The organism is Pseudomonas sp. LB3P93 (genome assembly GCF_054898025.1).
On the sequence record NZ_CM142713.1, the window covers coordinates 1,897,942 to 2,809,615 of the forward strand.

At 58.6% G+C, this 911,674-nt stretch carries 830 protein-coding genes, 15 tRNA genes, 2 other RNA genes, 14 pseudogenes and 1 riboswitch (2 of these 862 running past the window's edge); of the genes and pseudogenes, 458 read left to right on the forward strand and 403 right to left on the reverse strand.

From position 1 onward, the window contains the following. Positions 1–624, forward strand: the 3' portion of a protein-coding gene (locus ACYZT8_RS08445) for a dienelactone hydrolase family protein (protein WP_461980311.1). 105 nt of this gene lie to the left of the window's left edge; only the last 624 of its 729 coding nucleotides appear in the window; the start codon falls outside the window, past its left edge; its stop codon occupies positions 622–624. Positions 625–759: 135 nt separating this feature from the next. Here the strand turns inward: ACYZT8_RS08445 and ACYZT8_RS08450 are convergent, their stop codons facing one another. Next, positions 760–1,647: a pirin family protein gene (locus tag ACYZT8_RS08450; RefSeq protein WP_461980312.1), complete on the reverse strand. Its 888-nt coding sequence runs from the start codon at positions 1,645–1,647 to the stop codon at positions 760–762. A gap of 61 nt (positions 1,648–1,708) precedes the next feature. Then, a complete protein-coding gene (locus tag ACYZT8_RS08455) occupies positions 1,709–2,125 on the reverse strand; it encodes an OsmC family protein (protein WP_219095619.1) in 417 nt (138 codons plus the stop codon). A gap of 248 nt (positions 2,126–2,373) precedes the next feature. Between ACYZT8_RS08455 and ACYZT8_RS08460 the strand changes: the two genes are divergently transcribed. Together ACYZT8_RS08460 and ACYZT8_RS08465 are read left to right on the forward strand one after the other, a co-directional pair. Further along, the gene (locus ACYZT8_RS08460; RefSeq protein ID WP_461980313.1) at positions 2,374–3,750 is read left to right on the forward strand and encodes a pyridoxal-phosphate dependent enzyme; all 1,377 of its coding nucleotides are present in this window, start codon (positions 2,374–2,376) and stop codon (positions 3,748–3,750) included. After that, a complete protein-coding gene (locus tag ACYZT8_RS08465) occupies positions 3,747–4,925 on the forward strand; it encodes a trans-sulfuration enzyme family protein (RefSeq protein ID WP_461980314.1) in 1,179 nt (392 codons plus the stop codon). The genes ACYZT8_RS08460 and ACYZT8_RS08465 overlap by 4 nt, the downstream gene beginning before the upstream one ends. Before the next feature lie 63 nt (positions 4,926–4,988). Here the strand turns inward: ACYZT8_RS08465 and ACYZT8_RS08470 are convergent, their stop codons facing one another. From ACYZT8_RS08470 to purM, 3 genes are read right to left on the reverse strand one after another with little or no spacing between them, the layout of a single operon-like run. Beyond that, positions 4,989–5,702 (reverse strand): DUF3108 domain-containing protein, encoded by a 714-nt coding sequence (locus ACYZT8_RS08470; RefSeq protein ID WP_461980315.1) that lies wholly within the window; start codon positions 5,700–5,702, stop codon positions 4,989–4,991. 8 nt (positions 5,703–5,710) lie between these two features. Then, on the reverse strand, positions 5,711–6,361 hold the full coding sequence (purN, locus tag ACYZT8_RS08475; RefSeq protein WP_461980316.1) for a phosphoribosylglycinamide formyltransferase: 651 nt from the start codon (positions 6,359–6,361) through the stop codon (positions 5,711–5,713). After that, complete coding sequence (gene purM, locus ACYZT8_RS08480) at positions 6,361–7,419, reverse strand: phosphoribosylformylglycinamidine cyclo-ligase (RefSeq protein ID WP_461980317.1); 1,059 nt, start codon at positions 7,417–7,419, stop codon at positions 6,361–6,363. Before purM ends, purN begins: the two co-directional genes overlap by 1 nt. A 383-nt stretch (positions 7,420–7,802) precedes the next feature. Between purM and ACYZT8_RS08485 the strand changes: the two genes are divergently transcribed. From ACYZT8_RS08485 to ACYZT8_RS08510, 6 genes are all read left to right on the forward strand, one after another. Continuing rightward, the gene (locus tag ACYZT8_RS08485; RefSeq protein WP_461980318.1) at positions 7,803–8,864 is read left to right on the forward strand and encodes a DUF2066 domain-containing protein; all 1,062 of its coding nucleotides are present in this window, start codon (positions 7,803–7,805) and stop codon (positions 8,862–8,864) included. A 38-nt stretch (positions 8,865–8,902) separates the two neighbouring features. After that, complete coding sequence (locus tag ACYZT8_RS08490) at positions 8,903–9,976, forward strand: AI-2E family transporter (RefSeq protein WP_461980319.1); 1,074 nt, start codon at positions 8,903–8,905, stop codon at positions 9,974–9,976. A gap of 230 nt (positions 9,977–10,206) precedes the next feature. Further along, positions 10,207–10,911, forward strand: coding sequence for a DnaA regulatory inactivator Hda (hda, locus tag ACYZT8_RS08495; protein ID WP_010456804.1), 705 nt, complete (start codon positions 10,207–10,209; stop codon positions 10,909–10,911). Positions 10,912–11,124: 213 nt separating this feature from the next. Then, the gene (locus ACYZT8_RS08500; protein ID WP_461980320.1) at positions 11,125–11,766 is read left to right on the forward strand and encodes a C40 family peptidase; all 642 of its coding nucleotides are present in this window, start codon (positions 11,125–11,127) and stop codon (positions 11,764–11,766) included. Between the two features lie 221 nt (positions 11,767–11,987). Continuing rightward, positions 11,988–12,524 (forward strand): C40 family peptidase, encoded by a 537-nt coding sequence (locus tag ACYZT8_RS08505; protein WP_461957863.1) that lies wholly within the window; start codon positions 11,988–11,990, stop codon positions 12,522–12,524. A gap of 15 nt (positions 12,525–12,539) precedes the next feature. Then, on the forward strand, positions 12,540–13,193 hold the full coding sequence (locus ACYZT8_RS08510; protein ID WP_461980321.1) for an O-methyltransferase: 654 nt from the start codon (positions 12,540–12,542) through the stop codon (positions 13,191–13,193). Between the two features lie 120 nt (positions 13,194–13,313). Here ACYZT8_RS08510 and ACYZT8_RS08515 read toward each other — a convergent pair whose 3' ends face one another. Both ACYZT8_RS08515 and ACYZT8_RS08520 read right to left on the reverse strand, forming a co-directional pair. Continuing rightward, positions 13,314–14,627, reverse strand: coding sequence for a PQQ-dependent sugar dehydrogenase (locus tag ACYZT8_RS08515; protein ID WP_461980322.1), 1,314 nt, complete (start codon positions 14,625–14,627; stop codon positions 13,314–13,316). 68 nt (positions 14,628–14,695) lie between these two features. Next, a complete protein-coding gene (locus ACYZT8_RS08520; protein ID WP_461980323.1) occupies positions 14,696–15,292 on the reverse strand; it encodes a hypothetical protein in 597 nt (198 codons plus the stop codon). A gap of 154 nt (positions 15,293–15,446) precedes the next feature. Further along, a riboswitch (cobalamin riboswitch) is annotated at positions 15,447–15,676 on the forward strand. An 80-nt stretch (positions 15,677–15,756) separates the two neighbouring features. Between ACYZT8_RS08520 and cobO the strand changes: the two genes are divergently transcribed. The 14 genes from cobO (at position 15,757) to ACYZT8_RS08590 (ending at position 27,354) form a co-directional block, all read left to right on the forward strand. Continuing rightward, positions 15,757–16,368: a cob(I)yrinic acid a,c-diamide adenosyltransferase gene (cobO, locus tag ACYZT8_RS08525; RefSeq protein ID WP_131062200.1), complete on the forward strand. Its 612-nt coding sequence runs from the start codon at positions 15,757–15,759 to the stop codon at positions 16,366–16,368. After that, the gene (locus ACYZT8_RS08530; RefSeq protein WP_461980324.1) at positions 16,365–17,780 is read left to right on the forward strand and encodes a cobyrinate a,c-diamide synthase; all 1,416 of its coding nucleotides are present in this window, start codon (positions 16,365–16,367) and stop codon (positions 17,778–17,780) included. Before cobO ends, ACYZT8_RS08530 begins: the two co-directional genes overlap by 4 nt. Then, positions 17,777–18,427: a 5,6-dimethylbenzimidazole synthase gene (gene bluB, locus ACYZT8_RS08535; RefSeq protein WP_461980325.1), complete on the forward strand. Its 651-nt coding sequence runs from the start codon at positions 17,777–17,779 to the stop codon at positions 18,425–18,427. Before ACYZT8_RS08530 ends, bluB begins: the two co-directional genes overlap by 4 nt. After that, entirely contained in the window at positions 18,424–19,332 is a 909-nt protein-coding gene (gene cbiB, locus ACYZT8_RS08540) for an adenosylcobinamide-phosphate synthase CbiB (RefSeq protein WP_461980326.1), read from the forward strand. Before bluB ends, cbiB begins: the two co-directional genes overlap by 4 nt. After that, positions 19,325–20,317, forward strand: a complete 993-nt coding sequence (gene cobD / locus ACYZT8_RS08545) for a threonine-phosphate decarboxylase CobD (protein WP_461980327.1) — start codon at positions 19,325–19,327, stop codon at positions 20,315–20,317. Before cbiB ends, cobD begins: the two co-directional genes overlap by 8 nt. Next, positions 20,314–21,765, forward strand: coding sequence for a cobyric acid synthase (locus ACYZT8_RS08550; protein ID WP_461980328.1), 1,452 nt, complete (start codon positions 20,314–20,316; stop codon positions 21,763–21,765). Before cobD ends, ACYZT8_RS08550 begins: the two co-directional genes overlap by 4 nt. Before the next feature lie 148 nt (positions 21,766–21,913). After that, positions 21,914–22,435: a bifunctional adenosylcobinamide kinase/adenosylcobinamide-phosphate guanylyltransferase gene (cobU, locus tag ACYZT8_RS08555; protein ID WP_461980329.1), complete on the forward strand. Its 522-nt coding sequence runs from the start codon at positions 21,914–21,916 to the stop codon at positions 22,433–22,435. Further along, the gene (cobT, locus tag ACYZT8_RS08560; protein WP_461980330.1) at positions 22,432–23,487 is read left to right on the forward strand and encodes a nicotinate-nucleotide--dimethylbenzimidazole phosphoribosyltransferase; all 1,056 of its coding nucleotides are present in this window, start codon (positions 22,432–22,434) and stop codon (positions 23,485–23,487) included. Before cobU ends, cobT begins: the two co-directional genes overlap by 4 nt. After that, positions 23,484–24,059 (forward strand): alpha-ribazole phosphatase family protein, encoded by a 576-nt coding sequence (cobC, locus tag ACYZT8_RS08565; RefSeq protein ID WP_461980331.1) that lies wholly within the window; start codon positions 23,484–23,486, stop codon positions 24,057–24,059. Before cobT ends, cobC begins: the two co-directional genes overlap by 4 nt. 2 nt (positions 24,060–24,061) lie before the next feature. Then, a complete protein-coding gene (locus ACYZT8_RS08570; RefSeq protein ID WP_461980332.1) occupies positions 24,062–24,796 on the forward strand; it encodes an adenosylcobinamide-GDP ribazoletransferase in 735 nt (244 codons plus the stop codon). Positions 24,797–24,962: 166 nt separating this feature from the next. Further along, positions 24,963–25,367 carry a MarR family winged helix-turn-helix transcriptional regulator gene (locus ACYZT8_RS08575; protein ID WP_461980333.1) on the forward strand — a complete coding sequence of 135 codons (405 nt, stop codon included), beginning with the start codon at positions 24,963–24,965 and terminating at the stop codon, positions 25,365–25,367. Positions 25,368–25,419: 52 nt separating this feature from the next. Continuing rightward, entirely contained in the window at positions 25,420–26,628 is a 1,209-nt protein-coding gene (locus tag ACYZT8_RS08580; RefSeq protein ID WP_461980334.1) for an MFS transporter, read from the forward strand. Next, a complete protein-coding gene (locus ACYZT8_RS08585) occupies positions 26,625–26,747 on the forward strand; it encodes a hypothetical protein (protein ID WP_461980335.1) in 123 nt (40 codons plus the stop codon). The genes ACYZT8_RS08580 and ACYZT8_RS08585 overlap by 4 nt, the downstream gene beginning before the upstream one ends. A 55-nt stretch (positions 26,748–26,802) precedes the next feature. After that, positions 26,803–27,354: a glutathione peroxidase gene (locus ACYZT8_RS08590; RefSeq protein ID WP_461980336.1), complete on the forward strand. Its 552-nt coding sequence runs from the start codon at positions 26,803–26,805 to the stop codon at positions 27,352–27,354. Between the two features lie 89 nt (positions 27,355–27,443). Here ACYZT8_RS08590 and ACYZT8_RS08595 read toward each other — a convergent pair whose 3' ends face one another. From ACYZT8_RS08595 to ACYZT8_RS08610, 4 genes are all read right to left on the reverse strand, one after another. After that, on the reverse strand, positions 27,444–28,715 hold the full coding sequence (locus ACYZT8_RS08595) for an OmpP1/FadL family transporter (protein WP_461980337.1): 1,272 nt from the start codon (positions 28,713–28,715) through the stop codon (positions 27,444–27,446). Between the two features lie 146 nt (positions 28,716–28,861). Beyond that, positions 28,862–29,344, reverse strand: coding sequence for a hypothetical protein (locus tag ACYZT8_RS08600; RefSeq protein WP_109628671.1), 483 nt, complete (start codon positions 29,342–29,344; stop codon positions 28,862–28,864). 253 nt (positions 29,345–29,597) lie between these two features. After that, positions 29,598–30,929 carry an IS4 family transposase gene (locus ACYZT8_RS08605; protein ID WP_461974571.1) on the reverse strand — a complete coding sequence of 444 codons (1,332 nt, stop codon included), beginning with the start codon at positions 30,927–30,929 and terminating at the stop codon, positions 29,598–29,600. Positions 30,930–31,055: 126 nt separating this feature from the next. Further along, positions 31,056–31,280 (reverse strand): hypothetical protein, encoded by a 225-nt coding sequence (locus ACYZT8_RS08610; protein WP_008031832.1) that lies wholly within the window; start codon positions 31,278–31,280, stop codon positions 31,056–31,058. Between the two features lie 940 nt (positions 31,281–32,220). Here ACYZT8_RS08610 and ACYZT8_RS08615 point away from each other — a divergent pair. Both ACYZT8_RS08615 and ACYZT8_RS08620 read left to right on the forward strand, forming a co-directional pair. Beyond that, on the forward strand, positions 32,221–32,544 hold the full coding sequence (locus tag ACYZT8_RS08615) for an SEL1-like repeat protein (protein ID WP_077749798.1): 324 nt from the start codon (positions 32,221–32,223) through the stop codon (positions 32,542–32,544). A gap of 175 nt (positions 32,545–32,719) precedes the next feature. Next, on the forward strand, positions 32,720–34,084 hold the full coding sequence (locus ACYZT8_RS08620) for a DNA recombination protein RmuC (protein WP_461982398.1): 1,365 nt from the start codon (positions 32,720–32,722) through the stop codon (positions 34,082–34,084). Positions 34,085–34,268: 184 nt separating this feature from the next. Here ACYZT8_RS08620 and ACYZT8_RS08625 read toward each other — a convergent pair whose 3' ends face one another. Together ACYZT8_RS08625 and ACYZT8_RS08630 are read right to left on the reverse strand one after the other, a co-directional pair. Continuing rightward, positions 34,269–37,739 (reverse strand): hybrid sensor histidine kinase/response regulator, encoded by a 3,471-nt coding sequence (locus ACYZT8_RS08625; protein WP_461980338.1) that lies wholly within the window; start codon positions 37,737–37,739, stop codon positions 34,269–34,271. Between the two features lie 247 nt (positions 37,740–37,986). After that, entirely contained in the window at positions 37,987–38,526 is a 540-nt protein-coding gene (locus ACYZT8_RS08630) for a TetR/AcrR family transcriptional regulator (protein WP_461980339.1), read from the reverse strand. 91 nt (positions 38,527–38,617) lie between these two features. Here ACYZT8_RS08630 and ACYZT8_RS08635 point away from each other — a divergent pair, with 91 nt between their 5' ends. The 4 genes from ACYZT8_RS08635 (at position 38,618) to ACYZT8_RS08650 (ending at position 43,394) form a co-directional block, all read left to right on the forward strand. Continuing rightward, a complete protein-coding gene (locus ACYZT8_RS08635) occupies positions 38,618–39,811 on the forward strand; it encodes an MFS transporter (RefSeq protein WP_461980340.1) in 1,194 nt (397 codons plus the stop codon). 40 nt (positions 39,812–39,851) lie between these two features. Further along, positions 39,852–40,163 (forward strand): cupin domain-containing protein, encoded by a 312-nt coding sequence (locus ACYZT8_RS08640; protein ID WP_461980341.1) that lies wholly within the window; start codon positions 39,852–39,854, stop codon positions 40,161–40,163. A 106-nt stretch (positions 40,164–40,269) separates the two neighbouring features. After that, on the forward strand, positions 40,270–41,421 hold the full coding sequence (locus ACYZT8_RS08645) for a TDT family transporter (protein WP_461980342.1): 1,152 nt from the start codon (positions 40,270–40,272) through the stop codon (positions 41,419–41,421). Positions 41,422–41,519: 98 nt separating this feature from the next. Continuing rightward, the gene (locus ACYZT8_RS08650) at positions 41,520–43,394 is read left to right on the forward strand and encodes an MFS transporter (RefSeq protein WP_461980343.1); all 1,875 of its coding nucleotides are present in this window, start codon (positions 41,520–41,522) and stop codon (positions 43,392–43,394) included. 139 nt (positions 43,395–43,533) lie between these two features. On the opposite strand, the gene sugE is transcribed toward ACYZT8_RS08650, so the two are convergent. The 3 genes from sugE to rdgC form a co-directional block, all read right to left on the reverse strand. After that, positions 43,534–43,848 (reverse strand): quaternary ammonium compound efflux SMR transporter SugE, encoded by a 315-nt coding sequence (gene sugE, locus ACYZT8_RS08655; RefSeq protein WP_008013928.1) that lies wholly within the window; start codon positions 43,846–43,848, stop codon positions 43,534–43,536. 119 nt (positions 43,849–43,967) lie between these two features. Beyond that, positions 43,968–44,933, reverse strand: a complete 966-nt coding sequence (locus tag ACYZT8_RS08660; protein ID WP_461980344.1) for a bile acid:sodium symporter family protein — start codon at positions 44,931–44,933, stop codon at positions 43,968–43,970. Positions 44,934–45,077: 144 nt separating this feature from the next. Beyond that, entirely contained in the window at positions 45,078–45,998 is a 921-nt protein-coding gene (gene rdgC, locus ACYZT8_RS08665; RefSeq protein WP_109628681.1) for a recombination-associated protein RdgC, read from the reverse strand. A gap of 160 nt (positions 45,999–46,158) precedes the next feature. Between rdgC and ACYZT8_RS08670 the strand changes: the two genes are divergently transcribed. The 4 genes from ACYZT8_RS08670 (at position 46,159) to ACYZT8_RS08685 (ending at position 46,700) form a co-directional block, all read left to right on the forward strand. Further along, positions 46,159–46,234: transfer RNA gene (locus ACYZT8_RS08670), tRNA-Val, on the forward strand. Between the two features lie 18 nt (positions 46,235–46,252). Then, a tRNA-Asp gene (locus ACYZT8_RS08675) sits at positions 46,253–46,329 on the forward strand. A gap of 199 nt (positions 46,330–46,528) precedes the next feature. Further along, a tRNA-Val gene (locus tag ACYZT8_RS08680) sits at positions 46,529–46,604 on the forward strand. A gap of 19 nt (positions 46,605–46,623) precedes the next feature. Beyond that, a tRNA-Asp gene (locus ACYZT8_RS08685) sits at positions 46,624–46,700 on the forward strand. An 85-nt stretch (positions 46,701–46,785) separates the two neighbouring features. Here the strand turns inward: ACYZT8_RS08685 and ACYZT8_RS08690 are convergent. Next, a complete protein-coding gene (locus ACYZT8_RS08690; protein WP_461980345.1) occupies positions 46,786–47,919 on the reverse strand; it encodes a catalase family protein in 1,134 nt (377 codons plus the stop codon). Beyond that, on the reverse strand, positions 47,916–49,727 hold the full coding sequence (locus ACYZT8_RS08695) for a di-heme-cytochrome C peroxidase (protein WP_461980346.1): 1,812 nt from the start codon (positions 49,725–49,727) through the stop codon (positions 47,916–47,918). The genes ACYZT8_RS08690 and ACYZT8_RS08695 overlap by 4 nt, the downstream gene beginning before the upstream one ends. Positions 49,728–49,996: 269 nt before the next feature. Between ACYZT8_RS08695 and ACYZT8_RS08700 the strand changes: the two genes are divergently transcribed. From ACYZT8_RS08700 to ACYZT8_RS08725, 6 genes are all read left to right on the forward strand, one after another. Then, a complete protein-coding gene (locus ACYZT8_RS08700; RefSeq protein WP_461980347.1) occupies positions 49,997–50,710 on the forward strand; it encodes an FKBP-type peptidyl-prolyl cis-trans isomerase in 714 nt (237 codons plus the stop codon). Between the two features lie 293 nt (positions 50,711–51,003). Further along, positions 51,004–51,459, forward strand: a complete 456-nt coding sequence (locus ACYZT8_RS08705; RefSeq protein WP_461980348.1) for a YkvA family protein — start codon at positions 51,004–51,006, stop codon at positions 51,457–51,459. Positions 51,460–51,573: 114 nt separating this feature from the next. Continuing rightward, on the forward strand, positions 51,574–51,915 hold the full coding sequence (locus tag ACYZT8_RS08710; RefSeq protein ID WP_461980349.1) for a helix-turn-helix domain-containing protein: 342 nt from the start codon (positions 51,574–51,576) through the stop codon (positions 51,913–51,915). Beyond that, positions 51,912–52,283 (forward strand): hypothetical protein, encoded by a 372-nt coding sequence (locus ACYZT8_RS08715; RefSeq protein WP_003223109.1) that lies wholly within the window; start codon positions 51,912–51,914, stop codon positions 52,281–52,283. Before ACYZT8_RS08710 ends, ACYZT8_RS08715 begins: the two co-directional genes overlap by 4 nt. Further along, complete coding sequence (locus tag ACYZT8_RS08720; RefSeq protein WP_461980350.1) at positions 52,284–52,691, forward strand: SEL1-like repeat protein; 408 nt, start codon at positions 52,284–52,286, stop codon at positions 52,689–52,691. A 486-nt stretch (positions 52,692–53,177) separates the two neighbouring features. Continuing rightward, positions 53,178–53,501 carry a hypothetical protein gene (locus ACYZT8_RS08725; protein WP_461980351.1) on the forward strand — a complete coding sequence of 108 codons (324 nt, stop codon included), beginning with the start codon at positions 53,178–53,180 and terminating at the stop codon, positions 53,499–53,501. A gap of 211 nt (positions 53,502–53,712) precedes the next feature. Here the strand turns inward: ACYZT8_RS08725 and ACYZT8_RS08730 are convergent, their stop codons facing one another. After that, on the reverse strand, positions 53,713–53,847 hold the full coding sequence (locus ACYZT8_RS08730) for a hypothetical protein (RefSeq protein ID WP_461982660.1): 135 nt from the start codon (positions 53,845–53,847) through the stop codon (positions 53,713–53,715). Positions 53,848–54,018: 171 nt separating this feature from the next. Between ACYZT8_RS08730 and ACYZT8_RS08735 the strand changes: the two genes are divergently transcribed. The 4 genes from ACYZT8_RS08735 to ACYZT8_RS08750 all read left to right on the forward strand — a co-directional run bounded on the left by ACYZT8_RS08735 (position 54,019) and on the right by ACYZT8_RS08750 (position 60,006). Continuing rightward, positions 54,019–58,671: an RHS repeat-associated core domain-containing protein gene (locus tag ACYZT8_RS08735; RefSeq protein WP_461980352.1), complete on the forward strand. Its 4,653-nt coding sequence runs from the start codon at positions 54,019–54,021 to the stop codon at positions 58,669–58,671. Continuing rightward, the gene (locus ACYZT8_RS08740; protein ID WP_461980353.1) at positions 58,668–58,985 is read left to right on the forward strand and encodes a hypothetical protein; all 318 of its coding nucleotides are present in this window, start codon (positions 58,668–58,670) and stop codon (positions 58,983–58,985) included. The genes ACYZT8_RS08735 and ACYZT8_RS08740 overlap by 4 nt, the downstream gene beginning before the upstream one ends. Positions 58,986–59,026: 41 nt before the next feature. Beyond that, positions 59,027–59,335 carry a contact-dependent growth inhibition system immunity protein gene (locus ACYZT8_RS08745; RefSeq protein ID WP_461980355.1) on the forward strand — a complete coding sequence of 103 codons (309 nt, stop codon included), beginning with the start codon at positions 59,027–59,029 and terminating at the stop codon, positions 59,333–59,335. A gap of 347 nt (positions 59,336–59,682) precedes the next feature. Then, the gene (locus ACYZT8_RS08750; protein ID WP_461980357.1) at positions 59,683–60,006 is read left to right on the forward strand and encodes a hypothetical protein; all 324 of its coding nucleotides are present in this window, start codon (positions 59,683–59,685) and stop codon (positions 60,004–60,006) included. A 54-nt stretch (positions 60,007–60,060) separates the two neighbouring features. Here the strand turns inward: ACYZT8_RS08750 and ACYZT8_RS08755 are convergent, their stop codons facing one another. Beyond that, on the reverse strand, positions 60,061–61,851 hold the full coding sequence (locus ACYZT8_RS08755) for a bifunctional diguanylate cyclase/phosphodiesterase (protein WP_461980359.1): 1,791 nt from the start codon (positions 61,849–61,851) through the stop codon (positions 60,061–60,063). A gap of 146 nt (positions 61,852–61,997) precedes the next feature. Continuing rightward, positions 61,998–64,079: a carboxy terminal-processing peptidase gene (locus ACYZT8_RS08760; RefSeq protein WP_461980361.1), complete on the reverse strand. Its 2,082-nt coding sequence runs from the start codon at positions 64,077–64,079 to the stop codon at positions 61,998–62,000. 139 nt (positions 64,080–64,218) lie between these two features. On the opposite strand from ACYZT8_RS08760, the gene ACYZT8_RS08765 reads away from it, so the two are divergent. Beyond that, positions 64,219–65,181, forward strand: a complete 963-nt coding sequence (locus ACYZT8_RS08765; RefSeq protein WP_461980363.1) for a zinc-binding dehydrogenase — start codon at positions 64,219–64,221, stop codon at positions 65,179–65,181. Between the two features lie 119 nt (positions 65,182–65,300). On the opposite strand, the gene ACYZT8_RS08770 is transcribed toward ACYZT8_RS08765, so the two are convergent. The 6 genes from ACYZT8_RS08770 to ACYZT8_RS08795 form a co-directional block, all read right to left on the reverse strand. After that, a complete protein-coding gene (locus ACYZT8_RS08770) occupies positions 65,301–65,954 on the reverse strand; it encodes an HAD family hydrolase (RefSeq protein ID WP_438660735.1) in 654 nt (217 codons plus the stop codon). 34 nt (positions 65,955–65,988) lie between these two features. Next, on the reverse strand, positions 65,989–66,978 hold the full coding sequence (locus ACYZT8_RS08775; protein ID WP_461980365.1) for an ABC transporter ATP-binding protein: 990 nt from the start codon (positions 66,976–66,978) through the stop codon (positions 65,989–65,991). Continuing rightward, positions 66,975–67,775, reverse strand: a complete 801-nt coding sequence (locus ACYZT8_RS08780; RefSeq protein ID WP_461980367.1) for an ABC transporter permease — start codon at positions 67,773–67,775, stop codon at positions 66,975–66,977. Before ACYZT8_RS08780 ends, ACYZT8_RS08775 begins: the two co-directional genes overlap by 4 nt. Next, on the reverse strand, positions 67,762–68,607 hold the full coding sequence (locus ACYZT8_RS08785; protein ID WP_461980369.1) for an ABC transporter permease: 846 nt from the start codon (positions 68,605–68,607) through the stop codon (positions 67,762–67,764). The genes ACYZT8_RS08780 and ACYZT8_RS08785 overlap by 14 nt, the downstream gene beginning before the upstream one ends. After that, positions 68,604–69,410 carry an alkaline phosphatase family protein gene (locus tag ACYZT8_RS08790; protein ID WP_461980371.1) on the reverse strand — a complete coding sequence of 269 codons (807 nt, stop codon included), beginning with the start codon at positions 69,408–69,410 and terminating at the stop codon, positions 68,604–68,606. The genes ACYZT8_RS08785 and ACYZT8_RS08790 overlap by 4 nt, the downstream gene beginning before the upstream one ends. A gap of 180 nt (positions 69,411–69,590) precedes the next feature. After that, positions 69,591–70,655, reverse strand: a complete 1,065-nt coding sequence (locus tag ACYZT8_RS08795; protein ID WP_461957903.1) for an ABC transporter substrate-binding protein — start codon at positions 70,653–70,655, stop codon at positions 69,591–69,593. A gap of 349 nt (positions 70,656–71,004) precedes the next feature. On the opposite strand from ACYZT8_RS08795, the gene ACYZT8_RS08800 reads away from it, so the two are divergent. Further along, a complete protein-coding gene (locus ACYZT8_RS08800; protein WP_461980373.1) occupies positions 71,005–71,718 on the forward strand; it encodes a UTRA domain-containing protein in 714 nt (237 codons plus the stop codon). A gap of 124 nt (positions 71,719–71,842) precedes the next feature. Here ACYZT8_RS08800 and ACYZT8_RS08805 read toward each other — a convergent pair whose 3' ends face one another. From ACYZT8_RS08805 to minC, 8 genes are all read right to left on the reverse strand, one after another. Continuing rightward, on the reverse strand, positions 71,843–74,008 hold the full coding sequence (locus ACYZT8_RS08805) for a mechanosensitive ion channel family protein (protein WP_461980375.1): 2,166 nt from the start codon (positions 74,006–74,008) through the stop codon (positions 71,843–71,845). 78 nt (positions 74,009–74,086) lie between these two features. Then, positions 74,087–74,263 carry a hypothetical protein gene (locus tag ACYZT8_RS08810; RefSeq protein WP_165557498.1) on the reverse strand — a complete coding sequence of 59 codons (177 nt, stop codon included), beginning with the start codon at positions 74,261–74,263 and terminating at the stop codon, positions 74,087–74,089. A 264-nt stretch (positions 74,264–74,527) separates the two neighbouring features. Further along, positions 74,528–75,817, reverse strand: a complete 1,290-nt coding sequence (locus ACYZT8_RS08815; RefSeq protein WP_461980377.1) for a M18 family aminopeptidase — start codon at positions 75,815–75,817, stop codon at positions 74,528–74,530. A 76-nt stretch (positions 75,818–75,893) separates the two neighbouring features. After that, positions 75,894–77,000, reverse strand: coding sequence for a hypothetical protein (locus ACYZT8_RS08820; RefSeq protein ID WP_461980379.1), 1,107 nt, complete (start codon positions 76,998–77,000; stop codon positions 75,894–75,896). 50 nt (positions 77,001–77,050) lie between these two features. Next, positions 77,051–77,686 (reverse strand): RluA family pseudouridine synthase, encoded by a 636-nt coding sequence (locus tag ACYZT8_RS08825; RefSeq protein ID WP_030131660.1) that lies wholly within the window; start codon positions 77,684–77,686, stop codon positions 77,051–77,053. A 90-nt stretch (positions 77,687–77,776) separates the two neighbouring features. Then, positions 77,777–78,031 (reverse strand): cell division topological specificity factor MinE, encoded by a 255-nt coding sequence (gene minE, locus ACYZT8_RS08830; protein ID WP_007898843.1) that lies wholly within the window; start codon positions 78,029–78,031, stop codon positions 77,777–77,779. Beyond that, complete coding sequence (gene minD / locus ACYZT8_RS08835; RefSeq protein ID WP_131062423.1) at positions 78,031–78,843, reverse strand: septum site-determining protein MinD; 813 nt, start codon at positions 78,841–78,843, stop codon at positions 78,031–78,033. The genes minE and minD overlap by 1 nt, the downstream gene beginning before the upstream one ends. Before the next feature lie 191 nt (positions 78,844–79,034). Continuing rightward, positions 79,035–79,772 carry a septum site-determining protein MinC gene (minC, locus tag ACYZT8_RS08840; protein WP_461980381.1) on the reverse strand — a complete coding sequence of 246 codons (738 nt, stop codon included), beginning with the start codon at positions 79,770–79,772 and terminating at the stop codon, positions 79,035–79,037. A 118-nt stretch (positions 79,773–79,890) separates the two neighbouring features. On the opposite strand from minC, the gene ACYZT8_RS08845 reads away from it, so the two are divergent. Continuing rightward, entirely contained in the window at positions 79,891–80,823 is a 933-nt protein-coding gene (locus ACYZT8_RS08845) for a lipid A biosynthesis lauroyl acyltransferase (protein WP_461980383.1), read from the forward strand. Positions 80,824–80,859: 36 nt separating this feature from the next. After that, the gene (locus tag ACYZT8_RS08850) at positions 80,860–82,032 is read left to right on the forward strand and encodes a patatin-like phospholipase family protein (RefSeq protein WP_461980385.1); all 1,173 of its coding nucleotides are present in this window, start codon (positions 80,860–80,862) and stop codon (positions 82,030–82,032) included. Positions 82,033–82,148: 116 nt separating this feature from the next. On the opposite strand, the gene ACYZT8_RS08855 is transcribed toward ACYZT8_RS08850, so the two are convergent. From ACYZT8_RS08855 to puuE, 8 genes are all read right to left on the reverse strand, one after another. Continuing rightward, positions 82,149–82,934, reverse strand: coding sequence for an outer membrane protein OmpK (locus ACYZT8_RS08855; RefSeq protein ID WP_461980387.1), 786 nt, complete (start codon positions 82,932–82,934; stop codon positions 82,149–82,151). A 375-nt stretch (positions 82,935–83,309) separates the two neighbouring features. Then, positions 83,310–84,095, reverse strand: coding sequence for an outer membrane protein OmpK (locus ACYZT8_RS08860; protein WP_461980389.1), 786 nt, complete (start codon positions 84,093–84,095; stop codon positions 83,310–83,312). Positions 84,096–84,204: 109 nt separating this feature from the next. Beyond that, positions 84,205–85,557: a nucleobase:cation symporter-2 family protein gene (locus ACYZT8_RS08865; protein ID WP_461980391.1), complete on the reverse strand. Its 1,353-nt coding sequence runs from the start codon at positions 85,555–85,557 to the stop codon at positions 84,205–84,207. Between the two features lie 214 nt (positions 85,558–85,771). Further along, positions 85,772–87,064 carry a urate hydroxylase PuuD gene (locus tag ACYZT8_RS08870; protein ID WP_461957913.1) on the reverse strand — a complete coding sequence of 431 codons (1,293 nt, stop codon included), beginning with the start codon at positions 87,062–87,064 and terminating at the stop codon, positions 85,772–85,774. 50 nt (positions 87,065–87,114) lie between these two features. After that, a complete protein-coding gene (locus tag ACYZT8_RS08875; RefSeq protein WP_008005655.1) occupies positions 87,115–87,618 on the reverse strand; it encodes an ureidoglycolate lyase in 504 nt (167 codons plus the stop codon). 143 nt (positions 87,619–87,761) lie between these two features. After that, positions 87,762–88,757 carry an allantoicase gene (alc, locus tag ACYZT8_RS08880; protein ID WP_392890317.1) on the reverse strand — a complete coding sequence of 332 codons (996 nt, stop codon included), beginning with the start codon at positions 88,755–88,757 and terminating at the stop codon, positions 87,762–87,764. A gap of 88 nt (positions 88,758–88,845) precedes the next feature. Next, positions 88,846–89,361, reverse strand: coding sequence for a 2-oxo-4-hydroxy-4-carboxy-5-ureidoimidazoline decarboxylase (gene uraD, locus ACYZT8_RS08885; RefSeq protein WP_461980394.1), 516 nt, complete (start codon positions 89,359–89,361; stop codon positions 88,846–88,848). After that, complete coding sequence (gene puuE / locus ACYZT8_RS08890) at positions 89,358–90,284, reverse strand: allantoinase PuuE (RefSeq protein WP_461980396.1); 927 nt, start codon at positions 90,282–90,284, stop codon at positions 89,358–89,360. The genes uraD and puuE overlap by 4 nt, the downstream gene beginning before the upstream one ends. Before the next feature lie 420 nt (positions 90,285–90,704). Here puuE and uraH point away from each other — a divergent pair, with 420 nt between their 5' ends. Next, positions 90,705–91,058, forward strand: a complete 354-nt coding sequence (gene uraH / locus ACYZT8_RS08895; protein WP_123409019.1) for a hydroxyisourate hydrolase — start codon at positions 90,705–90,707, stop codon at positions 91,056–91,058. A 155-nt stretch (positions 91,059–91,213) separates the two neighbouring features. On the opposite strand, the gene ACYZT8_RS08900 is transcribed toward uraH, so the two are convergent. The 9 genes from ACYZT8_RS08900 to ACYZT8_RS08940 all read right to left on the reverse strand — a co-directional run bounded on the left by ACYZT8_RS08900 (position 91,214) and on the right by ACYZT8_RS08940 (position 102,282). After that, positions 91,214–92,890 carry a hypothetical protein gene (locus tag ACYZT8_RS08900; RefSeq protein ID WP_461980398.1) on the reverse strand — a complete coding sequence of 559 codons (1,677 nt, stop codon included), beginning with the start codon at positions 92,888–92,890 and terminating at the stop codon, positions 91,214–91,216. 452 nt (positions 92,891–93,342) lie between these two features. After that, on the reverse strand, positions 93,343–96,942 hold the full coding sequence (locus tag ACYZT8_RS08905) for a calcium-binding protein (RefSeq protein WP_461980400.1): 3,600 nt from the start codon (positions 96,940–96,942) through the stop codon (positions 93,343–93,345). A gap of 173 nt (positions 96,943–97,115) precedes the next feature. Further along, positions 97,116–97,745, reverse strand: a complete 630-nt coding sequence (locus ACYZT8_RS08910; RefSeq protein ID WP_461980402.1) for a LysE family translocator — start codon at positions 97,743–97,745, stop codon at positions 97,116–97,118. Positions 97,746–97,824: 79 nt separating this feature from the next. Then, positions 97,825–99,174 carry an NCS2 family permease gene (locus tag ACYZT8_RS08915; protein ID WP_461957919.1) on the reverse strand — a complete coding sequence of 450 codons (1,350 nt, stop codon included), beginning with the start codon at positions 99,172–99,174 and terminating at the stop codon, positions 97,825–97,827. A gap of 327 nt (positions 99,175–99,501) precedes the next feature. Beyond that, complete coding sequence (locus ACYZT8_RS08920) at positions 99,502–99,873, reverse strand: glutathione S-transferase N-terminal domain-containing protein (RefSeq protein ID WP_046047502.1); 372 nt, start codon at positions 99,871–99,873, stop codon at positions 99,502–99,504. A 101-nt stretch (positions 99,874–99,974) separates the two neighbouring features. Then, positions 99,975–100,520: a GTP cyclohydrolase I FolE gene (folE, locus tag ACYZT8_RS08925; RefSeq protein ID WP_003204506.1), complete on the reverse strand. Its 546-nt coding sequence runs from the start codon at positions 100,518–100,520 to the stop codon at positions 99,975–99,977. A gap of 77 nt (positions 100,521–100,597) precedes the next feature. After that, entirely contained in the window at positions 100,598–101,155 is a 558-nt protein-coding gene (locus tag ACYZT8_RS08930; protein WP_258615992.1) for a Smr/MutS family protein, read from the reverse strand. Positions 101,156–101,241: 86 nt separating this feature from the next. Continuing rightward, complete coding sequence (locus ACYZT8_RS08935; RefSeq protein ID WP_010456650.1) at positions 101,242–101,562, reverse strand: hypothetical protein; 321 nt, start codon at positions 101,560–101,562, stop codon at positions 101,242–101,244. A gap of 129 nt (positions 101,563–101,691) precedes the next feature. Continuing rightward, positions 101,692–102,282, reverse strand: coding sequence for a cysteine hydrolase family protein (locus ACYZT8_RS08940; protein WP_461980404.1), 591 nt, complete (start codon positions 102,280–102,282; stop codon positions 101,692–101,694). 238 nt (positions 102,283–102,520) lie between these two features. Between ACYZT8_RS08940 and prmB the strand changes: the two genes are divergently transcribed. Beyond that, positions 102,521–103,429: a 50S ribosomal protein L3 N(5)-glutamine methyltransferase gene (gene prmB, locus ACYZT8_RS08945; RefSeq protein WP_461980406.1), complete on the forward strand. Its 909-nt coding sequence runs from the start codon at positions 102,521–102,523 to the stop codon at positions 103,427–103,429. Between the two features lie 127 nt (positions 103,430–103,556). Here the strand turns inward: prmB and ACYZT8_RS08950 are convergent, their stop codons facing one another. Both ACYZT8_RS08950 and ACYZT8_RS08955 read right to left on the reverse strand, forming a co-directional pair. Further along, a complete protein-coding gene (locus ACYZT8_RS08950; protein ID WP_461980408.1) occupies positions 103,557–104,348 on the reverse strand; it encodes a hypothetical protein in 792 nt (263 codons plus the stop codon). A gap of 98 nt (positions 104,349–104,446) precedes the next feature. Next, on the reverse strand, positions 104,447–105,400 hold the full coding sequence (locus tag ACYZT8_RS08955; protein WP_461980410.1) for an alpha/beta hydrolase: 954 nt from the start codon (positions 105,398–105,400) through the stop codon (positions 104,447–104,449). 129 nt (positions 105,401–105,529) lie between these two features. On the opposite strand from ACYZT8_RS08955, the gene aroC reads away from it, so the two are divergent. The 5 genes from aroC to mtnC are packed head-to-tail and all read left to right on the forward strand — an operon-like array spanning position 105,530 to position 109,678. Further along, positions 105,530–106,621 (forward strand): chorismate synthase, encoded by a 1,092-nt coding sequence (gene aroC, locus ACYZT8_RS08960; protein ID WP_131062445.1) that lies wholly within the window; start codon positions 105,530–105,532, stop codon positions 106,619–106,621. Between the two features lie 28 nt (positions 106,622–106,649). Then, positions 106,650–107,801, forward strand: coding sequence for an MFS transporter (locus ACYZT8_RS08965; protein WP_461980412.1), 1,152 nt, complete (start codon positions 106,650–106,652; stop codon positions 107,799–107,801). Continuing rightward, entirely contained in the window at positions 107,798–108,424 is a 627-nt protein-coding gene (locus tag ACYZT8_RS08970; RefSeq protein ID WP_461980414.1) for a methylthioribulose 1-phosphate dehydratase, read from the forward strand. Before ACYZT8_RS08965 ends, ACYZT8_RS08970 begins: the two co-directional genes overlap by 4 nt. Before the next feature lie 20 nt (positions 108,425–108,444). After that, the gene (locus tag ACYZT8_RS08975) at positions 108,445–108,990 is read left to right on the forward strand and encodes a 1,2-dihydroxy-3-keto-5-methylthiopentene dioxygenase (RefSeq protein WP_461980416.1); all 546 of its coding nucleotides are present in this window, start codon (positions 108,445–108,447) and stop codon (positions 108,988–108,990) included. 4 nt (positions 108,991–108,994) lie between these two features. Further along, positions 108,995–109,678, forward strand: coding sequence for an acireductone synthase (gene mtnC / locus ACYZT8_RS08980; RefSeq protein ID WP_461980418.1), 684 nt, complete (start codon positions 108,995–108,997; stop codon positions 109,676–109,678). A 143-nt stretch (positions 109,679–109,821) separates the two neighbouring features. Here mtnC and ACYZT8_RS08985 read toward each other — a convergent pair whose 3' ends face one another. Beyond that, entirely contained in the window at positions 109,822–110,100 is a 279-nt protein-coding gene (locus tag ACYZT8_RS08985; protein WP_131062449.1) for a DUF3509 domain-containing protein, read from the reverse strand. A gap of 343 nt (positions 110,101–110,443) precedes the next feature. On the opposite strand from ACYZT8_RS08985, the gene ACYZT8_RS08990 reads away from it, so the two are divergent. From ACYZT8_RS08990 to ACYZT8_RS09035, 10 genes are all read left to right on the forward strand, one after another. Further along, on the forward strand, positions 110,444–112,270 hold the full coding sequence (locus tag ACYZT8_RS08990; RefSeq protein ID WP_461980420.1) for a long-chain-acyl-CoA synthetase: 1,827 nt from the start codon (positions 110,444–110,446) through the stop codon (positions 112,268–112,270). Between the two features lie 112 nt (positions 112,271–112,382). Then, complete coding sequence (locus tag ACYZT8_RS08995; RefSeq protein WP_461980422.1) at positions 112,383–112,901, forward strand: ankyrin repeat domain-containing protein; 519 nt, start codon at positions 112,383–112,385, stop codon at positions 112,899–112,901. Between the two features lie 229 nt (positions 112,902–113,130). Continuing rightward, a complete protein-coding gene (locus ACYZT8_RS09000) occupies positions 113,131–113,661 on the forward strand; it encodes a hypothetical protein (protein ID WP_461980424.1) in 531 nt (176 codons plus the stop codon). Positions 113,662–113,725: 64 nt separating this feature from the next. Then, the gene (locus tag ACYZT8_RS09005) at positions 113,726–113,917 is read left to right on the forward strand and encodes a PLDc N-terminal domain-containing protein (RefSeq protein WP_131062453.1); all 192 of its coding nucleotides are present in this window, start codon (positions 113,726–113,728) and stop codon (positions 113,915–113,917) included. Between the two features lie 265 nt (positions 113,918–114,182). Beyond that, positions 114,183–115,058 (forward strand): polyamine aminopropyltransferase, encoded by an 876-nt coding sequence (speE, locus tag ACYZT8_RS09010; protein WP_461957931.1) that lies wholly within the window; start codon positions 114,183–114,185, stop codon positions 115,056–115,058. A 216-nt stretch (positions 115,059–115,274) separates the two neighbouring features. Next, positions 115,275–115,508: a hypothetical protein gene (locus ACYZT8_RS09015; RefSeq protein WP_461980426.1), complete on the forward strand. Its 234-nt coding sequence runs from the start codon at positions 115,275–115,277 to the stop codon at positions 115,506–115,508. A gap of 213 nt (positions 115,509–115,721) precedes the next feature. Beyond that, positions 115,722–116,063: a ribonuclease E inhibitor RraB gene (locus tag ACYZT8_RS09020; RefSeq protein WP_090181832.1), complete on the forward strand. Its 342-nt coding sequence runs from the start codon at positions 115,722–115,724 to the stop codon at positions 116,061–116,063. A gap of 398 nt (positions 116,064–116,461) precedes the next feature. Beyond that, the gene (locus tag ACYZT8_RS09025) at positions 116,462–117,871 is read left to right on the forward strand and encodes a circularly permuted type 2 ATP-grasp protein (protein WP_017337349.1); all 1,410 of its coding nucleotides are present in this window, start codon (positions 116,462–116,464) and stop codon (positions 117,869–117,871) included. A gap of 12 nt (positions 117,872–117,883) precedes the next feature. Continuing rightward, entirely contained in the window at positions 117,884–118,834 is a 951-nt protein-coding gene (locus ACYZT8_RS09030) for an alpha-E domain-containing protein (RefSeq protein WP_131062458.1), read from the forward strand. Then, positions 118,831–119,646, forward strand: coding sequence for a transglutaminase family protein (locus ACYZT8_RS09035; protein WP_219095559.1), 816 nt, complete (start codon positions 118,831–118,833; stop codon positions 119,644–119,646). The genes ACYZT8_RS09030 and ACYZT8_RS09035 overlap by 4 nt, the downstream gene beginning before the upstream one ends. Positions 119,647–119,770: 124 nt before the next feature. Here ACYZT8_RS09035 and ACYZT8_RS09040 read toward each other — a convergent pair whose 3' ends face one another. Then, complete coding sequence (locus ACYZT8_RS09040) at positions 119,771–120,598, reverse strand: c-type cytochrome (protein ID WP_461982400.1); 828 nt, start codon at positions 120,596–120,598, stop codon at positions 119,771–119,773. Positions 120,599–121,195: 597 nt separating this feature from the next. Here ACYZT8_RS09040 and ACYZT8_RS09045 point away from each other — a divergent pair. The 3 genes from ACYZT8_RS09045 (at position 121,196) to ACYZT8_RS09055 (ending at position 125,395) form a co-directional block, all read left to right on the forward strand. Next, positions 121,196–122,401, forward strand: coding sequence for an acetyl-CoA C-acetyltransferase (locus tag ACYZT8_RS09045; protein ID WP_461980429.1), 1,206 nt, complete (start codon positions 121,196–121,198; stop codon positions 122,399–122,401). 25 nt (positions 122,402–122,426) lie between these two features. Continuing rightward, complete coding sequence (locus ACYZT8_RS09050) at positions 122,427–124,571, forward strand: 3-hydroxyacyl-CoA dehydrogenase NAD-binding domain-containing protein (RefSeq protein ID WP_461980431.1); 2,145 nt, start codon at positions 122,427–122,429, stop codon at positions 124,569–124,571. 95 nt (positions 124,572–124,666) lie between these two features. Beyond that, positions 124,667–125,395, forward strand: coding sequence for an amidotransferase (locus ACYZT8_RS09055; protein WP_461980433.1), 729 nt, complete (start codon positions 124,667–124,669; stop codon positions 125,393–125,395). A gap of 113 nt (positions 125,396–125,508) precedes the next feature. On the opposite strand, the gene ACYZT8_RS09060 is transcribed toward ACYZT8_RS09055, so the two are convergent. The 3 genes from ACYZT8_RS09060 to ACYZT8_RS09070 all read right to left on the reverse strand — a co-directional run bounded on the left by ACYZT8_RS09060 (position 125,509) and on the right by ACYZT8_RS09070 (position 128,253). After that, a complete protein-coding gene (locus ACYZT8_RS09060) occupies positions 125,509–126,480 on the reverse strand; it encodes a magnesium and cobalt transport protein CorA (RefSeq protein ID WP_461980435.1) in 972 nt (323 codons plus the stop codon). A gap of 147 nt (positions 126,481–126,627) precedes the next feature. Further along, on the reverse strand, positions 126,628–127,350 hold the full coding sequence (locus ACYZT8_RS09065; RefSeq protein ID WP_461980437.1) for a lysophospholipid acyltransferase family protein: 723 nt from the start codon (positions 127,348–127,350) through the stop codon (positions 126,628–126,630). A 213-nt stretch (positions 127,351–127,563) separates the two neighbouring features. Next, entirely contained in the window at positions 127,564–128,253 is a 690-nt protein-coding gene (locus ACYZT8_RS09070) for a crotonase/enoyl-CoA hydratase family protein (protein WP_131062465.1), read from the reverse strand. A gap of 308 nt (positions 128,254–128,561) precedes the next feature. Between ACYZT8_RS09070 and ACYZT8_RS09075 the strand changes: the two genes are divergently transcribed. Continuing rightward, positions 128,562–128,651 (forward strand) — tRNA-Ser (locus ACYZT8_RS09075). 157 nt (positions 128,652–128,808) lie between these two features. On the opposite strand, the gene ACYZT8_RS09080 is transcribed toward ACYZT8_RS09075, so the two are convergent. Both ACYZT8_RS09080 and ACYZT8_RS09085 read right to left on the reverse strand, forming a co-directional pair. After that, a complete protein-coding gene (locus ACYZT8_RS09080) occupies positions 128,809–129,111 on the reverse strand; it encodes a Fis family transcriptional regulator (protein WP_461980440.1) in 303 nt (100 codons plus the stop codon). Between the two features lie 11 nt (positions 129,112–129,122). Beyond that, positions 129,123–129,464: a type II toxin-antitoxin system RelE/ParE family toxin gene (locus ACYZT8_RS09085; RefSeq protein WP_461980442.1), complete on the reverse strand. Its 342-nt coding sequence runs from the start codon at positions 129,462–129,464 to the stop codon at positions 129,123–129,125. Positions 129,465–129,901: 437 nt separating this feature from the next. Here ACYZT8_RS09085 and ACYZT8_RS09090 point away from each other — a divergent pair, with 437 nt between their 5' ends. The 8 genes from ACYZT8_RS09090 to ACYZT8_RS09125 all read left to right on the forward strand — a co-directional run bounded on the left by ACYZT8_RS09090 (position 129,902) and on the right by ACYZT8_RS09125 (position 135,416). Beyond that, complete coding sequence (locus ACYZT8_RS09090) at positions 129,902–130,222, forward strand: YbjQ family protein (protein WP_192226200.1); 321 nt, start codon at positions 129,902–129,904, stop codon at positions 130,220–130,222. Positions 130,223–130,409: 187 nt separating this feature from the next. After that, entirely contained in the window at positions 130,410–130,595 is a 186-nt protein-coding gene (locus tag ACYZT8_RS09095) for a hypothetical protein (RefSeq protein WP_131062468.1), read from the forward strand. Between the two features lie 112 nt (positions 130,596–130,707). Beyond that, the gene (locus tag ACYZT8_RS09100) at positions 130,708–132,039 is read left to right on the forward strand and encodes an IS4 family transposase (RefSeq protein ID WP_461974571.1); all 1,332 of its coding nucleotides are present in this window, start codon (positions 130,708–130,710) and stop codon (positions 132,037–132,039) included. A gap of 325 nt (positions 132,040–132,364) precedes the next feature. Then, positions 132,365–132,736 carry a bacteriocin gene (locus tag ACYZT8_RS09105; RefSeq protein ID WP_461957942.1) on the forward strand — a complete coding sequence of 124 codons (372 nt, stop codon included), beginning with the start codon at positions 132,365–132,367 and terminating at the stop codon, positions 132,734–132,736. 118 nt (positions 132,737–132,854) lie between these two features. Beyond that, positions 132,855–134,186 carry an IS4 family transposase gene (locus ACYZT8_RS09110; protein WP_461974571.1) on the forward strand — a complete coding sequence of 444 codons (1,332 nt, stop codon included), beginning with the start codon at positions 132,855–132,857 and terminating at the stop codon, positions 134,184–134,186. A gap of 175 nt (positions 134,187–134,361) precedes the next feature. Then, positions 134,362–134,784, forward strand: coding sequence for a glycine zipper domain-containing protein (locus ACYZT8_RS09115; protein ID WP_461980444.1), 423 nt, complete (start codon positions 134,362–134,364; stop codon positions 134,782–134,784). A 126-nt stretch (positions 134,785–134,910) separates the two neighbouring features. Next, the gene (locus ACYZT8_RS09120) at positions 134,911–135,096 is read left to right on the forward strand and encodes a hypothetical protein (RefSeq protein WP_461980446.1); all 186 of its coding nucleotides are present in this window, start codon (positions 134,911–134,913) and stop codon (positions 135,094–135,096) included. A 107-nt stretch (positions 135,097–135,203) separates the two neighbouring features. Next, positions 135,204–135,416 carry a hypothetical protein gene (locus tag ACYZT8_RS09125; RefSeq protein WP_461980448.1) on the forward strand — a complete coding sequence of 71 codons (213 nt, stop codon included), beginning with the start codon at positions 135,204–135,206 and terminating at the stop codon, positions 135,414–135,416. Between the two features lie 546 nt (positions 135,417–135,962). On the opposite strand, the gene ACYZT8_RS09130 is transcribed toward ACYZT8_RS09125, so the two are convergent. Further along, the gene (locus tag ACYZT8_RS09130; RefSeq protein ID WP_461980450.1) at positions 135,963–136,394 is read right to left on the reverse strand and encodes a HEAT repeat domain-containing protein; all 432 of its coding nucleotides are present in this window, start codon (positions 136,392–136,394) and stop codon (positions 135,963–135,965) included. Next, the gene (locus ACYZT8_RS09135) at positions 136,391–141,277 is read right to left on the reverse strand and encodes an RHS repeat-associated core domain-containing protein (RefSeq protein WP_461980452.1); all 4,887 of its coding nucleotides are present in this window, start codon (positions 141,275–141,277) and stop codon (positions 136,391–136,393) included. The genes ACYZT8_RS09130 and ACYZT8_RS09135 overlap by 4 nt, the downstream gene beginning before the upstream one ends. 251 nt (positions 141,278–141,528) lie before the next feature. On the opposite strand from ACYZT8_RS09135, the gene ACYZT8_RS09140 reads away from it, so the two are divergent. After that, a complete protein-coding gene (locus ACYZT8_RS09140; RefSeq protein ID WP_461980454.1) occupies positions 141,529–142,224 on the forward strand; it encodes an HAD-IA family hydrolase in 696 nt (231 codons plus the stop codon). A gap of 57 nt (positions 142,225–142,281) precedes the next feature. Here ACYZT8_RS09140 and ACYZT8_RS09145 read toward each other — a convergent pair whose 3' ends face one another. Beyond that, a complete protein-coding gene (locus ACYZT8_RS09145) occupies positions 142,282–143,028 on the reverse strand; it encodes a 3-oxoacyl-ACP reductase family protein (RefSeq protein WP_461980456.1) in 747 nt (248 codons plus the stop codon). A 124-nt stretch (positions 143,029–143,152) separates the two neighbouring features. Here ACYZT8_RS09145 and ACYZT8_RS09150 point away from each other — a divergent pair, with 124 nt between their 5' ends. Then, positions 143,153–144,076, forward strand: a complete 924-nt coding sequence (locus ACYZT8_RS09150; protein ID WP_461980458.1) for a LysR family transcriptional regulator — start codon at positions 143,153–143,155, stop codon at positions 144,074–144,076. Positions 144,077–144,207: 131 nt separating this feature from the next. Here ACYZT8_RS09150 and ACYZT8_RS09155 read toward each other — a convergent pair whose 3' ends face one another. From ACYZT8_RS09155 to ACYZT8_RS09165, 3 genes are all read right to left on the reverse strand, one after another. Continuing rightward, on the reverse strand, positions 144,208–144,936 hold the full coding sequence (locus ACYZT8_RS09155; RefSeq protein WP_461980460.1) for an aspartate/glutamate racemase family protein: 729 nt from the start codon (positions 144,934–144,936) through the stop codon (positions 144,208–144,210). Between the two features lie 57 nt (positions 144,937–144,993). Beyond that, positions 144,994–146,535 carry an NCS1 family nucleobase:cation symporter-1 gene (locus ACYZT8_RS09160; protein WP_461980462.1) on the reverse strand — a complete coding sequence of 514 codons (1,542 nt, stop codon included), beginning with the start codon at positions 146,533–146,535 and terminating at the stop codon, positions 144,994–144,996. 569 nt (positions 146,536–147,104) lie between these two features. Further along, on the reverse strand, positions 147,105–147,845 hold the full coding sequence (locus ACYZT8_RS09165; protein WP_429527468.1) for a phosphoadenylyl-sulfate reductase: 741 nt from the start codon (positions 147,843–147,845) through the stop codon (positions 147,105–147,107). A gap of 173 nt (positions 147,846–148,018) precedes the next feature. Here ACYZT8_RS09165 and thrH point away from each other — a divergent pair, with 173 nt between their 5' ends. After that, positions 148,019–148,636: a bifunctional phosphoserine phosphatase/homoserine phosphotransferase ThrH gene (thrH, locus tag ACYZT8_RS09170; RefSeq protein WP_461980464.1), complete on the forward strand. Its 618-nt coding sequence runs from the start codon at positions 148,019–148,021 to the stop codon at positions 148,634–148,636. Between the two features lie 146 nt (positions 148,637–148,782). Here thrH and pabB read toward each other — a convergent pair whose 3' ends face one another. From pabB to rloA, 4 genes are all read right to left on the reverse strand, one after another. Then, a complete protein-coding gene (gene pabB / locus ACYZT8_RS09175; protein ID WP_461980466.1) occupies positions 148,783–150,120 on the reverse strand; it encodes an aminodeoxychorismate synthase component I in 1,338 nt (445 codons plus the stop codon). A gap of 226 nt (positions 150,121–150,346) precedes the next feature. After that, on the reverse strand, positions 150,347–151,333 hold the full coding sequence (locus tag ACYZT8_RS09180) for an alpha-L-glutamate ligase-like protein (RefSeq protein ID WP_461980468.1): 987 nt from the start codon (positions 151,331–151,333) through the stop codon (positions 150,347–150,349). After that, positions 151,333–152,868 carry an osmotic stress tolerance membrane protein RloB gene (rloB, locus tag ACYZT8_RS09185; RefSeq protein ID WP_461980470.1) on the reverse strand — a complete coding sequence of 512 codons (1,536 nt, stop codon included), beginning with the start codon at positions 152,866–152,868 and terminating at the stop codon, positions 151,333–151,335. Before rloB ends, ACYZT8_RS09180 begins: the two co-directional genes overlap by 1 nt. A gap of 5 nt (positions 152,869–152,873) precedes the next feature. Further along, positions 152,874–153,410: a retropepsin-like aspartic peptidase RloA gene (gene rloA, locus ACYZT8_RS09190; RefSeq protein ID WP_131062986.1), complete on the reverse strand. Its 537-nt coding sequence runs from the start codon at positions 153,408–153,410 to the stop codon at positions 152,874–152,876. Positions 153,411–153,709: 299 nt separating this feature from the next. Here rloA and ACYZT8_RS09195 point away from each other — a divergent pair, with 299 nt between their 5' ends. The 6 genes from ACYZT8_RS09195 to prpD all read left to right on the forward strand — a co-directional run bounded on the left by ACYZT8_RS09195 (position 153,710) and on the right by prpD (position 162,506). Further along, a complete protein-coding gene (locus ACYZT8_RS09195; protein WP_461980472.1) occupies positions 153,710–154,432 on the forward strand; it encodes a GntR family transcriptional regulator in 723 nt (240 codons plus the stop codon). Further along, complete coding sequence (gene prpB / locus ACYZT8_RS09200) at positions 154,429–155,319, forward strand: methylisocitrate lyase (protein ID WP_162438309.1); 891 nt, start codon at positions 154,429–154,431, stop codon at positions 155,317–155,319. Before ACYZT8_RS09195 ends, prpB begins: the two co-directional genes overlap by 4 nt. Before the next feature lie 243 nt (positions 155,320–155,562). After that, entirely contained in the window at positions 155,563–156,690 is a 1,128-nt protein-coding gene (gene prpC / locus ACYZT8_RS09205; RefSeq protein ID WP_461980475.1) for a bifunctional 2-methylcitrate synthase/citrate synthase, read from the forward strand. A 205-nt stretch (positions 156,691–156,895) separates the two neighbouring features. Next, entirely contained in the window at positions 156,896–159,490 is a 2,595-nt protein-coding gene (gene acnD, locus ACYZT8_RS09210) for a Fe/S-dependent 2-methylisocitrate dehydratase AcnD (RefSeq protein ID WP_461980477.1), read from the forward strand. A 56-nt stretch (positions 159,491–159,546) separates the two neighbouring features. Further along, the gene (gene prpF, locus ACYZT8_RS09215) at positions 159,547–160,737 is read left to right on the forward strand and encodes a 2-methylaconitate cis-trans isomerase PrpF (RefSeq protein ID WP_461980479.1); all 1,191 of its coding nucleotides are present in this window, start codon (positions 159,547–159,549) and stop codon (positions 160,735–160,737) included. 284 nt (positions 160,738–161,021) lie between these two features. After that, positions 161,022–162,506 carry a 2-methylcitrate dehydratase gene (gene prpD, locus ACYZT8_RS09220; protein ID WP_461980481.1) on the forward strand — a complete coding sequence of 495 codons (1,485 nt, stop codon included), beginning with the start codon at positions 161,022–161,024 and terminating at the stop codon, positions 162,504–162,506. 134 nt (positions 162,507–162,640) lie between these two features. Here the strand turns inward: prpD and ACYZT8_RS09225 are convergent, their stop codons facing one another. After that, positions 162,641–163,543 (reverse strand): DMT family transporter, encoded by a 903-nt coding sequence (locus ACYZT8_RS09225; RefSeq protein WP_461982402.1) that lies wholly within the window; start codon positions 163,541–163,543, stop codon positions 162,641–162,643. 136 nt (positions 163,544–163,679) lie between these two features. Here ACYZT8_RS09225 and ACYZT8_RS09230 point away from each other — a divergent pair, with 136 nt between their 5' ends. After that, a complete protein-coding gene (locus ACYZT8_RS09230) occupies positions 163,680–165,089 on the forward strand; it encodes an aminotransferase-like domain-containing protein (protein WP_461980483.1) in 1,410 nt (469 codons plus the stop codon). 121 nt (positions 165,090–165,210) lie between these two features. Here ACYZT8_RS09230 and ppsR read toward each other — a convergent pair whose 3' ends face one another. Further along, positions 165,211–166,029 carry a posphoenolpyruvate synthetase regulatory kinase/phosphorylase PpsR gene (gene ppsR, locus ACYZT8_RS09235; protein WP_090181892.1) on the reverse strand — a complete coding sequence of 273 codons (819 nt, stop codon included), beginning with the start codon at positions 166,027–166,029 and terminating at the stop codon, positions 165,211–165,213. A 174-nt stretch (positions 166,030–166,203) separates the two neighbouring features. Here ppsR and ppsA point away from each other — a divergent pair, with 174 nt between their 5' ends. The 8 genes from ppsA (at position 166,204) to ACYZT8_RS09275 (ending at position 174,261) form a co-directional block, all read left to right on the forward strand. Beyond that, on the forward strand, positions 166,204–168,579 hold the full coding sequence (ppsA, locus tag ACYZT8_RS09240) for a phosphoenolpyruvate synthase (protein ID WP_461957963.1): 2,376 nt from the start codon (positions 166,204–166,206) through the stop codon (positions 168,577–168,579). A 98-nt stretch (positions 168,580–168,677) separates the two neighbouring features. Continuing rightward, positions 168,678–169,667, forward strand: coding sequence for an alpha/beta fold hydrolase (locus ACYZT8_RS09245; protein WP_461980485.1), 990 nt, complete (start codon positions 168,678–168,680; stop codon positions 169,665–169,667). 121 nt (positions 169,668–169,788) lie between these two features. Next, positions 169,789–170,280, forward strand: a complete 492-nt coding sequence (rraA, locus tag ACYZT8_RS09250) for a ribonuclease E activity regulator RraA (RefSeq protein WP_461957965.1) — start codon at positions 169,789–169,791, stop codon at positions 170,278–170,280. A 26-nt stretch (positions 170,281–170,306) separates the two neighbouring features. Continuing rightward, the gene (locus ACYZT8_RS09255; RefSeq protein ID WP_461980487.1) at positions 170,307–171,302 is read left to right on the forward strand and encodes a zinc transporter ZntB; all 996 of its coding nucleotides are present in this window, start codon (positions 170,307–170,309) and stop codon (positions 171,300–171,302) included. 63 nt (positions 171,303–171,365) lie between these two features. Further along, positions 171,366–171,614, forward strand: a complete 249-nt coding sequence (locus tag ACYZT8_RS09260; RefSeq protein ID WP_461980489.1) for a CrfX protein — start codon at positions 171,366–171,368, stop codon at positions 171,612–171,614. Positions 171,615–171,616: 2 nt separating this feature from the next. Continuing rightward, on the forward strand, positions 171,617–172,441 hold the full coding sequence (locus ACYZT8_RS09265) for a mechanosensitive ion channel family protein (protein ID WP_008027407.1): 825 nt from the start codon (positions 171,617–171,619) through the stop codon (positions 172,439–172,441). 87 nt (positions 172,442–172,528) lie between these two features. Then, positions 172,529–173,119, forward strand: a complete 591-nt coding sequence (gene sigX, locus ACYZT8_RS09270) for an RNA polymerase sigma factor SigX (protein WP_429529663.1) — start codon at positions 172,529–172,531, stop codon at positions 173,117–173,119. Between the two features lie 107 nt (positions 173,120–173,226). Then, a complete protein-coding gene (locus tag ACYZT8_RS09275) occupies positions 173,227–174,261 on the forward strand; it encodes an OmpA family protein (RefSeq protein WP_461980492.1) in 1,035 nt (344 codons plus the stop codon). Positions 174,262–174,335: 74 nt separating this feature from the next. Here ACYZT8_RS09275 and cobA (ACYZT8_RS09280) read toward each other — a convergent pair whose 3' ends face one another. From cobA (ACYZT8_RS09280) to ACYZT8_RS09290, 3 genes and pseudogenes are all read right to left on the reverse strand, one after another. Beyond that, entirely contained in the window at positions 174,336–175,100 is a 765-nt protein-coding gene (gene cobA, locus ACYZT8_RS09280) for a uroporphyrinogen-III C-methyltransferase (protein ID WP_461980494.1), read from the reverse strand. 10 nt (positions 175,101–175,110) lie between these two features. Further along, positions 175,111–177,828: a nitrate reductase gene (locus tag ACYZT8_RS09285; RefSeq protein ID WP_461980496.1), complete on the reverse strand. Its 2,718-nt coding sequence runs from the start codon at positions 177,826–177,828 to the stop codon at positions 175,111–175,113. Positions 177,829–177,830: 2 nt separating this feature from the next. Next, positions 177,831–179,087: pseudogene (locus ACYZT8_RS09290) on the reverse strand (NAD(P)/FAD-dependent oxidoreductase); the annotation flags it as partial. A gap of 223 nt (positions 179,088–179,310) precedes the next feature. Between ACYZT8_RS09290 and ACYZT8_RS09295 the strand changes: the two are divergent. Further along, positions 179,311–179,571: a hypothetical protein gene (locus tag ACYZT8_RS09295; protein WP_461980498.1), complete on the forward strand. Its 261-nt coding sequence runs from the start codon at positions 179,311–179,313 to the stop codon at positions 179,569–179,571. On the opposite strand, the gene ACYZT8_RS09300 is transcribed toward ACYZT8_RS09295, so the two are convergent. The 4 genes from ACYZT8_RS09300 to ACYZT8_RS09315 all read right to left on the reverse strand — a co-directional run bounded on the left by ACYZT8_RS09300 (position 179,557) and on the right by ACYZT8_RS09315 (position 184,620). Continuing rightward, entirely contained in the window at positions 179,557–181,227 is a 1,671-nt protein-coding gene (locus ACYZT8_RS09300) for a protein kinase domain-containing protein (RefSeq protein ID WP_461980500.1), read from the reverse strand. The genes ACYZT8_RS09295 and ACYZT8_RS09300 overlap by 15 nt on opposite strands. Before the next feature lie 7 nt (positions 181,228–181,234). After that, a complete protein-coding gene (locus tag ACYZT8_RS09305) occupies positions 181,235–182,446 on the reverse strand; it encodes a nitrate/nitrite transporter (RefSeq protein ID WP_131060002.1) in 1,212 nt (403 codons plus the stop codon). A gap of 371 nt (positions 182,447–182,817) precedes the next feature. Next, positions 182,818–183,393, reverse strand: coding sequence for an ANTAR domain-containing response regulator (locus ACYZT8_RS09310; protein WP_008146285.1), 576 nt, complete (start codon positions 183,391–183,393; stop codon positions 182,818–182,820). Positions 183,394–183,408: 15 nt separating this feature from the next. Continuing rightward, positions 183,409–184,620, reverse strand: a complete 1,212-nt coding sequence (locus ACYZT8_RS09315) for a CmpA/NrtA family ABC transporter substrate-binding protein (RefSeq protein ID WP_461980502.1) — start codon at positions 184,618–184,620, stop codon at positions 183,409–183,411. 231 nt (positions 184,621–184,851) lie between these two features. Here ACYZT8_RS09315 and ACYZT8_RS09320 point away from each other — a divergent pair, with 231 nt between their 5' ends. Beyond that, a complete protein-coding gene (locus tag ACYZT8_RS09320) occupies positions 184,852–185,871 on the forward strand; it encodes a quinone-dependent dihydroorotate dehydrogenase (protein ID WP_131060000.1) in 1,020 nt (339 codons plus the stop codon). A 283-nt stretch (positions 185,872–186,154) separates the two neighbouring features. On the opposite strand, the gene rmf is transcribed toward ACYZT8_RS09320, so the two are convergent. Continuing rightward, a complete protein-coding gene (gene rmf / locus ACYZT8_RS09325) occupies positions 186,155–186,370 on the reverse strand; it encodes a ribosome modulation factor (protein WP_003223300.1) in 216 nt (71 codons plus the stop codon). 528 nt (positions 186,371–186,898) lie between these two features. Here rmf and rlmKL point away from each other — a divergent pair. Both rlmKL and ACYZT8_RS09335 read left to right on the forward strand, forming a co-directional pair. After that, the gene (gene rlmKL / locus ACYZT8_RS09330) at positions 186,899–189,169 is read left to right on the forward strand and encodes a bifunctional 23S rRNA (guanine(2069)-N(7))-methyltransferase RlmK/23S rRNA (guanine(2445)-N(2))-methyltransferase RlmL (RefSeq protein WP_461980504.1); all 2,271 of its coding nucleotides are present in this window, start codon (positions 186,899–186,901) and stop codon (positions 189,167–189,169) included. A gap of 141 nt (positions 189,170–189,310) precedes the next feature. Continuing rightward, complete coding sequence (locus ACYZT8_RS09335) at positions 189,311–191,710, forward strand: sensor domain-containing diguanylate cyclase (RefSeq protein ID WP_461980506.1); 2,400 nt, start codon at positions 189,311–189,313, stop codon at positions 191,708–191,710. A gap of 80 nt (positions 191,711–191,790) precedes the next feature. On the opposite strand, the gene dacB is transcribed toward ACYZT8_RS09335, so the two are convergent. Next, on the reverse strand, positions 191,791–193,251 hold the full coding sequence (gene dacB, locus ACYZT8_RS09340; protein ID WP_461980508.1) for a D-alanyl-D-alanine carboxypeptidase/D-alanyl-D-alanine endopeptidase: 1,461 nt from the start codon (positions 193,249–193,251) through the stop codon (positions 191,791–191,793). A 234-nt stretch (positions 193,252–193,485) separates the two neighbouring features. Here dacB and ACYZT8_RS09345 point away from each other — a divergent pair, with 234 nt between their 5' ends. Continuing rightward, the gene (locus ACYZT8_RS09345; RefSeq protein ID WP_007896965.1) at positions 193,486–193,830 is read left to right on the forward strand and encodes a YggL family protein; all 345 of its coding nucleotides are present in this window, start codon (positions 193,486–193,488) and stop codon (positions 193,828–193,830) included. A gap of 124 nt (positions 193,831–193,954) precedes the next feature. Here the strand turns inward: ACYZT8_RS09345 and ACYZT8_RS09350 are convergent, their stop codons facing one another. Next, positions 193,955–195,145: a benzoate/H(+) symporter BenE family transporter gene (locus ACYZT8_RS09350; protein ID WP_461980510.1), complete on the reverse strand. Its 1,191-nt coding sequence runs from the start codon at positions 195,143–195,145 to the stop codon at positions 193,955–193,957. Positions 195,146–195,537: 392 nt separating this feature from the next. Between ACYZT8_RS09350 and ACYZT8_RS09355 the strand changes: the two genes are divergently transcribed. After that, entirely contained in the window at positions 195,538–196,302 is a 765-nt protein-coding gene (locus ACYZT8_RS09355; RefSeq protein WP_461980512.1) for a GntR family transcriptional regulator, read from the forward strand. A gap of 170 nt (positions 196,303–196,472) precedes the next feature. Here the strand turns inward: ACYZT8_RS09355 and guaD are convergent, their stop codons facing one another. From guaD to xdhA, 4 genes are all read right to left on the reverse strand, one after another. Continuing rightward, complete coding sequence (gene guaD, locus ACYZT8_RS09360) at positions 196,473–197,777, reverse strand: guanine deaminase (protein WP_461980514.1); 1,305 nt, start codon at positions 197,775–197,777, stop codon at positions 196,473–196,475. An 8-nt stretch (positions 197,778–197,785) separates the two neighbouring features. Then, positions 197,786–198,631, reverse strand: a complete 846-nt coding sequence (gene xdhC, locus ACYZT8_RS09365; RefSeq protein ID WP_461980516.1) for a xanthine dehydrogenase accessory protein XdhC — start codon at positions 198,629–198,631, stop codon at positions 197,786–197,788. Between the two features lie 142 nt (positions 198,632–198,773). Beyond that, positions 198,774–201,173: a xanthine dehydrogenase molybdopterin binding subunit gene (gene xdhB, locus ACYZT8_RS09370; protein WP_461980518.1), complete on the reverse strand. Its 2,400-nt coding sequence runs from the start codon at positions 201,171–201,173 to the stop codon at positions 198,774–198,776. Continuing rightward, positions 201,166–202,620, reverse strand: coding sequence for a xanthine dehydrogenase small subunit (gene xdhA / locus ACYZT8_RS09375; RefSeq protein WP_461980520.1), 1,455 nt, complete (start codon positions 202,618–202,620; stop codon positions 201,166–201,168). The genes xdhB and xdhA overlap by 8 nt, the downstream gene beginning before the upstream one ends. 266 nt (positions 202,621–202,886) lie before the next feature. On the opposite strand from xdhA, the gene ACYZT8_RS09380 reads away from it, so the two are divergent. The 8 genes from ACYZT8_RS09380 (at position 202,887) to ACYZT8_RS09415 (ending at position 215,442) form a co-directional block, all read left to right on the forward strand. Beyond that, positions 202,887–203,546 carry a GntR family transcriptional regulator gene (locus ACYZT8_RS09380; RefSeq protein ID WP_461957980.1) on the forward strand — a complete coding sequence of 220 codons (660 nt, stop codon included), beginning with the start codon at positions 202,887–202,889 and terminating at the stop codon, positions 203,544–203,546. Positions 203,547–203,548: 2 nt separating this feature from the next. Further along, the gene (smc, locus tag ACYZT8_RS09385) at positions 203,549–207,037 is read left to right on the forward strand and encodes a chromosome segregation protein SMC (RefSeq protein ID WP_461980522.1); all 3,489 of its coding nucleotides are present in this window, start codon (positions 203,549–203,551) and stop codon (positions 207,035–207,037) included. A gap of 258 nt (positions 207,038–207,295) precedes the next feature. Continuing rightward, the gene (gene zipA, locus ACYZT8_RS09390) at positions 207,296–208,150 is read left to right on the forward strand and encodes a cell division protein ZipA (RefSeq protein WP_461980524.1); all 855 of its coding nucleotides are present in this window, start codon (positions 207,296–207,298) and stop codon (positions 208,148–208,150) included. Positions 208,151–208,241: 91 nt separating this feature from the next. Next, positions 208,242–210,599, forward strand: coding sequence for an NAD-dependent DNA ligase LigA (gene ligA / locus ACYZT8_RS09395; protein ID WP_461980526.1), 2,358 nt, complete (start codon positions 208,242–208,244; stop codon positions 210,597–210,599). Between the two features lie 154 nt (positions 210,600–210,753). After that, positions 210,754–211,920, forward strand: a complete 1,167-nt coding sequence (locus tag ACYZT8_RS09400) for a zinc-binding metallopeptidase family protein (RefSeq protein WP_461980528.1) — start codon at positions 210,754–210,756, stop codon at positions 211,918–211,920. A 327-nt stretch (positions 211,921–212,247) separates the two neighbouring features. Then, an RNA gene (gene ffs, locus ACYZT8_RS09405) (signal recognition particle sRNA small type) lies at positions 212,248–212,344 on the forward strand. Between the two features lie 408 nt (positions 212,345–212,752). Then, positions 212,753–214,666 (forward strand): DEAD/DEAH box helicase family protein, encoded by a 1,914-nt coding sequence (locus tag ACYZT8_RS09410; RefSeq protein ID WP_461980530.1) that lies wholly within the window; start codon positions 212,753–212,755, stop codon positions 214,664–214,666. Then, positions 214,663–215,442 (forward strand): hypothetical protein, encoded by a 780-nt coding sequence (locus tag ACYZT8_RS09415; protein ID WP_461980532.1) that lies wholly within the window; start codon positions 214,663–214,665, stop codon positions 215,440–215,442. The genes ACYZT8_RS09410 and ACYZT8_RS09415 overlap by 4 nt, the downstream gene beginning before the upstream one ends. An 826-nt stretch (positions 215,443–216,268) precedes the next feature. Here ACYZT8_RS09415 and ACYZT8_RS09420 read toward each other — a convergent pair. Together ACYZT8_RS09420 and ACYZT8_RS09425 are read right to left on the reverse strand one after the other, a co-directional pair. Beyond that, entirely contained in the window at positions 216,269–216,760 is a 492-nt protein-coding gene (locus tag ACYZT8_RS09420; protein WP_461980534.1) for a hypothetical protein, read from the reverse strand. A 369-nt stretch (positions 216,761–217,129) separates the two neighbouring features. Further along, the gene (locus ACYZT8_RS09425; protein ID WP_461980536.1) at positions 217,130–217,750 is read right to left on the reverse strand and encodes a recombinase family protein; all 621 of its coding nucleotides are present in this window, start codon (positions 217,748–217,750) and stop codon (positions 217,130–217,132) included. A 1,355-nt stretch (positions 217,751–219,105) separates the two neighbouring features. Between ACYZT8_RS09425 and ACYZT8_RS09430 the strand changes: the two genes are divergently transcribed. The 3 genes from ACYZT8_RS09430 (at position 219,106) to ACYZT8_RS09440 (ending at position 222,918) form a co-directional block, all read left to right on the forward strand. Then, the gene (locus tag ACYZT8_RS09430) at positions 219,106–220,134 is read left to right on the forward strand and encodes a hypothetical protein (protein ID WP_461980538.1); all 1,029 of its coding nucleotides are present in this window, start codon (positions 219,106–219,108) and stop codon (positions 220,132–220,134) included. After that, a complete protein-coding gene (locus ACYZT8_RS09435) occupies positions 220,124–221,734 on the forward strand; it encodes a V-type ATP synthase subunit I domain-containing protein (RefSeq protein WP_461980540.1) in 1,611 nt (536 codons plus the stop codon). Before ACYZT8_RS09430 ends, ACYZT8_RS09435 begins: the two co-directional genes overlap by 11 nt. 218 nt (positions 221,735–221,952) lie before the next feature. After that, entirely contained in the window at positions 221,953–222,918 is a 966-nt protein-coding gene (locus tag ACYZT8_RS09440) for an HNH endonuclease signature motif containing protein (RefSeq protein WP_109628895.1), read from the forward strand. A 921-nt stretch (positions 222,919–223,839) separates the two neighbouring features. Here the strand turns inward: ACYZT8_RS09440 and ACYZT8_RS09445 are convergent. Both ACYZT8_RS09445 and ACYZT8_RS09450 read right to left on the reverse strand, forming a co-directional pair. Then, positions 223,840–225,414: a DEAD/DEAH box helicase family protein gene (locus ACYZT8_RS09445; RefSeq protein WP_461980542.1), complete on the reverse strand. Its 1,575-nt coding sequence runs from the start codon at positions 225,412–225,414 to the stop codon at positions 223,840–223,842. A 631-nt stretch (positions 225,415–226,045) separates the two neighbouring features. Next, complete coding sequence (locus ACYZT8_RS09450; protein WP_461980544.1) at positions 226,046–227,413, reverse strand: site-specific integrase; 1,368 nt, start codon at positions 227,411–227,413, stop codon at positions 226,046–226,048. Positions 227,414–227,541: 128 nt separating this feature from the next. Here ACYZT8_RS09450 and ffs (ACYZT8_RS09455) point away from each other — a divergent pair. Further along, positions 227,542–227,626: signal recognition particle sRNA small type (ffs, locus tag ACYZT8_RS09455), an RNA gene on the forward strand. A gap of 207 nt (positions 227,627–227,833) precedes the next feature. On the opposite strand, the gene ACYZT8_RS09460 is transcribed toward ffs (ACYZT8_RS09455), so the two are convergent. Next, entirely contained in the window at positions 227,834–228,148 is a 315-nt protein-coding gene (locus ACYZT8_RS09460) for a helix-turn-helix domain-containing protein (RefSeq protein ID WP_461980546.1), read from the reverse strand. Between the two features lie 303 nt (positions 228,149–228,451). On the opposite strand from ACYZT8_RS09460, the gene ACYZT8_RS09465 reads away from it, so the two are divergent. Then, entirely contained in the window at positions 228,452–230,152 is a 1,701-nt protein-coding gene (locus ACYZT8_RS09465) for a putative bifunctional diguanylate cyclase/phosphodiesterase (protein ID WP_461980548.1), read from the forward strand. Between the two features lie 142 nt (positions 230,153–230,294). On the opposite strand, the gene ACYZT8_RS09470 is transcribed toward ACYZT8_RS09465, so the two are convergent. Then, entirely contained in the window at positions 230,295–231,044 is a 750-nt protein-coding gene (locus ACYZT8_RS09470; protein WP_461980550.1) for a substrate-binding periplasmic protein, read from the reverse strand. Between the two features lie 143 nt (positions 231,045–231,187). Between ACYZT8_RS09470 and dnaX the strand changes: the two genes are divergently transcribed. The 5 genes from dnaX to ACYZT8_RS09495 all read left to right on the forward strand — a co-directional run bounded on the left by dnaX (position 231,188) and on the right by ACYZT8_RS09495 (position 236,973). Then, positions 231,188–233,272: a DNA polymerase III subunit gamma/tau gene (gene dnaX, locus ACYZT8_RS09475; RefSeq protein WP_461980552.1), complete on the forward strand. Its 2,085-nt coding sequence runs from the start codon at positions 231,188–231,190 to the stop codon at positions 233,270–233,272. A 66-nt stretch (positions 233,273–233,338) separates the two neighbouring features. After that, positions 233,339–233,677: a YbaB/EbfC family nucleoid-associated protein gene (locus tag ACYZT8_RS09480; protein WP_109628912.1), complete on the forward strand. Its 339-nt coding sequence runs from the start codon at positions 233,339–233,341 to the stop codon at positions 233,675–233,677. A 262-nt stretch (positions 233,678–233,939) separates the two neighbouring features. Beyond that, positions 233,940–234,974, forward strand: a complete 1,035-nt coding sequence (locus ACYZT8_RS09485; protein WP_461980554.1) for an NADP-dependent oxidoreductase — start codon at positions 233,940–233,942, stop codon at positions 234,972–234,974. Positions 234,975–235,039: 65 nt separating this feature from the next. After that, entirely contained in the window at positions 235,040–235,642 is a 603-nt protein-coding gene (recR, locus tag ACYZT8_RS09490) for a recombination mediator RecR (protein WP_131059981.1), read from the forward strand. Positions 235,643–235,824: 182 nt separating this feature from the next. Next, the gene (locus tag ACYZT8_RS09495; RefSeq protein ID WP_461980557.1) at positions 235,825–236,973 is read left to right on the forward strand and encodes an acyl-CoA dehydrogenase family protein; all 1,149 of its coding nucleotides are present in this window, start codon (positions 235,825–235,827) and stop codon (positions 236,971–236,973) included. Positions 236,974–237,109: 136 nt separating this feature from the next. Here ACYZT8_RS09495 and ACYZT8_RS09500 read toward each other — a convergent pair whose 3' ends face one another. The 18 genes from ACYZT8_RS09500 to ccoN (ACYZT8_RS09585) all read right to left on the reverse strand — a co-directional run bounded on the left by ACYZT8_RS09500 (position 237,110) and on the right by ccoN (ACYZT8_RS09585) (position 253,605). Further along, positions 237,110–237,658 carry an adenine phosphoribosyltransferase gene (locus tag ACYZT8_RS09500; protein ID WP_461980559.1) on the reverse strand — a complete coding sequence of 183 codons (549 nt, stop codon included), beginning with the start codon at positions 237,656–237,658 and terminating at the stop codon, positions 237,110–237,112. Between the two features lie 79 nt (positions 237,659–237,737). Further along, positions 237,738–238,472: a fumarate/nitrate reduction transcriptional regulator Fnr gene (fnr, locus tag ACYZT8_RS09505; protein ID WP_090182045.1), complete on the reverse strand. Its 735-nt coding sequence runs from the start codon at positions 238,470–238,472 to the stop codon at positions 237,738–237,740. A gap of 162 nt (positions 238,473–238,634) precedes the next feature. Continuing rightward, positions 238,635–240,017, reverse strand: coding sequence for an oxygen-independent coproporphyrinogen III oxidase (hemN, locus tag ACYZT8_RS09510; RefSeq protein WP_461959270.1), 1,383 nt, complete (start codon positions 240,015–240,017; stop codon positions 238,635–238,637). 133 nt (positions 240,018–240,150) lie between these two features. After that, a complete protein-coding gene (locus ACYZT8_RS09515; RefSeq protein ID WP_172791389.1) occupies positions 240,151–240,834 on the reverse strand; it encodes a sulfite exporter TauE/SafE family protein in 684 nt (227 codons plus the stop codon). After that, a complete protein-coding gene (gene ccoS / locus ACYZT8_RS09520; RefSeq protein WP_047531427.1) occupies positions 240,827–241,045 on the reverse strand; it encodes a cbb3-type cytochrome oxidase assembly protein CcoS in 219 nt (72 codons plus the stop codon). Before ccoS ends, ACYZT8_RS09515 begins: the two co-directional genes overlap by 8 nt. A 24-nt stretch (positions 241,046–241,069) precedes the next feature. Further along, positions 241,070–243,520 (reverse strand): heavy metal translocating P-type ATPase, encoded by a 2,451-nt coding sequence (locus ACYZT8_RS09525; RefSeq protein ID WP_461980562.1) that lies wholly within the window; start codon positions 243,518–243,520, stop codon positions 241,070–241,072. A gap of 162 nt (positions 243,521–243,682) precedes the next feature. Then, positions 243,683–244,222, reverse strand: a complete 540-nt coding sequence (locus ACYZT8_RS09530) for a FixH family protein (RefSeq protein WP_109628930.1) — start codon at positions 244,220–244,222, stop codon at positions 243,683–243,685. Positions 244,223–244,233: 11 nt separating this feature from the next. Beyond that, positions 244,234–245,643, reverse strand: a complete 1,410-nt coding sequence (gene ccoG, locus ACYZT8_RS09535; protein ID WP_461980564.1) for a cytochrome c oxidase accessory protein CcoG — start codon at positions 245,641–245,643, stop codon at positions 244,234–244,236. A 206-nt stretch (positions 245,644–245,849) separates the two neighbouring features. Next, entirely contained in the window at positions 245,850–246,260 is a 411-nt protein-coding gene (locus ACYZT8_RS09540) for a PIN domain-containing protein (RefSeq protein ID WP_461980566.1), read from the reverse strand. Continuing rightward, the gene (locus tag ACYZT8_RS09545) at positions 246,260–246,514 is read right to left on the reverse strand and encodes a type II toxin-antitoxin system Phd/YefM family antitoxin (protein ID WP_461957997.1); all 255 of its coding nucleotides are present in this window, start codon (positions 246,512–246,514) and stop codon (positions 246,260–246,262) included. Before ACYZT8_RS09545 ends, ACYZT8_RS09540 begins: the two co-directional genes overlap by 1 nt. 179 nt (positions 246,515–246,693) lie before the next feature. Further along, positions 246,694–247,677 carry a cytochrome-c oxidase, cbb3-type subunit III gene (gene ccoP, locus ACYZT8_RS09550; RefSeq protein ID WP_461980568.1) on the reverse strand — a complete coding sequence of 328 codons (984 nt, stop codon included), beginning with the start codon at positions 247,675–247,677 and terminating at the stop codon, positions 246,694–246,696. After that, a complete protein-coding gene (locus tag ACYZT8_RS09555; RefSeq protein WP_003175465.1) occupies positions 247,674–247,859 on the reverse strand; it encodes a CcoQ/FixQ family Cbb3-type cytochrome c oxidase assembly chaperone in 186 nt (61 codons plus the stop codon). The genes ccoP (ACYZT8_RS09550) and ACYZT8_RS09555 overlap by 4 nt, the downstream gene beginning before the upstream one ends. Before the next feature lie 5 nt (positions 247,860–247,864). Continuing rightward, complete coding sequence (gene ccoO / locus ACYZT8_RS09560) at positions 247,865–248,473, reverse strand: cytochrome-c oxidase, cbb3-type subunit II (RefSeq protein WP_131059970.1); 609 nt, start codon at positions 248,471–248,473, stop codon at positions 247,865–247,867. Continuing rightward, positions 248,473–249,915 (reverse strand): cytochrome-c oxidase, cbb3-type subunit I, encoded by a 1,443-nt coding sequence (gene ccoN / locus ACYZT8_RS09565; protein WP_461957999.1) that lies wholly within the window; start codon positions 249,913–249,915, stop codon positions 248,473–248,475. Before ccoN (ACYZT8_RS09565) ends, ccoO (ACYZT8_RS09560) begins: the two co-directional genes overlap by 1 nt. Positions 249,916–250,398: 483 nt before the next feature. Beyond that, positions 250,399–251,349 (reverse strand): cytochrome-c oxidase, cbb3-type subunit III, encoded by a 951-nt coding sequence (ccoP, locus tag ACYZT8_RS09570; RefSeq protein ID WP_461980570.1) that lies wholly within the window; start codon positions 251,347–251,349, stop codon positions 250,399–250,401. Continuing rightward, positions 251,346–251,546 carry a cbb3-type cytochrome oxidase subunit 3 gene (locus tag ACYZT8_RS09575; protein WP_102594714.1) on the reverse strand — a complete coding sequence of 67 codons (201 nt, stop codon included), beginning with the start codon at positions 251,544–251,546 and terminating at the stop codon, positions 251,346–251,348. Before ACYZT8_RS09575 ends, ccoP (ACYZT8_RS09570) begins: the two co-directional genes overlap by 4 nt. Before the next feature lie 15 nt (positions 251,547–251,561). Further along, entirely contained in the window at positions 251,562–252,170 is a 609-nt protein-coding gene (gene ccoO / locus ACYZT8_RS09580) for a cytochrome-c oxidase, cbb3-type subunit II (protein ID WP_461980572.1), read from the reverse strand. 10 nt (positions 252,171–252,180) lie between these two features. Further along, positions 252,181–253,605, reverse strand: a complete 1,425-nt coding sequence (gene ccoN / locus ACYZT8_RS09585) for a cytochrome-c oxidase, cbb3-type subunit I (protein ID WP_150632536.1) — start codon at positions 253,603–253,605, stop codon at positions 252,181–252,183. Positions 253,606–253,704: 99 nt separating this feature from the next. Here ccoN (ACYZT8_RS09585) and ACYZT8_RS09590 point away from each other — a divergent pair, with 99 nt between their 5' ends. Then, positions 253,705–254,379 (forward strand): alpha/beta family hydrolase, encoded by a 675-nt coding sequence (locus ACYZT8_RS09590; RefSeq protein WP_461980575.1) that lies wholly within the window; start codon positions 253,705–253,707, stop codon positions 254,377–254,379. Between the two features lie 146 nt (positions 254,380–254,525). Here the strand turns inward: ACYZT8_RS09590 and ACYZT8_RS09595 are convergent, their stop codons facing one another. The 4 genes from ACYZT8_RS09595 to acnA all read right to left on the reverse strand — a co-directional run bounded on the left by ACYZT8_RS09595 (position 254,526) and on the right by acnA (position 260,737). Continuing rightward, on the reverse strand, positions 254,526–255,059 hold the full coding sequence (locus ACYZT8_RS09595) for a hypothetical protein (RefSeq protein ID WP_461980577.1): 534 nt from the start codon (positions 255,057–255,059) through the stop codon (positions 254,526–254,528). Positions 255,060–255,289: 230 nt separating this feature from the next. Continuing rightward, entirely contained in the window at positions 255,290–256,855 is a 1,566-nt protein-coding gene (locus ACYZT8_RS09600) for a methyl-accepting chemotaxis protein (RefSeq protein WP_461980579.1), read from the reverse strand. Positions 256,856–256,958: 103 nt separating this feature from the next. Beyond that, positions 256,959–257,750, reverse strand: coding sequence for a CPBP family glutamic-type intramembrane protease (locus ACYZT8_RS09605; protein ID WP_461980581.1), 792 nt, complete (start codon positions 257,748–257,750; stop codon positions 256,959–256,961). Between the two features lie 245 nt (positions 257,751–257,995). Then, on the reverse strand, positions 257,996–260,737 hold the full coding sequence (acnA, locus tag ACYZT8_RS09610) for an aconitate hydratase AcnA (RefSeq protein WP_461980583.1): 2,742 nt from the start codon (positions 260,735–260,737) through the stop codon (positions 257,996–257,998). Between the two features lie 222 nt (positions 260,738–260,959). Here acnA and rlmM point away from each other — a divergent pair, with 222 nt between their 5' ends. Beyond that, the gene (gene rlmM, locus ACYZT8_RS09615) at positions 260,960–262,033 is read left to right on the forward strand and encodes a 23S rRNA (cytidine(2498)-2'-O)-methyltransferase RlmM (RefSeq protein WP_461980585.1); all 1,074 of its coding nucleotides are present in this window, start codon (positions 260,960–260,962) and stop codon (positions 262,031–262,033) included. 205 nt (positions 262,034–262,238) lie between these two features. Next, positions 262,239–262,490 (forward strand): sulfurtransferase TusA, encoded by a 252-nt coding sequence (gene tusA, locus ACYZT8_RS09620; RefSeq protein ID WP_461980587.1) that lies wholly within the window; start codon positions 262,239–262,241, stop codon positions 262,488–262,490. Between the two features lie 108 nt (positions 262,491–262,598). On the opposite strand, the gene ACYZT8_RS09625 is transcribed toward tusA, so the two are convergent. Next, the gene (locus tag ACYZT8_RS09625) at positions 262,599–264,002 is read right to left on the reverse strand and encodes an MATE family efflux transporter (RefSeq protein ID WP_461980589.1); all 1,404 of its coding nucleotides are present in this window, start codon (positions 264,000–264,002) and stop codon (positions 262,599–262,601) included. Between the two features lie 264 nt (positions 264,003–264,266). On the opposite strand from ACYZT8_RS09625, the gene ACYZT8_RS09630 reads away from it, so the two are divergent. Together ACYZT8_RS09630 and pdxB are read left to right on the forward strand one after the other, a co-directional pair. Then, the gene (locus ACYZT8_RS09630) at positions 264,267–265,325 is read left to right on the forward strand and encodes an IS110 family RNA-guided transposase (RefSeq protein ID WP_461982392.1); all 1,059 of its coding nucleotides are present in this window, start codon (positions 264,267–264,269) and stop codon (positions 265,323–265,325) included. 455 nt (positions 265,326–265,780) lie between these two features. Continuing rightward, positions 265,781–266,923, forward strand: coding sequence for a 4-phosphoerythronate dehydrogenase PdxB (gene pdxB, locus ACYZT8_RS09635; protein ID WP_461980591.1), 1,143 nt, complete (start codon positions 265,781–265,783; stop codon positions 266,921–266,923). A gap of 185 nt (positions 266,924–267,108) precedes the next feature. Here pdxB and ACYZT8_RS09640 read toward each other — a convergent pair whose 3' ends face one another. Then, complete coding sequence (locus ACYZT8_RS09640; protein WP_461980593.1) at positions 267,109–267,288, reverse strand: PA1571 family protein; 180 nt, start codon at positions 267,286–267,288, stop codon at positions 267,109–267,111. Positions 267,289–267,544: 256 nt separating this feature from the next. Here ACYZT8_RS09640 and ACYZT8_RS09645 point away from each other — a divergent pair, with 256 nt between their 5' ends. Then, positions 267,545–269,323, forward strand: coding sequence for an ABC transporter transmembrane domain-containing protein (locus tag ACYZT8_RS09645; RefSeq protein WP_461980595.1), 1,779 nt, complete (start codon positions 267,545–267,547; stop codon positions 269,321–269,323). A gap of 101 nt (positions 269,324–269,424) precedes the next feature. Here the strand turns inward: ACYZT8_RS09645 and ACYZT8_RS09650 are convergent, their stop codons facing one another. After that, positions 269,425–271,353, reverse strand: coding sequence for a transglycosylase SLT domain-containing protein (locus ACYZT8_RS09650; RefSeq protein WP_461980597.1), 1,929 nt, complete (start codon positions 271,351–271,353; stop codon positions 269,425–269,427). A 213-nt stretch (positions 271,354–271,566) separates the two neighbouring features. On the opposite strand from ACYZT8_RS09650, the gene ACYZT8_RS09655 reads away from it, so the two are divergent. After that, on the forward strand, positions 271,567–273,486 hold the full coding sequence (locus ACYZT8_RS09655; RefSeq protein ID WP_461980599.1) for an ATP-binding cassette domain-containing protein: 1,920 nt from the start codon (positions 271,567–271,569) through the stop codon (positions 273,484–273,486). Between the two features lie 190 nt (positions 273,487–273,676). Here ACYZT8_RS09655 and ACYZT8_RS09660 read toward each other — a convergent pair whose 3' ends face one another. After that, positions 273,677–274,117, reverse strand: coding sequence for a universal stress protein (locus tag ACYZT8_RS09660; protein WP_461951047.1), 441 nt, complete (start codon positions 274,115–274,117; stop codon positions 273,677–273,679). A gap of 104 nt (positions 274,118–274,221) precedes the next feature. Here ACYZT8_RS09660 and ACYZT8_RS09665 point away from each other — a divergent pair, with 104 nt between their 5' ends. The 7 genes from ACYZT8_RS09665 (at position 274,222) to ACYZT8_RS09695 (ending at position 282,640) form a co-directional block, all read left to right on the forward strand. Next, positions 274,222–274,659 (forward strand): hypothetical protein, encoded by a 438-nt coding sequence (locus ACYZT8_RS09665; protein ID WP_223511686.1) that lies wholly within the window; start codon positions 274,222–274,224, stop codon positions 274,657–274,659. A 540-nt stretch (positions 274,660–275,199) separates the two neighbouring features. Then, a complete protein-coding gene (gene fadB / locus ACYZT8_RS09670; RefSeq protein WP_461980602.1) occupies positions 275,200–277,347 on the forward strand; it encodes a fatty acid oxidation complex subunit alpha FadB in 2,148 nt (715 codons plus the stop codon). A 32-nt stretch (positions 277,348–277,379) separates the two neighbouring features. Further along, the gene (fadA, locus tag ACYZT8_RS09675) at positions 277,380–278,555 is read left to right on the forward strand and encodes an acetyl-CoA C-acyltransferase FadA (protein WP_461958021.1); all 1,176 of its coding nucleotides are present in this window, start codon (positions 277,380–277,382) and stop codon (positions 278,553–278,555) included. A gap of 100 nt (positions 278,556–278,655) precedes the next feature. After that, positions 278,656–278,892 carry a DUF1653 domain-containing protein gene (locus ACYZT8_RS09680; RefSeq protein ID WP_461980604.1) on the forward strand — a complete coding sequence of 79 codons (237 nt, stop codon included), beginning with the start codon at positions 278,656–278,658 and terminating at the stop codon, positions 278,890–278,892. A gap of 114 nt (positions 278,893–279,006) precedes the next feature. Then, positions 279,007–281,634: a type I DNA topoisomerase gene (gene topA, locus ACYZT8_RS09685; RefSeq protein ID WP_461980606.1), complete on the forward strand. Its 2,628-nt coding sequence runs from the start codon at positions 279,007–279,009 to the stop codon at positions 281,632–281,634. A gap of 141 nt (positions 281,635–281,775) precedes the next feature. Continuing rightward, positions 281,776–282,300, forward strand: coding sequence for a DUF6586 family protein (locus ACYZT8_RS09690; RefSeq protein ID WP_461980608.1), 525 nt, complete (start codon positions 281,776–281,778; stop codon positions 282,298–282,300). Between the two features lie 106 nt (positions 282,301–282,406). Further along, positions 282,407–282,640, forward strand: coding sequence for a hypothetical protein (locus ACYZT8_RS09695; RefSeq protein ID WP_010456352.1), 234 nt, complete (start codon positions 282,407–282,409; stop codon positions 282,638–282,640). Positions 282,641–282,733: 93 nt separating this feature from the next. Here ACYZT8_RS09695 and sulA read toward each other — a convergent pair whose 3' ends face one another. Both sulA and lexA read right to left on the reverse strand, forming a co-directional pair. Then, positions 282,734–283,207, reverse strand: a complete 474-nt coding sequence (gene sulA / locus ACYZT8_RS09700; RefSeq protein WP_461980610.1) for an SOS-induced cell division inhibitor SulA — start codon at positions 283,205–283,207, stop codon at positions 282,734–282,736. Positions 283,208–283,217: 10 nt separating this feature from the next. Beyond that, complete coding sequence (gene lexA / locus ACYZT8_RS09705; RefSeq protein WP_046026989.1) at positions 283,218–283,826, reverse strand: transcriptional repressor LexA; 609 nt, start codon at positions 283,824–283,826, stop codon at positions 283,218–283,220. 229 nt (positions 283,827–284,055) lie between these two features. Here lexA and ACYZT8_RS09710 point away from each other — a divergent pair, with 229 nt between their 5' ends. From ACYZT8_RS09710 to ACYZT8_RS09720, 3 genes are all read left to right on the forward strand, one after another. After that, a complete protein-coding gene (locus ACYZT8_RS09710) occupies positions 284,056–284,763 on the forward strand; it encodes a TetR/AcrR family transcriptional regulator (protein WP_131059947.1) in 708 nt (235 codons plus the stop codon). Positions 284,764–284,933: 170 nt separating this feature from the next. Further along, on the forward strand, positions 284,934–285,932 hold the full coding sequence (gene nagZ / locus ACYZT8_RS09715) for a beta-N-acetylhexosaminidase (protein ID WP_461982405.1): 999 nt from the start codon (positions 284,934–284,936) through the stop codon (positions 285,930–285,932). 12 nt (positions 285,933–285,944) lie between these two features. Beyond that, positions 285,945–286,682: an S-methyl-5'-thioinosine phosphorylase gene (locus ACYZT8_RS09720; protein ID WP_461980612.1), complete on the forward strand. Its 738-nt coding sequence runs from the start codon at positions 285,945–285,947 to the stop codon at positions 286,680–286,682. A 97-nt stretch (positions 286,683–286,779) separates the two neighbouring features. On the opposite strand, the gene ACYZT8_RS09725 is transcribed toward ACYZT8_RS09720, so the two are convergent. After that, a complete protein-coding gene (locus ACYZT8_RS09725) occupies positions 286,780–287,253 on the reverse strand; it encodes a hypothetical protein (RefSeq protein WP_461980614.1) in 474 nt (157 codons plus the stop codon). 465 nt (positions 287,254–287,718) lie between these two features. On the opposite strand from ACYZT8_RS09725, the gene ACYZT8_RS09730 reads away from it, so the two are divergent. Further along, a complete protein-coding gene (locus ACYZT8_RS09730) occupies positions 287,719–290,046 on the forward strand; it encodes a DEAD/DEAH box helicase (protein ID WP_461982407.1) in 2,328 nt (775 codons plus the stop codon). Positions 290,047–290,177: 131 nt separating this feature from the next. Here the strand turns inward: ACYZT8_RS09730 and ACYZT8_RS09735 are convergent, their stop codons facing one another. Genes ACYZT8_RS09735 through mfd form a run of 3 tightly spaced genes read right to left on the reverse strand, consistent with a single transcriptional unit; the run spans position 290,178 to position 296,908 of the window. Further along, positions 290,178–292,871 (reverse strand): SNF2-related protein, encoded by a 2,694-nt coding sequence (locus ACYZT8_RS09735; protein WP_461980616.1) that lies wholly within the window; start codon positions 292,869–292,871, stop codon positions 290,178–290,180. Between the two features lie 10 nt (positions 292,872–292,881). After that, positions 292,882–293,448: a CsiV family protein gene (locus ACYZT8_RS09740; protein WP_461980618.1), complete on the reverse strand. Its 567-nt coding sequence runs from the start codon at positions 293,446–293,448 to the stop codon at positions 292,882–292,884. 10 nt (positions 293,449–293,458) lie between these two features. Further along, the gene (gene mfd / locus ACYZT8_RS09745; RefSeq protein WP_461980620.1) at positions 293,459–296,908 is read right to left on the reverse strand and encodes a transcription-repair coupling factor; all 3,450 of its coding nucleotides are present in this window, start codon (positions 296,906–296,908) and stop codon (positions 293,459–293,461) included. 363 nt (positions 296,909–297,271) lie between these two features. On the opposite strand from mfd, the gene ACYZT8_RS09750 reads away from it, so the two are divergent. From ACYZT8_RS09750 to ACYZT8_RS09770, 5 genes are all read left to right on the forward strand, one after another. Beyond that, the gene (locus tag ACYZT8_RS09750; RefSeq protein ID WP_461958030.1) at positions 297,272–298,735 is read left to right on the forward strand and encodes a glyceraldehyde-3-phosphate dehydrogenase; all 1,464 of its coding nucleotides are present in this window, start codon (positions 297,272–297,274) and stop codon (positions 298,733–298,735) included. 672 nt (positions 298,736–299,407) lie between these two features. Further along, positions 299,408–300,613 carry an HlyD family secretion protein gene (locus ACYZT8_RS09755; protein ID WP_461980622.1) on the forward strand — a complete coding sequence of 402 codons (1,206 nt, stop codon included), beginning with the start codon at positions 299,408–299,410 and terminating at the stop codon, positions 300,611–300,613. Then, positions 300,610–301,854 (forward strand): hypothetical protein, encoded by a 1,245-nt coding sequence (locus ACYZT8_RS09760; protein WP_461980624.1) that lies wholly within the window; start codon positions 300,610–300,612, stop codon positions 301,852–301,854. The genes ACYZT8_RS09755 and ACYZT8_RS09760 overlap by 4 nt, the downstream gene beginning before the upstream one ends. Before the next feature lies 1 nt (position 301,855). After that, positions 301,856–304,006, forward strand: a complete 2,151-nt coding sequence (locus ACYZT8_RS09765) for a glycosyltransferase family 2 protein (protein ID WP_461980626.1) — start codon at positions 301,856–301,858, stop codon at positions 304,004–304,006. Between the two features lie 9 nt (positions 304,007–304,015). Then, on the forward strand, positions 304,016–305,455 hold the full coding sequence (locus tag ACYZT8_RS09770) for an efflux transporter outer membrane subunit (RefSeq protein WP_461980628.1): 1,440 nt from the start codon (positions 304,016–304,018) through the stop codon (positions 305,453–305,455). A gap of 97 nt (positions 305,456–305,552) precedes the next feature. Here the strand turns inward: ACYZT8_RS09770 and tcuC are convergent, their stop codons facing one another. Continuing rightward, on the reverse strand, positions 305,553–306,851 hold the full coding sequence (gene tcuC / locus ACYZT8_RS09775) for a tricarballylate/proton symporter TcuC (RefSeq protein ID WP_461980630.1): 1,299 nt from the start codon (positions 306,849–306,851) through the stop codon (positions 305,553–305,555). A 206-nt stretch (positions 306,852–307,057) separates the two neighbouring features. On the opposite strand from tcuC, the gene ACYZT8_RS09780 reads away from it, so the two are divergent. Together ACYZT8_RS09780 and sthA are read left to right on the forward strand one after the other, a co-directional pair. Then, complete coding sequence (locus ACYZT8_RS09780) at positions 307,058–308,044, forward strand: FAD:protein FMN transferase (RefSeq protein ID WP_461980632.1); 987 nt, start codon at positions 307,058–307,060, stop codon at positions 308,042–308,044. A 207-nt stretch (positions 308,045–308,251) separates the two neighbouring features. Beyond that, entirely contained in the window at positions 308,252–309,646 is a 1,395-nt protein-coding gene (gene sthA, locus ACYZT8_RS09785) for a Si-specific NAD(P)(+) transhydrogenase (RefSeq protein ID WP_007907752.1), read from the forward strand. Between the two features lie 42 nt (positions 309,647–309,688). On the opposite strand, the gene ACYZT8_RS09790 is transcribed toward sthA, so the two are convergent. Together ACYZT8_RS09790 and ACYZT8_RS09795 are read right to left on the reverse strand one after the other, a co-directional pair. Then, entirely contained in the window at positions 309,689–310,411 is a 723-nt protein-coding gene (locus ACYZT8_RS09790; protein WP_461958033.1) for a glycerophosphodiester phosphodiesterase, read from the reverse strand. 14 nt (positions 310,412–310,425) lie between these two features. Further along, positions 310,426–311,004, reverse strand: coding sequence for a PilZ domain-containing protein (locus ACYZT8_RS09795; RefSeq protein WP_461980634.1), 579 nt, complete (start codon positions 311,002–311,004; stop codon positions 310,426–310,428). A gap of 94 nt (positions 311,005–311,098) precedes the next feature. On the opposite strand from ACYZT8_RS09795, the gene ACYZT8_RS09800 reads away from it, so the two are divergent. The 3 genes from ACYZT8_RS09800 to ACYZT8_RS09810 all read left to right on the forward strand — a co-directional run bounded on the left by ACYZT8_RS09800 (position 311,099) and on the right by ACYZT8_RS09810 (position 314,350). After that, positions 311,099–312,349, forward strand: coding sequence for a lipoprotein-releasing ABC transporter permease subunit (locus ACYZT8_RS09800; RefSeq protein WP_109629005.1), 1,251 nt, complete (start codon positions 311,099–311,101; stop codon positions 312,347–312,349). A 7-nt stretch (positions 312,350–312,356) separates the two neighbouring features. Then, entirely contained in the window at positions 312,357–313,040 is a 684-nt protein-coding gene (gene lolD / locus ACYZT8_RS09805; RefSeq protein ID WP_167360488.1) for a lipoprotein-releasing ABC transporter ATP-binding protein LolD, read from the forward strand. Positions 313,041–313,105: 65 nt separating this feature from the next. Continuing rightward, the gene (locus ACYZT8_RS09810) at positions 313,106–314,350 is read left to right on the forward strand and encodes a lipoprotein-releasing ABC transporter permease subunit (protein WP_461980636.1); all 1,245 of its coding nucleotides are present in this window, start codon (positions 313,106–313,108) and stop codon (positions 314,348–314,350) included. A gap of 36 nt (positions 314,351–314,386) precedes the next feature. Here ACYZT8_RS09810 and ACYZT8_RS09815 read toward each other — a convergent pair whose 3' ends face one another. Both ACYZT8_RS09815 and ACYZT8_RS09820 read right to left on the reverse strand, forming a co-directional pair. After that, positions 314,387–315,733, reverse strand: a complete 1,347-nt coding sequence (locus ACYZT8_RS09815; RefSeq protein WP_461980638.1) for a heavy metal sensor histidine kinase — start codon at positions 315,731–315,733, stop codon at positions 314,387–314,389. After that, positions 315,733–316,413 (reverse strand): heavy metal response regulator transcription factor, encoded by a 681-nt coding sequence (locus tag ACYZT8_RS09820; RefSeq protein WP_461958038.1) that lies wholly within the window; start codon positions 316,411–316,413, stop codon positions 315,733–315,735. Before ACYZT8_RS09820 ends, ACYZT8_RS09815 begins: the two co-directional genes overlap by 1 nt. Before the next feature lie 155 nt (positions 316,414–316,568). On the opposite strand from ACYZT8_RS09820, the gene copI reads away from it, so the two are divergent. Together copI and queF are read left to right on the forward strand one after the other, a co-directional pair. After that, a complete protein-coding gene (copI, locus tag ACYZT8_RS09825; RefSeq protein ID WP_461980640.1) occupies positions 316,569–317,093 on the forward strand; it encodes a copper-resistant cuproprotein CopI in 525 nt (174 codons plus the stop codon). Positions 317,094–317,154: 61 nt separating this feature from the next. Next, a complete protein-coding gene (gene queF / locus ACYZT8_RS09830) occupies positions 317,155–317,985 on the forward strand; it encodes an NADPH-dependent 7-cyano-7-deazaguanine reductase QueF (RefSeq protein WP_461958040.1) in 831 nt (276 codons plus the stop codon). 173 nt (positions 317,986–318,158) lie between these two features. On the opposite strand, the gene ACYZT8_RS09835 is transcribed toward queF, so the two are convergent. Then, positions 318,159–318,422: a DUF4404 family protein gene (locus tag ACYZT8_RS09835; protein WP_438661901.1), complete on the reverse strand. Its 264-nt coding sequence runs from the start codon at positions 318,420–318,422 to the stop codon at positions 318,159–318,161. 109 nt (positions 318,423–318,531) lie between these two features. Beyond that, positions 318,532–319,152: an HAD family phosphatase gene (locus ACYZT8_RS09840; protein ID WP_461980642.1), complete on the reverse strand. Its 621-nt coding sequence runs from the start codon at positions 319,150–319,152 to the stop codon at positions 318,532–318,534. A 199-nt stretch (positions 319,153–319,351) separates the two neighbouring features. On the opposite strand from ACYZT8_RS09840, the gene ACYZT8_RS09845 reads away from it, so the two are divergent. Then, on the forward strand, positions 319,352–320,041 hold the full coding sequence (locus ACYZT8_RS09845) for an MlaA family lipoprotein (protein WP_461980644.1): 690 nt from the start codon (positions 319,352–319,354) through the stop codon (positions 320,039–320,041). Positions 320,042–320,102: 61 nt separating this feature from the next. Here the strand turns inward: ACYZT8_RS09845 and ACYZT8_RS09850 are convergent, their stop codons facing one another. Continuing rightward, positions 320,103–320,402: a PilZ domain-containing protein gene (locus ACYZT8_RS09850; protein WP_438661898.1), complete on the reverse strand. Its 300-nt coding sequence runs from the start codon at positions 320,400–320,402 to the stop codon at positions 320,103–320,105. A gap of 276 nt (positions 320,403–320,678) precedes the next feature. Between ACYZT8_RS09850 and rssB the strand changes: the two genes are divergently transcribed. Together rssB and rssC are read left to right on the forward strand one after the other, a co-directional pair. Further along, positions 320,679–321,860, forward strand: coding sequence for a two-component system response regulator RssB (gene rssB / locus ACYZT8_RS09855; RefSeq protein WP_223431966.1), 1,182 nt, complete (start codon positions 320,679–320,681; stop codon positions 321,858–321,860). Further along, positions 321,860–322,342, forward strand: a complete 483-nt coding sequence (rssC, locus tag ACYZT8_RS09860; protein ID WP_007935262.1) for an anti-sigma factor antagonist RssC — start codon at positions 321,860–321,862, stop codon at positions 322,340–322,342. Before rssB ends, rssC begins: the two co-directional genes overlap by 1 nt. A 99-nt stretch (positions 322,343–322,441) precedes the next feature. Here rssC and tal read toward each other — a convergent pair whose 3' ends face one another. Continuing rightward, a complete protein-coding gene (tal, locus tag ACYZT8_RS09865) occupies positions 322,442–323,368 on the reverse strand; it encodes a transaldolase (protein ID WP_461980647.1) in 927 nt (308 codons plus the stop codon). 318 nt (positions 323,369–323,686) lie between these two features. On the opposite strand from tal, the gene ACYZT8_RS09870 reads away from it, so the two are divergent. Continuing rightward, positions 323,687–324,091: a hypothetical protein gene (locus ACYZT8_RS09870; protein ID WP_461980649.1), complete on the forward strand. Its 405-nt coding sequence runs from the start codon at positions 323,687–323,689 to the stop codon at positions 324,089–324,091. A gap of 12 nt (positions 324,092–324,103) precedes the next feature. On the opposite strand, the gene ACYZT8_RS09875 is transcribed toward ACYZT8_RS09870, so the two are convergent. Next, positions 324,104–325,060 carry a glycosyl hydrolase family 5 gene (locus ACYZT8_RS09875; protein WP_461980651.1) on the reverse strand — a complete coding sequence of 319 codons (957 nt, stop codon included), beginning with the start codon at positions 325,058–325,060 and terminating at the stop codon, positions 324,104–324,106. A gap of 318 nt (positions 325,061–325,378) precedes the next feature. On the opposite strand from ACYZT8_RS09875, the gene ACYZT8_RS09880 reads away from it, so the two are divergent. From ACYZT8_RS09880 to ACYZT8_RS09915, 8 genes are all read left to right on the forward strand, one after another. Continuing rightward, the gene (locus ACYZT8_RS09880) at positions 325,379–325,819 is read left to right on the forward strand and encodes a low molecular weight protein-tyrosine-phosphatase (RefSeq protein ID WP_461980653.1); all 441 of its coding nucleotides are present in this window, start codon (positions 325,379–325,381) and stop codon (positions 325,817–325,819) included. Positions 325,820–325,860: 41 nt separating this feature from the next. Continuing rightward, a complete protein-coding gene (locus ACYZT8_RS09885; RefSeq protein ID WP_461980655.1) occupies positions 325,861–328,089 on the forward strand; it encodes a polysaccharide biosynthesis tyrosine autokinase in 2,229 nt (742 codons plus the stop codon). A gap of 105 nt (positions 328,090–328,194) precedes the next feature. Further along, positions 328,195–329,277 (forward strand): glycosyltransferase, encoded by a 1,083-nt coding sequence (locus ACYZT8_RS09890; RefSeq protein WP_461980657.1) that lies wholly within the window; start codon positions 328,195–328,197, stop codon positions 329,275–329,277. A 14-nt stretch (positions 329,278–329,291) separates the two neighbouring features. Next, entirely contained in the window at positions 329,292–330,404 is a 1,113-nt protein-coding gene (locus ACYZT8_RS09895) for a polysaccharide pyruvyl transferase family protein (RefSeq protein WP_461980659.1), read from the forward strand. After that, on the forward strand, positions 330,401–331,621 hold the full coding sequence (locus tag ACYZT8_RS09900) for an MATE family efflux transporter (protein ID WP_461980661.1): 1,221 nt from the start codon (positions 330,401–330,403) through the stop codon (positions 331,619–331,621). The genes ACYZT8_RS09895 and ACYZT8_RS09900 overlap by 4 nt, the downstream gene beginning before the upstream one ends. Then, positions 331,621–332,724 (forward strand): hypothetical protein, encoded by a 1,104-nt coding sequence (locus ACYZT8_RS09905; RefSeq protein ID WP_461982409.1) that lies wholly within the window; start codon positions 331,621–331,623, stop codon positions 332,722–332,724. Before ACYZT8_RS09900 ends, ACYZT8_RS09905 begins: the two co-directional genes overlap by 1 nt. 12 nt (positions 332,725–332,736) lie before the next feature. Next, a complete protein-coding gene (locus ACYZT8_RS09910; RefSeq protein WP_461980663.1) occupies positions 332,737–333,774 on the forward strand; it encodes an acyltransferase family protein in 1,038 nt (345 codons plus the stop codon). Between the two features lie 43 nt (positions 333,775–333,817). Next, entirely contained in the window at positions 333,818–334,969 is a 1,152-nt protein-coding gene (locus tag ACYZT8_RS09915) for an SGNH/GDSL hydrolase family protein (protein ID WP_461980665.1), read from the forward strand. Positions 334,970–334,973: 4 nt separating this feature from the next. On the opposite strand, the gene ACYZT8_RS09920 is transcribed toward ACYZT8_RS09915, so the two are convergent. Together ACYZT8_RS09920 and galU are read right to left on the reverse strand one after the other, a co-directional pair. After that, positions 334,974–335,381: a mannose-1-phosphate guanylyltransferase gene (locus ACYZT8_RS09920; RefSeq protein WP_461980667.1), complete on the reverse strand. Its 408-nt coding sequence runs from the start codon at positions 335,379–335,381 to the stop codon at positions 334,974–334,976. 28 nt (positions 335,382–335,409) lie between these two features. After that, complete coding sequence (gene galU, locus ACYZT8_RS09925; protein ID WP_090182155.1) at positions 335,410–336,243, reverse strand: UTP--glucose-1-phosphate uridylyltransferase GalU; 834 nt, start codon at positions 336,241–336,243, stop codon at positions 335,410–335,412. 303 nt (positions 336,244–336,546) lie between these two features. On the opposite strand from galU, the gene galE reads away from it, so the two are divergent. The 6 genes from galE (at position 336,547) to ACYZT8_RS09955 (ending at position 342,655) form a co-directional block, all read left to right on the forward strand. Further along, a complete protein-coding gene (galE, locus tag ACYZT8_RS09930; protein ID WP_461980669.1) occupies positions 336,547–337,563 on the forward strand; it encodes a UDP-glucose 4-epimerase GalE in 1,017 nt (338 codons plus the stop codon). Between the two features lie 139 nt (positions 337,564–337,702). Next, entirely contained in the window at positions 337,703–337,945 is a 243-nt protein-coding gene (locus ACYZT8_RS09935; protein WP_461980671.1) for a hypothetical protein, read from the forward strand. An 87-nt stretch (positions 337,946–338,032) separates the two neighbouring features. Continuing rightward, positions 338,033–339,142: a polysaccharide biosynthesis/export family protein gene (locus ACYZT8_RS09940; RefSeq protein ID WP_461980673.1), complete on the forward strand. Its 1,110-nt coding sequence runs from the start codon at positions 338,033–338,035 to the stop codon at positions 339,140–339,142. A gap of 14 nt (positions 339,143–339,156) precedes the next feature. Further along, positions 339,157–339,822, forward strand: coding sequence for a YjbF family lipoprotein (locus tag ACYZT8_RS09945; protein WP_461980675.1), 666 nt, complete (start codon positions 339,157–339,159; stop codon positions 339,820–339,822). Next, positions 339,819–340,580, forward strand: a complete 762-nt coding sequence (locus ACYZT8_RS09950; protein ID WP_461980677.1) for a capsule biosynthesis GfcC family protein — start codon at positions 339,819–339,821, stop codon at positions 340,578–340,580. Before ACYZT8_RS09945 ends, ACYZT8_RS09950 begins: the two co-directional genes overlap by 4 nt. Then, positions 340,577–342,655, forward strand: coding sequence for a YjbH domain-containing protein (locus ACYZT8_RS09955; RefSeq protein ID WP_461980679.1), 2,079 nt, complete (start codon positions 340,577–340,579; stop codon positions 342,653–342,655). The genes ACYZT8_RS09950 and ACYZT8_RS09955 overlap by 4 nt, the downstream gene beginning before the upstream one ends. Before the next feature lie 260 nt (positions 342,656–342,915). On the opposite strand, the gene ACYZT8_RS09960 is transcribed toward ACYZT8_RS09955, so the two are convergent. From ACYZT8_RS09960 to ACYZT8_RS09975, 4 genes are all read right to left on the reverse strand, one after another. Then, the gene (locus tag ACYZT8_RS09960) at positions 342,916–344,310 is read right to left on the reverse strand and encodes an undecaprenyl-phosphate glucose phosphotransferase (protein WP_461980681.1); all 1,395 of its coding nucleotides are present in this window, start codon (positions 344,308–344,310) and stop codon (positions 342,916–342,918) included. A 350-nt stretch (positions 344,311–344,660) separates the two neighbouring features. Beyond that, on the reverse strand, positions 344,661–345,350 hold the full coding sequence (locus ACYZT8_RS09965; RefSeq protein ID WP_461980683.1) for a helix-turn-helix domain-containing protein: 690 nt from the start codon (positions 345,348–345,350) through the stop codon (positions 344,661–344,663). Between the two features lie 31 nt (positions 345,351–345,381). After that, positions 345,382–346,134: an EAL domain-containing protein gene (locus ACYZT8_RS09970; protein WP_461980685.1), complete on the reverse strand. Its 753-nt coding sequence runs from the start codon at positions 346,132–346,134 to the stop codon at positions 345,382–345,384. 28 nt (positions 346,135–346,162) lie between these two features. Further along, complete coding sequence (locus ACYZT8_RS09975; protein ID WP_461980687.1) at positions 346,163–346,903, reverse strand: winged helix-turn-helix domain-containing protein; 741 nt, start codon at positions 346,901–346,903, stop codon at positions 346,163–346,165. 502 nt (positions 346,904–347,405) lie between these two features. Here ACYZT8_RS09975 and ACYZT8_RS09980 point away from each other — a divergent pair. Next, positions 347,406–348,239, forward strand: a complete 834-nt coding sequence (locus ACYZT8_RS09980; protein WP_461980689.1) for an undecaprenyl-diphosphate phosphatase — start codon at positions 347,406–347,408, stop codon at positions 348,237–348,239. A 56-nt stretch (positions 348,240–348,295) separates the two neighbouring features. On the opposite strand, the gene dusA is transcribed toward ACYZT8_RS09980, so the two are convergent. Further along, positions 348,296–349,291 carry a tRNA dihydrouridine(20/20a) synthase DusA gene (dusA, locus tag ACYZT8_RS09985; protein ID WP_461980691.1) on the reverse strand — a complete coding sequence of 332 codons (996 nt, stop codon included), beginning with the start codon at positions 349,289–349,291 and terminating at the stop codon, positions 348,296–348,298. A gap of 263 nt (positions 349,292–349,554) precedes the next feature. Here dusA and ACYZT8_RS09990 point away from each other — a divergent pair, with 263 nt between their 5' ends. After that, positions 349,555–349,755, forward strand: a complete 201-nt coding sequence (locus tag ACYZT8_RS09990; RefSeq protein ID WP_461980693.1) for a hypothetical protein — start codon at positions 349,555–349,557, stop codon at positions 349,753–349,755. Between the two features lie 115 nt (positions 349,756–349,870). Here the strand turns inward: ACYZT8_RS09990 and ACYZT8_RS09995 are convergent, their stop codons facing one another. From ACYZT8_RS09995 to ACYZT8_RS10010, 4 genes are all read right to left on the reverse strand, one after another. Further along, positions 349,871–350,656, reverse strand: coding sequence for a transporter substrate-binding domain-containing protein (locus ACYZT8_RS09995; RefSeq protein ID WP_461980695.1), 786 nt, complete (start codon positions 350,654–350,656; stop codon positions 349,871–349,873). A gap of 47 nt (positions 350,657–350,703) precedes the next feature. After that, a complete protein-coding gene (locus tag ACYZT8_RS10000) occupies positions 350,704–351,885 on the reverse strand; it encodes a PAS domain-containing sensor histidine kinase (RefSeq protein WP_461980697.1) in 1,182 nt (393 codons plus the stop codon). Beyond that, on the reverse strand, positions 351,872–352,690 hold the full coding sequence (locus ACYZT8_RS10005; RefSeq protein ID WP_461980699.1) for an alpha/beta fold hydrolase: 819 nt from the start codon (positions 352,688–352,690) through the stop codon (positions 351,872–351,874). Before ACYZT8_RS10005 ends, ACYZT8_RS10000 begins: the two co-directional genes overlap by 14 nt. Before the next feature lie 145 nt (positions 352,691–352,835). Beyond that, a complete protein-coding gene (locus ACYZT8_RS10010; RefSeq protein WP_461980701.1) occupies positions 352,836–353,540 on the reverse strand; it encodes a murein L,D-transpeptidase catalytic domain family protein in 705 nt (234 codons plus the stop codon). Positions 353,541–353,621: 81 nt separating this feature from the next. Here ACYZT8_RS10010 and ACYZT8_RS10015 point away from each other — a divergent pair, with 81 nt between their 5' ends. Further along, complete coding sequence (locus tag ACYZT8_RS10015; RefSeq protein ID WP_461980703.1) at positions 353,622–355,373, forward strand: L,D-transpeptidase family protein; 1,752 nt, start codon at positions 353,622–353,624, stop codon at positions 355,371–355,373. Positions 355,374–355,429: 56 nt separating this feature from the next. Here the strand turns inward: ACYZT8_RS10015 and ACYZT8_RS10020 are convergent, their stop codons facing one another. Further along, positions 355,430–355,897: a hypothetical protein gene (locus tag ACYZT8_RS10020; protein WP_461980705.1), complete on the reverse strand. Its 468-nt coding sequence runs from the start codon at positions 355,895–355,897 to the stop codon at positions 355,430–355,432. Positions 355,898–356,008: 111 nt separating this feature from the next. Beyond that, the gene (locus ACYZT8_RS10025) at positions 356,009–356,857 is read right to left on the reverse strand and encodes a LysR substrate-binding domain-containing protein (protein ID WP_461980707.1); all 849 of its coding nucleotides are present in this window, start codon (positions 356,855–356,857) and stop codon (positions 356,009–356,011) included. Positions 356,858–356,965: 108 nt separating this feature from the next. On the opposite strand from ACYZT8_RS10025, the gene ACYZT8_RS10030 reads away from it, so the two are divergent. The 8 genes and pseudogenes from ACYZT8_RS10030 to ACYZT8_RS10065 all read left to right on the forward strand — a co-directional run. Further along, a complete protein-coding gene (locus tag ACYZT8_RS10030) occupies positions 356,966–357,670 on the forward strand; it encodes a haloacid dehalogenase type II (RefSeq protein WP_461980709.1) in 705 nt (234 codons plus the stop codon). Positions 357,671–357,690: 20 nt separating this feature from the next. Then, positions 357,691–358,455 (forward strand): aldolase, encoded by a 765-nt coding sequence (locus tag ACYZT8_RS10035; protein ID WP_461980711.1) that lies wholly within the window; start codon positions 357,691–357,693, stop codon positions 358,453–358,455. A 359-nt stretch (positions 358,456–358,814) separates the two neighbouring features. Continuing rightward, positions 358,815–359,273, forward strand: a complete 459-nt coding sequence (locus ACYZT8_RS10040; RefSeq protein WP_461980713.1) for a hypothetical protein — start codon at positions 358,815–358,817, stop codon at positions 359,271–359,273. Positions 359,274–359,305: 32 nt separating this feature from the next. Continuing rightward, positions 359,306–359,635: a hypothetical protein gene (locus ACYZT8_RS10045; protein ID WP_461980715.1), complete on the forward strand. Its 330-nt coding sequence runs from the start codon at positions 359,306–359,308 to the stop codon at positions 359,633–359,635. Positions 359,636–359,653: 18 nt separating this feature from the next. Continuing rightward, the gene (locus tag ACYZT8_RS10050) at positions 359,654–359,995 is read left to right on the forward strand and encodes a hypothetical protein (protein WP_461980717.1); all 342 of its coding nucleotides are present in this window, start codon (positions 359,654–359,656) and stop codon (positions 359,993–359,995) included. 127 nt (positions 359,996–360,122) lie between these two features. Continuing rightward, positions 360,123–360,581: a hypothetical protein gene (locus ACYZT8_RS10055; protein WP_461980719.1), complete on the forward strand. Its 459-nt coding sequence runs from the start codon at positions 360,123–360,125 to the stop codon at positions 360,579–360,581. Between the two features lie 137 nt (positions 360,582–360,718). After that, the gene (locus tag ACYZT8_RS10060; RefSeq protein ID WP_461980721.1) at positions 360,719–362,290 is read left to right on the forward strand and encodes a sensor domain-containing diguanylate cyclase; all 1,572 of its coding nucleotides are present in this window, start codon (positions 360,719–360,721) and stop codon (positions 362,288–362,290) included. Positions 362,291–362,432: 142 nt separating this feature from the next. Continuing rightward, positions 362,433–362,984: pseudogene (locus tag ACYZT8_RS10065) on the forward strand (DUF1254 domain-containing protein); the annotation flags it as partial. Positions 362,985–363,079: 95 nt separating this feature from the next. On the opposite strand, the gene ACYZT8_RS10070 reads toward ACYZT8_RS10065, so the two are convergent. Next, positions 363,080–363,418, reverse strand: coding sequence for a hypothetical protein (locus tag ACYZT8_RS10070; protein WP_461982411.1), 339 nt, complete (start codon positions 363,416–363,418; stop codon positions 363,080–363,082). Between the two features lie 407 nt (positions 363,419–363,825). Here ACYZT8_RS10070 and ACYZT8_RS10075 point away from each other — a divergent pair, with 407 nt between their 5' ends. Beyond that, on the forward strand, positions 363,826–365,094 hold the full coding sequence (locus tag ACYZT8_RS10075) for an IS110 family RNA-guided transposase (RefSeq protein WP_461980723.1): 1,269 nt from the start codon (positions 363,826–363,828) through the stop codon (positions 365,092–365,094). A 100-nt stretch (positions 365,095–365,194) separates the two neighbouring features. On the opposite strand, the gene ACYZT8_RS10080 is transcribed toward ACYZT8_RS10075, so the two are convergent. After that, positions 365,195–365,779, reverse strand: coding sequence for a GNAT family N-acetyltransferase (locus ACYZT8_RS10080; RefSeq protein WP_461982412.1), 585 nt, complete (start codon positions 365,777–365,779; stop codon positions 365,195–365,197). A 169-nt stretch (positions 365,780–365,948) separates the two neighbouring features. On the opposite strand from ACYZT8_RS10080, the gene ACYZT8_RS10085 reads away from it, so the two are divergent. The 3 genes from ACYZT8_RS10085 to ACYZT8_RS10095 all read left to right on the forward strand — a co-directional run bounded on the left by ACYZT8_RS10085 (position 365,949) and on the right by ACYZT8_RS10095 (position 370,353). Further along, positions 365,949–368,519 (forward strand): bifunctional diguanylate cyclase/phosphodiesterase, encoded by a 2,571-nt coding sequence (locus tag ACYZT8_RS10085; RefSeq protein ID WP_461980726.1) that lies wholly within the window; start codon positions 365,949–365,951, stop codon positions 368,517–368,519. A 99-nt stretch (positions 368,520–368,618) separates the two neighbouring features. Beyond that, complete coding sequence (locus ACYZT8_RS10090) at positions 368,619–369,413, forward strand: exodeoxyribonuclease III (RefSeq protein ID WP_461980728.1); 795 nt, start codon at positions 368,619–368,621, stop codon at positions 369,411–369,413. A 112-nt stretch (positions 369,414–369,525) separates the two neighbouring features. Continuing rightward, on the forward strand, positions 369,526–370,353 hold the full coding sequence (locus ACYZT8_RS10095) for an arylamine N-acetyltransferase family protein (RefSeq protein ID WP_461980730.1): 828 nt from the start codon (positions 369,526–369,528) through the stop codon (positions 370,351–370,353). A 61-nt stretch (positions 370,354–370,414) separates the two neighbouring features. On the opposite strand, the gene ACYZT8_RS10100 is transcribed toward ACYZT8_RS10095, so the two are convergent. Continuing rightward, a complete protein-coding gene (locus tag ACYZT8_RS10100) occupies positions 370,415–370,747 on the reverse strand; it encodes a BrnA antitoxin family protein (RefSeq protein WP_461980732.1) in 333 nt (110 codons plus the stop codon). A gap of 3 nt (positions 370,748–370,750) precedes the next feature. Then, a complete protein-coding gene (locus ACYZT8_RS10105; RefSeq protein WP_461980735.1) occupies positions 370,751–371,032 on the reverse strand; it encodes a BrnT family toxin in 282 nt (93 codons plus the stop codon). A gap of 256 nt (positions 371,033–371,288) precedes the next feature. Between ACYZT8_RS10105 and ACYZT8_RS10110 the strand changes: the two genes are divergently transcribed. Then, positions 371,289–372,806, forward strand: a complete 1,518-nt coding sequence (locus ACYZT8_RS10110; protein WP_461980737.1) for a nucleobase:cation symporter-2 family protein — start codon at positions 371,289–371,291, stop codon at positions 372,804–372,806. Positions 372,807–373,030: 224 nt separating this feature from the next. Here ACYZT8_RS10110 and ACYZT8_RS10115 read toward each other — a convergent pair whose 3' ends face one another. Continuing rightward, on the reverse strand, positions 373,031–374,551 hold the full coding sequence (locus ACYZT8_RS10115; RefSeq protein WP_461980739.1) for an efflux transporter outer membrane subunit: 1,521 nt from the start codon (positions 374,549–374,551) through the stop codon (positions 373,031–373,033). An 87-nt stretch (positions 374,552–374,638) separates the two neighbouring features. Between ACYZT8_RS10115 and ACYZT8_RS10120 the strand changes: the two genes are divergently transcribed. From ACYZT8_RS10120 to ACYZT8_RS10130, 3 genes are all read left to right on the forward strand, one after another. After that, positions 374,639–375,259 carry a TetR/AcrR family transcriptional regulator gene (locus ACYZT8_RS10120; protein ID WP_461980741.1) on the forward strand — a complete coding sequence of 207 codons (621 nt, stop codon included), beginning with the start codon at positions 374,639–374,641 and terminating at the stop codon, positions 375,257–375,259. Positions 375,260–375,435: 176 nt separating this feature from the next. Then, the gene (locus tag ACYZT8_RS10125) at positions 375,436–376,557 is read left to right on the forward strand and encodes an efflux RND transporter periplasmic adaptor subunit (RefSeq protein ID WP_461980743.1); all 1,122 of its coding nucleotides are present in this window, start codon (positions 375,436–375,438) and stop codon (positions 376,555–376,557) included. Beyond that, the gene (locus ACYZT8_RS10130; RefSeq protein ID WP_461980745.1) at positions 376,554–379,640 is read left to right on the forward strand and encodes an efflux RND transporter permease subunit; all 3,087 of its coding nucleotides are present in this window, start codon (positions 376,554–376,556) and stop codon (positions 379,638–379,640) included. Before ACYZT8_RS10125 ends, ACYZT8_RS10130 begins: the two co-directional genes overlap by 4 nt. Before the next feature lie 201 nt (positions 379,641–379,841). Here ACYZT8_RS10130 and ACYZT8_RS10135 read toward each other — a convergent pair. Beyond that, positions 379,842–379,917 (reverse strand) — tRNA-Asn (locus ACYZT8_RS10135). 227 nt (positions 379,918–380,144) lie between these two features. Here ACYZT8_RS10135 and ACYZT8_RS10140 point away from each other — a divergent pair. Continuing rightward, positions 380,145–380,375, forward strand: coding sequence for a hypothetical protein (locus ACYZT8_RS10140; RefSeq protein ID WP_461980747.1), 231 nt, complete (start codon positions 380,145–380,147; stop codon positions 380,373–380,375). Here ACYZT8_RS10140 and ACYZT8_RS10145 read toward each other — a convergent pair. Then, on the reverse strand, positions 380,372–380,581 hold the full coding sequence (locus ACYZT8_RS10145; protein ID WP_461958136.1) for a hypothetical protein: 210 nt from the start codon (positions 380,579–380,581) through the stop codon (positions 380,372–380,374). The genes ACYZT8_RS10140 and ACYZT8_RS10145 overlap by 4 nt on opposite strands. A 237-nt stretch (positions 380,582–380,818) precedes the next feature. Beyond that, positions 380,819–382,015 carry an amino acid aminotransferase gene (locus ACYZT8_RS10150; RefSeq protein ID WP_461958137.1) on the reverse strand — a complete coding sequence of 399 codons (1,197 nt, stop codon included), beginning with the start codon at positions 382,013–382,015 and terminating at the stop codon, positions 380,819–380,821. A gap of 351 nt (positions 382,016–382,366) precedes the next feature. Here ACYZT8_RS10150 and uvrB point away from each other — a divergent pair, with 351 nt between their 5' ends. Next, a complete protein-coding gene (uvrB, locus tag ACYZT8_RS10155) occupies positions 382,367–384,382 on the forward strand; it encodes an excinuclease ABC subunit UvrB (protein ID WP_461980749.1) in 2,016 nt (671 codons plus the stop codon). A 129-nt stretch (positions 384,383–384,511) separates the two neighbouring features. Here uvrB and ACYZT8_RS10160 read toward each other — a convergent pair whose 3' ends face one another. Together ACYZT8_RS10160 and ACYZT8_RS10165 are read right to left on the reverse strand one after the other, a co-directional pair. Beyond that, positions 384,512–386,062, reverse strand: coding sequence for an MDR family MFS transporter (locus ACYZT8_RS10160; RefSeq protein ID WP_461980751.1), 1,551 nt, complete (start codon positions 386,060–386,062; stop codon positions 384,512–384,514). Beyond that, positions 386,052–387,101 (reverse strand): HlyD family secretion protein, encoded by a 1,050-nt coding sequence (locus tag ACYZT8_RS10165; RefSeq protein ID WP_461980753.1) that lies wholly within the window; start codon positions 387,099–387,101, stop codon positions 386,052–386,054. Before ACYZT8_RS10165 ends, ACYZT8_RS10160 begins: the two co-directional genes overlap by 11 nt. Positions 387,102–387,321: 220 nt before the next feature. Between ACYZT8_RS10165 and gltX the strand changes: the two genes are divergently transcribed. The 10 genes from gltX to ACYZT8_RS10215 all read left to right on the forward strand — a co-directional run bounded on the left by gltX (position 387,322) and on the right by ACYZT8_RS10215 (position 393,278). Further along, on the forward strand, positions 387,322–388,803 hold the full coding sequence (gltX, locus tag ACYZT8_RS10170; protein WP_461980755.1) for a glutamate--tRNA ligase: 1,482 nt from the start codon (positions 387,322–387,324) through the stop codon (positions 388,801–388,803). Between the two features lie 189 nt (positions 388,804–388,992). Next, positions 388,993–389,068: transfer RNA gene (locus tag ACYZT8_RS10175), tRNA-Ala, on the forward strand. 79 nt (positions 389,069–389,147) lie between these two features. Then, positions 389,148–389,223 (forward strand) — tRNA-Glu (locus ACYZT8_RS10180). A 53-nt stretch (positions 389,224–389,276) separates the two neighbouring features. Further along, a tRNA-Ala gene (locus ACYZT8_RS10185) sits at positions 389,277–389,352 on the forward strand. Between the two features lie 80 nt (positions 389,353–389,432). Then, positions 389,433–389,508: transfer RNA gene (locus ACYZT8_RS10190), tRNA-Glu, on the forward strand. Between the two features lie 183 nt (positions 389,509–389,691). Beyond that, the gene (locus ACYZT8_RS10195) at positions 389,692–390,231 is read left to right on the forward strand and encodes a TetR/AcrR family transcriptional regulator (RefSeq protein WP_461980757.1); all 540 of its coding nucleotides are present in this window, start codon (positions 389,692–389,694) and stop codon (positions 390,229–390,231) included. A gap of 31 nt (positions 390,232–390,262) precedes the next feature. Beyond that, positions 390,263–391,096: an alpha/beta fold hydrolase gene (locus tag ACYZT8_RS10200; protein WP_461980759.1), complete on the forward strand. Its 834-nt coding sequence runs from the start codon at positions 390,263–390,265 to the stop codon at positions 391,094–391,096. 48 nt (positions 391,097–391,144) lie between these two features. Then, positions 391,145–391,582, forward strand: a complete 438-nt coding sequence (locus ACYZT8_RS10205) for an acyl-CoA thioesterase (RefSeq protein WP_461980761.1) — start codon at positions 391,145–391,147, stop codon at positions 391,580–391,582. A gap of 172 nt (positions 391,583–391,754) precedes the next feature. Further along, positions 391,755–392,714: a tRNA dihydrouridine synthase gene (locus tag ACYZT8_RS10210; RefSeq protein WP_461958143.1), complete on the forward strand. Its 960-nt coding sequence runs from the start codon at positions 391,755–391,757 to the stop codon at positions 392,712–392,714. Positions 392,715–392,834: 120 nt separating this feature from the next. Beyond that, positions 392,835–393,278, forward strand: a complete 444-nt coding sequence (locus ACYZT8_RS10215) for an Hsp20 family protein (protein ID WP_461980763.1) — start codon at positions 392,835–392,837, stop codon at positions 393,276–393,278. A gap of 49 nt (positions 393,279–393,327) precedes the next feature. On the opposite strand, the gene ACYZT8_RS10220 is transcribed toward ACYZT8_RS10215, so the two are convergent. After that, positions 393,328–396,606, reverse strand: a complete 3,279-nt coding sequence (locus ACYZT8_RS10220; RefSeq protein WP_461980765.1) for a PAS domain S-box protein — start codon at positions 396,604–396,606, stop codon at positions 393,328–393,330. A 66-nt stretch (positions 396,607–396,672) separates the two neighbouring features. Continuing rightward, a complete protein-coding gene (locus ACYZT8_RS10225) occupies positions 396,673–397,563 on the reverse strand; it encodes a LysR family transcriptional regulator (protein ID WP_461980767.1) in 891 nt (296 codons plus the stop codon). Between the two features lie 148 nt (positions 397,564–397,711). Here ACYZT8_RS10225 and leuC point away from each other — a divergent pair, with 148 nt between their 5' ends. The 22 genes from leuC (at position 397,712) to ACYZT8_RS10335 (ending at position 421,157) form a co-directional block, all read left to right on the forward strand. Next, positions 397,712–399,130, forward strand: coding sequence for a 3-isopropylmalate dehydratase large subunit (gene leuC / locus ACYZT8_RS10230; RefSeq protein ID WP_285435643.1), 1,419 nt, complete (start codon positions 397,712–397,714; stop codon positions 399,128–399,130). 11 nt (positions 399,131–399,141) lie between these two features. Next, a complete protein-coding gene (leuD, locus tag ACYZT8_RS10235) occupies positions 399,142–399,786 on the forward strand; it encodes a 3-isopropylmalate dehydratase small subunit (protein WP_109633213.1) in 645 nt (214 codons plus the stop codon). Between the two features lie 153 nt (positions 399,787–399,939). Next, positions 399,940–400,707 (forward strand): class I SAM-dependent methyltransferase, encoded by a 768-nt coding sequence (locus tag ACYZT8_RS10240; protein WP_461980770.1) that lies wholly within the window; start codon positions 399,940–399,942, stop codon positions 400,705–400,707. 51 nt (positions 400,708–400,758) lie between these two features. After that, positions 400,759–401,841 carry a 3-isopropylmalate dehydrogenase gene (gene leuB / locus ACYZT8_RS10245; protein ID WP_461958148.1) on the forward strand — a complete coding sequence of 361 codons (1,083 nt, stop codon included), beginning with the start codon at positions 400,759–400,761 and terminating at the stop codon, positions 401,839–401,841. Between the two features lie 69 nt (positions 401,842–401,910). Continuing rightward, positions 401,911–403,023: an aspartate-semialdehyde dehydrogenase gene (asd, locus tag ACYZT8_RS10250; protein WP_461980772.1), complete on the forward strand. Its 1,113-nt coding sequence runs from the start codon at positions 401,911–401,913 to the stop codon at positions 403,021–403,023. Between the two features lie 254 nt (positions 403,024–403,277). Beyond that, positions 403,278–404,288 carry an aspartate-semialdehyde dehydrogenase gene (locus ACYZT8_RS10255; RefSeq protein WP_461980774.1) on the forward strand — a complete coding sequence of 337 codons (1,011 nt, stop codon included), beginning with the start codon at positions 403,278–403,280 and terminating at the stop codon, positions 404,286–404,288. Between the two features lie 208 nt (positions 404,289–404,496). Beyond that, entirely contained in the window at positions 404,497–407,145 is a 2,649-nt protein-coding gene (locus ACYZT8_RS10260; protein ID WP_461980776.1) for a FimV/HubP family polar landmark protein, read from the forward strand. 260 nt (positions 407,146–407,405) lie between these two features. Continuing rightward, the gene (gene truA, locus ACYZT8_RS10265) at positions 407,406–408,260 is read left to right on the forward strand and encodes a tRNA pseudouridine(38-40) synthase TruA (protein ID WP_461980778.1); all 855 of its coding nucleotides are present in this window, start codon (positions 407,406–407,408) and stop codon (positions 408,258–408,260) included. A gap of 63 nt (positions 408,261–408,323) precedes the next feature. Continuing rightward, positions 408,324–408,947, forward strand: a complete 624-nt coding sequence (locus ACYZT8_RS10270; protein WP_461980780.1) for a phosphoribosylanthranilate isomerase — start codon at positions 408,324–408,326, stop codon at positions 408,945–408,947. Between the two features lie 211 nt (positions 408,948–409,158). Beyond that, entirely contained in the window at positions 409,159–410,079 is a 921-nt protein-coding gene (accD, locus tag ACYZT8_RS10275; RefSeq protein ID WP_461958154.1) for an acetyl-CoA carboxylase, carboxyltransferase subunit beta, read from the forward strand. After that, positions 410,076–411,383 (forward strand): bifunctional tetrahydrofolate synthase/dihydrofolate synthase, encoded by a 1,308-nt coding sequence (gene folC, locus ACYZT8_RS10280; protein WP_461980782.1) that lies wholly within the window; start codon positions 410,076–410,078, stop codon positions 411,381–411,383. Before accD ends, folC begins: the two co-directional genes overlap by 4 nt. Next, positions 411,367–412,050: an SPOR domain-containing protein gene (locus tag ACYZT8_RS10285; protein ID WP_461980784.1), complete on the forward strand. Its 684-nt coding sequence runs from the start codon at positions 411,367–411,369 to the stop codon at positions 412,048–412,050. The genes folC and ACYZT8_RS10285 overlap by 17 nt, the downstream gene beginning before the upstream one ends. Before the next feature lie 98 nt (positions 412,051–412,148). Continuing rightward, a complete protein-coding gene (locus ACYZT8_RS10290) occupies positions 412,149–412,709 on the forward strand; it encodes a CvpA family protein (RefSeq protein WP_461980786.1) in 561 nt (186 codons plus the stop codon). 41 nt (positions 412,710–412,750) lie between these two features. Beyond that, positions 412,751–414,256: an amidophosphoribosyltransferase gene (purF, locus tag ACYZT8_RS10295; RefSeq protein ID WP_007905939.1), complete on the forward strand. Its 1,506-nt coding sequence runs from the start codon at positions 412,751–412,753 to the stop codon at positions 414,254–414,256. Between the two features lie 73 nt (positions 414,257–414,329). Then, the gene (locus ACYZT8_RS10300) at positions 414,330–415,541 is read left to right on the forward strand and encodes an O-succinylhomoserine sulfhydrylase (protein ID WP_461980788.1); all 1,212 of its coding nucleotides are present in this window, start codon (positions 414,330–414,332) and stop codon (positions 415,539–415,541) included. Continuing rightward, positions 415,538–416,314: an SDR family oxidoreductase gene (locus tag ACYZT8_RS10305; protein ID WP_461980790.1), complete on the forward strand. Its 777-nt coding sequence runs from the start codon at positions 415,538–415,540 to the stop codon at positions 416,312–416,314. The genes ACYZT8_RS10300 and ACYZT8_RS10305 overlap by 4 nt, the downstream gene beginning before the upstream one ends. A gap of 257 nt (positions 416,315–416,571) precedes the next feature. Beyond that, a tRNA-Val gene (locus tag ACYZT8_RS10310) sits at positions 416,572–416,647 on the forward strand. A gap of 55 nt (positions 416,648–416,702) precedes the next feature. After that, a tRNA-Asp gene (locus ACYZT8_RS10315) sits at positions 416,703–416,779 on the forward strand. A 105-nt stretch (positions 416,780–416,884) separates the two neighbouring features. Beyond that, positions 416,885–416,961 (forward strand) — tRNA-Asp (locus ACYZT8_RS10320). A gap of 248 nt (positions 416,962–417,209) precedes the next feature. Further along, entirely contained in the window at positions 417,210–417,719 is a 510-nt protein-coding gene (locus ACYZT8_RS10325; RefSeq protein WP_461980792.1) for a sigma-70 family RNA polymerase sigma factor, read from the forward strand. Continuing rightward, a complete protein-coding gene (locus ACYZT8_RS10330; RefSeq protein WP_461980794.1) occupies positions 417,716–418,666 on the forward strand; it encodes a FecR domain-containing protein in 951 nt (316 codons plus the stop codon). The genes ACYZT8_RS10325 and ACYZT8_RS10330 overlap by 4 nt, the downstream gene beginning before the upstream one ends. 67 nt (positions 418,667–418,733) lie before the next feature. After that, positions 418,734–421,157: a TonB-dependent siderophore receptor gene (locus ACYZT8_RS10335; RefSeq protein ID WP_461980796.1), complete on the forward strand. Its 2,424-nt coding sequence runs from the start codon at positions 418,734–418,736 to the stop codon at positions 421,155–421,157. 315 nt (positions 421,158–421,472) lie between these two features. On the opposite strand, the gene ACYZT8_RS10340 is transcribed toward ACYZT8_RS10335, so the two are convergent. After that, positions 421,473–422,756: an NAD(P)/FAD-dependent oxidoreductase gene (locus ACYZT8_RS10340; RefSeq protein WP_461980798.1), complete on the reverse strand. Its 1,284-nt coding sequence runs from the start codon at positions 422,754–422,756 to the stop codon at positions 421,473–421,475. 183 nt (positions 422,757–422,939) lie between these two features. Here ACYZT8_RS10340 and ACYZT8_RS10345 point away from each other — a divergent pair. Continuing rightward, positions 422,940–423,016: transfer RNA gene (locus tag ACYZT8_RS10345), tRNA-Val, on the forward strand. A gap of 104 nt (positions 423,017–423,120) precedes the next feature. Here the strand turns inward: ACYZT8_RS10345 and ACYZT8_RS10350 are convergent. Next, positions 423,121–423,441: pseudogene (locus tag ACYZT8_RS10350) on the reverse strand (methyl-accepting chemotaxis protein); the annotation flags it as partial. 144 nt (positions 423,442–423,585) lie between these two features. Continuing rightward, on the reverse strand, positions 423,586–423,819 hold the full coding sequence (locus ACYZT8_RS10355) for a PAS domain-containing protein (protein WP_461982414.1): 234 nt from the start codon (positions 423,817–423,819) through the stop codon (positions 423,586–423,588). A gap of 251 nt (positions 423,820–424,070) precedes the next feature. On the opposite strand from ACYZT8_RS10355, the gene ACYZT8_RS10360 reads away from it, so the two are divergent. Continuing rightward, the gene (locus tag ACYZT8_RS10360; RefSeq protein ID WP_461980800.1) at positions 424,071–424,265 is read left to right on the forward strand and encodes a hypothetical protein; all 195 of its coding nucleotides are present in this window, start codon (positions 424,071–424,073) and stop codon (positions 424,263–424,265) included. A 72-nt stretch (positions 424,266–424,337) separates the two neighbouring features. Here the strand turns inward: ACYZT8_RS10360 and ACYZT8_RS10365 are convergent, their stop codons facing one another. Both ACYZT8_RS10365 and ACYZT8_RS10370 read right to left on the reverse strand, forming a co-directional pair. After that, entirely contained in the window at positions 424,338–425,084 is a 747-nt protein-coding gene (locus tag ACYZT8_RS10365) for a carbonic anhydrase (RefSeq protein ID WP_461980802.1), read from the reverse strand. Positions 425,085–425,460: 376 nt separating this feature from the next. Next, positions 425,461–426,183: an alpha/beta fold hydrolase gene (locus ACYZT8_RS10370; protein WP_461980804.1), complete on the reverse strand. Its 723-nt coding sequence runs from the start codon at positions 426,181–426,183 to the stop codon at positions 425,461–425,463. A 107-nt stretch (positions 426,184–426,290) separates the two neighbouring features. Between ACYZT8_RS10370 and ACYZT8_RS10375 the strand changes: the two genes are divergently transcribed. Next, on the forward strand, positions 426,291–426,746 hold the full coding sequence (locus ACYZT8_RS10375) for a DUF2214 family protein (RefSeq protein WP_461980806.1): 456 nt from the start codon (positions 426,291–426,293) through the stop codon (positions 426,744–426,746). 194 nt (positions 426,747–426,940) lie between these two features. On the opposite strand, the gene csrA is transcribed toward ACYZT8_RS10375, so the two are convergent. Further along, positions 426,941–427,135, reverse strand: a complete 195-nt coding sequence (gene csrA / locus ACYZT8_RS10380; protein ID WP_007938114.1) for a carbon storage regulator CsrA — start codon at positions 427,133–427,135, stop codon at positions 426,941–426,943. 250 nt (positions 427,136–427,385) lie between these two features. On the opposite strand from csrA, the gene ACYZT8_RS10385 reads away from it, so the two are divergent. Both ACYZT8_RS10385 and ACYZT8_RS10390 read left to right on the forward strand, forming a co-directional pair. Next, a complete protein-coding gene (locus ACYZT8_RS10385) occupies positions 427,386–427,751 on the forward strand; it encodes an SPOR domain-containing protein (RefSeq protein WP_461980808.1) in 366 nt (121 codons plus the stop codon). A gap of 100 nt (positions 427,752–427,851) precedes the next feature. Next, a complete protein-coding gene (locus tag ACYZT8_RS10390; protein WP_461980810.1) occupies positions 427,852–428,763 on the forward strand; it encodes a siderophore-interacting protein in 912 nt (303 codons plus the stop codon). Between the two features lie 57 nt (positions 428,764–428,820). Here ACYZT8_RS10390 and ACYZT8_RS10395 read toward each other — a convergent pair whose 3' ends face one another. From ACYZT8_RS10395 to ACYZT8_RS10405, 3 genes are all read right to left on the reverse strand, one after another. After that, positions 428,821–429,510: an endonuclease gene (locus tag ACYZT8_RS10395; protein ID WP_461980812.1), complete on the reverse strand. Its 690-nt coding sequence runs from the start codon at positions 429,508–429,510 to the stop codon at positions 428,821–428,823. Between the two features lie 4 nt (positions 429,511–429,514). Continuing rightward, the gene (locus ACYZT8_RS10400) at positions 429,515–429,805 is read right to left on the reverse strand and encodes a DUF1654 domain-containing protein (RefSeq protein ID WP_461958169.1); all 291 of its coding nucleotides are present in this window, start codon (positions 429,803–429,805) and stop codon (positions 429,515–429,517) included. A gap of 168 nt (positions 429,806–429,973) precedes the next feature. Next, a complete protein-coding gene (locus ACYZT8_RS10405; protein ID WP_461980814.1) occupies positions 429,974–431,062 on the reverse strand; it encodes an asparaginase in 1,089 nt (362 codons plus the stop codon). Between the two features lie 347 nt (positions 431,063–431,409). Here ACYZT8_RS10405 and ACYZT8_RS10410 point away from each other — a divergent pair, with 347 nt between their 5' ends. The 8 genes from ACYZT8_RS10410 (at position 431,410) to ACYZT8_RS10445 (ending at position 439,014) form a co-directional block, all read left to right on the forward strand. After that, positions 431,410–431,847 carry a hypothetical protein gene (locus ACYZT8_RS10410; RefSeq protein ID WP_461980816.1) on the forward strand — a complete coding sequence of 146 codons (438 nt, stop codon included), beginning with the start codon at positions 431,410–431,412 and terminating at the stop codon, positions 431,845–431,847. 188 nt (positions 431,848–432,035) lie between these two features. Next, a complete protein-coding gene (locus tag ACYZT8_RS10415) occupies positions 432,036–432,992 on the forward strand; it encodes a substrate-binding domain-containing protein (protein ID WP_461980818.1) in 957 nt (318 codons plus the stop codon). Between the two features lie 55 nt (positions 432,993–433,047). Beyond that, entirely contained in the window at positions 433,048–434,601 is a 1,554-nt protein-coding gene (locus ACYZT8_RS10420) for a sugar ABC transporter ATP-binding protein (protein WP_461980820.1), read from the forward strand. Next, entirely contained in the window at positions 434,598–435,575 is a 978-nt protein-coding gene (locus tag ACYZT8_RS10425; protein ID WP_010455954.1) for an ABC transporter permease, read from the forward strand. The genes ACYZT8_RS10420 and ACYZT8_RS10425 overlap by 4 nt, the downstream gene beginning before the upstream one ends. A gap of 3 nt (positions 435,576–435,578) precedes the next feature. After that, positions 435,579–436,598, forward strand: coding sequence for a LacI family DNA-binding transcriptional regulator (locus tag ACYZT8_RS10430; RefSeq protein ID WP_461980822.1), 1,020 nt, complete (start codon positions 435,579–435,581; stop codon positions 436,596–436,598). Between the two features lie 24 nt (positions 436,599–436,622). After that, positions 436,623–437,540, forward strand: coding sequence for a ribokinase (rbsK, locus tag ACYZT8_RS10435; RefSeq protein WP_461980824.1), 918 nt, complete (start codon positions 436,623–436,625; stop codon positions 437,538–437,540). Beyond that, complete coding sequence (gene rbsD, locus ACYZT8_RS10440) at positions 437,537–437,941, forward strand: D-ribose pyranase (protein ID WP_461980826.1); 405 nt, start codon at positions 437,537–437,539, stop codon at positions 437,939–437,941. Before rbsK ends, rbsD begins: the two co-directional genes overlap by 4 nt. Before the next feature lie 44 nt (positions 437,942–437,985). Beyond that, positions 437,986–439,014 (forward strand): nucleoside hydrolase, encoded by a 1,029-nt coding sequence (locus tag ACYZT8_RS10445; RefSeq protein ID WP_461980828.1) that lies wholly within the window; start codon positions 437,986–437,988, stop codon positions 439,012–439,014. A 33-nt stretch (positions 439,015–439,047) separates the two neighbouring features. Here the strand turns inward: ACYZT8_RS10445 and ACYZT8_RS10450 are convergent, their stop codons facing one another. After that, positions 439,048–439,260 (reverse strand): hypothetical protein, encoded by a 213-nt coding sequence (locus ACYZT8_RS10450; RefSeq protein WP_461980830.1) that lies wholly within the window; start codon positions 439,258–439,260, stop codon positions 439,048–439,050. 133 nt (positions 439,261–439,393) lie between these two features. On the opposite strand from ACYZT8_RS10450, the gene ACYZT8_RS10455 reads away from it, so the two are divergent. Together ACYZT8_RS10455 and ACYZT8_RS10460 are read left to right on the forward strand one after the other, a co-directional pair. Further along, positions 439,394–439,699 carry a hypothetical protein gene (locus ACYZT8_RS10455; protein ID WP_461958179.1) on the forward strand — a complete coding sequence of 102 codons (306 nt, stop codon included), beginning with the start codon at positions 439,394–439,396 and terminating at the stop codon, positions 439,697–439,699. A gap of 167 nt (positions 439,700–439,866) precedes the next feature. Continuing rightward, positions 439,867–440,187 carry an I78 family peptidase inhibitor gene (locus tag ACYZT8_RS10460; protein WP_461980832.1) on the forward strand — a complete coding sequence of 107 codons (321 nt, stop codon included), beginning with the start codon at positions 439,867–439,869 and terminating at the stop codon, positions 440,185–440,187. Positions 440,188–440,259: 72 nt separating this feature from the next. Here ACYZT8_RS10460 and ACYZT8_RS10465 read toward each other — a convergent pair whose 3' ends face one another. Continuing rightward, a complete protein-coding gene (locus ACYZT8_RS10465; protein ID WP_007905882.1) occupies positions 440,260–440,472 on the reverse strand; it encodes a cold-shock protein in 213 nt (70 codons plus the stop codon). 290 nt (positions 440,473–440,762) lie between these two features. Next, positions 440,763–441,065 carry a hypothetical protein gene (locus ACYZT8_RS10470; RefSeq protein WP_461980834.1) on the reverse strand — a complete coding sequence of 101 codons (303 nt, stop codon included), beginning with the start codon at positions 441,063–441,065 and terminating at the stop codon, positions 440,763–440,765. 370 nt (positions 441,066–441,435) lie between these two features. Between ACYZT8_RS10470 and thrS the strand changes: the two genes are divergently transcribed. The 9 genes from thrS (at position 441,436) to ACYZT8_RS10515 (ending at position 448,892) form a co-directional block, all read left to right on the forward strand. Beyond that, the gene (thrS, locus tag ACYZT8_RS10475; protein ID WP_461980836.1) at positions 441,436–443,358 is read left to right on the forward strand and encodes a threonine--tRNA ligase; all 1,923 of its coding nucleotides are present in this window, start codon (positions 441,436–441,438) and stop codon (positions 443,356–443,358) included. Further along, complete coding sequence (gene infC, locus ACYZT8_RS10480) at positions 443,358–443,909, forward strand: translation initiation factor IF-3 (protein WP_169857083.1); 552 nt, start codon at positions 443,358–443,360, stop codon at positions 443,907–443,909. The genes thrS and infC overlap by 1 nt, the downstream gene beginning before the upstream one ends. 60 nt (positions 443,910–443,969) lie before the next feature. Beyond that, on the forward strand, positions 443,970–444,164 hold the full coding sequence (rpmI, locus tag ACYZT8_RS10485) for a 50S ribosomal protein L35 (protein ID WP_002553160.1): 195 nt from the start codon (positions 443,970–443,972) through the stop codon (positions 444,162–444,164). 28 nt (positions 444,165–444,192) lie between these two features. Next, positions 444,193–444,549 (forward strand): 50S ribosomal protein L20, encoded by a 357-nt coding sequence (gene rplT / locus ACYZT8_RS10490; protein ID WP_007905879.1) that lies wholly within the window; start codon positions 444,193–444,195, stop codon positions 444,547–444,549. 109 nt (positions 444,550–444,658) lie between these two features. After that, complete coding sequence (gene pheS / locus ACYZT8_RS10495; RefSeq protein WP_007905876.1) at positions 444,659–445,675, forward strand: phenylalanine--tRNA ligase subunit alpha; 1,017 nt, start codon at positions 444,659–444,661, stop codon at positions 445,673–445,675. 26 nt (positions 445,676–445,701) lie between these two features. Continuing rightward, positions 445,702–448,083: a phenylalanine--tRNA ligase subunit beta gene (pheT, locus tag ACYZT8_RS10500; RefSeq protein WP_461980838.1), complete on the forward strand. Its 2,382-nt coding sequence runs from the start codon at positions 445,702–445,704 to the stop codon at positions 448,081–448,083. Between the two features lie 3 nt (positions 448,084–448,086). Beyond that, entirely contained in the window at positions 448,087–448,389 is a 303-nt protein-coding gene (ihfA, locus tag ACYZT8_RS10505) for an integration host factor subunit alpha (RefSeq protein WP_002553164.1), read from the forward strand. Further along, positions 448,370–448,726 (forward strand): MerR family transcriptional regulator, encoded by a 357-nt coding sequence (locus tag ACYZT8_RS10510; RefSeq protein ID WP_003179985.1) that lies wholly within the window; start codon positions 448,370–448,372, stop codon positions 448,724–448,726. The genes ihfA and ACYZT8_RS10510 overlap by 20 nt, the downstream gene beginning before the upstream one ends. 89 nt (positions 448,727–448,815) lie before the next feature. Continuing rightward, positions 448,816–448,892, forward strand: a tRNA-Pro gene (locus ACYZT8_RS10515). A gap of 196 nt (positions 448,893–449,088) precedes the next feature. On the opposite strand, the gene ACYZT8_RS10520 is transcribed toward ACYZT8_RS10515, so the two are convergent. After that, positions 449,089–449,904: a DUF4365 domain-containing protein gene (locus ACYZT8_RS10520; protein ID WP_339471270.1), complete on the reverse strand. Its 816-nt coding sequence runs from the start codon at positions 449,902–449,904 to the stop codon at positions 449,089–449,091. Positions 449,905–450,135: 231 nt separating this feature from the next. Here ACYZT8_RS10520 and ACYZT8_RS10525 point away from each other — a divergent pair, with 231 nt between their 5' ends. Next, complete coding sequence (locus tag ACYZT8_RS10525; RefSeq protein ID WP_461980841.1) at positions 450,136–453,114, forward strand: DEAD/DEAH box helicase; 2,979 nt, start codon at positions 450,136–450,138, stop codon at positions 453,112–453,114. A 354-nt stretch (positions 453,115–453,468) separates the two neighbouring features. Next, entirely contained in the window at positions 453,469–454,653 is a 1,185-nt protein-coding gene (locus ACYZT8_RS10530) for a GNAT family N-acetyltransferase (RefSeq protein ID WP_461980843.1), read from the forward strand. Positions 454,654–454,955: 302 nt separating this feature from the next. Here the strand turns inward: ACYZT8_RS10530 and ACYZT8_RS10535 are convergent, their stop codons facing one another. Next, positions 454,956–460,286 carry an ATP-binding protein gene (locus tag ACYZT8_RS10535; protein ID WP_461980845.1) on the reverse strand — a complete coding sequence of 1,777 codons (5,331 nt, stop codon included), beginning with the start codon at positions 460,284–460,286 and terminating at the stop codon, positions 454,956–454,958. Positions 460,287–460,723: 437 nt separating this feature from the next. Between ACYZT8_RS10535 and ACYZT8_RS10540 the strand changes: the two genes are divergently transcribed. The 3 genes from ACYZT8_RS10540 to ACYZT8_RS10550 all read left to right on the forward strand — a co-directional run bounded on the left by ACYZT8_RS10540 (position 460,724) and on the right by ACYZT8_RS10550 (position 464,966). Beyond that, positions 460,724–461,848: a DUF4062 domain-containing protein gene (locus ACYZT8_RS10540; protein ID WP_339451153.1), complete on the forward strand. Its 1,125-nt coding sequence runs from the start codon at positions 460,724–460,726 to the stop codon at positions 461,846–461,848. 5 nt (positions 461,849–461,853) lie between these two features. Next, on the forward strand, positions 461,854–463,623 hold the full coding sequence (locus tag ACYZT8_RS10545) for an alkaline phosphatase D family protein (protein WP_461980848.1): 1,770 nt from the start codon (positions 461,854–461,856) through the stop codon (positions 463,621–463,623). A gap of 293 nt (positions 463,624–463,916) precedes the next feature. Next, entirely contained in the window at positions 463,917–464,966 is a 1,050-nt protein-coding gene (locus ACYZT8_RS10550; RefSeq protein ID WP_461980850.1) for an RES family NAD+ phosphorylase, read from the forward strand. Positions 464,967–465,422: 456 nt separating this feature from the next. On the opposite strand, the gene ACYZT8_RS10555 is transcribed toward ACYZT8_RS10550, so the two are convergent. The 4 genes from ACYZT8_RS10555 to ACYZT8_RS10570 are packed head-to-tail and all read right to left on the reverse strand — an operon-like array spanning position 465,423 to position 471,444. After that, positions 465,423–468,617 carry an AAA family ATPase gene (locus ACYZT8_RS10555; RefSeq protein WP_461980852.1) on the reverse strand — a complete coding sequence of 1,065 codons (3,195 nt, stop codon included), beginning with the start codon at positions 468,615–468,617 and terminating at the stop codon, positions 465,423–465,425. Beyond that, complete coding sequence (locus tag ACYZT8_RS10560) at positions 468,598–469,149, reverse strand: ABC-three component system middle component 1 (protein WP_184336804.1); 552 nt, start codon at positions 469,147–469,149, stop codon at positions 468,598–468,600. Before ACYZT8_RS10560 ends, ACYZT8_RS10555 begins: the two co-directional genes overlap by 20 nt. After that, positions 469,121–470,395 (reverse strand): ABC-three component system protein, encoded by a 1,275-nt coding sequence (locus tag ACYZT8_RS10565; RefSeq protein WP_461980854.1) that lies wholly within the window; start codon positions 470,393–470,395, stop codon positions 469,121–469,123. Before ACYZT8_RS10565 ends, ACYZT8_RS10560 begins: the two co-directional genes overlap by 29 nt. Continuing rightward, positions 470,395–471,444: a ComEC/Rec2 family competence protein gene (locus ACYZT8_RS10570; protein WP_461980855.1), complete on the reverse strand. Its 1,050-nt coding sequence runs from the start codon at positions 471,442–471,444 to the stop codon at positions 470,395–470,397. Before ACYZT8_RS10570 ends, ACYZT8_RS10565 begins: the two co-directional genes overlap by 1 nt. Before the next feature lie 594 nt (positions 471,445–472,038). On the opposite strand from ACYZT8_RS10570, the gene ACYZT8_RS10575 reads away from it, so the two are divergent. The 5 genes from ACYZT8_RS10575 to ACYZT8_RS10595 all read left to right on the forward strand — a co-directional run bounded on the left by ACYZT8_RS10575 (position 472,039) and on the right by ACYZT8_RS10595 (position 481,728). Next, a complete protein-coding gene (locus ACYZT8_RS10575) occupies positions 472,039–475,782 on the forward strand; it encodes a hypothetical protein (protein WP_461980857.1) in 3,744 nt (1,247 codons plus the stop codon). 193 nt (positions 475,783–475,975) lie between these two features. Beyond that, positions 475,976–476,827 (forward strand): hypothetical protein, encoded by an 852-nt coding sequence (locus ACYZT8_RS10580; protein ID WP_461980859.1) that lies wholly within the window; start codon positions 475,976–475,978, stop codon positions 476,825–476,827. A 5-nt stretch (positions 476,828–476,832) separates the two neighbouring features. After that, complete coding sequence (locus tag ACYZT8_RS10585) at positions 476,833–479,778, forward strand: hypothetical protein (protein ID WP_461980861.1); 2,946 nt, start codon at positions 476,833–476,835, stop codon at positions 479,776–479,778. Then, entirely contained in the window at positions 479,775–481,181 is a 1,407-nt protein-coding gene (locus ACYZT8_RS10590) for a hypothetical protein (protein ID WP_397448661.1), read from the forward strand. Before ACYZT8_RS10585 ends, ACYZT8_RS10590 begins: the two co-directional genes overlap by 4 nt. After that, positions 481,165–481,728 (forward strand): condensin complex protein MksE, encoded by a 564-nt coding sequence (locus ACYZT8_RS10595; RefSeq protein WP_461980864.1) that lies wholly within the window; start codon positions 481,165–481,167, stop codon positions 481,726–481,728. The genes ACYZT8_RS10590 and ACYZT8_RS10595 overlap by 17 nt, the downstream gene beginning before the upstream one ends. 625 nt (positions 481,729–482,353) lie before the next feature. Here ACYZT8_RS10595 and ACYZT8_RS10600 read toward each other — a convergent pair. Then, a complete protein-coding gene (locus ACYZT8_RS10600) occupies positions 482,354–483,808 on the reverse strand; it encodes a tyrosine-type recombinase/integrase (RefSeq protein WP_461980866.1) in 1,455 nt (484 codons plus the stop codon). Between the two features lie 446 nt (positions 483,809–484,254). Here ACYZT8_RS10600 and ACYZT8_RS10605 point away from each other — a divergent pair, with 446 nt between their 5' ends. Continuing rightward, on the forward strand, positions 484,255–484,677 hold the full coding sequence (locus tag ACYZT8_RS10605) for an RDD family protein (RefSeq protein WP_461980868.1): 423 nt from the start codon (positions 484,255–484,257) through the stop codon (positions 484,675–484,677). A 287-nt stretch (positions 484,678–484,964) separates the two neighbouring features. Further along, positions 484,965–485,171 (forward strand): hypothetical protein, encoded by a 207-nt coding sequence (locus ACYZT8_RS10610; RefSeq protein WP_461980870.1) that lies wholly within the window; start codon positions 484,965–484,967, stop codon positions 485,169–485,171. Between the two features lie 290 nt (positions 485,172–485,461). Here ACYZT8_RS10610 and ACYZT8_RS10615 read toward each other — a convergent pair. The 3 genes and pseudogenes from ACYZT8_RS10615 to ACYZT8_RS10625 all read right to left on the reverse strand — a co-directional run bounded on the left by ACYZT8_RS10615 (position 485,462) and on the right by ACYZT8_RS10625 (position 487,207). After that, positions 485,462–485,734 (reverse strand): annotated as a pseudogene (locus ACYZT8_RS10615) (hypothetical protein). 399 nt (positions 485,735–486,133) lie between these two features. After that, on the reverse strand, positions 486,134–486,841 hold the full coding sequence (locus ACYZT8_RS10620; RefSeq protein WP_461980872.1) for a metallophosphoesterase: 708 nt from the start codon (positions 486,839–486,841) through the stop codon (positions 486,134–486,136). 162 nt (positions 486,842–487,003) lie between these two features. Beyond that, positions 487,004–487,207 (reverse strand): hypothetical protein, encoded by a 204-nt coding sequence (locus ACYZT8_RS10625; RefSeq protein WP_461980873.1) that lies wholly within the window; start codon positions 487,205–487,207, stop codon positions 487,004–487,006. 259 nt (positions 487,208–487,466) lie between these two features. Between ACYZT8_RS10625 and ACYZT8_RS10630 the strand changes: the two genes are divergently transcribed. The 3 genes from ACYZT8_RS10630 to ACYZT8_RS10640 all read left to right on the forward strand — a co-directional run bounded on the left by ACYZT8_RS10630 (position 487,467) and on the right by ACYZT8_RS10640 (position 491,725). Next, positions 487,467–489,422 (forward strand): hypothetical protein, encoded by a 1,956-nt coding sequence (locus tag ACYZT8_RS10630; protein WP_461980875.1) that lies wholly within the window; start codon positions 487,467–487,469, stop codon positions 489,420–489,422. A gap of 4 nt (positions 489,423–489,426) precedes the next feature. Further along, entirely contained in the window at positions 489,427–490,872 is a 1,446-nt protein-coding gene (locus tag ACYZT8_RS10635) for a ComEC/Rec2 family competence protein (RefSeq protein ID WP_461980877.1), read from the forward strand. Between the two features lie 343 nt (positions 490,873–491,215). Beyond that, positions 491,216–491,725, forward strand: coding sequence for a hypothetical protein (locus ACYZT8_RS10640; protein WP_461958203.1), 510 nt, complete (start codon positions 491,216–491,218; stop codon positions 491,723–491,725). A 197-nt stretch (positions 491,726–491,922) separates the two neighbouring features. Here ACYZT8_RS10640 and ACYZT8_RS10645 read toward each other — a convergent pair whose 3' ends face one another. Continuing rightward, on the reverse strand, positions 491,923–492,513 hold the full coding sequence (locus ACYZT8_RS10645; protein WP_461982416.1) for a helix-turn-helix domain-containing protein: 591 nt from the start codon (positions 492,511–492,513) through the stop codon (positions 491,923–491,925). Positions 492,514–492,566: 53 nt separating this feature from the next. Next, entirely contained in the window at positions 492,567–492,728 is a 162-nt protein-coding gene (locus ACYZT8_RS10650; RefSeq protein WP_461980879.1) for a hypothetical protein, read from the reverse strand. Between the two features lie 276 nt (positions 492,729–493,004). Between ACYZT8_RS10650 and ACYZT8_RS10655 the strand changes: the two genes are divergently transcribed. From ACYZT8_RS10655 to ACYZT8_RS10665, 3 genes are all read left to right on the forward strand, one after another. Beyond that, a complete protein-coding gene (locus ACYZT8_RS10655) occupies positions 493,005–493,220 on the forward strand; it encodes a TOBE domain-containing protein (RefSeq protein WP_008145745.1) in 216 nt (71 codons plus the stop codon). Between the two features lie 227 nt (positions 493,221–493,447). After that, positions 493,448–494,467 carry an ABC transporter substrate-binding protein gene (locus ACYZT8_RS10660; protein WP_461980881.1) on the forward strand — a complete coding sequence of 340 codons (1,020 nt, stop codon included), beginning with the start codon at positions 493,448–493,450 and terminating at the stop codon, positions 494,465–494,467. Positions 494,468–494,483: 16 nt separating this feature from the next. Further along, positions 494,484–495,710, forward strand: a complete 1,227-nt coding sequence (locus ACYZT8_RS10665) for an RtcB family protein (protein WP_461980883.1) — start codon at positions 494,484–494,486, stop codon at positions 495,708–495,710. Between the two features lie 104 nt (positions 495,711–495,814). Here the strand turns inward: ACYZT8_RS10665 and ACYZT8_RS10670 are convergent, their stop codons facing one another. The 4 genes from ACYZT8_RS10670 to ACYZT8_RS10685 all read right to left on the reverse strand — a co-directional run bounded on the left by ACYZT8_RS10670 (position 495,815) and on the right by ACYZT8_RS10685 (position 498,361). Further along, entirely contained in the window at positions 495,815–496,243 is a 429-nt protein-coding gene (locus ACYZT8_RS10670) for a hypothetical protein (protein WP_461980885.1), read from the reverse strand. 118 nt (positions 496,244–496,361) lie between these two features. Then, a complete protein-coding gene (locus ACYZT8_RS10675) occupies positions 496,362–496,775 on the reverse strand; it encodes a VOC family protein (protein WP_461980887.1) in 414 nt (137 codons plus the stop codon). Positions 496,776–496,917: 142 nt separating this feature from the next. Further along, the gene (locus tag ACYZT8_RS10680) at positions 496,918–497,523 is read right to left on the reverse strand and encodes a TetR/AcrR family transcriptional regulator (RefSeq protein WP_461980889.1); all 606 of its coding nucleotides are present in this window, start codon (positions 497,521–497,523) and stop codon (positions 496,918–496,920) included. Further along, positions 497,510–498,361, reverse strand: coding sequence for a 3-hydroxybutyryl-CoA dehydrogenase (locus ACYZT8_RS10685; protein ID WP_461980891.1), 852 nt, complete (start codon positions 498,359–498,361; stop codon positions 497,510–497,512). The genes ACYZT8_RS10680 and ACYZT8_RS10685 overlap by 14 nt, the downstream gene beginning before the upstream one ends. A gap of 165 nt (positions 498,362–498,526) precedes the next feature. On the opposite strand from ACYZT8_RS10685, the gene ACYZT8_RS10690 reads away from it, so the two are divergent. The 3 genes from ACYZT8_RS10690 (at position 498,527) to ACYZT8_RS10700 (ending at position 502,280) form a co-directional block, all read left to right on the forward strand. Continuing rightward, positions 498,527–499,540: an AraC family transcriptional regulator gene (locus tag ACYZT8_RS10690; protein ID WP_461980893.1), complete on the forward strand. Its 1,014-nt coding sequence runs from the start codon at positions 498,527–498,529 to the stop codon at positions 499,538–499,540. Positions 499,541–499,937: 397 nt separating this feature from the next. Continuing rightward, entirely contained in the window at positions 499,938–500,297 is a 360-nt protein-coding gene (locus ACYZT8_RS10695; RefSeq protein WP_461980895.1) for a DUF6124 family protein, read from the forward strand. Between the two features lie 168 nt (positions 500,298–500,465). Then, entirely contained in the window at positions 500,466–502,280 is a 1,815-nt protein-coding gene (locus ACYZT8_RS10700; protein WP_461980897.1) for an ABC transporter ATP-binding protein, read from the forward strand. Here ACYZT8_RS10700 and ACYZT8_RS10705 read toward each other — a convergent pair. The 3 genes and pseudogenes from ACYZT8_RS10705 to ACYZT8_RS10715 form a co-directional block, all read right to left on the reverse strand. Continuing rightward, positions 502,252–503,205, reverse strand: coding sequence for an alpha/beta hydrolase (locus tag ACYZT8_RS10705; RefSeq protein ID WP_461980899.1), 954 nt, complete (start codon positions 503,203–503,205; stop codon positions 502,252–502,254). The genes ACYZT8_RS10700 and ACYZT8_RS10705 overlap by 29 nt on opposite strands. Positions 503,206–503,513: 308 nt before the next feature. Beyond that, positions 503,514–504,512, reverse strand: coding sequence for an NAD(P)H-quinone oxidoreductase (locus ACYZT8_RS10710; protein WP_461980901.1), 999 nt, complete (start codon positions 504,510–504,512; stop codon positions 503,514–503,516). A gap of 305 nt (positions 504,513–504,817) precedes the next feature. Then, positions 504,818–504,953, reverse strand: a pseudogene (locus tag ACYZT8_RS10715) (YbfB/YjiJ family MFS transporter); the annotation flags it as partial. Positions 504,954–504,957: 4 nt separating this feature from the next. On the opposite strand from ACYZT8_RS10715, the pseudogene ACYZT8_RS10720 reads away from it, so the two are divergent. Beyond that, positions 504,958–505,154 (forward strand): annotated as a pseudogene (locus ACYZT8_RS10720) (LysR substrate-binding domain-containing protein); the annotation flags it as partial. 56 nt (positions 505,155–505,210) lie between these two features. Here ACYZT8_RS10720 and ACYZT8_RS10725 read toward each other — a convergent pair. Next, positions 505,211–505,933, reverse strand: a complete 723-nt coding sequence (locus ACYZT8_RS10725) for a pirin family protein (RefSeq protein WP_461980903.1) — start codon at positions 505,931–505,933, stop codon at positions 505,211–505,213. Between the two features lie 348 nt (positions 505,934–506,281). Here ACYZT8_RS10725 and ACYZT8_RS10730 point away from each other — a divergent pair, with 348 nt between their 5' ends. Together ACYZT8_RS10730 and ACYZT8_RS10735 are read left to right on the forward strand one after the other, a co-directional pair. Further along, positions 506,282–507,232 (forward strand): GlxA family transcriptional regulator, encoded by a 951-nt coding sequence (locus tag ACYZT8_RS10730; protein ID WP_461980905.1) that lies wholly within the window; start codon positions 506,282–506,284, stop codon positions 507,230–507,232. A 184-nt stretch (positions 507,233–507,416) separates the two neighbouring features. Next, a complete protein-coding gene (locus tag ACYZT8_RS10735; RefSeq protein WP_461982418.1) occupies positions 507,417–508,901 on the forward strand; it encodes an ATP-binding protein in 1,485 nt (494 codons plus the stop codon). Here ACYZT8_RS10735 and ACYZT8_RS10740 read toward each other — a convergent pair. Further along, positions 508,866–511,670, reverse strand: coding sequence for an ATP-binding protein (locus ACYZT8_RS10740; RefSeq protein ID WP_461980907.1), 2,805 nt, complete (start codon positions 511,668–511,670; stop codon positions 508,866–508,868). The genes ACYZT8_RS10735 and ACYZT8_RS10740 overlap by 36 nt on opposite strands. A 451-nt stretch (positions 511,671–512,121) precedes the next feature. Between ACYZT8_RS10740 and ACYZT8_RS10745 the strand changes: the two genes are divergently transcribed. The 3 genes from ACYZT8_RS10745 (at position 512,122) to ACYZT8_RS10755 (ending at position 515,071) form a co-directional block, all read left to right on the forward strand. After that, positions 512,122–512,697, forward strand: coding sequence for a flavodoxin family protein (locus ACYZT8_RS10745; RefSeq protein WP_461980909.1), 576 nt, complete (start codon positions 512,122–512,124; stop codon positions 512,695–512,697). A 31-nt stretch (positions 512,698–512,728) separates the two neighbouring features. Then, positions 512,729–513,553, forward strand: coding sequence for an alpha/beta fold hydrolase (locus ACYZT8_RS10750; RefSeq protein WP_461980911.1), 825 nt, complete (start codon positions 512,729–512,731; stop codon positions 513,551–513,553). A 75-nt stretch (positions 513,554–513,628) separates the two neighbouring features. Next, on the forward strand, positions 513,629–515,071 hold the full coding sequence (locus ACYZT8_RS10755; protein WP_461980913.1) for a catalase: 1,443 nt from the start codon (positions 513,629–513,631) through the stop codon (positions 515,069–515,071). A 193-nt stretch (positions 515,072–515,264) separates the two neighbouring features. On the opposite strand, the gene ACYZT8_RS10760 is transcribed toward ACYZT8_RS10755, so the two are convergent. Continuing rightward, entirely contained in the window at positions 515,265–515,705 is a 441-nt protein-coding gene (locus ACYZT8_RS10760; RefSeq protein ID WP_461980915.1) for a helix-turn-helix domain-containing protein, read from the reverse strand. A 241-nt stretch (positions 515,706–515,946) separates the two neighbouring features. On the opposite strand from ACYZT8_RS10760, the pseudogene ACYZT8_RS10765 reads away from it, so the two are divergent. The 7 genes and pseudogenes from ACYZT8_RS10765 to ycaC form a co-directional block, all read left to right on the forward strand. Beyond that, positions 515,947–516,126 (forward strand): annotated as a pseudogene (locus tag ACYZT8_RS10765) (MBL fold metallo-hydrolase); the annotation flags it as partial. 34 nt (positions 516,127–516,160) lie between these two features. Then, a complete protein-coding gene (locus ACYZT8_RS10770; RefSeq protein WP_438661716.1) occupies positions 516,161–517,081 on the forward strand; it encodes a LysR family transcriptional regulator in 921 nt (306 codons plus the stop codon). Between the two features lie 1,848 nt (positions 517,082–518,929). Then, on the forward strand, positions 518,930–519,289 hold the full coding sequence (locus ACYZT8_RS10775; protein ID WP_461980917.1) for a DUF6124 family protein: 360 nt from the start codon (positions 518,930–518,932) through the stop codon (positions 519,287–519,289). 312 nt (positions 519,290–519,601) lie between these two features. Next, complete coding sequence (locus tag ACYZT8_RS10780; RefSeq protein ID WP_461980919.1) at positions 519,602–520,018, forward strand: DoxX family protein; 417 nt, start codon at positions 519,602–519,604, stop codon at positions 520,016–520,018. Further along, positions 520,011–520,604, forward strand: a complete 594-nt coding sequence (locus ACYZT8_RS10785; protein WP_461980921.1) for an antibiotic biosynthesis monooxygenase — start codon at positions 520,011–520,013, stop codon at positions 520,602–520,604. The genes ACYZT8_RS10780 and ACYZT8_RS10785 overlap by 8 nt, the downstream gene beginning before the upstream one ends. After that, positions 520,601–522,439 (forward strand): amidohydrolase, encoded by a 1,839-nt coding sequence (locus tag ACYZT8_RS10790; RefSeq protein WP_461980923.1) that lies wholly within the window; start codon positions 520,601–520,603, stop codon positions 522,437–522,439. Before ACYZT8_RS10785 ends, ACYZT8_RS10790 begins: the two co-directional genes overlap by 4 nt. A 68-nt stretch (positions 522,440–522,507) precedes the next feature. After that, on the forward strand, positions 522,508–523,134 hold the full coding sequence (gene ycaC, locus ACYZT8_RS10795) for an isochorismate family cysteine hydrolase YcaC (RefSeq protein ID WP_123434523.1): 627 nt from the start codon (positions 522,508–522,510) through the stop codon (positions 523,132–523,134). 125 nt (positions 523,135–523,259) lie between these two features. Here ycaC and ACYZT8_RS10800 read toward each other — a convergent pair whose 3' ends face one another. Next, entirely contained in the window at positions 523,260–524,693 is a 1,434-nt protein-coding gene (locus tag ACYZT8_RS10800; RefSeq protein ID WP_461980925.1) for a mechanosensitive ion channel domain-containing protein, read from the reverse strand. A 202-nt stretch (positions 524,694–524,895) separates the two neighbouring features. Beyond that, entirely contained in the window at positions 524,896–525,915 is a 1,020-nt protein-coding gene (locus ACYZT8_RS10805; protein WP_461980927.1) for an alpha/beta hydrolase, read from the reverse strand. Positions 525,916–526,076: 161 nt separating this feature from the next. On the opposite strand from ACYZT8_RS10805, the gene ACYZT8_RS10810 reads away from it, so the two are divergent. Next, a complete protein-coding gene (locus ACYZT8_RS10810) occupies positions 526,077–526,973 on the forward strand; it encodes a LysR family transcriptional regulator (RefSeq protein WP_461980929.1) in 897 nt (298 codons plus the stop codon). Between the two features lie 137 nt (positions 526,974–527,110). Here ACYZT8_RS10810 and ACYZT8_RS10815 read toward each other — a convergent pair whose 3' ends face one another. The 3 genes from ACYZT8_RS10815 to gspG all read right to left on the reverse strand — a co-directional run bounded on the left by ACYZT8_RS10815 (position 527,111) and on the right by gspG (position 529,571). Continuing rightward, positions 527,111–527,785, reverse strand: a complete 675-nt coding sequence (locus ACYZT8_RS10815) for a hypothetical protein (RefSeq protein WP_461980931.1) — start codon at positions 527,783–527,785, stop codon at positions 527,111–527,113. Positions 527,786–527,934: 149 nt separating this feature from the next. Continuing rightward, positions 527,935–529,122 carry a type II secretion system F family protein gene (locus tag ACYZT8_RS10820; protein ID WP_461980933.1) on the reverse strand — a complete coding sequence of 396 codons (1,188 nt, stop codon included), beginning with the start codon at positions 529,120–529,122 and terminating at the stop codon, positions 527,935–527,937. 14 nt (positions 529,123–529,136) lie between these two features. Then, a complete protein-coding gene (gene gspG / locus ACYZT8_RS10825) occupies positions 529,137–529,571 on the reverse strand; it encodes a type II secretion system major pseudopilin GspG (RefSeq protein ID WP_094471703.1) in 435 nt (144 codons plus the stop codon). A gap of 193 nt (positions 529,572–529,764) precedes the next feature. Between gspG and ACYZT8_RS10830 the strand changes: the two genes are divergently transcribed. From ACYZT8_RS10830 to ACYZT8_RS10925, 20 genes are all read left to right on the forward strand, one after another. Further along, the gene (locus ACYZT8_RS10830; RefSeq protein WP_131059650.1) at positions 529,765–530,373 is read left to right on the forward strand and encodes a lytic transglycosylase domain-containing protein; all 609 of its coding nucleotides are present in this window, start codon (positions 529,765–529,767) and stop codon (positions 530,371–530,373) included. Positions 530,374–530,790: 417 nt separating this feature from the next. After that, entirely contained in the window at positions 530,791–536,637 is a 5,847-nt protein-coding gene (gene mnxG, locus ACYZT8_RS10835) for a manganese-oxidizing multicopper oxidase MnxG (protein ID WP_461980936.1), read from the forward strand. 180 nt (positions 536,638–536,817) lie between these two features. Next, the gene (locus tag ACYZT8_RS10840; RefSeq protein WP_461980938.1) at positions 536,818–538,770 is read left to right on the forward strand and encodes a cytochrome D1 domain-containing protein; all 1,953 of its coding nucleotides are present in this window, start codon (positions 536,818–536,820) and stop codon (positions 538,768–538,770) included. A gap of 13 nt (positions 538,771–538,783) precedes the next feature. Further along, on the forward strand, positions 538,784–539,440 hold the full coding sequence (locus ACYZT8_RS10845; protein WP_461958240.1) for an SCO family protein: 657 nt from the start codon (positions 538,784–538,786) through the stop codon (positions 539,438–539,440). Continuing rightward, positions 539,437–540,057 (forward strand): SCO family protein, encoded by a 621-nt coding sequence (locus tag ACYZT8_RS10850; RefSeq protein ID WP_461980940.1) that lies wholly within the window; start codon positions 539,437–539,439, stop codon positions 540,055–540,057. Before ACYZT8_RS10845 ends, ACYZT8_RS10850 begins: the two co-directional genes overlap by 4 nt. Before the next feature lie 9 nt (positions 540,058–540,066). Continuing rightward, a complete protein-coding gene (locus ACYZT8_RS10855) occupies positions 540,067–541,617 on the forward strand; it encodes a cytochrome c/ABC transporter substrate-binding protein (protein ID WP_461980942.1) in 1,551 nt (516 codons plus the stop codon). A gap of 14 nt (positions 541,618–541,631) precedes the next feature. Next, on the forward strand, positions 541,632–542,585 hold the full coding sequence (locus tag ACYZT8_RS10860) for a foldase protein PrsA (protein ID WP_461982420.1): 954 nt from the start codon (positions 541,632–541,634) through the stop codon (positions 542,583–542,585). Positions 542,586–542,805: 220 nt separating this feature from the next. After that, positions 542,806–543,339 (forward strand): response regulator, encoded by a 534-nt coding sequence (locus ACYZT8_RS10865; RefSeq protein ID WP_461980944.1) that lies wholly within the window; start codon positions 542,806–542,808, stop codon positions 543,337–543,339. A gap of 84 nt (positions 543,340–543,423) precedes the next feature. Further along, the gene (locus ACYZT8_RS10870; protein ID WP_461980946.1) at positions 543,424–545,130 is read left to right on the forward strand and encodes a GspE/PulE family protein; all 1,707 of its coding nucleotides are present in this window, start codon (positions 543,424–543,426) and stop codon (positions 545,128–545,130) included. Then, positions 545,111–545,914 (forward strand): hypothetical protein, encoded by an 804-nt coding sequence (locus tag ACYZT8_RS10875; RefSeq protein WP_461980948.1) that lies wholly within the window; start codon positions 545,111–545,113, stop codon positions 545,912–545,914. Before ACYZT8_RS10870 ends, ACYZT8_RS10875 begins: the two co-directional genes overlap by 20 nt. A gap of 1 nt (position 545,915) precedes the next feature. Continuing rightward, positions 545,916–546,461: a PilN domain-containing protein gene (locus tag ACYZT8_RS10880; protein WP_461980950.1), complete on the forward strand. Its 546-nt coding sequence runs from the start codon at positions 545,916–545,918 to the stop codon at positions 546,459–546,461. Next, the gene (locus ACYZT8_RS10885) at positions 546,448–546,996 is read left to right on the forward strand and encodes a GspMb/PilO family protein (protein WP_461958248.1); all 549 of its coding nucleotides are present in this window, start codon (positions 546,448–546,450) and stop codon (positions 546,994–546,996) included. Before ACYZT8_RS10880 ends, ACYZT8_RS10885 begins: the two co-directional genes overlap by 14 nt. After that, a complete protein-coding gene (locus tag ACYZT8_RS10890; RefSeq protein WP_461980952.1) occupies positions 546,996–547,514 on the forward strand; it encodes a hypothetical protein in 519 nt (172 codons plus the stop codon). The genes ACYZT8_RS10885 and ACYZT8_RS10890 overlap by 1 nt, the downstream gene beginning before the upstream one ends. Further along, complete coding sequence (locus ACYZT8_RS10895; protein WP_461980954.1) at positions 547,511–549,346, forward strand: secretin N-terminal domain-containing protein; 1,836 nt, start codon at positions 547,511–547,513, stop codon at positions 549,344–549,346. The genes ACYZT8_RS10890 and ACYZT8_RS10895 overlap by 4 nt, the downstream gene beginning before the upstream one ends. A gap of 2 nt (positions 549,347–549,348) precedes the next feature. After that, entirely contained in the window at positions 549,349–549,822 is a 474-nt protein-coding gene (locus tag ACYZT8_RS10900; RefSeq protein ID WP_461980956.1) for a type II secretion system protein, read from the forward strand. 4 nt (positions 549,823–549,826) lie between these two features. Further along, the gene (locus tag ACYZT8_RS10905; RefSeq protein WP_461980958.1) at positions 549,827–550,201 is read left to right on the forward strand and encodes a type II secretion system protein; all 375 of its coding nucleotides are present in this window, start codon (positions 549,827–549,829) and stop codon (positions 550,199–550,201) included. Continuing rightward, complete coding sequence (locus ACYZT8_RS10910; protein WP_461980960.1) at positions 550,176–550,715, forward strand: type II secretion system protein; 540 nt, start codon at positions 550,176–550,178, stop codon at positions 550,713–550,715. Before ACYZT8_RS10905 ends, ACYZT8_RS10910 begins: the two co-directional genes overlap by 26 nt. Then, positions 550,712–551,107, forward strand: a complete 396-nt coding sequence (csgE, locus tag ACYZT8_RS10915; protein WP_461980962.1) for a curli production assembly/transport protein CsgE — start codon at positions 550,712–550,714, stop codon at positions 551,105–551,107. The genes ACYZT8_RS10910 and csgE overlap by 4 nt, the downstream gene beginning before the upstream one ends. Continuing rightward, positions 551,104–551,523: a curli assembly protein CsgF gene (locus tag ACYZT8_RS10920; protein ID WP_109632931.1), complete on the forward strand. Its 420-nt coding sequence runs from the start codon at positions 551,104–551,106 to the stop codon at positions 551,521–551,523. Before csgE ends, ACYZT8_RS10920 begins: the two co-directional genes overlap by 4 nt. A 31-nt stretch (positions 551,524–551,554) precedes the next feature. After that, the gene (locus tag ACYZT8_RS10925; RefSeq protein ID WP_461980965.1) at positions 551,555–552,421 is read left to right on the forward strand and encodes a CsgG/HfaB family protein; all 867 of its coding nucleotides are present in this window, start codon (positions 551,555–551,557) and stop codon (positions 552,419–552,421) included. Between the two features lie 784 nt (positions 552,422–553,205). On the opposite strand, the gene ACYZT8_RS10930 is transcribed toward ACYZT8_RS10925, so the two are convergent. The 7 genes from ACYZT8_RS10930 to ACYZT8_RS10960 form a co-directional block, all read right to left on the reverse strand. Then, the gene (locus ACYZT8_RS10930) at positions 553,206–554,000 is read right to left on the reverse strand and encodes a hypothetical protein (RefSeq protein ID WP_461980967.1); all 795 of its coding nucleotides are present in this window, start codon (positions 553,998–554,000) and stop codon (positions 553,206–553,208) included. After that, a complete protein-coding gene (locus tag ACYZT8_RS10935) occupies positions 553,997–554,374 on the reverse strand; it encodes a hypothetical protein (protein ID WP_461980969.1) in 378 nt (125 codons plus the stop codon). The genes ACYZT8_RS10930 and ACYZT8_RS10935 overlap by 4 nt, the downstream gene beginning before the upstream one ends. Next, positions 554,374–555,711, reverse strand: coding sequence for a hypothetical protein (locus ACYZT8_RS10940; protein ID WP_461980971.1), 1,338 nt, complete (start codon positions 555,709–555,711; stop codon positions 554,374–554,376). The genes ACYZT8_RS10935 and ACYZT8_RS10940 overlap by 1 nt, the downstream gene beginning before the upstream one ends. A 323-nt stretch (positions 555,712–556,034) precedes the next feature. Beyond that, complete coding sequence (locus tag ACYZT8_RS10945) at positions 556,035–557,483, reverse strand: curlin (protein WP_461980973.1); 1,449 nt, start codon at positions 557,481–557,483, stop codon at positions 556,035–556,037. 27 nt (positions 557,484–557,510) lie between these two features. Further along, a complete protein-coding gene (locus ACYZT8_RS10950) occupies positions 557,511–557,972 on the reverse strand; it encodes a curlin (protein WP_461958257.1) in 462 nt (153 codons plus the stop codon). A 60-nt stretch (positions 557,973–558,032) separates the two neighbouring features. Next, the gene (locus ACYZT8_RS10955) at positions 558,033–560,279 is read right to left on the reverse strand and encodes an Ig-like domain-containing protein (RefSeq protein WP_461980975.1); all 2,247 of its coding nucleotides are present in this window, start codon (positions 560,277–560,279) and stop codon (positions 558,033–558,035) included. 35 nt (positions 560,280–560,314) lie between these two features. Next, the gene (locus ACYZT8_RS10960; protein ID WP_461980977.1) at positions 560,315–561,661 is read right to left on the reverse strand and encodes a hypothetical protein; all 1,347 of its coding nucleotides are present in this window, start codon (positions 561,659–561,661) and stop codon (positions 560,315–560,317) included. 291 nt (positions 561,662–561,952) lie between these two features. Between ACYZT8_RS10960 and ACYZT8_RS10965 the strand changes: the two genes are divergently transcribed. From ACYZT8_RS10965 to ACYZT8_RS10985, 5 genes and pseudogenes are all read left to right on the forward strand, one after another. Next, complete coding sequence (locus tag ACYZT8_RS10965) at positions 561,953–563,401, forward strand: ATP-binding protein (RefSeq protein ID WP_461980979.1); 1,449 nt, start codon at positions 561,953–561,955, stop codon at positions 563,399–563,401. 184 nt (positions 563,402–563,585) lie between these two features. Further along, positions 563,586–563,900: pseudogene (locus tag ACYZT8_RS10970) on the forward strand (copper oxidase); the annotation flags it as partial. Between the two features lie 17 nt (positions 563,901–563,917). Beyond that, positions 563,918–564,949 (forward strand): SCO family protein, encoded by a 1,032-nt coding sequence (locus tag ACYZT8_RS10975; RefSeq protein ID WP_461980981.1) that lies wholly within the window; start codon positions 563,918–563,920, stop codon positions 564,947–564,949. A gap of 102 nt (positions 564,950–565,051) precedes the next feature. Continuing rightward, positions 565,052–566,545: a sensor histidine kinase gene (locus tag ACYZT8_RS10980; protein ID WP_461980983.1), complete on the forward strand. Its 1,494-nt coding sequence runs from the start codon at positions 565,052–565,054 to the stop codon at positions 566,543–566,545. Then, the gene (locus ACYZT8_RS10985; protein WP_461980985.1) at positions 566,514–567,941 is read left to right on the forward strand and encodes a sigma-54-dependent transcriptional regulator; all 1,428 of its coding nucleotides are present in this window, start codon (positions 566,514–566,516) and stop codon (positions 567,939–567,941) included. The genes ACYZT8_RS10980 and ACYZT8_RS10985 overlap by 32 nt, the downstream gene beginning before the upstream one ends. Positions 567,942–567,944: 3 nt before the next feature. On the opposite strand, the gene ACYZT8_RS10990 is transcribed toward ACYZT8_RS10985, so the two are convergent. Next, positions 567,945–568,331: a hypothetical protein gene (locus tag ACYZT8_RS10990; protein ID WP_461980987.1), complete on the reverse strand. Its 387-nt coding sequence runs from the start codon at positions 568,329–568,331 to the stop codon at positions 567,945–567,947. Between the two features lie 179 nt (positions 568,332–568,510). Here ACYZT8_RS10990 and ACYZT8_RS10995 point away from each other — a divergent pair, with 179 nt between their 5' ends. Further along, positions 568,511–569,317 (forward strand): class I SAM-dependent methyltransferase, encoded by an 807-nt coding sequence (locus tag ACYZT8_RS10995; protein WP_461980989.1) that lies wholly within the window; start codon positions 568,511–568,513, stop codon positions 569,315–569,317. On the opposite strand, the gene ACYZT8_RS11000 is transcribed toward ACYZT8_RS10995, so the two are convergent. The 18 genes from ACYZT8_RS11000 to ACYZT8_RS11085 all read right to left on the reverse strand — a co-directional run bounded on the left by ACYZT8_RS11000 (position 569,292) and on the right by ACYZT8_RS11085 (position 588,714). Continuing rightward, complete coding sequence (locus ACYZT8_RS11000; protein ID WP_461980991.1) at positions 569,292–569,531, reverse strand: helix-turn-helix domain-containing transcriptional regulator; 240 nt, start codon at positions 569,529–569,531, stop codon at positions 569,292–569,294. The two genes, ACYZT8_RS10995 and ACYZT8_RS11000, sit on opposite strands and share 26 nt — an antisense overlap. 381 nt (positions 569,532–569,912) lie before the next feature. Continuing rightward, positions 569,913–570,605: a GNAT family N-acetyltransferase gene (locus ACYZT8_RS11005; RefSeq protein ID WP_461980993.1), complete on the reverse strand. Its 693-nt coding sequence runs from the start codon at positions 570,603–570,605 to the stop codon at positions 569,913–569,915. A gap of 117 nt (positions 570,606–570,722) precedes the next feature. Continuing rightward, positions 570,723–571,514 carry a ChbG/HpnK family deacetylase gene (locus tag ACYZT8_RS11010; protein WP_461980995.1) on the reverse strand — a complete coding sequence of 264 codons (792 nt, stop codon included), beginning with the start codon at positions 571,512–571,514 and terminating at the stop codon, positions 570,723–570,725. After that, complete coding sequence (locus tag ACYZT8_RS11015; RefSeq protein WP_461980997.1) at positions 571,486–572,703, reverse strand: GNAT family N-acetyltransferase; 1,218 nt, start codon at positions 572,701–572,703, stop codon at positions 571,486–571,488. Before ACYZT8_RS11015 ends, ACYZT8_RS11010 begins: the two co-directional genes overlap by 29 nt. 4 nt (positions 572,704–572,707) lie before the next feature. Further along, positions 572,708–573,397, reverse strand: a complete 690-nt coding sequence (locus tag ACYZT8_RS11020) for an N-acetyltransferase (protein ID WP_461980999.1) — start codon at positions 573,395–573,397, stop codon at positions 572,708–572,710. Between the two features lie 86 nt (positions 573,398–573,483). Next, entirely contained in the window at positions 573,484–575,403 is a 1,920-nt protein-coding gene (locus ACYZT8_RS11025; protein WP_461981001.1) for a hypothetical protein, read from the reverse strand. Continuing rightward, positions 575,400–576,704, reverse strand: coding sequence for a lipopolysaccharide biosynthesis protein (locus ACYZT8_RS11030; RefSeq protein ID WP_461981003.1), 1,305 nt, complete (start codon positions 576,702–576,704; stop codon positions 575,400–575,402). Before ACYZT8_RS11030 ends, ACYZT8_RS11025 begins: the two co-directional genes overlap by 4 nt. Next, on the reverse strand, positions 576,701–577,702 hold the full coding sequence (locus ACYZT8_RS11035; protein WP_461981005.1) for a polysaccharide deacetylase family protein: 1,002 nt from the start codon (positions 577,700–577,702) through the stop codon (positions 576,701–576,703). Before ACYZT8_RS11035 ends, ACYZT8_RS11030 begins: the two co-directional genes overlap by 4 nt. Positions 577,703–577,714: 12 nt before the next feature. Then, positions 577,715–578,851 (reverse strand): glycosyltransferase, encoded by a 1,137-nt coding sequence (locus ACYZT8_RS11040; RefSeq protein ID WP_461981007.1) that lies wholly within the window; start codon positions 578,849–578,851, stop codon positions 577,715–577,717. After that, entirely contained in the window at positions 578,844–579,812 is a 969-nt protein-coding gene (locus tag ACYZT8_RS11045; RefSeq protein ID WP_461981009.1) for a glycosyltransferase family 2 protein, read from the reverse strand. The genes ACYZT8_RS11040 and ACYZT8_RS11045 overlap by 8 nt, the downstream gene beginning before the upstream one ends. Further along, complete coding sequence (locus ACYZT8_RS11050) at positions 579,809–581,176, reverse strand: O-antigen ligase family protein (RefSeq protein ID WP_461981011.1); 1,368 nt, start codon at positions 581,174–581,176, stop codon at positions 579,809–579,811. The genes ACYZT8_RS11045 and ACYZT8_RS11050 overlap by 4 nt, the downstream gene beginning before the upstream one ends. Continuing rightward, entirely contained in the window at positions 581,173–582,273 is a 1,101-nt protein-coding gene (locus tag ACYZT8_RS11055; protein WP_461981013.1) for a glycosyltransferase family 4 protein, read from the reverse strand. Before ACYZT8_RS11055 ends, ACYZT8_RS11050 begins: the two co-directional genes overlap by 4 nt. Next, positions 582,258–583,850 carry a GumC family protein gene (locus ACYZT8_RS11060; protein ID WP_461958277.1) on the reverse strand — a complete coding sequence of 531 codons (1,593 nt, stop codon included), beginning with the start codon at positions 583,848–583,850 and terminating at the stop codon, positions 582,258–582,260. Before ACYZT8_RS11060 ends, ACYZT8_RS11055 begins: the two co-directional genes overlap by 16 nt. A 17-nt stretch (positions 583,851–583,867) precedes the next feature. Further along, positions 583,868–584,893 (reverse strand): polysaccharide biosynthesis/export family protein, encoded by a 1,026-nt coding sequence (locus ACYZT8_RS11065; protein WP_461981015.1) that lies wholly within the window; start codon positions 584,891–584,893, stop codon positions 583,868–583,870. Positions 584,894–584,915: 22 nt separating this feature from the next. Further along, positions 584,916–585,563, reverse strand: coding sequence for a CpsD/CapB family tyrosine-protein kinase (locus tag ACYZT8_RS11070; RefSeq protein WP_461981017.1), 648 nt, complete (start codon positions 585,561–585,563; stop codon positions 584,916–584,918). Beyond that, positions 585,564–586,310, reverse strand: coding sequence for a sugar transferase (locus tag ACYZT8_RS11075; protein WP_461981019.1), 747 nt, complete (start codon positions 586,308–586,310; stop codon positions 585,564–585,566). Then, complete coding sequence (locus ACYZT8_RS11080; RefSeq protein WP_461981021.1) at positions 586,307–587,365, reverse strand: NAD-dependent epimerase; 1,059 nt, start codon at positions 587,363–587,365, stop codon at positions 586,307–586,309. Before ACYZT8_RS11080 ends, ACYZT8_RS11075 begins: the two co-directional genes overlap by 4 nt. Then, the gene (locus ACYZT8_RS11085; RefSeq protein WP_461981023.1) at positions 587,362–588,714 is read right to left on the reverse strand and encodes a UDP-glucose dehydrogenase family protein; all 1,353 of its coding nucleotides are present in this window, start codon (positions 588,712–588,714) and stop codon (positions 587,362–587,364) included. The genes ACYZT8_RS11080 and ACYZT8_RS11085 overlap by 4 nt, the downstream gene beginning before the upstream one ends. A 388-nt stretch (positions 588,715–589,102) precedes the next feature. On the opposite strand from ACYZT8_RS11085, the gene ACYZT8_RS11090 reads away from it, so the two are divergent. Then, positions 589,103–590,800: a sulfatase-like hydrolase/transferase gene (locus ACYZT8_RS11090; protein WP_461981025.1), complete on the forward strand. Its 1,698-nt coding sequence runs from the start codon at positions 589,103–589,105 to the stop codon at positions 590,798–590,800. A 128-nt stretch (positions 590,801–590,928) separates the two neighbouring features. Here the strand turns inward: ACYZT8_RS11090 and ACYZT8_RS11095 are convergent, their stop codons facing one another. Beyond that, a complete protein-coding gene (locus tag ACYZT8_RS11095) occupies positions 590,929–591,984 on the reverse strand; it encodes an AraC family transcriptional regulator (RefSeq protein WP_461981027.1) in 1,056 nt (351 codons plus the stop codon). 71 nt (positions 591,985–592,055) lie between these two features. Between ACYZT8_RS11095 and ACYZT8_RS11100 the strand changes: the two genes are divergently transcribed. Next, the gene (locus tag ACYZT8_RS11100) at positions 592,056–592,970 is read left to right on the forward strand and encodes a LysR family transcriptional regulator (protein WP_461981029.1); all 915 of its coding nucleotides are present in this window, start codon (positions 592,056–592,058) and stop codon (positions 592,968–592,970) included. Positions 592,971–593,102: 132 nt separating this feature from the next. On the opposite strand, the gene ACYZT8_RS11105 is transcribed toward ACYZT8_RS11100, so the two are convergent. Beyond that, complete coding sequence (locus ACYZT8_RS11105) at positions 593,103–594,032, reverse strand: LysR family transcriptional regulator (protein ID WP_461981031.1); 930 nt, start codon at positions 594,030–594,032, stop codon at positions 593,103–593,105. Positions 594,033–594,126: 94 nt separating this feature from the next. Here ACYZT8_RS11105 and ACYZT8_RS11110 point away from each other — a divergent pair, with 94 nt between their 5' ends. From ACYZT8_RS11110 to ACYZT8_RS11130, 5 genes are all read left to right on the forward strand, one after another. After that, positions 594,127–594,966: an AraC family transcriptional regulator gene (locus ACYZT8_RS11110; RefSeq protein ID WP_461981033.1), complete on the forward strand. Its 840-nt coding sequence runs from the start codon at positions 594,127–594,129 to the stop codon at positions 594,964–594,966. 332 nt (positions 594,967–595,298) lie between these two features. Further along, positions 595,299–597,125 (forward strand): DUF1302 domain-containing protein, encoded by a 1,827-nt coding sequence (locus ACYZT8_RS11115; protein WP_461981035.1) that lies wholly within the window; start codon positions 595,299–595,301, stop codon positions 597,123–597,125. An 11-nt stretch (positions 597,126–597,136) separates the two neighbouring features. Beyond that, complete coding sequence (locus ACYZT8_RS11120; RefSeq protein ID WP_461981037.1) at positions 597,137–598,474, forward strand: DUF1329 domain-containing protein; 1,338 nt, start codon at positions 597,137–597,139, stop codon at positions 598,472–598,474. A gap of 165 nt (positions 598,475–598,639) precedes the next feature. Beyond that, positions 598,640–599,989 (forward strand): DUF1254 domain-containing protein, encoded by a 1,350-nt coding sequence (locus tag ACYZT8_RS11125; RefSeq protein WP_461981039.1) that lies wholly within the window; start codon positions 598,640–598,642, stop codon positions 599,987–599,989. Further along, entirely contained in the window at positions 599,986–601,371 is a 1,386-nt protein-coding gene (locus ACYZT8_RS11130; RefSeq protein WP_461981041.1) for a DUF1254 domain-containing protein, read from the forward strand. The genes ACYZT8_RS11125 and ACYZT8_RS11130 overlap by 4 nt, the downstream gene beginning before the upstream one ends. Positions 601,372–601,522: 151 nt before the next feature. Here the strand turns inward: ACYZT8_RS11130 and ACYZT8_RS11135 are convergent, their stop codons facing one another. Together ACYZT8_RS11135 and ACYZT8_RS11140 are read right to left on the reverse strand one after the other, a co-directional pair. Further along, positions 601,523–602,791, reverse strand: a complete 1,269-nt coding sequence (locus ACYZT8_RS11135) for an IS110 family RNA-guided transposase (protein WP_461973989.1) — start codon at positions 602,789–602,791, stop codon at positions 601,523–601,525. Positions 602,792–603,152: 361 nt separating this feature from the next. Continuing rightward, positions 603,153–605,126 (reverse strand): alkyl/aryl-sulfatase, encoded by a 1,974-nt coding sequence (locus ACYZT8_RS11140; protein ID WP_461981043.1) that lies wholly within the window; start codon positions 605,124–605,126, stop codon positions 603,153–603,155. Positions 605,127–605,263: 137 nt separating this feature from the next. Here ACYZT8_RS11140 and ACYZT8_RS11145 point away from each other — a divergent pair, with 137 nt between their 5' ends. From ACYZT8_RS11145 to ACYZT8_RS11175, 7 genes are all read left to right on the forward strand, one after another. Then, entirely contained in the window at positions 605,264–605,932 is a 669-nt protein-coding gene (locus ACYZT8_RS11145) for an ABC transporter ATP-binding protein (protein ID WP_461981045.1), read from the forward strand. A gap of 1 nt (position 605,933) precedes the next feature. After that, complete coding sequence (locus tag ACYZT8_RS11150) at positions 605,934–608,405, forward strand: ABC transporter permease (RefSeq protein WP_461982422.1); 2,472 nt, start codon at positions 605,934–605,936, stop codon at positions 608,403–608,405. Continuing rightward, on the forward strand, positions 608,395–609,450 hold the full coding sequence (locus ACYZT8_RS11155; RefSeq protein WP_461981047.1) for a lipocalin-like domain-containing protein: 1,056 nt from the start codon (positions 608,395–608,397) through the stop codon (positions 609,448–609,450). Before ACYZT8_RS11150 ends, ACYZT8_RS11155 begins: the two co-directional genes overlap by 11 nt. A 62-nt stretch (positions 609,451–609,512) precedes the next feature. Next, positions 609,513–609,755: a hypothetical protein gene (locus tag ACYZT8_RS11160; protein WP_461981049.1), complete on the forward strand. Its 243-nt coding sequence runs from the start codon at positions 609,513–609,515 to the stop codon at positions 609,753–609,755. A gap of 11 nt (positions 609,756–609,766) precedes the next feature. Then, positions 609,767–609,940: a hypothetical protein gene (locus ACYZT8_RS11165; RefSeq protein ID WP_461981051.1), complete on the forward strand. Its 174-nt coding sequence runs from the start codon at positions 609,767–609,769 to the stop codon at positions 609,938–609,940. 87 nt (positions 609,941–610,027) lie between these two features. Then, positions 610,028–610,612, forward strand: coding sequence for a hypothetical protein (locus ACYZT8_RS11170; RefSeq protein WP_461981053.1), 585 nt, complete (start codon positions 610,028–610,030; stop codon positions 610,610–610,612). Positions 610,613–610,962: 350 nt separating this feature from the next. Continuing rightward, positions 610,963–611,775 (forward strand): VanW family protein, encoded by an 813-nt coding sequence (locus ACYZT8_RS11175; RefSeq protein WP_461982424.1) that lies wholly within the window; start codon positions 610,963–610,965, stop codon positions 611,773–611,775. Between the two features lie 109 nt (positions 611,776–611,884). Here the strand turns inward: ACYZT8_RS11175 and ACYZT8_RS11180 are convergent, their stop codons facing one another. The 13 genes from ACYZT8_RS11180 to ACYZT8_RS11240 form a co-directional block, all read right to left on the reverse strand. After that, complete coding sequence (locus ACYZT8_RS11180; RefSeq protein WP_461981055.1) at positions 611,885–612,382, reverse strand: hypothetical protein; 498 nt, start codon at positions 612,380–612,382, stop codon at positions 611,885–611,887. 54 nt (positions 612,383–612,436) lie between these two features. Continuing rightward, positions 612,437–612,751 (reverse strand): hypothetical protein, encoded by a 315-nt coding sequence (locus ACYZT8_RS11185; protein ID WP_461981057.1) that lies wholly within the window; start codon positions 612,749–612,751, stop codon positions 612,437–612,439. Positions 612,752–612,823: 72 nt separating this feature from the next. Further along, positions 612,824–613,087 carry a hypothetical protein gene (locus ACYZT8_RS11190; protein ID WP_461981059.1) on the reverse strand — a complete coding sequence of 88 codons (264 nt, stop codon included), beginning with the start codon at positions 613,085–613,087 and terminating at the stop codon, positions 612,824–612,826. A gap of 7 nt (positions 613,088–613,094) precedes the next feature. Further along, positions 613,095–613,565 (reverse strand): hypothetical protein, encoded by a 471-nt coding sequence (locus ACYZT8_RS11195; protein ID WP_461981061.1) that lies wholly within the window; start codon positions 613,563–613,565, stop codon positions 613,095–613,097. 74 nt (positions 613,566–613,639) lie between these two features. Beyond that, positions 613,640–614,251, reverse strand: coding sequence for a hypothetical protein (locus ACYZT8_RS11200; RefSeq protein ID WP_461981063.1), 612 nt, complete (start codon positions 614,249–614,251; stop codon positions 613,640–613,642). A 25-nt stretch (positions 614,252–614,276) separates the two neighbouring features. Beyond that, complete coding sequence (locus ACYZT8_RS11205) at positions 614,277–614,747, reverse strand: hypothetical protein (protein WP_461981065.1); 471 nt, start codon at positions 614,745–614,747, stop codon at positions 614,277–614,279. Between the two features lie 111 nt (positions 614,748–614,858). Further along, entirely contained in the window at positions 614,859–615,170 is a 312-nt protein-coding gene (locus ACYZT8_RS11210) for a hypothetical protein (protein ID WP_461981067.1), read from the reverse strand. 423 nt (positions 615,171–615,593) lie between these two features. Then, positions 615,594–615,923 (reverse strand): hypothetical protein, encoded by a 330-nt coding sequence (locus ACYZT8_RS11215; RefSeq protein ID WP_461981069.1) that lies wholly within the window; start codon positions 615,921–615,923, stop codon positions 615,594–615,596. Positions 615,924–615,931: 8 nt separating this feature from the next. Continuing rightward, positions 615,932–616,195 carry a hypothetical protein gene (locus ACYZT8_RS11220; RefSeq protein WP_461981071.1) on the reverse strand — a complete coding sequence of 88 codons (264 nt, stop codon included), beginning with the start codon at positions 616,193–616,195 and terminating at the stop codon, positions 615,932–615,934. An 8-nt stretch (positions 616,196–616,203) separates the two neighbouring features. Beyond that, complete coding sequence (locus tag ACYZT8_RS11225) at positions 616,204–621,099, reverse strand: RHS repeat-associated core domain-containing protein (RefSeq protein WP_461981073.1); 4,896 nt, start codon at positions 621,097–621,099, stop codon at positions 616,204–616,206. Further along, positions 621,096–621,836 (reverse strand): DUF4123 domain-containing protein, encoded by a 741-nt coding sequence (locus ACYZT8_RS11230; protein ID WP_461981075.1) that lies wholly within the window; start codon positions 621,834–621,836, stop codon positions 621,096–621,098. Before ACYZT8_RS11230 ends, ACYZT8_RS11225 begins: the two co-directional genes overlap by 4 nt. Continuing rightward, on the reverse strand, positions 621,826–623,868 hold the full coding sequence (locus ACYZT8_RS11235; protein ID WP_461981077.1) for a type VI secretion system Vgr family protein: 2,043 nt from the start codon (positions 623,866–623,868) through the stop codon (positions 621,826–621,828). The genes ACYZT8_RS11230 and ACYZT8_RS11235 overlap by 11 nt, the downstream gene beginning before the upstream one ends. 131 nt (positions 623,869–623,999) lie before the next feature. Beyond that, the gene (locus ACYZT8_RS11240) at positions 624,000–624,515 is read right to left on the reverse strand and encodes an Hcp family type VI secretion system effector (RefSeq protein ID WP_007948242.1); all 516 of its coding nucleotides are present in this window, start codon (positions 624,513–624,515) and stop codon (positions 624,000–624,002) included. A gap of 414 nt (positions 624,516–624,929) precedes the next feature. Here ACYZT8_RS11240 and ACYZT8_RS11245 point away from each other — a divergent pair, with 414 nt between their 5' ends. Further along, positions 624,930–625,607 (forward strand): type 1 glutamine amidotransferase domain-containing protein, encoded by a 678-nt coding sequence (locus ACYZT8_RS11245; RefSeq protein WP_461981080.1) that lies wholly within the window; start codon positions 624,930–624,932, stop codon positions 625,605–625,607. 174 nt (positions 625,608–625,781) lie between these two features. On the opposite strand, the gene hglS is transcribed toward ACYZT8_RS11245, so the two are convergent. The 3 genes from hglS to ACYZT8_RS11260 form a co-directional block, all read right to left on the reverse strand. Continuing rightward, positions 625,782–627,167, reverse strand: a complete 1,386-nt coding sequence (gene hglS / locus ACYZT8_RS11250) for a 2-oxoadipate dioxygenase/decarboxylase HglS (RefSeq protein WP_461981083.1) — start codon at positions 627,165–627,167, stop codon at positions 625,782–625,784. Positions 627,168–627,446: 279 nt separating this feature from the next. Continuing rightward, positions 627,447–628,394, reverse strand: a complete 948-nt coding sequence (locus tag ACYZT8_RS11255; RefSeq protein WP_461981085.1) for an alpha/beta fold hydrolase — start codon at positions 628,392–628,394, stop codon at positions 627,447–627,449. A gap of 22 nt (positions 628,395–628,416) precedes the next feature. Beyond that, a complete protein-coding gene (locus tag ACYZT8_RS11260; protein ID WP_461981087.1) occupies positions 628,417–629,871 on the reverse strand; it encodes a flavin-containing monooxygenase in 1,455 nt (484 codons plus the stop codon). A 278-nt stretch (positions 629,872–630,149) separates the two neighbouring features. Here ACYZT8_RS11260 and ACYZT8_RS11265 point away from each other — a divergent pair, with 278 nt between their 5' ends. Continuing rightward, positions 630,150–631,223, forward strand: a complete 1,074-nt coding sequence (locus ACYZT8_RS11265; RefSeq protein WP_461981089.1) for a diguanylate cyclase — start codon at positions 630,150–630,152, stop codon at positions 631,221–631,223. A 215-nt stretch (positions 631,224–631,438) separates the two neighbouring features. On the opposite strand, the gene ACYZT8_RS11270 is transcribed toward ACYZT8_RS11265, so the two are convergent. From ACYZT8_RS11270 to ACYZT8_RS11305, 8 genes are all read right to left on the reverse strand, one after another. Continuing rightward, positions 631,439–632,308: an isocitrate lyase/PEP mutase family protein gene (locus ACYZT8_RS11270; RefSeq protein WP_461981091.1), complete on the reverse strand. Its 870-nt coding sequence runs from the start codon at positions 632,306–632,308 to the stop codon at positions 631,439–631,441. A gap of 300 nt (positions 632,309–632,608) precedes the next feature. After that, positions 632,609–633,643 (reverse strand): arginine N-succinyltransferase, encoded by a 1,035-nt coding sequence (gene astA / locus ACYZT8_RS11275; RefSeq protein ID WP_461981093.1) that lies wholly within the window; start codon positions 633,641–633,643, stop codon positions 632,609–632,611. 61 nt (positions 633,644–633,704) lie between these two features. After that, the gene (locus ACYZT8_RS11280; protein WP_461981095.1) at positions 633,705–634,721 is read right to left on the reverse strand and encodes an arginine N-succinyltransferase; all 1,017 of its coding nucleotides are present in this window, start codon (positions 634,719–634,721) and stop codon (positions 633,705–633,707) included. A gap of 119 nt (positions 634,722–634,840) precedes the next feature. Continuing rightward, a complete protein-coding gene (locus ACYZT8_RS11285) occupies positions 634,841–636,190 on the reverse strand; it encodes an APC family permease (RefSeq protein WP_461981097.1) in 1,350 nt (449 codons plus the stop codon). Positions 636,191–636,247: 57 nt separating this feature from the next. Then, on the reverse strand, positions 636,248–637,000 hold the full coding sequence (locus ACYZT8_RS11290) for an N-formylglutamate amidohydrolase (RefSeq protein ID WP_461981099.1): 753 nt from the start codon (positions 636,998–637,000) through the stop codon (positions 636,248–636,250). Then, a complete protein-coding gene (locus tag ACYZT8_RS11295; RefSeq protein WP_461981101.1) occupies positions 636,984–638,315 on the reverse strand; it encodes a glutamine synthetase family protein in 1,332 nt (443 codons plus the stop codon). The genes ACYZT8_RS11290 and ACYZT8_RS11295 overlap by 17 nt, the downstream gene beginning before the upstream one ends. Then, positions 638,312–638,956, reverse strand: a complete 645-nt coding sequence (locus ACYZT8_RS11300) for a cysteine hydrolase family protein (protein WP_461981103.1) — start codon at positions 638,954–638,956, stop codon at positions 638,312–638,314. The genes ACYZT8_RS11295 and ACYZT8_RS11300 overlap by 4 nt, the downstream gene beginning before the upstream one ends. A gap of 2 nt (positions 638,957–638,958) precedes the next feature. Next, positions 638,959–639,813: a MurR/RpiR family transcriptional regulator gene (locus tag ACYZT8_RS11305; protein WP_461981105.1), complete on the reverse strand. Its 855-nt coding sequence runs from the start codon at positions 639,811–639,813 to the stop codon at positions 638,959–638,961. Positions 639,814–640,154: 341 nt separating this feature from the next. Here ACYZT8_RS11305 and ACYZT8_RS11310 point away from each other — a divergent pair, with 341 nt between their 5' ends. Further along, positions 640,155–640,715 carry a histidine phosphatase family protein gene (locus tag ACYZT8_RS11310; RefSeq protein WP_461981107.1) on the forward strand — a complete coding sequence of 187 codons (561 nt, stop codon included), beginning with the start codon at positions 640,155–640,157 and terminating at the stop codon, positions 640,713–640,715. Further along, positions 640,715–641,470, forward strand: coding sequence for a precorrin-6A synthase (deacetylating) (gene cobF / locus ACYZT8_RS11315; protein ID WP_461981109.1), 756 nt, complete (start codon positions 640,715–640,717; stop codon positions 641,468–641,470). Before ACYZT8_RS11310 ends, cobF begins: the two co-directional genes overlap by 1 nt. A gap of 117 nt (positions 641,471–641,587) precedes the next feature. Here cobF and ftrA read toward each other — a convergent pair whose 3' ends face one another. After that, positions 641,588–642,562 (reverse strand): transcriptional regulator FtrA, encoded by a 975-nt coding sequence (gene ftrA, locus ACYZT8_RS11320; RefSeq protein ID WP_461981111.1) that lies wholly within the window; start codon positions 642,560–642,562, stop codon positions 641,588–641,590. 102 nt (positions 642,563–642,664) lie between these two features. Between ftrA and ACYZT8_RS11325 the strand changes: the two genes are divergently transcribed. Further along, the gene (locus ACYZT8_RS11325) at positions 642,665–643,099 is read left to right on the forward strand and encodes a rhodanese-like domain-containing protein (protein ID WP_461981113.1); all 435 of its coding nucleotides are present in this window, start codon (positions 642,665–642,667) and stop codon (positions 643,097–643,099) included. Positions 643,100–643,255: 156 nt separating this feature from the next. On the opposite strand, the gene ACYZT8_RS11330 is transcribed toward ACYZT8_RS11325, so the two are convergent. Continuing rightward, the gene (locus ACYZT8_RS11330; RefSeq protein WP_461981115.1) at positions 643,256–643,900 is read right to left on the reverse strand and encodes a type 1 glutamine amidotransferase; all 645 of its coding nucleotides are present in this window, start codon (positions 643,898–643,900) and stop codon (positions 643,256–643,258) included. A 246-nt stretch (positions 643,901–644,146) separates the two neighbouring features. Here ACYZT8_RS11330 and ACYZT8_RS11335 point away from each other — a divergent pair, with 246 nt between their 5' ends. Next, entirely contained in the window at positions 644,147–644,926 is a 780-nt protein-coding gene (locus ACYZT8_RS11335; protein ID WP_461958318.1) for an ABC transporter substrate-binding protein, read from the forward strand. 197 nt (positions 644,927–645,123) lie between these two features. Here the strand turns inward: ACYZT8_RS11335 and ACYZT8_RS11340 are convergent, their stop codons facing one another. Together ACYZT8_RS11340 and ACYZT8_RS11345 are read right to left on the reverse strand one after the other, a co-directional pair. Further along, positions 645,124–645,960, reverse strand: a complete 837-nt coding sequence (locus ACYZT8_RS11340) for an IS3 family transposase (protein ID WP_461973779.1) — start codon at positions 645,958–645,960, stop codon at positions 645,124–645,126. Beyond that, positions 645,957–646,262, reverse strand: coding sequence for a transposase (locus ACYZT8_RS11345; RefSeq protein ID WP_461973777.1), 306 nt, complete (start codon positions 646,260–646,262; stop codon positions 645,957–645,959). Before ACYZT8_RS11345 ends, ACYZT8_RS11340 begins: the two co-directional genes overlap by 4 nt. A 113-nt stretch (positions 646,263–646,375) precedes the next feature. Here ACYZT8_RS11345 and ACYZT8_RS11350 point away from each other — a divergent pair, with 113 nt between their 5' ends. Together ACYZT8_RS11350 and ACYZT8_RS11355 are read left to right on the forward strand one after the other, a co-directional pair. Further along, on the forward strand, positions 646,376–647,488 hold the full coding sequence (locus ACYZT8_RS11350) for a succinylglutamate desuccinylase/aspartoacylase family protein (protein WP_461981117.1): 1,113 nt from the start codon (positions 646,376–646,378) through the stop codon (positions 647,486–647,488). Between the two features lie 184 nt (positions 647,489–647,672). After that, positions 647,673–648,389, forward strand: a complete 717-nt coding sequence (locus ACYZT8_RS11355; RefSeq protein ID WP_461981119.1) for an alpha/beta hydrolase — start codon at positions 647,673–647,675, stop codon at positions 648,387–648,389. A gap of 3 nt (positions 648,390–648,392) precedes the next feature. On the opposite strand, the gene ACYZT8_RS11360 is transcribed toward ACYZT8_RS11355, so the two are convergent. The 4 genes from ACYZT8_RS11360 to ACYZT8_RS11375 all read right to left on the reverse strand — a co-directional run bounded on the left by ACYZT8_RS11360 (position 648,393) and on the right by ACYZT8_RS11375 (position 651,747). Continuing rightward, positions 648,393–648,980 carry a DcrB/PsbP domain-containing protein gene (locus ACYZT8_RS11360; protein WP_461981121.1) on the reverse strand — a complete coding sequence of 196 codons (588 nt, stop codon included), beginning with the start codon at positions 648,978–648,980 and terminating at the stop codon, positions 648,393–648,395. A gap of 239 nt (positions 648,981–649,219) precedes the next feature. Further along, positions 649,220–649,891 (reverse strand): glutathione S-transferase family protein, encoded by a 672-nt coding sequence (locus ACYZT8_RS11365; RefSeq protein ID WP_461981123.1) that lies wholly within the window; start codon positions 649,889–649,891, stop codon positions 649,220–649,222. Positions 649,892–649,972: 81 nt separating this feature from the next. Next, entirely contained in the window at positions 649,973–650,896 is a 924-nt protein-coding gene (gene yddG, locus ACYZT8_RS11370) for an aromatic amino acid exporter YddG (protein WP_461981125.1), read from the reverse strand. Positions 650,897–650,952: 56 nt separating this feature from the next. Beyond that, on the reverse strand, positions 650,953–651,747 hold the full coding sequence (locus tag ACYZT8_RS11375; protein WP_461981127.1) for a hypothetical protein: 795 nt from the start codon (positions 651,745–651,747) through the stop codon (positions 650,953–650,955). A 163-nt stretch (positions 651,748–651,910) separates the two neighbouring features. On the opposite strand from ACYZT8_RS11375, the gene ACYZT8_RS11380 reads away from it, so the two are divergent. The 3 genes from ACYZT8_RS11380 to ACYZT8_RS11390 all read left to right on the forward strand — a co-directional run bounded on the left by ACYZT8_RS11380 (position 651,911) and on the right by ACYZT8_RS11390 (position 654,376). Further along, the gene (locus tag ACYZT8_RS11380) at positions 651,911–652,444 is read left to right on the forward strand and encodes a chalcone isomerase family protein (protein ID WP_461981129.1); all 534 of its coding nucleotides are present in this window, start codon (positions 651,911–651,913) and stop codon (positions 652,442–652,444) included. A 10-nt stretch (positions 652,445–652,454) separates the two neighbouring features. After that, positions 652,455–652,979, forward strand: a complete 525-nt coding sequence (locus ACYZT8_RS11385; RefSeq protein WP_461981131.1) for a DUF3833 domain-containing protein — start codon at positions 652,455–652,457, stop codon at positions 652,977–652,979. Between the two features lie 77 nt (positions 652,980–653,056). After that, positions 653,057–654,376, forward strand: coding sequence for an Nramp family divalent metal transporter (locus tag ACYZT8_RS11390; RefSeq protein ID WP_461981133.1), 1,320 nt, complete (start codon positions 653,057–653,059; stop codon positions 654,374–654,376). A 132-nt stretch (positions 654,377–654,508) separates the two neighbouring features. Here ACYZT8_RS11390 and ACYZT8_RS11395 read toward each other — a convergent pair whose 3' ends face one another. After that, positions 654,509–655,402: a LysR family transcriptional regulator gene (locus tag ACYZT8_RS11395; protein ID WP_461982426.1), complete on the reverse strand. Its 894-nt coding sequence runs from the start codon at positions 655,400–655,402 to the stop codon at positions 654,509–654,511. A 112-nt stretch (positions 655,403–655,514) separates the two neighbouring features. Here ACYZT8_RS11395 and ACYZT8_RS11400 point away from each other — a divergent pair, with 112 nt between their 5' ends. Next, positions 655,515–656,117, forward strand: a complete 603-nt coding sequence (locus ACYZT8_RS11400; protein ID WP_461981135.1) for an NADPH-dependent F420 reductase — start codon at positions 655,515–655,517, stop codon at positions 656,115–656,117. Positions 656,118–656,377: 260 nt separating this feature from the next. Here the strand turns inward: ACYZT8_RS11400 and ACYZT8_RS11405 are convergent, their stop codons facing one another. Genes ACYZT8_RS11405 through ACYZT8_RS11415 form a run of 3 tightly spaced genes read right to left on the reverse strand, consistent with a single transcriptional unit; the run spans position 656,378 to position 658,971 of the window. Beyond that, on the reverse strand, positions 656,378–657,559 hold the full coding sequence (locus ACYZT8_RS11405) for an acetyl-CoA C-acetyltransferase (protein ID WP_461981137.1): 1,182 nt from the start codon (positions 657,557–657,559) through the stop codon (positions 656,378–656,380). Between the two features lie 11 nt (positions 657,560–657,570). Further along, positions 657,571–658,236: a CoA transferase subunit B gene (locus ACYZT8_RS11410; protein WP_010455523.1), complete on the reverse strand. Its 666-nt coding sequence runs from the start codon at positions 658,234–658,236 to the stop codon at positions 657,571–657,573. Between the two features lie 36 nt (positions 658,237–658,272). Continuing rightward, complete coding sequence (locus ACYZT8_RS11415; protein ID WP_131063187.1) at positions 658,273–658,971, reverse strand: CoA transferase subunit A; 699 nt, start codon at positions 658,969–658,971, stop codon at positions 658,273–658,275. Positions 658,972–659,198: 227 nt separating this feature from the next. Here ACYZT8_RS11415 and ACYZT8_RS11420 point away from each other — a divergent pair, with 227 nt between their 5' ends. Continuing rightward, positions 659,199–660,098 carry a LysR substrate-binding domain-containing protein gene (locus tag ACYZT8_RS11420; RefSeq protein WP_461981140.1) on the forward strand — a complete coding sequence of 300 codons (900 nt, stop codon included), beginning with the start codon at positions 659,199–659,201 and terminating at the stop codon, positions 660,096–660,098. Positions 660,099–660,215: 117 nt separating this feature from the next. Here ACYZT8_RS11420 and ACYZT8_RS11425 read toward each other — a convergent pair whose 3' ends face one another. Together ACYZT8_RS11425 and ACYZT8_RS11430 are read right to left on the reverse strand one after the other, a co-directional pair. Further along, positions 660,216–661,058, reverse strand: a complete 843-nt coding sequence (locus ACYZT8_RS11425; protein ID WP_461981142.1) for an NAD-dependent protein deacetylase — start codon at positions 661,056–661,058, stop codon at positions 660,216–660,218. A 211-nt stretch (positions 661,059–661,269) separates the two neighbouring features. Next, the gene (locus ACYZT8_RS11430; protein ID WP_461981144.1) at positions 661,270–662,316 is read right to left on the reverse strand and encodes a class I SAM-dependent methyltransferase; all 1,047 of its coding nucleotides are present in this window, start codon (positions 662,314–662,316) and stop codon (positions 661,270–661,272) included. Positions 662,317–662,763: 447 nt separating this feature from the next. Between ACYZT8_RS11430 and ACYZT8_RS11435 the strand changes: the two genes are divergently transcribed. From ACYZT8_RS11435 to ACYZT8_RS11445, 3 genes are all read left to right on the forward strand, one after another. Next, the gene (locus ACYZT8_RS11435) at positions 662,764–664,098 is read left to right on the forward strand and encodes an acetamidase/formamidase family protein (RefSeq protein ID WP_461981146.1); all 1,335 of its coding nucleotides are present in this window, start codon (positions 662,764–662,766) and stop codon (positions 664,096–664,098) included. A gap of 144 nt (positions 664,099–664,242) precedes the next feature. Further along, positions 664,243–665,082 carry an HvfB family MNIO-type RiPP peptide maturase gene (locus ACYZT8_RS11440; RefSeq protein WP_461981148.1) on the forward strand — a complete coding sequence of 280 codons (840 nt, stop codon included), beginning with the start codon at positions 664,243–664,245 and terminating at the stop codon, positions 665,080–665,082. Beyond that, a complete protein-coding gene (locus tag ACYZT8_RS11445; RefSeq protein WP_461981150.1) occupies positions 665,075–665,833 on the forward strand; it encodes an HvfC family RiPP maturation protein in 759 nt (252 codons plus the stop codon). Before ACYZT8_RS11440 ends, ACYZT8_RS11445 begins: the two co-directional genes overlap by 8 nt. A gap of 141 nt (positions 665,834–665,974) precedes the next feature. Here the strand turns inward: ACYZT8_RS11445 and ACYZT8_RS11450 are convergent, their stop codons facing one another. The 5 genes from ACYZT8_RS11450 to ACYZT8_RS11470 all read right to left on the reverse strand — a co-directional run bounded on the left by ACYZT8_RS11450 (position 665,975) and on the right by ACYZT8_RS11470 (position 670,290). After that, positions 665,975–666,922: a phosphatidate cytidylyltransferase gene (locus tag ACYZT8_RS11450; RefSeq protein WP_461981153.1), complete on the reverse strand. Its 948-nt coding sequence runs from the start codon at positions 666,920–666,922 to the stop codon at positions 665,975–665,977. Next, positions 666,919–667,518 (reverse strand): lysophospholipid acyltransferase family protein, encoded by a 600-nt coding sequence (locus ACYZT8_RS11455; protein WP_008028204.1) that lies wholly within the window; start codon positions 667,516–667,518, stop codon positions 666,919–666,921. The genes ACYZT8_RS11450 and ACYZT8_RS11455 overlap by 4 nt, the downstream gene beginning before the upstream one ends. Further along, a complete protein-coding gene (locus ACYZT8_RS11460; protein ID WP_461981155.1) occupies positions 667,505–668,137 on the reverse strand; it encodes a CDP-alcohol phosphatidyltransferase family protein in 633 nt (210 codons plus the stop codon). The genes ACYZT8_RS11455 and ACYZT8_RS11460 overlap by 14 nt, the downstream gene beginning before the upstream one ends. Positions 668,138–668,242: 105 nt before the next feature. Beyond that, a complete protein-coding gene (locus tag ACYZT8_RS11465) occupies positions 668,243–669,553 on the reverse strand; it encodes an ATP-binding protein (protein WP_461981157.1) in 1,311 nt (436 codons plus the stop codon). Next, entirely contained in the window at positions 669,550–670,290 is a 741-nt protein-coding gene (locus tag ACYZT8_RS11470; protein WP_033060285.1) for a response regulator, read from the reverse strand. Before ACYZT8_RS11470 ends, ACYZT8_RS11465 begins: the two co-directional genes overlap by 4 nt. Positions 670,291–670,596: 306 nt before the next feature. Here ACYZT8_RS11470 and ACYZT8_RS11475 point away from each other — a divergent pair, with 306 nt between their 5' ends. The 3 genes from ACYZT8_RS11475 (at position 670,597) to ACYZT8_RS11485 (ending at position 672,517) form a co-directional block, all read left to right on the forward strand. After that, the gene (locus ACYZT8_RS11475; RefSeq protein WP_461981159.1) at positions 670,597–670,863 is read left to right on the forward strand and encodes a DUF2790 domain-containing protein; all 267 of its coding nucleotides are present in this window, start codon (positions 670,597–670,599) and stop codon (positions 670,861–670,863) included. A gap of 48 nt (positions 670,864–670,911) precedes the next feature. After that, positions 670,912–671,124, forward strand: a complete 213-nt coding sequence (locus tag ACYZT8_RS11480) for a hypothetical protein (RefSeq protein ID WP_461981161.1) — start codon at positions 670,912–670,914, stop codon at positions 671,122–671,124. 184 nt (positions 671,125–671,308) lie between these two features. After that, positions 671,309–672,517 (forward strand): cytochrome c biogenesis protein DipZ, encoded by a 1,209-nt coding sequence (locus ACYZT8_RS11485; protein ID WP_461981163.1) that lies wholly within the window; start codon positions 671,309–671,311, stop codon positions 672,515–672,517. A gap of 9 nt (positions 672,518–672,526) precedes the next feature. On the opposite strand, the gene ACYZT8_RS11490 is transcribed toward ACYZT8_RS11485, so the two are convergent. Further along, positions 672,527–673,519 carry an AraC family transcriptional regulator gene (locus ACYZT8_RS11490; RefSeq protein WP_461981165.1) on the reverse strand — a complete coding sequence of 331 codons (993 nt, stop codon included), beginning with the start codon at positions 673,517–673,519 and terminating at the stop codon, positions 672,527–672,529. 180 nt (positions 673,520–673,699) lie between these two features. On the opposite strand from ACYZT8_RS11490, the gene ACYZT8_RS11495 reads away from it, so the two are divergent. Together ACYZT8_RS11495 and ACYZT8_RS11500 are read left to right on the forward strand one after the other, a co-directional pair. Beyond that, complete coding sequence (locus ACYZT8_RS11495) at positions 673,700–673,969, forward strand: DUF4242 domain-containing protein (RefSeq protein ID WP_461981167.1); 270 nt, start codon at positions 673,700–673,702, stop codon at positions 673,967–673,969. Positions 673,970–674,006: 37 nt separating this feature from the next. Next, a complete protein-coding gene (locus ACYZT8_RS11500) occupies positions 674,007–674,819 on the forward strand; it encodes a class I SAM-dependent methyltransferase (RefSeq protein WP_461981169.1) in 813 nt (270 codons plus the stop codon). Between the two features lie 144 nt (positions 674,820–674,963). Here ACYZT8_RS11500 and ACYZT8_RS11505 read toward each other — a convergent pair whose 3' ends face one another. From ACYZT8_RS11505 to pcsA, 4 genes are all read right to left on the reverse strand, one after another. Beyond that, a complete protein-coding gene (locus ACYZT8_RS11505; protein ID WP_461981171.1) occupies positions 674,964–675,890 on the reverse strand; it encodes a universal stress protein in 927 nt (308 codons plus the stop codon). 50 nt (positions 675,891–675,940) lie between these two features. Continuing rightward, on the reverse strand, positions 675,941–676,438 hold the full coding sequence (locus tag ACYZT8_RS11510) for a GNAT family N-acetyltransferase (protein WP_461981173.1): 498 nt from the start codon (positions 676,436–676,438) through the stop codon (positions 675,941–675,943). A gap of 148 nt (positions 676,439–676,586) precedes the next feature. Continuing rightward, positions 676,587–676,973 carry a DUF488 domain-containing protein gene (locus ACYZT8_RS11515; protein WP_461981175.1) on the reverse strand — a complete coding sequence of 129 codons (387 nt, stop codon included), beginning with the start codon at positions 676,971–676,973 and terminating at the stop codon, positions 676,587–676,589. A gap of 6 nt (positions 676,974–676,979) precedes the next feature. After that, positions 676,980–677,702, reverse strand: coding sequence for a phosphatidylcholine synthase (pcsA, locus tag ACYZT8_RS11520; protein ID WP_094471814.1), 723 nt, complete (start codon positions 677,700–677,702; stop codon positions 676,980–676,982). 389 nt (positions 677,703–678,091) lie between these two features. Here pcsA and ACYZT8_RS11525 point away from each other — a divergent pair, with 389 nt between their 5' ends. Continuing rightward, the gene (locus ACYZT8_RS11525; RefSeq protein ID WP_461981177.1) at positions 678,092–678,814 is read left to right on the forward strand and encodes a tellurite resistance TerB family protein; all 723 of its coding nucleotides are present in this window, start codon (positions 678,092–678,094) and stop codon (positions 678,812–678,814) included. A 167-nt stretch (positions 678,815–678,981) separates the two neighbouring features. On the opposite strand, the gene ACYZT8_RS11530 is transcribed toward ACYZT8_RS11525, so the two are convergent. Next, the gene (locus ACYZT8_RS11530; protein WP_461981179.1) at positions 678,982–679,428 is read right to left on the reverse strand and encodes a cupin domain-containing protein; all 447 of its coding nucleotides are present in this window, start codon (positions 679,426–679,428) and stop codon (positions 678,982–678,984) included. A gap of 192 nt (positions 679,429–679,620) precedes the next feature. On the opposite strand from ACYZT8_RS11530, the gene ACYZT8_RS11535 reads away from it, so the two are divergent. From ACYZT8_RS11535 to ligD, 3 genes are read left to right on the forward strand one after another with little or no spacing between them, the layout of a single operon-like run. Then, positions 679,621–681,006, forward strand: a complete 1,386-nt coding sequence (locus ACYZT8_RS11535; protein WP_461981181.1) for an iron-containing redox enzyme family protein — start codon at positions 679,621–679,623, stop codon at positions 681,004–681,006. A gap of 9 nt (positions 681,007–681,015) precedes the next feature. After that, the gene (locus ACYZT8_RS11540; protein ID WP_461981184.1) at positions 681,016–682,008 is read left to right on the forward strand and encodes a methyltransferase; all 993 of its coding nucleotides are present in this window, start codon (positions 681,016–681,018) and stop codon (positions 682,006–682,008) included. Next, complete coding sequence (ligD, locus tag ACYZT8_RS11545; protein WP_461981186.1) at positions 682,005–684,605, forward strand: DNA ligase D; 2,601 nt, start codon at positions 682,005–682,007, stop codon at positions 684,603–684,605. Before ACYZT8_RS11540 ends, ligD begins: the two co-directional genes overlap by 4 nt. Before the next feature lie 185 nt (positions 684,606–684,790). Here ligD and ACYZT8_RS11550 read toward each other — a convergent pair whose 3' ends face one another. The 5 genes from ACYZT8_RS11550 to ACYZT8_RS11570 all read right to left on the reverse strand — a co-directional run bounded on the left by ACYZT8_RS11550 (position 684,791) and on the right by ACYZT8_RS11570 (position 687,678). Continuing rightward, positions 684,791–685,465, reverse strand: coding sequence for a DUF3313 domain-containing protein (locus ACYZT8_RS11550; protein ID WP_461981188.1), 675 nt, complete (start codon positions 685,463–685,465; stop codon positions 684,791–684,793). Positions 685,466–685,649: 184 nt separating this feature from the next. After that, positions 685,650–685,928, reverse strand: coding sequence for a DUF3303 domain-containing protein (locus ACYZT8_RS11555; protein WP_461981190.1), 279 nt, complete (start codon positions 685,926–685,928; stop codon positions 685,650–685,652). A 195-nt stretch (positions 685,929–686,123) separates the two neighbouring features. Next, the gene (locus tag ACYZT8_RS11560) at positions 686,124–686,663 is read right to left on the reverse strand and encodes an HD domain-containing protein (RefSeq protein ID WP_461981192.1); all 540 of its coding nucleotides are present in this window, start codon (positions 686,661–686,663) and stop codon (positions 686,124–686,126) included. Positions 686,664–686,673: 10 nt separating this feature from the next. Then, positions 686,674–687,075, reverse strand: a complete 402-nt coding sequence (locus ACYZT8_RS11565; RefSeq protein WP_461981194.1) for a hypothetical protein — start codon at positions 687,073–687,075, stop codon at positions 686,674–686,676. 33 nt (positions 687,076–687,108) lie between these two features. Beyond that, complete coding sequence (locus ACYZT8_RS11570) at positions 687,109–687,678, reverse strand: RrF2 family transcriptional regulator (protein WP_461981196.1); 570 nt, start codon at positions 687,676–687,678, stop codon at positions 687,109–687,111. Positions 687,679–687,923: 245 nt separating this feature from the next. On the opposite strand from ACYZT8_RS11570, the gene ACYZT8_RS11575 reads away from it, so the two are divergent. Beyond that, positions 687,924–689,126: an NAD(P)/FAD-dependent oxidoreductase gene (locus ACYZT8_RS11575; RefSeq protein WP_461981198.1), complete on the forward strand. Its 1,203-nt coding sequence runs from the start codon at positions 687,924–687,926 to the stop codon at positions 689,124–689,126. Positions 689,127–689,179: 53 nt separating this feature from the next. On the opposite strand, the gene ACYZT8_RS11580 is transcribed toward ACYZT8_RS11575, so the two are convergent. From ACYZT8_RS11580 to ACYZT8_RS11590, 3 genes are all read right to left on the reverse strand, one after another. After that, positions 689,180–689,611, reverse strand: coding sequence for a nuclear transport factor 2 family protein (locus ACYZT8_RS11580; RefSeq protein WP_461981200.1), 432 nt, complete (start codon positions 689,609–689,611; stop codon positions 689,180–689,182). 147 nt (positions 689,612–689,758) lie between these two features. Continuing rightward, positions 689,759–690,010, reverse strand: coding sequence for a glutaredoxin 3 (gene grxC / locus ACYZT8_RS11585; protein WP_461981202.1), 252 nt, complete (start codon positions 690,008–690,010; stop codon positions 689,759–689,761). Positions 690,011–690,040: 30 nt separating this feature from the next. Further along, positions 690,041–690,559 carry a carboxymuconolactone decarboxylase family protein gene (locus tag ACYZT8_RS11590; protein ID WP_461981204.1) on the reverse strand — a complete coding sequence of 173 codons (519 nt, stop codon included), beginning with the start codon at positions 690,557–690,559 and terminating at the stop codon, positions 690,041–690,043. A 134-nt stretch (positions 690,560–690,693) separates the two neighbouring features. Here ACYZT8_RS11590 and ACYZT8_RS11595 point away from each other — a divergent pair, with 134 nt between their 5' ends. The 3 genes from ACYZT8_RS11595 (at position 690,694) to ACYZT8_RS11605 (ending at position 693,512) form a co-directional block, all read left to right on the forward strand. Next, on the forward strand, positions 690,694–691,524 hold the full coding sequence (locus tag ACYZT8_RS11595) for an AraC family transcriptional regulator (protein ID WP_461981206.1): 831 nt from the start codon (positions 690,694–690,696) through the stop codon (positions 691,522–691,524). Positions 691,525–691,617: 93 nt separating this feature from the next. Next, on the forward strand, positions 691,618–692,838 hold the full coding sequence (locus tag ACYZT8_RS11600; protein WP_461981208.1) for a helix-turn-helix domain-containing protein: 1,221 nt from the start codon (positions 691,618–691,620) through the stop codon (positions 692,836–692,838). 35 nt (positions 692,839–692,873) lie between these two features. Then, a complete protein-coding gene (locus tag ACYZT8_RS11605; protein WP_461981210.1) occupies positions 692,874–693,512 on the forward strand; it encodes a Vgb family protein in 639 nt (212 codons plus the stop codon). Here the strand turns inward: ACYZT8_RS11605 and ACYZT8_RS11610 are convergent. Both ACYZT8_RS11610 and ACYZT8_RS11615 read right to left on the reverse strand, forming a co-directional pair. Next, on the reverse strand, positions 693,509–693,778 hold the full coding sequence (locus ACYZT8_RS11610; RefSeq protein WP_461981212.1) for a hypothetical protein: 270 nt from the start codon (positions 693,776–693,778) through the stop codon (positions 693,509–693,511). The two genes, ACYZT8_RS11605 and ACYZT8_RS11610, sit on opposite strands and share 4 nt — an antisense overlap. Then, positions 693,775–694,050 carry a hypothetical protein gene (locus ACYZT8_RS11615; RefSeq protein ID WP_461981214.1) on the reverse strand — a complete coding sequence of 92 codons (276 nt, stop codon included), beginning with the start codon at positions 694,048–694,050 and terminating at the stop codon, positions 693,775–693,777. Before ACYZT8_RS11615 ends, ACYZT8_RS11610 begins: the two co-directional genes overlap by 4 nt. 152 nt (positions 694,051–694,202) lie before the next feature. On the opposite strand from ACYZT8_RS11615, the gene ACYZT8_RS11620 reads away from it, so the two are divergent. Both ACYZT8_RS11620 and ACYZT8_RS11625 read left to right on the forward strand, forming a co-directional pair. Continuing rightward, complete coding sequence (locus ACYZT8_RS11620; protein ID WP_461981216.1) at positions 694,203–695,270, forward strand: hypothetical protein; 1,068 nt, start codon at positions 694,203–694,205, stop codon at positions 695,268–695,270. A 16-nt stretch (positions 695,271–695,286) separates the two neighbouring features. Then, entirely contained in the window at positions 695,287–695,640 is a 354-nt protein-coding gene (locus tag ACYZT8_RS11625; protein ID WP_461981218.1) for a DUF1428 domain-containing protein, read from the forward strand. A gap of 14 nt (positions 695,641–695,654) precedes the next feature. On the opposite strand, the gene ACYZT8_RS11630 is transcribed toward ACYZT8_RS11625, so the two are convergent. After that, complete coding sequence (locus tag ACYZT8_RS11630) at positions 695,655–695,849, reverse strand: hypothetical protein (RefSeq protein WP_461981220.1); 195 nt, start codon at positions 695,847–695,849, stop codon at positions 695,655–695,657. Positions 695,850–695,910: 61 nt separating this feature from the next. Here ACYZT8_RS11630 and thpR point away from each other — a divergent pair, with 61 nt between their 5' ends. Further along, the gene (gene thpR / locus ACYZT8_RS11635) at positions 695,911–696,450 is read left to right on the forward strand and encodes an RNA 2',3'-cyclic phosphodiesterase (protein WP_461981222.1); all 540 of its coding nucleotides are present in this window, start codon (positions 695,911–695,913) and stop codon (positions 696,448–696,450) included. A 259-nt stretch (positions 696,451–696,709) separates the two neighbouring features. Here the strand turns inward: thpR and ACYZT8_RS11640 are convergent, their stop codons facing one another. From ACYZT8_RS11640 to ACYZT8_RS11660, 5 genes are all read right to left on the reverse strand, one after another. Further along, positions 696,710–697,807, reverse strand: a complete 1,098-nt coding sequence (locus ACYZT8_RS11640) for a polyamine ABC transporter substrate-binding protein (RefSeq protein WP_461981224.1) — start codon at positions 697,805–697,807, stop codon at positions 696,710–696,712. A 247-nt stretch (positions 697,808–698,054) separates the two neighbouring features. Next, positions 698,055–698,939: an ABC transporter permease subunit gene (locus ACYZT8_RS11645; RefSeq protein ID WP_461981226.1), complete on the reverse strand. Its 885-nt coding sequence runs from the start codon at positions 698,937–698,939 to the stop codon at positions 698,055–698,057. Then, a complete protein-coding gene (locus ACYZT8_RS11650; protein WP_461982428.1) occupies positions 698,936–699,817 on the reverse strand; it encodes an ABC transporter permease subunit in 882 nt (293 codons plus the stop codon). The genes ACYZT8_RS11645 and ACYZT8_RS11650 overlap by 4 nt, the downstream gene beginning before the upstream one ends. Before the next feature lie 29 nt (positions 699,818–699,846). Then, entirely contained in the window at positions 699,847–700,989 is a 1,143-nt protein-coding gene (gene potA / locus ACYZT8_RS11655; protein WP_461981228.1) for a polyamine ABC transporter ATP-binding protein, read from the reverse strand. Positions 700,990–701,350: 361 nt separating this feature from the next. Then, entirely contained in the window at positions 701,351–702,112 is a 762-nt protein-coding gene (locus tag ACYZT8_RS11660; RefSeq protein WP_461981230.1) for a gamma-glutamyl-gamma-aminobutyrate hydrolase family protein, read from the reverse strand. 280 nt (positions 702,113–702,392) lie between these two features. Between ACYZT8_RS11660 and ACYZT8_RS11665 the strand changes: the two genes are divergently transcribed. The 6 genes from ACYZT8_RS11665 to ACYZT8_RS11690 all read left to right on the forward strand — a co-directional run bounded on the left by ACYZT8_RS11665 (position 702,393) and on the right by ACYZT8_RS11690 (position 709,450). Continuing rightward, positions 702,393–703,769, forward strand: a complete 1,377-nt coding sequence (locus ACYZT8_RS11665; RefSeq protein WP_461981232.1) for a glutamine synthetase family protein — start codon at positions 702,393–702,395, stop codon at positions 703,767–703,769. 187 nt (positions 703,770–703,956) lie between these two features. Then, positions 703,957–705,447, forward strand: a complete 1,491-nt coding sequence (locus ACYZT8_RS11670; RefSeq protein WP_461981234.1) for an aldehyde dehydrogenase — start codon at positions 703,957–703,959, stop codon at positions 705,445–705,447. 52 nt (positions 705,448–705,499) lie between these two features. Continuing rightward, entirely contained in the window at positions 705,500–706,783 is a 1,284-nt protein-coding gene (locus ACYZT8_RS11675; RefSeq protein WP_461981236.1) for an NAD(P)/FAD-dependent oxidoreductase, read from the forward strand. A gap of 294 nt (positions 706,784–707,077) precedes the next feature. Next, a complete protein-coding gene (locus ACYZT8_RS11680; protein WP_461980300.1) occupies positions 707,078–708,013 on the forward strand; it encodes an IS110 family transposase in 936 nt (311 codons plus the stop codon). 326 nt (positions 708,014–708,339) lie between these two features. Further along, positions 708,340–708,888, forward strand: coding sequence for a cupin domain-containing protein (locus ACYZT8_RS11685; RefSeq protein WP_007946335.1), 549 nt, complete (start codon positions 708,340–708,342; stop codon positions 708,886–708,888). A gap of 115 nt (positions 708,889–709,003) precedes the next feature. Then, on the forward strand, positions 709,004–709,450 hold the full coding sequence (locus tag ACYZT8_RS11690; RefSeq protein WP_461981238.1) for an NUDIX hydrolase: 447 nt from the start codon (positions 709,004–709,006) through the stop codon (positions 709,448–709,450). Positions 709,451–709,532: 82 nt separating this feature from the next. On the opposite strand, the gene ACYZT8_RS11695 is transcribed toward ACYZT8_RS11690, so the two are convergent. Next, positions 709,533–710,918, reverse strand: coding sequence for an IS4 family transposase (locus tag ACYZT8_RS11695; RefSeq protein ID WP_461981240.1), 1,386 nt, complete (start codon positions 710,916–710,918; stop codon positions 709,533–709,535). Positions 710,919–711,167: 249 nt separating this feature from the next. Here ACYZT8_RS11695 and ACYZT8_RS11700 point away from each other — a divergent pair, with 249 nt between their 5' ends. The 3 genes and pseudogenes from ACYZT8_RS11700 to ACYZT8_RS11710 form a co-directional block, all read left to right on the forward strand. Further along, a complete protein-coding gene (locus ACYZT8_RS11700; RefSeq protein WP_461981242.1) occupies positions 711,168–711,665 on the forward strand; it encodes a hypothetical protein in 498 nt (165 codons plus the stop codon). A gap of 304 nt (positions 711,666–711,969) precedes the next feature. Continuing rightward, entirely contained in the window at positions 711,970–713,382 is a 1,413-nt protein-coding gene (locus ACYZT8_RS11705; protein ID WP_461981244.1) for a PIN-like domain-containing protein, read from the forward strand. Positions 713,383–713,895: 513 nt separating this feature from the next. Further along, positions 713,896–714,111 (forward strand): annotated as a pseudogene (locus ACYZT8_RS11710) (cupin domain-containing protein); the annotation flags it as partial. A 190-nt stretch (positions 714,112–714,301) separates the two neighbouring features. Here ACYZT8_RS11710 and ACYZT8_RS11715 read toward each other — a convergent pair. From ACYZT8_RS11715 to ACYZT8_RS11725, 3 genes are all read right to left on the reverse strand, one after another. After that, positions 714,302–714,679, reverse strand: a complete 378-nt coding sequence (locus ACYZT8_RS11715; RefSeq protein WP_461981246.1) for a profilin — start codon at positions 714,677–714,679, stop codon at positions 714,302–714,304. A gap of 270 nt (positions 714,680–714,949) precedes the next feature. Then, a complete protein-coding gene (locus tag ACYZT8_RS11720; protein ID WP_461981248.1) occupies positions 714,950–715,462 on the reverse strand; it encodes a DUF6644 family protein in 513 nt (170 codons plus the stop codon). Further along, complete coding sequence (locus tag ACYZT8_RS11725) at positions 715,462–715,812, reverse strand: DUF6152 family protein (protein WP_461981250.1); 351 nt, start codon at positions 715,810–715,812, stop codon at positions 715,462–715,464. The genes ACYZT8_RS11720 and ACYZT8_RS11725 overlap by 1 nt, the downstream gene beginning before the upstream one ends. Positions 715,813–716,139: 327 nt before the next feature. Between ACYZT8_RS11725 and ACYZT8_RS11730 the strand changes: the two genes are divergently transcribed. Next, on the forward strand, positions 716,140–716,610 hold the full coding sequence (locus ACYZT8_RS11730) for a GNAT family N-acetyltransferase (protein WP_461981252.1): 471 nt from the start codon (positions 716,140–716,142) through the stop codon (positions 716,608–716,610). 157 nt (positions 716,611–716,767) lie between these two features. On the opposite strand, the gene ACYZT8_RS11735 is transcribed toward ACYZT8_RS11730, so the two are convergent. Then, the gene (locus tag ACYZT8_RS11735; protein ID WP_461981254.1) at positions 716,768–718,240 is read right to left on the reverse strand and encodes a hypothetical protein; all 1,473 of its coding nucleotides are present in this window, start codon (positions 718,238–718,240) and stop codon (positions 716,768–716,770) included. Positions 718,241–718,400: 160 nt separating this feature from the next. Between ACYZT8_RS11735 and ACYZT8_RS11740 the strand changes: the two genes are divergently transcribed. Continuing rightward, positions 718,401–718,823 (forward strand): hypothetical protein, encoded by a 423-nt coding sequence (locus tag ACYZT8_RS11740; protein ID WP_461981256.1) that lies wholly within the window; start codon positions 718,401–718,403, stop codon positions 718,821–718,823. A 51-nt stretch (positions 718,824–718,874) separates the two neighbouring features. On the opposite strand, the pseudogene ACYZT8_RS11745 reads toward ACYZT8_RS11740, so the two are convergent. From ACYZT8_RS11745 to ACYZT8_RS11800, 12 genes and pseudogenes are all read right to left on the reverse strand, one after another. Then, positions 718,875–718,958: pseudogene (locus tag ACYZT8_RS11745) on the reverse strand (fructose-bisphosphate aldolase); the annotation flags it as partial. An 80-nt stretch (positions 718,959–719,038) separates the two neighbouring features. Next, positions 719,039–719,773 carry a zeta toxin family protein gene (locus ACYZT8_RS11750; protein ID WP_461981258.1) on the reverse strand — a complete coding sequence of 245 codons (735 nt, stop codon included), beginning with the start codon at positions 719,771–719,773 and terminating at the stop codon, positions 719,039–719,041. Next, on the reverse strand, positions 719,760–720,122 hold the full coding sequence (locus ACYZT8_RS11755) for a hypothetical protein (protein WP_461981260.1): 363 nt from the start codon (positions 720,120–720,122) through the stop codon (positions 719,760–719,762). Before ACYZT8_RS11755 ends, ACYZT8_RS11750 begins: the two co-directional genes overlap by 14 nt. Positions 720,123–720,199: 77 nt before the next feature. Further along, positions 720,200–720,493, reverse strand: a complete 294-nt coding sequence (locus ACYZT8_RS11760) for a fructose-bisphosphate aldolase (RefSeq protein ID WP_461981262.1) — start codon at positions 720,491–720,493, stop codon at positions 720,200–720,202. A gap of 589 nt (positions 720,494–721,082) precedes the next feature. After that, positions 721,083–721,301: a PLD nuclease N-terminal domain-containing protein gene (locus tag ACYZT8_RS11765; protein ID WP_027925286.1), complete on the reverse strand. Its 219-nt coding sequence runs from the start codon at positions 721,299–721,301 to the stop codon at positions 721,083–721,085. Positions 721,302–721,352: 51 nt separating this feature from the next. Further along, positions 721,353–721,637 (reverse strand): annotated as a pseudogene (locus tag ACYZT8_RS11770) (VOC family protein). 5 nt (positions 721,638–721,642) lie between these two features. After that, positions 721,643–722,167, reverse strand: a complete 525-nt coding sequence (locus tag ACYZT8_RS11775; protein ID WP_461981264.1) for a hypothetical protein — start codon at positions 722,165–722,167, stop codon at positions 721,643–721,645. A gap of 188 nt (positions 722,168–722,355) precedes the next feature. After that, positions 722,356–723,771, reverse strand: a complete 1,416-nt coding sequence (locus ACYZT8_RS11780; protein ID WP_461981266.1) for a purine-cytosine permease family protein — start codon at positions 723,769–723,771, stop codon at positions 722,356–722,358. Positions 723,772–724,056: 285 nt separating this feature from the next. Next, on the reverse strand, positions 724,057–725,208 hold the full coding sequence (gene argE, locus ACYZT8_RS11785; RefSeq protein WP_461981268.1) for an acetylornithine deacetylase: 1,152 nt from the start codon (positions 725,206–725,208) through the stop codon (positions 724,057–724,059). Then, positions 725,205–725,882 (reverse strand): DUF1028 domain-containing protein, encoded by a 678-nt coding sequence (locus tag ACYZT8_RS11790; protein WP_461981270.1) that lies wholly within the window; start codon positions 725,880–725,882, stop codon positions 725,205–725,207. The genes argE and ACYZT8_RS11790 overlap by 4 nt, the downstream gene beginning before the upstream one ends. 154 nt (positions 725,883–726,036) lie before the next feature. Then, positions 726,037–726,453 carry a RidA family protein gene (locus tag ACYZT8_RS11795; protein ID WP_201202981.1) on the reverse strand — a complete coding sequence of 139 codons (417 nt, stop codon included), beginning with the start codon at positions 726,451–726,453 and terminating at the stop codon, positions 726,037–726,039. Between the two features lie 25 nt (positions 726,454–726,478). After that, positions 726,479–727,789, reverse strand: a complete 1,311-nt coding sequence (locus ACYZT8_RS11800) for a flavin-containing monooxygenase (RefSeq protein WP_461981272.1) — start codon at positions 727,787–727,789, stop codon at positions 726,479–726,481. 278 nt (positions 727,790–728,067) lie between these two features. Between ACYZT8_RS11800 and ACYZT8_RS11805 the strand changes: the two genes are divergently transcribed. After that, a complete protein-coding gene (locus tag ACYZT8_RS11805) occupies positions 728,068–729,051 on the forward strand; it encodes a GlxA family transcriptional regulator (RefSeq protein ID WP_461982430.1) in 984 nt (327 codons plus the stop codon). Positions 729,052–729,080: 29 nt separating this feature from the next. Here the strand turns inward: ACYZT8_RS11805 and ACYZT8_RS11810 are convergent, their stop codons facing one another. Beyond that, a complete protein-coding gene (locus ACYZT8_RS11810; protein WP_461981274.1) occupies positions 729,081–729,569 on the reverse strand; it encodes a copper chaperone PCu(A)C in 489 nt (162 codons plus the stop codon). Then, a complete protein-coding gene (locus ACYZT8_RS11815) occupies positions 729,569–730,174 on the reverse strand; it encodes an SCO family protein (RefSeq protein ID WP_109629716.1) in 606 nt (201 codons plus the stop codon). Before ACYZT8_RS11815 ends, ACYZT8_RS11810 begins: the two co-directional genes overlap by 1 nt. A 437-nt stretch (positions 730,175–730,611) precedes the next feature. Here ACYZT8_RS11815 and ACYZT8_RS11820 point away from each other — a divergent pair, with 437 nt between their 5' ends. After that, on the forward strand, positions 730,612–730,812 hold the full coding sequence (locus ACYZT8_RS11820; protein WP_461981276.1) for a YbdD/YjiX family protein: 201 nt from the start codon (positions 730,612–730,614) through the stop codon (positions 730,810–730,812). Between the two features lie 182 nt (positions 730,813–730,994). Then, positions 730,995–731,801, forward strand: a complete 807-nt coding sequence (locus tag ACYZT8_RS11825) for a hypothetical protein (RefSeq protein WP_461981278.1) — start codon at positions 730,995–730,997, stop codon at positions 731,799–731,801. Positions 731,802–731,840: 39 nt separating this feature from the next. On the opposite strand, the gene ACYZT8_RS11830 is transcribed toward ACYZT8_RS11825, so the two are convergent. From ACYZT8_RS11830 to ACYZT8_RS11845, 4 genes are all read right to left on the reverse strand, one after another. Beyond that, positions 731,841–732,584 carry a hypothetical protein gene (locus ACYZT8_RS11830; protein ID WP_461981280.1) on the reverse strand — a complete coding sequence of 248 codons (744 nt, stop codon included), beginning with the start codon at positions 732,582–732,584 and terminating at the stop codon, positions 731,841–731,843. Between the two features lie 254 nt (positions 732,585–732,838). Beyond that, the gene (locus tag ACYZT8_RS11835) at positions 732,839–733,087 is read right to left on the reverse strand and encodes a hypothetical protein (protein WP_461981282.1); all 249 of its coding nucleotides are present in this window, start codon (positions 733,085–733,087) and stop codon (positions 732,839–732,841) included. A gap of 377 nt (positions 733,088–733,464) precedes the next feature. Continuing rightward, positions 733,465–734,364, reverse strand: coding sequence for an alpha/beta fold hydrolase (locus ACYZT8_RS11840; protein ID WP_461981284.1), 900 nt, complete (start codon positions 734,362–734,364; stop codon positions 733,465–733,467). 116 nt (positions 734,365–734,480) lie between these two features. Beyond that, positions 734,481–736,157, reverse strand: coding sequence for an MFS transporter (locus tag ACYZT8_RS11845; RefSeq protein WP_461981286.1), 1,677 nt, complete (start codon positions 736,155–736,157; stop codon positions 734,481–734,483). A gap of 336 nt (positions 736,158–736,493) precedes the next feature. On the opposite strand from ACYZT8_RS11845, the gene ACYZT8_RS11850 reads away from it, so the two are divergent. Continuing rightward, positions 736,494–737,162 carry an ATPase gene (locus ACYZT8_RS11850; RefSeq protein WP_461981288.1) on the forward strand — a complete coding sequence of 223 codons (669 nt, stop codon included), beginning with the start codon at positions 736,494–736,496 and terminating at the stop codon, positions 737,160–737,162. Positions 737,163–737,183: 21 nt separating this feature from the next. Here ACYZT8_RS11850 and ACYZT8_RS11855 read toward each other — a convergent pair whose 3' ends face one another. After that, positions 737,184–738,065, reverse strand: coding sequence for a serine hydrolase domain-containing protein (locus tag ACYZT8_RS11855; protein WP_461981290.1), 882 nt, complete (start codon positions 738,063–738,065; stop codon positions 737,184–737,186). Between the two features lie 115 nt (positions 738,066–738,180). Here ACYZT8_RS11855 and ACYZT8_RS11860 point away from each other — a divergent pair, with 115 nt between their 5' ends. Continuing rightward, positions 738,181–738,969, forward strand: a complete 789-nt coding sequence (locus ACYZT8_RS11860) for a DeoR/GlpR family DNA-binding transcription regulator (protein WP_461981292.1) — start codon at positions 738,181–738,183, stop codon at positions 738,967–738,969. A gap of 274 nt (positions 738,970–739,243) precedes the next feature. Here ACYZT8_RS11860 and yghX read toward each other — a convergent pair whose 3' ends face one another. Both yghX and ACYZT8_RS11870 read right to left on the reverse strand, forming a co-directional pair. Continuing rightward, entirely contained in the window at positions 739,244–740,131 is an 888-nt protein-coding gene (gene yghX / locus ACYZT8_RS11865; protein ID WP_461981294.1) for a YghX family hydrolase, read from the reverse strand. A 59-nt stretch (positions 740,132–740,190) separates the two neighbouring features. Continuing rightward, positions 740,191–741,036 (reverse strand): LysR family transcriptional regulator, encoded by an 846-nt coding sequence (locus ACYZT8_RS11870; protein ID WP_461981296.1) that lies wholly within the window; start codon positions 741,034–741,036, stop codon positions 740,191–740,193. A gap of 146 nt (positions 741,037–741,182) precedes the next feature. Between ACYZT8_RS11870 and ACYZT8_RS11875 the strand changes: the two genes are divergently transcribed. After that, on the forward strand, positions 741,183–742,130 hold the full coding sequence (locus ACYZT8_RS11875) for a DMT family transporter (RefSeq protein ID WP_461981298.1): 948 nt from the start codon (positions 741,183–741,185) through the stop codon (positions 742,128–742,130). Between the two features lie 298 nt (positions 742,131–742,428). Here ACYZT8_RS11875 and ACYZT8_RS11880 read toward each other — a convergent pair whose 3' ends face one another. After that, positions 742,429–742,692, reverse strand: coding sequence for a DUF2790 domain-containing protein (locus ACYZT8_RS11880; RefSeq protein ID WP_461981300.1), 264 nt, complete (start codon positions 742,690–742,692; stop codon positions 742,429–742,431). Positions 742,693–742,867: 175 nt separating this feature from the next. After that, positions 742,868–743,323 (reverse strand): ester cyclase, encoded by a 456-nt coding sequence (locus ACYZT8_RS11885; protein ID WP_461981302.1) that lies wholly within the window; start codon positions 743,321–743,323, stop codon positions 742,868–742,870. Positions 743,324–743,383: 60 nt separating this feature from the next. On the opposite strand from ACYZT8_RS11885, the gene ACYZT8_RS11890 reads away from it, so the two are divergent. Further along, positions 743,384–744,262, forward strand: a complete 879-nt coding sequence (locus ACYZT8_RS11890) for a LysR substrate-binding domain-containing protein (RefSeq protein WP_461981304.1) — start codon at positions 743,384–743,386, stop codon at positions 744,260–744,262. A gap of 57 nt (positions 744,263–744,319) precedes the next feature. On the opposite strand, the gene ACYZT8_RS11895 is transcribed toward ACYZT8_RS11890, so the two are convergent. Then, entirely contained in the window at positions 744,320–746,083 is a 1,764-nt protein-coding gene (locus ACYZT8_RS11895) for an L-lactate permease (RefSeq protein ID WP_461981306.1), read from the reverse strand. Positions 746,084–746,276: 193 nt separating this feature from the next. Between ACYZT8_RS11895 and ACYZT8_RS11900 the strand changes: the two genes are divergently transcribed. Then, positions 746,277–746,513, forward strand: coding sequence for a hypothetical protein (locus ACYZT8_RS11900; protein ID WP_461981308.1), 237 nt, complete (start codon positions 746,277–746,279; stop codon positions 746,511–746,513). A gap of 31 nt (positions 746,514–746,544) precedes the next feature. On the opposite strand, the gene ACYZT8_RS11905 is transcribed toward ACYZT8_RS11900, so the two are convergent. Then, the gene (locus tag ACYZT8_RS11905; RefSeq protein WP_461981310.1) at positions 746,545–747,396 is read right to left on the reverse strand and encodes a CAP domain-containing protein; all 852 of its coding nucleotides are present in this window, start codon (positions 747,394–747,396) and stop codon (positions 746,545–746,547) included. Between the two features lie 166 nt (positions 747,397–747,562). On the opposite strand from ACYZT8_RS11905, the gene ACYZT8_RS11910 reads away from it, so the two are divergent. After that, positions 747,563–748,183: a cell wall hydrolase gene (locus ACYZT8_RS11910; protein ID WP_461982432.1), complete on the forward strand. Its 621-nt coding sequence runs from the start codon at positions 747,563–747,565 to the stop codon at positions 748,181–748,183. A gap of 48 nt (positions 748,184–748,231) precedes the next feature. Here ACYZT8_RS11910 and ACYZT8_RS11915 read toward each other — a convergent pair whose 3' ends face one another. After that, positions 748,232–751,735: a hypothetical protein gene (locus ACYZT8_RS11915; RefSeq protein ID WP_461981312.1), complete on the reverse strand. Its 3,504-nt coding sequence runs from the start codon at positions 751,733–751,735 to the stop codon at positions 748,232–748,234. An 895-nt stretch (positions 751,736–752,630) separates the two neighbouring features. On the opposite strand from ACYZT8_RS11915, the gene ACYZT8_RS11920 reads away from it, so the two are divergent. The 3 genes from ACYZT8_RS11920 (at position 752,631) to ACYZT8_RS11930 (ending at position 756,317) form a co-directional block, all read left to right on the forward strand. Then, on the forward strand, positions 752,631–754,181 hold the full coding sequence (locus ACYZT8_RS11920) for an esterase/lipase family protein (protein WP_461981314.1): 1,551 nt from the start codon (positions 752,631–752,633) through the stop codon (positions 754,179–754,181). Between the two features lie 115 nt (positions 754,182–754,296). Further along, on the forward strand, positions 754,297–755,229 hold the full coding sequence (locus tag ACYZT8_RS11925) for a GlxA family transcriptional regulator (protein WP_461981316.1): 933 nt from the start codon (positions 754,297–754,299) through the stop codon (positions 755,227–755,229). Between the two features lie 104 nt (positions 755,230–755,333). Beyond that, complete coding sequence (locus ACYZT8_RS11930) at positions 755,334–756,317, forward strand: nitrilase-related carbon-nitrogen hydrolase (RefSeq protein ID WP_461981318.1); 984 nt, start codon at positions 755,334–755,336, stop codon at positions 756,315–756,317. Between the two features lie 155 nt (positions 756,318–756,472). Here the strand turns inward: ACYZT8_RS11930 and ACYZT8_RS11935 are convergent, their stop codons facing one another. From ACYZT8_RS11935 to ACYZT8_RS11955, 5 genes are all read right to left on the reverse strand, one after another. Then, the gene (locus ACYZT8_RS11935; protein ID WP_461981320.1) at positions 756,473–757,171 is read right to left on the reverse strand and encodes a dienelactone hydrolase family protein; all 699 of its coding nucleotides are present in this window, start codon (positions 757,169–757,171) and stop codon (positions 756,473–756,475) included. A 36-nt stretch (positions 757,172–757,207) separates the two neighbouring features. Next, a complete protein-coding gene (locus tag ACYZT8_RS11940) occupies positions 757,208–757,831 on the reverse strand; it encodes a glutathione S-transferase family protein (protein WP_461981322.1) in 624 nt (207 codons plus the stop codon). 53 nt (positions 757,832–757,884) lie between these two features. Then, a complete protein-coding gene (locus ACYZT8_RS11945; RefSeq protein WP_461981324.1) occupies positions 757,885–758,400 on the reverse strand; it encodes an HvfX family Cu-binding RiPP maturation protein in 516 nt (171 codons plus the stop codon). Between the two features lie 57 nt (positions 758,401–758,457). After that, on the reverse strand, positions 758,458–758,661 hold the full coding sequence (locus ACYZT8_RS11950) for an HvfA family oxazolone/thioamide-modified RiPP metallophore (protein WP_461981326.1): 204 nt from the start codon (positions 758,659–758,661) through the stop codon (positions 758,458–758,460). Positions 758,662–759,248: 587 nt separating this feature from the next. Next, on the reverse strand, positions 759,249–760,307 hold the full coding sequence (locus ACYZT8_RS11955) for an IS110 family RNA-guided transposase (protein WP_461982331.1): 1,059 nt from the start codon (positions 760,305–760,307) through the stop codon (positions 759,249–759,251). A gap of 241 nt (positions 760,308–760,548) precedes the next feature. On the opposite strand from ACYZT8_RS11955, the gene glsB reads away from it, so the two are divergent. From glsB to ACYZT8_RS11980, 5 genes are all read left to right on the forward strand, one after another. Then, positions 760,549–761,457, forward strand: coding sequence for a glutaminase B (glsB, locus tag ACYZT8_RS11960; protein WP_010459549.1), 909 nt, complete (start codon positions 760,549–760,551; stop codon positions 761,455–761,457). 84 nt (positions 761,458–761,541) lie between these two features. After that, positions 761,542–763,044 carry an aldehyde dehydrogenase family protein gene (locus ACYZT8_RS11965; RefSeq protein WP_461981328.1) on the forward strand — a complete coding sequence of 501 codons (1,503 nt, stop codon included), beginning with the start codon at positions 761,542–761,544 and terminating at the stop codon, positions 763,042–763,044. Between the two features lie 75 nt (positions 763,045–763,119). After that, positions 763,120–763,467: a BON domain-containing protein gene (locus tag ACYZT8_RS11970; protein ID WP_461981330.1), complete on the forward strand. Its 348-nt coding sequence runs from the start codon at positions 763,120–763,122 to the stop codon at positions 763,465–763,467. 151 nt (positions 763,468–763,618) lie between these two features. Next, positions 763,619–764,242 carry a DJ-1/PfpI family protein gene (locus tag ACYZT8_RS11975; RefSeq protein WP_461981332.1) on the forward strand — a complete coding sequence of 208 codons (624 nt, stop codon included), beginning with the start codon at positions 763,619–763,621 and terminating at the stop codon, positions 764,240–764,242. Positions 764,243–764,370: 128 nt separating this feature from the next. Beyond that, on the forward strand, positions 764,371–766,434 hold the full coding sequence (locus tag ACYZT8_RS11980) for a 2Fe-2S iron-sulfur cluster-binding protein (RefSeq protein ID WP_461981333.1): 2,064 nt from the start codon (positions 764,371–764,373) through the stop codon (positions 766,432–766,434). 12 nt (positions 766,435–766,446) lie between these two features. On the opposite strand, the gene ACYZT8_RS11985 is transcribed toward ACYZT8_RS11980, so the two are convergent. Together ACYZT8_RS11985 and cynS are read right to left on the reverse strand one after the other, a co-directional pair. After that, the gene (locus ACYZT8_RS11985) at positions 766,447–767,106 is read right to left on the reverse strand and encodes a carbonic anhydrase (protein ID WP_461981335.1); all 660 of its coding nucleotides are present in this window, start codon (positions 767,104–767,106) and stop codon (positions 766,447–766,449) included. Between the two features lie 180 nt (positions 767,107–767,286). Further along, positions 767,287–767,754 (reverse strand): cyanase, encoded by a 468-nt coding sequence (gene cynS, locus ACYZT8_RS11990; protein WP_461958417.1) that lies wholly within the window; start codon positions 767,752–767,754, stop codon positions 767,287–767,289. Between the two features lie 122 nt (positions 767,755–767,876). Here cynS and cynR point away from each other — a divergent pair, with 122 nt between their 5' ends. Then, positions 767,877–768,773, forward strand: coding sequence for a transcriptional regulator CynR (gene cynR, locus ACYZT8_RS11995; protein WP_461981337.1), 897 nt, complete (start codon positions 767,877–767,879; stop codon positions 768,771–768,773). Here cynR and ACYZT8_RS12000 read toward each other — a convergent pair. The 6 genes from ACYZT8_RS12000 to ACYZT8_RS12025 all read right to left on the reverse strand — a co-directional run bounded on the left by ACYZT8_RS12000 (position 768,759) and on the right by ACYZT8_RS12025 (position 773,876). Beyond that, on the reverse strand, positions 768,759–769,061 hold the full coding sequence (locus tag ACYZT8_RS12000; RefSeq protein ID WP_461981339.1) for a hypothetical protein: 303 nt from the start codon (positions 769,059–769,061) through the stop codon (positions 768,759–768,761). The two genes, cynR and ACYZT8_RS12000, sit on opposite strands and share 15 nt — an antisense overlap. 131 nt (positions 769,062–769,192) lie before the next feature. Then, positions 769,193–769,522, reverse strand: coding sequence for a hypothetical protein (locus ACYZT8_RS12005; protein WP_461981341.1), 330 nt, complete (start codon positions 769,520–769,522; stop codon positions 769,193–769,195). A 518-nt stretch (positions 769,523–770,040) separates the two neighbouring features. Continuing rightward, positions 770,041–770,544 carry a GNAT family N-acetyltransferase gene (locus ACYZT8_RS12010; protein WP_461981343.1) on the reverse strand — a complete coding sequence of 168 codons (504 nt, stop codon included), beginning with the start codon at positions 770,542–770,544 and terminating at the stop codon, positions 770,041–770,043. A gap of 49 nt (positions 770,545–770,593) precedes the next feature. Beyond that, on the reverse strand, positions 770,594–771,223 hold the full coding sequence (locus tag ACYZT8_RS12015; RefSeq protein ID WP_461958422.1) for a glutathione S-transferase family protein: 630 nt from the start codon (positions 771,221–771,223) through the stop codon (positions 770,594–770,596). A 116-nt stretch (positions 771,224–771,339) separates the two neighbouring features. Continuing rightward, positions 771,340–773,289 (reverse strand): DNA topoisomerase III, encoded by a 1,950-nt coding sequence (locus ACYZT8_RS12020; RefSeq protein ID WP_461981345.1) that lies wholly within the window; start codon positions 773,287–773,289, stop codon positions 771,340–771,342. 164 nt (positions 773,290–773,453) lie between these two features. Beyond that, positions 773,454–773,876, reverse strand: a complete 423-nt coding sequence (locus ACYZT8_RS12025; protein WP_461981347.1) for a hypothetical protein — start codon at positions 773,874–773,876, stop codon at positions 773,454–773,456. Between the two features lie 308 nt (positions 773,877–774,184). On the opposite strand from ACYZT8_RS12025, the gene ACYZT8_RS12030 reads away from it, so the two are divergent. After that, positions 774,185–774,553, forward strand: coding sequence for a DUF427 domain-containing protein (locus ACYZT8_RS12030; RefSeq protein ID WP_461981349.1), 369 nt, complete (start codon positions 774,185–774,187; stop codon positions 774,551–774,553). Between the two features lie 160 nt (positions 774,554–774,713). On the opposite strand, the gene lldD is transcribed toward ACYZT8_RS12030, so the two are convergent. From lldD to ACYZT8_RS12045, 3 genes are all read right to left on the reverse strand, one after another. After that, positions 774,714–775,862 (reverse strand): FMN-dependent L-lactate dehydrogenase LldD, encoded by a 1,149-nt coding sequence (gene lldD, locus ACYZT8_RS12035; RefSeq protein ID WP_461981351.1) that lies wholly within the window; start codon positions 775,860–775,862, stop codon positions 774,714–774,716. Between the two features lie 198 nt (positions 775,863–776,060). Further along, on the reverse strand, positions 776,061–777,683 hold the full coding sequence (locus ACYZT8_RS12040; RefSeq protein ID WP_461981353.1) for an MFS transporter: 1,623 nt from the start codon (positions 777,681–777,683) through the stop codon (positions 776,061–776,063). 140 nt (positions 777,684–777,823) lie between these two features. After that, positions 777,824–779,485, reverse strand: coding sequence for a GMC family oxidoreductase (locus ACYZT8_RS12045; RefSeq protein WP_461981355.1), 1,662 nt, complete (start codon positions 779,483–779,485; stop codon positions 777,824–777,826). Positions 779,486–779,618: 133 nt separating this feature from the next. Between ACYZT8_RS12045 and ACYZT8_RS12050 the strand changes: the two genes are divergently transcribed. Beyond that, the gene (locus tag ACYZT8_RS12050; protein ID WP_461981357.1) at positions 779,619–780,503 is read left to right on the forward strand and encodes a LysR family transcriptional regulator; all 885 of its coding nucleotides are present in this window, start codon (positions 779,619–779,621) and stop codon (positions 780,501–780,503) included. Positions 780,504–780,866: 363 nt separating this feature from the next. Further along, entirely contained in the window at positions 780,867–781,082 is a 216-nt protein-coding gene (locus ACYZT8_RS12055) for a DUF4287 domain-containing protein (RefSeq protein ID WP_461981359.1), read from the forward strand. Positions 781,083–781,298: 216 nt separating this feature from the next. On the opposite strand, the gene ACYZT8_RS12060 is transcribed toward ACYZT8_RS12055, so the two are convergent. From ACYZT8_RS12060 to ACYZT8_RS12090, 7 genes are read right to left on the reverse strand one after another with little or no spacing between them, the layout of a single operon-like run. Then, positions 781,299–782,717 (reverse strand): ATP-binding protein, encoded by a 1,419-nt coding sequence (locus tag ACYZT8_RS12060; RefSeq protein ID WP_461981361.1) that lies wholly within the window; start codon positions 782,715–782,717, stop codon positions 781,299–781,301. Further along, the gene (locus ACYZT8_RS12065) at positions 782,714–783,376 is read right to left on the reverse strand and encodes a response regulator (protein WP_461981363.1); all 663 of its coding nucleotides are present in this window, start codon (positions 783,374–783,376) and stop codon (positions 782,714–782,716) included. The genes ACYZT8_RS12060 and ACYZT8_RS12065 overlap by 4 nt, the downstream gene beginning before the upstream one ends. 11 nt (positions 783,377–783,387) lie before the next feature. Next, entirely contained in the window at positions 783,388–784,032 is a 645-nt protein-coding gene (locus tag ACYZT8_RS12070; protein WP_461981365.1) for a tetratricopeptide repeat protein, read from the reverse strand. Continuing rightward, entirely contained in the window at positions 784,029–784,838 is an 810-nt protein-coding gene (locus ACYZT8_RS12075; protein ID WP_461981367.1) for an SDR family oxidoreductase, read from the reverse strand. Before ACYZT8_RS12075 ends, ACYZT8_RS12070 begins: the two co-directional genes overlap by 4 nt. Continuing rightward, positions 784,825–785,499, reverse strand: a complete 675-nt coding sequence (locus ACYZT8_RS12080; RefSeq protein WP_461981369.1) for a TenA family transcriptional regulator — start codon at positions 785,497–785,499, stop codon at positions 784,825–784,827. Before ACYZT8_RS12080 ends, ACYZT8_RS12075 begins: the two co-directional genes overlap by 14 nt. Then, on the reverse strand, positions 785,496–786,977 hold the full coding sequence (locus ACYZT8_RS12085; protein WP_461981371.1) for an AMP-binding protein: 1,482 nt from the start codon (positions 786,975–786,977) through the stop codon (positions 785,496–785,498). Before ACYZT8_RS12085 ends, ACYZT8_RS12080 begins: the two co-directional genes overlap by 4 nt. Further along, positions 786,967–787,644 carry a thermostable hemolysin gene (locus tag ACYZT8_RS12090; RefSeq protein WP_461981373.1) on the reverse strand — a complete coding sequence of 226 codons (678 nt, stop codon included), beginning with the start codon at positions 787,642–787,644 and terminating at the stop codon, positions 786,967–786,969. Before ACYZT8_RS12090 ends, ACYZT8_RS12085 begins: the two co-directional genes overlap by 11 nt. A gap of 373 nt (positions 787,645–788,017) precedes the next feature. On the opposite strand from ACYZT8_RS12090, the gene ACYZT8_RS12095 reads away from it, so the two are divergent. The 4 genes from ACYZT8_RS12095 to ACYZT8_RS12110 all read left to right on the forward strand — a co-directional run bounded on the left by ACYZT8_RS12095 (position 788,018) and on the right by ACYZT8_RS12110 (position 791,753). After that, positions 788,018–788,602 carry a cytochrome b gene (locus ACYZT8_RS12095; protein WP_461981375.1) on the forward strand — a complete coding sequence of 195 codons (585 nt, stop codon included), beginning with the start codon at positions 788,018–788,020 and terminating at the stop codon, positions 788,600–788,602. 506 nt (positions 788,603–789,108) lie between these two features. Then, on the forward strand, positions 789,109–789,471 hold the full coding sequence (locus ACYZT8_RS12100; protein ID WP_461981377.1) for a DUF6124 family protein: 363 nt from the start codon (positions 789,109–789,111) through the stop codon (positions 789,469–789,471). Positions 789,472–789,867: 396 nt separating this feature from the next. Then, positions 789,868–791,199, forward strand: coding sequence for a serine hydrolase domain-containing protein (locus tag ACYZT8_RS12105; protein WP_461981378.1), 1,332 nt, complete (start codon positions 789,868–789,870; stop codon positions 791,197–791,199). 173 nt (positions 791,200–791,372) lie between these two features. Beyond that, positions 791,373–791,753: a hypothetical protein gene (locus ACYZT8_RS12110; protein WP_461981380.1), complete on the forward strand. Its 381-nt coding sequence runs from the start codon at positions 791,373–791,375 to the stop codon at positions 791,751–791,753. A gap of 125 nt (positions 791,754–791,878) precedes the next feature. On the opposite strand, the gene ACYZT8_RS12115 is transcribed toward ACYZT8_RS12110, so the two are convergent. The 4 genes from ACYZT8_RS12115 to ACYZT8_RS12130 form a co-directional block, all read right to left on the reverse strand. Beyond that, positions 791,879–792,508, reverse strand: a complete 630-nt coding sequence (locus tag ACYZT8_RS12115; protein ID WP_461981382.1) for a DUF3885 domain-containing protein — start codon at positions 792,506–792,508, stop codon at positions 791,879–791,881. Positions 792,509–793,000: 492 nt separating this feature from the next. Next, positions 793,001–794,104, reverse strand: a complete 1,104-nt coding sequence (locus tag ACYZT8_RS12120) for a DNA alkylation repair protein (RefSeq protein ID WP_461981384.1) — start codon at positions 794,102–794,104, stop codon at positions 793,001–793,003. Positions 794,105–794,129: 25 nt separating this feature from the next. Next, a complete protein-coding gene (locus ACYZT8_RS12125) occupies positions 794,130–794,741 on the reverse strand; it encodes a glutathione S-transferase (RefSeq protein ID WP_461981386.1) in 612 nt (203 codons plus the stop codon). A 76-nt stretch (positions 794,742–794,817) separates the two neighbouring features. After that, positions 794,818–795,738: a MurR/RpiR family transcriptional regulator gene (locus ACYZT8_RS12130; RefSeq protein ID WP_461981388.1), complete on the reverse strand. Its 921-nt coding sequence runs from the start codon at positions 795,736–795,738 to the stop codon at positions 794,818–794,820. A gap of 311 nt (positions 795,739–796,049) precedes the next feature. Here ACYZT8_RS12130 and ACYZT8_RS12135 point away from each other — a divergent pair, with 311 nt between their 5' ends. The 13 genes and pseudogenes from ACYZT8_RS12135 to ACYZT8_RS12195 all read left to right on the forward strand — a co-directional run bounded on the left by ACYZT8_RS12135 (position 796,050) and on the right by ACYZT8_RS12195 (position 813,049). Beyond that, positions 796,050–797,987, forward strand: coding sequence for a bifunctional 5-dehydro-2-deoxygluconokinase/5-dehydro-2-deoxyphosphogluconate aldolase (locus tag ACYZT8_RS12135; protein ID WP_461981391.1), 1,938 nt, complete (start codon positions 796,050–796,052; stop codon positions 797,985–797,987). Between the two features lie 204 nt (positions 797,988–798,191). Then, a complete protein-coding gene (gene iolE / locus ACYZT8_RS12140; RefSeq protein WP_461981393.1) occupies positions 798,192–799,085 on the forward strand; it encodes a myo-inosose-2 dehydratase in 894 nt (297 codons plus the stop codon). Continuing rightward, positions 799,082–799,891, forward strand: a complete 810-nt coding sequence (gene iolB / locus ACYZT8_RS12145) for a 5-deoxy-glucuronate isomerase (protein ID WP_461981395.1) — start codon at positions 799,082–799,084, stop codon at positions 799,889–799,891. The genes iolE and iolB overlap by 4 nt, the downstream gene beginning before the upstream one ends. Positions 799,892–799,934: 43 nt before the next feature. Beyond that, positions 799,935–801,437 (forward strand): CoA-acylating methylmalonate-semialdehyde dehydrogenase, encoded by a 1,503-nt coding sequence (locus ACYZT8_RS12150; RefSeq protein WP_461981397.1) that lies wholly within the window; start codon positions 799,935–799,937, stop codon positions 801,435–801,437. A gap of 25 nt (positions 801,438–801,462) precedes the next feature. Further along, positions 801,463–802,264: pseudogene (locus tag ACYZT8_RS12155) on the forward strand (TIM barrel protein). A gap of 67 nt (positions 802,265–802,331) precedes the next feature. Then, positions 802,332–804,263 (forward strand): 3D-(3,5/4)-trihydroxycyclohexane-1,2-dione acylhydrolase (decyclizing), encoded by a 1,932-nt coding sequence (gene iolD / locus ACYZT8_RS12160; protein ID WP_461981399.1) that lies wholly within the window; start codon positions 802,332–802,334, stop codon positions 804,261–804,263. 33 nt (positions 804,264–804,296) lie between these two features. Then, on the forward strand, positions 804,297–805,307 hold the full coding sequence (gene iolG, locus ACYZT8_RS12165) for a bifunctional inositol 2-dehydrogenase/D-chiro-inositol 1-dehydrogenase (protein WP_461981401.1): 1,011 nt from the start codon (positions 804,297–804,299) through the stop codon (positions 805,305–805,307). A 147-nt stretch (positions 805,308–805,454) separates the two neighbouring features. Then, positions 805,455–806,507 (forward strand): Gfo/Idh/MocA family protein, encoded by a 1,053-nt coding sequence (locus tag ACYZT8_RS12170; protein WP_461981403.1) that lies wholly within the window; start codon positions 805,455–805,457, stop codon positions 806,505–806,507. Positions 806,508–806,664: 157 nt separating this feature from the next. Further along, entirely contained in the window at positions 806,665–807,591 is a 927-nt protein-coding gene (locus ACYZT8_RS12175; protein WP_461981405.1) for a sugar ABC transporter substrate-binding protein, read from the forward strand. A gap of 70 nt (positions 807,592–807,661) precedes the next feature. Then, entirely contained in the window at positions 807,662–809,227 is a 1,566-nt protein-coding gene (locus ACYZT8_RS12180) for a sugar ABC transporter ATP-binding protein (RefSeq protein ID WP_461981407.1), read from the forward strand. Positions 809,228–809,472: 245 nt separating this feature from the next. Further along, positions 809,473–810,495, forward strand: a complete 1,023-nt coding sequence (locus ACYZT8_RS12185; RefSeq protein ID WP_461981409.1) for an ABC transporter permease — start codon at positions 809,473–809,475, stop codon at positions 810,493–810,495. Positions 810,496–810,822: 327 nt separating this feature from the next. Further along, complete coding sequence (locus ACYZT8_RS12190; protein ID WP_133836065.1) at positions 810,823–811,227, forward strand: TraR/DksA C4-type zinc finger protein; 405 nt, start codon at positions 810,823–810,825, stop codon at positions 811,225–811,227. 598 nt (positions 811,228–811,825) lie between these two features. Further along, positions 811,826–813,049 carry a methyl-accepting chemotaxis protein gene (locus tag ACYZT8_RS12195; RefSeq protein ID WP_461982434.1) on the forward strand — a complete coding sequence of 408 codons (1,224 nt, stop codon included), beginning with the start codon at positions 811,826–811,828 and terminating at the stop codon, positions 813,047–813,049. Between the two features lie 137 nt (positions 813,050–813,186). Here the strand turns inward: ACYZT8_RS12195 and ACYZT8_RS12200 are convergent, their stop codons facing one another. The 3 genes from ACYZT8_RS12200 to ACYZT8_RS12210 form a co-directional block, all read right to left on the reverse strand. Then, the gene (locus ACYZT8_RS12200; protein WP_033057641.1) at positions 813,187–813,426 is read right to left on the reverse strand and encodes a DUF2789 domain-containing protein; all 240 of its coding nucleotides are present in this window, start codon (positions 813,424–813,426) and stop codon (positions 813,187–813,189) included. 131 nt (positions 813,427–813,557) lie between these two features. Beyond that, positions 813,558–813,788: a hypothetical protein gene (locus tag ACYZT8_RS12205; protein ID WP_461981412.1), complete on the reverse strand. Its 231-nt coding sequence runs from the start codon at positions 813,786–813,788 to the stop codon at positions 813,558–813,560. A 159-nt stretch (positions 813,789–813,947) separates the two neighbouring features. Then, the gene (locus ACYZT8_RS12210) at positions 813,948–814,196 is read right to left on the reverse strand and encodes a hypothetical protein (RefSeq protein ID WP_461981414.1); all 249 of its coding nucleotides are present in this window, start codon (positions 814,194–814,196) and stop codon (positions 813,948–813,950) included. Positions 814,197–814,606: 410 nt separating this feature from the next. On the opposite strand from ACYZT8_RS12210, the gene ACYZT8_RS12215 reads away from it, so the two are divergent. The 3 genes from ACYZT8_RS12215 (at position 814,607) to ACYZT8_RS12225 (ending at position 816,414) form a co-directional block, all read left to right on the forward strand. Then, a complete protein-coding gene (locus ACYZT8_RS12215; protein ID WP_131060197.1) occupies positions 814,607–815,077 on the forward strand; it encodes a hypothetical protein in 471 nt (156 codons plus the stop codon). Beyond that, positions 815,077–815,280, forward strand: coding sequence for a hypothetical protein (locus tag ACYZT8_RS12220; protein WP_461981416.1), 204 nt, complete (start codon positions 815,077–815,079; stop codon positions 815,278–815,280). The genes ACYZT8_RS12215 and ACYZT8_RS12220 overlap by 1 nt, the downstream gene beginning before the upstream one ends. 117 nt (positions 815,281–815,397) lie before the next feature. Then, positions 815,398–816,414, forward strand: coding sequence for an ABC transporter substrate-binding protein (locus ACYZT8_RS12225; protein WP_461981418.1), 1,017 nt, complete (start codon positions 815,398–815,400; stop codon positions 816,412–816,414). 145 nt (positions 816,415–816,559) lie between these two features. Here the strand turns inward: ACYZT8_RS12225 and ACYZT8_RS12230 are convergent, their stop codons facing one another. Then, positions 816,560–818,692, reverse strand: a complete 2,133-nt coding sequence (locus ACYZT8_RS12230) for a TonB-dependent receptor (RefSeq protein WP_461981420.1) — start codon at positions 818,690–818,692, stop codon at positions 816,560–816,562. Between the two features lie 87 nt (positions 818,693–818,779). After that, on the reverse strand, positions 818,780–819,166 hold the full coding sequence (locus tag ACYZT8_RS12235) for a DUF2946 domain-containing protein (protein ID WP_461981422.1): 387 nt from the start codon (positions 819,164–819,166) through the stop codon (positions 818,780–818,782). Positions 819,167–819,261: 95 nt separating this feature from the next. Between ACYZT8_RS12235 and ACYZT8_RS12240 the strand changes: the two genes are divergently transcribed. Further along, positions 819,262–819,699 carry a DUF3995 domain-containing protein gene (locus tag ACYZT8_RS12240; RefSeq protein ID WP_461981425.1) on the forward strand — a complete coding sequence of 146 codons (438 nt, stop codon included), beginning with the start codon at positions 819,262–819,264 and terminating at the stop codon, positions 819,697–819,699. 154 nt (positions 819,700–819,853) lie between these two features. On the opposite strand, the gene ACYZT8_RS12245 is transcribed toward ACYZT8_RS12240, so the two are convergent. The 7 genes from ACYZT8_RS12245 to ACYZT8_RS12275 form a co-directional block, all read right to left on the reverse strand. After that, on the reverse strand, positions 819,854–820,222 hold the full coding sequence (locus ACYZT8_RS12245; protein ID WP_461981427.1) for a Na+/H+ antiporter subunit G: 369 nt from the start codon (positions 820,220–820,222) through the stop codon (positions 819,854–819,856). After that, the gene (locus ACYZT8_RS12250) at positions 820,219–820,497 is read right to left on the reverse strand and encodes a K+/H+ antiporter subunit F (protein WP_007935991.1); all 279 of its coding nucleotides are present in this window, start codon (positions 820,495–820,497) and stop codon (positions 820,219–820,221) included. Before ACYZT8_RS12250 ends, ACYZT8_RS12245 begins: the two co-directional genes overlap by 4 nt. Further along, entirely contained in the window at positions 820,494–820,982 is a 489-nt protein-coding gene (locus tag ACYZT8_RS12255; protein WP_461981430.1) for a Na+/H+ antiporter subunit E, read from the reverse strand. The genes ACYZT8_RS12250 and ACYZT8_RS12255 overlap by 4 nt, the downstream gene beginning before the upstream one ends. Next, the gene (locus tag ACYZT8_RS12260) at positions 820,979–822,664 is read right to left on the reverse strand and encodes a monovalent cation/H+ antiporter subunit D (protein ID WP_461981432.1); all 1,686 of its coding nucleotides are present in this window, start codon (positions 822,662–822,664) and stop codon (positions 820,979–820,981) included. Before ACYZT8_RS12260 ends, ACYZT8_RS12255 begins: the two co-directional genes overlap by 4 nt. Further along, a complete protein-coding gene (locus ACYZT8_RS12265) occupies positions 822,661–823,005 on the reverse strand; it encodes a Na+/H+ antiporter subunit C (protein ID WP_007986256.1) in 345 nt (114 codons plus the stop codon). The genes ACYZT8_RS12260 and ACYZT8_RS12265 overlap by 4 nt, the downstream gene beginning before the upstream one ends. Beyond that, the gene (locus tag ACYZT8_RS12270) at positions 823,005–825,923 is read right to left on the reverse strand and encodes a monovalent cation/H+ antiporter subunit A (RefSeq protein ID WP_461981434.1); all 2,919 of its coding nucleotides are present in this window, start codon (positions 825,921–825,923) and stop codon (positions 823,005–823,007) included. Before ACYZT8_RS12270 ends, ACYZT8_RS12265 begins: the two co-directional genes overlap by 1 nt. A 238-nt stretch (positions 825,924–826,161) precedes the next feature. Then, positions 826,162–827,190: a DMT family transporter gene (locus ACYZT8_RS12275; protein ID WP_461981436.1), complete on the reverse strand. Its 1,029-nt coding sequence runs from the start codon at positions 827,188–827,190 to the stop codon at positions 826,162–826,164. Here ACYZT8_RS12275 and ACYZT8_RS12280 point away from each other — a divergent pair. The 7 genes and pseudogenes from ACYZT8_RS12280 (at position 827,185) to ACYZT8_RS12310 (ending at position 833,627) form a co-directional block, all read left to right on the forward strand. Further along, the gene (locus tag ACYZT8_RS12280) at positions 827,185–827,748 is read left to right on the forward strand and encodes a helix-turn-helix domain-containing protein (protein ID WP_461981438.1); all 564 of its coding nucleotides are present in this window, start codon (positions 827,185–827,187) and stop codon (positions 827,746–827,748) included. The two genes, ACYZT8_RS12275 and ACYZT8_RS12280, sit on opposite strands and share 6 nt — an antisense overlap. Positions 827,749–827,905: 157 nt before the next feature. Beyond that, entirely contained in the window at positions 827,906–829,108 is a 1,203-nt protein-coding gene (locus ACYZT8_RS12285; protein ID WP_461981440.1) for an SfnB family sulfur acquisition oxidoreductase, read from the forward strand. 10 nt (positions 829,109–829,118) lie between these two features. Next, on the forward strand, positions 829,119–829,556 hold the full coding sequence (locus ACYZT8_RS12290; protein WP_461981442.1) for an acyl-CoA dehydrogenase: 438 nt from the start codon (positions 829,119–829,121) through the stop codon (positions 829,554–829,556). After that, complete coding sequence (locus ACYZT8_RS12295) at positions 829,556–830,959, forward strand: LLM class flavin-dependent oxidoreductase (RefSeq protein ID WP_461981444.1); 1,404 nt, start codon at positions 829,556–829,558, stop codon at positions 830,957–830,959. Before ACYZT8_RS12290 ends, ACYZT8_RS12295 begins: the two co-directional genes overlap by 1 nt. A gap of 375 nt (positions 830,960–831,334) precedes the next feature. Continuing rightward, positions 831,335–832,078: pseudogene (locus ACYZT8_RS12300) on the forward strand (AMP-binding protein); the annotation flags it as partial. Then, positions 832,075–832,170 (forward strand): annotated as a pseudogene (locus ACYZT8_RS12305) (ABC transporter ATP-binding protein); the annotation flags it as partial. The pseudogenes ACYZT8_RS12300 and ACYZT8_RS12305, both read left to right, overlap by 4 nt. Before the next feature lie 23 nt (positions 832,171–832,193). Continuing rightward, complete coding sequence (locus tag ACYZT8_RS12310) at positions 832,194–833,627, forward strand: FAD/NAD(P)-binding protein (RefSeq protein ID WP_461981446.1); 1,434 nt, start codon at positions 832,194–832,196, stop codon at positions 833,625–833,627. Positions 833,628–833,768: 141 nt separating this feature from the next. Here ACYZT8_RS12310 and ACYZT8_RS12315 read toward each other — a convergent pair whose 3' ends face one another. The 5 genes from ACYZT8_RS12315 to ACYZT8_RS12335 all read right to left on the reverse strand — a co-directional run bounded on the left by ACYZT8_RS12315 (position 833,769) and on the right by ACYZT8_RS12335 (position 837,826). Next, positions 833,769–834,089, reverse strand: coding sequence for a hypothetical protein (locus tag ACYZT8_RS12315; protein WP_461981448.1), 321 nt, complete (start codon positions 834,087–834,089; stop codon positions 833,769–833,771). A gap of 12 nt (positions 834,090–834,101) precedes the next feature. Further along, the gene (locus ACYZT8_RS12320; protein ID WP_461981450.1) at positions 834,102–834,836 is read right to left on the reverse strand and encodes a substrate-binding periplasmic protein; all 735 of its coding nucleotides are present in this window, start codon (positions 834,834–834,836) and stop codon (positions 834,102–834,104) included. 255 nt (positions 834,837–835,091) lie between these two features. Further along, the gene (locus tag ACYZT8_RS12325) at positions 835,092–835,472 is read right to left on the reverse strand and encodes a hypothetical protein (RefSeq protein WP_461981452.1); all 381 of its coding nucleotides are present in this window, start codon (positions 835,470–835,472) and stop codon (positions 835,092–835,094) included. A gap of 303 nt (positions 835,473–835,775) precedes the next feature. After that, positions 835,776–837,089, reverse strand: a complete 1,314-nt coding sequence (locus ACYZT8_RS12330) for an ATP-binding protein (RefSeq protein ID WP_461981454.1) — start codon at positions 837,087–837,089, stop codon at positions 835,776–835,778. Beyond that, positions 837,086–837,826 (reverse strand): response regulator, encoded by a 741-nt coding sequence (locus tag ACYZT8_RS12335; RefSeq protein ID WP_461981456.1) that lies wholly within the window; start codon positions 837,824–837,826, stop codon positions 837,086–837,088. Before ACYZT8_RS12335 ends, ACYZT8_RS12330 begins: the two co-directional genes overlap by 4 nt. Positions 837,827–838,119: 293 nt before the next feature. Here ACYZT8_RS12335 and ACYZT8_RS12340 point away from each other — a divergent pair, with 293 nt between their 5' ends. Further along, complete coding sequence (locus ACYZT8_RS12340; protein WP_461981458.1) at positions 838,120–838,365, forward strand: DUF2790 domain-containing protein; 246 nt, start codon at positions 838,120–838,122, stop codon at positions 838,363–838,365. Between the two features lie 238 nt (positions 838,366–838,603). Here the strand turns inward: ACYZT8_RS12340 and ppnN are convergent, their stop codons facing one another. Continuing rightward, positions 838,604–839,977, reverse strand: a complete 1,374-nt coding sequence (ppnN, locus tag ACYZT8_RS12345) for a nucleotide 5'-monophosphate nucleosidase PpnN (protein ID WP_461981460.1) — start codon at positions 839,975–839,977, stop codon at positions 838,604–838,606. A 226-nt stretch (positions 839,978–840,203) separates the two neighbouring features. Here ppnN and ACYZT8_RS12350 point away from each other — a divergent pair, with 226 nt between their 5' ends. The 3 genes from ACYZT8_RS12350 (at position 840,204) to ACYZT8_RS12360 (ending at position 842,981) form a co-directional block, all read left to right on the forward strand. Beyond that, positions 840,204–840,731, forward strand: a complete 528-nt coding sequence (locus tag ACYZT8_RS12350; protein WP_461981462.1) for a DUF3087 domain-containing protein — start codon at positions 840,204–840,206, stop codon at positions 840,729–840,731. A 113-nt stretch (positions 840,732–840,844) separates the two neighbouring features. Next, positions 840,845–841,288: a hypothetical protein gene (locus ACYZT8_RS12355; protein ID WP_461981464.1), complete on the forward strand. Its 444-nt coding sequence runs from the start codon at positions 840,845–840,847 to the stop codon at positions 841,286–841,288. 115 nt (positions 841,289–841,403) lie between these two features. Beyond that, entirely contained in the window at positions 841,404–842,981 is a 1,578-nt protein-coding gene (locus ACYZT8_RS12360; RefSeq protein ID WP_461981466.1) for a sensor domain-containing diguanylate cyclase, read from the forward strand. 2 nt (positions 842,982–842,983) lie between these two features. Here ACYZT8_RS12360 and ACYZT8_RS12365 read toward each other — a convergent pair whose 3' ends face one another. Beyond that, positions 842,984–843,901: a LysR family transcriptional regulator gene (locus ACYZT8_RS12365; RefSeq protein ID WP_461981468.1), complete on the reverse strand. Its 918-nt coding sequence runs from the start codon at positions 843,899–843,901 to the stop codon at positions 842,984–842,986. Between the two features lie 21 nt (positions 843,902–843,922). Continuing rightward, positions 843,923–844,297 (reverse strand): DUF2784 domain-containing protein, encoded by a 375-nt coding sequence (locus tag ACYZT8_RS12370; protein WP_461981470.1) that lies wholly within the window; start codon positions 844,295–844,297, stop codon positions 843,923–843,925. A 169-nt stretch (positions 844,298–844,466) separates the two neighbouring features. Here ACYZT8_RS12370 and ACYZT8_RS12375 point away from each other — a divergent pair, with 169 nt between their 5' ends. The 3 genes from ACYZT8_RS12375 to ACYZT8_RS12385 are packed head-to-tail and all read left to right on the forward strand — an operon-like array spanning position 844,467 to position 845,691. Next, positions 844,467–845,165 (forward strand): AzlC family ABC transporter permease, encoded by a 699-nt coding sequence (locus ACYZT8_RS12375; protein WP_131060224.1) that lies wholly within the window; start codon positions 844,467–844,469, stop codon positions 845,163–845,165. Next, positions 845,165–845,476: an AzlD domain-containing protein gene (locus ACYZT8_RS12380; RefSeq protein ID WP_165557448.1), complete on the forward strand. Its 312-nt coding sequence runs from the start codon at positions 845,165–845,167 to the stop codon at positions 845,474–845,476. The genes ACYZT8_RS12375 and ACYZT8_RS12380 overlap by 1 nt, the downstream gene beginning before the upstream one ends. Before the next feature lie 59 nt (positions 845,477–845,535). After that, the gene (locus ACYZT8_RS12385) at positions 845,536–845,691 is read left to right on the forward strand and encodes a hypothetical protein (protein WP_461981472.1); all 156 of its coding nucleotides are present in this window, start codon (positions 845,536–845,538) and stop codon (positions 845,689–845,691) included. Between the two features lie 261 nt (positions 845,692–845,952). Here the strand turns inward: ACYZT8_RS12385 and ACYZT8_RS12390 are convergent, their stop codons facing one another. The 6 genes from ACYZT8_RS12390 to ACYZT8_RS12415 all read right to left on the reverse strand — a co-directional run bounded on the left by ACYZT8_RS12390 (position 845,953) and on the right by ACYZT8_RS12415 (position 850,320). Then, a complete protein-coding gene (locus tag ACYZT8_RS12390) occupies positions 845,953–846,180 on the reverse strand; it encodes a DUF6555 family protein (protein WP_461981474.1) in 228 nt (75 codons plus the stop codon). A gap of 179 nt (positions 846,181–846,359) precedes the next feature. Then, positions 846,360–846,632 carry a hypothetical protein gene (locus ACYZT8_RS12395; RefSeq protein ID WP_461981476.1) on the reverse strand — a complete coding sequence of 91 codons (273 nt, stop codon included), beginning with the start codon at positions 846,630–846,632 and terminating at the stop codon, positions 846,360–846,362. Between the two features lie 251 nt (positions 846,633–846,883). After that, on the reverse strand, positions 846,884–847,564 hold the full coding sequence (locus ACYZT8_RS12400; RefSeq protein ID WP_461981478.1) for an SOS response-associated peptidase: 681 nt from the start codon (positions 847,562–847,564) through the stop codon (positions 846,884–846,886). A gap of 73 nt (positions 847,565–847,637) precedes the next feature. Continuing rightward, positions 847,638–848,351: an ABC transporter ATP-binding protein gene (locus tag ACYZT8_RS12405; protein ID WP_461981480.1), complete on the reverse strand. Its 714-nt coding sequence runs from the start codon at positions 848,349–848,351 to the stop codon at positions 847,638–847,640. Between the two features lie 3 nt (positions 848,352–848,354). After that, the gene (locus ACYZT8_RS12410) at positions 848,355–849,191 is read right to left on the reverse strand and encodes an ABC transporter permease (RefSeq protein ID WP_461981482.1); all 837 of its coding nucleotides are present in this window, start codon (positions 849,189–849,191) and stop codon (positions 848,355–848,357) included. A gap of 142 nt (positions 849,192–849,333) precedes the next feature. After that, positions 849,334–850,320: an aliphatic sulfonate ABC transporter substrate-binding protein gene (locus tag ACYZT8_RS12415; protein ID WP_461981484.1), complete on the reverse strand. Its 987-nt coding sequence runs from the start codon at positions 850,318–850,320 to the stop codon at positions 849,334–849,336. A 297-nt stretch (positions 850,321–850,617) separates the two neighbouring features. Between ACYZT8_RS12415 and ACYZT8_RS12420 the strand changes: the two genes are divergently transcribed. Both ACYZT8_RS12420 and ACYZT8_RS12425 read left to right on the forward strand, forming a co-directional pair. Next, positions 850,618–851,565, forward strand: a complete 948-nt coding sequence (locus ACYZT8_RS12420; protein WP_461981486.1) for an ABC transporter substrate-binding protein — start codon at positions 850,618–850,620, stop codon at positions 851,563–851,565. 147 nt (positions 851,566–851,712) lie between these two features. Next, on the forward strand, positions 851,713–852,612 hold the full coding sequence (locus ACYZT8_RS12425) for a polysaccharide deacetylase family protein (RefSeq protein WP_461981488.1): 900 nt from the start codon (positions 851,713–851,715) through the stop codon (positions 852,610–852,612). A gap of 95 nt (positions 852,613–852,707) precedes the next feature. Here ACYZT8_RS12425 and ACYZT8_RS12430 read toward each other — a convergent pair whose 3' ends face one another. Next, positions 852,708–853,598, reverse strand: a complete 891-nt coding sequence (locus ACYZT8_RS12430) for a LysR family transcriptional regulator (RefSeq protein ID WP_461981490.1) — start codon at positions 853,596–853,598, stop codon at positions 852,708–852,710. Positions 853,599–853,725: 127 nt separating this feature from the next. Between ACYZT8_RS12430 and ACYZT8_RS12435 the strand changes: the two genes are divergently transcribed. The 10 genes from ACYZT8_RS12435 (at position 853,726) to ACYZT8_RS12480 (ending at position 863,720) form a co-directional block, all read left to right on the forward strand. Then, positions 853,726–854,874: a muconate cycloisomerase family protein gene (locus ACYZT8_RS12435; RefSeq protein WP_461981492.1), complete on the forward strand. Its 1,149-nt coding sequence runs from the start codon at positions 853,726–853,728 to the stop codon at positions 854,872–854,874. 10 nt (positions 854,875–854,884) lie between these two features. Further along, the gene (catC, locus tag ACYZT8_RS12440) at positions 854,885–855,175 is read left to right on the forward strand and encodes a muconolactone Delta-isomerase (protein ID WP_131060236.1); all 291 of its coding nucleotides are present in this window, start codon (positions 854,885–854,887) and stop codon (positions 855,173–855,175) included. 55 nt (positions 855,176–855,230) lie between these two features. Beyond that, positions 855,231–856,160 carry a catechol 1,2-dioxygenase gene (catA, locus tag ACYZT8_RS12445; RefSeq protein ID WP_461981494.1) on the forward strand — a complete coding sequence of 310 codons (930 nt, stop codon included), beginning with the start codon at positions 855,231–855,233 and terminating at the stop codon, positions 856,158–856,160. A gap of 258 nt (positions 856,161–856,418) precedes the next feature. Further along, entirely contained in the window at positions 856,419–857,378 is a 960-nt protein-coding gene (locus tag ACYZT8_RS12450; RefSeq protein ID WP_461981496.1) for an AraC family transcriptional regulator, read from the forward strand. A gap of 310 nt (positions 857,379–857,688) precedes the next feature. Continuing rightward, the gene (gene benA, locus ACYZT8_RS12455; RefSeq protein WP_461981497.1) at positions 857,689–859,053 is read left to right on the forward strand and encodes a benzoate 1,2-dioxygenase large subunit; all 1,365 of its coding nucleotides are present in this window, start codon (positions 857,689–857,691) and stop codon (positions 859,051–859,053) included. Continuing rightward, the gene (benB, locus tag ACYZT8_RS12460; protein WP_461981499.1) at positions 859,050–859,538 is read left to right on the forward strand and encodes a benzoate 1,2-dioxygenase small subunit; all 489 of its coding nucleotides are present in this window, start codon (positions 859,050–859,052) and stop codon (positions 859,536–859,538) included. Before benA ends, benB begins: the two co-directional genes overlap by 4 nt. A 10-nt stretch (positions 859,539–859,548) precedes the next feature. Next, positions 859,549–860,562 carry a benzoate 1,2-dioxygenase electron transfer component BenC gene (benC, locus tag ACYZT8_RS12465; RefSeq protein WP_461958516.1) on the forward strand — a complete coding sequence of 338 codons (1,014 nt, stop codon included), beginning with the start codon at positions 859,549–859,551 and terminating at the stop codon, positions 860,560–860,562. 151 nt (positions 860,563–860,713) lie between these two features. Beyond that, the gene (locus ACYZT8_RS12470) at positions 860,714–861,772 is read left to right on the forward strand and encodes an IS110 family RNA-guided transposase (protein ID WP_461982331.1); all 1,059 of its coding nucleotides are present in this window, start codon (positions 860,714–860,716) and stop codon (positions 861,770–861,772) included. Positions 861,773–862,213: 441 nt separating this feature from the next. After that, a complete protein-coding gene (locus ACYZT8_RS12475) occupies positions 862,214–862,987 on the forward strand; it encodes a 1,6-dihydroxycyclohexa-2,4-diene-1-carboxylate dehydrogenase (RefSeq protein ID WP_461981501.1) in 774 nt (257 codons plus the stop codon). 40 nt (positions 862,988–863,027) lie between these two features. Beyond that, positions 863,028–863,720 carry an alpha/beta hydrolase gene (locus ACYZT8_RS12480; RefSeq protein ID WP_461981503.1) on the forward strand — a complete coding sequence of 231 codons (693 nt, stop codon included), beginning with the start codon at positions 863,028–863,030 and terminating at the stop codon, positions 863,718–863,720. A gap of 6 nt (positions 863,721–863,726) precedes the next feature. Here ACYZT8_RS12480 and ACYZT8_RS12485 read toward each other — a convergent pair whose 3' ends face one another. Beyond that, positions 863,727–864,089: an NUDIX hydrolase gene (locus ACYZT8_RS12485; RefSeq protein ID WP_461981505.1), complete on the reverse strand. Its 363-nt coding sequence runs from the start codon at positions 864,087–864,089 to the stop codon at positions 863,727–863,729. 211 nt (positions 864,090–864,300) lie between these two features. Here ACYZT8_RS12485 and ACYZT8_RS12490 point away from each other — a divergent pair, with 211 nt between their 5' ends. Further along, positions 864,301–864,495: a DUF2188 domain-containing protein gene (locus ACYZT8_RS12490; RefSeq protein WP_461958520.1), complete on the forward strand. Its 195-nt coding sequence runs from the start codon at positions 864,301–864,303 to the stop codon at positions 864,493–864,495. Between the two features lie 69 nt (positions 864,496–864,564). Here the strand turns inward: ACYZT8_RS12490 and osmE are convergent, their stop codons facing one another. Then, positions 864,565–864,918, reverse strand: coding sequence for an osmotically-inducible lipoprotein OsmE (gene osmE, locus ACYZT8_RS12495; RefSeq protein WP_461981507.1), 354 nt, complete (start codon positions 864,916–864,918; stop codon positions 864,565–864,567). 13 nt (positions 864,919–864,931) lie between these two features. Beyond that, the gene (locus tag ACYZT8_RS12500) at positions 864,932–865,171 is read right to left on the reverse strand and encodes a hypothetical protein (protein WP_461981509.1); all 240 of its coding nucleotides are present in this window, start codon (positions 865,169–865,171) and stop codon (positions 864,932–864,934) included. A gap of 178 nt (positions 865,172–865,349) precedes the next feature. Here ACYZT8_RS12500 and ACYZT8_RS12505 point away from each other — a divergent pair, with 178 nt between their 5' ends. From ACYZT8_RS12505 to ACYZT8_RS12515, 3 genes are all read left to right on the forward strand, one after another. Then, positions 865,350–865,568 (forward strand): hypothetical protein, encoded by a 219-nt coding sequence (locus tag ACYZT8_RS12505; protein WP_461981511.1) that lies wholly within the window; start codon positions 865,350–865,352, stop codon positions 865,566–865,568. A 72-nt stretch (positions 865,569–865,640) separates the two neighbouring features. Continuing rightward, a complete protein-coding gene (locus ACYZT8_RS12510; protein WP_461981513.1) occupies positions 865,641–865,976 on the forward strand; it encodes a hypothetical protein in 336 nt (111 codons plus the stop codon). A 104-nt stretch (positions 865,977–866,080) separates the two neighbouring features. After that, positions 866,081–866,302, forward strand: coding sequence for a hypothetical protein (locus tag ACYZT8_RS12515; RefSeq protein ID WP_461981515.1), 222 nt, complete (start codon positions 866,081–866,083; stop codon positions 866,300–866,302). A gap of 18 nt (positions 866,303–866,320) precedes the next feature. On the opposite strand, the gene ACYZT8_RS12520 is transcribed toward ACYZT8_RS12515, so the two are convergent. From ACYZT8_RS12520 to ACYZT8_RS12530, 3 genes are all read right to left on the reverse strand, one after another. Continuing rightward, the gene (locus tag ACYZT8_RS12520; protein WP_461981517.1) at positions 866,321–866,551 is read right to left on the reverse strand and encodes a DUF6555 family protein; all 231 of its coding nucleotides are present in this window, start codon (positions 866,549–866,551) and stop codon (positions 866,321–866,323) included. 482 nt (positions 866,552–867,033) lie between these two features. Beyond that, positions 867,034–867,222 carry a hypothetical protein gene (locus ACYZT8_RS12525; protein WP_461981519.1) on the reverse strand — a complete coding sequence of 63 codons (189 nt, stop codon included), beginning with the start codon at positions 867,220–867,222 and terminating at the stop codon, positions 867,034–867,036. Between the two features lie 156 nt (positions 867,223–867,378). Continuing rightward, positions 867,379–869,319: an acyltransferase family protein gene (locus tag ACYZT8_RS12530; protein ID WP_461981521.1), complete on the reverse strand. Its 1,941-nt coding sequence runs from the start codon at positions 869,317–869,319 to the stop codon at positions 867,379–867,381. Between the two features lie 340 nt (positions 869,320–869,659). Here ACYZT8_RS12530 and ACYZT8_RS12535 point away from each other — a divergent pair, with 340 nt between their 5' ends. The 10 genes from ACYZT8_RS12535 (at position 869,660) to ACYZT8_RS12580 (ending at position 881,921) form a co-directional block, all read left to right on the forward strand. Then, positions 869,660–870,103: a CopD family copper resistance protein gene (locus tag ACYZT8_RS12535; protein WP_461981523.1), complete on the forward strand. Its 444-nt coding sequence runs from the start codon at positions 869,660–869,662 to the stop codon at positions 870,101–870,103. Positions 870,104–870,223: 120 nt separating this feature from the next. Further along, positions 870,224–871,609, forward strand: coding sequence for an oxygen-independent coproporphyrinogen III oxidase (locus ACYZT8_RS12540; protein ID WP_461981525.1), 1,386 nt, complete (start codon positions 870,224–870,226; stop codon positions 871,607–871,609). Next, on the forward strand, positions 871,593–872,981 hold the full coding sequence (hemN, locus tag ACYZT8_RS12545) for an oxygen-independent coproporphyrinogen III oxidase (RefSeq protein WP_461981527.1): 1,389 nt from the start codon (positions 871,593–871,595) through the stop codon (positions 872,979–872,981). The genes ACYZT8_RS12540 and hemN (ACYZT8_RS12545) overlap by 17 nt, the downstream gene beginning before the upstream one ends. Positions 872,982–873,269: 288 nt before the next feature. Next, positions 873,270–875,450: a transcriptional regulator NosR gene (nosR, locus tag ACYZT8_RS12550; protein ID WP_461981529.1), complete on the forward strand. Its 2,181-nt coding sequence runs from the start codon at positions 873,270–873,272 to the stop codon at positions 875,448–875,450. A gap of 53 nt (positions 875,451–875,503) precedes the next feature. Continuing rightward, positions 875,504–877,426 (forward strand): TAT-dependent nitrous-oxide reductase, encoded by a 1,923-nt coding sequence (gene nosZ, locus ACYZT8_RS12555; protein WP_461982436.1) that lies wholly within the window; start codon positions 875,504–875,506, stop codon positions 877,424–877,426. Positions 877,427–877,453: 27 nt separating this feature from the next. Beyond that, the gene (locus ACYZT8_RS12560) at positions 877,454–878,743 is read left to right on the forward strand and encodes a nitrous oxide reductase family maturation protein NosD (protein ID WP_461981531.1); all 1,290 of its coding nucleotides are present in this window, start codon (positions 877,454–877,456) and stop codon (positions 878,741–878,743) included. Next, on the forward strand, positions 878,740–879,663 hold the full coding sequence (locus tag ACYZT8_RS12565) for an ABC transporter ATP-binding protein (protein ID WP_461981533.1): 924 nt from the start codon (positions 878,740–878,742) through the stop codon (positions 879,661–879,663). The genes ACYZT8_RS12560 and ACYZT8_RS12565 overlap by 4 nt, the downstream gene beginning before the upstream one ends. Continuing rightward, entirely contained in the window at positions 879,660–880,490 is an 831-nt protein-coding gene (locus tag ACYZT8_RS12570; protein ID WP_461981535.1) for an ABC transporter permease, read from the forward strand. The genes ACYZT8_RS12565 and ACYZT8_RS12570 overlap by 4 nt, the downstream gene beginning before the upstream one ends. A gap of 31 nt (positions 880,491–880,521) precedes the next feature. Beyond that, entirely contained in the window at positions 880,522–881,046 is a 525-nt protein-coding gene (locus ACYZT8_RS12575) for a nitrous oxide reductase accessory protein NosL (protein ID WP_461981537.1), read from the forward strand. Between the two features lie 131 nt (positions 881,047–881,177). Beyond that, positions 881,178–881,921, forward strand: coding sequence for an SDR family NAD(P)-dependent oxidoreductase (locus ACYZT8_RS12580; RefSeq protein ID WP_461982438.1), 744 nt, complete (start codon positions 881,178–881,180; stop codon positions 881,919–881,921). Between the two features lie 184 nt (positions 881,922–882,105). On the opposite strand, the gene ACYZT8_RS12585 is transcribed toward ACYZT8_RS12580, so the two are convergent. From ACYZT8_RS12585 to ACYZT8_RS12635, 11 genes are all read right to left on the reverse strand, one after another. Then, a complete protein-coding gene (locus ACYZT8_RS12585; RefSeq protein WP_461981539.1) occupies positions 882,106–883,599 on the reverse strand; it encodes a cytochrome D1 domain-containing protein in 1,494 nt (497 codons plus the stop codon). Then, a complete protein-coding gene (gene cobA / locus ACYZT8_RS12590; RefSeq protein ID WP_461981541.1) occupies positions 883,596–884,435 on the reverse strand; it encodes a uroporphyrinogen-III C-methyltransferase in 840 nt (279 codons plus the stop codon). Before cobA (ACYZT8_RS12590) ends, ACYZT8_RS12585 begins: the two co-directional genes overlap by 4 nt. A gap of 70 nt (positions 884,436–884,505) precedes the next feature. Continuing rightward, positions 884,506–885,684 carry a heme d1 biosynthesis radical SAM protein NirJ gene (gene nirJ, locus ACYZT8_RS12595; RefSeq protein ID WP_461981543.1) on the reverse strand — a complete coding sequence of 393 codons (1,179 nt, stop codon included), beginning with the start codon at positions 885,682–885,684 and terminating at the stop codon, positions 884,506–884,508. Positions 885,685–885,889: 205 nt separating this feature from the next. After that, entirely contained in the window at positions 885,890–886,405 is a 516-nt protein-coding gene (gene ahbB, locus ACYZT8_RS12600) for a siroheme decarboxylase subunit beta (protein WP_461981545.1), read from the reverse strand. Next, positions 886,380–886,823 (reverse strand): Lrp/AsnC family transcriptional regulator, encoded by a 444-nt coding sequence (locus tag ACYZT8_RS12605; RefSeq protein ID WP_461981547.1) that lies wholly within the window; start codon positions 886,821–886,823, stop codon positions 886,380–886,382. The genes ahbB (ACYZT8_RS12600) and ACYZT8_RS12605 overlap by 26 nt, the downstream gene beginning before the upstream one ends. Then, a complete protein-coding gene (ahbB, locus tag ACYZT8_RS12610) occupies positions 886,816–887,331 on the reverse strand; it encodes a siroheme decarboxylase subunit beta (RefSeq protein ID WP_461981549.1) in 516 nt (171 codons plus the stop codon). Before ahbB (ACYZT8_RS12610) ends, ACYZT8_RS12605 begins: the two co-directional genes overlap by 8 nt. Continuing rightward, positions 887,328–887,786: an Lrp/AsnC family transcriptional regulator gene (locus ACYZT8_RS12615; protein ID WP_461981551.1), complete on the reverse strand. Its 459-nt coding sequence runs from the start codon at positions 887,784–887,786 to the stop codon at positions 887,328–887,330. Before ACYZT8_RS12615 ends, ahbB (ACYZT8_RS12610) begins: the two co-directional genes overlap by 4 nt. A 1-nt stretch (position 887,787) precedes the next feature. After that, positions 887,788–888,966, reverse strand: coding sequence for a cytochrome D1 domain-containing protein (locus ACYZT8_RS12620; RefSeq protein ID WP_461981553.1), 1,179 nt, complete (start codon positions 888,964–888,966; stop codon positions 887,788–887,790). Further along, positions 888,963–889,289, reverse strand: a complete 327-nt coding sequence (locus ACYZT8_RS12625; RefSeq protein ID WP_461981555.1) for a c-type cytochrome — start codon at positions 889,287–889,289, stop codon at positions 888,963–888,965. Before ACYZT8_RS12625 ends, ACYZT8_RS12620 begins: the two co-directional genes overlap by 4 nt. Before the next feature lie 16 nt (positions 889,290–889,305). Then, a complete protein-coding gene (locus tag ACYZT8_RS12630; RefSeq protein WP_461981557.1) occupies positions 889,306–889,623 on the reverse strand; it encodes a c-type cytochrome in 318 nt (105 codons plus the stop codon). A 24-nt stretch (positions 889,624–889,647) separates the two neighbouring features. After that, the gene (locus tag ACYZT8_RS12635; protein ID WP_461981559.1) at positions 889,648–891,336 is read right to left on the reverse strand and encodes a cytochrome D1 domain-containing protein; all 1,689 of its coding nucleotides are present in this window, start codon (positions 891,334–891,336) and stop codon (positions 889,648–889,650) included. A 199-nt stretch (positions 891,337–891,535) separates the two neighbouring features. On the opposite strand from ACYZT8_RS12635, the gene ACYZT8_RS12640 reads away from it, so the two are divergent. Genes ACYZT8_RS12640 through ACYZT8_RS12650 form a run of 3 tightly spaced genes read left to right on the forward strand, consistent with a single transcriptional unit; the run spans position 891,536 to position 893,178 of the window. Beyond that, positions 891,536–892,339 (forward strand): AAA family ATPase, encoded by an 804-nt coding sequence (locus ACYZT8_RS12640; protein WP_461981561.1) that lies wholly within the window; start codon positions 891,536–891,538, stop codon positions 892,337–892,339. Further along, positions 892,323–892,910 (forward strand): cytochrome c oxidase subunit 3, encoded by a 588-nt coding sequence (locus ACYZT8_RS12645; RefSeq protein ID WP_461981563.1) that lies wholly within the window; start codon positions 892,323–892,325, stop codon positions 892,908–892,910. Before ACYZT8_RS12640 ends, ACYZT8_RS12645 begins: the two co-directional genes overlap by 17 nt. Positions 892,911–892,920: 10 nt before the next feature. Next, positions 892,921–893,178 carry a cytochrome C oxidase subunit IV family protein gene (locus ACYZT8_RS12650; RefSeq protein WP_461981565.1) on the forward strand — a complete coding sequence of 86 codons (258 nt, stop codon included), beginning with the start codon at positions 892,921–892,923 and terminating at the stop codon, positions 893,176–893,178. A 419-nt stretch (positions 893,179–893,597) separates the two neighbouring features. Here ACYZT8_RS12650 and ACYZT8_RS12655 read toward each other — a convergent pair whose 3' ends face one another. Next, complete coding sequence (locus ACYZT8_RS12655) at positions 893,598–894,656, reverse strand: IS110 family RNA-guided transposase (protein WP_461982392.1); 1,059 nt, start codon at positions 894,654–894,656, stop codon at positions 893,598–893,600. Positions 894,657–894,907: 251 nt separating this feature from the next. Between ACYZT8_RS12655 and ACYZT8_RS12660 the strand changes: the two genes are divergently transcribed. The 3 genes from ACYZT8_RS12660 to ACYZT8_RS12670 all read left to right on the forward strand — a co-directional run bounded on the left by ACYZT8_RS12660 (position 894,908) and on the right by ACYZT8_RS12670 (position 898,701). Continuing rightward, entirely contained in the window at positions 894,908–895,348 is a 441-nt protein-coding gene (locus ACYZT8_RS12660; protein ID WP_461981567.1) for a c-type cytochrome, read from the forward strand. A 3-nt stretch (positions 895,349–895,351) separates the two neighbouring features. Then, complete coding sequence (locus ACYZT8_RS12665; protein WP_461981569.1) at positions 895,352–896,782, forward strand: cbb3-type cytochrome c oxidase subunit I; 1,431 nt, start codon at positions 895,352–895,354, stop codon at positions 896,780–896,782. A 77-nt stretch (positions 896,783–896,859) separates the two neighbouring features. Then, positions 896,860–898,701: a nitric oxide reductase activation protein NorD gene (locus tag ACYZT8_RS12670; protein WP_461981571.1), complete on the forward strand. Its 1,842-nt coding sequence runs from the start codon at positions 896,860–896,862 to the stop codon at positions 898,699–898,701. Positions 898,702–898,724: 23 nt separating this feature from the next. Here the strand turns inward: ACYZT8_RS12670 and ACYZT8_RS12675 are convergent, their stop codons facing one another. Both ACYZT8_RS12675 and ACYZT8_RS12680 read right to left on the reverse strand, forming a co-directional pair. Next, a complete protein-coding gene (locus tag ACYZT8_RS12675; RefSeq protein ID WP_461982440.1) occupies positions 898,725–898,916 on the reverse strand; it encodes a protein DnrP in 192 nt (63 codons plus the stop codon). A 5-nt stretch (positions 898,917–898,921) separates the two neighbouring features. After that, a complete protein-coding gene (locus ACYZT8_RS12680) occupies positions 898,922–899,605 on the reverse strand; it encodes a Crp/Fnr family transcriptional regulator (RefSeq protein ID WP_461981573.1) in 684 nt (227 codons plus the stop codon). Positions 899,606–900,212: 607 nt separating this feature from the next. Here ACYZT8_RS12680 and ACYZT8_RS12685 point away from each other — a divergent pair. Further along, positions 900,213–901,403: an NnrS family protein gene (locus tag ACYZT8_RS12685; protein WP_461981575.1), complete on the forward strand. Its 1,191-nt coding sequence runs from the start codon at positions 900,213–900,215 to the stop codon at positions 901,401–901,403. Positions 901,404–901,431: 28 nt separating this feature from the next. After that, positions 901,432–901,869 carry a CopD family copper resistance protein gene (locus ACYZT8_RS12690; RefSeq protein ID WP_461981577.1) on the forward strand — a complete coding sequence of 146 codons (438 nt, stop codon included), beginning with the start codon at positions 901,432–901,434 and terminating at the stop codon, positions 901,867–901,869. Positions 901,870–901,944: 75 nt separating this feature from the next. On the opposite strand, the gene ytfE is transcribed toward ACYZT8_RS12690, so the two are convergent. Beyond that, positions 901,945–902,619, reverse strand: a complete 675-nt coding sequence (gene ytfE, locus ACYZT8_RS12695) for an iron-sulfur cluster repair protein YtfE (RefSeq protein ID WP_461981579.1) — start codon at positions 902,617–902,619, stop codon at positions 901,945–901,947. Positions 902,620–902,773: 154 nt separating this feature from the next. Between ytfE and norR the strand changes: the two genes are divergently transcribed. The 7 genes from norR to ubiT all read left to right on the forward strand — a co-directional run bounded on the left by norR (position 902,774) and on the right by ubiT (position 909,680). Further along, entirely contained in the window at positions 902,774–904,303 is a 1,530-nt protein-coding gene (norR, locus tag ACYZT8_RS12700) for a nitric oxide reductase transcriptional regulator NorR (protein WP_461981581.1), read from the forward strand. Between the two features lie 88 nt (positions 904,304–904,391). Beyond that, entirely contained in the window at positions 904,392–905,039 is a 648-nt protein-coding gene (gene pdxH, locus ACYZT8_RS12705; RefSeq protein WP_461981583.1) for a pyridoxamine 5'-phosphate oxidase, read from the forward strand. A gap of 279 nt (positions 905,040–905,318) precedes the next feature. Continuing rightward, positions 905,319–905,873 carry a molybdenum cofactor biosynthesis protein B gene (moaB, locus tag ACYZT8_RS12710; RefSeq protein ID WP_461981585.1) on the forward strand — a complete coding sequence of 185 codons (555 nt, stop codon included), beginning with the start codon at positions 905,319–905,321 and terminating at the stop codon, positions 905,871–905,873. Then, the gene (locus ACYZT8_RS12715) at positions 905,870–907,105 is read left to right on the forward strand and encodes a molybdopterin molybdotransferase MoeA (protein ID WP_461981587.1); all 1,236 of its coding nucleotides are present in this window, start codon (positions 905,870–905,872) and stop codon (positions 907,103–907,105) included. Before moaB ends, ACYZT8_RS12715 begins: the two co-directional genes overlap by 4 nt. A 214-nt stretch (positions 907,106–907,319) precedes the next feature. Further along, the gene (gene ubiU / locus ACYZT8_RS12720; RefSeq protein ID WP_461981589.1) at positions 907,320–908,315 is read left to right on the forward strand and encodes a ubiquinone anaerobic biosynthesis protein UbiU; all 996 of its coding nucleotides are present in this window, start codon (positions 907,320–907,322) and stop codon (positions 908,313–908,315) included. A gap of 10 nt (positions 908,316–908,325) precedes the next feature. Continuing rightward, on the forward strand, positions 908,326–909,216 hold the full coding sequence (locus tag ACYZT8_RS12725) for a U32 family peptidase (protein ID WP_461981591.1): 891 nt from the start codon (positions 908,326–908,328) through the stop codon (positions 909,214–909,216). Further along, positions 909,210–909,680 carry a ubiquinone anaerobic biosynthesis accessory factor UbiT gene (ubiT, locus tag ACYZT8_RS12730; protein WP_461981593.1) on the forward strand — a complete coding sequence of 157 codons (471 nt, stop codon included), beginning with the start codon at positions 909,210–909,212 and terminating at the stop codon, positions 909,678–909,680. The genes ACYZT8_RS12725 and ubiT overlap by 7 nt, the downstream gene beginning before the upstream one ends. 144 nt (positions 909,681–909,824) lie before the next feature. On the opposite strand, the gene ACYZT8_RS12735 is transcribed toward ubiT, so the two are convergent. From ACYZT8_RS12735 to narL, 3 genes are all read right to left on the reverse strand, one after another. Continuing rightward, the gene (locus ACYZT8_RS12735; RefSeq protein WP_461981595.1) at positions 909,825–910,223 is read right to left on the reverse strand and encodes a putative zinc-binding protein; all 399 of its coding nucleotides are present in this window, start codon (positions 910,221–910,223) and stop codon (positions 909,825–909,827) included. Positions 910,224–910,297: 74 nt separating this feature from the next. Then, positions 910,298–910,972 carry a Crp/Fnr family transcriptional regulator gene (locus ACYZT8_RS12740; protein ID WP_461981597.1) on the reverse strand — a complete coding sequence of 225 codons (675 nt, stop codon included), beginning with the start codon at positions 910,970–910,972 and terminating at the stop codon, positions 910,298–910,300. A gap of 86 nt (positions 910,973–911,058) precedes the next feature. Continuing rightward, positions 911,059–911,674, reverse strand: partial view of a two-component system response regulator NarL gene (narL, locus tag ACYZT8_RS12745; protein WP_461981599.1) — the 3' portion only. 32 nt of this gene lie beyond the right edge of the window; 616 of the gene's 648 nt are visible here — the last part of the coding sequence; its start codon lies off the right edge, out of view; its stop codon occupies positions 911,059–911,061.

The following is a 911,674-nucleotide window of genomic DNA, read 5'->3' on the forward strand; positions in this document are numbered from 1 at the left end:
TTGATGGCGCCGAACTGGATGGGTGTCAGCGCCGGTGCCGAGGAGATCGCCAAGTCGGTGGCGGCCAAGGGTTATGTGGTGCTGATCGCGGACCTGTACGGCCAGTCGGTGCGTCCGCAGAATGGCGACGAGGCGGGTGCAGCCATGATGCCGCTGAAGAACGACCGCGGGTTGCTGCGCAAGCGCATGCAGGCGGCGTTCGAGCAGTTGCAAGGGCAGGGCGAGGCGGCGGTTGATACTTCGAAGCTGGCGACGTTCGGTTTCTGCTTCGGTGGTTGCTGCGCGCTGGAACTGGCCCGCACGGGCGCGCCGGTAAAAGCGGCCGTTTCGTTCCACGGCACGCTGGATACGCCGAACGCCAATGATGCGAAAAACATCAAGGGCTCGGTGCTGGTACTGCACGGTGCATCCGACCCGTTGGTGCCGAAAGAGCAATTGCCGGCGTTTGAAGAGGAAATGAATGCGGCGGGTGTGGATTGGCAACTGCTGAGCTACGGTGGTGCGGTGCATTCGTTTACTGACCCGCATGCGAATGTGCCGGGGAAGATGATGTATGACGCGAAGACGGCGGGGCGTGCGTTTGCCTCGATGCACAATTTGTTGGATGAAGTGTTTAGCGTCTGATAGCTGTTTCAGCATTGATCGTTCCCACGTCGAGGCGTCGAACCGTCTGCGTGGGAATGCCTCTAGGGACGCTCCGCGTCCAGTGAAGCGGAGCGTCACGGGCTGCATTCCCACGCGGAGCGTGGGAACGATCAGTTACAGGGGAGTCGGTTCGCTTCGGTGTTTTGGCAGTTCGATCCGCTCAACTTCCCCGGGCACAGTCGGCCAATCACCAGCCGCCCAGCGTCGCCGCGCTTCATCGATCGCCGCCGGATCGCTCGCTACAAAATTCCAGTTGATTCGCCGCGGCCCGTCCAGCGGTGCCCCACCAAACAGCACCGCATGACAGTCGCTTTCGGCGAACAACGTCATTTCCTCTCCAGCAGGCAGCACCACTAGCGCATTCAGCTCCAATAGCTCGCCATCCAGCTGCGCTTCGCCACTGAGCACATACAGCGCCCGCTCTTCATGCTCGGTCGGAATCAGCAAGGTGGTCGCCGTTTGCAGGTTCAATTCCGCGTACAAAGTAGGAGAAAGCACCGGCACCGGCGATTCCAGGCAAAAGCCTGACCCGGCAATCATCCGGATCTTCACACCAAGGTTATCGCTGACCGGCAACGTCGCCGCCGGGTGATGGCTGTAGTGGCCTGGTCCCTGTTCATGCTCCTTGGGGGAAGCAAGCCAAACCTGCAAACCGTGCATCGTGAAGCCAGTGTCCTTCAACGCCTCAGGCGTGCGCTCGACATGGGCAATCGCGCTGCCCGCCGTCATCCAGCTGACATCACCGGCGTCCACCACCTGGTCGGAACCGAGGCTGTCCTTGTGCTGGATTTTTCCTTCGAACAAATAGGTGAGGGTGGACAGGCCAATGTGCGGATGCTGACGGATGTTCATGCCTTTACCCGCGAGATAACGGGTTTCGAGCATGTGGTCGAAAAATACGAAAGGCCCGACGCTGCGGCATTTGGCTGACGGCAGCGGGCGCAGAATCGGCTGGCCTTCGACATCTTCGGCGCGAGGGCGGATCACGAGCGGAGTGTTCATGGTGCATTCCAGGCTGAGCGGGTGACGCGTGGAGCATAACCCGCTTGCGCAGCCCTTGCCGCTATTGGCTGAAGGCACCTTCGGACAGATGGGTTTCGATACTCACTTCAGTGCTGGTCATCAGTTTGTGTACCGGGCAACGGTCGGCCACGCGGTGCAGCTCGTCGCGCTGAGCGTCGGTGAGCACACCCTTGAGGGTCAGTTTGACGTGCAGGGCATATTTGCCTTTCTGCTCTTCGCTGTTGTCACGTTTGACTTCGACCGTGACACCGGTCAGCGGGATGTCTTTCTTCTTCGCGTACATCTTCAGCGTCAGGGCCTTGCAGGCACCCAGGGCGGCGTCGAAGTAGTCGTGTGGCTCAGGGGCCGTGCCTTCGCCGCCAGACGTGGTCGGCACATCGGCAAAGAGTTCGTGGTCGTCGATCTGGACGCTGTGGCGAAAACCTTCGGCGGAAACGGTATTGACGGTAACGGTCATGGGGAGCCTCCCAGGCTAAAAAATCATTCGATCAAAAAAGACTTCGAAGTTATAGAGCATTCCTGCGGGGGCGCGTTCCACTTTCTTGTGCGACACGATCAGGCGGCCAGGCGACCGATTGGCTGCGCACGGTTGCGGATGGCGCAATCCCTGCCTATGTTCCTTGCGAGGCATTACTGGCGACTGGCGCGATGACTCGCCGCGAGTTGCTGTCCATCCAGTGCGGATTCTCGCAGCGAGGTAACGACATGCCAAACGACTCCCGCCCTGCCGTGCTTGAACTGATCGGCAATACGCCGCTGGTGCGCGTCAGCCGCTTTGATACCGGCCCGTGCACACTGTTTCTCAAACTCGAATCACAGAACCCCGGCGGTTCGATCAAGGACCGCATCGGTCTGGCGATGATTGACGCCGCCGAACGCGATGGCCGTCTGCAACCCGGCGGCACCATCGTCGAGGCCACCGCTGGCAACACTGGCCTCGGCCTGGCCCTGGTCGGCCGTGCCAAAGGCTATCGAGTGGTGCTGGTGGTGCCGGACAAAATGTCCACCGAGAAGGTCTTGCACTTGAAGGCCATGGGCGCCGAGGTGCACATCACCCGGTCCGACGTCGGCAAGGGCCATCCCGATTACTATCAGGACGTGGCAGCGCGGCTGGCGCAGGAAATTCCCGACGCGTTCTTCGCCGATCAATTCAACAACCCGGCCAACCCGCTAGCCCACGAATGCAGCACCGCGCCGGAGATCTGGGCGCAGACCCAGCATGATCTGGACGCCATCGTCGTCGGCGTCGGTTCGGCCGGCACCCTGACCGGGCTGACCCGCTTCTTCCAGCGCGTGCAGCCGAACCTGGAAATGGTATTGGCCGACCCGGTCGGCTCGGTGATGGCCGAGTACAGCCGCAGCGGCATCCTCGGCAAGGCCGGTTCGTGGGCGGTGGAGGGCATCGGTGAAGATTTCATTCCGTCGATTGCCGACCTTTCCAGCGTGCGCCATGCCTATTCGATCAGCGACGAGGAAAGCTTCGACCATGCCCGGCAATTGCTGCGCGCCGAAGGCATTCTCGGTGGTTCCTCGACCGGCACGTTGCTGGCGGCGGCGCTGCGCTACTGTCGCGAGCAAACCGAGCCGAAGCGGGTGGTCAGCTTCGTCTGCGACACCGGCACCCGCTACCTGTCGAAGGTCTACAACGACCAGTGGATGAACGATCAGGGCCTGCTGCAATACAAACGCTACGGCGATCTGCGTGACCTGATTGCGCGGCGCTTCGAAGATGGCCGAGTGATCAGCGTCGGCCCGGACGACACGCTGCTCACCGCCTTCCAGCGCATGCGCCTGGCGGATGTCTCACAACTGCCGGTGCTGGCAGACGGAAAGCGGCTGGTCGGCGTGATCGACGAGTCCGATATTCTGCTGGGCGTGCATGAAGACGCTTCGCACTTGCGCAAGCCCGTGGCTAGCGCAATGACGGACAAGTTGCAAACCCTGCCGGCTGACGCCAGTCTGGCCGAGCTGCAGGCGGAGCTCGATCGCGGGTTGGTGGCGATCATCGCCGATGCCTCGGGCTTCCACGGCTTGATTACGCGAGTCGACATGCTCAATCACTTACGGAGATCCCTTTCATGAGTCAGCACGATGAATCCGGCGCGCCACGCGCCTTCGGCACCCGTGTGATCCATGCCGGACAGACGCCGGATCCTTCCACCGGGGCGCTGATGCCGCCGATTTATGCCAACTCCACCTATTTGCAGCAGAGCCCCGGCGTACACAAGGGCTTCGACTACGGGCGCTCGCATAACCCGACGCGCTTTGCGCTGGAACGTTGCGTGGCCGACCTTGAGGGCGGGACCCGGGCGTTTGCCTTTGCCTCCGGGCTGGCGGCGATTTCCACCATACTGGAACTGCTCGACGCTAACGCGCACATCGTCTCCGGCAACGACCTGTACGGCGGCACGTTCCGACTGTTTGACAAGGTGCGTCAGCGCAGTGCCGGGCATCGCTTCAGCTACGTCGACCTGACCGACCTGGCAGCCTTCGAAGCGGCGTTGCAGGACGACACGCGGATGGTCTGTGTCGAGACGCCGAGCAATCCCTTGCTGCGCCTTTCTGATCTGGCCGCCATTGCACGCATCTGCCGCGAGCGAGGCATCCTCTGTGTGGCCGACAACACCTTTGCCAGCCCGTGGATACAGCGCCCGCTGGAGCTGGGTTTCGATATCGTGGTGCACTCGACGACCAAGTACCTGAACGGTCACTCCGACGTGATCGGCGGCATCGCGGTGGTCGGGCAGAACGCCGAACTGGCCGAACGCCTGGGCTTTTTGCAGAACGCGGTGGGCGCTATCGCCGGGCCGTTTGACGCCTTCCTCACCCTGCGCGGCGTGAAGACCCTGGCGCTGCGCATGGAACGCCACTGCAGCAATGCGCTGGAACTGGCGCAATGGCTGGAGCGTCAGCCGCAGGTGGCGCGCGTCTACTATCCGGGCTTGCCGTCACACCCGCAGCACGAATTGGCCCGACAGCAGATGCATGGGTTCGGCGGGATGATTTCCCTCGACCTGAACAGCGACCTGGCCGGCGCCAAGCGCTTCCTCGAAAGTGTGCAGATCTTCGCCTTGGCCGAGAGCCTCGGCGGGGTGGAAAGCCTGATCGAGCACCCGGCGATCATGACCCACGCCACCATCCCCGCCGACACCCGCGCGCAACTCGGGATCGGCGATGCGTTGGTGCGTTTGTCGGTGGGGGTCGAGGATGTCGAAGACCTGCGCGCGGACCTGGCCCAGGCGCTGGCGCGGATTTAACTTTCAGCAGGCAAAAAAAATCCGGAATCCTTGGCGGATTCCGGATTTTCGGATCAATCCGGATCAGCTGCCTTTGACAGCCTTGCCGTTGACCTTGCCGTCGAGGAGCATGATGTTGTACTCCTTGCCGTCGGTTTCGACCTGTTGCAGGCGGACCAGCAGGTAATCCCAGTCCTTGGCGAACCACAGCACGGTGATGCGCTTGCTTTGTGTCGGGTCGCGCACGCGCTCGACCTTGATCGCATCGATCTGACCGGCCTTGGTGTCGACTTTTTCCGAACCCAGCACGCGGAAGTCATAGGTATCGACTTCGCCATCATCGACCACCTGATAGCTCATGCTTTTCTTGCCGGCAGCCACATCGTGCTGCAGCGCCAGCTGATAGGTGGATTTGTCGACCATGCCGCGATTGAGCGGGATCTTTACCGCATCACCACGATCGGTGCCGGTGACCATTTTGTTGGTCCAGTCGAAGTCCAGGTCCGCTTTCTTGGCTTTGCCCAGACCACCACGTTCGAAGTGGTAGGACTGGGGCAGCAAGGTGTCCTTGTCTACGGTCAGGGTGCTTTCTTCGGTCAGGCTGGCAATCATCATCGATGCCTTGAAGCTGAGCTTCCAGACGCCGTTGGCTTCCTTGGTCAGGCTGCGTTCAGCCGTGCCGCTCATGGGCAGCTGTTTCCAGTCGGCGGTGTAGCTGGCGGAGAAAGGTTGAAGTTCTGCAGCCTGTGCGAAAGGCAGGGCAAACAGAGCGCAAGCGAAGAGCAGGGCGCGACGCATAAAATCTCCTAGTTTCGAATCAAGTGGCCGCTGGCCGCGAGTAACTTTCCATCCAGTAAAGCACCTTGTTCACCGAGCGATAAACGACCTTCGGCAAACCAGCGTACGGCCATCGGGTAAATCAGGTGTTCCTGAACGTGGACCCGCTGCGCCAGACTCTGCGGCGAATCGTGCAACTCTACCGGTATTACTGCCTGTACGACCAGTGGTCCGCCATCGAGTTCCTCGGTGACGAAGTGTACGGAGCAGCCGTGTTCCGTGTCGCCGGCCTCCAACGCGCGCTGATGAGTGTGTAACCCTTTGTATTTGGGCAGCAGCGAGGGATGGATGTTGAGCAGGCGACCCGCGTAGTGGCGCACGAAGTCAGCGCTGAGAATGCGCATGAAACCGGCCAGTACCACGAGTTTGGGGTTGAAGGCGTCGATCAGTTCGATCAGCGCGGCATCGAAGGCTTCGCGGCCTTCGAAGGCCTTGTGATCCAGGGAGCGGGTGTCGATACCCGCCTCCCTGGCGCGTTGCAGGCCGTAAGCATCGGCGCGGTTGGAAATCACCGCGGCGATGCGGACCGGGCTGTCGCCGGTCCGCGTGCTGTCGATCAAGGCCTGCAAGTTACTGCCGGTGCCGGACAACAGCACCACCACATCACAGGTGACGGACATTAATGAGCCTTGAGATTCTTCAGTTCAACCTGAGCCGCGCCTTCGGCAGCGATGGCGATCTGACCGATGACCCAAGGCTGCTCGCCGGCTTCACGCAGGACATTCAGCGCAGTTTCAACGTGCTCTTGAGCCACGCAGATGACCATGCCAACGCCGCAGTTCAGCACGCGGTGCATTTCGTTTTCGTCGACGTTGCCTTTCTCTTGCAGCCAGTCGAATACGGCAGGACGGGTCCAGCTCGCAACGTCAACCACCGCTTGTGCGCCTTTTGGCAGAACGCGCGGGATGTTGTCCAGCAGGCCGCCACCGGTGATGTGGGCCATTGCTTTTACAGCGCCGGTTTCCTTGATCAGCTTGAGCAACGGCTTCACGTAGATGCGGGTCGGGGCCATCAGCAGGTCGGTCAGCGGTTTGCCGTCGAGCTGGATGTTTTCGATGTCGGCACCGGACACTTCGATGATCTTGCGGATCAGCGAGTAGCCGTTGGAGTGCGGGCCGGAAGACGGCAGGGCGAGCAGGGCATCGCCGGCAGCGACTTTCGAACCGTCGATGATTTCGGATTTTTCCACGACGCCGACGCAGAAGCCGGCCAGGTCGTAGTCTTCGCCTTCGTACATGCCAGGCATTTCAGCGGTTTCGCCGCCGACCAGGGAGCAGCCGGACAACTCACAGCCAGCGCCGATGCCGGTCACGACCTGGGTCGCGGTTTCGACGTTGAGTTTGCCGGTGGCATAGTAGTCGAGGAAAAACAGCGGCTCGGCGCCGCAGACCACCAGGTCGTTCACGCACATGGCCACCAGGTCGATGCCGATGCTGTCGTGCTTGTTCAGGTTCAGTGCCAGGCGCAGCTTGGTGCCCACGCCGTCGGTGCCGGAAACCAGCACGGGCTGCTTGTAGCCGGCCGGGATTTCGCAGAGGGCGCCGAAACCGCCCAGGCCGCCCATGACTTCCGGGCGCGCAGTGCGCTTGGCGACGCTCTTGATGCGTTCGACCAATGCTTCACCGGCGTCGATGTCTACACCGGCGTCCTTGTAGCTCAGGGAGGGTTGCTTGCTCATGATCCAGGCCTTTAGGGGGGATTCAGGGGTAACGACCGAGTCCAGTGGGACCGCCGAAACAGACGAAGGCGAGTGCCGTCCGCGAATTTCAGGGTGCCCGGCTGTTGCCGGTCTGCGAAGGCGCGCGATTTTATCAGGCTTGAGGGGCAGCGGCCATCCTCACGCCGACGGCAGGGGCATATCGGCCGAAAAAAACCGTTATTGCCCGTGTTGGTCACGTCCCCGATGGCTGTATAAGGTATCGCGATTAACCGTCTATCGTTATGGCAGTGCGAAAACTTAGTCAGATCGTGGTGAATGTTTTGCGCAGGGACGTGGTCACAGCCTTGCTCGATCATCTTCATGCGGTCTGTTCCAGCCGCTCTTGTCGTCAGGAATCTTCCATGCGTTTTTTTTCTAAATTTTTATTTGCGGGCTGTTTGTCTCTGGTCAGCCTGGCGAGTCAGGCCGAAAACGTCAAAGGCCTGTATCAAGTGCGCGAGCCTGTCAGCAGTCAGTCAGCCGAGGAACGCGATCAGGCGACCCAGCGCGCACTCGATACGCTGGTGCTGCGCCTGACCGGTGATCCCAAAGCTGTGCAAAGTCCGGGCTTGGCGGCGCTGCGCAAAGACCCGCAACAGATTATCAGCCAATACGGTTTCGACGCCGGCCCACCGGAAGTGCTGAAGGTCGATTTCGACCCGGCCACCACCGAGCAAGCCTTGCGTCGTGCCGGTCTGTCTTTGTGGGGGGCTAATCGGCCGTCGATCCTGAGTTGGTGGTTGAACGACTCCGCCGAGGGTTCGAGCCTGGTGGGTGATGGTCAGGCCAGCGCCGCGCCGTTGCGTCGCGCGGCACAACACCGTGGTCTGCCGTTGCGTCTGCCGTTGGCCGACCTGAGTGAACAACTGGTCGCTACCGCGCCGAATCTTGAAGGGACGGATGCAGCCCCACTGCGCGGTGCATCGGACCGTTACAACGCTGATGGCTTGCTCGCGGTGCATGCCCGGGAAGAGGGCGGCCAGTGGCAGGCCAAGTGGAATTTGTGGCTGGGCGACAAGAAGGAGGCGGGCAGCGTGCAGGGTGCGGACCAGGCCGCTGTGGCTGATGCAGTGATGCTGGCCGTCAGTGAGCGACTGGCGCCGCGGTTTGTCGTCAAACCGGGGGCTTCGGGCGAACAATTGCTGGAAGTGCAGGGCATGAACCTGGAACGCTACGCCGCCCTTGGGCGCTTGCTGGAGCCTTTTAGTGCGCGCCTGCAAAGTGTCGACGGTGAGCGCATTCTCTATCGGGTCAATGGCAGCGCCGAGCAGTTACGCTCGCAGCTGTCCCTGGCGAAGTTGCAAGAGGTGCCGGCCGGTGAGGCGCCAGCTCCGGTAGCGCCTGTGCAACCGATGGCCGAGGGTTCGGCGCCTGTGGTCGCACCAACGCCGGCACGGGTGCCGCAGTTGCGATTCCGTTGGTAAGGTTTTCTTTCTTTATATAGAAGCATATGGAGTGGTACATGGCCGATACGCGGCGTTGGTTCTGGTTGGGTGGAGTGGTTCTGCTCTGCGTGTTTGTCTGGTTGTTGCATCCGATCCTGACGCCCTTTCTGGTCGCGTTGTTGCTGGCCTATCTGTTCGACCCGTTGGTGGATCGGCTGGAAAAAGCTGGTCTGTCGCGTACCTGGGGCGTGGTGGCGGTGTTCGCGTTGTTCACCTTGATCTTCACGACGTTGCTGTTGGTGTTGGTGCCGATGCTCGCCAAACAGCTGTTTCGCTTGTATGAGCTGGCGCCGCAGATGCTCGACTGGCTGCAGCACACTGCACTGCCGTGGGCGCAATCGAAATTTGGACTGTCGGATAATTTCTGGAAGTTCGACAAGCTCAAGGCTGCGATCAGCGAGCACATGGGCCAGACCACCGACATTGTCGGGGTGGTGCTGAGCCAGGCGACGGCTTCCGGGCTGGCGTTGATTGGCTGGCTGGCGAACCTTGTGCTGATCCCGGTGGTGAGTTTCTACCTGCTGCGGGACTGGGACCTGATGATGGCCAAGGTCCGCAGCCTGCTGCCCCGTGAAAACGAAGAGCGCGTCGTGACCCTGGCCGGTGAGTGCCATGAAGTGCTGGGTGCATTCGTGCGCGGGCAATTGCTGGTGATGGTGGCGCTGGGGGTGATCTACTCGGCGGGCCTGATGTTGATAGGGCTAGAGTTAGGGTTGCTGATCGGCATGATTGCCGGTTTGGCGGCGATCGTGCCGTACATGGGCTTTGTGATCGGGATCGGTGCGGCGTTGGTTGCCGGCCTGTTCCAGTTTGGTGGCGATCTGTATCCCATGGTCGGTATCGTCGCCGTGTTCATGGTCGGACAGGCGCTGGAAGGCATGGTGCTGACGCCATTGCTGGTGGGCGATCGCATCGGCCTGCACCCGGTGGCGGTGATCTTCGCCATTCTGGCGGGGGGCGAGCTGTTCGGCTTTACCGGCATATTACTGGCGTTGCCGGTGGCGGCGGTGATCATGGTGCTGGTGCGCCATGTGCATGATTTGTATAAAGATTCGGATATCTACAGTGGGGCCGACGAACCTGAACTATAAGGGGCGTTGACGTCTCACGGCGGGCGGCCTGGTTTCTTGCCAGGTTGGCCCGTATCCCTCGCGCTACTGTCACATGCGCCGCCAAAGAAACTGTCATAAAACCAGGGCATTAACGCAAACCTTTGATTTTGCTTGTGGTCTGTCGCATTGTGCGACCCGCCTCACGGGTATAAACTTCGCAAACTTTACACAGAGGCCACTAACGGTTCCTTTGGAACTGTTCAGTCAGCATGAAACCGATTCAGCTGCCCCTAGGTGTGCGTCTGCGTGATGACGCTACCTTTATCAATTACTACCCAGGCGCCAATGCCGCTGCACTCGGCTATGTCGAGCGGCTATGCGAAGCCGACGCCGGCTGGACCGAAAGCCTGATTTATCTCTGGGGCAAGGACGGGGTAGGGCGTACGCATTTGTTGCAGGCCGCCTGCCTGCGCTTCGAGCAACTGGGGGAGCCGGCGGTGTATCTGCCGTTGGCCGAGCTGCTGGATCGCGGTATCTCCATTCTCGACAACCTCGAACAATACGAACTGGTCTGCCTCGATGATTTACAGGCGGTCGCCGGCCGGGCGGACTGGGAAGAGGCGCTGTTCCATCTGTTCAATCGTCTGCGCGACAGCGGCCGGCGTCTGCTGATTGCGGCATCGACCTCGCCGCGCGAACTACCGGTGAAGCTGGCGGACTTGAAGTCTCGTCTCACTTTGGCGCTGATCTTCCAGATGCGTCCGCTCTCGGACGAAGACAAATTGCGCGCCTTGCAACTGCGTGCTTCCCGTCGCGGCCTGCACCTGACCGATGAAGTCGGGCACTTTATTTTGACTCGCGGCACCCGCAGCATGAGCGCGCTGTTCGAGCTGCTTGAGCGCCTCGATCAGGCCTCCCTTCAAGCTCAGCGCAAGCTGACGATCCCTTTCCTGAAAGAAACATTAGGCTGGTAAAACTCAAGCCTGGCAGGGGTTTTGGCATATTTCAGGCGTCAGAAAATCCGCTTTCCTACAAGTTGTAGGCTGCGCAGGCGTCTAAAAGGGGCTTAAGCGCTTAGATGTAAACGCGGAACCAGGAAGTCACATAAAGTTCGATTGAATTTGCAAATGAGGATGATAGCGGGCATAGTCTCGGCTTCTTTACAACTATCAGCCACGGTCGTGCCCATGCTAAAGCGCTTCGCACCCCTCGTGCCTCTCGCACTCGTTACCCTGTTGTTCGGTTGCGCTGCTCACTCCCCAGTGACCCAGCAAGAGCAACAACAGCAGGTCAAGAATTCAGTTACCGCCCAGTCCTCTTCCGTTCTTTTCCAGGAAGATCTTTACCAGGACGGCGTGGCCACCGATAAAGAACTGGCAAACTTCGCCGATGGCAAGTCTTACCAGCTTCCGGTTCTGGCCGACAGCATCCTCGAGCGTGGCATGTCCCTGATCGGTACCCGTTACCGTTTCGGCGGCACCTCCGAAGCCGGTTTCGATTGCAGCGGTTTCATCGGTTATCTGTTTCGTGAAGAAGCCGGCATGAACCTGCCGCGCTCTACTCGCGAAATGATCAACGTGAACGCTCCGCTGGTTGCTCGCAGCGCGCTGAAGCCGGGTGACCTGCTGTTCTTCGCCACCAATGGTCGTCGCGGTCGTGTCAGTCACGCCGGGATCTACCTGGGTGACAACCAGTTCATCCACTCCAGCAGCCGCAAAAGCGGTGGTGTCCGGGTCGATAGCCTGGGCGACAGCTACTGGAGCAAGACCTTCATCGAAGCCAAGCGCGCACTCGCGATGGCCCCGACCGTGGTCACCGCCCGCAAGTAATTCTTCAGCCTGTCGCCACGTCAGTGGCGACAAAAGGCCTCTGCGCAACGTAGTAGGCGGACAACTTGTAAGGCGAACTTAAAGTCTTACTTGAAGTTTGGCCCATAGCCGCTAGAATCCAGATCTATTATTGATGGCAAACCGCCTGCGTCCTGCGCAGGCGGTTTTCTTTTCTGTCTTCCCGGCAGAAAAAGCCGCAGCCAGATCAGGATGTTCTGCTAATGACGATGTCGGCCCGCCTCACCATCATGCTCTTCGCAGCCCTGCTCAGCGCTTGCGCCAGTCGCACACCGCCTCCTGCGACGGTGGTTCGCGCCCCCATTGTTTTCGGTAACCCGCAACCCTTTTCCCCCGAGGCAGAAGACGTGCTGTTCCGCGCGCTCGGCCTGGTGGGCACGCCGTATCGCTGGGGTGGTAACACGCCGGATTCGGGCTTTGATTGCAGCGGCCTGATCGGTTACGTCTACCGTGACGTCACCGGCATTTCCCTGCCGCGTACCACCCGCGAAATGATCAGCATGCAGGCGGCCAGCGTCGGCAAGGAAGGCCTGCAAACCGGTGACTTGATCTTTTTCGCCACCAATGGCGGCTCCCAGGTCAGCCATGCCGGTATCTACGTCGGTGAAGGCCGCTTCGTCCACGCGCCAGCCACTGGCGGCACGGTGAAGCTGGACAGCTTGTCCAAGGCTTACTGGCAGAAGGCTTATCTGAGTGCCAAGCGTGTTCTGCAGCCAGAGCACCTGGCGCGTAATCCCTAGTTCGCAGAGGTCGTCATGACCGCCCGCACTCTTAATCTCGACGATTCCCTGTATCAATACCTGCTCGACGTTTCCCTGAGGGAAACGCCGCTGCTCAAGCGCTTGCGCGACGAAACCCAGGCGCTACCCATGGCGCGCTGGCAGGTGGCGCCGGAGCAGGGGCAGTTCCTCGCGTTATTGGTCAAACTCACTGGCGCAAAACGCTTGCTGGAAGTCGGCACGTTCACCGGTTACAGCGCCTTGTGCATGGCTGCTGCGTTGTCGGAGGACGGTTCGCTGATCTGCTGTGATATCCCCGGTGACTACAACTCGATCGCACGCCGTTACTGGCAGGAGGCGGGCCTCGCCAATCGCATCGATCTGCGTCTGGCGCCTGCGCTGGAAACCCTCGCAAAGCTGGATCAGCCTGGGCAGTTCGATCTGATCTTCATTGATGCCGACAAAGCCAATTACCCAGGCTATCTGGAGCATGCACTGCGTCTGCTGCGCGTTGGCGGACTGGCGGTGTTCGACAACACGCTGTGGAGCGGGCGGGTGCTTGAGCAAAATCCTGAGAGCACAGACACTCGAGCCATCCAGGCGCTCAATCGCGCCTTGAAGGATGATTCTCGTGTGGATCTGTCGTTGTTGCCGTTGGGGGATGGATTGACGCTCTGCCGCAAACGCTAAAACGCGGTCCTTGTGGGAGCGGGCTTGCCCGCGATTGCGGTGGATCAGGCAGCATCGATGTTGAATGTGCCGACCTCATCGCGGGCAAGCCCGCTCCCACAGGTTAGGTGTGTGTTGCAGTTACTTCGCGGTCGACACCCGCCACACCTTGTTCCCCACATCATCGGCCACCAGCAAGCCTCCCTGCTGATCAATCACCACGCCCACAGGCCGGCCCATGGCTTTCTCATCCGCATTGAGGAAACCCGTGAGCACATCAATCGGTTGCCCGGTCGGCTTACCGCCCGCGAACGGGACGAAAATCACTTTATAACCACTGTGCGGCTTGCGGTTCCACGAGCCGTGCTGGCCGATGAAGGCACCTTCCTTGAATTGCGCAGGAAGTGTGTTGCCCTCGGCAAACGACAGGCCCAGCGACGCGGTATGCGGGCCGACTGCGTAGTCCGGCGCAATGGCCTTGGCTACCAGATCCGGGTTTTGCGGCTCGACGCGAATATCCACGTGCTGGCCGTAATAGCTGAAGGGCCAACCGTAGAACCCGCCGTCCTTCACTGAAGTGATGTAGTCCGGCACGAGATCGCTACCGATTTCGTCACGTTCATTGACCGCCGTCCACAGTGCGCCGGTCTGAGGTTCCCAGGCCAGGCCGTTTGGATTGCGAATCCCCGAGGCGAAGATCCGGTGATTACCGGTAGCACGATCCACTTCCCAGATCGCCGCGCGACCTTCTTCCTGATCCAGGCCGTTTTCGCCGACGTTGCTGTTGGAGCCGACCGTGACGTACAGCTTGCTGCCGTCCTTGCTGGCGATAACGTTTTTGGTCCAGTGGTGATTCAGCGTACCACCCGGCAGGTCGACCACCTTGATCGGCGGCGACTTGATCGCCGTGTTGCCGTTTTCATAGTGAAAGCGCAGCAGACGATCGGTGTCGGCGACGTACAGGTCATTGCCGACCAGGGTCATGCCGAACGGCGAGTTGAGGTTTTCCAGGAACACCGTGCGGGTTTCGGCGATGCCGTCGTGGTCCTTGTCCCGCAGCAGCGTGATGCGGTTCGGGCTGGGGACGCCGGCACCGGCACGCCCCATGACCTTGCCCATGACCCAGTCGCGAATGCCTTTGCCGTCATCGGGTTTCGGTGGCGCGTTGGTTTCGGCCACCAGCACGTCGCCGTTGGGCAGCACGTAAAGCCAGCGCGGGTGATCGAGCCCTTCGGCAAATGCCGCCACTTGAGTCCCTGCCGCGGCGACGGGTTTCTTACCTTCAGGCCAGCCGATCGCCGGGGCGATGTTCACCGTCGGGATCAGGGTTTTATTCGGTTCTGGCAGCTTGGGCGACGGGCCTGTGCCGTCCGAGACTTGCAGGCTGGAGGTTTCACCACAGGCGGCGAGCCCTCCGGCGAGCGCGATGATGAAAACGAGCTGGGGTTTGCGCATTACTGATCTTCCCTATGAATGCATTGACGTAATCATAGAGAAGAGTAGACGTTCGATGGTTCAACCCGTCAGCCGCGGGCTTCCTTGAGCAGGACAGCGATGCCGGGATGGTAGTTGCCGGCTTCATTGCGCAGCTTGCGGTAGGCGTACGGGAAATACCAGGCTACGGCGCAGCTGGGTTCCTTTTGCAGGTCGTCGAGCATGTCCTGGAGTTCTTCCGGTGTAGCACTCTGCTGAGCTTTTTGCGGCGCAACGAACAGGCAACCGAGTTTCAGGTCGCTGGCGTAGCTGATCCGCTTGGCCTCGCTGGTGATCTCCTGCAGTGCCTGAGTCAGGTTCAGGCTATTGACCCGCGGCCAGCGTTGAGTGGCTTGAAGGTAGGCGCGTTGTTCGGCGGTGGCTTCAGGAGTGGCGATAAGCAGGTCGGCGCGACCGTTGCGTTCACCTTCTTCGTTCTGCTTGCGCGTCGGCGCTTGTTGCAGCGTGACCATTTCCGCCATCCAGGCCGCGGCGGAGAGCAGGCCGAGATTGGCTTTTTCGTCGTACCAGTAAGGGGTATCGTTATCGCCGCGCACGACGTTGTAGCGGTCGATACAGTCAAACCAGCGTTCCAGCACCGGCCGCAGGAATTCCAGCTTCGGATTGCTGATGATCATGCCTTGCATGTTGCTTACCCTTGTAATTGTGATGTTGGGTTGTGGCGCGTTGATATCACTGCTGACAGTGTGGTGCAAGTCGGGTGTCAGAAAATTAATCGGCGGCAGTATATCGCTCGCCCGCGCTTTGTCTTCAATTGACGCTCCACCCCCAACCCTCTAACCTTCGCGGCTTGTTTCAGGTGCTCTGTGGCGGTGGCCGACAGAGTGAAACAGGGAAGCCGGTGAGTGACTACCTTCAAGCGACGAAGTGTCATGATCCCGGCGCTGCCCCCGCAACGGTAAATGAGTGAAGACTGCGCCTTGAGCCACTGTGTCGACGACATGGGAAGGCGCGCAGTCCGGCGCAAGCCGCTCATGAGCCCGGAGACCGGCCTGATTCATCCAACGGCATCACGGTGGGCGATGCCAGGCTTCTTGCCGTCTATTCTTGTGCCTGCCCGCCGTTATCCAGCCTCAACGGAGAGCTCCCCATGACTGATTCCCCCGATCGTGACGAACGCCATCTGGCGCGCATGCAGCGCAAAAAAGCCGTGATCGACGAACGCATCGCCAACTCGCCGAATGAGTGCGGCCTGCTGCTGGTGCTGACCGGCAATGGCAAAGGCAAGAGCAGCTCGGCCTTCGGCATGCTCGCCCGGTCCATGGGCCATGGCATGCAGTGCGGCGTGGTGCAGTTCATCAAGGGCCGCAACAGCACCGGCGAAGAGCTGTTCTTCCGCCGCTTTCCGGAGCAGGTGCGTTTTCATGTGATGGGCGAGGGCTTCACCTGGGAAACCCAGGACCGCCAGCGTGACATCGCCGCCGCCGAAGCTGCCTGGGAAGTGTCCCGTGAATTGCTGCGCGATCCGTCGATCGGTCTGGTGGTGCTGGATGAGTTGAACATTGCCCTCAAGCACGGTTATCTCGACCTCGATCAAGTGCTCACTGACTTGCAGGCGCGTCCGCCGATGCAACACGTGGTGGTCACCGGTCGCGGCGCCAAGCCGGAGATGATCGAGCTGGCCGATACGGTCACCGAAATGGGTGTGATCAAGCACGCGTTCCAGGCCGGGATCAAAGCGCAAAAAGGCGTCGAGCTGTGAATCAGCCACGTCATTGCCCGGCGGTGCTGATCGCCGCGCCGGCCTCCGGTCAGGGCAAGACCACCGTCACCGCCGCGCTGGCCCGTTTGCATCGCAATCAGGGGCGCAAGGTTCGCGTGTTCAAGTGCGGCCCGGACTTTCTCGACCCGATGATTCTCGAGCGCGCCAGCGGTGCGCCGGTGTATCAACTGGACATGTGGATGGTCGGCGAACAGGAAAGTCGTCGACTGTTGTGGGAAGCCGCCGGTGAAGCAGATTTGATCCTCATCGAAGGCGTCATGGGGCTGTTCGACGGCACGCCGTCCAGCGCCGACCTGGCGCGGCACTTCGGTGTGCCGGTGCTCGGTGTGATCGACGGCACGGCCATGGCGCAGACGTTTGGTGCGCTGGCGTTGGGGTTGGCGAAGTATCAGCCGGACTTGCCGTTTGCCGGTGTGCTGGCCAACCGTGTGGGCACGTTGCGTCATGCGCAATTGCTCGAAGGCAGCCTGACCGAAGGTTTGCGCTGGTACGGCGCGTTGTCGCGCGAGACCGGAATCGAATTGCCGAGTCGTCATCTCGGTCTGGTCCAGGCCAGCGAGTTGAACGATCTCGACCTGCGCCTCGATGCGGCGGCCGAATCGCTGGCCAGCAGTTGCGATGTGACGCTGCCGCCCGCCGTGGAATTCGCGGCGCCTGAAACGATTGTCGCTGAACCGCTATTGAAAGGCGTGCGAATCGCGGTGGCCCGTGATGAAGCGTTCGCCTTCACCTACGGCGCGAGCCTGGATTTGCTGCAAGCGATGGGCGCCGAACTGCTGTTCTTCTCGCCGATCCGCGAAGCTGATTTGCCGGAGGCTGACAGCCTTTATCTGCCAGGCGGTTATCCAGAATTGCACCATGTGGCGCTGTCACAGAACACCTCGATGCTGAATGCGATCCGCGCCCATCATGCCGCCGGCAAGCCTTTGCTCGCTGAGTGTGGCGGGATGTTGTACCTGCTTGATTCGTTGACCGACGTCGAAGGCATTCGCGCTGAACTGGTCGGTTTGCTGGCCGGTGATGCGGTGATGCAGAAACGTCTGGCAGCGCTGGCGTTGCAAGCGGTGGAGTTGCCGGAAGGTTCGTTGCGCGGGCATACGTATCACCACTCGCTGACCAGCACCGAGCTTGAGCCGATTGCTCGTGGGCTGAGCCCGAATGGCGGGCGTGGGGCGGAGGCGGTTTATCGTGAGGGGCGGATGACGGCTTCCTATGTGCATTTTTATTTTCCGTCCAATCCCACTGCTATAGCAGCATTGTTTGCGCCGGACCATGAGGCCGCCATCGCGAGCAAGTCGAATCGTCGCACCGTCGCTCCCACAGTGGGCGGTGTAATACCTGAGGAAATGCGATCTCCTGTGGGAGCGGGCTTGCCCGCGAAGAGGCCATGACCGACAACGCATTTTCCGAAGCCGAACGCGAAGCGGTGTATCGGACAATTGCCGAACGCCGCGACATGCGCCACTTCAGCGGCGGCACCGTCGAGCCCGAGTTATTGCGACGCCTGCTCGAAGCCGCCCACCAGGCGCCAAGCGTAGGCCTGATGCAGCCCTGGCGTTTCATCCGCATCAGCGACCGAGTCCTGCGCGGCAAGATCCAGCAGTTGGTGGAAGAAGAACGCATCCGCACCGCTGAAGCCCTCGGCGAGCGCACCGACGAATTCATGAAGCTCAAGGTTGAAGGCATCAACGACTGCGCCGAGGTGTTGGTTGCCGCGCTGATGGACGATCGCGAGCGCCACATCTTCGGTCGTCGCACCTTGCCGGAAATGGACATGGCGTCGTTGTCCTGCGCGATCCAGAACCTATGGCTGGCCTCCCGTGCCGAAGGTCTGGGCATGGGCTGGGTGTCGCTGTTCGAGCCGCAAGCGTTGGCGGATCTGCTGGGTTTGCCGTCCGGGGCCAAGCCGTTGGCAGTTCTTTGCCTGGGTCCGGTCAAGGAATTCTATCCGGCGCCGATGCTGGTACTCGAAGGGTGGGCGCAGGCGCGTCCGCTCAGTGAGTTGCTGTATGAAAATTATTGGGGAGTGAGTCAATGAGTGTGGCGTTATTGAGTGTCGCCGCGGTCGCGCTGGACGCGCTGCTGGGTGAACCCAAACGCTGGCATCCGCTGGTGGCGTTCGGCCGTTTTGCCGATCGCATCGAGCAACGTTTCAATGGTGAGGGCCGTGGCTGGCGCAGTCATGGCGTCACTGCCTGGGTGATTGCGGTGTTGCCGCTGACCTTGCTGGCCACGGCGTTTTCCTGGGCGCCTTATGTGGGCTGGGTTGTCGAGATTCTCGCGCTCTATTGCGCCCTCGGCATGCGCAGCCTCGGTGAGCACGTCGAACCGGTGGCCAAGGCCTTGCGCAGCGATGATCTGGAGGAGGCGCGTACCCGTGTCGGCTATCTGGTCAGCCGTCAGACCAGCGAGCTGGATAAAACCGAAGTCGCCCGCGCTGCTACTGAATCCGTCCTGGAGAACGGCAGCGATGCGGTGTTCGCGGCGCTGTTCTGGTTTGCGGTGGCCGGCGCGCCCGGCGTGGTGCTCTACCGCTTGAGCAACACCCTGGATGCGATGTGGGGTTATCGCAACGAACGCTTCGAGCGTTTCGGCTGGGCCGCGGCGAAAATCGACGATGTCCTCAACTACATTCCGGCGCGCCTGGTGGCGTTGACCTACGCGCTGCTGGGCAAAACCCGACTGGCGTTGAAATGCTGGCGCACCCAGGGCCCGACCTGGGACAGCCCGAACGCCGGGCCCGTAATGGCGGCCGGTGCCGGTGCACTGGGCGTCGAGTTGGGCGGGGCGGCGATCTATCACGGTGAACTGCATCAGCGTCCACAACTGGGCGAAGGTGTGCCAGCGGACGCCGACTCCATCGACCGTGGCTGGCAATTAGTCCAGCGCGGGGTATGGTTATGGCTGCTGATTCTCTGCGTGGGAGCTGAATTCTATGCTTGAGCACGGTGGCCGCTTGCGCAAGGCGGCGCTCGAATACGGCATTGCCGAGGCCGATTGGCTGGACCTGTCCAGCGGCCTCGCGCCGTGGCCATTCCCGATCCCGGACATCCCGCTGCGGGCCTGGGCGCGCTTGCCGGAAACCGATGACGGTCTGGAGCTGGCAGCTTGCGACTATTACGGCGCTGCCCAGGTGCTGCCGGTCGCCGGTTCGCAAATGGCCATCCAGTTGCTGCCGCGCTTACGTCGGGCCGGCAAGGTCGGCGTGCTGTCGCCGTGTTACGCCGAACACGCGCAAGCGTGGCGGCGCAATGGCTACATCGTGCGCGAAGTGCTGGAGCAGGAAGTCGACTTCTATATCGACAGCCTCGACGTGCTGGTGGTGGTCAACCCGAACAACCCGACGGGCCTGAGCCTGACCCCGAGCCGTCTGCTCGACTGGCATGCCCGGCTGGCCTCGCGCGGCGGCTGGCTGGTGGTGGACGAGGCGTTCATGGACAACACGCCGCAGTTGAGCGTGGCGCCGTTTGCCCATCAGGTCGGCTTGATTGTGTTGCGTTCCTTCGGCAAGTTTTTTGGCCTGGCCGGTGTGCGGCTGGGCTTTGTGCTGGCTGAACGCAAGCTGCTCAAATTGCTCGCCGAGCAGGTTGGGCCCTGGGCGGTCAGCGGGCCGACACGGGTGTTGGGCCAAGCCTGTTTGCTGGACACCGAAGGCCACGCAAGGCAACGAGTGCGCAGCGAAGCGGCCAGCGAACGCCTAGCGCTTTTGCTCGGGCAGTATGGTTTCCAGCCGCAGGGTGGCTGCGCGTTGTTTCAATGGCTGATCACCGAGCGTGCCGAAGGGCTTCACGAGTTCATGGCACAACGTGGCATCTTGCTGCGGTTGTTCGCCCACAACAGCAGCGTGCGTTTCGGCTTGCCTGCGGTTGAGGCCGATTGGCAGCGCCTCGAGCAAGCGCTTCAAGCCTACGTCAAGGAATCCCGATGACCACGTTAATGGTGCAGGGCACCACGTCCGACGCCGGTAAAAGCACGCTGGTGACGGCGTTGTGTCGCTGGGTCACGCGTCAGGGCGTGCGCGTCGTACCGTTCAAACCGCAGAACATGGCGCTCAACAGTGCCGTGACCGCCGACGGTGGCGAGATCGGTCGCGCCCAGGCGGTGCAGGCCCAGGCAGCCAACCTTGAGCCGCACACCGACATGAATCCGGTGCTGCTCAAACCCAACAGCGATACCGGCGCCCAAGTGATCATTCATGGTCGCGCGGTCACGACGATGAACGCAGTGGCCTATCACGACTACAAAGCCATCGCCATGCAAGCGGTGCTGGCCTCTCATCAACGATTGAGCGCGGCCTATCCGGTGGTGATGGTCGAAGGCGCGGGCTCGCCGGCCGAGATCAATCTGCGTGCCGGCGACATCGCCAACATGGGCTTTGCCGAAGCGGTGGATTGCCCGGTGGTGCTGATCGCCGACATCAATCGCGGCGGGGTGTTCGCGCATCTGGTGGGTACGCTGGACCTGTTGTCGCCGACCGAACAGGCACGGGTCAAAGGCTTCATCATCAACCGTTTTCGCGGCGATATCGCCTTGCTGCAACCGGGGCTGGACTGGCTGGAAGCGCGCACCGGCAAACCGGTGATCGGCGTATTGCCGTATGTGATGGATCTGCACCTGGAAGCCGAGGACGGCATCGATCAGCGCCAGACCGACAAGGCTGAGCGCGTGCTGAAAGTGGTGGTGCCGGTACTGCCGCGCATCAGCAACCATACCGATTTCGATCCGCTGCGCCTGCATCCGCAAGTGGACCTGCAATTCATCGGCCCCGGCCAGGCGATTCCTCCGGCCGATCTGATCATTCTTCCCGGCTCAAAAAGCGTGCGCAGCGACCTCGGGTATTTGCGCGCCAATGGCTGGGACACGGCCATCAGTCGTCATCTGCGCTACGGCGGAAAAGTGCTGGGGATTTGCGGCGGTCTGCAAATGCTCGGTGAGCAGGTGCATGACCCGCTGGGCCTCGAAGGGGCGCCGGGTTCCAGTGTCGGTCTGGGCTTGCTGGCGTTCGAAACACAGCTTGAAGAAGAGAAGCAATTGCGCAATGTGCGCGGTCGTCTGGTGCTGGAAGATGCCGAGGTCAGCGGCTATGAAATTCATGCCGGGGTGACCACCGGGCCGGCGCTGGAAAACGCTGCCGTGCAGCTGGACGATGGTCGCTGCGATGGCGCGCAAAGCGCTGACGGGCAGATTTTCGGCACCTACCTGCATGGCCTGTTTGAATCCCCGGCAGCGTGCAGTGCGCTGCTGCGCTGGGCGGGTTTGCAGGATGTGCAGGAAGTGGATTACCACGGGTTGCGCGAGCGGGATATCGAGCGGCTGGCGGATCTGGTGGAGAAGCATTTGGATACTGGGCTTTTGCGAGAGCTTTGCGGTATTTGAGGTGGCTGTACCGGCCTCATCGCGGGCAAGCCCGCTCCCACAAGGATCGAGGCTGTTCACAGATTTTTTGGTCCATCCACGGAACCTGTGGGAGCGGGCTTGCCCGCGATGAGGCCAGTCGCCTCACCAATGATTTAAGGAATGAACCATGCTGCAACTGATCCTCGGCGGCGCCCGCTCCGGCAAAAGTCGCCTCGCTGAAAAACTCGCGACTGATAGCCAGCTTCAGGTCACCTACATCGCCACCAGCCAACCGCTGGACGGTGAAATGAACGAGCGCGTCGCCCATCACCGCGCTCGTCGTCCGGCCGAATGGGCGTTGATCGAAGAACCGATCGAGCTTGCCCGCGTATTGCGCGAAAGCGCCCGCGCCGACCGTTGCCTGCTGGTGGATTGCCTGACCCTGTGGATGACCAATCTGCTGATGCTCGACAACACCGAACGCCTAAGCGCAGAACGCGAAGCCCTGCTGGACTGCCTGGCGTCGTTGCCGGGTGAAATCATTTTTGTCAGCAACGAGACCGGAATGGGTGTCGTGCCGCTGGGCGAATTGACTCGCCGCTATGTCGATGAGGCCGGTTGGTTGCATCAAGCCCTGGCCGAGCGCTGCCAACGTGTCGTCCTGACCGTCGCCGGCCTGCCCCTGACTTTGAAAGGAACTGCGTTATGACTCAATCCTGGTGGCTGAACCCGTGCAAGCGGATCGACGCTCAAGCCGTCGAACAGGCGCAGGCGCGTCAACAGCAGCTGACCAAACCCGCCGGTTCCCTCGGCCGACTCGAATCGGTAGCCGTGCAATTGGCGGGGCTGCAGGGGCAGGTCAAACCAAGTCTGGATCAGCTGTGGATTGCCATTTTCGCCGGCGACCATGGCGTTGTGGCTGAGGGCGTGTCGGCATTTCCTCAGGAAGTCACCGGGCAGATGCTGCATAACTTTGTCAGCGGTGGCGCGGCAATCAGTGTGTTGGCGCGTCAGCTCGGGGCTTCCCTGGAAGTGGTCGACCTCGGCACGGTGACGCCGACATTGAATCTGCCCGGCGTGCGTCACCTCAACATCGGTGCGGGCACTGCCAACTTCGTGGAAGGTGCGGCCATGACGCAGGCCCAGGGCGAACTCGCCTTGCAGGCCGGCCGCGACAGCGTGCAGCGTGCGGTCGCCGCAGGGGCGCAGTTGTTTATCGGCGGCGAGATGGGCATCGGCAACACCACCGCGGCCAGCGCGCTGGCCTGTGCTTTGCTCGATTGCCCGGTGGTGCATCTGGCCGGGCCGGGCACCGGTTTGAACGCGGCGGGGGTCAGCCACAAAGCCCAGGTCATCGAACGTGCCTTGGCATTGCACGGCGCTCAGTGCGGTGATGCATTGCAAACCCTGTTCAACCTCGGCGGGTTCGAGATTGCGGCGTTGGTCGGTGCGTATCTGGCGTGCGCCCAGGAAGGCGTTGCGGTGCTGGTGGACGGCTTTATTTGCAGCGTCGCCGCGTTGGTGGCGGTGCGCTTGAATCCTGAATGCCGTGAGTGGCTGTTGTTCGGTCATCGCGGTGCCGAGCCGGGCCATCGTCATGTGCTGGAAACCCTCAATGCCGAGCCGTTGCTGGACCTCGGCCTGCGTCTGGGCGAGGGCAGTGGTGCCGCGTTGGCCGTGCCGTTGCTGCGTCTGGCCTGCGATCTTCACGGGCAGATGGCAACCTTCGCCGAAGCGGCGGTGGCGGATCGTCCTGTATGACATTGCGTCTGGATCTGCTGCGCCATGGTGAAACTGAACTCGGTGGCGGTTTGCGCGGCAGCCTCGACGATGCGCTGACCGCCAAGGGCTTGGAGCAGATGCGCGCAGCGGTGGTCGAGCAAGGGCCGTGGGATCGCCTGATCAGTTCGCCGTTGCAACGTTGTGCGCGGTTTGCCGATGAACTTGGTGCGCAGTTGGGGTTGCCCGTGCACCTCGACAAAGATCTGCAAGAACTGCACTTCGGTGCCTGGGAAGGGCAGAGCGCGGCGGCGCTGATGGAGACAGACGCCGAAGGGTTGGGCCTGTTCTGGGCCGATCCTTATTCCTTTACGCCGCCTGAGGGGGAGTCGGTCGGGGATTTTTCGTCGCGGGTGCTGGCGGCGGTGGAGCGTCTGCATGCGGCGTATGAAGGCGAACGGATCTTGCTGATCAGCCATGGCGGCGTCATGCGTTTGTTGCTCGCTCAGGCGCGGGGTTTGCCGCGAGAGCAGTTGCTGAATGTCGAGGTCGGCCATGGCTCGCTGTTTTCGTTGAGCGTCGAGTCAGGCGTCCTTCTCAAGGAAGCGATCTGACCATGTTGCCCTTCTGGATCGCCCTGCAATTTCTCAGCAGTTTGCCGATTCGTCTGCCCGGTATGCCCGCTCCTCAGGAACTGGGTCGGTCGCTGCTGTTCTATCCGCTGGTCGGACTGCTGTTCGGCGCACTTTTATGGGCGCTGAACTGGCTTTTGCTCGGCACGCCGCTGTTGCTTCACGCCGCGTTGTTGCTGACTGTTTGGGTATTGCTCAGCGGCGCGTTGCACCTGGACGGTCTGGCCGATAGCGCCGATGCCTGGCTCGGGGGTTTCGGCGACCGCGAGCGCACGCTGACCATCATGAAAGACCCGCGCAGTGGGCCGATTGCGGTGGTGACGCTGGTGCTGGTGTTGCTGCTCAAATTCGCCGCGTTGCTGGCGTTGATCGAGCAGCAGCACAGCGTTGTGCTGATCATCGTTCCACTGATTGGCCGTGGCGCGCTGCTGGGTTTGTTCCTGACCACACCGTATGTGCGTGCCGGCGGGTTGGGGCAGGCGTTGGCCGATCATTTGCCGCGTTCTGCAGGCAAGCAGGTGTTGGCGGTCAGTGCGTTGGTGTGTGTGCTGATCGCAGGTTTCAGCGGTGTTTGGGCGCTGGTGCTGGCGGGGGTGATGTTCGTTTGGTTGCGGCAGGTAATGCTGCGGCGATTGGGCGGGACGACGGGCGATACGGCGGGGGCGATGTTGGAGTTGATGGAGATGGCGGTGCTGGTGAGCGTTGCCCTGATTCTGTAGGAGCGAGCGGGCGGCGATCCGACTTGCCCGCGAAGGGCGCGACGCGTTTTGTCTGCCAAACCGCATTTTCGTTCTTCGCGGGCAAGTCGGAACGCCGCCCGCTCGCGCCTACGGTGATATGTGTCAAAAATTTGCATTCATTTAACCGCGGGTATATACACGCACCATGCTCGACTCTCAATGTTTATGCATCAACCTGCGTCGCGCCGCCCGTGGCGTCAGCAGGCATTACGACGGCGCTCTCGACGGCTTCGGGATCAACGTTGCCCAGTATTCTTTGCTGTGCAATCTGCAGCGTCTGAATGAACCGAGTATTTCCACTCTGGCCGAAGCCATGGGCCTGGACCGCAGCACCCTGGGACGCAATCTTCGGGTGCTGGAAGGTGAGGGCCTGGTCACGCTGGTGGAGGGCGAGGACATGCGTAATCGCATCGTCCGGCTGACCGAGGCGGGCGCAGAGCGCCTGGCCGCGGCGTTGCCTGCGTGGGAAGCGGCGCAGCAGCGCTTGGTCGATCGTCTGGGCGCCGAGAAGCGCGAAACCTTGTTGCGACTGCTGGACGAACTGGCGTGATGCCGGTTTTTCCGATCTTAAGCGGGTATATACCCGCTACCGGAGAATAAGAATGACCTCGATGTGGCGTACGTGCGGTTGGGTATTGGTGGGGAGTGCGCTGATCCTGGCATTGTCTTTGGGCGTGCGACACGGCTTCGGCCTGTTTCTGGCACCCATGAGTGCCGAGTTCGGTTGGGGCCGTGAGACGTTTGCGTTTGCCATTGCCTTGCAGAACCTGATCTGGGGTCTGGCGCAGCCCTTCACCGGCGCGCTGGCTGACCGTTTCGGCGCGGCGAAAGTGGTGTTGGTCGGTGGCGTTCTGTACGCGTTGGGCCTGGTATTCATGGGCCTGTCCGACTCGGCGGTGACCTTGTCCCTGAGTGCCGGTCTGCTGATCGGCATCGGTCTGTCGGGCACTTCATTCTCGGTGATCCTCGGTGTGGTGGGTCGTGCCGTGCCGCCGGAGAAACGCAGCATGGGCATGGGTATCGCCAGTGCCGCCGGTTCCTTCGGTCAGTTCGCCATGTTGCCCGGTACGCTGGGGTTGATCGGCTGGCTGGGTTGGTCCGCGGCATTGCTGGTGCTGGGCCTGCTGGTGGCGCTAATCATCCCGCTGGTGAGCATGCTCAAGGACAAGCCGCTGCCAGTCCTGGGCCATGAACAAACCCTCTCCGAAGCGCTGCACGAAGCCTGCTCCCATTCGGGGTTCTGGCTGTTGGCGTTCGGCTTTTTTGTCTGCGGTTTCCAGGTGGTGTTCATCGGCGTGCATTTGCCGGCGTATCTGGTGGATCAGCACCTTCCGGCCACGGTGGGCACCACGGTTCTGGCGCTGATCGGGCTGTTCAACATCTTCGGTACGTACACCGCAGGATGGCTCGGCGGTCGCATGTCCAAACCGCGCTTGCTCACCGGTTTATACCTGCTGCGGGCGGTGGTGATTGCGTGGTTCCTGTGGGCGCCGGTCACCACGACCACCGCTTACGTGTTCGGCATGGCCATGGGGTTCCTTTGGCTGTCGACCGTGCCGTTGACCAACGGCACGGTGGCGACCTTGTTCGGTGTGCGAAATCTGTCCATGCTCGGTGGGATTGTTTTCCTCTTCCACCAACTCGGTTCGTTCCTCGGCGGCTGGTTGGGTGGGGTGGTGTATGACCGAACCGGGAGCTATGACTTGATCTGGCAAGTGGCGATTCTCTTGAGCCTGGTGGCCGCCGCCCTGAACTGGCCGGTGCGTGAGCAGCCGGTAGCGCGCCTGCAAACCCGGTTGAGTGCAATATGAACAGCCTCTGGCCGCGGATCGCAGTAGTCGCTGTCGGCGCCTTTTTGCTGGCTTTGGCATGGTGGGGCTGGCATCAGGGCGGGCTGGCGCTGATGCAGTTGGGCATGGGTGCTTGCTAGGAACAGGCGTGGGCGAGTAACTTCGTTTGTGACCATTGATCAAGGATGCACCGACATGCTGATGCGCTGGATTGCAGTCCCCGCGTTGCTGATGGCGTTTACCGGATTGGCACAAGCGGCCGAGTGCCCGGAACTGTTGCAGGGCTCGTTGCCCAAGTTGCGCGCCAAGGAATCCATCGACCTGTGCCAACGGTTTGAGGGTAAACCGCTGGTGGTGGTTAATACCGCAAGTTTTTGTGGCTTTGCCCCGCAGTTCAAAAGCCTTGAAGCGCTTAATCAGCGCTACAAGGATCAGGGGCTGGAGGTAATCGGCGTTCCGTCCAATGACTTCAAGCAAGAGTCCAAGGATGGCGAAGAGACTGCCAAGGTCTGCTACGTGAACTACGGCGTGACGTTCACCATGACTGAGCCGCAGAAAGTCCGCGGTGATGACGCGACTCACTTGTTCAAGGTCCTCGCCAAAAAGACCAGCGCGCCGAAGTGGAATTTCTATAAATACGTGGTCGATCGCAAGGGCAAGGTGATTGCCAATTTTTCCAGCCTGACCAAGCCCGACGACCCCGAGTTCATCGCCGCGGTGGAAAAAGCCCTGGCCTCGCAACCCTGATGAACGCCCACTGAAAAGCCCCGCCTCTGTACAAGAGAGCGGGGCTTTTTTGATTCAGGTGGCGAGCGTTTTACGCTTGCCGTGAATCATCAGAAGCGGTAGGTCGCGCCTACACCGAAACCGTTCGCATAGTTTTCATACTTGGCGTTGTAGTTCTGGCCACGGTTGTTGCTGTTGTCGACTTTGATCGACTCTTCACGCAGGTACGAGTACGCGACGTCGATGGTCAGGTCGTCGGTCGGGCTCCAGCCAGCGCCCAGGCTGAAAATCTTGCGATCGCCAGTCGGAATGCGTGGGGAACGGTCGGTGTTGTTGGTCGGCGCCTGGTCGACGGACAGACCGGTACGCAATACCCATTGCTTGTTCAGCTGGTAGGACGCGCCGATGGCGTGAGCCCAGGTGTCGTGCCAGTTCTGTTCTTCGGTGATGGTGCCGAACTGACCGTTCAGGACTGCCGGAACACCTTTGTTGTCGACGGTGATTTCTTTCAGGCGGCTCCAGCGAGTCCAGGTGCTGCCTGCGTAGAGGGTCCACTGGTCGTCCAGCTGATGAGTGACCGAGAAGTCCACCGATTCAGGCGTGGTCAGGTCCAGCGAGGCGTCGTACTTCTGGCTTGGGTTCTGACCGATCAGGCCCAGCACGTTGTAGTCGACCTTGGTGTTGCCCTCGAGCTTGTACTTCACTTTCGAGTGGTAGGTCAGGCCGACGCGGGTGCTGTCGGTGGCCTGGACCAGTACGCCGATGTTGTAGCCCAGCGCAGTGTCGTCACCTTCGATCTTGACCTTGCCGTCCGGCGCGGCCTGGGTGATCGACAGGTTCGATTCCAGGGTGCCGTCGATGCGGTTGATGGTCGGGCCGAAACCGATGGAGACCTTGTCGTTGAAGGCGTAGCTGACAGTCGGTTGCAGGGTGACGATCTTGACTTCGCTCTTGCTGCCGAAGTAACGGCCGGCAAAGCCTTTCTCGTAGTCGGTCACCAGGCCGAATGGAGCGTAGACGCCGAAACCGACTGCCCAGTGGTCATCGATTGGCTTGACGTAGTAGCCCATCGGCACGCCCATGAAAGGGACCATGTCACCTTTGTTGGAACCGCCATTCGGACTGGAGCTGGCGTCACTGATGTCAGTGTGCGCGTCGATGAATGCAACACCGCCGGTCACTTGTTCGCGCTTGAGGCGAGACATGCCGGCAGGGTTGCCAGCAATGGTGGATGCGTCGTCGGCAGAGGAAGATCGCCCGGCAAAACCTGTTCCCATCCCGCTGATGCTTTGTTCGTTGAGGGCAAAGCCACTTGCGAAGATCTGGGTGGATGCCATGGCAACGGCGAGGCTAATGGTGGTTTTGAGCATTACTTTTTTCATTATTAGAACTCCTGGTGATCACCGGGGCGAAAATTACCAACATTTTCGTCCCAGCGCTATAGGCTGTATGGCTTGAGTTAGAGCGGTTTTGTAGGACAATCCGACCGAATTCGCGACCCGTTACAGGATCTTTGGAAACCGGTGGGTCAGCAGGCGACCTGATTCATTGGTGAAACACAGGTTTGCCAGGCGTAGGTAAAGTCGCGCAGGCGTCCTTGAGGTTGAAAAGTCTGGCGCCAGATTCGGGCCATACCCAACAAGTCATCCGCGGCGGGGAGGGGAGTGTTCTGTTCTTCTACCAGCAGCCAGGCGATGGCAGTGGCGTAACGCAGGTTGACGGTCAATTCCAGGTGCGGCCCGCTGAGAAAGGCATGCTGGCTGGCGAGGCCGCGCACGAGGCTCGCGCGCTCCGGGTCCAGCGCCAGGTAGTGATCCCAGAGAGCCTGGTGGCGGGGTTCGGCGATTCGGTACAGGCCGTGTCCACGGCGGTCATGCAGGGCGGAACCAAGGGCTGACTGGCTGGCGGCGATGCCCAGCAACAGGGATTCGGCAGTTGCGCTATGGCGTCCGAGGTAAATCAATGTCGGACGGATCACATAACGGCACAGTTCGCTGGCAGCGATACCCATAAAGCCCTCGAAACAGAAGTGGGCGGCGATACCTGAAGGGAGCGTTGGCAGCGGGTGAATCGAATCAGGCTCGCCGGAAGCGGATCAAGCCGCTTGAGTTGAAGTGTAGTGTCATATTCGCGCCGTAAAGGACTGTTTTTAAAATATTTCCGGCTTCGAGTTATAACCGTTATATCGGTTAGTGCTTAGGCGCAGGCCGCGAAATGAGAAATATCGGGCAATAAAAAGCCCCGCTTTTTGAGCATAATGCTGTTCACTTAAGCGGAGCAGCCTTACGGTCCACTGGAAACCGGGTTTTTGAAATTTTCACTGTCCTTGGCCTCGAAGGCCTTGGGCGGTGATCCAGAAACAATCCCCCTATCCCTGCTCTCAACTCAGCCAAGCGTCTTCCTGTGGCTGAAATCGGATTAGCCGCCGCCATCACGATCAGTTGCACGGCGATGTACTGACAAACGGGTTTGAAACGGATGTCCGAGGGGGCCCGGCCAAACGTTACCGCCGCCTGACTGGCCTCTCGACGAATCACGTTGTAAGCCAGCAAAAGCCCCCACACTTCCTGATAGACCAGCTCGACTTTTTTACTGCGCAAAGTCATCGCGTTCTGTTGCATCGAACTCTTGATGTCCCTGAAGCCCAACTCGATTTCCCAACGCTCCTGGTAAAGTTTGGCAACGGCTTGAGTGTTGTAGATCTTGGCCGGCAACGACGTCATGACGGTCTTCACCTTGCCTTTAATTTCATAACTGACTTCGCGTACTTCCCAGTGCGTTGGAAGATCCGGGTTTCGCTTTCTGGCCTGCGGCGAGACTTTCATACGCACTAAACGGTCGTACTGGCTGTAACGGGCCACTTCCTCGCAGATCAGTCCTTTTTTTGCCGGGATCAACCAATGACGGTTGATGCCTGCTCCGCTCAGGCTCGACAGCAGCTCGGCACCCCAGAAACCTTTGTCGAACAGCGTCACCGAGTGGTCGGGGATCTGCTGCAAAAATTCGTCGGCCAAGCGCATTTCACTGCGTCGATAAGGGCTCAATTGAGCATCCATGATCACGTGCGAACGCACATTCATCAGGGCCACCAGGCGCAGCATCGGAAACGGCGTCTGGCGGTCGCTTGGAGTGTTTCCCGACCCGAAGTGATCTCGAAGCTCGGGCGTATCCGGAGTACGCAAAAGTGCACCGTCCACCGCGAATACCTGCAGATCATGCCAGGCATCGTCGTCATAGCGCTCCGCCCCCCATTGGGTCCCGGTCTTGCGGAATAACCACTCAACAGGATCGGCACCGAGTCGCTTGCGCGCCTCGGTTACACCACTGCGGGCCAATAAGTGGTCGGTGGCCAGGCCTTGAGCGCAGATGTTCAAACGTCTGGCCACCTCATGAACCGGCTCGTCACGAAACAACGCCATGCCGAGCACCAACCAGAGCACTTGGTCAGCGGGCAGGCGACGTCGGCGAATGGTCGCCTGACTGGAAAGATCCAGCGCAGACGCTACCCACTCGATGGGAATGTTTTGGGTGAAAGTACTCAGGTCACAGAAGTTGAAAAGGTCGCCGAGGTCGAGCAGATCTTGTTGAACAGACATAAAAAATCCGATGCCAGAAGTCTGGCATCGGATTTTCGGATAAGCCCGGCTTGGACTCAAATACTTAAGTGAACAGCATTACGCTTTTTGAGCAGGGCTTTTGAGGTTTTCAGTCTTTCTGGCGTATCAGGCAACCAGTGCCTGACGGGTACGCTCAATCACTGCCTGCAGCGGTTCTGCGCTGGAGTATTGATCGGGGTACAGGCGTTCGCTGTGACGAGCGATGCCGTGTTCGTTAACCAGAGTGAAGCTGAAGCAGCCTTTGCGAGCGGCCATGATCAGGCAATTCATTGGTGCAAAAGCGTTGGTTAGGGTGCGAATGGCATCCTGTGTGTGGATTTGAGTAGTCATTAAATGGGTGTTCCTACAAGCGACACGGATAAGAGCCGTGCAAAATTAAAACGTTCCAGTGACGACGACCACCATTGGTCGAACGAAGAACCCGACTGGAACAAAGCAGCCAGTTTGAAGCGCTGATAATTGGCGCGCTTGGGCTGGCAGGTAGGTACTTAGGAGGGCAGGCAACACATCAAGGGCAAAGGTTCTGGGCCCGGGGTGAAGATCCTGATCAATTTGCAGGCTGGTTCGGTCAGAGTAAGTGAGCTTCGCAACACCCTTTGCTTTCGATTCAAAGGCTGTGTTGGCGCAAGGTTTACCTGGAAACCATCGAGGTGGTCGATCCCGCTTGTTCGGTGGAGGCTTCCTTTGGGAAGGCTGACCGGGAGGATTTGTTCGACCAGAATTGACTTTCAGCTTGGTACTAACGCCGCGGATACTAACGGATCGAGTCGGTTAAGGGAAGCGCGAAAGCAAAATAATTCCACAGCCCCGCAAACTCGCTCCGCAATGGGACAATTTCCGACCACTGGTCGTCGGTCCGGCACAAGCCTGGAACAAGGGTTTGCCAAGGTTATCCCCAGAAACGTTCTGCAAAACGCTCCGAAAAAGCGCATCGATATAACTGCCACGAAGGTACTTGTGCACATAAGTTGCGCAGACTGTAACCCGACTGTCATCCGCGCCTCGACCACAGTGGGTGCCTGTATTGAAAATTTAAGTCAATGAAAAACATCGCTTTTTTTTACTGGTGAAAAAATCGTCAGTTTGACTGCGAGCCCCATTCCACAGGGCTTTGCGCGAGTTCAAGGGCGGTTGTCCACTGAGTTATCCACAGCTTCTGTGGATTGTCCCGAGCGCTTGCTCTAGGACGGGCGTGCCGGGTTTTTTTAGGCTTTACCTGTAAGAAAAAAAGAGTAGAGTGGCGCGCCTTCCGATCTGCCCACAGTGCTTTATGAAGTTTCGCTCCGTATCAGTTTCTGCCACCTCCACACCTCCCAGTGTTACCCCTCCCAAACGCTTTTCGATGCGCGTGGCGGAGTGGTTGCTCGATAGCCCGCGCCTGGGTGAAAACACCAACGTCAAACACTTCGCCGGGCGTTTGCTCAAACAGCCTGCCCGTGAAGGTGTGGTGGCCGCGCAAAGTCGTCTCGGACAGCTGATGTGCCGCGAATGCGGCAATGCCCGTGATCGCCGCATTGGTCAGGACCTGTTGCGCCAGGCCGCGCGAGCAGGGGATCGGCGCGCCCAGCAGGAACTGGGCTTAGTAGAAGACTGAGCTGTCCAAGTTCTGACGCCTTGGTTAACCTTCAAGCTTTATCTCATTGGCAGGAGTCGCTATGGCTATGGACTTGACCAGCATGTTGCTTGGTCTGGCGGGCGCTGCACTGCCGTTGCTGGTACTGGCCTGGCAAATCCAGCGCCGTGCGAGCGCGGGGCAAGCCGAGGTGGCCATGCTGGAAGAGCGTCTGGCCATGTCGCAACTGGCGCAGGACGGCTTGAACGCTCAGCTCGAAACCTGTCGCGATGAAATCGGTGATCTGGGCCAGGCCAACGCCGCCAAGCAGGCAGAGATGGCGGCCATGCGCCGTGAAATTGAACTGCTGCAAATCGAGCGCGACGATGCCCGCGACGCGTCTCACGCCTGGAACATCGAACGCGCCGGCAAAGAAGCCGAGCTGCGGCGCCTGGACGCCCAGGCGGCCTCGCTCAACGCCGAACTGCGCGAGCAGCAGGATAGCCATCAGCAGCGCCTCAATGACCTGCAAGGCTCGCGAGACGAGCTGCGAGCACAGTTCGCCGAACTGGCGGGCAAGATCTTCGACGAGCGTGAGCAGCGTTTCGCCGAAACCAGCCAGCAGCGTCTGGGCCAGTTGCTCGATCCGTTGAAGGAACGCATCCAGTCGTTCGAAAAACGCGTCGAGGAAAGCTATCAGGCCGAAGCCCGCGAACGGTTTTCCCTGGCCAAAGAGTTGGAGCGTTTGCAGCAACTGAACCTGCGGCTGAGCGACGAAGCCACCAACCTCACCCGCGCGTTGAAAGGGCAGAAAACCCAAGGCAACTGGGGCGAGCTGATTCTTGAGCGCGTGCTTGAACACGCCGGGCTGGAGAAGGGGCGCGAGTACCAAACTCAGGTCACGCTCAAGGGCCCGGACGGTGAGCGTTTCCAGCCGGACGTGATCATTTATCTACCGGGCGACAAGCAGGTGGTGGTCGACTCCAAAGTCAGCCTCACGGCCTATCAGCAATACGTGGCGGCCGAAGACGATGCCATCGGCCAGATCGCCATCAAGCAGCACGTGCTGTCGCTGCGCAATCACGTCAAAGGCCTGTCGGGCAAGGATTACAAGCGACTCGATGGCTTGCACAGCCTGGATTTCGTCTTGCTCTTCGTGCCGATCGAAGCGGCATTTTCTGCTGCCTTGCAGGCGGAGCCGACACTGTTTCAGGAAGCCTTCGACCGCAACATTGTCATCGTCAGCCCGACCACGTTGCTGGCGACCCTGCGAGTCATCGACAGCCTGTGGAAGCAAGAGCGCCAGAGCCAGAACGCCCGGGAAATCGCCGAACGCGCCGGATGGCTGTACGACAAGTTCGTGTTGTTCATCCAGGACCTTGACGAAGTCGGCAATCGCTTGCAGCAACTGGATAAGGCCTACAGCTCAGCGCGCAACAAGCTGACAGAAGGGCGCGGCAACCTGGTCAGTCGCAGTGAGCAATTGAAGTTGCTGGGTGCACGAGCCAGCAAGAGCTTGCCGGCGGATCTGTTGGAGCGGGCGATGACCGATGTCGATGGGTTGGCTGAGTTGCCTGAATAGCTAAAACGCCAAAAGCCAAAAGCCAAAAGCCAAAAGCTAAAAGCTAAAAGCATCGCGAGCAAGCTCGCTCCCACAATGGATCAGTGTTGCTGCACAAATAGTGTGAACAACACAAAAACCTGTGGGAGCGAGCTTGCTCGCGATGGCGTCTGTTCAGACAAAGCAGGGGTTAAAACCTGCCACATCACAACGGCAAATGCCGACTCAACAACGCCCGCAACGCCGCCGGTTTCACCGGTTTGGCCAAGTACTCCAGCCCCGCCGCATGAACCTGGGCCACCGTCTCCGGTCGTCCATCGGCACTGATCACCACCCCCGGCACCGGTTCCCCAAGCTGGGTGCGCAACCACGCCATCAACTCGGTCCCGGTCTCGCCATGGTCCAGGTGGTAATCCACCAGCGCCAACTGCGGACGTACACCGTCGTTCAGCAGCGCCGCGCATTCATCACGGTTGCGAGCGGTCCAGACCTGGCAACCCCAGCGTGTCAGCAGGCTGTTCATGCCGATCAGGATGCTGTCTTCGTTATCGATACACAGCACCTGCGCGCCGCTCAACACATGGCCATTGAGCTCGGCGACCTTGGCCGGCGCGACGGTTTGTGCCCGCGCCAGCGGCACGCTGACACTGAACACGCTGCCCCGGCCCGGCCAGGACCGAACGCGCAAGGTGTGCCCCAACACGCGACACAGCCCATCGGCAATCGCCAACCCCAGACCCAGACCTTTCTCGGCGCGCGTCTGGTGGCTGTCGAGGCGTTTGAATTCTTCGAAAATCACCTGCTGTTTGTCTTCAGGAATCCCCGGCCCACGGTCCCAGACCTCCAGACACAACTCGCCCTTGCGCCGCCGCACACCCAGCAGCACGGGCCCTTTGGCGTAGCGGAAAGCGTTGGTCAGGAAATTCTGCAAGATCCGGCGTAGTAGTTTGATGTCGCTGTCGATCCGTAACGTGCTGCCCCGAACACGGAATTTCAGCCCTTGCTCCTGAGCCAGTGCCTTGAATTCGGCACCGAGCGCATTGAACAGCTCGTTAAGCACAAAGGGGTTGGGGTCCGGGTTGATCTTGCCGTTCTCCAGGCGAGAAATGTCCAGCAGGTCGCTGATCAGGTCCTCGGCCGAGCGCAGTGAGCTATCGAGGTGATGCACCAGCTTTTGCGCCTCGCTGGACAGGCCATCGTCTTGATGGGAGAGGGCGGCGGAGAACAGGCGCGCAGCATTCAACGGTTGCATCAAGTCATGGCTGACCGCTGCCAGAAAGCGGGTTTTCGACTGGTTGGCCGATTCGGCGGTGCCCTTGGCTTCGGTCAGGGCAACGTTGAGTTGTGACAGTTCGTGGGTCCGTGCGGTAACCCGCTGCTCCAGGCCTTCGTTGGCTTCGGTCAGCGCCTGTTCTGCCTCGCGGAACGCGGTGATGTCAGTGAAACTCATGACGAAACCGCCGCCGGGCATTGGGTTGCCGATCAGCTCGATCACACGCCCGTTGGGGAAAAGTCTTTCAGAGGTGTGGGCGCGCCCCTGACGCATCCAGTGCAAGCGGCGGGCGACGTGCACTTCGGCTTCGCCGGGGCCGCACAGGCCGCGCTCGGCGTTGTAGCGAATGATGTCGGCAATCGGTCGGCCAAGCCTGATCAGCCCATCCGGGTAATTGAACAGCTCCAGATAGCGCCGGTTCCAGGCCACCAGTTTCAGCGATTGGTCGACCACGCTGATGCCCTGGGTGATGTTTTCGATCGCGCCTTGCAGCAGGGCGCGGTTGAACTGCAGCACTTCCGAGGCTTCGTCGGCGATCCGGACGACATCCTCCAGCTGCATTTCCCGACCTTCGATGGCGGCTTTTACCACCGCCCGCGTCGACGAAGCGCCGAGTACACCGGCCAGCAAGCGTTCGGTATGGGCAATCCATTCACCGTCGGCGTTCTGGTTCGGGTTGAAGCCTTTGCCTTGGCGGTAGGCGAAACGGATGAAGCTCTGCCGCGCCCGTTCTTCACCGACAAAGCGGGCGGCCAGTTGCAGCAAATCGTCGATCTGCACCGCCAGCATCGAGCGGGCGCTGGGACGGGCGCTGATTTCCTGCCCGATGAAACGACCCGCCTGCCAGTGCTCGGAAACCCTCGTGCGTGACAGCACCGACACCCAGGCGAACAGCGTGAAGTTGGCCGCCAGCGACAACACCACGCCTTGTGTCAGCGGGGTGAGCGGCAGATTCAGCGGGTTGCTGTGCAGCCACGCCAACCCTGGAAAACTGCTCAGGGACAACCCGAGGCTGTGGGCCGCGATCGGCAAAATCAGGGTGTAGAACCAGAGGAACGTGCCGGCGGCGAGACCGGCGAACACGCCCCGGCGGTTGGCCTGTTTCCAGTACAGCGCGCCCAACATGGCTGGGGCCAGTTGGGTCACGGCGGCGAAGGCGATCTGGCCGATGGTCGCCAGGCTCGCCGTTGAGCCGAGCAGGCGATAACTGACGTAAGCCAGCAACAGAATCACCACGATGCTGACCCGGCGCACGGACAGCATCCACTGGCGGAACACTTCGAACGGTCGCTCAGCGTTGTTTCGGCGCAGCAACCACGGCAGCAACATGTCGTTGGAGACCATGGTCGACAGCGCGACGCTGGCGACGATCACCATGCCGGTCGCCGCTGAGGCACCGCCGATAAAGGCCAGCATCGCCAGGGCCGGGTGCGCTTGGGCCAGGGGCAGGCTGATGACGAAAGAGTCCGGCAGTACTGAGCTGGGCAGGAGCATCTGACCGGCAAGGGCGATCGGTACGACAAACAACGCCGCCAGCGCCAGGTAGGCAGGGAACACCCATTTCGCCAGGCGCAGATCCTGGGGATCAATATTTTCCACCACCGTCACGTGGAACTGCCGGGGCAGGCAAATGATCGCCATCATCGCCACGCCGGTCTGAACCACCATCGACGGCCAGTTGATGGTTTCCTTCCAGTATTGCTCCAGGCGTGGGGCGAGCATGGCCTGGTTGAACAGGTCGTCGAAGCCGTCGTACAGGCCGTAGGTCACGAACGCGCCGACCGCGAGAAACGCGAACAGCTTGACCAGTGATTCGAAGGCAATCGCCAGCACCATGCCGCGGTGGTGTTCCGTGGCGTCGAGGTTGCGGGTACCGAAGACAATGGTGAACAGCGCCAACACCAGCGACACGATCAGCGCCGTGTCCTGAGCGCGCGTGCCCATGGCGTCGGCACCGGCACCGATCAGCAGGTTCACCCCGAGGACGATGCCCTTGAGTTGGAGCGCGATGTAGGGCAACACGCCGACCAGGCAGATCAGTGCCACCACCACGGCCAGCGACTGGGATTTGCCATAGCGGGCGGCGATAAAGTCAGCGATGGAGGTGATGTTCTCCTGCTTGCTGATCATCACCATTTTTTGCAGGACCCACGGCGCGCAAACCAGCAGCAGGATCGGCCCGAGGTAAATCGGCAGGAATGACCAGAGTTGCTCGGCGGCCTGGCCGACTGCGCCAAAGAAGGTCCAGCTGGTGCAATAGACCGCCAGCGACAGGCTGTACACCCACGCGCGCACTCGCGGCGGCAACGGCGTGCTGCGACGGTCGCCGTAAAAGGCGATGGCGAACATGATGGCCATATAGGCCAGGGCGACGGCGGCGATCAGCCCGCTGGACAACGGCATGGGAACTCCCGACAAAAGACACCCGGGACTCCCGCCCGGTCAGACAGTCTCGCACGATGGCAGGGGTTAGTCAGTGTCGACCAAGGTCGTGGCGTGGTGGGGTGTCGCAGGGTGCTAATTAGTCAGATCCGGGTGGTCATTGCGGGCCTCATCGCGAGCAAGCTCGCTCCCACAGGTTTTGTGTCGTTCGCCGATTATGTGAACGAAGCAGAACCTGTGGGAGCGTGGCTTGCCCGCGAAGGCGGCCTCACTGATTCAACGCAATCTCGATCAACCGATGCAATTCCTCAACCTCCAACGGCGCCGCCGAAAACAGGATACGAAACACCGTCGGTGCCGCCACCAGATTGATCAATCGGTCGACACTCGGCTTCGGCTGATCTGGATAACGATCCAGAATCGTCTGCAATTGCCCGCCAATGATCGTCGCGCAATAGACCGGTGTGGTGCTGCATTGCACGTCGCGCAGCATGTTGCGGCCGGGCTCGGAACTCATCTCGTCCAGATACTGCTCCGCCCAGGCCCGCACATCACTGTGCAGGCTGCCGGTGTTGGCCGGTTCGCTGTCCGGGCGCAGGCGGGCGAGGGCGACGTCGGCCAGCAGCGTCGACAAGTCGCCCCAGCGCCGATAGATGGTCGACGGTGTAACCCCTGCGCGCGCAGCAATTTGCGGGACGGTCACGGTCGATCGTTCCTGCTCTTCGAGCAGATCGCGGACAGCCGAATGAATCGACTCTTGCACCCGGGCGCTTCGACCGCCCGGGCGTAAACCTTCTTTAATAGCCATACGGCGGACCTTAACACAAAGAATTTGCTTTAAGCGCTGGCCAGTAGCACACTCCGCAAAAGCAACAAATTAGCTTTTGCGGAGTGTGCGCATGTCCAGCTCGATATCAAACCGTTCCAGCCTGTGGTTTCTGGCGATTACTTTACTGAGTTTTCTCGCCGCTTCCACTGCGCCGACGCCTCTGTACCACTTGTATCAGGAACACCTGCAATTCTCGGCAGCGACCCTGACCCTGATTTTCGGCGTGTACGCCATCAGCTTGCTCGCCGCGCTGCTTACGGTCGGCTCGCTCTCGGATTACCTGGGACGCAAACCGGTGATCTTTACCGCTGTGGCGCTGAACATGCTGGCCATGCTGCTGTTTATCAATGCCGACAGCGTCGCCTTGTTGATCAGTGCCCGAGTGCTTCAGGGCTTTGCTACCGGGATGGCCACGGCAGTGTTGGGTGCCGCGTTGCTGGACACTGATCGCCAGCAAGGTCCGCTGGTCAATAGCGTTGCGCCGCTGCTCGGCATGGCTGCCGGCGCCATGGGTTGCGGCCTGTTGGCCGAGTTTGCGCCGCTGCCGCTGCAATTGACCTTTTGGGTGCTGCTCGCGATGTTCGGGTTGCAGGCGCTGTACGTCTGGCGTCTGCCGGAAAGCGTCAGTCCACAACGTGGTGCGTTGGCTTCGCTGCGTCCGACCTTGCATGTGCCCGTTCAGGCACGGCGTGCGTTGTGGCTGGTGCTGCCGATCAACACCGCCGCCTGGGCGCTCGGCGGTTTTTACGCGTCGCTCGCTCCGTCCCTTGTGCGGACGGCCACCGGATCGACGTCGAATCTGATTGGCGGTGCCACGGTGGCAGTGCTGACCGTCACCGGCGCGTTGATGATCTACACCTTGCGTAGTCGTCCTGCCGACAAAGTCTTGCGGGTCGGTGCGAGCATTCTGCCCGTGGGTGTGGCGCTGATTTTACTGGCGGTCCACAGCGCCAGCCTGCCGCTGTTCTTTATCGGGACGCTGGTCGCCGGATGCGGTTTCGGCGCCAGTTTCCTCGGCTCGTTGCGCAGTGTGGTGCCAATGGCTTTGCCTCACGAACGGGCCGGGTTGATGTCGGCGTTTTATGTGCTCAGTTATCTGGCGTTCTGCCTGCCGTCGTTGCTGGCAGGGAATCTGACCCGAGCTTTTGGTCTGGTTGCCACGACCGATGGCTATGGCACGGTGCTGATTGTCCTGTCGGTCGGCGCACTGCTCGCGCTGATCCGTCAGCTGCCTGTCAAAGTCTGTGGCGTCGATGTTCGATGACCGCTAGCCTTGGCCCGTCATTCATCTCGACGGACCGCCCATGAAGATCATCCGCAGTAAATCCTTCACCGCTGACCGTGCCTGGGGCGCCCTGGATATCGCCAACATGAACGGCATCACCACCCGTTTGCACTGGACGGATCAACCGTACAAATGGCACGTCAACGATGGGCAGGAAGTGTTCGTCGTACTCGATGGCCAGGTGCAGATGCGCTACCGCGAAGAGGGCGTCGAAAAGGAAGCGCTGCTGGACGTCGGCGATATCTTTTATGCGTCTGTCGGTACCGAACACGTCGCCCACCCGCTAGGCGCGGCGAGGATCCTGGTGATCGAGACTGAAGGCAGTGTCTGACGCTATATCTGTAAAACAGATAACAGTTAGAGATATTACCCGTTATATAGATATTCGATTCATCTCTACCATGAATTCCACCTCACCAGAGGAAGAGGAATTCGCCATGACATGCCCTAACACCACCACCCTCGGTTTCAAACCGCTCAGCCATTTGCCGCACCCGCTTGAGGCCATTCGCCAATTCACCCCCAACTGGTTTGCCGCAACCATGGGGACGGGCGTGCTGGCATTGGCGCTGGCGCAATTGCCCGTTGCCATACCCGGTCTGAACGCGGTGGCCGAAGGTCTCTGGCTGCTCAATATCTGCCTGTTTGCGTTGTTCACCGCAGCGTACGCCGCACGCTGGGTGCTGTTCTTCGATGAGGCACGACGGATTTTCGGCCACTCCACGGTCTCGATGTTTTTCGGCACTATCCCCATGGGGTTGGCGACCATCATCAACGGTTTCCTGGTGTTCGGCTTGCCGCGCTGGGGCGACGGTGTGATTCATATTGCCGAAGTGCTGTGGTGGCTCGATGTGGCCATGTCTGTGGCCTGCGGCGTGCTGATTCCCTACATGATGTTCACTCGTCAGGAGCACAGCATCGACCAGATGACAGCGGTCTGGCTGTTACCCGTGGTCGCGGCGGAGGTGGCTGCCGCCAGCGGTGGTTTGCTGGCACCGCACCTGGCCGATGCCCATTCGCAACTGGTGGTGCTGACGACCAGCTACGTGCTTTGGGCCTTTTCCCTGCCGGTGGCGTTCAGCATTCTGACGATTCTGTTGTTGCGCATGGCGCTGCATAAACTGCCTCACGAAAACATGGCCGCCTCCAGCTGGCTGGCGCTGGGGCCGATCGGCACCGGGGCGTTGGGCATGTTGCTGCTGGGCGCCGATGCGCCGGCCATTTTTGCGGCTAACGGCCTGCCGGGCATGGGTGAAATTGCGGCCGGGTTGGGCCTGGTAGCCGGGATCACGCTGTGGGGCTTCGGCTTCTGGTGGATGCTGATAGCGCTGCTGATTACCGTGCGTTACTTGCGCGACGGTATCCCGTTCAACCTCGGCTGGTGGGGCTTCACCTTCCCGCTGGGGGTCTATTCGCTGACGACGTTGAAACTGGGCAGCACTTTGAACCTGGCGTTTTTCAGTGTCTTTGGCTGCGTGCTGGTGGCGATGCTGGCAGTGATGTGGCTGATCGTCTCCATACGTACGGTGCAGGGCGCGTGGCGGGGCGAGTTGTTTGTCTCGCCGTGCATAGCAGGATTAAACAAATAACCTGCCAAGATTAGGTAATGTGTGGCCTGGATCGACGTTCGACATTCCAATAAAAATCGCCAAGCCACTCTTTACCCAACATCAGGGACACATGGAAGATGAGCCACCCCTCACAGTTCACCTTGCTTCGCACCCGGCGCTTCCTGCCATTCTTTATTACGCAGTCCCTCGGGGCGTTCAACGACAACATCTTCAAGCAGTCGTTGATCCTCGCCATTCTGTACAAGCTGACGATCGAGGGTGACCGTTCGATCTGGGTCAACCTGTGCGCGTTGCTGTTTATCCTGCCGTTCTTTCTGTTCTCGGCACTGGCCGGCCAGTTCGGGGAAAAGTTCGCCAAGGACGCGCTGATTCGGCTGATCAAGCTCGGGGAAATCGCCATCATGGCGGTCGGCGCGGTCGGTTTCCTGTTCGATCACCTGTCGCTGATGCTGGTGGCGTTGTTCGCCATGGGCACGCACTCGGCGTTGTTCGGGCCGGTGAAATACTCGATCCTGCCGCAAGCCCTGCGCGAAGAAGAGCTGGTGGGTGGCAACGGGCTGGTGGAAATGGGCACATTTCTGGCGATCCTCGCCGGGACCATCGGCGCCGGGATCATGATGTCGTCCAGTCATTACGCACCCATCGTTTCCACCGCGATCATCGGTATTGCGGTGCTCGGTTACCTGGCCAGTCGCAGCATTCCCCGGGCGGCAGCTTCATCGCCGCACATGCGCCTGAACTGGAACATCTTCAGCCAATCCTGGGTTACCTTGAAACTGGGCCTGGGGCAAACGCCTGCGGTGTCGCGTTCCATCGTCGGCAACTCGTGGTTCTGGTTTGTCGGGGCGATTTATCTGACGCAGATCCCGGCCTATGCCAAGGAATGGATGCACGGCGACGAGACCGTGGTGACGCTGATCCTGACAGTGTTCTCGGTGGGCATCGCGCTGGGCTCGATGCTCTGCGAGAAACTCTCCGGACGCAAAGTCGAGATCGGCCTGGTGCCGTTCGGTTCGTTCGGGTTGACGGTGTTTGGCTTGCTGCTGTGGTGGCATTCCGGCGGTATTCCAGACAGCGTTGACGGCCATGGCTGGATCGAAATCCTCGGTTTTGGCCACACCTGGCTGGTGCTGATAGACATTCTGGGGCTGGGGATTTTCGGCGGTTTCTACATTGTGCCGCTGTACGCGCTGATTCAGTCGCGCACCCCCGAGAACGAGCGGGCGCGGGTGATTGCCGCCAACAACATCCTTAACGCACTGTTTATGGTGGTGTCGGCGATTGTCTCGATCGTTCTGCTGAGCATGGTCAAGCTGTCGATCCCGCAGCTGTTTCTGGTGGTGTCGCTGCTGAACATCGGCGTCAACGCCTACATCTTCAGCATCGTCCCCGAGTTCACCATGCGCTTCATGATCTGGCTGCTCAGCCATTCCATGTACCGCGTGGAGCATCGCAACCTCGATTTGATCCCGGATGAAGGCGCGGCATTGCTGGTCTGCAACCATGTGTCATTCGTCGATGCGTTGCTGATTGGCGGCGCGGTCCGTAGGCCAATTCGCTTTGTCATGTATTACAAAATCTACAACCTGCCGGTGCTGAACTTTATCTTTCGCACGGCCGGGACGATTCCGATCGCGGGGCGTCAGGAAGACATTCAAATCTACGAAAAGGCCTTCAAGCGGATTGCCCAATATCTGAAGGACGGCGAACTGGTGTGCATCTTCCCGGAAGGCAAGTTGACCGCTGACGGGGAGATGAGCGAGTTCAAGGGTGGGCTGGTGCGGATTCTCGAAGAGACACCGGTTCCGGTGATTCCGCTGGCGTTGCAAGGGTTGTGGGGGAGTTTCTTCAGCCGCGATCCGGGCAAGGGGTTGTTTCGTCGGTTGTGGTCGCGGGTGACATTGGTGGCGGGGCCGGCGGTGGCGGTTGAAGTGGCAGAGCCTGCGGCATTGCAGGCGATGGTCGGGGATTTGCGTGGCACAGTTAGATAGTCGGTGACTAGTCGGGCCTCATCGCGGGCAAGCCCGGCTCCCACAGGAATTTATGGTGTGTCCACAATGTGTGGCACACCGCAAAAACTGTGGGAGCCGGGCTTGCTCCGGGCGGCGTTCCGACGATGGCGGTAGTCGCCTAGGCGCTAACCTTCAGGCCAACCAACCCGGCAATAATCAACGCCACACTGGCCAGCCGGAACAGCGCCATCGATTCACCAAACAGAATGATCCCGGCGATGACCGTGCCCACGGCACCCACGCCCGTCCAGATCGCATAGGCCGTGCCCAGCGGCAATTCCTTCATGGCAAGGCCCAGCAAGCCAAGGCTGATGGCCATGGCGGCAATGGTCAATGCAGTAGGGAGAGGGCGGCTGAAACCATCGGTGTATTTCAGGCCGACGGCCCAGCCCACTTCGAACAGTCCGGCGAAAAACAGAATGATCCAGGACATGAAAGACCTCCATCGATTGACGGGGTCGTCCCCAGATTAATGACTCGATCGAGCCGCGAGGTCGTCCTCGCGTTGCGCAATAGAGTGCCCATCATTAATCCGGGGATCAAGTTTTCGGGTTACTCGGCCGCTTGCTGAACCGCGATTTCCCGGTCTTGTTTCTCGCTCATGCGTCGGAAATACGTCGAGAGCAACGCCCCCGAAATGTTGTGCCAGACGCTGAACAACGCGCTAGGCACTGCCGCCAGTGGCGAGAAGTGCGCACTGGCCAGCGCGGCACCCAACCCGGAGTTCTGCATGCCGACTTCCAGTGCCAGGGATTTGCGCTGGGCCAGCGGCAACTTGAACAGGCGCCCGGTGAAGTAGCCCAACAGGTAACCGAAACTGTTGTGCAGCATCACCACGGCCATGATCAGCAGGCCGGATTCGGCAATCTTCGCCTGGCTGGCGGCGACCACGGCGGTGACGATGATCACGATGCTCACCACGGAAATCAGCGGCAACACTTCCACTGCATGGCGCACCCGATCACCCAACAGCCGCTGGGCAACCACGCCGAGCACGATCGGCAACAGCACCACTTGCAGGATCGACCAGAACAGCTCCATGAAGGACACCGGCAACCACGCCGAGGCCAGCAGCCAGATCAGCGCGGGTGTCAGCAGCGGAGCGAGGAGGGTGGTGACGGCGGCGATGGCCACCGACAGCGCCAGGTCGCCGCGCGCCAGCCAGGTCATCACGTTTGACGAGGTGCCGCTTGGGCAGCAGCCGACCAGAATCACGCCGACGGCGATTTCCGGCGGCAGGTGAAACGCCTGGCAAAGCAACCACGCCACGCCGGGCATGATCACGAAATGTGCAACCACGCCCAGCGCCACGCGCCACGGATGGCGAGCGACTTCGGCGAAGTCTTCGAGTTTGAGGGTCAGGCCCATGCCGAACATCACCAGGCCCAGCAGGGGTACGATCGCGCCTTTCAGGCCGATGAACCACGTCGGCTGCAAGAACGCCACGACCGCGAAAATCAGTACCCAGTAAGCGAAGGTGTTTCCGACAAAACGACTCAATGCAGCGAGGGCGCGCACGGGCTGATCCTTATTTTATTGAACACCACAAAACCAATGTGGGAGTGAGCCTGCTCGCGATGAGGGACTGACATTCAACATTGATGTTGACTGACACTCCGCCATCGCGAGCAGGCTCGCTCCCACAGTAGAGATCACAAGGCTTTAGATCCCTTGCGGAAGCTCTTCACCGCCCAACGCTTCAACCAGTGCCGGCAGGAAGTCGCCGAAGGTCAGCATCATCAAGGTGAAGCTGGCGTCCAGCTGGCCGAGGGCTTCTTCGCCACCGTCCTGTTCCGCCTGGTCTTGCAGCAGGTCTTCGAACTTCAGGCGCTTGACCACCATCTTGTCGTCGAGGACGAAAGACAGCTTGTCTTGCCAGGCCAGCGACAGCTGAGTCACCACTTTGCCGGTGCTCAAGTGCAGCTGAATTTCTTCGCTGGTCAGGTCCTGACGCTTGCAACGCACGATGCCGCCGTCTTCGTGGGTGTCGCGCAGTTCGCACTCGTCCAGTACAAAGAAGTCGTCCGCGGCTTTCTGGGTGGTGACCCATTCAGTCATGGTCGCGGTCGGCGACATTTTCACGGTCAGTGGACGTACCGGCAGGGTGCCGATCACTTCACGCAGGGTGGACAGCAGGTCTTCGGCACGTTTCGGGCTGGCCGAGTTGACCAGGATCAGACCCTGTTTCGGCGCAATGGCCGCGAAGGTCGACGAGCGACGGATAAAGGCACGCGGCAGGAACGCCTGGATGATTTCATCCTTGATCTGGTCGCGTTCCTTTTTGTAGACCTTGCGCATTTGTTCGGCTTCGATCTCTTCGACCTTTTCCTTCACGGCGTCACGCACGACGCTGCCCGGCAAGATGCGCTCTTCTTTACGGGCGGAGATCAGCAGGAAGTCGCCGCTGACGTGCACCAGGGGTGCATCTTCGCCTTTGCCGAACGGCGCGACGAAACCGTAGGTGGTCAACTCCTGGCTTGCACATGGACGCGCCAGTTTGGTGGCCAGTGCAGTTTCCAACGCCTCGGCATCAAAAGGCAGATCTTGGGTCAGGCGATAGATAAGCAGGTTTTTGAACCACATGGGGCGAGTCTCTCCTTTATACAAAGGGGGGCATTATTCTCTTAGCGAAGCCATAGGCCAACCCTTCTCTAAGCCTTTGGAAGGCCTGCAAAAATTATTTAAAAAAGTGCTTGCCAGAGGTTGGGTCGCTCCGTAGAATGCGCGCCACACCGAAAGTGAAGGGTGATTAGCTCAGCTGGGAGAGCGTCTGCCTTACAAGCAGAATGTCGGCGGTTCGATCCCGTCATCACCCACCATTCGCTTTAGTGTTACGCGCAGCGGTAGTTCAGTCGGTTAGAATACCGGCCTGTCACGCCGGGGGTCGCGGGTTCGAGTCCCGTCCGCTGCGCCATATTCGGTAATCTGGAACGCTGAACGCCAGGTCACCACGGAAAAGCCCGCTCACGCGGGTTTTTTTCTGCCCACAGTTTGTACGTTGTTCCTGCAGGTCGTGTCGTGTTACCGGTTTTCAGATTTTTTTGAAAAATTATTCAATTAAATCAACACTTTATGAAAATCTGTGGCACAATGCGCCCCGCAACGAAGGTAAAGGGTGATTAGCTCAGCTGGGAGAGCGTCTGCCTTACAAGCAGAATGTCGGCGGTTCGATCCCGTCATCACCCACCACTTACTTTCAACGCTACGCGCAGCGGTAGTTCAGTCGGTTAGAATACCGGCCTGTCACGCCGGGGGTCGCGGGTTCGAGTCCCGTCCGCTGCGCCATATTCGGTAACCTGGAACGCTGAACGCCAGGTCACCACACAGAAAGCCCGCTTAATGCGGGCTTTTTGTCGTCTGGGATTTGGTTTTATTGCTCGGCATTGCGGCTGTGGCGGTAATCGCTCACGGCTTCATACACCGCTTTGCGCAGGCGGTTGATGCCGCCAATCGGTCGATGGGCCTCAAGCCCGAACCACGGATTGAACGACTGGTTGTCGCATTGAACGTTCAGCGCCGGCGTATCGAAATCCTGGGCGGGCAGTTTGATCCGCGCCACGGTTTCGAACGGCGCATCTTTTTCCTTCCATTCAATACTCGTGTCCTCGATCGGCATGAATTTGCCGGGATCCTGCCGCTGGATCTGCAAGACGAAGCACGCGGGCACTCGATCCGTCGACAATTGCTGGTTCAGCGCATTGCGCAAGAAATTCGGCAGCTTCTGATTCTGCGTCGGCAAGGTGTAGGCCGGGCAGCTGTCGGGGTCCGGCATGACCCGAAATTTGGCGTTGGCGTCACCAAACTTGTAGGGCGAAACCGAAAAGTACGTCGTCTGCGTCGGACTTTCCGGGGCCGGGGAGAGTGTCGCCAAGGCAATAAACAGATGACGAACCTGCCACGTGCGCGGATCCCAGCCGGGGAAAAACGCCGTCAGCTTCTTGCCATCGGCCTGAGCGGCCACATTCTGACGGTATTCGGCGACATCACTGACGAAGAAATTCGGGTGGCTGAACATCACGAAGTCCTGTTCGCCGCGGCTTGGTTGATCGGCGAGCAGTTGCTTGCCGGGCACATCGAGCAGCTTGATCGCCATGCCCCGGGCATCGCGGATACTGTCGAACTGCGGATAGGCATTGCCGTTGGACAGTCGCATCGTCGCTTGCCAGGTTTTGCCGGGTTCGCTGAACACGCCCTGACGCAGCCCGTCCGCCAGATCCGGCAACACTTGGACTTCGGCCTTGACGCAACCGTGCGCCTTGGCATGCGCATCGCGCAGATAGCGGGTGCTTTCACGGTGCTGATCGACGATGCGCACGGCGGTCTGAATGATGTCCTGAGTCATCGCCGCTTCGCCGTCCGGGATCAGCTCTTCAGCCGAGACCGGCCCCCGGTGCTGCCAGGCAAACCACGCCGTGGCCAGCGCCCAACCGAGCACTCCCAGTCCAAGCAACCACAAAAGGGTTTTGCCGAGAAAAGCGCCAAACCAGATCCAGAGTCTGCTCATGGCAATTGTGCCTCCAGGGGGCCGCCCAACACTTTCAGGTACTCCAGCAGCGCCCAGCGCTCTTCCGGTTGCAGCAGGCGACCGATGACGCCGTTGCCACGCTTGCCAGCCCGGAATTCGTGGCCGCTGTTGTGATTGCCGGTGATGCGCGTGTCGAACTTGAAGCCATTGGTGAAGGCCTCGGTGCGATAACCCAGGTGTCTGGGGTCGTACTCGAACGTGCCTTTGTAGAACGTCGTTGCGCGTTCATCCTGGGGCGAGAGCAGTTGATAAATGCTCGGTATCGATCCGTTGTGCAGAAACGGCGCCGTCGCCCAGACACCGGCCAATGGTCGGGCCTTGTAGGCGCGCAGTTCGCGCACACCAATCGGCAGGCCGAAGCCATCCATCTCAGGGCGCTCGGCCTCGGGGATTTCCGCCTCGCGGTAAGCGCGGTTTCCTACGAATGCGGTGACGTAGGCCAGGCCCTTGGCGGACGAGAGTTTGCTCATGTCCAGCGGTTCGGCGGGCGGTGGCTGCAACTGCACATCCAGTTTCGCCAGTTCCGCCGGGTCCCATTGCAAGGCGCTGAGGTCAAAGCGATGGTCGGCGATGTTATTGGCCGCGCCCGGGTCGGTGCCGATGTAGTCCACCGGCAGCATTTTCAGGTGTTGCACCCAGCGTCCGTTGGTCTGGACCGATCGGGGCACGTGGCAACCGGCGCAGTTTTCGCTGAACAATTCGCGACCTTTGACGGCCAGGGGCTTGTCGACAGCGCCCAGCACGTCTTCCGGCCAGGCCGGCGGTTTGAGCCGTTGCAGGGTTTGTTCGATCTGGTGCAGGTCACGCAAGCGGACACTCGACGGATAACGCTCGTCACCTTTCAGCGGTTGGCCGTTGGCGTCGAAGAAGTTCAGGGTGGCGCCGACGCCGAGCGCCTCACCGATATTGCGGGCCATCGGTTGCTGCGCCGAGCCGTTCCATTGCACCCAGTCAAAGGTCCACATGTCCCACAATTGCGGGTAGTCCACCGGGGCATTCGCCACGCGGTAGTTATCGGGTGAAATCGCGTCGCCGAAGCTGGCGTTGGCGATACGCCCGAAGGCGTCTGTGCGGCCAGGGCCTTCCTCGGTCGGATAGAGCCCACGATGGGTATCGTTCCAGGCAATCTTCACGAAGGTATTCAGAGAGGTTTTGAAGTCTTTGCGCAGTTGTTGATGCCGGGCGTCGTAGTTCTCTTTCAGCACGTTGCGGGCGAAGCGTTCGAATTTCCACGGGTTGTAGTAAGTCGAGACCAGACTGGCGACCAGCGCTTGTCCGAAACTGCCACCGCGCAGTGTAGGAACGCTGGAAGGCAGGACATGCTGCGCCGAACCTCCGTCGATACGCACGGCCTGGCCATTGAAACGCAATTCACCGGTGTGGCAGGCGGCGCAGGTGATGTCGAGGTACTCGTCCTGGCTGCCAGGGTTTTGATGGCGGGCAAAACCCACGGGTAAGTTGCCAGGGTTGTTGTTCGGACTGTCCCTCTGGTCGCGGTCGATCAGGAAACCGAAGCGCGCGAGGTACTCGGGGGCGGCAAATCGTTGTTCCGAGAAGGGCAGTTCGAGTTCCTTGAACCAGTCATAGCGCAAGCCTTTGACCTGAGTGCCCTGGGGGGTGAAGTAGTAAGTCTGGCGGTCGGCGGCGCTCCACTGCTCCAGATAACGCACCTCATGCGCGGGGGACCAGGTCGGCAGTTTCGGGTTGGCGACGTAGTACAGAACCACGGCCAGGCCCAGCCCCAACAGCACAGCGAACAGCACCAGCAGGCGGAATAAGAGGCGCAAGATAAACATCCTTGTCGATTTGTAGCTCTCTTATGCCTCAGTGTCAGAGGTGGGGCAAGTGGCCATTACGCCAGATGCTGTGGGATACGGTACCCGTCTCTGTGGGCCCAAGATGACAGAAGCTTCATCATTCCAATCCCGAAATGCGTTAAAACACCTGAACTTATCAGAAGTTTCCTGCTCTCATGCCGGTAGCCATTGGTCGTGGCCGCCTGATAAGCTCGCGGCTTTACTCGATTGCCCTTTAGGCGCATGAACAAGGAAATAGCATGAAACAGCATCGGTTGGCGGCGGCGGTGGCCCTGGTTAGCCTGGTACTTGCGGGTTGTGATTCGCAGACCAGCGTAGAGCTGAAAACCCCGGCGCAAAAAGCTTCCTACGGGATTGGCCTGAACATGGGCAAGAGCCTGGCTCAGGAAGGCATGGATGACCTGGACTCCAAAGCCGTAGCCCAAGGCATCGAAGATGCCGTCGGCAAGAAAGAACAGAAGCTGAAGGATGACGAGCTGGTTGAAGCCTTCGCAGCACTGCAGAAGCGTGCTGAAGAGCGTATGGCCAAAATGAGCGAAGAGTCGGCATCCGCTGGCAAGAAATTCCTCGAAGACAACGCCAAGAAAGCCGGTGTCACCACCACTGCTTCGGGCCTGCAATACGAAGTGGTCAAGAAAGCTGATGGCGCACAGCCTAAGCCGACCGACGTAGTGACTGTTCACTACACCGGCAAGCTGACCAACGGCACTACCTTCGACAGCTCCGTCGAGCGTGGCAGCCCGATCGATCTGCCGGTCAGCGGCGTGATTCCGGGTTGGGTCGAAGGCCTGCAACTGATGCATGTTGGCGAGAAGTACAAACTGTACATCCCTAGCGAACTGGCCTACGGCGCCCAAAGCCCAAGCCCGGCGATTCCAGCCAACTCGGTGCTGGTATTCGACCTGGAACTGCTGGCGATCAAGGATCCAGCAAAAGAAGACGCCGCCAAGTAATCAGCGTCTGCTTTAAAAACAACGCCTCGCTTTATGCGGGGCGTTGTTGCATCTGGCGTTCAGCGAGGGTAAACAAAGCGAACGGATGCTGTACGTTGCAGTCATAGCCATTGAGACGCCCGTGCTATCCGCGCTGGCGCGCCAAGTCAATGAAATCTTGGGTTTTTTTATGTGAGTAAAAAACGCCCGATCTGAGTTGAGCCCTTATGAAACGGGGCTTTCAGGCGTGAAAAATAGCTCTGTTCACAAGGTTATCCACAATTTGTGTGGATAACATTTCAGCGGGAGGAATGATGAAAGCACCCTGGAATTTCGCTCGTTTCCTGCCACTCGCCGGACGCCTGCTCGCCCGTGGACGTTTGCCGACTCTGCTGTTTGCCGTCGCCAGTAAAGGTGCCAGCCAAGGCAACCGATTGGGCAAGCTCAAGGACGATTTGCGCCTGTTGCAGGCGTTGTGCCTGGCCTACTGGCGCGGCGAGTACCGCGCTATCAGCCCGAAGGCGCTGATCTCGGTGGTGGCCGGCCTGATGTACTTCCTCAGCCCGGTGGACGCGATTCCGGACTTCATCCCGATGTTTGGCATGCTCGATGACATCGCCGTGCTGGCCTGGTTGATGAAAGTCCTCGATGACGAACTCAATGCGTTCCGTGCCTGGCGCAATCGCCAATTGCCGGAGAAGCTCGCGATGGCTGAGCGCCTCCCCGATACCCCAGAGCAACTTCAGCTTCAGGGCCCGAAAAAAACCTGATTTGATTGAGGATCGTCCTTATATTCATACCCCCCGCGACCGTGGCCGCTGTTAGGATTACACTTCTAGGGAAAAGTGCCGACTCGCTAAGTGTCGTTGTCCTACGGGGAAGTCATGGATATTCAGATAATCACACGCGAAGGCGAGCCCGAATATGCGGTTTTGCCATGGGCTCAGTATCAGGCTCTACTGAAAGCAGCAGGCATCAACGAACAACCGGCACCCGACACGCCGGTGCGTCACGCAGCATCGCCAGACCAGATTCTTCCGGGTCTGGATCAACTACGCAGTTTGCGCGAAGGGAAGGGCATCGCCATTGAGGCGCTCGCCCGCACGGTAGGCATCAGCCCGTCTTATCTGGCCTTGATCGAAAGTGGCGAGCGTCTACCCGACGCTGCGATTCGCCGCAGCCTGGCCTGGGAACTGACGGTGCCAGGGTGGAGGGATGAAACGTGAGCGTACGCATCAGTCGTCAACATTGGGACGGGTTGCTGGGTGAGCTGGATCAGGCCCGCCGCCAGCGCCATCTGCTGACTTATCGAGCCTTGCTGGAACGTTTGCAGTTGCCCACGCCGGCCATGCAAACCCTCACCGCGGCGTTGGAGCATCTGGCCGCGCTGGACGCCAAGGCCGAGCAGCCGCTGCGCAGCTCGCTGGTGATCAGCCAGGGCGCCAGTCGCTTGCCACGCACCGGTTTCTTCGAATGCGTCGAACGCCTGGGGCGTTTTTCCGGGCCGTCCGACGGTGTTGCTGCCGCTTCGTGGCACGCCTCGGAAGTGGTGCGTGTGTTCGAATACGAGTACCCGGAATCGGCGGAGGCCTGAGTGTTTTTAAAGCTCAAGGCACGGGCCGGTTACTGGCTGGCCCGCCGGTTGTTTCATTGGTCGTGGTTCGTGCGACAGCCCCGCGGCTGGAGCTGGCTCGAAGGCCAGTTCGCGCGCATGGCCAACCTGGGCGACGTCGGCGCGCAAAGCTTCTATGGCCACATTCTGACCTTTCGCGGCGTCGGCCTTGGGGCTCGTGAGGAAGGCGTTCGATTGCTGCATCTGGCGGCGTTGGCGGGGGATGGCAAAGCGGCGTATCAGGTGGGCGTGATCAGTTTGGCGGGGACACCGAGCAAGGCACCGGATCCGGCTGAAGCGGCGCGGTTTTGGGGGATGGCGGCTAAGGCGGGGCATCCGTTGGCTGAGATGAAACTGAAAGAGTTGGCATCTCGCGATTCAGCGAAATAAATACATAGCTGTTCGACAAGTGAACGTGGCGTGAGGGAAACCTCCCGCCACGTTTGCGTTTCTGGCGGTTCGTTTATTAGTGGCGATGTAATAGAGAATTGCCCTACGCCAACATCGTCCATTCCTGACTTCTTTCCTGATTGATCATCCGCAAAGTGTTGCGCGTTTAAAGCCGTGTAAATCCATCGGAGATTTCCTTCGAGTTGTGGCGGCTTTCATGAACTGGTGCGCGACGTGTCTCATCGATAGTCTTTTGGCGGTCACTGCAAATTCAGTGACAGGGCGTGGAAGCCCTTCTATCGTTAGGCGCGTCAAGCGCCACCCATTCGGCGTTTTTTCGGCTGTGTTTTATGGTGGCTGTGCGCGGGGCGCTTTCGAGTGCGCCGAGTGCCTAACGTCTCGGTCTTCCACACCCGCGTTCAGCCGCCACCTATGGCGTGGAAGTGATTTCTGGCGGCTCCAATCCATACGTTAGGCATTAAATTAATGAAAACACTGACTCCAGATCCGCCATATACCCCACAAATTCCTCATCCCGATAACCGCTTCATGGCGCTCACCAGCAATTGCAGCGACATGCCCACCTTGTTCGTCGACACCCACGCACCGCTCGATATTTTGACCGACGCTGTCCGCTACCGAATCCGAGCCGTAACCCAAGTGCTGGAGAACCTCTCCATGCGTGGTTCGATTGAGTGCGATTCCATGATTCTCAGCGACTTCGCGTTGCTCTGTGCGATTCCGTTGCGTGATGGGTGTGATGTGCTGGATGTAGTTGGGCGGCGGTTGGGGGCGCAGGCGACGGAGTAGCGTCTAGCGCTGATTTGTGGCGAGGGAGCTTGCTCCCGCTGGGCTGCGCAGCGGCCCCAAAACCTGCAATCCGGATTTTCAGGTGTGCCGGAGTTCATGGTTTTTCGGGGCTGCCCGACAAGCCCCTCGCCGAAGGATTTGGGATTGCAGTTAGGTTTTGGGTCTGCTGCGCAGCCCAGCGGGAGCAAGCTCCCTCGCCACAAAAGCAGGATTAGCGATGCCCGGCAATCAAGGCTTCTTCAGCCACCGGCACTGTCAGACTATCAATCACATGCACGCTATACCCCGGCACATTCTTCGCGTGATGTTTGGCCTGCGAAGCCCGCCACGTTTGTGTTTTGGCCATTTCGTTGTTCATGGGTTGTTAATTAGGGATTTTTCCTACGCTCATCGCCTACTTCCCTGACTTCTTTCCTGTTTGATCCCCCGCAAAGTCTCGCGCGCTCCATTTTCTGCGCGAGGGATTGCTCATGTTCGACCCGATTTTCCACCCCACTTCATGCCGTTCGGTGCGTTGATGGAGCACATCACCCGCATCGAGCAGGCACTCGACCGTTTTCCGGACACCCTGTCCCTCTACCGTGAACAGCTAAAGCATTGGCTTAGCCAGGCGGCAGACAAGGTCAGTCACACGGCTGATTTGCCTTCGCTGATGGGGATGGAACGGATCGTTGGGTTCGGTAATACCAGCACCATTGTGAGCAGCGGCGATGACGATTTTATCTCCACCGTCGTGCAGTGCCCCAAGGGTGGGATGCTGGAAATCGAGAGCAAGTTCGAATCGGTTTATGACATTCCTGTGGGAAATATTCAGGTCGATGTGATTGCGGCTGAGAGCGGAGACATAAAGCAGGTCACGCTCGACGAAAATGGCAAAGGGACCTTTGAGGGGGAAGAGGGCAAGTTCTACCGCATTCACGTTCACAGCGAAGTCACACCGCAGCAAGTTGAAGATCTTTTCTCTTCCTATGATGGCCTGACCCAAGAGTTGGAAGGTTGGCTGCGTAAAGAATGGGAAGGTTTCAAACCGCAATGGTCGCAGTCGACTTTTGCCGCCGCTGGTAATGGATTGCTGGCGGGAAGTTGGGCGGCGATCGAGGGTGTGTGGGACAGCATCAGTCTGGTTTCAGACATCCTCAAGGACCCCGGAAAGTTTGGTGAGCGGTTGGGCGAGAGTGCCGAAGAGCTGAAAAGGCTCGCGAAAACCGCACCGAAGGTCATGGAAAAAGCCCAGCTGCTGGCCAGTGACGAAGCGGCGCTGTGCCTGTTGGTCCGCTGCGCGAGCCTATGGCTGGACATGCTGCCACCCAGCGAGATTGCAGGTAAAACCGCCGAAGCGCTGTCCACACTGGTGGTGCAGTTGTTGATCGATATCCTGATCGGCATCGTTCTGACCTTTGCCGGGGCAGGGGCTGGCATCGCTTATTTGACGATGCGACTGGCTGATCGGGGCGCGCAGTTGCTCAGTGCAGTTCTGCGCCTGGTCAAAGCGATTTTCACAATCATCAACAGCTTCATTACTTACGTTGATCGCTACAAAAAAGTAGCCGCACGCGGTGTAGCTGCGGGCCTGAAAAAAGGTCGCATGCAATTGCGTTGGGATGCCAAACGCAACACCACGCTCAAGCAAAACGAACACCACGACGACGCCTCAAAGCAGGCCACAAACCCCAACGGCGACAGCGCCGACTCCGTCGATAAAACCGCCACCAACAAATGCCCGGTATCGATGGTCACCGGCGAAGAACTGCTGACCCTCACCGACGGTACGCTGGACGGCATCCTGCCGTTCGACTTCACCCGGCTCTACCGCACCAGTGCCGCCGAAATCGATGCCGGCCTCGGATTCGGCTGGAGCCATTCGTTATCTCATCGGCTGGAAATCGACGACGACACCGTCATCTGGATCGACCACGAAAACCGTCGCACCGCTTTCCCGTTACCGAGCAGCGAGCGTCCGGCGATCCACAACAGCCTCTCGCGCGCCGCGATTTACCTCGGCAATGAACCCGAAGAACTGATCCTCGCCCAGGCCGGCGACGAGGCACGGTTCTACCACTTTCATAACGGTTTTCTTACAGCGATCAGCGACGCTTACGATAACCGACTGCGCATCGCCCGCGACCGCCAGGACCGTATCCAGCGCCTCGACAACGGTGCCGGCCGCGCCTTGCTCTTGCGTTATGAGCGCAGCCATCTGGTTGCCGTCGACTATCAGGTTTTTGTCCCGGCCCCGTCCCTCGAAGAAGCCTGGAAGACCGAGCAAACACTGGTCTCTTACCGCTACGACGAACGCGCCCGACTCATCGAAGCCACCAACGCTGCCAACGAAAGCGAGCGTTACGACTACGACGATCAGCACGTCATTCTCCAGCGGCAACTGGCCGGTGGGGCAAGTTTCTTCTGGGAGTGGGAAAGGTCCGGCAAGGCCGCCAGATGCATCCGCCACTGGGCGTCGTTTTCACAGATGGATGCGCGGTATGTCTGGGATGACGAGGGCAGCGTCACCGTCCACAACATCGACGGCAGCGAAGAGGTTTACGTCCACGACGAGCGGGCGCGGTTGGTGCGCAAGGTCGAGCTGGACGGCGGCGAACACATCAAGGCCTACGACGACCAGGGTCGGCTGATTGCCGAGCAAGACCCGCTCGGCGCCATCACCGAATACCGTTACGACGAAGTCGGACGCCTTGTTGCGTTGATTCCGCCGGAAGACGAGCCGACGTCCTACGAGTACCGCAACGGTTTCCTGCACGCGCGCTATCGCGGCAAAGCCGTCTGGAAATATCAGCGCAATGCCCAGGGTGACATCACCGAAGCGACCGACCCCGACGGCCACATCACCCACTATCACTACGACGAAAAAGGTCAGCTGCTGTCGATCCGTTACCCGGATAGCAGTCGGCATGTTTTCGTCTGGAATGGCTTGGGGCAACTGGTCGAAGAGACACTGCCGGACGGTGGTGTAAGGCGGTTTTCCTACGATGCGCTGGGGCGGCAGATTACCCGTCAGGACGAACACGGTGCGGTCACCAAGTCGCAATGGGATGCCGTTGGCCGCCTGATCCAGACGACGCTGCCGACCGGAGCCGTTCGCGGTTACAGCTACAACGCCTACGGCAAGATCACCGCCGAACGCGACGAACTGGGCCGCGTTACGCGCTACGAATACCTCGACGATTTGCATCTGGTCAGCCGTCGCCTTAACGCCGACGGCACCCAGCTCAAGTATCGCTACGACAACGCGCAACTGCTTCTTACCGAGATCGAAAACGAATCCGGCGAAAAATATCAGCTGGACTACGCGCCCAACGGATTGATCCGACAGGAAATCGGCTTCGACGGCCAACGCACCGCGTACGCCTACGACTTCAACGGTCACCTGCTGGAGAAAACAGAATTCGGCGATGACGGTTCGCAGCTCGTCACGCAGTACGAGCGCGATACCGCCGGCCGCCTGCTGATCAAAACGCTACCCGACGGCATCAAGGTCGAATACCGCTACGACAGCCTCGGTCGGCTGATCGGTGTCGACGATGGCCACGACCATCCGCTGGAATTCGAGTACGACCAACAAGACCGGCTGATCACCGAGCATCAAGGTTGGGGCACGTTGCGTTATGGCTACGACGCCTGCGGCCAGCTCAACCGCCTGCGCCTGCCGGACGGCAGCAAGCTCGATTACCACCACGCCAAGGGCGGCGCGCTGACCGCCATCGACCTCAACGGCGCGCGGCTCACCACCCACCAATTTGCCTTCGGCCGCGAACAACAACGCCAGCAAGGCCAACTCACCAGCCAATACCACTACGACGAACAAGGCCGACTACAAGCCCACGCGATCAACCAGCAAACCCGACCGCTGTACATGCGCCATTACGGCTACGCGGTCAACGGCAACCTCGCGACCATCGCCGACAGCCGCCACGGCCAACGCAGCTATTACTACGACCCGCTCAACCGCCTGACCCGAGTCCGCCACACCCGCGACGACCCACCGGAAACCTTCGCCCACGACCCCGCCGGCAACCTGCTGATGCAGGATCGACCCGGTTTGGCGACCGTTAAAGGTAATCGCCTGCTGATGCAGGGCGACCGGCACTACGACTACGACGCCTTCGGCAATTTGGTTCGTGAACGCCGCGGCACCGCGCAAAAACTTATCACCGAATACCGCTACGACTGCCAGCACCGCTTGGTTATCGTCACGATGCCAAACGGACGTTGCGCGAGTTATCGATACGACGCCTTCGGCCGCCGCATCGCCAAAACCGTCGACGGCAAAACCACCGAGTTCTTCTGGCAAGGCGACAACCTCATCGCCGAAAGCAGCCGCGAACACTACCGCAGCTACGTCTACGAACCCGGCACTTTCCGCCTCCTGGCCATGCTCGACGGCAAAGGCCCGCGCAAGGCCTGCCCGTTCTACTACCAACTCGACCACCTCGGCACGCCGCAAGAACTGACCGATTTTGGTGGCGAGATTGTGTGGTCGGCGAAGTACAACGTCTACGGCAAAGTCACGCACCTTGCGTTAGGCGGGGGTGAGCAACTTGAGCAACCGTTGCGGTTTCAAGGGCAATACTTTGATGCCGAGAGCGGCCTGCATTACAACCGGCATCGGTACTATGATCCGGAGGTTGGCCGGTACCTGACGCCGGACCCGGTGAAGTTGGCGGGTGGGCTCAATCAGTATCAGTACACGCCGAATCCGACGGGGTGGGTTGATCCGTTGGGGTTGAGCGGGAATTGTCCGCAGTCGGGTATGGCTGGGTGTAAGGCGCCGGATGATACGACTGGCGTTAAGGTTGATGAGGGTGAGGCGGCTCTGCCGAACGCCTACACTCACTTTCCTGATGATCCAAATGAGCTTACGGAAGCGTTAGGAGTCCAGCCCAAAGTTTCACTTACCCAACATGGAAGTCAAAGAATGGCATGGCGACCTAACGCGGATACGATTATTAGATTTGAAAGTCATCCCGGAGATGCTGGACCATTTAATGCGAGGCATCATGGTGAACACTATCATTTAGAACTTAAGCCTAGTCACTTAAGTTGGAGTCAGGCAGATAAAAAGAAGGCTGTTGTTAAAGTCAAGCCCGAGGGATATCAACTCGGTCACGGAACTGGCTTCATTGCCGGTGAGAAACATCCAGGTACTTTAAAATGACAAAATTCCCAGTTTCAGACGGCACCATTGAAAAAATAACGTGTGAACGTGAGCGCATCTTTATAGCGTTTCTAGATTGGCAGGAAGAGCGTTGGATAATTACCTTTGAAAATGTCCTGGGTTTTAAGTCTGTTGGAGCAGTAGGTGCGGAGGTGTCAGAGATGTTTGTGAAGGATGTAACCCCCTTGTCGCAGGAACTGGCGTTGATCGATCCTTCGGAAGTCGGGTTCAGCTACTGCTTTACGTGTGCTCGCGAGTGCAACGTTATTTTGACAATAGTAGCTAGCGGATATGCGGCTGAAAAATTTGCTTGAGATGTTGCGCAAAAATATCTGTTGCCATTTTTTTTAGAGATATGAGCAGAGAGTTTCCTGAGTTACACGATTTTTTTGGGGCCTATTTTCATCAGGATTGGACAGTCGAACATGACACAGCTGAACAGGTGATTGATGCTTTTTTAGCTGACTCCGATCCTGAGGATCTATTAGCTGTGCAGCATGAACTCAACATTTTGCTTAGCCAGCGGACAGAGGAATCTGTGTTACGAGATTACTTGCTGAAAGAGTTGAGCTGTTATTACTGCTACTGGCATGCATGGAAATCAGGCGAGCTTTGGTTACGCCATATAGCTGACAGATTGGTTAGTCGACTTGGCCATCCATGATGGCAAAAAGAATGTGAAATTTCTGGGCAAGGTCGTCGGAAGTTTCCTTCAAAACGTATCGATTTCCATGAACTGGTGCGAACTGAGTTCACCCGATAGCCTTTGATGGTCACTGAAAACTCAGTGGTGGGGTGTAGGAACCCTTTCAGCATCGGTATTGCGTTAGCGTCGAAACCTGATTTGCGGCCGTCTATATGCGTCCGTAAGATCTGTTGCGGCGGCTGTGCGCGGGCACGCTTCGGCGTGGTCGAGTCTCCGATGCTCGGTATTCCTACCCCGCGTATAGCTGCCACCCAAGCCTGTAGGAAGGCTTTTTGGCAGCCCCCATTTTCATCGGAAGGTCTCAAATGCCAACACTTCATCCTGATCCGCCCTACGAAAAACCGGTTTCCCATCCCAAAAACCGCTTCATGGCGCTCACCAGCAACTGCAGCGACATGCCCACCTTGTTCGTCGACACCCATGCGCCGCTAGATATTTTGACCGACGCTGCCCGCTACCGAATCCGGGCGGTTACCCAGGTGCTGGAGAACCTCTCCATGCGCGGTTCGATTGAGTGCGATTCCATGATTCTCAGCGACTTCGCTTTGCTCTGTGCGATTCCGTTGCGCGATGGGTGTGATGTGCTGGATGTGGTTGGGCGGCGACTAGGGGCGCAGGCGACGGAGTAGCGTCTAGCGCTGATTTGTGGCGAGGGAGCAAGCTCCCTCGCCACAAAAGCAGGATTAGCGATGCCCGGCAATCAAGGCTTCTTCAGCCACCGGCACCACCAGACTATCAATCACATGCACGCTATACCCCGGCACGTTCTTCGCGTGATGTTTGGCCTGCGACGCCATTTCCGCCAACTGGCTCGCATCGAGGTGTCCACAGGCCTGTGGGTGCAAATGCACTACCCCAATCGACAATGACAGCAACGGAAATTCCTGGCGCACGCCCTGGCGATTCGGCGCGATAAAGCAGCCGGCTTCCAGGTGTTCGCTGCGGTAGAAGCGTCGGCATTGGCTCTGGAAGTCGTCCAGCAGCTGGTTCAAACGTTTGCGCCAGTCTTCCGGGCCCAGCACCAGCAGGAAGTCATCACCGCCGATATGGCCGACGAAGTCGCGGGACGGGTCGACGCGATCGTTCAGGCATTGCGCCAGGCACAGCAGGACTTCGTCCCCACGGCCGTAGCCGTAGATGTCGTTGAAGGGTTTGAAGCTGTCGATGTCGACGTAGCAGATCACCGATTCCCGTTCCTGTTGCAGCAGCCGCGTCAGGCATTGCTGGATGGGCACGTTGCCCGGCAACAGGGTCAGCGGGTTGGCGTACCGGGCCTGCTGGATTTTCAGTTCGGTAATCAGCTTGAGCACATCGATCACTCGGCCCAATCCCAGATAACCGCCGTTGAGGGTGATGATGAAATCTTCCTCGATGCGCTGCCGCGCGCGACTGGTGATCAAGCGACTGACCTGTTGCAGTGACTGGCTCATCTCCACGGCGAGGAAGTCGTCGTTCATCAATCGGCTGATGGGCTTACGGGCAAACAGGTCGGTGGCAAAGGGCTTGAGCAGTGCGTCCGAGAGCGAATGCCGATGGACGATGCCGCAAGGATGGCCTTGCTCGTCGAGCACCGCCAGTGAGTTCAGGTTGGCCTGGCGGCGGAAGGCTTCCAGCACCGTGGCTGTCTGTGTGTCCCGGTGCACGGCCGGTTGGTCGTTGAGCAAGGCGCTGAGGTCGCTGCCTTCGTCATTCAGCGCCACGGCCGTGCTGTCGTGCTTGGGCATCAAGGCTCGAGCATCGCGAGGTGGATGCTCTTGAGGCCGACACAGCAAATAGCCTTGCACCAGGTCGACGCCCATCTCGGTCAGCACCGCAAGCTCTTCGGGCAGTTCGATACCTTCGGCGATCACCTGCGCCCGTGAGGCCTTGGCGATTTGCAGGATCGAACCGACAAACTCACGCTTGAGCGCGTCCTGATGAATGCCGTCGATAAAGTGCCGGTCAATCTTCACGTAGTCCGGACGCAGTTCGGACCACAACCGCAAACTCGAATAACCCGCGCCCAGATCATCCAGCGCAATGGAAAACCCCATCGCCCGATAGTGATGCAGGGCGTTCTGCAGTAACTGGAAATCGTCGGTCGGAGTCTGTTCGGTGAGTTCGATCACCACCTGGCTCGGTGGTATGCCGAAGTCCTGCAGCAATTGCAGGGTCCGCCCCGGTTGGTGAGCGGCTTCCAGCAGGGATTCTGGAGAGACGTTAAGAAACAGCTTGCCGGGCAGCTGCTGTTCATTGAAACGTCGGCAAGCACTTTCACGGCAGGCAATCTCCAGCTCGTTCAAGCGACCGGCCTGGCGGGCAACCGCGAACAGCGCGATGGGGGAGTGCAGCGGACTGTTCGAGGGGCCGCGGGTCAGGGCTTCGTAGCCGACAATGCGTCGCTCGGAGAGGGAGATGATCGGCTGGAACAGGCTGTGCAAACCGCTTTGAGCCAGTATGGAACTCAAGGCACTCAGCTGTTCTGTCGTGGTCATGGCAATCTCTGGCGATAAAAAAAGGACTGGGAGCACACTCTTGTCCAGAGGGCTCCCAGTCCTGTATTTCACGACAGAATGATGACTGTATGATGACGCTCCGGAGAGCGTCAGCATTAAATTGCCATCATCTTGCTTGTAACCGCTTAGTGCTTGGCTACCGCGGTGTTGAGTTTCAAGTAGTCCAGCAGAATCCGCCCGGTCTCGCTCAAATAGGCATCGTCTTCTGGTTTGGTCTTGTCCGGCTCGGCCGCGATCGCGTCTTCGTCTTCTTTCTTCAGCTCTTTGAGCGGCTCTTCGCCCTTGGCCTTGCGACGGAGGTTTTCCATGACCAGTTGCTTGGATTCAATATCGGCGTGTTGCGCACGACGATCAGCTTCATTGAGGCTGACGGTTTTTTCCGCCATCAGTTTCTGCGCCAGGGCCAGCTTGTCGCGGATGAACACGAACTCTGCGTCTTTGGCCGATCGCACGTCATGCTCGGATTTAAGCTGCGCGATGTACGGTTTGAACGGGTCGACCGCCGGCTTGATGGCCGCGCGGATGGTGTCCCACGGCATGGCTTCCGGCAGGGCGCTTTCGCCGATTTCCTTGGTGTCGATGATCGACGGGTAATCGATGTCCGGCAGTACGCCCTGATGCTGGGTGCTCTGGCCGGAAACCCGGTAGAACTTGGCCAGGGTCAGTTTCAGTTCGCCATGGTTCAGCGGCTGAATGGTCTGCACGGTGCCTTTGCCGAAGGTCTGGCCGCCGATGATCAGCGCGCGGTGGTAGTCCTGCATGGCGCCGGCAAAAATTTCCGAAGCCGAGGCGGATAAGCGGTTGACCAGCAACGCCATCGGGCCTTTGTAGAACGCGCCCGGGTTTTCATCTTCCAGCACGTCGACCCGGCCGTCGGCGTTACGCACCAGCACGGTCGGACCTTTGTCAATGAACAGGCTGGTCAGCTCGGTGGCTTCCTGCAAGGAACCGCCGCCGTTGTTACGTAGGTCGATGACCACGCCGTCGACTTTCTCTTTCTGCAACTCGGTCAGCAGTTTCTTGACGTCGCGAGTGGTGCTCTTGTAGTCCGGATCACCGGCACGGAAAGCCTTGAAGTCGAGGTAGAAGGCCGGGATCTCGATGACGCCCAGTTTGTAGTCTTTGCCATCCTGTTTCAGGTTGAGGACCGACTTCTTCACCGCCTGGTCTTCAAGCTTCACCGCTTCACGGGTGATCGGCACGATCTTGGAGGTCTGGTCGTTCGGCGCATTGCTGGCCGGAATCACTTCCAGGCGCACCACGGTGCCTTTCGGACCACGGATCAGCTTGACCACTTCGTCCAGACGCCAGCCGACCACGTCGACCATCTCTTTGTTGCCTTGGGCAACGCCGATGATCTTGTCGGCCGGTGCAACCAGTTTGGTCTTGTCGGCCGGGCCGGCAGGCACCAGGCGCACGATTTTCACCTGGTCGTTATCGCTCTGCAACACGGCGCCGATGCCTTCGAGGGACAGGCTCATGTTGATGTCGAAGTTTTCCGCGTTATCCGGCGACAGATAGTTGGTGTGCGGGTCGTAGGACATGGCGAAGGTGTTGATGTACGCCTGGAAGATATCTTCCGCACGGGTCTGGTCCAGGCGCGCCAACTGGTTCTTGTAGCGCTTGGTCAGGGTTTCCTGAATCTGCTTGGAATCCTTGCCCGCAATCTTCTGCCGCAAGACTTCGTCCTTGACGCGTTTGCGCCACAGGTCGTCGAGTTCGGCGGTGGACTTGAGCCAAGGGGCGTCCTTGCGATCGATCAGCAAGGATTCCTTGGCGTTGAAGTCGATTTTATCGACGCCCTTGTTCAGCTCGGCAAGGGCAAAGTCCAGACGCGCTTTGACGCGGTCCAGATAGCGCTTGTAGATGGTGAACCCGGCGTTCAGGTCGCCGCTTTTGAGGAAGTCGTCGAACTGGGTCTTCCACTTGTCGAATTCGGCGATGTCGCTGGCCATGAAGTAGCTGCGCGACGGATCCAGCAGCTTGAGGTAGCTGTCATAGATGATCACCGAGCGTGCGTCATCGAGCGGCGGCTTGCTGTAGTGATGACGCTTTAGCAATTCGACGACGTTCAGGCTGGCGATCACTTCGTCACGATCAGGCTGAAGCTTGTCCCAGCTATTGGCTGCGAATGCATTGCTCGACATCGGCAACAGGCCGATACCAATGAATAGGGCTAGGGCGGTGCTGGGGAAAAAATGCTTCATGCTGATTCGACGCGGGGACAATTGATCACGCATATTAGGCCGTCTTTGAAGTCGCCGGTTCCACAGGGGCCGGTCGCATAATGCAAGAAAGCCCGGCGCTACAGCTACGGGCTCAGTCCAGACTCACTATGGAGGCACTGTGAAGGCATTGCAAGGCGTGGAAGGTCAAGTGGAGTGGGTTGAAGAGCCCAGTCCTACATGCGATGTAGGACAAGTTCGTATTCGAGTGGCGGCAGCGGGCCTCAATCGCGCCGATTTGTTACAGAAAGCAGGCCTTTATCCGCCACCGCCGGGAGCCAGTCAGGTACTGGGTCTTGAGTGTTCGGGGGTGATCAGCGAAGTTGGGCCGGGCTCGTCCTGGCAGGTCGGCGATCGGGTCTGCGCCTTGCTGGCCGGGGGCGGGATGGCCGAGGAGGTAGTTGTCGACGGACGGCACGTGCTCCCCGTCCCCGAAGGTTTGTCCCTGGCCGAGGCCGCGGCGTTGCCGGAAGTGTATGCGACCGTTTGGCTGAATTTGTTTCAACTGGCTGCGCTCAAACCGGGTGAGAAAGTTCTTCTGCACGCCGGAGCAAGTGGAATCGGTTCAGCTGCCATTCAGCTGTGCAAGGCCTTTGGCAACCCGTGCTGGGTCAGCGTCGGCTCCGCCGAGCGTCTGGCTTATTGCGAAACGTTGGGTGCGCAGGGTGGTGTTGTACGCACTGGCGACCTGGACAGTCTGCGTGACCTGGGGCCGTTCGATGTGATTCTCGATCCGGTCGGTGGCAACTACGCCGCGCTGAATCTGAAAATGCTGGCTCAGGATGGTCGTTGGGTGCTGATTGGTTTGATGGGCGGTCGTGAAGCGAAGCTGGATCTGGCGCAAATCCTGACCAAGCGCGTGCAACTGTTGGGTTCGACCTTGCGCAGTCGCGATGAGCAGTTCAAGGCGGATTTGTTCAGTGATTTGAGCCAGCATGTGTGGCCGTTGTTTGCCGAGGGGCGGTTGAGTCCGCAGTTGGCGAAGACATTCCCGATCAAGGACGCCGAAGCGGCGTTTGCCGAGCTGGCGAGTAATAAGGTGGCGGGGAAGTTGGTCTTGGTGATCGACCCAAGCCTGACTTGATCCGCGGCTAAACACAGCCCTTGTGGGAGCGAGCCTGCTCGCGATTCAGGCGACGCGGTGTGTCAGGTAAACCGCGTTATCGTTCATCGCGAGCAGGCTCACTCCTACAGGGGAATGGGTTATTTCCAGAGATGGATCGGCCAGCCGGCCTTTTCGGCGTGCTCAAGCAGCACCGGATCCGGGTTCACCACGTGTGGGAAATCCACCTTCAACAGCAGCGGTAAATCGTTGCGTGAGTCGGAATAGAAACTCGCACCTTCCAGGTTTTCTTCTTCCGCATCCAGCCACTCCAGCAAGCGAGTAATCTTGCCTTCGCGGTAGGTCAGGGTGCCAACGGTGTGGCCGCTATAAACCCCATGCAACACTTCCAGCTCGATGCCGAGAATTTCGTCGATGCCCAAACGATCGGCAATCGGCCTCACCAGGTGCGTGCCCGACGCCGAAATCACCAGAATCCGGTCACCGGCCTTGCGGTGGGCCGCGATGGCTTTGGTCGCGTCACTGAAGATGATCGGCTCGATAAAGTCTTCCACCCACGGCCCCACCAAATGGTCGACCTCTTCGGGTGTGCGCCCGATCATCGGCTCCAGGCTGAAGGTCATGTAGTCCTCCATCCGCAGTTTGCCGTGGCTGTAGGCGTCCATCAGTTCGTTGTTCTGTCGCATGAACGACTCGGGATCGACCCAGCCCAGGCGGCCCATTTGCTCGCTCCAGAGGGTGGCGCAGTCGCCGTGGATCAGGGTTTCGTCCAGATCAAAAATTGCCAGGGCCATCAGTGCAGTTCTCTCTTCGACATCAACAAAGGCATCAGGCTACCTCACACAGGGCCGTCGGATCGATGGAAAGTGCCAGGCGCTGACCATCGGGATGCAGATCGGCCGCCGAGCGGTTCAGCACATCCACCACCAATTCCACGCCCCGGGCTTCGACCCGATAACGAATCACGTTGCCCAGCAAGCTGTGGCTGCGCACTTGCGCGTCGAGCTCGCCATTGAGGCTCAGTTCGATGGCTTCCGGGCGAATCGCAATGCGGTGGTTGATCGGCCGCTGCAGCAGTTTCGAGGCGCTGTCGGCGTCCAGCAGGTTGTAGTTGCCGATGAAACCTGCGGCAAACACATCCACAGGCGCGGTGTAGAGGGTTTCGGCGTCGCCACTCTGTACGATCTTTCCCTGATTCATCAGGAAAATCCGGTCAGACATGGTCAGCGCTTCTTCCTGATCGTGTGTGACGAAGATCGTGGTCAAGCCGAGTTCGCGCTGGATCTGCCGGATCTGTTCGCGCAAGTGCTTGCGAATCCGCGCATCGAGGGCCGACAGCGGTTCATCCAGCAACAGCAGCCGTGGCCGCGTGACCAGTGAGCGAGCGAGGGCCACGCGTTGGCACTGGCCGCCCGACAGTTGATGCGGATAACGCGCGGCGAAGTCGTTCAACTCCACCAGTTTCAACACTTCGGCGACGCGCTTGTGGCTGTCGTCGGCGTTGACCTTCTGCATGCGCAGACCGAAGGCGATGTTCTGCTCCACGGTCATGTTCGGGAACAGCGCGTAGCTCTGGAAGACCATGCCGATCCCGCGTTTCTGAGGGCTCAATGGCACGATGTCGACGCCATCAAGCAGAATCTTGCCGCCATCCACCGAGGTCAGGCCGGCGATGCAACGCAACAGCGTGGACTTGCCGCAACCGGACGGGCCGAGCAGGGTGACGAATTCGCCCTTCTGGATTTCGCAGTTGATGTCGCTGAACACGGTCGTGCCCGAGTAATTCTTTTGAAGATGTTGGACGCTGACATAGCTCATTCGCTTTTGTCCTTGTTCAAGATATTGGCCGCCCAGGTCAGAACCAGCACAAAGAAGAAGTAGGAGATCACCAGCGCACTGGTGAAGTGGCCGCTGCTGTTACGCATGTTGTTGAGGTAGACCTGCAGGGTTTCGTAGCGAGTCCCGACCAGGATGTTGGCGAACACGAATTCACCGAACAGGAACGAGAACGACAGCAGCAACGCCACCATCAAACCCTTGCGCAGGTTCGGCAGCACCACCAGGAACGCCGCTTGCCAGGTGCTGGCACCGAGCAATTGCGCAGCGTCCATCAGGTCCCGCAGGTTGATCGCTTGCAGGTTGTTGGTGATCGCCCGGTACATGAACGGCAGCGCAATGGTGAAGTAGCAGCCGATCAGAATCCACGGCGTCCCGACCATCGCAAACGGCCCGGAACCATAGAGCTGCAACAGCCCCACCGACGACACCACCGGCGGCACCGCGAAGGGCAGCAGGATCAGGATGTTCATCAGCGCATCAAGTTTGGGGAAGTGGTAATGCACCACGAACAGCAGCGGCAGAATCAGCACCACCGACAGAATCAACGCGCCGACGCACACCAGCAGCGACTGCCCGAAGGCATGCAGAAAGCGCGGATCGCTCCACAGCTGGATGTACCACTTGAAGGTAAAGCCGCTGGGCAGAATGGTCGCCGACCAACTGCTGGAGATCGAGTAAATCAACGTCCCGGCCAGCGGTAGCAACAGAATGGCAAACAGCAAATACACCACCACCCGGTGATAGACACCGACGGGGCCCAGTTCAGCGCGAGACATGGTAGCTCCTCTTCAACAGCAGCTGATGCACGATGGTCACCAGGGTCATCAACGCCACGAGCACCACGGCCAGGGCACTGGCGAGGTTCGGATCAAGGGATATGTCGCCGGAGACCATCGCCGCGATGCGGATCGGCAGCACGTTGAAGTTGCCGGTGGTCAGCGCGTAGACCGTGGCGTAGGCGCCAAGGGCGTTGGCCAGCAAGATCACGAAGGTACCGAGCAGCGCAGGCGTCAGCACCGGCAAGCCGATGTAGCGCCAGAACTGCCAGCCGTTGGCGCCGAGCAATTGGGCAGACTCACGCCAGTCTTCGCGCAAGGCATCGAAAGCCGGGTAGAGCAGCAGCACGCCCAATGGAATCTGGAAGTAGGTGTACAGAATGATCAGCCCGGTTTTCGAGTACAGGTTGAAGTCCTGAATGATCCCGGCCTGCTTGAGCATGATGGTGAAGCTGCCGTTGAAGCCCAGCAGAATGATGAACGCAAAGGCCAGGGGCACACCGGCGAAGTTGCTGGTCATGTTGGCGAAAGCGTTCACGAAGTTACGCAGTTTCGAGTCGACCCGACGCAGGGAATAGGCGCCGAGCACTGCGATGATGATGCCGAATACGCTGGACCAGAAACTGATCTCAAGGCTGTACTGGATCGCCTGCAAATAGAACTTCGAATTGAAGATCTTGGTGAAGTTGGCCACGCCCCAGCCGAACTCTTCCGATTGCAGGCTGTTGATCATCACCCACACTAGCGGGGCGATCTCGAACACGATAAAGAACAGGGCGAAAGGCACCAGGCACAACGCTGCCAGCCATTTACCACGGGTAACGGAGTTCACTTGAGCAGCTCCTGGCAGACAGGTTTGTCGTGGGCCACGCCCAGCAGTTCGCAGACAGTGCCGCAGATTTCAGTCTGTTTCGGTGCGGCGTCGGCGTTAAAACTGAAGGCATCGCCGAGGACGAACAGCGGTACTTCGCGTTCTTCCGGCAGCAGGCCGTTGTGGGAGCGGTCGTTGTTCATGCCGTGGTCGGCGGTTACCAGCACCTGGTAGCCGGCGTCGAGCCAGCCTTGCAGGTAATCGGCGAGGGTAATGTCTGCCGAGCGGGCGCTGTTGCGGTATTGCGGGGTGTCGAGGCCGTGCTTGTGCCCGGCGTCGTCGATGTTCATGGGGTGGATCAACAGAAAGTTTGGCGCGTGGCGCAGGCGCAGGTTTTCGGCGTCGGCGAACAGGTGTGAATCCGGGTAGTGATCGTTCCAGTAGAAGTGACCGTGCTGGATAGGCAGTTTGGGGTCGGCAGTGTGACGGTCCCGGGCGGCCACGAACGGCGAGCGGTTATACAACTCGCTGACCCAGTGATAAGCCGCGGCGGCAGTCGTCAGGCCGGCATCCCTGGCGTAGTGATAAATGCTGCGCTGGTTGGACAGGCGCGAAACGTTGTTGTGGACGATGCCGCTCTCGATGGGCGGAACGCCGGTGAGGATGCATTCGTAAAGCGGTCGGGACAGGGCCGGCAGTTCGCACTCCAGTTTGTAGAGCGCCGCGCGTCCTGCGCCAACGTAAGCCTGCAGGTGCCCCATTGCGTGGCGCGCGACCTCGTAATTGAGGCCGTCGAGCACGACAAGGATGACGTTGTGCTTCATAGGGGCAGAACTCCGCGAAACAGATGATTCAGGTACGCAACCAATCCCCCTGTGGGGGCGAGCCTGCTCGCGATGGCGGCGTGTCAGTCAACATATTTGCTGAATGTAAGTCCGCTATCGCGAGCAGGCTCGCTCCCACATTGGATCTCCAGTGGATCTCCAATGTGGGGATTTGCAGGATTACTTCATTTCGACGAGGACTTCTTCGTTCCACTTCTGCGGCAAAGCCTTGGAAGTCTTTTCCCACGCATCCGCGTCTTTGATCGGCGTGACCTTTTTGTACTGCTCGTTCGGCAGCAGCTTGGCCTGGACGTCAGCCGGCAGCTTGATGTGTTCGGCACGGATCGGACGGGCATTGCCTTTCGCCAGGTTGATCTGACCGGCATCGCTGAAGATGTATTCGCGGGTCAGCTTGGCGGCGTTCGGGTTCTTCGCGTATTTGTTGATGATGGTGGTGTAGCCGGAAATCACCGAGCCATCGGAGGGGATCAGCACCACGTAGTCATCCGGGTTGGCCATCTTGGCTTTGTAGCTCAGGCCGTTGAAGTCCCAGACCACGCCGACTTCGATTTCACCCTTTTCCATCGTGGCGATGGTCGGGTTGGCCATGGACAGGCGACCCTGCTTGGCGATATCTGCGAACAGCAACAGCGCTGGTTGCAGGTTCTTCTCGTCGCCACCGTTGGCCAGTGCCGCGGCCAGTACACCGTTGGCGGCCTGGGCGGCGGTGCTGACGTCACCGATGGAAACTTTGTATTTACCGGTTTTCAGATCAGCCCATTTGGTCGGGGCTTCGGAGCCGTGCAACAGCTTTTTGTTGACGATGAACGCGATGGTGCCGGTGTACGCCAGCGCCCAGTTGCCGTCCTTGTCCTTGGCCCAGTCCGGGATTTGGTCCCAGGTGCTTGGCTTGTAGGGTTGCACCACGCCTTGCTTGACCGCGATCGGGCCGAAGGCTGCGCCGACGTCGCCGATGTCGGCGCTGGCGTTGTCTTTCTCGGCGGCGAACTTGGCGATTTCCTGCGCCGAGCTCATGTCGGTGTCGATGTGTTTCAGGCCGTACGTCTTGGCCAGGTCTTCCCAGGTGCCTTTCCAGTTGGCCCAGTCATCGGGCATGCCGACGCTATTGACCGCGCCTTCCGCTTTCGCAGCGGCTTCCAGGGTTTTCAAATCATCAGCGGCCATGGCGGCGGTGCACATGGCAATGGTCGAGCCTAACAGTGATGCCAGGAAAAGCTTTTTCATCCGAAGCTCCTTTGGGCGTTTTCAACGCTGCGATTGCGGTTGTGTTGGTCTAGGTCAGCAATACCTGAGCCAATTTAGGCGCCGCTGATGACATTTTGATGTCGACGATCGGTAGGCCTATATTTTTTACACGGTAATGCTCAGGCTTCCGGGTAAGCGTAGACCATGCCTAAAAGGCTGATACGAAAGGACTTGGCTGTGATTTTGCAGGTGTCAGGCGCAACCGTTCGGCAACTTTGTCATCTGCCAGTCACAAGCAGTGCCTAGGCTTGCAGGGAGTTGATGGAGCCGGTTTGAATCACGGTTCTGCCCCGAAACAGTGCTGGTCTAGTCCAGATAGGTAACGTTGATGCGCATCGAGACCACCAAAGCGGTGACAGCCATCGGGCAGGTTCTGCAAGAACAGCTCGACCATGGCCTGTTGGCGCCCGGGAGCAAACTGCCGGCTGAGCGCAAGCTCAGTGAGTTGTTCGGTACCACGCGGATTACCGTGCGTGAAGCATTGTTGCAGCTGGAAGCCCAAGGGCAGATTTATCGGGAGGAGCGTCGTGGCTGGTTCGTCTCGCCACCGCGTCTGGCTTACAACCTGATGCAACGCAGTCACTTTCACGCCATGGTCAGTGCGCAGGGGCGAGCGCCGTCTACCGAGGTGATATCGGCGCGGTTGCAACCGGCGTCGGCAGCGGTATGCGCGTGGTTGCAGTTGCCGGCGTTGTCCAGCGTGATCCAGATTTGCCGGGCGCGGCGCATTGACGAGCGGCTGGTGTTGTACGTGGAGCACTACCTGAATCCGCAATATTTTCCGGGGATTCTGGAGTTCGATCTGAATCAGTCGATCACCGAGCTGTACGCCCGGCATTACGATTTGCACTACGGTCGGGTGCGTTTCGAGATCGTGCCGACGGCCTTGTCGGTGGACGCGGCGGCGGCATTACGGGTATCGGTGGGGAGCCCGGGGTTGCGGATTGCCCGGGTCAATTACGATCAGCATGAGCGGTTGATCGATTGTGATCTGGAGTTTTGGCGGCATGATGCGATTCATGTCGGGGTGGATGTGGTTTGACTGGGCTGGTCATCTGCACGACCGTGTCGACCCCATCGCGAGCAGGCTCACTCCCACATTGGAATGCATTTCAAATGTGGGAGTGAGCCTGCTCGCGATGGGGCCCGGACAGCCACCCTATTAATCAAGTTGCAGACACATCCTTCTGAGGGCCGCCACCGGCCGTAATCACCTGCACACTCATCCGCGGTGTCGCCAGATCCATCCCCGCCTCATCCAGATGCCGCTTCAGCGACAAGTTGAATGCCCGTGAAACTTCCCACTGCTTGATCGGCGCAGTCTTGAACCGGGCACGCAGAACCGCGTTGCCGGACTCGAAGCTTTCGACGCCCTGGATCTCCAGTGGCGACCAGATATTGCGCCGTTGCAGCGGGTCGGTACGCATCTTCTGCCCGACTTCGCGCATCAATTTGATCGCCTCGTCGATGTCCATGCTGGCGGGCACTGCCACCCGGAAGATCGCGTAGCCGAATTCCCGGGAGTAGTTCTTGATGCTTTTGATTTCGCTGAACGGAATGGTATGCACGATGCCGTCGATGTCCCGCAGGCGCACGGTGCGGATGGTCAGGCCTTCAACGGTGCCCAGGTGGCCGCCGACGTCCACGTAGTCGTCGATGGCCAGGGAGTCTTCGATGATGATGAACAGGCCGGTGATCAAGTCCGCGACCAGCGACTGCGCACCGAAACCGATGGCCAGGCCGATCACACCGGCACCGGCCAGCAGTGGCGTGACGTTCATGCCCATGTTCGCCAGCGCGACAATCAGCGCAATGATGAAAATCGCCACGAACAGCACGTTGCGGATCAACGGCATCATGGTCTGTGCACGGGCGTTGGCCAGGCCTTTGCGCGAACGGGTGAGGGCGTGATGCACGGCAGTGTCGCTGAGGATCCAGATCAGCCAGGCAAAAATCAGCGTACCGGCGAGGCTGAACAGTTTGACGCTGACTTCGTGGCCTTCGCCTTCGGTGAACGCGATCAGCGACATGCCCCAGACACGCAGGCCCAGTTCGATGAAGAACAGCCACACCAACAGATGGGCGAGGGTGTAGAAGAAGCTTTTCAGGCGTTCCGAATACAGCGCATGACGCTTCACACCCCGTTGCGGTTTCAGCGCATGTCGGCGCACCAAGCCGTTGATGACCATGCACAGCACCAGCAACACGGTACAGATCAGCGCCTGGCGCAGTGCGGTGCTGGTGTCGCCGGCCGAGACAAACGTGGCGAACAGCGAGATGGCCACCAACACCAAGGCCGGCACGTACCAGAAGGTGCCGAGAATCTCTATGGTGTCGCTGAGTGCGCGGCGCGTCAGGCGTCGGGACAGCGGCTGGTTGCGGATCAGGTGAGCGATCGGCCGGCGGAAGCGCAGGATGAACAACCCGGTGGACAGCGCGGCCAGCACGTTGGCGACGGTGGCGGCGGTGTGCGCGAGGTGACTGCCGAGGCTGGCGACCAGGCGCGGATCACTCAGTGCTTCACCGAACGCGGCGAAACTGCCGATCAGCCACAACGGCCGAAAGGCTTGATGCCGCAGGATGTACAAGGCGCGGTGGCGATGCGGGCCGTCGAGCAGGGAAAACGCGATCACGCAGATCGCCGAGAAACAGGTGCCGACCACCAACGCATAGGCCAGCACCATGGCCAGGCTTTTACCCAGTGACGAGGGCAGGGCGTAGCTCATGTAGACCGTAATGACCAAGGCAATCAGCCACGGCCCGAGTTTGCGCAGGGCGAAGCGCAACATGTCGAGGGCCTTGGGGTGTTGCGGCAGTTCTTCGGTCAGGCCGAAACGCATGCGCACCCGGTGACCGACCCAGATCAGCGCAGCGGCCAACAGACTCCAAACCATCAGAATCATGGCGAAGGCAAAGATGATCGGCAGCCACTCGTTGGCCGGCAGCATCAGCGCCACGAGTTCGTCCTGAGCCAGTCCAAACTCTTCGGACCAGCGCGTGAGCGGACTGCCGGCCCCGGAGAACTGTTTTTCGAAGTTGGCCAGCGTGCCGCCGATCAGTCCAAGTACGCCTTGTTCCGCGGTCGGCTGAGCCTTTTTGGTGACATCGCGCAGCTTCTTCAGGTCCGCCAGCAATTTGGTGCGCTGCTGATCGTTCTCCAGCGACTTGATGACTTCGTCCAGCGATTGACCCAAAGGTTCTTGCGCCTCTGGCTGTTTTGCCGAGCTGTTGAGCAAGCCCGGCAAACCGACCGCCTGGGCAGGCGCCATCGGCAGCAGCGTCATCAGGCAGACTAGGAAGAGACACGGCAGGGCGAAAAGACGAGCGAACACTAGGCGGTCAACCTTGGGATGAGCAGATCGGCCGAGTGTACGAGCCCGTCAAAATCAATGCGAGCCAAGGGGGCGGATTTATTCGTTGAGTTTGGCGAGGATCTTGAACACCACGGTGGCGAGGATCGTCAGCATGCCGATCCACATGGCGAACACGCCGGCGTTTTTGTCGCGGAAATTGAAGCCGATTGCCAGCAGGATCATCCCGGCAAGAATGGGGATCAGCATGGCGTGAAATGCAGACATCGAGATCATGGGCGACTGCCTTGTCGAAGGGTATGGATTAAGTCTAGGTGGCTTTTGGGCGACCGGTGGTGATGTGGGTCAGAGATAAATCATGAATGCAGCGCGAACATTGTGGCGAGGGAGCTTGCTCCCGCTGGGCTGCGAAGCAGCCCCAAACCGGGTTATCGCGATCCATCAGTCAGACCGCACTCGCTGGGTTTACGACTGCTGCGCAGCCGAGCGGGAGCAAGCTCCCTCGCCACAGGAGCATTCCAGCCATTCATTTGCGCGAAATTACGGCAATTCCTGGCAGGCGTAGAACGCGCTCAGCACTTTGACCAGGTGGGCCAGGTCATGGCTGCCGCACAGTTCCCGGATCGAGTGCATGGCGAACGTCGGCAGGCCGATGTCCACGGTGCGCACGCCCAGGTGGCTGGCGGTGATCGGGCCGATGGTCGAGCCGCAGCCCATGTCGCTGCGCACCACGAAGCTTTGCACCGGTACTTCTTCAGCCATGCACAGATGGCGGAAGAACCCGGCGGTTTCGCTGTTGGTGGCGTAGCGCTGGTTGCTGTTGACCTTGATCACCGGGCCGGCGTTGAGTTTCGGACCATGGTTGGCGTCGTGCTTTTCCGCATAGTTGGGATGCACGCCGTGGGCGTTGTCGGCCGAGACCAGCAAGGATTTCTGAATGGTGCGCACGAACTCGTCACCTTCAGGCAGCAGACGACGCAAGGTTTGCTCAAGCATCGGGCCATCGGCTCCGCAAGCCGAGCAGGAACCGACTTCTTCGTGGTCGTTGCAGACCAGCACGCAGGTTTCGTCGGATTCAGCGGTCAGCAAGGCTTGCAGGCCGGCATAGCACGACAGCAAGTTGTCCAGACGCGCACCGGCGATGAAGTCGCCATTCAGGCCGATAACGGCAGCGCTTTGGGTGTCGTAGAAGCTCAGCTCGTAATCGAGCACCACGTCGGCATTCAAGCCATGCTCGAGCGCAAGCTGATTGGTGAGCACGGCGCGGAAGTCCACGCGCTCGTCACCGGCAAATTGCGCGAGGATCGGCGGCAGTTCGGTCTGGGCGTTGATGGCCCAACCCATGTTGGCTTCACGATTGAGGTGGATCGCCAGGTTCGGGATGGTGGCGATCGGCGCCTTGAAGTCGATCAACTGGCTCTCGACCTTGCCGTCGCGGCGGAACGTCACGCGGCCGGCCAAGGACAAATCGCGGTCAAACCACGGCGCCAGCAGCGCACCGCCGTAGACTTCGACGCCCAGTTGCCAGAAACCCTGGCGCTGCAGTTCCGGCTGGGGTTTGACCCGCAGGCACGGGCTGTCGGTGTGGGCGCCGACCAGGCGAATACCGCCATGCAACGGCGAATGACGCCCCATCTTGATCGCGACGATGGACGAGTCGTTACGGGTGACGTAGTAACGACCGTTGGCTTCGGTGGTCCAGGGCTCGCGCTCGTCAAGGCGTACAAAGCCGGCCGCTTCCAGACGTTGGACAAGGCTGGCAGTGGCATGGAACGGGGTAGGGGAGGCCTTGAGGAAGTCGATCAGGCCTTGGTTCAACTCTTCGCGCATAAGAAGCTCCAGACAGCAATGGGCGGAAGTTTAACGTATTGGCTGGAGCCTTTGGGCATGACGTGAACCGGTCACGTCATCTGGCAGCCGCTACCCTCTTTTTCAGGTACTTCATGATGATCTGCTCATCTTCAGGCTTTTCAGGCTTGGGCAGCTGCCGGGGCCAGGCGTTCTGATGAGTCTCCAGCAGCTTTTTCTGACGAGACTGGTCCCAACGAAGAATCTCCCGCGAGGCACATTCCCACCATTCGTGTCGGCAGGCCGTGTAGTACGGGTGATCAGGCGCTGCGCTGCCGTAAAGCAGATCGCGGCCGACCTTTCGCAGGGCGCCACTCTGGTTGCGCAGCTTCCATTTGATTTTCAGCCGCTGCCAGGCCGAAGGGACGGGTTTGACGCGCGGCACGTCCCGGCACAGTTCCACTAACGCTTGGCTGAACTGCTCGCCATGCTGAGAGAAGAAATACGCCTGCATCGCGTGGAAGAAGCGTTTTTCCGCGAAGTAGTGATAGATGTATTTTTTCGCTTCATGAACCGGTTTGTCACGCATCGCGAACGACAGGGCGATCTGCTCGATGGTGTGGATATCGAAGCCGTCCCGGGTCCATTCGTCGATGAATTTGATCGACTCTTCGAACAGGGCGGTGTCGCGATCGGTCACGCCACACAAGCCGCTGTTGTACAGCTTGAAACCGTTGTCTGCGGAGATGCCGTGAGCGCGCAGGCAACCGCCGAGTTTCACATACTCGGGGCGTTCACATACGTCCTGCCAGTCGTACTCGAAGCGATCCATCAAGTAGTGCTGCGGCTGAATCTGTTTGAAGATCAGGTTCGGGTCGCTGGTGAACAGCGTGTCGGTATCGACGAACAGGGTTTTTTCCGCAAGCGTGAGACCGGCGGCAATCGCGCAGGCCTTGCGGCGATGGTGATAGCCGTTTTCGCCTTGCCACAGGGTCAGGGTTTCCTGAGTCAGCGTGACCGTCTCGACCGGCCAGTCGGCGTAGTCCTGAGGACGATCCGTGAGGATTCGAATGCTCGGGAGCTTGCCGTTCTTCGCATGGGACAGCGCGGTCAAAATACTGAACTTGGCTTCGCGCCGGTAAACGTCCTGGTTGCCATAGATCAGGTAAAGCAATTGGTGTCGGGTTTTCTTGACGGGTGTTGCCAGGAATTCGGTACAACTCATCGGGATGGGTATCCTTTTGCTAAAGCAGGCGACTGCGTGTCAGGCAGTGCTTAAAACGGTGCCGGGCATTCGAAGCGCAAGCGTTCACCGGTTTGCGGATGGGTGAAGCTGAGCATGCTGGCGTGCAGGCACAAGCGCGGCCAGGCGGCCAGGGCCTGTTCGTGGGCGTAGAGCCCGTCACCCAACAGCGGGTGGCCGATCGAAAGCATGTGCACGCGCAACTGGTGGGAGCGGCCGGTGATCGGCGTCAGTTCGACGCGGCACCAGTCGCCACAACGTTCCAGCACGCGCCAGAAGGTCAGGGCGTGTTTGCCGAACTCGTGGTCCACGACATGGCGTGGCTTGGTCGGCGGATCGTAGCGCAAGGGTAGGTCGATACTGCCGCTGTCCAGTTCCGGTTGTCCCCAGCACAGGGCGGTGTAGGCTTTTTCTGTTTCGCGGTCGTGAAACTGCCGAGACAACTCGCGATGAGTGTCCGGGTCACGGGCCAACAGGATGATGCCGGACGTTTCCCAATCCAGGCGATGGACGATTCGTGCTTCCGGGTAGCCGTTTTCTTGCAGGCGGGTGATCAGGCAATCCTTGTTGTCATCGGCCCGGCCAGGCACAGAGAGCAACAGGGTCGGTTTATCCACCACCAGTACGGCGGCGTCCTGATGGATGATGCGGATGTTGGACAACGGCATTAAAACAGCCTCGTAACAAACGCCAACGGCGGCTCAGGCCCCTTCCAGTGACAGAAGGGCCCTGAGCCGCCGTGGCTCCCGCTGGATCGACTAGCGATCCGGCAGGGTGATATTGAGTTCCAGAATCGAGCAGCTGCCCTGGTTTTCCAGCGCTACGTGCACGTCGTCGGACCCGATATTGACGTACTTGCGGATCACTTCCACCAGTTCCTTCTGCAAGGCTGGCAAGTAATCCGGCGTACTGCGCTGGCCGCGTTCATGCGCCACGATGATCTGTAGACGCTCTTTCGCTACCGACGCGGTGCTGACCTTTTTGCTGGCACGAAAGAAGTCAAAAAGATTCATTATCTACCTCCAAACAGGCGCTCGAAGAAGCCTTTCTTCGTCACATCGAGAAAACGATGTTCCACGGTTTTGCCCAGCAGACGATCGACCGCATCGCTGTACGCCTGACCGGCGTCGCTCTGGTCGTCGAGAATCACGGGCACGCCCGAGTTGGAAGCCTTGAGTACCGCTTGGGATTCCGGAATGACACCCAGCAGGGCGACAGCCAGGATTTCCTTGACGTCTTCGACGCCCAGCATCTCGCCATCGCTGACGCGTTGCGGGTTGTAGCGGGTCAGCAGCAGGTGTTCCTTGATCGCTTCTTCGCCTTTTTCAGCGCGGCGCGATTTGCTGGCCAGCAGGCCCAGCATGCGGTCCGAGTCACGTACCGAGGACACTTCCGGGTTGGTCACGATAATCGCTTCATCAGCGAAATACATGGCCAGGTGGGCGCCTTTCTCGATGCCGGCCGGGGAGTCGCAGACCACGTATTCGAAGTCTTCTTTCAACGCCATCAGGACTTTTTCCACGCCTTCCACCGTCAGCGCGTCTTTATCGCGGGTCTGACTGGCGGCCAGGACGTAGAGATTTTCCAGGCGTTTGTCTTTGATCAGGGCTTGTTGCAGGTTGGCTTCGCCGTTGACCACGTTGACGAAGTCATACACCACGCGACGCTCGCAACCCATGATCAGGTCGAGGTTACGCAAACCGACGTCGAAGTCGACGATAACTGTTTTGTGACCACGCAGTGCGAGGCCGGTACCGATAGCGGCGCTGGTGGTGGTCTTACCCACACCACCCTTGCCGGATGTAACCACTAGAATCTTGGCCAAGGTGTTTCACCCCTAAGGAAAAAGGACTTTTAGCCCCTGAAAAACATCTCTTGTAAAACTACTGCAGTCGGACAGCCTTGGCTGGAATCCGGTCCAGAACAGCGATAAACACTGCGTTTGGCCTTTTTCCTACTTCGTTTGAGCCGTTTTCGCTACGTTTTAGAGATGCTTGGAAAATGCGGCAGTATCCGTTAAAGCCGAATGATGTTCAACACGTCGCCTGACAGGCTGACTTGCACGCCCGCGCCCCACAAAGGGTCACGACGCAAATCCTCGGAAACCTTGTAGTGACCGGCGATGGAGACCAGTTCAGCGCTCATTTGCTGACAGAAAATCCTGGCTTTCGTGTCGCCTTTGACCCCGGCCAACACGCGACCACGCATCGGGCCGTATACATGGATGTTCCCATCGGCGAGAAGTTCCGCACCCGGGCTGACCGACGAGATCACCACCAGATCGCAACCCTGGGCATAAATCTGCTGGCCACCCCGTACTGGCGACGTGATGATTTTTGTCGGTTTGATGGTCGGCTCAGGCGGCTTTTCCGGCTTTTTCTTGACGGCGCCTTCGAGCGGGTCCAGAGGCCGCTCACGGGCGCCAGACGGCGGCAGCACCGGCAAATCGACCGCAATGGCGGCGGCGATGTCTTCGATGCGGCTGGCACGGATCGCCAGGGTGCGCAGGCCATGCTGGCGGCACACGCGCATCAGGCCCGGCAGATCAACGGCGCCTTCACTGGCCGGGAGTTTGTCCAGGGCCAGCACCAGCGGCGCGTTGCTAAAGAAATTAGGCGCCTGGGCAACCTTGGCGGCCAGTTGCCGATCAAGGCTCTCGAGGTCGTTGCGGGCCAGCTCCAGCACGGTAATGGCGAGCATGCTGCCCTTCAACTGGAACACGGGATCGTGGTCTTGCGGTTCGATTTGGCTCATGGTCGGCATACAACGGCTTGTCACTAAAAGTGCCGAGACTTATAACGAGAACGCCCGCAAGCCGCAAGCCGGGTCGAACGATGTAGAATGCGCGGCCATTGTCTTTCCGGAACCTTTAATGGATCGCCCGCGTTTTCGAAAAACATTTCTTATGCCGCGTTTCTGGCCGCTGTGGTGTGGCTTGGGGCTGTTGTGGCTGATTGTTCAGTTGCCGTATCCGGTGTTGCTGTTTATCGGTCGCCTGCTCGGTTCACTGATGTATCGGCTGGCCGGCGACCGACGGCGCATTGCCAAGCGCAATCTTGAGCTGTGTTTCCCTGAAAAAACCGCTGCCGAGCGCAAGCACCTGCTCAAGGAAAACTTCGCGTCTACCGGCATCGCATTCTTTGAAATGGCCATGAGCTGGTGGTGGTCGCGTCAGCGTCTGGCGAAGCTGGCCCATGTCGAAGGGCTGGAACATCTGAAAAAAGCCCAGCGCGAAGGCAAGGGCGTGATCCTGATGGCGGTGCATTTCACCACGCTGGAAATCGGCGCGGCGCTGTTGGGGCAGCAGCACACCATCGACGGCATGTACCGCGAACACAAGAATCCTTTATTCGACTACATCCAGCGCCGAGGCCGCGAGCGGCACAACCTCGATTCGCTGGCCGTGGAACGCGACGACGTGCGCGGCATGCTCAAACTGCTGCGGGCCGGTCGTGCGATCTGGTACGCACCGGATCAGGACTACGGCGCCAAGCAAAGTATTTTTGTGCCGCTGTTCGGGATTCAAGCTGCGACGGTCACGGCCACCAGCAAGTTTGCCCGGCTGGGCAAGGCGCTGGTGGTGCCGTTCACCCAGGAGCGTCTGGCGGACGGCAGCGGCTATCGGTTGATGATTCACCCGCCGCTCGAAGGTTTCCCGGGTGAGACCGAAGAGGCTGATTGCCTGCGGATCAATCAGTGGGTCGAAGGCGCCCTGCGCGAGTGCCCGGAGCAATACCTCTGGGCCCATCGGCGCTTCAAGAGCCGTCCACCGGGCGAGCCGAAGTTGTACAAAAAACGCGGCTGAGCCCCTGATCCCTTTTAAGCACCATGGAGTGTTGCGATGAGTCCTGCTGAACCGGTTACAGGGTTGATTCTTTCCGGCGGCGGGGCTCGGGCGGCATATCAGGTAGGCGTGCTGGCGGCGATTGCCGAGTTGCTGCCGCTGGGCGCGGCAAATCCGTTTCCGGTGATCGTCGGCACCTCGGCCGGGGCGATCAACGCGGTCAGCCTCGCCAGTGGGGCGATGGACTTTCGAGGCGCGATCGAGCGCCTGACTGCGTTCTGGCAGGGCTTTCGCAGTCATCTGGTGTTGCGCAGCGACTGGCCTGGCGTGATCAGCCAGGCCAGCCGTTTTGTCAGCCACAGTTTGCTGGGCATCGGGGCACAGGTTCCGGTGGCCTTGCTCAACAGTTCGCCGCTGCGCGGTTTGCTCAACGACAAACTGCACATGAACGGCATCGCCGAAGCCATCGCCCAGAAGCAGTTGCAGGCGGTGGCGGTCACGGCGTTCGGTTACGAGTCTGGGCAAGCGGTCACGTTCTACCAGGGTGGCGGCACCATCGATGCCTGGTTGCGCCATCGGCGGATCGGCGTCCCTACGCAATTGACCGTCGATCACTTGCTGGCCAGTTCAGCGATTCCACTGTTGTTCGCACCGGTGAAAATCGGCGAAGAGTATTTCGGCGACGGCGCGGTGCGCCAATCAGCACCGATCAGCCCGGCCCTGCACCTGGGCGCCAGCCGAGTGCTGGTGGTGGGCGTCAGCGGCAACCCGCGAGGGGTCGATCCGGAACAGCCGCTGCAACGCGCCTACACCGGTCAGCAGCCGACGCTGGCGCAGATCGGCGGACACATGCTCAACAGTACGTTCATTGACAGCCTGGAAAGTGACATCGAGTTGTTGCAACGTCTGAATCAGTTCAGTCACTTACTGCCCGATGGCACGCCGGCGCGCGCGTTGGGCGTGGCGCCGGTGGAGGTGTTGGTGATTTCGCCAAGTCAGCCGATCGATGAGATTGCGGCGCGGCACCGGCAGGAATTGCCGGCGGCGTTACGCCTGTTTCTGCGCGGGCCGGGGGCGACCAAGACGAGCGGGGCGGGGGTGCTGAGTTATCTGCTGTTCGAGGCGGGGTATTGCAGCGAGTTGATTGATCTGGGGCGGCGGGATGCGTTGGCCAAGCGCGGGGAGTTGTGCCGGTTTCTTGGGTTGTCGGAGCCGGTGGTTTCGGCCTGAGATCGGCGGTGTTGCTATCGCTAGCAGGCTAGCTCCCACAGTGGATCTTCAGTGTCGCTCGGATCAACTGTGGGAGCTAGCCTGCTAGCGATGGCGTCCTTACAGACGCCGCCGGATCAGAAGTGAACCTTGACCAGGAAGCTGGTCACGCTCTGATCAGTCTTGAAACCCTGGCTGTCTTCGATGCCGTACTTGTTTTTCCAGTAATCGTACTCGACGCCGACGTACAACTGCTTTTCGCCCAGGTTCAGTGCCTTGCCCAGGTCGTATTTGACCTGCGGATTGAAGTGCAGGTTGGCGTGATATTCGCCTTTCTTGTTGACGTCGTTGTCGACCACCCAGTCCATGAAACCGTCGATCAGGATGTTCGAATCGCCAACGGGAATGGTGTAGGACCAGACCGGGGTGATCTGCCAGATATCGTCACCCGGACGGTCGCCTTCGGTGTGACGGTTGTAGAAGTTCAGCTGGAAGTAGTCGAAACCAGGAATTGCCAGGTCGAAACCGGGACCGATCAGGTAGGACTCGGTATCGTTTTCACCGAACTCATACGTCATTGCCAGCAGTACGTCTTTGACCGGGCCGAATTCGAATTTTTGGTCGAAGATCTTGTTGAACGACAAGCGCGGGCTGAATTCGCCGTAGTAGGTGTTCTCACCGGCGAAGGCGTCTTCCTTGCCGTTGTAGAAGATCTTGTCGATGAAGAAGAAGTTGTCGCCGTATTTCCAGCCATCGGCGTGTTCGAAGGTCACCGTCTGCTGAATGCGCGGGTTGACCTGGAAGTCCTTGCCATACAAGTAAGTCAGGCTGTTGTTCTGCCATTGCAGCAAGTCGCCGGCCATTGCCTGGCCCCCGGCCAGTAACGATCCCGCCAGCATCAGGCTAGTGCACGTACGTTTCATTCGGTTGCTCCCAAAAAGTAGGTGTTCCACGTTATTTTTCTAAGGTCGACGCTCTGGTGTGGCGCCTTTTTCTTTAGCTGTAAAAAATCATCCATCCGGTCAGCTTTAGTGCTGTTAGCAAGAGCTGAGCCAAGGCTTTCGAAAAGCCAAAAAACTCCCGCTCGGCTGCTCAAGAGCAGTCGATTGAGAGGGGTTTTGGAGTGCCTTGGTACCGTCCAGAGCCGGGATAAGTTGGCTTTCTGGTCAGGAATTAAATCCGGGCTTTTTTTTAAAGCGGATTCAGGCGGCCGCGGAGAATACTGACTCCTTGGCCTGGTCTCAAGTGCCCCGCAACAGCGCACCGACGACAGGTGTGGAGCACGGTTGCGGGCCATCTTAAAAGTGCACCTTTACCAGCAGGCTGGTGGTGTTTTCATTGGTGTCGAAGTTGCCGGTGTTTTCAATGCCGTACTTGTCTTTCCAATAGCTGTACTCGACGCCGACGTACACCTGTTTCTCCCGCCAGCCCAGGGCCTTGCCCAGGTCGTACTTTATCTGTGGGTTGAAGTGCAGGTTGGCGTGGTAGGTGCCGTGTGAGTTCTGGTCGTTATCCACGACCCAGTCGATGTAGCCGTCGATCAACAGGCTCGAGTTGCCCAATGGCAGGGAATACGACCAGGCCGGCGTGATCTGCCAGACATCATCGCCGGGGCGCGAGCCTTCGGTCTGGCGATAGTAGAAGTTCAAGGTGAAAAAGTTGAAGCCCGGAACCTTGAGGTCGAAACCGGGGCCGATCAGATAGGCCTCGGTGTCGTCTTCGCCATTCTCGTAGGTCATGGCCAGCAACACGTCCTTGATCGGACCGAACTCGAAACGCCGGTCGAGGATCTTGCCAAAGGAGAGGCGCGGGCTGAACTCGCCGTAGTAGGCGTGAACGCCTTTGTTCCGGTCTTTTTCGCCGTTGTAGTAAGTGCTGTCGACGAACAGGAAGTTGTCGCCGTACTTCCAGCGGTCGGCGTGCTCGAACGTCACCGTTTGCTGGATCGACGGATTGACCGCGAAATCCTTGCCATACAGATAGCTCAGGCTGTTGGTCTGCCACAGCAATAAATCGCCGGCCATGGCTTGGCTCGCAGCCAGAAGACTGCCGCCCAACAGCATGTTTGTCTGTGTCCGAATCATCTGTTGCTCCCTCTTGTTTTTATTTTTCAAGGCGCAGGAAACCCCTGCCCCTGTAGGAGCGAGCCGGCTCCGGGCGGCTCGCTCCTACAGGGGGTTGTGCGTTTCTGTCTTAGTGAGCGTGGCAGTCGTTGATCGCCGCGCGTTCGCGGCCGCCAAGAATGTTGAACAGCAAATTCAGCGACAGCGCACTCAACGTCGCCATCGCAATGCCGCTGTGGGTGATCGGACTCATCCACAACGGCAAGTGCGCGAAGAACTCCGGACGCACCACCGGGATCAGGCCCATGCCGATGCTCACCGCCACCAGTAACTGGTTGCGACGATCACCGATGTCGGCTTCCTGAAGAATCTTGATCCCGGTCGCGGCCACCATGCCGAACATCGCAATCGCCGCACCGCCCAGTACCGCTGGCGGAATCGACGCCACCAGGAACGCCGCTTTCGGCAGCAGGCTTAGCACCACCAGCAAACCACCGGCCACGATGGTCACCGAGCGGCAACGCACGCCGGTCATCTGCACCAGGCCGATGTTCTGCGCGAACGAAGAGTGAGTGAAGGTGTTGAAGAAGCCGGCGAAGAACGAGGCGCCGGCATCACACAGCAGTCCGCGGCGCAACATGCGTGGGCAGACTTCCTGGCCGGTGATTTTGCCGAGCGCGAGGAACATCCCGGTGGACTCGACGAAGATAATCACGACCACCAGGCACATGGAAAGGATCGGCGCGAGTTCAAATGTGGGCATGCCGAAATGCAGCGGGGTGACGATCTGCACCCAGGGCGCCTGAGCCATGCCGCTGAGGTCGACCATGCCGATGAGCCCGCAGATGACGTAGCCGAGGCACATGCCGATCAGCACTGAAATATTGACCCAGAACCCGCGCATGAAGCGGTGGACCAGCAGAATGGTAGCCAACACCAGCGCGGCGATGGCCAGGTAAATCGGCGAACCGAATTGAGTGGCGCCAGCACCGCCGCCTGCCCAGTTGACGGCCACGGGGAACAGCGACAAACCGATCGAGGTGATGACCGTGCCGGTTACCAGCGGCGGGAAGAAGCGTACGACTTTGGACATGAACGGGGCGATGATCATGCCGAAAAAACCGGCGGCGATGGTCGCGCCGAAGATCCCTTGCAGACCGATGCCCGGCATGCCGGCCATGGCGACCATGCTGCCGACCGCGGCGAAACTGGCGCCCATCATCACCGGCATACGGATGCCCATCGGGCCGATACCGAGCGATTGCACGATAGTGGCGATCCCGGCCACCAGCAGGTCGGCGTTGATCAGGAAGGCGATTTCTTCACGACTCAGGCCGGCGGCCTGTCCGATGATCAGCGGCACCGCGATGGCTCCGCCGTACATCAGCAGAACGTGTTGCAGACCTATCAGGATCAGTTGCAAAAGGGGCAAACGCTGAATTGCGGGTGCGTCGGGGATGCGCGCTTCGGATAGCTCGGACATGCAACACCTCGGATCTTTTTTATTCTTGTGATTTACAACTGCGGTGCTGCTGCAGCTGTATTCGAATCAGGTGGACCTGTGGCGAGGGAGCTTGCTCCCGCTGGGTCGCGAAGCGGCCCCACTCTCTACCTGAAAAGAATGGGACTGCTGCGCAGTCCAGCGGGAGCAAGCTCCCTCGCCACAAAAGCCCGCTTGTCACAGGCTTTTGTGTTGCTTAGTTGGTCGGAGCTCCCTGAACAATCCACGCGCCGATCAGGTCACGTTCCTGCTGGGTCATCTGGGTGATGTTGCCCAGTGGCATGATCTGGGTGGTGACGGCTTGCGCCTGGATGCGCGCCGCGTTCTGGCGGATCTGCTCGGGGGTGTCGAACATCACGCCGGCCGGTGCGGCACTGAACAGCGGGCTGGTCGGTTTGGCCGAATGGCAGACCGAGCAACGTTCCTGAATCACGCTGTGCACCTTGTCGAAACTCGGACCGGCGTTCGACGCCTGAACCGGGGCTTCAGCAGGTTTCGCAGCGGCCGGTTTGGCACCACCACCGACGGCGGTTTCCGGCAGCGGCTGGTACTCGATGGTGCCAGGCGCCTTGGCCACTTCAGGTGCGCTCGGCATCTGCGCCGGGCCGGTCACGTAAGCCAGGCAGATCATGCCCACTGCCGCAACGGGCAAGGTCCAGGCGAACTTGTGGCTGTCGTGACGGGTGTTGAAGTAGTGACGCACCAACACCGCCAGCACCGCGATCCCGGCCAGGATCAGCCAGTTGTATTGGCTGCCGTAGGTGCTCGGGAAGTGGTTGCTGATCATGATGAACAGCACCGGCAAGGTGAAGTAGTTGTTGTGACGCGAACGCAACAGGCCTTTGGCCGGCAGCGCCGGATCCGGCGTGCGGTTCTCGGCAATCGCCGCCACCAGTGCGCGCTGCGCCGGCATGATGATGCGGAACACGTTGCCGACCATGATGGTGCCGATGATCGCGCCGACGTGCAGGTAAGCACCACGACCGCTGAACACTTTGCTGAAGCCGTAGGCAGCGCCAATGATCAGCACGAACAGGATGAAGCCGAGCAGGGCCGGGCGTTTGCCCAGGGCCGAGTCGCAGAGGAAGGAGTAGACGAACCAGCCGACGAACAACGAGGCAATGCCCAGTGCGACCCCTTCAGGGCCGGTCAGGCTGCTGCCCGGTGCCAGCAGGTACAGCGTCGGATTGGAGTAGAACACCACGCACAGCAGCGCGATCCCCGACAGCCAGGTGAAATAGGCTTCCCATTTGAACCAGTGCAGGTTGTCCGGCATGGTCGGTGGGGCCAGTTTGTATTTTTCCAGGTGGTAGATACCGCCGCCGTGGATCGCCCACAGATCGCCCGCCAGACCACTTTTCGGGTTGACCCGATTGAGGTTGTTTTCCAGCCAGACGAAATAGAACGACGCACCGATCCAGGCCACGCCAGTAATCATGTGAACCCAGCGCACGCTCAGGTTCAGCCATTCCAACAGATGTGCTTCCACAGTCTTTACCTCTCGCCCGTCACTCTGTTGTCGAGTGATCGGACCTTCTCTTATTGGTGGGGGGCAAGGATCAAACGCTCATCCTCTTTGAAAAAATGCTCATCGCAGTTATTGCCTGTGCCACTGCGATCAACCACCAGGAAGTCATCCCGCTTTTCGATCGTCAGCACCGGATGGTGCCAAACGCCGCGATGGTAATTAATGCCCTGCCTGCCGTTGGTGACGAAGGCGCGGACCAAGCCTGATACAGGTTCATCGCCAAGTGGCGCGACCACGATCAGAAAAGGGTTGCCGAGCAGCGGAATGAAAGCCTGGCTGCCCAGCGGGTGACGCTCCAGCATGCAAACGGTCAGCGGCATGTCCTGCGCGTCGGCGCGGAAAATGCTGATGATCGCGTTGTCCTCTGGCGTGGCGGTTTCAACCGTCGCCAGTTTGTGAAAGCGCATGGTCGAACCGTTGTTGATCATGAAGTGATCGCTGCCGTCGGTTTCGATCACGTCACCGAAAGGGGCGAAGGCTTCTTTGGTCAGCGGTTCAATCGTCAGTGTGCGCATGCTGGTCTTCTTTTCGTTGAGTTCTGTTGATCGTTCCCACGCTCCGCGTGGGAATGCAGCCAGTGACGCTCCGCGTCACATCCAGAGCGGACGCAGAGCGTCCAGTGATGCATTCCCACGCAGAGCGTGGGAACGATCTTGTGTTACTTAGCGACCTTGCCCAGGACGCGCAGGCGGCTCACACCACCATCCGGGAACACGTTCAGGCGGATGTGGGTGATCGGGCCCAAGGCCTTGATCTGTTCGGCGAAGGTGTGTTCGGCGTGCATTTCCAGTTTCTGCGCCGGCAGCAATTCGCGCCAGAACAGCGATTGGGTTTCGATCTGGCTGTCGGTGCCGCCCTTCACGAACGCGCCCTGGATCGAGCAAGTGTCCGGGTAGTTGCCCTTGAAGTGCAGGGTGTCGACGATGACTTTCTCGATCTCGCCGGCATGACCCAGCGCCACGATCACCCAGTCATTGCCCGGCGTGCGACGACGTGCAGTTTCCCAGCCGTCGCCCATGTTGATGCCACGGCCCGGGTTGAGGATGTTGCTCATGCGGCCGAAGTGTTCGTCGGAGCAGGCGAGGGCGCGGCCACCGTTCAGCGCTGCTGCCAGGTCAACCTGCTCGTTGTCGCCCACTGCGGACCAGTCGCGGAACGGAATACCGTAGACACGCAGACGGGCCACGCCACCATCCGGATAGATGTTGAAGCGCAAGTGGCTGAACGATTGGTCGTTGCTGATTTCGTGGTAGTGGTGGCTGTTGCCTTGCAGTTCGACGGCCGACAGCACTTCAGTCCACTGGGTGTTTTCGTCCGGCTCGCCCGAAGCGAGGAAGCAGGCTTCCAGGGACGCCGATGGCGGGAAGTTGCCGGTGAAGAATGAAGTGTCGATGTCCACGCCTTTGATCGAACCCGGTACGCCCAGGCGGATCACGGCGCTGTCGTAGCCTTCGAAGCGCTTGCGGCGCGACTCCCAGCCGTCCATCCACTTGCCGTTGTCATCGAACACGCCCTCCTTCCACACAGCAGGGGTCGGCTGGAACAGGCGGTTGGCATCAGCGAACCAGTCATCGGTGACCGAGATGATTTTGGTGCCCAGGCGGGCGTCGGCCAGGTTGACGAACTTCTCGAAAGGTACGGCGTAAGCTTTCATTCTTCTTGTCTGCCTTTAATAAGTTGGCTTGGGATGCTTGCAGTGCCCTGGGTGCTTTTCGCGTTTAAGAACACTCGGGCAAGGCTCGCTATAGGGTCAGTAATCGGAACAGGGCAATCTTGTTGATCTCCGCCAGCGCACATTTGAATTCGGTATCCGCCGAATTGTGAATGCGCGTTTCGAACGCCGCGAGGATCTGATGCCGGTTGCTGCCTTTTACCGCCATGATGAAGGGAAACTTGAACTTGGCTTTATAGGCGTCGTTCAGCTCGGTGAAGCGAGAAAACTCTTCGGCCGTGCATTGGTGAATCCCCGCGCCAGACTGTTCTTCAGTACTGGCCGCGGTAAGCTGGCCCTGGACGGCGGCTTTGCCGGCCAGGTCCGGGTGGGCGTTGATCAGGGCCAGTTGGCTTTCGTGATCGGCGCTCAACAGGATGTCGCTCATGCGCTGGTGCAGGGTTTCGATCTCGTCGATCGATGCGTCCTGGCCCAGGTTGAAGGCCTTTTCGGCCACCCATGGCGAATGTTCGTAGATGTCGGCGAAGGCTTCGACGAAGGCGTCGCGGCTCAGGGTCGACGGTTGCAGGGTCTGAAAGCGGCTCATTTGGCGGCCTCTTGGTACGGGTGGGTTTCATGCCAGTGGCGAGCGATGTCGACGCGACGGCTGAACCACACCTGTTCATGACTTTTAGCGTATTCGATAAAGCGTTTGAGCGAAGCCAGACGCGCCGGACGGCCGATCAGGCGGCAGTGCAGGCCGATCGACAGCATTTTCGGTGCTTCGGCACCTTCGGCGTACAGCACGTCGAACGCATCTTTCAGGTATTCAAAGAAATCGTCGCCCTTGTTGAAACCCTGGACCTGGGTGAAGCGCATGTCGTTGGTGTCCAGGGTGTACGGGATCACCAGGTGCGGCTTGCCGGTCGGGTTGTTCGGTTCCCAGTAGGGCAGGTCGTCGTCGTAGGTGTCGCAGTCGTAAAGGAAACCGCCTTCCTCCATCACCAGCCGGCGGGTGTTCGGGCCGGTGCGGCCGGTGTACCAGCCCAATGGGCGTTCGCCGGTGATTTCGGTGAGGATGCGGATCGCTTCGAGCATGTGCTCGCGTTCCTGCGCTTCGTCCATGTACTGGTAGTCGATCCAGCGATAGCCGTGGCTGCAGATCTCGTGGCCGGCATCGACCATCGCGCGGATGACGTCCGGGTGGCGCTGGGCGGCCATGGCCACGGCGAAGATGGTCAGCGGGATGTCGAATTCCTTGAACAGTTTCAGAATCCGCCAGACGCCGGCACGGCTGCCATACTCGTAAAGGGATTCCATGCTCATGTTGCGCGCGCCCTGCAGCGGCTGCGCCGAGACCATTTCCGAGAGAAAGGCTTCGGATTCTTTATCGCCGTGCAGGATATTGCGCTCGCCGCCTTCTTCGTAATTGAGCACGAAGGACAAGGCGATGCGGGCATTGCCCGGCCAGTGTGGGTGAGGAGGGTTACTGCCGTAACCGATCAGGTCGCGTGGGTAGTCAGCGCTCACTGCAGTCTTCCTTCTTATTCGTTGACAGATTGTGTGGCGTGCCTGGAAGTGGGAAGACAGGCTGGCGTCACAGCGACGGGCTGATTGTATACAACTTTATATCCACTTTGTAAGCCTGAATTTTTGCATTTTTGATGAACTGTCATCTGCACATGTTATTGCAAGAAACCTGCCCAATTGGTCAGCTAATGGATAGAAGGTCCGCTGATAGTATGGTTTGGCGTCAGATTCGCCGGGAATCCTTGAATGGCGGTGCTTGTTGGAAAAATGTCGTTTTTATTGTGTACAATTTTTTTGAAAAGTGTCTTAATCAGTCGCTCGCCGCAGCGTTTCGTGCTCCGAATCGGTGCGGTCTCCTTTTCAACTGACTTCGGGAGGCGCGAGGTCTGACTGCTCCACGCAGGCAGGCGCGCAGAATCAATGGGACGTTTGACTACACACGTATTGGACGCTGCACACGGTTGCCCGGGCAGCTCGATCAAGGTCGAGTTGTACCGCGTTGAAGGCTCGCAGCTGGAATTGGTCGCCAGCGCGATCACCAACAGCGACGGCCGTGTCGATGCACCCCTGCTGCAAGGCGATGACTACCGTTCCGGGGTCTATCAGGTTCAGTTTCATGCGGGCGACTACTACCGCGCCCGTGGCGTTCAGCTGCCTACACCTGCGTTCCTGGATGTGGTGGTGCTGCGGTTCGGCATTTCTGCGGAACAGGATCACTACCATGTGCCGTTGCTGATTTCGCCGTACAGCTATTCCACGTATCGCGGCAGCTGATCCCCCAAGCAGCTGCCTCAACCTGGAAGCGACTGCGCATATAGCTTCTTTGGTCTTTCGCCCGCTCACACTGCGGGCTTTTTTTTGCTTGTTGTTTGAGCAAGTACATTGGGTTGCACCTCGTGAGCCGACTGCGAGGTGCACGTGTTTCTCAATCAGCGTTCCTTAATGATGAACACTGAAGGATTTCCATCGGGCAGGTGCTGGACGCCGCCTATCAGCCAGACCACATCACCACGCGCATCAGCGGCAAGCAGCAACTGGTGGGCTTCGACGCCAATTCGCGCTCTCAGCATAGGGTCTGCAAGTTCTGGCGCGCGCGGCGGTGTGATGTCAATCGCGTCAGTCTCCACACGTCCCAGTTTCAAAAAATAGACCTTGTTGTGATTGGGTCTGTTAAATACCAGCGTTGGCGGGGGGAGCTTGACGTTGTCCGCGTTTGCAGGAAGGAAGACCTTGTAATTGCTGCGGCCCAGTATCGAGGCGAGCAATAACGGCAGTTGGCCCGGGTCGTTGGGCCGCTCTGTGTAATCCCGCCAGGCAGGGGCACTCTCGGGTTTGAAGTTCAACTGCTGCAAGTGCATCACGGATTCCGGAGAGTGCAAAGGGACTATCCTCCGGGGGCCGTCACTGCCGGAAGCGACAGGCAATATATCCAGTGGATCGCCGAGTCCTTTGATGCCGATGGTCGATTTACCCTCCCAGTAGCGGAATGTTTGCATCATGGAGGCCAACCCGCCGCCGTTGATTTCCTCCGACCCACTGGAAAGCTCAAATAATCGCTTTGCAACGGCGCGCGATGTGGGCTCGGTGAAACCCTTGAATGCATCCGCGACATGGTGTGTGAGTGTTTTCTCGAAGAGACGAACAGCGCCGTCAACTTTTCGAGTATTTGTGCCGGCATGATGGCTCGTGGCTACTGGTTGCAACGAAGGTGCTTCGTGCAACATGCGTTCGAATACCTCGAAGCGGGATGGCGCAAATTCCGGGTGTTGAAGGAAAACGATGGGTAGCCGATCGGCCAGCGGCCCCTTTGGCACGATGTGGTAATGGAGCTGACCAATCTGTACGGATTCCACCGATTCAGGTTTGGTTGTTTTTCCCCAGGATGCCCACAAATAGGGATTTCTATTCAAGTTGGCAGCATTGGGGGGAGTAACTGCGTCAGACGCATCGACATTCTCATCCCGGCGAGGGCGCTTACTCGGGCCGGGACCGGTATCTTCAGCGTCTGGTAACGGCTGATGGCCCGCCATTTGGGGGCGATCGCCTGTTGCTGTATTGATGAGGGCCTTCCGTTGCCAAAGTGTCATCCCTTCAAAGCTTTCAAGTACCGGGCCCGAAGGGATCAATTCGATCGCTGAGGTCGCCTGATAATCCCCGCCTGCATTTTTACGGACCATGACGGTGCCTCCGTCCGCAAGATCGACATAAGTTCTCTTCAGCTTGTCGTAACGGATCCCGTCTGCGTCCGGGGATGACAGCTTTTCGGCTAAATGTCGGGGAATGATCTCCAGCGTTTCCGCCCTCGTCGGTGCAATTGCCGTCGGAACCAGGCCCTCCCTGACTATTCTCCACTGTGGCAGCCCCGTAATTTTTCTGAGGATCGGCCCTGCCTGGTCAGGCGCAAAAGGGAACGGAACCTGGTAATCGCCTTTCGCGTTGGGTCTGATTTGAAAAATGCCTTCCACTCCAAGATCAGCGTAAAGCTGTTGCTGGCTACTCATGAAAAGCCCGGTTTCGTCGATCCTGAATAGTTGATCTACCTCGCTTCGAGGCCAGGAAATCATATTGGTAGCGGTCTCAGCGGCGCTTGTAGCGTTAATTGGCATGTCGGTGACGACGATAGGCTGACGAGGGACGATATCCGGAGACGTACTTGACACATTCGTGTCGGAAACAGCCGCTCTGTCTCCCAGAGGTCTGCCGACTGTTGCTGCGTGATCACCCCGTACCCGATTATCTCTTGGCGAAGATCTTGGAGGTGTCGCTGAAGTGTCAGGTGTATTGGAGATTGAGGTTCTTTTTGGCGGTCTGGCCATGATAATGGTTCCGATAAATAATCTGGTGAATGTCCTAATCAGGAAGTGCACCTGAAAATGACGAGGCAGTGGCTGGCTGTAATTAGGGTGCGTGAACGTGCATGGCCCCAGACATCACAGTCTCAAGTTTTATTTAATTTTGATTTTGAAGTGCAATAAATATGTATAGATTGAAACGGTATTTGCAACAAAAGACTTCTGGTCGAAAGTTGGACTAATGGTGATGATTTTTTGAGTATGTTCTACAAGGTTTTGCAGGCGTCTAAAAGAATTCGCAGGTTGGCGGCGCTTACAGGAGGGGAGGAAGTGACGCCAGACTCCATCAGCGCATAGCAATGTTCCAGTTGGTGTGCGCAACGGTTTAAAGGTATCAAGTCGGTGTAATGGACGGCTCGGGATGTGTCTGTATCCAGTACCCAGCGACGTCCCGACAGGTTGTAAGACAGAGTGCCGGCTGTACTGTCTTTCATTGCTATATGTCGAACAGCGATGTCTTCCATTTCTAATAGCGTCAGTTCTACCGCTATTGCAGCTTCGTTCGGAAGATGGCCTTTAAAGTACCGGCCATCCAGTGAGTCGATGTAAACCTCGTCAAAATCAAGATCGACCTTGTAAACAACCCCGTTTGGAGTGATGACGCGTATTTGATCAGTCAAATCTTGAGGGTCATTGTAATGCGGTAGATGAATTACGACGGGGCCAATCAACAATTGGTTGTCCACCAGTTTGATCCTGGTGTAGGCGAGGCCCGTTGCGTCGAATTCCCAGGTAGACGCCGACTGTGATTTGATGGTTGCGTTCGCGCGTGCCCCCGGCGTTGAAATGCGTAACGTCATTTCGGAACCGAGGTGAACAAGGTACGTCGAGCCGGCGCCGACCAGGTTTTCGATGGCTGTTTGTTCAGGGTAAGAGACAAGTTTGACGCATTTCTCTTGGTTGCCTAGCTTATGAGCGTCATTATCGAGCGGTTGACGGTACAAATGCTTTCCATCTCTGGCCTCGAGTGGCAATGGCACCTCGCAGGTTCGCTCCATCGGGCCGTTTATCTCGAACTGATCGTTTGAAAATGCTGTATCGGGTAAGGAGGGTTGGTTGACCCGATACGAAACGCCATCGTTCATGATCAGAATAAAATGTTGGTTCAACGTCTTGTCGGGGCGCGTTAGTCGACTTGTGATTCTGTGGTCTCCGCTCCAGATAGAGGTGGCCAGGTTTTTGATAGTCAGGCGCTTACGGTCAAAGTGAAAGGTCAGGCCGCATTCTTTATACATGATGCGGTCGAAATCACGTTGGCGCATCAGGTCTACGTTGTAGTAAGCCTCGACGCGTGTCAGTTCATGACTGGCGTAATCCATATAAAGGGTAATCAAAGTACTTGTGCTGCGTTGTTTCACTCCAAGCGTTGTATGCTCATTGATTCGCGAAATACAGTAGCTCGTGTCTTTGTCGTGCGCGATCGCGGATTCCCCGTTGTAGAGAATGATCGGGTTTTTGATTGTGCCTTGTTGAGTGATCACGGTTTCAATGTCAAGCGGGTCATCGGTATCAATGGTTTCAGGGAGTTCAGGCATCAAATGAAATCCATCCTTTGTAACGAAGGTCAGTTTTCTATTGTGCAGTTGTCGTTGGTTGTTGATTGTTTTGTAGACCCCCTTGATGTAAACATCCCTTTCGCTGAGGTCGTTGAGATCAAATCCTGAGGTGATGACCAGCGCCTGTTCTTCTATCTTCCAGCTTTTAATCAGGTCCATTCTCCAGTCAAGCGCAATGACGCTCTCGTCTGCACCATCTTCGGTGATAAATACGTTGCCGGATTTATGGGCAACAGCATAGTGGTCCTTTCCCGGGCCACCGGAGGCCGAACCTTCATTGTTCAAAAGATAGATTTTGTCATCCCCGGCGCCCGACTCTATGGAATCGCGACCCCGAGACTTGATAACATTCGGGCCGTCGGTACCTATGACCTTGTTTTCAGCGCCAACCAGTGTTTCTACGTTCTCAATGCTCTCTAAAAGCGTGTGTCGATAGTTAATACGGCTGTCGTTGGTCTGGTCGCGGGTGATGATAGAAAGCCGCCCATCGTTTAAATCAATGGAATATCCAAATCGTTGCCGGTTGCGCTCGGGATAATTACCGGTGACGACTAATGTGTCGTTGCCTAAACCACCTTTCAATGTAGTGGGCAGAGGGTCTTTTGGGCCGTCTTTGAGGAGGTCTGCGGCGCCCTCAAAGACGAATTCATCATCTTTTTCTCCCCCGGTCAGATGCTTGATACCCGCGCCGTAATAGAATCTGTTGGGCTTTTTTTCAATGCCAATAATGGTGTCGCGGCCTCCGCCAATAAACCATACCGCTCCTTTGTTCTCTCCTGGCGTTCCAAATTCCGCCCCGGGCATATCCGCAGTCACTCCCTTCCGGGCATCAATGGTGTCATCACGGTCAATAACATACGGTTTAGGGACGGTTTTATAAGTGTATTGCTGGGCATCCCAATCGAAGCTAGGCACCTGGGTCGGTTTCAGCTCTACCTCGAATTTGCCGTTGACAATGACCTCTGTGCTGTCCTTTAACTTACCTTCCAGTAAATTTTTGGCGGTCGTTTGTAACATCCTCGAATGCTCAACGGTTGATTTGGCAATCGCGTGGCGAGTTTGTATGTTTTCGTCGGGACTTATCCCCCAAAAGGCAAACCAGCCTGTTCGCAGGCGTTCATGGGTAGTGAGTTCGATGTAATCATCAATATCATCGACAACGCGTACCGCCGCATAGACTTGGGAACCCGCGACTAAAAGAAGTCCCGCTGCCAGCCCGACCGGCCCGATAAAAGAGAAGCCCGCCAACGCAGCGGCCCCCAATATCAACGTCATTGCCGCGCTGGTCACACTCAAGCCTGCGGCGACATAGTGATCCATGGCTTCTTTGCCTGTTGTCGCCGCTGCACTGTTAAAGGATTTAACCGCAGAGATAATATCGAAAGGCAATGTCAGTGCGCTGGCGATCAGACCCGCACTACGACCTAGCCGAACGCCGAAGCTGGTTTTGGCAAAATCCTTGTAGGCTTTTTGCCCTGCCTCGATCATGTACTTTGCTTGTTTCGTTACCGCAACTTCGACGGCCAACGAAGTGACTTCCGCTGAAATACTCAGGCTATTGAATATAACTTCACCTTGATCCTTTCGTGCAATGGCATCTTGGAGTCCACGCAGGCCGCTATAAATCCCAAAGGCCTGAAGCCCGGCCCCCATGCTGACCATGCTGCTACTCTTGATCCGGTTCACCCAGCGGGGTGTACTGTTGGGCAAGTGTGCTTGGCGTATATCCAGCCTCTGTGCCGATCTCAGAAGTTTGTCCAGTTTATGTCGGTGCTGTTCCGGATCGACAAGCGTGTCGGCAATGTCGCTTAGCAGGGGGGGAGCCGTTAGCGGACGCTGGGTCGCCATCTCAAAAAGCAGTGAAGGCAGTGTGTAATCGTCTTTTGTGCCGGTAGAGCGCATACGAGCTTCAATATACGAAGGATCAAACTGCAAGGAATTGACAAAAGACCGATTGGGATGTCGGAAGAACGTATTTTTACCATTCAGCCGCTGACCGTTTGATGTAGCACCCAGTGCATCCAGTGCACATCGGGTAATCGAATGGGAGCCAATCTTGATAGGACCGAAAAGCGCATCTACAACACGTAGCTGACTTTTATTGGTGTTTGTATCTTGGGGGGCTGAGGGGATGCTTTTCTTTTCGAAATCAATGGTGGACGGTGTGTATTCATTGGCGTGCAGGTCGATGTCTGTAACTTCGACGGCATTATATTGATCGGTGTTGGGCAGTTGGAAAACGATTGCCATAAGAGCTTCCTTGTCCAGGCGTTGTGTGCGAAGTCGCAGCGCCATGTTAGGGGGAGTTCTGAGGCGATAAATATATATATTTATATCGCGTGTTGCGGGTTATTACGAGGCAGGGTTGAATTGTTGCCGTCCTTGGCAAACAATCCTTAGTGTGGTGGTTAGATATTATCCGACTAGTGATTGCTTAATAGAGAGGCAGCACCCGCTCCACTGAAGAGCCCTGCGCTCACCCGGTTAAACCAACTTTGCCCTTTGCCACTGCGTAAATACTTCGCCGCACCATGAGCACCCAGCCCATAAGCCAATTTGCACAGCAGATCCAGCACGGTCCAGGTCGCAATCATCACCAGCAACTGCGGCAGGAACGGGTGCTCGGCACTCAAAAACTGCGGCAGGAACGCAGCAAAAAACAAAATGTCCTTCGGATTGCTCGCGCCCAGCACGAATGCGCGCCCGAACAGGGCGCGAAAGCGCGGTACCGGTGCCGCCTGGGGCACTTCAGCGCCCACCGATGGCTGACGCGATTGCTGCCAGCTCTGCCAGGCGAGGTAGAACAGGTACAGCGCGCCGACGATTTTCAGTGCGCTGAACAACTGTTCCGATGCCAGCAGCAGGGCGCCCAGGCCCAGCGCCGAGGCACTGAGCAAGCAGATCGAGGCAATCACGCCCCCCAGGAACGCCGGGTAAGAACGGCGCAAACCGTAATTCAGACTGTTGCTGATCATCAGCAACGACAGGGGCCCCGGGATCAGGATCACCACCAGCGCAGCGCCGCTGAACAGCAGCCAGGTTTCCAGACTCATCACTTTCCTCCCTTTGTGCAAAAGCCCCACCCGACGGGGTGAGGCTGTTTTGAAACACTGTTTTTGAAACGTAGACGGCTTACAAGAAAATAAACTTGGCGATGAAGATCGCGCACAGCACCCACAAACTGACGGATATTTCCTTGTGCTTACCGGTGAAGGCCTTCAGCACCACGTAAGTGATAAAGCCCAGCGCGATGCCATCGGCGACCGAGAAAGTCAGCGGCATCATGATCGCGGTGACGATCGCCGGAATGCTGTCGGTGGCTTCGTCCCACTCGATGTGCGCCATGCCGCCCATCATCAGCATTGCCACATAAATCAGTGCACCAGCAGTGGCGTAAGCGGGAATCATGCCGGCCAACGGGGCAAAGAACATGGCTGCAATAAATAGCACACCTACGGTCACGGCGGTAAGACCAGTCCGACCACCCGCTGCTACGCCAGCGGCACTTTCCACGTAACTTGTTACCGGAGGCACGCCGACCACCGCACCAAATACGCTGGAAGCACTGTCGGCTTTCATGGCGCGGGAGAGGTTTTCGATCCGGCCGTCAGCGCCCACCAGATTGGCTCGCTGGGCGACGCCCATCAGGGTGCCGGCGGTGTCGAACATGTGCACAAAGAGGAAGGCCAGCACTACGCTGATCATGCTGACGTTGAATACGCCAGCGACGTTCATGGCCATCCAGGTAGGTGCCAGGCTTGGCGGGGCCGACATGATGCCTTCGTAGTGGACAAGGCCCAGGCCCCAACCCGCCAGGGTCACGGTGATGATGCTGATGAGAATTGCACCGAACACTTTGTGGTAGCTGAGTACGGCGATCATCAGGAAACAGATGGCGGCCAGCAACGGGCCGGGCTCACGCAGGGAACCGAGCTTGATCAGGGTGGCCGGGCTATCGACGACGATGCCCGCGGTTTTCAGGCCGATCAACCCTAGGAATAGACCCACGCCGGCGCCCATGGCATAACGCAAACTCACAGGAATGCTGTTGAGCAACCATTCGCGAATCCGCGAAAAGGTCAGGAACATGAACAACACACCGGACACAAACACCGCGCCAAGGGCGGTTTCCCAGTTGTAGCCCATGGTTCCGACCACGGTGTAGGTGAAGAACGCGTTCAAGCCCATGCCCGGCGCCAGGCCGACTGGCCAGTTGGCGTATAGGCCCATCAACAAGCAACCCAGGGCGGCAGCGATGCAGGTCGCGACGAATGCGGCGCCGTGATCGATCCCTGCGTCGGCCATGATGTTGGGGTTGACGAAGATGATGTAGGCCATGGTGATGAAGGTTGTCAGACCGGCAATCAGCTCGGTCTTCACCGTGGTGCCGTGCAAGCTGAGTTTGAAGATGCGCTCAAGCAAGCCATTGCGTAACGGCGGCGAGAGTTCCAGCGTCGGGGCTTCGGATTTGCGGCTTTCCACAGCGAATACTCCTCAAGAGTTTTATTTTTATTTCCAGGGCCGGACCCATGAGGGTGGCAGCGGCCCTTTGAGGCACTTGCGAATTTGTTGACCGGCTGGTCAGAAACTCGCACGAAGTGGATTATGCTTTTGTATACAAATAAAGCAAATAATGTTTTTGATTTTGTAGACGAAAAGTTTGGCAATAGGGATATATCGCCGGGAGGGATGCTTTTGCGAGGGCGCTATCGCCGGTGTGCGGGCGAAAAAAAACCGGCGATCGGCCGGTTTTTTTCTGTTCGGGATTTGCAATGCCGCGATGGCGTCAGATCCACCAACCCAAATGATTCAGGCCGCTGCAAACCGCTTATCCAGATAATCGATAATTACCTTGGACTCGTACATCCAGGTGGTCTGCCCATTCTCTTCAATGCGCAGGCACGGAACCTTGATCTTGCCGCCTTGTTCCAGCAGGGTCTGGCGATCCTGTTCGTTGTTCTTCGCATCGCGCAACGCCACCGGCACATTCAGGCGACGCAGGGTACGGCGGGTTTTCACGCAGAACGGGCAGGCGTGGAACTGATACAGCGTCAGGTCCTTGGCGGCCGTTTCAACCTGAGCCTGGGCGGCGGCGGGGCGCTGCTTCTTGCCAGGGCGGGTGATGAAGTCGATGAAGATGATCAGTTGGCCAAGGCCGACACGAAGCGCTTTTACGAACACGGAATAAGCCTCACAGGGCGAACGGAAGGCGCGCAGCTTACCTGATTTTTCACAGGCGAAAAAAAACCGGCGATGAATGCCGGTTTTCTTCGTGTAACGAATTACTTGATCAGGCTGAGAAACTCGCTGCGGGTCGCCGCGTTTTCGCGGAACTCACCCAGCATCACCGATGTGATCATCGACGAATTCTGTTTCTCCACACCGCGCATCATCATGCACATGTGCTTGGCCTCAATCACCACCGCAACGCCCAGGGCGCCAGTGACTTGCTGGACCGCATCGGCGATCTGGCGGCTGAGGTTTTCCTGGATCTGCAGGCGGCGAGCGTACATATCGACGATCCGCGCGACTTTCGACAGGCCCAGCACTTTGCCGCTCGGGATGTAGGCGACGTGCGCCTTGCCGATAAACGGCAGCAGGTGGTGTTCGCACAACGAGTAGAGCTCGATGTCCTTGACCAGCACCATTTCGCTGTTGTCGGAGCTGAACAAGGCACCGTTGGTGACTTCTTCCAGTGTCTGTTCATAGCCGCGGCAAAGGTACTGCATGGCTTTGGCGGCACGTTTTGGCGTGTCGAGCAGGCCCTCGCGGGAGACGTCCTCGCCCAATTGGCCGAGAATCGCGGTGTAATTCTGTTCCAGGGACATGAAACTACCTGTGGGGATTTTCGCAAAGGGCAAGGGTACGGTGGCAAACACGGCGCTGCAAGCGTGAAGCGACAGCTTTACTCGTCGCGACCTTCCATCATGGTTCGTTTGAGCATCACATAAACCGCGCCGGCCCCGCCGTGTTTAGGCTGGCACGAGGTGAAGCCGAGTACCTGTGAGTGTTGACGCAACCACGTGTTGACGTGGCTTTTGATCATCGGTCGCTTGCCGTCCAGTCGCACGGCCTTGCCGTGGGTGACGCGCACGCAGCGGATTTCGAATTTGGTCGCTTCGGCCAGAAACGCCCAGAGGGTTTCCCGGGCTTTCTCCACGGACATGCCATGCAGGTCGAGGCTGCCTTCGAACGGAATCTGCCCGATCTTGAGCTTGCGTATCTGGCTTTCCTGAACGCCGTCACGGGCCCACATCAACTCGTCTTCCGGACCGACATCGATCACGAACTGGTCGGACAGACCATCAACGGTGGTGGCATCGGTGCGAACGGTCGCGGCCTGGCGAAGCTTGGCGATTTGCGCGCGGTCGGCCTTGGGTTTGCCGGTTTCGGCTCGATCGTGCTTGATCGGCTTGACGCCTTGGATCGCACTTTTGAACAGGGAAAAATCGTCGTCTTGCATGTCAGCCTCCGCGAAGGGCGGCCAGTTTACCCAAGTCGAGGCGCTATCCATAACAATTGAGGCCCGCCAAAATGCCGGGCCTTTACTCAATCGTGTTTTTTCATCAGGTGCGGGGACATGTTCAGCTCTCGCGACTGGCGCGAGCGGCGACGGCAGCGACGCCACAACCACACGCCGATGTAGAGCACGAACAGGCCAACCGCCAGAATGATCGCCGAGCCCAGCGGGCTGGCATTCAACTCGCCCAGGGCCGGGGGACGGCCCAGCAGGCTGGCGGCACCGGCCATTGCCAGCAACACACCGCACGTCGCCAGCAAGGCAGCAAAAGCTGCGCCGAATCGAAAACGCCAATTGCGTTGGCCCTTGGGCCGCAAGCGGCGTGCATCAAAACCATCGGATAACTTCATTCCGACCTTCCTCAATGGGTATCGGCCCTTCGACCGGGACTTGTCCGGGATGTTCCTGAGGCTAAGTCAATTGCAGCAAATGAGAGGCTTTTGCGGATGAGCGGCGGTTTTGACCGCTCTTCGAGCCGGTCAGATGAGTTCGTGAGTGAGCGCGAGGGTGGCGAAGTTGTCCGCCATGATCGCCATTTCGGTCTGTTGAACGTGATCGGCAGTGAGTACGCCACCTTTGTAGGGCAAATCGCGAGTCGCGCAGGCGTCTTCGACCAGGGTGCAGCGAAAGCCCAGGTTCTTCGCTGCTCGCACGGTAGTGCTGACGCTGGAGTGGCTCATGAAACCGCACACGATCAGGTCCAGGGAGCCGAGTTCTTGCAGCCGATCGTACAATTGGGTGCCGTGAAACGCGCTCGGCAGCAGTTTGCCGATGATGGTTTCGTCCGTCTGTGGCTCCAGGCCCGTGATGAACTCACCGCGCTCGCCCTGTGGATCGAACAGCCCGCCGACGGTGCCGAGATGACGCACATGCACGATCGGACGGCCGGCTGCACGGGCGGCAGCGACCAGTTGCTTGATGTTCGCGACGGCAGCATCCATGCCGCTCAGGGCCAGCGGGCCGCTGAGGTATTCTTTCTGGGCATCGATGATGACAAGGGTCGCATGACCCAGATTGGCTGCTGCGTAACCGCGGCCGCTGAGTTGAAACATCGTTTTTGGAACGGACATTCTGGGGCTCCTTGGAGTGGGGCTTTTGCGACATTGTCCTCTGGCTGAGCGGTTCTGTGAATCGCTACTATCGTAGACGCCGTCGTTGTTGGCGTGCAGCCTTGTCAAGATGCGGGTTTTGTTCAATAGCCAACGGCAAAAATGGATATGTCCTACATCTGATCCGCTGTTTTCCTGCGTCGTCGGGGCGCGTTTTGGCTGTTAGAATCGCCAGTCGTTTTTTCTGGAGTTTACCCCCGTGATCACTTCCCGCCTTCGTACCCTGCGTGACCATATCCGTTGGGCCGTCAGCCGCTTCCATGGGGAGGATCTGTTTTTCGGCCATGGGACCGACAACGCCTGGGACGAAGCCCGTCAACTGGTGTTGGGTGCCTTGCACTTGCCGTGGGAAATTGCCGACAGTTACCTCGACTGCAATCTGGAAGAAGACGAGTTGGTCAATCTGCAACGCCTGCTCAAGCGTCGCATCGAAGAACGCATCCCGACCGCTTACCTACTGGGCGAAGCCTGGTTTTGCGGCATGTCGTTCATCGTCGACGAGCGCGTGCTGATTCCGCGTTCACCGATTGGCGAGCTCATCGAAAAACGTTTCGAGCCATGGTTGGGCGCCGAGCCTGCGCGGATTCTCGACCTGTGCACCGGTTCTGGTTGCATCGGTATCGCCTGCGCCTACGAGTTCCAGAACGCCGAAGTGGTGTTGGCGGATCTGTCGTTCGAGGCGCTGGAAGTGGCCAACCAGAACATCGAACGCCATGGCGTGGATGAGCGGGTCTACACCGTTCAGGGTGATGGGTTTGATGGTCTGCCGGGGCAGCGTTTCGACCTGATCGTGTCGAACCCGCCTTACGTGGATGCGGAAGATTTCGCCGACATGCCGGACGAGTATCAGCACGAACCTGAGCTGGGCCTGGCCTGCGGTGATGATGGTTTGAACCTGGTGCGCCGGATGCTCGCCGAAGCGGCGGATCATTTGACCGAGAAGGGCTTGCTGATTGTTGAGGTGGGCAACAGCCAGGTTCACGTCGAGTCGCTGTACCCGGAAGTCGACTTCGCCTGGCTCGATTTCGAGCGCGGGGGGCATGGTGTGTTCATGCTGAGCGCGGAGCAGTGCCGCGATCATCAGGCGCTATTCGCTTCCCGCGTCTGACTTTAGGACGCCTTCGCGGGCAAGCCACGCTCCCACAGGGTTTTGTGTGTGCCGCAGAGTATGAGCACGACTTAGAACCTGTGGGAGCGTGGCTTGCCCGCGAAGGCCGCGCCACGGTCCCAGACCTTTACCGGTGCGTAGCAATCCAGATCAACAACCCTGCCTGAAACACCGCAAACGCCACCAGACACGTAATGGTAAAGCGCAGCCCGGCGTCTTCACGCTTGTACTTGCTGACCTTCTCTTCGTGCTTCTTCAGCTTCACTTCCTGCTCGGCCAGATTCTGCTCTGCCTGCTGAAGCATCTGCGCGGCTTCGAGGATTTCCACCAGTTGCAGCTTTTCGCTGTTCCAGTCACCCACCAGGTCTTCGACCCGTACTTCTTTGACGCTGCCTTTCAAATGCTGGGCGTCGGCGTAGACCACCTCAAAACCATGCGACTTCAGAAAGTGATCGCGACGCAGGCGCGTGTCTTCGTTCAACGCATCTTTATTGTTCAGATCGGTGCCGTCGACGGTGTAGCCGGGCCAGCGCTTTTTCGCCCAGGTGATCCCTTGAGCGGCCATGAACCGGCCGATGCCTCGGTTCATCGGCTCAATCTGCAAGCCGCTTTCGGGCTCGAAATGCACACGTTTGGTGGTGTGATTGACCCACACGTCCAGATGATTCTGCTCTTTGCGCACGCGCTGGCCCGGCAGCTTGATGCTCATGCGCATCAGGCTGTGTTCCTTGCTGTTGCGGTCGGCGTAACCGAACTCGACAAAGCGCAGCGGCCGCCCACCGGTATTGCGATCGGTTTGCAGCGGTGCCAGACGGAGCATCTTGTGGTGCTCGACGTGGACGTCCGCCCACGGCAGCTCGACCGCTGGCGGTGCGTCTTTTTCAGCGGTCGTGTCAGGTGAAGTCTGGGTATCAGTCATAACGGCGAGATCCTGTCCAAGCTCTGCTTGTCGCCAGTCATAGCGCTGGCGACAAAGGCTTATCGGCCGTTTTTTGCAAGACTGGAGGGTAACCCCTCTTAACTGGCGCGAAGTCCGTCAATAAACCCGAGGATTCGCGTGCCAAGTTCGGCCGCCAGTGGCAACTGCGGATCCTTATAGGAAGCCATTTGCCGTCTTACGTCATTGGGTACGATGCGCATGACGTGGTTCATGCCTTCGATCAGCGCCAGTTCGGCATCCGGTTTGGCCGCCTTGAGCATGCGGGCGTCACCGACGCCGACCTGGATATCGTTGCTGCCCTGGATGATCAGTGCCGGCATCTTCAATTTGCCGAACGCCGCTGCCGGGTCCTGGCGGAACAGCGAAATCAGGTACGGCTGCACGCTCGGGCGGAAAATCACCTGCAACTGCGGCGGCACGTTGTCATCGGTGTGGCCGGCCTTGAGGCTGTCGAGCAGTTCATTGCTGCGCAGCATCAGCGGCGGTGGCAGGCGATTGCTCAATTGCTGGCGCAACACCTCATCGATCGGCCGGGCGCTGCCGGACATGGAGATGACCGCTGCGGCATCGATGCTGGGTGCCGCGAGGCTGGCGATCAAGGCGCCTTCGCTGTGGCCCAGCAGAATCAGCTGGCCAAAGCGCGGATCGCTTTTGAGCTTGCGGCCCCAGGCCTCGGCGTCGGACACATAGGCTTCTACCGACAGATTGCGCTCGTCCGGCGTGGCCGCGAGGCTCGCCGCCACGCCGCGTTTGTCATAACGCACGCTGGCGATGTTGTGTTTGGCCAGCACCCACGCCAGGCGTTTGAGGCTGTCGTTGCGTCCGCCGTCGGGGTTGTTTCCGTCGCGATCCGTAGGGCCGGAGCCGGAAATGATCAGGACAACCGGCACGGGTGTGTCGGATTTTGGCAGCAGCAGAGAGCCGAAAAGCTCCCCGGTGCCGGTATCCAATGTGATCGGGCGTTGCAGGACAGTGGCCTGGACAAAGCCGGTAAACAGGGTAAGGCTCAAGGCTATAACTCGCAGCATCATCACGCCATCATTCACAAAGGTGCCGGTTGGACTCGCGGGCACCCATAAGGTTCGAGGATGAACTACTTGGGTAGCCTGCGTATACTGGCGCGCATTACGTATTCAGGTTCATTTCACGGAGCGTCCTGCATGTCCGGCAATACCTACGGCAAGCTGTTCACTGTCACCACCGCGGGCGAAAGCCATGGTCCGGCGTTGGTCGCCATTGTCGACGGCTGCCCGCCGGGGCTGGAGATTTCCCTCGAGGATCTGCAGCGCGATCTGGACCGCCGCAAGCCCGGCACCAGCCGCCACACCACGCAACGTCAGGAAGCCGACGAAGTCGAAATCCTCTCCGGCGTGTTCGAAGGTCGCACCACCGGTTGCTCTATCGGCCTGCTGATCCGCAACACCGACCAGAAGTCCAAGGACTACTCGGCGATCAAGGATCTGTTCCGTCCGGCCCACGCCGACTACACCTACCACCACAAATACGGCGAGCGCGATTACCGCGGTGGCGGACGCAGTTCCGCCCGTGAAACCGCCATGCGCGTGGCCGCCGGCGCGATTGCGAAGAAATACCTGGCCACCCAGGGCATCGTCATTCGCGGCTACATGAGCCAGCTCGGCCCGATCGAAATCCCGTTCAAGACCTGGGATTCGGTGGAAGAGAATGCATTCTTCAGCCCTGACCCGGACAAGGTGCCGGAGCTGGAAGCCTATATGGATCAGCTGCGCCGTGATCAGGATTCGGTCGGCGCGAAGATCACCGTCGTCGCTGAAGGCGTGATGCCAGGCCTCGGCGAGCCGATTTTCGACCGCCTCGACGCCGAACTGGCCCATGCGCTGATGAGCATCAACGCGGTCAAAGGCGTGGAAATCGGCGCCGGTTTCGCCAGCGTCGCCCAGCGCGGCACCGAACACCGCGATGAAATGACCCCGGAAGGCTTCCTCAGCAACAACGCCGGTGGCATTTTGGGCGGCATCTCGTCCGGTCAGCCGATCGTTGCGCACCTGGCCCTCAAGCCAACGTCGAGCATCACCACGCCGGGCCGTTCCATCGACATTCATGGCAACCCGGTGGAGGTAGTCACCAAGGGTCGTCATGACCCGTGTGTCGGCATCCGCGCCACGCCGATTGCCGAAGCGATGATGGCCATCGTGCTGATGGATCACCTGTTGCGTCATCGCGGGCAGAATGCCGATGTGCGCGTGAGCACGCCGGTGCTGGGTCAGCTTTAATGGCTGACCTCACAGTCGCTGCGGTCTGATGACCGTGGCGGCGCTCCCGTACTGGCGGCTTTCCAGTTTCTATCTGTTCTATTTCGCCTTGCTCGGTTCGACAGCGCCGTTTCTGGCGCTGTACTTCGATCACCTGGGCTTTTCCAGTGCGCGCATCGGCGAACTGGTGGCGATCCCGATGCTGATGCGTTGCGTCGCGCCGAACATCTGGGGCTGGCTCGGTGACTACACCGGCCGACGCCTGGCCATCGTGCGCTTCGGCGCGGTCTGCACGCTGCTGACGTTCTCGCTGATTTTCGTCAGCAAGACCTACGCCTGGCTGGCGATGGTCATGGCTTTGCATGCGTTTTTCTGGCACGCGGTGTTGCCGCAGTTCGAAGTCATCACCCTGGCGCACTTGAAAGGGCAGACGTCGCGCTACAGTCAGATCCGCCTCTGGGGTTCCATCGGTTTCATCATCACCGTGGTCGCCCTCGGCCGGATGTTCGAATGGCTGAGCCTCGACATTTATCCGGTGGCGCTGGTGCTGATCATGGCCGGCATTGTCGTCAGCAGCCTGTGGGTGCCCAACGCGCAACCGGTTCAGGGCGAGCGAATTGCCGGAGACGGATTTCTCAGGCAGTTACGCAATCCCGGGGTGTTGGCGTTTTACGGCTGCGTGGCGCTGATGCAAGTGAGCCACGGGCCTTATTACACCTTTTTGACGCTGCACCTTGAACGGCTCGGTTACAGTCGAGGCGTGATCGGCCTGCTTTGGGCGGTCGGCGTGGTCGCCGAAGTCCTGATGTTCCTGGTCATGAGCAAAATCCTCGCACGCTTCTCGGTGCGTCGGGTGCTGCTGGCGAGTTTCCTGCTGGCGGCCGTGCGCTGGTTGCTGCTGGGTTCGTTGGCCGAATTTCTCTGGGTGCTGCTGTTTGCCCAAGTGCTGCACGCCGCAACGTTCGGCAGCTTTCACGCCGCTGCCATCCAGTTCGTGCAACGTAGCTTCGGTGCGCGCCAGCAAGGTCAAGGCCAGGCGCTTTACGCCGCACTCGCCGGCACTGGTGGCGCATTGGGCGCGTTGTATTCCGGCTACAGCTGGAACGCCCTCGGGGCCACGTTCACCTTTAGTATTGCCAGTCTCGCAGCCCTGGCGGCTGCCATTATCATTGCCACACGTATGCAAGAGGACAGGCCATGAGCCTCACCCGTGAACACCTCGCCCAGGAAATCATCGACGCCGGGCGTTTTCTGTATGGCCGCGGCTGGTCGCCGGCCACCAGCAGCAATTACTCGACCCGCCTGTCGCCGACTGAAGCGCTGCTGACCGTGTCCGGCAAGCACAAAGGCCAATTGGGTCTTGATGATGTGCTGGCCACCGACTTGTCGGGCAACAGCCTGGAACCGGGCAAAAAACCGTCCGCCGAAACCCTGCTGCACACCCAGCTCTACAGTTGGCGCCCGGAGATCGGTGCGGTGCTGCACACCCATTCGGTGAACGCCACGGTGCTGTCGCGCCTGACGCCCGAAGATTTCATCGAGTTCGAAGATTACGAACTGCAAAAAGCCTTCAGCGGCGTCTCGACCCACGAATCCCGGGTGCGCGTGCCGATTTTCGACAACGATCAGGACATTGCGCGTCTCGCCGCCAAGGTGCAGCCTTGGCTTGAAGCCCATCCGGATTGCGTCGGCTACCTGATTCGCGGCCACGGCCTCTACACCTGGGGCGCGCGGATGAGCGACGCACTGCGGCAGATCGAGGCGTTTGAATTTTTGTTCGAGTGCGAGTTGAAGATGCGCTCACTCTTGAACCATAAAGCATGAACCGTTAAGGAGTTGCCCTGATGAGCAGCCTGTCCGTTTACCACGTCTCAAGCCCTGACATTCCGAACAAGGTGCTGACCCATTTCGAAGACATCGCCTCGACCCTGGCCGAGCAGGGCGTGCGTTTCGACCGCTGGCAAGCCACGGCGAAAATCCAGCCCGGCGCCAGTCAGGAAGAAGTGATCGCCGCGTACCAGGAGCAGATCGACAAGCTGATGACCGAACGCGGTTACGTCACCGTCGACGTGATCAGCCTCACCAGCGACCACCCGCAAAAAGCCGAACTGCGCGCCAAGTTCCTCGACGAACACCGTCATGGCGAAGACGAAGTACGATTTTTCGTCGCCGGCCGTGGGCTGTTCACCTTGCACATCGATGATTACGTCTACGCCGTGCTGTGCGAGAAGAACGACCTGATCTCGGTCCCGGCTGGCACGCCGCACTGGTTTGACATGGGCGAGCATCCGCATTTCGTCGCAATCCGTCTGTTCAACAACCCTGATGGCTGGGTGGCCAAGTTCACCGGCGAAGACATCGCCAACCGCTTCCCGCGTCTTGAGGACTGAGCCGATGCCGATCAAAGCGATTCTCACCGACATCGAAGGCACCACCAGCGCGGTGAGTTTTGTGTTCGACGTGCTGTTTCCGTATGCCGCCAGTCACCTGCCGGACTTCGTCCGCCAGCAGGCCGAGCGCGCGGACGTGGCCGAGCAACTGGCCGCCGTGCGCCGGGACAGCAACGAGCCGGACGCTGACGTTGAGCGGGTGATCGACATCCTGCTGGGCTGGATCGCCGAAGACCGCAAGGCCACGCCGTTGAAAGCGTTGCAAGGCATGGTCTGGGAGCAGGGTTATCAGGCCGGGCAGTTGAAAGGCCATGTTTACCCGGACGCCGTTGAAGCGCTTAAGCGCTGGCATCAGGACGGTTTCAAACTGTTTGTTTATTCCTCGGGCTCGATCCAGGCGCAGAAACTGATTTTCGGTTGCTCGGAGGCGGGGGATTTGTCGCCGCTGTTCAGCGGCTACTTCGACACCACGTCGGGTCCCAAGCGTGAAGCGCAGTCTTACGAGCGCATCACCCAGGCCATTGGGCTGGAAGCTGCGCAGATTGTGTTCCTGTCCGACATCGTCGAAGAATTGGACGCGGCGCGCGCGGCCGGCATGGCAACGTGCGGGCTGGCCCGAGAAGGCGGGGCGCTTGCGGGGCATGTGACCGTCGACAGCTTTGCGCGGATCGATCCTTCCACGTTCTAAGCCACAACGCCCATAACCTGTAGGAGCAAGCTTCGCTCCTACAAGGGCGGGATCGGTGCAGGTTCAGAAACAAAACAGGCCGTGAAGCGAAAGCTTTCACGGCCTGTTTTTTTGCAGCGCGTTTATTTACACAACCGCAAGGTTCACGCCGAATGATAAGTCGGCAGGGCAAACCGTTGCTGGCTTTGCAGCATGGAGATCTGCGGCAGTTCGCTGGCCTGTTCAGCCAGGTCACGGCGAATCGCACTGATCACCCACGACAGCTGATCGCCGGCATGCAATTGCTGGTACGAAATCGAACGCTTGAACACTTTGCCTTCGGTGCTGCGCAGGGTCAGCAGAATGCCGCCGTCTGGACGCGACTGAGTGTTCACTTCGAAGTTGGAGAACAGGGAGGTAAATTTTTCTTGGATCAGGCTCATGTCTATCAGCTCCGTTTGCACTTGATTGGCAAGCATGGAGAGGTAGTTGCAGTGATTGTGCCAGCACCTTATTTTTTTTAAATCGTTATAAATCAATAAGTTATGTTCTTGGTGATTTTTCGCTTTCGTGCAATCTGCATGAATGGCCATCGTGCATCCTGCATTTTGCGTGGTCGGTCACGATTCGATGGAACCAATCACACCCGCTGAGGATCGCGAACTCAAACGATGGGGCGCGGATACAAAACATTTCAAAAACCGCGTGTACAGCTCAAGAACCGCTGACGTATTTTCGGACTCATAGACCGCCGCCCGACAATAAAAAGATCGAACGGGAGCAAGCATGAGCGACACGATTACCTGGGGCATGATGCTCCGCAAACTGCCTTCCATTGCCAAAGCCATTCCCCGCGTGGTGAAGGGCATGAAAGTCGCCAACGTCAAGGACCCGACTCAACCGTGTGGCCTCGGCTGGACCTTCGAGCAAGCGACCTTGCGCAATCCCGATGGCCCGGCGTTGCTGCAGGGCGACGTGGTGCTGAGTTATTCACAGGTCAACCAGTGGGCCAATCGCATCGCCCATCACCTGATCGCCGAAGGCATCCGCAAGGGCGATGTGGTGGCGGTGTTTCTAGAGAACCGTCCGGAACTGCTGGTGACGATATTGGCCGTGGCCAAAGTCGGCGCGATCAGCGCCTTGCTCAATACCTCGCAAACCCGCGACACCCTGGCCCACAGCCTGAACCTGGTGGCGCCTGCGGCGATCATCGTTGGCGAAGAACTGGTCCCGGCGTTCAGCGCGGTCCGCGAGCGTGTGTCGATCGAGCCGACGCGCACATGGTTCGTCGCCGATCAAAACACCTATCTTCGTCCCGGCAACGCGCCCGACGATTTCATCAATTTGATGAGTGCCAGCGCCCCAGCGTCCAGTGAGAATCCGGTCAGCAGCCAGCGGGTTTTTTTCGACGACCCTTGTTTCTATATCTACACCTCAGGCACCACCGGATTGCCCAAGGCAGGTGTTTTCAAACACGGTCGCTGGATGCGCAGCTCCGCGAGTTTCGGCCAGATCGCCCTGAATATGCAGCCGCAGGACGTCGTCTATTGCACTTTGCCGCTCTATCACGCCACCGGGCTCTGCGTGTGTTGGGGCTCGGCGATCAGCGGCGCTTCTGGATTTGCCATCCGCCGCAAGTTCAGCGCCAGCCAGTTCTGGAATGACGTGCGCAAATACCAGGCGACCACCCTCGGCTATGTGGGCGAATTATGCCGCTACCTGGTGGATCAGCCGCCCACTGCCGACGACAGCAAACACCGCGTGACCAAGATGATCGGCAATGGCCTGCGTCCCGGTGCATGGCACGAGTTCAAGACGCGATTTGCGGTTGATCACATCTGCGAGCTGTACGCCGCCAGTGACGGAAACATCGGTTTTACCAACATCCTTAACTTCGACAACACCATCGGTTTTTCCCTGATGGCCTGGGAGCTGGTGGCCTACGACCACGACAGCGGCCTGCCGATGCGTGATGCCAAAGGCTTCATGCGCAAAGTCGCCAAAGGGGAGCAGGGCCTGTTGTTGGCGAGAATCGACGACAAGGCGCCACTGGATGGTTACACCGATCCGCAGAAGACCGAAAAGGTCGTGCTCCACGACGTGTTCACCAAGGGCGATCGTTACTTCAATACCGGCGATCTGTTGCGCAACATTGGTTTTGGACATGCCCAGTTTGTTGATCGATTGGGTGACACCTACCGCTGGAAGGGTGAAAACGTCTCGACCACCGAGGTCGAGAACATTCTGCTGCAACACCCGAATATTTCTGAAGCCGTGGCATACGGCGTCGAAATCCAGAACACCAACGGGCGTGCCGGCATGGCCGCGATCACGCCGGCGGAATCCTTGGCGACGCTGGACTTCAGCGAACTGCTGGAGTTTGCCCGCCAGCAAATGCCGGCGTACGCGGTGCCGCTTTTCCTGCGGGTGAAAGTGAAAATGGAAACCACCGGGACCTTCAAATATCAGAAGACCCGCCTCAAGGACGAAGCCTTCGACCCCGGCAAAACCGGCGATGACCCGATCTACGCCTGGCTGCCCGGCACTCAGACTTATGTGCAAGTCACTCCGCAGTTGCTGGCGGATATTCACGGCGGCGCTTTTCGTTATTGAAAGCAGCGCTATTAAATGTGGCTATGGCGGCTCTTGAGAAAAAAGAAGTGACAGCCTCGGGGCTGCTCGGGAAACTGTCGGCTTTCCCGAATGACAGAAAGTGGAGTCCCCGATGTCAGACCAAAGCCGCCAGATGACCCCCGAAGAAGCCGCTGAATTTGCCGAACAGGTATTCAACAAAGCGCGCGAGGGCGATGCGGCCATGATGGCTGCGTTGCTGACCAAAGGCCTGCCGCCGAACCTGCGTAACCACAAGGGCGACACTTTGCTGATGCTCGCCGCCTACCACGGCCATGTGGAGACGGTAAAAGTGCTGCTGGAACACAAGGCCGACCCGGAAATCCGCAACGACAACGGGCAGAGCCCGATTGCCGGCGCCGCGTTCAAGGGCGACCTGGCGGTGGTCAGGGCGTTGGTTGAGGGTGGTGCGCAAGTCGAAGGTTCGTCCTTCGACGGTCGTACGGCGCTGATGATGGCGGCGATGTTTAACCGCGTTGAAATCGTTGATTACCTGATCAGCAAAGGCGCCGATCCGAAAGCCAAGGACGCCAATGGCGTTACCGCGCTCGATGCAGCGAAAACTTTGGGTGCTGTCGATACCACTGCGCAGCTGCAGAAACTTCTCGGCTGAGCGCGCATTTGTGGCGAGGGAGCTTGCTCCCGCTGGGCTGCGAAGCAGCCCCAAAACCAGCGAATGCGGTCTTCCTGAAAGATCGTATCGCCTGATATTGAGGGCCGCTTCGCGCCCCAGCGGGAGCAAGCTCCCTCGCCACAAGTAAGCGCTCGCCACAGGTCCGCATTTCACGCTGGATGCGCTATCCTTCGCGCCCTCAAAATTCACTCGCTACAGGATTCGCCCCATGAAAGCCGCACTCGTCGAACTCATCAGCAAAATCAGCTCCGGGTGCATGAGCGATGACGAAATCCTGAAAGTCGCTGATGAAGCGGCAGCCGCCTACGCCGATCCCGAGGCTTTTCTGACGGCCAATCCGGATATCAACTACGACGACTCCTTCCCGATTCCACTGGGCGAGTGGATCGTTGTCGGCAGCCTGCCGGAAACCGTGCTGTTCCAGGCCGACACTTACGTAGACCTGTTCGCCCAGATCGTCGCCTCGTTTGGCCCCGGTGTTGATTTCAACATCAAACCCAAGCAACTGGCCAAAACCGAAGCCCTGACTGCGCTCAATCGCATTCAGGTGCAGATGGGCAGCATGAACAAGGAAAACGGCGGTTACACGCTGATGAACTTCAGCCAGTTGCTCGACGACGAACTGCAAGTGGTGCTGGTCTACGGCAACGACGTACCGCGCGTACTTGAGTTGTGCGCCGAAGTGGGTATCACCGCTGCACCATCGCTCGAAGCCCTCAAAATTGCGGTCCACGTTTAAAAAGCGGAACCCTCGCAAGGCCCGGCTATCCTAAGAGTGCATACCACTCTTAGGGAGCAACACCATGGGTTCCACGTTCAACGGTCTGATTGGCCTGATTATTCTTGCCCTGGATATCTGGGCAATCATCAACGTGCTGAAAAGTGGCGCAAGTACAGGGATGAAAATCATCTGGGTGCTGCTGATCCTGCTGCTGCCGGTCCTGGGCCTGATCATCTGGGCCATCGCCGGGCCACGAGGCAACGTCCGGATCTGAGCACGCACTCAAAGCCATCACTTTTCCCCTGTGGGAGCTAGCCTGCTAGCGATAGCGGAGTGTCAGCCACAACTTTACTGACTGACACTCCGCTATCGCTAGCAGGCTAGCTCCCACAGGGTATTGAGTCGACTCATCAAGTGAGGTTCGACCTGTCATCTTCCGCAACGTAGAATGCGCGCCTTTCCCGGTTAATCGAGCCGCTCGATTGGCCATCATGGGCGGGTAACCGTCCGTTGCCACCGCATTCATCGGAGCACTTCCCATGAGCAACATCACCACCAGCGACTACCTGGAAACCCTCTACGAAGGCTACGGCCAGCGTTTTCGGATGGAAAAACTGCTGCACGAAGTGCGCACCGAACACCAACACCTGGTGATTTTCGAAAACCCGCGCATGGGCCGGGTCATGGCGCTGGACGGCGTGATCCAGACCACCGAAGCCGACGAATTCATCTACCACGAGATGCTCACCCACGTGCCGATCCTGGCGCACGGCACCGCCAAGCGCGTGCTGATCATCGGTGGTGGCGACGGCGGCATGCTGCGTGAAGTGGCCAAGCACCGCAGTGTCGAGCACATCACCATGGTCGAGATCGATGGCACCGTGGTCGAGATGTGCAAGGAATTCCTGCCGAATCACTCCAAGGGTGCGTTCGATGATCCACGCCTGAACCTGGTGATCGACGACGGCATGCGTTTCGTCGCCACCACCACCGAAAAATTCGACGTGATCATTTCCGACTCCACCGACCCGATCGGTCCGGGTGAAGTGCTGTTCTCGGAAAACTTCTACCAGGCCTGCCGTCGCTGCCTGAACGAAGGCGGCATCCTGGTCACCCAGAACGGCACCCCGTTCATGCAGATCGAAGAAGTCAAAACCACCGCAGGTCGCCTGCGCAGCCTGTTCCCGGACTGGCACTTCTATCAGGCCGCCGTGCCAACCTACATCGGTGGATCGATGACCTTTGCCTGGGGCGCGACGAACACCGCCTACCGCAAATTGTCCCGTGAAACCTTGCAACAGCGTTTCGCCGGCAGCGGCATCATCACCCGCTACTACAACCCGGAAATCCACATCGGCGCCTTCGCCTTGCCGCAATACGTGCTGCAAGCGGTGAACAAGCCAAGCAACGACTAAACTGAAGATGTACGCACCCCCTGTAGGAGCTGGCTTGCTAGCGATTGGATCGACGCGGTGTGTCAGACAAGCCGCAGCGTCTGCATCGCTAGCAAGCCAGCTCCTGCAGGGACCGTGTTTTTCATGTTTGTGTGCGGTAATCCGGGGGAACGATCAGTCAGGCCAAAAGTCCAGATGGTTGTAAGCCCATTTGCGGGTTTGTTCGAGGAGGCACTGATGCAAAAGTGGAAAATCACTTTCGTGGATGATCACGGTGAAACGGTCGATGAAGTCTTCGAGTGCGAGGAGTGCCCGGACAACGAGCATGCCGCCAAACTCATCAAGGCCCGGCTCCTTCCTGTCGCTGCCGAACTGGATCTGAATGATCTGGAAGGGCGAACTGCCGATGCGACCGTCAAAAGTCTCAAGACCCAGAACAGCATACAAATTCTCGGCATCACGCCAATCTGAACATCTCCTGTCTCAATCCTATCCAGGCCTTGGCAGCGCCTCTGTCTTGGGGCTACTCTGCAAGCGAGATCAGCGAACGGATCGCTAAGGTCTGGTCTTGTCAGCTACATGCTTGCTTCCCACCGGCAACGCTGTTGCCGCATCGCTCGCACCAATCGGTTGCGAGTGCCGGGAATACGGAAAGTCTATCCATCAATTTGAGGGGGACGTTTCATGAGCACAGCCTATCAAGAAGACATCAGCAGCAGCGTGCTGCGCCGCATGAAAGAAGGCGGTTTCGACTTTTCACGATTCCATCCCATCGAGTTCTACGCCATTTTCCCGGACGAGGAGCGGGCACGCAGGGCGGCAGGGCATTACTGTGGTGAATCCTTGAATGCACAAATCAGCGTGCGTGATGACGGCGCGTGGGCCCTGGAACTGAGCAAAGTGATGTACGCCACCTATGACGGCATTGGCGACTTTGAGCAGGACTTCGAGGCGGTGGTCGAGCCTCTGGGCGGCATCATCGAAGGATGGGGCGTCAAGCAGGAGGTACGAGGGCTACTCGCATAAGCTTATGAACAGTGACAACGCTCAGCAACGGCTGACCTTCGGGTTGGCCGTTTTCGTTTGTGGCGCTCGGAACATCCCCTCGGCAAAACCCTGAAACAAGAATCCGGCGCAAAAAAAACCGCCTGAGCAGGCGGCTAAAGGGAAGTTCGTTCAGGTTTTGCAGAGAATGCGCGGATTATCCGCATCGACTCCCGGGCAGTGAAATCAACTCTGACTATGCTGGTGATAGGCGACAACGTCGCCTTGCAATGAAGCGGGGGCGATCAGCGTGGGGCATTTGCTGCACAGGATTGGTGCGGTGCAAACGGCGTCATTATCCAACTGGTTGATAACAAAGCGTTTCTGCCGATGGCACGGGCCTTGCGAAGCCTAGATGTCCGGGTGACAAGGAGTACGGCATGATCCGCACCTATTTTGATGAGATGTACGATGCCGGCGGCCAGGTCCGCCCGCATTATCGGGAGTTTGCCCGTTGGCTGGCCGAGACGCCTGACGAGCTATTGGCACAACGGCGACGCGAGGCCGATCTGCTGTTTCATCGTGCCGGGATTACCTTCACGCTCTACGGTGACGAGCAGGGGACAGAGCGCCTGATTCCTTTCGATACCATCCCGCGCAGCATCCCCGCCAGTGAATGGCGGATCGTCGAGCGCGGCTGTATCCAGCGGGTCAAGGCGTTGAACATGTTCCTCGCCGACCTCTACCACGAGCAGCGCATCATCAAGGCCGGCATCATCCCGGCCGAGCAAGTGCTGGCCAACGAGCAATACCAGTTGGCGATGCAAGGGCTGGATCTGCACCGCGATATCTATTCGCACATCTCCGGCGTCGATCTGGTGCGCGATGGCGACGGCACGTACTACGTGCTTGAAGACAACCTGCGTACACCCAGCGGCGTGAGCTACATGCTCGAAGACCGCAAAATGATGATGCGCCTGTTCCCCGAGTTGTTCTCGGCCCAGCGCATCGCACCGATTGATCACTATCCGAACCTGCTGCTCGACACCCTGAAAAGCTCCAGCCCGATCGATAACCCGAGCGTGGTGGTGCTGACGCCGGGTCGCTTCAACAGCGCGTTTTTCGAGCATGCCTTCCTGGCACGGGAGATGGGCGTCGAGTTGGTGGAAGGCGCGGACCTGTTCGTGCGTGACGACAAGGTGTTCATGCGCACCACGGACGGACCGAAAGCCGTCGACGTCATTTACCGTCGCCTCGACGATGCGTTCCTCGATCCGCTGGCGTTCAACCCGGACTCGATGCTCGGCGTTCCAGGGCTGCTGTCGTCTTATCGCTCCGGCAACGTGGTGCTGGCCAATGCCATCGGCACCGGGGTCGCGGACGACAAGTCGGTGTATCCGTTTGTCACGGACATGATCCGTTTCTACCTGGACGAAGAACCGATCCTGAAGAATGTGCCGACGTTCCAGTGTCGCAATCCTTCTGAACTGTCCCACGTGCTGGCCAATCTGCCAGACCTGGTGGTCAAGGAAACCCAGGGCTCCGGCGGTTACGGAATGCTGGTGGGGCCGGCTGCGACGGCGGCGGAAATCGAGTCTTTCCGCGCGCGGATCAAAGCCAAGCCTCACGCGTATATCGCGCAACCGACATTGTCCCTGTCGACCTGTCCGACCTTTGTCGAAAACGGCATTGCGCCACGCCACATCGACCTGCGTCCGTTTGTTTTGTCTGGCCGCGAAACCCGGGTTGTGCCCGGTGGTTTGACCCGTGTCGCCCTGCGTGAAGGCTCCCTGGTGGTGAACTCATCCCAAGGCGGCGGAACCAAGGACACCTGGGTGGTCGAGGATTGAAGGAAGCTTGCCATGTTAAGTAGAACTGCCTCGGATTTGTATTGGATGTCGCGTTACCTGGAGCGGGCGGAAAACCTCGCACGGATGCTCGACATCAGTTATTCGCTGTCGCTGATGCCGCAGGATGGTCGCGGCGACGGCCTGCACGAACTGGCCATGCCGCTGTTGATCACCGGCACTCTGGACGATTACCTGGAGCGCCACGGTGACTTGCACGCCGAACGGCTGCTGCATTTCTTTGCCCTGGATGCGGCCAACCCGGCGAGCATCTACAGCTGCCTCGGCTCGGCGCGGGCCAGTGCTCATGCGGTGCGGGGTCGAATCACCGCCGACATGTGGGAAAACATCAACGCCACGTGGCTGGAAATTCGCGGGATCGCCGAGCAGGGCTTGAGTCGTTACGGCATGAGCCGCTTTTGCGAGTGGATCAAGGAACGTTCCCACCTGTTCCGTGGCGCGTCCTACGGCACGATCATGCGTAACGATGCGTTCCGCTTTATTCGCTTGGGAACGTTTATCGAACGGGCCGACAACACGTTGCGCCTGCTCGACGCCCGTTACGAAATGGCCGGCGACCAGGCCGAAGCGGTCAGCGATGGCACCGCTCACGCCTATTACCAGTGGAGCGCTTTATTAAGGGCGTTGTCGTCGTTCGAGGCCTACACCGAGATCTACCGCGACGCACCCGGCGCCCGGCATGTGGCCGAGTTGCTGTTGCTGCGCGCCGATGTGCCACGTTCCCTGCGCGCCTGCACCGAAGAAATCGACCAGATCCTCGCCCAACTGCCGGGGGCCAACGGCCGCCCCGCGCAACGTCTGGCGGCGGAGATGGACGCGCGCCTGCGTTACACCGGCATCAACGAAATTCTCGACGAAGGCTTGCACGCCTGGCTGACCGAATTCATCCCGCTGGTGCGCCAGTTGGGTAACGCCATTCACAGTTCCTACCTGGAGGCTGCATGAGACTTTCCATTAGCCACGAAACCACCTATCACTACGAAGATCAGGTGCGGGCGAGCATCCAGTACTTGCGACTGACACCCCACGACAGCGAGCGTCAGCACGTGCTCAGTTGGCAACTCGACCTGCCACGCCCGGTGCGCGCGCAACTCGATCCGTTCGGCAACATCCTGCACGTGCTGACCATGGACGAACCGCACGAGGCGATCATCATCGGCGCCCGTGGCCAGGTGGACATCGACGAACTGCGCGAAGCCGAGCATGAGAGCCAGTCGGCGTTGCCGTTCCTGCGCTTCACGCGTCTGACCGAAGCTGACGAGGCTTTGCGTGCGTTCGCTGAGAAGGAGTGCAAAAAACGCCGGGATCGTACGGCGCTGATCGACTTGATGCATGGCCTGAATTCGCACATGACCTACACGCCGGGCTCCACCGAAGTCGACACCAGCGCCGCCCAGGCCTTCGCCGGGCGTTCCGGCGTCTGTCAGGACCACACCCATGCGTTTCTGGCCTGTGCCCGCAGCCTGGGCATTCCGTCGCGCTATGTGTCAGGGTATTTGTACAGCGAGAACAGCGAACACCTGGCCAGTCACGCCTGGGCCGAAGCCTGGCTGGATGACGCGTGGTACAGCTTTGACGTGACCAATGAACTGGCCCGGCCGGAGCGGCATTTGAAACTGGCGGTGGGCCTGGATTACCTGGATGCCTGCCCGGTGCGCGGCATGCGCCGGGGCGGTGGGTGTGAGCAGATGCATGCGAAGGTGTTTGTGTCGCCGACGCCGATGCCTGCGCCAGTCATCTCCGTCCAACAACAGTAAACCTGCACACTGATCGTTCCCACGCTCTGCGTGGGAATGCCTCAACGGACGCTCCGCGTTCGGCTTTTGATGTGACGCAGAGCGTCACGGGCTGCATTCCCACGCGGAGCGTGGGAACGATCGATTATTTGGCTGAAATCTGTTTGCGCCCAGCCATATGCTTCAAATACCCCACCAACATTTCCAGATCCCCATCCGGCAACACCGTCGCCGCAAACCCCGGCATCTTCGCCTGAGGCCATTGCCGCAAACTCTGCGGATCCCGAATGTAGCGCCTCAGGAAATCGGCCCCAAAGTACTCGGTCGGGTTAAACGGAATGTTCAAATCCGGCCCGAACTGTGCATCCCCGGCACCATTGAGTCGATGACAGGCCAGGCAATTCTTCTGAAACAGCGCAAAGCCTTTATTCACCGGATCACCTGCCTTCAAGGCAGGATCGGGCAGCAGGGCAGGGAAGCGCTCGGCCACGGGCGCCATGCGCTTGATACTCGCCACTTGAAACGGCCATTGCTCAGGGCTGATGTTGCCGGCTTGCGGATCGACCCACACCAGATAAAACGGCCCGGCACCTGGTTTGCCTTCCGATAACGCAGGCCACGGTTTGGCCGGATCTTCAATTGCCAACCACGCGCGGGCACCCTTGGCGTTCAGCAACGGCGCCGCCGACAACTCCGCGGCAAACCCGTCTAAAGCCACGGCTTGCAGATGATCTTCAGGCTTGATGCCGGTCAACAACGCCGCCAACGGAACCGCGCGATAAGTCATGTCCCGCTTGTAGGAAACGTCGTCGCTGATGGTGATGGTCTGGACTTGAGCGTGCTTGAGCAGCTCCTCTGTCTGCCAGGTGCGACTGCTCGCGCCCAGCTCGAGGTTCAGCTGTGCGGCATACAGGGGCGTGCTGAGCAGCAAGGCCCCGAACAGAATGAGCGTTTTCAAATGATCGCCGTCCATGTCGTGGAAGTGCTCAAAGGTTGGCACACCCACGCTGGCCCGGGTAGCGAGCCAGTCACATTTTTAAGAGGGCGATGTAAAAACCTGGCGCCGTAATATTTGAATATCGACTAGCCGATCACCTTGGTCAGGTTCGGCAAAATCAACAACAGCGTAGTGGCGAAAAGAATGAGCCCGGCTTGACGTACTTTCGAATGTTTGAACATGGCTTGACCGCCTTTTTTGTTATTTCCTGATGCCTGCCTGCATATCTCCATGACGGCAGAGCGCTGAACTTCCTGTAAGACGAGTGCCTCGGCAAAACCCGACGACAACTTCGTACATCTTCACCTTAGAGCCCGCGTCACGCTTGGTTTAGATCCATTTCGTATGGTTCGCTTACTTAAAGCTTTTAAAAAGGCATGAGGCCTATTGCCAGCTTCTTGGGCGCCCGTTTGCTAGACAGCTTGGTGACGTGAAACGGTTAATCCGGGCGTGAGCGACCGTCCGTCTGAGCGTGTCCGTCAACGCCAGTGAGCACTGCGGTCATTGAATCCGCGGCGGCTCGGCCTAAGGTGGAAGCTCAGTATTTACTCACCGCCCAGGTTCGAGGACGTCATGACCCAAGCTTTGATTTTCGACGCGTTACGCACGCCCCGTGGCAAAGGCAAGGCCGATGGCGCCCTGCACAGCGTCAAACCGGTGAATCTGGTGGCCGGGCTACTCACGGCGTTGCAGCAGCGCACGTCGCTGGATACCAGTCAGGTCGATGACGTGGTGCTCGGCTGCGTCACGCCCATCGGCGATCAAGGCTCCGATATCTCCAAGACCGCGGCACAAGTCGCCGATTGGGACGTCAGCGTGTCTGGGGTGCAGATCAATCGCTTCTGCGCTTCGGGGCTTGAAGCGGTGAACCTCGGCGCGATGAAAGTCCGCTCCGGCTTCGAAGACCTGGTGGTGGTCGGCGGTGTCGAATCCATGTCCCGCGTACCCATGGGCAGCGACGGTGGCTCTTGGGCGCTGGACCCGGAAACCAATCTGCACAGTCATTTCACCCCGCAAGGCGTCGGTGCCGACCTGATCGCCACGATTGAAGGTTTCAGCCGCCAGGACGTCGATGCCTACGCATTGCACTCCCAGCAAAAGGCAGCACGGGCGCGGGCGAACGGTTCGTTCAACAAGTCGCTGGTGCCGGTGCAGGATCAGAACGGCATCATCCTGCTCGATCACGATGAGTTCATCCGCGCCGAGTCCACCCTGGGAGGCCTGGGCAAACTCAAGCCGAGCTTCGAGATGATGGGGCTAATGGGCTTCGACGCCACCGCATTGCGGGTTTACAGCCAAGTGGAGCGGATCAACCACGTCCACACCCCGGGCAACAGTTCCGGCATCGTCGATGGTGCTGCCCTGATGCTGATCGGTTCCGAGGCCAAAGGCCGGGCGCTGGGTCTGCAACCACGGGCGCGAATTGTCGCCACTGCCGTCACCAGCACCGATCCGACCATCATGCTCACCGGCCCGGCGCCGGCCACCCGCAAAGCACTGGCCAAGGCGGGGCTGCGGGTCGAAGACATCGACCTGTTCGAGGTCAACGAAGCCTTCGCCTCGGTGGTGCTGAAATTCATCAAGGACATGGCCATCGACCCGGACAAGGTCAACGTCAACGGCGGCTCCATCGCCATGGGCCACCCGCTGGGCGCTACCGGCTGCGCGATTCTCGGCACGCTGCTCGATGAACTGGAAACCCGGCGCCTGCGCTATGGCCTCGCGACTCTGTGTGTCGGCGGCGGCATGGGCATTGCCACCATCATCGAACGCCTCTGAGCCCCGACCTTAAGGAACAAGTGACATGACTGAAGCCATTCGTTACGAAAAAGGTCAGGACCACATCGTCGTCCTGACCATCGACATGCCGGGCCAGAGCGCCAACACCATGAACGCGGTCTATCGCGAGGCGATGGCCGCCTGCGTCGCCCGACTGGTGGCCGAAAAGGACAGCATTGCCGGCGTGATCATCACCTCGGGCAAGAAAACCTTCTTTGCCGGCGGCGACCTCAATGAGTTGATCAAGGTCGGCAAACCCGAAGCCAAAGCCTTTTATGACATGGTCCTGACGCTCAAAGGCCAGTTGCGTACCCTGGAAACCCTCGGCAAACCGGTAGTGGCCGCGATCAATGGCGCGGCGTTGGGCGGTGGCTGGGAAATCTGCCTCGCCTGCCATCACCGCGTCGCGCTGGACAACCCATCCGTGCAACTCGGCCTGCCGGAAGTCACCCTCGGCCTGTTGCCGGGCGGCGGCGGGGTGGTGCGCATGGTGCGGATGCTGGGCATTGAAAAAGCCTTGCCGTACCTGCTCGAAGGCAAGAAGGTCCGGCCGCAGCAGGCGTTGCAGGCAGGCTTGATTGATGAGTTGGCCGCGGATCGCGATGAGCTGCTGAGCAAGGCGCGGGCGTGGATCATTGCCAATCCGACGGCGGTACAGCGTTGGGATGTGAAGGGTTATCAGATCCCAGGCGGCACGCCGTCGAACCCGAAAGTCGCGCAGATGCTTGCCATCGCACCGTCGATCCTGCGCAGCAAAACCCAGGGCTGCATGCCTGCGCCGGAGAAAATTCTCTGCGCAGCGGTTGAAGGCGCCCAGGTGGATTTCGACACCGCGCACCTGATCGAAACCCGCTACTTCACGGAACTGACCACCGGCCAAATCTCGAAAAACCTGATCGGCACGTTCTGGTTCCAGCTCAACGAGATCAACGCTGGCGGCTCGCGGCCCCAAGGTTTTGCACCATACGTCACGCAGAAAGTCGGCGTGCTCGGCGCCGGGATGATGGGGGCCGGCATCGCTTTTGTCAGCGCCTCGGCCGGCATCGAAGTGGTCCTCAAGGACATCAGCCTCGCGGCAGCGGAGAAGGGCAAGGCTCACTCAGCGGCATTGCTGGACAAGAAAGTCGCTCGCGGCCAGATGATCCCGGAACAGAGAGAGGCGATTCTGGCGCGGATCCACACCACCGAAAGCGATGCAGACCTGGCCGGCTGTGATCTGATCATTGAAGCGGTCTTCGAAGACCGTGAGCTGAAAGCCAAAGTCTCCTCGGCGGCGCAGAAAGTCGTTGGCCCGGCCGCAGTGATCGCCTCCAACACCTCGACCTTGCCGATCAGCGGCCTGGCCACCGCCGTGCCGGATCAAACCAAGTTCATCGGTCTGCACTTCTTCAGTCCGGTGGAGAAAATGCCCCTGGTGGAAATCATCAAAGGCGCCAACACCAGCGACGAAACCCTGGCGCGCGGGTTCGATTTCGTCCTGCAAATCAAGAAAACGCCGATTGTGGTCAACGACAGCCGTGGCTTCTTCACCTCGCGGGTGTTCGGCACGTTCACCAATGAAGGCATTGCCATGCTCGGCGAAGGCGTGAGCGCGCCGATGATCGAGACTGAAGCGCGCAAGGCCGGCATGCCGATCGGGCCTCTGGCGATCTCCGACGAAGTTTCCCTCAGCTTGATGAGCCATATCCGCCAGCAAACCGCCAAAGACCTGCAAGCAGAAGGGAAACTGCTGATTGAGCACCCGGCGTTCGCCGTGATTGACTTGTTGCTCAATGAGTACAAACGGCCTGGTAAAGCCGCTGGAGGCGGGTTCTACGAGTATCCGGCCGGTGGACAGAAACATCTGTGGCCCGAGCTGAAAACCCGTTTCGAGAAAGCCGACGGGCAGATTTCGCCGAAGGACGTGCGCGATCGCCTGCTGTTCGTGCAAGCCATCGAAACCGTTCGTTGCGTGGAGGAGGGCGTGCTGACCTCGACGGCAGACGCCAACATCGGCTCGATATTCGGTATCGGCTTCGCGGCCTGGACTGGCGGTGCGCTGCAGTTCATCAATCAATACGGTGTGAAAGACTTTGTCGCCCGCGCCCAGTACCTGGCCCAACAATATGGTGAGCGCTTTGCGCCGCCGGCGTTATTGCTGGATAAAGCCGCCAAAGGGGAGGGTTTCTAAGGGACGTATGACGCCTTCCGGGGCTTGCCTTGTCACGGTGTTTCGAGGCAGGCTCTGGGGTGTGCATTATTCCCATCACGTGTCAGGTATTTTTTATGTCGTTACGCATCTGCATTCTGGAAACCGACATCCTGCGTCCGGAACTGGTCGATCAATATCAGGGTTACGGGCAGATGTTCCAGAACCTGTTTTCGCAGCAACCCATCGCTGCCGAGTTCACTGTGTACAACGTGATGCAGGGCGAGTACCCGAGTGATGATCTGACTTTCGACGCTTATCTCGTCACCGGCAGCAAGGCCGACTCCTTCGGCACCGACCCATGGATTGAAACCCTTAGAACTTACCTGCTGGACCGCTACAAGCGTGGCGACAAACTGCTGGGCGTGTGTTTCGGCCACCAGCTGCTGGCGCTGCTGTTGGGCGGCAAGAGCGAACGTGCGAGCCAAGGCTGGGGCGTCGGCACCCACAGCTACAAAATGGCGGCGAAGGCACCGTGGATGAGTCCGGTGCGTGAAGAGCTGACGTTGTTGATCAGCCACCAGGACCAGGTGACGTCGCTACCGGAGAACGCCACCGTTATCGCCTCGAGCGATTTCTGCCCGTTTGCCGCCTACCACATCAACGATCAGGTGCTGTGCTTCCAGGGGCACCCGGAATTCATTCACGATTACTCGCGGGCGCTGCTGGAGATTCGTCAGCAAGCGCTGGGCGAGCAAATTTATACGAAAGGCGTGGCGAGCCTTGAGCAAGAGCACCACGGCGCGACGGTTGCGGAGTGGATGATGCGGTTTGTGGCGCATAAGCCAGAAGCTAAAGCGGTTTAAGACCTTGCAGTGAATTTGTGGCGAGGGAGCTTGCTCCCGCTGGACTGCGTAGCAGGCCTATTGGGGCCACTTCGTTGCCCAGCGGGAGCAAGCTCCCTCGCCACAAAAGCGTTTCAAAGCCAACCCGACCTCTTGAAACTCACCCACAAACTCACACACCCCACCGCAATAAACCCCAACACCGCGAAATACCCGTAATGCCACGTCAGCTCCGGCATGTTCTGAAAGTTCATCCCGTAGATCCCCGCCACCGCCGTCGGGAACGCCAGAATCGCCGCCCACGCCGCAAACTTGCGCTGCACCACGCTCTGCCGCGATGCCTCCAGCAAGACCCCGACCTCAATGGTCTGACTGGCAATATCCGCGAGGGTCGTCAGGTCCTCCATCTGCCGCGTGACGTGAATCTGCACATCGCGGAAATACGGGCGCATGTTCTTGTCGATAAACGGAAAGTTCAGCTTCTGCAGCTCCTCACCAATCTCCACCATCGGCGCCGCATAACGGCGCAGGCGCAACACGTCCCGGCGCAGGCCATGCAGCTTCTGGATGTCATGTTCATTCAGCGCGCTGCACAGCACGTTGCGCTCCAGTTCATCGATCTCCGCATGGATCGCTTCGCCCATCGGCTGGTAGTTTTCAATCACAAAATCGAGGATGGCATAGAGTACGAAGTCCTCCCCATGCTCCAGCAAGATCGGACGCGCCTCACAGCGCTGTCGGACCAGGGCGTAGGACGCCGAGTGACCATTACGTGCGGTAATGATGTAACCGTTGCCGGCAAAGATATGAGTTTCGATGAACTCCAGTTTGCCTTCGTGCCGAATCGGCGAATACGTGACGATAAAAAGGGCGTCGCCGAAGGTTTCGAGCTTCGGTCGGCTGTGTTTTTCCAATGCGTCTTCGATGGCCAATTCGTGCAGGTTGAACTGGCGTTGCAGGTTGGTCAGCTCTTGGGCATTCGGCTCTTCGAGGCCGATCCAGACAAAGTGGCCAGGCTTTGCGGCCCAGGCAGCGCCTTCGTCGAGGGTAATATTGGTGACTTTTTTACCGGCGCTATAAACCGCAGCAGCGACAACTCTACCCATGATTCAGTTTCACTTCTTATTTGCAGGTGGCAGTGGCAGGCAGTGTTCACTTTAGCCTTGTCTGTTATTTGAGAGTCAGTGAAATCTGCTGAGTTCGCAGGCAAAAGCCCGAGGGCAAAATAAAACCCGCACAAGGCGGGTTTCTTTTTACGCGGCTTGCAGTTGCCGGTCCATCGACTCGATGCACTCGCGCATCTGCTCGCGGCACTGGGCGATCAGCAGAGGCATGTCGTCCAGGCTCAATCCCGCCGTAGGAATCGCCGGCAGCGAGCGAATCAGAATTTTCCCACTGCGCCAGCGGTTCAATCGCATGTGTTTGACGTAACTGCTGACACACACCGGCACGATCGGCACGCCCGCGGCGATCGCCATCTGGAACGCACCTTTCTTGAACGGCAGCAACTCTTCACCGAGGTTGCGCGTGCCTTCGGGGAAGACCCAGATCGAGGTGTCTTCATGCTGCAAGGTGTGCGTGGTGGTCAGCATCGACTGGCGCGCCTTGTGTGCATTGCCGCGATCGATCAACACATTGCCGGCCAGCCAGAACAACTGCCCGAACAGCGGCACCCACTTCAGGCTCTTCTTGCCGATGCACACAGTGCGGCGGGGCACCACGTTGCCGAACACAAACAGATCGTAGTTGGATTGGTGATTGGCAATGATTACGCAGCTCTGGGGTTTATCCATCAACGGCCCGACATCGGTCTTCACCCGCAAACGCAAAATACACATCGCCGGCCACGCATACAGGCGCGCGCACAAACGGCTGTTGTCCGGGTTAAACGGTCGGCACAGGCCCAGAAGCACCCCAAGCACACCGGCCAGAATAAAGTGCAGGCCCATCAATAACATACGAAACACGAACAGCATTTACAGGCCCCACCGGGACAAAAGGTGGCGCAGTGTACGGATGTGCACTGTTTTCGGCAATTGCCGCTATAGAGGTAGGAGATAGACGATGTTTGTGCGCATGTTTCCGACTTGTGGGTCAGACGCGTTCTAGAGCGGTTGTTGGATTTTCAACAGTGCGCGTAAGAAAAAGCCCGACACGACGGTCGGGCTTTCGTTGCAGCCTGTTTGGGTTTAACCCATGTGTTCCTGATCCAGGATGATCGCGTTGTCCAGCGTATCGAGCAGTGCCTTGCGCACTTTCAGCTTGGTGTTTTTGTGTGCGGTCATGTTGATCTTCTTCAACTGACGCGCCGCCGCCAGCGCTGCACCTTGCAACTCCTCGGCCGATACCACCACGTCGAGGAAGCCGGCATCCACGGCGCTCTGTGGATTAAACATCTCACCGTTGATGACGGAGCGGTGGAACGCCGATTTGCGCAGACGATCACGAGCAATTTCGATACCGGCGTGGTGCATGGTCATGCCGATCTGCACTTCGTTCAGGCCAATGCTGAACGGGCCGTCGACACCAATGCGGTAATCCGCCGACAACAACAGGAAGGCGCCCTTGGCCACCGCATGCCCAGGGCACGCCACAATCACCGGGAACGGATGCGACAACAGACGACGGGCCAGCGTCGAGCCGGCAGTCACCAGTGCGACCGCTTCTTTAGGGCCGGACGTCATGACCTTCAAGTCATAACCGCCGGACAGAATCCCGGGCGTACCGGTAATGATCACCACCGCACGATCAGTCACCGCCTGATCCAGCGCAGCATTAAAAGCTGCAATCACGTCCGGGGAGATGGCATTGACCTTGCCATTGCTCAAGGTCAGGGTCGCGATACCGTCTTCGAGATGGTAGGAAATCAACTCACTCATGACGCTATTCCTTATATGAAAGTTGGGGCAGACGTTACCCACCGCCGCAGGCCAGGTAAAGCGCCGTGACTGACCCGCCAGTCACCCTTTCCCCGCCGGGCAAGCGTAGCCCGCCACACCCGCCGTGCATTCCCCTCTCTATAGAAGAGGGCGCGAAGCCGGAGATTGGCAGGTTTGCCATCGCCCGGAACTCACCGGAACGACTAAAACGCTAAGCGCATGAAAATTCTGCAAAAAAAGTTTGCCATAAGAAAAGCTTTCGACTACATTAGCGCGCCTCGACAGACAGAACATGTTTGACGAGATACGGTGAAGTGTCCGAGTGGCTTAAGGAGCACGCCTGGAAAGTGTGTATACAAGAAATTGTATCGAGAGTTCGAATCTCTCCTTCACCGCCAAATTCGATGTAACCAGAACCCCTGATTTCGAGAAAAATCAGGGTTTTTGTGGTTTCTGGGAAGTTGAATCTGGAAAGGGGGTTGCCAACTTTTGGCTACAACGCGCGATGACGCTGGCAGGGTAGCTGACTCTGGGTCACTACCCAATGACCGGGGCTCATGCGTGAGACTCTTCGCCCTCTGGGATCAGACGTACCTCTACTCGCCGGCCTAATGCACGCGCAGCACTCGCCAACGTGGCTAACGTCATTCCAGAGTCGTTTTGGTCGAGGGCCCGATCCACCGCGGTGCGGCTGGTATGCATCCGTTCAGCAAGCGTTTTCTTGCTGACACGCTGCAATTTCATAGCTTCAGCAATCTGCCAGGAAATGACACGTTTGAGAGCTGCGGCAGAAACCTCCTCGGTAAGACCTTGTTCGGCGAGAAAGTCATCAAAGTCAGACCCTATATGCTTGTTCATCTTTTGTGCCCTCATAGTTTTGCTTTGCGCTGTTTGGCAGTTGCCAGGTCTGATGCAGGTGTTTTCTGGCTTTTTTTGATGAATCCATGCAACAACACCATGTCGGATCCAGTAACCGTAAAAAAAACGCGAGCGATGGTGTCTCCCAGGTTGACCCTTACTTCCCAAAGACTGATTTCAAGCTTGCGAACAACCGGCATCCCGATGGGCCATCCAAGCTGAACAGTTTTGATCTCTGTCCCGACCATTCGTCTATGGTCGCGGGGGAGATCGGCTAACCATTCCCGAGCAGGTTCATTTCCAGCATCTGTACGAAAGAAACGGACATTGAGCACTGGTGCTGTATCAGTCATGAGTGGAGTGTACCTAAATAGGTGCATGACGCAAATTTCCGCTAAGCAGCCTGATCAGCGGACAGATGTTGCGATCAGCGGATGATTTTTTAGAAGTCGATCGGGTCTGTTTTCTGGCAACAGATGCCAAGGATTTCGGCTATCTAAGCTTCTACGTTGGGTCTGAAGTTGTCCCAGGTGAATCAGCGGAGATGCTTCTGAAAATGATGTAGGACGAATGAAGGGCGTGTGGGACGAGGTGCCAGAAAGCCAAGTGCATTGGGGGCTTTCAATGGTTCTAACGGTTCTTTAGGCAGCTTCGACGGAAGCTATTCGTTTTGCGTTGTCGAGGGGGGTGGGGGACAAAATGGCTTAAAGTGCCGCGCACTGGAATTGATGCGTTGGTTGAGTAACGGTCCACGTTGCCATTAACAAATATTGATGAAGAAGGAGTTCCCATGATCACCACCACAACCCACGCCATCGAAGGCCGACAAATCACCGCCTACCTGGACATCGTCAGCGCAGAATCAGTGCAGGGCGTCAACGTCATCCGCGACATGTTTGCCGGCATGCGGGATTTTTTCGGTGGACGCTCTCAGACGCTGGAGCGGGCGTTGAAGGAGGCGCGGATTCAGGCGACCGACGAGATAAAGGAGCGGGCGCGAGCGCTTCAGGCGGATGCGGTGGTCGGGCTCGATTTTGAGATCAGCATGCCGGCCGGCAAGGGCGGGATGGTGGTGGTGTTTGTGACCGGAACGGCGGTCAAGCTGCGGTGAGTGAGGCAGTGAGCCTGTTAATTCTCCAGCTGTTTTTGTAGGAATCAGCGTGGTCCATTCGTCGGGCACGCGGAAATCTGAATTACAAGTCCGGTAATGACCGGCTAGTCTCAAAAGCCTTGGTGGTCGATATTTTTCAGGCAATAGGGCTTGCCGGTATCGATCCCGCTTTGAGAGGGGAAGGGCTATGGCTGATCCGTATATCGAAGACGACGGGGCAGAGTTTCCAATCAACAATTGCGTGCAGTGTGGCCAGACGGAGTATGTGGCAGGCTTCGGCGAAGATCCGCTCGAGACCAGCAAAGTGAAGTCCGCAGCGACCAAAGTGTTCAAGTCGAAATTCAGGCCCAAAGTGGTGCCGCCCACGAAGTAATGATCAACCGGACAAACCCCGCCAATGAGTGTAATGCTGTTCACTTAAGTATTTGAGTCCAAGCCGGGCTTATCCGAAAATCCGATGCCAGACTTCTGGCATCGGATTTTTTATGTCTGTTCAACAAGATCTGCTCGACCTCGGCGACCTTTTCAACTTCTGTGACCTGAGTACTTTCACCCAAAACATTCCCATCGAGTGGGTAGCGTCTGCGCTGGATCTTTCCAGTCAGGCGACCATTCGCCGACGTCGCCTGCCCGCTGACCAAGTGCTCTGGTTGGTGCTCGGCATGGCGTTGTTTCGTGACGAGCCGGTTCATGAGGTGGCCAGACGTTTGAACATCTGCGCTCAAGGCCTGGCCACCGACCACTTATTGGCCCGCAGTGGTGTAACCGAGGCGCGCAAGCGACTCGGTGCCGATCCTGTTGAGTGGTTATTCCGCAAGACCGGGACCCAATGGGGGGCGGAGCGCTATGACGACGATGCCTGGCATGATCTGCAGGTATTCGCGGTGGACGGTGCACTTTTGCGTACTCCGGATACGCCCGAGCTTCGAGATCACTTCGGGTCGGGAAACACTCCAAGCGACCGCCAGACGCCGTTTCCGATGCTGCGCCTGGTGGCCCTGATGAATGTGCGTTCGCACGTGATCATGGATGCTCAATTGAGCCCTTATCGACGCAGTGAAATGCGCTTGGCCGACGAATTTTTGCAGCAGATCCCCGACCACTCGGTGACGCTGTTCGACAAAGGTTTCTGGGGTGCCGAGCTGCTGTCGAGCCTGAGCGGAGCAGGCATCAACCGTCATTGGTTGATCCCGGCAAAAAAAGGACTGATCTGCGAGGAAGTGGCCCGTTACAGCCAGTACGACCGTTTAGTGCGTATGAAAGTCTCGCCGCAGGCCAGAAAGCGAAACCCGGATCTTCCAACGCACTGGGAAGTACGCGAAGTCAGTTATGAAATTAAAGGCAAGGTGAAGACCGTCATGACGTCGTTGCCGGCCAAGATCTACAACACTCAAGCCGTTGCCAAACTTTACCAGGAGCGTTGGGAAATCGAGTTGGGCTTCAGGGACATCAAGAGTTCGATGCAACAGAACGCGATGACCTTGCGCAGTAAAAAAGTCGAGCTGGTCTATCAGGAAGTGTGGGGGCTTTTGCTGGCTTACAACGTGATTCGTCGAGAGGCCAGTCAGGCGGCGGTGACGTTTGGCCGGGCCCCCTCGGACATCCGTTTCAAACCCGTTTGTCAGTACATCGCCGTGCAACTGATCGTGATGGCGGCGGCTAATCCGATTTCAGCCACAGGAAGACGCTTGGCTGAGTTGAGAGCAGGGATAGGGGGATTGTTTCTGGATCACCGCCCAAGGCCTTCGAGGCCAAGGACAGTGAAAATTTCAAAAACCCGGTTTCCAGTGGACCGTAAGGCTGCTCCGCTTAAGTGAACAGCATTACGCCAATGAGTGGGGTTTTTTGTTTTTAGAGACTCGATTCCTCAGAAATGGACTACAGACTCACGATAATTTTTATGCTGGTGGTTTTTTCACAAACTTTTCACACCTGCCTACGTAGGCTCAGCTCATCCGTTAAAAAGCAGTACCTGGCCCGTTCCCCAGCGGGCTTTTTTTTGCCTGTCATAAAACCTTTTCCATAAAAGCTGTCCAACCGTCGCCAATTGCGAGGTTGAGGCGGATTTTGTGTGGACGTTTCCTCCTCGAAAGCATTCAATCCCCGACTTTTCTGTTCCCCCTATTTTTGAGGTTTTTTGTCATGCGTTTAACACTGCCTGCTCTGGTTCTGGGACTTCTGGTGACTCAAGGTGCAATGGCTGCGGGTGATGGCACTGCTGCGCTCGGTGGTGGTCTGGGTGGCGCGTTGGGTAACGTGGTCGGCCAGAGCATGGGCGGCAGCACTGGCGCGGCAATCGGCGCTGGCGTTGCGGGCGCAGCCGGCAGTGCGGTGGCAGCACGTAAAGGCAGCCGCACCAAAGCGGCCATCGGCGGTGGTGTCGGCGCGGCCGGTGGTTCAGTGATCGGCAACAGCCTGGGCGGCAAGACCGGTTCGACCATCGGCGCAGGCCTGGGTGGCGCATTGGGCGGCGGCGTGGGCAGCAATCTGGCCAAAGGTCACAAGCGTCACTGATCCTGATCGATCGGATCGAAAAGCCCGGCTAGATGCCTAATGCTGTTCACTTAAGTATTTGAGTCCAAGCCGGGCTTATCCGAAAATCCGATGCCAGACTTCTGGCATCGGATTTTTTATGTCTGTTCAACAAGATCTGCTCGACCTCGGCGACCTTTTCAACTTTTGTGACCTGAGTACTTTCACCCAAAACATTCCCATCGAGTGGGTAGCGTCTGCGCTGGATCTTTCCAGTCAGGCGACCATTCGCCGACGTCGCCTGCCCGCTGACCAAGTGCTCTGGTTGGTGCTCGGCATGGCGTTGTTTCGTGACGAGCCGGTTCATGAGGTGGCCAGACGTTTGAACATCTGCGCTCAAGGCCTGGCCACCGACCACTTATTGGCCCGCAGTGGTGTAACCGAGGCGCGCAAGCGACTCGGTGCCGATCCTGTTGAGTGGTTATTCCGCAAGACCGGGACCCAATGGGGGGCGGAGCGCTATGACGACGATGCCTGGCATGATCTGCAGGTATTCGCGGTGGACGGTGCACTTTTGCGTACTCCGGATACGCCCGAGCTTCGAGATCACTTCGGGTCGGGAAACACTCCAAGCGACCGCCAGACGCCGTTTCCGATGCTGCGCCTGGTGGCCCTGATGAATGTGCGTTCGCACGTGATCATGGATGCTCAATTGAGCCCTTATCGACGCAGTGAAATGCGCTTGGCCGACGAATTTTTGCAGCAGATCCCCGACCACTCGGTGACGCTGTTCGACAAAGGTTTCTGGGGTGCCGAGCTGCTGTCGAGCCTGAGCGGAGCAGGCATCAACCGTCATTGGTTGATCCCGGCAAAAAAAGGACTGATCTGCGAGGAAGTGGCCCGTTACAGCCAGTACGACCGTTTAGTGCGTATGAAAGTCTCGCCGCAGGCCAGAAAGCGAAACCCGGATCTTCCAACGCACTGGGAAGTACGCGAAGTCAGTTATGAAATTAAAGGCAAGGTGAAGACCGTCATGACGTCGTTGCCGGCCAAGATCTACAACACTCAAGCCGTTGCCAAACTTTACCAGGAGCGTTGGGAAATCGAGTTGGGCTTCAGGGACATCAAGAGTTCGATGCAACAGAACGCGATGACCTTGCGCAGTAAAAAAGTCGAGCTGGTCTATCAGGAAGTGTGGGGGCTTTTGCTGGCTTACAACGTGATTCGTCGAGAGGCCAGTCAGGCGGCGGTGACGTTTGGCCGGGCTCCCTCGGACATCCGTTTCAAACCCGTTTGTCAGTACATCGCCGTGCAACTGATCGTGATGGCGGCGGCTAATCCGATTTCAGCCACAGGAAGACGCTTGGCTGAGTTGAGAGCAGGGATAGGGGGATTGTTTCTGGATCACCGCCCAAGGCCTTCGAGGCCAAGGACAGTGAAAATTTCAAAAACCCGGTTTCCAGTGGACCGTAAGGCTGCTCCGCTTAAGTGAACAGCATTAGGCTAGATGCCGGGCTTTTCGTATCTGGATGTTTCATTTTCACTTACTTCGAGTTTGCGGCTGTCCAACCTTCATCGCTGGCCGGATTCAGTGAGTGCAGGTGCTAGACTCACGCCCATCCGCAGCGAGTAATCTTACCCCCGATGCGGAATTTGAGGTTCATATCATGCGTTTGACATTGTCCACGTTGGTTCTGGGACTTTTGGTCGCTCAAGGTGCAATGGCTGCCGGTGACGGCACTGCGGCAGTTGGCGGTGGTATTGGCGGAGCACTGGGTAACGTAGTGGGTCAGCAAATGGGCGGCAGCACGGGCGCAGCGATTGGCGCTGGTGTGGGCGGCGCCGCCGGTAGCGCAGTTGGCGCTAATAAGGGTAGCCGGACGGAAGCGGCCATCGGCGGTGGATTAGGCTCGGCGGGCGGCTCGGTGATAGGCAATAGCCTCGGCGGTTCTACCGGTTCGACCATTGGCGCAGGTCTGGGCGGCGCAGCGGGTGGAGCGGTTGGCAACAACCTGGGCAACGACAGCGGCAAGTCTCATTCCGGTGGCGGCCACAAGCATAAGCACAAACACAAAAACAAACATCGCTGAGTCAAGCGCGAGCAACAGAACAAACCCGGCCTGGTGCCGGGTTTTTCGTGTCTGCCTTTAGGGCGTCGGAACGTTTGGCTGTAGGTCGCCTCGAACGTCATACACCCCAACGTTGTGAGAACTGCCATGACTCCTGAAACCGAAGGCAAAGAAGAGAAAGGCCCGAGTGGGCTTCCGTTTATCAATGACCCTGGCAATGAAGATCCTGGCTCCTTGATGGATGACGCAACGGTGCCGCTCAACGATTCCGATGACGCCGGTGACGTGGGAAACCTCGAGTATGAAGAAGAGGAAGTAGACGACGAAGATTGACCGGCGTTTTGTGGGGCAATCGACCGATCGTCTCCCTGATCGAACAGCAGCATTGCCCAGCCCTCGAAATTTCAGGGCCTGATTTTCAGGCCCTTCGAGAGGTGCTTATGAACGCTGATCCGAAAGTCGACGATGTCGACGATACCCCTGAATATCCGCTGCCTTCGCCTACCGATTCCTTGAGTCGCGATCAACGTCCGCCTGACGACGACACAGCGGTGGAGCAGGTGCCGACTGATGATGTGAAGCGTGGCGATGTTGAAGCCACCCCCGAGGATCCGGACATTGCCGGTAAAGATGCATCCGGTGAGCCGAGCTGAAACCCATTCGTCGATTGAGTGGCACCTTTAAAAAAGGTGCGCTGCCAAAAATCAGGTACGCACCTTTTTTAAAGGAGATGAACCATGATCAGGTCAAAATTGATGGTCCTGATGGTGAGCGGCGTGTTGTCGGTCAGTTCAATGGCGGCGCTTGCTCAATCTTCCGGCAATGACGCCCCGGTTGATAAGGGCGGCATGCCTCCATCCAGTGAAATGAATGCGGGTTCTGGAGATGGGAAAGCGCTGCCGTCTGGCTCCATAGGTGGTGGGAATGCCGGCGATGCAAAAGGGAGTACCACCAGCCCGGGGGCGGGAAGCGGGTCGATGAGTGGTGGAAGTTCGACGGGGAGTGGTTCTGGGAGTGGGTCTGGAGGATCCGGTAGTTCCGGTGGATCTGGAATGAGTGGTGGTGGGAGCGGTGGGAGTTCGGGGAGTGCGGGAGGAGGGACGGGTGGTGCTGGTGGGGGGACTGGTGGTTCGGGTGGATAATCAGCTCAAATTTTGCAATTGAATGCCCAGCGACCTGCCGGGCATTTTTGTCTAACGTTAATTCGTTGAAGCTTGAGACTTCGCTAATAGCGATTTGAGCTCAGGCTCAACCTCCTCGTGTGGTGTTGAATTTATGACCTCAAGTATGGCTGGCGCAAATTTACTTTCTATGGCGACCTCGGCCCAATCTAATTCGTAAATTGCGATTGTACGGGCATCTATGTATGGAGAGCTCATGAGGACAAGCTTCATTATTTCAATTGCTTCAGGTGAGCGGTTTTCTCCTAACGAAACGATACAGCGTTGCTGCCAGTATTCAGCTTTGCTTAACACTGTTGATGCAAGCTTCACCCAATCTTCAGGTGCAAAATCACACAACACCACTTTGGCCACAAGCTCGCTGGAATAGGCAGTCCAGTCGGAGTTTTCTGAATCTCCAATCCAGGTCTCAAGCTTCTGGAATATGTCGTTCTTTTCTTCCGAACTCACGGCTTACCTCCCGTTGGATAGGATGAGGTGATCTGGTTGTTTTCTTTGATCACTTGCCATTCAACGCCGTCAATGACTTTTGTGTGTTGGGTGATTTTCGTACCCGCCTCATCGCGAATGATAGCCCCCGGCGTGCGTGCTACCTCATCCGTAGCTCTTAGGATCTTTTCGTCACTCCAGTGCGCAGGCGCAAACGTATGACGATTCGGTGATTTAGCCGCCGACCAACCTACTGTTCCATCTTTACGCTCAAGAATCATCTTGAAGTTTTTAGCACTGATGGTGCCATCTCTATTCGTCTGAAGAATGTCCACTTGATGTTCCGGGGAAATGAGAACTTTTGCGGAGTGCCCACCAATTGGGCTGTTATGCCTAGGGCTTCGAATCCCGTACAGAATCTTGTTCTGCATTACGGCCGGGATGGTTCCTGTATAGGGAAGGTTTGGCTCTCCCTCATTTACCTTGGTATTGCTAGCCTCATCCGGAGGTAAGCAACTTCCTGTTCCTGCCTGTGGACAATTTCCACTCAACCCCAACGGATCAACCCACCCCGTGGGATTGCGCGTGTACTGATACCCGTTTAACCCACCCGCCAACTTACTCGGATCCGGCGTCAGATACCGTCCCAAATCCGGGTTGTAATACCGATGCCGGTTGTAGTGCAGCCCCGTCTCCGCATCGAAGTACTGCCCCTGAAACCTCAACGGCTGGTCCAGAACCTGATGCGTGTCGCGATTCAGGCGGGTCAGACGGCCATACGCCGTGTACTGGGCAGCCCAAATGATGTCGCCGCTGTAGTCGGTGAGTTCTTGCGGTGTCCCTAGGTGGTCGAGTTGGTAGTAGAACGGACAGGCCTGGCGCGGGCCTTTGCCGTCGAGCATGGCCAGCGGACGGAAGGTGCCGGGTTCGTAGAGGTAGCTGCGGTGGTGATCCCGGCTGTGTTCGGCGACGAGGTGGTCGCCTTGCCAGAAGAACTCGGTAGTTTTGTCGTCAACGGTTTTGCTGATGCGGCGGCCGAAGGCGTCGTAGCGGTAGTTGGCGGTGTTGCCGTTTGGGAGAGTGACGCCGATTAAACGGTGCTGGCAGTCGTAGGGGTATTCGGTGACGAGTTTTTGTGCGGTGCCGCGGCGCTCGCGGATCAGGTTGCCGAAGGCGTCGTAGTCGAAATGGCGATCGCCTTGCATCAGCAGGCGATTGCCTTTGACGGTAGTCGGGCCGGGACGGTCCTGCATCAACAGGTTGCCGGCGGGGTCATGGGCGAAGCTTTCGGGCTGCTGGTCGCGGGAGTGGCGGACGCGGATCAGTCGGTCGAGCGGATCGTATTGATAGCTGCGTTGGCCATGACGGGTGTCGGCGATGTGTTCAAGATTGCCGTTGGCGCTGTAGGCATAGTCGCGGCGATACAGGGGCTGATGGTGCTGGCTGATCGCGTGAGCTTTCAGGCGGCCTTGTTCGTCGTAGTCATATTGGTTGAGCAACATGCCTTGCTGGCGTTGAAACTCTCGGCCGGACTTGTACGTGTGGCTTGTAAGGCGTGTGCCGTTGAGATCGATGGCTGTCAGCGCACCGCCCTTGGCGTGGTGATAGTCGAGTTTGCTGTTGTCCGGCAGACGCAGATGGTTGAGCTTGCCGCAGGCGTCATAGGCATAGCGCAACGTCCCCCAACCCTGATGCTCGGTGATCAGGCGATTCTGCTGGTCGTACTCGAATTCCAACGGATGGTCGTGGCCGTCATCGAGGCTGGCCAATCGGCCAAGGCTGTCATAGCGATATTCGACGTTGACGCCATCGGGCAGGTTTTTGACCAACAGTCGTCCGGCCGTATCCCGTTGGTAACTCGTGAACAGCTGCGAGCCGTCATCGCCGAATTCGGCTTTTTCCAGTAGATGGCCGTTGAGGTCGTAGGCATAGGCTGTGCGCCGGCCATCGAAACCGGTTTCCTGTCGGATCAATCCGCCGGGCGTGTAGTCCAGCCGATAGTGTTCGTCGGATTCGTTTTCGATTTCCGTCAGGAGCAGCCGTGCGTTGTCATAGCAATAGCGCAGTTGCGTTCCGTCGGGATTGATCCGACGGCTGACGAGGTGCAGGTCATTGTCGTATTCAAAGCGGGTGACGCGCCCCAGTTCATCGCGTTCGGCGGTGATCTTGCCGTAGGCGTTGTAGCTGAACGCGCGACTGGAGCCTGTAGGAAGAATCGTCTGAGTCAGTCGGCCAACGGCGTCCCATTGGTATTGAGTGACGGCGCCATGTTCGTCCTGACGGGTAATCTGCCGGCCCAATACATCGTAGGAAAAACGCCGCTGACTGCCGTCCGGCAACGTCTCTTCGACCAGTTGCCCGATTGCATCCCACACGAACACATGACGGCTGGTGTCCGGGTAACGGATAGACAGCAGCCGTCCTTGAGCATCGTAGTGGTAGTGAGTGATGTGGCCGTCGGGATCAATGGCCTCGGTGACATCGCCCTGCGCGTTCCGCTGATATTTCCACACTGCTTTGCCGTGATACCGCGCGTGCAAGAAACCGTTGCGGTATTCGTAGGACGTTGGTTCTTCTTCAGGAGGAACCAGCGTAATCAGCCGACCCATCTCGTCGTAGCGGTATTGAGTAATCGCCCCCAGCGGCCCTTGCTCGGCAATTAACTGACCTTTTTGGTCGTACGCCTTGAGATGCTCGCCACCCTCCGGCCCAACCCGACGTACTAATCGCGCCTTATCGTCATGGACATAAACTTCATCGCTGCCATCGGCGTTTTTAACCAGAACGCCGCCGTCGTCATCCCAGACATAGCGCGTATCCATTTGCGAAAAAGTCGCCCAGTGCCTGACGCATCTGGCTGCTTTGCCGGACCTTTCCCACTCCCAAAAGAAACTGGCCCCACCGGCCAGTTGCCGCTGGAGAATCACGTGTTGATCGTCGTAGTCGTACCGTTCGCTTTCGCCGGCGGCATTGGTCGCTTCGATCAGCCGGTGACGGGCGTCGTAGCGGTAGGCAATCAGCGTTTGCTCTGTACGCCAGGCATCCACCAAACCCTCGGCGGGATGAAACGACTGATACTCGACCGTGACGATGTGCCTGCGCTCGTAACGCAACAGCAGTGAACGTCCTGCACCGTTGTCGATACGTTGAATGCGATCCTGGCGGTCGCGGGTTATGTGCAGCCGGTTGTCGTAGGCATCACTGATGGTCGTCAGCCGACCATTCACAAAGTGGTAAAAACGCGCCGTTTCACCGGCCAGCGCAAGAATCAGCTCCTCCGGTTTGTTTCCGAGATAAATGGCCGCGCGGGACAGGCTGTTATGAATCGCCGGACGCGAAAAACCGGGCAGGGGAAACGTCGTGCGACGGTTTTCATGGTCGGTCCAGACGACGCGCTCCGCGTCCAGTTCCAACCGATGCGCCAGCGAATGACTCCAGCCCCAACCCAGCCCGCAATCTGTTTCTACGGCGCTGGTTCGGTACATCCGTGTAAATGCAAAAGGCAGCAGGCCTTTCAGCGAACCATCGTCGAGGGTCAGCAATTCTTCGCCGGTGACCATCGACACCGGGCAACCGTTGGTGCAGGTCAGCGGCCCGCAATCGGCGCTGTCGCCGTTGGGGTTTTTCGCTTGATCGGGAACGTCGTCACGGTGCTCTTGCCGGGCCAATCGGGTCATGGCTGCGGATTTGTCGCGAGCGATGGCGACCGGATTCTGCACCAGCAAAACCGGCGCAGTGCCCGCGCTGATCTGCAACGGCACGGCGGGCGCGGGGTTCAGCGGAGCATTTCGGACATTGACCGCGAGGGGCTTGAGTACGCCCGCGTGAGTCGTCAGGTCGGACTTGGCGCCGAGACCGGCCAGCCTCAGGCTCGCGGCGGCCAGCCAGGTTCGTGCGCGGTCGGATTTGACCTTGTTCAGCACCTTGGCGCTGATGCCGAGCGTCAGTCCAGAAGGACCTGTTAAGCGCGCCAGCAGGAAGCCGATCAATATTCCAGTACGAATCTCAGCCACGACTTCGGCGATGAACTGCGGTGGCAGCATTCGCAACCAACTGGTGATCGCCGCCAGATGAATGAACATCAACGGTTCATCACTCAACACCAACAACAAATTGGCGATGGATTCAGCCGAAGCGTTGAGCAGCGTTTCAAGTTCGGTTTCGGTCAGGTACTCAAGGAGCTTTTCACTGTTGGCTTGCAGATCCGCGATCAGCGCGTAGATCTGCTTCACGTCATCCCACAGTCCGTTCAGCGAGTTCTCGAAACCGCGCCAGTCGGCCTGTTGCAGCAGGCCGTAGCGCTTGTTGAAACCGGCCTCGGCGAACTCGGCCCACAAGGGTTCGAATTCGGTGCTCCACTCGTTACGCAGCCAGCCTTCCAAGTCGCTGATGACGCCTTGATAGGAGGCGTAGAGCGCTTTGACATGAGCCGCAGAAACGTTCGGAAAGAAGGTGATGCGATAACGCAGGCTACGCTCGCACTCGGGAATTTCCAGGATGCCGCTGGGGCCGATCTCGTGATAGACCGGCTCGCCAAACACGCCCTCGGAGATCATCGGCTCAAGCATCACCGGCGTATTGCCGATCGGCACGAACCGTGCCGCATCGAACATGTGCACCAGCGTCAGGGGACCCGCTGCCGGGCACGCGGCGACGGTCGAACTGACAGGTGTGGTGGAATTCTTCGGCGCAACCAGGCGAACTTCGTGTCCGACCTTGAACACCTGCTCGATATCCAGCGCCTTGCCGGTCCAGAAGCTTTCAGCCCAGGCATCGTATTCATTGAGGCAAAGGCGAAAGTCATCGAGCAGCGCTTCGACGTTCGGCTGCTCGGGGTCCATAGCGGCAACCACCAGCAGGCCGATGGCGTTATTCAAGGCCAGTACCTTGTCAGGTACGAACATTCGCAGTCCCTCGCGCAGATCAAGTTGAGCGCGAGACTTTGCTTGGGATCGACGGGTAAAGAAGTCGGGAAAAGAGGCGTTTTATGTAGGGGAAATCGCTAAATGACGACGAGCACTTTTTGTCTCCGGCCGGCATTGCCCGTTGCCCGATGGCAGCCGCGCTCGCTATGCTGCTGAATCCTTTAATCGATCACGGACCCGGCCGCACCTGAGCCGCCTCTGGGATGTCATTAGAAAACGGATCAGATGCGATGAATGCACCGCTGAATGAGTTCGGCCCGATCAAGGCCGTGATTTTCGATATGGACGGCTTGTTGCTGGACACCGAGGGCATTTATACCGAGGTCACGTCCATGATTGCTGCGCGCTACGGTCGAGTCTTCGACTGGAGCATCAAACAGAACATCATCGGCCGTGGCGCCGGTGACCTGGCGCGGTACGTGGTCGAGGCGCTGGAGTTGCCCATCACCGCCGAAGAGTTTCTGGTGATCCGCGAACCGCTGATGCGCGAGCGCTTTCCTACTGCGCTGGCGATGCCCGGCGCCGAGGAGCTGGTTCGGCACTTGAAAGCCAACAACATCCCGATTGCGGTCGGCACCAGTTCTTCGCGCCAGTCGTTCGGCCAGAAAACCACCTTGCACCGCGACTGGTTCGCGCTGTTCGACTTTGTTGTGACGGCCGATGACCCTGAAGTGGGCGCAGCCAAACCGGCGCCGGACATCTTCCTCACGGCGGCGCGGCGCCTGGGCGTTGCGCCTGAAGATTGCCTGGTGTTTGAAGATTCGCCGTTCGGGGTGACCGCGGCGAAAGCGGCGGGGATGACGGCGATTGCGATTCCCGACGCGGCGATGGCAGACGAAAAGTACGCACACGCCGATGGGATTCTTCGGACGTTGAAGGCGTTCATACCGAGTGCTTGTGGTTTGCCAGCCCTCGAGTGGGCTTGATACAAAAAAGTGTGGGAGCAAGCCCGCTCCCACATTTTTTGGATTGTGTTTAAAGCATCAGGCGCCAAAACCACCGTCGATGGTCAGGCTTGCACCGGTGATGTATCCCGCTTCCGGCCCTACCAGGTATGCAACGAAGCTGGCGATTTCTTCGGCTTTGCCGTAACGGCCCACCGCCATCAGCGGGATCAGGCTTTCGGCGAAGTCACCACTGGCCGGGTTCATGTCGGTGTCGACCGGGCCTGGTTGCACGTTGTTGATAGTGATGCCGCGTGGGCCTAGGTCGCGGGCCAGGCCTTTGGTCAGACCGACCAGCGCCGATTTGCTCATGGCGTACGGGCCGCCACCGGCGAAGGGCATGCGGTCGGCGTTGGTGCTGCCGATGTTGATGATGCGACCGCCTTCAGTCATGTGCTTGGCGGCGGCCTGGGTGGCGATGAATACGCTACGTACGTTGATGGCCAGGGTCTGGTCGAAATCTTCGAGTTTGAAATCCTCCAGCGGTGCAACGGCCAGCACGCCAGCGTTGTTGACCAGGATGTCCAGGCGACCAAAGGCCTCTACGGTGGCGTTCACGGCGCTGCGAATGGCCTCGGCGTCGGCGCTGTCAGCCTTGATGGCGAGGGCTTTGCCGCCGTTGCCGGTGATGCTGTTTTGCAACTCTTCGGCTTTGGCCGTGGAGCTGACGTAGGTGAAGGCAACGGTCGCGCCTTCAGCGGCCAGGCGTTTGACAATGGCTGCGCCGATGCCGCGGGACCCGCCTTGAATCAAAGCCACTTTACCGCTGAGGTTTTGAGTAGTCATATCGATCTCCGAAGTCCCGAGGCGAATGTCTCGGTTGATGGAGCCTAGTATCGATTCAGGATTGCACGCTGTGTAGCCAGTAATTGCGATAGTCTGTGTAAACCAGAAGTTTATAGTGGCGCTTATGGAAACCTTCAGCAGTATCGAGTGCTTCGTGCGCAGCGCCGAGGTTGGCAGCTTTGCCGAAGCTGCGCGACGCTTGAGCCTGACCCCGGCGGCGGTCGGTAAAAGTGTTGCAAAGCTTGAGGCCCGGCTCGGCGTGCGGCTGTTCCAGCGCAGCACGCGCAGCCTGACGCTGACTGAGGCCGGTCATCTGTTTCTCGGCGAAGTCAGTTCCAGCCTGCACACGATTCAAAATGCAGTGGCCAACCTCGCCAGCGCCGAAGGCAGACCGGCGGGCACCCTGAAGGTCAGCATGGGCACGGTGTTCGGGCGTTTATATGTCGTGCCCTTGCTTGGCGAATTTCTCCGGCGTTTTCCGGCGATCAACCCGGACTGGCATTTCGATAACCGACAGGTCGATCTGATTGCCCAGGGTTTTGATGCGGCGATTGGTGGGGGATTCGAGCTGCCGCAAGGCGTGGTGGCGCGCAAGCTGACACCGGCGCATCGGGTGTTGGTGGCGTCATCCGAGTATCTGGCTGCGCGGGCTGTGATCGTCGAGCCCGATCAACTCAAGGACCACGATGGCATTCTGATCCGCTCCCCACAAACCGGCCGTGTGCGTTCCTGGCAATTGACCAGCCGCACTCAGCAACACAACCCGCTGACACTCAAGGCGCGAATGACCATGAGCGATTCGGAGGCGGCGTGTGCGACGGCGGCCCAGGGGTTGGGCATTGCATTGGTGAGCATGCCGTTCGCCGTGGGCTATCTGGAGGCTGGGACGTTGCAACGGGTGTTGCCGGACTGGTATGTCGATGACGGCAACATTTCTATCTATTACGCGGAACACAAACTGCTGCCGGGCAAGACCCGGGTGTTTGTGGATTTCATTATTGAGCAGTTTGCGGAGCAGGGGTTGGGGCGCAGGTTTAGTGCGGTTTGAGGTTGGCTTGGGACCGAGTCGCTGCCTTCGCGGGCAAGCCACGCTCCCACAGGTTTCGCGTCATACCACAATCCTGGATACGACGCTTCCCCTGTGGGAGCGGGCTTGCCCGCGAAGAACGATAACGCGGTCTACCTGCCAAACCGCCCCGGCCATCCAATGATGTTCTTGGGCCGAGGCGTCGCGTAAGTCCGCACCTTGGAAGTCGACAAGCCCAACCGCACCAGCGACTCGGCAATCGTCACTGCCGCCGTCACCCCATCCACCACCGGAACCCCGGTGCGCTGGCGAATCTGTTCATCCAGCCCGGCCATTCCGCCGCAGCCCAGGCAAATCACTTCAGCCTTGTCTTCAAGCACGGCCAGTTCCGCCTGACGAACAATCGCTTCCAGCGCCCGTTGCGGATCGGATTCCAGCTCCAGCACCGCCAGGCCACTGGCCCGCACCGACGCGCAGCGGTCCCACAATCCGGACAGTTTCAGCCGATCCTCGATCAGCGGCACGGTGCGGTCCAGCGTGGTGACCACCGAGTAGGCATGGCCAAGGAACATTGCGGTGCTGGCCGCCGCATCGGTGATGTCCACCACCGGTACGTTGAGCAATTCCTGCAAGCCTTCGCGACCGTGCTCGCCATAACCGGCCTGGATCACCGCATCGAAGGGTTGGTCGTAAGACATCACCCGGTCCATCACCGCGATGGCGGCCAGGTAGCTTTCGAAATTGCCTTCGATGGAGTCGGCGCCGAAATGGGGCGTCAGGCCGATGATTTCCGTACCCGGCGCGGCTACCGCCTGGGCGGAGCGGGCGATGGCCTGGGTGATGGATTCAGTGGTGTTGACGTTGACCACGAGAATTCGCATGAAAAGTCCTTATTGCAGGGTGGTTCTGCGGCCCGACGCTGCCGGGCCTCCAGTGGATTAGTGGCTGACGTTGTCGACCGCGATGCTTTCACCGCTGACATCAGCGTAATGAGGCTGCCGCTTGGCGATGATCAGGTAGAGCATCCCGGCAATCCCGGCACCAATCAGCCAGGAGAAGGGCGACACGCTGTCGAATCCCGGCACCAGTGCCAGGACGATGGCGATCAACGCTGCAGGAATGAACGCCGCTACGGCGCGTAAATTGACCCCGCGGCTGTAGTAATAAGCGCCGTTGGGGTCTTCGCTGTACAACTGCGGCACGTTGACCTGGCCTTTTCGTACAAGCCAGTAGTCGACCATGATCACGCCGTACAACGGCCCGAGCAGGGCGCCGAGGCCGGACAGGAAATACACGATCACCAGCGGGCTGTTGTAGAGGTTCCACGGCAGGATCAGCACCGCAATGGTCGCGCTGATCAGACCGGCGCGGCGGAAGGTCAGGTACTTGGGCGCCAGGTTGCTGAGCACGAAGGCCGGGGCGACGAAGTTGGCCATGATGTTCACCGCCACGGTGACGATCAGGAACGCCAGGCAGCCGAGCACCAGAAAGAAGGTGTTGGGGATCGACGCGATGATTTCAGTCGGGCTTTCGATGATCCGGCCATTGATCTGGAACTGCGCACCGCAGAGCAGGACCGTGATGGCCGCGAACACCAGAATATTCACCGGCAGGCCCCAGAAATTTCCGACCTTGATGGTTTTGCGGCACGGCGAGGAGCGGGCGAAGTCGCAGAAGTTGAGGATCAACGTGCCGTAGATCGCCAGCCACAACGCACCGCCGGCAAAGATGTTGCGCCACATCTCACTGCCCGTCAGCGGTTCGCGAATCGACCAGGCGATGGTCGCGTTGGCCTGGGTGTACATCCACCCGGCGAGGGCGGCGACGGTCAGCAGTATCACAGGGCCGGCGAACGCTTCATAGCGCCGTACCATTTCCATGCCATAGGCGAGGATGCCCAGTTGCACCAGCCAGATCGCCACGAAACACACCCAGCCCAGGCTCGACAGGCCAAGAATCGAATTGTGGTCGTACTCGGCGAATCCCGGGTGCACCGCCGTCAGCAATACGCGAAACACCACCGACGCCAGGTACGTCTGAATACCGAACCAGGCGATGGCGATAACGGCGCGGATCAATGCAGGAATTTGCGCTCCGTGGATGCCGAAACTGATCCGGCTGATGACAGGAAACGGCACGCCGGTCTTTTGCCCCATGTAGCCGGAGAGGTTCATGAAGCAATACACCAGCGCCGCGCCGATCCCCAGGGACAGCAGAATCTGCCAGCCGCCCAGGCCCAACGCATACAGCCCGATGGCGAAGGAATAGTTGGCGATGTTGTGAACGTCGTTGGTCCACAGAGCGAAGATGCTGTAGCGGCCCCAGCGTCGACCTTCGGCTTTGGTCGGCGCCAGGTCCTTGTTGTGCAGGCGCGGGCTGAGCACCACGGGTTCTTGAAACGTTTGATCGTGTGGGGATGAGGTGGGTGATAAGGAGGGCAGATCCAGCGCGATGTTGTTATTGGAGAGGCTAGTACGCATTCCGGCAGGCTCCGAGCTAGGCGTCGCGATGACTGTGCATGAGCGTGGGCTCGACAAATCTTCGTCGCGGGCAATCAGCATCATTGGTTACGGGGCATCTGCAGCCTGTACGGGATAGGGCGCTTCAGGCTTGCGGATCTAAAGTGTGTGTATGTTTTGAGGTGATTGTATACAGAACATGTATGCACTTAAGCCAGATCCATGCCAGTTACGGGCCTATGAAAGCCAGGGCTAATTTCGTTTTGTTATCTAGGCGAGATAAGTGACTGAAAAAAAGGCGATATAAATTGACCGATTGAACAGGTATTTATTTTTCGGCCGAGGTCGTGAGAAAGCGCGACTGAGGAAGTCAGGAAAGGAGGATGTAACTTTTTGGGGCGCAGAAACTAAAAGTGCACACATAAATGGCACCTATGGTGACATTCCTGTGTACACATTTAGTCAGCTTGAAATGATACCTGTAGGAGCCGGCTTGCTGGCGATTGCAGTGTGTCAGTCAAAAGATTCATTGACTGGAAGACCGCTTTCGCCAGCGAGCCGGCTCCTACAATGAATGTCGCCAGGCGGGATTACGCCTTGGATTTACTGATGATATTCCCCGCATGCAACCCACATTCTTTCTGCGTCGCCTCTTCCCACCACCAACGGCCTTCACGTTCATGCTGGTTCGGCAGCACCGGGCGGGTACACGGTTCGCAACCGATGCTGATGAAGCCGCGTTCATGCAGGCTGTTGTACGGCAACTCGAGCATGCGGATGTAACCCCAGATCTCTTCGCTGGTCATCTGCGCCAGCGGGTTGAACTTGTAGAGGGTGCGTTCCGGGGTGGAAAACGCGGTGTCGATTTCCAGCACCGCCACGGCGCTGCGGGTGCCCGGGCTCTGGTCCCGACGCTGGCCGGTGGCCCAGGCGGTCACGCTCGACAGCTTGCGGCGCAGCGGTTCGATCTTGCGAATGCCGCAGCACTCGCCATGGCCGTCCTTGTAGAAACTGAACAGGCCTTTTTCCTTCACGAACGGTTCAAGTTTCGTGTAGTCCGGCGACACCAGTTCGATGTCGATCTTGTAGTGCTCGCGCACCTGATCGATGAATCGGTAGGTCTCTGGATGCAAGCGGCCGGTGTCGAGGCTGAACACTTTGACGTTCTTGTTCAGCTTCCAGGCCATGTCCACCAGCACCACGTCTTCGGCGCCGCTGAAAGATATCCACAGGTCATCGCCAAACTCGGCGAACGCGAGTTTCAGGATGTCCTGGGCGGATTTGTTGGCATAGGTCGTGGCGAGTTCCACGACATCGAACGATGGGCTCATCAGGGCGGCTTCCTACAGGTCGGTGGCGCTGGGCGCTCTATATAGGGCTGATGGTAACAAAATCCTGCAGCTGCGGGCGCGCCCTCTGCGTTGCGCGGGGCAGCCCGAGTCGCTAGAGTTCGGCAGTCCTTTTACTCGCTCGACTCAATAATCAATACAAATGGGAGTGTCTTGTGGAAATTGCCTGTCTGGATCTCGAAGGTGTGCTGGTCCCGGAAATCTGGATCGCGTTCGCTGAAAAAACCGGTATTGAATCCCTGAGGGCGACCACCCGGGACATTCCCGACTACGACGTGCTGATGAAACAGCGCCTGCGGATTCTCGACGAACACGGCCTGAAACTCACCGACATTCAGGAAGTGATCGCCACGCTGAAGCCGCTGGACGGCGCCATCGAGTTCGTCAACTGGCTGCGTGAGCGGTTTCAGGTGGTGATTCTGTCGGATACGTTTTATGAGTTTTCCCAGCCGCTGATGCGTCAACTGGGTTTCCCGACGTTGCTGTGCCATCGACTGATTACCGACGATTCGGGCCGGGTGACGAGCTATCAGTTGCGTCAGAAAGATCCGAAGCGTCAGTCGGTCTTGGCGTTCAAGAGCCTTTACTACCGAGTGATTGCGGCAGGGGATTCCTACAACGACACCACGATGCTGGGTGAGGCGGATGCAGGGATTCTGTTTCATGCGCCGGATAACGTGATTCGCGAGTTTCCACAATTTCCGGCGGTGCACAGCTTTGAGGATTTGAAGCAGGAATTCATCAAGGCTTCGAATCGGGCTCTTACTTTGTAAACCGATACCTGTGGCGAGGGAGCTTGCTCCCGCTGGGGCGCGAAGCGCCCCCAAAACCAGACATCGCATATAGTCAGATAGAACACGTTGACCGGTTTTACGGCTGCTGCGCAGCCGAGCGGGAGCAAGCTCCCTCGCCACAAGAGCTAGAGGTTTTGCAGGGTATCGAGGAGTACTTTCACCTTGGTAATCGATTCCTGATACTCCGCTTGCCACTCCGAGTCCGCGACAATCCCGCCACCGCCCCAGCAGCACACCTGCCCATCCTTGACCAGCAAACTGCGAATCGCGATGGAGCTGTCCATCTGGCCGCGCACGTCCAGGTACAGCAACGAACCGCAGTACAACCCGCGCCGGGTCGGCTCCAGCTCATCAATAATCTGCATGGCACGAATCTTCGGTGCACCGGTAATCGATCCACCCGGAAAACTGCCAGCGATCAGGTCCAGCGCGTCCCGGTCATCCGCCAGTTCGCCGGTCACGCTGCTTACCAGGTGATGCACATTCGGGTAGCTTTCCAGACTGAACAACTCCGGCACCTGCACCGAGCCGATGCGGCAGGTGCGGCCGAGGTCGTTGCGCAGCAGATCGACGATCATCAGGTTTTCCGCACGATCCTTGGGACTGGCCAGCAGTTCGGCGGCGTTTGCGGCGTCTTCGGCAGCGGTCAGGCCACGAGGGCGGGTGCCTTTGATCGGGCGGGTTTCCACATGGCGTTCGCTGACTTTGACGAAGCGCTCAGGAGACAGGCTCAACACAGCGCCACCGTCGGGCAAGCTCTGGAAACCGGAAAACGGTGTCGGGCACGCGGCCCGCAGCGCGACATACGCGGCCCACGGATCACCTTGGCACTCAGCCCGGAAGCGCTGGGCAAAGTTGACCTGATAGCAATCGCCGGCCTGGATGTAGTGCTGAATGCGTTCCAGGGCCTGGCGATATTCATCAGCGCTCAGGTCGGCTTTCATCGGCGCTTTCAGCTTGAACGGCTCGATCGGTTCAACTGCCGCCTGAATGAACAACTCGATCAGGCGCTGGCGCTCGCTGTCGATCAGCGTCGGGTGGAACACCAGTTGACTGGTTGCCAGGTGGTGATCGCTGATCAGTGCCCAGTCGTACAGCCCGAAACGCGCATCCGGCAATTGCAGGTCGTCCTGCGCCTGGTTTGGCAGATGTTCCAGATGGCGGCCGAAGTCATAACTCAGGTAACCGATCAGGCCACCGGCGAAGGGCAGCTCATAGGGGATGGCCGCTTCGCCGAGTCGCGTCAGATTGTCGCGAAGGCGTTGCAGGAAGTGCAGGCCGCTCTCGTCCGGCAACACCGCCAACTGCTCCAGCGGCCAGGCGCTGAGCAGGTCATATCGCCCGCGGTCAGCGGTTGGCCGGCCGCTGTCGAGCAGCACGGCGCCGGGGGCATGACGAATCGCCGCGAAGTACTCGGCGGGGTTGGCGCGATAGGGTAGCGGGTGTACGGAACAGGTCAACATGGGCGGGGCAGGTCAGCCATCGAGGCGGGGGGGGCGATTGTAGTCCTCTGCAGGATTTGCTCCTAGAGGGGATGTCGGGGATTGGCAGATTGGGGGCAGGGTTGGGAGGTTTGGTGACTGGGAGTCAGTCATCGCTAGCAGGCTAGCTCCCACATTTGATCTTCAGTGCGACACAGATCCACTGTGGGAGCTAGCCTGCTAGCGATGCGGGCGACTCGGTTTTGGATCAACCCTCAACCGCAGGAATATGCCCAAACATCTCCTGAACAAACTCCACCCGCTCGCGCACCGTCTCGGTAATCCCGAGTGCCTTCAACTCTTCCAGCCGCGCTTCAACCGCATGGGTACGCAGCGTCAGTCCGCAGTCATTGGCAATCTGAATGTTCAACCCGGGCCGGGCATTGAGTTCGAGAATCAGCGGGCCTTTTTCCTGGTCCAGCACCATGTCGACACCGATGTAACCCAGCCCGCACAGCTCATAACAGCCGGCAGCGAGTTTCATGAAACCGTCCCAGTAGGGCAGTTGCACGCCGTCCACCGCGTTGGTGGTGTCCGGGTGTTTGGTGATGATGTTGTTCAGCCAGGTGCCGCGCAGCGTCTGCCCGGTCGCGAGGTCGACGCCGACGCCGATGGCGCCCTGGTGCAGGTTGGCCTTGCCGCCGGATTGGCGCGTCGGCAAACGCAGCATGGCCATCACTGGATAGCCCATCAGCACGATGATGCGGATGTCCGGCACGCCTTCGTAGCTGATGCTTTTGAAGATCTGGTCCGGGATCACCCGGTATTCGATCAGCGCGCGGTCACGGTGACCGCCCAGGGAATACAGGCCGGTGAGGATGCTGGAGATATGGTGCTCAAGTTCCTCATGGCCGATGATCTTGCCGGACACCGTGCGATAGCGGCCCTCGAAACGGTCGGCAACCACAATGATGCCGTCACCGCCGGCGCCCTGGGCCGGTTTGATCACGAAGTCGCTGCGCTCACCGATGATCTTGTCGAGGTTGTCGATTTCCTTCTCGGTGGAGATCACACCGTACAGTTCCGGCACATGAATGCCGGCCTTGATCGCGCGCTCCTTGGTGATGATCTTGTCATCGACAATCGGGTACAGGCTGCGCTTGTTGTACTTGAGCACGTAGTCTGCGTTACGCCGATTGATCCCCATGATGCCCCGGGCTTCCAGGGCCTTCCAGGTCTTCCAGAAGCCGAACATCAGGCGTCAGCCTTCTTCAGGAAAGCCTTGAAGCGCACCAGTTCGGTCAGGCGGTAACCGCGATAACGACCCATCGCCAGCATGAAGCCCACCAGGATCAGCAGGATCGCCGGGAAGGTGAATACGAAGTACACCAGCTCCGGAACGCTCATGATCAGGTGCGCCAGGGAGGCGGCGAACAGCGTACCGATCGCCACTTTCATCGCATGCCCGGAACCGCGTTCTTCCCAGGTAATCGACAGGCGTTCGATGGTCATGGTCAGAATCACCATCGGGAACAGCGCCACCGACAGCCCGCGTTCCAGCCCGAGTTTATGGCTGAACAGGCTGATCGCCGCGATCAGCACCACCACGAACGTCAGCACCACCGACAGCCTCGGCAGCATTTGCAGTTTCAAATGCTCAAGGTAGGAACGCAGCGAAAGCCCCAGCGCTGTGATGACCGTAAACAGCACGATGCCGAAGCCGAGCTGGGTTTCGCGGAAGGCGAGGGCGATCAGCACCGGGGTAAAGGTGCCGAGAGTCTGCAAGCCGATCAGGTTGCGCAGGATCAGAATCACCAGCACGCCGATCGGGATCATCACCATGATCATGAAGGTCTGCTGGGTTTGCAGCGGCAGACCGTACAGCGAGTATTCGAGGAAGTTGGCGTCAGTGTTTTCGTCGGTCAGCTTGGCCAGGCGAATGGCGTTCATTTCGCTGTTGTTCAGGCTGAACGTCACGTTGGCTTTCTTGCCGCCATCGACGGTGATCAGGTTTTCGTCGCCGGTCCACCACAGCAGGCGATCGGTCGGCAGGCCCTGTTCGCCGGTTTCCGGGTTGAAGTACAGCCAGTCGGTGCCGTTGAAACTGCGCAGCCAGAGTTCCGGTGTTTGCGGCTGGTCGGCCACCAGACGAATGGTGTGGACCTTTTCCACCGGTACGTGGGCGATGGACAGCACCAGCTCGACGATTTTCGCCTTGTGTCCGGGGGACGGATCGCCGCCCAGCAACAGCTTCACGTTGTCGTCGTTGAGATTGTTGACACGCTTGATGGCTTCGCCGATGAAGGTTTCGACGTCGGCCGAATGTTGGCGGATCGGCGCGAGCAGGGCTTCGGCGGCGATTTTTTCAGCGCCTTCGACGGCGATGCTGTCGCGGAAGGTCGGGCCTTTGACCTTGGATTTTTCACCGGTGTAGCGCTTGGTCAGCACCAGGCGGTAATAAAGGGTCTGATTGCCCTTCGCCCGACGTGCCGACCAGGTGACCTTGCGGTTGCCGTCGACGCGGTTCACGGCCACGCCGTAGTTATTGGAGATGAAGCTCTCGTTGAGGCTGACGTAATCGCGGCTCAGCGGCGGCACGAACATCTGGATCTTGACCGGGTCTTTGGCACTGGCGACGAACTCGACCTTGGCGTCGATGTTCCACAAGTCGTCGGTGGCATCTTCGGTCACGGGAATGCCGAGCACGAAAATCTGATAGGCCGTAACTGAAATGCCCAGCACCACCAGGATGGCGATCAGCAGTTTCAGATGGAGGGTAAGAGCGCGCATTGGAATTACTCTGCGGTATGTGCGTCGGTGGCGCAGGCGGGTTTGCCAGCAGCGTATTTAAGACTGGGGTCGACCAGCGCGTCGAAGCGTTTCAGTGCTTCGGAGCCGATCAAGAGCGGATATTGGAAGGCACTTCGGTCAGTCAAGTTCACTTCGATGCTGCGTAAAGCCGAACCCATGCAGATATCCAGCTCGATTACCGGACGGGCGGTGTACTTCTTGCCCTCATCCGGGTCGTAGTCGCCGGCGCGACGCTTGATCTTGCTGACGCGGGCCAGTGGCCGTTCGATGGGGTGCGAATGCGCGGTGTCGATGGCCAGATAGAAGCGCACCCAGGATTCGCCATTGCGTTTGAAGCGTTTGATGTCGCGGGCACTCAAGGACGCTGTTTTCGCCCCGGTGTCGAGTTTGGCGGCAACTTCAAGGTCGATGCCGTCCAGGGAAGCGTACTCGTTGAGGCCGTACACGGTCTTTTCACCCGCTGCGGCGAAACCGGGCAGGCACAGAAGATAAAGGAAGGTGGGGAAGGGCTTGAGTCTCATAAATCCTGGTGCGCAGCGGTCCGTACTTCGATTCAAGGCCCTGGCATCGCTGCGCAAGCTCCCTCGTATGCCTATCAACTATTTATGACAAGCAGTGCAGATGTCACAAACAAATGCGGCCGGCATTCTAGCACGGTGGGTTTATGGCGCCAGCGCTGGCGGGGGGCTATAAACAGAGGGGCTGCTTTGTTGTGGTGCAGTCGGTTATTAGACGATTGTCGACACTCTCTATTTATTCTTTGACTGTTGCGCCTGTTTTCGCTAGTTTTTGCCGCATCAGCTTTCAAGGTGTCGACAATATGCTGGATCAACTCGATCCCCCGGTGGTTACGCAAGACGATTCGGAGACGCTGTCCGAAAACGTCTTCCGCCGCATTCAGGCGGCCATCGTCAAGGGCGAGATCGCCCCGGGCAGCAAGATCTCCGAGCCGGAACTGGCCCGCACCTATGGCATCAGCCGCGGACCGTTGCGCGAGGCGATTCATCGTCTGGAAGGCCAGCGCCTGCTGGTACGTGTACCGCACGTCGGGGCGCGGGTGGTTTCGCTGAGCCATGCCGAGCTGCTGGAGCTCTACGAGATTCGCGAATCCCTCGAAGGCATGGCCTGCCGTCTGGCGGCCGAGCGCATGACCCTCGAAGAAATCGACGAACTGCGCCGGGTCCTCGAAACCCACGAGCGTGATGAGGCGTTTCAGGCGGGCAGAGGCTATTACCAGCAGGAAGGCGATTTCGACTTCCACTACCGGATCATCCAGGGCAGCGGCAACCGCACCCTGACGCAAATGCTGTGCGGCGAGCTGTATCAGCTGGTGCGCATGTACCGCATCCAGTTTTCCACCACGCCCAATCGCCCGCACCAGGCTTTTGCCGAGCACCACCGAATTCTCGACGCCATCGCCGACCGTGACGGTGAGCTAGCCGAGTTGTTGATGCGCCGCCACATCGGCGCCTCCAAACGCAATATCGCCCGTCATTACCAGGACGGCGCTAACCAGACAGCCACTGAACGAGGTGAGTCATGAGTTCCAACAAGAGCACTCCAGGCCAGCGTTTCCGCGATGCGGTCGCCAGCGAACATCCGCTGCAAGTGGTCGGCGCGATCAACGCCAACCATGCGCTGCTGGCCAAGCGCGCCGGTTTCAAGGCTATTTATCTGTCGGGTGGCGGGGTCGCTGCCGGCTCCCTCGGCGTTCCGGACCTGGGCATCACCGGCCTGGATGACGTGCTGACTGACGTTCGTCGCATCACCGACGTGTGCGACCTGCCGCTGCTGGTGGACGTGGACACCGGTTTCGGCTCCTCGGCGTTCAACGTCGCACGTACCGTCAAGTCGATGATCAAGTTCGGCGCGGCGGCGATTCATATCGAAGACCAGGTCGGCGCCAAGCGCTGCGGTCACCGTCCTAATAAAGAGATCGTGTCGCTGCAGGAAATGGTCGACCGGATCAAGGCTGCCGTCGATGCGCGCACCGATGACAGCTTCGTGATCATGGCTCGCACTGACGCCCTGGCGGTGGAAGGTCTGGAATCCGCCCTGGATCGCGCCGCGGCGTGCATCGAGGCGGGCGCCGACATGATCTTCCCGGAAGCCATCACCGAACTGGACATGTACAAGCTGTTCGCCAACCGCGTGAAAGCGCCGATTCTGGCCAACATCACCGAATTCGGCGCGACCCCGCTGTACACCACCGAGCAACTCGCCGGTGCCGACGTGTCGTTGGTGCTATACCCATTGTCCGCGTTCCGCGCGATGAACAAGGCGGCAGAAAACGTCTACACCGCGATCCGTCGCGACGGCACGCAACAGAACGTCATCGACACCATGCAAACCCGCATGGAGCTTTACGATCGCATCGACTACCACACGTTCGAGCAGAAGCTCGATGCGTTATTCGCTGCGAAGAAGTAACGACAAAGCAACTTTGCAAATGAACACGTTTTTGTAGCAGCTGCCGAGCCCGCGAGGCTGCGTTCGAGGCCGAAGGACTCGCCAGTCAGGCGACGCGATTTTCCAGGTGTAACGCGTCGTCAGGTTTTACGACTGCTGCGCAGCCGGACGCTGCCTCGCGCGGCTCGACAGCTGCTACAGAGTGCGATGCAAATTTTAAAGAAATTGCAGATTCCCTAACAAATTCAAAAACTGGAGACAGCAATGGCCGAAGCAAAAGTACTCAGTGGCGCCGGGCTCCGTGGCCAGGTCGCCGGGCAAACCGCTCTGTCCACCGTGGGCCAGTCGGGCGCCGGTCTGACCTATCGCGGCTACGACGTTCGCGAACTGGCGGCTGACGCGCAATTCGAAGAAGTGGCTTACCTGCTGCTTTACGGCGAACTGCCGACCAAGTCGCAACTCGCCGCTTACGTGAGCAAACTGAGCAAGCTACGCGACTTGCCGCAAGCGCTGAAAGAAGTGCTGGAACGCATCCCCGCCGACGCCCACCCGATGGACGTGATGCGCACCGGTTGCTCGTTCCTGGGCAACATCGAACCGGAGAAAGACTTCTCCGAACAACACGACGTGACCGACCGCCTGCTGGCCGCGTTCCCGGCGATCATGTGCTACTGGTATCGCTTCAGTCACGACGGCAAGCGCATCAGTTGCGTGAGCGACGAGCAATCCATCGGCGGCCACTTCCTGCACCTGCTGCACGACAAGAAGCCGAGCGAGTTGCACGTCAAAGTGATGAACGTTTCGCTGATCCTCTACGCGGAACACGAGTTCAACGCCTCGACCTTCACCGCACGGGTTTGCGCCTCGACGCTGTCGGACATGTTTTCCTGCGTCACGGCAGCCATCGGCTCGTTGCGCGGTCCGCTGCACGGCGGCGCCAACGAAGCGGCGATGGAAATGATCGAGCGCTTCAGCTCGCCGGAAGAGGCGATCAAAGGCACCCTCGGCATGCTTGAGCGCAAGGACAAGATCATGGGCTTCGGTCACGCGATCTATAAGGACAACGATCCGCGCAATGAAGTGATCAAGGGCTGGTCGAAAAAACTCGCTGAAGAAGTGGGCGACACCGTGCTGTTCCCGGTTTCCGAGGCCATCGACAAGACCATGTGGGAACAGAAAAAACTGTTCCCGAACGCCGACTTCTACCATGCGTCGACGTACCACTTCATGGGCATTCCGACCAAGTTGTTCACACCGATTTTCGTCTGCTCGCGCCTGACTGGCTGGGCGGCGCATGTGTTCGAGCAACGTGCCAACAACCGCATCATCCGCCCGAGCGCCGAGTACGTAGGCGTCGAACAGCGCAAGTTCGTGCCAATCGAACAACGCTGAATGGTGAGGGCTTTGACGCAGGGATTTGAACGTAACGCAAATCCCTGTGGGAGCGGGCTTGCCCGCGATGACGGAGTCACATTCGACATAAATGTCGCCTGACCCACCGCAATCGCGGGCAAGCCCGCTCCCACAGGAGTTGTGTTGAATTCGAAACCGGATGCCAGGCCCCACCTTTTGTTATTACCGTGACCGAGTCCTGACGATGAACACTGAATTCCGCAAACCGCTGCCCGGCAGCCATCTGGATTACTTCGACGTCCGCGCGGCTGTCGAAGCCATCCAGCCTGGCGCCTACGACACTCTGCCGTACACCTCCCGCGTGCTAGCGGAAAACCTCGTGCGTCGCTGCGACCCGGCCACGCTTACCGAATCCCTGAAACAGTTTATCGAGCGCAAACGCGACCTCGACTTCCCTTGGTTCCCGGCCCGCGTCGTGTGCCACGACATTCTCGGCCAGACCGCTCTGGTCGACCTCGCCGGCCTGCGTGACGCCATCGCCCTGCAAGGTGGCGATCCGGCGCAAGTGAACCCGGTGGTGCCGACGCAATTGATCGTCGACCACTCCCTGGCCGTCGAGCGCGGTGGTTTCGATCCGGAGGCGTTCGAGAAGAACCGCGCCATCGAAGACCGTCGCAACGAAGACCGTTTCCACTTCATCAACTGGACCAAAAAGGCCTTCAAAAACGTTGATGTGATTCCACCGGGCAACGGGATCATGCACCAGATCAACCTGGAGAAAATGTCTCCGGTGATTCAGGTGCGCGATGGTGTTGCCTTCCCTGATACCTGCGTCGGCACCGACAGCCACACCCCGCACGTCGATGCACTGGGCGTGATCGCCATCGGTGTCGGTGGTCTGGAAGCTGAAAGCGTGATGCTCGGCCGCGCGTCGTGGATGCGTCTGCCGGAAAGCGTCGGCGTTGAACTGACCGGCAAACTGCAACCGGGCATCACCGCCACCGACATGGTGCTGGCGCTGACCGAGTTCCTGCGCAAGCAAAAAGTTGTCGGCGCGTGGCTGGAATTCTTCGGCGAAGGCGCCTCGGCGCTGACCCTCGGCGACCGCGCAACCATCTCAAACATGGCTCCGGAATATGGCGCCACGGCGGCGATGTTCTACATCGATCAGCAAACCATCGACTACCTCAAACTCACCGGCCGTGAAGACGAGCAAGTGCAGTTGGTCGAGAACTACGCCAAGACCACGGGGCTGTGGGCTGACAGCTTGAAGAACGCGCAATACGAGCGTGGGTTGAGCTTCAACCTGTCCTCGGTGGTGCGCAACATGGCCGGCCCGAGCAACCCGCACGCCCGTGTCGCCACCTCGGACCTCGCCGCCCAAGGCATCTCCGGCCAGTGGACCGAAGTGCCCGGCCAGATGCCGGATGGCGCAGTAATCATCGCTGCCATCACCAGCTGCACCAACACCAGCAACCCGCGCAACGTGATCGCCGCCGGCCTGCTGGCGCGCAATGCCAACAAGCTCGGCCTGACCCGTAAGCCATGGGTCAAATCGTCCCTGGCGCCGGGTTCGAAAACCGTCGCGCTGTACCTCGACGAAGCCGGTCTCACCAGCGAACTGGAGCAGCTCGGCTTCGGCATCGTCGCCTTCGCCTGCACTACTTGCAACGGCATGTCCGGCGCGCTGGACCCGGTGATTCAGCAAGAAATCATCGACCGCGATCTGTACGCGACCGCAGTGCTGTCCGGTAACCGCAACTTCGACGGCCGGATTCACCCGTACGCCAAGAACGCGTTCCTGGCTTCGCCGCCGCTGGTGGTCGCCTACGCCATCGCCGGCACCATCCGTTTCGACATCGAAAAAGATGTGCTGGGCGTGGTGGATGGCAAGGAAATCCGCCTGAAAGACATCTGGCCGAGCGACGAAGAAATCGACGCCGTAGTGAAAGCCTCGGTCAAGCCGGAGCAGTTCCGCCAGGTCTACATTCCGATGTTCGCCATCCACGAAGACACCGGCCCGAAAGTGACGCCGTTGTACGACTGGCGCGAGATGAGCACCTATATCCGCCGTCCGCCGTACTGGGAAGGCGCGCTGGCTGGCGCCCGTCCGCTGAAAGGTATGCGCCCATTGGCGGTGCTGCCGGACAACATCACCACCGATCACCTGTCGCCGTCGAACGCGATCATGCTGGACAGCGCCGCCGGCGAATACCTGGCGAAAATGGGCCTGCCGGAAGAGGACTTCAACTCTTACGCCACGCACCGCGGTGACCACCTGACCGCGCAACGCGCCACCTTCGCCAACCCGAAACTGTTCAACGAAATGGTCCAGGAAAACGGCAAGGTCAAGCAGGGCTCGCTGGCTCGCGTCGAGCCGGAAGGCCAGGTCATGCGCATGTGGGAAGCCATCGAAACCTACATGGAACGCAAGCAGCCGCTGATCATCATTGCCGGCGCTGACTACGGTCAGGGTTCGTCCCGCGACTGGGCGGCCAAAGGCGTGCGTCTGGCGGGTGTCGAAGCGATTGCGGCCGAAGGTTTCGAGCGCATTCACCGCACCAACCTGGTGGGCATGGGCGTGTTGCCGCTGGAGTTCAAGCCAGGCACCGACCGTCACACCCTGGCCATCGACGGCAGCGAAACCTACGACGTGATCGGTGAACGCACGCCGCGCGCCGAACTGACGCTGGTGATCAACCGCAAGAACGGCGAACGCATCGAAGTGCCGGTGACGTGCCGCCTCGACACCGCCGAAGAAGTGTCGATCTACGAGGCCGGTGGCGTGTTGCAGCGCTTCGCGCAGGACTTCCTCGAAGAGTCGGCGGTCGCCGTCTAAAACACGCTTTGCGGACAAGGGATTTCAAGTCCCTTGCCCGCTATGAAGGAGCACCAATGGCTCACGCACCTCAAATCAAAATCCCCGCCACCTACATGCGTGGCGGCACCAGCAAAGGCGTGTTTTTCAGCCTGAAAGACTTGCCCGAAGCGGCACAGATTCCAGGTCCGGCTCGCGATGCATTACTGCTACGCGTAATCGGCAGCCCCGACCCGTACGACAAGCAAATCGACGGCATGGGTGGCGCGACATCCAGCACCAGCAAAACCGTGATCCTGTCGAAAAGCATCAAGGCGGATCACGACGTCGATTACCTGTTTGGCCAAGTCTCGATCGACAAGCCTTTCGTCGACTGGAGCGGTAACTGCGGCAACCTGTCGGCGGCTGTCGGTTCGTTCGCCATCAGCAACGGCCTGGTGGATGCCAGCCGTATTCCGCACAACGGCGTGGCCGTGGTGCGCGTGTGGCAGGCCAACATCGGCAAGACCATCATCGCCCACGTGCCGATCACCAACGGTGAAGTGCAGGAAACCGGTGATTTCGAACTCGACGGCGTGACCTTTCCCGCCGCCGAAGTGCAGGTCGAATTCATGGACCCCGCAGCGGAAGAAGAGGGCGGCGGTGGTTCGATGTTCCCCACCGGCAACCTGGTGGATGACCTCGAAGTGCCCGGCGTCGGTACCTTCAAGGCGACCATGATCAATGCCGGCATCCCGACGATTTTCGTCAACGCTGAAGACATCGGCTACACCGGCACCGAGTTGCAGGGCGCGATCAATAGCGACCCGAAAGCCTTGCTGATGTTCGAGACCATTCGTGCTTATGGCGCGTTGCGCATGGGTTTGATCAAGGACCTGGACGAAGCGGCCAAGCGTCAGCACACGCCCAAGGTTGCCTTTGTGGCCAAGTCGGCGGATTACGTGGCGTCGAGCGGCAAGGCGATTGCAGCGGGTGACGTCGACCTGCTGGTGCGTGCGTTGTCGATGGGCAAATTGCACCACGCGATGATGGGCACGGCGGCGGTTGCCATTGGTACGGCAGCAGCGATTTCCGGCACCTTGGTTAACCTCGCCGCCGGTGGCGTCGAACGCAATGCAGTGCGCTTCGGGCATCCGTCCGGCACGTTGCGTGTGGGGGCCGAGGCCAGTCAGGTCAACGGCGAATGGACCGTGAACAAAGCCATCATGAGCCGCAGTGCGCGGGTATTGATGGAAGGCTTTGTGCGCGTGCCGGGTGATTCCTTCTGATCTGAAAACCACCCCAACCCTCTCCCCAGAGGGGAGAGGGGGCTGACCGAGGTGTATTTCGATCCGCTGCAGCCTGAAAGCTTGAGTCGAACTCTGGCTTTGAACAGCATGAAGATCTGCTCCCTTTCCCCCTCTCCCCCGTGGGGAGAGGGCTGGGGTGAGGGGTGGATCTACCTGAATAAATACAAATCAAGCAGGCCCCCAGACCTGCAAAAATCAAAACCAAACCTGCCCCTGAGGAAGAACACCACCACTCAACAATTCTGAACTGGAGTGAATCGAACATGAGCACCAACGTCGACCAGAACAACCGCCCCGACTACGACACCGTCCTGCAGGACATTGCCGATTACGTCCTCAACTTCAAAATCGAATCCAAAGAAGCGCTGGACACCGCCCGCAACTGCCTGATCGACACCCTCGGCTGCGGCCTGCTGGCCCTGCGCTTTCCCGAATGCACCAAACACCTCGGCCCGATCGTCGAAGGCACCGTCGTCCCGTTCGGTGCACGTGTGCCGGGCACGAGTTTCCGCCTCGATCCCGTCAAAGCGGCGTGGGACATCGGCTGCATCGTGCGTTGGCTCGATTACAACGACACCTGGCTCGCCGCCGAATGGGGTCATCCGTCCGATAACCTCGGCGGCATTCTCGCGGTGGCCGACCACCTCTCGCAAAAGCGCCTGGCCAATGGCGATGCGCCGCTGACCATTCGTGCGGTGCTCGAAGCCATGATCATGGCTCACGAGATTCAAGGCGTGATCGCACTGGAAAACTCCTTCAATCGTGTAGGGCTCGATCACGTCATCCTGGTGAAAGTCGCCTCGACCGCCGTCACCGCCAAACTCATGGGCGCCAATCGCGAGCAACTGCTGTCGGCGTTATCTCACGCCTTCGCTGATGGCCAGGCGCTGCGCGCGTATCGGCATGCGCCGAATGCCGGGTCGCGCAAATCCTGGGCAGCGGGCGATGCGTCCAGCCGGGGCGTGCGCCTGGCAGACATTGCGATGCGCGGCGAGATGGGCATTCCCGGCGTTCTGACCGCCAAGCAGTGGGGCTTTTACGACGTGTTGTTCAGCCACACCAACAACGATCTGGCGCTCAAGCCTGAAGATAAACGCGCGTTCAGCTTCTCCCGCGAGTACGGGACCTACGTGATGGAAAACGTGTTGTTCAAGATCAGTTTTCCCGCTGAGTTCCACGCGCAAACCGCCTGCGAAGCGGCAGTGACCCTGCACCCACAGGTGCGAAATCGTCTGCATGAGATCGACAAAATTGTCATCACCACCCACGAATCGGCAATCCGCATCATTTCCAAGGTCGGCCCGTTGGCCAATGCTGCCGACCGCGATCACTGCATTCAGTACATGACCGCCGTGCCGCTGGCGTTTGGCAATCTGGTGGCCGAGCAATACGAAGATGACTTCCACGCAGCGCACCCGATCATCGACGTGCTGCGGGAGAAAATGGTCATCGTTGAAGACCCACGCTTCACCCGCGAATATATGGAAGCCGATAAGCGTTCCATCGCCAACGCGATTCAGGTGTTTTTCAAAGACGGCTCCAGCACCGAGAACGTAGTGGTGGAATATCCGATCGGCCATCGTCGACGCCGTGCCGATGGCATTCGATTGCTTGAAGACAAGTTCAAAGCCAACCTGGCGACGCGTTTCACCGCCCAGCGCAGCAACGAGATTTTTGCGTTGTGCAAGGATCAGGCTGCGCTTGAAGCGACACCGGTGAACCGGTTTATGGACTTGTTCGTCATCTAACGGGTATGCACTCGATCTGATTGAACGATGCGAAACCCTGTAGGAGCTGTCGAGTGAAACGAGGCTGCGATCTTTTGATTTTGCTTTTAAAAGCGAAGATCAAAAGATCGCAGCCTCGTTTCACTCGACAGCTCCTACAGGTCTGTTTTTAGTCGTTGAACCATTTTTTCGACGGGTAATTTGGTGATGGCAAAGCCCGCCAGCAAAATCGCCGAATAGATCATCAATTCTCTCGAAATACTTTGCCCCTCATACCAAGCCCCAATAACCACCGCGAACACCGGAAAAATAATAAACACGAACGACAAAATGATCGGGCTCAGTCGCTTGAGCAGCAAAAAGTAAACGATAAACCCGCCCACCGACGCCACCAACCCCAGATAGAACAGGGCGCCCCACGAGCGCGCCGTGATGTCATCGAACACCGGCGCTTCAAAGCGCAATCCCGCCACAAACAGCATCAAGCCAGCCAGGCCGATGGGTAGCGTGTTGTACGTAATCACGCTGATCGCACTGCCTTGCTTCTTGGTGATCACGTAACACAGCGCATGCATCACCGCCGCCGCCAGAATCGCCAGCACCCCGAAGAATTCGGCGTGATCCAGGTGCAAGCCCTGGCTGCGGATAATCATGAACAGACTGCCGAACCCGATGGCGATGCCGATCACTTGCGAGGGATAGATCTTCTCCCGCAGCAACACCGCCGAAAAGATCAGGATGAACACCGGCATGCAGCTGAACAGCAGCGCGGTCAGTCCGGAGGACACGTGCATCTCGCCGTAGTTGAGCAAGTAATACGGCAGGCTGAAATACGACAGCGTGACGAACACGAAAAACCAGCGACTTTGCCGCGGGAACAGCAGCGGCTCGCGACGCAGCAGGGCGAAGCTCAAAAACAACGGAAAGGCGATCAGGAAACGCAGGCCGGCGGCGGTCAGCGGCGGCACACTTTCGACGGCAATCTTGATGCCCAGCCACGTGGTGCCCCAACTCAGGCAAACGATCAGGAACAGCACGCTGGTGACCAGTCCGGCCAGCCAGGGTTTTCGAACACTTGAAGAGGCGCTGAGGGCTATGGACATGATCGTGCTCCTTCGTCGTCGGAATTGACCTGGTTACCAAATAGGTCTATCCCTGATTGAACCTGTTTTCAGCACGCTATTCGGGATGGAAATGACTGTCAAAGTAAGTATTGCCACGGTGTCAATCCTGCGCGAAGGCTTGGCTCAGGGCCGCGGCGTAAAGTACAAGCGCCTGGCCGAGGCCCTCGAAAAGAGCATCGGCGAAGGCTTGATCGAGCCCGGCAGCAAATTGCCGCCCCATCGTTTGTTGGCGGACAGCCTGGGCGTGACCATCGGCACCATCAGCCGTGCGTATGGCGAACTGGAGCGGGTTGGGTTGGTCGTGGCCCGTGTAGGAGATGGCACGTATGTGCGTCAGCGCGGGATGGAACGGCTGCGCGATTCTGGCTTTCGCAATGTCAGTGACGAGCCGCAGCCTTACTTCGATATGAGTCGGAATCAGCCGATTCCGGGGCAGGAAGCCGCCTTTCTGAGTCAGAGCCTGCAAGCCTTGGCCAGCGATCCGCGTACCTTGCAGATGATCAGCGGTTATACCGCCGATGGCGGACTATCCCGTCACCGAGCGGCAGGTGCCCACTGGCTGCGGCATCAGGCATTCGTGCCGAGCCCCGAGCAGGTCATTTGTGTCAATGGCGGTCAGCACGGTTTGTTGTGCGTATTGATGGCGCTGCTCAAGCCAGGCGATACCGTGGTGACCGAGCATTTGACCTATCCAGGGTTGATCAGCGTCGCCCGCATGCTCGGCATAAAACTGATCGGTGTCGGGATGGATGATGAAGGATTGCTGCCCGATGCGCTGTCGGACGTTTGCCAGCATCATCGGGTATCCGCGGTGTACTGCACGCCGACCATCCAGAATCCTACGGCGGCGGTGATGTCGGTCCCACGGCGCGAGGCGATTGCCGAAGTCTGTCGCCAGCACAATCTGCTGATCATCGAGGACGAAGCCCACGCCGTGCTGGCGCAGCAGCGTCCGTTGCCCTTGAGTCACTTTGCCCCGGAGCGCTCGGTGCTGATCGGCAGTTTGAGCAAGGCGGTTTCGGCCGGTTTGCGGGTTGGCTACTTGCACGCGCCGCTACCGTTGATCGGGCGACTGAGTGCGGCGTTGCGCGGGACGTGCTGGATGGCCAGTCCGCTGTCGATGGAGCTGGCGACTGCATGGATCGAAAACGGGATAGCCGGGCAGTTGCTGGAGCAGCAGATTGTCGAAATCAGCCGCCGCAAGCGGTTGGTCAGTGCCGTGTTAGAAGACGTCAGTTACAAGACTCATCCCCATAGCCCACACTTCTGGATCGAAGTGCCCGAGCCGTGGCGGGCTTCGCAGATTGCGGCGGAACTCAAGCAGAACAATTATCTGGTGGCGACCGCGGAGGCGTTTGCGGTCGGGCATGGGGCGGTGCCGCAGTTTGTTCGGGCGAGTGTGTGTAATTCGGCGGGGGATGATGGGTTGTTGATGCAAGGGTTTGAAGCGTTGGCGGGGGCACTGGCCGAGACCGTGTAATCGTTCTTCGCGGGCAAGCCCGCTCCCACAGGGATCTGAGTTGAATGCAAAATTCGAAAACTGCAGAGAAAACTGTGGGAGCGGGCTTGCCCGCGATGGCGATATATCAGGTGCCACAGAACTACTTGAATCGGCGCTCCACGCCTTTCTCCACCAGAATCTTCGCCGAAATCTCTTCCACGGAAAAATGCGTGGAATTGATATTGGGAATGTTCTCGCGGCGGAACAGGTTCTCCACTTCGCGCACTTCGAATTCGCACTGGGCGTAGCTCGAATAGCGGCTGTTGGGCTTGCGCTCGTTGCGGATGGCGGTGAGGCGGTCCGGGTCGATGGTCAGGCCGAACAGCTTGTGCTGGTGGGCACGCAGGGCGGCAGGCAGTTGCAGGCGTTCCATGTCGTCTTCGGTCAACGGGTAGTTGGCCGCGCGGATGCCGAATTGCATGGCCATGTACAGGCACGTCGGTGTCTTGCCGCAACGCGACACGCCCACTAGGATCAGGTCGGCCTTGTCGTAATAATGCGTGCGCGCACCGTCGTCATTATCCAGGGCGAAGTTCACCGCCTCGATGCGCTCCATGTAATTGGAGTTGGTGCCAATGGAGTGGGATTTGCCGACGGTGTAGGAAGAATGCTCGGTCAGTTCCTGTTCAAGCGGCGCCAGGAAGGTCGAGAAAATGTCGATCATGAAACCATTGGACGTTGCGAGGATCTCACGGATGTCTTGATTGACGATGGTGTCAAAGATAATCGGCCGGAAGCCGTCGGTTTCGGCGGCTTTGTTGATTTGTTGTACCATGGCCCGCGCTTTATCCACGTTGTCGATGTACGGACGCGTGAATTTGCTGAAGGTAATGTTTTCGAACTGCGCCAGGAGGCTTTGGCCGAGGGTTTCGGCTGTGATGCCGGTGCCGTCGGAAATAAAGAAAGCAGATCGTTTCATTTGCACCTTGGGCCTTAAGCTAATGATCATTCTTGGATATGATAGGCGCGATTTGCCGGCCGCCAGTGGCCCGCATTCTCACTTATTTTCCAGGTCCCGGCCATACAGCTGGCAAATGCTCCCCCGAGCCGCCGGCTTCTGAGCTTTTCCAACACAGTTAGTGGAGAGATCACCTTGGTAGAGTACGTAGTTTCCCTCGATAAGCTCGGCGTCCATGATGTAGAGCACGTAGGGGGCAAGAACGCATCCCTGGGCGAGATGATCAGTAACCTTGCAGGTGCCGGTGTATCGGTGCCCGGTGGCTTCGCCACGACAGCTCAGGCTTATCGTGATTTTCTGGAACTGAGCGGCCTGAACGATCAGATCCATGCCGCCCTCGACGCCCTGGACGTCGACGATGTCAACGCCCTGGCCAAGACCGGCGCCCAGATCCGTCAATGGATCATGGAAGCTGAATTCCCCGAGAAGCTCAACGCCGAGATCCGCACCGCGTTCGCCACGCTGTCGGCCGGCAACCCTGACATGGCCGTGGCCGTGCGCTCTTCCGCTACCGCCGAAGACCTGCCGGACGCTTCCTTCGCCGGTCAGCAGGAAACTTTCCTGAACATCCGTGGTGTCGAAAACGTCATTCGCGCCGCCAAAGAGGTGTTCGCCTCCCTTTTCAACGACCGCGCGATTTCCTACCGCGTCCACCAGGGCTTCGACCACAAGCTGGTGGCCCTGTCGGCTGGCGTGCAGCGCATGGTCCGCTCCGAAACCGGCACTGCCGGCGTGATGTTCACCCTCGATACCGAATCGGGTTTCCGTGACGTGGTGTTCATCACCGGCGCTTACGGCCTGGGTGAAACCGTCGTACAAGGCGCGGTGAACCCGGATGAGTTCTACGTCCACAAAGGCACGCTGGCAGCCGGTCGTCCGGCCATCCTGCGTCGCAACCTGGGCAGCAAGGCCATCAAGATGATCTACGGCGAAGTCGCCACGGCCGGTAAATCGGTCAAGACCATCGACGTGGACAAGGCTGATCGCGCACGTTTCTGCCTGAGCGACGCCGAAGTCAGCGAGCTGGCCAAGCAAGCAATGATCATCGAGAAGCACTACAAGTGCCCGATGGACATCGAATGGGCCAAAGACGGCGACGACGGCAAGCTCTACATCGTTCAGGCCCGTCCTGAAACCGTGAAGAGCCGTACCTCGGCCAACGTCATGGAACGCTACCTGTTGAAAGAAACCGGCACCGTGCTGGTTGAAGGTCGCGCCATCGGCCAGCGCATCGGCGCCGGCAAGGTCCGCATCATCAAGGACGTGTCCGAGATGGACAAAGTCCAGCCAGGCGACGTTCTGGTCTCCGACATGACCGACCCGGACTGGGAACCGGTCATGAAGCGCGCCAGCGCCATCGTCACCAACCGTGGCGGTCGTACCTGCCACGCGGCGATCATCGCTCGCGAACTGGGTATTCCGGCCGTGGTCGGTTGCGGCAACGCCACCCAGCTGTTGAAAGACGGCCAGGGCGTGACCGTTTCCTGCGCTGAAGGCGACACCGGTTACATCTTCGAAGGCGAACTGGGCTTCGACATCAAGAAAAACTCCGTGGACGCCATGCCTGATCTGCCGTTCAAGATCATGATGAACGTCGGCAACCCGGACCGCGCCTTCGACTTCGCGCAACTGCCGAACGCCGGTGTGGGCCTGGCCCGTCTGGAATTCATCATCAACCGCATGATCGGTGTCCACCCCAAAGCACTGTTGAACTACGACGGTCTGCCGCAGGAAATCAAGGACAGCGTCGACAAGCGCATCGCCGGCTACGACGATCCGGTCGGTTTCTACGTCGAGAAGCTGGTTGAAGGCATCAGCACCCTGGCCGCTGCGTTCACCCCTAAAAAGGTCATCGTGCGTCTGTCGGACTTCAAGTCCAACGAATACGCGAACCTGATCGGCGGCAAACTCTACGAGCCGGAAGAAGAAAACCCGATGCTGGGCTTCCGTGGCGCCTCGCGTTATATCAGCGAAGCGTTCCGTGACTGCTTCGAACTCGAGTGCCGTGCCATCAAGCGCGTGCGCAACGAGATGGGCCTGACCAACGTTGAAATCATGGTGCCGTTCGTCCGTACCCTGGGCGAAGCGAGCCAGGTGATCGATCTATTGGCTGAAAATGGCCTGGCCCGCGGCGAGAACGGTCTGCGCATCATCATGATGTGCGAACTGCCGTCCAACGCGATCCTCGCTGAAGAATTCCTTGAGTTCTTCGACGGTTTCTCCATCGGCTCCAACGACCTGACTCAGCTGACGCTGGGCCTGGACCGTGACTCCGGGATCATCGCTCACCTGTTCGACGAGCGTAATCCTGCGGTCAAGAAGCTGCTGGCCAACGCCATTGCCGCGTGCAACAAGGCCGGCAAATACATCGGCATTTGCGGTCAGGGCCCTTCGGACCACCCTGATCTGGCCAAATGGCTGATGGAGCAGGGCATTGAAAGTGTTTCGTTGAACCCCGATTCCGTACTGGAAACCTGGTTCTTCCTGGCTGAAGGTCAAGCTCCGGCTTGATGGTGTGAGTGAAGCCCCGGCCGGCGTAGTGGCTGGGGCTTTAAGAATCAAGTAGGGCGGGCTCCTCTGGATGCCGCCCTTTTTTGTGCAAGAGCATTATGCAAAGCAGCAGCAACCTATTTCCTGTCGCCCTGATCAGCGCCGAGCGGCGCGGCGATCTGAGCGAAGATGTCTATCGTTTGAAACCCGGCAACAGTCCTGATGGCACTGTGGAGTTGGCCGTGACCCGTTTGGGCATGGCGGACGTGCCCGCGCACGGTGGCGTGCCGGTGATTCTGCTGCACGGCAGCTTTTCCAATCGCCGGTTCTGGTTTTCTCCAAAGGGCCTGGGGCTCGGTGCCTACCTGACGCGTCTGGGATTCGATGTCTGGATTCCCGAAATGCGCGGCCACGGCCTGTCCCAGCGCAATCAGAACTACCGCAAGAACCGCGTTGCCGACTACGCCCGTTACGACCTGCCGGCCATTGGCGCCTTCGTGCGCGAGCAAAGCGGCCAGGTCCCGCACTGGATCGGTCACTCACTGGGCGGCATCACGCTGGCGGCGGCGCTGGGTGGGGAATACATCGGCGAGCCTGTCGTCGCGTCTGCGGCGTTCTTCGGAACGCAGGTCAGTCGCACGTACTGGCCGTTGAAGATTCCACCGGTGGAGTGGGGCGGGCGCTTCATCCTCAAGCGTTTCGCCCAGCTGTCCGGTTCACGGCTCAAGCGCGGCCCGGAGGACGAGCCGATTGGCCTGGCCCTGGAAAGCATGCGCTGGTATGGGCTGTTCGGGCGCTTCGGCGATGCAGACAAGGATTGGTGGGCGGGATTGGCGGAGGTTCAGTTGCCAGTGCTGACCGTGAGCGCCGCCGGCGATCATCAGGATCCGGCGTGGGCATGCCGCAAGCTGTTCGATCAAGTGGGTTCCGAGCACAAGCAATTTATCAACCTTGGCCGCGAGCAGGGCTTTGGCGATAATTTCGGTCACGTGGAAATGCTCGTCAGCAAAGCCGCTCAAGCCGAAGTCTGGCCGTTGGTGGCGCGCTGGCTGGCCGATCAGCAAACGCCTTTGCTGGGAGAAAAGCCGGTTTTGTCTGCGGTAGTCTGAGCCTGATGCTCTAACAAGGGCATTTCGCTCTGATCGGCTTGCGGCTAAGATATGACGCATTGAGCTGTTCCGGTCACTTTGCGACATCCTCGATTGTCTTCCTCTTTACAGGAGTTTCTCGATGAACCATTACCTTACGCCTGACCTGTGCGACACCTACCCGGAGCTGGTGCAGGTGCTGGAACCGATGTTCAACAATTTCGGCGGCCGTGACTCATTCGGCGGCGAAATCGTGACGATCAAGTGCTTTGAAGACAACTCGCGTGTCAAAGAGCAGGTCGAACTCAAAGGTAATGGCAAGGTGCTGGTGGTCGACGGTGGCGGTTCTCTGCGTCATGCATTGCTGGGTGACATGCTGGCCGAGAAAGCCGCAAATAACGGTTGGGAAGGGCTGGTGATCTACGGTTGCATCCGTGACGTCGATATCATCGCGCAGACCGATCTGGGCGTTCAGGCCCTCGCCAGTCACCCGAGAAAATCCGACAGGCGCGGACTCGGCGATCTCAACGTCCCTGTGACCTTTGCTGGCGTGACTTTCCATCCAGGTCACTACATTTACGCGGACAACAACGGCGTGATCATCTCGCCAAGCCCGCTGAAGATGCCTGAATAAAGCCGCGAATCAACAAAGGGGTGAGGATGTTCGAGGAAGACAACGCGCAGTGGGGGCTGGTGCATGCCCTGGTGCTGGATGGTAAAGGCGGTGCGCGTTCGATAGCCCGGACTGAACTCGATGACTTGCAGCTGCAGGCCCATGAAAGCCTGTGGCTGCACTGGGATCGCAGTCACCCGCAAACCCAGACCTGGCTGCGCAAATCCAGCGGTTTGAGTGAATTCAGCTGTGACCTGCTGCTCGAAGAGAACACCCGACCGCGTCTTTTGCCGCTGCCGGACTCCGAACTGCTGCTGTTTCTGCGTGGAGTCAACCTGAATCCTGGCGCGGAGCCGGAAGACATGGTCTCGGTGCGGATCTTCGCTTCTGCCCAGCGCGTCATTTCCCTGCGTTTGCGTCCATTGCGTGCCACCGATGAATTGCTGGTGCAGCTGGCCGATGGCAAAGGGCCGAAAACCGCCTCCGAACTCATCCTTTATATGGCTCAGTACCTCACCAATAAAGTGCAGGATCTGGTCAGTTGCCTCTCGGAAGTGGTCGATGAGGAAGAAGAAAAGCTGGATGCCGACGAACGGTATACGCCCGAGCACGGCGCCATTTTGCAGATTCGTCGAAGGGCCGCCGCGCTGAAACGTTTCCTTGCTCCGCAGCGGGATATTTTCGGACAGCTCACGCGGATCAAATTGCCCTGGTTCGTCGATGACGACGGCGATTACTGGAACGAATTGAACAACAGCCTGACCCGTTATCTCGAAGAGCTGGAATTGACCCGGGAGCGGGTGGGGCTGGTCCTCGAGGCCGAGGACAGACGTTTGAGCGTGCGCATGAACCGCACGATGTACCGCTTCGGGATCATCACCGGGATCTTCTTGCCGATGAGTTTTCTGGCCGGCCTGCTGGGGATAAATGTTGGTGGCATTCCGTTCTCGGAAAGCCCTTATGGCTTCCTGATCGCATGCCTGATGATGGTCTCGGTGGCGCTCGGTCAGTGGTGGTTATTCCGCCGTTTGCGCTGGGTGTGACGATGACTCATGTGACCCGGGCAAATTTGACCGCGTCTTTCACAGACATCACGAGAGGTGCGTATGCACGATCCGTTTGAACAGTCTTTGCGCGACATGCTGAACGCTTCGCCGTCTACCCGTGACGACGATGCGTGCCTTGGGCGTGTCCTGAAAACCGCCAACCGCCAGGTCGGCGCCGGCGATCTGTTCAGCCTGCTGGGCCGCTGGTTGCCCGCGCTGATGATTGCCCTCAATAACGGCTCGGCCCACGTCTCGCCGGTATCCCGCCACCGTAAACCTATCGTTCGCACCGCTGATAAGGCTGATTGAATATGGAACTTGATCTCTGGACTCAGAGCCTCGTCACTGCAATGACTGCGTTATGGACCAAGGTGGCAAATTTCATCCCGAACCTGTTCGGCGCACTGGTCGTGTTGCTGTTGGGTTTTGTCGTTGCGAAACTTTTGGATACTTTGCTGTCCAAGTTGCTCGCCAAGCTGGGCCTTGATCGCCTGATGGGCGGCACCGGTCTGACTAAATTGCTGTCCCGGGCCGGGCTTCAAGTGCCGATCTCGACCCTGATTGGCAAGATTGTTTATTGGTTCGTTCTGCTGATTTTTCTGGTTTCTGCCGCAGAATCCCTTGGACTTGAGCGAGTTTCGGCTACGCTGGACATGCTTGCGCTGTATTTGCCGAAGGTATTCGGCGCTGCGCTGGTGCTGCTGGTGGGTGTGTTGCTGGCGCAACTGGCCAATGGGCTGGTGCGTGGTGCCGCAGAAGGTGTAGGGCTGGATTATGCTGCGGGCCTGGGGCGAATTGCCCAGGGCCTGGTGATTATCATCAGTATTTCGGTCGCAATCAGCCAGTTGGAGGTCAAGACTGACCTGCTGAACCACGTGATTGTGATCGTATTGATTACCGTTGGTCTGGCGGTTGCGCTGGCGATGGGACTGGGAAGCCGGGAAATTGCCGGTCAGATTCTTGCGGGAATCTATGTGCGTGAGTTGTATCAGGTTGGGCAACAAGTGCGTGTTGGCGAGGTCGAAGGTCAGATCGAAGAGATCGGCACGGTTAAAACCACATTGCTGACCGATGAGGGTGAGCTAGTCTCTCTCTCCAATCGGATCCTCCTGGAGCAGCATGTGAGTAGCCGCTAACCCGGCAAACCCTGCTAATGTACGCCGCCGCAAAGTGCCCTGTAAGGGCTGCGGCGGACATTGACCTGACTGTCGGCCCGACTTGTTTTGAATAAAGCTCAATCGCTCTCCACGCGCTACGACCCCCGCGAGCTCTCTGATGAGGAGTTGGTCGCGCGCTCGCATACCGAGCTGTTTCACGTAACACGCGCCTATGAAGAACTGATGCGGCGTTACCAACGAACATTATTTAACGTCTGTGCACGATATCTGGGGAACGATCGCGACGCAGACGATGTCTGTCAGGAAGTGATGTTGAAGGTGCTGTATGGCCTGAAGAACTTCGAGGGCAAATCGAAGTTCAAAACGTGGCTCTACAGCATCACGTACAACGAATGCATCACACAGTATCGGAAGGAACGGCGAAAGCGTCGCTTGATGGATGCTTTGAGTCTGGACCCCCTCGAGGAAGCATCTGAAGAAAAGATGCCGAAACCCGAGGACAAGGGTGGACTCGATCGCTGGCTGGTGTATGTGAACCCGATTGACCGTGAAATTCTGGTGCTACGATTTGTCGCAGAGCTGGAGTTTCAGGAGATCGCAGACATCATGCACATGGGTTTGAGTGCGACAAAAATGCGGTACAAACGTGCTCTAGATAAATTGCGTGAGAAATTTGCAGGCGTTGCTGAAACTTAGTTCGGCGCAAATATCTCTTACGTGTAGGCAAGTTCTGATAGACTTGCCGCCGAGTTGTCCCCCGGTTTGCGGGACTGCTTCACAATCACCAGATGGGGATTTAACGGATGAAACTGAAAAACACCTTGGGCTTGGCCATTGGTTCTTTGATTGCCGCCACTTCGTTCGGCGCTCTGGCACAAGGCCAAGGCGCAGTTGAAATCGAAGGCTTCGCCAAGAAAGAACAATTCGACAGCGCTCGTAACTTCAAGAACAACGGCAACCTCTTCGGTGGTTCGGTTGGTTACTTCCTGACCGACGACGTTGAACTGCGTCTGGCCTACGACGAAGTGCATAACGTGCGTTCCGACGACAGTCGTAACATCAAGGGCGCTAACACCGCTCTGGACGCTCTGTACCACTTCAACAACCCGGGCGACATGCTGCGTCCGTACGTATCGGCTGGCTTCTCCGATCAAAGCATCGGTCAGAATGGCTCCGGCGGTCGTAACCGTTCCACTTTCGCCAACGTTGGCGGCGGTGCCAAGCTGTACTTCACCGAGAACTTCTACGCCCGTGCTGGCGTTGAAGCTCAATACAACATCGACCAGGGCGACACCGAGTGGGCTCCAAGCGTCGGTATCGGTGTGAACTTCGGTGGCGGCTCCAAGCCTGCTGCTGCTCCAGTTCCAGCACCAGCTGAAGTCTGCTCCGACAGCGACAACGATGGCGTGTGCGACAACGTTGACAAGTGCCCGGACACCCCAGCCAACGTAACTGTTGACGCTGATGGCTGCCCAGCAGTTGCTGAAGTTGTTCGTGTTGAGCTGGACGTGAAATTCGACTTCGACAAGTCGGTAGTCAAGCCTAACAGCTACGGCGACATCAAAAACCTCGCTGATTTCATGAAACAGTACCCATCCACCAGCACCACTGTTGAAGGTCACACTGACTCCGTCGGTCCTGACGCTTACAACCAGAAACTGTCCGAGCGTCGTGCAAACGCCGTTAAGCAAGTTCTGACCAACCAGTACGGTGTTGAATCGTCCCGCGTTCAGTCTGTTGGCTACGGCGAATCCCGCCCAGTTGCTGACAACAAAACTGACGCTGGTCGCGCTGTAAACCGTCGCGTAGAAGCGCAGGTTGAAGCTAACGCTAAGTAATTAGTCGCAGCTCTGAGAAAAGCCCGGCTTAGGCCGGGCTTTTCTTTGTCTGCGATTTGGTGAGTCAGGGCGATTCAGGCTAATTGATCGGCCGTCATCGCGGGCACCTCGCGCTCCCACAGGGATTGAGTGCCGCATGCTGCAACTGCGCCAATCACCAGGATCGCCGGGCTTTTCAATTCGAACGCTGAGGCGTCTTCTTCCATTGCCGTCAGATCGCTCCGACATTCCCGTTGGTGCGGCAGGGAAGCGTTTTCGATCATCGCCACCGGCGTATCCGCCGCCATCCCCCCAGCCAGCAGCTGCTCGCGAATCTCGCTCAACTTCGCCACGCCCATGTAAACCACCAACGTCGTGCCACCCTGGGCCAGGGCCTGCCAGTTCAGGCTGCTGCCATCCTGAGTGTGGGCGGTGACCAGTGTCACGCCACGTGCAACGCCTCTGAGGGTCAATGGAATATCGCATTGGGTCGCACCCGCCAGCCCGGCAGTGATGCCGTTGACCAGTTCGACTTCAACCCCGCGTTCGCGCAGCCACTGCGCTTCTTCACCGCCGCGGCCGAAGATGCAAGGATCGCCGCCCTTGAGCCGCACCACGCATTTGCCGTGGCGGACATAACGCAGCATCAGGCGATGAATGAAGGCTTGAGGCGTAGAGCGACAGCCGCCGCGTTTGCCCACGGGAATAATCCGCGCGCCGGGGCAATGCTCCAGCACCGCGTCATTGACCAGATCGTCGATCAACACCACATCCGCTTCTTTCAACGCCCGAACAGCCTTGAGGGTCAGTAATTCAGGGTCCCCGGGACCCGCACCCACCAGCCAGACTTTTGCGCTCATAGTGTTTTCCTCACGAGATGACGGCGATCGGCTGCGCAGTGGCGGCCAGCAAACGCTTGATTTCCGGTACGCAGGACCCGCATTGCGTGCCACAGCCCAATTCTTGTTTCAGGCCCTGCAAGTCCAGGCCACGGCTAATGCCGGCGCAGACCGCGCTTTGGCTGACGTTTTTGCAGTTGCACAGGGTTTTTGTGCCCGCTGCCGCTGTTCCAGGGTTGCCCGGTGGCGCGCTCAGCGGTGCCAGCAGCCAGCGCCGCAGTTGGTCGTCGGCACGCCCCTCGAGCCAAAGGTTTTGCAGCCAATGTTGGGCAAGGGTTTCGCCGGCCAGGCGAATCGCGGTGATACGGCCGCTTTCAATCCGCACGCGCTTGCCGATGGAACGCCGTGGATCGTCGTAGGCCAAAACCGGGCCTTCGTTGAGCCCCAGGCATTGATCGATGTCACGCAGCAGTTGCGCATCAGGCGCGACGGCGCTGGCAGCGCGTATCAGCAGCGCAGGACGCTCGCGGCCGATCAGGCTGAGGCTGGCGTAGGAAAACGCCTCACAGAGCGGTCGTAGCGTCTCAAAATGCTGTTGAACATTGCCCTCTATCAGCGCGAAGAGCTGCCAAGGCAGTTGCACGGGCTCGATTCGCACGCCGCTGTGTTTGAGTTCCGGTTGTTTCGACAGTGGATCGAATGCGGGCAGGGTGAGGGTATTCACGCCGCCCTTGAGAAAGCGGTCGCCAAAATGCATCGGCAGAAAGGCCTGGCCGGGCCGTACGCTGTCGTCACTGGCGACCGGCACGATCACCGCGCCACGACGACTTTTCAGGCTGACCAAATCACCGGGTTGCAGACGATGCCGACGCAGTTCATCCGGGTGCAGGCTCAGCACGGCTTCACTGACGTGACCGAACAGCTGCGCGGCGGTGCCGGTGCGGCTCATGCCGTGCCATTGATCGCGCAAGCGACCGGTAATCAGCGTCAGCGGGAAGCGTGCGTCGCGTTGTTCTTTGGCCGCGCGATACGGATCAGCCACAAACTGAGCGCGTCCGCTGGCGGTCGGGAAAATACCGTCCAGATACAGGCGAGCGGTGCCTTTGCTGGCGCCAATGGGGAAGGGCCATTGCTGAGGGCCGAGGCGGTCGATCAGCTCATGACTGATGCCGGACAGGTCCAGATCACGCCCGCGAGTCAGGTGTTTGTATTCGTCGAAGACCTGGGCTGGCGTTTCAAAGGCAAACAGGCTGTTTTGCCCAGGGCGCAGATGTTTTTCCAGGCGTTGTGCGAAATCCACCGTGATCGCCCAGTCGGCGCGGGCTTCACCGGGTGCGACGATGGCCCGGCGAACGTGGGAAATGCGCCGTTCGGAGTTGGTCACCGTGCCGTCCTTTTCGCCCCAACTGGCGGCGGGCAACAGCAGATCGGCGAATGCGGCGGTTTCGGTGGTGCGAAAGGCTTCCTGCAACACCACGAACGGGCAGGCTTCCAGTGCGGCGCGCACGGCGGTCTGGTCCGGCAGCGATTGGGCCGGGTTGGTGCAGGCGATCCACAGTGCTTTGATTTTTCCGCTACGAACCTGCTCAAACAACTCGATTGCGGTGAGCCCGGTGTGTTGGGGCAGTTGATCAACGCCCCAATAGGCCGCTACTTCCGCGCGATGCTCGGCATTGGCCGCTTCGCGATGGCCCGGCAGTAGGTTCGACAGACTGCCGGTTTCCCGTCCGCCCATGGCATTTGGCTGACCGGTCAGGGAGAAAGGTCCTGCACCGGGACGGCCGATTTGCCCGGTGGCCAGGTGCAGATTGATCAGCGCGCTGTTCTTGGCGCTGCCGGCAGTGGACTGGTTCAGCCCCATGCACCACAGCGACAGAAAACTCTTGGAGGTGCCGACCCATTCAGCGCACTCCTGCAATTGCTCGACGCTGATCCCGCAAAGCTGCGACACCATGGGCGGCGTGTAATCGCGCACCAGATTCTTCAGCTCGGCCAAGCCTTCTGTGTGAGCCTGGATGAAATCGCGGTCGATCCAGTCTTCCCACAGCAGCAGGTGCAGAATCCCATGGAACAACGCGACATCGGTCCCGGGAAGAATCGCCAGGTGCAGGTCAGCCAAATCGCAGGTGTCGGTACGACGTGGGTCAATGACGATGACTTTCATCTGCGGGCGGCGGGATCTGGCTTCTTCCAGGCGACGAAACAGTACCGGGTGGGCGTAGGCCATGTTACTGCCGACGATCATCACGCAGTCGCTCAACTCCAGGTCTTCGTAGCTGCACGGTGGGGCATCGGCCCCCAGGCTGCGCTTGTAACCGACCACCGCGGACGACATGCACAGCCGCGAATTGCTGTCGATGTTGTTGGTGCCCACCAGCGCTCGCGCCAGTTTGTTGAAGGCGTAGTAGTCCTCGGTCAGCAACTGCCCGGAAATGTAGAACGCCACGCTGTCCGGGCCGTATTCGGCGATGGTTTGGGCAAAGACATGGGTCGCGTGGTCGAGGGCGGTGTCCCAGTCGGTGCGGCTGCGGGCCAGGCCTTTGCCGAGGCGCAATTCGGGGTACAACGCTCGGGCGGTCAAGTCGCCGGTCAGGTGCAAGGTCGAGCCCTTGCTGCACAACTTGCCGAAGTTGGCCGGGTGGCTCGGATCGCCGCTGACGCCGAGGATGCGCTCGCCGTCATGCTCGATCAGCACGCCGCAGCCGACCCCGCAGTAGCAGCAGGTGGAAGCGGTGATCTGGCGGTTCATCAGCTTGCTTCCCGACCTTGGTGCCCTGCGTCGCCGAAAGCCTGCTCCGTAAACGAAGAGCTGCCAAACATCAGGTGATCGCGGATCTCGTCGATATCCTGGTTCTCACGAATCTGCCGGAAATACCAGCCGCCATCCGCCGTATCGCCGTACAGACAGGCGCCGACCAGCACGTCATCCTTGATCACCAGTTTTTTGTACACGCCGCCGATCGGGTCGGAGAGGGTGATGGTTTCGGTGCCTTCGCCGCCCATGAAGTCGCCGGCGGAAAACAGGTCGATGCCGGTGACTTTCAGTTTGGTCGACGTGACCGAGCCCTTGTAGGTGGCGAAGCCCAGTTGCGCAAGGTGGTTGGCGCAGACCTTGGCTTGCTCGAACAGCGGCGCGACCAAGCCGTAGGCCGTTCCTCGGTGGTTAGCGCATTCGCCGATGGCATAGACCCGAGGGTCGTAGGTTTGCATCGTGTCATTGACCAGAATCCCGCGATTGCAGGGAATGCCGGATTTTTCTGCCAGTTCAGTGCTAGGGCGAATACCGGCGGCCATCACCACCAGGTCGGCGGGGATGATGTCGCCGTTCTTGAATTCAACCGAACCGACCCGGCCATTGCCGGCATCGTGCAGGGCCTTTGTCTGCTCGCTTAAACGAAAATGCAGGCCGCGGGCTTCCAGAGCGGTTTGCAGGAGTTGACCGCTGGTTTTATCCAGTTGCCGCTCCAGCAACCACTCGCCAATGTGCACCACGGTGACGTGCATGCCGCGCAGCATCAGGCCATTGGCAGCTTCCAGACCGAGCAGGCCGCCCCCGATTACCACGGCGTGCTTGTGGGTTTTCGCAGTGTTGATCATGACCTGGGTGTCGGCGATGTCGCGATAGCCGATCACGCCCTGCAAAGTATTGCCGGGAATCGGCAGGATGAACGGGGTCGAACCGGTGGCGATCAGCAGGCGATCGTATTCGGCCTCGCTGCCGTCCTCGGCGATCACGCGGCGTTTGACCCGGTCGATCTCCACCACTTTGCGGTTGAGCAGTAACTTGATGTCGTTGTCCAGGTACCAGTCGAGATCGTTGAGCACGATCTCTTCGAAAGTCTGCTCACCGGCCAGAACCGGCGACAGCAGGATGCGGTTGTAGTTGGTATGGGGTTCGGCGCCGAAGACGGTGATGTCGTACAGCTCATTGCTCAGCTTGAGCAGTTCTTCCAGGGTACGGACCCCGGCCATGCCGTTGCCGATCATCACCAGTTTTAATTTTCTCATCAGGTTCTCCGGGGAGCTCGGACCCGCCTCATCAGGGCTTTCAGGTCGTGCTCGACAAATTTTGCGCAAACAAAAAAAGGCGTCCCGCTAGTTACCTAGCGAGGACGCCTTTGTCCTGGTCCCGTTCTCTCGGGAAGCGCATCCTTCGTCGTTGAAGGCTGGGCTTTATGTCTGTTGGGGGAAGTAATGCAGTGGTTGTGCCAAGTGCTTCAGGTTCCCGGATTTGAAGGGTTTTGTCGCGGTCTCGGCATTTGATGGGAACGCTTTTGCACCGATTAAATGCACGTTGCCCGCAATTGGCGCGGTTTCTGTAGCAGCTGCCGAGCTGCGCGAGGCTGCGTTCGGCGACGCAGTCGTCGTGAAATCAGCCTCTGCGGTGCGTCAGGAAAACCGCATTGGCAGGGTTTACGACGACTGCGTCGCCGAACGCAGCCTCGCGCAGCTCGGCAGCTGCTACAGGGGTTCAAGGTCAGCCATGAAATAGCAAAACCAGCAGCACCAGATTCAAAACCAACATCACCAGCGCCAACGTCCGCCACACCTTCAACGGCTCGCGCTCCAGCAGCGGTCTGGGCCGCACACTCAAACTGCGTCGCTCCCCCTGTTCCAACAGCAACAACCACTCTTCCGCCGTTTCAAAGCGCTGACCCGGATCCGCCGCCACCGCGCGTTCCAGGCTTTGGGCGATCCAGTCCGGCAGGTCGGGGCGGTAGCGGCTGGCGCTGACGGGCACGCCAAACCGTGGTCGCTGGAAGGCTTCGATCTCGCCGTAGGGGTAATGCCCGGTCAGCAGGAAATACAGGGTCACGCCGACGGCATACAAGTCTTGCTGCGGAGTCGGTGTATCACCGCGAAAGGCTTCCGGCGCAATGTAGCTCGGTGTTCCGGGCAGGGCCGTCGGCTGATCCTCGGACAGGCCCGGACAATAGGCGAGGCCGAAATCCAGCAGGCGCAACTCACCGTCGTCGCCCAGCAACAGGTTTTCCGGTTTGATGTCACGATGAAGAATCTGCCGGCGATGCAGCATGCCGACGGCCTTCAACAAGCGCTCGGCCAAATCCTGCCATTGCGCCAGCGGCAGCGCTGCGACCTGTTCGTGCAGGGCTGCCAGGGTCGATCCGGAATATTCGCGCATCACATAGTACAAATGCTGACGCTGGCTGGCGGCATGGACTTCAGGGAAATGCCGGCCAGCCACACGTTTGAGAAACCACTCCTCTGACAGCAATGCCTGCCCGGCCAGGTGATCGTCGCGCAGCGCAGCGGGCAGGGTTTTCAGCAGCCAGGGTTGTTGTTGGCTGTCGCGAACCCGATAGAGCAGCGACTGCTGGCTCTGACCAAGAATCCCTTCGACCTGCCAACCCTCGAACACCTGACCCGGTTTCAGTGCGGGTGGAAGGGGCCATTGCTGCAAATGAATCAGCGCATCGCCGATGCTCGTTTCACCGAGGGCATCGACCCGCACCAGCAGGGCACTGGCATTGTCCTGGCTGCCGGCCAGATGCGCTGCGCTGACCAGGGTTTGCGCAGCGCTGTGCAGGTCCGGTTGATCGCGCAGAATTGCCGCGATGGCGGTGTCGCCCAAGACTGCCCAGATACCGTCGCTGAGCAGCACGAAGCTTTCGTTTAACACCAATTCGCCATCGAGAAAATCCAGGACCAAATGCTGGTCGAGCCCCAGCGCCCGCTTGAGCACATGCTGCATGCCCGGTTGGTCCCAGACGTGATCCTCGCTGACCCGTTGCAACGTGTCCGCGTGCCAGCGATAAACCCGGCAATCGCCCACATGGGCCAGGGTAAAACGCCTGCCGCGCATGACCAAGGCACTGACCGTGGTGAGCAGCGGTTGCCCACCGCCATTGGCCTGCAGCCAGCGATTTTGCGCCAGCAGCAGGCGATCCAGCGCCTGGGCGACACCCCAGGTTTCCGGGGTGGCGTAATAGTCCAGCGCCAGTGCCTGCAAGGTCGAACGGGCGGCGAGACCGCCGTCGGCGCACTGGCTGACCCCGTCGGCGATGGCGAACAGGTAACCCTTGCTCGCCGCCAGCGCCGGGGCCGGAGTGACCAGGCGCAAGGCGTCCTGATTCTCCTCGCGAGGGCCGATGGCGCTCGCTTCGGCAAAGCTCAGTTGCAGGCTCATTAAGGCCTCAGACCCGGGCCGCAGTCACAGCGGCCGAACCCCAGGTGGTTCTCCAACGACGTTTCACCCCGTGCAGACCGAACCAGGCAAGTACGCCGAGGCTGGCGAACAACCACAAGGCCAGTTGATAGCTGCCGGTGCTTTGCTTGATCGCGCCCATGCCTGCCGCGAGCGCGAAACCACCGATGCCGCCGGCCATGCCGATCAAACCGGTCATCACGCCAATCTCCCGACGAAAGCGCTGCGGGACCAGTTGGAAAACCGCACCGTTACCCGCACCCAAACCGAGCATGGTGCAGACGAAAAGCGCCAGTGCCGCGTAGGAACTCGGCAGATTGAAGCCCACCGCCGCGATGCAGACCGCTGCGACCGTGTACATCCCCAGCAACGTGCGAATTCCGCCGAAACGGTCCGCCAGCGCGCCGCCCAATGGACGCATCAGGCTGCCACCGAACACGCAAGCCGCGGTGTAGTAGCCTGCGGTCACCGGGCTCAGGCCGTATTGGTCGTTGAAGTAGCCGGGCAGGGCGCTGGCCAGACCGATGAAGCCGCCGAAGGTCACGCTGTAGAAAAACATGAACCACCAGCTGTCGCGGTCGCCCAATGCCTTCAAGTAGTCGGACATGGACTTGGCTTTCGGCCGCTCAGGGGCGTTTTTGGCCAGCCAGGCGAAAACGATAATGGTCAGGATCAGCGGGATCAGGGCGAAACCGAACACGTTGCTCCAGCCAACTGCGGCCGCCAGCACCGGGGCGATTAATGCGGCGAGCACGGTGCCCGAGTTACCGGCACCGGCGATGCCCAGGGCTTTGCCTTGATGCTGCGGCGGATACCATTGCGAGGCCAGCGGCAGCGCGACGGCGAACGACGCACCGGCCATGCCGAGGAACAGGCCCAGCACCAGCGCTTGCTCGTAGCTGTGGATGCCGAGTTTCCAGGCACCGAACAGCGCACAGATAACGATCACCTGGCCGATCAACCCGGCGGTTTTCGGCGACAGGCGATCAGCCAGCAAGCCCATGACAAAGCGCAGTACGGCGCCGGCCAGAATCGGCGTGGCCACCACCAGCCCGCGCTGTTGGGTGGTCAGGTGCAGGTCGGCGGCGATCTGCACCGCCAGGGGGCCGAGCAGGTACCAGACCATGAAACTCAGGTCGAAATAGAGGAACGCTGCGAACAACGTCGGCTTGTGACCGGATTTCCAGAAGCTTGAATTCATCGCGCACCTCAGCTGTAGGGAGTCTCGAGAAGGAGTCAGTAGCTTGCAGGTGGGGCGCCGCCTCGGCCGCACCACCGGCCCCGATCTCTGGGGCCAAAACGAAAAAACGCCGCCACCCGATTCGCCATGGGCAAATGAGGTGAGCGACGTCTTTGTCGTAGGTGGGGTAACCGCCGTTGGTTACCTGTGTGGATTACTTAGCCAGATCTGTGCCAACAGCCTGGAGTGGGGGTCTAAGGAGATTGTTGTGGCGAGGGAGCTTGCTCCCGCTTGAGTGCGCAGCACTCACAAAACAGGTAAGGCAGCTGGATTTTATGGGGCCGCTTCGCAGCCCAGCGGGAGCAAGCTCCCTCGCCACAAAAGGTATGGAGTCAGCCAAGCAGTTCGCTCATGGCAATAATCTGCTCCGCCACCTGAATCAGCTTCTGCTGCCGGCTCATGGCCTGGCGGCGCATCAGGGTGTAGGCCTCTTCCTCGTTGCAGTCCTTCATTTTCATCAGCAGCCCTTTGGCCAGCTCGATGCGCTTGCGCTCGGCCAGTTGCTGGTCGCGGGCGTTGAGTTGGGCACGCAGGGCCTGGTCGCTTTCAAAGCGTGCCATGGCCACGTCGAGAATCGGCTGCAAGCGTTGTGCGTGAATGCCTTCGACGATGTAGGCACTGACCCCGGACTTGATCGCCTGGCGCATCACATCGGGATCATGTTCGTCGGTAAACATCACAATCGGCCGCGGTTGGTCGCGGCTCACGAGCACCACTTGCTCCATCACATCGCGGCTCGGTGACTCGGTATCGATCAGAATCACGTCCGGGCGCACCGTTTCGACGCGCGCGGGCAAGTCGATGGTCAGGCCGGATTCATCGATGACCTCGAACCCGGCCTCGGTCAGGGCCGCTTTCAGGCGACCGACTTTCTTCGCGGTGTCGTTGATCAGCAGGATACGCAACATATTCGCAGTCTCCTGTCAGCGGCTGGCGAGAAGGGGTGAGCTGTCGCTCATGGCGTGCAGCTTGAAACTGCGGGCGTAGCCGGTCGGGTCGGAGCCGTCCCAGATTTTGCCGTCGATCAACTGGCTGCTGCGCATTTCCTGGCTCCCGGCGGCAACCCCGACTGCGCTGGCGGCCTCACGGAACAAGTCTAGTTGCTGGACCTGACGGGCCACACCGAGGTAGTCCGGGTCGTCGCGCAACAAGCCCCAGCGGCGGAACTGGGTCATGAACCACATACCGTCGGACAAATACGGCAGGTTGACCTCACCGCTCGCATGGAAGCGCAGCGCGTGCGGGTCCTGCCAACGATTGCCGAGGCCATCGGCGTAGTCTCCGAGCAAGCGCGGTTCGATGCAATCGAGCGGCGCATCGAGGTATTCGGGCGCACTCAACAACTTCGCGGTGCTGCGGCGGTTTTCGCTGCTGTCTTCGATGAAGCGACTGGCTTCGAGGATCGCCATCACCAGCGCCCGGGCGGTGTTGGGATATTGCTCGACAAAAGCGCGGGTGCAACCGAGAACTTTTTCCGGGTGATCGGGCCAGATGCTTTGGCTCGTCGCCATCGTGAACCCCAGATTCTGTTTCACCGCGCTGGCGGACCACGGCTCGCCGACGCAAAAGCCATCGATGCGCCCGGCTTGCAGGTGCGCGACCATTTGCGGCGGCGGCACCACTACGCTGTCGACGTCCTGCAACGGATGAATACCCTGACTCGCCAGCCAGTAATACAGCCACATGGCGTGTGTGCCGGTGGGAAATGTCTGGGCGAAGGTCAGTTTTGGGCGACTTTGGTGCACGTGCCGGTCCAGTGCTTCAGGACTGGTCACCCCCAAGGCTTGCAAGCCATGAGAAAGGTTGATGCTCTGGCCGTTCTGGTTCAGGCCCATGAGCACCGCCATGTCGGTCGACGCCACGCCACCGATGCCCAAATGCACGGCGTAAATCAGGCCGTACAGGCTGTGGGCGGCGTCGAGTTCGCCGCTGACCAGTTTGTCCCGCAAGTTAGCCCAGGACGACTGGCGCTTGAGGTTCAGGGTCAGGCCGTAAGGCTGTGCGAAACCCTGCGTAGCCGCGACCACCACCGAGGCGCAGTCACTCAGGGCCATGAAGCCCAGATTGATTTCGGTCTTTTCCGGGGCATCGCTGCCATTGACCCAGGCCAATGGACCCGTTGTGGTTTCATTCATGGCTGAACACCTTTCAAAAAAAAGCGTCGTACCGGGCTGCTTGCCAGGGCAAGGCCAAGTGACGACGCCTTTGTCTTTCGACTCATCCCGTCGTTGGCATGAGTGCTGATGCCAGTGATGGTGCAAGGCATATGCCATCGCCCGCTGATTTTGTTGCGCGCCTCGCTTGCGACCGCGATGCCCGGCTATAATCGCCGCCTCATTTCGCCGCCATTCGAGTCAAAACCGCCCATGTACACCCTGGCCCGTCAGCTGTTGTTCAAACTTTCCCCGGAAACCTCCCACGATCTGTCCCTGGACCTGATCGGCGCGGGCGGGCGTTTGGGCCTCAACGGCTTGCTGTGCAAGGCGCCGGCGAAAATGCCGGTGAACGTCATGGGGCTGGAGTTTCCGAACCCGGTAGGGTTGGCGGCCGGTCTGGACAAGAACGGCGCGGCCATCGACGGTTTCGCCCAGCTGGGTTTCGGCTTCGTCGAAATCGGCACCATCACCCCGCGTCCGCAGCCCGGCAACCCGAAACCACGGATTTTCCGTCTGCCGGATGCAGAGGCGATCATCAACCGCATGGGTTTCAACAACCTCGGCGTCGATCACCTGCTGGCCCGCGTGGCGGCGGCCAAGTACAAGGGCGTGCTGGGCATCAACATCGGCAAGAACTTCGATACCCCGGTTGAACGCGCGGTCGACGATTACCTGATCTGCCTGGACAAGGTCTACGCCCACGCCAGCTACGTGACGGTCAACGTCAGCTCGCCGAACACCCCGGGCCTACGCAGCCTGCAGTTCGGCGATTCGCTCAAGCAATTGCTCGCCGATCTGGCGACCCGTCGCGCGGAACTGGCGTTGCGCCACGGCAAACATGTACCGCTGGCGATCAAGATCGCGCCGGACATGACCGATGAAGAAACCGCGCAGGTCGCGCAGGCGTTGATCGAAACCGGGATGGACGCAGTGATTGCCACCAACACCACCCTGAGCCGCGTGGGCGTCGAAGGCATGGAGCACGGTGACGAGGCGGGCGGTCTTTCCGGCGCACCGGTTCGCGACAAGAGCACCCACACCGTGAAGGTACTGGCCGCAGAACTGGCCGGCCGCTTGCCGATCATCGCCGTGGGCGGCATCACCGAAGGCAAGCACGCGGCCGAGAAAATCGCTGCGGGCGCGAGCCTGGTGCAGCTTTACTCCGGCTTTATCTACAAAGGCCCGGCGCTGATTCGCGAGTCCGTCGACGCTATCGCCGCCCTACGCTGAACCCTGTAGGAGCGAGCCTTTGTGGCGAGGGAGCTTGCTCCCGCTCGGCTGCGAAGCAGTCGTGTTTTTCCTGACTTACAAGGTTGACTGTATTGGGGCCGCTTCGCAGCCCAGCGGGAGCAAGCTCCCTCGCCACAAAAGCGATTTCACTCGCGTAAGTTTTCAGCAGGCATAAAAAAGGGCTCCTCGAAGGAGCCCCTGGGCCGGAGCCCGCCGCCCGGATGGGGCGTGCGTGGTAAGTCGTTACGTAATCAGATTGTCGTGTCGGAGTGTGTGCCCTGTGTTAGCCGACGGCGTGAAGTTCGTTGAGTCTATGGATTCCCGCAGTGCCGGTCATACCGTCCCAGTTGTCGCCGCGTCCTTCTCGCCAGCCGTTAATCCAGGCTTGACGTACCGACGGTAGAGTAAATGGGCAAAGCTCACGGGATTTGCCACCAACGCCATATTGATATCCGCGCAAAAATGCTCTTTCCAACGGATCACGCTTAAGTCTTCTCATAGGGTGTTGCCCTCACTTGTTGACTGTATTTATCGCGTCGACCTCAATTGAGGTCTGGCAGAAAAAATCCTGCCGTTGGGGCTCGCTGCCGGCGTCGCGAGCCAAGGTGTTGACGCCGTTGCGACGTCAACCTGTGTTGAGTTCTAACCAATGCGTCACATCGAGGGAATGATCGTTTTGTCATAAGAACGTAACCAGAAAGATGCTAAGGCCATAAGTAACGCGATGTTTGTCCCGTGTTTATTGGTCAAAGCCCTGTATGATCGGCCCCCCGCAGGATGATGGGGTTAATCCTTTAGTGAGAATGGCTCCTGTTGAGCAGGATGACTATTCGACGAAGGGTCGACTTATGACATTTTGTTGCTTCAACTTTTTTATCTGCCCGTGCATCTAAGCTCTTCTAACCTGAGCAGCACGGGTGGGACGGCACACCTTCGTGCCACGCGGGCGCTCTTTTAGAAAAGCGCCTGATTGAAAACCGGGCCGGCAATGCGTTGCCGGTTCACTTAGAAAGGCTCTGAAATTCCAATGTCCGATCAATTCGAAATCTTCCTCACTTGCCCAAAAGGCCTTGAAGGCCTGCTCATCGAGGAAGCCGTCGGGCTTGGCCTTGAAGAAGCGCGTGAGCACACTTCGGCCGTGCGCGGCATGGCCACCATGGAAACCGCTTATCGCCTGTGCCTGTGGTCGCGTCTGGCGAACCGGGTGCTGCTGGTGCTCAAGCGGTTCCCGATGAAAGACGCCGAAGACCTGTACCACGGCGTGCTCGACATCGAGTGGCAAGACCACATGCTCAATGACGGCACCCTGGCCGTCGAGTTCAGCGGTCACGGCTCGGGCATCGACAACACTCACTTCGGCGCCCTGAAAGTCAAAGACGCCATCGTCGACAAACTGCGCACCCCGCAAGGCGACCGTCCGTCCATCGACAAACTCAACCCGGACCTGCGCATTCACCTGCGCCTGGACCGTGGTGAAGCGATCCTCTCCCTCGACCTCTCCGGCCACAGCCTGCACCAGCGCGGTTATCGCTTGCAGCAGGGCGCGGCACCGCTGAAGGAAAACCTCGCGGCCGCGATCCTGATTCGTTCCGGCTGGCCACGCATTGCGGCCGATGGCGGCGCACTGGCTGACCCAATGTGCGGTGTTGGTACGTTCCTCGTCGAAGCGGCAATGATCGCCGCCGATATGGCGCCGAACCTGCGTCGCGAGCAGTGGGGCTTTACCGCCTGGCTCGGTCACGTCCCGGCGCTGTGGAAAAAACTGCACGAAGAAGCGACCGAACGCGCCGCCGCCGGTCTGGCCAAGCCACCGCTGTGGATTCGCGGTTACGAAGCCGACCCGCGCCTGATTCAACCGGGCCGCAACAACGTCGAGCGTGCGGGCCTGAGCGAGTGGATCAAGATCTACCAGGGCGAAGTCGGCACGTTCGAGCCGCGTCCGGACCAGAACCAAAAAGGCCTTGTGATCTGCAACCCTCCGTACGGCGAGCGTCTGGGCGACGAGGCGAGCCTGCTCTACCTCTACCAGAACCTTGGCGAGCGTCTGCGTCAGGCGTGCCTGAACTGGGAAGCGGCGGTGTTCACTGGCGCGCCGGACCTGGGCAAGCGCATGGGCATCCGCAGCCACAAACAGTATTCGTTCTGGAACGGCGCCTTGCCGTGCAAATTGCTGCTGATCAAAGTCACGCCGGACCAGTTCGTCACCGGCGAGCGTCGCACCCCGGAACAGCGTCAGGTCGAGCGCGAGCAGGCGGAATACGATCAAGCGCCGAACGAGCCGCAGGAACGCCAGTACAACAAAAACGGTAACCCGATCAAACCGGCCGCGGCACCCGCTCCGGTGATCGAGCAACCGCGCTTGAGTGAAGGTGGGCAGATGTTTGCCAACCGCCTGCAAAAGAACCTCAAGGCCCTGGGCAAGTGGGTCAAGCGTGAAGGTATCGACTGCTACCGCGTCTACGATGCCGACATGCCGGAATATTCCATGGCCATCGACCTGTATCAGGATTGGGTCCACGTCCAGGAATACGCCGCGCCGAAATCCATCGACCCGGAAAAAGCCTCGGCGCGCATGTTTGACGCCCTGGCGGCCATTCCCCAGGCGTTGAACATCGACAAGAACCGCGTGGTGGTCAAGCGCCGCGAGCGTCAGAGCGGCACCAAGCAGTACGAACGCCAGGCGGCGCAGGGCAAGTTCGTCGAGGTCAACGAAGGCGGCGTGAAGCTGCTGGTCAACCTCACGGACTACCTCGACACCGGGCTGTTCCTCGACCACCGCCCAATGCGCATGCGCATCCAGAAAGAGGCGGCCGGCAAGCGCTTCCTCAACCTGTATAGCTACACCGCGACGGCCAGCGTTCACGCGGCCAAGGGCGGCGCGCGCAGCACCACCAGCGTCGACCTGTCGAAAACTTATCTGGACTGGGCGCGTCGCAACCTGTCGCTGAACGGTTTCTCTGACAAAAACCGTCTGGAGCAGGGTGACGTGATGGCGTGGCTCGACGCCTGCCGTGACGAATACGACCTGATCTTCATCGACCCGCCGACGTTCTCCAACTCCAAGCGCATGGAAGGGATCTTCGACGTGCAGCGCGACCAGGTGCAGTTGATCGACCTGGCCATGGCGCGCCTGGCGCCGGGTGGCGTGTTGTACTTCTCCAACAACTTCCGCAAGTTCACGCTCGAGGAAAACCTCACCGAGCGTTATGCCGTTGAAGAAATCACCGCCCAGACCATCGATCCGGATTTCGCCCGTAACGGCAAGATCCACCGTGCCTGGAAAATCACCGCCCGTTGACAGATGAATGATTGGATCCACAGAGCCTTGATTTTTAAAGGCTCTTTGGTTCTTTCTGTGCTGGTCAAATTAGTGGCTAATAGCTATAACTCAACTCATGGCCAATGGGCTTCCCCGCACCTGGCGTTTTGAGTTGCGTTTATGTCGTTGCACGCCGTGCGCCCGAAGATCCTGGGATTTATCAGTGAAGACGTCTCGGCCTGGCTGGTCGCGCTGCTGGTATTGGTCGTCGGCGGGATTCTTACCGGCTTGCTCGCCTGGTCGTCACTGAATCTGTTTCACCATCAATTACGGCAACGTTTCCAGCTGCTCGCCAGCGAACGTTACAGCCGCATCGAAGAACGTTTCGAAGATCAGGAACAGCGCCTCGACGGCCTGCGCCGGTTCTTCGCCAACTCCGAGTCGGTCTCCCGCGAGGAGTTCGACGGCTACACCCAACCGCTGCTGCACCGCACCGAGGCGTATTCATTCGCTGCGCGGGTGACCCGTGATGAGCGGGCGGCGTTTGAGCGCAAGGTGCGCGAAGAGGGGTTTAGCGACTTCACCCTTCGTGAGCTCAATGCCGACGGCCAATTGCAATTGGCCGCCGAACGGGATGAGTACGTCGCGGTGCTTTACAGCCAGACCCGAAGCCGGCTCGGCTCGCCGCTCGGGTACGACTTGTTCGCCCAGCCGTTGCGTCGCGCCACCCTGGAACGGGCAGACAAGCTGGGCGGCATGGCCGTCTCGCAACCGATGCATCTGGTCGGCATCGAGCCGGCCTATGCGCGGGGCGTGCTGCTGGTGGCGCCGGTGAAACGTCAGAGTGACGTGGCCGCGGCGACCACGAAGCCCTACGGATATGTCATGGCCGTGATCAGCATGCGCCAGCTGTTGGCGGACGGGCTGCCGGAGTCCAGTTATGACTATCTCTCGGTGCGCATCCTCGATCTGTCCACCGACGATCAGCACGAAGTGCTCTACGAGTCCTACAACTCGCCTGCGGCCAGCGAATTGTCCGCGACACGCCTGCTACGTCTGGCCGACCACGACTATCAAGTCGACATCCTGCCCAGCGAAGCCTTTCTGAAAGCCAACCATTCCTCGGTGACCAGCCTGGTGGTACTCGGTGGCTTGCTCAGTGTGCTGCTCAGTTCGTTGCTTTACGTGCTGGTCAGCCAACGCCAGCGTGCGCTGAGAATGGTCGAGCAGCGCACCCAGGAGTTGCACGCCCGCGAGCAGGAATTGCGCGGCACTCACGGCCAGTTGCGCGGCGTGCTGGATGCTGCGACGCAAGTGGCGATCATTGCCACCGACCTGCGGGGCGTCATCAGCACGTTCAACGCCGGGGCCGAGCAAATGCTGGGTTACTCCAGCGCTGAAGTGGTGGGTCGCATGACCCTGGAAAACCTGCACTTTCCCCGGGAGCTGGTCGCACGCTCGGCGGAGTTGAGTGCGCGCTATGGCAAGCCGATTCCGACCTGTCAGGCGATGTTGGTCGAAGGGGGAGAGGAAGGGGGTCACGAAGCGCGGGAGTGGACGCTGGTTCGTCAGGATGGCAGCCATCTGGCCGTGAACATGCTCGCGACCCCGGTACTCGACGAGCAAGGTCTGTGGGTCGGGCATCTGGCAATCTGCATCGACATCACTGAACGCAAGCGCGTTCACGAAGCCCTGGCCGCGCGCGACCTGTTGCTGAAAAAACTCAGCGCTCATGTGCCCGGTGGCATTTATCAATTCAAGATGGAATTCGACGGTCGCTTCAGCGTGATCTACGCCAGCGACGGGATTCGCGAGATCTACGAACTCGAACCGGACGTTCTGTTGTTCAATGCCGAAGCAATTTTCACGCGGATTCATCCACAGGACACGACTCGCGTGCGTGCCTCGATCCGCGCGTCGGCGGATACGCTCAGCCCGTGGCGCGAGGAATACCGTGTGCAACTGCCTCAGCGCGGCCTGCGCTGGGTTCGCGGCGAGGCGACTCCGGAGGAACTGCCGGGTGGTGGCGTGCTCTGGCATGGCTACATTTCCGATATTTCCGATCTGAAGCGAGTGGAAGAAGAGCTGCGGGCGCTGTCGATCACCGATTCTCTGACCGGGATCCACAACCGCCGCTATTTCCAGGAGCGGCTGACCACCGAAATGGCCCGGGTCGAGCGTGGTGGTGGCGAGTTGTCGGTGATCATGCTCGACATTGACCACTTCAAACGCATCAATGACCTGCATGGCCACGCCGTGGGCGATCGAGTGTTGCAGGTCGTGTGCGAGCGCATCAGTCTTCGCCTGCGGCGCACCGACGTGTTCTGTCGTCTGGGGGGCGAGGAATTCATGGTGCTGTGCCCGGACATCGACGGCGAACAGGCTCACGTGCTGGCCTTGCAACTGTGGCAAGGATTGCGCAGTTCACCGATCGAAGGCGTGGGGACCGTGACCGCCAGTTTCGGGATTGCCAGTTGGCGAGTCGGAGAGGGCGCGGATGCATTGTTGCTGCGAGCGGATTCGGGGGTTTACGCGGCGAAGCAGGCGGGACGGGATCGAGTGGTAGCACAAACCAGCTAAGGTCATGCAAAACCCCTGTAGGAGCGAGCCACAAAGGCTCACTCCCACATTAGGATCTATGGTGTTTGGAGGATCGGGGGTTAGAGCACCGACGCCGTTTCCGGCACTTTCGGCTGGCGATACAGGTCCAGCAGTACCTGATCCAGCACCGACGAGGCGCCAAACGGGGCTTTGTCGTTGAGGATCGCCACCACCGCCCAGGTGTTGCCATTGACGTCACGGCTGAAGCCGGAGATCGCGCGCACGGTGTTCAGGGTGCCGGTCTTGACGTGGGCTTCGCCGCGCATCGCGGTGGTCTTCAGGCGTTTGCGCATGGTGCCGTCGGTGCCGGCAATCGGCATCGAACTGATGAACTCGGCGGAGTACGGGCTGCGCCACGCCGCTTGCAGCATCGCCGCCATTTCACGGGCGCTCACACGTTCTGCACGGGACAGGCCGGAGCCGTTCTCCATCACCAGGTGCGGCGCGGTGATGCCTTTCTTCGCCAGCCATTGACGCACCACACGCTGGGCAGCCCTGGCGTCGTCACCGTCGGCGTCGGTGCGGAATTTCTGGCCCAGGCTCAGGAACAACTGCTGAGCCATGGTGTTGTTGCTGTACTTGTTAATGTCGCGAATGATTTCCGCCAGATCCGGCGAGTAGGCGCGAGCCAGGACCTTGGCGTCTTTCGGCGTGGGCGCCAGAACATCCTTGCCCTGAATGCTGCCGCCCAGTTCTTTCCAGATCGCCCGCACGGCACCCGCCGTGTAGGTCGCATGGTCGAGCAACGACAAGTAAGTCTGCGAGCTGCAGCCTTCGCCCAACTGCCCGCCGACGGTCACGGTGACGCTGCCATCGGCCTGGGTCACCGGGTTGTAACGTACGCCACCGGTGCATTGCTTGGAGTTGACGGCTTTGACCTGGTTTTCGATGCGGATGCTGGCAATCGGCGGCTCTACCGAGATCAGCACCCGGCCGTTGTCGTTGCGCGCGACGAAGCGCAGGGCCTTGAGGTTGACCAGCAGCGAGTCGGGTTTGACCAGGAACGGTTTGTTCTCGTCATTACCGTCATCGTTGAATTCCGGCAGTTGCGGTTGCACGAAGAAATTGCGGTCCAGCACCAGATCGCCGGTGACTTGCGTCACACCGTTGGCCCGGAGGTCGCGCATCAGCAGCCAGAGTTTTTCCATGTTCAGTTTCGGATCGCCGCCACCCTTGAGGTAGAGGTTGCCGTTGAGGATGCCGCCGCTGAGGGTGCCGTCGGTGTAGAACTCGGTTTTCCACTGGTGGTTCGGGCCGAGCATTTCCAGCGCGGCATAGGTGGTCACCAGTTTCATGGTCGAGGCCGGGTTGACCGAAACGTCAGCGTTGTAGATGGTCGGGGTGCCCGGGCCGTTCAACGGAATCATCACCAGCGACAGGGCGTTGTCCGGAAGCTTGCTGGCCTTGAGGGCTTTTTCGACGTTGGGTGACAGACCGGTGTTGATGGGGGCGGCGGAAACGGAGAAGGCCAGTGGGAGAAGGAAACCGGCCAGCAACAATGGACGCAAAGATTTGATCATGTGAAATAAAACCCTACATTCGAGGGGAAAAAAGACGAGGGCATGAAGATAAATTCCCTCAGTGGTCATGAAAGTGTCGGCATTATGCCCCAAGGTGTAACGGCTTGTGCCTTGCCGTGGCCCTCTAATCCGCAATTTTTTTACCGGCGGTAGGCGTAGCGCTGCCGAGAGACGGGCAATCAGCGCCTTAAACTGCTAAAGTGCCGCCCGTTATTACTTATGAGGATTGTTCCAATGGCGACTAACCGTTCCCAGCGTCTGCGCAAAAAACTGTGCGTCGATGAATTTCAAGAGCTGGGTTTCGAGCTGAACCTGGATTTCAAAGAAGATTTGGCTGATGAAGCCATTGATGCTTTCCTCGACGCGTTCCTGAAAGAAGCCATGGAAGCCAACGGTCTGGGCTATGTTGGCGGCGACGACTTCGGTCTGGTTTGCCTGCAGAAGCGTGGCTCGGTGTCCGAAGAGCAGCGTGCTGCTGTTGAAGCCTGGCTCAAAGGCCGCAGCGAACTGACCGAAGCAACCGTCAGCCCGCTGATCGACGTCTGGTACCCGGAAAAGCCGATCAATCCGGTAGCTTGATGTCATAGCTTGATGTCATAAAAGAAGCGGCGACCCAAGGGTCGCCGTTTTTTTATGTCCGGAAGAGCAAACGCAGCCTCGTTTCACTCGACAGCTGCTACAGAGTGAAACGAGGCTGCGTTTTTCAGGCCTTACGCCAATTCAGAATCACCAACGTCAACACCCCCGCCACAATCCCCCAGAACGCCGAACCAATGGAAAACAGCGTCAGCCCTGACGCCGTGACCATAAAGGTAATTAACGCAGCCTCACGTTCCTTCACTTCGGTCATGGCAATGCTCAGGCCATTGATGATCGAGCCGAACAACGCCAGCGCCGCAATCGACAGCACCAACTCTTTGGGCAGCGCGGCGAACAACGCCGCCAGCGTCGCGCCGAACACCCCGGCAATCCCGTAGAAAATCCCGCACCAGACCGCCGCCGTGTAACGCTTGTTACGATCCTCGTGGGCATGCGGCCCGGTGCAGATCGCCGCGCTGATCGCCGCGAGGTTGATCCCGTGGGAGCCGAACGGCGCCAGCAGTAACGAGGCGATGCCGGTGGTGGTGATCAGCGGTGAGGCCGGCACGGTGTAGCCGTCAGCGCGCAATACGGCGATGCCGGGCATATTTTGCGAAGTCATCGCCACCACGAACAGCGGAATACCGATGCTGATGGTCGCGGCCAGGGAGAAGTGCGGCGTGGTCCAGACCGGCGTCGCCACTTCCAGATGGAAACCGCTGAAATCCAGCAACCCCATGAACCCCGACAGCGCTGTGCCGATCAGCAACGCTGCAAGCACCGCATAACGCGGCGACAGGCGCTTGACCAGTAGATAAGTGAAGAACATTCCCAAGACAAGCCCGGTGCGATGTTGGGCGGCGACGAAGATCTCGCTGCCGATCTTGAACAGAATCCCCGCCAGCAACGCTGCGGCCAATGACGCCGGGATCTTTTTCACCAGGCGTTCGAAGCTGCCGGTCAGGCCGCAAATGGTCACCAGCACCGCGCAGGTAATGTAGGCGCCGATGGCTTCGCCGTAGGTCACGCCGCCCAGACTTGTGATCAGCAACGCCGCGCCGGGGGTCGACCAGGCGATGGTGATCGGCGTGCGATACCGCAGGGACAGGCCGATCGAGCACACCGCCATGCCAATCGAGATCGCCCAGATCCACGACGAAATCTGCTCACTGGTCAGGCCCGCCGCTTGTCCGGCCTGAAACATCAGGACAAGGGAGCTGGTGTAGCCGGTCATCATCGCGATGAAGCCGGCGACGATTGCCGACGGTGACGTATCGGCCAAGGGGCGGAGCTGCGTGTGCGTGGCGTCGTTCATGACAGCGGTGTTCCTTATGGCTAACGGTGAATTCAGTGCGGCTTTTGTGGCGAGGGAGCTTGCTCCCGCTCGGCGGCTAAGCCGTCGTAAACCCTGTTAACACGTTTTGATTGAAGCTGCGCTCAGGTTGGTTTTGGGGCCGCTTCGCAGCCCAGCGGGAGCAAGCTCCCTCGCCACAGAGTTTGTACGGATCTCAAATTTATGGATTCAAGCCTAAACTCAAAAGTAACCAACCGTTGCGATACAGCAGAAGCGACAAACAGCCGTACAGTCGTGTTGCCACCATCCATTGTGTACAATCGCGGTGTTTTTTACGCGATACTTGCCAGCGACCCACTGTGCCGTATTACAGTCACGGTCAATTCGCCGCAGTTCTCCCGACTCGAGTGCCCATGAACGAACAGTTGCAGCCCCTTAAGAAACAACCGCGAGCAGGCAAAGCCGGCCGCAGCGGCACCCAGGACGATATTGTCTACGCGCATATCTTCGAGGCCATCCTCGAACAGCGTCTGGCGCCCGGCACCAAGTTGAGCGAAGAAGCGCTGGGGGAAATTTTCGGGGTCAGTCGCACCATCATTCGCCGCGCGCTGTCGCGCCTGGCCCATGAGGGCGTCGTGCTGCTGCGTCCGAATCGCGGCGCCGTCGTTGCCAGCCCGAGTGTCGAAGAGGCGCGTCAGGTGTTCCTGGCACGGCGTCTGGTAGAACGCGCGATCACTGAACTGGCGGTTCAGCACGCTACCGCCGAGCAGATTGCCGAGTTGCGGCAGATGGTCAACGACGAACGCGACAGCTTCTCCCGTGGCGATCGCGGCGCCGGTATCCGTCTGTCGGGCGAGTTTCACCTGAAACTGGCCGAAGCGGCGAAGAATGCACCGCTGATCAGCTTCCAGCGCAGCCTGGTGTCGCAGACTTCGTTGATCATTGCCCAGTACGAAAGCGGCAACCGTTCCCACTGTTCGTACGATGAACACACCCAACTGATCGACGCCATCGAAGCGCGTAACGGTGAGTTGGCGGTGAACCTGATGATGCATCACATGGATCACATCGACAGCAAACTCAACCTAGACGAAGAAAGCGCGTCGGATGATTTGCATGCGGTGTTTTCGCATTTGTTGCAGACCAAGAAGCCGGGGCGGCCAGCGGTCAAGATCTAATACCGCGTCGCGCCCATCGCGGGCAAGCCACGCTCCCACAGGATGGATGTCGGTCGCACGATCATCGCAATCCTGTGGGAGCGTGGCTTGCCCGCGATGGCGGTCTCAAAGGCAATAAAAAAATCCCCCGCAACCATCGATTGCGGGGGATTTTTTATGCCCGAAGAAAACTAGCGCTGATGCACCTGATTCCCCGCCGCATACGTCTGCAGAACAGTCCGGTCATCCCCCAACGTCATCAACACAAACAACGTCTCGGCAATGTTATTGGCCTGCTTCAAGCGATAGCTAAGCAACGGCGTGGCGTTGTAATCGAGCACCAGGAAGTCCGCGTCGGTGCCGGGCTTCAGGGTACCGATCTTGTCTTCCAGACGCAGCGCACGCGCACCGCCGAGGGTTGCCAGATACAGCGATTTGAACGGGCTCAGTCGCGCGCCTTGCATCTGCATGACCTTATAGGCTTCGTTCAACGTTTGCAGCAGCGAAAAACTGGTGCCGCCGCCAACGTCCGTGCCCAGGCCGACATTCAGTTTGTGCTTCTCGGCCATCGGCAGGTTGAACAGGCCGCTGCCGAGGAAAAAGTTTGAGGTCGGGCAGAACGCGATCGCCGAACCGGTTTCCGCCAGCCGCGCGCACTCGTCGTCGCACAGGTGCACGCCGTGGGCGAACACCGAGCGCTCGCCCAGCAATTGGTAGTGATCGTAGACGTCCAGATAACCCTTGCGCTCCGGGAACAGTTCCTTGACCCACTCGACTTCCTTCAGGTTTTCGCTGATGTGGGTCTGCATGTACAGGTCCGGGTATTCGCTGAGCAACTGGCCGGCGAGGGTCAGTTGTTCCGGGGTGCTGGTCGGAGCGAAGCGCGGCGTCACCGCGTAATGCAGGCGACCCTTGCCGTGCCAGCGCTCGATCAGCGCCTTGCTTTCCACGTAGCTGGATTCGGCGGTGTCGGTCAGGTAGTCGGGCGCGTTGCGGTCCATCATCACCTTGCCGGCAATCATCCGCAGGTCCAGCTGTTCGGCGGCTTCGAAGAACGAGTTCACCGACTGCGGGTGCACGCTGCCAAACACCAGGGCAGTGGTGGTGCCGTTGCGTAGCAGTTCCTTGATGAAAATGTCCGCGACTTCATCGGCGTGAGCCTTGTCGGCGAACTGGCTTTCGCACGGGAAGGTGTAGGTGTTGAGCCAGTCCAGCAACTGCTCGCCGTAGGCCCCGACCATGCCGGTTTGCGGCAAGTGAATGTGGGTGTCGATGAAGCCGGGGGTGATCAACGCGTCCTGATAATGCGTAATCTCGATGTCGGCCGGCAGGGTCGGCAGCAATTCGCTGGCGTGACCGAGGGCGCTGATCTGGCCGTTATCGACCACCAGCAGGCCGTCTTCGAAATACTCATACGAGGCTTCTATACCCACTTCGGCAGGGTCGGCGATGCTGTGCAGGATGGCGGCGCGGTAGGCTTTGCGAGTCAGAGGCATAAAATTTCTCAATTCGTGGCTTGGCTGCGGCGTGAAGCAGGCAGCAGTTTGGCAATCGATGTTCCGGCGTTGGCAGTTTGCTGGCCGAAACTGGCGTTATAAGTGGCGATGATTTCGCCGGCGATGGAGATGGCGATTTCCACAGGCAACTTGCCTTTGACTTCGCCGATGCCCATCGGGCAGCGCATGCGTTGCAGCACGGCGCTGTCGAAACCACGGTCACGCAAGCGGTGTTCGAACTTCACCCGTTTGGTCTTCGAACCGATCAGGCCGAAGTAGGTGAAGTCGTTGCGTTTGAGGATCGCGGCGGTGAGTTCGAGGTCGAGCTGGTGGTTGTGGGTCATGACGATGCAGTAGCTGCCGGCGGGCAGGTTGTCGATTTCATCCACCGGTTCTTCGGCAACGATTTTACGGATGCCGTGGGGGATCTGTTCGGGGAATTCCGCTTCCCGCGAATCGATCCAGCGCACCCGGCAGGGCAGGCTGGCGAGCAGCGGCACTAATGCGCGGCCGACATGGCCAGCACCGAATACCGCTATCTGCGCCTGAACCTGGCCCATCGGTTCGAACAGCAACACGGTCACGCCGCCGCAGCACTGGCCCAGGCTGGCGCCGAGGCTGAAGCGCTCCAGGTGCGTGTCTTGCTTGCCGCTGGCGAGCATCTCGCGGCCGATCTGAATGGCCTTGTATTCAAGGTGCCCGCCACCGATGGTATCGAAGGCCTGGGTGGCGCTGATGACCATTTTCGAGCCGGCATTGCGCGGCGTCGAGCCGAGCTCTTCGATGATGGTCACCAACACGCAGGGTTCACCCTGGGATTGCAGGTCGGCGAGGGCGTCGATCCAGTTGTACATATTCACCTCAACATCTCTGTTGTCTGTTCGGGCCTCATCGCCAGCAGGCTAGCTCCCACATTGTTTTGTGGTGTCCACACATTTTGGATTCCCCGCGAACCCTGTGGGAGCTAGCCTGCTAGCGATTGGCCGCGCCTCGGTATCAGAGCGAAGCCAACTCGACTTCGGTTTCGGCAGCCTTCGCCGCCTTCAACTGCCGCATCTGCTCACACCCCCACAACACCCGCTCCGGCGTCGCCGGCGCATCGATTTTCGGCTGATGCTTGTAGTCGCCCAGGCTGGCCACCGCATCCTTGATCGCACACCACGACGCGATGCCGAGCATGAACGGAGGCTCACCCACGGCCTTGGAATGGAACACCGTGTCTTCCGGGTTCTTGCGGTTTTCCACCAGCTTCACCCGCAGGTCCAGCGGCATGTCTGCCACGGCGGGGATTTTGTAGCTGGCCGGGCCGTTGGTCATCAGTTTGCCTTTGTTGTTCCACACCAGCTCTTCCATGGTCAGCCACCCCATGCCCTGGATGAAACCGCCCTCGACCTGGCCGATGTCGATGGCCGGGTTAAGCGAGTCGCCGACGTCGTGGAGGATGTCGGTACGGAGCATTTTGTACTCGCCGGTCAGGGTGTCGATGATCACCTCGCAACAGGCTGCACCGAAGGCGTAGTAGTAGAACGGCCGACCACGGGCCTGACTGCGGTCGTAGAAGATTTTCGGGGTCTTGTAGAAGCCGGTGCTCGACAGCGACACCTGGGCGAAATACGCCTGCTGGATCAGCGCTTCAAACGTCAGGATGTGATCGCGAACGCGCACGTGGCCGTTGTGGAATTCCACGTCTTCTTCGCTGACCTTGTACTGCCGCGCTGCGAATTCCACGAGGCGTTTCTTGATGATTTCAGCCGCGTTCTGTGCCGCTTTACCATTCAGGTCGGCGCCGCTGGAAGCGGCCGTCGGCGAGGTGTTTGGCACCTTGTCGGTGTTGGTCGCGGTGATCTGCACCCGGTCCATTTCAACCTGGAACACTTCGGCCACCACCTGGGCAACCTTGGTGTTCAAACCCTGGCCCATTTCAGTGCCGCCATGGTTCAGGTGGATGCTGCCGTCGGTGTAGACGTGGACCAGCGCGCCGGCCTGGTTGAGGAAGCTGGCGGTGAAGGAAATGCCGAATTTCACCGGGGTCAGCGCCAGGCCTTTTTTCAGGATCGGGCTGTTGGCGTTGTAGCGACGGATCGCTTCGCGGCGCTCGGCGTACTGGCTGCTTTCTTCCAGTTCGGCGGTCATTTCCTCAAGCATGTTGTGCTCGACGGTCTGGTAGTAATGAGTGACGTTACGCTCGGTCTTGCCATAGTAGTTGGCCTTGCGCACCGCCAGTGGGTCGAGGGCCAGATGGCGAGCAATCGCGTCCATCACTTCTTCGATGGCGACCATGCCTTGCGGGCCGCCGAAGCCACGGTAAGCAGTGTTCGACGCGGTGTTGGTCTTGCAGCGGTGACCGTTGATGGTCGCATCGCCCAGGTAGTACGAGTTGTCGGCGTGGAACATCGCGCGATCGACAATCGAGTTCGACAGGTCCGGCGAGCAGCCGCAGTTACCCGCCAGTTCCAGCTGGATGCCGTGTAGGCGCCCGCTGTCGTCGAAGCCCACGTCGTACTCGACGTAGAACGGGTGACGCTTGCCGGTCATCAGCATGTCTTCAACACGCGGAAGGCGCATTTTGGTCGGCTGGCCGGTCAGGCGCGCAATCACCGCGCACAGGCAGGCCGGGCTGGCAGCCTGGGTTTCCTTGCCACCAAAACCACCGCCCATACGGCGCATGTCGACGACGATTTTGTTCATCGACACGTCCAGCACTTCGGCCACCAGTTTCTGTACTTCAGTGGGGTTCTGCGTGGAGCAGTAGACGATCATCCCGCCGTCTTCAGTCGGCATCACCGACGAGATCTGGGTTTCGAGGTAGAAGTGCTCCTGGCCGCCGATGTGCAGCGTGCCCTGGATACGATTTTTTGCTGTCGTCAACGCGCCCGCCGAATCACCGCGCTCATGGGTGTGGCTGTCCAGCACGAAATGCTTTTTGCGAAAGGCCTCGACTACGTCCAGCACCGGTTCCAGGTCTTCGTATTCGATCACCGCGGCCATGGCGGCTTTGCGTGCGGTCTCCAGGTCACGGGCGGCGACGGCCATGACCACCTGACCGACGAACTGTACGGTGTCGATGGCCAGCAACGGGTCACCGGGCATCAGCGGGCCGATGTCTTTCAGACCCGGTACATCCTCGTGGGTGATAGCGATACGCACGCCTTCAAAGGCGTAGCACGGCTTGGTGTCGATGCTGATAATTTTCGCGTGGGCACGGTCCGACAGGCGTGCGTAAACGTGCAGCTGATTGGGGAATTCCAGTCGGTCGTCGATGTACTGCGCTTCGCCGGACACATGCTTGGCGGCGCTGTCGTGCTTGACGCTGCGGCCGACACCGGTGGTCAGGTCCTTGGCGAACAGTTCAGCCAGTTCGGCCTGGGTCTTCTCTACGGCGTGATGGTTAGACATAAGCGGTCACCCGAGTCTCGATGTGCGGCGTTTGCAGTTCGATGAAGTATTTGCGCAGCAGGTTCTGCGCGCTGAGCAGGCGGTATTCCTTGCTGGCGCGGAAGTCCGAGAGCGGCGTGAAATCTTCGGCCAGTGCGGCGCAGGCACGCTCGACGGTGGCGTTGTTGAACGGCGCGCCGAGCAATACGGTTTCGCAGTTATTCGCGCGTTTCGGAATCGCGGCCATGCCGCCGAACGCCACGCGGGCATCCGCGATGACACCGTTGTCGATGCGCAGGTTGAACGCCGCGCAGACCGCGGAAATATCATCGTCCAGACGCTTGGAAACCTTGTACGCCCGGAACAGTTGTTCGGCACTGGCGCGGGGCACGATGATCTTCTCGATGAACTCGCTTTCCTGACGAGCCGTTACGCGGTAATCGATGAAGTAATCTTCAAGGGCCATCGTGCGGCGGGTTTCGCCTTTGCACAAAACGATCTGCGCGCCCAACGCGATTAGCAGCGGTGGCGAGTCACCGATTGGCGAGGCGTTGCCGATGTTGCCGCCGAGGGTGCCTTGGTTGCGGATCTGCAAGGAAGCGAAGCGTTGCAGCAATTCGCCGAAATCCGGGTACTCGGCTTTCAGGGCTTCGTAGCAATCGGAAAGGGCAGTTGCGGCGCCGATTTCCAGGCGGTCGTCGAAGCGTTCGATGCGCTTCATCTCGGCGACATTGCCGACGTAGATCATCACCGGCAGCGTGCGATGAAACTGGGTGACTTCCAGCGCCAGATCCGTACCGCCTGCCAGCAGCCGGGCCTGTGGATAAGCATCGTAGAGGTCGGCCAGATCGGCCACAGTCAGCGGCACCAGGCAGCGCTTGTCGCCACTGTTGAGTTCACCGATGTCGGTAGGGGCGATGGCTTTCAGGCGAGCGATGGTGTCGGCTTCGCGAGCATCGAACTGATCCGGCTGTTTGCCGCAGCAGGACTGCTCGGCGGCTTGCAGAATCGGCCGATAACCGGTGCAGCGGCAGAGGTTGCCGGCCAGCGCTTCGTGCGCTTTATGCGAGTCCGGTTGATCACTGTTCTTTTGCAGCGCGAACAACGACATCACGAAGCCCGGGGTGCAGAAGCCGCATTGCGAGCCGTGGCACTCGACCATGGCTTTCTGCACGCTGTGCAGTTCGCCTTTGTGCTTGAGGTCTTCGACGCTGATCAGTTGTTTGCCGTGCAATGACGAAACGAACGTCAGGCACGAGTTGAGGCTGCGATAGCGAATGTGTTCGCGGCCATCGTCATCCGTTTGCAGCTCGCCGACCACCACGGTGCAGGCGCCACAGTCACCGCTGGCGCAGCCTTCTTTGGTGCCGGGTTTGCCCACATGGTCGCGCAGATAATTGAGCACGGTCAGGTTTGGGTCCAGGGCGTGCTCGCTACGGAGTTCCTGGTTAAGTAAAAACTGGATCACGGAAGGCCTCGCAGACTCATTATTGTTGTTAACCGACTTGAACCGAATTTATCAGGTCTGACTTTGCGGTCAATGATTTTCTGACTTAAAGGTCAGGAAAGCATGTTTTGTCGATCAACGACTCGTTCCTTCATTATTGACCCTCGCGGGTTAGCCTGCTTTTTGCTTGATTCGTGCCAAAAACCGCTGAGTGGGCACTCCGCCATGACCCTTCATGTGCGCTACACTGCGCCGCTTGTGCAGATCGAAGAGTTTGAAGGACAACCATGACGTTCAAGGCGCCGGACAGCCTCGCCGAGCAAATTGCTCACCACCTCGCCGAACGCATCATTCGTGGCGAAATGAAGCCCGGGGAGCGCATCCAGGAACAGAAGGTCACGCTGGCCCTCAATGTCAGCCGCGGATCGGTCCGTGAGGCCTTGCTGATCCTTGAGCGCCGCCACCTGATCGCGATCCTGCCGCGACGCGGTGCCCACGTGACCGAACTCACCGCCCACAAGGTGCAGAGCCTGTGCACGCTGATGAGCGAGCTGTACATCCTGCTCGGTAATGCCGTCGCCAAGGGCTGGCAAGTCCAGGCTGACATGGCGCCGTTCGTGCAGATTCAGCAGCGCCTGGCCGCCAGCTACGAGCGTCAGGACATCCGCACCTTCGTCGATGACAGCTTCAACGTGATGCGCGCCGCGTATCCGTTCGCCAACAATCCGTACTTGCAGGAAACCGTCGAGAATCTGCAGCCGGCCATGAGCCGCGCGTATTTCCTCGCCCTGGACCAGCGCAAGGCATCGATGAGCGAGTTCCTCGAACTGTTCGAACGTTTGCTCGCCGCCGTACTGGCCCGTGACTTTCCGCAGATCCGCGAAGTGCTGACGGCCTATGCCCAGCGCAGCTGCGATCTGGTGGTTTCTGCCCTGACGGACGCTTAAGCGTGCGGCTCAAGTGCATAAAACTGGCAGGGTTCAAATCCTTCGTCGACCCGACCACGGTGAACTTCCCCAGCAACATGGCGGCCGTGGTCGGGCCCAATGGCTGCGGCAAGTCGAACATCATCGACGCCGTTCGCTGGGTGATGGGCGAAAGTTCGGCGAAGAACTTGCGCGGCGAGTCGATGACCGACGTCATCTTCAACGGCTCGACCAGCCGTAAGCCAGTCAGTCAGGCGAGTATCGAGCTGGTGTTCGATAACTCCGACGGCACCCTGCTTGGCGAATACGCCGCCTATGCGGAAATTTCCATTCGCCGCAAAGTGACCCGCGACAGCCAGACCACCTACTACCTCAACGGCACCAAATGCCGTCGTCGCGACATCACCGACATCTTCCTCGGCACCGGCCTGGGCCCGCGCAGCTATTCGATCATCGAGCAGGGGATGATCTCCAAGCTGATCGAGTCCAAGCCCGAAGACCTGCGTAACTTCATCGAAGAAGCGGCCGGCATCTCCAAGTACAAGGAACGTCGGCGCGAGACCGAGAACCGCATTCGCCGCACCCACGAAAACCTGGCCCGCCTTACCGACCTGCGCGAAGAGCTTGAGCGTCAGTTGGAGCGTTTGCACCGCCAGGCCGAGGCTGCCAAGAAGTATCAGGAATACAAAGGCGAGGAGCGTCAGCTCAAGGCCCAGCTGTCGGCCCTGCGCTGGCAGGCGTTGAACGAGCAGGTCGGGCAGCGCGAAGCGGTCATCGGTAATCAGGAAGTCACCTTCGAAGCCTTGGTCGCCGAGCAACGTAACGCCGACGCCAGCATCGAACGCTTCCGTGACGGGCACCATGACCTGTCAGAGCGCTTCAATCTGGTGCAGGGACGCTTCTATTCGGTCGGCGGCGACATCGCCCGGGTCGAGCAGAGCATTCAGCACGGCCAGCAACGCCTGCGCCAATTGCAGGACGATCTGAAAGAAGCCGAGCGCGCGCGTCTGGAAACCGAATCGCACCTGGGCCACGACCGCACGTTGCTGCTGACCCTCGGCGAAGAGCTGGACATGCTCACACCGGAGCAGGAAGTCACCAGCGCCGCCGCCGAAGAAGCCGCCGCCGCGCTGGAAGAATCCGAAACCACCATGCACGGCTGGCAAGAACAGTGGGACACGTTCAACCTGACCGCCGCCGAGCCGCGTCGTCAATCAGAAGTTCAGCAGTCTCGCATCCAGCAACTCGAAACCAGCATGGAGCGATTGGCCGATCGACAGAAGCGCCTCGGCGAAGAGCGCGCGTTGCTCTCGGCGGACCCGGAAGATGCAGCGATCATGGAGCTCAGCGAGCAACTGGCCGCGAGCGAAGCGACCCTCGAAGATTTGCAGGCCAGCGAAGAAGCTCAGGTCGAGCGCCTTGAGCAACTGCGTCAGGAATTGCAGTTGGCCCTGCAAAATCAACAACAGGCCCAAGGCGATTTGCAGCGCCTCAACGGTCGCCTCGCGTCCCTTGAAGCCTTGCAGCAAGCCGCGCTCGATCCGGGCACCGGCACCGCTGAATGGCTGCGCGAACAGCATCTGGCAGACCGTCCGCGTCTGGCCGAAGGCCTGAAGGTTGAAGCGGGTTGGGAGCTGGCGGTGGAAACCGTGCTCGGCGCCGACCTGCAAGCGGTGCTGGTGGATGACTTCGGCGATTTCGACCTGGCCGGTTTTGCTCAGGGCGATTTGCGTTTGCTCAGCCCGGCGAGCGATGGCGTGCGCGTGCCCGGCAGCCTGCTCGATAAAGTCGAAGCACAGATCGATCTGTCGCCTTGGTTGGGGCAGGTCAAACCGGTCGAAAGCCTCGAACAGGCGTTGGCGTTGCGCGGTCAGTTGGCCGCCGGCCAGAGTTTGATCAGTCGCGACGGCTATTGGGTCGGTCGACACTTTCTGCGTGTCCGTCGGGCCAGCGAAGCGGAAAGCGGGGTGCTCGCTCGTGGTCAGGAAATCCAGCGTCTGAGCATAGAGCGCGAAGAGCGCGAAGCCACGGTCGAAACCCTGGAAACCCGACTTCAAAATCTCAGGGCGCAGCAGCGTCAGCAGGAAAACGGCCGCGAACATTTGCGTCGTTTGCTGCAAGACGAAGCGCGTCAACAAGGCGAATTGAAAGCCCAGTTGTCTGCCGGCAAAGCCAAGGTTGAACAACTGACGTTGCGCCGGACGCGGCTCGATGAAGAACTCACCGAGCTGGCCGAGCAGCGCGCGCTGGAGCACGAAAACATCGGCGAAGCGCGCCTGCAATTGCAGGACGCCCTTGACGCCATGGCGCTGGACACCGAGCAACGCGAGTTGCTGCTGGCCCAGCGCGACAGCCTGCGCGAGCGACTTGATCGGGTGCGTCAAGAGGCCCGGCAGCACAAGGATCACGCCCATCAATTGGCGGTGCGTCTGGGCTCGCTCAAGGCGCAACACGACTCCACGCGTCAGGCGCTGGAGCGGCTGGAAATGCAGTCCGAGCGCCTGACCGAAAAGCGCGAACAGCTAAGCCTCAATCTGGAGGAGGGCGAAGCGCCGTTGGAAGAACTGCGCCTGAAACTCGAAGAGTTGCTCGACAAGCGCATGACCGTCGACGAAGAACTGAAGACGGCGCAGATCGCGCTGGAAGACTCTGACCGTGAATTGCGCGATGCGGAAAAACGTCGCAACCAGGCCGAGCAGCAATCGCAGTTGATTCGTGGGCAGATGGAAACCCAGCGCATGGAATGGCAAGCCCTGACCGTGCGCCGCAAGACCCTTGAAGATCAGTTGCTGGAAGACGGCTACGACCTGCACGGCGTGCTCGCCACGCTGACAGCCGAGGCCAGCGAGAAGGACGCCGAAGAAGAACTCGAACGCATTGCCGCGCGCATTCAGCGCCTCGGTGCGATCAACTTGGCGGCCATCGACGAATACACGCAACAATCCGAGCGTAAACGTTATCTGGATGCGCAGAACGACGATCTGGTGGAAGCGCTGGACACGCTTGAAAACGTAATTCGCAAAATCGACAAGGAAACCCGAAACCGTTTCAAAGATACCTTTGATCAGATCAATGGCGGTTTACAGGCGTTATTCCCAAAAGTTTTCGGTGGGGGACGCGCGTATTTGGAACTGACGGGCGAAGATCTACTCGATACAGGGGTAACGATCATGGCGCAGCCGCCAGGAAAGAAGAACAGCACCATCCATTTGCTCTCTGGTGGCGAAAAAGCCCTGACCGCATTGGCCCTGGTATTTGCCATCTTCAAGTTGAATCCGGCGCCGTTCTGCATGCTCGATGAAGTGGATGCGCCATTGGATGACGCTAACGTTGGACGCTACGCACGGCTGGTCAAAGAGATGTCGCAGACGGTGCAGTTCATCTATATCACCCACAACAAGATCGCCATGGAAATGGCCGAGCAATTGATGGGTGTGACGATGCATGAACCGGGTTGTTCGCGTTTGGTGGCAGTGGATGTCGAGGAGGCGATGGCGATGGTGGAGGCCTGAGTCGGCGCTTGTAGGGCAAGTATTTTTAGTCTGTAGGACTTTTTTACCTGCCTCGACTTGCTGGCCAATCGACATATTCGCGCAAGCCAATGTGACAGACGGTGTAAAGTTACCTTTGGTCGTGCTAGTTTAATGTCAATTTTTCGTATGCGTGGGCAAAACGCCTGTCAGAACATAGAGTTGGCGCCACGTTTTAAAGCGGTTTGCGAGTTGTAAACCCCTTATTTTTCAGCATTTTTTATAGAGGCACGGGATTACATGGAAATCGGTCTGCGCGAGTGGCTGATCGTCATCGGCATTATTGTCATTGCCGGTATTCTTTTCGATGGCTGGCGTCGCATGCGCGGCGGCAAGGGAAAACTGAAATTCCGTCTTGACCGAAGTTTGTCCAACCTGCCGGACGAGGACACCAGCGCCGAGCTATTGGGCCCGCCCCGCGTCCTGGATAATCATAAAGAACCGCAACTGGACGAGCACGATCTGCCGTCGGTCAGCATGCCTGCCCGTGAACCGCGTGAATCGGGTTCCAAGCGCGGCAAGCGTAGCCACGGCGAGCCTTCCCAGGGCGACATGAACCTCAGCCTGGACCTCGACGGCGGCCCGAGCTTCAGCAGCCGTGACGACGATTTCCCGGATGACACCAAGGCCTCGCCTTCGGTCAGCGACAAGGAACAACCGCAAGCCGAAGAAGTGCTGGTGATCAGCGTGATCTGCCGTGACGCGGCCGGCTTCAAAGGCCCGGCGTTGTTGCAGAACATTCTGGAAAGCGGTCTGCGTTTTGGCGAGATGGATATTTTCCACCGCCACGAAAGCATGGCTGGCAACGGTGAAGTCCTGTTCTCCATGGCCAATGCGGTCAAGCCGGGCATCTTCGATCTGGACGACATCGACCACTTCAGCACGCCGGCGGTGAGCTTCTTCCTCGGCCTGCCAGGCCCGCGTCATCCGAAGCAAGCGTTCGACGTGATGGTGGCTGCGGCGCGCAAACTGTCTCAGGAGCTGAACGGCGAACTGAAAGACGACCAGCGCAGCGTGCTGACCGCCCAGACGATTGAACACTACCGTCAGCGCATCGTTGAATTCGAACGTCGCGCCCTGACCCAGAAGCGTTGATTCAAAAGGTTGTTCCCGCGCCGTGCGCGGGACGATCAGCAAAATAGATTGAGCAGCCTCGGCTGCTCTTTTGCTTTATGAGAGAACACCCATGACCGCCGCCAAAACCCGCATTCTAGAACTGCGCGCTGAGTTGGATCAGCACAACTACCGTTATCACGTGCTGGACGAGCCGAGCATTCCGGACGTCGAATACGATCGGTTGTTCCACGAGCTCAAGGCCCTTGAAGCGGCCAATCCGGACTTGATCACCAGCGACTCGCCGACTCAGCGCGTCGGCAGCGCGGCGCTGTCGGCGTTCACTCAGGTGCGTCACGAAGTGCCGATGCTCAGCCTCGGCAACGCCTTCGAAGAAACCGACATGCGCGAGTTCGATCGCCGGGTGACTGAAGGCCTCGACCTGCCGGCCGGCGACTTGTTTGGCGACGGCGCGGCGGTGGAATACAGCTGCGAACCGAAGCTCGATGGCCTGGCGGTCAGCCTGCTTTATCAGGACGGCGTATTGGTACGCGGCGCGACACGTGGCGACGGCACCACCGGCGAAGACATCAGCGTCAACGTGCGCACCGTGCGCAATATCCCGCTCAAGCTGCAAGGCACGGGCTGGCCGGCGACCCTGGAAGTGCGCGGCGAAGTGTTCATGTCCAAGGCCGGTTTCGAGCGCCTGAACGCCACGCAACTGGAAGTCGGCGGCAAGACCTTCGCCAACCCGCGCAACGCGGCGGCAGGCAGCCTGCGGCAACTGGATTCGAAGATCACCGCCAACCGTCCGCTGGAATTCTGCTGCTATGGCATCGGCCAGACTTCGGCCGATATTGCCGACACGCACATTGGCAATCTCAAGCAGCTCCAGGCATGGGGCATGCCGATCAGTCGTGAGCTGAAACTGGCGCACGGCATTGACGAGTGCCTGGATTACTACCGCGACATCGGTGAGCGCCGCAACGGGCTGGCCTATGAAATCGATGGCGTGGTGTTCAAAGTCAACAGCATCGCGTCCCAGCGTGAACTGGGTTTCCGCGCTCGTGAGCCGCGTTGGGCGATTGCCCATAAATTCCCGGCCATGGAAGAACTCACCGAACTGCTCGACGTGGAATTCCAGGTCGGCCGCACCGGCGCCGTGACTCCGGTGGCGCGCTTGAAGCCGGTCAAGGTCGCCGGGGTCACCGTGGCCAATGCGACCTTGCACAACATGGATGAAGTGGCGCGTCTGGGCCTGATGATTGGCGATACCGTGATCATTCGTCGCGCGGGTGACGTGATTCCGCAAGTGGTGCAGGTGGTCATGGAGCGCCGTCCGGACGACGCGCGTGCGGTGCAGATTCCCGAGAAGTGCCCGGTCTGCGGCTCGCATGTCGAGCGCACGCAGTTGGTCAAGCGCAGCAAGGGTCGCGAGACCGTCAGCGAAGGCGCGGTCTATCGCTGCGTCGGTCGACTGGCCTGCGGCGCGCAACTCAAGCAGGCGATCATTCACTTCGTCTCTCGTCGCGCAATGGACATTGAAGGTCTCGGCGAGAAGAGCGTCGAGCAGTTGGTGGACGAAGGGCTGGTGAATTCGCCGGCCGATCTGTTCGCCCTGACGTTCGAACAAATCGTCGATCTGGAAGGCTTCGCCGAGCTGTCGAGCAAAAACCTGCTCGGCGCCATTGAAGACAGCAAGCAGCCGAGCCTTGCACGGTTTATCTACGCCCTCGGGATACCGGATGTCGGCGAAGAGACGGCCAAGGTGCTGGCGCGTTCTCTCGGCGCGCTGGAGCGGGTTCAACAAGCGTTGCCGCAAGTGCTGACGTACTTGCCGGATGTCGGCCTGGAAGTGGCTCACGAGATTCACAGCTTCTTTGAAGATGCGCATAACCAGCAGGTGATTGCGGATCTGCTCAAGCACGGCATGCAGATTCAGGATCAGGGCGAGCTGGGTGCCGAGTTTGCCGCCAGCACCACGCTGGGCGGTTTCCTCGACAAGCTGCACATTCCTTCGGTCGGGCCGGGCGGGGCGCAGAAGCTGGCGGACAAGTTCGGTTCGCTGAAAGGCGTGTTCGACGCTGACTGGCTGGACATGCGTCAGGCATTGCCGGAGAAGCAGGCGAACTCGGTTCGCGAGTTTTTTGCCGTGGCAGAAAATCGCCAGATTGCCGAGGCTGCTGAAAAGCAGCTGCGCGATTTCGGCATGCACTGGCAGAGCGAGAAGAAGGTCGTCGAAGGCCTGCCGCTGGCTGGTCAGACTTGGGTGCTGACCGGTTCGCTGGAATTGATGAGCCGTGATATCGCCAAGGACAAACTCGAAAGCCTCGGTGCCAAGGTGGCGGGTTCGGTGTCGGCCAAGACCCATTGCGTGGTGGCTGGGCCGGGTGCTGGCTCAAAACTGACCAAGGCTAATGAGCTGGGACTGAAGGTTCTCGATGAAGAGGCGTTTGTCGAGTTTCTGAGTAAGCACGGTATTGCGGTTTAGTTGATCGTTCCCACGCTCTGCGTGGTAACGCATCCCGTGACGCTCCGCGTCACAGCGGACGCGGAGCGTCCGGGGCGGCATTCCCACGCAGAGCGTGGGAACGATCCTTGTCAGGGAATGATCTAGTCTTGGCAAGCCCCAGGGAGAGATCGCCATGTACCGCTTTTTCGAACAGCTCAGCTCACGCATCGCCGCGCCCTTCATGGGCGAAAGTTCGCGCAACAGCAAGGTCTGGCATTGCCGCTGCGGGCAGTCGTTGTTCTTTCGCAACAGCCAGTGCCTGGCCTGTTCGGCAGCGCTGGGTTATCAGCCGGAGCAGAGCCGCTTGTCGTCGCTGCAGCCAGGCTTGCAGGCGGACACCTGGCTGCTCGACGCCGATCCCGAAGCCGGCCTGTTCCGGCGCTGCGCCAACCTCGACTCTCCCGCTGCGTGCAATTGGCTGCTGCCGGCCAATGACCACGATGCGTTGTGCATCGCCTGTAGCTTGAATCGCACCATCCCTGACTTGTCGATTGCCGAAAACCACGACCGTTGGCGCAAGGTCGAAACCGCCAAGCGTCGTCTGGTTGCACAGTTGATCAGCCTCGGTTTACAGGTGATTCCAAAATCCGTCGACGAACAGACCGGCCTGGCCTTCGACTTCATCGGTGTCGACCTTGAAGGCAAGCCGCCGACCACGGGGCACGCCAACGGTCTGATCACCCTCGATATCAAGGAAGCCGACGACGCCCACCGCGAAAAGGTCCGGGTGCAAATGCACGAGCCTTATCGAACGCTGCTCGGGCATTTTCGACATGAAGTTGGGCATTACTACTGGGACCGGTTGATCGCCAACAGTCACTGGTTGGAACCGTTCCGCAGCCTGTTCGGCGATGAGCGTGTCAGCTACGCCGACGCTCTGGAGCGCCATTACCAACAAGGCGCACCACTTGACTGGCAGCAACAATGCGTCAGCGCCTACGCCACCATGCATCCGTGGGAGGACTGGGCGGAAACCTGGGCGCATTACCTGCACATGATGGACGCGGTGGACACGGCACTGGGGTTTGGCATGAGCGCGCGGGAGATGGATTTCGACTACCAGCGATTTCCGTCCGAGACCCTCTACGATCCACAGCATCCTGGTGGTGCGGCGTTCCTGTCGTTCGTCAACGCGTGGATCGAACTGGCGGGCATGCTTAATGAGCTGTCTCGCAGCATGGGCCAGCCGGATTTCTATCCGTTCGTCCTGCCGCCAGCGGTGATTGCCAAGCTGCACTTCATCCACCTGGTGATCCAGCAAGAGGGCGGCAGGGCGGATGAGGTGTTGCAAGACCTGTAACCACCTGCATCCGCTTGTAGCAGCTGTCGAGCTTGCGAGGCTGCGTTCGGCTCGGTCCGCGCTCGGGCGAAGCAGTCGCAAAATCAGGCGGCGCGGTTTTGCAGGTAAAACCGAGAGTGCCGGATAAACGACTGCTTCGCCCGAGCGCGGACCGAGCCGAACGCAGCCTCGCAGGCTCGACAGCTGCTACAGGGCTGCGGTGTTCTTCGGGTTTTGCATGTCCTTGAAGCAGCACATGTTTTTTAATCCCCCCGAACGGTTGTAACTTCGTCTCAGATAGGTACAATGGCGCGGCTCGCCGTCAGGTGAGCGTCGTTATGGTGACCCCATCGGTCCCCCCGCAACGATTACCCGTGAACCTGGTCAGATCCGGAAGGAAGCAGCCACAGCGGGAACATTGTGTGCCGGGGTGTGGCTGGTGGGGTTACCACCTATCTCTAAGTCCTTGATTCTACAAGGATTTGTCAGTAAAAAATCTCGAAGTGTGACAGCGTTTAGTGACACCAAAGTGGTGCACTGCGATTGCAATCCTATCATGTATATTTTTCCTCACCATTGAAGTCATCCAGTTTGCATTGTCGTCGGTAAGCTGTCGGTGGATGAGCGAGGAGATTCAAAACCTCGTCGTGTTCCTTGCTGTGGGTTGGGTTCAAGTTCCTATTTCCGCCATTCACATAACAAGGGTTGTAGGCAACGGTTTACAGAGTGGTTTTTGGCAATGTGCGTAAAATTGTGTGGGGGGATTTTTCGCTAGAAGTGCCCGGTGATCCTGCATTGCAAGGATGGGTGATTTGGGCGATGCTGTGGCAATTTCTATATTAGGAAGATGTATATGGATGTTGTCATTCCTTCTGACGCCAAGCACAGTCGTGTCGAAAAACAGCGTAGTCTGGTCAGATCCGCCCTTACGACTGTCTACGATCACCAGTTACTCGCGGCCCAAAATGCGTTTTCTGGGCTGAAGGGTAAAACCCGAGCGGTAATTCTGGCTGCCGAAATGCAGTCCGGAAAATCTGGTGTCTCTCTCGCCATTGCCTCTCTTCAGAGGCTAAGTCTGTCGGATGAAGATATTGTCAGTCAGCAGCTATTAAAAGATTCTCTTTACATCATGACTATGGCCGATGTCTCGCTATTGGCGCAGGCCAGAGAGGATCTCAAGCTGGCAGGGAATTTGGTTGTCTCAAATTTGACGCATTTCGAAAGAGATATTGAAAAAATCTTTGTTCATCAGGCGCCCAAGTTAATTATTGTCGATGAGTGCCATTACGGCTCCGGCGACAAAGCAATCCGGTATGAAAAACTGTTCGATTACATTGAGAAAGTGAACACCGGGTGCAAAGTCGTTTTTATTTCGGCCACCCCCTTGAGCGCTTTATTGGCCACAGAAGGGGAATCGATAATTAGTCGTCAGATTAAGACAAAGCTGGTGTTTCATCGGACCAGCGATGAGTACTATGGCGTGCGAAAGATGCTTGCCAATGATCAAGTTCACCCGCTTGACGGTAAGGCTCGCAACTTCCTGAATGCTTCGAGTGAGCGGAAAGCCTTTATTGATACTCTCGTAAACTGCGAGCAGCCGGGCTGGGCTTTGGTGCGTGTTCCTAGTGGAGCTGCGATGGATGCCAAAGATATGCTGGCTAGGCACGGATTGAGTCGTCATAACATCCACATTATAGGCCAGTCCTTAGTCGGTGTGCCCCAAGAAGACTTGGTTGATATCGACGAGTTTCGGCAGAGATATGAAGAGGCTATCCAGTTCGATGAGAAAATCGTTGCTATCACGGTGGCAGGCTTTCGGGCGGGTATCAACTTTGGCCATGACATGAAACGGAGCCTGATAGCCACTTGGGACAGTACGATATCCAACGTAGCGGCGGTCGTGCAGGCTAATATCGGTCGGGCATGTGGTTATCACTCTAACCAGAAAGCAGTTCATTACACTAATCGTCACGCTGTGAGCGCCTATGGAGAAGTTCTCGATTACTTAGAGTCCCATTGCACGACGACTGCGACCGACGACATTGCTGGCTTGCGAGAGAAATACGAAAGCATTTGCAGAAAATATCTTGTTAGGGGGCTGGATGCGGGAGCTACGGTTACTTCAGCAGGGCGTACTCCATCAAGCCTAAAAAAAATAGACGATGTCTACTTGGTCGACAGTTATTTGTTAGTCCCGGCGCAGTTGGCAAACGCTACTGCTGATTTTGCGGATTACACAGAGGATGGGGAATTATTAGATTCCATCCAGGCCATCCGGAGTACCTTCTTGACTAAGGATGGGCAGCCCGAGGTAAAGACATCTCGACAGTTGAGGGGGGCTAAGTGGATGACCGCCAACTGGGTAAATGGTGATACGTACGATAATCGTGAGAAGGCGATGGTTCATGGTACATATCAGGAAAGACTGCTTAAGATTAAGGCGGCACTTGACGATGAGCGTGGCTATCCTTTTAACGATACTGTAGTGGTGGGGGGTGGGGTTGCCAGTGCGGATAAAACTGTATCGGCCTTCATTTTTAGTACATACAATGAATCCCGACGCGTGGGTGCTACCCAAAAACGCATGACTCAAGAACAGCTTGATGATCTCGCGAGTTGGTTCAATGTGCCTAACGATGATACGTTTCTGTTTTTGGTCAAGCGTGGTGAATTCAGTCGAGAACTGACAGATGAACGGATTAATGCTGCTCTGAAAAAGGCTACCAACTCTTCAATATATGAGCACAATCACTTCCTCCAAAAATGAATATTGAAAATACGTATTTTCCAATCTACGCCCTGGATCAGGAAAACTTTGGTCTATGTTATTACTGTGGATGCGAGGCTACCCAGCGGGATTGCGTACCACCGCTGCGATACTTGGCAATTTATGAGAAGCACTATGGTGTCGCTCAGCGGATGGCAATCCCCTGTTGTGCAGAGTGTCATGGTTTTTTGATAGCTGTTAGTGCTTCAAGTCTTGAGGAACGTGTGAAGGTCGTCAAAAATCGCATATCTTCGAAGTATAAGAAGGCTTTGAGGATTTACAGTTCTTGGGACCAAGATGATCTAGATGAACTCTCAGTTGCTCTTCAAAAAAGCATCCGGTCCGGCATAGCCCTGGGGGAGGAGGCTTACATGCGTTTGTGTTTCAAAGGCTTTTCTTACGAGTACGAAGGGCAGCGAAGTCACGCGATTGTGCAAGAGAGGGTAACCTATGAAGTGCTAGGTGATATCTTTGAAAATTTACGCGATGCCTTACTGTTTGCTTCTCGCTCCTATAAGATAAACATCCATAAGCTTGAAGAGTATTTCCTAGAGGTGGGTGGAGACATCCAAGGAGCAGTGGCACGTTATTTCTCTGATATGGAGAAGGCCTTGCTCGAAAAAAAAATCAAAGATTTATGCAAAGAGTTTTGCAAATTGCATAATCAAAGCCCGACCTTTGTCGAAAAGACAGTGCGAATTTACCTTGATATGTACGAGGATCAGAGTGTGGAGTGGTGCTTGGATAAGATTTTTCGCGAGCGAATTACTCGTTAGACTATTTCTAGTCTTTGTTAAATGCGTTCACGATTCTCATGATAATTCAAAAGACTAGGTGCCTGAGGCAGCTAGCCGTATGAGTTCTCTTCCGCCACTATCATTGTTTTCATCGTGGACCGCAGGGATGGAATCGTACATGCGCCCTAATTTTTCAATGTTAGGATAAAGGTATGTTCGGAGGGAGAATCGGCATCAGATTCAAGTGGGCAAGTGCGGTGAGGGTTTTCTGTCTATCGCTCGCAGTGGTGGCGCCCATCGGACTCTTGCTTTACTTGCCTTTGGGCAGCCCAAACACCCAGCTTGGGTTCAGGTTATTGGCTCAGTTGCTGAGATAATTGTTGCATGGCTGATTCAGTGATTAGAACTTAGTATCGTATCTCATTAAAAATACGAATATCTCCTGATAATTAAAAATAAACTGGGCAGCAGTCGTTCGGCGGTGGCTGATATGCCAAAAATCATTCAAATAATATATGTAATCCCCTGGTTTGGCTTCATCCTTATTTTTTGGTGAGTTTACTTAGGCCTTTCTGACGAAAAATGATGTCACTGGCTCGAATACGCATTAGTGGTCGGCCAAGTAGCTTTGCGATCAATAGCTCTAGGCGCACCCAGCCCGAAGTTTTGGCTGCGGGTGACTCAACTAGTAGAACTGCATGTGAAAATAATAATGCGCGTATAACACGCACCTGCTCCCAGCGTGAGCCAGTGTCTTGAAGGCAGTGGATGAACGGCATGCAAACGTCTCGCAAATGTTCATCCAGCATTCGAAGGGTGTCTGTTGTGACCACTCCGTCCCGGCGTGAGTAGCTGACAAAGAGCCTCACTTAATAATGCTCAAGTTGTACAGACCCCATGTTGAAAAATCAATAACCAAGAGTATTGCGTAGAGCCACATGGAATGGTTGAAACCTGCTGCGAAAATACGCTTGTAGAGTGGTGCCTCTACCCTTGATTGTTCGATAACTTTCGCTGAAAGCGAGTCAACTATTTTTGTCGAGTGTGCTGAAGCAAGTCGTTCACGAATTGCATTCATCATTCCACGTAGCTTAACTTGATAGTAGTATCCAGTGGCGTCTAAGAACCAAAAGCACAAAGCAATGGTAAATCCAGTGACAAATATCGAATGATCAAGTTTGTCTGATGTGAATTTAATAACGAACGCCAAAACAACAAATAGCGTTGTGATACAGAATTTTTTTATCTCAAAACAAAAGCTGCTGATTTGCGATACTGCTCCATGTAATTGATCGAGAAGCTTCCAGTCCAGTTCGTCATTTAAACTTTTGGTATAGGGTTTAATCAATGCATTCATTTTTTTCTGCTTATCTGCTGCTGCGGTATGGGGGGTTCTCAGAATGTAACACCTCTTGTATGGACTAGAAAAGTAAGGTTAGCTTCAATACTGGTAGTGACCAATACCTTCAGTCGCAACTATGGCTATCATTGTAGGTCGTGACCTCCCTTCGAAATTCACTGAGTCCAATCAGTCAAAATCGGCACCTACAGGATGGAGTATCGCCCTAAAATATCAATGAGGTATCTTGCAAAACGGCAGATTTCCCGCAAAGGCTGGGTCGAGGTTAAGAGCCATTCCCGTGCCACCTTGCCCTCAGCGGCTACAAATTCAAAATATCACGGTACGAAAACCGCCCGCAGGCGACTTATGTCACGCTGGTGAGGCTTACAGAGTCAGCTCCCTCTTGATGCGGTAAACGGTTGCAATTCCCACGTCAGCAATTTTGGCGATTTCTTCCACGGTGTTGCCATTCCGCTTAAGCAAGCCCGCTACTTTGTCCCACTTCGCTTGATTCCGCCCCTTGCCAGCGGGCTTCCACTCCGGCTCTGCCGCACGCTTGTTCTCCAGACCTTCCCTAATCCGCTGTACCCGCTTCTCCTGATCAAGGCGGGCCATAGTTGCCATCAGGTCCAGCAACATGCAGTTGATTACTTCCATGATTTGTCCGGTGATGCCCTTGTCCTCAACCATCATATGACTGGTGGGCAGGTCAGCCACTACCAGGCGAAGCCCCTTTTCCTTAATGGTTGCCTTAAGAGTGTTCCAGTCGGTTTGCGATAGGCGGCTTAGCCGATCTACAGACTCAACCAACAGCACTTCACCCTTATCGGCAGTGTTCAGCAGTCGCATCAACTCAGGACGGTTGAGTTTTGTCCCGCTGATGTTCTCGGCGTACACACCCGTGATGTGCAAACCTTTATCAGCGGCGAACGATTCCATTGCGACTTTCGCTCGGTGGGCGTCCTGATCCTTTGTACTGGCACGCAGGTAAAGATGAGTATTCATGATCTAGTATCCTTTGTTCTTAGATTCGATAGGTCAATGATAATTGAATCATATAGCTATCTGCAATATTCATTTGATAGTGGTTTTGAGGATGCTGCCGGCCTACCAGACCTGTCTAGTCCTTTGATCGTCAGATCATCAGTATTTATTCAGTAGTGAGATAGTCTCCCATGGAAGCCGACGACATTTATTGACGTACTCGGTTGGAGGTGAATTTGCCATCAGAAATTTCGTGGTCTGGAAATTTTTTAGCGCCTGTTTTTTTAGATTGATTCATACCAAAACAAAGGGGACCCATAAGCCCCTTTAGCCCTTTCTGAGAGCACGTAGTCGGTCCCCCGGTGCCACCCCTTTTTTAGCCGATAAGTGATGTAAAGTTTTTTGATCGTCGGATCATCAAGATTTATCCAGTAGCGAGGTAGTCATACCCATGGCCGCCGACGGGATGATCTAAGTGCTTGGCTGGGGACTGGAACGGGTTTCACTCGATGTGACACAGCGATGTGTTGCGGGCCTGTCGATAGCGGATTGCTATATTGGTGCTGCTGGATGGGGGAGCGGTGTCGGTTAACTGGTCAATCCGATGCAATTACCAAGCGTCGCAAGACCACCAAAATGGTCGTCTTGTGAGAGCAGCCGTTTACCCGTTCAGGCCTGGAAGGGAGCAGCTGCATCGTTTAGGTACACCGAAGTGGTGCCTCTTTCCGAGCGTTCTAGTCGACTATTTCTCCGCTCTCCAAGCTTATGCTTGAGGCGCTGCATATGCGCTCGTGTCGAGTATCCTTCTTTTGCTACTGATCAATGGTTTCTTACTGAGCTGATTGGTTTTCTGGTCAGCCACGGTATAGTGGCATCGTAATGGCGATGTCTGTTTTGAAATTTGCTAAATTAAAACTCAGGATGGCGATACTTCGGGAAGTAGCTAGGCGCTGGTACGTCCGAACACATGGAATCAAGTGGTTATTGAAATGACAGTGTCAAGCATGGACAGGCACGAAGCTGGCGAAAGGTTAAGCAACCTAAGCGTGGAAGCGAACGTGGATGAAGAGATAGTAGCTCGCAATGAGCGACTAGAGCGCATTGGTCCTCTATGCATGCCCGCAACTGATGGAAACAAGCCACGTACCAGCGTCGGTAAATATAGTGGCAAACTCCTGTACGAGCATACACAGCAACTGATGAAAACTGTCACTAGTGAAGTTGGAATATCAGTGAGCAAAAAAATAATAACCAAAATAAATCTCCCATCAAGACCTAGGGGTTTCTCTTGAAATGCATTTACCTCAAATCGACACATAAACAAAAATTTAACAGTTCATTGTCTTTGCTTGTGGTATGAGTTTAGGGAGAAGTATATGTATGTCTTCAAGAATACGGAGCGAAATAATAGTAAGGCCTCGCAGTACGAAACAAAGTCCCTTCTCTATCTAATCGGTCTGCGTACAGATAGGCAAAAAATTTCAATATTGGCAATAGATTGTTTTAATGATATCACAGGTCTCAGCGACAGTGGTGCAAAGCTGTGGGATGTACAGTCGAAGGGAGAAGCTAATCTAACGCCCCAAAAAATCGGAAAGTACCTGTATACACTTTACAGTAATCACAGTTCAGTATTTGTATTTCATGAATACATTTTTTTCATGCCGCCATTGAAAACATCCTACCTGAATGGTGATATAGGCTATTACTACACATTAGACAATTTTAAAGTAGTAGAAAAGAAAAAAATAGAGATTGGTTTATCTACTGAGCTAACCCGGCTTGGTATTCCAGTAGTTAAAAAAACAATCGATAATTTTCTCAGTAACGTTGTCTTTGTGGAGGATAGAGAACCTTCCGCAATGTACGTAAAAAGTGTCCTGGAATTTAATGGTAAGGATAAAAAGCCTGATTCTTTTTATGATGAAATATTTAATGAAATTAGAAATCAACAAGTGATTAAGAAGCTTTCATGTATAGAGGGTTTAAGTATCTCAAAGCCTTTAGATGTGCTTAATTTTAATAGGCATATCGAGAAAAAAGAAATTCATATGTTGTTAGTGAATAGGCTTGTTGGTGTAGACCTCTTTTCACAAAAGGGGTTTCCGTTTGAATTCTATGCAGAGGCAGTATCTAGAGGTTTTGATACTGAAGATCTGCATGATCTATCCCAAGATTGTCAGGCTAGTATAAGTAAAGCTTTTTTTAACAAGAATTCAAAAAAAGAATTCTGGAAGATTCTCGAACATATAATGAATTCAATCGAGAAAAACCCCAAAATATCCATAGTCGAAATTTACAATAGTATTAGCAGCGCGATTATACAAAGACTAACGGTTCTAGATAGAGATGGCATACTGTTCCTCTCTGCACTTATTAAAGATGGTCTAAAAAATGAGAATTAAAAAAATCGCGTTTGGAAATGCCTCTGAAGCTTTTATTGAGTCTCGACTTGAAGAGCGAATCAATATCATATACAGCGACGAAAATAACAAAGGGAAGACCCTGGTCATACAAGGTCTCATGTATTGCCTCGGGAATGAGCCGATTTTTCCAGCAGGATTTGAATACAAAAAATACCATTTTTACGTCCAGTTCACCGTCGAAGATAATACTTTCGAGATAGTGAGGAGGAATAGTTCGTTTATAATTAAGACATCCGGCGGAATGCAAATATGCAACTCAGTATCAGAACTAAAATATTTTTTCGATGAGAATATATGTCGACTGCCTCGGATGTTGAAGGATGGGCATGAGCGGTTAGTTGATCCAGCATTGTTTTTTGAAATATTTTTCATAGGCCAAGATAAGCGTGATACGTCAAGTATCTTTAATAAAGGCTTTTATAAGAATGATGATTTTATCAGCATGCTATTCGCAATGGGGGAGCCAGCACAGCAAAGTCTCTCGGCGAGCTATCTAGAGCAAATAAAGAATCAAATAAAAATCAAGCGTCAAAGAGTGGTAATGCTTAAGAGAAGTTCTGCCAAGATAAAGGTTGATCCAGAGATTGCTGCTATCGCCCTAGCGGACTCGGGTAGCAATTCTTTCGAAGAGCGTAAGAAGCATTTGGTTGATATTTATGCGGATTTAACAAAATTACAGAAACAAAGAACAAGGGAGCTTAATCGGGCGCAAAAGCTTGAGAGTTTGATAGACGAACTAAATTCCTTGAACAGAAATCTTGAAGAGGGACTTGTGGTCTGTGCGGATTGTGGAAGCGAAAGAGTAATATACAAGAGTAAAGACTTAGAATTTGAGGTGAGCAATAAGTCGGTTAAAGACTCTATTATGGGCTCTATCAAGAATAGCATTGCGCTCAAGAAAGAAATCATCTATGACCTGAGTGTGCAAGTCGAGTCAATACAAAACCAGTTGACACAAGAGATAAACAAATCACCACCTTCCTTTCGTGAGTTTATTCTGTTTAGCGAGGGATTGGGGGAGGCGAAAAAATTTGATGAGGAAATAGCCAAGCTATTGGCAGAGATTGGGGCATTTATGCAGCTATTGGAGCGTGGAACGACTGTTAGTGAGAAGGAAAGAGAAAGACAGCTACAAGCGCTTTCTGAAATACTGAGTAAAGTTAGTTACTATTATCACGAGATCGACAAAAATGGTAGGTTGGAATTCAGTTCATTATTCACAAAAAAAGACGAAACATACTCAGGGAGTGAAGGGCAGGAATTCTATTTTTGCAAGGCGTTAGCCCTTAGGGATTATTTGAATCATCCATTTCCTATTGTAATCGACTCATTCAGAGATGGTGAAATATCAACTGCGAAGGAAGAGGTGATGCTCAAGCTCTTAAGTGAAATTGAGAATCAAGTAATACTAACCTCAACGTTAAAATCAGAAGAGTATATTAGGGAGAAATATAAGCGAACAGACAATATTAATCCGATCGACTACAGCCCTCATAGAGACTCAGCGATACTTGACCCGAAATATAGCGCTGCGTTTAAGCAACTACTCAGTGAGTTAAATATCAGAACGCTGTCGTAGAGGGTCGAGTGGCATTGGGCTGATGCGGTCGTTTCCATGGGGCTACTCCTTGAAGGGATCATTTAACGTAGTATCACGATATTAAGGCATCTTCAACTGATCAGCCCTATTTAGATGATGCCAGTACAGGGGGCGATGAACAGTATCGTCTAACAGTCGTTTGGTGATGCGTTGTTATCATTGTGCCAATCACGTATGGAATTGCTGAGGAGTGAGCAATGGGCATTGCATTGGAAGATTTAAGGCCGACCGGCAAGTGGATGATCATAGATTGCGTGCAAAGCGCGGGTATTGACGTCCGAGCGTGGGGTTTCAGGAAAAAAGATGGCCAGCCAGTCACGCTACCTCAATCAAATGGAGGGTACTGTTATGAATGGTCTTTCCGAAGCATCGATGGACGCATATTGCTGTTGTGCGTTTGGTTCGAAGAAATAGACCTGGACAGCCAAGGACGTGTTTGTTTCGTTGGAAATCTGAGGGCGTATGCAGACACGCTGATCCGACAGCTTGAAAAAGACCCAAAAAACAGAAGCCGAACGATCAAAGATCCGCGCATCAATCGTGCACAGCATTTCAGCTCGACGGTCCAGCTTGCCCACATGAACTCGACGTCGGTACGGGTGGTAATCGTGTCGGGGCCTGTCCGAGAACCAGACGATATTGATGCTGACAATGATCGTGCTGTTGGCCGCTATTTGGACGATGAGTCTTGGCGAGTAGAAAGCTTTGACGATGACACCGGTGCCTTTGTTCTAGTACGTGGGGATAACCGTCGATTGAGTGTAGGGGATGGGACTGACTCTGCCGATATGGTCGACAGTGCAGCCGAAACCGGCGATGTTGATGATGGAAAAATTATTGTGGACCAGTTTCATGCGGATATGCGCCCCTTGGCTTACACCTACAAAGGCGAGCAGAAGTATCGTGACCCAAGGGTCCGAGCGCTCGTACTGGCAAGGTCAAAAGGTCTATGCGAATTGACGTCTGTGCCGGGATTCCAAATGGCGAATGGTGGTGTTTATCTTGAAACCCATCACATCGTTCCACTTTCTGAAGGTGGTCCAGATACAGTTGAAAACGTCATAGCCTTGTCGGCGGATGCACATCGGAGGGCACACCACGCTGTTGGCCGGGATGAGTTGCGTCAACAGTGCTTTGATGTCATCGCTTCTCATTATGTATAAATTTGGTTCGGTTTAAGGCGGGATAAAAGTTGAGGGTGTAAGCCCCGTTTTCAGGGGCTTTTTTCATACGCGTTTATTTCTGAAGGTTATTTGATCTGTTGTATTTTGTCCTCTAGGATACCCCTATTTTATTAGGTCATAGGATGGAATGACTCAGCTTTAAAATATAAAAAGGCACATAAGGCCAGTGCTATGTCGTCTGGTCGTTCTATCATACTATTGTGTAAAGAAATGCCTCTAAATGGCGTATTTTGATGCATTGGTACAATGGTTCTGTCACTTGTCCTTAGGTTTTTAGGCTGTTGTCAGCGAAGGTCGTGGCAAAAAAACAACAAAAAATGCTTTTACATTAATATTTTGTGCTGTTCTATACCGGTTGTGATTTTAGTCAAACTGCATCGCGTTTGATGTAGAACTCCTGGTTGATCCGAGGTAGCGCCGTAGGCAATAGGAACGGATGTGTTTGTTAAAAGTCTAGGCTTTTAAAGCATCATAGATGATCGCTAGGGTTATGGTCTGTTAACTTTGATTGCACGAGCTTGCGAGTGCACCCGGTACGGGTGATCAAAATCAATAAAAACCGATATTGCCTTTGGTTTTCTAAATGATTTAAGTGCTTTTAGGACGGTTGATGGCGGTTTAAAACCGAAGCCGAAGCCGAAGCCGAAGGCTGAGGGCTGAGGGCTGGTTACAGAGGTTTTTAAATCTAGAACTACTATTGTGTTCAAGTCGTTCCAGATACACGCTTCGCGTAGAATGCACTTCGTGCCTTCTGGTTTGATCTGTGTTTAAAATAGCTGTTTGGGTTCTAGACCATGCTTGAGAACTTTAAAAGGCGGCCATATCTCTAAGAAGTATTCTTAGGGTTGCGGCCGTTTTTATGCAGGCTAGCCGCCCAGCTTTCACCGGGCGGAATCAGTATTATACGAAGAACTGTTCCAGGCCTTCGACAGGCTTGACTGGTAAGCTTTCGCGTACGCTCTTTGTCCACGTACGGGCAGTTCTCTCGGCTACCTTCCAAAGCTCCATCACAGCTTTATTGATGTCGGCCTGTTTAAATCCGTTATTGAACCCATGTTTGATGAAATTAATGGCTTTGGTTTTTTCATCGGGTGGGGTTGTAGACCTGCCGTCTGGTTTCGCAGAAATGGTCAACGCCAAACGATGATCAATAATAGCGTCCGTCATATACGTTTGCTTGAAGTAGTTCGCGACTTCTGCATCCTGCACGTAGAAATACACCGGCTTGGTGTTTCCCCAAGTCCGAATTGCGGTGCGGGTGACAGCTTGCAAGCTTGCCTCATGCTTGTTTTTAACGATCCAAGCTTTAATTAGCTCAGTTAAATTAATGTCGTACCTGTCACCTACAACCTTTAGACAGGTTGTATCGTTTGGGCTTGGTTTTCCGGAAAACAACAGTAAGGCAGCGGTACTGTCCTGATAGCAGTTCAATCCACGACAATCCATCGGGACAAATTTAATTTTAGTATTCGCTTTTTGAGCCTGCGGTTGATATTTTTCGCTGAATTTAGACCACGAGTTCTGAATGACCAAGAAATTTTCATTGGGCGAATGCTGAATTGCTGTTTCAAATACCCGATCAATGATTTGATTATTCTGCCCGTCATGAGTGTATCCCAGGTTTCCTTCTTCATTTGCTAATACTTTTGATTTCGACCAACTACCATTTAACATTGGATAAATATATATGGGGCAGTTGTACTTGGATGGTTCGGGGGTCAGCTTCGAACGTGTGTATTTGTATCCCAGTTTCTTTGCAAAAAGGTCAAACAGTCCTCCATCAATATTTGCAGCCAATATATGGGTTTCCCTTGCCCGATCAATCTGAGCAAACACGGATTTTTCGACAATAGTGTGGAAGTTGATAATTCCGCCTTTTTCCGTTTCAACGAGCACGATATTTCCGGTCAAGATTGTGTCATAAATTTTGTGTTCAATGGCCGATAATGTAGACGCGTTATCCTTATTCGACATTGATGATTTGTACGTTTTTACCCGAGCCGTTATTTCGGTAAGCAGACCATCCTTGATTTGTAGTTGATTATTAAAAGCTTCGGTGGTTGCAAAGATTGTTTCTGCTTCTTTGGATTTCAAGGTGAAATGATTGATATCCATGAACTCAGGGATTTCATCGATTATCAGGAGGTAACCTTTGAGAAGAATCGGGTCGGTGCGCCTCAAAGCATCGTGTGTGACGATAATCAACGGATGAGCCTTGCTCCTAAGAACTTGGGCCAAGACCCTTGTTACTGATGTTTTATTGTGTTTGATTTCATCCTGGTCACTGTTAATGATCAGGGGGGTTAGATTTGCTTTTCTCATTGTTTTCAAGATGTCGTCGTTTAATTTTAACGTTGGAAGCGCCATGACTACTTTGAATCCATTATTAATATAGTCTGGGATTTTATTGACTACGGCCTGCGTCTTCCCTGCACCGGGTGCGGCAATGGCAGTGTAAATAATTTTTTTGGTCATTAGGGTATATACCTTTTTTAGGATGAATTAGCCCCGGCTGATAGCGATGACTGTTCATCGCTTTTCAACTGGGAAGTGCGTTTGGATTGACGCTAATATACCGCACGGCGAAGTGATTCTAAACAGTTTCGATGGGTATTTTTACGCTCGGTAGGATGGGGTAAGGCATGATAACTAACGTGTGGTTGTTCGTGCCAAGTAGTAATTTGATTGAATCGTTATGGTGGTTGTTTTGTTGGTATTGTGGGGTGGTATTAGTTCTATGTTTTTAATTTGATATAATTGTTTGGGGTGCCTTCGTGGGGTTGTAGAACTTTCGCAGGCACCCCTTTTTTATTTGCTGGGTATCAGTCCGGCGGCATTTTGTAATGCTGGAAAGCTTCTGTATTTCCTCTGCCATCCTGGACAAGGGATTCATTCAATAACGGTCACCCTAGTTTGAGTACGCGTGACCGGTGATCCAATCGCTAACCCCTGTGGCGATTCCAACCTGTCTGGCTGGCTGTCGAGGTTATGTCTGCAACGACAAGCGGACCCTTCTTTTCGATCCTCAAAGCAATCTCGTTAACAGTAACGGCTAGGGCCTATTAGTTTTTCAAGCCGGGCGATCATGTCAGCCAGCAAGCGGATGTCATTCATCGCTGGTCTCCATACGCATGGAGGTTTGGTTTGTATAGCCTAGATCTGTTGCTTGGGCTTGAGGTGCAAGTTCGATGTGTCGCAGTGCGTCCGCCATTGCCTTCAATGGGTTGCGACTGCCGTAGATGCTGAACGTCACTGCACCGTCCTCGTGTCCTGCTATTCGCTTGATTAGAGAGTCCTGGACTCCGGAATCCCGAAGATCATCGATCAGCGTATGTCGAAAGCTGTGGAATGTTTTCTTGGGGTCGGTGATCCCGCGTTTCACCTTGTAACGCCCGAACCATTTCGACGGCGCATGGCCCAGCTTCCCCCGAACCGTTTCCAGTTCAGGGAACAGGCGATCCGCACCAGTGCTCCTCACCGATTCAACGTGCTGCAACAACCCCAGGTCGATCAGTGCCGGGTGCAACGGGAGAATTCGACGGCTGCTGGAGTTCTTCAGGTTCTGGCCTTCCCTGCTGTCATCGATACGGATGCACTGGACGCCCTGTTGTTCGATAAAATCATCCACACGCAATTGGCAGAGCTCTTCCAGTCGGGCGCCAGTGGCTCGCCCAAGGAACGGCAACCAGTAACGCCAAGGGTGTTTGCGGGCTTGTACCTTGAGTGCAGCCGAATCCAGCAGCGTCGTCAGATCGTGTCGATCAAAAGATGACCTCGCCTCCTTGGCCGATCCCGTCATTACTTTCATGCCCACCAGTGGGTTGTCCGCGATGTACCCGTTTGCCTTGCACCAGCTCAGGAAGGCAGAAAGCTTGCGTAAGCGATTGTTCACGGTGACGGCGGTGATGGTCTTGTAAGTGGCGCCAGACTCCACCACCTGAATAAGAGTCTTGCCTTCATATTCGGGGCGTAGACCGAAGTACTGCGGGCATCGACTCAACCGTTCTTTCAGCAGTCTGGCTTGCTGAGCGTCGAAGGCTTCGACTGGCATGTCACCCATCAGCTCGAACAGATCACGTAGGGAACGTTCCACCTCGAAGGTGCTGACCGTCCGCCATGTACCACCGCGTTTGCCTTCTTCTATATAGATCTTCGACAGGGTAGACAGAGCGGGACCATCAGTGACTAATTTTGCTGGCTTGGCTATGGGCTGGTGTGATCGATGCCAGGAGGATGGGGCAGGGCATGCATCTCGCCATTCAGTGCAAAGCCTACGCAACGTCAGGAGGTCTGCCAGAGGGTGTTCGGATAGGTGTCTATGCACCTGCTGGGCGAGGGAAGTCGCCAGAAATAGGGCGCTCTGACGGTGCCTAATATTCAAGCTCAAACGCAAAGTGTTACAGCGTGGGAAAAGGTGCTTGGGTAGTCGGAGGTTCAGGTAATAGAAGGCTCCGCGTCGGATCAGGTAGGCCATATGTGTGACACCCATGTGTGACAGCAAAGTGTGACAATGCTGGCTACACCCCGAGTGCTGACAGTCCGTGCTGGGTCCTGGAACGGATGATTTGAAGCGACCTTAACAGCCTGAACCCCTCGTAATACATGGCCCCGCAACGATTACCCGTGAACCTGGTCAGATCCGGAAGGAAGCAGCCACAGCGGGAACATTGTGTGCCGGGGTGTGGCTGGTGGGGTTGCCTCCATAACGCACCGCGAATCCTCTCTCGCGTTTTCTGTCTAAAAATACTTATTTGTCGTGCTGCCATGGCGCTTGTTCCAGGCGGTTTTTTGTCGTTTCCGATTTTCAGAATGAACATAAAAAGGAGGCCGATGTGTCGTATCAGACACGTCGGCCTCCTTTTTTCATTTCCGGCATTGTTCTTTATTTCTGGTACTAAGGCTTGGACAAGGCCTGGTCAACCGCTGCAATCAGCTTTCCCAGATCCTTCGGGGTGGCTTTGTGAATGACGCCGAACAGATACGCCCGCTGTTCATCTTCATCGCCCAAATCCGCGAAAAAGGCTTTCAGCTTTACGTCCAGCACCTCGGCAAGCAGGAACAAGGCTTCAACGCTGGGGGTATAGGTTCCGGTTTCAAAGCGGCTGATGGTTTTGGGGTCAAAACCGGTTTTTTCGCCGAGTTCAGCCTGAGTAAGCCCCGCGACCTTGCGGTAGCGTCGGATGGCTGGACCCAAACTTGAAATTTGCATCGCTCAATTCCCATTTAGAATCAAGAACTTAACGATAGATTTTTGCATTAGACAACTGCATGATCCATCACCTTGCTTTGCAAAATGTGATGCGTTTCGTAGAATCGCCGCCAATAAGGGGTGTTTGGTGACCTGTTTCCAGAAAATGGGCGATGCGAAACCGCCAGCATTGCGCTCCCTTGCCTGCCTTGCACGAGGTTTTTGAGACTAGCCGATCTTCGGTTCTGCGAGGTCATCAAATGCGGGTCAGGGAGTGAAAACGAGTTTGCGCAGTCCCACCGCTAGCGACAGCGAGCCTGATTCATGGATGAGAAATACCGCAGGGCCGTGGATGCCGCCGCCATTTTTTCCGAGACTGACCTGAGCGGCCGGATTACCCACGTCAACGATCAGTTCTGCGCCGTGTCCGGCTATAGCCGCGATGAGTTGCTCGGGCAGAACCATCGTCTCCTCAATTCCGGCGTGCACCCCGCGGATTTCTTTGCCTGCATGTGGCGCACCATCGCGCTGGGCAATGTCTGGAAGGGCGATATCTGCAATCGCGCCAAGGATGGCAGCCTGTACTGGGTCGAAAGCACCATGGTGCCAGTGCTCAATGACGCCACCGGACGGGTTGATCGATACCTGTCGATTCGTTTCGACATCAGCGAAAAACGCCAGCTGTTGCATTCCCTGCAATGGCGGGTCGGTCATGACGTGCTGACCGGGCTGCCCAATCGCGCGTTCCTCTCGGATCTGCTGGATCAGGCGCTGGAGTTCTCCCGACAGGAAAACATTCCGCTCGCCGTCTGCATGCTCGACCTTGACGGATTCAAAGCGGTCAACGACGGCTACGGTCACGCCAGTGGCGATCAATTGCTGGTGGAGGTGGCCAAGCGTTTGCGCCACATCGTGCGGGGCGAAGATGTGGTGGCGAGGTTGGCCGGTGATGAGTTCGTGCTGGTGCTGCGTTACGTGCGGGATCTGCCGGAATTGCGCGCGGCGCTGAATCGGGTGCTCGGGGCGATCTCGGCGCCGTACACCTTGCATGGCAAGGACATCAATGTGTTCGCCAGTATCGGCGTCACGCTGTTTCCCCTCGACAATGAAGATGCCGAAACCTTGTTGCGTCACGCCGATCAGGCCATGTACGTGGCCAAGCAGCGCGGCCGCAACCGATTTCATCTGTTCGACGTGTCCAGGGATCAGGAGGTCAAGGCCACTCACCAGACGGTCGAGCGGGTGCGCCAGGCGCTGGCCGCCGATGAGTTGCGTCTGCATTTTCAACCCAAGGTCAACATGCGCCTTGGCGTGGTGGTCGGCTTCGAGGCGTTGTTGCGCTGGGAGCATCCGCACAATGGCCTGGTGCCGGCACGGGAGTTTTTGCCGCTGGTGGAAGAGACGGACCTGATCGTCGACATCGGCGAATGGGTGATGGATCAGGTTCTGACGCAGTTGCGCCAATGGCAGCAGGCGGGGCAGGGCTGGCCGATCAGCATTAACATCGCGGCACGGCATTTTCAGCGCGCGGATTTTGTCGAACGGCTAAGGCACGTCCTGTCCCGGCATGCCGACGTTGCTCCGCAGATGCTTGACCTGGAAATCGTCGAGTCGGTGGCGATCGAGAATATCCAGCACGTCAGCGCCTGTTTGCAGGCCTGTCAGGCACTCGGGGTGCAGTTTTCATTGGGTGACTTCGGCACCGGCTATTCGTCGCTGAGCTACCTCAAGCGTTTGCGTACCCAAACCATCAAGATCGATAAATCGTTTGTGCGCGACATTCTGGATGATCGCGATGACCTGGCACTGACCACCGCGGTGATCGGCCTGGCCCGAGCGTTTGGCCGGCAGGTGATTGCCGAAGGGCTGCAAAGTATCGAACACGGGGAGTTGCTGTTGCGACTGGGGTGTGAAGTTGCCCAGGGCTATTTCATCGCCCGGCCGATGCCTCCTGCCGAAGTGCCGGCGTGGGTCGCGGGGTTTGTCGCACCACTGCAATGGCGGGTGCTGGATCGGGTTGGCTGAAGTCTTGAAATCTCCGCTGGGCCTTGTGGGAGTGAGCCTGCTCGCGATAGCGATCTGTCAGTCACCATCAATGTTAAATGACAGATCGCTATCGCGAGCAGGCTCACTCCCACAGGGGTCCATTGTTGGTCAGAAGATTTGCTTAAGGTGTACCGGGCTCGGAACCTATATAGAGCCGGATAATGTCATCAATCTCCCCCGACATTTTCATCCGCAGCAACGTGCGCAGTATGCGTTGCACCGGCACCTTGGGGTCGTTGCGCACGTAGCAACCGACGGTCTGTTCCTGCAGCACCGCCACGCCTTGGAGTTGCTGGTCGGGCAACAGGCGCTGATTGAACCAGTCCAGTGTCCATTGATTGCTCACGGCATAGCGATAGCGCCCGGCCGAGAGTTTTTCCAGCACTTGCTCCTGGTTGCGCGCGTCTTCGCGGTGCAGGCGGTTCTCATCGAACAGGGGTTGCAGAGTGGGGTAGCTGTAGCCATTTACCGTGCCGACAGGTTGTGGCGGCAGGTTCGCCAGCACCACCGAGAGCTGCGGATCTTGCCGGCTGATCAGCATGTCGCGCTGAAACCAGAGCGGAATGCTCCAGATGTAGTCTCCGGACTGATTCGGCAACCACGACTGCGCGGCGTAACAACGGACATCGACCTCGCCATGTTCCATGGCGTTTTGCACCCGCGCCCGCGGCAGCACATGAAACTCGGCCGGCACGCCGACCTGAGTGGCGAGGCTGAGCATCACGTCGAACAGGATGCCCTGGGTCACTTGTCCGCGCTCCAGTTGCACCATCGGCATCGCCCAGCTGTCGGGCACCACGAAACGCAGCGGCGCTTCAGCGGCAGCGACGCTCAGGCTTATCCACAGCAATGCCCCCAAGGCAAAACGCATAAACGCTCCGGTACATCGCAAACCTGAGCCGATAAAAGCCCCCAAAGTGCATCTTAGCCAGATTAGACGAGCGCACCGGATGCAATTTTGGCCTTGCTCCGCTAGCATTAGCCGCTTCTGTTCCTTCGTTGCGACGGTTTTCGATGAGTTATCAGGTTCTTGCACGTAAATGGCGTCCGCGCTCGTTCCGCGAAATGGTCGGCCAGACCCATGTGCTCAAGGCTCTGATCAATGCCTTGGACAGCCAGCGGCTGCACCACGCCTACCTGTTCACCGGTACGCGGGGGGTGGGCAAGACCACCATCGCGCGCATCATCGCCAAATGCCTGAACTGTGAAACAGGTATCACTTCGACACCTTGCGGCGAGTGTTCGGTGTGCCGCGAAATCGACGAGGGCCGCTTTGTCGACCTGATCGAGATCGACGCCGCGAGCCGGACCAAGGTCGAGGACACCCGCGAGCTGCTGGATAACGTGCAATACGCGCCGAGCCGCGGGCGCTTCAAGGTTTACCTGATCGACGAAGTGCACATGCTCTCCAGCCATTCCTTCAATGCGCTGTTGAAAACCCTCGAAGAGCCGCCGCCCTACGTCAAGTTCATCCTGGCGACGACCGATCCGCAGAAACTTCCTGCAACCATTCTGTCGCGATGCCTGCAGTTCTCCCTGAAGAACATGACGCCTGAGCGCGTGGTCGAGCATTTGACCCACGTGCTGGGCGTCGAGAACGTACCGTTCGAAGACGATGCACTGTGGCTGCTCGGCCGCGCCGCCGACGGCTCGATGCGTGACGCCATGAGCCTGACCGACCAGGCCATTGCCTTCGGTGAAGGCAAGGTCATGGCCGCCGACGTGCGGGCAATGCTCGGCACGCTCGATCACGGTCAGGTCTACGACGTTCTGCATTCGCTGATCGAAGGCGACGCCAAGGCGTTGCTCGAAGCCGTCCGTCACTTGGCCGAGCAAGGTCCGGACTGGAACGGCGTGCTCTCGGAAATTCTCAACGTGCTGCACCGTGTTGCCATCGCCCAGGCGTTGCCTGAAGGCGTCGACAACGGCCAGGGCGACCGCGATCGGGTACTGGCACTGGCCCAGGCCTTACCGGCCGAAGACGTGCAGTTCTATTACCAGATGGGCCTGATCGGCCGCCGCGACTTGCCGTTGGCGCCGGACCCCCGTGGTGGCTTCGAAATGGTCTTGCTGCGAATGCTCGCGTTCCGACCGGCGGACACCGCGGACGCCCCGAGGCAACCGCTAAAGCCAGTGGGGATCAGCCAGGCCACAGTTGATTCCGCAAATTCAGTGGCTGCCGTACCGGTAGTCGCTGCGGCAGTTGCCCCCGCCGTTTCACCTGTCGCGCCTGCACCGGTTGCGGCGGTGGTTGCTTCCGTTCCTGCGCCTGAGCCTGAGCCGGTTGCGCCCGTCGTCGTGCCTGAGCCTGTTGTCGAGGCTGTCGCGGTCGAAGAGGTCGTCGACCTGCCCTGGAATGATCCGGTCGAGCCGGAAGCCGTCCAGCAACCCGCCGTCGAGCCGGTTCTGGAAACCGCCAGCGAACAACCCGATCTGCCGCCGATGCCGTTGCCGACGCCTGACAGCGTGGTGCCGGACGCGCCGGAGTGGGCCGCAGCGCCGATCCCCGAGCCGTCGGTGGCCGAAGTCGACGCCGCCACACCGGGCGTGGACCTGGATGACGAGCCGCCGCTGGACGAAGATTACATCGAGCCGGACATGGATTCGGCCTACAGTTACCTCGATGAACTGGCCAGCGAACATGCCGCCGAGCCCGCGCCGGAACCCGAGCCTGAGCCGGCCGCCATGCCCGCTACCGGTCTGGCCCTGCAATGGCTGGAGCTGTTCCCGAAACTGCCGATCTCCGGCATGACCGGCAGCATCGCTGCCAACTGCACGTTGATCGCTGTCGATGGCGATAACTGGCTGTTGCACCTGGACCCGGCCCACAGCGCCTTGTTCAACGCGACCCAGCAGCGTCGTCTCAACGATGCGTTGAACCAGTTTCACGGGCGCACGCTGACCCTGACCATGGAGCTGATCAAGCCCGAGCAGGAAACCCCGGCCCAGGCCGCGTCCCGGCGCCGGGTCAACCGTCAGCGCGAGGCCGAGGAGTCGATCCACGGTGATCCGTTCATCCAGCAAATGATGCAGCAGTTCGGTGCGGTGGTCCGTAACGATACTATTGAACCTGTCGAAGCTCTGGTCAGTCAGGGCTAATAACTGAAGGCGTTCGGCCCAAGGGCCGGGCGCTGTTTAAATCCAAGTACTTTTGAGGTGATTCCCATGATGAAAGGTGGCATGGCCGGCCTGATGAAGCAGGCGCAGCAGATGCAGGAAAAAATGGCCAAGATGCAGGAAGAACTGGCCAACGCCGAAGTCACCGGTAAAGCCGGCGGCGATATGGTCACCGTGGTGATGACCGGTCGTCACGACGTCAAGCGCGTGACCATCGACCCAAGCCTGGTTGAAGGCCTGAGCGAAGACGACAAAGAGATGCTGGAAGCGGTGTTCGCTGCCGCCGTCAACGACGCCGTGCGCAAGATCGAAGCCAACAGCCAGGACAAAATGGGCAACATGACCGCTGGCATGCAACTGCCGCCGGGTATGAAACTGCCCTTCTGATTCGCGAAAGCGCGTCGGATGAGCTACAAAAAAATGCCAGGCATCGCGCCTGGCATTTTTGTTTCTGTCAGTTGGAAACACGGTGCTCAAGAGGCAGCCTTCGCGGGCAAGCCACGCTCCCACAGGATCACCTAAATCCTGTGGGAGCGAGGCTTGCCCGCGATGAAGTCACTCGGTAAAGCTGACGAAACATCGAACGCCACACCACCACTAAGGTCTGCTCCCTATACCGCCGAATTCATCGATCACAGGAGACGCTCACATGCCAGACGCATTGACCCTCAACCAACGTATCGTCCTGGCGTCCCGCCCCACAGGCGCGCCGACGCCGGAGAATTTCCGCCTGGAGCGGGTCGCGTTGCCAGACCTGGCCGACGGCCAGGTGCTGCTCAAGACTCAATACCTGTCGCTGGACCCCTACATGCGCGGTCGCATGAGTGACGCGCCGTCCTACGCCGCGCCGGTAGAAATCGGCGAGGTGATGACCGGTGGCGCTGTCAGCCGCGTCGAGCGCTCGCTGAATCCGAAATTCCACGAAGGCGACCTGGTAGTGGGCGCCACTGGTTGGCAGAGCCACAGCATCAGCGATGGCCGCAACATCATTCCAGTGCCGAGCGGTTTGCCGACACCGTCGATGGCCCTGGGTGTGCTGGGCATGCCGGGCATGACCGCGTACATGGGCCTGATGGACATCGGTCAGCCCAGCGCCGGCGAAACTCTGGTGGTCGCGGCCGCCTCGGGCGCGGTGGGTTCGGTGGTTGGCCAGGTGGCGAAGATCAAAGGCCTGCGCGTGGTTGGCGTGGCGGGTGGTGCGGAAAAATGCCGCTACGTGGTGGAGGAGTTGGGGTTCGATGCTTGCGTCGACCACAAGAGCCCGAACTTCGCCGATGAACTGGCTCAGGCGTGCTCCGAGGGCATTGATATTTACTACGAGAATGTCGGCGGCAAGGTATTCGACGCGGTGGTGCCGCTGCTCAACGCCAAGGCGCGGATTCCACTGTGCGGCCTCATCGCTGGCTACAACGCCCACGAAGCGCCGTCCGGCCCGGATCGTCTGCCGCAATTGCAGCGCACTTTGCTGACCAAGCGTGTACGAATCCAGGGCTTTATCGTGTTCGACGACTACGGTGATCGTCAGCCGGAATTCGTCAGCGCCATGGCGCCGTGGGTGCGCGACGGCAAGGTCAAATTCCGCGAAGACGTGGTCGATGGCCTTGAGAATGCGCCCGAGGCCTTCATCGGCCTGCTGGAAGGACGCAACTTTGGCAAACTGGTGGTTCGGGTCGCTCAGGACTGAATAATTGACGCTAAACAGAGGCGCGGGTATAAACCGCGTCTCGTTGTTTTGTCGGACTTTTCCCCATGAGCTTCAGCCCTTTGATTCGCCAACTGATCGATGCCCTGCGAATTCTGCCGGGTGTCGGTCAGAAAACTGCCCAGCGCATGGCGCTGCAACTGCTTGAGCGTGATCGCAGCGGTGGTTCGCGACTGGCGTCGGCACTGAGCCAGGCCATGGAAGGGGTGGGCCATTGCCGGTTATGCCGCACGCTGACCGAAGACGATCTTTGCCCGCAATGTTCCGATACCCGTCGTGACGACACCTTGCTTTGCGTGGTGGAAGGCCCGATGGATGTGTACGCCGTGGAGCAGACCGGTTTCCGGGGTCGCTACTTTGTGCTCAAGGGCCATCTCTCGCCGCTCGACGGGCTGGGGCCGGAGGCGATCGGTATTCCGCAGCTGCTGGCGCGGATCGAAGAGGCGGGCACGTTTACTGAAGTCATCCTGGCCACCAACCCGACCGTGGAAGGTGAGGCAACCGCGCATTACATCGCCCAGTTGCTGAGCAATAAAGGCCTGGTTGCTTCGCGTATCGCCCACGGTGTGCCGTTGGGGGGTGAGCTGGAACTGGTGGATGGCGGGACGTTGGCGCATTCGTTTGCGGGACGTAAGCCAATAGCCTTGTAGTGACTCATCAGGCCCTATCGCGAGCAAGCTCGCTCCCACAGGGATTTGTGAGCACCGCAAAACCAATGTGGGAGTGAGCCTGCTCGCGATGCGGGCAACTCGGTCTATCTGATTCACACAATTCTATTGAAAACCAAGCAAGCGCTCGGTTAACTTCGCTGAACCTTCAGTGGAGTTCGCCGATGCCTGCCTTTCAGGAATACTTCGATCCCAGCCACCAATTGGTCCGCGACAGCGTCAGACGTTTCGTCGAGCGTGAGATTCTTCCGGACATTGATCAGTGGGAAGAAGCTGAAAGCTTTCCCCGTGAGCTCTACCTCAAGGCCGGTGCGGCGGGGATCCTCGGGATTGGTTATCCCGAGTCTCTGGGCGGCAGCCACGAAGGTGATCTGTTCGCCAAGGTCGCGGCCAGCGAAGAGCTGATGCGCTGCGGCTCCGGTGGTCTGGTGGCCGGCCTTGGTTCGCTGGACATCGGCCTGCCGCCGATACTCAAGTGGGCCAGGCCTGAAGTCCGTGATCGTGTCGTCCCGCAAGTGCTGGCCGGCGAGAAGATCAGCGCGCTGGCCGTCACCGAACCCAGCGGCGGCTCCGATGTGGCCAACCTGCAAACCCGCGCTGTGCGTGACGGCGACTTCTACCGGGTCAGCGGCAGTAAAACTTTTATCACCAGTGGTATCCGCGCGGATTTCTACACCGTTGCGGTGCGCACCGGTGAACCGGGTTTTGGTGGCATCAGTCTATTGCTGATCGAAAAGGGCACGCCCGGTTTCACCGTCGGCCGTCAGCTGAAGAAAATGGGCTGGTGGGCGTCGGACACGGCCGAATTGTTCTTCGACGATTGCCGGGTGCCTGTGGGAAATCTGATTGGCGCGGAGAACATGGGTTTCGCCTGCATCATGGGCAACTTCCAGAGCGAACGCCTGGCGTTGGCGTTGATGGCCAACATGACGGCGCAGCTGGCGCTGGAGGAAAGCCTGAAATGGGCGCGTCAGCGCGAAGCCTTTGGCAAACCCATCGGCAAGTTCCAGGTGCTGAAACATCGCCTCGCGGAAATGGCCACGGCATTGGAGGTGTCACGGGAGTTCACTTACCGTCAGGCGGCGAAAATGGCTGCGGGGCAGAGCGTGATCAAGGAGATTTCCATGGCCAAGAATTTTGCGACCGACACGGCTGACCGGATCACGACGGACGCGGTGCAGATTTTGGGTGGTTTGGGGTACATGCGAGAGAGTCTGGTGGAGCGGCTGTATCGGGATAACCGGATTCTGTCGATTGGTGGCGGGACGCGGGAAGTGATGAACGAGATCATCAGTAAGCAGATGGGGCTTTGAAATAGGTGGTGTTGCGGCTGACGCCATCGCGGGCAAGCCCGCTCCCACAATGATCTATGTCGTACACAAGATTTGTGTCTGTCGAAAGTCCCTGTGGGAGCGGGCTTGCCCGCGATGGCGTCAGTGAGAGCGCCGCTTACTGCTCGCTCAACGCAAACTGCGTCAGGCAAAAGGTAGGAATACCCATATCGTTCAGCCGCTGCGACCCACCCAGCTCCGGCAGATCAATAATCGCCGCCGCTTCATGAACCCGCGCGCCCATGCGCCGAATCAGGTTCGCCGCGGCAATCAGCGTACCGCCGGTGGCGATCAAATCATCAAACATCACCACCGAGTCACCTTCGCACAAGCTATCGGCGTGTACCTCGAGAAAGGCTTCGCCGTATTCGGTGGCATAACCCTCGGCCAACACGTCGGCCGGCAGTTTGCCTTGCTTGCGAAACAGCACTAATGGCTTATTCAGCTGATAGGCCAGGACCGAGCCGATCAGGAAACCACGGGCATCCATCGCGCCGATATGCGTAAAGTCCGCCTCGACATAACGATGAGCGAAGCTGTCCATCACCAGGCGCAGGGCCGTCGGCGACTGGAACAATGGCGTGATGTCGCGAAAAATCACGCCTGGCTTGGGGAAGTCGATCACGGGACGGATCAGGGATTTGATGTCGAAGGCGTCAAAGGCCATAGTCGAAGAATCCTGGCAGGCTGCAAACGTCGCAGTATAACGGCGGCTGAACCGTTTCGCTCAGCCGCAATTGTTGCCATCAGCCTTCGAGCGAGCCGCCGGCCAGTGCGCAGAGCTGGATCGGGTCGAGGATGTGGATTTCCTTGCCTTCGGCGGCGATCAGTTCGTTCTGCTGGAAGCGCGTGAACACCCGGGACACGGTTTCCACCGCGAGGCCCAGGTAATTGCCGATTTCGTTGCGAGACATGCTCAGGCGGAACTGGTTGGCCGAAAAACCCCGGGCGCGGAAACGTGCCGAAAGGTTGACCAGAAACGTGGCAATGCGCTCGTCGGCGGTTTTCTTCGACAGCAGCAACATCATTTGTTGATCGTCGCGAATCTCGCGGCTCATGACACGCATCAGCTGACGGCGCAGTTGCGGCAGTTGCAGGGCCAGTTCGTCGAGGCGTTCGAAGGGAATTTCGCATACCGATGTGGTTTCCAGGGCTTGCGCCGAAACCGGGTGCTTTTCCGTGTCCATGCCCGACAGGCCGACCAGTTCGCTCGGCAAGTGGAAGCCGGTGAGCTGTTCTTCACCACCATCGCTCAGGCTGAAGGTCTTGAGAGCGCCGGAGCGAACTGCATAAACGGAATCGAAGGTGTCGCCCTGGCGGAACAGAAACTCGCCTTTTTTCAGCGGGCGGCCACGTTTGACGATTTCGTCCAGCGCATCCATGTCTTCCAGATTCAAAGAAAGTGGCAAGCAGAGGGGAGCCAGGCTGCAATCCTTACAATGGGCCTGACTGTGAGCGCGCAGTTTTACTGGCTCGGACATTTCTTCAATCCTTGTGGGAAAACACACATAAGCCGTAAGGGTAACTCACGGGAGGACATTCAGGCCAGTTTGTGCCGTTTTTGTCGCAAGGCGATAAAGGGCCGCGTTCGGCGGCCAATAACTTTGCATTCGAATTCGTGCAAGGAACCCGTTTCACGGCCATCAGATCACCCGGGAAAACCGCTGGTGATTGTGCTGTTGCAAATAAGCATCGAACACCATGCACACCGAGCGCACCAGCAAGCGCCCGGCGGGCAGTACGCTGATCCGCTCGTTGTCGAGGCTGATCAAGCCGTCATCGGCCATGGTCAGTAGCTGAGGCCACAGTTCACCGAAGTAACCGCGAAAATCGATGTTGAAGGCCTGTTCGATGTCCGCGAATTCCAGGGTGAACGTACAAATCAACTGCTGAATCACCGCCCGCCGCACGCGGTCGTCGGCGTTGCATATCAGGCCACGGCTGGTCGCCAATTGCGCGACGGCGAGGGCGTTCTGGTACTGGTTCAGGTCGCTGTTGTTCTGGCAGTAGAGGTCGCCGATCTGGCTGATGGCCGACACCCCAAGACCGATCAAATCGCAATGACCGTGAGTGGTGTAGCCCTGAAAGTTGCGTTGCAGGGTTGATTCTTCCTGGGCAATCGCCAGCTCGTCATCGGGCAGGGCGAAGTGGTCCATGCCGATGTAGCGGTAACCGGCAGCGGTCAGCTGTTCGATGGTGCGCTGGAGCATTTCCAGCTTCTGCGCCGGGGTCGGCAGTTCGTTGCTGTTGATTCGCCGTTGCGGCATGAAGCGTTCCGGCAGGTGCGCGTAGTTGAATACCGAGAGCCGATCCGGCTGCAGCGCGATGACTTCGTCGACCGTGCGGGCGAAGTTTTCCGGCGTCTGCTTTGGCAAGCCGTAGATCAGGTCGATGTTGATCGAGCGAAATTGCAGGGTCCGGGCGGCGTCGATCACGGCGCGGGTTTCTTCCAGGCTTTGCAGGCGATTGACCGCCCGTTGCACCGCCGGATCGAGGTCTTGCAGGCCAATGCTGACCCGGTTGAAGCCCAGTTCACGGAGCAGGCCCATGGTCGACCAATCGGCTTCGCGAGGGTCGATCTCGATGCCGTAGTCGCCGGAATCGTCGTCCAGCAGGTTGAAGTGTTTGCGCAACTGAGCCATCAACTGGCGCAGTTCGTCGTGGCTGAGAAAGGTCGGGGTGCCGCCGCCAAAGTGCAGTTGCTCGACCTTTTGCGCGGGGTCGAGGTGGCAGGCGATCAGCTGAATTTCCTGCTCGAGGCGCTGTAAGTAGGGCAGGGCGCGACCACGGTCCTTGGTGATGACTTTGTTGCAGGCGCAGTAGTAGCAAATGTTCGCGCAGAACGGCACATGCACGTACAGCGACAAGGGGCGCAGGGCCTTGCGGCTGTCGCGCAGGGCGTGAAACAGGTCGAACGTGCCGACTTGTCCGTCAAATTGCACCGCGGTCGGGTAAGAGGTGTAACGCGGCCCCGCCAGGTCGTAACGGCGGATCAGATCGGTGTCCCAACGAATGGCGTCGAGCATCATGCGGGCATTCCCCCGGATAGGCTGGCAGTGTCAGCGAGTCTATGGGGTGCGACGTTGGGGCATCTTGATTTGCATCAACGGTCAGGATTTGTGTTGTCAGTGAGTGCCTCTTCGCGGGCAAGCCGCCGATCTAGTGCCCCATGAGCCAATGCTGATGCGGCCCCGGCAATGTCCAGATGCCGAACAGCATCACCAGCAACCCGCCCGTCATGCGCACACTCCGTTTGCGCAACAGCGCCGTGACCCGCTCTGCCGCCAGCCCGGTGGCCAGCAGCACCGGCCAGGTGCCGAGCCCGAACGCGAGCATGAGTAACGCGCTGTCCAGCGCATTGCCCTGGCTCGCCGCCCATAGCAGCGTGCTGTAAACCAACCCGCACGGCAGCCATCCCCACAGCGCGCCCAGCAGCAATGCGCGGGGCAGGCTCGACACCGGCAGCAGTTTGTTGGCAACCGGCTGGATATGCCGCCACAGGCCGCGCCCGAGGCTTTCGATCCGGGTCAGGCCGCTCCACCAGCCGGCGAGGTACAGGCCCATGGCGATCAGCAACAGTCCGGCGATCACCCGCATGAACATGGCCGCCGGGCTGTTGGCCACCGCCCAACCTGCCAGACCGATCAGCAGACCGGCCGTCGCATAGCTGAGAATTCGCCCCAGGTTGTAGGCCAGCAGCAGGCGGAAGCGGCGGCTGCGTTGTTCCTTGGGAATCGCCAGGGTCAGCGCGCCCATCAAACCGCCGCACATGCCCAGGCAATGCCCGCCGCCGAGCAGGCCGAGAATCACCGCAGACACCAGCAGTGGCGCCAACTCAAGCATGAGGCGGTGCCTTGTCGTCCGGTTTGGCCGGATGGCCGCTGGCTTCATCGACCGCTGCGGTGTGGTTTGGGTCCTGGTCGTCGAACAGGATGCTGTGGGCCGGGCCGTCGAGGTCGTCGTACTGACCGCTGTCGACTGCCCAGAAGAAGATGTAGACCGCGATAGCGACGATCAGCAGCGCGGCCGGGATCATCACGTAGAGAGCTGGCATGGTGAGGCTCCATGCCCGCGCGGCTCAGGCCGGCGGCGGGCGGGTTTCTGGCGTGGTGCGGGCAGCAGGCGCGCTCGGCAGGCGAGTCAGGCGCAGGGCGTTCAGCACCACGGTCAACGAACTGATGGACATGCCGACTGCGGCCCATACCGGTGTGATCCAGCCGAGGGCGGCGAACGGCAACATGAGGCCATTGTACAGCCCGGCCCACAGCAGGTTCTCGATGATTACCCGACGGGTGCGCCGCGCCAGACTGAAGGCTTGCACCAGCGCGTCGAGACGGTTCGACAGCAACACTGCATCGGCACTGGTTTTCGCCAGATCGGTGGCCGAACCCATCGCCACGCTGATATCGGCAGCGGCCAGCACTGGCACGTCATTGACCCCGTCACCGAGCATCAGCACCTTGCGGCCTTCCTTGTGCAGTTGTTGCAGGACCTGCAACTTATCGTCCGGACGCAAACCGCCCCGGGCTTCGTCGATGCCCAGTTCGGCGGCCACGCTGGCGACCATCGGCGAGGTATCGCCCGACAGCAGCAATGTGCGCCAGCCGCGAGCCCGGCAGGCTTCCAATAGCGCCGGTGCATCGGCGCGCAAACGGTCATCAAGGACAAACCACGCCAGCGGGCCCCGGCTGTCGCCGAGCAGCAACCATTGGCCTGCCTCATCGGGCATGACCGGTACAGCAGCGGCACTGAGTTCGCAGACAAAACCCGGCTGGCCGATACGCAAGCGCTGCGTGCCGACCAGGCCTTCAAGGCCAAGCCCCGGCATGCTGAGAACTTCTTCGGCCGCCAGCGGCGCCCGGCCAAATGCACGGGCGATCGGATGTTCGGAACGGTTTTCCAGGGCGGCGGCGAGCCCCAGGCATTGATCGCTATCGAGCGCGCCGAGAGGACGAATCGAACGCAAGGCCAGGCGACCTTCGGTCAACGTGCCGGTTTTGTCGAAAATCACCGTGTCGATCTGGTTCAGACCTTCCAGCACATGACCGCGCGTCAGCAACAAGCCGAGTTTGTGCAGCGTGCCGGTGGCGGCAGTGAGGGCGGTCGGTGTGGCCAGCGACAGGGCGCACGGGCATGTCGCAACCAGCATCGCCAGAACAATCCAGAACGCTCGCGATGAATCCAGTTCCCACCACAACAGACCGATGCAGGCGGATGCGATCAGCGTGAGCAACAGGAACCATTGCGCGGCGCGGTCGGCGATTTCCGCCAGTCGCGGCTTCTCGGCCTGGGCGCGGTCCAGCAGGCGGACGATGGCTGACAGACGTGTATCCTGACCCAGCGCCAACACTTCCACGGTCAACGCGCCTTCAACATTCAGGGTCCCGGCGGTGACCGCATCGCCCTGGGTGCGCGGTTGCGGCAGGTACTCGCCGGTCAGCAGCGATTCGTCGATGCTCGATTGGCCATCGAGGATCTTGCCGTCGGCCGGCAGGATCGCGCCCGGGTGCACCAGCACTTGATCGCCGACGCGCAGTTCGCTGAGCAGGATCCGCTCGCTCTGGCCGTCGACACTCAGGCGCAGGCACGAAGCAGGCAACAAGTTTACAAGCTGTGCGGTAGCGGCGGCGGTGCGTTCCCGGGCGCGACGTTCCAGATAACGCCCGGCCAGCAGGAACAACGCAAACATTCCCACCGCATCGAAATACAACTCGCCGACGCCGGTGATTGAGGTCCAGATCCCGGCAATGTAGGCGCTGCCTATTGCCAATGACACCGACACATCCATGGTCAGGTGACGGGTACGCAAATCGCGCATCGCCCCTTTGAAGAACGGCGCGCAACTGTAAAACACGATCGGAGTCGTGAGGAACAGCGCGACCCAGCGCAGGATGGTGTGCAGCTCGGGGCTCAAGTCGATGTTGAATTCCGGCCAGGTGGCCATGGTCGCCATCATCGCCTGGAACCACAACAAACCGGCGACACCGAGTTGGCGCAAGGCCAGACGGTTTTCGCTGGCCAGTTGTTCACTGGCGCGGTCGGCTTGATATGGGTGCGCGGCGTAACCGATGTGGCGCAATTCGCTGAGCACTTGGCTCAGCGGTAATTGCGCGTCGGCCCAGCGCACGTGAAGGCGATGGTTGGACAGGTTCAGACGCGCTTCCGCCACGGCGGGCAAGGCGCGCAGGTGTTTTTCGATCAGCCAGCCGCAGGCAGCGCAGCTGATACCTTCCATCAACAGGGTGGTTTCGGCGAGTTCACCGTCGTGGCGCACGAAGGGCTTTTGCACGTCGGCACGGTCGTAGAGCGCCAACTCATCCACCAACTGCACCGGCAAGGCTTCGGGGTTGGCCGACGACTCGCTGCGGTGCTGGTAATAGCTTTCCAGCCCACCGGCCACGATCGCTTCAGCCACAGCCTGGCAACCCGGGCAGCAGAACTCGCGGGTTTCACCGAGGACGGCGGCGGTGAAGCGGCTGCCGGCCGGGACGGGCAGGGCGCAGTGGTAGCAGGGAGTTGGCGTGGTCATGGGGTTTTCACAGCGTGTTGTCCGATGATCGTTCCCACGTCGAGGCGTCGAACCGTCCGGTGGGAATGCCTCCCCGGACGCTCCGCGTCCGCTTCGGCTGGGACGCAGAGCGTCCCTGGCTGCGTTCCCACGCAGAGCGTGGGAACGATCAGGGTGAGGCTTTTACTTCTTCAGGTCTTCGGCGCCTTGCAGCGGCTCATCACCGAGCAGCAGGTCTTTATCATGGCTGACCAGTTCTTCTTCGAACATGCGCCAGATGTGGTCGTCCTGAGTGCCCAGCAATTCGACAAAGCGACGGCCTTCAACCTTGTCGCTCAACTGACCGATGTAACGGCCCTGTTCGGTTTCGCTGCGGGCCAGGGTGATCTTGCGATCTTTCTCCGGCTGGGTCGGCGAGATCAGGTTCAGCTCAAGGGTTTTTGGCTGGCTGTTGCCGCTCAGGCGCAGATCGACTTCACCGGTCACATCATCCAGGTGAACGCTGGCTCGCAACAGCAGGGTCTGGGCCAGCAGCTCGCGGTCGAGGGAGCGGTTGATGCCTTTGCCGGCCTCGTAGTAGTTGTCGTTGACCAGGTTGTCCGGGTTGTTCACTGCGATCGTCACCATGGACAAGGTCAGGGTCACGGAACAGGCCAGGATGGCGATGATGATCCACGGCCAAAGATGCTTGTACCAAGGGCTTGCGGCGTTTGCTGCGGGCATGATCACTTCTCTCAACGAATTTGTGGGCCGATGAATCGGCTCTTGGCTTCAACGTGGACGCTGTCGTCATCGGCATCCTTGAGGATGAATTTCACCTCGTTGGTGCTCGACGGCAGTTTTTCCGGTGCGATCGACAGTTCGACCGGCTGGCTGAAAATCTCCCCGGCGGCGACTTTGATTTCGCGCTTGCCTTGCAGTTTCAGGTCCGGCAAACCGGAGGCTTCCAGCACGTAGGTATGGTCGCGCTGGTCTTTGTTCATGATCTTCAGGCTGTAGACGTTTTCGATCCGGCCTTCAGCGTTCTCGCGGTACAGCACGCGGTCCTTGCTGACGTCGAAACCGACCAGCGAACGCATGAAGAACGCACCGGCCAACAATCCCATCATGGCCAGCAACACCACGGCATAGCCGATCAGGCGCGGGCGCAGTTTATGGGTTTTTTGCCCGGACAGGTTGTGCTCGGTGGTGTAGCTGATCAAGCCGCGCGGGTAGTCCATCTTGTCCATGATGCTGTCGCAGGCATCGATACACGCCGCGCAGCCGATGCATTCGATCTGCAGACCGTCGCGAATGTCGATACCGGTCGGGCAGACCTGGACGCACATGGTGCAATCGATGCAGTCGCCCAGGCCCTGGGCCTTGTAGTCGATGCCTTTCTTGCGCGGGCCACGGCTTTCACCACGGCGTGGATCGTAGGAAACGATCAACGTGTCCTTGTCGAACATCACGCTCTGGAAGCGCGCATACGGGCACATGTAAATGCACACTTGCTCGCGCAACCAGCCGGCGTTGCCGTAGGTGGCGAGGGTGAAGAAACCGACCCAGAAATACGACCAGCCATCCGCTTCGCCGGTGAAAAAGTCTATCGTCAGTTCGCGAATGGGCGAGAAGTAACCGACGAAGGTCATGCCGGTGACGAAGCCGATCAACAGCCACATCGTGTGTTTGCTGAATTTACGCAGGAACTTGTTGGCGCTCATCGGCGCCTTGTCGAGCTTGATGCGCTGGTTGCGATCGCCTTCGGTGACCTTTTCGCACCACATGTAAATCCACGTCCAGACGCTCTGCGGGCAGGTATAACCGCACCACACTCGTCCGGCGTACACGGTAATGAAGAACAGGCCGAAGGCGCTGACGATCAAAATGCCCGAGAGCAGGATGAAATCCTGAGGCCAGAAGGTCGCACCAAAAATGAAGAATTTACGCTCCGGCAGGTTCCACCAGACGGCCTGGTGACCGCCCCAGTTCAGCCAGACCGTACCGAAATACAGCAGAAACAACCCGGCACCACCCATCATCCGCAGGTTACGGAACAGGCCGGTGAAGGCGCGGGTGTAGATCTTTTCTCGTGAGGCGTAGAGGTCGACGCTCGCGTTCTTGGCAGGCGGTGTAACGTCGTGTACCGGAATCTGATTACTCATCATTGCATCCCACGGCAGTGGAAAAATGCCTCGGTCAGTACGTGCCGACCGCGGTCAAAAAGAGGTGTTGCAGTGGCGCAATGATACGCCTGTCGCTCTAGCTCAAGGGTGCGACCTTTGGTCACGTTGGTAGAAATCAACTGACGGTGTAATGACTTGAATCAATTGACTTGTGAATTATGGACGGTTTTGTGGGGGCGGCGAACTCACTCGTCCCATGGATTGATCAGGGCAACACCGCTGGATTGGAAATCGCTGACATTACGGGTGACCACCGTCAAACCATGAACCAGGGCAGTCGCTGCAATCAGGGCATCGCTTTCATTTGCGCTGTCTGGCACATGCAAACCGGCACAGCGCAGGGCCACGGCGGCGTCGACCGGCAAGATTCTGGCATCAAAGGCAGGCATGACATGCCGCTTCAGCCAGGTACGCAAAACCTTTCCCTGCGCGGGGTCACGACGCTCCATTCGCAGAACCCCGGTCTCCAGCTCCTTTAGGGTTATGGCCGAAATAAACATACGTGGCGCGATGACACTTTTGGCCCAGGCGACGACGTTTGCGTCCGCCCGGGGTTTGCGTAGTTCAGAAATCACATGGGTGTCGAGTAGAAACATCAGGACAGGTCCACGGGTCGATGAGTGATCACGGCGCGCTCGGTTTCGAACTCGATATCTGCCGCTTCCGGCATCACCAATAGATCGACGATGTTGGCGTTGCTGCCGGTGAGATTTTGGTAGTCCTCAATGCTTAGCAGTACATGGGCTGGCTTGCCACGGTCGGTGATGATTACCGGACCCTGACGCGTGGCTTTTTTGGCACTACTTGTGTCCTGGTTGAATTCACGACTGGAAATGGTGGTGATGGCCATCATGGTTGTCCCTCCTGAAGTACTTTGTAGAAACGTTACTACCAGCCGGGCCGGATCGCAATCACGAAGTGGTACGCGTCGGTACCGTTGGTCGCTAGGGGCCGGACTTGAGGGGCAAAAAAAACGGCCCCGCCAATTCACATTGGCGGGGCCGTTTTTTGTTGCATCAAGCGTTTGCCTTACTGAGCGTCTTCCGCCGGTGCTTTCTCACCGTGAGAGAGGCTGTAGACGTAAGCGGCCAGCAGGTGAACCTTGTCGTTGCCTTGCAGCTGTTCTTGCGCAGGCATCTGGCCCTGACGGCCGTAACGGATGGTCTGCTGCAGTTGTGCGAAGCTCGAACCGTAGATGAACCCGGCCGGGTGGGTCAGGTCGGGGGCGCCCATCGCTGGCGTACCTTTGCCTGCCGGGCCGTGGCACACCACGCAGTTGGCGGCGAACAGCTTCTGGCCGGCAACCGGGTCGGCTTTGGTGCCTTCCGGCAGCTTGCGGCCATCGAGGTTGGTCAGCACGAACGACGCAACGTCCGCCACGCCTTGCTCGCCGATCACGTCAGCCCACGCAGGCATGACCGCGTGACGGCCGCCCATGATGGTGGTCTTGATGGTTTCTGCTTCACCGCCCCAGCGCCAGTCAGCGTCGGTCAGGTTCGGGAAGCCATAAGCGCCTTTGGCGTCGGAGCCGTGGCAGACCGAGCAGTTGGAGGCGAACAAACGGCCACCCATCTTCAGGGCTTGCGGGTCCTTGGCGACTTCTTCGATCGGCATGGAAGCGAATTTGGCGAAGATCGGACCGAACTTGGCGTCCGACTTGGCCATTTCCTTTTCCCACTCGTGAACGCCGGTCCAGCCGCTCTGGCCGTTGGCGAACGCGGTCTGCTTCTCGTTATCCAGGTAGTTGTAACCCGGCAGCAGGCCTTTCCAGTTGCCCAGGCCCGGGTACAGCACCAGGTAACCCAGGGCGAAAATGATGGTGCCCACGAACAGCATGAACCACCATTTAGGCAGCGGGTTGTCGTACTCCTCGATCCCGTCGAAGGAGTGGCCAACCGTTTCTTCTGTTTGCTCGGCGCGCTGGCCCTTGCGGGTGGACAGCAGCAGCCAGGTCAGGGCGAAGATGGTGCCGAGACTGAGGACTGTGACGTACAGACTCCAGAACGTAGTCATTCTTTGTTACTCCTAGAAGCTTGCTCGACGTGCTTGATGGCTTCGGGATCATCCGCGAAAGGCAGCAAGGTCGCGTCTTCAAACTCCGACTTGCGCTTGGGGCTGAACACCCACAACGCCAGTCCGATGAAGGCCACCATCACAACAACGGTGCCCAGGCCACGAATCATCCCGATATCCATCTAAATCACCGTTTGCTTTTGATGATGGTGCCCAGGCCTTGCAGATAGGCCACCAGCGCGTCCATTTCGGTTTTGCCCTTCACAGCATCCTTGGCGCCGGCGATGTCTTCGTCGGTGTAAGGGACGCCGAGCGTGCGCAAGACTTCCAGTTTCTTGGCGGTGTCTTTGCCGTCGAGCTTGTTTTCCACGAGGAACGGGTAGGCCGGCATTTTCGACTCAGGCACCACGTTGCGCGGGTTGTACAAGTGCGCACGCTGCCAGTCATCGGAGTAACGACCGCCGACACGGGCCAGGTCCGGACCGGTGCGCTTGGAACCCCACAGAAACGGGTGGTCCCAGACGCTTTCACCGGCAACCGAGTAGTGGCCGTAACGTTCGGTTTCAGCACGGAACGGGCGGATCATCTGCGAGTGGCAGCCGACGCAACCGTTGGCGATATAGACGTCACGTCCTTCGACTTCAAGGGCGGTACGAGGCTTCATGCCTTCGACCGGCTTGTTGGTGACGTCCTGGAAAAACAGCGGAACGATCTGGGTCAGGCCGCCGATGCTGACGGCGATAACCATGAAGAAGGCCAGCAGGCCAATGTTCTTCTCGACTGCTTCATGCTTCATCAGTGAGCTCCAACTACAGCAATCTGTTCAGCGGCTTTGGCTTCAGCCGGGTTCGAGGCACGTACGGTGCGCCATACGTTGTAGGCCATGAACAGCATGCCGCTGGCAAAGAACGCACCGCCCAGGGCGCGAACGATGAAACCAGGGTGGCTGGCTTGCAGGGCTTCGACGAACGAATAGGTGAGGGTGCCGTCATCGTTGATTGCACGCCACATCAGACCCTGGGTGATGCCGTTGACCCACATCGACGCGATGTACAGAACGGTACCGATGGTCGCGAGCCAGAAGTGCGTGTTGATCAGGCCGATGCTGTGCATCTGCGCGCGACCGAACAGTTTCGGGATCATGTGGTAGATGGCGCCGATCGAGATCATCGCAACCCAGCCCAATGCACCGGCGTGTACGTGGCCGATGGTCCAGTCGGTGTAGTGCGACAGCGAGTTCACGGTCTTGATGGCCATCATCGGGCCTTCGAAGGTCGACATGCCGTAGAACGCCAGCGATACCACGAGGAAGCGCAGGATCGGGTCGGTGCGCAGCTTATGCCAGGCGCCCGACAGGGTCATCATGCCGTTGATCATGCCGCCCCAGCTCGGAGCCAGCAGGATGATCGACATCGCCATGCCCAGGGACTGAGCCCAGTCCGGCAGTGCGGTGTAGTGCAGGTGGTGCGGACCGGCCCAGATGTACAGGGTGATCAGCGCCCAGAAGTGCACGATCGACAGGCGATAGGAGTAGATCGGACGTTCGGCCTGCTTTGGAACGAAGTAGTACATCATCCCCAGGAAGCCCGTGGTCAGGAAGAAACCGACCGCGTTGTGGCCGTACCACCACTGGATCATCGCGTCAGTCGCACCCGAGTAGGCAGAGTAGGACTTGAACAGGCTGACCGGCAGGGACATGTGGTTGACGATGTGCAACATCGCCGTCACGACGATGAAGGCACCGTAGAACCAGTTACCCACATAGATGTGCTTGGTCTTGCGCTTGACGATGGTGCCGAAAAACACCAATGCGTAAACGATCCAGACAATAGCCAGCAAAATTGCAAGAGGCCATTCCAGCTCAGCGTATTCCTTGGTGGTGGTGTAACCCAGCGGCAAGGTAATGCCTGCACCAACGATCACCGCTTGCCATCCCCAGAAGTGGAAGGCGGCGAGGCTGTCGGAAATCAGTCGCGTTTGGCAGGTTCGCTGCACGACGTAATAAGAAGTGGCAAACAGAGCACAACCACCGAAGGCGAAAATCACCAGGTTGGTGTGCAACGGGCGTAAGCGTCCAAAGGTCGTCCACGGCAGGCCGAAGTTCAATTCCGGCCATACGAGCTGTGAGGCGATGAAGACACCAAGCCCCATGCCAAGGATCCCCCAGACCACCGTCATGATGGCGAACTGGCGGACTACCTTATAGTTATAAGCAGTCGGACTGATTGCTGTGCTCATTCTAAGGTTCCACGGTTTGGGTGTTTTATTAGGAGTAAAAATCGGCCGCAAGTATGTAGAAAGCGGGGGGTCATTGCAACGCGCCATGACCTGGGTCAATGCTTTCAAAAGCTGATTCTGCGGCCTTTCCATGCGCCGCGTAAGGACAAAATCGGCCTTGGACAAAATGTCGCAGCGAACGAAAAGGGTGAGGGGGTCAGGTCAGTTGTTACGGGGTGTGTTCAAACACAACGATCGGGTGACAGACGGCAATTGGCACGACAGCCGGTATCTACCAGCCTTTGCGGCTTGTCATCGAGCAAATTCGTCGAACACATCGGGTTGGGTCGACCTGGAACCGGCTCATGCCAGTCCGCATCGGAGCAAGCTTAGACCCGAATCTGGTGAACCGAAAGGAGGACCAACGGAGGGGTGCGACACTTGGTCGCAAAGAGGCAGGGAACTGCCGCATCCGGGAGAATGCGGCAGTAGAGCGGTCGAGATTTATTCGCGTTTGCCTTCGGCCAAGCGCTCGGTGCTCAGACCGTGCGACAAGCTGTAAACGTAAGCAGCGAGCAATTGCACCTTGTCATTGCCGAGCAATTCGTTCTGCGCCGGCATATGGCCCTGGCGGCCATGACGAATGGTCTGTTGCAACTGCGCCAGGCTTGTACCGTAGATAAATCCGGCCGGTTGCGTGAGGTTCGGCGCGCCCATGGCTTCAGTGCCCTGGCCCTTTGCCCCATGACAGGCTACGCAAGTGGTGCTGAACGCTTGCTGTCCAGCTTGCAGGTCGGCGGTGTCGTCAGCCGGCAATGGCAGGCCGGCCAGCTCATGACGCACATACGCGGCCACATTCTTCACGCCGGCATCACCGAGGATTTCACCCCAGGCCGGCATGGCCGCCATGCGACCGCCCATGATCGTAGTCTTGATCATCTCGGCATCGCCGCCCCAGCGCCAGTTGCTGTCGGCCAGGTTCGGGAAGCCGAAGGCACCCTTGGCATCAGAGCCGTGGCACACCGAGCAGTTGGAGGCGAACAGACGACCGCCCATTTTCAGCGCTTGCGGGTCCTTGGCCACTTCTTCAACGGGCATGGCGGCGAATTTGGCGAAGATCGGTCCGAACTTCGCGTCCGCCTTGTTCATCTCCTTTTCCCATTCGTGGACGCCGGTCCAGCCGTCCTCGTAACCCGGCAGGACGCCTTTCCAGTTGCCCAGGCCCGGATAAAGAATCAGGTAACCCACGGCAAACACCAGCGTGCCGGCGAACAGCATGAACCACCACTGCGGCAGCGGGTTGTCGTACTCCTCGATGCCGTCGAAGCTGTGGCCCATGGTCTGGTCGACGCTGCCCTTGGTTTCGCCCTTGCGGGTGCCGATCAGCAGCCAGGTCAGGCCGATCAGGCTGCCGATAGTCAGTACGCAGATCCACGTACTCCAGAATGTGGTCATGGCCGGGTACTCCTTGTTTCAGGTTCTTGGGTGGCGTCGTCGGCCAGGGGTTCATCGGCGAATGGCAGCAAACGTGCTTCGGCGAACTCCGGATTGCGCTTGCTGTTGAACACCCACAACGTCAGGCCGACAAAGGCCACGAACACCACGACCGTGCCGAGGCCGCGGATCATTCCACTGCTGATTTCGCTCACTATTTCAAAGGGCATGGCTCACCTCTTGCTCTTGATGGCAGTGCCGAGCACTTGCAGGTAAGAAACGAGTGCGTCCATTTCGGTCTTGCCCTTGAGGCTGGCGACCGCGCCGCTGATGTCGTCGTCGGTGTACGGCACGCCGAGTGTGCGCATGACCTTGATCTTGTTTTCGGTGTGACTGCTGTCGACCGCTTGCGTGACCAGCCATGGATAGGCTGGCATCTTCGACTCAGGTACGACGTTGCGCGGGTTGTACAAGTGCGCGCGGTGCCAGTCATCCGAGTAGCGTGCACCGACCCGGGCCAGGTCCGGTCCGGTGCGCTTGGAACCCCAGAGGAACGGGTGATCCCAGACGCTTTCACCGGCCACCGAGTAGTGCCCGTAACGTTCGGTCTCTGCGCGGAACGGCCGGATCATCTGCGAGTGACAACCGACGCAGCCTTCGCGGATGTAAATGTCGCGACCTTCCAGTTGCAGCGCGGTGTAGGGCTTCATGCCTTCCACCGGTTTATTGGTCACGTCCTGGAAGAACAGCGGGACGATCTGGGTCAGACCGCCGATGCTCACGGCCAGGACCATCAGCAGCATCAGCAGGCCGACGTTTTTCTCGATTGTTTCGTGTTTCATGGCGGACTCCTCAGGCCATCTGCGCGGCAGCGGCGACTTCGGCAGGCTGCGAGGCCCGCACGGTGCGCCAGGTGTTGTAAGCCATCAGGAACATGCCGCTGAGGAAGATCGCTCCGCCCACCAGTCGCACGACGAAGCCTGGGTGGCTGGCCACCAGGGTTTCGACGAAGGAGTAGGTCAGCGTGCCGTCTTCGTTGACTGCGCGCCACATGAGGCCCTGGGCGATGCCGTTGACCCACATCGACGCGATGTAGAGCACGGTGCCGATGGTGGCGAGCCAGAAGTGCGCGTTGATCAGGCCGATGCTGTGCATCTGCGGGCGACCGAAGATTTTCGGGATCATGTGGTACAGCGCGCCGATGGAAATCATCGCCACCCAGCCGAGTGCCCCGGCGTGAACGTGGCCGATGGTCCAGTCGGTGTAGTGGGAGAGGGCGTTGACCGTCTTGATCGCCATCATCGGCCCTTCGAAGGTCGACATGCCGTAGAACGCCAGGGACACCACGAGGAAGCGCAGGATCGGGTCGCTGCGCAACTTATGCCAGGCGCCCGAGAGCGTCATCATCCCGTTGATCATCCCGCCCCAGCTTGGCGCCAGCAGGATCAGCGACATCACCATGCCCAGCGACTGCGCCCAGTCCGGCAGCGCGGTGTAGTGCAAGTGGTGCGGGCCGGCCCAGATGTACAGGGTGATCAGTGCCCAGAAGTGCACGATCGACAGGCGATAGGAATACACCGGGCGCTCGGCCTGTTTCGGCACGAAGTAATACATCATCCCGAGGAAACCGGCGGTGAGGAAAAAGCCTACGGCGTTGTGGCCGTACCACCACTGGACCATGGCATCGGTCGCACCGGCGTACACCGAGTAGGACTTGGTGAAACTCACCGGCAGCTCAAGGTTGTTGACGATGTGCAGGATCGCCACAGTGATGATGAACGCACCGAAGAACCAGTTGCCGACGTAGATGTGTTTGGTCTTGCGCTTGGCCAATGTGCCGAAGAACACGATGGCGTAGGCGACCCAGACGATGGTGATCAGGATGTCGATCGGCCATTCCAGCTCGGCGTATTCCTTGGAGCTGGTGTAGCCCAGCGGCAGACTGATGGCCGCCAGCAGGATCACCACTTGCCAGCCCCAGAAGCAGAACGCGGCGATTTTCGGCGCAAACAGTTGTGTCTGGCAGGTGCGCTGCACCGAATAGAACGAACTGGCGAACAGGGCGCAACCGCCGAAGGCGAAAATCACGGCGTTGGTGTGCAGCGGGCGCAACCGGCCGAAACTGGTCCACGGCAAATTGAAGTTGAGTTCCGGCCAGACCAATTGGGCGGCGAGAAAAACCCCGAGCCCCATGCCGACGATGCCCCACACCACCGTCATAATGGCGAATTGGCGGACCACCTTGTAGTTGTAGGCGGTACTGATAGAAGTGTTCATGGTTCCCCATCCACGGTTCAGCCGAAGTGAGCGCGCTTGCAACAAAAAGGCAGCGCGTCCTTCGCCTGGAGTTATAGGCAGACTAAAAGCGAGGCAAGCATGGACAAAGAGCACAAGGCCAGTATTGACGGGGATCAATGGGCGCAGTGTGTGCGGGATCATGGATGGTTGTGGAATGCCGCTTCAGGACCTGCATCGGCAACACTGATCCTCGCCCACGGCGCCGGCGCACCGATGGACAGCGGCTGGATGAACGACATGGCTGCACGCCTTGCCGGTCAAGGCGTCAACGTACTGCGCTTCGAGTTTCCGTACATGGCGCAAAGGCGTATTGACGGGGGTAAGCGTCCACCGAATCCGGCGCCGAAACTGCTGGAATGCTGGCGTGAGGTGTATGCCGAGGTGCGACGCCGTGTCACTGGGCGTTTGGCTATCGGCGGCAAGTCCATGGGCGGGCGGATGGCGAGTCTGCTAGCGGATGAATTAGGGGTGGATGGGCTGGCCTGTCTCGGCTATCCGTTTTATGCGGTCGGTAAGCCGGAAAAGCCTCGGGTCGAGCATTTGGCCGGGCTCAAGACGCGGACGTTGATTGTTCAGGGTGAGCGGGATGCGCTGGGTAATCGTGAAGCGGTCGAGGCTTATGCGTTGGCGCCGAGTATCGAAGTGTTTTGGCTGGTGGCGGGGGATCATGATTTGAAGCCGTTGAAGGCTTCGGGGTTTACCCATGAGCAGCATTTGGCGGCTGCGGCGGGGAGGGTTGCTGAGTTTCTTTAGTGAGATTTGCTGCGTCAGTCGGGCCCTCTTCGCGGGCAAGTCGGAACGCCGCACCGCTCGCTCAGGTTGTTCGCCGATTTAACGGACACTGATTACTTGTAGGAGCGAGCGGTGCGGCGATCCGACTTGCCCGCGAAGGCTATCAGTCAGGCGCCATTGTTTAACGATCTGGTAATAAATAACGAAAGTACATCCACTGTTTTTGTTTTAGCTTTTTGATCGTCTCTTTTCAGATTGAAAGTGCCGTTGGGACTCAAACGATAGGTTTTGAACTTGGCGTTGTAGTCACCTTTTACAGTTCCCTTGACCGGATCGAGTGTGATGGTCAGTTCCGCATCATCTGCGTAGACAACCCTGAAGCCGGTGAACCCTGGAGGGGCGGGAATCGAGTGGGTATGTGACAGATGCAGATCTTGCCCGTCGCCAAGCTTGTAGGTCTGTTCCAACAGGTTGTCATCGATGTAAGGCACCATCAGGAGAAAACTGAAGTAGTTCTCTTCATCACCTGAGCCGATCGAGCCGGCGAAAACCCAGCTTTCTTCACCGGTAGGTTCGAATAGGCTTCGGTAAAAAGAGGTGTCTGTTGCATAGATCGGTTTACCTTCGAAGTTCCAGTTAAATTCGTCTCCTGGTACCTGAATAGTTTTTTCTTTAGGGATGAAAAAATCTCTAGTGGTCATTGCGAAATCCTTCTCTGGAATCGGTATGAAGTAAACGCCGACGGGCTATACCGGCACTCAATTGATATCCCGCCCGTACGGGTGCGTCTACTGTCAGACCTGACAGCTAGACACCGGATTTCAAATGTGGGTGCACTGCTAGCGGCCAATCGTGCATCCCGGTATTGCTTTCCATAAGCCAAAAAAAACCGGAGGTATCAACCTCCGGGTTTTTGTCATTCCAACACTAATCAGCGATTAAACCGCTCCACCAACGAATATTGCGTATTCGCCGTCTTGGTCAGTTCTTCACTCAACAACGCCGAGTGCTGCGCCTGTTCCGAGGTCTGATCCGCCAGTTGCGAGATGTTGCTGATGTTGCGGCTGATCTCTTCAGCCACCGCACTTTGCTCTTCGGTCGCGGCAGCGATCTGGGTGGTCATGTCGGTGATGTTGGCCACGGCTTCGCTGATCCCGACCAGTGCCTGGTCCGCCTCAAGTACCCGCGCCACACCTTCTTCCGCCTGGCGATGCCCGGCTTCCATGGTTTGCACCGCGGTGCTGGCGGTTTGTTGAAGTTTGGCGATCAGGGCGTGAATCTGCCCGGTGGATTCGCTGGTGCGTTGTGCCAGTTGACGAACTTCGTCAGCCACCACCGCAAATCCACGGCCCATCTCGCCGGCACGCGCGGCTTCGATAGCGGCGTTCAAGGCCAGCAGGTTGGTCTGGTCGGCGATGCCTTTGATCACATCGACCACGCCGCCGATTTCGTCGCTGTCCTTGGCCAGTTGGGTCACGGTCAGCCCGGTTTCACCGACCACCACCGACAAGCGCTGGATGGCTTCGCGGGTTTCGCCTGCGATGTCGCGACCGCGACCGGTCAGGCGATTGGCTTCCTGAGTGGCGTCAGCGGTGCGCTGAACGTGGCTGGCGACTTCCTGCGTGGTGGCGGCCATCTGATTGACGGCGGTGGCCACTTGCTCGGTTTCGACGCGTTGACGTTCAAGACCAGTAGAGCTGCTGTGAGCCAGGGTGTCGGATTGTTTGGCCTGGTCGCTCAGGTGCTCGGCAGTGTCTTGCAGACGGGTCAGGCAGGTTTTCAGACGCGCTTCCTGGCTGAGAATCGACATCTCCAGACGTGCCTGGGCGCCGCGGCTGTCGGTGTACATCTGCGCAATCAGCGGGTCGGAGGTGGTCTGCCCGGCCAGGTGCAGCAGACGCTTGAGGCCGCGTTGTTGCCAGCTCAACCCCAACAGACCCAACGGCACCGACAGGCCGGCGGCCAACGCAAAACCCCATTGGGAATTGAGCGACGCACCAATCATGAAGCTCAGTTGGCTGACCAGAATGAACGGCAGCCAGTCCTGAAGCACCGGCAGCCATTTGTCCGTCGAAGGAATTGCTGACTTGCCCTGGTTGATGCGTTGGTAGAGCGCTTCGGCACGCTGGATCTGTTCGGCGGTGGGTTTGACCCGCACCGACTCGTAACCGACCACCTGATTGCCTTCGAAAACCGGTGTGACATAGGCGTTAACCCAGTAGTGGTCACCGGTCTTGCAGCGATTCTTGACAATGCCCATCCATGGCAAGCCTTGTTTCAGTGTGCCCCACATGTGCGCGAACACCGCGGCCGGGACGTCGGGGTGACGGACCAGGTTATGCGGCGCACGGATCAGCTCCTCACGAGAAAACCCGCTGATCTCGACGAAGGCGTCGTTGCAGTAGGTGATCACGCCCTTGGCATCGGTGGTGGAAATCAACCGTTGCTGAGCCGGGAAGGTCCGTTCGCGTTGTGTGGTGGGCTGGTTGTTACGCATGGCTTTTTCAATCCGCAAGGCTTTGAGAGGTTGTCGGCGGCGTCAGGATTTTATTGAAATTATTTTTCAATAATCAGCGGCGCGTCGCAAAACGGCCATTGCCTCAGCCAGCAAGCATCGGGTAGGTGAATAGTGCGAAATGCAGCAGGTTCAAGCCGAAATGGGTCGCAATGGCCGCTCCCAAACCGCCGAAACGGTAGGCCAGACCATAGCCGACACCTGCCAAACCCGCCAGCAGCACCCATTGCCAACCCGCCCCCACATGCGCCAGACCGAACAACAGCGATGCGAGCAGCAGCGCCAGGTTTTCACCGTAGGGCAGGTGTTTGAAGTACCGGCTCAGACCGCCCTGGATGTACCCGCGAAACAACGCTTCCTCCACCAGCGTCACCAGGAGCAGATTGTTCAGCACCCACAACCCGGCTTGATCCGGCCACTTCGGTGCCCAACTGATCACACCCAGCACAAGTGCGCCGCCCAAGGCCAGTACGGCGCTCAACGTCAGCGCCATCGCGGTGGCATAGAGGGACATACGCAGTGAGCGCCGGCCGACAATCCACGGGCACACCAGTAACAGCCAGAAGCCGATCAGGGGTTTGTCCAGATTCAGGTACATGGAAAACGGCACGGCGTCGTCGGTGAAACGTTGTGGGTCGATGCCGCGACCGTTGTAGAAACCCGGGAGCCAATGCATCGCCAGCGCCAAGGCGAGGATGATGAACACGGCGTGGCCGAGGTAGCGAGCGATGGGCAGCTTTTGTTGGCGGACGGCGAAACCGGCGACGAGCAGTAACGCGACGGAGATGCCGGCCAGCCAGCCGAGTTGGCCGTAGACCAGAGCGAGGGCGTAGCCGAGGGAGAGAAGGGCCAGGTAAGTCCATGGCAGGGCGAGCATAAAGTAGTCCTTAGAGGCTGAAGAGCTTTTGTGGCGAGGGAGCTTGCTCCCGCTGGGGTGCGAAGCAGCCCCAAACCCGGTGACCCGATACTTCAATCAGATCGCATCGGCCTGTTTTACGACTGCTTCGCAGTCGAGCGGGAGCAAGCTCCCTCGCCACAAAGTATGCAATGTTAGCGGGGTGCGATTATAAACAGGGCCAAACAAAAACACCGCCCGAAGGCGGTGTCTGTGTCAGCAGGTGGTTACGACGCAATCAACTGCCGCAACACATAATGCAGAATCCCCCCTGACTTGAAGTACTCCACTTCATTAAGCGTATCGATTCGGCACAACACCTCGACTTTCTCGCGGCTGCCATCCTCGCGGGTGATGATGAGCGTCAGGTTCATCCGCGGCGTCAACTCCACGCCAGTCAAACCAAGGATGTCCAGCGTCTCCTTGCCGGTCAGGTTCAGGCTCTTGCGGTTCTGATCCAGCTTGAACTGCAACGGCAGCACGCCCATGCCGACCAGGTTGGAGCGGTGGATACGCTCGAAGCTTTCAGCGATCACCGCTTTCACACCCAGCAGATTGGTGCCCTTGGCCGCCCAGTCGCGGCTCGACCCGGTGCCGTATTCTTGCCCGGCGATCACCACCAGCGGCGTGCCCGAGGCTTGATAACGCATGGCTGCGTCGTAGATCGGCATCCGCTCCCCGGTCGGAATGTAGATCGTGTTGCCGCCTTCTTCACCACCGAGCATCTCGTTGCGAATGCGGATGTTGGCGAAGGTGCCGCGCATCATCACTTCGTGGTTGCCGCGCCGCGAACCGTAGGAGTTGAAGTCCCGGGGTTCCACGCCTTTCTCGCGCAGGTACTGACCGGCCGGGCTGTCGGCCTTGATGTTGCCAGCGGGGGAAATGTGGTCGGTGGTCACCGAATCGCCGAGCAGCGCAAGGACCTTGGCACCTGCGACGTCCTTGACCACGGGCGGCGGGCCGCCGATGTCATCGAAGAACGGCGGATGCTGGATGTAAGTCGAATCGTCCTGCCAGACATACGTCGCCGCTTGCGGCACTTCAATCGCTTGCCATTGCTCGTCGCCGGCAAACACTTCGGCGTATTCCTTGTGGAACATGGCGGTGTTGACCTGATCCACGGCGTCGGCAATCTCTTGGGTACTCGGCCAAATGTCCCGCAGGTACACCGGATTGCCATCCTTGTCGTTGCCCAACGGCTCGCTGCTGATGTCAGTCCGCACAGTACCGGCCAGCGCATAAGCCACGACCAGGGGAGGGGACGCCAGCCAGTTGGTTTTCACCAGCGGATGCACCCGGCCTTCGAAGTTACGGTTACCCGACAGCACCGAGGCGACAGTCAGGTCGGCAGCCTGGATGGCTTTTTCGATCGGCTCCGGCAATGGCCCGGAGTTGCCGATGCAGGTGGTGCAGCCGTAGCCGACCAAGTCAAAACCCAGTTCATCGAGGTATTGGGTCAGGCCGGCGGCCTTGTAGTAGTCGGTGACCACTTTCGAGCCAGGGGCCAATGAACTCTTGACCCACGGTTTACGCTTGAGGCCTTTCTCCACGGCTTTCTTCGCCACCAGCCCGGCGGCCATCATCACGCTCGGGTTGGAGGTGTTGGTGCAGGAGGTGATCGCGGCGATCACCACTGCACCGTTTTTCAATCGATAGATCTGGCCGTCGTATTCGTAATCAGCTTCACCGGCCAGATCGGCATTGCCCACCGCAACGCCACCGCCGCCTTCGCTTTCGAGGCGACCGACTTCCTTGCTGGTGGGTTTGAATTGCAGGTCGATGAAGTCACTGAACGCTTGCGCGACATTCGGCAACGAAACCCGGTCCTGTGGGCGTTTCGGCCCGGCAAGACTGGCTTCGACGCTGCCCATGTCCAGCGCCAGGGTGTCGGTGAACACCGGTTCCTGGCCAGGCAGGCGCCACAGGCCCTGGGCTTTGCTGTAGGCCTCGACCAGTTTCACGGTTTCAAGCGGGCGACCGGACAGCCGCAGGTACTCCAGGGTGATGTCGTCCACCGGGAAGAAACCGCACGTGGCGCCGTATTCGGGGGCCATGTTGGCGATGGTCGCGCGGTCGGCCAGCGGCAGATCGGCGAGGCCGTCACCGTAGAACTCGACGAATTTTCCGACCACGCCTTTCTTGCGCAACATCTGGGTAACGGTCAGCACCAGGTCGGTGGCGGTGATGCCTTCCTTGAGCTTGCCGGTGAGTTTGAAGCCGATCACTTCCGGGATCAGCATCGACACTGGCTGGCCGAGCATCGCCGCTTCCGCTTCAATCCCGCCGACGCCCCAGCCGAGCACACCGAGGCCGTTGATCATGGTGGTGTGGGAATCGGTGCCGACCAGGGTGTCCGGGAAGGCGTAGGTGCGGCCGTCCTCGTCCTTGGTCCAGACCGTGCGGCCCAGGTATTCCAGATTGACCTGGTGACAAATGCCCGTGCCCGGCGGCACCACGCTGAAGTTGTCGAAGGCGCTCTGACCCCAGCGCAGGAACGCGTAACGTTCTCCGTTGCGCTGCATTTCGATGTCGACGTTCTGTTCGAAGGCGCTGGAACTGCCGAATTTGTCGACCATCACCGAGTGGTCGATCACCAGATCCACCGGTGACAGCGGGTTGATGCGCTGCGGATCGCCGCCGGCCTTGGCCATGGCGGCGCGCATGGCGGCCAAGTCGACCACGGCGGGGACGCCGGTAAAGTCCTGCATCAAGACCCGCGCGGGACGGTATTGAATTTCGCGGTCGGAGCGACGCTCCTTGAGCCAGGCGGCAATTGCCCGAAGGTCGGCTCCGGTGACGGTTTTTTCATCTTCCCAGCGCAGCAGGTTTTCCAGCAGCACTTTCAACGACATCGGCAGCTTGTCCAGATCACCCAGGCTTTTGGCGGCATCCGGCAAGCTGAAATAGTGATAGGTCTTGTCGTCGATTTGTAAGGTTTTAAGGGTTTTCAGGCTATCGAGGGACGGCATTGAAATGACTCCTTTGGGTCCGCACGGCTACGGACTGGCGGGACAGACAGAGCTCTTAACCTAGCCCTGTTCATTCGTTAAAGCTAATAACTGGACTCTATGGCCAAGTCCAAGGTTGCGAACTCGGCTATCATGCGCCGGTTTTCGTGACAGGCTTTGCTTCAACGCAAGTCTGGGCATCGCGCAGTGGCTGAATTCTTCGCCAACTGCCCAGGAGTAAGAATGAACACCCTCTTTATGCATTGCCGGCCGGGCTTCGAAGGCGAAGTCTGTTCCGAGATTTCCGAACACGCCGCGCGGCTGAACGTGGCCGGTTATGCCAAGGCCAAGACCGCCAGCGCCTGCGCCGAATTCATCTGCACCGAAGAAGACGGCGCCGAGCGCCTGATGCGCGGCCAGCGTTTCGCCGAGCTGATCTTCCCGCGCCAATGGGCCCGCGGGATTTTCATCGATCTGCCGGAAACCGACCGTATCAGCGTGATCCTCGCGCACATGGCCGACTTCCCGCTGTGTGGCAGCCTGTGGCTGGAAATGGTCGACACCAACGATGGCAAGGAGCTGTCGAACTTCTGCAAGAAATTCGAAGGCCACCTGCGCAAAGCGCTGATGGCGGCCGGCAAGTTGGTGGAGGACGCGCACAAACCGCGCCTGCTGCTGACGTTCAAAAGCGGCCGTGAAGTGTTCATGGGCCTGGCCGAGTCCAACAACTCGGCGATGTGGCCGATGGGCATTCCGCGCCTGAAGTTTCCCCGTGAAGCGCCGAGCCGCTCGACGTTGAAGCTGGAAGAGGCGTGGCATCACTTCATCCCCCGCGACCAGTGGGATGAGCGCTTGCACAGCGACATGACCGGCGTCGACCTCGGTGCCGCACCCGGCGGCTGGACCTGGCAACTGGTCAACCGCGGCATGCTGGTGACCGCGATCGACAACGGTCCGATGGCCGAAAGCCTGATGGACACCGGTCTGGTGCAGCACTTGATGGCCGACGGTTTCACCTTCAAGCCCCGGCAGCCGGTGGACTGGATGGTCTGCGACATCGTCGAGAAACCGGCGCGCAACGCCGCGATGCTGGAAGAATGGATTGGCGAGGGCCATTGCCGCGAAGCGGTGGTCAACCTGAAGTTGCCGATGAAACAGCGTTATGCCGAAGTGAAACGCTTGCTGGAACGCATTGCCGACGGGTTCAAGGAGCGCGGGATTCGGGTCGAGATCGGCTGCAAACAGCTGTATCACGACCGTGAAGAAGTGACCTGCCATCTGCGCCGACTCGACACGAAGAAACCCAAGTCCCGCTGAATAAACGCGGATCAATGTGTGGGGCTTGTGTGGCGAGGGAGCTTGCTCCCGCTGGGCTGCGCAGCAGCCCTAAAATTGGCCGCCGAGATTTTTCTGATAGACCGTATAGCCCGAGTTGGGGCCGCTTCGCGACCCAGCGGGAGCAAGCTCCCTCGCCACATACCCGGCAATGCGCGACAATGCCGGCAAGTTTCAGGAGTGAATCATGAGTGAAATGATTGATACGCCGGTAGACGGCACCCTCGACGCCACCGGCCTCAACTGCCCGGAACCGGTGATGATGCTGCACCAGCACATCCGTGACCTGGCACCCGGCGGCCTGCTCAAAGTGATCGCGACCGATCCCTCGACCCGTCGCGACATTCCCAAGTTTTGCGTGTTTCTCGACCACGAACTGGTCGGGCAGCACGAAGAGGCAGGCACCTACCTCTACTGGATCCGCAAGAAGTCCGATTGACCCACAAAAAACTACTGTGGGAGCCAGCCTGCTGGCGATTGCGGTGATTCAGTCAACAATGATGTTGAGTTTGAATCAGCCATCGCCAGCAGGCTGGCTCCCACAGGGTCAACTCAGCCCGTTGCGAATCCGCTTGCGTGCACTGCGCGTCAGGCGGATCGACAGCATCAACGCCGCGCAGCTCAAGCCCACGATCAAACCCTGCCACAGCCCGCTCGGGCCGCTCGGTGTGCCGAACCAGTCGGTCAGGCCCAGCGCGTAGCCCACCGGCAAACCGATCCCCCAGTAGGCAAACAACGTCAGGATCATCGTCACCCGCGTGTCCTGATAGCCGCGCAGTGCGCCGGCCGCCGTGACCTGAATCGCGTCGGAAAACTGGAACAGCGCCGAATACACAATCAGCATCGCCGCGACTCGGATCACCGTCGGGTCGGCGGTGTAGATCGTTGCGATGTGTTCGCGCAACAGCAGCATCATGCTCGCCGAAATACAGGCATACGCCAGCGCCGTGCCCATACCGACACCCGCAGCGAAGCGCGCTTCACGCGGCTCCTCGCGACCGAGCGCCTGGCCGACCCGCACGGTCACGGCCATGCCAAGGGAGTAGGGGATCATGAACACCAGCGAGCTGAAGTTCAGGGCGATCTGGTGTCCAGCAACCACCGTTGCGCCGAGGCTACCGATCAGCAAGGCGATCACGGCGAAGATGCTCGACTCGGCGAACACCGCGATGCCGATGGGCAGGCCGATGCCCAGCAGGCGTTTGATCACCGACCACTGCGGCCAGTCGAAACGGCTGAACAACTGGCTCGACTGATAGGCCGGAGCCCAGCGTTCCCAGCCGGCCATGCCCAGCGCCATCACCCACATCACGATCGCCGTGGCCCAGCCGCACCCGACACCGCCCATGGCCGGCACACCGAAGTGGCCATAGATGAAGATGTAGTTCAGAGGGATATTCAACGCCAAACCGCACAGGCCGAGGACCATCGCCGGGCGCGTACGCCCGAGGCCATCACTGAAACAACGCAGTACATGGTAGAGGGCGACGGCGGGCAGACCGCTGGCGATACCGTGCAGATATTGCATGCACGGGCCGATCAGTTCGGGGTCGACTTTCATCATGTGCAGGATCGGTTCGGCACTGAACAGCATGCCGGTCGCCATCAGACCCACCACCAAGGCCAGCCATAACGCCTGACGCACGATCGGGCCGATTTCGCTGTGGGTGCCGGCACCGAAGCGTTGGGCAACTTTCGGGGTGGTGGCCAGCAAGGTGCCGGTCATCAGCAGAAACACCGGCACCCAGATCGAGTTGCCGAGCGCCACGGCCGCCAGATCACGCGGGCCGACCCGACCTGCCATCACCGCATCGACGAAGCCCATGGCAGTGGTCGCCAGTTGCGCGATCATGATCGGCAGCGCCAGGGCGAGCAGGTTTTTCAGCTCCAGGCGAACCCGGGCCGGGCGGGAGAGGGAAATAGTGGCGGGGCGGTCAGTCACGGAATTCAAGGGCGAAACGTCCAGAGATTTTGATGCACGAGGCGGCGCATTCTACGCCTTGACGCAGTGGTCAGGAAAAGTCCTGTGTTACCTATTTGTAATCGGTTTTCGAACGTAGCGACACTCCCTGCGACAACGCAACTTTGTAATTGGATGGACTCGCCCAAGTCGAGGCGTCAATGCGCCACGATGGCAGTCTAAACAGCCAACGACAGCGAGGGCGAGTCCATGAAAAAGCATACTTCGGTTGATCAATCCCTGTCTTCTTCCGATTTGTCGGCCTGCACAACCGTAGCGGTCGATTTGGCCAAGCAGGTCTTTCAGGTCGCCGGGGAAGATGTCCTCGGCCAGGTGCACTACGAGCAGCGGATCAAGTCGCGCGAGGCGTTTTATGAGTTTCTACGCCAGTTGCCGCCTCATGTCGTGGTTCTGATGGAGACCGGTCCGGGTGCTCAAGCCTGGGCCCGGCAGCTGCAAGACCAAGGCAATCTGGCGCGGATTCTTCCAGCCCGTTTGGTGGCCACACATCGTAGCGGGCCTAAAAATGATCGCAACGATGCGCTGGCGATTCTGCGGGCTGGTCGCGATGAAAAGATCTACGCAGTGCCGGTCAAAAGCGTTGCGGCGCTGGCAATGCAGGCGTTGCATCGGGCCCGCCAAGGCTATGTGCGTCGACGCACGGCGGTGAGCAATCAGATGCGCGGCCTGCTGCTCGAGCATGGCGTGGCCTTGGCGCAGGGCGATGTTGCGATCAGCCAGAAAATTCCGCGGGTACTGGAAGATGCCACCCAGCCGGTGCCGGGCCTGCTGCGTGAACTGATCGACGAACTGTTGGCCGAGTGGCGCCATTTGGGCGAACGCATCAGCGTGCTGACGGGGCGCCTGGAAGTGGCCGCCAACGCCGACATGACGGCGAAGCGACTGATGACTGTGCGCGGCATCGGCCCAGTCACTGCCACGGCACTGGTGGCCAAGGAAACCAAGCCTGAGCGATTTCCCAATGCCCGCAAGTTTGCCGCGTACTTTGGCATGGTGCCAGACCAGCACAGCAGCGGGCAGACGGTCCGGCTGGGGGACATGACCAAGCGAGGCGATGTTTATTTACGCAGCCTGATGATCCAGGGAGCCCACGCGGTACTGCAACAACTACGACCTGATTCCCAGCAACCCGATGACCGCCGCTTGTTGCGCTGGATGAGCCGGCTGGGTCGTAAGGAGGCTGCGATCAGGTTGGCCAACCGCAACCTGCGAATCGTCTGGGTGCTTCTACAGAATGACCAGACTTATCGTCGCCAGGCGGGTGATGGCCAGCAAGCGACGATGAGCCACTGAGCGACAGAGTTCTGCCACCGAGGTACCAACTGTCCGACCCTTTGCTGAAAAACATTGACCCCAGGTAAGACCGGCGTGGATTGATGCCTTAGCTGCTACTGGCCTTCGAGGCCTGACTGTAATCGGCATACCACGAGCTCTTCCAATTTTGGCCAGAAGCCGAAGACGGCTTCCTCGAATAGGCCTAATACATAGATGCAACGGGGCGGCGGTTTTTCAAAAGCGGGTAGACAGTGGGGGCGAGTCCATACATAGCAGCTGGCGAAGCCTGCGTTCGGCTGCGCAGCAGTCGCAAAACCTGTACACGCGCACTTCCTGAAATACCACATTGCCTGATTTCGCGACTGCTACGCAGCCGAACGCAGGCTTCGCCAGCTGCTACAGCGGCGCGCAATGCTTGCTGGCCCACAATGGTCATCTCCGCCTACACTGCCAACCCGCCAAAGGAGCCTGCCATGCTGATTGTTGCCGACGAAAATATCCCGCTGCTCGATGCCTTTTTCGAAGGTTTCGGCGAAATCCGCCGGGTGCCGGGACGTTCCATCGACCGCGCCACCGTCGAGCAGGCCGATGTGCTGCTGGTGCGTTCGGTGACCAACGTCAATCGCGCGTTGCTCGAAGGCAGCAAGGTGCGCTTTGTCGGCACCTGCACCATCGGCACGGATCACCTGGATCTGGATTACTTTCAGCAGGCCGGCATTACCTGGTCCAGCGCACCCGGCTGCAATGCCCGGGGCGTGGTCGACTACGTGCTTGGCAGTTTGCTGACCCTGGCCGAAATCGAAGGCGCCGACCTGACTCAGCGCACTTACGGCGTGGTCGGTGCCGGTGAAGTCGGCGGTCGACTGGTCAACGTCTTGAAGGGCCTGGGTTGGAACGTGCTGGTCTGTGATCCGCCAAGGCAAGCCGCTGAAGGTGGCGATTACGTCAGCCTCGAACAGATCATCGAGCAGTGCGACGTCATCAGCCTGCACACTCCGTTGAAGAAACACGGCGCTCAGTCGACCTGGCATCTGTTCGATAAAAATCGTCTGAGCCAACTCAAGCCGGGCACCTGGCTGATCAACGCCAGTCGTGGCCCGGTGGTGGACAACGCCGCCCTGCGCCAAGTGTTGTTGCAACGCGAAGACCTGCAAGCGGTACTCGACGTTTGGGAAGGCGAACCTGAAGTCGATGTGGCGCTGGCCGAACTCTGCGTGCTGGCGACGCCGCACATTGCCGGTTATAGCCTCGATGGCAAGCAGCGAGGGACGGCGCAGATCTATCAGGCGTATTGCGAATTTATCGGGCAACCGGCCCAGGTCAGCTTGAGCGATCTGCTGCCGGCGCCGTGGTTGTCGCAAGTGACCCTGAACGCTGAAAGCGATCCGGCCTGGGCGCTGGCGATGCTGTGCCGCGGCGTGTACGACCCGCGCCGGGACGATGCGGATTTCCGTCGCAGCCTTGTAGGCAATGTGAGCGAGCAGCGTGCGGCGTTTGATGCGTTGCGCAAGCATTACCCGCAGCGGCGGGAGATTGACGGGTTGACGGTGCGGGTTGAGGGGGAGTCGGCTGAGTTGCTGAAGATTGTGGCGGCTCTGGGCGCGACGGCTGTCTAGAGACCGAGTTGGCCCCATCGCGGGCAAGCCACGCTCCCACAGGTTTTGAGTCGTCCACCTATTTAGCGAACGACTCAAAACCTGTGGGAGCGTGGCTTGCTCGCGATGGCCGCACCGCAATTCCCGGATAAGCACCCACAAAAAACCCGGCCATTAGGGGCCGGGTCAAGAAGACGGTGGCTATATCACTCTTGTTCGGCAGGCTTGACCAATCGCTTTTCCAGTTCGCTGCAGGCTTCCTGGATCATGTTTTCAGTGATCGGTACTTCGCGCCCATCCTTATCAATAATCGAGCAACCCAGAGACTGGTTTGGCTGCGTGCGGATCACTTCAATTTTGTCTTCGCTGCTGTTTTGCAAGGACATTGCCTGTCTCCTCATCAGGTTGTGTACCTACTTTAAAACCGCCAGGTGACCGGGCTGTGACAACTCCCTGCGATCTTTCCAGGCGGCAACATCAGTCCACCAGAAATAGCGCAGTGTTGCCACCCGGACTTTAGACCAATAGCGTCTAGGCGCTAGTCGTTGTGGTCATAATTAACCTGACTCATTGTGATTTACAGAGTTCCACCCCACTTAAGCGGTATAGGCTGGCCCCATCAATTGCGTACTGGATAACCCGATGCTTTCTGCCCGTCACCGCCGTGCGATTCGCCTGACCAGCCGTTTTCTTGCACCTTATCGCTGGCCGGCCTTCGGCGCGTTGTTCGCCCTGATCGTCACCGCAGGCATTACCTTGTCGATGGGTCAGGGCATTCGCTTGTTGGTGGATCAGGGTTTCATGACCCAATCGGCGCATTTGCTCAACCAGACCATCGGTCTGTTCATGGTGCTGGTGATCGGGCTCGCGATTGGCACTTTTGCGCGCTTTTATCTGGTGTCGTGGATCGGCGAGCGCGTGGTCGCGGACATCCGCAAGCAAGTGTTCAACCACCTGGTTTATCTGCATCCGGGTTTCTATGAAGACAATCGCAGCTCCGAAATCCAGTCAAGGCTGACCGCCGATACCACGTTGCTGCAATCGGTGATCGGCTCTTCGTTGTCGCTGTTCTTGCGCAATTTGCTGATGGTGATCGGCGGGATTGTCTTGCTGTTTATCACCAACCCCAAACTCACCAGCATCGTGGTGGTGGCGTTGCCGCTGGTGATCGCGCCGATCCTGATTTTCGGCCGTCGGGTACGCAGCCTGTCGCGCCTGAGTCAGGACCGGATTGCCGACATTGGCAGCTACGTCTCCGAGACCCTCGGCCAGATCAAAACCGTGCAGGCTTACAACCATCAGGTCCAGGACGAGCAGCGCTTCGCCGTGACAGTAGAGGAGGCGTTCAACACGGCGCGCAAACGGATTTTCCAACGGGCCTGGCTAATTACGCTGGTGATCGTACTGGTGCTGGGTGCGGTTGGCGTGATGCTGTGGGTCGGCGGCATGGACGTGATGGCCGGACGGATCTCGGCAGGTGAACTGGCGGCCTTCGTCTTCTACAGCCTGATCGTCGGCAGCGCCTTCGGCACGTTGAGCGAAGTGATCGGTGAGTTGCAACGAGCGGCAGGCGCGGCCGAGCGCATTGCCGAATTGCTACGTTCGGAAAATATCATCCAGCCGCCAACCTCAGGTCTGGTCACTTTGCCTGATCGGGTGAAGGGCGATCTGTCGCTCCAGGACGTGCGCTTTTCCTACCCGTCGCGTCCAGAAAGCTATGCCGTCGACGGCTTGAGTCTGACCATCAATGCGGGCGAAACCCTCGCCCTGGTCGGCCCGTCCGGTGCCGGTAAATCCACGGTGTATGACCTGCTGCTGCGTTTTTACGATCCTGCCTCGGGACAGATCCTGCTGGATGGCGTGCCGCTGACCCAACTCGATCCGCTCGACCTGCGTCGCTGCTTCGCCCTGGTCTCGCAAAATCCGGCGCTGTTCTTCGGCAGCATCGAAGAGAACATCCGCTACGGCAACCCGACAGCGACCCTGGCCCAAGTCCAGGAAGCGGCGAGAATCGCTTACGCACACGACTTCATCGAGCAAATGCCCCACGGCTACCAGACACACCTCGGCGACGGCGGCCTCGGGTTGTCCGGCGGCCAGCGCCAACGCCTGGCCATCGCACGGGCGCTGCTGGTGGACTCACCCATCCTGTTGCTCGACGAAGCCACCAGCGCCCTCGATGCGCAGAGTGAACACCTGATCCAGCAAGCCCTGCCGAGCCTGATGAAAAACCGCACCACCCTGGTCATCGCCCACCGTTTGGCTACGGTGAAAAACGCCGACCGGATCGCGGTGATGGATCAAGGAAAACTGGTGGCGGTGGGGACGCATCAGGAGTTGATTGCGAGCAATGCGCTATATGCGCGCTTGGCGGCGTTGCAGTTTAGTGATGGGAAGGCTGAGCTCGGACTTCATCTGTAGGAGCTGTCGAGTGAAACGAGGCTGCGATCTTTTGATCTTGCTTTAACAAAAATGCCCGCATCAATCGATGCGGGCATTTTTATTCGCACTTCAAATCAGGATCACTGATCGTCGAAGTACCGCTCATGCCAATCCACCAACGGCTGTGGCGAGTTGAGCTTCTGGCCGTAGATCACCGAGTACGACAGCACGTTCTGCACGTACTGGCGGGTTTCGTCGAACGGGATGCTTTCCACCCACACGTCGAAGCTCAGGTGATCAGCGCCGCGCAACCACTGACGCACACGGCCGGGGCCGGCGTTGTAGGCGGCGGAGGCGAGGACGCGGTTGCCGTTGAACTGGCTGTGGACCTGGCTCAGGTAAGCGGCGCCGAGCTGGATGTTCTTGTCCGGGTCGAACACTTGCTGCGGCGAGGCCAGCGGGATGCTGAACTTGCGCGCGGTTTCCTTGGCGGTGCCGGGCATCAGCTGCATCAGGCCGCTGGCGCCGACGCCGGAGCGGGCGTCGGCCATGAAAGCGCTTTCCTGGCGAGTGATGGCGAACACCCAGCTCGAGTGCAGGCCACGGACCTTGGCTTCACGCACGAGGGTTTCGCGGTGGGCCATCGGGAAACGGATGTCCAGATCGTCCCAGTATTGCGCCTGGCTGATGGTGCGGATTGCCGGGAAATACCATTTCAGGTCATAGGCCAGTTTCGCCTGGGCGACCATTTCGTCACGGCTGAAGTGACGGCTGACGTGGTACCACTCGCGACGACCGTCGACGATCTGCCCGCGGGCGTGGAATTCAAGGGCGCGACGCACGCCAGGTGTGTTGCGCACCTTGTTGATCAGCGCTTGGCTCAGGACCAAGGGTTTGTTGTTTAGCGAATAAGCGGACTGCGAGCGATCGGCAGCGAGGAAGCCGTAGAAATCGCGCTCACGAGCGAGGTTCTTGTAGAGCGTTTGCGCTTCCGGGTTCTGTGGTTGCGCCAGTTCCAGGCTGCGGGCCTGCCAGTAGCGCCAGCGGTTGGTGGTCGCCAGATCCTGCGGCAAGCGGCGAGTCAGCTGATAGGCATCGCCCCAGCGGGCCAGGCGCAATAGCAGGCGCATGCGCCATTCGGACACGGTGTTGTCGCGCAGCTCCGGGTCGTATTTGGTCATCATGTCCAGCGCGCGAGGATCGAAGCGTTTGGCGAGGGTCAACCCGATTTCACGGGCGATCGCCACTTTTTCATCGCGGGAGAAGTGCATGCTGCTGGCATAGCCGTCGAGCAGGTCCATGGCCTTGTCGGGGTCCTGGCGGGCCAGGCGGCGCAGGCCTAGGCTGACCACGTCGGACATCGGTTCGTCGGCCGGAGTAAAGCGCGAAGGTTGGTTCAGCAGTTCGGGTTTCTGCGCCACATCCACCAGCAAACGACCGCGAGGGGCGAGGGTGGTCAGGCCGTTGATCAGGCTGTTGGCCAGCGGATAGTTGCGCGCCTGGGCGGCGAGCTTGGTGCGTTCCCAGCGTTTTTGTTCGGTCAGTTGACCTTCGGCAGCCCATTGCCCGAACAGCGCGTCGCAGGCGGCAGGCTGGGATTTGCCGGTCAGCCAGAGTTTGTTGGCGTTGGCGTAGCCTTCGGTTTTCTGGTTATGACTGATCTGGTACTGCGCGTTCAGGCAGTCCAGTTCGGTGAAATTGAGCTTGGGGTCGTAGTACTTGACGAAGGTCGCCCAGTCGCCGCGATCGGCCAGCCAGCGCAACCAGCGCAATTTCATCCAGTTGGCCTGAGGCAGGTCACCGTGTTCGGCGAGGAATTTTTCGATCTCGGCATTGCTGGCGGTTTTCAGGCGCGCGGTCAGCTCGTCATAAGCCAGGTACGGCTCCAGCGGATAATCGCTGAGGGCCTGGCTATAACGAAAATAAGGGCCGGTATCGCCCTTGGCCAAGGCACGCTTGGCTTCATCGTAATATTGACGCTGGGTGGACAGGTCCACCGCCTGGGCGGTTTGAACGGCAGTGGCAGAAAGAAGCAAGCAAGATAAAAGACTGAAAAGGCGACTGCGCATGAGACGTCCGGGCAGAGAAATCACGACAAGCGCAGGCTTAACCTGCACTGAATTGTCTGTAGCTTAGCCTTTTGCCAGCAACGGGCGAAAGCTTTGCCGGCCTCTCTGCACAAGTTCGCAACAATTGTCATGCAGAGTGCTTCGACATTGAAATTGCCGGCCTTCTGAAGCCTCAAGTCAGGTAGAATGCGCGCCCGGTTTTTGGAGAAGCTCATGACCCTGCTCAAATTCAGCGATGTGTCCCTTGCTTTCGGCGCTATGCCGTTGTTGGACAAGGTGTCCTGGCAGATCGCCCGTGGTGAGCGGGTGTGCATCATCGGCCGCAACGGCACCGGCAAGTCCAGCATGATGAAGCTCGTCAAGGGCGACCAGAAGCCCGACGAAGGCTCCGTTTGGCGCGCACCCGGCCTCAAGATTGGCGAATTGCCGCAAGAATTGCCGGTAGCCGACGAGCGGACCGTGTTCGACGTGGTGGCTGAAGGCCTGGACGGTGTCGGCGAGCTGCTCGCGCAGTATCACCACCTGAGCCAGAACATCGTCACCGACGCCGACCTGGACAAGTTGATGCATGTCCAGCACGACCTTGAAGCCCGCGACGGCTGGCGTTTGCAGCAATTGGTCGACAGCACCTTGAGCCGTCTGCAGTTGCCGGCCGACAAGACCCTCGCCGAATTGTCCGGCGGCTGGCGTCGTCGCGTCCTGCTGGCCCAGGCCCTGGTTTCCGAACCAGACCTGCTGCTGCTCGACGAACCGACCAACCACCTGGACATCGGTGCAATTGCCTGGCTCGAAGAAGCCCTGAAGGATTTCCAGGGCGCCGTGCTGTTCATTACGCACGACCGTTCATTCCTGCAGAACCTCGCGACCCGCATTCTGGAACTGGATCGCGGCGGCCTGATCGACTGGAACGGCGACTACGCCAGTTTCCTCGTGCACAAGGAAGCCTCGCTGGCCGCTGAAGAAACGGCCAACGCGCTGTTCGACAAAAAGCTGGCCCAGGAAGAAGTCTGGATCCGCCAGGGCATCAAGGCCCGCCGCACCCGTAATGAAGGCCGCGTACGCGCATTGAAAGCCCTGCGCGTCGAGCGTAGCGAACGTCGCGAGCGCACCGGCAAGGCCAACATTCAGCTGGATACTGCTGACAAGTCCGGCAAGCAGGTGATGGTCCTCGAGAACGTGAGCTTTGCTCACCCGGGTGGCCCGTTCCTGATCAAGGATTTCTCGATGGTCCTGACGCGCGGCGACCGTATCGGTCTGCTGGGCGCCAACGGTACCGGCAAAACCACACTGCTCAAGCTGATGCTCAGCGGTCTGCAACCAACCAGTGGCAAAGTGGAAGAGGGGACGCGCATCGACGTGGCCTACTTCGACCAGTTGCGCCATCAGCTGGACCTGGAAAAGACCGTGATCGACAACGTGGCTGAAGGTCGCGACTTCATCGATATCGATGGTCAGAGCCGCCACGTGCTGAGCTACCTCGGCGACTTCCTGTTCAGCCCGCAGCGTGCCCGCACGCCGGTGAAGGCGCTGTCAGGTGGTGAGCGTGCGCGTCTGCTGCTGGCAAAACTGTTCAGCAAACCGGCGAACCTGCTGGTCCTCGACGAACCGACCAACGACCTCGACGTGGAAACCCTCGAGCTGCTGGAAGAGGTCTTGCTGACCTTCAACGGCACCGTGCTGATGGTCAGTCACGACCGGGCATTCCTCGACAACGTGGTCACCAGCACCCTGGTCTTCGAAGGTGAAGGCAAGGTTCGCGAATACGTTGGTGGTTACCAGGACTGGCTGCGTCAGGGCGGCTCGCCGCGCCTGCTGGGCGTGACCGAGAGCAAGTCCGGCAAAGCCGACCTGACTTCGGCAGTTGTGACGGCTGAAGCGGCACCGGTTGCTGCGGCAGTCGAAGCACCGGTGGCGAAGAAGAAGCTCAGCTACAAGTTGCAGCGTGAGCTGGAGATGTTGCCGGCTCAGATCGAAGCCATGGAACAGCAGATTGCAGCCGTCGAGGCCCAAATGGCCGATGCCGGTTTCTATCAGCGTCCTGCGACCGAGACCGCTACCGTGATCGCCCAGCTTGAGCAGTTGCAGGCTGAGCACGACGTAATGGTCGAGCGTTGGGCCGAGCTGGATGCCTGATTGATCCAGCAATAAAAAAGCCCGGCGTTCAGCGATGAGCGCCGGGCTTTTCGTATGGAATGCAATCCGGAGTTGTCGCAAAACCCCTGTGGGAGCGAGCCTGCTCGCGATTGCGGTTGAACATTCAACAAATTGTCGACTGTTACATCGTAATCGCGAGCAGGCTCACTCCCACATTGGAAAAGTGTTGTCAGCTCTTGTTTTGCAGGCGCACCGCGAGCACATCGCATGGCGCACCGTGCAGCACGTCATTGGCCGTCGAGCCCAGCAGCAATGCCAGGCCGTGTCGACCATGGCTGCCCACCACGATCAGGTCGCAGGTTTGTTCCTTGGCCAGGTGGTGGATCTCCTGGCGTGGCTGGCCGTAGGTCAGGTGGCTGTATTCTTTGGAGAGTTCCGGATATTTCACGATCAGTCGGTCCAGGCGTTCCTTGGCCTGATCGAACTGCTGCTGTTGCAGTTGTGACAGGTCCATGGGGACGTCGCCACCAAAGGCCATGGCCATCGGCTCGACGATATGGACCAGGGATAATTTCGCTCCGTTGCTCACCGACAGCTCGCGAGCGCGGTGGATTACAGGGTCGCACTCTTCGGTTAGATCTACAGCGACCAGAATGTGGTAGTAGGGCATGAGGTGCTCCTCCTGAGGATTGCAATATTGGTAAGTATGGCTGGTTTCAAGCGCATTGGTTCCAAAGTGACTCAACGCGCTCATCAAGAATCGGGAGTACAGATATGACGGTCTGGATAGTGGTGTCAATCCTGCTGGTGGTACTGAGTCCGCTGGCTTGGTTGCGACCGTCCCGTGGTCAGAGCGGGCGCATGGCCTTGCGCATGGAGGCGCGCCGTATCGGGTTGGCCATGCAGCTGGCGCCCCAGGAGTGGCCGCACTGGCTGAGCCAGGAGCCACCGAGCCCCTGCGCCCAGTACCATCGGCCGCGTCGTGGCAATCAGCCGGCGTGTTGGAGTTATTGGCAAAAATCGCCGGGTGTGTGGGTGAACCAGTGGCAGGAAGTTTGCGAAGATCGAGCGCTGCTCAATCATTTCGAAAAATTGCCAGCCAACGTCTACAAGGTTGAGGCGGACAAGCAGATGATCACCCTGTATTGGGGCGAGAAGGGCGAGGCGACGGTTTTGCAGGACATCGATGCGGTGCTGAAAGCGCTGGCATGATTCACGGACATTTCGCGCTGCAATGGCGCGAAACCTCCGACAGACAGGCAATAAAAAGCCCGACATCATCATCGGGCCGGGGTTGGCCAGGCAGGCCGGTAATTCGCTGTAGGGCTGATCTTACGCTGGGCATTCGCCGGAAGCGTTCATGTTTTTTCTTCGACTTCCCGCCAGCGTAGCTTGTTAAACACGGGCTGCAGCGAATTAGGGCGACTTTTCTAACTATTGATTCTATGAATGGCTTCACATGCAGATGCGTGTTGAAGATCTTCGCAGTACGGAAGTGACCGCAAAGTCGCGTTTCAACCCGTATTTTGGGCGATTGACAATTGCTGGAAATTCCGTGAAGGTGGCGTACCCAAATCAAACGGGCGTATGAATTGAGCGTTTGTATTTCAGACCGCTCCTACAGAATCCCGACTATCGCGTTGGCGGGTGTGCCGGGTGGATTGGCGTTAGCATCGACGATAAGCGTCCTGCCGAGCCATTCGCCTGCGTCCGACGTGTACTGTTCAGCTTCCATATCGTGGAGATCAGTTGATGATTTACGAAGGTAAAGCCATCACGGTTAAGGCTCTTGAAAGTGGCATCGTCGAATTGAAATTCGACCTCAAGGGTGAGTCCGTTAACAAGTTCAACCGTCTAACCCTGAACGAACTGCGTCAGGCTGTAGACACTATCAAGGCAGATGCTTCGATCAAGGGTGTGATCGTCAGCAGTGGCAAGGACGTCTTCATCGTCGGCGCCGACATCACCGAATTTGTCGAGAACTTCAAGCTGCCTGATGCAGAGCTTGTTGCTGGCAACCTGGAAGCCAACAAGATTTTCAGCGATTTCGAAGACCTCAACGTCCCGACTGTCGCCGCGATCAATGGCATCGCTCTGGGTGGCGGTCTGGAAATGTGCCTGGCGGCGGACTACCGCGTCATGTCCACCAAGGCCAAGATCGGTCTGCCGGAAGTCAAACTGGGCATCTACCCAGGCTTCGGCGGTACCGTGCGTCTGCCGCGCCTGATCGGTGCCGACAACGCCATCGAGTGGATTGCCGCCGGCAAGGAAAACCGTCCTGAAGACGCGCTGAAAGTGGGCGCCGTCGATGCCGTGGTTGCACCTGAGAAACTTCAGGAAGCGGCCCTGGAGCTGATCAAGCGCGCCATCTCCGGCGAATTTGACTACAAGGCCAAGCGTCAGCCTAAGCTGGAAAAGCTGAAGCTGAACGCGATCGAACAAATGATGGCTTTCGAAACCGCCAAAGGTTTCGTGGCAGGTCAAGCCGGCCCGAACTACCCGGCACCGGTTGAAGCGATCAAGACGATCCAGAAAGCCGCGAACTTCGGTCGTGACAAGGCGCTGGAAATCGAAGCCGCCGGTTTCGTCAAACTGGCCAAGACTTCTGCCGCGCAGAGCTTGATCGGTCTGTTCCTGAACGATCAGGAACTGAAGAAAAAGGCCAAGGCCTACGACGAAATCGCCAAAGACGTGAAGCAGGCTGCCGTATTGGGCGCCGGCATCATGGGTGGCGGTATCGCTTATCAGTCGGCTTCCAAAGGCACGCCGATCCTGATGAAGGACATCAACGAGCACGGCATCGAGCAAGGTCTGGCTGAAGCCGCCAAGCTGCTGGTCGGCCGCGTTGATAAAGGTCGCATGACCCCGGCGAAGATGGCTGAAGTGCTTAACGGCATTCGTCCGACGCTGTCCTACGGTGATTTCGGTCACGTTGACCTGGTCGTCGAAGCTGTTGTCGAGAACCCGAAGGTCAAGCAAGCGGTTCTGGCCGAAGTCGAAGACAAGGTCAAAGAGGACACCATCCTCGCGTCCAACACCTCGACCATTTCCATCACCTTGCTGGCCAAAGCCCTCAAGCGTCCGGAAAACTTCGTCGGCATGCACTTCTTCAACCCGGTGCACATGATGCCGTTGGTTGAAGTGATTCGTGGCGAGAAGTCCAGCGAGCTGGCCGTTGCCACCACCGTTGCCTACGCCAAGAAAATGGGCAAGAACCCGATCGTCGTCAACGACTGCCCGGGCTTCCTGGTCAACCGCGTCCTGTTCCCGTACTTCGGCGGTTTCGCCAAGCTGGTCAGTGCCGGTGTGGACTTCGTCCGTATCGACAAGATCATGGAAAAATTCGGCTGGCCAATGGGCCCGGCCTACCTGATGGACGTGGTCGGCATCGACACCGGTCACCACGGTCGTGACGTGATGGCTGAAGGCTTCCCGGACCGCATGAAAGACGATCGCCGTTCGGCTATCGACGTGCTCTACGAAGCCAAGCGCCTGGGCCAGAAAAACGGCAAGGGTTTCTACGCTTACGAGACTGACAAGAAGGGCAAGCAGAAGAAAGTCGCCGATCCGTCGGTGCTGGAAGTGCTCAAGCCGATCGTTTACGAGCAGCGCGAAGTCACTGACGAAGACATCATCAACTGGATGATGATCCCGCTGTGCCTGGAAACCGTGCGTTGCCTGGAAGACGGCATTGTCGAAACCGCCGCCGAAGCCGACATGGGTCTGGTCTACGGTATTGGTTTCCCTCCATTCCGTGGCGGTGCGCTGCGCTACATCGATTCGATCGGTGTTGCCGAGTTCGTTGCCCTGGCTGACCAGTACGCTGATTTGGGCGCGCTGTACCACCCGACCGCAAAACTGCGTGAAATGGCCAAAACCGGCCAACGGTTCTTCGGTTAAGCGTCCAAACTTTTGAGCGAGAGTGAAATTTTATGAGCTTGAATCCAAGAGACGTCGTGATTGTCGACTTCGGTCGTACTCCGATGGGCCGCTCCAAGGGCGGCATGCACCGCAACACCCGTGCCGAAGATATGTCGGCGCACCTGATCAGCAAATTGCTGGAACGCAACGTCAAGGTTGACCCGAGCGAAGTCGAAGACGTGATCTGGGGCTGCGTGAACCAGACCCTGGAGCAGGGCTGGAACATCGCCCGCATGGCGTCCCTGATGACGCAGATCCCGCACACTGCTGCCGGCCAGACCGTCAGCCGTCTGTGTGGTTCGTCGATGAGTGCGCTGCACACTGCCGCGCAAGCGATCATGACCGGCAACGGTGACGTGTTCGTCGTCGGCGGCGTCGAGCACATGGGCCACGTGAGCATGATGCACGGTGTCGATCCGAACCCGCACATGTCGCTGTACGCGGCAAAAGCCTCGGGCATGATGGGCCTGACCGCTGAAATGCTGGGCAAAATGCACGGCATCACTCGCGAACAACAGGACGCTTTCGGCGTGCGCTCCCACCAGCTCGCTCACAAGGCGACCCTGGAAGGCAAGTTCAAAGACGAAATCATCCCGATGCAGGGCTACGACGAGAACGGTTTCCTGAAACTGTTCGACTACGACGAAACCATTCGTCCGGAAACCACCCTGGAAAGCCTGGCGGCTCTGAAGCCAGCGTTTAACCCTAAGGGCGGCACCGTAACGGCCGGTACTTCGTCGCAGATCACCGACGGTGCTTCGTGCATGATCGTGATGTCGGCGCAGCGTGCACAGGACCTGGGCATCCAGCCGCTGGCGGTTATCCGCTCGATGGCAGTGGCAGGTGTGGACCCGGCAATCATGGGCTATGGTCCAGTACCGGCCACTCAGAAAGCACTGAAGCGTGCGGGCCTTGGCATTAACGATATCGACTTCTTCGAGCTCAACGAAGCTTTCGCTGCACAGGCCCTGCCAGTGCTGAAAGATCTGAAAGTGCTCGACAAGATGAACGAGAAGGTTAACCTGCACGGCGGCGCGATCGCCCTGGGTCACCCGTTCGGTTGCTCCGGTGCCCGTATCTCCGGCACTTTGCTGAACGTGATGAAGCAGAATGGCGGCACCTTCGGGGTAGCCACCATGTGCATTGGTCTCGGCCAAGGCATCTCCACCGTCTTCGAACGCGTTTAAGCGTTTCGCTGACGGAAGCCGGGGCCAAGTGCCCCGGTTTTTGTTTTTCTGAATTTATTTTTTGTTTTTATTTTTAAAAGATTTGAGTGAGGGCCAAACCATGCCGATACAACCTGGGCTCTACCAGCATTACAAAGGTCCGCAGTACCGCGTATTCAACATCGCGCGGCATTCGGAAACCGAAGAAGAAGTGGTCTTCTACCAAGCCCTGTATGGTGATTACGGCTTTTGGGTGCGTCCCTTGAGCATGTTCCTGGAGTCGGTCGAGGTTGACGGCGAACAGGTGCCGCGCTTTGCTTTGGTGCAAGCCGAACCGAGCCTTTTTTCCAAGCCATAAGCTGAGTGCGCGCAAGACCCTGCGCTTGACCTCACCTTGTAGCCACTATATATAGCGGTGCCGCGTCAGGCGCCAACCGCCTTTCACTTCTAGAATTCAGGAATTTTCTGATCCATGGGCAAATCGCTGGTCATTGTGGAATCCCCGGCTAAGGCCAAGACCATCAACAAGTATCTGGGTAACCAATACGTGGTGAAGTCGAGTATCGGCCATATCCGAGACCTGCCCACCAGCGGTTCGGCTAGCGCCAGCAAAGAGCCAGCCGCCAAGCGCGGCAAGGCCGCCGCGGGTGAAGGTCCGGTGCTCACGCCGAAAGAGAAGGCGCGCAAGCAGCTGGTCTCGCGCATGGGTGTCGATCCCGATCATGGCTGGAAAGCCAAGTACGAGATCCTCCCGGGCAAGGAAAAGGTCATCGAAGAGCTGCGCCGGCTCGCCAAAGATGCTGACACCATCTATCTCGCAACCGACTTGGATCGCGAGGGGGAAGCCATTGCCTGGCACCTGCGCGAAGCCATCGGTGGTGACGACAGCCGCTACAAGCGCGTGGTGTTCAACGAAATTACCAAGAAAGCAATCCAGGAAGCCTTCTCCAAACCGGGCGAGCTGGACATTGACCGTGTCAACGCCCAACAGGCGCGTCGCTTCCTCGACCGCGTCGTGGGTTACATGGTTTCGCCGCTGCTGTGGGCCAAGGTTGCCCGTGGCCTGTCCGCCGGTCGCGTGCAATCGGTTGCCGTGAAGCTGGTGGTCGAGCGCGAACGTGAAATTCGCGCGTTCAACCCGGAAGAATACTGGGAAGTTCACGCTGACCTCGGCACCGCCAAGGGCGCGACCGTGCGCTTTGACGTGGCTCGCGAGAAAGGCGAGGCCTTCAAGCCGCTCAACGAAGCTCAGGCCATGGCCGCGCTGGAGAAGCTCAAGGCTTCCAGCTACAGCATCGTCAAGCGCGAAGACAAACCGACCAGCAGCAAGCCTTCAGCGCCGTTCATCACCTCCACCCTGCAACAGGCTGCCAGTAACCGCCTGGGCTTCGGCGTGAAGAAAACCATGATGATGGCCCAGCGTTTGTACGAAGCTGGTTACATCACTTATATGCGTACCGACTCCACCAACCTCTCGGCCGATGCCGTGACAATGGCACGCACCTATATTGAAGGTGAATTCGGCAAGAAGTACCTGCCGGAAAACCCGAACGTCTACAGCAGCAAGGAAGGCGCACAAGAGGCTCACGAAGCGATTCGTCCGTCTGACGCCAACACCGAGCCAAGCAAGCTGTCGGGCATGGAGCGTGATGCAGAGCGGCTCTACGAGCTGATCTGGCGCCAGTTCCTCGCTTGCCAGATGCTGCCGGCTCAATACCTGTCGACTACGGTCACCGTGGGTGCCGACGATTTCGAGCTGCGCGCCAAGGGCCGCATCCTGAAGTTCGACGGTTATACCCGCGTCATGCCGCAAATCGCCAAGCCTGGCGATGACGACGTGCTGCCGGACATGGCCCAGGGCGACGCGATGAAGCTGATCAAGCTTGATCCGACCCAGCATTTCACCAAGCCACCTGCGCGTTACTCGGAAGCGAGCTTGGTTAAAGAAATGGAAAAACGCGGCATCGGTCGTCCTTCGACCTACGCCGCGATCATTTCGACTATCCAGGACCGTGGCTACGTAGCGCTGCACAACCGTCGTTTCTACTCGGAAAAGATGGGCGACATCGTGACCGAGCGTCTGGCCGAGAGCTTCTCCAATCTCATGGACTACGGCTTCACCGCCGGCATGGAAGAGAACCTCGATGATGTGGCCCAGGGCGAGCGCGACTGGAAAAACGTGCTCGACGAGTTCTACGGCGACTTCAAGAAGAAGCTCGAAGTAGCCGAAAGCGCCGAAGGCGGCATGCGCGCCAACCAGCCGGTGATGACTGACATTCCGTGCGTGTTGTGCGGTCGTCCGATGCAGATTCGTACTGCATCGACTGGCGTGTTCCTGGGTTGCTCGGGTTACAGCCTGCCACCGAAAGAACGCTGCAAGGCCACCGTCAACCTGGTGCCGGGCGACGAAATCGCCGCGGACGACGAGGGCGAGTCGGAATCCCTGGTGCTGCGCGGCAAGCACCGCTGCCCGATCTGCAGCACGGCGATGGACGCTTACCTGCTGGATGAGAAGCGCAAGCTGCACATCTGCGGTAACAACCCGGACTGCTCTGGCTACGAAATCGAAGAGGGCACCTATCGCATCAAGGGATACGAAGGTCCGAGCCTGGAATGCGACAAGTGTGGCAGCGAAATGCAACTCAAGACCGGCCGTTTCGGCAAGTTTTTCGGTTGCACCAACGCGACGTGCAAGAACACCCGCAAACTGCTGAAAAGCGGTGACGCGGCGCCGCCGAAGATGGACCCGGTGAAGATGCCTGAGCTGAAATGCGAAAAGGTCAACGACACCTACATCCTGCGCGACGGTGCTTCCGGCCTGTTCCTGGCGGCCAGCCAATTCCCGAAAAACCGCGAGACGCGTGCTCCGCTGGTCATCGAAATTGTGCCGCACAAGGATGAGATCGATCCGAAGTACCACTTCCTCTGCGAAGCACCGAAGAAAGATCCGGACGGCCTGCCTGCTGTAATCCGTTACAGCCGCAAGACCAAAGAGCAGTACGTGCAGACTGAAGTCGACGGTAAGCCGACTGGCTGGAAGGCGTACTACGACGGCGGCAAATGGACGGTTGAAGACAAGCGTCCGGCAGCCAAAGCGTAAAAGAGGCTGTACACAAAAGGCCGCATGACAACCCTCGGGTTTTCATGCGGCCTTTTTGTTTTGTGCTTGCGGTCTGATCGGCTGATCCACGACACTGTCTGACCTGCGTTAAGCAATTATTTCGTTGTGGAGGCTGCCGTCATGGCCCACGAACTCTATACCCGTACCAACCAGAAGATCTATTTCGCCGGCCTGTCGCTGGAAGCGCTTGCCAGAGCCGAAGAGGGGCGGGCGATGAATTCCCTGGCGCTGATTCAGGCCGGGCGCGAGTCGGCGTTGTTTCACCTGTACGGTGCGTTGCTGGGGCTGTGCCATGAAATCGCCGGTTTCTATCGCTTGCCTCAGGCCAATGCACCTCGGGCGGAAATGTTACTGACTCGCGAAGTGCTGGAAGCCATCGCCATCCCTGAGATGGCCGAGATGGTCGAGCTGGCTCAGAATCGGGAAACCTGGCTGGCCAAGCTGCTGGCGGCTCACGCGGCGATGTTCCAGCCGCCTCGCGCTCCGCACAAGCCAAAGGGTGACGTGACCCAGCCGCTCATCCTGGCCGTTAACCTGGATGAAGAAGAGGCGCCTGAGGAGTTGAGTCGCGAAGAGCTAGAGAGCTGGCGTCAGAATCTGAAAGGGCTGGCGATCCGGTTTCGCGAAGGCTTGAACGAGTGCTGATCAGCTGACAGCCGACGGTGCGATTAAAAGCGCTGCTGGTCAAGTTACCGAGCGAAGCCTGGCCGATGCCTATATAATCCCCGCCTTTCGTGGAGAACAGACCTTTATGCCAACGTCCTTTCTAGAAATTGTCGAGTTACCAGACGGCCGAATCGAGCTGCGCAGGGCCGAGGACGAGGGTTCTCTGGTTACTTTGGATTTCTCCGAGGATGCCAAGGCTTTCCTGCAGGGCCAGCACGTGGAAGTCGCCAAGGCGATGTTGAGCGTCGGTGTTCAGATGGCAGGGCGTCTGGTTGAAGGCGAATTCAATACCGATGAGAGTTCGCGAGTCCTCCACTGATCCCATTCGTCGCTTTCTGCTGATACGGCTACGGACCGGCTTCTCTATCCGTTGAGAAGCCCCGCGCTATTCAAGGCGCGCTTTGTTTACACGTTAACCCAAGCGAATATTCAGGCTCTGCGCATCCCCGGTACGGGCTGCGCTGATCAACTGCTGCCGTGAATTTGTGTTCAACGGGTTGAGCCAGCTGACAACGGTGTGGCTGCGGCCGAGGCGCAAGGCTTCGCAGGTCAGCTGCTGAGCACTTTGAGTGCCACGAGGTTGCAGCAGCAGGATGCGTTCGCGGTTAAGGCCAGCGTCCCGCAACCACGTCTGAGTCAGGCTGGCGGGCGGGGCGATGAGTGTCAGCCAACGCGCGTCCTGATCCTGACTCAGTTCCCGGAGAATCGGCGCCAAAAGGTTCAGGCAGTTCCCGGCCGCACCACGCAGTGAAAGCTCGCTGAAGACTTCGGGTTCGGCGCTCCAGGGCGACTCGACAACGTCTTTCAGGATCGGCGCCATCGGTTGCACCATGAATGCCTCGAACAACGGCAGTTGGGCTTGCTGTGATGTGTGTGGGAACTGCATAAAGCCTCCTTTAGCGGCGAATGACGCCGACACTCAAGCCTTCGATCACCAGTTCCTGATCTTTCAGGTTGACTTCGATAGGGGCGAATTCAGGGTTTTCGGCAATCAACCAAACCTTGCTGCCATCGCGCTTGAAGCGCTTGACGGTCACTTCGTCACCAATCCGCGCCACGACGATCTGGCCGTTGCGGGCTTCCCGGGTGGTGTGGACGGCCAGCAGGTCGCCGTCGAAAATGCCGACGTCCTTCATGCTCATGCCATGGACGCGCAATAGATAATCAGCGCGCGGATGGAAGAAGGCGGGGTTGATGTTGCAGGATTCTTCGATGTGCTGCTGGGCCAGAATCGGCGCACCGGCAGCCACTCGGCCAATGATTGGCAGGGTGGAATCGTCGGCCTTGGCTTCGAAGCCCGGGATGCGAATGCCGCGGGAGGCGCCCGGGGTCATCTCGATCGCACCCTTGCGGGCCAGCGCCTTGAGGTGTTCTTCCGCCGCGTTGGGCGACTTGAAACCCAGTTCCTGAGCGATTTCCGCGCGGGTCGGCGGGTAGCCGTTGTCTTCGAGGCAGCGTTTGATGAAGGCCAGAATCTCTGCTTGGCGTGGCGTCAGCTTTAGCATATTGATCGCTCTGTCTTTTTATACAGTGACTGGGATTATATACAGTGAAACGGTCTTGGCAATGCCCCTTTTTTGGCCGGCCGCTGGACGGTCAATCAGCGTGCTGATTAAAGCCTCGCCGTTGTATGGTTAAATAGCTGACCGACCATTCCCAAAACGAACCGGCAAGCTTGACAATGCACAGGCTGAAACGTATGTTTCAAACAAGTGTTTGTCAGGCGGAGTAGCCATGGCCCAGTCGGAAACCGTTGAACGCATTCTTGATGCTGCCGAGCAGTTGTTCGCGGAAAAAGGTTTCGCTGAAACCTCGTTGCGTCTGATCACCAGCAAGGCTGGTGTCAATCTGGCGGCGGTCAATTATCACTTCGGTTCGAAGAAGGCGCTGATCCAGGCTGTCTTTTCGCGCTTTCTCGGGCCGTTTTGCTTGAGCCTTGATAAAGAGCTGGAGCGGCGTCAGTCCAAGCCTGAAAACAAACCGACCCTTGAAGAACTGCTCGAAATCCTCGTTGAGCAGGCTCTTGTCGTGCAGCCTCGCAGCGGCAACGACCTGTCTATCTTCATGCGTTTGCTGGGGCTGGCTTTCAGTCAGAGTCAGGGCCACCTGCGTCGTTATCTGGAAGACATGTACGGCAAAGTGTTCCGCCGCTACATGATGCTGGTTAACGAAGCCGCGCCGCGCATTCCACCGATTGAACTGTTCTGGCGCGTGCACTTCATGCTCGGCGCCGCGGCATTCAGCATGTCTGGGATCAAGGCGTTGCGGGCCATTGCCGAGACCGATTTCGGCGTCAACACCTCCATCGAACAAGTGATGCGCCTGATGGTGCCGTTCCTGGCTGCGGGCATGCGTGCCGAAACCGGCGTCACCGACGCGGCCATGGCTACCGCGCAATTGCGTCCGCGCAGCAAGTCGGCCCCGGCTGCTGCCAAGGTTTAACACCGCACGGGTGGGCGCGGCGGCTGACATCCGCTAAGCTAGCCGCCCATGCCGACTCTCGTTCTGAACCCGCTCCCCATTGATATCGCCGACCTGCCGGGCACAGCCCAAGGCGGCGTATTCACGCGAGCCGGGTTTTTCGTTATCAAGGAATCTCTATGACTGCTGGCCTGCAAGGCTCGTTGATGGTGGACGTCGCCGGTACCTGGCTGACGGCCGAAGATCGCCAATTGTTGCGTCAGCCCGAAGTGGGCGGCCTGATCATTTTCGCCCGTAACATCGAAAACCCACGCCAGGTGCGTGAGCTGAGCGCCGCGATCCGCGCCATTCGTCCCGAGCTGCTGCTGGCGGTGGACCAGGAGGGCGGTCGTGTTCAGCGTCTGCGCCAAGGCTTCGTACGATTGCCGGCCATGCGCGCCATCGCCGACAACCCGAACGCCGAATACCTGGCCGAGCAGTGCGGCTGGATCATGGCCACCGAAGTGCTGGCCGTCGGCCTCGACCTCAGTTTCGCTCCGGTGTTGGACCTGGATTACCAGCGCAGCGCTGTCGTCGGCACCCGTTCGTTCGAAGGTGACCCTGAGCGCGCAGCGCTGCTGGCGGGTGCGTTCATTCGCGGCATGAACAGCGCCGGCATGGCCGCCACCGGCAAGCATTTCCCCGGTCACGGTTGGGCCGAGGCGGATTCCCACGTCGCGATCCCGAACGACGAACGCAGTCTCGATGAAATCCGTGCCAACGACCTGGTGCCGTTCGCCAAATTGAGCAAGCAACTGGCCGCTGTCATGCCGGCCCACGTTATTTACCCGCAAGTCGATTCCCAGCCCGCCGGCTTCTCCCGTCGCTGGTTGCAGGACATCCTGCGCGGCGAGCTGCAATTCGATGGCGTGATCTTCAGCGACGACCTGTCCATGGCCGGCGCCCATGTGGTTGGCGATGCGGCCAGCCGTATTGAAGCCGCGCTGACCGCCGGTTGCGACATGGGGCTGGTGTGCAACGACCGGGCTGCTGCGGAACTGGCCTTGAGCGCCGCCCAGCGCTTGAAGGTCCAACCGTCTGAGCGCATTGCGCGGATGCGTGGCCAGTCGTACGCCAATACCGAATACCGTCAGAACCCGCGCTGGCTGACCGCCATTGGCGCGCTTAAAGAAGCTCAACTGATTGAATAAGGACTTTTCGTTATGACGGTTTACGCGATTATCGGTGGCACCGGCCTGACTCAACTCGAAGGTCTGAGCATTCGTCAGTCACTGGCGGTGGATACGCCCTATGGCCCGCCTTCGGCCGAAGTGCAGATCGGTGAATACGCCGGCAAGGAAGTGCTGTTCCTCGCCCGTCACGGTCACCCGCACCGTTTGCCGCCGCATCAGGTGAACTACCGCGCCAACCTCTGGGCGCTGAAACAGGCGGGTGCCGAAGCGATCCTCGCGGTCAACGCCGTGGGCGGGATTCATGCAGCCATGGGCACCGGGCATTTCTGTGTGCCGCATCAACTGATCGACTACACCAGCGGTCGCGAACACACCTATTTCGCCGATAACCTGGAGCACGTCACCCACATTGACTTCAGCTATCCCTACAGCGAATCACTGCGTCAGCGATTGATCGCGGCATTGGCGGCTGAAGGTGTGGGTTATAGCAGTCATGGTGTGTACGCCTGTACCCAAGGGCCACGACTGGAAACCGTCGCTGAAATCGCGCGACTGGAACGTGATGGCTGCGACATCGTCGGCATGACCGGGATGCCGGAAGCGGCATTGGCGCGTGAGCTGGAACTGGATTATGCGTGTCTGGCGCTGGTGGTGAACCCGGCAGCGGGCAAATCCACGGCGGTGATCACCATGGTCGAGATCGAGCAGGCGTTGCAGGACGGGATGGGCAAGGTGAAGTCGACGTTGGCGCGCGTGTTGGCGGTTTGAGTTTCTGCGGTCGGATGAAGTACCCGGCTTCTTCACGATTCACTGAGTTTTAAGCGGCGTTGATTTCATGACCACAATAATTGAGCAACTTCATGCGCTACCTTGGGCTGAGGTGTTCAGTCATCGCGCTCTGGAAAAGGCTCGCAAATATGCGGATGAGGATCGGATAAACATCCGGCAAATCGATGACGCGATGATTATCGCAACGTGCGTCGGCTCCGAGATGCAAGATTACGAGCAAGTCATTGAGCTGACTGAAGATCTGCGTGGGCAAGAGCGGCTGCAATGCGTTTGTTCCTGTCCTGTCATGTTCAATTGCAAGCACTGCGCTGCGGTCATCTATCACCTGCAGGATCATTCTGTTAAAGCGCCTGAAAGTGCCGTCCATGTTCACCTGAATCGTGAGTTGGAGCGCTGGCTCGCCGGTATTCCATCCGCAAGCAATCCCCCCGATGAACCGTCGCAGGTGACGAGTACGCGCCTGTTTTACAAACTCAGGGCCACGCCAACCGCTGGGAAATGGACGCTGGAGATTTTCAAGGCGCGTCAGCTCAAGGATGGCCGTTTGCAAGACATCAAGTCTTTGTACTCGCTGTCGGACACGCTGATACGCCAACCTGGTTACCTGACCGAGCTCGACCTTCGAATCGCCAGGCTGTTAGTCGCCGTTCACTCCCACCACGCCTATTACTCCGGCTACCCCTTGGAAGGCAGCAGTGGCGCAGAACTCATCGAAATGCTGCTGCGAACCTCGCGCCTTTTCCTGGATCTCGAACAGCCACACCCCCTGACGCCGGGAATGAGAAGAACGGGTCAATTTGCGTGGGCCGAACAAGGCAATGGCAGTTTTCGCCCGCAATGGGGCAGTGACGCAGCCCCAGTGGAAACGATCCTGGCCTTGGAGCCCTTGTACTATCTGGATCGCGAGCGGCTGCAAGTAGGGCCGCTATTCAGCGAGATGGATGAAAAACTGGCTTGTCACCTGTCGTTGGTCCCGGATATTCCGGCGCGTCAGGCCATGCAGTTCAGTCATCGGATGAGGGCGGCGACGAAAGTTGCACCGCCACCTCACACACTGACGGAGCGGGTCATTGACGGCGTTTTCCCTCAGGCTCACCTGACACTCGCCAGTGGCAAGCGTTACGTCCGCTGGCAGCATGAGCCAGAGCATCGCGCCGCATTGGCGTTCACCTACAACGGCCATCCGACGTCGGACAGAAACCCGGAGGTGTTGATCCTCTCGGGTACCGAAACCCAGCGCATCCAGCGCAACCTGGTCGCCGAAAAAGCCCTGCGTCAGGCCCTGCAAAAGCACGGTTTTAAAAAGGCCACGCGCAAAAGCAGCCTGGACCGTCCCGGCGAAATGTTCACCCTGGCGGATGACTCAGCCTGGCTTGCCTTTGCGCAGGACGGAGTCCCGGCACTGAGGGAGAAAAACTGGCTGATCGATATCAGCGATAACTTTCACTTCAACGTGCAGCCTGTAGAAGAGTGGTATGCGCAAGTCGAGGAAGAATCGGGGCACCAGTGGTTCGATCTGCAACTGGGTATCGTCGTCAACGGCGAACGTCACAGCCTGCTGCCGATATTGCTGCATTTGCTGCGTAGCCAGCCACAGTTGATGGATCCCGAAAGCCTTGCCCAACGCAACGATGACGAACTGTTGCTGATTGGACTGGGTGATGGGCGTTTCGGTGCCAAACCCCATGGCAAAGTCGCACTGCCCTATGGCCGGATCAAACCGCTGATGGCCACCCTGGGCGAGTTGTACCTGGGGACGCATCAAGGTGATTCATTGCGTTTGAGTTTGCCGGATGCCGCGCGCCTCAGTGCGCTGGAAGGCGTCCCGCTAATTTGGCAGGGCGGTGAACGACTGCGCAGTTTTGCAAAGCGTTTGCGTGAGTCGAACCATGCTCATGTCTCGGCACCTGCGGGCCTCAAGGCGACACTGCGACCGTATCAGCTTGAAGGGCTGAACTGGATGCAAACCCTTCGCGAGCTGGAGGTCGGCGGCATCCTCGGCGACGATATGGGCCTGGGGAAAACCCTGCAAACCCTGGCTCATCTGCTGACTGAAAAGCAGGCCGGGCGGCTTGATCGTCCGGCACTGGCCGTGATGCCCACCAGCCTGATACCCAACTGGCTCGACGAGTCACTGCGCTTTGCTCCGCAGCTCAAGGTACTGGCGCTGCATGGCGCCGCACGGCAAAAAGACTTTGCCAGCCTTGCCGAATACGACTTGGTGTTGACCACCTACGCATTGCTGCCTCGGGACCTGGAAGTATTGCAGCCTCAGTTGTGGAGTGTGCTGATTCTCGATGAGGCGCAGAACATCAAGAACCCGGTCAGCAAAGCTGCTCAGGCAGCCCGCGACCTGCAGGCACGCCAGCGATTGTGCCTGTCCGGCACCCCGCTGGAAAACCACCTCGGCGAGTTGTGGTCGCAATTTCACTTTTTGCTGCCCGGCTGGCTTGGCGACAGCAAAACCTTCAACCGCGACTACCGCACGCCGATTGAAAAGCACGGTAACACCGAGCGGATGCAACACCTGACGGCGCGGATAAAGCCCTTTTTGTTACGTCGCAAGAAAGATCAGGTGGCGACCGAGTTACCGCCGAAAACCGAGATTGTGCATTGGGTTGATCTCAGCGATGGACAACGGGATGTGTATGAAACCGTGCGCGTGGCGATGGACAAGAAGGTTCGCGACGAAATTGCCCGCAGTGGTGTCGGGCGCAGTCAAATCATCATCCTCGATGCATTGCTCAAGCTGCGTCAGGTGTGCTGCGATCTGCGGTTGATCAAAACGCCGCTCACCGCCAAGGCCCTTCGTTCGGGTAGCGGAAAACTGGTCAGCTTGATGGAGATGCTGGAAGAGTTGCTCAGCGAAGGCCGCAAGGTTTTGCTGTTTTCACAGTTCACTTCGATGCTCGCCTTGATTGAAGAAGAGTTGCAGCAACGTGGTCTGGGCTACTCGTTGTTGACGGGTGAGACGACGGACCGGCGCACACCGGTCAAGGATTTTCAGAGCGGTAAAGTGCCGCTGTTTCTGATCAGTTTGAAGGCTGGCGGCACAGGTCTGAATCTGACGGCTGCGGATACGGTCATCCATTTCGATCCCTGGTGGAACCCGGCGGTCGAAAACCAGGCGACTGACCGGGCCTACAGGATCGGGCAAAACAAACCTGTGTTCGTCTACAAGCTGATAGCCCGTGGCACCGTAGAAGAAAAAATACAGGCGCTGCAGCTGGAGAAGGCTGCGCTGGCCGGGGCGGTGCTTGAAGGTGGAACGACTGGCGGCTGGAAGCTTGAGCAGAGTGATATTGAGGCGCTGTTTGCGCCGCTGCCCAATCTCAAGCCCTGATGCCTTCAGTGAAACCGAGGTGACCCTTTCGCGGGCAAGCCACGCCCCCACAGGATTGATGTGAACCCTGTGGGAGCGGGCTTGCTCCGGGCGGCGTTCCGACGAAGGCGATCTACCAGACGCCGAAGATTTCAGCGCTTCTCCAGCTTATCCGGCAGCGGTGCAAACAACGCTTCAATATCATCACTCTGCAACTTCCAGTCCCCAGTCTTGCGCCCATCCAGCACGCCCGCCGCGAGGTCGGATTTTTCCTTTTGCAGGTGCTGAATCTTCTCTTCCACCGTGCCACGGGCAATCATTTTGTAGACGAACACCGGCTTCTCCTGGCCAATGCGATACGCCCGGTCAGTCGCCTGATTTTCCGTCGCCGGGTTCCACCACGGATCGTAGTGGATCACCGTATCCGCTTCTGTCAGGTTCAAACCGACACCACCTGCCTTCAAGCTGATCAGAAAGATCTGACGCTTGCCGCTCTGGAAGTCTTTCACCGGCGCCCGTCGGTCACGGGTCTGTCCCGTCAGCAGCGCATATTCGATACCGCGTTTCTTCAGTTCGACCTCAATCAGCGCCAACATCGACGTAAACTGCGAAAACAGCAAAATCCGCCGACCTTCCTCAAACAACTCATCGAGCATTTCCATCAGGCTGTCGAGCTTGCCCGAGGTGCTGCCGCGCGTCGGCAGCACGGCATCGTTGACCAGGCGTAAATCGCAGCACACCTGGCGCAGCTTCAGCAGCGCTTCAAGAATGATGATCTGACTGCGTGCGACACCTTTGCGGGTGATCTCGTCGCGGACTTTCTTGTCCATCGCCAGGCGCATGGTTTCATACACGTCGCGCTGGGCTTCGTTGAGCTCGACCCAATGGATGATTTCGGTCTTCGGCGGCAACTCCGTCGCCACCTGCTCTTTGGTCCTGCGCAGCAGGAACGGTTTGATCCGGCCATTGAGGTGCTGAAGTCTGACTTCACTGGCGCGCTTTTCAATTGGCACGCGGTAATCGCGGTTGAAGCTTTTTACGTCACCGAGCCAGCCAGGCAAGAGGAAGTGAAACAGCGACCACAGTTCACCCAAGTGGTTTTCCAGCGGTGTGCCACTCAGGCACAGACGCTGGCGCGCATTCAACTCGCGGGCAGCGTGGGCGGCCTTGCTGTTGGGGTTCTTGATGTATTGCGCTTCGTCCAGAACCAGCACATGCAGAGGCTGGGCCGCCAGACGTTCGACGTCCTTGGGCAGCAGGGCATAGGTGGTCAGGATCAGGTCGTAATCGGCCAGATGGTCGAAATGCTTTTTGCGACTGGCGCCGTACAATGCCAGGACTTTGAGTTGCGGCGTGAAGTGCGCGGCTTCGTCGAGCCAGTTCGGAATCAGGCTGGTGGGCATCACCACCATGCACGGCCGATCGAGGCGCCCGGCGTTCTTCTCGCTGAGAACATGCGCCAGTGTCTGTAGGGTTTTACCCAGGCCCATGTCATCCGCGAGAATTCCGCCGACTTCCAATTGCCGCAACGACTGCATCCAGCTCAAGCCTTCCAGCTGATACGGGCGCAAGGTTGCGTTCAAGCCTTCGGGGGCCGTGGCGGTGTAGTCCTTGATGTCCCGCAGGCGCTGGGCAAACGTGCGGATCTGCTCGCCACCTTCCCAAAGCAGCGGCATGCCTTCCAGCGGATTCAGGCGCGTGGCGTCGGCCTTGCTCAGGCGCAGCGTGGTTTCGCCAGGCTCTTGCAGGTAGAACTCGCCGAGGGTTGCCAGCACCGGCTTCAACCGACCGAAGGGTAGGGCGACCTGCAAGGGGCCGTACTCGGAGTTCGGGCGATTGGGAATGTTCACCAGAATCAGTTCGTCGTCACGACGTCGGGCGAGGCGTTCCGGATTGAGGATTTCGGTGTGGGAGCGCATCAGGTTTAACAAGATCGGCAGCAAGCTCAGGCGCTCGCCGTTGACGATGATGCCCAGTTCCAGATCAAACCAGTCGCGCTCCGGCGCCTGCTCGACAGTGGCGTACCAGTCATCCACGGCGGTCAGGTCGAAACCGAATTCCTCATCGATCTGCAGCTCCCAGCCCTGGGTGCGCAACTTCGGCAGCTCGTTGAGGGTGAAGGTCAGCCAGGCGCTGTCGTTGACCATCTCATACAGGTCGCCGGCACTTTCCGGCAAGGCTTTGCTCTGGCGGGTGGCGATTTTGAAACCGAGGATTCGCAACTGCTCCCTGTAGGCCTGTTCGACTTCCGGGTGACGTTTTATTCGCAGCGTCTGGGTTTCCTGCCGAATCAGGACGTCGGCGTTTTTCTGTCCGCAGACGTATTCATCCAAGTAGCTGAAAGACAGCGCCGCACGATGCTGGATGTAGCGCTGCATCTTGCCGTTGCGCGGTTCGAAGGCGCTGAACTCGATGCTCGCCAGCCACAGGCGCGGCACCGGTTGCACATTATCCACAAGGACTTGGGGTGGGGCCTTCGGGCTACGGTTTTCCAGCACGGCCTGAAGCTTTTCCAGCAGTTCGGCGTCTTGGGCGGCGGCGGGATAGGCCAGGGTTTCCTGGACTTTCAGCAACACCGCCGCGCAATGCTTGCAGTTGGCGTGAACCGGGCAAGTGCACGTGGCGTCAACCATCAGCAGCGTCGCTTTGGCTGACTCGCGCAGGCGAATCGTCTGACGGTAAACGTTACCGCCAGAGCCTTCGCAAGCGGCGATGATCGTAGCGTCGCCGGCCTCGACGATCCTGACGCGGTTCTCCAGCGCATAGCGACGGCCACGCTCCAGGCTCTGTTCCTTGAATCGGCTGACCCAGGAAGGTGCGAGGGGTTTGCTCAGGGTCGCTGACATAAGGACTCAATCAGTCCGGAATTTCATCGGGGACTGGCCGAGGTGCCGGGGCGGTGAGCGAGGTGATCTTGATCAGCATCCCCAAATGGCCGTTGTCGAGGAAATTCAGCTGGCCGTTCTTGGTGTGGCTTTCCTGCTTCATGCGTTCGCTGGCGGTGACCATGCCATTGGCGTCGATCTGGTTGACCCAAAAATCCGCATCCACGTCCGTGAAACGCCCCAGTTTCAGGCTCAGGGTACCCTCGATCGGGAACTGGCCGAACTTCTCCTCGCCGTCGCTGATCGCGATTTTGCTGGCTTCCTCGCCGAGGTTCTGCTGCCAGGCCTTGTGCAGCAACACGGTGTATTCGTTGCTGGCGGTCAGTTTTTCCACTTCGCCATTCAGGCTCGGCGTGCGCAGGCTGTCGGGGTTGATGCGCTGGGCGCCGGCAGCCCAGTCTTCGGGCGCAGCTTTGCTGACAATGGCAGGCACAGCGTTCTGGCGTACCAGAATCATTTCAATCTGATACAGGTCATCGGCAAAGGCCGTTGGGGTGACCAGGGTGGTCAGCAAAGTCAGTAAACGAAACAGGCGCATGCGGCGTCCTTCAAGCAGTTTTCGGAATGAGGCACTCAAGCAGCGCCTCTACAGTATTAAAGCGCTCTTGCGGGCTTTCCATCGGGACCATGAATTTAAACATCGTGGCGCCTTCGAATTTGTAGCGTTTGGGCTGGCCCTGAATCAGTTTGATCAGGGTCAGCGGGTCGACCGGCGTCTGCGCCGCGAACTCGATCCGGCCGCCTTGCGGGCCGCCGTCGACTTTTTTGATGCCCAGCAGTTCGGCTTGCAGCTTCAGCGCCGTGATGCGCATCAGGTTCTTGGTCGGCTCTGGCAGCAGGCCGAAACGGTCGATCATCTCCACTTGCAGGTCCTTGAGGCCTTCTTCATCGGTGGCCGAGGCAATGCGTTTGTAGAGAATCAGTCGGGCATGAACATCCGGCAAGTAGGCTTCGGGAATCAACGCCGGTACACGCAGGTTGACTTCCGGGCCACCGCCCAACGGCTGATCGAGGTTCGGTTGTTCGCCCTTGCGGATCGACTTCACCGCGCGCTCGAGCATCTCCATATAGAGGGTGAAACCGACGGCCTGGATCTGACCACTTTGACCGTCGCCCAGCAATTCACCGGCGCCGCGGATTTCCAGGTCGTTGGTGGCGAGCACGAAGCCCGCGCCGAGGTCCTGGGTGTTGGCGATCGCTTCCAGACGCTTTTCCGCGTCCGGAGTGATTTGCTGGCGTGGCGGGGTCAGCAGGTACGCATAAGCCTGGTGGTGGCTGCGACCGACCCGGCCGCGCAACTGGTGCAACTGCGCGAGGCCGAATTTGTCGGCACGCTCGATGATGATGGTGTTGGCGCTTGGCACGTCGATGCCTGTCTCGATGATGGTCGAGGCGATCAGCACGTTGAAGCGCTTGTGGTAGAAGTCGCTCATCACCTGTTCGAGATCGCGTTCGCGCATCTGCCCGTGGCCGATGCCGATCCGTGCTTCCGGCACCAGTTCGGCGAGGTCGGCGGCGCATTTCTCGATGGTCTTCACGTCGTTGTGCAGGTAGTAGACCTGACCACCGCGCAGCAACTCACGCAGCAGGGCCTCTTTGACCGTGCTCTTGTTCTGCTCCATGACGAAGGTGCGCACCGACAGGCGACGGGCCGGCGGCGTGGCGATGATCGACAGGTCGCGCATGCCCGACACCGCCATGTTCAGCGTGCGCGGAATCGGCGTGGCGGTCAGGGTGAGAATGTCGACTTCACTGCGCAGGGCCTTGAGCTGTTCCTTCTGACGGACACCAAAACGGTGTTCTTCGTCGATGATCACCAGCCCGAGGTTTTTGATCTTCACGTCGTCTTGCAGCAGCTTGTGCGTGCCGATGACGATGTCGATCTTGCCTTCGGCGAGATCGGCGACCGCGGCGTTCACTTCCTTGGTCGACTTGAAACGGCTCATCACTTCCACGCTCACCGGCCAGTCGGCGAAGCGGTCGCGGAAACTGTTGTAGTGCTGCTGGGCGAGCAGGGTGGTCGGCACCAGGATCGCCACCTGACGACCGCCGTGCACCGCAATGAACGCAGCGCGCATCGCCACTTCAGTCTTGCCGAAACCGACGTCGCCGCAGACTAGCCGGTCCATCGGTTTCGGCGCGAGCATGTCGGCGCGCACGGCATCGATGGTGGTCTGCTGGTCCGGGGTTTCTTCGAACGGGAACCCGGCGCTGAACGTCGCGTAATCGGCTTTCGGGTCTTCGAACGCATAACCTTCGCGAGCGGCGCGACGTGCATAGATGTCGAGCAATTCCGCCGCCACATCGCGCACCTGTTCGGCGGCTTTGCGCTTGGCTTTCTGCCAGGTTTCGGAACCGAGACGGTGCAGCGGGGCCAAGGCGTCATCGCTGCCGGTGTAACGGGCGATGAGGTGCAGGTTGGCCACCGGCACGTAAAGCTTGGCCCCTTCGGCGTATTGCAGGGTCAGGAACTCGGCGGCCTGATCGTCGATTTCCAGGGTCGCGAGCCCGAGGTAGCGACCAACGCCGTGATCGATATGCACCACCGGTGCACCTTCGCGCAGCTCGGTCAGGTTCTTGATGACGGCATCGTTGTTGGCATCGGTGCGTTTTTCGCGGCGCCGACGCTGCATCACGCGCTGACCGAACAACGGGCTTTCGGCAACCAGCGCCAGGGCCGGGTTGTCGAGTACCAGACCTTCGTCGAGCGGCGCGATGGTGATCGCCAAGCGCTCCTTGCTTGCGACAAAGTCTGGCCAGCTGTCGACGGTTTTCGGTCGCAGCTTCAGGCGTTCGAGCAATTCCAGCAGCACTTCACGACGGCCCGCGGACTCGGCGGTAAACAGCACGCGTCCGGGGAACTCGTCGAGGAAACCGGCCAGCGCCGCCAATGGCTGAGAGGCCTTGGCTTCGATGGCCAGGTTCGGCAGTTCTCGCGCCGGGAAGCGCTCGCGGCCGACACCGGTTTCCACGTCCTGTTGACTGGCCACCACGCGCGGCCAGTTCTTCAGGCGGGCAAAGCAGTCTTCCACCGGCAGGAACAGCTCGGCGGGTGGCAATAAAGGACGAGCCGGATCGACGCGGCGCTCTTCATAACGATTGCGCACGTCATTCCAGAAGTTCTCTGCCGCCTGCTCGATGCCTGGCAGGGAAAACACTTGGGTGTCCTGGGGCAGGTAATCGAACAGCGTCGAGGTTTCGTCGAAGAACAGCGGCAGGTAGTACTCGATACCGGCCGGTGTAATCCCGCTGCTCAAATCCTGAAAGATCGGGCAGCGACGGAAGTCGACATCGAAACGCTCGCGAAAGCGTGCCTTGAAGCGGGTGACAGCGTCTTTTTGCAGCGGAAACTCACGGGCCGGTAACAGGCGAACGGTGTCGACTTTGTCGATGGAGCGCTGGTTTTCCGGATCGAATGTCCGCAGCGTCTCGATTTCGTCATCGAACAAGTCGATACGGAAAGGCAGTTTGCTGCCCATTGGGAACAGATCGATCAACGAACCGCGGACGGTGAATTCGCCGTGTTCGTACACCGTGTCGACGTAGCGATAGCCGCTGGCTTCCAGTCGGGTGCGCATCTGCTCGACGTCGAGCTTCTGGCCAACGCCCAGCACCAGACTGCTGCCGAGCAGGAATTTGGTCGGCGCGAGGCGGTGCAGCGCCGTGGTGATCGGCACCACCAATACGCCATGACTCAGTTCCGGCAACCGGTATAAGGCCGCGATGCGCTGGGAAATGATGTCCTGGTGGGGCGAAAACAGATCGTAGGGCAGGGTTTCCCAGTCCGGGAAATGCAGCACGGGCAAATCCGGGGCGAAGAAACTCAGCTCCTGTTCCAGCCGTTCGGCACTTTGGCTGTCGGCGGTCAGTAGCAGGGTAAAGCGCTTGGCAGCGCTGGCAGCCTCGGCGATGGCCAGGCTCAGGGCGGCACCGGGCAGGTTGCCCCAGTGCTGTTTACCTGCCGCGGCAGGGAGAAGCGGTAGACGCAGAACGGGCACGGAAGGTTGAGCTCCAAGCGTTGCGACAAAGTCGGTAATTGTAGCGGCCCCGGGTGCCGCCTGTCAGTTGCTGACTGTGTCTATTACGCAGGTTTGGCGAAATGTAGTGGTAAAGACAAAATCTGCCGGTTTTTTGTTGAGAATTGATGATTATGTAGTGGCAAAACGACTGAGTGTTACGGAGGGTTACGGATAAGACAGCGGTGTCTCCAAAAAATTGACTGCGCTGAAAGCCGCGGTTTTACTGGGCTTTAGCGGTGCGTGATTTTTTTGAACGGGAAATTGTTACGGATCGCACGACAGGCGCGCATTGCTACGAGAGGCACTCGGCGGCATAATGTAGCCCCTTTTTTCTGCCCCTACATGTGGAAGGTTCCCGTGACTCAGAAGCCCGACCAGTGTCTTGGTGAATGGATCGACCGTGAAGCACTCGCAGAAGCGATGATTCCACTTATCGGTCAGCTCTACCGCAATAACAACGTGGTGAGCTCGATCTATGGCCGCAGCCTGATCAACCAGTCTGTCATCGCGATTCTCAAAGCTCACCGCTTTGCTCGCCATCGTTCTTCCGACGATAGCGAACTCTCCGTCCACGAAACATTCCCTCTGCTTAAGGCCATGAGCGAGCTCAAGCTCGGCGCAGCTTCGGTAGACTTGGGCAAGTTGGCGTACAAATTCCGCGTCGAAGGCAATGGCCGCACTGCCGAGCAGTTCGTCCGTGAAGAAATGGCTGACGTGGTTGGCCAGCAAAACGCTTCCGCCCGCAAAGGCACCGATGTCGTCCTGTACGGCTTCGGTCGTATCGGCCGTCTGCTGGCGCGCATCCTGATCGAAAAAACCGGTGGTGGCGACGGTCTGCGTCTGCGTGCCATCGTGGTGCGCAAAGGCGCCGAAAACGACCTGACCAAACGCGCCAGCCTGCTGCGTCGTGATTCGGTACATGGTTCGTTCAACGGCACCATCACCATCGACGAAGAAAACAACACCATCACCGCCAACGGCAACCTGATCCAGGTTATCTACGCGAAGAACCCGACTGAAGTGGATTACACCCAGTACGGCATCAAAGACGCGCTGCTGGTGGACAACACCGGCGTATGGCGTGACGCCGAGGGCCTGGGCCAGCACCTGGCTTGCCCGGGTATCGATCGCGTTGTTCTGACCGCGCCGGGTAAAGGCAAGCTGAAGAACATCGTTCACGGCATCAACCATGGTGAAATCACCGCTGATGACAAGATCGTTTCGGCCGCTTCCTGCACCACCAACGCCATCGTGCCGGTGCTGAAAGCTGTCAACGACAAGTTCGGCATCATCAACGGTCACGTTGAAACCGTTCACTCGTACACCAACGACCAGAACCTGATCGACAACTTCCACAAAGGCGATCGCCGTGGCCGTAGCGCCGCGCTGAACATGGTCATCACCGAGACCGGTGCTGCTACTGCTGCCGCCAAGGCACTGCCTGAACTGGCCGGCAAGCTGACCGGTAACGCGATCCGCGTTCCGACGCCGAACGTGTCGATGGCCATTCTCAACCTGAACCTTGAGAAAGCCGCCACCCGCGAAGAGATGAACGAGTACCTGCGCTACATGGCGTTGCACTCCGATCTGCATAAGCAAATCGACTACGTCAATTCGCAGGAAGTGGTTTCCACCGACTTCGTTGGCTCGCGCCACGCAGGCGTTGTGGACGCTGAAGCAACCATCACCCAAGACAACCGCGTTGTTCTGTACGTTTGGTACGACAACGAATTCGGTTACAGCTGCCAGGTGGTTCGCGTGATGGAAGACATGGCCGGTGTAAACCCGCCAGCATTCCCGCGCTAAGCCTTAGCTGCACATGAAAACGCCCCGACTTTGGTCGGGGCGTTTTTGTTTGTGCGGTGATCGTTCCCACGTCGAGGCGTCGAACCGTCTGCGTGGGAATGCCTCAATGGACGCTCCGCGTCCGCTTTTCGGCAAGGACGCGGAGCGTCCTGGGCTGCATTCCCACGCGGAGCGTGGGAACGATCTTGCTGGAGAGAACGCTGTGTATATCGTTTTAATCTGATGAGTTAATTATTAAGAATTATTTAAAATTTTTTACAAAGTTCATTCGAATATTAAAAATTAAAACCACCAATAGAAATAGGCAGTTGCCTTTCGATTGCCAGTAAAAATTTAGAGTGGATCCAATATAGACTGCGCTAAATATTTGGCGTCATTTAATTGTTTGACGCTAATGCTTGACACTCCATAACACTGAATCTAGTGTCGCCAATGACAACGCCCGCTCTGCCTCGGGCTCGCCATGCTGTTGAAGACTGCGCTGTACAGCAACTCTCCAAAAAGACAGGAATCCCATTCCTGCTCACATCACAATAAAACCAGATAAACAGCGTCGGCTTAGTTGCCGTCCATCGTAATCATTGTGTCTCGCTCACCCTGCCAAAAGTGTCTTGCGGTCACGGCCTGCTATTGCCTGGACTTTACGCGGTTGGTTTATCGGGAGAGTCGGATATGGCGGAAGAACGCTCGAAGTTGTTGTCGCTGCTGCCCCGGTTAGTGGGGTTGGGAGTGCTTGGGTTTATCGTCTGGCTGCTGTTGTCGACGTTATTGATGCCCTTGGTGTCGGCGTCCGCCACTCGGGCGATATTGAATGCGCCGGTGATTTTACTGACAACGCCGATTGACGGTGTGGTCAGCGCATTGGAAGTCAAACCCGGTGTGACGTTTGTCCAGGGCCAGAAGATTGCCGTCGTGGAAAACCCGCGAGCGAACCAGGAAACCTTGCTGACGCTGCAAACCAGGCGACTTACGCTTGAGCAGCAGTTGTCTTCATCAGCGAGCCAGGCCGAGCATGACCAGCAGTATTACGAAGCGCTGGAGAAAACCAGTCAGCAATATCAAACCGCGTTTCATACCCGCCAACTCTTCACCCAGAAAGCCCTGAAAGCGGAAAGCAGCGCCGCCAGTGCGCGGTTGGTGGATGCCCAGGAAACCGTCGAACGCAATCTCGAATTGTTTGTGCAAGGGGCGGTGAGTGGTGCAGTGGTCGCTTCGTCGAAAGCACAACTCGCTTCCTTGCAGGGCGCAGCCGAGTCGGTGCGTTCGCAATTGCGCATCAACGACGGCGATGTCAGCGCGGCCAACCAACAGGTTTACCTCGATCCCGATCAACTGCGCATGTTCGACCTCAGCGCGCAGATGACCACCCTGAAACTCAGCCTGGAGAATCAGGCGCGCAATCGCGCGACCTATCAACAGGAACTCGACAACCTCAACCAACTGATCGAAACCGAACAGAACCGGGTCAAGCTGATGACCGGTTATGACGTCGTGGCCTATTCGCCCGGAACCGTCCAGGAGTTGCTGGCGCCGCAGGGGACGCTGGTGCAAGCGGGCTCGACTTTGTTGCGCGCCACCGATTGCGGGCAGAGCTACGTGATCGCGGTGTTCCCTGAGCGCATGGCGAGCAAGATCGATCGCGACAGCGTGCTCACCGTGAAAATCCGCGGCCTCGATCAACCGCTCAAAGCCAGTGTGGTGCAGTTGCTGTCCAGCGCTTCGGACATTCGCGCCAATACCTACAGCGTGCCGTTTCCGTATGCCGAACAGAACTCGGTGTACGTGGTCGGCACGTTTGCCGCGGACTTGACGGAGAGTCAGCGCGCGATGACCTGCAATCCGGGGTTGTGGGCCAGTGCCGAGGTGTCGCGACCATGAACGATTTTTTGCGAGGGATGGTCGGGGTGATGCTGATCAGCGGCGGGGCGTCCGCGCTCGCGGCACAAGCGAGGCCGCAACTGGCGGCAATGACCTGCACGGCGCTGGATCGGGCGGTGGCGTCGCAGCCGGCCGGCCCGGTGCTGGTGGCCAGTTATCCACCGTTGAACGGTCAGCCCGCACCGATCCTGGCCTTGCGCGGCGTGGCGTTCACCTACGACAACGCCCTGGCGAGCATCGCGCTGTTTGCCTGCGGTAAAGCCGAGTCGGCGCGGCGCATCGCTGATGCCCTGGTGTTTGCCACAAGGCACGATCCCGAGTATCAGGACGGCCGCTTGCGTAACGCCTACGCTGCCGGCCCGGTGGGCTTGCCGTCGATGAAACTGCCGGGTTACTGGAGCACCGAGCGCAATGCGTGGAATCAGGATGCCTATCAGGTCAGCAGCGCCACCGGCAATCAGGCGTGGGCAGCGCTGGCGTTGCTGGAAGCTTTTCGCCAAAGCGGCGAAGCGTCTTACCTGGATGCTGCGAGAAAAGTCCTGCACTGGTCGCAGGAAAAAACCTACGACGGCCAGTCGCCGGCCGGCTTCAGTGGCGGTTATTACGGGTATTTCACCCAACAGGTCCAGCAGAACTGGAAGTCCACCGAACATAACGTCGACCTCGCGGCGGCGTGGTCGGCACTCGATGCGGTAGCGCCGGATCCGGGCTCGGCGCGACAGGCCCGAATTGCCCGGCAATTCGTCGCAAGCCAATGGGACGCCGGGGAAGGGCGGTTCCTGATCGGCACCGGTGCGGACGGCCAGACGTCCGACCGCGTACGTTCAGGGCTGGATGCACAGATCTGGCCGCTGATTGCCCTGCAGGATCCGCCCAAGGATTGGCGGCGGGTTTTCGCATTTATCGATCATGCGCACCGGTCTGGCGACGGCTACGGTTTCAACCGCGACCCCGACGGTTTATGGACCGAAGGCACCGCGCAGGCGGCTGCGGTGGCGCAATTAAACGGATTGAGCGACAAGGCACAGCCGTTGTGGAGCGTGTTGCTCGCCCAGGAGGCGGGGGATGGCTGGCTGTTTGCGACACCGGCCCCACGCATTAGCACCGGACTGGCCATCGGCCCGGATTCGGTCACCAACGATTTTTTCTATTACCACCTGCCTCACTTGGGCGCCACGGCGTGGGCGGCGATTGCAGCCACCGGCGTCAATCCCTTTACCGGTTCGCCAGAGGCTGACTGACATGCAGGCACTCGACTCGCTGCAACTGCTGCAAATCAACTTCTGGACGTTGGCGGTGGTGATTCTGTTCACCTGCCTGACGTACCGCGACCAATGGTTCGCACGTGCGGGGTTTGGCGCCGTCACCGCGTTGTTGCTGGTCAACTACGCGGCATGGCGGATCCGCGACACCTTGCCCGATGACCACTCCGGGTTTGCCACGGTCTGGGCCTACGCTTTTTTGTTTTTCGAAATGCTGGCGATCGGTTACACGCTGTTTTCCATTGTCGTCATGCTCTGCCGCTCGGATCACAGCAAGGACGCCGACGCGGGCGAGCGAAGGTTACGCGCTGAAGGCGTAAACGTGCCGGCAGTGGATATCTTCATCGCCACCTACAACGAAGGCCTGGAGATCCTCGAAAAAACCATCATCGCCGCCCAGGCCATCGACTACCCCAACTTCACCATCTGGGTGCTCGACGACACGCGACGCGACTGGTTGCGCGATTACTGCGCCGAGGTGGGCGTGCAATACGCGCGGCGCCCGGACAATTCCCACGCCAAGGCCGGCAATCTCAACAACGGCTTGCGTCAATCGGCGGCCGGCAGCAATGCGCCGTACATTCTGGTGCTCGACGCCGACTTCGCCCCGCAGCAGCCGATCCTGATGCGCACGCTGGGGCTGTTCGACGATCCGAAAGTCGGCCTGGTGCAGACGCCGCAGTTCTATTACAACCCCGATCCGATTCAGCACAACCTGGGCACATCGGCCTGTTGGGTCGATGAGCAACGGGTGTTCTTCGACGTGTTTCAGCCGGCGAAGGACGGCTGGGACGCGGCGTTTTGCGTCGGCACGTCGTTCGTGGTGCGGCGCGATTTGATCAATGAAATCGGCGGTTTTCCTACGGGCTCGGTCTGTGAGGACATCTACACCACGTACCGGCTGCTGCAAAAAGGCTACGTCACGCGCTGGCTGAATGAGCGTCTGTCGATCGGTTTGTCGGCCGAGGGCCTGACCGAATACATCAACCAACGCGGGCGCTGGTGTTTGGGCACCATTCAAGTGGCTCTACTCAAGGACGGACCGTTGCGCGGCGGCGGTTACACCTTTAATGACCGGCTGCACTACATCCACGGGCTGATGCACTGGTTTTCCAAACCGTTCATTTTGATGATGCTGGTGTCGCCGGTGTTGTATTGGTACTTCGGTATTGCCGGGTTCTACGCCAACCCGGTGGACTTCCTCGCGTTCGGCATGCCGGCGCTGATTGCCTTCTGGGGTTACGGCACGTGGGTCACGGATCGCCGCACCTTGCCGATTTTCACTGAAGTCACGCAGATAGTTGCTTCGCTGGCCGTCACGGCGACGATCGCCAGCGCTATGATCCGGCCGTTCGGACGGCCGTTCAAAGTCACCGCCAAGGGGTTGGACCGGACGAAGACGATGGTCCACTGGAAGTTGTTCGGGTTCTTTTTTGCCTTGACCCTGTTTTCGCAGATCGGTGCTTATGTCGCCATCAGCACGGCCGCCGCGTTCGACGGCAACATGCTGTTCAACCTCTGTTGGACGGTGGTCGCGCTGGTCTACAACCTGGCGACTCTGGTGGCCTGTGTCGATCGCCCGCGGTTGCATGGAGAGGAGCGTTTTCCGTTCGACAAACCCACCGGGTTTCGTTTTGGCGGCAAGGTCCTTCCGGGTCGCCTGGTGGATATTTCCCTCAGCGGCGCGTCGCTGAACTGCGCCTTCGCGTCTTCGATCAAGCCGGGGCTGTGTGGCGAGATGTGGGTCGACAAACTCGGTTGGCTCAATGTCGAGGTCATGCGCAATCACGGCGAGGACCAATTGGGCCTGCGCTTTGCGGAACTCGATGAACAATTGCGGCGACGGCTGATTGCACGGCTATTCAGTGACGCGTCGATCAATGTGGTCAGCAAGGCTGAGCCGGCGTTGGCGTTCGGCACCTTGCTGCGTCGTTCGCTGCTGGGTGAGAAACCCACGACTCCGCGTTTGCCCGCACCGATCAAGGCGTCGTCCTACGTGCCCCAGCGTCGATGGCGTCCGGTCAGCGTTCGTTCGCGTAAACAGGCGCTGCCGCACATCAGTGCCGGCCGCGCGAGTCTGTGGTCAGTGCTTCTTTCTCCCTTGCGGGCTTTGCTCGGCCAACGTTTTTAGGTGCGCGCCATGAACAGTTGCTTACCGACCACGTGTTTCATGTCTTTGCTGCTGCTCGGCGGGTGTTCGCTGGAGCCGCCCTACGAGAAACCTGATGCGCCAATCGACCAGCAATGGCCGGCCAACGCGACCGGCGAGTGCTGCGTCGGCAAGCAGGCGTTCGACAAGGATTGGCGCGGTTTTGTGGTCGATGACCGCCTGCGCCAGTTGATCGAGATAGCCCTGGTCAATAACCGCAGCCTGCGCCAGTTCGCGGCCAGCGTCGAGGAGGCGCGGGCCGGGTACGACAGCGCACGGTCGGGGCTCTTTCCTACGATCGGCATCGACACCTATGCCGGTCGCAGTAAGTTGCCGCCACTGGTCCGAACGCCCAATGGCGGTGACAGCGCTGGCAGCATCGCCAACACCTTTCAGGCGACCGGCGGGTTCACGTCCTACGAACTGGATCTGTTTGGTCGCATCCGCAGTCAACGCAATGCCGCCGGAGCGCGCTTCGAAGCGTCCGAGGCGGACTATCAGGCGGCGCGTCTGGCGCTGATCGGCGAAGTGACCAGCACCTGGCTGAGTCTCAAGGCCAATCAGCACTTGCTTGATCTCGCACAGAACACCTTTCAATCCCAGGACCGTTACGGGCAGCTGCTGCGCAAGAGTTTCAACCTCGGCTCCAGCGCGCGGATCGATGTTCACCAGGCGGATGCGCAAACCAATACGGCGGCGGTTCAGGTCAACACCTATCGCATGCAAGTGGCGCAGAACACCAACGCGTTGCGAGTACTGGTCGGGCAGCCGGTGCCGGTGAACTTGCTGCCGACTGGTGCGCTGGGCGAGCAGTTGGCGACGCTCGATGTGCCGGCCGGGTTGCCTTCGTCACTGGTCGAGCGCCGCCCGGATATCATGTCGGCGGAAGCTTCGCTGCGTGCGGCCAATGCTGATATTGGCGCTGCACGGACGGCGTACTTCCCGACGTTTTCCCTGACCGGTGCGCTGGGCAGCCTGACCGGGGATTTTTCCCGGTTGCTCAGTGGCCCGGCGGAGTTCTGGTCGGTGGCCCTGGCGGGGACGTTGCCCCTGATTGACGGTGGCGCGCGGCGGGCGCAAGTGGACGCGAGTCATGCGCGGTTCGACGGTCAGGCGGCGGCGTACGAGGCCACCGTGCAGAACGCGTTTCGCGAAGCGGCGGATGCGCTGAATGCGCGCCAGGAAATGCTCACCCAGGTGGCGTTCCAGAAGAAGCTGGTGGGGGATTATCAGGAAGCGTACCGGCAGTCGCGCTTGCGTTTCGAGGCGGGGCTGGACAGTTACTTTTCCACCATGGATGCGCAGAGGTCGCTGTTTGATGCGCAGCAGAAATGGGCGCAGCTGGAGTTGGCCCGGGAGATCAATCAGGTGACGTTGTACAAGGCGCTGGGTGGGGGGTGGAGTGGGGCGTTGAAGGTGGCGCAGCAATGAATTTGCGGTGATTTTGCGGGCCTCTTCGCGGGCAAGCCCGCTCCCACAGGTTTTCAGTGATCCCTGTGGGAGCAGGCTTGCCCGCGAAGGCGATCGATCAGATGCCGCCAACCACCGCCGCCTGGGCCGTGCGCAACTCATGCTTGTTGCCACGGAACAGCACCAGCGTCGCAATCAACCCCAACACCGCTGCGCCACTGAGCCAGATCCCCGGCGCAGCTTTGTTATCCAGTACGTGGATCAGGTATGTGCAAGCCGCCGGTGTAAACCCGCCGAACGTTGCAGTCGCCAGGCTGTAGGCCAAGGAGAAACCGGTGGTACGCACTTCTACCGGCATGATCTCGGTCAGCGCCACGACCATGGCGCCGTTGTACGAGCCATAAAGGAATGACAGCCACAACTCGACGATCAGCAAATGGCTGAAACTCGGGTTCGCCACCAGCCATGACAAGGCAGGGTAGGCCGTGAGGATCGCCAGAATGGTCGCCGCGAGGAGTAGGGGTTTACGTCCGATTTTGTCGGATACGGAGCCCATCACCGGCAGCCAGAAGAAGTTCGACAGGCCGATACACACCGTCACCAGCAACGCATCCAGATCCGACAGGTGCAGTTCGGCTTTGCCGAAGGTCGGGGTGTAGGCGGTGATCAGGTAGAACGACACGGTGGTCATCACCACCAGCGCCATGCCGGCGATGACGATGCCAAAGTTCTGACTGATCGAGCGGACGACATCCCGCAGGGTAGGGCGGTGTTTGCGCACCTGGAACTCCGGCGTTTCTTCCAGTGAGCGACGGATCACGAAGATCACCGGCACAATCAGGCAGCCGATCAGGAACGGCACGCGCCAGCCCCAGTCACCCATTTCTTCGGGGCTGAGCCAGTGGTTCAAACCGACGCCCAGCAGGCCGGCGAACACCACCGCGGCTTGCTGACTGGCGGATTGCCAACTGACAAAGAAACCCTTGCGACCCGGCGTGGAGATCTCCGCCAGGTACACCGACACCCCGCCCAGTTCCACGCCGGCCGAGAAACCTTGCAGCAAGCGACCGAACAGTACGATCAGCGGCGCCGCCACGCCGAGGGTGGCGTAACCCGGCACGCAAGCAATCAGCACCGTACCGGCCGCCATCATCGCCAGGGTGATGATCAGGCCTTTGCGACGACCATGACGGTCGATGTAGGCCCCAAGGAAAATCGCCCCCAAAGGACGCATCAGGAAGCCGGCGCCGAACGTGGCCAGCGACAACATCAGGGAGGCGAAAGCGCTGTCAGCAGGGAAGAAGGTTTTGGCGATGGCCGTGGCGTAAAAGCCGTAGACCATAAAGTCGAACATTTCGAGAAAGTTACCGCTGACAACGCGAAAAATCGCTTTGCCTTTGCCCGTATTGGATGACATTCGTAGGTACTCACGCTGGTAAATCTTGCTTGAAACGCTGTACCTGTGGGGGCGGGACCGGCAAGGCGGTCTTGCTCCAACAGTTTTTGCGTCTTACTGACGGGCACTGGCAGACCTCGCTCCCAAGCGCTCTGAGGCCCATAATGGCGGGCGCGGTTTTGAGGGGGGATGAAGATTTGTTAACTGGACGGTGGAGTGGACTTGTGGTGCTGGCCGGCATTTTGTCCGGTTGTGGCAACGGCGACAGCCAGGAACGCTTCGATGGCCCGACCATGGGCAGTCGTTATTCCATTCAATACGTAAGGCATTCCTCCACGCCCGGGCCGAAAGCGGTGCAGGCCGAAGTAGAAAATATCCTCGCCGAAGTGGATCGACAGTTTTCGACCTATCGCAGCGACTCCGACATCGAGCACTTCAACGATCTACCCGCCAACCGCTGTCAGAAAATGCCCGCGCCGATCCTCAAACTGGTGCGTGTCGGTGAGCGTCTGTCGGAACAAAGCGAAGGTTCCTTCGACCTGACGGTGGAGCCGCTGCTCAACCTCTGGGGCTTTGGCCCGCAGGCTCGTAATGAGAAAGTCCCTTCGGCCCAGGCGTTGGCCGAAGTCAGGCAGCGAGTCGGTTACCAGCACCTGCGCATCGACGGCGATCAGCTGTGCAAGGACGCCGCGGTCGAGGTCGACTTCAACAGCATCGCCGCCGGCTACGCAGTCGACACGATTGCCGCAAAACTCGAAGCAATGGGCATCCACAATTACCTCGCCGAAGCCACCGGCGAACTCAAGGCCGCCGGCAAGAAACTCGACGGTTCACCGTGGCGCGTCGCCCTGGAAGAACCCCGCGACGACCAGCAAGTGGCCGAGCGCATCATCGCCGTCGACGGCTATGGCGTGTCCACCTCCGGCGATTACCGCAATTATTTTCAGCAGGACGGCAAGCGTTATTCCCACACCTTCGATGCCCGCACCGGTGCGCCGGTCTCACACACCCTGGCGTCAGTCACGGTGATTAATCCTTCAGCGTTAATGGCCGATGGCTTATCGACGCTGTTGCTGATTCTCGGCCCGGAGCGCGGTTGGGACTACGCAGAAAAACACGATATCGGCGCTTTTTTTGTGATTCGTGCCGATACAGGTTTCGTCACACGAACCAATCAGGCTTTTGAGCGCCTCAGTGGCGGCAAAACCGAATGATTACGGCGATTCGCACATTGAAGACTGGCGTTGTAGTGCAGGCAAAACTAGCCTACGACGCGACCAAGGGTTAATGTGCCCGGCGTTGACGCTTCTATAGACTGTGTCCGGGGTCTGCACTGGCCCCAAATTGTTCCTTCACGCCGCAGATCGGCGTGATTTAGCCGCAGGTGCCGAGGGCGCCGCGGCCTGTTCTGAGGAGTACGCATGGCTGTCTACAACTACGACGTGGTGGTGCTGGGTTCCGGCCCGGCGGGAGAAGGCGCGGCAATGAACGCCGCCAAAGCAGGGCGCAAGGTGGCGATGGTCGATAGCCGTCGCCAGGTCGGCGGCAACTGCACCCACTTGGGTACCATCCCGTCCAAGGCACTGCGTCACTCGGTCCGGCAGATCATGCAGTTCAACACCAACCCGATGTTCAGGGCCATTGGTGAGCCGCGCTGGTTCTCGTTTCCGGACGTGCTGAAAAGCGCCGAAAAAGTCATTTCCAAACAAGTCGCCTCGCGCACCGGCTACTACGCCCGTAACCGTGTCGACGTGTTCTTCGGCACCGGCAGCTTCGCCGACGAGCAAACCATCGAAGTGGTCTGCGCCAACGGTGTGGTCGAAAAACTGGTGGCCAAGCACATCATCATCGCCACCGGCTCGCGTCCTTATCGCCCGGCGGACATCGATTTCCATCACCCGCGTATCTACGATAGCGACACCATCCTCAGCCTCGGCCACACCCCGCGCAAACTCATTGTTTACGGCGCCGGCGTGATCGGTTGCGAGTATGCGTCGATCTTCAGTGGCCTGGGTGTACTGGTTGAGTTGGTGGACAACCGCGGTCAGTTGCTGAGCTTCCTCGACTCGGAAATTTCTCAGGCCCTGAGCTACCACTTCAGCAACAACAACATCACGGTTCGCCACAACGAAGACTACGACCGCGTCGAAGGCGTGGACAACGGCGTGATCCTGCACCTCAAGTCCGGCAAGAAGATCAAGGCCGACGCCTTGCTCTGGTGCAACGGCCGTACCGGCAACACCGATCAGTTGGGTCTGGAAAACATCGGCGTGAAGGTCAACAGCCGTGGCCAGATCGAAGTCGACGAAGCCTATCGCACTTGCGTACCGAACATTTACGGTGCCGGTGACGTGATCGGCTGGCCGAGCCTGGCCAGTGCCGCTCACGACCAGGGCCGTTCGGCCGCTGGCAGCATCGTCGATAACAACAGCTGGCGCTTCGTCAACGACGTGCCGACCGGCATCTACACCATTCCGGAGATCAGCTCGATCGGCAAGAACGAGCAGGAGCTGACTCAGGCCAAGGTGCCGTACGAAGTGGGCAAGGCGTTCTTCAAGAGCATGGCGCGTGCACAGATTGCCGGCGAGCCTCAGGGCATGCTGAAGATCCTGTTCCACCGCGAGACCCTGGAAGTGCTGGGTGTTCACTGCTTCGGTTATCAGGCGTCGGAGATCGTGCACATCGGTCAGGCGATCATGAGCCAGCCGGGCGAACTGAACACGCTGAAGTACTTCGTCAACACGACGTTCAACTACCCGACCATGGCCGAAGCCTATCGGGTAGCGGCGTACGACGGCCTCAACCGGCTTTTTTGAGCGGCTCCGGCCGGTGGCCTGAGCCGGCCGGGGAGACCGATTTCAGCAATTCTCGAGGGTGGCGCTGGCCAAACCGGGAAAGTCTGTAATCAGGCTGTCAACGCCGAAGTCGGCGAGTCTGCGCATCAGCGCGGGCTCGTTGACTGTCCACACCGACACATGCAGCCCCTGACGCTGCGCCTTCTGCAGGCGTTCCGGCGTACACAGGGTCCAGTTCAGCGCCAGAATCTCACAGCCATAACTTTGCGCGACCTTCAACGGGTCGAGCCACGCGTACTCGGCCACCAGGCCGCGGGACACGTCCGGCACCAGGTCCAGTGCGGCTTTCAATACTTCACGTGAACTCGACGTGATCGTGACCTTGTCGAGCAGTCCGAAGCGCTGAGCCATTTCGCGAATCGCCAGCACGGTCGTCGCGGCGCGGGTGCGTGAAGCGCTTTTTACTTCCAGCTGCCAATGCTCGAAATCGCATTTCTCGAACAATTCTTCCAGTGTCGGAATCGGGCAGGGCTTGATCCAGCCCGGGCCACCCTTGCGCGCGTCGTAGGTCACCAGGTCCTTTGCGGTTTGCTCGACAACCTTGCCGCGCCGGTCGGTGGTGCGCTTGAGCGTCGGGTCGTGGATGACCATCAGCTCGTTGTCCATGGACAGGTGCAGGTCCAGTTCGCAGCGGCGTACGCCGTGCTTGAGACATTGCTGAAAACTGGTCAGCGTGTTTTCCGGTGCTTCGCCCTTGGCGCCGCGATGGCCGTAGATGAGGGTCACGGTTCTTCCTTAAATTAAATGCCTGATTCATTTTCGCGGGCCAGACGTCGTTCCTGGGCCTGCTTCTGCAAAATGTAGCGGGCCAGCAATTGGCGTTGGGCATCGGTCGGGTATTCGAACTCGGTGCCGACGTCGTAGGCGCCAGCCTTGCGATCGCAATGCGTGACCCTGGCCCGCAGCAACAGGCCGAGGGCTTGCGGCATCAGTACCAGTTTGACCGACAGGTGCGCGCCCACGGCGATGGGTGTGGGGTACTGAAAGTCGATGCCGCCTTCGGAAATGATCACCGGCTGCGGCTCGCCGATCTGCCCGAGTACGGTGATGGCGATCACCTGGCTCAGCAAATCGATGCGTTTGTTCTGGGATTTCAGGAATGCGGCGAGGTTGCGGTCGCGCTCACTGATCTGGCGTAACAGGTGTTGCGACTCGAATTCACTCAGGTGCAGTTCGCTGAGCAAGTTGAACAGTGGGGAAGCATCCTGCAACACTTCCTGGCCTGCGGCTTCGGGAGCGGACAGGGGCCGAATTTCCAGTGCGATCGTGTCCTCGATACGGTAGTATTCGCGGCGATCTTCTTCATCTAATGTCGACATGGCGAACCCATGGTAGCGGCGGTGGTCTGAGTGTAAAGCTGGTTATCGACCCCCGCCACAAGGACGTTCCTTTTCCCTCCGAACAAGCCCCGACATGTTCAGACCTCTCTTCGTATTTATTGGCACGCGTTATACCCGTGCAAAGCGTCGCAATCATTTTGTGTCGTTCATTTCCCTGACTTCAATGATCGGACTTGCCCTCGGCGTGGTCGTGATGATCGTCGTGCTGTCGGTCATGAACGGCTTCGATCATGAGATGCGCACCCGCGTGCTGGGCATGGTGCCTCACGCGACCATCGAGTCCGGTGAACCGATCAGCGACTGGCAAAGCCTGGCTGCCAAGGTCAAGCAGAACCCGCAGGTGACGGCCGTGGCGCCGTTCACCCAGATGCAGGGTTTGCTGACCAACAACGGCAAGGTCTCCAAAGTCCTGCTCAATGCCATCGACCCTGCGCTGGAACGCCAGGTCTCGATCATTGATAACTTCATGCAGCAGGGCAAACTCGACGACCTCACGCCGGGCAGTTTTGGCATAGTGATCGGCGACAAGGCAGCCGCCAAGCTCGGCGCTGCGATCGGCGACAAGCTGACGTTCGTGGCGCCGGAAGTCACGGTGACCCCGGCCGGGATGTTCCCGCGCATGAAACGCTTCACCGTCGTGGGTATTTTCCATGTCGGCGCCGGTGAGATCGACGGCTATCTGGGTGTCACCAATCTGCAGGATCTGGCGAAGCTGCATCGCTGGAAGCCGGATCAGGTCCAGGGCATCCGCCTGAAGTTCGACGACTTGTTCCAGGCTCCGCGCACGGCGTGGAATATCGCCCAGCAACTCGGCGAAGACCATTTCTATGCCCGCGACTGGACGCGCACCCACGGCAACCTGTATCAGGCGATCCGCATGGAAAAAGCCATGATCGGCCTGCTGTTGCTGCTGATCGTCGCCGTCGCGGCCTTCAACATCATTTCCACGCTGGTGATGGTGGTGAATGACAAGAAGGGCGACATCGCGATTCTGCGCACCCTGGGCTCCACACCGGGGCAGATCATGGCCATCTTCATGGTCCAGGGCACGGTCATTGGCGTGATCGGTACGCTGATCGGCGCCGTGGTCGGGATCTTCGCCGCGCTGAACGTCAGCGCCGCGATCTCCGCCCTCGAAGGGTTGATCGGCCACAAGTTCCTGAACGCCGACGTGTACTTCATCGATTACCTGCCGTCGCAAGTGCAGAGCCAGGACGTGTTGATGGTCTGCGCCGCCGCGTTGGTCCTGAGTTTCCTCGCCACCCTGTATCCAGCCTGGCGTGCCGCGCGCACCCAGCCTGCGGAGGCGCTACGTTATGAGTGAGTTGGGTATGAGTGATAAAGCAATCTTGAGCTGCCGCAACCTGGGCAAATCCTACGAGGAAGGCCCGGAGTCGGTAGAAGTGCTGGCCGGCCTGCAACTGGAGCTGCATCCGGGTGAGCGCGTGGCGATTGTCGGCACCTCGGGTTCGGGCAAAAGTACCTTGCTCAACCTGTTGGGCGGCCTCGACACGCCAACCAAGGGCAGCGTCTGGCTCGACGGCGAAGAGTTGTCGGCCCTGAGCGAGAAGAATCGCGGTCTGTTGCGCAACCGGTCGCTGGGTTTCGTTTACCAGTTCCACCATCTGCTGCCTGAGTTCACCGCGCTGGAAAACGTCTGCATGCCGCTGCTGATCGGCAAAACCGCGATCCCGGAAGCGCGTCAGCGTGCGACCGCGTTGCTGGAGCGGGTAGGGCTGGGTCATCGCCTGGAGCACAAACCGTCCGAACTGTCCGGCGGCGAACGTCAGCGTGTGGCCATCGCCCGCGCTCTGGTGAACAAACCAGGCCTGGTGATGCTCGACGAGCCGACCGGCAACCTCGACTCCCACACCGCCCAGGGCATTCAGGATTTGATGCTGGAACTCAGCACCTCGATGCGCACGGCGTTCCTGGTGGTGACTCACGACATGAACCTGGCTCGCCAGATGGATCGCGTCCTGCATTTGCAGGAAGGTTGCCTGACGCCCATCTGATTGACCGAAACCCGGCGTACTGAAGCGTACGCCGGGTCTTTTATTTTTATACGGTGCCCCAGCGAATGTTCAGACCGTTATCGATCTTTATCGGCATGCGCTATACCCGCGCCAAGCGCCGCAATCGCTTTGTTTCCTTCATCTCGATGACCTCGATGATCGGCCTCGCCCTCGGCGTGCTGGCAATGATCGTGGTGCTGTCGGTGATGAACGGCTTCCAGCGTGAAATGAGCTCGCGCATTCTCGGCATGGTGCCGCACGCGACCATCGTCGGCGTGAACCCGATCGACGACTGGCAGCCCGTGGCCGCCGCAGCAATGAAAAACCCGGAAGTCACCGCCGCCGTGCCGTTCACCGAGATGGAAGGCATGCTCTCCTATAAAGGTACGATGCAGCCGATCCAGGTCAGCGGCATCGACCCGGCGCAGGAAGGCAAAGTGTCGATCGTTGCCCAGCACATCGTTCAGGGCCGTCTCGATGCGTTGAAACCGGGCGAGTTCGGTGTGGTGATCGGCGAGATCACCGCGCGGCGTTTCCGCCTGAATGTCGGCGACAAGATCACCCTGATCGTGCCGGAAGTCAGCACCGCACCGGGCGGTATTACCCCGCGCATGCAGCGCCTGAACGTGGTCGGCGTGTTCAAGGTCGGTGCCGAGCTGGATGGCTCGATGGCGCTGATCCACGTCGCCGATGCCGCGCAAATGCAGCATTGGGAGCCGAACCAGGTGCAGAGCGTGCGTCTGGCGGTGAAAGATTTGTACGCGGCGCCGAAGGTCTCCAGCGATATCGCTGGCGGGCTGGGCACTGCTTACAAGGCTGACGACTGGACCCACACCCAGGGCAGTCTGTTCAGCGCGATGAAGATGGAAAAAACCATGATCGGCCTGTTGTTGCTGATGATCGTCGCCGTGGCGGCGTTCAACATCATCGCCACGTTGATCATGGTGGTGAACGACAAGGGCGCGGACATCGCGATCCTGCGCACCATCGGCGCTACACCGCGGCAGATCATGGCGATCTTCATGGTGCAGGGCACGGTGATCGGAATTGTCGGCACCTTGATCGGTGGCGTGCTCGGCGTGATTGCGGCGTTGAACGTCAGTGAGCTGGTGGGGTGGATGGAGCGGGTCAGTGGCCAGCACATCTTCAGTTCTGACGTGTATTTCGTCAGTAACCTGCCTTCGGAATTGCAGGGTGGGGATGTGTTGTTGATCTGCTCCGCCGGGTTCATCTTGAGCTTCCTGGCGACGGTATACCCAGCCTGGCGTGCGGCGAAGATCGAGCCGGCTCACGCGTTGCGGTATTCGTAAGTCACCTGATCGTTCCCACGCAGAGCGTGGGAACGATCAGGTTTGCGGCAATTCGATCACAAACCGCGTCCACCCATTCTCCGATTCACACCGAATCTGCCCACCATGGGCACGAATGATCGACTGGGTGATCGCCAGCCCCAACCCCGCATGCTCACTGCTACCTTCCTGGCGCGCCGGATCGGCCCGATAAAACCGGTCAAACAATCGCGGCAGCGACGCCCCGTCAATCCCGTCCCCACTGTTCTCAACCGTCAAACTCAAGCCTTTGACCTGATCAACAATCCGCACCCGCACCTCTCCATCAGCAGGCGTAAACCGCAGCGCGTTATCCAGCAAATTGGACAGCGCCCGCCGCAACATGCTGCGGTCACCCTGCATCTGCGCGCTGCCCTCACGGCTCAACGTCACCCGGGCGTCTTCAGCCAATGGCGCAAAAAACTCCAGCAACACATCCGCTTCTTCCGCCAGCTCCAACGATTCCCGCTTGGGCGTCAACAACCCATGGTCCGCCTTGGCCAGGTACAACATGTCGTTGACCAGTTGCGCCATCCATTGCAGTTCTTCGAGGTTGCTGTGCAGCGCTTCGCGGTAATCCTCGATAGGCCGAGGGCGGGTGAGGGTGACCTGGGTGTGGGTCAGCAGATTCGACAGGGGCGTGCGCAGTTCATGGGCGATGTCGGCAGAGAAGGCCGAGAGGCGCTGAAAAGAGTCGTCCAGGCGTCCGAGCATGGCGTTGAAGCTGTGGGCCAATTCGGTGAGCTCCGACGGCATATTCTCTTCGGGGAGTCGGGCATTGAGCGATTGCGCCGAAACCCCGCTGGCGATCGCACTCATGCGCCGTAACGGGCGCAAACCACTACGCGCCGCCCATGCACCGAGCAACGCGGTGGCCAGGGCTGATAAACCGACGGTCAGCCAGATCAGGTGCTGCATGCGTTGCAGAAAGTGCTGGTGATGGGTGATGTCCAGCAGCAAGGTCAGTTGCGGTGAGTCAGGCCGGTCGACAAACAACGGCGCATTCAGCACGCGATAATCGGTGCCGTCATCGTTCAATGTGGATAAGCCCGGTTTTTGCGGGAGCTTTTCCGGCAGGCGCGTCGAGCTGTCATACCAGCGCTGGCCATCGCTGCCGGTGATTCGCAGCGACAGATCGGCCTGTCGGCTCAGTTCATCCGCCAGTCTGACTTCGCTTTCACTCGACCGGACGTCATGCAGCGCGCGGCGCAAACCGATCAACTTGCCGTCCAGCAACTGCTGATCAAGCTCGATGAAGTGCGCCTCACTGGCGCGACTGAACAACACCCCGGCAAACAACGAAACCACGGCAGTACAGGCCGCAAACAGCAGTGCCAGGCGACTGCTTAACGAAAGTCGACGCATCAGGCAGGGCGCTCTTCAAGGACATAACCCATGCCGCGCACGGTATGAATCAGCTTGTTGGGGAATTCATCGTCGATTTTCAGGCGCAAACGGCGGATCGCGACCTCGATGACATTGGTGTCGCTGTCGAAATTCATGTCCCAGACCTGGGAGGCGATCAGTGATTTGGGCAGCACTTCGCCCTGGCGCCGCAGAAGCATTTCCAGCAGGGCGAACTCCTTGGCGGTCAGGTCGATGCGCTGACCACTGCGTTCCACCCGGCGGCGGATCAAGTCCAGGCGCAAGTCGGCAAGTGCAAGGCTGGTTTCCTGAGGCGAGGCGCTACCGCGTCGCAACAGGCTGCGGACCCGAGCCAGCAACTCGGAGAAGGCGAACGGTTTGACCAGGTAATCGTCGGCGCCGAGTTCTAGGCCGTGGACTCTGTCCTCCACCGCATCTCGCGCCGTCAGAAAAAGTACCGGCGTATCCAGACCGGCACTGCGTACCGCTTGCAAAATTTGCCAACCATCACGACCGGGCAGCATCACGTCAAGGATCAACAATGCGTAGTCACCACTCAATGCCAGTTGTTGGCCGGTGCTGCCGTCGGCCACCAGTTCGGTGATGAAACCGGCCTCGGTCAGGCCCTGGCGCAAGTAGTGGCCGGTTTTAGGTTGGTCTTCGACGATCAGCAGCTTCATGGGCAACTCGAGGCAAATGGAACGAACGCTTTATACCGTGGGCAGCGTTGATACAGCTCAACCTGACAAAGTTGTAATCTGGCTGTCAGGTTGCGGGCAGTGGCGACAGTTTAGAGTTTTCCACAGGCTGAACCTTATCTTGTTGGAGTACGACTATGTTTTTGCGCAAACCTCTGGTGCTGGCCGCGTGTTTGATGGCTCTGAGCTCGCCGGTGTGGGCTTCGCCGGCGCATACCTACGATTTCGGTCAACCGGCCCCCGCGACCAAGGCGACTCGCAGTGTCGAGGTAGTGATGGGTGACATGTCGTTCACGCCCAAGGCGATCGATATCAAAGCCGGTGAGACGGTTCGTTTGGTGCTGGTGAATAAAGGCCAGTTGTTGCACGAATTCAACCTGGGTGATGCGGCGATGCATGCCAAACATCAGCAGGAAATGTTGAAGATGCAGCAGAGCGGCATGCTCACGCCTACAGGCATGAAGGAAATGGACCACGGTTCGATGGCTGGCATGGATCACGGAATGATGAAGCACGACGACCCGAATAGCGTCCTCGTCGAACCGGGAAAAACGGCAGAGCTGACCTGGACCTTTACCAAGGCCACCAACCTGGAATTTGCCTGCAATATTCCCGGCCATTACCAGGCGGGCATGGTCGGCAAACTGACTGTCAGTCAGTAAGCACTCTAAGGCGGACGCAAAGGCTGGTAGAATCCGCTGATTCTTCAGTCAGGTTTCCGCCATGCATCCCGCAGCCGAACACTCGCCGCTGGGCAAATCCAGCGAATACATCGCCACCTATACGCCGTCCTTGCTGTTCCCGATCCCGCGCACCGCGAAATGGGCCGAGTTGGGCCTGACGGCGCAAACCCTGCCTTATAAGGGTGTGGATTTCTGGAACTGCTTCGAGCTGTCGTGGTTGTTGCCGTCGGGCAAGCCGGTGGTGGCGATTGGCGAGTTCAGCATCCCGGCGGATTCGCCGAACATCATTGAGTCGAAGTCGTTCAAGTTGTATCTGAATTCGTTGAATCAGACGCCGTTTGCCGACACCGCGACCCTTGAATCGACGCTGGTGAAAGACCTCTCGGCCGCCGCCGGCAAGCCGGTTGGCGTGCGGATTCGCAGCCTCAAGGATGTTGAAGCCGAAGGCGTCGTGGCGTTGCCGGGTGTGTGCATCGATGACCTGGAGATCAGCGTCAGCAACTACGAGCATCCGCGTCCGGAACTGCTGCGCTGCGATGATTCGCGCATTGTGGAAGAGAGCGTGCACAGCCATTTGCTCAAATCCAACTGCCCGGTCACCAGCCAGCCGGACTGGGGCAGTGTGGCGGTGGAATACCGTGGCGCGGCGCTGGATCACGCGAGTTTGCTGGAGTACATCGTGAGCTTCCGTCAGCACTCGGACTTCCATGAACAGTGCGTGGAGCGGATTTTCCTCGACTTGCAGCGGTTGCTGAAGCCGGAGAAGTTGACGGTCTATGCACGGTATGTGCGGCGCGGTGGGTTGGACATCAACCCGTATCGCAGTACTGAAACCGTTCAACTGCCGAACCACCGCCTGGTCCGTCAATAAAGATCTAATGTGGGAGCGGGCTTGCTCGCGAAGGCGGTGTATCAGTCAGCATTTATGGTGTCTGATACACCGCCTTCGCGAGCAAGCCCGCTCCCACAAGGGGATCGCTTTTCAAGGCGTAGATATGAAAAAGCCCCGCTAGCGATAGCAGGGCTTTTTTGCATCTGGCGAGTTCAGATCCCCATATTACCCAGGGCTTGCACGATGTTGCGCAAGGTGCCGGCGAGGGTAGGGTGTTCAATTTCAAAGCGCTCGACGGCCAGGTTCACGTTGTCGGAGAGGCTGGAGTCCTGGGTTTTGGTTTCAAGTTCAAGCTCAAGTTCGATCTGTTGCATCAGCGCGTGCAGGTCTTCGCGCTCGGCTTCCGTCAGCGGCGGATTCTGTTCCAATTGCTCGCGCAGAGTATTGAGTTGTTGTTGCAGTTCGCGGGCAGGCATGGCGTTCTTCCTTTTATCGATAGGCACTGGCATAGACCGCAGCAGCGTGCCAAAGGTCTATGGCTTGCCTTTAGATTAATCCACTCCAGCGTTGCCTGCATGATCTCGATCAGGGCTTTTCGCCCTTGAGTCGACGCAGGCTGATGTCGGCCAGGCAGGTATCCAGTTCGCCCAGATGATCAATCACCGAATGCACCCCAAGACTGAACAACTGCACCGTCGCTTTACCGCGCAGGTGTTCGCGCTCCCTTTGACTCAAGGCCTGCCATTCGCTGGGTGACAACCCGCAGAGCGAGCCGCAGGACGCCAGGCCGATCGTCCACAGCCCGGCATTCAGTCCTGATTGAAGCAATCGCGGTTCGCCGCTGACCAGCACGCAACCATCGAGTTGTTCGACATTCAACGCCATCAAGGCTTGCCAGCAAGCGTTCGGCGCTGGCCACGGATTGATTGTTGCGGGGTGTTGCGAAGGTTTGATCCACGCAGGCAGGGCGCCGGCCAGGGAGTGGCTGACGGCCGGAGGCAACTCGTCGAGCCAGGCGCAAGGAATCTGCTGGCGCTGCAAGCTGTTCAGACTGTCCAGCGCGCCAAGCGTGACCTCGGCGTGCTCGGGTGTGTGAGTGGTGTGCTGGCGCATCCGGGCGCCGAAATCCACCAGGCAACCACTGAGCCCGAACAGTACGGCGGTCAGGCTGGGTGCAGCGAGGGGCGAGGCTTCGGCGTGCGGCATATAACGTCCCTGAAATAGCGACAAGGCTATGCGCCGCCGGTGACAGTTGAGTGACACTGATGTGAAGCGCTCTCAATCAGGACGAATCATCCGTAGGCCATAGCGTGCGAGGCTGCCCTAAATCGGCTTTTCCGTCTTATACTACCCAGCTTAACGCCTGGGCCAAGCGCCCTCGCCAGTACAATCCAAGGAGTTATCTATGCGCTGGAGCAATCGTCTAGCTCAGCTTTGTGTGTGCGCCAGCGTGTTGCTGGTTCCGTTCGCAGCCCAGGCTGCCACGGAAGACGACCCTTGGGAAAGCGTCAACCGTCCTATCTTCCAGTTCAACGACTTCGTCGACACTTACGCGCTGAAGCCAATCGCTCAGGGCTATGAGTTCGTGACGCCGCAGTTCCTGGAAGACGGCATTCACAACATGTTCCGCAACGTCGGTGATGTCACCAACCTCGCCAACAATGTTTTGCAGGTCAAACCGGCTGCCGCGGGCGTAGACACTGCGCGTCTGATCTTCAACACCACCTTCGGCCTGCTGGGCTTCTTCGACGTCGGCACCAAAATGGGTCTGAATCGTAGCGACGAAGACTTCGGCCAGACGCTCGGTTACTGGGGCGTGGGCAGCGGCCCATACGTGATGCTGCCGCTGTTGGGTCCAAGCACCTTGCGTGATGCGCCTTCCAAGTATGTCGACGGCTACACCGGCCCGTACCGCTACATCAACGACGTGCCAGTGCGTAACTCGGTGTTCGGCCTGAATATCGTCGACACCCGCGCCAGCTTGCTGTCGAGCGAGAAGCTGATCAGCGGCGACAAGTACACGTTCATCCGCAATGCGTACTTGCAGAACCGCGAGTTCAAAGTCAAAGACGGCCAGGTCGAAGACGATTTTTGATTTCGAGCGGTAAAATGAAGAAGGCGGCCAATCGGCCGCCTTCTTTCGTTTGGATCCCGGCTTATTTCATCTTCAAGATTGTAAGCCCGAGTTTCTGACTGCCCCCGTCCTGTTCTTTCACCCATACCACTTCGGTGTCGGCCTCAAGCCCTTTGAGCGCTGCGTGATCGGAATCGATGCGCACGCTGATCCGGTCACCGACCTTGAACAGGCGGGGTGCCTCGACCTGCATGCCACTGCTGGAAAGGTCGATGCAGACGGCTGGCACCTCATCGCCTTCGTGAATCAGCGACACATCGGCATCGACCCGCATGCGGATGAAATCGCGCTTTTCGCTGTAGTCCCGATCGGTTTGGCTCATGGGCTTCATCCTTCCATTGGGTTACGGATTTGCCTGTTCTTATAACTCCCGGTGATTTGACAAGTAAAGACGTCAAGCGACCATCGGCGTGAGCTTGAAACGCCCCGCGGATGGGAGTACCGTCTGCGCCTTAGAAGGGCACCTCTGGTGTACCTGTGTGTAGGGCAAACGCTCGAAAACGGTGCAGTAGAGAGGCTAGAAAGCGAATCCAGTAGTGTGAGCCGGGTTTAACACCCTGCCTGCTACGCCAACCTAATTCTGGCGCCGTTTGCCCACATGCCAAAAACCAGTGCCACGCTGCTGATAATCGATGATGACGAAGTAGTACGCGCGAGCCTCGCGGCCTACTTGGAAGACAGTGGTTTCAGTGTCCTGCAGGCCAGCAATGGCCAGCAGGGACTTCAGGTATTCGAGCAAGACAAGCCCGACTTGGTCATCTGCGATCTGCGCATGCCGCAGATGGGCGGACTCGAACTCATTCGCCAGGTCACCGAGCTGTCGCCGCAAACTCCGGTGATCGTGGTTTCGGGTGCCGGTGTGATGAACGACGCGGTAGAGGCCTTGCGCCTGGGCGCGGCGGACTACCTGATCAAGCCTCTCGAAGATCTGGCTGTGCTCGAGCACTCTGTGCGCCGGGCCCTGGATCGCGCGCGCCTGCTGCTGGAAAACCAGCGCTACCGCGAGAAACTGGAAAAGGCTAACCGCGAGCTCGCCGCCAGCCTGAACCTGCTCCAGGAAGACCAGAATGCCGGTCGCCAGGTGCAGATGAACATGCTGCCGGTCAGCCCCTGGAGCATCGATGAGTTCCAGTTTGCTCACCAGATCATCCCGTCGCTTTACCTGTCGGGTGATTTCGTTGACTACTTTCGGGTCGACGAGCGTCGGGTAGCCTTCTACCTGGCGGATGTATCCGGTCATGGCGCCTCTTCAGCCTTCGTTACTGTACTGCTGAAGTTCATGACCACGCGCTTGCTGTTCGAATCCAAGCGCAGCGGCACATTGCCGGAATTCAAGCCTTCAGAGGTCCTTGGCCATATCAACCGGGGCCTGATCAGTTGTAAGCTGGGTAAACACGTCACAATGGTCGGTGGAGTCATCGACGAGGAGACAGGTTTGTTGACCTATAGCATCGGTGGTCATTTGCCGTTGCCTGTGTTGTACACGCCAGACAGTGTTCGTTATCTGGAAGGGCGCGGTCTGCCGGTAGGCCTCTTCAACGAAGCCACCTACGAAGACCACGTGCTGGAACTGCCGCCGACGTTCAGCCTGACGCTGATGTCCGACGGCATTCTGGACCTTTTGCCAGAACCGACACTCAAAGAAAAAGAAGCGGCTTTGCCCCAACGGGTCAAGGCAGCGGGCGGCAGCCTGGATGGTCTGCGGCAGGTTTTTGGATTGGCCACGCTAGGGGAGATGCCGGATGATATCGCCCTGTTGGTGTTGAGCAGGAATCTTTAATGAGTACCGGTAGAATCCAGTTCGCCGAGCAGGATGGCACCTTCGTCCTGAAGTTCGTCGGTGAAGTTCGCCTGACCCTGTGTTCGGCGTTGGATGCGACTATTGAGCGGATCTTCACCGCGTTGAACTTCAACGCGATCGTGATCGACCTGACCGAAACCCGCAGCATCGACAGCACCACCCTTGGCCTGCTGGCCAAACTGTCGATCCTGTCGCGGCAAAAGGTCGGCCTGCTGCCGACCGTCGTCACCACCCACGAAGACATCACCCGTCTTCTGCAGTCCATGGGTTTCGAGCAAGTGTTCAACATCGTTGACCGACCGATTCCTTGCCCTGAATGCCTGACTGACCTGCCAGACCAGGATCAATCCGAAGAAGTGGTGCGGATCAAAGTGCTCGAAGCACATAAAATCCTCATGGGCCTGAACGACTCGAATCGTGAAGCTTTCCATGATTTGGTGAATGCTTTAGAGCGTCACTGATTCCCTGAAATGGATGGGGCCAGAGCAAACACCCAATTCAAAGTATAAAAAAGGGCGAACCTGTAAGGGTTCGCCCTTTTTGCATTGCGCTGAACTAGATCACAGCTTGGCTTGCAGCAGTGCTTCAAGTTTTTCCTGGTCGCGAGCGAACTGACGAATCCCCTCAGCCAGTTTCTCGGTCGCCATTGCATCCTCGTTGGACAACCAACGGAACTGCGCTTCATTCAGGCTCAAGCGCGCCTCACCCGTATGACCCGGGGCCAATTTGCGCTCCAGCTTGCCAGTGTCCGCCGCCAGCTTCTCCAGCAGGTCGGGGCTGATGGTCAGGCGATCACACCCTGCCAACTGCTCGATCTGATTCAGGTTACGGAAGCTCGCGCCCATGACCACGGTCTTGTAGTCATTGGCCTTGTAGTAGTTGTAGATGCGCGTCACCGACTGCACGCCCGGATCATCCGCGCCGGTGTAGTCGTTGCCGTTGGCTTTCTTGTACCAGTCGTAGATGCGGCCTACGAACGGCGAAATCAGGAACACACCGGCGTCAGCACAGGCCGCGGCCTGAGCAAACGAGAACAGCAGCGTCAGGTTGGTCTGGATGCCTTCCTTTTCAAGCTTTTCGGCGGCGCGAATGCCTTCCCAAGTGGAGGCGATCTTGATCAGCACGCGGTCACGGCCAATGCCGGCTTTGTCGTACAGCTCGATCAGACGGTGCGCACGCTTCAATACGGCGTCGGTGTCGAACGAAAGGCGCGCATCCACTTCAGTGGAAATACGGCCCGGTACAACCTTCAGAATCTCTTGGCCTACCGCCACGCCAAATCGGTCGCTGGCCAGGCCCACATCGCCTTTGCAGTCGTGAACGCAGGCGTTCAGCAACTCGGCATAACCGGGAATGGCCGCCGCTTTCAGCAGCAGGGAAGGGTTGGTGGTAGCGTCGACGGGTTTTACGCGAGCGATAGCTTCGAAGTCGCCGGTGTCGGCAACGACGGTGGTCATTTGTTTGAGTTGTTCCAGCTTGGAAGTCATGGGCGTGCTCTGTCCTATGGGTCTAATGACATTACCCGAGCGCTGACAGCCACTCAAGGGCGCATGTACGTATCGATGGCCCCGTTGGCAACAACCGGAGAACGGATGTTTGAAAGGCGGGGCGCGGGTATTGGTAAATACGATGCCAAAACGTGGCGCAGGTTCAAAGCAACTGACCGTTGACGCTCATTGGCAACTTCGGCGCCTGCGCTGCCGTGCCTGCATTCGGGTGCCTGTAGCTGTTAAAAATGGTCAAGCTCAGCCGTTATAAGATGTCAAAAAGAGCAACTCGGATGGCGTGTAATGTGGCGCCGATAAATGCAGGTATTGGATGGGGAAATGACTTCACAAGGGGAGCGGGTGTCTGCAATTGTGGAGGCCTTCGATGACTTTATTCTCGGTTATGTCTTGAAGAAATTGACCGAAGTGTTTGAAGAACTGATGGCCGCTTCAAAGAAGAGCCACCCGGACAATATGAAGGGTCTGGTGGAGATGGGCAGGGTGAAAGCCGCGAAGAAAATCCCCGGCTGGCTAAAACGCGTGAAATGCAGCATGCCCAGTCAAGTCACTCGCCTGTTGATGGAACAAATGAACGACTCCCAGAAATCAAGACATGACCTGCGCTTTGAAGCGCAAACCGTATTGTTCGAGGTGCTGGTGGAGGAGTCGCTGGCAATGGACGCCGCGAGTTATGCGGATTGGATGAACAAAAGCCCCTGTTAAGGGGGGCGGTCGCTACTTCAGTAACGTTTTGACGGCCGCTTGCGCAGGTTTTGATTTTCCATCAGATGACATTAATCCGAAACTTCGCTCACGATCGTTGCTGCCTGAATCGCTGTTTTTCCATTCATAAAGTGACGTCAGCGGTATATTCAGTTTTTTCACATCCGAGATGAATCTTGTAATGCGTGACGCTTGTCCGGCGGTGCCTCCGATCGAACTGAGCGATGGCACTCCCCATTCGGTAATGACCCCCGGTACACGGAAGTTATCGAGAATAAACGCCTGAACACTGCTGATCTGGGTGCCCGACATGCCATAGGGGTGGTAGGAGACCGCGCTGAGGCATTGAGGGTAATCCTTGATGATCTTGGTCAGTGCAACGGTCGCCCTGGAGTCTTTGGTTGGCGCCTTTGCGAACCCAAACCCGATCAGTGGGGTTGAATGATCACGCTGTTGTAGCGCGTCGCACACTGCGCTCATGAAAGGCATAAACGTTACTTCAAAATCCTGGGTGGGCCAGTATTTAGGCAAGTCCGGCTCATTCCAGATTTCAATGGCGACAAGCTGCGAGCTGAACGCGTTTTCCAGTCCGATGACCGAGTTCGCGAAGGAATCTCCCGCCGCGGCGAGATCACTGCCACTGCTTTGCGTTTTGTGGGTTAACGCCTTGGTTGAGCGAACAGTCATCAATACCGGCAGGTCGGCGGATTTGGCAGCAGCGAAGGCTTCATTGATCTGGTGTTGATACGCCGGGTTGCCCAGGCTGTTCGTCCAGACGCCAAAGCGTACGAATCCGAATCCTGAGGCTTTGATCTGTTGGGCGTCGGCGGTCGAGAAATTTTGAATCTTCACCTGAACGCCTATTGTCTTGTTGTCTGGCGCCAGTGCTGAAAAAGTCTGGCTGGCGTATGCGGGGCTGAAGGCGCCAAGTATAAATAGCGTTGAAGTGGCAATCAGTCGAAAACGCATTATCGGGATTTCCTGTTGAGTCAGTGTGTCGTCCCTGGCATGGGTCTGGGTCAAAATAGCATTAGCCAGTTAATACAGCGATATCATTAATCCTCTACTCCAACCCCTTCATTGTTAATTTTTGTCGGATAAATAACTTCCCGATATCGAGTGTTATTTATGGTCCGGCTTTCTGGTTGGGCGTTTTTTGTGTGTCGTGGTATCTAATACACTTGTATTTTCATGATGGACCCATCTCTGAATGCGGGACGATCTAATCGGCTCACTCATATCTTCGTTATACGTTGGCCGATTCGACACTACACGGGAAGAGTAGCCTTGTTCAGAAAGATTCTTGTGGTCTGCGTCGGCAATATTTGCCGAAGTCCTACCGCTGAACTGTTGCTTCGCCAAGCGCTGCAACCTTCAGGTATCTCAGTGACCTCCGCGGGATTGAACGCGCGGGTGGGTGAGTCTATGGAGCCCGACGCACTTCTGGTTCTTGAAGAACAGGGCCACGAAGCCCAAGGGTTTAAAGCGCGGCAGATTACTCCGGCCATTGTTAATGAGTCAGACCTCATTCTGGTCATGGAAAAAGAGCATGTACAGGGCGTACTAAGAATTGCATCGCACGCCAGGGGCAAAGTGTTTCTTCTGGGGAAGTGGCAGAGTGAGCGCGAAATAAAGGACCCGTATCGTCAAGGAAAAGCTGCCTTTGTCCATGCCCATGCATTGATTGAAGATGCCGTTTGCTCATGGGCGCAGCGCCTCGGACGTTGATGGATTTTCAGATTAGTAATAATGGTAAAAGAATAGACCTTATGCAGTTACCGTCAGTAATCAGCACCCGGGATAAAGATCGAGACGAGATTGATCTGCTCGGTTTATTAGGCACATTGATTGACCATAAATGGTTGATCGGTGCCATCACCGGGGCGTTCATGGTGACCGGTGCCGCGTATTCGATTTTATCGCCGCCCGTGTACTTGGCGAACGCTCTGGTTCAGGTCGAGCCGAAAAAGAACGACATGCTGGGTTTCTCGGATATCAGCAGCATGCTCGGTGGGCAATCACCGGCGGCTACCGAGATCGGCATTATCAAGTCCCGCGCGGTCATTGGTAAAACTGTCGATGATCTGCGTCTTGATATTGTCGTAACGCCCAACACCTTTCCCGTTATCGGCGGCTTTCTTGCGCGACGATATAAAAGTACCTCCACGGAAAGTGTTTCGCCGCCACGTTTCGGCATGAACAGTTATGCATGGGGCGGCGAGCGCCTTGATATCGAACAGCTCAATCTGCCAAATGAGTTGTTGGGCAAGAAGTTGATGCTGGTTGCCGAAGAGCAGAATCGATTCAAGCTCTACGATGACAATGGTGGTTTGTTGGCTGCTGGCGCCACCGGCGAAGCCATCGCGCAGGAGGGTGTCGAGGTGCTCGTCGCGAGCATGGCCGCGAATCCGGGCACTAAATTTGAAGTCGTGCGCAATCCTCGCATTGTCACCATTCAGAATTACCAGGACGCCCTCGAGGTCTCCGAGCAAGGTAAAGAGTCGGGCATTATAAGTCTGGCCCTGGCCAGCACCGACTACGCCCTGGCGGTGAAGATTCTCAACAAGGTCTCAAGACTGTATGTGCAGCAGAATGTGCAACGCACCTCTGCCGAGGCGGCTCAGAGTCTGGAGTTCCTGCAGGCGCAACTCCCACAAGTCAAAGACGATCTGGTCAAAGCCAGTAACGCGCTTAACAGCTATCAAACCCGCGGTAATACAGTAAATATCTCGCTCGAAACCAAGTCTGTCCTGGAACAGATCGTGGTGCTGGATACGCGCGTCTCGGACTTGAAACTCCAGCAAGCGGAAATGGATCGAAAGTTCACCCGAGAGCACCCTGCCTACCGCGCCTTGATGGCTCAGATGGGGGACTTGAACAAACAGCGTCAAGGGTTGGAAAAAAAGGTCCAGGGGCTTCCGGCTACACAGCAGGAACTGTTGAACCTGACCCGTGATGTTGAAGTGGCGACACAGATCTATACCCAGCTTCTGAACAAATCCCAGGAGCTGGACATCATCAGGGCAGGGGCGGTCGGCAATGCGCGGTTGATTGATACGGCGGATGTCGACATCACGACCCCGGTCAAACCTCGTAAAGCCCTGATCGTACTGATCGCGACTTTCCTGGGTGGGTTTGTCGGTGTTGCTCTGGTGTTAGTGCGTAAATCGCTGAGCAGAGGACTCGAGGGGCCAGAAGCCATCGAACAACTTGGACTGCCCGTCTACGCCTCCATTCCTTACAGCGCCCTGCAACAGGAAGAGGACACTAAAAAAGTCCGGCTGGGCGATAGTGCCAGCCACCGGGCGTTTCTACTGGCGCTGCGTAACCCCACAGATTTGTCCATCGAATCGATACGCAGCCTGCGTACCTGTCTGCATTTTGCGGGGCTGGATGCGACCAACAACCGGATCATGATTTCCGGTCCGAGCCCCCAGGTCGGCAAGACGTTTGTCTCCTCTAACCTGGCTGCGGTCATTGCTCAAAGCGGGCAACGGGTCGTGCTGATCGATGCCGATATGCGCAAAGGTCATCTGCACAAGACATTGGCTACCCCGATCAGCAATGGTCTATCCGATCTGTTGACCAAGCGCTGCAGCATTGAGCAGGCCATCAACAAACTCGAAGTCGATAACTTGCATTTCATCAGTCGTGGGCAGGTACCGCCTAACCCGTCAGAGCTGTTGATGCATGCCAACTTCAGAGAACTCCTGGCAGAACTGAGTGAACGCTACGACGTGGTGATCATCGACACGCCACCTCTACTGGCCGTGACAGATGCTGCCATTGTCGGGCGTGAAGCCGCGATTAATCTGATCGTGACGCGCTTCGGTGTAAATCCTGCCAAAGAGATCGAATTGACTATTCGCAGGTTTGCTCAAAACGGTATCGAATTGAAAGGCGCGATTTTTAACGGCGTCGAGAAACGAGCGTCCAGCTATTACGGTAGTGGCGGTTACGGCTATTACAACTATGAGTACGCCTCTGACAAGTCGTGATGCGAGTTCTATCTGCCAAGTAATTGGATTGAGAGTGGGTCGACGATTGTTAACCACTTTCAGCTCTCTTTTGCTTGCGACTACGTTCATGGAATTGGGTGGATTGTGAAAAAAATACTACACGTGGCGGAAACGATCAAAGGTGGCGTTGCAACGGTCATCCGGACGATATCGACCCCTCCTGAGGGCGACGCCCGGCAGTATGAACTGGTCTATTTGATCCCGTTCGACCAGAAGAAAGAACTGCATGGCATTGATGAAAAAGACATCAGGACCTTCTCCAGGAACAAGAGAGATGTTGTCTCCCTTCTGCGGTTTGCCTGGCAACTGATCCGAGTGATCTTCAAGGAAAAACCGGATGTCGTGCATTTGCACAGCACGTTCTCCGGCGTCATTGGCCGATGTGTTTGCGTAGTCATGCGCCCTTGGCGGTCACCGAAAATAATCTACTGCCCGCACGCGTTTTCGTTCTTGATGGAAAGCTCTCCCGCCAAACAGAAAGTGTATTCCCTGATTGAGCGTCTTTTGCAAAAAGTGACGGATGTCATTATCTGTGTCAGCCAGTATGAACTGGATAAAGCGGCCTCTTTTGGTATCGACCGCCACCGCATGAAGCTGATCTACAACGGCATTCATTATAGAAACGATGAAAGCCTGTCCAGTCAGCGTACGGATATTCAGCTCTTGTTTGTGGGTCGACTGGATTACCAGAAAGGCTTTGATGTTTTGCTCAAGGCATTCACTGCAGTCGAGCGCACCGACTTGAAACTGACGGTTGTCGGCAGTGCGGTGAATGAGGAGCCGGTAGAGTGCCCCGTCATTGACGGCGTTGAATACCTGCCTTGGGTAACCCCCGCCGAAGTGAATGCCCTCTATAAAACGGCAGACGCCCTGATTGTCCCGAGTCGCTGGGAGGGTTTTGCCATGGTCCCGCTCGAAGGAATGGCCATGGGCGTGCCCGTTATTGCCAGTGACTGTACATCGTTGCCTGAACTGGTGACGCACGACATCACGGGCTACATATTTTCGACGGGTGATCACCAGGCGCTCGCCAACATTCTGGTGAATATCAAGAAACAAAAGTTGCTGGAACTCGGCACCGAAAGCCGCAAGCGGGTGCGCGAGCGATTCAGCGCAACGCTGATGATCCAGCAAACCTATGACGTGTATTCCGCTCAAACTTATTAAGTAGATATCAAGATATGAACGTAACTATTTTGCATGGCTACAGTGCGTCAAATTCGGGTGATGGCCTTCTCGTTGATTTGGCCATCGCCTTGGTGCTGCGAAACTTTGGTAAGGACACCTTAATCAACGTCGTTGCGTCAGACCCTCAATCATTTAGTTACCTTCCCTATAAGCGGTATGACGCGCCGGTCATGGCGGCTAAAGGGCTGGGACGCGTGAAGGAAGCTGTCTTCCTTAAACAGTCTTACGCGCCGCTCGCCGACCTCTTGAGTACCAGTGATCTGATCGTCGGGGTGGGCGGCGGGTACATGCGCTCAAAAAGTGCCTTTGAACACATCAAGTTGAAACTGGGTCATGCCAAGCAGCTCGAAACGGCGATCTTGAGCAAGGTGCCGTCGGTTTACCTTCCGCAAAGTATCGGCCCGTTCCATGGTGAGAGCAGCGCGATCGTAGAACACTACGCCAGTGCCGATGCGGTATTTGTCCGGGATAACAGGTCGTCGGATATTTTCGCGTCCAATGCCAATGTCTATCGAGCGCCAGACCTGGCAGTGCAGGCGTTGGCGAAGAAGATACTGGTGCAACCCAAGTTCACCCGCTGTGCGGCATCGCCGGCCGTGGTCTGCGTGGTTTTACGCAAGCCGCCGGAATGGAGCAAAGAGAAGAAAGTTGCCTACGTTGCCAACCTGAAGCTTCTGTTGAAGCGACTAAGGGCCAAGAGCAAAGTGGTCTGCGCTGTCCAAAGCGCCGTCCGTGGCAACGATGACGGGGCGTTCTATCGGGAACTCGGCATTACTGAGGACCTCTTGCCTTTGAAGGCAACCCTGTCCAAGTATCAGCCCGACCTGGTCATTTCCGTACGGCTGCACGGAGCCATTGAGTCTCTCCTCGCCGGCGTGCCTGCGTTCCATATCAGCTATGAACGCAAAGGCTTTGGCGCCTATCAGGATATGGGCGTGGAAGACTGGGTGATCAACGGCGGAGATATCAATGTCGACACCATCATCGACACCGTTTACGCCCCGAATGCGTTGTCCAGATTCGGTAAAAAACTGACCGACACCTGCAAGGAAATCGAAGCCAAAACGGAGCTGATGGACAAGATCATCAAAGGGATTGTTCGATGATATTTCGGTTGTTGCTACGGGGAGGTGCATTAGGCGCGAAGTTTTTACTGGTGTTGGCCATCACTCATTACCTGGGTTATGACGCATTGGGTTTCTATGGAGTAGTGGTCGCCGCCTCCTTGATCTCCTCGAAGTTTTACAGCGTCGGGTTCAGCTCTGAAATCAATCGGCTGATCAGCGTGGGGGGCAGTACGAGGCTCGTCGTTGATAAGGTATTGGTTCTGTACCTGGCCGTTGGTTTGTTGTTATCGGTGGTCACGGTCGCCCTCTACTCACTGTTCAGTGATGTTGAGGCGAGTGCCGCGCTGATCGCGTGCGTTACGCTTTTGCTGCTCACCGAGCACCTGTCCTTCGAAATAAACTCGTTTGTCTTTTCCGCACAAAAAGCCAACTGGGGCGCGTTGTTGTTCTTTATCAAAACCGGCCTATGGGCGCTTCTAGCCGTTGGCGGACTCATAGCGGGCGTGGTGTCCACCATCGCCAGCGTTCTTTGGTTATGGGTAGTGACCAACCTTCTGGTAATCGTGGCCGGTTACTTCATTGTGGTTAACGTTCACAAGGGCCGAGAAGTCAGTGCCGTCACCACGGCTTCTGTCTGGAGAGCAGGGCTGCCCTTTTATCTGGGAGGCGGGCTGATCGCATTAAGTCAGTACGCTGAACGTTTTCTCATTCTGGACATGGAACCGTATGCCAGCCTCGGCAAGTACGTGTATTCCTGGTCTGCCGCCAACACGTTGCAAGCGCTGTCCTACGCCGTCGTTGCTGTGGTGGGCATTCCCGTGCTCGCCAAGCGTTATAAAGATAACCAGCAGGCGCTGACGGTCCGGCAGCTGTTCGTTAATCAATGGGTGCTGCGTTCTCTCATTGTTTCCTGCGCGGTGGCTGTGCTGATTTATGTCTTCTTTAACGTCCTGCTTGATTATGTGGCCGCGACTGTCCCGCGCCCCGATAACCGGATTCTAGCGATCCTGATTTTCTCTTTTGCCCTGCGTGCTGTCGGCGACATCGTATGGGGCGGTCTTATTGCCTCAAAAAACAGTCGGGTTTCATTAGCCAGTGCGGCAATTTGTCTGGTGATTTCACTGCCTGTCAGCTACTTGCTCATCAAGCACTATTCAATTTATGGCGCGGCGTGGGGCAATGTCTTTTCGATTACGGTGCAGTTGGCCGTCATTGCTTTGCTGACCAGGTTCGCCCGGGCGAAGGGGAGCTTGTAATGGCTATCTCTCTACCGTCCATAGAGTTTCGCGGAAGAAAACTCGACTCGCCCATTTCATTCCTGATTCTTCTGTGTGGGCTTTTTCTGTCTATCGCGATGCCGCTGCTGATGCACCGCGATCCTGGTCCTGATGCAATGACCTTGTGGTCGTCTTACGTTCGTTCCGACAACTGCAATTTCTGGAATCCGTTTTCACCAGACCGGTCTTCTTATGAGTGCTCGGCCTACCTGTTGCGCCCCACCGGTATCAACCTGACCAATGCGTGGGCCTACGGGATGCTGTGCAACCTGTTTCTGACCTCTATCCCGGTCTTCATCTTCAAAAGAATACCGATAACGTTATTTCTGACCTTGTGCCTGTGGGGCGTGGTCAGGTCGTTTTTTCTGGATAACCTGACCAAGGAAATCATTGTCTCGGTGGCGGTGATCGCCATTCTGTTTTTCTCCTTTTCGAAACGATACCGCGCGGGCTTTTTTCTTTCTGCGCTGTTTTACGGCGTGCTGATTCGGCCCTATTGGATATTGTTTTCGTTGGTCTGGGTTGGCGTGTGCGTGATGAAGAAGCATGTATCACGTTTCAGTTTTTTCGTGATGTTGTTCATGTTCTATCTGGTGATCGCCACGGCCATTCAGTTGCTGGTCGGCTATTCGGTTTCGTCCATTCGAGCGAGTAACAATGAACAGCGCACCCTGGGTGAAGAGGGGTCAAAGTCATTGATCGTGTCGTGGTTTAGCGGCGGTGACTTTGTCTCGCAAGCTGTGGACTCGATGAGCATTTTCTTCAGGCTGTCTTTCCCGGTGGAGCTGATACTTCTCTCCGGCCTGGGCCAGATCATCTTCGTTGTCCTGATGATGATGACCTCGTTGTTGATGTTCAAAATGATGACGTCGAGTCACTACAAGGGCTCAATCATCGCGCCAAAAGTCAAAGAGCTGATTGCGATCCCACTGTCCTTTTTATTGGTGCAGGGTTTGTTCGAGCCTGACTTCGGCTCGTTTGCCCGACACTTCTCCATGGTGGTTCCGGTGCTGTTTCTGGGGTTGGGGTTGCAGTTGCGCTCAAAAAAACCTGAGTCGGTTGAATCAAGCGTCTTGCGCTGAGGTTTGTGGTTTATGCAAAGCAAGAAAAAATCGTTGGAAATAGAAACGCTCAGAGGCCTGGCGTGTCTGCTGCTGGTGCTCTATCACGTGATAGGGCCCTTGGGCGGCGGGCTGAAAATAGACCTGGGATCTCCATTTCGGGTTCTGGCTGATTCGATGGTGTACGTGAGGATGCCGCTGTTCACCTTTATCTCGGGTTATATCTATTCGATTTATAAAATCAGGGGCAATGACTTCTCCGCTTACTGCGTTGGCAAGGTGAGAAGGTTGATCGTGCCTTTGTTTTTTGTCGGAATTCCATTTTCAGTGCTTCAGGTTGTCGGGCCGGGAGTGAACAAGGACCTCGGTTTAATCGACGCCTTATTGTCGTTTTACGTACCGGTTAACCATTTCTGGTTTTTGCAGGCAGTTTTTATCATCTTCATGTTTGTCGGTTTTCTGCAGTGGCGCGGTCTGTTGCAGTCAGCGACGCGGCAGTACCTGCTGTTTTTATTTTCGGCGGTGGTGTTCCTGTTGCCGTCCTTTCCGGTCGATACGTTTGGCATCAATGGCGCCGTCTATTTGCTGCCGTTCTTCGTCACGGGAATGATTTGCCACGAAAATGTCAGTGCTTTAAAGCGATCGCTGAAAGTGATCGGGCCGGTCGTGTTCGTCTTGATATCGGTTGCGCTGCTTTACATTGCCGCCGTGGATCGCGAACTCATTGTCGATCGCCGAAGCCTTGTCGGTTTGCTGGTTGGCTGTACGTCCTGCGTTGCGCTACTGTCGAGTGACTTGCGCTCGAAAGCATTGATCTGGCTCGGCGGATACTCTTACGCCATCTTCCTCTTTCACGTGCTGTTTGCCGCCAGTTCACGGTTCGCCTTGGGCCGGTTGGGTGTTACAGACGAGAGCGTTCTGGTCGTGGGCGGTGTGCTGTGCGGATTGTTGGGACCCGTGCTGCTGTCGAATGTTTTCAGCCGTTTTTCCATTACTTCTGTTCTGTTTTTGGGCGAACGTGCAAGCAACAAAAAGACTTCAGAGACAGGGTTTAAGGTGTCTCAGTCCTGAGCGCCAACTCAGCCTGCTTGCTGACAGATAGAAGGATGAGCCAATGGACTATGTCGAAGATGTGCGATCCGTTCCGGCTCCGGTGATCGAAGTAAGAAGTTCACGCGAGCGGCTTGCCGCAATGGCCAAGGGTAAAGCGGGGGAGGTGCTGGCCATCTCGGTGATTGGCGACAGCTACAGCGCCGGGCAGGACTTTTATCTGAATGACCTCACTCAGCACCTGGCGAAGGATTTTGGTTTCGCCGGGCCTGGCTATGTAGGGTTCAATCACGGCGCCGCGCTGGGCGGTACGAATTTCAAATACACCCGCAGTAACAAGAAGTACTTCGGTGGCGATTGGGATGTTTCCAGTCTGGGCCAGGCGAGTCCGGACAGCCGCACCGTTACCGGGCAGGCGGGTGCTTATCTCGAACTGGATTCCAACGAAACGACTTCCATCAATACGTCTATTGCCCACGCCAAATTGCTCTACCTGGGTAATGGCAAAACCAGTGAGATGCGCTATCGGTGGACACCTTCAGACACGTGGCATCCTTTGACGTTAAGCGGTTCAGGGGTTCAGGAAGCGCAACTAAGCGTCCCCTCCAGTGCTGAATGGGTGTTAAAACTCGAGGTGGTGAAAGGTGCGCCGACATTGTTCGGGTTGTGGCTGGCCAATAATAAGAGCGGTGTCAGGGTCTCCAAACTCGCCGCTTCCGGCGCAGCCTCCGGTGACTTTTATAAAAGCGACCGCCCATGGCAAACCCAATGGAAGGCCGTCGTTTCAAAGATACCGGCGGACGTTTACCTGATCATGTTAGGCGGTAATGATCAGGGGTTTGGCGTTAAGCCCAACGACTACCTGGAGAACATGAAAGGGCTGGTGCAGATGATTCGCGACGTTCATCCGGCGGCGAGCATCAATGTGATCCTGCGCCAAGACACAACGCGCGCCAGTGCCTATCCGATGACAGAGTACGCTCAGGTGCTTGAACCTTGGGCACGTTCGGAAAACATCGCGTATGCGAGTTTGCAGTGTACGTTCGGTCCCGACTTCAAACGCTACGCCAATGACGGGCCGACGCCCATGATCGGCCCGGACAAAATACACCCCATCCCGGGTTCTGGCGGTCGGCTTATCGCGGATTACTTGTATCGCGTGATGGTCGGTGGCGTCAGTGAAGAGCCGGGTAAATGCGGTTCCGCTTTGAACTAATCATTCACCGTTCAAAGTGTTCCAGATGACTCAGTAACTCTGCGGTTTTCAGAGGCATCAAGTCAGGATCACATCGCGTTTCAACATTGATGACGACTGCCGGGTCGCTGTAGCGGACGCGAACCCGGAATCGCCAATCGTTGAAAATCACTTTAAGCCCGTCGCGTTCATCGATATCCAGGGCCTGGTGGCCGTACAGGCTGTTCAAGTGGGTCAGGAGCGCAAAGGGGTCCCTGACCGGGCGATAGATATCGCCCGAAGAGGGGAACACCCCGATACGCTCAACCAACAAGGTTGTGCCAAACCAGGCAGCCGAGGTGGAAGATAACGACGGTTTTTTTGACAGCCAGGCCATCACCCCGAAGTTGCTCGCTTTGTGTTCGATGTCTACCGAGCGTTTTGCAGCGGTCATAGTGGCCTGCCTGGGTGAATGAATTGGGTTAGAGACCGTTGAGATACAGTTGCTCATAGCAAAAGTTGGTGGCGTCGATATAGCCTTCTGCACCACCGCAATCAAAGCGCAGGCCTTCGAACTTGTAGGCCAGCACGCAGCCATTTTGCGCCTGCTTCATCAGCGCGTCGGTAATCTGGATTTCGCCGCCCTTGCCCGGTTGGGTATCGGCGATCAGATCAAAAATATCGGGGGTCAGAATGTAGCGGCCAATGATTGCCAGGTTGGACGGTGCGTCCTCGGGCGCCGGTTTCTCGACCATGCTGTTGACCCGGTAGATCCCTTCGGAAATCAACTCGCCGGCGATCACGCCGTATTTGTGCGTCTGATCACGGGGGACTTCTTGAATGGCCACGATCGAGCAGCGGAATTTTTTGTAGAGCTTGATCATCTGCGCGAGTACACCGTCGCCTTGCAGGTTCAGGCACAAGTCATCCGCCAGCACCACGGCAAAAGGTTCGTCGCCGATCAAGGGGCGACCGCTGAGAATCGCGTGGCCCAGGCCTTTCATTTCGACCTGACGGGTGTAGGCGAACGTGCAGGTTTCAATCAGCTCTCGCGTGCCGGCCAGAAACTTTTCCTTCTCCGTGCCGCGAATCTGATGTTCCAGTTCATAGCTGATATCGAAATGGTCTTCCAGTGCACGCTTGCCCCGACCGGTCACAATCGCCATGTGTTGCAAACCCGCGTCCCGTGCCTCTTCAACGGCGTACTGGATCAAAGGCTTGTTGACGATCGGCAGCATTTCCTTCGGCATGGCTTTTGTAGCAGGCAAAAAACGCGTGCCATAACCGGCGGCGGGGAACAAGCATTTACGAATCATAGATATATCCTGGAAAGTCATTGTCCACAGCCACACAAAAAAGTATGAGTGCGGGTTTTGATGTATTACGGCGGTTGTACTTTAATACCTCAGAGAAGATTTGATGGCAATTAATAGCATGTGCAGAGTGGGGTAGATGTTATTAGTTGTCGGGCTTGACGGTGTTTAGTTAATTTTAGTCGGTGTCTATCAATAGTGTCGGTTGTTATGAAGTGCTAATAAGTCATTGGCTTCGATGGGTGATGTGCGCATTAAACATTTGCACGCCATTGAGCACTTCAATACCCCACTATGGACCGCTCTATGAAGATTCTGGTAACGGGTGGAACCGGTTATATCGGTTCACACACCACACTTGCGCTGCTTGAGGCGGGCTTCGACGTGGTTGTTCTGGACAACCTTTGCAACAGCTCTGATGCGTCCCTGCACGCGATTGAATCCATCTGCGGTAAATCAGCCTTAATGATTCACGGGGATGTGTGCGACCGAGCACTGCTGGACCGGATTTTTCAGGCGCATTCCATCGACGCTGTCCTGCATTTTGCCGGGCTCAAAGCCGTAGGCGAGAGCGTGCGCAAGCCGCTTGAGTATTACGAAACCAACGTGTGCGGGAGCATTACCCTGTGCCAGGCGATGTCCGCGGCCGGGGTGTTCCGGTTGGTGTTCAGTTCATCGGCCACGGTGTACGGCGCGCCTGAGCAGATGCCGATTCGTGAAGATTTTCCTACAGGCACACCCACCAATCCTTACGGGCAATCCAAGCTGATCATCGAAAACGTGCTGCATGATCTGTGTGCGGCAGAGCCGAGATGGAGTATCGCGCTGTTGCGTTATTTCAACCCGATCGGCGCTCACGCCAGTGGGCATCTGGGGGAAGATCCCAGCGGAATACCCAACAACCTGGTGCCTTACATCAGCCAGGTTGCCGTCGGCAGTCTGCAGGAACTGTCGATATTTGGTGACGATTACCCCACCGTCGATGGCACCGGTGTGCGCGACTACATCCACGTGGTGGATCTGGCGGACGGACACCTCAAGGCATTGCAGTCGATCTCGACGCGTACCGGAATCAACATCTGGAACCTGGGCACGGGAGATGGTTACAGCGTTCTCGAGGTGCTGCGGGCATTCGAACAGGCTTCGGGGCGGCCAGTGCCTTATCGCGTGATGCCGCGACGTTCCGGCGACGTTGCCAAGTGTTGGGCCGATCCGTCCAAAGCGGCGAAGGACCTCGGCTGGAAGGCCACGCGGAGTTTGCAGGAGATGATGACGGACACCTGGCGTTGGCAATCGAACCATCCCAAGGGCTACTTGGAATAAGGCTTTAGGGCCTTCAGTCCCGCGGATTTTCTGCTGAACTGTTATATCAGGACGCGATGTTAATTATGGTCGGGAAAATTGACTGGAAACACCTCACGCAAGTCCGTAGATATAAAGAACACGCAGGAAGGAGTTTGATATGAAAAAGACGATGGTAATTGTCGTGTTGTCCATGATGAGCAGCGGGGCTTTCGCTGTAGAAATACCGCTCTCGCTGGATACAAAAGTGCTGGGTGATGTAACGGCGGCACAAGCTGCACTGGCCAGCACCGCGCTGGTTTCAGGTGCAGTGGCTGCCTCCAGCAGCGGTGGAAGTTCCAATGGCGGAACCACCGGAAGTACTGGGACGACTGGCACTACCGGGACCACCGGCACAAACTGATAAATACCGCAGGTGTCACACAAGATTGCCCGGCTAACAACTGGGCGATCTTGTTTTGGGTTTGCCCTTGAATAGCGTAGTGCCATTATGATTCGTAGTATTCCTTTTTTAATGCTGGCAAGTATTGCTTTGCAAGGTTGTATGTTTTCGCCGGGTCAACATATGAGCACCAGCGATATCACTCGCGAAGGTGCCAGCGAAAACAGTCGGGTCGAGCTTATTCCGATTACCCCCAAGCTCATTGCCATGGACAGGGCCACTCAGATACATGAGTCATTGCCCCTGGAATTGTTGACCACACCGGACGAATACCGCATTGGTAATAACGATGTCTTGTACATCACCGTATGGGATCACCCTGAACTGACCGCACCTTCTGGCGCGCAACAGCAGATCGATGCAAACGGTCGCCTTGTGCGTTCCGATGGCACGCTTTACTACCCCTACATAAAAGAAGTCCAGGCTGCCGGAAAGACCATCCAGCAACTGCGATCCGACATCGCCGAGCAGTTATCGACGTTCATCTCGGACCCGCAAGTAGACGTCGCCGTGTTGCGTTTTGCCAGTCAGAAAGTGGTGGTGTCGGGAGCCGTGTTGAAAGCAGGCCCGCAAGCGATTTCCACGAACCCGCTCAATGTGGTTGAAGCCTTGGGTTCTGCGGGTGTCGACCCTCTGAATGCTGACTTGTCGGGGTTGCTGTTGACGCGAAACGGGCGGGTTTATCCGCTGAACCTCGATGCGCTCAATCAACAGAATGCCGAGTTGCAGAAGGTCTACCTCAGAGGCGGCGATCAGTTGTATTTGCCGTACAACGACAGCAAAAAGATTTACGTGATGGGCGAGGTCAATCAGCCGCGCGCGTTGACGTTCAAGACCCGCACCATGAATCTTTCTGATGTTATTGGCTCGGTAGGGGGGTTGAACCAGACCACCTCAAACGGCAACGCCGTGTACGTCATCCGGGGTGTGGAAAACCTCGATGTGGAACCTGCCAAAATCTATCAGCTGCAAGCCGAGTCACCTTCGGCCATGGCGCTCGCCACTCACTTCGATGTTCGTCCCCAGGACATTGTTTATGTAGGCCCTGCCAACGTCACGCGTTGGAACCGCTTCATCAGTCAATTGGTGCCATCGGCCTCGATTCTCGGCATGGGCGCGGCGGCACAAAACAACTTAAGTGAAGCCAACAGCAGATAAGGTCTGGACCCACTGTGAGAACGTTGAAAGTTAGCGTCTGCTTGATGGCGGCCTTGCTGTTGTGTGGATGTAATCCTCTGATGAGGGCCACATTGGCGAACTTCAAAGCCGTGGCCACCGGGCCCGACGACCTGGAATTGACCCCGGAGCAAGTGGCCGAAGTTCAGTATCCCCAACTTAAGTTGACCACCCCTTCCGGCGAAGGGGTGTTGGCGATGGTGCGTGAGCGAGGCGACTTGCAGTACTGGGTCGCGTCCGGCAAGCAGGTGCTGTTGCTGCGCGATGGCCTGGCGGTTCGCACGGTCGGACTGGGCTTCGAGGGTGACCTGGACGGGACGCGCATCGAAGCGCAATCGCCGTTCAAGCAAGGCCTTCACCGACTGCCCGATGGCTACACCAGCCAGCGCTTTATCGATCTCTATCGGGGTTACGAAGTGGGCGTTGCCGTGAGCAGTCGCTTCACCCGAAAGCCTATGGAAACCATCAGGATCCTGGACAAGGAATACGCTGTGTTGCGTGTCGATGAGCAGATAGAGGCACCGGCGATTGGCCTTCGCGCGACCAATCATTATTGGGTCGATCCGGACAACGGTTTCATCCTCCAGAGTGAGCAGCAATTGACTGGGCGACTGCGGGTGAAAATCGTGCAGTTGACCTCTGAACGCAGGGCTGTCCGTTGAAGTTTTCCAGGGCGTTATGGACGTGCCTGTTGTTGATCTCCAGCGGCGCGAGTGCGGCAGTCACCGTCAGCGGCGATGTGCGCAATCCGGGACCGGTCGAACTGCAACCCGGGGGCCGCGTACTGGACGTGATGCGTGATGCGCAACCTAATCCTGAAGGCTACTGGCTGGCGGCGGCCTGGCTGCGACAACCCCTGCTCGAACAGCAGACTCGGCTCAAAACCGGGGTCTTGTTCGATTTGAAGGTGCTGCAACGCACCGCATTGCTCTTCGATCGCCCCAGCCGCGCAGCATTGGCGTTGCATTTGTACGAGCAAGTCAGCCGCTTGCCGGTCACCGGGCGCCAGGTGGCCGTGCTGGATCCGGTCGCGGTAGAGGTCGGGTTCGCTCGCAACTTCCGCCTCAATGACAGCGACAGCCTGATCTACCCGATGCGTTCCGATGTGGTTGAAGTGCTGGGCGCTGTCGCCGAACCGTGCAGGCTCGTCTATCACCCGATGCAGGAGGCCCGTGAGTACCTGCAAGGGTGTTCACCGCTGCCGGATGCCGACGCCGATTACCTCTGGATCATTCAGCCCGATGGCGTCACCCGCCGGGTCGGCATTGCGCCGTGGAATCGCGAAAGCGGGCACGTGCCTGCCGCCGGCAGCAAAATCCTCGTTCCTGTCAAAACCGATGATCTTAATCCGCCTATACCTGAACTGAATCAGCAGTTGGCCGAATTTCTTGCCACGCAACTGGCTGAGGTGGTTCCTTGAATTTACGTTTTGCAGCAGTGCTGTTGTTGCCTTGTGGTTTGGCTCACGCAGAGCCGCGATTGACTCAAAGTGATTTCGGCGGCGTGGGCTTGATGCAGACACCGACTGCCCGGATGGCCCCGGCCGGCGAGTTGAGTGTGAATGCCAGTCGAACCGATCCCTACACCCGTTACAGCGTTTCATTGCAGCCGTTTGAATGGCTGGAAGGTTCGTTTCGCTACACCGCGATCACCAACCGCAGGTATGGCCCCGAGTCGTTGAGTGGCGACCAGAGTTACAAAGACAAGGCTGTGGACCTCAAAGTACGCCTTTGGCAAGAAAGCCACTGGGCGCCTGAACTGGCCCTCGGCTTTCGCGACATCGGTGGTACCGGCCTGTTCTCCAGCGAATTCCTGGTCGCCAACAAACGCTATGACGACTTTGATTTCAGCGCGGGTATCGCTTGGGGATACATCGGTAATCGAGGCGATTTCGACAACCCGTTGGGTTGGGCGGCTGATCGCTTCAACACCCGGCCAGACGGCGAGGGCACGGGTGACGTCAACACCAATGCCTATTTCCGTGGACGACCTTCATTGTTTGGCGGCGTCACCTACCAGACACCCTGGGATCCGCTCAGCCTGAAGCTCGAGTACGAAGGCAACGACTACAAAAACGAGCCGAAAGACAACGCCATCAAGCAAGACTCGCCCGTCAACATCGGCGCGGTGTTCAAGCTGACCGATTCGGTGGATCTCAGCGCGGGTTGGGAACGCGGCAACACCGCTATGTTTGGCATCACCCTGCACACCAACTTCGTCAGCCGCAAGGCACCGGCCAAGACCTACGATCCGCCAGCGGAGCGTCTGCCGGCACAGGCACCCGCCACGCCACCGGATCAGGTCAACTGGGCCAACGTGTCGCAACGCCTGCAGAAAAATGCGGGCTATAAAGTTGAGCGCATCACCCAGCGCGGCGCCGAGTTATTTGTGTACGGCGAGCAGACGAATTATTTCCATTCGGCAAAAGCCGTTGGCCGCGCCAGCCGGATTCTGGACAACAGCGTCAACGACGATATCGACTGGTTCACCCTGGTGAACAAGCGCTACGACATGCCGCTTGAAGAAACCAGCGTGCCTCGCGAGACCTTTCGCGAAGTGGTCAATAACGAGGAGCCGCTGCAAACGTTGCACCGTACCACCGAGGTCAACGGGGCGATGCCGCACAATGAGACTACGCTCTATACCGAGGCGCGCGATCCATTCAACTATGGCATCGGGCTGGGCTATAAACAGAACGTCGGTGGCCCGGATGGTTTGCTTTATCAGTTGAGCGCCGATGCGGACGCCGAGTATCGCTTCACTCGCAATACCTGGTGGAGCGGCATGCTCAGCGCCAATCTGGTGAACAACTATGACAACTTTACCTACGACGCACCGAGTGGCTTGCCCCGGGTGCGGACGGATCTGCGCAAGTACCTGACAACTTCTGACGTCACGATGCCCACGTTCCAGGTCAACCACGCCGAGCAATTGGATAAAGACCTGTATGGCATGGTCTACGGCGGCTATCTGGAGTCGATGTTTGCCGGTGTGGGCGGTGAAGTACTGTTCCGTCCGGCAGGCGAGCGTTGGTCGGTAGGTGCAGATTTGAACTACGTGCGTCAGCGCGAGTTTAATCAGGGCTTTGGCTTACGTGATTACTCGACCGTTACCGGCCACATCACCGGCTATACCGAGTTGCCTTTCGATACCCAGGCCGCCGTCAGTGTCGGCCGTTACCTGGCGCGGGATTGGGGCGCCACGATCGACCTGTCGCGAGAGTTCCGCAATGGTGTGCGATTCGGTGCCTGGGCCACGCTCACCACCGCGACAAAAGCGGAATACGGCGAAGGCAGTTTCGACAAAGGCATCTACATCTCCATTCCTTTCGACGAACTGATGAGCATGTCGACCATGCGTCGCGCCAATATCGTCTGGTCGCCGCTGACCCGTGACGGTGGTGCACGGCTTAATCGCAGCTATTGGCTGCACTCGATGACCGATAGCCGTGACAGCGACTTGTTCTACCGCAACTTTGACAAGATCACTGAGTGACGGCGGGCGATCTACGGGGCGATTAGCGCTGTAGATCGTAATGCGGTCAATCCGTCTTGTAGTGAACGCCATCCTGCGCAGAGTTCTCTGCGTTATCCCTAATACACTGGGACGGTAATCCGGTCAGCTTCCTGTAGGTTGCTGATCGTTCTATTGGTGGTTCTGATGGGGTCGTGAGTTGGCACTAGAGCTTGATACACGCCCACAAAAAAGGGGACTTGCGTCCCCTTTTTACTTTTCGGGTGTTAACCACTAAGCCATCAATAAATGTCCTTAGACAGCAAGGTGAAGGGTGTCTTCACCAGGATCTTCAGATCCAGCCACAACGACCAGTTATTGATGTACGTAAGGTCGATCTCCACACGCTTTTGCATTTTGTCGATGGTGTCGGTCTCGCCGCGGCAACCGTTGATTTGAGCCAGTCCGGTAATCCCCGGTTTGATTCGGTGACGCGCCATGTAGGCGAGAATTTTCCCGGAGTAGTAATCGTTGTGCGCAACGGCGTGCGGACGTGGCCCGACCAGGGCCATATGGCCTTGCAGCACATTGATCAGTTGCGGCAGCTCATCGAGCGAAGTGCGGCGGATAAAGCGTCCGACCGGGGTGATCCGCGAATCGTTACGGCTGGCCTGCTTGACCTCCTTGTCATCGTGTACGCGCATCGAGCGAAACTTCCAGACCTGGATTACCTTGCCATTCCAGCCGTGACGGTCCTGCTTGAAGAACACCGGACCCGGGGAGTTGAATTTGACGGCAAGGGCTATAAGCAACAGGACCGGGCTTAGAAGGACAATGGCCAACAGCGCCACGCTCTTTTCCAGCAGGCTTTTACTCAGTGCCGCGGTCGGCTGGCTGGTCAACGGACTTTCATTCAAGTAGATCGCCGGCAAGCCGTCCACGACCCTTACCGAGTGATTGAGCAACGTCAGGCTGTTCAAGTCCGGCACCCAGACCACATCTACGTTCGCACCCAGCAAATCGACATACATGGCTTCGATTTTTGCCGCTTCACTCAGGGGCATCGTGATGTACAAACGTCGAATGTCATGGGCTTTGATCAACTCCAGCAACTGCTCCTGCGGGCCTACGATCGGCGGCGAGCCCATCGCCAACGGGAGCGTGGTGTCGGTGCTGACCAACCCCACCAGCGGGAAGTGTTCGAGGCTACGCAGCTTCCTGGCGAGTCCCAATGCCAACTCGCCCGTACCGACGATCAGGGTTTTATGCTCGCGTTGAAGTGAGCGTTGATAGTATTGCGAGAAGCCGTGCAGCGGAACGTACAACAGTGCCTGCCCGATGTATCCGCAGGCTGCCCATACGAGGATCAGTTGACGAGAGAACAGTTCATCCGCCTTGCAGATGAACGCCACGCAGGCCAATGCCGCGAGGGTCATTGTCCAGCCCATCAGCAAACGTCCCAATCCCTCCAGGTAGTTATCTTTCTTTGCATAGACGCCACACCATGTATAGGCGGGCACCGAGGCAAGTACCGTCAGAATTGCACACACTCGATAATAGAACTCTACCGTTCCGGTCTGGTAGTAAACCAATAGAAACAACAGGGCAACAACAAAGCCCTGACCCAGTGCCCATTGTCCCCAGAAGGTCAATCCTTTGAGGTGGGTATTTCGATTGATACGAAGATTGTTAACCATGCGATATCCCCAAAATACGTCCATTCGCGCGTCGACAGACAAGAGCCAAGTTGATGTAGCAAGTATTATTATTTTTATAAGAGGGCAAAGCGTTAACGGGCGAAACGCCACTGTGCGGCGCGCTCGTCAGTGAATAGATTAAGTTATCGGGCTGAAAGCTGTCTGACGACTTTTAACGCGCAGTTTGTTCATTGGGTGGGTATGTCGGAGTGTTAAAAATAGTCGAAAATGTAAGTTGGTTTGAGGGAGTGGTGTAGGTGGGATATTGAAGGAGGGGCGAATCAGGAGGGTGAAATGGTGGGGTGCTTTGTTATTTTTGTATGCACTACCATTGTGGACATCTCATTTACTCAAGTGAGGGGTTTTCCTCTTATGATTTTTTGAATCAGGCAATATCCACGATTCCTGACCGCCCGGAAAAGACGTTCGCCATTACTGGCAGTTTTAAACTTTTCCTGTAGTCGACTCAGGCACATTTCCAGACCTCGATAATGTTCGGGTTCTCTGCCTATGCTCCGAATAAGATCATCTTTGCTGACGACACGGTCATCATGGTGCAGCATCTTTTTGACCAGTGTGGCCTCCAGGCCAGTCAAGACAATCTCGACATCATCTTTAATCAATGCGCCATTGACATTGCTAAGTCGCCACGCTTCTGCATAGGGATAGTGCGGTCTGGCTGTCACATTGGAGAGGGAGTCCCGGTTATCATCCCGATCTTCATCTGCAAGTCTGGAGATGTTGTTGGACCGCGTATCGGACTGGGCCGCTCGCCACTCGGATTCGAATGTCGAGAGTATGCGCTGTGTATCATGTCTGATAACAGGAGGGACAGTTCTGTCCAGGTGAGGAGAAATAAATTCCATGAGCTTAGGGGCGGATGAGGGGAGGGCTACACCTTCGACAAACATCTTTGCCTGTGATGTACCGAATGAGTTATATCGCTCACTCGAGAGTAAAGCCTCAAGTTCAAGTTGTAATGCCGGGCTATGAGTAACGACGACAAAATATTTTCTGGGGAGGGGGGTAGTGCTTTCCATGTCTCTCTCCTGAAGGGGCACGCTCGGTTTTTTAATTTAAGAGGTTGTCGGCAGGGGAGTAATGGCTCCCTTGAAAGTAATCAAAAGGCAACGCGCGTGCCAGTATATGGCTAGCAGCATGCTCGACTCTGTCAGCTATGAAGACGACTTTGGTGGTGTGAGTCAGCATGGTCATGCGTTCGTGGAGTCGATTGAATAAATCGGGGTTGCCCGTCAGTTTAAGGCTCAAGTCTAGGGCTGAAAGAGGAATCTTGATATAGTCGAAAAGATTCAGGGTTGTAAATATCTCGATACTTTCATCGTCGATGTTATAGCCATCGAACGCGATTTCTACGCCGTGATCTTTCAACAGATATACGTTGTTGAGAATGTTCTTTTTATCAATGAAGCTGACCGCCGAAAGGGGTAGTTCATTGAAAGCGATAACCAGTGTCTGGCCAAAACCGCGCAGCGCATCGCTGGACTGTATCAACTCTTCAGTGAGTGCAGAATCGGCTAGGTCTGCCTGTCCAACGCAAACGAATCGACGACTTAAGTATTTGTTTTTGCTAGAGATATTTTGATCTTTTAGCGAAAAGGCAATCAGCCGTGTCTGCAAGAGAGCTTCACTGTAAATGCCACTCATCTGTTGCATGGGGGCAACAAAGGATGCATGAGCCTGACTGTCGTCAAACTGTATTCTGATCTCGCTGCCAAATGGGCAGTCATCGCGAGTGAGGATCAATTGTCGAGACAGATAATGACTCGCACGATAGGTGTGTGACGCGCTCATCGTTGCGTTCATAATGCAATAACTCCCTGCATATTAATCTTCAGGTGGTCGAGATCAGACCCCTGACAAGACGATATCCATGCCCACGAATACTTTGAATGGCGTTTGTGCCATACATGCCTTTTATCTTTCCGCGAAGGCGGCTAATAGATTTTTCCAAGGCCCTTGGGTCATAAAACGTTATATTCAGCCCCATGATTCTGGCAATTTCATCATGGCTCAATATCTGATTTCTTGTTTCGGAAAACGCTTCAAGAATTTTCATTTCCGGAAACGATACGTCCAGCTTCTTATAGTCTCCAATCAGGCACATACGAGTCGGGTCCAAGAGCAGATGGTGTTGCTTGTGCCATTCTACGCTGTTAAAAAACTCGGAAAGCGCGTCCGGGTTTTCTTCGGGAAACATACTGAATTTAATACAGTGGTCGGCCCCGGCAAGATAGTACTTCATCTTGTTGTAGGTGCCTCTGCCGGTGATCGCTACAAAAATAATTAGGGCCTGGTTATCGGCACGCATATTTTCCACCAGAGCGAGGCTTTCATCAAAGGCCTGAGGGCTGTCAATGATAATGAATACTGCACGGTATGAATGGAAGTCCCTATTTTTTTTAAACAAGTTGTTGTAGCACATGGTGTCAACGGGTATATCATGCGCTACGCGACTTGTTACTAAAGTCTTGAAACCCTCAGCTAAACTATGGGTCCGCCCAATGGTGAGAATACCTGTCACCTCCTTTGCGTGGCTGTGGCTGGTATTCGTTAATTTCCCTGTAAGCATCATGCATTGACTCGGCTGGGTGCTGACATTTGGATGTTAAAGCACCGATTCTCATTTGTGACTGACAATTGGTAACATTTCACGGATTTTTCAAGCAGGCGTCACAATTTTTTTAACATTGTTGGTCGATCTGGTTAGATTTTTTGTGCTCCTGGCGCGGGGCATGCCAGCTGGCACGGGAGTGTCATTGTGCCATCTTTCGCCGCAATGTCTCGCTTTTCCAGGTGAATACGCTGTGACGCTGGCGAGTGCTGCCGTTGTTTATTTTTGTTTATTGAGTGTTATGAATTATCGGCACTTGGCTACTTGACTTGCTAGTTAGTGCATTTATTTTGGGCAGAGCTGTCTAGTGTTTACCTCTATATAACATCGGGATTGTTAGTTGTGGTTCTGGACATTTACTAACGATGAGTTTTAATACTGAACCGAATGCGCTTTACTGACTCGTTAGCGATAAATTAAAAGCATGGCAGCGGATTTACTGGTGTCTATGAGGGGAGGGTTAATGGATTTTTGGACTACCGTAACGGTATTGATTTTAGGCTTGGTGGAAGGGTTGACAGAGTTTTTGCCCATATCAAGTACAGGGCATCAGATTGTAGTCGCGGACCTGCTCGACTTCGGTGGTGAGCGTGCGATGGCCTTCAATATCATTATTCAACTGGGCGCAATCCTCGCCGTCGTCTGGGAGTTTCGTCGCAAGATCCTAGAGATCGTCACAGGCCTGCCAACTCAACGCAATCCGCAACGTTTTACCTTGAATCTATTGATCGGTTTTATGCCGGCCGTTGTTCTGGGTGTGTTGTTCGCCGATAAGATTCATGAGTATCTGTTCAACCCAATCACCGTTGCGGTGGCGTTGGTAGTGGGCGGCATCATCATGTTGTGGGCTGAGCGGCGGGAACATGTGGTGTATGTCTATCATGTTGACGACATGCGCTGGCCCGACGCACTGAAGGTCGGTTTCGCTCAATGCCTGGCAATGATACCGGGCACCTCACGCTCTGGATCGACCATTATCGGTGGGTTGCTGTTTGGACTGTCGCGCAAGGCGGCCACCGAGTTCTCGTTCTTCCTGGCCATGCCGACCATGGTCGGTGCCGCCGTCTACTCAGGCTACAAGTATCGCGATCTATTCCAGGCCGGTGACCTGCCAGTCTTTGCCCTGGGCTTCATCACGGCGTTCTTTTTTGCCATGATTGCTGTACGGGGCTTGCTCAAGTTTATCGCCAGCCACAGTTACGCCGCATTCGCCTGGTACAGAATCGTATTCGGTCTGGTGATCCTGGCCACATGGGCATTCGGTTGGGTTAACTGGACTGAAGCAGCAGCGCTCTGACTCTTGAACCAGGCTGCGGACCCGCCAGCCTGGTATATAAATAAAACGACTAACCGTTAACGCCCCTCAAGCAACTCCGCCGCCTGATCCAGCAACGCCAAAGGCTCTTTAGCCTTGTGAATATCCACCGACAACAACTGACGAAATTTGCGTGCCCCCGGAAACCCGGTGCCCAGCCCCAGCACATGCCGGGTGATGTGGTGCATCGATCCGCCCGCCTCAATATGCGCCGCTATATAAGGCCGCAACTGAGCCAGCGCCTCGGCCCGGCTGATCACCGGCGCTGTACTGCCGAATAACTGCTGATCCACCTCAGCCATCACATAAGGATTGTGATACGCCTCACGACCCAGCATCACGCCGTCAAACGTCTGCAGATGCGCGTGACAGGCCTCCAGCGTCTTGATCCCGCCGTTAAGAATAATCTCCAACTCCGGAAAATCCGCCTTCAACTGCGCCGCCACGTCATAGCGCAGAGGCGGAATGTCACGGTTCTCCTTCGGCGACAACCCCTCCAGAATCGCAATCCGCGCATGCACCGTAAAACTCGTGCATCCGGCATCCCGAACCGTGCCGACGAAATCACACAACTCCTCGTAACTGTCCCGCCCATTAATCCCGATCCGATGCTTCACCGTCACCGGAATCGACACCGCATCCCGCATCGCCTTCACGCAATCAGCCACCAACTGCGGATGCCCCATCAGGCACGCGCCGATCATATTGTTCTGCACCCGATCACTCGGGCAGCCGACATTCAGATTCACCTCGTCGTAACCGTGTTCCTGGGCCATGCGGGCGCAGGCAGCCAGATCGAGGGGGACACTACCGCCGAGTTGCAGGGCGAGCGGGTGTTCGGCTTCGTTGTGACGGAGGAAGCGCTCGTGATCGCCATTGAGGAGCGCGCCGGTGGTGACCATTTCGGTGTAGAGGAGGGCGTGTTTGGAGAGTAGGCGTAGGAAAAAGCGACAATGTCTATCAGTCCAATCCATCATCGGGGCGACGGAGAAACGGCGGGAGAGCGGGGCGGGTGTGGCGGTGATTGGGGGCATTGGGGATCTGGAATCGGTGGGGCTGGGAGGTTGAGGAGTTTATCAGGAATGGGCTTTTGAGGTTGAGGCGAGTCTTAATGGGCCGGCGTTGCAGCTCTAATAGAAGAGGGCGTTCCTAAGGGAGCGCCCTTTTTTGCATCAAGACACCGCTGTAGCTGAACCAATGCTGTCGCGCGACCAAGTTTCATAATGTCTGACGAATTGGCGTCTTAGGATAAGGGATAGCGTTCGAATCGCCGCGCTTCCCCCCAGGAACCTGAAAAATGATCTCAACCCTCTTCAAAGTCGTGATGATCACCAGCGCTTTGCTGCTAAGCGCCTGCTCAGGCGTCAGCACCAGCACCTGTTTTTCAGAAAGCTGCCAATCGTTCGACGGCCATGGCGCCAACAAGTTGAACCTTGGCGGGAGTGCGATTGGTAGCAGCTTCAGCGAGTACAGCTCGGGGTTGTTGCACGATGACTAAGGCGTAACGCCCCGGCGGAAGATGTTTCTGCCGGGGCGCGCACCGTGTGTGCTGATTTGGCGACTGCTTCGCAGCCGAACGCAGGCTTCGCCAGCTGCTACAGGGGTTGTGGCGGCTATTTGGGAGCGGGCGTTGCGATCCACTGGCCCAAAACTTTCTGATAGTTGCCTGTCACCTTGGCCAGGTGCAGCCACTGATCCACATACAACTTCCAGGTCATATCGTCGCGAGGCAGCAAGTAAGCCTTCTCGCCGTACTGCATAAACTGGCTCGGGTTAACCGCACACAACCCGGGTTTAAGTTTCTGCTGATACAACGCTTCCGACGCATCGGTAATCATCACGTCAGCCTTCTTATCCAACAGTTCCTGAAAGATCGTCACGTTGTCGTGAAGGCTTAATTGCGCCTTGGGCAGAAACGCGTGAACAAACGCTTCGTTAGTGCCGCCGGCCGGTTCGACCAAGCGAACCGAAGACTGGTTGATCTGCTCGACGGTCTGGTACAGCGCCTGATCTTCGCAGCGCACTAACGGGATCTTGCCGTCGACGTCCAGTGTGGTGCTGAAGAAGGCTTTTTTCTGACGTTCCAGGGTGACCGAGATGCCACCAACGCCGATGTCGCACTTGCCGGCCAGCATGTCGGGCGTCAGTGTTTTCCAGGTGGTTTGCACCCACTCGACTTTGACACCCAGGCTTTCCGCCAGCGAGCGGGCCATGGCGATGTCGATGCCGGAGTATTCGCCGTCCTCGGCTTTGAAGGTATAGGGTTTGTAGTCGCCGGTTGTGCAAACGCGCAGTTGGCCTTGCTGGATGACGCTGTCCATATGGGATGGCTCTGCCTGAGCGGCAAACGATAGGGCGAGCAGGCCACCGAGCATGATTGTGCTTTTCAGGTTTTTCATTGTTATCCGGCTTCCTTAATGGACTTGATCAGTTCTTGGCGTAGCGCTTAGAGCGCGGCGGCCCCCAACGGAAAATAAACACTAAACACCGTCCCACCCTCAAGACTCGAACTTACCGAAACATCCCCGCCATGGGCCTTGGCAATTTCCCTGACGATAAACAACCCCAGCCCCACGCTTCGCAAATCACTGTCCGTCTCCGTGCCGCGAGTCATCGGTTCAAAAAGAATCGCCATCAATGACTCCGGAATAACCGGCCCGTGGTTTTGCACCGACACAACAGCCTGGGCTTCCAGTCGCGAAGTAATGGTGATGGGCTGCTGCAGATCGCCATAAGCCACGCTATTGGCCACCAGGTTGCCGATGATTTGCTGCACCCGATCAGCATCCAGATGAGCGCTACCAGTGCCAATGGACTGGTGCAGCAACTTCGCCTCAGGAAACGCTACACGCAGTTCATCAACGCTGTGGCTGACGAAGGAATGCAAGTCCAGCGATGTAGGAGAAATCCCAATTCCACGTCCGACTCTGGCCAGCGCGAAATCCAGCAAGTCGGCGATCATGCGCTGTGCACGTTCCGCTGATTGGCTAATGTGCCCGAGCATCTTGGTTTCTTTGGCGGTGCGCTGGCCTTGGGCGAGGATGTCGGAGGCCATTTTGATCGCGGTCAGCGGGTTTTTCAGGTCGTGGCTGACGATAGCGACCATTTGTTCGGCGAACGAGGCGCGGCGTTTTGCCTTTTCGTAAGCCAGGTTCAGTTGGGTCTGGGCTTCGAGAAGGGCGGCATCGGCGGCGGTCTTTTTGGACAGCAGCTCCTCCGCGAGTTTTCGGGCGTTGAGCAGTTCGCGCTCGTACTTGTCGCGGTCGGTGGTGCCGAACAGCGCCAGTTCATAAAACGCACCGCTGGCGTGCTCGCGTCTCACGCCGTTGAGCAGCATGGTGACAATGCGTTTGTCGTGATGAACCAGATCGAGTTTTACCTCGGCCACGGAGCCTTGCATTTGCATCAGCGGCGCCCAGTGGGTTTGATGAAAAATACGACCGCCCATGGTCAGCAGGTCTTGAAAGCGCCGGCCGATCAACGCTTGGGCATCGAAGCCGATCCAGTTGCTGAACGTCTGATTGCTGCGCAGGATCGTGCCGTCCTCTTTCGTCACCACTAATCCGCAAGGCGCACCTTCGAATAGCGTCTGCGGGTCGGGCAGTGATGACGGATCATCGGTCGGCATGAGCGCCCACCCACGGCGACAGGAAGCTGTCCATGGCTTCGGAGCAGACACTCGGCGCGCTCATGTGCGGGCAATGGCCGACGTTGACCACCAGGCAGAGCGTGCTGTTAGGGAGTGTGGCGTGCAGGTATTCACCCACGGCCACGGGGGCGATGAGGTCGTCGGTGGATTGCAGAATCAGGGTCGGTGTGATTAGGCCCGCGACGTCTTTGCGGTTGTCCGACATGAACGTTACCCGCGCGAACTGCTTGGCGATCTCGGGCTCGGTGCGGCAGAAGCTGTTGGTGAGTTCTTCGCCGAGCGCCGGTTGCCCAGGCGCGCCCATGATCACCGGGGCCATCGTGCTGGACCAGCCGAGGTAGTTGCTGTCGAGGGTGTCGAGCAGTGAGTGGATGTCTTCGAGTTTGAATCCGCCCACGTAGTCGTCGGAATCGATGTAGCAGGGTGAAGGACCAATCATGACGTGAGCGGCGATGTGGCCGGGGGACTGACGATCCGCCAAGACACCAATCATGGCGCTGACGGAGTGACCCACTAGAATCACCGGGCCGTTGGCGAACTGATCGATTATTTCGCCAAGGTCCTGGGCATACCCGGCCAGTGAGTTGTATTTTTCTTTGTCGTAGGCATCGAGATTCGACTGCCCTGCACCGACCAGGTCATACAAAACAACCTTGAAACTACCGGTAAAGTTGTCAACGAGATAGCGCCACATGGTTTGATCGCAGCCAAAGCCATGGGAGAAGATCAGCGTTGCCGGACCGTCGCCCATCACTTTTACGTTGTTGCGATGTTGAAGGTCCATGCGTGTCTTCCCGGGTGGGCCAAATGTAATTTTGGCATCCGTGGGAGTTTAGATAGTCGCAGGCATCAGGTCACGCGTTGCTACATGGAAAGAGGGCGCCCTGATGAGGCGCCCTCTGTAATACGCAGGCAGTTTCACACGATGTTCATTTGCGGACAGTTGTCTTGGACGCCGACGCCACGGTGCCGCTGCCACAATTGATATACGAAGACGACTTCAGCCAGCGCTGATCCGGATAGTAAGAGAACAACAACTGCCCACCTTTCATCGAATCAATCAGCCGACGAGCAACCGCCGGTCTGACTGCCGGGCAACCGAGGCTTCTGCCAATCCGCCCATTCGCACGGGCCAGGACCGGACTCACATAAGGCGCGCCATGAATCACGATGGCGCGGTCAAAGGCGTTGTCATTGAAACCCGGCTCCAGGCCTTCCATGCGCAGCGAGTAACCATTCTGCCCGACATAACTTGACTGTGTGCGGTACAAGCCGAGACTGGTAGCGAAGCTTTCGTTTTGGTTGGAGAAGTTGACTGCCATGTTCTCGCCGCTGTTTCGACCGTGAGCGACCAGTTCATGAAACAGCAACTTGCGCTTCTTTAAATCGAACACCCAGAGCCGCTGTTCGGTCGAAGGCAGGGAATAGTCGATGACCGCAAGCCTTTGGGCTGGCGCTTTGCCTTGAGCGATGCTGCATTGCGAGGCGCGAACGGCGAGGTTGATGACGTTGGCGTTAGCCTTCGGGGCCGCTTTGATGAGGGCGGCAGCGAGAGAATCGGCGTAGGCTGACGGTACGGACATTGCAGTCAGTAGCAGGGCCGAAAGAAGATAGCCAAAACGTAGTGGCGCCATATAGATGTCTCATCATGTTAAGTTCGAGTCTAGCAGTGTGTTGAAAGCCAGGCGTTGAATGCGGGGGATTAAGGATTATTCATGGTGCTTTTAACAAGGTTATTCGTCATAAGCCGCGTATTTTTTATGGGCTTTCTGATCAGCGGCACAGCGCTCGCGGAAACTTCGCCGATTGAGCCCACAACTGCGCCAACCTCCATAATCGAGGCTGCAGCGGACGATAACGTCGGGCAAGCGATTCAGGCCTCGCTTGAGCCGCTGAAAACCGCGTTTCCACCGCTGCTCACAGGATCTCGTCATCGGCGAGTGGATGTCAGCCGTCTGGTGATGGATTTTTATACGCATCGCGCCTACCGCGCTGCGTGGACGAATGACAGCGATGTCGCGCAATTGATCGCCAGCCTGAAGGCGACTGAGGCCGATGGCCTGACCCCGGCGGACTTTCATATCGATGAATTGATCCGGTCGCAGACTACGGTGCAGACAACGCCGGTAACGCCTGAGCAACGGGCGGCTTTTGATTTGGCGACCACGCATACTTTCATCACCGCGCTGCTGCAGTTGCGCCGAGGCAAGGTTGATCCTTCGCGGCTCGACATTCACTGGAACTTTGATTCGAATGGCGTCGATCCACGTGATGACGTCAACGCCTTCTTCGCTGCGCTCGACAATCACGACGTCGCCAAGGCGTTTGCCCAAGCGCCGCCGCAAGAAGCGGTGTACGTCGGTTTGCGTCAGGCCCTGGCGCAACTGCGCGGTATCCGGGACCGGGGCGGTTGGCCGAAAGTGGTTGTCGACCATTCACTCAAACCTGGCATGGACGAACCGGCCGTCGCGCAGTTGCGCGCACGGATGGTCGCGGCGGGTTTTCTCGATCCGCGATTGATCCACGGAACGAAGTACGACGGCGCCGTCACCGCAGCGGTGAAAAAGTATCAAAACGAGCAATACCTTGGCGCGGACGGCATGGCCGGGGCGACAACACTGGCGGCATTGAATGTGCCTGTGGATGCGCGAATCGATCAAGTCCGGGTGAATATGGAGCGGGCGCGCTGGCTGCTCTACAAACTCCAGGGCACGTTCGTCATCGTCGATATCGCCGGCTATAAGGTGGCCATGTACCGCGATGGCCTACCGATCTGGCGATCCCGGGTGCAGGTCGGTAAAACGGCTCGTAATACGCCGATCTTCCAGGCGCAGATTACCTACATCACGTTTAACCCGACCTGGACGGTGCCGCCAACGATCCTTAAGGAAGATATGCTGCCGAAGGTTCAGAGCAATCCCGGCTACCTCGCGGCCAACCGGATTCGAGTGCTGGATCGGGAAGGCAATGTGCTCGATCCGTCGACCGTCGACTGGACCAACCCGCGCGGCCTCACATTGCGCCAGGATGCCGGGCCCGACAGCTCGCTGGGTCAAGTGGTGATCCGGTTTCCCAACGACTATGCGATTTACCTGCATGACACGCCGCACCGCGAGTTGTTTGCCAAAACCGTCCGCGCGACCAGCTCGGGCTGCATTCGGGTAGAGAATCCGCTGCAACTGGTGGAGCTGTTGTTTAACGACCCGGTGCGCTGGAACAGCGAAGGTATTCAGAAGCAATTGGCTAACGGCAAGACCGAGAACATTCGGCTTCCTGTCAAAGTGCCGGTGTTGCTGGCGTACTGGACCGTGGATTTGGGCAGTGACGGGCGAGTGGCGTTCAAGCCTGATGTGTATGGCTACGATGCGCCGGTATTGCGGGCGTTGAACCGGCTGTCGCCGGTGCCAGTGCTGGATTTGCATTCGGCGGTGGGATCGGTGGTAGCGGCGGGGCCGGCACGGCAGTAGGGGAGTGGGCTTGATTTAATCAATCCGTCCCCTTTCCCGGTACTGGGTTCGTCTCTCTAAAGCTCCAGCCCCTCTTGCACCACCGCCAGCAGGTTGTGCTCGGTCAACGCAACCGCATCCAGTTGCTGTCCGGCCTGCTCGATCGCCTGCAGCCACCAATGCGTCTCGCCATGCTCGTCCACTGTGCGCAGCAGCGCCAGTTCTTTACCTTTCGAGTGGATCTCGACACGCCCCGCGCCATCTTCGGTGAAGCGCGCAACAGGGTCGAAGGTGATGCCGTGCTCATTGCCTTCGATCAGCAATTGGTCGATCGCGTAGTCGAAAGTCGCACCGTTTGAATCGCTCTCGCACACATGAGTGGGATTACGCCGCAGGATCAGACCCACCTCAATCAGTGGCAGCAGCCACGCCTCGATCTGCTCATACAACTCGTAGACTTGGGCGGGCCAGCTGTCGATCATCTGATCCGCGCTGGTAGGCCGGGTATGTTTCAACTTCGCCGCAAGCTCGTCTGCCTTACTCATTTCGATTCCCTGTCGTGATGTAAGAGTAATCGTAGCTCCTTCAACGCCATCCAGGCTTTGCCCTGCGTCATGTCGGCGTCACAAGCGTGACAAATTATTTCTACTCAACAGTCAATTGCCCAAGACCGCCAACTCCCCCCGCAAAAACTCCACCAAATCCCGCTGCAACCCCGTCAACACTCCCTCCCGACTGATCAACGCCAACTCCGTCGGCGGCAACTCCGGCAGATCAGTGCACACACTGTGCTCAGGCAACACCGCCGAAGCCGGCAGTACGGAAACCCCCAACCCTGAAGCCACCGCTGCCTGAATCCCGGTCAAACTGTGGCTGCCAAACGCAACCCGCCAGGGTCGCTGCGCCACGTCCAGCAAGCGGATCGCCCGCTGCCGATAAATGCATCCTTGCGGAAACAGCGCCAATGGCAACACGCCGTTGGCCGAGTCCACTCCCGCACCTTTGACCCACACCAGCACTTCCGGCCACGCCGCCCAGCACGGGCCGCTGTCCGGTTCGCGTTTGACCAGGGCGATGTCGATCTCACCCGACGCGAGTTTCTGTTTCAGATCTGTGCTCATGCCGCTGACGGTTTCCAGCCGGGCTTGCGGGCGCGCGCGATTGAAGCCCGCAAGGATCAGGGCCATGCGCCGCGCATCGAAGTCCTCCGGCACGCCGATGCGCAGGATTTCCAGATCGAGGTCGCTGGCCAGTGCTTCAACCGCTTCAGAGGACAGGGCCAACAGGCGCCGGGCATAGTGAATCAGCAGTTCGCCATGTTCGGTGAGGTTGATGTTCTGGCCGGTACGGTCACGCAGCAGCAGGGGATGACCGACCAGATCTTCCAGTTTGCGAACCTGCTGGCTCACGGTGGATTGAGTTCGATGCACGCGTTCGGCGGCGCGGGTGAAGCTGCCTTCATCGACCACGCAGACGAAGGTCTTGAGCAATTCAAGATCGAGCATGGCGATCTCCTGGATATTTGATTTTCAACTGACGAGTCGATATTAATTTAATTTCACACTAACACCAGCGGCTCGTAATCTGAAGATCACCCTTCAGAGGATATAAACATGACACTCGAGAACACCCCGCGCCCCGAATGGCTGACCTTTGATTGCTACGGCACGTTGATCCAATGGGATGAAGGCTTGAAAGCCGTGGTCGCCGAGATTTTGCGCGACAAGGGCGATCACACCGTTGAAGCCGATCGCCTCATCGAGGTCTACGACCGGCATGAACACCGGCTGGAGCAGATTCCGCCGCATCGTTCGTTTCGCCAACTGAGCACGCTCGGGTTGCAACTCGCGCTGGAGGAGTTGGGGCTGGCGAGCCTGCCCGAAGACAGTCAGCGGCTGGCCGGGGCGATTCCGCGGATGCCGCCGTTTCCGGAAGTGACCGAGACACTGGCGAAACTCAAGGCGATGGGCTTCAAGCTGTGCATCGTCTCCAACACCGACGACGACATCATCGCCGGCAACGTTACGCAGCTCGGCGGGCATATCGACCGAGTCATCACCGCGCAGCAGGCGGGGGCTTACAAGCCGGATCCGCGGTTGTTTGACTACGCTCATGAGCAGCTCGGGGTCAGCCTTGATCAAGTGGTCCACATCTGCGCCAGCCCGACGCTGGACCACACCGCCGCCCGGGACATGCACTTTCGTTGTGTGTGGATCGATCGCGGCACGGGTCGGCAATTGCTGCCGGACTACCGCCCCGATGCGATATTGAGCACGCTGGATCAGGTCGTGCCTCTGTTCACATCCCTCGGCTGGTAAAAAAACACGGAGACCTCGCCATGGCACATACCCTTGCAGGCAGTTCGCGTTCCGCGCGTTATGCCGACCTCAACCTGGATTCGCAAGCCGTCATCACCGTCCGTACGGAGTTGGCCGCGTGTTTTCAACTGGCCGCGTTGCATGGCCTGGAGGAGGGCATCTGTAATCATTTTTCAGCGATGGTGCCCGGGCGGGATGATCTGTTTTTTGTGAATCCCTACGGGTACGCGTTTGCCGAGGTGACGGCGCAGCATCTGCTGGTGTGCGACGTCCACGGCAATGTCGTGGACGGTGAAGGGCAGCCCGAGGCGACTGCGTTTTACATCCATGCCCGACTGCATAAACAGCTGCCACGGGTGAAAGTGGCGTTCCACACCCACATGCCTCACGCCACGGCGTTGTGCTTGCTGCAGGGGCCGCCACTGTTGTGGTTGGGGCAGACGGCGCTGAAATTTTACGGCCGCACGGCGGTGGACGAGGACTACAATGGCCTGGCCCTCGATGAATCCGAAGGCGACCGGATTGCCAGCGTCATGGGCAGCGCCGACATCCTGTTCCTCAAGAACCACGGCGTCATCGTCGCCGGGCCGACCATCGCCGAAGCCTGGGATGATTTGTATTACCTGGAACGTGCCGCACAGGTGCAGCTGATGGCAATGGCGACCCAGCGCGAACTCAAGCCGGTGCCCCATGAAATTGCCCAACGGGCCTACGAGCAAATGCGCCTGGGCGACGCCGAAAGTGCGCAGGCGCATTTGCGCAGTGCGATACGGCGGTTGCCTTAAGAATACAGCGGACGGTTATTTTTTAGTTCAGAAGCTTGATCCTTCTCTGCAGGGGGTACACAAGTACATTAGATTTTCAGGCCAGATGTGGCGCTGAAGTAAATGGTTAAGTTTCACATTCTATGTGTTTTCCTTCCTGCGTCGCGCTGTTACTGCGTTATAGGTCTCGTCGTAATTCAGTTTGGCTATTGCGGATATTAATAATCAATATAGCGCCACTTTATTTTGTTGCCAATATTAAGATCAGTTGCGGCGCAAGTGAATGTTTTGATTTGAGGCGGTTGTAGCGTAACAATTGAGCGGATAGCTATTGAGGTATTGTGTAGTTAGATATTTTTTAGCAGGTGGAGCATATCAAGATGCAAGGAATCACCTTGTTGAACAGAAACCGGTTTTCAGTGGCTTCGGCATTGCTGGTCACTTTGTTAATGTTGTCAGCGTGTTCAATTAGATTGATCAGTGCTTACGACGAGACAACGGACAAAGTGGTCACTGCACTACAAAATAAGACGGAAACACATTTTGTTGCTCTTGAATCGCTGGAGGGGCGTCCAGGGTGTGAGTACGAAAAAAGCAAAGTTTTTTATGATCAAGCGAAGGTTGATATTAGTGCTATAGAGGTGAGGGCGGCTGCCATTCCCAAGAATGAAATAACAACACTGCAGGCGCAATTGTTGGCTCAAAATCTGGAGGCATTAAGGAAGTTGCACAAAATTTCATGCCTGTCAGTGTGGCAGATCGATCCGTTGCGTATCCAGTTTAATAGCAGTTATACCGCTATTCTCAAAGAAGAGCTTGCAAAACGTCGTGGGGAATAGCTTTAAATAAATTGTTAGACAGAGGTCGTATTATGGGTGTCAACACATCTCAGCTTGGTAAAAGCATACTTGTTGCATTTAAGAGGGCTCTATCGGAAAAGTGGCCGGATATAAAAGAGTACGGTGAGGCCGAGTCAAGTAAATTGGCCCGAACCCTTGTGATGATTGAGGCGTTGACCGCTTCCGGAAAAATCAACGCCGAACAAGCCCGGTTGCATATGGATATCCAGAAAAACTCGACGCGCATCGTGCTGCTGACGCTTGAGGGGTTAGGGATACTGGCGGTTGAGGCCGCTTTGAATGCGGCCCTGAATGCTGTTAAAGAGAGCGTGAATGCCGCGGTTGGCTTTGCTCTTATCTAATGAAGTGGAGGAAATGCCATGTTTGACGGGACACGATCTGCCGATCAACTTGCGAAGACAATAATAGACACACCTGGCGTATTGGCGCAAATTCAAGCTAATCCAGAAGAGACACTAAAAAAACTTTCCGAACAGGCAAAGCTACAAGTTCCGCGAGCGCTTGAGCAGGATGTGTGGATTTATAGGGTCGTAGTATCCTCACTGGGTTTGGTCACATTGCTTGTTGTTTTAGGTTCAATCGCGTTGTCATTAGGAACGACCGGTCAAGTTCAAATTCCAGATGTTCTTACGGCTTTGGGCTCTGCCGCTATTGGTGCGTTGGCGGGTATCCTGGCACCTTCTCCTGCTCAGCGAAACTGACAGTAATCAGTTTGGCATTTTTACTGTGCGCGCCAAGTTTTCTCTCGCGGTGATGAATCTCATCGAAATAGATGATTTTTTTCGTGTGAAACCCGGAGACGGTTATTTTTAGTTAAAGGAGTTTGCTATGACAGAGGATCAGCTTAATGCAGCACTCCAGGCAGAGTATTTGCACATTCAAAAAACAATCGAAGATTTTGATACTCGAGCCCTGACCATAAAGGCGTGGAGCGTTACCTTCGGGTTGGTAGCGTTGTCAGGAGCATTTATAAGTCACTCATGTGTCGCGTTTCTCCTGTCAGCAATGAGCGCGGCAATATTTTGGGTTTTGGAGTTGCAATGGAAGCTCTTTCAGATTTGCTACTACGAACGATCAGATTTGATTGAGGCACATTTCGCGGGCGGGAACGCGGTTGAACAACCTTTTCAGATTAGTAGCGCGTGGTTCCGTAGATGGAGAGCGTTGCGACGCGAAGATATTTCCGCAGTCGCACGGATGCCTCACGTCGCCTTACCTCATGTCATCGTCATAGGTGTGGGCATACTCCTGTTTATGCTCACCATCCTGAAAATAATCAAAATTTAACATTTCGAGACAGCTACCCAACCAATCGGGTTTTTTGTGAAACTCGTCCAGTTGCCCCTCCCCCCTGCGTAGACTAAGCTCACAAAAAATAAGGGCTTTGGGCCTTTGCCCATGCCTTGCCCTTACAGGACGAGCTTTTGCCTATCCTCACTCAAGACCCGCACGAAACCCCTGGCGGCGCTTTGAAACGGTTATCTCTGCTCAAGGCAGCGGTGCTGTTTATCGCGGCGGTATGCCTCTGTCTCTGTGGTCTGCTTTACCTGCAGCTGGAGCAATCGCGCCGCCACGCGCTCGACGTGGCGCAAGTCTCGTCGTCGAACCTGACTCGCGCCATGGCGCAGCAGGCCGAAGACACTTTCATGAAAGCCGACCTGGTGTTGACCAGTCTGGTGGACTGGATTCAGGTCGATGGTTACGGCGCGGCACAGAAACCTCGCTTGCAGAAAACCTTCGCCCGGCGGGTGCAGGCACTGGATCAATTGCACGGAATATTTCTGTTCGACAAGCAGGGGCAGTGGGTCGTGACCTCGTTTGAGGATTTGAACCGCGGTCCGGGCGTGGCGGATCGGGAGTACTTCAAGTTCCACCAGCAGAACGCGTCCACCCTCGCGCACATCGGGCCGGCACTTCGCAGTCGGGAGAATGGCGAATGGATCATTCCGGTATCCAAACGGGTGAACGACAAGAACGGCAACTTCCAGGGCGTGGTATTGGCCGGAATAAAAATGGCCTACTTCGATCAGTTCTTCAAAAGTTTCAGCATCGATGACAACGGCTCGATGTTCTTGGCGTTGACCGACGGTACGTTGCTGGCACGCAGGCCGTTTGTGGAGTCACAGATCGGCACGTCCCTGGCCAAGGGCGAAATTTTTCAGAAGCATTTGCCCAGGGCGCCCGCCGGCAACGCGATGATCAGCTCGGTGGTCGATGGTGTTGTGCGTTTGTATGGCTACCGTCAGCTCGATGCCTATCCGCTGGTTGTTTCGGCGGCGTCGTCCAGGGATTCGATTCTCAAGGAGTGGTACGAAACAGCGTTTCAATCCAGCTTTATTGTTGCCTTGGTGGTGTTGGGTGTGGGCCTGTTCGGTTGGGTGTTCGTTCGCCAGGTGCGCGTCGGCGTGCAGGTCGAGGCCGATTTGCGCAAGGCCAAGGAAGCACTGAAGCTGATCGCGACTCACGACAGCCTGACGGGGCTGGCCAATCGCCGGCTATTCGAGCAGGCGCTGGACATCGAGTTTGGCCGAGGCGCCCGGCAGTCGAGTTCGCTGAGCCTGATCATGCTCGATATCGATTACTTCAAACGCTACAACGATGCTTACGGCCATGTGGCGGGTGACCATTGCCTGGCTGAAGTGGCGCGTGCGGTAAAGGGCTGCTGCCACCGCAAAGCCGACCTGGCGGTGCGTTATGGCGGTGAGGAATTTGCGGTGTTGCTGCCCGACACCGACCTTCACGGCGCGCTGGTGATTGCCGAGCAGATCCGCCGCAGCGTCATGGACAAGAACATTACCCACAGTGGTTCACCAACGGGTTACGTGACGGTCAGTCTGGGCTGTTACGCGTTTGTGCCGACCGGGCACGACAGCATCGAGGTGTTCATCGAGCGAGCGGATGCGGCGCTGTATCAGGCCAAGCATTCGGGTCGAAACCGTGCGGGGGTGTTGTCGATGGAGGGCGGTGTGGAAGCGCTGATGCGCTCCGACCGTTGAGGCATTTCGTGCCGTTGTTTCAGGCCTGTAACAGTCACTCGTCCGTCTGTCTTTCTGTCAGTTCCGTCTGTTTTCATCGTCTAGAGTTCCGGTAGCTCTGTCGAACCCGACAGGGTTTCCCACAGCACGGACAATCGCCAAAATGTTGATCACTCAAGCATTGAAAGCCGTTGCTCTAATCTTTGCAGTTTCCGTTGTTTCGCCGCTGGCCAGCCAGGCTCAATCGAAAGTCACGCCGCAAGAATCCAACGTCTTTGTGACTGTGCCGCAGTACCCATCCGAAGACTTCAAAGCCGTGGTGCAGTCGAACGTCGACACGTTGTACTCCATCGCCTGGCTCGATTTGACCAAGGAGCCGCTGGTTATTACCGCGCCGGACACCGCCGGGCGTTTATACGTGTTGCCAATGCTCGACATGTGGAGCGATGTATTCGCCTCGCCGGGGGGATATGCGACGGGCACACAGTCCAGTGAGTTTCTGGTGACGCCTCCGGGATGGATCGGAACGGTGCCGGCAGGGTTGAATCATTTACCGGCGCCCACGCCCTTCGTCTGGGTCATCGGCCGCACCGAGGTCAGTGGGGCAGTGGACTATGCGACGGTGAACAGGATTCAGGCTGGCTACACCGTGACGTCGTTGTCGCAGATCGGTAAAAGAGCCGAGCCGGTCGACCCGGAAATTGCAATCCACACTCGTGTGGTAACGGCGGGTCGGTGAGCGCTGACACCCTGGCGGTCCGTGGCAACTACGTTAAGAGCACTGAATAGAAAGCAGCCGACGCTGTCCCGTCATTGGTTGCTTCTGCGTGTCCAGCTGCCGGTCCCGCCTCCTGCACCACCGGTGCCCCCACCGGCAGCGCCCGTGCCACCGCCTGCACCTGAGCCGCTGGCCCCGGCATTGCCACCATTGCCCTCTCTCGATGAACCATATCCGCCGTTGCCCCGGTCGGGGGTATATCGGCCCGAGGGTGGGTCCGGATAGTTGTTGGGTGCCATGATCGATCCGCCGCTATTCCACGACCTGGTCTCGCTCGCGTCAGCGTTATCGCCGGAGGCGGCGTAAGCGGCCCCTCTTGCTGCGGCCAGCAAACCGAGCAACAACAGCGTGGTGATTTTGATGTTCATCAGTGCACGTCTCCAACGGTGAGTCGTTACCTGCTGATGGTGTGACGGGTGGGGCGGTGGGTGTTGGCGGGATGACGAATGGTCGATGACTGTTGTGCCGATCACAGACGGTGTGTGCAACATTCGTCACTGTGGGAGCGAGCTTGCTCGCGATATAGGTAGTCCGTTCCTTTCTCTTCCATACTGACTTCGCTGGAAGTTCGCTGTCGGCGAGGAAGGAACATGCACCTGCGGGCTACGAATATGCTCGCGAAGCACTCGATGATTACGCCATCACCTTCGAGCCCACAGGTGCGCTTGCGCCCTCTAACGAATTCTCAGGGAAAGCCCGACACGGCTCTCTATATCGCCTTCGCTGGACGCAAGCATGCATGTCCCTGCATGTACTTTAGCGCCTGTGGAGGTGTTCCATGCAAACGCTCCTGTCTCAGAGGTTCACTGCTTATATCGGAATTGATTGGGCAGATGCCAAGCACGACATCTGTTTGCAGATAACTGGAGAGGCTCAGCGGAGTTTCGAGGTCATCGACCACAAGCCCGAGTCGATTGATCGCTGGGCCAAGTCGCTGCATCAACGTTACGGTGGCCCGATCGCGGTCGCCGTGGAGCTGAACAAAGGGCCACTGATAGCGGCTCTGCAAAAATATGAGTTTTTTTGTATCTTTCCGATCAATCCGAGCACCTTGGCCCGGCACCGTAAAACCTTCGTCCCCAGTGGCGCCAAGGATGATCCAACGGATGCTCAATGGGCGCTTGAGCTGTTGCTGAATCACCCAGAACGGTTTCCTCAACTGGTCCAGCAAAGCTCCGCCATGCGTTCGCTCGCCAGTCTGACCGAACATCGCCGTGGGCTGGTCGATGACCGGGTCAAGATCAGCAACCGTCTGGTCTGCATGCTCAAACAGTATTATCCGTTGGCTCTTGAGCTGTTTCATAACCATGACACGCTGGTTTTCTGTGAGTTTTTGGCGCGCTGGTCGACATTTGAAGTGCTTAAGCGCGCTCGGCCGGCCAGCGTTTTGAAGTTCCTTCACGCGCATAATGTTCGCCATGCTGAACTCAATCAGCAGCGTTTGGCGTTGATCACCAAAGCCATGCCGTTGACTGAAGATCCAGGCGTGGTCAGTCCTTCAGCGCTGTATGTGCTGGCCCTGGTCTCGCAACTGAAAGGGGTCATCACGGCGATCAAAGACTTTGATCGGGAGATCGAAAAAACCGCCAATACCCTGGCCGACTACCGCCTCTTCCAGGCCTTGCCCGGCGCGGGGCAGCAGCTTGCGCCACGGTTGATGGTGGCTTTTGGTGAGCAGCGAGATCGCTTCAAGGATGCCAGTTCGATGCAGCGATACGCCGGGATCGCACCGGTTACCGAACGTAGCGGCAAGAAAAAAGTCGTTCATTGGCGCTATCAATGCGCAACTTTTTTGCGCCAGACCTTTGTTGAGTGGGCTGCACACAGCATCAATCAATCGGTGTGGGCAGAAGCTTATTATCGCCAGCAAAGGGCCAAAGGCTGCTCTTACCAAGCCGCCCTCAGGGCCTTGGCGTTCAAGTGGATCCGGATCGTTTATCGGTGCTGGAAGACCAGCACCGTGTACGACGAAAAGGTTTATTTACAGGCCTTGCTCCGGCACGGCTCGCCGTTGACCAGCGAGCTGAACACAGCAAAATCGCGTTGACGGAAAGGCTCAGGGCGTGATGGCGGCGGATCAGTCAACGTTGATGTCGCCTGACACTCCGCTATCGCGAGCAAGCTCGCTCCCACAGTGGTTTGTGGCGTTAACAAGGATTGTACTCAGTCAGTTTTTTCTCAAGATTCTCCCGCACCAACGGCCATTCCTCATCAATGATGCTGAACCGCACAGAGTTGCGCTTGCGTCCGTCCGGCATGATCCGTTCGTGGCGCACGATGCCTTCCTGTTGCGCGCCGAGTCGCAGGATCGCATCGCGTGACTTCTGGTTGCTTTCATCGGTGGTGAATTGCACTCGCACGCAGTCCAGCACGTCGAAGGCGTAACGCAACATCAGGTATTTTGCCTCGGTGTTGACGAACGTTTTCTGCCAGCGCGCCGAGATCCAGCTGCTGCCGATTTCAAGTTTGCGGTTGAGGCGGTCGATTTTCCAGAAACGCGTCGAACCAATGACTTCATCCGTGTCCTTGAGCACGATCACGAAGGGCAGGACCGTTCCGGCGTCGCGACCGTCGATGGCTTTTTTCAGGTAACTGTCGACGGTGCTCGGGGAGGGCACGACGGTGACCGTCAGGTTCCACAATTCGCCATCCCGCGCGGCGTTGACCAGCGCATCGGCGTCGCCGGTTTGCAGGGCGCGCAGGGTAATTCGTTGACCTTCCAGGGTGTCCATGAGCGAGGCGTTCTCGGCATAAAAGGTTCGCGGGCAATGCGCGCCATTACAGGGTAGCGGCCGTCGATTGGCAATAGTCGTTGCGCGATGACGGATCATGGCTGCTATGGTCAATGGACGCTTGCCTGTCATGCACCCGATCAGGCAATCCATTGACAGGATCCCATGCATGGAATTGAGCGCCACGACCACCGCAGCCCCCGGGCGCCATACGCCGATCACACGGAACCTGGTCTGGTCCGTCGGGTTGGCGTTTGTACTGGGGGTGCTGATCGCACTGGTTGCCTTGTTCAATATTGCCGGCCGGCTCGACGCCCAGGACCTGGCCAAGACCACGTTCTACACCCAGCGTGCGCTGGAAAACCGCATTGCAGCCTCGAAAAACTACGTCGCCAGTTATGCCACCTGGACGACCGCCTACGACCGTCTCAACGGTGAAGTCGATACGCAGTGGGCTTATGTCGAGCAGAACATGGGTAAAACCTTGTTCACCATGGACCATTACGACAGTGTCTTGGTGGTCGATCACCAGCGAACCAAATACGCCACGGTGCGTGGCCTTCAGGTGCAGGACGACGCGGCGGCCCGTCTTTCGATATCGATGGCGGCGTTGATCAAGGAGGTTCAGGGGCAGGAAAGCCTGCTCGTCCCCGTCAGCCGCTTCACGCTGTTCGAGGGCCAGCCCGCGCTGTTGACGGCTGCCGCGATCGTGCCCAATGACGAAAGGCCTGCGGTCGATCCCCAAAGCACCTCGGTGCTGGTGTTCGTCGATCAATTGAGTCCGGAAAAGCTCAGCGTCTTGAGTGCCGATTATGGTTTGCATGACTTGAGCCTTGCGCCTGACAACACCCTCGCTCCCGGTCAACCCGCAGTGGCACTCACGGGCACCGGTTATAGCCTGGTGTCCCGGCTCGAACAGCCGGGCCATCAACTGCTTTGGTCGCTGCTGCCGCCACTGGGCGGTGCGTTGTTGATTCTGGCGTTGTTGACGGCTTGGTTCTTTCGATATGTGTTGCGCGCGTCCGGGCACGTGGACGACAGTTACATCAACCTGGACTTATCGAACCAGGCGCTGGAGGCCAGTGAAGAGCGTTTTCGTGCCGTGGCCGAGGCGGCTTCCGACTGGATCTGGGAAATCGACGACAAGCACCGCATCACGTATCTGTCCGGGCGTTTCGGCGCCGTCACCGGTTTTTCCGATCAGCAATGGCTGGGGCAGGACATCGAGCAGCTGTTGTATTGCGACACCACGCCGTTGTCACTGTGGCTGAACAAACTCAACGAAGAACACAACGTCAGCCACCTGCGTTGTTCCTATCGCGATCAATCCGGGCAGCAACGTGTCTGCCGGGTGTCGGCGCGACCGATCCACAGCAAAGGCGCACTGCTGGGTTACCGCGGCACGGCCAGTGACATCACCGATGAAGTCGCCGCCCATGCGCAGATCCAGCATCTGTCGTTGCACGACGCGCTGACCGGCCTGCCCAATCGCAACAAACTGGCGCGTTACCTCGAAGAAGCCCTGGTGCTGAAAGAGCATTCGGCGCCGCTGACGTTGTTGATGATCGACCTGGACAACTTCAAGCCGATCAATGATTCCCTCGGCCACCCGGCCGGCGATGCGGTATTGCTGGAGGTAGCCTCCCGATTGCGCGAGTGCACGCGGGACATTGATCTGGTTGCACGACTGGGTGGCGACGAGTTTGTGCTGGTACTCAATGGCATGGACATTCACACGGAAATCGACCGGATTTGTGAACGTATCCTCGTAAGCCTGCTGCAGCCGATCCACTATGACCATCACACGCTGCACATCGGCGCGAGCATCGGCATCGCCTTGAGCCGGCGTCAGGGGCACATGCCGGAGGAGCTCATCCGGTGTGCCGACATTGCGCTGTATCAGGCCAAATCCGATGGCAAGAAAACCTGGTGCTACTTTGCGCCGCACATGAACGATCAGATCCAGCATCGCCGCAAACTGGAAAACGACCTGCGCCAGGCGATCAAGAACAACGAGTTCGTGATGCACTATCAGCCGCGTTATCACGTCGATGGCAAGCAGATCGTCTCGGTCGAAGCGTTGCTGCGCTGGCAGCATCCGGTGCAGGGGTTGCTGAGCCCCGACTCGTTTATTCCGTTGGCCGAGCAGACCGATCTGATCGTGCCCTTGGGGCGCTGGGTGCTGCGCGAAGCGTGCGAAACGGCGCTGACCTGGCCGGGAGAGCTGATGGTGTCGGTCAACCTGTCGCCGGTGCAGTTCGTGCGCAGTGACGTGGTTGAGGATGTCAGGGAAGCGTTGATCCACACCCGCTTGCCCGCCAGTCGACTGGAACTGGAGATCACCGAAAACGTGATGCTCAACGACGTCGACGGCGCTCTCGCAACCATGAACTCGCTGAAGGAGTTGGGTGTGCGGCTGAACATGGACGACTTCGGTACCGGTTATTCGTCGCTGGGTTACTTGCGCACGTATCCGTTCGACGGGATCAAGATCGACAAGCGTTTCATCTCGTCCATGAGCGGCACCGGCAACGACCGTGCGGTGGTGCAGGCGATTATCAATCTGGGCAAGGCCATGGGCCTGACCGTGACCGCAGAAGGCGTCGAAACGCTGGAGCAACTGGATTTCCTGATCTCTGACGAGTGCCATGAAGTGCAGGGTTTCTACCTCAGCCGGCCGATGGAAAATCAGGCGCTGTTGCCGTTGCTCAAGGCATCGCATGACGAGCATCCGGTGTGACGGGGGGACCTTTAGTCGCCTGTTTCGTTTGTCGTGGCAACTGCCATCACGCACCTCGGTCACAACTGGATAACGTCCATCCGTTGCGAGCCTCGGCCCATGAAAAAACTGAAAATCGCCACTTTCAATGTCAACGGCATGCGTGCCCGACTGCCGAATTTGCTGGCTTGGCTTGAGCGCGAAAAACCGGACATTGCCTGTTTGCAGGAGCTCAAGTCGCTCGACAGCGCATTCCCCGCCGCCGAGCTTGAGGCCGCGGGCTACGGCGCAGTCTGGCAAGGTCAGTCGTCGTGGAACGGGGTGGCGATTCTGGCGCGAGATGCGCAACCGTTAGAGAGCAGGCGCGGTCTGCCGGGTAACGACGCCGACACGCATAGCCGCTACCTGGAAGCCGCGGTGCACGGGATTCTGGTGGGCTGCCTGTATTTGCCCAACGGCAATCCGCAACCCGGGCCGAAGTTCGACTACAAACTGGCGTGGTTCGAGCGGCTGATCGCCTACGCCAAGGATCTCCAAGGCAGCGAACACCCGGTGGTGCTGGCGGGCGACTACAACGTGGTGCCTACCGACCTCGACATATACAACCCGCGCTCGTGGCTCAAGGACGCGTTGCTGCAACCGGAGAGTCGCGAGTGTTACCAGCGCTTGCTGGATCAGGGCTGGACCGATTCCCTGCGTCATCTGTACCCGGAGGATCGCCTCTACACCTTCTGGGATTATTTCAGGCAGCACTGGCAGAAAAACTCTGGATTGCGCATCGATCATCTGTTGCTCAACTCAGGCCTGAGTCCTTATCTGCATGAGGCCGGGGTCGATGCCTGGGTTCGCAACGAACCGCACGCCAGCGATCACGCACCGACATGGATTCGCCTGAGTTCGCGCAAGCGGCGTTGATGTTCAGAGGGAGGGCGATTGGCGAAATCAATTGTCAGTCGGACCGCTTTATCCCTTATACATGGCGCCCATCGGCGGAGAGATCCGCGGCCCAATGCATAAGGACCGAGCAATGAGCGAGCCACGCCTGACGAACCGTGCGTTATACCTGCAACGCCTGGGTTTCGACGCGCCCCCGGCGCCGACCCTGGACACCCTGCGCCAACTTCAACTGCGCCACACAGGGGCCTTCCCGTTCGAAAACCTCACTACGCTGTCCGGCGAGCCGGTACTCATCGACCTGCCCTCCATCGAACAGAAAATTCTGCACGAGGGGCGCGGCGGTTATTGCTACGAACTCAACTGCGCGTTTCTGGTCTTGCTTCAGGAGCTGGGCTTCGACGCACGCGGCATCACCGGCCGAGTGGTCATGGGCCAACCCGAAGGCGCATGGACCGCCCGCACGCATCGCTTGAGTCTGGTCATTCTGGACGGCGTGCGCTACATCACCGACGTCGGCTTCGGCGGCATGGTACCTACGGCACCGCTCATGCTCGACACCGATGCTGCACAGCTCACGCCCCACGAACCGTATCGCATAGAGCGCCATGAAGACGGCTGCACCCTGCGCGCCAATGTCGGCGGCGAGTGGCGGCCGATGTACATCTTCGACTTGCAACGCCAGGAAGACATCGATTACGCCGTCGGCAACTGGTACGTCTCGACCTATCCCGAGTCGTCGTTTGCTAAACAACTGATGGTCGCGCGCACCGGGGATGGCTGGAGGCGCACGTTGAACAACGGCAGTTTTGCGATTCATCGGGTGGGTGCCGAGAGCGAACGGCGGCAAGTAACGGATGTGGAGGAATTGATTGGGTTGCTGGAGGGCGAGTTCGGGATTCGGGTGCCCAGGCATGTGGGGTTGAGGTCGGTGCTTGAGCGGTTGATTCAGGCGACGTAGCCGTCGTCCAGAGAGGGCAGAGTCAAGTCATCTGCCCTTACTTCTTGAATGGGGACTAGGCTCAAGGCTCAATCACACGATGGATTTCGCTCAAGACCTCTGACAGTTTTTTCTCGAGGCTCTTCAGTTCAGATGCTGTTACTCCTGCTTTGAAATGTCCGGCATTCGCAACTGCGGCGTACTGATCGTGCTCGGCAGTTTTTTCTCTGTTGCTGAGCAACGTCTGGCGCAGGGTGTTGTTGATCACCGTCTGATAACCATACCCTTCACTCTCAGCCAGGGCGCGCGCTGCTTCGATGACGACATCATCGAGCATGATGGTAATTCGGGTCTTGCCTTTGCTGGAGGCAACCGCTCCACGCTTGGCGTTACTGAAGTCGTATTCATCTTTCATTGGTCAATCCTCCATATAACGGCGACGCTCGTTTTTGTTAGCGATGCGCGCGGAAATGATTCGAACGAAATTCGGATCGCGATAGGTGTACGCAACGACCAGCAAGCGAGCCTTGGCATCCATTCCCATGACGATCCACCGCTGTTCATCGTGATGGTTGTCCTGAATCGTCAGTGCTCGTTCGTCGTAAAATACCGGTTCTGTTTCAGCGAGGCTGATGCCGCGATGCTTTAATTTGTTGGCCGCGTTTTTTGCCTTGTGATACTGAATTTCGAATGACTTCATTATGCATACTTTATATGTATAAGCGAGAGGCGTCCGTGCCGGCGGTCGCTTGGAATGCAAAAGACTAGCGGGCAGGGGAGAAGGCGAACTCCGGATGTATTTCAAGATTTTTTGGAGGGGGGAAACCGCGCAGTCAAAGGGCAGCATGGACATATGTCCATAATCTGACTGATGAGTTGTATACAACTCTATAGACATTTGTCCTGAGTCTTGCATACAGTGTGCGCATAACAAAAAACCAGGGAACCCCCCAACCATGAAAACGCCCCATGTTTCACACCAACGACCTGAGGACGAAAACCTCGGGGTCGGCGCGAATATGGCTTACGGCCTGCAACATGTTCTGACCATGTACGGCGGCATCGTCGCGGTGCCTTTGATCATCGGCCAGGCGGCCGGGCTCTCGCCAGCGGACATCGGTTTGTTGATTGCTGCTTCATTGTTTGCGGGGGGCTTGGCGACATTACTGCAAACCCTCGGTTTACCGTTTTTCGGGTGTCAGTTGCCGCTGGTACAGGGCGTGTCGTTCTCGGGTGTTGCGACGATGGTGGCGATTGTCAGCAGCGGCGGGGAGGGCGGCTTTCAGTCGATTCTCGGGGCGGTGATCGCCGCGTCGTTGATCGGTTTGCTGATCACGCCGGTGTTCTCGCGAATTACCAAGTTCTTCCCGCCGCTGGTGACGGGCATTGTGATCACCACCATCGGCCTGACGCTGATGCCGGTGGCCGCACGCTGGGCCATGGGCGGCAACAGCCATGCCCCGGACTTCGGCAGCATGGCGAACATCGGTCTGGCTGCAGTGACGCTGGTGCTGGTTTTGCTGCTGAGCAAGATCGGCAGCGCGACTATCTCCCGGTTGTCGATCCTGCTGGCGATGGTCATCGGTACGATCATCGCGGTGTTCCTCGGCATGGCAGACTTCTCGTCGGTCACACAAGGCCCGATGTTCGGCTTCCCGACGCCGTTCCACTTCGGCATGCCGACGTTCCACTTCGCCGCGATCCTGTCGATGTGCATCGTGGTCATGGTGACCCTGGTGGAAACCTCGGCGGACATCCTCGCCGTCGGTGAAATCATCGGCACCAAGGTTGACTCCAAACGCCTGGGCAACGGCCTGCGCGCCGACATGCTGTCGAGCATGATCGCGCCGATCTTCGGCTCCTTCACCCAAAGCGCCTTCGCCCAGAACGTCGGGCTGGTGGCCGTGACCGGTATCAAGAGTCGCTTCGTGGTCGCCACCGGCGGCTTGTTCCTGGTGATACTCGGTCTGCTGCCATTCATGGGACGGGTCATCGCCGCGGTACCGACCTCGGTACTGGGTGGCGCTGGCATCGTGCTGTTCGGCACCGTGGCGGCCAGTGGCATTCGCACGCTGTCCAAGGTTGATTACCGCAACAACGTCAACCTGATCATCGTTGCCACCTCCATCGGGTTCGGCATGATCCCGATCGCTGCGCCGAACTTCTACGACCACTTCCCAAGCTGGTTCGCGACCATCTTCCACTCGGGCATCAGCTCCTCGGCGATCATGGCCATCGTGCTCAACCTGACCTTCAACCACCTCACCGCCGGCAACTCGGATCAGCAGTCGGTGTTTGCGGCCGGTACTGAGCGGGTGCTGCGTTATCAGGATCTGGCTGCGTTGCGTGAAGGGGATTACTTCAGCGAAGGCAAACTGCGTGACTGCGACGGGAATGAGATCCCGGTGGAGGAAGCGGCTCATGATTCGGGCGAGCATCGGGCGGCTCATGCCAAAAGCAGTGAGCATGTCTGACGGCACTCATGGACGGTTCGAGTGACCGGTTGACACTCGCTCCGCTCATGGCTGAAATCGGATTCGAGGTCTGCAATGCGCATCCTTGGGCTTGGCCTCCAGTATCGGCCCCCCATCCTGTCGGCAGCAGAGAAGCTGGTCCCTCTGAAGTAGTGACGACTGGCATGCCGGTCGGATTCTGAACCCAAGGTCATTCGTGACCAGGAGCTAAAGAATCGCGGCGACTACTCCTCGAAATATTCAAAAGGCGTCCTTCGGGGCGCCTTTTTTATTGGCTTCGTTTTTATTAAGGCAACGCGAGCATCTGAGTCGTCTCGCTGCCAACCGCCACCCAATGCTTTGAACGTGGCCACTGCAGCGCGAGCCGATTCAGTTTGTGCCTGAGCTCTGCCATCAGATGCCGCTAACAGGTGTTCATCGGCATCCAGAACTTCGATCAGGCTGACCACGCCTTTTTCATAGGCGACAAACGACGTCGCTCGGGCTTTCGCATACGCCGACTCGCCCTGGGCGAGTTGTGTCGATTGTTGCTCGCGGTTGATCAGCGCCGAAAAAGCGCTTTCGACATCTTCGCAGGCCCGCAGAACGGACTGGCGGTAAGCGCCTAAGGCTTCGGCTTCTTGACCTTTCGCCAAATCAATTTGAGCGTTGATGCGGCCAAAATCGAACAGCCTCCAGCGTAATCCCAGTGCCGCCGAAGCCTGACTGGCGCCATTGCTGAACAGATTTGCGCTGGATACCGAGGTCGCACTGCCGAGCAGCGCCCCCACAGACAGTTTGGGGTAGTACTCGGACATGGCTTCGCCGATGCGTGCGTTGGATGCCGCAAGCCGGCGCTCAGCGACGATCAAGTCTGGACGCCGACGCAGCAGGTCGGCCGGCGCGCCCATGTCCGAGAGGCGTGGCACATCAGGGATGGGCGCCGGCTTGGTCAACTGCGCGCTATAAGTGCCGGGCGCCTTGCCCAACATGACATCCAGCGCATTCATTGCCGCGTCAATGCCTGCTTGCAGTACAGGCACGGTTGCCTGCGCTTGATTCAGCGAGCCTTGGGTCTGATTCAACTGCAGTTCAGCCGCCAGGCCTTTTGCGTAGAGGTGTTCGATGGTGGTGAGCAGTTGTTGTCGTGTGTCTACTTGCTGCCGGGCAATTTCCATGCGTGCTTGCAGGCCACGGATGCTGATGTAAAGATCGGCTGTTTGCGCGACCACTGCCAGGCGTGTGGCGATTGCCCCGGCTTGTGAGGCCTGATAATCGGCGAAGGCCGCCTCTTTGCTGCGGCGCAGCCCGCCAAACACATCCAACTCCCAGCCGGCATTCAAATTCGCCTCATAGGCACTGCCGTAACGATTATACGAAGGGGTTGAATTCAGCACTTGGCCCAACGGAGTCTCCAACGACTGACGGGCTCGGGCCGCTTGACCGTTGACGGTAGCCGACGGCAGGAGGGCTGCGTCAGCTGCACCCAAACCGGCGCGAGCCTGCTCGATCCTTGCGCTTGCCTGCGCTAAATCGAGGTTCTGTTCAAGTGCTCGATTTATCAGCTGACTGAGTAGCGGGTCATTAAATGCGTTCCACCAAGCGGCGAGATCGGTATTTGCGGCGCCTACTTGTCGTGCGTTGGACGTCTGCGCCGAGAAATGCTCGGGCAATTCCACACGGGGTTCTGAGTAGTCGGGGCCCACTGTGCAACCTGCAACCATACCCAAACACAGTAAAATGGCGAAACGAGGAGGAGGGTGCATGCGATACCTGCGAAAGGGTCGGTTTGTGACGATATTACAATTTGGTCACAAGTTGTCAACCACCATTGGGGTGAGTAAGCTGCTCGCATGAATCAGCCATCAGTTTCTTCGCCCAGCGCCCGAGGCCCAGCCGATCACGACATTCGAGACCAGATTGTCGCGGCGGCCAACGAGCATTTCAGTCAGTATGGTTATGGCAAAACCACGGTTTCTGACCTAGCCAAGGCCATCGGTTTTTCCAAGGCATACATCTACAAGTTCTTTGAATCCAAGCAGGCGATTGGTAACGCAATTTGTACAAATTGCCTGACTGAAATCGTTGCGGCAGTGGAGCAGGCCATCAACGTAGACGGCATCTCGCCGACTGAACGTTTTCGGCGCTTGGTCAAAACTTTGATCGCTACAGGTGTGAGCCTGTTCTTTAACGACCGTAAACTCTATGACATCGCTGCGTTCTCCGCGTCGGAGCGCTGGCCCAGCTCGCAAGTCTATGACGCTCAGATCAAGAACTTCGTGTTGCAAATCGTGCGTGAGGGGCGAGAGCTCGGCGAGTTTGAGCGCAAGACACCGCTGGACGAGACAGTAGAAGCGATTCATCTCGCTCTGCGGCCCTTCATCAATCCTCTGCTATTGCAGTACAACCTCGATTTTGTTGAAGAAGCCCCTTCGCTAATCTCCAATCTTGTTCTGCGCAGCCTGATGCCTTAAACCTCTGCTGACGGATGCGATGCGCATCCGTATCAGCGTGTGCGCCTGAAAAACCAAATATCAAGCCTCTCTGCTTTGCTCTGATCAACTGGGCGATGTTCATTCGCCTCGATGGTGACTATTGACATAATTGGTCACTTGAATAAGCATGGTGCATCCGCTACCAAGAGGTCTTTATGATCCAGTGCCGCCGCATGTCACTCATTTTCATTGTCTTGTTGCCGTTTGCCCTGGCGGCCTGCAACGAGGCCGCGCCTGCCGATCCTCGCCTTCAAGTGCCCTTGGTGCGCATCGGCGTGGTTCAACCCTCCGCGCCAGCGGTACGGGTATTCACCGGTATCGTCGCGGCTCGAGTTCAGAGTGATCTCGGTTTTCGGGTGCCAGGGAAAGTCCTGGAGCGCTTGGTGGACTCTGGGCAGAGTGTCAAACGGGGGCAGCCACTCATGCGCATCGATGCCAACGACCTGACGCTGACCGCGAGGGCGCAGCAGGAAGCGGTGCTGGCCGCTACGGCCCGAGCCCGGCAGGCCTCCGATGACGAGCTCCGCTACCGTGATCTGGTGTCCGTCGGAGCGGTATCTGCTTCAGCTTACGCAGGGTTCAAAGCGGCTGCCGACTCGGCGAAAGCCCAACTCAACGCTGCTCAAGCCCAGGCTGATGTGGCTAAAAACGCGACCGGTTACTCGACATTATTGGCTGATGCTGATGGGGTTGTGGTGGACACCTTGGCTGAGCCGGGGCAGGTGATTGGCGCAGGTCAGGTGGTGGTGCGTGTTGCCCACTCAGGGCAGCGCGAGGCGGTGATCCAGTTGCCCGAGACGTTACGCCCTGCTTTGGGATCTTCGGGGACGGTTGAGCTATACGGTCAGCACCAGACTGCAGGTAAAGCGCGTTTACGGCAGTTGTCCGACTCTGCCGACCGACAGACCAGAACGTTTGAAGCGCGTTATGTGCTGGAGGGGGCGCTCTCCAACGCCACCCTTGGTTCGACGATCTCAGTGGTTATCGCTGACACGGATGTTGCTGATGGCAAGGAATTACAGGTGCCCATGGGGGCCCTCTACGACGCGGGTAAAGGCCCGGGTGTCTGGGTGGTCGAGGGAGAACCGGAGCAAGTGGTATGGCGCCCGATCAAGGTTCTCAGCCTGAATAACGAGGCCAGCGTGCGTGTGACGGGTGATCTCCAGGTGGGTGATCGAGTCGTCGCATTGGGTTCGCACTTATTGAATGAGGGAGAGAAGGTCAGGACTGAACTTGCCGGTGCCACGCAAAAAACGGTGGTTGAGGTGAGTCGATGAGCGGCTTCAATCTTTCGGCGCTGGCAGTACGCGAGCGCTCAATCACCCTGTTTTTGATCCTGTTGATTTCTGTGGGTGGGTTGTACGCCTTCTTCAAACTGGGGCGTGCGGAAGACCCCGCATTCACCATCAAACAAATGACGGTGGTCACCGCCTGGCCTGGGGCGACGGCCCAGGAGATCCAGGACCAGGTGGTAGAAAAGCTGGAAAAACGCATGCAGGAACTGCGTTGGTACGACCGGACCGAAACCTTTACCCGGCCCGGCTTGGCATTCACCACGGTTTATCTTCTCGATAGCACGCCACCCTCAGCCGTCCAGGAGGAGTTTTACCAGGCGCGCAAGAAAATCCTGGATGAGCAGAAGGGGTTGCCGACTGGGGTGATCGGCCCGATGGTCAATGATGAGTATTCCGATGTCACCTTCGCGCTCTATGCGCTCAAGGCCAAGGGCGAGCCGCAACGACTGTTGGTGCGCGAAGCCGAGAGTTTGCGCCAGCGTCTGCTGCATGTGGCGGGTGTGAAGAAGGTCAACATCATCGGTGAACAGGCCGAGCGCATTTTTGTCGAGCTGTCCTACGAACGTTTGGCGACATTGGGCATTTCCGCACGAGACATCTTCAGTGCGTTGAACACGCAGAACATGATAACGCCGGCTGGCTCAGTTGAAGCGAAGGGCCCGCAGGTGTTCATCCGCCTGGATGGCGCGTTTGATGACCTGCAGAAGATTCGTAATACCCCACTGACGGTGCAGGGCAGAACCCTCAAGTTGTCGGATGTGGCTGAGGTCAAGCGCGGTTATGAGGACCCTGCGACGTTCCTGGTGCGCAACAATGGCGAGCCCGCATTGTTGCTCGGCGTGGTCATGCGCGATGGCTGGAACGGTCTGGATCTGGGGAAGTCGCTTGAGGCCGAGGCCACAGCAATCAACGAGCAGATGCCTTTGGGCATGAGCCTGACCAAGGTCACGGATCAGGCAGTGAATATCGGCGCATCCGTCAACGAGTTCATGGTGAAGTTTTTTGCTGCCCTGGGCGTGGTGCTGCTGGTGTGTTTTCTCAGCATGGGCTGGCGTGTCGGCGTTGTGGTTGCCGCGGCGGTACCGCTGACCCTGGCCGCCGTGTTCATTGTCATGGCGGCCACGGGCAAGGACTTCGATCGAATTACTCTGGGGTCGTTGATTCTGGCGCTGGGACTGCTGGTGGACGATGCAATCATTGCCATTGAAATGATGGTGGTGAAGATGGAGGAGGGCTACGACCGAATCAAGGCCTCCGCTTATGCCTGGAGCCACACGGCCGCGCCGATGTTGTCGGGGACGTTGGTGACGGCGATCGGCTTTATGCCCAACGGTTTTGCCAAGTCGACCGCCGGTGAGTACACCGCGAACATGTTCTGGATCGTTGGCATCGCGCTGATCACTTCCTGGGTGGTGGCCGTGGTGTTCACCCCTTACCTGGGCGTCAAACTGCTGCCGCAGATCAAGGTGCCTGAAGGCGGGCATACCGCGATTTACGGTACTCCGAACTACCAGCGTTTCAGGCGCCTGCTGGGCAGTGTGATCCGCCGCAAAGGCCTGGTGGCTACATCCGTCGTTGGCTTGTTTGTTGTTGCGATTCTGGGTATGGGTGTGGTCAAGAAGCAGTTCTTTCCAACGTCCGACCGACCGGAGGTGCTGGTTGAGGTGCAGATGCCTCACGGCACCTCTATCGAACAGACTGATGTGGCCGCGGCCAAGGTCGAGGCGTGGTTGGCTCAGCAGTCGGAAGCCAAGATCGTCACCGCTTACATTGGCCAGGGCGCGCCGCGCTTCTATTTGGCGATGGCCCCTGAGCTACCCGATCCATCCTTCGCAAAAATCGTCGTCCTGACCGCGAGTCAGCAAGAGCGCGAGGCGCTCAAGCTCCGCCTCAGGCAAGCCGCAGCCGATGGCTTGGCGCCTGAAGCCAGGGTGCGGGTGACGCAGTTGGTATTTGGTCCTTATTCGCCGTATCCGGTGGCCTTTCGGGTGATGGGCGCCGACCCCGCGGTGTTGCGGGATATCGCCGCGCAGGTGCGTGAGGTCATGACCACCAGCCCCATGATGAGGACCGTCAACACCGACTTGGGCGAGCGTGCGCCGGCACTTCATCTCACGCTGGATCAGGATCGCCTGCAAGCATTCGGCTTGACCTCGACCGATGTCGCGCAACAGCTGCAATTCCTGCTCACGGGGGTGCCTGTCACCGAGGTGCGTGAGGACATTCGTTCGGTTCAGGTGGTCGCTCGCTCGGCGGGAGAAACGCGTCTGGATCCGTCGAAAATTGCCGCCTTCACGCTGACCGGCGCCCAAGGGCAGCGCGTGTCGCTGTCCCAGGTAGGGGCGGTGGATGTGCGCATGGAAGAGCCCATTCTGCGACGTCGTGATCGTACGCCGACGATAACTGTGCGCGGTGACGTGGCTGAAGGTCTTCAACCTCCCGATGTCTCCAACGCCTTGATAACGCAGTTGCAGCCCATCATCGAAAAACTGCCGGCGGGCTACCGGATTGAGTTTGCCGGCTCGATCGAGGAGTCGGGTAAAGCGAACAAGGCATTGCTGCCGTTGTTCCCGATCATGATCGCGCTGATGTTGCTGACCATCATAATTCAGGTGCGCTCGATGTCGGCAATGATGATGGTGTTCGCCACCGCGCCTTTGGGCCTGATTGGTGTGGTGCCAATTCTCCTGCTGTTCCAGCAGCCGTTCGGGATCAACGCCTTGGTGGGACTGATTGCCTTGTCAGGGATTCTGATGCGCAACACGCTGATCCTCATCGGCCAGATTCACGCCAATGAGCAAGCCGGCCTGTCACCTTACAACGCCGTGGTCGAAGCCACTGTGCAGCGTGCGAGGCCCGTGATTCTCACGGCGTTGGCGGCGATGCTGGCGTTCATTCCGCTGACCCATTCGGTGTTCTGGGGCACGCTGGCCTACACCCTGATTGGCGGTACGTTTGCCGGCACCGTGCTGACCCTGGTGTTCCTGCCAGCGATGTACGCCCTCTGGTTCAAGATCAAGCCTGTGCCCGCGCATGAGCTTGCAGCGAACACTCATGTTGCTTGATACCTGCGTGCCTGGATCGTTTCAAAAAGGAAAATCAATATGAGCATGTTGGCCCGGGATTACTCAGCAGTTTGATCCCGCTGCGCCCTTCGTGGTTGGTACCCACCGGAATTCGACAGAACGCCAAAACGAAAAAACCCGCCATAAGGCGGGTTCTTCGGGGGTTTCAGAGATTTTGAAAGCCTTCTCTGGAACCTTGTCTGGCTCCACGACCTGGACTCGAACCAGGGACCCAGTGATTAACAGTCACTTGCTCTACCAACTGAGCTATCGCGGAATAGCGCGTATGTTACTGATTCAAAAAGAGAAGTCAAGCGTCTGTTAACGACTTGATGGATTCATCGAGACGGACGGTGGTTTATCGGCCGTGGGCGGTTACCAGAATCGCCTCAGAGGTCTACCATGGCCGCCCGGAAGTGGTTACACGCGCTGCCGGCCATTCGCCGAAAAGGTACGTGCCATGAATCACCCAATCCTCACCCTTCAAAACAACGGGGTGTTCGCATGAGCATCGCTCAGATCAGCCTGCCCAAAGGTGTCGGCCCGCATGCCGAGAAGCTGTTCGACGCAATCGCTCAGGCCAGCACTGCTGACGATTTGAACCGCGCGGGCGGCAAGGCTGAAGGCTTCGTCCTCGGTCTGGAAAGCGCCAAAGCGATCAAGAGCCAGGTCGCCGAATCGCTCTACGTCGCCTATGACGATGCCGCCAGTCAGCGTGCGACCGAACTGGCTTAACCGCCGAAGGTCACCGTGGCGAGCATCAGCTTGGCGTACAGCATCGTGGCGGCCAGTTGCACCAGCCACAGGGCCAGGCCGCCGAGAAATACGCCAGCAGCCACTTGCAGCACCAGGTTGTTACCGCGTTTGGCCGGGGCGCGGGGGGCGAAATCATTCAAGTCGTCCAAGTCATCGCGCTCAGCGCGCAGGTCATCGTTTTTCATGTGGGCTCTCTTCAGAATTCTCAGGTGTACACATAATCTGTAGGAGCGAGGCTTGCCCGCGAAGGCGTCCTCTCTGACGCTCAAAGCTTCGCGGGCAAGTCGGATCGCCGCCCGCTCGCTCCTACAGGTGCATCGTTGTGTGGAGTTTAGAGGGCGCCGATAGCGCTTTGACACTTATCTGCGACAAATAAAAACGGGAAGCCCCAAGGCTTCCCGTTTTTCGTATCCCGCAACGACTCAGATCACCGCAACGATGGCCTTGGTCACCGCGTCGATGTTGCTCTGGTTCAAAGCCGCCACGCAGATGCGGCCGGTGTCCAGGGCGTAGATGCCGAACTCGGTGCGCAAGCGGGTGACTTGCTCAACGGTCAGGCCGGAGTAGGAGAACATGCCGCGCTGACGACCGACGAAGCTGAAATCACGCTGTGGCGCGTTTTTCGCCAGCAGGTCGACCATCTGGATGCGCATGCCGCGAATCCGCAGGCGCATTTCCGCCAGTTCTTCTTCCCACTGGGCGCGCAGTTCCGGGCTGTTCAGCACAGCCGCGACGATGCTTGCACCGTGGGTCGGCGGGTTGGAGTAGTTGGTGCGGATTACGCGTTTGACTTGCGACAGCACGCGCGCGCTTTCTTCTTTCGATTCGCTGACGATCGACAGGGCGCCAACGCGTTCGCCGTACAGCGAGAAGGATTTGGAGAACGAACTGGAGACGAAGAAGGTCAGGCCCGATTCAGCGAACAGGCGCACGGCAGCGGCGTCTTCGTCGATGCCATCGCCAAAGCCCTGGTAGGCCATGTCGAGGAACGGTACGTGACCTTTGGCTTTCACCACGTCCAGAACGTTTTTCCAGTCCGCCGGGCTCAGGTCCACGCCGGTCGGGTTGTGGCAGCAGGCGTGCAGCACAACGATCGAGCCGGACGGCAGGGCGTTCAGGTCTTCGAGCAGGCCTGCACGGTTAACGTCGTGGGTCGCGGCATCGTAGTAGCGGTAGTTCTGCACCGGGAAACCCGCGGTTTCGAACAGGGCACGGTGGTTTTCCCAGCTCGGGTCGCTGATCGCCACGATGGCGTTCGGCAGCAGTTGCTTGAGGAAGTCGGCACCGATTTTCAGTGCGCCAGTGCCGCCCACGGCTTGGGTGGTGATGACGCGGCCAGCAGCAATCAGCGGCGAGTCATTGCCAAACAGCAGTTTTTGCACGGCCTGGTCGTAAGCAGCGATGCCATCGATCGGCAAGTAGCCACGGGAAGCGTGTTGAGCGACGCGAATCGTCTCGGCTTCGACAACGGCGCGCAGGAGTGGAATTCGCCCCTCCTCGTTGCAGTAAACACCGACCCCCAGGTTGACCTTGGTGGTACGTGTATCGGCGTTGAATGCTTCGTTGAGGCCCAGGATTGGATCGCGTGGTGCCATTTCGACAGCGGAGAACAGGCTCATTTTTGCGGCGGCTCTGAATGGAGTGTGGAGGGACGTGTCGCGCTCCAGCCGAATGCACTAGAGCGGTGCACAAACGGGGAGCTAGTATAGAGGCCATCTGCGATTGATGGCGACAGACGATTCGGCTTTTCGGGTAAGTTTTTTCGATTATTTTTCGACCGTTAGTCGAATGGCGGCATCAAAGACTTCAAGGGATGTAGGACGTTTGCCTTGAAAGCGCGGGCAATCGGCACCACATTGAGCACAATCCAGTTTTTTCCTCGGGCGACGTGAGTCGTTTGCGGCCTTTCTCGTTGCTGCCGGTTTGACCGCGCTGGCGCGATACCCTGCTTCGAGAATCGAGAGGTATGCATGTCTGAATTCCAGCTAGTCACCCGCTTCCAGCCCGCCGGCGATCAACCGGAAGCCATCCGCCTGATGGTCGAGGGCATCGAAGCCGGCCTGGCGCACCAGACGTTGCTCGGTGTGACCGGGTCGGGCAAGACCTTCAGCATCGCCAACGTGATCGCCCAAGTGCAGCGTCCAACCCTGGTGCTGGCGCCGAACAAGACCCTGGCCGCGCAGTTGTATGGCGAATTCAAGGCGTTCTTTCCGAACAACGCCGTCGAGTACTTCGTTTCCTACTACGACTACTACCAGCCCGAAGCTTATGTGCCGTCGTCGGACACTTTCATCGAGAAAGACGCCTCGATCAACGACCACATCGAGCAGATGCGCCTGTCCGCGACCAAAGCGCTGCTGGAGCGCAAAGACGCGATCATCGTCACCACGGTGTCGTGCATCTACGGCTTGGGCAGCCCTGAAACCTATTTGAAGATGGTTCTGCACGTGGATCGCGGCGACAAGCTCGATCAGCGCGCGTTGCTGCGTCGCCTGGCAGACCTGCAATACACCCGCAACGACATGGATTTCGCCCGCGCGACGTTCCGGGTGCGCGGCGATGTGATCGATATCCATCCGGCGGAATCTGATTTCGAAGCGATCCGCATCGAACTCTTCGACGATGAAGTCGAGAAGATTTCCGCCTTCGATCCGTTGACCGGCGAAGTAACCCGTCAGTTGCCGCGCTTCACCTTCTATCCGAAAAGTCACTACGTGACGCCGCGGGAAACCCTGCTGGGTGCCGTCGAAGGGATCAAGGTCGAGTTGCAGGAGCGCCTGGATTACCTGCGTACCAACAACAAACTGGTTGAAGCCCAGCGCCTGGAGCAGCGCACCCGTTTCGACCTGGAGATGATCCTCGAACTGGGTTATTGCAACGGCATCGAAAACTACTCCCGCTATCTGTCGGGCCGTGAATCCGGCCAGGCGCCGCCAACGTTGTTCGATTACCTGCCGGCCGACGCCTTGCTGGTGATCGACGAATCCCACGTCAGCGTGCCGCAGGTCGGCGCCATGTATAAGGGCGACCGGTCCCGTAAAGAAACACTGGTGGAATACGGATTCCGCCTGCCGTCGGCGTTGGATAACCGTCCGATGCGTTTCGACGAGTTCGAAGGCATCAGCCCGCAGACGATTTTCGTCTCGGCGACGCCGGGCAATTACGAGGCGGAACACGCCGGTCGCGTGGTCGAGCAGCTGGTGCGTCCAACCGGCCTGGTAGACCCGCAAATCGAAATCCGCCCGGCGCTGACCCAGGTCGACGATTTGCTTTCGGAAATCGGCAAGCGTGTGGCGCTGGAAGAGCGGGTGCTGGTCACGACCCTGACCAAGCGCATGTCCGAAGACTTGACCGATTACCTGGCCGACCACGGTGTGCGCGTGCGTTACCTGCACTCGGACATCGACACGGTCGAGCGGGTGGAAATCATCCGCGATTTGCGTCTGGGCACCTTCGATGTGTTGGTGGGGATCAACCTGCTGCGCGAAGGTTTGGACATGCCGGAAGTCTCGCTGGTGGCGATCCTCGATGCGGACAAGGAAGGTTTCCTGCGTTCCGAGCGTTCGCTGATCCAGACCATTGGCCGAGCGGCGCGAAACCTCAATGGCCGGGCGATTCTCTACGCGGATCGCATCACCGGTTCCATGGAGCGGGCGATTGGCGAGACCGAGCGTCGTCGCGACAAGCAAATCGCATTCAACCTGGCCAACGGCATCACGCCCAAAGGGGTGTTCAAGGACGTCGCCGACATCATGGAAGGCGCCACCGTACCGGGTTCGCGCAGCAAGAAGCGCAAAGGCATGGCCAAGGCTGCCGAGGAAAGCGCCAAGTACGAAGCCGAATTGCGTTCGCCGGGGGAAGTCGCCAAGCGTATCAAGGCGTTGGAAGAGAAAATGTACCAGCTCGCCCGCGACCTGGAATTCGAAGCTGCGGCGCAGATGCGTGATGAAATTACCAAGTTGCGGGATCGGTTGATTACTGTCTGATTTGCGTTGCCTGTACGGGCCCTATCGCGGGCAAGCCACGCTCCCACAGGTTTTGTGTCGTTTATCAATTATGCGAACGACACAAAACCTGTGGGAGCGTGGCTTGCCCGCGAATGGGGCGACTCGGTCTTAATGTGCCTCGCCAGCCTTGAGCCCCACCGGCAACTTTTTGGTCAACAACACCGCCAGCATACTGATCCCCAACGCAATCCCGACAAAGTGAAACGCATCGTTATAAGCCATGATCGACGCCTGCTGATGCGCAATCTCGCTCAGCTTGCCCAGCGCCGCCGTCTCACTGCCAAACCGGTCCGTCATCGACGCCATCCGCTCCGCCACCTGCGGATTGCTCGGCACGATGGATTCACGCAAGTAATCAAAGTACGTCTTGGTCCGCGCATCCAGCAACGTGGCGAGTAGGGCGATGCCGATCGCGCCGCCGAGGTTGCGCAGGATGTTGAACAGGCTCGACGCCGACCCCGCGTCCTGCGGCAGGATGTAAGCGGTGGCGATCAGCGAGATGGTCACCATGATCAGCGGCTGGCCCAGTGCGCGGATGATCTGGATCTGATTGAACTGCGGTCCGGCGAAGTCCGGGTTCAGTACCCCCGACGAAAAACTCGCCAACCCGAACAGCCCGAAGCCCAGCGTGCACAGCCATTTTGGCGACACGTATTTCATCAATTTCGGCACCAGCGGAATCAGAAACAACTGCGGCACGCCCATCCACATAATTACTTCGCCGATCTGCAAAGCGTTGTAGTTCTGGATCTGCGCCAGGTACAGCGGCAACAGGAAAATCGAGCCGTACAAGCCGACGCCCATCCCCAGGCTGGAAATACTCGATAAACCAAAGTTGCGATTGCCCAGGATGCCGAGATTGATCAGCGGATTGGGCTTGGAAAACTGCACGATCACAAAAGTAATCAAGCTAACCAGTGCGATGCTGCCCAGGGTCACGATCATGCTCGATTCCAGCCAGTCCTTGCGGTGGCCTTCCTCCAGAAACACCTGCAGACAACCGAGGCCGACGCCGAGCGTGAGGATGCCCATGTAGTCGGTGCTTTTGAGCAATTCCCAGTGCGCTTCTTTCTTCTCCAGGCCGTACATCAGGCCGGCGATCATGATCAGGCCCGGCGGAATGTTGATGTAGAAGATGTACTCCCACCCCCAGTTTTCCGTCAGCCAGCCGCCCAGCGTCGGGCCGATGGAGGGCGCGAACGTCGCGGTCATGGCAAACATCGCCATGCCTTTGGCGCGGTGGTGCTCCGGGAGTTTGATCAGGGTGAGGGTAAACGCCAGCGGAATCAGCGCGCCGCCGGTAAACCCCTGTAACGCCCGGAAGATGATCATGCTCTCCAGGCTCCAGGCCATGGAACAGAGCAGGGAGGCGGCGAGAAATCCCAGTGAAACCCACACCGCCAGGCGCCGCGCCGACAGCAGCTGCACCAGCCACGCGGTCAGCGGGATCATGATGATTTCCGCCACCAGGTAAGAGGTGGAAATCCACGAGCCTTCTTCCAGCGTCGCCGACAGCGCGCCCTGAATGTCCTTGAGCGACGAGTTGGTGATCTGGATATCCAGCACGGCCATGAAGGCGCCGAGCATCACACTCATCACCGCAATCCAGTCCCGCCGGGTCGGTTCGCCGACCGGGCGGATCAGTTGATCACCGGCCATCGTCAGGGGCGTCTTGGATGTTCACTTTGGCGGTGACCGACATGCCCGGGCGAATCTTGCCGTGCAGCGGGTTGTCCGCGGCAAAGGTCAGTTTGACCGGAATCCGTTGTACGACTTTGGTGAAGTTGCCCGTGGCATTGTCCGGAGGCAACAGGCTGAACTGCGCGCCCGAGGCGGCGAACAGGCTGTCGACTCGCGCGTCGATCGGCGTGTCGCTGTAGGCATCGAAAGTCAGCTTGGCTTTTTGGCCGGGCTGCATGTGGCCGATCTGGGTTTCCTTGAAGTTGGCCTGAATCCAGATGTCCTGGTCCGGGACGATCGACATCAGATAAGCGCCGGCCTGTACGTATTGGCCCTCGCGAGCCGCGCGCTGGCCGATCAAACCGCTGATCGGCGCGTGGATTTCGCTACGGGTCAGGTTCAGTTCGGCCTGGGCGAGGTCGGTTTTGGCATTGGCGATCATGGCGTCGAGGCGTTTGATCTCGGCGCTCAGGGAATTGACTTGCTGGCGCTGACTTTGGGCGTCGGCCTGGGCTTTGGTCACTTGCGAACGGGCAATGTGGTTGTCGGCGGAGAGGGTGGTCACCCGTTCTTCCGACACGTAGCCCGGTTTGCGCAGGGTCTGCGCGCGGGACAAATCGATCTGCGAGCGCCCAAGGCTCGCCTGACTGGAGGCGACTTGTGCCTCGCTGGCGGCGATCAGGCTGGCTTGCTGGGTCAGTTTGCTCTGGGCTTGCAGGCGTTCGGCCTGGCGGGTGGCGAGGGTGGCGTTGGCGCGGTCGACGGCGAGGTGGAAGTCATCGCCTTCGAGCTTGATCAGCAACTGGCCTTTCTCGACGTGCTGGTTGTCCTGCACCAGCACCTGATCGATGCGCGCGCCCAATTGGCTCGACACACGGGTGATCTCGCCCTGGACATAGGCGTTGTCGGTGCTTTCATAAAACCGTCCCTTGAAAAACCATTGGGCAAAAAAGCCCCCGGCAATCAGCAGGACGATCAGCAGGAAAATGAACAGGCGACGCTTGAGTTGGGCAGGCATGGGGCAGACTGTAGTCGAGAAATTGTAAGGAAAGTTATCAGCAGCTGAATCTGGCATACAGTCGATAGTGGGTAAATGCCATCGGCTGATAATCCATCATTCATCGCCGCTCAGGCCCGTTGTAGACGCAACCTTGGCTTAAATGCCCTGCTGACTGGAGCCGGGCGGCTGTCGCCTGTTACCATTCGCCCTTTGTTTTATCTTCATTTCGAGACTTGCCATGACCACCGTCCGCACGCGCATCGCGCCATCGCCTACCGGGGACCCCCACGTAGGTACCGCTTACATCGCTTTGTTCAACTACTGCTTTGCCAAGCAGCACGGCGGTGAGTTCATCCTGCGGATCGAAGACACCGACCAATTGCGCTCGACCCGCGAGTCCGAACAGCAGATTTTCGACGCCTTGCGCTGGTTGGGCATCGACTGGAGCGAAGGCCCGGACGTTGGCGGCCCGCACGGTCCGTATCGTCAAAGCGAGCGCGGCGACATCTACCAGAAGTACTGCCAGCAATTGGTCGAAATGGGCCATGCCTTCCCGTGCTTCTGCACCGCCGAAGAACTGGACCAGATGCGCGCCGAGCAAATGGCCCGTGGCGAAACCCCGCGTTACGACGGCCGTGCGCTACTGCTCTCTGCGGAAGAAGTCGCGCGCCGCCTGGCCGCTGGCGAACCGCACGTGATCCGCATGAAAGTGCCGAGCGAAGGCGTTTGCGTAGTGCCGGACATGCTGCGTGGCGACGTCGAGATCCCGTGGGATCGCATGGATATGCAAGTACTGATGAAGACCGACGGCCTGCCGACGTACTTCCTGGCCAACGTGGTCGACGACCACCTGATGGGCATCACCCATGTGCTGCGCGGTGAAGAGTGGCTGCCATCGGCGCCGAAACTGATCCTGCTTTATGAATACTTCGGCTGGGAACAACCGGAGCTGTGCTACATGCCGCTGCTGCGTAACCCGGACAAGAGCAAGCTGTCCAAGCGCAAGAACCCGACCTCGGTGACGTTCTACGAGCGCATGGGCTTCATGCCGGAAGCGATGCTCAACTACCTCGGTCGCATGGGCTGGTCGATGCCGGACGAGCGCGAGAAGTTCTCGTTGCAGGAAATGGTCGACCACTTCGACCTGAGCCGTGTATCCCTCGGCGGGCCGATTTTCGACATCGAGAAGCTGTCGTGGCTCAACGGCCAATGGCTGCGTGATCTGCCGGTAGAAGAGTTCGCCTCGCGTCTGCAAACCTGGGCACTCAACCCTGAGTACATGATGAAGATCGCGCCGCATGTACAGGGCCGCGTCGAGACCTTCAGCCAGGTTGCACCGCTGGCCGGATTCTTCTTTGCTGGTGGCGTGAACCCGGATGCCAAGCTGTTCGAATCGAAGAAGCTTTCGGGCGATCAGGTGCGTCAGCTGATGCAACTGATTCTGTGGAAGCTGGAAAGCCTGCGTCAGTGGGAGAAAGACAGCATCACCGCGACGATCCAGGCGGTGGTTGAATCTCTGGAGCTGAAACTGCGCGACGCCATGCCGCTGATGTTCGCCGCGATCACGGGCCAGGCCAGTTCGGTATCGGTGCTCGATGCGATGGAAATCCTCGGTCCGGACCTGACTCGTTTCCGTCTGCGCCAGGCCATCGACCTGCTGGGCGGCGTGTCGAAGAAGGAAAACAAGGAGTGGGAAAAACTCCTGGGCAACATCGCCTGAGGACGTTTGACCCTGTAGGAACTGCCGGAGGTTGCGATCATTTGATCGTGATCTTCGGCGCCACCCCCGTTTTTCCGGGGGGAGGGCGGTAAGTGATTGTTATGTCGGCAAAAAACTTTGAAATATTTTAAAAATAAGTTTGACAGCTTTCCGAAGCGCCATTAAGATTCGCCCCGTCCTCAGCGATGAGGGGCTATAGCTCAGCTGGGAGAGCGCTTGCATGGCATGCAAGAGGTCGACGGTTCGATCCCGTCTAGCTCCACCAATTTACACTTCAAGGTCTGGCCACACCGGCCTTGAAGCGATCAACACTCAGCGTTGATCAGTTGTATAGAAGGGTTTGCGTCCCCTTCGTCTAGTGGCCTAGGACACCGCCCTTTCACGGCGGTAACAGGGGTTCGAGTCCCCTAGGGGACGCCAGTTTTACAGAAGCGATGTTGCAAAATGTCGCTCCGCCGCGAGGCGAAAAATCCGGGGCTATAGCTCAGCTGGGAGAGCGCTTGCATGGCATGCAAGAGGTCAACGGTTCGATCCCGTTTAGCTCCACCAATTTTACAGTTCAAGGTCTGGCCACACCGGCCTTGAATCGATCAGCTCTCAGCACTGATCAGTTGTATAGAAGGTTTTGCGTCCCCTTCGTCTAGTGGCCTAGGACACCGCCCTTTCACGGCGGTAACAGGGGTTCGAGTCCCCTAGGGGACGCCACGATTACCCGCTCTGCGGGATTTTATAAGGGTCATTCAATTATTGAATGGCCCTTTTGTTTGTCTGGCGTTTGGCCAATCCCCCAATTTCTTTCAAACTGTTCTTCAGGCCAGCGGTCACATCCACGACTTGCGGAAAATTATTATGAGAATAATATTCTAGTCGTAATATTCGGAGGCAACGATGAACGATAAAAAAGCTCAAACCCGCGAACGCATTCTCAAGGCCGCCAGCGCAGCGCTGATTCAGCGTGGCCCGGCCGAACCGAGCGTGGGCGAAGTGATGGGGGCAGCCGGCCTTACGGTTGGCGGCTTCTATGCACACTTCGAAAGCAAGGACGCAATGATGCTGGAAGCGTTCAAGCAACTGCTCGGTCACCGCCGTAGCTTGATCGCCGACATGGACGCCGAATTGACCGGCGAAGAACGTCGCGCGTTGGTGGCTGCGTTTTATCTGTCGCGCAAACACCGTGATTCTTCTGAGTCGGCATGCCCGATCCCGGCATCTGTCGGTGAGCTGGGTCGCCTGCCGGACGCGTTTCGCGTGGCGTTGAATGAGCATGTGGAAATGATGGTCGCGCAGTTGGCGGCCAGCCCGGAAGACACCGACAAAGCCCTGGCCGACATGGCCTTGATGGTCGGTGGTCTGGCTCTGGCACGGGCGCTGGGGCCAGGAGAGTTGTCTGATCGATTGCTGCGCGCCGCCAAGTCGGCGGTGCTATGACCTGAAGGCATTGGCCTGAGGAGTGAGAGCGATGAGCACGTTGAAGTGGGTTCGTGGCGTTAATGGCACCTTGGGTTGGTTCGCACCGAAACTGGTCGCGAGCAAAATGCGACTGGCGTTCATGACGCCGCGCGACTTGCCGCCGCGTGATTGGGAATTGCCGCTGCTGGCAAAATCCGAACGAATCACCTTGCGCTTTGGCCTCTCGGCTCTGCGCTGGGGGCAAGGTCCAGCCGTGTTGCTGATGCACGGTTGGGAGGGCCGGCCGACGCAGTTTGCGAGTCTCATCACGGCGCTGGTCGATGCCGGTTACACGGTCGTCGCGTTGGACGGTCCGGCCCATGGCCGCTCACCGGGTAGCGAAGCGAATGTCGTGCTGTTTGCCAGGGCCATGCTCGAAGCGGCTGCCGAGTTGCCGCCGCTGCAAGCGGTCATTGGTCACTCCATGGGCGGCGCCAGTGCGATGCTCGCCGTGCAGCTGGGCTTGCGCACCGAAACCCTGGTCACCATCGCCGCACCGGCGCGGATTCTCGGCGTGTTACGCGGTTTTGCCCGTTATGTACGATTGCCGCCCAAAGCGCGTTCGGCGTTCATTCGCCAGGTCGAGAAAGACGTCGGCATGCGCGCTGCGACGCTCGATGTTGCGCACTATCAGCTCGACATGCCGGGGCTGATCGTTCACGCCGAAGATGACAACTTCGTCCCGGTCAAGGAATCCCGGTTGATCAACGAGGCCTGGTTCGACAGCCGGCTGTTACGCCTGGAGGAGGGTGGTCATCAACGTGTGTTGGCTGATCCTCGGGTAATTGATGGCGTGTTATCACTGCTGTCCGGTCGCAGTCTGCATTCGCGCCAATCGGCATAAGCATCCGTTACACTGCCCCGGTCGAAATCATCTGACCGGGAGTGGGGCATGGGCTGGGATCGGGCAACGCCATTTATCATTGATCTGGAAGTCGGCGCCGAGGACATCGACGGGCTGGGGCACGCGAACAACGCGGTGTACGTGACCTGGCTCGAACGCTGCGCCTGGCGCCACTCGCAGCGGCTGGGCCTGGACCTGGTCGAATACCGTCGGCTGGATCGGGCGATGGCGGTAGTGCGCCACGAGATCGATTACCTGGCCGCCGCTTATGAAGGCGACGAGTTGCAATTGGCAACCTGGATTGTCGATTGGGACCAGCGCCTGAAAATGACCCGCCACTTCCAGTTGAAGCGCCCCAGCGACAACACCACGTTGCTGCGTGCGCAGACCACCTTCGTCTGCATCGAACTGTCGACGGGCAAGCCCAAGCGCATGCCTGCTGAGTTCATCGAGGGCTACGGCCCGGCGTTGCTAATTCCAAGTTGACGCGATCCTGTGGCGAGGGAGCTTGCTCCCGTTAGAGTGCGCAGCACTCTCCTGCGCGAGGGACCGCTTCGCGCTCCAGCGGGAGCAAGCTCCCTCGCCACAGAGGCGGATGCAAGTCTTTCGGCAGAGAATCCAGTAAACTGCCGCACGTTTTTCGTTGAGTGTGTTTCTCATGCAAATTGCTTTGGCGCCCATGGAGGGGTTGGTCGACAACATCCTGCGGGACGTGCTGACCCGTGTGGGCGGTATCGATTGGTGCGTGACCGAGTTCATTCGGATCAACGATCAACTGCTCACGCCTGCCTATTACCACAAGTTCGGCCCGGAATTGTTGACCGGCGCCCGCACAGCGTCCGGCGTTCCGCTGCGGGTGCAGTTGCTCGGTTCCGATCCGGTGTGCCTGGCAGAAAACGCCGCGCTGGCCTGTGAATTGGGTTCCGAGGTCATCGACCTGAACTTCGGCTGCCCGGCCAAGACCGTCAACAAGTCCCGTGGCGGCGCCGTCCTGCTGAAAGAACCTGAACTGCTCAATCAGATCGTTGAACACGTTCGCCGTGCGGTGCCTGCGCACATTCCGGTCACGGCAAAAATGCGTCTGGGCTTCGACAGCCCGGACGGTTCGCTGGTCTGCGCAACCGCGCTGGCCGAAGGCGGCGCGGCGCACATCGTGGTTCACGCGCGAACCAAAACCGACGGTTACAAGCCGCCTGCTCACTGGGAATGGATCCCTCGGGTGCAGGAAGTGGTCAAGGTTCCGGTGTTCGCCAATGGCGATATCTGGAGCGTTGAAGACTGGCGCCGCTGCCGCGAAATCAGCGGCGTGGAAGACATCATGCTCGGTCGCGGCCTGGTTTCGCGTCCGGACCTGGCCCGGCAAATCGCGGCGGCGCGAGCCGGTGAAGAAGTGATCGAGATGACCTGGGCAGAGTTGCTGCCCCTGATTCAGGACTTCTGGCTGCAGGCGAAGGCGCAGATGACCGCACGTCAATCGCCGGGTCGCTTGAAGCAGTGGCTGGCGATGCTGACCCGTAATTACCCAGAAGCGGTTGAGCTGTTCACCGTCCTGCGTCGTGAAACCGAACTCGATCAGGTCTCGCGTTTGCTGGGTCTTCAGGTGGCTGAAGCGGCCTGAAAAAATCTGAAAATAATCTCTTGAAAAGCAATCAGCGATCCCTATCTAGGGATTACGCGATGCCGAATTCGGGTCGCGGAGACACAAAACCTTGCTGATTGTTTTCAGGAGATTTGAATCATGAGTACTGCATTTTCGATGGCACCACTGTTTCGTTCCTCGGTGGGTTTCGACCGTTTCAACGACCTGTTCGAAACCGCCCTGCGCAACGAGCCAGGCAGCACCTACCCACCTTACAATGTGGAAAAACACGGCGATGACCAATACCGCATTGTCATAGCGGCTGCCGGATTCCAGGAAGAAGACCTGGAACTGCAAGTGGAAAAAGGTGTGCTGACCATCAGTGGCGGCAAGCGTGACGCGAACGAAGATGTCACCTATCTGTACCAAGGCATCGCACAGCGCGCCTTCAAACTGTCCTTCCGTCTGGCGGACCATATTGAAATCAAGGCTGCCGGCCTGAGCAACGGTTTGTTGAGCATCGACCTGTTGCGGGTTATTCCGGAAGAAGCGAAAGCCAAACGCATCCCGATCAACGGGACGCAAAAACCCGCTCTGCAGTAATAAATCAGAGCAATGAGAAGGGCGCCATTGGCGCCCTTTTTTGTACCCGCTATTTGAGGAGTTTCTGGAACTCCTCCACCGGCAACGGCCGGCTGTGCAGATACCCCTGATAAAAATGGCAGCCCAGCCCCTGCAAAAACTCCAGCTGCTCAGGCGTTTCCACCCCTTCGGCGATCACTTTCAGTTCCAGGCTGCGGGCCATGGCCACAATGGCGCGGATGATTTCGGCGTCGTTGGGGTCGGTAGTGGCATCGCGGATGAACGACTGGTCGATTTTCAGGGTGTCGACGGGCAGGCGCTTGAGGTAGGTCAGCGAGGAGTAACCGGTGCCGAAGTCGTCCATCGCAAAACTCACGCCGAGTTTTTTCAGGCTGCGCATTTTGTTGATGGTGTCTTCCAGGTTCTGGATGACGATGCCTTCGGTGATTTCCAGTTTCAGCAGCGAGCAGGGCAGGCCGTGGCTGCTGAGGCTGTGTTCGATGCGTTCGACAAAATCGTTTTGACGAAATTGCCTCGGGCTGATGTTGACGCACAGGCTGAAGCTGAGCGGGTTGATCAAGCCTTTTGTGATCAGTTTTTTGAAGGCCGCGCAGGCCTCATCGACGATCCAGGTGCCGACTTCCAGAATCAGCCCGCTGTCCTCCAACACCTTGATGAACTCGGTGGGCGATTGCGGGCCGAGTTCCGGATGGTCCCAGCGCACCAGCGCCTCGGCGCCGACAATGCGGTTGCCCCGGGCGTCGACCTGGGGTTGGTAATGCACACGAAACTCGCCCCGGGAAAGGGCCAGGCGCAGGTCGGTTTCCATGCGCAGGCGCTCGCTGGCGGCCTTCTGCATGGTGTTGTGGTACATCTGCGCGGTGTTGCGGCCTGAGTCCTTGGCGCGGTACAGCGCGATGTCGGCACGTTTGAGCAGGTCGGTCGGCGTCGAGCCGTGGTCGGGAATCAGCGCGATGCCGATGCTCGGCGTGACTTGCAGGCGCTGGCCGTCGAGGAACATCGGCTCCGACAGCAGTTCACGCAAGGTGTCTGCCAGGTCCCGGACCTGGGCGCTGACTTCGTTGCGCGAGCCCTCAAGACCGCTGAGCAATACCACGAACTCGTCGCCACCCAGGCGCGCAACGGTGTCTTCCATGCGCACGCTGGCTTCAAGGCGAGCGGTGATGATTTTCAGCACCGTGTCGCCCACCGGGTGACCGAGGGAATCGTTGATGTGCTTGAAGTGATCGAGGTCGAGGAACAGTAAAGCGCCGCGCAGGTTGTGGCGCTTGAGCAGGGCGATCTGCTGGCTCAGGCGATCCATCAACAGCGCGCGGTTCGGCAGGTTGGTCAGGGGGTCGTGGTAGGCCAGGTGGCGGATCTGTGCCTCGGCATTTTTCAGCAGGCTGACGTCCCGGGCGGTCAGCAACAGGCACGCGGTCTCGTTGAGGGTGATCGGCTCCACCGAGACTTCGACGGTCAGCAACTCGCCACGCTTATTGCGGCCGAGCATTTCCTGGTGGTGTACACGGCCCTTGAGCTGCAGTTCGGCAAGCAGCGCGGAGCGTTGTTTCTCTTCGGCCCAGATGCCAACCTGATACACCGTGCGGCCGACCACCTCTTCGGCGCGGTAACCGGTCAGGCGGCAGAAACCATCGTTGACCTCCACGTAGCGCCCGGTATCGCGCTCGGTGATGGTGATCGCGTCGGGGCTCGAGTGAAACGCCTTGGCAAACTTCTCTTCGCTGGCCTTCAGAGCGGCTTCGGAACGTTGCTGCTGGGTGATGTCGCGCAGGGTGGTGACGATGCACGGCTGTTCGCCGACGCTGATCTGCCGGCTGGAAATCACGCAGGTCAGGGACTGCCCGTCTTTATGCTGGGCGACGATCGCTACATTGTTCAGGCCCTGTTCGCGGATGACCTGCTCGATCCGTTGCAGACTTTTCGCCGAAGCGTCCCACAGGCCGATCTCGTCCGCGCTACGACCAATCACCTCGTCGGCGCTCCAGCCAAAGGTTTGGGTGAAGCTGGAGTTGATTTCGATGAACTGGCCGGTGTCCTGGCGCGTGAGGCAGATCGGGTCCGGGCTGACCTGGAACAGCGTGGCGAATTTCTCCTCCGAAGCCACCAGCCGCTGCTCACGTTCGACCTGGTCGGTGATGTCCAGCAGCGTGCCGGCCATGCGCAGCGGCGCGCCGTTTTCATCGCGGTAGAGGCGGGCACGGCTTTCCAGGTAGCGGGAACTGCCGTCCGCCAGCTGCACACGATAGGTCAGCTGATAATTGCCGGCCGGTCCTTCGCGCAGGCTGCGGTAAGCGTCGCGCATGGTGCCGCGTTCTTCATAGGGCACACCTTCGAAAAACTCGTCGAAGGACTCGTGGAAGGGTTGGGCTTCCAGTCCGTGCAACTGCGCGGCCCGCGCCGAGCCGTACAGCATGCCGCTGGGGATGTGCCAGTCCCAAGTGCCGAGCTGCGCCGAATCCAGCGCCAGGTCGAGGCGTTCCTGGCTGTCTTTCAGCGCGTGTTCGGCGGCTTTGCGCTCCGTGGTGTCGAGGAAGGTGCTCAGCAGATACGGCTGGCCTTCGAGTTCGACTTTCTGTGCGCTGAGGATGCCGTCGTGGATCTGGCCATTGCTGGCGCGAAACTGCACCTCCATGCTGATCAGCTCGCCCTTGGCCTTGGTGGCCTTGACCAGTTGCGCGCGCTGCTCCGGATGCACCCAGAGGTCCAGTTCCAAGGTGGTTCGGCCAATCGCGTCCTGCACTGGCCAGCCGAACAGGCTTTCGAAATACTGGTTGGCTTCGGTGATCAGGCCGTCTTCCTGACGGGTCAGCAACACCATATTCGGGCACAAGTGAAACAGCGTGGCAAAGCGCTTTTCCGAGCTGCTCAGCGCCTGTTCCCGCTGGCGCTGGTGGGTGATTTCGCGGATGACCCCGATCATCCGTGGCCGGCCTTGTTTGTCCGGCAGCAGACTGCCGTTGATCTCCAGCCAGTGCAGGCTGCCGTCGGGCCAGCGGATGCGGTGGTGCATCGCCTGTTCCAGCGGGGCGCCGGCAATCACGGCATGAAAGGCGCGGATAGTTTTTGCCCGATCCTCCGGGGGCAGCAAGTCGAGGTATTCCAGATCGGCCGGCAACGGTTGCCGGGGATCGAAGCCGAACAACGCCTGAGTACCCCGCGACCAGCTGATCTGCCCGCGCTCGATGTCCCAATACCAGGCGCCCAGGCGCGCGCCGTTAAGGGCGGCCAGCAACTGCGGTGCGCTTTCCCAGCTCTGCTCGGACCGTTTCGGGTCAAGCGCCTGAATACGGGGCATCGGCGGAATACGGTCAACAGATTTCGGCATTGGCAAGCCTTGGGCTGAATTGGGCGTTAGGCACAGGAGTTCACGGCTCTATAGCAGTAGCACAGCTTAGCCTTGAGTCCCTGGCAGATCGATTTGTGCATCCAGCAAGGCCATGAAGGCCCGTGCGGCATTCGACAGCGTCCGTTCGGTGTGCAGGATATAGCCTAGCTGGCGAGTCAGTTGTATGCCCGGCAAAGGTATTCGCGCAACTTGATCGTCGAGCATGGTGCGCGGCAACACGCTCCAGGCCAGGCCGATCGACACCATCATCTTGATGGTTTCCAGGTAATTGGTGCTCATGGCGATGTTCGGTGTCAGGCCTTGGGCCTCAAACAACTGATGGACGATGTGGTGAGTAAAGGTGTTGCCGCCGGGGAACACCGCCGGATGCAGGGCGATGTCCGCCAGGCTGACCGGGCCGTTGCTGACCAGTGAATGCTCCGGGGCGACCACGAAATCCAGCGGGTCGTCCCACACCGGTGTGGCCTTGACCAGTGCGTGGGGCTCCGGCGCCAGGGTGATGACGGCCAGTTCGGCGCGACCATGAAGGATTTCTTCGTAGGCCACTTCCGAATCGAGGAACTGAATATCCAGCGCCACTTGTGGGTAACGACGGGTGAACTCCCTTAATAGGGGCGGCAAACGGTGCAAGCCGATGTGGTGACTGGTGGCCAGTGTCAGGCGACCGGTCACTTCGCCGGTCAGGTTGGTCAGGGCGCGGCGGGTGTCATCCAGCACATTGAGAATCTGATAAGCCCGCGGCAACAGGGCGCGACCGGCCTCGGTCAAGCCGACTTCACGGCCCAGGCGATCAAACAGCCGCACCTTCAACTGCTGTTCCAGCCCGGCGATGCGCTTGCTGATCGCTGGCTGCGTCAGGTGCAGGCGTTCTCCCGCGCCGGAGAAGCTTCCGGTCTCGGCAATCGCGATAAAGGCATTGAGGTTGGCCAGGTCCATTGCGGTATTCCAGTTGGTTATCCAAAGCATGAAAAATATGAATTTGAGTTATTTAATGTAACCCCCTAGGATCGACCTCACAAGCCAAAGGGTTATTGAAATCGTCAAAGCCCGGGGCATAGAAACAAGCTGATGAGGAAAACGTCTGATGGCCGGCAAAACGCTCTACGACAAGCTCTGGGATTCGCACTTGGTCAAACAGCGCGACGATGGCTCCGCGCTGATTTACATCGATCGTCACATCATCCACGAAGTGACCTCGCCGCAAGCCTTTGAAGGCCTGCGTCTGGCCGGGCGCAAGCCTTGGCGCATCGATGCCAACATCGCGACCCCGGACCATAACGTACCGACCACCCCGGAGCGCAAGGGCGGCATCGAAGCCATTGCCGACGAGGTCTCGCGTTTGCAGGTTCAGACCCTCGATGACAACTGTGATGAATACGGCATCGTCGAGTTCAAGATGAACGACGTGCGCCAAGGCATCGTCCACGTCATCGGCCCGGAGCAGGGCGCGACCTTGCCGGGCATGACCGTGGTCTGCGGCGACTCCCACACCTCGACCCACGGCGCGTTTGGCGCTCTGGCTCACGGTATCGGCACTTCCGAGGTCGAGCACGTGCTCGCCACTCAGTGCCTGGTCGCCAAAAAGATGAAGAATATGCTGGTCTCGGTCGAAGGCAAATTGCCGTTCGGCGTGACGGCCAAGGACATCGTCCTCGCCGTGATCGGCAAGATCGGCACCGCCGGCGGTAACGGCCATGCCATCGAGTTCGCCGGAAGCGCGATTCGTGATCTGTCGGTCGAAGGGCGCATGACCATTTGCAACATGTCCATCGAGGCCGGCGCTCGCGTAGGTCTGGTGGCCGCTGACGAGAAAACCGTGGCCTACGTGAAGGGCCGTCCATTTGCCCCGAAAGGCGCGGAATGGGACTTGGCCGTCGAAGCCTGGAAAGACCTGGTGACCGATAAAGACGCCAAATTCGACACCATCGTCGAACTCGACGCCACCCAGATCAAACCGCAAGTCAGCTGGGGCACTTCGCCTGAAATGGTCTTGGCCGTGGATCAGAACGTTCCGGACCCTGCGAAGGAAATGGACCTGGTCAAGCGTGGCTCCATCGAACGCGCCTTGAAGTACATGGGGTTGACCGCCAATCAGGCGATCACCGATATCCAGCTGGACCGCGTATTTATTGGTTCCTGCACCAACTCGCGAATCGAAGATTTGCGCGCTGCCGCCGTGATCGCCAAGGGCCGCAAAGTCGCTTCGACCATCAAGCAGGCCATCGTGGTGCCGGGCTCAGGTCTGGTGAAGGCCCAGGCGGAATCGGAAGGCCTGGACAAGATTTTCCTCGACGCCGGTTTTGAATGGCGTGAGCCGGGTTGCTCGATGTGCCTGGCGATGAACCCGGACCGTTTGGAGTCGGGCGAGCATTGCGCGTCGACCTCCAACCGCAACTTTGAAGGCCGTCAGGGTGCCGGTGGTCGTACCCACCTCGTGAGCCCGGCCATGGCCGCCGCCGCCGCGGTAAACGGTCGTTTCGTCGACGTCCGTGAATTGATCTAAAGGAGCGCAGCATGAAAGCTTTTACCCAGCACACTGGTCTTGTCGCGCCTCTGGATCGTGCCAACGTCGACACCGATCAGATCATCCCCAAGCAATTCTTGAAGTCGATCAAGCGCACGGGTTTCGGCCCGAACCTGTTCGATGAGTGGCGCTACCTCGATGTCGGGCAACCGTATCAGGACAACTCCAAGCGTCCGCTGAACAAGGATTTCGTGCTCAACGCCGAGCGTTATCAAGGCGCCAGCGTCTTGCTGGCCCGTGAGAACTTCGGTTGCGGTTCGAGCCGCGAACACGCGCCGTGGGCCCTGGAAGAATACGGTTTCCGCAGCATCATCGCGCCGAGCTACGCCGACATCTTCTTCAACAACAGCTTCAAGAACGGCTTGCTGCCGATCATCTTGAGTGACGCTGAAGTGGATGAGCTGTTCGAGCAGGTCGAGGCGAATCCTGGCTATCAGTTGCAGGTTGATCTGGAAGCGCAGACCGTGACCCGTCCGGATGGCAAGGTGTTGCGCTTTGAAATCGACGCGTTCCGTAAGCATTGCCTGCTCAATGGTCTGGACGATATTGGTCTTACGTTGATGGACCATGAAGCGATTGCGACGTTTGAAGCCAAGCACCGGGCGAGCCAGCCGTGGTTGTTTCGCGACGCTTGATTGATCCGATATTGATGTAGGCAGTTCCGGCCTCATCGCGGGCAAGCCCGCTCCCACAGTTATTTGCGCCGTTCACAAAACCTGTGGGAGCGGGCTTGCCCGCGATGACGGCAGCCCGAACAACACAAGGCTAAACCCCAAAAGGAAGTCCCGATGACCAGCACCGCCCAGCACAGCCAGGTAGTCCAAAAGCAATTCGGTGAACAGGCCGCGGCCTATCTGAGCAGCGCCGTCCACGCTCAAGGCACCGAATTCGCGCTGCTACAGGCCGAACTGGCCGGGCAGGGTGATGCACGGGTGCTGGACCTGGGTTGCGGCGCCGGGCACGTCAGTTTTCACGTGGCCTCGCTGGTCAAGGAGGTTGTGGCGTACGACCTGTCCCAACAGATGCTCGATGTGGTCGCCGGTGCCGCCGTTGATCGCGGGCTGAGCAACGTGTCCACGGTCCTTGGTGCCGCCGAGCGCTTGCCGTTCGCTGAGGGTGAATTCGACTTCGTGTTCAGCCGTTACTCGGCGCACCATTGGAGTGATCTCGGCCTGGCCTTGCGCGAAGTGCGCCGGGTGCTGAAGCCGGGCGGGGTGGCGGCGTTCATCGACGTGTTGTCACCGGGCAGTCCGTTGTTCGACACTTACCTGCAAAGCGTCGAAGTGCTGCGTGACACCAGCCATGTGCGCGATTATTCCGCCGGCGAGTGGTTGCGCCAAGTCAGCGAAGCGGGGTTGCATACCCGCAGCACCACGCGTCAACGCCTGCGTCTGGAGTACACCAGCTGGGTCGAACGCATGCGCACGCCGCAAGTGATGCGCTCGGCGATCCGCGAGTTGCAGCAGTCGATGGGCAATGAAGTACGCGAATATTTTGAGATTGAGGCCGATGGTTCGTTCAGTACAGATGTGCTGGTACTGATGGCAGAACGATAGAATTTTTCCGGGTGTGCCCAAGGGCACACCGACTGATGACATGAGGAAAGCATGAGCAAGCAGATTCTGATTCTCCCAGGCGACGGTATTGGCCCGGAAATCATGGCCGAAGCGGTCAAGGTGCTGGAGCTGGCCAACGACAAGTACAGCCTGGGCTTCGAGCTGAGCCACGACGTGATCGGTGGCGCGGCCATCGACAAGCACGGCGTGCCGCTGGCCGACGAAACCCTGGCTCGCGCACGCGCTGCCGACGCGGTATTGCTGGGCGCCGTGGGCGGCCCGAAATGGGACACCATCGAGCGTGACATCCGCCCTGAGCGTGGCCTGCTGAAAATTCGTGCGCAACTGGGCCTGTTCGGCAACCTGCGCCCGGCGATCCTCTATCCGCAACTGGCTGAAGCTTCGAGCCTGAAGCCTGAAATCGTCGCCGGCCTGGACATCCTGATCGTCCGTGAACTGACCGGCGGCATCTACTTCGGCGCACCGCGCGGCACCCGCACCCTGGAAAACGGCGAGCGTCAGGCCTACGACACCCTGCCGTACAGCGAGAGCGAAATCCGCCGCATCGCCCGTGTCGGTTTCGACATGGCCATGGTGCGCGGCAAAAAGCTGTGCTCGGTGGACAAGGCCAACGTACTGGCGTCCAGCCAGTTGTGGCGTGAAATCGTCGAGCAAGTGGCCAAGGATTACCCGGAAGTCGAACTGAGCCACATGTACGTCGACAACGCCGCCATGCAGCTGGTGCGTGCGCCGAAGCAATTCGACGTGATCGTCACCGACAACCTGTTTGGCGACATCCTGTCCGATCAGGCGTCGATGCTCACCGGTTCCATCGGCATGCTGCCGTCGGCCTCGCTGGATACCAACAACAAAGGCATGTACGAGCCGTGCCACGGTTCGGCGCCGGACATCGCTGGCAAGGGCATTGCCAACCCGTTGGCGACCATTTTGTCGGTGTCAATGATGCTGCGTTACAGCTTCAATCTGCAGGATGCGGCGGATGCTATCGAGAAGGCCGTCAGTCTGGTTTTGGACCAGGGCCTGCGCACAGGTGACATCTGGTCGAACGGTTGCACTAAAGTCGGTACGCAGGAAATGGGTGACGCAGTAGTCGCCGCGCTGCGGAATCTGTAATCTCTCGGGCCCGCTGCCACTTTCACTCTTGAAGGCAGCGGCCCACTTTTTAAAGAAGGTGTAGTTGCGATGAAACGTGTAGGTCTGATCGGTTGGCGCGGTATGGTCGGTTCCGTGCTCATGCAGCGGATGCTGGAAGAGCAGGATTTCGATCTTATTGAGCCGGTGTTTTTCACCACTTCCAATGTCGGTGGCCAAGGCCCGTCCGTGGGCAAGGACATTGCTCCGCTCAAGGACGCTTACAGCATTGAAGAGCTGAAAACCCTCGACGTGATTCTGACCTGCCAGGGTGGCGACTACACCAGCGAAGTTTTCCCGAAACTGCGCGAAGCCGGCTGGCAGGGTTACTGGATCGACGCCGCTTCCAGCCTGCGCATGCAGGATGACGCGGTAATCGTGCTGGACCCGGTGAACCGCAAGGTCATCGACCAGCAGCTCGACGCGGGCACCAAGAACTACATCGGCGGCAACTGCACCGTCAGCCTGATGCTGATGGGCCTGGGCGGGCTGTTCGAAGCCGGTCTGGTCGAGTGGATGAGCGCCATGACCTATCAGGCGGCCTCCGGTGCCGGCGCGCAGAACATGCGTGAACTGATCAAGCAAATGGGCGCGACCCACGCCGCTGTCGCCGATCAACTGGCCGACCCGGCCAGCGCGATCCTCGACATCGACCGCCGTGTCGCCGAAGCCATGCGCAGCGACGCGTACCCGACCGAAAACTTCGGCGTGCCGCTGGCCGGCAGCCTGATCCCGTGGATCGACAAGGAACTGCCGAACGGCCAGAGCCGCGAAGAGTGGAAGGCTCAGGCCGAGACCAACAAGATCCTCGGTCGCTTCAAGAGCCCGATCCCGGTCGATGGCATCTGCGTGCGCATCGGCGCCATGCGCTGCCACAGCCAGGCGTTGACCATCAAGCTGAACAAAGACGTGCCGATCGCCGACATCGAAGGGCTGATCAGCCAGCACAACCCTTGGGTCAAACTGGTGCCGAACAACCGCGACATCAGCATTCAGGAACTGAGCCCGACGAAAGTCACCGGCACCCTGAACGTACCGGTTGGCCGTCTGCGCAAGCTGAACATGGGCACGCAGTACCTCGGCGCGTTCACCGTTGGCGACCAGCTGCTGTGGGGCGCGGCCGAGCCGCTGCGTCGCATGCTGCGGATCCTGCTTGAGCGTTGATTGATTGAAGTAAACAAAGAACCCGTGCCTTGAAAGAGGTGCGGGTTTTTTTATGCCCGACAGTCTCCGATCGTTCCCACGCTCCGCGTGGGAATGCATCCCGTGACGCTCCGCGTCACATTCAGAAGCGGAACGCGGAGCGTCCCTGGCGGCATTCCCACGCAGAGCGTGGGAACGATCGGGATGGCAGAAATTGCCTGCATGCCCCCCACCCGGTAAAGTGCCGCTCCCCCCGTTTCGCCTGAGGTAGAACCATGAGCCAGTCCTTTGATATTGCCGTGATCGGCGCCACCGGTACTGTCGGCGAAACGCTCGTGCAGATTCTCGAAGAGCGCGACTTCCCGGTCGGCAACCTGCACCTGTTGGCCAGCAGCGAATCCGCCGGGCATTCGGTGCCGTTTCGCGGCAAAAACGTGCGGGTGCGCGAAGTCGACGAATTCGATTTCAGCAAAGTCCAGCTGGTGTTCTTCGCCGCCGGCCCGGCGGTGACCCTGAGTTTCGCCTCGCGCGCCCGTGCGGCCGGTTGCTCGCTGATTGACCTGTCCGGCGCGCTGCCGGCGGACGAGGCACCGCAAATCGTGCCGGAAGCCAACGCCCAAGTACTCGCCGGTTTGAAAAAACCGTTCCAGGTCAGCAGCCCAAGTCCGTCTGCCACGACGCTGGCCGTGGTACTGGCGCCGTTGCTCGGTTTGCTCGATCTGCAGCGCATCAACCTGACCGCCAGCCTGGCCGTCTCCGCCCAGGGCCGCGAAGCGGTGACCGAGTTGGCCCGGCAAACCGCCGAGCTGCTCAACGTGCGTCCGCTGGAGCCGACCTTCTTCGATCGGCAAATGGCGTTCAATCTGTTGGCTCAGGTCGGCAAGCCTGATGAGCAGGGTCACACACTGCTGGAAAAACGCCTGGTGCGTGAGCTGCGTCAGGTCATGGCCCTGCCTTTATTAAAGATTTCCGTCACTTGCATTCAAGCCCCGGTGTTTTTTGGCGATAGCTTTAGCGTGACCTTGCAGTCTGCGAGCGCTGTCGACCTTGTAAAAGTCAACGCGGCACTGGAAGACGCGCCGGGTATCGAGTTGGTGGAAGCCGGCGATTACCCGACAGCGGTGGGCGATGCAGTAGGGCAGGACGTGGTCTACGTCGGTCGGGTTCGCGCCGGAATCGACGACCCGTCGGAACTTAATATGTGGCTGACGTCAGATAACGTACGCAAAGGCGCCGCGCTCAATGCTGTGCAGGTGGCTGAATTGTTGATAAAAGACCTGCTGTAAAAGATACTTGGCAACAATTTTTCGAATGAGTCCGGTCGAGCGCTATGCTTGGCCGGATCGCTGATGGCGAGCCACCCTGCGGGGCTTTCCGGGGCATGAATGAAATGATCGCGCGTGACGACCCTTCGTCGCCGCGCGCAATGCCTTACGGCAGCGGCTATCAACACCTTCTCGCTGGCCGAGGAATGTTCAAACAAAGGATGAGGCTATGGTTCAAGTTCGCAAACTGGTGTTAGCAATAGCGGCCGCCTCGGCGCTGTCCTCCGGTATGGCGCATGCCCTCGGGCTCGGGGAATTGACCCTGAAGTCGACGCTGAACCAACCTCTGGTGGCGGAAATCGAGCTGCTCGACGTCAAGGAACTCACCGCCGCGGAAGTGGTGCCGAGCCTGGCTTCGCCCGAAGATTTCGCCAAGGCCGGTGTCGATCGCCAGGCGTTTCTCAACGACCTGACCTTCACGCCCGTGCTCAACGCCAGCGGCAAAAGCATCCTGCGTGTGACGTCCAGCAAACCACTGTCCGAGCCGATGGTGAAATTCCTGGTTCAGGTGATGTGGCCCAACGGTCGTTTGCTGCGCGATTACAGCGTGCTGCTCGATCCATCCAAATTCTCCCCGCAGACCGCTGAAGCGGCTGCGCAGCCTGCGCCGACTCAGACGGTCACTGCGCCGGTGACCGGTGCCACCCAGCCGGCCCAATACACCACCACGCCGCGCGATACCCTGTGGGAAATCGCCGCGAAGGCGCGTAATGGCGGCTCGGTCCAGCAAACCATGCTGGCGATCCAGGCGTTGAACCCGGATGCCTTTATCGACGGCAACATCAACCGGCTGAAAACCGGTCAGGTGCTGCGCATGCCCGATCAGGCGCAGAGCACCAACCTGGCGCAACCCAAGGCAATCGCTGAGGTTGCGGCACAGAACACCGCGTGGCGCCAGGGTCGTCGTTATGTGGCGAAGCCCGGCACCGGGCAGCAGCAACTCGATGCGACCAAGCGCGGTCGCGCTGACGCCGCTCCGTCGCAAGCGGCGAAAGACAATCTGAGCCTGGTCTCTGCTGAAACCGGCAAAGGCCGTGGCAAAGGCGTTGCAGGCGATGCCAAAGCCTTGGGCAACAAATTGGCTGTCACCCAGGAAAGCCTCGACACGACCCGCCGTGACAATGCCGAACTGAAAAGCCGCATGACTGATCTGCAAAGCCAGATGGAAAAGCTGCAACGCCTGATCGAACTGAAGAACAACCAATTGGCCAAACTGCAGGCTGAAGGCGCTGCTGATGCGCCGGCTGCAGCAGCGACCGCCCCGGCAATGTCCGCGGAGTTGGCTGCCGACCCAGCGGCGGCGCCGACGGAAGTGGCTCCAGCTCCGGTAGTGCCTGCGCCAGAGGCGGCGGCACCTGAAGCCGCTCCGGCGCCAGCGCCTGCCGAGCCACCCGTCGAGCCGACGCCAGTCGCCTCCGACGACCAGAAATTCAACGAGCTGCTGACCAATCCGCTCCTGCTGGGTCTGGTGGGCGGCGGTGCAGTGGTTCTGCTGCTGTTGCTGCTGTTGTTGGCACGTCGCCGCAAAGCGCAGCAAGAAGCCGAGAAACACCTGCGCATGGCGCGTGCCCTGGAGGAAGAGAAGGAATTCTCTGCCGAGCAAGACCTACCAGAAAGCAGTTTCGAAGGCCTGGAAGTTCCGCCGCCAAGCGTGAAACTCGCTACTGCGCCGATTCCTGCGCCAGCGCCGGTGCCTGCACCTGCTCCGGCTCCAGTAATTGCTCCAGTCGTGGTCACGCCGCCGATTGCCGCGCCATTGGTATCGCCGGCCGCCGAGCGCGATGCCGACGTGCTGACCAAGGCTCAGTCGCACATTGCCGCCGGTCGTTTGAACCAGGCAGCCGCGTTGCTTGAAGACGGCATCAAGCAAGAACCGCAGCGCAGCGACCTGCGCCTGAAGCTGATGGAAGTCTACGGTCAGCAGGGCGATCGCGATGCGTTTGTTGCCCAAGAGCGCCAGTTGGTGGCCAACGGTGACAACTTCGCCCAGGTCGAACAGCTTAAAACCCGTTTCCCAGCGATGGTTATCGCCGCTGCCGGTGGTCTTGCCGCTGCCGCCATTGCCGCAGAGCTGGACGCGCAGTACGTCAAGGATCTGCTGTCGGACGAGCCGGCAGCACCCGCGCCCGCCGATGACGACTTCGACAGCGCCTTCGATCTGAGCCTGGACGATCTGGAAGCCGCTTCTCCGGAGGTGGTTGAGCCAGAACCGGAATCTGTCGCTGACCTTGAAGAATTCCCGCTCGACGACGACCTGAGCTTTGAGTCGGTGTTGAAGGAACAGACCGAAATCAAGGAAAACCTCGACGACCTGTCGGACTTCGATCTGGACATGGACCTGGGTGCAGACCCATCGCCGGCGATCCTCGCTGAAGACGATTTCCTGCTGGATCTGGACGAAGGCGTGAAGGACTTGCCAGTCGAGCCCGTGAAGCCTGAAGTTCCCCAGGACGACCTGGAGTTGCCGGCTGATTTTGACCTGTCACTGGCCGATGAAATGGACACCGCCACCCCTGTGGTCGAACCGGATGCCTTCGCCGCTGAGCTGGAAGACGTCAACGCCGAGCTGGATCGTCTGTCCCAGAGCATGGGTGAGCCGACCTTTACCGCAGAAGACGCGATGGCTTCTGCGGCGGACGAGCCGGATTTCGACTTCCTCTCCGGCACCGATGAAGTCGCCACCAAACTCGATCTGGCCCAGGCCTACATCGACATGGGCGACAACGACGGTGCTCGGGACATCCTCAATGAGGTGGTGGCCGAGGGTAATGCTGGCCAGAAGAGCGAAGCCAAGGAGATGCTGTCGCATCTGGCTTGAGCGTTCGGCAGGCAGTAAACAGAACGGCAGCCCAGTGAGGCTGCCGTTTTTGTTTTGACGATAATGCGATGGTGTCTGTTCGGCCGCCATCGCGGGCAAGCCCGCTCCCACAGGTTCTGTGAGTAACGCAAATCACTGTGGGAGCGGGCTTGCCCGCGATGAGGCCCCCACATTCAACATCGCACCCTCTGTTGTACTGGCTTCCCCGTCCAGCGGCCTTATAATGCCCGCCTTTGCGCTTATCAGCAGGCTGTTACTCCTTGGCAAATATAGATAACCCGGCCGCCGAACTGGCGGCCGACGGCTTTTTCCGGATCGCGCTGGGCGTTGAATACAAAGGCTCGCGTTATCGCGGCTGGCAGCGCCAGGCCTCCGGCGTGCTCACCGTGCAGGAAACCCTCGAAAAGGCCTTGTCCAAAGTCGCCGACTCACCGGTGTCGCTGCTCTGCGCCGGGCGCACGGACGCTGGCGTGCATGCCTGTGGCCAGGTGGTGCATTTCGATACTCAGGTCGAGCGTTCGATGAAGGCCTGGGTCATGGGCGCCAACATCAACTTGCCCCACGACGTCAGTGTCAGCTGGGCCAAGGTCATGCCGGCGCATTTTCATGCGCGCTTCAAGGCCATCGCCCGGCGCTATCGCTACGTGATCTACAACGATCAGATCCGCCCGGCGCATCTCAACGAAGAAATTACCTGGAATCACCGTCCACTCGACGTCGAGCGCATGGCCGAGGCCGCCCAGCATCTGGTCGGTACCCATGATTTCAGCGCGTTCCGCGCCGGTCAGTGCCAGGCCAAGTCGCCGATCAAGGAATTGCATCACCTGCGTGTCACGCGCCACGGCAAGATGATCGTGCTGGATATTCGCGCCAGCGCCTTCCTGCACCACATGGTGCGCAACATCGCCGGCGTATTGATGACCATCGGTGCCGGCGAACGTCCGGTGGAGTGGATGAAGGAAGTGCTGGAGAGCCGCATCCGTCGTTCTGGCGGGGTGACGGCGCATCCGTTCGGTCTGTATCTGGTGCAGGTCGAATATCGCGACGAGTTCGAATTGCCCGAGCGTTACATCGGCCCACACTTCCTTACCGGCTTCTCTGAACTTGACGGCTGACGCCCTCGAACGCATTTGTTACCATCCGGGACTTTCTCGGATTTGCCCTGAGGTTTTATCGACATGTCAGCCGTTCGCAGCAAGATTTGTGGGATTACCCGCATAGAAGATGCGTTGGCGGCGGTCGAGGCCGGGGCGGATGCCATCGGGTTTGTGTTTTACGCCAAGAGTCCTCGGGCGGTGACGTTCCAGCAGGCGCGCGAGATTATCAAGGCGCTGCCGCCGTTCGTGACCACCGTGGGGTTGTTCGTCAACACCAGCCGCTGCGAGTTGGGCGAACTGCTCGACGCCGTGCCGCTGGACCTGTTGCAGTTCCATGGCGACGAAACCGCTGACGATTGTGAAGGCTGGCACCGCCCCTACATCAAGGCGCTGCGGGTCAAGGCCGGCGACGATATTGCGGCGGCATGCGATGCGTTTCCAAGCGCCAGCGGTATTCTGCTCGATGCCTACGTTGAAGGCGTACCTGGCGGAACCGGTGAAGCGTTCGACTGGTCTCTGATACCGCAAGGTCTGAGCAAGCCGATCATCCTCGCCGGTGGCCTGACTCCGGATAACGTGGCGCAGGCAATCGCCCGGGTCCGGCCTTACGCGGTGGACGTCAGCGGTGGGGTAGAGGCGAGCAAGGGCATCAAGGATCACGCGAAGATTCAGGCATTTATCAAGGCTGTACGTAGTAGCACCTAGTTGATGTGACGGCTGGCAGACTGCCGCCGTCCCAAAATGCACTGCGCTGCACAAAGCAGGCACGGCTGAGGATTGATGGGTTGTACGCAGGTCACGCTTCACCGACCCGACCATCCATCGATCATCGCCACACACACATGAATTTAGCTCAAGGGCATACGCGGGGCTGCGAACCAGAGCGTTCGGGCCGCCGGTACTGGAGAAAGAAAGCATGAGCAACTGGTTAGTAGACAAACTGATCCCTTCGATCATGCGTTCCGAGGTCAAGAAGAGCTCGGTGCCTGAAGGTCTGTGGCACAAATGCCCGTCTTGCGAGGCTGTGCTGTACCGTCCGGAGCTGGAAAAGACCCTGGACGTTTGCCCCAAGTGCAACCACCACATGCGTATCGGCGCCCGCGCGCGCATCGACATCTTCCTCGACGCCGAAGGCCGTAACGAGCTGGGCGCGGACCTGGAGCCGGTTGATCGTCTGAAATTCCGCGACGGCAAGAAGTACAAGGACCGCCTGACCGCTGCCCAGAAGCAGACCGGCGAAAAAGACGCACTGATCTCCATGAGCGGCACCCTGCTGGGGATGCCGGTGGTGGTCTCGGCCTTCGAATTCTCCTTCATGGGCGGTTCGATGGGTGCCATCGTTGGTGAGCGTTTTGTCCGCGCCGCCAACTACGCGCTGGAAAACCGTTGCCCGATGATCTGCTTCGCCGCCTCGGGTGGTGCGCGGATGCAGGAAGCCCTGATCTCCCTGATGCAAATGGCCAAGACCTCCGCGGTACTGGCGCGTCTGCGTGAAGAAGGCATTCCGTTCATTTCCGTGCTGACCGACCCGGTCTACGGCGGCGTTTCCGCCAGTCTGGCGATGCTGGGCGACGTGATTGTCGGTGAGCCGAAAGCCCTGATCGGCTTCGCCGGTCCGCGCGTGATCGAGCAAACCGTTCGCGAAAAACTGCCGGAAGGCTTCCAGCGCAGCGAGTTCCTGCTGGAACACGGCGCGATCGACTTGATCGTTCACCGTCAGGAACTGCGTCCACGCCTGGGCAACCTGCTGGCACAAATGATGGGCCTGCCGACGCCGAAATTCGTCGCCGCACCCATCGAGCCGATCGTGGTTCCACCGGTACCTGCCAACCTATGACCGAACGTACCCTTGGCGAGTGGCTCGCCTACCTTGAGCAGTTGCACCCTTCGGCCATCGACATGGGCCTTGAGCGCTCGCAACAGGTAGCGTCCCGCATGGGACTGGGCAAGCCGGCGCCTCGGGTGATCACGGTCACCGGCACCAACGGCAAGGGTTCGACCTGCGCATTCGTGGCTTCGTTGCTGCGGGCGCAGGGCCTGAACGTTGGTGTCTACAATTCTCCGCACCTGCTGCGTTACAACGAGCGGGTGCAGGTCAACGGCGTCGAAGCGACTGACGCCGAGCTGTGCGAAGCCTTTGCTGCGGTCGAGGCGGGCCGTGGCGCGACGTCCCTGACGTACTTCGAAATGGGCACCCTGGCGGCGTTCTGGCTGTTTCAACAGGCAGGGCTTGATGCCGTGGTGCTGGAAGTCGGCCTGGGTGGGCGTCTGGATACGGTCAACGTGGTCGATGCCGACATGGCGCTGGTCACCAGCATCGGTGTCGATCACGCCGATTATCTGGGCGATACCCGCGAATCCGTGGCTTATGAAAAGGCCGGCATCTTCCGTCAGGGCGCGCCTGCGCTCTGTGGCGACCTGAATCCTCCGCAACCTTTGCTGGATAAAGCACGCGAGCTCAATTGCCCGTTTTTCCTGCGTGGCCGCGATTTTGATCTCGGTATCACTGATCAAAACTGGCAATGGCGCGGGGTAGATGCTCACGGGCGTGCGGTTGAGTTGCGTGATCTGCCATTGCTCGACCTGCCGATGGAAAACGCTGCACTGGCCTTGCAGGCTTACCTGTTGCTCGGTCTGCCTTGGGTAGATGCACAGATTATTGAGGCCCTGAAAGCGACGCGTGTGGTCGGTCGTCTCGATCGCCGTCAGTTCGACTGGCAGGGCAAGCGCCTGAACCTGTTGCTGGATGTGGGGCATAACCCGCATGCGGCCGAGTATCTGGCGCGCCGTCTGGCCAGCCGTCCGCCGGTCGGCAAGCGTCTGGCGGTGTTCGGATTGCTGGCGGACAAGGATCTGGATGGTGTTGTCAGTGAATTGAATGCTAGTGTCCAGCAATGGGCTGTCGCGCCGCTGGATTCACCGCGCGCGCGCCCGGTTGCCGATTTGCAGGCGGCGTTGCAGAACCTTGGCGCTTCGGTAACGTCCTATGACAGCGTGGCCGCCGCCCTGGAAGGGCAGTGCGCGCTGGCGACGAGCGACGACGAGATTCTGTTGTTCGGATCATTTTATTGTGTTGCCGAGGCCCTTGAATGGCTGGCCCGGCGCTCCACGGAGGAAGCGGCAAATGGCATTGCTGGATAAGGCATACAAACAACGCATGGTTGGCGCCCTGGTTCTGGTGGCGCTGGCGGTTATTTTTCTGCCGATGCTGTTTTCCCGCCAGGATGAGCAGCGTCAAGTGACGGTCGAAGCCCCGACTGCGCCGCAAGCACCGTCGGTGCCGCAAGTGCAGGTCGAGCCGGTGGTGGTGCCTGAGCCGCAAGCGCTGCCTCAAGAGCCGGTGCCGAGTGATGACGAAATCGCTCAGCAGGAAGCAGTGCCGTCGACGCCGATTGCGCCCGCTGCACCGAGTGCGCCAGTGGCGCCTGCACCTGCACCAGTCGCCAAACCGGCCGCACCCGCTCCGGTGCCTGCTTTGGCAGCCAAGCCTGCAACAGCGCCGTCTCAGCCAATTTCTGCCGCACCGGGCAAACCTGATACGACTCAAAGTCGCGTCGATGCCAATGGTCTGTCGGTCAGCTGGTCAGTGCAACTGGCCAGCCTGTCGAGCCGTGCAAGTGCCGAAAGCCTGCAAAAAGACCTGCGCAGTCAGGGCTATAACGCCTACATCCGTACGGCAGATGGCAAGAATCGGGTGTTTGTCGGACCGCTGATCGAGCGCGCAGAAGCCGATCGTCTGCGCGACTTGTTGGGCCGCCAGAAGAACCTCAAGGGGTTTGTGGTGCGTTTCCAGCCTGAGCGTGGTTAAAACTATCGCCCCGATTTGAAATGCACTGACAATCGCAGCTTACCGATAGCCATGGGCTCTGCTAAAATGCGCCGCCTTATCCGTCTGTAGGCTGCACTGTGCCATTTACCTGGGTTGACTGGGCGATCGTTGCAATCGTCGCCATCTCCGCATTGATCAGTCTGAGCCGCGGCTTCGTCAAAGAAGCATTATCGCTGGTGACCTGGATCATCGCAGGAGTCGTCGCCTGGATGTTCGGTGGTGCATTGTCCGAGTACCTCGCCGGATACATCGAAACGCCATCGGCTCGTGTGATCACGGGCTGTGCCATCATGTTTGTCGCCACTTTAATCGTAGGCGCAATGGTCAATTATCTTATCGGCGAGTTGGTTCGCGTCACCGGGTTGTCCGGGACCGATCGATTCCTCGGCATGGCCTTCGGCGCCGCGCGTGGCGTGTTGCTGGTGGTCGTGGCGGTCGGGCTGTTGAGCCTGGGGCCGGTACAGCAGGACGGGTGGTGGCAACAGTCGCAGCTCGTGCCAAAATTTCTATTGGTTGCAGACTGGTCCAAAAACCTGATCCTCGGGTGGAGCAGTCAGTGGCTTGCCAGCGGTATCAGCGTACCCGCTGAGATACCGTTCAAGGAGCACCTCTTGCCGATGGCCAAAACGCCTCAGTGAGTTGTGTTCAGTTCAGATCCATTAAGTAGGGGTTGCGTCGCATGTGTGGCATCGTCGGTATCGTCGGTAAGTCGAACGTCAATCAGGCGCTGTATGACGCGCTAACCGTCCTCCAGCACCGCGGCCAGGACGCTGCCGGTATCGTGACCAGCCATGATGGCCGGTTATTCCTGCGCAAGGACAATGGCCTGGTGCGTGACGTGTTCCATCAGCGTCACATGCAGCGCCTGGTCGGCCACATGGGCATTGGCCATGTGCGTTACCCGACCGCGGGCAGCTCGACCTCGGCCGAAGCTCAACCGTTTTACGTCAACTCGCCTTACGGCATTACCCTGGCGCATAACGGCAACCTGACCAACGTTGAACAGCTGGCCAAGGAGATTTACGAATCTGACCTGCGCCACGTCAACACCAACTCCGATTCGGAAGTGCTGCTCAACGTGTTCGCACACGAACTGGCCCAGCGCGGCAAGTTGCAGCCGACCGAAGAAGACGTGTTCGCTGCCGTCACCGACGTGCACAACCGTTGCGTCGGTGGTTACGCAGTCGTCGCGATGGTGACCGGTTACGGCATCGTCGGTTTCCGCGACCCGCACGGCATCCGCCCGATCGTCTTCGGTCAGCGTCACACCGACGAAGGCGTCGAGTACATGATTGCCTCCGAAAGCGTCTCCCTGGACGTGCTCGGTTTCACCCTGATTCGCGACCTGGCACCGGGCGAAGCGGTCTACATCACTGAAGACGGCAAGCTGCACACCCGTCAGTGCGCGACCAACCCGTCCCTGACCCCGTGCATCTTCGAACACGTCTACCTGGCGCGTCCGGACTCGATCATCGACGGCGTGTCGGTCTACAAGGCCCGTCTGCGCATGGGTGAGAAACTCGCCGAGAAGATCCTGCGCGAGCGTCCGGATCACGACATCGACGTGGTCATCCCGATTCCGGACACCAGCCGCACCGCGGCCTTGGAGCTGGCGAACCACTTGGGCGTCAAGTTCCGCGAAGGCTTCGTGAAGAACCGCTACATCGGCAGGACCTTCATCATGCCTGGCCAGGCTGCGCGGAAAAAATCCGTACGCCAGAAGCTCAACGCCATCGAGCTGGAATTCCGCGGCAAGAACGTGATGCTGGTGGACGACTCGATCGTTCGCGGCACCACGTGCAAGCAGATCATCCAGATGGCCCGTGAAGCCGGCGCGAAAAACGTCTACTTCTGCTCCGCGGCCCCGGCCGTTCGCTACCCGAACGTCTACGGCATCGACATGCCAAGCGCTCACGAGCTGATCGCCCACAACCGTTCGACCCAGGACGTTGCTGATCTGATCGGCGCCGACTGGTTGATCTATCAGGACCTGCCTGACTTGATCGAAGCGGTCGGTGGCGGCAAGATCAAGATCGAGAAGTTCGATTGCGCGGTGTTCGATGGCCAGTACGTGACCGGCGACGTCGACGAGGCTTACCTGAACAAGATCGAGCAGGCACGTAACGATGCCTCCAAGGTCAAGACGCAGGCAGTCAGCGCGATCATTGATCTGTACAACAACTGAGTAACTACCGGCCCTGAGGGGCCGGTTTTGTATCTGGCTTTTCATTGACGAGAATAGGGAAAGGAGTGACAGCATGAGTCAGGATTGGGATGCCGGTCGGCTGGACAGCGACCTCGAAGGCGTAGCGTTCGATACCCTGGCCGTACGCGCCGGTCAGCACCGCACGCCGGAAGGCGAACACGGTGATCCGATGTTCTTCACTTCCAGCTATGTCTTCCGTACCGCTGCCGACGCGGCGGCACGTTTTGCCGGTGAAGTACCGGGCAACGTCTACTCGCGCTACACCAACCCGACCGTGCGCGCGTTCGAAGAGCGCATTGCCGCGCTGGAAAGCGCCGAGCAAGCGGTGGCCACGGCAACCGGCATGGCAGCGATCATGGCGGTGGTGATGAGCCTGTGCAGCGCCGGCGATCACGTGCTGGTGTCGCGCAGCGTGTTCGGTTCGACCATCAGCCTGTTCGAGAAGTACTTCAAGCGCTTCGGCATCGAAGTCGATTACGTGCCTCTGGCGGACTTGTCCGGTTGGGATGCGGCGATCAAGGCCAACACCAAATTGCTGTTTGTCGAGTCACCGTCCAATCCATTGGCCGAACTGGTGGACATCGCCGAACTGGCGAAAATCGCTCACGCCAAAGGCGCGATGCTGGTGGTCGACAACTGCTTCTGCACCCCGGCGTTGCAACAGCCGCTGAAGATGGGCGCGGACATCGTCGTGCACTCGGCGACCAAGTTCATCGACGGCCAGGGTCGTTGCATGGGGGGCGTTGTCGCCGGTCGTAGCGAGCAGATGAAAGAAGTGGTGGGTTTCCTGCGTACCGCCGGGCCGACCCTGAGTCCGTTCAACGCCTGGATCTTCCTCAAGGGTCTCGAAACCCTGAGCCTGCGCATGAAGGCGCATTGCGCCAACGCCCAGCAGCTGGCCGAGTGGCTGGAGCAGCAGGTCGGCATCGAGAAAGTCCATTACGCCGGCCTCAAGAGCCATCCGCAGCACGAACTGGCCCTGCGTCAGCAGAAGGGTTTCGGCGCCGTGGTGAGTTTCGAGGTCAAGGGTGGTAAAGAGGGCGCCTGGCGCTTTATCGACGCGACGCGTCTGATTTCGATCACCGCCAACCTCGGCGACAGCAAAACCACCATCACGCACCCGAGCACCACCTCCCACGGCCGTCTGGCGCCGCAAGAGCGTGAAGCGGCGGGCATTCGTGACAGCCTGATCCGCATCGCGGTCGGTTTGGAAGACGTGGCTGACCTGCAAGCCGATCTGGCGCGCGGGTTGGCTGCCTTTTGATCGAGTTGTCGACGCCGGGTACGGGCACCCATTGCCGCGTTGCACTGGTCACCGGTGCCGCACGCGGCATCGGGCTGGGGATCGCAGCCTGGTTGATCAGCGAAGGCTGGCAGGTGGTGCTGACCGACCTGGATCGGGAGCGCGGTTCGAAAGTGTCGAAGGTGCTGGGCGAAAACGCCTGGTTCATCGCCATGGACGTCTCGAACGAGGGGCAAGTGGCGTTGGGCGTCGCGGAGGTGCTGGGGCAATTCGGGCGTCTGGATGCGCTGGTGTGTAACGCGGCGGTGGCCGATCCACACAACATCACTCTGGAAAGCCTCGATCTGGCTTACTGGAATCGGGTGCTGGCGGTCAATCTGAGTGGGCCGATGCTGTTGGCCAAGCACTGCGCGCCGTACCTGCGCGCTCACAGCGGTGCGATCGTCAACCTGGCCTCGACCCGCGCTGCGCAGTCCGAACCGGACACAGAGGCTTATGCGGCGAGCAAGGGCGGTCTGTTGGCCCTGACTCACGCGTTGGCCATCAGCCTTGGGCCGGAAATTCGCGTCAACGCGGTCAGCCCCGGCTGGATCGATGCGCGAGACCCGGTGGCACGACGGGCCGAACCCCTGACTGAATCCGACCATGCCCAGCATCCGGCGGGCAGGGTAGGGACCGTCGAAGATGTCGCGGCGATGGTGGCGTGGCTGCTGTCGAAGAATGCCGGTTTCGTCACGGGCCAGGAGTTTGTGGTCGATGGCGGCATGACCAAGAAGATGATTTACAGCGAGTAAGTGGGAAGGGGGCTGTCTTCAGCATTGATGTTGGATGTGCTGTCCCCATCGCGAGCAAGCTCGCTCCCACATTTTGAAAGCATGTCGCCTGACTAAACGCGTTCCACTGTGGGAGCCAGCCTGCTCGCGAAGGCGGTCTGACGGTTTGCGGCTCAGGTGTGGATTGCAACGATTTTGTCTTTTTCAGAAAAACTTCAATCCTGCTATTGACTTAGGTTCGCTACCTGCGTAAATTTCGCGGCCTCGGAGATGCAAACGGGTGATTAGCTCAGCTGGGAGAGCGTCTGCCTTACAAGCAGAATGTCGGCGGTTCGATCCCGTCATCACCCACCAAATCCGAGAGTCTTGCGAAAGCAAGATGGACGCTTTTAAAAGCCTCCACCGACGCGCAGCGGTAGTTCAGTCGGTTAGAATACCGGCCTGTCACGCCGGGGGTCGCGGGTTCGAGTCCCGTCCGCTGCGCCATATTTTCCGAGTCAGGCTTGCCCTGATTCGAGATTGAAAGAGAGATTGAAAAATCTCGGAGCTTTCAGTCAGACGAGTTACTTGGACGCAAGTCCAAAGCGATACGCAGCGGTAGTTCAGTCGGTTAGAATACCGGCCTGTCACGCCGGGGGTCGCGGGTTCGAGTCCCGTCCGCTGCGCCATATCTGCTTCAAGGCCCGCTGAACGCCTTGGAGCTACGAAGAAAGCCGTTGGCAGTCTTCGAGTCGATAGCAAAGACCCTGGTCGAAAGACCGGGGTTTTTTGTATCTGCGATTTGGCTTTTCCTTCCTCCATACCTTGCCAATCAAACCTTTCTGCTCAGCCGATGCATAAAGGGCTTCCTTCGCACGCCCGACATTAATTAGAATCACTCTCATTTACGATAACTCCTGGCACAGGGCTTCTTGAAATGAGTGATGCAGCGATGCCGGAGGAGCAAACCTTCCACGATTTGTACCGCGACCATCGCGGCTGGCTTGAGAGCTGGTTGAGACGACGCATGAGCAATGGTCACGATGCCGCGGACCTGAGCCAGGATACGTTCGTGCGTTTGCTCGCCAGCTCCCAGCGCATTGCTGACCTGCAAGAACCCCGCGCCTATCTGGCGACCGTGGGCAAACGGCTGCTGACCAACTTCTACAAGCGTCGCAGCCTGGAGCAGGCTTACCTCAATGCCTTGGCGCTGCTGCCAGAAGACTGCGTGCCATCCCCTGAACAGCGCTGGATCCTGCTGGAAACCTTGCAAGCCCTCGACGAATTGCTCGATGGATTGCCGACCCCGGTACGACGGGCGTTTCTCTGGAGTCAACTGGAAGGCTTGGCCTATCAGGAAATTGCCGAGCGCCTGCAAGTCTCGGAGCGCACGATCAAGCGCTACATGGCCCAAGCGTACGAGCACTGCCTGCTGGTGGATCTGTGATCGGTTCAGCCCCTTCGGCCGACGCCCGCCAAGTCATACGGGCTGCCGCGCGGTGGCTGGCACTGATGGAATCGGGCACTGCCAATGAGCAGGACCGAGCCGAGTTGCAGACATGGCGCGACAGCCATTCCAGCCACGAGCAGGCCTGGCAAAAAGCGCAACGCTTGCGCCAGCGCTTCACCGACCTGCCGTCAGCTTTGGCGATGGCCAGTCTGGATCGCCCGCAGCCGAGCCGACGCGCAGTGCTCAAGCGCGCCGTCGGTGCGGTGGCGTTGGTGCCGGCCGCCTGGCTGATCAGTCGGCAGTTGCCGTTGGATGCCTGGGGTGCTGACCTGCGGACGGCGACCGGGGAGGGCAAAAAAGTCCAGTTGGCCGATGGCAGCTCCGTGCAATTGAACACCGCGAGCGCCGTCGATATCGATCTGAACAATCGTCTACTCAAGCTTGTTGAGGGCGAAATAGCCCTGAAAGTCCCCGGCACTTCGCCGCTGACGATCCAGACGCACTTCGGCCAGGTAGTCGTCAGTCAAAGCGAAGTATGCGTTCGTCAGTGGCAGACGGGCTGCAAGGTATCGGTGCTCAACGGCACGGTGCAGTTGCAGCCTTTGCACGGACCGGTCTTTTCGTTGCGCGCAGGCCAGCAGGTCAGCCTTCAGGCAGCGGGTGCCGGCACTGTGGAGTCATTCGACGTGCTTGCTCCAGGCTGGCGCGACGGTGTGTTGATGGCGCAGAACCAGCCACTGGGGGATTTTTTGCGCGAACTCAGCACCTATCGCCCAGGCGTGCTGCGCTGGGAGCCGGAACTGGAATCCTTGCGCGTCACCGGCAGTTTTCGCCTGGAAGACACCGATCGTATCCTCGCGCTACTGGCGGCCAGCCTGCCGTTGGAGGTGCATACGCGTACGCGTTATTGGGTAACGCTGCTCCCGCGTAAAAATAGTGTTTGAAGTGTGTCCCCTTTTTTCGCGTCGCTTGTCATTCAAGGCAAGTGAACGAACTAAGAGAACTTCTTCAATGCCCGCAGTGTTCCCGTCCAGTCCGCGTTTGGCTTCATCCCGCTTGCGCCCGTTAATGCACTTGAGTCTGTTGCTGAGCCTCAGTGCCTGTCCGTTGTTCATCACCGCCGGTTGGGCCGAAGACGCGCCCCGACGCAGTTATCAGGTGCCGGCCGGCAGCCTCAGCGCGGCGCTGACCCGTTTTGCCGGGCTGGCGGGTGTCAACCTCTCGGTGGACCCGGCGCTGGTAAGCGGGCGCAACAGCCCTGGCCTTTCCGGTGAATTCGCTGTGGAGGAGGGTTTTGCCCGACTGTTGCAGGGTTCCGGTCTGCAACTGCAGCCGGTGGGCGAACAAGTGTACATTCTGACCCCGGCGCCAGAAGGCAGCGGCCTGCAATTGGGCGCCACCTCGATTCTCGGTGCCATTGACCCGGTTGACGGTGATCCGTATGCCGGCGGCCAAGTCGCGCGCCGCGGTTCGCAAGGCTTGCTGGGCTCGAAAGACTTTATGGAAACGCCGTTCAGCATGACCACCTACACCAGCGAGGTGGTCAAAAACCAGCAGGCGCGTACCTTGGGCGACCTGATCGCCAACGATCCGTCGGTTCGCGCCACCAACCCGGCGGGCGGGCGTTATGAGCAGTTCACCATCCGCGGGCTCAGCCTGTTCAACAGTGATGTTGCCTACAACGGTCTCTACGGCGTCCTGCCGACCTACACGATCGACATGGAAATGGCCGACCGCGTCGACGTCCTCAAGGGACCGAGCCAGCTGATCAACGGCATCTCGCCGCGGGGCAGCGTGGGGGGCGGGATCAACGTGGTGCCCAAGCGCGCCACCGACAAACCCATCACTTCGTTCACCGGCAGCTACGCGTCCGACAGTCAGGTCGGCGGTGCCGTGGATGTCGGCCGGCGCTTTGGTGAAGACAACAAGTTCGGCATTCGTTTCAACGGCGTCAAGCAGTCCGGCGACACCGAATGGGATCAGCAGAATGTCGACCGCGAGATGGCCGTGCTGGGTCTGGATTTCCGCGGTGAACGCTTGCGGCTTTCGACGGACATCGGGCGCACCGAGCGTGACACCGACGCGCCGCAGGAACGCGTGCAGGTCAACGCCAACGCACAGGTTCCGCGTGCCAGCGATGTGCGCCACAACTATGCGCAGCCGTGGAGCAAAGCGAGCACCAACGACACGTTTGGCACGGTGAACGGCGAATTCGATGTCAACGATTCCGTCATGCTGTACGGCGGTGTAGGCGCGCGCAAAAGCAACCATGACTTTCTCCGGCATGCCGTTGCGGTCACCAACAACGCAGGTGATTTCAGTGTTCAGCCACGTGATTTCACCCGCGACGAAAATGTCCGGACGGCCACGGCTGGGGTGCGTAACTGGTTCCATACCGGCCCGGTGAGCCATGAGGTCAATCTGGCAGCCAGCTATTTCTACATGGACTTCGAAAATGGTGGCGCGCGTTATGCGGCGGCGCCCAGCAATCTTTATAACCCGGTGGAAACACCGACGCCGGTCAGACCCACGCGACAGGATGCGAAGGTCTATACCGAGAACCGCTTCAGTGGCGTGGCATTGTCCGACACCCTGGGCTTCTTCGATGATCGGTTGCTGCTGACCCTCGGCGCCCGCTGGCAGCGGGTGAAGGTTGACGACTGGTCGGATAATGTCAAAGGCGACACGGCCTACGATGAGGAAAAGGTTTCGCCGTCGGGCGGCATCCTGTTCAAGGCGACAGACAAGTTGTCGCTGTATGCCAACTACATGGAAGGCCTGAGCCAGGGCAAGATCGCACCGTCGACTTCGGTAAACGAGGACGAAATCTTCCCGCCGTTCATCAGCCGCCAGGTCGAAGTCGGCGCCAAATATGACGCGGGTGCATTTGCCGTGACTGCCGCAGTGTTCCGGATCAAGCAACCGGCGTACGAGACCAACGCCACGACGCGGGTCTTCGGCCCGAACGGCAAGCGTGAGAACACAGGAGTGGAACTGAGTGTGTTCGGTGAGCCGCTGGATGGTTTCCGCCTGCTCGGCGGTGTCATGTACATCGACAGCGAGTTGACCAACACCACCAATGGCGCCTTCGACGGCAACCGGGCGCCGGCCACGCCGAAATACAACGTCAACCTGGGCGCCGAGTGGGACGTGCCGACCGTAGAGGGCCTGACCCTCACCAGCCGTGGCATCTATTCCAGCTCGCAGTACCTGGATCAATCCAACAACAAGGAAATCGATTCCTGGGAGCGTTTCGACGTGGGCGCACGCTACGCGTTCAAGGTCGAGGAAAAGAACATCACATTGCGCGCCAACATCGAGAACGTGGCGGACAAACGCTACTGGAGTTCGGCCGGCGCCTCGGATGACAGCGAGCCTGGGTTGACGCTTTCGACACCACGGACTTACCTGCTTTCGGCGACGGTCGATTTCTGAATCGGTCCAGCTACAGGTGAACGAAGGTCTGCTTAAGTGGCTGATGATTGAGTTATCACGGCGCAATGTCGTGCTGATTTGATCATTCGGTCAGCTTTGCACTGTCAACACAGCCCTTTGCATCGTCAATAAGGGCTTCTGCGAGACTTGAGATCCACGGGAACGGCTCTAAACACCATTCCCTCTCTGGGGAGACACCATTTCCCCTGTGGGAGCGAGCTTGCTCGCGATAACGGAATGACAGGCAGCATTGATGTTGAAAGTGATGGCCTCATCGCGAGCAGGCTCGCCCCCAAAAAATCGTTGTTGTGCCGGTTAGTACCCGAACTTGTCCCGCAGTCCGTAATACCACGCACCCAATGCCGCAAACGGTGTGCGCAGCAATTGTCCGCCGGGGAACGGGTAGTGCGGCAGATCGGCAAACGCGTCGAAACGCTCGGCTTGACCACGCAACGCTTCGGCCAGCACCTTGCCCGCCAGGTGCGTGTACGTCACGCCGTGGCCGCTGCAACCCTGGGAATAGTAGATGTTGTCGCCGATCCGTCCGACCTGAGGAAGGCGCGACAGGGTCAGCAGGAAATTGCCGGTCCAGGCGTAATCGATCTTAACGTCCTTGAGCTCAGGGAACGCCTTGAGCATCTTCGGCCGGATGATCGCTTCGATGTTCGCCGGATCCCGCGCCCCATAAACCACGCCGCCGCCGAAGACCAGGCGTTTGTCGCCGGTCAGCCGGTAGTAATCGAGCAGATAATTGCAGTCCTCGACGCAGTAATCCTGCGGCAGCAGGCGCTTGGCCAATTCATCGCTCAAAGGCTCGGTGGTGATGACCTGAGTCCCGCAGGGCATCGACTTGGCCGCCAGCTCCGGCACCAGATTGCCGAGATAAGCATTGCCGGCAACGATAATGAACCTGGCCCTGACCTTGCCTTGTGGCGTATGCACCACCGGATTCGCGCCGCGCTCGATGCGTACCGCCGGCGACTGCTCATAAATCGTGCCGCCCAGCGACTCGACCGCCGCCGCTTCGCCCAACGCCAGGTTCAGCGGATGAATGTGCCCGCCGCTCATGTCGAGCATGCCGCCGACGTATTGATCGCAGGCCACCACTTCACGAATGCGCTTTTGATCCAGCAACTCAAGTTGCGTATGGCCAAAACGTTCCCAGAGGCGCTTCTGCGATTCCAGATGCCCCAACTGCTTGCCGGTAATGGCGGCGAACACGCCACCGTCCTTCAAGTCGCACTGGATATTATATTTGGCGATCCGCTCACGAATGATCCGCCCGCCCTCAAACGCCATCTGCCCCAACAACTGAGCCTGCTTGGGACCGACGCTGCGCTCGATCACATCAATGTCGCGGCTATAACTGTTAACGATCTGGCCGCCGTTACGACCCGACGCGCCGAAACCCACCTTGGCGGCTTCCAGCACCGTGACCTTGAAGCCGTTTTCCAGCAGAAACAGGGCGGAGGACAACCCGGTGTAGCCGGCGCCGATCACACAGACATCAGTCTCTACGTCATCCTGCAAGGCCGGACGCGGCGGAACCGCATTGGCCGACGCGGCGTAATAGGATTCGGGGTAGGGGGTGTTCGCCATCCGGCTGCCTCTGTTTAATATATTTTACGAGTGCATCGATCCTACCCGAGTTAAAAATCGACCGCCAGCCACCGGAAAATCTTCTTCGCTACCGCGAAATTAAATATTTTGCATATTCATAGGGTTAGCTCGAAAAAAGGTGTTGACACCCCTTCGGAATTCCGTAGAATGCCGCCTCACAGCAGGCACGTAGCTCAGTTGGTTAGAGCACCACCTTGACATGGTGGGGGTCGTTGGTTCGAGTCCAATCGCGCCTACCAAACAAAATCCGCTCTGCTGGGCGGTCTAGAAGGGCTCACCGAAAGGTGGGCCCTTTTTTGTTGTCTGTGTCCCATCCTGAAACAGGTGTAAACCTATTTCAGGACTAGACATCAGTCGCCGCCGCTATCTGGGTTGTCATATCGGTGATGTTGGCAACGGCTTCACTGATGCCGATGAGGGCTTTATCTGCCTCTAGCACCCACGCGACGCCCTCTTCGGCTTGGCGCTGGCCGCTTTCCATCGTCTTCACGGCATTGTTGGAAGAGACCTGTAACTTGGAAATCAGGCCATGAATCTGGGTAGTGGACTCAGTTGTGCGCTGTGCCAATTGGCGCACTTCGTCCGCGACGACCGCGAAGCCTCGACCCATTTCGCCTGCGCGCGCCGCTTCGATTGCGGCATTCAGTGCTAACAAGACGGGTTGCCATGTGTCGCTGCCGGGAACGGCTGACTTGCCCAGGCTGATTCGTTTATAGAGTGCCTCGGCGCGGCGGATCTGTTCGATGCTCGGTTTTACCCTGACCGATTCATAACCAACGACCTGGCTGCCTTCAAATATGGGCGTGACTTAGGCGTTGACCCAGTAGTGGTCGCCGTTCTTTGAACGGTTCTTGACGATGCCCATCCAGGGGTTACCTTGTTTGAGGGCATTCCACATATGGGCAAATATCGCGGATGGCACGTCAGGATGACGAACGATGTTTTGAGGGGCGCCTATCAGGTCTGACTTGTTGAAACCGCTGATTTCTACGAAGGCGTCGTTACAGTAAGTAATGACCCCTCGGGAGTCCGTTGTCGAGATGAGTTTCTGTTGAGGTCAAAGGGCAACCTCGCGTTGTGTAACGGGTTGATTGTTTCTCATCTGTATTGCTCCAATGCCCTGAGCCAGAGGCATCGGCAACAATCTGCAGAAGGTTAACGAGCCATTCAACATGAACGTGTCGCGCGTCGGAAAGTGTGTTTGTGTTCGCGCTTGCTTTTGTCGCCGTCTGCTCAGGTCGTTTGCATTTCGGGCGTAAGATAGCAGTGCTACCTCACCAGAAGGAGCCGCATATGATCGCCGACCAAATGAATAAACAGGCATCTGAAGACAGGGCTGTTTGGGATCAATACTTCTGCGCTGCGTTGATTGCGGAAAGCAATCTGACGGCACCGGTTGTAGGAGGGGCTACTCACGACGACAGGCAGAACCTGTTGATCGAAAGGGCCAAGGCACTTGCCGACAAGATGATGGAAAACCGAAAATAACCAGAGCCCAGCCATCGCGCTGGGCTCTTCGCATTCGGCCATCTCAATGACGGGCGATGTGCGCGTTATGAATCAAGCGATCAGGTCTACTTTGCCGCTCGCCAGGCGATAGACGCCGCCCACTATCTTCAACGTGCCTTTGCCAAGCGCATCAGTCAGTAGTGGCGAGGCATTTTTGAGGCGCTTCACCGAGTCTTTGACATTTTGCGTAACAGCGTTGGTAGGAAGGTTTCCGGGCTCCTTGAGCACTGTCTCGATAGAAGCCTTTAGTGCATCAGTCAGTTTTGGGATGTGACCAGGGAAAACGGTGTGATCCTTGACCGCCTTTATCCCCGCATTGATGGCGCCGCAGTCCTCATGTCCGAGCACGAGGATCAAGGGTGCGCCGAGCACTGCAATACCGTACTCAAGACTTGCCAAGCCCTCATCGGTGACGAAGTTGCCGGCCACGCGTATGGCAAAAAGATCGCCTCGTGCGGTGTCAAAGGCGTACTCGGGGGCGATGCGCGAGTCAGAGCAACTGAGCACCGCCACAAACGGGTTCTGGCCAGAGACCAGGGCTTCTCGTTCGTCCTTGAAGTCATGTGTCTTGGAGGTGCCGGAAACATACCGTTCATTTCCCTCCATCAGTCTTTGCAGGGCCTGGTCAGGGCTGATTGAGTTTTGCGGTTTGGGTACGGTTTTCTCCGCAGCCTGGAGGACTTGGTTGGGCAGGGCGCCTGCCAGTAACAGAGCGCCTGCTCCGAGTCCGGCTAATCGAAGGAACTTGCGGCGATCATTTTCGGTTTCAGTCGGGGTTGAATCACACGATTTACACATGGCTGTGCACTCAGGTGAAAGGGAGGGAATTGCTGTCAAAAGCGAGTGCTCAAGGAACCTTCAGCACTGGTGTGATGGAGTCTAGACGGTCTGTAACGTTATGTTTCCGATGCTGTTTCCAGGCTTGCTGTTTAGAAATTTGTTACTTTGGGTGCAACGAGGTTATCGTCTAGGAACCATAAGAATAGTGTGGATATTTAATAGGTTACGATTTTTTTTAACCAGACGGTGATCGAAAATATATTGTTACAAGTGAGCTGTTGGGCTATGATCGCCCCGCGTTCACCACCACGGTTTATGCATTTTTAAGTCCCAAGCGTCCATCAGCTGCTTGGGATTTTTTTTTGCCTGAGATTCGTCCTGGTTCGCTCGACCATCAAACAGACACCTCAGCTATTTCCCTGCGCTCTGAAAAATCGCCGATATGCCGTGCTGCTTCTATGGGTGAAACCTGAAGCAGGCAATGCGGAGCCTGGACATCGATGACATTTATGTCCGGCTTGATCGATGAGACAAGCGTCGACGCAGTCTCCGGAACCACCCAGTCACGGGTGGCGCGAAGATAAAGCGTGGGCACGTTGATCCAGGCCAGTTTTTCGGACACATCGACAGCGAGAACCGCGCTTAATCTTGAACGCATCACTGTGGGGCGGACTTGCTTGATGGCCTGGCACAGAGCCGTGCGCAAAGCCTTGGTGGAAAATCCGCCTAGTAAAACGTTGCTGATCCAGCCGACAGGCAGATAACGGATCGGCATCGCGGCCATCAGAAAACTCAGGTGCCTGAAGAGCGGTCGTGGGTTGCTCGCAAATGTGCTGCACAGGACGAGCCCCACCTGTTGCGGCAAACGCAACGCCGACAGTGAAATGGCGATAGGGCCCGAGAACGATTCGCCGAGCAAGATGAACGGCCTGTCGGCGGGCAGCGACTGGCGGGCGATCGCCTCAAGCTCTGCGTAGTTCAACGGGATGTCACAAGGATAGGTCACGACGACGGTCTCGAAATCCGCTTTCAGTGCCGGTAAACACCAGTCAAAGAGTTCGCCTGTTCCATCCATCCCTGGCAGTAATACAAGCGTGGGCGCTTTTGGTCGATCCATGTACTCAATCCTTTGCGAAACGCCGCCTGCGGGAATCAGGCGAACCACGGTTTTTTGGACTACTACTGACTGGCCAAACTCAAACTCAGTCTGATGGGAGTCTATCGATGCTGATTCATTGGTCGCTTGCGGCAATTCACCTGCTGGCTCTTGCCTTGGGGTTCTGGGCCGTACTGACGCGGGGGACGGCATTTAGCCGCCTGGCTGCCGGGGCGGGGGAGGCTCGCCGTGTGTTGATGGCCGATAACCTGTGGGGCATTTCTGCCGTCATCCTCCTGGTCACCGGTGGGATGCGTGCCTTCGGTGGGTACGAAAAAGGTACTGATTACTACCTTCACCAGCCATTGTTCCATCTCAAGATGACGCTCTTCGTTCTGATCCTGCTGCTTGAAGTGGCGCCGATGATCACGCTGATCAAGTGGCGGATCGCACTCAGCCGTGGCGCGGTGATCGATACCGGGCGCGCGAAGCTGTTTGCACGGATCAGTCATGTCGAAGGGTTGCTGGTGTTACTGATGGTTGTGGCTGCCACGGGCATGGTGCGTGGCGTGACGTTTGGTTAGCCGAGTCTGATCACACTCTTCCTCGGGATTAATCCGAAACGTCTGACATTCAGGGCAGGGGGCGTGCCGTTAATATCGGCTTCACGTTTTCAACAGGAAGGGGCGAACGAATCAACGGATGGCGATACGGCGCTTGAATCTTTAGCCAGCCGTTGTCCGGAGTTGAACGGGCTGGCTACTGACTGCAACAGGATTCAGGGTGTTTGTGGCTTGTCTGGAGCGGTCAGGCCAGCCTGAATGCGTTGGTAAATTTCTTCGCGATGGACTGCGACGTCTTTCGGCGCGTTGATGCCGATCCGGACTTGCTGGCCGCTCACGCCCAGAATGGTGATCGTAATGTCGTCACCGATATTTATGCTTTCACCGACTTTGCGGGTGAGTATCAGCATGGTCTTCTCCTTGATTGCTTTGTAGGGCACCTGATTCGAACAGTGCAGAGGTCGGTGGTATGTATAGATTAGTGCGAAGTCTCACGGTTTGGGTGCCTCTTTCTGACGCGCAGATGCTGCATTAATTCCCAAGGCGTAACTATACAGAGGCCGCAACCATCATTCTCGTTGTTTTGCGCCCATTTTGCGGCACTCGGGAAGTATTCATGAATGTTAAAATCGCCGCTTTCAGCATTCAGGGGGACACGTTGTGCGCAAAATGGTCTTGGTAATCGCAGTACTGGCGTTGGTTGGGTGCGATGCAGGCAAGGGCGTTGACGCTCAAAAGCCGAAACCGGCAGTCGTTTCCGCACCTGCGTCAGCCACCGGGCCGCAATGGGATCTCGAAGTGCGAGGCGAAACACCCCAGGCGGTCAGCGACCTGAGCGGCTGGCTGATCGAGCACAGCTTTGTTTCAAGCGTCGTCATGGAAAACGGCAAGGCCCGTATTCTGCTCGGGCCGTTCAGTTCGAAAGCCGAGGCCGAAGCCAAACAGGCAGAGGTGGCTGCGGCGCTCACCCGGGCAAAGAAACGGAACATCGAATCGCTGGTGCTTGAGCGTCCCGTAGCCCAGTAACGGTTCTTTCCGCGGGAGCCTTTTGTCGACGCACCTTAAAGGGGATCCACATTGACTCGTCTCTAAGCGTAGTCACTGTCGATCCCAGAAGGAGCTCTCCATGGCCTCCGCCACCCCTTACAAAATCTTCGACGCGGTTCTTGCGCACAAAACAAACCTCAGCCCTCATTTGATGCGCGTGACCCTGGCCGGTCCTATGGTCACCGAAATGGCCACCTGGGCGCCGGATCAACGGGTAAAACTGTTCTTCCCGGCCGAGGATGGGTCGCCTGCCAGGCTGGCTCATGACCCGAATTGGTATGCGCGCTACCGATCAATGCCGGTCGCCCAGCGTCCGGCGATGCGCACTTACACCATTCGACATTTGCGGGCTGAGCAAGGCGAAGTGGACATCGATTTCGTCTTGCATGGTGAAGCCGGTCCGGCCTCCCGCTGGGCGATCCGTGCGGTGGCGGGCGAGCCTATCCAGATCGTCGCACCTGATCGCCAGTTTTCAGCGCAAGACGCGGGAGGTTTCGAGTGGAAGCCGCCTCACATGCTCAAGCATCTGTTGCTGGTGGCCGATGCCACGGCATTGCCCGCCGCTCTCGGCATTCTGGACGAGATGGCTGCCTTGGCCGAGCCGCCGGCAACTCAGGCATTTTTTGAGGTAGACAGCGCAGAAGACGCATTGCCGTTGCCTGAGTGGCCGGGTCTGTCAGTGCAGTGGTTGGTCCGGGAACATTCCTGCGATAGGGCAGCAGGCGCGCTGATGGTCGAAGCGGTCCGTCGGGCGGAGCTGCCGGTCACGGCTTCGCTGACTCACGAAACGGTGGAACTGGCGGAAGTCGATGTCGACGAAGAGATTCTCTGGGAGACGTCGGACTCGACCGGTAACGGTTTCTACGGTTGGATCGCCGGAGAAACGGTTGCCGTGATGAACCTGCGCAAGTATTTGATCAAGGAGCGCGGCATCGCTCGGGAGTCACTCAATCTGATGGGCTACTGGCGCTACAACAAAAGCGGCGGATAGAAACGAAAAAAGGCCTTGGGTATTACCCCCGAGGCCTTTTTGTTTTTCAGCGGTCGATCAGTCGCAGGCTTTCATGTCCACGGGCCCGACAAACTCGTTGCCGCGACCCATCACGCAGGCCACGCTCTGGTTGCGCTGACGTTCCCAGGCTTCAACCGGGTAGGTCTTGTTCCACGCGTCGTACAGTTGGCGGTCCTGTTTCGACAGCTGCAAACCGTACTGTTTACTCATGTAGAAATACGTCCGGGCGATCATGCCGCGAATGGAAGGGCGGGGCATGACCTTCTTCGCCTTGAAGTCGACCTGGGTCAGGCACGAACCATATTGACCCGATTGCACCGGTAGCCAACCGAAACTGAAATTGCTGCGATCGCCGTTTACTTCGCCGATGCTCGGCACCAGATTGTGCAGATCAGCCTCGGCCTTTTGATAGATCGGATCGTAGCGCGTGCAGTTCTTGCGTCCGCCCTCTTGCCAGCACTGGCGCTGATGACCGATCTGCCAGGCCGGAACGATGTGCTCCCACTCAATGCGGGCGGCGCGCTTGGCGTTCTTGCGCGGCACATACCCACACGCGGCGAGGTTGACCTTGTTGCCGGTGTATTTGCAGCCGCAATAGAATTCGGTGGATTGCGGCGCGTACAACTTCCAGGCGACTTTCTTGGCTTCGTTGAAGGTGCGTGGGGCGCCAGCCTGGGCGCCGAGGGTGATGAACAGAAACAGCAAAGCAAACCAGCGGACACTCATTGACTCAATCTTCCTTCGGCACAACCCAGAAAATCTGCACACCGCCATCGTCGCGATAGGCGAGGGTGACGTTGTCGTTCTCATCGATTTCTTCGAGCAATTGCTCCCACTCATCCACAGGTTCGTCTGGTAGACGGAAGATCAGTGCGGCTTTGGCTTTCTGAGCGGTGGGGGAATTGATGATTTTCTGAACGCGCATGCCCATGCGTTCATAGGTGTCAGGAGAGGCGGAGGTAGTGGCCACGGGATTATCCTTATTAAGCTGTACGTGCATACAGTATTTAACTGTAGGCATTTTCGCAACTGCTTAAAATTCAAGAAAATCCTCTGACAGCAGTTTTTTCCGTTTGGTGTAGGAAGAAGGGAAAATTTTTATCGGAATATCGGAAGGGCGTGAACCACTCGCCAAGGCTGGCGAGTGGTGAATGCAGTGCCCGGCCGGAATCGGTCGGGCGAGGGTGAATCAGTATTCCCAGAACATCCGTTGCAGCTCTTTACTGTCGTTGGTCTTGGTCAGCGCGACCATGGCCAGGATGCGGGCTTTTTGCGGGTTCAGGTCATGTGCCACGACCCAGTCGTACTTGTCGTCAGGCTGTTCGGCGTTACGCAGGACGAAACCGCCGGCATTGACGTGGGACGAGCGAATGATTTGCACGCCGTCCTTGCGCAGGGCTTGCAGGGCAGGGACCACGCGAGAAGAGACCGAACCGTTGCCGGTACCGGCGTGGATGATCGCTTTGGCGCCCGACTGAGCCAGTGCTTTGTAGGCGGTGTCGCTGACGTTGCCGTAGGAATAGGCGATTTCGACGTCAGGCAGGCTCTTGATGGTTTTGATGTCGAATTCCGAGTCCATGGTGTGGCGCTTGGCCGGCAGACGGAACCAGTAGGATTTGCCTTCAACCACCATGCCGAGCGGGCCCCAGGCACTTTTAAACGCCTCGGTTTTGATGTTGATCATTTTGCTGACATCGCGACCCGACTGGATCTCATCGTTCATGGTCACCAGGACGCCTTTGCCGCGGGCTTCTTTGCTGCTGGCGACGGCAACGGCGTTGTACAGGTTGAGCATGCCGTCAGCCGACATTGCGGTGCCTGGGCGCATGGAGCCGACGACGATGATTGGCTTGTCGGTTTTTTCCACCAGGTTCAGGAAGTAGGCGGTTTCTTCCAGGGTGTCGGTGCCGTGGGTGATCACGATGCCGTCGACGTCTTTGCTGTCGGCCAGTTCGGCCACGCGACGACCCAGCTGCAGCAGGTTGTCGTTGGTAATACTTTCCGAGGCGATCTGCATGACCTGTTCGCCACGAACGTTGGCCAATTGGCTGAGTTCCGGAACCCCGGCGATCAGCTGTTCGATACCGACTTTCGCCGCCTGGTAGGTCGCGCTGTTAGCGGCGCTCGCGCCAGCGCCGGCGATGGTGCCGCCGGTGGCGAGGATCACCACGTTGGCCAGTTTCTGTTGGGTTTCGACTTCTTTTGCCTGAAGGGCAGTAGGCAGGAGCAGCAGGAGGGCCAAAGCGCCCGGAATAAAGGTTTTGAAGGCAGATTTCATTATTTTCTCTCTAGTAGTGAGACGGTGCTGATGCAAGTTCATCTAGATACGCCCCAGGCAGATCTGAACGCCTGGGGTAAAGGTGAAGAGCAGGATCTGTACCAGCCATACGTTGAATGAGAAAAACTTTTAACATGATGATTTATATCAATATTTATCCAATTGGCTATCGGTGTTGAACAGCCTGGCGTCCGGGTTTCCGAATAAGTTGAGGATTCGCGTTCGGCTCTCCGAAAAGGCCTACGACCTCTGGTGAACACATCGCCTTGTCAGATAAAGAATCCGTGCTAAAGAATCCCGCGCGCAGGTCGATGCCTCTTCAAGGGATATTTTTTTCGGGAGTTCACATGTCTTTTGCTGTTGGTTTTCCAAATGCGGGCGCAATCACCATCGGGGGCAAGTCCCCGTCGACCATCAATGCCTTGAGCGAAGCGACGGAAGAAACGTCGACGCAGCTGACTGGAAAAGAAGAAAACCAGGTCAGGACCGGTGGTGCTGCTCAGGAAGAAAGCACATCCGAGAGCCAAAGCACCCACAGCATCGTGGTGAAGATGCTGCTCAAACGCATGCAGGAACTGCAACAGCAACTGCGCGAACAACAGCAGCAACTGGCAGCCGCTCAGGCAGCGTCCTATCCAACCGAGGAAGCCAAAGCCACAGTCGTCATGGCGATCCAGGGGCAGATCGGCGAAACCAATGGCGCGCTGGCGGAGGTGGCGGGCAATCTGGTGAAGGAACTGGCGAAAGACTCCAGCACTGGCGGTCTGGTCAGCACGACGGCTTAACGTGGAGGGTTGGTTTTTGCCAACCCTGACACAAAACAGGTCGTTGACAAATCACAGCAGGGTTCGCATAGTTCGGTCTACGCAAACGTTTGCGCGCTGTTCGTGATGGCTATAACCATTAACGGACGCAATGAAGCCTACGCCGGCGCAAGCGTTGCTCACAATAATCATAAGATCGGAGTGAACCCATGAAGCTGCCATTCGCTGGACGTCTTCTTGCTGTCGCTATGCTGGCTGCCGCATCCGCCGCGCTGCCTGTCTCTTCGGCATTCGCCGAGACCCCTGAAAAACCCAAAGTCGCGCTGGTCATGAAATCCCTGGCCAACGAGTTCTTCCTGACCATGGAAGACGGCGCCAAGGCGTATCAGAAAGACCATTCCGGCGATTTCGAACTGATCTCCAACGGCATCAAGGATGAAACGGATACCGCTGGCCAGACACGCATCGTCGAGCAAATGATTCTGGCCAAGGTCAATGCGCTGGTCATCGCGCCGGCTGACTCCAAGGCCATGGTTCCGGTGATCAAGAAAGCCATCGATGCCGGTATCACCGTGATCAACATCGATAACCAGCTGGACCCGGCCGTGGTCAAAAGCAAGAACATCACCGTCCCGTTCGTAGGCCCGGATAACCGCAAAGGCGCGCGTCTGGTCGGCGAATACCTGGCCAAGCAGCTGAAGGCCGGTGACGAAGTCGGCATCATCGAAGGCGTGTCCACCACCACCAACGCCCAGGCCCGCACCGCAGGCTTCAAAGACGCGATGGAAGCGGCGCAGATCAAGGTTGTTTCGTTGCAGTCCGGTGACTGGGAGATCGACAAGGGCAACAAGGTTGCCGCCTCGATCCTCAGCGAATACCCGGAAGTCAAAGCCCTGCTGGCCGGTAACGACAGCATGGCCGTCGGTGCAGTGTCCGCCGTGCGTGCGGCAGGCAAGGCGGGCAAGGTGCAAGTGGTCGGTTACGACAATATCAACGCCATCAAACCAATGTTGAAAGACGGCCGGGTCCTGGCGACCGCTGACCAGTTTGCCGCCAGGCAAGCCGTGTTCGGTATCGAGACCGCGCTGAAAATCATCAAGGGCGAGAAGGTCGACAGCGGCACCAACGGCGTGATCGAAACTCCAGTAGAGCTCGTCACCAAGTAACCCTTCTGGCGACACAACGGTGCTCGCCCGTCCGGGCGAGCGCATGGAGAGTTTTATGTCAGTTTCCGCCCCGAACGCTGTCCTCTCGGTCAGCGGCATCGGCAAGACCTACGCCCAACCCGTTTTGACCGGCATTGACCTGACGCTGATGCGCGGTGAGGTGCTGGCGCTGACCGGCGAGAACGGCGCCGGCAAAAGCACGCTGTCGAAAATCATTGGCGGACTGGTCACGCCGACCACCGGCCAGATGCAATTCCAGGGGCAGGATTATCGCCCTGGCAGCCGCACCCAGGCCGAAGACCTGGGAATCCGTATGGTCATGCAAGAGCTCAATCTGTTGCCGACCCTGTCGGTGGCGGAAAACCTGTTTCTCGACAACTTGCCCAGCAATGGCGGCTGGATCAGCCGCAAGCAACTGCGCAAGGCTGCGATCGAGGCCATGGCCCAGGTCGGGCTCGACGCGATCGACCCTGACACTCTGGTCGGCGAACTCGGCATCGGTCACCAGCAAATGGTCGAGATCGCCCGCAACCTGATCGGCGATTGCCATGTGCTGATCCTCGACGAGCCGACCGCGATGCTGACCGCTCGTGAAGTCGAAATGCTGTTCGAACAGATCACCCGCTTGCAGGCTCGCGGCGTGTCGATCATCTATATCTCCCATCGCCTCGAAGAACTGGCGCGGGTCGCACAGCGCATTGCGGTGTTGCGTGACGGCAACCTGGTCTGCGTCGAACCGATGGCCAATTACAACAGCGAGCAACTGGTCACCCTGATGGTGGGCCGTGAGCTCGGCGAACACATAGACCTGGGGCCGCGCAACATTGGCGCACCCGCCCTGACGGTCAAAGGGCTGACCCGCTCGGACAAGGTTTGCGACGTGTCCTTCGAAGTTCGTGCCGGTGAGATCTACGGAATTTCCGGATTGATCGGGGCAGGGCGCACCGAGTTGCTGCGCCTGATCTTCGGTGCCGACACCGCGGACAGCGGCACCGTCGCGCTGGGTTCACCCGCTCAAGTAGTGAGTATTCGTTCGCCGGCTGATGCGGTCGGTCACGGCATCGCCCTGATCACCGAGGATCGCAAGGGCGAAGGCCTGCTGCTGACCCAGTCGATCAGCGCCAACATTGCGTTAGGCAATATGCCGGTGATTTCCAGTGGCGGTGTCGTCAACAACGCGGACGAAATGTCCCTGGCCCAGCGTCAGATCGACGCCATGCGCATCCGCAGTTCGAGCCCGACGCAGTTGGTGTCCGAGCTGTCGGGCGGCAACCAGCAGAAGGTCGTGATCGGCCGTTGGCTGGAGCGCGACTGTTCGGTGATGCTGTTCGATGAACCGACCCGCGGCATCGATGTGGGCGCCAAGTTCGACATTTATGCACTGCTCGGTGAGCTGACCCGTCAGGGCAAGGCGCTGGTGGTGGTGTCCAGCGACCTGCGTGAGCTGATGCTGATCTGCGACCGGATCGGCGTGTTGTCGGCGGGGCGCCTGATTGACACCTTCGAGCGCGACAGCTGGACCCAGGATGATCTGCTTGCCGCCGCGTTCGCCGGCTACCAAAAACGTGATGCGTTGCTCAACGAAGCAGCGCCTAGGGACCTTTCATGAAAACTGCATCTTCTGCCGGCAAACGTAGTGGCAATTTCTACGGTCTGGGCACCTATCTGGGCCTGGCCGGTGCCTTGCTGGCGATGGTTGCGCTGTTCTCGGTTTTGAGCAGCCATTTCCTGTCTTACGACACGTTCAGCACCCTGGCCAACCAGATTCCCGATTTGATGGTACTGGCGGTCGGCATGACGTTCGTGCTGATCATCGGCGGTATCGACCTTTCGGTCGGCTCGGTACTGGCGCTCGCGGCGTCGGCCGTCAGCGTGGCGATTCTCGGCTGGGGCTGGAGCGTCCTGCCCGCAGCGCTGCTCGGGATGGCGATTGCGGCATTGGCCGGGACCATCACCGGATCGATCACCGTGGCGTGGCGAATCCCTTCGTTCATCGTGTCCCTCGGCGTGCTGGAAATGGCCCGTGGCGTGGCGTATCAGATGACCGGTTCGCGCACGGCTTACATCGGTGACGCCTTCGCCTGGCTGTCCAACCCCATCGCCTTCGGCATTTCGCCGTCGTTCATCATTGCCTTGCTGATCATCATCATCGCTCAGGCCGTGTTGACCCGTACTGTGTTCGGTCGCTACCTGATCGGCATCGGCACCAACGAAGAGGCGGTGCGTCTGGCAGGGATCAATCCAAAACCCTACAAGATCCTGGTGTTCAGTCTGATGGGGCTGCTGGCCGGTATTGCCGCGCTGTTCCAGATTTCCCGTCTGGAAGCGGCGGACCCGAATGCCGGCTCCGGACTGGAGCTGCAAGTGATCGCCGCCGTGGTGATCGGCGGTACCAGCCTGATGGGCGGTCGTGGTTCGGTGATCAGCACGTTCTTTGGGGTTCTGATTATTTCCGTACTGGCGGCAGGCCTGGCGCAGATCGGCGCGACCGAGCCCACCAAACGCATCATCACCGGCGCGGTGATCGTGGTGGCGGTGGTGCTTGATACTTATCGCAGTCAGCGCGCAAGCCGGCGGACCTGAGTCATGGCAACGATCAAGGATGTAGCGGCACTCGCGGGGATTTCCTACACCACGGTTTCCCACGTGGTGAACAAGACCCGACCGGTCAGTGAAATGGTGCGAAAAAAAGTCGAGGAGGCGATCAAAACCCTGGACTACGTGCCGAGCGCCGTGGCCCGTTCATTGAAAGCCAAGACCACGGCGACCATCGGTTTGCTGGTGCCTAACAGCCTCAACCCGTACTTCGCCGAACTGGCCCGTGGCATCGAGGATTACTGCGAGCGTAACGGCTATTGCGTGATCCTCTGCAACTCCGACGACAACCCAGACAAACAGCGCAGTTACCTGCGCGTGCTGCTGGAAAAGCGTATCGACGGATTGATCGTGGCTTCGGCCGGTGGCGACGCGGGGCTGGCAGAAGGTCTCGCCGGTGTACGCACGCCAATGGTGATCGTCGACCGCGGCCTGGAAGGTGTGAATGCCGACCTGGTGCGCATCGACCACGAATACGGCGCCTATCTGGCCACCCGGCATCTGCTGGAGCTGGGTCACCGGGATATCGCCACCATTGGCGGCCCGGCGGGCACCAGCGTGGCGCAGATGCGTCTGGCCGGTTATTGCCGTGCCTTGCAGGAAGCAGGCGTCGAAGTTCATCCCGAGCGCATGCTCGAAAGTGACTTCACCAGCACGGGCGGTTACAACGCCGCTGCGATCCTGCTGGAAAAGAACCCGCCCAGCGCGATTTTCGCCGGCAACGACATGATCGGCATCGGTGTGCTGCGAGCGGCTGCCGAGCGCAATGTTCGTGTACCGACCGAATTGTCGGTTATCGGCTTCGACGATATCCAGATGAGCCGCTATGTCTATCCGGCGCTGACCACCGTGGGCCAGTCGATCCTGCAGCTCGGTGAGATGGCGGCCGAGGTACTGTTACGACGGATTGCGTCACCCGATATGGCCACCGATCAACGGATCGTGACGCCCAGTATTGTCCTGCGAGAATCGACGGCACCGCTCGCCGGTGTGTTCGACGAATACCGCTGAAACCGAATTGACGAGTAGTGATGTATGCCAGCAAAAGTAGTGGTGATAGGCAGCCTGAACATGGACCTGGTGACCCGGGCTCCACGGTTGCCCCGTGGCGGTGAAACGCTGATCGGCGAGTCGTTTGCCACGGTTTCCGGTGGCAAGGGCGCGAACCAGGCAGTTGCTGCGTCGCGGCTGGGGGCAGAGGTGTCGATGGTCGGTTGTGTCGGCAGCGATGCTTACGGCGAAGAATTGCGCGGCGCGCTGTTGGCCGAGCACATCGACTGCCAGGCAGTCAGCACGGTCGAAGGTTCCAGCGGCGTGGCCTTGATTGTGGTCGATGACAACAGTCAGAACGCAATCGTGATCGTCGCCGGTGCCAACGGTGCGCTGACGCCACAAGTCATCGACCAGTTCGATGCGGTATTGCAGGCGGCGGACGTGATCATTTGTCAGCTGGAAGTGCCGGATGCCACGGTGGGTCATGCCCTCAAGCGCGGCCGTGAGCTGGGCAAGATCGTGATCCTCAACCCGGCGCCGGCCAGTCGCCCGCTACCAGCGGATTGGTATGCGTCCATCGATTATCTGATTCCCAATGAAAGCGAAGCCTCGGCCCTCAGCGGTTTGCCGGTGGACTCCCTTGAAACTGCCGAAACTGCTGCGACCCGTTTGATCGCGTTGGGCGCGGGTAAGGTCATCATCACCCTTGGCGCTCAAGGATCGATGTTCGCCAACGGCACAGGCTTCGAACATTTCCCGGCGCCGACAGTGAAGGCTGTCGATACCACGGCGGCTGGCGACACCTTCGTCGGCGGGTTCGCCGCTGCGCTGGCGTCCGGCAAGACTGAAGCTGAAGCGATCCGTTTCGGCCAGGTCGCCGCAGCGCTATCGGTCACCCGTGCCGGCGCGCAACCCTCGATTCCCACCTTGTCCGATGTACAGGCGTTCAAAGCACCATGAAAAAGACACCTTTGCTCAACGTCGCGCTGTCTCGGCTGATCGCGTCCCTTGGTCACGGCGACATGGTCGTGATCGGCGATGCCGGCCTGCCGGTCCCACCGGGCGTCGAACTGATCGACCTGGCCCTGACCCAGGGTATTCCGGATTTCGTCAGCACTTTGAAGGTCGTGCTCAGCGAAATGCAGGTGGAGCGCCATGTCTTGGCCCAGGAGATTCTGGATAAACAACCCCCCGCCTTGAGCGCGCTGGATGAGCTGAATGCCAAAGGCGCGCTGGGCCAGCGTGAGCTGCTCAGCCACGAACAGTTCAAAGTCCTCAGCCGACAGGCGCGAGCGATTGTTCGTACAGGCGAATGTGCGCCGTACTGCAACATCGTGCTGGTATCGGGGGTGACGTTCTAACGCGCTGTACACACATTTGTTTCCCCACGCACAAGGAGTGCGATATGCACCGCTATGCTCAGAAACTGCACCACCTGCTCCGGAGTCTGCTGCTTTTGTCCCTGATTACTGCAACGAGCGCCCAGGCGGCGGAAAAGATCGATTTGATCATCGACACCGATCCAGGTGCCGACGACGTCGTCGCCTTGCTGTTTGCGTTGGCGTCGCCTGAAGAACTGAACATTCGTGCGCTGACCACCGTTGCCGGCAACGTGCGTCTGGACAAGACTTCGCGAAATGCTCGACTGGCCCGTGAGTGGGCAGGGCGCGAGGAGGTGCCGGTTTACGCGGGTGCACCGAAACCGTTGATGCGCACGCCGATCTATGCGGAAAACATCCATGGCAAGGAAGGTCTGTCGGGCGTCACTGTGCACGAGCCGAAGAAAGGCCTGGCCGAAGGTAATGCGGTCAATTACCTGATCGATACCCTGAGGGCCGCCAAGCCCCACAGCATCACCATCGCCATGCTGGGTCCACAGACCAACCTGGCCCTGGCGCTGATCCAGGAACCTGAAATCGTTCAGGGCATCAAGGAAGTGGTGATCATGGGGGGCGCGCATTTCAACGGCGGCAACATTACCCCGGTGGCCGAGTTCAACCTGTTCGCCGATCCGCAAGCTGCGGAAGTGGTGCTTAAAAGCGGCGTGAAGCTGACGTATCTGCCGCTGGACGTGACCCACAAGATTCTCACCAGTGAAGCGCGCCTGAAGCAGATCGCAGCGATCAACAACAATGCCAGTAAGCTGGTGGGCGATATTCTCAATGAGTACGTCAAAGGCGACATGGAGCACTACGGTATTCCCGGTGGCCCGGTGCATGACGCAACCGTCATTGCTTACCTGCTCAAGCCTGAATTGTTCACCGGTCGTTCGGTCAACGTGGTCGTTGATAGCCGTGAAGGCCCGACCTTCGGCCAAACCATTGTCGACTGGTATGACGGCCTGAAAGCGCCAAAGAACGCGTTTTGGGTAGAAAGCGGAGACGCCCAGGGGTTCTTCGATCTTCTGACCCAGCGTCTGGCTCGTCTGAAGTAAGTCGTATGCCCGCAGGTGCCAGCCTGCGGGTTTTTAGTATTTCTCGGTTTCCACTGCGTCTTTCAGGTCGGCGGGATATCTCTCGAATACCTGCTTGATGAATGAATGGGCCGCGTCAGTGCCCAGTGCCTTGACCAACAGATCGATACCAATGATTGCCAACTCTTCCGGGCTGCCCGGGCTGTAAGAGCTGTGGCCCTGCGGCCACTTGACGGTGATGTTGGCGTCGATGCTTACGGTGGTCATGATGGCGCTCGTGAAGTCGGAAAAGTCTGAGTGCCGAGTTAACCATTTTGCGCGGCGTTTGGCACTCCGACTTAGGCATGAGAAGAGGGCTATGCGACACTTGGTCTTTGACGAATTTTTCAAGGACTGTGCTGTGCAGATCGATTTGAACACTCCTGACGGCTTGACCCTTGAGGCTGTACGCCAGCTGCTGGCTTCCGCCAGTGATGATGAGCACACGCAGCTGCGAGTGACCAAGGGCGGCATCGCCTACATTTCATCAGGCGTTGTGGGCGGCACCGATATCAACGGGCTACTGTTTCGCCTGGAGACGTGGGCCAAGGGCTCCGGATATGTAGGATTGGTCGCGGCCAGCGACGAAGTCTGGGTCATGCAGATTTTCAATGCGCTGAAAGAAAACTGGCCGAACCCGCCCTATGATTACATCGACGTCTATTGAGGACTGTTCATATTCAGTCACGATTGAGTGATGAACGGCAGGGTGACGCTCAGGCAAACTCGCCGCTCGTGCGGATCCAGGGCAGGGTGATGGCTCTCGCCTCGAAACCAAATGCCGGATTGGCGGTCGCAAGATCTCAGCTTAACTATTGGAAAAAAGGAGGCTTCATGCCTTGGAAGTTCGCGTCATTGGGTACTTTGTTCGCTGTCACGCTGCTGGCGGGTTGCAGCAGTACGACGTCGGAATCGGCGACAGACCCTGTTACGACGACTGACACTGGCCACAGCCGTTGCGAGGCTAAGGCGGCCGAATTCGCCATTGGCAAACCAGCTTCGCCTGCACTGCTGGAGCAGGCACGTACCCGCGCAGGTGCACAGAATGCCCGGTTCCTGTCGCCTAACGATATGGTGACGCTGGAATACCGTTCTGATCGCCTGAACCTGAATACCGATGCCAGCCAGGTGGTGACCCGCGTCAACTGCGGCTGATCACTTCAAACTTTTGCTTCGCTCATAAAAAACCCCGTCACATGGACGGGGTTTTTTTAGTGCGGCTGAAAATTACTCAGCGCGGACTTGTGCAGCTTGCATACCCTTTTGGCCTTTCTCAGCCACGAAGGAAACGGTTTGGCCTTCTTTCAGGCTTTTGAAACCGTCGCTTTCGATAGCTTTGAAGTGTACGAACAGGTCGTCACCGCCACCTTGAGGAGTGATGAAGCCGAAGCCTTTTTCATCGTTGAACCATTTAACGGTGCCGGTTTGGCGATTAGACATGGTGTATCTCCAAGAAACATATATTTTCAGTAGTGCTGTGCTGCTCAGGCCAACTGGGCACACCGGGGTATCATAGTCGAAATGTTCGCTTTGGGAGCCCCCCGGACGTGCTGTTTGCCCTGCAGACGCGTTTCGTTTGCTGCTTGATGTAGCTGAAAGCCCCGTTTTACAAGGCTTTCAGCCGAAAGTAAAGACGATAAAAAAACCTGTAAAACCTGCATAAATTGTACGAAAAGGCTCAAATGCATCACTTTTTATCGGTGTTGAGCCGGGTCAAAAGGACTTTTTTGTCACTTTTTCGCCGGCGTATTGGCCTTGCATTTGGCTATCTGACCCAATGCTTTCTGTTGCAAGTCTGGACTGGCCTTGTTGTCCATCAATGACTGGATGTCGCCAGCTGGATACGATTTGATCGCATCCGCACCGCAAGCGCAGTGAGCCTTTGCTGCGGCAGCACCGATCTGCGGAGTGGCCGCTTCTGTGCACTGAGCCATGTATTTCTCGCGCTCGCCCTTTGGCCAATCGGCGTGGGCGGCCAGTGGCAGCAGCAGAACGATGGGGGCGACGACTGCGAACAAACGATTCAGACGCATGCTGGGATGCTCCTTGTGGGTCAATGTCTTATCTGAGGGGTAAAGTGGGGTTCAAGTTCAGCACTCTGGCATAAATTGCATGATTTGCCCCAGCACAAAGCCTCGTTGCATCGACGACCGTTCATCTGTGCTAGCATGCCCCGCTCGGGCTTTTGCAGGCTCCGGATGACCTTCAGTCCCGGTGGCGGCAATAGCGCGAATAACCCTGATTTGAATCCCAGTCACTCTGGTTCGGTTTTCCGGTTGGCCGCAAGGCTCCTGCCGCTGTAAGGCAGGCGTTCGTCATTGAATGGCCTGGATCGGATCTTGTACTGGCTCATCCCAACCCACGTGACCTTTGGTAGGGGTCACCACTAGGAGAGGAGGCGCCATGCCAACTATTACTCTTCCCGACGGCAGTCAACGTTTATTCGATCACCCGGTTTCCGTAGCCGAGGTCGCCGCATCCATTGGTGCAGGTCTGGCCAAGGCCACCGTGGCCGGCAAGGTCAATGGCAAGCTGGTCGACGCCAGCGACATCATCGACAGCGATTCCACGCTGCAAATCATTACGCCAAAGGATGAAGAGGGGCTGGAGATCATTCGCCACTCTTGCGCCCACCTGGTTGGCCACGCGGTCAAGCAGCTGTATCCGACCGCCAAGATGGTCATCGGTCCGGTCATCGACGAAGGCTTCTATTACGACATCGCCTTCGAACGTCCTTTCACCCCGGACGACCTCGCCGCGATCGAACAGCGCATGCAGCAGCTGATCGAAAAAGATTACGACGTGATCAAGAAAGTCACTCCGCGCGCCGAAGTGATCGAAGTGTTCAAGGCCCGTGGCGAAGACTACAAGCTGCGCCTGGTCGAGGACATGCCGAACGAGCAGGCCATGGGTCTGTACTATCACGAAGAATACGTCGACATGTGCCGCGGTCCGCACGTGCCGAACACGCGCTTCCTGAAATCCTTCAAGTTGACCAAATTGTCCGGCGCCTACTGGCGTGGCGATGCCAAGAACGAGCAGTTGCAGCGCGTTTACGGCACCGCATGGGCGGACAAGAAGCAGCTGGCGGCTTACATCCAGCGCATCGAAGAAGCTGAAAAGCGCGATCACCGCAAGATCGGCAAGCGTCTGGGCCTGTTCCACACCCAGGAAGAGTCCCCGGGCATGGTGTTCTGGCACCCGAACGGCTGGACTCTGTACCAGGTGCTCGAGCAGTACATGCGCAAGGTTCAGCGCGACAACGGTTACCTGGAGATCAAGACGCCTCAGGTCGTTGACCGCAGCCTGTGGGAGAAATCCGGGCACTGGGCCAACTACGCCGACAACATGTTCACCACTCAGTCGGAAAACCGCGACTACGCGATCAAGCCAATGAATTGCCCTTGCCACGTGCAAGTGTTCAATCAGGGTTTGAAAAGCTACCGCGAGTTGCCGATGCGCCTGGCCGAATTCGGTGCTTGCCACCGTAACGAGCCATCGGGTGCGCTGCACGGCATCATGCGTGTGCGTGCATTCACTCAGGACGACGCCCACATCTTCTGCACTGAAGAGCAGATGCAGGCCGAATCCGCTGCATTCATCAAGCTGACCATGGACGTTTATGCCGACTTCGGCTTTAAAGACGTCGAAATGAAGCTGTCCACTCGTCCGGAAAAACGCGTGGGTTCCGACGAGCTGTGGGATCGCGCCGAAGCTGCACTGGCTGCAGCCCTTGATAGCGCTGGCTTGCCGTACGATCTGCAGCCGGGTGAGGGTGCGTTCTACGGTCCGAAAATCGAATTCTCGCTGAAAGATTGCCTTGGCCGTGTCTGGCAGTGTGGTACCCTTCAGCTCGATTTTAACCTGCCTGTCCGTCTGGGAGCCGAATACGTCTCTGAAGACAACAGTCGCAAGCACCCGGTTATGCTGCACCGGGCGATCCTCGGCTCCTTCGAACGTTTCGTCGGAATCCTGATCGAGCATTACGAGGGTGCATTCCCTGCGTGGCTGGCTCCGACCCAGGCAGTGATCATGAATATCACTGATAAACAGGCTGATTTTGCCGCCGAGGTTGAAAAAACCCTCAATGAAAGCGGATTTCGTGCCAAGTCTGACTTGAGAAATGAAAAGATCGGCTTTAAAATCCGCGAGCATACTTTGCTCAAGGTTCCTTATCTCTTGGTTATCGGAGATCGGGAAGTCGAGATGCAGACTGTCGCTGTGCGTACTCGTGAAGGTGCTGACCTGGGCTCGATGCCCGTCGCCCAGTTCGCTGAGTTTCTCGCGCAAGCGGTTTCCCGGCGTGGTCGCCCAGATTCGGAGTAATTACTATTAAGCGTGAAATGAGACAAGATAAACGAGCTGCACCGAAAGCCCCGATCAACGAGAATATCTCGGCACGCGAGGTTCGGTTAATTGGGGCTGAAGGTGAACAGCTTGGGATTGTGTCAATTGAAGACGCGCTTCTTAAGGCTGAAGAGGCCAAGCTGGATCTGGTGGAAATTTCCGCCGATGCAGTACCCCCTGTTTGCAAACTGATGGACTACGGCAAATCGATCTTCGAAAAGAAGAAGCAGATTGCCGCTGCCAAGAAAAACCAGAAGCAGATTCAGGTTAAAGAAATCAAGTTTCGTCCAGGGACGGAGGAAGGGGATTACCAGGTAAAACTGCGCAACCTGGTACGTTTCCTGAGTGATGGGGACAGGGCCAAGGTATCCTTGCGATTCCGCGGCCGTGAGATGGCCCACCAGGAGCTGGGGATGGAACTCCTCAAGCGAGTTGAAGGTGACTTGCTCGAGTACGGTTCGGTCGAACAGCATCCTAAGATGGAAGGACGCCAGCTGATCATGGTCATCGCCCCGAAAAAGAAGAAGTAATCATCAGGGCACGGCAGGCCTTCTGATTATGTTTATCAACTGAATGCGGAGTATCCGAACATGCCAAAAATGAAAACGAAAAGTGGTGCTGCTAAGCGGTTTCTGAAAACTGCTAACGGTATCAAGCACAAGCACGCTTTCAAGAGCCACATCCTGACTAAAATGTCGACCAAGCGTAAGCGTCAACTGCGCGGTAGCAGCTTGCTGCATCCGTCTGACGTGGCAAAAGTCGAGCGCATGCTGCGCCTTCGTTAATTTTAGTCAAGAATAGAGGAAGTAACTCATGGCTCGTGTAAAGCGTGGCGTCATTGCCCGTAAACGTCACAAAAAAATTCTGAAACTTGCTAAAGGCTACTACGGCGCTCGCTCGCGCGTATTCCGTGTTGCCAAGCAAGCGGTAATCAAGGCAGGCCAATACGCCTACCGTGACCGTCGTCAGAAAAAACGTCAGTTCCGCGCTCTGTGGATCGCTCGTATCAACGCTGGTGCACGTATCAACGGTCTGTCCTACAGCCGTTTCATCGCCGGCCTGAAAAAAGCGTCCATCGAGATCGACCGTAAGGTTCTGGCTGATCTGGCAGTGAACGAAAAAGCGGCGTTTGCTGCGATTGTCGAGAAAGCTAAAGCCACCTTGGCTTAAGTACCCCCGACAGTCACCCGGCCTCACCTCTGTGGGGCCAGGTGTTAAACGTCATAAATAGGGGAAGAGCCTTCAAGCTCTTCCCCTATTTTGTATCTGGAGTCTGTACATGGAAAACCTGGATGCGCTCGTCTCTCAAGCACTAGAGGCTGTGCAAAGCGCTGAAGATATCAATGCCCTGGAGCAAATCCGGGTTCACTACCTTGGCAAGAAGGGCGAATTGACTCAGGTGATGAAGACCCTGGGGAATTTGCCGGCAGAAGAGCGTCCGCAAGTCGGCGCCCTGATCAACGTTGCCAAGGAGCGTGTCACAGAGGTTCTCAATGCGCGCAAGGCGTTGTTTGAAGAGGCTGATCTAGCCGCCAAACTCTCCGCCGAGTCCATTGACGTGACCCTGCCTGGCCGCGGTCAGACCTCGGGTGGTCTGCATCCGGTCACCCGTACTCTGGAACGAATCGAGCAATTCTTCACCCACATCGGCTACGGCATTGCCGAAGGCCCTGAGGTCGAAGACGATTACCACAACTTCGAAGCGCTCAACATCCCAGGCCATCACCCGGCCCGGTCGATGCATGACACCTTCTATTTCAATGCCAACATGTTGCTGCGCACCCATACCTCGCCGGTACAGGTCCGCACCATGGAATCGAAACAACCGCCGATCCGCATCGTCTGCCCTGGCCGTGTGTATCGTAGCGACTCCGATATCACCCACTCGCCGATGTTTCACCAGGTTGAAGGCCTGCTGGTCGATCGCGACATCAATTTCGCCGACCTCAAAGGAACCATCGAAGAGTTCCTGCGCGTGTTCTTCGAAAAAGAACTGGCCGTGCGTTTCCGCCCTTCGTACTTCCCGTTCACCGAGCCGTCCGCTGAAGTCGACATGGAATGCGTGATGTGCAGCGGTAAAGGCTGCCGTGTCTGCAAACAGACTGGCTGGCTGGAAGTGATGGGCTGCGGCATGGTTCACCCGAACGTGCTGCGCATGTCCGGGATCGACCCGGAAGAGTTTTCGGGCTTTGCCTTCGGCATGGGCGTTGAGCGTCTGGCCATGCTGCGTTACGGCGTGAACGACTTGCGTCTGTTCTTCGACAACGACTTGCGGTTCCTCGCGCAATTTCGCTAGTCGTAACGAATTCTTAGGAGAGCAGGATGAAATTCAGTGAACAATGGCTGCGTGGCTGGGTAAGCCCGCAGGTAAGTCGCGACGAGCTGGTTGCTCGTCTGTCGATGGCCGGTCTTGAGGTCGATAGCGTTACGCTGGCCGCCGGTGAATTCAGTGGCGTGGTCGTGGGCGAAGTGCTGAGCACCGAGCAACACCCGGACGCCGACAAGTTGCGCGTTTGCCAGGTCAGCAATGGCGCGGAGACTTTCCAGGTTGTGTGCGGTGCGCCAAACGTGCGCCCGGGCCTGAAGATCCCGTTCGCCATGATCGGTGCCGAACTGCCGGGCGACTTCAAAATCAAGAAAGCCAAGCTGCGTGGCGTTGAGTCCAACGGCATGCTGTGCTCCCAAGCCGAGCTGCAAGTCGGCGAAGGCAACGACGGCCTGATGGAATTGCCGGTCGATGCGCCGGTCGGTCTGGACATTCGTGAGTACCTGAGCCTGGACGACGCCAGCATCGAGGTCGACCTGACCCCGAACCGCGGCGACTGCCTGTCCCTGGCCGGTCTGGCCCGTGAAGTCGGCGCGCTGTATGACGCTGAAGTCACCCGTCCAGTGGTGGCTGTCGTGCCAGCCGTGCACGATGAGGTGCGTTCGATCGAAGTGCTGGCACCAGCCGCTTGCCCGCGTTACCTGGGCCGTGTGATCCGTAACGTCGATCTGACCAAACCTACACCGCTGTGGATGGTCGAGCGCTTGCGTCGTGGCGACGTTCGCAGCATCGACGCTGCCGTCGACATCACCAACTACGTGATGCTGGAGCTGGGCCAACCGCTGCACGCATTCGATCTCGCCGAAATCAATGGCGGCATCCGCGTGCGCATGGCCGAAGAAGGCGAGAAGCTGGTACTGCTCGACGGTCAGGAAGTCAGCCTGCGTAGCGATACGCTGGTGATTGCCGACCACACCCGCGCCTTGGCAATCGCCGGCGTCATGGGCGGCGAGCACAGCGGCGTCAACACCGCGACCACTCGCGACGTATTCCTGGAAAGCGCGTTTTTCGACCAGATTGCCGTCGCTGGCAAGGCCCGTTCCTACGGCCTGCACACCGATGCTTCGCACCGCTACGAGCGTGGCGTGGACTGGCAACTGGCCCGTGAAGCCATGGAGCGCGCCACTGGCCTGCTGCTGGAAATCACTGGCGGCGAAGCTGGCCCGATCATCGAAACCGTCAGCGAGCAGCATCTGCCGTCGATTGCGCCGGTTACGCTGCGTGCCCAACGCATCACTCAGATGCTGGGCATGGAAATGGAGTCGGCCGAAGTCGAGCGTCTGCTCAGCGGCCTGGGTCTGAAGATTTCTGCCGATGGGGCAGGGCAGTGGCGCGTAGAAGTGCCAAGCCATCGCTTCGACATCAGCCTGGAAGTCGATCTGATCGAAGAACTGGCGCGTCTTTACGGTTACAACCGTCTGCCGGTTCGTTACCCGCAAGCTCGCCTGGCACCGCAAGCCAAGGCTGAAGCGCGCAGCGATCTGCCTGAACTGCGTCGCCTGTTGGTGGCGCGTGGTTATCAGGAAGCGATCACCTACAGCTTCATCGATCCGAAACAATTCGAGTTGTTTAATCCGGGTGTCGAGCCGCTGCTGCTGGCCAACCCGATTTCCAACGACATGGCGGCCATGCGCTCGTCCCTGTGGCCCGGTCTGGTCAAGGCGCTTCAGCACAACCTGAACCGTCAACAGGATCGCGTCCGTCTGTTCGAAAGCGGCCTGCGTTTTGTCGGTCAGCTGGAAGGCCTGAAGCAAGAGCCGATGCTGGCGGGTGTTGTTTGCGGTAGCCGGCTGCCGGAAGGCTGGGCTCAGGGTCGCGATGTCGTGGATTTCTTCGACGTCAAAGCCGACGTGGAAGCGGTGCTGGGCTTTGCCGGTGCACTGGATTCGTTCACATTCGTGCCGGGCAAACACCCTGCGTTGCACCCGGGTCAAACCGCGCGCATCGAACGTGAAGGTCGCCTGGTCGGTTTCGTCGGCGCTATCCACCCTGAATTGTCGAAAACCCTCGGTCTCGACCGCCCGGTTTTCGTCTTCGAGCTGGTTCTGGCCGAGGTGGCATTGGGAAAAATGCCTAAATTCCAGGAGTTATCACGCTTTCCTGAGGTGCGTCGTGACTTGGCGCTGATTGCGGCTACGGATGTTGCAGCCAGTGCTGTACTGGACGTAATCCGTGAAAATGCAGGCGAATGGCTCACAGACCTCAGGCTATTTGACGTGTATCAGGGTAAAGGCATTGATCCTGATAGAAAAAGCCTTGCAGTCGGCTTGACCTGGCAGCATCCATCGCGCACTCTTAATGACGATGAGGTGAATACCACGACGCAAAACATCCTCACCTCGCTCGAACAAAGGTTGAACGCCACGTTAAGGAAGTGACGTATGGGGGCTCTGACGAAAGCTGAGATGGCGGAACGTCTGTATGAAGAGCTGGGCCTGAATAAACGGGAGGCCAAGGAATTGGTCGAACTGTTTTTTGAAGAAATCAGGCACGCTCTTGAAGACAACGAACAAGTCAAATTGTCCGGTTTCGGCAATTTCGACCTTCGGGACAAACGCCAGCGGCCTGGCCGCAATCCGAAAACGGGTGAAGAAATCCCGATCACGGCTCGCCGTGTGGTCACCTTTCGTCCAGGGCAGAAGTTGAAGGCCCGAGTTGAGGCTTATGCTGGAACCAAGTCATAACGACGAGCTACCCGTCATCCCAGGCAAACGCTACTTCACCATTGGTGAAGTCAGCGAGCTGTGTGCGGTAAAACCGCACGTGCTGCGCTACTGGGAGCAGGAGTTTCCTCAACTCAACCCCGTCAAACGCCGCGGAAACCGCCGGTATTATCAGCGCCAAGACGTGCTGATGATCCGGCAGATCCGCGCGCTTCTTTACGATCAAGGGTTCACCATCGGTGGCGCGCGTTTGCGTCTGTCCGGAGATGAAGCCAAAGACGACACCACTCAATACAAACAGATGATTCGGCAGATGATTGCTGAGTTGGAAGATGTGTTGGTTGTTCTCAAGAAATAAATTCCTGCGTTTGAATACTTCCAGTTTTCAAAAGCTTGCGATATATTCTTGAGCGTTCTTCGAGAAGAGGAACGGGTTTCACGCCTAGTCGGGGCGTAGCGCAGTCCGGTAGCGCACTAGCATGGGGTGCTAGGGGTCGAGTGTTCGAATCACTCCGTCCCGACCATATAATTCAAGGGGTTGCGAGATCTTATCTCGCGACCCTTTTTTATTTTCAGTGGTTTTTACCCCTACAAAACTACTGGCTTTGGGTGGAATCCTCACCTCTTTCGGAGGAGATGGGCGCAAGATTTCTGGGTGCCAATGTCCCCCCGCAGTAATTTCGGCGATGGAGGGCAGGGATGGACCTAGTTGACGGCTCGTCAGGCAGTTTTCAGCTTTTGCTGTGGGGGGTAGCTGATGGCGACTACTTGCCTAGCTCGCTCTGAAAGACCTCCTGAGCGTTGCAATGCAATTGATTTGTCGATTTTTTTCTCAAGTTCCGGATAAAAATCCATTACGAGGAGACGTAACCGATCTAGAAGTTTAGGATCATTTTTAAGCTGGTCTCGTAAGTGGACTGCGTAACCGTAGTTGGAAGTTAAGGCATCGTCGGGCGCAAATGCCCGCATCCACTTCAGCATGATATCTGCGTCACCTCCGAAATTTATCAGCAGGTCGATGTAGCGAATCAGCTGGGCCGAAGCGTTATAAAGTGTATATCTGTTGATGTCTAAGATGGACGTTTGATGTTCGACTGCGATCTTCTTGATGTCCTTCCATCCCTCACTGAGCTGGAAGGATCCTTTCATACTTACAGAGATTGTTTTTGCGGTGGGTTTACTTGGGGTCAAATGATCCTGTTCGACAGGTAGCGCCCGAATGACCCCGGTAGTGACATTTACGTCGATCAGTAGCACGGGAATTAACGAAACAGACAAATAACGCGCGGTTGTGGACTTCAGGCGGATTTTACCTCTATCAGTCCCGGTTCCTTTGATCTGCAATCGTATAAGCGCGCCGGTCACTGAACCTCGCTTCTTGACGATCTCGATTTCCGCGTCCAGACCGTAGTCTTTTGGTAAGTCTCTATAAATCCAGCCTTTTTTTGCAACGGCCTTTTTTACTAAAGCAGTTGCTTGATCGTCAACTATATGGGGCTTCGTTCTCATAGGAAGATTTTTTGTCATTAAGTCCATCTAACTCACTCTCTTGCGTTTGTTGGAGGGGGGACATTCAATGCCGTTTTATTTTTGATCACTGAATAAACTGACGCATGCTTATTAGATCACTACAAATGATCTCTGCAGGCCGGTGGTGAACCGTCGTCGGTGCTGAATTCATATGCCCCGCAACCAAACCACACCCTTACCACTTGCACAAAAACGGCACCGGAGTACGCTTCAATCGGATCCAAAGGAGGGATTGCGGTGCCGAATTTTTTTGTTGAGCAAGCGGGGACGCTGAATCTGTTTCAACAGCAGCGTACTCCCAATCATGGATTCAGACCTGGACAGTTGGGTGCGTTGCACGCCGTTTTGGCGCATTTTTCCGTGCAGGACGACCCTGCCATCGTCTGTTTGCCCACTGGCTATGGAAAGACCTCCTTGATGATGGCGCTTCCCATGCTGCTGGGGCCGGCGCGTGTATTGATAGTGGAACCTTCAAGCGCCTTGAGAAAACAGGTGCATTCACATATTTCGGTCATGTCCACGCTCCGCCGAATTGGTGCGCTGGCTGAAGATTGTCCGCTTCCCGACGTGCACCTGCATATCGGCCGTCCTCAATCCCTTGAAGAATGGCAATTGCTTCAAGCCTACGACGTCGTCGTTTCGACACCTTCAAGCTCATCACCCGACCTAGCCCCTGGTGCACCGTCGGATCTCTTCGATCTTGTGATCTTCGATGAAGCCCATCATGCTCCGGCCGATTCCTGGATGGCCTACGTAGAACACTTCACAAAAGCTCGGTTCTTGTTTCTCACGGCAACGCCCTTTCGACGAGATGGGCGCGTCATTCCAGGGAAGCTCGTTTATCGATATCCCGTAATGCGGGCTGTCGATGAGGGGGCCTTTGAGCCAATTAACTTCTATGCGGCACCGATCGAGGACGAACTCGATGATGAACACGTTGATCAAGCCATAGCTCGGGCGGCTGTTCAGCAGCTTAACGAGGACAGGGCAAACGGGTTCGATCATAGGCTGTTTGTACGCGCAGGGACTATCAAGGCCGCACAGGAACTAGTGCCGCTCTATCAAGGCCTGGGCATAGCGGTCGAGGCCATTAGCAGCAAACTTACGAAACGTCAGCAGGAGGCGATTGAGGAAAGGCTAATCACCGGTGCGCTGGAAGCGATCGTTTGCGTGGACATGTTCGGAGAGGGTTATGACTTTCCGAAACTCAAGGTGGCGGCGCTCCATGCTCCCCACCAGTCTCTGGTGCCCACAATTCAATTCATTGGACGCTTCGCCCGTGTGGACGAAACCACAGGCCCGCCAACGCTGATTGCACCAACTTTCCGTATCAAGGAGGCAACAGCGTCTCTTCTTAAGGAAGGCGTAAATCTTGCGCAGATGATTGATGAGGCTGCGATCGCTCAACTCGCGGGATCTCTGGAGGAGCAGGAGTTTATGGAAAGGCTCCCCGTGAGGAAGATTGCCGAATCTGACTACGAATCTGTCTCGCCGCTGTCTTTTAATTTATATGCCCATGTACGTGTTTTCGAGTGTGACGAGCCACCGAATTTTGGGCTCCTTGACTCCACGATTGGGCGGCATTTGCGGATTGTGAAGCAGTGGGGAACGCAAGACGGGACAATCTCGTTGGTTTTGACGGCAGACGAGACGTCTCCCAATTGGGCCATCTCTGATGCTCTGATCGATGTGCGTCACGACGTGTTTCTCTTGATGTTTTTCGAGGCGGCAAAACTCTGCTACATAGGGTCGACCCGTCGAACGGAAAAGCTTTACCTCAGCATCATGGACACGATTTCTCCCGGTTGCTGCAGACCGCTTAGCTACCAACAGACCAGCAGGGCGCGCGCGGGCTTGGAGGAGGTCAAGTTTTACAACGTTGGGCTGAAGAACACGACGTTCAACTCGCAGGGAGAGACTTATCGAACCCTCACTGGCCCCCAGGCGGAGAGGGCGGTGACAGCTGGCGACAGTCGAGTCTTCTCCCAAGGACACTTCTTCGGCAGCGGTATGAATGGGCAGGTCAAGGAAACGATTGGCGCAAGCAGCAGTTCCCGGATATGGAGCAATCAGCGCCTCTCGATCCTTGATTTCGTTGAGTGGGTGCAAACCCTGAACGGACGCCTCTCCGGTAATGCACCCTTTAGCGCAACCCAGTTAGACATCGTGCGCTCTAGCAAGCCTTTGAGTCGGTTACCAGATGTGGTCATAGCGGCGAACTGGCCTAAAAGCGGATTCAAAAACAACCCGAAAGTCCGCTTTCGGGCTGCCGCCCAGCAGCGCGTTCAATACTCGAGATTGGTTGAGTGGGACATCCAGAACTTTCAGTGCGACCTACAGGCGGGGCAATTATCCTTTTTACTGGTTAGCGCCTTCGGCGTGGTGCCAATGCGATTTCACTTGGCAAACGCACGGATGGTGACGTGTCTGGATCCTGACGTCTCCATCGAGATCGAGTCTGCCCACGACTCCTGGGTTGCAATGGCGGACTGGCTCTGCGAGCACAGTCCAGTGTTCTACGCCGCCGACAAATCATCCTTTGAGGGGATGAATTTGATGGCCGCACCGTTGCTGCAAACTGAGCGTTTGGCTCCTGGCGATGCAGAGATCATCGACTGGAGGGGCTGTGGCATACACATCGAATTTCTACCCCAGGATCAATCCCCCGAGACGTTGCGAAAGCGAGCGCTGCTCGCCGGAAACCTGACCGTGCAGGAGCACCTGGAGCGACACCTAGTCAACCTGCCGGATGTTCAAGGACTATTCTACGACCACAGGGCGGGGGAGGCCGCCGATTATATCTGTGTAACAAAGAATGCTGAGGATGAGGTTAACGTCAGCTTCTACCACTGCAAAGGTGCGGGTGGGCCACCAAGTGGAGGACGTGTGGGTGATGTCTACGAGGTGGCAGGACAGTTGGTCAAGTCGGTCTATTACTGCAACGTGCCGACGATTGTTCAGCACATGGAAGATAGGATGCTTCCAAGGCACACATCACCCTCCTACTTTGTTCGCGGCAACAGAGCCGACGTTACTCAGTTGTTGAAAACTACACCTGCCACCAAGCTCACGTTTTCCGTGATCGGCGTTCAGCCTGGCATTCGCCGCTCGGCGATCAATGCTCACCTTAGTGATCTTATGGCGTTCTGTATCAGTTACGCGAGGCAGGGAGGGGCAGCGAAGGCTTACTGGCTGGTCAACGAACCAGAGAATTGATTCCACAAAGCGGCTGAGGAGTACGCCTGGCCGCTTCGTGTGTTTCGCCATCGTGGATGACCTAGATTTACCTAGCGTTTAGCTCCACGGGCGGACTTTCGGTTCTTCGCATTTCCAGATTGCAGTCTTTACGGACAGTCTTTAACCAACGGTTTGCCGTGCTCCCAGCATGTAGATCAATGCGGGATTTTGACTAGGCCGATCACAACGCTTTTCGCTCCACCAGCCGAAATACGAGAAGGATTCAGCGAAGTCAGCCGGCAACAATGACGCTATGTGCTTGGCGCATAAAGCGCATTGCGTGCTCCGAGAACGGTTGGCAAGATGCTGCATTCGCCTTCCCTTTGGATGCTCATGGACCGTTTTATTGAGAGCAACACGCTTGCTGAGCTCTACAGTATCCTCAGTGAGGATAGACGCTCGCTATCCTGCAGCCACTCGATGACACGCTTTGAGCGTCAGCTCATGGTCAATCGAGTCACGGCTTTTGTAGAGTTTGGCGACTATCTGATCTTGACTGAGCGCCGCCGCTACAGCGCGATCGAACGGCTATTCAAGGCATTGATTGATCCGCTTTCGATTCCCAGGCAGACCGTCTACTACAAGCCGGAATACCCTGAAGATGAAGTGAGTGGGTATGAGGGGCTAACGGCAGTGGATACGGTAGGGCTGCTGATCGATATGGAGCATCTCGGCCTGCAGGTAGACCCGAGCAGGTTGGTCGCCGCCCTGACCCCGGAAATCAACGAGAAGAAGCTGCTGACGAACAGTGAACTTTCGGTCCTGATGTACCGACACTACCGTGGAAAGCAGTGCTTTGTGCTCAAAGCTGATCCAAACGCTGGGGAAGGGGATATCTCTGTAACCCACCACAAGGACGCTTCGGGATATAAGTTCGCAATGACCTGGAGGGGAAAAGCTGCAATTCGGCTTGAAGTGCGTGGGCCCAACTACAGCGAACCTAAACCACAGGAGTTCGTCATTTGCGACTACTGCAAGCATCGCTACCTTACCAACAGCTCTGTAGACGAACGCATCCACCACGCAGAGCATGAGTGGACTCGCCAGCTCTACGAGCCCTTGCCGAACTCTCCGTTCGCGCAGCGGCTTGCTGTCGTCCCTAGGGGGGAGCTCGTTGATCCGTCAAGCCCGCTTTGGATGCATGAGGAAGTCTTGCAGCGAGCCAGGGCGTTCAGGCGCGAGTTTGGCTACGACCGGGTTCAGTGGGATGGTTCTGCGACTAGTCCAGCCTCAGAGGGTTGGCACGGTTATCTTTTCGCTGGAGACGCTGAAGGTACGATCGCTGGCGCTTGTGGATTTTTACCTGAATCGTCGGGCCCGCACAAAGGTCAGTGGGCGCTGCACTGGATATGGTTCGCGCCGAAGTATCGGCGGAGGGGTTTGTTGTTGGCTCGCTGGGCCGATTTCCTTGAGCGCTACGGAGACTTTCATATTGAGCGACCAGTATCGGATGCAATGCAGTCATTTCTCCGTAAACATGGCACTGCTGATCAGAGGGCCTGGCTACCATCGCCATAGCTCAAAGCTCTGGTCGTCCGTTCAAGGCTTTAAACTGTGCTCTGAAGGTCGGCACTGACACTTAGCAGAAGGTCGGTGCGCGTGGCCTGCCCCGGGATACTCAATGAGAAGCGATTGGTGGCTGGCCTTCTTGGCGAGATTGCCATCTATAAACGATTACTGGATCTGGGCATTCGAGCCGAGCTGGAAGCGGGCGCGGGCGATTGGCATGCTTACATCTTGGTTGGCAATTCAAAGTTTGGCTCACGGTTGGCGAGCCAACTCCAACAGAATAATTTGCGCATGCGCTCACCGGGCAATTGCTATTCACGCATGACAGTGAAACGGACACCCTGCTGATGACTTTCCCGGAATAGCCGACTTGCACCTAGGGAATATGGATTGGGCAGCTCATAAACTGCGACGTTAGGACCTCGTACGTTCGCGACATAGAGAATACGCCAGCGGTTGGTTCCATCATGGCGCATCGTTACTGCCGCAGTTACTTGAGAGCGCTCTAGGTCGATGTGTCCTGGATCCGCGACATGCGCCTTGACCTCGTAATGAATGAAGCCTTTCGCGTCCGATACTTTGAAGTCGAATCCTTGATCACTTTCTGGCGGAAGCCCTAGATACCTGCGGCCCATCGAAGATACCCAGTATTCGGGCCGCATATTTCGATGTTTATTGCGTAAATATTGATAGGCGGCGAGCTCCCCGGCGAAACCGATGAGGTCGCGTTGTTCTTGACTCAAATACTGTGGATCATCACCTCGATTGCTTGTGCCGCGCTTAGTCGGTCTAGGGGCAGTTCGAGGGCCAAAGACTTGTAATGCCGCAGGACCGGACCGCGTTTTGAATCCTCCACTCGCAAGAGTCTCTTGCATGGCTTGCGCAACTGCATCATACCAACCCTGAGTACCACCATCGATTTCTAATTCCCCAAACTGCAGACTACGACGTTCTTTCTGTCTGCGCGTTTCTCGTTCACGCTCCTCTAATGCTTCGAATGCCAGATCACTATCGGAAAGACCGAGCGCAACAGTGTCCAGGCTTTCCGGCATTTGATTTGGCCAGAGGCTCGCTCGGTGAAGTGCGGAGGGGACGGATCTCTCGTTGAGGGACTCGAAGTCAAGCGTACCGGATGACAGGGCAGCTCGAATCAGGCGTTCAGGTCCTTGCAACCAAAGTTCATCAAGTGGCGTCGAATTGCACTTCGCCCAAGCTCTGACCAAACGTTGCAAATGTTCCGCAATCCGCGTGAGTAGTTGGCGGTTGTGCTGGCGGACGCCGTCGATGGGACTGCCATTGGGAAAAGGGCCTGCACCAAGGCGGAGGGTTACCTGTCTATCGATTTCCTCATCTACCTGCTGTGTATCAATATCATCGAATCGTTCCACCCAATCATCTGGCAGGTGGAGCCATTTCAAAGCGACTGCTTCGCGATAGGCCTGAAGGGCTCCGTCTGCTTCAATGGATTGGGTGTACGCATCCCGTACGGCTCGCTCAACTTCAGCACGCCGATGCTCAACGCGGGAGGAGAAACGCTCCGTTAACCTTTTCTTGAACTCCAGCGGAGATCGACCAAGCGCAACTAGGCTCGCGTTCAGTACGTTGAACTCAAGCCCTAGCTCATGCCGTAGGCCGCTAAGTGTGTCGGCGTCTCGGCAGGCGCTGACGATTCTTTCGGCTTGGTCGGAGGGTATACCGTAACCAGAAATAACGGCCATCACGTCGGAATCATCTCTGAATTCGTCGGTCCGCTCGATCAATATTGCAGCCAGGTCGGTATGCCCCATGGCGTGGACGGACGGGATCAAATACTCCAATAAACGCGGCGTGGTCGCACGAAGCGATCGCCTCAGCTCGGTGATCCGAGAGACGGGTCGTCCAAGTGCTCGAGCGAGTTGCAAATCCGAGGGTGCTTTCAGTTCATGACCGTCCCGCGACATCTCGTTTCCAAACGCAGAAAATGTCAGGCGAAAAGCGTCCGTTAATCCCGGTCTGCCTATCGCCGCGGGCACGGCCGACGCGATCATGGACAGGGTAGACCAATTCAAAAACTGCCCCTCACACAGGACTGTTGGATACTCTTCGTTGGCAACCGGAAGTATGCCGTCAAGCTCGTCTGGCAGAGTGCTTGAGCTTCCATCTATCGAGACCGTGATTTCTCGGACAAAACGCAGCCGTACTCGACGGATAGCCCCTCCCAGCGCCTGGCGAGCTCGAAGGGTGTTCTGGTTGCTTAGATTTGAGCTCACTTCCAGCACCAGAACAGCGAGGTCGGCGATCCATTCACAATCTTTGCTTACGAGCAGCTCATCCGTTGCACTCGGAAAAAAAGGAACGCCGTCTGTGGTGACGGATATCGAGTCTTCATGAATTGGCTGGGCCTTACAACCCAGATACGTTGCTAGCGCTCTGATACAGCTTGCAGTCGCTGTACCTCCCACATCAATTGTGATGCGACCAAAAGAAGCCAAAATTTGTTGAAAAGTTGGCCGCGAACCGTCGTCAATGTAGATCGTTTCAACGAGTGGAGCGCTTTTGTGAAGCGTCACGGCCGTCAAGCCATCAATAGTGTCTTTAGGGATTACGAGTGTCGAAGGCAGAGCCGGGCGCAAGTCGAGCTGAGCGTACTCTGTCCATGCTTCGCGGTAGGCTTTTCGAAAGTCATCAAGAAAGGCCTCTGATATACCGCGCTCCAGTAGCTCGCCAAGTGCGGCAATACGTCGGGGTGCACTTTTTGGGTCCGACCAAGCAGGTACATTCAATTTGCCGGACAGCATCTCTTGAAGGTAGCGGTTGTTTTCTATCAGCTCTCGTACCATGCGCTCCGGCCGCGGTACGAAACGAGGTATGTCACTCCTGCTGCCTAACCAGCACTGACCTAAAGTTAACCCTTCGAAATCGTCGCCCGCCGACGCGGGAATCCAAGCAGTCGACTTCAGAAAAGCGGCGATGGCGCTAGGCCAGTGAATGTAGTCGGAACGGACGCCGCGTCGGGAGAGCGTTGTCACCATAGCTTCGGCTGGAATCTTTGTGAGCGCGTGGATAATCAGTCGTCCGTATGCCAAGCGGGCAGCCCCGTTCATTGTGTCGTAGCTCGCCTGGCCGTATAGGTAGGGTACGCCATTCGTAACGTAGTCACCGCTTTGGTAGCCGAGGTCTCGTGACTGAGCGACGGCTTTGCGCCAGCAAATTCCCAGCTCCAGCTCGAAATTCTGTGTTGGTAAAAAACCATACCTCAAGCTTTGCCAGGCTGGTGAGTCCATTCGTACAGCGGCGCCTTTGCTCCAGGGAAGTCCGTCCCGTACGCCAGCGATTTTCAAAAAGTCTCGCCAGTCTTGAGCACTTTGCCCTGGGCCGGTATTCCATTCGTTCCAATCAGGAAGCATCGTCTTTGCGATTCCGGCAATCTGCTTGTCGTGGCTTGCCTCTTTACAGAGGTCAGTGAGCAAATTACCTAGCGTGTCGCGCCATCCTGCTGAGAAATAAGCGAGGCTCGCTTTGCCAATTCCGCCGCTGGCCAAGGGAACCCAGAGTCCTGCGGTCTGAAGGGCCTCGTCGAAGTCCGGGGTGCGATTTTGCTTCCATGTTCTGAAGGCCCAGGTAAGCACTGACAAAGCGTCGCGTGCGCGAGGGCGAGTTCCGAGGAGTGTTCCCAATCTTGAAACCAAGTTGATGAGACGAAACTCGGAAGCAAGTCCTGCGTTAACGAACGCCGTGACCACATCCGCAGACCAGGCAAGCGTCGGGTCGGCGAACTCGAGCCCCTTGGTTATGCAGCTTGGAGGAAAAACACCGGCGTCATCCAGGCGTTTTTTCTTCTTGGTGACACGCCCAGGGTCGGCATTGATGAAAAACTGAACTGGTTCTCCCGCTACGGATTTAGCTCCTTCGGCTCTCACAAGTTTGCGAGCTTCGTTTCTAAAAATGGGTTTGCCTCGAAGCTGCTCAAGGATGTCCTTGCGCACGCTTAGGTCAGTGTAGAAATCCTCCCAATTCGCGGCTGTTGCTTTGCGTTGGCGTTCAAGGTCGGCAGCGAGTAACGGTACCCACTTTGCGAGGCGTTCATTCTCCGGCTCAAGCGGAAGCCCCACATCATCAGCAAGGCTGCGCAAGGCGGCAACTCGCCTAGCTCCCAGTTTGCGTCGCAGCAAAAATTCGCCTGTAACCTTGGCAATCCAAGTCGCACGCAGAGATTTGTATTGGTCGTCTTGCCAGTCAAAAACATGGTCAAGGGTTGCCCATCTTGCATCGCTGCCAGGTGGGCTCATTGTTGGAAGTGGGAGCGTTTCGTGCGCGAGCCCTTTAGCCTGAAACGCAGTCAAGACGTGGTCTGCCGGCGCCCATGTGATGGCGTCCACAGCGGCGTGCACGTATGAGACAAGATTGATATTGGCAGCAGCTACACCGTATATCAGGTCAATGCACATCTCTGCTGCAACCTTGACCAACTCTTGATTAAGGGCGTTGTCCAGACTTAAGCCCTTACGGTCTGGGTCTGGGAAAAACGGAGCGTCCAAATGACCGTTGAAAGGACAGGGGGTTTCCATGGGTAAAAAAGCATAGTAACGACCCTCCGGAACCTCGAACCCTAGGGGGATCGCGATGCTGACCGTGGGCGCGCCTGTCCAATTTCGCCACCTCTCAACCTTATGACGTTGTTCGACAGCCGCGTCTACAGCTCTTAAAAATCGCATCTGATCGACGGCGCGACTGATGAATAAATACGACCGATTGTCGACAACGATTTCTTCTATCTCAAGGCTGTCAATTTTCAGCGGTCGATTCAGAGGGTATCGACGACGTGTTAACTCTCGACGCGAAGTAGTGCCGTCCGGGTCAATTTTTTCAAATACGAGCTTGGTGAGCTTAGGTAGAAAGAGATTAAGCGGGGCACGCTCATCAAAAAGTGACTGCCATTCTTTTTCCATGCGAGAGGCGGCCATACGGTCGGTCAACGGCAGCCTTATCACCGTCGCAAATCCATGCGATGCATAGTCCTTTATGTCATCGGGGAAGCTATTTATCACGAGCGGCAGTTGCAAGCTGTGAGTCTTGCCGACCGCCCTTTCCGCAAGGTCGGGTTCGGCTAGGTGCAGAAGTCGCTCGCGTTGGGCCTGCTCATCAGCAAATCGAAAGCAGAACCCGTCGAACTGCGCTGCCTTATTGTCAGCTTGAGATGAGTAGATCTGAGGATCATGGCTGATCAACGTAACACTGCGAAATCCAAGTCCTTTGTGGCCAATGGAGTTTCCGGGCTGCTTTCTACTTCTTGCCGGATTCACGATTGAGTCGACATCGGCCCGGGAGAATCCATTGCCAGTGTTACAGACGTCCAGCATAGCGTGTGGGGCGGAGGCAAGATCCAGCTTCACCAAGATATGGGCATCGACATCTTCACCAGCGCCGTCGTACGCATTCTGTATGAGCTCGCGCAGAATGCGGCCATCGTAAAGGGTTGCTGCAGTGTCGGTGAGTTGACGCATGGAGTCATCTCGCTCGGACCCCAGCTCGATGCCGTGGAGCGTGAGCTTGAGCTCTCGATCAAGTATCTGCTCAAGGTAACCGGAGGGTGAAATCTCAATCGTGCGCGTGTCGCTTTCTGAGAAAGCCCCTGACGCTGGTGCAGTTACGTCGATACTCATTGTCTAGCTTCCCTGGCTGTCATGGCGTTGTGATGTCCGTACCTTCAGAAGTGTGCAGAGTATCCACACCACCAGAATAGACGTGGTTGTTAAGGACGGTCGACCGCGAGAATAGCTTTATAACGGCATTCATCATTACATCCATTCTCGAGGACTCATGAGGTGCAGCATCCTGCTTGGCATCGCGAAGTTAGTATGCTGCTGGGGCAAAATGAGGCTGCAATATGCTTCGGGTTGCCATGTGCCGGATGGTCATGGAGAGTCATAAATAGTTACTAAAATACTGTCGATAACGTTGTTCCGCATTTCGAATTGATTGCATTTCAATGCCATTAGGTGGTTTTTAGATAAGGTCCACGCTTGACATATGCATAGGGCGAGAAGGTATTGATTGATAAAAGAATCTTGAGACCTCGTGAGTGGGGTCAGGAGCAAGGATGGCCCAGTCAAAGAAAATCAAAGTCATGCTGTCCAGTCGTTGTAATGACCGCTTTCCCGCAGACAGCGATCAAACGCTCAGCAGCATCCGAGAGCAACTCAAGCGTGAGATAGAAGGCACGAAGCTATTTGGCAAACAGGTATTTGAAGTTTGGATTAACGAAGATGCACCTCCTGCGGATGGCATGCAGGACAGTTGGGACGCCTGTTTGCAAGCCGTGAGGGATTGCGATGTGCTACTAGTGCTGTCCAACGGGAATGCCGGCTGGGCCAGCGGTGATGGCGACATTGGTATTTGCCATGCGGAGTACATGGAGGGAATTGCCACCACTCGGGGGAAGGTGCGCTTCATCGCTATGCCAAGTATCCCAGCAGGCGATGGCCGGGAGGCTGAGGCTGCACGTAACCAGCGCTTCCAGGCGTTTATTGCACAACAGACACCCTTCAGGGGTGGAATGGTTTCTACCGTGGATCAACTGCGTACCCGCGTTCAGGAAGCGCTTCTTGATGCGTTGGTTGTTCTGACCCAACGTGGTGTAACCGCTGCGGCTTCGAGCCGTTTCGATATGGGTCAGGCGCTGGATTGGACACGGATGGACTTCCGTCAGCGCAAACGAGCTATGGAAACGGTGTTGCTGCAGGCGCTCAATGGTGGCAACGCCCCTGCCAGCGAAGCGTTCGCCATTGTTCCAATTGCTGGAGTCAATGTCGCTGTGCTCGTCCATGCAGTCCCGGCTGCGTTCACGGTTGCTGCTGCGCGTGAGCTGGTGGGGAAGCCTTTTCTACACGACCATGAGCATGCTGATCTGTTGAAAGGTGCAGAAGGGCCGTTGCATTTAATCGCCTGTCACCGTGGAGCGACAGAGACTCAGGCTACTGCGTTGCTAGGCTTTCCTGATGCTACGGTTGTCAGCGGTTCCTTCGGTATTTTTGTCGCTGATGATGTACAGAAAGTTCAGTTTGCCTTCCTGGCTAACTGTCGAGATGCGTCGCAAACGCGCCACGCGTTCCAGCGTTTTAGGGAATGGTTGGATCAAACAGGTGAAGCGCAAATTCTGGCCAAGAGAGCCGCTTCACGCGCCAAGATTGTCAAAGTTATTGCCGCCGAACTTGAAGGGAGATAACAGGGATGTCAAAAGCACTTTTTACTGTGGGGCCCGTGTTGTCCTTCCGAGGCGTCAGCAAAACCGGGCAGTGGCAGGTGACCGCGTTAGTCGGAGTTGTAGCTGGCGCCGCATTTCCAGTTCTTTCTGTTGACGGCCAGGCTTGTCCGGGGCCGAAGGTTTTGCTGGAGCGTCCGAAAGAAACCATCCTTCGTTACGACTTGAGCTGTGATCAGCAGGCCCAGGAGCGGACAGTAAAGTTTGGTGTAGGGCAGGAAGGGGCGCAATGGCAGTTCTCCATTCCCGGTCGAGACTATGCCCCAAGAATGGCCTACGTCTCTTGCAATGGCTTTTCGGACCCTAGTGGGATGCGCAAGTTGGTGCGTCCTGAAAACGCCGTCTGGGCTGACCTGATCAGCAATCATGACAGTGGCTTGCGTACTGCAGGTTACGTGCTGGACAAGGAACAGCTTTGGCATGAAGGACGAATTCATGACAAGGGCTTGAAGCGGTTCCAACTGCTGCTGATGGGGGGCGACCAGATTTACTTTGACTCGATTTGGGAGGATGTGAAGTCCCTCAAGAAATGGGTCGGACTGTCGCGCAAGGAGCAATTGGCGTTCAAGGTAAGCGCGGCGCTGGAGAAAGAGATCGAGTCCTACTATTTCGGGCTCTATGCCAATCGTTGGCTGCCTGATACAAGGCGTGACTGGGTGCATCCCAAGCCGAACCTTGATGCTGCTGATGCGATGGCGAGAATTCCTACGGTGATGATGTGGGACGACCACGACATCTTCGACGGTTGGGGATCCTACAGTCCGGCTATGCAGCATTGCGAGTTGTTCCAGGTGCTGATGCGTCATGCGCGCAAGGCGTTCTGGGTGTTTCAGTTGCAGCATGCCCTTGATGATTTGCCGCCATTGCAATTGCTCCAACGTGCAAACGTTTCCCCGCAGGACCCACAGTATGAGCCGGTGCAATGGAGTGCACGATTAAATGGAGATCGATTAGCCTTGCCGCTCTTGGATGGTCAACCGGGCTTTAGTTTCGGCTATCACTTGGGGCCGGTATCGTTGTTTGTTGCTGATCTGCGCACTGAGCGTTCACGTACCCAGGTACTGGGGGCCGATACCTGGACTGCTATGCAGGCTTGGCTCAACACGCTCCGTGACGGTAAGCCTGCTCATCCTGGAAGCAAATGTCAGCACTTGATCTTCATGTCCTCGGTTCCGGTCGCGCACCCCAAATTGTCGCTGGCTGAAGGGTTGCTCGATACGTTTGGGCAGGATCATGTGCTCGACAGCAATGCTGATGACCTTAAGGATCATTGGTCGCACGGGGATCATGAGGGGGAACGCAAGCGACTCCTGGAATCGCTAACCCGTATTGCTGAGCAGAGAATGCTGCGGGTATCCATTGCTTCCGGGGACGTGCATGTCGCAGCGTGGGGCAGTTGCTACCGTCGGGATATTCCGCCGACGTCGAACTGGGCGCAGATTCAGCAATTTACTTCGTCAGGCGTGGTGCATCCTTCGTTGATTGGAGTGGCCGAACGGCTTTTTCTTCAGTTGCTGAACCATACAGCCAGCAAGGTCCAATCCATCGATGTGCAGCACTGTGTCGAGATGATGTTGTTCCCGGGTTTTAATCGGTATGTGATGCCGGCTCGGAACTGGTTGGCGTTTGAGTTGGACATGGGGGGCGAGACGGGATGCAAGCTGTGGGCGACATGGCGTTGTGAAACTGAGGCAGGTTTTTCCAACCATCTGCAGGCGGTACATCCGGCTCAGAAATAGTGGTTCTAGGATGGACGCTTCCAAGGGGCATGATGTGAGAGGCAGCGTAGAAGTTGTATGCGATGGCTGTGTGGGGGATGTCTTTCTTCGGCAGCGTATTCGTGATCAATGCGATATGGCTAAGTGTTCGGTCTGTGAGCATGTGCGGCCCTGCATAGTCATTGAGGTTTTAGCGGATGATATTGCAGAGATTCTTTACAATTTCTACGGGACTGATCCGGTCATCAGAACTTCCGGTGCTGGGGGGCTGGGGGGCTGGGGGGCTGGGACGATACATTTGCGCAGGCCACCCCTTGGCGCTCATCGTCGCCGAAATTCTTGAGTGTGACGATAGTGAAGGCTCCGTCACTTCTGCCATTGTCGAATTGCTCACTGTTTGCTTGAAGCGAGGCGTTGAACCACGTTTTGAGGCTAATGCGCTGTACATGCGGCGGAGCATCCGACCGACAGACGTCGAGGAAAAATGGCAAGAATTCAAAAGTGGTGTGATGCACCGCAGTCGTTTCTTTAATGATCACGGTAAAGCGTTCCTCGATTGGTTGTTTAAAGGTATTCATCACCTCAAAGACGAAAATAACCAGGAGGTGGTGCGATTATTTGGAGTAGAAGATGGTTGGGAGCTGTATCGAGGACGCTACTGCCCGCCGTCATCGGATCCTAAAAGCATTCTTGTGTCCCCGGAAACTGAACTCTCGGCACCGCCCAAGGAAAAGGCGTGTGCAGGAAGAATGAATCCTGTTGGTGTACCTGTGTTTTATGGCGCATTTGATCGCGACACGTGCATCGCCGAGCTGCGCCCCTCGGTGGGCGGTATGGTGTTAACGGGGGCGTTTCAGTTATTACGGGATGCACGGGTACTCGATTTTGGTGTGTTGGAGAACATATTCGATTCTCAGCCTATGAGTTGTTTTGATCCGGCGTATCGAACGAATATGGAACGAAGGCAGTTTCTACGTACCTTGCACAGCAAAATTAGTTCGCCAGTCACGCCTGATCAAGAGCAGGAATATCTACTGACCCAAGTGATTGCAGAGTACCTTTCTACGCAGGTTGATCCGCCTATTGATGGGGTGATGTTTGCCTCTGTTCAACACCAGGATGGGATCAACATTGCTCTGTTTTCACGTGTGCTCGCCAGCATTCCTTATCAGGAGAGAACCGAGGAGGACCCCATCATCGGCAATGGGCCTTTCCCATCTGGGCTTGTGTACATTCCCGATACACTAGAGGGTCACAAAATCGGCTGTGTCACCTTTGAGGTCGAGCCACTAGTTATCAACGGCGATGCCGTCGTAAGGGATTGGCGTTACGAGCAAGACCCCTATGGTGAATGGGACTATTGATCACCTAAAGAATGTTTTGGTCGGACAATGCTGTCAGAGCTGTCGAGTCGGCTTTATAAAGTCTTTCGAACCGGAGCTAGACGAGTTTGGAAGGCTATAAATCGCTGCAGAGATTGGTGGGTTTTTGTCGGTCGCCAACTGCGTAAAACACCTTAGTCGAAAGGAGGATGCCCGCTTTGAGGAAAACTTTGGCGACGGCACCAACGGAAACGCCAATTGTGAGCCAATTTAAGCATTGGCGTTTCCCATACTATTTTGAATAGCTCCATAATTGTAAAGTGCACGAATTTTTACATGCAGTTTCTCACGTTGTTCATTGCGAGTTTTAGGCCACAGCACGAGATTATCGCTTATGCAGTTTTTTGGTGGGTAGGCATTCAACGAGGTGTTCGTCATTGAAAAACGCCGCTGCCTGTAACCAAAGGGGCTATCTAACCCCCTGGTATCAAGCCGGAGCTATTCGTCGTGAGTGCCATCATCTGTTATAGCGGATCTTGGCAATCCTGCAACGAAATCACGGGCGCTCTGCATCTGACTGACGACACCAAAGCTTTCGAGCTGCAGGAACTTGGAGCCAAATACTTCGGTTGGAATTTTCAATTTAAGCAAATCAAAGAAGTTTTCGTCGTGGGTTGAGATTATAATTTGCTTGTCGAAACGTAGCGAAATATTTCTAAGCAGATCGATTACCGCGAGCACGTTAATTGAATCCATCGATTGAATAGGATCATCAATCAGAATGGCGTCAAGCGAATTGCCCTTGTCGTCTTTGGCGTGCAGAGCGTTGGCCAGAAAAACGCTGAGGCTTAGAATATTAAGTTGTGCGGCACTGAAATACAGTATTGGCGAGATCACACCACCGAAATCATCCTTTATCACGATATTGAGCCCTGGCTGAGCACTATCGAAATCAGGAATAAAATCAACTTCTTTGAAAGAGGGGTGAGGATCAATTTTACTGTATATGGCGTTGATAAGATCAGAAAAAAAGAAAGATCCGATACGTTCCCGAAGTTCCGCGAAGACCAGTTCACGATCAGCTGACAGTTTCGAATCGACTAGCTGGTGTTCTAGGATTTTTTTATCAATCTCAGCAAGCCTTTCACGCAATGCCAGGCTTTCCAGATAAGGTTTAAATGCTGCTAACTGGACTGTCAGTAGCTCAAGTCTGTCGATCTTCGTCGCTAAATAAGCGGATTGTTTAGCAGCGGCTTGAGTTGCCATTTCAATTTTGGACTTGATGAAAGTTGGGTTGGGCTCAATATCTTCCCCTAACAGTCTGCTGAGGCTACCTAAGAAAGAGTCCACAACGAATGTTGCATCGCTGATAATTCTGGATACATCATCTTTCTGAGCGATTAGCAACTGGAAATCAATCCAGTTCCCGTCATCGAGCATGGTCTTGTGTAGCTCATGACATTGCGCAGACAAAGCCTCCATTTGAGTTGAGCTCTCATGGGCAGAGCGTTCGAGATTGGCCCGTTTCTGGAAGCAATGTCCCTGAAGGTGACCGAAGTCCCGTACCGCCTCTTTCGTTGCAAACGCTACAATTGTCTTGTTTTGTTCCTTTGCGGTGATGCCCGCCACAAGTAGGTGCAGCGCTTCTATACGATTACTGATTTTAACCATCTGAGCCTGCACATCAATAAGACGTTTATTAGCCAGACTAAGCTGCTCTCGTTGTAAAGTGCTCGCATTAGAAAGACTGGCTAACTCCGCATCGATACGCGTGTGTAATTCATTGGAGTCTAAGCTCCAAACTCTGAGCTGCAGTGCTGCAATGGTTTGTTCAGTGGTACTGATTATTGTGGCAAGTGAATGGCATTCCTGTTCAACGGAATGGATTCGTGAGGATAGCTGGTTAAGTTGAGTTTTAATACCAATAATTTTCTTGCCAAGTCGATCCTTGGCTTCGGTCAAAGCTGAATCAACGAGGTATTTAAGTGAGATTATACGCGCTGCGATCTGCTCTAACTGAATCGCATTCTGCCTTTCCGCTTCAGTCAGGAGATCATTATTCCTGATCGCCGATGTGAGGGCGTCTGAAGAGGGGTGATTTGCTCGGCATAAAGGACAGTTATCGCTAGGCCAGCTAGCGAGGTAAGTCAGACCATGCGAAACCAACAGTTCTATTGCTTGTTTCTGCCGTGTAAGCGCCAACTGAGTGGTTCTGATTGCAAAGTCGTGCTTCTGCAGTAACTCCAGTTCCTGCTGAGCAGAATAAACTTCTTGAATGCGGGAGGGCGGTAGCTCAAAAAGAATGCCGTCCGGCCCTCTTAACGATTCTGAAGTGACGGGAAGCGCCGACAACTTATTCAGATTTAATGTAATACGATCCCGCTCTCCTTTGTCTATCTTAATGGAATCATGTTTTTTCTGGAGTTGAGATTTCAGCCCCAGCAAACCATCCTTATGCATTGAAATTTCTGAATAAATCGCTGAACTACCAGCTATCATTGATCGCAGGGCTAATGCACGCTGATCAGTCGCAGTCAGAGCATCCTGGCACTGTTTAACACTAGACTGGGCTGCATTTAAACTTAAAGAAATATCGGCCTTCTCATTAATTAATGCTTCTCGCTCACTGGTCGCCTTTTTTGACTCCGATTCGTCGGTGAGAAAGCCAGGGATGAACTTTTCAATAGCGTCCAGCTCTGTCAACTGCGCAGTGTATTGTTGCCAATCTTTCTGGTTTTTATCATAGGCGGCAGAAAGAGCCTGATAATGCTGAGAATCAGTAGCGCCCTTGGTCAGAAAGGTAAACCTGGAGCTTTGCTCAGTAATTACATCTAGATTGAGCTGAAACTCTTCCAGGCGGGATGCTTGCTCTAATAATGACCTTTCCTTTTGTCGCTCTACCGCACAGCTGGACGACAACGCGTGTTTGCGTTCAATGATCGAGCTAACGAGCTTGTATTCCGCGCTTGAATCGAAAGCTTCAGTGACAAGCGAGATCGATTCACCCTCATTGTTCAAACTTTCCGCTAAAGAATTGAATTTCTCAAAGATCGTTGGGTCGACTGGAGCTTTAAGGCGTTTTTTGACATCCGATTTCTGCTTTCGAAGACTGTCCAAGGTCATCTTGTTTTCGGTGAGAATCGCCGTGATCTCAGTGCGCAGCGCCTCGGCCTCGCCACCGAAATGCTGCATAAAGAGCTGATATCGCTCTTGCGGCTTTGCCTCTCTCAGAAAACGATCAATAGCATCTTGCGATAGAATGATTTTCTCAAAACCCTTCCCTTCTTTTCCATTTTTATTCTTGGTTGGTCCCAGATTCAGATCCATGGAGTTGGATCTCAATTTCGGAAGCGACCTTGGAAAATCCCCACGCGTGGTGATTACTTCCACCCGAGTGATAATATGATCCGGCACATCCTTATTGCGGAGGATTTTCAACGGAACTTGATCTTGCTTGGTCCCCCGGGCGGCACTATGGTTATTTTTCTTATTATGCTCTGCTGTGTATCTTTCCAAGTTTGCTGTAAATGCCCATTCCACTGCATCGTAAAACGAGCTTTTCCCAAATCCATTGGGAGCATACAGCGCGACAAAATTTGAGGGAGTGTCGTCATCGAGGGTGAAGTCGAAAATTCCATCCTTTCTGAATTTATAGGCACGAAAGCCTTCGATCTCAACTTTCTTTATTTTCATTTTGCCTATAGTACTCGACTAGTTTACTCACGATCTCGCCTCTTTTATCTTTCGACTTGCTTGTCGAGTCAATAGGCGCATTTTTGATCAGCGGCGCGATGGCAAGTTTGATGTTTGAAATTGGAGATGGGGTGGTTTTCCGCAATTCGAGATCTGCGCCAAGCAACTCTATATTGACTTTGGTCTCGACTTCCTCAGTGGTTAGCTGTTTTCCTAGCCCATCTAGGACTATTTTCCTCGCAGCGTAACGATCATTCTCAATGACATATTTGTCTCGAATATCTACCGAATCTGGGCACAGCATTACCAGATATATGTTCCACTTAGAGAAACGGGCTTCAGGCTTGAACCTAACAGAAATGATGCTCTGGAGCGCCTTCCACTTCGCAACCAGTTCCTGAGGGGAGTCAAACCAGCAGACTATGCAATTTATGAAGCTCAGTTCATCAGCGGAAAACAGCTCGAATCTCAAACCCTCAAATTCAGAGGTTAAAAAATCGAGATCATGATCCTTCTTTGATAGCGCGATCATAATACTCCTTGAATATCGCCAGCTGTTGGCCGGACGAAGACCTTCCATATTCTCGGTGCTTGTCCAGCACGAGTTTATTACGCAAACCTTTCAGATGCGCGAAAGAATAAGTTTTTACAATGTCGCCGTGGGCGCTGTCGATTCGAGTCATCGCTCTGAAATTCGGTGAAGAAGCAATATCATCGAGTACGTCCTGGATATCTTCGGCACCAGGCAAATCCGCGGCGTTTTCCTGTGGACTATTTACGAGAATAGCACCGTTGGCATCCAGCATGTCTCTGGCGGACTTAATTAGATCTGATAGTTTCCACAACCAATTGTCATCGCTACAGGAGTACATGAAGCGGCGCCTACGATCCAGCGATTCTAGATAAGCCTCATCGATCACGTCAACAGCATCAAGTATTGAACAAACTACCGCGAACTCCAGGTAAGCGACCCAGAGGTCTCTATCCAATACTGTCGAATCAGGCTCTTTATCACCTAGCAGCAACTCTCGTTTATACCGTACCATCAAGTCATGAGGCGCTGGCATATTCTGCTCTATTAACCACTCAGCCAGTTGACCAAGTTTCAGCCTCAGCTTCTCAACGTTCCCCGGGTTTGCAGCGTTAAAGTGAAAAATATCGCTCTTTAAATTAGAGAAGCATCGCATGTAAAAAGGAGCCATCTTTGCTAGCTGATTGGCTTCTATAATCTGATCGAAACACTCCATGGAATGGCATCGAATTCGACCGTAACGCGCGTCGGCATCTTCGTCATCCATCCGGGCTTCTATCCCCCACAGAAATGGATGGCCTCCTCGGATGCAGTAGACACCACCGCCTGACATACCTTCGATGGATTCCTGGCTTGGGCTGTTGTCCAAATTGCAGACAATAAGCTGATGAGCTTGATCGTTAGATGTACCTGTATAAATCTTGTACGGCCTATCCGAGCCAACGTTCGACCTAGGATAGCCTACGTACGAGATCCTAGATCCGGAGTCTAGCTCTCCTCGCCATATATGTTGTGAAATATCAGACTGATACTCGACTTTTATAATCGAGCAGTCATAGTCTGGATGACGATAGGGAACACCAATAATGTTTAATTCCTGACCGTTGCGATTTACAACAATTGGATCACCGATAACGTGGTGTGCTGTCAGAACATAACTGAAAGCTGGTGACAGGGCGCTCACTAGCACTCCGCTACCGCTATTAACCTTAACTGCATACGAAATAATCGACTCATCAGTAGTCATTAAAAAATAAACTCTTGATTGAGTCCCACTAGACGCCCAGGATAGGAATTTTTTTCTTCGGGCAGGTGCAGTTCTCTAATGATTTTTTCGTAATTGAAATATATTGTCGCATTGGTTGCTGCTAGAATCCTGGCGACAGCTCTCTTATTTGGGAGTCCGTGGATCGCACCGTTAGTAGAGATGATGAATCGAGTACTCTCTATCAACTCTAGAAAAACTCGGCTTGTATTGTACTGGCTCCCGTGATGTGAAACCTTGACTAGGTCTACGGGTAGTTTGGATTCGCGGCTGTAGCCTAAAGCGTGTAACTCCGAAACCACCACTCCATCATGAGCGTCGCCCAGAAAAAGCATAGTAGCGTCGTCGGCTCTAAGAATGAATGCGATGGAACTTCCATTGGCGATAGACGTGTCCGACTCAAATGAATCTTTTGCCAGTATCTCTTCGAAACTCAATTGGTAGTCGGTCGCAACGGAAGTCTCAGCTGGGCTCTTTTCCTCCGGCCAGATGCACAGAAGTCTCTTAAGGGCAGCCTCATCAGGAGAAAGCACATCGAAAGTGAAAGGGCCGCTTTTGATCGTCTGACCAGCCCGAATCAATGGTGCACGCTTGCAACCAACTTCCTTCAACACGGCCTCAAGCGACTTGCCTTGTTGCACACTGGTATCAGGCGAGTTCATGCCTAGGCGAACATTGTTCTCGGGGATATCTAGTGTGTTGAAGTAGTCAGTGATCAGCTTTGAGGAATTGAACCATATGGATTTGACCATCTCGCTCAGATAACCCGGCGCCTTGAATGCTCTCAAGAATCCGCCAATGTGATCGTCGTCAATATGGGTCAGGATAGCCAAATCAATGCATTGGCCCTTCGTTTTCAATTCGTCAAGAACGACGCAAAGGGCTCCCTTGTGCCTCGCTGGTGCTCCCCGCTTGAAAGTGGCCGAATTTCCACCATCGATCAGCAGGTTAAACACACCATCAGGACCTTCATGCGTGACGAGGATGCAGTCACCATGGTTGGCTTGCAGGACGCGTACCTTGATGCTCATTCAAACTCCCTGTATCGCCCAGCCCCACAGCGGAGGATCGATTATCAAAACGCCACTAACATAGCGCTTCGCGAGATATCTTCCAAGAGCTCTGATTCCAATGCGATCAAATTGCGAGCGCTAGATCAGCGCATAGCACAGTTACACCAAAGACCTTATTCAGAGGCGTTGAGCAGCTACAGTCACTCACAACGATGAGCTTGAGCAGATGGGGAAGCTAGTGACACCAAGGGCGAGGATGGAGCAAAGCGCGTCCTAGGTCATGCCAGAGCGGCTGATTTCTGAATGAAAAACCGATACATTGCCTCCCATGGCCTAGCAATTGGACAGTTCACAACTAATGGTTAGAGCCTTGGGGCAATTTTTTTCATGCCGCTCATAGGCTTTTAGGCTGCCGTTCGGCGTTGTGTTGCCGTTTTTACCCTAGTCTTTGACCCTCCGTCTTTTCTTGCATCTATTCGATATACGTTGAAAGATACTTGCTGCCTCACCCTCCGTTTAAGCTCTAAATGAACGGATTTAATTGCATCACTGCCTGATGCGCGCTCACCTATCGACGTGTGCGGTTCCAGATTATTGACCTGAGTAGCATTAATGAGTGTCCACGAGCTTGTTGGGGATCTAGAGAAAAAACTACGGTTTTATAATCAACCCCTGCCTCCTGATAATCCCTCCAAGGCCGCTTCGTATCATCAGATACTAGCCAATTTATTGTTTTGTGCCGACATCTATCCTTTGGCGCTCACCAAAGAAGTAGTGCGTAGATTGTTGGAGAGCAAACTGCCGTGGCCGACGCACGATGGCGGACATGAATCGCTGTCCATAAGCGTCTCGCTTGATGAGCTGCTGAAACTGCGAGTCATTACGTTCTCTGCGGGGTTACTGGAGATGGTCCGCCTGGTCAGCCCTGAAGAGGACATGCCTGAAAAACTCAAGAGTCAACTCGAAGCGCTAGCGTTTCTGGATCGAGTCCGCCGGGGAGATGGTCTCGTTCAGCCGTATGTAAGGATCTTGCGGAGTAAGGTGGATACATCGCACCTGCTTATGCTAGCTGACCATCTGGAGCCGATGGGGGACGGTGTAAGTGTCTCGGTAACGATGGACGATATTGTCGGTGTTGGCAGAGCGCTCTGGAAAATGATGCGAGACCGGTCACGGAATTCCCAGAGAGTGTTCTTAAACTGGATGGTCAAGATGGCCATTTCATCTGGGCACTACTTTATTTTTGACATCTTTCCTCGCGGTTGCCAAGAACAGGACGACTTTCTTGACATCATGCTGGAATTTATTTTGGCGGATGATTCACTTCGGGACACCTGGCAAGACTGCGCTATCGATGTCGCACTGGCAAGCAACAGGCTCGACATCCTTGCCTATGACGCTGGGCCTCCAATGTCGTTCACAGCAACACCGAAAGATGATGTTGTTCCAGAAACGAAGGGGAATGTCGTTCGGGCGTACTGCAGCGAGCTTGATATCAGGCAATTGAACTGGATCCTGGACGATTTGGCACGTCGAGCGCCGGTCGATGCGCTGGATATGATGGATTGGTGGGTGGATGCGCAAAGAGGCAGATACTCGGACTATGGCTATCTCTTCCATATGGTTCTGGCCATAGTGAAAAACGAACGGTTATCGCATAGCTCACATTCGTCTTTTCTACGCACTCAGCAGCTTGTATCACTGATCTATCAGTCGCCCCGAATGGCGAGATACCTGCTGGTTGAGGTGAACCTCACCAAGTATTTCTGTTTCCTGCTGTCCGAGCTCGGCACAAGCCACCTAGGGTTTATTAAGATCTACAAGGAAGCATCGCGTATCCTTCTGAATCTATCCGATGCTGTCGACTTTTCACACATCTGGAAGGGTGTGCTGGTGGAACAGGCGCTACATATCTATTCAATCGTTCATTCATCTGGGGTGAATGAAGACGCACCAGAGGCTATTTGCAACATTCATGATTTGGTCGCGTGGTTGGTGGAACAAGAATTCGTTCGTTCTCCCAGCCGCCATACTTTCTCAGGCTCATTCGTTGAAAAGCTGAAAGCGGTGCTGGAGGAAATTCCTTACAGCGATGGCAACGGAGGTTTCCTCCTGGGGGACAGAGCCTCATCCACCGCATCCATCGTGATGAAACGTGGACGTACTCGCAACTATCGTCCAGGCGAGGTGCCTTTAGGCGAGTGGGTATTTTTATCTTGGTGCCTGGAGGGAATGGGGCCCGCAAGTATTGTTCACGACAAGAGTGTGCGGCAAAGGATTCAGGCGGCGGGCAACTACTTGATCCACGACTACCTAAAGGTACTTGAGGAAAAGACGGGGGAGAATGGTTCGGGGGGTGACGAACCTTTGGTATTTGATGAGCTGGGTTGGTGGTTGTTGAGTAAAACCAGTTCTGCTGGATTGTTCAGTCGATTCATTCACGTGATGGAGACCTACGAGCCGGTTATGGCTGTAGAAGATTCTTCTGATCGTCGAAAACTGGTCAGTGCTGCCCGGATGCATACTCGCGTGCTGCTGCAGATTCTAACCCGGGGTAACGAGAAGGGTATTCGGGATCAGGCCACGGAAGCACTGCTGCTTCTAGTGGAACGTTTTGGCTTTGACCCCCAATGCCTTTCGGGGATGTTCTCCGTCTTGAACGAACAGTCGGAATACACCCCCGTCAGGCTTTGGTTGGCGGTTGCCCGTGCCGCGAATGACTTCGATGACGAGAAATTCAGCCATCTCCTCCATATCCTGAAGGAAGAGCCCTGTACATTGGGTTGTCTGCTCAGGCTGTATTGCGAAACGGTGTCGGAGCAGAGAAGAACGCAGGTCCACGGCATACTAACTACCTGGCATGTAAGGGATGATGAGTTGTTCTGGACGCCCGAGATTCGTGCCATGTCAATCCTCGCGGCCAACAGTGGCCTTCCAAAAATCGCTAAGTACCTGGCGGATTATGGGCTTGAGAACGCGCGCGCACAGCACAGGGAGAGCTTCAAGACATTGTCGGATTTGTTCCGGTTGAAAGAAATTTTCGACACTGATGATCTCGTCGGTCAGGACAAGATCAACGTTCTTGTGAAGTGCAAGATTGACGTTGATGTGCATGCTGACACCGAGAAGGATGCATTTCGCGTCAGGAAAAACGAGTTCGAGTACTTCAAACGTTATCTCATCGCTCACGTGTTGATTGATATGGACCCTGACAAGGCGGTGAGCGACTTTACGAGGCTTTATAGAGAGCGCCGACAGCTCGAATACCTGATTGGGAAACTCAAGGCCAGCCTAGGTAAGATCAAGGCCGGTGGAGGTGGTCGAAAATCAGAATTCCAGAGGCTATATCAGGATTGGTACGCTGATTACAAAGCGTTGAAATTTCCCGAGCTGTCGGCTGCCGATCTTGCGATTGTGCTCGGCGTTCTGTCCGAGGCTGAGGATTCTTCGGGCTATCAGTACTACTGGAACCAGCTTTCTGATTTTCAACGAGCATCACCCGAAGTTGCCAAGGTGCATCGCGACTATCTGCAACGATGCGGAGGAGCACTGCCTGTTGGACAATACCTCGACTTTTTTAAGAACATTCATGGCGAGGCCCCTGGGCTGCTCGATGAATCGAGCATGAAAACCGAGCGAGATCTGTTGGGTAGTTGGCTGAAAAATGATGAACTGTCGACTGTTGTCGACGATGCAGTCAGCAGGAAACTGGCACTTCTACCGCATGGGCCCAACGAATACGATACCGACGAGATTGCAGAGACCGTCCTTTGCGATGTCAGGAAGGTTTGCGAGAGTTTACTCAAGAGAAAGAGCAATCTGAGGCGCCGTAAAAATGGCGGAAAGCAGGTCATGCCGCTCGATGAAGAAAACATGATAAACGATTGGTTGGTCGAGATCTGGCATAGCAGGGTTAACCGTTATGAATGGAGTGTGACGGATCAGTCTCGAATGGGCGCTTCGGGATCTCGGGGCGGAGTAGGCGAGGTGGATGCTGTTCTGTCAGGTCGCCATAGCACGCTTTCGATTCTTGAAGCGTTTCGTCTGGGGAGGAAGAACTCGAGCACAGTCGCTGAGCATTTGGACAAATTGGCGGGGTATAACACTGTCGGTGCTTCCGTGTTGTGCGTGGTGGTGTACTCGGTTGCTTCCAAGTTTGATGAACTTTGCAATTGGTACGAAGAAAAAGTCTTGAAGCATCGCTACCTAGGTTTCTCAGGAAAAAACTATGTTCCGCTGGAGAGGGTTGCGCCTGAAGATAAGCCGCATTTGAAAATTTTCAGAGAGGTAAAGATGGTTGATACGCGCAGTTCAGTCCATATTTACCATTTTCTCCTGGACCTGAAAAATGAGTAGCTCCACGTTTGCATTAGTCCGTCTTGCTCTGAGGACCGTTGCCAGTGTTAAGCTGGAAACTGATGTGATTTCTCACAAATAACGCTCATGATTTTCGAGTCATCGCTTCAGTTGCTCGGCCTACACATCGCCAATGTGTCCTCGCCATTTCGATACCCGCGACGAGCGATATATGCTATAGCCAAGAGAGCTTATGGTTTCACTTGTTTCGCAGAGCACAAGGGATGCAATGTCGAGGATCTACACCTATCTGAACTCAATCAGCTCTGGTCAGCCGATCAATTTTGAGGCTTTTGCTAAGGAGTTAAAGAAGCATGGCAAGGGTGCTGGCTATCTGTTCGATACGTTTTCAACGTCGAAAATTGGAAAGAGCAGCTATCAGGTGGCTGTCTTGCGTGAGGATCGCTTTGCGGAGCTGATTCGTGAACACGCTCCATCAGAAGTTACGGGCCGTATTGGTGCTGCTTTCGACGGAAGTAGCCACGCAGCAGCAGTAAGCGGCTCGCTTTTGATAACACGAAGCGTGGTCCATCCTCATCCAAGCGTGGTTCTTCTGAGCAAGCATGGATGGGAAGCACCTAACACTCTCCGACCAGCGGCGTTGCTGGTGGAAAATCTCGAGAACTTCCTAGCTCTCAAACAGACCGTCGACATCCTGGCCGACTGTGGCGTAGCTGAGCAAAGTGAAAGTTTCGACGTCATTTTCAGCGCCGGTAATCAGATCACCAACAGACTGAACATGCCATTTCTCAGCCAATACCAGAGGCTGTACTGCCTTTTTGATGTCGACTTAGGTGGGCTGACAATGTATCGAACTCTTCTCAGAGGGTTGCCAGACGGGCACCGGGTAGTGTTTGTGTACCCTGATGATATCGCCGACCGGTTAAGCGCGTCCAAATACTCACTAAATGAGCAAACGAGACAGGATCTCCTTGAGTTTGTTGGTCTATCCAAGGAAACCAATGAACTGATCGGACTTATGCGAGACAGCCAAAAAGCGCTAGAGCAGGAAACCTATTTGATGTCGACAACGACAAGGGACTGATGATGTTGAGCGACTCCTACGCGTTCCAGGACGTATACAAATTCCACAGGCTGATTTTTGTTAACAGTGCTGCCTATGCCTACACCGTAATCCGCGTGGACAAGCACACCGCTTTGTGTGGCCAGAACAACCTCGGAAAGACCTCGATGCTGAATGCATTGAAGCTTTTTTTGCTGCCACACGAGAACTTCAAGAGCTGCAATAAGAAATTCGCCTTCAAGGGGCCGGCCGGGACGTACTACTCGACTGATGCTAGCTACAGCTACTACTTCCCGGAAAACCACTCCTTCATCATCCTCGAAGCGGAGAACATGCACGGCCCGTTCTGCCTGGTCCTGCACCGCGGGAATCGACCATTCTCATACGGCCGTATGGCAGTACCTTGCATGTATGCCGATATCCAGCACATGTTTTGGGACCTTGAGTCGCCCATCAATGGAGGCATGGGGGCTCCGATAGAAGGCATCTCACTTTCTGGTGTGCTTTCGGATCTCCGAGCTCGGGGCGGGGAGGCAATGAACGACGGTGCTGTCATTCGCCAGCGGCTCTTCGGTCAACAGGCTCTTAATCGTGAGGAGGGCCGATTCTGCTTGCTGCCTCTTAGGAATGGCGGTACCGCACGCGAGATCGACGCGTGGAAGATGCTAATCCACCTGGCCTTCGACATCGGGGCGAAGGACAACCGCACTCTGCCGGATACTATCGCCACGATCATCGAAGGGGATAAGGACCGGAAGAATGCAGAGCTGAGTGTCAGCCTGAGCGAGATCCTCGATGACTATGAGAACCTGAAAAAAGAAGGCGATCGCCTGGCGGACATAGAAAGCGCGCGGAGGTCTTGGGAGGGCTTTGATAGCCAGTTCCAACTGTTTGAGACGAAATCCGAACTGATCGTTCAGAGTATCGTCGATGTTGAGCATGCCTTGGCTGAAAGGCAGTCCAGCATTCTTGATGATGTTAAGGCAGCATCCGAGAGATATCAGGCTCTTGATGTGGCTCACTCAGCTAAGAGACAGCACCACGGTCTGGTCAAGGCTGAGTATCTGAAGCTGGCTGGAGCACTGAGTCTCCGGCATAAGGATTTGGACGGTGTCCAAAAGCAGCTATTCAAGGTCAGCGAGATTCTTCGGCGTTACCCTGGCACAACAGAGCATGAGGTCCGCGAGCTCTTATCCGATCTCTCCGCAGAGTTGACCGCAGAGATCGAGACCCTGACAAACAAGGTTCAGAGCGCTGAGCAACTAGCCCAGGCGATCAGGAATAAGAACAGTCTTTCCCATCAGCGCGACCAACTCCGAAAAATTCTTGATGAACATGTGGAAACTGTTCTCGAGCAGGTCGATCGTCACAGTGCGTCGGTGCTGAGTAGCTTGAACTCGACGCTGTTCACCAAGCTGACTCCTCGACTCAACTCTGACCAGAAGCAAGCCATCAAAGAGTTTGGCTGCCTATTCCAGGAGCGAGATTCTTTCATCAGCTTCCTGAGCCAGGAGACCTCATTTGGTTTCATGTCTTTCGACCCGACCAGAGCAAGGAAGCAGCACGAGCAAGACCTGATCAAACTGGATGACGATATCAAGGACTGTGATGACCTCATTCAGCGTCTAAACGATGACAGCAAGTTGACTGCTGAGCAGGCCAAGGATAAAGCCAAGAAGCTGACCCGCGAGCGGATTGAAACTGATGAAGAGGTTCAACTACTCAGTCGGCATGGCTACATGCGCGAGCAGCAGAAAGCATTGGAACTTGAGGTGGGGGAACAGACGGTAGAGTTGGCCAAGCTACATGAGAGTGTGGCGGATGCCGCCGGCGAGCTGGAGGACCTAGCGGTACAGGTTGAGCGCGCAAAAGAAGTGCTCGCCAGGGTCAGGAAGGAAAACGAAGATCTGCGCAATTACCTTGAGCAGATCCGGAACGTAGCTGAGATCACTTTAGGATTCCTTTCGATCCGCGAAATGAAGCTGAAAGCTCGCGATACTTTCTTTCACCCTAGCCAGATCAAGGAGATTTCCCAGTTCGCTTCTGAGGTAGCCAAGAGCAGAGAAGCTCTGCAAGTGGCCTTGGATGAACTGCTGAAACGTAACTTGCTGGGCGAAGAGGGCAGAGACTTTGGCTACCATGCTTTCCATGACTTGAGTCGGATGCGTAGCTGTCGGAGAGCTTTCGCGGCGATGTTTGGCACCTTGGAAGGTGAGCAGCAGACCTACCAGGCCAAGGTCACCGCGCATAACTCGAATACCTCTATTCAAATCGACGAAATCAAACACGCCAGAAGGATGATCAAGGAGTTCGAGAAAGAGGTAGATGACCAGCTCTCGGAGTTCAGTGTGTCTGACCTCGAGGCGATCGAGATTTACTGCGTATTGAATCCCCATTTCGAAGAGCTGTTGGTCGATATTGACTCCATAAACCTCATGACAACCGGGCTCCACGAGAAGCGCTTGTATGAGCGGTTACGAGCTTTCTGTACCGAGTTCTTTGTTAACGGTGGCCGTCGGGGGACCACCCTGGATATGAGCCTACTGATTGATCGGGTTGGATATCGGTACCGCAAGCGTGGGCATGACAAGTACACCGAAGAGGATCAATCCAACGGTACTACGGCAATGATTAACTGCCGCCTGCTATCGATTCTTCTGCGTAGGCTGCTGGTTGCGAATACACAGATCTGTTTGCCATTGGTAATGGATGAGCTGTCGAATCTGAGCCACTTGAATCTGAAGGCTGCGCGTGGCATCGCTGAGTCAGAAGGGTTCGTGCTGTTCGGGGCAACGCCGGAGCCGACGTCTACTATCGCGAAAGTAATCGAAAACTACATCGACCTTTCGCATTTTCTCGCCACCGACAGGGCATACAGCCACTTACGTCGAGTGATCTACACAGGTGAAAGCGAGTCGCTGAGAACAAAGAAAGATCCCGCCGATGCTGTTGCGGAGATCACTGCCGGATGATCGTTGCAGCAGACAAAACGGTCATGCTCATGATCGAGCATAAGCACATTTTTCTTGATCTTATCGACATCATGGATGAAGGCTCGGCTGGCGAAGAAGTGTCAACTCGCCTGTACGAGTCCAAAGTGATGAAGCTGCTTGATTCGCTGGGAGACAGTAAGTCCGATCGGCAAAAAATTGAAGCGGCCTTCGACGTGCGTAACCTCGTCCGAGCAAGCCTGATATTGCACCATGACACCAAGCGAGGAGTCATTGCCTTCGCCCCGTTTTTGATCGAGTTATTTCGCCACTTTGATAGATCGCGTCTTCGGCAGCTGAGTAGCGCCGATCTTGAGGCGCTGTGCGACAGCTTCAATGATAGTCTTGAAAAGCTTCGCGATTTGACAGTGATTGAGCAGGGGAACGACACGTTCGAGGATGAGCTCAAGCTACTCCGGGAACGCATCCGCTACGCTCAAGGGAAGATCAAGGAGAACGTGGACAGTCTTCAGGGGCAGACTCTTCGCCTGGCGGAGATCGTCGAAGTGATGAGCCTTGAGAACCTCGACGAGGTGAAGCAGGCTCGCGGTGCTTTGCAGGCGATCACCCGAATCTACGGTAGGCATGTTCTCCCCACATTGCAGTTCCTCAACGAGAGGGAACCTCTGAAGAAAGGCCTGCCGGCACTCACTGCCTTGCTGCGGATATCCGAGATGTTCCGCGATGCCAAGTTGCCAAAATTGGGTCAGCAGGTTCTCTATGCAGTGGCATCCATTCGCTCCTATCGCTACGACGTGGAAGTCATCAGCAAGTCTCTGCAGCGCTACGTGCATCAGAATGAACGTCAGCGTCGTGAGTACGACCAGGTTGAGAGTGTTTTCAACGATCTACTAGTTGCCTGTCGGGAGCTCCATGACGGGAAACTAAGGGGCAACCTCATCCCTAAAGATCATGAGGTACTGGAGCGTTTCTCTACCTTCAAAGGCATGAAGAGGCAGAGAGCCGATAGCAAGATTGAATGGCACAACGTAGATCATTGGCTTCACCTTCAGGAGCATCTGCGGAGTAGCCTGGATTCACTCAAAAATACCCGAGTAACAACAACTTCTGTTGAGCCGGTTGGAGAGGACGTGCTCAAAGCCAGGCGTGCTTCAGACGTGCGCCGAAAACTAATTGGAAGGCTGATAGATGAGTGGCCTGTTCAGGTCGGGCCTGACGCCCATGCGTCGCTTCACGCACATCTGGCCCAGCAGATCAGCGACTACGAAATTGCTGACCTAGTGGAAGGCGTGTCTTGGCTAAAGCACCGAGAGGACATTGTGCTAACCCCTCGATTCCAGTTAGGGGTGATTGAGGACGACAGGCAGAAGTTGACCTATTACAAATTGAGGATCGAGGAGCAGGGCAGTGAGACAACAGCTTAGCCAAGCCATCTACAAAGAGTTGATGTCGGGGAAGGTGATCAACAAAGACACCTACGAGCATGGTGAAATAAAACCCAACCCGCTCTTCGAAGAGATGCTCAATAACTACGATCAGAGCTACAAGCCCTTGTACTTGAACATCGGGTTTGAGTTGGTGATGCGGAATGGCTTTATCTACATCCGTTCAGTCGAGCGCGATGAGGAGTACAGCGAGGTGGTCAGGAAAATACAGGTTCTGCTGCTCATCCTTGCTCGCGGACTGCATGAACAGGGGTACCAGCTTGATATTCTGCGCGACGGGGAAGCTGGTGTGTCTGATGGGATCATGGAGGAGATCGGGAAGGGAGAAGACAAACAAGATGTCATGTCTGCCAGCAACATGAAAGGGGAGGCTCTTGCATCTGCAGTTAGGAAAAATCTCGAGCAGCGTGGGATCGCCTACAGGAATGCAAAAGGCAATCTGGTACTGACTCATGCTGGATTAGCGTTCTTTGACGACGTATTTAAGTACAGTAATGCTGAACCAGGTGCAGTTATGGTGGCTTGAGTTTCCGGCTTTATCAATTGGTAGATGGTTTCTTTACCCTCCATCACATCCTCGACATAGATTGTTGGCGCCTACGCCGAATCGCCCCAGTTGCTGAGATTTCACTGACCCAGTCTGACTCCTCGCGAATCCTTGTCTGTGCTGGATTTTTGAAGGTTTGGAGATGGGGCAGTCTTGCCTCGGCACGTGGGTCAATTCAGCGTCGGCGTGAACAATCAGAGCGTGAATCCAGCCGCTTGATCGTACGTAAATGCCGGATGTAGCTGACAAGGACAGTTCGCGCGTCCGTCTGCCGGTTTCGCAGGTAACGCCCGTACCGGAGGGAGCGGTCACGTACTTGATGCCTGGGCTGTGGCAGGAGGGACTGGGCGTGCCGCGAAACACTGATACAAACACTAGTTCCCTGCGCAGAACATCGACAAAAACAGCCCGACCGGAGGATTGTTGCTTCACGTAACGGCGACGAAGTTCGCCGACCTTTTGGCGCTGTACCGGCTAGAGAATATTTTCGGTGGAGCCGGGCTGCCGATGGCACGCTCTGCACTGGCACAGTGAGTTGGACAACGGTTCCACTTCTCACGGGGTCGTCAATCGCTGATGACGACGCAACACTAAAGACGCCAACTTAAGACGGCGGTAAATAACTATTCGCGGTATATGCAGGAAACGACAACATCGACTCGGTCGGTGTGTGCTCGTAGGTTGCGGACAAGACTTCACTGAGACGATCGCCCAACAGATTCCAGGCACGTTTCTTCTCTTCGGCATAGTCGTGATGCAGGTAGTGTCGTCTCACCCGCGAACCGGCCAGTACATGGTTTTGGCAGCGGTCGATGACGTCTAGGCTGACCCCCAAGGCCTGCATCATGGTCGCGCCCGTGCGGCGCAGGTCATGCGGCGTCCAGTCGCCGTTTTGGCCGTCGGCCAGGACCAGGGTATCGTCGTGACGCCGTCGTGAGAGGGCCTTGCGGTTTTTGAACCGGGCCTGGCGATCGCCGACCTGTTTACTCACCACCTTTACGTCCACATGCCCGTCGTCCTGCTTGTTCGGAAAGCACCACTGGGAGTCTCCCGTCAGTATCTTGAGCTCCTGAAAGAAATGCAGGGCGAAGGGGGAGAGGAAGACGTGGTGGTCCTGTTTCTTGCCCCGAGTGCCTTTGACGTTTTCGCTGGGGAGAAACCAGGTCTGCCGGTCCAGATCGATATTTTTCCATTCCGCCTGGAGCAATTCACCAATCCGGCACAGCGTGCCCAGGCTAATCCAGAGCGCGAGCTGCGTTTCCTTCTTTAGCGGACGAATGCCGTCGTACTTTTGGCCCGCGGGGAGGGCGTTGTAATCGGCGGTCATTTGTTGGAAGCGGTTGTGCAGTTCCAACAGCTCAGTTGGGGAAAGGATGCGGCTTCTTTCGGCTTCGTAGTCGGCAGGGATCAAGGGGGAGATGTCGACCAGTTCCGTCGGATTACCCTCAACCAGCAACGCCCGCCAAGGTTGACGCTTTCTGGCCCAGCTGAACATCTGAGTGAGGTCGGCGAAGAAACTGATGGCTTGCCGGTGAGCACCGCGGCTGACTACGGTGCGGATCAGCGCCCGAACATCGTGTTCGGAGACGCTGCTCACTACGGTCTTGCCGAGTGCTGGCAAAAGGTCCTTGTTAAAGCGTCGTTGCAACTCGGCATTGCCGTCTTTACGCGCGACGCCATCCAACAGCCAGGCCTTGACCAGATCCTGGACGGTCAGCGTTTGTACCTTCGTCGTTTTTAGTTGTTCGTCCTCTACGTTAGCCGCGGCGTATGCCTGTGCTTTGGCGGTTTTCTTTTGCTCGTTGGGATTGATCTGCTCATCGATGAGCGCGCGGGCCTGGTTACGCGCCTTGCGGATGTCGGTCAGGGATTTGCGCGGCCAGGTTCCGCAGGCGTACTCTTTGTTCTGGTCGCCCCAGCGATAACGATAGAAAAAACTGACCGACACACCGTCCTTGCGGACTGAGATTCGACCGGCCAGATTGCCATCCTCTCGGAGGATTCGGCCGGCATCGTTGGGAGTCAGCGACTCGAGTTCTTTGATGGTAATTTTGGCCATGAAATGGGCTCCCCCTACTTTTACCCCCACAAAAACGACGGCTCTTGATGGACGTTTCTGGACTCTCGTAGAGCAGAACACCGCTGGAGCTCAAGTAAATACTAGCTTAGAAAAATCCAGAGTAAAATTTTGGAAGCTTTCAAGAAGTATGAAAAAGGAGATGGGGTGCTAGGGGTCGAGTGTTCGAATCACTCCGTCCCGACCATATATTCAATGACTTAGGCCAGTGTTCACAACACTGGCCTTTTTCATGCGCGTGAGATTTGCGTGACTCCTCGATTTTTCACGTCTTCTTTCTCTTCAATATTGTCAGGACCGATCCACGCGAATCGGATGCTGATACCAAACTTTGGCCCAAGGTTTTTCAGCGCTTCGGTCGGGTGCGCTAAATATTTTTTGGGCGGTGCCGATATTCTCTGATCCATATACCAACGGAGTGTCAGCGCATGGAAGTAAGCAATACCCAAGGCGAGTATCAGAAGCCCAAAAACCTGGCCGGTCTGGGGCGTCGATGGGGAGGGCAAATGATTGACTCCATAATCACTGTCTTTCTCTTTTTCTTCATAGGACGATCAGCCGATTTTGTTGGCTTGCCGTCTACTCTGGTCGGCGCGCTCGCTCTCGGCTCAGGCGTGGCGTATTACCTGTTTTCCGATGCAATGCCAAACGGCCAAAGCCTTGGCAAAAAGTTGTTGGGCATGTCAGTGATTGATGAGCGTAGCTACCTCAGCTGTAATCTCTATCAATCTTTCATGCGAAACATCACGACGCCTTTCCTAAGTATTTTTGACTGGATATTCATTTTTTTTGGTTCACGGAAACGATTGGGCGACATGCTCGCATCGACGATCGTGATTCGGTCCAAGTAAATATGAATGCAATGGTCACTTGTTTCAGGATGAGGAAGAATCATGCGGTTTCTGCAGATGCGACGCTGTACGAATCGTAGTGGCAATGTTTCGTCACTGTTTCAGTCTCGGGAGCCTTCGAGGGCCACAGCCCTCTACCAGCGTATGATCGCGATAAGCTGCACCAGAGCGGAAAGACAACCGTGGTTGGCGTTATAAGCTCAACGGTTCAGATCAATGTGTTCCGGTGCCCGATATTCTTGAGCTAACAACTGAAGGCCAGCACCACCTTGCCGAAGGGTTACTCAATGCTGAAGAAACAGCTTGAAAGCAAAGCAGCGACAGCTGCTGAAATCGAGCGCTCAATCCAGGCCCTGAACCACATGGCAGAACGCCTTTGGGGTGACGGCCGGGAAGCGGAGGCGAAAGCGCTCCTTGATGCCTTGGATGCTCTAAACCGAGCGCTGGATCGGATCAGGATCGGGGAGAGCCGCAGGGTTGGGACTCTTCATTAATACGAACGAATCAACCGGCGGCCGAGTTGAAAACCGGGCGAAAAGGCAACGAAGGCGGATGTCTGATGTGGCTACTTGAACTTTTGTCCGGCCTTCTCGACGGCCTCGGTGATATTCAGTCTTACGAAAAACCTCGCAGAGTTTTCACGCGGGGATTTGTTGCATTCTGTGTGATGGTCGCTGTGTTTGAACTCATAGCTCTGAACCAATTTTATGGGGGCGCACGCGGGTGAATACTGTCTGCCTTTCTTGTTTCAGATTTGCGCAAAACCCGCATAAGGGTTCACCGCTTACTGCTTAAGCTTTGTTTGCTCATCCCCCGAGCCACTTGAAGTGGCTGCATCTTTTTCCATTTCCTTCGACTCCGCTCCGGAGTTGGAGCCGGCAGCCTCCTCGCCCTATTTGTCAGCCTTTTCCTTATTGGATTCACCCCCTTGGTTAAGCCCGGGAAGCGCACTGGGTGGGATAGTAGCGTCTTCCGTGTTTTTCTCGGTTGCGAGCGAGTAGAGCGAATAGACCGACAGAAGTCCCGCGAGCATAAGAGAGGCAATTTTTCTGTTCATCGTTTGCGCCTACGCGAGTGGATATATGCATTGGAAGAGCGCTGAGTGTGAACGTGTTGATCACAGAACGAGCGGTAGGAATGGGAACGTCCAGTAAGTCTCGCTCCTTCGTTTTTTACGTGTAAGAATTTTGCGCGGCTAATACAATGGCGCCCAACCAAGGAAGGAGAAGGGCAGAATGAGTCGGTACTCAAATTTCAATACATGGACAGCGAAAGTGTCGACTCGGAAAACACGGCGACATCGCCTGATCGCGGCCTGCGTTTTAATGCTTTGCTGTTGTGCAGCGTTCTTCTTTCGTTGGCCTGTCGAACCTGTTTTCTTCTTCGTCCTGGCCATGCAACTGGCGCTCTACTCGTTTTTCATAAAGGGCGCGACACCTGAATTGACAAAAAAACGTCAAGACACAGCTTCAAGCGTGTCGAGATTCAAAAGGGTGAAGTAACCCACCTCCGGCTTCCATCCAGCGGTGTCGATATGAATCACATTGCCAAGCCTGACCGGTTTACGTATCGGTGTATGCCCAACGATCAATGCACGCACGCCCTCAACCCCCTGCATCTCCCATTGATCGAGTCGGCTTCGCGACCACATGCAGCGGTGCTGCACCTGAATCAGGCGCTGGCTGCTCTCTGGCGATTCCAGTTCCTCTCGCAACTGCTCCCATGATGCAAATGGACAATCGGCATGCACGATGCCAATCAGGCCTTGTGCCGTTTCGACTTCGATAGCGATAGGCAGCTCGGCGAACTTCGCCGCGAATTCTTTCTGCTCGGATAGCGATAGGCCCGTGAACCATAAACCGCCGTTGTAGATCCAGCTATCGACGTCGCAGGTATCGAAGTGAACCACGTAGTCGTCATGGTTGCCGCGCACTGCGTGGAACCACGGTTTGTCCAGCCAATCGAGCGCATCACTGCACTCGGGCCCGCGGTCAATCAGGTCGCCAACGCTGAACAGGCGATCGACCAAGCGGTTGAACCTGGCTGCATCCAGAGCAGCCTGCAACCGAGAGAAATGGCCATGAATGTCGCCGATGGCGAAATCTCGACCGACAGTGTTTGCGGCGAAGTGCTTTACGCGCATGACCTCTGAGATTTCGAACATGGCAGTGCCTCATCCGCCAATCGGCGGCGAGCTCGTGGTCAGTTGAGTTTAGGCCGCGTCGGCGCAAATCGCGGGCAAGGCTTAGCGATAGGCCTGCGGGTGGATCACAAAGAATTAAAGAAAAACCCGGCATTGCGCCGGGTTTTTTCGTCAAGATCGGCGTTAGAAGCCAGCCGCCTGGGCGAGGTGGTTGTCCTGCGCCACGGTGATGAAGTGCAGTGGAACGTGCGGTTGTTCATCAGGGGTGCGGATTTCGACGCTACCGACGATTTGAACGTGTCGCTCACTCAGCCCGGTCGACTCTTCTGCCTTTGCCATAGCCATTTTTCTCGCGTGGTTCGCTGCGATTTCATTGAGAGTTGACACGTTACATCTCCGGGGGGACTGACCAAGCGTTAATTAGATTCTTGCCGCGTCAGAATTACGTCGTTCTGCGGCTGCAAGACCGGCTTGTGCAATCCCTAAGCCAGACAGGGTCGCCTGTTGCGCGCCAGGTTTTGATATACGACGAATGGTTGTCGCGGGCAAAAAAACCATCAACTTGACCCGGCGCCTCCCGCCGACTAGACCTTATGCCACTGGGGCGGCCGCTCTATCGCTAGTTCGTCAGACAAGGAGATCCGCAGTGGATAAGTCCGACTACCCGCCACCGCCAATGCGCAAACTGCGGGTCTATGCCTTCGACCCGCAAGCCTCGACTCAAATGGAAACGGTCGGGATCAACCACGCCACCATCGAATTGCCTTGGGAGCAGCGTTGGGAAACCGATCTGTTGCCGGGACCTGTGAACGAGTATCTGGAAGTCATCGATGTTGATCCCACCAGCGGCCAGTTCTACAAACCGGTGGATTTGAATAACCCGTATTTGCTGGCCCAGGATGGCATCGCGCCTTCCGAGGGTGACCCACGTTTCCATCAGCAGATGGTCTTCACCGTCGCGATGAAAACCATCAAATTGTTTGAGCGCGCACTGGGCCGCAAGGTGTTCTGGTCACCCAGGGTTGTCGACGATGAGCACAACAAACCGACTCACGTCTATGTACGACGATTACGTATCTATCCCCACGCTTTACGCGAGGCCAACGCTTATTACAGCCCGGCGAAAAAGGCATTGTTGTTCGGTTATTTCAAAGCGTCGCTGAGTGACGCCGGGGTGAACTTGCCGGGCGGCTGGATATTCACGGCGCTGTCCCATGACATTGTCGCGCATGAAACAACCCATGCCATTCTGGACGGTCTGCACCGCCGTTACGTCGAGTCGACCAGCGTCGATAGTTTGGCGTTTCATGAAGCCTTTGCCGATATTGTTGCGCTGTTGATGCATTTCACCCTGCCGGAAGTTGTGTCGAGTCAGCTGGAGGCACGCCGTGGCAACTTGAGTGAGCGTTCCTGGTTGAGTGGTTTGGCTCGCCAGTTCGGTGAGGCTTCGGGACGTTATGCGGCATTGCGCGAAGCCATCGACGAGAAAGGCCGGGACGGCTTGCCGGACCCGACACGCCTTTCGCGGTTGAGCGAACCGCATGAGCGGGGCGCGATCCTGGTCGCCGCTGTTTTCGACGCCTTTATAACCATTTACGAGCAGCGTACGACCGATCTTTTTCGGTTGGCAGTGCATGACAAGACGTCGACGGCAAACCTGTCGACAGAACTGATCGCACGCCTGACCCGCGAAGCCGTGAAATCTGCCGATCATGTACTGCGCATGTGCATTCGTGCACTGGACTACTTGCCGCCGGTGGATGTGCACTTTGGTGAGTTTCTGCGGGCGATCGTCACGGCCGATAACGACCTTGTGCCAGATGACCGCATGCACTATCGGCTGGCAGTGATCCAGGCCTTTCGCCGACGCGGCATTTTTCCGGACAAGTGTTTGTCGCTGGCGTCGGACAGCCTGCTTTGGGAATCACTCAAGGGTTATCAGACCGACGAACTTCAACTGACGGCCGATGACCTGCTCGACTTCAAAGCGCCCGCGAAACCGAATCGCAAGTGGCCGGGGGGATCGCTTGATCTCACGCCACAGTACTTACGGGGCAACGCGTATCTCCAGTCCGAGCACAATCGACAAGTTGTGTGGAGCTGGCTGATGGAAGAGTCGGATCACGACGCTGAATGGGAGAAGGCATTAGGGATTTACTTCGCGGCCCATCCGGATGCAGCAAGGATGCAAGGGTCACTGTTCATCGGAAGGGATGGCGTTCAACCGGCCGTGGAAGTGCACTCGGTCCGAACGTGTCGCAGGGCAGGGCCGGACGGGCAGGATCTTCGGCAACTGGTCGTCGAGATTACGCAACGTCGTCGCGGCTACTTCGATGTCGAGCAACAACACAAAGAAGATCTGCAACCAGCCCGCGACAAAGGTCACAGCCCTTATGACTTCACGTTTCGAGGCGGCGCAACACTGATCATTGACCTGCGTGATGGCAGCCTGCGCTACGTGATCCGCAAGCGCATCAATGACGATGAGCGTCTGGACGCCCAGCGACGTTTCCTGCAAACCGGCAATGACGGCCTCGCCCTGACCTATCGACAGCCGAGCCCGGACGATAACCCCTTTGCCATGACCCACCGTGGAGTGTGACGCCATGACCCAGGCTGATCTGCAGGGCAAAGTGGCGATTCGCATGTACCGCGGAATTCTCGGCGACTGCTTTCTGCTTCGCTACCCGGAAGGCGGGGCCACTCGTCACATATTGATCGACTGTGGCGTGCTTCAAGGGGCGAAGGACGGCAAGCTGAAGATGGCGCGCATCGTCGACGACATTCACAAGACCACGGACGGCTTGCTGGATTTGGTGGTGGTGACCCACGAACATCATGACCACACGAGCGGCTTCCTCTATGAACAAGCGCGTTTTTTGGGTGATGATTTTCGCATCGGTGAACTCTGGCTGGCCTGGACCGAGAACCTCAACGATGCCCAGGCCGTAGCGCTGCATGCTCGCTTCAAAAAGGCAAAAATGGCGTTGGCCGGTGTTGTCGGCCTGAGTGGGCGAGGTAGCGCATTGCACGAGGATTCGCGAATCAAGACGGTGCATGGCCTGTCGGCATTTATCGAGCCGCTTGCCGCTGCTGCCAACAAGGACAAGCGCACGACCATCGAAAAGCTCAAAGCCAAGGCCGGATCGAAAGCGACCCGGTACCTGGAGCCCGGTGATGTGGTGCGACCGGCCGCCATCCAAACGCTCAAGGCGTACGTCATGGGACCGCCGCGATCCGAAGATCGATTGCGCAAGGACTTGCCGAGCGCAGGGGCGGGAAAAGAGGTCTACATGACCAGCCTGGACGAAGCCATGGCATTGGAGGCGCGGACACACCTGCTCAAAGGTGTGCTTCCAACCGGTGCCGATATCCCGTTTGCCCCTCCTTATCAGCGTGCGTGCGTAAAGGCGCAAAGCGATTCCGAGACCCATAGCGGGGAGGGTGAAGATTCGGCCAGTGTCGAGCAGCGCTATTTCAGCAGCGAAAACCAATGGCGCTGCATTGAAGACGAGTGGCTGGATGGGGCGGAAACCCTGGCCTTGAAGATGGATTCGGATACCAACAACACGAGCCTGGTCCTTGCGTTCGAACTGCCCGACGGACAGGTCCTGCTCTTTCCGGGAGATGCCCAAGTGGGGAACTGGATGTCCTGGGGCGACCAGACCTATCCCAAAGAGGAGGTGGCAGGAAAGCCCGCGCCGCTGGCCCGCGATGACATCCTCGCACGGGTCACGCTCTACAAAGTCGGTCACCACTGCAGCCACAACGCCACCGCTCGTGCGGCAGGGTTGGAGAAAATGCACGATCCCCGGCTGGTGGCAATGATCCCGGTAGATGCCGATGTTGCGAAAGGCAAAGACTGGAAAATGCCCTATCCGGAGCTGCTGAGTGCCCTGCAACAACGTACCCGACAGCGGGTTGTTTCAGGGGACGGTCAACCCGCAAGCGAAATCAAGGCCTTCGATGAATCACCGACTGACCCGAACAACCCGGCCAGGCTGAGTTATGCGCCAGATGAATTGTGGGTGGAGTTATTGATCCCTTATTGAATCCAGGGAGGGCCGACATCTGCCACGGTCAGGCGTGTTCACTCTGGACTCATGCCTGAGAACGCAAAATTCGCGAGCCTGGTTAGAACGATTATTTCCTTCGGTTATTTATATAGGCTTCGCTCGCATATCCATAACCTTGGAAAATGCGTTGCGACTCATCTGGCATCTGTCATAAAAGCCGCGCGTTCGTTGTGACGGACGCTAGCGTCCTGTTGATCCCGTTAACGTTGCTCCAGCATTCATTCCAGCTGTTTGATCGTCCTCTTGTTGTGCGTGGGCCATTGCTTAGAATCCGCTCCATCAGCTTTGTCCACCTATCCATCCTTCAGGGAGCCACACCATGATGAACGCCATGCAGATGCAAATGCCGATGAACGCCAACATGCCGATGATGCCGATGATGGGCATGCCGATGATGATGGCGACCATGAGCTGCGAAATGATGGACGACGGCATGATGTGCAAAATGATGCCGGCCGCTGGCATGGACATGGCCATGTTCAAGAACAGCGCTGAAATGATGCAGATGATGATGAACTGCGGCATGCCGATGATGATGCATTGCGGCAACATGAGCATGATGTGCATGTCCCAGGCGAGCATGGCCATGCCGATGATGAGCACCATGATGCCAATGCCGATGATGGGCATGCCGATGCCATCGATGAAGTGCGTGATGGAATGCACCCTGATGGCCGACTGCATGATGTGCAAAATCATGCCGATGGCCGGCATGAACATGGACATGATGAAAAACTGCTGCACCCTGATGATGAAAATGATGAACGACTGCAGCATGCCGATGATGATGAGCTGCAACGGCATGCCGCTGATGTGCTGCACCTGCTGATCCCGGACAGCACAAAAAAAAACCCCGCGGCCCTATGGCCTCGGGGGCTTTTTCATTCCAGTAGATACCCCGGAGTCCTGTGAAAAAGAATCCCCTGTGGGAGCGAGCTTGCTCGCGATAGCGGTAAGTCAGTCGACATCGTTGTTACCTGACACACCGCTATCGCGAGCAAGCTCGCTCCCACAGGGGATTGTTGTTCAGTCCAGCCGTTCCGGGTAGGTGACCACCAGGTACGCCACCGCTTCACTGTCGGCGGGGTTGCGATAGCGGTGGGGCTGGTCGGCGTAAAACAGAATCGAGTCGCCGGTGGACAGCAGGTAGCGCTCGTCGTTGACGCTGATTTCCAGCACGCCTTGCGACACCACCAGGTTCTCCTGAACACCGGGTCCATGACCCTCGCAAACGTCCTCACCCAACGGGCTCAGGCGCAATTCGTAAAACTCCGATTGGCGTGCCACGTCGAACGGGAACAGCGCGCGGCTGACAAACGCGCCGCTGGCACTGACCAGGCGTTTGCTCTGGCTGGCCGACAGCACCGCCACACCTTCGAAGGCCCGATGCTCAAGAAACGCAGCTACCGACACCTTCAGGCCCTTGGCGATTTTGCACAGCACCTTGATCGAGGGCACGCTGCGTCCTGATTCGATCTGAGCGAGCATCGCCCGGCTCACACCACATTGTCGGGCCAGGGCGTCGAGGGACAGATGACGCTTGCTTCGCAGGCGTTGCAGGTTCTTCGCGACCCGCTCGCAGATCGGGTCTTCTTCCAGGTGTTCAAGGTTGTTCAAGTCCAGCACAGGTTCGTCGGCGCTCGCCAGAAAGCGCGAGGGTTCGTTCGCGTTCACGCCTGACGTGTCTCGGTCGATTGGTATGCCTGCACCCACTGAAAGGCCTGTAAACCGGCATTGCGTGCATACATTTCCCACATGGCCCGCGCCCGTTGCTGAGCCTGTTTGCGTTTACGGTAGCTGGCGAAGTCGATGAGGTTGTCAGTCGGATTCATGGGGCACTTCACTGTGGTGATGAATGACGGGATGACCTGAGAGTACAAGGATATTTATATAACTATAAATACTGTTTTTGTATTTATTAATTCATTTTGGTTCTTATAGGTGAGCAGCATAAATTCATGATCGGGAGAGCCTACGCCTAGTCGTTAATATTCCATAACGATCTAAATAGATAATTATATATTCCTTTTGTTGTCGATCCGGGTGGTGCACTTTGAAGGCCTGCGCATCCATGCGGATGTGTCCGACACCAGACAGGAAGCCTCAACATGACCATCAAAGCGATCAACGTCCGCAACCAGTTCAAAGGCGTCATCAAGGAAATAGTGACGGGCGAAGTGGTGTCCGAAATCGACGTGCAAACCGCGTCCGGCATTGTCACCTCGGTGATTACCACTCGCTCGGTGCGCGATCTTGAATTGAAAGTGGGCAGCGAGGTGATTGCCTTCGTCAAATCCACCGAGGTGTCGATCGCCAAGCTCTGAAGAGTCCGTTCGAAATTCAACATCTGCGGCCTCGGCTAATGTCGGTAACGACGAGAATCCTGTGGGAGCGTGGCTTGCCCGCGAAGAATGCACCGCGATTTTTCAGGTATTACGCGTCATCGTTCTTCGCGGGCAAGCCACGCTCCCACAGGTTCTGCGTTTTGACTTACTGGCATTAGCGGCTTCGGCCGCTTTTTTTTGGTTGTTCCAATCACGTTGAGGTTTTCATGGCGACTCCTTTCAAGCGCTCCCCGTTGACCGTGCTGGCCGCCTCCGCGGCGGCGATGAGTGCGTTACTCAGCGGCGGCGTTCAGGCCGAAGGCAAAATCAGCATTGCCCAGCAATTTGGTATCGGTTACCTGATTCTGGATGTGGTGCGCGATCAGCAGCTCATCGAGAAACATGGCAAGGAGCAGGGCCTCGACATCAAGGTCGACTGGAACAGCATCTCCGGTGCCACGGCGATGAACGAGGCGCTGCTGGCCGGTGCGCTGGATGTGGTGTCGGCTGGCGTGCCGCCGATGCTGACGATCTGGGACCGGACCAAGGGCAAGCAAAACGTCAAGGCCATCGCGTCGCTGGGTTCGATGCCCAACTACCTGCTGACCAACAATCCGAATGTGAAAAGCCTCAAGGACTTCACTGAAAAGGATCGCATCGCCGTACCGGCGGCGGGTGTCGGTTTCCAGTCGCGCACGTTGCAGATCGAAACGGCCAAGCAGTTCGGCGCTGAAAACTTCAAGAAGTTTGACGACATCTCGATCAGCCTCGCACACCCGGATGCGACGTCGGCGTTGATTGCGGGCGGTTCGGAGATCAACTCACATTTTTCCAGCCCACCGTTTCAGTACCAGGAACTGCAAAGTCCCAACGTGCACAAGGTGCTGAGTTCCTACGACGTATTGGGTGGCCAGGCCACGTTTAACGTGCTGTACACCACCGAGAAATTCCACGACGAAAACCCGAAAACCTACAAAGCGTTTTACGCAGCGCTGGCCGAGGCCGAGAAAATCATCAAGGCCGACAAGCCGGCGGCCGCCCAGACCTATATCCGCGTGGAGCAATCGAAACTATCCTTGCCATTGGTAGAGAAAATTGTCGCCGACCCCGAAATCGACTTTACCGTGGTGCCACAGCGCACCTTTATCTACGCCGAGCAACTGCAGGCGCTTGGCGTGCTGAAAAACAAGGCTGACAGCTGGAAAGATTACTTCTTTGAGGAAGCACATGGCGGTGCAGGCAGTTGAGAAAAGACCGGACATCATGCAAAAGCAGAGCTACCAACTGCTGGAAGTCGCCAACGGCAAACCGATCAAACTCTGGACCGAAGGCGTCCCGGTAGAAAACGAAGCCAGGCAGCAATTGATCAACACCGCCAAGATGCCGTTCATCTTCAAACACCTGGCGGTGATGCCCGACGTGCACCTGGGTAAGGGCTCGACCATCGGTAGTGTGATTCCTACGATCGGCGCGATTATTCCGGCCGCCGTCGGCGTGGACATTGGCTGCGGCATGATCGCCGCGCGCACGTCGCTGACCGCCGCTGACTTGCCGGACAACCTGCATGGTTTGCGCTGCGCCATCGAGAAAGCGGTGCCCCATGGGCGCACCGTCGGTCGTGGCGTCAAGGACAAAGGCGCCTGGGACAGCGTTCCGAAACAGGCCGATCACGCCTGGGCTGCGCTGAACCCACGGTTCAAGGCGATCACCGACAAATACCCGAAACTCGCCAACACAAACAATCGCGGGCACTTGGGCACGTTGGGCAGCGGTAACCATTTCATCGAGGTGTGCCTGGATGAAACCAACCGGGTCTGGTTCATGCTGCACAGCGGTTCACGCGGGGTCGGCAACGCCATCGGCAACCTGTTCATTCAACTGGCTCAGGCCGACATGCGCCAGCACATCGCCAATCTGCCGGACCGTGACTTGGCCTACTTCGAGGAAGGCAGCCGGCATTTTGATGATTACGTCGAAGCCGTCGGTTGGGCTCAGGACTTTGCCCGGCAGAACCGTGCGCTGATGATGCAATCGGTGATTCAGGCGACACGCAAAGTGATCAGCAAGCCGTTCGACGTCGCCTTGGAAGCAGTGAACTGCCACCACAACTACGTGCAGAAAGAGCGGCACTTTGGTCAGGAGATTCTGGTCACCCGCAAGGGTGCGGTGTCGGCGCAGAAGGGCGAGTTGGGGATCATTCCGGGATCGATGGGCGCGAAGAGTTTCATCGTCCGCGGGCTCGGCAATGAACAATCGTTCTGCTCCTGCAGCCACGGCGCCGGCCGAACCATGAGCCGCACCAAAGCGAAAAGCCTGTTCACCGTCGAAGACCAGATCCGCGCCACTGCCCACGTCGAGTGCCGCAAGGATGCGTCGGTGATCGATGAGATTCCGATGGCCTACAAAGACATCGACCACGTCATGCATGCCCAGCGCGAGTTGGTGGAGGTGCTGCACACTCTGCGTCAGGTGGTGTGTGTGAAGGGGTAGGCGCGGCGCAAGGATCGCAGCCTCGTTTCACTCGACAGCTGCTACATGGAAATGCGTGTTTCCTGTAGCAGCTGTCGAGTGAAACGAGGCTGCGAGCTTTTGATCTACCGATACTTGATCACGATCCCCTTGAGTTTGCGCCCCTCGATGGTTCTCACATCGCGAGCCCAGAGCGGCCCGTTGACATAGGCGCCCATCGGCTGGATATGGTCGTAGACCACCACCACGGCATCGCCCCCGAGCTTGGCCGACTCATCCCGCAGTTTTGCTTCTACTTCGGTGATGGGCGGCGCGGGGTCGACACTCGCATCGATCAGCACTTCACCCAAGCGGATGTGCGGACGAAGCGGTTCGGTCCGCAACACCACGACTTCGCTGGCCATTGTCGGCGCGGGATGCTCGACGCCCACATAAGCGGTGGTCCGGGCATCGACGGAGGCGCACCCACTGAGCCCAAGCAGAGCGGCGGCGAGCCCTGCCGCCAGCAACGACAGTTTCAAACGGGTGGACCAGAGCGCGTCATGAGCAGGCATGGTGGGTTTCCTCCGAAGGGCCGCTGCTATGCGGGGTGGCCTGTTGACGGTAGCAGACGGCCCGGGAGTTTCCAGAAAGCCCGGCCCTTTCAGGTCGGGCTTCTTCATGACGGAAACGTCACTGATCCTTTTCGCAATTCACCATCCACGACACACCAAACCGGTCCACCAGCATCCCGAAGCGTGCCGCCCAGAAGGTGGCTTCCAGTGGCATTTGCACGCTGCCGTCTTCCGACAACGCGCCGAAGACACGTTCGGCTTCGGCAATGCTGTCGACATTCAGCGAGACAGAACAGCCGCTCATTTCATCAGTGGGACGATCAGGCGTTGTGTCCGAACCCATGATCGCCTGATCACCCACCGCCAGACGGGTATGGATGATCAGGTTGTGGTAATCCGCGGGAAAGTGCTCCCGCGCCGGACTTTCGCCGAAGGTCATCATCATTTCGATCTGGCCTTGCAGGGCTTGCTCATAGAAGGTGAAAGCGGCTTTGCAGTCGCCGTTGAAGATGAGGTAGGGATGGATTTTCATGTTTGCTCCCGGTAACCGAGGGACTTGAGGCCCACTTTGGCCTTTGAATTGACTCCAAATAGCAAAGCGTTAGATGCGCGGTTGTGCAGGATTTGTTTAGACGGTTTTTCTATGGAAGAGGGAAGGCTTATTGCCTGAAACCTCAGGCCACCGCACGGGCGGCAGGTGATGGGCGCAGCAAACGTTCGACAGCGCCGGTCACCAGGCTTTCCAGTAATTCATCACGCTGTGCTTCCTCCAGCGGATGCTGCGCCAGCCAGCCGGGCGCGCTGTTGAGCAAGTTGGCGATGGCGTGTCCGGTGGCGATCAAACCCAGTTCGCCGAGACGGGACGGGGCGCCGAGCATCTTCAGCAACGTGCGTTCGTATTGCTCGCGCAACTGACGAACACGCGCTTGTTGCTCTTCGTTCAGGCAGCCGCTGTCGCGCTCGACCAAGCGAAAATGCCAGGGCATTTCCCGGTGCAGATTCAGGTGTGCGCGGATCAGGTTGGGCAGTTTGTCGCGTTTGGCCGAAGCCTTTTGATTGATGCGCCCGAGGGTCGACAGCAGTTCTTCGTAGAACTCCTCGATCAGGTCGAGCAGCAAGTGCTGCTTGCTCGGGTAATGGTGATACAACGAGCCCGGGGACAACCCCAGGCACGTTGCCAGCTCACGCATTCCGACCTGCCCGAAACCCTTGCTGGCGAACAACACCAGCACTTTGTCCCGGTACTCGGCGAAGCGTGAACAACGCTCAGAAATAGGCATGGAAGCCACGTCCTGTCTTGCGTCCCAGGTAGCCGGCGGCGACCATTTCCTTGAGCAGCGGAGCGGGGCGGTATTTGCTGTCGTTGAAGCCGTCGTAGAACGCTTCGAGGATCGCCAGCACGGTGTCCAGACCGATCAGGTCCGCCAACGCCAATGGGCCGATCGGCTGGTTGCAGCCCAGGCGCATGCCGGCGTCGATGTCTTCGGCGCTGGCCAGGCCTTCCTGGAACACCAGAATCGCTTCGTTGATCATCGGCACCAGAATCCGGTTGACCACGAATCCCGGGCGGTTGCCGGCGGTGATCGCGGTTTTGCCTAGGGTGGTGGCCATGTCCAGCGCCAGGGCGTGGGTCGCGTCGCTGGTTTGCAGGCCGCGGATCACTTCGATCAGGCCCATCACCGGCACCGGGTTGAAGAAGTGCAGACCGATGAAGCGCTCAGGCTGGCTGACGCTGGCGGCGAGTTGAGTAATCGACAGCGACGAGGTGTTGGAGGCGATCACGCACTCGGCGCTGACCTGCGCAGCGATCTGTTGCAGCACGCGCAGTTTCAGGTCGAGGTTTTCGGTGGCGGCTTCGATCACCAGTTGCACGTTCTGCAGGCTGCTGTACTCGGTGCTGGTGCGGATCCTGGCGAGGGCGTCGAGCTTTTGCGCTTCGGTCAGGGTTTCCTTGGCAATCTGCCGGTCGAGGTTTTTACCGACGGTGGCCAGCGCCTTTTGCAGGGCGCTCTCGGAGATGTCGATCAAGGTCACGTTGAAGCCTGCCAGCGCACAGACTTGTGCAATGCCGTTGCCCATAGTGCCTGCACCGATCACGCCAATGTTTTGCAGATTCATGTACCCGTCCTTCCGATCAACCTTGCGATACCTTGGCCGCCGCAACGGCCGAAGGCGTACTATTGGCCGCGAGTCTAGAACCGGCAGGGCGGTTGTCCTATGCCGCAACTGTTCAACGGTGCTGGTGTTTTTTGCCATTCGGGCGATGGGGAGAGAAGCGTTCAAATGCGGGAAAAGGACTCGGTGGCGGCCTACTTCGTGCAGGCGATGATCCATGGGCAAGGCGACAATCCGCAGCGCTCGCAGGCTGCGCTGGAAGAGGCTGGCATCGACCCGGCGTTGATCGGGCAGCCGACCGCGCGAGTGCCGGCGAGCGCGTTTGCTGCGCTGTGGCTGATTCAGATCCGCACGCTTGACGACGAGTTTTTCCGCCTCGACTCCCATGGCATGCCGCCCGGCAGCTTCGCATTGATCTGCCGCGCCCTGATCCAGGAACCCGATCTGCACAAAGCCATGCGCCAGTGCCTGGCCAACTTCGCGCTGTTCCTGCGCGACTTTCGCGGCACGCTGACCGTGCGTGGCAAACGCGCAATCATTAGCCTCGACACCCACGCGCAAAACGAAGACGCCAGCCGTTTCGGTGAAGAGACGTTTCTGGTGTTGATGATCAGTCTGCTGTGCTGGCTGGGCGGACGGCGCATCCCCATCGACCGCGCGGATTTTCGCCATGAGCGCGTGTCCCTCAGCGACGACCGATTGCTCTGGGGCCCCAACCTGACCTTCGGCGCCGAACGCACCGAAATCGAATTCGCCAGCCACTACCTGCGCCTGCCGGTGGTCCAGGACCTGGCCTCACTGAAAGTATTCCTGCGCACGGCGCCGCAATGGCTGGTGATCCGTTTCCGTAATCAGCATGGCCTGGCGTCGCAAGTCCATCAGCGGCTGCGTAACAGCCATTACAGCCAATGGCCGACCTTGCAGGCGTTCGCCCTGGAACAACACCTGAGCCCCAGCACCTTCCGCCGCAAACTAGAGCGGGAAGGGTGTTCGTATCAGGAGATCAAGGACGAAGTGCGGCGTGGGGTGGCGTTTGAGCAGTTGCGTGAGAGCCGGGCGAGTATCAGCGACATTGCTGAACAGTTGGGGTTTCAGGAACCGAGCGCGTTTCATCGGGCGTTCAAGAAGTGGACGGGGGAGAGTCCGGGGCGGTATCGGGCGCGGTTTCAGGGTTCCCAGTAAGGGTCTTGAGCGGGCACTTTGTGGGCAGATTTACTCGACTGTTTAACCATGAAAGGGTGCCTGTTTAAAACCCATCAAGGTTACGTCCTGAAAGCTACAAAACCTTGCGCCGTTGCCTACGGCTGCGCCAGAATCCGCCGGCTTGTGCGCCTTGGGGCTGCTCGGTAACTTGATTCCCGTCACTACCCTTCAGTGATCGGGTTTAGTCGCCCGCGTTAACTCAGTTGTGCGTGCATCTGTCATGCAGGTCTTTCGTTCCTGTACTTGATGGTGGCTGTACGCAGGGCGCCCTCGGGCGCGCCGGATTGCTGAGTTTCCCGGTCGACTAACCTGCGTGCAGCTGCCTCCCCTTACGTTTAGTCGCAAGAGGGGTGGCACCCAATTGGAAACTCAGCCTATGTTCAAGGTCACACCTAATCCGCCGGACACCGATCCGGCCTCCCCGTACGAACCTGATTCAAAGAAGCTCAACGAGGCCGCCGAGCGGGCTCTCGACTTCCACTTTCCGTCGAATGCCGACATCAAAGCCACCCCGCGAACACGCAGTACCCTGTTTTCCGTGGACCCCGAGGCTACGGCCGAAACCCTGGCGGTTTATTTGGTCGAGACACTGGCCTCGGTCGATGTGATGGTCCATCAGTTGGTGGATCATCTGGAGGGGGAGTCGCGTTATGCGCTGTTGGGGATTTCCAACAGCATCATGGTGGCGGAGATCCCGGCGAACCGGGTGTTGGATAAGATTGATCTGCCCAGGTAGTCGGTAAATCGTTGAGCTGTGCAGTGGTGCCTTTTTTGGGGCTGCTGCGCAGCCCAGCGGGAGCAAGCTCCCTCGCCACAGGTGTTTCTCGACTGTGGAATTTCTGGCTGAAGTACCATGGTGACATCGTCGTAACCTGCGACCCTCATCTGCCGAGTTCATCAATCCATGCCTGCGGCACTTTCCCGTTTCACCTCATTGCTCGACCAGGCCCATCGCGCCTTGCTCCTGGTCTGGGGCACCTCTCGCGGTCTCTTCCTCGGCCTGGTCCTGGCCACCCTGATCGCCGGTGTCCTCCCGGCCCTGGCCGCCTGGCTGGGCCAGCGCATCGTCGATGCGGTGGTTTTCGCCATGCAATTGCACGCGCAGCAGGGCAGTGCGCCGTTATGGCCGGTGGTGCGTTACGTGTTGTTCGAGGCTGGCGTGCTCGCGTTGCTGTCCGGGACGCAACGGGCGCTGTCGGTTCAGCAGTCGTTGTTGCGGGTGCAGTTGGGGCAGAAGGTCAACACGATGATTCTGGAGAAGGCCCAGACGTTGTCGCTGGTGCAGTTCGAGAACTCGGAGTTTTACGACAAGTTGGTGCGAGTGCGGCGCGAAGCGTCGACGCGGCCCTTGGCGTTGGTGATGAAGTCGTTGGGGCTGATTCAGAACCTGATCGTGTTGATCAGCTTCGGCGTGTTGCTGGTGCATTTTTCGCCGTGGGCGCTGGTGTTGCTGGTGGTCGGTGCGTTGCCGGTGTTTTTCGCCGAAGCGCATTTTTCCGGGGATGCGTTCAGGCTGTTCACGCGGCGGGCGCCGGAGAGTCGGCAGCAGAATTACATCGAGACGCTGCTCTCCCACGAGGGCTACATCAAAGAGGTCAAGCTGTTCGGCTTCGCGCCGTTGCTGTTGAAGCGTTACCGCGAAACGTTTGCCCGACTCTATGCCGAGGACCGGCGGCTGACCTTGCGCCGCGATGGCTGGGGATTTGTCCTTGGCCTGCTGGGCACTGCCGCGTTTTACCTGGCGTATGCGTGGGTGGTGGTCGATACCGTCCAAGGCCAAATCAGCCTCGGGCAGATGACCATGTACCTGGTGCTGTTCAAGCAGGGGCAGACGGCGGTGAGCAGCAGTTTGAGCGCCATCAGCGGTCTCTACGAGGATGGGTTGTACCTGTCGAGCCTCTACGAATACCTCTCCGAACCGGTGGTGGCCGATGCCGGTCATCTCACGGTGGGGGCGGTGCCCGGTGATGGTTTGCGATTCGAGAACGTGGGTTTCCGTTATCCGGGTGCGAGTCGCGCCGCTCTGGAAGGCATCGACTTGCATTTGGTGCCGGGGCGCAGCTTGGCGCTGGTGGGGGAGAACGGTTCGGGCAAGACCACGCTGATCAAGTTGCTGACCCGTTTGTATCGTCCCGATTACGGCCGCATTTTGCTCGACGGCAGCGATTTGCAGGTGTGGGAAGAAGACGCACTGCGCCGGCGGATCGGGGTGATTTTTCAGGATTACATCCGCTATCAGTTTTCAGTCGGCGAGAACATCGGCGTCGGCGATACGCTGGCGTTCGACGATGAGCAGCGCTGGAAAGAGGCGGCCGCCGAAGGCATGGCCGCCCCGTTTATCGAGGGGCTTGATCGAGGCTACGCCACGCAATTGGGTCGCTGGTTTGCCGGTGGCCAGGAGTTATCGGGCGGGCAGTGGCAGAAGATCGCCTTGTCCCGCGCTTACATGCGCCGTAACGCCGATATCCTGATTCTGGACGAGCCCACTTCAGCACTCGACCCGGCAGCGGAAGCGGCGGTGTTCGAGCATTTCAGCGAGCACACCGAAGGCCGCATGACGTTGTTGATATCGCACCGGTTTTCCAGCGTGCGCAATGCGGACCACATCATCGTGCTGGATCAGGGGGCGATCCTTGAACGCGGCGATCACGACAGTCTGGTGGCGGCGGGCGGGCGTTATGCGCAGTTGTTCAACCTGCAAGCCCGGGGGTATCGCTAGGCCCGGCGATCTGCGGTGGTTTTGATTTCATCAGGCCTTCGAGTGCCTGACGGTATTGGCTACCGCCTAAGCTCATGCTGTTGTTGTGCGTGCCGCCGGGTATCAACAGCAGGCGCTTGGGTTCGCTGGCGGCATTGAACAGCTGCTGGCTGAACCGTGAGGGCATGAATTGATCGGCCAGGCCATGGACCACCAATAACGGCATGTCGATGTCGACGATCTTGTCGATGGAATCGAATTTCTGCGACAGCAACCAACGCACCGGCAACCATTTTACCGGCAGGTTGCTGTCGGCCACCTGCGCCACGGCATCGCCCAGCGAGGTGAAGGTGGACTCGATCACCAGACCGCGCACTGGTATCGCGCTGTGGTCCTTTTTCGCTTGCGCCGCCAGGTCTGCCGCAAGGTCGATGGCCACCGCGCCGCCCAGGGAATGGCCGTAGATCAGGCGTTTGTTAGCGTCCGGTTGCATCGCCTTGAATCGCTCCCAGGCGACTCGCGCGTCCTCGTAAACACTGGCTTCCGACGGCAGATCACCCTTGCTCTGGCCAAAGCCGCGGTAGTCGATCGCCAGCACCGAATAACCCATCGCCCGTAATTGCTCGATGCGAAATGCCTGGCCGGTCAGGTTCCAGCGCACGCCGTGCAAATACAGGATCGACGGCGCATCGCGACGCGCAGCGGGCCACCACCAGGCATGCAGGTTTTGCCCGCCCTTGAAGCTGGCAGGCTTGATATCGAATTCCTGAACGTCCTGCGGCAAACCGCGATACCAGCCGGCGGTGCCCGGCTCGATGCGGAACAGCAGCTCGCGCTCTTTGTATTTGAGTACGCCACAACCCACGGGCAAGCCGACGACCAGCGCGGCCATGCACAGCCCGGGTAGCCAGCGTCGGCTGATGCGGCTCATCAGGTTTGAAAACATGCGGAGGGGCCTGAGGGTGAAAAGGAAAGTTTGGGTTTTAACAGATGCGTAGGGCAGGTGGGGGATAAATTCGACAGTCGTATGAATGGGGCCCGGATCAATCGGTGATGCTCAGGGCCTCATCGCGAGCAGGCTCACTCCTACAGGGGGACGCATTCCAATGTAGGAGTGAGCCGGCTCCGGGCGGCGTTCCGACGATAGGGCCATTCCTGTCCACACATCTTCAAAGCCTCGCGCAAAGCCATTCGTCTTTGCCTCAAACCCAACTCAACAAAAAAGATTTTTGGCGGCAGGCGAGGGCTACTGAATCAGTCCACCTGCAACACAATCTTGCCGATGTGATCGCCGGCTTCCATCCGCGCATGGGCCTGCGCCGCCTCGGTGTACGGGTAAACCTTGTCGATCATCGGCAGGCAACGGCCGGCGGCGAGAACGGGCCAGACGTACTCGCGCAACTGTTCGGCAATCGAGGCTTTTTCTTCCCGGGTACGCGAGCGCAACAGGGAACCGGTGATGATCGCGCGTTTGCTCATGATCGCCAGCAGATCGACGTCTTTGGCGTGGGCGCCGCCGAGGAAGCCCAGCATCACCAGGCGACCTTCCATGCCCAGTGCCGCGATGTTCTGGTTCAGGTACGAGCCGCCCATGATGTCGAGGATCACATTGACGCCTTTGCCGGCGGTTTTTTCCTGGATGACCTGGACGAAATCCTGGTCGCGGTAGTTGATCGCCTCGGCGCCCAACTGACGGATCGCCGCACACTTTTCCTCGCTGCCTGCGGTGGCGAAGGCCTTGACCCCGAATTCGCGGCAGAGCATCAGCGCGGTGGTGCCGATGCCGCTGGTGCCGCCGTGAATCAACGCACGCTGGCCTTTGCTGGCGCCACCCATGTCGAACAGATTGGCCCAGACCGTGAAGAAGGTTTCCGGGACCGCCGCCGCGTGCACCCAATCCATCCCTTCAGGAATCGGCAACGTCTGGCTGGCCGGCGCGACGCAATATTGCGCGTAACCGCCGCCATTGGTCAGCGCACAGACGTTGTCGCCGACGATGAATTCGTTGACGCCAGCGCCGATCGCCACCACTTCACCGGCCACTTCCAGCCCGGGAATCGGGCTCATGCCGGGTTTCATCGGGTACTTGCCGGCGCGTTGAATCACATCGGGACGGTTGACCCCGGCAGCGTGCACGCGAATCAGCACTTCGCCTGCACCGGCCGTTGGCACCGGTTCCTGGCGCGGCTTTAACACCTCAGGGCCACCGGGTTCGGTGATTTCAATCAGGGTCATGGTGTGGGGCAACGTCATGTTGAAGTCCTGTTGAGAAGTGTTCAGTAAGTGGGACCGCGTCTTCACGCGGTAGATCAAAAGATCGCAGCCTCGTTGCACTCGACAGCTCCTACAGGGGATCGCGTTCCAAATGTAGGAGCTGTCGAGTGCAACGAGGCTGCGATCTTTTGATCTTCATGGGCAACTCACTGCAACCAGATGATGGCGACGATCCAGCAAATGCATGGCCTGTTCCAGCAACAGTGCAACCACAATGGCGCCCGCCGCAATCACAAACAACAACCCATGATTACCACCGCTGGCATTGAACAGCGCTGAATATGGCTGGCGGCACCGAGGTAAACCACGTCGCTAGCGGAACCAGTGTGCCTGGATCAATGAGGGGATCAGTTGCGTATAGGCAAACCGCGCCAGGCCGATGCTGACCAGGCTGGCGCTGAGGCCGGCGAAGATCGGCAGCTAGATTGCTGCAGGGCTCGGGGTCGGGAAATTCCGGTGTACATGGGGGAGAGGGACGGGCTGGTCAGGCTGTGGCCGGAGCGCACGCGACCGGTGCCGTATGACGTCTGGCTGGTGACCCACGCGGACTTGCGGCATACCGCCCGGGTTCGGGCGGTCATCGATGAAATTGTCGCGGTGTTTTCCGGTACCGGCGAGTAAAACGCAAAACCCTGTAGCAGCAGGCTTCGCCAACTGCTACAGGGATCGCGTGATGGTCATGGCATTTCCGGCAGTTCCTGCGGCCGCAGGTCGAACACCAGCACCTCGGCGTCCACACCGTTGCTCAACGCCAGCACTTGTTCATCGCGAACCCGCACACCATCGCCTTCCTGCAATTGCACGCCGTTGAGTTCGACACTGCCTCTGGCCACGTGCACGTAGGCGTAGCGGTTGGCGGCCAGTTCCAGCGTGGCGCTTTCCTTGCCGTCGATCAGCGCGGCATACACCCGTGCGTCCTGACGCACCTTCAGCGAACCCTTGGTCCCGTCGGGGGAGATGATCAGTTGCAGGCGCCCGCGTTTTTTCTGGGTGCTGAAGTGCTCTTGCTGATAACGCGGTTTGGCGCCGCTGACTTCCGGCACGATCCAGATTTGCAGAAAGTGCACTGGCCGCGTGGCCGAATGGTTGTATTCGCTGTGCGCCACGCCGCTGCCGGCGCTCATCAATTGCACGTCACCGGGGCGGATCACCGAACCGGTGCCCAAGGTGTCCTTGTGTTCCAGGGCACCTTCGAGCACGTAGGAGAAAATCTCCATGTCGCGGTGCGGGTGCTGGCCGAAACCTTTACCGGCCGCCACACGGTCATCGTTGATCACCAACAGGTCGGAAAAACCCTGCTCTTTCGGGTTGCGGTAGTTGGCGAAGGAGAAGGTATGGAACGACTTCAACCAACCGTGATTGGCGGCGCCGCGATCGGAGGCTTTGCGAAGGGTCAGCATGATGAAATCTCCTGTGGGGACGTTGATTCGTCCGAGTGAGGAGAAGGTTAATGGTTACTGATGGATGCAATAAGTAGATGTAAATTGAAATACTGTCTCGTTGAGGTTGACAGTAATGAATGGGCAATCAGGCATTTTCCTCCGACGCTGGCGCCGGACATTGGCCATAATGCACAGCATCCCTTATCTGCCGAACACGAAACCCTGTGGGAGCGGGCTTGCCCGCGATAGCGGTCTCACATTCAACATTGATGGCGACTGAAAGTCCGCTATCGCGGGCAAGCCCGCTCCCACAGGAATCGGTGTTTGGTAGATGGAATTTCTTCTGACTTCAGTGATTTTAAACCCATGAAAACCGTGGCTATGGTGTTGTTTCCGGACTTTCTGCTGCTCGACATGGCCGGGCCCATGGAAGTGTTTTCCATCGCCAATCGATACCTCGCAGCGGATGACCGTTATGAGCTGTCGACCATCGGTACCGAGCATGGCGCGCTGCGTGCTTCCAACGGCGTCAGCGTGCAGACCGACCTGCACATCGATCAGGCCGATCACGCCTATGACTTGTTATTGGTGCCGGGCGGTCCGGGGGCCTACAACGAAAAACATCCGCCGTTGCTGTGTTGGCTCAAAGACGCTGTCAGTCGCGCCGAGCGCTACGGCTCGATCTGCACCGGCGCGTTTGTGCTGGGGCATGCCGGTCTGCTGGATGGCTTTCGCGTCACCACGCACTGGCATTACACCGAGCGGCTGATCAAAGGCTTTCCCAAGGCGACGGTGGAGACCGACCAGATTTACGTTCAGGACCGCAACCTCATCACCTCCGGCGGCGTCACCGCCGGCATCGACCTGGCGCTGTCGGTGGTTGCCGAAGACCACGGCAAGAAAGTCGCCCAGGACGTGGCCAAGGTGTTGCTGGTGGTGATGAAGCGCCAGGGCGGACAGGCGCAGTTCAGTCCGTTGATGGCCACCGTCGCACCGCACCAAACGCCGATCACCCGCGTGCAGAACCATGTGCTCGAACACATCGATGAAGCCTTCAGCATTGAACGCATGGCCAGCCTGGCGAACATGAGCACGCGGCACTTCGCCCGGATGTTTGCCCGGGACGTGAACATGACGCCCATGGAATTTTTGCAAAGCGCACGCATCGACTGCGCCCGAAACCTGCTGGAAACCAGCGACTTGCCGCTCAAGACCGTGGCCTTCAAAAGTGGCTTCGGCAGCGTGCGGCACATGCGCTTTCTGTTTGCTGAAAAGCTTGGTCTGACCCCGACGCAATACCGCGAACAGTTCAGCTAGAGCGTTCATGGCCGTTGCGCGCACCGCAATGGCCGTGATGCTCCCACCGCGGTAGTTGTACCGTCACCGAGGCCTGCCAAGATACCCATGAACTCTTTGCAATGGAGGTGCGGGAGCCTGGAGGGCGAGTGTGATGGATATTCTGCACTGTGAGCCGGGCCAGGTTTTCAGCACGCAAACGTGCATGAACAGCCTCAGCGATTTAAACAGCGATACGGTGCTGCGGTTCGGCCCCTACGCATTCCACCAGCGGCAACGGCTGATCCTGGACGGTGATCGGCCACTGCGCATGGGCGGCCGGGCCCTGGACATCCTCCAGGTGTTGGTCGAGCGCGCTGGCCATGTGGTCAGCAAAGACGAGTTGATTGCCCACGTCTGGCCGACGTCGGTGGTCGAAGAAATCAACCTGCGCGTGCACATCGCGGCCCTGCGTCGGGCCCTTGGCGACGGGCATAACGGCCAGCGTTACATCGTCAACATTCCCCAGCGCGGTTACAGTTTTATCGCCCCGGTGGAGCCCGTGCCTGCGGGTACGTTGGTCTCCATCGAGACCGTGCAAAAACATCAGCACAACCTGCCAGCAAGGCTCACGCCTGTGACCGGCCGGGATTCGATTGTCGGCAGTCTGGTCCGGCAGTTGCCGGTGCGCCGTCTCATGACCCTGGTCGGCCCCGGTGGCATCGGCAAGACCACGGTGGCGTTGCGCGTCGCCGAACTGCTGTTGCAGCACTATGAAGACGGCGTGTGGCTGGTTGATTTCGCGGCGCTCGATGACCCCGCGCGAGTAGTCGATCATCTGACCCAAACCCTTGAGCTGGAAGTCGGCACCACCTTGGACGTGTTGGCGCAACGGCATTCGCTGCTGGTGTTCGATAACTGCGAACACTTGCTGGAACGCTGCCGCACCTTGGTCGAGGATTTGCTGGCGTCGGCGCCTCGGTTGTCGATCCTTGTCACCAGCCGCGAACCGCTGCTGGCGACGGGGGAAACGGTCCAGCGCTTGCCGTCCCTGGCGGTGCCACCCGTGTCGGCGTTGCACAGCGTGGCCGAGGTCATGGGCTACTCGGCGGTGCAGCTGTTCGTCAGTCAAGCCCGCGCTCGCCAACACGGGTTTGCCTTGCGCGAACAGGACCTCAAGGCGGTGCGTGAAATCTGTCGGCGGCTCGACGGTTTGCCGTTGGCCATTGAACTGGCGGCGGCGCAAATCGATGCGCTGGCGTTGGTCGGTCTGCAAGCTCAACTGGATAACTGTTTTCAGCTGCTGACCCAAGGCCGACGCACGGCCGTGCCCCGGCATCAGACCCTCAAGGCTGCGCTGGACTGGAGCTATGAAAGGCTGAGCGGGTTGGAACAAACCGTGTTGCAGCGGCTCTCGGTTTTTAAAATGTCCTTCACCCTTGATGCTGCGATTGGCGTTAGCAGTTGCGAGGTGCTCAAGCCCAATCAACTCGCGGTGCTGGTGCAGGCCCTGGTGGCCAAGTCGTTGCTGTCGATGGATCAGGTCAACGGCATCACCCGCTATCGCTTTCTCAACACCACGCGCACCTATGCCCTGGAGAAGCTCGAATTCAGCGGTCACCTGCGCACGTTCGAGCGGCGCTACTCGCATTACATCAGCCGTGCGCGCTGGGTCTCAGGCGTGCAGTTGCCCATGGAGCTCGTCGAGTAACCGACGGACTTTGCTCAAGTCCGGCGTGGCAAAACCTTCAGTGAAGCGGTTGTAGATCGGCGCCAGCAGCTCATGGGCTTGCTGGTACAAACCCTGGCGCTGCCACAGTTGCGCCAGCGAGGTGGCACTGCGCAGTTCCCAGGCCAAAGCACCCTGATGTTTAGCCACATTTAAAGCCCTGATCAACACCGCCTCGGCCTCTTCGGTTTTCAGTGGGCAATCCTCGGCCAGCAGCGTATCAGCCCGGGCCCGCAGAACTTCCGCCGTGCTCCAGCCTGCCGTACCGGAGTCGGCCCGTTGCATCAGGGCGTCATCGACGAAACCGCTGTCCAGCGTGACCATGATGTCCTTGATCAGCCCGACGCCTGGCTGAAGAGGCAAGTGCGCCTCGGTGCGGTCGATGACCTGCGCGTAGTGCCGGGCCCAGGTGTAGAACAGCAGCACCGAGTGTTTCTGTGATTGCTCCAGCAGCAGACACAAGAGTTCACGGGCCGTACGGGTATCGCCGTTGTAGTGAGCGATCAGGCAGCCGGCCAGCGCCAGGGTGTAGCAAATGGAGGTGCCGTGGTTGATCTGGATCGCGATGTCCAGTGCCTGACGGGCGGTGCGCCAGGCTTGTTCCGGTTGACCTTGCAGCCAGAGGATGCGCGCCAGAATCGTCAGGGCGGCCACGCTCTGATCGTACTGCACGCCAAAACCGTGGGTGAAGCGGTTGAGGTGCCCGCTTTGGGCCATGCGTTGGATGACCTGTTCGGCGTTCACTCGGGCCAGTCCCTGATCGCCGGCAAAGTGCAGGGCCAGTACGCGCAAGCGGTGCGTGCTCAGCGACAGCACGGCGTCCCCCGGCGCGCCCAGGCGGTCGAACAATTGGCTCTGCTCCAGCGCCATTTGGTAATGGCCGCAACTGAGGTTGACCGCCATGTGCCCGGACACCGCTCGCAGCTGACCCGCCACGTCGTTGTTGTGCCTGGCCAGGGTTCTGGCGCTGACGAACGCGGCGATGGTCTCGGCCGTGCCGCCCTGGGTGTGGTAACAGGAACTGCCCAAGGCGAGATTGAGGGTCATTTGCAGATGAGGGCAGGGCTCGGGCGCCGCCTCGAGCAAGGCCAGCGCCTTGCGCACATAGACGCCATGTTCCTTGAGCAGCGACAGTTCCTGCCAGAGTGGCGTCGAGGTCGCGGTCAAGCGGATCGCCAGCGCCTGCGGACCTTGAGCGTTCAAGCCCCAGTCCAGGGCCGAACGAATGTCATCCAGACTGCGGGCGTAACGCTCGATCCACAGGTCGGTGGAGATCAGTTCCCAGTCAGTCTGGGCCTGGTGCATCAAGGCCAGGCAGCGTTCGGCGTGACGCTTTCGCGTGTCCGGCAGATCCACGGTCTGGTCGAGTTTTTCCAGGGCGTAGCTGCGGGTGGTGTCGAGCAAGCGGTAGAACACTTCTTCGTCGCCCACTTCCACGTTCAGCAACGACTTGGCCACCAGTTGCGTAATCGAGCCGAACACCACATCGGGCTCGATGTGGTCGCCGACGATCACGGCTGCTGCCGACTCCAGCGTGAAGCCGCCCCTGAACACGCCCAGTCGGCGCAGGCAGGTTTGCTCGCAGGCATTCAGCAGTTCGAAACTCCAGTCGAGTGTGGCGCGCAGGGTCTGGTGTCGGCCTAGCGCCGATGGACAGCCCTGGGTCAGCAGGCGAAAACTGCCTTGCAGCTGCACCAGCAAACCGCTCAGGCCAAAATTGCCGACCTGCGCCGCCGCCAGTTCAATGGCCAGCGGAATGCCGTCCAGACGGTGGCAGATTTCAATCAATAGCGGCAGTTCATCATCGCTCAGCTCGAAACTGTCATGGCTGGCCATGGCTCGCTCGACGAACAATTGCAGTGCAGAAAAGGTCAACGCCTGGGCGCGATCCAGCACCGCGATGGGCGGTGGGCAATCGAGGGATTCGAGACGCTGGACGAACTCACCTTCGGCCCGCAGGCTCTCGCGACTGGTGGCCAGAATGTGCACGTGTGGCGCGGCGCGCAGGATGCTTTCGCAGAGCACTGCGACGGCGTCGATCAGGTGTTCGCAGTTGTCGATCACCAGCAGCATTTGCCGATCGAGCAGGAACGCGCCGAGGCTGCTCGTCGGTTCGGCGTCGTGCAGGGACAAATCCAGCAACGTGGCCATATGCGCGGTGATCATCGACGGGTCATTGATCGGCGCCAGGTCCAGCAGGCGAATGCCATCCCGATAGCGACCGATCAACAGCTCGGCGACGCGCAGCGCCACGGTGGTCTTGCCGATGCCGCCGGGGCCAACGAGGGTGATGAAGCGCTGGCGTGACAGTTGCGTGACCAGACTCTCGACCAGCAATTGGCGACCGATCATGCGCGTGCGACGGACGGGGAGGTTATGGGCGCTGGGCTCGAGACTTTCGCTCGCCAGAGGTTGCTCGATTGGCTCCAGCGAGAACGGTGCGACAAAACTGTAGCCGCGCTGGGCGACGGTGACGATGTAGCGCTGGCCGGCCTGGCCGTCGCCGAGGGCTTTACGCAGCGCCGCCATGTGCACGCGCAGGTTGATGTCTTCGACGACGCTTTTGGGCCAGACCCCGGCGATCAGTTGCTGTTTGCTGACCACGTTTCCGGCGTGCTCCAGCAGGATCAGCAGAATGTCCATGGCGCGCCGGCCCAGGCGCAGCTGCTGGTCGGCCTCCAGCACCAGGCGTTGTCCGGGATAGATCCGGTAGGGGCCGAAATGGATGGCCTGCTCGGGGGAAAGGGTCAACGTGTCGCTCCTGCTTGCATCCGTCTAATACGCGGTTTTCGAGCATATTCCTCAGGTTTTTCCATCAACGCAACGAGGGTTCGGGTGACCGTCGGGTGTTCGCGCCGACTGCCTGTACCCGGGGCCACTGGCCGGCGCCGTGTTTATTGGGTGCAACCTTAGCAAAGCAGGTGTTGAGGCTTTTGGCGCGCCAATGAAAATTAACAACGTTTAACTCGTCCTGCGTCTGGTCTACGCCCAAAACTCTGCCTCTTCAACACCCGCCGGTCTTGTGAATGTGCCGCATAACCTGTGGGAGCGAGCTTGCTCGCGATAGCGGTGGGTCAGCTTGCATCTATGTCGAATGTGCCGCCGCCATCGCGAGCAAGCTCGCTCCCACAGGGAATGGTGCTGGGCTGACAGGTATCGGGTGCTTGTTGCAAAAGGATCAACTTGTCATGAGGACACCAGGATGAGCAACGTGGTGGTGGTCTATCACAGTGGCTACGGGCATACCCGGGTCATGGCGGAAGCCGTGGCCCAGGGTGTGGAACGGCACGTGGGCAGCACCTGCCTACTGATTCCGGTCGACGAAGTGGACCAGCACTGGGCCCGGCTGCACAGCGCCGACGCCATCATCTTCGGCGCCCCGACCTACATGGGCAGCGCGTCGGCACCGTTCAAAGGTTTCATGGAAGCGACAGCGGCGTTCTACCTCGCCCAGCCGTGGCGCGACAAACTGGCCGCCGGTTTCACCAATTCCGGCTGCCTGTGCGGCGACAAACTCAACACCTTGCTGCAGATGGCGGTGTTCGCCGCGCAGCATTCGATGATCTGGGTCGGCCTCGACCTGCTGCCAGCGCGTTCCAGCATGGGCGTCTTCGATGGGCAAATGAATCGCCTGGGCAGCTCGCTCGGCGCCATGGCTCAGTCGAATGTCGAACAGACCCCGGACCTCGCCCCACCTCTCGAAGATCGCTGCACCGCCGCGCATCTGGGCGAGCGGGTGGCGCGTCTGGCCGAACGTATGGCTCATCCACCGGTTTGACTCACCCCAACACTCGCTAAGGAGACATCGCATGAGTACGTTCACGACCCGAGACGGCACCGAGATCTACTACAAGGACTGGGGCACCGGCCAACCCATCGTCTTCAGCCACGGCTGGCCGTTGAACGCCGACAGCTGGGAATCGCAGATGATCTTCCTGGCCTCCAAAGGCTACCGGGTGATCGCCCACGACCGCCGCGGTCATGGCCGCTCCAGCCAGCCGTGGACCGGCAATGACATGGACACCTACGCCGATGACCTGGCGCAGTTGATCGAGTTGCTCGACCTCAAGGACGCCGTGCTGTTCGGCTTCTCCACCGGTGGTGGCGAAGTGGCGCGCTACATCGGTCGCCATGGCACCGACCGCGTGGCCAAGGCCGGGCTGATTTCATCGGTGCCACCGCTGATGCTCAAGACCGAAGCCAACCCCGGCGGTCTGCCGATCGAAGTGTTCGACGGCATTCGCCAGGCGTCCCTGGCCGACCGTTCGCAGCTGTATATCGACCTCGCCAGCGGGCCGTTCTTCGGCTTCAACAAACCGGACGCCAAGCCGTCCCAAGGCATGATCGACTGGTTCTGGATGCAAGGCATGATGGCCGGCCACAAGAATGCTTATGACTGCATCAAGGCATTCTCCGAAACCGACTTCACCGAAGACCTGAAGAAATTCGACATCCCGACGCTGGTGGTGCACGGCGACGCGGACCAGGTGGTGCCGATCGAAGCAGCGGGCATCGCCTCAGCAAAACTGGTGAAAGGTTCTACGCTGAAGATCTACCCCGGCGCCCCTCACGGCTTGACTGATACCCATAAGGATCAGCTCAACGCTGATCTGCTGGCGTTCCTCAAGGGTTGATATGCCCCGGCGCGGGCGTAGATCCGCGCCGGTTTTCGCTCCTGATGAGAGCAGCTATCCATCGAGAATTTGTTCATGAAAAAGCTCACTAACGCCACCGGCGCCCCAGTGGTGGATAACCTCAATATCCAGACCGCCGGCCCTCGTGGGCCGGCGCTCTTGCAAGACATCTGGTTGCTGGAAAAACTCGCCCACTTCGACCGCGAACTGATCCCCGAGCGACGCATGCACGCAAAGGGCGCGGGCGCCTACGGCACCTTCACCGTCACCAATGACATCACGCGCTACACCAAAGCCAATATCTTCAGTTCAGTGGGCAAGGAAACGCCGCTGTTCGTGCGCTTTTCCTCGGTGGCCGGCGAGCGCGGCGCGGCGGATGCCGAGCGCGACATCCGTGGCTTCGCGGTGAAGTTCTACACCGACGAAGGCAACTGGGACATTGTCGGCAACAACACGCCGGTATTTTTCTTCCGCGACCCGCTGCGTTTCTCCGACCTCAACCACGTGGTCAAACGCGACCCGCGCACCGGTCTGCGCAACGCCACCAGCAACTGGGATTTCTGGAGCCTGCTGCCCGAGGCGTTGCACCAGGTGACCATTGTCATGAGCGATCGCGGTATTCCCACCAGTTTCCGCCACATGCATGGCTTCGGCAGCCACACCTTCAGCCTGATCGACCGCGACAACCAGCGGGTGTGGGTGAAGTTTCACTTTGTCTGCCAGCAAGGCATCGAAAACCTCTCCGACGCCGAAGCTGCGGCGGTGGTCGGCAAGGACCGCGAAAGCAACCTGCGGGACCTGTACGAAGTCATCGAGCAGGGCCATTTCCCGCGCTGGAAACTGTGCATCCAGGTGATGGAAGAACAGCAGGCCCTCAACTATCGGCATAACCCGTTTGACCTGACCAAAGTCTGGCCGCACGGCGAGTTTCCGCTGATCGAAGTCGGCATCATGGAGCTCAATCGTAACGCCGAGAACCACTTCGCCGAAATCGAACAAGCGGCGTTCTCGCCGGCCAACGTGGTGCCGGGCGTGAGCTTCTCGCCGGATCGCATGCTCCAGGCGCGGCTATTTTCCTATGGCGATGCCCAGCGCTATCGCCTGGGGGTGAACTTCAATCACATCCCGGTCAACGCACCGCGCTGCCCGGCCCACAGCTACCACCGCGACGGCGCCATGCGCACCGACGGCAACCTCGGCGGCACCGCCAGTTACTTCCCGAACAGCGTGGGCGAGTGGCAGGACTCACCGGAACTGGCCGAACCGCCGTTGCCGCTGGAAGGCTTCGCGCAGCACTACGATCATCGGCTGGAAGAGGACCATTACGAGCAGCCGGGGAACCTGTTCCGCTTGCTCGATCCGGTGCGCAAACAGCTGCTGTTCGACAACACCGCACGGGCCATGAACGGCGTGCCGCAGGCGATTCGTCAGCGCCATATCGACAACTGCAGCAAGGCTGATCCGGCCTATGGGTTTGGCGTGGCAGAAGCGTTGGAACGGCTGGTTCCGCTGGGCTAACGCAACCCATGTGGCAACCCATGGCCCTGTAGCAGCTGTCGAGCCTGCGAGGCTGCGTTCGGCTGCGAAGCAGTCGTGAAATCAGCCAACGCGGTGTTTCAGGTAAACCGTGTCATCAGGTTTTACGACTGCTGCGCAGCCGAACGCAGCCTCGCAGGCTCGACAGCTGCTACAAGACCGTGTGGCGTTGAGATTATTGCGCGTGAAGTTGAGCGTTGCAGGCGGGGCGGTGGGGCAGGGAACGCACGGTGCGGCAACGCCACGCAAACGGATTGATCCCTTCGCTGCGAGTGAAAATGTGGCAGAAATGCGCCTGATCGCAGAAGCCGCATTCGAGGCTGATTTGCGTCAGTGTCAGGTCGGTACTCTGGATCAGCTGCTTGGCGCGGGCGATGCGCTGGTCGCGAATCCAGTCCTGGGGCGAGAGCCCGGTGCTGCACTTGAACGCGCGTGAGAAATGACTGCGCGACAGGGCGCAGGCGCGGGCCAGTTCAGTCACTTCAACGGTTTCACCGAGGCGTTCGAGGATCAGTTGCTTGGCCAGGCTTTCGCGCCACGGGGTCAGGCCGCCGGTGGTTTTCTTTCGCGTTTCAGTGACAGTCGCGCAGGCGAGGTTTTGCTGAGAAGAGGCCATGACAGATGTCCGTGTCGGTGAGCTTCATTCTTGGGCGCAGGGCGCTGGCAGGCGAGTTAAACGTTGTTAATTCCATCGCTGCGCAGGGGGGGCAACAACGCTAACTCAGCACATTGCTGCAATTTCCATGGCCACCCCACGTGCATAATCGTCGTCATTGGGCGACGTTTTACATCGCCGTTTTTCTGACTCGATCAAGGGTGAAGGCATGAAACATTCCCTGGTTTGTGCGCTGGGGCTCGCGATCAAGAGCCGTGCGAAAGTGTTCAATGATGCGGCGGCGAGCAATAGCTGGGTGACGGCGGCAAACTTGCCGTTTCAGGGCATCGGCCACATCGCGGCGCAGGGCAAGCACTTCCAGTGGGTGCCGGTCGAATATGGTCCTTACAAACGTGCGGCCAAAGTGCCGTTGATCGAGTAAAGTCCTCGGCTGAACACACAAGGAAACCGTGCCTATGAACCGTAACGATCTGCGCCGCGTCGACATGAACCTGCTGGTGATTTTCGAAGCGTTGATGTTCGAAAAGAACCTGACCCGTGTGGCCGAAAAACTGTTCATGGGGCAGCCGGCGGTGAGTGCGGCGCTGGGGCGGTTACGGGATCTGTTCGACGATCCGTTGTTGCTGCGCAATGGCCGCGGCATGGAGCCAACGGGGCGGGCGCTGGCGATTCTCAAGGAGCTGCAACCGGCGATGGATGTGATTTCCGGGGCGGTCAGTCGCGCCAAGGAATTTGATCCGACGACCAGTTGCGATGTGTTCCGCATTGGTTTGTCGGACGACGCGGAATTCGGTTTGTTTCCGCCGTTGTTGCGGCAACTGCAGGAAGAGGCGCCGGGGATCGTGGTGGTGGTGCGTCGTGCCAACTATCTGCTGATGCCGGCATTGCTGGCCTCGGGAGAGATTTCCGTGGGGGTGAGTTACACCACGGATTTACCGGCGAATGCCAAGTGCAAGAAGTTGCGGGACATTCCCTGCAAAGTGCTGCGTGGGGATAAGCGACCGGGGACGCTGACGCTTGACGAATACTGTGAGCGGCCGCATGCGATGGTGTCGTTCTCCGGGGACTTGAGCGGCAATATCGATCTGGATTTGGCCAAGGTTGGTCGCAGTCGTCGTGTGGTGTTGGGTGTGCCGCAGTTCAGCGGGTTGCGTGCGTTGCTTGCGGGGACTGAGATGATTGCCACGGTGCCGGATTATGCGGCGTGTGCGCTGGTTGAGGGGTGTGCGTTGCGGGCGGAGGATCCGCCGTTTCCCATTGATGCGGCGCAGTTGTCGATGGCCTGGAGTGGGGTGCATGACAATGATCCGGCGGAGCGGTGGTTGCGGTCGCGGATCAGCGAGTTCATGTCGAGGCCTTTGCCGGTTTCGGCTTGAACGTGGCGGCCTCCGGGCCGACCACATTCCCGCCTGTGCCCGATCTCCTGTAGGAGCGAGGCTTGCCCGCGAAGGCGGCCTGACAGCCGACCAATCTCTTTGAGGTGTACATATCCATTCCTGCGGTAACGGCCACTTATGGTTTCGCCCTTACGGCGAGTCCCTTTTTCAAACGCCAAAAAGGAACCAAAAGGCTTCGCCCCAGCGTCCGGCCCCTCGCCTGGGCTCGGCGTTCCCTCGCTCCGGCATTCATCTGGGGGCATCGCCTCCGGTTGGCTTCGCTTCAACCTCCTCTCGATGTGTGCGGCTTCGCCGCACGGCGCTACGCGCCTACCCCCCAGATGAACGCCTCCACTCGGCCTCCCGAAGGGGCGGGCAGATCAAGATCAAGAGCTGCAGGCGAGCTAACGCTCGGCCTGTTGAGTGGTGAGAAGCGAAAGGTGTACGCCGATTTATTGTAGGAGCGAGCGGTGGGGCGATCCGACTTGCCCGCGAAGGCGGCCTGACAGCCGACCAGTCTCTTGCAGGCACACTTCATTCATTGTGGGAGCTGGCTTGCCTGCGAAGGCGGCCTGACAGCCGACCGGTCTCTTACAGGCACACTTCATTCATTGTGGGAGCTGGCTTGCCTGCGATGGCGGCCTGACAGCCGACCAGTCTCTTGCAGGCACACTTCATTCATTGTGGGAGCTGGCTTGCCTGCGATGGCGGCCTGACAGCCGACCGGTCTCTTACAGGCACACTTCATTCATTGTGGGAGCTGGCTTGCCTGCGATGGCGGCCTGACAGCCGACCGATCTCTTACAGGCACACTTCATTCATTGTGGGAGCTGGCTTGCCTGCGATGGCGGCCTGACAGCCGACCGGTCTCTTACAGGCACACTTCATTCATTGTGGGAGCTGGCTTGCCTGCGATGGCGGCCTGACAGCCGACCGGTCTCTTACAGGCACACTTCATTCATTGTGGGAGCTGGCTTGCCTGCGAAGGCGGCCTGACAGCCGACCGGTCTCTTACAGGCACACTTCATTCATTGTGGGAGCTGGCTTGCCTGCGATGGCGGCCTGACAGCCGACCGGTCTCTTACAGGCACACTTCATTCATTGTGGGAGCTGGCTTGCCTGCGATGGCGGCCTGACAGCCGACCAGTCTCTTGCAGGCACACTTCATTCATTGTGGGAGCTGGCTTGCCTGCGATGGCGGCCTGACAGCCGACCAGTCTCTTGCAGGCACACTTCATTCATTGTGGGAGCTGGCTTGCCTGCGATGGCGGCCTGACAGCCGACCGGTCTCTTACAGGCACACTTCATTCATTGTGGGAGCTGGCTTGCCTGCGATGGCGGCCTGACAGCCGACCGGTCTCTTGCAGGCACACTTCATTCCCTGTGGGAGTGAGCCTGCTCGCGATGACGGATTATCAGCCAACATCAATGTTGAATGGCACACCGCAATCGCGAGCAGGCTCGCTCTCACAGGGGAAATGTGTTGATTCGAGGGCTGTGTTTAATGGTGTTTAAGGTTACGTCCTGAAAGCTACAGATCCTTGCGCCGTTGCCTACGACTGCGCCAGAATCCGCCGGCTTGTGCGCTTTGACCCTGGTCTTTATCGTTTCCGCATCGCTGCCAATCAGCGGTCGGGTTTAGCGACCTGAACAGGTATAAGCGCAACAACGCTCCGTCTTATTGCAGGCGTTCCCTGTCTGCAGTTTCGACATGGTGGCTGTGCGCGGGAGGCCTTCGGGTCTGCCGGGTCTTATACCTCTCGGTTCGCTAACCTGCGTACAGCCGCCACCCTTACTTGTTTAGCGACAGGTGCTGGTGGTTCCAACAGGTATAAATGGAGTATCACCATGTTCAAAGCCACACCCAATCCCCCGGAACCCGACGACGTTTCCCCCTACGATCCCCTCGATCCAAAAAAACTAAACGAAGCCGCCGACCGCGCGCTCGATCACTATCTCAATCCGTCTGCCCTGAAAGCCCCCGCCATCCGGAAGCCCAGCACAATGTTCATCGTCGCCCCCGATGTCGATAACGAAAGCCTGTTGGCCCACGCTTGCGAATCTCTGGCGTCGGCGAGTGTGCTGGCCGGTGATTTTGCGGGGCATCTGGAGGGGCCGCAGCGGCATACGATGTTGGGCATTCAGCAGGTCATCATGCTGGCCGAGCTGGCGGTGAATCGGGCGCTGGACGGTGTTGATCCGCGGTAACGGTGTCAGCTGAAAAGAACGGTCTCGGAAGAGGCCGTTTTTTGTGCCTGCGAGAAACCTCCCAGCAATAAAGGTCCCCCCCTGCGGGAGCGAGCCTGCTCGCGATGGCGGCATGACATTCAACATTGATGTCGCCTGGCCCACCGCTATCGCGAGCAAGCTCGCTCCCACAGGGATCTTCGGTGGATTGGTGGTCGGGGCACGCCGCAAAAAGAGCACGTACATCCAATTTTTCCCGCCCCCACACCGGCACTATCAAATGAAGTCCCGGCGCAACGACGCCGGTAGTTTTTCATTTGTGCAGGTGAGCCCATGAATACGTCGCAATGGGATGAGCGGGCCCAGGATCTCGGACTGCTTTTTCTGCGGGTCAGTGGCGGTTTGTTTCTGCTGTGGGTGCACGGTTTGCCGAAGCTGCTTAACTACAGCGCTCAACTGCAGGTCATCGAAGACCCTTTTCACGTGGGTGCAAACGTCACGCTGATGCTGGCGATTTTTGCCGAGGTGGTGTGCCCGTTGCTGATCATCGCCGGGGTGTTGGTGCGTTTGGCATGCCTGCCGATTTTGGCGGTGTTGCTGGTCGCGCTGCTGGTGGTGCATGCGCAATGGAGTCTCGAAGAAGGGCAGTTCGGCTGGCTGCTGTTGATTCTGTTCACCAGCCTTTTCATCGCCGGGCCGGGACGGCTGGCGCTCAATGTCCGATTTGCCGGAGCTTTGCGTTATGCCTGAATCCAATCGTTTCGAGGAAGTCGTGACCCTGGTGATCAAGCACCGGGTCAAGGCCGGTTTTGAAGTGCCTTACGAAGCCTGGTTACGCAACATTGTCAGCATCGCCGGGCAGCAGGAAGGGCATTTGGGCGTGGACGTGATGCGCGGTAAAAACGCCGGCCTGGACATGTACACCTGCGTGCTGCGGTTTTGCACCACCGATGCGATGCAGCACTGGCTCGATTCGCCGCAACGCCTGGAGTTGGTCAACGAAGCCACGCCGATGCTCGCCGATGGCGACCAGACCGAGGTCAACCCGGTCAATGAATTCTGGTTCGCGCCGCAAGCCGACGCCGCTTCGCCACCGCCGCCGCGCTGGAAGCAGGCCGTGGTGACGCTGTTGGTGATTCTGCCGCACACCTTGCTGGTGCCGCTGCTCTGGGGCCCGCTGCTGCAACTCAACGCCATCCTGTCCAATTACGTGGTCGCCACGTTCCTGATCACGCTGACCATCGTTGTCTCGGTGGTGTACCTGTTCATGCCGATGGCGACGCGTCTGTTCGCGCCCTGGCTGTCACATTCCACTCCGTCCAAGGAACCGCGATGAACGCCGATCTGATTCTATTCAATGGCCAATTCCATACCGTTGACCGTGAAAACCCACGCGCCAGTGCGGTGGCAATCAGCGAAGGCCGCTTCGTTGCGGTCGGCACCGATGCCGAAGCCATGGCCCTGCGCGGCTCGGGCACGCAGGTCATTGACCTCAAGGGCCGTTGCGTGATTCCCGGCCTCAACGACTCGCACTTGCACTTGATCCGCGGCGGTCTTAATTACAACCTCGAACTGCGTTGGGAAGGTGTGCCGTCGGTGGTCGATGCCTTGCGCATGCTCAAGGACCAGGCCGATCGCACGCCCACGCCGCAATGGGTGCGGGTGGTCGGTGGTTGGAACGAATTCCAGTTCGCTGAAAAGCGCATGCCGACCCTCGAAGAGCTCAATCAGGCCGCGCCGGACACCCCGGTGTTTGTCCTGCATTTGTACGACCGCGCCTTGCTCAACCGCGCCGCGTTGCGCGTGGCCGGTTACACCCGCAACACGCCGAACCCGCCGGGTGGCGAGATTGTGCGTGATAGCAATGGTGAGCCGACCGGCATGCTGGTGGCGCGTCCCAACGCGATGATTTTGTACTCGACGCTGGCCAAGGGGCCGAAGTTGCCGCTGGAATATCAGGTCAACTCGACGCGCCAGTTCATGCGCGAACTCAACCGTCTCGGCCTGACCAGCGCCATCGATGCCGGCGGCGGTTTCCAGAATTATCCGGACGATTACCAGGTGATCGAGCAGTTGGCCAAGGACCAGCAACTGACCATTCGTATCGCCTACAACCTGTTCACGCAGAAGCCGAAAGAAGAGCTGACCGACTTCAAGAACTGGACCAGCAGCGTGACCCTGCATCAGGGCGACGATTACCTGCGCCACAACGGCGCCGGGGAAATGCTGGTGTTCTCGGCGGCGGATTTCGAGGACTTCCTCGAGCCACGTCCGGACCTGCCGCAAACCATGGAAGACGAGCTGGAGCCGGTGGTTCGCCACCTCGTCGAGCAGCGCTGGCCGTTCCGTTTGCACGCCACCTACAACGAATCCATCAGCCGCATGCTCGACGTGTTCGAGAAGGTCAATCGCGACATTCCATTCAACGGTTTGCCGTGGTTTTTCGATCACGCTGAGACCATCACGCCGCAGAACATTGAGCGGGTGAGGGCGCTCGGTGGTGGTATTGCGATTCAGGACCGCATGGCGTTTCAGGGCGAATATTTTGTCGAGCGTTACGGCGCCAAAGCGGCCGAAGCCACACCGCCGATTAAGCGCATGTTGGCCGAAGGCGTACCGGTCGGCGCCGGCACCGATGCCACGCGAGTGTCCAGCTACAATCCATGGACTTCGCTGTACTGGATGGTCAGCGGTCGCACCGTCGGTGGCCTGGAGCTGCACGCCGAGGGCCTGTCCCGGCAAACCGCGCTGGAACTGTTCACCCACGGCAGCGCCTGGTTCTCTTCCGAGCAGGGCAAGAAAGGCATGATCAAGGTCGGCCAACTGGCTGACGTCGCGGCCTTGAGCGCGGACTTTTTCAGCGTCGATGAAGAAGCGATCAAGTGGATCGAATCGGTGTTGACCGTGGTCGGCGGCAAGGTGGTGTACGCCGCCGGTGATTTCGAAAAACTCGGACCGGCCAGCGTGCCGGTGCTGCCGGACTGGTCGCCGGTGGCCAAGGTCCCGGGTCACTGGCGTCCGACGTCGCCGATGCAGGCGCAGGTTCACCATTGCAGCGGGCCGTGCGGCGTGCATTCCCACAGCCATGAAAAGGCGCGGTTATCGAATGCGCCGGTCAGCGATTTCGCCGGTTTCTGGGGCGCGTTCGGCTGTTCGTGCTTCGCGTTCTGACGATCACATCAAGCGCCGATGCACCGCGTCGGCGCCTTGCGTAATACCCATCCATCGAGGAGTTTCACATGAGCAACGTTCCGTACAAACGCCTGAACAAAGACGATGCCGTTGTCCTGTTGGTCGACCACCAGACTGGCCTGATTTCGCTGGTTCAGGATTTCTCGCCGAACGAATTCAAGAACAACGTGCTGGCCCTCGCGGACCTGGCCAAATTCTTCAAACTGCCGACCATCCTCACCACCAGTTTCGAAAACGGCCCGAACGGTCCGATGGTGCCGGAGCTCAAAGAACTGTTCCCGGACGCGCCCTACATCCCGCGTCCAGGCCAGATCAATGCCTGGGACAACGAAGATTTTGTCAAAGCCGTCAAGGCGACTGGCCGCAAGCAACTGATCATCGCCGGTGTGGTGACCGACGTTTGCGTCACGTTCCCGACGTTGTCGGCGCTGGCGGAAGGTTTTGAAGTGTTTGTGGTGACTGATGCTTCGGGCACCTTCAACGAAACCGTGCAGCAAGCGGCCTGGGCCCGCATGGCCGCGGCCGGTGCACAACTGGTGAACTGGTTCTCGGTGGCGTGCGAGCTGCAGGGCGACTGGCGCAACGACATGGAAGGCCTGGCAAACCTGCTGTCGCCGCGCATTCCGAACTATCGCAATTTGATGAACAGCTACTCGGTGCTGACGTCGAAATAAGCCCTATTCAGGCAACACACTTTCCCTGTGGGAGCGAGCTTGCTCGCGATAGCGGCAGATCAGCCAACATCTCTGGTGGATGTGCTACCGCTATCGCGAGCAAGCTCGCTCCCACAGGGTTTGTTTTATACCTGACGTTTTTGCAACCATCCCAGGAAACCGCCTTTCTTGATCAGTACCGGCTTGGCCATCAACGCCAACCGGCTGTTCTGCTGGCGTACCGCTTGCAGCTTGTTCAACGCCCGACCCACTTCAACCTGTCGCTCCATGCAACCACGGGTCAGGGATTTGTCGATCCGGTAAATGATGCACGAGGTCAAGGTGGTGAAGGTGGCCTGGGACGGTGTGTCGGTGAGAATGCTTTGTTCACCCATCACCTCACTCGGCCCCATACGACCCGCTTCGGTTTGCCCGGCGCCGTCCGGCACGGTAGCGCTGACCACCCCCGTGGCGATCACCATCAGGCTGTCCGGCACTTCGCCCAATTCCAGCACCACTTGGCCGGCCGCGTATTGTTGCGGGATCATCGACTGAGCCATTTGATCGCGCTCATCTTCACTCAGGGAACGGAAGATCTTCACTTCATCCAGCAACGCACGCGCACGGGTTGTCGGTTCAATCACACCATCGAGCTGCCGGGAAATGCCCGCCGCTTCGAGGTGCCGATGCGCCAGGTCGAACAGCTGATTGCGCACTTCGCTTTTCTTGCCGAGCTCGGTGATAAAACCGCTGGCCACGTACTCGGACATGGTTTCGCCGGCCTCTTTGAGCACCGCTTTCGGTGCGGGGGTGAGCAGTAAACTGCTGCTGCCTTGAAGCGTGCGCTCAAGCGCATCCAGCACTCGACGCGGGCGAATGTGGTTGGGCACTTGAATGCTGATCGACACGCCGTGCATGTTGTTCGGCCGACTGAGATTGACGATCTTCGCCTTGGCCGCCACCGAGTTCGGCACCACAGCCGTGCTGCCAGCGCTGGTCAGCATATGGGTGGCGCGCCAGTCGATGTCGAGCACTTTGCCCTCGACGCCATCAATCATGATCCAGTCGTCCACCTGATACGGTTTGGTGGTGTTCAGCACGATCCCGGAAAACACGTCGCTCAAGGTGCTTTGCAACGCCAGACCGACAACGATAGCCACGACACCGGACGTCGCCAGCAATCCTTTCACCGGCAGCTCCAGCACATAACCGGCCGCCGCGACGATGGCGATCAGAAACACCAGCGCGCCGATGACGTCCTGCAACAAACGGCCGCTGTGACCGATGCGACGCATCAGCACCAGGCCGATGACTTCGGTCAGCACCCGTGCGGCGTACAACCACCAGAGAATTCCCAACGCCGTGGCGCCCAACTGTGCGACACGATCCTCGGCGAACAGAGGCGCCTGCAACGGGCTCACACCGGCATTGATCACCAGCGCGCTGAACAGCACAAACAACGCGAGGCGCACACCAACCCGCGTGACGCGATGCTTGAACGGCGCGAGGTGCCAGAGCACGGTGTCGATCACCAGCAGCAGGGCGCTCCAGGACAGCAGATGAGCGAGGACAAAGGACATGGGGAAACTCCGGCGCGTATTAGATCATTGCAGACAAGCTTTTTGTGGCGAGGGAGCTTGCTCCCGCTGGGTTGCGAAGCAGCCCCAAAATTCTCGCAGTCAACGCAGATTTTGTGAGTGCTGCGCACTCAAGCGGGAGCAAGCTCCCTCGCCACAAAAAGCAGCTTCGCCACACATTGCTGTGTGGCGAAGAGGGAAGGACTCAGTTCAAGTGCGTCTTGAGTTCCAATGCCGCCTGACGAACCGCCGCCTTCACTTCCGCAATCTGGCTCAGCGGGTTGAGCAGGCCGAAGTCGTGGATCATGCCGTTGTAACGCACCGCCGTGACCGGCACACCGGCCGCGTCGAGGTGACGGGCGTAGGCTTCGCCTTCGTCTCGCAACACGTCGAACTCGGCGGTCTGCACCAGGGCGGCGGGCAAGCCCTTCAGCTGTTCGGCACTGGCTTGCAGCGGCGAGGCATGGATCTGCGCACGCTCGGCCTGGTCCGTGGTGTAGTTGTCCCAGAACCAGTTCATCATGCCCTTGGTCAAGAAATGGCCTTCGGCAAATTGCTGGTACGAGCCGCTGTCGAACTGCGCGTTGGTCACTGGCCACATCAACAACTGGAAGCGCAGCGCCGGGGTTTTCTGTTCCTTGGCCATCAACGCCACGACCGCCGCCATGTTGCCGCCGACGCTGTTGCCGGCCACCGCCAGGCGTTTGCCATCGACGCCGATGTCCTTGCCATGCTCGGCCACCCAACGGGTCGCGGCGTAGGCCTGGTTGATCGCGGTCGGGTAGTGCGCTTCCGGCGATGGCGTGTAATCGACATACACCGCGACGGCGCCGGAGCCGACCACCAAATCGTGGATCAGACGCTGGTGAGTCGGGTAATCGCCCAGCACCCAACCGCCACCGTGGAAGAACATGAACACCGGCAATTCACCCTTGACCTTGGCCGGCCGTACGATCTTCAGGTTGATGGTTTGCCCATCGACCTTGATCGCACGGTCGCTGACGTCCACACCCGACAGATCAACCTTCACCGAATTTTGCGCACCGGTCAGCACCGCACGGGCATCCTTCGGGCTCAGTTGCTCAAGCGGCTTGCCACCCCCGGCGGCGAGGGCTTCGAGGAAGGCCTGGGTGTTGTGTTCGACACCCGGGCTGCCGGCGGCGAATGCGTTGCCGATGGAGAGGGCGAGGAGGTATGCGGTCAGGGTTTTGTTGACGAGGTTCATGGGGCAAATCCTTTTAAATTAATTAGAGTTTTATTACCTGAGGTCAGGTCGCTGCTGGCGCTGTGGTTCAGGCCTCAGCAACACCGTGTACACAGATTAATAGGTCGCCCAGAAGGGAAAAAGCGGCTATAAAGTGTTTGACTGTCAACCAAGGCGTGACAATGAACCCGTTCGAAGATATGCGTATTTTTTGCCAGGTGATGGACTCCGGCAGCTTCACCTCGGCAGCCGATCAATTGGGCCTGTCCAAGCAGTTCGTCAGCCGCCGCTTGATGCAGCTCGAAGAGCGTCTGGGCGTGCGCTTGCTCAATCGTTCCACGCGACGGCTGGACGTCACACCGCTGGGCCAGAGTTATTACGAGTCGGCGTTGCGCCTGCTTGGTGAAGTCGAGCAGGTGGAGCAGGGCATCGCCGGCCAGACCACCGAGCCGCGCGGCACCATTCGCGTGAGCGCGCCGTTGTCGTTTGCGCTGGCGCACTTGGGTTGCCTGCTGCCGCTGTTCTTGCAGCGCTATCGCGATGTCACGGTGGAAGTGGACTTGAGCGATCGGCCGGTGGACTTGCTCAGCGAGGGGTACGACCTGGCGTTGCGCATCGGGATTCTGGAAGACTCGACACTGATCGCCCGCCGCATCGCCTCCATCCAGCGCGTGTACTGCGCCAGCCCGGCTTATCTGGCCGAGCGCGGCACGCCATTCAAACCCGAAGATTTGCACAACCATGACTGCTTGCCGTACGGCCATGGGCGCCAGGTGCAATGGCGTTTCGAAGGGCAGGGCAAGCCGCTGACCGTCAACGTCACGGGCAGGATGCGGGTCAACAACGGTGAGTTGCTCAAGGATGCGGCGCTGGCCGGGTTGGGGATTACGTATTTGCCGACGTTCATTGTCGGCTCGGCGCTGAAGGATGGCCGGCTGGTGCCGGTGCTGGATGAGTTTCGTCCGCAGCCGCTGACGTTATCGGCGGTGTATCCGCAGCACCGCCAGAGTTCGCGGCCGGTGCAGGCACTGATCGAGTTTTTGCGCGAGCGGCTGGATCGGGTTGAGGGTGGGTTGTAAGGATCACCATTTCCACTGTGGGAGTGAGCCTGCTCGCGATTGCGGTGGGTCATTCAGCAAAATGCTGTCTGGCGCGACGCCATCGCGAGCAAGCTCGCTCCCACAGGGATTTGTAGTGGTCTTGTGATCAGTGACTGTCAGGTCCGTTTGTCATCGCCTGGCTCGCCACCGACATGCACGCCGCGGTCATCGCCGACTTCACCGGAACGATGCACGCCGCGGTCGTCGCCGACCTCACCAGCGCGATGAACACCGCGGTCGTCGCCGATTTCACCGGAACGATGTACGCCGTGGTCGTCACCCACTTCACCCGAGCGATGAACCCCGTGATCGTCACCGGGCTCAGAGTGAGTGCCGCTGCGCCCGGAGGAGGATGAGGCGGTGTTGCCGGAATGTCCCGAACCATGGTCGCTGCCGCTGTGACCGCTGCCGCTATTGCCGCTATTGCCGCTATTGCCGCCACTGCCGCTTCCACTGTGGCCGCCGCCATTGCCGCCGCCGTTGCCGCTTCCACCGTGACCACCTCCATTGCCGCCGCCACCGCTTCCACCACCGCTACCGCCAGAACCGCCGCCGCCGTGACCACCGCCGCCGCCGTGACCACCGCCACCGCCGCCCGAACCACCACCGCCGCCAGAACCGCCGCCGTGACCACCACCGCCGCCACCAGAACCACCACCTCCGCCCCCGCCACTACCACCGTCCTTGGCCTGGGCACTCGACATTCCGGACAGGCTGTCCGGAATCAATACGGTAGACGCCGACAGAACTGCGCCAATAGCTACTGCAAGTAAAAGCTTGTTGATGTGCATGTCGTTCTCCGTCTTTTGATTCAGGTTGGAACGTTGATGAACAATGCAACTTGCTGCTCGATTCAATGGGTGAACACCGCAGCGCGCTGATTAATTCAGTTGCAGCATCGATGTGCGATGAACGGTACAACTCGACCCCGTTCCAAAGGTCAGTGAATACTCGAGGCCAGCTCGAAAATCGGGATGTACATCAGGATCACGATGACCCCGATCAGCAGGCCGATGAAGGTCATGAGCAAGGGTTCGAACAGCCGCACGAACCATTCGATCCAGCGGCTGATTTCTTCGTCGTAGAAGTCGGCGCTGCGCTCCATCATCTGCCCGAGGTTGCCGGACTGCTCGCCCGCACGCAGCAAGCGCAGGGACACCGGGGTCACCAGGTGATTGAGTTCCAGCGCGGCCGACAGCGATTGCCCCTCGCGCACTCGCTCGCAAGCCTGGTCCAGGCGCACGCGGGAGGCGGGGGTGAGCAGGCCGCGAACCATGCCCATGGCGGTGACGAGGGGGATGCCGCCCTGCAGCAGAATCCCCAGGGAGCGATAAAAGCGCGCCAGTTCGTACATGAAGATGCGTTGATGGACCGCCGGGAGTTTTTCAATCACCCGGTCGACGCCTCGGCGAAAGGCCGGTTGGCGCTGGAGGAAGCCGAGCGCGACGACAATCGCCGCCAACCCGCCGAAGAATTCACCCTGGTGGGCGTGCAGGAACATCCCGCAGCTCATCAGCACTTGCGACAGCCACGGCAGGTTCGACCCCAGCCCTTCGAACACCAGGCTGAAGCGCGGCACCACGTAACCCATCAAAAACAACACCACGCCGCCGCCCACCACCAGCAACAGCAGGGGATAGATCGAAGCGCTGACGATTTTTTGCCGAACCTCGTCCATGCGCTGGCGATAGCTGACATAGCGACCCAGGGCATCGCCCACGGCGCCGGTCTTCTCGCTGGACTGCACCAGCGCGACATACAGAGGAGGGAACACCGCCGACAACTGGGCCAACGCCTGGGAGAACGATTTGCCTTCGTACAGCAGGCGCACCAGTTCGCTCAAGGTTTTACGGGCCTGTGGCGCGTTCTCTTTTTCCGCCAGGCTTTCCAACGCATCGATCAACGGCAGGCCGGCATTGAGCAAGGTGGTCAGCTCCTGGCTGAACAACACCAGATTGAAGGTCTCGCGTTTGTGTAAACGCAACGCACGCCAGTGCCGCTCGGCGTGCAAGCTGACCACCCGCAAGCCCTGGTCTTCGACGATGCGCCGGGCTTCGCTGTCCCCTTGGGCCTCGACGGTCATCGAGACCACGCCGGCCTTGCCCACGGCCTTGAGATGAAAGCGCATGGTCGCCACCCCCGTCATTGCCAGCTGGTGACTTCGGCGTTTTCGCCTTCGCCGCCGGGTTGGCCGTCCTTGCCCATGGACAGCAGATCGTATTCGCCGTTTTCGCCGGGGTAGCGGTAGTTGTAGTTACGGCCCCACGGATCCTGCGGCAGCTTTTTCTGCAAATAAGGACCGGTCCATTTGGTTTCATCGCTGGGCGCCGTGACCAGCGCCTGCAAACCCTGTTCGGTCGACGGGTAATGACCGACCTCCAGGCGGTACAGATCCAGCGCCTTGCCCAGGCCTTCGATTTGCGCCTTGGCCACCTTCACTTCGGAGCGGCCCAGTTGGGCGAAATACTTCGGCGCGACGATGCCGGCCAACAGCCCCAGCACCACAAGCACCACCAACAGTTCGAGCAGGGTGAACCCGCTTTGAGTACGCGGGGCGGAACGCAAACGCTGATTCATGATGACCTCACACAGTCGGCAGAAGGGTCGCTGTGAAGGCCTATGCAATTGCCATGCTCACCCCGGTCATCCTTGCGAAACCCCTGTATTCCGGGCCTTTGCGCTTTCGGCACAGTGCTTGCGTATGGCTTGTTTACTACCGGCCATTGGGGCATTACCCCCATTTTTCGGGGCCGGGCAGGGGAGGCAAATAATGAAAACACTCACCACAGGACTGCTCGGCTGTTTACTGCTGACGAGCGTCGCACAGGCCGATGTATTCGTTTCCGTGGACGCCAAGGGCAGCTATGTACTGTCCAATGTTCACCGTCCCGGCCGCACCTATGAACGGGTCATTCACGAACCTCAATCCTCGCTGGTCGGCCTCGATCAGCAGCCCCAGATGATTGCCAGACAGCCTTATGCGGAGCTGGTTTCGGCGGCCGCCACGGCCAATGAATTACCGGCGGCGTTGTTGCACGCCGTTATCCGCGAAGAGTCCCGCTACAACTCGGATGCGACCTCCCCCAAAGGCGCCGGTGGGCTGATGCAATTGATGCCCGATACCGCACGCGAGATGGGGGTGAAAAACGTCTATGACCCGAAAGCCAACATCCAGGGCGGCGCCAAATACCTCAAGCGCCTGATGACCCTGTTCGACAACGACATCACCCTCGCCGTGGCGGCCTACAACGCCGGGCCACAAGCGGTGCTGAGTCGTGGCGGGGTGATCCCGCCGTTCGCCGAAACCCAGCGTTATGTGCCCAGTGTCTTGCGCCAATACCGCCGCTTGCAGGGCCTGGCCATGGATGCCCCGCTGTGATTGGGGCAATCCCCCATATGTGGGGCAACCCGATCCGTACCACCGACCGAAGACCGCATTCGCCCCGTAGCAGCTGTCGAGCTTGCGAGGCTGCGTTCGGCTGCGAAGCAGTCGTAATACCTGCGCGCGAGGTTTTCCTGAAACACCGCGTTGCCGGATCTCACGACTGCTTCGTCCGAACGCGGCCCGAGCCGAACGCAGCCTCGCAAGCTCGACAGCTGCTACGGGATTTGAGTTGTTGGGTGGAGGTTGGCATCCACCCGGAAAAGTGGGGAATAAATGGGGTATATCCCCCGAGTTATTAAATCGTTGCTGTAACTGGCTGAAAAATAACTGAATTTTTTATGGCATGCGGATTGCTCAAGGGTATTTGTCGAGAATTATTCCCTGTGAGCACCCACAGCGAGGCCCGTGATCATGACTGGCATACCGAACGCTACGTCTCTTTTTCAAATTGCGCTGCTGGTGGCATCGATGTTTGGCATCGACTTGGCTGAAGCAGCCTTGCGCTGCGAGCGCAATCTGGTGGCGAACGTCGTGGCGCTGGATCAGCCGCTGATGTTCAACCGCCTCGGCGCGCAGAACGTCAACGGCATGATGTTCGCCCTGCGCCGCGACGTGGTCGACGACCATAATGTGTCCCTGGCCCAGGGTGGCGCGGCAGTGCCGGGCAAAGTCTCGCTGCGGCCCGACAAGCGTCCGCGCCCCTTGGTGTTGCGTGTGGCCGCCGGTGACTGCCTGACCATCAACCTGCAGAACCTGCTGGCGTACCAGGCCAACCCCGGCTCGCACGACGGCGGGGAGGAAGAAGAGGGCGAGATCGAGGGCGAAGTCGAAATCGGTGCAGAGGACGACTTCAAAGTCGATGAGCAGGTCGCTGACCGCCATGTCGGCTTCCAGGTCAATGGCCTGCAAGCGGTCAACAGCATCGACGACATCGCCTCGTACACCGGGCGCAACGGCAATTCGCTGGTTGCCCCCGGCGGCACCCGTTCCTACACCTTGTTTGCCGAGCGCGAAGGTGCATTCGCCGCCAGCAGCCGTGGCGCGACGTTCGGTGGTGAAGGCGATGCGGGCAACGTTGCCAACGGTCTGTTCGGCCAGGTTGTGGTGGTGCCCAAGGGTGGCCGCAGCTATCGCAACACCGTGACTGAAGAAGAGATGCGCCTGGCCAGCGCCGGTCGCACCCCGGCCGGTCAACCGATTGTCGATTACCAGGCGCGCTACCCGCAGCGCCAGCCGTGGATCCGTGAAGGCAAGGCCGGCACACCGATCATCAACATGGTCGACGGCAACGAAATCATTTCCAGCGAAAGCGATGCGATTGTCATGGGCAGCAACGCCGACGGTAGCTTCCCGCCTTCGACCTATCCGCTGGAAGCCGTCGGCAAACGCAACCCGGCGATCCCGAATCGGCTGGAACCGTTCCGCGATTTCGCCTCGCAATTCCAGGATGAAACCGCCGCGACCCAGGCATTCCCCGCTTACTGGGCGGACCCGGTGATGGCCCACGTGCTGGAACCGACCCGCGACTCGTTCATGATCAACTATGGCTCCGGCGGCATGGGCGCCGAGGTGGTGGCCAACCGTTTGGGCGTCGGGCCGATGCACGATTGCCTGTCCTGCGCCTATGAAGAATTTTTCCTCAGTTCGCACACCGTCGGCGACGTCGCGATGCTGGTGGACGTACCGGCCAACGCCGGCCTCGAAGGCATTCTTCCAGGCCAGGTGCCAAACGCCGATCAGATCGGGGTCAAGGCGACCATGGCGCTGTACCCGGCCGAACCGTCGAACGTCAACCACAGCTACATCGGTGACTTCGTCAAATTCCGCAACACCCACAACGGCCACGAGCAGCACATCTTCCACCTGCACGGCCATCAATGGCTGTTCAACCCCAACGACGACAACTCCGATTATGTGGACGCTCAAGGCATCGGTCCGGGCGCCGGTTACACCTACGAAATCGCCAACGGGGGCTCAGGCAACCGCAACCGCGTCGCCGGTGATGCGATCTACCACTGCCACTTCTATCCGCACTTCGCCCAAGGCATGTGGAGCATGTGGCGGGTACACGACGTGTTTGAAGAAGGGACCAAACTCGAAGTCTCGCAACAAGGCACCGACGGTTACCACAGCGAACCCTACGCATTGCGCAGCGGCAAACCGGCAGCGGGCGCCCGGGCCTTGCCCGATGGCGAGATCATTGCCGGTACCCCGATTCCTGCCGTCGTGCCGCTGCCGGGCAAAGCCATGGCGCCGATGCCAGGCAAGGTCGCGGTGGTGCCGAAAATCGGCGAAACCCTGGTCGCCGCTAACGATGACGACGATGACGACGATGATGACGACGGCGAACATCACAGCGGCAGCGGCGGCGCCCAAGCCATCGGTTCCCTGGCCCTGGTGGATCGCAGCGAAGCCAACCGCAATGCCGACGGCAGCCTGAAAAACCCTGGTTATCCATTCTGGATCGGCGGCATGGAAACGTCGGTCGGCCAACGTCCACCGACTCCACCGCTGGACATGCTCGACGCGGCCAAGGCCCAGTCGTTGAAAACCAGTGGCAATGCTTTGTGGGCCAACCTCGACCCGGCTTCGTCCGGTGGTTGGGACGGCGGCCTGGGGCGGCATTCCCTGGACGGTTTCTCCGCCGGTGGCGTGGCGAACACCATTACCACGTCCCTGGATTTCTCCAAGGAAGTGACCCGCGCCAAACCGATCTATATGCCGGAAGAGGGCACCGAAGTCGAACAGGCGGCCATGGCCTTCCACGCCAAAAAAGACCATCCAAGCTTTGCCGTGCTGCCCGGAAATCAAATCGTGGCGAAGGCCTTCCGCACCAACGGCGCCTTGCCTATTGCCGGCGCGCCGTACTACGAACCGTGCATGGATGACCGGCAAAAACGCCTGACCAGCAGCGCCGGCACCGGCGAGTTTGCCAGCGGTGAACGGGTCGACGGCATGTCCTACACCGGTTCCTCGACCTTCACCGCCGACCGTCCGCGGATATACAAAGCGGCGAACATCCAGTTCGACGCGGTGTACAACAAGGTCGGCTACCACTTCCCGCAAGCGCGCATTCTGGCGCTGTGGGAAGACGCCTGGCCAGTCATCACCAAGCAGCGTCCGCCAGAGCCTTTGGTGATGCGCATGAATACCTTCGACTGTGTGCAATACCAGCAGACCAACCTGGTGCCGGCCACCTATGAGATGGACGACTATCAGGTGCGCACGCCGACCGACGTGATCGGCCAGCACATTCACCTGCCGAAATGGGACCTGACGGCGGCCGACGGTTCTGCCAACGGCTGGAACTACGAAGACGGCGTGCTTTCCCCGGGGGCTGTGCAAGAACGCATCCGCGCTATTCGCGAGTTCAACCAGTGCGAAGGCGCCGATCCGCGTGATGGCACGCCGGCCTGTCCGAAAGCCAAAAATCACCCGTACTTCGGTCAATTTGGTCGGGCGGATTGGGTCGGGGCGCGCACGGCAATGCAGCGCTGGTTTGTCGATCCGGTGGTGAACACTAAAGGTGTCGACCGTGGCCTGGGGACCATTTTCACCCACGACCACCTCGGCCCATCGACTCACCAACAGATTGGCCTGTACGCCACCGTGCTGGCTGAACCGGCCGGTTCCACCTGGTTCCACGCTGAAACCGGCGAGCCGTTGTACAGCGGCGCTCGTCAGGACGGCGGGCCGACTTCGTGGCAAGCAGTGGTGTCCACCGGAGACATCGACGGCGACGGCAAGAACGACAGCTTCCGTGAGTTCTTCCTCGAATACAGCGACTTCCAGCACGCTTATGAAGCCGGTGTGTACGTGGGCGCCGGTCCTAACGGTGTGCCTAATCCGCAAGCCTTCCCGGCCACCGCGGACAGCTTCCGCTACGCGATCAACCCGCCGGTACGCAACAACGCCAGCACCTTGCTCGATGGCATCATCGAAGTGCAGGGCGGCATGGTGCCGGGTTGTCCGACCCGGCCATGCCCACAGGCAATCTCGGTCGATGACCCTGGCATGTTCGTGGTCAACTACCGCAACGAACCGCTGGCCCTGCGGGTGTACGACCCGAACAAGGTCGGCCCGGACGGCAAGCGCGGCATGCAGGCCGACGGCCTCGGCGGCGACCTGGCGTACGCCATGCAAAGCCGTACCGACCGCGCCATCCCGGCAATGAACCTGGCACCGAACCTGGTCACCTCGGCCACGGGGCCAACCGGCGGCACCACGCTGTTCCCGCCGCACGTCAACCGTGGCGGCGCAGAACCGGGTGACCCGTTCACTCCGATGCTGCGCACCTACACCGGCGATAACGTGCGGCTGCGGGTGCATGCCGGCGGTCACGAAGAAGAGCACAACGTGACCCTGCACGGCGTGAAATGGCTGCAAAGCGGCTCCGGCTTCGGCAACAGCTCCAACTCCGGCTGGCGCGCGTCGCAGATGGTCGGTATCTCCGAACAGATGGGCTTTAACGCGCCGGTCTCGATGCTCTCCAGTTCGGCGGCGACCACGGGGGATTACCTGTACTCGATGGACGCTTCCATTGAAGGTTACTGGAACGGTATCTGGGGCGTGATGCGCAACTACACGGCCCAGCGCAGCGATCTGTTCGCCGTGCCAAACAATCCCAAGCCAGCGGGCATGCGTAACACCGTGGCATTCGATGGTTCCTGCCCACGGATCAGTGCCAACCCCAACGGCATCGGCACCCGGCCGACCGTGCAACGCAACTATGAAGTGGTTGCGGCGCTGGCCAACGACATCCTGCGCAATCCGTTGAACCTGACCATCGGCGATCCGGCCGGCATCGGGCAACACGTGGGAGGGCCGTTGAATCCGGCGGGTGGCACCCTGGTGTTCAACTCGCGGCCGGTGAACATCCCGCAGGTCACCGTGGTCGATCCTGAAGATGGCGAAACCATCACCATCGGCGGTCAAAGCGGCCCGTTACATGATCCGACTGCGATCCTGTACGTGCGCAAATCCGACCTCGATCCGGCCACCGGCAAGCTGAAAGCCGGCGTGCCTGTCGAACCGCTGGTGTTGCGCGCAGCGGCGGGTGATTGCATCAACGTCACCCTGGAAAACCGCTTGCCTGTGGTCATGCCCGACCTGACCCAGACGGCCGTGATGCAAGGGCTGGTCAAACGGGATCGCAACAATGGCCAGGGCTCGACCATCTTCACCAATAACCTGCTGCGGCCGTCGAGCCACGTGGGTCTGCACGCCCAACTGCTGGCGTACGACATCACCAAATCCGATGGTACCAACGTCGGCGCCAACCCAATCCAGACCGTGCCACCGCGCATCGGCAACAGCGGCGCGTACCCGACCCGTACTTATCAGTACTACGCCGGGCACCTGGAGCGTGAAGGCAAACCGGTCACGCAACTGGGCCGCAGCGTCGACAACATCAACGCCACGGCGGTGGAGTTCGGCGGGCTGAATATCACCCCGGCGGACCTCATCAAACAACCGCAGAAAGGCTTGGGTGGGGCGATGACGATCCTGCCGATCGGCGCAACCTGGGTTGAGGATGCGCGTAAAACCAACGCAACGGTCACGGCGCCAGGGCAGACCACTTACCGCGACTTTGCGATGGTCTGGCAGAAAGCGTTGAACATCCGCTGGGCCAACGGTCGGCCGGTGGAAGGCATTGCCGCCGAAGGCTTCGGTGTACCGACCGATCCACAGGACAACTCGAGCATGGCCATCAACTACAAGGCCGAGCCGATCTGGTTCCGCTTCGGGTTGGCGCCGGATGCGCCGTTCGGGCACGCCGACGGTGCCGGTTACGGGGACGTGCCGAACGCGCATATGGCCTACAGCAATGCGCTGATCGGGGGCGATCCTCAGACACCGGTGCTGTATGTGAAACCGGGGCAACCGTTCCGCACCCACATCATGATGCCGAGCGGTGGCAGTCGCGGCACGACCTTCCAACTGGACGGTCACGTCTGGTCGGTGAACCCGTTCCAGTCGGAGAAGAGCGATACCGGTGGTTATCCGCTGGCCACGCCTGGAGTGGGGTCGGTGCGGTTCGGCTACAACCCGATGTCGATGTACATCGGCGCTCGTGAAAGCATCCTGCCGGCGGCGCACTTCAGCTTCATGCACCCGAGCGCCGGGGGCAGCAACGCAATACCGGGCGACTACCTGTACCGCGACTACGGCGCCTACGGCAACACCGCCGGGCTTTGGGGGTTGCTGCGCGTGACCAATGAGCCTGAGCCGGCACCGGCACCGGCACCGGCACCGTAGGGGCACTAGCCAGTAAAGAGAAAGAACGAGCGATGAGTGATCTGTGGCGAGGGAGCTTGCTCCCGCTGGGGCGCGAAGCGGCCCTGAAAATGGGACTGCTGCGCAGTCCAGCGGGAGCAAGCTCCCTCGCCACAGGGGCCGTGTTCGAAGGCAGGCACAGATCTGTAAGGGGAGAGTGTGATGAACAGGACTATCGGATTCGCCGTTTGCGTGCTGGCCGTCGGGCTCGGGCTGATCAGCTTCGGCGTCTGGCGCACCGCGCCGACCAACCTGCTGAGCGAAGTCGCGCTGCCGGACACCTGGAGCAGTCAGAACCTCTCCCGTGACGGGGTTTCGGTGGCGCTTGAGGTCAAGCCACTGGCCGCGGATGGCGTGTTGCGTGAAGGCGAGTTTGCCGACGTGCAGTTCCGCGTCAGTGACAGTGCCTCGGGCCAGCCGTTGTCGGGCGTCAACCCCGGCGCCTGGCTGGACCCGGAAACCGTCGCCGCCGACAAGGCCCAGGGCCGGGAGCAAAGCTGCAAAGCCCGGGTCGGGGTCTTCCTGAAATCGAGCATCGGTGCGCGGCCGATGCTCGATTTGAACAGCTACTTCCTTCTAGTGATGAACCGCGACGCCAGCGTCTCGGTGGTCGATCCGTCGGTGTCGGTGGGCGGTATCACCAGCACCATGGCGCGGATCGACATCAAAAAACCGCCGATGGACTGGACCACGCCCAAAGACAACAAACGGGTGTTTGTCTCCATGCCGACGGCCGATGAAGTGGCGGTGATCGACAGCGAGCAATTCAAAATGATCGACTCGGTCGCCGCCGGCAGCAACCCGGTGCGCGTGGCCTTGCAGCCGGACGAGCGTCTGCTGTGGGTCGGCAACAATGCCAAGACCGCCGAGCAGTCCGGCGTCACGGTGATCGACACCCGTAGCCTCAAGCCGCTCAAACACCTGGCAACGGGTGCCGGGCACCACGAAATAACCTTCAGCAAGGACAGCCGTTTTGCCTTCGTCAGCAACCGCGACGACGGCACGCTGAGCATCATCGACATCGCCAGCCTGACCATCAGCAAGCAACTCAAGACCGGCTCGCACCCGTTGTCGGTGGCGTACTCGCCGCTGTCTCAGGCGGTGTATGTCGCCGACGGCAAGGACGGTACCGTGACAGTGGTCGATACCGCCAGCCTCGCGGTTCGGCGGGTGATCAAGATGAAACAGGGCCTGGGCCCGATGGGGTTCAGCGCGGACGGGCGTTTCGGCATCGTCCTCAACACCCTGGAAAACCAGGCCGCAGTGATCGACGCGGCCACCGATTCGATGATCCATGAGCTGGACGTGTCCGCCGAACCCTATCAAGTGGTGTTCACCAAGGCCTACGCCTATGTACGCGGACTGGCCTCGGCCAAGGTCACGATGATCAACCTCTCGTCGTTGGGAACTGGCCGCACGCCAATCAGCCAGGGCTTCGAAGCCGGGCCTCAGGCGCCACGGCTGGCCGGTGATTTGCCACTGGCTTCGAGCCTGGCGGTGTCGCGGGACGACAACGCGGTGTTCGTGGTCAACCCGGTGGACAACACCACCTACTTCTACGCCGAAGGCATGAACGCGCCGATGTCTGGTTACCCCAATCGCGGGCAGGTGGCGCGGGCGGCCATGGTCATCGATCGCAGCCTGCGGGAGGTCGAGCCAGGGCTCTACAGTTCGCGGATCAAGCTGCCGGTCGCCGGGCGTTTTGATGTGGCGTTCTTGCTTAACCAACCGAACATCATCCATTGCTTCACGGCGCTGGTTGAACCGGACAAGAACCTCGCAAAACTCCCCGGCGTGCCAAAAGTCGAGTTCATGCTCAACACATCCACCGCCGCCCTCGGTAGCCCTTACACCGTGCGGTTTCGCATCGTTCAGGGCCACCAGAAGGCACAGCGCAGCGGGGTCAAGGACGTTCAGGTGCGCTACTTCCGCGCCCCGACTTCCCGCGCCCAGCACGTCGCCGCCCTTGAAGTGGGCAACGGCATCTACGAAGCCCCGGTGACCCTCGACCAGAACGGCGCCTGGTACCTGCACGTGCGCGCGGCGTCCCTTGGCGCGAGTTTCGATGACAAGACCTTTGCCAGCGTTCGGGTGTTGCCCGGCGATGTCCACTGAAGAGGAAACCGACATGAATCGATTCGCACACCGTGGACTGCTGACGTTCTGCCTGTTGGCCGTCGGCATCGGCCAAGCCCTGGCGCACTCGGCGGATGAACATGCCGGACACGACATGCCAGCCAAAAGCGCCAGCTCGGAGAGCGCCCAGGTCAAATTCGCCGACGTCGCGCTGGTGGACCAGAACGGCAAGCCGGTGCGTCTGGAAAAGGATCTGGTGACCAACAAAATCGTGGTCATGAGTTTCATCTACACCAGTTGCACCACGGTGTGCCCGGTGGTGTCCTCGATCATGGGCAAGGTGCAAAAACAACTCGGTGCCCGGGTCGGCGATGAGGTGCAGCTGGTGTCGATCAGCATCGACCCGCAGCGCGATGACGCCAAGCGCCTGAACGACTACGCCCGCAACTTCCAGAAAGGTCCGGGCTGGAGCTGGCTGACCGGCAGCTCGCAGTCGATCAACGAAACCCTCAAGGGCCTCGGCTCCTTCAGCGGTGACTTCAAAAGCCATCAACCGCTGATTCTGGTGGGGGACGGCAACAGCCGCCACTGGACGCGCTATTACGGTTTTACCGACCCGGCGGTGCTCACACGTGAAGTCGAGAAACTCAGCGGCCAGCGTAATGCCCACGCCAAACACACAGCCATTGCGATGGAGCACCAGCCATGAAAGCCCTCGTTTTGATCTTCCTGACGATGAGTTTTTGCGTGATCAGTTTTATGGCGTTTTCCCACGAAGGACACCAGGAGCCGGCGCCGGCGGTGGCCGCCGCGCAACCGGCCAGCGGCACGCGAGATGCGCAAACCTGGTTCACCGACACACCGTTGCAGGACCAGAACGGCAACACGCTGCGCTTCTACAGTGATGCGCTGCAAAACCGCGTGGTGCTGCTGAACGTGATTTTCACCAGTTGCAACGATGCCTGCCCGCTGATCACCCGCAAGCTCAAGGAAGTCCGTGAGGTGCTGGGCGACAAGGCCGATGGCATTACCTTTATCTCCCTTACCAGTGATCCGCTGCGCGATACGCCGGCGGTACTCAAGGCTTACACCTTGAAGCAGGGCGTCGATGGCCCCCACTGGCTTTTTCTCACCGGCGACAAGGCGCAGATGGACCTTGTGCTGGGGCGCATCGGCCAGATTGTGCCGACCCCCGAGCAGCACTCAACGCAGTTGATCGTCGGTGACGTGGCCAACAAGCGCTGGAGCAAGATCCGTCCCGACGCACCGGCCGCCGCCATTGCCCAGCGCTTGCAGTTGCTGACAATGCCCGTGGCCGGTCGTTGAGCCCGCGCCATGAAAACTGCCCTCGTCCTCGGCCTGCTACTGATTGTCGGCATCAACCTTGCCGCCAATGCGTTGCCGCTGAGCCCCAGCGAAAGCGCCGGTAAGCGGCTGTACCGCGAGGGTGTGTCCGGGAGCGGCGAGCCGATCATGGCTCGGGTGGGCGCGGCGAACATGATGCTGCCCGCCACCAGCCTGCCGTGCGCCAATTGCCATGGCGCCGATGCTCAGGGGCGTCCCGAAGGCGGGGTACGGCCGCCGGACATCAGCTGGTCGCGCCTTTCCAGCAATTACGGTCAGCAGCAAGTCAATGGTCGCAATTACCCGGCCTACACCGAGGGCACACTGGCACGGGCGATCCAGGAGGGGCGTGATTCGGCGAACAATCGGCTGGACCCGGCGATGCCACGGTTTGTGCTGTCGATGAATGATCAGCGCAACCTCACGGCCTACCTCAAGCGCGTGGCCGAGGACCGTGATCCCGGGTTGACCGCCGACAGTTTGCACCTGGGCACTTTGTTGCCGAGCCAGGGACCGTTGAGCGATGAGGGCGCCACGGTCGCCGCGGTACTCAAGGGCAGCGTGGCGCGGATCAACGAGGCGGGCGGGATTCATGGTCGGCAATTACGCCTGACCATCCTCGATCCGGGCCCGAACCGCGCCAGTGCCGAGGAGGCGCTGGACCGCTTGATCGATAAGGAGCAGGTGTTCGCCCTGATCGCGCCGTTGGTACCTGCGCTCGACACCGAACTGGTCACACGGCTGGAGCGCGCCGGCATTCCGCTGATCGGTCCGCTCTCGTTGCAAGGCATGGCCCAGGCCAGCCGGCAGATTTTCGAACCGCTGTCCGGGCTGCGTGAACAGCTGATCGCCCTGGCCGACTACGGTGCCGCCAATTTGCGCTTGCTCCAGGGGCCGACGCTGATTGTCTACCCGGATGAGCCGAGCCAGCGACTGGCGGCGCAGAACCTCGGCCAGTACCTGCAAGATCGCGCCTGGCAGGAAGTGCGGCTGCAGGCCTACGACTCGGCGCAGGACGAGCTGCCGCTGGGCTCGCGATCAGTGTTTTACCTGGGCAGCGGCGTCGGTTTCAGGCGCCTCGCCGAGCGCTTGCATTCGGCAGGGCAGGTGCCTTACCTGTTCGCCGCGTCGAATCAGGTGGCAGGCGACCTGTTTCAATTGCCCAGTGGTTTTTCCCGGCGGGTGTTTCTGGCTTATCCGTTCGTGCCCAGTGACTGGTCGCTTGCCGGGCGCCTGGCCTTGACGCAATTGCGCAAGAACCAGGGGCTCGGCGGTGAGCACGCGGTGCTGCAAGTCGGCGCCTACAGTTCGATGTTGCTGCTCAGCGAAGGCATGAAGCAGGCCGGGCGCGACGCCAGCCGCGAGAAGCTCATCAGCGCCCTGGAAGGGTTGCACGATTTCGACACCGGGCTGACTCCGCTGATCAGCTTCGGTCCGGGTCGCCGACGGGGCTTGAGCGGTGCCCATATCGTCACCGTAGATTTGCCCGACCAGCGCTTCTATCTGGTCGCACCGTACAAACCCATTGCCGCGACACCCTGACGGGAGGCCTGATGATGAAACTCAAGAATCTGCTGATACTGCTGACGCTGTGGGGCCCCATGGCGCTCGCCAGCAATGGCCCGGCCGCCGCGCGCGTCAACGGCGAGGTCATTTCCGAGTTCCGCCTGGAGCGTTATTTCGCCGAGTACCTGGAGGATCAGGGCCGGGCGGTGGGCAGCATTCGCAACCCCACGGCGTACAAGCAATTGCGCAAGAAAGCGCTGGATGCCCTGATCGACAAGGAGTTGCTGTGGCAGGAGGCACGCAAGCGCGGGGTGGAGATCAGCGATGAAGTGGTGCAAAGCCAGGTCGAGCAGACGCGGCAAGCGATCGGTGGTGCCGAGGTGTTCGCCCGCCGGCTCGAAGACGCCGGTTTCGACGAAGCCACCTATATCGATTACACGCGCCGTGAACTCGCGGCACAAAAGGTGTTTGCCGAGCTGGTCCAGGCGGCTGAGCCGGACGAAAAACAAGTCCGCACGTTCTACGAGGAACATCGCGCCGAAATGAGCACGCCAGAGCAAATCCAGGCGCGGCACATCCTGGTCAAAGTGCCTCAGGGAGCCGATGCCGCCACAGTTGAAGCAGCACGGCTACGCTTAGAGGAGATGCGGGTGAAAATCGGTCAGGGCGAGGACTTTGCCAGCGTTGCCCGGGCCGGCTCCGAAGATGCTTCCGCCACCGAAGGCGGGGATCTGGGCTATTTTCCCCGTGGGCGCATGATGCCGGAATTCGAAGCAGCGGCATTTACCCTGGCGCCGGGGGCCGTCAGCGCGCCGGTGCGCACACCGCTGGGCTGGCATTTGATTTACTTGCAGAACCACATGGAGGCGGCCGATGTCTCAGAAGTTCAGGGGCTTGAAATGGTTCGGGCTTACCTTGCCCGACAGCAAAAGGATCAGGCTCGTCTACAGGTTCTGGGGCAGTTGCGATCAAGCAATCGTATCGAACGGATTGACGATGATTGAAGCGTCCCCCCCCCAAATGTGGGGAAAGCTTCAGGGCAAATCCGAGCGCTTCCCCGCCTTTGGGGGACGGGGTTCCTGAACGAAAAGATTTTTTCATGAAAATCATAGAGATGAAGCGGTCGAAAACCGGCGCTCAGTCTGGCATGAAGTGTGCGTTAGCCTAATTAAGGCGCGTACTCCCAGGCACGAATATCGGACCTGCGGTTTCAAGGAGTCCACCTTGTTAAACAAAGTACTGGTTGTTGAAGACGAACAGCTGCTGGCGGAAAACCTCCAGGGTTACCTGCAGGCGCAAGCGCTGGAAGTCCGGATAGCTCACAACGGTGAAACAGCCATCGGCGAAGCCGAACGTTTTTCACCCGATGTGATGGTGTTCGATTACCGCTTGCCCGATATGGAAGGCTTTCAGGTGCTCGATGCCGTCCGCCAGAACAGGAAGTGCCATTTTGTGCTGATTACCGGGCACCCAACCGCTGAAGTCTGTGAGCGGGCCCGGCAACTGGGAGTCAGCCATATCCTGTTCAAACCGTTTCCGTTGGCGGAATTGGCCCGTGCAGTCTGTGACCTTCTGGGGATGGAGCGGGAAAATCGAACAGGCGCGAGCCCATCCGAAGGATTCGTCGAACGACGCCAGAGCAGGACCGAAAGTTTCCCGCTGCAGTTGTACGACGGCAGTTGGGTGCTGGCAGATCGTCGACGAAGTACATCGACCTCCAAGGCACCAGACGACGAACAATTGCTCACCGGGGAGTAGTGGCGCGACAAGCCGTTCCGGTACATGCCGTAATTGCTCGCCGCGTCGACAGGGCTCAAAGCCCCCGGCGTTGGAGAGCATGCCATGGACCGTCTACCCCTTGCCGTCGAACCGGCGTTGTTGGAATGTGTACCGTCGCGATTTTCCAGTGAACAGCTGGTCCAGGCCCGGGCTCGGGCAACCAGCTCCGGCGAGCGGGTTCTGGAAGCCCTCGGGGTGTTGTGCGAACTGGCCCCCATGCCCTTCATCCAGTGCCTTGGCGCTACCTTGCATTATCCGGTGCTCGACACCGACACCCTGTTTCAAGCCACCCCGGTGTTCGACCGGGTCACCCTGGCCCAATGCCTCAAACGCGAATTCATCCTGCTGCGTCACGACGATGCGGTCATTGGCGTTTTTGCCGACCCGTTCGATACGTCGCGCCTGGCCTGGATCGATGATTGCCTGCACGGCGCGCCGCTGTACCTGGTGCATGCCGACGACCTGAAAGCCTACCTGGCGCGCCACGAAGAGAGTTTCCACGCGGTGGAATCGCTCAACGCCCAGGCTGACGCCAATGTCGAAATCGATACCCTGCAAAGCCTGTCCCTGACCAGCATCAGCGAAGACGCCAGCGTGGTGGTCAAACTGGTCAACTCGACCCTCTACGACGCGCTGAAAATGCACGCCAGCGACATCCATCTGGGCACCACGGGCAGCGGCCTGGTGATCAAGTACCGGATCGACGGCGTGCTGAACAACATCAGCAAAATCCAGGGCAGCGAGTTCGCCGAGCAGGTGATCTCCCGGGTCAAAGTCATGGCCGAACTGGACATCGGCGAAAAACGCGTGCCCCAGGACGGTCGCTTCAAAATCGGCATCAGCGGCCGCCAGATCGACTTCCGGGTGTCGATCATGCCGAGCATTTTTGGTGAAGACGCGGTGCTGCGGGTCCTCGACAAACAGGACCTGGCGGACAAGGTCAGCGGCGTGCAATTGCAGGCCCTGGGCTTTGAAGACGAAACCCTGCGCGCGCTGCGCCGGCTGGCCGCCGAACCGTACGGCATGGTGCTGGTGACCGGCCCGACCGGCAGCGGCAAGACCACCACCCTCTACGCGATGATCACCGAGATCAACCACGGCGTGGACAAGATCATCACCATTGAAGACCCGGTGGAATACCAACTGCCGGGGGTCCTGCAAATCCCGGTCAATGAAAAGAAAGGCCTGACCTTTGCCCGTGGCCTGCGCTCGATTCTGCGCCATGACCCGGACAAGATCATGGTCGGTGAAATCCGCGACCCCGATACCGCGCAGATTGCCGTGCAATCGGCCCTGACCGGGCACCTGGTGTTCACCACCATTCACGCCAACAACGTGTTCGACGTGATCGGCCGCTTTACCCAGATGGAAATCGACCCTTACAGCCTCGTCTCGGCCCTCAATGCGGTGCTGGCTCAGCGACTGATTCGCCTGGTGTGCGCCAGTTGCAGCGCGCCGAGCAACCCGACCGATGAAGAATTGCGCCTCTCCGGGCTCGACCCGCAGAAGGTCGATCATTACCACTTCGTCCATGGCAAAGGCTGCGGCCATTGCCGGGGCACCGGTTATCGCGGGCGGACCGCGATTGCCGAGCTGCTGCACCTGGATGACGAACTGCGGCAAATGATCGTCGAGCGCCAACCCGTTTCGAAGATCAAGGCACACGCTTGCAAACGTGGCTTGCGCCTGTTGCGCGAGTCCGCTCTGGAACTGGTGCAGGAAGGGCGGACCACGCTCGAGGAGATCAATCGTGTCACTTTTGTCTCGTGATCGTTATGTCGCCGTGCTCGGCGCCAGTGGTGTCGGCCTGGGCCAGCGCAAGGGTGGCGACACCCTGTGGCTGGGCAGCGTCGGCTTTATCGACGAAGGCTTCCATGCCTGGGCCGTCGCCCTCGAAACCCTCGACCGCTTGCTGGGCGAACACGCCCATGCCGGTGCGGAATTGAGCGTGGTGGTATCCGGTCACTTCAGCCGCTTCTGCCTGGTGCCCTGGAGCGAACAAATCAGCAGCCCCGACGAGCTGCTCGGGTTTGCCCAACTGTGTTTCGAAGACCTCTACGGCGTACCGACTCAACCCTGGAGCATGGTGCTGTCGGCGGAACCTGCGGGTTACGACCGGATTGCCACGGCGCTGCCGCAAGACTTGTTGGCGCGTCTGCGCAGCCTGGCCAGCGGTCGCGGCCTGCGCCTGCAGTCGGTGCAGCCTTACCTGATGGCAGCGTTCAATCACTTCGATAAAAGCCTCGACGCCGGCGACTTCCTGTTCGTGGTTGCCGAGCCGGTGCGCAGTGTCTTGCTGCTAGCCAGGGAAGGGCGCTGGACCTCGGTGCGCTCGGTGGGCAGCAGCGACAGCGATGCCGCACTGACCGCGCTGATCGGCCGTGAAGGCCAGTTGCAGGCCTCCACCAGCGAACGGCCGCTGAACGTTTATCTGCACGCACCCGCGCGCATTGACGTGCAGCCCGACGTACCCGGTGTGCATTTGCGCACCCTCGAAGAGGACCGGACATCCGTACACGATTGTTTGTACGTGATGTCCCGGGCGGTGGCCTGACATGCGCCCCCTGACGCTCGACTTCCAGCCACGCCGCCGCTCGGGTCCATTGGGCTGGAGCCTGCTGGCGGGTGGCGTGGTGCTGGTCGTGACCTGTTTTGTCGCCCAGCAGCACGTCGCCGAACAAGCCTCGCAACAACAAGGCCATTTGCAGCACGCCCAGCGCGAACTCACGGGCGACACCGGCAGCAAAGTCACCCTGAGCCCGGCCGAAACCCGCGAACAAGCCCAGAACCTGGCGGAAATGCGCAAGGTCTCGCAGCAACTTCGCCGGCCTTGGGAACGCCTGTTCGCCATGCTCGAAGCCATGCCCCGCGACAACGTCGCCTTACTGACCCTGACTCCGGATGCCCGCAAGGGCCAGGTGCGCATCAGCGCCGAGGCTCGGGACCTGGAAGCGATGCTCGATTTTCACCGCCGCCTCGAAGCCAGCGACGAGCTCTCCGATGTGTCGCTGCTCAGCCACGAAATCGTCGTGAAATCACCGGAACAACCGGTGCAATTCAACCTGTCGGCTAGCTGGGAGATCGGCGATGCAAATCTCTAGATTGATCGTCCACGAATACCTTCAAGGCCTGGGCGTGCCCGGCCTGGCGGGGCTGGCGATGTTGCTGCTGGCGCTGGCCTGGGCCTTGGGTGGCCTGATGCCGGACTGGAATTCATTGCAAACCCTCAGCCAGCAGACCCGCGAAGCCGGCGAGTACCTGGCCAAGGTTGAAGACGGCAGTGTCGCCGCCCCGGTGGTGCCGCAACGTCAGCTCGACGACTTCCGCAGCAAGTTGCCGTCGCAGCCGCAAGCCACCGTGGCGATCGACAAGATCTACGCGCTGGCGGCCCAGGAACACATCACCCTGGCACGGGGCGAATACTCACTGGGCATCGACCCCAAGACCCATCTGGCCCGTTATCAGATTCTGCTGCCGGTGCGCGGCAGCTACCCGCAACTGCGGCGCTTCCTGCACGCCTTGCTCGGCCAGTTGCCGGCCGTGGTGGTGGAGGACGTGGAGTTCCAGCGTAAAAAGATCGCCGACACCGACCTGACCGGGCGGATCCGCATGACCCTTTACCTGTCGAGGTCATGATGAATACCAAACGCGTAGTGGGCTGGGTGGCGTTCTTCGGCGTGGCCGCGGCGCTGACCTGGGGGCCTGATTACTTCATGCCGTCGGACGAAAGCGATGCCTCGGTCGCAACCGCGACAACGCCCGCCAAAAGCAAAACCCGCGGCACGCTGCCGGCCGTGGCAGCCAATGGCAAACCAGCGGCAATCAAAGACCTGAGCCCGTCCGGCGATCTGTTCGCCGCCCGCAGCTGGAAGGCTGCACCGACGCTGGCCAGCGTCACCGAACAACCCGTCAACCCGACCCCGGTGGTGCAAGCCCCCAGCGTACCGCCGATGCCTTTCCAGTTCGTTGGCAAGCTCCATGACCGTTCCGACCTGCAAGTGTTTTTGCAGAACGGCGAAAAAATATACGTCGTACGCAAAGGGGATGTGATCGACGACATCTGGCGGATCGAGGGGATTTCCGACGTGGAACTCAGCTTTGTCTACCTGCCTCTGCATTTGTCCCAGACCTTGTCTGTGGGGAGCACGCAATGAACAGTTCCCGTTTGCTGTTGAACCTTTGTGTATGCGCAGCGCTGGCCGCGTGCAGCTCGGCGCAGGTTGCCAAAGAGGAGGGGACCGACCTGATGGCGTCGGGGCAGTATGAAGCCGGCCTCGCCCGTATCGAGGAGGGGCTCAAGGAAAACCCTCGCAACACCGAACTGCACCTGGCCCTGACCAGCGGCCGTGCTCGTGCAGTCACGGCGTTGTTGACCCAGGGCGATATGGATCGCGCCCAGCGTGATTTCGCGTCGGCTCGCATGGCGTATAGCCGGGTGCTGACCCTCGAACCGAACAACCGTCGGGCCCAGGACTCCCTGCGCCAACTCGAACACATGCGCAGTCTCGATGACAAACTCGAACTGGCCCGGGGCGACCTGCGTCGCGGCGACATTTACGGCGCCGATCGCCAGGTCAAACAGATCCTCGAACTGGACCCCAAGAATGAAGGCGCCCTGGAGCTGCAAAGCAATATCCGTCTGGTGCAAAGCCGCAACGTGATTCCTTATCCGCAACTGCGCACCCGTCTCGACCGGCCGGTGACCCTGGAATTTCGCGACGCCAACCTGAAAACCATTTTCGAAGTGCTGTCCCAGGTCGCCGGTTTGAACTTCATCTTCGACAAGGACCTGCGCCCGGACATGAAAGCCACCATCTTCGTGCGTGACGTGCGCATCGAAGATGCCGTGGAATTGCTGCTGCAACAGAACCAGCTGCATCAGAAAGTGGTGAACGAAAACACCTTGCTGATCTACCCCGACTCACCGCAGAAGCTCAAGGATTACCAAGAGCTGGTGATGCGCACCTTTTACCTGACCAGCATCGATGCCAACACCGCGCTGAACATGATCAAGACCATGCTCAAGACCCGTGACGTGTTCGTCGATGAACGCCTCAACACCTTGACCATGCGCGACAGCGAAGACGCCGTGCGCATGGCCGAGAAACTGCTGCAATCCCAAGACCAGTCCAACCCGGAAGTGGTGCTGGAAGTGGAGGTAATGGAAGTCGCCACGCAGCGGATTCTCGACCTTGGCCTGCAATGGCCGAACACCTTCGGTGTTGTCAACAGCGACGGTTCGGCGGTGACCCTGCTCGATCAACTCAAAGGCATCAACTCCAGCCGGATCACCATTTCGCCGTCGCCGCAGGCCAAGATCAACGCCCAGGACAACGACATCAACACCCTGGCCAGCCCGGTGATCCGCGTCAGTAACCGTGAACAGGCGCGTATCCACATCGGCCAGCGGGTGCCGATCATCAGCGCCACTTCGGTGCCGTCGACCCAGGGCCCGGTCATCACTGAAAGCGTCACCTACCTGGACGTCGGTCTGAAGCTCGAAGTGCAGCCAACCGTGCACCTGAACAACGAAGTGGCGATCAAGATCGCCCTGGAAGTCAGTAACGCCACACCACTGGAACCGACCCGTCAGGGCACGATTCCGGTTCAGGTCGACACCCGTAACGCACAGACCACCTTGCGTTTGCATGACGGCGAAACCCAGGTGCTGGCCGGCCTGATGCGCGATGACCATGGCGCCACGGGCAACAAGATTCCGGGCCTTGGCGACATCCCCGGTCTTGGCCGGTTGTTCGGCAGCAACAAGGACACCGTCGGCAAGTCGGAACTGGTGCTCTCCATCACCCCGCGGATCGTACGCAACCTGCCGTACCAGAGCCCGTCGGACATGGAATTCCCTACCGGCACCGAAACCAGCATGCACATCCAGGCGCCTGACCGCCGGATGCCAGCGCCGATTCAGAACGAACACATCGACCGGCCGGTTGCTTCCAATTCCACCACCGCTGTCGTCGAGAAGCCTTGATCATGAACGCCTCGCAACGTGGTTTTACCTTGATTGAAGTCGTGGTGACGCTGGCCCTGATCGGCCTGCTGGCCGGCATGGCCGCGCCGCTGACCGAGACCGTGGTGCGCCGGGGCAAAGAGCAGGAATTGCGCACGGCGCTGTACCAGATCCGCGACGCCATCGACGCTTACAAACGCGCCTTTGACGCCGGTTACATCGAGAAGTCGCTGAACAGCAGCGGCTATCCACCGAGCCTGCAAGTGCTGGTGGAAGGCGTGCGTGATGTGCGCAGCGCCAAGGGGGCCAAGTTCTACTTTTTACGCCGTTTGCCGCATGACCCGCTGACGCCGGTCAAGCGTGACGACGACGGTGGCTGGGGCTTGCGCTCTTACGACAGTACGGCTCAAAACCCGCGGGATGGCGAAGACGTCTTCGACGTTTACTCCCACGCCCGCGGCAAGGGTCTCAACGGCATTGCCTACCGGGAGTGGTGAGAACATGCGTCGGGAAAAGGGGTTCACCCTACTGGAACTGATGGTGGTCATGGCAATCATCGCGACCCTGATGACCATCGCCTTGCCACGCTATTTCAACAGCCTCGAAGCCTCGAAAGAAACCACGCTGCGCCAGAGCCTGTCGGCCATGCGCGAAGCCCTGGATCACTACTACGGCGACACCGGACGCTATCCCGATTCCCTGGAGCAACTGGTGGAGCAGCGTTACCTGCGCAGCCCGCCGATGGACCCGATTGCTGAACGCAAGGACCTCTGGGTGCTGGTCGCGCCGCCGGACGGCGTACCGGGCGGAGTTGCCGATATCAAAAGCGGATCCACAGGGAGGGCGCGTGATGGCAGCCTTTATTCCGAGTGGTAAGCCCGCCGACGAGGCCGGGTTCACTTACCTGGGCGTGCTGTTTCTGATCATGGTGATGGGCATGGGCCTGGCCAGTGCCGGCGAGTTGTGGTCGACCGCCTCGCGTCGTGATCGCGAACGTCAGTTGCTGTGGGTCGGCACTCAATACGCCCAGGCCTTGCGCAGTTATTACCGTAGTTCGCCAGGCCTGGCGCAGTACCCGAAAGAGCTTGAAGACTTGTTGCAGGACGAGCGTTTTCCGACGGCCAAACATCATATTCGCCAGCTGTACCCAGACCCGATCGGCGGTGGTGAATGGACTTTGATGCGCGGGTTCGACGGGCGCATCACCGGCCTCAACAGTCCTTCCACGGACCTGCCGCTGAAACAGTCGGACTTTCCCAGCCAGTGGTCGGACTTCACCGGCATGGCGAGCTACAAGGACTGGCAGTTCGTGGCCGAGAAAGCTTTCCTCGATGGCGCCTCGGGCCCGGCGAACAGCCACTCCGCAGGGTCTCAGGCGGTGACGCCATGAACCGCCGCCAATGGCTGTCGGCCCTGATCCTCGTAGGTGTGGCGACGTTCGCCAGTGCCGCCGAGGAGGACGAAATGAAGGGTTTTATCGTCGATGACACGATCTCGCACATCGGCCACGACTTTTACTACTCGTTCAGTGAACGCCTGCGCGCCACCAGCCCGATGGATTTCAACCTGGTGGTACGCGAACGACCTTCGGCACGCTGGGGCAGCCTGGTGACCGTGGAATATCAGCAACGACTGGTTTATCGGCGCTTTTTGCCACCGAACACCGTGGAACTCAAGGACGAGGCCTATGACGCCGCCGACTGGGTTCGCGGACAGATTGTCCAGCGCAAGCTGGAAGCCTTGTTGCAAGACACTACGGACCTTGAGAGGGACGAATTATGAAAACGAAAACAGTCTCACGGAACCTCGGGCTCTGGTTGATCGGGTTGGGAAGTTGCAGCCTGGTGCACGCCACGGAGCTGGTTTACACGCCCATCAACCCCTCGTTCGGCGGCAACCCGTTGAACGGCACCTGGTTGCTGAACAACGCCCAGGCGCAAAACGACTACGACGATCCTGACCTGAAAAACCGCACCTCGGTGGCCGGGACTTCGGCTCTCGAACGCTTCACCAGCCAGTTGCAATCGCGGCTGCTGGGGCAGTTGCTGGACAACATCTCCACGGGCAATACCGGGAGCCTGTCCACCGACGCCTTTATCGTCAACGTCGTCGACGACTCCGGTGCACTGACCATTGAAGTGACCGACCGAGCGACCGGTGAAATTTCGGAAATCCAGGTGAATGGCCTCGCCCCTTGAAGGGGATTCGGGTCGATGGGGAGAAATGGATATGAAAAAAATAATAGCGCTGGGGCTGATGTTGGCGGCATTGCAAGGGTGCAGTTTGCGCGAGAATGTGGGGGCCGAGCAGGACACCGAGTCACCGACCCTGACCCCTCGGGCGTCGACCTATTACGACTTGATCAACATGCCACGACCCAAGGGCCGGTTGATGGCGGTGGTGTACGGCTTCCGGGACCAGACCGGGCAGTACAAACCGACCCCGGCCAGTTCGTTTTCGACCAGCGTGACCCAGGGCGCGGCAAGCATGTTGATGGATGCGTTGCAGGCCAGTGGCTGGTTTGTGGTGCTGGAACGTGAAGGGCTGCAGAACCTGCTGACCGAGCGCAAGATCATCCGCGCCTCGCAGAAGAAGGCCAATACGCCGGTGAACATTCAGGGCGAGCTGCCACCGTTGCAGGCGGCGAATCTGATGCTGGAAGGCGGGATCATTGCCTATGACACCAACGTGCGCAGTGGCGGGGAAGGGGCGCGATATCTGGGGATTGATATTTCCCGGGAGTATCGGGTGGACCAGGTGTCGGTGAACCTTCGCGCAGTGGATGTGCGCAGTGGGCAGGTGCTGGCGAATGTGATGACCAGCAAGACGATTTACTCGGTAGGCCGCAGTGCCGGGGTGTTCAAGTTTATCGAGTTCAAGAAGTTGCTTGAGGCTGAGGTGGGTTACACCACTAACGAGCCGGCGCAGTTGTGTGTGTTGTCGGCGATCGAGTCGGCTGTCGGGCACCTGTTGGCCCAGGGGATTGAGCGGCGTTTGTGGCAGGTGGCGGGGGATAATTCTTCGCCTGATAACAATGCGACGCTGGATCGTTACCTGACTCAGAACAAGGTTGTGCCTGAGGGGGAGGAAGAGTGAGCCGAGGCGGCCTTCGGGCCGTCGATCTAGATCTTGACCTTGGCGGCCTTAAAGCCGACCAGGTTCACCCTGATGTATACCGTCCAACTGTGGGAGCTGGCTTGCCTGCGATGGCGGCCTGAAAGCCAACAAGCCTCTCCCAGATGTACCCCATCTAACTGTGGGAGCTGGCTTGCCTGCGATAGCGGCCTGACAGCCGACTAATCTCCCCCAGATCTACCCCATCCAACTGTGGGAGCGAGCCTGCTCGCGATGGCGGCCTAGTAGCCGACCAATCGCTTTCAGGTGTACATATCCATTCCTGCGGTAACGGCCACTTATGGTTTCGCCCTTACGGCGAGTCCCTTTTTCAAACGCCAAAAAGGAACCAAAAGGCTTCGCCCCAGCGTCCGGCCCCTCGCCTGGGCTCGGCGTTCCCTCGCTCCGGCATTCATCTGGGGGCATCGCCTCCGGTTGGCTTCGCTTCAACCTCCTCTCGATGTGTGCGGCTTCGCCGCACGGCGCTGCGCGCCCACCCCCCAGATGAACGCCTCCACTCGGCCTACCGAAGGGGCGGGCAGATCAAAAGCCAGATCAAGATCAAGAGCTGCAGGCGAGCTAACGCTCGGCCTGTTGAGTGGTGAGAGGCGGAAGGTATACGCCGGTCATTGTGGGAGCTGGCTTGCCTGCAATGGCGGCCTCACAGCCGGCTAATCTCTTTCAGGTGTACATATTCATTCCCGCAGGAATGGCCATTAGGGGGCCGTTCTTACCGCCGTCCCTATCGAGGCTTTATGTAAGCGCCCTAGCCCAGTAGTCCGAAGAGTTTTCCGCAAAGCCAAAACACACAAAAGCCAAGGAATGAATAGCAAAAAAATTGATAGGGGATCGTGACCAGGCGCCTTAGACGTAAGGGGAACCTTTTGATTTCATCCATAGCATGTGGGTCGCTGCTGCACAGAGACGCATCGTCCAAGAAGAACATGGTGGAGATGTGAGACAGACGGCAATAGCGTCCATAAAATCCATTGCCCATGACGCGGCGGTTGCGACCTACGAAGTACGACTCATTGAGATGAGATTCAAGTTCTCCGAGCTTCGAAAAACTGATGTACACCCAAAAGAACAGGAACATAAACATGATGGATAAGCAGCCCAGCAAAATAGAAAAACAGAGCAATTTTAGGTTGCTTGCTGGACTGGAAATTTCAATTAATAAAGAAACAAAACCGCACCAAAGCACCAGTAACCCAACACCTATTAGCGCAACCCGCATGATATTGTTTGGGATTGTCGCCCATTTTTTTAGGCTCGTCGGCAGAATTTCAGCTTCCATAAATGCATACGGATCCAGCATCTGGTACAGATTGAAACTGCCCGTTAACGAACTAATGAGCCTGATTCTGTTCATCCGTCCAAGCGGGCCGTTCCCCGCCGTGTTTCGAGTGATACTCACTAAGTGAGAGGCAATGAAGTGATCTTCAATCTGATCCAACTTGAAGTAGGCTGCAAATAAAGTGATGGCCTGACTGATGAGTATCATTAGAAAAACCACCATCCATAAAGTGAGGGGGATGGGGTTCAAGGTGGGAGTAATCACAGGTGATCCTTAACATTAATCCATATCAAAATGCCGGCCCCCCAGATGAGGCAAAACGCATTGATATGACCAGGAACAATGACCCAAGGCCGCAAATGCCTAGGGAAAAGCCTAACTTCCTCGATTGACTCCGGGTCCATTTTTCGGAAGAATTTGAACATCAACAGCGACCATATCAACACCAAACTTCCGGTCCGTAAAATGATCGGTGTACTGGCATCGCTTAGGTGAGAATTGACCAGGCGGGAATTTGTAAAATGATTTTGTATCTCGTTGAATTTATAGGTCACTACATAAGCCATAAACGCGCTGTTCATAAAAAATAGCGCAAAGAGCGGAATGCCGGACAAACCAATAATCTGGTCAATACTCATTACTCAATTACCTCATGTAACTTCGTACCGATGTATTCCCCGGCTTGGCCTCCAGTGTCTCCCATTTGCGCCGCTAGCATTCCGCTTACCACTAGTAGGCAAGCCATCCCGCCCAATCCATAAGTCCCTGCGCCAATGGCTAAACAAGTGCCCTCAGCGACTGTTGCTCCAATGGCCCCTGCAACAACGCCTCCGGTGACATTCCCCAAGAGTTTCCCGCCCTGTACAAACTTGACCTTTTGGCATTCTTCTTCGCGCCCGACTCGGCACGTTTCGTGAATTTTCATCGCCGCTGAACCAGCGCCAAAACCTATCGCTACATAACCACCTGTTTTTATGTATTTGGAGGCTCGCGCCACGCCATCAATATGGGTGGCATAGCCGGGCAACTGACTAGGCGCGCCTGCTTTGTCCCAATGGTGAACTATGCGACGCGTAGAAAGCCCCAAAGCACGTTTAAGCTTCGGATGATCCGGGATCCCTGTGCCTTTGCGAACCAAAGGTCCCAAACCAGCATTCAGTTTCGTCATGAGTCGCTTACGCTTTGCAAAAAAATCGGGAGATTTAAGGTGACCGTATTCGCGATATTGTTCCGAATGTAAACGCTCAAGTTCTTCGAGGGTCCTTTTCAGCGTTTCCAGGTGCTGGCCAACCATGAACGACGCTACGCCCAATCCACCCGAACCCACTCCCAAAAACGGCTCAATCACCTCATGATGCTCAACCATGAACGAAGCCTCTTCATCACTCAGCTCTTTGAGCGCCTCGTTAACCTTCTGCGCAGCAATCATCATCTGCGCCTCTTCACGCCGGCACATGTAATGTCGTGAATCGCTGAAGATCACCATTTGCCCCGGCTTCACGTGTTCACCCAGATGGCGATTGAGCGAACGGAATTCGCGACGTAGCGCATCGCTTGGCGAGCTCTCATACAGCGAGCGTTCCAGCGACTCAAGGCTCATGGGCTTTTCAACAATGTGAAAACCCGACTCCGCCGGTTTGGGCTGGGTGAAGGCGTGATCTTCGACCCGATGTTGCGCCGGGGGTGGTTCGGGTTGGGTCTTGAATCCATTCCATGAGCCGCCCCCGTTTTCCGGATTGACGCGAGGCGTGACCATTGCCCAATCACCGCTGCTCACGGCGTTGAGCAGTTTTTGCTGGTGGGCGGCTTGCGTGTAGTTGGAACTGTTGGCGCCCACGGCATTGAGCAGGTCGTCGAACCCTTGTAAGTCGTACGGGTAGTTCAGGGCCTGGCGAAGGGCGTCGGCAGCTTGATGGCTGTCGAGTACCTGGCCGCGCTCGCCAACGAGTTGGTGTTGGGGGATGAGTTTTGTCACGCGTTGTGCCCGATCCTTGGAAATGGGGCACTTTGGCGATGGGGCTCAAGGGTGAATGCCGGAGGATTCGGTAAAACTTGTAGGGCAAGTCCGAAATCCTGGCGGCGTTTGGGGGAGGGTGGTTAGTCAGCGGGTGATGGGCTGGATTGAGGGGACAATCGCGGGCAAGCCACGCTCCCACAGGGATCCTCGTCGTTAACAACAACTGTGGGCCGGCTCCAGGCGGCGTTCCGACGATGGCGGCTTCAAAGCCGCCACCTCTCCATCACGCACAAAAAAACCGCGGCCCTCCCCCAAAGGCCGCGGTTTTTTATGCCTCGCGATTACTGCTGCAACACAGTCGCCCGGTTGTCAGCACCCAACTGCTGAACATTCGCCATCTGGGTCATGCCACTCTGGTCAACACTGGCAATGTTCCCGGTACCGCCCTGGGTCACGTACGCCACGTTCATGGTGTCAGCCTGTTTGACGGTGATCATGTTGTCGCTGCCATACAGCTGCGTGGTGAACGCCTGGTTGCCCGTGCCCGACTGGTCGAACTCGGTGGTGTTGCCTGTGCCGTTGGTGGTGCCCTGGGCCAGGTTGGTGGTGCCGCGCTGATCGGCGATCAGGATGTTGTCGCTGCCGTTCTGGTCGAAGTACAGCTCGTTGTAGGAGTCGGCCTGGCTGATGGTGGTTTTGTTGCCGCTGCCGGTCTGGTTGGTGGTCATGATGTGGCCAACGCCATCCTGTTTGAAGCTGGCGATGTTGCCGTTACCGGCCTGGGTGACGGTTGCAACCTGGTTGCTGCCGAATTGGCCGCCCAGTTGCGGGCCTTTCCAGTTGCTGGCGTAGACCTTGTTTTCGGTACCCACGGAGGTCGCGGTCAGCACGTGGCTGTCGCCGCTCTGGTAGGTGAAGTGCACGTTGCCGGTGCCTTGCTGGTACAGCGCGAGCACCGAGCCGACGGAGTCGAACTGGTCAGCGTAGATGGCGTTGACGTCACCGACTTGCAAGACTTGGGCATAGTTGTTTTGGCCGAAGCTCTGGTCGACCACGGTTTCGTTGGTTTGTCCGTACTGGTTGACGGTGGCCTCGCTCGCGGTTTGTGCGCCTTGCCAGACCTCACTGCCGTTGAAATCACCGAACTGGTTGATGGTGATGACGCCGCCGTTGCCATCGCGCTGGTCGCCATAGGCATAGTTGCCTTCGCCGGCCTGGTTGATGCCAATCTCGCCGCCCATGTGCGCGATCTGTTCGGCGGTGCCGTAGTTGGCGGTGCCGTACTGGATGATCGTCGCGTTGTTGGCGATGCCCAGTTGAATCTGCTCGATGTTGGCCTCGTTGCCGTCACCAAACTGAAGGGTCTGGCCTGTGGTGGCTTCCTGGCTGTCCTGATAGATGAACGAGAAGTTGCCGCTGCCCGACTGTTGTTGCAGCGCCTGGTTTTCGCCCATGCCGATCGACTGGCTGGCATGGCTGGTGTTGCCGCTGCCGACCTGTTGCTGGGAGATGAAGCCGCCGTTTTCGAACAGTTGCTCACCGTAAGCGGCGTTGAAGTCGCCGACCTGATCCTGGGTGATGGTGCCGGTGGCGTTGTCTTGCAACGCCGCGGCATCGTTACCCTGGCCGAGTTGCTGTTGGGTGGCGGTACTGAACGGGGCCGCGGTCTGTTTCACATCGGCAATGTTGGCGGTACCGAACTGGTCCTGGGTGGAAACGCTGTCGTCGGCCATCGCCTGGGCACTGACAATGACCAGTATGGCGGCGGTGAGGGGCGTCAGTTTGAACATGATGAAACCTCCAAGGGGTGCAGTGCTTTAGCGATATTGTTTAACCGAAACGCTCATGCCGTTTCCCGACTGGGTCACGGCGCTCGAAAGCCCCGTACCGGCCTGGTCGATGCTGGCGTCGTTGTTATTACCGTTCTGGGAAATCTGCGCGCGGTTGTGACTGCCGTTTTGGGTGATTGAGGCGGCGTTGCCAGAACCTTGCTGGGTGATCATTGCCATGAGGTCGCTGCCTTGTTGCAGGATGTAGGCTTCCTGATTACTGCCCGACTGGACGATGGTGCCGAGCAACGATTGGCCGTTCTGTTGCAGCAGCGCCACGTTGGCCTGGCCGTTCTGGTCGATCAGCGCGTGCTGGCCAACCGGTGGAGGCAACTCGCCGAGATCGGCGGAGGGTGCCAGGTCGTCGTTCTCCATCAAATCGTCGGCGCGCACGCCTGCACTGCTGCAAAGCAGAAGCAGGCACAGCAGGGCGGCGGTCGGCGTTTTCATGGCGTTGTCCTGTGGGAAGAGGCCGGCCCCACCCACCGAATCGGCGGGCGGGGCGAGGGCTCAGTTGGCGGTGACCGTCACGGTACGCACGGTGCCTTGGGAGGAGCGGATGGTGGCCGTCGGATTAGCGGACGGGATCACCGTGGTGCTGTTGTTCACCGTCAACCTCCAGCGACCGGTCACCGGCACGGTGGTGGTGCCCAGGGTTACCAGCCCGGTCGGGGTGGTGACCTGAACGGTGATGGTGTTGCCGGTGATCACCGATGAGGTGCCCGCAAAGTCCCAGGTGAAGCGGTTATTGGAGCGGGCCGACACCGTAGCTCCGGTTACTGCGAAGGTTTCCGCAGCAGGCCGTGGCGAGACTTGCACCGTGACCGTCGCCGGTGTCGACAGGGCGCCGAAGCTGTCCCGGGCGATGTAGGTGAAGGTGGTGGTGAAGGCCGTGGTGACCGTGGCCGGTGGGGTGTAGGTGATGACGGTGCCGTCAGTGGTGGCGGTGCCGCGACCTGCTGGCGGTGGGGTCACGCTGGCGACGGTGAGCGGCACGTTGCCTTCCGGATCGGTGTCGTTGGCCAGCACGTTGATCGGAATCGCCACGCCCAGGGTCGCGATGCTGTCGGCGACGGCCACCGGAGACTGGTTAGGCGCCACGGTGATGGTCACGGTCGCCGGAGCGGTCGAGGCCAGGCCTTTGACGTCTTGAGCCTTGTAGGTGAAGGTCGCTGTCAGCGGTGCATTGACCACGGCAGGCGGGGTGTAGATCACCGCTGCCGTGCCGCTCAATGCCACGGTGCCTTGCCCGTCAGCCGGTGGGGTCAGCGCGGTGATGCTCAGCGGCGTGTTGCCGTCAGGGTCACTGTCGTTGGCCAGCAGGTTGAGGGTCAGCGGCACGCCGAAGCTGGTGCTTCCGGTGTCGGCGACGGAGAGCGGCGCCTGGTTCTCGCCGGTATCCGGTGCAGCCCCGACGACTACGACAAGCTCGGTATCACTGCCGCCAGCGGCGGATTTGACCGTGACGGACGCCGGTGGCTGAGTCAGGTCTGCAATGGTCAGCCGTTGCAGGGTGCCGGTTTTCGACAGACGTCCGTAACCCTGCGCAACCATGTCCGGCACCGCCACTTCATCCGTGGAGGTGGCCTCGATCAGCAGACTGTGATTGCTCCAGTTGTAGCGAGCGGTCTGGATTTTCACCAGGTCGGTGAGCTTGCTCGACACCGCCGTAGGCCGGGTGGTGCCGCCCGGGTTGGTGGCGGTGACCACCACCACTGCAGGCACGGTGGCTCCCGTCAGGCGCTGGCCGAAGAACAGGCCGGTGTTGTCGCCGAGCATGTTGGTCAGGCAGGGGGTCTGCGGTGGTCCGGGCACAAGGGCCACGGTTTCGCGGAAGCACAGGCTCGAACCGTTGGCCGATTTGCCAAACACTTCGACCCGGGTACTGCTGGTGCCCGGGCCTGAAGAGGTGCGGCGGTAAGTGGCGCGGCCAATTTCAACCGGGGTTTGCGCACGGTTGTCGAGGACTTTGCCCGACACGGTAAAGAGGTTGGTCTGGATGGTCCCGGCAGGACCCTGCACACGCAGGAAGTTGTTATTGAACGGGCTGCCGGTGACCGCTTCGGTGAGGTTCGGATCGCCGACATAAGTCTCGGTGGAACCGGTGTCCGGGTTCACTTCGGTGTACGGACCGTTGACGCTGCTCAGGAATGGCCCGATTTGACCATTGAGAGCGCCGCTGAAATCACCCGGTACGCCGATGCCGATGTCGCGGGTGATGTTGATCGCCCGACGGCCCGGCGTGGTGACGTTGACCGTTTCCACGCCGTACGGGTGGGTGATGGTGTAGGTCCCGGCGACAGGCACGTTCACCCGCAGACGAATCCGCGCGAAGCTTGCCTGATCGCCGTCGACAGGGTTTTCGGACGTGAATGCCGCTTCGATCGCGGCCACGTAGGCGTCCACGCCATAGCCTCCGACATCGGCGATGGTGGTCTCGGCGAGGTACCAGAACGCTTCCGGTGGCCAGTTATCCGGAAACACCATTGGCTGGGTGTCGTCGAAAACCCCGGGTTCCGGATTCAGGATGCACATGTAGGAGGGCGCGCCAGGTGCGCCAGGCGACCGCGAGCTGGTCGCCCGCGACTGGCACAGTTCCAGCGACAGCAGATTGTTGTCCTGGTACCACATCGGGAATTTCCCGGTGGCAAAGGTGTAGGGGCCGGGGTCGACGGCAGCGAGCTGCGCGAAAGCACTCCCGGACAGCGATAGAGTCAGTCCCAGGGCGTTGAGCGCCAGGCGTGGCAATTTGTTCATGATGCCTCCTGATGAGGATCTGGGCATGTGTGCGTTCATTGCACGATGACCACTTCTTCGATATCGCTGCCGCCATTGGATGACGTCACTCGAACCTTGGCCGGTGGAATCGGCGAGATGCCGGTCGCCAGGGATTTCACTGCGCCATCGCCACTCAGGGCGCCGATGGCGACACCGGTGCCGGTGGTGGCGGTGAGTACCGGCGGCGAGGTTTCATCGCTGGTCGAAGCCACTACCGTGATTTGCGCAGTGCTCAAGCTGTACTGGGCGGTCTGGATCACCACCAGGTCCGTCAGTGGCATCGACAGCGTGGTCGGTGTGCTGGTGGGAATGGCCAGGTGGTTGTCGGCGGTCACCACGAGATTGCTTGGCAACGTCGGGTTGGTTGCGGACTGGGCGTACCAGCGGCCGGAGGTATCAGCCTCGGTCAGGTTCAGCACCGGGCTGTTGCTGTCCAGGGTCACGGTGGCCGGTGGCGGTGGCGCCATGACGAACACATCCTGCTGCGCCACGGGTGCGCTTTCACCGGCCTTGCGCGAGTAAGTGCTGCGCTCGGTGATCATCGGAGTTGGCCGGGCCACAGTCGACAACTTGCCGGAAATGGCCATGACCGTCGTGCGCAAGTCCAGACCGTTAGGCCCCTCGATGCGGATGAAGTTGGTATTGAAAGGGCTGCCGGTGAAGGCTTCTTCCAGATTCGGATCGCCAACGAACCGTTCGGCCGAACCGGTGACCGGGTTGGTTTCGGTGTAGGGGCCGTTGACGCTGCGCAGGAACGGGCCGATGTCACTCTTGAGGGCGCCGTCGTAGGTTTTCGGCGTGCCGATGCCGATGTCGCGGGTCATGTTGATGGCGCGAGTCCCACCGGCGGGAACGTCAAAGATGTCGACGCCGTAGGGGTGGGTGATGGTGTAGACACCGGCGGTGGGCACGTCCACCCGAATGCGGATGCGGCCGAAACTGACCTGGTCGCCTTCTACCGGTTCTTCAGCGGCGAAGGCGGCTTCCACGGCGCTGACATAGGACAGGTCGATGCCCCGTGCGGCATCAACGATTGAGCCGTCACCGGTGAACCAGAACGACTCATCGGGAAAGTTGGTCGGGAAAACGATGGGCTGCGCGTCGTCGAAAACCCCGGGGGTCGGATTCAACAGGCACATGTAGGCCGGCGCACCGGGTGCACCGGCAACCCTGGAGCTGACTGCCTTGGACAGGCACAAGTCGAGGGTTCGACCATGGCTGTCCTGATACCAGGCGGCGAACGAGCCGTTGTCTGGCACATAGGGGCCGGGGTCTACGGCAAACAGCGCTGCCTGGGCAACACCTTGGGCTAAAGCGCTGACGACCAGGGCGGCCGCCGTTTTGGACAGTAAAGGGTGCATGAGTATTCCCTCTATCGAAGTACCTGCCCCGTAGGGATGGGTCAGTCGAGGAGGCTTCGGCAACTTCCATACCAATCTTTGAAAACGGCTGGCAGAGGCCCGCAGCGAGGGCGTGTAGCGCGCAAACGGTTTCGCGGCGCCGAGGGCGCGAGCGGGCGATTGTCCCCAGCATTGGGGGTAGGTGGGGGCTGTGGGGTGTGCGGGGAATTGGTGGGGGGGGCAAAACCCGAAGTCGGGCAAACGCCAGACAGTGGGCTATAACCCTATAGGGAGTTTCCGGGAACAACGTCCATGAATGTTCAGACTACAACCCTCCAGAAAGAAGAGGGCGATATCAGCCTGAGCTCGCGCAAACAGCCGTTCAATCTGCTGCGCTGGTTCTCGCTCATCAGCATGGCGGTGATCGGCACCGTGGCCGTGGCGCTGGGCGCGGTGTCCACGCGCTTCGTGATTACCGAAAGCGTGCAGCGCGATGCGTTGCTCACGTCCCAGTTCGTTCAAGCGATTGCCTCGGCCGAGGTGCGTCATGTCTCGATCCCCAACGTGCGGACCATGGGCGAGCTGCTGGACCCGCGCAAAGACAAAGACTTTCCCGACGTTGATCCACTGGCCCGTGCCAGTGCCCGTGGCGAATTTCTCGACCATATCGAGCACTTGCCCGACGTGATCCTGGCCAACATTTATGCCCCTGACCGCATGGTGATCTGGTCCACCAACCCGGCACTGATGGGCACCACGATCCATTCCGACGAAGACCTCGACCAGGCCTTTTCTTCCAAGACGCCGGTGTCGGCCAGTTATCACAACGTGGACAAGGGGCGCATGGAGCAGAAATTCATCACGCCGCCGGACTACATCTTCATCGAGAACTACATTCCGCTGTTCGATGCCGATGGCGATACCGTCACGGCGATGGTCGAGATCTACAAGGAGCCCAAGGACCTGATCGACCGCATGGAGCGCGGCCTGGTGCTGATCTGGCTGGCCACGGCCTTGGGCGGTGGACTGATTTATCTGGGGCTGTACTGGATCGTGCGACGGGCGGCGATTCTGCTGGCGACCCAGCAAAAACAATTGATCACCAACGAAACCTTTGTCGCGCTCGGGGAGATGTCATCGGCGGTTGCCCATAGCCTGCGCAATCCGTTGGCCACCATCCGCTCCAGCGCCGAGCTGGCTCTGGAGTTCGACAGTGGCCCGGCCCACAAGAACATCAACGACATCATCGGTCAGGTGGATCGCATGTCGAAGTGGGTCAGGGAATTGCTGCAGTCGTTACGCCCGCTCAACGATGAAGCCGAGCCGGTGAACCTGGTGGCGGCGTTACATGACAGCCTCATGGCCTTCGAACATCAGATTGCCAAGGCCGGGGTGCAGGTGGTGTTCGAGCCGCAGGAGACGCCGATGGTGTTGAGCCAGCAGGTGCAACTCACGCAGATCCTCAACAGTTTGCTGGCCAATGCCGTGGAAGCAATGGACCAGGGCGGCACCCTGACCATCACCCTGGAGCCGACCGATACCCGGGGAATCAGCGTGGTCGTGAGCGACACCGGCAAGGGCATGAACGAAGAACAGCGCAGCATGGCGTTCCGGCCATTCTTCACCACCAAGCAAGGCGGGCTGGGGGTCGGGCTGGTGCTGGTGAAGCGGATCATGGAGCGTTTTGGTGGCGCGGTGACTCTGGGCAGTCGTGAAGGTGAGGGCACCTCTGTCCGTCTGTCGTTCAAACGGTTTCCCTGATAATGGGTATGAACCTTCCCCGTTAGCGGGTGCCAGGACCCAGTCGTTTCTCCGGTCATGGCGCATTGGTGTTGATAAGCCATTGTTTTGTTAGTGTTATTGCTCTTGTACAAATCTGTTACAGATCTGGCGAGGTCCTTGCAAAACCACCACTACCTCCTTCACGACTTCGAGGCGGCTGGTGATGGACAGAAAAGCGCGTTACCCCTTCAAATGGTTCAGCCTGATAACGCCTCTGAGCGTCCTGCTCACTATGACGCTGGGCACAGCGACTCTGCATGCTAGCCCCATCGATGGCGTCAAAGGCAGCCGAGACACGACGCGCAAGGAAAACATCCTGCCGCCGTCGGTGCAGACCCGTTTCAATTACCCCACCAATGGCAAGCCAAACCCGTTGTTTGGCGCTCAGCCGTTCACTCGGCAGCGGGTGCTGTTTGAAGAATTCGGCCCGGAAAAACTCGACGCCTTTATGCGTCAGCCGGGGCTGACCTTCGGCCCACAAGTGGCGGTGAAAAAATGAAACGCAAGGGAGCCGACACACCCGCGCATACGCCGCGCTCCCGCGCCTTGGGTATGCACCTGATTCTGGTCCTGGTCACTTGTCTGTTGGCCAGTCTGGTGCTGCTCGCTCGCGAAGGGGTACTGGCGCCAACGGAATCGGCGACACCCTGGGGCGGCGATTACTTCCCCAACACCTTGCTGACCGATCAGGACGGTCGGCAGGTGCGGTTCTTCGATGATTTGATCAAGGACAAAGTGGTGGTGATCAATTTCATATTTACTTCGTGCAGCGACTCCTGCCCGCTGGAAACCGCGCGCCTGCGTCAGGTGCAAAATCTGTTGGGCGACCGGGTCGGCCAGGACATCTTCTTCTACTCCATCAGCATCGACCCACTCAGCGACACGCCCGAGGTGCTGAAGGCTTACGCGCAACGCTTCAAGGTCGGGCCGGGCTGGAAGTTTCTGACCGGCGAATTCGAAGACGTCACCGATCTGCGCAAAAAACTCGGGCTGTTCATCGAAGGCGTCGACAACGGACGCAGCAAAGACCACAACCTGAGCCTGATCGTCGGCAACCAGACCACGGGCCGCTGGATGAAAGCCTCGCCGTTCGAGAACCCGTGGATCCTCGCCGATCAGTTGGCCAACACCTTGCAGAACTGGAAGAAACCCAGCGTTGGAGAAAGTTACGCCGATGCGCCCGAGATTCGCCCGCCGAGCAATGGTGAAGAACTGTTTCGCACCCGTTGCGCGTCGTGCCACAGCCTGGGGCCGCTGGACGGGCAGGGCATCGGTCTGCGCAGCATCGGCCCGGACCTGATCGGCGTGACTCGCCGGCGTGACCCGGTCTGGCTCAGTCGCTGGATTCGTGAACCGGACCGCATGCTCGCTGAAAAGGACCCGATCGCGGTGGAGCTGTTTGAACGTTTCGACAGAATCCCGATGCCCAACCTGCGTCTGGACGAGAACGCGGCGCAGTCAATTATGGGATTTTTGCAGGAAGAAACCGATCGTCAACAACCGCTGCAAGCGGCGCAGGTGCAATAGCGGCGAAATACTATCAGTGAAGCCGTCAACCACGATCAATGCCACCTACACTGATCGCTGACGCGGCTGAAAAGGCTTGATGCAAGTCTTCAGGACACTCTCATGCAGACGCTGGAACAACAAAAAATGACTGCGCCGGACACACCGGCAGCAGGGAAGCCGTGCCGGGGCGGACAGTTCAATCTGCTGCGCTGGTTTTCCTTGGGCAGCTTTTTCATCATTGCCGCCGTGGCATTGGGGCTCGGCTACATTTCCACGCGCTTTGTGGTCACCGAAAGCATCGAACGCGACTCCATGCTCACCGCGCAATTCGTTCAGGCCATCGGCGATGCGGAAATCCGCCATGCCTCGATCAACCCGATCAGAACCATGGGTGAAATGCTCGACCCGCGCGATGACAACGCTTATCCCGACGTCCTTCCGACAGCCCGTGCGTCTTCGCGCGGCGAGTTTCTCGATCATGTGGAGCATCTGCCGGACATTCTGTTAGCCAACGTGTATGCCCTTGACCGCACCGTGGTCTGGTCGACCAACCCGGAGCTGATCGGTGTGCGAATCGAAGACGATGATGAACTCGACGAATCCTTTGAAATGAAGGAAGCGGTGTCCACCAGCTACCACGAGATCGACGACGAGCGTCCAGAGCAGAAACTGCTGCGTGAGCCTGATTACCTGTTCATCGAAAACTACATCCCGATGTTCAATGCCGACAAGAGCAAAGTCATCGCGATGGTCGAGATCTACAAGGAACCGGTGGATCTGGTGGAGCGCATTCAACGTGGCTTCAAGGCGATCTGGCTGGCGACCCTGATTGGCGGTCTGGTCATCTACCTCGGGCTGTTCTGGATTGTGCGGCGTGCGTCCATGCTGCTGCAGAGCCAGCAGAAACAACTGATCACTAACGAGACCTTTGTCGCCCTGGGTGAAATGTCCTCGGCGGTCGCCCACAGCCTGCGCAATCCGCTGGCGAACATTCGCTCCAGCGCCGAACTGGCCCAGGAAATAGCCAGCCAGAACGCGCAAAAGAACATTGGCGACATCATCAGCCAGGTCGATCGCATGTCGCGCTGGGTCCGGGAGTTGCTGGTGTCGTTGCGGCCCATGAACGACGACTCCGAAACCGTGGACCTGGTGCTGGCCATCGATGACACCCTGAGCGCTTTCGACGCACTGATCCGACGCTCGAACGTGGAAGTGCGCTTCACACCGCAAACCTGTCCACCGGTCGTCAGCCAACAGGTGCTGCTCACGCAAATTCTGAATAGCCTGTTTGCCAACGCCCTGGAGGCCATGCCCAAGGGCGGCATGCTCAGTATCGAGATTGAACAGCCCCGATCCGGACAGGTGCGGATGACCTTGAGTGATACCGGCAAAGGCATGACCAAACAGCAGCAACAGATGGTCTTCAAGCCGTTTTTCACCACCAAACAGGGAGGGTTGGGCGTTGGCCTGGCCCTCGTCAAAAGAATAATGGAGCGTTTCGAAGGCTCGGTCGAACTGACCAGCCAGGAGCAGGAAGGAACCCGCGTCTGTCTCAATTTTAAAGTGGCAACGGGAGGGGAATATGGAGCACAGCATACTGCTGGTCGAGGATGATGAACTCCTGGCCGAGAATATTCAGACCTACCTGGAGCGCAAAGACTTCGAGGTGACGGTCTGCCACTCGGCTGAAGAGGCGTTGAAAAAACTGGGTACGTTTACCCCTGATGTGGTGTTGACGGATAACTCGCTGCCGGGCATGAGCGGTCACGACCTGATCCAGAAGCTGCGCATCAGCGCGCCGGATCTGAAAGTGATCATGATGACCGGCTACGGCAACGTCGAAGATGCCGTGGTGGCGATGAAAGAGGGCGCTTTTCATTACGTCACCAAACCGGTGGCCTTGCCGGAGCTCAAGCTGCTGCTGGACAAGGCCCTGGCCACTGATCGAATGGAGCGCACGCTGTCGTTTTATCAGGAACGCGAGGCGCAGAAGTCAGGCGTACAGGCGTTGATTGGCGAATCGGCTCCGATGCAATACTTGAAAAACACCATCGCCCAGTTGCTCGATGCCGAGCGGCGTATGGCCAACACCGATCTGCCGCCGGTGCTGGTGGAAGGCGAGACCGGTACCGGCAAGGAACTGGTGGCCCGGGCGCTGCACTTCGACGGTCCGCGCAGCAAAGGTCCGTTCATCGAATTCAACTGCGCGTCGATCCCGTCCAATCTGGTGGAGTCGGAACTGTTCGGCCACGAGAAGGGCGCCTTTACCGACGCCAAGGACCGTCGTGTTGGCCTGGTGGAAGCGGCTGATGGCGGCACGCTGTTTCTCGACGAAATCGGTGAAATGGATCTGCTGCTGCAAGCCAAGTTGCTGAAGCTGCTGGAAGACCGCACCATCCGCCGGGTCGGTTCGGTGAAGGAGCGCAAGGTCGATTTGCGGGTGATCAGCGCGACCAACTGCAACCTCGAACAAATGGTGCAACAGGGTAAATTTCGTCGCGACCTGTTCTTCCGTTTGCGCATTATTTCGATCAAGGTTCCGCGCCTGTATGCCCGTGGCGCAGACATCTTGCTGCTGGCCCGGCACTTCCTGGCGATCCACGGCAAACGCTATGGCAAACCGAACCTGCATTTCAGCGACCAGGCTGAAGAATTGCTGCTCAGCTACAGCTGGCCGGGCAACGTGCGTGAATTGCGCAACATGCTCGAGCAAACCGTGCTGCTGGCGCAGAGCGATACGGTTGCGGTCCATCAGTTGAACGTGTGCCTGAGCCTGGTGGATGACCCGATCATCCTGCAGGAAGCACAGCACCACGAGCCGCGTCCGGTGTACAACGGCACCGAGTCGATGAACCTGCCGGAGGTCGAGCGCGACATGGTGCGCAAGATGCTCGACAAGACCGACTGGAACGTCACCAAGTCTGCACGGCTGCTGGGTCTGAGCCGCGACATGCTGCGTTACCGGATCGAGAAGCTCGGCCTCGCACGCCCGGACAAACGCCAGTGGTGAGCCTTATTGCAACGTTGCCCCCTGACGGCTGAGGCATTCGAGTACGCACCGGGGGTCGAGAACTTCTTCGTTGACGTAGACACCGCGTTCCGGATCGTAGGAACGGATGAATACTCGAACGGAGGCATCCGCGACCGTCGGCAAAACTGAGTCGTAGAACTCATGCTGGCTGGCAATCGGGATGAAATCCTGAGGGGCCGTCGGGATGTATGACCGAGGCGGCACCGTGCTCAGGGAGGGCGGCACCGGGTGGGCGAAGGGCTGGTCGGCCCCGTAATAGTTGAAGTCACTGCTGTAGTCGGTGGTAGGTGTCAGCGTGTCGTCCGCCTGGGCGCCGGTGATGGCGGTCAGGCTAAGGGCGAACAGTAGCGTCAGATCGGTTGTTTTCATGGCAACACCTGCGAAATCGGTTTTCCCGCATTTCCCCAAGGCCATTAACTATAGCTGCCGTACGGGCTCGCGTTCGCGGTGCCCGGATTACAACATTCCAACAAACGCCAAATGGGTTTTTTCAACACCCTGATCTAGACTCGTGCCAGTCAATAAAATCCCGAATTCTGGAGTGCGCAATGGAAATGCCGACCAAAGAAAACGCCATCGCCAGCAACCGCGATGCCTGGAACGATTCCGCCCGACACCACAAGGACACCCCCGATTGGCAGGCCCTGGTGAAGGCGGTCAGTCAGCGTGATTTTTGCTGCATCGACGACACACTCCGCGGTTTGCTGGAGCAGGTTGGCGTCGATGGAAAGGACGTGGTGCAACTGGGCTGCAACAACGGACGGGAAAGTATTTCGCTGTTTGCGCTGGGGGCGCGTAGCGTGGTGGGCGTGGATCAGTCCGAGGCGTTTCTCGATCAGGCGCGAGAGCTGGCGTCCCGCTCACCGCATGACCCCGAATTCATCGAGGCCGACATTCATCATCTGCCGACTGAGCTTCATGAGCGCTTCGACGTGGCGCTGATCACCATCGGTGTCTTGAACTGGATGCCGGACATCGGCGAGTTCATGCGCCATGTCGCGCAGACCCTCAAGCCTGGCGGTGCGTTGGTGGTGTACGAAACCCATCCCTTCCTGGAAATGGTCGACCCCGAGGCTGCTGATCCTTATCGCCTGGACAGCGCCTACTTTCGCAGCGAGCCGTTCGTGCAGGATCAGCCAATCGTCTACGAAGGCAAAGTCGACCAGCCGGCCGCGTCGTCCTACTGGTTCGTCCACACCCTGGGCGCCATCTTCACCGCCGCCATCGAAGCGGGGCTGCAGATCAGCCACTTCAAGGAGTACCCGCATTCCAACCGCGAGGAACTCTATGACCGGTATGAACAGCAGACGGCGCAGTTGCCGTTGTGTTTTACGTTGGTGGTGGTGAAGCGCTGAGAACTGAGTTGCTCCCACTGACGCCATCGTCGGAACGCCTTGACTCGGTCTCAGTACCAGTCCGCCGGCGCTGATAAACCTTGATCACAAAGTCGATAGCGCGTCGGATCTCTAATTCGTCACCGTCGGCCAGTACCTGTGAAAGGTATTCGCTGATGGCTTCGTCGTTATCGAGTAATGCAGATATATCGAAGTCTGTTAATTTTTGATTCACGGATATAGCTCCTCATTCCTGGCTGAATGTATCCGCAGACGCAGGCCTGAGCAGTCAGACGGCTCTTGGTTTGGGTATGATTTTTCCGAGAGGCGCGTGGGACGTATGACGCCATCGTCGGAACGCCGCCCGGAGCAAGTTCGCTCCCACATTGGATCGTCGTCGAACACAAAATCTGTTTGCGCTGAAGATCTACTGTGGGAGCGAGCTTGCTCGCGATAGCCAATTGTCAGTCACATCAATGCTGAATGTCCGCCGCCATCGCGAGCAGGCTCGCTCCTACATTTGATTCCCGTCGAACACAAATACGGTGTGCGCTGAAAATCTCCTGTGGGAGCGGGCTTGCCCGCGAAGGCCGCCACTTGGTCTTTCTATCCGAAATCAGGCATTCGCCGCTCCCGTCACCACCGGCCGTCCCGGTTTACGCAGCGGGTCCAGGCGCGAGCCGGTGTAGCGGGTTTCGCGGAAGAAGCGCCAGCGGCCGAACAGGCCGTAGACGTGGGTGACCCGACCCTGTTCGTGATAGCCCATGCGGATGTGCAGCTTCAGGGCAGGGATGTTGTGGGTTTCGCAGACGTCCACCACCTTGTGGCAGCCCTGGGCCGCCATTGCCGCCCAGAGGTCTACCTGAGCATCCACCGACAGGCTGGTGCCGAAGTAGGGGCGGGTCATTTCGCCGCCGAACTCGAAGAACTCACCAGGTTTGACCGGGAACCAGCAGCCGTAATAGTGACGGTCGTGGTAGTCGCGGGTGCTGCCCCAGATGAACGCAACAGCGTGGCCTTCTTCATCCAGATACATGTGCCCGGTGTGACCCTCGGTGGCGAGTTCGGCCATGGTCTCGACGCGGTCACCAAAATGCTTGCCGAAAGCGCTGGCGTTTTCCGGGGTGATGGTCACCATGCGCAGACCCGAATAGGGACGCAGTTTGTGCGGCTGTACCGGGCTGATCAGGTCCCGTTCCATCCATAAAAGCTCCCAGTGGAAGAACACGTAGCGTTTCCACAGCGCGCTGAACGTGCGGCTCAGGCCCTTTTGTTTTATGCGTTCGCGAAGCTTTTTGATGATGCTCATGACGCTCTCCTTAGCCTAAGCCAGGGTGTGGGTGGAAACGTTTTTTTGATGGGTACAGATCAAGGTTGCTGGTTCATGCCAAAGCGCCAGTTCTGAATATGTTGCAACCTATGTAACTCATTCGAGCGCTGCTTCACCCGTCATTAAATGGGTGTTCAAAGCGCCATAGGAAACCCGTGGAACACCTTGAAGGCGCCGCTCTAGCACAAGGGGCAGCGACTCTTCTGAACGCAAATAGGCATCGCCAAAATCGGCGCCGAGCTGAGTCGGATGAGCCACGATTTCCAGCACACCGTCGGTCGGCATGGCTTCGTTACGCAGGTCCACCGGGGTGCATACATAATCTGCGGTCACCCCGGCCAGACTCTGCAAGCGACTATTGAGCAGCGTCTTGAATACGCGTTTTGGCAGGCTCAGGTTTTGCCCCAGATTGCGCGCAAGGCGCACGGCCACCCCTTGGCTCGCGGCGAAGCGGGCGACGATTTCGCCGATGGGCCATATGTTGTGCACGTGTTGATGGGAATCGATGTGGCTGGGCCGTACGCCGTTGTCCACGCAGCGTTGCCATTGGGCCTTGAGCTCCTCCAGCACCGCGTCGCGGTCCCGGCGACTGAGCCAGAAACGATGGCGGGGCAGGTTGAGATCGAATACCCCGTTGCGGTCGCAGAAGTTCGATCGAGCCAGAATCGACTGACTCAAGGGGCGCCCGTAGGTGAGGTTGAAATGCAGGCCGATCCGATCCTTGAGCAACGGGTGCTGGGCCATGACGCAGGCCGCTTCGAAGGCCGGCATATTGGCCATGGCCGTGGCGGAGCTGATCACCCCGGCCTGGAACGCACCGAGGATCACCGCGTTTTCGCATGGGCTGAGACCGAAATCGTCAGCGTTGACTATGACTTGGCGAGGCATGTTCGCTCTCCCTGTTGATGTCGGTTGGCTTCGCTGCTTTGACCGCCGCGGCGACGGAGGCCGGTGCGGCGGCAACGGCCGCTGCGGCACGTTTGGCTCGCCGTTTCTGCAGCAAGGGTTTGAGCCACTGCCAAAGTCTCAGGGCCAGGCCCAACGCAAGGCCGCTGGGGCGCCAGGAATAGAAACTCCAGCGCCAGTGTTCCAGTTGCCCAGTCATGCGTTCGTGCAGTTGATGGCTGGAGTTTTCCAGGCTCACCCGCGAGGCATCGATCCAGCGCCAGTGCTCGTCCAGGCCCCAGCGAATCCACTCTTCGAGCAGCACCCGACCGCTGCCCAGATCGGCGTATTGCGGCAGGAACGCCAGGTTGTAATCGTACAGACGTCCTTGTTCCAGCAACCCGAGGCGGTAGCTGATGCAGCGCCCGTCCAGTTCCAGCACCACGACCCGCACCATCCCCTGTTCGGCGAGGGCGGTGAAAGCCTGGTCCATCCATTGTCGGTGGCGTTCGTCCGCGAATATCCCGACGCCTTCATCACCTTTCCAACTGACCGCTTCGACTTCACCGAGGGCCTGCAACAACGGGCCCATGGTCGACGCGTCGGGCGTGATCCGCCGGACCTGTGCGCCACACGCCGCGATACGTTTGCGTGCGCGGCGCAGTTTGTAGCGCGGGTCGCCGGAGACTTCCTGGTGGTCCGCGTCGCTGATCACGTGCACCGGCACCCGACAGCTGAGGCGTCGCTCACCGGTCGAACTGTGGGTCATCCACTCGGTCAGTGCGCTTTCTTCGCCGACCGGTTCGGACAACTCGTTGAGTTGCAGCAGGGCATGGGGCAGCTGTCGACGGATCTCAATCAGTGCCTTGCGCATATTCTCCGAGTCCGTTTTCGCGAGGAACGCGAGGCGGTCGGCGAGGGGATAGCCCAGGTGATGCAGCACGCGAAACGGCAGCCTGCCGACGCGTTCGACGCAGGCCACCAACGGCAGGCACAAGACCAGTTCCTTGCCATGCCAGCCGAGCAACACATGCAAGTGTTGCCCGGTGGTCAGTGCCTGTTCGGACGCGCGCATCCAGGCGAGGGTGTTGAACGGCGTGTGGTCCGTCACTCGCAGACGCAACGCTTCAAAAGCCGTTGCCGGGAAGTCAGCGGCGCACAGTGAAGTGCGCCATTCGAATCGTGCTGCCATAGGGTCAGGTCATCGCTGCCGGGGCGGGGTCGCGCACCGGTTTGCGCAAGGCATCCAGGCGTGAGCCGCTGTAATGGGTTTCGCGGAAGAAACGCCAGCGACCAAACAGCTCGTAGACGTTCATGATCCGCCCTTGCTCCTGATACCCCATGCGGATGTGCAGCTTGAGGGCCGGGACATTGTGGAACTCGCAGACATCCACCACTGTGTTGCAGCCTTTTGCCTGCATGACCTTCCAAAGGTTCAACTGAAGGTCCAGCGACAATAGCGTGCCCCAGTAGGCGCGGATCTGCTCACCGCCGAATTCAAAGAACTCGCCTTCCTTCACCGGGAACCAACAGCCGTAGTAATGACGGTCGTGATAGTTGCGCGCACTGCCCCAGATGAAGGCCACGGTATCGCCGTTGTCGTCCAGGTACATATGCCCGGTATGACCCTCGCGGGCCAGTTCGGCCATGGTGTCCACGCGATCGCCAAAGTGACGGGTGAACGCCACCGCGTTTTGCTCGGTGATGGTTTCCAGGCGCAGCGGCGGGTAGGGCCGCAGTTTATTCGGCGGTACCGGGGTGACAAGGTCGCGCTCCATCCACAACAGTTCTTCGTGGGAAAACACGTAGTGCTTCCAGATTTTACTGAGGGTGGCGCGCAAGCCTTTTTGTTTGATGTGGCGGCTGAGTCTCTGCAAAACGCTCATGGTATTGACTCCTGACGGCACGGGCCGTAAGTGGAGTAATGCGAGCCCCGGCCAATGACCGGCGTCGCTATTCAATGCTTGGCAATTCATGAGGTGCTCCAGCTAAGGGTAAACAGGGTCCGTCCTGGCAGCTCGAAGCTGACGCGACCGTCCTTACAATCAAATGGCGCGTCGCGGGCACGATTGTCGGCACCGAAATAACGCAATGATCCGTTGGCCATCGGGCACGAGGTCCCGGTCATGGCCACACGCTGCAAGCGCGTCCCTTTGTTGACCCCCAGCAAGCTGCGTTTGACGTCCTCGCCCATGGCCAAAACATCGACCTCGAAAGCGTCATTCTCCAGGCTTATCACGTCGCGCAGCCAATGCTGGCGGATGAACTGCTGGGCCAGGCCCACGGGCTTGAGCTCGAAGGAGTTCTCGCCGAGTACGCGCAACATGCCTTTGGGATAGTTCGGTTCGTCGGCGGCCTGGAACCAGCCCAGCATTTCCAGCAAGCCGTCCTGGGATGAGTTGATGACGACTGAAGCCCACCACAACGAAGCGAAGTCGGTTTCCTGATCGTAAGGGCTGAGGCTGGAACCGCTGGACATGTTGGTCTGGTCCAGCAGCAAGGCTTTGCGCGGCCGACCCTGGGCGTCGAGGCCGACCAGGTCGGCGGCGCGGCGCACGCTGTCGCGGTAAACCCGGGTCGCCAGCAGGTCGCGAATCATCCATTCGTGCCAGGCCAGGGCATCGATGTTGTCGCCGGATTCGGCCAGCAAGCGTTTGGCCCAATCGATGCCACGCTTGTCGGCGGCGTTGTCGGCAAACGGGCCGTTGACCAGCCGCGAACTGGCGGGCATGGCAATGCGCACGCCGGCCTTGGCGTTGGCGGGATTGCTGCGCACTTGCCGGGCCATGCTGTTGAAGATGCTTTGGTAGTTGGCGTAGTCCGGGTAGTTGAGGTTCGGCTCGTCGGCAAAACCGATGTAGTGCGTGCCTTTGCCGCCCAGGGCTCGGGTGGTCGCGAGCCAGGCGTCGAGCCCGGCGTTGCTCATGGTGTCGGCGCGCAGGTCAGCCTGACGCTGGCTCCCGGCCAAGAGTGTGATGTCTTGGGTAATGCCGAAGCGGTCCTGATACAACTTGCGGAAAGCGTCTTCGTAGTGCGGATTCTTCGCCGTGATGTCGACGAAACTGTAATAAGTCCCCGCCTGTGGTTTGAGTGCATCGAGCACTGCATAACTCGACTCCGGCACCTTGACGTAGGGCAGGGCGATGCCGAGGTTCGGGGTCGGCCCCAGCGCTTTGTTGTGCAACGTCAACCGGACTTGGCCATCGTCCTCGCGCAGGGGTTTGAGCTGCTGCGGGTTCTGGGCGAACAGGTTGGCGGTGCCATCGAGCCAGAACGCCACTTTGCCGCTGCCTTGCAGGCGCAGGCGCCAGACCTGTGGCTCGGTGGCGACGGGCAACTCGACTTTGTCGAACTGCCAATAGCCCTGATACGGTTTCAACGCCAGCGCCACTTGTTTGCCGTCGCCCACGCGCTGTGCTTGCAGGCCGCTGACACCACCGTGGAACTTGCCGGCCAGCACCGCGTGTTCACCCGGTGCCACCTTGAAATACAGTTCATCGCCGTTGCGGGTTTCGGCGCTGAAATGCACCTTGGCCGGGGCGAACAGCGCCACCGTGTGGTCGTCGTGTTCCACCCTGTAACGGCGGAAACTGTAGCCCGGAATTTCCAGTTGATAGCTGGAGGCACTCGGCGCCAGCGGCCAGCTCTGACTGCCGCGCGATTCACTGGCGGCGATCAGGCGCTCGCCCTGAAGTTTGCCCTGGCCATCGAGCAGGTACAGGCGCTCTTCGTTGGCATCCGCTTGCCACGCCGGCGCCCAGCGGATGGTCAGGGTGTCGGGGCGATCCGGTTGCAGGTACAGGCTGCCGTCGCGAATATCGGCCCAACGCATGGGCGCCGCCTGGGCGCTCAGCGAGAGGCCCAGACACAACAGCAGGGCCAGGCGTTTCATGCCGACTTCCGTTGCAGCATGTGCAGCATCGGCGCTACATCGCTGGGCAGGATGATCAGGGTTTGCCAGACCGGCACGCCGCTCAACCGGCAGTACATCACCAGCAATGCAAGCGTCACCGCTACGTAAGCGATGGACGATGCCGCCGCCGCGCCGACGATCCCGTAGGCCGGAATCAACACCAGGTTCAGCGCCAGGTTGAGCAAGGCGCCGAGGCCCATCAACAGCGAAATCGTGCCGGGACGGTTTTTGCCCAGCAAGTCCAGGCGCAGGATGCTCGCGTAGCACAGGCCGAGCAGGCCCGGCAGCAGCGCCAACAACGCCGGATAGGCCGGCTGATAGGCCACGCCGAACAGGGTCACGATCAGCCATTCGCCGATCACGGCCATGGTCACGCAGGCGCCGAGCATCACCGTGGCGGTCAGGCGCAGGGCCAGCGGGGTGACTTTGTCGATGCCTTCTTCCTGTTGCAGCAGGCGTTTCATCAGCGGCGTGGTCACGGCTTCCGGGACGATCAGCAGCAACTCGGCGGCGGCGCTGGCCATGGCGTAATGACCGAGCGCGGTGCTGCCGAGCAGGGCGCCGATGAACAGGTAATCGGAGCGCAGGATCACTTGCTGGAACAGCAGGTCCGGATGGCTGCGGGCGCTGTAGCGCAGCAGCTCATTTTGGCTGGTGCGGTCCCATTGCAATTTCAACGGCTGATCGCGTTTGAGCCAGAACCAGCCCGCCAGCACCACCAGGCTGATGCCGGACAGCCAACTGATCAGCGCTGCTTCCAGCGCAGAGTCTTTCCACATCCAGAACAAGGCGAGAAACAACAGCAGCGGCACCAGCGATTCCATCAGGCGCAACGCATTGAATGCCACCACGCCACCGGATGCGTTGTGCAACGTCAGCAATCCACTCTTGAGCACCGTCAGCGGCACCGCCAGCAGCAACAGCCACGCGAGCAGGCCCAACTGCGTGGTGATGTCGAGTTCATTGCCGAACTCGCGCACCAGGGCGACCACCAGCAAGGTCAACAGACCCGCCAGCAGGCAACCAAACACCAGCACCTGACTCAGCAGCAAACCCATGGGCCGCTGTTTGGCCGCCTGAAAACCCACCGCCGAATTCAGCCCGCCACTGGTGGCAGCGCTGATCAGGTCGGGAAGGGTGCTGAGCAGCGCAAACAAGCCCCGTTCACTCGGCCCGAGGATTCGGGCGAGCAACACGTTGCGCATCAGCCGCAAACCGATCATCGCCAGTTTGGTGCCCATGCTCAGGGCCAGATGCTTGAGGTAACGGTTGCGGCTCATGCGCGTGCCCCGCGGTACAGGCGCCAGGACAGCAGCTGCGGATTGCGCGCCACCCGCTGGCTGACGCCGAAGCGTGGCAAGTTCAAGGGGTCGTCGGTGCCACGATAAATTCCGGTGCCCGTGCCAAGGGCAAACGGGTAATCGTGGTCGGCAACGTGTTCGCGCACCCGCGCATCGTTGTCGCCGTTGGGGTAGCAGTAGACCGGCAGCGGCCGGTTGCAGCCGTTTTGCAAGGCGTTGCGACTGCGGCTCAGCTCCTCACGCAAACGCTGATCGTCAAGGCCGGTGAGAATCGAATGGCTGGCGCCGTGCGGGCCGAACCGCACCAGCCCCGAGGCTTCCAGCGCGCGCACCTGATGCCAGTCCAGCGCCTGGGGCAATGACTCGTCCGGGCACTCATCGGTCAGTCGATTCAGGTCAGCAGGGCTGAGGGTTTTCAGGCTGTGCAGAAAATGCAGCAAGGCCAGGCTGCGAGGCTCCACATCCAGTTCATCGAAGGGCACCGGCAGTGGTCGACCGACCTGTTGCAGGCAGTCGATCAACTGCATCCGGGCCCGTTCACCGTGGCTGCCCCAGAGGGTTTCGCCGATGCTTTCCCACCAGAACCGCTGGCGGCTGCCGATGAAATCGGTGGAGAGAAAAATGCTCGCCGGCACTTGGTATTTTTGCAGCAGCGGGAAAGCGTTCACGGCGTTGTCGCGCCAACCGTCGTCGAAGGTCAGGGTTATTTTCGGGCGGTCCGATCTCACCTTGCCGGGTTGCAGGATGTCCATCAACGACACGCAGTCGAAGTGTTTTTTCAGCCATACCAGCAAGTGCTCGAAGGCTTTCGGTCCGACGCACAGTTCATTGCGGTGGGGCAGGTCGGCGGCCTGGTCGCTGGCCAGCACCCGGTGCAGCATCAGGATCACGCCGGCGCCTTGCAGTTGAGTGCGCCCCACCGACGAGTTGAGGTAAAGCCAGCCACTGGTGCGTTTTAATAATTGTTTGATCGCCACGGCTCAGTCCTCTCAACGGTTTTGCTCAGGGTTCCACTGGGCGTACCGCTGCCCCCGCAGGAACTGCCACAGACCGATACTCATCCCGGCCAGGGTCACCAGAAGGAACGCGGCGAGGCGGAAGGGTTTGGGCAGACGGTGTTGCGAATCCAGCAGACCGGCGATGGCCACGGCGTAACCGAGCAGTTGCGCGACCAGGCTCAGGCGATAGAAGCCGTGTTCTTCCCACAGCCAGAAATTGCTCAGCAACAGCGGCAGCAACAGGATCGGCGCCAGTCGGCGGATCAACTTGTGGCTGATCAAGGCAATCGAATACAGGCCATGCTTCAGCGGATTGAGCAGCTCGCTGCGCTGGGCCAGGCTTTGCAACCCCCCGACGGTGACCCGCTGGCGACGGCGGAATTGTTTGTCCGCTTCGTCGACGCCCTGGTCGATGACCTGCGCCTCGGGCACGTAGACAATTCGCTTGAACGCCACTGGTGCGCAGGTGCTGATGAAGAAGTCATCGTTGACTTCGGCCGGGATGTCCTGGAACAACTCGCGACGCAGGGCGAGCAGGGCACCGTCGGCGGAGACCATGCAGCCGGTGCGGTTTTCCACCCTGCGCAGCCAGCCTTCGTAATGCCGATAGAGGCTGTCGCCAAGGCTCAGGCCACCGCCGGTGACCGGGATCACCATGTGCCCGGCGCAAGCGCCGACCTGTGGGTCGCACAGGGGCGCAAGCAGGTGACCGAGGGTGTCGCGGGACCATTGGTTGTCGGCATCGGTGAACACCAGAATATCGCAGGTGCTCAACGCAACGCCGGCATTCAGGGTCGCGGCCTTGCCCTGGCGGGGCAGGTCGAGAATGGTGATGCGCGGGTCGATGACCTTGCGTGCACAGGCCACAGTGTCGTCGGTCGAACCGTCGCTGGCGAGAATGATCTGCAGCGAGGCCGGCTGATAATCCTGAGCGAGCAAGGTCCGCAACTTGTGTTCGATGTGCCGCGCTTCGTTGTGCGCGGCAATCACGATGCTGATGTTCATCGGTTCCGGCGGCGCATGGCGCCGTGCCGCAAACAACGGCGCCAGCAGCGTCAACAGCAGCGGATAACCGATATAGGCGTAAACCGGCAGCAACAGGCACAACCAGAAAATGAATTCAGCCACGGGCGGGCCTCCTGGCATTCCAATGACAAAGACTGAGGATGAACGCGGCACCGGCCAGTTGCAGACGCACCCAATGCAGGCCCCAGAGTTGCAGTGTCAGGCCCAGGTCACGGTGTTTCATGCTTTGGCGCATGCTCAGGGCGAGCGCGGGCAGACTGGTCACCAGCAACAGGAACAGCGTCAGATGGACCTGGCCGTTGAGCAGGGCAAAAAACGCCGCAATGTCCAGCACCCAGGCGGCTATCGACAGCATCGGGAACCGCAGCAATCGCAAACTCAAGCCGTTGCTGCGCAGTAATTGCAGGTGACTGCCCTGACGCCAGAATTCCTTGCCCATCCATTCGCGCCAGCTGGCCTCGTAACCCCAATGCAGGGCGACGCTCTGGTTCACCGACAGCAGGCGCGCACCTGCGTGGGAAAGGCGCATGGTGAAGTCCTTGTCCTCACCGGTACGCAGGGTTTCATTGAAGCCCCCGACCTTGTCGAACCAATGGCGGCGCATCAGCAGGTTGGCGCTGGGCAGCCAGCGCACGGTTTGCACCGTTTCCGCACTGGGGCGCAACAGCCGGCGTTGCCAGGCATCGGCATACCAAGGGGCTTGCGCCGGGGTGTGCAAATCAAGTCCGAGGACGTCGACGTGAACCGCAGGCTCGATTCTCAACAACAGTGTGAGCCAGTCCTCGGGCACTTCGATATCGGCGTCGAGGAAGGCCAGCCATTTACCGGTGGCAACGGCGGCGCCGCGGTTGCGCAAGGCGCCGATCAGCAAGCCCGGCAGCTCCAGCACTTGCGCGCCCATTTGCCGGGCGATGTGCGGGCCCTGATCCTCGGAGCCGTTGTCGGCCACGATCAGTTCGCATTGCACCCCGGCGGCGATGGCGGCGCGTTGCGCAGCCAGCAGGGTCCGGGCGATGTGTGGGGCTTCGTTGTACATCGGAATGACAATGCTGATGCGGGTCATGCCTTGGCCTCCACGAGTGGGCTTTCTTCGGCTTTCAAACGCAGCACGCTGGTCAGGGCGAGCATGATCCACACGTACTTTTGGTTGGGTGCGCTGAGGAACATCAAAAACAGGGTCAGCGACAGGAAACTCATGCTCAGGTGCGTCAGCAAATCCGCCTGCTCGCGGTTGCGGCGCTGCATCCACGCACGACGGGCGCGGACCAGGTTGTACAACCCGAGGGTGAGCATGCCGACGAACAACAGGCCGGCGGGAATCCCCAGTTCACTGAAAATTTCCAGGTAGGTGTTGTGGGCGCGGCGGTACAAGTCGCCAATTTTGCGGTTGGCCGAAAACGCCTTGGCATACCCGGTGGTGGCGTAGTGCAGCGGGAACGTCCCGGGGCCGGTGCCCAGCAACGGGTTCTCGCGGATCATCTGGCTGCCGACCACAATGTACGAGGCGCGACGGCCCAGAGACTGGTCCTGACTCTTGGCGCCGGCGCTCAAAATGCTCAAGGACTGTATGCGCTCGATATAACCCTTCGGCATCGCATAAAGGGCCAGCGGGATCACGATCACCAGGCCCAGCATCGCGAACCCGAGATGCCGTGGACGGATGCGTTTCAGCTCGGCGTGGTAGTGCCAGGCGCCAATCATCAGGCTGAGGAACAACACCACCAGCCCCGATCGGGATTCGGTCTTGGTCATGCCGCCCAGCAGCAAAATACAGCAACCGACCCAGAACACCCGATGCAAAAAGTGCGGGCTGCGGACCACCAGCAGCAAGGCGAGCGGCACAGCGAAGGCGATCAGCATGGCAAAGGCGTTCGGGTCTTCCAGCAGGCCGGCGGCGCGACCCTGGTCCTGATACTTGCTGGAGAACACCGCCAGCACGCAGGTCGCCGTGACACTGAGGGTGACCAATTTGGCGAACAGGTCCATGTTCAGCTCGCGGCCGATCAGCAGGGTGATCACAAACAGGATCAGGCCAACGCTCAGCTCCCGCAGGTGCCCCATCGACATCCCCATGTTGTCGGTGTTGATCACGCTCAGCAGGTACAAGACCATGAACCAGATCAGGAAGCGCCAGATGTTGCTGCGCAGGCGCTCCGACGGGAGCTGGTGGATGGCCAGTTGCAGCATCAGGATCACGGCCAGTGAGGCACCGAGGAACTTGGTGCCCGACAGCGAACTGTCCTTGAAGAAACCTTCAAACGGTATCAGTGCAGCGATCCCGAGCAAGCCCCAGGTGGGTTTGCGGTAAAGCAGCGCGACACCGACCAGGCCCAGCACCGCCCCCGGCGCCAGATACGGATAAGGGCTGGCCAGCAAACCGAGGCAGACCAGGCCAAACAAACTGACGATCGAGAGCGGAAAGATCACGCGCGTGCCTCCCGTGCAGTACGGAGATAAAGTTGCGACCAGCGTTCGGCCAGGGCCTTGAGGTCGTAACGGTCCAGTTGCGTACGTTTTGCGTTGTCGATCAGGTCGCGAGCCATGGCCGGTTCAGTCAACAACGAGCCGATCTGGCGGGCGAGGGCGGCGCTGTCGGCGGGCGTCGCCAGCAGGCCGTTGTGCCGGTCTTGCAGCACATCGGGAATCCCGCCGACGCCAAACGCCACCACCGGCACCCCGGCTTGCATTGCTTCGAGCAGAATCATCGGTGTGCCTTCGGTGCGCGAGCTGATCACCAGCGCATCGAGTTGCTGCCACCACTTACCCATGTCGGTCTGGTAACCCGGCAGGGTGATGCGGTCCTGCAAGCCGGCTTCGTTGATACGTGCCAGCAGCGCCTCCCGTTCCGGGCCGTCGCCGAGCATCACGGCGTCCAGTTGCGGGTGTTGCTGACAGAGTGGAATCAGTGCATCGAGAAAAAAGTCCGGGCCTTTTTCACTGCTCAGCCGCCCGACGTAACCGGCCAGCCAACGCTGGCGGTCCACGCGGTGCGGCAGCAGTCCGGTGGCCGCCGGTAAACCATTGGGAATCACTTGCAGTTTTTCCGCCCGGACACTGGCCTGGCGGCACAACACGGCAATGCTTTCGGCGACGCAAACTACGCGAGTCACCGACGCGGTGCGGCACAGTTGCAGGCTCAGCCAGGTGTAAAACTTCTGTTTGCGGCTGCGCGGGGTGAAACCGTGCTGCGTAATCACCAGCGGCAGGCGCAACAACGTTGCGCCCACCCAGCCAAACAACAGGCCCTTGAAATTGTGCGTATTGATCAACGGCCGTTCCGCCCGGCGCTGGCGCAAATGCGCGAGCAATGGCCCCAGCCCCGCGCAACCCCGGCAGTCGACCCCCGCCTGGCGGAACCGCGCGATCAACTCTGGCGGTGCATCGAGAAACAGCACCTGGTGCTGCCCCGGCGTCGCCAGGCAATGGTCCAGCAGCATCCGCTCAGCCCCGTAGAAGCCGCCGCTGCTGAGCAAATGAATGATCGGCAGGGAAGGGCTGAGCGGCGCGTTCAATTGCGCACCCAATGCACGAGTCCAGGCACGGACCAGTTGCTGTGCGGATTGGTCGGTTCCACGTTTTGATCGTTGATCACCAACAGCACCGGCAAGCCCAGTTCGTGGGTGATTTGCGCTGGGTGTTTGAAACGGTGATCGAAGAACTCACGGACGTAGACCAAGGCAATCGCCAGCAAGAGACCGGTGAACAAGCCGAACGGAATGATCAGCATCGGTTTCGGGAACGCGGCTTCGGTAGGCTCATACGGCGGGCTGAGCACCCGTGCGTTGGACAGGTCGTTGTCCAGCGAGCGAGAGGTGCTGCTTTCGGCGAAGCGCTGGGCGTACGTCGAGAACGCCGCGTGCAAGCCGTTGATCTCGGTGTCCATCTGCCGCAGCTTGCTCTGGGTTTTCTGCAACTGGTGGATGCGGTCTTTGAACTCGGCAATGCGCGCGGTTTTCTGGTTGATCACGGAAGCGACAACGGCCAGGTCGGTGGTGCGCTCCTGAATCCGGTTGCTGACCACTTTCAGAAACTGCTGACGGGTGCGGGCGATTTGCTCGCGGGTCAGCAACATCGGCTCGCTGCTTGGCTGGAAGATCGCCAGGTCGTTCATGTAGCGGCTGACCTGAGTGGTCAGGGCCTCACCCATCTGTTTGATCTCGCGATCTTCGAACGCCACGTTGTCCACGGTGGTGGTGAAGGTGTAGGGGAAGGTGTAGTCGTTGAGTTTGGAGTTGCTGGCAGCGGCCAGGCTGGTTTTCAGGTAGTCGAGCCAGCGTTGGCTTTGCAGCAGGCGGTCGCGGTACAGGTTGAGCGCTTGCTCCTCGGTGTTGATGGCGTTGAGGCGGAAGGTGATTTCTTCCTTTGGATCGGACGAGCCGACTTCTTCAAGCAAGGCCAACCGAGTGCCTTCCAGGCCATCGAGCCGCACTTGGTACTGCTTCTTTTTGGTTTCGTAGAACGATTGTGGCAAGTCGATGGATTGCAGTTCCTGACGGCTGGTCAGGTAGTTCTGCAGCAAGGTTGCGACAAACTTGGTGCCTTGGGCCGGATTGTCAAAGCTGTAGATGATGGAGATCACGTTGGAGCCTGGCAGGGTCTCGATTTTCAGACTGTCCATCGCCTCTTGGGTCAGTGCATCCAGCACCGTGTCGCGCACCGGATCGGTTTCCAGGCCAAGAGTGGCTTTCACCGGGTTGATCACGTATTCGCGCAGCGGGGTGGTTACGTACTGTTTGAACGGCTGGGTTACCAGTTTGTTGAAGACGCCAGGGGTGGGCGTGTACTCACCCTTGTCGCGCAACTCGCTGATGGTCTGCCGGATCAACGCCGGCGAGCGCAGGATATTGCTCTCGGTTTCCATGTCCGCCAGGGACGGAGGAATGAACGAGGCGTTCTCCTGGTTGAGGGACGTCGTGGCGTCTCCCTGGGAGAGTTTTTTGGACTGCACGATCACCTGGGCGGTGATATCGAAGCTCTGTTTGAGCACCAACGGCAAGACCAGCGCGATCACTGCAAAGACCAGGAAGACTCGCTTCACCAACTGCTTGTTGGCGAAGAAGATCCTGAAGAACTCGTGCAGGTAGTTTTCCTTTGGATTCATGGTCGGTCACCTGAGAGTTAGTTACTGTCACTGTCTTTGTTGTCGACGCGGTAGCCGAAGCTGAAGCCCACGCCCTGGAACAACACCACGTCTGCCAGTTGCCGTGCGAGCTCGCCGGCGCTGGCCAGTTTGGTCTTCGGCACATAGAGCATGTCGTCCGGTTGCAGGTACGCAATCTGCGACGCATCGCCTGACAAGGCTTTTTCCACGTCATAACGCACAGCCTGAACCTGGTTACCGTTGCGGCGCATGATCACCACCGAATCGAGCCGCGCCTTGGTGTTGCTGCCACGGGCCAGGGTCAGTGCTTCGAGCACCGAGACCGGCCGGCGGATCGGGTAGGAACCCGGTTGGCCGACTTCGCCCAGCACGTAGATTTCATTGCCGGCGGTGGATTTGAGCAGCACGTCGACGGTCATACGACCGGGCAGTTGTGCGTAGCGTTTGTTGAGGAAGGTTTCCAGTTGATTGACGGTCATGCCTTGCAATGGCACGGCGCCGATTTCCGGAAAGCTTGCGTAGCCGTCGGTGCCCACGGTGATCTCCCGGCTCATGCCGGTACCCGGGTGGTTCAGGGCGCTTTTGAGGTTCGCCTCTTCGCTCAGCGGGCTGATGACCTGCACGGACAGCTGATTGCGGTTGGGCTGAAACAGCTGCTTGCGTGTGTAGACACGCTGGATTTCCTGACGCGCTTCTTCGGAAGACAGCCCGGCGATTTTCACCGAGGTGTTGGCGCCCGGCAGTTCAATGGTGCCATCGGGCAGCACCAGTTGATTGCCGTTGAGCTGGCTGGCGGCAGTGAAGTTCAGGCCGACCTGGTCACCGGACTGGATGCGGTAGGCACTCGATCCGGTGGTGCTGATGCGGAAGATCACGTCCAGCACATCCTGTGGCCGCAACGTCTGTTCGACCTTGGGCATGTCGGTGGCCTGGGCATTGGCCGGTGCGGCCGTGAGGATATTCACCGGCATGTTCTGGGTTTCGGAAGTGCTGGAGCAACCTGCAAGCGGCAGCAACAGCAGGACAAGCATTTTGGCGTTCATGTCGTCATCCCTTTCTGGTTGCTTACAGGTTTTTGTACAGCCACTTCGGCATGTAGTACTTGCGCCGGTTGAAGACGCTGCCGACCAGTTTCGCGCCGGCCTGGGTCAAGCGCTGAACCGCCGCCTGCGCCACTTCCCAGCGCGTGTCTTCGGAGCGCACGACCATGATCACGCCGTCCACCTGGGTGCTGATGATCATGGTGTCGGCGGCGGAATACACCGCGTCGCCGTCGATCACCACAAACCGATACTGACTGCCGAGCTGATCGAGCAACGGGCCCAGGCGTTCAGGTGTCAGGTGTTCGGTGCCGCGCACAAACCGGCCGTTGGGCAGGATGTGGAAGGGCAAGCTGGAAACGTTCACCACGCAGTCCTGCAGCAGTGGCGGGTTCTGGGTGTTGAACAGCAGGTCGCGAAAACCGCGCTCCTTGGTCAACCCCAGCTGCTGGGTGAGGTTGGTCGACGATTGGCTGGCATCGACCAGCAGCACCTCACCGCTGCTCATTTGCGCCAGTTGGCTGGCCAGTGCCAAGGCACTGGTGGTTGTACCTGCGCCGGGGTTGGCGGAGGTCAGGAATAGGATCCGCAGATCTTGATCGAGCACGGTCGAGGTCAGGTTGGACTCGCTCGGGTTTGCAATGCTTAGGCTTTTGGCTGATGAACCGTCCATTTAACTCGCTCCGTGGCCGCTGAATACTTTGAAGGGGGTTTTCAACAGGATCTTCAGATCAAGCAGCAGGCTCTGCTCGGCGATATAGCTGAGGTCCAACTCAACGCGCTGGTCGAAGTCGATATTGCTGCGCCCGGAGATCTGCCACAGGCCGGTCATGCCGGGGTAGATGCTCAGGCGTGCAAGGTGATTGTCCTTGTAGCGGTAGGCGTTGAACGAGGTTGGGCGCGGGCCCACCAGGCGCATGTCGCCCGTCACCACGTTGAACAGGTTGGGCAGCTCATCCAGGCTGCTGCGCCGCAGGAAACCGCCGATGCCGGTGATGCGCGGATCCTTGTCGATCTTGAAATCGATGGCGTCGGCACCGTGTTTGTTCAGGTGACGCAGGGACTCTTTGAGCTCCTCGGCGTTGGCCACCATGGTGCGAAACTTGAACATGCCGAACTTGCGACCGCGGTAGCCCGTGCGTTTCTGCACGAACATCACGGGCCCAGGGCTGCTGAATTTGATCGCCAGTGCCAGGCCCAGCAGGATGGGCGAGATCAGCAGCAGAATGACCAGCGCACCGAAGCAGGCGACCACGCGGTTGGTGCGTGACAGCGTCCACGGCCGACCGCCATCACGGCCGGTCATCCAGCCACGACCCTGCATATGGATCGCGGTATCAAGGCGCATTCGGTGCTCCGGGTCCAGGCGCTTGTCTCGGCGCATCTGTTGCAGGGGCACCGTTTTTTCATGTCCAGTCATAGAATCCTCCGCTGAAGTTCAGCCGCGAGCGGCGCATGGGCGATAGGCAGTGGGTAGTAGTCGCGGAACCAGGCAATAAAGCGCCCGAGTCCTTCATCCAGCTCGATACAAGGCTGAAATCCGGTAGCCCGAGCCAAGTCACTGGCGTCGGCGCAGGTATTGAGCACGTCGCCCGGCTGCAGAGGCAGCAACTCGACGAGGGCTTTTTGTCCGAGGTGCTTTTCCAGAAGCGCCAGGTAGTCCTTGAGCTCCACCGGGTGCTGGCCACCGATGTTGTAGATCCGCCACGGCGCCATGCTGCTGGCCGGGTCCGGTTGTTCACGGTCCCATTCGGCGTTGGCTTGCGGTGGACGTTCGATCAGGCGGGTGATGCTTTCGATGATGTCGTCGATGTAGGTGAAGTCGCGCTGGTGCTCGCCGTAGTTGAACAATTTCAACGGCTGACCTTCGGCAATCGCCCGGGCAAACTGGATCGGTGACATGTCGGGCCGGCCCCAAGGCCCGTACACGGTGAAAAAACGCAGGCCGGTGCAGGGAATGCCGAACAGATGGCTGTAGCTGTGGGCCATCAGCTCGTTTGCTTTCTTGGTCGCGGCGTACAGCGACAGTGGGTGGTTGACGCCGTCCTTCACCGAGTAAGGCGTGTGCTGGTTGGCACCGTACACCGAACTGGACGAGGCGTAGATCAGGTGCTTGACCGGGTGGTTGCGGCAGCTTTCGAGGATGTTGAGGAACCCGCTCAAATTGCTGTCGAGGTAAGCCCGAGGGTTTTCCAGGGAGTAACGCACCCCGGCCTGCGCCGCGAGGTGAATCACCACCTCGGGTTGTTCACGGACAAACAGGGCCTCGATGGCCGGACCGTCGGCCAGGTCAACCGTCGCGAGCTGGAAATTGCCAACCTGCTCCTGCACCCAATCCACGCGGTCGTGTTTGAGTTGCGGGTCGTAGTAGTCGTTGAAATTATCCAGCCCGCACACGTCGTGCCCCTCGCGCATCAGTCGCAAGACGCAGTGGGCACCAATGAAACCGGCCGCTCCGGTGACGAGAATCTTCATGGTCGCGGCGCCTCGGGAACGATGTGCCGCAGGCCGATGCCGCTGTAGTGCAAACCGGCCGCCGCGACTTGTTCCGGGTTGTAGAGGTTGCGACCGTCGACGATCACCCGTGAACGCAATTTGCTCGCCAGCAAGTCAAAGTCGACCACGCGGAAGTTTTTCCACTCGGTGCAGATCACCAAGGCGTCGGCGTCTTCCAGGGTGTCGTCGCGGGTGGCGCACAGGTGCAGGTTATTGCGGTAGCCGTAAATGCGCCGGCATTCAGACATGGCTTCCGGGTCATAAGCCTGCACGCTCGCGCCTTCGGCCCACAGCGCTTCCATCAGGTAACGGCTGGGGGCTTCGCGCATGTCATCGGTGTTGGGCTTGAACGCCAGGCCCCAGATCGCGATGGATTTGCCGGCCAGCCCGTTGGGAAATTGCGCTTTCAGTTTGCTGAAGAGAATGTGGCGCTGGCTGTCGTTGACGTCAGTGACGCTGCGCAGCAGACGCAACGGCATGCCGTTGTGTTCAGCGGTGTGCAGCAGGGCGCGCAGATCCTTGGGGAAGCACGAGCCACCGAAGCCGCAACCGGGGTAGATGAAGTGGTAACCGATGCGCGGGTCCGAACCGATGCCTTTGCGCACCGCTTCGATGTCGGCCCCCAGCAGTTCGGTGAGGTTAGCCAGTTCGTTCATGAAACTGATGCGCGTGGCGAGCATCGCGTTGGCCGCGTACTTGGTCAGCTCGGCGCTGCGGTTGTCCATGAACATGATTTTTTCATGGTTGCGGCAGAACGGCGCGTAGAGCTCGCTGAGCTGGACGCGGGCTTCGTCGTCGTCGGTGCCGACGATGATCCGGTCCGGGCGCATGCAATCGGCGAGGGCGCTGCCTTCCTTGAGAAACTCGGGGTTGGACACCACCCGCACTTTCAGGGCGCTCTTGCCACGGCGATGCAGTTCTTCGTTGGCGCTGGCGGCCACCTGGTCCGCGGTGCCGACCGGCACGGTGGACTTAATGATCAGTGTGCGATCAGTCTCCATGTAACTGGCGATCTGGCGGGCCACATTCAGTACGTGACTGAGGTCGGCGGAGCCGTCCTCGTCGGCGGGCGTGCCAACGGCGATGAAAATCAGCTCGGCGTGTTCGACCGCATCGCTGGCCTGGGTCGTGAACAGCAAACGGCCGGCCTTGATATTCTCTTCCAGCGTGCTGGATAACCCCGGTTCGCTGATCGGCGGCACGGCCTGTTGCAGTTGCTTGATCTTGTTCGGATCAATGTCGACACATAAGACACGATGTCCGACATCGGCCAATGCCGCTGCTTGTATCAGGCCAACGTAGCCCGTACCAAATACGCTCACGTCCATATTGGCGTGCCTCGTAAGACGGTGGAAAGAACTGAAATAAGACTGTCAAAAGGGGTATAGCCCAGCGCTGGGAAAACGTGTCAGCAAAATGACATGTTGCTTTGCTATAACAGACCCATTTTCGGGGCGATTTGCCATCAAGTGCTTGCCGCAGCTGGATTTGCCGCGGTTTTGACGGGTTTTTCACATTTCGAACAAAACGATAAACGGTCGTAGGGCTTGAATTGCAAGGGTTGTAGCCACCTGAGTGTGTCAGATTTGAGTCAACGTTTTTTTGACGCTTCGTCGAAAAACCCGACATTTCTTGCGCTTTGATGGCCCGGTGCTAGTGTCAAAAAATGGCCGACAATCTATTGGCCAACAGACGGCCGCGAGCATCGGAAATACTATGATTCGATACCTCAAAGAACTGCTCTTAGTTCTCTATTTAGTTAAGAACTACGACTATTACCTGGAACGCCTGAGCGCGATGGGCATCGGCTTCCCGGTGCTGCTGTTTGGCGGGATGTTTATCGCGCTGACCGTGGCGCTTTTCATGACCGCCTACATCCGCCAGACACTGATCCGTCATGTGTTTGCCCTGGCCATGTTTGTCTCGGCGGTGTTTTTCGACGTCTATACCCGCGTCACGGCCGATTACCTGACGTACAGCAGCTTCGTGTCGCTGGTGTATTCCGGCGGGTTCATCCAGGAGGCGGCGTACCAGTACCGCGACGCGATCATCAGTGGGGTGGTCGGCGGGTTGTTGCTGCTGTTTGGCATCGGGCTCAAGCCGCGTCGGCGCATGCCGCTGCCCGGTGCGTTGCTGGTGGCGGCGCCGATGCTCGGAGTGCTGTTGCTCAGTGCGGTGTTGTTCGTGCGAGCCGGCGAGGGCGCCCGTGGCCTGCCGATCATGTACACGCCGCTGGCCTATCTGAACCTATTTACCTACGAAGCCCTGCACAACACCGTCGGCCCGCGCGAATCAGTGAGCCTGGCGCGCAACGACTCACCGCCGGGGCACGATATCGTGCTGATCATCGACGAAAGCATTTCCGGCAACTACCTGGACATCAACGCGCCGTTCGGTGTGCACAGCAACCTCAAGGGGCCGCGCCCGGGCGTCGAGATCTTCAATTACGGATACGCCGCGTCCATCGCCAATTGCAGCGCCGACACCAACATCACCCTGCGCTACGGCGGCACCCGCGCCGACTACATGCGCATCAACAGCACCCTGCCGTCGATCTGGCAGTACGCGAAGAAAGCCGGCCTGCGCACTGTCTACATCGATGCCCAGCGTACCGGTGGCAACTTGCAGAACCTGATGAACGATGCCGAGAAAAAGGACATCGACGAATTCGTGCAATTCGACCAGACCAGCGTGCGCGATCGCGACATGGCGGCAGCGGCGAAACTGATCGACTTGCTTAACGACGGCAAACCCGAGTTGGTGGTGATTAATAAGGTGGGCGCGCATTTCCCGGTGCACGACAAGTACCCGGATGCGTTCATGGCGTACCGTCCGACGTTGCCTCGGGGGCAGTTTGTCGAGATCGCAGACACTGGCAAGCGGGATGGCTTCAACGGTCAGCCGGATGACTGGGTGCTGTACCGCAACGCCTACAAGAACACGTTGCTGTGGAACGTCGGGGAGTTTTTCTCGCGGGTTTTTGCGCAGGCGGACATGAGCAACGCACTGCTGATTTACACCTCGGACCATGGGCAGGACCTGCATGAGCGGGGCAACCCCGGGCTGAATACCCACTGCGGCGGGGATCCGGTGGAGGAGGAGGGCCTGGTGCCGCTGGTGGTGATTCAAGGGGATCAGTTGCGCACACTGGATTGGCAGAAGGCGCTGACCGCGAACAAGGATCGGTCGAGCCACTACAACATCTTCCCGACGTTGTTGCAGTTGATGGGGTATGACCTGGCGGGGATCGAGGCGGTTTATGGCAAGCCGTTGAGCGTGCCGACAGCGGACGACTTTACGTTCAACTACCGGTTCAATGCGCGGCTGGGGGCCAAGCCTGAGTGGAAGCATATTGACCTGAAGAGCATTGTGACGCCGGGGCAGGCGGCTACGAGTGTGGCGGTGGGGCAGTAAGATTTTTGGTTGTCTGATCTGGCCTCATCGCGAGCAGGCTCACTCCCACAGGGGATTTGTGAACGACACAGATCCCCTGTGGGAGTGAGCCTGCTCCGGGCGGCGATCCGACGATGGCGTCAACCAATTCAACTCAGATCTGAAGGCTGCTGCCACCGCGTCCGATACACCCCCGGCGCACACCCCTGCCACCGCAAACACGCGCGGTTGAAACTCTGCACATCGCTGTACCCCAACCGATCCGATATCTCCACCAACTCCAGATCCGCTGCCTGCAACAGATCCTCGGCCAGGCAACGGCGATACTCATCCTGCAACTCGGAAAAACGCCAGCCCAAGGCCTTCAAGCGCCGGGCAGCGGTGCGTTCCAGCCAGTGATGGTCGGCGCAAAACTGCTGCCAGTTTGCACGGGCAAGGTCCGCAATCAGATGGTCGCTGACCTGCTCAAGCAACGTCGGCTCGCTGTTGCGCCGAGTCTGCTCCAGCAGGTCCACCAGCGTTTGTTCCAGCTCATGGTTGCCCGGGGTCAACGCTGTCACAAACAACTGCGGATCGAGACGGATTGAATGATGCGGCTGTGCCCACTGCACCGGCGCGCGGAACGCCTGTTCATGCGCCTGGGGGTTGGCAGTACGTGGCCACGCCAGACCGATCTCGAGAATCGGATCACGCTCCAGCCCACTGGCGAGGAATTTTCGACGCAGCATGCTGCACAGGCTGATCACGATGTAATCGGTGGTCGACGCACTGGCTTTCAGGCTGCCGCAATCCAGTAGCCGCAACTCGACGCCGTCATCGTCGCGCACGATCTGCGCCCGGAAGTGCCCGTTGAAGAACGGAAAGAATCGCTCGAAATAATCACAGGCGCTTTCCAGTGACGCCGCGACGTCGAACAGGTAAGTCAGGCCATTGGTGGCGGTGGAGACGAAGCGTCGGCCCGCCGCCAGACCGATCAACGGGTCGCCAGTCTGCTCCAGCGCAAACGCCCAGAAGCGCCGCGAAAGGAATAATGGAATGCGCATGAACGGCGCACGCAGTTCGAACAGGCTGCGGCGAAACAGGTCTTCGAGGGTTTCCCGGGCGACGCCCCGGGCAAGCAGTTCTTCGATGGCCGGCAGCAAGGTCGGCGCATAAAACGCATTGGGCAATGGTTGATGGAGCAGTGGCTGATCACTTTTTGTCATGTAGGGCTCACAGCTTGTTCCGGGACACTGGTTAGGCTGCCCGACGTTAAGCGATTTGCCGGAGCAAGACCATGCTTGATTTACGCCAGCTCGACCTGAACCTGCTGCTCGCCTTCGACGCGATTTATCAGCAACGCAGCGTCACCCGCGCCGCCGAGGTGATGTGCCTGTCGCAACCGGCCATGAGCAACGCGCTACGGCGCCTGCGCGAATTGTGCGGCGATCCGCTGTTCATCAAAAGCCGTCTCGGCGTGACGCCGACGCTGGTGGCGCATCGTCTGGCCGACTATGTGCGCGCCGCCCTGGAATCGTTGCGCGATGGTTTGCGCATGATTCCGGCCGCACGGCAGAACAACCCGTTGCTGCGCATCAGTTGCCTGGACTGCCTGCAACCGGTGCTGCTCGACGCCTTGCTCGAAGCGCCGCACGCCGACTGGCAGGTGCGCTACTTCCAGCCACGTCGTCGGGATGCCTTGCAGGAATTGGCGAGCGGCAAACTCGACATCCTGATCGACCTCGATCAACCGCTGGCCGGGCTCGCCGGTCTGCACAAGCAGGTGTTGCCCGCCGACCATTACGTGTTTGCCTACGGCGCGGCGCTCAAGGAACCTCCGCGCACGCTGCAAGCCTATCTGCAGCAGCCACAGATTCAGATTTCCAGTCGTCGCGACGGACTCAGCCCGGTGGATCTGCACCTCGGTCTGAAAAGCCTGCGCAGGACGGTGGCGGTGAACACCCAAAGCACGCTGGCGGCCAAACTGATCGCCGATCGGCAGCCGTTCGGCATGAGCCTGCCGAGCCGGGTCGCCACCGTGCTGGGGTTGCAGCAGGTGCCGTTGCCGCTGGATGAACCGGTGGAGCTGAAACTGGCGCTGTACATCGAAGCCCGCTACCGCTTCGAGCGCAGCCGGGAGGAAGCGATGCATTGCTTGCTGCGTGCGCTGGGCGCGCCGCGAGCGGTGCAGTCGCTCGCACGTCGCGCCTAGTCCAAAAGCTGCACAGAACCCCTGTAGGAGCGAGCCTGCTCGCGATGGCATTGTGTCAGCCAGTGATGAGTGTGACTGACACACCGTCTTCGCGAGCAAGCTCGCTCCCACAGGGATAGCGGCGATGCGACTTTACTGCGGCCGATCCACCGCCAGCAATCGCTGGTCAACCGCCACAACCGCATCGACCATCGCCTGTGCCGCCGGTGTCAGCGAGTAGCCGGAGCGGCTGACGATGCCGTAATGCAGTTGCAGGCCGGGGTCATCGCTGGGTACGTCGACAAAATCCAGCAGGCGGATGAGTCCTTGCTCGGCCGGTTCAGCCAGGGCTTCCATGGTCGCGATGCCGACGGCGTCGGAGCGCAACACCACTCGGCGGATCGCGTCGAATTGCGCGCATTCGACGCTGGGGTTGAAGTCCGGCTCGCCCTGCACGTCGGCGAGGATCTTGCGGATCATCGGTGGAATCCGGGTGCCCACCACGGCGTAGCCGAGCAGGGCACGCAGGGTCAGATTTTCCTGTGTCGCCAACGGGTGATCGATCCGGCAGAAAAACCGCCCGCGCCGGGGTCGCAGCAGTTGCACCTGATACTGCGGATCGCCGGTGAAATAACGCGAATCGGCCACCAGGAATTCGATCTGCTGCTCGCGCAGCCACAGCGCCAGTTGTTCCCAGTCGCCGAGGTGGAAACTCGTGCGGATCGCCGGATGGGCCTGGATAAATTCTGCCAGCGCCTCGGGCACCAGCAGCTGCGCCGGATACGGGCCGCAGCCGAAATGCAACTCGCCACCCGTCAGGCCATTGTATTGGGTCAATTCGTTGTGCAATGCCTGACTGCCGGCCAGCAGGCGCCGGGCGTGTTGCAACACCAATTCGCCCTGACCGGTGAGGCGGAACTCGCGACTGCTGCGTTCCACCAGAGCGCAATCGAGGTCCCGTTCCAGGGTCTGGATGCTGCGGCTGAATGCCGGCTGGCTGAGATTGATCGCCTCGGCGGCGCGGCCAAAACTGCGGTAATCGGCGAGGGCCACGAGGTGGCGAAGCTGGCGTAAGTCCATCATGCGTCTCCTGCATTCTTCGGATACTTTTAATGCATTTGATCGATAACACGGCGACTGGCATAAGTACAACCCTGTCTTCTCGCCGTAGCCTGCCATGCCTGATCAATCCTTCGCTTCCAGTGCGTTTACCCGAACCATTCTCAACCATGCCCGGCAGTCCGGCCTTTGCCAGGACCAGTTGCTGCAGCGCGCCGGCATCAGCCTGTCGTGGCTGGACGGGCAGGGTCAGCACATCCCCGCGCACCTGGTCGAACAGCTGTGGCGCGAATGCGAGCGCGCGGGCGTTGCTGCCACGTTTGGCTGCGAACTGGTCAACGGCATGGCGACCACCTGTCTGCAAGGCTTGAACATTCTGCTGGATTCCGCCGCGACGTTGCGTGCCAGCCTGGCCTGTTTTACCGGGTTCCTGCCGCGGGTGACCAACTACGTGGTGGCCGAACTCGAAGAGATCAATGGACAAGCCCGACTGCACCTGCGCGCCGCCCACGGGCAGCCGCACTTTTATGGTCTGGACGCGGCGACGTTGACCCTGGTACGCAACATCGCCCGACGCCTCGGGCGGGCGCCGGGGGAGGTGTTTGTTGGTGTCAGCCTGACGCCGCATCAAGCCGCCGGCGACTGGTTGCGCAGCGTTGGCATCGAGGTGCAAGAGGGCGCGCATCCGTGCCTGAAACTGCCGTCGGCCAGCCTAGATGAACCCTTGCTCGGCGCGAATCCGTTTCTGCATCAAAGCATGCTCCGTCACTGGCAAACCGAGGCCGCGCAACACACTCGCAGCGACAGCCTGGATATGGCGCGGCATTGGCTGACGGCCGGTGACCAGCCCATCGAACGCATCGCCGAACGCCTCGGTTACCGCCAGCCGAGCAACTTCATCCGGGCCTTTCGCAAACAGTTCGGCATCACCCCCAAGCAGTTTCGACTCTCGCTGTGACCACCGCCTTGCTGTGACTCCGTTGCCGACCCCGCCTTGCTGCGTAGCAGCTGTCGAGCCCCAGCGAGGCTGCGTTCGGCGACGCAGTCGTCGTATAAACCCTGCGCATCCAGTCCTCCTGACTCACCGTGCTGCCTGATTTCACGACGACTTCGTCGCCGAACGCAGCCTCGCCGGGGCTCGACAGCTGCTACGGGGCGGTTGTGCTGAAGAGGTCATCAAATACACCGTGATGCACCGTGATGATTATTTTTTGTCGGCCATCGCTTGCGTGTAGCGGTGGATTGTTGGGCACCGTGTCCGGGCTGAGTAATCCTGACCGGAGCCTAATAATGATAAGAAAAAGCTCGGCCACAGCCGCAGTCCTCCAGCGACCGCATCGGCTTGGCCACACCCGCCCGCAACCCCTTGCGCTGGCGATTCTTGCTGTCCTGACAAGTCCGAGTTACGCCACCAGTTTCGACACTAACGAAGACTGGAGCCTGTCGACCAAAACCACGCTGTCCGTGGGCAGCAGCTGGTCGACGCAGAGCCCCGACAAAAGCCTGATGACCCGCGCCAATGCCCTGCAAGCCCAAGGCGTGCGCGCCAACGGCAGCAGCGTCAGCGCCGACGATAATCGGCTGAATTTCGAGAAGGGCGATCCCATTTCGCAGACCTTCAAGGGCCTCACCGATTTCAGTCTCGATGGCCAGGGCCAGGGCGCGTTCATACGCTTCAAATACTGGTACGACCACGCCTATGAAACCCGCAAAGGCCGGTTCAAGGATTTTGACGATTCGGGGTGGGACGACCTGTCGAAGTTCAAGGGCTTCGAGATGCTTGATGCCTATGTCTGGAAGGATTTTCAGGTGGCTGAACACCCGTTGACGGTGAAGGTCGGCAACCAGGTGTTGTCGTGGGGCGAGTCGTTGCTGATCCAGAACGGCATCAACGTGATCAACCCGCTGGACGTCTCGGCGTTCAACCGTCCGGGCGTGGAAATCAAGGAAGGGCAGTTGCCGGTGGAGATGGTGTCGTTCAGCTTCGGCCTGACCGACAGCCTCAACCTCGAAGGCTTCTACCAATACAACTGGCGCCCCAGCGTACTCGATGGTTGCGGCACGTTCTTCGCCAGCAGCGATGCGATCCAGAAGGGTTGCGGGCCGTTGTATTTGAGTCAGGTACAGACCGATCAACAGATGCAGGCGGCTGGCTTGTACGCCACTTCACGAGGCAACGAATCGCCGTCCGATAACGGCCAGTTCGGCTTCGCCCTGCGCAACATGATCCACGCGCTGAACGATGCCGAAGCCTCGATCTACTTCATCAACTATCACTCGCGGCTGCCGTATTTCACCCTTGATGCGAAGAACACCAGCCTGCCTGGCACCTTTCCCGGTGGCATTCAGGCGCCGAGCTACGGGGCGGCGTTTCCGGAAAATATTCGCCTGTACGGCATCAGCCTGAATGGTGTCGAACCCAACAGCGGAATTTCCCTGGCCGGTGAGTTGAGCTATCGGCCGAACATGCCACTGGCGATCAACGCACCGGACATCAACGTCGCGGTGATTTCCGGGCCGGGCGGCAGTTCCTGGGTCGATCTGCCACCGGGTTTCAACGTTAACCGCGGCAGCCGCTACGACGGTTGGGTGCGCAAAGGCGTGTGGCAGATGACCGGCTCGGCGACCCAGGCCTTCGACCACATCCTGGGTGCGACCCGCTTGAGTCTGTTCGGTGAAGCCGGCGTCGTGCACATCGACGACCTCGGCGACGAGCGTCTGGGACGCAACGCCGCGTTCGGCCGCAGTGCGCCGCGCAACGGCACGGCCTGCAACACCGTGGCCTCTGGCGTGACCAATCAGTACTGCACCGACAAGGGGTTCGCCACCGATTGGTCGTGGGGCTATCGCTTGCGCGCGAGCCTCGAATACAGCGACGTGTTGCCCGGGATCAACCTGATTCCGGCGGTCAACTGGCGGCATGACGTCTCGGGTTATTCCTACGACCCGCAAGGGCCGTTTCAGGAAGGCCAGCAAGCGCTGGGCCTGAGCCTGACCGGCGTTTACATGAACGATTACAGCGTGGAACTGGCTTACAACACGTTCTTCGGTTCCAACGACTACAGCACCCTCGACGACCGCGACTTCGCATCCGTCAGCTTCAAGGCAGACTTCTAAGGAGAACCGTTATGCGTATGCAAATGTGCGTGCTGGCTTTGGCCTGCACCGTCGGCCTGGTCCAGGCCAAAGGCACTGACTCCGCCGCCCTCGGCAAAACCCTGACCCCGATGGGTTCGGAAATGGCGGCCAACGCCGACGGCAGCATTCCGGCCTGGAGCGGAGGCCTGGCCAGTAATGCCGGCACCGTCGACAGCAAGGGCGGTTACAGCGATCCGTATGCCGCCGAGAAGCCGTTGTTCACCATCGATTCGAAGAACGTCGCGCAGTATCAGAAGTTTCTCAGCCCCGGGCAGATCGCGTTGTTCAAGCGCTTTCCCGACAGCTACAAGATGAACATTTACCCGACGCACCGCAGCGCCAATCTGCCCAAGGATGTGCTGGCGCAGAGCCGCGACAATGTCGCCAAAACCAGCCTGGCCGACGGCGGCAACGGCTTGCACGATTACGCCCGGGGCATTCCGTTCCCGCTGCCCACCGAAGGTCTGGAGGTGATGTGGAACCACATGACCCGCTATCGCGGCGGCAGTTACGAGCGCATCAGCAGCTCGGCATTGGTGCGTGAAAACGGCGCCACCAGTTACGTGCGCAACCAGTCGCTGATCAACTTCGCCGACACCGTGGGCGGGCTGGAATCGGGCGCCAATATCCTGTTCATGTTCAAGAGCCGCGTGCTGGAACCGGCGCGTCTGTCCGGCGAAGCGGTGCTGGTGCATGAGCCGATCGACCAGGTCGCCGAGCCGCGTTCGGCGTGGCAATACCTGCCGGGCCAGCGTCGGGTTCGTCGCGCGCCAATGATCGCGTATGACAACAGCGCCCGTTACAGCAACGGCCTGATCACCGCCGACAACATCGACGGCTACAACGGCGCGCCGGACCGATTCGACTGGAAACTGATCGGCAAGCAGGAGCTGTTCATCCCTTACAACAGCTACAAGATCGGCAGCCACGGGCTCAAGTATGACGAGGTGATCAAACCCAATCACATCAACCAGGACCTGGCGCGTTACGAGAAACACCGGGTGTGGGTGGTGGAAGCCACGCTCAAGCCCAACGCCCGGCACATTTACGCCAAGCGCCGGTTCTATGTGGACGAGGACAGCTGGCAGATCGCGCAGTCGGACCAGTACGACAGTCGCGGAGAACTGTGGCGCAGCGGTGAGCTGCACGCGATTCAGCAGTACGACCACGGCTTCACCTACAACGTGCTGGAAACCTCCTACGACCTGATTTCCGGCCGCTACTACGCCGGTGGCCTGGCCAACGAAGAGACCGAACCGATGCGCGTCGGCTTCGCTGCCAAGACCGATGATTACACCCCGTCGGATTTGCGCCGCTGGGCCAAGTAGCCGCAATTTCTAAAGCACCCAACATCCCATGTGGGAGCGGGCTTGCCCGCGATGAGGCCATCACATTCAGCATCTTTGTTGACTGATCCACCGCCATCGCGGGCAAGCCCGCTCCCACAGGGGACTGCGGCGTTTGCCGCAGTTTTTACTACCAGGAGATCTGCCGTGCGCTACTGGATATCCGCTCTGGCCATGGGCGCAAGCCTGGGCTCTGTTCACGCTGCAACCCTCGATCAAGCCCAGGCCAGGGCATTGGCGCAAGAGGCGTACGTTTTCGCCTACGCCACCGTCGAGCACGACAAAGTGCTCACCGCCATCGCCGCCAAATTGCCGTTCAACCGGCTCTACAGCGAACCGCGATTGCTCGGGCCGCAGGACAACAAAGTGGTGTCGCCGAACAACGACACGTTCTATTCCCGGGCCTTGCTCGATCTTCGCGGCGAGCCCTTGGTGCTGCAAGTGCCGACGGTGGAAGGGCGTTATTACAGCTTTCAAGTGGTTGACATGCGCACTGACAACCTCGATTACATCGGTACTCGCGCCACCGGCAACCAGGCGGGACGTTACCTGATCGTCGGACCGGACTGGCAGGGCGACATGCCGGCGGGTTTCAACGGCGTGATTCGCTCGCCGAGTCGGCTGGTGTTCTTGCTCGGACGCACCGAGGTCAAGGGCGAAGCCGACCAGAAGGACGCGGCGAAAGTGCTGACGGGCTATGGGCTGCAACCGTTGTCCCATGTGCTCGGTGGCGCGGCGCCCGAAGCGTTGGCCCCGCTGCAATTGCCGCCGTATCAGGACACGAAACAAGGACCGGCGCAGGCGTTGCTCGGCACCTTCAATGCCCTGGCGCCGCTGCATAAATGGACACCCGCTGAACGCTCGAAGCTGCAGCGTTTCGCCGCCATTGGCGTGAAACCCGGCGTGGCCTTCGAACCACCAGCAGACTTAATCGAAGCGATCGCCCAAGGCGCAGAGGCCGGCCGCGAACAAGTCCGTGCGGCCTCGAGCCAGCTATCGGTAGAGCACCAGGGCTGGTTCCGCTCACCGACCAATGTCGGCAAGTTCGGCGACGATGACCTGACCCGTGCGGCGGTGGCCTGGCGCTACATCTACGCCAACGATCCGGTGGAAGCGGTCTACCCGATGGCGTTGCACGATGCGCAGGGCCAGACGTTGGACGGCCGCAAAATCTATCGCCTGCATTTCCCCGCCGGACAGTTGCCGGCGGTGAATGCCTTCTGGTCATTGACCCTGTACGACGGCAAAACCCAATTGCTCGCGGCCAACCCGATTCAGCGTTACGCCTTGGGTGATCGCAGCCCCGGTTTGCACTACGACGCTGACGGTGGCCTGACCCTGATCCTGCAATCCACCGCGCCAACGCAAACGCAGCAGGGCAACTGGCTGCCGACACCTGAAGGTCCGTTCAATCTGTTGCTGCGCTTGTACCTGCCCAAACCCGGGGCGCTGGACGGCAGTTACCGGTTGCCGACGATTGCGAGGGTCGAGCCATGAACCTGATCTTCAGCCGACGTCGCGTGCTCGGTGGCCTGGGGGTACTGGGAGGAAGTCTGATGTTTCCACGCTGGTTGCTGGCCGCCGACGCGCACGACACTCGGGCCATCGCTCGGGAGGCGTGGATCTACGCCTACCCGATGCTGATGCACTATCAGACCCTGGAAAAACAGCTGCTCAACCCTGCCGCGCCGGAGTACGTCGGTGGATTCAATCGCTTCCGTCACTACAGCGAGTTGTACACCCCGAAAAACCGCGAAATCGTCACGCCAAACAACGACACGCCGTACTCCTGGGCCAGGCTGGATCTGCGCAGCGAACCGCAAGTGTTGAGCGTGCCGGCGGTCGACGATGATCGTTACTACGTTCACCAATTGGTCGACCAGTACACCCACAATTTTGCCTACGTCGGCGTGCTCAGCACCGGGCGCGAGGCGGGGGACTACCTGATCGCCGGGCCTGACTGGCAAGGGCCGACACCGGCCGGAATCAAGGCCGTGCTGCGCAGCGAGACCGAAATTGTCATGGTCCTCGGGCGAACCGGTTTGAAAAACGCTGATGACTTGCCGGCGGTGCTTGCATTGCAGCAGCAGTACCGATTGCGTGCGCTGCATGAGTACACCGCCAGTCCGGCACCTGCCGCGGCGCCCGCAATTGCGTGGCCGGAGTGGGACAGCAAAACCGGGTTGGGGCCGTCGTTCATCGCGACGTTGAACCAGATTCTTACGTTGTGTCCGACTCATCCCTCCGAGGTGGCGTTGCGCGAACGATTCGCGCGTATCGGCATCGTGCCTGGCGAGGGTTTCGATGTCGCGGCACTACCGATGGAAACGCGTCAGGCCTTGATCGCCGGGATTCAGGATGCGCAGGCGCAACTGCAAGCGGCGGTGAGTCAGGTTCGTACCACCCTCGGCCTGTTCGGCACCCGTGAAGCGTTGCACGGCAACACCCTCAACCGCGCCGTCGCCGCGTACGTCGGCATCTACGGCAACAGCGTGGAAGAGGCGTTTTACACCGGCACTCGGCAGGACAACCAGGGCCAGCCGCTGCAGGGTGGTCGTCAGTACCATTTACGCTTCGCGCCGGAGCAGTTGCCGCCGGTCAGCGAGTTCTGGTCGTTGACGCTGTATGACCTGCCGGACCGGCAACTGGTGGCCAATTCAATTGATCGTTATTGCCTGAGCAGTCGCAATCAGTTGCAGGCGGACGCGGATGGCGGGTTGACGCTGGTGATGCAGCCTTCGGCACCGCAAGCTCAGAGCAACTGGCTGCCGACCCCAGCGAGCGGGGCATTTACCCTGGTGTTGCGACTGTACGGGCCGGGGCGGGAAGTGATTGAGCAGGTGTGGCGGATGCCGGTGGTTGAAGTGATTACTGCGTAACCCGGCAGACCCAATCGCGAGCAAGCTCGCTCCCACATAGGATCTGTGGCGTTCACAAATCCCCTGTAGGAGCGAGCTTGCTCGCGATGAGGCCAGACCAGCTGACATCGATGTTGACTGAACCACCGCCATCACGCCCTGAGCCTTTCCGTCAACGCGATTTTGCTGTGTTCAGCTCGCTGGTCAACGGCGAGCCGTGCCGGAGCAAGGCCTGTAAATAAACCTTTTCGTCGTACACGGTGCTGGTCTTCCAGCACCGATAAACGATCCGGATCCACTTGAACGCCAAGGCCCTGAGGGCGGCTTGGTAAGAGCAGCCTTTGGCCCTTTGCTGGCGATAATAAGCTTCTGCCCACACCGATTGATTGATGCTGTGTGCAGCCCACTCAACAAAGGTCTGGCGCAAAAAAGTTGCGCATTGATAGCGCCAATGAACGACTTTTTTCTTGCCGCTACGTTCGGTAACCGGTGCGATCCCGGCGTATCGCTGCATCGAACTGGCATCCTTGAAGCGATCTCGCTGCTCACCAAAAGCCACCATCAACCGTGGCGCAAGCTGCTGCCCCGCGCCGGGCAAGGCCTGGAAGAGGCGGTAGTCGGCCAGGGTATTGGCGGTTTTTTCGATCTCCCGATCAAAGTCTTTGATCGCCGTGATGACCCCTTTCAGTTGCGAGACCAGGGCCAGCACATACAGCGCTGAAGGACTGACCACGCCTGGATCTTCAGTCAACGGCATGGCTTTGGTGATCAACGCCAAACGCTGCTGATTGAGTTCAGCATGGCGAACATTATGCGCGTGAAGGAACTTCAAAACGCTGGCCGGCCGAGCGCGCTTAAGCACTTCAAATGTCGACCAGCGCGCCAAAAACTCACAGAAAACCAGCGTGTCATGGTCATGAAACAGCTCAAGAGCCAACGGATAATACTGTTTGAGCATGCAGACCAGACGGTTGCTGATCTTGACCCGGTCATCGACCAGCCCACGGCGATGTTCGGTCAGACTGGCGAGCGAACGCATGGCGGAGCTTTGCTGGACCAGTTGAGGAAACCGTTCTGGGTGATTCAGCAACAGCTCAAGCGCCCATTGAGCATCCGTTGGATCATCCTTGGCGCCACTGGGGACGAAGGTTTTACGGTGCCGGGCCAAGGTGCTCGGATTGATCGGAAAGATACAAAAAAACTCATATTTTTGCAGAGCCGCTATCAGTGGCCCTTTGTTCAGCTCCACGGCGACCGCGATCGGGCCACCGTAACGTTGATGCAGCGACTTGGCCCAGCGATCAATCGACTCGGGCTTGTGGTCGATGACCTCGAAACTCCGCTGAGCCTCTCCAGTTATCTGCAAACAGATGTCGTGCTTGGCATCTGCCCAATCAATTCCGATATAAGCAGTGAACCTCTGAGACAGGAGCGTTTGCATGGAACACCTCCACAGGCGCTAAAGTACATGCAGGGACATGCATGCTTGCGTCCAGCGAAGGCGATATAGAGAGCCGTGTCGGGCTTTCCCTGAGAATTCGTTAGAGGGCGCAAGCGCACCTGTGGGCTCGAAGGTGATGGCGTAATCATCGAGTGCTTCGCGAGCATATTCGTAGCCCGCAGGTGCATGTTCCTTCCTCGCCGACAGCGAACTTCCAGCGAAGTCAGTATGGAAGAGAAAGGAACGGACTACCTATATCGCGAGCAAGCTCGCTCCCACATAGGATCTGCGGCGTTCACAAATCCCTGTGGGAGCGAGCTTGCTCGCGAAGGGCGCGACGCGGTTTTCCCGCGTCACCCATTCAAGGCGTCACGATATTGAACTGCGGACTGAAGCTATCCAGACTCGTCAGCAATTCCCCAAGCTTCTTCCCGTTCCCTTGCAACTTGATCAAACCTTTCTGCATCGCCGTCGGAAAATCCAGCTGTTTGAGGCTGATCTGCTGCAGTGTCAACTGGCTCAAACTCACACTGGCATCCGCCGCAGGATTAAGCCCCGAACGGTGAGTCAGCACCCCATTGCGCAAGGTCAGGTTGAAATCCTTGTGCTGATCTTCAAACGTCCAGTTCAACGTCAGGTCATGACTCACGGCCTTGTCGCTGTCGAGACGAATCGCCAGGTAATCGAAAAACATCTCTGGCGTCATCGCCCGCACCATGTCCACCGACACCGAACTGCCGGCATGCTGCGGCACGCCGCTGCGCAATTCCATGGCCCCGGTCAGGTACATGTTGCGCCAGGTCGCGTTCTCGCTTTGATAACCCAACTGCTCCAGCGCATCCGCCTGGGCGCTGCGCCCCGGCACGTTGTCGGGTTCAGCGAACATCAGCTGATTGCCCAACTGCGCCGCCCAGCGATAGTCACCCTTGGCCATCGCCGCACGCATCTTCTCGACGACCGCCGCGCCGCCACCCATGGCTTCGACGGAGCGCTTGGCGGTCTCCACGGGCGGCAACGGATTGAGGTTGGCCGGGTTGCCGTCATAGAAACCTATGTAACGCTGATACACCGCCCGCGAGTTGTGGCTGAGCGAACCGTAGTAACCGCGGGTGTACCACTTCTGGTCGAGATCGCCGGGCAGTTTCTGCATGTTCTCGGCGATTTCCATCGGCGTGAGGCCCTGGTTCAACAGGTGCAAGGTGCGGTCGTTGAGAAACGCATACATGTCGCGCTGATCGGCGAGGAAGGTGCGAATCCGCTCACCGCCCCAGGTCGGCCAGTTGTGTTGGGCGAACAACACGTCGCTCTTGTCGCCATAACGCGCCAGGCTGCTGTCCAGGTATTGCGCCCAGGCCTTGGCATCGCGCACGGGCGCACCACGCGGAGTGAGGATGTTGTGCATCATTTGCGTGGCGTTTTCGGCCATGCACAAGGCGCGTAATTGCGGCAGATAAAGGTTCATCTCCGACGGTGCTTCGGTGCCCGGGGTGAGCTGGAATTCCACCTCGATGCCGGCGATGGTGCGAGTTTCCAGTTCCTTGCTGATCAGGTCGGTGGGCTCGATCAAGGTGATGGTGCCGCCGGTGGGCAGGCTCTTGCCCATGCCCGAATCCACCTGGCCTTTTTCACCCCGAGGCAGCAGGCTGCCGAACTGATACTGCGCGCGGCGGCTCATGGCGTTGCCGGCGTACACGTTCTCGCTCATTACGTGTTCCATGAACCCGGACGGCGCGAACACTTTGACCTTGCCGGCCTTGACGTCAGCTTCGTCGATCACCCCGCGCACGCCGCCGAAGTGATCGACGTGTGTGTGGCTGTAGATCACCGCCACCACCGGTTTCTGCGGGCGGTTCTGGTAGTACAGCGCCAGGGCGGCCTTGGCGGTTTCGGCCATGGTCAGCGGGTCGATGATGATCAGCCCGTCGTCACCTTCGATGATGGTCATGTTGGCCACATCGAGGCCGCGCACCTGATAGATTTTCGGGCTGACTTCGAACAATCCTGCGTGTGCGCTGAGCTGGGCCAGGCGCCACAGGCTCGGATTGACAGAAGAGGGCGCCTGATCCTTTTCGAGGAAATCGTAAGCCGCAATATCCCAGATGACCTTGCCGGCCGCGTCCTTGACCTGACCCTTGAACGGCGCGATCAAACCGCGACTGACCGATTCGAAGTCGGTGCGGTCACTGAAAGGCAGGTGCTGCAGCACGGCGGCGTTGTTGGCTGAAGTGATCGAACTGGCATCGGCGGGCACATCGGCGGCGTACACCGGTTGCGTCAGGCAAGCCGTGATCAGGCAGGCCAGCAGGCCACGAGGGCTTAAAGTGAAACGAGGCATGGCGTCTCCGTTTTTTATCGTTATGGTTAGACCAGTCTTGAGGTTAGGGCAGCGGTCGGTGAGGGCAGCAATCCGCAACGGACAAAAACCATGCAAGGCCGCTATCCTTGCCCCACGTTCATCAAACAGGCTTGCCTATGCTTCAGGTCCAAGGCGTTTTCAAAAGCTACGCCACTCCGCAGGGTCCACTGCCGGTGCTGCAAGGTGTCGACCTGACATTGAAACCCGGCAGCAGCCTGGCGCTGATGGGGGAGTCGGGCAGCGGCAAGAGCACCTTGCTGCACTTGATCGCCGGGCTGGACAAGGTCGATCAGGGCAGCATCCGCAGTGGCGAACATCGTCTGGAGCAGATGAACGAAGGGCAACTGGCCAACTGGCGTCGGACCGAAATCGGCCTGGTGTTCCAGCAGTTCAACCTGATTGGCAGCCTGCGGGTCGAGGATAATCTGGCGTTTCAGGCGCGACTGGCGGGGCGGCATGATCCGCGCTGGCAGGCGCATCTGGTGCGGCGATTGGGCTTGGGCGATTTGCTGCGGCGTTATCCCGAGCAACTCTCCGGTGGGCAACAGCAGCGCGTCGCGTTGGGGCGCGCCCTGGCGTCGCAGCCGAAATTGCTGCTGGCCGACGAGCCCACCGGCAGCCTCGATGAAACCACCAGCGATGAGGTATTGAAGTTGCTGCTGGAATTGCTCGACGACAGCTCGACCACCTTGTTGATGGTCACTCACAGCCCCCACGTGGCAGCGCGTCTGGCGGAAAAAGTAGTGCTGCACCGTGGCCGTCTGGCTGGCGCGGACGAGCGCTGAAGTGCGAGTCTTTGGCGAAACGCTGCGGGCGCTGCTCAGCCATTGGCGGCAGCACCCGGTGCAATTTTTCAGTGTGCTGACCGGGCTCTGGCTCGCCACCAGTCTGCTGACCGGCGTTGAGGCGTTGAACAGCCAGGCGCGGGAAAGCTATGCCCGAGCCAGCCAGTTGATCGGCGGCGAACCCCAGGCCAGTCTCAGCGCACCCAGTGGCGCGACCTTCTCCCAGCAAGTGTTTGTTGATCTGCGCCGCGCGGGCTGGCCGGTATCGCCCGTGCTGCAAGGGCGGGTGACGCTCAGGGGCCATGAAGACCAGCGTTTGCAACTGATGGGCATCGAACCGGTGTCGCTGCCGGCCGGTTCGGCGGTGGCGGGGCGATCGTTGGCAATCGAGCAGATTGTCGAGTTTTTCACCCCGCCGGGCCGCACCTGGATTTCACCGCAAACCTTGCAGACGTTGGGGCTGCACGAGGGTGAACAACCGTTGAGCGCGAGCGGTGTGGCATTGCCGCCGCTGCAGGCTCAGACCGACATGGCCCCCGGTATGTTGCTGGTGGACATCGGCTTCGCCCAGCAGATTCTCGGCCTGCCGGAGCAACTGTCGCGCCTGCTGCTGCCCAAGGATTTCAGTGCTGCACTGCCCGATCAGTACAAAGGCCAGTTGCAGCTCAAAACCAGCGGTGAAGAAAACAATCTGTCGCGGCTGACTGAAAGCTTTCACTTGAACCTCGATGCCTTGGGGTTCCTGTCGTTCGTGGTCGGCCTGTTCATCGTTCACGCCGCGATCGGACTGGCGCTGGAACAACGCCGGGGATTGCTCAGAACCCTGCGCGCCTGCGGGGTCAGCGCCCGCATGTTGATTACGTGCCTGGTGGTTGAGCTCGGTGCGCTGGCGCTGATCGGCGGCATTGCCGGTGTCGCCAGCGGCTACCTGCTGGCCAGCGTGTTGTTGCCGGATGTGGCCGCCAGCCTACGCGGGTTGTACGGCGCCGAAGTGGCGGGGCAGTTGAGCCTCAGTCCGTGGTGGTGGTTCAGTGGAGTGGGCTTGAGTTTGCTCGGCGCGCTGCTGGCCGGAGCCAGCAGTTTGTTGCGGGCGGCGCGTTTGCCGTTGCTGGCGCTGGCCGATCCGCAAGCCTGGCATCAGGCTCACGCGCGCTGGTTACGGCGCCAGGGTTGGGTCGCGGCACTGGCCGCTGTCATCGCACTCATCGCCTTGTTCTGGGGCGACAGCCTGGCCAGTGGTTTTGTGCTGATGGCGGCGCTGTTGATCGGTGCCGCACTGGCCTTGCCGGTGGTGCTCAATATCGTCTTGAACCTGGCGTTGAGCCGCAGTCATTCGGTGCTCGGCCAATGGTTTCTCGCCGACTGCCGTCAGCAATTGCCGGCGCTTAGCCTGGCGCTGATGGCGCTGTTGTTGGCACTGGCGGCGAACATCGGCGCCGGCAGCATGACCGCCGGTTTTCGCGAAACCTTCAATGACTGGCTCGAACAACGCCTGACCGCCGAACTCTACGTCAATCCGCAAAACCCGGCCCAGTCCCGAGAATTGCACACGTGGCTCAAACAGCAGCCTTCATTGACCGCCGTGCTGCCCAACTGGCAGGTATCGATCCAGCTGCAAGGCTGGCCGGCGGATATCTTCGGCGTGATCGATCATCCGACCTATCGCCAGCATTGGCCGCTGCTGGAAGCCTTGGGCGACAACCCCTGGGACCGTTTGGCCAAGGACGATGCGCTGATGCTCAGCGAGCAACTGGCCCGGCGCTTGAACGTGCGACTCGGCGATCACTTGACGATCCCCACGCCGGGCGGCCCGTGGTCGCCACGGATCGTCGGGATCTACGCCGACTACGGCAATCCCAAGGGCCACCTTCTGGTCAACGCCAACCATCTGCTGCGCGGGTGGCCGCAGCTCACGCCCAATCGTTTCAACCTGCGCATCGAGCCGGCATTGATTCCGCCATTCCTCAAAGCGCTGCAAACACGCTTCACCCTGGACGACAGCCGAATCGTCGATCAGGCGCGGCTCAAGGGCTGGTCCACGCAAGTGTTCGAACGCACCTTCGCCGCCACCGCCGCGCTTAACAGCCTGACCCTGGCCGTTGCCGGTGTGGCGCTGTTCATCAGCCTGCTGACCCAGAGCCAGAGCCGTCTCGGGCAACTCGCCCCACTGTGGGCGCTGGGCGTGACGCGCCGGCAATTGATGCTGCTCAACCTTGGGCAGACCTGGTTGCTGGCGGTGCTGACGCTGGTGCTGGCCTTACCGCTGGGGATCGCGTTGGCGTGGTGCCTGGACACGGTGATCAACGTGCAAGCGTTTGGCTGGCGATTGCCGCTGCGGGTGTTTCCGCTGCAGCTGTTGCAGTTGATGGGGCTGGCGTTGCTTGCGACCTTGCTGGCGTCGGCGTGGCCGCTGTATTCGCTGTATCGCACGCAACCGGCCGACCTGTTGAGGACGTTTGCGCATGAGGATTAAGGTCGCGGTGTTGCTATTGGCGTTGTTGAGCGGCTGTGATAACTCCGCGCCTGACGATAAAGGCTTCGCCGGCCTCGGCGGTGAGGCCGCCGCGTTTACCCCGGTGGTGCCCGGTCGGGTCTTCAGCTTCCCGGAAGATCATGGGCCGCATGACGGTTTTCGCATCGAATGGTGGTACATCACCGCCAATCTCAAGGATGATCAGGGCCGTGAGTTTGGCGTGCAATGGACGTTGTTTCGCAGTGCCTTGAAAGCTGTTTCGGAGCAACCGGGCTGGGGCAATCAGACCATTTGGCTGGGGCACGCAGCCGTGACATCGGCAACGGCCCATCACGCGGCCGAACGCTATGCCCGTGGCGGCGTGGGTCAGGCGGGTGTGAGTCTCGCGCCGTTCAATGCCTGGATCGATGATTGGCGCTTTAGCAGTCAGGGCTCCGAAGCCTTGGCGGATCTGCAACTCAGCGCTCGCGACAAGGGCTTCAGTTACCAATTGCGGCTGACGTCCACACGCCCGCTGGTGCTTCAGGGTGACAAGGGTTTCAGTCAGAAATCCGAACAAGGGCAGGCGTCGTATTACTACAGCCAACCGTTTTTCCAGGCCAGTGGCGCGCTGGAAATTGATGGCAAGACTTATCAGGTCAGCGGTCCTGCGTGGCTCGACCGCGAGTGGAGCAGTCAGCCACTGACCGCCAATCAAAGCGGTTGGGACTGGTTTTCGCTGCACCTGGACAGCGGCGAACAGATCATGCTTTACCGCATGCGGCAAAAGGACGGCGCGCCTTACCTCACCGGCACCTGGATCGATGCCCAAGGCCGGTCGCAATTGCTGCACGCCGACGACATCAGCCTCACTCCGCAAGACACCGCCACAGTCGCCGGGCGTGAAATGCCGGTGCGCTGGTCGATCAAAATCCCCGCCAAACACCTCGACATCACCATCACCGCGCTCAACCCCAATGCCTGGATGGATTTGCGCATTCCTTACTGGGAAGGCCCGGTGCAATTCAGCGGCGGCACGGGCTATCTCGAAATGACCGGGTATTGAGTCGGAACTCTCGGCTGAACGACGTCCTCCTACGTTATGAAGCCCGTTCACAGGAGCCCGCCATGAGCGACGATCTCAAACTGCCCGATCTTGCTGCGTGGCAACGCCTTTTCGAAGACAAGGCCTACTGGCAGCAATCGCCCGACGCCCATTACAGCGAACTGCTGCGGGTGGCCGACGACTTGCTAGGGCAGGGCGCCATCGACCTGGAGCAATGGCAGGCCTTGAAGGCCAAGGCCGAGCAATCCCACAAAGACTCGCCCGCAGTGAACGTCGCCCAGGAAGTTGATGATCCCGAAGCCTGAGGAGAACCATCATGAAACCCCAATCCCCCGACATCGCTGAACACCCCGACGAACCGCGACCACCCGGTGAAGTCGAACGCGACAACGACGCCCTGCGGCCCACAGACCCGACCCGGCGCAAGGAAAGCGGCAAGGGCACCGAAAGCGGCGAATCCACCGCACAAGAAACTGCGAACACTCCCTGATCAGCGTCTATGCTGATTTGCACAGTCGACGCTGACCCACGGGCCAGAGCCGTCTGCTGCCACCAATTCACAGGGAAAGTATTGCTTATGAAACTCCACGCACTGACTAAAGCCATCACCCTCGCTACCTTGCTGTCTGCCACCAGCCTTGGCGCCATGGCTGCGGACATTCCGCTGTCTGCCGTTGTGGAAGCGGATCAAGTCACGACCAAAGTTGTCTCGGTCGATGCGGCAAATCACCAAGTCGTCCTGGAAGGGCCGGAAGGCCGCAAGGTTCATGTGCAACTGACCGACAAGGCCAAAAACCTCGACAAACTGAAAGTCGGCGATCAAGTCGACGTGAAGGTTACCAGCGCTGTCGCCGCGTACCTCGACACCGATGTCGACAAAGGCCTGCCAGGCACTGTCGAGCGCACCGGCGAAGTCCGTGCCGCCCCCGGCAGCGACAACCCGGGTGGTGAAGCCTACCGCCAGGTGCAGGTTCAGCTGAAAATCACCAAAATCGACCTGAAGAAAAACCAGGTGACCTTCGAAAACCCTGCCGGCCAGTCCAAGACCATTGACGTCGTGAGGCCCGAAGTTCAAGAAAAATTGAAAGACCTGAAAGTTGGACAAAGTGTCGTAGTGACCTACACCGACATACTGACAGTGACCAGCAAACACGAAAGCTGAGTATTAGCTCTATATATTGATTGTTCTTGTACAACTTTTTTGTATAAGAACAATCAGTTTTAATGGTCTAACTGGTGAGTTTTTTGTTGTCGTACAAATCATATTTGAAATGACATTTAATTAATGTGGTATCGATAAATTTCATGATTATGTATACGGACAACTTTTCCGACTTATATTAAAATACTTCCCGTTCGCCCAGTGGCAGGGCTCTTTACCAGTGCAGGGATTGCCGAGGCCATTACACTGGGCGAACACCTCCTCGGGGCAATACGCACCTGCTGCAATACGTTAAGATGCGCGGCATTTTCAAATCAAGGATGAAAACGGCCGCCGCCGTTCTGACACGGATGAAACCACTCTCCCTTTATCACCCGGCCCTCTACTGGCTGCGCGTGTGGCAAAAAAGACTGTTTCGGCAAATGGCCTGGCACTTCTCCAGCTGGCAATACGCCGTTTCGATCAACCCCGAATCCCGCTTGCCCTTTCGCTACCTCAAACACACCTCCAAGCTGATCCGAAAACTCGGCAACTCCGATATTGCGTTGCAACACAACAAAGTCATCAACCTCAAACTGGCCGTGTCATCAATAAACGGCATAGTCATCGCGCCCGGCGAATACTTTTCCTTCTGCCGTCTGGTGGGCCGCCCGACCCGCAAACGCGGTTACGTCGAAGGCATGGAACTGTCATTTGGTGAAGCACGCAGCGGCATCGGCGGCGGCATCTGCCAACTGAGCAACCTCATTCACTGGATGGCCATTCACTCACCGCTGGTGGTGGTAGAGCGGTCGAACCATAGCTTCGATCCGTTTCCTGATGAAGGACGGGTGTTGCCGTTCGGCTCCGGGGCGGCGATTTTTTATAACTACATAGATTTGGTGCTGCATAACCCGACGGATCGGCATTTTCAGTTGAAGTTGAAGGTTGGGGAGCAGCAGTTGGAAGGGGAGTTGTTGTGTGACCGGGTGAGGGAGTTTCGGTATCACGTTTATCAGGTTGGGCATCGGTTTTTACGCGAGGGCGGGCGGGTGGTTCGGGAGAATGAGATATGGCGGGAGGTGAGGAGTAAGGGGCAGGGGAGTGAGGTGTTGGTGAGTGAGCGGCTTTATAGGAATCGAGTGGTTGTTAAGTATGAGGTTGAGGAGAGTTTATGGTCGTGAATGTATGAAGAAACGGGTGATTTTAAAATTGCCCGTTTTTGTTTGGAAGTCGATAGAGCTTTTGGGGGGGCGAAGCACTAGTCGATAGGGTTGAGCCATTACATCCGGATCAATTCCTGAAGTAAAGCTCATCCAGTTGCCGTCTCCGAATCCGCAGATATTCCTCCCATACCTTTGGGAAATCTTCATCTTTAGTGAGGGGGAAAGTCAGATAAATGTACTTGCCTTTAACACTTATATATTCGCGTGCACGTTTGAAGGCAGGTTGTTCGTACATCGAGATGCTTTCATCGTATCCGTCATGGCTGTGGGAGATGCTAACCCTGTGCGGAGCGATCATGCCTCGCGCAAAATCAATCACCCAGCCTTGATCCAGCCCAGTGCTCAAATAGCCGTAAACGCCATCATTTGATAGCCGAATACATGATATTGCCTCAGCACCGTCGTCATCGTTCACCACAATGATCTTGTCTCTGAAGTACTGGATGCTTCGCTGATCCGGTCCTTGCAAAACCAAATTCCAGCCTTCAGCTGACATGCGAAATTCGCCTTGATTTTCGAATTCTGCAATCCAGCCGTTTGAAAGACTGATCTGGTGTTTATTCACGAGAGGTCCTGCTTGTTAGATTGATGGTTAGACGTTCTGCGAGTGGCGACTGTCTCACTTTTTCTGCTTTTTCGGGATCTTGTCGTTTTGTGGAACACGAAAGTCAGAAAGCCAAGTCAGGCATTGGGCTGCCTTATCAGTATCGTCCATCCAGGCCGACTCTTTCTTGTCCAGCTCTGTAAGTGCTCCCACCGTACTCGCACGATAAAACATCATCCAACCTTCGCGTCCTTCATTGACGAACAGGTAGGTTGTTCCATGGCCTTCGACAGCCAACGACCAACAGCCGAAAAATGCGCGCTGGTCCGAGAACTCGATGACGGTGAATCCGGCACGCTTAATCACATTTTGCAGATTGGCAAAAGGCATCAGTAGACTCCTGTCATGTGTGAACCATTTGAGACCCTGATTGTGTATCTTTTTTTTTGAGTTTTTCAGAGCTTATTTAGCCTCTCCGCGATCTGTGCCGGGCGCAAAGATGAGCAGGTAATCGACTTCCCGGTTCCTGCAGAGCTTAACAAATTCTAAAGCTGCAGTTGGATCAGACATGCAGAGATCATAAGCAACTCTATCTATTCGATAGTACTCTTCGTAATTCACCAGGCGACTGCTGACGGGTATCGAGACATAAGGTTTTCCAGTTTCCAGTTCTATACCAATAGAGAATCGCTCGGTAATGCTTGTTAGCGTGTCATAGAATTTCATTTTTTCTCTAAAGGTTGGTGATATCGCTAGGGCCGCCATCATTAATAAGCTTTGATAGTCTCCGGTTGTAAAGCTCAATGTCTTGCGTGTTCGTCGTTTTATTTATTTCTTGATGCAGGAATTCCATGCATTTAGATATTGTCTGCTTTTCATTGCTAGACATATCCAGGATTAGGTCAAACCTGTTTTCAGATAAGACTGGTGCCTTTTTCCGCATATAGTAATAGCACCCTATATTTTCGAGAAGGTCGTTTGCGTCCTCTAGACTGTCTTTTACGGTAATTACGTATTTTTCAAACGCGCTTTTTAGAATAGACACGGGATGTTTTTGTGTCTCGAGAAAACTGCAAAGCCCTTGCCAGTTGATGATGTGTAGTTGATTGCCCCAGTCAGGATCTCTTGTGAAATAGATGCCGGATCCTCTGAAATAATCTGGGATTTCATCTCTGTTTAATGCTTTTTCAAAATTGCTGATCATTAAAGATGTTTCCAGTCATAAAATTTGACTTCAGCTTGAAAGGGGGAGGGTTAAAAGGTGCGTGCATCTGTCATTTAAAGACTTTCAAGGTCAATGGTGCAGTCGTTGCTTTTTAGTTTTTGAAGTCGTTGTTCGAATGAAAGCATCTGTAAGTCTTTGGTTATTTTATCGTGCTCTTTTCTTAAGAGTCTAAATAGGCGGCCAATATTTTCTTTGCTTTTGTTGTCGAGACTCTTAATTAAGTCGTAGTTGTCGGCGGATAGAAATGGGTATTTTTGTCTTGTTATGTAATATGCTGTTATATTGGAAAGTAGACCTTCAGCGTCTTCGTAGTTTTCATTGAGGTGTCTCGCGTATTCTTCAAATATAGTCGTCAATAAGCCCTGCGCAGCTTTTTGGGTTTCAAGTATGCTGCACATTCCTGCCCAGTTGCCTACATATAGATGATCGCCCCAGTCGGATCCTCTGGCAAAGTAGATACCATTTCCTTTGAAAAAATCGGAAATTTCATGTTGATCTAAGGCAGTTTCGAACGTGGTTTTCATTGGGTTTATTTTCCGCCCGTCTAAGTTTTTCACCAACGTCCCCACCCGCCTGTCATGGGTGATACTCTCTGATCCAATTAAAGCTATTTCTTTTGGTTCGCGCTTGGTTGCTCTCCAAAAAAAATAGCAGATGGCCTCCAATTTTCCTCGCTTGCTGCTTTACGTGCTACAGTTTTTCTAAGTCAACTTTACAGCCATTTGTTTTGATTTCGGACAGGAATTGATCGAGACTTATCACGGGTTTGCCGACGTTTTTTTTTGCGTACTCACTACGAAGTATTCTAAATAGATCTCCGATTATTTTTTTGTTTGGTTCGTTAAGGTTTGATACCAAATCAAAACCATCGGCGGACATGAAAGGTGTGTCTTTTCGCATTGAGTAGTAGCAACTGATGTTTAGTAGTAAGGAGTTCGCATCTTCATAGGTATTTTTCAGCGATATTAAGTATTTACTGAATACTTCAAGCAGTATTTCATTTGGGTTGTCTTTCAGTTTAAGGTGCCCGCAAAGCCCCTGCCAGTTGTTGATGTAGAGATGGTCTCCCCAGTCAGGATCTCGGGAAAAATATTGCCCTTGACCTTTGAAGAACTCTGTAGGCTCGTTGTTTTTCATTGCTAACTGAAATTTTGTTTTCATTGAAACTTTTCCCGACAAAAAAAGTGATCAAATTTATTTTCGTGAGTTGGTAGAAAATAAATTAGTCTCATTTTTGTGCATTTCATATCTGGAGTGGAATGGGCTTTATTCTTAAAACTCTATAATTTCAGGATCGCCTATTAGCTTTTTAAGTTGAATCAGAAAATCGTGCTCGTCAACGAAGCTCGTATTATCGATCAAATCTATAAACCAAAGTATATCTAAAACAGTAAATAACTCCAGCCACTCCGGTCTTTTGGCTTTTGCTTCTGGCATGTCGTTAGCGGCGAACCCATGTCCTTTGCCCTCTGCCAAATAAAAGTAGTTATCTTTGTATGAGTAGCCTATTAGTTTTGGCCATTCTGAACTATGGGGTAAAGTTGGCTCCATGTCTTTCTTGGCAATTACGTAAAAAGTTCTCATGCTTTCCGGAAGTTTATCTGCTTCATCTGGGTTTATCTTTTGGTTATCTAAATGAAGTTGTAGTTATTCTCTGTAACCATATTTTTCTATAAGCGTCGGCAAATGATTTTTACTTGCTTTTATTTCTCTCGTCCGCCCAATATGAAACTCTGGCTTTGGGTCTGTCAACAAGGTAAAGCAAAAAGGGGAAAGGTTTATTTCTTTCATTAAAATAAATCGTTCCGCTTTTTTCTTGCATGTCCCGCTTGTTTGTTTTTATTTGACTTTCTGCGGTTCATTTGTCGAGTGTGATCATGTATTTGTCAGGGCTAGTCCAACTGATCACCTTGAATTTTCCATTTAGAAGTCCTTTGTCTCTTAAATACTCAAATACTTCTGCAGGACACCACTCTCTACCATCAGAAAAATAAAAATCAAGCTCTCTTAGTTTATTAAATACTTCGGTTTTTTTTTATCGGTTGGTGTGTTGATTTTATATTCGTTAAGATCGATATCATTTGCAAAGCCAATGTCGATAAGTTTTTCTTTGGTTTTAGCCTCTAGAATTTTAACTCTAACAAAATCGCCGTCGGATTTTGTGACATAGGCATGGATGGTATTCATTTCAGTAAAATCTCTGTCATGGTAGATACACCCAAAGAAACTAAATCTGTACGCTTTTTCTTTTGTCCATTGTTTCGCTTTTTTTGGGAGATTATTGGAGGGTGTCTTCTCCCTTTTGGAATTCCAAAAGAGAAGAAAATGTCTTTCCATTTTCTGCTCTAAGTTGCGACTCCACGATCTATTCCAGGTTTGATTATCAATAAATAGTCTACTTCTCGGTTTCGGCAGCGCTCGACAAATGCTAGTGCTGAAGCTGGATTTTTTATATATGTGTCAAAAGTGCTCTTGTCAATTTCGAAATACTCTTCATAGTCAACCATTCGGTTGCTTACTGGTATCGAAATATAGAATTTTCCTGATTCTTCTTCAATGCCTATAGAAAATCGTTCGTTTTTGCTGAAAAAAATATCATTGAATTTCATTGTTTTGCCTATAAGTCCAGCGGTGATATTTCTAGTTTTGGAGGATGGATACCTCCAACATCAATTACTGCCTCGCTATTTCCGTTTGGCAGCTTACCACCAGGAATCCAAAAATCATTGGCGCCCGCCTCATTTCCTGACGGAACTCTTAAGTTAAGCTCTCTAGGGTTGGTGATGTCAATTCGAACTAGTTTGTTGCTTTCTAGAAAGCCTGGTGATAGTCCGAGAGAATTTTCTAATGCTGACGCATTCCCTTTAGTAGAGGTCAGTAGTTTATCCGCCTCCGTCTTAGGCATGATGAAAGATGTACCATCACGCTGACCGATACCATATTTGTCTAGATTCGATTGAGTCATAAATCTGGTAGCGCCGCTGTCAAACTGAGCCACGTGATTGGATATGTACTCCGACGAAAGATATTCGCTTGGATTTGGTCGAGACCCTTTCGGAATCGCAGTAATTTCCTCAATTTGTGACTGTGTCAGCGGAGGGGAGGCATCCGGACAGTCCCCCTGTACACACATCAACCCCAACGGATCCACCCACCCCGTAGGGTTAGGCACGTACTGGTAGTTATTCAACCCACCCGCAAGCTTGATCGGATCCGGTGTCAGATACCGTCCAGTGCCCGGATTGTAGTAGCGATGCCGGTTGTAATGTAAGCCCGTTTCCCCATCGAAGTACTGACCCTGGAAACGCAACGGGTTGTCGATTTCGGCAATGTCGAGGGTGGCGAGGTTGCCGTAGGCGCGGTATTTCGCCGACCACATGATCTGGCCGCTGTAGTCGGTTAGTTCCTGCGGGGTGCCGAGGTGGTCGAGTTGGTAGTAGAACGGTTCGGCTTTGAGCGGGCCTTCACCATCGAGCATGGCCAATGGGCGGAAGGTGCCCGGTTCGTAGATGTAGCTGCGATAGCGGTTGTCGGCGCTTTCGGCGATAAGGCGTTCGCCTTGCCACAGGAATTGCGTGGTGTGGCCATCGACGGTTTTGGCGATGCGGCGGCCAAAGGCGTCGTATTGGTAGGTTGCATTGCTGCCACCGGGCAGGCTGACGCCGATCAGGCGGTGCTGGCAGTCGTAACGGTATTCGGTGACGAGTTTCTGGCCGGTTCCTCGACGTTCGCGCGCCAGGTTGCCGTAGGCGTCGTAGTCGTAGTGGCGGTCGCCTTGCATGAGCAGGCGATTGCCTTTGACGTTGGCCAGGTTTGCGGTTGGCTGGTCGCCCTGGCCCAGGAGGTTGCCCGCCGGGTCGTGGGCGAAGCTTTCCGGGGTGCTGCCACGGACGTTGATCAGTCGGTCGAGCGGATCGTAGTGGTAGCTGCGATTGCCTTTGCGGCTGTCATCGATGCCCGCGAGATTGCCATTGGCGTCGTAGGCGTAGCGCCGCTGGAACAGGTTGCGATCTTGCTGACCCACCGTGTGGGCTTGCAGTCGGCCTTGTTCGTCGTACTGGTATTGGCTGAGCAGCAGGCCTTGTTGACGTTGCTGCTCGCGGCCGGCGCTGAATTGGTGAGTGGTCAGGCGCGAGCCGTTGAGGTCGATGCTGCTCAGGCGACCGCCGGATTGGTGGCGGTAGTCGAGTTTGCTGCCATCGGGCAGGCGACAGTGGCTCAGTTGGCCGAGTTTGTCGTACTCGTAACGCGTGGTGCCCCAACCCTGGTGTTCGGTGATCAGGCGGTCTTGCAGATCGTATTCGTAGGCGAGAGGCCAATGGCCGTCGTCGACGTTTACCAGGCGACCCAATGCGTCGTAGCTGTAGTGAATTTCTTCGCCATCGGCCAGGGTTTTCACCAGCAAGCGCCCAGCGGCGTCGCGCTGGTACTCGGTAACCAGTTCGCTGCCGTCATCGCCGAATTCGGTTTTCTTCAGCAGTTGGCCGTTGAGGTCGTACTCGTAGGCAGTGCGACGGCCGTCGAAACCGGTTTCCTGCTGGATCAGGCCGTTAGGGTAGTAATCGAGGTGGTAGTGCTCGCCCCGTTCGTTTTCGATCTCGCTGAGCAACAGGCGCGAGTTGTCGTAGTGGTAACGCAGTTGGCTGCCGTCCGGGTTGATGCGGCGGCTGACCAGATGCAGGTTATCCGCATACTCGTAACGGGTGACGCGGCCCAGTTCATCGCGTTCGGCGGTGACTTTGCCGTAAGCGTTATAGGTAAACGCACGGGTTGCACCGCCGGGCAGGGTGATTTGCGCGAGGCGGTTCGCTGCGTCCCATTGATAGTGGGTGATTGCGCCGCTTTCGTCCTGGCGGGTGATCTGTCGGCCCAACGCGTCGTAGCGATACTTGCGCTGGCCGCCGTCCGGCAGCTGTTCTTCGAGCAGTTGGCCAAGGTTGTTCCAGCCCAGTTGATGGCGACTGCCATCAGGATGACGGATCTCCAGCAGACGGCCCTGGCGGTTGTAGCTGTAGTGGGTCGAGTTGCCGTCTGGGTCGATCTGTTCGGTGATGTCGCCCTGATCGTTGCGCCAGTAGGTCCAGGTGGCCGGACCACGGTTCACTACACGGACGAACCCGTGGTAGTACTCGTAAGTGGTGGTAGCGTCTTCCGGTGGAATCACCGCGACCAGTCGGCCAGCTTCGTTGTACTGGTACTCGGTGACTGCTCCGAGTGGATCTTTTTCGGCAACCAGACGGCCCTTGTCATCGTAGGCCTTGAGGTGTTCGGCACCATCCGGGTCAACCTTGGCGACCAGTCGGGCCTGATCGTCGTGGGTGTAGATTTCTTCGCTGCCGTCGGCGTTGGTAACCGTGACGCTGCCCTTGTCATCCCAGGCATAATGCGCGTCCATCTGCGAGAAGCTCGCCCAGTGATGGATGCAGCGTGCCGACTTGCCTTCCTTTTCCCACTCCCAGTAGAAGCTCGCGCCACCGGCCAGTTGGCGCTCAAGAATGACGTTTTGATCGTTGTAGGCGTAGCGTTCTGTCTCGCCCGCTGCGTTTCGGGCTTCGATCAGGCGGTGCTGAGCGTCGTAGCCATAAGTGACCAGGGTCTGAACGGTGCTCCAGGCAACTTCCAGATTGTCCGCCGGGCTGAATTGCTGATAGTCGATGGCGACGATGTGCTTGCGGTCATAACGAACGAGGAGGGCGCGACCGGCACCGTTATCGACACGCTTGATTCGCCCGTGGATGTCACGGGTAATGTGCAGGCGATTGCCGTAATCGTCGCTGATGGCGATCAGCGTGGCGCCCTTGCTGTTGTAGCGGAAGTGGTAGAACTGTTTGCGTTCACCGGCCTGCGTGAGCACCAGCTCGGAAGGGTCGTCACCGATGAAAATAGCCGCTTCCGAGAGGCTGTTGGTGATCGCCGGACGCTGCACGCTTGGCAGCGGGAACGTGGTGACACGGTTCTCGTGGTCGGTCCAGATGACTTCGTTTTCGTGGATGTCGACGCGTTGGGCCAAGGCATGGCTCCAGCCGTAGCCGAGGCCGCAATCGATTTCTGCGGCGCTGGTGCGATAGAGGCGCGTCCAGCTGAAGGGCAACAAACCACCGAGCTCGCCATCGGTCAGGGTCAGCAGCTCTTCGCCCGTGACCATCGATACGGGGCAACCATTGGTGCAGGTTTTCTTGGCGCAGGTGGCGCTTTTATCGTCGGGTGTCTTCGACTGCGTCGAAACGTCGTCGACCTTTTCCTTGGGGGTGAGGGTGGTCTGTTTTTCTTTCTTGCCACGCGGAAACGAAGAAGCGTCTTTCACTTCCTGCTTCGGCGTATCCGTGGTTTTCGGAACCTGGCTTTTGGACCCATTGGCGGCAGCCTCGTCGATTTTAATCGCCGCCGTTTTGGTCGGTTTCATCGGCACATTCTTGGCGCTGGCAATCAACGGTTTCGACACTTCAGCGTGTGCCGGCAGGCTGTGTTTGCCGCTCAATGTCATCAGTTTCGCGGCCAGTTCTTCAAGGTACTTGATGGCTGTACCGGACTTGACGGTAGACATCGCCTTGGTGCCAACCCGCACAGCGATCCCCGCACCACCGGTGAGGCAAATACCCAGCACCACGTTGATCAGGAACTCCGCTGCAATCGCCGTCACTACGTCAACAATGACCTGTGGAGGCAGCATGCCGACCCAGGCAACAATTGCCGAAACGTAGATGAACATCAGGGGTTCATCACTGAGGATCAACAGGCCTGAAGCAATGGACTCCTTGGAGGCGGCATAGAGCTTGTCGATCTCGACATCCGACAGGTATTTACGCAGCTTTTCGAGGTTTTCCTTCGGATGTGCGAGCAGTTCGAACAGGCTTTTGATGTCGTCCCACAGCCTGAGCAACGCTTTCTCCAGGCCATCCATCGCTTGCTTCAACAGAATGACCGAACGGCCCATGCGGTCGGCCGCCGAGTAGCTGGCCCACTGTGGCTGAAACTTGCCCGACCACTCGCTTTGCAACCAGCCTTCAAGATTGCCGATTACGCCCTGATAGGAGTCGTAGAGCGCTTTGACGTTGCTTTGGGAAACGTTGGGGAAAAAGGTGATGCGGTACATCTGGCCTTTCTTACAGCCGTCGATCACCTTGATGCCGCTGGGGCCGATGGTTGTTTCAATGGCAGGTCCGGTGACGTCGTCGTAGAGCGTGCCTTTTGTGACGGGCTCCAGTTTCACTGGCGTATTGCCGATGGGGACGAAGCGCGCCGATTCGAACATGTGGATCAGGGTGAAGTCGCCCGCCAGGGGGCAGGTAGCGTAGGTCTCGACTGCACCGGTTTTGGTCTTGCGTTTGGTGACGCTGACTTCGTTGCCGACTTTGAATGTCTGGTCGACATCGAGTGCCCAGCCAGTGAGAAAACCGTCCGCCCACTCCTTGTAATCGCTCAGGCAGTTCTTGAAGTCTTTGAGAATCAGGTTCACGTCAGGCGTTTTGGCGTCCAGTACGCGCAGGACCAAGGTACCAATCGGGGTATTCATGACGTGACTTCCTTTGTCAGCTGAGCAGCAAGACGCTCTGCCATATCTTCTGTATTGGGTTGTTGGCGAACGAAGCGCTCGACCTTGTGGCGCAAGTTACTTTCGGGAAAAGCGAAGAACAGCTCCGGACAATCCTCGCCCAGCCACTGCATCAGGTTGTCGACGACGGTGGTGTGGTCTTTTTCCGCCAGCGTATCGAGCAGCTTCTGCGGCACGTCCCACCACGGCCATTCTTTCGCCGCAGGCACGGACCTCGGTCCTACTGTCAGGCTCTGCCCGTTGATCAAGTAACGGTCGAACACCGGCAGCACCTCGCCAGCGCTGGCGCCCAGACCTTCAAGAATCGGATAAATATGCCGCCCGTCCCAGAACCGGAAAAACACCTCGGTACCGTCGGGTGTACGTACCTGGGTCAAACTGCGCAGATGTTCAAACACCACGTCCGCCGTGCTGGTGGACACCGCCAGCCAACCCCAGTCCAGAGCATGGGTTTCGGTAATCCATTGCAAAAAACCGGCGTTTGGCTTCAGCTCGGCGAGATAGGGCATGACTGGCTGCCAATCGGCGTAAGGCGTGCCACCCCAGATAGGTATCAGTTCTGGTGCCATCTCTTGCTGGTAGTAGGCCTTGAGCGGTTCGGCATCGCTCGCAGCGCTGATAATCAGATAGAGACGCTCATCGGCCTGCAACGGCCGTTCAGCCAACCACGCCTGCGGAGTCAACAGATCAGATCGCACAAGCACCTGCCTTGCATTTCTCACACTCTTCACAAAACGGCGCATTACGTTTCAGCGTATTGATCTGCGCCGGGGTCAGCACCGCGCCAGCCTTGTCCGCATCCGCCTGTTTCAGCACCCCGGGCAACAACGGCGCAGCACCAGTCCCGCTTCCCGGCCCACCCCCAGAGTTCATGTTGATCACCGGCCCGCTCAGGGTCACGCCGCCAGCATCGATCTTTATGAAGCTGCCGCCACCAATCAGGGTTAGTTCACTGCCCGCTTCAAGCACGACTTTCATGCCGCTGCTCAGGTGGATTTCCTGGCCTGCATCGATGAATTGCCCGGTGCCGATCTTGATGTGCTGGTTCACGCCCACGGTCAGGTGGTCGTTGGCGCGGGCTTCGACTTTACGGTCGGCGTAGACGGTGTGGTGTTCTTCGGCCTTGAATTCGCTGTAGCTGTTTTTCTCGACGGTGTCGTGGCGTTCGTTGCCGACGCGGATTTTCTGGTCGTGTTCGACGTTTTCGTCCCAGTCGCGCTGGGCGTGCAGGAAGATTTGTTCCTGGCCTTTCTTGTCTTCGATGCGCAGTTCGTTGAAGCCGCCACCACCCTTGGAGCTCAAGGTTTTGAAGGTGCTGCGGGTCTTGTTCGCCGGCAACGGATACGGGACGACGTTTTCCTTGTGGTAGAGGCAGCCGCTGATCAGCGGTTGGTCGGGGTCGCCTTCGAGGAAGGTGACGAGCACTTCCATGCCGATCCGCGGGATGGCGATGCCGCCGTAGTGGGCGCCGGCCCAGGCGGAGGAGACGCGCAGCCAGCAGCTGGTCTTGTCGTCGGCCTGGCCTTCGCGGTCCCAGTGGAATTGCACTTTGACGCGGCCGTACTGGTCGCAGTGGATCTCTTCACCTTTGGGCCCGGTGACCACGGCGCTTTGGCTGCCGAGGATGCGCGGCTTCTTTTGCGTCAGCGGCGGGCGGTTCGGCACGTCCCATGGGGTGGCCTGGAAGCGGTTGCGGTAACCCTGGTGGAAATCGCCTTTGAGGCTGGTGGTGTCGCTGGTCACCGACTCTTCCAGCACTTGCGGCTGTTTGCCTTCGTGGAGGACTTCGGTCAGCAGCCACAGGTCGTTCCATTTGGCTTTCGGGTGTTGGGTCAGGGCCAGGAAGTGGCCGCTGACCAGCAACGGCTGATCGCTTTTGCCTTCAGCCAGTTGGAAGTCGCTGCGGTGGCGTTCCAGGTTGCGCTTGGCCAGGTGTTTGCCGCGCTCGCGGTCGATGAAACGACCGGGGTAGTCGTAGTCTTCGAGGTCGGGCAGGGCGTCGCCGCGGTTTTCGCTTTCGAGGGTGATGCGTGGTTTTTCGAAGTCGTAGTCACGGCGGGTGGTGCGGCTGGTACGGGTTTCCAGGCGCAGGTCGAAGCGCTTGATCACCGGGTCGTTGGCGACCATGCCGGAGTCTTGCTGATAGGCCACGGGTGCGAGTTTCGGGAACACCGTCTGGTCATCGCCGAACACCAGTTTGTGGGCCGTGGCGCTGTGCTGGAAGTGGTAGTGAATACCTTCTTCCTCGCACAGGCGCTGGATGAATTGCAGGTCCGATTCATCGTACTGAACGCAGTAGATGCGTTCGGGATAGATCGCCCCGACTTTGAATTCATAGGCATTGCTTTGGATACCGTGCTCTTCGAGGACCATGCCGATGATTTTCGGCACGCTGAGGTTCTGGAAGATGCGTTGGTTGATGCGGTGCGCGAGGTAGGACAGTTGCGGGCGCAGGGTCACCGCGTAGCGGGTCAGGCGTTTGCCGGAATCACCCTGGGCGGCGCGATAGATCTGGCCATGGATGCCGCTGCCGTCAGGCGAGAGCTGCAAAAAGGCCGGTTTGTGCAGCAGGGTCTCAAGGTCCAGCGACGGCTGTTCACTGACCAGTTCCACCTCAAACAAAAAAGGCTGGCTGATGGCTTCCCGACCTTGCAGGGACAGTACCTGGAAGTCGCTGGAAAGACCTTCGATGGTCAGGGCAAAGTGAGTTTGATTGGCCGGCGCGAACATCCCTTGTTCCTTGTGCAGTGCAGCGGCGTACGCTACACCCGGGCAGGGCGCTTGCGGACGCGAAAATTCTGGAAGGGCGTAAACAACATCGACCAGCAGAGCTGGCCGATGCTTTAGACGGTCGGCCTGACTCAGGCGACCGGCAGACGCCAGTCATCGGAACCCGAAGTACCGGATACTTCGTGGGTCCAGGTGATTTTGCGGTAGGTGAACTGTACTTCTTCCAGGTGCGTGAAGTGGGAGTTCGACGGATCCTGGCAGTTGTGCATTTTGTTGTTGATGGCGACGATGATCGCGTCTTCCAGTTTGGTGGTGTAGTAGTGCTCTTGGGTACCTTGAGCCGAAGTGCGGTACCACTGGATAACGATCTCGCTCATGCGCTCGCCGGAAGTCAGAGCGGCTTGCAGCAGTGGCGAAGACTTGTCGTACACCTTGGTGATCACGACTGGCTTGTGAACGCGCTGACCGGTTGGTTGGCCGGACTGTGGGTCACGCGGGATGATCACGTCGTGGCTGAAAGCCTGAACCATGACCTGGTCTTCGTGACCTTCTTGATAAGTGTTGCCAACCGAGTCGGCGGTGAATGCGCCGGCGGTGATCAGACCTTGTTTTTCGCCAGTGACGGACATGTACGCTGGTGTAGCCATGGATGTGCTCCTTGCTAAAAATTTAGGGTGCCCGGGAGGCGGTATCGCCCGGTGGGTGCCTGATTGTTATCAAGGTCCGTGCCAGAAATGGTTTTGGTCATATAAATCAAGGGATTGAGGCTTTTTTTAGAGCGCGGCGAAGATTATTAAAAGCGTTGCTGCCTGAATGTGCGCAAGTTCTTGCACAGCATTGCGCAAGAACTTGCGCACTCGGCTGGAGGGCCTGACAGGCCGGGCGATCAGCGATCCGGGAAGGGCTTTTTACGCGAGCAGTGCGCAACTTCTTGCGCAGCAAGGCTTTGCGCCATCACTCAAAGACGTCTGGCATTCGGTGCAACGAATCAACTGCCCGAGTGGTCCATAAAAACAGCGCCGTCGAGCGTCCGAACAACCCCGAAGTGGAGTGAGCACGAGATGAAAATCCTGATGGTTTTAACGTCCCACGATCAATTGGGTAACACGGGTAAGAAAACCGGCTTCTGGCTGGAGGAATTCGCCGCACCGTACTTCGCCTTCAAGGATGCCGGCGCTCAACTGACCCTGGTTTCGCCCAAGGGTGGTCAGCCGCCGCTGGACCCGAAAAGCGACGAGCCGGACGCGCAAACCGCTGCCACCGATCGCTTTCGCAAAGACTCCGCGGCCCAGTCAGCGCTGGCGTCCACGGCTGTGCTGAGTACCGTAAGACCCGACGATTACGACGCCGTGTTTTATCCCGGCGGCCATGGTCCGCTGTGGGACCTCGCTGAAGACAAAGTTTCAATCGCTCTGATCGAGGCTTTTATCAAGGCAGGAAAACCGGTCGCAGCGGTCTGCCATGCGCCGGGTGTGTTGCGTCACGTCAAGGGTGCGGATGGCCAGCCATTGGTCAAAGGCAAGCGCGTGACGGGGTTTACCAACACTGAGGAAGAGGCGGTGCAGTTGACGAATGTCGTGCCGTTTCTGGTGGAGGACATGCTGAAGGAGAAGGGCGGTGAGTATTCCAAGGGCGCGGATTGGGCGAGTTATGTGCTCACTGATGGCTTGCTGATTACCGGGCAGAACCCGGCGTCATCCGAGGCTGCGGCAGAGGCGTTGTTGAAGAAACTAGCCTAAACACTGGACCTGTAGCAGCTGTCGAGCAGCGCGAGGCAGCGTTCGGCTGCGCAGCAGTCGTAAAATCAGACGATGCGGTGTTTCAGGAAGACCGCAAACTCAGGTTTCACGACTGCTGCGCAGCCGAACGCTGCCTCGCGCTGCTCGACAGCTGCTACAGGTCCGTCTCGTGCCTTAGATAGTGGGGCTTAACGCGGCAAAACACTGCTCGATCGAGCGTCGCTGCGTCTCGGCATACAGTCCCAATTCATCAATGGTCGGCCGCCCCAGCGCCTGTTCAAACGCTTGCTGGTTCGAATGCACGCCATAATTTACCTGCGCCGCATCCCCCAGGTTCGACTGGAAAATCCCCGCTGCGCTCACCGGCAGGAAATCCTCATACACCAACGGTTCAACCCGCAAATAGCCGCCGCTGAGCAAATCTTCCAGCGGCAACGATTTCAGCTCTTCCGCCGCCAGGCCTTTTTCCGTGACGAAGTAGCGAAAGTACGCCAGTTCCTGTTGGCGCATGCCTTCGTAGGTGTCAGGGAATTCGCTGAAGTGCTGCGTCATCAGCGCGTTGTAACGTGCGGCATTGGCCTCGTTGGGAAAGTCCTTCAACTCATCACGGGCAGCGTTGAGCAAGCGGTCGTAAAGCGCCCGGCCTTTTGGCGTGAGCGCTGCGCCGCGCTGTTCGATTTCACCGAAGCGTGCGCTGTGGCTACCGCGAGTCTCGGGTTGATCGGTGAAGGCGATCGGCTCGTCGAGCGCCTTGAAACTGGTCTGGCGCAGCAGGATCGGGCACTGACGGCGGGGCGGGCCTTCGATCACGGCTTTGGGCGTGATGCCATGGGTGGGCATTTGCGCCTGGACGATGTCGATGTCCAAGGTGCGCGGCGTCAAGTGATTGATGTGCGGGCCCTTGAACGCGACCACGTCGGCGATCAGTCGATGCTGTGCGCTGAGTTTCTGGTATTGCTCGGCGGTGACGGTGGCGCTGTGGTGCCAGCGAAAGGTTTCCAGTGCCTGTTCGACGAAGTCCCGGGCTTCTTGTTCGGTAAGACCGCCCTCGGTTTCGGCGCGGTCGATCAGTGCAAGCGCTGTTGGCGTGAAGATCTGGCGCTGATCCAGCATCGACTGAGCGAAGGCTCGCAGTTCCAGGTCTTCGATCAGTTCCAGGCGCAGCAGCGAGGTGAACACCCGGAACGGGCTGACTTGCAATGAAGCTTCGTGCACGGCGCGGAATGCCGTGGAATGCACTGGAACGCCGGCCGGAGTCAGGTCGTAGTAGCCGACGGGGTGCATGCCCATCACCGCGAACAGTCGGGCGAGGGTGGCCAGTTCGTCAGCGGTGCCGACGCGGATCGCGCCGTGACGCTCCAGGTCCAGTCGTTCGATTTCGCCGGTGCTGTTCAGTTGGCGGGCCACCTGCGGATCGCTGTCCAGTACGTGACGGTTGGTCTGCTCCACCAACTTCATCAGCGCGCCGTACAGCGGCACTTCTTCGCGGTACATGTCGGACATCGCTTTGGAGAAGCGTTGGCGGATCAGGTCAGGGCTGACGAAGCTTGGGTGGCTCATGAAAAATTTCCTGGCGCGGGAGACGTAAAGGATGCGGGAAAAGATCGCAGCCTTCTGCAACGCCGACAAACGAAGAATCTTACGGACTTCATTCTGCCAAGGACTGCATGCACTGTGCCGGTGTAGCAGCTGCCGAGCAGCGCGAGGCTGCGTTCGGCTGCGAAGCAGTCGTAAATCCTGAATGCACGGTATTACTGATACTACGCAGTGCCTGATTTTACGACTGCTTCGCAGCCGAACGCAGCCTCGCAGGCTCGGCAGCTGCTACACGTCGGGGGATTACAGGTGAGAACGGCTTTCCGAGCGCAGCGATCCGAGGAATTCCCGATACAACCGCGCGGTATTGGCCGGCTGCTCGACCATCGGCATATGGCCACTGTGGTCCCAGATGTCCACGCGCAAATCAGCGATGCCTTTACTCCAGACGGCCACGCTGCTGACGTCGATCAGGCGGTCCTTGTGCCCCCACAGCAACAGCGCCGGGCACTTGATGTCGGGCAGTTTGGGCTCCATCGGTGGGCTGGCACGGAAGTCGTTGAAGATTTCTTCCAGCTCATCGCGAGTCTGTTCATAACGCTGCGCGATGGCGTCCAGCACCACGCCGGGCACCCATGGCGGCTCGGCCATGGTCATGGCGTATAAGCGCTGGAATTCTTCCCGTGAGTGAATCAAAAACGGGTTGTGGCCCTTGGCCAAATGGCGCTCCAGGTCGCTGGGCTCGGGAGACGTGACGCCGGCCGGATCGATCAGGGCGACGGAGGCAATTCGGTCCGGGTAAGTCGCCGCCAGCCACGCCGCGATGTAGCCGCCCATCGAGTTGCCGATCACATGGACTTTCTCGACCCCGCAAACGTCCAGCAGCTGGATCATCCGCTTGGCCTGCAGAGGAATATCGTAGCCACCACCGGCCTTGAATCCAGTTTCGCCATGGCCGGCGATGTCAGGGATGATCACCCGATAGTTGCCGACAAAGTGCCGGGCGAAGCGCAGCCAGATGTTCTTGTCGGCGCTGAAGCCATGCAGCATCAGCACACTGCTGGACGCTTCGTACGGCCCGCCTTGCCAGGTCGATACGGTCATTTCCGTGATCGGTACGACGATTTTGTGCAGTCGATACAGTTTGGCTTCCACGGCCATATTCAGATCGTAGAGCCAGTAGCCGATGGCTGGGTAACTCAGCCAGCTCCAGGCTACAAAAACCGCGATAAGGACAACCAACACAAGCATCAGGCATCTTCCTTTTACGTGATCAGGACAAAATGTGGTCAGCGGGTTTCAGCGCCCGGGTCAACCGGTGGTAGCTGAAACTGAACCCCGGAAACATGGCAATCACATGACCGCTCTTGCTTTGATACCAACTGTGGCAACCTCCGGACTTCCACACGGTGCGCTCCATTTCGCGGTGGATCATCTCAGTGTAGGTACGTTCTGCCTCGGGGCGCACTTCGATGCTGCGCAAACCGTGTTCTTTCAGCGTGCGGATGCAGTCGAGGATGTAATTCATCTGCGATTCAATGATGAACAGCGCCGAGGTGTGGCCTATGCCGGTGTTGGGCCCGGTGACGATGAACAGGTTGGGAAAGTCCGGCAGGCTGGTGCCCAGGTAAGCCCGCGGGTACTGCGCCCAGACGTCTTTGAGTCGCGTACCGTTTTTGCCGGTGACCGGGTAGGAAATCACCCCGTCGGTGGCGTCGTACCCGGTGGACCAGACGATCAGGTCAACGTCGATGTGCTGACCTTCCTGGGTGACGATGCCGATTTCGTCGATGGACGCGATGCCCTGTTCGCGGCTGTGCAGCGTCACGTTGCTGCGGCCGAGCGCCGGGTAAAGGGTGCTTGAGACGATCACTCGCTTGCAGCCGATGGTGAAGTCCGGTGTCAGTTTACGGCGCAGTTCGGGGTCGGGCACCTGGCGTTTGAGGAAGCGCAGGGCGTGTTGCTGGACCAGGCGGATGGCCGGTCTCGAGTATTTGAAGGCGATGACCCGGGTTTCGAACTGCCAGTAGAGCATCCAGCGCAGCAGTTTGTACGCCGGTTTGAGGCCCAGCAGCCAACGCTGGAACGGTCCGAAGGTGCGGTCGGCACGCGGCAGTACCCAGTGCGGCGTGCGTTGGAACACATGCAGGTGCTCGACGTCGGGGGCAATGGCCGGAATCACCTGCGCGGCACTGGCGCCGCTGCCGACGATGGCGACGCGTTTAAGGCGATAGTCGAAGGTGTGATCCCAGTTGTTTGTGTGAAAAGTCTTGCCCTGAAAGCGTTCCTGGCCTTCGAAGTGTGGGACGACGGGTTGGCTCAACGGCCCGGTCGCGTTGATCAGGAACTGGGCGTAAAACGTGCCTTTGGCGCCGGTATGCACCGCCCAGCGTTGGCCGTCGGCGTCCCACTCGATGCGCTCGACATTGGCCTCCAGTTCGACCTTGTCCCGCAGGCCGAAGTGCTCCACCACGTACTGGGTGTAGTGGTGCAGTTCCGCCTGTTCGGCGAACATTTGCGTCCAGCGGTAAGGGGCGAAGGACAGTGAATAGAGCGGCGAGGGCACATCGACGGCCGCCCCGGGGTAGGTGTTCTGGCACCAGGTGCCGCCAAAGAAGTCCCGTCGTTCCAGCAGGCGAAAATCGTCGATGCCTGCCTTGAGCAAATTGATCGCCGCGCACTGCCCGCCAAAACCGCTGCCGATGATCAACACTTGAAAGGTCTGCATGGGCCTCCTTTTTTATCGTTGTTTATCCAGCTCTCCCTTCATGTATAGCCCAAACATTGGCCACATAACTTGTGGGAGCGGGCTTGCCCGCGAAGAACGATAACGCGGTGCTGCAGATAGACCGCGTCATCGTTCGTCGCGGGCAAGCCACGCTCCCACAAACTGCGTGGTCCCCAGGCTGCCCGCCGGTGATGGCTATTTAACGTTGCCCTGATAGACTCCCAGCACACCCGCAACCCTTGTGGTGTCAGGTTCCGTTCTGTGGCGCAGAGGCCTCTATGGGAAAATCGGGAGGAAAAGGACTTTCACTGGCCAGGAGGCTCTATACATCGCGAACCCTGGGTCTGGCCTTGGGGCTGTTGTGCGTAGGCGCGGCGATGTATCCACTCAACCCGGCGCCGTGGGTTTGGGGGCTCATGGTCTTCAATGGCGTGATCTGGCCGCACGTTGCCTATCAATGGGCGCGTCGGGCGAAGGTGCCCTTTCACGCCGAACATCGCAACATCCTGGTCGATGCCTTTCTCGGCGGCTTCTGGGTCGCCGCCATGCACTTCAATCCTCTGCCGAGCGCGGCGACGCTGTCCATGATGGCCATGAACAACGTGGCGATCGGCGGATTGCGTTTCCTGCTGGTGGGCACGGCCGCGCAGATACTCGGGATCGGTGTCGGCATGTTCATTTTCACACCCACCGTCTTCGCGCAAACCAGTCCGTTGCAGCTGTACGCCTGTTTACCCCTGTTGATCCTGTACCCACTGGCGCTGGGCTGGATCTGCTTTCGCCAAGCCACCACCCTTGGCCGGCACAAACGCGAACTGCTGGCCCTGAGCCGAACCGACAGCCTTACGGGCCTGCTGAACCACGGAGCCTGGAAAGACCAGCTCGAAGTTGAATTCCAGCGTTGCCAACGCCAGCAGCAGGGCGGGGCGATTGCGTTGATTGACATCGACCATTTCAAAACCATCAATGACACCTACGGCCACGTCGCCGGGGACATCGTGCTGCGGCAGCTGAGCAAAATGCTCAAGCAGAACCTGCGAGCGACTGACGTGGCGGGGCGCTACGGCGGTGACGAATTCTGCGTGCTCCTCCCGGACTTCCCCCTCAATAGCGCGGCGGCTGCCATGGACGCCTTGCGTGATCGCTTCGCCACCCTGGCCTACGAGCAGGACCCGGCGCTTAAAGTCAGCCTGAGCATTGGCCTTGCGGCGTTCAACCCGGCCCACACCGACGCCACCCTGTGGCTCAACGATGCCGACCAGGCGCTCTACGAAGCCAAGAGCACCGGCCGCAACCGCGTTATCTGCCGCGCCGACGACCAGCCCCGACACGAATTGCTAGACCCGGTCTGAAGGCCTGCACACATCCCCTGTGGGAGCGAGCTTGCTCGCGATGACGGCAGCTCATTCAACATCAATGCAAGCTGACCCACCGCTATCGCGAGCAAGCTCGCTCCCACAGGGATTGCAGGTGTCCACAAATCATGCGTCCACTAAAAATTCCCTGTAGGAGCGAGCCTGCTCGCGATGGCGTCAGGTCGGTTCACACCATCAAATGAACTGAACAGCTATTCCTTCACACTCATAAACTCTTCCGCCCAACGGATGTATTCCTCAGGCTGCGTATATGTGTGGGTCAGCTCGGTCGCGCTCAAATCCGAGGCTTGGGTAAAGATCTGCCGCTGTTCGCGCAAGCTGTCGTACGTCGCCTTGATCGCCGCGAAGTACGCGCCATGACCATCAATGGTCACCCGCACGCCCAGTTCAGCCAGGCGTTTGTCATCGCGCAGCGCCGGGTTGCCGTAGGTCACCAGCATCAGCGGCACGCTCAGGTGTTCGGCAATCTGTTCGAGGTGATCGAAGTCACGAACACCTACCATGCAAATCCCGTCCGCACCGGCTTTCTGGTACTGCTGGGTGCGGCTGATGATTTCCTGGACCGGCAGGATCCCGGCGTTGGTCCGCGCGATGATCGCCATTTCCGAGTCGACCCGGGCTTCCAGTGCCGCGCGGATCTTGCCGACGCCTTCCGCTACTCCGATCAGGTCGGTGGATTTGCGACCGAATTGCGCCGGCAGCAGGGTGTCTTCGATGGTCAGGGCGGCGATGCCGGCGCGTTCGAGTTCGACGATGGTGCGCATCACGTTGAGCGCGTTGCCGTAGCCGTGATCAGCGTCGGCGATGACCGGCAATTGGGCCACGCGGCCGATGCGCGTGGCCTGTTCGGCGAACTCACTGAGGGTGATCAAGGCAAAGTCGGGGGCGCCCAGCACCTGCAACGAGGCGACCGAACCACCGAGGATACCCACTTCAAACCCCAGGTCAGCGGCAATGCGGGCCGACATCGGGTCGAAGACCGACGCCGTGTGATAGCAGGCGTTGGAGGCAAACAGCTCGCGGAAGTTACGGCGCAAATCTTGATGAGAAAGCCTGGACATATGAGTTCCACCAATACAAAGGAATGGAAAGGCTTGAGCAAAGGTGTCAACGCCGAAGGAACAAAAGGCTATCACGCGGACGAGGGGAAGATGATGACGAATTTCGCACAGAGAAGATGGCACTCTTCCTGTGGCGAGGGAGCTTGCTCCCGTTCGGCTGCGCAGCAGTCGTAAAATGCTGAACGCGGTGTGTCTGAAAAAAGTGGTGGCAGGTTTTGGGGCCGCTTCGCAGCCCAGCGGGACGGTGCGGCGTTCCGACAAGCTCCCTCGCCACAGGGGTGGGGAGGATTCAGATTGCGATTACGCGGCAACAGCCTGCCGCAGTTGATTGGGCAGCGGGACCGCCCGCACAGAATTACCCGGTTGCAGTTGCAGGCGTTTGGCGGTGAGTCGGTCGACGATCAGGCTGTTGCCCACAAGCCTGGCCTGGGCGGTAGTGATACGGCAGTTTTCCAGGCGGCGGTTGTGGATCAGCCACACCGGGGCCTGCTCGTCAGGCGTGCCAATGGCCAATACCAGCGGCTGGCTGTCGCGCACGGTGCGGATTCTCGCGATCGGGGCTTCGATCACCGGGCCTGCGTCGAAGATGTCGATGTAGCCCTGATGAACAAAACCCTCGGCCTTGAGAATCTTCAGCGCCGGTTCCGTGTTCGGGTGTGCCTTGCCGATGACGGCCTGGGCCTGTTCGGTGAGCAGGCAGGTGTAGAGCGGTTGGCGTGGCATCAGTTCGGCGATGAATGATTTGCTGCCCAGCCCCGACAGGTGATCGGCGTGGCTGAAATCCATCTTGAAGAAATGCCGGCCCAGGCTGTCCCAGAACGGTGAACAGCCCTGTTCGTCGGCGCTGCCGCGCAGTTCGGCGATCAGCTTGTCGCCGAACAGGTGCGGAAACTCGGCAACGAACAGCAGGCGCCCAAGAGACAGCAACCGACCATTACTGCCATGGCGTTGATCGGGTCGCAGAAACAGCGAGCAGATTTCTGATTGACCAGTCATTTCGTTGTTCAGGAACAGCGTCGGAATCTGCCGCTGAATGCCCAGGTCCGGCGACGAACTGACCGTCAGCCCGACCCGATAGTTGTACCAGGGTTCACGCAAGCCAACGGCGCCGGCCAGCGCGCTGATGCCGACCACTTGCTGATCGTCATCTTCCAGCACGAACAGGTAATCGGCATCCGCACGCTCGACCTGTTCGGCAAAGGTCCGCTGGGCCCAGCGCACCCGGTGCGTCAGGCGTTCTTCGTTGGCCGGCAGGGTGGTGAACCCGGGGCCGGCCTGTTGCACCAGATCCATCAAGGCGGGCAGGTCGGTCACGCGAACCGGGCGGACAATCATGATGCAGCTCCTTCTTCGCGCCAGTTCGGGCGCTGTCGTTGGGCACGGTGCCGGGTGATGCTCACAGGGCAATCAGCCGGATCGGGCTGCCATCGGTGACGTTCAGGGCGGCGCACATCTCGGCGCTCAACCCCACCGGTTGCCCGGTCTGTACATTCAGCTCGGCGACGATGGCGCGATAATCCTTGAGCGCATCGTTGCTCACCAGGTAACTGCCGCGCGCATCGATGGATGAGGCCAGTTGCGCCGTGCCGGTCTGGCTTTGGGCGATGGAGAGTATGTTCGAGGTGCGTGCATACAGCGTCGGACCAGCGTCGAACAGGTCGATGTAGCTGTTGGTTTCAAATCCCTCGCGCTCAAGAATATCGAAAGCCTCCTGGCCATCGGGGTGGATCCGGCCGATGCAATCCTGTGCAGCCTGGGGCAGCATCGGCACATAGATCGGGTAGTGCGGCATCAGTTCGGCGAGGAAGGTCCGGCTCTCCAGACCGCAAAGCCGCTCGGCCTCGACGTAGGGCAGGTCGAAGAAGTGCTTGCCCAGCGCATCCCAGAATGGTGATTGCCCTTCATCGCTGCTGTAACCGACGATCTCGGTGATCACCGCTTCGGAAAAGCGCCGCGAATGGGCGGCAATGAACAACAGGCGTGCCCGGGACAGCAACTCTGAAAACCGTGTGCGCACCAGCGCCGTGTCGATATGAAAGCCCCGCAGCAAGGTGTGGCCGCTGAGGTCCTGGCACAACGACAAGGCCGGTACACCGTGCTCGATGTTCAGCTCCCGTGAAGCGCTGGTGAAGTGACGGTTGCGCAAGCTGTAGAACGGCTCGTTGAAGCCTGCGGTGGCGAGGATTTCCGAACAACCCACCAGATGCCCGGCCGCGAGATCCTCCAGCACGAAGAAATAATTCTCCGGGCCATGAACCTCAACGTCGCTCTCGAACGAGGTGCAGGAGTCGAGAATCCTCAGTCGCAGGCGTTCCGTATCGTCCGGCAAGGACGTGACACCGACCAGACTGTCGCGCGCCAGTTGCTGTAACTGGGGCAGGTCGGTTAACTCGACTGGGCGTAAGACCAGCATGGATGTACTCCTGTATCAAAGGGTTCGGCGATGTGTCCCGAACCTGACTATCACTGTCGGTTTCCACGCATTAAATCGGCGGTCGCCTGATTTGTTGTCAGACGCCGCTCTTTTTCTTGTCAGCCGTTGCTTGGGTCGGGCAATACCGTGCTGGCGCCCAGCTTGTTGAGGAAAAACAGATAAACCAGGCCCAAGGCAATCCAGATCAGGCCGAGTTTTTGTGCATCGACGCCCATGTTGTACATGATGGCGGCGACGATGATGAAGCCAATCACCGGGCAGATCAGGTGACGGATCACCTGACCGGACTTCTGCCGACGCCAGTAGTAATTGATGACGGTCAGGTGCAGCAACATGAAACCGCTCAACGCGCCGAAGTTCACCAGCGAGGTGAGGGTGTCCACCGAGTTGATGAACAGGTAGCAGATCACCAGCGACAGCACGGCCACCAGATAGATGCTCAGGTAAGGGGTGTTGTGTTTCGGGTGAACCTTGGCCAGCACCTTCGGCAGTTTGCCGTCCCGGGCCATGCCGAACAGCAGGCGCGATACCGCCGCTTGTGAAGTAATAGCCACTGCGACGCCCCAGGCCAGGGCCGTGGCCACGCCGGTCAGGGTTGCCAGCCAACTGCCGGCGGCGATTTCGGCGATTTCATAGAACGCGGTGTCGGGGGAGGTGAAGCCCATGCCGGCCGCCAGGTCAGTGGCAATCCAGGTCTGCACGACAAAGATCACGCCCATCACCAGCAGCGTGATCAGCGCCGCCTTGCCGACGCTGCGGCCCGGGTCGCCCTTGATTTCTTCGGCGAGGGTGGAGATCGCATCGAAGCCGAGGAAGGACAGCACCGCAATCGACACGGCTTGCATCAGCAGGGCGAAATTGAAGGTGTCGGGGTTATACAGCGGCGCCAGGGTCAGTTGGCCGTTGCCGCCGCCGCTGTGCAGCGCATTCCAGGCGTAGAACAGGAAGATCCCCAACACCACCAGTTGCGCCAGCAGGAAGACAATGTTCATGCGTGCGGTGAACGTGATGCCCCGCAGGTTGACGAAGGTTGCGCTGACAAGAAACGCCAGGATGAAACCGACTTTGGGGATGTCCGGGTAAAGGTGATTCAGCGCCATGGCCGCGTACACGTAAAGCAGCGGCGGAATCAGCAGGTAATCGAGCAGCATCAGCCAACCGGCGATGAACCCGACATGCGGGTTGAGGCCCCGTTGCGCGTAGGAATACACCGAGCCGGCAATCGGAAAGGCCCGCGCCATGCTGCCGTAACTCAGGGCCGTGAACAGCATCGCAACCATGCCGATGATGTAGGCCAGCGGCACCATCCCTGGCGCTTCGGCGTTGACGTAACCGTACACGCCGAACGGGGCGATGGGGATCATGAAGATCATCCCGTACACCACCAGGTCGGTCAGCGACAGGCTACGTTTCAACTCTTGTTTGTAGCCGAACTCTTCTATTTCCATGAAGCCCTACTCCTTGGGATGAAAGCAGCTACGAGCTGCGAGTTTGACGCGATTCTTTTACAACAGTGGTGCCAGGTAAGCGGTCCAGCGACTGACGTTTTCAGGTGTGCGCAGCAGATCGTTGCGCACTTCGATCAACACCGATTCCAGTCCCCGTGCATCGCCGTGCACCGGCACCGTCATGTCGCCCAGCGGGTTGATTTTGTAAGGTTTATTGCCGGCGACCTTCAAGGGATGCAGGCTCAACCCGTCAATCAGGCGTTGCGCGTAGCCCCTGGCTTCGCCAAACAGTACGCCGACTTCGAGCGTGCGCGGCTGGCCGTGGAAAACCGGGGTAAAGCTGTGAATGCCGACGACCCGAACCGGCCGCCCTTGGGCGACACGCTGGTCGATCAAGGTTTGCAGCCGGGCATGAAATGGCTTGAACAGGCATTCGCGGCGGTAATCGCGCGTCGCCTCGTCCAGATCCCGGTTACCCGGTATTTGATAAATCTCGCTTTGCGACGGAATGCTGTCCGGAGCATGGCGCGGGCGGTTGAGGTCAATCAACAGCCGTGAGTAATTGGCCGCCAGCAGTGTTGCACCCAGTGCCTGGGACAAACCCTCAGCCAGTGCCAGTGCGCCAATGTCCCAGGCGATATGCTCGCGCACCGCGTCGTGACTCAGGCCCAGGTCATTTAACCTGGCCGGGATAAAACGGCTGGCGTGTTCGCACACCAGAATCAACGGGTGCGTTGAGTCTTCGCGGCTCAGGGTGTACGCAGGCTCGGTAAAAAGACCGAGTTCAGCGGATTCAGTACAGGCGTGCATAGTGCTCACAGCGTTCGGCGGGCGACAGCTGTTCCGTCAGCGTCAGTTCCTCGGTTTTAAGGGCGAAGTAAGTGTCCATCAACGCGCTCGGCAAGGCTTCGATCAGCGCCTCGCTGTTGCGCAGGCATTCGAGCGCCTGGGCCAGTGAAGCGGGCAGGGCGACGATGCCTCGGGCGTGGCGTTGTTCTTCATTCAGGGAATCGGGGACTTCATCGGTGATCGCGTTCAAGGCCAGGCGTTGCTCGATGCCCAGGCGACCGGCGATCAGCAGTGCGGCCATGGCCAGGTGCGGCGAAGCCGTGGCGTCCATGGCGCGAAATTCCAGGTTGTATTGCGCCGCCACCGATTTGCCGCCCAGGCTCACCGTCGGGCAGATTCGCAGCGCCGCTTCGCGGTTGCGCTGGCCGAGGCAGGCGTAGGAGGCGCTCCAGTGATGCGGCTGCAAACGCTCGTAGGACACCGGTGTCGGCGCGGTGAACGCGCAGAGCGCCGGCAAGTAATGCAGGATGCCGGCGGCCCAGTGCTGGCCAAGGGTCGACAGGCCATTGAGGGTGCCGGCGTCGTACATCAGCGGTTGACCGTCCAGGTCCAGCAGGCTGACGTGCAGATGGACGCCGTTGCACACGGCATGCTCGGAGGTCTTGGGCGCGAAGCTCACGTCCATGCCCATCTGCCGGGCGATTTCGCGGGTGATCTCGCGCACGTTCACCGCACGGTCCGCCGCCGCCACACCGAGGGTGGGGCGGCAGGTGATTTCGTATTGATGCTTGCCGTATTCGGGCAGGAACATTTCCGGTTCGACGCCGCCGGCGCGCAGGGCGCTGAGCAGCCAGCCACCGAATTCGGCGCCCTGACGCTGGGCCTCAAGGGAGAACGCCAGCTGATCCGCGGCGTCGCTGCTCAGGTTGAATTCATGTTCGAAAGCGGCGTTGACCTGCAAGCCCAGTTCGGCGCGATAACGCTCCACTTCATGGCGCAACAACGTACGCGGACAGGCGCCCCACGAGCGGCCATCGGTTTCACGAATGTCGCCGTGGATGAAGTCGAGCGCCGGGGCCATGACATCCGGGCCGTTGCTGACCGTCACCCGGCTGCTCAGGTCGGGAATCAGGCGCAGGTCGCCATAAGCACCCCAGGGGTTGGTGGAGGCGATGATGTCTTGCGGGGTCAGGGCACTGTTGGCCGGCACCCAGCCGCAGCCTGTCGCCAGATAGTGTTCCAGTTCGTCCGTCGGGAACGAGCGGCCACGTGTCACGCCGATCAGGTCGGTGGTGACGATGGTGGTCATGGGCAGCGGCGACAGGCGTTCACTCATGGTTGCATCTCCTGCAACCGGCCGAGCACGGTCTGGGTGTCGGTGATCCAGCAGTAACCCTTGATCGCGTTCAGGCAGGCTTGATGACGCTCGGGTGTGTAGGTGGCACAGGCATCCTCCACCAGCGTCACCAGGTAGCCACGGTCCGCGGCGTCACGCACGGCCATGTCCACGCACTGGTCGGTGACGATGCCGGCGATGATCAGGTGCCGCGTTTCCAGGTTGCGCAGCACGTAGTCAATGTTGGTGGAGTTGAACACTCCGGAGGAGGTCTTGGGCAGGACGATTTCGTTTTCGGTCGGTGTCAGGTCGTCGATGATCCGCGCCTGCGTACTGCCCTTGGGCAAGTGCATGTCCGAGAGTTTGTGGTCCAGCGAGCGGTCGCGGCCATCGGCGGTCAGGCTTTCGATGATCGTGTGCAGCACGTTTTGTTGCGCGCTGCGAACGGCACTGAGCAGCCGGCGTTGATTGGGCACCACCTGCATGTGGGTGCGGGTCAGGAAGTATTCGCCGTCCGGTCCGTTGAGGTGCGGGTCGAACTGCGGTTCGAGCCAGGCACGCTGCATGTCCACCAGCAACAGCGCGGTGTGATCGGCAGTGAACGGTAAGTCCCGGGGCGAACGGTGGGGGAGCGTGAACATCCTTATTTATCCTCCAGCAGGTGGGTATCGAAGTCGGTCCGCAGGGCATCGATGCCTTCCAGGCGATCGGCCAGCTCCGGACTGCGCAGGGTCAGGCAGGCAATCAGCGCCTCGACCTGGGCCAGTGCCGGGACCATGCTGTCGAAGGCCGACACTGATTCCACCGGTGCACTGATGATCAGGTCGGCCATTTCCCGCAGCGGTGAAGCATAGATGTCGGTGAACAACACCACGCGGGCATATCGACTTTTCGCCGCATTGGCCACGCGCAGGGCTTGTGATTGGTAGCGGCGATAGTCGAACACCAGCACCACGTCCTGACGCTGCACATCGAACAGCCGGTCCGGCAGTTGCGCGTTGTCTTCCAGGGCGAAACAGCCCGGGCGCAGCAGGCGCAAATGGTTGAGCAAATAGTTGGCGAGGAAACTGCTGAAGCGCCCACCAAAGCAGTGAACCTGATGGCGGGTGTCGAGCAGCCATTCCACCAGAATCCGCACGTCTTCGGGTTGGGTCAGCGCGTGGGTATCCACCAGCGCCCGATGGGTGTCCGCCAGGTAATGACTCCATGCGTCGCCTTTTTGAAGCTGAGAGCGAAGCTGCAACAGGGTGCTGGGGGACCGAAGGCGATGGTCCATGTCATTGAACAGGGCATCCTGAAAATCGGCGTAACCGCTGAAACCCAGTTTTTTTACCAGTCGCACGATGGTGGGGTCGCTGACACCGGCATGTTCGGCCAACCGTGACATCGGCCCCAGCCCGTTACGCGGGTACTGGTCCAGCAAGGCACGAATGACTTTGCGTTCCGCCGGCGTAAGGTCCAGGCCGGGATCGGTGATCAGGTCTCTGAGAGAGGGCATCCGGGCTCCTGCTGGATGGATATGTCGGTTTTGTTTCATAAATCGCTAAAACAGTATTTATGTAGCGCATGCTACATGTCTAGTGAATTTTTCCATGGTTTTTCCAGCGTCAAAAATGAGGCGAAAAGGCCGTGCGCTGGGGGCTACACGGAAGTCGACAGGGCTTGTAGTCCATCGCCCACAAGGGTGTCAGAGATTGCTGAATTTAAACGGTTAAATGAGTCCGTATCCCGTCGCTGCCAATTCAAACGAAACGCCCTGGATCAAGCGTCTTGCGGCACAATTGCGTGATTATTTGTGGCATCGTGCCGTTTACCATTTCATCGACAGGGTGATAATCCGTGCAGGCAACCCGTTTGACCCTGATGTGCCACGCTCGAACCGTCGCACAAAAATTGGCGACGTTTCCTACGAATGAGCCGTTGGAATTCTATGGGCAATCAGCAAAGGGATCGCGTTGCAGCCAGTTCGAGCGTGCGCCACGGGTGCTCTGTGGGCCAGAGTTGCGCACGCAGCAGACAGCGGAGATGTTTGGCAATGACGTTGAAATCGTCTCGGCACTGAGGGATTGTGACTTCGGACGGTGGAACGGGGTGCGGATCGATGACCTGCAAAAGTCCGAGCCCGATGCGCTGCAAGCCTGGCTCGACGACCCGACCTCGGCGCCCCATGGCGGTGAGTCGGTCGCGCAACTGGGTGAGCGCGTGGCGCAGTGGCTCAAGTCCCTTGAGACAGCACCGGGGCATATCCTTGCCATCACTCATCCGTTTGTCATTCGCGCCGCACTGACGCAGGTGTTGCAGGCTGCGGCGTTCAACCTGATCGACGTCGAACCGTTGTCGGCCATCGAGTTGCGCTTCACCGGCCGCTGGCGCCTGCGTTTGCTTGAAGGAGTCATTTGATGAAAAAGCTTCTGGTCATCGGCATCGGCGCGGGCAACCCCGACTACATCACGATGCAGGCCGTGAAGGCGCTGAACCTCGTCGACGTGTTTTTCCTGATGGACAAGGGCCAGAGCAAAGACAAGCTGATCGACCTGCGCCGTGAGATCTGCGAGCGCTACATCACCGGTCACGACTACCGTTTTGTCGAAGCCCACAGCCCGGAGCGTGAGCGCGGGGATGTGGACTACAAGACCAGTGTCGAGGATCTGAATCTCGCCAAGCAGCAAAACTTTGAACGGCTGATCAATGAGGAAATCTCCGACGACCAGTGCGGTGGTTTTCTGGTGTGGGGCGACCCGGCGTTGTACGACAGCACCCTGCGGATTTTGCAGGCGATCCTCGCCTCGGGCCGCTGTGCGTTCGAGTATGAAGTGATCCCCGGCATCACCAGCGTTCAGGCGCTGGCGGCGCAGCATAAGGTACCGTTGAATCGCATCGGCCGCTCGATTGAAATCACCACCGGCCGGCGACTGGCGGCGGGGCAGGTGAGCGACGCCGACAGCCTGGTGGTGATGCTCGATGCCGAGGATTCCTACCATCAGGTGGCGGATCAGGAGACAGAGATTTTTTGGGGGGCTTATTTGGGGACGCCGGATGAGATTTTGATCAGCGGCAAGCTCAAGGACGTGGCGGATGAGATTGAGCGGGTGCGCAAGGCGGCTCGGGTGGCCAATGGATGGATTATGGATACCTATTTGTTGCGTAAGCCTTGAGGGCAGCGGTGTCTGGGCTGACGTCATCGCGAGCAGGCTCACTCCCACATTGGATCTTCGGTGTTCACAAAACCCTGTGGGAGTGAGCCTGCTCGCGATGAGGCCCTTCAATACACCTCAAATTATGGCGTTGACCCCACGCCCAAACCGCTCCCGATACACCGAAGGCGGGACACCCACCACCCCTCGAAACGCCACGCGAAAACTCTCCACCGAGCGATAACCACACTGGTCGGCAATCTGATCGGTGTTCTGATTCGTGCTCTCCAGCAACTCCCGCGCCCGCGCCAGCCGCTCATGCTGCAACCACGCCTTGGGCGGCATGCCAGTGGCTTCGCTAAACCGGCGCAGAAAGGTCCGTTCACTCATCGCCGCCTCACTCGCCAGTTCGCGAACCTCCAGCGGTTCATGCAAGCGCTCCCGCGCCCATTGCATGACGCGGGACAAATCGCTGCGGGGCGTTGGACTGACGGGCGTAGGAATAAACTGCGCCTGCCCGCCGGTGCGTTGGGGCGACATCACCAGGCGCCGCGCCACCGAGTTGGCTACCTGAGTGCCGAAATCCCGCGCAACAAGGTGCAGGCACGCATCGATACCCGCCGCGCTGCCGGCCGAGGTGATCAACTGACCGGAGTCGACGTAGAGCACGTCCGGGTCCACCAGGATGTTGGGAAAGCGTTCAGCCAACTCAGCGGCGTAGCGCCAATGGGTGGTGGCGCCGTGGCCGTCCAGCAGGCCGGTCGCCGCCAGCACAAACACGCCGGAGCAGATCGACAGCAGCCGCGCACCCCGCGCATGGGCCTGGCGCAGGGCGGCGAGCAAGTGTTCCGGCACCGGCGCGTTGCGGTCGCGCCAACCGGGAATGATGAGGGTGCGGGCGTCTTCGAGCAGTTCCATGCCGCCATCGGCCAGGACCTGAATGCCGCCCATGGCGCGCATCGGGCCCTGATCCACCGCGACGATACGATGTTCATACCAAGGGAAATCGAACTCCGGCCGCGCCAGGCCAAAGATCTCCACGGCGATGCCGAATTCGAAGGTGCAGAGGCCGTCATAGGCCAGAATCGCGACCAATCCAGGGTTAGGCAGCATTTGGCGGAAAGTTCCCGGTGAGTGTCTTGTCCGCCACTGTAGCCGCAAGCCTCGGGCGGATAAAGTCTTCTCACACCCACTCAAGACTTTGGAGTACAGCCCATGAGCAGCCTGGTCCGCGCCATTCCCGCAGCACCTTCGGCCATTGCCCTGATGCATTTCAGCAACCGTCTGACCTTTGAAACCGACTGTTCCGACGTGTACAGCAGCCAACAGGCCGGCGAGGTGGATTTTGTCCTGGTGGACGTGCGCGGACCGTCGGCATTCGAACGCGGGCATGTGCCGGGTGCGATCAACATTCCGGGGCGACTGCTCAGCGCCGAGGGCCTGGCGGACTACCCGACATCCACCTTGTTCGTGGTCTATTGCGCCGGGCCGCACTGTAACGGTGTGCACAAGGCAGCGGTGAAACTGGCGGCGCTGGGGTACCCGGTCAAGGAGATGATCGGCGGCGTGACCGGGTGGCTGGATGAGGGGTTGGAGTTGAGCGTCGCAGTGCAACGGCCTGCCACGGCTGCCATTGGTTGTGAATGCTGACATTCGGACATCACTGAACAATTGTGGCGAGGGAGCTTGCTCCCGCTGGAGCGCGAAGCACTCCCAAAATCCTCGACAGTTGCCGAGATTTTGGGGTTGCTACGCAACCCAGCGGGAGCAAGCTCCCTCGCCACAGATACCCATCAATCCTTAAGTTCAGCGAAGACGTGTAGACGCTGCCCACCACCCATCCAGCGTCGCCTGCAACCAGTCACTCACGGCTGCGTAAGCGGCGGTGTCGTGTTGCCCCCGAGGCAGCGGCGACTCATCCCCAAAGTGCGCATTAAGCATCGCCACCGACTCCGCATTCCACTCCGGATGAAACTGCAATCCCACCCGCGTCCGCCCCACGCGATACATCTGCTGTTCACACTGATCACTGCTGGCCAGCAACTGCGCATCAGGCGGCAGGTCGAACGCGTCTTCGTGCCACTCCAGCACCTTCAGCGTCTGGCCATCGACGAACGACACCGTGGTCCAGCCGGTTTCAGTCCGATCCATCCGCCGCACCTTCCCACCCAGACTCAGCGCCAGCAGCTGCGCCCCCAGACAAATCGCAAACACCGCCGCGCCCTGATCCAGGCTTGCCGCCAGCCACTGCCGTTCCGCTTCCAGCCACGCCGGCCCGGCGTTGGATTCATAAGGCCCACCCAACATAATCACAGGCGCCGCACTCACCGGTGGCAGCTGGCCGAGGTCGGCGCGAAAGACGTTCAGCGTCACCCCTCGGGACGCTGCCCAATCGGCAATGGCGCCTGGACCTTCGGCGGGGTGGTGCTGGATCAGATTCAATGTCGGCATCAGTGCTCTCTTGTCGTTTTTGCGTGTAGGTTTTGTCTGAAAAAAGGGCTTGTCCTACAGTCCCTGCACCGCCTTGGCGCACGCTTCAAGGGCTTTGAATCGGCCGGCCACTTTTCTATAAGTATTTGTCGCTTAAACACAATTTGCCCGCTGAAAGCCGCTCTAGACTGCCGGCCACTTAGGTCTTCACCGACCGAAAGTCATTCGAAAGCTGCCAATAAAAGCCTCCGCACACAGGAGTTATAAATGAAGAAGCTAGTGATGTTTGGTGCCCTGGCACTGTCGATGTTGTCGCTGACCGCTGTGGCCGATGACGCCAAGCCGATCCGCATCGGTATCGAAGCCGGTTACCCGCCATTCTCGATGAAAACCCCTGACGGCAAACTCACCGGTTTCGACGTCGATATCGGCGACGCATTGTGCGAGCAGATGAAAGTAAAGTGCACCTGGGTCGAGCAAGAGTTCGACGGCCTGATCCCGGCCCTGAAAGTGAAGAAAATCGACGCGATCCTGTCGTCCATGACCATCACTGACGATCGCAAAAAGAACGTCGATTTCACCATCAAGTACTACCACACCCCGGCACGCTTCGTGATGAAGGCTGGTACCGACATCAAGGACCCGCTGACCGAACTCAAAGGCAAGAAAGTGGGTGTGCTGCGCGCCAGTACCCACGACCGCTTCGCCACTGAAGTGCTGGTGCCGGCTGGTATCAACCTGGTTCGCTACGGCTCCCAGCAGGAAGCCAACCTGGACATGGTCTCTGGCCGCGTTGACGCGCTGCTGGCCGACTCGGTCAACCTGGACGACGGTTTCCTGAAAACCGACGCCGGTAAAGGTTTCGCTTTCGTCGGCCCGACTTACGAAGACGCCAAGTACTTCGGCGGCGGCGCCGGTATTGCTGTGCGCAAGGGCGATACCGAGCTGGCGGACAAATTCAACACCGCCATCACCGAAATCCGCGCCAACGGCAAGTACAAGCAAGTGCAAGACAAGTACTTCGACTTTGACGTTTACGGCCAGTAATCACGCCGTTCAAAAAAGTGGTAACCGTTGACGCGGTTGCCACTTTTTTTATGCGCTCTCTCTGTTGAAATGAGATCCCCTGTGGGAGCGGGCTTGCTCGCGAAGGCGTCGTGCCAGGCAACATCAATGTCGACTGACACGACGCCTTCGCGAGCAAGCTGAACTGGTCAAGTAAATCCGGACACCGGTTACGGTGCTTATGCCGCTTTTTGCTCCATAGCTAGTGGCGACAGGTAGTTGTTGTAGCTGTGGAGCCTGGTGCGGTTGTAGTACATGAAGAAACGCGTCATATCAGTTTCGGCTTCCTTGACCGTGCTGTAGCCGTTACGAGGGACCCATTCTGACTTTAGCGTGCCGAAAAAGCGTTCTGTCGGCGCATTGTCCCAGCACTGCCCGCGACGACTCATGCTTTGCAAAATGTCATGGCGTCTCAGCTCTTCTTGAAACTTGCGACTGGTGTACTGACAACCCTGATCCGAATGGAACATTACTCCTGACGGGCATTTACGAAGCTCTGTCGCCATCCGTAGCGCCTTGCTGACCAGGTTCGCGTCGTTGACCAGAGAGAATGCCCAACCGATGACCCGGCGTGCATACAAGTCGATCACGATGGCCAGATGAACCCAACGTTTACCCACCATCAGGCTTGTAACATCGCCACACCAGACCTGATTGACTGCGGTCGGTTTGAAATTGCGCTTGAGCAAATTGGGTGCGACGAATGCTTCAACCCCTTTGGATCTGAATAGGTGCGGCTGGCGTTGTTTACTGACAATGTTGGCCTCTCTCATCAATGCTCTAACAAGGCTTCTTCCGGCAGATATATCTAGTGCCTTCAGGTTTTTGCTGATCGCTCTGGAGCCCAGGGCTTCCCGACTTTCGCTGTGCAACTCGACCACTTTCTCTTTGAGTTCTTCGCGTCTGATCTTTGGCTTGGCGCGCCGCTGCATCCATTCATAAAAGCTGCTGCGCTTCACATCGAAAACGCGACACAGGGTGGCGGTCGGAAATGACTCTCTTAGCTCCGCGATCATCGAAAACGATCGGGGTCCGACATCAAGAGAGCGGTAGCCTTTTTTAAGATTTCGGCTTCCAGTTCCAGGCGTTTGATCTTGGCTTTCAATTCCTGAATCTGGCGCTGATCCTCAGTAATTGCCTTGGTGCCCTGAACGGGTTGCCCTTTGCGCTCCTTGCGAACCTGCTCGACCCACCGCCGCAGGGCGGTAGGTCCAATACCTAAAGACGCGCAGACATCTGGAACGGGGCAATTATCGTCAATTACCATGCTGGCTGCACGATGCTTGAATTCGCGGGAATAGACCTTTCTTTCGTTCATGGAACCTCCAAATTGGCGAAATCATATCGCCCTTAAGAGGTGTCCGGAATTATTAGGCCAGTTCAAGCCCGCTCCCACAGGGTGATCTCAGCGCCTCTTATATCGGAGTCCCCATGCAACGCATCGACCATCCACTGCCCTGGAGCCACCTCGGCACCGAACGCACCCTCAGCGTGTTTCGTTATGGCGCCGGTACTCGCAAGGTCTACATCCAGGCCAGCCTGCACGCTGACGAGTTGCCCGGCATGCGCACGGCCTGGGAGCTGAAGAAGCGCTTGGCTGAGCTCGAAACCCAGGGCCAGTTGCAGGGTGTGATCGAACTGGTGCCGGTGGCCAATCCGATTGGTCTTGACCAGCACCTGCAAGGCAGCCACATGGGCCGCTTCGAACTGGGCAGCGGCAAGAACTTCAACCGCTCCTTCGTCGAACTCAGCGCCCCGGTAGCCGAGTTGATTGGCGACCAATTGGGTAAAGATGCGCAAGCCAACATCGCGCTGGTTCGCCAGACCATGGGCAAGGTCCTGGACGACCTGCCGGCACCGGCCTCGCAGCTCGAAGCCATGCACCGCTTGCTGCTGCGCCACGCGTGCGAAGCCGACATCACCCTGGATCTGCATTGCGATTTCGACGCGGCGATTCATCTGTATGCCTTGCCGCAACACTGGCCGCAGTGGCAATCCCTGGCGGCGCGACTGAAGGCCGGGGTGGCATTGCTCTGTGAAGATTCCGGCGGCAGTTCATTCGATGAGTCCTGTTCATCGCCGTGGCTGCGCCTGGCGCGGGCGTTCCCCGAGGCGGCAATTCCGCCGGCCAACCTGGCGACGACGCTGGAACTGGGCAGCATGGGCGACACCCGGGTCGATCAGGCCCAGGCTAATTGCGAGGCAATTCTCGGGTTCCTCGCCGAGCAGGGATTCATCAACGGAACCTGGCCTGCGGCACCGAGCGAGTGTTGCGAAGGCATGCCGTTCGAGGGCACCGAATACCTGTTCGCGCCGCATCACGGGGTGGTGAGTTTCCTGCGTGATTCGGGTGAATGGGTGGAGAAGGGCGATGCGCTGTTTGAGGTGGTTGATCCGCTCTGCGACCGCGTAACCACCGTGCGCGCCGGGACCAGCGGCGTGTTGTTTGCGATTGATCGCGGGCGGTATACGCAGCCGGGAACGTGGCAGGCGAAAGTGGCGGGGCGTGAGCCGATTCGGGCTGGAAAACTGATTAACGACTGAAAATTCTCGCTGTTCTTTCGGGCCTCATCGCGGGCAAGCCCGCTCCCACATTATTTGCGGTGTTCACAAAACCTGTGGGAGCGGGCTTGCCCGCGATGACTGCATCAGCACCACCGAATGTCCCCCGGCAAGCTTCACGGTGTTAGGCTCTCCCCCGAATCCTGCGCTCCATGAAGGAAGGTTTATGTTGAAGTTTCTCGCTCTGCTGACGTTGCTGGCCTGCGCCACCGTCCACGCTGAAACCCCGCTGCACACCGATCTGCCGCTCAAGTACCTGGAACAGTCCAACCCCGAATCCCGCCACCAGCCGTTGGTGATTTTCCTCCACGGTTACGGCAGTAATGAGGAGGATCTGTTCGGCATCAAGGATGAGTTACCGGCGCAGTACAACTTCCTGTCTGTGCGAGCGCCGATGGTAATGGAGGAGGGTAGTTACAAGTGGTTTCGCGAGAAGGGCAACGCTGCCTACAACGGTGAAACCGATGATCTGAAGGCCAGCGGCCAGGTGCTGCTGGATTTCATCGCCCAGGCCGCGAAGAAATATCACACCGAACCCGACAAGGTGTTCCTGGTGGGTTTCAGCCAGGGCGCGATCATGTCTTATGAGGTGGCGCTGCGTCATCCCGAGGCGGTGGGCGGGATTGCGGCGCTGAGCGGGCGGATTCTGCCGGTACTGAAATCCGAGCTCAAACCGGATGAAAAACGCCAGAAGCTGGCGATTTTCATCGGTCATGGCACGGCGGACAAACGCTTGCCCTACATCGACGGCACCGAGGCCAACAGCCTGTTGCAGAGCCTGTCACTCACGCCTGAATTTCACGCCTACCCGGGCGTCGGTCACAGCATCAGTGCCACCGAAATGCAGGATCTGAGCGCCTGGTTGCAGCGCCTCAATCCGTAAGTCTTATTTGCCGGTAACGATCTGTTTGACCAGCGTCTCGTGGCCGCCATTGTCGCTGAGGCGGGAAATCACCTGAACGATGGCCATGCGCGTGTTGGACGCGGCCATCAGTGTAGTGTCGAGTGTTTTGCCGCCGCCCTGGGTGGCGGTGCTGTCGATCTGCCGCAGCCCCAGGCCGGTGCCTTTCTGGGTCAGGCTTTTTTCGCTGAGTTTGGTGAAGTCCGGCAGCGCCTTGGCTTGCTCGGCGGCAAAGTCGGATGCCGCGGAGTCGAGGAACTGACCGTCGTTGTCCTTGACGTTGGCACCGCCAGGGATGGTGTTTTCGGCCGCGATCACGACGGTTTTAGTGGTCTGATTGGTGTACATGGTGCCCGTCGCCCCGGCAGTGCCGGTGGCCGCGTCGCCGGCGGGCAACGGGTTGGCGATGAAGCCTTTGGGCAGGGTGAACTTGAACTTGCCGCCAAGCATCGAGACCTCTTGTGCAGGCGCTTTGTCGCTGGCAGTGGCCTTGGCGGCATAGGCATTCAAAGCCCCCAGGCTGGCGGCCGCCGTCAGTAACAGGACAACGGCTTTTTTACTCAACAATGACATTCGGAAACTCCAGGGATGATCGCGCATTCGCCGCAATCATCCCATGGAACACGATTTGGAGCAGCTCCCGAAAACCGTCTTGTAGCAGCTGCCGAGCCTGCGAGGCTGCGTTCGGCTGCGCAGCAGTCGTAAAGTCGGTATACGAGGTTTTCCTGAAAAACCACGGCGCCTGATTTCACGACTGCTTCGCAGCCGAAAGCAGCCTCGCAGGCTCGACAGCTGATACACCGACAGCGGTGTCAGTCCTGATTCTGCGGAAACAGGTTGCGACGGGTTTCTTCGTCGAACTCGGCCTTCAGCACCAGTTTCTCTTTCAAACCCTGCGCACGTTGGGCCGCCGGGCGGGCGCTGATTTCATCGAACAGACGCTTGACGTTCGGGTAGGCCGCCAAACCGTTCTCGCCGAGGATGTACGGCGCGTAGCTGGCCCAGCCCCACAGCGCCATGTCGGCGATGCTGTAGGTGTCGCCGGCCAGGTATTGATGATCGGCCAGACGCTGGTCTAGCACGCGGTAGTGGCGTTCGACTTCCTTGAGGTAGCGGTTTTTCGCGTAGGGCAGGTCTTCCGGTGCGTGGTGCAGGAAATGCACGGCTTGACCCGAGAACGGCGACAGGCCGGTGGCGATGAACATCAGCCATGACAGGAGTTCGGCCTGGCCTGCGACGGAGGTCGGCAGGAAGCGCTGATTTTTTTGCGCCAGGTGCAGCAGGATGGCCTGGGAATCGAACACGGTGGCATCACCGTCGACCAAGGCCGGAACCTTGGCGTTCGGGTTGATCGCCAAAAAGGCTGGCAAGTGTTGCTCGCCCTTGAAGGTGTCAACGCCAATCAATTCGTAGGGCGTTTGCAGTTCTTCAAGCAGCAGGGCAACTTTCATCGGGTTCGGCGAAGGGTGGAAAAAGAATTTCATGGTGTAGGCCTCAGTCAGTGGGTTAGGAACTGAGGCTGATGGTGAGGCAAACCTGTTCGATTGACGTACAAGCTTCTTGCTCTACTCGTTCGGAATAATCGAACGTGTTGCGAGGGTTTTTTCGCTTGCTCTCGACGTTGCAATCACCGCCCCGGCAATAATTAACACTGCCGGCACGATCAGGATCGGACCGGCATGGCTGCGTCCCACGACGATCAGCAACAACGTCGAAATCAACGGCGCCAGGTAGGAAAGCGCCCCGAGCGTCGCCAGACTGCCGTGTTTGGTGGCGTGGTCCCAAGCCAGAAATGCCAGACCGACCGGCCCGAGGCCGAGTACCACAATCGCTGCCCACTGGCCGGGATCAGGCCGCACCGTGGTTTCGAAGGCCAGGTGACAGATCAGGCCGGACAGGGCCGACATACCGCAGATCCCGCCGATAATGCTGCTGGGCACGTTGCTGAAGCGTCGGTTGATCACTGAATAACCGGCCCAGATCAGCGCACAGCCGAATGCTGCGAGATAACCGGCGACGGGCATCGTTGCGCCAGCCTCCGGGCCGTGTTGCTGCATGATGAACGCGGTGCCGGCCAGACCCAGCAGCGCGCCGAGCATTTGCCGCTTGTGCAGCTTTTCCCCGGCCGAGAGCGCCGAGAGCAGCACCAGCAAAAGCGGCCAAAGGTAGTTGATCAGGCTGGCTTCGGCCGCCGGGGCGACTTTAAGCGCGAAAAAATACAACGCGTGATAAACGAAAATCCCCACGAACCCGGTCGCCCACACTGCCCAGGGCTGCCGCCAGCTTCTGAAGCCGGCGATCCCGCGTCGCCCCAGAATCAACAGGCTCGCCACAAACGCTATGCCGAAGCTCAGCGTCAGCAGTTCAAAGGGTGGAATGCCTTCGGTGAGGGTGGTCAACAGCGCCAGGCAGGACCAGAGAAATATCGCGATCACACCAACGGCGGTGGCTGAGTGGGGGGTACGGACGAGCGACGTTGTAAGACTCATGTCTGTTCCTTCAGCACGTAGCGGGCGACATCCTGGCCCTCTGGATGTGAAGGAGCTTAGCGTTTGATCGCGGATCGTCCAGCCGCGGTCGTCGGGTTGACCGGTCGCGCGAGTAAGCGCCTGGTGATTCCCAGCATCCCCACCGACACCGCAACACCCAGCGCAAACGCGTTCATGCCCATCCCAGGCAACGCCAGCGCCAACACCAGGCAAAACGCCGCGAACGAATACATGCCGGTCGCCGTCGCCCGCAGCAGCGCGGCCGTAAACGCCGGGCCGCGGGTTTGCTGGGAAAATACCGCCATCACGCTGCCGAGCACCGGGAACACCGCGAGCAGACCGCTCCAGCGTTCGCCGACGGTGCTGGCGAGTAACGTCACGGCGAGGGTGAGCAGGGCGCCGGCAATCATCCGCAGCAACAATTTGTCGGACTTCGGCGCCGGGCCGGAAACGATGGGTTGCACACTGGGACACAGGTACGGCGCCGCCAGCAGCGCGGTGGCGGCGGCGACCGTCGAGAACACCAGCGAGGGCGCAATCAACGAGAGCACCACGGCCACGGCGGCCCAGACCAGCAGTGAAACCGTCAACGCCCATGGCCATCCCGCCCGTTGAGCGACTTGGGCGTAGGTCACGCAGAAGGCGATCATCGCGAACATCGCCGACAACGCTGCCTTCGCTGACTGAGCGGCGAACACTTCACCTTGCTCGATGGCAAGAAAGAACAGAATCGGCCCGACCACCACCGGCAACCCCGACAGCCAACCGGCCACGCTGGGGCCCCAGCGTTTACCCGCGAGGGAAATCAGCAGCAGAAATCCAGGAATCACCAGCAGTTTAAGCATCAACACGCACGCGTCTCCGACCTGAGTGGGGCGCCAACGTTAGCACCGCGGACGTTGGATTGCTCTGGAAATTAATGGATTTTGTATACAAAGCTCGCGGCCAAATAATTGTACAAATATATACTTTGCGTATAAGTTTTTAGCAGATGCCCACGGTGAGAAGAACGCGATGAACAGCCCCCGATTTCGCCTGCACCACAGTGTGTTGTTGCTGGGATTGTTAGGCACCCAGGCCCTGGCCAATTGGCAGGAGGCATTGCCCGGCGCGCAGATCATCGGCGCCGGCGAGTTTCGGGTGTTTGGGTTTGATGTCTACAACGCCCGGCTCTGGAGTGCGGCACGGCCATTGGCGCTGGACCAGCCGTTTGCCCTGGAACTGATCTATCAACGCAGCATTTCCCGCGATGATCTGGTGCAGGCCAGTGTCGATGAAATCAAGCGATTGTCCGGCGCCTCGGTCAGCACCGAGCAGCTCGAGCGCTGGAAGGTGCAGATGCAACAGTCGTTCGTCGATGTAAAAGCCGGCACCCGCATTACTGGCATTTATTTGCCGGGACAGGGCGCGCGGTTCTTTGTCGGCCAGCAGTCGCAACACGAAGTGAAAGACCCGCAATTCGCTCGGGCCTTTTTCGCTATCTGGCTCGACCCACGTACGCGTAATCCCGAGTTGCGCCAGCAGTTGCTGGGCAGCGCCAATCCCTGAGGTGCATGACATGCTGAAGAAACTGCTGCTGGTGTTGTTCGTCTGCCTGGCCGGTTGCAGCGTTGATGTGCAGCGCTACAGCGAGCAAACCCCCAAGCTCGATCTGCCCGGGTTCTTCGTCGGGCGAGTGGATGGCTGGGGAATGTTCCAGAAACGCTCGGGCGAGGTGATCAAGCGTTTTCATGTGTTGATCAACAGTCGAATGGACGGCCAGAACCTGATCATGCATGAAGCCTTTACCTACAGCGACGGCACGAAACAGACCCGCGTCTGGACGTTGTACCCTGACGGTCCAGGCCGTTGGCGCGGCACGGCCGGCGATGTGATCGGGGAATCTCGCGGTGAGGTGGCCGGCAACGCTTTGCACTGGCGCTATGAACTCAACCTGCCGGTGGACGACAAGGTCTACCAGGTGCATTTCGACGACTGGATGTACTTGCTGGACGAAAACACTATGGCTAACCGCTCCGCCATGACCAAGTTCGGCGTTGAGTTAGGGCAGGTGACGTTGTTCTTCCGTCGACACGGCGCCTGATACCCGGGCATTTGCCCCTTGGGCGCACAGGCTGAAACGTCTAAGCTGCGTTTTTCCACCTGTCGACGGATGTGTGCGTGAAATTCAGTTTGCCCAAAGTCGGCACGGCGCCGTTTTGTCCTCCGGAAGTGGCCGGCAGCGTTGCGGTTGACCCGCGCGCGTCGTTCTTCAAGCGGGTGCTGCGCTTTGCCGGTCCCGGTTTGCTGGTGTCCATCGGCTACATGGACCCGGGTAACTGGGCGACTGCCATCGAGGCGGGTTCGCGGTTTGGTTACAGCCTGTTGTTCGTGGTGCTGTTGGCAAGTCTGGCGGGGATGGTGGTGCAGTGTTTGTGTTCGCGCCTGGGCATCGCCACGGGCCGGGATCTGGCGCAACTGTCCCGGGAGCGCTACAGCACGCGCACCGCGCGGACCCAATGGATGCTGGCGGAAATCTCGATCATCGCCACCGATCTGGCGGAAGTGCTCGGCTGTGCGCTGGCCTTCCATCTGCTGCTGGGCTGTTCGCTGACCGTCGGCATCGCGCTGACCGCGTTTGACACGCTGCTGGTACTGGCCCTGCAAAACCGTGGTTTCCGTCGACTGGAGGCGATCATGCTGGTGCTGGTGAGCACCATCGGCGTGTGTTTCTTCGTCGAGTTGCTGCTGATCAAGCCGTACTGGCCGGACGTCGCTCGTGGTTTTACCCCGTCCCTGTCAGCCCTTGGCGATGCGGCGCCGCTGTACCTGGCCATCGGCATCCTCGGGGCCACGGTGATGCCGCATAACTTGTACCTGCACACCTCGATCGTACAGACCCGAATGATCGGCAAGGACCTGGCCAGCAAGCAGGACGCGGTCAAACTGGCGCGGATCGATACCATTGGCTCCCTGGCGTTGGCGCTGCTGGTCAATGCGGCGATCCTGATCCTGGCCGCGGCGGCGTTTCACAAGAGCGGGCATACCGATGTGGTGGACATCCAGGACGCCTATCACTTGCTCGATCCATTGGTGGGCGGCGCCTTGGCCAGTGTGTTGTTCGGGGTCGCGTTGCTCGCTTCGGGGCAGAGTTCGACGTTTACCGGGACCATCGCGGGACAGGTGATCATGGAGGGGTACCTGAACCTGCGGATTCCTTGCTGGCAACGGCGGTTGATTACCCGGGGGTTGGCGCTGATCCCGGCGTTTTTCGGCGTCTGGCTGATGGGCGACAACGCGATCGGCAAGTTGCTGGTGTTGAGTCAGGTGGTGTTGAGTTTGCAGTTGCCGTTTGCGTTGTATCCGTTGATTCGCATGACCAACGATCACGCATTGATGGGGGCGTTGGTGAATCGCTGGCCGACGCGGGTATTGGCGTGGGGGTTGTTTGTGGTGATCAGTGGGGCGAATAGCTGGCTGATCTTTCAGTTTTTGGGGTGACTGGGGCGGCCTCATCGCGGGCAAGCCCGCTCCCACAGGTTAGTCGTCGTATACACATTTGTGGCGCTTGATGATCCCTGTGGGAGCGGCGGTGCGACGATTCGACTTGCCCGCGATGAACGATGACGCGGTCTATTTCTGAAATGCATCCACCACAAAATCAATAAACACCCGGGTCTTGGCCGGCATCAACGTCCGGCTCGGGTAGTACAACGAAATTGGCCCCGCATCGGCATACCAATCGGGCAGCAGGCGCACCAGTTCGCCGCGCTGGATATTCGCGGCCACATCCGGCAACACCAGCAGCGACACGCCCAGACCGAGGATCGCCGCCTCACGCATGGCGGCCGGGTCGTTGAGGACGATGTTTTCGTTGAGAATCGCCTGCGCCTCATTGCCCGCGCCATCCTGCATGACCCACTGCCGGATCCGTCCGGTGCGGGTGCCGCGCATCACGATGCCATGCAATCGGGCCAGGTCTGTCGGGCTGTCGGGCAGGCTGTGTTGCGCCAGGTAGTCCGGTGAAGCCACGGCCACGACATCCGCCGCCGCCAATGTTCGAGAGATGACCCCGGGCGTCAACTCGAAGCCGCCGCCGATGGCCGCGTCATATCCCTCGGCGATCAGGTCCACCTGACGGTTTTCGAAGTGCCATTCCGGTTTGATCAGCGGGTAACGTTTGAGGAATTCCGGCAGCAACGGCAGCACATGACCGATGCCAAATGTCGGCGCCAGGCTGACTTTGAGCACCCCGGCCGGTTCACCTTGATCGCTGCTCACCGCGCTGATCGCCGACTGCAACGCTTGCAGATTGCCGCCGATGCTCGCCAGAAAACGTTCGCCCGCCTCGGTCAGCGATAGCTTGCGGGTCGAGCGCTGGAACAGTCGCACACCGATGTTCCTTTCCAACATCGCCACGTTGCGGCTGACGGCGGCGGGTGTCAGCGCGAGTAAACGTGCCGCCGCAGAAAAGCTGCCGGTCTCGGCACTGCGGACAAAAGACTCAAGGTTGGCGAGGGTTTCCATGGCTTGCACCTGATAGCAATGCTTGAAAAACATTCAAGGCATTACCGTCTAATAAAGCCCTAATCGCAAGCGCAGTATTCACGCCAACGACAACCCCTCGGAGTGAACAATCATGAACACCATTGGAATTATCGGCGCCGGCGCCATCGGCTCAGCCTTTGCCCGGGCGCTTTCACGCAAAGGCATTGAAGTCGTGATCGCCAACAGCCGTGGCCCCGAAAGCCTGGCTGCGCTGGTGCAAGAACTCGGGCCAACGGCTCGCGCCGGCACCCGTGAAGAAGCCGCTGCACAGGCGATCGTACTGGTCGCGGTCAACTGGTCGAAGCTGCCGGTAGCATTGGCCGGTCTGCCGGATTTCGGCGGGCGGATCGTCATCGACGCCAACAATTCGATTGAAGCGCCGTTGTTCAAAGCGGTTGATCTGAATGGGCGGATGTCGAGCGAGGTGTTTGCCGAGTGGGTGCCCGGAGCGCGAGTGGTCAAGGGGTTCAATCACCTGGCGGCGCGTTTGCTGGAGAGCGATCCGGCGGCGGAGGGCGGTCAGCGGGTGTTGTTTGTGTCTGGCGACGATGCTGACGCGAAAGCTCAAGTGATCGGGTTGACCGAGCGATTGGGTTTCTTCGGGATTGATCTTGGGGAATTGAGTGTCGGCGCGCGACTGGCGCAGTTTCCGGGCGGACCGTTGCCCACGCTGAACTTGGTGAAATTTGCCTGACGGGCAGGCAAAAGAACCCGGTGTATCTGTTGTCGGCTAGCTCATACAGACGCTGACTAACTGTGGCGAGGGAGCTTGCTCCCGCTCGAGTGCGAAGCACTCGCAAAATCCTCAATAATGGTCGAGATTTTGGGGCCGCTACGCAGCCCAGCGGGAGCAAGCTCCCTCGCCACAAAAGCATCTAGAAATAGCCCAAATGCACCGGGGTGTTACCAGACCGCGCAGCTCTTCGTGGGTCCCCGCACAGTCTGTTGAACGCTTTACGCCCGCTCGATCGCCAGCGCTACACCCTGACCGCCGCCAATGCACAAGGTGGCCAGGCCTTTCTTGGCGTCACGCTTGATCATTTCGTGCAGCAAGGTCACCAGCACCCGGCAGCCGGATGCACCGATCGGATGGCCCAGGGCAATGGCGCCGCCGTTGACGTTGACCTTGTTCAAGTCCCATTCCAGGTCCTTGGCCACCGCCAGGGATTGCGCGGCGAAGGCTTCGTTGGCTTCGATCAGGTCCAGTTGGTCGATGGACCAGCCGGCCTTGCTCAGGCAGCGACGGGTAGCCGAAACCGGGCCGATGCCCATGATCGCCGGGTCGACGCCCGCGTTGGCGTAAGCCGCGATTTTCGCCAATACTGGCAGGCCCAGCGCCTTGGCTTTTTCAGCGCTCATCAGGATCACGGCGGCGGCACCGTCGTTCAGGGACGAGGCGTTACCGGCGGTCACCGAGCCGTCCTTCTTGAAGGCCGGTTTCAGTTTGCCCAGCGCTTCGGCAGTGGTGCCGGCGCGTGGCTGCTCATCGGTGGCGAAGGACAGCGGATCGCCCTTGCGCTGAGGAATCAGGATCGGTGTGATCTCATCAACGAAACGCCCGGCTTCGATGGCGGCCGTGGCTTTCTGCTGCGAGGCCGCGGCGAAGGCGTCTTGCTGTTCGCGGGTCAGGCTGTACTTCTCGGCCAGGTTCTCGGCGGTGATGCCCATGTGGTAATCGTTGAACGCATCCCACAGGCCGTCGCTGATCATGGTGTCGACGATTTGCGCGTGACCCATGCGCAGACCGGTGCGGGCACCGGGCATGACGTAGTTGGACAGGCTCATGTTTTCCTGGCCGCCGGCAATGATCACGTCGGCGTCGCCGCAACGAATCGCCTGGGTGGCCAGGTGCAGCGCTTTCAGGCCCGAGCCGCAGACCTTGTTCAGGGTCATGGCCGGCACGGTAAACGGCAGGCCGGCCTTGATCGCCGACTGACGCGCAGGGTTCTGTCCGGCGCCGGCGGTCAATACCTGGCCCATGATCACTTCATCGACTTCAGCAACGTCCAGGCCGGTTTGCGCCAGCAGCTGGCGGATCACCGCAGCGCCGAGGTCAACGGCGGAAACACTGGCCAGCGAACCCTGGAAACTGCCGATGGCAGTACGGGTGGCGGCGACAATGACGACTTCTTGCATGGAATGATTCCTCACTGGGCAGCGAACTGCATTTCCGGAACGTGATCCGGCACGATCAGTTTACCGGCGGTCTTGGCGACAATCTCTTCGACGCTGACGCCCGGCGCACGTTCTTTGAGAATGAACGCGCCGTTTTCGATTTCAAGATAAGCCAGGTCGGTCAGCACACGCTTGATGCACCCGGCACCGGTCAGCGGCAGGCTGCATTTGGACAGGAGCTTGGACTCTCCGTCCTTGGACGCGTGGGTCATGATGACGATGATGTTGTCTGCGCCGGCCACCAGGTCCATCGCGCCGCCCATGCCCTTGACCAGTTTGCCAGGGATCATCCACGAGGCGATGTTGCCTTGCACATCCACTTCAAACGCACCGAGTACGGTCAGGTCGACGTGACCACCGCGAATCATCGCGAAGGACTCGGCCGAGGAAAAAATCGAAGCGCCGATACGCGCAGTCACGGTTTGCTTGCCGGCGTTGATCATGTCGGCATCGATGGTTTCTTCAGTAGGGAAGGGACCCATGCCCAGCAGGCCGTTTTCCGACTGCAGCATGACTTCCATGCCTTCAGGGATGTAGTTGGCGACGAGGGTCGGAATGCCGATGCCCAGGTTCACGTAAAAGCCGTCCTGCATTTCGCGGGCGACGCGTTGAGCCATTTGTTCGCGGGAAAGTGCCATTGTTGTTATTCCTTCATTCGGTCCGGGGGCTGGGGATCACTTACGCACGGTGCGCTGTTCGATGCGCTTCTCGAACGTGCCGCAAATGACCCGGTCGACGTAGATGCCAGGGGTGTGGATCTGCGACGGGTCCAGCTCGCCGGGTTCGACGATCTCTTCGACTTCGACCACGGTGATCTTGCCGGCAGTGGCAGCCAGCGGGTTGAAGTTCTGGGCGGTGTGGCGATAGATCACGTTGCCGAAATGGTCGGCTTTCCAGCCTTTGACGATGGCGAAGTCACCGGTGATGGATTCTTCCATCAGGTACTGGCGGCCATGGAATTCGCGCACTTCCTTGCCATCGGCAACAGGAGTGCCGACGCCGGTGGCGGTGAAGAAAGCGGGGATGCCGGCACCGCCTGCGCGCATTTTTTCAGCGAGGGTGCCTTGTGGGGTCAGGACGACTTCGATTTCGCCTTTGAGCAGTTGGTCTTCGAACAGTTTGTTCTCGCCAACGTAGGAGGCCACGACTTTCTTGATCTGCCGGTCTTCCAGCAGCACACCGAGGCCGAAACCATCGACGCCGCAATTGTTGGAAACCACGGTGAGGTCGCGGGTGCCTTTGCGCTTGATCTCGGCGATCAGGTTTTCCGGGATCCCGCACAGGCCGAAGCCGCCGGCGATCACGGTCATGCCGTCTTCAAGACCTGCCAGAGCTTCCTCGTAGGAACTCACGCGCTTGTCGAAACCTGCCATATGCACCTCTTTTATTCTTTGTGGGCGGCTGGCTAGCCGTAGTGGAAGTGAGTGTCGCGCTGACAAATTCATTTGTTAAGTTGATTTTTAAGGTTGATTGATAGATAAAACTCACCAATCAGCCCTGTGGGAGCGAGCTTGCTCGCGATAGCAATCTCTCAGGCGCCATCACCGGCAAGCCATGCCCCTACAAATAACCCAGCGCCCATTACTGGAGCAATTTGCCCATGACAGTCAAGCAGATCCGCGCATTCCTGGCCGTGGCCCAGAGCCTGAGCTTTGCCGTAGCCTGCGAGCGGTTGCACCTGTCGCAATCGGCCTTGAGCCTAACCATCAAAGCCCTGGAGGAGGGGCTGGGCGGGCGATTGTTCACCCGCAACACGCGCAATGTGGCGCTGACGGCTGAAGGCGAATCGCTTGTGCCATTGGCTCGCCGGTTGATTGCGGACTGGGACAACGCCGAGGATGAACTGCGCCAGCGTTTCACCCTTCAGCGCGGGCGCGTGACCCTGGCGGCGATGCCCTCATTTGCCGGCAATCTGCTGCCGCCGATCCTCAAGACCTTTCGCGCCCGTTATCCCAAAGTCAACGTCACGGTGAACGACGTGATCAACGAACAGGTGCTGGAAATGGTGCGCGACCGGCAGGTGGAGTTGGGCGTGGCGTTTGAACCGACGCAGAGTTCATCGCTGGAATTCACGCCGTTGTACAGGGACCGTTTTGTTGCCGTGGTGCCGGACGATTCTCCCTTTGCCGAACTGCAAGACATCGATTGGCAAACCTTGCTCAAGGAACCGTTCATTACCTTGCAACGCCCGTCGACAGTGCGAGTGATGTTGGAAGAGCACTTGCAGGCGCGGGGGATGAAATTGCCAGTGGAATTTGAGAGCCATCAGTTGGCGACGGTCGGGCGAATGGTTGCCAGCGGGTTGGGCGTCAGCGCGGTGCCAGCGTTGTGCGCCGGGCAGATGCGCGAGTTGGGCGCGCGGTGCATTACCTTGCGCGACCCGGTGGTGGAGCGGGCGATTGGCGTGCTGACCAAGCCTGGGGTGGAACTGTCGGCGGCGGCACAGGCGTTGTTCGATATCCTCAAGGCCGAAAACCTTGGCCAACGATTGTCTTCCTGATCAACCTAGACCCTGTGGGAGCGGGCTTGCCCGCGATGGCGGTGTGTCAGTCGATAAATATTTTGGATGTGCCGGCCTCATCGCGGGCAAGCCCGCTCCCACAGGGTTTTTGGGTGATCAGGAAGAGAGGCGCTGGGCCAGTAAGGGCAAAAGCTGTTCGCACGACGCTTCAATCTTCAGGTCGAGCAGGTCATCCGCCCGAGTCTTGCCCAAATTAATCGCAATCAACGGCTTCCCCTGATCCGCCACCACCCGGCACAACCGAAACGCCGAATACGCCATCAGCGACGACCCCACCACCAACAATCCCGCAGCTTGTTCCACCGCAGCCATTGCCTTGGCCGCCGTTACCTGCGCGACATTCTCGCCAAAAAACACCACGTCCGGCTTCATCCGCTCACCCGCGCAATGCGGGCAATGCGGCACCTGGAACCGCGCTTCGAACGCGGCATCCAGCAGCGTATCGCCATCCGGCGCCTGCACCGCATCGACTCCGGCCAGATAGGGATTCTGCGCTTCCATCAATTGTTGAATCGAATCCCGCTCGCTGCGCTGCCCGCAGTCCAGGCACAGCACCCGGTGCAGGCTGCCGTGGAGTTCGATCACGTCATGGCTGCCGGCCTGATCGTGCAGGGTGTCGACGTTCTGGGTGATCAGCCCGCTGATCTGCCGGGTACTTTGCAAACTGGCCAAGGCTTCGTGGGCCACGTTCGGCTGAGCCTGGCGCACGCGCGGCCAGCCGAGCATCGCCCGCGCCCAATAGCGTCGGCGTGATTCCGGGGCCGACAGAAATTCCTGATACATCATCGGTTGTCGGCCGCGGCGAACACCCTGGTTGTCGCGGTAGTCCGGAATGCCCGACGGGGTGCTGATACCGGCGCCCGTCAGGACCACAAACGGTTGATCGGCCATCAGCTGTTGGAGCCGATCGAGTTGTTCGCGGATGCGGCGGTCGAGCATGTTCAACACTCCGGTGGACCTTGAGTGTTTGCAGGGTAGCACTTGCTAACCTGCCCGAACGCAATCCCTCGATCCCCTGTAGCAGCTGTCGAGTGAAACGAGGCTGCGATCTTTTGACTTTGGTTTTTATAAAACAAGATCAAAAGACCGCAGCCTCGTTTCACTCGACAGCTGCTACAGGGGGCATCAGTGAATATCCGTCGGCAGGTGCTTATTTACGCGCCTCCAGAATCAGGTTGAACGGCGTTTCCGTGGCCCGCCGGAAGCTCTTGAATCCCGCCTCGGTGAAAACCTTGCGCAGCCGCGCCTCACCCGCCTGGGCACCGAGCCCCAGGCCGACCTCCTGGGACAGCGAGTTCGGTGTGCAAATGAAGGTCGAGGCGGCATAGAACAGCCGGCCAACCGGGGTGACGTTGTCGTCGAGCGAGTCGTTGGCGAACGGTTCCACCAGCAGCACCGTGCCGTCCGCTTTCAGCGATTCATAGGCGTGTTTTGCCGCGCCCACCGGGTCGCCCATGTCGTGCAGGCAGTCGAAGTAGCAGACCAGGTCATAGTCGTCGCCGGGGAAGCTTTTTGCGGTGCCCTGGAAGAACCGCGCGCGCCCGGAAACGCCACCTTCTTCGGCGCGCTGGGTGGCGACGGTGATGGACGGTGCGTGGTAGTCGAAACCGACGAACCGCGAGTCCGGGAATGCCTGGGCCATGATCACGGTGGAGGCACCGTGGCCGCAGCCGATGTCGGCGACTTTGGCGCCCGCTTGCAGCTTGGCGACCACGCCTTCGAGGGCCGGCAGCCATTCGGCGATCAGGTGCGCCTTGTAACCGGGCCGGAAGAACCGCTCCGTGCCGCTGAACATGCACGGATGGTGATCGCCCCAGGCCAAGGCGCCGTTGCCGCGCATGGCATTGACCAGTTTGTCCTTGTCATGGAAAAACGACGCGACCACCCCGACACCGCCTGCGATATAGACCGGTGAGTCTTCGATGGCCAGTGCCAGGGCTTGCTCTTCGGGCAGGCGGAACTGGCCGCCCTCGTGTTCCATGTAACCGGAAGCGGCGTGGGCGCTGAGCCATTCGCGCAGCAGGCGGGGGTTGCAGCCGGTTTTGTCGGCGAGTGTTTCAGGGGTGATCGGCTGACTGTCGGCCATGGCCCGGTACAGGCCGAGCTCTTCGCCCAGGATGACGTTGGCGAGCATCGCCGCGCCGCCCATGTCGTTCACCAGTTTGCCCATGAAATCATTGAGTCTGGCCTCGTCCATCACGTGTGCTCCTTGAACAGGATCACGGTCCAGAGGCCTTGTTTTTCGAGGCGTTCACCCTGGGCGGTGGTCGTGGGAATGAACAGGACGATAAGCCCGTCCTGCGTGCACTAAGTTTAGTCCGGGGGCCGTGTGGCGCGGCGTTGAGCGACGAAAGCCCACATGTGTTTGCGATCTCTGGTTTGACGCGGAACCCTGTGGGAGCGGGCTTGCCCGCGATAGCGGTGGGTCAGGCGACCAATATGCTGGATGTGCCGGCCTCATCGCGGGCAAGCCCGCTCCCACAGGGTCAGACGTGAATGCAAAGATCGCATGTATCCCACTGTATCTGACGGGCTCCTCGATACAGTTCCCCTCAACTGCGGGGCGCTGCCGAACACAGACGAGATACAAACCTGCGATGAACTGTGACCCCGTATTGCGCCTTTCACCGTTAAGGGGACACCAATGACCACGCTTGCTTCTGAAACCGACCTCAACCCATCACCCGTCAATCGCCTGCGCGTCGATCACTACACCCAAGGCATCATCGGCCCAAGCCAGCCGATGCTCGGGCCGCTCGCCGATGGCGGCACCCTGATCACCGGCACACCGCCGGGCTGCTGGGGCCCGATGATCACGCCGGCGTTCGAGGGCGGCCACGAAGTGACGCAACCGGTGGCCATTGCCGGTGCGGAAGTCGGCGATGCGGTAGCGATCAAGATCAAAAGCATGCGCGTCACTTCGCTGGCGACCTCGTCCGGGGTCATGAGCTTCGTCGAGGGGCGCTACAACGGCGACCCGTTCGTCGCCAAATTCTGCTCCAAGTGCGGCACCGACCACCCGGCCAGCCATGTCGAAGGCATTGGCGAAGATTCCATTCGTTGTAACAACTGCGGCGCCGAAGTCAGTGCGTTTCGCTTCAGCCATGGCTACGTGTTCGTGTTCGATGCGCAGAATCAGGTCAGCCTGACGGTCAACCAGGACGTCGCCAACCGATTGGCCGGCAATGCTTCCGAAATGTCGGCGCTGCCGGAATTCGCTGCCCAGCATTCGATCCTGTCCCTGGCCCGCGCCGACATCCCCGGCGTCGCCGCGCACATGCGGCCGTTCCTCGGCAACATTGGCACCACGCCGTCCCGTGACTTGCCCGACTCGCACAACTGCGCCGACTTCGGCCAATACCTGATCAACGCGCCGCACCGTTTCGGCATGACCCGCGAAGAGCTGCACGCGGCCAAGACCGACGGCCACATGGACACCAACTCGATTCGCGAAGGCTGCATCTTGATCTGCCCGGTGAAAGTAACGGGGGCCGGGGTGTACATGGGCGACATGCACGCTCAGCAGGGCAACGGCGAGATCGCCGGGCACGCCACCGATTGCTCCGGGGAAACCGAAGTGGTGGTGGAAGTGGTGAAAAACCTGACGCTGGAAGGGCCGATCCTCCTGCAAAACCTCGACGATCTGCCACCGATGGCCCGACCCATGAATGCCGAGCAGCGGCAGAAAGTCCGTGAGCTGGGCGAGCGCTGGGGCCAGCACGAAATCGAGCAGAGCGGCCCGATCACCTTTATCGGCAGCGGCGAGAACCTCAACGTCGCCGTAGAGAACGGCTTGAAACGCGCCGCTTCGGTCACCGGCCTGCCGTACGACGAAGTCCTCAACCGCGCGACCATCACCGGTTCGATCGACATCAGCCGCTTGCCGGGCACCGTACGAGTGACCTTCCTGTGCCCGATGCACGTGCTCGATCGCATCGGCATCGGCCATCTGGTGCGTGAGAAATACGACCTGGCGTAACGCCTGCTGAAGGGTCTGTACCGAAGTGTGTACAGACCCGCCGGTGATACAACCGCTGCGATTTACCGCCGGACCGGAACACAACCCCGATACAGCGCTTGGGTTAACTGTGATTCCGTACTGGCAACCCTTGAGATCGACATCATGCAGACCCCCATCACCTCAGCCAAAGCGACCGTCGGGCTTGGCCTGCGTCGCGGTTTAATGAAAGACCTTCAGGCCGCCCGTACCGGCGATTTCGACTTTCTGGAAGTCGCGCCGGAAAACTGGATCGGCATCGGCGGCGCCCATGGCCATGCGTTGCGTGCCCTGGCCGAGCGTTTTCCGTTGTCCTGCCACGGTTTGTCCCTGTCGCTGGGTGGACCTTCGCCGCTGGATGTCGGGTTTCTCCAGGAAGTGCGCGTGTTTCTCGATCAATACAACGTGCCGCTGTACAGCGAGCACCTGAGTTATTGCAGCGATGACGGTCACCTCTACGACCTGTTGCCGCTGCCGTTTACCGAAGAAGCGGTGCATCACGTGGCCGCGCGGATTCGCCAGGCCCAGGACATACTCGGTCGGCGCCTTGCGGTGGAAAACGTGTCCTACTATGCGGCGCCCCAGCAGGACATGGACGAAGTGACGTTTACCAACGCGGTACTGCGTGAAGCCGATTGCGACCTGTTGCTGGACGTCAACAATGTCTACGTCAATTCGATCAACCACGGGTTCAATCCACAGACCTTTCTGGCAAACATCGATCCGGGCCGGGTGGTGGCGATGCACGTGGCCGGGCACTTCGATGAGTCCGATACGTTGAAAATCGACACCCATGGCGCGTCGGTGAAACCGGTGGTCTGGGCGATGCTGGCGCAGGCGTATGCACGTTTCGGCGCTCAACCGACGCTGCTGGAGCGGGATTTCAACTTCCCGGCGTTTTCTGAGCTGGTCGCGGAATTGCAGACCATTCGCCGTTTGCAGGCCGAGGGGGTGAACCGTGGATAAGCACTCGTTGCATCAACAGCAATCCACACTGGGTCAGTACCTGCGCGATCCCGATCACTGCGCACCACCGGCCGGGATGGATGTGGCGCGGGCCCAGGTTTACCGCGACCTGATTTTCGCCAACCTGTCGGCGCTGCTCAGCGGGACCTTTCCGGTGCTGATCAAGATTCTCGGTGATGAGCACTGGCGTTCGCTGGTGCGAATCTTCCTGCGGGACTACCGCGCGCACACGCCGAAATTCGGTGAAATCGCCCAGGAGTTTGTCGAGTTCCTGGCCTCCGGGCCGCAAGCATTGAGCGAGGGCGAGTGGCCGCCGTTCATGGTGGAGTTGGCGCATTACGAATGGGTCGAGATGGCCTTGCAGCAATCCGAGGCTGAGCCGTTACCGGCCAGCGATGCCGGGTTGTCGCTGGATCGACCGTTGCAGGTGTCGCCACTGGCGTGGCCATTGGCGTATGCGTGGCCGGTGCAGTTGGTGGGGCCGGATCATCAGCCTGACGTTGCACCGCCACAACCCACTTTATTGTTGGTGCGTCGGGCGGAGGACTGGAGCGTTAAGTTTTCCGAGCTGAGCCCGTTGGCGTGGCGGTTGTTGCAGCGGATCGAGGAATTTCCCGAGCTGGATGGACGGGCGCAACTGAAAGGATTGGCGGCGGAGGCGGGGGCCACCGGATCGCCAGAGTTTATGGAAAGCGGGGCGGCTTTGTTGCGGCAGATGCACGGTGAAGGCGTGCTCGGCGTAACCGCCTGACCCACCACAATCCCCCAAAACACAATTACCACTGTGGGAGCGAGCTTGCTCGCGATGGCGGAGTGTCAGCCAACATCAATGTTAGATGTGCTGGCCTCATCGCGAGCAAGCTCGCTCCCACAAGGTCAAGTGGTGTCTATTTTATGGGGCGGAGAAGAAATACCGCGTCAGGTGAAAGAAGATCGGCGCCGCAAAGCAAATCGAATCCATCCGATCAAGCATGCCGCCATGACCTTTAATCATGGTCCCCCAATCCTTCGCGCTGAGGCTGCGTTTAATGGCGGACATCACCAACCCACCCAGAAAACCCATCACCACGATCACCAGCGACATCAGCAGCGACTGCCAAAAACTGAAGGGCGTCATCCAGAACATGCACCCGCCAATCAACGTGGCCGACAGACCGCCACCCACCAGTCCTTCCACCGTTTTCGACGGGCTCACCAGCGGCGCAACCTTGTGCTTGCCGAATAGTTTCCCGAACACGTACTGCAACACATCACTCAACTGAACGACGAAGACCAGATAGAACAGCAGCAGCGCGTTCTGCCCCGTGAAACCTTCCAGATCCAGCAGCAACAGGGCCGGCGCGTGGCTGATGCAGTACACGCAAATCATCACCCCCCACTGGATCTTGGCCGCCCGTTCCAGGAAGGCGTCAGTGTCCTGGCTCAGCACCGCAATCGCCGGCAACAGCAGGAAGGCGTACACCGGGATCAACAGCGTGAACAGCGAATACCAATGCGTGCCGATCAGCACGTATTGCAGCGGGATCAGAATGAAAAACGCCGAGAACAGCGCGTTATGGTCGCCAAGACGGGTCGGCGTCAGGGTGATGAACTCCCGGAGCGCGAACAGGGAAATGAAGCCGAACAGAATGACCGTCGCGTTCCCGCCCAGCAGGTAGGAGACGAAGAAGATGATCACCATGCCCCACCAGGCATTCACCCGCTGATTGAGGTTTTCGATGGTCGAGATCGAGCCTTCTGTTGTAGCCCGTTTGGCCAGTATCCGGCCGATGATCGACGCGATGGCCAGCAGGCCGGCAATGGCGCCGAAGAACCACAAAAACTTTTCATCAAGATTCATTCCGACAACCTCACAATCGCATCACGCGCCCTATCCAGAAACACCTGTTTTTCCTCGCCGCTGATCCGTTGCAGCGGGTCGCCGATACGGATCGTGCAGATGATGGGCAGCGGGACGTGTTTGCCTTTTGGCATGGAGCGATGCAGGTTTTCCAGGTAGATGGGCACCAGATCCACCTCGGGGAATGTCTCGGCCAAGCGGAACAGGCCCGATTTGAAAGGCCCGGGCAACGCCTCGCTGCCGCGCGTGCCTTCCGGAAAGATGATGATCGAATGACCAGCGCGCACCACGTCGAAAATCGGCTCCAGCACGTTGACGCCGGGCGCCGGGTTACGATCGATCAGCACGGCATTCAGGCCTTTCTGCGAGATGTACGACAGAAATTTGTTTTTCCCCCAGTAGTCAGCTGCGGCGACGGGCTTCACGTTCACTCGGGCTTCCGGTGGCAGGGCCGCGATGATTGCCAGGGTGTCCATGTGACTGGAGTGATTGGCAAAGTAGATGCGCTGGCGTGTCAGGTCAGGCGGGCTTTCCCATCGTGCCGTGACGCCAATGACGAATCGAAGAACAGAAATCAACGCGTTACTGATCCACATGGTGATTCCCCTTCAGCTGGCGCGAGATGGCCAGGGTGCGCGTGACGCAGGTTGCAGCGGATCCGGCGGCGATGATGACCAGCGCGATCAACAGCACGTAGTGAGTGCCATAAACGCTGGCTTCGACGGCATTCAACAGAAGTGCCACGGTCATCACGGCCATTCGATGCTGCTTGGCCATGGGGCCGATGAAGCTTTGCTTCAGACCAAGCGAGCCGCCGAACACCCTGACATACGCCGTCAGTGCTGCGGCCAACGCCGCAAACCAGCCGAGATCGGCGTAGCCAATGGCGTACCCCAGCGCGACGATCAGCAGGCTGTCGGCAATGCGGTCGGGGAATTCGTTGTAGAGGCTGCCGATGTCGGATTTCTTGCCGCCCTCAATCGCCACCATCCCGTCGAAGAGGTTGCACAGCAGGCGCAATTGAATGCCGACGGCGCAAAGGAGCGAGCCGACAAGACCGTTATCGAGAATCAGCGCTACCGCCCCGGCGAGCGCGAAAGCGATGCTGGCAACGGAGATCTGATTGGGGGAGATGTCTCTTTTCACCAGAAGGTCGGTGATGTGTTTCGCCCAGCCCGCAGAGCGCGTCTTGATGGGCCGTCGGTTGTCATCCATTTGCCAATATCCATATAAGTGTCGGTTGCTATCGGGTGCGCCGCCGTCGCGTGTGACGCGACGGTGCCCGACAATATAAAGGCTTTCCTTGGCCTTTGGGTCTGTTTACTGACTGGCCAGTCGTACGGGCAGCTTCAACTCCGCACACAACCCGCCGCCCTCACGATTGCTCAACGTCAACGATCCCCCGAGCGCCAACGCCAATTGCTGTGCAATCGCCAGCCCCAGACCGGTGCCGCCGGTGCTGCGGTTGCGCGAGTTCTCTACCCGATAAAACGGTTCCATCACATGGACCAGTTCCTCTTCGGCAATGCCCGGTCCGCGATCCATGACCTTCACCGAGAGGCCGCCGTTTTTCGCTTCCACCTTCAATTCAGCGGCCCCGGCGAACTTCAGTGCGTTATCCGTCAGGTTCACCAGGATCCGCCGCAAGGCATGCGGCCGGATATCGATCACCGCGCCACATTTGCCACTGAGCTGCACATCTTTGCCCACGTCCTGATAGTCAAACACCAGGCTGTCGAGGAACGAATCCAGGTCGGTGCGGCGGCTCTCTTCGGTAGCGCCGTGAACGCTGCGCGCATAGGCCACACCTTCGCGCACCAGATGCTCCATCTCACCGAGATCGTTCCACAGTTTGTCTTTCTCGCTGGAGTCGTCCATGAATTCGGCGCGCAGTTTCATGCGGGTGATCGGGGTTTGCAGGTCATGGGAAATCGCTGCCAGCAGTTGCATGCGCTCCTTCAGGTACGCCGCGATGCGCGCCTGCATCGAATTGAAAGCGATGGCGGCGTGGGCGACTTCGGTCGGGCCTTTTTCATCCAGGTGCACTGCGTGGGTGTTGGGATCGAGGTTGTCTACCGCCTGGGCAAGGCGGGTGAGGGGGCGTATCGCGATTCTCACGGCCAGCCAGGTGCAAGCGATCATCAGCGCCAACTGGCCCAGCAGGACGATGGGTAACCACGGCGACAACGGTATCATCGCTGGCCTCACGTCGATGGTCACCGGGCTGCCGTCCGCGAGTTTCAGGTGCACCTGAAAGTGTTTCTGCTCGCCGGGAATGTCCGTCACGGTCATCGGGTAATCCTTGCCGATGGCGTCTTTGATCGAGGTCATCGCGATGGGCGTATCGCTCATGGCCACGCCCGGTGAGCCTTCGTCCAGCAAATAACGATAGTTGCGCCGGTTCAGTTGTTGCAGCCAACTCATGCGTTCTTCGGCCGGCAAGCGGTCGAGGATGGCAATGGAGGTCGAGACGTCGGTTTCCAGGTTGCCGAGCATGGTGTTTTTTGCACTTTCGTAACGCTCGTAATACTGCGCGCCGAAGGACAGCGCCTGCGCCAGGATCAGGCAGACCAGGAAGATCAGCGACAACCGCGAGGCGAGGGTGCGTGGCCAACGAAGCGAAAGGTTCATGACGGCGCACCGAGCACTTCCACCGGCAGGGAAAACACATAGCCCTCGCTGCGCACGGTTTTGATGTAGGCCGGCTCGCGGGCATCGTCCAGCAAGCGCTGGCGCAAGCGGCTCACCAGCAAGTCGATGGAGCGGTCAAACAGATCGGCGTCGCGGCCTTGGGTCAGGTTGAGCAGCTGGTCGCGATTGAGCACACGCTGCGGGTGATCGAGGAACACCCGCAGCAATCGATATTCCGCGCCGCTGAGCGCGACCATGGTGCCGTCTTCATCCAGCAGGTGGCGTGCCGAGGTGTCCAGGCGCCAGCGGCCGAACGCCAGCAGACGACCGCTTTCGGTGACCACCAGGTTCGGCGGCAGCATCCGCGTGCGGCGCAGTACGGCGTTGATTCGGGCGAGCAGTTCACGGGCGGCGAACGGCTTGACCAGGTAATCGTCGGCGCCCATTTCCAGGCCGATGATGCGGTCGGTTTCGTCGTTGCGGGCGGTGAGCATCAGCACCGGCGTGGCCTTGTGTTTGCCGGCGCGCAACTCGCGGCAGAGCATCAGCCCGTCGTCGCCCGGCATCATGATGTCGAGCACGATCAGGTCCACTGGCGTGGACTCAAGGAACGTACGCATCTGACGCCCGTCGGCGACGACCGTGGTGCGCAAGCCATTCTTCTTGAGGTAGTTGCCTACCAGTTCCCGGATCTCGCGGTCATCGTCCACGATGAGAATGTGATCGACGTGTTCCATGGGGCCAAGCCTCTATCAATGGGGGATGTTGCGCAGTCTATCGAGCCTTGGCCCGCTCGCCCGCCCCCCTTTGTATTGCAGTGTATCTGGCACAGCGGCGGATACACGCAAACGTAAAAATGCGGTTTTCCAGGGGTTTTGTATCGCTCTGTATCAGGGGCCGGCTTTGATACGTACCGATTTACAGGCGGCTGTTTTCGACACAGACGAGATACCTCGCGAGCTTCTAATGGGTTCCATCGAGGCAAACCAGAACGCCTCGGCTCAATTGAACGACCTACCCATTGAAGCCTTGAGGAATCCACCATGAACACTAAAGCCATCTACGCCGCTTGCCTGTTTGCCGCTCTGAACATCTGCACCTTGTCGGCCCGCGCCGAAGCCGCCGATGTCAGCGCGAAAACCTACACCTACGGCACCCACCTGGACATCAAGAAAGTGGTGTCGTTGAAAGAAGACGCTGCGCCTTCCTGCGGGATTGTGAATGCCAAGCTGACCTACCTGGATTCTCAGCACAAAACCCAGGTGCTGGATTACCGCAAGTTTGCTGACGGCTGCAACGCGGACAACTGAGTCCTGCGCTGACCGCTTGCCAACCCCCTTTGAAACAGGAAGATCACGATGAAAAACGTTACCCGCTTTTTGACCGCTGTTGCCTTCTCCGTTGCTGGCGCTGCTGCCCATGCCAATGCCGCTGTCGAGCAGAAAAGCTGTGGCAGCGCGACCTGCTTCCAACTGACGCCGGTGGCGGAGCAGAGCGGTCATGCCTTCCTGGCCGAGAATGGTTCAAGCCGTACGCCGCAGGGCCAGCAGCTGGAAAACCAGACGGCCTGAACCGCGAACACTGTTTTGTGAACCCCACCGACCCACTGTGGGAGCGAGCCTGCTCGCGATGACGGAGTGTCAGTCGACATCAATGTTGAATGTTCTGACCTCATCGTCGGAACGCCGCCCGGAGCAGGCTCGCTCCCACAGGGTTCGGTGTGAATCGCCACCCCCCACATGTTTAGGTGATCCCATGTTTCTAATCGCTTTCCTGGGCGGCATATTGACCGTCCTCAGCCCCTGCATCCTCCCGGTCGTGCCGTTCCTGTTCGCCGGGGTCAAGCGCACGCGTTCATCCATCCTGCTCACCCTCGGCGGCATGGTTCTGACCTTCGCCCTGATCTCCAGCCTGGCCGTGGTCAGCAGCGAATGGGTGGTGCAAGCCAACAACACCGGACGCCACGTCGCCCTGATCGTGATGGCGCTGTTCGCCCTGTCGCTGATCTCTGCCCGTGTCGGTGACTGGATGGCCCGTCCGTTCGTGGCACTGGGCAATCGCCTCGACCCCGACACCCGCAAAATGTCCGGCCCGCTGGGTTCGGTCATGATTGGCGTGGCCACGGGTCTGCTCTGGGCACCGTGTGCCGGACCGATCCTCGGGGTGATTCTCACCGGTGCCATGCTCCAAGGTGCGAACGCACAGACCAGCCTGTTGCTGCTGGCGTACGGCCTGGGCAGCGCGTTGTCCCTGGGCACCTTGATCTTCTTCGGTCGCAGCCTGGTCAATCGCTTGAAAGCGTCGATCCCGGTCACCGGTTGGTTGCGTCGTGGTGCCGGTGTTGCGGTGCTGGCCACCGTGGCGGTGATTTCCACCGGCGCTGACAGGACACTGCTCGCCAGCACTTCGTCCGAAGGCGTCAGCAGCCTCGAAAAAGGCGTGTTGGAAACCGTGCCGAAGGTCGTCGATTACTTCGTCAGCAAGGTCAAGGCCGACTCCATGGACAACGCCCAAGGCGCCATGCCGTCGCTGTCCGGTGCCGTCCAGTGGCTCAACTCGCCAGCGCTGAGCAATGACTCGCTCAAAGGCAAAGTGGTGCTGGTGGACTTCTGGACTTACGACTGCATCAACTGCCAGCACACCTTGCCGTACGTGAAGGACTGGGCGAAGAAATACGAGAAGGATGGCCTGGTGGTCGTCGGCGTCCACACCCCTGAATACGGTTACGAGCGCATCATCGACAACGTCAAGGATCAGGTCAAAGAGCTCGGCATTACCTACCCGGTGGCCATCGACAACAACTATGCGATCTGGCGCGCCTTCGACAATCAGTACTGGCCCGCTCACTACCTGATCGACGCCAAGGGCCAGGTGCGTTACACCCACTTCGGTGAAGGCGCCTACGAAACCCAGGAGAAAATGATTCAGCAACTGCTGGAAGAGGCCAAGGCACCTGCCGCGTAACCCGCGACATCAATGGCTCACTGGTTGCGCGCCGTGGGCCATTGGTTTTTTCTCCTGATTGCGCCGCCACGCCGCCGGTGGCGCGCCGTACTCTCGACGAAAGGCCCGGCTGAACGCCGTGTCGGTCTGGTAACCCACCTCTTCGGCAATCCGCATCAACGAACTGTTACTGCTGCGTAACAGATTGGCCGCCAGCAACATCCGCCACTGCGTCAGGTACTGCATCGGCGAACTCCCCACCAGTTGTGCAAAGCGTTCCGCCAACACCGACCTTGACGTTCCGGCGGTCCGCGCCAGTTCATCCAGCGTCCAGGCGTGGCAGGGTGTTTTGTGCAACGCATTCAGGGCAGCGCCGACGATCCGGTCGCCGACACCCGCCAGCCAACCGGTTCGACCTTCGGCCTGCTCGTTCATGTACAGGCGCAATACCTCGATAAACAACACCTCGGCCAGTTTCGCCAGCACACCTTCGCCGCCGGGCCTGGGCGAGCGTGCTTCGGCCAGCGCATAACGAACCGAAGATTCCAGCCAGATACCGGCATTCGAGCCGCGCACATTGACCCGGACCACCGCCGGCAACCCCGTCAGCAACATGCCCGCCAACCGGGTATCGCACGCCAGATAACCGCATACCAGTCGCGTCACCGCGCCGCCACCGCCATAGCTCAGTTGCCGGGGACGGCGCGCCAGCACCACGTCCAGCCGCTTGCCGGTGACCGGCGTCAGCCCGGGTTGAGAACTCATGCGATGAGCATCGCCCTGAGGGAACACCACCACATCGCCGGCCGTCAGCCGCAGCGGCGGATCGTTGCCCATTTCGACATAGCACTCGCCTTCAGTGATCAGGTGAAAGATCACCACCCGCTCGGCGCCGGGCTCCAGAAACGGTGCCGCGGTGTCGGCGCTGGGCGACTGGTAGCACCAGGGCGCGGTGAACCTGGCATTGATGAAAATCGCACCGACCAGGCGGACGACGCGCAGGGTTTGGGACAGGGCGTCCATTGTGGTTTCCCGTGCGGAGGGCTTTCTGATTGTGAGCGCGTCTGCGCCAAACGTGAATTCTCCGGACGATCGGGCAGTGTTGCCCGACGATCGGGCAGGACGCCGGCGTGCGGCAGGGCGATAGTTTGCCTACAGGGCCACTGCCGACCCTGTCATCAATAACAAGAATGAGAGGTTGCCATGCCGAAGTTCGTTATAGAGCGCGAGATTGCAGGTGCTGGAACACTGTCAGAAAGGGATTTGAAAGCCGCTTCGCAAAAGTCCTGCCGGGCGTTGCGCGAGTTGCCGGAGGTGCAGTGGCTTCAGAGTTATGTCACGGGCGACAAGTTGTACTGCGTGTACATCTCGCCCAGCGAAGAGCTGATTCAGGAGCACGCCAGGCAGAGCGGTTTCCCGGCCAACCGCATTTCTCAAGTCATGAACATCATTGATCCGACCACGGCGGAATAAGCCGGGGCAGCGTTTCAACCTGTACGGAGCAGAGTTAATGAGTACACCCATTGATCTCACTGCCTTGAAAAACCGCCAGATGGCCTCTTGGGCCAGTGGCGACTACGCCGTGATCGGCACCACCCTGCAGATTGTCGGCGAGCAACTGGCCGAAGCCTGTGACTTGCTCTGCGACGAGCGTGTGCTGGACGTCGCCGCCGGCAACGGCAATGCGACGTTGGCTGCCGCACGCCGAGGCTGCAACGTCACTTCCACCGATTACGTCCCCGCGTTGCTGGAACGCGGCGAAGACCGGGCCCGGGCAGAACGCCTGGAGGTGACCTTCCAGGTCGCCGATGCCGAGGCGCTGCCGTTCGAGGACGCGAGCTTCGATGCCGTGCTCTCGACCTTCGGTGTGATGTTTACGCCGGACCAGCCCAAAGCCGCCGCAGAACTGGCGCGGGTCTGTCGCCCCGGTGGCCGGATCGGCCTGGCCAACTGGACGCCTGAAGGCTTTGTCGGCCAGATGTTCAAGACCTTGGGTCGGCACATGCCGCCACCGGCCGGCGCGCAACCGCCCTCAAATTGGGGGAACGAAGCCTGGTTGCACTCGCAGTTCGATGAACGCAACTTCCTGGTGCAGGTGACGCGGCGGACCTTCAACTTCCGCTACCGCTCGACGGCGCACTTCATCGACACGTTTCGCAACTGGTACGGCCCGCTCCACAAAGCCTTTGCAGCGCTGCCTCCCGACGGTGCCCAGGCCTTTGAAAGCGACCTGACTGAACTGATCAACCGGATGAACAGGGCGGGAGAGAAATCGCTGGTGGTCCCGAGTGAATACCTGGAAGTCGTCATCACCCGACGCTGAACCGACAACACATACACACACACAATCCCTGTGGGAGCGGGCTTGCCCGCGATAGCTGACTACCTGCCGATAAAGATATCGACTGACGGTCTGCTATCGCGGGCAAGCCCGCTCCCACAGGGTTTTGCGGTGTTTTCAGCAGGGTCACTCATCCAGCCGCTCGGTGTACACCACCCAAACGCTGCACGGCATTTTGTACAGAAGATGCTCCACCGTGCTGCCGATCAACCGGCCCAGGCCGCGATGGCCGACCCGGCCCATGACAATCACGTCGACGTCATACGCATCGGCATAGCGGGTCAGGACCTTGGCCGGGTTGCCCATGATCATGTGCCGCTGCTCCGGCGCGATGCCATTGCGCTCGGCCAATTCGTTGAAAGCATCTTCCTGATAGTCGAACAGGGTCTTGGCCTTGCCGGAACTGAAAAACGCCGAACCATTGTCGAAGCCGAACTCATCCGCGCTGATGGATGAAAGGTCATAGGCGTAGACCACATTCAGCTCGGCGTTACAGGCAGTCGCCAGTTTCGCCGCTTCGTGCAGGATCCGGTCATTGAAGGTTTTGTAGTGATCATCGCGATGGAAAGGGTCGACCGCCGCGACGATCCGGCGTGGCAGGGCGTGAACGGCATGGCTGACGAAATGCAGCGGCACCGGGCATTCGCGCAGCAGGTGCACGTCGAGCGGGGTAAACATCAGCCGCGACAGCAGCGATTCGTGCTCCAGTGCCTTGATCAGCACGTCCATCGGTTGTTCTTTGAGGTGAATCAGGATTTCTTCCAGCGGTTTTTCGACCCATGCCACCTCGGTGGTGACGTGCACCCCGATCTTGCGCAAGGGACGGGCCTGTTCTTCGAGCCACTGGCGGTGTCGATCGACGTAGCCCAGACGCATCTGCTCCAGGGCCTTTTCGTTGACCAGGCTGGCGGTGGCCAGGCCTTCCAGATAATCGAAAGCCACGATGTGCAACGCCGCGTCCTCGGCCTTGGCCAGCGCCGCGGCCCTGTCGAAGGCGGGGCTGTGCTCCATCAATGGCGAGGCGACCAGCATGAAGCGTGATTGACCAGACATGGCAAACCTCCCGTGGGTGAACGAAGAGACAGTGGTCATTCAATAGGCATTCAATCCCCTAAGTATTGACCATGATCAACGTCCCGTCTGGCGGCCCGGGATAGGCGCAGTTCCATGATGATCGTGCGCTCGGCACCGTGGAATTCATCGCGGACCTTGCGAAAGCCCAGCTTGAAGTAGAAGGCTTCTGCGGTGATGGAGGAGGGGACGCGCAATACCTCGATTTTGGCCTTGGTGGCGATGGACTCAATCGTTGCCATCAACTGCCGGCCGAGGCCCGCTCTTTGGTGTCCGGGGTCGACAAACACGCTGCGCACCACATCGCGATCAAGGCTGGCGGTGGCTACTACGCAGCGATCGATAGTTGCGACAAGGACCTGGCGTTGGCTCAACAACGCGCGAACGGATTCGATGGAAGAGCTCTTTTCCACCTGCGCGATGATGTCGGGGGAGTAATCCAGGGCGTTGGACTGGCGCAGTGACTGGATAATGACCTGGCTGATGGCTGCCGCGTCTGCCGGGGTGGCGGGCCTTACTTGCGGTTTCATAGTGCTACCTCAATCCCTTGAACACCCAAAACTCCCTGTGGGAGCGAGCTTGCTCGCGATGACTGACTACCTATCGATATAAATGTCACTGACAGTCCGCTATCGCGAGCAAGCTCGCTCCCACAAGGATTTGTGGTGTTAGTTATAGCTAAATAACCTTGGCGCCGCGCTCTTCCAGCAGTTCCCGCAACACCGAACGATGGCAATGCGCCTCTTCCTCGCAATAACACCCAACCGCCAGCGAGGTTTGATGGGAAAGGGCGGCCAGCAGATCCAGCAACTGATTAGGCGCCGGATGGTTCATTTCCGCCTTGAACTTGCGCCTGAACGCCTCCCAGGCTTTCTCTTCAGTGGCCGCTTTGGCCTCGGCCACCAATTCCGCACTCGGCGAAAGCAGTGGCTGCCACACATCATAAAAGTCCCGGCTGGCAAACTCGGCCTTCGGTACACCCCGAGGTGGGCGGCGTACCGTGCCGATCCGCAGCCCTTCATCGGGCGAGCGGGGTGAGCCGAGCCGTACGATATGGATGGCCATGCCAGGTTACTTGTGACGCGATCCGTCAAACCACTCCATGGCGGTGCGCCAGATGCAGATCCCCAGGAAGTAAGCCGACATCAGCAGCCAAAGCCCCATGACCATCGGGTTGATGACCGGATGGTTGACCACCAGCGACAAGCTGCACAGCAACCAGATGGCCGTCACGGCGATGTTGATCGGCATGAACTTGCGCACGCGGAACGGGTGCAGGAACTTCATGCGCGTCACGGTCAGCAAAGCCAGGCCAATGACGGTCAGGAAGGTAATCCATGGCGACGGGGCGATGATGTACAGGCACAGGGCAACCACGTTCCACGCGGCGGGGAAGCCCTGGAAGTAGTTGTCCTTGCTTTTCATGTTGACGTTGCAGAAACAAAACAGCGACGAGACCAGAATCAGCGATACGGTCAGCAGCAGCGTGTAGTCCGGCAACGGGATGTAGCGATAGATAAACAGCGCGGGAATGAACACATACGTCAGGTAGTCGATCACCAGGTCGAGGATCGATCCATCGAAACTCGGCAGTACCGACTGCACATTGACCTTGCGCGCCAGGGCACCGTCCAGCCCATCGACGATCAGGGCCACACCCAGCCACAGCAGGCAATTGGTGGCCTGGTTTTCGAGCAAGGCGAGGGTGGCGAGGAAGGCAGTGACTACGCCGGTGGCGGTAAAACCATGGGCGCCCCATGCTTTGAGCCTGGCGATGTGTAGGGTGGATATCACGGGGGCGTTCTCCAGAAAGTGAAGCAAGCCAGTCATCACCCTCATCATCAAGGGCGGCGGCAAACCATTTTGGTTGCAGGTATCGACCGAAAATCGGGGAATAAGGTTCATCGTCTGTAAATCTTAGCTGGGCCGGCAAGAAATACTTCGGATTAATCCGTACCGATGTTCACTTAAATCAGGCACACCTGCTTTTGTGGCGAGGGAGCTTGCTCCCGCTGGGCTGCGTAGCGGCCCCAAAAAAATGTGACAACAATACCGGTTTTTGTGAGTGCTACGCACTCAAGCGGGAGCAAGCTCCCTCGCCACAGGCCAAACGGTGGTGGCGCATTCAGTAGCGAGGACTATTGTTGCCTGACCGGGTCACTCCAATCGATGAGGACATCGTCATGAACACCAGCGATTTGCTCGAACAACTCCTGCGGGCCGGCCAGGGCTCCGGGGCGCAACAGGGTGGCGGATCCGCTCAAGGAGGCATCGGCGGCGGTCTGGGCGGATTGCTGGGCGGCCTGTTGGGCGGTGGCGCCGGCTCAAGCGCGGGCGGTGGCGGATTGGGTGGTTTGCTCGGTGGTCTGCTGGGCGGCGGTTCACCCATGGGCGGCGCGACCCGGACCCGCTCGGGGGGTGGCACCAACTACGCGGCCCTGGCGTCGCTCGGGATGATGGCCTTTCAGGCGTATCAGGCGTGGCAACGCAATCAGGCTGCTGCGCCGCAAGAGGCACCGCGCACCGTCGATCTTTTATCCGGCCCGGAAGTCGAGGACCACAGCCATGCAGTCCTGCGGGCATTAATAGCTGCAGCGAAGGCCGATGGCCGGATCGATGATTCCGAGATGCAAATGATCAGTACCGAAATCGGCCGCCACACCGATGACCCGGAACTGCAGCAATGGCTGGATGACGAAGTTGCCCGGCCGCTGGATGCTGCTGATGTGGCGCAGTCGGCGACGGATCCTGCGATTGCGGCGGAAATGTACCTGGCCAGCGTAATGCTGGTGGACGATCAGCAGGATGCCGAGCGCAATTATCTGGATGAACTGGCTGCCGCGCTGAAAATCGATCCGGAGTTGCAAGTGCATCTGGAACAGCAGGCCAAGGGTGGCGTGGCCTAGTGACGTAACGCCGAACACCGTCGTTGTAGCAGCTGCCGAGCAGCGCGAGGCTGCGTTCGGCGACGAAGTCGTCGTAAAACCTGCGCATGCGGTCATCCTGGTGCACCGCGAGGCCTGATTTCACGACGACTTCGTCGCCGAACGCAGCCTCGCAGGCTCGGCAGCTGCTACAAGGTTGGCGGTGAGTTCGGGATCAGGAAGATAACCCCATGCGCTTCGGCAATCTCCAGTATCCGCGGCAAATCCTCCGGCACCCTTAATTGGTGCACCGCTGCAAAAAACTGCCCGCCACGCGGGTCGGACACCACGCCAATCATCTTCGCGGTAGGGCTGATGTTCTTGTAGGCATGGATGGCGCCCCCGGGAATATGCACGTAACCCCCGGCGGAGACGGTGGTGGACTTGCCCGCCACGGTCACTTCGACCTGGCCGTCGACCACGTAAAACGCCTCGTCCCACGGATGAAAGTGCAGCGGCGGCCCTCCACCTTGCACGCCTTCCTGAATATGCATTTCAAAGGGTTTGCTCAGATCGCCACCCGCGAGGATGGTGATTGCCTCGCCCACGACGTTCACCGGCGCCGGCGATTGTTCGATGACGTGCACCGTTCGCATGATTGCTCTCCGAAGATGAGTCAGCCCCCGCTGAGTATATGCCTGGCGCGCCGGCTGGACTCCGCCACCCAGGCCCGTCCGTCAGGGCAATTTCAACGCCGATTGAATTTTTTTCCGGGCAAATCGCTCTTCTGAAGTAGAGACGTCTTGATTGAGCGTCCTGCCACTGGCCTCAGACCGAGAGATGCGCCCATGACTGCCCTGACACGACTTGAATCGCGGCCCGCCCACGCACACCCGATCCCGGCCGCCGGAAGCCTGAAACAGGCCTATGAACAACTGCTGCTGGGCGATGATCCCGAGCAACGGCGCGCACTCGCCCGAACCTTTCTCGAGGCGCAGTTCGAACACGCCACCGACCTGCCGCAGGAAATGCCGAATGACCTGTCGGCCCTGCAATCGTTCGTCGAACAGCACAGCGTCGAAGTCGCCCGCCAATACGCCGACTACCTGCAAAAGCGCAAGGACGGCGGGCCCCGGCAATTCTTCAGCAACAAGGCGCACGCGCTGTTTTTCCTGCAAGCCGTTGCTCCGACCAAACTGGTCGACGGCGCGTGGCTGTATGGCCTCCTGCGCCACTGGCGCGACCCGCGTTTCGAAGGGCTGATTTGCACTTATCTGGAGGAGCTGGGCGACGGCAACCCGGCGCAGAATCATGTGGTGATCTACCGCAAACTGCTGGCCGAACATGGCTTGCAAGACACCGGGGTGATCGCCGACGAGCATTACCTGCAAGGCGCGATACAACTGGCGCTGGGCGAATCCGCCGACGAGTTTCTGCCGGAGGTAATCGGCTACAACCTCGGCTACGAACAACTGCCACTGCATTTGCTGATCAGCGCCTACGAACTCAGCGAGTTGGGCATCGATCCGTACTACTTCACCCTGCACGTGACCATCGACAATGCCAGCACCGGCCATGCGCACAAAGCCGTGCAGTCGGTGTTGCAACTGCTGCCGGTGGAGGGCGATCGCGAAGCCTTTCTGCGCCGGGTTGCGCTGGGTTATCGGCTCAATGACTTGGGGCAGGGCAGTCGCGCAATCATCGAATCGTTCGACCTCGACGCCGAGTTGCTCAACATGCTTGAGCGCAAGCGCCCGTTCGGCCAGCACATGCATTCCGACTACTGCCGCTTTGAAGGCAAGACCGTCAACCAATGGCTGTCGTCGCCGGAACAGTTGCCCGGTTTCCTCGCTGCCATGGAAAACAAAGGCTGGATCAAACGTCAGCAGGATCCTCAAGCCAGCCGTTTCTGGCAGCTGATCGAGGGGGACGGCGCCGCCATGTTCGGCGTGTTCAGCCCCTATGAAAAACAGCTGCTGCATGACTGGATCGCCGGCGACTGGACGCCTGATCCTCCAGCCACACCGGTTCGCCGGGGCACGAGTGTCGCGACAGAAACGCCTGTGCCCGACAACGATCCGGATATCCAGAGCCTGCAAACCGCGTTGGACGGGCTCGCCGCACACGAGCAGATTGAGGTGTTGGTCCCGTGGCTGTCGGCCCATCGGCATTCCCATCCGGCCGGCCTGATGGCGACGCGACGGTTTATCGAACTCAAATCCCGCCTTCGATAGGAGCACTGCATGAATCAGGAAGAGCAACTGGACGCTGCCGATCTGGCACTGGTGCAACTGGGGCGGCGCTTGCAGGCCGATGGCTACCGCTTTATCACCCCGACGCCGCTTACCCACCAGCGGGTGAATGATCGTGCCTTCGGGCAAACCGCCCGAACCTTGCGCGATGTGTTCGGTTGGTCGCGGTCGTTCGAGCCGGGCCTGCTGTCGACGGACGAGCAACGGCAGTTACAGCAGGCGGGCGTCCTTCAAGAAAGTAACGGCCGACTGAAAAGCCGTGTGCGTTGGTCCAGCCTGGATGATCTGCTGTTCGTGCACTCGGGGTTCCCCACGGATGCGGCGGATGCGGTGTTCTTCGGCCCGGACACCTACCGTTTCGCGCAGCTGATTCATGCGCATCTACAACAAACCTTCGCACCGATAAGACGCGCCGTGGACATTGGGTGCGGAGCCGGTGTCGGGGCGATCGTGATTGCCCGGGCGCGTCATGAGGCCGAAGTGCTGGCCGTCGATATCAATCCAGCGGCGTTGCGCCTCACGGCAGTCAACGCGGCGCTTGCCGAAGTATCCAATATCACCGTCGAGGCCAGCGATGTGCTGCAGGACGTCGACGGCCATTTCGATCTGATCGTCGCCAATCCACCGTACATGGCAGACCCCGCCGAGCGAGCTTATCGCCATGGCGGCGGTGAGTTGGGTGCGCAATTGTCGTTGCGCATTGTCGAGCAGGCGTTGTATCGCCTGGCGCCCGGTGGCTCTTTGGTGCTGTACACCGGGGTGGCAATGATCGATGGCCAGGATCCGTTTCTGGAGGCGCTGATTCCGCGTCTGGAGTCGGCAATGTTCGGCTGGACCTATCGCGAACTCGATCCCGACGTGTTTGGTGAAGAACTGCTGACCCCGGGCTATCAACGGGTCGAGCGGATTGCGGTCGTGGCCCTGATCGTCACGCGCATCGGCCCCGGCATCGGGGGAAGCGTTGAATCGGCAGGTGCGCTATGAACAAGAACCTGGACGATTACAACCGCATGCGCGATTTCTCGGCGACCTCTGAGCCGGCGGCGAAACGTTCGGCCAGGAAAACCGCGAAAGACCATGCCTTGCAGTTCTGTATCCAGAAGCACGATGCCTCGCGGTTGCACTATGACTTTCGCCTGGAGCTCGATGGCGCGTTGAAGAGCTGGGCGGTGCCGAAAGGCCCTTCGCTGGACCCCAAGGTCAAGCGCCTGGCGGTCCACGTTGAAGACCATCCGATCGATTACGCCACGTTCGAGGGCAGCATTCCTGAAGGACATTACGGCGCCGGCGACGTGATTGTCTGGGACCGTGGCGTGTGGATCCCCCAGGAAGATCCGGCCAAGGCCTATGCCAAGGGCAAGCTCAAGTTCGAGCTGCAAGGCGAGAAACTCGGCGGCCTGTGGAACCTGGTGCGCACGCACATGCCGGGTAAGCAGGAGCAGTGGTTTCTGATCAAGCATCAGGACAGTGCGGCAAAACCCGAAAGCGATTATGACGTGGTCGTCGCCGAGCCGGACAGCGTGCTCAGCGACCGGACCATTCTCCCCAAGAAGGCGAAGACCGCCGACAAACCCAAACCGGTGAAGAAGCCGGCGCGCAAGGTCACGCCGAAAAAGCAGTCAGCGCAACTCACCGGCGCTCACAAAGCCAAACTGCCCGACCAGCTCAAGCCCGAACTGGCGACGCTGGTGGAAAAAGCTCCGCAGGGCGATTGGAGCTATGAGATCAAGTTCGACGGCTACCGGATCATGGCCCGCATCGACCATGACGAAGTGAAACTCTTCACCCGCAACGGCCATGACTGGACCCACAAACTGCCGAAACAGGCCGAGGCACTGGCGTCGCTGGGCCTCGAGTCCGCCTGGCTCGACGGTGAAATGGTGGTGGCCGACGAGCAGGGCGTGCCGGACTTTCAGGCGCTGCAAAATGCCTTCGAATCCAATCGCAGCGGCAACATCGTTTACTACCTGTTCGACATGCCTTACCTCAATGGTGTGGACTTGCGCGAGGTGCCGGTCGAGGAGCGACGGGTCGCGCTGGCGACGGTGCTCAAACCCAATAAAGATCCGCTGCTGCGCTTCTCCGACGCGTTCGGCGAAGAACCGGAAGCCTTGCTCAATAGCGCCTGCCAGATGCAGATGGAAGGGCTGATCGGCAAGCGCCTGGGCTCGCCTTACGTGTCCCGGCGCAGCAGTGACTGGATCAAGCTCAAATGCAAACATCGGCAGGAATTCGTCGTGGTCGGTTTTACCGATCCGAAAGGTGCACGCAATGCCTTTGGTGCGTTGCTGCTGGGCCTGCATGACCGTGACAGCGGCGAGTTGCGTTACGCCGGCAAGGTCGGCACCGGTTTCAACGAGACCACGCTCAAGCACATCTACGAACAACTGAAACCGTTGCTGGCAAAAAAGCCGGCGGTGGCCAATCCGCCGACCGGTTTTGACGCCAAGGGTGTGCATTGGCTCAAACCGGTTTTGCTCGCCGAAGTCGCGTTCGCCGAGATGACCAAGGACGGGTCGGTGCGCCACGCGGTTTTCCATGGGCTGCGCGATGACAAACCCGCGAAAGACATCACCGAGGAGCGTCCGAAAGCCGTGAAAGCCCAGACTACGAAGAAAGCCGCTGCTGACAAACCGGCCGCCGCGGCGAAAAAGCAACCGGCCAAGGCAGCGCCCGCGCCCTCACAAATCGGCCTCGGTGCGGGCAAGGTGCGCATTACTCACCCGGATCGGGTGATCGATGCCAGCAGCGGCACCACTAAAGTGCAATTGGCGGAGTATTACGCCAGCGTCGCCGAATGGATTCTGCCCGAGCTCAAGGACCGGCCAGTGGCCCTGGTGCGCGCCCCGGACGGCATCGCCGGTGAGCTGTTCTTCCAGAAGAATGCCGAACGCCTGGCCATTCCCGGGATCACCACGCTGGACAAGGAAATCACTGGCCAACCGGTGATGATCATCAACAACGCCGAAGCCCTGATTGGCGCCGTGCAGATGAGCACCGTGGAGCTGCATACCTGGAACGCCACCTCGGACAACCTCGATAAACCTGACCGCTTCGTCCTCGACCTCGACCCGGACCCGGCGCTGCCGTGGAAAAGCATGGTCGAGGCGACCCAGCTGACCCTGTCGGTGCTCGATGAACTCGGGCTAAAGGCCTTCCTCAAGACCAGCGGCGGCAAGGGGATTCACCTGGTGGTGCCGCTGACTCGCAAGTTGGGTTGGGATGAGGTGAAGGACTTCAGCCATGCGATTGTCAGCCACATGGCCAAGTTGCTGCCGGAGCGTTTTTCCGCGGTGTCGGGACCGAAAAATCGGGTCGGGCGCATCTTCATTGATTACCTGCGCAATGGCTTGGGCGCCACCACCATTTGCGCCTACGCCGCGCGCACCCGCGAAGGGATGCCGGTGTCGGTGCCGGTCTTTCGTGAAGAGGTAGCGCAATTGAACGGCGGTAATCAGTGGAACATCCACAACGTGCACGAGCGCCTGGCCGAAGTGGGTGACGAGCCCTGGGCGGACCTGAAGAAAACCCGGCAAGCGATCACCGCCGACATGCGTCGGCGGGTGGGCATGAAAAAATAGCCCCCTTGGTTAACCGCATCCTTTGTAGCAGCTGCCGAGCAGCGCGAGGCTGCGTTCGGCGACGCAGTCGTCGTAAAACCTGCGCATGCGGTCATCCTGATGCACCGTGCGGCCTGATTTCACGACGACTGCGTCGCCGAACGCAGCCTCGCGCTGCTCGGCAGCTGCTACGGATCGCGTTGCCGTTAGCGGATAAACGCCTGCAAATCGCTGGTCAATTTATCGATCGCTACCTTGAAGTCTTTGGCGGTGATTTTCTGACTGGCGTTTTCCAGGGTGCTGCCAAACACTTTGCGCACAACCTTTGCCACGGTCTGGTTGTTGCTCGCATCGATAAACTCGGCCTCGATGAACAACGTGGTGTCCTGATCCCGATGCCCGCTGGCAGCGGAAACACCACCGACCACGGCCGCGACAGGCACCACTTCATACCATTTCATGCCTTCGTTTTCGGCGTTCACCCCGGTGATTGCCGAGCGCATGATCAGGGTTTTCGAACCGGCCGGCGCTGCTTTTGCGCTCGATACAACCTTGTATTTCTGGCCCAGCACGCCTTTGGCCTTGCTGGTCATATAGGTCTGCAGTTCATCCAGGGTTTGCCGATTGACCCGCTCGTTGGGCTGCGGCGCCGGGTACAGCTCCAGCTTGTTGAACGCGACGGTGTTGTAGGCATCCGGATTCCACGACGGACTCACCCAGCGCATGGCGGTCTCGCCGCTGGTGGTGGTGACTTGCTGCAAGTTGTTGTAGTTGGACAGGAAGCCTGAGTACTGGTCTTTTTCGGTGATTTTCGAGGTGCACCCGCCGAGCAACAGGCTGGCAAGTGCAGCGCCGATGAACAGTTTCTGCGACAGGTTCATATGCTTTCTACTCCGTGGGGGTCAGCGCAGGTTCGGTCCGGTCAGTCCAGGCAAGTGAACCCTGGCTGAAAACCGGATCCTTCGCGATGAGCGTAGGTTCGCCCACAGAATTTTCCAGTCAGTCATGAACAGTTCGCCGGGCGCTCGCATGAGGCGGCGAGCACTGCCCGCCGCCCGATGACGATTACTTACCGACCGTGCCCGCCAACAGCGGCGCCATCTGTTCATCGGTCAGTGCCGCCTTAACGTCCATCTTCATGACGTCGTTCCACTCCAGCACCCACTTCTGTATCAGCACCAGATCACTGGCTTCTGCTACGCCGAAACCGCTTGAACCGCCAACGGCATGCCAGCGTCCGAGCATCTTGACGCCGGCGGGAGGAACGGCCCCGGTCTTGAGAAAACGCTCGATTGCCTTGTTGCGGTTTTCCGGATTGATCGACCAACTGACGATGAATAACATTTGCCACCTCCTGGTTTGGATTGGCACCTGTTTGTCTGCGCGCACCGGGTTGGCGCCGGGACCACGGTGACGCTGTGTCTACAGCTTCTTGCCCCATGTGAAGGCATAGCAGCGCCGGGCCGACTGCGTACGACCGCTGATCCTGTTAAGTGGGCCTTTTCAACGAAAGGGGCAACGTCGTGGCCGCCGTCTGTTTCACCAGCGAAACATGGGCAGCGGCTTGAGTGGGGAGCGCAGGAATTGCCGCGCGGTTTGCCTGAGCAGCATCCCGTGAAAGCCATGGTTGGGCAGCGCTGACTTCACGGTTTTGATGTAGGCCCGTGGCAGGCCGAAGGTCATCAGCCCGAGGGACACATCAATGACATCGGCGCGCCGGAAGGGCTCGACGCTGAGCGCATGGTCGGCCACGTAGGGCCGCACTTTGTGGTGCTCCAGAATCAGCGCGGTCACTTCTTCATTCAGGTGCGACAGTTGCTGGTTGGCGAGATAGTCCGTGGCCAGGCGAACCGAAGGTTCCAGGTAATCGATGGTGCCATCCGTCCAGATGCCCAGATCATGAAACGCCGCCGCGATTTGCACAGCCTCGGACGGCAGGCCTGCAATGCCGCTGATCGCGCTATAGAAGTTCAGCACCCGATAAATGTGATTGCGATAACCCGGCAGATCAGCGCCGATTGCCAAGGCGTAGGACGTCAGGATTTCGTCTGTCACGGGGAATTCGAGAACGAGGTTCATGGGGCTGACCTCAGGCGTCGCGCAACAGGTCGTTGGCGTTGAGGATCTCGTAGGCAATCTCCGGGCGTTTCTCGAGACTGCGGCGGATGGCGGCCGGGATTGACTGGCGGGTTTTGCGGCACAGACCGGGCAATTCGCCGAGGGTGATGCTGATGCCGCGCATGGTCCGCACTTCGTTGAAGCTTGGGGCGATGTCCACGCGGATGCCCAGTTGTGCGTACATGCGGTTTTGCAATTTTTCCAGGTCCGCCAGACTCTGGAGGGTTTCCAGGCGTTCGATCAGGCGTTTTTCTTCCTGGCGGGTCAGCAACAGGATGCGCACATCCGCCCCCGGTGTTTCCAGCAACGGGTCTCGCCCGCAGATGCAGGCGCCGGGCGGGCAGGGTGAGCGGATCGGAGCAGAGGTCGTCATGGGCCTTAATCATAGAGCGCCCCTGACGAATCGTCAGTCGGAAATATCGGTCACCGGGATGATCTGTTCACCATCGGGCTGAGTGCCGGTCACGGTTTTCTTTTCCCGCCGATCATTCATCCACGTGTCCACCTGGGCGCCGAACTCGGCCGGGGCTTTACGTCCGACCCTTCGCGCAAGGTCGAGAATGGTCTGCTGGGCGAGGGCGTCTTCCATACGTTGTTGCGCAGTCATCATCACCGCGTGCACCGAGCAATGACCTTCCAATGCCCACGTCGGCGGGGAGCCGTCAAACAGTGCGCAACGCCCGCGGATATCACGGCAATCGAAGATCAGCTTCTGGCCATCGATGGCGTTGACGATATCCAGCACGCTGATTTCGTCCGCTGGCCGCGCCAGCTTGAACCCACCGCGCACGCCCTCGGTCGCCACCACCAGTTTGGCCTTGGCCAGCTTGGTGAAGATTTTCGCCAGGTAATCCAGCGGCACGCCTTGCAGCTCAGCGAGGTCGCGCACGCTCGCCTCACGGCTATCGCCGTAATCGCCTACCAGAAAAAGCAGGCAGTGAATGCCGTATTCAACGCCTGCACTGTAAAGAGACATGGTTATCTCCGACTGAATGAGTCGCCAATATTACCAGCCGATGTTCAGGGGTGCAACGAACCATTGGCATGGGTTAAATCGTCTGGCTGTCCTGTTCTGCTTATAGATCAGAGCTTTCTGGGGTATCTGGATTTCTGATGGTGACCATCGATAGAAGGTCGTTGCTTATCGTAACTCGGATCACTATAGTCGCCGTTGTCAGCTCGGCGACGGGTTCAGTCTTTGGTCTTCTTCGGAGTTAAACAATGAAACAGCACATTCTGGTAATCGGCGCAGGTTTCGGTGGCATGTGGACGGCATTGAGCGCCACGCGCCTGTTCGACATCCATAATCACAACGACGTAGAAGTCACGGTACTGGCGCCTCAGGCCGAGCTGCGCGTACGTCCGCGTTTCTACGAACCGAATGCTCATCAACTGGCCGCACCCATCGGCGACCTGTTCGATGCCGTCGGTGTGAAGTTCATCAAGGGCGCCGCAGAAACCATCGACGTGCAGCAAAAACACGTCGGCTACACCGATGCATCGGGTGCCAAACACGTGTGCAGCTACGACAAACTCGTTCTGGCCACCGGCAGCGGTCTCGCGCTGCCCAACACTCCGGGCGTGGCCCAATACGCCTTCGACGTGGACCAGATCGAACAAGCCGTCCGCCTGGAAAATCATCTGAAATCCTTGGCCAACCTGCCAGACAGCAAAGCCCGCAACACCGTAGTGGTGGCCGGTGGCGGTTTCACCGGGATCGAAACGGCGACCGAAATGCCGGCGCGTCTGCGAGCCATCCTCGGTGACAAGGCCGACATAGAAGTGATCATTGTCGATCGCGGTGAAAAAGTCGGTGCGTCCATGGGCACTGAAATCGCCAAGTCGATCGCCGAAGCCAGCACTGAGCTGGGCGTGCAGTGGCGCCTGAAATCGTCGGTGGTTGCCGTCGATGAAAACGGTGTCACCTTGGCCGATGGCCAACGCATCGACGCCAAGACCGTGGTCTGGACCACCGGTGTACGGGCAAGCTCGCTGACCGAGCAGATCCCGGCCGAACGCGATCACCTTGGCCGCCTGCACGTCGACGCGCATCTGAAAGTCATCGGCCAGGACGACATTTTCGCCACGGGCGATGTGGCTTACGCCGCGTCTGATGACATCGGTAACTACGCCCTGATGACGTGCCAACACGCCATCGTCCTGGGCCGGCATGCAGGCAACAACGTCGCCGCGCAGATCCTCGGCGTGGACCCGACGCCGTACAGTCAGCCGAAGTACGTGACCTGCCTGGATTTGGGGGCTTGGGGCGCGGTCTACACCGAAGGTTGGGATCGCCAGGTCAAGCTGGTCAAGGAGGAGGGCAAGTCGCTGAAAACCCAGATCAACACCGTGTGGATCTACCCACCGGCGGCCAATCGCGAAACGGCATGGGCAGCGGCTGATCCGCTGATCCCGATTGCCTAAAATGTCGGCATAAAAAAATCCCGCTCAGGTGTTCCTGGGCGGGATTTTTTTGTTCAGATGCGGAAGGCTTGTCGGCCTACCAGCAGCCATTTGCCAGCCTTCTTTTGCCAAATCTGGAAGTTCTCGATTTCAGTCGGGACCACCTCGGTGCCCTTGATCGCCTGTGCTGAGAAATGGTGCCGGACCAACGCCACATCACCCGAAACGGTGATGGTCTGGTTCTGCATTTCCAGGGTTTTGAAGGCGCTCTTTCCCGTTTCGATATCGGCGATGAAGTCTTTCTTGTCCTGAACCTTCCCACTGGAGTGGCCGTAGGTCAGGTTTTCAGCGGTCAACGCTTTCAGTTCGGGGATGTTCTTGGTGAGCATGGCTTGCGTCAGATGGTCCACCGCGTTCGCGACATCCTTCTCGCCCGGTACAGGGGCTGCCGCTACGTAGCCACTGAACAGGCACAAAAAACCGATCAGCAATTTGACTTTCTTCATGGGTATTTCCTTGTTGTTATGGATGACTCGTCGGTCATCGTACAACCTGCCAGAAATTAATTGAATAGTGGCAAAACGACCTGGCCAGACTTCTATGGGGTGATAGAAGTCTGGCCAGGAAGGGGGAGGGGACTTTGGATCACAGCTTCAGGTCAGCATCGACATCAAGGCACCTTGGCGGTCCAGTTTGGCCAGGTCGTCGAAGCCTCCAACGTGCGTGTCGCCGATAAATATTTGCGGCACGCTGCGACGGCCGCTGCGGGTGAGCATTTCCTGGAATTTGCCGGGGTCCGACTGAACGTTTATTTCCCGGGTGGCGATGCCTTTGCTGGCCAGCAACGCCTTGGCATTGCGGCAATAAGGGCAGGTGTCAGTGGTGTAAAGCGTCACAGTGCTCATGGTGTGTACTCCTCGGATTGGAGCTTCGATTCAAGCGTCGATCGCAGGGAAGTCGATCTCGGTCAGGGCCAGATTGTTGAGGTAGTTGGTCAGGGTCTGCGAGGCAATGTGAGCGACCACCTCGATGATCTTGGCGTCGGTGATACCGGCTGCACGCGCTGCTTCAATTTGCTCGTTGCTCAAATGGCCACGGCTTTCGGTGATTTGCCGGGCAAGCGTGGCGAAGGCATTGAGTTGGCCCTGCCGGGCACTGAGGATGTCTTGTGCGGACAGCCCGGCCTTGCCGGCAAACAGGGTGTGTGCCGCCAGGCAGTAATCGCAACCGTTGACTTGAGAAGTGGCCAGGAAAATGGCTTCTTTTTCAGGGGCGCTCAGGGACGTTTTGCCCAGGGCCACCGACTGTTGCAGATAGGCAGCCAGTACGGCGGGGGCATGGGCCAGCGTCTTGAAGACGTTGGGCAAGAAGCCGATTTTTTTCTGCACGCCTTCCAGCAGCGGGCGGGTGGTGTCGGTGGCGTGTTCAAGACTCAGGGCGGTGATGCGGCTCATGGTGATGCTCCGTAGATTCAAGCGCGGTATGCGCTGGGTACGGGGTCTATGCTATTGATCGACGATGGCCTTTAGGGTGCAAGTCGTCGAGGATATGCGACAGATCGTCCAGATTTGTCGCCGGGAGTTGTTCCATGGATCGCTTGTCCACCTTGCTCGCGCATTTCGGCATCAGTGCCGGAACCTTCCACAGCGGGGATTTCTGTGGTGCCACGGCCTTTGATGGCGATCAGGCCACCGGGCACCTGCATTTGCTTCAGGCCGGCGAACTGACGCTCAAACTGGCCGATGAGCGAGACCTGCAGCTCAACGAGCCGACGCTGATTTTCTTCCCGCGGCCTTATCGTCATCGGTTGTTCGCCAGCGAAGCGTCGGGCACTCAACTGGTGTGCGCCACCCTGGAATTCGACGGCGGGTCGGGCAATGCCCTCGCGGCCGCGCTGCCTGAATACCTGGTGCTCAAGCTCGACAGCATCCCGACCCTGGCCGGTACGCTGGACTGGCTATTCAGCGAGGCGTTCGGTGGCATTTGTGGTCGCGAAGCGATGATGGATCGGCTGTTCGAATTGCTGGTGATTCAGTTGTTGCGGCACATTCTGACCAGTCGTGATCAGACGCCCGGGATGATGGCTGGCCTCGCCGATCCGCGCCTTGCGCGCCCCTTGAGTCTGATGCACGACTCGCCCGGCAAGGCCTGGACCGTGGCTGAACTGTCGGCGGCGGCCAATATGTCCCGCGCCAGTTTCGCCGAGTACTTTCGCTCGGTGGTGGGGCAGACGCCGGTCGACTACCTGGTGAGCTGGCGGATCAGTCTGGCGCAGAAACGCTTGCGTGAAGGCAAGTCCATTGCGCTGATCGCCGATGAAGTCGGCTACGAAAGCCCCTCGGCGCTGGCCCGGGCTTTTCGGCGTAAAACCGGCACCAGCCCGCGCGAATGGATGCAGGACGCCAAACGCCCGCGATGACCATCCCAGCCCGCTCCCACAGGTTTGGTGGGCGTGAGATAGACTCAACAACGGGCATTGAACCCTGGGAGTGACTCGTGTGGCGCAATTCAAATGGACTCGCTGATCACCGCTGCTGCGCACGCACTCGCAGCGGGTGATCCCCTCGGTGCGTTGAACCGGGTTGCCTTGCGCGACGATGCGCCTGCATTGGCGCTTCGCGGCATTGCCATGGCGCAGTTGGGCGATCTGGTTCGGGCAAAGGAATTGGTGCGCAGTGCCGCGCGTGCCTTTGGTCCGAAAGCGCCGGCGGCCCGCGCGCGATGCATAGTCGCCGAGGCCGAAATCGCCCTGGCTTCACGGGATCTGGGCTGGCCGGTGAAGGCGCTCGAAGCGGCGCGAGTGACGCTGAAGGCCCATGGCGATGGCCCGAATGCGGCCCATGCGCGGTATTTGCAGATTCGACGTTTGCTGTTGATCGGGCATCTCGATGAGGTCGAAGGGATGCTCGCCGAGCTTGACCCCGCGCCCCTGCCGCCGGCATTGCGCGCCGTTCATGAACTGGTGGTGGCGGGGATCGCCGTGCGGCGACTCGAAACAAAAAGGGCGCGCTCTGCCCTCGAAAGGGCTCTACGCGCTGCATTCGACGCCGGCATTCCTGCGCTGACCGCCGAGGTTGAACACGCCGCTCAAGTCCTCAACACGCCCGCCGCACGGCTGATTGCCCGTGGCGAGGAGCGCCCACTGTTGCTGGATGAAGTGGAAGCGCTGCTCGGTTCAACATCCCTGGTGGTGGACGCGTGCCGATGCGGCGTGCGCGGTGCCGGGATGTCGGTATCCCTGGCCAAACGCCCGGTGTTGTTTACCCTTGTGCGGGCGTTGGCCGAAGCCTGGCCCGCAGACGTGACGAGGGAAACACTCATCACCCAGGCCTTTCGCTTGAAGCTCACCGATGAGTCCCACCGGGCGCGTTTGCGCGTCGAAATCGGTCGGCTTCGTGCAGCGCTGAAACCTCTGGCCGGTGTCAGTGCGACCAAGCGCGGGTTTGCGCTGCAATCACAGATTGCTGACAACGTTGTGGTGCTGGCGCGGCCCGTCGAAGAACCGCAGGCGGCGCTACTCGCCTTCCTCGCGGACGGCGAGTCGTGGTCGAGTTCGGCGCTAGCCCTGGCGCTGAAGGCCAGTCAACGCACCGTGCAGCGTTCGCTCGACGCGCTGGCCACCGCCGGCAAAGTGCAGTCGTTTGGTCGCGGGCGCACCCGGCGCTGGATGACTCCGCCGCTGCCGGGATTCGCGACGACTTTGTTACTCACAGCTTGGGTGGGGGGTGACTAGGATCAATTCCACCCCCCAACGAAGAGGATGCAACCATGAAGCAATCATCCGCCGAAATCATCCGCGAATATGGACCCTTTCCGGGCGTCGACAGCGTGCATGGCGTCACCCATGACGGTCAGCACGTCTGGTTCGCCTCCGGAGAAAAGCTCAATGCCCTCGACCCGGAAAGCGGCAAGACGCTGCGTTCCATCGATGTCGCCGCCCATGCGGGCACAGCCTTTGACGGCCAGCACCTGTTCCAGATCGCCGAGGATCGCATTCAGAAAATCGATCCTGCGAATGGCCGGGTACTCGGCACCATTCCTGCACCTGGTGGTGGCGGTGACTCAGGGCTCGCGTGGGCCGAAGGAACGTTGTGGGTCGGGCAGTATCAGGAACGCAAGATCCATCAGATCGACCCGGACACCGGCAAGATTCTGCGCACGATCGAATCCAACCGCTTCGTCACCGGCGTGACCTGGGTGGAAGGTGCACTCTGGCACGGCACATGGGAAGGAGAGGAAGGGGAATTGCGGCGAGTAGACCCGAACACCGGCGAGGTGCTGGAAAGTCTCACGCTGCCAACCGGTGTTGGCGTATCAGGGCTTGAGTCCGACGGCGCGGACCGGTTTTTTTGCGGCGGTGGTAACAGCGGCAAGGTGCGGGCCGTTCGTCGGCCCGCCTCATCCTAGAACGTGAACGCGCGGGAAGACCGAGGCGCGCTTTGAGCCAATTCGATCTCCAGCAGATGCTCAACCAATACGTCATTGAGGAAGCGGAACTGATCATTGAGCCCGACCACTTCGTTGTTGAAGTGGTTCGCGGCGGCCGGTATCAGCAATGCCTCGAATTTTTTGTCGAACACCAGCGACAGTGTTTTACGAGAGACGAATTCCTGGGAATAGAGGTTATTGCCGAACACCGGGAAGCTCACGGAGAGGGTAATGGCGTGGATCATGATCTGCGCTCCTCGGCGAGGACAATGTAGGAAAAAACAGTCAGGGTAATGGCCGTCAGGGCCAGGCAGGTCAGGAGATGGATCAACATGATTTGCCCCTCCGGTGCGGGGTTTTGCCTTGGGATGGGGTGATCGTGCGCCTGGAGGTTTTTTTGCGGAAGGCATTCGTCGCGATGGTGAATATCGATAAAGATGATGGTGATTTCCAGGGCCTCATCGCGGGCAAGCCCGCTCCCACAGGGTTTAGCGTCGTTCGCAAATCTGAGTTTCACCACGGACCACTGTGGGAGCGGGCTTGCCCGCGATGAGGCCCTGGAAAACAGCATCAACCCCAAGCGAACAAACCCCGACACCTATACTCAAATAAATAGGCTTTTCGAACACCGGACATTCCGTCCGGGGATCACTGTAGGAAACCGCGATCTTGAACCTGCGTTCGCTGATCGTCGCCGTGATGGTGGTGTTGGCGGGATGCGCCACGCCCGTTCGTGCCCCAGTGGTGGTGCCGATTGTGGTGGTGGCCGAGAGTACTTGGCGCCAAGTGGATCAGGAGATTGTCGCGGCGTCGAAATCGGCCACCGAGCAGACCAAAATCTACGCCCGCGGTGCCATGGATTACTGGCGTACTCGCGTCTACCAACTGACCGAAGAAAACTTCATCCCCTGGTTCAGCAGTTACTGGACCCAGGAATGGCTGTCGATGAAGGTCAGCTGGTACTCCCTCAGCGCCGCGGGCGAGCAGGATGCCTCGGCCAAGCGCCTGGCCGCCTATCTGCTGGAGCAATACCAGAAGCGGGTGCTGGCGCCGGTGGCGGTGGAGATCGATCCTGACGCGATTCTCGGCCTGGCAACGGCCTTCTACGTGGACATCCTCCAAGAAGAACTACAGAAAATCTCCCAGCGCCACGGCGTGCCGATGGCCCAGCTCAACGGCCGCCTCCAGAAAATTCCCGCGATTGCATTGGGACCGCCGCCGGCTCGCGACGCGTCGTTGTATCAGGTCGTGCGCACCCAACCGCTGAACACATTGCCAGCCTACGCGGCGTTGATCGAAAAGATTCACAAGGCCGGCGGCGACAAGGGTGTCGGGTCGACCGACACGGCGATGGCGCCGGTGGCCAAGCGTGCCAGCCAGCGGATGGAAGCCGAAATGGCACCTCGAGGGGCGGCCAGTGCAGTGGCGGCAGCGGCGGGACGACTGGCGGGAGGGCTGATTACGGTCGGGGTGGCGGGCATTCGCGCGATGATTCAGGCCGCCGACCGGCCGGACAGCGAGGCGCTGATTCGCAGCAGCCTGGGCAATACGTTCGACAAGGCCTGGATGAAACTGGTGCAGAACCCGACCACCGGCGTGATGGCGGGAACGTTTTACTTGGCGGCGCAGATCGAGGGCAATCTGGCGGGGAGTGCCGACGTACCGCCGGTCAGTTCGGGCAATGGCGCTGTCGATTGGAGCCCTCCGGAATCGACTACCCAGCAGACCGTTCCATAACCGAAGGAGAAACACCATGTCCTACGTTGATGGCTTCCTCGCTGCCGTACCCACCGCCAATCGCGAGAAATTCAAGAAACACGCCGAAACCGCCGCCGTCATTTTCAAGGAAAGCGGCGCGCTCAGCGTCACTGAATGCTGGGGCGACGATGTGCCGGACGGCAAGGTGACCTCGTTTCCCATGGCGGTAAAACTCAAGGAAGACGAAACCGTGGTGTTCAGCTGGATCATCTGGCCCGACAAGGCCACCCGTAATGCGGGCATGGACAAACTCATGCACGATCCACGCATGCAGCCGGACGTCAATCCGATGCCATTCGATGGTCAGCGCCTGGTCTTTGGTGGTTTCGAAGTGATCGTGACGGCCTGATCCCGACCCAAGGATCACTCCGCCGACGGGGTGATCCTGCAACTTTTGCGATTGCGGATCTCATTGTCCGTCGGCCGTTCTCTCACGAACTCGAAGCGCGGCTCACCTTCGCTATAGTGAACCAGCCAGCCCCATTCCAGCTCGGACTCATCCTGACCCGGTTTCGGTGGCATCGCCCACCATGGTTCTTTGCTGATGATTGCTCGCATGGCCCCCTCCCGTTGAATTCGGCTGGTTCAACTATAACGTGCATGTCAGGAGCTGCCAGGCATGACTGACGAATCCCATGAACCGTCCAAACGGCTGTTTTTCGCACTCAATTGCCCGCCCGAGCAACGCAAGGCCATTGCCCAGTGGCGCAGCGCACTTGAGCTGCGCAGCGGGCGCCCGGTGCCGGCGGAAAACTTTCACCTGACATTGTTGTTTTTGGGGGCTGTCGGCGTGGCGCAGATTGGCGAGATCTGTACGGCGGCGGCAAAGGTTCGCGTACCGGGTGCGCCGCTGAGGTTGGCGCTGGATCGAATGGAGGTCTGGCGCAGGGCAGGGGTTCTGGTGCTGGCGCCGGAGCAGGCACCGCCGGAGTTGCTGCGTCTGGTGTATGCGCTGGAACAGGCGATGTTGCCGTTTGGCCTGGAGGATTCGCCTAAGGAGTTTCGACCGCACCTGACGTTGATGCGCGACTATCGAGTGCCGGTGCCTGAGTCCGCAACGCCGCCCGAATTTTTCCTGCGGGCTGATGGCTTTGTCTTGTTTGAATCCCATAAAGGGCGGTATCGGGCGGTGGCCGAATGGCCGCTTGTCCCCTTATAAAAAAAGGCGCCCGAGGAGGGCGCCCGAATTCACCTGAACCGAGGAAGCCAGGTGAGGCCGTTCGTCAGAGAGGGTGCAGCGGTGGTAAGGCGCTGCGTGAACGGAAATGGTTTGTGGCCAGTTTTGATGTTGAATGGTCTGGCCTCATCGCGGGCAAGCCCGGCTCCCACAGGATTTGGGGTTGCTCATAACGTTGTGTTCCACCACAGATCCCTGTGGGAGCCGGGCTTGCCCGCGATGGCAATTTCAAGTTGAACGACTATTTCCCGAGCTTCACCCGCGTCCAGCCCCGAGTCATCACCCGCTGAACGCCGATTGGCATATCCGGAATGGCATACAGCGTTGCCATCACGTCTTGCGGCGGATACGACCCCGGATCATCCCGGATCGCCTCATCCACCAACGGCGTGGCCGCTGCGTTGGCATTGCTGTAGCCGATGTTGTTGGTGATCTCGGCGATGATGTCCGGGCGCATCAGGAAGTTCATGAACAGGTAGGCGTTTTCCACGTTCGCCGCGTCTCGTGGGATGGCGACCATGTCGTAGAAGCTGCCGGCGCCTTCTTTCGGAATGCTGTAATCGATCTTCACCTTGTCGCCCGCTTCCTGAGCGCGAGCCTTGGCTTGCAGCACGTCACCGGAGTAACCGACCGCGACGCAGATGTTGCCGTTCGCCAGGTCGGAGATGTATTTCGACGAATGGAAATACGCCACCGAAGGCCGAATCTTCATGAACAGCGCTTCAGCTTCAGCGATCTGACCCTTGTCCTGCGAGTTCACCGGGTAACCCAGGTAGTGCAGGGCCGCCGGGAGCATTTCCGTCGGCGAGTCGAGGAAACTGATGCCGCAGGCTTTGAGCTTTTCGGCGTTTTCCGGTTTGAACAGCAGGTCCCAGGAATTGGTCGGTGCGTTGGCGCCGAGCACTTCCTTGACCTTGGCCGGGTTGAAGCCAATGCCGATCGAACCCCACATGTACGGGAAGGCGTGACCGTTATCCGGGTCGCTCGCGGAGGCGTTTTTCAGCAGCACCGGATTGAGGTTCTTCCAGTTCGACAGCTTCGACTTGTCCAGTTCCTGATAGACACCGGCCTTGATCTGCTTGGCCAGGAAACTATTGGACGGCACGACGATGTCGTAGCCGGATTTGCCGGCGAGCAGGCGTGCCTCAAGGGTTTCATTGCTGTCGAACACATCGTAGGTCACGCGAATGCCGGTCTCGTCTTCGAACTTCTTGACCGTGTCCGGGGCGATGTAATCCGACCAGTTATAGACGCGCAGTACCTTGTCATTGGCCTGGGCGCCGGTAGCCATTGCGCCCAATAAGGACAGTGTCAGCAGAGTCCTGCCAAACATTTTCATCGGTACAACTCCATTCTTTTTATTCAAAATCACACAGCAAAATGCAGTGAAGACAAAACCCTGTGCAGCAAAATCAAATCCTGTGGAGTAAACAAAAATTCTGTGGCGAGGGAGCTTGCTCCCGCTTGAGTGCGCAGCACTCACAAAATTGGCAGGGTTGCCAGAAATCTTGGGGTCGCTTCGCAACCCAGCGCGAGCAAGCTCGCTCGCCACAGGATGAAGTTCACTTACCTCATCAGCAACGGCACTACGCCGTCGCTTCTACCATTTGCTTCTTCGGTTGTTGCCACGATTCGCTGGCGGTCTGGTCCATCGCTTCCTGAATCGCACGTTTACGGGTGGCTTCGGCGCGGCGGCTGAAGTACCAGACCATAAAGGTCACGATCGAAACGGCGAGCAGAATCAGGCTGGCCACAGCGTTGATCTCAGGCTTCACGCCCAGTCGTACCGCCGAGAACACTTCCATCGGCAAGGTCGTCGAACCCGGGCCGGACACGAAACTCGCCAATACCAGGTCATCCAGCGACAGGGCAAACGACATCATGCCGCCGGCCGCCAGTGAAGGCGCAATCATCGGAATGGTGATCAGGAAAAACACCTTGAACGGCTTCGCCCCAAGGTCCATCGCAGCTTCTTCGATGGACAGGTCCAGTTCACGCAAACGCGCCGAGACCACCACCGCCACATACGCCGCACAGAACGTGGTGTGGGCGATCCAGATCGTGACGATGCCACGCTCCATCGGCCAACCGATCAACTGCGCCATCGCAACGAACAGCAGCAACAGTGACAGACCGGTGATCACTTCCGGCATCACCAACGGCGCCGTCACCAGGCCGCCAAACAACGTACGACCCTTGAAGCGCGTCACGCGAGTCAGCACAAATGCCGCCAACGTCCCCAGCGCAACAGCCGCAATCGCGGTGTAGCAGGCGATTTCCAGCGAGCGCACCACCGAACCCATCAGTTGCGTGTTGTCGAGCAAGCCGGCGTACCACTTGAACGACCAGCCGCCCCACACCGTCACCAGTTTCGAGGCGTTGAACGAGTAGATCACCAGAATCAACATCGGCAGGTAGATAAACGACAGGCCGAAAACCAGCATGAACTTTGAAAATCCGAAACGTTTCATCCCCGTGCCTCCATCTCTTTGGCCTGGCTGCGGTTGAACAGCAGAATTGGCACAATCAGGATCAACAGCATCACCACCGCCAGGGCAGACGCCACCGGCCAGTCGCGGTTGTTGAAGAACTCTTGCCACAGCACTCGACCGATCATCAGCGTCTCCGGACCACCCAGCAGTTCCGGAATCACGAACTCGCCGACCACCGGAATGAACACCAGCATGCAGCCGGCAATGATCCCGTTCTTGGCCAGCGGCACAGTGATTTTCCAGAAGTTGTTGAAGTTGCTCGAGCCCAGGTCGGACGCGGCTTCCAGCAGGCTTTGATCGTGCTTGACCAGGTTGGCGTACAGCGGCAACACCATGAATGGCAGATACGCATACACCACACCGATATAGACGGCCGTGTTGGTGTTGAGGATCTCGATCGGGTGATCCGTCAGCCCGGTCCACATCAAAAAGCCGTTGAGCAAACCGTTGTTGCTGAGAATGCCCATCCACGCATACACGCGGATCAGGATCGCGGTCCAGGTCGGCATCATGATCAGCAACAGCAGAACGTTTTGCGTTTCCTTGCTCGCCTTGGTGATCGCGTAGGCCATCGGGAAACCGATCACCAGGCACATCAGCGTGCTTAAAAACGCGACCTTCAACGAGCCGAAGTAGGCCGAGATGTACAGCTCATCCTGGGTCAGCAGCGAGTAGTTGCCGAGGTTCAGCAGTAGCTGGAATTTCTGTTCGGCGAAGGTGTAGATCTCGGAGTAAGGAGGAATGGCCAGCGCCGCTTCCGAGAAGCTGATCTTCATCACCAGGAAGAACGGCAGCATGAAGAACAGGAACAGCCACAGGAATGGAATCCCGATGACGAGCTTTCGACCACTCGGCATCAGCCGCATGAACTGCTGATTGAGTGTTTTCATGAGCGCAGTACCACGCCGCTGTCGTCTTCCCACCACACGTAGACTTTGTCGTCCCAGGTCGGACGGGCGCCACGGCGTTCGGCGTTGGCCATGAACGATTGCACGACCTTGCCGCCAGGCAGCTCCACGTAAAACACCGAGTGACCGCCGAGGTAGGCGATGTCATGCACTTTGCCTTCGGACCAGTTGTAGCGAGTGTCCGGCTTGAGGGTGCTGACCAGCATTTTTTCCGGGCGGATCGCGTAGGTGATCGACTTGTCCTGCACCGAGGTGCTGACGCCGTGACCGACGTAAATCTTCTGTTCCAGATCCGGGCTGTGAATGATCGCGTGACCTTCAAGGTCTTCTACAACGGTGCCTTCGAAGGCGTTCACGTTGCCTATGAACTCGCAGACCATACGGCTGACCGGTGCTTCGTAGATGTCGACCGGGCTGCCGATCTGCGCGATCCAGCCCAGGTGCATGATCGCAATGCGCTGGGCCATGGTCATGGCCTCTTCCTGGTCGTGGGTCACCATCACGCACGTCACGCCGACCCGCTCGATGATTTCCACCAGCTCCAGTTGCATCTGCGAACGCAGCTTTTTATCCAGGGCGCCCATCGGTTCGTCGAGCAGCAACAGCTTCGGACGTTTGGCCAGGGAGCGGGCGAGGGCGACGCGCTGACGCTGACCGCCGGACAACTGATGAGGTTTGCGTTTGGCGTACTGGGTCATGTGCACCAGGCGCAGCATCTCTTCAACGCGGGCGTCGATTTCGCTGGCGGGCAAACGGTCCTGCTTGAGGCCGAAGGCAATGTTTTGCGCCACCGTCATGTGCGGGAACAAGGCGTATGACTGGAACATCATGTTGATCGGCCGTTCGTACGGCGGCATGTCGGTGATGTCGACGCCGTCGAGGAAGATCCGGCCTTCGGTCGGGCGCTCGAAGCCGGCGAGCATACGCAGCAGCGTCGATTTGCCGGAACCGGAACCGCCGAGCAGGGCGAAGATTTCGCCTTGATGAATCTCAAGCGAGACATCGTCTACTGCGCAGGTTTCGTCGAATTTCTTGGTGACGCGGTCGACTTTTACCAGCACCTTTTTCGGTGCCTGGTGACCTTCAAGAGCCTTCCTGTAGATGCTGGAGGCGTTTGCCATGTGAAACTCCCAACAGGTTTCAGTCGTCGGGCCAACGCGGCCTGACTTAAGAGTGGATTGCAAGCCCAAACCGGGTGGTGCCAGCCAATCGAAACGCGGTCCCCTGTGGGAGCGGGCTTGCTCGCGAAAGCGGTGTATCTGTGACGATGATGTCGACTGACACTCCGTCTTCGCGAGCAAGCCCGCTCCCACAGGGGATTTGCGTTTGGCTCACTGGCCCATACCGCTCGGGCTTATTCGGCGCCGCCGTCCTGGCTGCCGGGGTCGTACTTGTTGTTATTGCAGTGTGTTGTTTCGCAGGTCACGGACGCGCAAAGGCACGCCCGCCTGACTCGCGGGGGCAGTAAATTCGTGTTTTAAGTCAGCGGGTTTTACGCAACGCAGCCCGTCGCCGGCACGCATCGCCGAACGCCTGGAAGATACTCAAGTAAGGCGGGTTCGACAGGACCTGCCATTCCGGGTGCCATTGCACGCCGACGGCAAAGGTCGGGCTGTGCTCCACGGAAATCGCCTCGATCAATCCGTCCGGCGCGATGGCTTCCGAGCGCAAGCCCTGCGCCAATCGATCAATGCCCTGACTGTGAATCGAATTGACCATGAACTCGGCCGGCAACTCCAGTGCTTCGAACACGCCGCCTGGTTGCACCGTCAACGTATGCGCCGGTGCGTATTGCACCGCCAGCTCCGGACTGTCCGCTTCCCGGTGATCGAGCATGCCGGGCAGTTCATGCACCTTCTGATGCAGGCTGCCGCCGAACGCCACGTTCATTTCCTGAAAGCCGCGGCAGATGCCGAGCACCGGAACGCCCGCCGCAATGGCTGCACGCAATAAAGGAAGGGTGGTGGCGTCCCGCGCCGGATCGTGATCCGTGCCGGGGGCACTGGCCGGGCCTTGATAGTGGAAAGGTTCCACATTCGAAGGTGAGCCGGTCAGCAGCAGACCGTCGAGATGCGCGAGCACATCCTCGATTTCAGTCAATTCGCCTAAGGAAGGAATGACCACAGGCAGCCCCAGAGCCGCGACGCTGACAGCACGCAAGTACTTGTCGCCGCTGACGTGGTAGGGGTGCAGGCCAATCTGTTTGACGCATGCAGTAACGCCGATCAATGGCTTGAATGCCATTTTTATCACCTCGAAGTTTCACACTTGAACGAGCTTTTCCGGAGCTTAGCCTTGTTGATTTTAATTAACAACTCTCATGTAAAAAATTCTAAACGCCGTACGTCCGATCCTGAGGGTTTACGCGGTGCGCAGGACTTGATTGGCACTCTCGTGCCCATAAAAGGCCCGAAAATAAAGGTTGAGCGGGCAAGTGTTCGCTATTGACTTCACTTTGCCGTTCGGGTTGACTGGGCTCGCAACAAGGTAGTGAACATAATAATTAACAGCTAATAGGTGCATCATGTCGGTCCCTCTGCGTACCGTTCAACTCAACGAAGCAAACGCATTCCTTAAGAAATATCCTGAGGTTTTGTACGTCGACCTTCTGATTGCGGATATGAACGGTGTGGTGCGCGGCAAGCGCATCGAGCGCACCAGTCTTCATAAGGTTTACGAAAAAGGCATCAACCTCCCGGCATCTCTGTTTGCTCTGGACATCAACGGTTCTACGGTGGAAAGCACCGGCCTGGGTCTGGACATCGGCGACTCGGACCGGATCTGCTTCCCTATCCCTGGCACCCTGAGCATCGAGCCGTGGCAGAAGCGCCCAACCGCTCAGTTGCTGATGACCATGCACGAACTGGAAGGCGAGCCGTTCTTTGCCGATCCACGCGAAGTGCTGGCCAACATCGTGCGCAAGTTCGACGATCTGGGCCTGACCATCTGCGCGGCGTTCGAGCTGGAGTTCTACCTGATCGACCAGGACAACGTGAACGGTCGTCCGCAGTCGCCGCGTTCGCCGGTATCGGGCAAGCGTCCGGTGTCGACCCAGGTCTACCTGATCGACGACCTCGACGAGTACGTCGACTGCCTGCAAGACATTCTCGAAGGCGCGAAAGAGCAGGGCATTCCTGCCGACGCCATCGTCAAGGAAAGCGCCCCGGCGCAATTCGAAGTGAACCTGCATCACGTCAATGACCCGATCAAGGCCTGCGACTACGCGGTGTTGCTCAAGCGTCTGGTGAAGAACATCGCCTACGACCACGAGATGGACACCACGTTTATGGCCAAGCCGTATCCGGGCCAGGCGGGCAACGGTTTGCACGTGCACATTTCGATTCTCGACAAAGAAGGCAACAACATCTTTGCCAGCGAGGATCCCGAGCAGAACGCCGCGCTGCGACACGCGATCGGCGGTGTGCTCGAGACCCTGCCGGCGCAGATGGCCTTCCTGTGCCCGAACGTCAACTCGTACCGCCGCTTCGGCGCGCAGTTCTACGTACCTAACTCGCCGAGCTGGGGCATCGACAACCGCACCGTTGCCGTGCGAGTGCCGACCGGTTCGCCGGACTCGGTGCGCATCGAACACCGCGTCGCGGGCGCCGATGCCAACCCGTACTTGCTGATGGCGTCGGTGCTGGCCGGTATTCACCACGGCTTGACCAACAAAATCGAGCCGGGCGCCCCGGTGGAAGGCAACAGCTACGAGCAAAACGAGCAGAGCCTGCCGAACAACCTGCGCGATGCATTGCGTGAGCTGGACGACAGCGAAGTCATGGCCAGGTACATCGACCCGCTGTACATCGACGTGTTCGTGGCGTGCAAGGAAAGCGAGCTGGCCGAGTTCGAGAACTCCATCTCGGACCTTGAGTACAACTGGTACTTGCACACCGTTTGATGGGTAACACCGGATCCAGGCTGAAAACCCGATCAACTGTGGGAGCGAGCCTGCTCGCGATGGCGTCGGCACATTCAACATTGATGTCGCCTGACACACCGCTATCGCGAGCAGGCTCGCTCCCACAGGGGATTGCATTTCAAGTTTTAACTGACGATCAACTATTCCTCTGCGTCGAGTCACAACCATGACAAACACTCGCAGCGACTGGGAGCAACGCTTCCAGTCCTTATCCATCGAAAGCCGCGCATTCATCGACGGCCAATACCGCCCGGCACTCAGCGGCGACACCTTTGAATGCATCAGCCCGGTCGATGGCCGCTTCCTGGCCAACGTCGCCAGCACCGACGAAGCCGACGCCAACGAAGCCGTCGCCGTCGCGCGCCGCACTTTCGATTCCGGCATCTGGGCCAACCTCGCCCCGGCCGAGCGCAAGCGCATTCTGATCCGCTTCGCCGACCTGATCCTGGCCAACCAGGAAGAACTCGCCCTGCTCGAAACCCTCGACATGGGCAAGCCGATCAACGATTCGATGAACATCGACATCCCGGCGACCGCTAACGCGATCCGCTGGAGCGCCGAGGCCATCGACAAGATCTACGACGAAGTCGCCGCCACGCCGCACGACCAACTCGGCCTCATCACCCGCGAACCTGCGGGCGTGGTCGCCGCCATCGTGCCGTGGAACTTCCCGCTGATCATGGCCAGCTGGAAGTTCGCCCCAGCCCTCGCCGCCGGCAACTCGTTCATCCTCAAGCCTTCGGAAAAGTCGCCACTGACTGCCATCCGCATCGCGCAGCTTGCCCTGGAGGCGGGCATCCCGAAAGGCGTGTTCAACGTTCTACCGGGCTACGGTCACACTGTCGGCAAGGCGCTGGCGTTGCACATGGACGTCGATGTGCTGGCCTTCACCGGCTCCACCGCGATTGCCAAGCAGCTGCTGATTTACGCCGGGCAAAGCAACATGAAACGCGTCTGGCTCGAAGCAGGGGGGAAGAGTCCAAACGTGGTGTTCGCCGATGCGCCGGATTTGCGCGCGGCAGCACAAGCGGCGGCCGGTGCGATTGCCTTCAACCAGGGCGAGGTCTGCACTGCCGGCTCGCGTTTACTGGTCGAGCGTTCGATTCGCGAGCAGTTCATTCCGCTGCTGGTGGAAGCGCTGCAAGCCTGGAAACCGGGACACGCACTGGACCCGGAAACCACCGTCGGCGCCGTCGTCGATCAGCGTCAACTGGACAACGTGTTGCGCTACATCCAGGTCGGCAAAGACCAGGGCGCGCAATTGATCGCCGGCGGCAGCCGCACCCTCGAAGCCACCGGTGGCTTGTACGTGGAACCGGCGATTTTCGACGGCGTGACCAACGCCATGACCATCGCTCGGGAAGAGATTTTCGGCCCGGTACTCTCGCTGATTACCTTCGACTCCGCTGAAGAAGCCTTGGCCATCGCCAACGACAGCATCTTCGGCCTGGCCGCCGGCGTCTGGACCAGCAACCTGAGCAAGGCCCACACCTTCGCCCGCGGTTTGCGCGCCGGCAGCGTCTGGGTCAACCAGTACGACGGCGGCGACATGACCGCGCCGTTCGGCGGGTACAAGCAGTCGGGTAACGGTCGGGACAAATCGCTGCACGCGTTCGACAAATACACCGAGCTCAAAGCGACCTGGATCAAGCTCTAATACTTCTACAACGGCGGTCGTCGGCAGGTGTCGACGGCCATCGGAGAAACCTATGAAACAAGCACATGTAAACAGCTACTACGCCGCCACCCGCAACTTCACCGGTGATTTTCCGGTGCTGGAACAAGCGGTCGATTGCGACGTCTGCATCATCGGCGCCGGCTACACCGGTTTGTCCTCGGCCCTGTTCCTCTGCGAAGCGGGTTACAGCGTGACCGTGCTCGAAGCCGCCAAAGTCGGTTTCGGCGCCAGCGGTCGCAACGGCGGTCAACTGGTCAACTCCTATAGCCGCGACGTCGATGTGATCGAAGAGCGCTACGGCGACAAGACCGCCGAAGTCCTCGGCAGCATGATCTTCGAAGGCGCCGACATCATTCGTCAGCGCATACAACACTACGACATCCAGTGCGACTACAAGCCGGGCGGCATCTTCGCCGCGCTGAACAAAAAGCAACTCAAAGGCCTGGCCGAGCAGAAAAGCAGCTGGGAACGCTACGGCAACAAAAACCTGAAGATGCTCGACGCCGCGGACATCAAACGCGAGGTAGGTTGCGACAACTACGTCGGCGGCCTGCTCGACCTGCAGGGTGGCCACATCCACCCGCTGAACCTGGCCCTCGGCGAAGCCTCGGCCATCATCGGCCTTGGCGGCAAAATCTACGAGCAATCGGCCGCGGTGGAAATCACCTACGGCGAGCCGATCACCGTGCGCACCGCCAAAGGCCTGGTCCGCGCCAAGTACCTGCTGATCGCCGGCAACGCCTACCTGCCCCAAGACCTCGACAACCGCGTCACCCGCAAAAGCATGCCGTGCGGTTCGCAAATCGTCGTCACCGAACCGTTGTCCGAGAAAGTCGCGCGCAGCCTGATCAAAAACAACTACTGCGTCGAAGACTGCAACTACCTGCTCGATTACTACCGTCTCACCGCCGACAACCGTCTGCTGTACGGCGGCGGCGTGGTCTACGGTGCCCGCGAACCGGACGACATCGAGCAACTGATCAAGCCGAAAATCCTCAAGACCTTCCCGCAATTGAAGGACGTGAAAGTCGACTACCGCTGGACCGGCAACTTCCTGCTGACCATGTCCCGCATGCCGCAATTTGGCCGCATCGAGAAAAACGCCTACTACATGCAAGGCTACAGCGGCCACGGCGTCACCTGCTCGCACCTGGCCGGCAAGCTGATCTCGGAAATGATCCGCGGCGACGCCGAACGCTTCGATGCTTTCGCATCGTTGCCGCACATGCCCATGATCGGCGGCCGCACCTTCCAGGCCCCGCTCACCGCCATGGGCGCCGCGTATTACGCGTTGCGTGATCGGTTCGGCATCTAATCGCCCCGATTAAATGTGCGAGCCTGCTCGCGATGAGGCCATATCAGTCGCCATCAATGTCGTCCGACACACCGCCATCGCGAGCAGGCTCGCTTGTATGTTTAGACTTGAAGGGGTGGGCGGGACTACAGACTCGATTCTGACTCTGACCAGTACAGACCGTGGGAGACTTCTCGTCCCGCCCCTTCTACCCAAAGCGCCGATAAGGAATTCATCGGTAAACCGACGATAGAGACAAGCCAGCGCAACGGTAGACCCCAACAAGCACTTAAACCCTAGCTCCGAGGATTTGTCATGACAATCCTTACTTCGCAGACGGTTGTTGGTATCGATATCGCCAAGGCCCAAATTGCTGTCTATCGCACCGACCTGCAAATCATTCAAGACATTAAGAACGATCGAACCACCCTTAAACGTTGGCTTAAAACCCTGCCCGCCCAAAGCGCTATTGCCGTTGAAGCCACCAACATTTACCACCTGGACACGGTTGAGTTGGCTCATGAAATGGGTCATCAGGTCTACGTGGTGGATGCTTATCGGGTAAGTCATTACCGCCGTGGCGTCGGCCAACGAGCCAAGAATGATCCCTGCGATGCGCGTTTGCTGGCGCGTTACTTGGAGAGTGAACAAAACAAACTGCGGGTCTGGAGCCCGCCACCCAAGGCCTACAGCTCACTGAAAAGCCTTCTCCATAGACGTGCAACGCTGATCCAGAACCATGCTGGGCTGATGTTGAGTTGGGCCCATGAACCCTTGTTGAAGAAAGTGCAGGCCGCTCAGCAGAAGGCGTTCAAGCAAGCGGATCAGGCTATTCAGAAACTGCTGCGCAAGGTCAGCAAAGAGGCAGGGATTGAAGAGAATATTGATCGCTGCAAAGCCATAGAAGGTGTTGGGGAATTGACCGCAACGGGGTTGGCGACGACTTTTATGCGGGGTGATTTTGCGAACAGCGATGCGTTCATCGCATTCCTGGGAATGGACTTGGCAGTCGACGACTCCGGCAAGAAGAATGGGCGGCGGTACCTGACCAAAAAAGGAGATCCGGAGGTTCGTCGTTTGGCTTACAACGCCGCAATGGCGGCGTGTCGCTCGTCTAAATGGAAGCCGTTTTACGAGGCATACCTGGCTAGAGGCTTCTCGAAAACCCAGGCCTTGGTCGCCTTGGCCCGAAAGCTCTGTCGAGTGGCATTTGCCCTGATGAAAAATCAGAGCGAATACCTGTCAGCCTGAGAATTCAGGGTTGTCGGGCAACATAGAATCTCCCACATTAGATCTGTGACGGACACAAAATTTGTATACGCCGGGGACTAACCTGTGGCAGCGAGCCTGCTCGCGATGAGGTCCTGCCAGCCACCCTCAATCCCAACCGCCCCCCCGACTTAAGGTCCAGACAACCTTTTCACCCAACCACTTATCGAACCTGCTGAGCAACACCACCAAACGTGATTTAATACCCGCCTTTCACAATTCCGGGACAGGGAAGCGGTACTTTCGCGGCCAAAAGTCGCCCGCCATCCACCCCCATAACCCTTAAGTATTTCTCGCATAAGGCTGTCATGGACACGGGCTCACGACTCAAATTAGTACGCGAAAGCTACAAACTGTCCCAGCGCGAGCTGGCCCGGCGTAGCGGCGTCACCAATGCCACCATCTCCCTGATCGAACAGAATCGCGTCAGTCCCTCCGTCAGCTCCCTGAAAAAACTGCTCGAAGGCATTCCTATGTCTTTGGCGGACTTCTTCACCTTTGATCAACCGCCTCGCGAACACCAATACGTATTCCGCGCCAATGAACAGCCGGATTTGGGCCGTCATGGGCTACGGTTGCTGCTGATTGGCGCGTCGGTGCCGAGCCGGCAGATGCGTTTGTTGCGCGAGCAATACGCGCCTGGCGCGAGTTCGGGGGAAGAGCCGATTGTGCACTCTGAAGGGGAGGAGTGTGGGCTTGTGACCCGTGGCACTGTTGAGCTGACGGTTGATGGACAGATCAGTGTGCTCAACGCTGGTGATGGGTATTACTTTCCGACGACGCTGCCTCACAAGTTTCGCAATATCGGCCAGGATGAAGCTGAAATCATCAGCGCCAACACCCCGGCCAACTTCTGATCTCAAAACGGACACTACCCTGTAGCAGCTGCCGAAGGCTGCGTCCGCAGCCACCACCCATGCCAAATGGAAGCATCTGCTCCAGGGTTTAAACAAAGTAAATGGACTTCACCACATGACCGCACACCGCATCCGCCCCCTCGCACTCTGCATCTTCCATCACGATGGCAAGATACTGGTCAACGAAGCGCACGACCCCGTTACGGGAAGGCCAATCACGCGCCCAATCGGTGGCGGAATCGAGTTTGGCGAAACCAGTGCCCAAGCCGTAATACGTGAGGTCGATGAAGAACTCGGTTTATCCATCACCGATGTTCGCTTACTCGGCACGCTCGAAAACATCTTCACCTATGCCTGCACGCCTGGGCACGAAATCGTGCAGGTCTACGACGCGAAATTCGTGGATGCCAGCGTCTATGAACGGCCCCACTTGAACGCTCAAGAAACCGATGGCGCTACCTTTATTGCGAAGTGGCTGCCGCTCGACAGTATTACTGGCGATACGCCGCTGGTTCCTGCCGGGTTGTACGAGCTGCTGAAGAAGGTTGCACTGCTGGATTGATGCTTGGTTAAAAGGTGACAGGTTAAAAGGTGACTTGGTTAAAAGGTGACGAAGTGTAAAAGGTGACAGACCTGAATGGCACTTACTTAACATGTTTTGGGTGCCCGTTTTTTCTGACATCTGCCCTTGCTGACCGACGTGGTTTGGTCAGCAAGGGGTAGGCTTGAGGTCTTCGTTTTATGGCTCGCGGCTCGATACGACCAGGCCGATTCCCGACGCGCCTCTGAGCAATCAGCATCAATAAATTCGACAGGCCATCCTCGTCTTCGGGGCTGCCATATTGTCGCAACGCCAGCCATAGCTGAAGACTGTGTTTGAAGCTCAGTTCGCGAGGTAAACAGTCCGCTAACAGCGCCGATTGCGCCATCAGCATTCGGATCAGATTGTGTGCCAACAGGTAGACCCACAACTCCTTGACTGCCATGCCTGGGGTTTTGCAGCTTAACTTTCCAAGCCCCAGCGTAGCTTTGAGATTGCGCAGATCCAGTTCAACATGCCATCGTCCCTTGTACAGCGATTTCAGGGCTGTTTTAGGTGTCTGCTTTGGGCAATGCAACGTGGTGACCAAAGTTTTCCCACCCGCCTTCAACTCTCGCACGGTCAGTCTTTCAGGCGCCTTTTCGTAATGCGTTTGACTCATCCACAGCGGTCTTCTTGCAGGCTTTTTCAATTCGATCAGGTGATCTTCCGAACCGAGACTCTGCCCTAGGCGAAAGTCCGTGCTGCGCCGTCGAGCACCGTATTGTTCGAACACGCCATCGATACCTCTTCGTTGCAACTCGCACAGCAAGAAATAGGTAGCGTAGTAAGCGTCGCCCAACAAAATGTCACCTGTTTTCAACGTGTCGAGCATTGATCTGAGCAGCGTCTGTTCATCGCCGCCCTTGCCTCGGAAACGCCCAAGGGCAGCATCTAAAACGGCGCCGCTGGAGAGGCAGACGATGCCCACCACTCGACACAACGGAAAACCAAGACCGACTTTCTGGCCGCGAGATTGCGGATAGGCGCCCTGATTGGCCGCTGTGTCGGGCATGCTGACCGTCGTGCCATCCACCAGCCGCACAGGCCGTCCCATCCAGCGCCACGACGAGGGTGCGTTATCACTTATCGAAGCACCGGTGTGCCTGACCAGCGTGGAAACCATTTCCACAGGCAGGCGCTTTCTGGCTTTGCAGTAGGCGCCCGTGCGAATGCTATTGGGCTTCATGCCGCCACAAGACCGTTTGATGGACAAGTCGTTCACGGCGTTCTGGCAGGAGCGGTCGGCGCTCATTGCTTGAGCCAGGAACATAGACAACGTTTCAGTTGGCGGAAACAGGCGTTCCCGATGTTCCGGCAGTGCAGACTCGACGCGTTGTAAGAGATCGGGAGACGTGAGGAGATTGAAAAACGCATAGGCATCGCAGTCCGAAGCGTGTCGATGAAAACGTTGCTGTTGATGCTGAAGAATTTCACGTCTACGATCCATTTGGGGCTGTGTCCTTGGTTTGTCGGGGTGTGTTCGCAACTATCACCGTAGACCAAGACCAGCCCTTCTTCATTTTTTGCTTTCAGCTCAAGTGGTTAGCTGTTAAGTAAGTGCCATTCGTGACAGACCTATTTAGATAAATCTGTCACTTTTTTGTACTGAGGCTGTAGAGTAGAAAAATCGGGCTAGAAAAAATCGATCGCCTAACGGCCAATATGAAATATTATTTAATCAGGAAGGGGGTTTTTGGTGGGGACGTCAAATTTTCAAGATAAAACAAAGAGTGCGACGTTGGGTATAATTGCTCGTTCAGCTGTTTGGGCATCTTATGAAGTTCTTTTAACGCTAATGCCAGTTTTAATCTGGATGTCTATTATTTTGTTTTCTACGCCGCTTCCAGAAATAAGCTTGGAGTTTCCAGCATTTTCTTTCTTCTGTGTTTCAATTTGGGCTGCTTGTATCCGAGAAACACCCCGAACATTCATTGGTGGAACTCCTGTTCAAGATAAATTTAAGCGCGAGTGCTCAATGGCAATATCCATCTTATGCTTGGTTGTATCTTTAGTTTGTTTGGTATTTTCAGCGCAGAAGAGCACAGGCTTGATCAAAAACATTTGGGGGCCTTTCTCCCTTTTTGTTGGGACGGCAGGTATTTTGGGAGTCTTCTACTTGTTCACTCTAATTTCAATAAAAATTCAAAGAGTTGAATATGGGCGTTATGACAAGCCTATCCAGGAGAATCGTTAATTCGAATGGTAGATTCTTAAATCAGTGCGAACGGTTCTGGTTTCAATTTGTCATTGATGATTAACTCGCTCAGTAGGATGAGGCGTGTATTCATTTTGTGATTTATAGCGCTGTGGAAAAAACAGCGCTCTTCTAGAAGATCTGTAAAATGCAGTAGAAAAGGTGACTTTCGATTAATCAACGATATAGTTAAATTCCAAATATTTAACTAGTGTTGATTGAGAAAACCGATAGGTGTGATTGGTAGTAAGATAAGCAGGATAGAAAAAAGTTGGCTTTGACAGTGTAAGGCAAGGATAATTTTATGAAGTCATTATTTCCAGAATTCAAAGTTCTAAGTGATAAAGAATACCGAGAGGCTTGGAAACAAGGTTTGTTGGTTTTTGACACGAATGTACTGCTTAATTTTTATCGATATCAAACTACTAGTAGGGACGAACTGCTCAATGTGTTGAAGTCACTTTCAAAAAGAATTTGGATTCCGCACCATGTCGCTTTGGAGTTTTATAGAAATCGCCCGGGAGTTATATCTGAGCAGCATAATAAATACAAGTTGGTTCGTGATATAGTCAATAACTCTATTGAAGAGTTGCATAATAGAATTTCTAATCTAAATTTAAAGAAACGCCACTCACTGATAAAAACTGATGATCTTCAAAGCAAAATAAACGAAGCAATGAAAGATTTTCTAGAAGAGCTAAAAAATCTTGAGGACGCAAATCAGCCGCCCGTAAGTCAAGACTTTATTAAGGATACTATCGAAGCTCTTTTTGAAGGTCGGGTAGGCCTTGGGCCAACGGATCAGAAAGAGATAGATATATTATATAAGCAAGCTCAGATTAGATATGATTTAAAAATACCACCAGGGTTTAGGGATAAGGAAAAAGACAAAAATCAACCCGACGAATATCTTCACAATGGTATTGTCTACAAAAGAAAATATGGTGATTATCTTGTGTGGAGGCAAATACTCGATCAAGCCCAGGTTGGGAAAGTTAGCTGGCTTATATACATCACTGATGATCGAAAGGAAGATTGGTGGGCTAAAGGTGATTCGAACAAAATAATCGGTCCCAGGCCGGAATTGGTTAATGAAGCCATTTCAACTGGAGGCGTTCAGCATTTTCTAATGTACTCTCCAGAACAGTTTCTATCCCATGCAAAACAGATGTTAAAGGCAAGTGTTTCCGACGAAACACTGACAGAGGTGCGGAATGTATCAGACGATTCCGGAAAAAATAAAACCATTGGTATGGATGAACTTCACGCGAGTGCAAAGATGGCTGTTGCGAATTGGATATCCCTCAGTTACGACTATGAGGTGTTGAGTGGATATCGAGAGCCGGATTTTGTTATTTATAAGAGCGAAAAAAATATTGGTATTATAGTTGAGCCGTTACACCCGAAAAATTTAATAGCGCAGATAAATCGTCGGTTGCCATTGCTTCAATCTCAAGCAAATTATCAGCTTTCAACTCATGAGCTTGATGCGGTAATAATCATTTATGCTTGCTTAAATGAACTTCATGTTGAGGACGTAACCGTTTTAATTAGAAAATTTTTTCCGATTTCTTCTCACTCGTCGATTGGTGTGGTTGTTGGTCACTTTAATTCAAAAGGCCAAGAATTTTTTCCGAAGGAATGGATTGTATATGATGATCTCATGGATATAGAGACGGATGTGATGGTGCGTCCTCGGAGTACTAACGTAATTTAACTATGGTTAATAATTAATTGTTTCTTGAAAATGGTAAGCCAGGAATTGGTGTGTGCGCTTGGCGGTAATCATAATCCTGCAAAAAAGTGGCCGATCTATTTTGGCAAATGGATTCGTCACTTTTACGGTTGTTTAATTTCGCTCGGACGCTTCGGCAACCAGTTCGTCGATTATTTTTCCTTTGAATCCATTGTCGTTTCGCCAGTATCCATTGGTTCGTTTCTGAATTCATAGTTAATTATTGCGGTAAATAATACGATAGCTGGTATTTCCAAAAAGAATTGGTGTTCCATCAATGACTCTCTAGTCATGTACTGTTGGCCGAAGTATATGTAGTTTCGCCATAAAGGATGATGAATTTACGAAGCGTTGCGCGCTATTCATATGACAGGCTTTTCGTATCAAGCGTTTTAGCGATTATGGGACCCAAGGTGGTAAGGATGTAACGGGTAAAGGTGACAACGGGTAAAGGTGACAGATATATTTAAATAGATCTGTCACCTTTTCCGCCTAGGGGCGAGTTCGGGGGAAGAGCCGATTGTGCATTCGGAAGGGGAGGAGTGTGGGCTCGTGACTCGGGGCACTGTTGAACTGACCGTTGATGGGCAGATCAGTGTGCTTAACGCTGGCGACGGCTACTACTTTCCGACGACGCTGCCTCACAAGTTTCGCAATATCGGCCAGGATGAGGCGGAAATCATCAGCGCCAACACCCCGGCTAACTTCTAGAATCAAAACGGATGCAAACCTGTAATAGCTGCCGACATCCAGGTCGAATGAACGCACCTATTACAGGGTGATATCAAAGTAAAATGAACTTCGCCTGAATTTCTACTCCCCATCTTGCTGTCGGGATGGTTGGTTCTTAGTGTGGGTCGTGTGCCTATAGCAATAAATTTTAAATTTAGTTCTTGTGAAGTTAATATCCCTGTTCTAATAAATGATCCGCCAGTTTTTCGACTGTGCCTGCTGCATTACCAGGAATGACTTTAGCGCCATACATGCCAATAATGACGGCTGTGGCAGTTTTAACACTAACGATACCGGTTGCTGCTTTTTTTGCGTATATTGATCTATCATCTGCTTTTACGACGAGATATTTTTCAGTGTTTATACGAAGTCCTTTCCATGCCGTTGCGGAGTCGGTAAATGCTTTAAGCAATGATGTCCATTCATTCGGTATGATCGTAAAACCCGCTGACGACCCCCATATTGTTCCGTCTAAACCAATGATGGCAGCTTCAGAAATATGCCCGGTTCCTATTAGTGTTTGGTCGATGTAATTTTGCCACGTCATGTTGTTCACCTAGTAATAACGGTTTTTGTTGTGAGTGCATCTCATCAACTATTGGTGATAATAATGTCGGTGGCGTGTAGGGTAACCTGTAATTTTTGACAGTTTTTTAGAGTGTTATGTAATAGGAGTTATAGCGATCAGCAATCGCTCTCTATCCGTCTCGTTGAAACTAAAGGCGAGAAAATAGATTGTCTATAAGACCCGTCGGACTACGTGCGCAAGGAAGAAGCAAAAGGGGCGCATTTGTTTACCTTTTCCCATGTTGCCCTGTCAGGTGTAAGCCAGCAGTCGACCACAGAGCACCACGCTGATCCATAACATAATCGAAAGGAGCGCTTGGACTTTTGCTATTCCAGGCGCTGCGATGTCGGTGTTCCACCGGTCTACTGAACGGAAAACACCCACGTGAAAAAGAGCCGCATTGAGGCCCGCAATACCGATCAGGCACAGCTTCAGAATAAAAACGCCGTTGGATGCGAAGTCGTGCGGATGGGCTGAAAACATCATCAGCCCAGCTGGGACGATCAGTAGCAGGGCCGCGACTCCCCACGTAAGGAGGTGTCGAGCCAGTGCCGTCACCGGAAGACCTCTCGACAGCCCGAGAACCCGCAGATCGAACATGAAGACAGAGCCGACAAGCACCACGAACCCAAGGATGTGAACCACCTCGACTATCGGATACAGCCATAACTCGCTTCGCATGGCCGATCCGAGTTGCGAGTCACCCACATAGTCCAGCCAGCCGTCGAGGCCCGATCCAGCGCGGGTGCCAGTTGTCTGCATCAGCGTAACTCAGTGGTTTTGTTGTCGACCGTAATGCTTTCTGCGCGCAGTTCATCGGGTTTGTTGCGATTCTGATAGCCCACCACCATAGCCCGCTTGCCGACAGTCAGCATTTCCCTGGAAAGACCACGGTTCTCCATGCGCGAGGGTGGCGCCAGCACGACGTTCCAGGTCTTGTCGTCGGTCTTCAGGCGAACGAACCCATGCGGGTGAGAATAACCGGATTCCTCGATCGTTCCGTCCAACTGCAGGGGTTTGCTCGAGTCGTACTCACTCCAGCCGTGATGAGCGAACACCGCCGATGCCACCAGTAACAATGAGAATCCAAGGGACCCAAGCAAGCGCTTCATGATGCGACCTCCTGTTACGGATCATTGATGACCGTCAGCCCGTTCTGATCAGGAACAGGTCAATCCAGAGAATCTATAAAAATAGTACAAATTCGTGGCGTGAGGAGGCCGGCCTATTTCCCCCCAAAATTGACAACCCGGATCATTCAAAACACTATCGACCCATGACCTACATTTCCCGCATGAACATGATGTGCACTTCCATGACCGCCGCTGGCGGGCCGTGAGGTCACGCGTTCACAGGAATTGACGTAGTTACCCAAGGCCCCGCCAGAAATGGACGGGGCTTTTTGGTTCTCCGTCCACTGATGGCTCAAGGAGAATGAAATGTTCGAGATCAGACGCACCCAGCCCAGCGATGCCCAAACCGCATTCGATATCCGCCTTCAAGCGATACGGCACCAATGCATCGGCGCTTATACCGCGGAACAAATGCTTGCCTGGACGGCCGGAGCCGCCAAGGACGGGTACGGCGACCTGATGGATAAACACTTTTACCTGGGTTGTATTCAGGGTGAACCGGTCGCGACAGGGATGCTTGATCTGGAAAACAGCGAAATCGGCGCGATTTTTGTGCTGCCGGGTTTCATGGGACAAGGCATCGGCTTGAAGATGCTCAGACATCTGGAATGCCTGGCGCGGGAGTTGGGCCTGAAGAAGGTCAATCTGGACGCTACGTTGAACGCAGCTGATTTTTACCGGCGCTGCGGTTTCGTGGGCAGCGAGCCTTCAATTTACCATTCACCCTCCGGGCTGCAGTTGGCGTGTGTGCCAATGGTGAAGGGGCTTTTGCATTGATTGGGGAAGGCAGGCAGGGGTAAATACAGGTCTTTAAAAAACTGCAGTGATGCGGATGTTTTGTGGCTGAAAAATGCGGACAAAAAAAGTGCGCAAAAAAGGTGACAGACCTATTTGAATACATAGACCTGTTCCCTTCTTTGAATGGCCAATCAACTCAAGACTCCACCACCTCAATCGTCCATTCGCCCTGCACGTTCCGCGTGACGTATTGGAACGGCACAAACATTCCATACGCTTCGAGGTAGACGTAAATGTCGGTGCTGTATTGGTAAGCATCTTTTATGCAGCTGAGTACCTTGGCCGTCCCGGTCAAACTCGGGTGATACGTGCTGGCGGGTTTCTGCGATTGCACCTCACAGCTGTATCTGTCGTCGACCGGCTCCAAGGCTCTGGGACCTTTCCCGCCGTTGGTGTATTGAAGCCGCATCTCCTGCGCCGTGTATCGCAGGAGAGCGCCGACCGGCATGTGCGCCCAATCGCCCTCGAAACTGAGGTTCGTCAGCGTCTTTTTCTCGATCGTTATCTCACCTGCACGAGTTCTGTATTTACTTTCACTTAAGTCAATCAGGCCTCGGAAAGTGGCTTTGACCCACTGACTTCCTTGCTTTTCAAAACGCTCCGTCAGTTGATTGCCCGCCTCGCCAGAAAGGTATTTCGAGTCACGCCCGTTGAGCCGCACGCCTTCATCTGAATACTGTCTTGGCTCGGAGTTATCCTTGAACACCCGGCGCAAGTGCTGAATGCTTTTCTCCGGTTTGGGCATATTCAATGCCTCGATGGCTTTCAACACCGGGGCGGCAACGACGGGGGCCGGTACTTCGAAGGGCGACTGCTCACGCCCTTCAAATGGTTTGTATTGGTCCAGTGATTGCGGTTTGCCACAGGCCACTTGAACCAACTGACGCTCATCGGCTCCGAGGCTTTGCGAGCCGATAGCTTTGAGATCTGTCTGCATGCTTCCAGCGAGCACACGACTGTGAGTATCAAGGTAGAAATGGCTTAACGCGGTCAGTTGTTGCTGGGCGCAGTTGGCCGTCCACCGCTGGCGTACCTGCCCGTACAAGGCGTTGTTGCCGGGCACCAACATCTCGGAGGGGAGTACCCGAGCCGTCCAGAAAGTCACCTCGTCACCTTTTACTTTCAGGCTGGCGCGGTCAATCATCAGCCAATCCTGATGCTCGGGTGCCGAGAACACGCGCCATTGAGGAGGTGTTGTCTGGGCACAAACCTGCTTCAACTGCGCACTTTGCAGGTACTGGCTCTTTTGTTCAGCAGGCAATTGCCAGGATTCCTCAGAACGCCCCCGCGGGTTGGCGGCGAATAGCGACATTCCCGCTTTGCTGCGGTAAGCCATTTGTGCATCCGGCTGGCTGCAGTTGGCGTCGAAACGTGCCAGATAGTGGAGTTCCGGACTTGGGGACGAAGCCACGATATAGGTGATCCGATCCCCCTCGCGAATGATCGAGTTCGGCTCGGGTGTCTCGAACAGCACATTGTTGAAAACTGCAAGGCCTGGCTGGGCCTCAGGTGTTGTGATTTGAGCGGGTTTTGTTGCTTGGCATCCAGAGAGGATCACGGCAACGGTCAGCAGTGAAAAAAAGGTGGAAGGGCGGAACGTGGCATCCATGCGGGTGTACTTCATTGAAAAGATGATGGCATATTAACATGAGTGCTGGTGGCCAAACAGGACGGAGCTTGTAGCGACGATAGGGTGTTCGTGCAGCGCGCCCCGAACAAAACAGGCATCTGGATTTCAGGGCTGCTACTCAAATTATGGAGAGGCAAAGATGACTGGACAGGTTTTGAAGTCGAAGTTGGTGAATTTTCTGGTCGCCGATGCCGAGGTGAATTACGACAACGTGGACGATTTATATTCCATGGCCGAGGCTGGCAATGTGGACGCGTTGGGCGATGTGCTGGAGGCCTTCAAGGAAGCCTACGGAGGACTTTGGGTTGGCGGGAAGATGGAGCTGACCCAGAAAATGGTTCGTTTGAGTGCCAATGCCATGAACCGTCTCGTTCAGGACGGGACGCTGGATATTGAACTCCCACTGGCGGTGATCCGGAAGGTCACTATTGAAGGCGGGTTCATGACGAAGATCATCCGTCTGGATACCGGTGCTGGCAGCGTTAAATTCCGGTGTTTTGGTGCGAAGGACGTTGCTGCGATGATAGAGAAGGCAATCCTCTTGCCAACGGGACAGGCCTGAATAAAACAAAAAACCGCAACTCAATGCGGTTTTTTTACGTCTCAACTCTGATTACTGACTCTTTGGTACATCAAACCCACGCTGCTCAATCACCCGAAATACATCGTTCACATCCTGGACCATGATTCGGGCGATTTTGTGACGCATGCACATTGGCACAGTCACAGGAGAAGGCGACAGATGAATTTGAATTACATGCTTGTTTTTCTATGTGTTTAAGCGGTTTCGACTTTATCGACATAAGACTCGAAGAACCAATCCGGGACTTCGTTAGTTTGAAATTCAAGGCTAATTCCATCTGTAATCTCCGCCAGAAGAACCGTACTGTCGCCGGAGTTATCGAAGATGTACGCCCGGTTGCTGACTGCAATGGCGTCTGGTAGAAGGCCCAGAGATTTGTAATACCGTTCGCTCACTTTTTCAGGTGCCACGGGATGTCCGCCTTCGCGCACTCTGATTCCTACGCGGTCTATGTTGATAGCCGGGTTTTCAGTTGAAACGAAGTAAAGGTATGTCCGGTAACCGCGAGCCTGGGCCTCTCTCATGAAGTCGACCTTGCTGCGATGTGACATCACCGTCTCGAAGGTAAAACTCACGCCTTTTTCCAGCAGGCGTTGGCGAAGGAAGTCCGATATCACAGAGGCCAGATAGGAATTGACGTTGACGTTTCGGTAGTCGACTTTGGTGCCGAGTAATCCAATCTGCTCAGCTTGACCGCTGAGCCCTCTGTTTTTGATCAGATAGTGTTCCGCGTGGAATGTGAGCAACTCGGATAATGTCGTGGTGACTTCGAAGGTAGCCAGTTCGATGAACCCAGTCTCTTTTGCTTCTTTCTCGAGATCATCGGCATTCACGTACGTCTTGATAAGGGCGGGATCAATTTCTCCCTTGATGGTGCTCTTGCCAGACCCATTCGGTCCCGCAAATATTCGAAACCTAGGCATGACCACCAGCCGTTTGATCTTCGATACGGCGCACTTTGATTACCTCGCCTACCTTGACTTTGCGGCGCGGTTTTGCTTTGGCTACAACCGTCTTGCTGCCGTCAAGTGACATCCATACCAAATCGCCAGAATCGACACGCAGTACGCTATCGCTCACCAACAGTGCGCGAGCATATGCCGTCTTTGTAGCAATTTCAGCGAGATCCGGTACCTGACGCTCCAGCGCGTCCATCTCCTGTTCCGAAAGCTTTTTGGTTTTTGCAGTCATCGGGATTCTCCGCTTGAGCGAGCGCTCTGGTGCTTCGTGCCCGGATAATACCGCATTAACCGGGCTTTCGAATGTCATCAGGTCCATATCAATCTCCTCGGTAGCCTACGCCTTGAGTAATGGGTCAAACCGCAGCAACGGGTGTTGCTGCGGTATAAAACGGGTCAGTGCCCCTTGTGCGTATCAAACCCCCGCTGCTCTATCACCCGAAACACATCGCTCACATCCTGGACCATGATCCGGGCGATGTTGGTGACGGTGTTGATGTCGTGTTCGGCGTAGTCGGGGAGGCTGGTGCAGGCCATGAGGTTGAGGTATTTGAGGACGGCGTTGAGGCGTTCGCTGAGGCAGTTGTGGAGTTCGCGCAGTGGAGCGTCGTAGTCGATGAGGAGGACGGGGTAGTCGGTGGCGAGTTGGGACATTGGGGTGAAGCGGCGGGGCGGTTGTTGAATTGTCATGGTGTAAATCCTAATAAAAGAAGAATTACCACCGTTTTGCTGCGAAACAAATGGGTGGCAGCTGTGCGGGGGTTCGCAGACCGGAGGATTTACACCAAGACCCGGCAGACCCGAAGGTCTCCCGCGCACAACCGCCATAAAACATTTAGCAGGCGGAGCCGGCTGCATCATGCCTGACGGTGCTTTGGTGTCAATCTTCAGGGCTGCGAAACCCTATCGCTAACTGCAGTCAGCGACGGGTCGAATATAGGCGTCGGTTTTGGCGGCTGCAAACGGGGTTGTAGGACCGAAATCCGGGTTTTGTGGTTGATGATGGAGACTGCGTTTGGCTGAGAGGCTGACGTGAATTCAGGGATTGTTTAGTGCCAGTTGGATCGTGCGTGCTGGATTTGCGGCCGCTGCGCAGCCGAACGCAGGCTTCGCCAACTGCTACAGGATGTGGACACGTTTAAAAGTTTGGATGGGTTTGGGGCAGCTTCGCTGCCCAGCGGGAGCAAGCTCCCTCGCCACAGGTGGCGGTTTCCTACACGATTTTCAGATGGCCTGAAACGACAAAGCCCCAAATCATCGGGGCTTTGATCGTTTGAAGTTATTGCCTGGCCTGCGGCGAATGCGGGTTGTGTTCGGTGTGTTTCGGGCCGGTCAGTGCCCATGCCACTACGCCGATTAGTGGCACGAAGACGATCACTACGATCCACAAAAGTTTGTTGCTTGATTTGCCTTGGGCTTTTCGAACTCGGTTGATGGCCCATAGCTCGATCAGCAGAAGCACTGCCACGAGTACGATCCAGATTGTTTCAGTTTGCATTGGTCACCCTCCTGATAGTCATTCAGTTAGGTGAGCTGGCATGGGCAGGGTTCATTTTATTGGCGAGCAAAGCTCCACCAACGTTCCATCCGGGCGACGAACACATGAAACCGTCTGCCCCAGGATTTAACGAGCAGCGTGGGCCGCACCATGCTCACCACTGAAGTTCAACGCGCAAGTTCATCGACGGCGAAGGCCTGCGCGGTTTCGCCGGTTTCGAGTTCGACGTAGGTGTTGGGACTCGTTAAGGAATCGGGTGGCAATCCCGAAGGTTGATTCGAAGAACCCAAGCGAGGCGGGGACGCCTGGGGCGTAGATAATCAGGTAGCTGAACAAGTGTTCTATTTAACGAGCCGGAGGCAAGTTAAACCTGTCTTGTAGTGCAGCTGTTGAATAGGTTCGACGCTCTCCTGAGTCCCGATTTTTTTGACTACGTTAATTCCGCAGTGATTTTGGTCGTAGTTGAACATGGGCAGAAGGATGCCTGGCTTGGACTCACTCCAGGAGCCTGTATTCACGGTGTAAATAGCCCCTGCCTGAGGTGTGAAGGAAAAAGGAATCCGACATAACGTCCCTGCGACGACATGCTCGTAGGTCAATACCAGCTCTTTACCCACTGCCACCTGCGATTCGATAAAGTCATCGACCAGGTAGTTCAATGATGAGCCTCCCCCGTAGCAACCCTTTTCAGTGAAGGTCACGGCGTCCAGGCTGGTACCGCGTGTGTATTTAAGGCGAACTGTCGCCGAGGGTTCACCCGGTTGGGGAAAGTCATAAGGTTTGCCCTGAAAAAATGAAGTGCAACCGCTGAGCATCACTGCTCCAGCCAGTAGCGCGTACAGACCTGACTTGTTTTTCCCGCACATCAACCGATTCCTTGATACCTGCGACTGCACTGAGAAAACCTCAGAGGTCGAAGGTTATTGAATAATGGCTTAATGATACTAGATGTTGTGAAGGTCCAGTTAGCAGGGCAAAAAACGGACATTATTTGAACAGGACAAAAAAACCCGCACCATCGTGCGGGTTTTGTGTTTGAACGGTGTGCTATCCCTTACGCAGCGCTCGCCAGTCTCCCACCCGCCAACCGACGCTTATACGCACTGTCACGATTGGCCAGCCAAAAATATAACGGCGAAGTCACCAGCAATCCCACCAACCACGACAAGTCAGCGCCGTTGATATGTTCGGAGATCGGCCCGACATACAGCGGCGTATTCATGAACGGAATCTGCACCGCGATCCCGATCGCATATGCCAGCAACGCCTGCGGGTTGTACCGGCCGTAGATCCCGCCATCGACCTTGAAGATCGAGTTGATGTCGTACTGACCTTTATGAATCGCATAGAAGTCGATCAGGTTGATCGCGGTCCACGGCACCAGCACCACGAGCAGCACCAGCACCATGTCGACGAAGTGACCGATGAAGTTGGCGGAGGCGCCGACGGCGGCGAAGCAGCAGGCGGAGAGGATGATGATCGACAGGATCGCGCGGCTTTTGGCGGTGGGGATCCAGCGGTAGGCGAAGGTTTGCACCAGGGTGATCAGCGACAGCACGGCACCGTAGAGATTGAGGGCGTTGTGGCTGATGACGCTGAGCAAAAACAGCACGAGCATCAACGGGCCGATGGAGCCGGTGGCGAGTTTGACGGCGTCCATGGTGTCCATGCCGACGGGCGTGGCGAGGACGGCGACGGCGCCGAAGATGAACGAGAGGCTGGAGCCGAGCACGGTGCCGAGATAAGTCGTCCAGAAGGTTGCGGCGACAGGCACGTTAGCCGGCAGGTAGCGCGAGTAGTCGGAGACGTAGGGCGCGAAGGCGATTTGCCAGAGCGCGGCGAGGGACACGGTGGCGAGCCAACCGGAGATGTTGAAGCTGCCGCGGGTGAGGAAGTCGGCGGTCTGCACGTGGGTGAAGATGTAGCCGAAGCCGAGCACGATGCCGGCACCGAGCACCCAGGTGCCGATGCGGTTGAGCACGTGGATGAAGCGGTAGCCGATGATGCCGATGATGCCGGAACCGAGGGCGCCGATGACGATGCCCACCGGCACCGGCACGCTGTCGACCACGCCGTGCAGGGATTTGCCGGCGAGAACGATGTTGGAGGCGAAGAAGCCGATGTACATGATGCCGGCGATCAGCACCACCAGCAGTGCGCCGAGCGAGCCGAACTGGGCGCGGCTCTGGATCATTTGCGGAATGCCCATTTGTGGGCCTTGCGCGGAGTGCAGCGCCATCAGCACGCCGCCGACCAGGTGGCCGACGAGGATGGCGACGATGCCCCATACCAGGTTGAGGTGGAACATCTGCACGCCGAGGGCGCCGGTGACGATGGGTAGCGGGGCGATGTTGCCGCCGAACCAGAGGGTGAACAGGTCGCGGGTTTTGCCGTGGCGATCTTCGGGCGGCACGTAGCCGATGGTGTGTTTTTCGATGAGCGGGGCGGCGGTTGTTGCGGTGGTAACCATGACGGACTCCAAGGCAATTTGAGTACGTGGACGTACTTCGGTGAGCGCCGCACGGGGGCGACGCTTTTCTTGTTGGAGTTGATGATGTGCGGTGGGGGCGGATAGATAAATTAGTAAGATTGTGGGTATAGACGTTAAAAAATGTAGGTCGCCGGGTATGCGAAAAACCTGTGGGAGCTAGCCTGCTGGCGATAGCGGTTTGACAGTCAACATTGATTTGGCTGACAGATCGCTATCGCTAACAGGCTAGCTCCCACAGGGGTTTTTGGGGGTTCAAGATCTTTGTTATTCAGTGATCGATAGCAGCATCCGTTGCAGCATGGCGTCGCAGGCGTTGAGTTGTTCGAAGCTGACGAATTCGTCGGGTTTATGGCCCTGGTCCATGCTGCCGGGCCCGCAGACGACGGTGGGGATTCCGGCGGCGTCGAACAGGCCTCCTTCGGTGCCGAACGCTACCGTGCCGAATTCTCGGGAACCGGAAAATGTGGCAATCAACTCAGCCGCATCGCTATGCGCATCAGTCGCCAAACCGGGGTAGGCCGATAACTCACTGAAGCGGATCTCGCTCCGATCACTCACCGCACGCATGCGGGGCAAAACTTGCTGCTCCGCATAAGCCTTCAGCTCCTGCGCAACCTCACTCGGATCATGCGATGGCAAGGTGCGAATTTCAAAATCGAAGCGGCAATCAGCGGGCACGATGTTCAACGCTTTGCCACCGGAAATAACCCCGGTCTGCACGGTGCTGAACGGCGGATCAAACCGCGCGTCGTGATGCTTGGGCGCTTTGAGGCGATGACCAATCCGCCCCAATTCACCGATCAGTTCGGCGGCATATTCAATCGCGTTAACCCCAAGCGGCGCGTACGCCGAATGGCACGCCTCGCCATGAATGTCACAGCGCATCGCCAGTTTGCCCTTATGCCCGAGCACCGGTTTCAGTTCGGTCGGTTCACCAATAATGCACAGCATCGGTTTGACCGGTCGCTGTTCCAGTTCCGCCAGCAACGAGCGCACGCCAAGGCAGCCGACTTCCTCATCGTACGACAGCGCGATGTGCACCGGCAGCCGCAGGGTGCACTTCACCAGCGACGGCACCAACGCCAACACGCAAGCGATGTAGCCTTTCATGTCCGCCGTGCCACGCCCGAATAATTTCCCATCGCGCTCGGTGAGTTCGAACGGCGCAACAGTCCACGGCTGGCCGTCGACGGGCACTACGTCGGTGTGCCCCGACAGCACAATGCCCGGCCGATTCGCCGGGCCAATGGTGGCGAACAGATTGGCCTTGCTGCGCTGCTCGTTGTAGATCAGTTCGCACGGCACATCGAAGCCCGCGAGGTAGTCACGGACGAATTCGATGAGGTGCAGGTTGGATTCGCGGCTCGTGGTGTCGAACGCCACCAGGGTTTGCAGCAAATCGCGGCTGGTGCTCATCGGTCGTCTCCGGCAACGCCGTAGCCGGGGGATTTGTCGGGGGCGAGGGCGCGGTCGATGTAGTCCTGAACTTGCGGGCGATAGGCGTCCCAGAGTTTTTCCAACTGGCCGATGGGGTTTTCGTCAGCCCAATCGACCCGCAGGTTGATGATCGGCCAGGTCAATTCGCCGACCACCACCATCGCCGCCGAGTGCACCGGCCCGGCTTCGCCACCGGCGGCGATGGCGGCTTTCATGGCGGCGAGCAAGCGGTCGGCGAGTTGGCCTTCGCCGTGTTCGAAGGCCTCGACCATGGCCTCGATCACTGCACGGTCCGCAAGCATGTTGCCAGCGGCGACGCATTGCTCGCCGGACACGGCGTTGTGGTTGCCGAGGGTTTGCGCGCCGCCGAAATGCGCGGTCTGGCCGAGGTGGTCGATGGCGGTGATCTGCCGGTATTGGCTGTAGCCGTTGCGGGTCAGGACTTTGTCCAGTGCCTCGGCAGGGGCGAGGCCTTGCTCCATGAGGGCGAGGACTTCCGGGCCTAACGACGGCAGGGTGATGTTTTGTGTGGAGACGGCGCCGACACCTGGCAGCAGCCACGGGCAACGGGCGCCGACGGCGATGCTGGAGGAACTGATCGCAATGCCGAACTGACCGGTTTCGGGGCAACGGGCGGCGATGGAGAAGGTCATGGTTTGGCTCCTTGGTTTGCCTTGGCGAATGAGGTGTCTGGGCGGACGCCATCGCGGGCAAGCCCGCTCCCACAGGGATCTTTAGTGGCCACGGATTTGTGTACGACGACTAACCTTGTGGGAGCTGGCTTGCCAGCGATGGCCGCGACTCGGTCTACTCAGGAATCACCGCAATCACATCAATCTCCATCAACCACTGCGGCTGCCCGAGTGCCGAAACCACCAGCCCGGTCGAGATCGGAAACACGCCTTTCAACCACTTGCCCACTTCCTGATAAACCGGCTCGCGATACCGCGGGTCAATCAGGTAAGTCGTGGTTTTCACGATGTGGCTGAGGTCGCTGCCAGCCTCTTCCAGCAACTGTTTGACGTTGCGCATGGCTTGCTCGGTTTGCGCGCGCGGGTCACCCAGCCCCACCAGTTTGCCCTCGAAATCAGTCCCGACCTGGCCACGAACATAAACCGTGTTGCCGGCGCGGACTGCTTGGCACAGGTCGTTGTCCAGGCTCTGGTTCGGGTAGGTTTCCTTGGTGTTGAACATGCGAATACGGGTATGGGTTGGCGTGGACATATGAAGCTCCTGAAAAGAAAAAGGCTTAAGCACTGACCTTGGTTTTATGGGCGACCGGAGCCTGTTCAGCCTCCCGTTGCGCCGCGTCGTGGTAGTCGAGATACGAGCGCTGAATGGCGATGTGATCAGCCACGTACTTGGCGTCATGCCAGACACCCCAGATGAACGAAGAGCCGCGACGGGACTGCCACGGCAGGCCAAGGAAATACACGCCAGCCTCGCTCGACACTCCGCGCTGATGTTGCGGCTTGCCGTTGTCGTCGAAGGCATCCACCTTGAGCCAGCTGTAATCCGTGGCAAAACCAGTGGCCCAGATGATCGAGGTCACGCCAGTCTTGGTCAGGTCAAGTTCAAGAATCGGGTGGGTCACGCACTCCGGATCCGGGAACACGTGGCGCGCTTCTGGTTCTTCCGGCAGGTCCAGGCCGTTGCGTTCGATATAGACGTCGGCGGCATTCAGCAGCGCCAGATAGTTCTCATCGCCACGCGCCAGGTTGTCCGCCAGATTCGGCTGAAACGTCGCCACGCCACCGTTGAACGATTGGGTCAAACCCACCAGCGTCATGCCGCGATGGGCCAAGCCACGGAAGTCCACCGTGCGCCCGCCATGGGCGCCGCTCACGGCGATGGTCACGTGTTCCCGACCCGGTTTCATCGCCGCCTGATCCCATTCGCCCAGCACACCCAGCCACCAGCAGAAATCACGGTTGCGATAAGCGCGAGGAGGGCGGTCGTGGGCGCCGACCGAGAGGTAAACCTTCTTGCCGGCACGCTGCAACTCATCGGCAATCTGCACGCCGGACGAACCTGCGCCGACCACCAGCACCGCGCCTTCAGGCAGTTGCGCCGGGTTACGGTAGTCGGCCGAGTGGATCTGCATGAAAGGCTGATCTTTCGGCGCAATCGGCGGGATGACCGGACGCTGGAAAGGCCCGGTGGCCGCCACCACGCGGTTGGCTTCGATCACGCCTTCAGAGGTCTCAATGGTGAAGCCCGGGCGACCGATGTTGCGCTCGACTTTCAGCACATCGACGCCGGTGCGGATCGGCGCGTTGAATTTCTTGGCGTAGGCTTCGAAGTAATCGGCGACGCGTTCTTTCGGCGCAAATTCGTCGGGGCTGAGGTCGTCAAAATCAAGACCAGGGAACCGGTCATGCCACGCCGGACCATTCGCCACCAGCGAATCCCAGCGCCCGGTGCGCCAGCGCTCGGCAATGCGATTGCGCTCCAGCACCAGGTGCGGCACGCCGAGTTTGCTCAAGTGTTCACTCATGGCCACGCCAGCCTGACCGGCGCCAACAATCAGCGTATCTGTTTTTATTTTTTCAGTGGTCATCTCAATACCCTTCGAAGTTGGAGTTAGGTCGCGAACGGCCTGCCATTTCTTGGGCTCAAGACTAGGGATGACCCTGGTATCGGTAAAATATTATTAAGCTGGCATTTGAGTATAAATAACCGAGGCAGAGCGCTATCTGGCGTTCCATCAAGGCGCGTGGATACGCCATAGTGGCGCTGCGGGTTAACATGGCGCCTTATCCAGGCACCAGACAATCGGTTCGGAAACGTAATGGAGTGGGGCGAGCATTGATCGAACGACGCCAATTTAGCGGAGGCATGAAGGGCAAGAACCTTCGCTATCTGAATGAACACCCCGATGGGACCCTGCAAACAGTCCGCGCCGGATTTCTGCTGCTCGAACATTTTTCACTGCCCGCGTTCACCCAGGCGCTGGATACGGTGATCACGGCCAATCTGCTACGGCCTGAATCGTTCTCTTCCCGCACCTTCGGCTTGAATGAAGGCGAGGTCGTCAGCGATCTGGGCCTGGTCATTCGGCCTGATGCGTGTATCGATTGTGCAGCGATCAAGGCGCTGGACCTGCTGGTGATTTGCGGCGGCTACAGGACAGAACTCAAGGCCAGCGAAGGCTTGATCAGTTTGTTGCGGACGGCATCGGACCACGGTGTCAGCCTGGCCGGTTTGTGGAACGGTGCATGGTTTTTGGGGAAGGCCGGTTTGCTTGACGGTTACCGATGCGCGATTCACCCCGAACATCGCCCGGCGCTGGCGGATTTCTGCAAGGCGACGCAGGTCAGCAGCGAGCCCTACATCATTGATCGAGACCGGCTGACGGCGTCCAGTCCTTCCGGCGCATTCCACATGGCGCTGGACTGGATCAAAGGGCTGTACGGCAAAGCGCTTGTCGAGGGGATCGAGGACATTCTGGCGTTCGAGGAGTCCCGCTACCGGCGCATCAAGCCGACGGAAAATGTCTGTGTGAGCGCGCCGCTGCGCGAGGTGGTGAAGCTGATGGATGCCAACCTCGAAGAACCTTTGGAACTGGAGCAACTGGCGGTTTACGCCGGCCGTTCCCGTCGACAACTCGAGCGGTTGTTCAAGGAGCAACTGGGCACCACACCGCAACGGTATTACATGGAGTTGCGGATTACCGAAGCGCGGCGGTTGCTCCAGCATACGGAGCTGTCCCAGGTGGACGTGCTGGTGGCGTGCGGCTTTGTGTCGCCGAGCCATTTCAGCAAGTGCTACAGCTCGTATTTCGGCTACCGGCCTTCCAAGGAAAAGCGACTCGTCAAATAAGAGTCGCTCGTCAACGGAACGCCCAATCGTTAATGCATTTTGCTGTGGTCAGCCATGCCAAGTGCCCGGGCTTCGGCCTGCACTTCAATCGTCTCTTTCTCGCCCTTGGCATTTTCCACGGTCAGGGTCAGGGGGACTTTATCGCCTTCCTTAACCTGTGCCGTCAGGTCCATCAGCATCACGTGGTATCCGTGCGGATCAAAGCTCACCGGTTTTCCAGCCGGCAGCGCGACGGACTCGACCTGACGCATGCTCATCACATCGTCTTTCATGGTTGATTGATGGATTTGCACGGTTTTGGCGACCGGCGATTGCACGCTGAGCAGCTTGCTATCGCTGTCGGCTTGCACGGTCATGAAGGCGCCGGTCGATGGCTGGCCGGCCACTGTTGCGCGGACCCAGGCGTCGTCCACTTTGGTTTGAGCGGATACCTGCCAGGCCATGCCGATCAGGGCGCAGCCCAGGACCAGTTGTTTGGCACGTCGAGAGAAAGCGTTGTTTGCGCAGATCGAATTCATTAGCAGACTTCCATGACGGTGAGCAGGTCTTCTGCGCACTCTTTAGCAGTAAGGGACGCGGACAGCCCCAGGCGCAAGTTGCCCCGGGAGTCGAAGACGTAGCTGGTCGCAGTGTGGGAAAGGGTGTAGGTCGAACCGCTCGGGATCTTTTCGAAGAACACGCCAAACTCTTTGGCGGTGGCAGCGGTTTCTTCCAGCGTGCCGTGTAACGCTTCGAAACTCGGGTCGAACGACTTGACGTAGGCATCGAGCATTTGCGGTGTGTCGCGTTCGGGGTCGAGGGTGATGAAGATCACCTGCAGCTTCTCGCCGTCGCGGCCCATCAGTTTCTTGGCCTGGGCCGCACGAGCCAGCGTTGTCGGACAGACCGCCGGGCACTGGGTGAAACCGAAGAACACCATCGGCATCAGGCCGCGATAGCTGGTGAGCATCTTCGTCTCGCCCTGGGCGTCTTTCAGTTTGAAGGTACGTCCCATGATCTTGTCGCTGAGGTCCTTGCCGTACTTGAACGACAGCTTGGGGCTGTCATCGCAGCCGGCGAGCAGGCCAAGACCCAACAAGCCCATACCGCGCAGGACTGTGCGACGGGTAAACAACGTACTCATGGAAAAGCATTCCTGTGTTGCGACGTGAAATCTGCAGCGCCTGATGTATCAGACGAAAAAAACGCGTGGATATTAACAAACTGTGACCGTGCTTCGCTCATTGTTGGACGAGGGGTGGTTTTGGTACAGGTGCAGGAAGCGCAAAAAACTACGGATCAGACCACTGACCTCCCGGCCATAACGCGATCCCCTGTAGCAGCTGGCGAAGCCTGCGTTCGGCTGCGTAGCAGTCGTAAACCCAGAGTACATGGTGTGCCTGACGCACCGCATTGTCTGATTTTACGACTGCTTCGCAGCCGAACGCAGGCTTCGCCAGCTGCTACAGGGTATGCGTTGTGGTTGATGGTGGGTATTGGACACATTGCCGCGCGGACACATTCCAGATACATAAGTGCGCTTTCATGGTCCCGTCTTCCAATCACAATGAGAGCGTTGCCATGTTCCGCAAACTGCAGCAAGCCGCCCGACTTCTCAGCCAGGGCGCGCGTTTGATGATCGGCGTCCCCGATTACGACAATTACGTCGCCCAAATGGCGCTCAAACACCCGGAAGAACCGGTCATGAGCCATTCGGCGTTTCTTCGTGAGCGTCAGGAAGCCCGCTACGGCGGCAAGCAATGCACCACGCGTTGCTGCTGAAAACCGCTCTCAACGCGGCAATCCGCACAATATCTTCGCCATTGCGTTACGGCTGCTAAGCTTCGACGTTGCAGCGTCCGAGCCTTTGCGGGATCGGGCGTTTAGCGTGGCCATGGAGTTCGACAATATCCACTTCAACAGGGGTGGCGAGCGGTTGTCGGTAACCTGCACGGAGGCAGGCAATGGTGATCAAGCACGTAGGCAATACGAGTGCCGAGGGCGTTCCCGAGCCATTCGATCGTGAAGAAATAGAGCGGGTGCTGGCGCTGTTGCTGGCCAGTCCGGTGTTTGCCAAATCCAGGCGCATGGGCAGTTTGCTGCGTTTCCTGGTCGATCACGATCTTCAGTTTCCCACTATTGCGCTCACCGAGCACGCCATCGGCATTGCGGTGTTTCGCCGTGACCCGGCGGTTTACTGCACGGGCGACGATCCGGTGGTGCGCGTCCAGGTGGGCCGGTTGCGACGCAAACTCGCGGCACATTACGCCACCCTGGGTCAGCAAGACCCGGTTCGACTGAGCCTACCGGCCGGTTGTTATCGGCTGGCTTACCAGCGGCTCAGACCCAAAAGCCTCGCGACTCGCCATCCTGTCCTGCAGATTCAGCCGTTTACCTGTATCACCAGTGATGGCGATGACTTTACCCGGGGCTTGTGTGAAGAGTTGAGCTGCCGGCTGTTCGAGTCGTTCGAGCAGACGCAAAGCCATGGCAACCACGTGTTGATGAAGGTGCCGCGAAACAGCGTCAAGGCACTGGACGTCTTGCGGGCCGGGCGCGGTAACTATTCCCTTGAGGGCAGCGTGCGGGTGGAACCGAGCCGTGTCCGGGCATCGTTGCGCCTGATTGATGTCGCTCAGGGCCGGATCCGCTGGTCAGAGCAGTTCGATCGCAATCGCCCTTATGGCATTGCTACCCAGGAAGATCTGGCGGAATCCATTTGTCGGTCGTTGACGGGCTATTTCGCCCGGGGCGGTGGGGACGTTTCCTGAATAAAAGGGGCAACCGCAAGGTTGCCCCCGGTGTGACGGTTACACCGTTTTCCATTCCCCTTCTTCGTAGAGGCGGGTTGCGTTGTTATCGAAGGTCAGGTCGATTTCGACGGCTTTTGACCGTGAGGTGCTGAACATGGTGCTGGTTTGCACGTTCTGTTCGAACCACACAAGAATGGACTCCTTAGGCGTCAGGACGGTATCACCGGTGACCACCTGCGCCGCGGCAACGTAGATGGGGGTGCTGACCTGTGTGCCGTCAATGCCGGTGGACAACTGGTTGATGCCGGGGTGGATCGGACCGTAGTTGTTTATCAGCGTGATGGACGTATCAGGGCCACCGGTTACCGCCGAACCCAGCAGGCCTTCTTCGCTGAGTACAGACTGTTGTCCCAGACCAATGCTGACGATGTTCGTCGCGACCTGGACCGCTACGTTGGCCTGAAAACTGTTCGACCCGAACAACTGATACTGGGGCGTCCAACTGAAACCGTTGTTGCTCAAATACTTGTCATAGGATTGCCAGACGACGTTGTAGGCTTCGGTACCGACCTTTTTCGCAAAGCACAGCTTGTATTTGGACTGTTTGAGTAAGGTCAGATCACCCGCTGCGATCTCGATCGTGACTGACTTTTGAGTGGCCGCCAGGGTCGACGTCAGCACCTTGCTGTAGTCCGACGTTTTCAGAGCCGTGGGGGCAACACCCTGGAACGATTTGAGGGCCTCTTGCACATCATTGTGAAGTTGCAGAGCTTGTTTGCTTACAGCGCTCGACTTACTCATGGCTTTCCTCTTCCTTGGTTGTGTTGGGCAATCAATGGGCAGCGGGCAGCGAATCCGACAAGTGATCGGGCAGCACCCTCTAAACACATTGACGGCTTCACAATAGGCGCAGGATTCAGGGCGGCGAAGTGTCTTGGCGTTACAGCGGGGAGGGCGTTTAAATCGGCAAGGTAACAGCCTGCGTAACCGGGTTGTATCAAGGGATATTGCGAGGTGGAACAGCGAGGCGGCCGTGCGACCGCCCCACGTTGGCCTTATGCAGCCGGGCTACTCACTTTCGAGTCGGCCCAGACGAAGTTCCAGCTGGTTCGTTTGCCTTTGGCAATGTTGATCAGGTTATTCTCATAAGTAGTGTGATTGACCGTGCCGGTGTAAGTCAGTTTCCGGGCCGCATTGTTCCCGGTGACTTCCCCGGGTTTACCACCAGAGTCGGTCATGGCTTTTTTCATGTCGGCTTCCGACGGGGCACTGCTCTGGTTTTTTTCAACAGTTACGAAACTCATGATGTCACCTCTTCCGTGATGGGGGATCGGCGGACTGCAGGCCGGCACGTTTTTCGTCCCTGCCATACACCGAAGCCAATACTCTATTGGCCTGCGGCGCACCGCAGAAGTGACAACACGGTCGGTAAGGTAACAACGCGGATACAGCAAAAAGGGCGATGTAACGGCTACGTAACAGCCCGCGACATAACCATGGATCTGCCTCGAACTCTGTAGCAGCTGCCGAGCAGCGCGAGGCTGCGTTCGGCTGCGCAGCAGTCGTGAAATCAGGCACTGCGGTCTATCAGGTAAACCGCGTGTGCTGGATTTACGACTGCTGCGCAGCCGAACGCAGCCTCGCGCTGCTCGGCAGCTGCTACAGAGGTCGAGTTGCGACTCTACGGCGCAATAAACTCGCGAATTGCCTTAATGGTCTGCGTCGGAGCTTCTTCCATCAGCCAATGTCCCGCCCCCGGGATCACCACTTCCGTCACCGTGTCCGCCGCGTTGCGCATCACGATTGCTTCGTTACTTCCAAAGGATTTCTCACCGCCGATGGCCAGCACCGGCATGGTCAGGCGTGTCTTCATCGACGCTTCGTTGTCCACTGCGTCCTGACGAATGCTGCGGAACTGGGCGAAGGCTGCGTGCATGGCGCCGGGGCGGGCATAGAGCTTGGCGTAATGCTGACGGGTCGCTTCATCGACCTTGGTCGGGTCGCCCGCAAACTCGTTCCAGAAGCGGTCCAGGTAGATGCGCTCACGACCGGCGACCAGGCGTTCGGCATCCGGCCCGCCAAAGTCGAAGTGCCACAGCATCGGTGAGCGAACGATGTCGTTCCAGGGTGGAATGCCCGGCACGGGCGCGTCCATCACCACCAGGCGATCCGTCAGCTGCGGATAACGCGAGGCGTAGGCGACCATGGTGCCGATGTCGTGGCCGATGACCACCGCGTGTTCGATCTTCAACGCTGCCAGCACGCCACGAATGTCACCCGCCTGGGTTTTCTTGTCGTAGCCGCCGTCCGGGATCGACGACAAGCCCATGCCTCGCAGATCCGGCACCACGACGGTGTGGTCCTTGGCCAGATCGGCTGCCAGTGGCGCCCACATGTCGCCGGTGTCGCCGAAGCCATGCAGCATCACCACGGCGGGGCCTTTGCCGCCGACGCGCACATGAATTGTCGCGCCATCGACAGGGATGTCCTGAACATGAAAACCGGCAGGAAAGGGCATCACCCCCGCATGGGCCGGGATGCTCAGTGCCAGCATAAAAACGCTCAACAGGATACGGATCATTACGGTGCCCCCATCAGTGCCCGGGAAAGGAATCCCGAAGCAATGTGGATGAGCGTAGACCGTTTGATCCTTAGAAGGCCTGCCCTCTCGCTCGCACGAGAGGGCAGGTGCCGACCTCAGGTGTGATGAATCTCCCGGTCCTTGGTTTCCGGCATGAAGCATATGCCCAGAACGGCCGTCATCACGGCGATGACAATCGGGTACCAGAGGCCGTAGTAGATATCACCCGTGGCCGCCACCATGGCGAACGCCACCGTCGGCAGGAAGCCGCCGAACCAGCCGTTGCCGATGTGGTAGGGCAGCGACATCGAGGTGTAGCGGATGCGTGCCGGGAAGAGTTCCACCAGCCAGGCGGCGATCGGGCCGTAGACCATGGTCACGTAAATCACGAGGATGGTCAGGAGCAACAACACCATCGGGTAGTTGGTCTTGGCCGGGTCGGCTTTCTCGGGGTAGCCGGCTTCTTTGAGCGAGGAGACGAGGGAGGCGGTGAAGGCATCGTTCTTGGCTTTGAAGTCGGCGGCCGGCATGCCGGTGCCCTCGAAGCTCTGGATCACCTTGTCACCGATACGCACTTGCGCGACGGTGCCCGACTCGGCCTTCTCGTTCTTGTAGGGGATGGCCCGCTTCGCCAGAACGGTCTTGGCGAGGTCGCAGGAGCTGGTGAATTTGGCCTTGCCCACCGGGTCGAACTGGAACGAACACTGGTCGGGATCGGCGATCACCGTGACCGGGTTCTTCTCCTGCGCGACGAACACGTCGGGGTTTCCGTATTGGGTCAACGCATGGAAGATCGGGAAGTAGGTCAGCGCTGCGATTATGCAGCCGGCCATGATGATGCCCTTGCGGCCGATGCGGTCGGACAGGCTGCCGAAGATGACGAAGAACGGCGTGCCAATCAGCAAGGATCCGGCAATCAGCAAGTTGGCAGTCTGCGGGTCAATCTTCAAAGTTTGCAGCAGAAAGAACAGCGCATAGAACTGCCCGGTGTACCAGACGACGGCCTGGCCGGCGGTGCCGCCGAGCAGGGCCATGATCACGATTTTGAGGTTGTCCCAGCGGGCAAAGGATTCGGTCAGCGGCGCCTTGGAGGCCTTGCCCTCAGCCTTCATTTTCAGGAACACCGGCGACTCGCTGAGTTGCAGGCGGATGTACACCGAGACGATCAGCAGCAGGATCGACAGCAGGAACGGAATCCGCCAGCCCCAGGCCTCGAAGGCTTCGGTGCCGAGGATCGTGCGGCAAGCCAGGATCACCAGCAGCGACAGGAACAGGCCGAGGGTCGCAGTGGTCTGAATCCACGAGGTGAAATAGCCGCGCTTGCCTTTCGGCGCATGCTCGGCGACGTAGGTCGCCGCGCCGCCGTACTCGCCGCCCAGGGCCAGGCCTTGCAACAGGCGCAAGGTGATGAGGATGATCGGCGCCGCCACGCCGATGGTCGCGTAGCCGGGCAGAAAGCCCACGATGGCGGTGGAGATACCCATGATCACAATGGTGATGAGGAAAGTGTGCTTGCGCCCGATCATGTCGCCCAGGCGACCGAAGACGATGGCGCCGAAGGGACGCACCGCGAAGCCTGCGGCGAACGCGAGCAGCGCAAAGATGAAGGACGTTGTCTCATTGACGCCGGCAAAGAAGTGCTTGGCGATGATCGCGGCCAGGGAGCCATAAAGGTAAAAGTCGTACCACTCGAACACGGTGCCCAGGGACGAGGCAAAAATGACCTTGCGCTCCTCCTTGGTGATCCCGTGGTGGGGCGCGCTGCTCGTGGAGGTGTTGTCGATTGCGGCCATGAGTCTTCTCCGTCGTTCTTGTTATAGGCCGGAGTACCTCTCAACTTTCTTTTGCCGCACCCAGGCCCTTGGGCTGATGTCGTCGGATTACGGATTGCACGAAGCATGCACACAGGCTGACGGCCTCGCATCGCTGCAAGGTTTCATGAAGCATAATCGGCTTCGCGCAGATGTCCACTCGCCATCACGCTCAACCGTTGGATCGGTTATGCCGCCGGCCTCACTTCGCAACCATTCGTTTAATCAATAATCACCATCAAGGAATGCAAGTTCAGTTTTTTTGTCATGAGAGGAGGATAGCGTCATACCAAAGTCGCCTCTGAAGGAACCTGCGCGATGAGAATCTCTACCTTGCTGGCCCTTGTCGCCGTATTGACCGGCAGTGTTGCCGCCACCGTGCCGGCCTACGCTGCCGACCCGTCCTGCCATTTCCTTCCGGTAGCCGACAGTCCCGCCAGCTTGCAGCACACTCAATCGGTGGGTGTGCTCTACAGCGAAAACACCCTCAACACGATCGAATACCTTGAGCAGTACCATTCTGTCGCGCTGAACGGCGCAAAGAACCCGGCGCTGGATTCGCGCATCAGCAACGCCTTCGTCAACAGCTCCGATCCGAAACTGGCGATCAACTGGCTGATGGGCTCGCTGCAAAAACAATTCGCTTCGGTGACCGTCTACGACAACCTCGACGCGGTGGTGCAAGCGCATCCTGATGTGGTGGTGATGCTGGACACCTACAGCCGTCTGGTGTCCAAGCGCAACAATCAGGTTGAAGCGCGTTTCCTGGCCAAGTTCTACGATTCGAACTTGCAGTACATTGGCAAGGCTGAAGGTTCACGTGAACAGCAGATGCCTTCGGTCTGGGTGCGTGGCAAAGCCGCCCCGGAGATTGCCGCGCAGATTGACCAGCAAAATGTGGTGCAGGTGAATGCGTTGAAACAGTTTGATGCGTCGTTGAAGGCGTTGGTGACGTCTGGTAATGGAGCACAAGTCGCCAGCAACTGACACACATTCAAGGTGACGGATTTATTTAAGCGCCACGCTCATCAGGTGGCGCACGGCCTCGGCTTCCACAGCACCTTCTTCGCCGTTTTCACAAAACACCGCGCAACTCGCCGCGCTGCCGCCATCAACGCAGCGGTAAACCGCAATGATGCTGCCCGGCCCGGCTCCGGTGTGACCACTCAAGGTGAAGCCTCCCTCGACCTTGCCCTGCATCAAACCGAGGCTGTAACCCGGAGCAATCCAGGGACGTCCAGCCATCGGTCCGCCCAGCGTGCGTGCCGTTTGCATCTCCCGCAGCAGTGATTGCGGCAACAGGTGCCCGGCCAACAGACGATCCAGACACAGGGCCGTGTCAGCCAGTGGACCGACCAGCAATCCGTGATAGACCCAGCCCGGGTCGTAAGTCGAGGCCGCTCCCATGTTCACGCCCTCCAGATCGGCTCGCGTCGTTGCGAGGCGCACGCGCGATAAACCGAGAGGTGAAAACACGCGTTGCTTCAGTGCTTCCTCAAGCGCGAGGCCGGTCACGCGCTCAATGAGTCTGGCGACGAACAGGTAGCCGACGTTCGAATATCGCCAGCCGTCCCCAGGTGCGTAGCGCAACCGGGTCGCATCAAGCCGTTGCAGCATTTCAGCGGCTGACCAAGGTTTCTCATGGCGGGCAACGGCGGCGTGGTAGTCGGCGAGCTCACTGTAATCCGCCAATCCGGCTTCATGCCGCAGCAGTTGACGCAACGTGAACGGGCCTTCTGGTACCGCATCATCCAGAACGATCAATCCATCACGCACTAACGACAGCGCCGCGGCGGCGAGCACCGTCTTGGTGAAACTCCACCACGGCACCGTTACGTCGGGCTGCTCAGGCGTGAGGAGTGAACCGTTTGAGACAAGGGCGAAATGCATGGGGAGACTGATCTGGATGGAGGCGCCGGGGCAGTTTGCCAGAAAACAAAACCGCGATTGTGTTTGTACAACGCTTTAGCTAATCTCGCACAAACACGCATATTCAGGCATAAACATGCAAGATCAGCATTCGGCAACCGAACTTCCTTCCGTCCGCCGGCAGAAAATCCTCCTGATCCTCGAACGCGACGGCAAGGTCATGGCCTCGGAATTGAGCCAGCATTTCGCCGTTTCGGAAGACACCATTCGCCGCGATCTGTCGGAACTGCACAGCGCCGGCCTGGTGCAGCGAGTCCACGGTGGCGCGCTGCCGCGGCCCAAGGACACGGGCAAGGATTTCCTCACTCGGGTGGGTGAAACCGACGAGGTGAAAGTGCACCTCGCACAACTCGCCGTGCGGCACGTCCGGGACGGTCAGATCGTGATGTTCGATTCGGGAAGCACAACGTTGCAGATCGCCCGTTCCTTGCCTTCAAATATTTCCATCACTGCCATCACCACATCGCCGTTGACCGCGATTACCCTCGCGGAATACCCAGGCATCAAGGTGATTCTGGCAGGTGGGCAACTTAACCTGGCGACGATGTCGGTCAGCGGTCACGAGACCGTGCGCTTGTTGCAAGGCATCAAGGCTGACGTGCTGTTTACCGGGGTTTGTGCGATTCATCCGGAGGTCGGCATCAGCTCGCTGCATTTTGATGAGGTGCCAGTGAAGCAGGCGCTGTTTGATAGTGCCTCGCAAGTGATCGCCGTCACCACGGCGGACAAACTCGGTGCGGTGGAACCGTACATCGTCGTGCCGTGCTCACGTTTGCACACTCTGATTACCGAACGTCACGTGGCGTCGGGCGACATCGACGACTATCGCAAGCTGGGAATCGAAGTGGTGCAAGCGGACGCCTGAGCGATCAGCCATGTCCCAGCGCAATCGCAAACGACACCACGATCAAGCACGCAAACGCAAAATTGATGTTCATGAAGCTGTCGCCCGAATTATCAGAGGTGGCTCCATCCTGAACTCGCCACTGAGAAATAAAAAATTCGGTTTCATGATTTAAAAGATCGAAGCAATTGATAGCTGCGTAGCCCCCTGTAAACAACCCCAAAAGATCGCAGCAGCTCCTACAAGCAACCGGTGTAGCAGCTGTCGAGTGAAACGAGGCTGCGATCCTTTGAACCTAAACCAGGTATTTGTTAAACCACGCCACTGTCCTGTCCCACGCCAGCTTCGCCGCGGCCTCATCGTAGCGAGGCGTGGAGTCGTTATGAAAGCCGTGATTGCAGCCTGCATAAATGAACGCCTCGTAGGTTTTGCCCGACGCTTTCAACGCCTTCTCATAGGCCGGCCATCCTTCATTGATGCCCTTGTCCAGTTCGCCGTAATGCAGCAGCAGCGGCGCCTTGATTTTCGGCACGTCTTCAGCCTTTGGCTGACGACCATAAAAGGGCACGGCCGCTGCCAGTTCAGGGTAGGCCACCGCCGCCGCATTGGAGACGCCGCCGCCATAGCAGAACCCGGTGATGCCGACTTTCCCCGTGGTCTTGTCATTTTTCATCAACCACTCAATGGCGGCGAAGAAGTCATTCATCAGCTTTTCGGGATCGACGGCCGCCTGTAGTTCCTTGCCTTTTTCGTCGTTGCCGGGATAGCCACCCACCGAACTCAGGCCATCGGGGGCGAGGGCAATAAACCCTGCTTTGGCGACGCGGCGGGCGACGTCCTCGATGTAAGGATTGAGCCCACGGTTTTCATGCACGACCAGCACCGCCGGCACTTTGCCGGTGGCTTTGGTCGGGCGCACCAGATAGCCGCGAACATTGCCGTGACCCTTGGGCGATGGATAGGAAATGTACTCGGCGAGGATGTCCGGGTCGGTAAATTCAACCTGCTCGGCGAGCGCGTAGTTCGGGCTCAGGGCGGCGAGGAGGGCACTGGCCGTCAAACCGCCCAGGGTAAACAGCGCGGCTCGATCAAGAAACTCGCGCCGGTTGATTTTGCCGTGGGCGTAGTAGTCATAGAGTTCAAGCAGTTCCGGGGCGAAGTCTTTGGCGGTGAGACGTTCCATGGGGGCGCTTCCCGTTGGTTCAGGATCTGAATCAGTAAAGCAGTGTTTGGCACACTGACTCAGTTTTCGAAGCAGGTCGCCAGGAAACTCATCACCGCCTGCACCGACGGGGTGTGCCGGATGTCGCTGTGGACCACCAGCCACACTTCACGCGCAAGCCCCGCACCCACGGTCTCCATCGCTTGCAAACCGTAGTGCTCGCCAAGGAAGTACGGCAATGCCGCAACGCCTGCGCCTGCCTGGGCAATGGTCGCCTGGATATTCAAATCATTGCTGCGCAGCAGGATCGGTCGATCACCCGCTTGTTGCTTGAGCCAGACCTGTTGCGGGGTTTGCTCCATGGTCTCGTCGTAGGCGATAAAGGCCAGATCCTCCGGGGCCGTTCTGGATAAATAATCCGTCGAGCCATACATGTTGAACTGCACCGTTGCGACCTTGCGCGCCACCAGGTCCGGTTCCTTTGGACGGCTCAGGCGCACGGCAATATCGGCTTCGCGTCGCGACAACGAAGCGCTGTCCAGACTGCCAATCAACTGCAAGGACAGCTGCGGATGCCGGGTGCGCAACGCGTTTATTCGCGGCGCGATCAACGCGCAGGCGAGGGCGGGCGGGGCGCTGACGGTGACTTCGCCGGTAAAGTTTTGCTGCCCGGCGAGCGCCGTGCGTTGCACCGCGAAAGACTCGCTTTCCATACGCCGCCCCAACTGCGCAATGCGTTCGCCATCCTCGGTGATGACGTATGAACGAGGGCGCCGGTCCACCAACTTGAGATTCAACGAACTCTCCAGCGCGCTGATGCGTCGCGCCACCGTGGCGTGGTCGACCTTGAGCTTGCGCGCCGCTGCGGACAACGACTGCTCGTGGGCGAAGACGATGAAGTAGCGAAGATCCTCCCAGTCGAACATGGGCGTTTTCTCACATGAAGGGTGAATAAATGGGGAATTTTGCCCCGACGACAAGCCTGCAAGAATCTTTCAACACCTGACAAGCAGGTCTGAAGCATTCCGCAGTTTGCCGAGTGTTCATCGCACGACTTGACGAGGAAACAGCCATGTCAAAATCAACGCCTCTCGCCTATGCGGGCATCGTCGGTGCCACGTTTTTCTGGGGCACCAACTTCAACGCCGGTGCCTACATCATCAAGAGCATGGCACCAATCAGCGCCTCTATTGAGCGCTTTGCCATTTCCACCCTGTTGCTCGTGCTGATCTTCGGCCTGACGGGCAAGTTGCGCCTCAGCACGCTGAAAAACAATCTGCCGGCCTTTATCGGTCTCGGTCTGCTGGGCTTCACCGCGTTCAACCTCGCGACCTTCTTCGGCCTGCAAACCACCACGCCGATCAACGGCGCGCTGATCCTGGCGACCACGCCGCTGTGGACCATGATCTTCGCGGTGCTGCTGGAAGGCGAACGCATTGATCGCGGGCGTGCCATCGGGCTGGTGCTGGGTTTGCTGGGGGTTGGCCTGGTGATTACGCGCGGGGATATCCAGGTGCTGCTCGGGCTGAAAGTGGCGACCGGCGACGCGATCATTCTGGCCGGCAGCGTCGCCTGGGCAGCCAACATGGTCGGCACCCGGCGCTTCGTCAAAGACTCGACACCGCTGGAAACCACCACGTTTTCGATGCTGTTCGGGGTCATTGGCCTGATCGTGCTGGGCTTCATTTATGAGAACCCGATTGCCAGTATCAGCACCGCTTCGCTGTCGGTTCATGGCGCCGTTGTCTACCTGGCCGTTTTCGGTTCGTTGATTGCTTACTTGCTGTGGTTCAAGGGCATTCACACCATCGGTGCGGCGCGCACCTCGATCTTCTTCAACCTGGCGCCTGTGTTCACCATGCTGGTGTCCTCGATACTCGGTGTGCTGCCCAATGTGTGGCAGTTGCTGGGGGCGGGTGGCGTGATTCTTGGGGTGGTGTTTGCTTCGGGGTTGGTGTTCGGAGCGGCGCAACCCTCGGTGGCCAAGGTTCGTGCTGGCCTGGCAGATAAAGCCGCCTGATTCCTCCGCCAATTTCCCCTATAGCACAATCCCTGTAGCAGCTGGCGAAGCCTGCGTTCGGCTGCGAAGCAGTCGTGAAGTCAGCCGACGCGGTGATTCAGGAAATCTGTGCATTCAGGAATCGGGCGCTGGATAAAATTGATCTACCAAAGTAGGGCTGGTCAGTCGATTGAATACCACCGCCGTTGCCAGCGCCTGATCTTCTTCAATCCATCGTAAAAAAAGACCCGCTGATGCAATGCAACAGCGGGTCAATTGGCTTGCCGTTCAATGCGGCTTTTGTTGTACAGCCCCACATTCAGTTCTGCTCTTCACAGGCCTGGGCCATTTTGAAGTAGGTAAAGGCCTCGACATTCCCGGAGGTGTCCAGATATGTGAGTTTGGCGTTGACCACTTCACAATCGGCGGAAGGTGGTTCCTCAAGGGAAATGACCTTGGCCACGTTGATCGGCATGCCGTAGTGATAAGGCTTGGCGGGTGCATTTTGCGTGTCTGCAAACGCGTTACTGGTGAGTGCTACAAAAGCAACAGCAGCACTGGCGAACAAAGTACGGGTATTCATGGTGTGTCTCCGGTTACTTCAAACAGGTCGGCGAATACGGCAACGCCGATCCATGCAAAAGGCTCCTGACATCCATCACGACTTCAGGTGGTCGCGCGCCGTGTGGGGGTGTCAGGATCTGCAGAAGCAATATGAAAAAAGTTGTCGGTTTCATGCTGCACTTCAATTCGGTTGCTCAGAGCCCGATCAAATCGCGATGAACTTCCAGCGAATTACGCTCCACCCAGTTGTGCGCCAGCAGGCCATCCGGGCGAACTTCCCAGACCGCCGTGCCGAGCATTTCGAACGGGCTGTTGCACGTGCGGCCACCAATAAAACCCTGGTTCTTCCCGGCCAGTTTCCAGCGAGAGGCGACGCGAGTGCCTTCGGCATTCTGAAACGTCTCGATACTGCCAAATTCAAAGTCTTCGATTTTTGACAGAAAGACGCCGATCCATTGAATGAAGGCTTCGCGGCCGACGATATCCATACCGCCAGAAGTGATGACAAAGTCTTCAGCCACAAAGCGCGCCGCGGCTTGCGGATCTTTCGCCTGCCACACTCCCCGCCAGAAGCTTTCAACAATCTCTACTGCTTTATTGACTGCCATTTTGGAACTCCTCGTATTCAGGTTGAGTACGATGTTCGGCATTTGCTATCTAGAACTCAAACGCATAAATTTAATGGCATCCAGTTGAAAGGCGAATTCATCATGCAAGCCAGCGACGTTGAGATCGACCTGCTACGAGCGTTTATCGCGGTGGCGGAGACCGGCAGTTTCACCGCTGCTGCCGAGGTGATTGCGCGGTCGCAATCGGCGGTGAGCCAGAAGATCATTCGTTTGGAAGAGGTGCTCGGATTCCGTGTCTTCGAACGCACCAGCCGCGCACTGACCCTGACCCCGGACGGCGAGCGACTGCTGGTGGGCGCGCGCCGGATGATGGTGCATTTCGACACCTTCATGCGGGAAATCAAGGCGCCGGCCACCGTCACCCTGTTGCGCCTGGGGATCTCGGAAAACCTCGTGCCGACCCAACTGCCCAAGCTGCTGTCGCGCTTCACCAAGCTGTATCCGGACATTCAGCTGGAACTGACCACGGGCCTGAGCGACGACCTGCTCACCGACTACGAAACCGGCTTACTCGACGTGGTCATTTCCAAGCGAAAATTCAGTTCCGGCACAATGCGAGGTCGAGTCATCTGGCGCGAGCCGTTGGTGTGGATTGCCGCGAAGGATTACGAGATCGAATCGTCGAAACCGGTGCGCCTGGTGATGATGCGGCCACCCTGCGCGTACCGGGCCATCATGATCGAGGCGTTGGCCACCGTCGGGCGGGAATGGGCATCAGCATGCCTGGCCAGCAATTTGATGGGCGTTCAAGCGGCTGTTGCGGGCGGGTTGGGGATTACGGCGTTGGGGACTTCGTTTTTGCAGGAAGGGATGCGGATTGTAGAACCGTCGGAGAAGTTACCGACGTTACCCAGCACCGAAGTGGCGGTGGTTGGCGATGATGTTCGTACTCAGCATCTGGTGCAGCCGTTGGTGTCGTTGCTGACTGAGGGATTGATGTCGGGGGGCAGTCTGACCTGATCCGCGCGTTGCAAGCCATAACCCGGGCGGCTTGCCCGGGTTATGACCGATTGATGTCTAGTGGCCGCCCACCACCATACTGCTGAACGGCGCCACATACGCCTGCAACGTCACCAACCCACCCACCAGAATCGCCAGGATGATGGAGTGGAAGAACACATAACGAAGAATCTCCCCTTCATGCCCGTACCAACGGGTAGCCGTGGACGCGACGACGATCGACTGGGCGTCAACCATTTTGCCCATGACCCCACCGGAACTGTTGGCCGCGGCCATCAACACCGGGCTGATCCCCAATTGCTCGGCGGTCACCCGTTGCAAGCCGCCGAACAGCACGTTGGAGGCCGTGTCGGAGCCGGTCAAAGCTACGCCGAGCCAGCCGAGGAGGGTGCCGAACATGGGGTAGAAGATGCCTGTTGCGGCGAAGGCCAGGCCCATGGTGGCGTCGAGGCCCGAGTAGCGAGTGAGGAAGCCGAGCGCAAGCATGGCCACGATGGTGATGAGTGAGTAACGCACCACCCACAGCGTTCGCAGGTATTGGTGGATCAGTTGCGGGATGGAATAACCCATCAGCAGTCCGCCAAGAATCGCCGCCAGCAAGATGCCGCTGCCGGTGCTGGTGAACCAGGTGAATTTGTACACCGCTTCTTCGGTTTTAGCCGCAGGCACCACGGGTGGCACCTTCTCGATCTGCTGGTGAATGGTGGTGAAGGTCACGATTGGGGCGAAAATGGGGTTCGCTTCGCGCATCGGTTTGCCTTGGGGGTCGAGCTTGGCCGAGTTGGTTGCCGGATCGATCGCCGGACGGGTATCGAACATGTTTTTGAAACCCTGGGTGCCCCAGGCGAACACGAAGACCGTAAGGATGATCCACGGCATCCACGCGCGCATTACGGCCGGTTTGGCATCGCTGGCAAAGGTCGCACTGGCTTCGGTTTTATGTTGATGCTCCTCTTCGATTTTCGAGTTGTCGACGCGTCCGGACAGGGCGGCGGAGGTGTGGATCGTGGCCGGTTTCCAGACCTTGAGGAACCCGGTCAGGCACGCCATGGAGATCAGCGCGGCGATCACGTCCACCAGCATCGGCCCGTGGTAGTTGGAGACCAGGAATTGCGGCACGGCGAAACTGACCCCGGCAACGAGAATGGCCGGCCAGATTTCCAGCATCTTGCGCCAGCCGGCAAAGGCCCAGATCAACCAGAACGGAACGATCACCGAGAAGAACGGCAATTGCCGGCCAACCATCATCGACAGTTCCATTTCATCCAGGCCGGTGACCTTGGCCAGCGTAATGATGGGCGTGCCCAGCGCACCGAATGCCACGGGCGCGGTGTTGGCAATCAATGCCAGGCCGGAGGCGGCCAGCGGCGAGAAGCCCAACCCGATCAGAATCGCCCCGGTCACCGCCACCGGCGTGCCGAACCCGGCAGCCCCTTCGAAGAAAGCGCCGAAGCAGAAGGCAATCAGCAGCAGTTGCAGGCGTCGATCGTCGGTGATGCGCGCAAGGGAATCCTGCAGCACTTTGAACGAGCCGTTTTCGGTGGTCAGCCGGTGCAGGAAGATGATGTTGAGCACGATCCAGCCAATCGGCAGCAGGCCGTTGGCAGCGCCGTAGAGTGCTGCCGAACCGGCCATGTTCGCGGGCATGCCGAAGGCAAAGATTGCGATCAATAGCGCTGAGCCAAGGGCCAGCAAGGCCGCCAGATGCGCCTTGATATGAAAGAACGCCAGGGATGCCAGCATCACCACCACGGGCACCGCCGCCATGATGGTTGAAAGCACCGGGTTACCGAAGGGGTCGTAGATTTGCTGCCAGACCATGTTCCACCTCTGCTTTTTATTGTTGGTAGTGCAGGCCCCGGGCGGGGTTGGTGGGATGGAGTATAGGTGGCATTACGCCGCTGTCTCGGTGGAGGTACTCTCCCGTAAATGTTCGCTTTTGGCGGACTTCACTGAGCTAACATGACGATAGGTTTATGCGTGGCTCGGACTTCAACGACGTGAGGAGGCAGCGATGACTGAACGCCATGAGGAACACAAGGAAACGCTATCCAATGGATGCAAGATCGAGGTGAGAGCCGAGATATTGAGGGACGGCTCCCTGAAGATGTTCATTGGTGTTTATCGGCCGGACGGCTCGGTGATTGAAGAGGACGAGCATCCGTCCCCGCACCTCAAAGACATGGAAGACGCTATGGAGTGGGCCATCGAAAAAGCCAAAGACATCGGCAACAAACAACATACGTTGTAAGAGCGGTGAATCACCGCTCTTACCTTCGCCCTTATTGCGCGCCGAACATGGCTGTCCAGTAGATTCCCGCAGCGCTTTTCGGATCAACCGCATAGGCCGCGCCCAATTCGCGGAATTTCGGGTTCATCAGGTTGGCGCAATGACCAGCGCTGGCCAGCCAGCCGTCGACGACTTTGCGTGGCGTGTCTTGTCCCGCGGCAATGTTTTCGCCGATCTCCTGATAGTTGTAACCCGCCAGTTCGGCGCGGTCTCCCGGTGTGCGGCCGTCGCGGTCCTTGTGGTCAAAGAAATTGTTATTGGCCATGGACCGGGTATGCGCTTCTGCCGCCGACCCGAGCGTAGAGTTCCAGGCCAGCGGTGTGGTTGCGGCAAACGGTTGACCGCCACACTGGCGAGGTTGCGCGCGGGCGGCGTTGAGCAGCTCCAGGAGTTTCTGGCCTTCAGTCGCGGCGTCACCCAGGCGTGCGGTCAATAGCGGACGTGCCAACACAATGCGCCAGTCGCGTCCCTCGTGGCTGACACCGACGTCGATGAATTGCGGGTCCAGCGCCACTTGGCAAAAACTGTCCTTGATCGCCGTCATGGCGGACTGCGCATCACGCGGTCCGGACAAGGTGATCGCCTGCACGCTGACCATCGGGTACGAAGCCCGGGCCATGGCCTGCTGCAAATCGACAGGCCCGCTGGCCGATAAAACCAGACGCGGATCGCTCGTCAGCGGCGGCAACTCCGATGACGCCTGACCGCCGCAACGTTGCGGCTGGCTACGGTAGACGTTGATCGATTCGACCAGCTGCGTCTCTTCGGTGGCCATCGCGGTGGCGGTGAACACCAGACCCAATGACAACGCGGCAACACGCAAAACGGATGACGGAACGCGCATGGAAATCCTCCTTGAACTGAGTGCGCCCATGATGCGCGATTTTCCCCCATGCCGTGCAATGCCTTTTTGCAGATTGTTGCCCGCTTGCTGACATGATTTGGCTACTACACTGAAGCCAAGTCGCCCAATGGGCGCTTCCCTCGACGCCATGCAGAGTGTCTCCATCATGTTCCTCAAATGGTCAGTTACGTTTCTCGCCATTACCCTTCTCGCCGGTCAGGCCATCGCCGACGACCAGCAACAAAAAAAAGAAGTAGCCGAAGACAAGGCCCAAGTGCTTGAGCACAAAGCCGCGGAGAAGGGCGGCGATCTGCCCGTACCAAAATCCGAAGCGATCACCCAATCCGAAGTCCAGGCCGTCGATCCCGCCGGCAAATCCCCGCTGGACGATGCGATCACCTGCATGGCCCGCTCCATCTACTGGGAAGCCAAAGGCAAGGACACCACGGACATGCAAGCGGTCGCCAACGTGGTGATGAACCGCCTCGGCCACGAAGGTTTTCCCGACACGGTGTGCGCGGTGGTCAAGCAAGGTTCCGAAACCAAAAGCTGCCAGTTTTCGTGGTGGTGCGACGGCCGCCCGGACACGGTCCAGGAAGAAACCCAATATTCCCTCGCCAAGGAAATCGCGCGCAAGGCGCTGAATAAACAGCTACCGGATATCACCCGTGGCGCGATGTATTTCCACGACCGCACGGTGAAGCCGGTCTGGGCCAAGGAGTACATCAAAACGGCTGAAACCGGGATGTTCCGGTTTTACAAGCCGCATGATGGATCGGCGAAGTAGAAGCTCCTGTGTTTTTGGGGCGTTCGATGGAACGCCCATGCTGTTCTTCTAAAACTTCGCGTAATTCAACGCATCGACCAATGCCGAACCCCCTATGCCCGTCAGTGACAGCAACAACGCCCTGACCAGGGGCTCTTCGGAGTAGCGTGAAAAAGAACCGGTATTGAGCGTCGCGATGCGGTCGCGGATCATCTGGAATTTTTCGTAGCGAACGGGATCTCGAGCTTTTGGTGTTTCCAGCAAATAGGTATCCAGACGACGCAATGCAACGGTACGTGCCTTTTCCGCCGCTCGACGCAACGACAGCGCGGAGGCGAGCAATATCAGCGCGGTCAGCAGGAAGGTGATGACGATACTGGGCGGTGTCGGCCAGTTGTCGAACAAGCTGCTGCGAGACGCCAACAGGATCAACATGACCACCGTCGGCGCATAGATCAGGCGGCTGACCGCCGAGGTCCGTTTGGCGATCAGTTGCAAGTCCACCCATTCGTCGATGCAGGAATGCTTGAGCACGCCGAAGATCTTCCGGTGTTCCTCCTGCAACGATTTGGGCCAGATCGCATGATGTTCGCTGAGGTGGCGAATGAATCGCGTCAGCAGCAGATTGGCATCCACGACCCAAAACACCAGCACCTGAAAAGCCAGGGTAGGAATCAGCCAACTGAGCATCCACACTATCGATTCGCCGCGTACGGGAATCCGCTCCATTGGCCAAATCACAAACAGCACACTGGTGACCACGACGAATATCCATGTGGCGAGAAGGGCCCGCAGCATTCGAGCCCCGAACGAACCGCAAATGCAGTGTTCACCCCAGAAACGCGCGATGGAAATCATTTGCCGCCCATCCCCGCAGGTGGCCAGCGGGGATTTGCAGGTCTTGGACCATTTGTCATTGGCGCTCATCAGCGGGAAAAAAATCAGTAGCAGGCAATGCCCCAGTTCGTTGCACCAGCGGCGCAAGGTCCAGCGCCTGCCTTTGCGTATAAAACGTAAAACCTGCCCGCACAAACCCATTCGATATCGACGCATGTAATGCAGTAAATGGAAGTTCTTTTCGATCTCGGCCCTGTTGACGCGCAGGTTGCGCCAGCCCCAAGCCAGTGCCGAGAGGGAAATCAGTACGGCGGCTACGCGCAGCGCCACGGTTGGCCATGCACTGATGCCTTCAAACAGGAACATCGGCTCTCCCAGCCCGTTGCCGGTCAAGGTGCTACGCATCTGATACGCCAACATCAACGCAAGGATAAAACCGACGAGGGGGACAACGATGTACCACGCCGAGGAGTCGTAAAAGCCGTTGCCAGGCGTGGCAGTCGAGTCCTTGCTCTGTGCCGACTGCTCGGAGCGGCGGGTCAGATTCGACGAAATGATGCCCAGCAGGATCAGCACGAACGTGAACCAGAGAAACTCCGCATGCCAGAAGCGAGTGGCGATAAATGCACAGGCTGCCGCGACCATATACAGCGTCATGGGTACACCGCGCACCCAGTCCAGCTTGGCGTCGAGCTCGATTTTCGGTCCCGAGATCCACCGCCAGACAATGAACCCGGCGATTAAAAGCAGCATGACGGTCAGTGGCCCGGCCCAGAAGAACGCTTGAGCGTGCTTGAATTGTTCACGCACTGACTGGGAGGCCACTGGATAGGGCGGGGGCGATGGATCCTGAAGGCAGCGCAGTGACATAAGGTCGTGCGCACGTATGCTTTGATCCGACTTGGACAGGAGTGTTGGTGCCTCGCAACTCGTGGGGCGGTCAAGGGTCAGTGGGTTCGCCAGCGGGATAAAACCGCTGATGCCAACTTCATAGACGCCAGGCGAAAGCAGGTCCGATTTTGAGTAGTCGAATTTCGCTCGCTTGGCATCGAAGGATTGTGGCGCCAATGCCGCCAGAACAGAGACAAACACCGAGCTTTGCAGGCTGTCGCGAAACGGCGGCACGTCTTGTTGCAGGGCGCGTGTCAGTGTCAGTCCATAAGGCGCCGCCAGGATCAGGTTGCGGGTGGTTTCTGCCTGGCCTCGTTGCAGCATGCGTGCGTCGAGGTCGGTGGAAAAGTACAACTTGTACGGCATACGACTCTTGAGTGCCTGCAACACCAGCAGTTTGTCGTAGGCATCGACGCCCAGTATGGCGATGGCACCGATGCCGCTTTCGCCGTTGCGCCGATACGCCGCGTCCTCGCGTGCAATGTGGTCGGCGAGGCGTCGCAGGTAATCCAGCTGGGAATTTCCGTCGGCTTTCTCCAATGGGCTGAGGTCAATTTTGTTCGCGTCTTTGGTGTTTTTGCTGGCATCGGTGCTGGCTGTTTTATCACTGCTCGCGGATTCCTCCGGGAGGCGTCCATCCAGGCCTCGCAGATAGCTGAAGCGCAAAACCCACTGGTCGACCGCCGCCTTATCATCTTTGTCAGTCAGGCCGGCTTCGCCAGCAACCCACCCCTTGAAACTTTCGATCAGTGCCCGGCTGTAAAAACTGTCCCACTCGGAAATCAACGCGATACGGTCAGACGTCTGCGGCGAGCTTTCTTCAACGCACCTGGATTTGAATCGCTGCAAGTTGTCTTTGCTGCAACGCAACCCGGCGGCCGGATTTACATTGCGCAGTTTCATTTCCTCCAGGATCAACTGGGTCATGGTGCCGTCGTCGCTGACGGTGCGCAGCAGCTTCATGGGCTGTTTGTTGGGTAATGGTGGCGTCGGAAATTTGATGCTGTTTTTGAGCGTTATGTTGTCGGCGGTGGCCAAGGGTGAGTAGATCTCGACATTGGCGGTTGCACGGGCGTTGGCTTCATCCTGATACATGCCACGCAAGATGGTTGAGGTGGCGGGGCCGATGACTTTCAGAACGGTGTGATTGTCGGCCACACCGGCGCAGGCCAATGGGCAACTGGTCATCGAGGCTGTCTTGCACACCAGGCTTTGGCGCAGTTGTTCCAGTTGCTGCAGCGGCTGTGAACCCAGCGCGTCTTGTTTCACCCAGAACACAACGGTCTGGTTCGCTGGCTTCGGACTTCCATCCAGATCTGCAGGTGGATCGAGCGGATTGGAGACAAAGATTTCGTAGGGTACGTCCAGAAACCTCTCGATGGTCGAGGGATCCACCGACAGGTCGGCCTTGAGTTTCAGACAATGGATGTACTGTTCCTGATCCGGCACCCTGTGCGAGTTCTTGAACCCGGCAAGCAGGGCATAACGCGTACGGCGCCGCCGCTCGACTTCATCGGCGTAAGGACCGCCTTCCACCAGCGACACCATGATGTCCGGAGCTGTGGATGTGCCGGACGGCAAGGAAACCCCAGGCGAGCATAGCTGCTTGGCATCCGCACTGTCGCCATCTTTCAGCTTTTTGCGATAACGCTCCAACGCATCGAACGGGTCCTGCCACAACCGCGCTTCAATGGGCAATTGCGCTTGAAACTGCGCACCGAGGGGCCGTGGTTCCAGAAACGGTTCACGGGTCAATGCAAACGTCGATACGACCAAACTGAGGATAACTGCGCTGCCTGGTAGCCAGAACGCCAGGTTAGTCCCCGAATCCTTGTTGTTATCCATGGCCATTCCCTCGGAGTTCGGCCGGTTGTTACTTTTAATGTATAGACCTGATTAAAAAAACGGGTGGCAGACAAAAAATAGTCGGCGCGTTGAGGTTTTCGGTTCTGGCTGCTTTGACGGATGTGAATTGTGACGTGGGAAGTTGTCAGGTATTAAACGAAGGCATTATGTTTTGTGTTGAGTGCTTATTGATTTGACGCGTCGCCTGAAGTGAGTGGCTGGTTAAAGGCGGGAAGAGAGTTGCAATTTTTTTGTGTGGTCATCACAGGGTTTTAGTTGTGCGATGAAATAATATGAGCACGATCGCTAGTTTGATCGTTTAGTGGGGTGCAGTTTTGTCGGGCAGCGTTGCCGGTACGGGTCTTGAGGCCCGCGCCTTGTTCCGCGGCCTTCTCGTAGCTTGGATCAACAAGGCGGTATCAATGAATAATGGGTTGCAAATGTAAGTTGGCGCCTGGGTCTTGAGTGACACTTATTGGATCCATGTCTGGCGGTTGCCAATCATCTGGTTGTTATAGAAGGGTTATGTGGGGTGATACATGGAGAGCGGTGCAAGTGCTTGTTAAATAAATGTCCTGGTTGTGAAGGCGCAAGTTTGATTTGGATCCAGGCGGCGAGCGGTAATGACAATTCGAAATATCACTGGCAGGCTGATTTCGAAATGTTCCATGGCAAAATTCGACGCGCTCCTATTATCACCAGCATGATCGAAGTATGAGCGTGGTCATTTATCAAATCTCTGTAGCGTGCTATCGAAGTTTAGCGGTAACACCATGAATACACTCGGTGCCGAGTTGAACTAGTCAACTTGCGTCAACGCACCGTCCTGCCACTCCGAAAGAGGCGTGCGAATATGTCAAACAGTTATCCCATCATTTACATCCGTGGATACGCGATGACGGTCAACGAACGAAATGAAACCGCGGCGGATCCGTTTTGTGGTTTCAACGTCGGTTCAACGTTGTATCGCGCAACTGCCGATAAAACCCAGCGACCTGAGAAGTTCGTTTTTGAATCGCCCTTGGTGCGCCTGACGACGGAATACCAGTACCAGCATGTCTATCAGAATGGTATGGACATCATGGACGAAGGGTGGGAACCGCCCCTGGATGACAAGGGCAAACCCATCCCCGGCATTCCTCCGCGCTCGATCGTGATACTGCGGTATTACGACGACGGATCGATTTATCAAGGGGACGGCAATGCCCGAAATATTGAAGAATATGCCAGGCGGCTGAACGCCTTGATCAGCAAAATCAAAACCCTCGTGTGCCAGTATCGCGAGGCTGATGGTTCGGTCATGGCTCCCGAAAAGTTTAAATGTTATCTGGTGGCCCATTCCATGGGCGGCCTGGTCGCCCGGGCATTCCTACAAAGCACCGACCCGAAATTCGAACAGGCACGCAAAACGGTCGACAAGCTGTTCACCTTTGCCACGCCGCACAATGGCATCGATGTGCTTGGCTTGAACGTCCCCAGCTGGCTGACAGGTGATCAGAAGAACACGTTCAACCGAGAGATCATGGCGAGGTATCTCAATCTTCAGGATATTTCTCCCGCGTTCGATGATCGGGTGGATCTGATACCCGACAGTGCATTGAAACCTGAGCGGATATTTTGCATGGTCGGTACCAATCGCGGTGATTACGAGGCGGGGCAAGGTATCGTTCGGGCATTTGTCGGCAACGGTTCCGACGGCTTGGTGCGAATCGATAACGCGTCCCTGTGGGGTCTAAAAGACGACCTCACGCCGGTCCAGGTCGCCACGGCATATGCCTATCGCTCGCATTCCGGCTACTTCGGCATCGTCAACTCCGAGGAGGCTTATCAGAACCTGGTGCGTTTTCTCTTTGGTGATGTGCGGGTCGACATCAGCCTGATCGTCGAGAGTGTTTCCTTGCCAGAAGTCATTCAGGAAAAAGTGGATGACGGTGCGGAACTTGAAGCCGGCTACCAATTCGAATTTCGTGCCGCGCCCAAAGGCAAGCGCTGGTTTCTCACGCGGCGACAATCGATCGAAGACTCACCAGCTTGCCGCTCTCATAAGGAGCTCACAGACCGGGATGACACTAAAAAAACGGTCTATCTGTCGACCGTATTTCTCTCCAAACGCGGAAAAGTTGATACGGACAAGGCACTTTCGTATGTGATGACTTTTGCCGCCAAAGTGCCGGACTACATCATCAATCATCGCTTCTGGCCCGACGCCCACTATGAAGGCACGGATCTTTTTCGAGGGACGGCCATCGTCAGGTTGACGCCACCCGAAAACGCGGACGGTGACTGGAACGTCAGCCTTGCCTGGATGGAAGACCCACACAGCACAATCACTCGAACGGTCCATATAACAGGCCAGGACTCTATTGAAATTGATCTGCCGTTTGATCAACCCCGAGCGCCCGGGATCAAGGGGCTTCTACGGTTGAAGGTCCGGCCATGGGATTGATGCCCTGAGGAGGTCATCGACGGTTTTTACACGGTGCAAGGCGACGGGCGTACAGTGCAGGTCGGCTGGCTGGAAAGTCGGCACACCACCTTTAAGGCCATAAGGGGCTGTCGCCATGCACAACATCGGACTCATCGTGTACCCCGGTTTCCAGGTGCTGGGCCTCGCCATGTGCGCCACCTTCGAGTTGGCCAACATGGCGGCCGACCAGCCGGTGTACAGCATTGCGTTACTTTCCGAGCACGGCGGTTCCGTGAAAACCTCTGCCGGATTCGGCGTGGAAACCAGCGCATTCGATCACCGTACGTTCGATACGCTGCTGGTGATGGGCGATAACCTGATCCGGCCGATATCACCGGGCATGGTGGCGTTTTTGCGCAACGCCAGCTTGACCACTCGACGCCTGGGTTCGATCTGCACCGGCGCGATTGCGCTGGCCGAGGCCGGTTTGCTCGACGGTCGACGGGCGACGACGCATTGGTGTCACGCACCGGCTTTGCAGCGGGCCTATCCCAAGGTGAAGGTCGAAGAAGACCGCATCTTCATCAATGACGGCAACATCTGGACCGCCGCCGGCATGAGCGCGTGTGTCGATCTGGCGCTGGCGCTGGTGGAAAAGGACCTGGGCGCGGACGTCGCACGTCGGGTGGCCCGGCAACTGGTGGTGTATCACCGGCGGGCGGGAGGCCAGTCGCAGTTTTCGGTGATGCTTGAACTTGAGCCCAAGACCGATCGCATCCAGGCCGCGCTGACCTACGCCAAGCACAACCTGAAATCCGCGCTGTCGGTCGAAGAACTGGCCAGCGCCGCCAATCTCAGCCCACGACAGTTCAGTCGGGTGTTCCATGCCGAAACCGGACAATCCCCGGCCAAAGCCATCGAAAACCTGCGGGTGGAGGCCGCCCGATTGATGATGGAAACCGGGCGCCACTCCATCGATGTGGTGGCCACCGACACCGGTTTTGGCGATCGCGAGCGCATGCGTCGGGCGTTTATCCGTGCATTCGGGCAGCCGCCGCAAGTCATCCAGCGCGCCAATCGCGCGTGATGTTTGTTGTGTCCTAAAAGGTGGTGTATTCGGCATTTGAGACAAAATATGATTGCCGTAATCTTGATCTCGTTGAAGCCCATTCCCCCAGTGAGATCACCGCCATGACCATTGTCAAAGCCGCCGCCGTACAAATTAGCCCCGTGCTCTACAGCCGTGAACGCACCGTCGATAAAGTCGTGCAGAAGATCCTGGAACTCGGTGAGCAAGGCGTTCAGTTCGCCGTGTTCCCGGAAACCATCGTGCCGTACTACCCGTACTTTTCCTTCGTGCAGTCGCCGTTCGAAATGGCGGCCGAGCACCTCAAACTGCTGGATCAGGCCGTTTCGGTCCCATCGGATGCCACCGATGCCATCGGCGCCGCCGCGAAACAGGCCGGCATGGTCGTGTCCATCGGCGTCAATGAACGCGACGGTGGCACGCTGTACAACGCGCAGTTGCTGTTCGATGCCGATGGCACGCTGATCCAGCATCGCCGCAAAATCTCACCGACCTATCACGAACGGATGATCTGGGGCATGGGCGATGGCTCCGGGCTGCGCGCCACCGACAGCGCCGTCGGACGCATCGGCCAACTGGCCTGCTGGGAACATTACAACCCGCTGGCCCGTTATGCCTTGATGGCCGACGGCGAACAGATTCACGCCTCGATGTACCCGGGGTCGTTTGCAGGTCCGCTGTTTGCGTCGCAAATGGAAGTCAACATTCGTCAGCATGCCCTCGAAGCAGCGTGCTTCGTGGTCAACTCCACGGCGTGGCTCAACCCTGAACAACAGGCTCAGATCATGGCCGACACCGGCTGCCCGATCGGCCCGATTTCCGGTGGTTGCTTCACGGCGATCATCAGCCCGGACGGTGTGGTGCTGGGTTCTCTGCAGGAAGGCGAGGGCGAGGTGATCGTCGACCTCGACATGAGTCTGATCGACCGGCGCAAACGCATGATGGATTCCCGAGGCCACTACAGCCGTCCGGAATTACTCAGCCTGCTGATCGACCGCACCCCGGCGGCCCATGTGCATGAGCGCGGTGCTCATCCGCAGGTGGCGGTGATCAATGCCGTGGAAGAAGTCGGTCGTCAATCGGCTTGAGACCGCGGCGCGTCCATCGCGGGCAAGCCACGCTCCCACAGGGGAATGCATTCCAATGTGGGAGCGGGCTTGCCCGCGAAGGGGCCATCACAGGCCCAGACAAAAAAGGGACCTCCACCAAACGATGGAAGCCCCCTTTTTTTCACGTCTTGCCTTTACAGTTCCTGACCCAAAAAGATCAACGTATTGCCATGGGCCTCAGCGGCTGCACGCTGGTTGTAGCTGTCGCGATGCGAGCAGTTGAAGCCATGTTCGGCCTCCGGGTACACGACAATTTCCACGTTATCGTTGTTATCGAAACGCTCGGCGATTTTCTCCACGGCTTCCAGTGAAATGTGGCTGTCCTGTTCACCGAAGTGCATCAGCAGCGGCACCTCGATTTCATCGGCGCGGTCCAGGTGGTTCTGGATGCCGCCGCCGTAGTAGGCAACGGCCACTTCTACCAGCCCGTTGGCGGCGGTGAGGTAGGACAGCAAGCCGCCAAAGCAATAACCGATGGAAGCGATGCCGCCGTCCAGGCCAGGCTGAGCGTCGAGCGCATCAATGGCCAGTTTGATGTCGGCCTGTGCCTTGTCGATGTCCGTGGCGTTCATCAGCTCGACGGCGCGTTTCCAGCCGGCTTCGTCGTAGGTCAATTCGATGCGGTGGCCGTTGCGCCAGAACAGGTCCGGCGCGATCACCAGGTAACCATCGGCGGCGTATTGCTCCGCGACCGAGCGGATGTGTTCATTCACGCCGAAGATCTCCTGGATCAGCACGATCCCCGGGCCTTTGCGAGTATGCGGAATCGCCAGGTAAGCACCGAATTTACCGTCGGGGCTGTCGATCTCGATCCATTGGGTGGTCACGCTCATGGTGGCTCCTGTCTACACAAGTGAGAGGGATGAAGCTTATTGCGGCGGTGTGGCCTGAAAGCTGGGCAGTGCCTGAATCCGTTTCCACCAGTCATCAAAGCCGTTGACGGCAAACACCTGCGGTGCATCCGGCGTCATCGCCATGTAAGCACAGGCCGGTGCCAGGTAAAAGTCACCCAGGCTCGGATCCTGACCGGCGACGAAAGGATCGGAGCCTTTGATTTTCATCAATTCACGCAGGACCATTTTCGAGGCCTCGATGCCTTTACGACGGGATTCTTCGTTCTTCCCGCCGATAAAGTCGGGGAACAAGTGATAGCCGAACACCGAGCCTAGCGCACCGTAGCCGTAGGAGTCGTAAATTCCCATGACCATGTGTGTGCGAGCACGGTCGTGGGCATTGTCGGGCGTCAGGGAAGGGCCCGGCAGAACTTCGTCAAGGTATGCCACGATTGCGTCGGTTTCGATAATGCGGAAACCGTCGTGATCGATGACCGGCACCTTGCCGAACGGATGGCGGGCCAGGTGTTCGGGCAGGTGCGGTTCGCCTTTCATCACATTGACCTGCAACTGGTCGAAATCCGCACCTTTTTCCGCAAGCAGCATCTTCACTGTGCGCACATACGTACTGCCGTCAAAACCGTAGAGAGTGAGGCTCATGGCGATTGCTCCGTTCTTGTGGACGTGGAGGACGCGATGAAGACTCTGGCCTATCAACGGTTATTGCGACGCCAGGCGAAACGAGCCAACAGTGCATCCAGGCTGAGCTTGCCGGCACCCGAGAGCAACAACGGCATAAGGGCGGCGAGGTAGATCAGCGGCAGTTTGAAGTTGCCGTGACCTTTGTTGCTGATGGAGTAGCCCTGGGCAAGCTCACTCAATGTAGACCAATCGGCCGGCCAGTGAACGGCGGCGGTCGCGACAATGGTCACGACAATCAGAATAATGGCCGACACCCGCGTGCCAAGGCCCACCAGGATGGCCAGGGCGCAAATCAGCTCGGCCCACATCGACAGTTCCCAGTTGAGCGTGGCCGACACGTGGTTGAACGGAAACGGGAAGGCGTCCTGAATGTCGGCGAACCAGTTGTCGCCGTTCCATTTTTCCAGGCCAGACTCGAAGAATTCCCAGGCAATGAACAGCCGCAGCGTCAAAGGCGCGAGCCAGCTGCCGGCACGGTCGAGGTTCAGGTGCAGGCCTTTCACGGCCGATGAAATTGAGGTGTTCATGAGCTTGATCTCCGTTCAGTCAGGTGTGCGGGGCAGCAATAGCCCCGCGGCAGTGAATTACTCGCCGGAACCGCACTTGCCTTCGCCGCATTTGCCTTCCGCCGGTTTTTCCGCGGTGTCTGCCTGGGCCTGGCTGTAGCCGTGGGCCAGTTGTTTCATGCTGAACGCCTCGGACTCGGAGGCCGAAGCCACGTTGGACAGGGCCAGGCCGCCTGCGATGATCAGGCCGAGGGTCAGGGAAGAAGTCGAGAGTTTGAACATGGTGATACTCCGTAGCATTGAGTGAGTTGAGCGCTTTGATCGGCTTGGCCGATCGACAGGCACAGTTCATCAATCGGGTGTATCTGCGATGTGTCTTTTGCGTGGGGTTTTATGGGCGGGGTGTGTCGCAGGCGGGTCTGTACACACTCCGATACACAGCCACCGACATTTCTCGGCCAACCCCCAATCCTGTAGCAGCTGCCGAGCCGGCGAGGCTGCGTTCGGCTGCGAAGCAGTCGTGAAATCAAACGACTCGGTACTTCAGGTAAATCGCGTGCACAGGGTTTACGACTGCTTCGCAGCCGAACGCAGCCTCGCAGGCTCGGCAGCTGCTATGTATGGACTCGCCCCCACTGTCTACCCGCTTTTGAAAAACCGCCGCCCCGTTGCATCTATGTATTAGGCCTATTCGAGGAAGCCGTCTTCGGCTTCTGGCCAAAATTGGAAGAGCTCGTGGTATGCCGATTACAGTCAGGCCTCGAAGGCCAGTAGCAGCTAAGGCATCAATCCACGCCGGTCTTACCTGGGGTCAATGTTTTTCAGCAAAGGGTCGGACAGTTGGTACCTCGGTGGCAGAACTCTGTCGCTCAGTGGCTCATCGTCGCTTGCTGGCCATCACCCGCCTGGCGACGATAAGTCTGGTCATTCTGTAGAAGCACCCAGACGATTCGCAGGTTGCGGTTGGCTAGCCTGATCGCAGCCTCCTTACGACCCAGCCGGCTCATCCAGCGCAACAAGCGGCGGTCATCGGGTTGCTGGGAATCAGGTCGTAGTTGTTGCAGTACCGCATGGGCTCCCTGGATCATCAGGCTGCGTAAATAAACATCGCCTCGCTTGGTCATGTCCCCCAGCCGGACCGTCTGCCCGCTGCTGTGCTGGTCAGGCACCATGCCAAAGTACGCGGCAAACTTGCGGGCATTGGGAAATCGCTCAGGCTTGGTTTCCTTGGCCACCAGTGCCGTGGCAGTGACTGGGCCGATGCCGCGCACAGTCATCAGTCGCTTCGCCGTCATGTCGGCGTTGGCGGCCACTTCCAGGCGCCCCGTCAGCACGCTGATGCGTTCGCCCAAATGGTGCCACTCGGCCAACAGTTCGTCGATCAGTTCACGCAGCAGGCCCGGCACCGGCTGGGTGGCATCTTCCAGTACCCGCGGAATTTTCTGGCTGATCGCAACATCGCCCTGCGCCAAGGCCACGCCATGCTCGAGCAGCAGGCCGCGCATCTGATTGCTCACCGCCGTGCGTCGACGCACATAGCCTTGGCGGGCGCGATGCAACGCCTGCATTGCCAGCGCCGCAACGCTTTTGACCGGCACTGCGTAGATCTTTTCATCGCGACCAGCGCGCAGAATCGCCAGCGCATCGTTGCGATCATTTTTAGGCCCGCTACGATGTGTGGCCACCAAACGGGCTGGAAGAATCCGCGCCAGATTGCCTTGGTCTTGCAGCTGCCGGGCCCAGGCTTGAGCACCCGGACCGGTCTCCATCAGAACCACGACATGAGGCGGCAACTGGCGTAGAAACTCATAAAACGCCTCGCGCGACTTGATCCGTTGCTCGTAGTGCACTTGGCCGAGGACGTCTTCACCGGCGACCTGAAAGACCTGCTTGGCCAGATCGACCGCCACGGTTGTGCAGGCCGACAAATCGGAAGAAGACAGGGATTGATCAATCGAAGTATGCTTTTTCATGGACTCGCCCTCGCTGTCGTTGGCTGTTTAGACTGCCATCGTGGCGCATTGACGCCTCGGCTTGGGCGAGTCCATCCAATTACAAGGCAGCGGTGTTTTTGAGAGGGGGGGCTGGCAATCTGTGATCCAGCGCCGACCAACAGCGTCTAGCCTCCGTGTCCCCGCAATCCCACGGGGCGAGACTTCGGAACCCGGCATGCAAGCGCTGTTGAACGAGATCCTTGACGCTGTCCGGCCGCTGATCGGTCAGGGCAAGGTGGCTGACTACATTCCTGCCCTCGGCACGGTGCCGGCCAATCAGTTGGGCATTGCCGTGTATGGCAACGACGGTGAGTTGTATTGCGCGGGCGATGCCGACACGCCGTTCTCGGTGCAGAGTATTTCCAAGGTGTTCAGCCTGGTGCAAGCCATCGATCATTCCGGCGAAGCGATCTGGGAGCGTCTCGGCCACGAGCCTTCCGGTCAACCGTTCAACTCGCTGGTGCAGCTGGAATTCGAACGCGGCCGCCCGCGAAATCCGTTCATCAATGCTGGAGCCCTGGTGATTTGCGACATCAATCAGTCACGCTTTGCCGCGCCCGCGTTGTCGATGCGCGATTTTGTCCGTCGGCTGTCCGGTAATCCGCAGGTCATGGTGGACGGCAAGGTCGCCGAATCCGAATACCAGCACCGCGCGCGTAACGCGGCCATGGCGTACCTGATGCAGTCGTTCGGCAACTTTCACAACGACGTCGAGGCCGTGCTGCGCAGCTACTTCAGCCATTGCGCGGTGCGCATGAATTGCGTGGACCTGGCGCGGGCGTTCTGTTTCCTGGCCAACGACGGGTTTTGCAAACACAGCGGCGAACAGATCCTCACCGCACGCCAGACCCAGCAGGTCAACTCGATCATGGCCACCAGCGGGCTGTACGACGAAGCCGGCAATTTTGCCTATCGCGTCGGTTTGCCGGGCAAGAGCGGCGTCGGCGGTGGGATTGTCGCGGTAGTGCCGGGGCAGTTCACGGTGTGCGTGTGGTCCCCGGAACTGAATGCCGCCGGCAACTCCCTGGCCGGGATGGCGGCGCTGGAATTGTTGAGTCAGCGGATTGGCTGGTCGGTGTTCTAAGGTGTTCGGCGCGGCACGGTTAATGACGCTCTCGGGATTTTCCTATACATTTTCCAGCCGCCCCCTGCATGGTGAAACCGCTTCATGTCTCTTGCGCTCGAACGTCTAGTCGCTGGCACGCCGATCCCTTTTGCCGGTAATCGTGTCACTGTCGTCAGCCCCGAACTGGCCGCGCGCTTTCAGCCCGGGGACCATTTGCTGGTGGAACAGGTCAGCGGCGAGTTGTTGCTGATTCCGGTGGCTGACCAGCAAGCGGCGGCCGTCGCGATCGAGCGCGCCGAAGCAGCGTTCAGCGCGCTGTCCAGCGTCTCGGATCAGGCGATCAGCGCATTCTTCGATCTGTTTGCCCAGCGCTTGGAAAACCCAGAGTGCTGGGCCTTGATCGAGGCCGCCAACCTGGCCGATATCGAACGCGCCAAGGCTCGCGGGCGTTCTACCACGCGACTGCTGGCCGATGAGCGCATGCGCCGCGACATGATCGACGGCCTGCGAGCCTGGCGTGATGCGGCGGCGACTCGCGGCAAGGTGATCAGTTGCGTCGAGCATGACGGCTGGAAAGTCGAGCAAGTGGTGTCGCCGCTGGGCATTGTGGCTTTCGTGTTCGAAGGCCGACCGAATGTGTTCGCCGACGCCGCCGGTGTATTGCGCACCGGCAACACCGCCGTGCTACGCATTGGCAGCGATGCGTTGGGCACCGCTCAGGCCATCGTCACTCACGCACTGAATCCGGCACTCACCGACGCCGGTTTGCCGGCCGGCGCGGTGTCTTTGGTGGAGAGCGTCAATCATGCCGCCGGTTGGGCGATGTTCGCCGACCGGCGTTTGTCGCTGGCCGTGGCCCGTGGTTCGGGCCGTGCGGTCAGCCAGCTGGGCAGCATCGCCCAACAGGCCGGCACCGCCGTCAGCCTGCATGGCACCGGTGGCGCTTGGCTGATCGCCGACAAAGACGCCGACGCCAAACGCTTCGCCGCCGTGGTGCGCAATTCTCTGGACCGCAAGGTCTGCAACACCTTGAACGTCTGCCTGATCCAGCGCGACCGCGCAGCCGCGCTGGTGCCGCTGTTTCTCGACGCACTGCAACAGGCCGGCGCCGCTCGAGGCCAGGGTTGCAAGTTGCACATCGTTGAGGGCAGCGAGCAATGGTTGCCGACTGAATGGCAAACCGGCAGCGTTGAGGTGTATCGCGCCGAAGGCTACCAGACCGAGGCGCAGGCCGAACCGTTGCCCGAGGATCAGTTGGGCCGCGAGTGGGAATGGGAAGAAACCCCGGAAGTCAGCCTCAAGATTGTCGATGATCTGGACAGCGCCATCGCCTTGTTCAATCGCTACAGCCCGCAGTTCACCGTGTCGCTGATCAGTGAAGACGCCGCCGCGCATGAACGTTTCTATAACGCGGTCAACGCACCGTTTGTGGGCAACGGGATTACCCGCTGGGTCGATGGACAGTACGCCCTGAACAAGCCGGAACTGGGGCTTTCGAACTGGGAAAGCGGTCGCCTGTTTGCCCGCAGCGCCATTCTGTCGGGAGACGGGGTGTTTACCGTTCGTAGTCGCATGACCCAGACGGATCTTTCGGTCAAACGCTGAGCATTCCGGGCACAGGCAGCGAGCGCACTATAATTAAGGTGTGTTTGCGTCTGTGTTTTGAGTGAGGGCTGCGCCATGAAACTTCATTCCTTTCAGCATTACTCCCATGATCTTGAAGCGGTCATGCACGACACGTGGATTACCGCCAGGGTGAAGTCGGCCCTGGCGTTGGCCAAACCCAGCCTCGGCCTGCAGATCCATGTCAAAACCCTTGGGTCTACGGTGACTTTGAGCGGTCGAGTCAACACCCATAAACAGTGCGAGCAGGCGGTTGCGCTGGCCCGCACGGTGCCGGGTGTCGTCGAAATTGATGCCCGGGAATTGCTGACTCACGTGTTCACACCAGGCAGCGTCCCCACAGCACCCAACGCCGAAGAAACCGTAGAGCGTCGGCCATCATCGTCAGACCAGGACGACCACTGATCAGGGCGACCTTGTGAGTGTGGCACTCCCGTGAACCGGGAGCGCCTCGACGCGGGCATTTCAGCTCAAGCAACAATGGATTGCGTTTTTTGGGTGTTCTCTCATGTGAAGCAAAAGCGGACTATCTGCCGATCCCTGAGAGGTTTACTCAATGAAACGCGTCCTCATGTTGTTGGCCAACGGTGTCGAGCCGCTGGAAATGGCGGCTTTTACCGATGTGCTCGGTTGGGCCAATCTGCTTGGCGATCAACCGGTGGAATTGATCAATGCCGGCCTTCGACCGCAGATCGTCACGACCTTCGGGCTGTCCCTCAATCCGGCTCATTTATTGGGTGAACTGGATCTGGACAGCTTCGATGCCTTGGCATTGCCCGGCGGATTTGAACCGTCGGGCTTTTATGAAGAGGCCTTGAGCGAGCCATTTCTGGCGGTCATCCGACACTTTGTCGCGGCCGGTAAAGTCGTCGCCAGTGTCTGCGTGTCTTCGGTGTGCCTGGGCATTGCCGGGGTGCTGAAAGGCAAAGACGCCACGACCTATCACCAGGTGGGTGGCAAGCGCAAAAACCAGCTGGTTGAATCCGGTGCCCGTTTTGTCGACTGGCCCGTGGTGGTCGATGGCCGCATCATCACTTCAAGTGGACCCGGCACTGCAACGGAAGTCGCCTTCGTGTTGCTGGAACACCTGACCAGCGCGGCGAACGCAGCCAATATCCGCCAGAAAATGCGTTTTCCGACACCGTCTCGCCAGTGGTATGAAACGCCGCAAGTGCCTTGATCCGGCACGTCCTTCATCTGCTCCGTACATCCGACCAACCGCCATAGTCTGAAACAGCGAACTACGCTTCAACGCCTGAGCCACAAAAGCCAGTGCAGGCTTGTGGGCACGAAGGCGTAGAGGTCGTCATGAATCAGTCGCAAGAGCAGGGCGCGTCACCCTGGCATGCGGGCGAGCGGCAGTTGCAGGAAAGCGTCGGTGTGGCCGAGCGCATGGAAGTGTTCGGGCGCAAGGTGGTGCGCGATTATCTGCCCGAGCAGCATCAACTGTTCTACGCGCAACTGCCGTATTTGCTGGTGGGCGCCGTCGATGAGCACGGCGTGCCCTGGGCGACCCTGATTGAAGGGCCGCCCGGATTTGCGCATTCGCCGGATCCCCACCAGTTGCAACTCGAACGCCTGCCCGCCGAAGGCGACCCTGTCAGGCCCGCGCTCCACGCGGGCGCCTCGGTGGGGCTGCTCGGTATCGATCTGAAAACCCGCCGACGCAACCGAATGAATGGCCGCATCAGCACCGCCACCCAAGGCGGTTTTGCCGTTGCCGTCGAGCACGCCTTTGGCAACTGCCCGCAATACATTCAACTGCGTGCCGTCGACCCTGGCACGTTGGGCCGCTCTTCATCTGCTGTGGCCGTCGAGCGTTTCGATGAGCTCGACGATGCCGCTCGCAGTACCATTGGCAACGCCGATACCTTTTTCCTTACCAGCTACGTAGACCTTGATGGCGACCCGAAAAAGCGCTCGGTGGATGTCTCGCATCGCGGCGGCAACGCAGGCTTCGTGCGGGTCGAGGGCAACGTGCTGACGATCCCGGATTTCGCCGGCAATTTGCACTTCAATACCTTGGGCAATCTGCTGCTCAATCCACGGGTCGGGCTGCTGTTTGTCGACTTCGAATCGGGTGATGTGCTGCAAGTTGCGGGGTGCACCGAGATCGTCCTCGACGGCCCTGAAATAGCGGCGTTCCAGGGCGCCGAACGGCTTTGGCGAATGACGGTGGAGCACGTCGTGCGCCGCGCCGGCGTGCTGTCGCTGCGCTGGCAATTTGAAGGATTCTCCCCCAACAGCCTGATGACCGGCAGTTGGCAGCAGGCTGAAGGGCGTTTGCAGGCCGATGCCCTGCGCGATCAATGGCGGTTGCTGCGTGTGGCTCGTATCGTTGAAGAAAGCACCAGCATCCGTTCGTTTTACCTGGAGCCGACCGACGACGCCGGCTTGCCGCGCTTCGAGGCCGGGCAGCATTTGCCCGTGCGCTTTTGCCTGGCCGAGGGGCAGGCGCCTTTGGTGCGCACTTACAGCCTGTCGAGCGCACCGTCGGACAGTTTTTTTCGAATCAGCGTCAAGCGTGACGGGCTGATTTCATCGCATCTGCACGAGCGTGTCCGCGAGGGCGATCTGATTGAAGCCCGCGCGCCACAGGGCCGGTTCACGGTGAAAGCGGATGAGCGTCGGCCGCTGGTGCTGCTGGCCGCGGGCGTCGGCGTGACGCCCTTGTTGTCGATGCTGCGCGAGGTGATCTACGAAGGCGAACGCATCCGCCGCACTCGACCGACCTGGTTTATTCAAAGTGCCCGCAGCCTTGCTGAGCTGGGGTTTCGCGATGAGTTGTACGAACTGGCCACCCGTGCCAAGGATTCGGTGCGAGCGCTGCGCCTGCTCAGCCAACCCGAGGACCATGCCCGTGAAGGTGAGGATTTCGAGGTGGCGGGGCGAGTCGACATCGAGTTGCTCAAGGCGTTGCTGCCGCTGGACGATTACGATTTCTACCTGTGCGGGCCCGGCGCTTTTACTCAAGGGATTTACGACAGTTTGCGGGCCTTGCGCATCGGCGATGAGCGCATTCATGCGGAGACGTTCGGGCCTTCCACGTTGGTGCGTCTGCGCGACCAGTTGAGCCCGGCCCCGGCACAAGTGCCGGCAGCGGACAGCTCGGTGAAAGTGGTGTTTTCAGCGTCGGCCAAGGAGGCACGTTGGGAGCCGGGCGGCGGGAGTTTGCTGGAACTGGCTGAAAGCCGAGGCTTGAATCCGGACTTCAGTTGCCGTGGCGGCTCGTGCGGGACGTGCCGCACCCGGCTGCTCAGCGGTCAGGTGCATTATCTGAACATGCCCGCCGAGCTGCCGGCGCCTGGGGAAGTACTGATCTGCTGCGCGGTGCCGGCCAAGGGTGAGGAGCCCTTGGTCTTAGAGATCTAGTGCGGCCACCCATCAAGCGGCGTCGACGGCTTTGCCGTAAACAGCGCAGGTGGTCGGGTGCTCGGCCAGTGACACAAAGCTGCGGCTGCTGGCTTCCAGAGCGTCGATCGACCCGGTCTCGATGTCGTAGACCCAGCCATGCAGGTTCAACTGACCTTTTTCCTGGGCCAGGCGCACGCTCGGATGCGTCTGGATGTTGGCCAGTTGCGCGATGACGTTCTCGCGGACCATCGAACTCACCTTCGCCGTGTCATCGGCGTGAGGGCGGGACTCGTTGATGACCTTGGCCGATTCAGCGTGTTGCAACCAGCCGCTGACGGCCGGCAGGTGATCCATGCATGTGCACTTCGCGACGGCGGTCATGGCGCCGCAATCCGAGTGGCCGCAGATCACAATGTCGGTCACGCCCAGTACCGCGACCGCATATTCGACCGTGGCCGAGACGCCACCCGGGTGCGGACTGTAAGAAGGCACGATGTTGCCGGCATTGCGGATCACAAACAATTCACCGGGTTCTTGCTGGGTCAGCAGTTCGGGCACGACGCGACTGTCAGAACAGGTGATGAACAACGTGCCGGGATGCTGGGTGGTGGCCAGGTGTTTGAACAGGTCGGTGCGTTGCGGAAACGCTTCCTTCTGGAACTTCAAAAAACCGTCGATGAGCGCTTTCATGGTGGTGTCCTCTTGAATCGGATGGTTGCCCTGTAGCAGCTGTCGAGCAACGCGAGGCTGTGTCCGACTGCGGAGCAGTCGCATGGGGCTGCGAAGACTTCGGTCGAGCGCGACCCCGGCTCGGACGCTGCCTCGCGTTGCTCGACAGCAGCTACAGGGAATTGCGCGTGTTCAGATCGGTTAGAAAGGACGCAGTGGCAGGAACTTGCCATCAAGGGTGATCACAGCGCGGTGGCCGCCTTCTGGATCCTCGACCTTCTTCATGTCGAGCTTGAAGTTGATCGCGCTGATGATGCCGTCGCCAAATTGCTCATGAACCAGGGCTTTCAAGGTGGTGCCGTAGATCTGGATCATTTCGTAGAAACGGTAGATGGTCGGGTCGGTCGGCACACCGGAGAGGCTGCCGCGCAGCGGGATGATTTGCAGGCGGGCCACGGCGTCGGCGTCCAGGTCCAGTTTTTCGCCAATCACTTTGGCGGCGGATTCCGGCAGCGGATGCTGGCCGAGCAGAGCGGCGGTGACGTAGGCCAGGCCCAGGCCGGTGCCGTCAGTCAGGTCCTGCCAGGACAGATTTTTGCGGGCCTTGGCGTCGAGGATCGAGGTGGTCAGGGCCAGACTTGGGTCGTTGTAAGCGTGGGACTGTTGCATGGTTTTTCTCCTGTCGGGGTTGTATTGCTTGGGTGTGAAGCAATCTTCTGCCGATTGATCCATAGCGTCCAAGACCGATATACAATGCTGTGCATAAGTCCTGCCTATAGATGGTGTGCCCCATGCTGCTGCGACATCTGCGTTATCTACTGGCGGTTGCCGACCACGGCGGCTTCACCCGCGCCGCCGAGGCGCTGCACGTTTCACAACCGACCCTGTCCCAGCAAATCCGCCAGTTGGAAGAAACCCTGGGCGTGAGCCTGTTCGACCGCACCTCGCGCACGGTCAAACCGACCGATGCGGGCGAGGCCTACATTGAATGTGCACGTCGAGTATTGGTGGAACTGGAAGCCGGCAAACGGGCGCTACATGACGTGAAGGACTTGTCGCGCGGCACCTTGCGCCTGGCCATGACGCCGACGTTCATGGCGTATCTGGTAGGGCCGTTGGTGCGCGATTACGTGGCGCGGTTCCCCAACATCCATCTGCAGATTTTCGAGTTGTCGATGGATGACATCGAGGCGGGGCTGGCGGATGACTCGCTGGACATCGCCATCGCGTTTACCCAGGTCAGAAATGCCGACATTGAGTCGATCCCGGCGTTTACCGAAACCCTTGGGGTGATGGTAGGGCGGGATCACCCGTTATATGAACGCCAGGCTGCGCTGTCCGCTGAAGAGGTGGCGCAACTGGATTTTGCGTTGTTGGCCGCGGACTTCGTCACCCGCACCCGTATCAATGAATATTTTGCCCAGGAGCAGATCACGCCGAAGGTGGTGATTGAGGTGAACTCGGTGAGTACGTTGCTGGAAGTGATTCGGCATACGGCCATCGCCACCATCCTCCCGGAGCCCATCGCCACTCAGGACCGGGCATTGCGCAAAATTCCATTGCTTGGAGACGCGCCAACGCGCGGGGCGGCGCTGCTTCGGCGCAAGAACAATTATCACAGCGCGGCGTCTGTGGCGTTCATGAATCTGGTGTTGGGCACGGGGGTGACGAAGTCAGTCGTCCAGTGATTGGCAGACGCCATTGGGGGCCTTGCCCGTGGAGGTCACTGTGACTGAATCGTCATCGGCGAGGACGATCGAGAGTGTGACGTTTGAACCCTTGGCTTCGAAGCTGCGCTCCTTGATGACTTTGGTGACGGCATCTTTGTCATTGATCGTTACCGGACCCTCCTGATCGGCATGGACGGCGATATTGCCGGGGCAAATCACATCGAATGAAGGAAGGTTGGGGATGCTATCTGCGTGGGCAACATTTGCCATTGCCAGTAACAGCAGGAATGTCAGGGTATTGTTCATCGCAAGTCTCCATGGGCACAGCAGCGAATACGCTTAACAATAGCTGTATTTGCTGCGCACGAGACAAACAAAAAAAGGCCCCGCTCGATACTACGAGCGGGGCCTTTTTTTATTGATTAGCAGCGGGGGTATCAGTAGAACCGGTCAATCACCCGAACTTCATTCTGGTTCTGCATCGAGGCCCACGCCTGTTTCAGCGTTTGCAGAACATGACCGATGAAGTCCTTGTCGGCCGCGGCTTTCTTGCCGACGTAGCCCTGGCCGCGACGGTACATCTTCAGTCGGGCAAGCAGGTTCTGGTTGTTCTGGTCGAACTCGGCTTCGTGGGCGTGCGGCGACAGGCAGTCCATATGCACCTGACCCGACTTGCTGATCCACAGAATGTGGCTGTCGTGGCTGTCTTTTTGCGCAGCAAACATACGAGCCAGTTCATCGATAGTAGGTTGATTGTTCAGATTCATAATATGCCCCTTGACCATTTGGTGATCTTTCAAAGTTGATTCGCTAATACAGGTAGCCCATCGGTTAGTTGATCCCTGGCACCGAAACCAGGACGTCAGCGGTCAGCCGTCAATTCAACGGGGTCTCGCGTCTGTTGCATGTAGTCGTGTTGAATAACTGCTACGCAATAGCGTCACAACGAAGAGAAGCAGCGAAAACCTGGAGGCCACCGCCGACTTTTGAGGGTCGGCCACAAGCTTCATGAGGATTGATCGCCAGCGCTTCTCGTCCTTGTACTGGACGTTCGGGCCAGGTCAGCTTCTTCAATCTGCCTTGTGGGCAGCGTGTATCCGGGAAAAACAGCTCGGCGGTCAGACGAGCTTGCTCAAACATGTTGCTGTACTCCCGATCGGGGAGATGTCTGCATCATGCAAGGGCAAATCGGAGGCGTCAACCGTTATGTAGTGATTATTTTCAGTCACTACATATTGTCGGACAAAGCGCTTTGGAATTAAAAAGGGGAGCCGCGATATGCCGGTCAGGGCAATAGCCGTGGGCATTCGAAGCGGTAAAAGGTGCAGGGGTAACCGTCTACCGGCAGCTGATGCTGGGTGAATTCATCGCCTGCGAGTTCGGGCATCAACCTGGCCCAGAACCGCCGTGCAGGCGGGTTCGCGTCGATGTGGAAAATCTGCCATTGACCGGGGAAGCGGCTCAAGAGGGTGGAAACGACAAACTTCGCGACACCTTGGCCACGAAAGCGTCGACTGACAAAAAGGTAGCCGATGTTGTGCTCGGCACCCTCGATATGAACGTCGTCGTCCACGGTCACGAAACCGGCGAGCTCACCTTCTACCTTGATCAAAAACGGCCGGGTCGCGGGGTTGCGCCAGTAATCCGTTTTCGGCTGAATGTTGTAGAAGCCGTGCTCTCCGAGTTTCAGCGGTAGCCACTCGCTGAAGTCGTGCATGTAGAACTGCATCAGGTTCTCGATTGTTTCCAGTTCATCGCGGTGTGCGACGTGCAGTTCTATCGAAGGCATGCTGGCTCGCTCCAGATCGCAGGGCCGTCCGTGGCCCATTCGGGATCACTCAGTGGGGCGCGAAGTCGTACGTCCCACCTGTCTTCAACGCAGCAGCGTAAGCAGGGCGTGCCTGAAAGCGTTGTACCCAGGCCGCTACATGAGGGTAGTTGCCCAGTTTGCCCTGAGCCCGGGCGATCTCGCCGATAAAGCTCATCTGGATATCCGCAGCGCTGAATTCATCACCGAGCAGGTAATCGGATTGACTCAATGCCGTGTCGAGGTAGCCGAGGTAGTTCGCCACTTCCGAGTTGATGCGCGGATGCAGCGGTGCACCGGCCTCACCCAGACGCCCGACGTACAGGTTCAACATCAGCGGCAGCATGGCCGAGCCTTCCGCGAAGTGCAGCCACTGGACGTATTCGTCGTAGGCGGGGGTCGACGGATCGGGTTGCAGGCGCCCCTGGCCATGGCGGCGGATCAGGTAGTCGATGATCGCGGAGGACTCGATCAGTTTCTGCGCGCCATCCTCAATGACCGGCGATTTGCCCAGGGCGTTGATCGCTTTCAATTCCGGCGGTGCAAGATTGGTTTTCGGGTCACGCTGATAGCGTTTCAGCTCATAAGGAATGGCCAGTTCTTCCAGCAACCAGAGAATACGTTGGGAGCGGGAGTTGTTCAGGTGATGCACGATAATCATAAACAAGATTCCTGTAGCAGCTGTCGAGTGAAACGAGGCTGCGATGTCTTTTCAGAAAATGGGGTGGTTGTCAGGCTTGAAGAACACTAGACCATCACGGCCCATTCGAAGTGCCATCAAGTCTTGCTTGCCGGTTTCGCGGCACGTTTTGCGCCCGTCGATGGTTTGCGCTTGGCGGGCTTTCGTTTGTTTTTCCACGGTGTGGCACCCCGACCGGCCGGGCTCGCCGGCCCACTGATGGACAGGCTAAGACCGGCGCAACGGGCTACCTGCTTGCTCATCCACGCGGCTTGTTTGGTGACGAATTCTTCCAGGCTCATCTCGCCGCTTTGCACCATGTCCAGCGCCTGTTCCCAGATGGCCGTGGTGCCGGGGTCGGCAATGGCGCGCGGCACCGCATCGATCAGGCTGAAAGCCGCCGGAGTCGCAGCCAGGGCTTTGCCGTTCTTGATCAGGTAACCGCGGTCGAGCAGGCCCTGGATGATCGAGGCGCGGGTGGCTTCGGTGCCGATGCCGGTGGTGTCCTTGAGCTTCTGTTTGAGCAGCGGGTCTTCTACCAGTTTGGCGACGTTCTTCATCGCCTTGATCAGGTCGCCTTCGGTGAAGGGCTTGGGCGGTTGCGTCCAGAGGTCCTTGAGCTTTACATCGGCCACCTTGCAGTCACGCCCTTCGGCCAATGCCGGCAGGGTTTGCGGTGCCGGTGCCTCACGCCCCTTCGCCGGGGCGAGTGCCTCGGGCAGGGCACGTTTCCAGCCGGGCTCGACGATCTGCTTGCCGACGGCACGCAAGGCTTCACCGGCGCAATCGAAGTCAGCCTGGGTTCGGTCGTATTCATGGTTGGGCAGGAACTGCGCCAGATAACGCGCACGTATCAGGGTGTAGACCGCCCGTTGCTTGCCCACCAGTCGATCGAGATGCTTGGCCGCCGCCGTCGGGATGATGCCGTGGTGAGCCGTGACCTTGGCATCGTTCCAGGCGCGTGAGCGGCGCTGTGGCTCCAGGTGATCGTTCAAGGCGTCCAGCGACGGGTCGGCCTGCCGGAGCGCGGCGAGAATGCCGGGGGCTTCGCTGTGCTGGCTCAGCGGCAGGAAACCGCAATCGCTGCGCGGGTAGGTGATGACTTTGTGGGTTTCGTAGAGCGCCTGGGCGATGTCGAGTGTTTCCTGGGCGCCGAGCCCGAGCTTCTTCGAGCAGACTTCCTGCAAGGTGCCCAGATCGAACGGCAACGGCGCGACTTCACGCATCCGCTCGGTGCGGAGCTTGATCACCCGGGCACTCGCCGCGCTGTTGATGGCGGCGGCCGCTTGCTGGGCCAGCGCCTGATTAAGGCAGCGATCCTGATCGTCACAGACGTCGGATGCCGCGCGCCACTGGGCGGTAAACCTCGTGCCGTCGTGCAACAGTTGCACGTCGATGGCCCAATAGGCGACCGGCACGAAGTCGGCAATGCTGCGGTCGCGATCCACCACCAGCCGCAAGGTCGGCGTCTGCACCCGGCCCACCGGCAACACGCCCTGATATCCGGACTGTCGACCCAGCAGCGTAAACAACCGGCTCATGTTCATCCCGATCAACCAGTCGGCACGGGACCGCCCCAGTGCCGAATGATAAAGGCTGAAGGTCTCGGCCCCCGGTTTGAGCGCCGCCAGCGCCTTGCGGATCGACGCATCGTCCAGCGCCGACAGCCACAGTCGCCGGATCGGCCCGCGATAACGGCAATGCTCGACCAACTCCCGGGCAATCATCTCGCCCTCACGGTCGGCGTCGGTGGCAATCACCAGCTCATCCGCCTCGCCGAGCAAGCGTTTGACCGCCTTGTACTGGCTGGCCGTGCGCGGTTTAACCGTCATCTTCCATTTTTCCGGAATGATCGGCAGATCCGCCAGCACCCAACGCTTGTAGCGTGCGTCGTAGGCATCCGGCGGCGCGGTTTCCAGCAGATGGCCGATGCACCAGGTCACCGTGACATCCGTTCCCAGCCAGCAACCGTCGCCCCGACGCTTGGCGCCGAGTACTGCCGCGATGTCTTTGGCCTGGGAAGGTTTTTCACAGAGGTACAGCTGCATAACCACCGTCGTTCATCAAGAGTGCAAGAGGTGCACAGAATGGCCGTTGATGAGCGATGGATCAATCATTATCTGTATGGATGTACAGCCTATGCGTTGCGATTGATTGCCAAGGGTGAGCGATGTTCATCGGCAACCGAGCGGATCCGCGCATGATCTGGTGTTCAAGTGGTCCACACCTCCAGTGAGACGGCGCCGTGATTGTTGAAGTACATCAACCGCGCGTCGTTGGCGAAGCAGAAAAGTTGACCGGATGCCGGCGCTACCCAGCCCTCCGGCCAGCGGAGCCCATCGCCAATGGCGAAAAAACTGTCGCGATCCTTTCCAATTGCCCCCACGAGCGTGAACCAGGCGGCATCCGCTGATTGACAGCGAATGAAGCGTTCGAAAGGTCGCAGTTTTTCAATGCGCAAGCCGTTGGCATCGTGCGGCTGGTTCCAGTCGGTCCAGGACCCTGACGCCCGAAAGAAATAGCGTTCTCCAGAGGTGAGTTGCACCGGTGTCTCGAACCAGGGGTCATCCGCTTCAACGGAGCCGCGATAGAGCAGTTTTCCGGCCCCCGGCGGGGCAATTTGCGAATCAGGCATGGAGAAGACCCTCAGATTGCTGAGACTCGAAACCCCACGCCACGAACGCTTATCTGCGCAGTAGGGAAGTGAACGCTGACATGAATCGTAGACGATATTTCAACCTTGCCAGGTTTCTTGTCCGCACGCCTCGCTGACACCCGCACCGTCCCGTTCGGCTGTGAAGCAGTCGTGGTTGCGAAATTTGGGTTATACCTGACAACTCGCAGTCTCAGATTCTGGGGCCGCTGCGCGACCCATCGCGGGCAAGTCGGATCGCCGCACCGCACGCTCCCACAGGTTCATCACCGTCATGAGGAACGTATTCCATGAAAAGCACCGGTCCTAGTCCTGTCATTACCATCGCAGAGCAACCAGGCATCCTGTTGGTGAAGTTTCACGGTATTCAGGTGGCCGCCTCCTCGCGCGCACTGGTGCTGCTCGAGGCCAATTATCCTCCGGTGTATTACGTTCCATGGGAGGACATTGCTGAACAGTATTTTGCCCGTACCGACCACACGACCTATTGCCCCTACAAGGGCGACGCCACTTACTACAGTCTGCAAATCCCGGGGCATGAGGGCGCTAATGCGGTGTGGCGGTATGAGGATCCCAAAGTGTCGGTGGATCAGATTCGCGGTTATGTGGCGTTCTATCCCGATCAAGTCACGTTTGAGGTGCTCAAAGACGTTGAGTGAGGCCCGCGAAAATGCCACGACAGGCCCCCTGTAGCAGCTGTCGAGTGAAACGAGGCTGCGATCTTTTGACTTTGCTTTTGTAAAAACAAGATCAAAAGATCGCAGCCTCGTTTCACTCGACAGCTCCTACAGGGAATAGGGGCGTTTTCAGCGTCAGTGTTCAGCCCATTCGTACCGCTTCGACCAACGTCGATTCATCAATCTGGCCAATCGAAGTCACTCCGGTCAGCGTCATGGCCACGCGCATTTCCTTGGCGAAAATATCCAGCATGTTTTCCACCCCGCGTTGACCATCGGCCGCCAGTGCATAGGCCATGGAACGCCCCAGCAATACGCCTTTCGCGCCCATGGCCAGCATCCGCACCACATCAAGCCCCGAGCGGATGCCCGAGTCGACCAGCACGGTCAGATCATTTCCCACCGCCTGCATGATCGGCGGCAAGGCCTTGGCGGTGGAGAGTACGCCGTCGAGCTGCCGCCCGCCGTGGTTCGACACCACGATGCCATCCGCGCCAAAGCTGACCGCGTCTCTGGCATCCTGAGGGTCGAGGATGCCTTTGATGATCATCGGGCCTTTCCAGAAATCTCGAATCCACTCCAGATCGCTCCAGCTGATCGAAGGGTCGAAATTGTTGGCCAGCCAGCCCATGTAGTCTTCGAGCGTGACGGCTTTGCCCAGGTACTTCGAGATATTGCCTAGGTCGTGTGGACGCCCCATGAGGCCGACGTTGAACGCCCAGTCGGGTCGGGTCATGGCCTGAAGCATGCGCCGCGATGAGGCAAAAGGGCCTGACATGCCTGAATGCGCATCGCGGTAGCGGGCGCCGGGGGTGGGCATGTCGACGGTAAACACCAGGTTTTTCACCCCGGCGGCCTTCGCACGCTCCAGGGCATTTTTCATGAAGCCCCGGTCTTTGAGCACGTACAGCTGAAACCAGATGGATTGCTGGCTCTGCGCCGCGACTTCCTCGATCGAACACACCGACACCGTTGAAAGGCACAGGGGAATGCCTTTGTTCTCCGCCGCTTTGACCGCTTGCACTTCACCACGGCGGGCGAACATCCCCGTCAGGCCGACCGGTGCCAAGATGACGGGCATTGAAAGGGGTTGATCGAAGAGGGTGGTTTCCAGGCGCAGGGTTTCGACGTTTTTCAGAATGCGCTGACGCAGGCTGATGCCTGAAAGATCGGTGCTGTTGGCCCGGAGCGTATGCTCTGCATAAGCCCCGCCATCGATGTAATCGAACAGGAAACGCGGGAGTTTGCGACGTGCTGCCTCGCGATAGTCGGATGCGGATGAAATGATCATGGTGCCTCGGTCTGTGGAATGGCGGGGCTGCCGATGTCGTTGAGCTTAACCTGTGGCGAGGGAGCTTGCTCCCGCTGGCCTGCGCAGCAGGCCCAAACCAGCCGCCTCGGTGTATCAGAACAATCGAGTTGGCTGGATTGGGGCGGCTTCGCCACCCAGCGGGAGCAAGCTCCCTCACCACAGGGGATTGTGGTGGGCTCAGTTTTTGTCGAGGTCCACATTCTTGGTCTCACGCAAACAGATCATCCCCACCACCAGACTCACCGCGGTAATCACCACCGGGTACCACAGCCCGTAGAAGATGTCCCCGGTATACACCACCAATGCAAACGACACCGTCGGCAGGAACCCGCCGAACCAGCCGTTGCCGATGTGGTAGGGCAGGGACATCGAGGTGTAGCGGATGCGGGTCGGGAACAGTTCGACCATCAGCGCCGCCAGCGGGCCGTAGCACATGGCAGAAATGATGATCAGCACCACCATCAACCCCACGATCATCGGCTTGTTGACCTGTTGCGTATCGGCTTGCGACGGATACCCCGCCAGGGTCACCGCACCGCGCAGGGCCGCTTCGTCGAAGCCATCCAGTTTCACGTCACCGACACTGACCTGCACGGCGCTGCCGGCCGGGGCCGCTTCGCTGCTGTAGGGCAGGCCCTGTTTCACCAGGAAGGTTTTGACCTTGTCGCACGGGCTGTCAAATTTCGCCTTGCCCACCGGGTCGAACTGGAACGTGCAAGTGGCCGGGTCCGCCAGTACGGTGATCGGTGCCTGACGGCTGGCCTGGTCGATGGCCGGGTTGGCGTAGTGGGCGATGGATTTGAAAATCGGGAAATACAGCGCGGTGGCCAGCAGCAGGCCAATCATCAGTATCGGTTTGCGCCCGACCTTGTCCGACAGCCAGCCAAAAAAGATGAAGAACGGCGCGCCGATAATCACGCTGACAATCAGCAGACTGTTGGCCAGCGCCGGGTCCATCTTCAGGAACTGGGTGAGGAAAAACAGCACGTAGAACTGCGCCGCATAGAAGGTCACGGCTTGCCCGGCGTTGATGCTGAACAGCGCGATCAGTACGACTTTGAGGTTTTCCCATTTACCGAAGGAATCGCGCAGCGGCGACTTGCAGAGCTTGCCTTCCTCTTTCATTTTCACGAACGCTGGCGACTCGTGCAGGCTCAGGCGAATCCAGGTCGAGATGCCCAGCAGAACGATCGAAAACAGGAACGGAATCCGCCAGCCCCAGACTTCAAACTGGTCACCGGTGAAGTAGCGGCAACCCAGTACGACCAGCAGCGACAGCAACAGGCCGAGGGTCGCAGTGGACTGAATCCAGCTGGTGTGGAAACCGCGTTTACCCATCGGCGCGTGTTCGGCGACATACGTCGCGGCGCCGCCGTACTCACCGCCCAGGGCCAGGCCCTGCAGCATGCGCAACACCACGAGGATGATCGGCGCGGCGATGCCGATGCTTGCGTAAGTCGGTAGTAGCCCGACGCAGAAGGTCGCCACGCCCATGAGGATAATGGTCGCGAGGAAGGTGTATTTACGCCCGATCATGTCCCCCAGCCGTCCGAACACCAACGCGCCGAATGGCCTCACGATGAAGCCGGCCGCGAAGGCCATCAGCGCAAAGATGAACGCCGTGGTGTCGTTGACCCCGGCGAAAAACTGTTTGCTGATCACCGCCGCGAGGGCGCCGTAGAGGAAAAAGTCGTACCACTCGAAAACCGTCCCGAGTGACGACGCGAAGATGACTTTGCGGGTGTCTGGGCTGGTGTCGACGCTGCGCGCGGCATCCAGCGGCTGAACATGTTCTGACATATCGGTATCCCTCACAGTGATTGTTTTTGTTGTTCCACTGGTGTTGCGTGTTCCTTGCAGCGGGTATTTCAACGTCCGTAAATCCAGTGCGATCCCCTGTGGGAGCGGGCTTGCCCGCGATAGCGGAGTGTCAGTGCACATTAATGTTGAAGATCCACCGCTTTCGCGGGCAAACCCGCTCCCACAGGTTCGGTGTGTACAGCAGGGTTCAGGATCAGCTGCGCAGCTTTTTCGGCAATCATCAGCGTAGGCGAACAGGTGTTGCCCGAGGTGATGCGCGGCATTATCGAGGCATCAGCAACGCGCAGACCGGGAATCCCATGCACGCGTAGCTCGGCGTCGACCACCGCATCCACATCATTGCCCATCCGGCAGGTGCCCACCGGATGGAAAATCGTCGTGCCAATCCGCGCAGCGGCTTCATGCAATTCTTCTTCAGTCTGCAAGCTGTCACCGGGCAAATACTCGACCGGTTTAAACGCTTGCAGGGCCGGCGCGGCGACAATGCGTCGGGTCAGGCGAATGGCATCGGCGGCGACCCGCAAATCCTCCGGATGGCTCAAGTAATTAGGCTGAATCAACGGCGCTTCCTGCGGATCAGTTGAACGAATCTCCACGCGCCCCCGACTCTGCGGCCTTAAATCGCAAACCGACGCCGTAAAAGCAGGAAAGGCGTGCAGCGGTTCGCCGAAGCGCTCCAGCGACAACGGTTGCACGTGGTATTCAAGATTGGCCGAAGTCTGTTCCGGCCCTGACCGGGCAAACGCCCCCAGCTGACTCGGTGCCATCGACAGCGGGCCGCTGCGGTCATACAGATAACGCAGGCCCATGCCCATTTTGCCCCACACGCTGCCGGCGATCTGGTTCAGGGTGCGCGCGTTTTCCAGTTTGTAGATCAGCCGCAGTTGCAGGTGATCCTGCAGATTCCCGCCCACACCGGGCAGCTCATGGGCCACACCGATGCCCAGTTTCTCAAGCAGCGGGCGAGGGCCGATCCCGGAGCGTTGCAGGATGCTCGGCGAACCGACGGAGCCTGCGCACAACACGATTTCCTTGCGCGCCTTGAAGGTTTTCGCCTGACCTTGATATCGCGTGCTGACCGCCGATGCGCGGCCGTTTTCCAGCAGCACGCGGTCCACTTCGACATCGGTCAGCACGGTGAGATTGGCGCGATTGCGGATCGGTTTGAGAAACGCCTTGGCCGCGTTCCAGCGAATCCCGGCCTTCTGATTGACCTGGAAATAGCCGCAGCCTTCGTTATCGCCCTGGTTGAAATCATCAATGCTGGCGATGCCGCTTTGCTCGGCAGCGCTGCGAAACGCATCCAGAATCGGCCACGAGAGCCGTTGACGCTCGATCCGCCATTCTCCCGCAGCGCCGTGAAATTCCGAGTCGCCGGCAAAATGGTTTTCGCTTTTCTTGAACAGTGGCAGGACGTCGTTCCAGCTCCAGCCCGGATTCCCATCAGCCGCCCAGCCGTCATAGTCGCCGGCCTGTCCACGCATGTAGATCATGCCGTTGATCGAGGAGCAGCCGCCCAGCACTTTGCCGCGCGGGTAACTCAGAGCGCGACCTTGCAGGCCGGGTTGCGCTTCGGTCTTGAAGCACCAGTCGGTGCGCGGGTTGCCGATGCAGAACAGGTAGCCCACGGGGATGTGAATCCACGCATAGTTATCGCGGCCGCCGGCTTCGAGCAGCAATACGCGGTGTTGCGGGTCGGCTGACAGCCGATTGGCCAGCAAACACCCGGCCGGCCCGGCGCCGACCACGATGTAGTCGAATTCATCAAGGGAAGTCTGCATCCCTGACCTCGTATTGTTGTTCTTGTTGTCGGTCATCCTAGTTGTTAGCTTTCGTCAAAAGAATGTTAGTTTTTGCGCAGCCGCTGTGCGTTTTCAGACAGCGCCTCACCCAGCGTAGCCCCAAGGACGACTCATGTTCGACTGGAATGACCTGCGGTTTTTTCTCGAGTTGCAGCGCAGCGGGCGTTTGCTCACCGCCGCCCGCCGTTTGAACACCACCCACGCCACCGTCGCCCGGCACATCGAGGCCGTCGAAAAGAGCCTCGGCACCGCGCTGTTTGTCCAGCATGCCCAGGGCTACGAACTGACCCCGGCCGGCGAAGCGCTGCTCAAACACGCCGAAGCCATGGAAAACGTCGCGTTGCTGGCGCAAGAAGAAATCACCCAATCCACGGCGCCCCTGGGCAAGATTCGTGTCGGCGTAACGGAAGGGCTGGGCATCATGTTCCTCGCCAGCCGCATGAACGGCCTGTTCGAACGCTACCCGGGACTGGAAGTGGAACTGGTGGCCGTGCCGCGCTTCGTCAGCATCCTCAACCGCGAAGCCGAAATCAGCATCCACCTCGAACGCCCGGCCGCCGACATGCTGGTCACGCGCAAACTCACCGACTATCGCCTGGCGCTCTACGCCAGCCAGGCCTACCTCGACAAGGCACCCCCGCTGCACAGCCGCGAAGACCTCGGCCGCCACGCCTGGATCGGCTACGTCGACGACTTGCTGTTCAGCCAGGAACTGATGTTCCTCAACAGTTTCTGCCGCAACCCTCAGGTGGTGTTCCACAGCACCAGCGTCATCGCCCAGCAACAGGCGGCGCGTTCGGGGTTGGGGATCGCGGTGCTGCCGTGCTACATGGCTAGCGCCGATCCGCAGCTGGTGCCGTTGTTTCCGGATGAGAGCATTGAGCGCAGTTACTGGATCAGCACGCGGCGGGAGCTGCACAAGTCGGTGAGATTGCGGGTGATGTGGGATTACGTGGTGGAGTTGTGTGAGGCGGAGCAGGGGTTGTTGATGGGATAGCCTGCCAGCCATCACAACTCTGATCAGCCAAGCAATGAAACAACCAACACAACCCCTGTGGCGAGGGAGCTTGCTCCCGTTGGACTGCGCAGCAGTCCCCTGCGTTTTCAGGAAGACGGGGCCGCTTCGCGACCCAGCGGGAGCAAGCTCCCTCGCCACAGGAGTGGGAGCGTGTCAGATTCTTTTTTCCAAATGCTTACTCACGCTTCAGAACGTGCCGACACTCTTTGTGCGGAAAACCAACTTCACTATGTTGTTGGGATCGTCCTGCCACTGGACTGCACAGCCATCCTGGCCTTCAATTCGTAGTTGAAGACAAGGAGCGTCCACCGACACTCCGTCGCGAAACAGGGAGCTTGCAGCATGAGCGAAGAGACAAAAGTGAAAGGCCCGGCGTCGTACTTCCCGTCTATCGAGAAAAAGTATGGCCAGCCCATCAACCATTGGCTGGATCTGCTCGGGACAGTGAGCGGCAAGAAGCATATGGAAATGGTGGCTTTGCTGAAGGATGAGCATGGGATGGGGCATGGGCATGCGAATGCGTTGGTGGCGCATTATTTGGCGAGTGTTAAAAAGTGAGTCATCTGTAAACGGCTGGCTAAGTTGTATAGCAGGGAGATGGAGGCAGGATGTGCCGCCGTCTTCGCGGGCAAGCCCGCTCCCACAGGGGGTGGTGTCGTTGTTGAGTGTTGCGGTCGACACAAATCCTTGTGGGAGCGGGCTTGCCCGCGATGGCGTCGGAACTGGCGCACCGCATTCAGGCGAGGATTACTCGCTCGGCGGTGTCGGGATCACTCAAGCATTCGGCGGCAATTCCCGCGTGGTGCGCTGTAGCGGGGTGCGCGGCTGGCTGTCGGGAATGGACAGCGTCGCGCGCAGGCCGCCTTCCGCTCGGTTGGCCAGCGCAATGTGTCCTCCAAGGCGGGTCGCGATGGTGTTGACGATGGTCAGGCCCAAACCCGCTCCATGAACATTCCCGCGACTGTAGAAGCGTTCGAACAATCGCCCGCGATCCGTTTCGTCAATGCCGGGGCCCTGGTCCTCGACGCTCAGCGAATAAAAGCCGTCCGCCTGACTCAGCTGCACCGTGATAACGCCGTGTTCGGGGGAGAAGTTTGCCGCGTTGCTGATCAGGTTGTTGAGGGCGATGTCGATGGCGGCGGCGTCGGCCACCACTTCAAAAGGGCGATCAGTGACGTCGAAAGCCAGCTCAAGATTTTTACTCAGCAACCAGGGCGTCAGCTGCACAAGGCTGTCGCGCACGGTTTGTGCCAGGTCGATGCGCTGCAACACCGGGTCCATGCCTTTGGGTTCGAGGCGGGCCATGGTCAGCAGTTGATTGACCAGACGGCTGGTGCGGTCGACGCCGGCAATCAGAAATTCCAGGGATTCACGGCGCTCCTGTTCAGTGCCGGCCTCCAGCAGGTTTTGCGCATGCACGCGCAGCACCGCCAGCGGTGTGCGCATTTCGTGGGCGGCGTCAGCGATGAAGCGCCGCTCGCGGCCCAGCACTTCCTGAATCTGCGCGAGCATGCGGTTGAGCGCCGCTTGCATCGGCTCCAGCTCACTGGGTAACGGGGTCAGTTGCAGCGGCTCCAGCGAACCGCTGTGCCGCGCGCGCAAGGTCGCCGCCATGTCTTCCAGCGGCTTGAGGCCCCAGCCGATGGCCATCCAGATCATCGCCGCCAGAATCAGGCTGCCCAGCACGTTGGGCCACAAGGTATGCCGCACGATCCTGTCCACCAGGTCTGAACGCACGTCGTCCCGTTCACCGACCCAAATTCTCAGGTCGCTCTGTTTGTCATCCAGCAGGAACGCACGCCAGTGGCGGTTGTTCAGGTCCACCACGTCGCTGAAGCCGGGTTTGGTCGGCGGCGCGTTGAAGGAGGGCGCGCTGGCCGTGTGCACTAGCACTTCACCGGTGCGGTTCCACACCTGAAAGGCCATTTTGGATTCGTAGGGATGGCCGTCGACCCTGGGCTCCGCTTCACCCAGCGCCTGGTTGAAGGCCTGATACAGTTCGGCGTGTTCCTTGCTGGCCATCGGCATGCGCATCACACCCTGCAACAGCCGGGCGTTTTGAGCCAGTTGAGCATCGTAGACTTCGGCGATTTCGTGATTGCTGTCGTGCAGGTTGAACAGGCTGATCACCGCCACCCCCACCAGCATCAAGCCAATGATCAGCGTGAGGGTGCGGCGCCGGATCGACGTCATCGACGTTCCTCCACCAGGTAACCGACGCCGCGAATGGTGCGGATCAGGTCGGTGGAGAATTTTTTGCGCAGGTGATGAATGTGCACTTCCAGGGTGTTGCTTTCGGCTTCCTCGTTCCAGCCATACAGCAACTGCATCAAGTGATCGCGGGTCATGACCCGGCCCGGCGGCGAGAGCAATTCGTGGAGCAACTGATATTCCTTGGGCGTCAGCGCCACCGGTTCGCCCTGATAACTGACTTGCTGGGTGCCGGGGTTCAGGCTGATGCCGGCATGTTCGATCAGCACCTGGGCGCGGCCGGCACTGCGCCGTAACAACGCCCGCAAGCGAGCCTTCAGTTCCGCCAGATCAAAGGGCTTGATCAGGTAATCGTCGGCCCCGGCATCCAGCCCGGCAATGCGGTCTTCGGTCGCGTCCCGCGCAGTGAGGATCAGTACCGGCAGGTTGGAACCGCTGTCCCGCAAGCGCCGCAGCACTTCAAGCCCGTCCATGCGCGGCAAGCCGAGGTCGAGCACCGCCAGGTCAAAGGTTTCACTGAGCAGCGCATGCAAGGCGCTGGTGCCGTCCTGCAGCCAATCGACGGTGTAACCTTCGCGGCCCAGGGCTTGATGGATGCCCTCGCCAAGGGCCACGTCGTCCTCGATCAGTAATAAGCGCACACGAACTCCTGTCAGTCGAGTTTCTTGTTCACGTCCACCAGCAACGTTTCGATCTCTTTGCGCCGCCCGGCGTCAGCCGTTTCCCGGCCTGGCCTTGGGGCGGCTTGCAGGGCTTTTTGCAACGCGGCCCGCGCTTCGCTGTAACGTTTTTGACGGTAGAGGTGATCGCCCCAGAAGTACAGACTATCGATGCCGTTTGGGTTGAGTTGCAAGGCTTGCTTGAGTAACTGTTCGGCCGTGTCCGAGTCACCGAAACCGATGGGCCAGCCGGGAACGCGGTCGTACAACGCGCCGAGGCTGGTGTAGGCCGAGCCTTGCAGGGCTTTGGGGTCGAGCGCCATGGCTTTTTCCAGATCGACTTTCGCTGCCTTGACCTTGCTCAGCGCCCCGAGCCCACCCTGCGCACCGGCCCAACTGCTGCTGACGATGCCGGACCAGATCCAGGCTTCGGCCACCGATTGGCGTTCCTGAGTGAACGCCGAAGCCTGGGCTGCCAGTTTCTCGAACGCTGCGGTGCGTTGCGCCTCCGGCACTTCGTATTGAATGTGCGCCCAGCTTTGCTGAATGCCCTGGAGCCGTTGCTGGTCGGCGGGGTCGAGCGCCCAGACGCTTTGGCTCAGAGCCCCCAGCAGCAGGCAAGCGATGATCTTTTTCATGGTTTGAGATTCTCGTTGTCGGGCTTCTGACTCAGGCGACGGATCAGCGGCAATTGCTTGCGCAAGCCTCGGTCCACCAAATTGGGCAGCAGGCTGTTGAGGCGCACGAAAAAGCGCTCCGGCCAGCCCAGGTACAAGTCGCGACGGTCACCGGCAATCGCATGAATCACCGCGGCCGCGACGGTTTGCGGGTCATCGACGTTAGCCTTGAGCGCATCGTTCAACGCCTGCGCCGCCGGGCTGTTCATGCTGGTGCGGGTGGCGCGCGGGGCGACGTAGAGCACGCTGACCCGGGTGTCCGCCAGTTCCCGGCGCAGGGCCTCGGAAAACCCGCGCAAGGCAAACTTGGTGGCGCAATAGCTGGCGTAACCGGGGTAGCCGATGGAGCCGTAAGTCGAGCCGACGTTCACCACCATTGCGCTTTCGGCTTGCTTGAGCAGCGGCAGCAGGGTTTTGGTCAGGCAGATCGGCGCGCTGATGTTCACCGCCAGCATCGCGTGGACGTCGCTGTCCTCCAGCTGTTCGAGCATCGCGAAGTGATTGACCCCGGCGGCGTTGATCAGCAGGTTGACCCCACCCATCGCTTCGGCTGCGCTCAGCACCTTGCGCCGGTCGGACAGCACGGTCAGGTCCGCGCCGACCCAGCACAGGTGTTGCGGATAGCGCTCAAGCAAAGGCGCCAGTGGTTCCTGATGCCGAGCCACCGCCAACACCCGGGCGCCGCTGGCACACAGGGCAGTGGCGATCGCCAGGCCGATGCCGCCGCTGGCGCCGGTCAGCACCACGCGAGCGTCATGCAACTTCATGCAGAGTCTCCCCGTCGCGCGGCAAGCCACGGAACATGTCGGTGTACAGCGTGTACACCACTTTGGAGGCGTGAATCACCGCCGCCTGGTCCGCTGGATCGTCGAGGGTGTTCATCAGTCGGCGATAGGTCTGCATGTGCTCGATGTCCAGGGAACCATGGGAACTCAGGTAACTGAAGGCGCTTTCCGGCAAGTCCAGACGCTCGCGAATGCTGCCGGCCGCGTGGGTGGCCAGGGCAATGCTGGTGCCTTCCAGCACATTGACCATGCCGAACAGACCGACCGGGTTGTCGCGGGCAATCAGGTCGTAAAGAAAGCTGACCATCAATTCGATCGGCAGGGACGGGCGACCGTCGCGCACGGCGTTCCGGTCGCCGCCGCAGGCTTCAATATCGTCAAGCACCCACTGTTCGTGGCCGTATTCTTCCTCGATGTACTCGCAGACCGCTTCACGCAGCCATTCCAGGCGCATCGGCAATTTCGCACCGCAGGCCATCATCAACGGTACGGTGTGGCGCACGTGGTAATAGGCCTGCGCCAGAAAAGCCCGGTAGCTTTCCAGGCTGACCTTGCCCTCAAGCGCATCGCGAATGACCGGCAGATTGAACAGTTCATGGCGTTCGTGTTGGGTGGCTTCTTGCAGCGTGTCGAAAAAACTCATGATGCGGATTCCTCGGAAAATACAGATTCGGTCAGTTGCGCCCGGTAACGCTGGACGATGGCGTCACGGCGCGGTCGGCCATTGGCGGTGAGAAGGCCGTTGGCGGGGGAGAAGGGTTGATCGAGACGGGTCCAGTGATGGACCTGCGCATAACCGGGCAAGGCCTCGTTGGCCTGGGCGACGGCAGCGGCCAGTTCGCCGTCGGTGCATTCCGGGCGATGGGGCCAGAGCAACGCGTGGTTGCGCGGCATGGCTTCGCCGTAGACGAAGGCCTGGGCGATATGGCGGCGCTGGGTCAATTCGGCCTCGACCCATTCCGGGTTGACGTTGCGCCCGAAACTGGTGACGAATTGATGCTTCTTGCGCCCCTTGAGGTAGAGAAAACCATCGGCGTCAAACTCGCCGAGATCGCCGGTCGGCCACCATTCATCGCTGTGCGGCGCCTCGCCCAGGTAACCGAGCAAGGTCGAACCCTTGACCAGCACTTCGCCGTCCTCGGCCAAGCGAATCTCTACGTGGGGCAGGGGCCGGCCGACACTGCCGGGGCGGCGTGCTTCGGGCCGATTCAGGCACACCACCGAGGCGCACTCCGACAGCCCGTAGCCTTCGTAAACCGGCAGGCCGATCCGTTGCGCGCGATGCAGCAATTCTTCTGAAACCCGCGCGCCACCCACTGCGGCGAAACGCAAAGAGTAGGGGTTGAAGGCTTTCTGCTCGGCGGCGCTGACCAGCATCAGCAACAACTGCGGCACCAGGATCAGGCTCTCGGGCGCCCGGGTCGCCAAGCAACCGAGCAGGCGCGGCACATCAACACCGCTGGCCCCCTGAATCCCCAGGGTCTTCTGACTGGGCAAACTCAACGTTGCACCGGCATACAGCGCGGCATAACAACCGAGGTTTTCCAGCAAAATCGCCAGGGGCAACAGGGCCAGGTGATGCTGCGGATCGGTGGGTTTGCTGGCCTGATCCAGTTCGCGAGCGACCGTTAAAAGACTCTCGGCGCTCAGGCACACGCCTTTGGGCGTGCCCGTGGTGCCGGAAGTGAACGTCAGTTTGGCGGTCCCTTCCGGCATCCGGTTCGGGCCGCTAAAGGTGCGACGCCAGAATTCACCGGCTTTCTCGTACCCGGCCATTTCCAGTTCAGCGTCCAGCCCGGGCTCGGCAATTACCCGTTCGGCCTGGCTCTGTTCCAGGCAATGAGCGCGTTGAGCCGGGCTGAAAAAGGGCGGCAACGTCAGGCACGTCAAGCCTTCGAACAGCGCCGCCAGGTCCCAGAGCATGGCTTCGACGCCATTGTCCAACGCCAGCGCAATCACCTTGACCTGCTCATCGCGCAGCCGTTGCTGGCGGTACACCACTTCGGCGTACAGCGTCGCGTAATCCACTTTCAGCTGATCGCCCCACAACGCTATCGCGTGGGTCTTGCGCTGGGCATGGCTGCGCAGCGTCTGTTTGAAACGCTCGGTTTCAGGCGACATGGCTGGATTCCTCAAGGGACGTCGGCAACCCCAGGCGATTGAACATCCCGATGTTGCGCAAATGAATGAAACCGGCGCGGATGTTGCCGACGTGCACCCAGGGTTTGCTCTCGTAATAACTGCCCCAGTGCTGGCGTTCATCCCCCAGCCGCTCAGGGTCGGCCGCGCACAGCGTCACCGGTTTCAAGCCCAGGCGATGAAAGCTGTTGACCAGACCGATGTTGCCGGTGAATGCCACCCATTCCAGGCCACCCATGGCCAGCAGATAAGTGATGGCGATGATGCTCATCCGCGCGCTGCCGGTATCGCTGGCCGCCAGATTGCCGACTTCGACGATGCCGGCGCGATCCACCGGGCGGTCAGCCGCAGCGCTGATCAGCGGCTCAATCGACTCGTCCAGATAACGTTCCAGAAACAACGATTCGGAGTTGGCCAGACGCACGCCGGCCACTGCGCTGAGCGTGCCTGTTTGATCGCGCATGCCGAACAGCTCCGGCATGAAATGGCGAATATCGGCGCCGTGGGCTTTACGAAAACGTTGCTGGATAAAGGCTTCGAAGACAGGCCGCTCGACGTTGTCCGGCAACGCTCTGGCCAGACTCATCGTCTGCGTTTCGGCTTGGCCGAAGCGCAGGGGTAGAGGAATATTCCATTCAAAATCGGGCATTGGAATGCGCCTCCCGGGTCAGTGTGGGAGGAGTATCCGAGGCATTTCTTAACGGAGTCTGAAGGTGAAAAAAAGAAAGGGCCGGTAATGCCGGATCACTGCTTTAACGCTATTTGTAGCAGCTGGCGAAGCCTGCGTTCGGCTGCGAAGCAGTCGTGAATCCTGTGCACGCAGTGCTCCTGATACGCCGCATCGTCTGATTTCACGGCTGCTGCGTCCGAACGCGCCCGAATCAAACGAGCTGCTACCGTGGGTTGTCTTCAGATTGCCTTAAGACTGGACGGGCAGGGTGTCGCCCGTCGGTGCGGTGACACACCGGACCCCGGCCGCACGAATGACTCGGCAGTCGGCAATGAAGTTATCGAGGCCCTTTATGACCCGCGACTCAGCAGTACAACGCTATGGAAAACTCTCGATCACCTTGCACTGGCTGATGCTGATGCTGATGCTGGTGCTGTTCGTGGGCGTGTATGCCAGCATCGAAATCAAAGGCCTGCTGCCAAAGGGGGATGCCTTGAGGGGAATGTTTCTTGGACTGCATGGCCTCTTCGGCTTGAGCATTTTCGCCTTGGTGTGGGTGCGTCTGCTCGGGCGCCTGACACCTCGGCCACCGATTACCCCGGCACTGCCCAAATGGCAGACCGGCGTATCGCACCTGATGCACCTGGCGTTGTACGTATTGATGATCGCAACGCCGCTGTTAGCCTGGCTGATGCTCTCGGCCGGTGGGAAGCCGATGCCCTATTTCGAGTTCTACCTGCCATCGCCGGTGGCGGTTGATCCGGACTTGGCCAAGCAATTCAAGTACTGGCATGAACTGCTGGGCAGCGCGGGTTACTGGCTGATCGGCGTGCACGCGGCGGCGGGGTTGTTTCATCACTATTGGGTCCGGGACAACACCCTGACCCGCATGTTGCCGGGCCGGTCCAGTAATCCCATCAACCAGCGCCAGCACTAAACCCGAGCCCGATGCAGGACGCATACATTGCCACCCCAAGACGTCGAATTCGCCACAAACCCTGTGGGAGCGGGCTTGCCCGCGATGACGCCAGACCTGACACCCCATATTCAGGCTCGGATGTTTTGCTCGACTGCTGATGCACTTAAACAGGTTTCAATGCCCACGTTTAAAGACACTCAGTGTTACGTCCCAACGGCTACACCACCTTGCGTCATTACCTACGCGTACGCCAGAATCCGCCGGCTTGTGCGTCTAGGGCGTGGGTTCTATCGTGGTCTCGTCGCTGAAAAACAGCGATGGGTTTGGTAGACCCACAGCATCGACGCATAGCGTCACCTTCGGCGGTCCTTTCTCAGGACTGCGATTTTATGGTGGCCATGCGTAGGGCTCCTTCGGGAGCGCCGGTTCCGATGCCCGGTCTACCAACCTCCGTATGGCCGCCACCCTCCGTTTGGTAGCGAGAGGGCGATGGCTCCCTTTTTAAGTAGCATCGGAGTTTCACTATGATCAAACCCACACCCAACCCACCGGACACCAATCCGGCATCCCCCTACGAATCCCTCGATTCCAAAAAACTCCACGAAGCCGCCGAACGCGCCCTCGACCACTACCTCAACCCAGGTGCCCACATCATGGCCAGCACCCACGAACCCGAACCCATGTTCCTCGCCAACCCGGCGTACGACACCGAATCGCTGCTGGCCAACGCCAGCGAATCACTGGGCTCGGCCACTACCATGCTCAGCAATTTTGCGGCGTTGTTGGATAACTCCCACCGCAAGACGCTGCTGGGGATTACGCAGGTGGTGATGTTGGGGGAATTGGCGGTGAATCAGGCGTTGGATAAGGTTGAGGTGAAGGAGTAAGGGCAAACCCTCTGTGGCGGTCGGATAGTCCGGCGTCACAGAGGGAGGGTAAGTCGGCGACTGTATCCTTGAGGTTTCAGCTTTTGGGCCAAAATCGGATCATTGCTGGCTGCTATCGGTCCAGGCTGTGTGAAAACGTTTTTGAGCAAATTTTACAGTCAGAATAGGAACGTAAAACAGGTCGATACGCCCTAGTTGTCTCAAATTATTTACAGGGATAGCCATTCGGAATATACAGTGGTTTTTTGCCTCAAATTGGTATTTCGAAATTACATGTTTTTGCTGATTTCAACTAGGAATATTTGATCCTATGACTATATTGTTCAAGCGGAAACCTGCAATAACCAACAGATGAGGCTATGAGTGGATGCGCTTAATAGTTCATTGAGGCTCGCCATGAAAATAATAATTTCCAACAGCGCGATCAAATCAATAAAAATTTGTAGCTTGCTTGTCGGCAGTTTACTTTGGCAAGAAGTTTGTGCCAGCCCTCTTATGGCTTGCTATGGTTATATGATGAACTCTTGCCCAGAACCGGCCGATAGAATTATTCCTGACCCTAAAAAAAGACTTGCCTGGAGTCAGAGTGAAAGATTTGTTGGTTCTAAAAATATGTACCACCTTTATGGTGGTGATGTTTTTTCAAGCTCCGAAAATAACATGCAAAAGCTACCGTTCGGCCAATCTATTTCAAATGTGGAATATAAGTTAGACAACAAAAAACTTGGCATTAGCGACTACCTGAGAAATCAAAGCGTTGCGGGATTGCTGTTAATTAAGAACGGCCAAATTGTCTTGGAACATTACGGTGACAGCGTTAATGAGACGACGCTTTGGACATCCAGATCAGTTGCTACAGCCATTGTATCTGTACTCGTTGGTGCGGCGATAAAAGACCATGCCATCGAATCGGTTGATACGTTGATCACGCAATATATTCCTGAACTGGAAGGTACGGCATGGGAAGGAGTAACGCTGCACCAACTCATGCAACATACTTCCGGCATTCAATGGAGTCAGGGCTACACTGATCCCAACTCCGATGTTTCCAAGATAATCTTATGCGAGACTACTAAAGATCCTTACAGTTGTATCCTCTCGCTCGTTAGCGGCCTCGCCCGAAATCCCGGTGTAAAACCAGGGGAGCGCTGGAGTTACAACGCTGGTGGTTCTTGGTTGGTAGGTTTGGTTTTGGAACGTGCAACCGGAATGACCATCGCCAAATACTTGGAGAAAAAAGTGTGGCAGCCAGCCGGAATGGAGCGAGACGGTGTTTGGTATGCGCTTAAACCTGGAAAAGCTGATATGGGTGGCTATGGTTTCAATGCAACATTGCGAGATTGGGGGCGCTTCGGTCTGTTTGTGGCCAATAATGGCGTACTTTCTAACGGCGAACATGTCCTGCCAGGCGACTGGATAAAGCGTTCTACGGACTGGACTAACGCAGACGGATCCGTACAGTCATGGGCTCCGAAGGGTCAGTATGGTTATCAGTGGTGGTATATGGGATTTGCGCCCGGTGATGAGGCTTCCTCTGCACCTACAAGTACCTTCAATTCAGACGAAACCTTTTGGGCATATGGCATTTTCGGCCAAGCGATCGCAATCAATCAGAAGGAAAATTTGATTATGGTCCAGTGGTCCAATTGGGAGCACGCTGAAGGACCTGATGTGTTGTATAGCGAGCAGGGTGTTTTCTTCAACTCCCTGATTCAAGCTTTGCATTAATGCAGTAATTGGAGGGGATCCTAGTCCCCTCTTTCAGTGGGCTTTTGCTTCAAAAGAAAAAAGGGTACGGATTTATTTTCCATAAAAATAAATCCGTCCTCTTTTATGAGCAGACATTTTTTGCGATTTACTCTGATACGCTGCTGAAACACTCGTTCACAGGAGTTGTTCGCATGATTGGCAAGTTAATTTCGACGGGTTTCAGTTTGGCCACCTTGCCCGCCCGCCTGACTTTTCGCAGCGTCCGCGCCTTGTCCATGACGCCTGCCGAAGCCAGCCGCCTGCTGGCGGACATGCGTCAGGCATCGGATCAGGCGGTGCAGGAACTCCAGGGGCTGTTGGCCAACATCGATGCGGACATGACCCACAAAACGGCGCACCTCAGTGCTGCCGACAAGCGCCTGGCAGCCGAACTGGCCCTGCACGCCGCCGAACAACACCTGAACATGGCCGCGATCAACATTCTGCGGGCCGTCTGGCTGACGCTTCACTCGACGCCGAACTTGCCGCCAAGCGAGCTTGATAGGCGGCTTGAACAGACACGTAACGACTAACAGACCGTCCGGCGGATCGGTCGATCCGAGCGAGAAATGGGAGCTCAGCATCCTTGAATCGGCGCTTCATGTGCAGGTGGGGTTTATGGAGCGCTTACGTTTCAGCTCCAATTCAAGCAATGAGGCTAGCTCGCAGGCCCTTCAAATGTGGTGTCCATCGTGTGTCGGTCGTAATCCAGCAGGTATGTCTGATGCAGACGATACAGCTGTGAAAGCAGATCTTTGTTGGGGCCGACCACATCCATACCTCTGTCGTCGTAGGGAAAAACCATGACGTGCTTCTTCAAATTGAAGAGGTATAAAACGCAGTTGGGTTTAGGCTGAATTGCGGCAAAGTCCCTAGCCAAAGCACACCAAAGAAATGCTTGAAGCAGAGTCGCAGGCGCTTCAAATGCGATGTTGATCCAATACTCCGGCTCCCTTTCGCAAAACCATTCCTCCGGATCTATCTCCTCACTCCAGACTGAGCATTCCGTGGGTATGTTAATGCCGGCAGATCGAAGAGCGTGAATCAGGGGCCGATGAGCAAATCGGTTGCTGCCAGAATGAATGCGCAGACAAGCAACAAGCGTCGCGTCATCAAGGAAGATATCGCTGCAGATCTTTGTTGATTTTCGTAGTGCTGTTAGAAATTGCTCAATCACTCCACCAGTTTCAGAGAGCTCAAAACGCAGACCTCCTGGATAGGAATAGAAAAGTGGCCTGGCAAATGCTTTACCCCCAAAGATCCTCTCAATTTCAAGTTGTAGATTCACTTGATCCCTTCATGGCTAATAGCCCGACTCCATAGCTTGGGCGGTGCAGACGGATATTACTGTATACGTAAGATCTGAGCTAAGCCGCGAGCGTCCGCTGTTGGCCGATTGGTGGCTGTCGCGAGCCCTGCATTCGATCCGAAGTGGACTGCACAAAGAACGGAAAAACACATTCGTCCCTTTTTTGGCTTGGCTGCCTTTTTGGCTTATCTACTCCAGACACCACCATGCCGAGTTAATGCCCCCCATGCCATGGCCATCAATCCTGTGATGCGCTGGCAAGATTGGTCTGGGAATAGCGAGGTGGATTTACTTAACAGTCGATCAGTGCGTGCATGTGTAGCGGTTGATGAGCAGCGCGAGGCTGCGTTCGAGGGCGTAGTCTTTGCAAGCCAGTAGACGCGGTTTTCCTGAAAGAACCAGCTGCGTGATTTTACGACTGCTTCGCAGCCGAACGCAGCCTCGCGCTGCTCGGCAGCTGCTACAAAAAAGTTATGCGAGGATTTCGAATGAGGTGGTGGCGAGGCGTTCGCCGTTTACCAAGATGTGCACTGCGTGTTTGCCCACATAGTGTTTACGAGTGGTGAGTTCCTTGATCTGCTGACCACGGCTAACCCGTTCAGTCGCCTTGCCAGCCAGCGTCAACGCCTTAAGCTTGAACACTTTCGCCGAGGTGCTGCCATTGGCTTTCACATAATCAATCGCATAATCAATCACCAACCGCTGACTCTCCGCCACCGTCGATCTCACCCCAAACGACAACGTGATCTTCTCCCCCAACCGAATCACCGCCGGCTCCACCTTCACCCCAACAATCTCAACCTCAGCCTTCCCACTCGCCCCAATAATCGCCAGCGCCCGCTGATTCCCCTGCTTAATCAAACTGCGCAGCGCATGCTTGGCAATCCACGCCGTGTGCTTGTTCTCCAGCGACCATCCCTCAATCAAGTCCAACACCCACTCCGGATGGTCCTTGGTAATGTCATTAAGGTGATTAGCCACCGACTTACGCACGTAAAGGCTGTCATCCGCCTTGAGGTTCTCCAGAATCGCGGAGGCCAACGTCGGATCACGCTGAATCTGCTCCAGCCGAAACGACCAAGGCAACCGCGGTCGACTGCCTTCACTAGCGAGCCGCCGCACATGCTCATTCTCATCCCGAGACCATTCCCGCATCAGCGCCAACGACCGCTCCAGATCGCTACGCAGAAAATACCGAATCGCAAATTCCGCAGAGCCAAACGCCGTGAAGTACTTGAGCGCCTCCATCGACCGCTCGAAATCATGCTCGCCATACATCGCCACGTAATGCGGCAGCGAGATGCTGACGAACCCGCTGTTCAGACGCGGGGCGAGGGCGCGCAGCACTTCGAGGGATTCTTCGTAACCCAGCGGCAACACGGCGTGCAGGCTTTCGCTGACCCGGGCCATGCGTTGCATGATCGACAGGTCGGCGAGGCCGTCGTTGGCCATTTTCAGGAAGGCTTTGGCGTTGAATGCCGGGTAGACCGCCGTCATTTCGGTGGCGATGTGCTTGAGGCGCTCGGCGTTGAAGATTTCCTTCAGCGCCGGGGCGGGTTGTTCGGCGGCGGTCATGGTCGGGTCCGTTCGAGGGGGCCGGTCAGGTTATCGGGGTACTGATGAAGGCCTCAAGCTTTTCCGCCTGCGCGGTGAATTCCGCGATTAAAGGAAAGCGTTCGGCATCGACTTGATCCGGTGTCACCAGGTTGGTGAAGCTCCAGGCGACGGCGAGGGTGATGCCGTCTTGCCCAATCAACGCGTCGTTTGCCAGAGGCTGTTTTTCCAGTTCGCGCTCAAGCGCTGAATAGGCTGCGGCGAGTTGGCCTTCGACGCGTTCAACCCAGGGCTGGTATTGAATCTCGGCGGGGCGCAGGTTGCGTTCGTAGTAAAGCTGCACCGACTTTTCGCACGCCGCCAACCCGAGCCCGATCAGGCGCCATGCGCGCAACCGTTGCTTGAGGTCGCTGGGCATCAGGCTTTTGCCGGGGCCGGCCAGGGCTTCCAGGTAGTCGATGATCAGCGTCGAGTCGATCAACACCTCGCCGTCGTCCAGCACCAGGGTAGGCGCCTTGACCACGGGATTGATCTGCTGGAAGTGCTCGAAGTGGCGGAACACCGAAACCGATTCGTGCTCGAGGTCGATGCCCAAGTGTCTGGCGGAAATGGCCACGCGCCGCACGTAGGGTGAATCCAGCATGCCGATCAGTTTCATTGAGCCGCTCCTTCAGGTGTCCATGTCGGGATGAACTACCTTAGCTGAGGTTCGGCGACCTGCAAACGGCGCTGGGCTAATCGTCGAAACCGACCTGTTCGTGAATCTCGTCGACCTTCAATTCCAGTCGATACGCCACGGCGATGAACAGCGCCTGGCACAGGCACAAGGTCGCGCTCAACGAGCGGAAGGCGAACGAGCTGCCTTCATTGACCAGCAACACGGTGTTGGCGCGTTTGGCCAGTGGCGACAGGTTGCTGTCGGTGATGATCAGGGTTTTCGCCTGATGATGCTGGGCGATGCGCAGGCAGTGCTGGGTTTCCTTGCCGTACGGGGTGAAGCTGATGGCGATCACCAGGTCATTGGCGCGCACGCTGCGCATCTGCTCGCGGTAGCTGCCGCCGAGGCCGGAGACCAGGTGGATGCGTTTGTTGGTGTGTTGCAGGTTGTAGACCAGGTAATCGGCCACCGCGAACGAGCGGCGCACGCCGACCACGTAGATGTTGTCGGCATTCACCACCAGGTCCACAGCTTTGTCGAAGGCTTCGTCATCGAGTTCCTGTCCCAGTCGCTCGATGCCGGACAGGGTCGCGTCGATGCATTCGCGGGCGAGGTCGCCGCCGCTGGCTTTCTGCGATTTGTTGGCGATCATGCTGCGAATGCGTTGCTGGTAGTTCTGCACCGGCGTGGTCTTGTGCGTGTACGCCTCGCGGAACAGGGCCTGCATTTCGCTGAAACCGCTGAAGCCGAAGCGCTGGGAGAACCGCACGATGGCCGACGGGTGCACTTCGCACTCGCGGGCGATGTCGCTGATGCGGTCGACCATGATCCGGTCGCTTTGCTGGCTCATGTAGCTGGCGATGCGTTTGAGCTGGCGCGGCAGGCTTTCGTATTCGTTGGTGATCAGCTGCAGCAGACGCTCGGCATTGATCGGGGGGCTGACGAGATCGCTGTCGGGCGTGCTCTCGGTCGTAGCCGGCTGATCGGTGCGGGACATAGGGAATCCTTCTGGCTTGTTCTTATAGGGACGACTTTTTTGTCGTCCCCTGACAATAGGTTGGCTGTGCGCAGTCTACAGGGTAGGCCGGAATAAAATCTTGAGCTTGCGGCCGGCTTGCGGTTTGCTGAAACGATGCACTGTGTCTGGAATGCTTTTGTAAAAGTTTATTGGAAAAAATATTCCACGTAAAAATTATTTGGAATAATTATTGATTGTTCGGTCCCGGTCGTTTTAGTCTGCATCCCACCAAGAGTGTTCGGCGCCTCCATCGCCCCGAACGCAGGCTGATAAAAATAACAGGAGCCAGCATGGGCCAGACTCGTTTTGCCAGTGGGCGTCAATTGGATCTGATTTGCCTGGGGCGCCTTGGCGTCGACCTCTATGCGCAGCAAGTCGGGGCGCGGCTGGAAGATGTTTCAAGCTTCGCCAAATACCTCGGTGGATCGTCCGCCAACATCGCCTTCGGCACCGCGCGGTTGGGCCTGAAGTCGGCGATGTTGAGCCGGGTAGGGGACGACCACATGGGTCGGTTCCTGCTGGAATCCCTGGCCCGCGAAGGTTGTGATGTCAGCGGCATCAAGGTCGATGCGGAACGCTTGACCGCCATGGTCCTGCTCGGTCTCAAGGACCGCGAAACCTTTCCTTTAGTCTTCTACCGCGAAAACTGCGCCGACATGGCGCTGCGGGCCGAAGACATCAACGAAGCCTTTATTGCCTCCAGCAAAGCCTTGCTGATCACCGGCACCCATTTCTCCACCGACGGCGTGTACAAGGCGAGCATTCAGGCGCTGGATTATGCCGAGAAGCACAACGTCAAACGTGTGCTGGATATCGATTATCGACCGGTGCTGTGGGGGCTGGCGGGAAAGGCTGACGGGGAAACCCGCTTCGTCGCTGATCAGAACGTCAGCCAGCATGTGCAGAAAATCCTTCCGCGTTTTGATCTGATTGTCGGCACTGAAGAAGAGTTTTTGATTGCTGGCGGCGCCGGGGATTTGCTCACTGCGCTACGTAATGTCCGGCGTTTGAGCGATGCAATACTGGTGGTCAAGCTCGGCCCGCAGGGTTGCACGGTGATTCACGGGGTGATTCCGGTGCGCCTTGAAGACGGGGCGATTTACCCCGGCGTGCGGGTGGAAGTGCTCAATGTATTGGGGGCCGGCGATGCCTTTATGTCGGGCTTCCTCAGCGGATGGCTGGAGGATGCCAGCGATGAGCGTTGCTGCCAGTTGGCCAATGCCTGCGGCGGTCTGGTGGTGTCGCGCCATGCCTGCGCCCCGGCGATGCCGACCCGCGCCGAACTCGATTATCTGTTCAACAGCCCGGTTCCAATCACGCGTCCGGATCAGGATGAGGTGTTGCAGCGACTGCATCAGGTCAGCGTGCCGCGCAAACAGTGGCGGCAGCTGTTCATCTTTGCCTTTGATCATCGAGGCCAACTGGTGGAACTGGCGCACAAGGGCGGCCGCGACTTGAACGCCATCTGCGAACTCAAGCAACTTTTTATCAAAGCCGTGGAACGGGTTGAAACCGATTTGCGTGAGCAAGGGATCGATGCGGATGTTGGGTTGTTGGCTGATCAACGCTTTGGCCAGGACTCGCTGAATGCGGCGACCGGTCGCGGCTGGTGGGTGGCGCGGCCGGTGGAAGTGCAGGGCTCGCGGCCGTTGGCGTTCGAACATGGTCGCTCCATTGGCAGCAACCTGATTGCCTGGCCGCAAGAGCAAATAATCAAGTGCCTGGTGCAATTCCACCCCGACGACGAGCCGATGCTGCGTCTGGAGCAGGAAGCGCAGATCAGGGGTTTGTATCAGGCCTCTCAGGTCAGCGGCCATGAACTGCTGCTGGAAATCATCCCGCCGAAGGATCATCCGTCGACCCATCCGGACGTGCTGTATCGCGCGCTGAAACGCCTCTACAACCTGGGTATTTACCCGGCGTGGTGGAAGATCGAAGCGCAAAGCGCCGAGGAGTGGAAGCAGCTTGATGAGTTGATTCAGGAACGTGATCCGTATTGCCGTGGCGTGGTGTTGCTGGGCCTGAATGCGCCGGCGGCGGCGTTGGCCGAAGGGTTTCAACAAGCGAGTCAAAGCCAGACGTGCCGTGGCTTCGCCGTGGGCCGGACGATTTTCCAGGAACCGAGCCGAGCGTGGATGGCCGGTGAAATCGACGACGAAGGGCTGATCCGCCAGGTGCAGGACACCTTCGTCGAACTGATCGATGCCTGGCGCACCGCCCGCGCCTGAACAACGCACCTGATTAATGGAGCTATTTGTGGCGAGGGAGCTTGCTCCCGCTGGACTGCGAAGCAGTCCCAAATCAACCGGCTCGGTGTATCAGATAAACCGCATCCACAGGTTTTACGACTGCTTCGCAGCCGAGCGGGAGCAAGCTCCCTCGCCACAGGTGATCTGTTGAACATTTTAGAAAAAACAACAAAAGGTGCAGCCATGCCCGCTATCCGAATTGGCATCAACCCGATCTCCTGGAGCAACGACGACTTGCCGTCACTCGGTGGCGAGACGCCGCTGAGCACTGCGTTAAGCGAAGGCAAGGAAATCGGCTACGAAGGTTTCGAACTCAACGGCAAATTCCCCAAAGATGCCAAAGGCGTCGGTGACGTGCTGCGGCCTTACGATCTGGCGCTGGTGTCCGGCTGGTATTCCAGCCGTCTGGCCCGCCGTTCCGTGGCCGAAGAAATCGACGCCATCGGCAGTCATGTCGAACTGCTAGCGAAGAACGGCGCCAAGGTGCTGGTTTATGGTGAAGTGGCTGACTCAATCCAGGGCCAACGCATTCCATTGGTCGAACGCCCACGTTTTCACACCGAACAGGCTTGGCGGGAGTACGCCGACAAGCTCACCGAACTGGCGCGTTTCACCCTGTCCCAAGGCGTGCGCCTGGCCTATCACCACCACATGGGCGCTTACGTCGAATCCCCGGCCGACATCGACAAACTGATGGCGCTGACCGGCAGCGAAGTCGGTCTGCTGTTCGATTCGGGCCATTGCTACATGGGCGGCGGCGAGCCGTTGCAGGTGCTGCGCAAACACATCGAGCGCATCTGCCATGTGCATTTCAAGGACGTGCGCAAACCGGTGGTGCAAATGGCGCGCAACAACCTGTGGAGCTTTCCGGACTGCATCATCAACGGCACCTTCACCGTGCCCGGCGATGGCGACATCGATTTCGCCGCGCTGCTCGAGGTGTTGCTGGCCAACGATTACCACGGCTGGCTGGTGGTCGAGGCCGAACAGGATCCGGCCGTTGCGCCCAGTTATGCCTACGCGAAAAAAGGCTATGACACCCTGCGAGCGCTGCTCGACGAAAGGATTGCCTTATGAGCCTGCTGGTCAAAAGCAACGCCCGTGGCCGGACCATGGTCGAGTTGGGCAAAGGTGAACTGGAATTCGTCGGTTTCGCCGCGTACCGCTTGAGCCTGGGCGAAACCTTGCCGGTGTCGGCGGGCGATAAGGAACTGTGCCTGGTGCTGCTCAGCGGCCGGGTCAGCATCAAGGGCGAAGCACCGGGGCAGGGCGCGTTCGACTGGGACAACCTCGGCGATCGCCAGTCGGTGTTCGAAGACAAATCGCCGTTCGCTGCTTATTTACCACCGGGCAGCCAGGCCCAAGTCGTCGCACTGAGCGACGTGCAGATCGCCGTCTGCGCCGCACCGGGCTCAGCCGATAAGGGCCTCCGCCCGCGGCTGATCAAACCCGACAGCATGAAGCGCAGCGTGCGCGGCAAGGGCGCCAACACCCGTTACGTGTGCGACATCCTCCCGGACACCGAGCCCGCCCATTCGCTGCTGGTGGTGGAAGTGCGCACGCCGTCGGGACATTCGTCGAGCTACCCGCCGCACAAACACGACACCGACGACCTGCCGCACCAGAGCTTTCTCGAAGAAACCTATTACCACCAGATCAACCCGCCCCAAGGCTTCGTGTTCCAGCGCGTCTACACCGACGACCGCAGCATCGACCAAGCCATGGCCGTGGAAAACAGCGACCTCGTGGTCGTGCCCAAGGGTTATCACCCGGTCAGCGTGCCCTACGGCTACGAGTCGTATTACCTGAACGTGATGGCGGGGCCGAAACGCGTCTGGCAGTTCCATAACGATCCGCAGCACAGCTGGCTGCTTGATCTCTGAACTAAAAAGCCTGATTTCACTTTCTGCACGGAGAACAAGAACAATGAGCGACGCCCCGGTCATCGGCCATTACATCGACGGTCAAGTGCAAGACAGCGGCAGCGAGCGGTTCAGTAACGTCTTCAACCCGGCCACCGGCAAAGTTCAAGCGCGCGTCGGGCTGGCCAGCCAGAAGACCGTGGACGACGCCGTTGCCTCGGCCCTGAAAGCATTCCCGGCCTGGTCCGAGCAATCGTCCCTGCGCCGTTCGCGGGTGATGTTCAAGTTCAAGGAGTTGCTCGACCGTCATCACGATGAACTGGCAGAAATCATCAGCCGCGAACACGGCAAGGTGTTTTCCGACGCCAAGGGCGAAGTCACCCGTGGCATCGAAATCGTCGAATACGCCTGCGGTGCGCCGAACCTGCTGAAAACCGAGTTCAGCGACAACATCGGCGGCGGAATCGACAACTGGAACCTGCGTCAGCCACTGGGCGTTTGCGCCGGCGTCACGCCGTTCAATTTTCCGGTGATGGTGCCGTTGTGGATGATCCCGCTGGCGCTGGTCACCGGTAACTGCTTCATCCTCAAACCCTCCGAGCGCGACCCGTCCGCCAGTTTGCTGATGGCGCGCCTGTTGACCGAAGCGGGGTTGCCGGACGGCGTGTTCAACGTGGTTCAGGGCGACAAGACGGCGGTCGACGCACTGTTGCAACACCCGGACATCGAGGCGATTTCCTTTGTCGGCTCGACGCCGATTGCCGAGTACATCCACCAGCAAGGCACTGCTCGCGGCAAGCGGGTTCAGGCGCTGGGCGGGGCGAAGAACCACATGATCGTCATGCCCGATGCGGATCTGGATCAAGCCGCAGACGCCTTGATCGGTGCAGCTTATGGCTCGGCCGGCGAGCGCTGCATGGCGATCTCGATTGCCGTTGCGGTGGGTGATGTCGCTGACCAGCTGATTGCCAAACTGCTGCCGCGCATCGATCAACTTAAGGTCGGCAATGGTATGCAGGGCGACAGCGACATGGGGCCGTTGGTGACGGCCGAACACAAGGCCAAGGTCGAAGGCTTTATTGATCAGGGCGTGGCGCAAGGTGCGCAGCTGATTGTCGATGGCCGTCACTTCAAAGTGCCTGGTGCCGAAAATGGCTTCTTCGTCGGCGCGACGCTGTTCGATAACGTCACGACCGAAATGAGCATCTATCAGCAGGAAATCTTCGGTCCGGTGCTGGGCATCGTCCGCGTCCCGGATTTCGCCAGCGCCGTCGCTTTGATCAACGCCCACGAATTCGGCAACGGTGTGTCGTGTTTCACCAGCGACGGCGGCATTGCCCGAGCCTTCGCCCGCACCATCAAAGTCGGCATGGTCGGCATCAATGTGCCGATCCCAGTGCCCATGGCCTGGCACTCGTTCGGTGGCTGGAAACGTTCGTTGTTCGGCGACCATCACGCCTATGGCGAAGAAGGCATCCGCTTCTACAGCCGCTACAAAAGCGTGATGCAGCGCTGGCCCGACAGCATCGCCAAGGGCCCTGAATTCAGCATGCCGACGGCCAAATAATTCACCTGTGCGGAGAACAACAATAATGAGCAAGCCCCTGCGTTTCGCCCTGAACCGTATGGTCGCCCCACGTTTGTCCCTGCCGGCGTTCATCGACTTGGCGGTGTCGCTCAAGGCCGACGCCATCGAGATCCGCAACGACCTTAAAGGGGTCGAGATCGAGGACGGCACCTCGCCCGAACGTGTCCGTGAGTTGTGCGCGGCCAAAGGCATCACCGTGCTGTCGATCAACGCGCTGTATCCGTTTGATGTGTGGAATGACGAGCGCCGGGCGCAGGCCATGAAACTGGCGGCTTATGCTCGCGATTGCGGCGCGCAGGGTTTGGTCATGTGCCCGCTGAATGATCGCGCCGACCCGCGAAACGAAGCAGAGCGCGCATCCGGCCTGCGTACGGCATTGAGCGAACTGGCGCCGATCCTGCGCGATCACGGCATTCTCGGATTCATCGAGCCATTGGGGTTTGAAGAATGCTCGCTGCGACTCAAGCGTACGGCGGTGGATGCGATCAAGGCGATTGGCGGGCTGGATGTGTTCCGGCTGGTTCATGACACCTTTCACCACCACCTGGCCCGCGAGCATGAGTTCTTCCCCGAGCTGACCGGGTTGGTGCATATCTCCGGCGTCGAGGATGCCGAGGCGCCGCTGGCGACCATTCGCGACGGCCACCGCGTGCTGGTGGGCGAGGGCGACATCCTCGGTAATGCAGCGCAGATCGACAAGCGGCTACCTGTCGTTCGAACCGTTTGCCGACAGTGTCCATGGCCTGGCGAATATCCAACAGGCCATCGGCGCGAGCATGGATCACCTGCAAAACTCCCAAGATTAATGAAGATCCCTGTGGGAGCGGGCAAGCCCGCTCCCACAGGTTTTTTTGGTGTATTGAAGGATCGGTTATGACCACAACAAGACTGACCATGGCCCAGGCCCTGGTGAAATTCCTCGATAACCAGTACATCGAGGTCGATGGCGTCCAGAGTAAATTCGTCGCCGGGATCTTTACCATTTTCGGTCACGGCAACGTGCTGGGTCTGGGGCAAGCCCTGGAGCAGGACAGCGGCGACCTGATCGTCCATCAGGGCCGCAACGAGCAGGGCATGGCCCACGCCGCCATCGGTTTCGCCAAGCAAAACCTGCGTCGCAAAATCTACGCCTGTTCCTCATCCGTCGGCCCTGGCGCGGCCAACATGCTGACCGCCGCCGCGACGGCCACCGCCAATCGCATTCCCTTGCTGCTGTTGCCCGGTGACGTTTACGCCTGCCGCCAGCCGGACCCGGTGCTGCAACAGATCGAGCAGTTCCACGACCTGAGCATCAGCACCAACGACGCGTTCAAGGCTGTCAGCAAATATTGGGACCGCATCAACCGTCCCGAGCAGTTGATGACCGCGGCGATCCACGCCATGCGCGTGCTCACCGACCCTGCCGAAACCGGCGCCGTAACCCTGGCCTTACCGCAAGACGTGCAAGCCGAGGCCTACGACTATCCCGATTATTTCCTGCAAAAACGTGTGCACCGCATCGAACGTCGTCCGGCCACCGAAGCGATGCTCGGCGATGCCTTGGCGCTGTTCAAAGGCAAGCGCAAGCCGCTGATCATTTGCGGTGGCGGGGTCAAGTACTCCGGCGCCAACGCGGCGTTGCAGGCGTTTGCCGAGCGTTTCGATATTCCCTTCGCTGAAACCCAGGCCGGCAAGAGTGCGGTGGTGTCCAGCCATCCGCTGAACGTTGGCGGGATCGGTGAAACCGGTTGTCTGGCGGCGAATCGGTTGGCCCAGGAGGCGGACCTGATTATTGGCATCGGCACCCGCTACAGCGATTTCACCACCGCGTCGAAATCCCTGTTCCAGAATGCGGACGTGCAATTTCTCAACCTCAACATCAGCCCGTGCGATGCCTTGAAACTGGATGGCGTGCAATTACTGGCAGACGCGAAAACCGGTTTGCTGGCGCTGTCCGATGCACTGGGCGATTACCGTTCCAGCTGGGGCGATCAACCGCGCCAAGCCAAGGCGCAACTGGACGAGGAGGTCGATCGTCTCTATCAGATCGAGTACCGGAGCAAAGACTTCTCACCGGAAATCAACGACCGCATGGACCCGGCGGTCCTGCGCGAATTCATCGAGCTGACCGGTTCGTGCCTGACCCAGAGCCGCGTGCTCGGCGTGCTCAACGAAACCCTCGCCGATGACGCCGTGATCGTCGCCGCCGCCGGCAGCCTGCCCGGTGATTTGCAGCGCAGCTGGCGCAGCAAGGGCGTGAACACCTATCACGTCGAGTACGGTTATTCCTGCATGGGTTACGAGGTCAACGCCGCCTTGGGCGTGAAACTCGCCGAGCCCGAGCGCGAGGTCTATGCGCTGGTCGGCGACGGCTCTTACATGATGCTGCACTCGGAGCTGGCGACCTCGATCCAGGAGCGCCGCAAGATCAACGTGGTGCTGCTCGACAACATGACTTTCGGCTGCATCAACAACTTGCAGATGGGCAATGGCATGGACAGCTTCGGCACCGAATTCCGTTTCCGAAACCCGGACACCGGCAAGCTCGATGGCGGCTTCGTGCCGGTGGATTTCGCCATGAGCGCGGCGGCTTACGGCTGCAAGACGTACAAAGTGAACACCGTTGAAGAGCTCAAAGCCGCGCTGGCGGATGCGCGCTTGCAGACCGTTTCGACGCTGATCGACATCAAGGTGCTGCCCAAAACCATGATTCACGGCTACCTGTCGTGGTGGCGGGTCGGCGTGGCGCAAGTCTCCACCAGCGCCCGCACCGATGCGGTGGCCAAGACCCTGAACGAACGACTGGCCAAGGCCCGTCAGTACTGACTGCTCGACAAAAATTCCAACAGGAGATCAGAAATGTCTTTGAAGCTGGGTGTTATCGGTACAGGGGCCATCGGCCAGGATCACATTCGTCGTTGCAGCCAGACCTTGCTCAACAGCCAGGTTGTTGCGGTCACCGACATCAATTTGCAGCAAGCCGCCAAGGTGGTTGCCGACTTGAAACTGACCGCCGAGGTCTACCCCGACGGCCACGCGCTGATCCAGGCGCCGGAAGTCGAGGCGATCCTCGTCACTTCCTGGGGCCCGAGCCACGAAGCGTTTGTGCTGGCAGCGATTGCGGCGGGCAAACCGGTGTTTTGCGAAAAGCCCTTGGCCGTCACCGCTGAAGGCTGCCGCAACATCGTCGAGGCCGAAGTGGCCCATGGCAAGCGCCTGGTGCAGGTCGGTTTCATGCGCCCATACGACGAAGGTTATCGCGCCCTCAAAGCGGTGATCGACAGCGGTCAGATCGGCGAACCGCTGATGCTCCACTGCGCGCATCGCAACCCGACTGTGGGCGAGAATTACAAGACCGACATGGCGATCACCGACACGCTGATCCATGAACTTGACGTGCTGCGCTGGTTGCTCGACGACGATTACGTGTCGGTGCAAGTGGTGTTCCCGCGCAAGAGCAGCAAGGCCCTCGCGCATTTGAAAGACCCGCAAATCGTGCTGCTGGAAACCGCCAAGGGCACGCGCATCGATGTGGAAGTGTTCGTCAATTGCCAGTACGGCTACGACATTCAGTGCGAAGTGGTGGGGGAGACCGGCATCGCCAAACTGCCGGAGCCTTCGCAGGTTCAGTTGCGCAGTGGGGCGAAGTTGTCGAATGCGATTTTGATGGACTGGAAGGATCGCTTCATCGCGGCTTATGACGTCGAGTTGCAGGCGTTCATTGATGGCGTGCGAGCGGGACAGGTGGGCGGCCCATCGGCGTGGGACGGCTTCGCCGCCGCCGTCGCTGCGGATGCCTGCATCGAAGCCCAAAACAACGGCCAGATCGTAAAAGTCACCTTGCCAGACCGCCCACACTTCTACGGCTAACCCCAAAACCTGTGGGAGCGGGCTTGCCCGCGATAGCGGTCCATCAGCCACATAGATGTTGAATGTGCTGCCGTCATCGTCGGAACGCCGCCCGGAGCAAGCCCGCTCCCACAGTGACCGTGTTCTATTTATAAGGAGAATTCATCCATGCGCATCGGACTTGTCGGTTACGGCCATGGCGGCCGGTTTTTCCATGCTCCGCTGATCAGCAGTCTGCCGGCGGCGACGTTCGTTGGCGTGGTCACCCGCTCCCCGGAGCGCCGACAGCTGCTGGCGGCCGAGCACCCCGGCGTGCCGGCCTTCGACAGCATCGGCCAACTGGTGGAAGCCGGCGTCGATGTGCTGGTGATTTCCACACCGCTCAAGGGGCGCCCGGCGCTGGTGCTCGACGGTATTGAACACGGCGTGGCGGTGGTCAGCGACAAGCCGTTCGCCGCCGATGCGCAGCAAGCCCAGACCCTGATCACCATGGCCGAGCGGCAGGGCGTACGGCTCAGCGTTTACCAGAACCGCCGCTGGGACTCGGACTTCCTCACCGTACGCAAACTCATCGAGTCCGGCGCCCTCGGTCACGTCACCCGTTTCGAATCGCGGATCGAGCGTTACTCGCCGCAGTCGGTAAACAACGGCAGCGGCGGTGGCTTCCTGCGTGATCTGGGCAGTCATCTGGTGGATCAGGCGTTGCTGCTGTTCGGCCCGGTAACAAAGGTATACGCCGAACTGGATTACCTGGAAAAAGGCCAGGTCTTCGACAACGGCTTCTTTATGTCCCTGACCCACGCTAACGGGGTGATCTCGCACCTGGGCGGCAGTTGCCTGCAAAACACCCCGGGCCCGCGTTTTCGCGTGACCGGCACCCAAGGTTGTTACAGCGTCGATGGCCTGGACGGACAGGAAGCTTCAGCGCTCGCCGGGCTCTCGCCGAAATCCGAGGGTGAACGCTGGGGCGTGGAAGAGCATCGCCGCTGGGGCTGGTTCGAACAGGGAGAAGTGCGCGAACGCGTTCCCTCGGAGCGCGGGTGCTGGAATCAGTTCTATTTGCGGCTACAAACCGCGTTACAGAGCGGTGGCCCACTGCCTGTGGACGCCCGTGATGCACTGGCGACCACCCGCGTTCTAGACGCTGCGCGACTGAGCTTCGAGCACCATCGAGTGGTGGAATTAAGCCCATTTGAGAGTCATGGAACAAAATCAGAATAAAATTCTAAAATGAGTTGATATAGAAATAATATTCCAATAAAGTCATTTCCAGCGAACTGCCACTCGCTCGATTTCAACGCTTTTCCCGCTTGCCTGCTTACTGAAAATCGTCACGCCTCATCCATAAAACCAACAAGAATGTGGAGAAAGACTTTTCATGAAGACCAAGATCCGTTTTGCCTCACTGGCCTTGTCCCTGATGTTCGCCAGTGGCGCTGCACTCGCCGACATGAAGATCGGCGTCAGCATGTCCCAGTTCGATGACACCTGGCTGACCTACCTGCGCGAGTCCATGGACAAGAAAGCCAAGTCCTATCCCGACGGCGTCCAGTTGCAGTTCGAAGACGCGCGCAGCGACGTGGTCAAGCAGTTGAGCCAGGTCGAAAGCTTCATCAGCCAGAAAGTCGATGCCATCGTGGTCAACCCGGTGGACACCGCCGCCACCAAAAAAATTACTGAAGCCGCCGTCAAGGCCGGCATCCCGCTGGTCTACGTCAACCGTCGCCCGGATGACCTGAAGCTTCCCAAAGGCGTGGTCACGGTGGCCTCAAACGACCTCGAAGCCGGTGAAATGCAGATGCAGTACCTGGCCGACAAGATGGGTGGCAAGGGCGACATCGTGATTCTGTTGGGCGACCTCGCGAACAACTCCACCACCAACCGCACCAAAGGCGTCAAAGAGGTGCTGGCCAAATACCCGAACATCAAGATCGAGCAAGAGCAGACCGGCACCTGGCTGCGGGATAAAGGCATGACCCTGGTCAACGACTGGCTGACCCAGGGGCGCAAGTTCGATGCGGTCGTGGCCAACAACGACGAAATGGCCATTGGTGCCGCGATGGCCCTGCAACAGGCCGGCGTCGACAAGGGCAGTGTGCTGATCGCTGGCGTCGACGGCACGCCGGACGGCTTGAACGCGATCAAGAAAGGCAACATGGCGGTCTCGGTGTTCCAGGACGCCAAAGGTCAGGCGGATGGTTCGATTGACACCGCCGTGAAAATGGCCAAGAACGAACCGGTTGAACAGGCCGTGTGGGTGCCGTATCGCTTGATCACTCCGCAAAACGTCGACACGTTCAAATAGCCCGTCTGTTCAATAACAACAATAAGTACGCAAGGTTGCCACCGCGACCTTGCTGATGGAGTACCTGATCATGTTCGCTTCAGCGACTGCTTCGAGCACCCCGTTGGTGGGTATCCAGCCAACCGCAACACCTGTCGATGAGCCGTACCTGCTGGAGATCATCAACGTCAGCAAGGGTTTTCCCGGTGTGGTGGCGTTGTCCGATGTGCAGCTTCGGGTCCGCCCCGGCTCCGTCCTGGCGCTGATGGGCGAGAACGGCGCGGGCAAATCCACCCTGATGAAAATCATTGCCGGCATCTACCAGCCGGACGCCGGCGAACTGCGCCTGCGGGGCAAACCGGTGGTGTTCGACACGCCGCTGGCAGCACTTCAGGCCGGGATCGCGATGATCCACCAGGAACTCAACCTGATGCCGCACATGAGCATCGCCGAGAACATCTGGATCGGCCGCGAGCAACTCAACAGCCTGCACATGATCGACCACCGCGAGATGCACCGCTGCACCGCGAAATTGCTCGAACGCCTGCGGATCAACCTCGACCCGGAGGAGCAGGTCGGCAACCTGAGCATCGCCGAACGGCAGATGGTCGAGATCGCCAAGGCGGTGTCCTACGACTCCGACATCCTGATCATGGACGAACCAACCTCGGCCATTACCGACAAGGAAGTCGCGCACCTGTTTTCGATCATTGCCGACCTCAAGAGCCAGGGCAAAGGCATCATCTACATCACCCACAAAATGAATGAAGTGTTCGCCATCGCCGATGAAGTGGCGGTGTTCCGAGACGGCGCCTACATCGGCCTGCAACGGGCCGACAGCATGGACGGCGACAGCCTGATATCGATGATGGTCGGTCGCGAGCTGAGCCAGTTGTTCCCGGTGCGTGAGAAGCCTATCGGCGATCTGCTGCTGTCGGTGCGCGACCTCAAGCTGGACGGTATTTTCAAAGGTGTGTCCTTTGACCTGCATGCCGGCGAGATCCTCGGTATCGCCGGGCTGATGGGGTCGGGCCGGACCAACGTCGCCGAAGCGATTTTCGGCATTACCCCGAGTGATGGCGGCGAGATTCGCCTCGACGGCGAAGTGGTGCGCATCAGCGATCCCCACATGGCCATCGAGAAGGGCTTCGCGTTGCTGACCGAGGATCGCAAGCTCAGCGGCTTGTTCCCGTGCCTGTCGGTACTGGAGAACATGGAAATGGCGGTGCTGCCGCATTACGCCGGCCACGGTTTCATCCAGCAGAAAGCCCTGCGGGTCTTGTGCGAAGACATGTGCAAGAAGCTGCGGGTGAAAACCCCGTCACTTGAGCAGTGCATCGACACCTTGTCCGGCGGCAACCAGCAGAAAGCCCTGCTGGCGCGCTGGCTGATGACCAATCCACGAATCCTGATCCTCGACGAGCCGACCCGGGGTATCGATGTCGGCGCCAAGGCCGAGATCTACCGACTCATCTCCTACCTCGCCAGCGAAGGCATGGCGGTGATCATGATTTCTTCGGAGCTGCCGGAAGTGCTCGGCATGAGCGACCGAGTGATGGTCATGCACGAGGGCGACCTGATGGGCACCCTCGACCGCAGCGAAGCGACCCAGGAACGAGTCATGCAACTGGCCTCGGGCATGTCCGTACGCCATTGAGTCAAGGGTGAACAGAGCCCAAGGGGTAAGCAGAGTCCCTGGGTGCACAGAGTCCAGGGGTGAACAGAGTCCAGGGGTGAACAGGGATTCTGTGGCGAGGGAGCTTGCTCCCGCTGGGCTGCGAAGCAGCCCCAATGTCTCGGACATACCGTAAAACTGGCGAGCGCTGCGCACTCGAGCGGGAGCAAGCTCCCTCGCCACAGGTATGTAGTCGATGCCGGAATTCATTAGAAGGGTGAGTGGTTATGAACGCGATACTGGAAAACAAACCAGCAGCGGCACCGGTCAAGAGTCGCCGGCGCTTTCCGACCGAGTTGAGTATCTTCCTGGTGCTGATCGGCATCGGCCTGGTCTTCGAAGTCTTCGGCTGGATCGTGCGCGACCAGAGCTTCCTGATGAACTCCCAGCGCTTGGTGCTGATGATCCTGCAAGTGTCGATCATCGGCCTGCTGGCGATTGGCGTGACCCAGGTGATCATCACCACCGGTATCGACCTGTCCTCCGGTTCGGTGCTGGCGCTGTCGGCGATGATCGCGGCCAGTCTGGCCCAGACCTCGGATTTCGCCCGGGCGGTGTTTCCTTCGCTGACGGACTTGCCTGTGTGGATTCCGGTGATCGCCGGGCTCGGCGTGGGACTGCTCGCGGGTGCGATCAACGGCAGCATCATTGCCATCACCGGAATTCCGCCGTTCATTGCCACCCTTGGCATGATGGTGTCGGCGCGGGGCCTGGCGCGGTTCTACACCGAAGGCCAGCCGGTGAGCATGCTCTCGGATTCCTACACGGCCATCGGACATGGCGCCATGCCGGTGATCATTTTCCTGGTGGTCGCGGTGATCTTCCACATCGCCCTGCGCTATACCAAGTATGGCAAGTACACCTACGCCATCGGCGGCAACATGCAGGCGGCGCGTACTTCGGGGATCAACGTCAAGCGTCACCTGGTGATTGTCTACAGCATCGCCGGGTTGCTGGCAGGCCTGGCGGGTGTGGTCGCCTCGGCACGTGCCGCGACCGGGCAGGCGGGGATGGGCATGTCTTACGAGCTGGACGCGATTGCCGCGGCCGTGATCGGCGGTACCAGTCTGGCGGGCGGCGTCGGGCGCATTACCGGCACCGTGATCGGTGCCTTGATTCTCGGGGTAATGGCCAGCGGGTTTACCTTTGTCGGGGTTGATGCGTATATTCAGGACATCATCAAGGGACTGATTATTGTGGTGGCGGTGGTGATCGACCAATACCGCAACAAGCGTAAACTCAAGCGCTGAATCGTAGAACAGACAGCCAATGCGCCACGCCTGACCCGCGTGGCGCAGCCGTTTGTCTTCTCTATACAGCCGCTCGATTGAATTTCTTGCTATAAACGCACTCCGATAACCATCGCAAAGACTGCCGTAGAGCACTTTCCGGGCTTTGTCGGACAAATTCGCTGTCTTTTCAGTTGCTGAGGCCTCAAGTCGGCCTTAGACTGCCGCCCCTCGTAAATTGAGTGCCGGGTGGCGCTTGGAATAAACGGCGCCTTTCCGATGGCCAGACCAGGTCCGCCGGAATGCTCCCTAATTCGCCTTAATGCACGTTTTTTTATAGAGATATCAATGACAAAGGACAAGTTGCTGGCCATGCCGGCGGATGACTACATGAATGCCGAGCAACATGCTTTTTTCTCCAAGCTGTTGCAGAACATGAAAGTCGAAACCCATGAGCGCATCGAACAGAACCGCATCGCCATCGAGAGCCTGGACACCCCAGCCGATCCGGCCGACGCTGCTTCTGTCGAAGAAGAGCGCACTTGGCTGGTGAACGCGATCGATCGCGACCAGCGCATGCTGCCTCAGTTGGAACAGGCTCTGGAACGCATCAAAGAAGACAGCTTCGGCTGGTGCGACGACAGCGGCGAGGCCATCGGCCTGAAGCGTTTGCTGATCAGCCCGACCACCAAGTACTGCATCGAAGCTCAAGAGCGTCACGAACAGATCGACAAGCACCAGCGTCAGGCCTGATTCCGTAACGCCCCGCATCGCGGGCAATCCCGCTTCCACAGGTTCATCGTGAACTTTGTGGGAGCGGGCTTGCCCGCGATGCTTTTTGCCGTCTGCGAAAATCTCAGCCACTTCTGTTGATCTGCTGCAACGCCCACTACTAATGGACCATAGATAATGGCCTTGTAGTGGCGTTTAATGCCTGGACAACAATTAGAAGGTACATGGGGTGACGAAGATGACGAGAGACGGATCTCTGGTTGCGGCAGTGCCTGCACCAGTGTTTTTGCCGAAAAACCTTTGGCTGACGCCAACCCTGCAAACCATCGCCCTGATGCTTTTGCTGTGCGGCATGGCGCTGGGGGGCTGGTCGCTTTACCTTTGCCTGCCACTGGCCATTCTGGTTATCTGGCTGCCACGCCTGCGCTCACGCGCCACTCCCCAGGCAACTCCTGCCGACGGTGCCAGTGCCATCGCCGAGTTGACTCGCGATCTTTCCTACACCACCAGTCATAACGCTTTGTCGGCCGCAGGCGTGGCCTTTTCGGTCAAGCAACTGGCGGACAAATTGCAATCGCAACTCGACGCGGCGGCGCAAATCGTCAGCAACGCCGAAGTGATGATCGCGACCGAACAAGCCACTTCCAAACTCAGCCGCGAAGCCCTCAGTGCGGCCAGCGAAGCTCATCAGAGCAGCGCAGCAGGGCGTACGGAGCTGATTGAATCCATCAGCCGCATGCATCAGCTCAGTCAGCGCGCCAGCAGCAGTCGTGAACTGATCGAGGCACTGAGCCTGCGCAGTGACGATATTCAACGGGTCACTCTGGTGATTCAGTCGATCGCCAGCCAGACCAACCTGCTGGCCTTGAACGCCGCGATCGAAGCGGCCCGGGCCGGGGAACACGGTCGCGGGTTCGCGGTGGTGGCGGATGAGGTTCGCGGTCTGGCGGCGCGCACGGCGACGGCCACCGGCGAAGTCGGCGAGATGGTCGCCGATATCCAGCAACGCACGGCGCAAGTGGTGGAGCAGATCCGGCAGCTGTCCAGCGACCTCGACACCGGTGTCGAGCAGGTCGAGCACACCGGCCAGCACCTGGAAAACATTGCGCGTCTGGCCGCCGGCGTCGAGAGCCAGGTCGGCGAAATCGCCAAGGGTGCGGACACCAACCGCGAACAACTCGACAGCCTGTTCCACGCCATCGAACAGATGCGCAGCGACCTCGCGGTCAGCGACCAACAGACCCAGCGCCTGGCTCAGGCTGCCGTGCAAATGGAAGGTCAGGCCGAAACCATCAGCGAGCGCCTCGCCGAAGTCGGGCTGGATGACTACCACCAACGGATTTATGACCTGGCCCGCGAAGGCGCCAGCCAGATTGCCGCGCGCTTCGAAGCGGATATCGATCAGGGTCGTGTCAGCCTCGATGATCTGTTTGATCGCAGTTACCAGGCGATCCCCAACACCAGCCCCGCTAAATTTCAGACCCGTTTCGATCGTTATACCGATCAAGTCTTGCCGGCGATCCAGGAACCGTTGTTGCCGCGCCATGAAGGCCTGGTGTTTGCCATCGCTTGCACCCAGCAGGGTTACGTGCCGACCCACAACACACTCTTCAGTCAGCCGCTGACCGGCGACGCGCAGGTCGATACGGTACAAAACCGCACCAAGCGCAAATTCGCCGACCGCACCGGCATCCGCTGTGGCAGCCATCAGCAACCCGTGTTGTTGCAGACCTACACCCGCGACACCGGCGAACTGATGCACGACCTCTCGGTGCCGATCATGCTCAAGGGCCGGCATTGGGGTGGATTGCGCTTGGGCTACAAGCCCGAAAGTCCTCGCTAGAGGCGTGATGCTGGCTTTTGTGGCGAGGGAGCTTGCTCCCGTTGGGCTGCGAAGCGGCCCCAAGCTGGGCCTGCTACGCAGTCCAACGGGAGCAAGCTCCCTCGCCACAGGTTGATCGTTGGCTCAAGATAGGCGGGTCAGTGAATCTGGTGCATGCGCAGGTTCAGGTCGTCGACCACCCGCGCCCAATCGGCGTCTTCGCGCAATTGTTCTTTGAGGAAGCCTGCTTGTTGCGGCGTCCAGAACTCGGCATCGATGAGTTTCTTGTCGTCGGCCAAGGGGGAATGACTGGCGATGAAATCGTCGATGGCTTTCTCGCTGGAGTCCAGGCCGAGCTGGTCGAACAAACCTTTCAAGTCGTGTGTAGGTGAATCCATCTTCATCTCCTTGCGTGTCGCGTCGAATGCGAGATCTGAGGTGCGGCGTCATTGCATCTGAGGGGGCCGCGCTTCAGGAGTTCGATCACGATGTGGATAGCAGGAGAGAGCATAGACGGCAAATCCGACGATCAGGCTTTCAATGCACCGTTATCGACGGCAAGCTTCAGCTCCTTGGCGGCTTCCTGGGCGGCAACGGCGGCGACGTCCGAGGTCTTGAACCAGCGATCCTTCTCGACCTGGTGATACGTCACCGTGGTCAACGGTGGTTTGGCGCGCATGATGATGACTGCCTGGAATTCGCCTTCGACCTCTCTGGCTTCGCCCCGGATAAAAAATTCACCGATATCAAATTCCGTCACGTAGCTGCCTTCCCTTGAAAATATGTTGTTGTATTGAACGCCGTCCGTCCTGAGGACGGATTTCATTGGTCGGGCAGTATGGCAGTAGTTGCCTGCCGGCGGCTGAGTTAAGTCGCCGGTGTGACGAAACGTCTATAGGCATGAGCGCGGACGAATACGTCAGGCGCGAGACTCGAGTGAGCGGGCGAGGGCGCAGGCTTCGTTATGGCATCCACGGAAACCTCTTACACGGCCCGTGGAAATTTCCTTGATATGGAAGAAGGCGTTACCGGCCAGTACTACTTGAAAGCGTGGCAGCACAAAGCTTTCCGGCTGTAACTCATGTGGCTGGAACACCACCGGGAGCAAGGGCGCGGAGCTGTTTACGCGCGGTGCCTGGGAGGAAGCGAAGTGAGTCATTGTGCACATGTGAAGTCCTTTTCATTGTTTTGCCGACGTGTGTACGTCGTTTTGGGTAGTCTCGGTGAGCATGGCTGCTCTAGAATCACCCTCACTAGTGGGCGAATGGTGTTCATCTAAAGCAATTTTTTACTGGCGATATGTCGGAAAAGTGCTTTTTTTAAAGAGAATTTTCCCTAAAGTTGGTAATCCGGTTTCCTCTGGCTGTAAGAAGGGCGTTTTCCTTCAACATCTGACGACTTTCACAGAGGACGGCGCGAGGGGTATTCCAGTAACCTCACTGACCTCGCGAGGCATGAGCGCTCTGCTCGGCTCAGGATTTCAAACCGGGTCTTTCGGCAAACTTTCGGCATGGCCGCTTTTTTCTGCTGTGCGCTCCTTCTGCGTGCGGCATCATTTTCAGATGTGGGGATGTTTCCTTGGCAGTAAGTAATCTCGATATGCATGCTTTGTTCGTGCTGGGTGATTTGCGCGCAAAGCTGGTTAAACAGTTTCAGTCACGTTTCGTTTACATCACCGAACAGAACGCTGAAGGCATTTACATTGCCGAGATCGACACCGAAGAGGCGCTGGTGGTCGATGACAAACCCGGGCTCAAGCTCAAGGTCGGCGATCATTTCAGTGCTTCGGTATTGCCCAGTCGTGAAGGTGGCAAGCTCGACATCAAGTTCCGTGAAATCAAACTGACGGTGTACGGGCTGGGCGATTACGCCTTTGTCACCACCGCAGACGGTCACGCGATTGTGTTCAAGGAAGGTCATAGCGTGGTGATGGTCTTCGCCGCCCACCAGCAGTTGCAGGAAGGCCTGACCAAAACCCTGAAAGCCGTGACCGCCAAAGCCGCCAAGTGGCGCAAGGGCGAACTGATCACGTTCAAGGCCAGCGAGTAATGACCCTGACCCGCGCCGATTTCCACGAACAGAACCAGGCCAGCGCGCAAGTCGAAGCTCGTCGGCTGTTCGAGCAGAAGGCTGTTCTGCAGGGAGGCTGGCTGAGTTGGGTGGGGTCACAAATCTATTCGCTGCGCCCGGCGGCTTACGCCAGCATGGTAAGAAGAGAGCTGGCACGCTTGCAGGAAGTTTCCGAAAATTAAATCACGCCCCTCGAAAGCAGGAACCTCTACTACAGTCAGTTGACTGAGTATTCAGAGGCTTGCGGTCTTCTGTCAGGCCATCCTGCTATTGCTGTGAACAGCACGAGGTGCAAAAGCATGAAAGGATTTCGACGGTTGCTGGCCGTTGCCCTGGCCACGTTTGGCGTGTTGAGTTCATCCCTTCCGGTATCCGCTGCCCAGGCGCCGATCCACTTCGCCGACCTGAACTGGGAAAGTGGCAGCCTGATCACCGATATCCTGCGGATCATCGTCGAGAAGGGTTACGGCTTGCCGACCGATACCTTGCCCGGCACAACTATCACCCTGGAAACCGCACTGGCCAACAATGACATTCAGGTCATTGGCGAAGAGTGGGCCGGTCGCAGTCCGGTCTGGGTCAAGGCTGAAGCCGAGGGCAAAGTCGTGAGCCTGGGCGATACGGTCAAGGGGGCGACTGAAGGCTGGTGGGTGCCTGAATATGTGATCAAGGGCGACCCGGCCAAGGGCATCAAGCCACTGGCGCCCGGTTTGCGCAGTGTCAGCGACCTGCCCAAGTACAAGGACGTGTTCAGCGATCCGGAAAGCCCCGGCAAGGGACGCTTCCTCAACAGCCCGATTGGCTGGACGTCGGAAGTGGTGAACAAGCAGAAGCTCACGGCCTATGGCCTGAACAACAGCTATGTGAATTTCCGCAGCGGTTCCGGGGCTGCGCTGGATGCAGAGATCAGTTCGTCGATCCGTCGCGGTAAGCCGGTGCTGTTTTATTACTGGTCACCGACGCCGTTACTCGGGCGCTTCAAGCTGATTCAGCTGGAGGAGCCGCCCTTTGATGCCGAAGCCTGGAAAACCCTGACCGACGCTGACAACCCCAATCCGAAACCGACTCGCTCGCTGGCCTCGAAGCTGTCGATCGGCGTGTCGACGCCTTTTCAGAAGCAGTATCCGCAGATTGCCGATTTCTTCAGCAAGGTCGATTTTCCGATCGACCCATTGAACAAGGCGCTGGCTGAAATGAGCGAAAAACACACCCCGCCACGTCAGGCGGCGGAGGCGTTCATGAAGGCGCACCCGGAGGTGTGGCAGGCGTGGGTGCCCAAGGATGTGGCGGATAAGGTCTCTGCCAGTCTTCAGTGAGCCCTGTGGCGAGGGAGCTTGTCGGAACGCCGCACCGTCCCGTTCGGCTGCGCAGCAGTCGTAAACCTGCTTACGGTGAAAGAAAGTCAGGGCTGCTTCGCGGCCCAGCGGGAGCAAGCTCCCTCGCCACACGATATGTGCAAAATTAAAACCGGGTCTGCACCGCCAGCTCAAACGTGCGCGGTGTCCCGAGGTAATACGCCGGTGACACATGCGCAAACTCGGCGTACACCTCATTGGTCAAATTGCGCACCCGGCCAGTGACGGTGGTGTGCCGATCGACCTTGTAACTGACAAATGTGCCGTAGAGCGTGTACGACGGCACGGTCATGGTGTTGGCACTGTCGGCAAACACCGAGGCCACGTACCGCGCATCGACACCGCCTTGCCACTGCGATGAGAAGTCATAGGTCAGCCACAGATTGCCGACCCGGTCCGGCACGTTGGTGGGCGTGTTGCCCTTGCGTGAAACCACCACGCCAGCTGCATTCTTCTCGGTGAACTCGTCGTACTGCGCATCGACCCACGCGAAGTTGCCCTCTGCCAACAGCTTGTCGGTGATCCGCAGGGAGCTGGCCAGCTCGATCCCTTTGGAGGTCTGCTGCCCCACGGGAATGCTGGTGGTCGGGTCCAGTGGATCGGTCACGGCGAAATCCTTGCGCTCAATCGTGTACGCCGCCACCGTGGCCGAACCGCGCCCGTCCAGATAATCGAACTTGCTGCCGACTTCCCATTGCTTGCCGGTGGACACGTCGAAATCCTGCGTACCGTTGGGCTGTTCGGCGGCGGTGCTGTATTGCACGTAGACGTTGGCGGAGGGAATGAATTGGTAAGTCAGACCGACCCGACCGGTCACCGGCTCCCAGCTGCGTTTCAAATGCCGGGGATTGCTGGCGGTCACTTCCCGGTGATTGGTCACGTCCAGGTCGATATCGTCGTAACGCACACCGGTCAGCAACGCCAGTTTGTCGGTCAGCGCCAGACGGTTTTCGGCGAACAGGGCTTTGGTCGTCACCTCGTTGGTCTTGTCGCTGACAAACCCCGGTTTAGTGCCGGGGATGTCATAGAAGTGCCCCGGCTGAAAGTTGTTCGGGTTAACGGTGCTGGCACCTTTGACGTTCAACGGCGAGTTGGTGGTCTGGTTGACCTTGTACTCGAAACCGCCAGACCAGGTGGTGTCCAGGCCAAACAGCGAATTGTGATGACGCAGCTCGAACTGGTTGCCGTTCTGCTCGCCCTGATGCCGGACCTGATACGCGGTGGAGCGGTTCACCGCGCTGTTGTCGGCGTTGTACTGGTAGGTTTCCAGGTTGCGGTAATCACGCTGGCTGTCGAGGTGATAAAGGATGTTGCGCAGCGTGGTGCTGTCATTGATCCGGTAGTCGATGATCGAGCGAACCCAGATCGTGCGTTGCTCGTAACGCCCGTCCTCGACGTTGTAGTTGTTGAAGCGATTGTGCCTGTCGATTTTCAGTTCGCCGGCCTTGGGGTTGAGCACGGGCGTGCCCCAGTAAGGACTGTCTTCGTGTTCGTCCTGATATTCCAGCGCGAGAGTGTGGGACAGGTTTGGCGTCAGGTCGCTGAGCAGCGAGAACGCAACGCTCCAGGCATCGCGCTCCTGACGGTCGATGTAGCCATTTCCGGTGTTGTGGCTGACGTCGAGCCTCGCGTAGTGCTGCACGTCAGCGCCAGCCTCGCTGAGCGCGTGGTTGAGGCCGAACGCGGTCTCGGTGGTGTCATAAGTCCTGTAGCTGACGCGACCTTCGGCCGCTTGTTCTTCGCGGGTCGCAAGTTTGGTCACGTAGTTCAATGAGCCGCCCACGGAGCCGGCGCCATTGATCAGCGACGACGGACCGCCCACCAGTTCCACCCGATCATAAATCCACGCATCCACCGGCCGGGCGAGGCCGCCGGAGACGTTGATGCCGTTGAACATCTGGGTAATCTGGCTGCTGGTGAACCCCCGGTAGGAGACAAACCCGCCGAAACCCGGCGGTGCACTGGCATTGACGCCGGGCAAGGTGTTGGCGGCGTCCTGAAAGTTTTGCGCGCCATGGCGCTCGATGTCGTTGCGGTCGGCGATGGCCACCGACGCCGGGGTTTCACGCACACTCAGACCCAAACGTGAGGCCATGCCGCTGGATTGATCGAGGCTCAGGCCCGGCTCGGCCGTCGCTTCGCCATCAATGGTGATGGGCGCGAGGTCGACGGTGGGTTGCGCCCAGGCGTTAACAGACAGGCAGCCGCACAGGCTGGCCAGTAAAGGAATGCGTTTCATCGATGAATCCTGAGTTTTTGTCTAGGAAACAGCGCACAGGCAAACGTCACGCGTTGGCGCGATGGGCTGTCGAAAAGGCGAAGAAACTCAGGCGAAAGGTGGGGCGCGAGGATTGGCCGAGGGCCAAGTGAAGCGGGCAGGGAGGTCAGCGCTGGCGACGACGGCCAAGGGCGGACTGTGTTGTTCCGGGAGGATCGCCAGGGTCAGGCTGGAGTTGAGCGCCGGGCCCATGCCGCCGGTGGAACACAGCGGGCAACCGAAGGCCTTGGAAAGGGTCGGCAGGTTGTCGTCGGAGGTGTTCGATGAGACTGGCGTCTGGGTGGTGGGGGCCACCGAACAGAATTGGCCGCCGATGCCGTTGAGCTGCATCCCGACCATTTGCCCGTGACCGATACTGCAGGCGAACACGTTGAACAGGACGCAGCAATAAAGCATCCAGGCCATCAATGTGCGATCAGTTCGGGCGAATTTCATGGAGCGGCACTTTATCACCGTCGATGACAAATACCCTTACAAAAACGTTCAAGGAGGTTCATCCTGCTGCGACATTTCACGCTGGATGTTTGAATATGAGCCTATTGGTCGCGCAATGGATTGCAGCAATCTTCCTCTTGATCAGCCTGGTCCATTTGTACTGGGCGGCGGGGGGCAAGTTGGGAAGCGAGGCGGCGGTGCCGCGAATATCGCCAGAGGGTGGTGGGGAATCCAGGCCGGCGTTCAAGCCGTCGGGTTTTGCCACGTTGCTGGTCGCGGTGGGGTTGCTGTTGATCGCGATGCTGGTGTGCCTCCGGGTCGGCTTGTATTTGCCGGCAGTGCAGCACTGGGCGTTGCAGTGGGTGATCAGCGCCATTGCGATGCTGATGTTTGCCCGGGCGATCGGCGATTCGAACCTGGTGGGGTTCTTCAAGCAGGTCAAGGATTCGAAGTTTGCCCGGCTCGACACCTGGGCTTATTCGCCGCTGTGTGTGGTGTTGGGCGCGGGATTGTTGGCAGTCGCCTGGATCTGAGGTCAACCGGGCTTTCTGTATTGGTTGACCTATTGCTATCGCGGGCAAGCCCGCTCCCACAGGTTGCAGTGTCGGACACAAAATGTATGTACGACATCCGTCACTGTGGGAGCGGGCTTGCCCGCGATGAGGCCAGTCGAATCACCGCAAACCTCTAAACCTGGCCCTGTTTCTCAGTCCGCCGACTACTCACCTCAGCCGGCACATCATCCCCCGCCATGCGCTTGCGAAACAGCGCCGCCCGCGCCAGCAGCAACGTGGTCACCGGCACCGTGATCGACAACAGAATCGGAATCAGCCAGGCATGCAGCACCGGCCCGGACTTGAGCGCCGAAAAGTAAATGATCGAGGCCAGCGCCACGCACCAAGCGCCCAGTGTCGAAGCCAGCGCCGGTGGGTGCATGCGCTGAAAGTAATCCTTCATCCGCACCAGGCCAACGGCGCCGATCAACGCAAATACACTGCCGAGCACCAGCAGGATCGCCACCGGAAATTCAACCCACAGAGACAGTTCCGCGTTCATTCGATCACCTCGCCACGCAGCAGGAATTTGGCCAGGGCAAACGAGCCGACGAAACCGAACAGGGCGATCAGCAGCGCCGCCTCGAAGTACGTGTCACTGGCATAACGAATGCCCAACGCCAACATCATCAGCATCGCAATGATGTACAGGTAGTCCAGCGCCAGAACCCGGTCCTGGGCCGACGGGCCTTTGAACAGGCGAATCAGGGTCAGGATCATCGCCAGGGAAAAAATGAACAGGCTCAGCAGGATCGCGTTCGACAGCAATTCGCTCATTCGAAGATCTCCATCAAGGGGCGCTCATAGGTCGCCTTGAAGTGCTCGATAAACAGTGCTTCATCATCCAGGTCGAACACGTGCAGCAACAGGATGCTGCGGTCCAGCGCCAGTTCCGACCAGACCGTACCGGGAACCACCGTGCAGATCATCGACAGCGCCGCGAGGCCATTGGCATCGCGCAAGTCCAGCGGAACCTTGATGAAGCGCGAGCGCGGTGGACGGCGACCGGCGTTGAGCACGCCCCAGGCCACGGCCAGGTTCGACACCAGCACGTCGCGACCGACCAGGAAGAACAGACGCAGGATCACTCCGGGTCGACGAATGCGGATCGGCAACGGCCGCAGCTTGCGCATCATCAGCGGCGCGCAGAACCCCAGCACCGCGCCGAGCAACAGGTTGCCGGGGCTCATCGACAGGTTCAGCACCAGCCACAACAGCCACAAGGCCAGCGACAACCACGGTGCCGGAAACAGACGCTTCATGGCTGCACCTCCAGCATCGCCGCCCTGGCTTCCGGGCTCGGCACCACACGTGTGCCAAGCACCGCCATGACGTATTGCTGCGGATTATTCAACGCATTCGCGGCTGCCTGGGTGTAACGCATCAGCGGTTCGGCCTTGAAGGTCAGCGCTACGCTCAGCCCCAGCAGGACGATGATCGGCACGCACTCGAAGCGACGCAACAACGGCGATGGCCGTTCTTCAGGTGTCCAGAAACGCTGGATGCCCAAGCGCGAGAAGGCGATCAACGATGCCAGTCCGGACAGGATCAACAACGCCAGCAACCCCCACGCCGCGTTCGACACCGGTTCATCGGTGCCATTGCCCAACCCCAGCGGGTTGAGCAGGGCGCTGAGCAAGCTGAGTTTGCCGATAAACCCGGACAGCGGCGGCATGCCGATAATCAGCAGCGAGCAGGCAATGAAGCTCAATCCGAGGAACGCCATGGTCCAGGGAATCACCTGGCCGACCACGGCTTTCTGCTCATCATCGAGGTTGATGCCTTTAGGCGGTTGCAGGGATTCCATCGGCCGTGGGAGCAGGTCGCCATCGTCGAACAGCGGCATTTCGTTGGCTGAACGGGAGCGCTCGATCAACTCCGCCAACAGGAACAACGCGCTCAACGCCAGGGTCGAGCTGACCAGATAGAACAACGCCGCGCCGATCAGGTTGGGCTGGGCAAAACCGATGGCCGACAGCAGGATCCCCGCCGACACCAGAATGCTCAGGCTGGCCAGGCGTTCCAGCCTTTGTGCGGCAAGGATCGCCACGCCGGCGCAGACGATGGTCGCCATGCCGCCGTAGATCAGCCAGTCACCGCCAAAGTACGCCGACGCCCCGGCCTGGCCGGAGAACAGCAGGGTCCACAAACGCAGCAAGGTGTACACGCCGACCTTGGTCATGATCGCGAACATTGCCGCCACCGGCGCACTGGCCGCCGAATAGGCCGGCACCAGCCAGAAGTTCAGCGGCCACATCCCGGCCTTGGCCAGGAACGCTACCGCGAGAATCCCCGCGCCGGCATGCAGCAGGCCACGATCGGCTTCCGGGACCAGCGGGATTTTCAGCGCCAGGTCGGCCATATTCAGGGTGCCGGTGACGCCATAAATCAACGCCGCGCCAATCAGGAACAGCGACGACGCCAGCAGGTTGATCGAGATGTAATGCAACCCCGACGACACCCGCGCCCGACCCGAACCGTGGAGCATCAGGCCGTAGGAGGCCGCCAGCAGCACCTCGAAAAACACGAACAGGTTGAACAGGTCCGCCGTGAGGAACGCGCCGTAAAGGCCCATCATCTGAATCTGGAACAGCGCATGGAAACTTGAACCGGCGCCGTCCCAACGGGCCATGGCGAACAGCAAGGCGCTGACGCCGATGATCCCGGTCAGCACCAGCATCAACGCCGACAAGCGATCGACCACCAGCACGATACCGAACGGCACCTGCCAGTTGCCCGGCAGGTAGACGCCGATCGAGCCGGGCACGCCGGTGGTCTGCGTCCATTGCAGCAACATCACGGAGATCCCCAGGCCCAGCAGGCTGGAGAACAGGTTGATCTTGGCCTTCAACGGGCGATGTTTTTCGCCCAGCATCAGCATGAGGGCGGCGGTCAGCAGCGGCAGCAGAATCGGTGCCGCGATCAGGTGCGTCATCGCATTCATTCTTTAGGCTCCCGGCCATCGACATGGTCGGTCCCGGTCAAGCCGCGCGAAGCCAGCAGCACCACCAGAAACAGCGCGGTCATGGCAAAGCTGATCACGATGGCGGTCAGCACCAGCGCTTGCGGCAACGGGTCGGTGTAATGCAGCAAGTCCTGCGGCACGCCGTCCTTGATGATCGGTTCCTTGCCGATGAACAGGCTGCCCATGCTGAAGATGAACAGGTTGACGCCGTAGGACAGCAGGCACAGGCCCATCACCACCTGAAACGTCCGTGGTCGCAGGATCAGCCAGACACCGGACGCGGCCAGTACGCCGATGGCGATTGCGATGACTTCTTCCATCAGACGGCTCCTTTGGTGGCGACGGATCTAGGCAGGGCAGCGGTCTTGTGACCCCGTACCGATTGGTGGGCGAGGGCGGTGAGGATCAACAGCGTTGAACCGACCACCACGGCGTACACGCCGATGTCGAAGAACAGAGCACTGGCGATATGGATATCGCCCAGTACGGGCAATCCGAAATGCCAGGTGTGGGTGGTCAGGAACGGATACCCGGCGGCCATCGCGCCGAGGCCGGTGACCGTGGCGAACAGCAGGCCGGTGCCCATCCAGCGCAGCGGTCGCAGGCTCATTTGCGCCTCGACCCACTGAGTGCCGGCAACCATGTATTGGAGGATGAACGCGACCGACATCACCAGCCCTGCGACAAAACCGCCACCCGGCAGGTTGTGCCCGCGCATGAACAGGTAGAAGGACACCACAAAGGCAATCGGCAGCAGCAGACGCACCAGCACCGCCGGGACCATCATGAAGCCGAGCGCGGTGTCGCTGGCCTGACGCGGGTTGACCAGGTCGGTGACCACGTCGGGTGCCAGCAAACGCTGCTGGGCCGGCAATTGCAGGCTTTCTTTCGGCGGGCGGAAGCGTCGCAGCAGGGCGAACACAGTCAGGGCCACGGCCGCCAACACGGTGATTTCGCCGAGGGTGTCGAAGCCACGGAAGTCCACCAGCATCACGTTGACCACGTTGCTGCCGCCGCCTTCGGGCAGGGCGCGACTGAGGTAGAACGAGGAAATGTCGTTCGGCGTCTGGCGCGTCAGCATTGCGTAGGACAGCAACGCCATGCCGCCACCGACGACGGTCGACAGCAGCAAGTCGCGGATACGCCGGATACGTGCCTTGCGCAGTGTGCTCGGCAGCGGCGACACCTCTTCGATCCGGCGCGGCAACCAGCGCAGGCCGAGAAGGATCAGCACCGTGGTCACCACTTCGACCACCAGTTGCGTCAGCGCCAGGTCCGGCGCCGAGAACCACACGAAGGTGACGCAGGTCATCAGGCCGCAGACGCTGACCATGGTCAGGGCCGCGAGTCGGTGATACTTGGCCTGCCACGCCGCGCCGAGGGCACAGGCAATCGCCAGCAGCCAGAGGGTCACGAACACGATCGACCCCGGAATCTTCGGCCGGTCACCCCAACTCAGACTGCTGTGCAGCATCGGGATCAGCCCGGCGAACACCGCCGCGAGCACCACGAGGAACAATTGGGTTTGCAGGCGTTTGGTGCTGATCCGCCGCTCCAGCCGCCGGGCCAGGCGCATCATGATCACCAGGCTGCGCTCGAACTGGCGCTTGCCGTTGAACCGGCCAATGATCGGCGGGTATTTGAAACGCCCGAGTTTGAGCTGATTGCGCAACAGCAAATAGAGCACGATGCCGCAGGACATGGCGATCAGGCTCATGATCATCGGCGCGTTCCAGCCGTGCCAGATCGCCAGGCTGTATTCAGGCAGGACTCCGCCCACCACCGGCAGCGCAGCGGCGGCCAGCAACGGGCCGACCACTTGAGCCGGGAAAATCCCCACGATCAGACAGGCGAACACCAGCAATTCAACCGGCGCACGCATCCAGCGTGGCGGCTCGTGCGGGGTGTGCGGCAGGTCGGTGGCGGTCGGGCCGAAGAACACGTCGACGGTGAAGCGCAGCGAGTAGGCGACGCTGAAGGTGCCGGCGATGGTCGCGACAATCGGCAAGGTCATCTCGACCCAGGCCGTGGCGTTGATGAACACGGTTTCGGCGAAGAACATCTCTTTCGAGAGGAAGCCGTTGAGCAGCGGCACGCCGGCCATCGAGGCGCTGGCGACCATGGCCAGGGTGGCGGTGAACGGGATCAGCTTGATCAGGCCGCTGAGCTTGCGAATGTCACGGGTGCCGCTTTCGTGGTCGATAATCCCGGCCGCCATGAACAGCGAAGCCTTGAACGTGGCGTGGTTGAGGATGTGGAACACCGCGGCCACGGCGGCCAGCGGACTGTTCAGGCCCAAAAGCAATGTGATCAGGCCCAGGTGGCTGATGGTCGAGTAGGCCAGCAAACCCTTGAGGTCGTTCTGGAACATCGCGCAGTACGCGCCGAGCAGCAGGGTGCAAGCGCCGGCGCCGCTGACGATGTAAAACCATTCTTCACTACCGGACAGCGACGGCCACAGCCGTGCGAGCAGAAACACCCCGGCCTTGACCATGGTCGCCGAGTGCAGATAAGCCGAAACAGGTGTCGGCGCCGCCATCGCGTGGGGCAGCCAGAAGTGGAAGGGGAATTGCGCACTTTTGCTCAGGGCGCCGATCAGGATCAGGGGCAGCAGGATAGGGTAGAGGTAGTGGGCGCGGATCAGATCGCCGGCGGCCAGGACCTTGTCCAGGTCATAGCTGCCGACCACATGGCCGAGCAGCATGACCCCCGCCAGCAAGCACAATCCGCCTGCGCCGGTGACCATCAGCGCCATGTAGGCGCCGCGTCGCGCATCCGCGCGGTGGTGCCAGTAGCCGATCAACAGGAATGAGAAGAGGCTGGTCAGCTCCCAGAAAAACACGATCTGGATCAGGTTGCCGGAGATCACCAGCCCGAGCATCGCGCCCATGAACGCCAGGAAAAACGCAAAGAACCGCGGCACCGGATCGTCCGGCGACATGTAATAACGGGCGTATAAAGAAACCAGCGTGCCGATGCCCAGCACCAGCATCGAGAACAGCCAGGCGAAACCGTCCATCCGCAGGACGAAGTTCAGGCCCAGGCTGGGCAGCCAGAAAAACTCTTCACGAATGACGCCGCCATCGGCGATTTGCGGGTACAAGAGGGCAACCTGAACGGTGCCTATCAAGGCAACCAGGCCAGCCAGCAAAGATTCGGTGTTACGCGCGTTGTGTGGCAGCAAAGCCGCCAGACAGCTGCCGATAAAAGGCAGAAGCAGTAGAACTATCAGGGACATAGGCTTCTAATCTGCGGAAGTTTGTGAAGCATCATACGTGCCAGCTCCCGGATCACCAAACGCCAAGCTGTCGCAGAATCCTACAAGATAGATCGGAAAAGCCTGATTCACATTGTTTCAAAGGGCTGCAGTTGATCGTTCCCACGCTCCGCGTGGGAATGCCTCAATGGACGCTCTGCGTCCGCTCTTGGGACGCGGAGCGTCCCGGGCTGCATTCCCACGCGGAGCGCGGGAACGATCAGTGTTCGGTTTCCTGTACCGAATCTTCTTCAACTTCGGGTATTGCCTTACCCTTGGTCTTCAACTCACTGACAATCACCGCCGCCACAATCAACCCCGCACCCACCAACGCAATCGCCGGCAACCGCTCCCCGGCAATCCTTCCGACAATCCCGGCCCACACCGGCTCGCCCGCATAAATCAACGTCGCCCGGGTCGGCGAGACACTCTGCTGCGCCCAGTTCATCGCCACCTGGATCGCCGCACTTGCCGCGCCCAGCCCCAGCGCACTGCACAGCAACAGCCATGAGAAATCCGGAATCACTTCCTGAGTCGGCACCACCATCAGGAACGACAGCACCGACGTGGTCGCGAGTTGCACCACCGTCACCCGGCGCACATCGACTTGCCCGGCATACGTGCTGATCAGAATGATCTCCGCCGCAATCGCCACGGCGCTGATCAACGTGGCAATTTCACCTGGACTGAAATTAAAGGAAGCGCCGGCCGGCCCGGACAGCAGCATCAACCCGGTAAACGCCAGCATGATCCCGATGCTCGGCATCAGCCCCGGACGCCGTCCCAGCACCAGCCATTGCAGCAACGGTACGAAGGGCACATACAACGCGGTAATAAACGCCGACTGACTGCTGGGAATGCTTTGCAAGCCGACAGTCTGCAAGCCGTAACCCAGCATGATCGCCACGCCGATAAAGGCCCCGGCCTTGAGTTCGAACAGGGTCAGTTCCCGCAGGTGACGCCAGGAGAACAGCGCCACAATGATCGCCGCCGCGGCAAAGCGCAGGCCGACAAAAAACATCGGCCCACTGACGGTCATTGCATGCTGCACCAGCAAGAATGTCCCGCCCCAGACCATGGTGATCAGCACCAGCACGCACTCGGCCTTGCTGAACCGCGAGAAACGGGAAGAAGTGGGAGAGGCGTTCACAGACGTCATGACCTTGCGCGCTACCTGAGGGGGACGCACAATGCGCCGAATGTTGCGCAGTATACTGCCCAGCCCCACCGAGTGAGCAATATAGTGCACAAAGATTCTACCCAGCGGGCTTCGGTCCTTCAGCACGTCAGCCAGAACGTCCGACGCCTGCGTCATGCCGCCGACATGAGCCAGACCGCGCTGGCCGAAAAGTCCGGGGTCAGCCGCCGCATGCTGGTGGCGATCGAGGCCGGCGAGAAGAACGTCAGCCTGACCACCCTCGACCGCGTGGCCGAAGCGCTGGACGTGGCGTTCAGCGATTTGATCCAGGCCCCGGATGCCCGCGACCCGAGCCGCATCAACGAAGTCGCCTGGGCCGGAACGATTCCCGGCAGCAAAGCCGTTCTACTGTCCAAAGCCACCGCCACCCGTGAAGTGGAGCAGTGGGAGTGGTGCCTGCAACCGGGGGAGGTTTATCCGTCGCAACCGGATGCGGAGGGGTGGAGTGAGCAGATTTATGTGTTCGCAGGCTGCCTGACGTTGATGCTGGGCGATACGCCGCATGAGATTGCTGCCGGCGAGTTCTATATGTTTGCCAGTGACCAGCCCCATGCCTATCGCAATGATGGTCCGGTGGCCGCGCGGTTTGTGCGAAACGTCGTGATCTAACTGTTCGCCGATCAACACTGGACAGGCACTTTGCTGTTTTAAAGCTGCAAGTCTTTCTCGTAAAAATTCTCAACCTGTTGAAATAAAACGAAATTACATTCAGGCACGACTCCTGCAAAAGCTTCTGGTGTATTCACCAGAATCCCGGAGTCGGCCCATGACAGCCACTGCCCAACCCCTTCGCACCGCTCACGTCATCCACTCTGACGCTGAAGCCATCGCCGTCGCGCACAAGCTCGCCGCACGCTTCGCCGTCGAGGCCAGCCTTCGCGATCGCGAGCGACGCCTGCCGATTGATGAGCTGGACGAGTTCTCCGCCAGCGGCCTCTGGGGTATCACGGTGCCCAAGGCGTACGGCGGCGCTGGCGTTTCCTACGTGACCGTCGCCGAAGTGATCAAGATCATTTCCGCCGCTGACTCATCCCTCGGCCAGATCCCGCAAAACCACCTCGGCGTCCTCGACATCCTGCTGCAAACCGCCACCGAGGAGCAGAAGCGCTTTTATTTCGGCAAAGTCTTGCAGGGTTACCGTTTCGGTAATGCTTTCTCCGAATCCAAAAGCAAAAACGCCGGTGCTTTCGAAACCCGAATCCGTTTCGGCAAAGACACCGCGCAAATCGACGGCGAGAAGTTCTACTGCACCGGCGCGTTGTTCGCGCACATCGTGCCGGCCGTGGCGGTGAATGAAGAGAACAAGGCCTTCATTGCTTTCATTGAGCGCGACAATCCCGGCCTGACGGTGATCGACAGCTGGGACGGATTCGGCCAGCGCACCACGGCCAGCGGCGGCGTGACCCTGAATGCGGTGAAGGTCCCGCTGAGTGCGGTAATCCCGGCGCACAAGGCGTTCGACGAACCCACCGCCGACGGCCCGATCTCGCAAATCATTCAGGCTGCCGTGGACACCGGCATCGCCGTCGGCGCCCTGGAAGAAACCAAACGCTACGCCCGCGAAGCCCGGCCATGGATCGACAGCGGGCAGGATCACGGCTGGCAGGACCCGTTCAGCATCGCCGCGATTGGCGATCTCGAATGGCGGGTCCATGGCACCGAAGCGATCCTCAAGAAGGCTGGACTGGCCATCGATAGAGCCTTGCTCAACCCCAACGAAGACACGGTGGCCCACGCCTCGGTGGTCGTCGCCCAGGCCAAAGTCCTCTCCGCCGAAATCGCGCTGCTCGCCAGCAGCAAACTCTTCGAACTGGCCGGCACCCGCTCGGTGCTGGGCAAATACAACCTCGACCGTCACTGGCGCAACGCCCGGACGCACACGCTGCACGACCCGGCGCGCTGGAAATACCACCTGATTGGCAACTACTTGCTCAACGGCGTGAAGCCTGCGCGCCACGCCTGGAACTGAGGAGCCCACCATGAACGCTTTGACCCAACCGATTGTTGCCGACCAGCCTCTGGCCAAGAGTCAGCACGACTTGCACAACGCCCGCAGCCTGCTCGATGCAACCCTGCGTTTCGTCCGCCAGCAAGCGCAAGCCACGGATGACCCATACGTCATCAGCCGTGTCGGCGACTTGCACATCCGCATCGAAGTCGCCGCGGCGCTGCTCGAACGCGCCGAAGAGTTTCTGAACAGCCACGAAGACGACACCGAAATCAGCGTTGCCATCGCCGAGTCGCACCTGGCCAGCGCCGACGCGCTTAATGCCGTCAGCAACGCCGAATTTGAACTCACTGGCCAACGCACTGTGTTGCACGGATCACTGCACGATCCACTGCGCTGGAAACTGCACCTCATTGGCAATTTCCGCCTCAACGGCATTCATCCCCCACGCTTTCGGAGTGCCGTTTGATGGCCCGTGAAATTCGTCTCAACGCCTTTGACATGAACTGCGTCGGCCATCAGTCGCCGGGGTTGTGGGCGCATCCACGTGACCGCTCCTGGCAGTACAAGGACCTCGAATACTGGACCGACCTGGCGAAAATCCTCGAGCGCGGCAAGTTCGACGGATTGTTCATCGCCGACGTACTGGGCATCTATGACGTTTACAACGGCAACGGTGATGCGGCGATCCGTCAGGCGGCGCAGGTGCCGGTCAACGATCCGCTGCAACTGATCCCGCCGATGGCGCTGGTCACCGAGCATCTGGGTTTTGGCCTGACCGCGTCGTTGTCCTTCGAGCATCCGTATCCGTTCGCCCGGCGCTTGTCGACGCTCGACCACCTGACCAAGGGCCGCGCTGGCTGGAACATCGTCACGTCGTATCTGGAAAGCGGCGCGAAGAACCTCGGCCAGAAAGCCCAGGCCGAACACGATGCCCGTTATGACTTCGCCGAAGAATACCTGGAGGTTTGCTACAAACTCTGGGAAGGCAGCTGGGAAGAGGGCGCGGTCCTGCGCGACCGCGAGCGGCGGATCTTCAGCGATCCGAGCAAGATCCATGAGATCCAGCACGTGGGTAAACACTTCCAAGTACCTGGGATTCATCTCTGCGAACCCTCGCCGCAACGCACCCCGGTGCTCTATCAGGCCGGCGCTTCGAGTCGTGGCAAGCAGTTTGCTGCAGAGCATGCAGAGTGCGTGTTTGTCGCGGCGCCGTCGAAAGTACTGCTGAAGAAAACTGTGGCCGACATTCGTCGTCGCGCCGCCGAGGCCGGGCGCGATCCGTCGAAGATCCTGATCTTCAACCTACAAACCGTAATCCTCGGGGAGACCGACGCCAAGGCCAAGGCCAAGTTCGAGGAATACAAAACCTCGGTCAGTTACGAAGGGGCGATGGCGTTGATTTCCGGCTGGACCGGAATCGATTTCAGCCAGTTCAAACCGGATGAACCGCTCAAGCATGTGCACACCAACGCCATTCAATCGGCGGTAGAAGCATTCTCGACGGCTGATCCGAACAAGGTCTGGACGCCTAACGAACTGGCCGATTGGGTCGGCATCGGTGGGTTTGGTCCGTTGTTTGTCGGCAGCCCGGAAACCGTCGCTGATCTGCTGCAGGAGTGGGTCGAGGAGACCGATGTGGACGGGTTCAACCTGGCTTATGCGTTGACCCACGAAACCTTCATCGACGCCGTGGAGTTGCTGGTGCCGGAGTTGCAGAAACGCGGGGTGTACAAGACCGAATACGCAGCCGGGACCCTGCGCGAGAAGTTGTTTGGGGAAGGGCCGCGGTTGCCGGAGATTCATCCGGGTGCGGGGTATCGGGATTTGGCGGGGTTGCGGCAGCAGGACAGGAAAGTGGTGTCTGCCTAGTCGCCATCGCGGGCAAGCCACGCTCCCACAGGTTTCGTTTCGCCGGCGATATTTGTGGACGACACAAAACCCTGTGGGAGCGTGGCTTGCCCGCGATGGGGCCGGCACACCCAGCATTGATGTTGCCTGATTAGCCGCCATCGCGAGCAGGCTCACTCCTACAGGGGGACGGCGGCGTACACAACTGCGGGGACCTGCGTAGAGCAAATGTGGGAGTGAGCCTGCTCGCGATGAGGCCGGCACATTCGACATTGATGTTGCCTGATCCACCGCTTTCGCGAGCAAGCCCGCTCCCACATTGGGACGCGGTCGTTTTACAGATTTCAGCCTGGCGGACCACCGCACGCTTTTGCCCATGAACAGGAGGTCATACCCATGAGCGTGCATGAACTCAAACGTCCGCCAGTCGCGGACACCGCCCAGTGGCGGGTCGATCTGCCCAAGGCTTTGGAGCAATTGCGCCACTGGGCGCAGGTCAGCCCGTTGCAGCCGGCGTTGCGGCACAAGGGCCACGGTCAGTGGTTTGTCTGGCGCTGGATCGACGTCTTGCGCGATGTCGAACGGCTGGCCGATGGCTTGCGTCAGCAAGGGTTCACCGAAGACTCGCGGCTGGCGCTCAGTGGTGCCTTCGAACCGGATCTGTTGCTGCTGGCTCTCGCCGCTCAACACATCGGCGGTGAACGGCTGACGTTGCCGGACAACCTCGACGCCGAATCACTGCACAAAGCCCTGTGGCGCAGCCGCCCGACCCATGCCTTCGTCCAGGGCCGGCAGACGCAGCAACTCTGGCTCAACCACGGCCAGACGCTGCTGGATTTCGCCACACTGCTCGGCCCGACAGAACCCCCGCAACGCTGGCATCGCTGGGCACAAGGCGCCCAACTGTGGAGCGAAGAGGGCACGCAATGGCAGGAAGGCCTGACCGTCGTGCTCGACCAATGGCTCACCAGCGGACAATCCCTGGCCTTCCCGGAAAGCCCCGGCAGTGCCAGCCGCGATCGCCGTGAAGTGGCGCCGTCGAGGCTGTTGCTATCTGCCGAACGCCTACAGCGGCTGGCCACTGAAATCGACAGTCGCTTGGCCCCCCAAGGCACTTGGCGTCGACGTCTCAGTGACTGGGTCGGGCGACGGTGACGTGTTCTACTTTGGTACCGCTTGATGGCCGCTCCAGGTGTTTGGCGCCTATTATCGTCCAGGAGATTTTCGAGATGAGCCATTGACCAGAGAGAACGCCATGACTCAAACCCAACGCGGACAGGCGACCGACGCCATCCGCCACGCGGACATCCTGATCGTCGGCGGCGGCCTCAGCGGCGCGATGCTGGCGGCGCAGTTGTTGCGATTGCCTGGCAAGCGTTCGTTGCAGGTGATCGAACCGCGCGCCGAACTCGGCCGGGGCGAGGCGTACAGCGCGGTGGAGCTGGGCCATACGCTCAACGGCAATGCCGCACGCATGAGCGTCGACCCGGACAACATCGATGACCTGACCCAATGGCTGACCGCACACATCGCAGCGGGTGGCTGGCCGGAATCGGATGAACAGCATGTGCCGGTCAGCGAATTGTTCCCGCCCCGGGGGCTTTTCGGCGTGTATGTGCAGCAACGGCTGGCGGAGGCGCAAGCGGTGGGCGCGGTGAACGGTTCAACGGTCGAGCATGTGCGGGCCGAGGTGGTTGATCTGCAAGCCCTCGACGACTCTGTGCTGCTGACCCTGAGTGACGGGCAACGCTTGCAAGGTGCTTACGCGGTGCTGGCCACGGGGATGTTTCCCGCCGCGCGCACGCCGCAGACCAAGTCCAGCGGTTTGAACGCTGCAGCGCTCGATCCGTGGGATGTCGCGGCGATGCGCCGGTTGGACCCGCAATCGACGGTGTTGATCATCGGTTCGGGCCTGACCATGGTCGATGCGGTGGTGTCGCTGGAGCAGGCTGGGCATCGCGGCCCGATCGAAGTGTTTTCCCGTCACGGCTTGCTGCCGCACGTGCGCCGGCAACCGCCAGCCTGGGTGGATTTTCTCGCCGAGGCCCCGAGCATTCGCACGCCTCGACAGTTGGTTCGCGAACTGCGGCGGCATTGCCGGGACGCCATCGCTCAAGGCATCGACTGGCAGTCGCCGCTCGACACCGTGCGGGCGCATATTGGCCGGTTGTGGAATCAGGCGACGGATGTGCAGCGTCGGCAGTTTGTGCGGCATGTGCGGCCCTGGTGGGAAAGTCATCACCACCGCTCGCCACCGTTGAGTGCCGAGTTGGTAGCACGGCTGCACAAGGAAGGGCGGTTGCGGATTCAGGCAGCGTCGTTCAAAGGGCTGGAATCGACGACTGAGGGGCAGGTGAGCATCCGCATCCGCCGACGTGGTGAGGTTGAAACCACGGTTGTCAGCGGCGCGGCGTTGATCAATTCCAGCGGTATCGAATACGACTGGCGCCGAGTGGCCCGGCCGCTGCCACAACAACTGCTGGCCCGCGGGCTGATTCGCCCGGGGCCGTTGGCGTTGGGGATCGCGGCGGCGGTTGATGGCGCAGTGCTGGACGCCGATGGGCAGGTCGCCGAACGGCTGTTCGCCATGGGCCCACCGTTGCGGGGCATGTGGTGGGAAAGCACGGCCGTCACCGACGTGGCCAGCCAGGCAAAAGCCCTCGCCGAGCGCCTGACACGGTCGTTGTAGCAGCTGTCGTTGTGGCGAGGGGATTTATCCCCTCGCCACAACGACAGCTGCTACGGATAACCGTGGTCGCGAAAATGAAGAAACCCCGGGTAGATCGGATCTACCCGGGGTTTCTTGTTTCAAGCAGCCCAAAGCCGTTGATCAATAACGCTGATATTTCGAACCAAACTCAGGGCGGTTTTCAGCGACGTAGAGTTTGCTTGCCTGGCTGTCTTTGTGATCAACGCCGACAGTGTTCACATTCAACGTTGCCGGTTGGCTGACTTTAGCCGCGGCGACAACTTGCGAGGTGGCGTGTGGGGCGGCGATGGCGGATGTAGCGCCAAGAACCGACAGGGCGAAACCAAGACCGATGATGCTTTTCATGATGTTGCTCCAGTAGGGTGGGGAGAAGATGTGGCTACTGTAGGGCTGGAGCGTCGCGATGAAAAAACACCCTTGCGCATAGTTGATATCGAGCATGTTGATCCACCGTCAGCGGGGTGGGTTGTCACTGAGCCAACGCTGCTTGAGTTGTTCGAGGCGTCCGTCACGGCTCATCTCGTCCAGCGCCTGCTGCCAGCGCGCCACCTGACGAGCATCGGTGAGCGGAGAAAACGCGATGTAGGTGCCTTGTTTCATCAGCGGCATTTGATAATGCAATTGACTGGGCGCCAGGCCTTCTTCCCGCGCCAGGGTGTTGATGGAGAGGGTGTCCGCCACCACGAATTCGGTACGGCCCAGGCGCGCCAGGCGCATCATTTGTTCGGGGGTTTCCACGCCGTATAGATTGTTCAAGCCCTGCTTCTGCAAGTAGCTGTAGACCAGCCATTTTCGCGGGACAACGATGCGGCCCAGGCTACCGGCCTCCTGCAAACTGCGCACCGGTTGCTGGGTGCCGCTGGCGGAATAGAGCGCCGTTTCCACTTCCATCAACGGACCGACCCACTGGTACTGGCCATCGCGCTCGGCGGTGCGCAACACGGTAAACACCCCGGTGGCAGGCTCGGTGCTGGCGACACGCAAGGCCCGCAGCAAAGGGACTTGTTGGAAATGCACCTGATCGCCGGCCCTTTCGGCCAGCGCCTGGACCACATCCACACCAAACCCCACCAGCTCGTTGCCTTGCTGGAAATGCAGGGGCGGATGGTTGTCGGTGAGCAGGTTCAAATCGGCCGCCACCGCAGTGAATGTCAGGAGAGACAGCAGGCAACCGGCAATGCGCTTCATGAATCGTCCTTGATTGAATGAGGTGCAAATCTTAGTACGCGCCCATTCAACTGTCCCGAGAAATTGTCGGACTATTGCGTCAGATTTCAGGATTTATCGGTGTGTAGAAGAGGTGGCAGGCTAAACACTAAACAACTGTGGGAGCGAGCCTGCTCGCGATGAGGCCTTGCCAGTCAACATCAATGTTGAATGACACACCGCCATCGCGAGCAGGCTCGCTCCCACAGTTGATCTCCGCCGGTTCGTGGATTTAACTCAGTAGCGCTGATACTTCGAACCGAACTCTGGGCGATTTTCCGCGACGACCACACCCCCTTGCACGGCATTCTTCGGGCTGATCAGTGCGACACGTTCACGCAACTCTTGCAGGCGATCAGCACCGCCCTCGGCAACACGGTTCTCGATCAGTCGATCGGAGCCACCTTCAGCCACACGATTCTTTTGCAGGTTTTCAGAGCCATATTCAGCGACGCGATTCTGTTGCAGTCGGTCCGAACCACTTTCCACCAGCCGTTGCTGGATCTGGCTGTGGGACACCGTGCTGGTGGTGCTGGCCGATGCCAGGTTCGACAGGCCGAGACCGCCAACCAGTGCCAGACCGAGTGCCAGGGACGAGACTTTCGAGAAGTTGAACATGGTTGATTCTCCGTGCGCTTGAGTTTGTGTGGGTCGGTAGCTGCTGCTATCCGGTGAACACAGTGAAACGCCCGGGTGTATCGGTGATGTGTGCTTGAACGCGTCGAAATCGGCTTCTACGTATCCGTTTGGGGTTCATATACAGACGGATACAAAACCCCGCGACTTACTTCGTCCTGTAGCAGCTGCTTTGTGGCGAGCGAGCTTGCTCGCGCTTGAGTGCGCAGCGCTCACAAAATTCTGGGGCCGCTGCGCAGCCCAACGCGAGCAAGCTCGCTCGCCACAGTACAGCGGCTACAGGGATCAGTGGTTATGGGGGGCAAGTGCGAGCTCGGCGCACAAACCGCCGCCTTCTCGGTTGCTCAGGGTCAGGGAACCGCCGATGGCCAGGGCCAGTTGCTGCGCGATGGCAAGGCCCAGGCCCGTGCCGCCGGTATTGCGGTTGCGCGAATTTTCGACGCGATAGAACGGCATAAGGACCTGCGCCAGTTCCTCTTCGGCTATCCCCGGCCCGCGATCCAGCACCTTGATGGAATGACTGCCGTCGGCCTTCGACACCACCTGCAACTCGGCGGCACCGGCGAACTTCAGCGCGTTATCCGTCAGGTTGACCAGCACCCGGCGCAGGGCATGGGGGCGAGTGTCAATGACTCCGGCCTTTTCGCCGTTCAACTCCACCGCCTTGCCCATGTCCTGATAGTCGTAGACCAGGCTGTTGAGGAACGAATCCAGATTGATCCGGCAACTGGCTTCGGTAGCGCCATGGACACTGCGGGCATAGGCCACGCCTTCGCGCACCAGGTGCTCGATTTCGCTGAGGTCGTTCGAGAGCTTTTCTTTCTCGCTGGAGTCGTCCATGAATTCGGCCCGCAGCTTCATGCGGGTGATCGGGGTTTGCAGGTCATGGGAAATCGCCGCCAGCAGTTGCATGCGCTCTTTCAGGTAGGCGGCAATGCGCGCCTGCATGGCATTGAACGCCCGGGCGGCATGGGCGACTTCGGTCGGGCCTTTTTCGTCGAGGTGCACGGCGTGGGTGTTGGGGTCCAGGGTGTCGACTGCCTGAGAGAGACGGGTGAGGGGGCGGATGGCGACTCTGACCGCCAGCCAGGTGCAGATCAATAAAAGGGTCAGTTGCACCAGCAGTACCATCGGCAACCATGAGGACAACGGCATCACCGACGGCCGGACATCGATAGTGAGCGGGCTGCCGTCGGCGAGTTTGAGGTGCGCCTGGAAATGCTGCTGCGCGCCTTCGATGCGAGTAAATGTCAGGGCGTATTGCTCACCGACAGCGTCCTGGATGGACTGCACCGCGTCGTGGGCGTCTTTAAGATCGATCGGCGTACCCGGCAGGCCTTCGCCCAGTGAGTAGCGATAAGTGCGGCGCTCGAAGCGTGGCACCCAGTCGGCGCGTTCGGCGGCCGGCAAGCGGTCGAGGATCGAGACCGCGATCGACACGTCGTTTTCCAGGTTGCCCAACAGCATGGCTTCGGCGCTGCGATAACGTTCGTAGAACTGCACGCCGAAGGACAAGCCGTGCGCGACGATCAGGCCGGCCAGGAAAATCAGCGACAGCCGGGACGCCAGGGTGCGCGGCCAATGCAGGGAGAGTTTCATGATTCTGCGCCGAGCAATTCCACGGGGTAGGAGAACACGTAGCCTTCGCTGCGCACGGTTTTGATGTAGGTCGACTCCCGCGAGTCATCCATCAGCCGTTGGCGCAGACGGCTCACTAGCAAATCGATGGAACGGTCGAACAGGTCGGCGTCACGGCCCTGGGTGAGGTTGAGCAACTGGTCGCGACTGAGCACGCGCTGCGGGTGATCGAGGAACACCCGCAGCAAGCGGTATTCGGCGCCACTGAGTGCAACCATCGTGTCGTCTTCGTCCAGCAAGTGGCGGGCGGTGGTGTCGAGGCGCCAGCGGCCGAAACCCAGCAACCGGCCGCTTTCAGTGATGAGCAGGTTGGGCGGCAGCATCCGGGTGCGGCGCAGCACGGCGTTGATCCGCGCCAGCAATTCGCGGGCGGCGAATGGCTTGGTCAGGTAGTCGTCGGCGCCCATTTCCAGGCCGAGGATGCGGTCGGTTTCGTCGTTGCGGGCGGTGAGCATCAGGATCGGCGTGGCCTTGTGCTTGCCCGAGCGCAATTCGCGGCACAGCAGCAGGCCGTCATCGCCGGGCATCATGATGTCGAGCACGATCAGGTCCACGGTGTTGGCGTCGAGAAAGCTGCGCATCTGCCGGCCATCGGCGACCACTGTGGTGCGCAGGCCGTTCTTCTTCAGGTAATTACCGACCAGTTCACGGATCTCGCGATCGTCATCGACGATCAAAATGTGGTTCACATGTTCCATTGCTCAACCCTCTTGTTATTCGCTCGTCGGGCATTCTAGGGAGCCGCGCCGCACCTGCCTGCCGGCCTTTGTATCTCACTGTATCTGGTTGCGACTTTGATACATGGGGATACAAGGCGATTTTTTTCAGGGGCGGGTGTATCGAATTGTATCGGGTGCCTTGTGTGACACCTTACGCCTTAATAGTCGCGGTTTTACGACACATGGCAGATACCTCCGACCGGTTAAATGGGTTCCATCGAGACAAGGTGACTTGCCTCGCTCCACTGCCCATCGACTTAGAGGACATCATCATGAACTGGAACAAATTGGTTGCCGCTGGCTTCTTTGCTGTCTTGAACGTTGCGGCGTTTTCGGCCCATGCGGGTGTTCAGGCGCAGGGTGCCCACCTGGATATCAAGAAGGTGATTTCTACTGTAGAGGACGGCGGGGCGAGTTGCGGGATTGTGAATGCGCGGATGACGTATCTGGATTCGAGTGGTACGCAGAAGGTGCTGGATTACAGTAAGTTTGCGGCGTGTGGGAATCAGGGCGGTTGACCTTGGCGGCCTTCGGGCTGACCAGGTTTCCCCTGGATGTACCCCATCAAACTGTGGGAGTGAGCCTGCTCGCGAAGGCGGTCTGACAGCCGCGTAATTTTTTGCAGATGAACACCAAACCTTGTGGGAGCTGGCTTGCCTGCGATGGCGGTGTGCCATTCAACATTGATGTTGGCTGACACTCCGTCATCGCGAGCAGGCTCCCACAGGGGGTTGGGTGCTGGTCAGGCGCCGTTTATCACGCAACCACTTGATAACAAGGAACATAAGCTGCGCCACCCGGCAGTTTCATCCGGTGCTGTGCAACAAAGGCCTTGAGCAGTTGATCAAGCGGATGCATGACCGCTGCATCGCCACGGATCTGGTAAGGCCCGTGTTCTTCGATCAGGCGGATGCCCTTGTCCTTGACGTTGCCGGCGACGATGCCGGAGAACGCGCGGCGCAGGTTGGCCGCGAGTTCGTGGGCGGGCAGGTCGCGGCTGAGTTTCAGGTTGGCCATGTTTTCGTGGGTCGGGTCGAACGGGCGCTGGAAGCCTTCGTCGATTTTCAGCAGCCAGTTGAAATGGAACGCGTCGTTGCGCTCGCGGCGGAACTGTTTGACCGCTTTGAGGCCTTGGGTCATGTGCCGCGCGACTTCAGCCGGGTCGTCGATGATGATTTCGTAATGTTGCTTCGCGGCGTCACCCAGCGTGGCGCCGACGAACGCGTCCAGTTGCTCCAGATACGGCGCCGCATGTTTCGGCCCGGTAAGTACAACCGGGAAGGGCACGCCGGCGTTGTCCGGGTGCATCAGGATGCCGAGCAGGTACAGGAACTCTTCGGCCGTGCCGGCGCCGCCCGGGAAAATGATGATGCCGTGGCCCACGCGCACGAAGGCTTCCAGGCGTTTCTCGATGTCCGGCAGGATCACCAGTTCGTTGACGATCGGGTTCGGCGCTTCGGCGGCGATGATGCCGGGCTCGGTCAGGCCCAGGTAACGGCCGCCGTGGATGCGCTGTTTGGCGTGGGCGATGGTCGCGCCTTTCATCGGGCCTTTCATCACGCCGGGGCCGCAACCGGTGCAGATGTCGAGGCTGCGCAGGCCCAGTTCGTGGCCGACTTTCTTGGTGTATTTGTATTCTTCGGTGTTGATCGAGTGGCCGCCCCAGCACACCACGATCTTCGGTTCGACGCCGGGGCGCAGGGTGCGGGCGTTGCGCAGCAGGTGGAACACGTAATCGCTGATGCCCTGGGACGTGCTCAGGTCGATACGCTGGGCATCGAGTTCGTTTTCGGTGTAGACGATGTCACGCAGGGCGCTGAACAGCATTTCCCGGGTGCTGGCGATCATTTCGCCGTCGACGAAGGCGTCGGCCGGGGCGTTCAGCAGTTCCAGGCGGACGCCGCGGTCCTGCTGGTGAATGCGGATTTCGAAGTCCTTGTAGGCTTCGAGAATGGTTTTGGCGTTATCAACATGGGCGCCGGTATTGAGGATGGCCAGGGCGCACTGGCGGAATAAGGTGTAGGTGCTGCCGGATCCGGCTTCGCTCAGTTGCTGTACTTCACGTTGAGAAAGGGTTTCCAGGCTGCCTTTAGGGCTGACGGAGGCGTTGATTACTTGTCGTTGGGTCATTCAATGATCCTTAAAACGATGCCATTCATACAGGTAACTGGCATCCGAATAGTGTGTATCCATGAAAGAAGATGGCACGAACTGCGCTGTATCGCCATGTTCCCCGATTGACGATGAAAAGATGAAGAGGCGCCCAGCATAGCTAAATCCTGCGCAGGGGCGATAATGCCCCGCAGTCTTTTCGCTCACTGAGCCTTTTACCATTGATGCAAGGAACCCCGTCACGATGTTCGAAATCCAGCCGATGAACGCCGAACTCTTTCGAAAGCAGACACGGCGCAGCACGGTGATTATTGCGCTGATATTCCTCGCGCTGGCGATGGTGCTGTCCACCGCGGCGGTGGCGATGTTCGGTGAGCCCGGGGGCGACAATCTGCGATTCAACGTGGGCGGCGTGTTTGTCGCGGTGCTGCTGATGGCGGCGTTGATGCGCGGCACGTTCTGGTCTCAGCCCTGGATGGCGCCGGCGGTGTACGGCTGGCAGCTCAAACGCAGCCTGATGAGCATCACCAATGTGATGCATCAGGTCACGGCGGCGGTGGAGGCGGGTGATCCGACGGCCATGAAGCTGCTGCGTTTCTACCACCTGGGCTTGAATCAGATGCACGAACTGGACGGCAACTCCAGCGATCATGGCCAATTGAGCCGGGAAATGGAGCAGCACAGGGCGCGGATGGAAACGCTGGGCCTCGACACCGAGCAGACGCAGTTGAATCCCGCCTGGCTGGAAGCGGTGAAGCAGACGCCGAAGTAAATCCCATGGTGTGGGCACAAACCGCACCATTGGATCTAGGGTTTCGGGAGGGGGGCGACTAGGCTGAGTCTCCACTTCCCGCTCGGGAACCTGACGCCGGCAAGGAAACGCTCATGTCCCTGAAACGCACGCATCGCCCGATTCTGATCTTCGCCGCCATCCTCGGCGTGGCCATGGCCGCCAACGGCGTGTTCATGCTGATCAACCCCGCCCTGTGGTACACCGCCGTGCCCGGCGTCGAACGGACCGGGCTGTTCAACCAGCATTTCATCCGCGACATCGGTCTGCTGTATGTGGCGATTGGCGCCGCGTTCATCGGCGGCAGCGTCAGCCCGACACACCGGCTGCTGCTCTGGGCCTCGGCGACGGCCTGGCTAACGGCGCACGCCCTGTTTCACTTCTGGGAAGTGGCGGCCGGGATCTGCGGGCCGGAGGTATTGTGGGTGGATTTTCCGGCCGTCACGCTGCCGTCGATCATAGGGACCGGGCTGACGTTTTGGGCGTGGAAGACATCGGCTCCGGCTCAACACCCTCACATAAACCCTTCACAACGCTAGTAGATCGCCTATCTTGTTTCTGATGGGTCTTTCGATCCGCGTGTCAGACTCGGCCGGATGGCGCTTAAAGGGCGAACAGGAAAATTCGCCATGTCATAACGATTCAGGGAGCGTCATGGGGCATCCGTCCATCAACGACCGAATTGAACACACCCGGCCCGTCGCGCCTTGGGAGCCCGAGCCGATCGAGTCCAGACTCAGGGTCCGTTACGCGGTTGCCCTGCTCGTGGCGGTGTGCCTGTCCATGACGGCCATTGTGATCTGGGAAGCCTGGAACTCGCGCCAGTACCATTTGCATGACAAAGAAGTGGCAATGTCCAACCTTGCCCAGACCTTGGCATCGCAAGCGCAGGCGTCGATCAAACAGGCCGATACGTTGCTGTTTACCTTGGTGGACCGCCTAGAAAACGAGGGCGTGGCTCCGGCGCAGCTACCCAGGTTACGCCGCTTGCTCAGCGCCCAGCGCAGTGAGCTGGCCCAGCTCCATGGCTTGTTCGTTTTCGACGAGCAAGGGCGGTGGGTCGCCAATTCCAACGGTGCGGATGTGCCCGGTGCAAACAATTCCGACCGCGAGTATTTCATCTACCACCGTGATCATCCTGACCGCGGCCCCCACATCGGCCCGTCGATCAAGAGTCGATCGACCCGCGAATGGATCATGACCGTGTCACGCCGGATCAATCATCCGGATGGCAGCTTTGCCGGTGTCGCGCTGGCATCGATCTATCTCAGCCATTTCCTCGGGCTCTACGACAGCATCGACATGGGCAAAAACGGCGTGATCAACCTGATCGCCGACGACGCCACCATCGTCGTTCGCCGGCCCTTCAACGAAGCGGAAGTCGGCACCAGCGTCGCCAAGGGACCGCTGTTTACGCAATTGTTGCCCAAGAGCAATTCCGGCACCGCCACCGTCAAGTCTTATGTAGATGGTGTCGAGCGAGTGGTGGGGTTTCGACGGGTCGAGGGTTATCCGCTGATCGTTTTCGCCGCTCTCGACAAGAACGACGTGCTGGCCGGCTGGCGCGAGGAGTCAATACTCAGCGCTGGCATCGTGCTGTTGCTGCTGGTGTTTCTGGGAGGGCTCGGTTATCGCCTCATTCGCTTCATGAAGCAGCAGAATCACATTCAGAGTGTGTTGCTCGATGCCCAGGAAAAACTCATCGAAGTCAACCGCAGCCTGGAATTGCTGGCGCTCGAGGACGCACTGACCGGGCTTTCGAACCGGCGTCAGTTCGATCTGTTCATTCTTGCGGAAATGGGCCGTGCCCGGCGCACCTTGACTCACCTCGCCATGCTGATGATCGATGTCGACCACTTCAAGAGCTTCAATGATCGTTACGGGCATGTGGCGGGCGATGAGTGTTTGCGCAAAATCAGCGCAATCATCCAGGACAACATCAAACGCCCCGGCGACCTGGCCGCCCGCTATGGCGGCGAGGAGTTTACGGTGGTGCTGCCCGGTACCGACTACGTGGGGGCGTTTCTGGTCGCGGAAAAAATTCGCCGCGCGGTCCAGCAGGCCGGGATCGAACACAGCGAGTGCCCGGAAGGCACGGTGACCGTCAGTGTGGGGGTTTGTGCCTACAACCCGGCCTCTCAAGGTAAGCCTAACGATTTGGTGAGTGCTGCGGACAAGGCCTTGTACGTGGCCAAGGCCAGTGGGCGGAACATGAGTGTCATTGCCAACTGAGTTCAAACGAAGCGGTCACTGCCCTGGACCAGTTGGGTGGACAGGTACGATTGCTTGAGTTTTTCCAGCCACCAGCCCAGTGCGCGACCGTCATGGTCGCCGCGCCAGCCGGCGTACAGAATGTTCGGTTCTCGCGGATCCGCCATCTGCTTTTCCACCAGGGTGCCGTTTTTCAGTAATGCGCTGACCCGATGCCTGGGCAGCCAGCCCACACCGAGGCCATCGCATTGGGCGAGAATCTTGGCGCGCATGGTCGGCACCGCGAGCACGGGTTGGCCGCCGGAGACGCCATACGTGCTGCCCTCCGTCGCCTTGGACGAATCGGCCACGACAATCGCCCGGTGCTGCGCAATCATGGCGCGTGAAATCGGTTCTTTGGCCTTGGCCAGCGGGTGCATGGGCGAGACCGCGAACACCCACTCCATTTCCCCCAACTGCATCCAGCGCAGGCTGGGGATGGCCGGCGGCTCATTGGTGGCGCCGATGATCAAGTCCGCGCGGCCTTCACGCAGGGCTTCCCATACACCCTTGAGCACTTCATGCGTGATGCGCAGCGGCACGCCGGACTCCAGCGCATCGAACTCGTGGATTACCGGGATCAAGGCTTCGAATTCGAGCAGTTCGTCGGTGACGATCCATAGCCGGCTTTCCCAGCCATTGGCTACTTGCTGCACCCGCTGGGTCAGCCGGGCGACATCCTGCATCAGCCGCGCCGCCTCGTTCACCAGCAACTCACCCGCCGGGGTCAGCTGCAAGCGATAGCGACGACGGTCGAACAACAAGGCGTCGAAGCGTTCTTCCAGTTGCCGCGCCGCGTAGGACACCGTCGAGGGCGCCTTACCCAAGTGGGCAGCGGCCCGCGACAGGCTGCCGGTTTCGCGGATGGCTTCGAGCAACGTCAGGTCTTCAATCGACAGCATTTTCTATCCTCGGCGGGTGTTTCAGTCGGCCCGACGTAACTTCCACAGCCTGATCAGCCGAAGATAGACCACGACGTTGATCGCCAGCACCACGCTGCCCAGCGCCAGTTGAATCGTCGGTGTCAGCCCGGCCGGGTAGATGACCGGCCAAACATAATGCTCGATGAAACCACCGCCGTAGCCGGTTTGCCCGGCGGCCTCGCGCATGAGGTTTTCCCATTGCGTCAGCGGGCACGTCAGGTGGAACACTTCCACGGCCACGCCCCACGCCGCAGCGGGCAGGTGCCACCAGATCAGGGGGCGCCATTTGAGAACCAGCAGCCCGCCGAACAGCACGAACAGAATGAACAGCAAATGAAACAGCACCAGCCCATCGGCGGCAATCCGGTAAAGCATGTCGACTCCCTGACGCGTTATACGAATGGCTCCATGGTACTCGGGTTCTCTTCATTTACAGCGCTTCAGAGCCATTCGGCGAGCGTTGCCCGCAAGTGCGCAAGATTGTTCAAGCCATCGAACGCAACTGCTGGCACAGTCTGGCGACTTTCTCTGGTTGTAGAGCGTTATGTCGAACTCACTCATGCCGCGCAGTGCCTTTCTTCGCGGCGCCGTGGCGATCATGCCGTTGTCCCTGGCGACGGCGCCCTGGGGGCTGTTGGCCGGGTCCATGGCCATCGAGGCCAATCTCACGCCGCTGCAAGGTCAGGGCTTGTCGAGCATCGTGTTTGCCGGTGCCGCGCAACTGGTCGCCATCGGCATGCTCAAGGGCGGCGCCGGGGTCTTTTCGATCCTGCTGACCACGCTGTTACTGACTTCCCAGCATTTGCTGTACGGGATGAGCCTGCGCTCGGTGATTTCACCGTTGCCGGGGCGCTGGCGCGTGGGGCTGGGCTTTTTGCTCACCGACGAGCTGTTCGCGCTGACCAGCCAGCATGACAAACAACAGTTCAATCGCTGGTACGCACTGGGCGTCGGCCTGACGTTTTACATCGCCTGGAACCTGTTCACACTGGCCGGCATCGTCCTGGGCAGCAGCATTCCCGGCCTCGAACACCTGGGGCTGGACTTCTCCATCGCCGCGACCTTTATTGCCCTGATCACCCCGGTGGTGCGCAACGTGCCGACGGTGGTGTGCGTCGCGGTTTCGCTGTTTTGCTCGGTGTTGTTCAGCTACTGGCAGTGGGGCTCGGCGCTGGTGCTGTCGGGGTTGCTGGGCATGACCGCAGGCTTTATCTGCAACAAATTCTATGGGGGCCGCACATGATGGTCTGGGCTGTGATTATCGGGATGGGCGTGCTCGTCTTCCTGAACCGCTATGTATTCCTCGAACCTCGCCTGCCGCTGCGCTTGAGCAGCAATGCCCGGCAGTTCCTCGGTTTTGCCGTGCCGGGGATGTTGACCGCGATCTGCGGACCGATTGTGTTCATGCCGGAAAAACAGCTGAATTTGCAGTGGGACAATCCGTACCTGATCAGTTCGCTGGTGGCGGTGGGCTTGGTGCTGTACACCCGTAATACCTTGCTCAGCATGTTGTTGAGCATGGGGTTTTTCTTTTTGCTGCGCTGGTGGCTTTGAGTCGGATTTTCGAAATTGTTCTACGCTTAAAGAGAATCCCTTCAGGCAGTGAGGTGAGCATGGCCAACGACCCTAAGCGTACGGACCTTGATGAAGAAGAGGATGAACCCTCGAAAGAGGAGATTGAGCGGCAGAGGCGTGCAGAGAAGACTTGGAAACATGACGACAGTCGAGAGCTCTCAGACCGCGATATAGAAATTCCGCTGAAGCCTTGATCGACCTGCAGCGTCGCGGTCACGCGTAACGCTTTTCACTTGTTTTCAGTCAGTGACAAACCTGTGGCGAGGGAGCTTGTCGGAACGCCGCACCGTCCCGCTTGAGTGCGAAGCGCTCACAAAAATCGGTATTGTCGTCACATTTTTTGGGGCCGCTACGCAGCCCAGCGGGAGCAAGCTCCCTCGCCACAACATCAGGTGTGCACAAGCATCGTGCTTGAGTGAACAGCGCTGCGCAATCAAGCGCGGTGGATGACCGTGTCAGATCGCTTCATTCCAGCGTATGTGCGTGATGCCCAATTGTTGAGCGGTCAAGCGTGCTGTTTCGAGGGAGGCGTGTGCGGCGATCTTTCGGTCGGATTGCGGAAAGGCATGCGCGGAGGCCGAATGGATCGCGTCCACATCGGAGAACTGTTCGGCCAGTTTGAAAAAGTGCTGCCGAACGCCATCGAGCAAATAGTGCACGGCATAGGGAACGAGTTCGCTCATGTATTCCTCCTGAAGTCCGCGAGGGCTTTGGGTCAGTCGTCGAGCAGGGCATTCGGAAAGTCTGCGGTGCAATCCTTGTGCAAATGATCAGAACAAAAAAAAAGAGGCCTTGATGGGCCTCTTCTTCAGAGTGCAACGATGTCCGGTTCGTTCAGTGTTGAACTGCGCCGCACATCACTTCAAAGATCTTCCAGCGGCGGAAAATCAGGGTGGGAGGCCCTATAGCCCAACGTCTTGTCGATCCAGGCATTCAGCTCGTTGACCATGACCGGTGGTTTGCCGGAGTAGGTCGCGAGGGTTGAACGCAGGATGTCGTTGATATTGGGGATGGAGTGCAGGTTTCGGGTCTTTATGTATTGCCCGATAAAACAGTCAAGTTGAAAGCGTTCTGTCAGCGACAGGTACACGCACTCCAGACCGCTGACTTGATTAATTACAAGATCGTCGCGCAACTTAGTTCTCTGCAAGGCTTGTTAGATTTAGGGATTTCCTTAGTTATTGACTCTTTGGTCAACTGGGTACTGCCGACGGAAATGCGGCGCGCATGCTAGCGGTAGTGTTGCTAAATGTATGTATGAGGAATGAATTGTCGGACAAGCGGTAAATGCGTCGTTTGGCCGCACATCGACAAGTGTCTCTACTATGAAACAGCCTGTGTAACGTTTATGTCGTGCGGTTATTTAGGTCCAGGAATGGATCCAACTTAAATAAGCTTATCAATCAACATTGCACTCTGATTCCTGACATTTCCCACCGCTTTGTCGACCCTGTACCACTCGAACACTTCGCTGGCTTCACCCTGCAAAAGCACCATCTGCTCGGCGCGCTCTTTGGGCGTGGCCGGGTCCAGCCATTCACGCGCCAGTTCCGCCGAGAGAACAACCGGCCGCCGGTCATGAATGTCGAGCATGCCGCCGGCACTGTCCGCCGTGATGATCACGAAACCGTCGTCGCTGCGCGGCTCGCTGCCGCCGTGGGCAAACTGGCCGATTGCAGCGCAGCAGATCGGCGCCCGGTCCCGTCTACGAATGAGCCACGGCTGCCTAGTCTTATCGCCGGCATCCACCCATTCGAACCAGTTGTCGATCGGCACAATCGCACGGTGCGGCCAGATCGCCCGGAAGAACGGGCCGTGAGCCACTTTCTCTACCCGTGCGTTGATCGGTGCCGCGCGATCCTTCGCCCAGTGCGGACGCCATCCCCAGCGCACCGGATCGGCGTGCAACCCGTCGGGCTCAAGGTGCAACAGCGCGAGCTGAGTGGTGGGCGCGGCGTTGTAGCGGGCCAGCGGTTCATCACCGACATGGTTGATCAGCGCGTCGGGAATGCTCAGCACCGCGACAAAGTCGTGAATGCCACGGTACTGCGACAGTCGTCCGCACATCGGCTGATCCTCCGGCTGGAGCTTTCAGTGTAGGAGCACGGCTTGCCGGCGAAGACGATTTCACGGATACCCATCAAATCACATGCGCACGCTGCAACTCGGTCAACGACAACGCCTTAAGCTGCGCGAGCAGCGGGTCCCGTCGGTCGCGAGGATGGGGCAGCTCCACGGCCAGTTCCTGGCGTATGCTGCTTGGGCGGTTGTCCATCACCAACACGCGATCGCTGAGGTACAGCGCTTCATCGACATCGTGCGTCACCAGCAGCAGGGCGATGGCATGCCGCTCGGCCAGTTGCAGCAACAGGTCCTGGAGTTTCATCCGGGTGAAAGCGTCAACTGCGCTGAACGGCTCATCGAGCAACAAGACCTGTGGTCGCGAGTAGAGGCCGCGGGCGATGGCCACCCGTTGCGCCATGCCACCGGACAAGGCTTTTGGCAGCGCCTGAGCGAAGCCGCCGAGGCCGACTTCTTCGATCAGTTGCGCGACCCAGGCCTTGTCGTAATGGCTGTCGGCGCTGAAACCGATGTTTTGCTCAACCGTCAGCCAGGGCATCAGCCGGGGTTCCTGAAACACGAACGCGACTTCCCCGGCGTTGTTGCGCAGCTCACCCTGGAAGTCCTTTTCCAGGCCCGCGACGATCCGCAGCAAAGTGCTTTTGCCGCAGCCGCTGGGGCCCAGCAGGCTGACGGTTTCCCTGGGTTGCAATTGCAGATGAATGTTGTTGAGCACCGTAATGGCGGCGAAGGTCTTGCGCTCGACGCGAATGTCCAGCAGGTGTTCGGTCATGGCTCAATCCTCTGCGCTTTGGCCGTTGAAGGTGTCGCGCCAGGCCAGGAAGCGTTTTTCCAGGCTGGCGAGGATGCCGTCGCTGAGTTTGCCCAGCAGCGCCAATACGATGATGGCGGCCAGGACGATGTCTGGACGTGAAGTCTCGCGCCCGTCACTGAGCAAATAACCCAGGCCTTTGGTGGCGGCGATCAGCTCCGCGGCCACCAGAAACATCCAGGCCAGGCTCATGCCGCTGCGCAATCCGGTGAACAGGCCGGGCAGGGCGGCGGGCAACAGAATCCGCCGCACCAGGCGTCGCCGGCTGAAGCCGTACATTTGCCCGACTTCCACCAGTTTGCGATCGATGTCGCGGATCGCCGCAACGCCGTTGAGGTACACCGGAAAGAAGGCGCCGATGGCAATCAGGACGATTTTCGAGGTCTCGTCGATGCCCAGCCACAGCAGCAACAGCGGCACCCAGGCCAGGCTCGGAATCGAGCGCAAACCGGCGAACGTCGGTTCCAGATACGCTTCGGCTTCGCGGCTCAAACCGACCCACGCGGCGAATACCAGGGCCAGGCTGGCGCCAATGGCGAAACCCAGCAGCACCCGCAGCAGACTGGCGCTGATGTGTTTCCACAACGCGCCTTCGGCGAGGTCACTGAGGGTCACCGCGACCTCGCTCGGGGCCGGCATTTGATAGGACGGCAGCCAGCCGATGCGCACGACGAATTCCAGCACCAAGATGATCAATACCGGCAGCGCCAGGCCTTTGAGGCGCAGTTTCCAGGCGTTGCTCAGACCACCGGGTGAAGGCAATGCCAGGGGGGCGGGCAGGTCTTTGCTTTTGCTGGTCATGGGGTTCTCCAGTCACGACGATCCGCGACGGGCGCGGGCAAAATCAGAAGCTCGCAGCCTCGTTTCACTCGACAGCTGCTACACGGAAACAGGCGTTCCATGTAGCAGCTGTCGAGTGAAACGAGGCTGCGAGCTTTTATTGTTACTGACGGGCCACGGTTTCCTTGAAGCCGGTGTCGATCAACTGATCGATGACCTGGTCGACATTTACCCCACGGCGAACCAGTTCTTCAGAGACCAGGATCGGTGCGGCGGCCTTGGAGGCGATCACATCCCTGGCGGTCAATTGCGGGCTGCTCAGGTCGGTGCGCGACAACTGCAGCTTGGCCACTTCCAGTGGCAGACCGGATTCGGTCGCGAGCAACTTCGCCAGTTCGTCAGGGTTTTTCACTGCCCAGTCACGGGCCTTTTCATAGGCGCTCAGGACGGTTTCGATGGTCTGCGGATGTTCTTTGGCATAGGTCTCGGTGACGCTGACCACGCCGTAGCTGTTGAAGTTAGTGTTGCGATAAAGCAGGCGCGAACCGGCCTGGACTTCGCTGGCCGCCATGTGCGGATCAAGGCCAGCCCAGGCGTCGACGTCACCTTTTTCCAGCGCGGTGCGACCGTCCGGATGCTGCAAATGCACCAGCTCGACATCGTCCTTGCTCAAGCCGGCCTGTTGCAGGCTGCGCAAGGTGAACAGGTACGGGTCGGTGCCCTTCGTGGCTGCTATTTTCTTGCCCTTCAGGTCGGCCACGGTCTTGTACGGCGAATCCTTGCGCACCACCAATGCGGTCCATTCGGCGCGGCTGTAGACGTAAACCGATTTGATCGGGCTGCCGTTGGCGCGGCTGAGCACGGCGGCCAGGCTGGCGGACGACGCGAAGTCGACGCCGCCACTGTTGAGGTATTCCAGCGAGCGGTTGCTGCCCTGGCTCAACACCCAGCTGACCTTGGTTTGTGGCAAGGCCTTTTCGAGGAAACCGAAGTGTTTGAGCACCAGGCTCACCGGCGAGTAATAGGCGTAATCCAAGTGCACTTCGGCCGGTGCGGTTTCGGCTGCCTGCGCCACGGGTTGCAGGCTCAGGGCCAGGGCGCAGGCACTCAGCAGGTACCTGACGTTTGGAAAGCGGAAGGTCGGTTTCATGGGACAGCTCCGGGCAAGGCGACGAGATTTTTATGTCCAAAAATTTAGTTTTAACGAATGCTTCCTGCATAAAAGGAATATTGCAGGCTCTGTGCCATGTCGCGCACTTGCAGGCTTTTCGGGGGCTGTGGGGGCGAGGGTGAGGGAATTGGCTGTACCGGTGAAAACAGTCTGTTGACTCGCTGTTGCTGGGCGAACAGCGAGTTTTCCTGGTCATGAGCTTATGCATAAATCGAATTTATAAACCTGTCTGTAAGAGCGTTAGGGTCTATACGAATAACGTTCCTGGAGCCTTCGATGAACCTGTCCCGATTTGTGCACGGTCTGTTGACCAGCGCAGTGTTTGCCGCGCCACTGACCCAAGCCGCAGAACCCGTCGTGTTGCACGTCGGGGATCAGAATTACTACAACGTTCGCGCCTCGGTGGAGGCGTCGGGTGTGCTGGAAGGGGCGCCTTTTACCGTCGACTGGAAGCACTTCCAGGCCGCCGCTCCGCTGGCCGAAGCGCTGAACACGGGTGCCCTGGATGTGGGCTTTCTCGGTGATTCCGGCTTCCTGTTCCTGGCGGCCAGACAGGCGCCGGTGAAGTTGATCGGCGTGTCGCGGCAGAACCCCGACACCATCGCCTTGCTGGTGCCCAAGGACTCACCGGTCAAAACCATTGCCGATCTGAAGGGCAAGAAAGTCGCTTACTGGCCGGGGGCCTGGAGCCAGCAACTGACCCTGCGCGCCTTGGAAAAAGCCAATCTGCCGGAAGACTACGTCGACTTCATCAAACTGATGCCGATCGACGCGGCCGCCGCGTTGCCGCAAGGCAGCATCGACGCGTTCCCGGTGTGGGAACCGTACATTTCCCAACAGATCCTGTTCTCTGGCGCCCGGCCGATTCTCACGGCGAAAAACCTCATGCCCGGCCTGAGCGCCATTGCCGCTTCGACACCGTCGATCGAGAGCAAGCGCGAAGCCATCGCCGACTTCCTGGTGCGCCTGAAAAAAGCCCGGGCCTGGGTCGACAACCACACGGACGAGTATGCCGATCTCTGGGCGAAGAAGGCCAACCTCGACCAGAACGTGTCGCGCCATTGGCTGCGCCAGGCGCACATGACCGTCGGCCCGGTGGATGAGCAAGCAGCGAAGGATCTGCAGAGCACTGCGGACTTCCTGTTCAAGGTCAAGGCGCTGCCGGCGGCATTGGCCACCGCACCGATTATCGACGGCTCGTTCCAGCAGTCGCTGGCGCAGTAATCCACGAGGGGTGAGCGCTGGAACCAAACACTGTGTACCCTGATCCAACCTCGGCCTGTAGCCACCTGCGGGCCGACAATGGATGAATGGGCGAAGGGTTTTTGCCGTTTAACGTGATGACCGTAACGGTCTGGCCCAAGGCAAACCATGACACAGCTGTTCAAGGTTCTCACCGCGCTCGCCCTCGCTGTCGGGCTGGTGGGTTGCATTGCCTCACCGATCGAGCTGACCCCGCAGACCGAACAGCGTCTGCGCGAGCAGCCACCGATCCGCTTCCTGCTGACCTTCGACGACGGTCCCAGCGCGTCGAGTTTCTGGAACCCGAGCATGACGGTGCTCGACAGTCTCGAGCAGAACCCGGTGCAGCCGGGGATCAAAGCGGTGTTCTTCGTGCAGACCGGCGCGCCACGGGCCGGCGACAGCGATATCGGGCGCGGGGTCATGCACCGGGAACAGGCTGAAGGGCACGTACTGGGTTTCCACACGGCGACCCATTCGCACACCAATCACCGTTCGCTTAGCCCGGAACAGCTGGAGCAGTCGCTGAGCAAAGGCAGTGCCGACATCGCCGCGATCACCGGCGCGCCGCCCACCCTGGTGCGCCCGCCTTTCTGGAATTACGACAAACGCGTGTTCGCCGCCTATCAGCGGCACGGCATGCATTTGTTGCTGACTGACATGAGCGCCAACGACGGCAAGATCTGGGGCTTCAACGCCAGCCCCAGGCGGCGGGCCAACATGCTGCGGCAACTGTCCGAAGTTCGCGAACGCATCGCACTGGGCGAGTTGCCGACGGTGGACGGTGTAGTTCCGGTGGTCGTGACCTTCCACGACCTGAATCGCTATACCGCCCGGCATGCCCGCGAATACCTGCAAATTCTGCTCGATAGCGCCCGTGCCACCGGGGTGACGGTGGCGCATAAGCCGTTCTACGACGACACAGCGGCGCTGCAACGGGCGGCCCTGGCGCGTACCGTCAGCAGCAGTTCAGAGGCAGAGAAGTTGCCGGGGATCTGGAACTGGCTGTGGGATGGGGATTCTCATTGAAACTTCAGCAAAATATCCTTGGGGGCGCTCACATAGCGATAGCGATATCGGCCGAGCATCCGAACGCAGGCTTCGCCAGCTGCTACAAAATCGCGTTATGGCTGGTTCCGCGGCAGTAACTCGTCAATCATCTTCAAGCAATGATTCAACCCCGGCGTCACATCGCCCACGCGCCGGCTGAGAATGATCGGTGAGGTCGCGTTGTCTTCCAGCAGCGGGGTGAAACCGATGTCGTCGCGGTGCAGCAACTGCACCGAGGCGGGCACCAGCGTGACCCCGATGCCGGCCCCCACCAGACCGATCGCTGTTTGCAGCTCGTTGGTCCATTGCGCCACGTGGATGCTCACGCCGTAGGACTCGAACAGTGAAATCACATGATCGGCGTAGCTGGGGCGCGGATTGCCGGGGTACAGCACAAAAGGTTCCTTGGCCAGCTGGCGAAGGCTGATCGGCCCGGCCAGCAGCGGATGTCCGGCGGGCAGGGCGGCAACCAGTCGGTCTTCGGTCAATACCGTCTGAATGATCGCCGGGTCGTCGATGCGAATTCGCCCGAAACCGATGTCGATGCGCCCGGCCTTGAGCGCCTGCACCTGTTGCAACGTGGTCATTTCCGAAAGTCCGAGCTCAAGCTCCAGGGGCTCGCCACTGCGCAAGCGGCGAATCAGTTCCGGCAGCACGCCATACAACGTCGATGGCGCAAAACCGATGCCCAGCCAGGTCTTTTCCCCAAGGCCGATGCGTCGCGTGTTGTCGCAGACTTTGGCCAGTTGTTCGAGCAGGGCGGTGGAATGCTCATGGAAGAAGCGCCCGGCGTCGGTCAGCTTCAGCGGACGGCCACGCTCCAGCAATATCACCCCGAGTTCATCCTCCAGTTGCTGGATCTGTCGGCTCAGGGGCGGCTGGGCAATGTGCAGTAGCTCGGCGGCGCGGGTGAAGTTGAGGGTTTGAGCCAATACCTGAAAATACCGCAGGTGACGCAGTTCCATGGTGCCTCCGGGCATTGATCAGTTGAATACCTTTAAGGTATCGAGCCAGACCAATTCTATATTGGCCGTGGGCAAAAAGCCGTACGAGAATCCATTTCAGAACTTCAAGAACCTGACGGGTATCGACATGCGTGCAACAGCCATTGAATCGATCGAGACGATCATCGTCGATCTGCCGACCATTCGCCCGCACAAACTGGCCATGCACACCATGCAGAACCAGACCCTGGTGATCATCCGCGTGCGCTGCGCCGATGGCATTGAAGGGATCGGCGAGTCCACCACCATCGGTGGCCTGGCCTATGGCAACGAAAGCCCGGACAGCATCAAGACCAACATCGACAAACACTTCGCGCCCCTGCTGATCGGTGAGGACAGCGGCAACATCAATGCGGCGATGTTGCGCCTGGAGCGCAGCATCCGCGGCAACACCTTCGCCAAGTCAGGTATCGAAACCGCGTTGCTGGATGCTCAAGGCAAACGCCTTGGCCTGCCGGTCAGCGAGTTGCTCGGCGGCCGCATTCGTGATGCGTTGCCGGTGGCATGGACCCTGGCCAGCGGTGACACCGACAAGGACATCGCCGAAGCGGAAAAAATGCTCGACCTGCGTCGTCATCGGATCTTCAAACTGAAAATCGGTGCTGGCGAAGTCAATCGCGACCTGGCCCACGTCATTGCGATCAAGAAAGCCCTGGGCGATCGCGCCAGTGTGCGGGTCGATGTCAATCAGGCCTGGGACGAAGCGGTCGCACTGCGCGCCTGCCGGATACTGGGCGGCAATGGCATCGACCTGATCGAACAGCCAATCTCGCGCAATAACCGCGCCGGCATGGTGCGCTTGAATGCCATGAGCCCGGCGCCGATCATGGCCGATGAATCCATCGAGTGCGTGGAAGATGCGTTCAATCTGGCGCGCGAAGGGGCCGCTTCGGTGTTCGCCCTGAAAATCGCGAAGAACGGCGGGCCACGCGCCGTGCTGCGGACCGCCGCCATCGCCGAGGCCGCCGGTATCGGTTTGTACGGCGGCACTATGCTTGAAGGTGGGATCGGCACGCTGGCCTCGGCCCATGCCTTTATCACCTTGAATAAACTGGCCTGGGACACTGAGCTGTTCGGCCCGTTGCTGCTGACTGAAGACCTGCTTAGCGAGCCGCTGGTCTATCGCGATTTTGCGCTGCATGTCCCGCAGACCCCGGGCCTTGGCCTGCGCCTGGACGAAGAACGCCTGGCGTTTTTCCGTCGCGACAAAACATCCATTTCCGTTCATCAAGCCTGAGGAGAGCATCATGCTATTCCACGTAAAAATGACCGTGAACCTACCGGTCGACATCAATCCGGACCTCGCCACTCAGCTCAAGACCGATGAAAAGGCCCTGGCCCAGCGCCTGCAAGAGCAAGGCAAGTGGCGTCACCTGTGGCGCATCGCCGGGCACTATGCCAATTACAGCGTTTTCGACGTGGACAGCGTTCAGGAATTGCACGACCTGCTGATGCAATTGCCGCTGTTTCCGTACATGGCGATCGAGGTCGACGCAATGTGCCGGCATCCTTCTTCCATCCGCGAGGATGACCGCTGAACCCAGCCTGTTCAGTTCGCTACGCTAATAATTACAAGATGAGGAACCCCCCAAAATGAACGTCAAGATTTCCCACACTGCCAGCACCCAGAAGTTTCTCGAAGACGCCAGCGGCTTGCTCAACGAAGCCGGCAACCCGCGGGTCAAAGCCCTGGTCTACCGCATTCTGCGTGATTCGGTGAACATAATCGAAGACCTGGCCGTGACCCCGGAAGAGTTCTGGACAGCCGTCAATTACCTCAACGTGCTGGGCGCGCGTCAGGAAGCCGGTTTGCTGGTGGCAGGGCTGGGTCTGGAACATTACCTGGACTTGCTGATGGACGCCGAAGACGAGCAGGCGGGAAAGGCGGGCGGTACGCCACGGACCATCGAAGGCCCGCTGTATGTGGCGGGTGCGCCGCTGTCTAAAGGTGAGGCGCGACTGGATGATGGCGTCGATCCGGGCGTGGTCCTGTTCATGCGGGGCCAGGTGCGCAACACCGTTGGCGAACCATTGGCTGGTGCGGTGGTGGATGTCTGGCACGCCAACACGGGCGGCACGTATTCCTATTTCGATACCACGCAATCGGAGTTCAACCTGCGCCGCCGCATCGTCACCGATGTCGAGGGTCGCTATCGTTTCCGCAGCATCGTGCCGTCGGGCTACGGTTGCCCGCCGGACGGGCCGACCCAGCAATTACTCGATCAACTGGGCCGACATGGCCAGCGCCCGGCGCACGTTCACTTCTTTATCTCCGCGCCGGACCATCGTCACCTGACCACCCAGATCAACCTCGACGGTGACCAGTATCTGCACGACGATTTCGCCTACGCCACCCGCGACGAGCTGATCGCCCACATCACCTTCAGCGACGATCCACAGCGTGCAGCGGCCCATGGCGTCAGCGGGCGGTTTGCCGAGATCGACTTCGATTTCACCTTGCAGACTTCCGCGCAACCGGAAGAGCAGCAACGCCACGAACGGGTTCGTGCGCTTGAGGATTGAAATCCTCGAATAGCCGGACCTTTGTGGGAGCGAAAGCGGAGTGTCAGTCAACTTTGATGTTGAGGCTGATGGCCCTATCGCGAGCAAGCTCGCTCCCACAGTGGACGGTGTTCGTCCTGAATGAATGCGGTCAAATGTGGGAGCGAGCTTGCTCGCGATAGGGCCAGAACTGCCCACAGGTCAGCCCAATGACACACCGTTGCGAGCACTGTCTTAGAATGGTCCGAAGCAACCGATAACAACAACGAGAGTGACCCGATGATGCACGCGCAACTATTGAGTCAGCGCAGCAGAATATTCGACCATGCCGACCCTTACGCGGTGTCGGGTTACGTCAACCAGCACGTCGGCAACCATTGCATCCTGATGCCCAGGGCCGGCCGTCCGCTGGCCAGCCTCGATCATCGCAAATTCGCCAGTCTCGACCTGTGCCGCATCAGCTACGGTGCCAGCGTGCGGGTCACTTCCGGTGCGCTGGAAACTATCTATCACCTGCAAGTGCTGTTGCGGGGCAACTGCCTGTGGCGTGGTCACGGTCAGGAACATTACTTTGCGCCGGGCGAATTGCTGCTGATCAACCCCGACGATCCGGTGGACCTGACGTACTCCGACGATTGCGAAAAATTCATCCTCAAAGTGCCCACCCGACTGTTTGAATCGGTGTGCGAGGAGCAGCGCTGGCGCTATCCGGGGCAGGGCGTGCGGTTTCTGGAAAACCGTTATCAGCTCGATGAGCTGGAAGGTTTCGTCGGCCTGCTGGCGATGATTTGCCAGGAAGCCGAAGCCACCGAGCAGATCCCCCGAGTGCAGGAGCACTACGCGCAGATCATCGTCAGCAAGATGCTCAGCCTGATGAAAACCAACGTCATCCGCAGCAGCCTGGGCTCGTCGTCGGCGACGTTCGAGGTGATTGCCGATTACATCGCACGCAACCTCAAGCAGGACATCGACAGTGAAGAACTGGCGCGCCAGGCCAGTATGAGCCTGCGTTCGCTGTACGGCTTGTTCGAGCGCAATGCCGGCACGTCGCCGAAAAACTACATCCGGCAGAAGAAACTCGAACGCATCAACCTGTGCCTGAGCGACCCGACCTGCAACGTGCGCAACGTCACGGAAGTGGCCATGGATTACGGCTTCCTGCACCTGGGACGGTTCTCCGACAACTACCGCAAACAGTTCGGCGAATTGCCGTCCGACACCCTCAAACGCCGCGATTGACTGCAATCAATAGACCGCGCGATACATAACCTGTGGCGAGGGAGCTTGCTCCCGCTCGGCTGCGCAGCAGTCGCAAACCTGTGACCCCGGTTTTGCAGAATGATCGCTGTTGCAGGTTTTGGGGCCGCTATGCAGCCCAGCGGGAGCAAGCTCCCTCGCCACAAGGTCCGTGTCAGGCCTGATTGACTGGCACCGGACACTTACCGCACTTTGCAGTTAACGGATACACGTCTGCACCCATCGGATAGTCCCCCACATCCCCCCGTCCTAGCATGGCCCTGCCTGAATAAAAACAATGGAGGCGGCGGCCATGTCCCTGCGACCCGAATACCTTCACTCCCTGCTTGAAGATGACAAAGAACAAGGCATCTATCGCTGCAAGCGCGAGATGTTCACTGACCCACGGCTGTTCGACCTGGAGATGAAACACATCTTCGAAGGCAACTGGCTGTACCTGGCGCACGAAAGCCAGATCCCCAATATCAACGATTTCTACACCACCACCATGGGGCGTCAGTCGATCTTCATCGCGCGCAACAAGGAAGGTGTGCTCAACGCCTTCATCAACGCCTGCAGCCATCGCGGCGCGACGCTGTGCCGGCACAAGACCGGCAACAAAAGCTCCTACACCTGCCCGTTCCACGGCTGGACTTTCAACAACTCCGGCAAGTTGCTCAAAGTCAAAGACCCGGCCGCTGCGGGTTACCCGGCGAGCTTCAACTGCGAAGGCTCCCACGACCTGACCAAAGTCGCACGTTTCGAATCCTATCGCGGCTTCCTGTTCGGCAGCCTGAAGGCTGATGTGGTGCCACTGGTCGAGCACCTGGGCGAGTCGGCGAAGATCATCGACATGATCGTCGACCAGTCCGCCGATGGCCTCGAAGTGCTGCGCGGTTCCTCCAGCTACATCTACGAAGGCAACTGGAAACTCACCGCCGAAAACGGCGCCGACGGTTACCACGTCAGCTCTGTGCACTGGAACTACGCCGCCACCCAGAACCAGCGTAAACAGCGTGAAGCGGGCGACAGCAATCCGACGATGAGCGCCGGGACCTGGGCCAAGCAGGGCGGGGGGTTCTACTCGTTCGACAAGGGCCACATGCTGCTCTGGACCCGCTGGTCCAACCCCGAGGATCGTCCGCTCTACGAGCGCCGCGATGAACTGTCCCAAGACTTCGGCCAGGCGCGTGCCGACTGGATGATCGAGAACTCGCGCAACCTATGCCTGTACCCGAACGTGTACCTGATGGATCAGTTCAGCTCGCAGATCCGCATCGCCCGGCCGATCTCGGTCGACCGCACGGAAATCACCATTTATTGCATCGCCCCCAAAGGCGAAAGCGACCACGCCCGTTCGAGCCGGATTCGTCAGTACGAGGATTTCTTCAACGTCAGCGGCATGGCCACTCCGGACGATCTGGAAGAGTTTCGTTCCTGCCAGACCAGCTATCAGGGCAGCGTCACGACGTGGAATGACATGTCCCGCGGTGCCGAGCACTGGGTCGAGGGCGCCGATGAGGCAGCCAGGGAAATCGACCTGCATCCGCTGCTCAGTGGCGTGCGCACTGAAGACGAAGGCCTGTTCGTGCTGCAACACAAATACTGGCAGCAAACCATGCTCAAGGCCCTGGCCGCCGAACAGTCCGAATTGATCGCTGTGGAGGCAGTGCAATGACCATCACTTATGACGCCGTGCGCGATTTCCTCTACCGCGAGGCACGCTACCTCGATGACAAGCAATGGGATGACTGGCTGGAACTGTACGCCGCCGATGCATCGTTCTGGATGCCATCCTGGGACGACAACGATGAGTTGACCGAAGACCCGCAGCGCGAAATCTCGCTGATCTGGTACGGCAACCGCACCGGCCTGGAGGATCGCATCTTCCGCATCAAGACCGAGCGCTCCAGCGCCAGCGTTCCGGACACCCGTACTTCGCACAACATCAGCAATATCGAGCTGCTTGAGCAGGCCGACGGCCTGTGCAAGGTGCGCTTCAACTGGCACACCCTGAGCTTTCGCTACAAGACCGTCGACAGCTATTTCGGCAGCAGTTTCTACACCCTTGATGTGCGTGGTGAAAACCCGTTGATCAAGGCCAAGAAAGTGATCCTGAAGAACGATTACGTTCGCCAGGTCATCGATGTCTACCACCTCTGAGGGGGCCGTCATGACTCATTCCATTGCATTCAATTTTGAAGACGGCGTCACTCGGTTCATCGACGCCAATGTCGGCGAAACCGTGGCCGATGCCGCGTATCGCCAAGGCATCAACATTCCGCTGGATTGCCGCGACGGCGCCTGCGGCACCTGCAAGTGTTTCGCCGAGGCCGGTCGTTATGACTTGGGCGAGGAATACATCGAAGACGCCCTCACGGCGGACGAAGCCGAACAGGGTTTTGTCCTGACCTGCCAGATGCGCGCCCAGAGCGATTGCGTGGTGCGGGTGCCGACCTCATCGCAAGTTTGCCGTACGCAGCAGGCCAGTTACGACGCCACCATCAGCGCCGTGCGGCAGCTGTCCGACAGCACCATCGCGCTGTCGATCAAGGGCGAGGCGCTGAGCAAACTGGCGTTCCTGCCGGGCCAGTACGTGAACCTCGGGATTCCCGGCAGCGAGCAGACCCGCGCCTATTCCTTCAGCTCGTTGCAGCGTGACGGTGAAGTCAGTTTCCTGATCCGCAACGTGCCTGGCGGCTTGATGAGCAGCTTCCTCACCGGCATGGCCAAGGCCGGCGACAGCATGAGCCTGGCCGGGCCGTTGGGCAGTTTTTACCTGCGCGACATTCGTCGTCCATTGCTGCTGCTGGCCGGCGGTACGGGCCTGGCGCCGTTCACCGCGATGCTGGAAAAAATCGCCGAGCAGGGCAGTGAGCACCCGCTGCACTTGATCTACGGCGTGACCAACGATTTCGATTTGGTGGAACTGGACCGGCTCGAAGCGTTTGCCGCGCGAATCCCGAATTTCAGCTTCAGCGCGTGCGTTGCCAACCCCGACAGCCAGCACCCGCTCAAGGGCTACGTGACCCAGCACATCGAGCCACGGCATTTGAACGATGGCGACGTCGACGTCTACCTGTGCGGCCCGCCGCCGATGGTCGAAGCGGTCAGTCAGTTCATCCGTGAACAAGGCGTCGCCCCGACGAACTTCTACTACGAGAAATTCGCCGCCAGCGCGGCATAAATATCAGCGACGACACCGTCTCTGTAATTGGATGGACTCGCCCAAGCCGAGGCGTCAATGCGCCACGATGGCAGTCTAAACAGCCAACGACAGCGAGGGCGAGTCCATGAAAAAGCATACTTCGATTGATCAATCCCTGTCTTCTTCCGATTTGTCGGCCTGCACAACCGTGGCGGTCGATCTGGCCAAGCAGGTCTTTCAGGTCGCCGGTGAAGACGTCCTCGGCCAAGTGCACTACGAGCAACGGATCAAGTCGCGCGAGGCGTTTTATGAGTTTCTACGCCAGTTGCCGCCTCATGTCGTGGTTCTGATGGAGACCGGTCCGGGTGCTCAAGCCTGGGCCCGGCAGCTGCAAGACCAAGGCAATCTGGCGCGGATTCTTCCAGCCCGTTTGGTGGCCACACATCGTAGCGGGCCTAAAAATGATCGCAACGATGCGCTGGCGATTCTGCGCGCTGGTCGCGATGAAAAGATCTACGCAGTGCCGGTCAAAAGCGTTGCGGCGCTGGCAATGCAGGCGTTGCATCGCGCCCGCCAAGGCTATGTGCGTCGACGCACGGCGGTGAGCAATCAGATGCGCGGCCTGCTGCTCGAGCATGGCGTGGCCTTGGCGCAGGGCGATGTTGCGATCAGCCAGAAAATTCCGCGGGTACTGGAAGATGCCACCCAGCCGGTGCCGGGCCTGCTGCGTGAACTGATCGACGAACTGTTGGCCGAGTGGCACCATTTGGGCGAACGCATCAGCGTGCTGACGGGGCGCCTGGAAGTGGCCGCCAACGCCGACATGACGGCGAAGCGACTGATGACTGTGCGCGGCATCGGCCCAGTCACTGCCACGGCACTGGTGGCCAAGGAAACCAAGCCTGAGCGATTTCCCAATGCCCGCAAGTTTGCCGCGTACTTTGGCATGGTGCCTGACCAGCACAGCAGCGGGCAGACGGTCCGGCTGGGGGACATGACCAAGCGAGGCGATGTTTATTTACGCAGCCTGATGATCCAGGGAGCCCATGCGGTACTGCAACAACTACGACCTGATTCCCAGCAACCCGATGACCGCCGCTTGTTGCGCTGGATGAGCCGGCTGGGTCGTAAGGAGGCTGCGATCAGGCTAGCCAACCGCAACCTGCGAATCGTCTGGGTGCTTCTACAGAATGACCAGACTTATCGTCGCCAGGCGGGTGATGGCCAGCAAGCGACGATGAGCCACTGAGCGACAGAGTTCTGCCACCGAGGTACCAACTGTCCGACCCTTTGCTGAAAAACATTGACCCCAGGTAAGACCGGCGTGGATTGATGCCTTAGCTGCTACTGGCCTTCGAGGCCTGACTGTAATCGGCATACCACGAGCTCTTCCAATTTTGGCCAGAAGCCGAAGACGGCTTCCTCGAATAGGCCTAATACATAGATGCAACGGGGCGGCGGTTTTTCAAAAGCGGGTAGACAGTGGGGGCGAGTCCATACATAGCAGCTGCCGAGCTTGCGAGGCTGCGTTCGGCTGCGCAGCAGTCGTAAATCCTGAATACACGGTTTGTCTGAGACACCGCAGTGCATGGTTTTACGACTGCTTCGCAGCCGAACGCAGCCTCGCGGGCTCGGCAGCTGCTACAGAGATAGCCGTTCCCGCGAAATTGATTTTCGTATTGAGGTACACATGAACAGATTTCACGAAAAAGTCGCGCTGATCACTGGCGCGGCGCAAGGCATCGGTCGGCGGGTGGCGGAGCGCATGGCCGCCGAGGGCGCGCGGTTGATTCTGGTTGATCGCTCGGATCTGGTGTTCGAGGTGCAGCAACAATTGGGGCAGGGCAGCCAGGTGCTCGCGCTGACCGCCGACCTTGAGCAATACAGCGAGTGCAGCCGCGTGATGCGCACGGCCGTCGAACGCTTCGGGCGTCTGGATGTGCTGGTCAACAACGTGGGCGGCACGATCTGGGCCAAGCCTTTCGAGCATTACGAAGAGCAGCAGATCGAAGCCGAAGTCCGTCGTTCGCTGTTTCCGACGTTATGGTGCTGCCATGCCGCGCTGCCGTTCATGCTTGAGCAGGGCAGCGGCGCCATCGTCAACGTTTCGTCCATCGCCACTCGCAGCCTCAATCGTGTGCCGTACGGCGCGGCGAAGGGCGGCGTCAATGCGCTGACCGCTTGCCTGGCGTTTGAAACCGCCGGGCGTGGGGTTCGGGTCAATGCCACCGCGCCCGGTGGCACCGAAGCACCACCGCGGGTCATCCCGCGTAACAGCACCGAGCAAAGCGCCGAAGAAAAGGTCTGGTACCAGCAAATTGTCGACCAGACGCTCGACAGCAGTCTGATGAAACGCTATGGCACGCTGGATGAGCAGGCAGGCGCTATTCTGTTTCTGGCCAGCGACGAAGCGTCGTACATCACCGGCATGATCATGCCGGTGGGCGGCGGCGACCAAGGCTGACGCGACTCATAAAAACAGCGTACAAACAGGAGTCATCGTGATGAGCGACAAACCCACGATCGTGCTGGTCCATGGTTTTTGGGGCGGTGCCGCCCACTGGAACAAAGTCATCGCCGAACTGCTGAACAAGGGCTACACGAAGATCCGCGCGGTCGAAATGCCGCTGACGTCACTGGCCGACGATGCCGAGCGCACGCGCAAAATGATCGCCCAGGTGTCGGGGCCGGTGTTGCTGGTGGGGCATTCCTATGGCGGCGCGGTGATCACCGAGGCCGGCGATCAACCGAATGTCGTGGGGCTGGTGTACATCGCCGCATTCGCCCCTGACGCCGGTGAAAGTCCCGGCGGCATCACTCAACGGCATCCTCCCGTGGCGGCGGCCAACCTGGCGCCCGACAGCGATGGGTATTTATGGGTCAAACCTGAGCTCTACCACGAAAGTTTCTGCCAGGATCTGCCAGCGACCGAGGGATTGGTCATGGGCCTCACCCAGAAAGCACCCCTGGCCAGCACCTTCGGCGACACCATTAACACGGTGGCGTGGAAGACCAAGCCGTCGTGGTATCAGGTGTCCAGCGATGACCGGATGATCGCGCCGCAAAATCAGCAATGGATGGCCGGGCGGCTGAACGCCAGGGAAGTCCTGACCTTGAACGCCAGCCATGCTTCGCTGGCTTCGATGCCGGCTGAGATTGCCGCGTTTATCGACAAGGCCGCGACCGCGTTAGCCTAGACACCGTTACAAGCGACGCTGAAAGGCTCTGACAATCTTGAGCGTGGCGTCGCTTGTGTTCAGGTTTTGGACCGCGTCCAGCGGATACCACATGCAATCGAAAATTTCATTCTGTGGCCGGGCCTCGCCCGAGTTGAGCACTGACGCCTCGTAGACATGGTGTCGGGTGCCGCCCGTTTCCAGTTCCATCAAGTACAGCAAGCCATCGACTCCCAGACCTGTTTCCTCGTGGAGTTCGCGCATGGCCGCACCCGCGTTGGTCTCACCACGCTCGACTTTTCCCCCGGGCAAGGTCCAGCGACACCTGGGTTTGCGCACCAGGAGTACATGCCGATCCTGCTCGCAAATGACTGTTGCCCGTACTTTCATGTGTTACTAAACCGCCGCTTGTCATAAAACAGCCATAAAAATGCAATATTCAGGCCGAGGCCTGTGCTTCAAGGGTTTGAGCCCAGGGTGCTGCAGAAAGTGCGAAGGGATGTCGAAAACCTGGCGCGACGTCTGGTCGGCACTTGGGCAAAGGTCAGGTGTAAGGTAGCCAAGTCAATCGTGGCTTATCACTGCCGAAAAGGAGGTGACTATGAGCGTTCCGATGCTGAATAAAATGCACATGAACGGTTATGACGTACTCAGCGTAAACAACGGGCCCTGGCGGGTATGCACCAAAGGCGACCGGCTCGGTGCCTTTGCCAGCAGAGAGGAAGCACTGGCCTACGCGGCTGCGCTGCCTGGCTACAAAGCGGGTCGATCGACTCGAAGTCAGAAATCAGAATGAGCGTGAGCTTGAAGCCCTGGAATGCCGGGGCTTTTTTTTGTCGTAAACCACGGGGGCACGCCATGTTGGTTAATAACCTCCGCCGCCCCCACTGCGAGAGGGTTCCCTGGCTTTCTGTTGCGCGTGACTCCATTCCGCGCAGTTCATGAAGCTTTTGTGGTCGACCTTGCCCCTGTCATCGAAGCTGATGCTGTACGGCTTCTGTTGACCGGCCTGCGTCAGCTTGTAGTCAAAGCAAGTGCCAGGCACCACCGTGCGCTCTGATGTCGATAAAGGCTGACCGCCAATTTGCTGAACCTGATCCTTGCTCATGCCGGTATCGACTTTCGCGACCAGCGGCTGATCACGATAAACGTGCGAGTCAGTGCTGCAGCCACCCGTCGCCGCCAGCACGGCGACCAGCGCGAATAGAGGCTTGCTCATGACCACGCTCCCGTCAGTGAACTTTCTTTCGACTGATGATCTTTGCTTTTACTTCTTCGGCGTAGCCCGCCAGTCGCTCTTCATCGCCCTGGAACAAGGCACACAACTTCAGCGTTGTCTGTGCATCCACATCATTACCGGCCTGGCGAAGTTGCTCTGCAATACGCAAGAGTTCCACTGCCGACCACCTCAAGTCCGACGCAAGTCCCTGCAGGTCACGTCGAAGTTCATTTTCATCTTCGTTAAGCCACATGATGACCTCCTGCAAATACCCCTCACCGAAAGAGTAGTCCCGATTAGCGGGCCGGGCGGTTGTTCAACGGATGCTCAATGGATGGATGGTACGCCGCTGGTCGGGAGGATGAGCCCGATAGGACCGGCGTGATGTCGTACTGAGGTGGCGAATTTTCGCTAGGGAGAGGCAACTTCAAATGACCAACACCGATGATTTCAGATTCCATGCGCAAGCGCTGATTGTTGATCTGGATGCAGCAACCACGGAGATGATGAATCTGATTTCGGCTCATCAGTTGAGCGGTCCGGAGTGGGAGCGGGTCACTCAATGGCAGCATGAAGCCTATGAACGATGGATGACGTATTTGAATGAAAGGTCTTACCCAGACCACGGTGATCACAAACCAACCCCCTGAAGGGTGATTCAATAGATGGATGTCTGGACCGCTACTCGCTATATTTCCTGTTTTTCGGGATAAGGAAGCGTCATGCGGATGTTGATTGGGGGAGTAGCGATGGCGATGCTGGCAGGTTGTTCGTTGCCGGCATCCCTGGTTCCAGGTGAGCCTAACGTCAGCAAGTACAGTAACAAGACGCCCAAAGAATACGCAGGGTGTCTATTACCGCTATGGCAGCAGGAAGTCTCCAGAACGACTCAAACTGCAATTTCCAATGGTTACCGAATCAACGCGCCAAGCATTATTACGGCTGACGAGATTCTAGACATCGTGAAATACAAGGACGGCAGTCGGGTTTCGCTGTATCAGGGGCCACCGTGGGCCAAGTCGGACGCGATGCGTAAGGCGGTTCGCAGCTGCCTGTAGCATCCACTTCATGTGAATTTTGTTTATAAGCGCCATCTGTCGGAACCTAGGAACGGTTGTTCGCTGGAAAACTTCCAAGTGAAACTGTCCTTGGGAGTTTGGCGATGAATGATGATCAAAAGAAGCAAGCGCTGGCTGCCTGGTACAAGCTTCTCAACGAGCCTGAAATTCGCATGGATTGTGAAGAACAGTACGACGAGTTGCTTAAGGCGGCTGATGAAATGGAGCGTACCGGGCTGATCAGCGCTGTGGAATGGCGCAAGTTGGTGCAGGAGGCGGGCATTGCCTTTTCAAAAGCGATTGAGGGCGTGGGCGGCGGCACCTAGGTAGACCGCACACTGTATTTACGGTAACTCCTCCCAACTAACCTGCATCAAGCCATGTTCCTGTGCATGGCTGCGCAGCGCATCGAAATTTTGTTGATCGTGGTTGTCCCCATACGAAAGCCCGATACCCGAATGCAGGCAGGCGTAGTACCAAGCGTCTGGCTCAGTCATGTGGGAGTCGGGTTGAATAAAAATATGCCGAGTCTTGTTGAAGCCATATGTGATTTGAAAATATCGAGGGCGGTTCATCCGAATCTCCAGGTGCTGCCACTACGACCTTGATGGCGTAGTGCCAGTTCCCTCTGTTTTCGGACTTTTATCTGCTTCAGCAAAACGCGATGTTTTTCATTCAGTCGTCATGCACGCGCTCATGGCGCGTTCACGCAGGGGCGCTCAGCCAGCATGCATTGGAGGCATTCAGTATTGAGCTGGGAGCATTCGTTTTCGGCTTCTATCCGGGTCGGGTAGGTCGTTGGGAGCCTGCGCTTTTCTTCATTGTCATAGAGGTTGAAGCCTATGGGGGCGGTTTTGCAGTAGAAGCGCGTTCCGTTGCGCGTTGATCCCGTTTCCGTGGGAATTGCAGGGACGACAACGAATCTTGAAATCATCTTCGCGTACTCCTTCCGAATTCACCTTAATGTGTAGCGGCTACTGGCCACTACCGCAAGGGAGCGCTTGAAGAATCTGATGAACAGGCAGGGTTTGCCAAGAAAAGGTGCTGGTGGACGCCGTCAGGAAGTTGGTCGGCGCCGCTCGCTGCCAGAAGGGTTGCCAATGTTTATCAGCCTCCTTTCTACAAGGACATTCTGAAGTGCCTGGCGGTTATCAGGGTCCAGCTGATGTTCTCGCTCCTTGAGTTCCATCAGGATAGGGCTGGAGTAAGTGCGATAGATTTTCTCGGCTTTAAAAATGGACGTCATCTATCCTCCTTGATCAGGCGCCCGCTACAGAATCCGCGCCATTCGATTCGGTAGAAACCCTAGTCGAGGAAACGGATTTACGCCAATAAATTGCACTGCAATGGTGCGCCTGTTTGCGCGTGGGTTCAGCCAGAAGTCTAGGTTCCCGAATCTGCCCTACAGGTGAACGGTGGCATCAAACTTCGACTCGGCCGTACGTGGGGTAGGCACCGGGTCGTGCAGCAACGAGTAGCCTCGGTCCAGTAATGTGCGGCCGATAAAACGCGATCCCACCTCGTTCAAGTGCGAATCATCCAGGTACAGCAGTTGACCCTTGATAATCGGGCTGCACACGCCTCCGGGGCAGATCACTTGATTGGGGTCGATAAAGTGCACCTTCGGGTATTTCACACCTATATCAGTCCAATAGGGCGCCCTGGCGCTTTGGGCAACCGAGCAATCGTGGTCGGTACCGAACATCAAGTGGCGGATCGGGCAACTTGCAGCTTTTTCGATGTGCTGATTCCTCAAGATGACGATGACCTCTTCGCTGTGCTCCACCACCCGCTTGATACTCGCTTCGACCATGTCTTTGGCAATCGCGTCTCTGGGCCAGATCGCCGCCAGCACCACATAGCGGTAATGGTTCTGCTCGATCAGGCTGAACGCCCGTTCGTTGCGTTTTGCACAGTGGGCGGCGTAGACCGCGGACATGTCGACGGTGTACCCGAGGATCGGCGGGCACGAGTCCATGGTGTAGTCCATGATCGAGAGGTTGTTGGGTTTGGCCAGAAGATCGACCATGCCGGTGAAGTGATTGGCAAACGAATCACCGATCATGATGCCGTCCAGCCCTTCTTTTTTGACCCCCAGACGACACGCGTCATTAGGTGCTGTGCCGTACAGGGCATTGGTGACGTGGCACCCCTTGCGGATCTCACTTGGCTTTTGCAGGGTCATCGCTTCGAGTTGCGCAACCTCAGGGCTGAAACGTTGTGGAAACCCGTTGAATTGCAGACTCAGCACCGCCAACGCGGCCAGGCCCAATGCCGGAACGGCGAATCGACGGGCGAAAACCCGGGAAAAGTGCCACGTCGCCCCGTTGCGCCGAAAGGGCACCTCGACATAACGCCAGGACAGCCACGCGAGGATGATCGAGACCGCGATCAGCATCGCCCCGACAGGCAAATTGATGGGGATTTCCAGGTAACTCAGGTAGGCAATCAACGGCCAGTGCCACAAATACAGCGAGTAGGAAATCAAGCCGATAAACACCATTGGCCGGCTGGTGAGCAAACGCGAGCGCGTGTTCCCGCTGCCGGCCAGGATCAACAACGCGGCCCCCAGGCACGGGATCAGGGCGTTGATCCCGGGAAAGGTCGAGTTGGGGTTCAAGGCAAACAGCGAATAACCGATCAGCAGTAAGCCCGCCAGAGCAATGCCATGAGCTGTCAGCTTCCCGATGTTGCGCGGTTGATGCAGGTAGATCCCCAGCAACCCACCCAGCATCAATTCGAAAAAGCGCGTAGGCAACAGATAGTAGGCGGCTGTCGCAAAGATGCCTGTTGCGTATTCTGAAACGCCAACTGCGACGACCACGCCGATGGCCAATACCGGCAGCACGTAACGCGGCGCGAAGCGGTAGAGCAACACAATGAACAGCGGCCAGAGCAGGTAGAACTGCTCTTCAATACCCAGTGACCAGGTATGCAGCAGGGGGGCTTCACTGGCGTCAGCAGCGAAGTAGTTGCCGTATTTGACCCAGATGTAGACGTTCGACACGCCCATCAAAGAGAGCAGAGCGCTGACGTTGAGCCGGATCAGGTCAACCGGGGAAAGGATAAAGGCCCCGACGATCACCGTCGCCAGCAATACCGTCACCAAGGCAGGAACAATGCGATTGATGCGTCGCTGATAAAAGCCCTTCAGCGAAAAAGCATTACGCTTGACCTCGGAATAAACCTGGGAGGTGATCAAAAAGCCGGAGATGACGAAGAAGATGTCAACGCCAACAAACCCCCCTGGCAGCAGGCTGGTGTTGAGGTGATGCAAAAGTACCGCGATCACTGCCACAGCCCGCAGCCCATCGATGTCCGAGCGGTACTTGCCATGTGCCATGTGCCTGACCATCCCTAACGCTGTTGCTATCTGTCGGACGTCCGAGCCATGACGACCACTGTCAAGATTTGGACACAACCCACCTCACCTATCATTTGTAGTTGGAAATTTGACGGTGCGCAAAATTGAAATGCGAAATATTTGCGCCGATTCACGGAGCTTTTCCTGGGCGAGTTGATCCTGTTGAGATTCGATCGTTGGGATTTCAAGTTTCGACTGACGGTAGAACTTGATTGATATCAACCGTAAGCGTCGGACTGCCCTGTACGCTGGGGGAAACGATGTACATGACATTCGCTGTGAGTGGATCGTGTTCATCGGAACCCAGAGCGAGAATCCCATGCTCTATCCGCTGTTTCTGACCTTGCATCTGTTTGCCGCGCTGATTTTTATCGGCACGGTATTTTTCGAAGTCCTGTTCCTTGAAAGTATCCGCAAACAGTTGCCCGTAAGGGTCATGCTGCTGGTCGAACAGGGTATCGGTCGACGCGCACGCACCCTGATTCCATGGGTTTTGCTGGTGCTATTCGGCGCCGGGGCGGGGATGGTCTGGCTGCGCTATCTGCCGTCCCTTGCCACACCAATGGCCTCATCGTTCGGCACATTACTGATGTTGAAGATCGTGGTCGCGGTCAGCGTGCTGATGCACTTTCTGGTCGCCATGTACCTGTTCAAAACTGACCGGATGAGTGCCCGGTACCTGCACTTCATCCATGGCAGCCTGTTCTGCCACATGGTCGTCATCGTGCTGCTGGCCAAGGGCATGTTTTACCTGACGTGGTGACCTGGCTTGACCGGTGGACTGTTGCACAACCAGCACTTTGCCCGCGCTTGATACAAATCAAGGAGCATTAGTCGCCAGACCCCGACACTGGTAGTCCGCAGCCCGTCTCGGAGACCCGTCATGCTCAATTTTTTCCCCCGCCCCAGCGAGCTGGATATCCGGTGCGATCAAGGTGTGTTCGATCCCAACCGCCCTGTGGGCACTGAAAAATTCCATGACGGTATCGGCTCGCTTGATTTGCTTCGTGCCTTACGTGTCAGCCGCCAGAAGTGCCGTCCGCTGTCGCTGAGCGTGCAACTGCCTTCTAATCTGAGGCCTGCCTTGTGTTCCCCTCGCGATATTTCATGCCAGCACAGGGGTGTCGAACACTATCTTCAGCGTCTGCTGCATGAAATTGACCTCGTCGGTTGTCATCTGGGGACCGGGCAGCGGGTCGAGCAGTTTCATTTGGGGGGCGGAACACCCTCAATCGCTCACCTCAGACGGCTGATGAATCATCTTCGGGGCCGGTTCAACTTTCTCGGACATGAGTGCGGTGATTACAGCATTGAAGTTGACCTTCACCACACCGACTGGTCGACCATGGGCGTGTTGCGAGATCTGGGATTCAACCACGTCAGCATCGGCGTTCCCGACATCGGTGCCGACAGTGAAATGTCGGTGGACTGCTACCAGAACCCGGCACCCATCCATTCGCTGATCGATGCCGCTCGCACCTTTGGTTATCGATCGATCAATGTTGACCTGGGTTATGGCCATGCCTGGCAGACGCCAGAAAGTTTTGCGCTGAAACTGGCAACCATCATCGAACTGGAGCCGGACCGCCTGCTGGTATTTGATTATTCCCGGCCACCCCAACGCTATCGGCCGATACCCGGGGACAAAATCAGAGCATTGTGTAGCGAGGATGATAAAAGCGCGATGCGCCAGAGCTGCTTTGAACAGTTGATCGGCGCGGGTTATCACTACATTGGCCTGGGGCAGTTCGTCCGGCCCGATGATGATTTGGCGATTGCGCAGGAGCGAGGCCGGTTACGTCGCACCTGCGAGGGTTTTACCCGCCACGGGTATTGCGATCATATCGGCTTCGGTCTGGGCGCCATCAGTCAGATCGACGATTTGTACGCGCAAAACACCGGCGAGCTTGAACGATACTGCCAGCAACTGGACATGGACCAGCTGCCGACAAGTCGCGGTTGGCGCTGCGAGGCCGGGAACCAGATCAGGCAACGGGTGATGGAGCGACTGGCCTGTGATCTGGAGCTGGATATTCAGGCTGTCGAAACGCGTCATGGACTGATTTTTCGCCAGTACTTTTCATCCGTCTGGCCTATGTTGGAGCAATTGAGTCGTGACGGGTTGATTGAACTGTCCGACCGTTTCATCTGCATTCTTGAGGCCGGCAGGCCGCAAGTGGATGCCATCTGCAACCTGTTTGAAAGGGATTCGGGCGGTGCGGGGCATGAACCCCATTGCGAGTGGATTGACCATGACGACTTCATTTGATTTCAATCGTGCCCTGGTCGAAAAATATGACCGCCCAGGGCCGCGCTATACCTCCTATCCAACCGCGCCGCAATTTCATCAGGCGTTTGCCGTCGACGACTATCAGCGTGCCGCCCGCGACAGCAATGATGTGGCCGCGCCGAAACCGTTGTCGGTGTACATCCACATTCCGTTCTGCAAAAGCCTTTGTTACTACTGCGCCTGCAACAAAATCATTACCCAGAAAACCCATCGCGCCGTCGAGTACCTGACGTACCTCAAGCGTGAAATCGCGATGCAGGCGGCCTTGTTCGACAGCACGCGCAAACTCACTCAGTTGCACCTGGGGGGCGGCACACCGACCTATTTGACCAGTGAGCAACTGGCGGACCTGATGGACTGCCTGCACCAGGCGTTCAACATGGATGACAGCGATGACCATGAGTTTTCCATCGAGGTCGACCCGCGCACGATCAGCACCGAGCAGATTCAGTCGTTGCGCCAGTTGGGGTTCAATCGCCTGAGCTTTGGCGTGCAAGACTTCGATCCCGACGTGCAGGCAGCGGTCAATCGCCAGCAAAGCGAAGAGCAGATTTATGCGCTGGTCGCGGCGGCGAGGGAGGCGCACTTCAAGTCGATCAGCGTCGACCTTATCTACGGTCTGCCCCTGCAAACCGTGCGGAGTTTCGACGTCACCCTCAGCAAGATCATCGCGCTGCGTCCGGACCGGATTGCCGCCTACAGCTACGCGCATTTGCCGGAAATGGTTCGCGCGCAACGGCTGATTCGTCCCGCCGACATGCCGCCACCGGAGCGCAAGCTGGAACTGCTCGAGCTGACCATCCGCCGTCTGACCGAGGCCGGTTACGTCTACATCGGCATGGATCATTTCGCCTTGCCGGAGGACGAGCTGGCGCTGGCCCGGGCCAATGGCACCCTGCAGCGTAACTTTCAGGGCTATTCCACCCATGCCGACTGCGATTTGATCGGCCTTGGGGTGTCGTCGATCGGCAAGGTCGGCGACAGCTACAGCCAGAGCGTCAAGGAGCTTTCGCAGTACTACAGCCGTATCGATCAAGGGATGTTGCCGGTTCATCGGGGTTATCGCTTGAATGCTGACGACCTGCTGCGCCGCGAGGTGATCAGCGACCTGATGTGCCACGGCCGTATCAGGTTCGACACGTATGAAGTGCGACATGGCATTCGCTTCACCGAGTATTTCGCCGAGGCGCTGGCACAACTGGACGAGCATGTGCGCGATGGTTTGCTGCAGATTCATCGCGACGAATTGGTGCTGTTGCCACAGGGGCATTTGATGATGCGCAGTGCCGCGATGGCGTTTGACGCCTACCTGGGTGGTGAGCAAAAAGGCCAGTTTTCCCGCACGGTTTGAGACTCTGGAGCCTAATGCTGATCAGTTAAACCATTTCAGCCGTAACGCACACCTTGTAGCAGCTGGCGAAGCCTGCGTCCGGCTGCGTAGCAGTCGTGAAATCAGAGTTCGCGGTGTATCAGGAAAGCCATGCAAGCCGGATTTACGACTGCTACGCAGCCGGACGCAGGCTTCGCCAGCTGCTACGAGGTTTGCGTTGCGGCAATTTCTTAAGTTGATTTCAATCAAGGGCGGGGGGCGCAACGCTCCCTAACATGACCGCAAGCCCCCTTTGAATTCAGCGAACCCATGACAATCCATCAGCCTTCGATACACGGCAACCTGCGCGCCTGGGGTGTCGGGCTGGTGGTTATGCTGATGCTGGTGCTCGCTACCTTTGAGGTGGCTCAGGCCAAGGATTACGGTGACATCGAGCAGCAGCGCATCGAAAAAACCTTCCCTCAGACCGATTCTGTTTCCGCGCCCGAAGGCCCGTTCAAGGTGCGCACGCTGTCTGCCGCCGGCAAGGTCATCGGTTATGTGTTCCAGAGCCTGGACGTGGTGGATATTCCGGCCTACTCGGGCAAGCCGATCAATACCCAGGTGATCCTAGACACCGCCGGCGTGATTCAGGATGCCTATGTGCTGGAGCACCACGAGCCGATTCTGCTGATTGGCATCCCCGAGGCGAAACTTCACGGCTTCAGCGCCAAATACAAAGGGATCAAGGTCAGTCAGCGGGTGGTCGTCGGTCATTCCAGCGATCCGAACGCGGTCACTGTCGATGCGATTGCAGGGGCCACCGTCACGGCGATGGTGGTCAACGAGGTCATCATGCGCGCCGCCCATGAAGTGGCCGTATCGCTGAAGCTGGTCGAGGACACGGGCGGTGTGGCGCGTAAACCCGCCACCGTGCGCCAGGACTTTTTCGAGCCCGCCACCTGGGAACAACTGACCGGCAACGGCGCCATCCGCCGCTTGAACCTGACCCGTGGCCAGGTCGACACCGCCTTCAAGGGCACCGAAGCCGAAGGCGTCGACAACGCCAGTGCCGATCAGGTTGATGAGACCTTTATCGAGCTGTACACCGCCGACTTGAACCCGCCGACCATCGGCCGGGCGCTGCTGGGCGACAATCAATATCGCTTCCTCATGCAAGACCTCAAGCACGGCGAGCAAGCCATCGCGGTGCTGGGTCGTGGGCTGTTTTCCTATAAAGGCTCGGGGTATGTGCGCGGCGGGATTTTCGATCGGGTGCAATTGCGCCAGTTCGGCAACGTCATCAGTTTTCGCGACATGGACCATCAGCGGCTCTCCGACGTCTTTGCCAAAGGCATGCCCGAGTTCAATGAAATGTCGATTTTCATTGTTCGCGAACCCGCGAAGTTTGATCCGGGTTCGCCCTGGTCCCTGGAGTTGCTGGTGCGTCGCCAGACCGGTCCGGTCAGCGGCACGTTCAGCAGTTTCGAACTGCCTTATCAACTGCCCGAGCCGTACCTTGAACGGCCACTGCCCAGCGCCGAAGAACTGGCCGCCATCGAGGAAGCCGGCCGGCCGATGTGGTTGAACATCTGGTACCAGAAACACTTCCAGATCGGCGTCCTCGGGGCTGCATTGCTGCTGCTGACGGCGATCCTGTTCCTGCAAGACAAGTTCACCCGCCGTCCGCATTTTCTGCATTGGCTGCGTCGGGGTTACCTGGTCTTTACCGTGGTCTTTATCGGCTGGTACGCGCTGGGGCAGTTGTCAGTGGTCAATGTTCTGACCTTTGCCCATGCGCTGTTCGATCACTTTCGCTGGGAGCTGTTTCTCACCGATCCGCTGATCTTCATGCTCTGGGTTTTCGCCGCCGCCAGCATCCTGCTGTGGGGTCGCGGGGTGTTCTGCGGCTGGCTGTGCCCGTTCGGCGCCTTGCAAGAGTTGATCAACGAAGCTGCACGCAAGCTGAAAATTCCCCAGTACGAATTGCCGTTCGCGGTGCATGAGCGGCTGTGGGCGATCAAGTACATCATTTTGCTGTTGCTGTTTGGCATCTCCCTGGAATCGATGTCCACCGCCGAGCTGTTCGCCGAGGTGGAGCCGTTCAAGACCGCCATCACCCTCAGGTTCGACCGCCAGTGGTGGTTCGTGCTCTACGCGGTGGCGCTGCTGGTCATCAACATCTTCACGCGCAAAGTCTACTGCCGCTACATCTGCCCCTTGGGCGCGGCGCTGGCGATTCCGAGCAAATTTCGCCTGTTCGATTGGCTCAAACGCCGCAAGGACTGCGGCACGCCCTGCCAACTGTGCGCCAAGGAATGCGAGATCCAGGCGATTCACCCTGATGGCCGGATCAATGCCAACGAGTGCCACTACTGCCTCGATTGCCAGATGACTTACCAGAACGACAACAAGTGCCCGCCGCTGATCAACAAGCGCAAGAAGCGCGGTAAAGCGGCACCCGCTCCTGTGCAATTGATACCTGTCGTGGAAGTGACCGCTCTGGAATGAACCCCGCGAGCGCCTGTCCGCAGTGACCGTTTTTATCCCTTCAAGGAAAACACCTGATGAACGACACAGAATCCAAAAAAGTAGCTGAAGTGCCGGAATCGACCGGCCTCAGTCGTCGCGGCTTCCTGGGCACCAGCGCGGTGACCGGCGCGGTACTGGCGGGCGCCACGGCCCTTGGTGGCGCAGTGTTCACCCGTGAAACCTGGGCGGCTGCGGCCAAGGACGCGCAATCGAAAACCCACGTCGGACCGGGCGAGCTCGACGAATACTACGGTTTCTGGAGCGGCGGCCATCAGGGCGAAGTGCGAATCATGGGCATTCCGTCGATGCGCGAATTGTTGCGTGTTCCGGTGTTCAACGTCGATTCCGCCACCGGCTGGGGTCTGACCAACGAAAGCAAACGGATCATGGGCGACAGCGCGCATTTCCAGAATGGCGACTGCCACCACCCGCATTTGTCGATGACCGACGGCAAGTACGACGGCAAATACCTGTTCATCAATGACAAGGCCAACAGCCGCGTTGCGCGTATCCGTCTGGATATCATGAAGTGCGACAAGATGCTCACCGTGCCTAATGTGCAAGCCGTTCACGGGCTGCGCCTGCAGAAAGTCCCGCACACAAAATACGTATTCGCCAATGCCGAATTCGTGATTCCGCACCCCAATGACGGCAGCACCTTCGACCTGCAGGACAAGAACAGCTACACGATGTTCAACGCGATTGATGCCGAGAAGATGGAGATGGCCTTCCAGGTCATCGTCGATGGCAACCTGGATAACACCGACGCCGACTACACAGGCAAGTACGCGGCGTCCACCTGCTACAACTCGGAGAAGGCCTACGACCTGGGCGGCATGATGCGCAACGAGCGCGATTGGGTAGTGGTGTTCAACATCCCGCGCATCGAAGCGGCGATCAAGGCCGGCAAGTTCATCACCCTGGACGGCTCGAAAGTACCGGTGGTCGACGGTCGTAAAACCGATGGCAAGGACAGCGCGTTCACCCGATACATCCCGACGCCGAAGAACCCCCACGGCCTCAATACCTCGCCCGATGGCAAGTACTTCATTGCCAACGGCAAGCTTTCGCCGACCTGCACCATCATTGCCATCGCCAAGCTCGATGATCTGTTCGACGACAAATTCAAGGACCCGCGCGACGTGGTGGTCGGCGAGCCGGAACTGGGTCTGGGCCCGCTTCACACTACCTACGATGGCCGCGGCAATGCCTACACCACGCTGTTTATCGACAGCCAGGTGGTGAAGTGGAACGTGGAGGAGGCGATCCGCGCGTACACCGGCGAGAAGGTCAACTACATCAAGCAGAAACTCGATGTGCAGTACCAACCGGGCCATAACCATGCGTCGCTGACTGAAACCAGCGAAGCCGACGGCAAATGGCTGATGGTCCTGAGCAAGTTTTCCAAGGACCGCTTCCTGCCGACCGGCCCGTTGCACCCGGAAAACGATCAATTGATCGACATCTCCGGCGAGGAAATGAAACTGGTACACGACGGCCCGGCCTTCGCCGAACCCCACGATTGCATCATGGCCCGGCGCGACCAGATCAAGACCAAGAAAATCTGGGACCGCAACGACCCGTTTTTCGCTGAAACCGTGGCGATCGCCGCCAAGGACGGGATCAAGCTGGAGACCGACAACAAGGTCATCCGCGACGGTAATAAAGTCCGTGTCTACATGACCTCGATGGCCCCGGCCTACGGCCTGCCGGAGTTCACCGTCAAACAGGGCAACGAGGTCACGGTGACCATCACCAACATCGACCAGATTGAAGACGTGACCCACGGCTTTGTGATGACCAACCATGGCGTGAGCATGGAGATCAGCCCGCAGCAGACCTCATCGATCACCTTCACCGCCGACAAGGCTGGCCTGCATTGGTACTACTGCAGCTGGTTCTGCCATGCGCTGCACATGGAAATGGTCGGCCGCATGCTGGTCGAGAAGGCCTGACCATTGCCCATCGACAGGAGCGGGCCAATGACCGACATCAAGGCAAAACCGGCGAAGGTCATTGCGCTTGCGCTCCTGCTGATGTCCGGCAGCGCGCTGGCGGTGCAACCCATTACCGCGTTGCCGTTGAAGGTGGACGCCGAGCAACGCTGGCACCTGCCAGCCGGGGAATACCGTGGCTCGTTCAGCGTCGATCAACCGATGCAGATCGTCTGCGAGCCGGGCGCGGTGTTTCAGGGCGAGGGGCAGGGCAACGGCTTGATTATCAGTGCGCCGGATGTCGGTATCGAGGGCTGCACGTTTCTGGATTGGGGGCATGACCTTACCGCGATGAACGCGGGGCTGTTCATCCAGCCAAAGGCCCATGGTGCGGTGATCAAAGGTAACCGCCTGCAAGGTCGGGGTTTCGGTATCTGGGTCGATGGTACGCAGGATGTGAGCCTGATCGACAATCGCATTCAGGGTGATCCGACGATGCGCTCCCAGGATCGTGGCAACGGTATTCATCTGTATGCGGTGCATGGCGCCAAGGTCATTGGCAATCAGGTCCGCGACACCCGCGACGGCATCTACATCGACACTTCCAACGGCAATCTGCTGCAGGGCAATACCCTGGAAGACCTGCGCTACGGCGTGCATTACATGTTCGCCAACGATAACCAACTGATCGGCAACACCACCCGACGTACCCGCACCGGCTACGCCTTGATGCAAAGCCGCAAGCTCACGGTGATCGGCAATCGCTCCGAGCAGGATCAGAACTACGGGATCCTGATGAACTACATCACTTACTCAACCTTGCGTGACAACTTCGTCACTGACGTGCGCGACGGCTCGACCGGCGACAGCATGATCAGCGGCGCCGAGGGCAAGGCGCTGTTCATCTACAACTCGCTGTTCAACACCATCGAACATAACCACTTCGAGCACAGCGCCGTGGGCATCCATCTCACCGCGGGCTCGGAAGATAACCGCATCGCCGACAACGCTTTTGTCGGCAACCAGCGGCAGGTCAAGTACGTTGCCACCCGTTTGCAGGAATGGTCGGCGGATGGCCGAGGCAATTACTGGAGCGACTACCTGGGCTGGGACCGTAACAACGATGGCCTGGGCGACATCGCCTACGAACCCAATGACAACGTCGACCGTCTGCTATGGCTGTACCCGCAGGTACGGCTGTTGATGAACAGCCCCGGTATCGAGTTGCTGCGCTGGGTGCAACGGGCCTTCCCGGTGATGAAATCGCCGGGGGTGCTGGACAGTCATCCGCTGATGAAGTCATCCACTCAAACCCTGACCCAGGAGCCTGCCGCATGAACGTCATTGACCTGGAAGGCGTCAGCCAGCGTTATGGGCACGCCACGGTGTTGCATCAATTGAACCTCAGCCTGGCCGAAGGTGAAGTGCTGGGCTTGTTCGGGCACAACGGCGCGGGCAAGACCACCAGCATGAAACTGGTGCTGGGCCTGCTCCAGCCCAGCGAAGGGCAGGTCCGGGTGTTTGGCCGCTTGCCCAGTGATCCCCACGTGCGGCGCCTGCTCGGTTATCTGCCGGAAAACGTGACCTTTTACCCGCAGCTGAGCGGTCTTGAGACCTTGCGTCATTTTGCGCGACTCAAAGGCGCAGCGGTCGCGCAGGTGGACACATTGCTGGAGGAAGTCGGTCTGGCGGGCGCGGCGCATCGACCGGTCAAGACTTACTCCAAGGGCATGCGCCAACGTCTTGGACTCGCGCAAGCCTTGCTGGGCGAGCCGCGTTTGTTACTGCTCGACGAGCCGACCGTCGGCCTCGATCCCATTGCCACTCAAGACCTGTATCGGTTACTGGACAGACTGCGAAGTCAGGGCACCAGCATTATTCTCTGTTCCCACGTATTGCCGGGTGTCGAAGCGCACATCAATCGTGCCGCGATTCTGACCCAGGGGCGCTTGCTGGCGCTGGGCAGTCTGCGCAGTTTGCGCGAGGAAGCCGGGTTGCCGACGCTGATCCGCGCCAATGGGCTCAAGCATGCGGGGCCCTTGCAGAAATCGTGGAACAACGCCGGTCATATCACCCAGCGCTGGGGCGTCGAAGGTCTTGAAGTGGCCGCGCTCAATGGCAGCAAACTGGGGTTGTTGCGCCAACTGCTCAATGAAGACGAACCGGCCGACGTGGAAATTCATCAGCCGTCACTGGAAGACATTTACCGCTTTTACATGAGTCGAGCCGGTGCGGCGCCGATCGGGGAGACCGTATGAACGCTGTCTGGAACATGGCCCGCAAGGAGTTCAATGACGGTTTTCGCAACCGTTGGTTGTTGGCGATCAGCCTGTTGTTCGCGGTGCTGGCGACTGGCATTGCCTGGTTGGGCGCCGCCGCTTCCGGTCAGTTGGGCTTTACCTCGGTGCCTGCCACCATCGCGAGCCTGACCAGTCTGGCGACATTTCTGATGCCGCTGATTGCCTTGCTGTTGGCCTATGACGCCATCGTCGGCGAGGACGAAAGCGGCACGTTGCTGCTGTTGCTGACCTATCCGCTAGGGCGCGGGCACATCTTGCTCGGCAAGTTTGTGGGCCACGGCCTCATCCTGGCGCTGGCCACGCTGATTGGTTTCGGTTGCGCGACGCTGGCAATCGCCGTGCTGGTCAACGATGTCGATTTGAGCCTGCTGCTCTGGGCCTTTGGCCGCTTCATGGCGTCATCGACGTTGCTGGGCTGGGGGTTTCTGGGGATGGCCTATGGGCTGAGCAGTGTGTCGGCCGAGAAATCCACGGCGGCCGGGCTGGCGCTGGGTGTCTGGTTCTTCTTCGTGCTGGTGTTCGACCTGGCGCTGCTGGCATTGCTGGTGCTCAGCGAAGGGCCGTTCAGCCCGAAGATCCTGCCCTGGCTGTTGCTGCTCAATCCTGCCGACATCTATCGCTTGATCAATCTCTCCGGTTTTGAGCCTGGCGCCGGTAGCGCTGGCGTGCTGACGCTGGGCACCGATCTTCCGCTACCCGGCGCGATACTTTGGCTGTGCCTGTTGTTGTGGGTGGTGGTGCCTTTGGGCTCGGCCTGGCTGCTGTTCCATCGACGGGCGACATGAATTCACACTTTGGTTTCTGGAGTACCTGACGATGAACAAACGTTATTTGACGACGGTATGTACCGTCGCGGCCGTGATGGTCTGCCTGCTGTTGGCGGCGTGTGAAAAACCGGTGCAATCCACCTACAGCGACGCTCCCACAGCCTTTCATCCCAGTGATGAGTGCCATGTCTGCGGCATGATCATCGACGGTTTTCCCGGGCCCAAGGGTGAAGTGGTCGAGCGCAGTGGCGCCAAAAAATTCTGCTCCACGGCGGAAATGATCGGGTGGTGGTTGCAGCCGGAAAATCATCATGGCGATGCAAAGTTGTACGTCCACGACATGGGCCGCAGTCCATGGAACGCACCGGACGATTCCCACCTGATCGATGCCAAGGATGCTTTTTATGTCGTCGGCACCCGGCTCAAAGGCGCAATGGGTGTGGTGCTGGCGTCTTTCTCCAGCCAGCAGGCCGCTGAAAAACTGGCGACCGAGCAGGGCGGTCGTGTGCTGCGGTTCAGCGATATTGATCAGGCAGTGCTTCAGCAGTCGAGCATGTCGCATTTGACGCATTGATCCCGGCCGTTAATCCCCCATGCCTTGGAAAAAAAGCTGATCGCCGTCAAGTCGGTATTTTTGCACTTGTTCAAAGATAGGGGTTCGCAATGTCCCCAATGCTTGGCATCAGCGATGCCCAGGAGAACATGATGCAAACCGAGTTTCAGGATCGTGTGGCCGTGATCACCGGCGCCAGCTCCGGTATTGGCTTGGCCTTGTGTGCCGCGCTTTTGCCGCGCGGGGTCAAGGTGCTGGCGATGTCACGGACCGTCGGCGATTTGCCGACCTTGCAGCAGATCTACGGCGAACGGTTGCAGTGGTTTGCCGGAGACGTCACGAATCAGCAAGACCTGCGCGAGCTGACCGAGCGCGCTGCGACGATGGGCCCGGTGGATTATCTGGTGCCCAATGCGGGTATCGCCGAAATGGCCGACAGCCTGGATATGCAAGCCTTCCAGCGCCAGTGGGCGGTCAACGGCGCCGGTGCTTTAAGCACCCTGGCGGCGCTGCGGGGTGAATTGGCGAGTCCGGCGTCGGTGGTGTTTGTCGGGAGTTTCCTGACCGGTTCGAGTTTCCCCGGGCTGGCCGCCTGCATTGCCAGCAAGGCCGCGCTCGCGGCTCAGGCGCGGACCCTGGCGGTGGAATTTGCGCGCTTTGATGTGCGCATCAATCTGGTCTCCCCGGGACCGACCGCGACCTCGATGTGGGACAACCTGGGCCTTGACGAAGGAGAACTCGGCGACGTCGCCGACACCCTTGGCAAACGACTGTTGCCCGGTCATTTTCTCGATGCGTCAGCGGTGGCCAACGTGATTGTCTTTCAGTTGTCGCAGGGGGCTCGCGGTGTTTACGGTCAGGACTGGAAAGTCGATAACGGATACACCTTGGGTTAAAGGGCGAAGACAAACCTGTGGCGAGGGAGCTTGCTCCCGCTCGGCTGCGTAGCAGTCGTGAAACCAGCGCCTGCGTTTAATCTGAATGTACCCAGTGACGGATTGTAGGGGCGCTGCGCGCCCCAGCGGGAGCAAGCTCCCTCGCCACAAGTGCGATGTATATTTCGGTATTGGGGCACAAGCCCTAGTGTGAAGTCCCCTCGGCAAACTCAATCTTGTTGCCCACGTTGTACTTGCCCGAAGGCTTGTTCATCGGGATGCGTTTGATCTCCTTGAGGGTGTTGCTGTCGTAAACGATCAGCGCACCGTCAGTGGCCCAGATGCTCAGCAGCAGGTAACGACCGTCGCGGGTGAACTCGACGTGCGCGGCGGTCTTGCCAGGCATCGGGCGCAAGGTATGGGCGATCTCAAGGGTCTGTTTGTCGATCAGGTGGATCGCATCGTTGTCGGGCCCAAAGAACACGTCGGTCCAGGCGTATCGGGAGTTGACGTGACTGCGCATGAAGAACCCCGGCCCCAGGGTCGGGATTTCCTTGATCAGTTTCCAGGTCTTGAAGTCGATGACCGAGATCAGCCCCTTGCTGATATTCGGTGTGGCGAATACCCACTCACCGTTACGTTGCCAATAGGTCCCCGACCCCAGGTGCGGCATGCCCGGCAGCGGTATGTCAGTGACGACCTTGCCACTGTCGAGGTCGATCACCTGGCCGCCCTTGGCTTTGCGCGAGGTGGCCAGCAATTGTGTGTAGTCCGGTGAAAAGGAAAAGTCGTCGAGAACATCCCCGGCAGGGATCCGTCGTGGCTGGAAATCCGGGGTGCCGGCCCAGGGCAGCTCCCAGACTTCCTTCACATCCTTGAGCGCCACGATGAAGCTGTCGCGCGGCGGGGCGGAGTAGACCGCACTGACCCGTGACGCGGTGCCGTCCTGCCCGATCGTGGCAATGGTTTTGACCAGCGACAGATCGCGGGCATCGAGTACGACAAGATTGCCCGGCAGATAGTTACCCACCAGCACCCAGCGTCCATCCTTGCTCACCGCCAGATTGCGGGTATTGAGCCCGGCGCGAACCTCGGCGATCAGTTTCAGGTTGTGCAAGTCATACAGGCTGATCCAGCCGTCACGGGAGGCGAAGTAGACGAAGCGCCCGTCCGGCGAGAACTTCGGCCCGCCATGCACGGCAAAGTGCGACGCAAACCGCGCCAGCACCTCAAAGCGGTCACCGTCGAGGATGTCGATGTGATGGTCGCCGGCTTCCACCACCACGAACAGGTTCAGCGGGTCGGCGCCATGCTGCGGCGTGGTGGGCAGCTTGCTGATATCGGCGAGTATCGCGTGACTGGCGAGAATGTCGTCATTGCTCCAGGTCGGCGGGGTGACGGGCGGTTGCTGAAGGTAGTCCACCAGCCCGTCGATCTGCGCGGGGCTGAACACGTTGGCATAGCCGGCCATCTGGCTCGCGGGGCGACCGTTCTGGATCACACTGCGAATTTCATCGGGTTTGATTCGGCTGAGACTCTCCGGCAACAACGCAGGCCCCGCACCGCCGAAACGGTTGGCACCATGGCAACTCTGGCAATGCTGCTGATAGTTTTGCGCGGCCTGTTCAAGTGCCGGAACCGTTGCGCCGGCCTGCGCCGCACTGACCCATAACACGTGGGCAAGGACCATGCGCCTCATATCGCCACCTTGGCATGGCGTTGCAGTGCTTGGGCCGGATAAAGCCGCGCCGGGTATTCCAGTTGTTCTGCGGCAAACAGATCGACCACTGTGCCGATCACCGTCAGTGTCGGAATGCCCGGTGGACAATCCAGCGCGAGGGTCGGCAATTGGTGCAGCCTGCCCCGAGCGACGTGCTGGTCGGGACGCGTGCCGTTGCTGATCAGCGCCGCCGGTGTGTCCGCCGACATCCCTGCTTCGATCAAGCGTTGAGCGATGATCCCCAGGTTCGACAACCCCATGTAAAACACCAACGTCTGGCTGCTATCTGCGAGGCTGCTCCAGGGCAGCGACAACTCGCCATTGCGTTGCAAATGGCCGGTAATGAATCGGCAGGAATTGACCAGGTCCCGGTGGGTCAACGGTATGCCCGCGTAAGCGCTGCAGCCGGAAGCGGCGGTAATGCCTGGCACTACCTGGCAGTCAACACCGCGTTGCAGCAGGTACTCCAGCTCCTCGGCGCCACGACCGAAGATGAACGGGTCGCCACCCTTGAGTCGAACCACGCGTTGCCCCTGATCGGCGAGGTCGGCGAGCAGTTCGTTGATCTGTTCCTGAGGCAGGCTGTGGCAGCCGCTGGCCTTGCCGACGTAATGCCGCGCGCAGGTCAGAGGGATCAACGTCAGCAGTTCGTCGCTGATGAGGCGGTCATAGACGACTGCGTCGGCCTGCATCAACAGGCTCCAGGCGCGCAAGGTCAGCAGGCGTGGATCGCCAGGACCCGCGCCGACCAGAGCAACTTCGCCCGGTCTGAACGGGGACTCAAGTGTGGCCGGTATAGCAATCGATGGAGGCATGGGACGTCCTTGGTGCTTCATCAGGTTGGCCGGCCCCAGCCTTTTTCAGGTGGTGGGCCGGACGGGCAATTCAGTGGGTGATGCAAGGGATGGTGGTTAACGGCGATCTACCGATTTCGTCATCGCTCAGATGACAGCCGGGGTCCTGGCCCCAGAGATCACCCTCGGCCCAGGCGCGGGTGCGGGTGTTGCCGTTGCAGATGGGCAACCAGCGGCATTGCGCACAACGGCCGCCAATGGCGCGGGGATGCTCACGCAATTTCGACAGCAGCGCATCCGGCTGATCCAGCCACAGCGTGCGGAAGGGTGTGCGCCGGACATTGCCCACCGAGTGCTGCCACCAGTAGGTGTCCGGGTGCACTTCGCCGGTGTTGTCGATGTTGGCGATGCCGCTGCCGGATGCGTTGCCGCCCCAGGCGCGGAGCATGTTTTCCAGGCGTGGGTGATGCTCGGGAAGACGAAGGGCTGCCCATTGCAGCAGGAGGATGGCGTCGGCATCGTTGTTGCCGCTGACGAAATCGCTGTCGTGGCCTTGTTGGATGTCGTCCCAGGCGCGCTCGAAGATCAACGTCATGGCCTCGCGGCTCATCTGCTGTTGCGCATCGAGTTTGCGGCTGCGTTTACCGCGACCGCTGTAGTTGAGGTGCGACAGGTAAAACTTTTGCACGTCGTACTCGCGCATCAGCGCCAGTAACTGCGGCAACTGCGTGTGGTTCTCCTGCGTCAGCGTCGTACGCAGGCCGACACGGATACCCTGTTCGCGACAGAGCCGGACCGCGTGCATGGAGCGGGCGAAGCTGCCCTTGAGTTGGCGGAAGGCATCATGTGTGGCTTCAAGGCCATCGATGCTGATCCCGACGTAGTCGAAATTCGCCGCGCTGATCTGCGCGATGTTCTGCTCATCGATCAGCGTGCCGTTGGTGGACAAGGCCACAAAGAAACCCTTGGCGCGGGCGTACGCACTGAGCACAAACAGATCCTCGCGCAGCAGCGGCTCGCCTCCCGAAAGAATCAATACCTTCACCCCGGCATCGTGCAGGTCGTCGATTACGGTCAGCGCGGCGGCTGTATCCAGTTCGTCGCGAAAGACACTGTCGGCTGAAGTGGCGTAGCAGTGTTTGCAGGTCAGGTTGCAGCGCCTGAGCAGGTTCCAGATCACCACTGGCGGGCGGTTGCTGCCCGGTGGACTGGTTCTGGGCGCAGGCGTCTGGCCGGTCAGCGCACGCAGGTATTGGCTGATCCTCAACATGCAAATCTCCTTGAATCATCACGTGTTCAGCGCGACGTGGGTATTAAACGCAAACCTGACGCCCGTAGCAGCTGTCGAGCGTGCGAGGCTGCGTTCGGCGACGCAGTCGTCGTAAACCCTGCGAACGCGGTATTCCTGGGGCACCGCAGTGTCTGATTTCACGACGACTGCGTCGCCGAACGCAGCCTCGCAAGCTCGACAGCTGCTACGAGGTCTGCGTGGTACTGACTGGCGTTAAGCGCAAGCCGGTTTTTTTCAGGATGCGGCTGCTCACCAGCATCTCGTCGGCGACACAGGCGTCACCCAGCAAGTAGCGCAGGTGCTCGCGGTAGCTGTTGATTTCATCGGCGCTGCGGCCATGAACCATGGCGAACAGGTTGTAGCGCCAGGTGGTTTGGCGCGGGCGCCGGTAACAGTGGCTGACGAAGGGTTGTGCGCCGATCAGTGCGCCGAGGCGCGGCATGTCTGCATCACGCACGTCCCAGACGGTCATGCCGTTGTGGCGGTAGCCGAGGCGGTAGTGATTGGGCACGGCGGCGATCCGCCGGATCGCGCCCTCGACCTGCAAGCGTTTGAGCAGGTCCAGGGTGGATTCGATGCTCAGTTCCAACTGTTCGGCGAGCCACGCCCAAGGGTCGTCCAGTAGCGGCAGACCGGCCTGGGTCAACGCGATCAGCCGCTGGGCGAGGGCGTCTTCAGACCGGGAAATACAGACCGACATGGTAAGTCTCCTCTTTGGGCAGGTTGAGCAACGGCAGACCCGTCAAGGTTTCGATGCGCTGCAGCGTCTCGGCGATGGCGTGTTCGGTCGCGCAGCCGAGCACGAACCACATGTTCCAGGCGTGCTCGCGTCGGTAGTTGTGCGCCACTTCGGGCATGTCATGCAGTTGCTCGGCAACCTCCTCGAAACGTTCTTCCGGCACCGCCAGCGCGGCGAGGGTGAAGGCGCCGCCCAGCCGTTCGATGTCGAACATCGGGCCGAAGCGTGTGAGCACACCGTCGTCGAGCAGGGCGTGCAGTCGGTCGAGGAGGTCGGTGGCGCTGCTGCCCAGTTCAGCCGCCAGTACTTGCCACGGGTGGCGCACCAGCGGCAGGCCCAATTGCAAACGGTTGATCAGGCGACGGTCGAGGTCATCCATGGTGCGGTGCTCCTGTTCGCGAGGGGGCAAAGCGTCCGCCGCACTGCTTGAAGACGTGCGTGCTGAACAGCAGTTGATGGGGCAGGTCGCTGAGCAGATGTTCTTCGAGCAACGCCTGGATCTGCGCCTCGACGTGAACACGTTGACGCCCGTGAACCATGCAAAACAGGTTGTAACGCCATTGCGGCAAGCGGCGTGGCCGTTGATAGCAAAGGTTAATGCCGGGCGCTCGCCCCAGGCGCTGGCCGACTTCGTCGATCAGCGCGTCCGGAACATCCAGCACCAGCATGGCGTTGGCGGTAAAGCCCAGCGCGCGATGGTGCAGCACCAGGCCGACGCGGCGGAACAGTCCTTGCTCGCTCCACTGGCGCATTTGCTCGAGCACTCGGGCTTCGTCAGTGTTTATCCGTTCGGCGAGGGCCTGATAAGGGCGCGATACCAATGGCAACCCGCCTTCGAGGTGGCGGCGCAGCGCCAGTGCTTGTTTGGGGCTCAATCCAGGTGTCATGGGTTTTCTCCCAGGGCAAAGCCCAGGTCGATGCGGAAGGCGGTCAACATCGGCAGGTCCAGCGGCATGAGGCCGGTGTCGTCTTCAAGTTCTTTGAGCACGCGGTCGATGTGTTGCCGATCCGGGCCGGTCAGCACAAACCACAGGTTGTAGAGATGCTCCCGTGCGTAGTTATGATTGACCTCGGGGTACTGACTGACGCGATCGGCCACCTGTTGCAGGCGTTCGGCGGGCACGGCGAGGGCGGCGAGGGTGCTGGCCCCGGCGCGGCTGTGTTCGAATACCGGGCCGATGCGTGAGAGGGTGCCGGCCTGATCCATTTCTTCCAGGCAGGCCATCACTTGCGATTCGCGGCACCCAAGAATCCTGGCCATCTCCTTGTACGGCGACGGGCACAGCGGCATGCCGTGCTGGAAGCGGTCGATGAGTTGGCGACTGAGCAGCTCAAGGTTCATTTCAATACCCCATTTTCTGCGCGCGACTGCTGAAGAAGATGCCACTCGGCGCGGAGGCCGGCAGAGTGCTGAGCAGCTTCAGGCTGTACGGATCCCAGACCTGAACCTGATCGCCGTCGCGTAACGACAGCCACAACTGGTCACCGCGGGCGGTGAATTCCATGTGCAGCACCGCCGGGCCCGGGTGCAGATCGGCGACCACGGCATGGGTTTCGGTGTCGATGACCTGCACCCGATCGTTGTCCGGGTAGGCGAAATTGACCCACAGCTGCCGACCGTCCGGGCGTGATGTGACGAACACCGGTTGACCGGCGACCGGGATCACAGCGGTCTGCTTCCACGTGCGTGAATCCATCACCAATACTTGATGACGGCCAACGGCGGGCACGAAGGCCTGGTTATCGGCGACGGCCCAGCCTTCCAGGTGCGGCATCTTGTAGACCGGGAGTTTTTCCTGACCGCGGCCGTAGTCGCCGAGTACCCGCTGCACACCGCGCTCTGGGTGCCAGAGGTCAAGTTGGGCCATGCCGTCTTCGCCGAACAATCCGGCCATGTAATAGCGCCCATCGGGCGTTATCAGGGCGTCGTAGGGTTGCTGGCCGATGCCGGTGAAACGGCTGATTTGCGGTGTGCCGCCCTGACTGAAATCGGCGGTCCAGATCTCGCCGGTGTCGAACAGGCTGAAGACAAAACGCTGCCCCGGCGCGTCGACCAGGCCGACCACCCGGGAGCGCTTGGTGCCATCGGCCAGGGGCGTGGCCGGAATATCGGCCACCAGTTGCAGGGTGACGGCATCGAAAACCTTCACGCCACCGGGTACGTAGTTGGACACCGCAATCAATTTGCCGTCCTGACTGATGGCGCCGCCAATGCTGTTGCCGCCCTGAATGACGCGATGGTCGATACGCCGGGTCAGCAAATCGATTTTGCTCAACCCGCCGTCGCGCCCGAACACATAGGCAAAGCGCTGGTCGCGGGAGAACACTACAGAGGCATGGGACAGGTCGCCAAAACCTTCGAGTCGGGCCAGCGCGGTGTGGGTGTCGCTTGCGATGATTTGCACGCTGCCGGTGGCGCGCTCCACGACCACGCCCAGATCGCCGGTGCCGCGCAACGGTGGCTGAACGCAAGCGGACAACAACAGCCCGGTCGCTGCTGACAGCAGGATTGAACGGATCATGGTGCGGGATATCCCTGGAGAAGAAGATCGACCAGCCAACGGATGTCGTCGGGGCTGAGCAACGGGGCCCAACCGGGCATTGCGGTGCCGGGCCGGCCTTGGGTGACGGTGGCAATCAGGCTGTCCCTGGACTTGCCGGCCAGCGCTGCGCGCGTCAGCTCGGGACCCAGCCCGCCGGTCAGGTGCAGCCCATGGCAGGCGCCGCAGTCCTGGGTCAGCAGGTGTTCGAGTTGTGCCTGACGCTGGGCGTCCGGCGCCGCAACCGAAGTTGCGCAAATGAGGAGGAGGGCCGCCAGAATTGCAGCGTGTCGATAAACCATCATGACGCCCTCCAGACGGTTATTTGAGTGTCAGTACCCAGGTCGCGAGAATTTTCGCTTCTTCATTCGTTACCGGGTTGGCCGGCATTGGCATTGGTCCCCAGTTGCCTGATGTGCCGTTCTTGATGTGGCTTGCCAGGGTGTCCACGGCCCCGGGTACGCTAGCGTTTTTGGCTGCAACATCCTTGAGTGCAGGGCCGACCAGTTTGGTGTCGATGGTATGGCAGGCGGCGCAGGGTTTGCTCTTGAACAACGCCGGCCCGTCCTCGGCAGCCATGGCCGGTTGCACACTTAGTGCAGCGGTCAGGGCGAACAGTGAAAACAGAGTATTTTTCATGGTGTTTCCTTGCATTGATGGAGCTCAATAGATGTCGTGTTGGGTGTTGTAGACGTTGAACTTCCCGGTGGGTGTGATCAGTCGTTTGTCCTTGATGACTGACTTGAGCTTCAGTGTTTTGTCGTCGATCACTACCAGCGCCGACTCGTCTGCCTGGCCGCTCCAGACGGAGAACCAGACTTCATCGCCGGCCTTGTTGAACTCCGGTTGCACCACGCGCATCGCGCCTTGCTTGATGCCCGCGTATTCAGCGATGGGCAGCACGGTGTAGCCGGCGTCGAGCTTGTCGAGGTTGAACACCGCCACCGACTGGCTCAGCTTGGCGTCCGGGTTGAGGGTGGTGTCGACGTACAGGTGACGGGACTTGGGATGGGTTTTGATAAACAGCGATCCGCCGCCCTGGCCCTTGAGTGAGGCGACCTGCTTCCAGGCGTATTGCGGGTGTTTGGTCGGGTCGGTGCCGATCAGCGAAATGCCGTCATCACCCAGGTGGCTGGTGGCCCAGACCGGTCCGTAGGTCGGGTGGTTGAAGTTGGCGCCGCGACCCGGGTGAGGGGTTTTGCCGACATCCACCAGCGCGGTCAACTTGCGCTCCTTGGAGTCGATCACGGCGACCTTGTTGGAGTTGTTGGCGGCGGTCATGAAGTAGCGGTGCGTGCTGTCCCAACCGCCGTCATGCAGGAACGGCGCGGCATCGATGTAGGTGACGGTGAGGTTTTTGATGTCCTGGTAATTGACCAGCATGACCTTGCCGGTTTCCTTGACGTTGACGATGAACTCCGGCCATTCATGGGAGGCGATGATCGCCGCGACCCGGGGTTCCGGGTGGTAGTCCTGCTTGTCGACGGTCATGCCGCGGGTCGACACGATCTGTTTCGGCTCCAGGGTTTCGCCATCCATGATGGTGAACTGTGGCGGCCAGTAAGAGCCGGCGATGGTGTATTTGTCTTCGTAGCCTTTGAACTTGGAGGTCTCGACCGAACGCGCCTCGATGCCCACTTTGACTTCGGCGACCTTGGTCGGCTCCACCGGCCACAGGTCGATCATGTCGATCCGGGCGTCTCGACCAATCACCAGCAGGTAGCGGCCCGACGCGGAGATCCGCGAGATGTGCACCGCGTAACCGGTCTCGATAAGTTTGACGATCTTCTTGCTGTCACCGTCGATCAGGGCGATCTTGCCGTCATCGCGCAAGGTCACCGAAAACAGGTTCGGCAGGTTGAGTTTACTCAGCTGCTTCTTCGGACGATCCTCGGGCTTGACCAGCACTTTCCAGGTCTTCAGCGTTTCAGCCATGCCCCATTCCGGTGGCGTCGGCGGCGTGTGCTGAATGAACTTGGCCATCGACGTGATCTGCTCTTTGGTCAGGGCATTGGACGTTCCCCAATTCGGCATGCCTGCCGGTGACCCGTAGGTAATCAAAGCCTCCAGAAACGGTTGCCCGCGGGACTGCGTGATGTCTTGCGTCAAGGGTTTCCCGGTGGCGCCTTTGCGCAGCACGCCGTGGCAACCTGCGCAGCGCTGGAAGTAGATTTCCTTTGATGAGTCGAACTCCGCCTGGCTCATGTCGGGAGCGCCAGCGGTTTTGACCATGGGCGGGGTGGCCGCAGCAGCGGGCTCCTCAGCATTGGCGGCATGACTCACCGCCAGGGCCAGTGACGAACACAATGTGGCGAGGGTCAGGGCAAACGTTTTTCTGTTGCTGATCAGCATTCCATTTCTCCTCAGGCAAGACCTTTGCGATGTGCTGAAACGGCAGCGCAGAACGCAGGTTCTTAGTGCCGTGCAAGGCTATGCCCGAGCAGGCCAATGCTCGCTTGACCGCGATCAAGTTTGCCGGCCATGTCCCTTGCCAGGTTGTCGCAGGGGCCCGTAGCGTGTTGCTTGAATCCGCTTTTGGAACAGGCAACCCATGGACCGAATCCAGTCTTGCGAACACGAGGTCGAACCTTTCTACCAACCGCTGAATAATGAGGAGGTGCTGTTCGAACAAGCCTGGCGACATGGCATGCCGGTCCTGATCAAGGGCCCGACGGGATGTGGCAAGACACGTTTTGTCCAGCACATGGCCCATCGGCTGAAACTGCCGCTGTACACCGTGGCGTGCCACGATGATCTGAGCGCGGCCGACCTGATCGGCCGCCATCTGATCGGTGCCCAGGGCACCTGGTGGCAGGACGGGCCGTTGACCCGCGCGGTCCGGGAAGGGGGGATCTGCTACCTCGACGAAGTGGTCGAGGCGCGTCAGGACACCGTGGTGGTGCTGCATCCACTGGCCGATGATCGTCGGGAACTGTTCCTGGAACGCACCGGCGAAGTGCTGAAGGCGCCGCCGTCATTCATGCTCGTGGTGTCTTACAACCCCGGCTACCAGAACCTGCTCAAAGGCATGAAACCCAGCACCCGACAACGTTTCGTGGCGATGCGTTTCGGCTATCCGCCCGTGGCCGATGAAGAGCGCATCGTTGCCCGGGAGGCTCAGGTGGACAGCGCGCTGGCGGCGCAAGTGGTGCGGCTGGGGCAGGCGCTGCGCCGGCTCGATCAACATGACCTGGAAGAAGTTGCCTCGACGCGGTTGCTGATTTTCACCGCGCGAATGATTCGCTCCGGCATGAGCCCGCGTGAGGCGTGCATGGCCTGCTTGGCCGAGCCGCTTAGCGATGATCCGCTGACCGTTGCCGCGCTGATGGACGTGGTTGATGTCCACTTCGGCTGAGTCCACGGGCGTCACGCGCCGTCACTTGCCGGGCGATCTGGCGATGTGGTTTTTCATTCTGGCCGAGCTGTCGGTGTTCGCCATCCTGATCCTGACGTTCGCCGTGACCCAGGCGCTCAAGCCGCAGATGTTCAGCGAAAGCCGTCTGTTGCTGAACACGTCCACCGGGTTGGCGATGACTCTGAGCCTGCTCACCGCGGGGCTGTTCGCCGCGCTGGCGCAGGAGCAAGTCAGGCGCTCACGATCCCGTCACGGCGCCGTCTTCCTGCTGATGGCGTTGTTCGCCGCCAGTGTCTACGTGGTGTTGAAACTCACGGAATACCGGCACTTGCTGGCCTCGGGGTTGGGTATGGAGCACAACACGTTTTTCACGTTGTACTGGATCCTCACCGGTTTTCATTTTCTCCATGTCTTGCTCGGCATGTTCATTCTCGGATGGCTGGCCGAGCGTTGTCGTCGTGGCCTGTACAGCGCCGACAATCGCAGTGGGTTTGAGTCCGGCGTGCTGTATTGGCACATGGTCGATCTGATCTGGGTCGTGCTGTTTCCGCTGGTCTACATCCTGAATTGACGAGGTTCTCATGTCTGTTTCCCGGGTTTTGCTCATCTGTTGGGCAGCGCTCGCGACGTTAAGCGTGTGCACGGTGATGCTGCCGCAGGCCGGTGCGACGTGGTTGCTGTCGATTGCCATCTTGCTGGTGGCGGTCGGCAAGGCGTGGCTGATCGCCGATGGCTTCATGGAGATGCGCCACGCACCGCGACTGTGGCGGAGGTTGATGTTGAGCTGGGCGCTGGTGTTGGCGGCGGTGGTGGGCCTGACGCTGATTTTATTCCGTTAAGCGATCCCTGTAGCAGCTGGCGAAGCCTGCGTTCGGCTCGGTCCGCGCTCGGGCGCAGCAGTCGTCAATTCTGAATGCACGGTGTAACTGACGAACCGCAGTGCCTGATTTCACGACTGCTGCGCCCGAGCGCGGACCGAGCCGAACGCAGGCTTCGCCAGCTGCTATGTATGGACTCGCCCCCACTGTCTACCCGCTTTTGAAAAACCGCCGCCCCGTTGCATCTATGTATTAGGCCTATTCGAGGAAGCCGTCTTCGGCTTCTGGCCAAAATTGGAAGAGCTCGTGGTATGCCGATTACAGTCAGGCCTCGAAGGCCAGTAGCAGCTAAGGCATCAATCCACGCCGGTCTTACCTGGGGTCAATGTTTTTCAGCAAAGGGTCGGACAGTTGGTACCTCGGTGGCAGAACTCTGTCGCTCAGTGGCTCATCGTCGCTTGCTGGCCATCACCCGCCTGGCGACGATAAGTCTGGTCATTCTGTAGAAGCACCCAGACGATTCGCAGGTTGCGGTTGGCCAACCTGATCGCAGCCTCCTTACGACCCAGCCGGCTCATCCAGCGCAACAAGCGGCGGTCATCGGGTTGCTGGGAATCAGGTCGTAGTTGTTGCAGTACCGCGTGGGCTCCCTGGATCATCAGGCTGCGTAAATAAACATCGCCTCGCTTGGTCATGTCCCCCAGCCGGACCGTCTGCCCGCTGCTGTGCTGGTCTGGCACCATGCCAAAGTACGCGGCAAACTTGCGGGCATTGGGAAATCGCTCAGGCTTGGTTTCCTTGGCCACCAGTGCCGTGGCAGTGACTGGGCCGATGCCGCGCACAGTCATCAGTCGCTTCGCCGTCATGTCGGCGTTGGCGGCCACTTCCAGGCGCCCCGTCAGCACGCTGATGCGTTCGCCCAAATGGCGCCACTCGGCCAACAGTTCGTCGATCAGTTCACGCAGCAGGCCCGGCACCGGCTGGGTGGCATCTTCCAGTACCCGCGGAATTTTCTGGCTGATCGCAACATCGCCCTGCGCCAAGGCCACGCCATGCTCGAGCAGCAGGCCGCGCATCTGATTGCTCACCGCCGTGCGTCGACGCACATAGCCTTGGCGGGCCCGATGCAACGCCTGCATTGCCAGCGCCGCAACGCTTTTGACCGGCACTGCGTAGATCTTTTCATCGCGACCAGCCCGCAGAATCGCCAGCGCATCGTTGCGATCATTTTTAGGCCCGCTACGATGTGTGGCCACCAAACGGGCTGGAAGAATCCGCGCCAGATTGCCTTGGTCTTGCAGCTGCCGGGCCCAGGCTTGAGCACCCGGACCGGTCTCCATCAGAACCACGACATGAGGCGGCAACTGGCGTAGAAACTCATAAAACGCCTCGCGCGACTTGATCCGCTGCTCGTAGTGCACCTGGCCGAGGACATCTTCCCCGGCGACCTGAAAGACCTGCTTGGCCAAATCGACCGCTACGGTTGTGCAGGCCGACAAATCGGAAGAAGACAGGGATTGATCAACCGAAGTATGCTTTTTCATGGACTCGCCCTCGCTGTCGTTGGCTGTTTAGACTGCCATCGTGGCGCATTGACGCCTCGACTTGGGCGAGTCCATCCAATTACAGGGGCCGAGTACGGCTCACGTGTAATACCCGACCTAAACCATCTGGCTTTCTTGATCGCCATCAAGCAGGTTTCAACCCTTCGCTTCCTATGATGGACGGGCCTAGCAAAGAGGAAGCGACCATGTCAGACACCTTCACCAAAGGCATGGCCAGGAATATTTACTTTGGGGGAAGCATCTTCTTCTTCCTGATATTCCTGGCTTTGACCTATCACACGGAACAGACCTTTCCAGAGCGCAGCAATGAAGCGCTGTTAACCCAATCAGTCGAGCGCGGCAAGTTGGTCTGGGAGCAAAACAACTGCATCGGCTGCCACACGCTGTTGGGCGAGGGTGCCTACTTCGCGCCTGAGCTGGGCAACGTGTTCCAGCGGCGCGGCGGGGAGGCGGGTTTCAAACCCTTCCTGCATGCCTGGATGAAAATGCAGCCACTGGGCGTACCGGGCCGTCGCGCGATGCCTCAGTTCAAGTTGAGTGACCAGGAGGTGGATGACATCGCCGAGTTCCTCAAATGGAGCTCGAAAATCAACACCAATGGCTGGCCGCCAAACAAGGAGGGCTGAGAGATGAGCATGGCTAATCCGCATCTGAAATTCGCCTCGCAATCCGTGGCCAAACCGTACTTTGTGTTTGCTCTGATCCTGTTTCTCGGTCAGATACTGTTCGGTTTGATCATGGGCCTGCAATACGTGATCGGAGACTTTTTGTTCCCGATCATTCCCTTCAACGTGGCGCGGATGGTGCACACCAACCTGCTGATCGTCTGGATATTGTTCGGCTTCATGGGCGCTGCCTACTACCTGATTCCAGAAGAGGCCGACCGCGAACTGCACAGTCCGAAGCTGGCGATCATCCTGTTCTGGGTATTCGCCGCCGCTGGCGTGCTGACGATCCTCGGTTACCTGCTGGTGCCGTATGCCGGCCTGGCCAAGCTGACCCACAACGAGCTGCTGCCGACCATGGGTCGGGAGTTCCTGGAGCAGCCGACCATCTCCAAGATGGGCATTGTGGTGGTCTGCCTGGGCTTTCTCTACAACATCGGCATGACCCTGCTCAAAGGGCGCAAGACCACCGTCAGCATGGTCATGATGACCGGGCTGATCGGGCTCGCGGTGTTCTTCCTGTTCTCCTTCTACAACCCCGGCAACCTCGCCCGCGACAAGTTCTACTGGTGGTGGGTGGTGCATCTTTGGGTAGAAGGCGTGTGGGAACTGATCATGGGTTCGATGCTGGCTTTCGTCCTGATCAAGATCACCGGTGTAGACCGGGAAGTCGTGGAGAAATGGCTCTACGTAATCATCGCGATGGCGTTGATAACGGGGATCATCGGTACCGGTCACCACTTCTTCTGGATCGGTGCTCCCGAGGTCTGGTTGTGGGTCGGTTCAATCTTCTCGGCACTCGAGCCGCTACCGTTCCTGGCCATGGTGATATTCGCCTTCAGCATGGTGAAGAACCGTCGGCGTGACCACCCGAACCGCGCGGCCACGCTGTGGGCCAAGGGCACCACGGTCACCGCCTTCTTCGGTGCTGGCGTCTGGGGTTTTCTGCATACCCTGGCACCGGTCAACTTCTACACCCATGGTTCGCAGTTAACGGCGGCTCACGGTCACCTGGCCTTCTACGGTGCTTACGCGATGATCGTGATGACCTTGATCAGCTATGCCATGCCGAAACTGCGAGGGCTCGGCGAGGCAGCGGACGAACGTTCGCAGCAACTCGAGATCTGGGGCTTCTGGTTGATGACCCTGTCGATGGTGATGATCACTCTGCTGCTCACCGCTGCCGGTGTCGTGCAGATCTACCTGCAACGCTGGCCGGTGGATGGCGTCGCGTTACCGTTCATGGCGACTGTCGATCATCTGCAAGTGCTGTTCTGGGCTCGTCTGGGCGCCGGCCTCGGTTTCTTCGCAGGGCTGCTCTGCTACCTGTTCAGCTTCAAGCGGCGGGTGCCCGTGGGGGTCACTGCGACTGCCGCATCCGCTGTTCGTTCGTGAGTCAGTAACCACCTGAAGGAGGACGGCCCGACTGGTACAGCGGGCCGTTTCACATTGGTTTTCAGAGGAAAAAAACCATGGCCTTTACCGTCGAACTGGAAGAGTGGGTCGGCAGTGTCTGGCATCGCTTTATCACCCGGCGCGCCAGCCCGGACTTTCCCGAAGCCCGGGTCGAACTGGCCAGCCAGCAACGCCCGCTGGCGCTGCTGTTTCGCGCCATGGGCGGCGCCAGTGGCGTCGGCGTGGAAGCCGCCAGCGACCGCGATCTGCTGTTGCGCCGCAACGTGCTGCAGCAGATCGCCGGCACCTGCAAGCAAGTGCCCCTGGCGTGGTGCGACGAGACCAACCTTCGTCTGCCGTCGAGCCTGGCGGTGTTTCCTGAAGTTGCACTGAACGAAGAGCTCTATCGTTGGCTCGCGTTGCTGGCGGCCCAGGCCGGCCAGATGCGGCACTGGGGGCGGGACAATCAGCGCTGGACGCAACAGCTGTTGCGGCGCTATCCGGCGTTGCGTGCTCGTTATAAACGCCTGGTCGATGCCCATCTGCAATTACGTCCGGATCCAGCGACGCTGAACCCTGGCGAAGCAGCGTTGGAGCGGGCGCTATGTCAGGCGTTGCGCGAGCCGGGTAGTGTCGAACATTTTCCCCGCAGCGAACGGGCGGCATGGCCGCTGCCGCTGTGGCTGTACCCGCCACAAAACCTCGGCAGCCCGCAGGCTGCCGACTTGGGGGACAAGTCGGAAGAATCGCTGACGACCCCTCCCGGTGAGCAGAAAGGCGGGAACAAACGCGCCAAACGGATCGATGAAGGCAGCCGCGACGGCGGGTTGTTGATCGTGCGCCTGGAGAACCTGTTCAGCTGGACCGAACACGTCGACCTGGATCGCTGGTCAGACGACAGCGAAAACCCGGACGCGGCCAGAGTCGCCGAAGATCTGGACGAGTTGAGTCTGTCGCGCACCCGTCTGCGCAAGGGCGGCGGCCTCAAGCTGCACCTGGATTTGCCGCCCGCCGATGTCGACGATATTCCCCTGGGCGAAGGCATCAAGTTGCCGGAGTGGGATTACCGCAAACAGCAGATGCAAGACGCCTTCGTCAATCTGCAAATGATGGTGCCCCGCGATTGTGAGGCGCAGCCATTGCCGCCACGGCTCAAGGCATCGGCGCACCGTCTGCGCCGCCAGTTCGAACACCTGCGTAATGATCGCCAATGGTTACGCCAGCAACCGCAAGGGTCGGAACTGGACATGCAGGCCTGGCTGGATTTTCACGTTGAACGCGAGCATGACCAGTGCGCTGAACGCGGTCTGTTCATGGAGCAACGCCAGACACGCCGCGACCTGGCGTGCCTGTTGCTGGCCGACGTGTCGATGTCCACCGACGCCCACTTGAACGATGAGCATCGGGTGATTGATGTGATCCGCGACAGCTTGCTGTTGTTCGGCGAAACCCTGTCGGTGCTGGGCGATGATTTCGCCCTGTACGGGTTTTCTTCGCTGCGTCGTCATCAAGTGCGCATGCAAGAACTCAAGTCCTTCACCCAGCGTTATGACGACAACACCCGAGGTCGCATTCAAGGGCTTAAACCGGGTTATTACACGCGCATGGGCGCCGCCATCCGCCAGGCCACCCAACTGTTGGGCAAGAGCAAGCGCCGCAGCAAACTGTTGTTGCTGCTGACGGATGGCAAACCGAATGATCTGGATTTATATGAGGGCCGTTACGGTGTTGAAGACACCCGCGAGGCGGTGCTGGAGGCGCGGCGTCAGGGGTTGACGCCGTTCTGTATCACCATTGATCGCGAGGCCGGGGATTACCTGCCATACATGTTCGGCGCCAATGGCTATACCTTGATCCGCCAGCCCGAGCAACTGCCCCTGCGCTTGCCGCAGTTGTACCGTCAGTTGACCCAGCCTTGAACCCGGGATTGAGAAACGCAGCATCAAGTGATGCTGCGCGGCAGCCAGAAAAACATCGCCACGCAGAAGATTGTCAGGCCGATGCAGAACCACGTGAATCGGCGCAATCGACGCTGCGCCGTGTGTGCGGCCAATGCCGGCAGAGGCATGCCGCATTGGCGGCATTCGGATTCCTGCGCTGGATTGGCGTGTTGGCAATACAAACAGACGGGCATGGCACTCACTCGAACTGTTCCAGGCGCAGACGATCAAGAATGGCGATCTGGCGGCCGTCCTGGGTGATGATTTTTTCATCAATCAGGCGACGAATGATCCGCGAAAAGGTTTCCGGCTGGATCGACAGATGCCCGGCGATCAATTGCTTGGCCATCGGCAGCTCGAATTGGCTGTCAACCGTCTGCAAGCGCACCAGTTGCGTCAGCAGGTAACGCACGACCCGGTGGGTGGCGTTTTTCAGAGACAGGGTTTCGATTTCATTGACCCGCTGGTGCAAGCGGACACAAAGCTTGCCCAGCAGCGCAAAGGTCAGCCGGCTATTGCTTTGAAGCAGGCGCATGTAGGTGCTGTTGGATAACCGGTAGAGCTGAGTGGGGCAGACCGCCTCGGCGGAGGCCACATAGTTTGGAGTGTCCATCAACATCATTGCCTCGGCGAAGGTTTGTCGATCGCCGATGACCTCAAACACTTTCTCCTGCCCATCGGGTGTCAGCCGGTAGATTTTCACCGCCCCGGCAATCACAAAATAGAACGAGTCGGCTGGCTCGCCTTGACGGAACAATGGCTCGCCTTTGTCGATGCTGAGCAAGTGGCTGGTACTCATCAATTCATCCAGCTGTTCTTCGTTCAACGGCTCGAACAAATGATGACTGCGCAGAATCTGGTGATGGACACGATGAAGCACCATAAGAATTCATCCTGAAGGTTAAGAAGGGGGCGGTTATCAATTCAAACGAAGCCCAGAGAGACGCGGCTGGCCAACGCCAGGACCGAGGTCAACACCACAAACCAGGCCAGTGGCTGGATGACTTTTTTCATGACGACTCCTGAGATTTAGAGGGATCTGAGGTTTCTTGAGTTGCAAAAGCATGAGCAAGACACGGGCCATGCCTGGAGGCCCTTGTTTATTGGGGGTGTTAGACGGAAGGGTAAAAAACACCATCGCATATAGGGTAAAAACAACCCTGTAATGGTCATTTGTACCCTGAGCCGACCACCCTGTGGCGAGGGAGCTTGCTCCCGCTGGAGTGCGAAGCGCTCCCAAAACCGACATCCGCGGTAAGTCAGTTTGGAACGCGTCCACCGGTTTACGGCTGCTGCGCACCCGAGCGGGAGCAAGCTCCCTCGCCACAAGGAGCTGCGCTCGGCCTTTGTTCTGTACCGAGGGCACGCCCCTTGCACACTTGATCTGCGACAAAGGCAATTGATCGCTGATACCCGATGATTGACCCACGTATTGGCCTCGGCGCTTGCGGGTTAGCGCCAGGTCAGCAGCAAGGTAAAGGAGTGGCTTTATGCAAGTGCTTGACCGCCGTAAAGCGATGGCCATCGCGCCGCTGTTACGTCTGGCCTTTCGGCCGTTCTTCCTCGCGGGCTGCCTCTTGGCCGTGCTGGTCATTCCGCTCTGGCTGGCCGCCTTCAGTGGCGCCCTTTCCGGCTGGCAGCCGGCGGGTGGCTGGCTGGGCTGGCATCGACATGAATTGTTGTTCGGGTTCGGGTTGGCGATCATCGCAGGCTTTTTGCTGACGGCCGTGCAGACCTGGACCGGTCGCCCCGGCATCAGCGGGCGCCCGCTGGCCGCGCTGGCGTTGCTGTGGTTGCTGGCGCGCGTGGCCTGGCTGGTCAACGCGCCGTGGCCAGTGCTCGCTGTGTTGGAATTGGCGTTCCCGCTGGCGGTGGCCGCGCTCATGGGGTTCACCTTGTGGAAGGTGCGGCAGAAACGTAACTACCCGATTGCCGTTGTGTTGCTGTTGTTGGCGGCAGCCGACGGGTTGTCCCTGTACGGCTTGCTCGAAGGTCATGAAGGCTGGCAGCGTCAAGGCGTGCTGACCGGTATCTGGCTGGTGGCGGCGATGATGGGGTTGATTGGCGGGCGAGTGATTCCATTCTTCATCCAGCGCGGCCTCGGCAAGGTCGATGGCGTTACCCCTTGGCCTTGGCTGGACTGGCTGCTGCTGATTGGCTCGCCCCTCGTGGCGTTGTTATATGCCGCCGGCCCTGCGCTTGAGCCCAGTTTCTGGGTAGGCCTGTTGTTCGCCGTGTTGGCCGCCGGGCATCTGGTGCGTCTGGTTCGCTGGCATGACCGCGCACTCTGGCATGTGCCGTTGCTGTGGTCGTTGTACCTGGCGTATGCCTGGTTGGCGGTGGCCTGTCTCGGAATGGCGCTGTGGCATTTCGGCGTGCCGGTGAACCCGAGTCTGGCGGTGCATAGCCTGACGATCGGCGCCATGGGCGGCCTGGTGCTGGCGATGGTCGCGCGGGTCAGTCTGGGTCATACCGGTCGCCCGTTGGAGCCGCCGTCGGGCATGACCCTGGCGTTCATTTTGCTCAACCTGGCGTGCCTGAGCCGGGTAGTGTTGGTCCTGTTCTTTCCCTTGCCTGCGTTGTGGCTGGCCGGTCTGTGCTGGGCGCTGGCGTTTGCGCTGTACGCCTGGCGCTACGGGCCGATGCTGCTGCAGGCCCGGGTGGACGGTCATCCGGGATAAGCAAGCGAACTAAAGGAGGCTGCCGGTGATGTATCCCTTTTTACTGGTCACCCACTTGCTGGCGGCGATTGCCTTCATCGGCACTCTGTTTTTCGAGGTGGTGATCTGGCATCACGCCCGCCAGCAGTTGGCGGACACCTCACAAACGACGGCGGATCAGGCCATTGCCGTGCGTTCGCGCAAGGTGCTGCATGGCGTGGTGTTGCTGTTGTATGGCGCCGGCATCAGCCTGGCGTGGCAACACCGTGGCGTATTGAGTCAGCCGTTGGCCAGCAGTTTTGGCACGTTGCTGAGCCTGAAAATCATCCTGGCCCTGAGCATCATCGGCCATTACTTCCTGCTGGCGTACTGGCTGAAAAGCGCACGACTGACCACGACCCGCGCCAGCTGGATTCGTCGCAGCATCCTCGGGCACATGGTGTTGATCGTGATCCTGGCCAAGGCCATGTTCTATTGGCACGGTTGAACGCACGTTGTTCCTGACAAACAAAACCCGCGTCAACCTATGGGCTGACGCGGGTCGGGTGTGACCGGCAACCGATCAATGGCGAGGGTTCAGGGCGTTAACGAACAACACGTTGTTTTCCAGATGGATGTGTTGCATCAGGTCATCGCGAAACTCCAGCAGCCCACGATAAAGGGCACGCCAGGTGTTACAGGCATCGGCAGGCGGGGTGATGTTATTGGTCAGCGCAAGCAGCCTTTCCAGCGCTTCGCCATGTTGATCATGCTCAAAACGCAGCACCTGGATCGGCGGTGCGGCCTGGGGGCCGACACCCTGTTGCAACATCGGGAAGAGCACTTGTTCTTCCTTGAGCATGTGGCCTTCGAGTTCTTGCTGAATGTCGGTCAGGAGGTCGGCCAGGCCGTTGGGGCAACTGCTGCGCGCGCCGTGGACCTGCTCGACCCGACGGGCCAGGCGGATCAGTTCAGGCAGTTGCTCGCGGTGGCGAGCGTGGTAGCGCGTGAGCAGGTGAGCGATCAACACGTGCGACGGCTCGTTGCGCCAGTCAAGTTGGGTTTCGCCAGTGTCTTGCAGAATGTGCAGGGCATCGGCAATCAGTATCGGGTCGAGGTCTTTGCCCAGGGCTGCTTCACGCAGGCTTTTATGGCCCCCGCAGCAGAAGTCCAGTTTGAAGGTGTGGAAGATCCGGGTGGCACCGGGAATGTCACAGGCCAATTGGCCGAGGCTTTGTTCCAGCAGGGTCTGGCTCATCAGGGTTCCTTGTTTGGATTTCAACGGTTCTCCAGGCTCATTGCATCCGGCATGCCATATTTAACGGGTTGATAAATAGGCATTAATTTTTAGTTGTGGTGATAGTCACCCTGACGGCTTAGGGTGAATCCAACCATTGAGGGTGATTACTACCATGCTGCGAGAAAGCCTGGCGGCCGACCTGATTGTCGAGTTGCCCAATGCCGTACGGTTCCAGCGACTGGTCCAGACCCTGCGCGAATATTTCAACAGCGGCGCCGTGGGATTGCTGCGTCTGGACGAGGACAGCCTCAGGCCTGTCGCGACGGTGGGGTTGGTCCATGAAGCCTTGGGACGCCGGTTTGTCATCGCTCAGCATCCTCGTCTGGCCGCGATCATGGCGTCACGCGAGCCGACGTGGTTCGAGCCTGACAGTCGCCTGCCGGACCCTTACGACGGCTTGCTCGACGACCATGTCGGTGAACCGTTGCCGGTGCATGACTGCATGGGCGTGAGTTTGTATGTGGAGGGACGGATCTGGGGGGCAATCACCCTCGATGCGCTGCATGCCGGAACCTTCGACAGCCGTGCACGGGAGGAGCTCAAGCGATGCACTTTGCAGATCGAAGCCGCCGTGCGCGTCACCCGTCTGGAACAGGAAAACCGTAGCTTGCGCTTGTCCCGCAGCGATCTTCAAGACGTGCGCCTGCCTGCCGATGAAGGCGAAATCCTTGGCCAGAGTGAGGTGCTGCACCAGTTGCTCAATGAGCTAGATGTGCTGGCCGATTCCGATCTGCCAGTGTTGCTGCTGGGCGAGACCGGCGTCGGCAAAGAGTTGTTTGCCCGGCGGTTGCATCGTTTGTCACGGCGCAGCCACAAGCCGTTGGTACAGGTCAACTGCGCGGCGCTGCCGGAATCGCTGGCAGAGAGCGAGTTGTTCGGTCATGTCAAAGGCGCCTTTTCCGGCGCCACCAGTGACCGCGCCGGACGTTTCGATGCCGCCAACGGTGGCACGCTGTTTCTCGATGAAGTCGGTGAGTTACCGCTAAGCGTTCAGGCGAAGCTGTTACGCACGTTGCAAAATGGCGAGATCCAGCGGCTGGGGGCGGACAAGCCGTTGCATGTGGATGTACGGATCATCGCCGCGACTAACCGGCACCTGCCGGACAGCATCCGCGACGGCCTGTTTCGCGCTGACCTGTATCACCGGCTCTCGGTGTACCCGGTGCCGATTCCGCCCCTGCGCGAGCGGGGTAATGATGTGCTGATGCTCGCCGGACATTTCCTTGAGCTCAACCGGGCGCGGCTCGGCTTGCGTGGTTTGCGCTTGTCGCCAGCCGCCGAGCGGGCCTTGCTGGCGTATACCTGGCCGGGCAATGTGCGCGAGCTGGAACATGTGATCAGCCGTGCGGCATTGAAGCAGCTCAGTCGCGGCACCAGTCGCGCGCTGATCATGACGCTGGAGCCGCAAGTCCTTGATCTCGACAGTGCGGTGGGCGCGGCGGGCATCAGCGTCGAGCAGCCGCCGGCGGTCACGTCTGATTCGCCGTTCCAGCCCTTGAGCGACGCCGTTGACGAGTGTCAGCGACAAAAAATTCTCCACGCCCTGAGTCTTTCCGCAGAGAACTGGGCCAGCGCCGCGCGACTGCTGGACGTCGATCCCAGCAATCTGCACAAACTGGCCCGGCGGCTTCGTCTCAAGTAAGCCGGAGCGATGCGGCATGTTGATGGCGATCAAGGAGGCTTAGCCCGGTGGCTCGCACACTGGGCAAAATCCTTCGGAGATCACCGTCATGCCACTTTCCCTGGCCCAGATGCGCCGCAACTACACCCTTAACGGCTTGCAGGATGAAGCTGCGCTGGACGATCCACTGGCCATGTTTCGCCAGTGGATGCAGCAGGCCCGCGACACTGAGTGCGCGCCTGTCGAGGCCAATAGCATGATGTTGGCCACGGTCGACGGTGACGGGCGTCCGCACTGCCGGGTCTTGCTGCTCAAGGGCTTGAGCGACGATGGCTTTACGTTTTTCGGCAATTACCAGAGCGACAAGGGCCTGCAACTGGCGGCTAACCCGAATGCCGCCATGACGTTTTTCTGGCCGGGGCTGGAGCGTCAGGTTCGGATTGAAGGCCAAGTGTCGAAGCTCGATCCGCAACTATCGGACGCCTACTTCGATTCCCGTTCGCTGGCCAGTCGCCTGGGTGCCTGGGCCTCGCCGCAGAGCCAGCCGCTGGCCAGTCGGGCAGCGCTGGAATCGCTGTTGGCCGACACTCTCAAGCGTTTCGTTGGCCAGACCGTGCCGCGACCCGCGCATTGGGGCGGCTACTGCCTGCACCCGGAGCGCCTCGAGTTCTGGCAGGGGCGCGCCGACCGCTTGCATGACCGGCTCGATTACCGGTTGCGCGATGGTGTATGGCAGCGAAACCGCCTGGCGCCTTGAGCTCCATTATCAAACTAGCGCAGAACCTGTGGCGAGGGAGCTTGCTCCCGCTCGGCTGCGAAGCAGTCGTAAAAACTGCAGACGCGTTCTACTTGAAGAATTGCATGGGCTGGTTTTGGGGCCGCTACGCAGCCCAGCGGGAGCAAGCTCCCTCGCCACAGGTTCTGCGTCCGGCACAATCTTCTTATGGCCCTGTAGAGGTACCTCGTTGGAGGAATAGGCCCGGCCGAAATTCCGGTTCAGGCTTGGCCAAACCCTCATCTACGGGAAGGCTTGGATATGGCCCATTTGGCGCAACGCACATTTGAACCCCTGAACATCGCCGTGCTGACCATCAGCGATACGCGCACCTTCGACACCGACACCTCAGGACAGACTCTGACGGATTTGCTGCAAACAGCCGGGCATGTATTGATCGACCGGGATCTGGTCAAGGACGACATTTATCAGATCCGCGCCACCGTTTCCCGGTGGATCGCCGACCCCAAGGTGCAAGTGGTGTTGATGACCGGCGGCACCGGTTTCACCGCTCGTGACAACACCCCCCAGGCGGTCCTGCCACTGCTCGATAAACATGTCGAAGGTTTTGGCGAATTGTTCCGGCAGGTGTCCCTGGCGGAAATCGGTATGTCCAGCTTGCAGTCGCGGGCATTGGCCGGAATGAGCAACGGCGTGTTGGTGTGCTGCGTTCCGGGTTCGCCGGGGGCCTGTCGGACAGCCTGGAACATGATCCTCCTGGAACAACTGGACAGTCGCACCGGCCCGTGCAATTTCGCCCCGCATTTGAAGCCGCAAACGCAACGCGGCATTGATGCCTGCGAGACGCGCTCATGACTGGCCGGGTGTGCGACCTCGGCAACCTGATGCCCGTGGACGAGGCCATCGACCGTTTACTGGATCAGGCGCCGCCACCACCCCTGGCGCAAATGATCGGTCTGGATCAAGCCTTGGGCCGGGTTCTGGCGACGGACATTCATTCCCTGGTGAACCTGCCGGCCTGGGACAACAGCGCCATGGACGGTTATGCCCTCAGGGCGGCTGACCTGCCTTCGCAGGGTGGAGACTTGCCCATTGGCGGGCGAATTGCCGCCGGGGATCAGGCCTGCTCACCGTTGCCCGCGCAGCAAGCGGTGCAGATTTTTACCGGCGCGCCATTGCCTGCGGGTGCCGATACCGTCGTGCCGCAAGAGCGCTGCCGGATCGAGGGTGAGCGCGTCTGGTTCCCGTCGGTTACGGCGGGCGATCACGTGCGCAAGGAAGGTGAAGAGGTCCGCCGTGGGGACCTGTTGCTCAAGGCCGGCAAACGCCTGCGCGCACAAGAACTGGGGTTGCTGGCTGGCGCGGGCGTGGCACGGGTCGCGGTTTATCGACCGTTGCAGGTGTGCTTGCTCAGCAGCGGCAATGAGCTGCGCGAGCCGGGTGATGCCTTGGCGCCGGGGCAGATTTACAACAGCAATCGCTATTGCCTGGCTGCGTTGTTGCGTGGCTGGGGCGTCGAGGTGCACGACTACGGCGTCATGGCGGATGAGTTGGCTGCCAGCCGCCATGCCTTGAGCCTGGCGTCTTCGGAGTGCGACTTGCTGCTGAGTTCCGGTGGTGTATCGGTCGGCGAGGAAGACCACCTCAAGCAAGCGATTGACGAGCTGGGCAGCCTGGATTTCTGGCGGCTGGCCATTCAGCCGGGTAAACCGCTGGCCTTTGGCGAAGTCGCCGGCAAACCCTGGATCGGCATGCCGGGCAATCCTTCGGCGGCGCTGATTACCGCGTTGGTGGTCGTGCGTCCGTTCTTGCTCAGGGCCCAGGGCGTCAGCGACGTGTTGCCCACGCCTTTGGCCGTGCCGGCAGGGTTCGACTGGTTGCAACGCAACAAGCGCCGCCAGTACCTGCGAGCAAGGCTGACGCCCGGCGCCGACGGCCAATTGAGCGTGGAGCTGCACCCTCAGCAAAGCTCGGCGATGTTGACCGCTGCGTGCTGGGCCGACGGGCTGGCGGTGATCGAGTGCGAGCAGCAAGTGCTCAAGCACGACAACGTGATGTTCCTGTCCTTCGCCGAGCTGATGCATTGATGGCAATTGATTGTCGTCAAGGCCATGCCGGCTGGTCTGGCTAGACTGTGTGGCGAGGGAGCTTGCTCCCGCTGGGTCGCGAAGCGGCCCTGTTATTTAGGCCTGCTGCGCAGTCCAGCGTCGGAACGCCGCCCGGAACAAGCTCGCTCGCCACAAGCGCATCCCAGCCATGACTGATTAGGCCCCGGACTGCGCTTTTTCATGAGGATTACCCATGCAACTGGTTTGTCCGGCAGGGAATCTGCCTGCGCTTAAAGCGGCGGTGCGCCAAGGCGCGGATGCCGTGTATGTCGGCTTTCGCGATGACACCAACGCCCGGCATTTCGCGGGCCTGAACATGGATGACAAGCAGTTCGACGCTGCAGTCGCCCACATCCGTCAGCATCAACGCAAACTCTACGTCGCAGTCAACACCTACCCGCAACCCAAGGGCTGGGAACGCTGGCAGCGGGCAGTCGATCGTGCTGCCGACTTCGGCGTGGATGCGCTGATCGCCGCCGACCCCGGGGTGCTCAACTATGCCAGTCAGCGACACCCGCAACTGGCGTTGCACCTGTCGGTCCAGGGCTCGGCGACCCATGCTGCGGCGCTGGCGTTTTACGCCGAGCGCTACGGCATTCGGCGCGCGGTGCTGCCACGGGTGCTGTCATTGGCGCAGGTCCGCCAGGTCGCTGCCAGCAGCCCGGTGCCCATCGAAGTCTTTGGTTTTGGCAGCTTGTGCATCATGGCGGAAGGGCGTTGCCACCTGTCTTCCTACATCACCGGCGAGTCGCCAAACCTGTGCGGTGTCTGTTCGCCGGCCAAGGCGGTGCGCTGGAGCGACGACGCCGACGGCTTGAGCGCACGGCTCAGTGAAGTGCTGATCGACCGCTACACCCCCGACGAATCCGCCGGTTACCCAACCCTGTGCAAAGGCCGTTTCCTGGTCGGCGGCAAACGCTTCCATGCGCTGGAGGAACCCACCAGCCTCGACACCCTCGACTTGCTCCCGGAGCTGACCGCCATTGGTGTCGAAGCGGTAAAAATCGAGGGTCGTCAGCGCAGCCCTGCCTATGTGGAGCAAGTCACCCGCGTCTGGCGGGCGGCACTGGATGCCCATCGTGGTTCACCGGGCAGTTTTCGGGTCAAGGAGGAATGGCGTCAGGTGCTGGCCGGTTTGTCCGAAGGCAACCAGACCACCCTGGGTGCTTATCATCGATCATGGCAATGAGGGACGGAACATGAAGCTCAGTCTTGGACCGGTCCTGTATTACTGGGACAAAGAGCAACTCAGTCACTTTTACGCCGAGATGTCGGCCTTGCCCCTGGATGTGATTTACCTGGGGGAAACCGTGTGTTCGAAACGCCGGGCCTTTTCACTGGATCAATGGCTGGGGCTTGGACGCGAGTTACAGGAATGCAGCCAGGCACAGTTGGTGCTCTCCAGCCTGACGCTGATCGAGGCCGCGTCCGAACTCTCCAGCCTGCGTCGGCTCTGCGACAACGGCCAGTTGCTGGTGGAAGCCAACGACATGGGCGCGGTGCAGTTTATGGCCGAGCGCAAGTTGCCGTTCGTGGGCGGTTCTGCTCTCAACCTGTACAACGGTCATACGCTGGCGCAACTGCTGGACTGTGGGATGACCCGATGGGTGCCGCCCGTGGAATGTTCGGCGGCGCTGATTGGCGATGTGCTCGAGCAGGTGCGCGAACTGGGCCGTGAGGTTCCGGAAGTTGAAATCTTCGCCTATGGGCATTTGCCCTTGGCCTATTCCGCACGCTGCTTCACGGCCCGAGCGGAAAACCTGCCCAAGGACGACTGCCGGTTTTGCTGCCTCAACTACCCCGACGGCTTGCCACTGACCAGCCAGGAAGGGCAGGCGCTGTTCACCATTAACGGTATTCAAACGATGTCGGCCGAGGTGACCAATCTGCTGGCGGATTACGCCGGGCTGGTGGCCTGTGGCGCCGATCTGTTGCGTCTGAGTCCCCGCGCTCAGGGCATGGCCGAGGTCATTGGTGCCTATCAACGGGTTCGTCTGGGCGAGGCACCGCCGCTGTTCGTCGATGGCTGCAATGGCTACTGGCATGGCCAGGCCGGCATGTTGCGCGTCGAGGAGGTCGGCCTGTGTTGAACCGCAAAAAATGGCTGTTGAAGGGCGCCGACCGGTTACTGCCGCTCGTACGCCGGGTGCCCTTTGCGGTGCAGCGCCTGGCGTTGCAGCAGGGGCTCAATCGCTGCCTCGCCGAGCCGTTGCGCGATGGCGAATTTGAAGTGTTGCGCGGGCGTTGGTTGTGCCTGCGGATCCCGGACCTGGGCTTGTCCTGGTACTTGACGCTCACCCGTGAAGGCTTGCGGATTGCCGAACACGCCACGGCGGATGTGACCATCAGTGGCAACTGGCGAGAGTTTTTATTGCTGGCCAGCCGTCAGGAAGACCCGGACACGCTGTTCTTTCGCCGGCGTCTGGTGATCGAGGGCGATACCGAGTTGGGGCTGACGCTGAAAAACCTGATCGACAGCCTTGATCCTGACGTCTTGCCAGTGTGGCTGTGGCGCAATCTGGAGCGGGCAGGGAAGGGCTTGGCGGCGCAGTAGAACCTGCAAACACCGATCAAAATGTGGGAGCGGGCTTGCCCGCGATGGCGGTGGCACATTCAACATTGATGTCGACTGTTATATCGCTATCGCGGGCAAGTCGAATCGTCGCACCGCCGCTCCCACAGGGTTTTTTGTTGTCCCTTAGGCCATCGTTTCCTGGCGTTTTTCATGCTGGCGGGCATCACTGGCAATCAACTGCTTGATCTCTTCAAACAACTCGTCACCCTGCGCCTGCGTGCAGTCCTCGCCATACCGCTTGCGCAGCCCGTAATGGCTGAGAATCAAGTGCACATCCGCGTGCAGCCCGTGTTGCTTCAGGCAGTTTTCGACGCATTGCAGCGGGCAGCCGTCCAGCGCGAAGATCCGTCGTCCCGAACGCGCCTTGTTGACCAGCGCTGCCACATGCCCGCCGACCCCAACGATGCAGGACATTTCAGCCACACCGCTGCGATCCAGTCGCACGGCCAGGGTGTTGGCCAGTTGGGCGACGTTAGAGCAGCCTGAGCAGGCGTAAATCAGAGGCAAGGTTGAACGGGGCATGAGCACTCTCCGTGGATGGACTTCTTCAGTGTGCAAGGTCGGTGGCAATGCGCATTGACTGCGGTCAATTGCGTCTATTGGAACGCCGCGAGGTCGTCTTCGGCGAGGATGCTGATATTGCGTCGTTCCATGGCGATCAGGCCGCTGTCCACCAGACGGTGCAAGATCCGCGAAAAGGTTTCCGGCTGAATACCCAGTTTCGAGGCGACCAGGCGTTTGGACACCTGCAAGACAATCAAACCGCTGACCGGGTTGCGTTCCTGGAACAGAAAATTGATCACCCGACGGCTCGCGCTGGCCATGGTCAGGGTGTCGATGTCGCGCAACCGCAAGTGCAGATGAACACTCATGCTCGCCAGAATCGCCAGGCAAACCTTGGGCTGGTCTTCGAGTGCATTGCGGTAATGGGCGCCCTCGATCGTCACCAGTACGCTGTCCTTCAGCGCCGTGGCGCTCACCGGGTAGAGGCGGGCCTGGCTGAACAGCAGGGCTTCGGCAAAGGTCTGGCCGGGTTGAATGATCTCCACCAGGTTTTCCTGACCTTCGCCCGTGAGGCGGTACAACTTGATCTGGCCACTGACCAGCAGGAAAAAGCGCTTCGCCGGATCGCCCTGGTGCATCAGCGTGCTGTGACACGGCAGGCGCTTGAGCATGGCCAGGGCACAGACTTCCTCGAAGATTTTCTCCGGCAGTTGGCTGAACAGATGATGACGGCGCAACGTTAAAACGATGGAAGGGTGGGTCAGCATGGCGTACCTCCGCTGACGGTCATAGTAGAGAGCAAGCGCCGAATGACCTATGCCTCTGCCGGCCTACCTCCAAGGAGGCATACCCTTCAGCCCGCACTGCGCAGATGCTCCATGGCCCACACCGCCGCTTCGACCCGTGAACGCAAGCCGAGTTTGTGCAGCAGGTTTTTGACGTGAACCTTGACCGTCCCTTCTGTGATGCCCAGTTTGTGTCCGATGACCTTGTTGCTGAAGCCGCTGGCGATGGTTTTCAACACCTGGCGTTCGCGCTCGGTCAGCTCAACCACCGCTTGACGCGGCGGAGAGCGCAACGCTTGGGCCATGACTTGGGTCAGGCCAGGGCTGATGACCAACGCGCCGTTCAGGGCATCGCGGATGTACTGGATCAGCAGTTCGGGCTCCATGTCCTTGAGCAGATAGCCGTCGGCGTCCAGACGCAGTGCATCGCGAATATCGTCCTCGGCGTCCGACACGGTGAACAGCAGCACCTTGCCGGTGTAGTGCTGGGCCCGTAATTGACGCAGGGTTTCAATCCCGTTCATCTGCGGCATGTTGTTGTCGAGTAAAACCAGGTCCGGTTGCAGTGGCTCGATCAGGGTGAGCGCTTCTTCGCCATGGTTGGCTTCGCCGACAATCAGGAAGTCATCTTCGAGTTCGAGCATCTGGCGAATGCCGCGACGCATCATGGGATGGTCGTCTACC

What these genes read in the sequence shown, in the direction of transcription:
- ACYZT8_RS08595 (WP_461980337.1), bottom strand. Translation starts at nt 28,715, where the DNA reads ATGAAAAAAGTAATGCTCAAAACCACCATTAGCCTCGCCGTTGCCATG.
- ACYZT8_RS11515 (WP_461981175.1), bottom strand. Translation starts at nt 676,973, where the DNA reads ATGGCCATCCATATCGTACGGCTCGGCTCACCCCGCTCGCCCGATGAA.
- ACYZT8_RS08900 (WP_461980398.1), bottom strand. Translation starts at nt 92,890, where the DNA reads ATGCCAATTAACGCTACAAGCGCCGCTGAGACCGCTACCAATATGATT.
- ACYZT8_RS10075 (WP_461980723.1), top strand. Translation starts at nt 363,826, where the DNA reads ATGCAAACGCTCCTGTCTCAGAGGTTCACTGCTTATATCGGAATTGAT.
- asd (WP_461980772.1), top strand. Translation starts at nt 401,911, where the DNA reads ATGAAACGTGTAGGTCTGATCGGTTGGCGCGGTATGGTCGGTTCCGTG.
- ACYZT8_RS11640 (WP_461981224.1), bottom strand. Translation starts at nt 697,807, where the DNA reads ATGAAAATGTTTGGCAGGACTCTGCTGACACTGTCCTTATTGGGCGCA.
- ACYZT8_RS09265 (WP_008027407.1), top strand. Translation starts at nt 171,617, where the DNA reads ATGGAACTTGATCTCTGGACTCAGAGCCTCGTCACTGCAATGACTGCG.
- ACYZT8_RS08850 (WP_461980385.1), top strand. Translation starts at nt 80,860, where the DNA reads ATGAGTCCTGCTGAACCGGTTACAGGGTTGATTCTTTCCGGCGGCGGG.
- ACYZT8_RS11805 (WP_461982430.1), top strand. Translation starts at nt 728,068, where the DNA reads ATGAAGGGCAAGAACCTTCGCTATCTGAATGAACACCCCGATGGGACC.
- ACYZT8_RS11880 (WP_461981300.1), bottom strand. Translation starts at nt 742,692, where the DNA reads ATGAATACCCGTACTTTGTTCGCCAGTGCTGCTGTTGCTTTTGTAGCA.
- ACYZT8_RS08910 (WP_461980402.1), bottom strand. Translation starts at nt 97,745, where the DNA reads ATGAGTCTGGAAACCTGGCTGCTGTTCAGCGGCGCTGCGCTGGTGGTG.
- ACYZT8_RS09990 (WP_461980693.1), top strand. Translation starts at nt 349,555, where the DNA reads ATGATCTCAACCCTCTTCAAAGTCGTGATGATCACCAGCGCTTTGCTG.
- ACYZT8_RS09345 (WP_007896965.1), top strand. Translation starts at nt 193,486, where the DNA reads ATGGCGACTAACCGTTCCCAGCGTCTGCGCAAAAAACTGTGCGTCGAT.
- recR (WP_131059981.1), top strand. Translation starts at nt 235,040, where the DNA reads ATGAGCTTCAGCCCTTTGATTCGCCAACTGATCGATGCCCTGCGAATT.
- ACYZT8_RS11870 (WP_461981296.1), bottom strand. Translation starts at nt 741,036, where the DNA reads ATGTTCGACTGGGAGGATCTTCGCTACTTCATCGTCTTCGCCCACGAG.
- ACYZT8_RS11100 (WP_461981029.1), top strand. Translation starts at nt 592,056, where the DNA reads ATGCTTGATTTACGCCAGCTCGACCTGAACCTGCTGCTCGCCTTCGAC.
- ACYZT8_RS12320 (WP_461981450.1), bottom strand. Translation starts at nt 834,836, where the DNA reads ATGAAGCGCATTGCCGGTTGCCTGCTGTCTCTCCTGACATTCACTGCG.
- ACYZT8_RS10335 (WP_461980796.1), top strand. Translation starts at nt 418,734, where the DNA reads ATGCCCGCAGTGTTCCCGTCCAGTCCGCGTTTGGCTTCATCCCGCTTG.
- ACYZT8_RS11910 (WP_461982432.1), top strand. Translation starts at nt 747,563, where the DNA reads ATGTTCCTCAAATGGTCAGTTACGTTTCTCGCCATTACCCTTCTCGCC.
- ACYZT8_RS12380 (WP_165557448.1), top strand. Translation starts at nt 845,165, where the DNA reads ATGGTCTGGGCTGTGATTATCGGGATGGGCGTGCTCGTCTTCCTGAAC.
- pheS (WP_007905876.1), top strand. Translation starts at nt 444,659, where the DNA reads ATGGAAAACCTGGATGCGCTCGTCTCTCAAGCACTAGAGGCTGTGCAA.
- ACYZT8_RS09150 (WP_461980458.1), top strand. Translation starts at nt 143,153, where the DNA reads ATGGAAACCTTCAGCAGTATCGAGTGCTTCGTGCGCAGCGCCGAGGTT.
- ACYZT8_RS12195 (WP_461982434.1), top strand. Translation starts at nt 811,826, where the DNA reads ATGATCGCGACCGAACAAGCCACTTCCAAACTCAGCCGCGAAGCCCTC.
- ACYZT8_RS11260 (WP_461981087.1), bottom strand. Translation starts at nt 629,871, where the DNA reads ATGCAGACCTTTCAAGTGTTGATCATCGGCAGCGGTTTTGGCGGGCAG.
- ACYZT8_RS11235 (WP_461981077.1), bottom strand. Translation starts at nt 623,868, where the DNA reads ATGTTCGCGCCGGCCAATCAAACTCACTTTGCCCTGACCATCGAAGGT.
- ACYZT8_RS08800 (WP_461980373.1), top strand. Translation starts at nt 71,005, where the DNA reads ATGCGCATCGAGACCACCAAAGCGGTGACAGCCATCGGGCAGGTTCTG.
- ACYZT8_RS11645 (WP_461981226.1), bottom strand. Translation starts at nt 698,939, where the DNA reads ATGAAACGTTTCGGATTTTCAAAGTTCATGCTGGTTTTCGGCCTGTCG.
- sthA (WP_007907752.1), top strand. Translation starts at nt 308,252, where the DNA reads ATGGCTGTCTACAACTACGACGTGGTGGTGCTGGGTTCCGGCCCGGCG.
- cobA (WP_461980494.1), bottom strand. Translation starts at nt 175,100, where the DNA reads ATGAGCGCAAAAGTCTGGCTGGTGGGTGCGGGTCCCGGGGACCCTGAA.
- ACYZT8_RS10840 (WP_461980938.1), top strand. Translation starts at nt 536,818, where the DNA reads ATGAACAGGACTATCGGATTCGCCGTTTGCGTGCTGGCCGTCGGGCTC.
- ACYZT8_RS12535 (WP_461981523.1), top strand. Translation starts at nt 869,660, where the DNA reads ATGCTCTATCCGCTGTTTCTGACCTTGCATCTGTTTGCCGCGCTGATT.
- ACYZT8_RS12370 (WP_461981470.1), bottom strand. Translation starts at nt 844,297, where the DNA reads ATGCTTTACCGGATTGCCGCCGATGGGCTGGTGCTGTTTCATTTGCTG.
- ACYZT8_RS10695 (WP_461980895.1), top strand. Translation starts at nt 499,938, where the DNA reads ATGTTCAAGGTCACACCTAATCCGCCGGACACCGATCCGGCCTCCCCG.
- ACYZT8_RS12350 (WP_461981462.1), top strand. Translation starts at nt 840,204, where the DNA reads ATGTTCGAAATCCAGCCGATGAACGCCGAACTCTTTCGAAAGCAGACA.
- ACYZT8_RS12170 (WP_461981403.1), top strand. Translation starts at nt 805,455, where the DNA reads ATGCGCATCGGACTTGTCGGTTACGGCCATGGCGGCCGGTTTTTCCAT.
- ACYZT8_RS11395 (WP_461982426.1), bottom strand. Translation starts at nt 655,402, where the DNA reads ATGGAAACCCTCGCCAACCTTGAGTCTTTTGTCCGCAGTGCCGAGACC.
- accD (WP_461958154.1), top strand. Translation starts at nt 409,159, where the DNA reads ATGAGCAACTGGTTAGTAGACAAACTGATCCCTTCGATCATGCGTTCC.
- ACYZT8_RS09885 (WP_461980655.1), top strand. Translation starts at nt 325,861, where the DNA reads ATGCAGTTACCGTCAGTAATCAGCACCCGGGATAAAGATCGAGACGAG.
- dnaX (WP_461980552.1), top strand. Translation starts at nt 231,188, where the DNA reads ATGAGTTATCAGGTTCTTGCACGTAAATGGCGTCCGCGCTCGTTCCGC.
- hda (WP_010456804.1), top strand. Translation starts at nt 10,207, where the DNA reads ATGAAACCGATTCAGCTGCCCCTAGGTGTGCGTCTGCGTGATGACGCT.
- ACYZT8_RS09810 (WP_461980636.1), top strand. Translation starts at nt 313,106, where the DNA reads ATGTTCAGACCGTTATCGATCTTTATCGGCATGCGCTATACCCGCGCC.
- ACYZT8_RS08640 (WP_461980341.1), top strand. Translation starts at nt 39,852, where the DNA reads ATGAAGATCATCCGCAGTAAATCCTTCACCGCTGACCGTGCCTGGGGC.
- ACYZT8_RS11080 (WP_461981021.1), bottom strand. Translation starts at nt 587,365, where the DNA reads ATGAAGATTCTCGTCACCGGAGCGGCCGGTTTCATTGGTGCCCACTGC.
- ACYZT8_RS11335 (WP_461958318.1), top strand. Translation starts at nt 644,147, where the DNA reads ATGAAGAAGCTAGTGATGTTTGGTGCCCTGGCACTGTCGATGTTGTCG.
- ACYZT8_RS10895 (WP_461980954.1), top strand. Translation starts at nt 547,511, where the DNA reads ATGAACAGTTCCCGTTTGCTGTTGAACCTTTGTGTATGCGCAGCGCTG.
- ftrA (WP_461981111.1), bottom strand. Translation starts at nt 642,562, where the DNA reads ATGCTGCCTAACCCTGGATTGGTCGCGATTCTGGCCTATGACGGCCTC.
- ACYZT8_RS10080 (WP_461982412.1), bottom strand. Translation starts at nt 365,779, where the DNA reads ATGGACACCCTGGAAGGTCAACGAATTACCCTGCGCGCCCTGCAAACC.
- ACYZT8_RS11415 (WP_131063187.1), bottom strand. Translation starts at nt 658,971, where the DNA reads ATGGCAGGTTTCGACAAGCGCGTGAGTTCCTACGAGGAAGCTCTGGCA.
- ACYZT8_RS11460 (WP_461981155.1), bottom strand. Translation starts at nt 668,137, where the DNA reads ATGGATGACAACCGACGGCCCATCAAGACGCGCTCTGCGGGCTGGGCG.
- ACYZT8_RS10370 (WP_461980804.1), bottom strand. Translation starts at nt 426,183, where the DNA reads ATGGATCGACCAAAAGCGCCCACGCTTGTATTACTGCCAGGGATGGAT.
- ACYZT8_RS12025 (WP_461981347.1), bottom strand. Translation starts at nt 773,876, where the DNA reads ATGCCTGATTCGCAAATTGCCCCGCCGGGGGCCGGAAAACTGCTCTAT.
- minC (WP_461980381.1), bottom strand. Translation starts at nt 79,772, where the DNA reads ATGAGCCAAATCGAACCGCAAGACCACGATCCCGTGTTCCAGTTGAAG.
- ACYZT8_RS10005 (WP_461980699.1), bottom strand. Translation starts at nt 352,690, where the DNA reads ATGGACCTTCAACATCGCAACAACGTAAAAGTGATGGGCGACGGTCCG.
- ACYZT8_RS09255 (WP_461980487.1), top strand. Translation starts at nt 170,307, where the DNA reads ATGTTCGAGGAAGACAACGCGCAGTGGGGGCTGGTGCATGCCCTGGTG.
- ACYZT8_RS11900 (WP_461981308.1), top strand. Translation starts at nt 746,277, where the DNA reads ATGACTGAACGCCATGAGGAACACAAGGAAACGCTATCCAATGGATGC.
- ACYZT8_RS11210 (WP_461981067.1), bottom strand. Translation starts at nt 615,170, where the DNA reads ATGAGAACTTTTTACGTAATTGCCAAGAAAGACATGGAGCCAACTTTA.
- ACYZT8_RS09695 (WP_010456352.1), top strand. Translation starts at nt 282,407, where the DNA reads ATGCCAACGTCCTTTCTAGAAATTGTCGAGTTACCAGACGGCCGAATC.
- ACYZT8_RS11170 (WP_461981053.1), top strand. Translation starts at nt 610,028, where the DNA reads ATGAAACTCCACGCACTGACTAAAGCCATCACCCTCGCTACCTTGCTG.
- ACYZT8_RS09400 (WP_461980528.1), top strand. Translation starts at nt 210,754, where the DNA reads ATGTACCGCTTTTTCGAACAGCTCAGCTCACGCATCGCCGCGCCCTTC.
- ACYZT8_RS08820 (WP_461980379.1), bottom strand. Translation starts at nt 77,000, where the DNA reads ATGAGTTGTACCGAATTCCTGGCAACACCCGTCAAGAAAACCCGACAC.
- ACYZT8_RS11930 (WP_461981318.1), top strand. Translation starts at nt 755,334, where the DNA reads ATGACCATTGTCAAAGCCGCCGCCGTACAAATTAGCCCCGTGCTCTAC.
- ACYZT8_RS10980 (WP_461980983.1), top strand. Translation starts at nt 565,052, where the DNA reads ATGCAGACGCTGGAACAACAAAAAATGACTGCGCCGGACACACCGGCA.
- ACYZT8_RS10205 (WP_461980761.1), top strand. Translation starts at nt 391,145, where the DNA reads ATGGGCTGGGATCGGGCAACGCCATTTATCATTGATCTGGAAGTCGGC.
- ACYZT8_RS08690 (WP_461980345.1), bottom strand. Translation starts at nt 47,919, where the DNA reads ATGAGCAGACTCTGGATCTGGTTTGGCGCTTTTCTCGGCAAAACCCTT.
- ACYZT8_RS12505 (WP_461981511.1), top strand. Translation starts at nt 865,350, where the DNA reads ATGACCAACACCGATGATTTCAGATTCCATGCGCAAGCGCTGATTGTT.
- ACYZT8_RS11365 (WP_461981123.1), bottom strand. Translation starts at nt 649,891, where the DNA reads ATGAAATTCTTTTTCCACCCTTCGCCGAACCCGATGAAAGTTGCCCTG.
- ACYZT8_RS12430 (WP_461981490.1), bottom strand. Translation starts at nt 853,598, where the DNA reads ATGGAACTGCGTCACCTGCGGTATTTTCAGGTATTGGCTCAAACCCTC.
- gspG (WP_094471703.1), bottom strand. Translation starts at nt 529,571, where the DNA reads ATGAATCAGCGTTTGCGTTCCGCCCCGCGTACTCAAAGCGGGTTCACC.
- ACYZT8_RS11130 (WP_461981041.1), top strand. Translation starts at nt 599,986, where the DNA reads ATGAACCTGATCTTCAGCCGACGTCGCGTGCTCGGTGGCCTGGGGGTA.
- zipA (WP_461980524.1), top strand. Translation starts at nt 207,296, where the DNA reads ATGGAAATCGGTCTGCGCGAGTGGCTGATCGTCATCGGCATTATTGTC.
- pdxB (WP_461980591.1), top strand. Translation starts at nt 265,781, where the DNA reads ATGCTGATTGTTGCCGACGAAAATATCCCGCTGCTCGATGCCTTTTTC.
- cobU (WP_461980329.1), top strand. Translation starts at nt 21,914, where the DNA reads ATGCTGCAACTGATCCTCGGCGGCGCCCGCTCCGGCAAAAGTCGCCTC.
- ACYZT8_RS09605 (WP_461980581.1), bottom strand. Translation starts at nt 257,750, where the DNA reads ATGCTCGCCCTGCCATGGACTTACCTGGCCCTTCTCTCCCTCGGCTAC.
- ACYZT8_RS11675 (WP_461981236.1), top strand. Translation starts at nt 705,500, where the DNA reads ATGAAACAAGCACATGTAAACAGCTACTACGCCGCCACCCGCAACTTC.
- ACYZT8_RS10855 (WP_461980942.1), top strand. Translation starts at nt 540,067, where the DNA reads ATGAAAACTGCCCTCGTCCTCGGCCTGCTACTGATTGTCGGCATCAAC.
- ACYZT8_RS09460 (WP_461980546.1), bottom strand. Translation starts at nt 228,148, where the DNA reads ATGCAAATTTCAAGTTTGGGTCCAGCCATCCGACGCTACCGCAAGGTC.
- acnA (WP_461980583.1), bottom strand. Translation starts at nt 260,737, where the DNA reads ATGCCGTCCCTCGATAGCCTGAAAACCCTTAAAACCTTACAAATCGAC.
- ACYZT8_RS09920 (WP_461980667.1), bottom strand. Translation starts at nt 335,381, where the DNA reads ATGACCGCTGCAAAACGCTCGGTAGACATCGAACACAAAGCGAGCAAC.
- ACYZT8_RS11525 (WP_461981177.1), top strand. Translation starts at nt 678,092, where the DNA reads ATGAACACCAGCGATTTGCTCGAACAACTCCTGCGGGCCGGCCAGGGC.
- nosR (WP_461981529.1), top strand. Translation starts at nt 873,270, where the DNA reads ATGACAATCCATCAGCCTTCGATACACGGCAACCTGCGCGCCTGGGGT.
- lolD (WP_167360488.1), top strand. Translation starts at nt 312,357, where the DNA reads ATGAGTGATAAAGCAATCTTGAGCTGCCGCAACCTGGGCAAATCCTAC.
- ACYZT8_RS12285 (WP_461981440.1), top strand. Translation starts at nt 827,906, where the DNA reads ATGACAGCCACTGCCCAACCCCTTCGCACCGCTCACGTCATCCACTCT.
- ACYZT8_RS10820 (WP_461980933.1), bottom strand. Translation starts at nt 529,122, where the DNA reads ATGCGCTTTCATCTCAAGGCCGTGGGCAAGGCCGGCGTGGTCTCGATG.
- ACYZT8_RS10660 (WP_461980881.1), top strand. Translation starts at nt 493,448, where the DNA reads ATGGCGACTCCTTTCAAGCGCTCCCCGTTGACCGTGCTGGCCGCCTCC.
- cobO (WP_131062200.1), top strand. Translation starts at nt 15,757, where the DNA reads ATGACTGATTCCCCCGATCGTGACGAACGCCATCTGGCGCGCATGCAG.
- ACYZT8_RS11220 (WP_461981071.1), bottom strand. Translation starts at nt 616,195, where the DNA reads ATGAAATTCAATGATATTTTTTTCAGCAAAAACGAACGATTTTCTATA.
- ACYZT8_RS12030 (WP_461981349.1), top strand. Translation starts at nt 774,185, where the DNA reads ATGAAAAGCACCGGTCCTAGTCCTGTCATTACCATCGCAGAGCAACCA.
- ACYZT8_RS12270 (WP_461981434.1), bottom strand. Translation starts at nt 825,923, where the DNA reads ATGTCCCTGATAGTTCTACTGCTTCTGCCTTTTATCGGCAGCTGTCTG.
- ACYZT8_RS11305 (WP_461981105.1), bottom strand. Translation starts at nt 639,813, where the DNA reads ATGCCCTCTCTCAGAGACCTGATCACCGATCCCGGCCTGGACCTTACG.
- ACYZT8_RS12180 (WP_461981407.1), top strand. Translation starts at nt 807,662, where the DNA reads ATGTTCGCTTCAGCGACTGCTTCGAGCACCCCGTTGGTGGGTATCCAG.
- ytfE (WP_461981579.1), bottom strand. Translation starts at nt 902,619, where the DNA reads ATGAGCCAGACCCTGCTGGAACAAAGCCTCGGCCAATTGGCCTGTGAC.
- uraH (WP_123409019.1), top strand. Translation starts at nt 90,705, where the DNA reads ATGGGACGTTTGACTACACACGTATTGGACGCTGCACACGGTTGCCCG.
- ACYZT8_RS11245 (WP_461981080.1), top strand. Translation starts at nt 624,930, where the DNA reads ATGAAAATCCTGATGGTTTTAACGTCCCACGATCAATTGGGTAACACG.
- ccoG (WP_461980564.1), bottom strand. Translation starts at nt 245,643, where the DNA reads ATGAGTAATCAGATTCCGGTACACGACGTTACACCGCCTGCCAAGAAC.
- uvrB (WP_461980749.1), top strand. Translation starts at nt 382,367, where the DNA reads ATGTCTGAATTCCAGCTAGTCACCCGCTTCCAGCCCGCCGGCGATCAA.
- mtnC (WP_461980418.1), top strand. Translation starts at nt 108,995, where the DNA reads ATGCCGATCAAAGCGATTCTCACCGACATCGAAGGCACCACCAGCGCG.
- ACYZT8_RS12475 (WP_461981501.1), top strand. Translation starts at nt 862,214, where the DNA reads ATGAACAGATTTCACGAAAAAGTCGCGCTGATCACTGGCGCGGCGCAA.
- ACYZT8_RS12070 (WP_461981365.1), bottom strand. Translation starts at nt 784,032, where the DNA reads ATGAAAAAGATCATCGCTTGCCTGCTGCTGGGGGCTCTGAGCCAAAGC.
- ACYZT8_RS11985 (WP_461981335.1), bottom strand. Translation starts at nt 767,106, where the DNA reads ATGAAAGCGCTCATCGACGGTTTTTTGAAGTTCCAGAAGGAAGCGTTT.
- ACYZT8_RS09995 (WP_461980695.1), bottom strand. Translation starts at nt 350,656, where the DNA reads ATGAAAAACCTGAAAAGCACAATCATGCTCGGTGGCCTGCTCGCCCTA.
- leuD (WP_109633213.1), top strand. Translation starts at nt 399,142, where the DNA reads ATGAAAGCTTTTACCCAGCACACTGGTCTTGTCGCGCCTCTGGATCGT.
- ACYZT8_RS09105 (WP_461957942.1), top strand. Translation starts at nt 132,365, where the DNA reads ATGCGTTTAACACTGCCTGCTCTGGTTCTGGGACTTCTGGTGACTCAA.
- leuC (WP_285435643.1), top strand. Translation starts at nt 397,712, where the DNA reads ATGGCCGGCAAAACGCTCTACGACAAGCTCTGGGATTCGCACTTGGTC.
- ACYZT8_RS10680 (WP_461980889.1), bottom strand. Translation starts at nt 497,523, where the DNA reads ATGCCTATTTCTGAGCGTTGTTCACGCTTCGCCGAGTACCGGGACAAA.
- ACYZT8_RS09680 (WP_461980604.1), top strand. Translation starts at nt 278,656, where the DNA reads ATGCCGATACAACCTGGGCTCTACCAGCATTACAAAGGTCCGCAGTAC.
- ppnN (WP_461981460.1), bottom strand. Translation starts at nt 839,977, where the DNA reads ATGACCCAACGACAAGTAATCAACGCCTCCGTCAGCCCTAAAGGCAGC.
- ACYZT8_RS11215 (WP_461981069.1), bottom strand. Translation starts at nt 615,923, where the DNA reads ATGGAAAGACATTTTCTTCTCTTTTGGAATTCCAAAAGGGAGAAGACA.
- ACYZT8_RS10540 (WP_339451153.1), top strand. Translation starts at nt 460,724, where the DNA reads ATGGCCCAGTCAAAGAAAATCAAAGTCATGCTGTCCAGTCGTTGTAAT.
- ACYZT8_RS10055 (WP_461980719.1), top strand. Translation starts at nt 360,123, where the DNA reads ATGACAGAGGATCAGCTTAATGCAGCACTCCAGGCAGAGTATTTGCAC.
- ACYZT8_RS10040 (WP_461980713.1), top strand. Translation starts at nt 358,815, where the DNA reads ATGCAAGGAATCACCTTGTTGAACAGAAACCGGTTTTCAGTGGCTTCG.
- ACYZT8_RS09145 (WP_461980456.1), bottom strand. Translation starts at nt 143,028, where the DNA reads ATGACTACTCAAAACCTCAGCGGTAAAGTGGCTTTGATTCAAGGCGGG.
- ACYZT8_RS11105 (WP_461981031.1), bottom strand. Translation starts at nt 594,032, where the DNA reads ATGATGGACTTACGCCAGCTTCGCCACCTCGTGGCCCTCGCCGATTAC.
- ACYZT8_RS12330 (WP_461981454.1), bottom strand. Translation starts at nt 837,089, where the DNA reads ATGAAACTCTCCCTGCATTGGCCGCGCACCCTGGCGTCCCGGCTGTCG.
- ACYZT8_RS09055 (WP_461980433.1), top strand. Translation starts at nt 124,667, where the DNA reads ATGTCGTTACGCATCTGCATTCTGGAAACCGACATCCTGCGTCCGGAA.
- aroC (WP_131062445.1), top strand. Translation starts at nt 105,530, where the DNA reads ATGTCCGGCAATACCTACGGCAAGCTGTTCACTGTCACCACCGCGGGC.
- ACYZT8_RS12635 (WP_461981559.1), bottom strand. Translation starts at nt 891,336, where the DNA reads ATGCTGATCAGCAACAGAAAAACGTTTGCCCTGACCCTCGCCACATTG.
- ACYZT8_RS12200 (WP_033057641.1), bottom strand. Translation starts at nt 813,426, where the DNA reads ATGGATTCACCTACACACGACTTGAAAGGTTTGTTCGACCAGCTCGGC.
- ACYZT8_RS10775 (WP_461980917.1), top strand. Translation starts at nt 518,930, where the DNA reads ATGTTCAAAGCCACACCCAATCCCCCGGAACCCGACGACGTTTCCCCC.
- ACYZT8_RS10655 (WP_008145745.1), top strand. Translation starts at nt 493,005, where the DNA reads ATGACCATCAAAGCGATCAACGTCCGCAACCAGTTCAAAGGCGTCATC.
- ACYZT8_RS10460 (WP_461980832.1), top strand. Translation starts at nt 439,867, where the DNA reads ATGCCTTGGAAGTTCGCGTCATTGGGTACTTTGTTCGCTGTCACGCTG.
- ACYZT8_RS10555 (WP_461980852.1), bottom strand. Translation starts at nt 468,617, where the DNA reads ATGAAAATAAAGAAAGTTGAGATCGAAGGCTTTCGTGCCTATAAATTC.
- ACYZT8_RS08610 (WP_008031832.1), bottom strand. Translation starts at nt 31,280, where the DNA reads ATGACTACTCAAATCCACACACAGGATGCCATTCGCACCCTAACCAAC.
- ACYZT8_RS10535 (WP_461980845.1), bottom strand. Translation starts at nt 460,286, where the DNA reads ATGAGTATCGACGTAACTGCACCAGCGTCAGGGGCTTTCTCAGAAAGC.
- ACYZT8_RS11830 (WP_461981280.1), bottom strand. Translation starts at nt 732,584, where the DNA reads ATGAGTAAGTCGAGCGCTGTAAGCAAACAAGCTCTGCAACTTCACAAT.
- ACYZT8_RS09495 (WP_461980557.1), top strand. Translation starts at nt 235,825, where the DNA reads ATGCCTGCCTTTCAGGAATACTTCGATCCCAGCCACCAATTGGTCCGC.
- thpR (WP_461981222.1), top strand. Translation starts at nt 695,911, where the DNA reads ATGACTGACGAATCCCATGAACCGTCCAAACGGCTGTTTTTCGCACTC.
- ACYZT8_RS08500 (WP_461980320.1), top strand. Translation starts at nt 11,125, where the DNA reads ATGCTAAAGCGCTTCGCACCCCTCGTGCCTCTCGCACTCGTTACCCTG.
- copI (WP_461980640.1), top strand. Translation starts at nt 316,569, where the DNA reads ATGTTTTTGCGCAAACCTCTGGTGCTGGCCGCGTGTTTGATGGCTCTG.
- tusA (WP_461980587.1), top strand. Translation starts at nt 262,239, where the DNA reads ATGAGTGAAATGATTGATACGCCGGTAGACGGCACCCTCGACGCCACC.
- ACYZT8_RS10890 (WP_461980952.1), top strand. Translation starts at nt 546,996, where the DNA reads ATGAATACCAAACGCGTAGTGGGCTGGGTGGCGTTCTTCGGCGTGGCC.
- ACYZT8_RS09155 (WP_461980460.1), bottom strand. Translation starts at nt 144,936, where the DNA reads ATGCGAATTCTCGTGGTCAACGTCAACACCACTGAATCCATCACCCAG.
- ACYZT8_RS12375 (WP_131060224.1), top strand. Translation starts at nt 844,467, where the DNA reads ATGTCGAACTCACTCATGCCGCGCAGTGCCTTTCTTCGCGGCGCCGTG.
- ACYZT8_RS11970 (WP_461981330.1), top strand. Translation starts at nt 763,120, where the DNA reads ATGAAACTTCATTCCTTTCAGCATTACTCCCATGATCTTGAAGCGGTC.
- ACYZT8_RS11470 (WP_033060285.1), bottom strand. Translation starts at nt 670,290, where the DNA reads ATGGAACACGTCGATCACATTCTCATCGTGGACGATGACCGCGAGATC.
- ACYZT8_RS08780 (WP_461980367.1), bottom strand. Translation starts at nt 67,775, where the DNA reads ATGTCTCGCGCTGAACTGGGCCCCGTCGGTGTCTATCACCGGGTGGTG.
- ACYZT8_RS10210 (WP_461958143.1), top strand. Translation starts at nt 391,755, where the DNA reads ATGCAAATTGCTTTGGCGCCCATGGAGGGGTTGGTCGACAACATCCTG.
- ACYZT8_RS10810 (WP_461980929.1), top strand. Translation starts at nt 526,077, where the DNA reads ATGAACCCGTTCGAAGATATGCGTATTTTTTGCCAGGTGATGGACTCC.
- ACYZT8_RS12415 (WP_461981484.1), bottom strand. Translation starts at nt 850,320, where the DNA reads ATGAAACCGACCTTCCGCTTTCCAAACGTCAGGTACCTGCTGAGTGCC.
- astA (WP_461981093.1), bottom strand. Translation starts at nt 633,643, where the DNA reads ATGATTGTCCGCCCGGTTCGCGTGACCGACCTGCCCGCCTTGATGGAT.
- ACYZT8_RS10215 (WP_461980763.1), top strand. Translation starts at nt 392,835, where the DNA reads ATGAGTACTGCATTTTCGATGGCACCACTGTTTCGTTCCTCGGTGGGT.
- ahbB (WP_461981549.1), bottom strand. Translation starts at nt 887,331, where the DNA reads ATGACACCTGGATTGAGCCCCAAACAAGCACTGGCGCTGCGCCGCCAC.
- ACYZT8_RS11835 (WP_461981282.1), bottom strand. Translation starts at nt 733,087, where the DNA reads ATGAGTTTCGTAACTGTTGAAAAAAACCAGAGCAGTGCCCCGTCGGAA.
- ACYZT8_RS10960 (WP_461980977.1), bottom strand. Translation starts at nt 561,661, where the DNA reads ATGCACCCTTTACTGTCCAAAACGGCGGCCGCCCTGGTCGTCAGCGCT.
- ACYZT8_RS12360 (WP_461981466.1), top strand. Translation starts at nt 841,404, where the DNA reads ATGGGGCATCCGTCCATCAACGACCGAATTGAACACACCCGGCCCGTC.
- ACYZT8_RS11020 (WP_461980999.1), bottom strand. Translation starts at nt 573,397, where the DNA reads ATGAGCGTTTTGCAGAGACTCAGCCGCCACATCAAACAAAAAGGCTTG.
- ACYZT8_RS10105 (WP_461980735.1), bottom strand. Translation starts at nt 371,032, where the DNA reads ATGAAGTCATTCGAAATTCAGTATCACAAGGCAAAAAACGCGGCCAAC.
- ACYZT8_RS10120 (WP_461980741.1), top strand. Translation starts at nt 374,639, where the DNA reads ATGAATCAGCCATCAGTTTCTTCGCCCAGCGCCCGAGGCCCAGCCGAT.
- ACYZT8_RS08580 (WP_461980334.1), top strand. Translation starts at nt 25,420, where the DNA reads ATGACCTCGATGTGGCGTACGTGCGGTTGGGTATTGGTGGGGAGTGCG.
- ACYZT8_RS10560 (WP_184336804.1), bottom strand. Translation starts at nt 469,149, where the DNA reads ATGATCGCGCTATCAAAGAAGGATCATGATCTCGATTTTTTAACCTCT.
- ACYZT8_RS11300 (WP_461981103.1), bottom strand. Translation starts at nt 638,956, where the DNA reads ATGTTCACGCTCCCCCACCGTTCGCCCCGGGACTTACCGTTCACTGCC.
- ACYZT8_RS10270 (WP_461980780.1), top strand. Translation starts at nt 408,324, where the DNA reads ATGTCAGCCGTTCGCAGCAAGATTTGTGGGATTACCCGCATAGAAGAT.
- grxC (WP_461981202.1), bottom strand. Translation starts at nt 690,010, where the DNA reads ATGAGCACTGTGACGCTTTACACCACTGACACCTGCCCTTATTGCCGC.
- ACYZT8_RS09135 (WP_461980452.1), bottom strand. Translation starts at nt 141,277, where the DNA reads ATGTTCGTACCTGACAAGGTACTGGCCTTGAATAACGCCATCGGCCTG.
- ACYZT8_RS11885 (WP_461981302.1), bottom strand. Translation starts at nt 743,323, where the DNA reads ATGCCGAACATCGTACTCAACCTGAATACGAGGAGTTCCAAAATGGCA.
- ACYZT8_RS12080 (WP_461981369.1), bottom strand. Translation starts at nt 785,499, where the DNA reads ATGAGTTTTTTCGACACGCTGCAAGAAGCCACCCAACACGAACGCCAT.
- rdgC (WP_109628681.1), bottom strand. Translation starts at nt 45,998, where the DNA reads ATGTGGTTCAAAAACCTGCTTATCTATCGCCTGACCCAAGATCTGCCT.
- topA (WP_461980606.1), top strand. Translation starts at nt 279,007, where the DNA reads ATGGGCAAATCGCTGGTCATTGTGGAATCCCCGGCTAAGGCCAAGACC.
- prpF (WP_461980479.1), top strand. Translation starts at nt 159,547, where the DNA reads ATGGCTCACGCACCTCAAATCAAAATCCCCGCCACCTACATGCGTGGC.
- ACYZT8_RS12725 (WP_461981591.1), top strand. Translation starts at nt 908,326, where the DNA reads ATGAAGCTCAGTCTTGGACCGGTCCTGTATTACTGGGACAAAGAGCAA.
- ACYZT8_RS08815 (WP_461980377.1), bottom strand. Translation starts at nt 75,817, where the DNA reads ATGCGCGAAGAGTTGAACCAAGGCCTGATCGACTTCCTCAAGGCCTCC.
- ACYZT8_RS09940 (WP_461980673.1), top strand. Translation starts at nt 338,033, where the DNA reads ATGATTCGTAGTATTCCTTTTTTAATGCTGGCAAGTATTGCTTTGCAA.
- ACYZT8_RS09660 (WP_461951047.1), bottom strand. Translation starts at nt 274,117, where the DNA reads ATGCCCTACTACCACATTCTGGTCGCTGTAGATCTAACCGAAGAGTGC.
- ACYZT8_RS10725 (WP_461980903.1), bottom strand. Translation starts at nt 505,933, where the DNA reads ATGCTGACCCTTCGCAAAGCCTCCGATCGCGGCGCCGCCAATCACGGT.
- ACYZT8_RS12225 (WP_461981418.1), top strand. Translation starts at nt 815,398, where the DNA reads ATGAAAGGATTTCGACGGTTGCTGGCCGTTGCCCTGGCCACGTTTGGC.
- benC (WP_461958516.1), top strand. Translation starts at nt 859,549, where the DNA reads ATGACTCATTCCATTGCATTCAATTTTGAAGACGGCGTCACTCGGTTC.
- ACYZT8_RS12075 (WP_461981367.1), bottom strand. Translation starts at nt 784,838, where the DNA reads ATGAAGTTGCATGACGCTCGCGTGGTGCTGACCGGCGCCAGCGGCGGC.
- ACYZT8_RS08930 (WP_258615992.1), bottom strand. Translation starts at nt 101,155, where the DNA reads ATGCAAGACGACGATTTTTCCCTGTTCAAAAGTGCGATCCAAGGCGTC.
- ACYZT8_RS10425 (WP_010455954.1), top strand. Translation starts at nt 434,598, where the DNA reads ATGAAAACTGCATCTTCTGCCGGCAAACGTAGTGGCAATTTCTACGGT.
- ACYZT8_RS10830 (WP_131059650.1), top strand. Translation starts at nt 529,765, where the DNA reads ATGAAAACACTCACCACAGGACTGCTCGGCTGTTTACTGCTGACGAGC.
- ACYZT8_RS12670 (WP_461981571.1), top strand. Translation starts at nt 896,860, where the DNA reads ATGGCCTTTACCGTCGAACTGGAAGAGTGGGTCGGCAGTGTCTGGCAT.
- ACYZT8_RS10255 (WP_461980774.1), top strand. Translation starts at nt 403,278, where the DNA reads ATGAGCCAGTCCTTTGATATTGCCGTGATCGGCGCCACCGGTACTGTC.
- ACYZT8_RS11595 (WP_461981206.1), top strand. Translation starts at nt 690,694, where the DNA reads ATGGATCGCTTGTCCACCTTGCTCGCGCATTTCGGCATCAGTGCCGGA.
- prpB (WP_162438309.1), top strand. Translation starts at nt 154,429, where the DNA reads ATGAGTTCCAACAAGAGCACTCCAGGCCAGCGTTTCCGCGATGCGGTC.
- ACYZT8_RS10815 (WP_461980931.1), bottom strand. Translation starts at nt 527,785, where the DNA reads ATGCACATCAACAAGCTTTTACTTGCAGTAGCTATTGGCGCAGTTCTG.
- purM (WP_461980317.1), bottom strand. Translation starts at nt 7,419, where the DNA reads ATGAGCAAGCAACCCTCCCTGAGCTACAAGGACGCCGGTGTAGACATC.
- ACYZT8_RS12015 (WP_461958422.1), bottom strand. Translation starts at nt 771,223, where the DNA reads ATGATTATCGTGCATCACCTGAACAACTCCCGCTCCCAACGTATTCTC.
- ACYZT8_RS10195 (WP_461980757.1), top strand. Translation starts at nt 389,692, where the DNA reads ATGAACGATAAAAAAGCTCAAACCCGCGAACGCATTCTCAAGGCCGCC.
- ACYZT8_RS09965 (WP_461980683.1), bottom strand. Translation starts at nt 345,350, where the DNA reads ATGGAAAGCACTACCCCCCTCCCCAGAAAATATTTTGTCGTCGTTACT.
- ACYZT8_RS11185 (WP_461981057.1), bottom strand. Translation starts at nt 612,751, where the DNA reads ATGCCTTTTGCCAATCTGCAAAATGTGATTAAGCGTGCCGGATTCACC.
- ACYZT8_RS09070 (WP_131062465.1), bottom strand. Translation starts at nt 128,253, where the DNA reads ATGAGTGAGTTGATTTCCTACCATCTCGAAGACGGTATCGCGACCCTG.
- ACYZT8_RS11085 (WP_461981023.1), bottom strand. Translation starts at nt 588,714, where the DNA reads ATGGACGTGAGCGTATTTGGTACGGGCTACGTTGGCCTGATACAAGCA.
- ACYZT8_RS09935 (WP_461980671.1), top strand. Translation starts at nt 337,703, where the DNA reads ATGAAAAAGACGATGGTAATTGTCGTGTTGTCCATGATGAGCAGCGGG.
- rssC (WP_007935262.1), top strand. Translation starts at nt 321,860, where the DNA reads ATGAGTACCGGTAGAATCCAGTTCGCCGAGCAGGATGGCACCTTCGTC.
- ACYZT8_RS08705 (WP_461980348.1), top strand. Translation starts at nt 51,004, where the DNA reads ATGAAAGCACCCTGGAATTTCGCTCGTTTCCTGCCACTCGCCGGACGC.
- ACYZT8_RS11425 (WP_461981142.1), bottom strand. Translation starts at nt 661,058, where the DNA reads ATGCTCGACCGCCGCATCCGCGAACAACTCGATCGGCTCCAACAGCTG.
- ACYZT8_RS09900 (WP_461980661.1), top strand. Translation starts at nt 330,401, where the DNA reads ATGATATTTCGGTTGTTGCTACGGGGAGGTGCATTAGGCGCGAAGTTT.
- ACYZT8_RS10530 (WP_461980843.1), top strand. Translation starts at nt 453,469, where the DNA reads ATGGACCGTTTTATTGAGAGCAACACGCTTGCTGAGCTCTACAGTATC.
- ACYZT8_RS10635 (WP_461980877.1), top strand. Translation starts at nt 489,427, where the DNA reads ATGACCCAGGCTGATCTGCAGGGCAAAGTGGCGATTCGCATGTACCGC.
- rmf (WP_003223300.1), bottom strand. Translation starts at nt 186,370, where the DNA reads ATGAGAAGACTTAAGCGTGATCCGTTGGAAAGAGCATTTTTGCGCGGA.
- ACYZT8_RS09425 (WP_461980536.1), bottom strand. Translation starts at nt 217,750, where the DNA reads ATGAATACTCATCTTTACCTGCGTGCCAGTACAAAGGATCAGGACGCC.
- ACYZT8_RS12050 (WP_461981357.1), top strand. Translation starts at nt 779,619, where the DNA reads ATGTTCGACTGGAATGACCTGCGGTTTTTTCTCGAGTTGCAGCGCAGC.
- ACYZT8_RS09820 (WP_461958038.1), bottom strand. Translation starts at nt 316,413, where the DNA reads ATGAAGCTGCTGATCGTCGAAGACCAACCTAAAACCGGCCACTACTTG.
- ahbB (WP_461981545.1), bottom strand. Translation starts at nt 886,405, where the DNA reads ATGTCGGTCTGTATTTCCCGGTCTGAAGACGCCCTCGCCCAGCGGCTG.
- ACYZT8_RS10510 (WP_003179985.1), top strand. Translation starts at nt 448,370, where the DNA reads ATGCTGGAACCAAGTCATAACGACGAGCTACCCGTCATCCCAGGCAAA.
- ACYZT8_RS10995 (WP_461980989.1), top strand. Translation starts at nt 568,511, where the DNA reads ATGGAAATGCCGACCAAAGAAAACGCCATCGCCAGCAACCGCGATGCC.
- ACYZT8_RS12230 (WP_461981420.1), bottom strand. Translation starts at nt 818,692, where the DNA reads ATGAAACGCATTCCTTTACTGGCCAGCCTGTGCGGCTGCCTGTCTGTT.
- ACYZT8_RS12135 (WP_461981391.1), top strand. Translation starts at nt 796,050, where the DNA reads ATGGGCCAGACTCGTTTTGCCAGTGGGCGTCAATTGGATCTGATTTGC.
- ACYZT8_RS12245 (WP_461981427.1), bottom strand. Translation starts at nt 820,222, where the DNA reads ATGAACGCGGAACTGTCTCTGTGGGTTGAATTTCCGGTGGCGATCCTG.
- ACYZT8_RS09045 (WP_461980429.1), top strand. Translation starts at nt 121,196, where the DNA reads ATGACCCAAGCTTTGATTTTCGACGCGTTACGCACGCCCCGTGGCAAA.
- ACYZT8_RS11775 (WP_461981264.1), bottom strand. Translation starts at nt 722,167, where the DNA reads ATGTGCGGGAAAAACAAGTCAGGTCTGTACGCGCTACTGGCTGGAGCA.
- yghX (WP_461981294.1), bottom strand. Translation starts at nt 740,131, where the DNA reads ATGGAACGTCTCACCGCCAAAGACTTCGCCCCGGAACTGCTTGAACTC.
- ACYZT8_RS11340 (WP_461973779.1), bottom strand. Translation starts at nt 645,960, where the DNA reads ATGATCGCGGAGCTAAGAGAGTCATTTCCGACCGCCACCCTGTGTCGC.
- ACYZT8_RS08955 (WP_461980410.1), bottom strand. Translation starts at nt 105,400, where the DNA reads ATGATGCTGCGAGTTATAGCCTTGAGCCTTACCCTGTTTACCGGCTTT.
- rplT (WP_007905879.1), top strand. Translation starts at nt 444,193, where the DNA reads ATGGCTCGTGTAAAGCGTGGCGTCATTGCCCGTAAACGTCACAAAAAA.
- ACYZT8_RS10790 (WP_461980923.1), top strand. Translation starts at nt 520,601, where the DNA reads ATGAACGCCGATCTGATTCTATTCAATGGCCAATTCCATACCGTTGAC.
- ACYZT8_RS11015 (WP_461980997.1), bottom strand. Translation starts at nt 572,703, where the DNA reads ATGGCAGCACGATTCGAATGGCGCACTTCACTGTGCGCCGCTGACTTC.
- ACYZT8_RS11295 (WP_461981101.1), bottom strand. Translation starts at nt 638,315, where the DNA reads ATGAGTGAACGCCTGTCGCCGCTGCCCATGACCACCATCGTCACCACC.
- ACYZT8_RS10465 (WP_007905882.1), bottom strand. Translation starts at nt 440,472, where the DNA reads ATGTCTAATCGCCAAACCGGCACCGTTAAATGGTTCAACGATGAAAAA.
- ACYZT8_RS08630 (WP_461980339.1), bottom strand. Translation starts at nt 38,526, where the DNA reads ATGGCTATTAAAGAAGGTTTACGCCCGGGCGGTCGAAGCGCCCGGGTG.
- ACYZT8_RS12220 (WP_461981416.1), top strand. Translation starts at nt 815,077, where the DNA reads ATGACCCTGACCCGCGCCGATTTCCACGAACAGAACCAGGCCAGCGCG.
- ACYZT8_RS09770 (WP_461980628.1), top strand. Translation starts at nt 304,016, where the DNA reads ATGAACAGTTGCTTACCGACCACGTGTTTCATGTCTTTGCTGCTGCTC.
- ACYZT8_RS12735 (WP_461981595.1), bottom strand. Translation starts at nt 910,223, where the DNA reads ATGCCCCGTTCAACCTTGCCTCTGATTTACGCCTGCTCAGGCTGCTCT.
- queF (WP_461958040.1), top strand. Translation starts at nt 317,155, where the DNA reads ATGCATCCCGCAGCCGAACACTCGCCGCTGGGCAAATCCAGCGAATAC.
- ACYZT8_RS12485 (WP_461981505.1), bottom strand. Translation starts at nt 864,089, where the DNA reads ATGAAAGTACGGGCAACAGTCATTTGCGAGCAGGATCGGCATGTACTC.
- ACYZT8_RS10085 (WP_461980726.1), top strand. Translation starts at nt 365,949, where the DNA reads ATGGAATTGAGCGCCACGACCACCGCAGCCCCCGGGCGCCATACGCCG.
- ACYZT8_RS11400 (WP_461981135.1), top strand. Translation starts at nt 655,515, where the DNA reads ATGAACACCATTGGAATTATCGGCGCCGGCGCCATCGGCTCAGCCTTT.
- ACYZT8_RS11550 (WP_461981188.1), bottom strand. Translation starts at nt 685,465, where the DNA reads ATGAACCTGTCGCAGAAACTGTTCATCGGCGCTGCACTTGCCAGCCTG.
- ACYZT8_RS08615 (WP_077749798.1), top strand. Translation starts at nt 32,221, where the DNA reads ATGAAGTTTCGCTCCGTATCAGTTTCTGCCACCTCCACACCTCCCAGT.
- ACYZT8_RS10565 (WP_461980854.1), bottom strand. Translation starts at nt 470,395, where the DNA reads ATGACTACTGATGAGTCGATTATTTCGTATGCAGTTAAGGTTAATAGC.
- ACYZT8_RS09645 (WP_461980595.1), top strand. Translation starts at nt 267,545, where the DNA reads ATGCTTTCTGCCCGTCACCGCCGTGCGATTCGCCTGACCAGCCGTTTT.
- ACYZT8_RS10575 (WP_461980857.1), top strand. Translation starts at nt 472,039, where the DNA reads ATGAGTGTCCACGAGCTTGTTGGGGATCTAGAGAAAAAACTACGGTTT.
- tal (WP_461980647.1), bottom strand. Translation starts at nt 323,368, where the DNA reads ATGACTTCCAAGCTGGAACAACTCAAACAAATGACCACCGTCGTTGCC.
- ACYZT8_RS11255 (WP_461981085.1), bottom strand. Translation starts at nt 628,394, where the DNA reads ATGCTTGTGTTGGTTGTCCTTATCGCGGTTTTTGTAGCCTGGAGCTGG.
- ACYZT8_RS12085 (WP_461981371.1), bottom strand. Translation starts at nt 786,977, where the DNA reads ATGTCGCCTGAAACCGAGCGTTTCAAACAGACGCTGCGCAGCCATGCC.
- ACYZT8_RS11580 (WP_461981200.1), bottom strand. Translation starts at nt 689,611, where the DNA reads ATGAAGAAAGTCAAATTGCTGATCGGTTTTTTGTGCCTGTTCAGTGGC.
- ACYZT8_RS08625 (WP_461980338.1), bottom strand. Translation starts at nt 37,739, where the DNA reads ATGCCGTTGTCCAGCGGGCTGATCGCCGCCGTCGCCCTGGCCTATATG.
- ACYZT8_RS09545 (WP_461957997.1), bottom strand. Translation starts at nt 246,514, where the DNA reads ATGGCCATCACCACCATTTCCAGTCGTGAATTCAACCAGGACACAAGT.
- ACYZT8_RS09000 (WP_461980424.1), top strand. Translation starts at nt 113,131, where the DNA reads ATGAAAGCCGCACTCGTCGAACTCATCAGCAAAATCAGCTCCGGGTGC.
- ACYZT8_RS10800 (WP_461980925.1), bottom strand. Translation starts at nt 524,693, where the DNA reads ATGTCCTTTGTCCTCGCTCATCTGCTGTCCTGGAGCGCCCTGCTGCTG.
- ACYZT8_RS11860 (WP_461981292.1), top strand. Translation starts at nt 738,181, where the DNA reads ATGCAAGATCAGCATTCGGCAACCGAACTTCCTTCCGTCCGCCGGCAG.
- ACYZT8_RS12615 (WP_461981551.1), bottom strand. Translation starts at nt 887,786, where the DNA reads ATGAACCTTGAGCTGCTCAGTCGCCAACTCATCGACCGCTTCCAGCAC.
- ACYZT8_RS09040 (WP_461982400.1), bottom strand. Translation starts at nt 120,598, where the DNA reads ATGGACGGCGATCATTTGAAAACGCTCATTCTGTTCGGGGCCTTGCTG.
- ACYZT8_RS09760 (WP_461980624.1), top strand. Translation starts at nt 300,610, where the DNA reads ATGAACGATTTTTTGCGAGGGATGGTCGGGGTGATGCTGATCAGCGGC.
- ACYZT8_RS08975 (WP_461980416.1), top strand. Translation starts at nt 108,445, where the DNA reads ATGAGCAGCCTGTCCGTTTACCACGTCTCAAGCCCTGACATTCCGAAC.
- ACYZT8_RS08485 (WP_461980318.1), top strand. Translation starts at nt 7,803, where the DNA reads ATGCGTTTTTTTTCTAAATTTTTATTTGCGGGCTGTTTGTCTCTGGTC.
- ACYZT8_RS10670 (WP_461980885.1), bottom strand. Translation starts at nt 496,243, where the DNA reads ATGCCTGCTCATGACGCGCTCTGGTCCACCCGTTTGAAACTGTCGTTG.
- ACYZT8_RS11590 (WP_461981204.1), bottom strand. Translation starts at nt 690,559, where the DNA reads ATGAGCCGCATCACCGCCCTGAGTCTTGAACACGCCACCGACACCACC.
- ACYZT8_RS08505 (WP_461957863.1), top strand. Translation starts at nt 11,988, where the DNA reads ATGACGATGTCGGCCCGCCTCACCATCATGCTCTTCGCAGCCCTGCTC.
- ACYZT8_RS09005 (WP_131062453.1), top strand. Translation starts at nt 113,726, where the DNA reads ATGGGTTCCACGTTCAACGGTCTGATTGGCCTGATTATTCTTGCCCTG.
- ACYZT8_RS12560 (WP_461981531.1), top strand. Translation starts at nt 877,454, where the DNA reads ATGACCGACATCAAGGCAAAACCGGCGAAGGTCATTGCGCTTGCGCTC.
- ACYZT8_RS11815 (WP_109629716.1), bottom strand. Translation starts at nt 730,174, where the DNA reads ATGAGTACGTTGTTTACCCGTCGCACAGTCCTGCGCGGTATGGGCTTG.
- ACYZT8_RS09835 (WP_438661901.1), bottom strand. Translation starts at nt 318,422, where the DNA reads ATGCCTGCCCGCGAACTGCAACAACAACTCAATACTCTGCGCGAGCAA.
- ACYZT8_RS10950 (WP_461958257.1), bottom strand. Translation starts at nt 557,972, where the DNA reads ATGAAAACGCCGACCGCCGCCCTGCTGTGCCTGCTTCTGCTTTGCAGC.
- cbiB (WP_461980326.1), top strand. Translation starts at nt 18,424, where the DNA reads ATGAGTGTGGCGTTATTGAGTGTCGCCGCGGTCGCGCTGGACGCGCTG.
- ACYZT8_RS12420 (WP_461981486.1), top strand. Translation starts at nt 850,618, where the DNA reads ATGAACCTGTCCCGATTTGTGCACGGTCTGTTGACCAGCGCAGTGTTT.
- ACYZT8_RS10990 (WP_461980987.1), bottom strand. Translation starts at nt 568,331, where the DNA reads ATGAAAACAACCGATCTGACGCTACTGTTCGCCCTTAGCCTGACCGCC.
- ACYZT8_RS10735 (WP_461982418.1), top strand. Translation starts at nt 507,417, where the DNA reads ATGAACAGCCTCAGCGATTTAAACAGCGATACGGTGCTGCGGTTCGGC.
- ACYZT8_RS11455 (WP_008028204.1), bottom strand. Translation starts at nt 667,518, where the DNA reads ATGTGGATCAGTAACGCGTTGATTTCTGTTCTTCGATTCGTCATTGGC.
- ACYZT8_RS09275 (WP_461980492.1), top strand. Translation starts at nt 173,227, where the DNA reads ATGAAACTGAAAAACACCTTGGGCTTGGCCATTGGTTCTTTGATTGCC.
- ACYZT8_RS11145 (WP_461981045.1), top strand. Translation starts at nt 605,264, where the DNA reads ATGCTTCAGGTCCAAGGCGTTTTCAAAAGCTACGCCACTCCGCAGGGT.
- ACYZT8_RS12540 (WP_461981525.1), top strand. Translation starts at nt 870,224, where the DNA reads ATGCTCAATTTTTTCCCCCGCCCCAGCGAGCTGGATATCCGGTGCGAT.
- catC (WP_131060236.1), top strand. Translation starts at nt 854,885, where the DNA reads ATGCTATTCCACGTAAAAATGACCGTGAACCTACCGGTCGACATCAAT.
- ACYZT8_RS10130 (WP_461980745.1), top strand. Translation starts at nt 376,554, where the DNA reads ATGAGCGGCTTCAATCTTTCGGCGCTGGCAGTACGCGAGCGCTCAATC.
- ACYZT8_RS11265 (WP_461981089.1), top strand. Translation starts at nt 630,150, where the DNA reads ATGGGAAAATCGGGAGGAAAAGGACTTTCACTGGCCAGGAGGCTCTAT.
- ACYZT8_RS11065 (WP_461981015.1), bottom strand. Translation starts at nt 584,893, where the DNA reads ATGAACGCCAAAATGCTTGTCCTGCTGTTGCTGCCGCTTGCAGGTTGC.
- ACYZT8_RS08745 (WP_461980355.1), top strand. Translation starts at nt 59,027, where the DNA reads ATGAGCAGAGAGTTTCCTGAGTTACACGATTTTTTTGGGGCCTATTTT.
- ACYZT8_RS10570 (WP_461980855.1), bottom strand. Translation starts at nt 471,444, where the DNA reads ATGAGCATCAAGGTACGCGTCCTGCAAGCCAACCATGGTGACTGCATC.
- ACYZT8_RS08985 (WP_131062449.1), bottom strand. Translation starts at nt 110,100, where the DNA reads ATGAGCCTGATCCAAGAAAAATTTACCTCCCTGTTCTCCAACTTCGAA.
- dacB (WP_461980508.1), bottom strand. Translation starts at nt 193,251, where the DNA reads ATGATCAAATCTTTGCGTCCATTGTTGCTGGCCGGTTTCCTTCTCCCA.
- ACYZT8_RS08700 (WP_461980347.1), top strand. Translation starts at nt 49,997, where the DNA reads ATGAAACAGCATCGGTTGGCGGCGGCGGTGGCCCTGGTTAGCCTGGTA.
- ligA (WP_461980526.1), top strand. Translation starts at nt 208,242, where the DNA reads ATGACCGCCGCCAAAACCCGCATTCTAGAACTGCGCGCTGAGTTGGAT.
- cobA (WP_461981541.1), bottom strand. Translation starts at nt 884,435, where the DNA reads ATGCCTCCATCGATTGCTATACCGGCCACACTTGAGTCCCCGTTCAGA.
- ACYZT8_RS12055 (WP_461981359.1), top strand. Translation starts at nt 780,867, where the DNA reads ATGAGCGAAGAGACAAAAGTGAAAGGCCCGGCGTCGTACTTCCCGTCT.
- ACYZT8_RS10710 (WP_461980901.1), bottom strand. Translation starts at nt 504,512, where the DNA reads ATGACGTTGCCCCACACCATGACCCTGATTGAAATCACCGAACCCGGT.
- ACYZT8_RS08510 (WP_461980321.1), top strand. Translation starts at nt 12,540, where the DNA reads ATGACCGCCCGCACTCTTAATCTCGACGATTCCCTGTATCAATACCTG.
- ACYZT8_RS11685 (WP_007946335.1), top strand. Translation starts at nt 708,340, where the DNA reads ATGGACACGGGCTCACGACTCAAATTAGTACGCGAAAGCTACAAACTG.
- ACYZT8_RS11680 (WP_461980300.1), top strand. Translation starts at nt 707,078, where the DNA reads ATGACAATCCTTACTTCGCAGACGGTTGTTGGTATCGATATCGCCAAG.
- ACYZT8_RS09195 (WP_461980472.1), top strand. Translation starts at nt 153,710, where the DNA reads ATGCTGGATCAACTCGATCCCCCGGTGGTTACGCAAGACGATTCGGAG.
- ACYZT8_RS10050 (WP_461980717.1), top strand. Translation starts at nt 359,654, where the DNA reads ATGTTTGACGGGACACGATCTGCCGATCAACTTGCGAAGACAATAATA.
- cynS (WP_461958417.1), bottom strand. Translation starts at nt 767,754, where the DNA reads ATGCAACAGTCCCACGCTTACAACGACCCAAGTCTGGCCCTGACCACC.
- ACYZT8_RS11965 (WP_461981328.1), top strand. Translation starts at nt 761,542, where the DNA reads ATGTCTCTTGCGCTCGAACGTCTAGTCGCTGGCACGCCGATCCCTTTT.
- purF (WP_007905939.1), top strand. Translation starts at nt 412,751, where the DNA reads ATGTGTGGCATCGTCGGTATCGTCGGTAAGTCGAACGTCAATCAGGCG.
- ACYZT8_RS12525 (WP_461981519.1), bottom strand. Translation starts at nt 867,222, where the DNA reads ATGACGTCCATTTTTAAAGCCGAGAAAATCTATCGCACTTACTCCAGC.
- ACYZT8_RS11670 (WP_461981234.1), top strand. Translation starts at nt 703,957, where the DNA reads ATGACAAACACTCGCAGCGACTGGGAGCAACGCTTCCAGTCCTTATCC.
- ACYZT8_RS09085 (WP_461980442.1), bottom strand. Translation starts at nt 129,464, where the DNA reads ATGACTGATACAGCACCAGTGCTCAATGTCCGTTTCTTTCGTACAGAT.
- csgE (WP_461980962.1), top strand. Translation starts at nt 550,712, where the DNA reads ATGAACCGCCGCCAATGGCTGTCGGCCCTGATCCTCGTAGGTGTGGCG.
- ACYZT8_RS08750 (WP_461980357.1), top strand. Translation starts at nt 59,683, where the DNA reads ATGCCAACACTTCATCCTGATCCGCCCTACGAAAAACCGGTTTCCCAT.
- ACYZT8_RS09690 (WP_461980608.1), top strand. Translation starts at nt 281,776, where the DNA reads ATGGCCCACGAACTCTATACCCGTACCAACCAGAAGATCTATTTCGCC.
- ACYZT8_RS12240 (WP_461981425.1), top strand. Translation starts at nt 819,262, where the DNA reads ATGAGCCTATTGGTCGCGCAATGGATTGCAGCAATCTTCCTCTTGATC.
- speE (WP_461957931.1), top strand. Translation starts at nt 114,183, where the DNA reads ATGAGCAACATCACCACCAGCGACTACCTGGAAACCCTCTACGAAGGC.
- ACYZT8_RS11740 (WP_461981256.1), top strand. Translation starts at nt 718,401, where the DNA reads ATGACTGGACAGGTTTTGAAGTCGAAGTTGGTGAATTTTCTGGTCGCC.
- ACYZT8_RS11420 (WP_461981140.1), top strand. Translation starts at nt 659,199, where the DNA reads ATGACAGTCAAGCAGATCCGCGCATTCCTGGCCGTGGCCCAGAGCCTG.
- ACYZT8_RS11800 (WP_461981272.1), bottom strand. Translation starts at nt 727,789, where the DNA reads ATGACCACTGAAAAAATAAAAACAGATACGCTGATTGTTGGCGCCGGT.
- ACYZT8_RS12105 (WP_461981378.1), top strand. Translation starts at nt 789,868, where the DNA reads ATGAAAATAATAATTTCCAACAGCGCGATCAAATCAATAAAAATTTGT.
- ACYZT8_RS09310 (WP_008146285.1), bottom strand. Translation starts at nt 183,393, where the DNA reads ATGTTGCGTATCCTGCTGATCAACGACACCGCGAAGAAAGTCGGTCGC.
- ACYZT8_RS11160 (WP_461981049.1), top strand. Translation starts at nt 609,513, where the DNA reads ATGAGCGACGATCTCAAACTGCCCGATCTTGCTGCGTGGCAACGCCTT.
- ACYZT8_RS10885 (WP_461958248.1), top strand. Translation starts at nt 546,448, where the DNA reads ATGCAAATCTCTAGATTGATCGTCCACGAATACCTTCAAGGCCTGGGC.
- ACYZT8_RS11890 (WP_461981304.1), top strand. Translation starts at nt 743,384, where the DNA reads ATGCAAGCCAGCGACGTTGAGATCGACCTGCTACGAGCGTTTATCGCG.
- minE (WP_007898843.1), bottom strand. Translation starts at nt 78,031, where the DNA reads ATGAATCTTTTTGACTTCTTTCGTGCCAGCAAAAAGGTCAGCACCGCG.
- ACYZT8_RS12520 (WP_461981517.1), bottom strand. Translation starts at nt 866,551, where the DNA reads ATGAACCGCCCTCGATATTTTCAAATCACATATGGCTTCAACAAGACT.
- ACYZT8_RS08810 (WP_165557498.1), bottom strand. Translation starts at nt 74,263, where the DNA reads ATGATCTCGATGTCTGCATTTCACGCCATGCTGATCCCCATTCTTGCC.
- ACYZT8_RS12095 (WP_461981375.1), top strand. Translation starts at nt 788,018, where the DNA reads ATGACCCGCGACTCAGCAGTACAACGCTATGGAAAACTCTCGATCACC.
- ACYZT8_RS11980 (WP_461981333.1), top strand. Translation starts at nt 764,371, where the DNA reads ATGAATCAGTCGCAAGAGCAGGGCGCGTCACCCTGGCATGCGGGCGAG.
- ACYZT8_RS08550 (WP_461980328.1), top strand. Translation starts at nt 20,314, where the DNA reads ATGACCACGTTAATGGTGCAGGGCACCACGTCCGACGCCGGTAAAAGC.
- ACYZT8_RS11190 (WP_461981059.1), bottom strand. Translation starts at nt 613,087, where the DNA reads ATGAAATTCTATGACACGCTAACAAGCATTACCGAGCGATTCTCTATT.
- ACYZT8_RS11795 (WP_201202981.1), bottom strand. Translation starts at nt 726,453, where the DNA reads ATGTCCACGCCAACCCATACCCGTATTCGCATGTTCAACACCAAGGAA.
- ACYZT8_RS11945 (WP_461981324.1), bottom strand. Translation starts at nt 758,400, where the DNA reads ATGAACACCTCAATTTCATCGGCCGTGAAAGGCCTGCACCTGAACCTC.
- ACYZT8_RS09915 (WP_461980665.1), top strand. Translation starts at nt 333,818, where the DNA reads ATGGACTATGTCGAAGATGTGCGATCCGTTCCGGCTCCGGTGATCGAA.
- ACYZT8_RS08460 (WP_461980313.1), top strand. Translation starts at nt 2,374, where the DNA reads ATGCCAAACGACTCCCGCCCTGCCGTGCTTGAACTGATCGGCAATACG.
- ACYZT8_RS10300 (WP_461980788.1), top strand. Translation starts at nt 414,330, where the DNA reads ATGAGTCAGGATTGGGATGCCGGTCGGCTGGACAGCGACCTCGAAGGC.
- ACYZT8_RS08515 (WP_461980322.1), bottom strand. Translation starts at nt 14,627, where the DNA reads ATGCGCAAACCCCAGCTCGTTTTCATCATCGCGCTCGCCGGAGGGCTC.
- ACYZT8_RS12435 (WP_461981492.1), top strand. Translation starts at nt 853,726, where the DNA reads ATGCGTGCAACAGCCATTGAATCGATCGAGACGATCATCGTCGATCTG.
- ACYZT8_RS08635 (WP_461980340.1), top strand. Translation starts at nt 38,618, where the DNA reads ATGTCCAGCTCGATATCAAACCGTTCCAGCCTGTGGTTTCTGGCGATT.
- ACYZT8_RS08970 (WP_461980414.1), top strand. Translation starts at nt 107,798, where the DNA reads ATGAGCCTCACCCGTGAACACCTCGCCCAGGAAATCATCGACGCCGGG.
- ACYZT8_RS10700 (WP_461980897.1), top strand. Translation starts at nt 500,466, where the DNA reads ATGCCTGCGGCACTTTCCCGTTTCACCTCATTGCTCGACCAGGCCCAT.
- ACYZT8_RS08575 (WP_461980333.1), top strand. Translation starts at nt 24,963, where the DNA reads ATGCTCGACTCTCAATGTTTATGCATCAACCTGCGTCGCGCCGCCCGT.
- ccoN (WP_461957999.1), bottom strand. Translation starts at nt 249,915, where the DNA reads ATGAGCACAGCAATCAGTCCGACTGCTTATAACTATAAGGTAGTCCGC.
- catA (WP_461981494.1), top strand. Translation starts at nt 855,231, where the DNA reads ATGAACGTCAAGATTTCCCACACTGCCAGCACCCAGAAGTTTCTCGAA.
- ACYZT8_RS10780 (WP_461980919.1), top strand. Translation starts at nt 519,602, where the DNA reads ATGAATACGTCGCAATGGGATGAGCGGGCCCAGGATCTCGGACTGCTT.
- ACYZT8_RS08650 (WP_461980343.1), top strand. Translation starts at nt 41,520, where the DNA reads ATGAGCCACCCCTCACAGTTCACCTTGCTTCGCACCCGGCGCTTCCTG.
- ACYZT8_RS09430 (WP_461980538.1), top strand. Translation starts at nt 219,106, where the DNA reads ATGTATGTCTTCAAGAATACGGAGCGAAATAATAGTAAGGCCTCGCAG.
- ACYZT8_RS12010 (WP_461981343.1), bottom strand. Translation starts at nt 770,544, where the DNA reads ATGCCTTCGATAGAACTGCACGTCGCACACCGCGATGAACTGGAAACA.
- rraA (WP_461957965.1), top strand. Translation starts at nt 169,789, where the DNA reads ATGAACCATTACCTTACGCCTGACCTGTGCGACACCTACCCGGAGCTG.
- ACYZT8_RS11010 (WP_461980995.1), bottom strand. Translation starts at nt 571,514, where the DNA reads ATGCCTCGCCAAGTCATAGTCAACGCTGACGATTTCGGTCTCAGCCCA.
- ACYZT8_RS09845 (WP_461980644.1), top strand. Translation starts at nt 319,352, where the DNA reads ATGCGCTGGAGCAATCGTCTAGCTCAGCTTTGTGTGTGCGCCAGCGTG.
- prpC (WP_461980475.1), top strand. Translation starts at nt 155,563, where the DNA reads ATGGCCGAAGCAAAAGTACTCAGTGGCGCCGGGCTCCGTGGCCAGGTC.
- ACYZT8_RS12150 (WP_461981397.1), top strand. Translation starts at nt 799,935, where the DNA reads ATGAGCGACGCCCCGGTCATCGGCCATTACATCGACGGTCAAGTGCAA.
- ACYZT8_RS10340 (WP_461980798.1), bottom strand. Translation starts at nt 422,756, where the DNA reads ATGGCGAACACCCCCTACCCCGAATCCTATTACGCCGCGTCGGCCAAT.
- ACYZT8_RS10035 (WP_461980711.1), top strand. Translation starts at nt 357,691, where the DNA reads ATGGCACATACCCTTGCAGGCAGTTCGCGTTCCGCGCGTTATGCCGAC.
- ACYZT8_RS10985 (WP_461980985.1), top strand. Translation starts at nt 566,514, where the DNA reads ATGGAGCACAGCATACTGCTGGTCGAGGATGATGAACTCCTGGCCGAG.
- ppsR (WP_090181892.1), bottom strand. Translation starts at nt 166,029, where the DNA reads ATGAAACGATCTGCTTTCTTTATTTCCGACGGCACCGGCATCACAGCC.
- ACYZT8_RS10730 (WP_461980905.1), top strand. Translation starts at nt 506,282, where the DNA reads ATGAAAACCGTGGCTATGGTGTTGTTTCCGGACTTTCTGCTGCTCGAC.
- ACYZT8_RS09180 (WP_461980468.1), bottom strand. Translation starts at nt 151,333, where the DNA reads ATGTTCGGCTTCTGGAAGACCTGGAAGGCCCTGGAAGCCCGGGGCATC.
- cynR (WP_461981337.1), top strand. Translation starts at nt 767,877, where the DNA reads ATGCTGCTGCGACATCTGCGTTATCTACTGGCGGTTGCCGACCACGGC.
- ACYZT8_RS09750 (WP_461958030.1), top strand. Translation starts at nt 297,272, where the DNA reads ATGTGGAAGGTTCCCGTGACTCAGAAGCCCGACCAGTGTCTTGGTGAA.
- ACYZT8_RS10115 (WP_461980739.1), bottom strand. Translation starts at nt 374,551, where the DNA reads ATGCACCCTCCTCCTCGTTTCGCCATTTTACTGTGTTTGGGTATGGTT.
- ACYZT8_RS12675 (WP_461982440.1), bottom strand. Translation starts at nt 898,916, where the DNA reads ATGCCCGTCTGTTTGTATTGCCAACACGCCAATCCAGCGCAGGAATCC.
- ACYZT8_RS12255 (WP_461981430.1), bottom strand. Translation starts at nt 820,982, where the DNA reads ATGAAGCGTCTGTTTCCGGCACCGTGGTTGTCGCTGGCCTTGTGGCTG.
- ACYZT8_RS12605 (WP_461981547.1), bottom strand. Translation starts at nt 886,823, where the DNA reads ATGGATGACCTCGACCGTCGCCTGATCAACCGTTTGCAATTGGGCCTG.
- ACYZT8_RS08730 (WP_461982660.1), bottom strand. Translation starts at nt 53,847, where the DNA reads ATGGCCAAAACACAAACGTGGCGGGCTTCGCAGGCCAAACATCACGCG.
- ACYZT8_RS11025 (WP_461981001.1), bottom strand. Translation starts at nt 575,403, where the DNA reads ATGAAACGCCTGGCCCTGCTGTTGTGTCTGGGCCTCTCGCTGAGCGCC.
- ACYZT8_RS08600 (WP_109628671.1), bottom strand. Translation starts at nt 29,344, where the DNA reads ATGGGTATCGCTGCCAGCGAACTGTGCCGTTATGTGATCCGTCCGACA.
- ACYZT8_RS12190 (WP_133836065.1), top strand. Translation starts at nt 810,823, where the DNA reads ATGACAAAGGACAAGTTGCTGGCCATGCCGGCGGATGACTACATGAAT.
- hglS (WP_461981083.1), bottom strand. Translation starts at nt 627,167, where the DNA reads ATGAGCCACCCAAGCTTCGTCAGCCCTGACCTGATCCGCCAACGCTTC.
- ACYZT8_RS09335 (WP_461980506.1), top strand. Translation starts at nt 189,311, where the DNA reads ATGTCGTTGCACGCCGTGCGCCCGAAGATCCTGGGATTTATCAGTGAA.
- ACYZT8_RS10375 (WP_461980806.1), top strand. Translation starts at nt 426,291, where the DNA reads ATGCTGATTCATTGGTCGCTTGCGGCAATTCACCTGCTGGCTCTTGCC.
- ACYZT8_RS09420 (WP_461980534.1), bottom strand. Translation starts at nt 216,760, where the DNA reads ATGAATGCATTGATTAAACCCTATACCAAAAGTTTAAATGACGAACTG.
- glsB (WP_010459549.1), top strand. Translation starts at nt 760,549, where the DNA reads ATGCAAGCGCTGTTGAACGAGATCCTTGACGCTGTCCGGCCGCTGATC.
- ACYZT8_RS11195 (WP_461981061.1), bottom strand. Translation starts at nt 613,565, where the DNA reads ATGATCAGCAATTTTGAAAAAGCATTAAACAGAGATGAAATCCCAGAT.
- ACYZT8_RS10580 (WP_461980859.1), top strand. Translation starts at nt 475,976, where the DNA reads ATGGTTTCACTTGTTTCGCAGAGCACAAGGGATGCAATGTCGAGGATC.
- ACYZT8_RS12715 (WP_461981587.1), top strand. Translation starts at nt 905,870, where the DNA reads ATGACTGGCCGGGTGTGCGACCTCGGCAACCTGATGCCCGTGGACGAG.
- ACYZT8_RS08490 (WP_461980319.1), top strand. Translation starts at nt 8,903, where the DNA reads ATGGCCGATACGCGGCGTTGGTTCTGGTTGGGTGGAGTGGTTCTGCTC.
- sugE (WP_008013928.1), bottom strand. Translation starts at nt 43,848, where the DNA reads ATGTCCTGGATCATTCTGTTTTTCGCCGGACTGTTCGAAGTGGGCTGG.
- ACYZT8_RS11350 (WP_461981117.1), top strand. Translation starts at nt 646,376, where the DNA reads ATGCAACGCATCGACCATCCACTGCCCTGGAGCCACCTCGGCACCGAA.
- ACYZT8_RS09485 (WP_461980554.1), top strand. Translation starts at nt 233,940, where the DNA reads ATGCCAGACGCATTGACCCTCAACCAACGTATCGTCCTGGCGTCCCGC.
- ACYZT8_RS10010 (WP_461980701.1), bottom strand. Translation starts at nt 353,540, where the DNA reads ATGGCGCCACTACGTTTTGGCTATCTTCTTTCGGCCCTGCTACTGACT.
- ACYZT8_RS10420 (WP_461980820.1), top strand. Translation starts at nt 433,048, where the DNA reads ATGTCAGTTTCCGCCCCGAACGCTGTCCTCTCGGTCAGCGGCATCGGC.
- ACYZT8_RS09800 (WP_109629005.1), top strand. Translation starts at nt 311,099, where the DNA reads ATGTTCAGACCTCTCTTCGTATTTATTGGCACGCGTTATACCCGTGCA.
- rlmM (WP_461980585.1), top strand. Translation starts at nt 260,960, where the DNA reads ATGAACACCCTCTTTATGCATTGCCGGCCGGGCTTCGAAGGCGAAGTC.
- ACYZT8_RS09230 (WP_461980483.1), top strand. Translation starts at nt 163,680, where the DNA reads ATGACTGTCAAAGTAAGTATTGCCACGGTGTCAATCCTGCGCGAAGGC.
- ACYZT8_RS11715 (WP_461981246.1), bottom strand. Translation starts at nt 714,679, where the DNA reads ATGACGTGGCAAAATTACATCGACCAAACACTAATAGGAACCGGGCAT.
- ACYZT8_RS10975 (WP_461980981.1), top strand. Translation starts at nt 563,918, where the DNA reads ATGAAACGCAAGGGAGCCGACACACCCGCGCATACGCCGCGCTCCCGC.
- ACYZT8_RS08620 (WP_461982398.1), top strand. Translation starts at nt 32,720, where the DNA reads ATGCTGGAAGAGCGTCTGGCCATGTCGCAACTGGCGCAGGACGGCTTG.
- ACYZT8_RS10125 (WP_461980743.1), top strand. Translation starts at nt 375,436, where the DNA reads ATGATCCAGTGCCGCCGCATGTCACTCATTTTCATTGTCTTGTTGCCG.
- ACYZT8_RS12490 (WP_461958520.1), top strand. Translation starts at nt 864,301, where the DNA reads ATGAGCGTTCCGATGCTGAATAAAATGCACATGAACGGTTATGACGTA.
- cobD (WP_461980327.1), top strand. Translation starts at nt 19,325, where the DNA reads ATGCTTGAGCACGGTGGCCGCTTGCGCAAGGCGGCGCTCGAATACGGC.
- ACYZT8_RS12580 (WP_461982438.1), top strand. Translation starts at nt 881,178, where the DNA reads ATGCAAACCGAGTTTCAGGATCGTGTGGCCGTGATCACCGGCGCCAGC.
- ACYZT8_RS10025 (WP_461980707.1), bottom strand. Translation starts at nt 356,857, where the DNA reads ATGCTCGATCTTGAATTGCTCAAGACCTTCGTCTGCGTGGTCGATGAA.
- ACYZT8_RS11565 (WP_461981194.1), bottom strand. Translation starts at nt 687,075, where the DNA reads ATGACGACCTCTGCTCCGATCCGCTCACCCTGCCCGCCCGGCGCCTGC.
- ACYZT8_RS12120 (WP_461981384.1), bottom strand. Translation starts at nt 794,104, where the DNA reads ATGACCGCCGCCGAACAACCCGCCCCGGCGCTGAAGGAAATCTTCAAC.
- ccoP (WP_461980568.1), bottom strand. Translation starts at nt 247,677, where the DNA reads ATGACTACGTTCTGGAGTCTGTACGTCACAGTCCTCAGTCTCGGCACC.
- ACYZT8_RS11240 (WP_007948242.1), bottom strand. Translation starts at nt 624,515, where the DNA reads ATGGCTACACCAGCGTACATGTCCGTCACTGGCGAAAAACAAGGTCTG.
- ACYZT8_RS10965 (WP_461980979.1), top strand. Translation starts at nt 561,953, where the DNA reads ATGAATGTTCAGACTACAACCCTCCAGAAAGAAGAGGGCGATATCAGC.
- ACYZT8_RS10920 (WP_109632931.1), top strand. Translation starts at nt 551,104, where the DNA reads ATGAAAACGAAAACAGTCTCACGGAACCTCGGGCTCTGGTTGATCGGG.
- ACYZT8_RS11115 (WP_461981035.1), top strand. Translation starts at nt 595,299, where the DNA reads ATGATAAGAAAAAGCTCGGCCACAGCCGCAGTCCTCCAGCGACCGCAT.
- ACYZT8_RS10600 (WP_461980866.1), bottom strand. Translation starts at nt 483,808, where the DNA reads ATGGCCAAAATTACCATCAAAGAACTCGAGTCGCTGACTCCCAACGAT.
- rloB (WP_461980470.1), bottom strand. Translation starts at nt 152,868, where the DNA reads ATGCGCGCTCTTACCCTCCATCTGAAACTGCTGATCGCCATCCTGGTG.
- ACYZT8_RS12005 (WP_461981341.1), bottom strand. Translation starts at nt 769,522, where the DNA reads ATGAATCTGAACAATCAACCTACTATCGATGAACTGGCTCGTATGTTT.
- ACYZT8_RS10450 (WP_461980830.1), bottom strand. Translation starts at nt 439,260, where the DNA reads ATGACCACCGTAAGCATCGACGCCAACATCACCGTCAAGTGGCCGCAG.
- ACYZT8_RS08645 (WP_461980342.1), top strand. Translation starts at nt 40,270, where the DNA reads ATGACATGCCCTAACACCACCACCCTCGGTTTCAAACCGCTCAGCCAT.
- ACYZT8_RS09975 (WP_461980687.1), bottom strand. Translation starts at nt 346,903, where the DNA reads ATGATGCTTACAGGGAAATTAACGAATACCAGCCACAGCCACGCAAAG.
- ACYZT8_RS12405 (WP_461981480.1), bottom strand. Translation starts at nt 848,351, where the DNA reads ATGACCGAACACCTGCTGGACATTCGCGTCGAGCGCAAGACCTTCGCC.
- rbsK (WP_461980824.1), top strand. Translation starts at nt 436,623, where the DNA reads ATGCCAGCAAAAGTAGTGGTGATAGGCAGCCTGAACATGGACCTGGTG.
- hemN (WP_461959270.1), bottom strand. Translation starts at nt 240,017, where the DNA reads ATGCTCGACGCCATTCGTTGGGACACCGATCTGATCCGCCGTTACGAC.
- ACYZT8_RS08950 (WP_461980408.1), bottom strand. Translation starts at nt 104,348, where the DNA reads ATGACTGATACCCAGACTTCACCTGACACGACCGCTGAAAAAGACGCA.
- rloA (WP_131062986.1), bottom strand. Translation starts at nt 153,410, where the DNA reads ATGAGACTCAAGCCCTTCCCCACCTTCCTTTATCTTCTGTGCCTGCCC.
- uraD (WP_461980394.1), bottom strand. Translation starts at nt 89,361, where the DNA reads ATGAGCCGCTTTCAGACCCTGCAACCGTCGACCCTGAGCCGCGACGCC.
- ACYZT8_RS12365 (WP_461981468.1), bottom strand. Translation starts at nt 843,901, where the DNA reads ATGCTGTCGATTGAAGACCTGACGTTGCTCGAAGCCATCCGCGAAACC.
- ACYZT8_RS09980 (WP_461980689.1), top strand. Translation starts at nt 347,406, where the DNA reads ATGGATTTTTGGACTACCGTAACGGTATTGATTTTAGGCTTGGTGGAA.
- ACYZT8_RS10020 (WP_461980705.1), bottom strand. Translation starts at nt 355,897, where the DNA reads ATGAGTAAGGCAGACGAGCTTGCGGCGAAGTTGAAACATACCCGGCCT.
- ACYZT8_RS12175 (WP_461981405.1), top strand. Translation starts at nt 806,665, where the DNA reads ATGAAGACCAAGATCCGTTTTGCCTCACTGGCCTTGTCCCTGATGTTC.
- ACYZT8_RS08455 (WP_219095619.1), bottom strand. Translation starts at nt 2,125, where the DNA reads ATGACCGTTACCGTCAATACCGTTTCCGCCGAAGGTTTTCGCCACAGC.
- lldD (WP_461981351.1), bottom strand. Translation starts at nt 775,862, where the DNA reads ATGATCATTTCATCCGCATCCGACTATCGCGAGGCAGCACGTCGCAAA.
- ACYZT8_RS10785 (WP_461980921.1), top strand. Translation starts at nt 520,011, where the DNA reads ATGCCTGAATCCAATCGTTTCGAGGAAGTCGTGACCCTGGTGATCAAG.
- ACYZT8_RS08865 (WP_461980391.1), bottom strand. Translation starts at nt 85,557, where the DNA reads ATGTCCGAGCTATCCGAAGCGCGCATCCCCGACGCACCCGCAATTCAG.
- yddG (WP_461981125.1), bottom strand. Translation starts at nt 650,896, where the DNA reads ATGAGTCTTACAACGTCGCTCGTCCGTACCCCCCACTCAGCCACCGCC.
- ACYZT8_RS10690 (WP_461980893.1), top strand. Translation starts at nt 498,527, where the DNA reads ATGCGGGAAAAGGACTCGGTGGCGGCCTACTTCGTGCAGGCGATGATC.
- ACYZT8_RS10260 (WP_461980776.1), top strand. Translation starts at nt 404,497, where the DNA reads ATGGTTCAAGTTCGCAAACTGGTGTTAGCAATAGCGGCCGCCTCGGCG.
- ACYZT8_RS12650 (WP_461981565.1), top strand. Translation starts at nt 892,921, where the DNA reads ATGTCTGTTTCCCGGGTTTTGCTCATCTGTTGGGCAGCGCTCGCGACG.
- ACYZT8_RS11165 (WP_461981051.1), top strand. Translation starts at nt 609,767, where the DNA reads ATGAAACCCCAATCCCCCGACATCGCTGAACACCCCGACGAACCGCGA.
- ACYZT8_RS12385 (WP_461981472.1), top strand. Translation starts at nt 845,536, where the DNA reads ATGGCCAACGACCCTAAGCGTACGGACCTTGATGAAGAAGAGGATGAA.
- ACYZT8_RS11575 (WP_461981198.1), top strand. Translation starts at nt 687,924, where the DNA reads ATGAAACAGCACATTCTGGTAATCGGCGCAGGTTTCGGTGGCATGTGG.
- ACYZT8_RS10610 (WP_461980870.1), top strand. Translation starts at nt 484,965, where the DNA reads ATGCTGAAGAAACAGCTTGAAAGCAAAGCAGCGACAGCTGCTGAAATC.
- ACYZT8_RS09850 (WP_438661898.1), bottom strand. Translation starts at nt 320,402, where the DNA reads ATGAGCCAAACCGATCGGGACTACAGCGAAAAGCGCGATTTCATCCGC.
- ACYZT8_RS08940 (WP_461980404.1), bottom strand. Translation starts at nt 102,282, where the DNA reads ATGTCCGTTCCAAAAACGATGTTTCAACTCAGCGGCCGCGGTTACGCA.
- cobT (WP_461980330.1), top strand. Translation starts at nt 22,432, where the DNA reads ATGACTCAATCCTGGTGGCTGAACCCGTGCAAGCGGATCGACGCTCAA.
- ACYZT8_RS12315 (WP_461981448.1), bottom strand. Translation starts at nt 834,089, where the DNA reads ATGCTCGATATCAACTATGCGCAAGGGTGTTTTTTCATCGCGACGCTC.
- cobF (WP_461981109.1), top strand. Translation starts at nt 640,715, where the DNA reads ATGAAAAAGCTTCTGGTCATCGGCATCGGCGCGGGCAACCCCGACTAC.
- ACYZT8_RS09020 (WP_090181832.1), top strand. Translation starts at nt 115,722, where the DNA reads ATGAGCACAGCCTATCAAGAAGACATCAGCAGCAGCGTGCTGCGCCGC.
- ACYZT8_RS09540 (WP_461980566.1), bottom strand. Translation starts at nt 246,260, where the DNA reads ATGTTTCTACTCGACACCCATGTGATTTCTGAACTACGCAAACCCCGG.
- ACYZT8_RS11625 (WP_461981218.1), top strand. Translation starts at nt 695,287, where the DNA reads ATGTCCTACGTTGATGGCTTCCTCGCTGCCGTACCCACCGCCAATCGC.
- ACYZT8_RS10665 (WP_461980883.1), top strand. Translation starts at nt 494,484, where the DNA reads ATGCAAAAGCAGAGCTACCAACTGCTGGAAGTCGCCAACGGCAAACCG.
- ACYZT8_RS09740 (WP_461980618.1), bottom strand. Translation starts at nt 293,448, where the DNA reads ATGCGCCTGTTTCGTTTACTGACTTTGCTGACCACCCTGGTCACCCCA.
- ACYZT8_RS11850 (WP_461981288.1), top strand. Translation starts at nt 736,494, where the DNA reads ATGAGAATCTCTACCTTGCTGGCCCTTGTCGCCGTATTGACCGGCAGT.
- ACYZT8_RS08465 (WP_461980314.1), top strand. Translation starts at nt 3,747, where the DNA reads ATGAGTCAGCACGATGAATCCGGCGCGCCACGCGCCTTCGGCACCCGT.
- guaD (WP_461980514.1), bottom strand. Translation starts at nt 197,777, where the DNA reads ATGCCTCTGACTCGCAAAGCCTACCGCGCCGCCATCCTGCACAGCATC.
- ACYZT8_RS09710 (WP_131059947.1), top strand. Translation starts at nt 284,056, where the DNA reads ATGGCCCAGTCGGAAACCGTTGAACGCATTCTTGATGCTGCCGAGCAG.
- ACYZT8_RS11905 (WP_461981310.1), bottom strand. Translation starts at nt 747,396, where the DNA reads ATGCGCGTTCCGTCATCCGTTTTGCGTGTTGCCGCGTTGTCATTGGGT.
- ACYZT8_RS09090 (WP_192226200.1), top strand. Translation starts at nt 129,902, where the DNA reads ATGATCACCACCACAACCCACGCCATCGAAGGCCGACAAATCACCGCC.
- ACYZT8_RS09720 (WP_461980612.1), top strand. Translation starts at nt 285,945, where the DNA reads ATGACGGTTTACGCGATTATCGGTGGCACCGGCCTGACTCAACTCGAA.
- ACYZT8_RS11005 (WP_461980993.1), bottom strand. Translation starts at nt 570,605, where the DNA reads ATGAGCATCATCAAAAAGCTTCGCGAACGCATAAAACAAAAGGGCCTG.
- ACYZT8_RS11555 (WP_461981190.1), bottom strand. Translation starts at nt 685,928, where the DNA reads ATGTTATTCATCGTCAGTTGGTCGATCAATCCGGAAAACCGCAACAAG.
- ACYZT8_RS12210 (WP_461981414.1), bottom strand. Translation starts at nt 814,196, where the DNA reads ATGTGCACAATGACTCACTTCGCTTCCTCCCAGGCACCGCGCGTAAAC.
- ACYZT8_RS09590 (WP_461980575.1), top strand. Translation starts at nt 253,705, where the DNA reads ATGGACAAAGAGCACAAGGCCAGTATTGACGGGGATCAATGGGCGCAG.
- ACYZT8_RS12235 (WP_461981422.1), bottom strand. Translation starts at nt 819,166, where the DNA reads ATGAAATTCGCCCGAACTGATCGCACATTGATGGCCTGGATGCTTTAT.
- ACYZT8_RS10545 (WP_461980848.1), top strand. Translation starts at nt 461,854, where the DNA reads ATGTCAAAAGCACTTTTTACTGTGGGGCCCGTGTTGTCCTTCCGAGGC.
- ACYZT8_RS10805 (WP_461980927.1), bottom strand. Translation starts at nt 525,915, where the DNA reads ATGAACCTCGTCAACAAAACCCTGACCGCATACCTCCTCGCCCTCTCC.
- ACYZT8_RS08965 (WP_461980412.1), top strand. Translation starts at nt 106,650, where the DNA reads ATGACCGTGGCGGCGCTCCCGTACTGGCGGCTTTCCAGTTTCTATCTG.
- ACYZT8_RS11135 (WP_461973989.1), bottom strand. Translation starts at nt 602,791, where the DNA reads ATGCAAACGCTCCTGTCTCAGAGGTTCACTGCTTATATCGGAATTGAT.
- ACYZT8_RS12355 (WP_461981464.1), top strand. Translation starts at nt 840,845, where the DNA reads ATGTCCCTGAAACGCACGCATCGCCCGATTCTGATCTTCGCCGCCATC.
- ACYZT8_RS09960 (WP_461980681.1), bottom strand. Translation starts at nt 344,310, where the DNA reads ATGGTTAACAATCTTCGTATCAATCGAAATACCCACCTCAAAGGATTG.
- ACYZT8_RS09450 (WP_461980544.1), bottom strand. Translation starts at nt 227,413, where the DNA reads ATGGCCTACCTGATCCGACGCGGAGCCTTCTATTACCTGAACCTCCGA.
- ACYZT8_RS11845 (WP_461981286.1), bottom strand. Translation starts at nt 736,157, where the DNA reads ATGGCCGCAATCGACAACACCTCCACGAGCAGCGCGCCCCACCACGGG.
- ACYZT8_RS09870 (WP_461980649.1), top strand. Translation starts at nt 323,687, where the DNA reads ATGCAGGTATTGGATGGGGAAATGACTTCACAAGGGGAGCGGGTGTCT.
- ACYZT8_RS11325 (WP_461981113.1), top strand. Translation starts at nt 642,665, where the DNA reads ATGAGCAGCCTGGTCCGCGCCATTCCCGCAGCACCTTCGGCCATTGCC.
- ACYZT8_RS10705 (WP_461980899.1), bottom strand. Translation starts at nt 503,205, where the DNA reads ATGTTTTCAAACCTGATGAGCCGCATCAGCCGACGCTGGCTACCCGGG.
- ACYZT8_RS12265 (WP_007986256.1), bottom strand. Translation starts at nt 823,005, where the DNA reads ATGGAAGAAGTCATCGCAATCGCCATCGGCGTACTGGCCGCGTCCGGT.
- ACYZT8_RS09640 (WP_461980593.1), bottom strand. Translation starts at nt 267,288, where the DNA reads ATGTCCTTGCAAAACAGCAGCGAAGACAAAATTGAAGTGATCCGCACG.
- ACYZT8_RS11410 (WP_010455523.1), bottom strand. Translation starts at nt 658,236, where the DNA reads ATGGCACTTTCCCGCGAACAAATGGCTCAACGCGTCGCCCGCGAAATG.
- ACYZT8_RS09160 (WP_461980462.1), bottom strand. Translation starts at nt 146,535, where the DNA reads ATGCGTACTAGCCTCTCCAATAACAACATCGCGCTGGATCTGCCCTCC.
- ACYZT8_RS12060 (WP_461981361.1), bottom strand. Translation starts at nt 782,717, where the DNA reads ATGACGTCGATCCGGCGCCGCACCCTCACGCTGATCATTGGCTTGATG.
- ACYZT8_RS12250 (WP_007935991.1), bottom strand. Translation starts at nt 820,497, where the DNA reads ATGAGCGAATTGCTGTCGAACGCGATCCTGCTGAGCCTGTTCATTTTT.
- ACYZT8_RS11095 (WP_461981027.1), bottom strand. Translation starts at nt 591,984, where the DNA reads ATGACAAAAAGTGATCAGCCACTGCTCCATCAACCATTGCCCAATGCG.
- ACYZT8_RS10000 (WP_461980697.1), bottom strand. Translation starts at nt 351,885, where the DNA reads ATGCCGACCGATGATCCGTCATCACTGCCCGACCCGCAGACGCTATTC.
- pheT (WP_461980838.1), top strand. Translation starts at nt 445,702, where the DNA reads ATGAAATTCAGTGAACAATGGCTGCGTGGCTGGGTAAGCCCGCAGGTA.
- ACYZT8_RS10860 (WP_461982420.1), top strand. Translation starts at nt 541,632, where the DNA reads ATGAAACTCAAGAATCTGCTGATACTGCTGACGCTGTGGGGCCCCATG.
- ACYZT8_RS11030 (WP_461981003.1), bottom strand. Translation starts at nt 576,704, where the DNA reads ATGAGCCGCAACCGTTACCTCAAGCATCTGGCCCTGAGCATGGGCACC.
- ACYZT8_RS10415 (WP_461980818.1), top strand. Translation starts at nt 432,036, where the DNA reads ATGAAGCTGCCATTCGCTGGACGTCTTCTTGCTGTCGCTATGCTGGCT.
- ACYZT8_RS09140 (WP_461980454.1), top strand. Translation starts at nt 141,529, where the DNA reads ATGAATGCACCGCTGAATGAGTTCGGCCCGATCAAGGCCGTGATTTTC.
- ACYZT8_RS11205 (WP_461981065.1), bottom strand. Translation starts at nt 614,747, where the DNA reads ATGAAAACAAAATTTCAGTTAGCAATGAAAAACAACGAGCCTACAGAG.
- ACYZT8_RS11530 (WP_461981179.1), bottom strand. Translation starts at nt 679,428, where the DNA reads ATGCGAACGGTGCACGTCATCGAACAATCGCCGGCGCCGGTGAACGTC.
- iolB (WP_461981395.1), top strand. Translation starts at nt 799,082, where the DNA reads ATGAGCCTGCTGGTCAAAAGCAACGCCCGTGGCCGGACCATGGTCGAG.
- rpmI (WP_002553160.1), top strand. Translation starts at nt 443,970, where the DNA reads ATGCCAAAAATGAAAACGAAAAGTGGTGCTGCTAAGCGGTTTCTGAAA.
- fnr (WP_090182045.1), bottom strand. Translation starts at nt 238,472, where the DNA reads ATGTCCGAGCCAGTAAAACTGCGCGCTCACAGTCAGGCCCATTGTAAG.
- ACYZT8_RS11285 (WP_461981097.1), bottom strand. Translation starts at nt 636,190, where the DNA reads ATGGAAATAGAAGAGTTCGGCTACAAACAAGAGTTGAAACGTAGCCTG.
- dusA (WP_461980691.1), bottom strand. Translation starts at nt 349,291, where the DNA reads ATGCCCCCAATCACCGCCACACCCGCCCCGCTCTCCCGCCGTTTCTCC.
- ACYZT8_RS12260 (WP_461981432.1), bottom strand. Translation starts at nt 822,664, where the DNA reads ATGAATGCGATGACGCACCTGATCGCGGCACCGATTCTGCTGCCGCTG.
- ACYZT8_RS09415 (WP_461980532.1), top strand. Translation starts at nt 214,663, where the DNA reads ATGAATATTGAAAATACGTATTTTCCAATCTACGCCCTGGATCAGGAA.
- ACYZT8_RS12480 (WP_461981503.1), top strand. Translation starts at nt 863,028, where the DNA reads ATGAGCGACAAACCCACGATCGTGCTGGTCCATGGTTTTTGGGGCGGT.
- ACYZT8_RS11045 (WP_461981009.1), bottom strand. Translation starts at nt 579,812, where the DNA reads ATGACCCGCATCAGCATTGTCATTCCGATGTACAACGAAGCCCCACAC.
- ACYZT8_RS09650 (WP_461980597.1), bottom strand. Translation starts at nt 271,353, where the DNA reads ATGCGCAGTCGCCTTTTCAGTCTTTTATCTTGCTTGCTTCTTTCTGCC.
- ACYZT8_RS11950 (WP_461981326.1), bottom strand. Translation starts at nt 758,661, where the DNA reads ATGTTCAAACTCTCGACTTCTTCCCTGACCCTCGGCCTGATCATCGCA.
- ACYZT8_RS11650 (WP_461982428.1), bottom strand. Translation starts at nt 699,817, where the DNA reads ATGCCGAGTGGTCGAAAGCTCGTCATCGGGATTCCATTCCTGTGGCTG.
- ACYZT8_RS11975 (WP_461981332.1), top strand. Translation starts at nt 763,619, where the DNA reads ATGAAACGCGTCCTCATGTTGTTGGCCAACGGTGTCGAGCCGCTGGAA.
- ACYZT8_RS10755 (WP_461980913.1), top strand. Translation starts at nt 513,629, where the DNA reads ATGAAAAAGCTCACTAACGCCACCGGCGCCCCAGTGGTGGATAACCTC.
- ACYZT8_RS11345 (WP_461973777.1), bottom strand. Translation starts at nt 646,262, where the DNA reads ATGAACGAAAGAAAGGTCTATTCCCGCGAATTCAAGCATCGTGCAGCC.
- ACYZT8_RS12645 (WP_461981563.1), top strand. Translation starts at nt 892,323, where the DNA reads ATGTCCACTTCGGCTGAGTCCACGGGCGTCACGCGCCGTCACTTGCCG.
- leuB (WP_461958148.1), top strand. Translation starts at nt 400,759, where the DNA reads ATGAGCAAGCAGATTCTGATTCTCCCAGGCGACGGTATTGGCCCGGAA.
- ACYZT8_RS11175 (WP_461982424.1), top strand. Translation starts at nt 610,963, where the DNA reads ATGAAACCACTCTCCCTTTATCACCCGGCCCTCTACTGGCTGCGCGTG.
- ACYZT8_RS08770 (WP_438660735.1), bottom strand. Translation starts at nt 65,954, where the DNA reads ATGGCCCTGGCAATTTTTGATCTGGACGAAACCCTGATCCACGGCGAC.
- ACYZT8_RS10745 (WP_461980909.1), top strand. Translation starts at nt 512,122, where the DNA reads ATGAGCAACGTGGTGGTGGTCTATCACAGTGGCTACGGGCATACCCGG.
- csrA (WP_007938114.1), bottom strand. Translation starts at nt 427,135, where the DNA reads ATGCTGATACTCACCCGCAAAGTCGGTGAAAGCATAAATATCGGTGAC.
- ACYZT8_RS09445 (WP_461980542.1), bottom strand. Translation starts at nt 225,414, where the DNA reads ATGACCAAAAAAATTATTTACACTGCCATTGCCGCACCCGGTGCAGGG.
- osmE (WP_461981507.1), bottom strand. Translation starts at nt 864,918, where the DNA reads ATGAGCAAGCCTCTATTCGCGCTGGTCGCCGTGCTGGCGGCGACGGGT.
- ACYZT8_RS10520 (WP_339471270.1), bottom strand. Translation starts at nt 449,904, where the DNA reads ATGGACTTAATGACAAAAAATCTTCCTATGAGAACGAAGCCCCATATA.
- ACYZT8_RS09895 (WP_461980659.1), top strand. Translation starts at nt 329,292, where the DNA reads ATGAACGTAACTATTTTGCATGGCTACAGTGCGTCAAATTCGGGTGAT.
- ACYZT8_RS12400 (WP_461981478.1), bottom strand. Translation starts at nt 847,564, where the DNA reads ATGTGCGGACGACTGTCGCAGTACCGTGGCATTCACGACTTTGTCGCG.
- ACYZT8_RS10015 (WP_461980703.1), top strand. Translation starts at nt 353,622, where the DNA reads ATGGTGCTTTTAACAAGGTTATTCGTCATAAGCCGCGTATTTTTTATG.
- ACYZT8_RS09815 (WP_461980638.1), bottom strand. Translation starts at nt 315,733, where the DNA reads ATGCGTCGACTTTCGTTAAGCAGTCGCCTGGCACTGCTGTTTGCGGCC.
- ACYZT8_RS12450 (WP_461981496.1), top strand. Translation starts at nt 856,419, where the DNA reads ATGATGCACGCGCAACTATTGAGTCAGCGCAGCAGAATATTCGACCAT.
- ACYZT8_RS10110 (WP_461980737.1), top strand. Translation starts at nt 371,289, where the DNA reads ATGAAAACGCCCCATGTTTCACACCAACGACCTGAGGACGAAAACCTC.
- ACYZT8_RS12310 (WP_461981446.1), top strand. Translation starts at nt 832,194, where the DNA reads ATGACTCAAACCCAACGCGGACAGGCGACCGACGCCATCCGCCACGCG.
- ACYZT8_RS10410 (WP_461980816.1), top strand. Translation starts at nt 431,410, where the DNA reads ATGTCTTTTGCTGTTGGTTTTCCAAATGCGGGCGCAATCACCATCGGG.
- ACYZT8_RS11075 (WP_461981019.1), bottom strand. Translation starts at nt 586,310, where the DNA reads ATGACTGGACATGAAAAAACGGTGCCCCTGCAACAGATGCGCCGAGAC.
- ACYZT8_RS11630 (WP_461981220.1), bottom strand. Translation starts at nt 695,849, where the DNA reads ATGCGAGCAATCATCAGCAAAGAACCATGGTGGGCGATGCCACCGAAA.
- ACYZT8_RS12510 (WP_461981513.1), top strand. Translation starts at nt 865,641, where the DNA reads ATGCGGATGTTGATTGGGGGAGTAGCGATGGCGATGCTGGCAGGTTGT.
- ACYZT8_RS08570 (WP_461980332.1), top strand. Translation starts at nt 24,062, where the DNA reads ATGTTGCCCTTCTGGATCGCCCTGCAATTTCTCAGCAGTTTGCCGATT.
- ACYZT8_RS08795 (WP_461957903.1), bottom strand. Translation starts at nt 70,655, where the DNA reads ATGAAAAAGCTTTTCCTGGCATCACTGTTAGGCTCGACCATTGCCATG.
- ACYZT8_RS09970 (WP_461980685.1), bottom strand. Translation starts at nt 346,134, where the DNA reads ATGAACGCAACGATGAGCGCGTCACACACCTATCGTGCGAGTCATTAT.
- ACYZT8_RS12045 (WP_461981355.1), bottom strand. Translation starts at nt 779,485, where the DNA reads ATGCAGACTTCCCTTGATGAATTCGACTACATCGTGGTCGGCGCCGGG.
- iolE (WP_461981393.1), top strand. Translation starts at nt 798,192, where the DNA reads ATGCCCGCTATCCGAATTGGCATCAACCCGATCTCCTGGAGCAACGAC.
- ACYZT8_RS11510 (WP_461981173.1), bottom strand. Translation starts at nt 676,438, where the DNA reads ATGAAACCGCAAGTAAGGCCCGCCACCCCGGCAGACGCGGCAGCCATC.
- ACYZT8_RS10160 (WP_461980751.1), bottom strand. Translation starts at nt 386,062, where the DNA reads ATGGCCGGTGATCAACTGATCCGCCCGGTCGGCGAACCGACCCGGCGG.
- ACYZT8_RS09875 (WP_461980651.1), bottom strand. Translation starts at nt 325,060, where the DNA reads ATGCGTTTTCGACTGATTGCCACTTCAACGCTATTTATACTTGGCGCC.
- ACYZT8_RS08725 (WP_461980351.1), top strand. Translation starts at nt 53,178, where the DNA reads ATGAAAACACTGACTCCAGATCCGCCATATACCCCACAAATTCCTCAT.
- ACYZT8_RS12020 (WP_461981345.1), bottom strand. Translation starts at nt 773,289, where the DNA reads ATGCAGCTGTACCTCTGTGAAAAACCTTCCCAGGCCAAAGACATCGCG.
- ACYZT8_RS12110 (WP_461981380.1), top strand. Translation starts at nt 791,373, where the DNA reads ATGATTGGCAAGTTAATTTCGACGGGTTTCAGTTTGGCCACCTTGCCC.
- ihfA (WP_002553164.1), top strand. Translation starts at nt 448,087, where the DNA reads ATGGGGGCTCTGACGAAAGCTGAGATGGCGGAACGTCTGTATGAAGAG.
- pdxH (WP_461981583.1), top strand. Translation starts at nt 904,392, where the DNA reads ATGCCACTTTCCCTGGCCCAGATGCGCCGCAACTACACCCTTAACGGC.
- ACYZT8_RS09665 (WP_223511686.1), top strand. Translation starts at nt 274,222, where the DNA reads ATGACGGTCTGGATAGTGGTGTCAATCCTGCTGGTGGTACTGAGTCCG.
- ACYZT8_RS12570 (WP_461981535.1), top strand. Translation starts at nt 879,660, where the DNA reads ATGAACGCTGTCTGGAACATGGCCCGCAAGGAGTTCAATGACGGTTTT.
- ACYZT8_RS09555 (WP_003175465.1), bottom strand. Translation starts at nt 247,859, where the DNA reads ATGGATATCGGGATGATTCGTGGCCTGGGCACCGTTGTTGTGATGGTG.
- ACYZT8_RS09015 (WP_461980426.1), top strand. Translation starts at nt 115,275, where the DNA reads ATGCAAAAGTGGAAAATCACTTTCGTGGATGATCACGGTGAAACGGTC.
- ACYZT8_RS10325 (WP_461980792.1), top strand. Translation starts at nt 417,210, where the DNA reads ATGAGTGATGCAGCGATGCCGGAGGAGCAAACCTTCCACGATTTGTAC.
- ACYZT8_RS11690 (WP_461981238.1), top strand. Translation starts at nt 709,004, where the DNA reads ATGACCGCACACCGCATCCGCCCCCTCGCACTCTGCATCTTCCATCAC.
- lexA (WP_046026989.1), bottom strand. Translation starts at nt 283,826, where the DNA reads ATGCTAAAGCTGACGCCACGCCAAGCAGAGATTCTGGCCTTCATCAAA.
- rbsD (WP_461980826.1), top strand. Translation starts at nt 437,537, where the DNA reads ATGAAAAAGACACCTTTGCTCAACGTCGCGCTGTCTCGGCTGATCGCG.
- ACYZT8_RS08905 (WP_461980400.1), bottom strand. Translation starts at nt 96,942, where the DNA reads ATGGCAATCGTTTTCCAACTGCCCAACACCGATCAATATAATGCCGTC.
- ACYZT8_RS12340 (WP_461981458.1), top strand. Translation starts at nt 838,120, where the DNA reads ATGAACTGGAACAAATTGGTTGCCGCTGGCTTCTTTGCTGTCTTGAAC.
- ACYZT8_RS11090 (WP_461981025.1), top strand. Translation starts at nt 589,103, where the DNA reads ATGATTCGATACCTCAAAGAACTGCTCTTAGTTCTCTATTTAGTTAAG.
- ACYZT8_RS08760 (WP_461980361.1), bottom strand. Translation starts at nt 64,079, where the DNA reads ATGAAGCATTTTTTCCCCAGCACCGCCCTAGCCCTATTCATTGGTATC.
- ACYZT8_RS12620 (WP_461981553.1), bottom strand. Translation starts at nt 888,966, where the DNA reads ATGATCCGTTCAATCCTGCTGTCAGCAGCGACCGGGCTGTTGTTGTCC.
- ACYZT8_RS11475 (WP_461981159.1), top strand. Translation starts at nt 670,597, where the DNA reads ATGAACACTAAAGCCATCTACGCCGCTTGCCTGTTTGCCGCTCTGAAC.
- ACYZT8_RS11535 (WP_461981181.1), top strand. Translation starts at nt 679,621, where the DNA reads ATGACTGCCCTGACACGACTTGAATCGCGGCCCGCCCACGCACACCCG.
- ACYZT8_RS11505 (WP_461981171.1), bottom strand. Translation starts at nt 675,890, where the DNA reads ATGTCTGGTCAATCACGCTTCATGCTGGTCGCCTCGCCATTGATGGAG.
- ACYZT8_RS12690 (WP_461981577.1), top strand. Translation starts at nt 901,432, where the DNA reads ATGTATCCCTTTTTACTGGTCACCCACTTGCTGGCGGCGATTGCCTTC.
- ACYZT8_RS09355 (WP_461980512.1), top strand. Translation starts at nt 195,538, where the DNA reads ATGAACGAACAGTTGCAGCCCCTTAAGAAACAACCGCGAGCAGGCAAA.
- ACYZT8_RS09320 (WP_131060000.1), top strand. Translation starts at nt 184,852, where the DNA reads ATGTACACCCTGGCCCGTCAGCTGTTGTTCAAACTTTCCCCGGAAACC.
- ACYZT8_RS08470 (WP_461980315.1), bottom strand. Translation starts at nt 5,702, where the DNA reads ATGCGTCGCGCCCTGCTCTTCGCTTGCGCTCTGTTTGCCCTGCCTTTC.
- ACYZT8_RS10150 (WP_461958137.1), bottom strand. Translation starts at nt 382,015, where the DNA reads ATGAGCCTGTTCTCCGCTGTCGAAATGGCACCACGCGATCCAATCCTG.
- ACYZT8_RS11825 (WP_461981278.1), top strand. Translation starts at nt 730,995, where the DNA reads ATGGTGATCAAGCACGTAGGCAATACGAGTGCCGAGGGCGTTCCCGAG.
- ACYZT8_RS09765 (WP_461980626.1), top strand. Translation starts at nt 301,856, where the DNA reads ATGCAGGCACTCGACTCGCTGCAACTGCTGCAAATCAACTTCTGGACG.
- ccoS (WP_047531427.1), bottom strand. Translation starts at nt 241,045, where the DNA reads ATGCCAGCTCTCTACGTGATGATCCCGGCCGCGCTGCTGATCGTCGCT.
- ACYZT8_RS11430 (WP_461981144.1), bottom strand. Translation starts at nt 662,316, where the DNA reads ATGGACGAGGCCAGACTCAATGATTTCATGGGCAAACTGGTGAACGAC.
- ACYZT8_RS08845 (WP_461980383.1), top strand. Translation starts at nt 79,891, where the DNA reads ATGGATCGCCCGCGTTTTCGAAAAACATTTCTTATGCCGCGTTTCTGG.
- ACYZT8_RS08875 (WP_008005655.1), bottom strand. Translation starts at nt 87,618, where the DNA reads ATGCGCACACTGACGATTGAACCGCTGACCAAAGAAGCCTTCGCCCCT.
- ACYZT8_RS09840 (WP_461980642.1), bottom strand. Translation starts at nt 319,152, where the DNA reads ATGCCGCACGCCGAAGCCTCGCCCCTCGCTGCACCCAGCCTGACCGCC.
- ACYZT8_RS12740 (WP_461981597.1), bottom strand. Translation starts at nt 910,972, where the DNA reads ATGCTGACCCACCCTTCCATCGTTTTAACGTTGCGCCGTCATCATCTG.
- benA (WP_461981497.1), top strand. Translation starts at nt 857,689, where the DNA reads ATGTCCCTGCGACCCGAATACCTTCACTCCCTGCTTGAAGATGACAAA.
- ACYZT8_RS09470 (WP_461980550.1), bottom strand. Translation starts at nt 231,044, where the DNA reads ATGCGTTTTGCCTTGGGGGCATTGCTGTGGATAAGCCTGAGCGTCGCT.
- ACYZT8_RS10390 (WP_461980810.1), top strand. Translation starts at nt 427,852, where the DNA reads ATGGCCTCCGCCACCCCTTACAAAATCTTCGACGCGGTTCTTGCGCAC.
- ACYZT8_RS10430 (WP_461980822.1), top strand. Translation starts at nt 435,579, where the DNA reads ATGGCAACGATCAAGGATGTAGCGGCACTCGCGGGGATTTCCTACACC.
- ACYZT8_RS12130 (WP_461981388.1), bottom strand. Translation starts at nt 795,738, where the DNA reads ATGTCCCGCACCGATCAGCCGGCTACGACCGAGAGCACGCCCGACAGC.
- ACYZT8_RS10200 (WP_461980759.1), top strand. Translation starts at nt 390,263, where the DNA reads ATGAGCACGTTGAAGTGGGTTCGTGGCGTTAATGGCACCTTGGGTTGG.
- ACYZT8_RS11925 (WP_461981316.1), top strand. Translation starts at nt 754,297, where the DNA reads ATGCACAACATCGGACTCATCGTGTACCCCGGTTTCCAGGTGCTGGGC.
- ACYZT8_RS10850 (WP_461980940.1), top strand. Translation starts at nt 539,437, where the DNA reads ATGAAAGCCCTCGTTTTGATCTTCCTGACGATGAGTTTTTGCGTGATC.
- sulA (WP_461980610.1), bottom strand. Translation starts at nt 283,207, where the DNA reads ATGCAGTTCCCACACACATCACAGCAAGCCCAACTGCCGTTGTTCGAG.
- ccoN (WP_150632536.1), bottom strand. Translation starts at nt 253,605, where the DNA reads ATGAACACTTCTATCAGTACCGCCTACAACTACAAGGTGGTCCGCCAA.
- ACYZT8_RS11465 (WP_461981157.1), bottom strand. Translation starts at nt 669,553, where the DNA reads ATGAACCTTTCGCTTCGTTGGCCACGCACCCTCGCCTCGCGGTTGTCG.
- ACYZT8_RS12325 (WP_461981452.1), bottom strand. Translation starts at nt 835,472, where the DNA reads ATGTTCAACTTCTCGAAAGTCTCGTCCCTGGCACTCGGTCTGGCACTG.
- ACYZT8_RS11270 (WP_461981091.1), bottom strand. Translation starts at nt 632,308, where the DNA reads ATGTCCAGGCTTTCTCATCAAGATTTGCGCCGTAACTTCCGCGAGCTG.
- ACYZT8_RS11875 (WP_461981298.1), top strand. Translation starts at nt 741,183, where the DNA reads ATGTCAAAATCAACGCCTCTCGCCTATGCGGGCATCGTCGGTGCCACG.
- ACYZT8_RS09050 (WP_461980431.1), top strand. Translation starts at nt 122,427, where the DNA reads ATGACTGAAGCCATTCGTTACGAAAAAGGTCAGGACCACATCGTCGTC.
- ACYZT8_RS11610 (WP_461981212.1), bottom strand. Translation starts at nt 693,778, where the DNA reads ATGATCCACGCCATTACCCTCTCCGTGAGCTTCCCGGTGTTCGGCAAT.
- ACYZT8_RS10925 (WP_461980965.1), top strand. Translation starts at nt 551,555, where the DNA reads ATGAAAAAAATAATAGCGCTGGGGCTGATGTTGGCGGCATTGCAAGGG.
- ACYZT8_RS08735 (WP_461980352.1), top strand. Translation starts at nt 54,019, where the DNA reads ATGGAGCACATCACCCGCATCGAGCAGGCACTCGACCGTTTTCCGGAC.
- ACYZT8_RS12515 (WP_461981515.1), top strand. Translation starts at nt 866,081, where the DNA reads ATGAATGATGATCAAAAGAAGCAAGCGCTGGCTGCCTGGTACAAGCTT.
- ACYZT8_RS11605 (WP_461981210.1), top strand. Translation starts at nt 692,874, where the DNA reads ATGAAGCAATCATCCGCCGAAATCATCCGCGAATATGGACCCTTTCCG.
- xdhC (WP_461980516.1), bottom strand. Translation starts at nt 198,631, where the DNA reads ATGTACAACTGGATCGACGCCCTCGCCGACCTGCAATCCCAGGGTGAA.
- ACYZT8_RS09120 (WP_461980446.1), top strand. Translation starts at nt 134,911, where the DNA reads ATGACTCCTGAAACCGAAGGCAAAGAAGAGAAAGGCCCGAGTGGGCTT.
- ACYZT8_RS09125 (WP_461980448.1), top strand. Translation starts at nt 135,204, where the DNA reads ATGAACGCTGATCCGAAAGTCGACGATGTCGACGATACCCCTGAATAT.
- ACYZT8_RS10285 (WP_461980784.1), top strand. Translation starts at nt 411,367, where the DNA reads ATGGCATTGCTGGATAAGGCATACAAACAACGCATGGTTGGCGCCCTG.
- ACYZT8_RS11600 (WP_461981208.1), top strand. Translation starts at nt 691,618, where the DNA reads ATGGACTCGCTGATCACCGCTGCTGCGCACGCACTCGCAGCGGGTGAT.
- ACYZT8_RS09285 (WP_461980496.1), bottom strand. Translation starts at nt 177,828, where the DNA reads ATGAACCGCCAGATCACCGCTTCCACCTGCTGCTACTGCGGGGTCGGC.
- ACYZT8_RS09735 (WP_461980616.1), bottom strand. Translation starts at nt 292,871, where the DNA reads ATGTCAGCGACCCTGAGCAAACCCCTCGCACCTTCCTGGGTCAGCCGA.
- ccoO (WP_131059970.1), bottom strand. Translation starts at nt 248,473, where the DNA reads ATGAAGCATGAAGCAGTCGAGAAGAACATTGGCCTGCTGGCCTTCTTC.
- ACYZT8_RS09600 (WP_461980579.1), bottom strand. Translation starts at nt 256,855, where the DNA reads ATGCGTAACAACCAGCCCACCACACAACGCGAACGGACCTTCCCGGCT.
- ACYZT8_RS10225 (WP_461980767.1), bottom strand. Translation starts at nt 397,563, where the DNA reads ATGGACCTGGCCAACCTCAATGCCTTTATCGCGATTGCCGAGACCGGA.
- ACYZT8_RS08740 (WP_461980353.1), top strand. Translation starts at nt 58,668, where the DNA reads ATGACAAAATTCCCAGTTTCAGACGGCACCATTGAAAAAATAACGTGT.
- ACYZT8_RS08935 (WP_010456650.1), bottom strand. Translation starts at nt 101,562, where the DNA reads ATGAAGTTATCCGATGGTTTTGATGCACGCCGCTTGCGGCCCAAGGGC.
- ACYZT8_RS10100 (WP_461980732.1), bottom strand. Translation starts at nt 370,747, where the DNA reads ATGAAAGATGAATACGACTTCAGTAACGCCAAGCGTGGAGCGGTTGCC.
- ACYZT8_RS10220 (WP_461980765.1), bottom strand. Translation starts at nt 396,606, where the DNA reads ATGCCGAAATCTGTTGACCGTATTCCGCCGATGCCCCGTATTCAGGCG.
- ACYZT8_RS10395 (WP_461980812.1), bottom strand. Translation starts at nt 429,510, where the DNA reads ATGAGTGTCCGCTGGTTTGCTTTGCTGTTTCTGTTCATCACCCTCGGC.
- ACYZT8_RS09905 (WP_461982409.1), top strand. Translation starts at nt 331,621, where the DNA reads ATGGCTATCTCTCTACCGTCCATAGAGTTTCGCGGAAGAAAACTCGAC.
- ACYZT8_RS09410 (WP_461980530.1), top strand. Translation starts at nt 212,753, where the DNA reads ATGGATGTTGTCATTCCTTCTGACGCCAAGCACAGTCGTGTCGAAAAA.
- galE (WP_461980669.1), top strand. Translation starts at nt 336,547, where the DNA reads ATGAAGATTCTGGTAACGGGTGGAACCGGTTATATCGGTTCACACACC.
- ACYZT8_RS11355 (WP_461981119.1), top strand. Translation starts at nt 647,673, where the DNA reads ATGTTGAAGTTTCTCGCTCTGCTGACGTTGCTGGCCTGCGCCACCGTC.
- ACYZT8_RS12290 (WP_461981442.1), top strand. Translation starts at nt 829,119, where the DNA reads ATGAACGCTTTGACCCAACCGATTGTTGCCGACCAGCCTCTGGCCAAG.
- ACYZT8_RS08790 (WP_461980371.1), bottom strand. Translation starts at nt 69,410, where the DNA reads ATGAAGCACAACGTCATCCTTGTCGTGCTCGACGGCCTCAATTACGAG.
- ACYZT8_RS11920 (WP_461981314.1), top strand. Translation starts at nt 752,631, where the DNA reads ATGACGGTCAACGAACGAAATGAAACCGCGGCGGATCCGTTTTGTGGT.
- rssB (WP_223431966.1), top strand. Translation starts at nt 320,679, where the DNA reads ATGCCAAAAACCAGTGCCACGCTGCTGATAATCGATGATGACGAAGTA.
- ACYZT8_RS10605 (WP_461980868.1), top strand. Translation starts at nt 484,255, where the DNA reads ATGGAAGTAAGCAATACCCAAGGCGAGTATCAGAAGCCCAAAAACCTG.
- iolD (WP_461981399.1), top strand. Translation starts at nt 802,332, where the DNA reads ATGACCACAACAAGACTGACCATGGCCCAGGCCCTGGTGAAATTCCTC.
- ACYZT8_RS08520 (WP_461980323.1), bottom strand. Translation starts at nt 15,292, where the DNA reads ATGCAAGGCATGATCATCAGCAATCCGAAGCTGGAATTCCTGCGGCCG.
- ACYZT8_RS09315 (WP_461980502.1), bottom strand. Translation starts at nt 184,620, where the DNA reads ATGAATGAAACCACAACGGGTCCATTGGCCTGGGTCAATGGCAGCGAT.
- ACYZT8_RS10030 (WP_461980709.1), top strand. Translation starts at nt 356,966, where the DNA reads ATGACACTCGAGAACACCCCGCGCCCCGAATGGCTGACCTTTGATTGC.
- ACYZT8_RS10685 (WP_461980891.1), bottom strand. Translation starts at nt 498,361, where the DNA reads ATGAATCTGCAAAACATTGGCGTGATCGGTGCAGGCACTATGGGCAAC.
- ACYZT8_RS12665 (WP_461981569.1), top strand. Translation starts at nt 895,352, where the DNA reads ATGAGCATGGCTAATCCGCATCTGAAATTCGCCTCGCAATCCGTGGCC.
- ACYZT8_RS10770 (WP_438661716.1), top strand. Translation starts at nt 516,161, where the DNA reads ATGAACCGTAACGATCTGCGCCGCGTCGACATGAACCTGCTGGTGATT.
- ACYZT8_RS12040 (WP_461981353.1), bottom strand. Translation starts at nt 777,683, where the DNA reads ATGTCAGAACATGTTCAGCCGCTGGATGCCGCGCGCAGCGTCGACACC.
- ACYZT8_RS08605 (WP_461974571.1), bottom strand. Translation starts at nt 30,929, where the DNA reads ATGTCTGTTCAACAAGATCTGCTCGACCTCGGCGACCTTTTCAACTTC.
- ACYZT8_RS11820 (WP_461981276.1), top strand. Translation starts at nt 730,612, where the DNA reads ATGTTCCGCAAACTGCAGCAAGCCGCCCGACTTCTCAGCCAGGGCGCG.
- tcuC (WP_461980630.1), bottom strand. Translation starts at nt 306,851, where the DNA reads ATGTCATCCAATACGGGCAAAGGCAAAGCGATTTTTCGCGTTGTCAGC.
- ACYZT8_RS12640 (WP_461981561.1), top strand. Translation starts at nt 891,536, where the DNA reads ATGGACCGAATCCAGTCTTGCGAACACGAGGTCGAACCTTTCTACCAA.
- ACYZT8_RS08590 (WP_461980336.1), top strand. Translation starts at nt 26,803, where the DNA reads ATGCTGATGCGCTGGATTGCAGTCCCCGCGTTGCTGATGGCGTTTACC.
- ACYZT8_RS11490 (WP_461981165.1), bottom strand. Translation starts at nt 673,519, where the DNA reads ATGGACGCCCTGTCCCAAACCCTGCGCGTCGTCCGCCTGGTCGGTGCG.
- norR (WP_461981581.1), top strand. Translation starts at nt 902,774, where the DNA reads ATGCTGCGAGAAAGCCTGGCGGCCGACCTGATTGTCGAGTTGCCCAAT.
- ACYZT8_RS09595 (WP_461980577.1), bottom strand. Translation starts at nt 255,059, where the DNA reads ATGACCACTAGAGATTTTTTCATCCCTAAAGAAAAAACTATTCAGGTA.
- mnxG (WP_461980936.1), top strand. Translation starts at nt 530,791, where the DNA reads ATGACTGGCATACCGAACGCTACGTCTCTTTTTCAAATTGCGCTGCTG.
- ACYZT8_RS11940 (WP_461981322.1), bottom strand. Translation starts at nt 757,831, where the DNA reads ATGAGCCTCACTCTCTACGGTTTTGACGGCAGTACGTATGTGCGCACA.
- ACYZT8_RS11405 (WP_461981137.1), bottom strand. Translation starts at nt 657,559, where the DNA reads ATGCAAGAAGTCGTCATTGTCGCCGCCACCCGTACTGCCATCGGCAGT.
- folE (WP_003204506.1), bottom strand. Translation starts at nt 100,520, where the DNA reads ATGTCCCTGGAACAGAATTACACCGCGATTCTCGGCCAATTGGGCGAG.
- ACYZT8_RS12575 (WP_461981537.1), top strand. Translation starts at nt 880,522, where the DNA reads ATGAACAAACGTTATTTGACGACGGTATGTACCGTCGCGGCCGTGATG.
- ACYZT8_RS11360 (WP_461981121.1), bottom strand. Translation starts at nt 648,980, where the DNA reads ATGTCATTGTTGAGTAAAAAAGCCGTTGTCCTGTTACTGACGGCGGCC.
- ACYZT8_RS11720 (WP_461981248.1), bottom strand. Translation starts at nt 715,462, where the DNA reads ATGCAGACAACTGGCACCCGCGCTGGATCGGGCCTCGACGGCTGGCTG.
- ACYZT8_RS09730 (WP_461982407.1), top strand. Translation starts at nt 287,719, where the DNA reads ATGAGGGCGGCGACGAAAGTTGCACCGCCACCTCACACACTGACGGAG.
- thrS (WP_461980836.1), top strand. Translation starts at nt 441,436, where the DNA reads ATGCCAACTATTACTCTTCCCGACGGCAGTCAACGTTTATTCGATCAC.
- ACYZT8_RS09480 (WP_109628912.1), top strand. Translation starts at nt 233,339, where the DNA reads ATGATGAAAGGTGGCATGGCCGGCCTGATGAAGCAGGCGCAGCAGATG.
- ACYZT8_RS10470 (WP_461980834.1), bottom strand. Translation starts at nt 441,065, where the DNA reads ATGCGTCTGAATCGTTTGTTCGCAGTCGTCGCCCCCATCGTTCTGCTG.
- ACYZT8_RS09910 (WP_461980663.1), top strand. Translation starts at nt 332,737, where the DNA reads ATGCAAAGCAAGAAAAAATCGTTGGAAATAGAAACGCTCAGAGGCCTG.
- ACYZT8_RS09515 (WP_172791389.1), bottom strand. Translation starts at nt 240,834, where the DNA reads ATGCTTGAGTTGGCGCCACTGCTGGTGTCTGCGGTGATTCTCGGCCTG.
- ACYZT8_RS10360 (WP_461980800.1), top strand. Translation starts at nt 424,071, where the DNA reads ATGATCGCCGACCAAATGAATAAACAGGCATCTGAAGACAGGGCTGTT.
- ACYZT8_RS10900 (WP_461980956.1), top strand. Translation starts at nt 549,349, where the DNA reads ATGAACGCCTCGCAACGTGGTTTTACCTTGATTGAAGTCGTGGTGACG.
- ACYZT8_RS11735 (WP_461981254.1), bottom strand. Translation starts at nt 718,240, where the DNA reads ATGGATGCCACGTTCCGCCCTTCCACCTTTTTTTCACTGCTGACCGTT.
- gltX (WP_461980755.1), top strand. Translation starts at nt 387,322, where the DNA reads ATGACCACCGTCCGCACGCGCATCGCGCCATCGCCTACCGGGGACCCC.
- ACYZT8_RS09110 (WP_461974571.1), top strand. Translation starts at nt 132,855, where the DNA reads ATGTCTGTTCAACAAGATCTGCTCGACCTCGGCGACCTTTTCAACTTT.
- ACYZT8_RS10620 (WP_461980872.1), bottom strand. Translation starts at nt 486,841, where the DNA reads ATGTTCGAAATCTCAGAGGTCATGCGCGTAAAGCACTTCGCCGCAAAC.
- ACYZT8_RS11280 (WP_461981095.1), bottom strand. Translation starts at nt 634,721, where the DNA reads ATGCTGGTCTTACGCCCAGTCGAGTTAACCGACCTGCCCCAGTTACAG.
- ACYZT8_RS12660 (WP_461981567.1), top strand. Translation starts at nt 894,908, where the DNA reads ATGTCAGACACCTTCACCAAAGGCATGGCCAGGAATATTTACTTTGGG.
- nirJ (WP_461981543.1), bottom strand. Translation starts at nt 885,684, where the DNA reads ATGTTGAGGATCAGCCAATACCTGCGTGCGCTGACCGGCCAGACGCCT.
- ACYZT8_RS09080 (WP_461980440.1), bottom strand. Translation starts at nt 129,111, where the DNA reads ATGAACAAGCATATAGGGTCTGACTTTGATGACTTTCTCGCCGAACAA.
- iolG (WP_461981401.1), top strand. Translation starts at nt 804,297, where the DNA reads ATGTCTTTGAAGCTGGGTGTTATCGGTACAGGGGCCATCGGCCAGGAT.
- ACYZT8_RS12100 (WP_461981377.1), top strand. Translation starts at nt 789,109, where the DNA reads ATGATCAAACCCACACCCAACCCACCGGACACCAATCCGGCATCCCCC.
- ACYZT8_RS09100 (WP_461974571.1), top strand. Translation starts at nt 130,708, where the DNA reads ATGTCTGTTCAACAAGATCTGCTCGACCTCGGCGACCTTTTCAACTTC.
- fadA (WP_461958021.1), top strand. Translation starts at nt 277,380, where the DNA reads ATGAGCTTGAATCCAAGAGACGTCGTGATTGTCGACTTCGGTCGTACT.
- ACYZT8_RS10750 (WP_461980911.1), top strand. Translation starts at nt 512,729, where the DNA reads ATGAGTACGTTCACGACCCGAGACGGCACCGAGATCTACTACAAGGAC.
- ACYZT8_RS09795 (WP_461980634.1), bottom strand. Translation starts at nt 311,004, where the DNA reads ATGTCGACATTAGATGAAGAAGATCGCCGCGAATACTACCGTATCGAG.
- ACYZT8_RS08775 (WP_461980365.1), bottom strand. Translation starts at nt 66,978, where the DNA reads ATGAGCTATGTCAGCGTCCAACATCTTCAAAAGAATTACTCGGGCACG.
- cobC (WP_461980331.1), top strand. Translation starts at nt 23,484, where the DNA reads ATGACATTGCGTCTGGATCTGCTGCGCCATGGTGAAACTGAACTCGGT.
- ACYZT8_RS10935 (WP_461980969.1), bottom strand. Translation starts at nt 554,374, where the DNA reads ATGAGTATTGACCAGATTATTGGTTTGTCCGGCATTCCGCTCTTTGCG.
- ACYZT8_RS11110 (WP_461981033.1), top strand. Translation starts at nt 594,127, where the DNA reads ATGCCTGATCAATCCTTCGCTTCCAGTGCGTTTACCCGAACCATTCTC.
- ACYZT8_RS11140 (WP_461981043.1), bottom strand. Translation starts at nt 605,126, where the DNA reads ATGCCTCGTTTCACTTTAAGCCCTCGTGGCCTGCTGGCCTGCCTGATC.
- ACYZT8_RS09165 (WP_429527468.1), bottom strand. Translation starts at nt 147,845, where the DNA reads ATGAGCCCATCGTTCGATGTCGTGGAACTCGCCACGACCTATGCCAAC.
- ACYZT8_RS11485 (WP_461981163.1), top strand. Translation starts at nt 671,309, where the DNA reads ATGTTTCTAATCGCTTTCCTGGGCGGCATATTGACCGTCCTCAGCCCC.
- ACYZT8_RS12000 (WP_461981339.1), bottom strand. Translation starts at nt 769,061, where the DNA reads ATGAACAATACCCTGACATTCCTGCTGTTACTGGCAATGGCAAATGTT.
- ACYZT8_RS11480 (WP_461981161.1), top strand. Translation starts at nt 670,912, where the DNA reads ATGAAAAACGTTACCCGCTTTTTGACCGCTGTTGCCTTCTCCGTTGCT.
- pabB (WP_461980466.1), bottom strand. Translation starts at nt 150,120, where the DNA reads ATGTTGACCTGTTCCGTACACCCGCTACCCTATCGCGCCAACCCCGCC.
- ycaC (WP_123434523.1), top strand. Translation starts at nt 522,508, where the DNA reads ATGAGCAACGTTCCGTACAAACGCCTGAACAAAGACGATGCCGTTGTC.
- ligD (WP_461981186.1), top strand. Translation starts at nt 682,005, where the DNA reads ATGAACAAGAACCTGGACGATTACAACCGCATGCGCGATTTCTCGGCG.
- ACYZT8_RS11540 (WP_461981184.1), top strand. Translation starts at nt 681,016, where the DNA reads ATGAATCAGGAAGAGCAACTGGACGCTGCCGATCTGGCACTGGTGCAA.
- ACYZT8_RS12565 (WP_461981533.1), top strand. Translation starts at nt 878,740, where the DNA reads ATGAACGTCATTGACCTGGAAGGCGTCAGCCAGCGTTATGGGCACGCC.
- ACYZT8_RS11915 (WP_461981312.1), bottom strand. Translation starts at nt 751,735, where the DNA reads ATGGATAACAACAAGGATTCGGGGACTAACCTGGCGTTCTGGCTACCA.
- ACYZT8_RS11895 (WP_461981306.1), bottom strand. Translation starts at nt 746,083, where the DNA reads ATGGTCTGGCAGCAAATCTACGACCCCTTCGGTAACCCGGTGCTTTCA.
- bluB (WP_461980325.1), top strand. Translation starts at nt 17,777, where the DNA reads ATGACCGACAACGCATTTTCCGAAGCCGAACGCGAAGCGGTGTATCGG.
- ACYZT8_RS11225 (WP_461981073.1), bottom strand. Translation starts at nt 621,099, where the DNA reads ATGAATACCCCGATTGGTACCTTGGTCCTGCGCGTACTGGACGCCAAA.
- ACYZT8_RS11705 (WP_461981244.1), top strand. Translation starts at nt 711,970, where the DNA reads ATGAAGTCATTATTTCCAGAATTCAAAGTTCTAAGTGATAAAGAATAC.
- ACYZT8_RS11765 (WP_027925286.1), bottom strand. Translation starts at nt 721,301, where the DNA reads ATGCAAACTGAAACAATCTGGATCGTACTCGTGGCAGTGCTTCTGCTG.
- ACYZT8_RS11290 (WP_461981099.1), bottom strand. Translation starts at nt 637,000, where the DNA reads ATGCACGCCTGTACTGAATCCGCTGAACTCGGTCTTTTTACCGAGCCT.
- ACYZT8_RS10880 (WP_461980950.1), top strand. Translation starts at nt 545,916, where the DNA reads ATGCGCCCCCTGACGCTCGACTTCCAGCCACGCCGCCGCTCGGGTCCA.
- ACYZT8_RS08710 (WP_461980349.1), top strand. Translation starts at nt 51,574, where the DNA reads ATGGATATTCAGATAATCACACGCGAAGGCGAGCCCGAATATGCGGTT.
- ACYZT8_RS09350 (WP_461980510.1), bottom strand. Translation starts at nt 195,145, where the DNA reads ATGAACGACGCCACGCACACGCAGCTCCGCCCCTTGGCCGATACGTCA.
- ACYZT8_RS08990 (WP_461980420.1), top strand. Translation starts at nt 110,444, where the DNA reads ATGAGCGACACGATTACCTGGGGCATGATGCTCCGCAAACTGCCTTCC.
- ACYZT8_RS11840 (WP_461981284.1), bottom strand. Translation starts at nt 734,364, where the DNA reads ATGATCCGTATCCTGTTGAGCGTTTTTATGCTGGCACTGAGCATCCCG.
- ACYZT8_RS09245 (WP_461980485.1), top strand. Translation starts at nt 168,678, where the DNA reads ATGCAAAGCAGCAGCAACCTATTTCCTGTCGCCCTGATCAGCGCCGAG.
- acnD (WP_461980477.1), top strand. Translation starts at nt 156,896, where the DNA reads ATGAACACTGAATTCCGCAAACCGCTGCCCGGCAGCCATCTGGATTAC.
- ACYZT8_RS09035 (WP_219095559.1), top strand. Translation starts at nt 118,831, where the DNA reads ATGAGACTTTCCATTAGCCACGAAACCACCTATCACTACGAAGATCAG.
- ACYZT8_RS09025 (WP_017337349.1), top strand. Translation starts at nt 116,462, where the DNA reads ATGATCCGCACCTATTTTGATGAGATGTACGATGCCGGCGGCCAGGTC.
- ACYZT8_RS10945 (WP_461980973.1), bottom strand. Translation starts at nt 557,483, where the DNA reads ATGTTCAAACTGACGCCCCTCACCGCCGCCATACTGGTCATTGTCAGT.
- moaB (WP_461981585.1), top strand. Translation starts at nt 905,319, where the DNA reads ATGGCCCATTTGGCGCAACGCACATTTGAACCCCTGAACATCGCCGTG.
- ACYZT8_RS11660 (WP_461981230.1), bottom strand. Translation starts at nt 702,112, where the DNA reads ATGGCATTCAAGCCATTGATCGGCGTTACTGCATGCGTCAAACAGATT.
- ACYZT8_RS09095 (WP_131062468.1), top strand. Translation starts at nt 130,410, where the DNA reads ATGGCTGATCCGTATATCGAAGACGACGGGGCAGAGTTTCCAATCAAC.
- ACYZT8_RS11665 (WP_461981232.1), top strand. Translation starts at nt 702,393, where the DNA reads ATGTCGGTCCCTCTGCGTACCGTTCAACTCAACGAAGCAAACGCATTC.
- purN (WP_461980316.1), bottom strand. Translation starts at nt 6,361, where the DNA reads ATGTCCGTCACCTGTGATGTGGTGGTGCTGTTGTCCGGCACCGGCAGT.
- ACYZT8_RS10640 (WP_461958203.1), top strand. Translation starts at nt 491,216, where the DNA reads ATGATGAACGCCATGCAGATGCAAATGCCGATGAACGCCAACATGCCG.
- ACYZT8_RS12390 (WP_461981474.1), bottom strand. Translation starts at nt 846,180, where the DNA reads ATGAGCGAACTCGTTCCCTATGCCGTGCACTATTTGCTCGATGGCGTT.
- fadB (WP_461980602.1), top strand. Translation starts at nt 275,200, where the DNA reads ATGATTTACGAAGGTAAAGCCATCACGGTTAAGGCTCTTGAAAGTGGC.
- prpD (WP_461980481.1), top strand. Translation starts at nt 161,022, where the DNA reads ATGAGCACCAACGTCGACCAGAACAACCGCCCCGACTACGACACCGTC.
- ACYZT8_RS09755 (WP_461980622.1), top strand. Translation starts at nt 299,408, where the DNA reads ATGGCGGAAGAACGCTCGAAGTTGTTGTCGCTGCTGCCCCGGTTAGTG.
- ACYZT8_RS11070 (WP_461981017.1), bottom strand. Translation starts at nt 585,563, where the DNA reads ATGGACGGTTCATCAGCCAAAAGCCTAAGCATTGCAAACCCGAGCGAG.
- ACYZT8_RS11780 (WP_461981266.1), bottom strand. Translation starts at nt 723,771, where the DNA reads ATGGTTACCACCGCAACAACCGCCGCCCCGCTCATCGAAAAACACACC.
- ACYZT8_RS11570 (WP_461981196.1), bottom strand. Translation starts at nt 687,678, where the DNA reads ATGTCTCTTTACAGTGCAGGCGTTGAATACGGCATTCACTGCCTGCTT.
- folC (WP_461980782.1), top strand. Translation starts at nt 410,076, where the DNA reads ATGACCGAACGTACCCTTGGCGAGTGGCTCGCCTACCTTGAGCAGTTG.
- ACYZT8_RS09530 (WP_109628930.1), bottom strand. Translation starts at nt 244,222, where the DNA reads ATGCCCGCAGCAAACGCCGCAAGCCCTTGGTACAAGCATCTTTGGCCG.
- xdhB (WP_461980518.1), bottom strand. Translation starts at nt 201,173, where the DNA reads ATGTCTAACCATCACGCCGTAGAGAAGACCCAGGCCGAACTGGCTGAA.
- ACYZT8_RS12425 (WP_461981488.1), top strand. Translation starts at nt 851,713, where the DNA reads ATGACACAGCTGTTCAAGGTTCTCACCGCGCTCGCCCTCGCTGTCGGG.
- ccoO (WP_461980572.1), bottom strand. Translation starts at nt 252,170, where the DNA reads ATGAAACACGAAACAATCGAGAAAAACGTCGGCCTGCTGATGCTGCTG.
- ACYZT8_RS10905 (WP_461980958.1), top strand. Translation starts at nt 549,827, where the DNA reads ATGCGTCGGGAAAAGGGGTTCACCCTACTGGAACTGATGGTGGTCATG.
- ACYZT8_RS10090 (WP_461980728.1), top strand. Translation starts at nt 368,619, where the DNA reads ATGAAAAAACTGAAAATCGCCACTTTCAATGTCAACGGCATGCGTGCC.
- ACYZT8_RS10845 (WP_461958240.1), top strand. Translation starts at nt 538,784, where the DNA reads ATGAATCGATTCGCACACCGTGGACTGCTGACGTTCTGCCTGTTGGCC.
- ACYZT8_RS09065 (WP_461980437.1), bottom strand. Translation starts at nt 127,350, where the DNA reads ATGCTGTTCGTGTTTCGTATGTTATTGATGGGCCTGCACTTTATTCTG.
- ACYZT8_RS09440 (WP_109628895.1), top strand. Translation starts at nt 221,953, where the DNA reads ATGGGCATTGCATTGGAAGATTTAAGGCCGACCGGCAAGTGGATGATC.
- ACYZT8_RS11760 (WP_461981262.1), bottom strand. Translation starts at nt 720,493, where the DNA reads ATGACAATTCAACAACCGCCCCGCCGCTTCACCCCAATGTCCCAACTC.
- ACYZT8_RS10445 (WP_461980828.1), top strand. Translation starts at nt 437,986, where the DNA reads ATGCACCGCTATGCTCAGAAACTGCACCACCTGCTCCGGAGTCTGCTG.
- ACYZT8_RS12500 (WP_461981509.1), bottom strand. Translation starts at nt 865,171, where the DNA reads ATGTGGCTTAACGAAGATGAAAATGAACTTCGACGTGACCTGCAGGGA.
- ACYZT8_RS11060 (WP_461958277.1), bottom strand. Translation starts at nt 583,850, where the DNA reads ATGAATCCAAAGGAAAACTACCTGCACGAGTTCTTCAGGATCTTCTTC.
- ACYZT8_RS11155 (WP_461981047.1), top strand. Translation starts at nt 608,395, where the DNA reads ATGAGGATTAAGGTCGCGGTGTTGCTATTGGCGTTGTTGAGCGGCTGT.
- ACYZT8_RS12680 (WP_461981573.1), bottom strand. Translation starts at nt 899,605, where the DNA reads ATGGTGCTTCATCGTGTCCATCACCAGATTCTGCGCAGTCATCATTTG.
- ACYZT8_RS08860 (WP_461980389.1), bottom strand. Translation starts at nt 84,095, where the DNA reads ATGATTCGGACACAGACAAACATGCTGTTGGGCGGCAGTCTTCTGGCT.
- rlmKL (WP_461980504.1), top strand. Translation starts at nt 186,899, where the DNA reads ATGTCCGATCAATTCGAAATCTTCCTCACTTGCCCAAAAGGCCTTGAA.
- ACYZT8_RS10365 (WP_461980802.1), bottom strand. Translation starts at nt 425,084, where the DNA reads ATGTGTAAATCGTGTGATTCAACCCCGACTGAAACCGAAAATGATCGC.
- ACYZT8_RS09500 (WP_461980559.1), bottom strand. Translation starts at nt 237,658, where the DNA reads ATGGCCTTTGACGCCTTCGACATCAAATCCCTGATCCGTCCCGTGATC.
- galU (WP_090182155.1), bottom strand. Translation starts at nt 336,243, where the DNA reads ATGATTCGTAAATGCTTGTTCCCCGCCGCCGGTTATGGCACGCGTTTT.
- ACYZT8_RS11495 (WP_461981167.1), top strand. Translation starts at nt 673,700, where the DNA reads ATGCCGAAGTTCGTTATAGAGCGCGAGATTGCAGGTGCTGGAACACTG.
- ACYZT8_RS11435 (WP_461981146.1), top strand. Translation starts at nt 662,764, where the DNA reads ATGACCACGCTTGCTTCTGAAACCGACCTCAACCCATCACCCGTCAAT.
- ACYZT8_RS11385 (WP_461981131.1), top strand. Translation starts at nt 652,455, where the DNA reads ATGCTGAAGAAACTGCTGCTGGTGTTGTTCGTCTGCCTGGCCGGTTGC.
- ACYZT8_RS12585 (WP_461981539.1), bottom strand. Translation starts at nt 883,599, where the DNA reads ATGAGGCGCATGGTCCTTGCCCACGTGTTATGGGTCAGTGCGGCGCAG.
- ACYZT8_RS09300 (WP_461980500.1), bottom strand. Translation starts at nt 181,227, where the DNA reads ATGAGCCTGCAACTGAGCTTTGCCGAAGCGAGCGCCATCGGCCCTCGC.
- potA (WP_461981228.1), bottom strand. Translation starts at nt 700,989, where the DNA reads ATGGCAAACGCCTCCAGCATCTACAGGAAGGCTCTTGAAGGTCACCAG.
- ACYZT8_RS10140 (WP_461980747.1), top strand. Translation starts at nt 380,145, where the DNA reads ATGAGCATCGCTCAGATCAGCCTGCCCAAAGGTGTCGGCCCGCATGCC.
- ACYZT8_RS11730 (WP_461981252.1), top strand. Translation starts at nt 716,140, where the DNA reads ATGTTCGAGATCAGACGCACCCAGCCCAGCGATGCCCAAACCGCATTC.
- ACYZT8_RS09305 (WP_131060002.1), bottom strand. Translation starts at nt 182,446, where the DNA reads ATGAATTCAAGCTTCTGGAAATCCGGTCACAAGCCGACGTTGTTCGCA.
- ACYZT8_RS12185 (WP_461981409.1), top strand. Translation starts at nt 809,473, where the DNA reads ATGAACGCGATACTGGAAAACAAACCAGCAGCGGCACCGGTCAAGAGT.
- ACYZT8_RS09030 (WP_131062458.1), top strand. Translation starts at nt 117,884, where the DNA reads ATGTTAAGTAGAACTGCCTCGGATTTGTATTGGATGTCGCGTTACCTG.
- ACYZT8_RS09260 (WP_461980489.1), top strand. Translation starts at nt 171,366, where the DNA reads ATGCACGATCCGTTTGAACAGTCTTTGCGCGACATGCTGAACGCTTCG.
- ACYZT8_RS11695 (WP_461981240.1), bottom strand. Translation starts at nt 710,918, where the DNA reads ATGGATCGTAGACGTGAAATTCTTCAGCATCAACAGCAACGTTTTCAT.
- ACYZT8_RS09115 (WP_461980444.1), top strand. Translation starts at nt 134,362, where the DNA reads ATGCGTTTGACATTGTCCACGTTGGTTCTGGGACTTTTGGTCGCTCAA.
- ACYZT8_RS10165 (WP_461980753.1), bottom strand. Translation starts at nt 387,101, where the DNA reads ATGCCTGCCCAACTCAAGCGTCGCCTGTTCATTTTCCTGCTGATCGTC.
- ACYZT8_RS10045 (WP_461980715.1), top strand. Translation starts at nt 359,306, where the DNA reads ATGGGTGTCAACACATCTCAGCTTGGTAAAAGCATACTTGTTGCATTT.
- ACYZT8_RS11755 (WP_461981260.1), bottom strand. Translation starts at nt 720,122, where the DNA reads ATGGACCTGATGACATTCGAAAGCCCGGTTAATGCGGTATTATCCGGG.
- ACYZT8_RS11440 (WP_461981148.1), top strand. Translation starts at nt 664,243, where the DNA reads ATGCAGACCCCCATCACCTCAGCCAAAGCGACCGTCGGGCTTGGCCTG.
- ACYZT8_RS09525 (WP_461980562.1), bottom strand. Translation starts at nt 243,520, where the DNA reads ATGACCACGCCAACTCCCTGCTACCACTGCGCCCTGCCCGTCCCGGCC.
- ACYZT8_RS12125 (WP_461981386.1), bottom strand. Translation starts at nt 794,741, where the DNA reads ATGAAACTGATCGGCATGCTGGATTCACCCTACGTGCGGCGCGTGGCC.
- ACYZT8_RS11810 (WP_461981274.1), bottom strand. Translation starts at nt 729,569, where the DNA reads ATGAATTCGATCTGCGCAAACAACGCTTTCTCTCGACGTGCCAAACAA.
- ACYZT8_RS10870 (WP_461980946.1), top strand. Translation starts at nt 543,424, where the DNA reads ATGGACCGTCTACCCCTTGCCGTCGAACCGGCGTTGTTGGAATGTGTA.
- ACYZT8_RS12335 (WP_461981456.1), bottom strand. Translation starts at nt 837,826, where the DNA reads ATGGAACATGTGAACCACATTTTGATCGTCGATGACGATCGCGAGATC.
- ACYZT8_RS11450 (WP_461981153.1), bottom strand. Translation starts at nt 666,922, where the DNA reads ATGAATCTTGATGAAAAGTTTTTGTGGTTCTTCGGCGCCATTGCCGGC.
- ACYZT8_RS11330 (WP_461981115.1), bottom strand. Translation starts at nt 643,900, where the DNA reads ATGCCGACATTGAATCTGATCCAGCACCACCCCGCCGAAGGTCCAGGC.
- ACYZT8_RS09380 (WP_461957980.1), top strand. Translation starts at nt 202,887, where the DNA reads ATGACGTTCAAGGCGCCGGACAGCCTCGCCGAGCAAATTGCTCACCAC.
- ACYZT8_RS10955 (WP_461980975.1), bottom strand. Translation starts at nt 560,279, where the DNA reads ATGAACAAATTGCCACGCCTGGCGCTCAACGCCCTGGGACTGACTCTA.
- ACYZT8_RS10145 (WP_461958136.1), bottom strand. Translation starts at nt 380,581, where the DNA reads ATGAAAAACGATGACCTGCGCGCTGAGCGCGATGACTTGGACGACTTG.
- ACYZT8_RS11935 (WP_461981320.1), bottom strand. Translation starts at nt 757,171, where the DNA reads ATGAGCGTGACCACCCAATGGATCGAGATCGACAGCCCCGACGGTAAA.
- ACYZT8_RS11120 (WP_461981037.1), top strand. Translation starts at nt 597,137, where the DNA reads ATGCGTATGCAAATGTGCGTGCTGGCTTTGGCCTGCACCGTCGGCCTG.
- hemN (WP_461981527.1), top strand. Translation starts at nt 871,593, where the DNA reads ATGACGACTTCATTTGATTTCAATCGTGCCCTGGTCGAAAAATATGAC.
- ACYZT8_RS12410 (WP_461981482.1), bottom strand. Translation starts at nt 849,191, where the DNA reads ATGACCAGCAAAAGCAAAGACCTGCCCGCCCCCCTGGCATTGCCTTCA.
- ACYZT8_RS11855 (WP_461981290.1), bottom strand. Translation starts at nt 738,065, where the DNA reads ATGCATTTCGCCCTTGTCTCAAACGGTTCACTCCTCACGCCTGAGCAG.
- ACYZT8_RS08825 (WP_030131660.1), bottom strand. Translation starts at nt 77,686, where the DNA reads ATGCCGTTGTCCAACATCCGCATCATCCATCAGGACGCCGCCGTACTG.
- ACYZT8_RS10240 (WP_461980770.1), top strand. Translation starts at nt 399,940, where the DNA reads ATGACCAGCACCGCCCAGCACAGCCAGGTAGTCCAAAAGCAATTCGGT.
- ACYZT8_RS08585 (WP_461980335.1), top strand. Translation starts at nt 26,625, where the DNA reads ATGAACAGCCTCTGGCCGCGGATCGCAGTAGTCGCTGTCGGCGCCTTT.
- ACYZT8_RS11500 (WP_461981169.1), top strand. Translation starts at nt 674,007, where the DNA reads ATGAGTACACCCATTGATCTCACTGCCTTGAAAAACCGCCAGATGGCC.
- ACYZT8_RS10650 (WP_461980879.1), bottom strand. Translation starts at nt 492,728, where the DNA reads ATGAATCCGACTGACAACCTCATCGACTTCGCCAGCTACCGTAAACGC.
- argE (WP_461981268.1), bottom strand. Translation starts at nt 725,208, where the DNA reads ATGAGCACCAGCCGCGATTTGCTGCAAACCCTGGTGGCGTTCGACACC.
- ACYZT8_RS12530 (WP_461981521.1), bottom strand. Translation starts at nt 869,319, where the DNA reads ATGGCACATGGCAAGTACCGCTCGGACATCGATGGGCTGCGGGCTGTG.
- ACYZT8_RS11725 (WP_461981250.1), bottom strand. Translation starts at nt 715,812, where the DNA reads ATGAAGCGCTTGCTTGGGTCCCTTGGATTCTCATTGTTACTGGTGGCA.
- ACYZT8_RS09060 (WP_461980435.1), bottom strand. Translation starts at nt 126,480, where the DNA reads ATGGGTAGAGTTGTCGCTGCTGCGGTTTATAGCGCCGGTAAAAAAGTC.
- ACYZT8_RS08450 (WP_461980312.1), bottom strand. Translation starts at nt 1,647, where the DNA reads ATGAACACTCCGCTCGTGATCCGCCCTCGCGCCGAAGATGTCGAAGGC.
- ACYZT8_RS10405 (WP_461980814.1), bottom strand. Translation starts at nt 431,062, where the DNA reads ATGAAATCTGCCTTCAAAACCTTTATTCCGGGCGCTTTGGCCCTCCTG.
- ACYZT8_RS11560 (WP_461981192.1), bottom strand. Translation starts at nt 686,663, where the DNA reads ATGAACCTCGTTCTCGAATTCCCCGTGACAGACGAAATCCTGACGTCC.
- ACYZT8_RS08755 (WP_461980359.1), bottom strand. Translation starts at nt 61,851, where the DNA reads ATGACCACGACAGAACAGCTGAGTGCCTTGAGTTCCATACTGGCTCAA.
- ACYZT8_RS09435 (WP_461980540.1), top strand. Translation starts at nt 220,124, where the DNA reads ATGAGAATTAAAAAAATCGCGTTTGGAAATGCCTCTGAAGCTTTTATT.
- ACYZT8_RS11790 (WP_461981270.1), bottom strand. Translation starts at nt 725,882, where the DNA reads ATGACCTTCTCCATCGCCGCCCGTTGCCCCGAAACCGGTCAGTTCGGC.
- ACYZT8_RS12090 (WP_461981373.1), bottom strand. Translation starts at nt 787,644, where the DNA reads ATGCCCGATTTTGAATGGAATATTCCTCTACCCCTGCGCTTCGGCCAA.
- ACYZT8_RS10910 (WP_461980960.1), top strand. Translation starts at nt 550,176, where the DNA reads ATGGCAGCCTTTATTCCGAGTGGTAAGCCCGCCGACGAGGCCGGGTTC.
- ACYZT8_RS10095 (WP_461980730.1), top strand. Translation starts at nt 369,526, where the DNA reads ATGAGCGAGCCACGCCTGACGAACCGTGCGTTATACCTGCAACGCCTG.
- ACYZT8_RS10400 (WP_461958169.1), bottom strand. Translation starts at nt 429,805, where the DNA reads ATGCCTACAGTTAAATACTGTATGCACGTACAGCTTAATAAGGATAAT.
- ACYZT8_RS08995 (WP_461980422.1), top strand. Translation starts at nt 112,383, where the DNA reads ATGTCAGACCAAAGCCGCCAGATGACCCCCGAAGAAGCCGCTGAATTT.
- ACYZT8_RS11380 (WP_461981129.1), top strand. Translation starts at nt 651,911, where the DNA reads ATGAACAGCCCCCGATTTCGCCTGCACCACAGTGTGTTGTTGCTGGGA.
- ACYZT8_RS10760 (WP_461980915.1), bottom strand. Translation starts at nt 515,705, where the DNA reads ATGGCCTCTTCTCAGCAAAACCTCGCCTGCGCGACTGTCACTGAAACG.
- ubiU (WP_461981589.1), top strand. Translation starts at nt 907,320, where the DNA reads ATGCAACTGGTTTGTCCGGCAGGGAATCTGCCTGCGCTTAAAGCGGCG.
- benB (WP_461981499.1), top strand. Translation starts at nt 859,050, where the DNA reads ATGACCATCACTTATGACGCCGTGCGCGATTTCCTCTACCGCGAGGCA.
- ACYZT8_RS12625 (WP_461981555.1), bottom strand. Translation starts at nt 889,289, where the DNA reads ATGATGGTTTATCGACACGCTGCAATTCTGGCGGCCCTCCTCCTCATT.
- ACYZT8_RS10590 (WP_397448661.1), top strand. Translation starts at nt 479,775, where the DNA reads ATGATCGTTGCAGCAGACAAAACGGTCATGCTCATGATCGAGCATAAG.
- ACYZT8_RS09655 (WP_461980599.1), top strand. Translation starts at nt 271,567, where the DNA reads ATGACCCTGCTCAAATTCAGCGATGTGTCCCTTGCTTTCGGCGCTATG.
- ACYZT8_RS12630 (WP_461981557.1), bottom strand. Translation starts at nt 889,623, where the DNA reads ATGAAAAATACTCTGTTTTCACTGTTCGCCCTGACCGCTGCACTAAGT.
- ACYZT8_RS10675 (WP_461980887.1), bottom strand. Translation starts at nt 496,775, where the DNA reads ATGAAAATCCATCCCTACCTCATCTTCAACGGCGACTGCAAAGCCGCT.
- alc (WP_392890317.1), bottom strand. Translation starts at nt 88,757, where the DNA reads ATGAAAGCTTACGCCGTACCTTTCGAGAAGTTCGTCAACCTGGCCGAC.
- ACYZT8_RS09465 (WP_461980548.1), top strand. Translation starts at nt 228,452, where the DNA reads ATGGATGAGAAATACCGCAGGGCCGTGGATGCCGCCGCCATTTTTTCC.
- ccoP (WP_461980570.1), bottom strand. Translation starts at nt 251,349, where the DNA reads ATGACCACATTCTGGAGTACGTGGATCTGCGTACTGACTATCGGCAGC.
- ACYZT8_RS08855 (WP_461980387.1), bottom strand. Translation starts at nt 82,934, where the DNA reads ATGAAACGTACGTGCACTAGCCTGATGCTGGCGGGATCGTTACTGGCC.
- ACYZT8_RS12685 (WP_461981575.1), top strand. Translation starts at nt 900,213, where the DNA reads ATGCAAGTGCTTGACCGCCGTAAAGCGATGGCCATCGCGCCGCTGTTA.
- ACYZT8_RS12295 (WP_461981444.1), top strand. Translation starts at nt 829,556, where the DNA reads ATGGCCCGTGAAATTCGTCTCAACGCCTTTGACATGAACTGCGTCGGC.